At 65.2% G+C, this 902,477-nt stretch carries 837 protein-coding genes, 13 tRNA genes, 3 rRNA genes, 1 other RNA gene, 13 pseudogenes and 5 riboswitches (2 of these 872 only partly in view); of the genes and pseudogenes, 399 read left to right on the plus strand and 468 right to left on the minus strand.

What is annotated here, in order from left to right:
* Together GUV69_RS08665 and GUV69_RS08670 are read left to right on the plus strand one after the other, a co-directional pair.
* Positions 1-784, plus strand: the 3' portion of a protein-coding gene (locus GUV69_RS08665; RefSeq protein WP_164201503.1) for an ABC transporter ATP-binding protein. 218 nt of this gene lie to the left of the window's left edge; the window shows 784 of its 1,002 coding nt (coding positions 219-1,002); its start codon lies beyond the left edge, outside the window; it ends in the stop codon at positions 782-784.
* Complete coding sequence (locus GUV69_RS08670) at positions 781-1,554, plus strand: ABC transporter ATP-binding protein (RefSeq protein WP_164201504.1); 774 nt, start codon at positions 781-783, stop codon at positions 1,552-1,554. Before GUV69_RS08665 ends, GUV69_RS08670 begins: the two co-directional genes overlap by 4 nt.
* Before the next feature lie 76 nt (positions 1,555-1,630).
* Here the strand turns inward: GUV69_RS08670 and GUV69_RS08675 are convergent, their stop codons facing one another.
* The 24 genes and pseudogenes from GUV69_RS08675 to GUV69_RS08790 form a co-directional block, all read right to left on the minus strand.
* Positions 1,631-2,971, minus strand: coding sequence for an ABC transporter substrate-binding protein (locus GUV69_RS08675; protein WP_164201506.1), 1,341 nt, complete (start codon positions 2,969-2,971; stop codon positions 1,631-1,633).
* Between the two features lie 234 nt (positions 2,972-3,205).
* Positions 3,206-3,279: transfer RNA gene (locus GUV69_RS08680), tRNA-Leu, on the minus strand.
* Between the two features lie 23 nt (positions 3,280-3,302).
* Positions 3,303-4,244, minus strand: a complete 942-nt coding sequence (locus tag GUV69_RS08685) for an N-acetyltransferase (RefSeq protein WP_164201509.1) — start codon at positions 4,242-4,244, stop codon at positions 3,303-3,305.
* A gap of 138 nt (positions 4,245-4,382) precedes the next feature.
* The gene (locus GUV69_RS08690; RefSeq protein ID WP_164201511.1) at positions 4,383-5,873 is read right to left on the minus strand and encodes an NAD(P)/FAD-dependent oxidoreductase; all 1,491 of its coding nucleotides are present in this window, start codon (positions 5,871-5,873) and stop codon (positions 4,383-4,385) included.
* Between the two features lie 34 nt (positions 5,874-5,907).
* The gene (locus tag GUV69_RS08695) at positions 5,908-7,284 is read right to left on the minus strand and encodes a S8 family serine peptidase (RefSeq protein WP_164201513.1); all 1,377 of its coding nucleotides are present in this window, start codon (positions 7,282-7,284) and stop codon (positions 5,908-5,910) included.
* A 34-nt stretch (positions 7,285-7,318) separates the two neighbouring features.
* Entirely contained in the window at positions 7,319-8,266 is a 948-nt protein-coding gene (locus GUV69_RS23185; RefSeq protein ID WP_164201516.1) for a Ppx/GppA phosphatase family protein, read from the minus strand.
* Positions 8,263-8,947, minus strand: a pseudogene (locus GUV69_RS23190) (DUF501 domain-containing protein). Before GUV69_RS23190 ends, GUV69_RS23185 begins: the two are co-directional and overlap by 4 nt.
* A 15-nt stretch (positions 8,948-8,962) precedes the next feature.
* Entirely contained in the window at positions 8,963-9,658 is a 696-nt protein-coding gene (locus tag GUV69_RS08710) for an FtsB family cell division protein (RefSeq protein ID WP_164201518.1), read from the minus strand.
* A gap of 157 nt (positions 9,659-9,815) precedes the next feature.
* Positions 9,816-11,096: a phosphopyruvate hydratase gene (gene eno / locus GUV69_RS08715; protein ID WP_164201520.1), complete on the minus strand. Its 1,281-nt coding sequence runs from the start codon at positions 11,094-11,096 to the stop codon at positions 9,816-9,818.
* A 133-nt stretch (positions 11,097-11,229) separates the two neighbouring features.
* Complete coding sequence (locus GUV69_RS08720) at positions 11,230-11,859, minus strand: MazG nucleotide pyrophosphohydrolase domain-containing protein (RefSeq protein WP_164206356.1); 630 nt, start codon at positions 11,857-11,859, stop codon at positions 11,230-11,232.
* 76 nt (positions 11,860-11,935) lie between these two features.
* The gene (locus GUV69_RS08725) at positions 11,936-13,090 is read right to left on the minus strand and encodes an adenosine deaminase (protein ID WP_164201522.1); all 1,155 of its coding nucleotides are present in this window, start codon (positions 13,088-13,090) and stop codon (positions 11,936-11,938) included.
* Positions 13,091-13,129: 39 nt separating this feature from the next.
* Positions 13,130-13,858: a DedA family protein gene (locus GUV69_RS08730; RefSeq protein ID WP_164201524.1), complete on the minus strand. Its 729-nt coding sequence runs from the start codon at positions 13,856-13,858 to the stop codon at positions 13,130-13,132.
* A 96-nt stretch (positions 13,859-13,954) separates the two neighbouring features.
* Positions 13,955-14,590, minus strand: coding sequence for a DedA family protein (locus GUV69_RS08735; protein WP_164201526.1), 636 nt, complete (start codon positions 14,588-14,590; stop codon positions 13,955-13,957).
* 5 nt (positions 14,591-14,595) lie between these two features.
* A complete protein-coding gene (locus GUV69_RS08740; protein WP_164201528.1) occupies positions 14,596-15,909 on the minus strand; it encodes a thymidine phosphorylase in 1,314 nt (437 codons plus the stop codon).
* Positions 15,893-16,318: a cytidine deaminase gene (locus GUV69_RS08745; RefSeq protein WP_208786616.1), complete on the minus strand. Its 426-nt coding sequence runs from the start codon at positions 16,316-16,318 to the stop codon at positions 15,893-15,895. Before GUV69_RS08745 ends, GUV69_RS08740 begins: the two co-directional genes overlap by 17 nt.
* Positions 16,315-17,637: an ABC transporter permease gene (locus GUV69_RS08750; RefSeq protein WP_164201531.1), complete on the minus strand. Its 1,323-nt coding sequence runs from the start codon at positions 17,635-17,637 to the stop codon at positions 16,315-16,317. The genes GUV69_RS08745 and GUV69_RS08750 overlap by 4 nt, the downstream gene beginning before the upstream one ends.
* The gene (locus GUV69_RS08755; protein ID WP_164201533.1) at positions 17,634-19,001 is read right to left on the minus strand and encodes an ABC transporter permease; all 1,368 of its coding nucleotides are present in this window, start codon (positions 18,999-19,001) and stop codon (positions 17,634-17,636) included. The genes GUV69_RS08750 and GUV69_RS08755 overlap by 4 nt, the downstream gene beginning before the upstream one ends.
* Positions 18,994-20,658 carry an ABC transporter ATP-binding protein gene (locus GUV69_RS08760; protein ID WP_164201535.1) on the minus strand — a complete coding sequence of 555 codons (1,665 nt, stop codon included), beginning with the start codon at positions 20,656-20,658 and terminating at the stop codon, positions 18,994-18,996. The genes GUV69_RS08755 and GUV69_RS08760 overlap by 8 nt, the downstream gene beginning before the upstream one ends.
* 179 nt (positions 20,659-20,837) lie before the next feature.
* Positions 20,838-21,947 carry a BMP family lipoprotein gene (locus GUV69_RS08765; protein WP_164201537.1) on the minus strand — a complete coding sequence of 370 codons (1,110 nt, stop codon included), beginning with the start codon at positions 21,945-21,947 and terminating at the stop codon, positions 20,838-20,840.
* A gap of 231 nt (positions 21,948-22,178) precedes the next feature.
* Positions 22,179-23,204: an NADP-dependent oxidoreductase gene (locus GUV69_RS08770; protein WP_164201539.1), complete on the minus strand. Its 1,026-nt coding sequence runs from the start codon at positions 23,202-23,204 to the stop codon at positions 22,179-22,181.
* On the minus strand, positions 23,201-23,626 hold the full coding sequence (locus GUV69_RS08775; protein ID WP_164201541.1) for an organic hydroperoxide resistance protein: 426 nt from the start codon (positions 23,624-23,626) through the stop codon (positions 23,201-23,203). The genes GUV69_RS08770 and GUV69_RS08775 overlap by 4 nt, the downstream gene beginning before the upstream one ends.
* 60 nt (positions 23,627-23,686) lie before the next feature.
* Positions 23,687-24,121 carry a MarR family winged helix-turn-helix transcriptional regulator gene (locus GUV69_RS08780; RefSeq protein WP_164201544.1) on the minus strand — a complete coding sequence of 145 codons (435 nt, stop codon included), beginning with the start codon at positions 24,119-24,121 and terminating at the stop codon, positions 23,687-23,689.
* 152 nt (positions 24,122-24,273) lie between these two features.
* On the minus strand, positions 24,274-25,473 hold the full coding sequence (locus GUV69_RS08785) for an amidohydrolase (RefSeq protein ID WP_164201546.1): 1,200 nt from the start codon (positions 25,471-25,473) through the stop codon (positions 24,274-24,276).
* Between the two features lie 86 nt (positions 25,474-25,559).
* Positions 25,560-26,693, minus strand: coding sequence for a mannose-1-phosphate guanylyltransferase (locus GUV69_RS08790; RefSeq protein ID WP_164201548.1), 1,134 nt, complete (start codon positions 26,691-26,693; stop codon positions 25,560-25,562).
* Positions 26,694-26,949: 256 nt separating this feature from the next.
* Here GUV69_RS08790 and sdhC point away from each other — a divergent pair, with 256 nt between their 5' ends.
* The 5 genes from sdhC (at position 26,950) to GUV69_RS08815 (ending at position 31,369) form a co-directional block, all read left to right on the plus strand.
* A complete protein-coding gene (gene sdhC, locus GUV69_RS08795; RefSeq protein WP_082576094.1) occupies positions 26,950-27,330 on the plus strand; it encodes a succinate dehydrogenase, cytochrome b556 subunit in 381 nt (126 codons plus the stop codon).
* Positions 27,331-27,333: 3 nt separating this feature from the next.
* On the plus strand, positions 27,334-27,795 hold the full coding sequence (locus GUV69_RS08800) for a succinate dehydrogenase hydrophobic membrane anchor subunit (RefSeq protein WP_164201549.1): 462 nt from the start codon (positions 27,334-27,336) through the stop codon (positions 27,793-27,795).
* Between the two features lie 104 nt (positions 27,796-27,899).
* Positions 27,900-29,699 carry a succinate dehydrogenase flavoprotein subunit gene (sdhA, locus tag GUV69_RS08805; protein ID WP_164201551.1) on the plus strand — a complete coding sequence of 600 codons (1,800 nt, stop codon included), beginning with the start codon at positions 27,900-27,902 and terminating at the stop codon, positions 29,697-29,699.
* 1 nt (position 29,700) lies between these two features.
* Positions 29,701-30,483, plus strand: coding sequence for a succinate dehydrogenase iron-sulfur subunit (locus GUV69_RS08810; protein WP_164201553.1), 783 nt, complete (start codon positions 29,701-29,703; stop codon positions 30,481-30,483).
* Positions 30,484-30,589: 106 nt separating this feature from the next.
* The gene (locus GUV69_RS08815; protein WP_164201555.1) at positions 30,590-31,369 is read left to right on the plus strand and encodes an alpha/beta hydrolase family protein; all 780 of its coding nucleotides are present in this window, start codon (positions 30,590-30,592) and stop codon (positions 31,367-31,369) included.
* Here GUV69_RS08815 and GUV69_RS08820 read toward each other — a convergent pair.
* The 10 genes from GUV69_RS08820 to glyA all read right to left on the minus strand — a co-directional run bounded on the left by GUV69_RS08820 (position 31,317) and on the right by glyA (position 40,691).
* Positions 31,317-32,378: a YihY/virulence factor BrkB family protein gene (locus tag GUV69_RS08820; RefSeq protein ID WP_164201557.1), complete on the minus strand. Its 1,062-nt coding sequence runs from the start codon at positions 32,376-32,378 to the stop codon at positions 31,317-31,319. The genes GUV69_RS08815 and GUV69_RS08820 overlap by 53 nt on opposite strands.
* A 37-nt stretch (positions 32,379-32,415) precedes the next feature.
* On the minus strand, positions 32,416-33,027 hold the full coding sequence (locus GUV69_RS08825) for a 2'-5' RNA ligase family protein (RefSeq protein WP_164201559.1): 612 nt from the start codon (positions 33,025-33,027) through the stop codon (positions 32,416-32,418).
* Between the two features lie 4 nt (positions 33,028-33,031).
* The gene (gene trpS, locus GUV69_RS08830; RefSeq protein ID WP_164201560.1) at positions 33,032-34,072 is read right to left on the minus strand and encodes a tryptophan--tRNA ligase; all 1,041 of its coding nucleotides are present in this window, start codon (positions 34,070-34,072) and stop codon (positions 33,032-33,034) included.
* Between the two features lie 18 nt (positions 34,073-34,090).
* The gene (locus tag GUV69_RS08835) at positions 34,091-34,924 is read right to left on the minus strand and encodes an exodeoxyribonuclease III (RefSeq protein ID WP_164201562.1); all 834 of its coding nucleotides are present in this window, start codon (positions 34,922-34,924) and stop codon (positions 34,091-34,093) included.
* Between the two features lie 10 nt (positions 34,925-34,934).
* A complete protein-coding gene (locus tag GUV69_RS08840) occupies positions 34,935-35,498 on the minus strand; it encodes a hypothetical protein (protein ID WP_164201564.1) in 564 nt (187 codons plus the stop codon).
* 140 nt (positions 35,499-35,638) lie between these two features.
* Complete coding sequence (locus GUV69_RS08845; RefSeq protein WP_164206358.1) at positions 35,639-36,505, minus strand: ABC transporter permease; 867 nt, start codon at positions 36,503-36,505, stop codon at positions 35,639-35,641.
* A 2-nt stretch (positions 36,506-36,507) separates the two neighbouring features.
* Complete coding sequence (locus tag GUV69_RS08850) at positions 36,508-37,368, minus strand: ABC transporter permease (protein ID WP_164201566.1); 861 nt, start codon at positions 37,366-37,368, stop codon at positions 36,508-36,510.
* A complete protein-coding gene (locus GUV69_RS08855; RefSeq protein ID WP_164201568.1) occupies positions 37,361-38,320 on the minus strand; it encodes an ABC transporter ATP-binding protein in 960 nt (319 codons plus the stop codon). The genes GUV69_RS08850 and GUV69_RS08855 overlap by 8 nt, the downstream gene beginning before the upstream one ends.
* A 150-nt stretch (positions 38,321-38,470) precedes the next feature.
* Positions 38,471-39,388, minus strand: a complete 918-nt coding sequence (locus GUV69_RS08860) for a bifunctional methylenetetrahydrofolate dehydrogenase/methenyltetrahydrofolate cyclohydrolase (RefSeq protein WP_164201570.1) — start codon at positions 39,386-39,388, stop codon at positions 38,471-38,473.
* Between the two features lie 4 nt (positions 39,389-39,392).
* Positions 39,393-40,691: a serine hydroxymethyltransferase gene (glyA, locus tag GUV69_RS08865; RefSeq protein ID WP_164201572.1), complete on the minus strand. Its 1,299-nt coding sequence runs from the start codon at positions 40,689-40,691 to the stop codon at positions 39,393-39,395.
* A gap of 145 nt (positions 40,692-40,836) precedes the next feature.
* Positions 40,837-40,923: riboswitch (ZMP/ZTP riboswitch) on the minus strand.
* Between the two features lie 42 nt (positions 40,924-40,965).
* On the opposite strand from glyA, the gene purU reads away from it, so the two are divergent.
* From purU to GUV69_RS08930, 13 genes are all read left to right on the plus strand, one after another.
* A complete protein-coding gene (gene purU, locus GUV69_RS08870) occupies positions 40,966-41,826 on the plus strand; it encodes a formyltetrahydrofolate deformylase (RefSeq protein WP_164201574.1) in 861 nt (286 codons plus the stop codon).
* A 125-nt stretch (positions 41,827-41,951) separates the two neighbouring features.
* Positions 41,952-42,470 (plus strand): gamma carbonic anhydrase family protein, encoded by a 519-nt coding sequence (locus GUV69_RS08875; protein WP_164201576.1) that lies wholly within the window; start codon positions 41,952-41,954, stop codon positions 42,468-42,470.
* Positions 42,471-42,566: 96 nt separating this feature from the next.
* Positions 42,567-43,757: an ROK family transcriptional regulator gene (locus GUV69_RS08880; RefSeq protein ID WP_164201578.1), complete on the plus strand. Its 1,191-nt coding sequence runs from the start codon at positions 42,567-42,569 to the stop codon at positions 43,755-43,757.
* Positions 43,758-43,890: 133 nt separating this feature from the next.
* Entirely contained in the window at positions 43,891-45,480 is a 1,590-nt protein-coding gene (gene mmsA, locus GUV69_RS08885) for a multiple monosaccharide ABC transporter ATP-binding protein (protein WP_164201580.1), read from the plus strand.
* 18 nt (positions 45,481-45,498) lie between these two features.
* Positions 45,499-46,788, plus strand: a complete 1,290-nt coding sequence (gene mmsB / locus GUV69_RS08890; RefSeq protein WP_164201582.1) for a multiple monosaccharide ABC transporter permease — start codon at positions 45,499-45,501, stop codon at positions 46,786-46,788.
* A gap of 54 nt (positions 46,789-46,842) precedes the next feature.
* Positions 46,843-47,937 carry a substrate-binding domain-containing protein gene (locus GUV69_RS08895; RefSeq protein ID WP_164201584.1) on the plus strand — a complete coding sequence of 365 codons (1,095 nt, stop codon included), beginning with the start codon at positions 46,843-46,845 and terminating at the stop codon, positions 47,935-47,937.
* A gap of 251 nt (positions 47,938-48,188) precedes the next feature.
* A complete protein-coding gene (locus GUV69_RS08900; RefSeq protein WP_164201586.1) occupies positions 48,189-49,682 on the plus strand; it encodes an ABC transporter permease in 1,494 nt (497 codons plus the stop codon).
* 2 nt (positions 49,683-49,684) lie between these two features.
* Complete coding sequence (locus GUV69_RS08905) at positions 49,685-50,374, plus strand: ABC transporter ATP-binding protein (protein ID WP_164201588.1); 690 nt, start codon at positions 49,685-49,687, stop codon at positions 50,372-50,374.
* 34 nt (positions 50,375-50,408) lie between these two features.
* The gene (locus tag GUV69_RS08910) at positions 50,409-51,479 is read left to right on the plus strand and encodes a Gfo/Idh/MocA family protein (protein ID WP_164201590.1); all 1,071 of its coding nucleotides are present in this window, start codon (positions 50,409-50,411) and stop codon (positions 51,477-51,479) included.
* 169 nt (positions 51,480-51,648) lie between these two features.
* A complete protein-coding gene (locus GUV69_RS08915) occupies positions 51,649-52,584 on the plus strand; it encodes a hypothetical protein (protein ID WP_164201592.1) in 936 nt (311 codons plus the stop codon).
* A 91-nt stretch (positions 52,585-52,675) separates the two neighbouring features.
* The gene (locus GUV69_RS08920) at positions 52,676-53,911 is read left to right on the plus strand and encodes a hypothetical protein (protein WP_164201594.1); all 1,236 of its coding nucleotides are present in this window, start codon (positions 52,676-52,678) and stop codon (positions 53,909-53,911) included.
* A 267-nt stretch (positions 53,912-54,178) separates the two neighbouring features.
* Entirely contained in the window at positions 54,179-55,384 is a 1,206-nt protein-coding gene (locus tag GUV69_RS08925) for a serine/threonine-protein kinase (RefSeq protein ID WP_164201597.1), read from the plus strand.
* Positions 55,381-55,884, plus strand: a complete 504-nt coding sequence (locus GUV69_RS08930) for a hypothetical protein (protein WP_244292658.1) — start codon at positions 55,381-55,383, stop codon at positions 55,882-55,884. Before GUV69_RS08925 ends, GUV69_RS08930 begins: the two co-directional genes overlap by 4 nt.
* Before the next feature lie 88 nt (positions 55,885-55,972).
* Here the strand turns inward: GUV69_RS08930 and GUV69_RS08935 are convergent, their stop codons facing one another.
* Entirely contained in the window at positions 55,973-58,192 is a 2,220-nt protein-coding gene (locus GUV69_RS08935; protein WP_164201599.1) for an NADP-dependent isocitrate dehydrogenase, read from the minus strand.
* Positions 58,193-58,421: 229 nt separating this feature from the next.
* A complete protein-coding gene (locus GUV69_RS08940; RefSeq protein WP_164201601.1) occupies positions 58,422-58,649 on the minus strand; it encodes a hypothetical protein in 228 nt (75 codons plus the stop codon).
* A 207-nt stretch (positions 58,650-58,856) separates the two neighbouring features.
* On the opposite strand from GUV69_RS08940, the gene GUV69_RS08945 reads away from it, so the two are divergent.
* Positions 58,857-59,834, plus strand: coding sequence for a trypsin-like serine peptidase (locus GUV69_RS08945; protein WP_164201602.1), 978 nt, complete (start codon positions 58,857-58,859; stop codon positions 59,832-59,834).
* Entirely contained in the window at positions 59,818-60,039 is a 222-nt protein-coding gene (locus GUV69_RS08950) for a hypothetical protein (RefSeq protein WP_164201604.1), read from the plus strand. The genes GUV69_RS08945 and GUV69_RS08950 overlap by 17 nt, the downstream gene beginning before the upstream one ends.
* A gap of 100 nt (positions 60,040-60,139) precedes the next feature.
* Here GUV69_RS08950 and purH read toward each other — a convergent pair whose 3' ends face one another.
* Positions 60,140-61,825, minus strand: a complete 1,686-nt coding sequence (gene purH / locus GUV69_RS08955; RefSeq protein ID WP_164201607.1) for a bifunctional phosphoribosylaminoimidazolecarboxamide formyltransferase/IMP cyclohydrolase — start codon at positions 61,823-61,825, stop codon at positions 60,140-60,142.
* A 175-nt stretch (positions 61,826-62,000) separates the two neighbouring features.
* On the opposite strand from purH, the gene GUV69_RS08960 reads away from it, so the two are divergent.
* The gene (locus tag GUV69_RS08960) at positions 62,001-63,353 is read left to right on the plus strand and encodes an MFS transporter (RefSeq protein ID WP_164201609.1); all 1,353 of its coding nucleotides are present in this window, start codon (positions 62,001-62,003) and stop codon (positions 63,351-63,353) included.
* A gap of 70 nt (positions 63,354-63,423) precedes the next feature.
* On the opposite strand, the gene GUV69_RS23195 is transcribed toward GUV69_RS08960, so the two are convergent.
* On the minus strand, positions 63,424-64,035 hold the full coding sequence (locus GUV69_RS23195) for an endonuclease domain-containing protein (RefSeq protein ID WP_244292659.1): 612 nt from the start codon (positions 64,033-64,035) through the stop codon (positions 63,424-63,426).
* A gap of 510 nt (positions 64,036-64,545) precedes the next feature.
* Positions 64,546-65,118: a phosphoribosylglycinamide formyltransferase gene (gene purN, locus GUV69_RS08970; protein ID WP_164201613.1), complete on the minus strand. Its 573-nt coding sequence runs from the start codon at positions 65,116-65,118 to the stop codon at positions 64,546-64,548.
* Positions 65,119-65,157: 39 nt separating this feature from the next.
* Here purN and GUV69_RS08975 point away from each other — a divergent pair, with 39 nt between their 5' ends.
* On the plus strand, positions 65,158-65,586 hold the full coding sequence (locus tag GUV69_RS08975) for a DUF5317 domain-containing protein (protein WP_164201615.1): 429 nt from the start codon (positions 65,158-65,160) through the stop codon (positions 65,584-65,586).
* 31 nt (positions 65,587-65,617) lie between these two features.
* Here GUV69_RS08975 and GUV69_RS08980 read toward each other — a convergent pair whose 3' ends face one another.
* From GUV69_RS08980 to GUV69_RS08990, 3 genes are all read right to left on the minus strand, one after another.
* Complete coding sequence (locus GUV69_RS08980) at positions 65,618-66,097, minus strand: hypothetical protein (RefSeq protein WP_164201617.1); 480 nt, start codon at positions 66,095-66,097, stop codon at positions 65,618-65,620.
* 152 nt (positions 66,098-66,249) lie between these two features.
* The gene (locus tag GUV69_RS08985) at positions 66,250-67,554 is read right to left on the minus strand and encodes a cell division protein PerM (protein ID WP_164201619.1); all 1,305 of its coding nucleotides are present in this window, start codon (positions 67,552-67,554) and stop codon (positions 66,250-66,252) included.
* Positions 67,555-67,626: 72 nt separating this feature from the next.
* Complete coding sequence (locus GUV69_RS08990; protein ID WP_164201621.1) at positions 67,627-68,295, minus strand: hypothetical protein; 669 nt, start codon at positions 68,293-68,295, stop codon at positions 67,627-67,629.
* 132 nt (positions 68,296-68,427) lie between these two features.
* Between GUV69_RS08990 and GUV69_RS08995 the strand changes: the two genes are divergently transcribed.
* Together GUV69_RS08995 and GUV69_RS23200 are read left to right on the plus strand one after the other, a co-directional pair.
* Positions 68,428-68,886 carry a DUF4383 domain-containing protein gene (locus GUV69_RS08995; RefSeq protein ID WP_164201623.1) on the plus strand — a complete coding sequence of 153 codons (459 nt, stop codon included), beginning with the start codon at positions 68,428-68,430 and terminating at the stop codon, positions 68,884-68,886.
* Positions 68,887-69,747: 861 nt separating this feature from the next.
* A complete protein-coding gene (locus GUV69_RS23200; RefSeq protein WP_244292661.1) occupies positions 69,748-69,894 on the plus strand; it encodes a hypothetical protein in 147 nt (48 codons plus the stop codon).
* A 9-nt stretch (positions 69,895-69,903) separates the two neighbouring features.
* On the opposite strand, the gene GUV69_RS09005 is transcribed toward GUV69_RS23200, so the two are convergent.
* Positions 69,904-70,380 carry a PRC-barrel domain-containing protein gene (locus tag GUV69_RS09005; protein ID WP_431197105.1) on the minus strand — a complete coding sequence of 159 codons (477 nt, stop codon included), beginning with the start codon at positions 70,378-70,380 and terminating at the stop codon, positions 69,904-69,906.
* A gap of 260 nt (positions 70,381-70,640) precedes the next feature.
* Here GUV69_RS09005 and GUV69_RS09010 point away from each other — a divergent pair, with 260 nt between their 5' ends.
* From GUV69_RS09010 to GUV69_RS09025, 4 genes and pseudogenes are all read left to right on the plus strand, one after another.
* Positions 70,641-71,822, plus strand: coding sequence for a glycosyltransferase family 4 protein (locus GUV69_RS09010; protein WP_208786617.1), 1,182 nt, complete (start codon positions 70,641-70,643; stop codon positions 71,820-71,822).
* Positions 71,819-73,204, plus strand: coding sequence for a UDP-glucose dehydrogenase family protein (locus GUV69_RS09015; protein WP_164201627.1), 1,386 nt, complete (start codon positions 71,819-71,821; stop codon positions 73,202-73,204). The genes GUV69_RS09010 and GUV69_RS09015 overlap by 4 nt, the downstream gene beginning before the upstream one ends.
* Before the next feature lie 69 nt (positions 73,205-73,273).
* Positions 73,274-75,412 carry a putative bifunctional diguanylate cyclase/phosphodiesterase gene (locus tag GUV69_RS09020; protein ID WP_164201629.1) on the plus strand — a complete coding sequence of 713 codons (2,139 nt, stop codon included), beginning with the start codon at positions 73,274-73,276 and terminating at the stop codon, positions 75,410-75,412.
* Positions 75,413-75,439: 27 nt separating this feature from the next.
* Positions 75,440-76,713, plus strand: a pseudogene (locus tag GUV69_RS09025) (rhodanese-like domain-containing protein).
* A 2-nt stretch (positions 76,714-76,715) separates the two neighbouring features.
* Here GUV69_RS09025 and GUV69_RS23205 read toward each other — a convergent pair.
* Positions 76,716-77,258 (minus strand): hypothetical protein, encoded by a 543-nt coding sequence (locus GUV69_RS23205; RefSeq protein WP_244292662.1) that lies wholly within the window; start codon positions 77,256-77,258, stop codon positions 76,716-76,718.
* Positions 77,259-77,476: 218 nt separating this feature from the next.
* Here GUV69_RS23205 and GUV69_RS09035 point away from each other — a divergent pair, with 218 nt between their 5' ends.
* Positions 77,477-78,028, plus strand: a complete 552-nt coding sequence (locus GUV69_RS09035; protein WP_164201631.1) for a dihydrofolate reductase family protein — start codon at positions 77,477-77,479, stop codon at positions 78,026-78,028.
* Positions 78,029-78,093: 65 nt separating this feature from the next.
* Here GUV69_RS09035 and GUV69_RS09040 read toward each other — a convergent pair whose 3' ends face one another.
* The gene (locus GUV69_RS09040; RefSeq protein WP_164201633.1) at positions 78,094-78,852 is read right to left on the minus strand and encodes a hypothetical protein; all 759 of its coding nucleotides are present in this window, start codon (positions 78,850-78,852) and stop codon (positions 78,094-78,096) included.
* Between the two features lie 171 nt (positions 78,853-79,023).
* On the opposite strand from GUV69_RS09040, the gene GUV69_RS09045 reads away from it, so the two are divergent.
* Positions 79,024-79,653, plus strand: a complete 630-nt coding sequence (locus GUV69_RS09045; RefSeq protein ID WP_164201635.1) for an FMN-binding negative transcriptional regulator — start codon at positions 79,024-79,026, stop codon at positions 79,651-79,653.
* A gap of 64 nt (positions 79,654-79,717) precedes the next feature.
* On the opposite strand, the gene GUV69_RS09050 is transcribed toward GUV69_RS09045, so the two are convergent.
* Complete coding sequence (locus GUV69_RS09050; protein ID WP_164201637.1) at positions 79,718-80,542, minus strand: SDR family NAD(P)-dependent oxidoreductase; 825 nt, start codon at positions 80,540-80,542, stop codon at positions 79,718-79,720.
* Between the two features lie 139 nt (positions 80,543-80,681).
* On the opposite strand from GUV69_RS09050, the gene GUV69_RS09055 reads away from it, so the two are divergent.
* Positions 80,682-81,089, plus strand: a complete 408-nt coding sequence (locus tag GUV69_RS09055; RefSeq protein ID WP_164201638.1) for a TfoX/Sxy family protein — start codon at positions 80,682-80,684, stop codon at positions 81,087-81,089.
* Between the two features lie 78 nt (positions 81,090-81,167).
* On the opposite strand, the gene GUV69_RS09060 is transcribed toward GUV69_RS09055, so the two are convergent.
* Both GUV69_RS09060 and GUV69_RS09065 read right to left on the minus strand, forming a co-directional pair.
* The gene (locus tag GUV69_RS09060) at positions 81,168-82,571 is read right to left on the minus strand and encodes a GntP family permease (RefSeq protein ID WP_164201640.1); all 1,404 of its coding nucleotides are present in this window, start codon (positions 82,569-82,571) and stop codon (positions 81,168-81,170) included.
* A 63-nt stretch (positions 82,572-82,634) separates the two neighbouring features.
* The gene (locus GUV69_RS09065; RefSeq protein ID WP_164201642.1) at positions 82,635-83,243 is read right to left on the minus strand and encodes a gluconokinase; all 609 of its coding nucleotides are present in this window, start codon (positions 83,241-83,243) and stop codon (positions 82,635-82,637) included.
* A gap of 191 nt (positions 83,244-83,434) precedes the next feature.
* Here GUV69_RS09065 and GUV69_RS09070 point away from each other — a divergent pair, with 191 nt between their 5' ends.
* Both GUV69_RS09070 and ctaD read left to right on the plus strand, forming a co-directional pair.
* Positions 83,435-84,169 carry a FadR/GntR family transcriptional regulator gene (locus tag GUV69_RS09070; protein WP_164201644.1) on the plus strand — a complete coding sequence of 245 codons (735 nt, stop codon included), beginning with the start codon at positions 83,435-83,437 and terminating at the stop codon, positions 84,167-84,169.
* A 104-nt stretch (positions 84,170-84,273) separates the two neighbouring features.
* A complete protein-coding gene (gene ctaD, locus GUV69_RS09075) occupies positions 84,274-86,028 on the plus strand; it encodes an aa3-type cytochrome oxidase subunit I (protein WP_164201645.1) in 1,755 nt (584 codons plus the stop codon).
* Between the two features lie 90 nt (positions 86,029-86,118).
* Here the strand turns inward: ctaD and GUV69_RS09080 are convergent, their stop codons facing one another.
* Positions 86,119-86,322, minus strand: a complete 204-nt coding sequence (locus GUV69_RS09080; protein WP_024365339.1) for a cold-shock protein — start codon at positions 86,320-86,322, stop codon at positions 86,119-86,121.
* 270 nt (positions 86,323-86,592) lie between these two features.
* Between GUV69_RS09080 and GUV69_RS09085 the strand changes: the two genes are divergently transcribed.
* From GUV69_RS09085 to GUV69_RS23420, 5 genes and pseudogenes are all read left to right on the plus strand, one after another.
* Positions 86,593-87,387 (plus strand): alpha/beta fold hydrolase, encoded by a 795-nt coding sequence (locus GUV69_RS09085; RefSeq protein WP_164201648.1) that lies wholly within the window; start codon positions 86,593-86,595, stop codon positions 87,385-87,387.
* A 58-nt stretch (positions 87,388-87,445) separates the two neighbouring features.
* Positions 87,446-87,712 (plus strand): type II toxin-antitoxin system Phd/YefM family antitoxin, encoded by a 267-nt coding sequence (locus GUV69_RS09090; protein ID WP_164201650.1) that lies wholly within the window; start codon positions 87,446-87,448, stop codon positions 87,710-87,712.
* Positions 87,709-88,101 (plus strand): type II toxin-antitoxin system VapC family toxin, encoded by a 393-nt coding sequence (locus GUV69_RS09095; protein ID WP_164201652.1) that lies wholly within the window; start codon positions 87,709-87,711, stop codon positions 88,099-88,101. The genes GUV69_RS09090 and GUV69_RS09095 overlap by 4 nt, the downstream gene beginning before the upstream one ends.
* A 25-nt stretch (positions 88,102-88,126) precedes the next feature.
* Entirely contained in the window at positions 88,127-88,375 is a 249-nt protein-coding gene (locus tag GUV69_RS23625; protein WP_431197125.1) for a Wadjet anti-phage system protein JetD domain-containing protein, read from the plus strand.
* Positions 88,342-88,509: pseudogene (locus GUV69_RS23420) on the plus strand (Wadjet anti-phage system protein JetD domain-containing protein); the annotation flags it as partial. The gene GUV69_RS23625 and the pseudogene GUV69_RS23420, both read left to right, overlap by 34 nt.
* An 87-nt stretch (positions 88,510-88,596) precedes the next feature.
* Here GUV69_RS23420 and GUV69_RS23215 read toward each other — a convergent pair.
* The 10 genes from GUV69_RS23215 to GUV69_RS09155 form a co-directional block, all read right to left on the minus strand.
* Positions 88,597-89,298 carry a hypothetical protein gene (locus GUV69_RS23215; protein ID WP_244292663.1) on the minus strand — a complete coding sequence of 234 codons (702 nt, stop codon included), beginning with the start codon at positions 89,296-89,298 and terminating at the stop codon, positions 88,597-88,599.
* 264 nt (positions 89,299-89,562) lie between these two features.
* Positions 89,563-90,252 (minus strand): SDR family NAD(P)-dependent oxidoreductase, encoded by a 690-nt coding sequence (locus GUV69_RS09115; RefSeq protein WP_164201656.1) that lies wholly within the window; start codon positions 90,250-90,252, stop codon positions 89,563-89,565.
* Positions 90,249-91,493: a sialidase family protein gene (locus GUV69_RS09120; protein ID WP_164201658.1), complete on the minus strand. Its 1,245-nt coding sequence runs from the start codon at positions 91,491-91,493 to the stop codon at positions 90,249-90,251. Before GUV69_RS09120 ends, GUV69_RS09115 begins: the two co-directional genes overlap by 4 nt.
* A gap of 4 nt (positions 91,494-91,497) precedes the next feature.
* Complete coding sequence (locus tag GUV69_RS09125) at positions 91,498-92,289, minus strand: HpcH/HpaI aldolase family protein (protein WP_164201660.1); 792 nt, start codon at positions 92,287-92,289, stop codon at positions 91,498-91,500.
* Positions 92,290-92,352: 63 nt separating this feature from the next.
* On the minus strand, positions 92,353-93,342 hold the full coding sequence (locus GUV69_RS09130) for an aldo/keto reductase (RefSeq protein ID WP_164201662.1): 990 nt from the start codon (positions 93,340-93,342) through the stop codon (positions 92,353-92,355).
* A 40-nt stretch (positions 93,343-93,382) separates the two neighbouring features.
* The gene (locus GUV69_RS09135) at positions 93,383-94,216 is read right to left on the minus strand and encodes an ATP-binding cassette domain-containing protein (RefSeq protein WP_164201664.1); all 834 of its coding nucleotides are present in this window, start codon (positions 94,214-94,216) and stop codon (positions 93,383-93,385) included.
* Positions 94,209-95,147, minus strand: coding sequence for an ABC transporter ATP-binding protein (locus tag GUV69_RS09140; protein WP_164201666.1), 939 nt, complete (start codon positions 95,145-95,147; stop codon positions 94,209-94,211). Before GUV69_RS09140 ends, GUV69_RS09135 begins: the two co-directional genes overlap by 8 nt.
* A 1-nt stretch (position 95,148) precedes the next feature.
* A complete protein-coding gene (locus GUV69_RS09145) occupies positions 95,149-96,087 on the minus strand; it encodes an ABC transporter permease (RefSeq protein ID WP_164201668.1) in 939 nt (312 codons plus the stop codon).
* Positions 96,084-97,019, minus strand: coding sequence for an ABC transporter permease (locus GUV69_RS09150; protein WP_164201670.1), 936 nt, complete (start codon positions 97,017-97,019; stop codon positions 96,084-96,086). The genes GUV69_RS09145 and GUV69_RS09150 overlap by 4 nt, the downstream gene beginning before the upstream one ends.
* A 3-nt stretch (positions 97,020-97,022) precedes the next feature.
* The gene (locus tag GUV69_RS09155; protein WP_164201672.1) at positions 97,023-98,597 is read right to left on the minus strand and encodes an ABC transporter substrate-binding protein; all 1,575 of its coding nucleotides are present in this window, start codon (positions 98,595-98,597) and stop codon (positions 97,023-97,025) included.
* Between the two features lie 190 nt (positions 98,598-98,787).
* On the opposite strand from GUV69_RS09155, the gene pdxA reads away from it, so the two are divergent.
* The 4 genes from pdxA (at position 98,788) to GUV69_RS09175 (ending at position 103,985) form a co-directional block, all read left to right on the plus strand.
* Positions 98,788-101,205 (plus strand): 4-hydroxythreonine-4-phosphate dehydrogenase PdxA, encoded by a 2,418-nt coding sequence (gene pdxA / locus GUV69_RS09160; protein ID WP_164201674.1) that lies wholly within the window; start codon positions 98,788-98,790, stop codon positions 101,203-101,205.
* 63 nt (positions 101,206-101,268) lie between these two features.
* Positions 101,269-102,042 (plus strand): DeoR/GlpR family DNA-binding transcription regulator, encoded by a 774-nt coding sequence (locus GUV69_RS09165; RefSeq protein WP_164201676.1) that lies wholly within the window; start codon positions 101,269-101,271, stop codon positions 102,040-102,042.
* Positions 102,043-102,102: 60 nt separating this feature from the next.
* Entirely contained in the window at positions 102,103-102,804 is a 702-nt protein-coding gene (locus GUV69_RS09170; protein ID WP_164201678.1) for a TetR/AcrR family transcriptional regulator, read from the plus strand.
* Positions 102,801-103,985, plus strand: a complete 1,185-nt coding sequence (locus tag GUV69_RS09175) for a fatty acid desaturase family protein (RefSeq protein ID WP_244292664.1) — start codon at positions 102,801-102,803, stop codon at positions 103,983-103,985. Before GUV69_RS09170 ends, GUV69_RS09175 begins: the two co-directional genes overlap by 4 nt.
* A gap of 81 nt (positions 103,986-104,066) precedes the next feature.
* Here the strand turns inward: GUV69_RS09175 and GUV69_RS09180 are convergent, their stop codons facing one another.
* On the minus strand, positions 104,067-104,963 hold the full coding sequence (locus GUV69_RS09180) for a carbon-nitrogen hydrolase family protein (protein WP_164201680.1): 897 nt from the start codon (positions 104,961-104,963) through the stop codon (positions 104,067-104,069).
* 257 nt (positions 104,964-105,220) lie between these two features.
* On the opposite strand from GUV69_RS09180, the gene GUV69_RS09185 reads away from it, so the two are divergent.
* Genes GUV69_RS09185 through GUV69_RS09195 form a run of 3 tightly spaced genes read left to right on the plus strand, consistent with a single transcriptional unit; the run spans position 105,221 to position 106,453 of the window.
* Positions 105,221-105,634, plus strand: coding sequence for a cupin domain-containing protein (locus tag GUV69_RS09185; protein ID WP_208786618.1), 414 nt, complete (start codon positions 105,221-105,223; stop codon positions 105,632-105,634).
* 30 nt (positions 105,635-105,664) lie between these two features.
* The gene (locus GUV69_RS09190; RefSeq protein ID WP_164201681.1) at positions 105,665-106,027 is read left to right on the plus strand and encodes a cupin domain-containing protein; all 363 of its coding nucleotides are present in this window, start codon (positions 105,665-105,667) and stop codon (positions 106,025-106,027) included.
* A 45-nt stretch (positions 106,028-106,072) separates the two neighbouring features.
* The gene (locus tag GUV69_RS09195) at positions 106,073-106,453 is read left to right on the plus strand and encodes a cupin domain-containing protein (RefSeq protein WP_208786619.1); all 381 of its coding nucleotides are present in this window, start codon (positions 106,073-106,075) and stop codon (positions 106,451-106,453) included.
* Positions 106,454-106,529: 76 nt separating this feature from the next.
* On the opposite strand, the gene GUV69_RS09200 is transcribed toward GUV69_RS09195, so the two are convergent.
* The 3 genes from GUV69_RS09200 to GUV69_RS09210 all read right to left on the minus strand — a co-directional run bounded on the left by GUV69_RS09200 (position 106,530) and on the right by GUV69_RS09210 (position 109,064).
* A complete protein-coding gene (locus tag GUV69_RS09200; protein ID WP_164201683.1) occupies positions 106,530-107,117 on the minus strand; it encodes a TetR/AcrR family transcriptional regulator in 588 nt (195 codons plus the stop codon).
* Between the two features lie 95 nt (positions 107,118-107,212).
* On the minus strand, positions 107,213-108,610 hold the full coding sequence (locus GUV69_RS09205) for a trimethylamine monooxygenase (RefSeq protein WP_164201685.1): 1,398 nt from the start codon (positions 108,608-108,610) through the stop codon (positions 107,213-107,215).
* Positions 108,611-108,683: 73 nt separating this feature from the next.
* The gene (locus tag GUV69_RS09210) at positions 108,684-109,064 is read right to left on the minus strand and encodes a cupin domain-containing protein (protein WP_164201687.1); all 381 of its coding nucleotides are present in this window, start codon (positions 109,062-109,064) and stop codon (positions 108,684-108,686) included.
* Positions 109,065-109,538: 474 nt separating this feature from the next.
* Between GUV69_RS09210 and GUV69_RS09215 the strand changes: the two genes are divergently transcribed.
* Together GUV69_RS09215 and GUV69_RS09220 are read left to right on the plus strand one after the other, a co-directional pair.
* Positions 109,539-109,946 carry a cupin domain-containing protein gene (locus GUV69_RS09215; RefSeq protein ID WP_244292665.1) on the plus strand — a complete coding sequence of 136 codons (408 nt, stop codon included), beginning with the start codon at positions 109,539-109,541 and terminating at the stop codon, positions 109,944-109,946.
* A gap of 542 nt (positions 109,947-110,488) precedes the next feature.
* Complete coding sequence (locus GUV69_RS09220; RefSeq protein ID WP_164201689.1) at positions 110,489-111,988, plus strand: APC family permease; 1,500 nt, start codon at positions 110,489-110,491, stop codon at positions 111,986-111,988.
* 60 nt (positions 111,989-112,048) lie between these two features.
* Here the strand turns inward: GUV69_RS09220 and GUV69_RS09225 are convergent, their stop codons facing one another.
* Positions 112,049-112,750: a TetR/AcrR family transcriptional regulator gene (locus GUV69_RS09225; protein ID WP_164201691.1), complete on the minus strand. Its 702-nt coding sequence runs from the start codon at positions 112,748-112,750 to the stop codon at positions 112,049-112,051.
* A 96-nt stretch (positions 112,751-112,846) separates the two neighbouring features.
* Here GUV69_RS09225 and GUV69_RS09230 point away from each other — a divergent pair, with 96 nt between their 5' ends.
* A complete protein-coding gene (locus GUV69_RS09230) occupies positions 112,847-113,644 on the plus strand; it encodes a DUF4386 domain-containing protein (RefSeq protein ID WP_164201693.1) in 798 nt (265 codons plus the stop codon).
* 6 nt (positions 113,645-113,650) lie between these two features.
* Here the strand turns inward: GUV69_RS09230 and GUV69_RS09235 are convergent, their stop codons facing one another.
* The 3 genes from GUV69_RS09235 to GUV69_RS09245 form a co-directional block, all read right to left on the minus strand.
* Positions 113,651-114,337 (minus strand): nucleoside/nucleotide kinase family protein, encoded by a 687-nt coding sequence (locus tag GUV69_RS09235; RefSeq protein WP_164201695.1) that lies wholly within the window; start codon positions 114,335-114,337, stop codon positions 113,651-113,653.
* Positions 114,338-114,425: 88 nt separating this feature from the next.
* Positions 114,426-115,703: a S8 family serine peptidase gene (locus GUV69_RS09240; protein ID WP_164201698.1), complete on the minus strand. Its 1,278-nt coding sequence runs from the start codon at positions 115,701-115,703 to the stop codon at positions 114,426-114,428.
* 75 nt (positions 115,704-115,778) lie between these two features.
* Positions 115,779-116,834 (minus strand): 2,3-butanediol dehydrogenase, encoded by a 1,056-nt coding sequence (locus GUV69_RS09245; protein WP_164201700.1) that lies wholly within the window; start codon positions 116,832-116,834, stop codon positions 115,779-115,781.
* Between the two features lie 233 nt (positions 116,835-117,067).
* Between GUV69_RS09245 and GUV69_RS09250 the strand changes: the two genes are divergently transcribed.
* The 5 genes from GUV69_RS09250 to GUV69_RS09270 all read left to right on the plus strand — a co-directional run bounded on the left by GUV69_RS09250 (position 117,068) and on the right by GUV69_RS09270 (position 122,936).
* On the plus strand, positions 117,068-117,934 hold the full coding sequence (locus GUV69_RS09250; RefSeq protein ID WP_164201702.1) for an AraC family transcriptional regulator: 867 nt from the start codon (positions 117,068-117,070) through the stop codon (positions 117,932-117,934).
* 114 nt (positions 117,935-118,048) lie between these two features.
* Positions 118,049-118,417 (plus strand): hypothetical protein, encoded by a 369-nt coding sequence (locus GUV69_RS09255; protein ID WP_164201704.1) that lies wholly within the window; start codon positions 118,049-118,051, stop codon positions 118,415-118,417.
* Positions 118,418-118,511: 94 nt separating this feature from the next.
* Positions 118,512-120,095 (plus strand): alkaline phosphatase D family protein, encoded by a 1,584-nt coding sequence (locus GUV69_RS09260; RefSeq protein WP_164201706.1) that lies wholly within the window; start codon positions 118,512-118,514, stop codon positions 120,093-120,095.
* Positions 120,096-120,287: 192 nt separating this feature from the next.
* Complete coding sequence (locus GUV69_RS09265; protein WP_164201707.1) at positions 120,288-121,547, plus strand: S8 family serine peptidase; 1,260 nt, start codon at positions 120,288-120,290, stop codon at positions 121,545-121,547.
* Positions 121,548-121,607: 60 nt separating this feature from the next.
* Positions 121,608-122,936, plus strand: coding sequence for a DUF4241 domain-containing protein (locus GUV69_RS09270; RefSeq protein WP_164201709.1), 1,329 nt, complete (start codon positions 121,608-121,610; stop codon positions 122,934-122,936).
* Positions 122,937-122,966: 30 nt separating this feature from the next.
* Here GUV69_RS09270 and GUV69_RS09275 read toward each other — a convergent pair whose 3' ends face one another.
* Positions 122,967-123,437, minus strand: a complete 471-nt coding sequence (locus GUV69_RS09275; protein ID WP_244292666.1) for a DUF2231 domain-containing protein — start codon at positions 123,435-123,437, stop codon at positions 122,967-122,969.
* Positions 123,438-123,956: 519 nt separating this feature from the next.
* Between GUV69_RS09275 and GUV69_RS09280 the strand changes: the two genes are divergently transcribed.
* Positions 123,957-124,631 (plus strand): hypothetical protein, encoded by a 675-nt coding sequence (locus tag GUV69_RS09280; RefSeq protein ID WP_244292667.1) that lies wholly within the window; start codon positions 123,957-123,959, stop codon positions 124,629-124,631.
* A 188-nt stretch (positions 124,632-124,819) separates the two neighbouring features.
* On the plus strand, positions 124,820-125,233 hold the full coding sequence (locus GUV69_RS09285; RefSeq protein WP_244292668.1) for an HNH endonuclease: 414 nt from the start codon (positions 124,820-124,822) through the stop codon (positions 125,231-125,233).
* A gap of 231 nt (positions 125,234-125,464) precedes the next feature.
* On the opposite strand, the gene GUV69_RS09290 is transcribed toward GUV69_RS09285, so the two are convergent.
* The 3 genes from GUV69_RS09290 to GUV69_RS09300 all read right to left on the minus strand — a co-directional run bounded on the left by GUV69_RS09290 (position 125,465) and on the right by GUV69_RS09300 (position 129,023).
* The gene (locus GUV69_RS09290; protein ID WP_164201713.1) at positions 125,465-127,282 is read right to left on the minus strand and encodes a KAP family P-loop NTPase fold protein; all 1,818 of its coding nucleotides are present in this window, start codon (positions 127,280-127,282) and stop codon (positions 125,465-125,467) included.
* Positions 127,283-127,799: 517 nt separating this feature from the next.
* Complete coding sequence (locus tag GUV69_RS09295) at positions 127,800-128,318, minus strand: DUF2087 domain-containing protein (protein WP_164201715.1); 519 nt, start codon at positions 128,316-128,318, stop codon at positions 127,800-127,802.
* A gap of 36 nt (positions 128,319-128,354) precedes the next feature.
* Positions 128,355-129,023 carry an aspartate/glutamate racemase family protein gene (locus tag GUV69_RS09300; RefSeq protein ID WP_164201717.1) on the minus strand — a complete coding sequence of 223 codons (669 nt, stop codon included), beginning with the start codon at positions 129,021-129,023 and terminating at the stop codon, positions 128,355-128,357.
* A 522-nt stretch (positions 129,024-129,545) separates the two neighbouring features.
* On the opposite strand from GUV69_RS09300, the gene GUV69_RS09305 reads away from it, so the two are divergent.
* From GUV69_RS09305 to GUV69_RS09315, 3 genes are all read left to right on the plus strand, one after another.
* A complete protein-coding gene (locus tag GUV69_RS09305) occupies positions 129,546-130,868 on the plus strand; it encodes a S8 family peptidase (RefSeq protein WP_244292669.1) in 1,323 nt (440 codons plus the stop codon).
* Between the two features lie 151 nt (positions 130,869-131,019).
* Positions 131,020-131,745: a hemerythrin domain-containing protein gene (locus GUV69_RS09310; protein WP_164201719.1), complete on the plus strand. Its 726-nt coding sequence runs from the start codon at positions 131,020-131,022 to the stop codon at positions 131,743-131,745.
* Between the two features lie 215 nt (positions 131,746-131,960).
* The gene (locus tag GUV69_RS09315; protein WP_244292670.1) at positions 131,961-132,425 is read left to right on the plus strand and encodes an MBL fold metallo-hydrolase; all 465 of its coding nucleotides are present in this window, start codon (positions 131,961-131,963) and stop codon (positions 132,423-132,425) included.
* A gap of 68 nt (positions 132,426-132,493) precedes the next feature.
* Here GUV69_RS09315 and GUV69_RS09320 read toward each other — a convergent pair whose 3' ends face one another.
* From GUV69_RS09320 to GUV69_RS09340, 5 genes are read right to left on the minus strand one after another with little or no spacing between them, the layout of a single operon-like run.
* Positions 132,494-133,573, minus strand: coding sequence for a LacI family DNA-binding transcriptional regulator (locus tag GUV69_RS09320; protein ID WP_164201721.1), 1,080 nt, complete (start codon positions 133,571-133,573; stop codon positions 132,494-132,496).
* 38 nt (positions 133,574-133,611) lie between these two features.
* Positions 133,612-134,523, minus strand: coding sequence for a carbohydrate ABC transporter permease (locus GUV69_RS09325; RefSeq protein ID WP_164201723.1), 912 nt, complete (start codon positions 134,521-134,523; stop codon positions 133,612-133,614).
* A complete protein-coding gene (locus GUV69_RS09330; RefSeq protein WP_164201725.1) occupies positions 134,520-135,401 on the minus strand; it encodes a carbohydrate ABC transporter permease in 882 nt (293 codons plus the stop codon). The genes GUV69_RS09325 and GUV69_RS09330 overlap by 4 nt, the downstream gene beginning before the upstream one ends.
* A 43-nt stretch (positions 135,402-135,444) precedes the next feature.
* Positions 135,445-136,782 (minus strand): ABC transporter substrate-binding protein, encoded by a 1,338-nt coding sequence (locus GUV69_RS09335; RefSeq protein WP_164201727.1) that lies wholly within the window; start codon positions 136,780-136,782, stop codon positions 135,445-135,447.
* A gap of 40 nt (positions 136,783-136,822) precedes the next feature.
* Positions 136,823-138,259 carry a glycoside hydrolase family protein gene (locus tag GUV69_RS09340; protein ID WP_164201729.1) on the minus strand — a complete coding sequence of 479 codons (1,437 nt, stop codon included), beginning with the start codon at positions 138,257-138,259 and terminating at the stop codon, positions 136,823-136,825.
* 342 nt (positions 138,260-138,601) lie between these two features.
* On the opposite strand from GUV69_RS09340, the gene GUV69_RS09345 reads away from it, so the two are divergent.
* Positions 138,602-140,164 carry a glycoside hydrolase family 32 protein gene (locus tag GUV69_RS09345; RefSeq protein WP_164201731.1) on the plus strand — a complete coding sequence of 521 codons (1,563 nt, stop codon included), beginning with the start codon at positions 138,602-138,604 and terminating at the stop codon, positions 140,162-140,164.
* Here GUV69_RS09345 and GUV69_RS09350 read toward each other — a convergent pair.
* Complete coding sequence (locus tag GUV69_RS09350) at positions 140,161-140,730, minus strand: TetR/AcrR family transcriptional regulator (protein ID WP_164201733.1); 570 nt, start codon at positions 140,728-140,730, stop codon at positions 140,161-140,163. The two genes, GUV69_RS09345 and GUV69_RS09350, sit on opposite strands and share 4 nt — an antisense overlap.
* 267 nt (positions 140,731-140,997) lie before the next feature.
* Here GUV69_RS09350 and GUV69_RS09355 point away from each other — a divergent pair, with 267 nt between their 5' ends.
* A complete protein-coding gene (locus tag GUV69_RS09355; RefSeq protein ID WP_164201734.1) occupies positions 140,998-141,726 on the plus strand; it encodes a hemerythrin domain-containing protein in 729 nt (242 codons plus the stop codon).
* Positions 141,727-142,119: 393 nt separating this feature from the next.
* On the opposite strand, the gene GUV69_RS09360 is transcribed toward GUV69_RS09355, so the two are convergent.
* Complete coding sequence (locus GUV69_RS09360) at positions 142,120-142,578, minus strand: hypothetical protein (protein WP_164201736.1); 459 nt, start codon at positions 142,576-142,578, stop codon at positions 142,120-142,122.
* 550 nt (positions 142,579-143,128) lie between these two features.
* On the opposite strand from GUV69_RS09360, the gene GUV69_RS09365 reads away from it, so the two are divergent.
* On the plus strand, positions 143,129-144,646 hold the full coding sequence (locus GUV69_RS09365) for an alpha/beta fold hydrolase (protein WP_164201738.1): 1,518 nt from the start codon (positions 143,129-143,131) through the stop codon (positions 144,644-144,646).
* 83 nt (positions 144,647-144,729) lie between these two features.
* On the plus strand, positions 144,730-145,854 hold the full coding sequence (locus tag GUV69_RS09370) for a DUF6544 family protein (RefSeq protein ID WP_164201740.1): 1,125 nt from the start codon (positions 144,730-144,732) through the stop codon (positions 145,852-145,854).
* Positions 145,855-145,866: 12 nt separating this feature from the next.
* Here GUV69_RS09370 and GUV69_RS23000 read toward each other — a convergent pair whose 3' ends face one another.
* Positions 145,867-146,325 (minus strand): hypothetical protein, encoded by a 459-nt coding sequence (locus GUV69_RS23000; protein WP_208786620.1) that lies wholly within the window; start codon positions 146,323-146,325, stop codon positions 145,867-145,869.
* A gap of 939 nt (positions 146,326-147,264) precedes the next feature.
* A pseudogene (locus tag GUV69_RS23630) lies at positions 147,265-148,416 on the minus strand (NAD(P)-binding domain-containing protein); the annotation flags it as partial.
* A 182-nt stretch (positions 148,417-148,598) separates the two neighbouring features.
* On the opposite strand from GUV69_RS23630, the gene GUV69_RS09385 reads away from it, so the two are divergent.
* Positions 148,599-149,900: a GAF domain-containing protein gene (locus tag GUV69_RS09385; protein WP_164206383.1), complete on the plus strand. Its 1,302-nt coding sequence runs from the start codon at positions 148,599-148,601 to the stop codon at positions 149,898-149,900.
* Positions 149,901-149,913: 13 nt separating this feature from the next.
* Here the strand turns inward: GUV69_RS09385 and GUV69_RS09390 are convergent, their stop codons facing one another.
* From GUV69_RS09390 to GUV69_RS09400, 3 genes are all read right to left on the minus strand, one after another.
* Positions 149,914-150,291, minus strand: coding sequence for a VOC family protein (locus GUV69_RS09390; RefSeq protein ID WP_164201744.1), 378 nt, complete (start codon positions 150,289-150,291; stop codon positions 149,914-149,916).
* Between the two features lie 22 nt (positions 150,292-150,313).
* Positions 150,314-150,754 carry a nucleoside deaminase gene (locus GUV69_RS09395; protein ID WP_164206385.1) on the minus strand — a complete coding sequence of 147 codons (441 nt, stop codon included), beginning with the start codon at positions 150,752-150,754 and terminating at the stop codon, positions 150,314-150,316.
* A 304-nt stretch (positions 150,755-151,058) separates the two neighbouring features.
* On the minus strand, positions 151,059-151,763 hold the full coding sequence (locus GUV69_RS09400; RefSeq protein ID WP_164201746.1) for a hypothetical protein: 705 nt from the start codon (positions 151,761-151,763) through the stop codon (positions 151,059-151,061).
* A 473-nt stretch (positions 151,764-152,236) separates the two neighbouring features.
* Between GUV69_RS09400 and GUV69_RS09405 the strand changes: the two genes are divergently transcribed.
* From GUV69_RS09405 to GUV69_RS09425, 5 genes are all read left to right on the plus strand, one after another.
* A complete protein-coding gene (locus tag GUV69_RS09405; protein WP_244292672.1) occupies positions 152,237-153,127 on the plus strand; it encodes a DUF4352 domain-containing protein in 891 nt (296 codons plus the stop codon).
* Positions 153,128-153,441: 314 nt separating this feature from the next.
* The gene (locus GUV69_RS09410; RefSeq protein WP_164201748.1) at positions 153,442-154,491 is read left to right on the plus strand and encodes a hypothetical protein; all 1,050 of its coding nucleotides are present in this window, start codon (positions 153,442-153,444) and stop codon (positions 154,489-154,491) included.
* Positions 154,492-154,671: 180 nt separating this feature from the next.
* Positions 154,672-154,839 (plus strand): hypothetical protein, encoded by a 168-nt coding sequence (locus tag GUV69_RS23220; protein WP_244292673.1) that lies wholly within the window; start codon positions 154,672-154,674, stop codon positions 154,837-154,839.
* Between the two features lie 490 nt (positions 154,840-155,329).
* The gene (locus GUV69_RS09420; protein WP_164201751.1) at positions 155,330-156,169 is read left to right on the plus strand and encodes an EcoRI family type II restriction endonuclease; all 840 of its coding nucleotides are present in this window, start codon (positions 155,330-155,332) and stop codon (positions 156,167-156,169) included.
* A gap of 2 nt (positions 156,170-156,171) precedes the next feature.
* Positions 156,172-157,188, plus strand: coding sequence for an adenine-specific methyltransferase EcoRI family protein (locus tag GUV69_RS09425; RefSeq protein ID WP_164201753.1), 1,017 nt, complete (start codon positions 156,172-156,174; stop codon positions 157,186-157,188).
* A 318-nt stretch (positions 157,189-157,506) separates the two neighbouring features.
* On the opposite strand, the pseudogene GUV69_RS09430 reads toward GUV69_RS09425, so the two are convergent.
* Both GUV69_RS09430 and GUV69_RS09435 read right to left on the minus strand, forming a co-directional pair.
* Positions 157,507-159,050 (minus strand): annotated as a pseudogene (locus GUV69_RS09430) (IS1634 family transposase); the annotation flags it as partial.
* A gap of 129 nt (positions 159,051-159,179) precedes the next feature.
* Positions 159,180-159,431: a helix-turn-helix domain-containing protein gene (locus tag GUV69_RS09435; protein WP_244292674.1), complete on the minus strand. Its 252-nt coding sequence runs from the start codon at positions 159,429-159,431 to the stop codon at positions 159,180-159,182.
* 600 nt (positions 159,432-160,031) lie between these two features.
* Here GUV69_RS09435 and GUV69_RS09440 point away from each other — a divergent pair.
* The 3 genes from GUV69_RS09440 (at position 160,032) to GUV69_RS09450 (ending at position 165,586) form a co-directional block, all read left to right on the plus strand.
* A complete protein-coding gene (locus tag GUV69_RS09440; protein WP_244292675.1) occupies positions 160,032-160,616 on the plus strand; it encodes a helicase associated domain-containing protein in 585 nt (194 codons plus the stop codon).
* 555 nt (positions 160,617-161,171) lie between these two features.
* On the plus strand, positions 161,172-163,043 hold the full coding sequence (locus GUV69_RS09445) for a site-specific DNA-methyltransferase (protein ID WP_208786621.1): 1,872 nt from the start codon (positions 161,172-161,174) through the stop codon (positions 163,041-163,043).
* Positions 163,040-165,586, plus strand: a complete 2,547-nt coding sequence (locus tag GUV69_RS09450) for a DEAD/DEAH box helicase (RefSeq protein ID WP_164201759.1) — start codon at positions 163,040-163,042, stop codon at positions 165,584-165,586. Before GUV69_RS09445 ends, GUV69_RS09450 begins: the two co-directional genes overlap by 4 nt.
* 702 nt (positions 165,587-166,288) lie before the next feature.
* Here GUV69_RS09450 and GUV69_RS09455 read toward each other — a convergent pair.
* Together GUV69_RS09455 and GUV69_RS09460 are read right to left on the minus strand one after the other, a co-directional pair.
* Positions 166,289-167,254 carry a hypothetical protein gene (locus GUV69_RS09455; RefSeq protein ID WP_164201761.1) on the minus strand — a complete coding sequence of 322 codons (966 nt, stop codon included), beginning with the start codon at positions 167,252-167,254 and terminating at the stop codon, positions 166,289-166,291.
* Positions 167,255-167,632: 378 nt separating this feature from the next.
* Entirely contained in the window at positions 167,633-170,752 is a 3,120-nt protein-coding gene (locus tag GUV69_RS09460; protein WP_431197126.1) for a DEAD/DEAH box helicase, read from the minus strand.
* Between the two features lie 773 nt (positions 170,753-171,525).
* On the opposite strand from GUV69_RS09460, the gene GUV69_RS09465 reads away from it, so the two are divergent.
* The 3 genes from GUV69_RS09465 (at position 171,526) to GUV69_RS09475 (ending at position 175,916) form a co-directional block, all read left to right on the plus strand.
* Positions 171,526-173,769 (plus strand): AAA family ATPase, encoded by a 2,244-nt coding sequence (locus GUV69_RS09465; protein WP_164201763.1) that lies wholly within the window; start codon positions 171,526-171,528, stop codon positions 173,767-173,769.
* The gene (gene mcrC / locus GUV69_RS09470) at positions 173,766-174,815 is read left to right on the plus strand and encodes a 5-methylcytosine-specific restriction endonuclease system specificity protein McrC (RefSeq protein WP_164201765.1); all 1,050 of its coding nucleotides are present in this window, start codon (positions 173,766-173,768) and stop codon (positions 174,813-174,815) included. Before GUV69_RS09465 ends, mcrC begins: the two co-directional genes overlap by 4 nt.
* 444 nt (positions 174,816-175,259) lie before the next feature.
* Positions 175,260-175,916 carry a hypothetical protein gene (locus GUV69_RS09475; protein ID WP_164201767.1) on the plus strand — a complete coding sequence of 219 codons (657 nt, stop codon included), beginning with the start codon at positions 175,260-175,262 and terminating at the stop codon, positions 175,914-175,916.
* Between the two features lie 145 nt (positions 175,917-176,061).
* Here GUV69_RS09475 and GUV69_RS09480 read toward each other — a convergent pair whose 3' ends face one another.
* Both GUV69_RS09480 and hisC read right to left on the minus strand, forming a co-directional pair.
* Positions 176,062-177,474: an amino acid permease gene (locus GUV69_RS09480; protein WP_164201769.1), complete on the minus strand. Its 1,413-nt coding sequence runs from the start codon at positions 177,472-177,474 to the stop codon at positions 176,062-176,064.
* 43 nt (positions 177,475-177,517) lie between these two features.
* Complete coding sequence (gene hisC, locus GUV69_RS09485; protein ID WP_164201771.1) at positions 177,518-178,627, minus strand: histidinol-phosphate transaminase; 1,110 nt, start codon at positions 178,625-178,627, stop codon at positions 177,518-177,520.
* Positions 178,628-178,720: 93 nt separating this feature from the next.
* On the opposite strand from hisC, the gene GUV69_RS09490 reads away from it, so the two are divergent.
* The 4 genes from GUV69_RS09490 (at position 178,721) to GUV69_RS09505 (ending at position 181,567) form a co-directional block, all read left to right on the plus strand.
* Entirely contained in the window at positions 178,721-179,224 is a 504-nt protein-coding gene (locus tag GUV69_RS09490; protein ID WP_090955837.1) for an Lrp/AsnC family transcriptional regulator, read from the plus strand.
* 120 nt (positions 179,225-179,344) lie between these two features.
* Positions 179,345-181,006 carry a thiamine pyrophosphate-binding protein gene (locus GUV69_RS09495; protein WP_164201773.1) on the plus strand — a complete coding sequence of 554 codons (1,662 nt, stop codon included), beginning with the start codon at positions 179,345-179,347 and terminating at the stop codon, positions 181,004-181,006.
* 46 nt (positions 181,007-181,052) lie between these two features.
* Entirely contained in the window at positions 181,053-181,301 is a 249-nt protein-coding gene (locus tag GUV69_RS09500) for a type II toxin-antitoxin system Phd/YefM family antitoxin (protein ID WP_164201775.1), read from the plus strand.
* Positions 181,298-181,567, plus strand: coding sequence for a Txe/YoeB family addiction module toxin (locus GUV69_RS09505; protein WP_164201777.1), 270 nt, complete (start codon positions 181,298-181,300; stop codon positions 181,565-181,567). The genes GUV69_RS09500 and GUV69_RS09505 overlap by 4 nt, the downstream gene beginning before the upstream one ends.
* Before the next feature lie 10 nt (positions 181,568-181,577).
* Here the strand turns inward: GUV69_RS09505 and GUV69_RS09510 are convergent, their stop codons facing one another.
* The 3 genes from GUV69_RS09510 to GUV69_RS09520 are packed head-to-tail and all read right to left on the minus strand — an operon-like array spanning position 181,578 to position 184,646.
* On the minus strand, positions 181,578-182,357 hold the full coding sequence (locus tag GUV69_RS09510; RefSeq protein ID WP_164201779.1) for a carbon-nitrogen hydrolase family protein: 780 nt from the start codon (positions 182,355-182,357) through the stop codon (positions 181,578-181,580).
* A gap of 51 nt (positions 182,358-182,408) precedes the next feature.
* Positions 182,409-183,758, minus strand: coding sequence for an APC family permease (locus GUV69_RS09515; protein ID WP_164201781.1), 1,350 nt, complete (start codon positions 183,756-183,758; stop codon positions 182,409-182,411).
* Positions 183,759-183,767: 9 nt separating this feature from the next.
* Complete coding sequence (locus tag GUV69_RS09520; protein WP_164201782.1) at positions 183,768-184,646, minus strand: carbon-nitrogen hydrolase family protein; 879 nt, start codon at positions 184,644-184,646, stop codon at positions 183,768-183,770.
* Between the two features lie 95 nt (positions 184,647-184,741).
* Between GUV69_RS09520 and GUV69_RS09525 the strand changes: the two genes are divergently transcribed.
* Positions 184,742-185,503 (plus strand): FadR/GntR family transcriptional regulator, encoded by a 762-nt coding sequence (locus tag GUV69_RS09525; protein ID WP_164201784.1) that lies wholly within the window; start codon positions 184,742-184,744, stop codon positions 185,501-185,503.
* 176 nt (positions 185,504-185,679) lie between these two features.
* Here the strand turns inward: GUV69_RS09525 and GUV69_RS09530 are convergent, their stop codons facing one another.
* Entirely contained in the window at positions 185,680-185,943 is a 264-nt protein-coding gene (locus GUV69_RS09530; RefSeq protein ID WP_164201786.1) for a hypothetical protein, read from the minus strand.
* 298 nt (positions 185,944-186,241) lie between these two features.
* Between GUV69_RS09530 and GUV69_RS09535 the strand changes: the two genes are divergently transcribed.
* The 3 genes from GUV69_RS09535 (at position 186,242) to GUV69_RS09545 (ending at position 189,801) form a co-directional block, all read left to right on the plus strand.
* Entirely contained in the window at positions 186,242-186,559 is a 318-nt protein-coding gene (locus tag GUV69_RS09535; protein ID WP_164201788.1) for a hypothetical protein, read from the plus strand.
* A gap of 181 nt (positions 186,560-186,740) precedes the next feature.
* Positions 186,741-187,871, plus strand: coding sequence for an NAD(+)--rifampin ADP-ribosyltransferase (locus GUV69_RS09540; RefSeq protein WP_244292677.1), 1,131 nt, complete (start codon positions 186,741-186,743; stop codon positions 187,869-187,871).
* Positions 187,872-188,112: 241 nt separating this feature from the next.
* Positions 188,113-189,801, plus strand: a complete 1,689-nt coding sequence (locus tag GUV69_RS09545; RefSeq protein WP_164201790.1) for an HNH endonuclease signature motif containing protein — start codon at positions 188,113-188,115, stop codon at positions 189,799-189,801.
* A gap of 170 nt (positions 189,802-189,971) precedes the next feature.
* Here the strand turns inward: GUV69_RS09545 and GUV69_RS09550 are convergent, their stop codons facing one another.
* On the minus strand, positions 189,972-191,798 hold the full coding sequence (locus tag GUV69_RS09550) for a calcineurin-like phosphoesterase C-terminal domain-containing protein (protein ID WP_164201792.1): 1,827 nt from the start codon (positions 191,796-191,798) through the stop codon (positions 189,972-189,974).
* Positions 191,799-192,097: 299 nt separating this feature from the next.
* On the opposite strand from GUV69_RS09550, the gene GUV69_RS09555 reads away from it, so the two are divergent.
* Complete coding sequence (locus GUV69_RS09555) at positions 192,098-193,102, plus strand: bile acid:sodium symporter family protein (protein WP_164201794.1); 1,005 nt, start codon at positions 192,098-192,100, stop codon at positions 193,100-193,102.
* A gap of 1,116 nt (positions 193,103-194,218) precedes the next feature.
* A complete protein-coding gene (locus tag GUV69_RS09560) occupies positions 194,219-194,752 on the plus strand; it encodes a hypothetical protein (protein ID WP_164201796.1) in 534 nt (177 codons plus the stop codon).
* 561 nt (positions 194,753-195,313) lie between these two features.
* Here the strand turns inward: GUV69_RS09560 and GUV69_RS09565 are convergent.
* A complete protein-coding gene (locus tag GUV69_RS09565) occupies positions 195,314-196,015 on the minus strand; it encodes a GntR family transcriptional regulator (RefSeq protein WP_164201798.1) in 702 nt (233 codons plus the stop codon).
* A 234-nt stretch (positions 196,016-196,249) separates the two neighbouring features.
* Here GUV69_RS09565 and GUV69_RS09570 point away from each other — a divergent pair, with 234 nt between their 5' ends.
* The 9 genes and pseudogenes from GUV69_RS09570 to GUV69_RS09615 all read left to right on the plus strand — a co-directional run bounded on the left by GUV69_RS09570 (position 196,250) and on the right by GUV69_RS09615 (position 205,572).
* Positions 196,250-197,416 (plus strand): mandelate racemase/muconate lactonizing enzyme family protein, encoded by a 1,167-nt coding sequence (locus tag GUV69_RS09570; protein WP_164201800.1) that lies wholly within the window; start codon positions 196,250-196,252, stop codon positions 197,414-197,416.
* A 91-nt stretch (positions 197,417-197,507) separates the two neighbouring features.
* Positions 197,508-198,878 carry a cation:dicarboxylate symporter family transporter gene (locus GUV69_RS09575; protein WP_164201802.1) on the plus strand — a complete coding sequence of 457 codons (1,371 nt, stop codon included), beginning with the start codon at positions 197,508-197,510 and terminating at the stop codon, positions 198,876-198,878.
* A 47-nt stretch (positions 198,879-198,925) separates the two neighbouring features.
* Complete coding sequence (locus GUV69_RS23635) at positions 198,926-201,046, plus strand: tartrate dehydrogenase (RefSeq protein ID WP_280113739.1); 2,121 nt, start codon at positions 198,926-198,928, stop codon at positions 201,044-201,046.
* A 78-nt stretch (positions 201,047-201,124) separates the two neighbouring features.
* Positions 201,125-201,280 carry a hypothetical protein gene (locus GUV69_RS09585; protein ID WP_164201804.1) on the plus strand — a complete coding sequence of 52 codons (156 nt, stop codon included), beginning with the start codon at positions 201,125-201,127 and terminating at the stop codon, positions 201,278-201,280.
* Between the two features lie 35 nt (positions 201,281-201,315).
* Positions 201,316-201,576, plus strand: a pseudogene (locus GUV69_RS09590) (aldolase/citrate lyase family protein); the annotation flags it as partial.
* Positions 201,521-201,889: a fumarylacetoacetate hydrolase family protein gene (locus GUV69_RS23640; RefSeq protein ID WP_164201806.1), complete on the plus strand. Its 369-nt coding sequence runs from the start codon at positions 201,521-201,523 to the stop codon at positions 201,887-201,889. The pseudogene GUV69_RS09590 and the gene GUV69_RS23640, both read left to right, overlap by 56 nt.
* A 755-nt stretch (positions 201,890-202,644) precedes the next feature.
* Positions 202,645-202,899: a hypothetical protein gene (locus tag GUV69_RS23005; protein ID WP_208786622.1), complete on the plus strand. Its 255-nt coding sequence runs from the start codon at positions 202,645-202,647 to the stop codon at positions 202,897-202,899.
* Positions 202,896-203,852, plus strand: coding sequence for a lipid kinase (locus GUV69_RS09610; RefSeq protein ID WP_164201808.1), 957 nt, complete (start codon positions 202,896-202,898; stop codon positions 203,850-203,852). The genes GUV69_RS23005 and GUV69_RS09610 overlap by 4 nt, the downstream gene beginning before the upstream one ends.
* Positions 203,853-203,919: 67 nt before the next feature.
* A complete protein-coding gene (locus GUV69_RS09615; RefSeq protein WP_164201810.1) occupies positions 203,920-205,572 on the plus strand; it encodes an alpha-amylase family glycosyl hydrolase in 1,653 nt (550 codons plus the stop codon).
* On the opposite strand, the gene GUV69_RS09620 is transcribed toward GUV69_RS09615, so the two are convergent.
* The 3 genes from GUV69_RS09620 to GUV69_RS09630 form a co-directional block, all read right to left on the minus strand.
* Positions 205,565-205,942, minus strand: a complete 378-nt coding sequence (locus GUV69_RS09620; protein ID WP_164201812.1) for a hypothetical protein — start codon at positions 205,940-205,942, stop codon at positions 205,565-205,567. The genes GUV69_RS09615 and GUV69_RS09620 overlap by 8 nt on opposite strands.
* 9 nt (positions 205,943-205,951) lie before the next feature.
* Positions 205,952-206,122: a hypothetical protein gene (locus GUV69_RS09625; RefSeq protein ID WP_164201814.1), complete on the minus strand. Its 171-nt coding sequence runs from the start codon at positions 206,120-206,122 to the stop codon at positions 205,952-205,954.
* A gap of 579 nt (positions 206,123-206,701) precedes the next feature.
* Positions 206,702-209,821, minus strand: a complete 3,120-nt coding sequence (locus GUV69_RS09630; protein WP_348272253.1) for an AfsR/SARP family transcriptional regulator — start codon at positions 209,819-209,821, stop codon at positions 206,702-206,704.
* 552 nt (positions 209,822-210,373) lie between these two features.
* Between GUV69_RS09630 and GUV69_RS23430 the strand changes: the two genes are divergently transcribed.
* The 4 genes from GUV69_RS23430 (at position 210,374) to GUV69_RS09640 (ending at position 213,074) form a co-directional block, all read left to right on the plus strand.
* Positions 210,374-210,499 (plus strand): hypothetical protein, encoded by a 126-nt coding sequence (locus GUV69_RS23430; protein ID WP_280113740.1) that lies wholly within the window; start codon positions 210,374-210,376, stop codon positions 210,497-210,499.
* Positions 210,500-210,563: 64 nt separating this feature from the next.
* Positions 210,564-210,689 (plus strand): hypothetical protein, encoded by a 126-nt coding sequence (locus GUV69_RS23435; RefSeq protein WP_280113741.1) that lies wholly within the window; start codon positions 210,564-210,566, stop codon positions 210,687-210,689.
* A gap of 259 nt (positions 210,690-210,948) precedes the next feature.
* A complete protein-coding gene (locus tag GUV69_RS09635) occupies positions 210,949-211,506 on the plus strand; it encodes a hypothetical protein (RefSeq protein WP_164201819.1) in 558 nt (185 codons plus the stop codon).
* A gap of 494 nt (positions 211,507-212,000) precedes the next feature.
* Positions 212,001-213,074: a tetratricopeptide repeat protein gene (locus GUV69_RS09640; RefSeq protein WP_208786623.1), complete on the plus strand. Its 1,074-nt coding sequence runs from the start codon at positions 212,001-212,003 to the stop codon at positions 213,072-213,074.
* A 1,066-nt stretch (positions 213,075-214,140) separates the two neighbouring features.
* On the opposite strand, the gene GUV69_RS09645 is transcribed toward GUV69_RS09640, so the two are convergent.
* Complete coding sequence (locus GUV69_RS09645) at positions 214,141-214,803, minus strand: hypothetical protein (RefSeq protein ID WP_164201823.1); 663 nt, start codon at positions 214,801-214,803, stop codon at positions 214,141-214,143.
* A gap of 571 nt (positions 214,804-215,374) precedes the next feature.
* On the opposite strand from GUV69_RS09645, the gene GUV69_RS09650 reads away from it, so the two are divergent.
* A complete protein-coding gene (locus tag GUV69_RS09650; protein ID WP_164201825.1) occupies positions 215,375-215,815 on the plus strand; it encodes a hypothetical protein in 441 nt (146 codons plus the stop codon).
* 97 nt (positions 215,816-215,912) lie between these two features.
* Here the strand turns inward: GUV69_RS09650 and GUV69_RS09655 are convergent, their stop codons facing one another.
* Genes GUV69_RS09655 through GUV69_RS09665 form a run of 3 tightly spaced genes read right to left on the minus strand, consistent with a single transcriptional unit; the run spans position 215,913 to position 218,309 of the window.
* Positions 215,913-216,599, minus strand: a complete 687-nt coding sequence (locus GUV69_RS09655) for a response regulator (protein WP_164201827.1) — start codon at positions 216,597-216,599, stop codon at positions 215,913-215,915.
* Positions 216,596-217,768 (minus strand): sensor histidine kinase, encoded by a 1,173-nt coding sequence (locus tag GUV69_RS09660; RefSeq protein WP_164201829.1) that lies wholly within the window; start codon positions 217,766-217,768, stop codon positions 216,596-216,598. The genes GUV69_RS09655 and GUV69_RS09660 overlap by 4 nt, the downstream gene beginning before the upstream one ends.
* A gap of 7 nt (positions 217,769-217,775) precedes the next feature.
* Complete coding sequence (locus GUV69_RS09665; RefSeq protein WP_164201832.1) at positions 217,776-218,309, minus strand: ubiquitin family protein; 534 nt, start codon at positions 218,307-218,309, stop codon at positions 217,776-217,778.
* 306 nt (positions 218,310-218,615) lie between these two features.
* Here GUV69_RS09665 and GUV69_RS23440 point away from each other — a divergent pair, with 306 nt between their 5' ends.
* Positions 218,616-218,750 (plus strand): hypothetical protein, encoded by a 135-nt coding sequence (locus tag GUV69_RS23440; RefSeq protein ID WP_280113742.1) that lies wholly within the window; start codon positions 218,616-218,618, stop codon positions 218,748-218,750.
* Positions 218,751-218,857: 107 nt separating this feature from the next.
* Here the strand turns inward: GUV69_RS23440 and GUV69_RS09670 are convergent, their stop codons facing one another.
* Positions 218,858-220,372, minus strand: coding sequence for an MFS transporter (locus tag GUV69_RS09670; RefSeq protein WP_164201835.1), 1,515 nt, complete (start codon positions 220,370-220,372; stop codon positions 218,858-218,860).
* 333 nt (positions 220,373-220,705) lie between these two features.
* Between GUV69_RS09670 and GUV69_RS09675 the strand changes: the two genes are divergently transcribed.
* From GUV69_RS09675 to GUV69_RS09690, 4 genes are all read left to right on the plus strand, one after another.
* Entirely contained in the window at positions 220,706-221,047 is a 342-nt protein-coding gene (locus GUV69_RS09675) for a hypothetical protein (protein ID WP_164201837.1), read from the plus strand.
* Between the two features lie 96 nt (positions 221,048-221,143).
* The gene (locus GUV69_RS09680) at positions 221,144-221,596 is read left to right on the plus strand and encodes an SRPBCC family protein (protein ID WP_164201839.1); all 453 of its coding nucleotides are present in this window, start codon (positions 221,144-221,146) and stop codon (positions 221,594-221,596) included.
* A gap of 176 nt (positions 221,597-221,772) precedes the next feature.
* Positions 221,773-222,840 carry a glycerophosphodiester phosphodiesterase family protein gene (locus tag GUV69_RS09685; protein ID WP_164201841.1) on the plus strand — a complete coding sequence of 356 codons (1,068 nt, stop codon included), beginning with the start codon at positions 221,773-221,775 and terminating at the stop codon, positions 222,838-222,840.
* A gap of 72 nt (positions 222,841-222,912) precedes the next feature.
* Positions 222,913-223,266 (plus strand): hypothetical protein, encoded by a 354-nt coding sequence (locus tag GUV69_RS09690; RefSeq protein ID WP_164201843.1) that lies wholly within the window; start codon positions 222,913-222,915, stop codon positions 223,264-223,266.
* A 75-nt stretch (positions 223,267-223,341) separates the two neighbouring features.
* On the opposite strand, the gene GUV69_RS09695 is transcribed toward GUV69_RS09690, so the two are convergent.
* Both GUV69_RS09695 and GUV69_RS09700 read right to left on the minus strand, forming a co-directional pair.
* Positions 223,342-224,442 carry a N5-glutamine methyltransferase family protein gene (locus GUV69_RS09695; protein WP_164201845.1) on the minus strand — a complete coding sequence of 367 codons (1,101 nt, stop codon included), beginning with the start codon at positions 224,440-224,442 and terminating at the stop codon, positions 223,342-223,344.
* A 302-nt stretch (positions 224,443-224,744) separates the two neighbouring features.
* Entirely contained in the window at positions 224,745-225,359 is a 615-nt protein-coding gene (locus GUV69_RS09700; RefSeq protein WP_164201847.1) for an SOUL family heme-binding protein, read from the minus strand.
* A gap of 107 nt (positions 225,360-225,466) precedes the next feature.
* On the opposite strand from GUV69_RS09700, the gene GUV69_RS09705 reads away from it, so the two are divergent.
* The 3 genes from GUV69_RS09705 to GUV69_RS09715 all read left to right on the plus strand — a co-directional run bounded on the left by GUV69_RS09705 (position 225,467) and on the right by GUV69_RS09715 (position 228,007).
* Positions 225,467-226,219 carry an ArsR/SmtB family transcription factor gene (locus GUV69_RS09705; RefSeq protein ID WP_164201849.1) on the plus strand — a complete coding sequence of 251 codons (753 nt, stop codon included), beginning with the start codon at positions 225,467-225,469 and terminating at the stop codon, positions 226,217-226,219.
* Between the two features lie 130 nt (positions 226,220-226,349).
* Positions 226,350-226,913 (plus strand): dihydrofolate reductase family protein, encoded by a 564-nt coding sequence (locus tag GUV69_RS09710; RefSeq protein ID WP_164201851.1) that lies wholly within the window; start codon positions 226,350-226,352, stop codon positions 226,911-226,913.
* Positions 226,914-226,957: 44 nt separating this feature from the next.
* On the plus strand, positions 226,958-228,007 hold the full coding sequence (locus tag GUV69_RS09715) for a S66 family peptidase (protein WP_164201853.1): 1,050 nt from the start codon (positions 226,958-226,960) through the stop codon (positions 228,005-228,007).
* Positions 228,008-228,054: 47 nt separating this feature from the next.
* On the opposite strand, the gene GUV69_RS09720 is transcribed toward GUV69_RS09715, so the two are convergent.
* Positions 228,055-228,726, minus strand: a complete 672-nt coding sequence (locus GUV69_RS09720; RefSeq protein ID WP_164201855.1) for a hypothetical protein — start codon at positions 228,724-228,726, stop codon at positions 228,055-228,057.
* A 189-nt stretch (positions 228,727-228,915) separates the two neighbouring features.
* Between GUV69_RS09720 and GUV69_RS09725 the strand changes: the two genes are divergently transcribed.
* The 3 genes from GUV69_RS09725 to GUV69_RS09735 all read left to right on the plus strand — a co-directional run bounded on the left by GUV69_RS09725 (position 228,916) and on the right by GUV69_RS09735 (position 230,239).
* Positions 228,916-229,191, plus strand: coding sequence for a hypothetical protein (locus GUV69_RS09725; RefSeq protein WP_164201857.1), 276 nt, complete (start codon positions 228,916-228,918; stop codon positions 229,189-229,191).
* Complete coding sequence (locus GUV69_RS09730; protein WP_164201859.1) at positions 229,184-229,621, plus strand: SRPBCC family protein; 438 nt, start codon at positions 229,184-229,186, stop codon at positions 229,619-229,621. The genes GUV69_RS09725 and GUV69_RS09730 overlap by 8 nt, the downstream gene beginning before the upstream one ends.
* Before the next feature lie 75 nt (positions 229,622-229,696).
* Complete coding sequence (locus GUV69_RS09735; RefSeq protein WP_164201861.1) at positions 229,697-230,239, plus strand: GNAT family N-acetyltransferase; 543 nt, start codon at positions 229,697-229,699, stop codon at positions 230,237-230,239.
* 59 nt (positions 230,240-230,298) lie between these two features.
* Here GUV69_RS09735 and GUV69_RS09740 read toward each other — a convergent pair whose 3' ends face one another.
* Positions 230,299-231,159: a pentapeptide repeat-containing protein gene (locus GUV69_RS09740; protein WP_431197127.1), complete on the minus strand. Its 861-nt coding sequence runs from the start codon at positions 231,157-231,159 to the stop codon at positions 230,299-230,301.
* Positions 231,160-231,304: 145 nt separating this feature from the next.
* On the opposite strand from GUV69_RS09740, the gene GUV69_RS09745 reads away from it, so the two are divergent.
* From GUV69_RS09745 to GUV69_RS09755, 3 genes are read left to right on the plus strand one after another with little or no spacing between them, the layout of a single operon-like run.
* Positions 231,305-231,904, plus strand: coding sequence for a TetR/AcrR family transcriptional regulator (locus GUV69_RS09745; RefSeq protein WP_164201865.1), 600 nt, complete (start codon positions 231,305-231,307; stop codon positions 231,902-231,904).
* Positions 231,905-231,938: 34 nt separating this feature from the next.
* The gene (locus tag GUV69_RS09750) at positions 231,939-232,721 is read left to right on the plus strand and encodes a maleylpyruvate isomerase family mycothiol-dependent enzyme (protein ID WP_208786624.1); all 783 of its coding nucleotides are present in this window, start codon (positions 231,939-231,941) and stop codon (positions 232,719-232,721) included.
* 27 nt (positions 232,722-232,748) lie between these two features.
* Positions 232,749-234,335, plus strand: a complete 1,587-nt coding sequence (locus GUV69_RS09755; RefSeq protein WP_164201867.1) for a serine hydrolase domain-containing protein — start codon at positions 232,749-232,751, stop codon at positions 234,333-234,335.
* A 22-nt stretch (positions 234,336-234,357) separates the two neighbouring features.
* Here GUV69_RS09755 and GUV69_RS09760 read toward each other — a convergent pair whose 3' ends face one another.
* The 4 genes from GUV69_RS09760 to GUV69_RS09770 all read right to left on the minus strand — a co-directional run bounded on the left by GUV69_RS09760 (position 234,358) and on the right by GUV69_RS09770 (position 238,523).
* Positions 234,358-235,497, minus strand: a complete 1,140-nt coding sequence (locus GUV69_RS09760) for a phenylacetate--CoA ligase family protein (RefSeq protein ID WP_244292679.1) — start codon at positions 235,495-235,497, stop codon at positions 234,358-234,360.
* 32 nt (positions 235,498-235,529) lie between these two features.
* The gene (locus GUV69_RS23225; RefSeq protein WP_244292680.1) at positions 235,530-235,712 is read right to left on the minus strand and encodes a hypothetical protein; all 183 of its coding nucleotides are present in this window, start codon (positions 235,710-235,712) and stop codon (positions 235,530-235,532) included.
* Positions 235,713-235,744: 32 nt separating this feature from the next.
* The gene (locus tag GUV69_RS09765) at positions 235,745-236,017 is read right to left on the minus strand and encodes an SHOCT domain-containing protein (RefSeq protein ID WP_208786625.1); all 273 of its coding nucleotides are present in this window, start codon (positions 236,015-236,017) and stop codon (positions 235,745-235,747) included.
* A gap of 163 nt (positions 236,018-236,180) precedes the next feature.
* On the minus strand, positions 236,181-238,523 hold the full coding sequence (locus tag GUV69_RS09770; protein ID WP_164201869.1) for a PEP/pyruvate-binding domain-containing protein: 2,343 nt from the start codon (positions 238,521-238,523) through the stop codon (positions 236,181-236,183).
* Positions 238,524-238,802: 279 nt separating this feature from the next.
* Here GUV69_RS09770 and GUV69_RS09775 point away from each other — a divergent pair, with 279 nt between their 5' ends.
* The gene (locus GUV69_RS09775; protein ID WP_164201871.1) at positions 238,803-239,504 is read left to right on the plus strand and encodes a DUF998 domain-containing protein; all 702 of its coding nucleotides are present in this window, start codon (positions 238,803-238,805) and stop codon (positions 239,502-239,504) included.
* On the opposite strand, the gene GUV69_RS09780 is transcribed toward GUV69_RS09775, so the two are convergent.
* Positions 239,497-240,366: a DUF1295 domain-containing protein gene (locus GUV69_RS09780; RefSeq protein ID WP_164201873.1), complete on the minus strand. Its 870-nt coding sequence runs from the start codon at positions 240,364-240,366 to the stop codon at positions 239,497-239,499. The genes GUV69_RS09775 and GUV69_RS09780 overlap by 8 nt on opposite strands.
* A 110-nt stretch (positions 240,367-240,476) precedes the next feature.
* On the opposite strand from GUV69_RS09780, the gene GUV69_RS09785 reads away from it, so the two are divergent.
* From GUV69_RS09785 to GUV69_RS23235, 6 genes and pseudogenes are all read left to right on the plus strand, one after another.
* Positions 240,477-240,962, plus strand: a complete 486-nt coding sequence (locus GUV69_RS09785; RefSeq protein ID WP_164201875.1) for a MarR family winged helix-turn-helix transcriptional regulator — start codon at positions 240,477-240,479, stop codon at positions 240,960-240,962.
* Positions 240,959-242,827, plus strand: coding sequence for an AMP-dependent synthetase/ligase (locus tag GUV69_RS09790; RefSeq protein WP_164201877.1), 1,869 nt, complete (start codon positions 240,959-240,961; stop codon positions 242,825-242,827). Before GUV69_RS09785 ends, GUV69_RS09790 begins: the two co-directional genes overlap by 4 nt.
* Positions 242,824-243,255, plus strand: a complete 432-nt coding sequence (locus tag GUV69_RS09795) for a DUF2177 family protein (RefSeq protein WP_164201878.1) — start codon at positions 242,824-242,826, stop codon at positions 243,253-243,255. The genes GUV69_RS09790 and GUV69_RS09795 overlap by 4 nt, the downstream gene beginning before the upstream one ends.
* Positions 243,252-243,713 (plus strand): hypothetical protein, encoded by a 462-nt coding sequence (locus GUV69_RS09800; RefSeq protein ID WP_164201880.1) that lies wholly within the window; start codon positions 243,252-243,254, stop codon positions 243,711-243,713. Before GUV69_RS09795 ends, GUV69_RS09800 begins: the two co-directional genes overlap by 4 nt.
* Before the next feature lie 207 nt (positions 243,714-243,920).
* Positions 243,921-244,382: pseudogene (locus tag GUV69_RS23230) on the plus strand (SRPBCC family protein); the annotation flags it as partial.
* Between the two features lie 48 nt (positions 244,383-244,430).
* On the plus strand, positions 244,431-244,832 hold the full coding sequence (locus tag GUV69_RS23235; protein WP_223883949.1) for a VOC family protein: 402 nt from the start codon (positions 244,431-244,433) through the stop codon (positions 244,830-244,832).
* Between the two features lie 59 nt (positions 244,833-244,891).
* Here the strand turns inward: GUV69_RS23235 and GUV69_RS09810 are convergent, their stop codons facing one another.
* The 3 genes from GUV69_RS09810 to GUV69_RS09820 all read right to left on the minus strand — a co-directional run bounded on the left by GUV69_RS09810 (position 244,892) and on the right by GUV69_RS09820 (position 247,428).
* Positions 244,892-245,212 carry a GYD domain-containing protein gene (locus GUV69_RS09810; RefSeq protein WP_164201884.1) on the minus strand — a complete coding sequence of 107 codons (321 nt, stop codon included), beginning with the start codon at positions 245,210-245,212 and terminating at the stop codon, positions 244,892-244,894.
* A 213-nt stretch (positions 245,213-245,425) separates the two neighbouring features.
* Positions 245,426-246,121 (minus strand): excalibur calcium-binding domain-containing protein, encoded by a 696-nt coding sequence (locus GUV69_RS09815; RefSeq protein ID WP_164201887.1) that lies wholly within the window; start codon positions 246,119-246,121, stop codon positions 245,426-245,428.
* Between the two features lie 41 nt (positions 246,122-246,162).
* Complete coding sequence (locus GUV69_RS09820; protein ID WP_244292681.1) at positions 246,163-247,428, minus strand: GmrSD restriction endonuclease domain-containing protein; 1,266 nt, start codon at positions 247,426-247,428, stop codon at positions 246,163-246,165.
* 430 nt (positions 247,429-247,858) lie between these two features.
* Here GUV69_RS09820 and GUV69_RS09825 point away from each other — a divergent pair, with 430 nt between their 5' ends.
* Positions 247,859-248,569 carry a DUF2306 domain-containing protein gene (locus GUV69_RS09825; RefSeq protein WP_164201891.1) on the plus strand — a complete coding sequence of 237 codons (711 nt, stop codon included), beginning with the start codon at positions 247,859-247,861 and terminating at the stop codon, positions 248,567-248,569.
* Here the strand turns inward: GUV69_RS09825 and GUV69_RS09830 are convergent.
* Complete coding sequence (locus tag GUV69_RS09830; protein WP_164201893.1) at positions 248,558-249,235, minus strand: TetR/AcrR family transcriptional regulator; 678 nt, start codon at positions 249,233-249,235, stop codon at positions 248,558-248,560. The genes GUV69_RS09825 and GUV69_RS09830 overlap by 12 nt on opposite strands.
* 90 nt (positions 249,236-249,325) lie before the next feature.
* On the opposite strand from GUV69_RS09830, the gene GUV69_RS09835 reads away from it, so the two are divergent.
* A complete protein-coding gene (locus GUV69_RS09835) occupies positions 249,326-250,027 on the plus strand; it encodes a DUF4386 domain-containing protein (protein WP_164201895.1) in 702 nt (233 codons plus the stop codon).
* 102 nt (positions 250,028-250,129) lie between these two features.
* Here GUV69_RS09835 and GUV69_RS09840 read toward each other — a convergent pair whose 3' ends face one another.
* From GUV69_RS09840 to GUV69_RS09855, 4 genes are all read right to left on the minus strand, one after another.
* On the minus strand, positions 250,130-250,519 hold the full coding sequence (locus GUV69_RS09840) for a hypothetical protein (RefSeq protein WP_164201897.1): 390 nt from the start codon (positions 250,517-250,519) through the stop codon (positions 250,130-250,132).
* Positions 250,516-250,851 carry a PadR family transcriptional regulator gene (locus GUV69_RS09845; RefSeq protein ID WP_244292851.1) on the minus strand — a complete coding sequence of 112 codons (336 nt, stop codon included), beginning with the start codon at positions 250,849-250,851 and terminating at the stop codon, positions 250,516-250,518. Before GUV69_RS09845 ends, GUV69_RS09840 begins: the two co-directional genes overlap by 4 nt.
* A gap of 57 nt (positions 250,852-250,908) precedes the next feature.
* On the minus strand, positions 250,909-251,052 hold the full coding sequence (locus tag GUV69_RS09850; RefSeq protein ID WP_164201901.1) for a hypothetical protein: 144 nt from the start codon (positions 251,050-251,052) through the stop codon (positions 250,909-250,911).
* 63 nt (positions 251,053-251,115) lie between these two features.
* Complete coding sequence (locus GUV69_RS09855; protein WP_164201903.1) at positions 251,116-251,949, minus strand: hypothetical protein; 834 nt, start codon at positions 251,947-251,949, stop codon at positions 251,116-251,118.
* Positions 251,950-252,049: 100 nt separating this feature from the next.
* On the opposite strand from GUV69_RS09855, the gene GUV69_RS09860 reads away from it, so the two are divergent.
* Both GUV69_RS09860 and GUV69_RS09865 read left to right on the plus strand, forming a co-directional pair.
* Positions 252,050-254,743, plus strand: a complete 2,694-nt coding sequence (locus GUV69_RS09860; protein ID WP_164201905.1) for a PEP/pyruvate-binding domain-containing protein — start codon at positions 252,050-252,052, stop codon at positions 254,741-254,743.
* Positions 254,744-254,750: 7 nt separating this feature from the next.
* A complete protein-coding gene (locus GUV69_RS09865; protein WP_164201907.1) occupies positions 254,751-255,347 on the plus strand; it encodes a dihydrofolate reductase family protein in 597 nt (198 codons plus the stop codon).
* A 13-nt stretch (positions 255,348-255,360) separates the two neighbouring features.
* On the opposite strand, the gene GUV69_RS09870 is transcribed toward GUV69_RS09865, so the two are convergent.
* On the minus strand, positions 255,361-256,086 hold the full coding sequence (locus GUV69_RS09870; RefSeq protein WP_208786626.1) for a hypothetical protein: 726 nt from the start codon (positions 256,084-256,086) through the stop codon (positions 255,361-255,363).
* Between the two features lie 266 nt (positions 256,087-256,352).
* Between GUV69_RS09870 and GUV69_RS09875 the strand changes: the two genes are divergently transcribed.
* Together GUV69_RS09875 and GUV69_RS09880 are read left to right on the plus strand one after the other, a co-directional pair.
* On the plus strand, positions 256,353-257,291 hold the full coding sequence (locus tag GUV69_RS09875) for a DMT family transporter (protein ID WP_164201911.1): 939 nt from the start codon (positions 256,353-256,355) through the stop codon (positions 257,289-257,291).
* A 46-nt stretch (positions 257,292-257,337) separates the two neighbouring features.
* Positions 257,338-257,856 (plus strand): GNAT family N-acetyltransferase, encoded by a 519-nt coding sequence (locus tag GUV69_RS09880; protein ID WP_164201913.1) that lies wholly within the window; start codon positions 257,338-257,340, stop codon positions 257,854-257,856.
* A 40-nt stretch (positions 257,857-257,896) separates the two neighbouring features.
* Here GUV69_RS09880 and GUV69_RS09885 read toward each other — a convergent pair whose 3' ends face one another.
* From GUV69_RS09885 to GUV69_RS09920, 8 genes are all read right to left on the minus strand, one after another.
* Complete coding sequence (locus GUV69_RS09885) at positions 257,897-258,886, minus strand: cyclase family protein (protein ID WP_164201915.1); 990 nt, start codon at positions 258,884-258,886, stop codon at positions 257,897-257,899.
* On the minus strand, positions 258,883-259,137 hold the full coding sequence (locus GUV69_RS09890) for a hypothetical protein (RefSeq protein WP_164201917.1): 255 nt from the start codon (positions 259,135-259,137) through the stop codon (positions 258,883-258,885). The genes GUV69_RS09885 and GUV69_RS09890 overlap by 4 nt, the downstream gene beginning before the upstream one ends.
* Positions 259,138-259,147: 10 nt before the next feature.
* Positions 259,148-260,485, minus strand: coding sequence for a TRAP transporter large permease subunit (locus tag GUV69_RS09895; protein ID WP_164201919.1), 1,338 nt, complete (start codon positions 260,483-260,485; stop codon positions 259,148-259,150).
* Positions 260,486-260,564: 79 nt separating this feature from the next.
* Positions 260,565-261,344 carry an NAD(P)-dependent oxidoreductase gene (locus GUV69_RS09900; protein WP_164201921.1) on the minus strand — a complete coding sequence of 260 codons (780 nt, stop codon included), beginning with the start codon at positions 261,342-261,344 and terminating at the stop codon, positions 260,565-260,567.
* Between the two features lie 22 nt (positions 261,345-261,366).
* Positions 261,367-261,996 carry an RraA family protein gene (locus GUV69_RS09905; RefSeq protein ID WP_164201923.1) on the minus strand — a complete coding sequence of 210 codons (630 nt, stop codon included), beginning with the start codon at positions 261,994-261,996 and terminating at the stop codon, positions 261,367-261,369.
* 37 nt (positions 261,997-262,033) lie between these two features.
* Entirely contained in the window at positions 262,034-263,038 is a 1,005-nt protein-coding gene (locus tag GUV69_RS09910; RefSeq protein ID WP_164201925.1) for a tripartite tricarboxylate transporter substrate binding protein, read from the minus strand.
* A gap of 53 nt (positions 263,039-263,091) precedes the next feature.
* The gene (locus tag GUV69_RS09915) at positions 263,092-264,594 is read right to left on the minus strand and encodes a tripartite tricarboxylate transporter permease (RefSeq protein WP_164201927.1); all 1,503 of its coding nucleotides are present in this window, start codon (positions 264,592-264,594) and stop codon (positions 263,092-263,094) included.
* 2 nt (positions 264,595-264,596) lie between these two features.
* Positions 264,597-265,100: a tripartite tricarboxylate transporter TctB family protein gene (locus GUV69_RS09920; protein WP_164201929.1), complete on the minus strand. Its 504-nt coding sequence runs from the start codon at positions 265,098-265,100 to the stop codon at positions 264,597-264,599.
* 118 nt (positions 265,101-265,218) lie between these two features.
* Between GUV69_RS09920 and GUV69_RS09925 the strand changes: the two genes are divergently transcribed.
* On the plus strand, positions 265,219-266,022 hold the full coding sequence (locus GUV69_RS09925) for an IclR family transcriptional regulator (RefSeq protein ID WP_373458744.1): 804 nt from the start codon (positions 265,219-265,221) through the stop codon (positions 266,020-266,022).
* Here GUV69_RS09925 and GUV69_RS09930 read toward each other — a convergent pair.
* Positions 266,019-267,476, minus strand: coding sequence for an FAD-dependent monooxygenase (locus GUV69_RS09930; protein WP_164201931.1), 1,458 nt, complete (start codon positions 267,474-267,476; stop codon positions 266,019-266,021). The two genes, GUV69_RS09925 and GUV69_RS09930, sit on opposite strands and share 4 nt — an antisense overlap.
* 415 nt (positions 267,477-267,891) lie before the next feature.
* Between GUV69_RS09930 and rsgA the strand changes: the two genes are divergently transcribed.
* The 4 genes from rsgA to GUV69_RS09950 all read left to right on the plus strand — a co-directional run bounded on the left by rsgA (position 267,892) and on the right by GUV69_RS09950 (position 271,734).
* On the plus strand, positions 267,892-269,046 hold the full coding sequence (gene rsgA / locus GUV69_RS09935; protein WP_164201933.1) for a ribosome small subunit-dependent GTPase A: 1,155 nt from the start codon (positions 267,892-267,894) through the stop codon (positions 269,044-269,046).
* A 242-nt stretch (positions 269,047-269,288) separates the two neighbouring features.
* A complete protein-coding gene (locus GUV69_RS09940; RefSeq protein WP_164201935.1) occupies positions 269,289-269,831 on the plus strand; it encodes a hypothetical protein in 543 nt (180 codons plus the stop codon).
* A 180-nt stretch (positions 269,832-270,011) separates the two neighbouring features.
* Positions 270,012-270,443, plus strand: a complete 432-nt coding sequence (locus GUV69_RS09945) for a LexA family protein (protein ID WP_164201937.1) — start codon at positions 270,012-270,014, stop codon at positions 270,441-270,443.
* Positions 270,436-271,734, plus strand: coding sequence for a Y-family DNA polymerase (locus tag GUV69_RS09950; RefSeq protein WP_208786627.1), 1,299 nt, complete (start codon positions 270,436-270,438; stop codon positions 271,732-271,734). The genes GUV69_RS09945 and GUV69_RS09950 overlap by 8 nt, the downstream gene beginning before the upstream one ends.
* Before the next feature lie 96 nt (positions 271,735-271,830).
* Here GUV69_RS09950 and GUV69_RS09955 read toward each other — a convergent pair whose 3' ends face one another.
* From GUV69_RS09955 to GUV69_RS09965, 3 genes are all read right to left on the minus strand, one after another.
* The gene (locus tag GUV69_RS09955; protein ID WP_164201939.1) at positions 271,831-272,163 is read right to left on the minus strand and encodes a hypothetical protein; all 333 of its coding nucleotides are present in this window, start codon (positions 272,161-272,163) and stop codon (positions 271,831-271,833) included.
* Positions 272,164-272,261: 98 nt separating this feature from the next.
* Complete coding sequence (locus GUV69_RS09960; RefSeq protein ID WP_164201941.1) at positions 272,262-272,519, minus strand: hypothetical protein; 258 nt, start codon at positions 272,517-272,519, stop codon at positions 272,262-272,264.
* 246 nt (positions 272,520-272,765) lie between these two features.
* Positions 272,766-273,101, minus strand: a complete 336-nt coding sequence (locus tag GUV69_RS09965) for a cupin domain-containing protein (protein ID WP_164201943.1) — start codon at positions 273,099-273,101, stop codon at positions 272,766-272,768.
* Between the two features lie 130 nt (positions 273,102-273,231).
* Here GUV69_RS09965 and GUV69_RS09970 point away from each other — a divergent pair, with 130 nt between their 5' ends.
* Positions 273,232-273,969: a hypothetical protein gene (locus GUV69_RS09970; protein ID WP_164201945.1), complete on the plus strand. Its 738-nt coding sequence runs from the start codon at positions 273,232-273,234 to the stop codon at positions 273,967-273,969.
* A gap of 3 nt (positions 273,970-273,972) precedes the next feature.
* Here GUV69_RS09970 and GUV69_RS09975 read toward each other — a convergent pair whose 3' ends face one another.
* Positions 273,973-275,010, minus strand: coding sequence for a helix-turn-helix transcriptional regulator (locus GUV69_RS09975; protein ID WP_164201947.1), 1,038 nt, complete (start codon positions 275,008-275,010; stop codon positions 273,973-273,975).
* 121 nt (positions 275,011-275,131) lie between these two features.
* On the opposite strand from GUV69_RS09975, the gene GUV69_RS09980 reads away from it, so the two are divergent.
* Positions 275,132-275,530 carry a DUF1304 domain-containing protein gene (locus tag GUV69_RS09980; RefSeq protein WP_164201949.1) on the plus strand — a complete coding sequence of 133 codons (399 nt, stop codon included), beginning with the start codon at positions 275,132-275,134 and terminating at the stop codon, positions 275,528-275,530.
* Between the two features lie 83 nt (positions 275,531-275,613).
* Here GUV69_RS09980 and fdhA read toward each other — a convergent pair whose 3' ends face one another.
* Both fdhA and GUV69_RS09990 read right to left on the minus strand, forming a co-directional pair.
* Complete coding sequence (gene fdhA, locus GUV69_RS09985; protein ID WP_164201951.1) at positions 275,614-276,831, minus strand: formaldehyde dehydrogenase, glutathione-independent; 1,218 nt, start codon at positions 276,829-276,831, stop codon at positions 275,614-275,616.
* A 221-nt stretch (positions 276,832-277,052) separates the two neighbouring features.
* A complete protein-coding gene (locus GUV69_RS09990) occupies positions 277,053-278,000 on the minus strand; it encodes a 2-hydroxyacid dehydrogenase (protein WP_164201953.1) in 948 nt (315 codons plus the stop codon).
* 192 nt (positions 278,001-278,192) lie between these two features.
* On the opposite strand from GUV69_RS09990, the gene GUV69_RS09995 reads away from it, so the two are divergent.
* Positions 278,193-278,642: an ester cyclase gene (locus GUV69_RS09995; RefSeq protein ID WP_164201955.1), complete on the plus strand. Its 450-nt coding sequence runs from the start codon at positions 278,193-278,195 to the stop codon at positions 278,640-278,642.
* A gap of 48 nt (positions 278,643-278,690) precedes the next feature.
* Here the strand turns inward: GUV69_RS09995 and GUV69_RS23240 are convergent, their stop codons facing one another.
* The 5 genes from GUV69_RS23240 to GUV69_RS10015 form a co-directional block, all read right to left on the minus strand.
* A complete protein-coding gene (locus GUV69_RS23240) occupies positions 278,691-279,164 on the minus strand; it encodes a hypothetical protein (protein WP_244292682.1) in 474 nt (157 codons plus the stop codon).
* A complete protein-coding gene (locus tag GUV69_RS23245; RefSeq protein WP_244292683.1) occupies positions 279,125-279,595 on the minus strand; it encodes a hypothetical protein in 471 nt (156 codons plus the stop codon). The genes GUV69_RS23240 and GUV69_RS23245 overlap by 40 nt, the downstream gene beginning before the upstream one ends.
* Before the next feature lie 13 nt (positions 279,596-279,608).
* Positions 279,609-280,109 carry a mycothiol transferase gene (locus GUV69_RS10005; protein ID WP_164201957.1) on the minus strand — a complete coding sequence of 167 codons (501 nt, stop codon included), beginning with the start codon at positions 280,107-280,109 and terminating at the stop codon, positions 279,609-279,611.
* Positions 280,110-280,136: 27 nt separating this feature from the next.
* Positions 280,137-280,481: an iron chaperone gene (locus tag GUV69_RS10010; RefSeq protein ID WP_164201959.1), complete on the minus strand. Its 345-nt coding sequence runs from the start codon at positions 280,479-280,481 to the stop codon at positions 280,137-280,139.
* Between the two features lie 212 nt (positions 280,482-280,693).
* A complete protein-coding gene (locus GUV69_RS10015) occupies positions 280,694-281,071 on the minus strand; it encodes a VOC family protein (RefSeq protein ID WP_164201961.1) in 378 nt (125 codons plus the stop codon).
* 424 nt (positions 281,072-281,495) lie between these two features.
* Between GUV69_RS10015 and GUV69_RS10020 the strand changes: the two genes are divergently transcribed.
* Together GUV69_RS10020 and GUV69_RS10025 are read left to right on the plus strand one after the other, a co-directional pair.
* Positions 281,496-282,245, plus strand: a complete 750-nt coding sequence (locus GUV69_RS10020; protein ID WP_164201963.1) for a GAF and ANTAR domain-containing protein — start codon at positions 281,496-281,498, stop codon at positions 282,243-282,245.
* Positions 282,246-282,307: 62 nt separating this feature from the next.
* Entirely contained in the window at positions 282,308-282,625 is a 318-nt protein-coding gene (locus GUV69_RS10025; protein WP_164201965.1) for a hypothetical protein, read from the plus strand.
* Positions 282,626-282,653: 28 nt separating this feature from the next.
* Here GUV69_RS10025 and GUV69_RS10030 read toward each other — a convergent pair whose 3' ends face one another.
* The 7 genes from GUV69_RS10030 to GUV69_RS10060 all read right to left on the minus strand — a co-directional run bounded on the left by GUV69_RS10030 (position 282,654) and on the right by GUV69_RS10060 (position 288,455).
* Positions 282,654-282,977 carry a hypothetical protein gene (locus tag GUV69_RS10030; protein ID WP_164201966.1) on the minus strand — a complete coding sequence of 108 codons (324 nt, stop codon included), beginning with the start codon at positions 282,975-282,977 and terminating at the stop codon, positions 282,654-282,656.
* A 114-nt stretch (positions 282,978-283,091) separates the two neighbouring features.
* Positions 283,092-283,559, minus strand: coding sequence for an SRPBCC family protein (locus GUV69_RS10035; RefSeq protein WP_164201968.1), 468 nt, complete (start codon positions 283,557-283,559; stop codon positions 283,092-283,094).
* Between the two features lie 115 nt (positions 283,560-283,674).
* Positions 283,675-285,054, minus strand: a complete 1,380-nt coding sequence (locus GUV69_RS10040) for an MFS transporter (protein ID WP_164201970.1) — start codon at positions 285,052-285,054, stop codon at positions 283,675-283,677.
* A gap of 24 nt (positions 285,055-285,078) precedes the next feature.
* Positions 285,079-285,426 carry a GNAT family N-acetyltransferase gene (locus GUV69_RS10045; protein ID WP_164201972.1) on the minus strand — a complete coding sequence of 116 codons (348 nt, stop codon included), beginning with the start codon at positions 285,424-285,426 and terminating at the stop codon, positions 285,079-285,081.
* A 71-nt stretch (positions 285,427-285,497) separates the two neighbouring features.
* Positions 285,498-286,679: a serine hydrolase domain-containing protein gene (locus GUV69_RS10050; protein WP_164201974.1), complete on the minus strand. Its 1,182-nt coding sequence runs from the start codon at positions 286,677-286,679 to the stop codon at positions 285,498-285,500.
* Positions 286,680-286,791: 112 nt separating this feature from the next.
* Complete coding sequence (locus tag GUV69_RS10055; protein WP_164201976.1) at positions 286,792-287,643, minus strand: hypothetical protein; 852 nt, start codon at positions 287,641-287,643, stop codon at positions 286,792-286,794.
* Positions 287,644-287,696: 53 nt separating this feature from the next.
* Entirely contained in the window at positions 287,697-288,455 is a 759-nt protein-coding gene (locus GUV69_RS10060; RefSeq protein WP_244292684.1) for a CPBP family intramembrane glutamic endopeptidase, read from the minus strand.
* A gap of 145 nt (positions 288,456-288,600) precedes the next feature.
* On the opposite strand from GUV69_RS10060, the gene GUV69_RS10065 reads away from it, so the two are divergent.
* Positions 288,601-288,933: a DUF6457 domain-containing protein gene (locus GUV69_RS10065; protein WP_164201978.1), complete on the plus strand. Its 333-nt coding sequence runs from the start codon at positions 288,601-288,603 to the stop codon at positions 288,931-288,933.
* 73 nt (positions 288,934-289,006) lie between these two features.
* Here the strand turns inward: GUV69_RS10065 and GUV69_RS10070 are convergent, their stop codons facing one another.
* Entirely contained in the window at positions 289,007-291,322 is a 2,316-nt protein-coding gene (locus GUV69_RS10070; protein ID WP_164201980.1) for an FdhF/YdeP family oxidoreductase, read from the minus strand.
* 252 nt (positions 291,323-291,574) lie between these two features.
* On the opposite strand from GUV69_RS10070, the gene GUV69_RS10075 reads away from it, so the two are divergent.
* The 4 genes from GUV69_RS10075 to GUV69_RS10090 all read left to right on the plus strand — a co-directional run bounded on the left by GUV69_RS10075 (position 291,575) and on the right by GUV69_RS10090 (position 299,471).
* Positions 291,575-293,278 (plus strand): RecQ family ATP-dependent DNA helicase, encoded by a 1,704-nt coding sequence (locus tag GUV69_RS10075; protein WP_164201982.1) that lies wholly within the window; start codon positions 291,575-291,577, stop codon positions 293,276-293,278.
* A gap of 37 nt (positions 293,279-293,315) precedes the next feature.
* Positions 293,316-294,512 (plus strand): TerC family protein, encoded by a 1,197-nt coding sequence (locus GUV69_RS10080; RefSeq protein WP_164201984.1) that lies wholly within the window; start codon positions 293,316-293,318, stop codon positions 294,510-294,512.
* A gap of 90 nt (positions 294,513-294,602) precedes the next feature.
* Positions 294,603-298,244: a TM0106 family RecB-like putative nuclease gene (locus tag GUV69_RS10085; RefSeq protein WP_164201986.1), complete on the plus strand. Its 3,642-nt coding sequence runs from the start codon at positions 294,603-294,605 to the stop codon at positions 298,242-298,244.
* Positions 298,245-298,271: 27 nt separating this feature from the next.
* Entirely contained in the window at positions 298,272-299,471 is a 1,200-nt protein-coding gene (locus GUV69_RS10090; RefSeq protein ID WP_164206408.1) for an MFS transporter, read from the plus strand.
* On the opposite strand, the gene GUV69_RS10095 is transcribed toward GUV69_RS10090, so the two are convergent.
* The 4 genes from GUV69_RS10095 to GUV69_RS10110 form a co-directional block, all read right to left on the minus strand.
* A complete protein-coding gene (locus tag GUV69_RS10095) occupies positions 299,458-299,754 on the minus strand; it encodes an acylphosphatase (RefSeq protein WP_164201988.1) in 297 nt (98 codons plus the stop codon). The genes GUV69_RS10090 and GUV69_RS10095 overlap by 14 nt on opposite strands.
* A 5-nt stretch (positions 299,755-299,759) precedes the next feature.
* A complete protein-coding gene (locus GUV69_RS10100) occupies positions 299,760-300,305 on the minus strand; it encodes a YceI family protein (protein ID WP_164201990.1) in 546 nt (181 codons plus the stop codon).
* A gap of 99 nt (positions 300,306-300,404) precedes the next feature.
* Positions 300,405-301,301, minus strand: coding sequence for a pullulanase X25 domain-containing protein (locus tag GUV69_RS10105; protein ID WP_164201992.1), 897 nt, complete (start codon positions 301,299-301,301; stop codon positions 300,405-300,407).
* A 240-nt stretch (positions 301,302-301,541) separates the two neighbouring features.
* Positions 301,542-302,594, minus strand: a complete 1,053-nt coding sequence (locus tag GUV69_RS10110) for an adenosine deaminase (RefSeq protein ID WP_164201994.1) — start codon at positions 302,592-302,594, stop codon at positions 301,542-301,544.
* Between the two features lie 268 nt (positions 302,595-302,862).
* On the opposite strand from GUV69_RS10110, the gene GUV69_RS10115 reads away from it, so the two are divergent.
* Positions 302,863-303,522, plus strand: a complete 660-nt coding sequence (locus GUV69_RS10115; RefSeq protein WP_164201996.1) for a transglycosylase family protein — start codon at positions 302,863-302,865, stop codon at positions 303,520-303,522.
* A 150-nt stretch (positions 303,523-303,672) separates the two neighbouring features.
* On the opposite strand, the gene GUV69_RS10120 is transcribed toward GUV69_RS10115, so the two are convergent.
* The gene (locus GUV69_RS10120) at positions 303,673-304,263 is read right to left on the minus strand and encodes a hypothetical protein (protein WP_244292685.1); all 591 of its coding nucleotides are present in this window, start codon (positions 304,261-304,263) and stop codon (positions 303,673-303,675) included.
* Positions 304,264-304,443: 180 nt separating this feature from the next.
* On the opposite strand from GUV69_RS10120, the gene GUV69_RS10125 reads away from it, so the two are divergent.
* From GUV69_RS10125 to GUV69_RS22860, 3 genes and pseudogenes are all read left to right on the plus strand, one after another.
* On the plus strand, positions 304,444-305,370 hold the full coding sequence (locus GUV69_RS10125; protein WP_164201998.1) for an MSMEG_6728 family protein: 927 nt from the start codon (positions 304,444-304,446) through the stop codon (positions 305,368-305,370).
* 4 nt (positions 305,371-305,374) lie between these two features.
* Positions 305,375-306,235, plus strand: a complete 861-nt coding sequence (locus GUV69_RS10130; RefSeq protein WP_164202000.1) for an SDR family oxidoreductase — start codon at positions 305,375-305,377, stop codon at positions 306,233-306,235.
* A 108-nt stretch (positions 306,236-306,343) separates the two neighbouring features.
* Positions 306,344-307,837 (plus strand): annotated as a pseudogene (locus tag GUV69_RS22860) (HNH endonuclease signature motif containing protein).
* On the opposite strand, the gene GUV69_RS10145 reads toward GUV69_RS22860, so the two are convergent.
* The gene (locus tag GUV69_RS10145; RefSeq protein ID WP_164202004.1) at positions 307,834-308,154 is read right to left on the minus strand and encodes a hypothetical protein; all 321 of its coding nucleotides are present in this window, start codon (positions 308,152-308,154) and stop codon (positions 307,834-307,836) included. The pseudogene GUV69_RS22860 and the gene GUV69_RS10145 sit on opposite strands and share 4 nt — an antisense overlap.
* 142 nt (positions 308,155-308,296) lie before the next feature.
* On the opposite strand from GUV69_RS10145, the gene GUV69_RS10150 reads away from it, so the two are divergent.
* Complete coding sequence (locus GUV69_RS10150) at positions 308,297-309,088, plus strand: ZIP family metal transporter (protein WP_164206414.1); 792 nt, start codon at positions 308,297-308,299, stop codon at positions 309,086-309,088.
* A 19-nt stretch (positions 309,089-309,107) separates the two neighbouring features.
* On the opposite strand, the gene GUV69_RS10155 is transcribed toward GUV69_RS10150, so the two are convergent.
* A complete protein-coding gene (locus GUV69_RS10155; protein WP_164202006.1) occupies positions 309,108-311,627 on the minus strand; it encodes a Tex family protein in 2,520 nt (839 codons plus the stop codon).
* A gap of 121 nt (positions 311,628-311,748) precedes the next feature.
* Here GUV69_RS10155 and GUV69_RS10160 point away from each other — a divergent pair, with 121 nt between their 5' ends.
* A complete protein-coding gene (locus tag GUV69_RS10160) occupies positions 311,749-312,066 on the plus strand; it encodes a hypothetical protein (RefSeq protein ID WP_164206416.1) in 318 nt (105 codons plus the stop codon).
* A gap of 249 nt (positions 312,067-312,315) precedes the next feature.
* Here the strand turns inward: GUV69_RS10160 and GUV69_RS10165 are convergent, their stop codons facing one another.
* The 3 genes from GUV69_RS10165 to GUV69_RS10175 form a co-directional block, all read right to left on the minus strand.
* Entirely contained in the window at positions 312,316-313,386 is a 1,071-nt protein-coding gene (locus GUV69_RS10165; RefSeq protein ID WP_164202008.1) for an alkene reductase, read from the minus strand.
* Positions 313,387-313,489: 103 nt separating this feature from the next.
* Positions 313,490-313,963 (minus strand): PKD domain-containing protein, encoded by a 474-nt coding sequence (locus GUV69_RS10170; RefSeq protein WP_244292686.1) that lies wholly within the window; start codon positions 313,961-313,963, stop codon positions 313,490-313,492.
* 517 nt (positions 313,964-314,480) lie between these two features.
* Positions 314,481-315,107 (minus strand): DUF6318 family protein, encoded by a 627-nt coding sequence (locus GUV69_RS10175; RefSeq protein ID WP_164202010.1) that lies wholly within the window; start codon positions 315,105-315,107, stop codon positions 314,481-314,483.
* 334 nt (positions 315,108-315,441) lie between these two features.
* Here GUV69_RS10175 and bioB point away from each other — a divergent pair, with 334 nt between their 5' ends.
* The 5 genes from bioB to GUV69_RS10195 all read left to right on the plus strand — a co-directional run bounded on the left by bioB (position 315,442) and on the right by GUV69_RS10195 (position 318,266).
* Positions 315,442-316,467, plus strand: coding sequence for a biotin synthase BioB (gene bioB / locus GUV69_RS10180; RefSeq protein ID WP_164202011.1), 1,026 nt, complete (start codon positions 315,442-315,444; stop codon positions 316,465-316,467).
* Complete coding sequence (gene bsaP / locus GUV69_RS23685; RefSeq protein WP_488759607.1) at positions 316,464-316,736, plus strand: biotin synthase auxiliary protein BsaP; 273 nt, start codon at positions 316,464-316,466, stop codon at positions 316,734-316,736. Before bioB ends, bsaP begins: the two co-directional genes overlap by 4 nt.
* Positions 316,737-316,749: 13 nt before the next feature.
* Positions 316,750-317,184: a pyridoxamine 5'-phosphate oxidase family protein gene (locus tag GUV69_RS10185; RefSeq protein WP_164202013.1), complete on the plus strand. Its 435-nt coding sequence runs from the start codon at positions 316,750-316,752 to the stop codon at positions 317,182-317,184.
* Between the two features lie 19 nt (positions 317,185-317,203).
* The gene (locus GUV69_RS10190) at positions 317,204-317,641 is read left to right on the plus strand and encodes a very short patch repair endonuclease (RefSeq protein ID WP_164202015.1); all 438 of its coding nucleotides are present in this window, start codon (positions 317,204-317,206) and stop codon (positions 317,639-317,641) included.
* Positions 317,642-317,855: 214 nt separating this feature from the next.
* Positions 317,856-318,266 carry an Hpt domain-containing protein gene (locus GUV69_RS10195; protein WP_164202017.1) on the plus strand — a complete coding sequence of 137 codons (411 nt, stop codon included), beginning with the start codon at positions 317,856-317,858 and terminating at the stop codon, positions 318,264-318,266.
* Here GUV69_RS10195 and GUV69_RS10200 read toward each other — a convergent pair.
* On the minus strand, positions 318,239-319,003 hold the full coding sequence (locus GUV69_RS10200) for a response regulator transcription factor (RefSeq protein ID WP_208786628.1): 765 nt from the start codon (positions 319,001-319,003) through the stop codon (positions 318,239-318,241). The genes GUV69_RS10195 and GUV69_RS10200 overlap by 28 nt on opposite strands.
* Before the next feature lie 100 nt (positions 319,004-319,103).
* On the opposite strand from GUV69_RS10200, the gene GUV69_RS10205 reads away from it, so the two are divergent.
* Positions 319,104-320,759, plus strand: a complete 1,656-nt coding sequence (locus GUV69_RS10205; protein WP_164202019.1) for a sensor histidine kinase — start codon at positions 319,104-319,106, stop codon at positions 320,757-320,759.
* An 18-nt stretch (positions 320,760-320,777) separates the two neighbouring features.
* Here GUV69_RS10205 and GUV69_RS10210 read toward each other — a convergent pair whose 3' ends face one another.
* The 10 genes from GUV69_RS10210 to speB form a co-directional block, all read right to left on the minus strand.
* A complete protein-coding gene (locus GUV69_RS10210; protein ID WP_244292852.1) occupies positions 320,778-322,019 on the minus strand; it encodes a 5-methylcytosine restriction system specificity protein McrC in 1,242 nt (413 codons plus the stop codon).
* Between the two features lie 82 nt (positions 322,020-322,101).
* On the minus strand, positions 322,102-324,336 hold the full coding sequence (locus GUV69_RS10215; RefSeq protein WP_164202021.1) for an McrB family protein: 2,235 nt from the start codon (positions 324,334-324,336) through the stop codon (positions 322,102-322,104).
* A gap of 84 nt (positions 324,337-324,420) precedes the next feature.
* On the minus strand, positions 324,421-324,660 hold the full coding sequence (locus GUV69_RS10220) for a hypothetical protein (RefSeq protein WP_164202023.1): 240 nt from the start codon (positions 324,658-324,660) through the stop codon (positions 324,421-324,423).
* Between the two features lie 115 nt (positions 324,661-324,775).
* Positions 324,776-325,192 carry an acyl-CoA thioesterase gene (locus tag GUV69_RS10225; RefSeq protein WP_164202025.1) on the minus strand — a complete coding sequence of 139 codons (417 nt, stop codon included), beginning with the start codon at positions 325,190-325,192 and terminating at the stop codon, positions 324,776-324,778.
* A gap of 50 nt (positions 325,193-325,242) precedes the next feature.
* Complete coding sequence (locus GUV69_RS10230) at positions 325,243-327,321, minus strand: ABC transporter ATP-binding protein (RefSeq protein ID WP_164202027.1); 2,079 nt, start codon at positions 327,319-327,321, stop codon at positions 325,243-325,245.
* Positions 327,318-329,051, minus strand: a complete 1,734-nt coding sequence (locus GUV69_RS10235; RefSeq protein WP_164202029.1) for an ABC transporter ATP-binding protein — start codon at positions 329,049-329,051, stop codon at positions 327,318-327,320. Before GUV69_RS10235 ends, GUV69_RS10230 begins: the two co-directional genes overlap by 4 nt.
* A 162-nt stretch (positions 329,052-329,213) precedes the next feature.
* A complete protein-coding gene (locus tag GUV69_RS10240; protein ID WP_164202031.1) occupies positions 329,214-330,812 on the minus strand; it encodes an MFS transporter in 1,599 nt (532 codons plus the stop codon).
* Between the two features lie 10 nt (positions 330,813-330,822).
* The gene (locus tag GUV69_RS10245) at positions 330,823-331,299 is read right to left on the minus strand and encodes a MarR family winged helix-turn-helix transcriptional regulator (RefSeq protein ID WP_164202033.1); all 477 of its coding nucleotides are present in this window, start codon (positions 331,297-331,299) and stop codon (positions 330,823-330,825) included.
* Between the two features lie 155 nt (positions 331,300-331,454).
* Positions 331,455-333,149 carry a thiamine pyrophosphate-binding protein gene (locus tag GUV69_RS10250; protein WP_164202035.1) on the minus strand — a complete coding sequence of 565 codons (1,695 nt, stop codon included), beginning with the start codon at positions 333,147-333,149 and terminating at the stop codon, positions 331,455-331,457.
* Positions 333,150-333,151: 2 nt separating this feature from the next.
* Positions 333,152-334,219 carry an agmatinase gene (gene speB / locus GUV69_RS10255; protein ID WP_164206424.1) on the minus strand — a complete coding sequence of 356 codons (1,068 nt, stop codon included), beginning with the start codon at positions 334,217-334,219 and terminating at the stop codon, positions 333,152-333,154.
* Between the two features lie 360 nt (positions 334,220-334,579).
* On the opposite strand from speB, the gene GUV69_RS10260 reads away from it, so the two are divergent.
* Complete coding sequence (locus GUV69_RS10260; protein WP_164202037.1) at positions 334,580-335,431, plus strand: DUF559 domain-containing protein; 852 nt, start codon at positions 334,580-334,582, stop codon at positions 335,429-335,431.
* Between the two features lie 130 nt (positions 335,432-335,561).
* Here the strand turns inward: GUV69_RS10260 and GUV69_RS10265 are convergent, their stop codons facing one another.
* Positions 335,562-336,137, minus strand: coding sequence for a helix-turn-helix domain-containing protein (locus GUV69_RS10265; protein WP_164202039.1), 576 nt, complete (start codon positions 336,135-336,137; stop codon positions 335,562-335,564).
* 221 nt (positions 336,138-336,358) lie between these two features.
* Between GUV69_RS10265 and GUV69_RS10270 the strand changes: the two genes are divergently transcribed.
* Positions 336,359-337,876, plus strand: coding sequence for a sodium:solute symporter family protein (locus GUV69_RS10270; RefSeq protein WP_164202041.1), 1,518 nt, complete (start codon positions 336,359-336,361; stop codon positions 337,874-337,876).
* Between the two features lie 103 nt (positions 337,877-337,979).
* Here GUV69_RS10270 and GUV69_RS10275 read toward each other — a convergent pair whose 3' ends face one another.
* Entirely contained in the window at positions 337,980-338,207 is a 228-nt protein-coding gene (locus tag GUV69_RS10275; RefSeq protein WP_164202043.1) for a hypothetical protein, read from the minus strand.
* Positions 338,208-338,451: 244 nt separating this feature from the next.
* Between GUV69_RS10275 and GUV69_RS10280 the strand changes: the two genes are divergently transcribed.
* Positions 338,452-339,585, plus strand: coding sequence for a VIT1/CCC1 transporter family protein (locus GUV69_RS10280; RefSeq protein WP_244292687.1), 1,134 nt, complete (start codon positions 338,452-338,454; stop codon positions 339,583-339,585).
* On the opposite strand, the gene GUV69_RS10285 is transcribed toward GUV69_RS10280, so the two are convergent.
* The 4 genes from GUV69_RS10285 to GUV69_RS10300 form a co-directional block, all read right to left on the minus strand.
* Entirely contained in the window at positions 339,582-340,715 is a 1,134-nt protein-coding gene (locus GUV69_RS10285) for an LOG family protein (RefSeq protein WP_164202047.1), read from the minus strand. The genes GUV69_RS10280 and GUV69_RS10285 overlap by 4 nt on opposite strands.
* A 9-nt stretch (positions 340,716-340,724) precedes the next feature.
* Positions 340,725-341,195 carry an SRPBCC family protein gene (locus GUV69_RS10290; RefSeq protein WP_164202049.1) on the minus strand — a complete coding sequence of 157 codons (471 nt, stop codon included), beginning with the start codon at positions 341,193-341,195 and terminating at the stop codon, positions 340,725-340,727.
* An 81-nt stretch (positions 341,196-341,276) separates the two neighbouring features.
* On the minus strand, positions 341,277-342,116 hold the full coding sequence (locus GUV69_RS10295; RefSeq protein ID WP_164202051.1) for an aldo/keto reductase: 840 nt from the start codon (positions 342,114-342,116) through the stop codon (positions 341,277-341,279).
* 42 nt (positions 342,117-342,158) lie between these two features.
* Entirely contained in the window at positions 342,159-343,418 is a 1,260-nt protein-coding gene (locus GUV69_RS10300; protein ID WP_164202053.1) for an MFS transporter, read from the minus strand.
* Between the two features lie 184 nt (positions 343,419-343,602).
* On the opposite strand from GUV69_RS10300, the gene GUV69_RS10305 reads away from it, so the two are divergent.
* The 5 genes from GUV69_RS10305 (at position 343,603) to iolB (ending at position 347,091) form a co-directional block, all read left to right on the plus strand.
* Positions 343,603-344,055: a MarR family winged helix-turn-helix transcriptional regulator gene (locus GUV69_RS10305; protein ID WP_164202055.1), complete on the plus strand. Its 453-nt coding sequence runs from the start codon at positions 343,603-343,605 to the stop codon at positions 344,053-344,055.
* 241 nt (positions 344,056-344,296) lie between these two features.
* The gene (locus GUV69_RS10310; protein ID WP_164202057.1) at positions 344,297-344,656 is read left to right on the plus strand and encodes an ArsR/SmtB family transcription factor; all 360 of its coding nucleotides are present in this window, start codon (positions 344,297-344,299) and stop codon (positions 344,654-344,656) included.
* Positions 344,653-345,135 carry an SRPBCC family protein gene (locus GUV69_RS10315; protein WP_164202059.1) on the plus strand — a complete coding sequence of 161 codons (483 nt, stop codon included), beginning with the start codon at positions 344,653-344,655 and terminating at the stop codon, positions 345,133-345,135. Before GUV69_RS10310 ends, GUV69_RS10315 begins: the two co-directional genes overlap by 4 nt.
* Positions 345,136-345,440: 305 nt before the next feature.
* On the plus strand, positions 345,441-346,181 hold the full coding sequence (locus tag GUV69_RS10320; RefSeq protein WP_164202061.1) for a GntR family transcriptional regulator: 741 nt from the start codon (positions 345,441-345,443) through the stop codon (positions 346,179-346,181).
* A 16-nt stretch (positions 346,182-346,197) separates the two neighbouring features.
* Positions 346,198-347,091 (plus strand): 5-deoxy-glucuronate isomerase, encoded by an 894-nt coding sequence (gene iolB / locus GUV69_RS10325; RefSeq protein ID WP_164202063.1) that lies wholly within the window; start codon positions 346,198-346,200, stop codon positions 347,089-347,091.
* Between the two features lie 77 nt (positions 347,092-347,168).
* On the opposite strand, the gene GUV69_RS10330 is transcribed toward iolB, so the two are convergent.
* The 9 genes from GUV69_RS10330 to GUV69_RS10370 all read right to left on the minus strand — a co-directional run bounded on the left by GUV69_RS10330 (position 347,169) and on the right by GUV69_RS10370 (position 356,471).
* The gene (locus GUV69_RS10330) at positions 347,169-348,203 is read right to left on the minus strand and encodes a Gfo/Idh/MocA family oxidoreductase (protein WP_164202065.1); all 1,035 of its coding nucleotides are present in this window, start codon (positions 348,201-348,203) and stop codon (positions 347,169-347,171) included.
* 24 nt (positions 348,204-348,227) lie between these two features.
* Entirely contained in the window at positions 348,228-349,019 is a 792-nt protein-coding gene (locus tag GUV69_RS10335; protein ID WP_164202067.1) for a TIM barrel protein, read from the minus strand.
* Positions 349,019-350,113, minus strand: a complete 1,095-nt coding sequence (locus tag GUV69_RS10340; protein ID WP_164202069.1) for a Gfo/Idh/MocA family oxidoreductase — start codon at positions 350,111-350,113, stop codon at positions 349,019-349,021. The genes GUV69_RS10335 and GUV69_RS10340 overlap by 1 nt, the downstream gene beginning before the upstream one ends.
* Positions 350,114-350,161: 48 nt before the next feature.
* A complete protein-coding gene (locus GUV69_RS10345) occupies positions 350,162-351,220 on the minus strand; it encodes a Gfo/Idh/MocA family protein (RefSeq protein WP_164202071.1) in 1,059 nt (352 codons plus the stop codon).
* Positions 351,217-352,215 carry a Gfo/Idh/MocA family oxidoreductase gene (locus GUV69_RS10350; protein ID WP_164202073.1) on the minus strand — a complete coding sequence of 333 codons (999 nt, stop codon included), beginning with the start codon at positions 352,213-352,215 and terminating at the stop codon, positions 351,217-351,219. Before GUV69_RS10350 ends, GUV69_RS10345 begins: the two co-directional genes overlap by 4 nt.
* Before the next feature lie 100 nt (positions 352,216-352,315).
* Positions 352,316-353,242: an ATP-binding cassette domain-containing protein gene (locus GUV69_RS10355; protein WP_164202075.1), complete on the minus strand. Its 927-nt coding sequence runs from the start codon at positions 353,240-353,242 to the stop codon at positions 352,316-352,318.
* 14 nt (positions 353,243-353,256) lie between these two features.
* On the minus strand, positions 353,257-354,306 hold the full coding sequence (locus GUV69_RS10360) for an ABC transporter permease (RefSeq protein ID WP_164202078.1): 1,050 nt from the start codon (positions 354,304-354,306) through the stop codon (positions 353,257-353,259).
* A gap of 52 nt (positions 354,307-354,358) precedes the next feature.
* Positions 354,359-355,354, minus strand: a complete 996-nt coding sequence (locus GUV69_RS10365; RefSeq protein ID WP_164202080.1) for a substrate-binding domain-containing protein — start codon at positions 355,352-355,354, stop codon at positions 354,359-354,361.
* Positions 355,355-355,502: 148 nt separating this feature from the next.
* Positions 355,503-356,471, minus strand: a complete 969-nt coding sequence (locus GUV69_RS10370; RefSeq protein WP_244292688.1) for a LacI family DNA-binding transcriptional regulator — start codon at positions 356,469-356,471, stop codon at positions 355,503-355,505.
* A 196-nt stretch (positions 356,472-356,667) separates the two neighbouring features.
* On the opposite strand from GUV69_RS10370, the gene GUV69_RS10375 reads away from it, so the two are divergent.
* The 3 genes from GUV69_RS10375 (at position 356,668) to GUV69_RS10385 (ending at position 359,986) form a co-directional block, all read left to right on the plus strand.
* A complete protein-coding gene (locus GUV69_RS10375) occupies positions 356,668-357,846 on the plus strand; it encodes a Gfo/Idh/MocA family protein (RefSeq protein WP_164202084.1) in 1,179 nt (392 codons plus the stop codon).
* Positions 357,843-358,862 carry a sugar phosphate isomerase/epimerase family protein gene (locus GUV69_RS10380; RefSeq protein WP_164202086.1) on the plus strand — a complete coding sequence of 340 codons (1,020 nt, stop codon included), beginning with the start codon at positions 357,843-357,845 and terminating at the stop codon, positions 358,860-358,862. Before GUV69_RS10375 ends, GUV69_RS10380 begins: the two co-directional genes overlap by 4 nt.
* A gap of 101 nt (positions 358,863-358,963) precedes the next feature.
* Positions 358,964-359,986 (plus strand): Gfo/Idh/MocA family oxidoreductase, encoded by a 1,023-nt coding sequence (locus tag GUV69_RS10385; RefSeq protein ID WP_164202088.1) that lies wholly within the window; start codon positions 358,964-358,966, stop codon positions 359,984-359,986.
* A 210-nt stretch (positions 359,987-360,196) separates the two neighbouring features.
* Here GUV69_RS10385 and GUV69_RS10390 read toward each other — a convergent pair whose 3' ends face one another.
* From GUV69_RS10390 to GUV69_RS10445, 12 genes are all read right to left on the minus strand, one after another.
* Entirely contained in the window at positions 360,197-361,639 is a 1,443-nt protein-coding gene (locus tag GUV69_RS10390) for a sugar porter family MFS transporter (protein ID WP_164202090.1), read from the minus strand.
* Between the two features lie 23 nt (positions 361,640-361,662).
* A complete protein-coding gene (locus tag GUV69_RS10395) occupies positions 361,663-362,535 on the minus strand; it encodes a sugar phosphate isomerase/epimerase family protein (protein WP_164202092.1) in 873 nt (290 codons plus the stop codon).
* A 93-nt stretch (positions 362,536-362,628) separates the two neighbouring features.
* Complete coding sequence (locus GUV69_RS10400; RefSeq protein WP_164202094.1) at positions 362,629-363,642, minus strand: Gfo/Idh/MocA family protein; 1,014 nt, start codon at positions 363,640-363,642, stop codon at positions 362,629-362,631.
* Positions 363,643-363,670: 28 nt separating this feature from the next.
* Positions 363,671-364,588 (minus strand): sugar phosphate isomerase/epimerase family protein, encoded by a 918-nt coding sequence (locus tag GUV69_RS10405; RefSeq protein ID WP_164202096.1) that lies wholly within the window; start codon positions 364,586-364,588, stop codon positions 363,671-363,673.
* A gap of 82 nt (positions 364,589-364,670) precedes the next feature.
* Positions 364,671-366,185, minus strand: a complete 1,515-nt coding sequence (locus GUV69_RS10410) for a CoA-acylating methylmalonate-semialdehyde dehydrogenase (RefSeq protein ID WP_164202098.1) — start codon at positions 366,183-366,185, stop codon at positions 364,671-364,673.
* Positions 366,186-366,223: 38 nt separating this feature from the next.
* Positions 366,224-368,152, minus strand: coding sequence for a 3D-(3,5/4)-trihydroxycyclohexane-1,2-dione acylhydrolase (decyclizing) (iolD, locus tag GUV69_RS10415; protein WP_164206426.1), 1,929 nt, complete (start codon positions 368,150-368,152; stop codon positions 366,224-366,226).
* Between the two features lie 26 nt (positions 368,153-368,178).
* Positions 368,179-369,102 (minus strand): Cgl0159 family (beta/alpha)8-fold protein, encoded by a 924-nt coding sequence (locus GUV69_RS10420; RefSeq protein WP_164202100.1) that lies wholly within the window; start codon positions 369,100-369,102, stop codon positions 368,179-368,181.
* The gene (gene iolC, locus GUV69_RS10425) at positions 369,099-370,133 is read right to left on the minus strand and encodes a 5-dehydro-2-deoxygluconokinase (RefSeq protein WP_164202102.1); all 1,035 of its coding nucleotides are present in this window, start codon (positions 370,131-370,133) and stop codon (positions 369,099-369,101) included. Before iolC ends, GUV69_RS10420 begins: the two co-directional genes overlap by 4 nt.
* Positions 370,134-370,333: 200 nt before the next feature.
* Positions 370,334-370,738 (minus strand): tautomerase family protein, encoded by a 405-nt coding sequence (locus GUV69_RS10430; protein ID WP_164202104.1) that lies wholly within the window; start codon positions 370,736-370,738, stop codon positions 370,334-370,336.
* Between the two features lie 299 nt (positions 370,739-371,037).
* Positions 371,038-371,940 carry a succinate--CoA ligase subunit alpha gene (sucD, locus tag GUV69_RS10435; protein WP_164202106.1) on the minus strand — a complete coding sequence of 301 codons (903 nt, stop codon included), beginning with the start codon at positions 371,938-371,940 and terminating at the stop codon, positions 371,038-371,040.
* 11 nt (positions 371,941-371,951) lie between these two features.
* Positions 371,952-373,121: an ADP-forming succinate--CoA ligase subunit beta gene (gene sucC / locus GUV69_RS10440; RefSeq protein WP_164202108.1), complete on the minus strand. Its 1,170-nt coding sequence runs from the start codon at positions 373,119-373,121 to the stop codon at positions 371,952-371,954.
* Between the two features lie 222 nt (positions 373,122-373,343).
* Positions 373,344-374,051, minus strand: a complete 708-nt coding sequence (locus GUV69_RS10445) for a hypothetical protein (protein WP_164202110.1) — start codon at positions 374,049-374,051, stop codon at positions 373,344-373,346.
* Between the two features lie 265 nt (positions 374,052-374,316).
* Here GUV69_RS10445 and GUV69_RS10450 point away from each other — a divergent pair, with 265 nt between their 5' ends.
* Both GUV69_RS10450 and GUV69_RS10455 read left to right on the plus strand, forming a co-directional pair.
* Positions 374,317-374,649, plus strand: coding sequence for a CU044_2847 family protein (locus GUV69_RS10450; RefSeq protein ID WP_164202112.1), 333 nt, complete (start codon positions 374,317-374,319; stop codon positions 374,647-374,649).
* Between the two features lie 45 nt (positions 374,650-374,694).
* Complete coding sequence (locus tag GUV69_RS10455; protein WP_164202114.1) at positions 374,695-376,110, plus strand: phosphoribosyltransferase family protein; 1,416 nt, start codon at positions 374,695-374,697, stop codon at positions 376,108-376,110.
* Positions 376,111-376,138: 28 nt separating this feature from the next.
* Here the strand turns inward: GUV69_RS10455 and pcrA are convergent, their stop codons facing one another.
* Complete coding sequence (gene pcrA / locus GUV69_RS10460; RefSeq protein WP_431197128.1) at positions 376,139-378,751, minus strand: DNA helicase PcrA; 2,613 nt, start codon at positions 378,749-378,751, stop codon at positions 376,139-376,141.
* Positions 378,752-378,869: 118 nt separating this feature from the next.
* Positions 378,870-379,715, minus strand: a complete 846-nt coding sequence (locus tag GUV69_RS10465; RefSeq protein WP_164202118.1) for an inositol monophosphatase family protein — start codon at positions 379,713-379,715, stop codon at positions 378,870-378,872.
* Positions 379,716-379,747: 32 nt separating this feature from the next.
* On the opposite strand from GUV69_RS10465, the gene GUV69_RS10470 reads away from it, so the two are divergent.
* A complete protein-coding gene (locus GUV69_RS10470; RefSeq protein ID WP_164202120.1) occupies positions 379,748-380,371 on the plus strand; it encodes a hypothetical protein in 624 nt (207 codons plus the stop codon).
* Entirely contained in the window at positions 380,371-380,790 is a 420-nt protein-coding gene (locus tag GUV69_RS10475) for a hypothetical protein (protein ID WP_164206428.1), read from the plus strand. The genes GUV69_RS10470 and GUV69_RS10475 overlap by 1 nt, the downstream gene beginning before the upstream one ends.
* Here GUV69_RS10475 and GUV69_RS10480 read toward each other — a convergent pair.
* A complete protein-coding gene (locus GUV69_RS10480; protein ID WP_164202122.1) occupies positions 380,777-381,556 on the minus strand; it encodes a DUF998 domain-containing protein in 780 nt (259 codons plus the stop codon). The two genes, GUV69_RS10475 and GUV69_RS10480, sit on opposite strands and share 14 nt — an antisense overlap.
* 83 nt (positions 381,557-381,639) lie before the next feature.
* Here GUV69_RS10480 and GUV69_RS10485 point away from each other — a divergent pair.
* The 3 genes from GUV69_RS10485 (at position 381,640) to GUV69_RS10495 (ending at position 382,651) form a co-directional block, all read left to right on the plus strand.
* Positions 381,640-381,712, plus strand: a tRNA-Arg gene (locus GUV69_RS10485).
* A 1-nt stretch (position 381,713) separates the two neighbouring features.
* Entirely contained in the window at positions 381,714-382,187 is a 474-nt protein-coding gene (locus GUV69_RS10490) for a DUF6314 family protein (protein WP_431197106.1), read from the plus strand.
* Positions 382,188-382,219: 32 nt separating this feature from the next.
* The gene (locus tag GUV69_RS10495; protein ID WP_164202124.1) at positions 382,220-382,651 is read left to right on the plus strand and encodes an NUDIX hydrolase; all 432 of its coding nucleotides are present in this window, start codon (positions 382,220-382,222) and stop codon (positions 382,649-382,651) included.
* A 73-nt stretch (positions 382,652-382,724) separates the two neighbouring features.
* On the opposite strand, the gene GUV69_RS10500 is transcribed toward GUV69_RS10495, so the two are convergent.
* Both GUV69_RS10500 and GUV69_RS10505 read right to left on the minus strand, forming a co-directional pair.
* A complete protein-coding gene (locus GUV69_RS10500) occupies positions 382,725-384,638 on the minus strand; it encodes an ABC transporter ATP-binding protein (RefSeq protein ID WP_164202126.1) in 1,914 nt (637 codons plus the stop codon).
* The gene (locus GUV69_RS10505) at positions 384,635-386,299 is read right to left on the minus strand and encodes an ABC-F family ATP-binding cassette domain-containing protein (RefSeq protein ID WP_164202128.1); all 1,665 of its coding nucleotides are present in this window, start codon (positions 386,297-386,299) and stop codon (positions 384,635-384,637) included. The genes GUV69_RS10500 and GUV69_RS10505 overlap by 4 nt, the downstream gene beginning before the upstream one ends.
* 255 nt (positions 386,300-386,554) lie before the next feature.
* Between GUV69_RS10505 and GUV69_RS23250 the strand changes: the two genes are divergently transcribed.
* Together GUV69_RS23250 and GUV69_RS10520 are read left to right on the plus strand one after the other, a co-directional pair.
* On the plus strand, positions 386,555-387,427 hold the full coding sequence (locus GUV69_RS23250; RefSeq protein ID WP_244292689.1) for a hypothetical protein: 873 nt from the start codon (positions 386,555-386,557) through the stop codon (positions 387,425-387,427).
* A complete protein-coding gene (locus GUV69_RS10520; RefSeq protein ID WP_164202130.1) occupies positions 387,424-388,161 on the plus strand; it encodes a hypothetical protein in 738 nt (245 codons plus the stop codon). Before GUV69_RS23250 ends, GUV69_RS10520 begins: the two co-directional genes overlap by 4 nt.
* Before the next feature lie 175 nt (positions 388,162-388,336).
* Here the strand turns inward: GUV69_RS10520 and GUV69_RS10525 are convergent, their stop codons facing one another.
* The 11 genes from GUV69_RS10525 to GUV69_RS10570 form a co-directional block, all read right to left on the minus strand.
* A complete protein-coding gene (locus tag GUV69_RS10525; RefSeq protein WP_244292690.1) occupies positions 388,337-389,479 on the minus strand; it encodes an LLM class flavin-dependent oxidoreductase in 1,143 nt (380 codons plus the stop codon).
* Positions 389,480-389,525: 46 nt separating this feature from the next.
* Positions 389,526-392,552: an alpha-mannosidase gene (locus GUV69_RS10530; RefSeq protein ID WP_164202131.1), complete on the minus strand. Its 3,027-nt coding sequence runs from the start codon at positions 392,550-392,552 to the stop codon at positions 389,526-389,528.
* Between the two features lie 133 nt (positions 392,553-392,685).
* Positions 392,686-393,585, minus strand: coding sequence for a formate dehydrogenase accessory sulfurtransferase FdhD (gene fdhD / locus GUV69_RS10535; protein ID WP_164202133.1), 900 nt, complete (start codon positions 393,583-393,585; stop codon positions 392,686-392,688).
* A gap of 160 nt (positions 393,586-393,745) precedes the next feature.
* Entirely contained in the window at positions 393,746-395,140 is a 1,395-nt protein-coding gene (locus GUV69_RS10540; RefSeq protein WP_164202135.1) for a molybdopterin molybdotransferase MoeA, read from the minus strand.
* A gap of 10 nt (positions 395,141-395,150) precedes the next feature.
* Positions 395,151-395,444: a DUF6457 domain-containing protein gene (locus tag GUV69_RS23255; protein ID WP_244292691.1), complete on the minus strand. Its 294-nt coding sequence runs from the start codon at positions 395,442-395,444 to the stop codon at positions 395,151-395,153.
* Complete coding sequence (gene mobA / locus GUV69_RS10545; RefSeq protein ID WP_244292692.1) at positions 395,441-396,136, minus strand: molybdenum cofactor guanylyltransferase; 696 nt, start codon at positions 396,134-396,136, stop codon at positions 395,441-395,443. Before mobA ends, GUV69_RS23255 begins: the two co-directional genes overlap by 4 nt.
* Before the next feature lie 27 nt (positions 396,137-396,163).
* Positions 396,164-396,664, minus strand: coding sequence for an HNH endonuclease (locus GUV69_RS10550; RefSeq protein ID WP_164202137.1), 501 nt, complete (start codon positions 396,662-396,664; stop codon positions 396,164-396,166).
* A gap of 236 nt (positions 396,665-396,900) precedes the next feature.
* Entirely contained in the window at positions 396,901-397,671 is a 771-nt protein-coding gene (locus GUV69_RS10555) for an NlpC/P60 family protein (RefSeq protein WP_164202139.1), read from the minus strand.
* A 153-nt stretch (positions 397,672-397,824) separates the two neighbouring features.
* Positions 397,825-398,511, minus strand: coding sequence for a C40 family peptidase (locus GUV69_RS10560; RefSeq protein ID WP_164206434.1), 687 nt, complete (start codon positions 398,509-398,511; stop codon positions 397,825-397,827).
* Positions 398,512-398,581: 70 nt separating this feature from the next.
* Positions 398,582-398,746: riboswitch (cyclic di-AMP (ydaO/yuaA leader) on the minus strand.
* A gap of 146 nt (positions 398,747-398,892) precedes the next feature.
* Positions 398,893-399,720: a M23 family metallopeptidase gene (locus tag GUV69_RS10565; protein ID WP_164202141.1), complete on the minus strand. Its 828-nt coding sequence runs from the start codon at positions 399,718-399,720 to the stop codon at positions 398,893-398,895.
* A gap of 3 nt (positions 399,721-399,723) precedes the next feature.
* Positions 399,724-399,935, minus strand: a riboswitch (cyclic di-AMP (ydaO/yuaA leader).
* A gap of 193 nt (positions 399,936-400,128) precedes the next feature.
* Positions 400,129-400,821 carry an iron-dependent transcriptional repressor DtxR gene (locus GUV69_RS10570; RefSeq protein ID WP_164202143.1) on the minus strand — a complete coding sequence of 231 codons (693 nt, stop codon included), beginning with the start codon at positions 400,819-400,821 and terminating at the stop codon, positions 400,129-400,131.
* A gap of 274 nt (positions 400,822-401,095) precedes the next feature.
* Between GUV69_RS10570 and serC the strand changes: the two genes are divergently transcribed.
* Positions 401,096-402,226: a phosphoserine transaminase gene (gene serC, locus GUV69_RS10575; RefSeq protein ID WP_164202145.1), complete on the plus strand. Its 1,131-nt coding sequence runs from the start codon at positions 401,096-401,098 to the stop codon at positions 402,224-402,226.
* A gap of 32 nt (positions 402,227-402,258) precedes the next feature.
* Here serC and GUV69_RS10580 read toward each other — a convergent pair whose 3' ends face one another.
* From GUV69_RS10580 to GUV69_RS10590, 3 genes are read right to left on the minus strand one after another with little or no spacing between them, the layout of a single operon-like run.
* Entirely contained in the window at positions 402,259-403,578 is a 1,320-nt protein-coding gene (locus tag GUV69_RS10580; RefSeq protein WP_164202147.1) for an MFS transporter, read from the minus strand.
* A 45-nt stretch (positions 403,579-403,623) separates the two neighbouring features.
* A complete protein-coding gene (locus GUV69_RS10585; protein WP_164202149.1) occupies positions 403,624-404,238 on the minus strand; it encodes a DUF3027 domain-containing protein in 615 nt (204 codons plus the stop codon).
* Positions 404,239-404,247: 9 nt separating this feature from the next.
* Complete coding sequence (locus GUV69_RS10590; protein ID WP_066286899.1) at positions 404,248-404,631, minus strand: cold-shock protein; 384 nt, start codon at positions 404,629-404,631, stop codon at positions 404,248-404,250.
* A 260-nt stretch (positions 404,632-404,891) separates the two neighbouring features.
* Between GUV69_RS10590 and GUV69_RS10595 the strand changes: the two genes are divergently transcribed.
* The 6 genes from GUV69_RS10595 (at position 404,892) to GUV69_RS10620 (ending at position 411,995) form a co-directional block, all read left to right on the plus strand.
* The gene (locus tag GUV69_RS10595; RefSeq protein WP_164202151.1) at positions 404,892-405,125 is read left to right on the plus strand and encodes a hypothetical protein; all 234 of its coding nucleotides are present in this window, start codon (positions 404,892-404,894) and stop codon (positions 405,123-405,125) included.
* A gap of 10 nt (positions 405,126-405,135) precedes the next feature.
* Positions 405,136-407,631, plus strand: coding sequence for a helicase-associated domain-containing protein (locus GUV69_RS10600; RefSeq protein WP_164202153.1), 2,496 nt, complete (start codon positions 405,136-405,138; stop codon positions 407,629-407,631).
* Positions 407,632-407,644: 13 nt separating this feature from the next.
* Entirely contained in the window at positions 407,645-409,288 is a 1,644-nt protein-coding gene (locus GUV69_RS10605) for a DNA repair helicase XPB (RefSeq protein WP_164202155.1), read from the plus strand.
* A gap of 86 nt (positions 409,289-409,374) precedes the next feature.
* On the plus strand, positions 409,375-410,085 hold the full coding sequence (locus GUV69_RS10610) for a response regulator transcription factor (RefSeq protein WP_058929981.1): 711 nt from the start codon (positions 409,375-409,377) through the stop codon (positions 410,083-410,085).
* Between the two features lie 2 nt (positions 410,086-410,087).
* Positions 410,088-411,599, plus strand: a complete 1,512-nt coding sequence (locus tag GUV69_RS10615) for a sensor histidine kinase (protein ID WP_167525090.1) — start codon at positions 410,088-410,090, stop codon at positions 411,597-411,599.
* Positions 411,600-411,707: 108 nt separating this feature from the next.
* On the plus strand, positions 411,708-411,995 hold the full coding sequence (locus GUV69_RS10620) for a WXG100 family type VII secretion target (RefSeq protein WP_164202156.1): 288 nt from the start codon (positions 411,708-411,710) through the stop codon (positions 411,993-411,995).
* A gap of 22 nt (positions 411,996-412,017) precedes the next feature.
* On the opposite strand, the gene GUV69_RS10625 is transcribed toward GUV69_RS10620, so the two are convergent.
* The 6 genes from GUV69_RS10625 to GUV69_RS10650 all read right to left on the minus strand — a co-directional run bounded on the left by GUV69_RS10625 (position 412,018) and on the right by GUV69_RS10650 (position 417,934).
* Positions 412,018-413,145 (minus strand): ribonuclease HI family protein, encoded by a 1,128-nt coding sequence (locus GUV69_RS10625; RefSeq protein WP_164202158.1) that lies wholly within the window; start codon positions 413,143-413,145, stop codon positions 412,018-412,020.
* A gap of 189 nt (positions 413,146-413,334) precedes the next feature.
* Positions 413,335-414,963: a chaperonin GroEL gene (gene groL / locus GUV69_RS10630; RefSeq protein ID WP_164202160.1), complete on the minus strand. Its 1,629-nt coding sequence runs from the start codon at positions 414,961-414,963 to the stop codon at positions 413,335-413,337.
* Positions 414,964-415,255: 292 nt separating this feature from the next.
* Entirely contained in the window at positions 415,256-416,536 is a 1,281-nt protein-coding gene (locus tag GUV69_RS10635) for an ABC transporter substrate-binding protein (RefSeq protein ID WP_244292693.1), read from the minus strand.
* Positions 416,533-416,739, minus strand: a complete 207-nt coding sequence (locus GUV69_RS10640) for a cold-shock protein (protein WP_164202162.1) — start codon at positions 416,737-416,739, stop codon at positions 416,533-416,535. Before GUV69_RS10640 ends, GUV69_RS10635 begins: the two co-directional genes overlap by 4 nt.
* Before the next feature lie 169 nt (positions 416,740-416,908).
* On the minus strand, positions 416,909-417,553 hold the full coding sequence (locus GUV69_RS10645; protein ID WP_164202164.1) for a LytR C-terminal domain-containing protein: 645 nt from the start codon (positions 417,551-417,553) through the stop codon (positions 416,909-416,911).
* A 51-nt stretch (positions 417,554-417,604) separates the two neighbouring features.
* Complete coding sequence (locus GUV69_RS10650) at positions 417,605-417,934, minus strand: DUF3263 domain-containing protein (RefSeq protein ID WP_164202166.1); 330 nt, start codon at positions 417,932-417,934, stop codon at positions 417,605-417,607.
* Between the two features lie 137 nt (positions 417,935-418,071).
* Between GUV69_RS10650 and GUV69_RS10655 the strand changes: the two genes are divergently transcribed.
* Together GUV69_RS10655 and GUV69_RS10660 are read left to right on the plus strand one after the other, a co-directional pair.
* The gene (locus GUV69_RS10655) at positions 418,072-418,842 is read left to right on the plus strand and encodes a uracil-DNA glycosylase (protein ID WP_244292694.1); all 771 of its coding nucleotides are present in this window, start codon (positions 418,072-418,074) and stop codon (positions 418,840-418,842) included.
* A 14-nt stretch (positions 418,843-418,856) separates the two neighbouring features.
* Positions 418,857-419,696, plus strand: coding sequence for a siderophore-interacting protein (locus tag GUV69_RS10660; RefSeq protein WP_164202168.1), 840 nt, complete (start codon positions 418,857-418,859; stop codon positions 419,694-419,696).
* A 4-nt stretch (positions 419,697-419,700) separates the two neighbouring features.
* On the opposite strand, the gene GUV69_RS10665 is transcribed toward GUV69_RS10660, so the two are convergent.
* From GUV69_RS10665 to GUV69_RS10675, 3 genes are all read right to left on the minus strand, one after another.
* The gene (locus GUV69_RS10665; protein WP_373458774.1) at positions 419,701-421,080 is read right to left on the minus strand and encodes a threonine/serine exporter family protein; all 1,380 of its coding nucleotides are present in this window, start codon (positions 421,078-421,080) and stop codon (positions 419,701-419,703) included.
* A 145-nt stretch (positions 421,081-421,225) separates the two neighbouring features.
* On the minus strand, positions 421,226-422,542 hold the full coding sequence (locus tag GUV69_RS10670) for a peptidoglycan bridge formation glycyltransferase FemA/FemB family protein (RefSeq protein WP_164202172.1): 1,317 nt from the start codon (positions 422,540-422,542) through the stop codon (positions 421,226-421,228).
* 91 nt (positions 422,543-422,633) lie between these two features.
* Positions 422,634-423,707, minus strand: a complete 1,074-nt coding sequence (locus GUV69_RS10675; RefSeq protein WP_244292695.1) for a lipid II:glycine glycyltransferase FemX — start codon at positions 423,705-423,707, stop codon at positions 422,634-422,636.
* Positions 423,708-423,865: 158 nt separating this feature from the next.
* Here GUV69_RS10675 and GUV69_RS10680 point away from each other — a divergent pair, with 158 nt between their 5' ends.
* Positions 423,866-424,411: a TspO/MBR family protein gene (locus GUV69_RS10680; RefSeq protein ID WP_164202177.1), complete on the plus strand. Its 546-nt coding sequence runs from the start codon at positions 423,866-423,868 to the stop codon at positions 424,409-424,411.
* Between the two features lie 9 nt (positions 424,412-424,420).
* Here the strand turns inward: GUV69_RS10680 and gcvP are convergent, their stop codons facing one another.
* Both gcvP and GUV69_RS10690 read right to left on the minus strand, forming a co-directional pair.
* Positions 424,421-427,285, minus strand: coding sequence for an aminomethyl-transferring glycine dehydrogenase (gene gcvP, locus GUV69_RS10685; RefSeq protein ID WP_164202179.1), 2,865 nt, complete (start codon positions 427,283-427,285; stop codon positions 424,421-424,423).
* 177 nt (positions 427,286-427,462) lie between these two features.
* Positions 427,463-428,002 (minus strand): TetR/AcrR family transcriptional regulator, encoded by a 540-nt coding sequence (locus tag GUV69_RS10690; protein WP_164202181.1) that lies wholly within the window; start codon positions 428,000-428,002, stop codon positions 427,463-427,465.
* A 66-nt stretch (positions 428,003-428,068) separates the two neighbouring features.
* Here GUV69_RS10690 and GUV69_RS10695 point away from each other — a divergent pair, with 66 nt between their 5' ends.
* Positions 428,069-429,646 (plus strand): MFS transporter, encoded by a 1,578-nt coding sequence (locus tag GUV69_RS10695; protein ID WP_164202183.1) that lies wholly within the window; start codon positions 428,069-428,071, stop codon positions 429,644-429,646.
* Between the two features lie 91 nt (positions 429,647-429,737).
* Here the strand turns inward: GUV69_RS10695 and GUV69_RS10700 are convergent, their stop codons facing one another.
* The gene (locus GUV69_RS10700) at positions 429,738-430,217 is read right to left on the minus strand and encodes a Dps family protein (protein WP_164202185.1); all 480 of its coding nucleotides are present in this window, start codon (positions 430,215-430,217) and stop codon (positions 429,738-429,740) included.
* A 201-nt stretch (positions 430,218-430,418) separates the two neighbouring features.
* On the opposite strand from GUV69_RS10700, the gene GUV69_RS10705 reads away from it, so the two are divergent.
* Positions 430,419-430,895: a DoxX family protein gene (locus GUV69_RS10705; protein ID WP_208786629.1), complete on the plus strand. Its 477-nt coding sequence runs from the start codon at positions 430,419-430,421 to the stop codon at positions 430,893-430,895.
* Positions 430,896-431,067: 172 nt separating this feature from the next.
* Here GUV69_RS10705 and GUV69_RS10710 read toward each other — a convergent pair whose 3' ends face one another.
* Together GUV69_RS10710 and GUV69_RS10715 are read right to left on the minus strand one after the other, a co-directional pair.
* Positions 431,068-431,619: an AMIN-like domain-containing (lipo)protein gene (locus GUV69_RS10710; protein WP_164202188.1), complete on the minus strand. Its 552-nt coding sequence runs from the start codon at positions 431,617-431,619 to the stop codon at positions 431,068-431,070.
* A gap of 226 nt (positions 431,620-431,845) precedes the next feature.
* Positions 431,846-432,148 carry a DUF4193 domain-containing protein gene (locus GUV69_RS10715; RefSeq protein ID WP_164202190.1) on the minus strand — a complete coding sequence of 101 codons (303 nt, stop codon included), beginning with the start codon at positions 432,146-432,148 and terminating at the stop codon, positions 431,846-431,848.
* A gap of 174 nt (positions 432,149-432,322) precedes the next feature.
* On the opposite strand from GUV69_RS10715, the gene GUV69_RS10720 reads away from it, so the two are divergent.
* Together GUV69_RS10720 and GUV69_RS10725 are read left to right on the plus strand one after the other, a co-directional pair.
* The gene (locus tag GUV69_RS10720) at positions 432,323-432,670 is read left to right on the plus strand and encodes a hypothetical protein (RefSeq protein ID WP_164202192.1); all 348 of its coding nucleotides are present in this window, start codon (positions 432,323-432,325) and stop codon (positions 432,668-432,670) included.
* Between the two features lie 100 nt (positions 432,671-432,770).
* On the plus strand, positions 432,771-433,466 hold the full coding sequence (locus tag GUV69_RS10725; protein WP_164202194.1) for an alpha/beta hydrolase: 696 nt from the start codon (positions 432,771-432,773) through the stop codon (positions 433,464-433,466).
* Here the strand turns inward: GUV69_RS10725 and GUV69_RS10730 are convergent.
* The 3 genes from GUV69_RS10730 to GUV69_RS10740 form a co-directional block, all read right to left on the minus strand.
* On the minus strand, positions 433,420-434,880 hold the full coding sequence (locus GUV69_RS10730; protein WP_244292696.1) for a M1 family metallopeptidase: 1,461 nt from the start codon (positions 434,878-434,880) through the stop codon (positions 433,420-433,422). The two genes, GUV69_RS10725 and GUV69_RS10730, sit on opposite strands and share 47 nt — an antisense overlap.
* A 319-nt stretch (positions 434,881-435,199) precedes the next feature.
* A tRNA-Thr gene (locus tag GUV69_RS10735) sits at positions 435,200-435,276 on the minus strand.
* A gap of 159 nt (positions 435,277-435,435) precedes the next feature.
* Positions 435,436-436,326, minus strand: coding sequence for a DsbA family protein (locus tag GUV69_RS10740; RefSeq protein WP_164202196.1), 891 nt, complete (start codon positions 436,324-436,326; stop codon positions 435,436-435,438).
* Positions 436,327-436,504: 178 nt separating this feature from the next.
* Here GUV69_RS10740 and GUV69_RS10745 point away from each other — a divergent pair, with 178 nt between their 5' ends.
* The 4 genes from GUV69_RS10745 to GUV69_RS10760 all read left to right on the plus strand — a co-directional run bounded on the left by GUV69_RS10745 (position 436,505) and on the right by GUV69_RS10760 (position 441,702).
* A complete protein-coding gene (locus tag GUV69_RS10745; RefSeq protein ID WP_164202198.1) occupies positions 436,505-438,007 on the plus strand; it encodes an alpha,alpha-trehalose-phosphate synthase (UDP-forming) in 1,503 nt (500 codons plus the stop codon).
* The gene (otsB, locus tag GUV69_RS10750; protein ID WP_164202200.1) at positions 437,997-438,830 is read left to right on the plus strand and encodes a trehalose-phosphatase; all 834 of its coding nucleotides are present in this window, start codon (positions 437,997-437,999) and stop codon (positions 438,828-438,830) included. Before GUV69_RS10745 ends, otsB begins: the two co-directional genes overlap by 11 nt.
* A gap of 228 nt (positions 438,831-439,058) precedes the next feature.
* A complete protein-coding gene (locus GUV69_RS10755) occupies positions 439,059-440,141 on the plus strand; it encodes an ABC transporter ATP-binding protein (protein ID WP_164202202.1) in 1,083 nt (360 codons plus the stop codon).
* A 142-nt stretch (positions 440,142-440,283) separates the two neighbouring features.
* Entirely contained in the window at positions 440,284-441,702 is a 1,419-nt protein-coding gene (locus tag GUV69_RS10760; protein ID WP_164202204.1) for a DUF4032 domain-containing protein, read from the plus strand.
* 125 nt (positions 441,703-441,827) lie between these two features.
* Here GUV69_RS10760 and GUV69_RS10765 read toward each other — a convergent pair whose 3' ends face one another.
* Positions 441,828-443,198: an FAD-binding oxidoreductase gene (locus tag GUV69_RS10765; protein WP_164202206.1), complete on the minus strand. Its 1,371-nt coding sequence runs from the start codon at positions 443,196-443,198 to the stop codon at positions 441,828-441,830.
* 204 nt (positions 443,199-443,402) lie between these two features.
* On the opposite strand from GUV69_RS10765, the gene GUV69_RS10770 reads away from it, so the two are divergent.
* Positions 443,403-445,133 (plus strand): glycoside hydrolase family 13 protein, encoded by a 1,731-nt coding sequence (locus GUV69_RS10770; RefSeq protein ID WP_191080876.1) that lies wholly within the window; start codon positions 443,403-443,405, stop codon positions 445,131-445,133.
* The gene (locus tag GUV69_RS10775) at positions 445,133-446,194 is read left to right on the plus strand and encodes a LacI family DNA-binding transcriptional regulator (protein WP_164202210.1); all 1,062 of its coding nucleotides are present in this window, start codon (positions 445,133-445,135) and stop codon (positions 446,192-446,194) included. Before GUV69_RS10770 ends, GUV69_RS10775 begins: the two co-directional genes overlap by 1 nt.
* Positions 446,195-446,216: 22 nt before the next feature.
* Here the strand turns inward: GUV69_RS10775 and GUV69_RS10780 are convergent, their stop codons facing one another.
* The 7 genes from GUV69_RS10780 to GUV69_RS10810 all read right to left on the minus strand — a co-directional run bounded on the left by GUV69_RS10780 (position 446,217) and on the right by GUV69_RS10810 (position 460,732).
* Positions 446,217-446,720, minus strand: a complete 504-nt coding sequence (locus tag GUV69_RS10780; RefSeq protein ID WP_164202212.1) for an SRPBCC domain-containing protein — start codon at positions 446,718-446,720, stop codon at positions 446,217-446,219.
* Between the two features lie 390 nt (positions 446,721-447,110).
* A 5S ribosomal RNA gene (rrf, locus tag GUV69_RS10785) occupies positions 447,111-447,227 on the minus strand.
* 236 nt (positions 447,228-447,463) lie between these two features.
* Positions 447,464-450,602 (minus strand): 23S ribosomal RNA (locus GUV69_RS10790).
* 520 nt (positions 450,603-451,122) lie between these two features.
* Positions 451,123-452,645 (minus strand): 16S ribosomal RNA (locus tag GUV69_RS10795).
* Together the 16S, 23S and 5S rRNA genes form the textbook arrangement of a ribosomal RNA operon.
* A gap of 473 nt (positions 452,646-453,118) precedes the next feature.
* Complete coding sequence (locus GUV69_RS10800) at positions 453,119-456,856, minus strand: 1,4-alpha-glucan branching enzyme (RefSeq protein ID WP_164202214.1); 3,738 nt, start codon at positions 456,854-456,856, stop codon at positions 453,119-453,121.
* A 1-nt stretch (position 456,857) separates the two neighbouring features.
* Positions 456,858-458,654, minus strand: a complete 1,797-nt coding sequence (gene treS, locus GUV69_RS10805; protein ID WP_164202216.1) for a maltose alpha-D-glucosyltransferase — start codon at positions 458,652-458,654, stop codon at positions 456,858-456,860.
* Entirely contained in the window at positions 458,651-460,732 is a 2,082-nt protein-coding gene (locus tag GUV69_RS10810) for an alpha-1,4-glucan--maltose-1-phosphate maltosyltransferase (RefSeq protein WP_164202218.1), read from the minus strand. The genes treS and GUV69_RS10810 overlap by 4 nt, the downstream gene beginning before the upstream one ends.
* Before the next feature lie 152 nt (positions 460,733-460,884).
* On the opposite strand from GUV69_RS10810, the gene glgP reads away from it, so the two are divergent.
* Positions 460,885-463,503 carry an alpha-glucan family phosphorylase gene (glgP, locus tag GUV69_RS10815; RefSeq protein ID WP_208786630.1) on the plus strand — a complete coding sequence of 873 codons (2,619 nt, stop codon included), beginning with the start codon at positions 460,885-460,887 and terminating at the stop codon, positions 463,501-463,503.
* 20 nt (positions 463,504-463,523) lie between these two features.
* Here the strand turns inward: glgP and GUV69_RS10820 are convergent, their stop codons facing one another.
* Genes GUV69_RS10820 through glgX form a run of 3 tightly spaced genes read right to left on the minus strand, consistent with a single transcriptional unit; the run spans position 463,524 to position 466,523 of the window.
* The gene (locus tag GUV69_RS10820) at positions 463,524-463,880 is read right to left on the minus strand and encodes a barstar family protein (RefSeq protein ID WP_164202223.1); all 357 of its coding nucleotides are present in this window, start codon (positions 463,878-463,880) and stop codon (positions 463,524-463,526) included.
* A 7-nt stretch (positions 463,881-463,887) separates the two neighbouring features.
* Complete coding sequence (locus tag GUV69_RS10825) at positions 463,888-464,394, minus strand: guanyl-specific ribonuclease (protein ID WP_208786631.1); 507 nt, start codon at positions 464,392-464,394, stop codon at positions 463,888-463,890.
* A gap of 17 nt (positions 464,395-464,411) precedes the next feature.
* On the minus strand, positions 464,412-466,523 hold the full coding sequence (gene glgX / locus GUV69_RS10830) for a glycogen debranching protein GlgX (protein WP_164202225.1): 2,112 nt from the start codon (positions 466,521-466,523) through the stop codon (positions 464,412-464,414).
* A 135-nt stretch (positions 466,524-466,658) separates the two neighbouring features.
* Between glgX and GUV69_RS10835 the strand changes: the two genes are divergently transcribed.
* The gene (locus GUV69_RS10835; protein WP_164202227.1) at positions 466,659-467,474 is read left to right on the plus strand and encodes a carbon-nitrogen hydrolase family protein; all 816 of its coding nucleotides are present in this window, start codon (positions 466,659-466,661) and stop codon (positions 467,472-467,474) included.
* A gap of 121 nt (positions 467,475-467,595) precedes the next feature.
* On the opposite strand, the gene rlmB is transcribed toward GUV69_RS10835, so the two are convergent.
* The 5 genes from rlmB to GUV69_RS10860 form a co-directional block, all read right to left on the minus strand.
* Positions 467,596-468,585: a 23S rRNA (guanosine(2251)-2'-O)-methyltransferase RlmB gene (rlmB, locus tag GUV69_RS10840; protein WP_164202229.1), complete on the minus strand. Its 990-nt coding sequence runs from the start codon at positions 468,583-468,585 to the stop codon at positions 467,596-467,598.
* A gap of 91 nt (positions 468,586-468,676) precedes the next feature.
* The gene (gene cysS / locus GUV69_RS10845) at positions 468,677-470,149 is read right to left on the minus strand and encodes a cysteine--tRNA ligase (RefSeq protein WP_164202231.1); all 1,473 of its coding nucleotides are present in this window, start codon (positions 470,147-470,149) and stop codon (positions 468,677-468,679) included.
* 27 nt (positions 470,150-470,176) lie between these two features.
* Positions 470,177-470,659, minus strand: coding sequence for a 2-C-methyl-D-erythritol 2,4-cyclodiphosphate synthase (gene ispF, locus GUV69_RS10850; RefSeq protein WP_164202233.1), 483 nt, complete (start codon positions 470,657-470,659; stop codon positions 470,177-470,179).
* Between the two features lie 17 nt (positions 470,660-470,676).
* The gene (gene ispD / locus GUV69_RS10855; protein ID WP_164202235.1) at positions 470,677-471,459 is read right to left on the minus strand and encodes a 2-C-methyl-D-erythritol 4-phosphate cytidylyltransferase; all 783 of its coding nucleotides are present in this window, start codon (positions 471,457-471,459) and stop codon (positions 470,677-470,679) included.
* A gap of 92 nt (positions 471,460-471,551) precedes the next feature.
* A complete protein-coding gene (locus tag GUV69_RS10860) occupies positions 471,552-472,034 on the minus strand; it encodes a CarD family transcriptional regulator (protein ID WP_026266570.1) in 483 nt (160 codons plus the stop codon).
* 270 nt (positions 472,035-472,304) lie between these two features.
* Between GUV69_RS10860 and GUV69_RS10865 the strand changes: the two genes are divergently transcribed.
* Positions 472,305-472,850, plus strand: coding sequence for a hypothetical protein (locus GUV69_RS10865; RefSeq protein WP_164206449.1), 546 nt, complete (start codon positions 472,305-472,307; stop codon positions 472,848-472,850).
* Between the two features lie 107 nt (positions 472,851-472,957).
* On the opposite strand, the gene GUV69_RS10870 is transcribed toward GUV69_RS10865, so the two are convergent.
* Positions 472,958-473,638, minus strand: a complete 681-nt coding sequence (locus GUV69_RS10870) for a response regulator transcription factor (RefSeq protein ID WP_164202237.1) — start codon at positions 473,636-473,638, stop codon at positions 472,958-472,960.
* On the minus strand, positions 473,635-474,843 hold the full coding sequence (locus GUV69_RS10875) for a sensor histidine kinase (RefSeq protein ID WP_208786709.1): 1,209 nt from the start codon (positions 474,841-474,843) through the stop codon (positions 473,635-473,637). Before GUV69_RS10875 ends, GUV69_RS10870 begins: the two co-directional genes overlap by 4 nt.
* Before the next feature lie 200 nt (positions 474,844-475,043).
* Between GUV69_RS10875 and phoU the strand changes: the two genes are divergently transcribed.
* Positions 475,044-475,697, plus strand: a complete 654-nt coding sequence (gene phoU / locus GUV69_RS10880; protein WP_164202239.1) for a phosphate signaling complex protein PhoU — start codon at positions 475,044-475,046, stop codon at positions 475,695-475,697.
* A gap of 75 nt (positions 475,698-475,772) precedes the next feature.
* On the opposite strand, the gene GUV69_RS10885 is transcribed toward phoU, so the two are convergent.
* The gene (locus tag GUV69_RS10885) at positions 475,773-476,519 is read right to left on the minus strand and encodes a phosphoglyceromutase (protein WP_164202241.1); all 747 of its coding nucleotides are present in this window, start codon (positions 476,517-476,519) and stop codon (positions 475,773-475,775) included.
* Positions 476,520-476,597: 78 nt separating this feature from the next.
* Here GUV69_RS10885 and GUV69_RS10890 point away from each other — a divergent pair, with 78 nt between their 5' ends.
* Positions 476,598-477,440, plus strand: a complete 843-nt coding sequence (locus GUV69_RS10890) for a class I SAM-dependent methyltransferase (protein WP_164202243.1) — start codon at positions 476,598-476,600, stop codon at positions 477,438-477,440.
* Here GUV69_RS10890 and GUV69_RS10895 read toward each other — a convergent pair.
* Both GUV69_RS10895 and GUV69_RS10900 read right to left on the minus strand, forming a co-directional pair.
* Positions 477,428-477,769 carry a DUF2516 family protein gene (locus tag GUV69_RS10895; protein ID WP_164202245.1) on the minus strand — a complete coding sequence of 114 codons (342 nt, stop codon included), beginning with the start codon at positions 477,767-477,769 and terminating at the stop codon, positions 477,428-477,430. The two genes, GUV69_RS10890 and GUV69_RS10895, sit on opposite strands and share 13 nt — an antisense overlap.
* Positions 477,770-477,778: 9 nt before the next feature.
* Positions 477,779-478,969: a trans-sulfuration enzyme family protein gene (locus GUV69_RS10900; RefSeq protein WP_164202247.1), complete on the minus strand. Its 1,191-nt coding sequence runs from the start codon at positions 478,967-478,969 to the stop codon at positions 477,779-477,781.
* Positions 478,970-479,023: 54 nt separating this feature from the next.
* On the opposite strand from GUV69_RS10900, the gene tmk reads away from it, so the two are divergent.
* The 5 genes from tmk to GUV69_RS10925 all read left to right on the plus strand — a co-directional run bounded on the left by tmk (position 479,024) and on the right by GUV69_RS10925 (position 483,931).
* Positions 479,024-479,680 (plus strand): dTMP kinase, encoded by a 657-nt coding sequence (tmk, locus tag GUV69_RS10905; protein ID WP_164202249.1) that lies wholly within the window; start codon positions 479,024-479,026, stop codon positions 479,678-479,680.
* Positions 479,677-480,819 (plus strand): DNA polymerase III subunit delta', encoded by a 1,143-nt coding sequence (locus tag GUV69_RS10910; RefSeq protein WP_164202251.1) that lies wholly within the window; start codon positions 479,677-479,679, stop codon positions 480,817-480,819. The genes tmk and GUV69_RS10910 overlap by 4 nt, the downstream gene beginning before the upstream one ends.
* A 22-nt stretch (positions 480,820-480,841) precedes the next feature.
* A complete protein-coding gene (locus GUV69_RS10915; protein WP_164202253.1) occupies positions 480,842-482,407 on the plus strand; it encodes an alpha/beta hydrolase in 1,566 nt (521 codons plus the stop codon).
* Between the two features lie 94 nt (positions 482,408-482,501).
* A tRNA-Thr gene (locus GUV69_RS10920) sits at positions 482,502-482,574 on the plus strand.
* A gap of 190 nt (positions 482,575-482,764) precedes the next feature.
* The gene (locus GUV69_RS10925; RefSeq protein WP_164202255.1) at positions 482,765-483,931 is read left to right on the plus strand and encodes a cytochrome P450; all 1,167 of its coding nucleotides are present in this window, start codon (positions 482,765-482,767) and stop codon (positions 483,929-483,931) included.
* Positions 483,932-483,951: 20 nt separating this feature from the next.
* On the opposite strand, the gene GUV69_RS10930 is transcribed toward GUV69_RS10925, so the two are convergent.
* From GUV69_RS10930 to GUV69_RS10945, 4 genes are all read right to left on the minus strand, one after another.
* The gene (locus tag GUV69_RS10930; protein WP_164202257.1) at positions 483,952-484,752 is read right to left on the minus strand and encodes an NUDIX hydrolase; all 801 of its coding nucleotides are present in this window, start codon (positions 484,750-484,752) and stop codon (positions 483,952-483,954) included.
* Entirely contained in the window at positions 484,749-485,858 is a 1,110-nt protein-coding gene (locus GUV69_RS10935) for an AAA family ATPase (RefSeq protein WP_164202259.1), read from the minus strand. Before GUV69_RS10935 ends, GUV69_RS10930 begins: the two co-directional genes overlap by 4 nt.
* A gap of 1 nt (position 485,859) precedes the next feature.
* Complete coding sequence (pnuC, locus tag GUV69_RS10940; protein WP_164202262.1) at positions 485,860-486,525, minus strand: nicotinamide riboside transporter PnuC; 666 nt, start codon at positions 486,523-486,525, stop codon at positions 485,860-485,862.
* 173 nt (positions 486,526-486,698) lie between these two features.
* Positions 486,699-487,445, minus strand: coding sequence for a polysaccharide deacetylase family protein (locus tag GUV69_RS10945; RefSeq protein WP_244292697.1), 747 nt, complete (start codon positions 487,443-487,445; stop codon positions 486,699-486,701).
* Between the two features lie 226 nt (positions 487,446-487,671).
* Here GUV69_RS10945 and GUV69_RS10950 point away from each other — a divergent pair, with 226 nt between their 5' ends.
* From GUV69_RS10950 to GUV69_RS10960, 3 genes are all read left to right on the plus strand, one after another.
* Positions 487,672-488,409 (plus strand): alpha/beta fold hydrolase, encoded by a 738-nt coding sequence (locus GUV69_RS10950; RefSeq protein WP_164202264.1) that lies wholly within the window; start codon positions 487,672-487,674, stop codon positions 488,407-488,409.
* A 66-nt stretch (positions 488,410-488,475) separates the two neighbouring features.
* Positions 488,476-489,480 (plus strand): hypothetical protein, encoded by a 1,005-nt coding sequence (locus tag GUV69_RS10955; RefSeq protein ID WP_164202265.1) that lies wholly within the window; start codon positions 488,476-488,478, stop codon positions 489,478-489,480.
* Positions 489,481-489,519: 39 nt separating this feature from the next.
* On the plus strand, positions 489,520-489,705 hold the full coding sequence (locus GUV69_RS10960) for a hypothetical protein (RefSeq protein ID WP_164202267.1): 186 nt from the start codon (positions 489,520-489,522) through the stop codon (positions 489,703-489,705).
* A gap of 16 nt (positions 489,706-489,721) precedes the next feature.
* Here GUV69_RS10960 and GUV69_RS10965 read toward each other — a convergent pair whose 3' ends face one another.
* The 6 genes from GUV69_RS10965 to GUV69_RS10990 all read right to left on the minus strand — a co-directional run bounded on the left by GUV69_RS10965 (position 489,722) and on the right by GUV69_RS10990 (position 495,596).
* A complete protein-coding gene (locus tag GUV69_RS10965) occupies positions 489,722-490,195 on the minus strand; it encodes a hypothetical protein (RefSeq protein WP_164202268.1) in 474 nt (157 codons plus the stop codon).
* 9 nt (positions 490,196-490,204) lie between these two features.
* A complete protein-coding gene (locus GUV69_RS10970; RefSeq protein WP_164202270.1) occupies positions 490,205-490,861 on the minus strand; it encodes a bacterial proteasome activator family protein in 657 nt (218 codons plus the stop codon).
* A gap of 194 nt (positions 490,862-491,055) precedes the next feature.
* Positions 491,056-491,259, minus strand: a complete 204-nt coding sequence (locus GUV69_RS10975) for a YbdD/YjiX family protein (RefSeq protein WP_164202272.1) — start codon at positions 491,257-491,259, stop codon at positions 491,056-491,058.
* On the minus strand, positions 491,259-493,559 hold the full coding sequence (locus GUV69_RS10980; RefSeq protein ID WP_164202274.1) for a carbon starvation CstA family protein: 2,301 nt from the start codon (positions 493,557-493,559) through the stop codon (positions 491,259-491,261). The genes GUV69_RS10975 and GUV69_RS10980 overlap by 1 nt, the downstream gene beginning before the upstream one ends.
* 291 nt (positions 493,560-493,850) lie before the next feature.
* Positions 493,851-494,477 (minus strand): PadR family transcriptional regulator, encoded by a 627-nt coding sequence (locus GUV69_RS10985; protein WP_164202276.1) that lies wholly within the window; start codon positions 494,475-494,477, stop codon positions 493,851-493,853.
* 135 nt (positions 494,478-494,612) lie between these two features.
* Positions 494,613-495,596 carry an NAD(P)H-quinone oxidoreductase gene (locus GUV69_RS10990; RefSeq protein ID WP_164202277.1) on the minus strand — a complete coding sequence of 328 codons (984 nt, stop codon included), beginning with the start codon at positions 495,594-495,596 and terminating at the stop codon, positions 494,613-494,615.
* Positions 495,597-495,705: 109 nt separating this feature from the next.
* Between GUV69_RS10990 and GUV69_RS10995 the strand changes: the two genes are divergently transcribed.
* The 3 genes from GUV69_RS10995 to GUV69_RS11005 all read left to right on the plus strand — a co-directional run bounded on the left by GUV69_RS10995 (position 495,706) and on the right by GUV69_RS11005 (position 501,568).
* Positions 495,706-495,793 (plus strand) — tRNA-Ser (locus GUV69_RS10995).
* Between the two features lie 136 nt (positions 495,794-495,929).
* Positions 495,930-496,697, plus strand: coding sequence for a VOC family protein (locus tag GUV69_RS11000; RefSeq protein WP_164202279.1), 768 nt, complete (start codon positions 495,930-495,932; stop codon positions 496,695-496,697).
* A 284-nt stretch (positions 496,698-496,981) separates the two neighbouring features.
* Positions 496,982-501,568: an ExeM/NucH family extracellular endonuclease gene (locus GUV69_RS11005; RefSeq protein WP_164202281.1), complete on the plus strand. Its 4,587-nt coding sequence runs from the start codon at positions 496,982-496,984 to the stop codon at positions 501,566-501,568.
* Positions 501,569-501,672: 104 nt separating this feature from the next.
* Here the strand turns inward: GUV69_RS11005 and GUV69_RS11010 are convergent, their stop codons facing one another.
* The 5 genes from GUV69_RS11010 to GUV69_RS11030 are packed head-to-tail and all read right to left on the minus strand — an operon-like array spanning position 501,673 to position 507,014.
* Positions 501,673-503,043 (minus strand): LLM class flavin-dependent oxidoreductase, encoded by a 1,371-nt coding sequence (locus tag GUV69_RS11010; RefSeq protein ID WP_164202283.1) that lies wholly within the window; start codon positions 503,041-503,043, stop codon positions 501,673-501,675.
* Positions 503,040-504,017, minus strand: coding sequence for a TauD/TfdA dioxygenase family protein (locus tag GUV69_RS11015; protein ID WP_164202285.1), 978 nt, complete (start codon positions 504,015-504,017; stop codon positions 503,040-503,042). The genes GUV69_RS11010 and GUV69_RS11015 overlap by 4 nt, the downstream gene beginning before the upstream one ends.
* 46 nt (positions 504,018-504,063) lie before the next feature.
* The gene (locus GUV69_RS11020; protein ID WP_164202287.1) at positions 504,064-504,972 is read right to left on the minus strand and encodes an ABC transporter permease; all 909 of its coding nucleotides are present in this window, start codon (positions 504,970-504,972) and stop codon (positions 504,064-504,066) included.
* Positions 504,972-505,874, minus strand: coding sequence for an ABC transporter ATP-binding protein (locus GUV69_RS11025; protein ID WP_164202289.1), 903 nt, complete (start codon positions 505,872-505,874; stop codon positions 504,972-504,974). Before GUV69_RS11025 ends, GUV69_RS11020 begins: the two co-directional genes overlap by 1 nt.
* Positions 505,875-505,877: 3 nt before the next feature.
* Positions 505,878-507,014: an ABC transporter substrate-binding protein gene (locus GUV69_RS11030; protein ID WP_244292698.1), complete on the minus strand. Its 1,137-nt coding sequence runs from the start codon at positions 507,012-507,014 to the stop codon at positions 505,878-505,880.
* A gap of 656 nt (positions 507,015-507,670) precedes the next feature.
* Between GUV69_RS11030 and GUV69_RS11035 the strand changes: the two genes are divergently transcribed.
* Positions 507,671-508,849, plus strand: a complete 1,179-nt coding sequence (locus tag GUV69_RS11035) for an ice-binding family protein (protein WP_208786632.1) — start codon at positions 507,671-507,673, stop codon at positions 508,847-508,849.
* A gap of 328 nt (positions 508,850-509,177) precedes the next feature.
* Positions 509,178-509,708: a sortase domain-containing protein gene (locus GUV69_RS23260; protein WP_244292856.1), complete on the plus strand. Its 531-nt coding sequence runs from the start codon at positions 509,178-509,180 to the stop codon at positions 509,706-509,708.
* On the opposite strand, the gene GUV69_RS11040 is transcribed toward GUV69_RS23260, so the two are convergent.
* Positions 509,605-511,539 (minus strand): FAD/NAD(P)-binding protein, encoded by a 1,935-nt coding sequence (locus tag GUV69_RS11040; protein ID WP_164202291.1) that lies wholly within the window; start codon positions 511,537-511,539, stop codon positions 509,605-509,607. The genes GUV69_RS23260 and GUV69_RS11040 overlap by 104 nt on opposite strands.
* A 74-nt stretch (positions 511,540-511,613) precedes the next feature.
* On the opposite strand from GUV69_RS11040, the gene GUV69_RS11045 reads away from it, so the two are divergent.
* The 4 genes from GUV69_RS11045 to GUV69_RS11060 all read left to right on the plus strand — a co-directional run bounded on the left by GUV69_RS11045 (position 511,614) and on the right by GUV69_RS11060 (position 516,466).
* Positions 511,614-513,854 (plus strand): prolyl oligopeptidase family serine peptidase, encoded by a 2,241-nt coding sequence (locus tag GUV69_RS11045; protein WP_164202293.1) that lies wholly within the window; start codon positions 511,614-511,616, stop codon positions 513,852-513,854.
* On the plus strand, positions 513,851-514,381 hold the full coding sequence (locus GUV69_RS11050; protein ID WP_164202296.1) for a GNAT family N-acetyltransferase: 531 nt from the start codon (positions 513,851-513,853) through the stop codon (positions 514,379-514,381). Before GUV69_RS11045 ends, GUV69_RS11050 begins: the two co-directional genes overlap by 4 nt.
* A gap of 175 nt (positions 514,382-514,556) precedes the next feature.
* A tRNA-Ser gene (locus tag GUV69_RS11055) sits at positions 514,557-514,644 on the plus strand.
* Positions 514,645-514,819: 175 nt separating this feature from the next.
* The gene (locus tag GUV69_RS11060) at positions 514,820-516,466 is read left to right on the plus strand and encodes an MFS transporter (RefSeq protein WP_244292699.1); all 1,647 of its coding nucleotides are present in this window, start codon (positions 514,820-514,822) and stop codon (positions 516,464-516,466) included.
* On the opposite strand, the gene GUV69_RS11065 is transcribed toward GUV69_RS11060, so the two are convergent.
* Entirely contained in the window at positions 516,390-518,570 is a 2,181-nt protein-coding gene (locus GUV69_RS11065; RefSeq protein ID WP_208786633.1) for a RecQ family ATP-dependent DNA helicase, read from the minus strand. The two genes, GUV69_RS11060 and GUV69_RS11065, sit on opposite strands and share 77 nt — an antisense overlap.
* 163 nt (positions 518,571-518,733) lie before the next feature.
* Here GUV69_RS11065 and GUV69_RS11070 point away from each other — a divergent pair, with 163 nt between their 5' ends.
* The 4 genes from GUV69_RS11070 (at position 518,734) to GUV69_RS11085 (ending at position 522,455) form a co-directional block, all read left to right on the plus strand.
* The gene (locus tag GUV69_RS11070; RefSeq protein ID WP_164202298.1) at positions 518,734-520,152 is read left to right on the plus strand and encodes a phosphomannomutase/phosphoglucomutase; all 1,419 of its coding nucleotides are present in this window, start codon (positions 518,734-518,736) and stop codon (positions 520,150-520,152) included.
* A gap of 97 nt (positions 520,153-520,249) precedes the next feature.
* Positions 520,250-520,648 (plus strand): hypothetical protein, encoded by a 399-nt coding sequence (locus tag GUV69_RS11075; protein ID WP_370590732.1) that lies wholly within the window; start codon positions 520,250-520,252, stop codon positions 520,646-520,648.
* A 16-nt stretch (positions 520,649-520,664) separates the two neighbouring features.
* Entirely contained in the window at positions 520,665-521,138 is a 474-nt protein-coding gene (locus tag GUV69_RS11080; protein ID WP_164206460.1) for an RrF2 family transcriptional regulator, read from the plus strand.
* A gap of 156 nt (positions 521,139-521,294) precedes the next feature.
* Positions 521,295-522,455 (plus strand): globin domain-containing protein, encoded by a 1,161-nt coding sequence (locus GUV69_RS11085; protein ID WP_164202302.1) that lies wholly within the window; start codon positions 521,295-521,297, stop codon positions 522,453-522,455.
* A gap of 75 nt (positions 522,456-522,530) precedes the next feature.
* On the opposite strand, the gene GUV69_RS11090 is transcribed toward GUV69_RS11085, so the two are convergent.
* Positions 522,531-524,357, minus strand: a complete 1,827-nt coding sequence (locus GUV69_RS11090; RefSeq protein WP_164206462.1) for a phosphoenolpyruvate carboxykinase (GTP) — start codon at positions 524,355-524,357, stop codon at positions 522,531-522,533.
* Positions 524,358-524,632: 275 nt separating this feature from the next.
* Here GUV69_RS11090 and GUV69_RS11095 point away from each other — a divergent pair.
* The 5 genes from GUV69_RS11095 to GUV69_RS11115 all read left to right on the plus strand — a co-directional run bounded on the left by GUV69_RS11095 (position 524,633) and on the right by GUV69_RS11115 (position 529,740).
* Positions 524,633-524,706 (plus strand) — tRNA-Arg (locus tag GUV69_RS11095).
* A 109-nt stretch (positions 524,707-524,815) separates the two neighbouring features.
* Positions 524,816-526,285: a dihydrolipoyl dehydrogenase family protein gene (locus GUV69_RS11100; protein WP_164202304.1), complete on the plus strand. Its 1,470-nt coding sequence runs from the start codon at positions 524,816-524,818 to the stop codon at positions 526,283-526,285.
* 67 nt (positions 526,286-526,352) lie between these two features.
* Complete coding sequence (locus tag GUV69_RS11105; RefSeq protein WP_164202306.1) at positions 526,353-527,060, plus strand: ABC transporter ATP-binding protein; 708 nt, start codon at positions 526,353-526,355, stop codon at positions 527,058-527,060.
* Complete coding sequence (locus GUV69_RS11110) at positions 527,057-529,093, plus strand: YhgE/Pip family protein (protein ID WP_164202308.1); 2,037 nt, start codon at positions 527,057-527,059, stop codon at positions 529,091-529,093. Before GUV69_RS11105 ends, GUV69_RS11110 begins: the two co-directional genes overlap by 4 nt.
* An 8-nt stretch (positions 529,094-529,101) precedes the next feature.
* The gene (locus GUV69_RS11115; protein ID WP_164202310.1) at positions 529,102-529,740 is read left to right on the plus strand and encodes a TetR/AcrR family transcriptional regulator; all 639 of its coding nucleotides are present in this window, start codon (positions 529,102-529,104) and stop codon (positions 529,738-529,740) included.
* Between the two features lie 604 nt (positions 529,741-530,344).
* Here GUV69_RS11115 and GUV69_RS11120 read toward each other — a convergent pair.
* The 3 genes from GUV69_RS11120 to GUV69_RS11130 all read right to left on the minus strand — a co-directional run bounded on the left by GUV69_RS11120 (position 530,345) and on the right by GUV69_RS11130 (position 532,975).
* On the minus strand, positions 530,345-531,376 hold the full coding sequence (locus GUV69_RS11120; protein WP_164202312.1) for an EamA family transporter: 1,032 nt from the start codon (positions 531,374-531,376) through the stop codon (positions 530,345-530,347).
* Between the two features lie 104 nt (positions 531,377-531,480).
* Positions 531,481-532,008, minus strand: a complete 528-nt coding sequence (locus tag GUV69_RS11125; protein WP_164202314.1) for a SixA phosphatase family protein — start codon at positions 532,006-532,008, stop codon at positions 531,481-531,483.
* A gap of 100 nt (positions 532,009-532,108) precedes the next feature.
* On the minus strand, positions 532,109-532,975 hold the full coding sequence (locus GUV69_RS11130; RefSeq protein WP_164202316.1) for a winged helix-turn-helix domain-containing protein: 867 nt from the start codon (positions 532,973-532,975) through the stop codon (positions 532,109-532,111).
* 693 nt (positions 532,976-533,668) lie between these two features.
* Between GUV69_RS11130 and GUV69_RS11135 the strand changes: the two genes are divergently transcribed.
* From GUV69_RS11135 to GUV69_RS11145, 3 genes are all read left to right on the plus strand, one after another.
* Positions 533,669-534,409: a response regulator transcription factor gene (locus GUV69_RS11135; protein WP_164202319.1), complete on the plus strand. Its 741-nt coding sequence runs from the start codon at positions 533,669-533,671 to the stop codon at positions 534,407-534,409.
* A gap of 11 nt (positions 534,410-534,420) precedes the next feature.
* Positions 534,421-535,941 (plus strand): sensor histidine kinase, encoded by a 1,521-nt coding sequence (locus GUV69_RS11140; protein WP_164202321.1) that lies wholly within the window; start codon positions 534,421-534,423, stop codon positions 535,939-535,941.
* A 102-nt stretch (positions 535,942-536,043) separates the two neighbouring features.
* A riboswitch (cyclic di-AMP (ydaO/yuaA leader) is annotated at positions 536,044-536,192 on the plus strand.
* Between the two features lie 5 nt (positions 536,193-536,197).
* On the plus strand, positions 536,198-536,881 hold the full coding sequence (locus tag GUV69_RS11145) for an aggregation-promoting factor C-terminal-like domain-containing protein (RefSeq protein WP_164202323.1): 684 nt from the start codon (positions 536,198-536,200) through the stop codon (positions 536,879-536,881).
* Positions 536,882-537,043: 162 nt separating this feature from the next.
* Here GUV69_RS11145 and GUV69_RS11150 read toward each other — a convergent pair whose 3' ends face one another.
* From GUV69_RS11150 to GUV69_RS11165, 4 genes are all read right to left on the minus strand, one after another.
* Positions 537,044-537,724, minus strand: a complete 681-nt coding sequence (locus GUV69_RS11150) for an HAD-IA family hydrolase (RefSeq protein ID WP_164202325.1) — start codon at positions 537,722-537,724, stop codon at positions 537,044-537,046.
* Positions 537,725-537,770: 46 nt separating this feature from the next.
* Positions 537,771-538,145, minus strand: coding sequence for a VOC family protein (locus tag GUV69_RS11155; RefSeq protein ID WP_164202327.1), 375 nt, complete (start codon positions 538,143-538,145; stop codon positions 537,771-537,773).
* A 72-nt stretch (positions 538,146-538,217) separates the two neighbouring features.
* Positions 538,218-538,853, minus strand: coding sequence for a uracil phosphoribosyltransferase (gene upp / locus GUV69_RS11160; protein WP_164202329.1), 636 nt, complete (start codon positions 538,851-538,853; stop codon positions 538,218-538,220).
* A gap of 41 nt (positions 538,854-538,894) precedes the next feature.
* Positions 538,895-539,680 (minus strand): phosphatase PAP2 family protein, encoded by a 786-nt coding sequence (locus GUV69_RS11165; RefSeq protein ID WP_164202331.1) that lies wholly within the window; start codon positions 539,678-539,680, stop codon positions 538,895-538,897.
* Between the two features lie 62 nt (positions 539,681-539,742).
* On the opposite strand from GUV69_RS11165, the gene GUV69_RS11170 reads away from it, so the two are divergent.
* Positions 539,743-540,249, plus strand: coding sequence for a nucleoside deaminase (locus GUV69_RS11170; RefSeq protein WP_164202333.1), 507 nt, complete (start codon positions 539,743-539,745; stop codon positions 540,247-540,249).
* A gap of 45 nt (positions 540,250-540,294) precedes the next feature.
* On the opposite strand, the gene GUV69_RS11175 is transcribed toward GUV69_RS11170, so the two are convergent.
* The 4 genes and pseudogenes from GUV69_RS11175 to GUV69_RS11190 form a co-directional block, all read right to left on the minus strand.
* Positions 540,295-541,452, minus strand: coding sequence for a glycosyltransferase family 4 protein (locus GUV69_RS11175; RefSeq protein ID WP_164202335.1), 1,158 nt, complete (start codon positions 541,450-541,452; stop codon positions 540,295-540,297).
* On the minus strand, positions 541,419-541,814 hold the full coding sequence (locus GUV69_RS11180; RefSeq protein ID WP_164202337.1) for a 6-pyruvoyl trahydropterin synthase family protein: 396 nt from the start codon (positions 541,812-541,814) through the stop codon (positions 541,419-541,421). Before GUV69_RS11180 ends, GUV69_RS11175 begins: the two co-directional genes overlap by 34 nt.
* 3 nt (positions 541,815-541,817) lie before the next feature.
* Positions 541,818-542,873, minus strand: coding sequence for a zinc-dependent alcohol dehydrogenase (locus GUV69_RS11185; protein ID WP_164202339.1), 1,056 nt, complete (start codon positions 542,871-542,873; stop codon positions 541,818-541,820).
* A 65-nt stretch (positions 542,874-542,938) separates the two neighbouring features.
* A pseudogene (locus GUV69_RS11190) lies at positions 542,939-544,581 on the minus strand (HNH endonuclease signature motif containing protein).
* Between the two features lie 185 nt (positions 544,582-544,766).
* On the opposite strand from GUV69_RS11190, the gene GUV69_RS11195 reads away from it, so the two are divergent.
* A tRNA-Ser gene (locus GUV69_RS11195) sits at positions 544,767-544,856 on the plus strand.
* 62 nt (positions 544,857-544,918) lie between these two features.
* Here GUV69_RS11195 and GUV69_RS11200 read toward each other — a convergent pair.
* Positions 544,919-546,052 carry a site-specific integrase gene (locus GUV69_RS11200; RefSeq protein WP_164202341.1) on the minus strand — a complete coding sequence of 378 codons (1,134 nt, stop codon included), beginning with the start codon at positions 546,050-546,052 and terminating at the stop codon, positions 544,919-544,921.
* Positions 546,039-546,695, minus strand: a complete 657-nt coding sequence (locus GUV69_RS11205; RefSeq protein WP_164202343.1) for a hypothetical protein — start codon at positions 546,693-546,695, stop codon at positions 546,039-546,041. Before GUV69_RS11205 ends, GUV69_RS11200 begins: the two co-directional genes overlap by 14 nt.
* Positions 546,696-546,818: 123 nt before the next feature.
* On the opposite strand from GUV69_RS11205, the gene GUV69_RS11210 reads away from it, so the two are divergent.
* From GUV69_RS11210 to GUV69_RS11285, 16 genes are all read left to right on the plus strand, one after another.
* A complete protein-coding gene (locus GUV69_RS11210; RefSeq protein WP_164202345.1) occupies positions 546,819-547,022 on the plus strand; it encodes a helix-turn-helix transcriptional regulator in 204 nt (67 codons plus the stop codon).
* A 240-nt stretch (positions 547,023-547,262) separates the two neighbouring features.
* The gene (locus tag GUV69_RS11215) at positions 547,263-547,616 is read left to right on the plus strand and encodes a hypothetical protein (RefSeq protein ID WP_164202347.1); all 354 of its coding nucleotides are present in this window, start codon (positions 547,263-547,265) and stop codon (positions 547,614-547,616) included.
* Between the two features lie 28 nt (positions 547,617-547,644).
* Positions 547,645-547,800 (plus strand): hypothetical protein, encoded by a 156-nt coding sequence (locus tag GUV69_RS11220; RefSeq protein ID WP_164202349.1) that lies wholly within the window; start codon positions 547,645-547,647, stop codon positions 547,798-547,800.
* Positions 547,797-549,350 (plus strand): YfjI family protein, encoded by a 1,554-nt coding sequence (locus tag GUV69_RS11225; protein WP_164202351.1) that lies wholly within the window; start codon positions 547,797-547,799, stop codon positions 549,348-549,350. The genes GUV69_RS11220 and GUV69_RS11225 overlap by 4 nt, the downstream gene beginning before the upstream one ends.
* 9 nt (positions 549,351-549,359) lie before the next feature.
* Positions 549,360-549,608, plus strand: a complete 249-nt coding sequence (locus GUV69_RS11230; protein ID WP_164202353.1) for a hypothetical protein — start codon at positions 549,360-549,362, stop codon at positions 549,606-549,608.
* Positions 549,605-549,853 (plus strand): hypothetical protein, encoded by a 249-nt coding sequence (locus tag GUV69_RS11235; RefSeq protein WP_164202355.1) that lies wholly within the window; start codon positions 549,605-549,607, stop codon positions 549,851-549,853. Before GUV69_RS11230 ends, GUV69_RS11235 begins: the two co-directional genes overlap by 4 nt.
* Positions 549,850-550,167: a hypothetical protein gene (locus GUV69_RS11240; protein WP_164202357.1), complete on the plus strand. Its 318-nt coding sequence runs from the start codon at positions 549,850-549,852 to the stop codon at positions 550,165-550,167. The genes GUV69_RS11235 and GUV69_RS11240 overlap by 4 nt, the downstream gene beginning before the upstream one ends.
* Positions 550,164-550,358, plus strand: coding sequence for a hypothetical protein (locus GUV69_RS11245; protein ID WP_164202359.1), 195 nt, complete (start codon positions 550,164-550,166; stop codon positions 550,356-550,358). Before GUV69_RS11240 ends, GUV69_RS11245 begins: the two co-directional genes overlap by 4 nt.
* Complete coding sequence (locus tag GUV69_RS11250; protein ID WP_164202360.1) at positions 550,355-550,576, plus strand: hypothetical protein; 222 nt, start codon at positions 550,355-550,357, stop codon at positions 550,574-550,576. Before GUV69_RS11245 ends, GUV69_RS11250 begins: the two co-directional genes overlap by 4 nt.
* Positions 550,573-550,812 (plus strand): hypothetical protein, encoded by a 240-nt coding sequence (locus GUV69_RS11255; protein WP_164202362.1) that lies wholly within the window; start codon positions 550,573-550,575, stop codon positions 550,810-550,812. The genes GUV69_RS11250 and GUV69_RS11255 overlap by 4 nt, the downstream gene beginning before the upstream one ends.
* The gene (locus GUV69_RS11260; protein WP_164202364.1) at positions 550,809-550,967 is read left to right on the plus strand and encodes a hypothetical protein; all 159 of its coding nucleotides are present in this window, start codon (positions 550,809-550,811) and stop codon (positions 550,965-550,967) included. The genes GUV69_RS11255 and GUV69_RS11260 overlap by 4 nt, the downstream gene beginning before the upstream one ends.
* A 12-nt stretch (positions 550,968-550,979) precedes the next feature.
* Entirely contained in the window at positions 550,980-551,714 is a 735-nt protein-coding gene (locus GUV69_RS11265) for a hypothetical protein (protein ID WP_164202366.1), read from the plus strand.
* A 271-nt stretch (positions 551,715-551,985) separates the two neighbouring features.
* Positions 551,986-552,357, plus strand: coding sequence for a hypothetical protein (locus tag GUV69_RS11270; protein ID WP_164202368.1), 372 nt, complete (start codon positions 551,986-551,988; stop codon positions 552,355-552,357).
* Positions 552,358-553,301: 944 nt separating this feature from the next.
* Positions 553,302-553,856, plus strand: a complete 555-nt coding sequence (locus GUV69_RS11275; protein ID WP_208786634.1) for an NUDIX hydrolase — start codon at positions 553,302-553,304, stop codon at positions 553,854-553,856.
* A gap of 123 nt (positions 553,857-553,979) precedes the next feature.
* Positions 553,980-554,213 carry a hypothetical protein gene (locus GUV69_RS11280; protein WP_164202370.1) on the plus strand — a complete coding sequence of 78 codons (234 nt, stop codon included), beginning with the start codon at positions 553,980-553,982 and terminating at the stop codon, positions 554,211-554,213.
* 263 nt (positions 554,214-554,476) lie between these two features.
* Positions 554,477-554,866, plus strand: coding sequence for a hypothetical protein (locus GUV69_RS11285; RefSeq protein WP_164202372.1), 390 nt, complete (start codon positions 554,477-554,479; stop codon positions 554,864-554,866).
* 37 nt (positions 554,867-554,903) lie between these two features.
* Here the strand turns inward: GUV69_RS11285 and GUV69_RS11290 are convergent, their stop codons facing one another.
* Positions 554,904-555,170: a hypothetical protein gene (locus GUV69_RS11290; protein WP_164202374.1), complete on the minus strand. Its 267-nt coding sequence runs from the start codon at positions 555,168-555,170 to the stop codon at positions 554,904-554,906.
* Between the two features lie 607 nt (positions 555,171-555,777).
* Here GUV69_RS11290 and GUV69_RS11295 point away from each other — a divergent pair.
* Positions 555,778-556,044, plus strand: a complete 267-nt coding sequence (locus tag GUV69_RS11295) for a hypothetical protein (protein WP_208786635.1) — start codon at positions 555,778-555,780, stop codon at positions 556,042-556,044.
* Positions 556,045-556,119: 75 nt separating this feature from the next.
* Here GUV69_RS11295 and GUV69_RS11300 read toward each other — a convergent pair whose 3' ends face one another.
* Together GUV69_RS11300 and GUV69_RS11305 are read right to left on the minus strand one after the other, a co-directional pair.
* On the minus strand, positions 556,120-556,899 hold the full coding sequence (locus tag GUV69_RS11300; protein ID WP_164202376.1) for a type 1 glutamine amidotransferase domain-containing protein: 780 nt from the start codon (positions 556,897-556,899) through the stop codon (positions 556,120-556,122).
* 84 nt (positions 556,900-556,983) lie between these two features.
* Positions 556,984-557,331: a hypothetical protein gene (locus tag GUV69_RS11305; protein WP_223883860.1), complete on the minus strand. Its 348-nt coding sequence runs from the start codon at positions 557,329-557,331 to the stop codon at positions 556,984-556,986.
* A gap of 173 nt (positions 557,332-557,504) precedes the next feature.
* Here GUV69_RS11305 and GUV69_RS11310 point away from each other — a divergent pair, with 173 nt between their 5' ends.
* The 8 genes from GUV69_RS11310 (at position 557,505) to GUV69_RS11345 (ending at position 569,908) form a co-directional block, all read left to right on the plus strand.
* Positions 557,505-558,587: an NAD(P)H-dependent flavin oxidoreductase gene (locus GUV69_RS11310; protein WP_164202378.1), complete on the plus strand. Its 1,083-nt coding sequence runs from the start codon at positions 557,505-557,507 to the stop codon at positions 558,585-558,587.
* A gap of 72 nt (positions 558,588-558,659) precedes the next feature.
* Positions 558,660-560,009, plus strand: a complete 1,350-nt coding sequence (locus GUV69_RS11315) for a hypothetical protein (RefSeq protein ID WP_164202380.1) — start codon at positions 558,660-558,662, stop codon at positions 560,007-560,009.
* Between the two features lie 102 nt (positions 560,010-560,111).
* The gene (locus tag GUV69_RS11320) at positions 560,112-560,732 is read left to right on the plus strand and encodes a hypothetical protein (RefSeq protein ID WP_164202382.1); all 621 of its coding nucleotides are present in this window, start codon (positions 560,112-560,114) and stop codon (positions 560,730-560,732) included.
* An 84-nt stretch (positions 560,733-560,816) separates the two neighbouring features.
* Positions 560,817-561,581, plus strand: coding sequence for a YcnI family copper-binding membrane protein (locus GUV69_RS11325; RefSeq protein WP_164202384.1), 765 nt, complete (start codon positions 560,817-560,819; stop codon positions 561,579-561,581).
* A gap of 111 nt (positions 561,582-561,692) precedes the next feature.
* Positions 561,693-562,325, plus strand: a complete 633-nt coding sequence (locus tag GUV69_RS11330) for a DUF4232 domain-containing protein (RefSeq protein ID WP_164202386.1) — start codon at positions 561,693-561,695, stop codon at positions 562,323-562,325.
* A gap of 49 nt (positions 562,326-562,374) precedes the next feature.
* Positions 562,375-563,862, plus strand: a complete 1,488-nt coding sequence (locus tag GUV69_RS11335; RefSeq protein ID WP_164202388.1) for an FAD-dependent oxidoreductase — start codon at positions 562,375-562,377, stop codon at positions 563,860-563,862.
* Positions 563,863-563,942: 80 nt separating this feature from the next.
* Positions 563,943-569,042, plus strand: coding sequence for a DNA glycosylase AlkZ-like family protein (locus tag GUV69_RS11340; protein ID WP_164202390.1), 5,100 nt, complete (start codon positions 563,943-563,945; stop codon positions 569,040-569,042).
* A gap of 35 nt (positions 569,043-569,077) precedes the next feature.
* Positions 569,078-569,908: an Fpg/Nei family DNA glycosylase gene (locus GUV69_RS11345; protein ID WP_164202392.1), complete on the plus strand. Its 831-nt coding sequence runs from the start codon at positions 569,078-569,080 to the stop codon at positions 569,906-569,908.
* On the opposite strand, the gene yczE is transcribed toward GUV69_RS11345, so the two are convergent.
* A complete protein-coding gene (gene yczE / locus GUV69_RS11350) occupies positions 569,905-570,582 on the minus strand; it encodes a membrane protein YczE (RefSeq protein WP_244292700.1) in 678 nt (225 codons plus the stop codon). The genes GUV69_RS11345 and yczE overlap by 4 nt on opposite strands.
* Before the next feature lie 61 nt (positions 570,583-570,643).
* Here yczE and yczR point away from each other — a divergent pair, with 61 nt between their 5' ends.
* Positions 570,644-572,128 (plus strand): MocR-like transcription factor YczR, encoded by a 1,485-nt coding sequence (yczR, locus tag GUV69_RS11355; protein WP_164202394.1) that lies wholly within the window; start codon positions 570,644-570,646, stop codon positions 572,126-572,128.
* A 140-nt stretch (positions 572,129-572,268) separates the two neighbouring features.
* On the opposite strand, the gene GUV69_RS11360 is transcribed toward yczR, so the two are convergent.
* Positions 572,269-572,961 (minus strand): SRPBCC family protein, encoded by a 693-nt coding sequence (locus GUV69_RS11360; RefSeq protein WP_164202396.1) that lies wholly within the window; start codon positions 572,959-572,961, stop codon positions 572,269-572,271.
* On the minus strand, positions 572,954-573,577 hold the full coding sequence (locus GUV69_RS11365) for a winged helix-turn-helix domain-containing protein (RefSeq protein ID WP_164202398.1): 624 nt from the start codon (positions 573,575-573,577) through the stop codon (positions 572,954-572,956). Before GUV69_RS11365 ends, GUV69_RS11360 begins: the two co-directional genes overlap by 8 nt.
* A gap of 143 nt (positions 573,578-573,720) precedes the next feature.
* Here GUV69_RS11365 and GUV69_RS11370 point away from each other — a divergent pair, with 143 nt between their 5' ends.
* Positions 573,721-574,704 carry an RluA family pseudouridine synthase gene (locus GUV69_RS11370; RefSeq protein WP_164206469.1) on the plus strand — a complete coding sequence of 328 codons (984 nt, stop codon included), beginning with the start codon at positions 573,721-573,723 and terminating at the stop codon, positions 574,702-574,704.
* Here the strand turns inward: GUV69_RS11370 and GUV69_RS11375 are convergent.
* Positions 574,673-575,206, minus strand: a complete 534-nt coding sequence (locus GUV69_RS11375) for an O-acetyl-ADP-ribose deacetylase (protein WP_164202400.1) — start codon at positions 575,204-575,206, stop codon at positions 574,673-574,675. The genes GUV69_RS11370 and GUV69_RS11375 overlap by 32 nt on opposite strands.
* 433 nt (positions 575,207-575,639) lie before the next feature.
* Between GUV69_RS11375 and GUV69_RS11380 the strand changes: the two genes are divergently transcribed.
* The 3 genes from GUV69_RS11380 to GUV69_RS11390 all read left to right on the plus strand — a co-directional run bounded on the left by GUV69_RS11380 (position 575,640) and on the right by GUV69_RS11390 (position 577,417).
* Positions 575,640-575,843: a hypothetical protein gene (locus tag GUV69_RS11380; protein ID WP_164202402.1), complete on the plus strand. Its 204-nt coding sequence runs from the start codon at positions 575,640-575,642 to the stop codon at positions 575,841-575,843.
* Positions 575,844-576,063: 220 nt separating this feature from the next.
* On the plus strand, positions 576,064-576,726 hold the full coding sequence (locus GUV69_RS11385; protein WP_164202403.1) for an AfsR/SARP family transcriptional regulator: 663 nt from the start codon (positions 576,064-576,066) through the stop codon (positions 576,724-576,726).
* Between the two features lie 55 nt (positions 576,727-576,781).
* The gene (locus tag GUV69_RS11390) at positions 576,782-577,417 is read left to right on the plus strand and encodes a DedA family protein (protein WP_164202405.1); all 636 of its coding nucleotides are present in this window, start codon (positions 576,782-576,784) and stop codon (positions 577,415-577,417) included.
* Between the two features lie 18 nt (positions 577,418-577,435).
* On the opposite strand, the gene GUV69_RS11395 is transcribed toward GUV69_RS11390, so the two are convergent.
* From GUV69_RS11395 to GUV69_RS11405, 3 genes are all read right to left on the minus strand, one after another.
* Positions 577,436-577,741, minus strand: a complete 306-nt coding sequence (locus GUV69_RS11395; protein ID WP_164202407.1) for a hypothetical protein — start codon at positions 577,739-577,741, stop codon at positions 577,436-577,438.
* A 168-nt stretch (positions 577,742-577,909) separates the two neighbouring features.
* Complete coding sequence (ppc, locus tag GUV69_RS11400) at positions 577,910-580,741, minus strand: phosphoenolpyruvate carboxylase (protein ID WP_164202409.1); 2,832 nt, start codon at positions 580,739-580,741, stop codon at positions 577,910-577,912.
* Positions 580,742-580,908: 167 nt separating this feature from the next.
* On the minus strand, positions 580,909-581,589 hold the full coding sequence (locus GUV69_RS11405) for an NADPH-dependent F420 reductase (protein WP_164202411.1): 681 nt from the start codon (positions 581,587-581,589) through the stop codon (positions 580,909-580,911).
* Between the two features lie 146 nt (positions 581,590-581,735).
* Between GUV69_RS11405 and GUV69_RS11410 the strand changes: the two genes are divergently transcribed.
* Positions 581,736-582,572: a DUF1684 domain-containing protein gene (locus GUV69_RS11410; protein WP_164202413.1), complete on the plus strand. Its 837-nt coding sequence runs from the start codon at positions 581,736-581,738 to the stop codon at positions 582,570-582,572.
* Positions 582,573-582,595: 23 nt separating this feature from the next.
* Here GUV69_RS11410 and GUV69_RS11415 read toward each other — a convergent pair whose 3' ends face one another.
* Together GUV69_RS11415 and GUV69_RS11420 are read right to left on the minus strand one after the other, a co-directional pair.
* Positions 582,596-583,801: an acyl-CoA dehydrogenase family protein gene (locus GUV69_RS11415; RefSeq protein ID WP_164202415.1), complete on the minus strand. Its 1,206-nt coding sequence runs from the start codon at positions 583,799-583,801 to the stop codon at positions 582,596-582,598.
* A complete protein-coding gene (locus tag GUV69_RS11420; protein WP_164202417.1) occupies positions 583,798-584,607 on the minus strand; it encodes an SDR family NAD(P)-dependent oxidoreductase in 810 nt (269 codons plus the stop codon). Before GUV69_RS11420 ends, GUV69_RS11415 begins: the two co-directional genes overlap by 4 nt.
* 100 nt (positions 584,608-584,707) lie before the next feature.
* Here GUV69_RS11420 and GUV69_RS11425 point away from each other — a divergent pair, with 100 nt between their 5' ends.
* The 4 genes from GUV69_RS11425 (at position 584,708) to GUV69_RS11440 (ending at position 589,865) form a co-directional block, all read left to right on the plus strand.
* Entirely contained in the window at positions 584,708-585,886 is a 1,179-nt protein-coding gene (locus tag GUV69_RS11425) for a glycoside hydrolase family 76 protein (protein ID WP_164202419.1), read from the plus strand.
* Positions 585,887-586,053: 167 nt separating this feature from the next.
* A complete protein-coding gene (locus tag GUV69_RS11430; RefSeq protein ID WP_164202421.1) occupies positions 586,054-587,112 on the plus strand; it encodes an iron ABC transporter substrate-binding protein in 1,059 nt (352 codons plus the stop codon).
* A 45-nt stretch (positions 587,113-587,157) separates the two neighbouring features.
* Positions 587,158-588,696, plus strand: coding sequence for an ABC transporter permease (locus GUV69_RS11435; RefSeq protein WP_164206471.1), 1,539 nt, complete (start codon positions 587,158-587,160; stop codon positions 588,694-588,696).
* A 50-nt stretch (positions 588,697-588,746) separates the two neighbouring features.
* Positions 588,747-589,865 carry an ABC transporter ATP-binding protein gene (locus tag GUV69_RS11440; RefSeq protein WP_191081803.1) on the plus strand — a complete coding sequence of 373 codons (1,119 nt, stop codon included), beginning with the start codon at positions 588,747-588,749 and terminating at the stop codon, positions 589,863-589,865.
* A gap of 58 nt (positions 589,866-589,923) precedes the next feature.
* Here the strand turns inward: GUV69_RS11440 and GUV69_RS11445 are convergent, their stop codons facing one another.
* A complete protein-coding gene (locus GUV69_RS11445; protein WP_164202423.1) occupies positions 589,924-590,529 on the minus strand; it encodes a YdeI/OmpD-associated family protein in 606 nt (201 codons plus the stop codon).
* A gap of 77 nt (positions 590,530-590,606) precedes the next feature.
* Between GUV69_RS11445 and GUV69_RS11450 the strand changes: the two genes are divergently transcribed.
* From GUV69_RS11450 to GUV69_RS11475, 6 genes are all read left to right on the plus strand, one after another.
* Positions 590,607-591,356, plus strand: a complete 750-nt coding sequence (locus tag GUV69_RS11450; protein WP_164202425.1) for a VOC family protein — start codon at positions 590,607-590,609, stop codon at positions 591,354-591,356.
* A 96-nt stretch (positions 591,357-591,452) separates the two neighbouring features.
* Positions 591,453-591,992 (plus strand): NUDIX hydrolase family protein, encoded by a 540-nt coding sequence (locus GUV69_RS11455; RefSeq protein WP_164202427.1) that lies wholly within the window; start codon positions 591,453-591,455, stop codon positions 591,990-591,992.
* An 86-nt stretch (positions 591,993-592,078) separates the two neighbouring features.
* A complete protein-coding gene (locus GUV69_RS11460) occupies positions 592,079-593,155 on the plus strand; it encodes a DUF6707 family protein (RefSeq protein WP_164202429.1) in 1,077 nt (358 codons plus the stop codon).
* 49 nt (positions 593,156-593,204) lie between these two features.
* Entirely contained in the window at positions 593,205-593,930 is a 726-nt protein-coding gene (locus tag GUV69_RS11465; protein WP_164202431.1) for an SRPBCC family protein, read from the plus strand.
* Positions 593,931-593,963: 33 nt separating this feature from the next.
* Positions 593,964-595,259 carry a tRNA guanosine(34) transglycosylase Tgt gene (tgt, locus tag GUV69_RS11470; RefSeq protein WP_164202433.1) on the plus strand — a complete coding sequence of 432 codons (1,296 nt, stop codon included), beginning with the start codon at positions 593,964-593,966 and terminating at the stop codon, positions 595,257-595,259.
* 99 nt (positions 595,260-595,358) lie between these two features.
* Positions 595,359-596,108: a dienelactone hydrolase family protein gene (locus GUV69_RS11475; RefSeq protein WP_164202435.1), complete on the plus strand. Its 750-nt coding sequence runs from the start codon at positions 595,359-595,361 to the stop codon at positions 596,106-596,108.
* Positions 596,109-596,173: 65 nt separating this feature from the next.
* On the opposite strand, the gene GUV69_RS11480 is transcribed toward GUV69_RS11475, so the two are convergent.
* Positions 596,174-596,887: a queuosine precursor transporter gene (locus tag GUV69_RS11480; protein ID WP_164202437.1), complete on the minus strand. Its 714-nt coding sequence runs from the start codon at positions 596,885-596,887 to the stop codon at positions 596,174-596,176.
* A 178-nt stretch (positions 596,888-597,065) separates the two neighbouring features.
* Between GUV69_RS11480 and GUV69_RS11485 the strand changes: the two genes are divergently transcribed.
* From GUV69_RS11485 to GUV69_RS11510, 6 genes are all read left to right on the plus strand, one after another.
* Complete coding sequence (locus GUV69_RS11485; RefSeq protein WP_164202439.1) at positions 597,066-597,722, plus strand: TetR/AcrR family transcriptional regulator; 657 nt, start codon at positions 597,066-597,068, stop codon at positions 597,720-597,722.
* A 17-nt stretch (positions 597,723-597,739) separates the two neighbouring features.
* Positions 597,740-598,651, plus strand: a complete 912-nt coding sequence (locus GUV69_RS11490) for a TIGR01777 family oxidoreductase (RefSeq protein ID WP_164202442.1) — start codon at positions 597,740-597,742, stop codon at positions 598,649-598,651.
* The gene (locus GUV69_RS11495; protein WP_164202444.1) at positions 598,648-599,016 is read left to right on the plus strand and encodes a hypothetical protein; all 369 of its coding nucleotides are present in this window, start codon (positions 598,648-598,650) and stop codon (positions 599,014-599,016) included. Before GUV69_RS11490 ends, GUV69_RS11495 begins: the two co-directional genes overlap by 4 nt.
* 191 nt (positions 599,017-599,207) lie before the next feature.
* Positions 599,208-600,140, plus strand: coding sequence for a PfkB family carbohydrate kinase (locus tag GUV69_RS11500; RefSeq protein ID WP_164206474.1), 933 nt, complete (start codon positions 599,208-599,210; stop codon positions 600,138-600,140).
* Positions 600,141-600,156: 16 nt separating this feature from the next.
* Positions 600,157-600,786 carry a bifunctional 4-hydroxy-2-oxoglutarate aldolase/2-dehydro-3-deoxy-phosphogluconate aldolase gene (eda, locus tag GUV69_RS11505; protein ID WP_164202446.1) on the plus strand — a complete coding sequence of 210 codons (630 nt, stop codon included), beginning with the start codon at positions 600,157-600,159 and terminating at the stop codon, positions 600,784-600,786.
* Positions 600,787-600,827: 41 nt separating this feature from the next.
* Positions 600,828-601,688: a hydroxymethylpyrimidine/phosphomethylpyrimidine kinase gene (locus GUV69_RS11510; protein WP_164202448.1), complete on the plus strand. Its 861-nt coding sequence runs from the start codon at positions 600,828-600,830 to the stop codon at positions 601,686-601,688.
* A gap of 157 nt (positions 601,689-601,845) precedes the next feature.
* On the opposite strand, the gene GUV69_RS11515 is transcribed toward GUV69_RS11510, so the two are convergent.
* The 3 genes from GUV69_RS11515 to GUV69_RS11525 form a co-directional block, all read right to left on the minus strand.
* A complete protein-coding gene (locus GUV69_RS11515) occupies positions 601,846-603,144 on the minus strand; it encodes a serpin family protein (RefSeq protein WP_164202450.1) in 1,299 nt (432 codons plus the stop codon).
* 147 nt (positions 603,145-603,291) lie between these two features.
* On the minus strand, positions 603,292-605,040 hold the full coding sequence (locus GUV69_RS11520) for a pyruvate dehydrogenase (RefSeq protein ID WP_164202452.1): 1,749 nt from the start codon (positions 605,038-605,040) through the stop codon (positions 603,292-603,294).
* Positions 605,041-605,314: 274 nt separating this feature from the next.
* A complete protein-coding gene (locus tag GUV69_RS11525) occupies positions 605,315-606,700 on the minus strand; it encodes an MFS transporter (RefSeq protein ID WP_164202454.1) in 1,386 nt (461 codons plus the stop codon).
* A 258-nt stretch (positions 606,701-606,958) separates the two neighbouring features.
* Here GUV69_RS11525 and GUV69_RS11530 point away from each other — a divergent pair, with 258 nt between their 5' ends.
* The 3 genes from GUV69_RS11530 to GUV69_RS11540 are packed head-to-tail and all read left to right on the plus strand — an operon-like array spanning position 606,959 to position 610,094.
* Positions 606,959-607,627, plus strand: a complete 669-nt coding sequence (locus GUV69_RS11530) for a response regulator transcription factor (RefSeq protein WP_164202456.1) — start codon at positions 606,959-606,961, stop codon at positions 607,625-607,627.
* A complete protein-coding gene (locus tag GUV69_RS11535; RefSeq protein ID WP_164202458.1) occupies positions 607,624-609,084 on the plus strand; it encodes a sensor histidine kinase in 1,461 nt (486 codons plus the stop codon). Before GUV69_RS11530 ends, GUV69_RS11535 begins: the two co-directional genes overlap by 4 nt.
* Complete coding sequence (locus GUV69_RS11540; RefSeq protein WP_164202460.1) at positions 609,081-610,094, plus strand: TAXI family TRAP transporter solute-binding subunit; 1,014 nt, start codon at positions 609,081-609,083, stop codon at positions 610,092-610,094. The genes GUV69_RS11535 and GUV69_RS11540 overlap by 4 nt, the downstream gene beginning before the upstream one ends.
* A gap of 130 nt (positions 610,095-610,224) precedes the next feature.
* Here the strand turns inward: GUV69_RS11540 and GUV69_RS11545 are convergent, their stop codons facing one another.
* Positions 610,225-611,739 (minus strand): XRE family transcriptional regulator, encoded by a 1,515-nt coding sequence (locus GUV69_RS11545; protein WP_164202462.1) that lies wholly within the window; start codon positions 611,737-611,739, stop codon positions 610,225-610,227.
* A gap of 149 nt (positions 611,740-611,888) precedes the next feature.
* On the opposite strand from GUV69_RS11545, the gene aceA reads away from it, so the two are divergent.
* Both aceA and aceB read left to right on the plus strand, forming a co-directional pair.
* Positions 611,889-613,205: an isocitrate lyase gene (gene aceA / locus GUV69_RS11550; RefSeq protein WP_164202464.1), complete on the plus strand. Its 1,317-nt coding sequence runs from the start codon at positions 611,889-611,891 to the stop codon at positions 613,203-613,205.
* 220 nt (positions 613,206-613,425) lie between these two features.
* Positions 613,426-615,078 carry a malate synthase A gene (aceB, locus tag GUV69_RS11555; RefSeq protein ID WP_164202465.1) on the plus strand — a complete coding sequence of 551 codons (1,653 nt, stop codon included), beginning with the start codon at positions 613,426-613,428 and terminating at the stop codon, positions 615,076-615,078.
* Between the two features lie 226 nt (positions 615,079-615,304).
* On the opposite strand, the gene GUV69_RS11560 is transcribed toward aceB, so the two are convergent.
* The gene (locus GUV69_RS11560; RefSeq protein ID WP_244292701.1) at positions 615,305-616,501 is read right to left on the minus strand and encodes an MFS transporter; all 1,197 of its coding nucleotides are present in this window, start codon (positions 616,499-616,501) and stop codon (positions 615,305-615,307) included.
* Positions 616,502-616,668: 167 nt separating this feature from the next.
* Here GUV69_RS11560 and GUV69_RS11565 point away from each other — a divergent pair, with 167 nt between their 5' ends.
* Positions 616,669-617,625: a D-2-hydroxyacid dehydrogenase family protein gene (locus GUV69_RS11565; RefSeq protein WP_164202469.1), complete on the plus strand. Its 957-nt coding sequence runs from the start codon at positions 616,669-616,671 to the stop codon at positions 617,623-617,625.
* A 43-nt stretch (positions 617,626-617,668) separates the two neighbouring features.
* Here the strand turns inward: GUV69_RS11565 and GUV69_RS11570 are convergent, their stop codons facing one another.
* Complete coding sequence (locus tag GUV69_RS11570) at positions 617,669-618,877, minus strand: ROK family transcriptional regulator (RefSeq protein ID WP_164202471.1); 1,209 nt, start codon at positions 618,875-618,877, stop codon at positions 617,669-617,671.
* A 161-nt stretch (positions 618,878-619,038) separates the two neighbouring features.
* Between GUV69_RS11570 and GUV69_RS11575 the strand changes: the two genes are divergently transcribed.
* The 5 genes from GUV69_RS11575 to GUV69_RS11595 are packed head-to-tail and all read left to right on the plus strand — an operon-like array spanning position 619,039 to position 623,664.
* On the plus strand, positions 619,039-619,788 hold the full coding sequence (locus GUV69_RS11575; RefSeq protein ID WP_164202474.1) for a sugar phosphate isomerase/epimerase family protein: 750 nt from the start codon (positions 619,039-619,041) through the stop codon (positions 619,786-619,788).
* Positions 619,785-620,906, plus strand: a complete 1,122-nt coding sequence (locus tag GUV69_RS11580) for a Gfo/Idh/MocA family protein (RefSeq protein WP_164202476.1) — start codon at positions 619,785-619,787, stop codon at positions 620,904-620,906. The genes GUV69_RS11575 and GUV69_RS11580 overlap by 4 nt, the downstream gene beginning before the upstream one ends.
* A gap of 10 nt (positions 620,907-620,916) precedes the next feature.
* A complete protein-coding gene (locus GUV69_RS11585) occupies positions 620,917-622,116 on the plus strand; it encodes a Gfo/Idh/MocA family protein (protein ID WP_164202478.1) in 1,200 nt (399 codons plus the stop codon).
* A 1-nt stretch (position 622,117) separates the two neighbouring features.
* The gene (locus GUV69_RS11590) at positions 622,118-623,113 is read left to right on the plus strand and encodes a sugar phosphate isomerase/epimerase family protein (protein WP_164202480.1); all 996 of its coding nucleotides are present in this window, start codon (positions 622,118-622,120) and stop codon (positions 623,111-623,113) included.
* 17 nt (positions 623,114-623,130) lie between these two features.
* Positions 623,131-623,664, plus strand: coding sequence for a GNAT family N-acetyltransferase (locus tag GUV69_RS11595; protein WP_164202482.1), 534 nt, complete (start codon positions 623,131-623,133; stop codon positions 623,662-623,664).
* On the opposite strand, the gene GUV69_RS11600 is transcribed toward GUV69_RS11595, so the two are convergent.
* Both GUV69_RS11600 and GUV69_RS11605 read right to left on the minus strand, forming a co-directional pair.
* Positions 623,661-625,808, minus strand: coding sequence for an amylo-alpha-1,6-glucosidase (locus GUV69_RS11600; protein WP_164202485.1), 2,148 nt, complete (start codon positions 625,806-625,808; stop codon positions 623,661-623,663). The two genes, GUV69_RS11595 and GUV69_RS11600, sit on opposite strands and share 4 nt — an antisense overlap.
* Before the next feature lie 15 nt (positions 625,809-625,823).
* Positions 625,824-626,945 (minus strand): glycosyltransferase family 4 protein, encoded by a 1,122-nt coding sequence (locus GUV69_RS11605; RefSeq protein ID WP_164202486.1) that lies wholly within the window; start codon positions 626,943-626,945, stop codon positions 625,824-625,826.
* A gap of 187 nt (positions 626,946-627,132) precedes the next feature.
* Between GUV69_RS11605 and GUV69_RS11610 the strand changes: the two are divergent.
* Together GUV69_RS11610 and GUV69_RS11615 are read left to right on the plus strand one after the other, a co-directional pair.
* Positions 627,133-627,831: pseudogene (locus tag GUV69_RS11610) on the plus strand (DsbA family oxidoreductase).
* A gap of 110 nt (positions 627,832-627,941) precedes the next feature.
* The gene (locus GUV69_RS11615; RefSeq protein ID WP_164202488.1) at positions 627,942-628,571 is read left to right on the plus strand and encodes a TetR/AcrR family transcriptional regulator; all 630 of its coding nucleotides are present in this window, start codon (positions 627,942-627,944) and stop codon (positions 628,569-628,571) included.
* A gap of 35 nt (positions 628,572-628,606) precedes the next feature.
* On the opposite strand, the gene GUV69_RS11620 is transcribed toward GUV69_RS11615, so the two are convergent.
* Together GUV69_RS11620 and GUV69_RS11625 are read right to left on the minus strand one after the other, a co-directional pair.
* The gene (locus GUV69_RS11620; protein WP_164202490.1) at positions 628,607-629,278 is read right to left on the minus strand and encodes a LytR C-terminal domain-containing protein; all 672 of its coding nucleotides are present in this window, start codon (positions 629,276-629,278) and stop codon (positions 628,607-628,609) included.
* Positions 629,271-629,570, minus strand: coding sequence for a type II toxin-antitoxin system VapB family antitoxin (locus GUV69_RS11625; RefSeq protein ID WP_164202492.1), 300 nt, complete (start codon positions 629,568-629,570; stop codon positions 629,271-629,273). The genes GUV69_RS11620 and GUV69_RS11625 overlap by 8 nt, the downstream gene beginning before the upstream one ends.
* Before the next feature lie 149 nt (positions 629,571-629,719).
* Between GUV69_RS11625 and GUV69_RS11630 the strand changes: the two genes are divergently transcribed.
* Positions 629,720-630,649, plus strand: a complete 930-nt coding sequence (locus GUV69_RS11630; protein WP_164202494.1) for a Cof-type HAD-IIB family hydrolase — start codon at positions 629,720-629,722, stop codon at positions 630,647-630,649.
* Between the two features lie 289 nt (positions 630,650-630,938).
* The gene (locus GUV69_RS11635; RefSeq protein ID WP_167525091.1) at positions 630,939-632,354 is read left to right on the plus strand and encodes a stealth conserved region 3 domain-containing protein; all 1,416 of its coding nucleotides are present in this window, start codon (positions 630,939-630,941) and stop codon (positions 632,352-632,354) included.
* An 80-nt stretch (positions 632,355-632,434) separates the two neighbouring features.
* On the opposite strand, the gene GUV69_RS11640 is transcribed toward GUV69_RS11635, so the two are convergent.
* Together GUV69_RS11640 and GUV69_RS11645 are read right to left on the minus strand one after the other, a co-directional pair.
* On the minus strand, positions 632,435-633,361 hold the full coding sequence (locus GUV69_RS11640; RefSeq protein WP_164202495.1) for a phosphodiesterase: 927 nt from the start codon (positions 633,359-633,361) through the stop codon (positions 632,435-632,437).
* Positions 633,362-633,484: 123 nt separating this feature from the next.
* A complete protein-coding gene (locus GUV69_RS11645; RefSeq protein ID WP_164202497.1) occupies positions 633,485-634,012 on the minus strand; it encodes a glutathione peroxidase in 528 nt (175 codons plus the stop codon).
* Between the two features lie 353 nt (positions 634,013-634,365).
* Here GUV69_RS11645 and GUV69_RS23270 point away from each other — a divergent pair, with 353 nt between their 5' ends.
* Positions 634,366-634,809: a hypothetical protein gene (locus GUV69_RS23270; RefSeq protein ID WP_244292922.1), complete on the plus strand. Its 444-nt coding sequence runs from the start codon at positions 634,366-634,368 to the stop codon at positions 634,807-634,809.
* A 155-nt stretch (positions 634,810-634,964) separates the two neighbouring features.
* Here the strand turns inward: GUV69_RS23270 and GUV69_RS23275 are convergent.
* Positions 634,965-635,318: pseudogene (locus GUV69_RS23275) on the minus strand (M23 family metallopeptidase); the annotation flags it as partial.
* Between the two features lie 489 nt (positions 635,319-635,807).
* On the opposite strand from GUV69_RS23275, the gene GUV69_RS11655 reads away from it, so the two are divergent.
* Positions 635,808-636,758, plus strand: coding sequence for an oxygenase MpaB family protein (locus tag GUV69_RS11655; protein ID WP_164202499.1), 951 nt, complete (start codon positions 635,808-635,810; stop codon positions 636,756-636,758).
* Between the two features lie 23 nt (positions 636,759-636,781).
* On the opposite strand, the gene GUV69_RS11660 is transcribed toward GUV69_RS11655, so the two are convergent.
* Positions 636,782-636,869, minus strand: a tRNA-Ser gene (locus GUV69_RS11660).
* A gap of 279 nt (positions 636,870-637,148) precedes the next feature.
* On the opposite strand from GUV69_RS11660, the gene GUV69_RS11665 reads away from it, so the two are divergent.
* From GUV69_RS11665 to recR, 4 genes are all read left to right on the plus strand, one after another.
* Complete coding sequence (locus tag GUV69_RS11665; RefSeq protein ID WP_164202501.1) at positions 637,149-637,475, plus strand: YqfO family protein; 327 nt, start codon at positions 637,149-637,151, stop codon at positions 637,473-637,475.
* 60 nt (positions 637,476-637,535) lie between these two features.
* Positions 637,536-637,632: signal recognition particle sRNA small type (gene ffs / locus GUV69_RS11670), an RNA gene on the plus strand.
* Between the two features lie 64 nt (positions 637,633-637,696).
* Positions 637,697-641,161: a DNA polymerase III subunit gamma and tau gene (locus GUV69_RS11675; RefSeq protein ID WP_164202503.1), complete on the plus strand. Its 3,465-nt coding sequence runs from the start codon at positions 637,697-637,699 to the stop codon at positions 641,159-641,161.
* A gap of 77 nt (positions 641,162-641,238) precedes the next feature.
* Positions 641,239-641,838 (plus strand): recombination mediator RecR, encoded by a 600-nt coding sequence (gene recR / locus GUV69_RS11680; protein WP_164202505.1) that lies wholly within the window; start codon positions 641,239-641,241, stop codon positions 641,836-641,838.
* Positions 641,839-641,842: 4 nt separating this feature from the next.
* Here the strand turns inward: recR and GUV69_RS11685 are convergent, their stop codons facing one another.
* Positions 641,843-642,982 carry an ABC transporter permease gene (locus tag GUV69_RS11685; protein WP_164202507.1) on the minus strand — a complete coding sequence of 380 codons (1,140 nt, stop codon included), beginning with the start codon at positions 642,980-642,982 and terminating at the stop codon, positions 641,843-641,845.
* Positions 642,979-643,950, minus strand: coding sequence for an ABC transporter ATP-binding protein (locus tag GUV69_RS11690; RefSeq protein ID WP_164202510.1), 972 nt, complete (start codon positions 643,948-643,950; stop codon positions 642,979-642,981). The genes GUV69_RS11685 and GUV69_RS11690 overlap by 4 nt, the downstream gene beginning before the upstream one ends.
* Before the next feature lie 216 nt (positions 643,951-644,166).
* Here GUV69_RS11690 and GUV69_RS11695 point away from each other — a divergent pair, with 216 nt between their 5' ends.
* Complete coding sequence (locus GUV69_RS11695) at positions 644,167-645,525, plus strand: aspartate kinase (RefSeq protein ID WP_164202512.1); 1,359 nt, start codon at positions 644,167-644,169, stop codon at positions 645,523-645,525.
* A gap of 91 nt (positions 645,526-645,616) precedes the next feature.
* On the opposite strand, the gene GUV69_RS11700 is transcribed toward GUV69_RS11695, so the two are convergent.
* Entirely contained in the window at positions 645,617-645,832 is a 216-nt protein-coding gene (locus GUV69_RS11700) for a hypothetical protein (RefSeq protein ID WP_164202514.1), read from the minus strand.
* 130 nt (positions 645,833-645,962) lie between these two features.
* Complete coding sequence (locus GUV69_RS11705; protein WP_164202516.1) at positions 645,963-646,205, minus strand: hypothetical protein; 243 nt, start codon at positions 646,203-646,205, stop codon at positions 645,963-645,965.
* A gap of 80 nt (positions 646,206-646,285) precedes the next feature.
* Here GUV69_RS11705 and GUV69_RS11710 point away from each other — a divergent pair, with 80 nt between their 5' ends.
* From GUV69_RS11710 to GUV69_RS11725, 4 genes are read left to right on the plus strand one after another with little or no spacing between them, the layout of a single operon-like run.
* Positions 646,286-646,816: a MarR family winged helix-turn-helix transcriptional regulator gene (locus GUV69_RS11710; protein WP_164202518.1), complete on the plus strand. Its 531-nt coding sequence runs from the start codon at positions 646,286-646,288 to the stop codon at positions 646,814-646,816.
* A gap of 24 nt (positions 646,817-646,840) precedes the next feature.
* On the plus strand, positions 646,841-647,428 hold the full coding sequence (locus GUV69_RS11715) for an SSI family serine proteinase inhibitor (protein WP_164202519.1): 588 nt from the start codon (positions 646,841-646,843) through the stop codon (positions 647,426-647,428).
* Positions 647,415-648,338 (plus strand): 3-methyladenine DNA glycosylase, encoded by a 924-nt coding sequence (locus GUV69_RS11720; protein ID WP_164202521.1) that lies wholly within the window; start codon positions 647,415-647,417, stop codon positions 648,336-648,338. Before GUV69_RS11715 ends, GUV69_RS11720 begins: the two co-directional genes overlap by 14 nt.
* On the plus strand, positions 648,335-648,739 hold the full coding sequence (locus GUV69_RS11725; protein WP_164202523.1) for a serine protease inhibitor: 405 nt from the start codon (positions 648,335-648,337) through the stop codon (positions 648,737-648,739). The genes GUV69_RS11720 and GUV69_RS11725 overlap by 4 nt, the downstream gene beginning before the upstream one ends.
* Positions 648,740-648,827: 88 nt before the next feature.
* On the opposite strand, the gene GUV69_RS11730 is transcribed toward GUV69_RS11725, so the two are convergent.
* Both GUV69_RS11730 and GUV69_RS11735 read right to left on the minus strand, forming a co-directional pair.
* Entirely contained in the window at positions 648,828-651,827 is a 3,000-nt protein-coding gene (locus tag GUV69_RS11730) for a S8 family serine peptidase (protein ID WP_431197129.1), read from the minus strand.
* A 551-nt stretch (positions 651,828-652,378) separates the two neighbouring features.
* Complete coding sequence (locus GUV69_RS11735; RefSeq protein ID WP_164202525.1) at positions 652,379-652,564, minus strand: hypothetical protein; 186 nt, start codon at positions 652,562-652,564, stop codon at positions 652,379-652,381.
* A 269-nt stretch (positions 652,565-652,833) separates the two neighbouring features.
* On the opposite strand from GUV69_RS11735, the gene purS reads away from it, so the two are divergent.
* From purS to purL, 3 genes are read left to right on the plus strand one after another with little or no spacing between them, the layout of a single operon-like run.
* Positions 652,834-653,085, plus strand: coding sequence for a phosphoribosylformylglycinamidine synthase subunit PurS (gene purS, locus GUV69_RS11740; protein ID WP_066287204.1), 252 nt, complete (start codon positions 652,834-652,836; stop codon positions 653,083-653,085).
* Position 653,086: 1 nt separating this feature from the next.
* Entirely contained in the window at positions 653,087-653,860 is a 774-nt protein-coding gene (gene purQ, locus GUV69_RS11745) for a phosphoribosylformylglycinamidine synthase subunit PurQ (protein ID WP_164202527.1), read from the plus strand.
* Positions 653,857-656,166, plus strand: coding sequence for a phosphoribosylformylglycinamidine synthase subunit PurL (gene purL, locus GUV69_RS11750; RefSeq protein ID WP_164202529.1), 2,310 nt, complete (start codon positions 653,857-653,859; stop codon positions 656,164-656,166). Before purQ ends, purL begins: the two co-directional genes overlap by 4 nt.
* An 80-nt stretch (positions 656,167-656,246) precedes the next feature.
* Here the strand turns inward: purL and GUV69_RS11755 are convergent, their stop codons facing one another.
* From GUV69_RS11755 to GUV69_RS11805, 11 genes are all read right to left on the minus strand, one after another.
* Complete coding sequence (locus tag GUV69_RS11755) at positions 656,247-657,188, minus strand: type IV toxin-antitoxin system AbiEi family antitoxin (RefSeq protein ID WP_244292703.1); 942 nt, start codon at positions 657,186-657,188, stop codon at positions 656,247-656,249.
* A gap of 115 nt (positions 657,189-657,303) precedes the next feature.
* Positions 657,304-657,597 carry a DUF503 domain-containing protein gene (locus GUV69_RS11760; RefSeq protein WP_164202531.1) on the minus strand — a complete coding sequence of 98 codons (294 nt, stop codon included), beginning with the start codon at positions 657,595-657,597 and terminating at the stop codon, positions 657,304-657,306.
* 75 nt (positions 657,598-657,672) lie between these two features.
* Positions 657,673-657,990, minus strand: coding sequence for a putative quinol monooxygenase (locus GUV69_RS11765; RefSeq protein WP_164202534.1), 318 nt, complete (start codon positions 657,988-657,990; stop codon positions 657,673-657,675).
* A 29-nt stretch (positions 657,991-658,019) separates the two neighbouring features.
* Entirely contained in the window at positions 658,020-658,646 is a 627-nt protein-coding gene (locus tag GUV69_RS11770) for a tetratricopeptide repeat protein (RefSeq protein WP_164202536.1), read from the minus strand.
* A gap of 14 nt (positions 658,647-658,660) precedes the next feature.
* The gene (locus tag GUV69_RS11775; RefSeq protein ID WP_164202538.1) at positions 658,661-659,209 is read right to left on the minus strand and encodes a DUF1990 domain-containing protein; all 549 of its coding nucleotides are present in this window, start codon (positions 659,207-659,209) and stop codon (positions 658,661-658,663) included.
* Positions 659,206-659,640 carry an MmcQ/YjbR family DNA-binding protein gene (locus GUV69_RS11780; RefSeq protein ID WP_164202540.1) on the minus strand — a complete coding sequence of 145 codons (435 nt, stop codon included), beginning with the start codon at positions 659,638-659,640 and terminating at the stop codon, positions 659,206-659,208. Before GUV69_RS11780 ends, GUV69_RS11775 begins: the two co-directional genes overlap by 4 nt.
* Before the next feature lie 31 nt (positions 659,641-659,671).
* On the minus strand, positions 659,672-660,910 hold the full coding sequence (locus GUV69_RS11785) for an acyl-CoA dehydrogenase family protein (RefSeq protein WP_164202542.1): 1,239 nt from the start codon (positions 660,908-660,910) through the stop codon (positions 659,672-659,674).
* 39 nt (positions 660,911-660,949) lie between these two features.
* The gene (locus GUV69_RS11790; protein WP_164202544.1) at positions 660,950-661,822 is read right to left on the minus strand and encodes a MetQ/NlpA family ABC transporter substrate-binding protein; all 873 of its coding nucleotides are present in this window, start codon (positions 661,820-661,822) and stop codon (positions 660,950-660,952) included.
* A 27-nt stretch (positions 661,823-661,849) separates the two neighbouring features.
* Positions 661,850-663,286 carry an LLM class flavin-dependent oxidoreductase gene (locus GUV69_RS11795; protein WP_164202546.1) on the minus strand — a complete coding sequence of 479 codons (1,437 nt, stop codon included), beginning with the start codon at positions 663,284-663,286 and terminating at the stop codon, positions 661,850-661,852.
* 46 nt (positions 663,287-663,332) lie between these two features.
* Positions 663,333-663,998 carry a methionine ABC transporter permease gene (locus GUV69_RS11800; RefSeq protein WP_164202548.1) on the minus strand — a complete coding sequence of 222 codons (666 nt, stop codon included), beginning with the start codon at positions 663,996-663,998 and terminating at the stop codon, positions 663,333-663,335.
* Positions 663,991-664,791: a methionine ABC transporter ATP-binding protein gene (locus GUV69_RS11805; protein ID WP_164202550.1), complete on the minus strand. Its 801-nt coding sequence runs from the start codon at positions 664,789-664,791 to the stop codon at positions 663,991-663,993. Before GUV69_RS11805 ends, GUV69_RS11800 begins: the two co-directional genes overlap by 8 nt.
* Positions 664,792-664,925: 134 nt before the next feature.
* Positions 664,926-665,018, minus strand: a riboswitch (SAM riboswitch).
* Positions 665,019-665,142: 124 nt separating this feature from the next.
* On the opposite strand from GUV69_RS11805, the gene GUV69_RS11810 reads away from it, so the two are divergent.
* On the plus strand, positions 665,143-666,171 hold the full coding sequence (locus tag GUV69_RS11810; RefSeq protein WP_164202552.1) for an isopenicillin N synthase family dioxygenase: 1,029 nt from the start codon (positions 665,143-665,145) through the stop codon (positions 666,169-666,171).
* Between the two features lie 25 nt (positions 666,172-666,196).
* Here GUV69_RS11810 and GUV69_RS11815 read toward each other — a convergent pair whose 3' ends face one another.
* The gene (locus tag GUV69_RS11815) at positions 666,197-666,622 is read right to left on the minus strand and encodes a CoA-binding protein (RefSeq protein WP_164202554.1); all 426 of its coding nucleotides are present in this window, start codon (positions 666,620-666,622) and stop codon (positions 666,197-666,199) included.
* A 320-nt stretch (positions 666,623-666,942) separates the two neighbouring features.
* On the opposite strand from GUV69_RS11815, the gene GUV69_RS11820 reads away from it, so the two are divergent.
* The 7 genes from GUV69_RS11820 to GUV69_RS11850 all read left to right on the plus strand — a co-directional run bounded on the left by GUV69_RS11820 (position 666,943) and on the right by GUV69_RS11850 (position 674,858).
* Entirely contained in the window at positions 666,943-667,758 is an 816-nt protein-coding gene (locus GUV69_RS11820) for an ABC transporter ATP-binding protein (RefSeq protein WP_164202556.1), read from the plus strand.
* Between the two features lie 139 nt (positions 667,759-667,897).
* Positions 667,898-668,947, plus strand: coding sequence for an aliphatic sulfonate ABC transporter substrate-binding protein (locus GUV69_RS11825; protein WP_164202558.1), 1,050 nt, complete (start codon positions 667,898-667,900; stop codon positions 668,945-668,947).
* Positions 668,947-669,846, plus strand: a complete 900-nt coding sequence (locus GUV69_RS11830) for an ABC transporter permease (RefSeq protein ID WP_164202560.1) — start codon at positions 668,947-668,949, stop codon at positions 669,844-669,846. Before GUV69_RS11825 ends, GUV69_RS11830 begins: the two co-directional genes overlap by 1 nt.
* Positions 669,837-671,831, plus strand: coding sequence for an acetate--CoA ligase (gene acs, locus GUV69_RS11835; RefSeq protein WP_164206483.1), 1,995 nt, complete (start codon positions 669,837-669,839; stop codon positions 671,829-671,831). The genes GUV69_RS11830 and acs overlap by 10 nt, the downstream gene beginning before the upstream one ends.
* Positions 671,828-673,018: a dimethylsulfone monooxygenase SfnG gene (sfnG, locus tag GUV69_RS11840; protein ID WP_164202563.1), complete on the plus strand. Its 1,191-nt coding sequence runs from the start codon at positions 671,828-671,830 to the stop codon at positions 673,016-673,018. Before acs ends, sfnG begins: the two co-directional genes overlap by 4 nt.
* Positions 673,018-674,367, plus strand: coding sequence for an O-acetylhomoserine aminocarboxypropyltransferase/cysteine synthase family protein (locus tag GUV69_RS11845; RefSeq protein WP_164202565.1), 1,350 nt, complete (start codon positions 673,018-673,020; stop codon positions 674,365-674,367). The genes sfnG and GUV69_RS11845 overlap by 1 nt, the downstream gene beginning before the upstream one ends.
* The gene (locus GUV69_RS11850; protein ID WP_164202567.1) at positions 674,364-674,858 is read left to right on the plus strand and encodes a CoA-binding protein; all 495 of its coding nucleotides are present in this window, start codon (positions 674,364-674,366) and stop codon (positions 674,856-674,858) included. The genes GUV69_RS11845 and GUV69_RS11850 overlap by 4 nt, the downstream gene beginning before the upstream one ends.
* Positions 674,859-674,914: 56 nt before the next feature.
* Here GUV69_RS11850 and GUV69_RS11855 read toward each other — a convergent pair whose 3' ends face one another.
* From GUV69_RS11855 to GUV69_RS11875, 5 genes are all read right to left on the minus strand, one after another.
* Complete coding sequence (locus tag GUV69_RS11855; RefSeq protein ID WP_164202569.1) at positions 674,915-675,856, minus strand: hypothetical protein; 942 nt, start codon at positions 675,854-675,856, stop codon at positions 674,915-674,917.
* Positions 675,853-676,404, minus strand: a complete 552-nt coding sequence (locus GUV69_RS11860) for an RNA polymerase sigma factor (protein ID WP_164206486.1) — start codon at positions 676,402-676,404, stop codon at positions 675,853-675,855. Before GUV69_RS11860 ends, GUV69_RS11855 begins: the two co-directional genes overlap by 4 nt.
* 260 nt (positions 676,405-676,664) lie before the next feature.
* Positions 676,665-677,021: a YegP family protein gene (locus GUV69_RS11865; RefSeq protein ID WP_164202571.1), complete on the minus strand. Its 357-nt coding sequence runs from the start codon at positions 677,019-677,021 to the stop codon at positions 676,665-676,667.
* A gap of 288 nt (positions 677,022-677,309) precedes the next feature.
* Positions 677,310-678,599, minus strand: a complete 1,290-nt coding sequence (locus tag GUV69_RS11870; RefSeq protein ID WP_164202573.1) for an adenylosuccinate synthase — start codon at positions 678,597-678,599, stop codon at positions 677,310-677,312.
* 231 nt (positions 678,600-678,830) lie between these two features.
* Complete coding sequence (locus tag GUV69_RS11875) at positions 678,831-679,895, minus strand: M14 family zinc carboxypeptidase (protein WP_164202575.1); 1,065 nt, start codon at positions 679,893-679,895, stop codon at positions 678,831-678,833.
* 308 nt (positions 679,896-680,203) lie between these two features.
* Here GUV69_RS11875 and GUV69_RS11880 point away from each other — a divergent pair, with 308 nt between their 5' ends.
* A complete protein-coding gene (locus tag GUV69_RS11880; RefSeq protein WP_164202577.1) occupies positions 680,204-680,839 on the plus strand; it encodes a uracil-DNA glycosylase in 636 nt (211 codons plus the stop codon).
* A gap of 90 nt (positions 680,840-680,929) precedes the next feature.
* On the opposite strand, the gene GUV69_RS11885 is transcribed toward GUV69_RS11880, so the two are convergent.
* The 4 genes from GUV69_RS11885 to GUV69_RS11900 form a co-directional block, all read right to left on the minus strand.
* On the minus strand, positions 680,930-681,352 hold the full coding sequence (locus GUV69_RS11885; RefSeq protein WP_164202580.1) for a DUF3151 domain-containing protein: 423 nt from the start codon (positions 681,350-681,352) through the stop codon (positions 680,930-680,932).
* A gap of 1 nt (position 681,353) precedes the next feature.
* Positions 681,354-682,373 (minus strand): class II fructose-bisphosphate aldolase, encoded by a 1,020-nt coding sequence (gene fbaA / locus GUV69_RS11890; protein WP_164202582.1) that lies wholly within the window; start codon positions 682,371-682,373, stop codon positions 681,354-681,356.
* Between the two features lie 172 nt (positions 682,374-682,545).
* A complete protein-coding gene (locus tag GUV69_RS11895; RefSeq protein WP_431197107.1) occupies positions 682,546-683,223 on the minus strand; it encodes a TrmH family RNA methyltransferase in 678 nt (225 codons plus the stop codon).
* A 19-nt stretch (positions 683,224-683,242) separates the two neighbouring features.
* Positions 683,243-684,205: a hypothetical protein gene (locus tag GUV69_RS11900; protein ID WP_164202584.1), complete on the minus strand. Its 963-nt coding sequence runs from the start codon at positions 684,203-684,205 to the stop codon at positions 683,243-683,245.
* Between the two features lie 292 nt (positions 684,206-684,497).
* On the opposite strand from GUV69_RS11900, the gene GUV69_RS11905 reads away from it, so the two are divergent.
* The gene (locus GUV69_RS11905) at positions 684,498-685,328 is read left to right on the plus strand and encodes an HAD-IIA family hydrolase (protein WP_223883854.1); all 831 of its coding nucleotides are present in this window, start codon (positions 684,498-684,500) and stop codon (positions 685,326-685,328) included.
* On the opposite strand, the gene GUV69_RS11910 is transcribed toward GUV69_RS11905, so the two are convergent.
* The 19 genes from GUV69_RS11910 to GUV69_RS12000 form a co-directional block, all read right to left on the minus strand.
* A complete protein-coding gene (locus tag GUV69_RS11910) occupies positions 685,325-686,374 on the minus strand; it encodes an alpha/beta fold hydrolase (protein ID WP_244292704.1) in 1,050 nt (349 codons plus the stop codon). The genes GUV69_RS11905 and GUV69_RS11910 overlap by 4 nt on opposite strands.
* Before the next feature lie 48 nt (positions 686,375-686,422).
* The gene (locus GUV69_RS11915; protein WP_208786638.1) at positions 686,423-686,995 is read right to left on the minus strand and encodes a hypothetical protein; all 573 of its coding nucleotides are present in this window, start codon (positions 686,993-686,995) and stop codon (positions 686,423-686,425) included.
* A gap of 97 nt (positions 686,996-687,092) precedes the next feature.
* Entirely contained in the window at positions 687,093-687,851 is a 759-nt protein-coding gene (locus GUV69_RS11920; RefSeq protein WP_164202588.1) for a GAF and ANTAR domain-containing protein, read from the minus strand.
* Positions 687,852-687,926: 75 nt separating this feature from the next.
* Complete coding sequence (pyrE, locus tag GUV69_RS11925; protein ID WP_164202590.1) at positions 687,927-688,511, minus strand: orotate phosphoribosyltransferase; 585 nt, start codon at positions 688,509-688,511, stop codon at positions 687,927-687,929.
* Positions 688,512-688,565: 54 nt separating this feature from the next.
* On the minus strand, positions 688,566-689,810 hold the full coding sequence (locus GUV69_RS11930; RefSeq protein ID WP_164202592.1) for an FAD-dependent oxidoreductase: 1,245 nt from the start codon (positions 689,808-689,810) through the stop codon (positions 688,566-688,568).
* 130 nt (positions 689,811-689,940) lie between these two features.
* Complete coding sequence (locus tag GUV69_RS11935; RefSeq protein WP_244292859.1) at positions 689,941-692,262, minus strand: gluconokinase, GntK/IdnK-type; 2,322 nt, start codon at positions 692,260-692,262, stop codon at positions 689,941-689,943.
* Positions 692,263-692,320: 58 nt separating this feature from the next.
* Positions 692,321-693,550 (minus strand): D-mannonate dehydratase ManD, encoded by a 1,230-nt coding sequence (gene manD, locus GUV69_RS11940; protein ID WP_108600586.1) that lies wholly within the window; start codon positions 693,548-693,550, stop codon positions 692,321-692,323.
* A 45-nt stretch (positions 693,551-693,595) separates the two neighbouring features.
* A complete protein-coding gene (gene uidB, locus GUV69_RS11945) occupies positions 693,596-695,059 on the minus strand; it encodes a glucuronide transporter (RefSeq protein WP_164202597.1) in 1,464 nt (487 codons plus the stop codon).
* 287 nt (positions 695,060-695,346) lie between these two features.
* Positions 695,347-696,777 carry a mannitol dehydrogenase family protein gene (locus tag GUV69_RS11950; protein WP_208786639.1) on the minus strand — a complete coding sequence of 477 codons (1,431 nt, stop codon included), beginning with the start codon at positions 696,775-696,777 and terminating at the stop codon, positions 695,347-695,349.
* A complete protein-coding gene (gene uxaC / locus GUV69_RS11955; RefSeq protein ID WP_164202599.1) occupies positions 696,774-698,180 on the minus strand; it encodes a glucuronate isomerase in 1,407 nt (468 codons plus the stop codon). Before uxaC ends, GUV69_RS11950 begins: the two co-directional genes overlap by 4 nt.
* A gap of 81 nt (positions 698,181-698,261) precedes the next feature.
* Complete coding sequence (locus GUV69_RS11960) at positions 698,262-699,323, minus strand: LacI family DNA-binding transcriptional regulator (protein ID WP_164202601.1); 1,062 nt, start codon at positions 699,321-699,323, stop codon at positions 698,262-698,264.
* Positions 699,324-699,452: 129 nt separating this feature from the next.
* Positions 699,453-700,619: a Gfo/Idh/MocA family protein gene (locus GUV69_RS11965; protein WP_164202603.1), complete on the minus strand. Its 1,167-nt coding sequence runs from the start codon at positions 700,617-700,619 to the stop codon at positions 699,453-699,455.
* Between the two features lie 48 nt (positions 700,620-700,667).
* Positions 700,668-701,537, minus strand: coding sequence for a sugar phosphate isomerase/epimerase family protein (locus tag GUV69_RS11970; RefSeq protein WP_244292705.1), 870 nt, complete (start codon positions 701,535-701,537; stop codon positions 700,668-700,670).
* 47 nt (positions 701,538-701,584) lie between these two features.
* Positions 701,585-702,490, minus strand: a complete 906-nt coding sequence (locus GUV69_RS11975) for an ATP-binding cassette domain-containing protein (RefSeq protein ID WP_280113743.1) — start codon at positions 702,488-702,490, stop codon at positions 701,585-701,587.
* Positions 702,487-704,367, minus strand: a complete 1,881-nt coding sequence (locus GUV69_RS11980) for a dipeptide/oligopeptide/nickel ABC transporter permease/ATP-binding protein (protein ID WP_164202605.1) — start codon at positions 704,365-704,367, stop codon at positions 702,487-702,489. Before GUV69_RS11980 ends, GUV69_RS11975 begins: the two co-directional genes overlap by 4 nt.
* Positions 704,364-705,305, minus strand: coding sequence for an ABC transporter permease (locus GUV69_RS11985; RefSeq protein ID WP_164202607.1), 942 nt, complete (start codon positions 705,303-705,305; stop codon positions 704,364-704,366). Before GUV69_RS11985 ends, GUV69_RS11980 begins: the two co-directional genes overlap by 4 nt.
* Positions 705,306-705,413: 108 nt before the next feature.
* Positions 705,414-706,940, minus strand: a complete 1,527-nt coding sequence (locus GUV69_RS11990; protein WP_164202609.1) for an ABC transporter substrate-binding protein — start codon at positions 706,938-706,940, stop codon at positions 705,414-705,416.
* A 193-nt stretch (positions 706,941-707,133) separates the two neighbouring features.
* On the minus strand, positions 707,134-708,147 hold the full coding sequence (locus GUV69_RS11995; RefSeq protein WP_164202611.1) for a Gfo/Idh/MocA family protein: 1,014 nt from the start codon (positions 708,145-708,147) through the stop codon (positions 707,134-707,136).
* Positions 708,144-709,004: a sugar phosphate isomerase/epimerase family protein gene (locus GUV69_RS12000; RefSeq protein WP_244292706.1), complete on the minus strand. Its 861-nt coding sequence runs from the start codon at positions 709,002-709,004 to the stop codon at positions 708,144-708,146. Before GUV69_RS12000 ends, GUV69_RS11995 begins: the two co-directional genes overlap by 4 nt.
* Positions 709,005-709,222: 218 nt before the next feature.
* On the opposite strand from GUV69_RS12000, the gene GUV69_RS12005 reads away from it, so the two are divergent.
* The 3 genes from GUV69_RS12005 to GUV69_RS12015 all read left to right on the plus strand — a co-directional run bounded on the left by GUV69_RS12005 (position 709,223) and on the right by GUV69_RS12015 (position 711,738).
* Positions 709,223-710,239, plus strand: a complete 1,017-nt coding sequence (locus GUV69_RS12005; protein WP_164206502.1) for a LacI family DNA-binding transcriptional regulator — start codon at positions 709,223-709,225, stop codon at positions 710,237-710,239.
* A gap of 74 nt (positions 710,240-710,313) precedes the next feature.
* A complete protein-coding gene (nadE, locus tag GUV69_RS12010; RefSeq protein WP_164202613.1) occupies positions 710,314-711,135 on the plus strand; it encodes an NAD(+) synthase in 822 nt (273 codons plus the stop codon).
* Positions 711,136-711,231: 96 nt separating this feature from the next.
* Entirely contained in the window at positions 711,232-711,738 is a 507-nt protein-coding gene (locus tag GUV69_RS12015) for a MarR family winged helix-turn-helix transcriptional regulator (RefSeq protein ID WP_164202615.1), read from the plus strand.
* Positions 711,739-711,803: 65 nt separating this feature from the next.
* Here the strand turns inward: GUV69_RS12015 and GUV69_RS12020 are convergent, their stop codons facing one another.
* The 5 genes from GUV69_RS12020 to GUV69_RS12040 form a co-directional block, all read right to left on the minus strand.
* The gene (locus GUV69_RS12020) at positions 711,804-712,583 is read right to left on the minus strand and encodes an enoyl-CoA hydratase (RefSeq protein WP_164202617.1); all 780 of its coding nucleotides are present in this window, start codon (positions 712,581-712,583) and stop codon (positions 711,804-711,806) included.
* 45 nt (positions 712,584-712,628) lie between these two features.
* Positions 712,629-713,552, minus strand: a complete 924-nt coding sequence (gene mmsB / locus GUV69_RS12025; protein WP_164202619.1) for a 3-hydroxyisobutyrate dehydrogenase — start codon at positions 713,550-713,552, stop codon at positions 712,629-712,631.
* Positions 713,545-714,618 (minus strand): enoyl-CoA hydratase/isomerase family protein, encoded by a 1,074-nt coding sequence (locus GUV69_RS12030; RefSeq protein WP_164202621.1) that lies wholly within the window; start codon positions 714,616-714,618, stop codon positions 713,545-713,547. Before GUV69_RS12030 ends, mmsB (GUV69_RS12025) begins: the two co-directional genes overlap by 8 nt.
* Positions 714,618-716,117: a CoA-acylating methylmalonate-semialdehyde dehydrogenase gene (locus GUV69_RS12035; RefSeq protein WP_164202623.1), complete on the minus strand. Its 1,500-nt coding sequence runs from the start codon at positions 716,115-716,117 to the stop codon at positions 714,618-714,620. The genes GUV69_RS12030 and GUV69_RS12035 overlap by 1 nt, the downstream gene beginning before the upstream one ends.
* A gap of 109 nt (positions 716,118-716,226) precedes the next feature.
* On the minus strand, positions 716,227-717,015 hold the full coding sequence (locus GUV69_RS12040; RefSeq protein WP_164202624.1) for an IclR family transcriptional regulator: 789 nt from the start codon (positions 717,013-717,015) through the stop codon (positions 716,227-716,229).
* A 198-nt stretch (positions 717,016-717,213) separates the two neighbouring features.
* Between GUV69_RS12040 and GUV69_RS12045 the strand changes: the two genes are divergently transcribed.
* Genes GUV69_RS12045 through GUV69_RS12055 form a run of 3 tightly spaced genes read left to right on the plus strand, consistent with a single transcriptional unit; the run spans position 717,214 to position 719,811 of the window.
* Positions 717,214-717,930 carry a CoA transferase subunit A gene (locus GUV69_RS12045; protein ID WP_164202626.1) on the plus strand — a complete coding sequence of 239 codons (717 nt, stop codon included), beginning with the start codon at positions 717,214-717,216 and terminating at the stop codon, positions 717,928-717,930.
* Positions 717,931-717,958: 28 nt separating this feature from the next.
* Positions 717,959-718,630, plus strand: coding sequence for a CoA transferase subunit B (locus GUV69_RS12050; RefSeq protein ID WP_164202628.1), 672 nt, complete (start codon positions 717,959-717,961; stop codon positions 718,628-718,630).
* Positions 718,627-719,811, plus strand: a complete 1,185-nt coding sequence (locus GUV69_RS12055; protein WP_164202630.1) for an acetyl-CoA acetyltransferase — start codon at positions 718,627-718,629, stop codon at positions 719,809-719,811. Before GUV69_RS12050 ends, GUV69_RS12055 begins: the two co-directional genes overlap by 4 nt.
* An 86-nt stretch (positions 719,812-719,897) precedes the next feature.
* Here the strand turns inward: GUV69_RS12055 and GUV69_RS12060 are convergent, their stop codons facing one another.
* Together GUV69_RS12060 and GUV69_RS12065 are read right to left on the minus strand one after the other, a co-directional pair.
* Positions 719,898-720,551: an ankyrin repeat domain-containing protein gene (locus GUV69_RS12060; RefSeq protein ID WP_244292707.1), complete on the minus strand. Its 654-nt coding sequence runs from the start codon at positions 720,549-720,551 to the stop codon at positions 719,898-719,900.
* 76 nt (positions 720,552-720,627) lie between these two features.
* Complete coding sequence (locus tag GUV69_RS12065) at positions 720,628-721,239, minus strand: GlcG/HbpS family heme-binding protein (protein ID WP_164202632.1); 612 nt, start codon at positions 721,237-721,239, stop codon at positions 720,628-720,630.
* 275 nt (positions 721,240-721,514) lie between these two features.
* Here GUV69_RS12065 and GUV69_RS12070 point away from each other — a divergent pair, with 275 nt between their 5' ends.
* The 3 genes from GUV69_RS12070 (at position 721,515) to GUV69_RS12080 (ending at position 723,804) form a co-directional block, all read left to right on the plus strand.
* Positions 721,515-722,753, plus strand: a complete 1,239-nt coding sequence (locus GUV69_RS12070; RefSeq protein WP_244292708.1) for a sensor histidine kinase — start codon at positions 721,515-721,517, stop codon at positions 722,751-722,753.
* Positions 722,750-723,376, plus strand: coding sequence for a response regulator (locus tag GUV69_RS12075; RefSeq protein WP_164202636.1), 627 nt, complete (start codon positions 722,750-722,752; stop codon positions 723,374-723,376). Before GUV69_RS12070 ends, GUV69_RS12075 begins: the two co-directional genes overlap by 4 nt.
* Before the next feature lie 224 nt (positions 723,377-723,600).
* The gene (locus tag GUV69_RS12080; RefSeq protein ID WP_013599688.1) at positions 723,601-723,804 is read left to right on the plus strand and encodes a cold-shock protein; all 204 of its coding nucleotides are present in this window, start codon (positions 723,601-723,603) and stop codon (positions 723,802-723,804) included.
* 97 nt (positions 723,805-723,901) lie between these two features.
* Here the strand turns inward: GUV69_RS12080 and GUV69_RS12085 are convergent, their stop codons facing one another.
* Positions 723,902-725,035, minus strand: coding sequence for an acyl-CoA dehydrogenase family protein (locus GUV69_RS12085; RefSeq protein ID WP_244292861.1), 1,134 nt, complete (start codon positions 725,033-725,035; stop codon positions 723,902-723,904).
* Positions 725,036-725,210: 175 nt separating this feature from the next.
* Between GUV69_RS12085 and GUV69_RS12090 the strand changes: the two genes are divergently transcribed.
* The 3 genes from GUV69_RS12090 (at position 725,211) to GUV69_RS12100 (ending at position 728,852) form a co-directional block, all read left to right on the plus strand.
* Entirely contained in the window at positions 725,211-727,004 is a 1,794-nt protein-coding gene (locus tag GUV69_RS12090) for an AMP-binding protein (protein ID WP_164206506.1), read from the plus strand.
* A gap of 80 nt (positions 727,005-727,084) precedes the next feature.
* Complete coding sequence (locus GUV69_RS12095; protein WP_164202640.1) at positions 727,085-727,891, plus strand: exodeoxyribonuclease III; 807 nt, start codon at positions 727,085-727,087, stop codon at positions 727,889-727,891.
* Between the two features lie 34 nt (positions 727,892-727,925).
* Complete coding sequence (locus GUV69_RS12100; RefSeq protein ID WP_164202642.1) at positions 727,926-728,852, plus strand: DUF8083 family protein; 927 nt, start codon at positions 727,926-727,928, stop codon at positions 728,850-728,852.
* A 55-nt stretch (positions 728,853-728,907) separates the two neighbouring features.
* Here the strand turns inward: GUV69_RS12100 and GUV69_RS12105 are convergent, their stop codons facing one another.
* From GUV69_RS12105 to GUV69_RS12160, 12 genes are all read right to left on the minus strand, one after another.
* A complete protein-coding gene (locus GUV69_RS12105) occupies positions 728,908-729,960 on the minus strand; it encodes a LacI family DNA-binding transcriptional regulator (RefSeq protein WP_164202644.1) in 1,053 nt (350 codons plus the stop codon).
* Between the two features lie 141 nt (positions 729,961-730,101).
* Positions 730,102-731,079, minus strand: a complete 978-nt coding sequence (locus GUV69_RS12110) for a carbohydrate ABC transporter permease (RefSeq protein ID WP_164202646.1) — start codon at positions 731,077-731,079, stop codon at positions 730,102-730,104.
* A complete protein-coding gene (locus GUV69_RS12115) occupies positions 731,076-732,041 on the minus strand; it encodes a carbohydrate ABC transporter permease (protein WP_164202648.1) in 966 nt (321 codons plus the stop codon). Before GUV69_RS12115 ends, GUV69_RS12110 begins: the two co-directional genes overlap by 4 nt.
* A gap of 93 nt (positions 732,042-732,134) precedes the next feature.
* Positions 732,135-733,478 carry an ABC transporter substrate-binding protein gene (locus GUV69_RS12120; protein WP_164202650.1) on the minus strand — a complete coding sequence of 448 codons (1,344 nt, stop codon included), beginning with the start codon at positions 733,476-733,478 and terminating at the stop codon, positions 732,135-732,137.
* A 244-nt stretch (positions 733,479-733,722) separates the two neighbouring features.
* A complete protein-coding gene (locus tag GUV69_RS12125; RefSeq protein WP_164202652.1) occupies positions 733,723-734,334 on the minus strand; it encodes a hypothetical protein in 612 nt (203 codons plus the stop codon).
* Positions 734,331-734,903 carry a DUF6286 domain-containing protein gene (locus GUV69_RS12130; protein WP_223884020.1) on the minus strand — a complete coding sequence of 191 codons (573 nt, stop codon included), beginning with the start codon at positions 734,901-734,903 and terminating at the stop codon, positions 734,331-734,333. Before GUV69_RS12130 ends, GUV69_RS12125 begins: the two co-directional genes overlap by 4 nt.
* Positions 734,904-734,977: 74 nt before the next feature.
* Positions 734,978-735,358, minus strand: a complete 381-nt coding sequence (locus GUV69_RS12135) for a hypothetical protein (RefSeq protein ID WP_164202656.1) — start codon at positions 735,356-735,358, stop codon at positions 734,978-734,980.
* Positions 735,355-735,546, minus strand: a complete 192-nt coding sequence (locus GUV69_RS12140; protein WP_164202658.1) for a hypothetical protein — start codon at positions 735,544-735,546, stop codon at positions 735,355-735,357. Before GUV69_RS12140 ends, GUV69_RS12135 begins: the two co-directional genes overlap by 4 nt.
* Positions 735,543-736,049: an Asp23/Gls24 family envelope stress response protein gene (locus tag GUV69_RS12145; RefSeq protein ID WP_164202660.1), complete on the minus strand. Its 507-nt coding sequence runs from the start codon at positions 736,047-736,049 to the stop codon at positions 735,543-735,545. Before GUV69_RS12145 ends, GUV69_RS12140 begins: the two co-directional genes overlap by 4 nt.
* A 220-nt stretch (positions 736,050-736,269) precedes the next feature.
* Positions 736,270-736,345 (minus strand) — tRNA-Phe (locus GUV69_RS12150).
* A 48-nt stretch (positions 736,346-736,393) separates the two neighbouring features.
* Positions 736,394-736,467 (minus strand) — tRNA-Asp (locus tag GUV69_RS12155).
* 91 nt (positions 736,468-736,558) lie between these two features.
* Positions 736,559-736,631: transfer RNA gene (locus GUV69_RS12160), tRNA-Glu, on the minus strand.
* Between the two features lie 168 nt (positions 736,632-736,799).
* On the opposite strand from GUV69_RS12160, the gene GUV69_RS12165 reads away from it, so the two are divergent.
* Complete coding sequence (locus GUV69_RS12165; protein WP_164202662.1) at positions 736,800-737,834, plus strand: PHP domain-containing protein; 1,035 nt, start codon at positions 736,800-736,802, stop codon at positions 737,832-737,834.
* A 9-nt stretch (positions 737,835-737,843) separates the two neighbouring features.
* On the opposite strand, the gene GUV69_RS12170 is transcribed toward GUV69_RS12165, so the two are convergent.
* The gene (locus GUV69_RS12170; RefSeq protein ID WP_164202664.1) at positions 737,844-738,539 is read right to left on the minus strand and encodes a DsbA family protein; all 696 of its coding nucleotides are present in this window, start codon (positions 738,537-738,539) and stop codon (positions 737,844-737,846) included.
* 126 nt (positions 738,540-738,665) lie between these two features.
* Here GUV69_RS12170 and GUV69_RS12175 point away from each other — a divergent pair, with 126 nt between their 5' ends.
* Positions 738,666-739,649, plus strand: coding sequence for a DMT family transporter (locus GUV69_RS12175; RefSeq protein ID WP_164202666.1), 984 nt, complete (start codon positions 738,666-738,668; stop codon positions 739,647-739,649).
* A 28-nt stretch (positions 739,650-739,677) separates the two neighbouring features.
* Here GUV69_RS12175 and GUV69_RS12180 read toward each other — a convergent pair whose 3' ends face one another.
* On the minus strand, positions 739,678-740,307 hold the full coding sequence (locus GUV69_RS12180; RefSeq protein WP_164202668.1) for a class I SAM-dependent methyltransferase: 630 nt from the start codon (positions 740,305-740,307) through the stop codon (positions 739,678-739,680).
* 73 nt (positions 740,308-740,380) lie between these two features.
* Here GUV69_RS12180 and GUV69_RS12185 point away from each other — a divergent pair, with 73 nt between their 5' ends.
* The 3 genes from GUV69_RS12185 (at position 740,381) to GUV69_RS12195 (ending at position 743,375) form a co-directional block, all read left to right on the plus strand.
* Positions 740,381-740,809 (plus strand): metallopeptidase family protein, encoded by a 429-nt coding sequence (locus tag GUV69_RS12185; RefSeq protein WP_164202670.1) that lies wholly within the window; start codon positions 740,381-740,383, stop codon positions 740,807-740,809.
* Positions 740,810-740,819: 10 nt separating this feature from the next.
* On the plus strand, positions 740,820-741,740 hold the full coding sequence (locus GUV69_RS12190; RefSeq protein ID WP_164202672.1) for a cation diffusion facilitator family transporter: 921 nt from the start codon (positions 740,820-740,822) through the stop codon (positions 741,738-741,740).
* A 222-nt stretch (positions 741,741-741,962) separates the two neighbouring features.
* Entirely contained in the window at positions 741,963-743,375 is a 1,413-nt protein-coding gene (locus tag GUV69_RS12195) for a C40 family peptidase (protein ID WP_164202674.1), read from the plus strand.
* Between the two features lie 71 nt (positions 743,376-743,446).
* On the opposite strand, the gene GUV69_RS12200 is transcribed toward GUV69_RS12195, so the two are convergent.
* The 7 genes from GUV69_RS12200 to GUV69_RS12230 all read right to left on the minus strand — a co-directional run bounded on the left by GUV69_RS12200 (position 743,447) and on the right by GUV69_RS12230 (position 752,266).
* Positions 743,447-743,830: a helix-turn-helix transcriptional regulator gene (locus GUV69_RS12200; RefSeq protein WP_164202676.1), complete on the minus strand. Its 384-nt coding sequence runs from the start codon at positions 743,828-743,830 to the stop codon at positions 743,447-743,449.
* On the minus strand, positions 743,827-744,927 hold the full coding sequence (locus GUV69_RS12205; protein WP_164202678.1) for a TerC family protein: 1,101 nt from the start codon (positions 744,925-744,927) through the stop codon (positions 743,827-743,829). Before GUV69_RS12205 ends, GUV69_RS12200 begins: the two co-directional genes overlap by 4 nt.
* Before the next feature lie 261 nt (positions 744,928-745,188).
* On the minus strand, positions 745,189-746,064 hold the full coding sequence (locus GUV69_RS12210) for an ABC transporter permease (protein WP_431197130.1): 876 nt from the start codon (positions 746,062-746,064) through the stop codon (positions 745,189-745,191).
* Positions 746,054-747,097 carry an ABC transporter ATP-binding protein gene (locus GUV69_RS12215; RefSeq protein WP_164202682.1) on the minus strand — a complete coding sequence of 348 codons (1,044 nt, stop codon included), beginning with the start codon at positions 747,095-747,097 and terminating at the stop codon, positions 746,054-746,056. Before GUV69_RS12215 ends, GUV69_RS12210 begins: the two co-directional genes overlap by 11 nt.
* Complete coding sequence (locus tag GUV69_RS12220) at positions 747,094-748,332, minus strand: LolA-like protein (RefSeq protein WP_164202684.1); 1,239 nt, start codon at positions 748,330-748,332, stop codon at positions 747,094-747,096. The genes GUV69_RS12215 and GUV69_RS12220 overlap by 4 nt, the downstream gene beginning before the upstream one ends.
* Positions 748,333-748,418: 86 nt before the next feature.
* Positions 748,419-751,142 (minus strand): PEP/pyruvate-binding domain-containing protein, encoded by a 2,724-nt coding sequence (locus GUV69_RS12225; RefSeq protein ID WP_164206508.1) that lies wholly within the window; start codon positions 751,140-751,142, stop codon positions 748,419-748,421.
* Positions 751,143-751,228: 86 nt separating this feature from the next.
* Positions 751,229-752,266 carry a universal stress protein gene (locus GUV69_RS12230; protein WP_164202686.1) on the minus strand — a complete coding sequence of 346 codons (1,038 nt, stop codon included), beginning with the start codon at positions 752,264-752,266 and terminating at the stop codon, positions 751,229-751,231.
* Between the two features lie 433 nt (positions 752,267-752,699).
* Here GUV69_RS12230 and GUV69_RS12235 point away from each other — a divergent pair, with 433 nt between their 5' ends.
* A complete protein-coding gene (locus GUV69_RS12235) occupies positions 752,700-753,341 on the plus strand; it encodes an FAD-dependent oxidoreductase (protein WP_164206510.1) in 642 nt (213 codons plus the stop codon).
* On the opposite strand, the gene GUV69_RS12240 is transcribed toward GUV69_RS12235, so the two are convergent.
* Positions 753,338-753,982, minus strand: a complete 645-nt coding sequence (locus tag GUV69_RS12240) for a copper resistance CopC family protein (protein WP_164202688.1) — start codon at positions 753,980-753,982, stop codon at positions 753,338-753,340. The genes GUV69_RS12235 and GUV69_RS12240 overlap by 4 nt on opposite strands.
* A gap of 90 nt (positions 753,983-754,072) precedes the next feature.
* The gene (locus GUV69_RS12245; protein WP_208786710.1) at positions 754,073-756,466 is read right to left on the minus strand and encodes an ATP-binding cassette domain-containing protein; all 2,394 of its coding nucleotides are present in this window, start codon (positions 756,464-756,466) and stop codon (positions 754,073-754,075) included.
* Between the two features lie 168 nt (positions 756,467-756,634).
* Here GUV69_RS12245 and GUV69_RS12250 point away from each other — a divergent pair, with 168 nt between their 5' ends.
* Positions 756,635-758,080, plus strand: coding sequence for an NCS2 family permease (locus tag GUV69_RS12250; protein ID WP_164202692.1), 1,446 nt, complete (start codon positions 756,635-756,637; stop codon positions 758,078-758,080).
* A 23-nt stretch (positions 758,081-758,103) separates the two neighbouring features.
* Here the strand turns inward: GUV69_RS12250 and GUV69_RS12255 are convergent, their stop codons facing one another.
* Positions 758,104-759,408 carry a cation:proton antiporter gene (locus tag GUV69_RS12255; protein ID WP_164206512.1) on the minus strand — a complete coding sequence of 435 codons (1,305 nt, stop codon included), beginning with the start codon at positions 759,406-759,408 and terminating at the stop codon, positions 758,104-758,106.
* A 198-nt stretch (positions 759,409-759,606) separates the two neighbouring features.
* On the opposite strand from GUV69_RS12255, the gene hutG reads away from it, so the two are divergent.
* The 3 genes from hutG (at position 759,607) to GUV69_RS12270 (ending at position 762,199) form a co-directional block, all read left to right on the plus strand.
* Positions 759,607-760,584, plus strand: a complete 978-nt coding sequence (hutG, locus tag GUV69_RS12260; protein ID WP_164202695.1) for a formimidoylglutamase — start codon at positions 759,607-759,609, stop codon at positions 760,582-760,584.
* Between the two features lie 77 nt (positions 760,585-760,661).
* Positions 760,662-761,189 carry a transporter substrate-binding domain-containing protein gene (locus GUV69_RS12265; RefSeq protein ID WP_164202697.1) on the plus strand — a complete coding sequence of 176 codons (528 nt, stop codon included), beginning with the start codon at positions 760,662-760,664 and terminating at the stop codon, positions 761,187-761,189.
* Positions 761,189-762,199 (plus strand): cation efflux transmembrane domain-containing protein, encoded by a 1,011-nt coding sequence (locus GUV69_RS12270; protein ID WP_164202699.1) that lies wholly within the window; start codon positions 761,189-761,191, stop codon positions 762,197-762,199. The genes GUV69_RS12265 and GUV69_RS12270 overlap by 1 nt, the downstream gene beginning before the upstream one ends.
* A gap of 5 nt (positions 762,200-762,204) precedes the next feature.
* Here the strand turns inward: GUV69_RS12270 and GUV69_RS12275 are convergent, their stop codons facing one another.
* A complete protein-coding gene (locus tag GUV69_RS12275) occupies positions 762,205-762,882 on the minus strand; it encodes a response regulator (protein ID WP_164202701.1) in 678 nt (225 codons plus the stop codon).
* Entirely contained in the window at positions 762,879-764,456 is a 1,578-nt protein-coding gene (locus tag GUV69_RS12280; protein ID WP_164206513.1) for a sensor histidine kinase, read from the minus strand. The genes GUV69_RS12275 and GUV69_RS12280 overlap by 4 nt, the downstream gene beginning before the upstream one ends.
* 242 nt (positions 764,457-764,698) lie before the next feature.
* Between GUV69_RS12280 and GUV69_RS12285 the strand changes: the two genes are divergently transcribed.
* The 5 genes from GUV69_RS12285 to GUV69_RS12305 all read left to right on the plus strand — a co-directional run bounded on the left by GUV69_RS12285 (position 764,699) and on the right by GUV69_RS12305 (position 768,661).
* Positions 764,699-765,706, plus strand: a complete 1,008-nt coding sequence (locus GUV69_RS12285) for a Bug family tripartite tricarboxylate transporter substrate binding protein (protein ID WP_164202703.1) — start codon at positions 764,699-764,701, stop codon at positions 765,704-765,706.
* Complete coding sequence (locus tag GUV69_RS12290) at positions 765,703-766,215, plus strand: tripartite tricarboxylate transporter TctB family protein (protein WP_164202705.1); 513 nt, start codon at positions 765,703-765,705, stop codon at positions 766,213-766,215. The genes GUV69_RS12285 and GUV69_RS12290 overlap by 4 nt, the downstream gene beginning before the upstream one ends.
* A complete protein-coding gene (locus GUV69_RS12295; RefSeq protein WP_164202707.1) occupies positions 766,215-767,864 on the plus strand; it encodes a tripartite tricarboxylate transporter permease in 1,650 nt (549 codons plus the stop codon). The genes GUV69_RS12290 and GUV69_RS12295 overlap by 1 nt, the downstream gene beginning before the upstream one ends.
* Positions 767,861-768,262 carry a universal stress protein gene (locus GUV69_RS12300; protein ID WP_164202709.1) on the plus strand — a complete coding sequence of 134 codons (402 nt, stop codon included), beginning with the start codon at positions 767,861-767,863 and terminating at the stop codon, positions 768,260-768,262. The genes GUV69_RS12295 and GUV69_RS12300 overlap by 4 nt, the downstream gene beginning before the upstream one ends.
* Before the next feature lie 141 nt (positions 768,263-768,403).
* The gene (locus GUV69_RS12305; protein ID WP_164202710.1) at positions 768,404-768,661 is read left to right on the plus strand and encodes a hypothetical protein; all 258 of its coding nucleotides are present in this window, start codon (positions 768,404-768,406) and stop codon (positions 768,659-768,661) included.
* Between the two features lie 72 nt (positions 768,662-768,733).
* Here GUV69_RS12305 and GUV69_RS12310 read toward each other — a convergent pair whose 3' ends face one another.
* From GUV69_RS12310 to GUV69_RS12325, 4 genes are all read right to left on the minus strand, one after another.
* Entirely contained in the window at positions 768,734-768,970 is a 237-nt protein-coding gene (locus tag GUV69_RS12310) for a hypothetical protein (RefSeq protein WP_164202711.1), read from the minus strand.
* A 159-nt stretch (positions 768,971-769,129) separates the two neighbouring features.
* A complete protein-coding gene (gene hutH / locus GUV69_RS12315; RefSeq protein WP_164202712.1) occupies positions 769,130-770,722 on the minus strand; it encodes a histidine ammonia-lyase in 1,593 nt (530 codons plus the stop codon).
* 97 nt (positions 770,723-770,819) lie between these two features.
* Positions 770,820-772,517, minus strand: a complete 1,698-nt coding sequence (hutU, locus tag GUV69_RS12320) for a urocanate hydratase (RefSeq protein WP_164202713.1) — start codon at positions 772,515-772,517, stop codon at positions 770,820-770,822.
* Between the two features lie 163 nt (positions 772,518-772,680).
* On the minus strand, positions 772,681-773,481 hold the full coding sequence (locus GUV69_RS12325; protein ID WP_164202714.1) for an IclR family transcriptional regulator: 801 nt from the start codon (positions 773,479-773,481) through the stop codon (positions 772,681-772,683).
* A gap of 308 nt (positions 773,482-773,789) precedes the next feature.
* Here GUV69_RS12325 and GUV69_RS12330 point away from each other — a divergent pair, with 308 nt between their 5' ends.
* Entirely contained in the window at positions 773,790-774,362 is a 573-nt protein-coding gene (locus GUV69_RS12330) for a DinB family protein (RefSeq protein ID WP_164202715.1), read from the plus strand.
* Positions 774,359-774,571, plus strand: a complete 213-nt coding sequence (locus GUV69_RS12335) for a helix-hairpin-helix domain-containing protein (protein WP_164202717.1) — start codon at positions 774,359-774,361, stop codon at positions 774,569-774,571. The genes GUV69_RS12330 and GUV69_RS12335 overlap by 4 nt, the downstream gene beginning before the upstream one ends.
* Before the next feature lie 25 nt (positions 774,572-774,596).
* On the opposite strand, the pseudogene GUV69_RS12340 reads toward GUV69_RS12335, so the two are convergent.
* The 4 genes and pseudogenes from GUV69_RS12340 to GUV69_RS12355 form a co-directional block, all read right to left on the minus strand.
* Positions 774,597-776,359, minus strand: a pseudogene (locus tag GUV69_RS12340) (HNH endonuclease signature motif containing protein).
* Between the two features lie 188 nt (positions 776,360-776,547).
* Entirely contained in the window at positions 776,548-777,519 is a 972-nt protein-coding gene (locus GUV69_RS12345; protein ID WP_164202719.1) for an NAD(P)-dependent alcohol dehydrogenase, read from the minus strand.
* On the minus strand, positions 777,516-777,749 hold the full coding sequence (locus tag GUV69_RS12350; protein ID WP_164202721.1) for a helix-turn-helix transcriptional regulator: 234 nt from the start codon (positions 777,747-777,749) through the stop codon (positions 777,516-777,518). The genes GUV69_RS12345 and GUV69_RS12350 overlap by 4 nt, the downstream gene beginning before the upstream one ends.
* Positions 777,743-778,171, minus strand: coding sequence for a hypothetical protein (locus GUV69_RS12355; protein ID WP_164202723.1), 429 nt, complete (start codon positions 778,169-778,171; stop codon positions 777,743-777,745). The genes GUV69_RS12350 and GUV69_RS12355 overlap by 7 nt, the downstream gene beginning before the upstream one ends.
* A gap of 240 nt (positions 778,172-778,411) precedes the next feature.
* Here GUV69_RS12355 and GUV69_RS12360 point away from each other — a divergent pair, with 240 nt between their 5' ends.
* Together GUV69_RS12360 and GUV69_RS12365 are read left to right on the plus strand one after the other, a co-directional pair.
* Positions 778,412-779,929, plus strand: a complete 1,518-nt coding sequence (locus GUV69_RS12360) for an amino acid permease (RefSeq protein ID WP_244292709.1) — start codon at positions 778,412-778,414, stop codon at positions 779,927-779,929.
* Between the two features lie 37 nt (positions 779,930-779,966).
* Positions 779,967-780,599, plus strand: a complete 633-nt coding sequence (locus GUV69_RS12365; RefSeq protein ID WP_164202725.1) for a LysE family translocator — start codon at positions 779,967-779,969, stop codon at positions 780,597-780,599.
* Between the two features lie 151 nt (positions 780,600-780,750).
* On the opposite strand, the gene GUV69_RS12370 is transcribed toward GUV69_RS12365, so the two are convergent.
* On the minus strand, positions 780,751-781,614 hold the full coding sequence (locus GUV69_RS12370; protein WP_164202727.1) for an SDR family oxidoreductase: 864 nt from the start codon (positions 781,612-781,614) through the stop codon (positions 780,751-780,753).
* A 121-nt stretch (positions 781,615-781,735) separates the two neighbouring features.
* Between GUV69_RS12370 and GUV69_RS12375 the strand changes: the two genes are divergently transcribed.
* Positions 781,736-782,113: a winged helix-turn-helix transcriptional regulator gene (locus GUV69_RS12375; RefSeq protein WP_164202729.1), complete on the plus strand. Its 378-nt coding sequence runs from the start codon at positions 781,736-781,738 to the stop codon at positions 782,111-782,113.
* Positions 782,114-782,337: 224 nt separating this feature from the next.
* A complete protein-coding gene (locus GUV69_RS12380; protein ID WP_164202731.1) occupies positions 782,338-782,601 on the plus strand; it encodes a hypothetical protein in 264 nt (87 codons plus the stop codon).
* 36 nt (positions 782,602-782,637) lie between these two features.
* On the opposite strand, the gene GUV69_RS12385 is transcribed toward GUV69_RS12380, so the two are convergent.
* Both GUV69_RS12385 and GUV69_RS12390 read right to left on the minus strand, forming a co-directional pair.
* Complete coding sequence (locus GUV69_RS12385) at positions 782,638-783,387, minus strand: 3-hydroxybutyrate dehydrogenase (protein WP_164202733.1); 750 nt, start codon at positions 783,385-783,387, stop codon at positions 782,638-782,640.
* 43 nt (positions 783,388-783,430) lie between these two features.
* Positions 783,431-784,816 carry an MFS transporter gene (locus GUV69_RS12390; RefSeq protein ID WP_164202735.1) on the minus strand — a complete coding sequence of 462 codons (1,386 nt, stop codon included), beginning with the start codon at positions 784,814-784,816 and terminating at the stop codon, positions 783,431-783,433.
* A gap of 129 nt (positions 784,817-784,945) precedes the next feature.
* On the opposite strand from GUV69_RS12390, the gene GUV69_RS12395 reads away from it, so the two are divergent.
* Positions 784,946-785,863: a LysR family transcriptional regulator gene (locus GUV69_RS12395; protein WP_164202737.1), complete on the plus strand. Its 918-nt coding sequence runs from the start codon at positions 784,946-784,948 to the stop codon at positions 785,861-785,863.
* A gap of 28 nt (positions 785,864-785,891) precedes the next feature.
* Here GUV69_RS12395 and GUV69_RS12400 read toward each other — a convergent pair whose 3' ends face one another.
* From GUV69_RS12400 to GUV69_RS12410, 3 genes are all read right to left on the minus strand, one after another.
* Positions 785,892-786,803 carry a spermidine synthase gene (locus GUV69_RS12400; protein ID WP_164202740.1) on the minus strand — a complete coding sequence of 304 codons (912 nt, stop codon included), beginning with the start codon at positions 786,801-786,803 and terminating at the stop codon, positions 785,892-785,894.
* 59 nt (positions 786,804-786,862) lie between these two features.
* Entirely contained in the window at positions 786,863-788,380 is a 1,518-nt protein-coding gene (gene rfaE2, locus GUV69_RS12405) for a D-glycero-beta-D-manno-heptose 1-phosphate adenylyltransferase (RefSeq protein WP_244292865.1), read from the minus strand.
* 68 nt (positions 788,381-788,448) lie between these two features.
* The gene (locus tag GUV69_RS12410) at positions 788,449-789,981 is read right to left on the minus strand and encodes an aldehyde dehydrogenase family protein (RefSeq protein ID WP_164202744.1); all 1,533 of its coding nucleotides are present in this window, start codon (positions 789,979-789,981) and stop codon (positions 788,449-788,451) included.
* A 174-nt stretch (positions 789,982-790,155) separates the two neighbouring features.
* On the opposite strand from GUV69_RS12410, the gene GUV69_RS12415 reads away from it, so the two are divergent.
* Positions 790,156-791,304, plus strand: coding sequence for a glycosyltransferase family 9 protein (locus GUV69_RS12415; protein WP_164202746.1), 1,149 nt, complete (start codon positions 790,156-790,158; stop codon positions 791,302-791,304).
* 4 nt (positions 791,305-791,308) lie between these two features.
* Here GUV69_RS12415 and GUV69_RS12420 read toward each other — a convergent pair whose 3' ends face one another.
* Genes GUV69_RS12420 through GUV69_RS12450 form a run of 7 tightly spaced genes read right to left on the minus strand, consistent with a single transcriptional unit; the run spans position 791,309 to position 798,006 of the window.
* Positions 791,309-792,010, minus strand: a complete 702-nt coding sequence (locus tag GUV69_RS12420) for an SDR family oxidoreductase (protein WP_164202747.1) — start codon at positions 792,008-792,010, stop codon at positions 791,309-791,311.
* A 25-nt stretch (positions 792,011-792,035) separates the two neighbouring features.
* Complete coding sequence (gene rfaE2, locus GUV69_RS12425; RefSeq protein WP_164202749.1) at positions 792,036-793,418, minus strand: D-glycero-beta-D-manno-heptose 1-phosphate adenylyltransferase; 1,383 nt, start codon at positions 793,416-793,418, stop codon at positions 792,036-792,038.
* Positions 793,415-794,113, minus strand: coding sequence for a D-sedoheptulose-7-phosphate isomerase (locus GUV69_RS12430; protein ID WP_164202751.1), 699 nt, complete (start codon positions 794,111-794,113; stop codon positions 793,415-793,417). The genes rfaE2 (GUV69_RS12425) and GUV69_RS12430 overlap by 4 nt, the downstream gene beginning before the upstream one ends.
* On the minus strand, positions 794,110-795,360 hold the full coding sequence (locus GUV69_RS12435) for a glycosyltransferase (RefSeq protein ID WP_164202753.1): 1,251 nt from the start codon (positions 795,358-795,360) through the stop codon (positions 794,110-794,112). The genes GUV69_RS12430 and GUV69_RS12435 overlap by 4 nt, the downstream gene beginning before the upstream one ends.
* Positions 795,357-796,385: a glycosyltransferase gene (locus tag GUV69_RS12440; protein WP_164202755.1), complete on the minus strand. Its 1,029-nt coding sequence runs from the start codon at positions 796,383-796,385 to the stop codon at positions 795,357-795,359. Before GUV69_RS12440 ends, GUV69_RS12435 begins: the two co-directional genes overlap by 4 nt.
* A complete protein-coding gene (locus GUV69_RS12445) occupies positions 796,382-797,473 on the minus strand; it encodes a glycosyltransferase family 9 protein (RefSeq protein ID WP_164202757.1) in 1,092 nt (363 codons plus the stop codon). The genes GUV69_RS12440 and GUV69_RS12445 overlap by 4 nt, the downstream gene beginning before the upstream one ends.
* Complete coding sequence (locus GUV69_RS12450; RefSeq protein WP_164202759.1) at positions 797,470-798,006, minus strand: D-glycero-alpha-D-manno-heptose-1,7-bisphosphate 7-phosphatase; 537 nt, start codon at positions 798,004-798,006, stop codon at positions 797,470-797,472. The genes GUV69_RS12445 and GUV69_RS12450 overlap by 4 nt, the downstream gene beginning before the upstream one ends.
* A 132-nt stretch (positions 798,007-798,138) precedes the next feature.
* On the opposite strand from GUV69_RS12450, the gene GUV69_RS12455 reads away from it, so the two are divergent.
* Positions 798,139-799,092: a glycosyltransferase family 9 protein gene (locus GUV69_RS12455; protein ID WP_244292710.1), complete on the plus strand. Its 954-nt coding sequence runs from the start codon at positions 798,139-798,141 to the stop codon at positions 799,090-799,092.
* Between the two features lie 23 nt (positions 799,093-799,115).
* Here GUV69_RS12455 and GUV69_RS12460 read toward each other — a convergent pair.
* Both GUV69_RS12460 and GUV69_RS12465 read right to left on the minus strand, forming a co-directional pair.
* Positions 799,116-800,036 (minus strand): annotated as a pseudogene (locus GUV69_RS12460) (sigma-70 family RNA polymerase sigma factor); the annotation flags it as partial.
* A 162-nt stretch (positions 800,037-800,198) separates the two neighbouring features.
* Positions 800,199-800,924 carry a hypothetical protein gene (locus tag GUV69_RS12465; RefSeq protein WP_164202761.1) on the minus strand — a complete coding sequence of 242 codons (726 nt, stop codon included), beginning with the start codon at positions 800,922-800,924 and terminating at the stop codon, positions 800,199-800,201.
* Positions 800,925-801,125: 201 nt separating this feature from the next.
* Here GUV69_RS12465 and GUV69_RS12470 point away from each other — a divergent pair, with 201 nt between their 5' ends.
* The 4 genes from GUV69_RS12470 to GUV69_RS12485 all read left to right on the plus strand — a co-directional run bounded on the left by GUV69_RS12470 (position 801,126) and on the right by GUV69_RS12485 (position 804,481).
* On the plus strand, positions 801,126-802,127 hold the full coding sequence (locus GUV69_RS12470) for a hypothetical protein (RefSeq protein ID WP_164202764.1): 1,002 nt from the start codon (positions 801,126-801,128) through the stop codon (positions 802,125-802,127).
* Positions 802,127-802,558, plus strand: a complete 432-nt coding sequence (locus GUV69_RS12475; protein WP_164202766.1) for a phage holin family protein — start codon at positions 802,127-802,129, stop codon at positions 802,556-802,558. Before GUV69_RS12470 ends, GUV69_RS12475 begins: the two co-directional genes overlap by 1 nt.
* Positions 802,555-803,163 carry a DUF3618 domain-containing protein gene (locus GUV69_RS12480; protein WP_164202768.1) on the plus strand — a complete coding sequence of 203 codons (609 nt, stop codon included), beginning with the start codon at positions 802,555-802,557 and terminating at the stop codon, positions 803,161-803,163. The genes GUV69_RS12475 and GUV69_RS12480 overlap by 4 nt, the downstream gene beginning before the upstream one ends.
* A gap of 94 nt (positions 803,164-803,257) precedes the next feature.
* A complete protein-coding gene (locus tag GUV69_RS12485) occupies positions 803,258-804,481 on the plus strand; it encodes a YihY/virulence factor BrkB family protein (RefSeq protein WP_164202770.1) in 1,224 nt (407 codons plus the stop codon).
* 246 nt (positions 804,482-804,727) lie between these two features.
* Here the strand turns inward: GUV69_RS12485 and GUV69_RS12490 are convergent, their stop codons facing one another.
* The 6 genes from GUV69_RS12490 to GUV69_RS12515 form a co-directional block, all read right to left on the minus strand.
* Positions 804,728-805,471, minus strand: a complete 744-nt coding sequence (locus GUV69_RS12490) for a glycosyltransferase family 2 protein (RefSeq protein WP_244292711.1) — start codon at positions 805,469-805,471, stop codon at positions 804,728-804,730.
* Position 805,472: 1 nt separating this feature from the next.
* Positions 805,473-806,876, minus strand: coding sequence for a bifunctional PIG-L family deacetylase/class I SAM-dependent methyltransferase (locus tag GUV69_RS12495; protein ID WP_164202773.1), 1,404 nt, complete (start codon positions 806,874-806,876; stop codon positions 805,473-805,475).
* The gene (locus GUV69_RS12500; RefSeq protein WP_164206517.1) at positions 806,870-807,964 is read right to left on the minus strand and encodes an acyl-CoA dehydrogenase family protein; all 1,095 of its coding nucleotides are present in this window, start codon (positions 807,962-807,964) and stop codon (positions 806,870-806,872) included. The genes GUV69_RS12495 and GUV69_RS12500 overlap by 7 nt, the downstream gene beginning before the upstream one ends.
* 69 nt (positions 807,965-808,033) lie before the next feature.
* Positions 808,034-808,513 (minus strand): Dps family protein, encoded by a 480-nt coding sequence (locus tag GUV69_RS12505; RefSeq protein ID WP_164202775.1) that lies wholly within the window; start codon positions 808,511-808,513, stop codon positions 808,034-808,036.
* 78 nt (positions 808,514-808,591) lie between these two features.
* Positions 808,592-809,269, minus strand: coding sequence for an O-methyltransferase (locus tag GUV69_RS12510; RefSeq protein ID WP_164202776.1), 678 nt, complete (start codon positions 809,267-809,269; stop codon positions 808,592-808,594).
* A 32-nt stretch (positions 809,270-809,301) separates the two neighbouring features.
* The gene (locus GUV69_RS12515) at positions 809,302-809,625 is read right to left on the minus strand and encodes a thiamine-binding protein (RefSeq protein ID WP_164202778.1); all 324 of its coding nucleotides are present in this window, start codon (positions 809,623-809,625) and stop codon (positions 809,302-809,304) included.
* Positions 809,626-809,746: 121 nt separating this feature from the next.
* On the opposite strand from GUV69_RS12515, the gene GUV69_RS12520 reads away from it, so the two are divergent.
* Entirely contained in the window at positions 809,747-810,382 is a 636-nt protein-coding gene (locus GUV69_RS12520) for a TetR/AcrR family transcriptional regulator (RefSeq protein ID WP_164202780.1), read from the plus strand.
* Between the two features lie 205 nt (positions 810,383-810,587).
* Complete coding sequence (locus GUV69_RS12525) at positions 810,588-810,806, plus strand: hypothetical protein (RefSeq protein ID WP_164202782.1); 219 nt, start codon at positions 810,588-810,590, stop codon at positions 810,804-810,806.
* A 65-nt stretch (positions 810,807-810,871) separates the two neighbouring features.
* On the opposite strand, the gene GUV69_RS12530 is transcribed toward GUV69_RS12525, so the two are convergent.
* The 6 genes from GUV69_RS12530 to GUV69_RS12555 form a co-directional block, all read right to left on the minus strand.
* Entirely contained in the window at positions 810,872-811,159 is a 288-nt protein-coding gene (locus GUV69_RS12530) for a hypothetical protein (RefSeq protein ID WP_164198701.1), read from the minus strand.
* Between the two features lie 58 nt (positions 811,160-811,217).
* Positions 811,218-811,493 (minus strand): hypothetical protein, encoded by a 276-nt coding sequence (locus tag GUV69_RS12535; protein WP_164202783.1) that lies wholly within the window; start codon positions 811,491-811,493, stop codon positions 811,218-811,220.
* Between the two features lie 75 nt (positions 811,494-811,568).
* The gene (locus tag GUV69_RS12540) at positions 811,569-811,880 is read right to left on the minus strand and encodes an AzlD domain-containing protein (protein WP_164202785.1); all 312 of its coding nucleotides are present in this window, start codon (positions 811,878-811,880) and stop codon (positions 811,569-811,571) included.
* The gene (locus tag GUV69_RS12545) at positions 811,877-812,626 is read right to left on the minus strand and encodes an AzlC family ABC transporter permease (protein ID WP_164202787.1); all 750 of its coding nucleotides are present in this window, start codon (positions 812,624-812,626) and stop codon (positions 811,877-811,879) included. Before GUV69_RS12545 ends, GUV69_RS12540 begins: the two co-directional genes overlap by 4 nt.
* Positions 812,623-813,132: a DoxX-related protein gene (locus GUV69_RS12550; RefSeq protein WP_164202789.1), complete on the minus strand. Its 510-nt coding sequence runs from the start codon at positions 813,130-813,132 to the stop codon at positions 812,623-812,625. Before GUV69_RS12550 ends, GUV69_RS12545 begins: the two co-directional genes overlap by 4 nt.
* Positions 813,133-813,229: 97 nt before the next feature.
* Positions 813,230-814,138: a glycerophosphodiester phosphodiesterase family protein gene (locus tag GUV69_RS12555; protein WP_164202791.1), complete on the minus strand. Its 909-nt coding sequence runs from the start codon at positions 814,136-814,138 to the stop codon at positions 813,230-813,232.
* Positions 814,139-814,188: 50 nt separating this feature from the next.
* On the opposite strand from GUV69_RS12555, the gene GUV69_RS12560 reads away from it, so the two are divergent.
* Positions 814,189-815,538: a DUF445 domain-containing protein gene (locus GUV69_RS12560; protein WP_164202793.1), complete on the plus strand. Its 1,350-nt coding sequence runs from the start codon at positions 814,189-814,191 to the stop codon at positions 815,536-815,538.
* On the opposite strand, the gene GUV69_RS12565 is transcribed toward GUV69_RS12560, so the two are convergent.
* Positions 815,535-816,284, minus strand: coding sequence for a LamB/YcsF family protein (locus GUV69_RS12565; protein ID WP_164202795.1), 750 nt, complete (start codon positions 816,282-816,284; stop codon positions 815,535-815,537). The genes GUV69_RS12560 and GUV69_RS12565 overlap by 4 nt on opposite strands.
* Positions 816,274-817,092, minus strand: a complete 819-nt coding sequence (locus GUV69_RS12570; RefSeq protein WP_164202797.1) for a hypothetical protein — start codon at positions 817,090-817,092, stop codon at positions 816,274-816,276. The genes GUV69_RS12565 and GUV69_RS12570 overlap by 11 nt, the downstream gene beginning before the upstream one ends.
* A gap of 141 nt (positions 817,093-817,233) precedes the next feature.
* On the opposite strand from GUV69_RS12570, the gene GUV69_RS12575 reads away from it, so the two are divergent.
* The gene (locus GUV69_RS12575; protein WP_164202799.1) at positions 817,234-818,571 is read left to right on the plus strand and encodes an MFS transporter; all 1,338 of its coding nucleotides are present in this window, start codon (positions 817,234-817,236) and stop codon (positions 818,569-818,571) included.
* A gap of 67 nt (positions 818,572-818,638) precedes the next feature.
* On the opposite strand, the gene GUV69_RS12580 is transcribed toward GUV69_RS12575, so the two are convergent.
* From GUV69_RS12580 to GUV69_RS12590, 3 genes are all read right to left on the minus strand, one after another.
* Complete coding sequence (locus GUV69_RS12580) at positions 818,639-820,981, minus strand: glycoside hydrolase family 65 protein (protein WP_164202801.1); 2,343 nt, start codon at positions 820,979-820,981, stop codon at positions 818,639-818,641.
* 72 nt (positions 820,982-821,053) lie between these two features.
* Entirely contained in the window at positions 821,054-821,818 is a 765-nt protein-coding gene (locus tag GUV69_RS12585) for an HAD family hydrolase (RefSeq protein ID WP_164202803.1), read from the minus strand.
* A gap of 451 nt (positions 821,819-822,269) precedes the next feature.
* Complete coding sequence (locus GUV69_RS12590; protein WP_164202816.1) at positions 822,270-822,887, minus strand: alpha/beta hydrolase; 618 nt, start codon at positions 822,885-822,887, stop codon at positions 822,270-822,272.
* 159 nt (positions 822,888-823,046) lie between these two features.
* On the opposite strand from GUV69_RS12590, the gene GUV69_RS12595 reads away from it, so the two are divergent.
* The 5 genes from GUV69_RS12595 to GUV69_RS12615 all read left to right on the plus strand — a co-directional run bounded on the left by GUV69_RS12595 (position 823,047) and on the right by GUV69_RS12615 (position 827,728).
* The gene (locus GUV69_RS12595) at positions 823,047-823,304 is read left to right on the plus strand and encodes a DUF6458 family protein (RefSeq protein WP_164202818.1); all 258 of its coding nucleotides are present in this window, start codon (positions 823,047-823,049) and stop codon (positions 823,302-823,304) included.
* A 232-nt stretch (positions 823,305-823,536) separates the two neighbouring features.
* Positions 823,537-824,337, plus strand: coding sequence for a DeoR/GlpR family DNA-binding transcription regulator (locus tag GUV69_RS12600; protein WP_164202820.1), 801 nt, complete (start codon positions 823,537-823,539; stop codon positions 824,335-824,337).
* Positions 824,334-825,308 (plus strand): 1-phosphofructokinase family hexose kinase, encoded by a 975-nt coding sequence (locus GUV69_RS12605; RefSeq protein ID WP_164202822.1) that lies wholly within the window; start codon positions 824,334-824,336, stop codon positions 825,306-825,308. The genes GUV69_RS12600 and GUV69_RS12605 overlap by 4 nt, the downstream gene beginning before the upstream one ends.
* Before the next feature lie 2 nt (positions 825,309-825,310).
* Positions 825,311-827,380 carry a PTS fructose transporter subunit IIABC gene (locus GUV69_RS12610; protein ID WP_164202825.1) on the plus strand — a complete coding sequence of 690 codons (2,070 nt, stop codon included), beginning with the start codon at positions 825,311-825,313 and terminating at the stop codon, positions 827,378-827,380.
* A gap of 69 nt (positions 827,381-827,449) precedes the next feature.
* On the plus strand, positions 827,450-827,728 hold the full coding sequence (locus GUV69_RS12615) for an HPr family phosphocarrier protein (protein ID WP_164202827.1): 279 nt from the start codon (positions 827,450-827,452) through the stop codon (positions 827,726-827,728).
* Between the two features lie 167 nt (positions 827,729-827,895).
* On the opposite strand, the gene GUV69_RS12620 is transcribed toward GUV69_RS12615, so the two are convergent.
* Positions 827,896-828,330, minus strand: a complete 435-nt coding sequence (locus GUV69_RS12620; RefSeq protein ID WP_164202829.1) for an SRPBCC domain-containing protein — start codon at positions 828,328-828,330, stop codon at positions 827,896-827,898.
* Positions 828,327-829,175, minus strand: coding sequence for a class I SAM-dependent methyltransferase (locus GUV69_RS12625; protein WP_164202831.1), 849 nt, complete (start codon positions 829,173-829,175; stop codon positions 828,327-828,329). The genes GUV69_RS12620 and GUV69_RS12625 overlap by 4 nt, the downstream gene beginning before the upstream one ends.
* Before the next feature lie 207 nt (positions 829,176-829,382).
* Here GUV69_RS12625 and GUV69_RS12630 point away from each other — a divergent pair, with 207 nt between their 5' ends.
* A complete protein-coding gene (locus tag GUV69_RS12630; protein WP_164202833.1) occupies positions 829,383-829,649 on the plus strand; it encodes a DUF7218 family protein in 267 nt (88 codons plus the stop codon).
* A gap of 114 nt (positions 829,650-829,763) precedes the next feature.
* Here the strand turns inward: GUV69_RS12630 and ku are convergent, their stop codons facing one another.
* A complete protein-coding gene (gene ku / locus GUV69_RS12635) occupies positions 829,764-830,825 on the minus strand; it encodes a non-homologous end joining protein Ku (RefSeq protein ID WP_164202835.1) in 1,062 nt (353 codons plus the stop codon).
* 40 nt (positions 830,826-830,865) lie between these two features.
* Between ku and GUV69_RS12640 the strand changes: the two genes are divergently transcribed.
* A complete protein-coding gene (locus GUV69_RS12640; RefSeq protein WP_164202837.1) occupies positions 830,866-833,346 on the plus strand; it encodes an ATP-dependent DNA ligase in 2,481 nt (826 codons plus the stop codon).
* A gap of 113 nt (positions 833,347-833,459) precedes the next feature.
* Here GUV69_RS12640 and GUV69_RS12645 read toward each other — a convergent pair whose 3' ends face one another.
* Both GUV69_RS12645 and GUV69_RS12650 read right to left on the minus strand, forming a co-directional pair.
* On the minus strand, positions 833,460-833,720 hold the full coding sequence (locus GUV69_RS12645) for a hypothetical protein (protein WP_164202839.1): 261 nt from the start codon (positions 833,718-833,720) through the stop codon (positions 833,460-833,462).
* A 101-nt stretch (positions 833,721-833,821) separates the two neighbouring features.
* Positions 833,822-834,034, minus strand: a complete 213-nt coding sequence (locus GUV69_RS12650; RefSeq protein ID WP_164202841.1) for a hypothetical protein — start codon at positions 834,032-834,034, stop codon at positions 833,822-833,824.
* Positions 834,035-834,523: 489 nt separating this feature from the next.
* Here GUV69_RS12650 and GUV69_RS12655 point away from each other — a divergent pair, with 489 nt between their 5' ends.
* Together GUV69_RS12655 and GUV69_RS12660 are read left to right on the plus strand one after the other, a co-directional pair.
* Positions 834,524-836,149 carry an MFS transporter gene (locus GUV69_RS12655; RefSeq protein WP_164202842.1) on the plus strand — a complete coding sequence of 542 codons (1,626 nt, stop codon included), beginning with the start codon at positions 834,524-834,526 and terminating at the stop codon, positions 836,147-836,149.
* Between the two features lie 178 nt (positions 836,150-836,327).
* Positions 836,328-837,428, plus strand: a complete 1,101-nt coding sequence (locus tag GUV69_RS12660; RefSeq protein ID WP_164202844.1) for an FUSC family protein — start codon at positions 836,328-836,330, stop codon at positions 837,426-837,428.
* Here GUV69_RS12660 and GUV69_RS12665 read toward each other — a convergent pair.
* Positions 837,396-838,160, minus strand: a complete 765-nt coding sequence (locus tag GUV69_RS12665; protein ID WP_164202846.1) for an SDR family NAD(P)-dependent oxidoreductase — start codon at positions 838,158-838,160, stop codon at positions 837,396-837,398. The genes GUV69_RS12660 and GUV69_RS12665 overlap by 33 nt on opposite strands.
* Positions 838,161-838,302: 142 nt before the next feature.
* Here GUV69_RS12665 and GUV69_RS12670 point away from each other — a divergent pair, with 142 nt between their 5' ends.
* Together GUV69_RS12670 and GUV69_RS12675 are read left to right on the plus strand one after the other, a co-directional pair.
* Positions 838,303-838,722 carry a YciI family protein gene (locus GUV69_RS12670; protein ID WP_164202848.1) on the plus strand — a complete coding sequence of 140 codons (420 nt, stop codon included), beginning with the start codon at positions 838,303-838,305 and terminating at the stop codon, positions 838,720-838,722.
* Between the two features lie 35 nt (positions 838,723-838,757).
* Complete coding sequence (locus tag GUV69_RS12675) at positions 838,758-840,005, plus strand: RNA polymerase sigma factor (protein ID WP_244292867.1); 1,248 nt, start codon at positions 838,758-838,760, stop codon at positions 840,003-840,005.
* Between the two features lie 44 nt (positions 840,006-840,049).
* On the opposite strand, the gene GUV69_RS12680 is transcribed toward GUV69_RS12675, so the two are convergent.
* The 11 genes from GUV69_RS12680 to GUV69_RS12730 all read right to left on the minus strand — a co-directional run bounded on the left by GUV69_RS12680 (position 840,050) and on the right by GUV69_RS12730 (position 852,884).
* Positions 840,050-841,933, minus strand: a complete 1,884-nt coding sequence (locus tag GUV69_RS12680) for an IucA/IucC family protein (protein WP_431197108.1) — start codon at positions 841,931-841,933, stop codon at positions 840,050-840,052.
* Positions 841,930-842,520, minus strand: coding sequence for a GNAT family N-acetyltransferase (locus GUV69_RS12685; protein ID WP_164202853.1), 591 nt, complete (start codon positions 842,518-842,520; stop codon positions 841,930-841,932). Before GUV69_RS12685 ends, GUV69_RS12680 begins: the two co-directional genes overlap by 4 nt.
* The gene (locus GUV69_RS12690; RefSeq protein WP_164202856.1) at positions 842,517-843,929 is read right to left on the minus strand and encodes a lysine N(6)-hydroxylase/L-ornithine N(5)-oxygenase family protein; all 1,413 of its coding nucleotides are present in this window, start codon (positions 843,927-843,929) and stop codon (positions 842,517-842,519) included. Before GUV69_RS12690 ends, GUV69_RS12685 begins: the two co-directional genes overlap by 4 nt.
* Positions 843,926-845,536, minus strand: coding sequence for a pyridoxal phosphate-dependent decarboxylase family protein (locus GUV69_RS12695; RefSeq protein ID WP_431197109.1), 1,611 nt, complete (start codon positions 845,534-845,536; stop codon positions 843,926-843,928). The genes GUV69_RS12690 and GUV69_RS12695 overlap by 4 nt, the downstream gene beginning before the upstream one ends.
* A gap of 205 nt (positions 845,537-845,741) precedes the next feature.
* A complete protein-coding gene (locus GUV69_RS12700; RefSeq protein ID WP_164202858.1) occupies positions 845,742-846,071 on the minus strand; it encodes a GNAT family N-acetyltransferase in 330 nt (109 codons plus the stop codon).
* Complete coding sequence (locus tag GUV69_RS12705) at positions 846,068-847,414, minus strand: acyltransferase family protein (protein WP_164202860.1); 1,347 nt, start codon at positions 847,412-847,414, stop codon at positions 846,068-846,070. Before GUV69_RS12705 ends, GUV69_RS12700 begins: the two co-directional genes overlap by 4 nt.
* A gap of 85 nt (positions 847,415-847,499) precedes the next feature.
* A complete protein-coding gene (locus GUV69_RS12710; RefSeq protein WP_164202862.1) occupies positions 847,500-847,907 on the minus strand; it encodes a DUF1304 domain-containing protein in 408 nt (135 codons plus the stop codon).
* A gap of 53 nt (positions 847,908-847,960) precedes the next feature.
* Positions 847,961-848,812: a class II fructose-bisphosphate aldolase gene (locus GUV69_RS12715; RefSeq protein WP_164202864.1), complete on the minus strand. Its 852-nt coding sequence runs from the start codon at positions 848,810-848,812 to the stop codon at positions 847,961-847,963.
* Entirely contained in the window at positions 848,812-850,278 is a 1,467-nt protein-coding gene (locus GUV69_RS12720; protein WP_164202866.1) for a GntP family transporter, read from the minus strand. The genes GUV69_RS12715 and GUV69_RS12720 overlap by 1 nt, the downstream gene beginning before the upstream one ends.
* 185 nt (positions 850,279-850,463) lie before the next feature.
* Positions 850,464-851,363: an NAD(P)-dependent oxidoreductase gene (locus tag GUV69_RS12725; protein WP_164202868.1), complete on the minus strand. Its 900-nt coding sequence runs from the start codon at positions 851,361-851,363 to the stop codon at positions 850,464-850,466.
* 27 nt (positions 851,364-851,390) lie between these two features.
* Entirely contained in the window at positions 851,391-852,884 is a 1,494-nt protein-coding gene (locus tag GUV69_RS12730) for a four-carbon acid sugar kinase family protein (protein ID WP_164202870.1), read from the minus strand.
* 143 nt (positions 852,885-853,027) lie between these two features.
* Here GUV69_RS12730 and GUV69_RS12735 point away from each other — a divergent pair, with 143 nt between their 5' ends.
* The 6 genes from GUV69_RS12735 (at position 853,028) to GUV69_RS12760 (ending at position 857,495) form a co-directional block, all read left to right on the plus strand.
* Positions 853,028-853,732 carry a FadR/GntR family transcriptional regulator gene (locus tag GUV69_RS12735; protein ID WP_164202871.1) on the plus strand — a complete coding sequence of 235 codons (705 nt, stop codon included), beginning with the start codon at positions 853,028-853,030 and terminating at the stop codon, positions 853,730-853,732.
* 90 nt (positions 853,733-853,822) lie between these two features.
* Positions 853,823-854,041 carry a dodecin gene (locus tag GUV69_RS12740; protein ID WP_164202873.1) on the plus strand — a complete coding sequence of 73 codons (219 nt, stop codon included), beginning with the start codon at positions 853,823-853,825 and terminating at the stop codon, positions 854,039-854,041.
* Between the two features lie 190 nt (positions 854,042-854,231).
* The gene (locus GUV69_RS12745; protein ID WP_164202875.1) at positions 854,232-855,053 is read left to right on the plus strand and encodes an aldo/keto reductase; all 822 of its coding nucleotides are present in this window, start codon (positions 854,232-854,234) and stop codon (positions 855,051-855,053) included.
* Positions 855,054-855,113: 60 nt separating this feature from the next.
* Positions 855,114-856,085, plus strand: coding sequence for an aldo/keto reductase (locus GUV69_RS12750; protein WP_164202877.1), 972 nt, complete (start codon positions 855,114-855,116; stop codon positions 856,083-856,085).
* Positions 856,082-857,122, plus strand: coding sequence for an NAD-dependent epimerase/dehydratase family protein (locus GUV69_RS12755; RefSeq protein ID WP_164202880.1), 1,041 nt, complete (start codon positions 856,082-856,084; stop codon positions 857,120-857,122). Before GUV69_RS12750 ends, GUV69_RS12755 begins: the two co-directional genes overlap by 4 nt.
* A gap of 124 nt (positions 857,123-857,246) precedes the next feature.
* Positions 857,247-857,495, plus strand: a complete 249-nt coding sequence (locus GUV69_RS12760; protein WP_244292712.1) for an RNA polymerase sigma factor — start codon at positions 857,247-857,249, stop codon at positions 857,493-857,495.
* A 735-nt stretch (positions 857,496-858,230) separates the two neighbouring features.
* On the opposite strand, the gene GUV69_RS12765 is transcribed toward GUV69_RS12760, so the two are convergent.
* The gene (locus GUV69_RS12765; RefSeq protein WP_244292713.1) at positions 858,231-858,635 is read right to left on the minus strand and encodes a nuclear transport factor 2 family protein; all 405 of its coding nucleotides are present in this window, start codon (positions 858,633-858,635) and stop codon (positions 858,231-858,233) included.
* 158 nt (positions 858,636-858,793) lie between these two features.
* On the opposite strand from GUV69_RS12765, the gene GUV69_RS12770 reads away from it, so the two are divergent.
* The 7 genes from GUV69_RS12770 to GUV69_RS12800 all read left to right on the plus strand — a co-directional run bounded on the left by GUV69_RS12770 (position 858,794) and on the right by GUV69_RS12800 (position 864,705).
* Entirely contained in the window at positions 858,794-859,285 is a 492-nt protein-coding gene (locus tag GUV69_RS12770) for a DUF2975 domain-containing protein (RefSeq protein ID WP_164202882.1), read from the plus strand.
* Positions 859,285-859,515, plus strand: coding sequence for a helix-turn-helix domain-containing protein (locus GUV69_RS12775; protein WP_164202884.1), 231 nt, complete (start codon positions 859,285-859,287; stop codon positions 859,513-859,515). The genes GUV69_RS12770 and GUV69_RS12775 overlap by 1 nt, the downstream gene beginning before the upstream one ends.
* A 16-nt stretch (positions 859,516-859,531) precedes the next feature.
* Entirely contained in the window at positions 859,532-860,365 is an 834-nt protein-coding gene (locus tag GUV69_RS12780; protein WP_164202887.1) for an aldo/keto reductase, read from the plus strand.
* Positions 860,366-860,497: 132 nt separating this feature from the next.
* Positions 860,498-860,764 (plus strand): GlsB/YeaQ/YmgE family stress response membrane protein, encoded by a 267-nt coding sequence (locus GUV69_RS12785; RefSeq protein ID WP_164202889.1) that lies wholly within the window; start codon positions 860,498-860,500, stop codon positions 860,762-860,764.
* 110 nt (positions 860,765-860,874) lie between these two features.
* Positions 860,875-861,366: a YtxH domain-containing protein gene (locus GUV69_RS12790; RefSeq protein WP_164202891.1), complete on the plus strand. Its 492-nt coding sequence runs from the start codon at positions 860,875-860,877 to the stop codon at positions 861,364-861,366.
* 187 nt (positions 861,367-861,553) lie between these two features.
* Positions 861,554-862,216: a DUF2510 domain-containing protein gene (locus GUV69_RS12795; RefSeq protein WP_164202893.1), complete on the plus strand. Its 663-nt coding sequence runs from the start codon at positions 861,554-861,556 to the stop codon at positions 862,214-862,216.
* Between the two features lie 830 nt (positions 862,217-863,046).
* A complete protein-coding gene (locus tag GUV69_RS12800; RefSeq protein WP_280113746.1) occupies positions 863,047-864,705 on the plus strand; it encodes an HNH endonuclease signature motif containing protein in 1,659 nt (552 codons plus the stop codon).
* A 158-nt stretch (positions 864,706-864,863) separates the two neighbouring features.
* Here GUV69_RS12800 and GUV69_RS12805 read toward each other — a convergent pair whose 3' ends face one another.
* Positions 864,864-865,688: a putative protein N(5)-glutamine methyltransferase gene (locus GUV69_RS12805; protein WP_280113747.1), complete on the minus strand. Its 825-nt coding sequence runs from the start codon at positions 865,686-865,688 to the stop codon at positions 864,864-864,866.
* A 375-nt stretch (positions 865,689-866,063) separates the two neighbouring features.
* Between GUV69_RS12805 and GUV69_RS12810 the strand changes: the two genes are divergently transcribed.
* Positions 866,064-869,117 (plus strand): alpha-amylase family glycosyl hydrolase, encoded by a 3,054-nt coding sequence (locus tag GUV69_RS12810; RefSeq protein ID WP_244292714.1) that lies wholly within the window; start codon positions 866,064-866,066, stop codon positions 869,115-869,117.
* Positions 869,118-869,241: 124 nt separating this feature from the next.
* Here GUV69_RS12810 and GUV69_RS12815 read toward each other — a convergent pair whose 3' ends face one another.
* Positions 869,242-869,934: a GntR family transcriptional regulator gene (locus GUV69_RS12815; protein WP_164202902.1), complete on the minus strand. Its 693-nt coding sequence runs from the start codon at positions 869,932-869,934 to the stop codon at positions 869,242-869,244.
* 138 nt (positions 869,935-870,072) lie between these two features.
* Between GUV69_RS12815 and GUV69_RS12820 the strand changes: the two genes are divergently transcribed.
* Entirely contained in the window at positions 870,073-871,818 is a 1,746-nt protein-coding gene (locus GUV69_RS12820; RefSeq protein WP_164202904.1) for an L-lactate permease, read from the plus strand.
* Positions 871,818-874,643: an FAD-binding and (Fe-S)-binding domain-containing protein gene (locus GUV69_RS12825; RefSeq protein ID WP_164202906.1), complete on the plus strand. Its 2,826-nt coding sequence runs from the start codon at positions 871,818-871,820 to the stop codon at positions 874,641-874,643. Before GUV69_RS12820 ends, GUV69_RS12825 begins: the two co-directional genes overlap by 1 nt.
* Before the next feature lie 27 nt (positions 874,644-874,670).
* On the opposite strand, the gene malQ is transcribed toward GUV69_RS12825, so the two are convergent.
* The 3 genes from malQ to GUV69_RS12840 all read right to left on the minus strand — a co-directional run bounded on the left by malQ (position 874,671) and on the right by GUV69_RS12840 (position 878,510).
* Positions 874,671-876,911 (minus strand): 4-alpha-glucanotransferase, encoded by a 2,241-nt coding sequence (gene malQ / locus GUV69_RS12830; protein ID WP_164202908.1) that lies wholly within the window; start codon positions 876,909-876,911, stop codon positions 874,671-874,673.
* A gap of 237 nt (positions 876,912-877,148) precedes the next feature.
* Complete coding sequence (locus GUV69_RS12835; RefSeq protein WP_164202910.1) at positions 877,149-877,589, minus strand: SRPBCC family protein; 441 nt, start codon at positions 877,587-877,589, stop codon at positions 877,149-877,151.
* Positions 877,590-877,628: 39 nt separating this feature from the next.
* On the minus strand, positions 877,629-878,510 hold the full coding sequence (locus GUV69_RS12840; protein ID WP_244292715.1) for a LysR family transcriptional regulator: 882 nt from the start codon (positions 878,508-878,510) through the stop codon (positions 877,629-877,631).
* Positions 878,511-878,637: 127 nt separating this feature from the next.
* On the opposite strand from GUV69_RS12840, the gene GUV69_RS12845 reads away from it, so the two are divergent.
* Positions 878,638-879,858, plus strand: a complete 1,221-nt coding sequence (locus GUV69_RS12845; protein ID WP_164202912.1) for an FAD-dependent oxidoreductase — start codon at positions 878,638-878,640, stop codon at positions 879,856-879,858.
* Positions 879,858-881,129, plus strand: a complete 1,272-nt coding sequence (locus GUV69_RS12850; RefSeq protein WP_164202914.1) for an allantoate amidohydrolase — start codon at positions 879,858-879,860, stop codon at positions 881,127-881,129. Before GUV69_RS12845 ends, GUV69_RS12850 begins: the two co-directional genes overlap by 1 nt.
* A gap of 22 nt (positions 881,130-881,151) precedes the next feature.
* Here the strand turns inward: GUV69_RS12850 and GUV69_RS12855 are convergent, their stop codons facing one another.
* Complete coding sequence (locus GUV69_RS12855; protein WP_244292871.1) at positions 881,152-882,210, minus strand: FAD-dependent oxidoreductase; 1,059 nt, start codon at positions 882,208-882,210, stop codon at positions 881,152-881,154.
* 78 nt (positions 882,211-882,288) lie between these two features.
* A complete protein-coding gene (locus GUV69_RS12860) occupies positions 882,289-882,864 on the minus strand; it encodes an HhH-GPD-type base excision DNA repair protein (protein WP_208786640.1) in 576 nt (191 codons plus the stop codon).
* Positions 882,865-883,325: 461 nt separating this feature from the next.
* On the opposite strand from GUV69_RS12860, the gene GUV69_RS12865 reads away from it, so the two are divergent.
* The 3 genes from GUV69_RS12865 to GUV69_RS12875 all read left to right on the plus strand — a co-directional run bounded on the left by GUV69_RS12865 (position 883,326) and on the right by GUV69_RS12875 (position 885,634).
* Complete coding sequence (locus GUV69_RS12865) at positions 883,326-884,189, plus strand: ANTAR domain-containing protein (protein WP_164202918.1); 864 nt, start codon at positions 883,326-883,328, stop codon at positions 884,187-884,189.
* Positions 884,190-884,255: 66 nt separating this feature from the next.
* The gene (locus tag GUV69_RS23280) at positions 884,256-884,420 is read left to right on the plus strand and encodes a hypothetical protein (protein WP_244292716.1); all 165 of its coding nucleotides are present in this window, start codon (positions 884,256-884,258) and stop codon (positions 884,418-884,420) included.
* Between the two features lie 431 nt (positions 884,421-884,851).
* On the plus strand, positions 884,852-885,634 hold the full coding sequence (locus GUV69_RS12875) for a DUF3800 domain-containing protein (RefSeq protein WP_164202920.1): 783 nt from the start codon (positions 884,852-884,854) through the stop codon (positions 885,632-885,634).
* 313 nt (positions 885,635-885,947) lie between these two features.
* Here GUV69_RS12875 and GUV69_RS12880 read toward each other — a convergent pair whose 3' ends face one another.
* Both GUV69_RS12880 and GUV69_RS12885 read right to left on the minus strand, forming a co-directional pair.
* On the minus strand, positions 885,948-886,394 hold the full coding sequence (locus GUV69_RS12880; RefSeq protein WP_164202921.1) for a hypothetical protein: 447 nt from the start codon (positions 886,392-886,394) through the stop codon (positions 885,948-885,950).
* Between the two features lie 215 nt (positions 886,395-886,609).
* Complete coding sequence (locus GUV69_RS12885; protein WP_164202923.1) at positions 886,610-887,794, minus strand: phage major capsid protein; 1,185 nt, start codon at positions 887,792-887,794, stop codon at positions 886,610-886,612.
* 593 nt (positions 887,795-888,387) lie between these two features.
* Here GUV69_RS12885 and GUV69_RS12890 point away from each other — a divergent pair.
* Positions 888,388-889,452 (plus strand): HNH endonuclease, encoded by a 1,065-nt coding sequence (locus tag GUV69_RS12890; RefSeq protein ID WP_164202925.1) that lies wholly within the window; start codon positions 888,388-888,390, stop codon positions 889,450-889,452.
* Here the strand turns inward: GUV69_RS12890 and GUV69_RS12895 are convergent.
* Positions 889,449-889,682, minus strand: coding sequence for a hypothetical protein (locus GUV69_RS12895; RefSeq protein WP_164202927.1), 234 nt, complete (start codon positions 889,680-889,682; stop codon positions 889,449-889,451). The genes GUV69_RS12890 and GUV69_RS12895 overlap by 4 nt on opposite strands.
* A gap of 1,479 nt (positions 889,683-891,161) precedes the next feature.
* Positions 891,162-891,365 (minus strand): helix-turn-helix transcriptional regulator, encoded by a 204-nt coding sequence (locus GUV69_RS12900; protein WP_208786641.1) that lies wholly within the window; start codon positions 891,363-891,365, stop codon positions 891,162-891,164.
* Between the two features lie 115 nt (positions 891,366-891,480).
* Between GUV69_RS12900 and GUV69_RS12905 the strand changes: the two genes are divergently transcribed.
* Together GUV69_RS12905 and GUV69_RS12910 are read left to right on the plus strand one after the other, a co-directional pair.
* Positions 891,481-892,224 carry a hypothetical protein gene (locus tag GUV69_RS12905; RefSeq protein ID WP_164202928.1) on the plus strand — a complete coding sequence of 248 codons (744 nt, stop codon included), beginning with the start codon at positions 891,481-891,483 and terminating at the stop codon, positions 892,222-892,224.
* Between the two features lie 86 nt (positions 892,225-892,310).
* Positions 892,311-893,486 carry a tyrosine-type recombinase/integrase gene (locus GUV69_RS12910; RefSeq protein WP_164202930.1) on the plus strand — a complete coding sequence of 392 codons (1,176 nt, stop codon included), beginning with the start codon at positions 892,311-892,313 and terminating at the stop codon, positions 893,484-893,486.
* A gap of 90 nt (positions 893,487-893,576) precedes the next feature.
* On the opposite strand, the gene GUV69_RS12915 is transcribed toward GUV69_RS12910, so the two are convergent.
* Positions 893,577-893,649 (minus strand) — tRNA-Lys (locus tag GUV69_RS12915).
* Positions 893,650-893,874: 225 nt separating this feature from the next.
* On the opposite strand from GUV69_RS12915, the gene GUV69_RS12920 reads away from it, so the two are divergent.
* From GUV69_RS12920 to GUV69_RS12930, 3 genes are all read left to right on the plus strand, one after another.
* On the plus strand, positions 893,875-894,534 hold the full coding sequence (locus GUV69_RS12920) for a hypothetical protein (protein ID WP_164202932.1): 660 nt from the start codon (positions 893,875-893,877) through the stop codon (positions 894,532-894,534).
* A 269-nt stretch (positions 894,535-894,803) separates the two neighbouring features.
* Positions 894,804-895,421: a DUF47 domain-containing protein gene (locus GUV69_RS12925; protein ID WP_164202934.1), complete on the plus strand. Its 618-nt coding sequence runs from the start codon at positions 894,804-894,806 to the stop codon at positions 895,419-895,421.
* Between the two features lies 1 nt (position 895,422).
* A complete protein-coding gene (locus tag GUV69_RS12930; protein ID WP_208786642.1) occupies positions 895,423-896,433 on the plus strand; it encodes an inorganic phosphate transporter in 1,011 nt (336 codons plus the stop codon).
* Between the two features lie 145 nt (positions 896,434-896,578).
* Here the strand turns inward: GUV69_RS12930 and pstB are convergent, their stop codons facing one another.
* The 4 genes from pstB to pstS form a co-directional block, all read right to left on the minus strand.
* Complete coding sequence (pstB, locus tag GUV69_RS12935; protein WP_164202936.1) at positions 896,579-897,358, minus strand: phosphate ABC transporter ATP-binding protein PstB; 780 nt, start codon at positions 897,356-897,358, stop codon at positions 896,579-896,581.
* An 81-nt stretch (positions 897,359-897,439) separates the two neighbouring features.
* On the minus strand, positions 897,440-898,552 hold the full coding sequence (gene pstA, locus GUV69_RS12940; RefSeq protein WP_164202938.1) for a phosphate ABC transporter permease PstA: 1,113 nt from the start codon (positions 898,550-898,552) through the stop codon (positions 897,440-897,442).
* The gene (gene pstC, locus GUV69_RS12945; RefSeq protein WP_164202940.1) at positions 898,553-899,485 is read right to left on the minus strand and encodes a phosphate ABC transporter permease subunit PstC; all 933 of its coding nucleotides are present in this window, start codon (positions 899,483-899,485) and stop codon (positions 898,553-898,555) included.
* Positions 899,486-899,586: 101 nt separating this feature from the next.
* Entirely contained in the window at positions 899,587-900,705 is a 1,119-nt protein-coding gene (gene pstS / locus GUV69_RS12950) for a phosphate ABC transporter substrate-binding protein PstS (RefSeq protein WP_164202942.1), read from the minus strand.
* A gap of 236 nt (positions 900,706-900,941) precedes the next feature.
* On the opposite strand from pstS, the gene GUV69_RS12955 reads away from it, so the two are divergent.
* Positions 900,942-902,069 (plus strand): FUSC family protein, encoded by a 1,128-nt coding sequence (locus GUV69_RS12955; protein WP_164202943.1) that lies wholly within the window; start codon positions 900,942-900,944, stop codon positions 902,067-902,069.
* 6 nt (positions 902,070-902,075) lie between these two features.
* On the opposite strand, the gene GUV69_RS12960 is transcribed toward GUV69_RS12955, so the two are convergent.
* Positions 902,076-902,477, minus strand: the 3' end of a protein-coding gene (locus GUV69_RS12960) for a Gfo/Idh/MocA family protein (protein WP_164202945.1). 618 nt of this gene lie beyond the right edge of the window; the window shows 402 of its 1,020 coding nt (coding positions 619-1,020); its start codon lies beyond the right edge, outside the window; its stop codon occupies positions 902,076-902,078.

The raw sequence follows: 902,477 nt of genomic DNA on the forward strand, positions 1-902,477 counted from the left end.
CGCCGGCAAAACCACGCTGTTCAACCTGCTGACGGGTTTTGACAGCCCCAACTCCGGCAAATGGCAGTTCGAAGGCCACAGCATCGCCGGTGTCTCCTCCTACAAGCTCGCCCGGCTGGGCATGGTGCGGACCTTCCAGCTGACCAAGGTCATGGGCAAGCTCACGGTTATGGAGAACATGCGCCTCGGCGCTGCGGACCAGCCCGGTGAGCGGCTGTCCAAAGCCCTGTTCAAGGGCATGTGGGGCGGCCGCGAGAAGGAAATCACCGCGCAGGCCAATGTCCTCCTGGAGAAATTCAAGCTCGACGCCAAGAAGGATGACTACGCCGCTTCCCTCTCCGGAGGCCAGCGCAAGCTGCTGGAGATGGCGCGTTCCCTGATGGTCCGGCCGAAGCTCGTGATGCTGGACGAGCCCATGGCCGGCGTGAATCCCGCCCTCACCCAATCCCTGCTGGACCACATCAAGAACCTCAAATCCGAAGGCATGACGGTCCTGTTCGTCGAACACGACATGAACATGGTCCGGCACATCGCCGACTGGGTTGTGGTGATGGCCGAAGGCAAGATTGTCGCCGAAGGCCCGCCCCCCGAGGTCATGAAGAACCCCGCCGTCATTGACGCCTACCTTGGCGCCCATCACGACGTCGACCTGGGCGACGCCGAAGGCATCAAGGAACTCGAAGCCGAACTCGAAGCGGATGAAGAATCGATCGTCGGCACAGAAAACGCCGGGATCATCGCCCCGGAAAATGTGGCCCGACTGGAAGAGAGGGACGGAAAATGAGCGCAACCAGCGCAGCCCCCGCCGCGAATCCGGCACAGTCCGACAACGCCGTTGTCACAGTCAAGAACCTGGTGGCCGGCTACCTTCCCGGCGTGAACATCCTCAACGGCTGCAGCATCGAGGCCCGGAAGGGCGAGCTGATCGGGATCATCGGTCCCAACGGAGCCGGCAAATCGACGCTGCTGAAAGCCATGTTCGGGCTGGTTAAAGTTCATTCAGGGACCGTGGTTGTCCGGGGCAAGGACATCACCGGGCTCAAAGCCAACAAACTGGTCAGCCAAGGCGTGGGTTTTGTCCCCCAGAACAACAACGTGTTCGCCGCACTGAGCATCGAGGAAAACCTGCAGATGGGCATCTACCAGCGGCCAAAGGCCTTTGCCGAGCGGTTCGACTTCGTGACCAGCCTCTTCCCTGAACTGGGGAAGCGCCGCGCCCAGCGGGCCGGTTCCCTCTCCGGCGGCGAACGGCAGATGGTGGCGATGGGTCGGGCCCTCATGATGGACCCGGCGGTCCTGCTCCTGGACGAGCCCTCCGCGGGGCTGTCCCCCGTCAAGCAGGATGAGACGTTCCTCCGCGTCCATGAGATCAACCGGGCCGGCGTATCGGTAATCATGGTGGAACAGAACGCCCGGCGCTGCCTGCAGATCTGTGACCGCGGCTACGTCCTGGATCAGGGCAAGGACGCGTACACCGGCACGGGCCGGGAACTCATGAAGGATCCGAAAGTCATCCAGCTGTACCTCGGCACTCTCGCAGACGAAGTCGGCTAGCCACACAGCCCACGCACAAAGGAACCCCGCCCGGATGAATCCGGGCGGGGTTCCTTTGCCTCACGAGGAGCCGGTCTTAGAGCTTGCCGAACTCTTCCTTTACGAGGGCGATGGTGTTGTCTTCCTTGTACTCGTAAACGCCGATGGTTGCCTCAGACGGGTCACCGCTGTCCGCGAAGGTTACCGGACCGGACTGGCCATCGTAGTCAATGTCCTTGTCCGCCCGCAGCAGCGTCACGCAACTGGCGAAGCTGAAGCACTTCTCGCCGTCCTTGGAGACGGCCTGCAGCTGCTTGGCGATGTCCACACCCTTGGTGCTCTTGGCAGCTTCTGCCGCGAGGGCGATGAGGTTGGCCGCGTCCCAGCTCTCACCGGCGTAGATGAAGTCCTTCAGGGCCGGGTCAACAGCCAGCAGTTCCTTCTTGAAGTCCTCACCGGCTGTGGTGCCCGGAATGGTGCCGTGGGCCTTGGTGAGTGTGCCGGGTTCGAAATCCTTGCTGTAGTCGACAGTGTTGCCGTCCACCATGAAGATCTGCTCGGCCTTGATGCCCTTGCCGGTCAGCAGCGGGATGATGCTCTTGCCCTGGACAAAGGAGATAACGGCGATGGCATCCGGCTTGGCGGCGATGACCTTGTCCACCTGGGTGCTGAACTGCGAATCGCCTTCGTTGAACAGCTCTTCGGCAACAATCTTGCCGCCGGCCTTCTCAAAGGATTCCTTGAGCTTGGTGCTCAGCCCGGTGCCGTAGGAGTCGTTCAGCACCAGCATGCCCATGGTCTGGGCGCCGCAGGAGGCTGCGTAGTTGCCCAGCACCGAGCCCTGCAGGACGTCTGAAGGGGCTGTCCGCCAGTAGAGGCCCTTGTCATCCCAGTTGGTGAAGTCCACCGATGTGTTCGCGGGCGAGAACTGGACCACGCCGGCACCGGTGATCTGGTTGATGACCGTCTTGGAAACACCCGAGGAGGCAGCGCCGATGATGGCACTGACGCCCGCGCTCAGGAGGTTGTTCACGGACTGCGTTGCCACGTCGGTCGTGGTGTCGCCGGAGTCACGGTTGATGACCTCGATGGGCTTGCCCAGGACGCCGCCGGCCTCATTGATCTGCTTCACAGCAAGGCTGACGCCGGCAATCTCGGGCGGGCCGAGGTAGGACAGCGCGCCGGTGGTCGGCAGCAGCGTGCCGATCTTGAGGGGGGTGTCAGTGGTGGTTGACGATGGCGGCACGTTTCCCGACGCTGGGATCACCGGCGCCTTCAGTCCTTCCGAAGGAGCCGGGCAGGACAGGCCTGCCGGCTTGGTCGTCGTGGTCGCCGTCGGGGTGGAGGTACCACCACAGGCAGTGGCCAGCAGGGCGACACCTACGCTGAGAGCGGTTAGCTTGGCAACGCGTGGTGCCGCCGGGGGGAGTGAAATCATTGACAATCTCCTGGATCGAAAGGTGCGAACGGCCTTTGATGCGGATGATCAGGTGTTCCTGATTTAACTTCAAGCTAGTGCATATACGGTGCGGATATAAGTGACTGAGGTCACATCCTCATAACAGTCGTTGCATATGCGAAATCAACGGACACAGCGGTCCCTTCATGTCCGGATGATGCTGGATCCCGTGCGGGCGTCACGGGGAGAACACTGCGCCGAAAGGAAAATGTGTACCCCAGGTGGGACTCGAACCCACAACACGCGGATTTTAAGTCCGCTGCCTCTGCCAATTGGGCTACTGGGGCGCCCGGTCAATGGTATCCCGTCCTCAGCCTGCCAGTGGTGCGGCATACCGGAAAGTCCCGTGAACCCCGCCTGGCCAGAGCGCCAGCGGAAGCAGCTGGAAGTGCTCGCCCCAGGAGTCCTCCGGCGGCAGCACGCCAAACGATGCTGCCGGGACAAAGCCAAACCGCGGGTAGTACTCCGGGCTGCCCAGGAGGGCTATGCCGCCCTCCCCCGCCGCATTCGCCCTGGCGATGGTTTCGTTCATGAGGGCGCTGCCGATCCCGTGACGCTGCAGCCTGGGCGTAACACCGATGGGCCCGAGCCCCAGGAGCCCGTAGTCGCCCACCCAGCCGCGGGTGCTGATCACGTGGCCGACTATTTCCTCATCAAGCACGGCGACGACACTGAATTCGGGAAGGTATTCCGCGCATTCGAAGAGTTGCCGAAGTACCTCGACTTCAATCGGCTCCCCCTCCACAGGCAGGCCGGTGACGGGAGAGATGGCGAACGCTTCGGCTGTCAGTGCGAGGATCTTGTCCCTGTCCGCTGCCGTTTCGTTCCGGAGCACCAGCTCGGGCCGTGGCTGGTCCCGGCTTGCCGCCGACACTTCATGGAGGACTTCGAGTGCGCGCGGGGCGTCTGCCACCGGCACCAACAGATGATCATGGTGGAAGCCTGCCAGCACGTTGCAGCTGATCCTGGCATCCGTCAGGGCCTTCCCGACGGCGGCAGTCAGGCCAACAGCCTCCAGTTCAGAGTGCACTTCCAGGGTGATCCAGGCTGCCACAAAGTCGTACGGCAGCCCCAGGCTGTCCGCGGTCGCCCGGGGCAGGACCACCGTCAGGCCCTCGGCTTCACGCACCGCAGCCTGGATCCCCGGCTCCAGCGGCCTGCCGTGCGGCCACAGGACGTAGACGTATTCGCCGTCCCGAAGCACGGGATGCAGCGTTGCGAGCAGGGCCTGGAGGTTCGTTTCGCCAGTCATCCTGCCAGTCTAAAAGGAAGACGGGCCCTAAAACGAAGAGAGCCGGGAGACGCCTACGGCGGCCGTCCCCCGCAGGGGACAGCCGCCGTCGGGCGTTACAGAAGAGAGTGCGCTACTCAGGTGCCAGGTGCGGCTAACCTACTTGGCGTCTGCAGTGACTGACTGCTTGGGGTCCACGCTGGTCGCAGCAGCGGAGCCGGGCTTCGCTGCTGCGGCTGCCACCTCAGGTGCCGCGGGGGCAGGGGCTGCTGCCGGCTTGGGCGCCGGGGTGGCCGCAGCGACGAAGGCGCCGCGCGGGTTGTCGAGGTCGATGAGCTGGGTGGTGTCGCGGCCCATAAAGAACGCCAGGATCCAGCCCATGATGACCCGGATCTTGCGCTCCACCGTGGGCATGGCCATCCCGTGGTAGCCGCGGTGTGCAAGCCATGCCAGCGGGCCCTTCAGGCCGACGCGGCCGACGAGGCTGATGTTGGCAACACCCTTCCACTCGCCGAAGCCGGCCACGGCACCAAGGTTCTTGTGCTTGTAGTCCTTCAGCGGCTTCTCCCAGCGGGAAGCCCACAGGTTCTTGGCGAGGCGCTTGGCCTGGCGCAGGGCGTGCTGGGCGTTCGGGACGCAGGTGCCGTCCGGCAGGCCGCTGCCCGTGAGGTCGGGCACTGCGGCGATGTCGCCGGCGGCCCAGGCGTTCTCGATGATGCCTTCATCACCGGCGATGCGAAGGTCGGGGAGGACGCGGACGCGGCCGCGCGGCTCCAGCGGGAAGTCGGAGGAACGGATCATCGGGTTGGCCTGCACACCGGCAGTCCAGACGAGCGTGTCCGCTTCGAATTCCTGGGCAAGGGTCTTGTCCGGGAGGTTGATGAGCTTGAGGTTGCCTTCGGCGCTGTCCAGTGAGGTGTTCAGCAGGACCTCGATGCCGCGGCTGCGGAGGTGCTCCACAACCCACTCGGCCTGGGGTGCGGTGACCTCGGGCATGATGCGGCCCATGGCCTCAACCAGGACGAAGCGGACTTCCTCCTGTTTGATGCGCGGGTTGTTCTTGACCGCGGCGCGGGCCAGGTCTTCCATTTCGGTGATGCATTCGATGCCGGCGAAGCCGCCACCCACCACAACGAAGGTCAGGGCCTTGGCGCGGGCGGCGGGGTCCGTGATGGTGGACGCAGCTTCGATCCGCTCGAGGACCTTGTTGCGCAGGGCTACGGCCTCTTCGATGGTTTTCAGGCCGATGCCCTTGTCCGCGAGTCCCTTGATGGGGAAGGTGCGGGTGATGGCGCCTGCGGCCACCACGATGTCAAAGTAAGGGATCTCGATGTGCCCTCCGCCGTCCGCGGGCGCCACAACGGCGGTGCGGTTGGCGTGGTCGATCGAGGTGACGCTGCCCTGGATAAGTTCAGTCTGCTTGAGGTGCTGGCGGTGGGAGACCACAGCGTGGCGGGCCTCGATGTTGCCGCCGGCCACCTCGGGCAGGAAGGGCTGGTAAGTCATGTAAGGCAGTGGATCCACGAGGGTGACGATGCCACCGGCATTCGCGATCTTCTTCTGCAGTTTGAGTGCTACGTACAGGCCGACGTACCCGCCGCCGACGACGAGTACCCTGGGACGGTCCTGGAGCTCTGGGGTGGTTGCCATGATTTAAGAGTACAGCACTTTGTGAAAATCTTCACTAACTGCGTTTGCCGCCGGATTCGACCGTATCGACGACTCCGGTATCCGGGTCTTCGCCCGCTAATCCGGGGTCCCGGGCCGCCCTGTGCAACTGGAACGCGGCCGCGGTGATGACCGCCACAAACAGCAGGGCAGAACCGATAACAACGGCGCCGCCTATGGCGCTGTCCCGCTGGGACGGCGCCTTCGCTACGGGCACCGTGGGATCGGGCAGCGTGGGGATGGCGCTCGCCACTTCAGAGCTGGGTACGGGGGCCGGGGTGGCCAGGTTCCCGCGCCGGTGGACCCGGATCCAGTCGGAAATGGAGCCGAGCGGGTTGACTGCCGTTTCGGCGACAGAGTCCTTCAGGGCGGCCTCGGCATTGAGTACACCGAAGCCGTACAGCGGGTCCTTTCCCGCAGGGCCGGCGTCCTTGGCTGTGCTGACGATCCTGTTGATGACCTGTTTGGCGCTCATGTCGGGCCACTTGGACCGGATCAGGGCCGCAACGCCGGCCACGATGGGGGCCGCCCCGGAGGTGCCGGCCCATTCGGCATAGCCGCCGCCGGGGAGTCCGCCGAGGAGGTTCTCCGCCGGCGCCGCCACACCGATGCTGATGCCCTGAGAGGATGAGTCGACGCTCGCCGCCCCCTTGCGGTCCAGCCCGGCCACCGTCAGGACGCCGGGAATGGTGGCGGGCGCGCCCACCTGCAGGTTGCCGCCTATCCTGTTTCCGGCCGCGGCAACGATCACAACGTCTTTTTGCTCGGCGTAAAGGAAGGCCGCGTCCCAGCTTTGGGGCCACTGCGGAGTGGTGCTGCCCAGGGAGATGTTGATGACCCTGGCGCCGTTGTCCACTGCCCAGCGGACAGCCTCGGGGATCTGGTCCTGATCGTTCTTTCCTGCAGGATTGGCCGAACCCAGCCAGGTGGAGACCGACAGGATTTCCGCCTCCGGTGCCACCCCCACAATGCCGTCCGGGCCGACGGGCGAGGCAGACGGGCTAGGTGAAGCCGACGGGGTGGCCGGCTGGTGGCCGCGCCCCGCCAGCATGGTGGCCACCAGCGTGCCGTGTTCGGGTTTGATGCCAAGGATTTTCTGTCCGTTGGCGGTGCCGGCGCCCGAGGCGTCGTAACCCCCGGTGACAGCGCCCTTGAGGTCGGGGTGTCCGGCTTCCACGCCGCTGTCGATCACTGCGACCTTAACGCCGGCACCCTTGGAAACCTCCCAGGCCTTGGTGATTCCGGACTCAGCCAGCCAGTGCTGCTTATCCCGTACCTCGTCGGCCTGTGCGGCGGGCGCGAACGCCAGTCCGGCGGCCAGGCTGACGCTTGCGAGGGCCATCGCCAGGAGTGCCGAGGCGGTCCGGTGGAACCGGGCTGTTGCTCTGGTCATGCGGCTCCCCCTGTTGGTGCGCTGATGCCCGGAATCAGTTGAGGCTCAGGGCAATACCATCAAGAATATCGTGTTCGCTGGCAGTGGCTGTGACGATCCGCCCCGCGCTGAGTGACTGCAGCCGCTCCAGGATCCGGCCCCACACCAGCCCGCCGGCACCCATCACGTCCACCCTGCCCGGGTGCATGTACGGCAGGCCGGCACGTTCTGCCCTGGTCATGGCCAGGAGGTCGGCGGCGGCTGCGGTGATGGTGGCAATCGGCAGTTCAGCTCCATGGATCGCCGCCGGGGAGTATTCCGGCAGGCGAAGGGCATGGGCTGTAATGGTGGTAATGGAGCCTGCAACGCCGACGACGGCGGTGGCGCGTTCCAGCGGAACGTCCACCCCCGCGCGGGTGATGGCGGCGTCGACGTCGGCCTCTGCGGCGGCGATCTGTTCCGCAGTTGGCGGGTCGCTATGCAGGTGCCGTTCCGTCAGGCGGACGCAGCCGATGTCCACCGACTTGGCGGCTGTGACACCGTTGGGGGTGCCGAGGACGAACTCAGTGCTTCCGCCGCCGAGATCAACCACCAGGACCTGATCGCCGTCGTGGACAGGCAGGACGCTGCTTGCCCCTGCGAAGGACAGGGCGGCCTCTTCGTCGCCGGAAATGACCTCCGGCTCGACGCCCAGCAGATCCCGGATTCCGTCCACAAAAACATGGCGGTTGCGGGCATCCCTGCTGGCCGAGGTGGCCACAAAACGTACAGACTCCGCGCCGTGTTCGCGGATCAGCGCGGCGTAGTCGGCCGTGGCCGCGAACGTGCGCTCCAGCGCCTCCGGGGCCAGCTCACCTGTGGCATCCACGCCCTGGCCCAGCCGGACAACACGCATTTCGCGGACCACGTCGGTCAGTTTGGCCGTCCCGTTGCTGCGGTCCACATCGGCGATGAGCAGGCGGATGGAGTTGGTGCCGCAGTCAATGGCGGCGACGCGGGTCACGAACCGGCTTCCGGCGCGCCGGCGGTTTTGCGGACCGGGGCGGGACGGCCCACGATGTCCGGCAGGCCCTGCGGTCCGTGCCGGCTCAGGTCCCGGGAGGGGGCTTCCCCGGCAGTGTCCCAGGCGCCCCCGCAGTAGCAGCGGTCTGCCGTCCACCATTCGCTGATGCCGGCGATGGCTTCGTCGCCCAGGGGGTTCACGCCTGGCCCGGCAGCCAGGGAGTGCCCCACCAGTACATGCAGGCACTTGACGCGCGTGGGCATGCCTCCGGCGGAGATGCCGTCGATTTCCGGGACCCGCCCCTATGCCCGCCCGCTCGCCGATGCCGGCCCGGGCGGCGAGGTAGTCCTCGTGCGCAGCACGGTAGGCAGCGGCCAGCGGCTCATCCGCGGTGAGCCGCTCATTCATCTCGTTCATCAGCCCGGCAGCTTCAAGCCTCGAGACTGCAGAGGTGATCACCGGGTGGGTCAGATAGAACGTGGTGGGGAAAGGCGTGCCGATCCCCAGCCGCGGTGCGGTGGCAGCCACCAAAGGGTTGCCGCATACGCAACGCGCCGGGATTTCGACGACATCGCGCACCGGCCGTCCCAGTTGCCTGCTGAGTACTTCAAGATCATGTGCTGATGGCTGGCGGGATTTCTCCGGCTCAGGTGCCGTACGTGCTTCCACTGGCGCGGCCATCCTTCCTCTGGTGGTTCAGTCTGTGGCCGCGCGCCGGACGGACTCCCACAGGGAATCCACCCACGGCAGATCGGCGGGGTCTTGCGCTGCTGCGGCGTTCTGGCTACTGCCGGTTCCGGCCGGCAGTTCGCTGCCGAAGACCCAGTAGCCGGTTTCGCCCGGCATAACCATGTTAATGCGGTCGCGGGCCTGCTGTTTCACATAGTTGGGATCCTGCCAGCGCGAGATCTGCTGGCGCAGCCTGTCCCCCTCCACCTGGCGGGCGGCGATATCGTCGCTGAGGGCGGCGAGCTCGGCGCGTTTGTCGAAGAAGATCTTGACGGTGGGAGCGAGCATGATGGTGATGGCAATCATGACGACGGCGAGTGCCAGCATACGTCCGGAGAAGGCCTTGGCAGGTATTGGCTGGGCGTCGTCCTGCGCTTCCCCGCCCTTTGTGGTTCCGCCGGCAGAAGCGCTCCCCCCGGCTTTGGCGGCGGGCGATTCTTTCGCCGGTGTGCCTCTGGTGGCTGCGGTGCCCGCGGCCCCCCTGGCCCGGGTCACGCTCGGTGGCGTGTCTTTGGTGTGGGCGCTGCCACTGCCCGCACCGCTTTGCGTCCCGCCAAAGTCGGCGCGAATGATGTCAGCCGTGCCGGCTGCTTCCCCGGTGTGGTCCGATGCGGACTTGCGCGTGGAAGCGGCCTTGGGAACTTTGGGACGGCGGGTAGCCATGACACTCCTGAAACGTGCGGTCTGCCTCGGACCGCAACTCTGGCGCTGAAACAAATGGCTGCTGCTGGCACAAGTGCCCTGCCAGCAGCAGGCCGAAACAAAAACCGGTGGCTATGGTCTTTCAACCATAGCCACCGGTCAGTGGTTTACGCGGCTACTAGCCCTTGAAACGCGGGAACGCGCTGCGGCCGGCGTAGCGTGCGGCGTCGTCAAGTTCCTCTTCGATGCGCAGCAGCTGGTTGTACTTGGCCACGCGCTCGGAGCGGGCCGGGGCACCGGTCTTGATCTGTCCCGCGTTGGTGGCAACGGAGATGTCAGCAATGGTGGTGTCCTCGGTTTCGCCGGAGCGGTGCGAGGTGATGGTGGTGAAGCCGGCACGCTGGGCCAGGGAAACGGCGTCCAGGGTTTCGGTCAGCGAACCGATCTGGTTGACCTTGACCAGCAGGGAGTTGGCCGTCTTGGTGTCGATGCCGCGCTGCAGGATGGACGGGTTGGTGACGAAGAGGTCATCGCCCACCAGCTGGACCTTGTCACCGATGGTGTCGGTGAGGGTCTTCCAGCCCTCCCAGTCGTTTTCGTCCAGGGGGTCTTCGATGGACACCAGCGGGTAGTCGGCAACGAGTTCGGCGTAGTAGGCGCTCATCTCGGTGGCGGACAGTGCCTTGCCCTCGAACTGGTAGGCGCCGTCCTTGAAGAACTCGGAGGAGGCGACGTCCAGCGCCAGGGCGATGTCCTTGCCCGGGGTGTAGCCGGCGTTCGTGATGGCTTCCTGGATCAGGTCCAGCGCCGCGCGGTTGGACGGCAGGTTCGGCGCGAAGCCGCCCTCGTCGCCCAGGCCGGTGGAGAGGCCCTTGGCCTGCAGGACGGACTTGAGGTTGTGGTAAACCTCAACGCCCCAGCGCAGGCCTTCGGAGAAGGTCTCCGCGCCGATCGGGACGATCATGAATTCCTGGATGTCGACGTCGGAGTCCGCGTGGGAACCGCCGTTGAGGATGTTCATCAGCGGAACGGGCAGGACGTGCGCGTTGGGGCCGCCGAGGTACTTGTACAGGGGCAGGTCCGCGGAGGCGGCGGCTGCGTTGGCCACGGCAAGGGAAACGCCCAGGATGGCGTTGGCGCCGAGCTTGCCCTTGTTGGGCGTGCCGTCCAGGTCGATCATGGCCTGGTCGATGCTGCGCTGGTCCGTGGCGTCAAAGCCGATCAGGGCAGGAGCGATCTGGTCGATGACAGCGTCAACTGCCTTCTGGACGCCCTTGCCGAGGTACCGGCCCTTGTCGCCGTCACGGAGCTCAACAGCCTCGTGCTCGCCGGTGGAGGCGCCGGAGGGGACTGCTGCGCGGCCGATCTGGCCGTCGGAGAGCAGTACTTCAACTTCTACGGTGGGGTTGCCGCGGGAATCGAGGATTTCGCGGGCGTGAATGGCATCGATAAGCGCCATGGATGTGCTCCTTGGTGGGCGATTTTTGGTGGATCTAACACTGAAAAATAGCGGAAACGCGGGGACGTCATCGTCAGGGACCAGCGTAGTCGAGAGTGGCGGACGTTACGGAACCCTATCCGTCACCCGGACGTCATGATGGGCCCTCAAACCGCCGCCGGATGGCGCCACGCAGCGCCCGCTCGGCGTCGAACCCCTGCGCACGCGCAGAACCGACGACGGCGAGAAGCATGTCGCCGAGGTCTTCTTCTGTCCCGAAGGCCTCAGCTGCGTCGGGGGCCTCCGGTGACCGCGGAAGGGCCCACGACCGCGGGGTTTCCTGGCCGGGCTGGCCGGCGGAGGAGGCGGTTGGGGATCTTTCGGCACGGTCCAGGAACTTCTGCGCCTTCGCCAGGGCAGGGAGGGCATCCGGGATCCCCTCAAGGGGGCTCCGCCGTTCGGGCCGTTCCGAGCTCTTCACCGCGTCCCATTTCCGGACGATCTCCTCAACAGTGGCCGGGAAAGAGTCCTGAAGCGTTCCGTCAGGCCTGAAGACGTGCGGATTGCGGCGGACCATCTTGGCACCCAGCCCGCGCGCGACGTCGTCGAACGTAAACGAGCCTCGCTCCTCAGCGAGCCGGGCGTGCAGCACCACCTGGAGCAGCACGTCGCCCAGTTCGCCGCGGAGTTCGGCATCATCCGCTCCGGTCTCGATGGTCTCGGCAACCTCATAGGCTTCCTCGAGGAGGTACTCCACCAGCGAGGCATGGGTGAGGGCCGCCATCCAGGGGCAGTGCTCCCGCAGCCGGGCTACAACCTCCAGAAGGCGCTCAACGGGAGCCTTGTCGAGGGGAACCCCGTCAGCCAAGGTTGGCGTAGGTGTCGTTGATGTACTCCACCAGCGCTTCCTTTTCTTCCAGCGGCAGGAACGAGGCTTCGGCGGCATTCAGCGTGAGCTCCAGCAGGTCATCGAGGTCGTAGTCGAACGTTTCCACGAGGAGCTCGAATTCGTCCGTCAGGGTGACGCCGCTCATCAGCCGGTTGTCCGTGTTGATGGTGACGTTGAAGCCCAGCTGGTACAGCATGTCCAGGGGGTGGCTCTCGATGCCTTCACCGAACCCGGCAATGGCTCCGGTCTGGAGGTTCGAGGAGGGGCAGATCTCCAGGGCGATGCCGCGGTCGCGGATCCAGCTGGACAGATCGCCGAGGGTTACCAGGCCAATGCTGTCTTCCCCGGCCTCGGAGCCGTCGGTGTCATCGTCGTCGCCGAACTCCACCAGGATGTCCTCGGCAATGCGGACGCCGTGGCCCAGGCGAAGGGCCCGGCCGTCAACCAGGGCGGACTGGATGCTTTCGAGTCCGGCGGCCTCGCCGGCGTGGACGGTCGCGGGGAAGTTGTGCTGGGCCAGGTAGGTGAAGGCGTCCCTGAAGCGGGACGGCAGGAAGCCGTCCTCGGCGCCGGCGATGTCAAACCCGACAGCGCCCCGGTTGCGGTGGCGGACGGCGAGTTCGGCGATTTCCTGGCCGCGGTCGGCGTGGCGCATGGCGGTGATCAGCTGCCCCACCTGAATTTCGCGGCCGCCCTCGGCCACGGCGTCAACGCCGGCTTCGAGGCCTTCCTGCACTGCTTCAACAGCCTCGTCCAGGGTGAGCCCCTTCTGGAGGTGCTGCTCCGGTGCCCAGCGCACTTCGCCGTACACCACGCCGTCGTCAGCCAGGTCCTCGACAAATTCCTTGGCGACGCGGAAGAGGCCTTCCTTGGTCTGCATTACGGCGACGGTGTGGTCGAAGGTTTCCAGGTACCTGACCAGCGAACCGGAGTCGGCGGATTCGCGGAACCACTGGCCAAGGGCCACAGAATCAGTGGACGGGAGCGTGTGGCCAACAGCCTCAGCCAGTTCGATGATGGTGGCGGGACGCAGACCACCGTCCAGGTGGTCGTGAAGCGAAACCTTGGGCAGGCTCTTCAGGTCGAAATCGATGGCATGGGCAGCGTCAACAATGGGCTCAGTCACGTTCCAACCTTAGGGTCGGCAGGCGGCTTATGCCAGCCGCTACTTTCCGTGCTGCTCGGCATCCGCCGGTGCGGCCGCCAGGAGGGGTGATCCCGTGGCGGGGACGGGCAGCGCACCTTCCGGTCCGCCGTCGAGCCATTCGTCCACGGTTTCCGCATCCTTGCGGGCCAGGTGCTTGTGCCACATCCGTAGGAGGTGGTCGATCAGGATGCCGAGCACGATCGCAAACACAACGGCGATGCCAGCGCTCAGCAGGGGGTTGTGGTGCAGCCAGGGGAAGGAGCTGGCGAGCAGGCCAATGCCGATGGAGTAGCCAACCCAGGTGAGGCAGGCGAAAGCGTCCAGAAGAAAGAAGCGGCGGTGCCCGAACCCGGTGCTGCCGGCCACATAGTTAACGGCAACACGGCCCCACGGGATGTAGCGCGCAGTGAAGATCAGGACGGCACCGCGCTTGTCCAGCTCGTACCGTGCCCAGCCGAAGGCTTTCTGGATTTTGGGCCGGCGCATCCATTTCCAGCGTTCCAGGCCGATCTTGCGGCCCAGCATAAAGGCCATATTGTCTCCGGCGATGGCGCCTACCAGGGCTGTCGCGCCGAGGATCCACAGATTGGGCTCCCCGCTATGCCTTGAGAACGCTGCAAGGGCCACAATCAGCGTTTCGCTGGGAACCACCATGGCGAAGCCGTCAATGAAGAAAAACATCAGCAGGACGGGGTAGATCCACCACTGGCCCGCTGCATGGAGCACGGCCTCATTAATAAACTCCACGCGGGTGCTGCTCCTAGACGAAATGCTGCTGCCGGAAGTGACGTTAATCGCCCTTCAGTGTCCCATGCCCGGGAGGCCGCCCGCTACGCCCGCAACTCATCCCTGGGCGTCAGGATCCTTCAGCCGCTCCACAACCGGAACTTTGCCCCGGACGCGGTTGATAATCAGGTCCACGACGATTCCCAGGCCCACCGCACAGATGATTGCGATGACGGCGCCGAGGAAGTGGTTGTTCTCAAACCACTGGCCGAAAAAGAGTCCGATCCCCACGGAATAGGAGGCCCAGAGGGTGGCGGAGAGGACCGTCAGGCCCACGAAGCGGAGACGCGGATAGCGGGTTACGCCGGCGGTGAGATTAACGGCCACCCGCCCGATGGGGATGAAGCGCGCCACGAGGATCAGTGATGCCGGCCGCTTCCTCAATTCATGCCCGGCCCAGCGGAACGCGCTCTGCATCCGGGGGCCCCGCATCCAGTGCCAGCGCCTGGTCCCCACGCGGCGTCCGATGAGGTAGGCGATGTTGTCGCCGGAGAACGCCCCCAGGCCCGCCACGAGCATCAGCAGCCAGGGATTGGGGACGTCCGCGGTGGCGGCCACGGCGGCCAGGCCGACCACCACGGATTCGCTGGGGATCGGCGGGAAGAACCCGTCGATCAGGCAGCAGGCCAGTACAAGCAGGAGCACCCACGGCTGTCCGGCGGCAGCGAGGATGAATTCATTGATGGCCTGCATTCTTCCTATGCTATTCGGTCGATGATGAGCTGCTGTGCCGGGCGGGCCCCCTCCGGAGCAATCGTCACCGCGTGCTCCAGGGATTCCTTGGCGCGCGCGAACTTCTCCGGGGTGTCGGTGAGCAATGTCATCAGCGGTTCGCCGGCGCGGACCATGGCCCCCGGCTTCGCGTGCAGGCGGACGCCCGCGCCTGCCTGCACTGCGTCCTCCTTGCGGGCCCGGCCGGCCCCCAGGCGCCATGCGGCCACTCCGACAGCCATGGCATCCAGTTCCACAAGAACACCGTCGGCCGGTGCCAGGATGACCTCGGATTCCCTGGCCACGGGCAGCTTGGCCCGCGGATCGCCGCCCTGGGCCCCGATCATCCGGTTCCACACGTCCATGGCCCGGCCGTCCTGCAACGCGGCGCGGGGATCGGCGTCGCGGACGCCGGCGCAGGCGAGCATCTCCCCGGCCAGGCGGACGGTCAGCTCCACCACGTCTTCCGGGCCGCCGCCGGCCAGGACTTCCACGGATTCCTCCACCTCGATGGCGTTTCCGGCTGTCAGGCCGAGAGGTGTGTTCATGTTGGTCAGGAGCGCCACAGTATTAACGCCTGCGTCCTTGCCCAGGGCCACCATGGTCTCAGCCAGCTCCCGGGCGCGTGCCTCATCCTTCATAAACGCACCGCTGCCCACTTTGACGTCGAGGACCAGGGAGCCTGTGCCCTCGGCGATCTTTTTACTCATGATGGAGGAGGCGATCAGCGGGATGGCCTCCACCGTGCCGGTGACATCCCGCAGGGCGTAGAGCTTCTTGTCCGCGGGTGCCAGTCCGGCACCGGCAGCACAGATCACGGCGCCGACGTCCTGGAGCTGGGCCATCATCTCGTCGTTGCTCAGGTCTGCCCGCCAGCCGGGAATCGACTCAAGCTTGTCCAGGGTGCCGCCGGTGTGGCCAAGGCCCCGGCCGGACAGCTGCGGGACGGCCACGCCGAATACGGCCACAAGCGGTGCCAGGGGAAGGGTGATTTTGTCCCCCACTCCCCCGGTGGAGTGCTTGTCGCTGGTAGCCTTCACGCCGCCGTCGGGCCGCCGGAGTGCGCTGAAGTCCATCCGTTCCCCCGAAGCGATCATGGCCGCTGTCCACCGGGAGATCTCCGCCCGGTCCATGCCGTTGAGCAGGATGGCCATGTTCAGCGCAGCCATCTGCTCGTCCGCGATGGCACCGCGCGTATACGCATCGATGGTCCAGTCGATCTGCTCAGGGCTGAGGACGCCCCGGTCACGCTTGATACGGATAATGTCGACGGCGTCGAACGCCTCAGTTGCCTGTGTCACCGGAGTCCTCCAGATGTTGGGGACCAAAGGCGTCGGGCAGCACCTGGTCCATCGATTTGATGCCTTGGGTGGTCATCAGCTCCATGCCCGGAGCACGGAATTCATACAGCAGCTGCCGGCAGCGGCCACACGGCATCAGCACGTTGCCGGCAGCATCCACGCAGTAAAAAGCACGCAAAAGGCCGCCGCCGGTCATGTGCAGGTTTCCCACCAGCGCGCATTCGGCGCAAAGCGTGAGGCCATAGCTGGCGTTCTCCACATTGCAGCCGCTCACCAGCCGTCCGTCCGCGGTGAAGGCCGCGGCCCCCACCGGGAACTTCGAATACGGGGCGTAAGCGTTCTTCATGGCCCGAGTTGCCTCGGCCCTGAGCACGTCCCAGTCGATGATTTCGGCGTCCACCCGCGTCATCCCTTGACGTACGGTATGCCGCTGGCCGCCGGCGGCCGCGACCTGCCCACGAGCCCTGCGACGGCGAGCACTGTCACCAGGTATGGCAGCATGGCCATGAACTGGCTGGGCACGGGCGTTCCGATGATGGTCACGATGCTCTGCAGGTTGTCAGCGAACCCGAACAGCAGGGCAGCGAAGAACGCCCCGATCGGATTCCACCGCCCGAAGATCAGGGCGGCCAGGGCGATGAAGCCACGTCCGCCGGAGATTTCCTTGGTAAAGCTGTCGATGGCCACGAGGGTGAAGAACGATCCGCCGATGCCGGCAATGGCGCCCCCGAGGGTCACGTTCCAGAAGCGGGTGGCGTTGACCTTGATGCCCATGGTGTCGGCGGCCTGCGGGTGTTCGCCGACGGCACGCACCCGGAGGCCCCACTTGGTCTTGAACAGCCCCACCCACACCACGATCACGGCGACGTACATCAGGTAACCCACAACTGACTGCTTGAACAGGATGGGACCGAGGATCGGAATGCTGGAAAGGACGGGAATCTCGACGATTTCCAGGCCCGGCGGTGAGTTGAACCTGGCCTTGTCCTCCTGCATCACGGTGCTGAACAGGAAGCCCGTCAGGCCGGAGACGAGGACGTTGAGCACCACACCCACGATGATCTGGTTGACCAGGTACTTGATGCTGAATACAGCCAGCACCATGGACACCACCGCGCCGGCAACAGCGGCCGCGAGCAGTCCAACAAAAGGGTTCTGCGTGACGCTGGCGACGATCGCTGCGGTGAACGCACCGCCCAGGAGCTGGCCTTCGATGGCGATGTTGACCACGCCGACCCTCTCGCACAGCACACCGGACAGCGAGCCGAAGACCAGCGGAACCGCCAGTGTGACCGAACCGGCGATGAGCCCGGCCAGTGAAATGCTCGGCGTCCGGGCGCCGCCCACCACCCAGATGAGGAAGGCGGCCACAAACAATACCGTGAAGGTGATGGTCAGCCAGGCCGGAACCGGCTGGTTTTTCGTCTTCAGGTACACGGCATAGGCCGCCAGTCCCAGCATCAGGACAGAGAGGACAATGCCTCCCGCCATGGCAGGAACTTCCACTGCAGGGAGCTGGAAGAAATCACCGCCGGTGGAGATTCCAAACTTTGCCGTCTGGTCCGAAGCCATCAGGCCGAAGAAGACGAAGGCGACGATCCCCAGTGCGGAGAGCATCACGGGAGTCTTCCAGACCACCGGTTTTCCGGATGTTGCCTGGACCTCGGACCCGGGCGCTGTTCCGGGTGTTCCCGGTCCCGGCAGGGGCGATGTTGCTGTTGCGCTCATGCTGCACCTCCGGTGGTTGCTGCCTGCTGGGATTTGCCGGCCTTGGCCGGCTTCTTGCGGCGGGGGTTCAGCCCAAAGATTGCCCGCACCAGCGGCGGGGCCGCGATAAAGAGGACAATCAGCGACTGGACCACCAGGACGATGTCGATGGGGGTTCCCGTCTGGATCTGCATCTGCACGGCGCCGGCGCGGAAGGCACCGAACAGCAGGCCGGCAGCGAAGGTGCCCCACGGCGTCGAACGTCCCAGGAGTGCCACCGTAATGGCGTCAAAACCGTACGTTGCCGCGACACCGTCGGTCAGGACCTTTTCCGTGCCTGCCACCTGGGCCACGCCGGACATGCCTGCCAGCGCACCGGCGATGGCCATGACCAGGATGGTGGACCGGGAAACGTTGATGCCGGCGGTCAGGGCGGCGTTCGGGTTGGCTCCCACAGCCCGGAATTCAAAGCCCACAGTGGAGCGGTTAAGCAGCCACCAGACCAGGACCGTGGCCGCGATGGCCAGGAGGAAGCCCAAATGCAGCCGGTACTGTGAGCCGAAGATCTGCGGATATACCGCCGTTGGATCCAGGATGGGGGAAATGGGGTTGGATTCGCCCGGCCGCTGGAAGGCGGGGGTGTTTAGCAGGTACCCAAGGAAGTACAGCGCCACGTAGTTGAACATGATGGTCAGGATGACCTCGTGGGCACCTGTCCGCGCCTTGAGGAGCCCAACGATCCCGCCCCAGACGGCGCCGCCCACGATGCCGGCCACCAGGACCAGCAGCAGGTGCAGTCCGACAGGGAGGTGGAGAGCGAAGCCCACCCACGCGGCGAGGATGCCGGCCATGATTATCTGGCCTTGCGCGCCGATGTTGAAGAGGCCTGCGCGGAATGCCAGGGCCACGCCCAGGCCGGCCGTGATCAGGGGTGTTGCGATGGTGAGGGTCTCCATCAGCGGGGCAAACTGGACGGCCACGCTGGCGGCGCGCGGGTTGAAGATCGCACCCTGGAACAGCGCCACGTATGATCCGGTGGCCGCGTTCCAGACGGCGGACAGGAAATCGGTGGGCCGGGCAAACAGGTACGTGGAGGTAGCCGCCACCCGCTCATCCGTGCTGGCGATCAGGAGGCCGCCGATGATGAGGGCCAGCAGCACAGCGAGGACCGAGACCATGCCGCTGCCGGTGAAGATCCGCCGGGCCAGGGTGTCCGGGCCGCCGGGAATCTTTCCGCTTTGGGCCGTGGCGGGCACTGCCGACGGGCTGATGGCGCCGCCCGCCGTATCCACGGCCACTACAGCGGCGGTCTCTTCTGCTGCCGCGCTCGGTTCGTGCGGCTTCGCGGGCTGGTCGGCGTGCTTAGGGTGATGCTCTTCAGGCATGATCGCCTCCTTCGGGGCTGGAGGCTGCGCGACGGTCTGCGGCAGCGTTCGTGTCGGCCGGGGGCGTAGTAATTGCTGTGCCAGTGGCAGGCATATCGGCCTGTACGGCGCCCGGGCCGGTGTGCTCCGGACCTGCGTGCTCCGGGCCGGCGGCGTCCTCCGCGGAGATACCCGCCATCATCAGGCCCAGGACATCACGCCCGGTGCCGGCCGGGACAATGCCCACCAGTTTGCCCTTGTACAGCACAGCGATCCGGTCGGCGAGCTCCATGACCTCATCCAGTTCCGTGGAGATGATCATGACCGGTGTGCCTTGGTCCCGTTCAGCAACGATCCGCTTGTGCAGGAATTCGATGGAGCCGACGTCCACGCCGCGGGTGGGCTGTGAGGCGATGAAAAGGCGCAGCGGCCGGGACAGCTCCCTGGCCATGACCACCTTTTGCTGGTTGCCGCCGGACAGGGTCCCCGCAGCCAGTGACCCTGACGGGGTGCGGACGTCGAACTCCCCGATCCGCGTTTTGGCGTTTTCGAGGACTTTCGCCGGACTCATGCTGATCCCCTTGGCGAACGGCGGCTGGTCGTAGCGGTCCAGGATCAGGTTTTCGGCGATGGAGAACGTGCCAATCAGCCCGTCCACCGAGCGGTCTTCGGGCACAAAGCCGACGCCGGAGTTGAGGACGTCCTTGACGCTGCGGCCCAGCAGTTCCTCGCCGTCGAGCCTGATTGAGCCGTGAACCCGCTCCTGGAGGCCAAGGATGGCCTCGGTCAGTTCGGTCTGCCCGTTCCCCTGGACCCCGGCCACGGCCAGGATTTCGCCGCGGGCGATGTCGAAGCTGATGCCGTCCACCACGTGCTGGCCGCTGGGGGCGATGACCGTGAGGTCCGTGACCTGGAACGTTTTCTCCAAGGGCTTGGCCGGGGCCTTGTCCAGGGTGAGGCTGACGGCCCGTCCCACCATCATGGAGGCCAGTTCCGTTGTGGAGGCCGCCGGGTCCGCGCTGCCCACCACCTTGCCCCGCCGGATGACGGTGATGGTGTCTGAAACCGCCTTGACCTCACGCAGCTTGTGCGAGATGAAGACGATGGACGTGCCGCTGGCCTTCAGCTGGCGCATGATGTCAAGCAGTTCGTCGGTGTCCTGCGGGGTCAGCACCGCCGTCGGCTCATCAAGGATGAGGACCCGGGCGTCGCGGACCAGGGCCTTGATGATTTCCACGCGCTGCTGGACCCCCACCGGGAGGTCCTCCACCAGGGCGTCGGGGTCGACGTCGAACCCGTAGCGGTCGGAAATTTCCTTGATCCTTCGCCGGGTGTCGTCGAGGTTCAGGAATCCGCCCGCCTTGGTGGCCTCGGCTCCGAGGGCCACGTTCTCGGCCACGGTGAAAACCGGCACCAGCATAAAGTGCTGGTGCACCATGCCGATTCCGGCTGCCATAGCGTCGCCGGGCCCGCGGAAGGACACGGGCTTGTCGTCGACGAGGATTTCACCCTCGGTGGGCTCGTACAGCCCGTACAGCACGTTCATCAGGGTGGACTTGCCGGCCCCGTTCTCGCCCAGCAGACAGTGGATCTGTCCGGGTTCAACCACCACGTCAATGTGGTCGTTGGCGAGCAGCGAGCCGAAGCGTTTGGTGATCCCTCTGAGTTCAAGTTTCAAAACTCTGACCAATCTCGAAGCGTCCGGTGAATCCCCACCGGACGGGATATGTGGCTGCAGCACCAGCCTAGTGCGTGCAGTCCTGCGTGGGCGGCCTGCCGTCCTGCGAGCTCCAAACGAAAAGCGCCACCGCCCGGCGGGGTCGAAGACCAACCGGGGGTGGCGCCTTGCGGGGAGGACTAAGCCTTGGGGCTCGACGCAGATTCGACGCTCAGCTTGCCGTCGATGATGTCTTTCTTGATCTGGTCCAGCTCGGACTTCAGGTCGGCAGGGACCTGCGCATCGAAACTGTGGAAGGGTGCCAGCTGGACGCCTTCATTCGCCAGGGTGCCCACATAGGGCGTGTTGGTGAATTTGCCGTCCTTGTCGTCCTTCACCACGGCTTCAACGGCTTCGCCCATCAGCTTCATCACCGAGGAAAGCATGATGTCCTTGTATTCCGGCGCGGTCAGGAACCCGTCGGAGTCCACCCAGATGAGCTTGACGTCGTCGCCGGCCGCCTTCGCCTCCATAAGCGCTGCTCCGGCGCCCTTGCCCACCGGACCGGCAACCGGCATCACAATGTCCGCGCCCTGGTCCAGGAAGTTCTGCGTCAGCTGCTTGCCGACGTCCTGCTTTTCGAAGTCGCCGGTGAAGCTGCCGTCCTGGGCCGCCTTGTCCCAGCCAAGGACCTTGACGTCCTTGCCCTTCTTCTCGTTGTAGTACTTCACGCCGTCGGCAAAACCATCCATGAAAATGGTGACGGAGGGAATTTTCCGGCCGCCGAACGTGGCCACGCTTCCGGTCTTGGTGGTGCCCGCAGCCAGGTAGCCGGCCAGGAAGGCAGCCTGGGCGGTGTCATAGATGATGGGTTTTACGTTACTGATGGGCGCGTCGTAGGCGGCGTCGATAATGGCGAAATGGCTCTCCGGGTTGGCCTCGGCCTGTGCCTTGGTGGCGTCCTTCAGGAGGAAGCCGATTGTCAGGGTGAGGTCGCAATTGGCCGCAACCATGGCCCGGAGGTTCGGCTCGAAATCATTGTTTGTTTTGGACTCGACCTGGTTGACCTTGATGCCGAGGTCCGCCTCGGCCTTCTTGAGCCCTTCATAGGAGGACTGGTTGAAGGACTGGTCGTCGAATCCACCGGAGTCAGAGACGATGCAGCCGGTGTAGTCGCTCGCCGCCTCAGTGGCGGTGCCGCCGGTCTCAGGTGCTGCGCCGCAGCCGGTCAGCAGAAGTGCCGTAGCACCCACTGAGGCCACGCCGAACAGTGAACCACGCTTGAACTTTGCGCGCAGAGTGTTCTTCAAAATTTCCTCCAGGGAGAGAGTGGCGCTACGACCCGAATTCAATGAGTGTCCGTTTCTACACTGAAATTCTGTTTTCACTGACAGCTTCGCAGCACTGCGCCGAAGCGCACTGATAGGACCCACATTAGTGGCCCGCAGCACATCCGCTACCACATCGGCGCCGGTTCCCGGAGATTGTTGAGAATTTGTTACCAACGAGTAGATGGCCGCCCGCAGGCGGCCATCCTGCCGCTAGAGGCGGACCAGCATCTTGCCTGTGTTCGCACCGTCGAGCAGGTCCATAAAGGCCCGGGGTGCGTTCTCCAGACCGTCAACCACAGTCTCGTCATAGCGGACCGAACCGTCTGCCAGCCAGGCAGACATCTTCTCGAAGAATTCCGCGCGGTGCTGGCGCTGGCCGCCGCCCACGAGGAACCCGCGGAGCGTCAGCTGTTTGCCGATGGCAAGCATAAGGTTCCGCGGAGCCGGTGTGGGCTCGGTCGCGTTGTATTGGGCGATTGCGCCGCACATGGCCACATGCCCGCCAACATTCAGCTCGGCCAAAGCAGCTTCCAGGTGTTCGCCGCCCACGTTGTCGAAGTAGACGTCAATGCCTTTGCCGTCCGCGGCCGCTTTGAGTTGGTCGCGGACAGGCGCGTCGCGGTAATTGAAGGCAGCGTCGAAGCCCAGCTCCAGGAGCCGCGCCACCTTCTCCGGCGTCCCGGCACTGCCGATAACGCGGGAGGCGCCCATGGCCTTGGCGATCTGGCCAACCAGTGAACCAACAGCCCCGGCGGCCCCGGAGACGAACACTGCATCGCCTGGCTTGAACTCGCCAACCTTGAGCAGGCCCGCATAGGCCGTCAGGCCGGTCATGCCCAGCGCACCCAGGAAGGCCGGCGCCGGAGCGAGGTCCGTGCGGGCAACCGTTGTGGCATCCGCGTCCAGCACCGCGTATTCGCGCCACCCGAGCTGATGGACGACGACGTCCCCCGCCTTCCGCGCTTCGGACCGGGACGCGATCACCTCACCTACGGCACCGCCGTCGAGCGCTGCATCCAGCGCGAACGGCGCCGAGTAGGATTTGACGTCGTTCATGCGGCCGCGCATGTAGGGGTCCACGGAGATGTAGAGGTTGCGCACCAGGATCTGGCCGTCCTGAAGCTCCGGCAATGCCGACTCTGCCAGGCGGAAGTTTTCGGGTACCGGACGCCCTGCCGGACGGGACGCCAGACGGATTTCGCGGGTGGACGTAGGAAGTGCAGTGGCGATGCTCATGCGGCGAACTCCAGGATCTTGATGTCTACGGTCATGTTTCCGCGGGTGGCGTTGGAATAGGGGCAGACCTGGTGTGCCTTGGCCACAAGGGCCTCGGCGGTGGCGAGATCCAGGGCCGGAACCGCGATCTCCAGCTCTGCTGCAAGGCCGAAACCGTTGCCCACGGCGCCGAGGTGGACTTTGGCTGCCACGGCGGAATCAGTCAGGTCGGCGCCCTCTTTGCGCCCCACGAGACGGAGCGCCGAGTGGAAACAGGCCGCGTAGCCGGCCGCGAAGAGCTGCTCCGGATTGGTGCCTTTGCCGTTGCCGCCCAGCTCAACGGGGCTGGCCAGGCTCACATCCAGCTTGCCGTCATTGGTGCGTGCATTGCCGTCGCGGCCTTCGCCGGAGGCCAGCGCCTCGGCAGTGTAGAGAGTTTTCATGGGTTGGGTCCGTCCTGTTGGATATGGGTTTACGGAAACTTGCGTGCTCAGCGGAACCGTTCAGTGTGCCCGGTGCAGGGCCTGGGTGAGCCGTTCCAGGGTGGTGCGGAGCTGTTCCAGCTCCTCACCTGACAGTCCGGCGGCTTCAGCCAGGCGTTGGGGAATCGCGCCGGCCCTGGTGCTAAGCGCCCGCCCCGTCGGGGTCAGGTGAACAACAACACGGCGCTCATCTTCCCCGGACCGTCGGCGCTCGACGAGCCCCACGGCCTCAAGGCGCTTGAGCAGCGGCGACAGCGTCCCGGAGTCCAGCCCCAGTTCTTCGCCGAGTTCCTTGACTCCCCTCGGTTCCGATTCCCAGAGAACCAGCATCACCAGATACTGCGGATATGTCAGGCCGAGGTCTTCGAGCACGGGCCGGTAGACGGCCGTAGCGGCCCGTGACGCTGAGTACAGCGCAAAGCACACTTGGCGGTCCAGGCGGGGAGCTTCAGTCATAGCAACAACAATAGTGCACAATTCAATTGTGGACAACTTAATCTCGCATGCCGCCGCGGACCTGGCGCGGAGAAGGAGGCGGCTTCTTAACGACGAACGGACACCTTGGCGCCCTTGGCGGGGCCTGCGGTGTCCGTTCGGGGCGGAGTTGGTCAGAGGTCGCGGATGGTCCGCAGGGCCGCGGCGGTCAGGACCTGGATGCCGAGGCCCAGCGCACGCTCGTCCAGGATGTAGTCACCGCGGTGCAGGTCGTATTCCTCGCCGCCGGGAGTTTTGGTGCCCAGGCGCATCATGGCACCCGGCCGCTCGGCCAGGAACCACGCGAAGTCCTCCCCGCCCATGGACTGCGGCGTGAGCGTGACAGCACTCTCACCGAGTTCAGCGCGGGCTGCAGCCTCGATCAGCGCCGTCTCGTGTTCGGAGTTCACCACCGGTGGCACTCCCCTGGTGTGTTCCAGGTGCACGTCCACGCCATAGGGTGCGGCGACCTGCTGCACCACCTCATCCAGAAGTTCGCCGGCATCGTGCCAGGCGTCGCGGTCCAGGCAGCGCATGGTGCCGGCCATGTAGCCGGTGCCGGGGATGGCGTTGGGAGCCGAGCCGGCGTTGATCTGGCCCCACACCACGGATACCCCGCTGCGGACATCCACCCGGCGGGAGAGCACGGCCGGAACATTCACGGCGATCTGCGCCAGGGCGAACACCAGGTCCTCTGTCAGGTGCGGCCGGGACGTGTGGCCGCCGCGTCCGGTGAGTTCGATCTTGATGGTGTCCGACGCGGACGTAATGGCGCCGATGCGCGTGCCGATGCGCCCGACGTCGATCCTCGGGTCACAGTGCAGCGCGAAGATGCGCGGCACGCCATCCAGGACGCCCTGCTCGATGCAGGACAGCGCACCGCCGGGCATGGTCTCCTCGGCGGGCTGGAAGATGATCCGGACGGTGCCGCCGAGCGGGGACTCCTCATGCATGTTCTGCAGGACCAAAGCGACGCCAAGCATCGTGGCGGTGTGGACATCATGACCGCAGGCGTGCGTCACGCCATGGTTCTTTGAGGCAAACGGCAGCCCGGTTTCCTCGATGATCGGCAATGCGTCGATGTCGCCGCGCAGGGCCGTGGCGATCGACCCTTCGCCGATGTCCACAGTCAGGCCGGTGCCCTCAAGCCGCCGCGGCGCCAGGCCTGCAGCCTCAAGGCGCTCAACTAGCTTGTCCGTGGTGCGGAATTCCTTGAAGGAGAGCTCCGGGTGCGCATGGAGATCCCTGCGGAAATCGATCAGTTCCGGCAGGAGCGGCTCCAGCCATGGCCGCACCAATGCGGTGGGCTCGGCTTCAGTAGTGTAATTACGCACTCATTTACTTTAGCGAGCGTCCACAAAATAGCGTCATCGAGGCGTAGCGTTACAGCCCGCGCCGCGCCTTGACACCACGGACGGGGCTACAGGACATCGGTATCGCCACTGGCCTTGAGCGCGTCAACTGCGCCCTTGACCCGCTGGGCGTGCTCCTTGGTGGTCACCAGCAGGGCATCTCCGGTGTCCACAATGACCACGTCCTTAATACCGATCAGGGCAATCACGCGCTTGGTGTCGGAAACCACCACACCGCTGGCGTTCTCCGTGAACACACGCGCGCCCTCACCGATGACCGTGACGTCGTCCACTTCCCGCGCACTGTTGAGCCTGCCCACGGAAGCGAAATCCCCGACGTCGTCCCAGCCGAATGTGCCCGGCACCACGGCGACGTCGCCGGCGGCCGCCGCAGGTTCGGCCACCGCATAGTCGATGGCAATCTTAGGCAGCGTGGGCCAGACACGGGCCGTGACGGCGTCGCGGTCCGGAGTGTCCCACGCCCGGGCGATTTCGAGCAGGCCGTTGAACAGCTCGGGCTGGTTGGCTTCCAGGTGCTTGAGCATCAGGGCCACCGGAGCCACGAACATCCCCGCGTTCCAGACGTACTCGCCACTGTCCACGTACTGCTGGGCCACTTCTTCGTCCGGCTTCTCCACAAACTCCACCACTGCCTGCGCACTGGGGGCACCCTCGATATGGAGCTCCTGGCCGGCCCGGATATAACCGAAGCCGGTGGACGGGTGCGTGGGCTTGATGCCGATGGTCACGATCTTGCCGGCTGCGGCCGTATGGATGGCTTCCCGCACCGCTGCGTGGAACAGGTGGTCCGGGCTGATCACCTGGTCCGCGGCGAAGGAACCCATGATGGTGTCCGGATCCCGCTCATGCAGGATGGCGGCGGCCAGCCCGATTGCGGCGCCGGAATCCTTGGGCTCGCTTTCGAGCACGAGATCGGCGTCCTGGATCTCAGGCAACTGACGGCACACTGCTGCGCGGTGGGCCGTGCCGGTGACAACCAGGACCCGGCGGCCCGCGAGGGGCTCGAGACGGTCGTAGGTGGCCCGCAGCAACGTACTGCCTGAACCAGTGAGATCGTGAAGGAATTTGGGAGCTGCTGCACGCGACAGGGGCCAGAGGCGGGTCCCCACTCCGCCTGCCGGAATCACCGCAATAAAACGGTCAAGGGGTGATGCCGGGCTTGTTACTTTGTCTGTACTCATCAAGGCCTACTTTAGCCGACCACCCACGGCCACCGGGCTTGGGGGCGTCCGCGGGGCCCTCCACAGGCGGCTGCATGTGGTGTTCGTCTCAATTAAAAGCAAAATCCGGGCATTGCGGGGTCACCAAGGAGTTCCTAAATTGAATAAGCTGTGAGCGAAGCCTAGATTTAGGCTCGAGCTACGAGTGCTCTCGCAGCAGGCGTTCCCCCCGCGTGGATCTCATGCCAGCGCCGCTGTGTTGCAGGGAGGTTTATCAGTGCCGACAAAACCAGCTGGCACCTTGTACCGCGGCCGTGAAGGCATGTGGTCCTGGGTAGGACACCGAATTACCGGTGTAGTGATCTTTTTCTTCTTGTTGGTCCATGTGCTGGACACCTCATTGGTGCGTGTTTCCCCTGAGGCTTACACCGCAGTTATTGGTGCATACAAGAACCCCCTCATGGCCCTGGGTGAAACGGGCCTGGTTGCCGCGATTGTTTTTCACGCCTTTAACGGCCTGCGGATCATCGCCGTCGACTTCTGGAAGAAGGGCGCCAAGTACCAGCGCCAGATGCTGTGGACTGTCCTGGCCCTGTGGGTAGTTGTGATGGTCGGCTTCTCCATTCGCCATCTTTCCCTTGCCCTTGGAGGTCACTAAGCCATGACTGCAACGATTGACAGCCCGCGCAGCGGCAGGATTTCACCCCAGTACCGCCGGACCGGCAGCAGCCGGGGCAACTTCGAAATGCTGGCCTGGCTGTTCATGCGCCTGTCCGGCATTGTGCTGGTAGTCCTCATCTTCGGCCACCTTTTTGTCAACCTCCTGGTGGGTGAGGGCATCCACGCCATCGATTTCGGTTTCGTCGCCGGCAAGTGGGCTGACCCGTTCTGGCAGGTCTGGGACCTGGCCATGCTGTGGCTGGCCATGCTGCACGGCACCAACGGCGTCCGCACCATCATCAACGACTACGCCGAGAAGGATTCCACGCGTCTCTGGCTCAAGATCGTTCTGTACGCGGCCACCACCGTGATCATCGTCCTTGGCACCCTGGTGATCTTCACGTTCAACCCGTGCCCCGTTGTTGACGGTGTCCCGCTGCCGGGCGGCTTCTGCCCCGCCTAGGCCACCTATGCTCCGCTGCTCACGGGCAGCGGACCGTGTTTTGCGGTGCGGGTAACGCCTGCCCGTTGTTATATTGCGAATTTTGAGAGAAAGAGCGCCAAAGTATGCAGGTCCATAAGTACGACGTCGTCATCGTCGGTGCCGGTGGCGCTGGCATGCGCGCCGCGATCGAGTCCGGTCAGCGCGCGCGCACAGCAGTACTGACCAAGCTCTACCCCACCCGCTCGCACACAGGTGCTGCGCAGGGTGGCATGTGTGCGGCCCTTGCCAACGTCGAGGAAGACAACTGGGAATGGCACACCTTCGACACCGTCAAGGGCGGCGACTACCTGGTTGACCAGGACGCAGCGGAGGTCATGGCCAAGGAAGCCATCGACGCCGTGCTGGACCTTGAGAAGATGGGCCTGCCGTTCAACCGCACCCCTGAAGGCCGGATCGACCAGCGCCGCTTCGGTGGCCACACCCGCGACCACGGCAAGGCACCGGTCCGCCGCGCCTGCTACGCCGCCGACCGCACCGGCCACATGATCCTCCAGACGCTCTACCAGAACTGCGTCAAGCACAACGTCGAGTTCTACAACGAGTACTACGTCCTGGACCTGCTGACGGTCGAGGAAGACGCCGTCCGCGAAGACGGCACGCCGTACAAGCAGAAGCGTGTCGCCGGCGTTGTGTCCTACGACCTCGCCTCCGGTGAACTGCACGTCTTCCAGGCCAAGTCCGTGGTCTTCGCTTCCGGCGGCGCCGGCAAGGTCTTCAAGACCACGTCCAACGCCCACACCCTCACCGGTGACGGCATGGGCATCGCGTTCCGCCGCGGCATCCCCCTGGAGGATATGGAGTTCTTCCAGTTCCACCCGACAGGCCTTGCCGGCCTGGGCATCCTGCTGTCCGAAGCAGCACGCGGTGAGGGCGCCATCCTGCGTAACTCCGAGGGTGAGCGCTTTATGGAGCGTTACGCCCCCACCATCAAGGACCTGGCACCCCGTGACATCGTGGCCCGCTCCATGGCCAACGAAGTCCGCGAAGGCCGCGGCTGTGGTCCAAACAAGGATTACGTCCTCCTGGACCTGACCCACCTGGAGCCGGCGCACATCGACGCCAAACTGCCGGACATCACGGAGTTCGCCCGCACCTACCTCGGTGTGGAGCCCTACACGGAGCCCGTCCCCGTTTTCCCGACGGCCCATTACGCCATGGGCGGCATCCCCACGAACATCACCACCGAGGTCCTGCAGGACAACGACACCGTGGTTCCGGGCCTCTACGCTGCCGGTGAAGTTGCCTGCGTGTCGGTCCATGGCTCCAACCGACTGGGCACCAACTCGCTCCTGGACATCAACGTGTTCGGCAAGCGCGCCGGCGTCGCCGCCGCCGAATACGCCAAGACGGCTGACTTCGTGGACCTCCCCGAGGACCCCGAGGCGTACACCATCGAGCTGCTGAACATTGCCCGCAACGGCACCGGCGACGAAAAGGTGGCCGTGATCCGCAAGGACCTGCAGGACACCATGGACGCCAACATGCAGGTGTTCCGCACGGCTGACACCCTGAACCAGGTCCTCCGGGACATCGAGTCCTTCGAGGCGCGCTACAAGAACATCAGCGTCCAGGACAAGGGCAAGCGGTTCAACCTGGACCTGCTCGAAGCCGTGGAACTGGGCTTCCTGCTGGAACTGGCCAAGGTCATGACCGTGGCGGCACTGCACCGTGAGGAGTCCCGCGGCGGACACTTCCGCGAGGACTTCCCGGACCGCAACGACGAAAAATTCATGAAGCACTCCATGGCGTACAAGGATGACCACGCCCCGGCCGACGGATCTGCAGAAGCAATTGCCGGTATCCGCCTCGCCACCAAACCGGTTGTCTTTACCCGCTACGAGCCGATGGTGAGGAAGTACTAAGATGTCCGCCGAACTTGCTGAGCCAGCCTCAAAGATCGAACTGCCCGCACACGTCGGAGGCGGCGGGGAGATCCCCACATTCGACGTCACCCTGCGCGTGCGCCGCTACAACCCTGAGGTGTCCGAGGACGCCACCTGGGATGACTTCAAGGTGACCATGTACGGCACCGACCGTGTGCTGGACGCCCTGCACAAGGTCAAGTGGGAAATCGACGGCAGCGTTTCCTTCCGCCGCTCCTGCGCCCACGGTGTCTGCGGCTCCGATGCCATGCGCATCAACGGCCGCAACCGCCTTGCCTGCAAAACCCTGCTGAAGGACCTGGACACGTCCAAGCCCATCACCGTTGAGCCCATCAAGGGCCTGCCGGTGGAGAAGGACCTGATTGTGGACATGGAGCCGTTCTTCCAGTCCTTCCGCGAGGTCATGCCGTTCCTGATCAACAAGGGCCACGAGCCCACCAAGGAACGCCTGCAGTCCGCCGAGGACCGTGAGCGCTTTGACGACACCACCAAGTGCATCCTGTGCGCCGCGTGCACGTCTTCCTGCCCCGTGTTCTGGACCGATGGCCAGTACTTCGGCCCGGCCGCGATCGTCAACGCCCACCGCTTCATCTTCGATTCCCGTGATGATGCCGGCGACATGCGCCTGGAAATCCTGAATGACAAGGAAGGCGTGTGGCGCTGCCGCACCACCTTCAACTGCTCCGAAGCATGCCCCCGCGGCATCCAGGTGACCCAGGCCATCGCCGAGGTCAAGCAGGCAATCCTCTCCCGCAAGATCTAGCACCACCGGAACCACAAGAAGTACGACGACGGCGCCTCTCACCTTCCAGGTGGGGGCGCCGCCGTGGTTTCACGGCAACCTACCGGCACCAAACGAAAAGGTCCCCATGTCCCGCTCCGAAAAAGTCAGCTTCGAAGGATCCACCGGCGAATTGCTCTCCGGCATCATCGACGTTCCGGAAGGGCCGGTGCGCGGCTGGGGTGTGTTCTCACACGGCTTCACGCTGGGCAAGGACAGTCCCTCGGCCTCGCGGATGTGCAAAGCCCTGGCAGACACCGGGATCGGCATGCTGCGCTTCGACAACCTGGGGCTGGGTGAATCTGCCGGGCACTGGTCCGAGGGCTCGTTCAGCCACAAGGTGGCGGACACGGTGAAAGCCGCCGAGTACATGCGTTCCCAGGGCAAGGCGATCTCCCTGCTGGTGGGCCATTCCTTCGGCGGTGCCGCAGTGCTTTCGGCCGCGCGGCAGATCCCCGAGCTCGACGCCGTCGCAACGGTGGGTGCCCCGTTCTCCCCCAAGCATGTGGCCCACGTGTTCGACGCAGCGCTGGACAAGATCCTCAGCGAAGGCAGTGCCGAAGTGGACCTCGGCGGGAAGCGCGTGGAGATCAGGAAGCACTTTGTCGAGGACCTGGAGCACGCGGACCTCACAGACTGCATCCGCCAGCTGCACAAGCCGCTGATGGTGATGCACTCCCCCACCGACAACACGGTGGGGATCGAGAATGCCAGCACCATCTTCCAGACGGCCCGGCACCCGAGGAACTTCGTGTCCCTCGAAGGCAGCGACCACCTGCTGACCGGCAAGGGTCAGGCAGCGCGCGCCGCCCGCATCATTTCTGCCTGGGCCGACCAGTACCTCGACGCCGCACAGTCCCCGCAGTAGCCACCGCGGCGCCGTTGTGGTGCTCCACAGGCGTTTTACCCGGCTGGATGTGCCGGGCACCCCACAGCCCCTTCTCGTGTCCGGCAGGGGCGCTCTTGAGGTCCCCGTCGCGGACGGCTGACCAGGCGGCCGCGACCAGGTAGACCTGGCTGACCAGGTTGAACCAGATCAGGAGCCCGATGATGATGGCGAAAGGCGCCAGGATAGGGTTCCTGCCCGCGCCGGCCAGCAGTTCGGTGCTGAACACCTGCAGGATGGTGGTGCCCACGGCGGCCAGGACGGTCCCCTCCAGCAGGGCCCGCCGCGACAGTTTCAGCCCGCCGGCCAGGCGGAACATCACAACGGCGGTGACCCAGCTCAGGACCAGCGGCACACCGATCTTGATCAGCGTGGTCAGCGGACCGGCCACCGCAGGGTCCAGCCGGAGGAAATCGCTGACCCAGCCGGCGGCCGTGCCGAACACCAGGGACGCTCCGGCGCTGATCACCAGGGCGACGCCCAGGAGCAGCAGCGTGCCGACGTCGCGCAGCTTCAGCAGGATGATGTTGATCTTCAGCGGCGGCAGTTCCACCACGCCGCGGAGGCCGTCGCGGAGCCCGGCGATCCAGCCCAGGGACGTGACCACCGTGACCGCGGCAGCAATCACCGCTGCCCAACCGAGGCCGTCCGGGTTCAGCAGGTCCTTGGGATCCACCAGGCCCGTTCCGCCGTCAACCTTCAGCAGGCCGGGCGCGCTTTGCGCCACGCTGCTGATGATGGTGTCCAGCAGGGCAGGCTGGCCGCGGAGCACCAGGCCGGCAATGGAGAAGCCCGTGGCCAGGAGGCCCGTGATGGAGAAAAACATGTTGAAGCCGATGCCGGCGCTCATGAGCGGGCCATGCTGGAGCGTGTAGTGCTGCAAGGCGCGCATCGGCCGGAAAGCGTTAAGCCGGGCGATCAGCCACTGGAGCATCGCCAGCAGACCGGCCACCGGGCCGCCGTCGGACCTTCTGGCTTTGCCCCACTCCATCCGTTTCTGAATGACGGCGAGCTTCAGGCGGGCTTGCTCAGTGGGGAGCGGTGGCTCCGTTTGCGTCGGCGTCCGCTGCTGTTTTGGTGCCACCGGTCCCGCCGTCGTCGTCAGTTTCGGTCCCAAAGTCCAACTCTTCCCGTAGCTGCCAAATGCCATCGGCGTCGTGCTCGTAGAGTCCCATGCTAACCACAGGGAAGGTGGCCCGGTAACTTTCAAGCACCGTTTCGGCCTCGTCGAGGCTCTCGGGGGCAACATCATGGGCAATGGTGACGTGCGGGTGGTAAGAAAACGGCAGCTCCCGCTCGAGGGGTCCGGTCTGCAGTTTCCGGTGCAGGTCAACGCACGCGTCGAAGCCCTCTTCAACGTTGATGTACACCACCGGGGAGACCGGCCGGAACGTGCCTGTACCGGAGATGGTCACCATAAACGGGGACTGGCTGCGCGCTACCTTACGGACGTGTTCGCGGGTGGCTTCCCAGTCGTCCGTCAGGGTGGTGGTGACAAGGGTGATGTGGGCCGGTACCACCCCGGCCATCGGATCCCCGAACGAGGCACGCCAACGCTGCAGTTCCTTCGCGATGGCAGGCGGGAACCCCAGAATGACGCCTACGCTCATTCCTTCGCTGGCAGTGCTGGCGGCAGGCATTGGTCTAGCGGACTCCGGCCAGGCTCAGCGACGGCAGGAAACCCATCCGTTCGTAGACCTGGCTGAGGGTCACGGAAGCGATTTCGCGGGCACGCTCTGCACCCTTGGCCAGGAGCCGGTCCAGCTCGGCGGGGTCCGCCATCAGCTCGTTGGTGCGGTTCCGAAGCGGCGTAATGAACTCCACCATCACCTCGGCGAGGTCAACCTTCAGGTGGCCGTACATCTTGCCCTGGTACTCGGCTTCAAGGTCCGCTATGGACTTGCCCGTGAGGGACGAGTAGATGGTCAGCAGGTTGGAGACGCCCGGCTTTTCCTCGAGGTCAAAACGGATCTCGGTGCCGGTGTCGGTGACTGCTGACTTGATCCGCTTGGCCGCGAGCTTTGGGTCTTCCAGCAGCTGGATGGACCCGTTGGCCGACTCCCCCGTTTTCGACATCTTGGCGGTGGGGTTCTGCAGATCGTAAATCTTGGCGCTGGCCTTGAGGATGGTGGCCTCGGGCACGGTGAAGGTCTCGCCGAAGCGCGTGTTGAAGCGCTGGGCCAGGTTCCGGGTCAGTTCCAGGTGCTGGCGCTGGTCCTCCCCCACCGGCACCAGGTCAGTCTGGTACAGGAGGATATCGGCGGCCATCAGGGTGGGGTACGCGAACAGTCCCAGCGTGGCGGCGTCGGCGCCGGCCTTCTGGGATTTGTCCTTGAACTGGGTCATGCGGGAAGCTTCGCCGAAGCCCGTGATGCAGTTCAGCGCCCACGCCAGCTGCGCATGTTCCGGGACGTGGGACTGGACGAAGAAGATGCTCTTGTCCGGGTCGATGCCGGCGGCAATGTACTGGGCCGCCACCACGCGGGTACGGTTGCTGAGCTCTGCAGGATCGAAGTCCACGGTGATGGCGTGGAGATCGGGGATGAAAAACACGGCGTCGTAGGCGGATTGCATGTCCACCCAGTTGCGGACCGCGCCGATGTAGTTGCCCAGGTGCAGGGAGTCGGCCGTGGGCTTGGCGCCGGAGAGGATCCGCTTGCGGCCGTGTGAGGTTGAGCTGGTCATTCGTTGGAACCTTAGGATCTAGAGCCGGTAGTCCACTACCAGCGGGGCATGGTCAGAGAAGCGTGTGTCCCACGAGGGCGCCCGGTCCACGACTGCCGAGAAGGCGGCAGCGGCGAGGTCCGGGGTTGCCAGGTGGTAATCAATGCGCCAACCGGTGTCGTTGTCGAACGCCTGGCCACGCTGTGACCACCAGGTGTAGGGGCCGTCGACGTCGCCCGCCAGGCCCCGGTGGACATCTTTCCAGCCGATGTCCTCACCGAAGAAGCGGTCAAAGTAGGCGCGTTCTTCGGGCAGGAAGCCGGCCTTCTTGACGTTGCCCTTCCAGTTCTTGATGTCACGCTCGGTGTGGCCGACGTTGAGGTCGCCCACCACCAGTGCGTGGTCGCTGTGTTTGGTGAGTTCCGGCAGGCGGGTGCTCATGGCGTCCAGGAACCGGTACTTGTCCACCTGTTTGGGGGTTCCGACGTCGCCGGAGTGCACGTAAGCGCTGGCAACGGTCAGGTGCACGGGGTTGCCGCCGGCGTCGGTCAGTCTGAAATCTGCTTCCACCCACCGGCCGGCCGTGGCGAAGTAATCGTCGCCGATGCCGTGACGGGTGACCAGCGGCTCGTCGCGGGACGCTATGGCGACGCCGGCGCGGCCTTTCGCTTCGGCTTCGGCGTGCAGGATGTGCCAGCCATCACCAAGCAGCTGCCGGACGATCGCGTCAGGTGCACGGACTTCCTGGAGGCAGAGAATATCTACTTCGCGCGGCTCCAGCCAGGCCGCCATCCCGTTCCTGTAGGCAGCCCGGAGGCCGTTGACGTTGACTGATGCGATGCGAAGGTAATCCTTCTCCAATGCCGAACTCACCCGCACCACTCTAGTCGATGATGGTTCCGCTGACCGGGTCCCCGGTGCCGCCTGCGGAGCGGATCATGTCCCGGGCGTTGGTGGCGGTGATCTCGATGGTCTCCAGCGCGCGGCGGATGGTGTCCTGGTCCGCAGCCTCGCCCTTGGCCCGTTCCTCCTCCACTACCCGGATCTGCACCTGCACGATCTTGAAGGAGTGGTCCAGCTTGAGGTCCCGGACTTCGTCCGCCTCGCTCCGTTCCGTGACCAGCCGGGTGCCGCCATGGTCGGCCGAGGACGACGACGGCGCGCGGCCGGCTGCGCTGTTGAAGGCGTTCTGGGCTTCCGTGAGCTTGGCACCGGCTTTCTTGGCTGCCTTCTGGATGCTGAACACCACAAAGGCCGCCAGCGCGAGCCAGAAGGCGGCGATGACCGCAACAATCCAGCCCACGACGTCGTTCTGGTTGGCGGCGAAGATCACGGCAACCAGGAAGGCGATGATGAAGACCATCATCCCCGGGCCGCTGATCCGCAGCATGGAGAAGCCGCCCTTGGACCGGCCGGACGGAGACTGTGGGTTACCCAGAGATTGCATGGGTTCATTGTCTCAAACCCGGCAGGGCCCTTTTGCACCTTCCACCCCCGGCGAACACCTCCCTCTCCCCCAACTAAGTAGCGCTAACTGACGTTTTGACGCCTCAGAACGACAGATAGCGCTACTTAGTTGGGGTGGGGCTATTTCAGGAAGAGCTTCCGCAGGCGCATGGTTGTCAGCAGCATGCCCAGGGCCGTCATCACCAGGTAGTACCCGACGTGGATAACTGTGGCCGGCGTAAACACACCCACGCTGATCTGGCGCAGCAGCTCCACCCCGTGCCAGAGGGGCATGGCCTGGATCAGCCATTGGATGTACTGCGGGTAGACGCTGAGCGGATAGAACGTGGCGCTGAACAGGAACATGGGCAGCATAAAGAAATTGATCCAGTCCATCTGCTGGAAGGTCTTCAGGAAGCTTGTGATTGCCATCCCCATGCTGGCGAAGCCGAAGGCGATGAGCACCGACGCAGGAATCATCAGAAGGGCCCATGGCGTGGTGATCAGGCCCATCAGTCCCATCACCGCCGTGAACCCGGTGGCGTAAAGCAGGCCGCGCAGGAGCGCGAGGAAGATCTCGCCGAATGCCACGTCCAGCGGACCCAGGGACGTGTACAGCATGCCCTGGTACAGCTTGGCGAAGTTCATCTTGAAGAAGACGTTCCACGTGGAGTCGTAAACAGCCCCGTTCATGGCGGAAACGGCCAGCAGCGCAGGCGCGATGTAGGCGGCGTAGCTGATCTCCGTCCCGTCAGGCCCCTGCACCGCTCCGACGATGGAGCCGAGGCCCACACCCATGGCGATCAGGAACAGGACCGGCTCAAAGAAGCCGGAGAGCATCACCAGCCAGTTGCTTCTCCACGTGGCCATCAGCCCCCGGGAGATGACGGCTTTGGCGTTGCGGGAATACAGCGGGCCGAACGTCCTGTTCCGCGCTTCCTCCGTGACAGTGGGGCCGGGGCCGGGACCGCCAGGGCCGGCGATACCGGGGCCTTGACCGGTAGCCATGCTCACTGCCCCATCCTCCGGATGAACTGCCGTTTGGTGAGGATCCAGCCGGTGGCCGCGAGTGCCACCAGCACCACGATGTGCACGAGCGTAAGGACCGGCGGTTCCTGGTATCCGTAACTGACCACCCGCCCCAGTTCAGTGCCGTGCCAGATGGGCGAAATCCAGCCGATCCAGCGGACCGCCAGGGGCAGCGTGTCCAGCGGGAAAAATGTTCCGGAGAAGAGGAAGAGCGGCATCACGATGAACCGCATGACCAGCGCGAACTGGCCCTGGTCATCCTTGATCGAGGCAGAATACGCCATCAGCGGCAAACCGAAGGCCAGCCCCGCGAGAGTGGCCACCGCGATGCCCGCCCAGCCCCAGCCGGACGGCGAGGCGCCGAACAGTGCAACTGCCCCAAAGTAGATGGCGGACTGCAGGAACAGGCGCAGCGCCACAGCCATGATCTGCCCGGCGGCAATCTGCTGCGGGGTCAGCGGGGAAGCGTGCGGTCCGTAGTAGATCCGGCGCCATTTGAAACCGTCCATGACCGGAAAGGTGAACTCGTTGGCGGCGGTCATGACCGCCGCCGAAACCAGGAGTGCCGGCGCGATGAAGGCCAGATAGCTGACCCCGCCGAAGGCTCCCGCGTCCCCGGAGTCCACCAGCGTGGCCAGTCCCACGCCCATCGCGAACAGGTAGGCCACCGGCTGGCCCACGCTGTACATCAGGATGGACCAGCCATAGCCCTTCATCACGCGGAGGACCTGTTCGGCATAGTAGAAGGCGCCCCAACGGCGCGCCCTGGCCGCCGAAACATCCGGGGAATGCGCTCGGACGCCGGCGGTACCAGGGGCGTCCGTGGCCGCCTTCTCAGTCAACGAGGCTCCGGCCGGTCAGACGCAGGAACACGTCCTCCAACGAGGACCGGCGCACCAACGAGGTCACCGGCCGCAGGCCGCGGGAGGAGACCTGCTCAAGGGCCGCCTCGCCGTCGGACGCGTAAATCAGCACCCGGTCCGGGAGCGCCTCAAGGCGCTCCCCGATCCCCTGGAGCTCCGGCCCGATCGTGGAGTTGCGTTCGGAGCCGAAGCGCAGCTCCAGCACTTCCCTGGTGGAGTGCTCGCGGATCAGCTGCGCCGGCGATCCCTCGGCCATGATCCTGCCCTTGTCCACCACGATCAGCCTGTCGCACAGCTGCTCGGCCTCATCCATGTAATGCGTGGTCAGGATCAGGGTGACGCCCTGTTCCTTGAGCCGGAAGAGGCGGTCCCACAGGATATGCCGTGCCTGCGGGTCCAGCCCGGTGGTGGGCTCGTCCAGGAGCAGGATCTGCGGTTCATTGATCAGCGAACGGGCGATGGTCAGCCGCCGCTTCATACCGCCGGACAGCGTGTCCACCTTGGACTTCGCCTTGTCCGTGAGCTGGGCGAATTCGAGCAGCTCGTCAGCCTTCGGCTTCAGGTAGCTCATCGGCAGTCCGAAGTAGCGGCCATAGACGAGGAGGTTGTCCCGGACGCGAAGCTCCTCGTCCAGGTTGTCCTGCTGGGGCACAACCCCCAGGTGCGCCCGGACTTCCGGGCCGTGGCTGTCAGGGTCCAGGCCCATGATGCTGAGTTTCCCGGACGTGCGCTGGGTGACCGCGCCGATCATTTTCATGGTGGTGGATTTGCCCGCCCCGTTCGGGCCGAGCAGGCCGAAGGACTCCCCCGCGGGAACGCTGAACGAAATCCCGTCGACGGCGGCGACATCGCCATAGGTCTTCCGCAAGTCCTCCGCGGCGATGACCGTTCCCTGCCGGGCGCGAAGGCCGTCTGAAGAGGTGGAGGACATGATGGCTTTGTTGTGCACCCTCCGCACACTAGTGGAGCGCCCCTGAATGTGAAAGGGGACTCGCACATGGTCCTTAACGCCCGACGGCGGCCCGCACCTTCCGTCAAGAAGGTACGGGCCGCCGTCGGACGTTATTCGCGCGCGGTGCCGCTAGGCGGTTTCCGCGCCGTTCTTCTGTGCCACGTGGCGTTCCGCGGCTTCGACCACGTTGGTCATCAGCAGCGCCACGGTCATGGGGCCGACGCCGCCGGGGTTAGGCGAAATCCAGCCGGCCACGTCCGCTGCGGCAGGCTCGATATCCCCGTGGACCTTGCTCTTGCCCGTCTCGGCATCGGTTTCACGGGTGACACCGACGTCCAGCAGCGCGGCACCGGGTTTGACGTCGGCGGCCTTGACGATGTGCTTGGCACCCGCCGCGCCGACAATGACGTCGGCCTGCCGCAGCAGCTCCGAGAGGTTCTCGGTGCCGGTATGCGTCAGCGTCACGGTGGCGTTCACGGACCGGCGCGTGAGCAGCAACCCGATGGTGCGGCCGACGGTGACACCGCGGCCCACCACCACTACGTGCTTGCCCGCAAGGCTGTAGCCGTTGCGCTCCAGGAGCTCAATGACGCCGCGCGGCGTGCAAGGCAGCGGCGAGGTGATTTCACCGCTGACGTTGAGCACCAGCCGGCCCAGGTTGGTCGGATGCAGGCCGTCGGCGTCCTTGTCGGGGTCGATCCGCTCCAGGATGGCGTCGGTGTCCAAATGCTTGGGCAACGGCAACTGCACGATGTACCCGTGGCAGGCAGGGTCCGCATTGAGTTCGTCAATGAGGGCTTCGACCTGCTCCTGGGTGGCATCCGCCGGCAGCTCACGCTGGATCGAGTTCATCCCGATCGCCGCTGACTGTTTGTGCTTCATGGACACGTAGAGCTGCGAGGCCGGGTCCGCGCCCACGAGGACGGTGGCAATGCCGGGGACAACGCCTTTGGCCTTCAGGGCCGCGACACGCTCAACGAGCTCAGACTTGATGCTTGCTGCGGCTGCCTTGCCGTCAAGAATCTTGGCAGTTTGGGTCTTGGTCATGGGATCACCACTGCTCGTGCTGCGGGTACAGCGGGAAGTCGGCGGCGAGCTTGTCAACGCGGGACTGCAGGGCCTCTACATCGGTGGCGGAACCTGCCTTCAGTGCGGTGGCGATGATCTCGGCCACCTCGGTGAATTCGGCAGCACCGAAACCGCGCGTGGCCAGGGCGGGGGTACCGATCCGGAGGCCTGAGGTGACCATCGGCGGCCGGGGGTCGAACGGGACGGCGTTGCGGTTCACGGTAATGCCCACCGAGTGCAGGAGGTCTTCGGCCTGCTGACCGTCAAGCTGGGAGTTGCGCAGGTCCACCAGGACCAGGTGGACGTCGGTGCCGCCGGTCAGGACGGAGACGCCTGCTTCGGCGACGTCAGCCTGGTTGAGCCGGTCGGCGATGATCCTGGCGCCTTCCAGGACACGCTCCTGGCGCTCCTTGAACTCCTGGGTGCCGGCAATCTTGAACGCCACGGCCTTGGCGGCAATGACGTGCATCAGCGGACCGCCCTGCTGGCCCGGGAACACGTTGGAGTTGAGCTTCTTGGCCCACTCCTGCTTGGCCAGGATCACACCGGACCGCGGACCGGCGAGTGTCTTATGCACTGTGGAGGTCACGACGTCGGAGTACGGCACCGGGCTCGGGTGCAGGCCGGCTGCAACCAGGCCGGCGAAGTGTGCCATGTCAGTCCAGAGGAGCGCGCCCACTTCATCGGCGATGGAGCGGAAGGCGGCGAAGTCCAGCTGGCGGGGGTAGGCGGACCAGCCGGCGATGATGACCTGGGGCTTCTCGGCGATGGCCTGCTCGCGCAGTTTGTCCATGTCCACCCGGAAGGTGTCCTGCTCCACCTGGTAGGCAGCCACGTTGTAGAGCTTGCCGGAGAAGTTGAGCTTCATGCCGTGGGTCAGGTGGCCGCCGTGGGCCAGGGACAGGCCCAGGATCTTATCGCCGGGGGTGATCATGGCGGACAGTGCGGCGGCGTTGGCCTGCGCACCGGAGTGCGGCTGGACGTTGGCGTACTCGGCGCCGAACAGGGCCTTGACGCGGTCGATGGCGAGCTGCTCCGCGACGTCAACGTATTCGCAGCCGCCGTAGTAGCGGCGGCCGGGGTAACCCTCGGCGTACTTGTTCGTGAGGACGGAACCCTGGGCTTCCATCACGGCGCGCGGGGCGAAGTTTTCGGAGGCGATCATTTCCAGGGTGCCGCGCTGGCGGCCAAGTTCCTGCTCGAGGACTGCGGCGATTTCGGGATCAAGCTCTGCCAGCGGCTGGTTGCTGACTGCGGCTGTTGTGGTGGCGGTAGTAGTCACGAAAAACTCCTGGCTGGGGATACGGGCACTGCTAAGGTCAGGCTACCGGCTTGCGCACGCCTCCGTCCCAAAATGACAGAGTGTAAAAGTGCACAGAATGGTGCTGTTTTCCCGCAGGGTTGCAGCATGTGTCCGGCAAGACATGACCCTCGGCCCAGGCGTACGATCCGTGGTCTTCGTGATTGCCGCTCCCTGGTGGTTAAGCCACCCAACGCCAGTTGCGACGTCCCCAGACTACCAAAAACCGCCGCGCCACGCGGGTAGGCTGGTAAGCGTGAGTGAAGAGCAGCTGAACAAAACGTATGTAGTAACCCTGTCCTGCCCGGACCGCCCCGGAATTGTCCATGCCGTGGCCGGTGCCCTGCTCGTGGCCGGCTGTAACATTCTGGACTCGCAGCAGTACGGCAGCCCGGCTACGGGCAACTTCTTTATGCGCGTTGAAGCCACGACGGCGGCCTCCCGGGCCGAGCTCAACGCCGCCCTTGAGCCGGTGGCTGACGCGTTCGGCATGCAGTGGAGCCTGAACCCCGTGGGCCAGAAGGTGCGGACCCTGCTGATGGCGAGCACGTCCGCGCACTGCCTCAACGACATCCTCTTCCAGCAGCGCTCGGGCACCCTTCCGATCGAGATTCCCGCCATTGTCTCCAACCACCGGGACCTGGCAGGCCTGGCCGGGTTCTATGGCATCCCGTTCCACTACATCCCCATAACGCCGGACACCAAGGTTGAGGCCGAGGACAAGCTGCGCGCCCTCATGGCCGAGCACGATATTGAACTGACGGTACTCGCGCGGTACATGCAGATCATTTCCGATGACCTCTGCGCCGAGCTGACCGGCAAGGCCATCAATATTCATCACTCGTTCCTGCCGTCCTTCAAGGGTGCCAAGCCGTACCACCAGGCCCACGCCCGCGGAGTGAAGCTGATCGGCGCCACGGCGCACTACGTCACGGCGGCGCTGGACGAGGGACCCATCATCGAACAGGAAGTCATCCGCGTGGACCACGCCCGGACCCCTGAACAGTTTGTGCAGATGGGCCGCGACGTCGAGGGGCGCACTTTGGTGCAGGCAGTCCAGTGGCACGCCGAACACCGGGTCCTGCTGGACGGCAACCGGACCGTCGTCTTCAACTAGCGGGTTCCTGTTGCTCCGGAGGACTCCTCCCATAAGTAGGTAGCAGTAAGTGTCGTTTTGGCAGCTCAAAACGACACTTACTGCTACCTACTTGGTCAGGGGGCTGATGTCCTAGGCTTGGCGCTATGGCTCCTCTTCATACGTTCGCCGGCCACGCCCCGGCCGTCCACGAAACCGCATTCATCGCCCCCACCGCATCCATCATTGGCAATGCGGCCCTCGCCCGGGATTCCAGCGCCTTCTACGGCGTGTCCGTGCGCGCGGACACTGCGGCCATCATCGTGGGCCCGGGCAGCAACCTGCAGGACAACGTGGTGCTGCACGCGGATCCCGGATTCCCCTGCACCGTGGGCGCCGGAGTCAGCGTGGGGCACGCCGCCGTCGTGCATGGCTGCACCGTTGAGGACGACTGCCTGATCGGCATGGGCGCCACGGTGCTGAACGGCGCGGTGATCGGCGCCGGTTCACTCGTGGCGGCGGGCGCCGTGGTCCTGGAAGGGACCATTGTGCCGCCACGTTCACTGGTGGCGGGCGTACCGGCCAAAGTCCGGCGGGCACTTACCGACGAAGAGTTCGACGGCGTGAAGCAAAACGCCGCGCGCTACGTGGAGCTTGCCCGCGCGCACCGCGACCTGCACGCGTAGCCCGCACGCCCTTCTTCTCTCACCGGGCGACGGTTAAGCCACCAAGTTGCGTTAACTTCTTGACTGCAACCATCTATGTAAGGCAATCTTCTTTTCATGTCCGCTACACCGCGCCCGACGAAGAGCAGGCCAAAAAATCCGGGCTCGCAGTCTGCCCTCAGACAACTGAACCAGCAGCGGATCATCGAGACCCTCATGAGCGGCCCGTCCACTCAGGCCGAGCTTGCCCGCCAGACCGGACTGTCCACCGCCACGGTCTCCAACATCGTCAAAATCATGCAGGACAACGGCCTGGCGTCCACCGAGCCGACTACCAGCTCCGGACGCCGGGCGCTGAACGTCCGGCTCAACAGCAACGGCGCAGTGGCTGTCGGAATCGACTTTGGCAGGCGGCACCTTCGCGTCGTTCTGGCATCGCTCAGCTACCACGTGATCGCCGAAGAATCAGTGCTGCTCCCGCTGGGCCACCAGTCCGATGAGGGCATCAGGGCCGCCGTTGTGCTGCTGGACAAGCTCATTGCGGAAAGCGGTATAGACCGCAGCGCCCTGGTGGGTGCCGGCGTCGGAATTCCCGGCCCCATCGACCGCCGGACCGGTACCGTTGCCCAAGGTGCCATCCTCCCCGAGTGGGTAGGCATCAACATCCTCCAGCACCTGGAGGAAAGACTTGAAATGCCCGTATTCATTGACAATGACGCCAATTTGGGTGCCTGGTCGGAGGTCACGTGGGGACCCCACACAGGAGTCGCCAACCTGATGTTCCTGAAAATCGGATCCGGCATCGGCGCCGGCCTGATCCTCAACGGCGCACCGTACTATGGCACCGTCGGCATTACCGGCGAAATCGGTCACGCCACCATCCATGAGCAGGGCCTGGTATGCCGGTGCGGCAACCGCGGGTGCCTGGAAACCATAGCTTCCACGACCACCATGATCGAGCTGCTGAGCCGCGGGGAAGACCCGCCGCTCAGCCCTGCGGACATCGTCCGGAAAGCCCTGGCCCGGGACTCCGCAACACTGCGGGTGGTGGACGACGCCGGTCAGGCCGTGGGCCGTGCTTTGGGCAACGTGGCCAACCTCATCAACCCCGAAGTGATTGTGGTGGGCGGCCCGCTTGCCAGGCTGGGCAACCTGCTGCTCGATCCCATCAGGCGCGGCCTGATCCGGCACGCCGTACCGGTGGTGGGCGAGACCACCACCCTGACAATGTCCTCCCTCGGGGACCGCGCTGAAGCCCTCGGGGCAGCCGCCCTGGTTTTCCAGCATGCAGGGATCCGGCGCACGTAGATCATTTCGTTATCCGCCAATTGCGTTCAAGACTTGACGACAACCGGTGTGATCAAGTTTACTTTTTCATCAGACGACCCCTGCGCTTTGCGGGGAGCGGACAAAGAAGTCAGCATTGGAGGCGTAAGGGCACATGACGTCCGAAACCACGCAAACTGACGCCCCGGTTATCCTGGAGATGCGCTCCATCACCAAGGAATTTCCCGGCGTTAAAGCACTTTCCGAAGTAAGCCTCCTGGTCAAGGCCGGTGAAATCCACGCCATCTGCGGTGAGAACGGCGCCGGCAAGTCCACACTGATGAAGGTGCTCTCGGGGGTCTACCCCTACGGCACCTACGACGGCGACATCGTCTATCAGAACGAGGTCCAGCAGTTCAAGGACATCCGCGCCAGCGAGGCTGCCGGTATCGTAATCATCCACCAGGAGCTGGCCCTGATCCCGGAGCTCTCCATCATGGAGAACATCTTCCTGGGCAACGAACCCACCAAACACGGCGTCATCAACTGGGGCGAGGCCCGCCTGAGGTCCACCGAACTGCTGGCGAGGGTGGGGCTCCGCGAGGATCCGGACACCCCCATCAAGGAAATCGGCGTCGGCAAGCAGCAGCTTGTGGAAATCGCCAAAGCCCTGAACAAGTCGGTGAAGCTGCTGATTCTGGACGAGCCCACCGCCGCCCTGAACGAATCCGACTCCCAGCACCTGCTGGATTTGATGCTCGGGCTGAAGGGCAAGGGCATCACCTCGATCATCATTTCCCACAAACTCAATGAGATCGAGCAGATCGCAGACGAGATCACCATCATCCGCGACGGAAAATCCGTGGAAACGCTCAACATCGTCAAAGACGGTGTGGACGAGGACCGCATCATCAAAGGGATGGTTGGCCGCTCGCTCGAGTCCCGCTTCCCCGAGCACGTCCCGGAGATTGGCGACGTGCTCTTCGAAGTCCGGAACTGGACGGTCGGGCACCCCCAGGTGGCAGACCGGCTGGTGTGCAAGAACTCGAGCTTCACAGTCCGGCGCGGTGAGATTGTCGGCTTCGCCGGGCTGATGGGTGCCGGCCGGACGGAACTGGCCCGCTCACTGTTTGGGCGCTCATACGGGAACTTTATTTCCGGCCAGGTGTTCAAGAACGGCAAGGAAATCCACATCCGGAACGTCCCCCAGGCCATCAAAGCCGGGTTGGCGTACGTCACCGAAGACCGCAAGAGCCTGGGCCTGAACCTCCTGGACGACATCAAGACCACTACAGTCTCGGCCAACCTCAAGGCCATCACCAAGGGCCTCGTGGTGGACAAACGCAAGGAATTCACGGTGGCCGAGGGGTACCGCAAGAGTCTGCGCACCAAGGCACCCTCCGTGAACGAAGGCGTGGCGAAGCTCTCCGGCGGAAACCAGCAGAAAGTTGTCCTGGCCAAATGGATGTTCACGGACCCTGACCTCCTGATCCTGGACGAACCCACCCGTGGGATCGACGTCGGCGCAAAGTACGAGATCTACGGCATCATCCAGCAGCTGGCCCAGCAAGGAAAGGGAGTCATCGTGATCTCCTCCGAACTGCCCGAGCTGCTCGGACTGTCGGACCGGATTTACACCATCTTCGAAGGTGCCATTACGGGCGTGTTGGACAAAGAACACGCCAGCCAGGAAAGCCTGATGCGCCTCATGACTTCAGCCAACCGCAACGGCACCACTGCCGCCCCCACTGCACAAACCGCATAAGCCCGAGGACGGAACACTATGAATGCACTCAAAAGGATATTCGGCGGTGACACCCGCCAGTTCGGCATGATCATTGCCCTCGTGGCGCTTGTGCTGTTCTTCCAGCTCTTCACCGGCGGCAAAGTCCTGACGCCGACCAACATGATCAACCTGTTCAACGGCAACTCCTACATCCTGGTCCTGGCCATTGGCATGGTGCTGGTGATAATCGCCGGCCATATCGACCTTTCGGTGGGCTCTGTTGCGGCAGCCGTAGGCATTGTGGTGGCAATCGCCATGCGGGACTGGGGGATCCCCTGGTACCTGGGCATTGTCCTGGGTCTTGTTCTTGGCGCCGTCATTGGCGCCTGGCAGGGATTCTGGGTTGCCTACGTGGGAATTCCCGCCTTTATCGTCACCCTGGCCGGCATGCTGCTGTTCCGTGGAGCCAACCAGTTTGTGGGCAAGTCCCTCACCGTTCCCGTGCCGGACGAGTTCCGTGCCATGGGCGCAGGCTTCCTGCCGGAGATCGGCGATTTCGCCCGCTACAACGCCCCCACTGTCATCCTTGGCTTCCTGCTAATCGCGTTTGTGGTGTTCTCCGAGTTCCGCAACCGCCGCATCGAGGCACGCACAGGGGCTGCCCTGGATCCGATCTGGGTGCCAATCACCCGGCTCGTGCTGCTGGCAGGCGCCGTTCTCTATGTCACCTGGCTCTTCTCCACCGGGCGTTACGGAACGTCGTTCCCCGTCTCGGGCCTGATCCTGGTGGGACTGGTGGCGATCTACGTCTTCATCACCACCAAGACCGTCCTTGGCCGCCACGTCTACGCCGTGGGTGGCAACCGGCATGCCGCAGAACTCTCTGGTGTGCAGTCCAAGAAGGTCAACTTCCTGGTCATGATGAATATGTCCATCCTTGCGGCGCTGGCCGGCATGATGTTCGTTGCCCGGTCCACCAGCTCCGGCCCGGCCGACGGCGTCGGCTGGGAGCTTGACGCCATTGCTGCCGTCTTCATCGGTGGCGCGGCCGTCAGCGGCGGCGTCGGCACCGTCATCGGTTCCATTGTGGGTGGCCTCGTGATGGCCGTCCTCAACAACGGCCTCCAGCTGCTCAGCGTTGGCGCTGACATGCAGTCGATCATCAAGGGCCTGGTCCTCCTGATCGCGGTGGCCATCGACGTCTACAACAAGAGCCAGGGACGCCGGTCCCTCATCGGGATGATGATGAACGGCTTCCGTTCCAACCAGCCGCCCACCGCGGAAAAAGAAATCACCAAAACCTCCGAGATCATCACACCGTCAGAACCTGCCGGAACCTCCAAGTAGACCGCGACGGCGGCCGGCTCCCCGGCTGCCTAGGACCCAGAAAGAGAAAATCACATGCGAAAAATCGCAAAGACCCTGACCGTCCTCGCGGCCGTCGCAACGCTGTCCCTGACAGGGTGCGGCAGGTCCGACGTCGACGCTGAAGCCGCCAAGGCGGGCACGGCCCTGTCGGGCTTCCCGCAGGACTCCGTAATCGGCGTCGCCCTCCCCAAGAAAACCAGCGAAAACTGGACACTGGCAGAGAAACTGTTCAACGATGGCCTTACCGAGGCTGGATTCAAGGCAAACGTGCAGTTCGCCAACAACGGTGTGTCAGAGCAGCAGAACCAGATTTCCACAATGATCACTTCCGGCGCGAAAGTCATCGTGGTGGGCGCGGTGGACGGCGCCCAGCTGGGCACGCAGCTTCAGCAGGCCAAAGACGCCGGCGCGGTCATCATCGCGTACGACCGCATGTTGACCAATACCAAGGCCATTGACTACTACGTCGCCTATGACAACTTCAAGGTCGGCGAACTGCAGGGTCAGGCACTGCTCGAAGGAATGCAGGCAAAGAAGGCGGGTCCGTACAACGTCGAGCTCTTCGCCGGTTCGCCGGACGACGCCAACTCGAAGGTGTTCTTTGACGGTGCAATGAGCGTCCTGCAGCCGAAGATCGACGACGGCACACTGAAGGTGGTTTCAGGCCAGGCTGACTTCCAGAGGGCAGTAACGCAGGACTGGAAGCCGGAAAACGCCCAGCGCCGCATGGACGCACTGCTCTCCGGCAGCTACGCCTCCTCGGAGCTGGACGGCGTCCTGTCTCCGAACGACACCTTGGCCCGGGCCGTCATCACGTCCATCAAGAGCGCCGGCAAGTCTGTCCCCGTCGTGACCGGGCAGGACTCCGAGGTGGAATCCGTGAAGTCCATCATGGCCGGTGAGCAGTACTCCACCATCAACAAGGACACCCGCAAGATCGTTGAACACACCATCACTATGGTCAAGGACCTCCAGCAGGGCCTTGCTTTGGAGATCAACGACAACCGCAACTACAAGAACGAGTTCAAGCGGGTTCCGGCGTACCTGTTGCCGCCGGCCATCGTCACCGCGGCCAACGTGAAGACGGCCTACGTGGACGATCCGGTCCTCGGCCCGATCACCAAGTAAGTAACCGCACTACCGGGCCCCGGCCCGCCGGCGACGGCGGACCGGGGCTTTGTGCTGCCCCCCGGACGCTCTCTCACTTAATGCGGGTTTTCCGGCGACGCTCTCTCACTTAATGTGCAAATTTTCCAAACGCTCCTGCACTCCCCCGATTCACAGCCCACGCATAGGAATGCCACCGCCGGTGCACAGCAGTGCTCAGCACTGTTGGGAGCAGCGGCCCGCATCAGGCAGGTCATGTCCCGAGGAGTACAGTGAGCGTTCTTGCCAGAAGTGTCGGCAACGCCTTCAGAAACAAAGTCCGAACAGCTGCGGTGGTGGCAGTCCTGGCCGTCGCAATCGGGCTGGCACTGGCCATGCTGGTGGCCAACCAGGCTGTCGGAGCGAAAGTCCAGGAGCTTAATACGTCCGTCGGCACAGTCCTGACCGTCAACCCCGCGGGCGGACAGGGCTTCGAGGGCGGCGGCGAACCGCTGACCGGCGAGCAGGCAGCAACCGCGGCCGCGGTACCCAACGTGAGCTCCGTCGTCGGGACCACGTCCCTCCGGCTCCGTAACGCTGCTGAAGCTGCCGCGCAGGCGGCCGCACAGGCAGCGGCCGGGACGGCGTCAGGCACCCAGACCGGCCCCGGCGCCGGGCCAGGCGGAGGGCAGGGCGGCCCCGGCGGCGCATCCGCCGCAACCCTGACCACCAGCCTTACGGCGGCGATCGATGCCGGCACACTGGGCGGCCGGAACCAGGCTGCGAACGGGACCACCACCACGCAGCAGGCCCGCTCGCTTCCCATCACTGCCACAGGTACGGGCGGCGAAGTGGACAGCACCGGCAAAGCCCTGACCATCACGGAAGGCACAGGGCTGGGCGACTATGCTGCCGAGTCAGCCAGTGCCCTCGTTGGCACCACGCTGGCGGAGAAGAACAGCCTCACCGTCGGATCAACCTTCACCATCAATGACCGGACGTTCACTGTGGCGGGCCTGTTTGACGCGGGAACCACATTCGGCAACAACGCCCTCTACGTCACCTTGCCCACCGCGCAGACCCTCGCTGAACTGCCCGGCGAACTGTCCTCGATGATCGTCACCGTCAACAGCCTGGACAATGTTGAGTCGACCAAGACCGCCCTCCAGTCCGCGCTAGGAACGGAAACCGCCGACGTCACCCAGGGCCAGAACCTTGAATCGGCCGTCAGCTCCCTCGGCAGCGTCAAGAACATCTCGTTCATCGCCTTCGTGGCCGCCCTCGGCACCGCCGGCCTGATCATCCTGCTGATCATGGTCATGCTGGTCCGCGAGCGCCGCCGCGAGATCGGAGTCCTGAAAGCGATCGGAGCCCGCAACCGCACCATCGGTCTGCAGTTCGTGCTGGAGGCGCTCGTCCTCGTGGCGCTTGGCAGCGCGGTGGGTGCCGCCGTCGCGTCCTTTGCGAGCGGAGGCATCGCATCCGCACTGATCAGCACCAATACGGGCACGACGACGGCGGCAACCGCCACCGGGCGCGCGGCCGGGATGGCCGGGGGTGCCGGAATGCCGGCCGGCGGCGCGGGCATGCCCCAGGGCGGAGGCTTCCCCGGCGGAAACCCCCTCGGCGGGGCGTCGCAGCTGCTGACCTCCGTCACGGCCAGCGCCTCCCCCGGTGTCATCGCAGCCGGCATCGCCGCGGTGTTTGGCGTGGCGATCATCGGCGCCCTGGTCCCGGCGCTGCTCACGGCACGCATCCGTCCCATCGAAGTCCTGCGAGGAGAATAACCATGATTGAAGTCAAGAACCTGGTCCGCACATTCAACTCAGGTGACCGCACCATAAAACCTGTCAACGACGTCAGTTTCGTCCTCGAGCAGGGCACCCTCACGTCCATCGTTGGCAAGAGCGGCAGCGGCAAGAGCACCCTGTTGTCCCTCCTGGGGGCGCTGGACAAACCCACCAGCGGAGACGTCGTCGTCAACGGCGTGAGCCTGGCGGGAATGCCCGACAGCAAGCTGACCGAATACCGGCGCCGCGACATCGGCTTTGTCTTCCAGCAGTTCAACCTGATCCCCAATCTGTCTGCAGTGGACAACGTGATGCTGCCCATGGAGTTGGCCGGCGTGCGCAAGTCTGTGCGGACGGCGCGGGCGAAGGACCTGCTGGAACAGGTCCAGCTCGACCCGGACAAGCAGGTGCGGCGCATCAACCGGCTCTCGGGCGGCGAGCAACAGCGGGTGGCCATTGCCCGGGCACTGGCCAACGAGCCGAAGCTGATCCTGGCCGACGAGCCCACCGGCAACCTGGACGAGCAGACAGGTGACCACATCATCGAACTGCTCAGCGCGCTCAGCCGTGACCACAACACCACCATTCTGGTGGTGACACACGACCGGGCCCTCGCCAACAAGACGGACCGGCGGTTCAGGCTGCAGCAGGGCAGGCTGACCGAGGAAACGGTCCGGGCCATGGTCTGACACTTACGCCGGACCGGGTGAGAGGATGGGCACCATGAGCGCGCCAATTGCCACGCCGTGGTTGTCCAGCCAGCCCGACAAGGACCCGCGGTCCGCCACCGGAAAGCCGTTGCGCTGGGGCGTCATCGCCACCGGCGGGATAGCCCGTTCGGTCTCCCGGGACCTGGCGCTGCTTGCGGACGCCGAGCCGTACGCCGTCAGCTCCCGCGGACGGGACACCGCGGAAAGCTTCGCCGCAGCCTACGGTTTTGAACGGTCGTACTGGGACTACGACGGCGTCTCCGGCTACGAGCGGCTCCTTGCCGATGACGCGGTTGATGTGGTCTACGTTGCCACTCCGCACGCCCAGCACCACCGGATCGTGCTCGCGGCGTTGAACGCCGGGAAGCATGTTTTGTGTGAAAAGGCGTTCACCATCAATGCACGGGAAGCCAGTGAGATTGTGTCCGTGGCGCGTGAACGGGGGCTCTTCCTGATGGAGGCCGTCTGGAGCAGGTTCCTGCCCGGGATCCAGCGGGCCTTCGAGGTCGCCGCGTCCGGCGAACTCGGCGATGTGCATTGGGTGACGGCTGACCTGGGCTTTCCCGCCCCCTACTCCCCCACGTCCCGGCTGTGGGCCCGCCAGGACGGCGGCGGCGCCCTCCTGGATATCTCGGTCTACCCGTTGCTATGGGCCGTGGGGACGTTGGGATTCCCCCAAACGGTCAGCGCTACGGGCTTCATCAACGACGACGGCGTGGACGCCCAGAACGCGTTGACGCTCGGCTACAACCATGGCGCCCAGGCCCAGCTGACCTCGTCACTGCTGGCATTTGGTCCCCGGACCGCCACGGTGGCGGGGAGCAAGGGCTACCTGCAGAGCATCGGATCCATCAACAACCCGCGTGAACTGGTGATTGGCATCGGACTCGAGGAGCCGCGTAAGGAAGCGTTCGACGTGGTGGGGCTGGGCTACACCTACGAGCTCCGCGAGGTGACACGCTGCATCCAGCAGGGCGTCACCGAGAGCCCCGTCATGCCGTTGGAGGACTCCATTAAGACCATGCGCCTTTTTGACGGAGTTCGCGCGCAGTTGGGCGTCAGCTACGCCAACGATGCGCATTGATGGTGCCGCCTGTAAACAGATTGACAGCGAGACGCGTGCTTGTTCCTTCGCCTGTGACTGATTAGTAAGTTTGCTGAAGTTATTTTTCAATTCCCTAGACTTGCTGGACGGAGCGGTCTTAGGCTGTAGACATCGTCGGTCTCAACGGTACGTACTGGGGGTGGTACGCGTGGCAAAGGTTCGGTCGTCATTGCGCCTGCTCCGCCCCCTCCTCATCGCTGGAGCCGTAACTGCCACGTGGCTGACGCTCTCCTCTTCCGCCGCTTCGGCTGACTCCTCCAAGGAACCCGGCTCTGTGCTGGGCGGGGTCACCTCTTCGGTTTCGTCGCTTTCGGCTCCACTGAAGGCTGCCGTCACTCCCGTCGTAGGAGCGGACTCTCCCGCTGCGCCTGTGGCCGCACCGACCGGGCTGTTGCAGCCAATGGTCGGCAGCCTTGCCACCACGGCTGATCAACTCGTGGCAGCCGTCCCGGTGGTGAAGAGTGTTGTTCCCTCAGGAACGGTCTCCGCGGTGACCGTCCCCGTCGCCTCCGCAGCCGATGGCGCCGTGTCCGGACTGCTGGACGCGGCAGTTCCTCCGCTCGTCGATGCGGTCCCCGTTCTTGAACCTGTAGTACAGCCCGTTGCCGGCCTCGTCACCGGAGCGACCCCCGTAGCCGCGGTGCTGCCAGGGGTGGTGGAGCCATCAGTCGAACTCCCTGAAGCGCTGGCGCTGGACACAGCAACACTGCAGACGGCCCCTGAAGCACCGGCACCAACAGTCGCGGATGATTCTGCAGCTGCAATCGGGGTGACTGCTGTAACGCCTCGAGTCACGCTGGCCGTTGCACAGATCTCAGACGCAGCAACTCCGGGCGCGTTCGTTCAACAGGCTGCCGCTGGCTCGCCGGTAACCGAAGAACCGTCACCCTCGCCGGTTCCCGCGCCGGCAGTTCCCGGTTCGGGGACAGGCAGCGCTGCTTCGCCGTACGGTTCCTCCGGCGCTGCGGCCTGGCTGAACGACTTTCATTTTGACCTGCCGCTGACGGGCACCTTCCCGATCAGCGGAACGTTCGGGCATGCCCCCGCGCCGGTGTCTTTCGACCCCGGTTCCTCTCCTGACTAGTTGAGCCTCTTTCTGCCGTCTTCACGGCAGAACACGGCCATCGGGCTTGCTTCACTGCGCCCCACATCAACTTTGTCAGGAGACAAACATCATGGATTCCAATCTTCGCAGAGGGCTGCTCGGCACCCTCTTTGCCGGCGGGCTCTTAGCCTTCGGCGCCACCGCGGCCAGCGCTGCGGACACTACCAGCGGTCCGGACCTCACGGCCACCGCACTGGTCTCAGCGGCGACATCCGCGAACACGACGTCGTTGGGGCTGCTGGGTGGCGCAACGCAGTCGGACATCGCGGATGTCGTCGCTGTGGTCGACGTCAACCTCGGCGGAACCGGCGGCCTCCTCGGCGGCGGCTCAGACGCAACCGGCACAACCGCCGACGTCGCCGCAGCAGTGGACGTCAACCTCGGCGGAACCGACGGCCTCCTCGGCGGCGGCTCAGACGCAACCGGCACAACCGCCGACGTCGCCGCAGCAGTCGACGTCAACCTCGGCGGAACCGACGGCCTTCTCGGCGGCGGCTCAACCGGGACGAACGGGACCGGCACCGCCGCCGACGTCGCGGCTGTTGTGGACGTCAACCTCGGCGGCAGCGACGGCCTCCTTGGCGGCGGCTCAACCGGGACGAACGGGACCGGCACAGCCGCGGATGTCGCAGCAGCAGTGGACGTCAACCTCGGCGGCAGCGACGGCCTTCTCGGAAGCAACAACGGGACCGCCGGGACCAGCGACGTCGCGGCCGACATAGCCGCGACAGTCGGCCTCGGCCTGGGCGACAACCTCCCGGGTGACGTTCCCACCGGCGGGGACGCGGGAACTGACAACAGCGGCGGACTGGATGTCCTGGCTGACGTCGATCTGGGGCTGGACACAGGACTTCTGGACGGCGTGATTTTGGATGTTTGCGCCGTTGTCAGCGTGAACGGTTCCGCAGATTGCAGTGGCATCCCGGCCGGCACGGACCCGGGAACGACTGATCCCGGCACCACCGATCCCGGAACAACAGACCCGGGCACCGGCACGACCGGTGGCACGGACGCACCTGCAACCGGAACTGACACCCCGGCCACCGGAACGGCTAACCCCGGTACCGGAACAGGCACGACAGGCACCACCGGGTCTGCTGCGACCGGCATCACCGTGGTTCCGGCCGGGAACACAACCGGCCCCGTAACAGCAGTGGGAGCAGCAGTGGGAGCAGCAGGCACAACCGCCCGGAGCGGCGGCACCGGTGCACTGGCCAACACGGGCCTGGACGCCTCGCTGGTACCTCTCGCGCTGGTCCTCCTTGCTGCCGGCGCGCTGCTGCTGAGGCGGCGCCGCACCTCCTAGGGCCCAACAGGCCCTAGGAAACCTGGCACACGAACACATCAATCCGCCATGCGACCGTCCGTCCACGTGACCGGTCCTGAAAGGGGGTGGCCTACGGGATAGCCCTGACATCCAGCACACATCCTTGTGACCGAGGGTCCGGCCGGGAAGCTCCCATCAACTTCCCGGCCGGGCCGTCAGTGTGCCACCGGATGGCGCGAAAGGGGCCCCGGCGGCGATATCATTACTGGTAGATAGTGCCGCAGCGCACCGGGGAGGGAGCTGATCTTGGTGATGGATTCACCTAGCTCGCTCAGGAATGACGTAGTCGGCGGGCGCTATCGGTTGGGTGAGGTGATCGGCCGGGGAGGCATGTCCTCTGTCTACTGTGCCCGGGACGAAAACCTTGGCCGGGACGTAGCCCTGAAACTCTTCGCTCCCCAGCCACCGGACACGGATGAGCTCAAACGCCAGGAAGCCGAAATCCAGCTCCTGGCCACGCTTAACCACCCCAGCCTGGTCACGTTGTTCGACGCCGGCATCGATACCCGCATACCGGACGAACCCCGGCCGTTCCTCACCATGGAACTCGTGGAAGGGCAGGATCTCCGCGGCCGCATCCGGCTCAGCCCGGTCCCTTTGGACGAGCTCGCCGTGATCGGAGCAGGCCTTGCTGACGCGCTGGCGTACGTCCATGGCCTGGGCATCATCCACCGCGACATCAAACCCGGCAATATCCTCCTGGTGCAGATCAGGCCCGGGGAGCCCGTGCGGCCCAAGCTGACGGATTTTGGGATCGCCAGGATTGCTGATTCGACGCGCCTGACCGCCACAGGAACCATGGTGGGTACGGCAGCCTACTTAAGCCCGGAGCAGGCCATGGGGTCTCCGCTTACTCCTGCTACGGACATCTATTCCTTGGGGCTCGTCCTTTTGGAGTGCATTAAGCAGACTATGGAGTATCCGGGCAACGCCGTCGAATCCGCCGTGGCACGGCTGCACCGCCCTCCCGAAATTCCGGACGATCTCCCGTCTGAATGGGCTGATCTGATCCGCTCCATGACGGCCCTTGAACCGCTGGAACGGCCCACAGCCGCCGACGTCGAGTCCGTGCTCCGCCAAGCGTTGGTCTCGCCCGTATCCACTCCAGGCGAACTTGCGCCGGAGACCACCCGCGTGTTGCCGGCGATGCCGTTCCGCCCGCCGTCCATCCCGATCACCGAAGAACAGGATGTACCCTCCGATGCGGCAAACCGTGACCCGCAGGCAGACACGCGGCAAGGCAGTCCTTCAACACCCCTGCAGCGCCTCCGCCGCGGCAGCAGGCGGTTCTGGCTTGCGATCGTTCTTGCCCTTCTGGCTATAGTGGCGGCCGCATCAGCGCTAACCTTCAGCCTGGCATCGCCGCAAACTCCCGACGTCGTCCCGTACCCCACCGTCACGGGCAGCTTGGGTGACCATCTCCAAGAACTTCAAAAGAGCGTGCAACCGTGACCCTGGAACCGGGCGGCCGTGGGGGCCGTGGCGTTTTCCGCTGCGTGTCAGCGGCGGCGGCATTACTGGTGGCGGGAACCCTGGCTGCATGCGGTCCCCGCGATTCAGGACTGGAGCAGGACACGGCCCGGCAGCTCCAGGAACGCGTCCTGGCCGTAAGCGAGGCGGCTGCCGGGAATAACCCCGCTGCTGCCTTGTCCGCCCTGGATAGCCTGGAGGCTGACCTCGCGGCGGCAATGGGCAGCGGAAGCGTTTCTAAAGACCGGCGTCTATCAATTACGACGGCGGCTGCTGCCGTGCGTGCGGACCTCAACGAGGCGGTTGCCGCAACAGCTGCTGCAGAAGCCAGGGCCGCAGAAGAAGCCGCCGCGGCGCAACGTCAAGCCGAGGCGGACGCTGCAGCGGAAGCCGCGAAGTCAGTTCCCGCGCCGGTTGCGCCCGCGCCCGCCGAGGACAAGGGAAACGACGACAAGGGCAAAGGCAAAGGCAAGGACGGCTGATAACCCGTCCGTGCCTCAAGCGGCCACAAGCATCAACAAAGAGGCGGCGCCCCGGTTTCCCGGAGCGCCGCCTCTTTATCAGTCCCTGTTACTTCAGGGTTGCAATGACCTTGTTCAGCGTTGCCGAAGGACGCATCACTGCCGAAGCCTTAGCCTCATCCGGACGGTAGTAGCCGCCGATGTCCACCGGTGAGCCCTGCACCTCGGCGAGTTCGCCAACGATGGTCTCCTCGTTGGACGTCAGCTCGCCGGCCACAGCCGAGAACGATGCCGCAAGCTCTGCGTCCTCGGTCTGCTTGGCCAGCTCCTCGGCCCAGTAGCGGGCAAGGAAGTAGTGGCTGCCGCGGTTGTCCAGCTCGCCTGCGCGGCGGCTCGGGGACTTGTTTTCCAGCAGAAAGGTCCCGGTGGCCTTGTCCAGCGTGTCAGCGAGGACCTGGGCCCGGGCGTTGTCCGTGGTGGTGGCCAGGTGCTCGAAGCTCACGGCCAGGGCGAGGAACTCGCCCAGGCTGTCCCAGCGGAGGTGGTTTTCCTTGAGCAGCTGCTGGACGTGCTTGGGGGCGGATCCACCGGCGCCGGTCTCGAAGAGCCCGCCACCGTTCATCAGCGGCACAACGGAGAGCATCTTGGCACTGGTTCCGAGTTCCAGGATGGGGAAGAGGTCCGTCAGGTAGTCGCGGAGCACGTTGCCGGAGACGGAGATGGTGTCCTCACCCTTGCGGATGCGCTCCAGGGTGAAGGCCGTCGCCTTGACCGGGGACATGATCTGGATGTCCAGGCCCTCGGTGTCGTGCTCTTTAAGGTATTCGTTGACCTTGGCGATGAGGTTGGCGTCGTGTGCGCGGGTCTCGTCCAGCCAGAAGACGGCGGGCGTCTTGGAGGCCCGGGCGCGGGTGACGGCAAGCTTGACCCAGTCGCGGATGGGGGCATCCTTGGTCTGGCAGGCGCGCCAGATGTCACCGGGGGCAACATCGTGTTCAATGAGCACGGTGCCGGCGCCGTCAACGATCTGGACTGTGCCGGCTTCCTGGATCTCGAACGTCTTGTCGTGGCTGCCGTACTCCTCGGCTGCCTGGGCCATCAGGCCAACGTTCGGAACCGTACCCATGGTGGTGGGATCGAAGGCGCCGTTGGCGCGGCAGTCGTCCAGGACAACCTGGTAGATGCCGGCGTAGGAGCTGTCGGGGAGGACTGCCAGGGTGTCGGCTTCCTTGCCGTCCGGGCCCCACATGTGGCCGGACGAACGGATCATGGCGGGCATGGAGGCGTCCACAATGACGTCGCTGGGGACATTGAGGGTGGTGATGCCCTTGTCCGAGTCCACCATCGCCAGGGCCGGACCCTCTTCGAGGCCCTTCTTGATAAGTGCCTGAACGCCCTCGCGCACGTCCTCCGGCAGGTCCTCAAGGCTGCTGAGGATGGCAGCGAGTCCGTTGTTGGGGCTGATACCGGCGGCGGAGAGCTGCTTGCCGTAGGTCTCGAACAGTTCAGAGAAGTAGGCCTTCACCACGTGCCCGAAGATGATGGGGTCAGAGACCTTCATCATGGTGGCCTTCAGGTGGGCGGAGAAGAGGACCCCTTCTTCCTTGGCACGGGCAACCTGGGCTGCCAGGAACTCATCCAGGGCAGCGGCGCGCATGACGGTGCCGTCGATGACCTCGCCGGCCAGCACGGGGAAGGCCTTCTTCAGGACCTTGACCGAACCGTCTTCTCGGACCAGCTGGATGGCGATGGTGCCGTCGGACTCAATGACCACGGACTTCTCGTTCGAGCGGAAGTCGTCCTTGACCATGGTGGCAACGTTGGTTTTGGAGTCCGCAGACCAGGCACCCATGGAGTGCGGGTTCTGGCGGGCGTAGTTCTTCACGGACAGCGGCGCGCGGCGGTCCGAGTTTCCTTCACGAAGGACCGGGTTCACTGCGGAACCCTTGATCTTGTCGTAGCGCGAGCGGACGGCCGTCTCCTCATCGGAGGCCGGGTTGTCCGGGTAATCGGGCAGGTTGTAGCCCTGGCTCTGGAGCTCGGCGATGGCGGCCTTCAGCTGCGGGATGGAAGCGCTGATGTTCGGCAGCTTAATGATGTTGGCTTCCGGCGTCTTTGCCAGTTCACCCAGTTCAGCAAGGGCATCGGCGATCTGCTGCTCCGGGGTGAGGTAGTCACCGAACACGGCGATGATGCGGCCTGCGAGCGAAATGTCACGGGTCTCCACCTCCACACCTGCGGTCGAAGCAAACACTTCGATGATCGGCAAGAACGAATAAGTAGCCAGCATCGGCGCTTCGTCGGTGTGGGTATAGATAATCTTGGACATGCGCGGGCGTCTCCCTGGAGGTCGGCTGATTTTTGTGGAAATTTGTCTATTTCACCTCCCCTAACTTACCCGAGGACACGGCTTTGAGCCCTACCCGGGACGGCCGGACAGCCCGTATTACCGCAGGTTTGAGGTACGCGGGAGCGCACGACGGCGAGGAGGCACCCCAAGCGGGCCAGTCGCCGTCGGGCATTGCAACCGGCAGCCGCCGGCAACCGTGAGGAGCGTGTCAGCGCCGTTTGTGGGGAATATCACTCGGCCACAGTTGCACGTATTTGGGGTCCTGACGGCGCAGCTCTTCGGTGGCGGTGAACGTGTGGATTGGATCAACGTCCCGCAGCTGGAGTGCCGCGGTGAACGCCTCCATATCCGGGACGGCGGCGTCGGCTCCCCCGTTGGCGGCAAAATGCCTGCCTGCGGCAGAGGACTTCTTGGCAGATTTCCAGAAAGCAATCACGATGGGGCCCCAATTTCACTCGGAGTCCGGAGCCCAGATCGGACAGGTCATTGATAAGAGAAAAGTACCCGTTGACCTCGACTTTTACCAGAGTGACGCGCACATGAGGCCGGACTACTATTTACAAAGATGGGGTGCCTCGATAGGTTCTATGGGTTACCCGGCGGACCTCTGGTGCCCCGTTCAGCCCGCTCAGACAGGACCATCATGACGCGAACCAGATCCTTCGCCGCCAGCCTCCTCACTTTTTCGGCCGCTGCCATGTTGGCGCTGGTGGGCGCCGGCACCGCTCACGCCGCCCCGCCGGCGTCGGACGACCAGACCACCCCCGCGGTTGCCAGCGCCACAGTGCACAGCACCGGAGCTGCGGAATACTGGACCGCGGACCGTATGCGCGCCGCGGTTCCCGGCGATGTCCTGGCCGGAAATGCGATCGAACGCCGCACTTCCCTCAACTCCGCCGTGGAGGCGGCCAAGGAGAAGGACAAGAAACTCAAGGTCAAGGCGACCAAAGCCGTTAGCGGCAAATCCAAGCTCGCCCTGAGGGTGACACCGGTGGACCACATCGGCAAGGTGTTCTTCACCATGGGCGGGTTCAACTATGTGTGTTCGGGCAATGCCGTCACCTCGGAGAACGGAAGCACCGTGGCCACGGCGGGCCACTGCCTCAATGAAGGTCCCGGCGCGTACGCCACCAACTTCATTTTTGTTCCCGGCTATGACAACGGCAAGGAACCCTATGGGCGGTGGACCGCCCGGGACCTGTACACCACACCGCAGTGGAAAACCTCCGGGGACATCGCCTTTGACACCGGCTTTGCGGTCATGAACCCCAACGAAGACGGGGAGACACTCACAGACGTTGTGGGCAGCTCCGACGTTGTCTTTGGTATCGATCGCGGGCTTGAGTACACGTCTTACGGCTACCCTGCCTCCACGCCGTACAACGGCGCGCAGCTCTGGAGCTGCGCAGGCACGGCTACCAACGACATGACGAACCCCAAGTTTGAAACCCAGGGAATCCCGTGCACGATGACCGGCGGCTCCTCCGGCGGGCCGTGGCTTCTCGACGACGGCGTACAGAACTCCATCAACAGTTACGGCTACAACGGTGCCGAAGTTATGTTCGGCCCGTACTGGGGCACCGAAATCGAGAATGTCTACAACTTTGCCCAAGCAGCCTAGGACGCCTGGCAAGGAATCCGCGTCCGGCAAGGAGCCCGGCGAGGATTCGGTCAGCCACAGCACGTCGGACCAGACACACGAGGAGATCCTCGCGTACTGGACTCCGGAACGGATGGCTGAGGCGAAGCCGCGGGAGCTGCGGCTTCCCGAACGTGCTCAGCGTCCCGGTGACGAAAGCACGGAACCCTCACCGGAACCATCCTGAACCCTTCGTTAACGCCCGACGGCGCCTCTCCCCTCTTCGGGGACAGGCGCCGTCGTTCGTTGAATCCCGGGTTGGGCGCAACCCGGTGACCCGGTGGGGATTAGTGGAAGAAGTGGCGCGAACCCGTGAAGTACATGGTGATGCCGGCCGCGTTGGCCGCCGCAATAACTTCCTCGTCGCGGACGGAACCGCCGGGCTGGACCACGGCGCGGACGCCGGCGTCGATCAGGATCTGCAGGCCGTCGGCGAACGGGAAGAACGCGTCGGACGCTGCCACGGCACCGCGGGCGCGCGCAGGTGCGTCGCCGGCGCCGGCGTTGGAGGCACCGCCCGCACCTTCGACGTCGGACTCCACCGAAACGCCCAGCGTGTTGGCCCGTTCGACAGCCAGCTTGCAGGAGTCCAGGCGGTTGACCTGGCCCATGCCGATGCCCACGGCAGCGCCGTTGTTGGCCAGCAGGATGGCGTTGGACTTGGCAGCCCGGCACGCAGTCCAGGCGAACGCGAGGTCCGCGAGGGTCTTTTCGTCGGCGGCGTCACCGGCGGCGAGTGTCCAGTTGGCGGGGTTGTCCCCGTCAGCATCCACCTTGTCGGAGATCTGGACCAGGACGCCTCCGGACACCTGGCGCATTTCGGCCGGGTACCGGCCATAGCCTTCGGGCAGGGCGAGGAGGCGGATGTTCTTCTTCTTGGACAGGATCTCCACGGCTTCAGGTTCGAAGTCCGGGGCGATGACTACCTCGGTAAAGATGCCCGCGACGGTTTCGGCCATGGCGGCAGTAACGGTGCGGTTGGCTGCGATGACGCCGCCGAAAGCGGAGACGGGGTCGCAGGCGTGGGCCTTGGCGTGGGCGTCGGCGATCGGGTCTTCAGCATCGGCTGAACCGACGGCCACGCCGCACGGATTGGCGTGCTTGATGATGGCGACGGCCGGCTCGGCGAAGTCGAAGGCGGCGCGGAGCGCGGCGTCCGCGTCCACGAAGTTGTTGTAGCTCATGGCCTTGCCGTGGATCTGGTCGGCCTGGGCGATGCCGGCCGGGGCGGCCTTATCCACGTAGAGCGCGGCCTGCTGGTGCGGGTTTTCGCCGTAGCGCAGGACCTCGGAGCGTTCCAGCGCCAGGCCGGCGTAGGCAGGCCAGTCGATAACGCCGTCGCCGTCTTCATCCAGGAACTGGCTGGCGGTCCAGGTTGCCACGGCATTGTCGTACGACGCGGTGTGGGCGAACGCCTTGGCGGCCAGCCGGCGTCGGGTCTTCAGGTCAAAGCCGCCTTCCGCCGCGGCGGTGACAACTTCGCCGTAGAAGCCGGGGTCAACAACAATGGCGACGGCGGCGTGGTTCTTCGCGGCCGAGCGCACCATGGCGGGGCCGCCGATGTCGATCTGCTCCACAACGTCATCCTGCGCCGCACCGGACTTTACGGTTTCCACGAACGGGTAAAGGTTCACCACAACGAGGTCGAAGGGCTCGATCTCCATTTTGGTCAGCGTGTCCATGTGGGCCGGGACCCGGCGGTCAGCGAGGATGCCGCCGTGCACGCGGGGGTGCAGCGTCTTGACCCGGCCATCGAGCATTTCCGGGGAACCGGTGACTTCCTCGACTTCCTGGACCGGGATGCCGGCCGCGGCGATCTTCTTGGCCGTGGAGCCGGTGGAGACGATCCTCACGCCGGCCGCATGCAGACCCTTGGCGAGATCCTCCAGACCGGTCTTGTCGTAGACCGAGATCAGGGCCCGGCGAATGGGAACACGGTCAATGGATACGCGGTCAGGCTGCGTGAAGCTCACAAAAGTCTCCGTCTTATATCGCGGGCCAGTGCCGCGGGTGGTGGGGATAGGGCCAGTTTATCGTGTTGCACGCCTGGCCTGCGTTGCGGGGCCGGTTCTACGGGCTCCGGGCGCTCCGATCGACGCAGAACAGACCCCGCAATGCAGGCAACTAAGATTTAGGCAGGAGGCTGCGATGAATATTTACACCACTGTGCCCAGCGGCGAACAGGTGGTCCAGGAACTGCCCTGGCGATGGAAAGTCCAGGGGCGGATCTTCCTGATCGGCGGCCTCGGCTTTATGTTCGACGCCTGGGATGTGACGCTGAACGGCATCCTCATCCCGCTGCTCTCAACCCACTGGGCCTTGGCGCCCGGCGAGGTGGCGTGGGTAGGGACGGCCAACCTGATCGGCATGGCGTTGGGTGCGTTTGTGTGGGGCACCATCGCCGACACAATCGGACGCAAGAAGGCCTTCACAGCAACGCTGCTCATCTTCTCCGTCTTCACCGTGCTCGGCGCCTTCTCCCCCGACTTCGTCTGGTTCTGTGTGTTCCGTTTTATGGCCGGGTTCGGCCTGGGCGGCTGCATACCGGTGGACTACGCGCTTGTAGGCGAGTTCACGCCGCGGAAACAGCGCGGCAAGGTCCTCACGGCAATGGATGGCTGGTGGCCCGTGGGCGCGGCCCTCGCCGGCTTCGTGTCCGCAGCGTTGGTGGGAATCTTTGGTGACTGGCGGCTGACCATGCTGGTGATGGTGCTGCCGGCGCTCCTGGTTTTCTGGGTCCGCCGCAGTGTCCCTGAATCACCGCTGTTCCTGATCCGAAAGGGCCGCCGGGAGGAAGCCGCCAAAGTTATTGATGACCTGGTGACAGCCACCGGAGCCGAGCCCCGCGCCTACAGCCTGCCCGATGCACAGGACGTTCCGCGGCTGTCCGCCGGAAGCGCGTGGCATCAGCTGCGCCTTGTCTGGCAGTTCAACTGGAAGATCACGGCCACGGCCTGGGCCCTGTTCTTCAGCATCCTGCTCGTCTACTACCTGTCCCTGACCTGGATGCCCCGGATCCTGATCGGCGCCGGCTTCGCCGAGTACAAGGCGTTTGTAACCACGGCGTCCATGGCCGCTGTCGGCCTGCTCGGCGTGATCGTCGCCGCACTGCTGGTGGAGCACGTGGGCCGCAAATGGATCCTGGCCATCACCGGCCCGCTCTCCGCGCTGACCCTCGTGATCGTGGCGTTTGTGGTGGACATCCCGACGGCCGCCGTGTTCTGGCTGCTGGTGTTCGGCTTCGTGGTCCAGGTGGCCATTCCCGTGCTCTACACCTATGTCTCGGAGCTGTATCCCACGGAGCTGCGTGGCACCGGCTTCGGCTGGGCCTCAACGTTCTCCCGGCTGGGCGCAGGCTTTGGCCCGCTCATTTTTGCGAACTACTTCTGGCCGGAACTTGGCCTGGCCACTTCCTTTGCCCTGGCCGGCGGGCTGGTGCTGCTCGCGGTGCTGTGGATGGCGTTCTTCTCCCCCGAAACCAAGCAGCGCCGCCTCGAATAGCCGCCTTTCCTTCCCCAACTAAGTAGCGCTAACTGTCGTTTTGGGCGCTCAAAACGACAGTTAGCGCTACTTACTTGGGGGACCAGCCACGGCTTAGCAGCGCCGTGCGAATCTTGGCCACGGCGGCCTGCGCCTCGTTTTTCATGTGGCGTTTGGAGATCCTGACCGGCAACCAGCCGGCCCGCGCAAAGTCTTCCTCTCGGGCTATGTCCCTGACAATCTGTGCGGCCTCGGAGTGCCCCTCGCCCTCGTACTCCACCGCGACGCGGTGCTCCGGATACGCCAAATCGGGTTGACGTACGACGCCGGCGCCCAGTTCCATAGGCACGTTCAGTTCCGGTTCGGGCAGGCCAGCGTATTCCAGTGCCAGCCGAAGTCTGGTTTCAGGGGCCGAATCAGCCCCTACCCTTGCCTGTTCAAGGGCGAGGCGCGCTTTCCGGATTCCTGGTGTTCCCTTATGCCGGTCCAGCATGTCGGCGAGGTCTTCGATCGTTGCGTAAGGCTCAGCTCTGCCCTCGAAGTCTGGCCGGGGGATCCTCAGCAGGTGATCGGCAACCACAGTCAACTCCTCGATGCTCATCTTGCGGGAACAGTCGAGCCACGTCCGGGTTCGGGACGTGATGAGCAAACCGTTGTGGGTGACAATTTCGTCTGCGAAGAACTGGCCTCTATGACCTTTCACACCCGGACGTCGCATGATGGCTACCGTGTCTGGGCGCGAGACATGGATCAGCGGATCATCGCTCCCAGGCATGAACCCGGGGAATTGCCAGAGCCGGAATGCAGAAGCGTGGGATGCTGCAGCGAACTCCGTTACCAAGGTGTATGGCCGGATGTGGGCAGCCAGAGCTGGGGTGATTTGCTCGTCCGCCCTCGGCACCCGGATTCCACGGGTGGGCCTCCCCAGACCTGGGTGACGTAACTGCCGTTCAGTGATGCCGGAGTCGGCCGCTTCTCTCAAGGTGAACGGCAGAACACCCAGCGGCTCTGGAAGTGAACGGGGAACCTTCATGTGCCCATGTTGGCAGCCCCCAGAAATCGCCGCAGAAGTTATCCACAGGATCGTCCCCGCCACCCCAAGTAAGTAGCGCTATCAGTCGTTTTGAGGGGCCAAAACGACAGATAGCGCTACTTAGTTGGGAGGAGAGGGAGAGGGGGAGGGGCGGGGAGGGGCGGGCGGGGCTGGGAAGGGTTAGAAGGAAGGGGCGGCGGCGAGGGCTGCAAGCGTGTTGACGAGCAGGCGGCGTTCCACGATCTTGATTCGCTCGTGCAGGGTTTCTTCGCTGTCCGCCGGTTCAATGGTGACGGCTTCCTGGGCGATGATGGGGCCCGTGTCCACGCCGGCGTCGGCCCAGTGGACCGTGCAGCCGGTGACCTTCACACCGTAGGCCATGGCATCGCGGACGCCGTGGGCCCCGGGGAACGCGGGCAGCAGGGCGGGGTGGGTGTTCAGGTACTTGCCCTTGAAGGCATCAATGAAGTCGGCGCTCACAATACGCATAAAGCCGGAGGACACCACCACCTCGGGGGCGTAGGAGGCCACCTTCGCGGTCAGCGCGGCATCCCATTCGTCGCGCGTGGGGAACGAATTGAAATTGACCACAAAGGTCTCCAGCCCGGCTTCGGAAGAACGTTCGACACCGTAGGTCCCCTCGCGGTCGGCGCCCACGGCAACGATCTCCACGTCCAGCTCCCCTGACTTAACGGCGTCGATGACTGCCTGGAGATTGGACCCGGTGCCGGAAACGAGGACTACGATGCGCATGGGTCTAGCTTATGGGCAGGCTCGCGTAGGCTGGAACCCATGACTACTCCCCCGGAACCAGCTGGCCAGCAGCGGACGAAACCGCAGCTGAGCGAGGCCGCCAAGACCTCGCTCAACAAGACCCGCACCCTCTTCCGGATCTTTATCCTCACCGTGCTGGGTGCCTTTTTCGTCTACCAGCTCGACGTCAGCTACCTCTGGCTCACCGGCATCCTGACCGCTGCGAGCTTCGTGCTGGGGATCCTCCTGCTGGTCCGGGCTGCGAAGCTCAAGGAGTCCCGGCTGGTCCTGTTCGGGACCATGTCTGGACTCGTGATTTCGCTGATCATGCTGCTGGTCATCCTGGCTTCGGCAGTGTTCTTTGACCAGGTACAGGAGTTCCAGGCGTGCCAGCGGCAGGCCCTGACGGACCAGGCGATGTCAAGCTGCCGCGTCCAGCTCGAGCAGGCGCTGCCGGGCTTTCCCTAAGCGGTCGCCCTAAAACTGCACTGGCGCTCCGCTACCGGTACCAGCCCACCGCGCTGTCGTAACTGCATTCGAGCGCACCTGTGCCGGGTTCGACGCCGCCGCCGGCAGGAAAGTAGATGGCCCCGAACTCGGCCCCCTCGGCTTCGATCCGTCCCCGCGCCCAGATCTGAGCCTGTTCCAGATCTTTCTCCGGGATGGCTTCGCGGATGCTGTGGTCCGCGCTGAGGTGGATGTCCAACTGGTACTCCCCCGCATGGGACGTTCCGGCGTGATGTTCGGGGTCATCTTCATCGCGCCTGCTGATCAGAACCTGCGCGGAGGCATGCAGAATGGACGGCTTGCTGGCGGGGACGCCTTGCTGCTGCTGTTTGATCCGCAGACCCGACACAACGCTCTCGACCGTGTCTTCGTCGGTGACCACGTAGGCGGATCCACTGACGTCAGCTTCCGAACCTCCAACGCTGATCAAGTGCTGGCCGAACTGCTCGGAGCTGGATTGGTTGACGTTCATGCACCCTCCCTGAGGGTATTCGCGGCGGTTGCCGACCCCAGCAACACTAGCCCCATAACGTCCGTCAAAACCGATATACCCCGGAATGATTTACGCCGCAGTGAGGCCAGTCTTCAGGCAGTGCCGGTGGCCAGCCGAACACCAAAGGCGGATCAGCGGACCAGTTCCGCTTCCACGTGCTGCTGGCGTTCCAGCCATGGCCCGGCCGCATAACCGATCACGACGCCGATCCCCACTTCCGCGGCCAGCCACACTCCCGTCCACAAGGGGTCCGGTCCGATGTCGGTGAGGCGGCCGAGTCCGGCAGACCCACCGGCCAGCCACGCCAGTCCGGCGGCGAGCAGCCCTGACACAACGCCGATCAGCACGCCGAGCACCAGGGTGGACGCCGTGGCCGTGAACCAGCGGGCATGCACCTTGATGGACAGCCACTCGTCAAAGTGGTTCTCACCTTCACGCAGGAACCACCAGCCGGCGAGGACGCCGGCGAGGACCGGAACCACCAGCGCCACGAAGCCGTAGTCCAGCGGACCGGACGGGATGGCTGCAAAGGCCGGAATAGCGGGCAGCGGCCCGGTGGCGGTGCCCAGCGGACCCACCTGCGAACCGATGCCCATGGCGAAGCCGGACCCTGAGATCCAGGCGAGCGCAAACACCGCGAGGTTGGGCAGGTAGCCCAGCTGCGCGATGGTGAGCGCCGCACCTCCTACGGCGCCGGCGTCGAGCGCTTCATACACGGCGATGACCAGGTTCCAGTGGACAAAGATATCCACGGCCAGGAGCGCGCACGCGAGCGCCAGCGCGGAAACCAGTGCCAGCACGCCGGCCTTCGCCGCGGACCCAAGATAGGACCCGGCCCAGCGGGAATGCTGGCTGGTGCGCGAGATCCAGTCCACGGCGTCGACGCCGATCAGGCGGCTCCATGAGCCGGCCTCGCGGCGTGCGCCGATCACCATGCCCAGGGCGTACGGGATCAGCGGGATCACCATGGCGTGCCAGATGTTGATGCCGACGTCAGGGGTGCGGCACACAAAGCCGGTGGCCGCGCCGAAGGCGGAGTACACCAGCCAGGAGCCCAGCAGCGCCTGCCACAGCTGGTCCGTATAGGAGGCCCGGGCCAGCCGGCGTCCCGCCCGCCACGCGAGCAGGAACGGGATCAGGGTGAGCCCCAGCGGAATCAGCGTGAGCATGCCGGACCCCGCCGCGCCTGCCGCCCCGGATCCGATGTCCGCCAACTCCAGCGGCACACCGTGGATCACGAGCCAGGCCTGCCCGGCGAGCCGGGCCAGCGCGTCGAAAGCACCGTTCAGGAATCCACCGGTCGCCCACACGGCCACAATCGGGATGAGCACCAGGAGGGCGGAAATAATGGCCGCCTGCGCCGTCTCGAGGGCTCCCTGCAGCCACAAGGGCATGGGAAGGCCACGGTCTCCGGTCTGATCAGCGCGCAGTTTCATCGTGTTCCATGGTGTCACGGCCGGGCCTGCCAGCCGGTCTGCGACAGGCTCATCCGGCGCAGGAGACCCGCGTCACCACAGTTCGTAGTCCGCCGCGCCGATCATGAACCCGTGCCCGGTGCGCAGATGGGCGCAGAGCATGGACCCCGGCTCCCGCGAGCACACCATGTTGCCGATGCGCACCGTCTGACCGTCCCCGATCCACGGTCCGGGAAAGGCGGGCCCGGCCACCGATTCCGCTTCCATGGGAGAGACGCCGTCACCGCAGAGGCCGTACTGGGCGCCGGCGTCGGGCGTGACCACCGCGTAGCCGCCGAAATACTCGCTCAGCCCGCGGCATTGTCCTTTGATGTCGGCGGGCCGCGGCGCTACATCGTTGAGCAGGTGGCACGCGGCGGCGTCGGGCCCGATGGAACACTGCATGTCCTTGTTCGCCGACTGCACCACCACGGGCAGCGTTGCCCGCCACGGTTTGACGTTCACCTTGGGCAGGAGCTCCTCGGCCCGGTTCAGCGCGCGGCCCGCGGGGGCCTGAGCAGCCGCCGACGACGGCGAGGCGGACTCCGCCGGTACCAGCGCCGTCGTCGGGCGTTCAGGCAGCCCGGACGCCTCCTGCGGGGCAATCAGCAAGGCCCCGACGGCGGGTGCCTTTCCTTCCGGAACGGCAACGCTGCAGCCCGTGGCGAGCAGGAGCAGGCCGGCCGCGAGGGCGGCACGGGCGAGGACCACAAAGGATTTCATAAGGGTCCAAGTCCAGCAGAACGCCCCTGTTCTGTCGCTGGGCAGAAGTCCCCATCAGCGCTCTTCCGGCGCTTTTTCCACAGCTCCGCCGTAAAATTGGATTGTCCGCAATCAGTGGTTGGAGGCAGAAAAATGACTACCGCATCCCCACATGCTCATGGTGTTCACTTCGGGCGCGCAGACGTCCAGAATGCCGGCATGGGTGTAGGTATTCTCATGCCGGTGGTCGGTGTCCTGGGCTTTATTCCCGGCATCACCACCCGTTACAGCGAATTGATGTTCCTGGGACCTGATTCCCATGCCCTGTTCCTCGGTGTGTTCCAGGTGTCCATGCTGCTCAACATTGTGCAGCTGGCCATCGGTGCCACGGGCTTTGCGATGTCCCGGACCGAACACGGCGCGCGCAATTTCCTCATGGGCGCCGGTGCGCTGTACATCATCCTCAGCATCTTCGGGCTCAGTGTCGGAGTTGATTCGGCGGCCAATTTCCTGTCGCTGAACATGACGGACAACTGGACCCACATGGTGCTGGGTGTTGTGATGATTGCTTGTGGCTGGCTGCTGTCCCGGAGGGCCAGCGACAGGACGTAGCCCGGAAAGGACAAGCCGGGAAATAGGAGCCGCGAATGAGGTTGGATCTATAAAGTTCTGAATATTCGTCCTACTCGCCGGTGCAGTTGGCGGTTCTGCGCACAGCTGCACCGGCTTCCTTGTGCGCGCAGCCGGCCGCGGGCAGGTGAGCCGATAATGGACCGTGCCGATGGAAGAATAGGCCCATGACTGCCATCCTGCTCGGCTGGAACCCGGAGCCTACAGGCCCGGAACACTGGCACGGCCGGAGCTATGCGGCGGTGGTCCGTGAGGTCCTTGAGCGCGGGCTGTCCGTTCAGCCGTGGAGTGTGGACGGCGAAACGCCTGTGGGCGCTGACGTCTGGCTGGTCCTGGAGGGAAGCCATCTCCGCGGGCTGATCGGCCACGGAGTGGTGGTCGGCGGGACCAGCGGCCAAATACAGGTCGCATTTGATGCCCTGCTGCCCTTGGGCGACCAGGTTCCGGCGGAGGTTCTCATGAGGGCGGCACCCGGCGTCGCCTGGGACAGTGACGAGCTCGATGGCATGCAGCTCGGACCCGGCGAGGAGGAGGCCGGCCTCCGCAGCGTCTGGGCCGGGTTCGGTCCGCCGCAAGGTTCAATCCCCACCCAGCTGTGGTGCCGGGCACCTATCCGGACGAGGCCGTCACCCGCGTGCCGGTCAACCGCTACGAGCGTGATCCGGAGGCGCGGCGGGCCTGCATCGCCCACCGCGGCAGCAGCTGCGCGGCCTGCGGGTTCTCGTTCGAGGTGGCCTACGGGCGGGGAGATCGGCAGAGACTTCATTGACGTCCACCATGTAGTGCCGCCGTGGCCGCTGGGCGCTCACCGATCTGGTTCCGCTCTGCGCCAACTGCCACGCCATGGCCCACTACGGCGTGTCCGCCCCGAGGACCGAGACGGAGCTTCGGCGGGCCATGGCCGGCGCCGGATTCCTCACCGGATCAGTGGTGACGCCCGAAGAACTCGAAGCCCAGCGGGCGGCCCGGGAGCTCCTGGGCCCGGAGTAGTCCGACTGCCTAAAGCCTGCGCAGTCCGCCCCGGCGAAGGCCGGTACCAGCGTCCGTTCCACGCGAGTCGGTGCCCGCACCCGTATCGGCACCCGCACCCGCGTTCAGGTCCGCATCCCCAGCAAGGTCCGCGTCGGCGAGGCCAGCGTCTGTGCGTGCCTCGGAGTAGGTTCGGGTCCCCCTGTCGTAGTGGGCGTACAGGCGGTCCTCCTCCTCGGGTTCCAGGTGCCCGTCGGCCTCCACCCGCGGAGCGTCCTTGACGTGGTCCTTGGTGTAGGGCACCACGAGGTCGTCGCCGTCGATCCTGGCCCCTTCTACGGGGATAAACGACTGCGAGGTACCGAACAGTCCCGTTTTGACGGTGACCCACGTGGGCTCGCCCGTATCATCATCCGCATAAAGCTGGCCGATCGAACCGATCTTCTCGCCGTCGGACCCTACGACCTGCCCGCCCCTTGTGAGCAAATCTTCAATGTTCTCCCTCATGAGCATGATGTCTCCTTGATGTGCTGGGATAACGGCCGCAAGGCCTTGGTACGGGAAGGCGCGCGCCTCCGGTTGCGGCCCCAGCCCCGTCTGCTTGAGGTTCCCGGTACAGCCGCCCCTCTACCGTAAGCATGCTTACCAGTTAAAGGGAAGTGCACTCCGTTGTATCGTTCGGCGGGCCCTCCCCTGTTCACCCAACCTTTCCCTGCGCTCAACCCGGGTGTCCCCGCGCGGTCAGGCCGGGCGCCCACCGTGAAGGGGTGAGGATCGCAATTGTTGCCGAATCATTCCTGCCGCTGATGAACGGGGTTACGCACTCCATCCTGCGGGTGCTGGAGCATCTGGAGGACCAGGGTCACGACGTCCTGGTCATTGCCCCGTCAACCCACGCCGTCGCTGACGCGGTGGCCGAGTTTGCCGGGACCTCCGAGGTGGTTCACGGTGCGAAGGTGCACCGGGTTCCCGCGGTTCCGCTGGCGGGCTACACGAATGTGCGCGTGGCGATGGGCGGTGTGTACCGGGTCAAGCGAATCCTTGCCGATTACGCACCGGACATCGTCCACCTTGCCTCCCCGTTCATCCTGGGGTGGCGGGCCGTGCAGGCCGCGCACCAGCTGCGGATCCCCACCATCGCCATCTACCAGACCGAAGTTCCCAGCTACGCGGCACGGTATGGCGTCCCGTTCCTGGAGAACTGGGCGTGGAACCGGGTGGAGAACATCCACCTGATGGCCACGCGGACCCTGGTGCCCTCAACGTTCGCGCTGAACCAGTTGCGCGGCCGCGGGATTCCGCGGGTTGGCATGTGGCGGCGCGGTGTGGATACCGCGCGGTTTTCGCCGGAAAAGTGCGACGCCGGATGGCGGGCTTCCGTGGCCCCCGGCGGTGAGCGGATCATCGGGTATGTCGGCCGGCTGGCCATCGAAAAGCAGGTGGAGGACCTCGCCGCCCTCGCCACGGTGCCCAACAGCAGGCTGGTAATTGTGGGTGACGGCCCGCAGCGGACAGCGCTGCAGGAAGCACTGCCCGGCGCCGTGTTCACCGGCTTCCTCGGCGGCGAGGAGCTGGCGAGGGCCGTGGCGTCCTTTGACCTCTTTGTCCACCCCGGCGAGTTCGAGACGTTCTGCCAGACCATCCAGGAAGCCATGGCGTCCGGGGTCCCGGTGGTGGCGACCGGCCGCGGCGGGCCCCTGGACCTGGTGGAAAACTCCCGCACCGGCTGGCTCTACCAGCCAGGCGACCTCGCGGGTTTCCGCGCCCACGTCATGGACCTCATGGGCGACGACGCCAAGCGCCGCGCGTTCGCCACCGCCGCCCACGCTTCGGTTCAGGACCGGACGTGGCCCGCGCTGTGTGCAGGGCTTGTGGAGCAGTACCGCGATGTTGTGGCCGGCCATTCCGCAGTTCAGCCCGCCGTCACCAAACGAGGAGTGTCCCTGTGAAAATATCTGTGATCGGCTGCGGTTACCTCGGCGCTGTGCACGCGGCCACGCTCGCGTCCATGGGCCATTCAGTGGTGGGCATCGACGTGGACGCCGCCAAAGTGGACCAGCTGGGCCGTGGCCAGGCGCCGTTCTTTGAGCCCGGCCTGGACGAACTTCTGAGAGATGGCCGCACCACCGGCCGCCTGAAGTTTTCCACGGACTTCGCCGCTGCAGCCGGCGCGCAGGTGCATTTCCTGTGCGTCGGAACGCCGCAGTCCAAGACGTCCGACGGCGCCGACCTCACCTTCCTGGTGGCCGCCGCCGGGGCGCTGCTCCCGCACCTGGCGAGGGGCGCCGTCGTCGTCGGTAAATCAACGGTGCCCGTGGGCACGGTGGACATGCTCCGCGATGTCCTGGCAGGGCGGCCGGATGTGCAGCTGGGCTGGAACCCGGAGTTCCTGCGGCAGGGCACGGCGGTCAAGGACACGCTGGTGCCGGACCGGCTGGTGTACGGCGTCGAGGGCGGGCGGGCCGCCGCCTTCAACCCCGGGACCGGCGCTCCCCGCGGGGTGACGGCCGCGTTGGATGCCGTCTATGAGCCCTTGCTCAACGCAGGAATCCCGCGACTGGTGTGCAACTTCGCCACGGCCGAGCTGATCAAATCGGCAGCCAACGCGTACCTGGCCACGAAGGTCAGTTTCATCAACGCCATCGCCGAACTCTGCGACGCGTCCGGGGCGGATGTTGCCGAACTCAGCGAGGCGATGGGCATGGACCCGCGCATCGGGAACCGCTACATGCACGCCGGTCTCGGCTTCGGCGGCGGGTGCCTGCCCAAGGACATTCGCAGCCTCCGCAGCCAGGCCGCGGCCCTCGGCGTGGAGCCGGTCAACGACCTGATGGGCGTTGTGGATGCCGTAAACGTCCGCCAGCGGACCCGGACCGTCTCCCTGGCTGAGGAACTGTGCGGCAGGACAGTTTCCGGGCGGGCCATCACCGTTCTTGGCGCCGCTTTCAAGCCGGAGACAGATGACATCCGTGACTCCCCCGCACTGGACGTCGCCGCCCGGCTGGCGGCAGCCGGTGCGCACGTAACCGTGACGGACCCGAAAGCCGTAAACCACGCCTGGCTGCGTTATCCCCAGCTGCGGTTTGAGGCCTCCGCATCACGGGCTCTGGAGGGGGCTGAGCTGGTGCTGCTCCTGACCGAGTGGGACGAATACCGGCGTCTGTGCCCTGCTGTTGCGGGCGGACTCGTCCGGCGCCGGGTGGTGCTGGATGCGCGGAACGTCCTGGACGCTGCAGCCTGGCAGGCCGAAGGCTGGACGGTCCGCGGGCTGGGCACCAACCCCGGCGGCGCCAGCCACACTGCGGCGCCAGCCAAGCTTCGGACCGCCTGACCGCAAAATGACGCTTTTGGCCCCGCGATGTTGGCAATCACTTTATGATGTCCGTGGGGGTGGTTGCGCATGGGGGGATCCAGGCGGCAGAACAAGGTTTTCGGGGCACCATCGTTCGGCGCGCTCCTGGACGCCAGCCCCGACGCCCTCCTCGCCCTGGATGCGGGCGGCACCGTCCTGGTGGCGAACACCGCGGCCGGCAGGCTCTTCGGCTACTCCCGCGAGGAGCTGACCGGCAGCAACCACTGGATGCTCCTTTCGGAGGGGTTCCACAATGAGACGGCGCTGCTGCGGGCACAACTGTTGGCCCGGCCCGACGATCCGCAGCCGCCGCGCGAGGTGTATGGAGTGCACCGGGACGGCACCGAGTTCGCCGCCGAAATTGCCGGTTCCCTGGTCGACGACGGCGGCCCGCAGGTGTTGCTCGTTTCGGTCCGGAGCACCGGGCACCGGAAGAGCGCTGACGCTGACCTGAGCGAAGCGATGTCGCTGCTGACCGCCACCTTGGAGTCGACAGCGGACGGGATACTGGTCATCAGCTCCGAGGGCAGGATCGCCGGGCTGAACGAGCAGTTCCTGACGATGTGGGGCATTCCGCCGGACATGATGAAGGCCGATTCGGACGAACCAGCCATGCAGCTGATCCTCAGCCAGGTGAAAGACCCTGAAGCGTTCCTGGCCCGTGTACAGAAACTGACCGCGGATTCCAGCGCGGAAAGCCACGACACCATCGATTTCCTTGACGGCCGGACGTTCGAGCGATATTCGCGCCCGCAGAAAGTGGGCGATCGGATTGTGGGACGGGTCTGGAGTTTCCGCGATGTCACCCCGCGCCGGATGGCCCAGGAGCAGGCCGAGCAGGCCCTGACCGACCTGGCGGCCCAGGCCGAGCAGCTGCGGGCCATGGCATTCCAGGACCCGCTGACCGGTTTGGCCAACAGAGCGGTGTTCAACGCTGAACTCCTCAACGCCCTCAAGGAACCGCGGCTCAAGTCCGTGGACGTCCTCCTGCTTGACCTGGATGACTTCAAGGAGGTCAACGACATCCTGGGCCACCATGCGGGCGATGTCATGCTGGTGGAGGTGGCCCGCCGGCTTAGGGGCTGCGTCCCTACCGCGGACGTGGTGGCCCGGCTTGGCGGCGACGAGTTTGTGGTGCTGCTGACGGCCTGCCCCGATGTGGACGCCATCGCGGAGTGCATTGTCCGCTGCCTGCACGTGCCGTTTACCATCGAGGGCACCATGCTCCGCCCCAGCCTGAGCCTGGGACTCGCCTCCGTGGGCCGGGAAGCCCGGGCGGCTTCGGAACTGCTGCGCGAGGCAGACATCGCCATGTACGCGGCCAAGGCGGCAGGAAAGAACCGTTTCCTGCGGTTCCACCCCGAGATGATGACGGCACTGGTCCAGCGCACCGACCTGGAAGCCGGCCTCCAACTGGCCATCGGGCGGGGCGAGATTTCCGTGGAGTTCCAGCCGATCGTGTCGCCGCGCATGGGCAGAGTGGTCAAATTTGAAGCACTGGCACGCTGGGACCGCGAGGACCAGCGCGTCCCGCCCGCAGTCTTCATCCCCTTGGCCGAACGCAGCGGCCTCATCAACGAACTCGGCAACGAGGTGATGGCGCAAAGCCTGAAGCTGTTGGCGTCCTGGCTCCGGGAGGACCCGTCACGGTCGCTGTCCATGAACGTCTCCGGCGTCCAGTTGCAGGAACCCGACTTTGCAGAGGAAATCCTGAAGCTGGCGGAAACGTGCGGAGTGGGCACCTACCAGCTGGTCTTCGAGGTCACCGAGAGTGTGTTCTTCGACGCCGACTGCAACGTGATCAAACAGCTCAGCCGTCTGCGGGAGGCCGGCGCCCGGGTGGCCCTGGACGACTTCGGCACCGGCTACTCCTCGCTGGGACGGCTGCAGGAGCTGCCGGTGGACATCGTCAAAATCGACAAGACCTTTGTCTCCATGGTGCGCACCGGCACCGAACGGCTCCCCATCCTGAGTTCCATGATCAACATGGCGCACAGCCTGGGACTCACGGTCACCGCCGAGGGCATCGAAACCGAGGAACAGGCCAAGTACCTTATCGCCCTGGAATGCGATTCGCTGCAGGGCTACCTGTTCTCACATCCGGAGCCGTTCCGCCACTTCAGACATGCGCTGAAAAACGCTGGACAGGCGCTGGTGGGAATAGCGAGCCGCTCCGTCCCCGACTGAGCACCGCCAGCCCGGGACCGAAGCTACCTGGTCCACGACGGACAGGCGGCCCTGGTCATCGATCCACAGCGCGACACAGACCGGGTGGAGGCTGCCGCCGCGGCGGCCCACGTCAGGATCACCCACGTGGCCGAAACGCATCTGCACAATGACTACCTCACCGGCGGGCTCATCCTGGCCCGCGCCCACGGCGCCGCTTATCTCGTGAACGGGCGGACGCCGTCGGGTTTGAGCGCACACCGATAGCCGACGGCGGCACGGTCCGGGTGGGCCGACTCACCGTGAAGGCGGTGGCCACGCCCGGCCATACCCACCACCACCTCAGTTATGTGGTGACCGACGGGCAAGATCAGGCGGTGTTTTCCGGCGGCAGCCTGCTGTACGGTTCCGTGGGCAGGACGGACCTGGTCAGTGGCGACGACACCGAAAAGCTCACCCACGCCCAGTACTCGTCGGTCCGCCGTTTAACTGCCGAGGCCCGGCCGGATGCTGCCCTTTATCCCACGCACGGGTTCGGCTCCTTCTGTTCGTCCGGGCCCGCGTCGGGCGCCCGGTCGTCCACCATCGCCGAGCAGCAGCAACACAACCATGCCCTCACGGACCCGGACGAGGACCACTTTGTGCAGGAGCTCATCAGCAACCTCACCGCCTACCCGTCGTACTACGCGCACATGGCCCCTGCCAACCGGATGGGGCCCGGCCCGGTGAATCTCGCGGTGCCCGAATCGCTTGACCCGGGCGAACTCAGCCGCCGGCTGGCGGAGGGCGAGTGGGTGGTGGACGTGCGCAGGCGGATGGCTTTCGCTGCCAGCCATCTGAAGGGCTCGGTGAGTTTTGAGTACGGCCGCGGAACCAGCTTCACCGCCTACCTCGGCTGGGTCCTGCCGTGGAACCGGCAGCTCACCCTGGTGGGAGCGGAAGATGACGTCGAAAAGGCCATCCGCGACCTGTCCCGCATCGGCATCGACTCCCCCGACGCCGCGCTCGGAACCGAGCCCTCGGCACTGGCGCCGGGCACCGACGTCGCGCATTATCCCCGCGTTGACTGGGGCGGACTGCACGAGCGCGGCCCCGGGGACGTGGTGCTGGATGTGCGGCGGGTGGACGAGTACGACGCCGGCCACCTCGCCGGGGCGGTAAACATTCCGCTGCATGAGCTGCTGCAGAGGATGTCCGAGATCCCGGACGGAAAAGTCTGGGTGCACTGCGCCTCGGGCTACCGGTCAGGGGTGGCCGCGAGCCTCCTGCAGCGCGCCGGGCGCGAGGTGGTTCATGTGGACGCGACGTACCCTCCCGCCTGAGGCTAAGCGGCGGTCTTCCGCTGTTTCGTCTGCGCCGGCTGCTTCATGGCGGGCTGGTGTTGGGCGGCGGGGCTGTACTTGACCGGCTGCGTGGGAGCTGACTGCCGGGGCGACTCCGCAGCGGGCTGCTGCTCATCCTGCTCCACCGTGGCCGGCTGGTCCTTTGCCGGCTCCTCCGGCGCGAATTCGTCCTGTGCGGGCGCGTTGTGCAGGGATTCGTCCGCTACAGCCGCTTCCTGCATTGGCTCGTCTTCGTAGCTGCTGTCCTCCCCCAGGTCCGCCTGAGCCGTCCCGGCCTGCGCGTACTGGCGGTTGCGGCGCCAGCGTCGGACCAGATCCGTGGCGGCGATGACGCCGGCCAGCGGGGTCAGCACGGCCGCACCATACACAAACAGCAGCCAGGTCAGGGTGGCCATCGGCGGCTGGTTGTTGTGCAGCAGGGAAAGCCCGCCGAACATGGCGATGGTCCAGAAAAGCACCACTGCGGTCAGCACCGCGGCGGCGGGAAAATACTGGTTTCGTACGATTTTTTTCAGGGTTTCCACGCACTTCCTCCTGCCTGGCCGGGGCGCGGCGAGAGGCCGCATAAAGACAAGTATGAGGCTGCCGGACCGTGGATTCGCGCAACACGCAGGCAGTGGTGATGAACATAACTGGAGCGGCCGCCCTTTTTCGCCCTTCCCCATCAGCGAACCGCACAATACCGTGGACTTGACCGGCCCACCGCCGGCATGCCTGGCAGTCAGAACCCCTGGAGGTCCTCATGCGCAAAGTCACGTCCGGCCTGTTCCACTCCGTAGACGGCGTGGTCTCAGAACCGAATCTCTGGCAGTTCGACAGCTTCGACGAGGACATGGGCAAAGCCCTGACCGGAGTGATGGAACGCGTGGACACCGTGGTACTCGGACGCGTGAGCTACCAGGAATGGGCGGGCTACTGGCCCACCGCCTCTGCAGATGAGGATTTCGCCGGCTTCATTAACACGGTGGAGAAGTTCGTGGCGTCCCGGACGCTGAAGGAGCCGCTTGAGTGGCAGAACTCCCGCCTGATCGAGGGTCCGCTGGAGGACTTTGTGGCGGGACTCAAACAGCGCGGCGGCGGCGAGATCGCCGTGATGGGCAGCATCTCCGTGGTGCGCCAACTCCTGTTCGCCGGGCTGCTGGATGAGCTGACGCTGATGACGCACCCCGTGGTGGCCGGCAGCGGGCGGCATCTATTCGAAGCCGGCGACCCCACCACCAGGCTCAGCCTGAAGGATCAGTACCGGACCACCAAGGGCAACATCGTCTGTACTTACAGCCTGCTGGGCGAGTAACGGGCTTCCTTCCCGCACGGGCGTGGCCGTACGGGACGTTGGCCCGCACGGGACAGGGACGTCAGTTAGGGAGTGGTGGTGGCCGTCGCGGAGCGGGTGGGCGACGCGGTGGGCGACCCGGAAGAGCCGCTTGCTGTTGCGAGAACCTCATTGATCAAGTCCTCGAGCTCCTTCTGGTCGTCATCGGCCAGGTCGGATCCGCCCTTGGTGGCCACCACCAAGAGCCTGCCCTCGGCCGCTGATACCTGCATCAGCTTTTCGTTGGAGTTCTGTCCGCGCGTGCTCAGCGTTGCGAAGGTCTCCTCGGCATCCGTTGTCGCCTGCAGTTCCTCGCTGGTGACCTCGTAGCTCTGGCCCAGCGCCTGAACTGTGAACTTGGCGCACTGGCTCATCTTGCCGCTCACCTCGCGGAGGAGCCCCACGGCGTCAGGTCCTTCACTGCCGGACTGGGCGGACAGGGTGCGCGGCCGGGCGCTGTCGGAAATGGCAACAGCAACCTCGCCGTTGTCCACCTTGTCGAGGAGCCCTGCGGTGGCAATGGACTTGCAGTCCTCAGGGTCCACAGTCGCCGTACTCAACAGGAGACTGGCAATGTTGCCGCCTTGGTCAACCTGTTCTTCGGAATACAGCTTCAGTTCATTGCCTTCCCCGTCCTTCGCACCGGCAATGAGTTCGCGCAGTTCGTCTTCGCTGTAGACCTTGTCCTCCGCAGCTGCGCTGGTGGTAGCTGTGGGCGAGGGGCTCGGTCCGGTGCTTCCGCCGGTACACGCCGCAAGGGCCAAGACGCTGGCCGCTGCCAAACCCAACGCTGCAGTAGTGCGCATTTGAAACCACTCCTCAGAGATAGGAAGCATGCTTACAATCTCTAGGGTAAGGCGTTTGGGATGCGCATCCAACAGCCCAACGGGCCGGTCGGCGTCCGGCGAAGGGCCCGCTGGCCCGCCACACACTCTGCGCCGGCCCGGCGCCGTACGCCTGCACGCTAACCTTGGCTTATGTACGTCCCAGCCCATTTTGAAGCCGGTCCCGACGCCACCTATGACCTCCTCACCCGGCCGGGCGCAGCCAACCTGGTCACCATGACATCGACGGGCCTGCTCGCCACGCTGCTGCCGTTCGTCTACGATCCGTCAGTAGGCGAACACGGCGCCCTCCTGACACATGTGGCGCGCAACAATCCGCAGTGGTCCGAAGCCGCCGATGGCGAATCCCTGATGATCATCCAGGGAGCGGACTCCTACGTCTCGCCGTCCTGGTACGCGTCCAAGGCCGAGCACGGGCGGGTGGTGCCCACATGGAACTACTCGACGGCTCATGTGTACGGCACGCTGGTTGTCCACGACGATGCGGAATGGCTCGCCGGCCAGGTGCGGCGGCTCACCGACGCCAACGAAGCCGCCTTCGACCATCCGTGGAGCGTGGACGATGCACCGGAGCGCTACATCGCAGGCCAGCTCAGGGCCATCGTGGGCCTTGAACTGGTCATCACCAGGATCGAGGCGAAGGCCAAGCTCAGCCAGAACCGGCCGGCCGCGGACATCGACGGCGTGGTGGCGGGCCTCCGCGGGCGGGGCCAGTCGGCAAGTGCTGCCGATGTCGAGCGGGCCCGGCCCGCCAGGGGTTAGGTCCCGTCCCAACCAGGTAGCACCAACAGTCGTTTTGAAGGCTCATAACGACAGTTAGCGCTACCTAGTTTCGGGTCCCGACCAGCGCCTCGCTGGCCTCCCACAAACCCTGCGCCAGCTCGGCGTCATACGCCTGGGCGTTCGCTTTGGCCAGTGCACGCTTGGCGTAGTAGGCGCCGGAGACCCAGTCCGTCCCGGCCGTGCCGTTGATGAGCCAAAGAAGGGTGTCGGCACCCTGGTCCGGGCTGAGCATAAAGCGGTTCAGCAGGGTCTTGTACGCGTGCCGCATGGGACTGGTCGAGGCCGCTGCGAAGTTGGTGCGGACCACCCCCGGGTGGAACGCCGCCGTCGTAATTCCCTGCTCGCCCAGGCGGCGGTGTAGCTCGGACGTGAAGAGGATGTTGGCGAGCTTGGCCGTGCCGTAGGCGCGGTTGGTGGAATAGGTATGCTCGGCGTTGAGGTCGAAGAGGTCCATTTTGCCGAAACCGTTCGCCGCGCTGGCAGTGTTGATGACCTTGGCCTTGCTGGCGATCAGGACATCCATAAGCTCGTTCGTGAGCAGGAACGGGGCAAGGTGGTTGATCTGGAACGTGGCCTCGTTGCCGTCGACAGTGAGCTGGTGTTTGCCCATGATGCCGCCGGCGTTGTTGGCCAGGACGTCAATCCGCGGGTAGTCGGACTTCAGCTGCGCGGCGAGGGCCCGGACCTGGTCCAGTTCGGCGAAGTCGGTGACGAAGTAGTCGGCATTGAGCTCCTTGGCGAGCGTCCGCGTCTTCTCCTCGGACCGGCCGACGACGACCACCCGGTCCCCCGCGTCAGTCAGTGTCCGTGCGGCTGCCGCGCCGATGCCGTCGCTGGCGCCGGTGATCACAATGGTGCGTTGGGTCAAGGTGTGCCCCTTTGGTTGGGTGCCGAAAAAGCTGAGAGCGGACTCCTACAACCCTAGCGGCTACGGGAATCCTGTCCCCTCCGCCCGGGCGGGAATAAGCTTCACAAAGAACGACCCTGCAATGCGAGGAGAACACGACATGGAGATGCCCAAGGCGTCAGAGGAAGATAAGGAACGGTTCCGCGCAGCGATGCCGGACCACCCCGACGTAATCATCAAGCCGATGTTCGGCAACCTGGGCGCCTTCGTCAACGGCAACATGTTCGCCGGCCTGTTCGGCCCCACCATCGGCGTCAAGCTCGGCGAAGCCGACAAACAGGAGCTCGAAGGCACCGAGCGGACGGTACCGTTCGGGCCGCCGGAGCGGCCGATGGGCGGCTACACCGGGCTGCCGGACATGTGGAACGCCGAGGGCGACGGCGACGACGCGCGGGCACGCGCCTGGGCCGAAAAGGCCTACGCCTACGTGGCAGCGCTCCCGCCGAAAGCGCCGAAGGCAGCGAAGGCGCCGAAGGCAGCGAAGGCGCCGAAACCAAAGACTGACTGAACCACGACGGCGGGGCGCCGGCATTTCTGCCGGGCGCCCCGCCGTCGTACGTCAGTCAGCAGTAGCTGGGATGGGCAGCTAACCCGCTATCCCGGCGAGCCCGAAGATGGCCGCCGCGATGGCGAAGCCCATCACGCCGATGAGCGTTTCCATGACAGTCCAGGTCTTCAGCGTGGTCTTGACGTCCATGCCGAAGAAGCGGCCTACCAGCCAGAAGCCGGAGTCGTTGACGTGGGAAACCACCACGGAGCCGGCGGCCACGGCGATGACCAGGGCGGCAACCTGCATGCCGGTCAGTCCGGCCAGTGCCACGGCGGGGGCGATGAGGCCCGCGGTGGTGGTCAGGGCCACGGTGGCTGAACCCTGGGCGATGCGCAGGATGGCGGAGATCAGGAAGCCGGCAAGGATCAGGGGGATGCCGAGGTCGCCCAGGACGTCGGCCAGTGCGGCGCCGATGCCGGACGCGCGGAGCACACCGCCGAACATGCCGCCGGCACCGGTGATCAGGATGACCGAGCAGACCGGGCCGAGGGAGGATTCGAGCAGCTTCTCGATGGCGCCGGCGTCCTTGCCGCGGCGGGCACCGAGGACAAACACGGCCACCAGCACGGCGATCAGCAGGGCCACCGGGGTTTCACCGATGGTACGGAGGATCTGGAACCACTGTTCGTTCCTGACGGCTTCGGACAGGGCACCGGAGGAGGCCAGGGTGTTCAGGCCGGTGTTGATGAAGATCAGGACCAGCGGCAGGAGCAGCAGGCCGATGATGGTGCGGAACCGCGGCGGGTGCGACTCGGCCTCGGCGCTGGCGTGGCCAAGGATTTCCGGGACCGGGAGGACCAGTTTCCTGCCGGTCCACAGGCCGAACAGGTATGCCGTGACGTACCAGGTGGGGATGGCCGTGATGAGTCCGGCGATCATGACCAGCCCCACGTTGGCGTCGAAGAACGCGGCGGCCGAAACGGGGCCCGGGTGCGGCGGCAGGAAGATGTGCATCACCGAGAACGCGCCGGCGGCGGGCAGTCCGTAGCGCAGCACTCCCCCGCCCAGGCGGTGGGCCACGGCGAAGACCACGGGCAGCATAACCACCAGGCCGGCGTCAAAGAAGATGGGGAAGCCGAAGATCAGGGACGCCAGGCCCAGGGCGAACGGGGCCCTCTTTTCGCCGAAGATGCCGATGAGATAGTCGGCCAGCACCTTAGCGCCGCCGCTGGTTTCGACGATGCGGCCCAGCATCGCACCCAGGCCCACCAGGAGCGCTACCGTGCCGAGGGTGGTTCCGAAGCCGTTGATCAGCACCGGCACCACCTGGTTGGCGGGAATGCCGGTGGCGAATGCCGTGGCGAGGCTGATCAGGATCAGCGCCACCAAGGCATGCATCCGCAGCTTGATGATCAGGAACAGCAGGGCGACGATCGCGGCCGCAGCGATGAGCAGCAGGGGGCCTGCGCCCATCGTCTGGGTCCATCCTTCGATGGTCATGGTTCTCCTTTGAAACGGAACTTCGGTGGTGGGGAAAGCGGAACGGCCCGGCGGTGCCGGGGGCTAGGTGGCGCTGATCGCGGGGTGCGCGGAAGCCGCGGGGGCGGCGGAGCTCACGGGGGCGGCGGGGCTCACGACAGCCGCCGAAGTCGCAGAAGCCGCCAGGGCGGCGATGACTGCGGCGACGATCTCCTGCGGGGGCAGGGAGATGTCCAGGCGGAGGCTGCCGGCGGCGAGTTCGTCGCCGGTCAGGGGTTCCAGCGTGGCCAGCTGGCTGGGCAGGAGGGTGGGAGGCATGAAGTGGCCTTCGCGGCCCTGCATGCGCTGGCTGATCAGGTCCGCCCCGCCGTCGAGGTGGACAAACAGCACGCGGCCCTCAGCGTCGGCCAGGAGGTGACGGTAGGTCTGCTTTAGCGCCGAGCAGGTGAGGACCGTGCTGTGGCCGGCTGCGGCCTGGGCGGTCATCCAGTCCCGGATCTCCTGCAGCCAGGGCCAGCGGTCCTCGTCCTGCAGGGGAATGCCCTGGGTCATCTTGCTGATGTTGGACTGCGGGTGGAACTCGTCGGCCTCTGCACAGGCCCAGCCAAGCTGCTGGGAAAGGGCGGCGGCGATGGTGGACTTGCCGGAACCGGCAACACCCATCACCACCAGATGCGTGGCGGGATTCTGCATGTTCTACCTCCGAGGAAGACGCCATTGGCTAAGGGAAGAAAATGGGTGGCGCAGCTCACCGGGAATTGCGCCGAAAAATAAGGTATCACCATTCCGGCCCATAGATACTATCTTTGAGTGTCACAAGTCATACCTTTGGTCCCAAATTAGGTATCCTTGGGATTGCGCTCCGGCGCAGGAGAGGCAGGAAAATGTCGACGGCGACAGTACAGGGCGCGGATACCGCGGACGACGGCGGGGCATCCCCCGCGATGCATGAGCGCGTTCTCGAGGCGGTTGGCATCGCCATCGCTTCGGGAGCTCTTCCGCCCGGGAGCCGGCTCACTCTCGAAGGCATTCAGGCGGAGTACGGCATTTCCCGCACCGTTGCCCGCGACACCATGAAGGTCCTTGAATCCATGAACCTGGTGTATTCGCGCCGGCGGGTGGGCATCGTGGTGCAGGAACGCGGCCTGTGGAATGTTTTCGACCCCAAGCTGGTGCGTTGGCGGCTCGCCTCGGACCGGCGCGAGATCCAGTACAGCAGCCTCACGGAACTGCGCATCGCCGTCGAACCCATCGCCGCGGCCGGGGCTGCCCGCCGCGCAAGCGCCGCTGAAAGGGCAAGACTGGTTGAACTCGCCGCCGAGCTCCGGCGGCTGGGCGAGGCCGGTGACCTCAAGGCATTCCTCGCGGTAGACATCGAGTTCCACCGCCTGCTGCTCCAAAGCTGCGGCAATGAGATGTTCAGCGCACTGGAGGGGATGGTGGCCGAAGTCCTGACCAGCCGCACGCAGCAGGGACTGATGCCGTTCAAGCCACGGAGTGAAGCGCTGCAGGCCCACGAGGATGTGGCTTCGGCGGTGGCCCGGGGCGATGCGGTGATGGCGGAGACCGCCGTCCATCACATCCTGAATGAGGTGCGGACAGCGATGGGCCTGCGCTAGCCACTTTTGCCTCTTCCCGCACCCCTGATTCCTGAGTAGCCTGCAATTATGGGCTCAGGTAGAGGGCTCATCAGTGTCGTGCAGACGTATCTGTGAGGTGGAAGATGGCCATCACTGGAGATTCGCGAATAGGGACCCCCGCAAGCGCCGCCCCTGAGGTAGTACCCCGGCGCAAAGGCAGCGCTGTGGTCCAGTGGATCACCACCACAGACCACAAGAAGATCGGCTACATGTACCTGATCTCCTCGTTTGTGTTCTTCCTTCTCGCCGGCGTGATGGCGCTGCTGATCCGGGCTGAGCTTTTCCAGCCCGGCATGCAGATCCTGCAGACCAAGGAGCAGTACAACCAGCTGTTCACCATGCACGGGATCGCGATGCTGCTGATGTTCGCAACCCCTTTGTTTGCCGGGTTCGCGAACTTCGTGATGCCGCTGCAGATCGGCGCACCGGACGTGGCATTCCCGAGGCTCAACGCACTGGCCTTCTGGTTCTTCCTGTTCGGCTCCACCATCGCCATGTCCGGCTTCATCACTCCGCAGGGCGCGGCGTCGTTCGGCTGGTTCGCCTACACGCCGCTCTCCAACACCACGTTCAGCCCCGGCGTCGGCGGGGACCTGTGGGTCTTCGGGCTGATCCTCTCCGGTTTCGGGACCATTCTTGGTGCGGTCAACTTCATCACCACAATCATCTGCATGCGCGCCCCGGGCCTGACCATGTGGCGGATGCCCATCTTCACCTGGAACACGCTGGTCACATCCATCCTGGTGATCATGGCCTTCCCGCCGCTGGCTGCAGCGCTCTTCGCCCTGGGAGCGGACCGCAGGTTCGGCGCACATATTTACAACCCCGAAAACGGCGGCCCCGTTCTGTACCAGCATCTGTTCTGGTTCTTCGGCCACCCCGAGGTCTACATCATCGCGCTGCCCTTCTTCGGCATCGTCTCCGAGATCTTCCCCGTTTTCAGCCGCAAGCCGATCTTCGGCTACAAGGGCCTGGTCTACGCCACCATCGCCATCGCCGCCCTGTCCATGACCGTGTGGGCCCACCACATGTACGTCACAGGTTCGGTGCTGCTGCCGTTCTTCGCCTTTATGACCATGCTGATCGCCGTGCCCACCGGGGTGAAGTTCTTCAACTGGATCGGCACCATGTGGCGCGGGTCCCTCACCTTCGAAACCCCGATGCTATGGAGCATCGGCTTCATCATCACATTCCTCTTCGGCGGCCTGACCGGCATCATCCTCGCCTCCCCGCCGCTGGACTTCCACGTCTCCGATTCCTACTTCGTGGTGGCGCACTTCCACTACGTAGTGTTCGGCACCGTGGTGTTTGCGATGTTCGCCGGCTTCTACTTCTGGTGGCCCAAGTTCACCGGTTCAATGCTGAACGAACGCCTCGGCAAGATCCATTTCTGGATGCTGTTCCTCGGCTTCCACGGAACGTTCCTCATCCAGCACTGGCTCGGCGTTGAGGGCATGCCCCGCCGTTACGCGGACTACCTGGTGGAGGACAACTTCACCTGGATGAACCAGTTCTCCACCGTTTCATCCTTCCTTCTGGGCGCCTCCATGATTCCGTTCTTCTTCAACGTGTATCTCACGTGGCGTCGCGCGGAGAAAGTGGAGGTCGATGATCCCTGGGGCTTCGGCGCCTCACTGGAATGGGCCACGTCCTGCCCGCCGCCACGGCACAACTTCACGTCACTGCCCCGGATCCGTTCAGAACGCCCGGCCCTGGACCTTCACCACCCGGAGCTCCGCGTCCGGGAGCACGAAACCACGCATAGCCCCGCCGCGGCAGCCCTGGGTGCCGCCGATATCGGCGATGACGACGTACGCAGTCCCAACCCGGACGAGTAGCCCGGAAAATGGTTAACAAAAAGCAGGGCCGGTCATTGACCGGCCCTGCTTTTGAAAATGAAACCCTAAGGCCCCAGAATCTCTAAGGAATTAGAGTGCCTGGATGTTGACGGCCTGGGGACCCTTGGGGCCCTGCTCGGTTTCGAAGGAAACCTTCTGGTTCTCTTCGAGTGAGCGGAAGCCGGAAGAGGCGATCGCGGAGTAGTGAGCGAAAACGTCCTGTGAGGAGTCATCGGGGGAAATGAAGCCGAAGCCCTTTTCAGCGTTAAACCATTTGACGGTACCAGTAGCCATTATTTTTGTCCTTCGTGAAGGTGGAGGAAAAGTCCCGACTTTCGGGTCCTCCGGTGTGGGGTGTTCAAAACCGCTACTTCAGAAAGACGCGGACTTTCGACCGCGCGTACTGCCTGAACTACCAACTGCATAAACACAACAACAGGATCAACAGTACAGGAGATTCCGGAGACTATTTACCAACAGCAACCAAGGGCCGGTGGTTGAGCCTGTCCACACCCGGACAAACTGGTGGTTGAGCCTGTCCACGCCCGGGCGTACCGTTCTTGCATGGGACCGATTCGGGCCATCTTCCTGCCGGGGGCCGGCCTCCCCGCCAAGGCCGCGTACGGCGACCTCATCGCAGCCCTCGGGCCGGACGTCCAGGCAGTCGCAAAGGACCTCGAGCTCTACGCCACCGATGAACTGCCCCCTGGCTGGAGCCTGGACACAGAGATCGACGGTGTGCTCCGCGAAGCCGATGCCCGGGGCTGGGAGAGGTTCCATTTGACGGGCTATTCAGGCGGGGGCGCGGCAGCGCTGGCGTTTGCCGCCAAGCGCCCCGACAGACTGCTCAGCCTGGCACTTTTGGAGCCAGCCTGGGCCGGCAACTGGGACTGGAGCCCCGCATACGCCGAGGTTCAAAAGAAATACGGCGAACTTGAAACGCTCCCGCCGGAGCAGTTCCTGCCCGCCTTCGCGAGGCTGGGAGTAAAGCCCGACGTCGTCATTCCACCTCCGCCGGATCCGTTGCCTTCATGGATGGCCAACCGGCCTGCGGGCATCAAGGCGTTCCTGCGGACCTTCAAAACGTATGACCTGGAGAGGGCTCTGCTGGCTGCTTTCAGCCAACCTGTCTTCTTCGCACTCGGCGGCCTGAGCAATCCCGACGACTACGGCGACATCGCCACACGGCTGTCACGGGTCTTCTTCCCGGACTTCCACCTCGAACTGTTCCCCAAGCTCCATCATTTCGACCCGCCCCACAGGGTTGAACCGGAACGGCTGGCTGAAATGCTGAAGCGGCACTGGGAGCAGGCCGAAAGACAAGTGGTTCAGCCCGCCGAAACCCTGCCCGGCAGCTGATCTCCAGTGGAGGCGCCGATACCGCGATCCTTGCTACGATTGCTACGGAGGCAAACCCATGACAACCATTCCACACCGCGAACTTCGCAACCAGAGCAGCAAAATCCTCGAGCGCGTGAAGAACGGCGAGACCATCGATGTAACAAACAACGGTGAGGTAGCCGCGACACTGATCCCGCCGTCGGCATCACCCCTTGAGCGCCTGCTGCTTTCGGGACAGGTCCGTCCCGCCGCCGAGGGGGAGGTGGATTTCCTGGCCCTGCCGCGAGTCAGCTCAAACGCTGGTACGGCTGAAATCCTGGCGGACCTCCGTGGGGACCGTTGATCATTTACCTGGACACGTCGGCTGTCCTCAAACTGTTGGTGGAAGAAGCGGAATCAGGCGCGGCCGCCCAATACCTTTCAACGGCCGCGGCAAGTGGCCACCGGTTGGTTGCTTCGATGCTGCTGTATACCGAACTGCATTGCGCGGCCCATCGCCGCGGATTTCCCGGAGTGCCTGTCAATGCAGTTCTGGGAGCCATCAACCTGGTCGATGTTGCACGCTCGGACCTCATGTACGCAGCGGCTCTTCCCGGCAAACTCCGAAGCGCAGACGCCATCCATCTGGCCGCTGCCATCCGGCTGCAGTCTGACGTCATGGTGGCGTACGACTCCGAGCTCCTGGCTGCGGCTGTCGAAGCAGGCTTGAACGTCCTCTCCCCCGGCGCGTAAGGCTGCCGGGTACACCCAAGGAATACTGCCGAAAACGCTGGCGATCTACGGTGCCGGTTATGGGTTCACCTCGCTGCGGGATGCATCCTGGCTGTGGGACTGCGAGGTGCTGTACTGGGGTGACCTGGACACGCATGGCTTCCGGATCCTGGACCAACTCCGGGCCGTGCATCCGCAGGTGGTGAGTGTGCTGATGGATGAGTCCACGCTGCTGGCACACCGCGCCCCTGGGTCACGGAGCCGGTGCCTTCGAAGGTTTCGCTCAGCCGGTTGACTGCCGAGGAGTCAGGGCTCTACCACAGGCTCCGCGCAGGTGCATTCGGGTCGGATGTGAGGCTGGAGCAGGAACTGATCCGCTGGGATTGGGCGCTGGAGCGGATCGTTCCCCGGGACGCGGCATCGGCGTGACGACTCAAGGATGCGGGTGTCCTCATGCCGATGCAGTGTCCCCCATGCCGGCTCAGGGTCCGTGCTCCTGGATATTCGGACACTTCGCTACTTGAGGCTGAGCACCTCGTCGATCGGCCGGCCATCGACGAACACTTGGGCGCTCGTGGCGTCCGACGCGGCCATGGCGGTGTACTCCAACTGTGCCTTCGCGCGCGGGATGTCGCATACTCCGCCCAGCGTGAACTGCCCCGTGAGCCAGATGGTAATGGTGCTGCCGTTCAGCTCGCCGCCGAGGTACGTCAGGTTCGACTGGTACAGGACATTCACAAGCCCTGATAGACCGACGTCGCGGCTCTTGTTCGCCAACAAGGTCCCGATGCTGGGGCCCACCTGGTCCGTGAAGCGCACCGGCGCGGTGGTTGTGGCGACCAGGCTGTCGCCGCAACCGATCCTGGGCCCGGATATGCCGTTGTCGCCGACCGCCACGTAGTAGAGCGTCAGCGGGGCGACCTGTTCCGGGAACCCCGTGAAAGTGGGGTCCGCCGAGGGCGCCGGGCTCGCTGGTTCGGAGGTGGATGGTGGCGCAGACGACGACGGCGCTGTCGCTGTGGGAGAAGCTGTCACCGGTTCGGTGGGTGAGGCGGTCGGGGTCGCCGTCGCGCTTGTCGTGGCGGGTTGGGTTTGTGCGGCGGTGGGGGCGGCGGAAGTCGTCGTTGGCGTCGGGGCAGGCGGTCCGAAACAGCCTGCGAGCGCGAACATGGCGCCTACCCCGAGAACGCTGAATGCCGAAAGCCTGGGCCTGGTCATGATGCCCCCTTGGATGCTGGCCCGCTGTATCGGACCCATCTTCAAGCTTCGCTGAAGCTGCCCTTCTGGAACAGGGCCTTAAGTCCGGCGGCGGTAACTCACTGTGGCGACGATTGCCTGCCCACGGTGAAAGAGCGTTCGGGGAAAACCCACATTAACTGCGAGAGGGTGCGTCAAAACCCACATTAAGTGAGAGAGCGTCCGGGGGTGGGGGGCGGGGGTGGGGTTGGGGTGGGTGGGGGTTGGTGTGGTGTGGGCCGGGGGTTAGAGGGAGGCGCCTCCGCAGATGACGTAGTTCTGGCCCGTGATGGACTTGCCGTGCGGGCCCAGGAGGAAGGCGGCGAGGGCGGCCACGTCGGCCGGGTCCACAAGGGCACCGAGGGCCGGCATCCGCACCGGGGTGGCTGCGCGGCCGGGGTCGTTCAGCATGGGGGTGTCGGTGGGACCCGGGGAGAGCACGTTGACCGTAATCCCCCGCGGCGCCAGCTCCTGAGCCCACGTCCGGCCAAGCCCCATCAGCGCAGCCTTGGTGGCCGCGTACTGGCTCTTGCCCGGCGACCCCGTGGAGGTGCGGCTGCCGATGAGCAGGATCCGGCCGCCGTCGGGCATGGCCGGCAGCAGGGCGTTCGCGAGCACCGAAGCCGCCGCTACATGCACGGCGAACATCCCCTGCAAAGCAACGGGGTCCAACTCGCCCAAGGGAGCCGTCCGCTGGAATCCGGCGGCATGGACCAAAGCGTCCGCGGGCCCAATGGCCTCGACCACGCCAGCCAGCGATTCCGGCTCTGAGAGGTCTGCCTTCTGCCACCGGAAGCCCTCCCCCAGGGAACCATCCCCCAGGGCGGACTCGGTGCGGCTCAGGCCGGTGACCTTCCAGCCGTCGGCCAGCAGGCGTTCAGCGATCGCCTGCCCGATCCCCGAGCTGGTGCCGGTGACCACCGCGTGCTTGGTCATGCGTCCCCGCCGGGCGTGGTGGTTCCGTTGTACGCCCACTGCGGGTCCACCCGGACAAACTTGATGGCCTGCCGGAAGTACGTGTACGCGATGTTCAGTGCGCCGTCCGGGCCCTGGTGGATGGACGGGTAGGAGTACTCGCGGTTCAGCCCGTCGCGGGAGTTGTTGGACAGGCAGTAGCCGTCACCCACGTCCAGGTTGCGGCGGATGGGCCAGGTGCGGCCGGAGTCCTCCGAGATCGCCAGGGTCATCGGCGAGCGCGGCGTCCCCCAGAAGGCGCGCTTGACGCCGTCGTCCTCGGCGAAAGCCGCAGCGTCCGGTTCGGCCACCTGCCCCTGCTCCTCAGCCAGGCCGTCGTCGTCGATCTCGTCGTACAGCGACAGCCGGCGCTCAGTGGAAGCCTCGGCGCGGCTGTGGTTGTAGACCAGGGCCAGGCGGCCGTCGGCGAGCGCAACAAACTGGATGGACGAGTTGTTGTTGGGGAGCTCGGTGGGGACCGGTTCGCTCCAGGTGGTGCCGTCGTCGGTGGAGCGGGATTCGTAGATCGAGTCGGCCCAGCGGCTGCGGAACAGTGCCAGCAGGGAGCCGTCGGCCACGGGCTGGATGTTCATGTGGACGCAGCCCAGGCTGCCCGGCAGGACGGTTTCGGTCCAGGTGGCGCCGGCGTCGTCGGAGATCATCACGGCGCTGTCGTCGCTGTTGCCCACCCACTTCTCCCCCGGCGTGGTGATGCACCGGAAGATGGGGACGATCAGGCGTCCGGACGGCAGCACCACCGGGAGCTGGCGGACGAACACCCCGCCCGCCTCGTTGGCGGCGAACAGCGTTTCCACCGGACCCCAGGTGCGGCCGCTGTCCGTGGAAATACGACGGCGGACCTCGGCGGTGTCCTGGTTGCCCGCCTTCTGCGCGGTGTACAGCAGCCAGAGGGAAGTATCAGGCGCGGTGAACAGGATGGGGTTCTGCTCGGAGCGGGTGGAGTCATCGGAGAGCTGCTCCGGTGCGGACCACTGGCTGCTGCCGGGCTCGAGGGTGGAGAACCAGATGGAAATGTCCGGCACGCCTTCCTGGGTGCCGCCGAACCACACGCAGCCCAGCCGGCCGTCCGGGAGGGTGAGGAGGTTGGCCGCGTGGCTCTGAACGGTGGGGGCCGGCAGGTAGGCGAAGTCCGCGCCGTCGGCCCGCTTCACAGTCCCGTCCGGAGTAATGGTGCTGTACTCGTTGGTGGTGGTGTTCGTCATGGGATTAGCTCTCTTTGGTTCCGGCGTCGGAGCGGGCAGCGGCGAGGTGGGCCTTGGCGATCTGTTCCAGGTGCGTCAGGTCCGAGGCGATGGTGGTGAAGGTGTAGCCCTGGCTCAAACGGAGGGCGGCCACCTCACCCGCCGGGGTGTGGATGCCGGCGGCGATGCCCGCGGAGGCTGCAGCCTCGGCGATGGTCTCCAGGGCGGCGTTGAATTCGGTTTCGATGGCAGGATCCCCCGGGAATGCCCCGCCCACGGCGATGGCGAGGTCCGACGGGCCCACATAGATGCCGTCCAGGCCCGGGGTGGCGCAGATTTCCTTGACATTGGCCAGGCCGTCCGGCGTCTCGATCATGGCGAACACCAAGGTGGTGGCGTTGGCGTCGGCCGGGACCGGACCGATCCGCAGGGCGGAGCGCATCGGTCCGTACGAGCGGCCGCCCATGGGCGGGTATTTGGCGGCGGCGACCGCGGCGGCCGCATCGGCAGCGGTGTTGACCAGCGGCACGATGATGCCCACGGCGCCAGCGTCGAGCGCCTTGCCGATGGCCGTCAGGTTGTTGTCCTCCACGCGGACCATGCCGACGGCGGTGTGCCCGGCGTCGATGGCCATCAGACCGTTGAGCACGCCCGAGTAGCCAAGCAGTCCGTGCTGGGCGTCGAGTGCCACGTAGTCGTAGCCGAGCCGGCCGATGCGTTCGGTGGCCACGGGTGCGTCCAGCACTGCCCAGTAGCCCACCGCCTGCTCACGGGCGCGGATCTTGCGGGCGAATTCGAGGGCCAGTTCGGAGGTCATGGGAATCCTTCAGTCAGTTTCGGTTCAGGAAAGAAGTTTGGTTCAGTCGGTGAGGAAAGAGAGTCAGCGGTTGTAGGCGGGCATCGGGCCGCGGAGCGCGGTTCCGACGGCGTCGCAGGCTTCCACAACGTCGGCCGGCAGGGGCCCGTTGGCCACGGCGGCGATGTTGGCCTGGAGCTGCTCCACCTTGGAGCCGCCCAGCAGCATGGAGCCCACGCCGTCGCGGTAGGCCAGCCACCGCAGGGACAGTTCGGCGAGGGTCACGCCGGCATCTGAAGCGATCCGGGAAAGCTCCCCGATGGCGTCGAACAGCTGCTTGTCCCAGTAGCGCTGGGTGTACATGGCGGCCAGCTTGGAATCGCCGTAGCGGCCCTCGGTGGGCTTGGCGTCGAAGCTGTGCTTGCCGGTGAGCAGCCCGCCGCCGAGCGGGTTGTAGACCATGGTGTGGACGTTGTGGGTGGCGGCGAATTCGAGGTACTCCTCCTCCAGCCGGCGCGCCACCAGGTTGTAGAGCTGCTGTGCGACGACGGGCTGCGGCGCCCCCACTTCGCGGGCCACGTGGATGACGTCGGCGATCTGCCAGGCGGCGAAGTTGGAGACGCCCAGCGCGCCGATTTTTCCCTCCGAAACCAACGAGGCAACGGTGGTTAGCGTTTCACGCAGGGGCGTGACGCGGTCGGGCTGGTGCAGGTAGAACAGGTCGATGCTGTCCACCCCCAGCCGCCGCAGGCTCCCCTCCACGCTGGCACGCAGCCCCGCCGGCGACAACGGCGAGTTGGAACCGTGGTCCGCGTGCGGCATGCCTGCCTTGGAGGCGAGGATGACGTCCCCGCGACGTTCCTTCAGGAGGCGGGACAGCATCTCCTCCGTGGCTCCCCCCACGTAGGCGTTGGCGGTGTCGATGGTGGTGATGCCGGCGTCGAGCGCTTCCTCCACCATCCGCCCCGCGGTGGCCTCGTCGACGGTGTCCCCGAACGTCATGGTTCCCAGGACCAGCCGGGAGATGGGGAGTTTCAGGCCGTCCACCTGGGTGCCTTCGGTCTGCTTGCTCATGCGTAGATTCCTCGTGGTTGCGATCGTGGGTAAGTGGTATTCAGCTGGCCTGGCCGGAGAGCGCCAGGGAGCGGACCAGGTGCCGCGGCTTGAGGCCAACCATGGTGGCGGGGTCCAGCGCCGCGCGGCGGAGTTTGCGGGTGTAGTCCTCCTTGGGGGCGGTCAGGACGGACGCGGTGGTGCCGTGTTCCACCAGCTTGCCGCGCTGCATGACCATGACGCTATCGCTGATTTCCTGCACCACGCCAAGGTTGTGCGAGATGAACACGTACGTGATGCCCGTTTCGTCCTGGATGGACTTCAGCAGCCGCAGTACCTGGGCCTGGACGGAGACGTCCAGGGCGCTGGTGGCTTCGTCGCAGACCAGCAGTTCGGGCTTGGAGGCGAGCGCCCGGGCAATCCCGATCCGCTGGCGCTGTCCGCCGGAGAACTCGGCCGGGTGCTTGTCCAGGGACCGGACCGGGAGTCCCACCTGGTCGATCAGCTTCGCGGCGGCTTTATGCCGTTCGGCCTTGGACCGGACGCCCTGGAGCTTCAGCGGTTCGGCCACGATTTCCTGGGCGGTCATGTGCGGGTCCAGCGAGCCGTACGGATCCTGGAAGACCATTTGGAACTTGGAGCGCAGCGGCCGCAGCCGGGATTCGCTGAGCGCCGCCAGGTCCGTCCCGTCCAGGTCGATGCGCCCGCTGGTGGGGGTGACCAGCCGCATGAGGGCCTTGGCGATGGTGGATTTGCCGCAGCCGGATTCACCCACGACGGCGATCGTTTTGCCTTTGTCCACGGTGAAGGACACGTCATCCACGGCCCGGAACGTGCCGCCCTTGACGTGGTAGTCAACCACCAGGTTCTCGACGGCGAGGAACGGCTTAGTCATGGCTTGCTCCGGTCTGGGTCAGGGTGGGGTTAGTGGTGGCCGGGTCAGTAGAACGCCCGACGGCGGCGGCGTGCGCGCCGCGGGTAGCACGCGGTTCGGCGGGAGTTTCGTCCCACGGCCCCAGTACGGGCACGGCGGCCAGGAGGGCCCGGGTGTATTCGGTGGCGGGGTGGTCCACGATCTGCTGGACCTCGCCGGACTCCACAAACGAGCCGTCCTTCATCACGTGGATGCGGTCCGAGATAAGCCGGGCCACGCCGAGGTCGTGCGTGATCATCAGGATGCCGATGCCGCGCTGTTCCTGGAGCTCCAGGAGCAGGTCCAGGATGCCGCCCTGCACCGTGACGTCCAGGGCGGACGTCGGCTCATCCGCCACCAGCAGCTGGGGTTCGCTCGCCAATGCGATGGCGATCAGCACACGCTGCAGCATGCCGCCGGAGAGCTGGTGCGGGTACTTTTTCAACTGCACCTCCGGGGTGGGGATGTGCACCTGTTCCAGCAGCCGGATGGCGCGGGCCCGGACGGCCTCCTTGTCCTTGGCCGAGGCGGCACCGGCGATCCGGATGGCCTCGAAGAGCTGGTTCCCGATCGAGTGGACCGGGCTGAGCGCCGTCATGGGGTCCTGCGGGATCAGGGCCAGGGTCTTGCCGCGGACCTTGTTGATGGCTTTGGGGTGGGCGGTGACGTCGACGCCGTCGATCAGCACTGTTCCGGACAGCACCGCCAGATCTTCCGGCAGCAGGCGCAGGATGCCCATCGCCGTCGTCGATTTACCGGAACCGGACTCACCGATGATGGTGACCGTCTCACCCCGGCGGATGCTGAAGCTGACGGAATCCACGGCGCGGATGATGCCCGCGGCGGTGATCAGCTCCACCTGGAAGTCGCGGACCTCCAGCAGCGGCCGCTCGTGTGAAATGTGTGCGGTCATGTCAGGCACCCTTCTTCTTGCGGCGGGGACGGTCGCGCAGGCCGTCACCCAGGAGGTTAACGCCCACCACCATGAGGACGATGACCAGGCCGGGCAGGGTGACCATCCACCAGGAGGTGGTGATGTAGTCCTGGCCGTCGGAGATGATGCGGCCCCAGGTGGCGAACGGACGCTGCGGGCCGGCACCAAGGAAGGACAAAGCGGACTCGAGGAGCACGGCCTGGGCCAGCAGGAGCAGGACTACCAGGGTTGCCTGCTTGATGACGTTGGGGATGATGTGCCGGATCAGGATCTGGATGCGGTGCAGGCCCAGGATCCGCGCGGCGGAGACGTAGGGCTTTTCGCGTTCCACCAGCACCATGGAGCGGGTCAGGCGGGCCACTTCGGGCCATTGGGCGATGGCGATCACGAAGGTGATCACCGGGATGGAGGGGCCGAAGAGGGCCACCACCAGCAGCAGCATCATGAGCAGCGGCAGCGACATCTGGGCTTCGAGGAGGCGGGAGACGATGGTGTCCACCCAGCCGCCGAAGTAGCCGGCGGCCGCGCCGAGGATGATGCCGATGGCGCCGGAGACCAGCACCGCCAGGACGCCGATGGTCAGCGAGACCTGGCCGCCGTGCAGGACACGGGACAGGAGGTCGCGGCCCAGCTGGTCGGTGCCGAACAGGTGGCCGTCGGTGAACGGCGGCAGGCGCCGGGCGGCGAGGTCCTGGAAGTTGGCGTCCGGCAGCGGCAGCACCTGGGCCAGGATGATGGGGATGATCACCAGCAGGGTGCAGACGGTGCCCACGATGAGCTTCCACTGGGCGGCTTTACGACGGCGGGTGGCGCCTGCTGCGGCGATGTCCGCCTTGGTGACGGCGCTGGGGCTGGGCTGCCGGGCCGGTTGCGCGGCTCCCGCACCGCCGGGAGTGGGTGTTGCGGTGTCGAGGCTCATGCTGCTGCCGCCTTTCCAAGACGAACGCGGGGATCAAGGAGCGGGTAGGCGAGGTCGATGACCAGCTGGACCGCCACTGCGAGGAGGGCTGTGACGAGGACCGTTGCCTGGATGAGGGGGTAGTCGCGGGTTTCGAGGGCCCGCACAATCAGGGAGCCGACGCCGGGCCAGGCGAACACGACTTCCACCACCACCACGCCGTTGAGCATGGCGGCGAAGCGGGTGCCGAGGGCCGTGAACACCGGGATGGCGGAGTTGCCCATGGCGTAGCGCCAGGTCAGCATCGAGTTCCTGACGCCGCGGGAGCGGGCCACCGTCAGGTAGGGGGCGGCGAAGTTGGCCGTCATTTCCCGCCGGACCATCCGGGAGATCAGGGCGATCTGCAGGATGGCGATGGTGATGGTGGGCAGGACCAGCCCGCCCCAGGTGGCGAAGCCGGACGCCGGGAAGATCGGAATCAGCACGGCGAAACCGGTGAGGAGCATAATGCCGGTCCAGAAATCGGGCATGGACTGTCCGGCGATGGTGAGCACGTTGACGCCGAATTCGCGGCCGGTGTCCGGGCGGCGGGACATCCACACGCCCAGCGGGATGGCCACCACGGCGGTCAGCAGGATGGCCGCCGTCGCCAGGGTCAGGGTGTACGGCATGCGTTCGAAGACCACCTGCATGGCGGGGGCCTGGAATGAGTAGGACTGCCCCAGGTTGCCGGTGAACAGCTGCTGCAGGAAGATCCAGTACTGCTCCAGCACGGGCCGGTCCAGGCCGAACTGCTCCCGCACCGCGGCGAGCTGTTCGTTGCTGGCCAGCGGGCCAGCGTAGGAAACGGCGGGATCACCCGGCGCCATGCGGATGAGGATGAACACGGTGGACACCGTGAGAAACACGGTCAGCAGGCCCTGTCCCAGGCGCTTCAGGATGTAGTTCGTCATGGCTTAGGCCTCCAGCCGGACATCAACGAGCGGGTAGGAGTTGGTGGGTGCCAGGTTGATCCCGGACACCCTCTCCCGGTGGGCGAGGACGGACTTGGGGACGAATGCCCAGGCGCAGGGCCAGGTGTCCCATACGGCCTGCTGTGCGTCGTTCAGCAGTTCGGTCCTGCGGGCCGGGTCCGCTTCGGCAGAGGCGGCCTGTATCTTGGCGGTGACCTCGGGGATCACGTAGCCCTGGTAGGTGTCGCGGGTAGCTTCCTTTTCCGGTGTGCCGGAGTACATGCCCTGCAGCATGGTGATGGCCAGGCCGGTGGGGCTGGGGTAGCCGTTGCCCAGGAGGTCCCAGTCGCCCTGCTTGCCCTGGCGCCAGGCCAGGATGTTGCCGCCGGGCTCGAACTGCTGCAGCTCGGCCTTCACACCGATCTTGCCGAACATCTCCACCAGGGCCTCCATCACGGACGTGTCGGACGCGAACTCGCCGGTTTCCCAGATGATCTTCAGAGTGAGGTCCCTGACGCCCAGCTCTTCCAGGGTGGCCTTGGCCTTTTCGGGATCGTAAACGTACTCGCCGGTCTTGTGGTACCCGGTGAGGCTGGAGGGTGTGACGCCTTCGGCCTGGGTGACGGAGTCCACCAGCACGTCCCGGACCAGCGCCTCGCCGTCGATCGCCATGCTGAGCGCCTGGCGGACGCGGGGATCGGCCAGCGGGTGGCCGGCGGGCTTGCGGAAGTTGAAGAAGATCTGGTTCAGGCGGAGGCTGGACGCTTCCTGGAGTTCGACGCCGGGAAGCCCGGCGAGCTGTTCACGTGAGTCGGGGGTGATGGAGTCGATGATGTCCACCTCGCCGCTGCGGAGGGCGATGACGCGGCTGGATTCCTCGGGGAGGAACCGGACTTCCACGTTTTCCACCTCGGGCTTGGGGCCCCAGTAGTTCTCGTTGCGGGCCAGGCTGTAGGTGCCGGCGCCGCGGTTGAACTTGGTGACCACGTACGGGCCGGTGCCCACGCCTTCCTGCAGTTCCTCCGGCTTGTTCTGCGCCGCGGGGGTAATCAGGATCATGCTCATGAGTGAGTCCAGGATGGGCACGGGCTTCTTGGACACCATCTTGAAGGTGCGGTCATCCACGGGCACCACCTGGGGGAATTCGGGGAAGAAGCCGGCCACGAAGGAGCCCTGCACCTGCTGGTACATCTTCAGGGCGGTAGCGATGTCTTCGATCTGCACCGGCGAACCGTCCGAGTAGCGGATGCCTTCGCGGAGCGTGACGGTCCATTCGGTGGGTCCGGTCATCTCGAAGCGTTCCGCGAGGACCAGGATGGGTTTGGTCTCGGGGCCGATGGCGGTGAGGCCCTGGCGGACGGACCGCTGGACGGTGACGGCGGCGTCGAACTGGTTGAGCTTGTTGTCCAGGCTGACCAGTGAACGGTTCAGGGCCAGGGTCAGGGTGCTGGCACCCGGGAGGCCTGTGGGACCGGCGCAGCCGGCCAGGCTTCCGGTGCCAAGCAAGAACCCCGCCGCGGCGCCGAACTGCAGCAGGCGGCGCCGGGAAATGTCACTTCCTTGAGGAAGAACGGTCATCGTTGACCTCTCGGTAGAACGGTGATGACGGCCCGCCGGTTGGCTGGCGCCGTGTTATGTCCATCACTTTGCCACCTCTGCGCGAATTGCGCAACCCATCTAGCGTGATTCACGCAGACATGTCATGATGATGGAAAGCATCCCGCTTCCGGCGGGGTCACACCCGCAACATTCAACGGAGAGGAGCACAGTGGCTCACGTGTTTGTGCAGGCCGACGATTTCTCCGGCGCCGCCGAGGTTGGCTACTGCTTTGTGGAGCACGGGCTCTCCGCCTCTGTCATGGTGGGAACGGATTCACCGGGAACGCACGACGGCGTTGCCTCCTCACCGGGGCACGTTACGGACGCTGCGGCCGACGTTGTGGTCATTGATACGCACTCCCGCGGCCTACCCGAAGCAGCCGCCGAGGCACAGGTGACGGAGGCATTTTCCGGTCCTGCCGCCGGCCGTGCGCAGGTCCTCTTCAAGAAGATCGACTCGCTCTGGCGCGGGAACATCCGCAGCGAGGTTGCGGCCCTGACCGGCCTGGGCTTCCACGCCGTTGTTGCCGGGGCACTCCCCCTGCTGCAGCGCACGGTCCGGAACGGCAGGCCGTTCGCGGCCGGGGTTCCCCTGGGCCACACCGAGTTGTGGCAGGCCGAACTGTCCGCCCCGCCGGCCGACATTTTCTCCCTGCTCAACCCGGACAAACCTGCCTCGGTGCAGACCCTGGACCTGGCCGGGGTCCGGTCCGGCTCGCTCACCGCGGAGCTGGCCGGAAAGCTTGCCGGAAAGCCGGAATCCTCCGAACCAACTGTGGTGGTGGCTGACGGCGAGACCGTCCAAGACCTGGAACATGTGGTGGACGCCCTGCTGGAAATTGGCTTCAGCGCCGGCGGCAGGCGCGTGGTGCTGGTGGGGACCGGCGGGACAGCCGACGTCCTGGCACGACGGATTGCGGCGCAGCATCCCGCCGCACCTGCGCGAAGTGCGCAATCTGCGGTAGAGACTCACGCACCCAGTCCCGAACGGCAGCAGCCCGCAAAGCCCGTGCTCGCCGTCGTCGGCTCCGCCTCAGGTACCGCGCAGAAGCAGCTGGCCCAGCTGGAAGCCCAGGGCTTCACGGTGGTCAGGCTGCACCCGCTCTACACCGGAGCCACTGATGCCTACGCTTCCCAACTGGCCCAGGTTTCAGCGGAATTGCGGGCTGGCCACCACGTAGCCATCACACTTGCAGCCGCAAAAGTGGACCCGTCCGCCGCGGCCGGCATCGTCCGGGCGCTGGCGTCCTTCGCCGCGGACGCGGCAAGGGACACCAAGGCGGACCTGATCCTCACCGGCGGCGAGACCGCCCGCGAAGTCCTGGACGCCGTGGGCCTTCACCGGCTGGTGCCGCTCGCGGCCGTGCAGCACGGGGCGGTCCTCAGCCGCGCCGAGGACGGAACGCTGGTGGGCACCAAGCCCGGCAGCTTCGGCGATGACCTCGCCCTCATACAGCTTTACGACCAAATCCGGGAGCGCCGCGGCCTGTCCGTGGACGCTCCCGCCACCACCCTTCCCAGCAAGACTTCCGAACAATCTGGAGCAGCAATGACTACCGAAGCAGCAAGCACCACCGATCAGAAGAACCTCCCCATCGTGGCCGTCACCATGGGCGACGGCGCCGGAGTGGGACCCGAGGTGGTGGTGGCCGCCGTGCTGGATCCGCAGAGCAACGCCGAGTGCCGGCCCGTGGTGATCGGGGACGCGCTGCGCCTCCGCCAGGCCGCCGACATCCTAGGTCTGGAGGCGGACATCCAGAAGATCGAGAACGTGGAGGACGCCGTCTTCACGCCGGGCCGGGTGAATGTGATCGACCTGGCGCTGCTGCCGGAGGACCTCGCCTGGGGCAAGCTCTCCCCCGTGGCCGGCCACGCCGCCTACGAATACATCCGGGTAGCGAGCGAACTGGCCATGGCCGGACAGGTGCAGGCCATCTGCACCGCGCCGCTGAACAAGGAGGCGCTGCACTCGGCCGGGCACATCTTCCCCGGCCACACCGAGTTGCTGGCGCACCTAACCGGCACGGAGGAAGTGTCCATGATGCTCTCCACGCCCAAGATCCGGGTGATCCACGTGACCACGCACATCGGGCTGATGGACGCCATCCGCAAGATCAATCCGGACCTGGTGGAACGCACCATCCGCCGCGGCCACGAGGCGCTGCTCCGGGCCGGCATCGCCAACCCGAAGATCGGCGTCTGCGCCATCAACCCGCACGCCGGCGAGAACGGCCTGTTCGGGCAGGGCGAAGAAGCCGAGAAGATCGAACCCGGCGTGAAGGCTGCCCAGGCGGACGGGATCGACGTCACCGGGCCGCTGCCTGCGGACACCCTGTTCTTCCTGGCCGGCCGGGGCGACTACGACCTGGTGGTGGCCATGTACCACGACCAGGGGCACGGCCCGGTGAAGGTCCTCGGCATCGAGGCCGGCGTGAACATCACCGTGGGCCTGCCGGTGATCCGCACCTCCGTGGACCACGGCACCGCCTTCGACATCGCCGGCAAGGCGATCGCCGATTCGCGGTCCATGGTGGAGGCCCTGCACCAGGCGGCGGAGATGGCCACCCGGCCCGCCGTGGCCGTATAGCGGCACGGTCTTCGGGCGGGCGGAACTAGCATGGTAACCACTGCCACGGGAAGGAGACCGGGAATGCTGAGCGCAAACGCGCGCCGCGAGGAGATCTACCACCTCGCCGTCACCACCGGCCTGGCCTCCGTGGAGGAGCTCTCCGCCCGGTTCGAAGTCACAGCCTCCACCATCCGCCGGGACCTGGCGCTGCTGAACGGTCAGGGCCGGCTGGCCCGGACCTACGGCGGCGCGATGGCCATGGGCGCGCACCCGGAAGCGTCGCTGCGGCAGCGCACCGGCGAGGCGTTCGAGCAGAAACACGCGATCGCCCGCTGGGCCGCGTCCGTGATCCTGCCCGGGGAAAACATCCTGCTCGACGCCGGCTCCACCGTAGGTGCCCTGGCCCACGAGCTGCGCGGCTTCGAGAAGCTGTCCGTGACCACGCCGGGCATCAACACCATGCAGGAACTGGCCGAGTCCGAGGGCATCGAGGTGGACTGCCTGGGCGGCCGGCTGCGGAGCGTTTCACAGAGTTTCGTGGGTCCGCTGGCCGAGGCGGCGCTCGAACGGATGAGCTTTGACCGCGTGTTCCTCGGCGCCGACGCCGTCACCGCCGAGGACGGCATCTGCGAGGCCGACCACGCCCAGACCCGCCTCAAGGAGCTCATGGCCCGGCGCGGGAATGCTGTGTATGTTTTGACGGACTCGTCCAAGCTGGGCCTGCGGCCCTTCCACGCCTGGGCACGTTTGGCCCTCCCGTGGACCCTCGTAACGGACGACGCCGCCGATCCTAAGCAGGTGCAGAAGTTCCGCGACGCGGGGGTTGAGGTTGAGATGGCCGCCGTCGGCAGTTGAGCCCGGACCGTTTCCGCCACAACTGCACAGGTGTGCTGTAACTGCCCTTAGAATGGGCCTATGGCAAAGCAAGGACGCAGTCAGGCCCGCCTGACACGGAGAAGGTCCACCGATCCGCGCGCCATGGAATCGCAACGCCTTCTGGTACAGGCGCTGACGAGGGTGGTCAAGAAGGAAGGCTTCGGCGCTGCGTCCGTGACCCGCATCGCGAGTGAGGCGGGACTCAGCCGGAGCGGTTTCTACGAGCAGTTCGCCGGCGTCGACGAACTCGCATTGTTCGTCCTCGATGACCTGGTTATCGGGATTGGCGCCCTCGACCTCAAGGCCCGGAGCGTCCCCGGGGCCGATGGACAGGCGGTCTCCGAGTTCGCTCTCGAGCTCATTCTCCAGTCGGTCTTCGAGCACCGGGAGCTGTATGAGCACCTGCTGCTCTCCGAGCAGGCGGGCGGCACCGTAGGGCGGGCCATCCTGGGGTTCGCCAGCGGCATCCGGCCCATCATGGTGAGCGTCCGTCCGGAGTGGCCGGATGAGCGAATTAACCTCATGGCGAGCTCGATTGCCGGGCTGATTGTGAGCGGAGTCATGCACGCGTTCAGGACCGGACATCCCTCCAGCGCACACGCTCTTGCCCTTGAACTCGTCGGCTTCATGCCGCTGTGGCTCTTCGACGCGGACGGGAGCAGCCGCCAGTCGGAGCAGTCTCCCGCGTTTCGGCAGTTGGCCCACCAGGAAACCTCGACCATTAGGAGTACTGCCGTATGACCACCATCACCAACAATCCTGGCGTTTCTGAGGAGCGCGCCGCGCAGGATGATGCACCTTCGAAGAATCCGCGTGCGGCAAAGGCACGGCCCGGCGCCCTTGCCGAGTCCGGCGGCCCGACGCTACGGCCGCCGTCCGCCGCGCACCTCTCGGACGAACAGGTGGCTGAGCTGGGCCGGGAACTGGACGCCATCCGTGACGGGATCCTGGCCAAGCGCGGCGCATCCGATGCCGCGTACATCCGGCGCATCATCAAGATCCAGCGCGGACTGGAACTCTCCGGCCGCGCGGCACTCCTGGTCAGCAAGAACAAGGCAGCCTGGGTCACCGGCACCACGCTCCTGAGCCTGGCCAAGATTTTGGAAAACATGGAGATCGGGCACAACGTGCTGCACGGCCAGTGGGACTGGATGCGGGACCCGGATATCCACTCCACCACGTGGGAGTGGGACTTCGTCACCCCCTCGCGTGCATGGCAGCACACCCATAACGACTCGCACCACCGCTGGACCAATGTGGTGGGCAAGGACAACGACGTCGGATTCAACCTGCTCCGCATGGACGAGAATCAGCCATGGACGCCGTACAACCTGGGAAACCCGCTATATAACGCACTGCTGGCTCCGGTCTTCGAGTGGGGCATCGCCATCTACGACCTCGAACTGACCGAGTACAAGGAAGCCCTGCTCAAGGACCTCAAAGCCCTGGGCAAGAAGGTGGTCACGCAGTTCACCAAGGACTACGCGGCCACTCCCGCCGTGGCCATGCTCACCGGTTCCGGCAAGCAGGCCCTCTACGGCACGCTGACGGCCAACGCCGTCCGCAACCTCTGGGCGCACGCGGTCATCTTCTGCGGCCACTTCCCCGAAGGCACGGACACCTTTAGCGAGGAAATGGTGGAAGGCGAGACCCGCGGGGACTGGTATGTCCGGCAGATGATCGGCTCCGCCAACATCTCCGGGTCCAAGTTCATGCACCTGATGACCGGCAACCTCTCGCACCAGATCGAGCACCACCTCTTCCCCGACCTGCCGTCCAACCGCTACGCGGAGATCGCGCCGAAGGTCCGCGAAATCTGCCAGCGCTACGGCCTGATCTACACCACCGGTCCCATCTGGAAACAGGTCGGCTCCACCTGGACCAAGGTCTGCAGGCTGGCGCTGCCGCCCCGAAAAGCCTGAGCCCCGCCGTCATTACTCCTGGCCGCCATTGACTTTGCTGTGGCCACATGCCGGACCATCCGAAGGGTCGCTGGTTGAGACCTAGCGCGGGCGCAGGACGTCTTCGCGGCTGTAGTGCCCCACGACGTCGAACAATCGCTTAGCGGTCATGCAGCGCCCCAGGTCGATGTCCGCGGCAACGATCCCTTCCTGGTCGTAGAGGGGACCGGCGATGGCCCGGCCCTGGACCGGCTCGAAGATCGCCGCTCCGCCCCGTCCGAGCGCCTTGCCGTCCTCCGGCAGCTGAACCGGGAAGTCATCGGGAAACGCAGAGCGCGGAATGTACTGAGGGGCCGAGACCACAAACGCGCCGGATTCGACCGCTATGTGGCTCATGGTGGAGGTCCAGCTTTCAGAGTCATCCGCGGTCGGGGCCGCCCAGATCTGCACGCCCTGGCGATACATCTCGTAGCGGGCCAGTGGCATGCGGTTCTCCCAGCAGATGAGGCCGCCCACCTTCCCGAGCGGAGTCTCGATGACGTTCAGGTCCTGCCCGTAACCCACTCCGTGGAAAAGCCGTTCGTGCATGGTGGGCATCAATTTACGGTGCTTCCAGAGCAACCCCTCCGGACCGAGGAGGACCATGGTGTTGTATAGACTTCCGGGCCTGGCGGACTCCCGCTCGTTCACTCCCAGCACGCAGTAGATCCCGTGCTCGGCGCATGCCTCGATGAAACGGTCGATGTGCGCGCCTGGGACGTCGACGGAATTGGCCCAGAGGCGTTCCCACATTTCATCAAACCCGCCGAACCGGGCCGCCGCATGGGCCCAAACCCCCGACGGGTACAGCGGGATGAACGTTTCGGGGAACACCGCGAGTTTCACACCGTCGCCGGCTGCCTTGGCAAGGAGATGAAGCGCCTTGGACACCGTCGCCTCGGCATCGAGGATCACTGGGGTGGCCTGAATGGCGGCGATACGCACAGTACTAGCGGACATATCGAAACGGTGGCCCCATTTCAACGCTTCGTCAATACCGCAGCGCTTCGTTGGCCAGGCCGGCGGGCCCCGATCCGCCTCAGGCCTCCCGCGCCCCGGAGTCATCTTAAAGAGTTTCATCATGAACGCTTGACTCGAACAGCTGTCCATGTAAATGTTGTCTCAGCACGGTGACCCAACTCACAATGACGCGATGTAACTGAAATTCACCGGGCCTTTCTTTTATAAGATTTCCGACTATTGAAACGGTTGAAGCCATGACTGATGCGGGCACCATTCAGTCCCCGGCAGTGACGACGGGGAACGCAATTGATTTCTGGGCATCGAAGCCTTTGGAAGCCTTGGGCGGTGAATACGGACGCCTGCGCTGCCGGTTCATAAATTCCCATCCCGTGGGCAGCTGGGATGACTTTGTCCTCTCCGAGTGGACGCTGAATTCCTGCTCCTGGGAGGACTTCCACCCGCACAGCGAAACTGCCTTCGTCCTGGAGGGCGAACTCCATATTGAGAGCCAGGGCACCACTGTGGTCCTGAGGCCGGGCGACTCGGCCAGGGTCAACCCGGGCGGCGTCGGCCGCTACTGGGCGCCCGTCTACGCCCGCATGATCACCATCTACGGCCCCAATCCCGAGGGCCTCGAATCGCACTCCTTCAAATACTCCGAAGTCTGATCCCACCCCGCCCCAGAAAGGCAAAAACACATGACGCAGCAGACAACCTCAATCTCCGCCAGCCTCATCCGCGATGCGAAGAACGTGACCGAGCTGGACGACTGGGGCCCCTGCCCCGAAGCGACCGGACAGCAGATGGACACCCGCGGAATCTATCTGTGGCAGGACGGGAACGGTTCAGAATCAGGCATCTGGGAATGCACCGCGGGCCCTTCCCGCTGGGTTCTTGAAACCAACGAATTCGTCCATGTCATTTCCGGCTCGATGACCGTCACCCAGGACGGTGGCGAAGCCCAGTTCGTCGGCCCCGGCGACACAATCTTCATTCCCCGCGGCTGGAGCGGCAATTGGGAAATTCACGAGACGCTGCGCAAGCTCTACGTGATCTTTTAATTCACTAATAAAAAGCCTTCAACACCACTAACAACAGGAGAAATCATGGAAACCACAACACTGGGAACGTTCACCAAAGCCGGATCCATCCACAAGGTGGAAAACGGCTTTATCGGACTCCCGTCAATGAACGTCCCGGGTGTCGACGCCGCCATCGGCGACTCCCTCACCCACCCCAACGGTTCGGTCATGAGCTCCGGGTTCTTTGAACTCAAGGCCTCCGAGCCGCTGGTCTACACGTACACCTGCGATGAGATGAAGGTCGTGGTGAAGGGTGAGTTCATCCTCACCGACCGGGCGACGGGAGAAGTGACGCACGCGAAGGAGCGCGACGTACTCTTCTTCCCCAAGGGATCAGAGATTACCTTTGAAACCCCCGACTACGGCCTGGGTTTCTTCACCGCCCACGGCTCAATGTCGTCCTAACGAAGTTCTAAGCGGCCCGGGTCATGGCCGCCGTCATCGGGGGCGGCGGCCATGACCAGTGCTAACCGGAAGCGCCCTACACTCCGGCTTTGACCAGGAGTGCATCGATCATCATGAAGAACAGGGCGCTGTGATCGGCAGATTTCGGGTCGGTCATGTATTGGATGGCGGCGCCGTCGTAAATCATCAGGAAGAGCCGCACCAGCGTCGGGAACCCTATGCGGCACTCCTCCCCGCTGGCTTCGGCAGCGGCGGAAAAGATGTTTCCCAGCTCCACTACGTAGGCCGGATAAATCTTCGCAGCCAGCGGGCTGGTGCCGGCGTTGCGTGTCGCCCACAGAATGAGTTCGATCTCGGCAAGAATGCTCGCCGGCTCTTCGTCCAAAGCGCGCCAGTAACCTTCAGCCACCTGTTCCACAGCCTTACGCAAACCCAGGTAAACCGGTACGTCACTGGAAAAGCGGCTCAGGTTCTTCAACCAGGCCTCTGCGGCCTTGTCCATCAGCTCGTCTTTGTCGCTAAAGCAGTAATGAGCGGTGGCCAGCGGCGCATTGGCCTCCTTGGCAATGGCACGCATGGTCACCGACTGAATGCCCTCACGGCGCATAAGTTCAACCGTGGCCGCAATCAGCTGTTCTTTTCGATCCGCAGAGGATACCCGCATAGACCTCTCTCCACCCTCCAGTGTTAATGCCTAAGACCGTATCCTGGCCGTCGAAGCAACAGCCAGGATACGGTCCGGGGCGTCAAAGCCGGCAGTTACCTGGCGGCCAGGATGTCGCCCACGGCAGGCGAGCCGGAGTCAACGTCCTGCGACGGGCCTTCCAGGTACCGCTGCATGGAGTCATCCATGGCGTTGATCCACCGGGTGTGGTGTTTGGTGGCCATGGTGCCGGTGACAACGGAGCGGTGCAGCATGTCGCGGTACCCCAGGATGTCGTCGTGCTTGTGGCGCATCCAGTCCTTGAACAGCTGGCACACAGCGTCCAGGTCGAAGGGCGGGTAGTCCGTGGCCTCGATGAGCTCCCGGAGGTAGTCCGTCTGGAAATCGGCCTCGGCGTCGTGGTCGGCCAGCGCTGCCTGGCGTTCAAGCCACGCATCGATGTCCTTTTGGCGCTCGGCCAGGGACGGCAGCTCAATCACGCCGGTCATGACATCGCGGGCAAACCAGGCCTGCGCGTCAAACATGTTGAAGGTGTAGTACTGGTCCTGCGCACCCAGGTAGAACAGGTTGGTGTTCTGCTGCCACACCACCCCCTTGTAGAGGTTGCCCGGGTAGAGCACGTTGGGCGACTTCAGTGAAAGTTCGCTGGGCAGGTACGGATATTTGTGCTGGTATCCGGTGCAAAGTACGACGGCGTCAAAGTCGCCTTGGGTGCCGTCGCTGAAGTGCGCGGTGGGGCCGCTGAAGTGCGTGACGAGCGGGCGTTCCACCGTGTTCGCCGGCCAGTCATAGGCCATGGGGGTTGTGCGGTAGCTGAGGGTGATGGACGATGCGCCCATCTTGTGGGACTGCATGCCGATGTCCTCAGCAGAATAGCTGCTGCCGATCATCAGCAGATTCTTGCCATAGAACCGCTCCGCCCCGCGGAAATCGTGTGCGTGCAGGACTTCCCCCGGGAACGACTTGATGCCCTTGAACTCCGGGACTGACGGGACAGAGAAGTGGCCGGTGGCAACCACCAGTTTGTCGAACACGTGCGTCTCAGTGATGTTGGTTTTCAGGTCCTCCACCGTCAGCGTGAATTCCTGGGTGGCCTCGTTGTAGCTGGTGTGCCGCGCAACGGTATGGAAGCGGACGTACTTGCGGACGTCAGACTTCTCCACCCGGCCCTTGATGTAGTCGAAGAGGACTTCGCGGGGCGGGAAGGACGAAATAGGACGGCCAAAGTGCTCGTCAAAGGAGTAGTCCGAGAACTCCAGGCATTCCTTGGGGCCGTTGGACCACAGGTGGCGGTACATGCTGGAGTGGACCGGCTCGCCGTGGGCATCCAGCCCGATGCGCCAGCTGTTGTTCCACTGCCCGCCCCATTCGTCCTGCTTCTCAAAGCACATGATGTCGGGGATGTCGGCCCCTTTTTGGCGTGCTGATTCGAATGCCCGCAGTTGCGCCAGGCCGCTGGGGCCTGCACCGATGATTCCTACTCGAAGTGTCATGCTGCTCTCCTCTTCCAAAAATTCTATGGGCGCCGATGGATGGCTTTGTGAACTAAGTCGCGCTGGACGATATTTACGGGTTGAAGGTGCGGTCACCGGCGAAGAACCCCAGGCCGTACTCGGGGGTTTCGAACTTCACGGTGGTGCCCTTGGGGAAGAACAGCACGTCGCGTTCCTTCGCGTGCGTGACTTCGCCGGTGCTCTGGTCCGTGAGGATGAATTCGCCCTTGATGACAACCTTCATCTCGTCGTAGGTGTAGGTGTAGACCAGCGGCTCGGACGCCTTCAGCTCGAAGAAGCCGGCGCACATGACCGAGCCCTCCGGGTTGTGCAGCGAGTCGCCGATCGCGGCGACCGTCCCGGGCTCGTCCATCGGGGGCAGGCCGATGAAGCCGTTTTCGACCTTGTGGATGGCTCCGGCCTTGGTCAGTGTTCCTACGAGGGTGGTTTCCATGGTGTCTCCTGTGAATTGAGGGAATAACTTTTTGGGACGGTTCATGAGGGCATAAACGGCCACAGGGAATTGCGTTTTTAGCGCATGAGGGTTGCATTGAAGGGGCCTCTGAAACCGGCTTATGGCTCCGGGAGGAATAGCTGCAAATCCGGCATTCCTGGTTCACGTAGACCGGCCGATCTCCTCATTGAGCCGTACGGTGTGAAGTGAATCACGTTTGCCTGTCCACCGACTTTCACATGAACGACCGTGCAAGTCAATCGTTCAGGAAAAGATTCGGGGATTATTTTTTGAGACCCGACACTCACCCAACGGCCTCGGCCCTGCTCCACATTCCTTCTCATGGACCCTTGACTGGGACGCTTGTCAATGTCAAAGTAATCAAATCCGTGATCCACATCACGTCGATGCACCTGTTTTTAGATTCACCGAAAGTCCCTAAGCAGGCTTCCAATTGAAGAACGGTGAAAGATTATGACCATAGCCACCCAACCCCCGTCACAGACGACGGGGGAATCGATTGACCTCTGGTCGGCGAAGTCCATGAAGGTCATGAAGGACGACTGGCCGCGGCTGCGCTGCAGGTTTATAAACGCGGATCCTGTAGGCCGCTGGGAGGACTTCCGGCTCTCGGAATGGGAGCTGGAAGCATGCGGGTGGGAAGACTTCCACCCCCATTCGGAAACGAACTACCTGGTGGAAGGCGAGCTCTACATTGAGTCCGAGGGCACCACTGTCATCCTCAGGCCCGGCGACTCTGCACGCGTAAACCCTGGACAACTTGGCCGATACTGGGCGCCCGTCTATGCCCGAATGGTTACCGTCTACGGCCCCAACCCCGACGGTGCGGAGTCGCACTCCTTCCGGTACTTCGAAATCTAGCGATAGATTCCTCCGCACTCGCTCCAGACCCGGTGCCGGCGCAGTCCCTTGACGGGCACGCCCCTCCGGCCGGAGCGGCTCTGCCAGCTAAGGCGTCCCCCGCATCCTGCCGGCAGGAAAGTTTCCCAGGCTGAGCAGCCGCCCATTCCTCCGAAAGAAAACATCGTGAATCAGCAGGAATGATCCCGGCACTCCCCCCAAGCTCCGGAAAACCTTTCTGCCCGGGGTTTCACGCGCTTCATCCATGCCTCTGAATTAAGATTCACAGGCAATACTGTGCAACTGCAAATCGCCGTTGCATCTTTATCAGCGCCATAAAGTTTGCAAAGACGAACACCCGGCCGCCCCATGCGCAAAGCATGTTTCGAATTTCCACATATCGCGGAAACAGCGTCGACTACCCTGCATGGCGCAGTGAAACCCGGCTGCAAGGCATGCTTATCAAATTCCTGGCCTGGATTCGTCAGGCCGCCACAGATTCAAAATCCCAGCTAATTCAATCTAAAGGAACGGGCGATGTCAGGTCGTCCAAGGAGACTCTTATGAGCAAAGATATATCAAATGGTGTTGGTCACCTGGAAAGATCGATCAACTGGAAACAGGGCCTGGCCATCGCGCTGGGCGTGCCCTTGTTGATCCTTCCGTCCCTGGGCTATCTGCCGATGTATATGGCTGCCGCCGCAATCCTCATCTGGGGCTTGTCGGTCATCCAGGGGTTCATCCAGAACGCTGCCTACGCAGAGCTGGCCACCACGTTCCCCAAGGCCAGCGGCCTGCCAGGATTCGCCCAGCATGTGTTCCGTACCGAGAACTACAAGGGCAGGTACGACAAGGGCAAACTGATCGGTGGCTTCTCCGCCTGGAGCTACTGGTTCGCCTGGAACCCGGTCCTGGCGATCTTCGCCATCCTGGTGGGCGGTTATCTGCATGGACTGTTTCCGGTGCTGGCCGAGACGTTCACCGAATATCAGCTCACGTTGATCTCCGGTCTGGTGATCTTTACGGGATTGTCCATTGTTAACTGGTTCGGCCTCAAGGACGGTGCCATCCTGGGTTATGTCCTGGCGGCTGTTTCTTTGATACCGCTGATTATCCTAACGGTGGCACCTTTTGCTACCGGACACGTTGACCTGGCTAACATCACCGGCAACTGGTGGCCCACTGACTGGACCTGGGATATGCACCACATCCTGATTCTCTTCGGCATCTTTGCGATTGCGCAGTGGAGTGCCTGCGGTTGGGAAACGGCAGCCATTTACGCTCCGGAATACAAGAACCCGTCCAAGGATGTCCCGAAAGCACTGTTTGCCTGCGGCGTCGTCTGCTTCCTCTCATACGTCCTGGTTCAAGCAGCAGTCATCGGCGTGCTTGGTGTTGAGGGAGTGATGGCGGAGCCTGTCTCGCCCCTCATCCCCGTGGCCCAGGCCGTTTTTGGCCAGGCCGGTTCAGTCATCACCATCATCATGCTGATCGCCGCCATGGTCCTGATCATCCAGACGGCCTACCTGGGCTCCTCCCGCGCCATGCACTCCATGACCACCGAAGGGAACCTGCCCCGCGTTTTCGGTAAAACGAACCGCCACGGAACGCCCTTTGTTGCCATGTTCGTCACCGCCGCGTTCAACATGGTCCTGATTTCCATGGGATCCATGCCTGCAATTCTTGCGGCCGCGGCCATTGGCTACACCTGCGCCAACGGCATCAGCCTCTTCGCCTATGTCAGGGCCAAAAAGCACCCCGCGTTCAAAAACCTGGAACGGCCCTTCAAAGCCCCCAAGGGCTGGAAGCATGTCGCCATGATCTTCGGCCTGTTCAACCTGCCGCTGTGCCTGATCGGCGTGGTCTACCTGAACAGCCAGGAGATTGGCTGGACCTCAACCTGGCTCGGCTTCCTCGTCCTCTCGCTCTACATCCCCATCTGGTTCTATTCCCAGCGTGAGTCGGGGCGCACGGAGAAGGAAGCAGCAGCCGCTGCTGTCGCCTTGGCCAACGATTCAGATAATGATGCCCAGGACCTGGAAAAGGTTCCATCTCCCAGCTGACGCCGGGCTGCCCAAGAGGGCGGGAGCGCCGTCGTCGTCATTAATTACGACGACGGCGCTTCAGCGTGCGGGCCCGTCGCCGGCGCCGGCAGCGATGCCGTCCAGCACCCGGCGCAGTCCCCAAAGGTATTGGTCTGTGGAGATGTAGCCGGCCATAACGCCCGCGGCCGCCGAGGACAGCGGGTGGGTGTCCGCCGGGATGGCGGCAAAGCCGGCCCGGCGAGCGCTGATCCGCTCGGCTTCGGGAGGCAACGTATGGGTCCCCCCGGACTCCGCAACGTCCAGGGCTATCGAGCCGAAGACGTAGACAATGAGCAGGTAGGCCGCCTTGGCAGCCTCCTCCGGCGTGAGTCCTGCCTCCACGAGGACACCCATGAGGCGTTCGTTCAGCGTGAGCGCGTGTGGTCCGTCCATGGGCCCGCCAATCATCAGATTGACTGCCCCCGGATGCGCGGTGAGCCGTTCCCGCAGCTCCAGGGCGAGGGCTTCGATTCGTTGGCGCCAGGGCATGTCCGTATCGGCGAAGACGGCATGGTCCACCAGTCCGAGCAGGTGCTCAACGATCGCCTGGACCACCGCCGCCTTGTCGGGGAAATACGTGTAGACCGCATTCGGGGCCACACCGACGCGTGCTGCAATCCCCCGGATGGACGCCGCCTTGATGCCGCCCTCGTCCAGCAGGGTCAGTGCGGCCTCCAGGATCTCTTCCTCCGTCAGGGTGCGGCGGGGTCCGGGCCTGGACGTCCTGGCTGCTGACGTCATCGGCAGTCCTCTCTTGACAAGTGCGGCGTGCGGGTCCAATCTTTGTACATCGTACAGCATCTGTACACCGTACAACATTCGCAAAGGTCGGACACCATGGCACCCACAGATCCCCGCAAAAAGAGCGTTCGGGCGGCCGGCGCCTTGTTCGTGGTGAGCGCCCTCGCGTTCGCCGCAGCCGCCACCGTCCTGTCGGTGACCTTCCACTGGCCCGACATCCTGCGTGAACCGGCCAGTGTTGTGCTGCCTGAATTCGATGCCGGCGGGCCGGGGCTGGTCTGGACGTGGTTCGCCACGGCGTGGACCTACGGACTGCTTGCCGTTCCGATCCTGCTGCTGCCGGCAGCGCTGGGCCTCCGCGACCACCAGGCCCTGCGGGTTGCCACGTATGCGGGCGCCGCCTCGGTGGTCCTGTCCCTGATCGGGTTCCTCCGCTGGGTGTTCGTGGTGCCGCCCCTTGCCGCGTCCTACGTCACAGGGGATGCCGCCACCAAGGCTGCGGTGGACGCGGCGTGGACGGCACAGCACCAGTTCGGGGGCGCGCTGCTGGGAGAGCATCTGGGCCAGCTGCTGGTCATCGGCTGGTCGGTGGCCCTCAGCGTGATCATCCTGCGCAGCCGGGTCCTCCCCCGCTGGCTCGGCGCAGCGGGGATCCCCGTGAGCGTCCTCTACCTGCTGAACCAGGGCGATATCCTGGCCACCGCCGTACCCGGCTTCCCGGTGTGGGACCTGGCCGGACTCCTCGGCAGCACCGGCTGGGGATTGTGGGTGGCCGCCCTGGGCGCTTGCGTCCTGATCCGTTCCGCCCGCCGCACACAAGCGGCCGACGCCGGCTCCCGCGCTGCGTCGGACAGGTCACCGGGGCCGTCGGGCAACTTCTCGTCCGCGCGGTAGCCGGACTCAGCGGTGACGGGCATCCACTTCGCCGGCCGACAGAATGCGGGGCACCGCAGGCCTGGTGTTGTCGACGACGCGGGTGGCGCGCTGCCACGGTTGATCAGCCTCGAAATAGAGGCGCTGGCCGCCGACGTACCTGCGCATTGACTCATGGTCCGGATCGGGATGGCTGCCGTCGCGGACAGCCATGCGCCGCGCCGTCTCCGTAAACGGCACGTCCAGGAAGCATGAGAAGTCCCACTGTTCCGCCAGTCCGTCACGGTGCAGGAACATGCCCTCGACAATAACTACTGCGTTCTGTGGTGCCTGGAGCGGGGGCGGGCTCAGCCTGACATCCTGCCGATGGTCGAAAGCGGCAGGCCGGTAGCAGCCGTTCCCTCCCCGTCCCAACGGAACGAGGACATCACGGTGCAGGGCCTCGTAGTCATACGTGTCCAGCCAGAATCCTTCCGGCGAATCACGCCCCCGCCTGTGCCGGACAGCCCGGAGGTTTAGGAAGTCGTCAGCGTGAATGACGATGACCGTCACCGCATGGATGACTGCCGCCAGGTCAGTGGCAAACGTGGATTTGCCGCTGCCGTCCACACCGTCGACGGCGATGAGGCGACGTCCGGTCCCTTCGGACAGCAACTCCGTGGCCAGCGAACGCAGCACAAGGGTCCTCGCCGCCGCCGGGTGTAATTCACTCATCCGCCCATGCTGCCATCCGGCCGCTCGGAAGTGAGCCATTAGTCAGCATCACCTAACCGGACGCCGCCGACCACGAACTCCCGGCGTGTCAGGGCACCGGCGGCTTGACGGCGTCGTACGCGTTCACGCGGCCGTGCACCCAGTTGGTGCCGTTGCCGCCGATGTCCTCAGCGGTTTCTTCGACCTTTCTCCGGACCGTCTCGTTGGTGGCGTCGGCATCCGCGCTCCAGGCAAGCGCGGCAACGGCAGCCACGATCGGGGACGCCATCGACGTGCCGCTTTCGACGTCGTAGCGAGGTGCGCGGTTGTTCTGCGTTCCCAGGACAGTGGTGTGGAACGGGAAGGTGGAGTACACGTTGACGCCCGGCGCCGCGACATCCACCCACTTTCCGTAGGTTGAGAAGGAGGCTTTGTTGTCCTTATTGTCGGTTGCGGCCACGGCAATTACGTTGGCGTAGGCGCCCGGGTAGACCTTGGCCTGGGTGCCGCCGTTGCCGGCTGCGGCCACGATCACCACCCCGGCATTCCAGGCGTTGTTGACGGCGGCTTCGAGCGTCCGGTTGGAAACGCGCTGGCCCAGGCTCATGTTGATGACCTTGGCGCCGTTATCGACGGCCCAGTCGATGCCGTCGACGATCCGTGAGGTGGAGCCTGACCCGGTGTCGTTGAGCACTTTCGCATCCAGGATGGTGCATTCCGGGCAGACTCCGGCGACGCCCACGGTGTTGTGCTCGGCTGCCACGATGCCGGCCACGTGGGTGCCGTGGCCGTATTTGTCGTACTTCTCGTTGTCGTCCGGATTGCCTTCCCGGATTACGGTGTCGCTGAAGTTGGCCCGGGCAACCACCGTCTGCGAGATGTCTTCGTGGTCGATCGCCACCCCTGAATCGATGATGGCAACCCTGGTTTCGCCGCCCCTGGTGACCGCCCAGGCTTCGACAGCATCCACATCATCACCGGCATCGCCGCCGGTGACGGTCACCGTCCCCCCGGTGCTCTTGAAGGACAAGCCATCGTTTTGCAGGGCGTACTGACGGTCAAAAAAGGGGTCATCGGTGGTGGCCGTGACAACCTCGTCCGGCTCGGCGTATTCGACGGCGGGATTCCGGCTGAGGGCGCTGATCAACTGAAGCTCCTTGCCGGCCGGAACGTTGATTAGCCGGGCACCCGTGCTGCCCACGCCCGGGCCGTCGCTGAGGCCGTGCTGGCGAAGGACGCCGGCGGCCGCGCGGTCGTCGCGGAACTTGACGAGGATCTGCCCCGCGACGTGTGAACCCTGGGGCGCTGCGGTGCCGGGTGCCGCCACCGTGATTGCGCCGCACGCCATCATTGCCGCCGCGAGGCCCGCTGTAAGAAGTTTTCTCATTCGGCAATCTTGGTTGACGCCGGGCCCGCTGAACAGGGCCAGTGCGCTATCACTTCGGCTAGCCCGGCACGGCCGCTAGGGATGCACCAGCACCTTAACGGCGGTGTCCTTGTGGTTGATCAGGGTGTCGAAGCCCTGCTCCACCAGGTCGTCCAAGGCGATCCTGCCGGTGATGAACGGTTTCAGGTCCACTTTGCCGTCCTGGACCATTTTGATCACGGCCGGGTGGTCCCGGACGTAGGCGATGGTGCCGCGGAGGTCGATCTCCTTCAGCACGAGCTTCTGCATGTCCACGGTGGCCGGAGCACCCCAGATGGAGACGTTGACAACAACGGCTCCCGGCCGGACGGCGTCGAGCATGGTGTCCAGCACCGCGTTAACACCCGCACATTCAAACGCGACGTCCGCGCCGGTGCCGCCGGTGAGTTCGAGCACCCGGGCCGGAACGTCCTCCTGGCTGGGGTCAAGCACGTGGTCGGCCACCCCGCTGGAGATGGCTTTCTCCTTCCGCGCCGCGGTCAGCTCGCTGATGATGGTGGTCACGCCCATGCCTTTGAGGACGGCGGCCGTGAGCAGCCCGATGGGCCCGGACCCGCCCACTAGCGCAACGTCGCCGGCCTTCGCGCCGCTCCGGGCCACGGCGTGGTGCGCCACGGACAGCGGCTCGATCAGGGCCGCCTCATCCAGCGGGATGTCCCCGATGGGGTGGACCCACCGGGCGTCCACCACGATCTTCTCGCTCAGGCCTCCCCCGCCGCCTGCCAAACCGATGAAGCCCAGCTTGCGGCACAGGTGGTAGTTGCCCGACCGGCAGGACTCGCATTCGTCGCAGACAAAATAGGGTTCGACGACGACGTTGTCCCCCTTCGCGAGGCCGCTTACCCCATCGCCGACTTCAGAAATGGTTCCGGAAAATTCGTGCCCCAGCGTCACCGGAGCCTCCTCCCCCGAAAGCGGGTGCGGATGTCCCGGTGCGGGGACGAAGATGGGACCCTCGAGGTACTCGTGCAGGTCGGTTCCGCAGATGCCGCACCAGGCGACGTCGATCTTGACGGTCTCGGCGCGGAGGTCCGGCTCCGGGATGTCCTCGATCCGGACGTCCCCGCGGCCATGGAAACGTGCTGCCTTCATGATGGATCCCTTCCAGTCGGTGAACATGCGTGTCCTGGCGGGGCCCGGGTCCTCAAGGGCGGCCGGGCCGCATCCGAACATCCTCGCACCGGCTCCGGAAGTTCGGTAGGGACCTTTGGTCGGTGCCGTCCCGGGCTGCCCCCGCGCCGAAACCGACCGCGATCGAATCGGACCGCAATAGTTGGGTGCGGGCTTGTGTCGGTGCATCAGGCTTGATGCAGAAGGAGGAAGCCGTGATTGCAGTGCTGAACCAGGTCATCGATTTTATCGAGGAGCACCTCACCGGGGAGATCGACGTCGCCGGACTGACGGCCGGCCTCGGCACCACGGAGTATCACGTTCGCCGGATGTTCTCGTCACTGGCCGGCATGCCGCTGTCCGAGTACATCCGGCGGCGCCGCATGACCGTCGCCGCGGCCGATGTCATCGGGGGTGGCGACCTGTTGGGGACTGCGGTGCGGTTCGGGTACGGCTCCACCGAGGCATTCGCCAGGGCTTTCCGGGCGGTGCACGGCATCAGCCCCGGCGATGCCCGCCGGGACGGCGGCCCCCTTCGCACGCAACCGCAGCTCAGGTTCCGCCTGACCATAGAAGGGAATACCACCATGGATACCCGCATTGCAGACCAACCGGCCTTCCGGCTCGTGGGCCACACGGCCCGCGTGCCGCTGATTTACCACGGCGTGAATCCGCATATCCAGGCACATATCGCCTCGTTGCCCGAAGCGGAGCACGTTCGCCTCAAGGCACTGAGCAACACCGAACCGGCGGGGCTGCTTCAAGTGAGCGCCGACGTCGACCCTGACTACACCGAGGGCAGCGAGCTGACATACCTGCACGGCGTCGCCGTCAGCGAAGGAACACCGGTGCCCGGGGACCTTGACGTCATCGAGGTCCCCGCCGGTGCCTGGGCGGTGTTCCGCACCGCCGGCCCCTACCCGGCGGCCCTCCAGGCCACGTGGGCGGCGACGGCCGCTGACTGGTTCCCATCCAACCCGTGGCGGCTGAGGCCCGGCCCGTCGGTGGTGGCTATCCTAGAGCGCGCCGCGGACTTCAGCACTGCAACCACCGAGCTGTGGCTGCCGGTGGAACGCGCCTGACGCCCGCAGGAAGGCAAGGAGGCAGGGAAAGGTCCCGGGGCCCGCCGGCGCAGCCCCCGGGTTCGCGCAGAAATTCACCTGACCCAATCGCGGCTCGGGAAGATAAAATGGACCATGTTGGTCTTCCCAGCCATCGGACTCCTGCTCTGGATTGCCTTCCTTTTTGCCGTGCTGGTTCTCAGCGGCATCGTCTGGGCCGTGTGCCAGCTGGCGCTCGGGATCATGGGCGTGCTGGAGCGGCCCGGCTGGACGAAGAGGAATGTTGCCAACGTCCGGCGCGCCCCGGCCCCTGTCCAGCGCCGCGTCCCTGTCCATGCCCCGCCGCACGCAGCACCGCAGGTACGTGACCGGCCGACGGGTCCGGCACAGTCCCAAGCCTCGTTGGAGATCTGGCCGAAATGGACTCCTGCCCACCGGCGGTACGTGAACGAGGAGCTGGCCATCTGGCAGGAGCAGTTCGACAGGCTGGACTCCCGCACGTAGGCCCTGCCCAAATCAACTGAGCTTGTCACGCAGTTAACCGGGCATTCACACGCGCCTCACAAGCAGTCCAGTCGGCGTGTCTACGTTCGGATGCATGGACAACATTTCACGCAGATCCCTCCTTTCCGCCGGCCTCGGGGCCGGGCTCGTCGCCGCGTTGCCGGGTGCCGCCGTCGCCGTTTCAACTGCGGACGACGCCGGCCTCCGCACCGATCCGTTCCTGCTGGGCATCGCCTCCGGCGAGCCGTGGCCGGACGGCTTCGTGATCTGGACCCGGCTGGCGCTGGATCCCGTGGCCGAGGACGGCCTGGGCGGCATGCCGTCCCGCAACGTGGCGGTGGCGTGGGAAGTGGCTGAAGACGCAGGCATGCGCTCCGTAGTAGCCCGCGGCGTCGAGCAAGCCCGGATCGAAACTGCGCACTCGGTGCACGTGGAGCTCAAGGGCCTCCGCCCTGGGCGCGAGTACTTCTACCGGTTCCGCACGGGCAAGCACGTCAGCGTAGTGGGCCGCACCCTCACCAGCCCGGCACCGCATGAGACGCCGGCGGCCCTGGCCATGGCGTTCGCCAGCTGCGCGCACTACGAGCAGGGCTACTTCACCGCCTACTCGCGGCTGGCCCAGGACCACCCGGACCTGGTGCTGCACCTGGGCGACTACATGTACGAGGGCAGGAACGTGGTCAACAGCGGCAAGCTTCGCGACCATCAGGGCCCCGAGACCAGCCTTCTGCAGGGCTACCGGCAGCGCCACGCGCAGTACAAGTCCGACGCCGACCTGCAGGCGGCGCACGCGATCGCACCCTGGCTGGTTGTGTGGGATGACCACGAGGTGGACAACAACTGGGCGGACGAGATCCCGGAAAACAGGGACGCCAAGCAGCTGAACGACACCACCGAACGCTTCCGCATGCGGCGGGCCGCCGCGTTCCAGGCGTACTACGAGAACATGCCGCTGCGCGCCTCGTCCGTGCCGGCCGGGTTCGACATGAAGATCTACCGCACCATCCAGTGGGGCCAGCTGGCGAACTTCCACATGATGGACACCCGGCAGTACCGCGATGACCAGCTCGCGGGCGACGGCTGGAAGAAGAACGTCGCCGAGCGTCTGGCCGAGGACCGCACCATCACCGGCGCCGAGCAGGAGAAGTGGCTGCTGGACGGCTTCAGGAACTCCACCCAGCGCTGGGACATCCTGGGCCAGCAGGTCTTCTTCGCAGAGAAGGACCGAGCGCAGGCGCCGGAGATCGATGACGTCTCCATGGACGGCTGGGACGGCTACGCATCCTCGCGCCGCCGCATCACCCAGGGCTGGGTGGACGCAAATGTCCGTAACGCCGTGGTCCTCACCGGCGATGTCCACCGCAACTGGGCCAACGACCTCAAGGTCGACTACCGGGACCCCGCCTCCCCCGTGGTCGGTTCCGAACTGGTCTGCACGTCCGTCACCTCCACCGGCAACGGCACCGGCTCCACGGTGGATCCGGTCATGGCGTGGAACCCGCACCTGAAGTTCTACAACGACAACCGCGGCTATGTGAACACCCGCATCACCCGCGATGCGATGACCGCGGACTTCCGCGTGCTGGACTACGTCACGACGCCGGGATCCCCCGTTTCGACGAAGGCGTCCTTTGAGATTCGGGACGGAGTGCCGGGGCTGGTTGCCACGGGCGCATAAAGCACGACGGCGGCGGGGTGGTCGGCGACCCAACTGGCCACCCCGCCGTCGTCCGTCATGTTCGGTGATGTCCGCGGGGAGCGTTGACCGCAGCCCGTAACCGGCGGAACATTGGGTTCCGTGTACGCGCTGCGTGCCGGTTTGGGCCGGCGCGCAGCATAGAGCATCACCATTTTGAAACAACGGGGTTTTATGATGAAAAAGCTTATGGCCGGATTTGCGGCGGCGATGATGGCGTGTGGTGTGGTTGTCTTTGCAGCCCCCAACAGCTCGGCAAGTGCGGGCAGCGCAGCGAGTCAGTCATCGCACACGGCGGGCCAGATCATTGTGAAATTCCGCGACGCAGGCGCTTCAGCCGGCGTGCTGCGCCAGCACGGCCTCAGCGAAGGCACCGGCATCGGCAGCACCGGCGCCCACCTCATCACAGTGCCGGCCGGCAAGGAGCTGCAGCTCGTCGACGCCCTGAGCCGGAACCCGGGCGTTGAGTACGCCGAGCCTGACGAACTGGTGACCGCCTCGACGAACGACACGTTTTTCCCGCGCCAGTACGCACTGGAAAACACCGGCCAATCCTTTACCAACACCGCCGGCACCATCGCGGTGGCCGCGGGCAAGGCGGATGCCGACGTGGACGCCGTCGAAGCGTGGACCGTCACCACAGGCAACGAGATCAGAGTTGCCGTTCTCGATTCCGGCGTCGCCACCGACAACCCCGACATTGCCCCGAAGGTGGTTGCCCGCGCCAACTTCAGCGGCGCGGCAACCGGGCAGGACAACTACGGCCACGGCACCTACATAGCCGGCGCTGTTGCCGCCGCCTACAACAACGCTACGGGCGTCGCCGGCGTATGCCCGGGGTGCAAGATCCTGGACGGCAAGGTGCTCAACGACAGCGGGATTGCGTCCAGCTCAGGCCTTGTGAACGCTATCAGCTGGTCCGTCGCCAACGGCGCGAAGGTGATCAACATGAGCCTCGGCGTCCGCGCCTCACGGACTCTCGAAACCGCCGTCAACAACGCCTGGAGCAAGGGGGTGGTGCTGGTTGCGGCAGCAGGCAACGGCGGCAACCAGACCAAGATCTACCCCGGCGCCTACCCGAACGTCGTCGCCGTCGCCGCAACCGACAACACCGACGCCAAGGCGCCGTTCTCGACCTACGGGGCCAGCTGGGTGGATCTCGCAGCGCCCGGCTCCAATGTCTACTCCACCTTCCCGAACCACCCGTTCTACCTCGGCACCCAAAACGGCCGCTCCCAGGGCTACGACGTCGGCAACGGCACCTCGATGTCCTCGGCGATCGTCGCCGCCACGGCCGCGCTTGCCTGGAGTTCACATCCCGACGCTGACCAATCAGATGTCCGCGGATACGTCGAAAATACCGCCGACAAGATTGCGGGCACCGGGACCTACTGGGCAAAAGGCCGCGTGAACGCCTACAACGCCGTCCGCTAGTCCGCCACCTGGCCACAGCCGTTCCGGGAGAAGGTCACCAGGGGCGGTAGGGTGTGTCGCATGACTCGGGAAGAGGTCCGCGGCAGAATCGAGGCCTTCGTGGCCGATTTCCACACTGGGTGGCAACGGTCAGGCACGTCGCCGGGCATGTTCAGTTTCGACCCTGCGGTGTTCGAAGCCTGGGCCGCCGAGTTGGCCGGCCTGGTCGCCACCCACTGCACGCCGGGAATGCGCACCGGCCAGGAAGGTGCACTGTCATCCAGTCCGGCGCACCACCCGGACGCCGAACAGATCACGGACGTCGAGCTCCATGAGGATACGGCGACGGTCCGCTCGGTCATGGAAGCAGCGGGGAGCACCGCCCACTACTACAAGTATCAGCTGCTGCGCGGCGAGGACGGCTGGCGGATCTCCCGGCTCTCGGCCTTTCTCGACCCGCCCGGCAAGCCGTTGATCGATCCCGCCGCGGCCGAGGCACTCCTGCTCGGTGCAACTCCTGACGCCGCCCTGCCCCAGCTGCCAGCCCATCTGGAGCTCAACATCCCGGGGTTGTTTACGGCCGGCCGCGTGGTGGCACCGTTCGGCGAGCCGGTGCCGCTCGACGTCCTGCACGTCGGCGACCTGACATCAGCCTCCGGGGTGCTCACGGTCCTGGATCTGGGTTTTGTGGACGCACACTTCGTCCCGTTGGCGCGGCGGATCATGCCGGGCACCTACCCTGTCGAAGTCGCGACGGCGGCCGACATGACGGTGGCTGTCCGGCTGCGGCTCTCCAAGGCACCGGCCGTCGGCTGGCACCCCGCCGAGTTCACCAACGGCACGAACGGTGTGGGAGTCGATGCCGGAAACGTCGCGCTCCTGGACGCCGGGGCGCTGGTGAAATGCCAGGCCCAGCGCGTCGAGCAGCTGTTTCAAGAGCGCATTGGGCTGCTCATGGAAGTTCCGGGCACCGCATTCGCCCTCGACGGCGGGGCCGTGGATGCGGTCATGGTTTCGAGCGGCTACGGCGACGGAAACTACCCGTGCTACTGGGGCGTGGCCGCCGACGGCAGTCTCACCTCACTCGTTGTCGATTTCCGGGTGCTCGCAGAGAACATCCTTCGCACCAGCCGCGTGCCGTTCCAACCCGGCCCCGTCAGCACTGCGGAACTCGCCGCCCACGAACTGCAGATCACCGCGGACGGCGGGCAGTTCGTCTTTAGCAGCAGGGGTGAGGACATCACCGGCCTCCGGGTGCTGGCGCCGGACGGCGCGCTTCTGATGGACGGCGGCCAGCTCGGCACCTTCATGACGGGAGGCATCACCAGCAAGACCTGGAAACCGGACGCGCCTCCTCCGCCAGGTTCCGTCCTTGAGGTCACCGAGTACCTGGGGTACCGGCACCTCTAACTACTGCCCGGCGGCCTGTCCGCACAGGGATCAGAGCGGCCCGGTGATCGTCGGGCTTTCGTTCCGGGGCAGCTGGGGCACCCGGCGTGGCCGTCCGCTGCGCAGATGGCCGCCCAGGAACCCGCTGGTCAGCAGCAGCACTGCTCCTGCCCTGGCCAGGCCAATACCAAGCTCGTGGTGGCCGCGTTCACGTGCTGCCCAGGAGGCAAGGTACACAAGGGTGGCCGCGGCATTGACGGCGGTGTGAGCGATGCCCACGCTCTTGGTGCCCCGGTCCTTCATCGACCACGACGCCCAGCCGGACACCGCTGTGGGGACCGCCGCTATGACGCCCAGGCCCACCAGCCGCTTCGCGGCTTGCCTGGAGCCGTCGTCGTTGGAGAAGTCGAGGAAGATCGCCGACCACCAGGCGCCGAAAGGGCCGTCGGTCAGGATGCTATGGAGGGGAATGCCGGTGGCGTCTCCGCGGAAGAAGCTTCGCATTTCCGGGCGGGCCGTCAAGCGGGAAGCGTAGGGGTCAACGTTCTTGGCCAAAGCGCCTAAGGGTCTAGCCCCCTCAAGCCAGCCAAGGAGCCGCGGATAACGCCCGCCGCTGCCGGTATTCACGGAGCCGCTGGTCGGCTGTTGATTCGTGGAAGCACCTGGTGCGCTGGGTGTGGAGTGCATGCTGCTCAAAATACTCTTGGCGCTTCGTTATTGCACCGCAATTCCAAGGTGTCCAGGAGGTCGCACGCTCCGAAACGGTCGGTCTTCTTGCGCCAATGCTGGGAAGAAGTTGCGGCGGCCTTGACGCAGGGCGGTCAGAATCGCCTCAGCGCTTGCCTTTCGCTCCAGGGTACGGGGTTACGCGCAGCGAGCAATTTCGCATCATCACTCATTTGGGGGCAATAAATGAATACACGTTTTCGGCGCAATGAAGCGCGAAAGCCGGTCGACAACGAAGTCGGCCATGGGGTTCGGACTTCGCCGCGGTCATGGATTTCCCGAAGCCGGGTGGCCGGTGGGGCCTTGGCGGCTGTCGTGCTTATTTCAGCAACAGCCTGCGGAGGTCAATCGGCGGCCTCTATCGGCGCTTCCCTTTCCAGCGGGTCCGCATCGGCGACAGCAACGCCGACACCCACTCCGACCGCACCGGCCTCATCCGCCTGTCTCACCGAGAATGCAACTGAGAAGTACGCGCCGAAGATCTTCATCTGCACCAAAACCGATGCCGGAAAACTGACGTGGCTGGAGCAGTCCGAATCGAAACGGATAACGGAGGCGCGGGCAGCAGCGGCGGCGAAAGCCGCGGCAGAGAAGGCGGCAGCCGAGAAAGCCGCAGCAGAAAAGGCTGCCGCGGACAAGGCAGCACAAGATGCTGCTGCAAAGGCAGCCGCAGAGCAGGCCGCTGCGGAGGCGGCCCGTCAGGAAGCTGTTGCCGCAGAAGCGGCCCGCCAGCAACAAGCCGCCGCTGCAGCAGCGGCCGCCGCCGCCGCGGCCGCACAAGCCCAGGTGCCTGTCCGGCCTGCCGCCCCGGCAGCGCCCGCCGGATGCGACACGAACTACTCGGGAGCGTGCGTGCCCATTGCATCCGACGTCGATTGCGCCGGAGGAAGCGGCAACGGTCCTGCGTATGTGAGCGGACCTGTCAGAGTCGTCGGCTCTGACATCTATGGTCTGGACCGCGACGGGGACGGTGTGGGGTGCGAAGGGTAACCAACGACGTTGCGGACACCTCAATGGTGGAACTAAAACGTATCTATTGGAGCCGCCATGCCTTGCGCCTCGCCTATTCGGCCACGATTCTGTGGTTGGGATTTTCGGTGCTCCTGTCCCTCATGCCAGATCCAGGGCGCACGGCGGCTGGACCGAATATCTCCTCCCCTGCCGAGGTTTTGCGCGGAATGTTTGACGGCGTCCTGGCGGCGGCAGCAGTCCCTGGACTCTGCCTGCTCGTCCTGGGCATTCTGGCGGCAGTTGTAGTTTGCCGGGACGTCCGGCGCCGCGATCCGGTGAGGCGCTTCACCCGCCAGCAGCGCCGCGAAGGCATGGCCCGGGCCGCCGGGCAGTGTGAAATGGAAGCGGGCTTCCGGCGGCGGTGTTCCCGCACCGCTGAACACGGCGACCACTTCTACCCGTGGTCCAAGGGCGGCTCCACCAGCCTGCAGAACTTCGTCGCCGCCTGCGCCAGGTGCAACCGGACGAAAGGCGCCAGGATTCCTTCACCCGGCCAACAGGAGCGGATAGAACGACGACGGCGGGAGTACGTCGCGCCCGACGGTTTGGTCGGCGTCGGCGAACGGCAGCCGCTGCCCTGAATAACTGATACTCCAACAGAAACGTAACGGTGGCTGAGCCTGGCTACAACTTTGGTTGCTGAGCTCAACGAAAGCGAGTATTTCAACAGAAGTTGTTTCGCTGGTAGGGTGCCCCTGGCGTGCAGCAAACGAGAGTGTGTGAGGCCAATGCCGAGCGCTGACGCATCACGTTAGGTAACGTCTCGCATCGATGCGCTTCCGGATGAAAAGCCGTCACAACCTTGTGACCCATCAAGGCTTGACATTTGCGTGAGCGAACTCAAGAATTCGCCACAGTTGTGCGAGTACATCCAACCCGTCATCCGCTCGCACGATAAAAAGACCTTCTTGCTGCCCGCTCTTCAGGCTCAGGGTCTTAACGAACTCAGCCTGGAAATTCTGCTCACCGATCGCTTCTTCCGAGGCAATTCCGAATCTTATCTGAACACGCACTGTTCTTTGAGTCGGCCGGACCCGCATGAAACCAAATACGCGGGTCTTATTGTTTATTTCACGAGAGATTCGAAAGTATGACGGGCTCTCAGTTGCATTAGAGTGCGGCAATGAAGAGGTGAATTTTACAATTTCTTTATACTGTTTGAGGACTGCTTCATCGGATTTGGACAGCGTTTCAGCCAGACGATCAACAGCAGACTCTTCAGTCGGAGCCTCGCCCTTGGCGGCCGCAACCAACACCTGTGCCATCACCATGATGTTCCAAACTTCGACAGCGGGAATCGTCGGGATAAGCACTTCCTCGAGATAGGAACGCAAGCGTTCACGAGATTCCGGGGTGAACTGATCGCCTTGGACGTCGCCACGTCTCCCGTTCCTGCGCTCCCTTCCGGACACTACGATCTCGGAAGCTTCTTCGATATCAGCAGACTCGTCCGCCTCGTCAGAGGACTCATCGTCGGAATACCACCTGGCGTATGCGTCAAGCTGGCCTACGTCGAAGGTACCCCGTGTTCCTCCCTGATCAGGTCGGTTAAAGTCCTTGGCCAACTCCCTCAGGAGCTCGGAAAAAACAGCCGGCCAGGCGACCTGAAGTCCGAGTACTTTTAACGCCAAGGCTTTATCCAACTTTGGACCATTTTCACTTCCATGCATATACGCAAAAAGCAAGAAAGTGTTGACTAACCTTTTAATCTGACGAGGATTGGATCGAAGCCCTATTCGCATTATCGAGCGAAGATCTCGATCTGTAACACCGTCCATCCAGTCCTGAATTGCTGACCAAGTGGGAATAATATCGACCATATCGGCATCTTCGATTTTGGGTGCAGGAACATGGAATGGGACCTGAACAATCTTCTCGATAAATCTGTCGGGATCTGTCGTCGGATATTCGCTGAGGATTGCGGCCGTCAGATACTCGTAATCCAGCGCAAGAACGAATACAACTCCAGTTATATCGGTGAGTACGTGGATTGCTTCCAGAACACTGATTACGCCTTTAGGTGAGCACCGATCAAGATCGTCGACCAAAATGACGATTCTCTGTTTCGGGGGAAGCTTAGCTCCGATCTTTCCGAGTTGCTCAAACGGCATCAGGGTAGACGAAAGATCTGCAATTCCGTCCGAGGATGCAGACGGTGGCCTTACCGAGATGTCAACGCCCCATGCGGAGACCTTGATACTTTGCACAACGGACTTTACGACGTCCAGTGTTGCCACAAGTTTCTTCTTGGTTTCAGCATTGATATGCGCCAACTTCGTGCGTCGATCCACAGCCATCTGAATACGAAGCAGCATCGACAGTACCAGCGCACCTTTATCGGCATATCGCCATGCATCAAACTCGACAACTATCGGAGAGTCCGCGCCCTGCTCGGCACTGCTAACTTGCCCTGTCTCGGCCCATTTACCGAGTTCGTCATGAATGGCCGCGAGCAGCGACGACTTCCCGCTACCCCATGGACCGTAAAGCCCAACGGTGTACCGCGCCGGCTCCCCGCCCATGATGGCCGCAGCAATGCCGCTGACATAATTCTCAAAACCAAGACGGGGGTTTGGAGTCGGTGTGTCAACAATTACTGGCAACACTTTATGGCGAGTGGGAATGATCATGTTCGGAAGCATACGGGCACACTTAGGACATCGCAGTCTGGACATCCCGATTGCCCCCCCGTTTCGACGAAGGCCTCTTCGCGACCCAGGACTACGTGCCGACGCTAGCGGTTAACGGGTTAGAGCCGCCCCAACGAGTTTATGGAAACTCCCGCCAAGTCCACTCGGCCGAAGTTTCGCTGTTAATGAAGCGACACGATCGTTGAAGTGGGGATTCAATTTTCATTGTCGAGCTGACACGGATCTATTGGATTTGCAAGACTCTGCCGTTTGGGATATTAAGCCGCAATTTTTACCACGGTGTCCCTGTCCGCGCCTGCAACGTTCGCCGCGGTTCTGTCCGGGCCGAACCCAACTAGAGTTCTACATCTGGCACAAATGCATTGCAGTACACAGGCAGTACATAGACTGCGCTGTCTCGCCGACAGCAGCAGGTCGATGCCTTGACCACCGCTGGCAAGGCGCAAACGTGGCAAAGGAACCGAGCACCCCGCAGCCGACGGGCTGGCCTGAACTCCTACGGTTCGGAAACCGGCCGGGAGTACGAGGACCCCGACGCCGTCCTCTCCAGCAGCCCGAAGTCCACAAGGTAGCGGCGCAGCAGCACCACGTCGTCCGTGTAGCTCAGCAGCCGCTCATTGACCTGCCGCTCGGTGAGGTCCTCCCCCGGCTGGATGGCTTCGCCGACGATCCACGCCAGGAGCTGGCGCCGGTCCGCCGCGCCGGCCGGGTACCTGTCAATCCGGCCCAGGCGCAGGAAGCGGTCCACCCCGGTCTTCGGCTGGCGCTTTGGCTGCTGGGACAGAAGGTTGTGGAAGATGGTTTCGGAGGCATGAAGCGTGCTGTTTCCCGTCCGCTCCACCAGCCCCGCGTCCAGCAGAACGTCGATTGCGCGATGACGGCGCTGCTCCTTCGCGTCGGCAAGGACGTCCTCACTCAGCACGATCTGGGCGTACGCGGTCCGCGCATCCCGGTTGGCGAGCGCTGCCAGCACCCGGCGCCAGTGCGGTCCGCTGTGACCGGCGGATCCGTTCATTGCCTCCACCTCCAACTGCTATTCGGAGCCGCCTCGTCAGCAGGACGGGATAAATCCGGCAACCGCTTCGACGGCAGAGCGGGGGCTCGTCAGGACAGGGGTTCCGAGCCCGGTCAGTAGTGCGGCCGCAGGTTCCATGCTGGCCTGGGCGAGGACGACGACGTCGCAACGGCTTGAGAGCGTGCGCGCCGCCTCTGCGATCCGGAAGCGGTAGTCCTCCGCATCTCCGCTGAGGAAGGCATCCCACGCGCCGTCGACGAAGCTGATTTCAAAGGTGACGTCGGCTCCCGCAGCTTCCTCGGCAAGAACCTGCGTAGTCGGCTCCACGGTGCTTGTCAGCGCCGCGAGAACGCCAATACGCGGGCCGAGGGTGACGGCGCGGCGCAGCATCGGCCGGTCGATCCGGATCACTTCGAGACCGTCTTCGGACAGGCCTTCCGCGATCCCGCCCAGTGTTGAGCAGGTGCACAGGACCACCTCGCACCCTGCCTCGCGGAGTTCCGAAAGGTGCCCGGCGACGACGGCGCGCACGCGCTGCCATGCGCCGTCGTGCCTGGCAAGCTCCAGTGCTTCGGGATTCACCCGGTGGACCGTACGGGCGGCGGGTATGAGCTCCCGGGACAGCGCCTCGAACGTCTCTACGTGGACCTGCGCCGTGTGGAGGAAGCCGACAGTTCCGGGGCCGTCGGGGCGGGGTTCGCTCATGGGGCCTGACTGTAACAGAACAGGGTCCGCAGGGCGCCGACTTTGACCCGGCGGCCTGTACGTCAACCAAACGTGGACTGCTGGGCGCGTTGAACGAGTTCACGCAGCCGAAGCTGGTCAATAACTTTGCCCTGCAGCTTTGGCTTGAAGCCGCGAATAATGCAGAACTACCTAACCTCCGCATTCCAAGAATGAGTAGACCCCACTCTTGATCCCGCGTTCAAGCGACTGTGTACTGAGACTTCGGACCGGAGCGGCAAGTACGAGCCCGTTCGGCACAATTTCAAATCCAGCCGGTTCACGGGAAACGCTCCTGTTTAGAGCCTGTGACAACAGCCACCTTGAACTCGTGGGATCGATGACTTTGTTATCTGGTGTGCTGGACAGGTTCTTAGACAAGGAGCCACGATGTTCAGCAATGTGCCATTTCCCCTCGTTAGAAGGTCACGGCCAGCGGCGAAAGGTTACAAAAGGCCAGCGATGATTATGGTGGCAGCCATGATCGCAGTGACAGGAGGTGGCGTGGCCACCGCCGCACCGGCAGCAGCCGCCGAGCCAGAGCAAAACTACATCGTGGTACTGAAGGACGGGGCTCAGAACACAGATACCGTGGCCGCGACCCACGGAAAGAAGTTCGGCTTCGCACCATCGCGGACTTATAAGAACGCACTTAACGGATATGCGGCAAGCATGAGCGCTCCTGAAGCCAAAAGCCTGGCCACAGACCCGACCGTCGATTTCGTTTCCTCAGGTCGCGAGTTTCGCCGCCCCCCGGACCCGGCGCCGAATACCGAGCTTGCCCCTTTCTGGTGGCAGCGGATGGGCCAAACCCTGGACGATGCCACCGCTGAAGACGGACACAACTCCGTCCGGGTGAACATCGCCGTCATTGATTCCGGCATCGACGGCACCCATCCTGATCTCAATATCCGCGGCGGTGTGGATTGCCAGTCCGGTTCACCAGTCACAGTCGCCCCCGTCGACCCCTTCGGGCACGGAACAATGGTTGCCGGCATCATCGGGGCCAAGAACAACAGCATCGGCATCATCGGGGCAGCTGCAGGTACGCCTCTCTGGTCCGTCCGGGTCGTCGACGACGCCGGCACTATTCCAGAAGCAAACCTCCTCTGCGCTGTTGACTGGGTAACGTCCACCCAAAAGGACAAGGACCCGCGTAACGACATCTCAGTCGCGAACATGAGCATCACTGGCCCGGCGACTGATCTGGGGAACTGCGGCGCTGGTGTCGATCCCTTTCACCACGCCATCTGCCGCTCGGTTGAGGCCGGCGTGACCTACACGGTAGCGGCGGGTAACGAGAGCGCCGACATTGCGGCATCTGTTCCGTCCGCGTATGACGAGGTCCTCACCGTAACGGCCATGGCTGACTTCGATGGACGCCCGGGAGGACTAGCAGCGCCGCCTGTCTGCGCATCTGTGGACTGGAGTGCGGCGGGACAATCCGATGACCATGCCGCCTTTTTCTCCAACTTCGCCACACAACCGGCCGACAAGCGCCACACATTAGCCGCTCCAGGGGTTTGCATGGCTTCTACTGCGCCTGGCGGGTACTCCGTCGATCACGGGACGAGCTTCGCCAGCCCAGCCGTAGCCGGTGCTGTGGCGCTCTGCATCAGCAAGAAAGCCTGCAAGGGCTCCGGCAAGGAAGTCGTGGACCAATTCCTGACTCAGACCGAGGCATATAACGCGGTAAACGCCGACTTCGGGTTCGTAGGCGACCCGCTTCGCCCGACAGGCTCCCAGTACTACGGATACCTGGCACAGATTGCGGACTACTGTCCGTCTGAGACGCCAAAACGAACCAGCTGCCCGGGAAGGAAATGAGGAAAGGCAAAGGGTGCCCGACCACCCGCCCCATGCAGGCCGGACGCCCGCCGTCGGAATCAGAATCCCATTGTGGGCCGTGAGGGGCGGGCGTTACGATGCTGCCGGGGAGAGGTCCTGGTCAGCCATGACGAGTGTTAGGGGCCCAGCAATGACCGACTTCTTCACCATGCAGCCCGGCGAGACCGCGGCCCCGTTGCCGCCGGGGCCCGTCCTGTGCACCGGGACCGCGGGCATGCGGCGCATTCACCGCTTTTTACTCTGGGCATACAGCGAGGCGCCCGGCCTTGTCCGTTCCGCCGCGCCTGGCGACACCGCCCGTGCAGCCTACGTCGGCGAGGTGCTGGGGAATTTCGACATGGTGCTCCATATCCACCACGAGGGCGAAGACCTGCTGATGTACCCGCCGCTGGGGGAACGGGCACCGGCGTGCGCGCTGCACATTGAGCAGATGCTCGCGCAGCACAGGCAGGTCACCGATCGGCTCAAGGTCATCGAGCCGCTCCGCCTGAAGTGGATGGCAACGGCGGACGCGCAGACCGGCAAGGAACTGGCTGAGCGGTACGAAGACTTGTCGGCCGTCCTGAATGTGCACCTGCGCCGGGAGGTCACCGAAGTGATGCCGACCGTGGACAGGGTGATGACCGAGAAGGAGATGAACGGCGTCGGGCAGCACGGGATCAACCAGGTCGACAGGAAGTTCCTGGTGGGCTACCTCGGCATGGTCCTGGCCACGAATCCACCCGCAGACCAGAAGGAACTGTTCAAGGAGATTCCGCTGCCTGTCCGCCTTGCCTACCGCCTGGTGGGGCGCCGGATGTACCGGAAACAGTACTCAACGCTGTTCCCGGGACGCGCAGTTCCCGCGACACTGTAGGCGGCGCGGCGGTCCCGTCCGGGGCAGTCCGGGGCAGTCCCGGGAGCCTACCAACGGAAGGCACTTCATGCTGAATCTGGCGCCCGGACCTCGGCGACCCGCCCCGTTACGGCACGGCCCGCTGCGCAGCCTCAATCAGGGATGTGCTGCCGAATGCGGACTGGAAGGACAGCATCGCCGAAGGGCTGCCGCCGGAGTATGCCGAGGATATCCCGATGGATCTGCTCGGTCTCATCACCGGTCTGCCCGCCGGAGCCACGCAGATCCCCTGGGCTGGCCCCACAGTCCGCATCATCGAGCACCAGGCCCACGCCCCGGGCCATGCGGCGCTGCTGATCGAGGAGTGCGGCGTCCTGGTCGCCGGCGACATGTTGTCTGACATCCTGATACCGTTCCTCGACCTGCAGGCCGCGGATCCGCTCGGAGACTACCTCGCCGATTTGCGGCTGTTCGAAAGCCTGGCCGATGACGTCGTTGCCGTCATCCCCGGCCACGGCTCGGTGGGCGGGGCTGGGCAGTTGCGGGCGCGAATCCGGCAGGACCGCGCATACGTGGAAGCACTGTACGACGGCGGTGTTCCCGACGACGTGCGCGTCGGCCCTTCGGCCCCGCTTGACTGGCTGCCCGAAGTGCATCAATGGCAGCTGCAGCGGCTCGCCGAAAGACGCCAGCGCAAGTGAGAGAGCGTTCGCCGAAAAGCCGCATTAAATGAGAGAGCGTTTGGTAGGGGACGACGGCGGGCTACATGCTACGCGGGCGAGTGCGCAGCCACGGAGGCGCGTTCAACGGTGGGGCACATGATCTTCACTGCGGAGTCGATGGGGGCGTCGTCCAAACCCAGCAGCATGCGCACTCCTGCCGCCCCGAGTTCGTAGTGGGGCAGTGACACTGTGGACAGCGGAGGCCGAAGGTGGGCGGCGATGACTTCCTGGTTATCGAAACCGACTACGGCAATGTCGTCCGGGATGGACAGCCCGTTTTCCCGCAGGCCGTCGTAAAGGCCCATGGCCATGCGGTCGTTGTAGCAGTACACGGCGGTGACGTTGCGTTTGAGCAGTTCTTCGGTTGCGCCGTATCCGCCTTCCTGGTCCGGGTAGGCTTCCAGGACCAGGTGGGGGTCGAAGGGAATTCCGGCAGCTTCCAGTGCTTCCTTGTAGCCTTGGAGCCGTCCGTCCCTGGCCGGGGCGGGGGTGGTGGTGTTGATGAATGCGATCCGTACGTGGCCGCCTCGGAGCAGGATTTCCGTGGCGGACTGTCCTCCCTGTGCTTCGTCGGGTACCACAGCTCGGGCCGCCCCCGGCTCTGGGGAGAAACAGTTGACCAGGACGAAGTCCGCCTCGCGCAGGGTTTCCGGGATGTCTGTGGGCCGGTGGAACCACGTCGAGTAGAGGATGCCGCGTACCTTGTATTCGAGCATCATGGCGATGGCGTCTTTTTCCAGGTCGCGGTTGCCTTCGGTGTTGGCGATGAGCAGGGCGTAGCCGTTCTTCCAGGCTTCGTCCTGGGCACCGTGGATGATCTGGCCGGCAAAAGGGGTGGTGGCCACGCCGTCTGCGACCAGTCCGATGAACCGCGAAGTGCCGCTGACCAGGGTCTTGGCCATCGCGTTGGGGCGGTAACCGAGTTTCCGGATCGCGTCGTTGACGCGTTGACGCGTCTCATCTGCAATGCGGGCGTTCTTCTTCTTGTTGATGACCAGCGAGACAGTGGCGGTGGACACCCCGGCTGCCTCAGCAACATCGCGGAGGGTCACCGGATGGGCGCGGCCTATTCTGACAGAGACGTCGGGGGTGGCCGCGTTGCCTGAATTTTTCTCCTGCGAAATCATCTGTCCTCCATCAGGAGTATATCCATCTGCCGTGGCCGTCATCCCTTCGTCGCCCCGCTCTCCAGGCCTTGGATCATTGCTTTGTTCAGTACGAGGAACACCAGCAGCAGGGGCGTGATGGTGACGCACACGGCGGCGAACGTGGCCGTCCAGTCGGTCTTGCCCATGGCCCCGATGTAATTCTGCAGGCCCAGCGGGATCGTCTTCAGCCCCTCCGAGAGCACGAAGGTGTTGGCGAAGATGAAGTCGTTCCAGATGAAGATGCTGTTCACCAGCACAACTGTCACCACGGTGTTCAATGACAGAGGCAGGGTGATGAGGCCGAAGATTCGGTAGGGGCCTGCTCCGTCAAGTGAAGCGGCCTCGTACGTTTCCCGCGGGATGTACTCAAAGAAGGAGCAAAAGAGGTAGATCGACATCGGAAGGGCGAAGCCGGCCAAAGGGATGATCATTGATGGGTAGGTGTCGAGCAAATTGATCGCGGCGTAGTCGATGAAGAGCGGTACGAGCGCGATCTGGACGGGCACGATGATGCCGATCAGGAACAGGCCGCGGACGAACTTGCTGAACCGGAAGCCCAGGACCTGGAGCGCGTAGGCGGCCATCATTCCCAGGACCACAATCAGGAGGTTCGCGCCCACCGTGACGATGAAACTGCTGAGGATGTTCATACCGAGGTTGCCGGTCTCGAAGGCGCGGACGTAGTTTTCGAAAGTGATCGCCTTCGGCAGTGCGAAGGGGTCTCCGGTGGCGAAGTCGTGTTCGGTGCGCAGGCTGGTGATGAACAGCCAGGCCAGAGGGTAGACCTGCACAATGATGATAAGGGCGATGATCACTTTTGACAGGGTGCCGTGGAGGCTGGGCTTGCGTCGCCTGCGCGACGGCGGCTGGCTGGCTTGTGGGGCTGAGGCTGTGATGGGCCTGGTGATGGGGGCTGCTGGCGCGGTCATGCGTCCGCCTTTCGCTTGAGCATGAAGAGGATGAGTCCGACGGCGACCAAGCACTCGACGACTATGAAGACGGCGATGGTACTGGCGTATCCGAAGTCGGTGCTTGTGAATGCCGTCTTGTACATGTACGTGGTCAGCAGCTCCGAAGACTGTCCGGGGCCGCCGTTCGTCATGAGGAACGGGATGTCGAATCCGCGAAGGCCGTAGGTGGTCGCCATGATCGTGGTGGTGATCCAGACGGGCAGGATGTGGGGGAACCGGATCTTGGTGAACAGCTGCCACCGCGACGCGCCGTCGAGGCGGGCGGCTTCCTCAAGTTCCTGCGGTACGGACAGCAACGCCGCATACAGGATGAGCATGTAAAGGCCGGTGAACCGCCAGCCCTCCGGGGCCGACACCGCGGCAAGGACGGTGTTGATGTCCGAGAGCCAGGGACGTTCCAGGGCGCCGAGTCCGATCCAGTGCAGGAGCTGGTTGAGGAGCCCCACCGGTTCGATCGAGTAGATGCGCACGAACAGGAACGCAATGGCCACGGTGGAAATCACTGCGGGCAGGAGGTAGAGAGTTTTGATCAGGTCGCGGCCGCGGCGCATGGAGGTCAGGAGGCTGGCCACGAGCAGTGCGCCGCCGAGCTGCAGGACCAGGCAGATGGCGAGATAGCCGAGGGCATTGAAGAAGGAGCGCCAGAAGATGTCGTCTGCGGTGAGCATTCGCACGTAGTTGGCGAGCCCCACGAACTCCATGTCACTGATGCCGTTCCAGGAGAAGAAGCTGAGGAACAGCGACTGCAGGATGGGGAACAATACGGCGACGCAGTAAAGGAGCAAGGGCGGGAGCAGGAACACCAGGACAGAAAGTCGTGACCTGTTGGGGAGCATGGCTAGGCCTTTCGGGTGGGGGCCGCAGCCCCCACCGCTGTGATTACTTGAAGAACTTCGGGGCGTTCTGCGCGATGGCGTTGTCCATCGTGCTGGTGAACTGTTCGGGCGTGATGTTGCCCTGGACGAGGAGCACGAGCTCCTGCTGCAGCCGGCCGTTGGTTGTCGGGTCGAGCTGGGTGTCCCACGGCATGGCCTGTTTGCCCCCGAGGTTGTTGGCCATCTCCAGGGCCTTCTTGTACAGCGGTGTGGCGTTGGCCGGTACGGCCGTTTCTACGTTTGTCGTCGGTGAAAGTGCACCGGTGGCCGCGTATTCGGAGGGGTATTTCGTGAGGGCGAACTTCAGGAAGTCGCTGACGAGCGGGTCGTAGGTCTTGGCGTTGACCGCCATTCCAATGCCCGACGGCGAGACGAACTCGTTTGCCGCCGTGACGGATCCGTCAGTGGTGGGCAGCGTGAAGAAGTCGATGTCCTCCCGCACAGCAGGATTCAGCTTGTCAGTTGCCAGGCTTGGCAGCTCCCAAGTGCCGATGTTGTACATCGCTGCCTGCCCGGACGTGAACTGGTTCTGCGCGTCGGAGTAGCCCTGTGAGGAGAATCCGTCCTGGAAGCACTTGGCCTTGCCGAGCGATGCCAGCCACTCCACGGTCTTCTGGCCTGCGGGGTCAGTGAACTTCGCTTCGCCCTTCTTGAGCTTCTGGATGTAGTCCGGTCCGGCTTCACGGAACGGCTGGTAGGCGACATACCGCTCCAGCGGCCACTGGTCCTGGCCGTCGATGGCGATAGGCGTGATGCCGGCTTCGCGCAAGGCGGTGCACATGGCGGGAATGTCGTCGAGGGATTTCGGAACGGACACACCTGCCTTTTGCAGGAGGGCCTTGTTGTACCAGATGAACTCTAGCTCGAACTGGAACGGAATCATGTGCAGGGATCCGTCGTCGAAGCGCTGGTAATCCAGTGCGCTGGGCCGGTAATCGTCGTAGACATCCAGCGACTTGAGCAGCTTTTCGGCGTCGACCATCTTGCCCTGTTTGGCCAGCTGCTGGGCGAACGGTGTGGCATCGGTATCGAAGAGCTCGGGAAGCTTGTTCGCGGCAGCCAGGGTCTCAAGCTTCTGGATGTAGGAGGGCCTGTCCGGGGTGGTGATGAGGTTGAGCGAGAAGCCCGGGTGGTCCTTGGCGTAGTCGTCCGCGATTTTCTTCATGATATTGATGACGGCGCCGTCGGCCGGCCGGGACAGCAGCCACGAGATTTCCCGGGGCTTGACCTCCCCGGTGGGACTGACGTTGGACGGGTCGCTGGCGCCGCCTCCGCCGCCGCATCCTGCGAGGGCGATGGCCGCGGCCGCCGCCACGGCTGCTGTGCGGAATAGCTTCTTCATGAAAATCTCCTTTGATTCGGGCCGAAAGTGTTGAGGATGTTTAGTTGTCTGTGCGCGTGCGTATCTGAAGTTCGGTAAGAATTGCGGATCCCTCCCCGGCGAAGACGCCGATGCGCCCCGCCGGCAAGTCGTAGATTCTGGTACTGAGGGCGACCTGCCGATCCAGGACGGCCACGCACAGGTCCCCGTCAACGACGAGTTCCAAGGTGTGCTCTCCGGGAGCCAGGTCGCAGGGGCGTTCCAGTTCGATCTCGAACGGAATGTCCCCGGAGACATGCCATTGCGCGTCACCGGTGACTTTCCGCGGCCACCGGTCAAACACCATGCGGCCGCGTTTCGGTTCCAGGCGCAGAACGTAGGACTGGTCCCCGTCCCGGCTTGAGCGCAGCAATACCCCGCATTCGGTGGTGTTGGCTTCGATGTTGAGTACTGCCGAGGCGTAGAACTGGCTGGGCAGTTCCTCGTCAGAGACGATGGCGGTAAACCCGTCCGGTACATCCAGCCGCGCGGGCAGGTCACTTGTCAGGGATACAGGGACGTCGTCCCAGAAGCTGTCGACGAGTTCATCCGCGAAGCCGAATCCCAGCGTGCCGTCGGGATTTTGCCGGGCCTCCAGGACGGACATGGTGCCCGCCCACTGCCACGGGCCGCCGTCGCGCTTTCCTTCCTTGGTGGCGATCCAGCCAAAGAAGAAGCGCCGCCCGTCCCGCTCAGCGGTCTTGGACGCGTAGAACGCGCGGCCGTCGATGCTGTCCAGGTCCGGGACGCTCCAGGGACCGTCGGGGCTCTTTGCCATGCGGTAGCGGGTGGTGAACGATTCGGAGAACTCCGAGTAGACCATGTACCACCAGTCGCCCCAGGCGAAGACGTCCGGGCACTCATGGGTGATGTAGCGGCGCGGATCCCAGAACGGCTCGGTGTGCTCCCACGTCATCAGGTCGCTGGAGACGCACTGGGCTATGACGCCGCGACGGCGTTCGGGTCCGGCGGAGTGCCGGGCCGCCAGCAGCATCCGCCACTGGCCGGCGGTGCCGTCCCGGAAAACGAACGGATCCCGCCAGTCGCCGGACTCATAGCCGTCCGGGGCGCCGAAAGTGAGCTCCGGGTGTTTCACCCAGGTCTGCATGCCATCGGTGCTTGTGGCGTGCATGACGAGTTGCAGGGGTGCGCCGTCCGGACCAAGGTTGCGAGGGTTCTGTCCTGTGTAGAACAGGTGGTGAATGCCGGAGTCATCGACCACGATGCTGCCCGTGTAAGCGTTGAAGTCCAGATCGGACTCGCTTCCGTGGTGGAGCGAAACTCCCTGGTCCTCGAACTGCGTGAGGTCCTTCGTGGTGACGAGATTCCATGAGGTTCCCGGCTTCGGGTCTGAGCGGACCTCGTGGAGGTAGAAGAGCCAGAACTCCCCGTCCTTCTCGAAGGGGATGAGGTCCCCAACCCAGCCGTCGGCGGGCTGGAAAAAGATTGAGCGTTTCATCGGCGCTGATGTCCATTTCTGCTAAAGCGTTTGATCACGATAAAAGTAGCGTGGATCACACAGTTGATCAAGCGATTTAGCAAAGTTTATTTTTGCGTCGGCAACGGGTGATTAAACGCTTGACCAATCCCGGCAAGTCCCACTAGCGTCCTGCATAGCCGATCAGTTACCGCGCCCCTCGAAGCCGAGCGGCACGGCCTGGCTACGATCACCTGTTCTCTCGCCTGAGAGCGCGGCCCCTGGGATCCCGCAAGTGTTCCCACTTGCCAGCGCGCCTCCATCACCGCCGATGACTCACGGCTGGCCTGTGCGCCCGCCAAACCCTGAGAGGAAAACCAATCTATGACGCACCGCATCTCACGACGCGCTGTCCTGCAAGGCACAGGCCTTGGGGCTCTTACCCTTTTCGCCGGCAGCGCCGCCATACCCGTTGCAGCGCATGCGCAGTCATCCCTGCGGGCGGTCTATCACATGACTCCGCCCTCGGGCTGGCTCTGCGACCCGCAGCGGCCCGTCTATACCAATGGCGCCTACCAGCTCTACTACCTGCACTCCGGGCAGAATAACGGCCCGGGCGGGTGGGATCATGCGACCACCACCGATGGCGTGTCCTTTACCCACCACGGCGTGGTGATGCCATTGCAGCCCGATTTCCCGGTGTGGTCGGGATCGGCCGTCGTGGACACAGCCAACACGGCTGGGTTCGGCGCCGGGGCGGTGATCGCACTCGCCACGCAGCCCACCGACGGGATCCGCAAGTATCAGGATCAGTACCTCTACTGGTCCACCGACGGCGGCTACACCTTCACCGCCCTCCCCGACCCGGTGATCGTCAACACCGACGGCCGCACGGCCGCAACACCAGCCGAGATCGAAAACGCGGAGTGGTTCCGCGACCCCAAGATCCACTGGGACCAAGTACGCAGCGAATGGGTGTGCGTGATCGGACGGGCACGTTACGCAGCCTTGTACACCTCCCCGAACCTGCGGGATTGGCAGTGGAAATCCAATTTCGACTACCCAAACCCTGCGCTCGGCGGGATCGAGTGCCCGGATCTGTTCACGATGACGGCCGACGACGGCACACGGCATTGGGTGCTCGGCGCGAGCATGGATGCCTACAGTATCGGCCTGCCGATGACCTATGCCTATTGGACAGGCACCTGGAACGGCACGGCGTTCATCGCGGACAACCTCACACCGCAGTGGCTCGACTGGGGCTGGGACTGGTACGCCGCTGTGACCTGGCCATCGGCGGAGGCACCAGAGACAAAACGCCTTGCGATCGCCTGGATGAACAACTGGAAGTACGCGGCCCGCGACGTACCCACCGATGCATCCGACGGGTACAACGGGCAGAACTCGATCGTGCGGGAACTGCGGCTAGAACACCAACCGAGCGGCTGGTACAGCCTGCTCAGCTCCCCCGTTGAGGCGCTTTCAGGCTACGCCACCGCGACCACCATGCTCCCTGACCGCACCGTCAACGGCAGCTCCGTACTGCCGTGGAGCGGGCGCGCTTACGAGCTCGAGCTCGACATCTCATGGGACGCGGCTGCAAACGTTGGGGTATCGGTGGGCCGCTCCTCAGACGGATCGCGCCACACGAATGTTGGCAAGTACGGCGCCGAACTGTACGTCGACCGTGCACCCTCGGACCAGGGCGGCTACTCGCTCTCCCCTTACTCGCGTACTGCCGCGCCTATCGACGCCAACGCGCGATCGGTACACCTGCGCATCTTCGTCGATACACAAAGCGTCGAAGTGTTCGTGAACGCCGGGCACACGGTCCTTTCGCAGCAAGTGCATTTCGCCGACGGCGACACCGGCATCTCGTTGTACGCCGACGGCGGCCCGGCGGACTTCACCGGGATGAGGATCCGCGAGTTCGGCAGCCCCATCTAATTGCTGTGGGAGGCAGGAGGGGCAGTCGGCACAAACGCCCTCACCACGGCACTAATGGGTGCGAGCACGTCTGCATGCGGGTCTACAGTCACCCGGTGGATGATCATGCCTTCGCCTACTGCGGTGATGGCAGTCGCCGCAGTCCCGGGATCCTGCGCTCCGAGGCGCTCCATGGTGGTTTCGACTAAGGACCGGAAGTAGACGCGTCCGGCGAGCAGGGGGCGGCGGACGTCTTCATTGTGCGTGCCTTCGAGGAAGAGGACATACCGGGCAATGGTCCGGGTCCGGGTTGCCGTGGTGGCAGTTTCGACGGCGTGGGCCAGCAGCGCGACGAAGGCGCCAACATCAGCCGGCTGGCTGGGCGGACTCACCAGATCAGCCAGGTCCAGTTCTCCTAGCCACTCGACCACCCCGGTCAGGAGCGCCGCTCGGGTGCGGAAATAGTTCGACGTGGAACCCTTGGGAACCCCGGCCGCCACATCAACCCTGAGGTGGCTAAGCGCCTTCAGGCCCTGCGTGCCGAGCAGCTCGACGGCCGCATCCAGAATCCGTGTGCGAGTGGACATACTTCATACTACAAAAGTAGTGCCGTTCTACTACGTAAGTAGTACCCTGTTTCCATGGCAAGCAAAGCCGTCAATCTGCCGCCCACCGCGCTCCATTCTCGTGGAGGGCCAGGCAAGTCCTGCGGGGTCATAACCTGCCCGTCCGCCTAAGGTCCCGCGGCGCATACCGGCGTCAACACGCCGCACAAACAACAAGGGGACTATCCCGAAATGCTCCCGAGGGAGCGGGGCGAGGTCCCGCCTGATTCTGACTTGGAGGTCACCCCAATGACCGACTTCTTCACAATGAATCCCGGTGAAACCGCAGCTCCGGTGCCACCGGGACCGGTCCTGTCGTCAGGCTCCACTGGCATTCGGCGGGTCCACCGCTTCCTGCTCTGGGCCTACGGGGAGGCGCCCAACCTGGTGCGTTCGGCAGCGCAGGGAGACGCTTCCCGCGCCGCCTACGTGGGGGAAGTGCTCGGGAACTTCGACAAGGTGCTCCTGATCCACCAGGAAGGCCAGGACCTGCACATGTACCCACAAGTGGCCGAGCGGGCACCGGCAACTGCGTCACACGTAGAGCAGATGCTTGACCACCACAGGCAAATTCGGGAACGCGTCCAGAGTATCGAGCCCGTCCATAAACGCTGGATGCAGACTGCAGACGCAGCGGACCGGGACGTCCTCGCAAAGGGCTACGAGGATGTGCAGTCTGTCCTCGAGGAGCATCTGCGCCGCGAGGTCACCGAGGTGATGCCCGTCGTGGACCGAGTCATGACGGAGACGGAACTGAAAGCGATGATTCAGCACGGGGTCAGGCAGCACGACAAGAAGTTCCTCGTCACCTACCTCGGCATGATTCTGGCCACGAACCCGCCCGAAGACCGAAGGGAAATATTCTTTGGGGAGATTCCCGCTCCCGCTCGTCTCGCCTACCGCCTCATCGGGCGCAGGATGTACCGCAAGCAATACGCGACGCTTTTCCCTGGACGCCCGATTCCCGAAACGCTCTAGGCTCCAGGGGCGGGGAAAGTGCGAGAGGGTTCGTCGAAAGGCCGGGATTAGTGAGAGAGCGTTGGGCGTGGAGGGGCGGACGACGGCGGGCTGCCCGGGTTGGGTGCGCCGGTTTCGGCTGCGCCCAACCCCGACAGTCCCCAAGCACCGGAAGTCCTAATCGCCGTGAGTAGGTATCGTGCGCGGAGTTATTGGACCCTGCTCATCGACCCAGGTATCACGAGCGACGAAATGGCGGACCTCCCGGACTACCTTCGCGAGAGCCCAGCGTAGAGCGAAACCTGCTTGTGCGTGAACTGGCGTCAGCTCTCCTGCCGAAGGCCAATCGGCCTCTAAGGGGGCGGGATGGCCGGCGCGGAACCCTCGACATTTCTCGGTGTGGACCCGACCCGACTATGGCCAGACTTTGAAATCACCCTTGGTGATTGTATCCATGAATGGGCCGGGGTACTCGGGGGCTGCACAGTCGAACCTGTCGTCGGCGGCAATCCACAGAAGTACCCTGTCAGGTTCGGTTCTCGTTCCACCATCAATCACGATGAACTGGAAGTACTGATAGGCGTGGCCCTTAATTGTTGTTCCCGTAACGACAGCAGTGTCGCCGGTGACTGACAAGCAGTCCACATCCCCGACGTATTCTGAGTTGGGGCCTCTCACGGTCAACCTTCCGGAGGCCTCTGTCGATGATCCCCTTGCCGTCAGCGAGTATGCTCCTCCCTGCTCATTTTCTCCGAATCCCGTAACCCTGTGCTCGGGGGCGGCCGCCAGCGCAGGAGGTGCCGTCACTCCTAAGGCCAACAGCGTTGTAGCAGCAATGATTGCTGAGTGTCGGCGAACAATTCGCTTGCGCATTGTTCCTCCTGATCTTCGCAGAGCGTTTTGACTTAGAAACCGCGCTTTCAGGTACGGCAAATTGCGCCTTTTATTGATGTAGCTTGCCGTCACCGTGAATGCAAGCGATATTAGGGGTGCTCATTTCGGCTGTCAACGACAAATATGTTATGGAGAGCAGCTACCCGCCTGGGATAACCGGTCACATGGTGCCCCACATATGTGGTCTTCGAGCACCACAACAGGCACTGCAGAGACCCCGACCACCACGCCGAAGTAACGACGGGTGAAGATGTGCCGGGCAGGCATTGGCTCCTAACTTGTGGAGGCCGGGTCAGCGTTGAGGCGCAGGCGGTGGAACCGAGAAAAGGAGTTCGACTGCGAGGGCTCCCGTGGGGCGACCAGCACCGATGCGGTCTGGCGTTCTGGCCCGGGTAGCGTGAATAAAAAAATGAGGCAGATAGCAGCATGGTCAGGATTTCCATGACTTGTGCGCTCTTTCGCTGATTAGCGGGCGCACACTGGGAGAGGAGGGGTCGTCGCCTCGCCGCCGTCCAGGACGCGAGTTGACATGCAATTACCCCGAGAGCACCGCAGCACCTCTCACCTTCTAAAGAACTCATTTCGTCGCCTGGCAGCCGGCGTGCTGGTGGTCATGATCGCGGGACTCGCGGCGGGGTGGCTGCTTCCGCGGGGGCCGGTGACGGTTCCCGAAGCCCTCCTTGCTCTGGCGGCGGCCGTGGCGGTGGGACTCGGTGCGGGCTGGTTGGCGCGCTCTGCGTGGATAATGCTGATCGCACCGGTCACATTTATGGCCGTCTTCGAATTGGCACGTATGCGGGTCGACGGGCCGACGGTAGACGGCATCGAGCTGAGTGGTCTCTACGGCGTCATCGCATTGATCGGCGGTCGTGGAGTCGACGCCTTGCTCATGCTCCTGCCGTTGATTGTGGGCTGCGGCTGGGGTGTCTTTGCGGCCCGGCGGCATGTCCGAACTGCCGGATCCGGCCACGCCGCACGGCACCGGGTCCGTCTCGGCGTGCTGGCCATCGCGACGGCCGGCGTAATCGTTCTCTCAGCGGGCCTGGTACGCCCGGCGTCCACTGCGGCCATCATCGGAACCGACGGCGGACACGTGCCGGGGAGCATTGCCGAGATCGTCGACGTTCCGGTCGGCGGCCATGACCAGGGAATCCTGCTCCGCGGTGTCTCGGCCGAATCGCCTGTCCTGCTGTTCCTCGAGGGCGGTCCCGGAGGAACAGGCATCGGCCGGATCCGCAACTCAGGACAGGATCTGGAGCAGGACTTCGTCGTCGCTACGTGGGACCAGAGAGGCACGGGCAAGTCCTATGACTCGTTGGAGCCGACCTCAACTCTCACCGTCGAGCAGATGGTCGAGGACACCCTCGAAGTCACCGAGTACCTCCGCACCCGGTTCGATGAGCAGAAAATCTACCTTGTCGGCAGCTCCTGGGGGACCATCCTGGGAACCCTGGCGGTCCAACGCTCCCCCGAACTGTTCCACGCCTACGTAGGAACCGGCCAGATGGTGGATCCTTTCGAGACTGATCAGCTGATGTATGCAGAGAGCCTGAAAGACGCCGAGGCCCGCGGCGACCAGAGCACGGTTACGGCGCTGGAGAACCTCGGTGCGCCGCCCTACAAAAACACTCTCGACTATCCGGTGGCCATCGCGTCCAACCCGAAGCTGATGAACTTCCAACATGGCCCCGACTACAACCCTTCCTCGGAGTACCCCTCGAGTCTTTTCGTCAGCGAATACACCCTCCTGGAGCAACTGCGGGGCATGGCTGCGATCGCGGAGACATTCAATGTCCTGTACCCGCAGCTGAGCGGCACCGACTTCCGCTCCGACGTCCCCACGCTCAGTATCCCTGTGTACATCGTCGAGGGCCGGCACGAATCCGCCGGACGCGAGACGCTGGCACGGGCCTGGTACGACTTGCTCGCCGCCCCCAGCAAGAGCTACATCGAGTTCGACAACTCGGGCCACACGCCGCCGTACGACGAACCCGGCCGCTTCGCGGAGCTCATGGCCGACGTCTTCACTGCAACGAGGGTCCCGTGACGAGGTCAAGCAGGCCAGAGGCCCGTGAGGTGCCCAACCTTTCGTGTGCTCATTGTTCTGAGGCTTGATACGAAGTGGTTCATATGAAACTTCTGTTTGCGGTTTTCCTCGGTATCCACGGACTTCTTCACCTGTTGGGGGCCGCAAAGGGGCTCGGGCTCGCTGACGTGCCTCAGCTGGCCCAGCCGATCACTCAGCCGGCCGGAATTCTGTGGCTTAGCGCGGCAGTACTGCTCATAGCGACCGCGGTTGCCCTCGTTGCCCTGCCCAAATGGTGGTGGGGCATTGGAAGTGTTGCTGCCATCCTGTCGCAGCTCGCGATTAGTACTTCGTGGGCTGATGCCCGGTACGGGACGATCCCGAACATTATCCTGCTCATCGGTTTGGCCCTCGGGTTTCTGGCCCGGGGGCCCTGGAGCTTTCGGGCCGAGTACGACCGCGACGTATCACAGGACCTGACTCGATCCGTCCCAGGGCCGCTGCTGACAGAGACCGATCTTGAGCAGCTTCCTGCGGTGGTGCAAGGCTACATTCGCCTCAGTGGCGCTGTGGGTTTACCGAGGGTCCAGAATTTCTCTGCCCGATATCACGGACACATCCGCAGCGGACCCGACGCGCCCTGGATGTCCTTCACCGGCCGACAGCACAACTCCTACGACCTGCCCTCACGGCTGTTCCTCATGGACGCGTCACGGTCCGGGGTCCCCTTCCAGGCATTTCACCGGTTTATCGGACCATCCGCGACGATGCGGGTCAAAGTCGCATCGGTCGCCACCGTAGTGGAAACGGAAGGGCCGGAAATGGACGAGGCGGAGACGGTGACGCTCTTCAACGATATGTGCGTGTTGGCGCCGGGCGCGCTCATCGATCGCTGCATTCAATGGCACGAGATCGACCAGGAAACGGTCGAAGCGTCCTACACCAATGCCGGCCGCACCATCCGCGCCATCCTTTCGTTCAACGGGCACGGGGAACTGACCAACTTTGTTGCCGACGGGCGCGGTGCAGCATCGGCTGACGGAAAGTCGTTTACCAAGATGCCGTGGTCAACTCCGTTGACCGCTTACCGCAGCTTCGGCGCGCACCGGCTCATGGGACTCGGCGAAGGGATCTGGCATGCACCGGGCGGCGACTATTCCTACCTCCGTTTCGTCCTCGATTCCATCGAGTACAACGTGGCAGCGCCCCATGCCGCGGCTCACACATGAGCGCGAGTCTGATCATGCCGCTGTCCCAGCGGGAAGCCCGTTCCCGGCACCTTTCCCTTCGGGAGAGGTGATCGCGGGGGCGATTCCAAGCAAAGCAAGAACAAGGATCAGTTCCAGCGTGCCCAGCCCGAAGTAGACACTCTGCAGCCAGAAGTATCCAATGATGGCCGCCTCGGTGAAAATCCAGATAAGCATCGCGAAGCCGGCAACCGCGGCCGCCAGCAACGCCCAGCGACGCTGTGTGAGCAACGCAAAGGCAGCGGCTGCCTGCGTACCCCCGACGACGATGCCCAGGATGAGCCCCGGACCGATGAAGGACGGGAACCATGTCCCCTCCAGATGTTCCCGGGGGACCCCCGCGCCGTCAAAGAAGATCGCCATTACCCCGCCAACGAAGGCTGACAGCGCGTTGAAGATCAGGAGGGCGATGAGTCCGCCCGAAAACGTTTTGCTGGAAATTGGGAGACTCACAAAGCAGACCTTTCGATGGTCGCGCGCCAGAAATCCAGAGCACCGGAACCTCAGCGCCTCATGGGCTGACTGTAGTCCCCCAGTCGACAGACCAATAGGGCCGGCGGCGTTTGCCGGAAGGATGAGGAATTCCGGAAAAGTGCGAGAGCGTCCGGGAAAAACCCACATTAACTGATAGAGCGTTTGGAAGGAGGACGACGGCGGGCTGCTGGCTTGCGCTGTCTCTCCCGGTGGTTGCCGCTGTCCCTCGTGGTGGTTGAGCTTGTCGAAACCAGGTTTCGACAAGCTCAACCACCGGGGTCACCGGGTGTGGTGCGTCGGCTGCAGTTCGTACACCGGCGTTTCCAGCCCTTCCATGCGGGCCTTGAGTTGCAGGGCCAGGTAAGAGGAGTAGTGCCGGCTCTGGTGCAGGTTGCCGCCGTGGATCCAGAGGTTGCGCACGTTGGTGGGCTTCCACATGTTGCGCAGCTCCCCTTCCCAGGGGCCCGGGTCCTTCGGGGTGTCCGAGCCGTAGCCCCAGCACTTGCCCACGCGGTCCGCCACCTCGGGAGAGACCAGGTCCGCCAGCCAGCCGTTCATGGAGCCGTAGCCGGTGGCGTACACAATGAGGTCGGCCTCCAGCTCGGTGCCATCAGCAAGGACCACGGCGTTGCCGGTGATCTTGGAGACCTCGCCCGAGCGGAGCTGCACCCGGCCGTCGATGATCAGCTGGGAGGCGCCGACGTCGATGTAGTAGCCGGAGCCGCGCCGCAGGTACTTCACGACCAGCCCGGACCCGTCCACGCCGAAGTCTAGGTCGAACCCGGCGGCCTCCAGCTGGGAGTAGAACTCGGCATCCCGTTCAGCCATCGCCCGGTACACCGGCACCTGCATCTCGGGCAGGATCCGCATGGGCAGCGAGGCGAACAGCAGGTCGGCCTTCTCGGTCGTGACCCCGGCAGCCAGAGCCTTCTCGGAGTACAGGTCCCCCAGCGCCAGGTCCATCAGCGACTCGCTCCGGGCGATGTGCGTGGAGGACCGCTGCACCATGGTGACGTGGGCGCCGTGCTCCCAGAGGTCCGCGCAGATATCGTGCGCGGAGTTGTTGGAGCCGATCACCACGGCCTTCTTCCCTGTCCAGTCTCCACCGCCCGGGTGCTGCGAGGAATGCCGCTGCTCCCCCAGGAAGGAGCCCGCGCCGTCGAACGCGGGAATGTTCGGGTAGCCGGAGACGCCCAGGGCGAACACCAGCTGCTTGGGCCGCAGGGTCACCGGTGACCCATCGCGGACTACACGGACCACCCATTCCTGGGTGCCGTCGTCGTACTCGGCGCCCACGCACTCGGTCCCGCCCCAGTAGTTCAGCTCCATGATCCGGGTGTAGTGCTCCAGCCAGTCGCCGATCTTGTCCTTGGCGGCGAAGACGGGCCAGTCGTCCGGGAACTTCAGGTAGGGCATGTGGTCGTACCAGACGGGGTCGTGCAGGTGCAGGGACTTGTAGCGGTTCCGCCAGGAGTCACCCGGCTTCTCATTCTTCTCGATTACGAGGGTGGGGACGCCCAGGCGCCGCAGCCGGGCCGCGAGGCCGATGCCCCCCTGCCCGCCGCCGATGATCACCGTGTAGGGCTGCTCCTCATCGCCGAGCCGCGCCTCGCGCTCCTCCTTCTGTTCCAGCCAGGACCGCCGGCCCTTGATGATTTCGTGCGCGACGCTCTTCTCGCGGCGGGTCCCCTTCTTCTCCTCGAAGCCCTTCAGCTCCTGCATGGTGGTGAGCAGCGTCCAGCATTTGCCGTTCCGCAGCCGGAGGTGGCCGTAGCCGCGGGCGGCGGCGGTTTCGAATGTGATCCAGGCTTCCGTGGTGCCGGCGTCGCCGGTGGCGTCCTCGGAAAGCACCCAACCAGAAGGCTGCACGTGGTCCAGGGTGGCCTCGAGCATGAGCCGGATGTCCGCCTTGCCTTCGAGCGTTTTCAGGTTCCAGGTGAACGCCACGAAGTCGCGCCAGTAGCTGTCGTCCTCGAATAGCTCGACTGCGGCGTCCACGTCGCGCTGCTGCAGGGCGGTATCCAGTTCCGTCAGCCAGGCCTGCGCGGCTGTGGTGGGTGTTTCGGTCATGTCCACTCCCTTGTGTCTGATGGTCCGTACGTCTAGTGGTCCCGGCGGCCCCGTCCCGCCGGAATCCCCTGCGCTAAGCTGGTGCGGGCGTGAGCTGCATCACTATTGCAGCGCAGTGGGGGTTTCAACCGCGTTACACGGGCACTGCCGGCAAGGACGCCGCCGGTGAGGAGGACACTGTTTTGGACTACGGCCTAAGGTTTTCGGACCCGGCGAAGTACTCGCGTGCCCTGCGCCGCGCCCACGAACTGGTCATCTCCGGTGTCCCGCGCCCGGAGATCCCCATCGGTCTGGCGGATTCGTGGCGCCGCTCCATGGCCCTGGGCATCAGCCCGGACCAGCTCAGCCCCCGGCACCTGCACGACGTCTCCGACGTCCTGGAACTCCGCCGGGAGCACCGGCTGCAGCAGGTCATGCCGGCTCTTCACGACCTGCTGGCCGACGATTCAAGTTCCGGTCGGCACCTGCTGGTGCTCACCGATGCCAACGGCGAGATCCTGTGGCGCGTGGGCAGCCCGGAGGTGCTGCGGCGGGCGGACCGGCTGGAGTTCTCCGAAGGGGCCGACTGGTCCGAGGCCGGGATCGGCACCAACGCCATCAGCGAGGCGCTGGTCACCGGCGGGCCGGTGCAGCTGTTCTCCGCCGAGCACCTGGTCCGCACCCACCACGAGTGGGCCTGCACGGCGGCGCCCATCACGGACCCGGCCACGGGCCGGCTGCTGGGCGTGCTCGACGTCTCGGGACCGCTGGACACCATCAGCGCGGACACGCTGCGGATGGTGCGGTGCGCGGTCCGGGTGGCGGAGTCGCTGCTGGGAATGCACGACGGCGGGACGTCCTTGAGTTCCTCTTCTCCCGTTCGTGCGTCCCGGCAAACGGTCCGCCGTCCGGCTGGTGCCGTCGAGTCGCTGGAGCTGCTCGGGGATAGGCCTGCCGCGGTGTTTGCTGACGGAAGCCGGGTCCCGCTGACGTTGCGCCGGGCGGAAATCCTGGCTCTGCTAGATTCGCGCGCCCAGGGATGGTCCGCCGAGGAACTGGCCTATGAACTGTATGGGGACGCGGGCACTCCGCAGGCCATCCGCACCGAAATGTTCCGGGTGCGGTCCCTGCTCGGCGACGCTGTGGAATCGAACCCCTACAGGTTTGTGGCCGGCCTTGCTGGTTGCTCGGATTCGGGGCGGGTCCTCCGGCTGCTGCACGAGGGACGGGTGGCCGAAGCGTTGGAGGCGTACCGGGCTCCCCTGCTCAGCCGCTCAGGTGCGCTGGCCGTGCAGCTGCTCCGGGACCAACTGGAGCTGGCCGTCGGTTCGGCAGTGCGTGCCAGCGGTGACGCCGAGCTGCTCATCCGCTGGCTGTCCACGGACATGGGCTGCGCTGATTTTGAGGCCGTCGAGGCCCTGAGACGGCTGGTGGGACGTGGGGATGCGCGGTATCTGTCGTTCCGGGCGGGCATGGGCGACACAGCAAGGGACTTGCTGGGTTAACCCCGGCGTCCGGTCAGGGGTCAAGCCGCTTGTTGAGGAGGCAGAACTCGTTGCCTTCAGGGTCAGCCAGAACGTGCCACTGCTCGCTGCCTGTCTGCCCGACGTCGGCCGGGCGGGCCCCCAGGGCAAGCAATCGTTCCAGCTCCGCGTCCTGGTCCCGGTCCACCGGGTTGACGTCGATGTGCAGCGGGAGGCGTCCGGTTTGCGGGTTGCTGCTCGGGCTGAGGATGATGGTCGGCTGCAGGCCGCCGAACCCGGCGTCCGGCGGGCCGATCTCGATGGCACCGTCCTCCCTGCCAAGCTCGACATAGCCGAGGACCCCGCTCCAGAACCCTGCGAGGAGTTCCGGATCGGAGCAGTTGAGGACCAGTTCGCTGATACGGGAGACCATGAACCCCAGTGTATGACCAGGCCTACTCGGCGATGTCTGCCCAGAGGTCCGGGTTGTCGGACCGGAAGGCGCGCATCATGTCGACGGAGCGCTGATCATCCAGGACCACGACCTCAACCCCGCGTGTCCGCAGGAGCTCCAGCTCGCCGTCGAAGGTTCGTGTTTCACCCACCACCACCGGGGGAATTTTGAACTGGACGATGGTTCCGGCGTACGGGGCACACGGGGCGAGGGTGGTGTAGAGCGTGGTGTCCCGGTAACTCTTCTGCCGGCCGGCGGCGCGAAGTGCCGACATTTCTCCGTGGGCAATCGGATCAGCGTTTTGGACCCGCTCGTTGTGCCCACTGGCAATGACCACGCCGTACCGGGCGAGCGCCGCACCGATGGGGATGCCACCCTCAGCCAGGCTCTTCCGGGCGGCCTGATAGGCGGCTTCGAATCCCGGGTGGGGGGTACGGTCCAGTTACGGCGCAGCGGATGCCTGCTGTTCGTGGGTCATGGCGTCATTCCCGCACGGACTGCATTCAGGATCTTGTCGATCCCCCGCCGAAGGAAAGAAGGACGACGGCGGCACTTGCCTCTCACCGCCGCTTTCCGTCCGTGCGGGGGAAGGCAAAAGGGCTTGACAATTGCCGCAGCCGTTCTGGCCGCCCGGGACCTATCTTAGTGGCGGGTGGTTTGGGCAAGGTTCTGATATTGACCGGCTTTGCGCGCCGAACACGGCAGTTGCTTTGGGGGTCATGGTCGTCGCACGGACGGTTGCTCAGCTACGGGACCGTCTCGACGGACAGCGTCCTCAGCCAACCGTCTGTGGTCTCACCGTTGATAGATGCCTCACCCATCTCCACAATCATCTCGACCTTTGTACCGTCCCGCCATCTGGCAGCTTCTGACTTGTCAACGAACACGGGCAGGTCTTGGGCTCCCCCCTGGGCCTTCAGCATGACGGTGAACTCCCCGGTTGCCCCGGTCGTCCACAGCTCGGACATGAACAGTTCACCGGTCAGCCGAAACTGATCCCCCATCTTAGTTCCACCACTCCGGCCGGCGTTGAGCTTGTCCAGCAACTCATCGACGGTGATAGCCGTGACCACACGGGCGGCAGGGGCGGGCTGGACTGATGGCGTGCCTGCTTCAGTCGGTGCGATCTGGGCTTCAGTTTCGACGGGCCGGGACGGAGTCTGCGACGGGAGCGTCTGGGCAGTGTCGCTTGAACTATCACCGCCCTGGAGCGGACTGATGATGAGCAGCCCGATGACTAAGAGCGCGAACAGGCCACCGCCGATCCCAATCAGTTTCCACGGAGTCTCTGGTTTCTGGCGTCGGAAGGTCAGTCCCGACCGCAGTGTCCCTTGATCCTGAGAGACGAACTCCCAGCCCTCGTTCTCAAACTTGGCTCTAGTCCTAGCTTCCAAGCCGCGAACCGTCTTCACGGACCTCGTCTCATACTTCACACGCGTTACTGTCGTCATATTGCTCCCCCTCGGCACGGACATCTAATACCCTTTGAGAGCTTAGAGCGGCGCGAGAGTGCCTCCAACTCGCACCCCAAACTGGGCACTGATCATCGGGCGTCCCGCGTCCGGAGATCCCCACCTACCGGGCGGATTCCTGGCGCCGCTTCATAGCCCTGGGCATCAGCCCGTACCAGCACAATCCCCGGCACCTGCACGATAATTGCGACAGCCTGGAGCTGCGGCGGGAGCGCAGGCTGCAGCAGGTCATGTCCGCGCTGAACAATCTGCTTCGATGATTAAGTTGCGGTCGCAGGCCCGGCCGCGCGAACCTATGCCGCGGTCAACCCAGACCAGAGATTTTTTAGTTAAAGATTCAATAATACATCCCATTGTAAATAACACAATGAGTACCAATCAGTCTTGTCATATTTGGAATTACGTATTGTCGCAAGACCCGAAAAACCTTTTGCCTCTGTCATATTTGAGCCATGACAACACCAGAGTTCCCTGGGGCGGGCTCACAGCAGACTTCGCCCAACTACCCATCTCCCGCACAGGCTGATCACGAGGCGTCAACGCAGACCCTCCCGCCTCAGCCGGCGAAGGCTAAGAAGCCGTTGAACATACTGGGGCTCATCGCCCTCATCACAGCAGTGCTCGGGTTCATCTTCGCCTGCATGCCCGGAGCCCTGATCGTTGGCTGGATTCTGCTGCCGATCGCATTCGTCCTGGCTCTCGTTTCTCTGTTCCTTAAAGACAAACCCAAGGGCATGAGCATCACTGCCTTGATCCTGTCAATCGTTGGAACCATTGTCGGCTTCGTCGTATTCTTCGCCGTCGTCGGGTCGGCGGCCGACGACGCATTCGGAAGCGGCGACACGAAAGTCGTAGCACCGTCCGGGGATGCGGGTTCCACTAACGGCGGGGCAGCGGAAGCACCCGCTGCCAAAACCGGGACCCGCGAGACCCCACATCCGATCGGCTCTGTCATTGAGTCCAAGGACTGGCGCGTTGTGGTCAACTCGGTCACCCTCGCCGCCACCGACGCTGTTGTCGCTGCCAACCAATTCAACGATCCGCCCGCCGCGGGTTCGGAATATATCCTCGTGAACTACTCTGTCACCTACATCGGCGATGACGCTAACGGGCAGACGCCTTCATTCGTGTCAGTTGAATACGTGACGGCGGACGGCCGGACTGTGAACAGCTACGACAAGTCCGTCGTAGAACCGGATCCCATCAGCTCGAACGCGCTCTTTAACGGGGGCTCGGCAACAGGCAATAAGGCCTTTGAAGTTCCGTCGGCCACCGCTGGTCAAGGCGTTCTCGCCGTCAGGCCGGGCATGTTTGGTGACAAGGTATTCGTCGCACTCAAGTAACACTCCGGGACAAGTGCAGAGCCTCCGGCAGCGAAGTGCCGGGGGCTTTGCCATGCCACGAAGCAATTCTATATCCGCCATTGAGGCCACCTCAGTGACTGCCAACGGGGCACCAGCCTGGGCTGCGCCGCCACTCCTGCTGGCAACAGAAGTCAGGGTACTCCCAAGCTGGGCTACGACTCCGGCAATGCCTACTTACATGCCCACAGTTCTAAGACTCGGGCTTAACGCCCGGAATGTGACGCCGCATCCAGGCTTCGAGGACATCGGTCGTCGTACTATTCGAATTACTTGAACCATCAACGGGGGACCAATTGAAGAAATTGTTTGCTGCCGGCTCTTTGGCTGCCGTGCTGGCCCTGACCGCGTGCGGAGGCCCCGAAGGGACCTCGGTGGTCGCCGTAACCACACCTTCTCTATTCACCGTCAACCAGAGCTGCGAACAGCTGTTCATCAAGGGTGACGAGGGCCGGCTGATGAAAGCCATTCAAGCTCTGACCGGACTGCCAGCCGAGGTCACCGTCACGAACGTCACCTCGGCTGTCATCGCCGCCGGTGACCTCGAGTTTGTGTCCGGGACCGCGAACGAGGAGATGAAGCCGCTCATCGAAGCGCTGGTCGCGCCGCTGAAGGCGGTTGCGCCCGGGCCGAACACGGTGCAGCCAGCCGACGTCGAGGCCGCGGAGTCCAAGATTCTTGACGCCTGCCCGGCCCAGGCCAAGGACTACGAAGACGACAAGGCTGTCGAGGCTGCACGGGCCAAGGCAGAAACCGACATCGCAGCCCGGAAGGCGGCCGAAGCAGCAGCTGCAAAGGCGGCGGCCGACGCTGTGGCCGCTGCGGCTGCAGCTCCAAAGGAGTATTCAGGTGCCGGGGATGATGTTGTCAGCATCGCCAAGCACGGGGCTGGGGCGCAGGTAGCCATCATCCAACACACCGGAGGAAGCAACTTCGCCGTCCACACGCTGGACTCCACTATGGACACCACCGACCTGCTGGTGAATGAGATCGGCAACTACAGCGGCACTGTCCTCTTTGATGCCCGCGACCGCGATGAGACGACGGCCTTGAAGATAACAGCCGGCGGGTCCTGGACGGTCAAGCTGGTCCCACTGACGAGCGTGAGGTCTTTCGACGGGTCAGCCCCAATGACCGGGCGCGGGGACGATGTGTTTGCCTACACGGGCTCTGCAAAGCCCGCCACGTTCACCCATGACGGGTCTTCAAACATTGCCGTGAAAAGTTACGGCACCCGGACGAGCCTGCTAATTAATGAGATCGGTGCCTATACCGGGACAGTTGTCTGGTCCCCCGGTTTCTACACGGTCACCGCTGATGGGAACTGGTCCGCAACCCTGAAATAGCTTTCAGGTGACCGGGCCGGCTGGTCCGAGACGCCATTGGCACGTGGACGGCCAAAGTGAGAGAGCGTCCGGGAAAAACGCCCATCTAGTGAGAGAGCGTTGGGGGTGGAGGGGTACGGTGGAATTGTCCCGCCTGGGTTCCCCCAATCCCAGGCGGGACATTCTTTGTCAGAAGGAGAGATGACTGTGGGACTGCGAAGCTTCTTTACCCGGCACCGAACACCAGTTGCAGGAGAGTCCTCCGCCGTCGTGGTGGCCACCGAACGCGAGCCGCTGACGCCCGCGCAGCTGGCAGACCTGGAGTGGCGTGGGCCGAACTGCGTCAAGCGCTCCAAGAGTCAGGGGTGACCTCGTTCCATGCCTGCACACGGGACGGGAGCCGCTGGCAAGACAACCCGCAGTCCGTACGCGGCATGACGGACACGATCAGGCGCACCCAAAAGTACACTGCCGAGGGTCTCCAGGACGGTCCGGGACTGTAGGGACGGGCCGGCCCCGAAGGAGTCAACAAAACCGGGGGGCAGTCCCGTCTCTAGGGTTCTTGCCTTGTCGGACTGCGCGGTCAGGGCCTGGCGGAGCGGAAGCAACTCGCTCAAACGTCTCGCAGCCACGCAGTGGAGGTGCTCAATCACAGGCCGGAGCGAGGTCGGAGCTGTCGAAGGAGCTGCTGGTGTCGCCTGGATCCTTTGACGCAGCGCGAAGTGGCGGTGTCGAGTATGCGCGGTGGTGAAGCGCATACAATACGCAGGGTGCTTTGAGTCGTGTTGCGCTCGGAGCGCCATGCCTGCCGAATACGGTGGCATGAAGCACATATCAACGCAACATATATAGGACGGGCATGGCAAACAAGAATCAGTCAAGTAGATTGACGGATCAGCACATCTTATCCAAAGGTGTTATAGGAATTTTTGGCGAATATGCAAAGAATCACGATCTCAATGTGTCTGAGGTTTCTCAACTGCTTGTTGAGCAGTTGAAGATCGAGTACCCGATGTTGCAATTCCGATATCGGGTAAGCGTGACAAAATCGGAAATCAACGCCGCGCTGCAGAAAATAGACGCCATACTAGGCCAGACCCTTTTCGTATCAAACTCAAGTATCAGACCTGACGGGGGGCTGATTGAGGTCAAGGATGACCATGGTGAATGGCGGATCGTTGTTGTCTCGGAAGCAAAACAGCAAGGCAAGGATATTGAAAACATTCGCGCAGGCAAGTTGGTTGGCACGAAGAGTGATCAAGACCTGATGGCTGCTGGAAATGCTATTGAGCGCTCACATAAAAATATTTCTGAAATTGCCAATCTAATGCTCGCAGAGTCGCATTTCCCTTATGTGCTCTTTCTCGCAGGGTCGAATTTTCTCACAGAAACCGTCACCGTAACACGTCCTGATGGCCGGAATGTTGTTTTGCAATACAACTCAGGGATGCTCAATAGATTAGACAGGCTGACATCTGCGAACTACGGAATGCCGATCAACACAAATTTGTGTGAGAACAAACTTGTTACTTACCAAGACAAAGCGATCTCGCTTCAGGCTGCATCCATCTATTCTCAAGGAGATGGCGAGGAGTGGGATAGCCTCGAGATGATGAGCATCATGTTGGATGTAGCGAAAACATCCCTCAAGGTGCTTGCGAGTGATTTATTTACTCAGATGACGGGCAAAGGAAACTAATCGTGGCGCGCGTAGTTGAGCACTCATTGCTGCACAAAGCTAAGAAGAACAAGAACGACGAGTTTTATACGCAACGGGTGGACATTGAGAGAGAACTACAGCACTATACCTCTCAGTACATCGACAAAGTTGTTTACTGTAATTGTGACGATCCTGCTGTTAGCAACTTCTTTGCATACTTTTATGAGAACTTTGAGAGACTCGGTCTTAAGAAGCTAATAGCAACTGGATACATTAACGATGAACGAGGATTTGGCAGTTTTTTTGAGTACACCGGTAAACCTGAAGAGAGAGCGCGTTTTGAAGCGAACGACTTTCACAGCCTTGAGGGGGACGGCGACTTTCGTGGCGCGGAAAGTGTAGAACTCCTTAAGGAAGCAGACATTGTCGTCACCAACCCTCCTTTCTCGTTGTTCAGAGAATTTATTGCTCAGATGGTTGAGTTTGACAAAAAGTTCCTGGTGATTGCAAACGTCAACGCAATCACATACAAAGAGGTTTTCAACCTTATTCAGGCCGAAAAAGCGTGGCTGGGCGTCCACCTCGGAAGGGGAATTTCGGGGTTCATTGTTCCAGAGAATTACGAGCTGTATGGGACCGAAGCGCGAATTGATAGCAATGGCAACCGCGTCGTCTCGCCGAACAATTGTTTGTGGCTAACGAACCTTGACTACCAGAAGAGACACAATGAATTAGAACTCACCAAGTCATATCACGGGAATGAAGCGGCGTACCCCCGGTATGATAACTTTGATGGAATTAACGTCAACAAGACAAAGGACATTCCGGCCGATTACACGGGGTATATGGGTGTTCCGATCACTTTTCTTCACAAGCATAACCCTGATCAGTTTGAAGTGATCCGCTTCAGAAAAGGGGATGACGGGAAAGATTTATCGGTAGGTGGTAAGTGTCCGTTCTTTAGAATTATTATCAGAAAGAAGGGCGACAACCCAGACCCGAAAAAGGCGAAGGTAGAACTTCTTGGATCGCAGGGCTGGCAGACCAGGTTGTGGTGAGAGCCCCTCGCGTTGTCAGGCTGGAACGGGTACCACCGGCTCATAGCAAGTCCGTTTAATCGCGTGCCTCCACTACCGGTATATCTAGGCTCACATCATCCTGCCGGCTGCCCGCTTGCTGGTCGGCCATGATGCAATGGGGATGCGTCTGAGGTATTGCGCTGTGATTGATCAATGGGACGTAACACTTCACTCCGGATGAAAAGTGACAAGGCGGACCGTTACAAGGTCCCTGCCGTAGGACTCCACACCGATATCAACGTCAAACCTGACTTGGCTCATTTCGTTAGTGCGTGAGTTTGGGTTGCGGATGGCATCGAGAATGGCCTGCTGCTCGGCGGCAATATCGGGGGCGAATGTCTGCGTGGTGCCGTTGATGGCGATGGTCGCTGAGCGTAAGGGCCGGAGTTGTCGGATGACGTTACGCACCGCCAGCCCTGTCCTGTTCTGGACAGTCCGGGAGACCGCAAGCGCTGTGAACACGATGGTCAGGTGCGCCTCGATCGCGTCACGGGTGCGGTGAAACATAGGCCTGGCCCGCAGGTCAGTTTTGCTCATCCGGAAGGACTGCTCGACATGCCACAAATCATGGTAGGAGCCGATGACTTCCCCTGCGGGCATGATGTTTGCGGGGATATTTGTCACGTAGCCTTTCAGCCCGACGAGTTGCCGGGCACGCGCTATCGAGGCCTCGTCCAGGCTCGGTTTCCCGCTGGCGGTCTTGACGAACCGTGGGGTCCGGGCTGATTTCTGTCCCTCGATGACCTCCCGTGCCCGGTTCTCCTGGGCCGTGAGCGTTGTGTTGTCATGAACAGCTCTCTTGCGGGAGTAGGCCCAGACCGCCCGCCAGGATCCCGGGTGCGCGGCGGGGTCCCAGGCGGGTTCGGCACGCAGATCAGGGTTGTTCTCATTCTTGTGGCCGGTCCTGGGGGTGACCGTATCGATCAGCTGCCCGTCGCTGAACGCGTCACCGTGCCAGCGGAAATGCGAGGCCAGATCGTTCGGCGCCTTGGTCATCCGGGAACCGACAATGAACCGCAGGTTCGCCTCGTCCAGCTCGCGCAGATTGCCGGCTGAAAGCATGCCTTCGTCGGCGACGACGACCAGGTCGGCCAAGCCGTGGCGGACCTGGAAATGCTTGATAATCGGGATCATGGTTGCCGTCTCGGCCTTGTTGCCTTCGAAGTAGCCGATCTCCAACGGAAACCCACCGCGATTTACCAGCAGACCGACAACGATCTGGGGATCAACGCGACGTTCCTTGGAGTACCCGACTTTCCGCAGCTCGTCTTCCTTCTCCGCCTCGAAATACAAGGTGGTCACGTCATAGAGCACCAGTGAGACGTCCCCGTCGGTCCTGCACCAGGTCGCGACCCGGTCGCGGTACTTATCCGCAGCTGCCCGGGCAAGGGTCCGCTTCATAGTCGCGTAGCTGGCAGGACTCTGGCCGAGGTCCCGCAGGACTCTGCCGGCATCCAGCAGTGAAGTTGGTTCCACGACCCGGGCGATCACCAGATCCCGGAACACCTCGTCACCGAGGCCATCGAACTTCAACGACGTGAACACCCAGGCCAACGCATTGAACAACAACCGGGAGTCCGTGCCCACCACGCGGGCAGGGCCCTCGCGCCCAGGAATTGCTGCCGGGCCGGCAATATCGAACAGGCCCGCATTATCAGCTGGGCAACCAGATTCTTCACCGGAGGCGTGCGCTCGACACCAAGCTCAAGGACGCCCTGCGCCGGATTCTCAAGCAACTCGCGCGCACGCTCCAGCAGGACACCGAGTTCGGCTTCCGTATGCGCCGAACCGACGTGCTCCACTATCCGCTGACGCCCCCGCACATACTCCGCGATCTGCACACCCGTCGCCCCCGAGGCCGTCCGCGCCCGAGTACCGTGACAATATCGGACAGGTCAGCGGTGCTGCGCCCCAGCCTGGTCAGGTCCGTAACCACCAGGGTGTTCTAATGGGTGGAAAAGACCATTTGACTAAGCGGCAGGTTCTTCATCAGACACGTCACCTGCTGCTATCCGCTCCGCAGTCAACTTGTACGCCTGCTCGATGTAGTCCTCAAGGTCCTTGGTTGCTACGCGCCACATGCCCCGGCCGCCTATCTGCAACCCACGCAGCTCGCCCGACTTCAACAACACACGTACAGTCGGGGCACCAACAGCCAGCTCCTCCGCTACCTGCTCAATCGTCAAGAACCTCGGGCGTTTCGATACTGCATCATCAGTCACCCAACAACCATAACCAAGACAGCGTCCCCTACCCCCGCAGTCTTGACGCTCTGTTTCGAAAGTGCCCCCTGGGACGGTCTGCTCGCCAAGTGCGAATCCATGGGGGAAACACAGCAAGCCAGCCGTCATCAAGGCTCACATTTGCATCACAAGCTTGACCAAGCGTGAGTTACCGGCACGGACTCCCGGACGGCTGCGATCAGCGACCTTCTATGGAGAACAACTCAGCCACATGTAAGGCAAGACCAAAGCCTTGAGCAGGTCGGTGCAGCCGAACCCAGGGCTTGGGGATCGGGTTGTGCCCACTGGCTTCAGGTGGACCCTGGGTGCACAGCTCAAAGCTCTCCTTAGGCGTGCAACCCGCCCCGGCGACCTGCCGCCGGAGTTCAAGAGTGTTTGCGGGACCTGAGGAACGTTCTGGAGCTGACGGCGGTAGGGTGTGAGAATGTTCTGCTGTGCGATGCTATGCCAGGGGCGCGGTGCCGGAACCGAGGATGTCCGGTGCCTGTGACGGGGCTCAAGCGGCCAGCTCCTGACCCGGAGTGGGTGCAGATGTACCGGCAAGGCATCCGCACTTCAAAAATCGCTGATGGCGCCGGTGTGGCAGAGACAACGGTCCGCTATCACCTGGCTATTGCTGCCAGACTGCAGCCGTCTATTAGGGAGGAGCACCGCGATGCCGCCACCACCCTTCCGCGGATCTTACCCGCGGGGCGGCAGAACCTGGAAGACATCCTCGATCTCTACAAGGCAGAGGGCCGGCTCCCCACCACTGCGGGCTCCTCAGCCCGGGAACGGGCATTGGGCGTCTGGCTTCATCGCCGAAGGCAAGAGGCGGAGCAGGGGGTTCTCTCCCCCGTATACAAGGAAGCCCTTGATGTCATCCCCGGGTGGCACCGTCCATCGACGAAGAAGAGCGATGACGAGGCGCGCTGGAAGCAGCGCCTCTCCGAGGTGATCGACTTTTTGGCCAGCGCCAATGACTGGCCCCGGCACAACAAAACCGGCATCAAAGAAGAGCGGGTCCTGGGCGTGTGGCTCCACGTCCAACGCATCAACCATCGGGCGGGTCGGCTGGACCCAGCGAAGGAAGCACAACTGAACGCCGTGATCCCCGGCTGGCGGCAGGGGCGCAGCAAAGGCCGCCGGCCCCGGTCGGAGGCACAGCAGCACACCACGCATTGAAGCCCTTGAAGGAGCCATTCTTGCAGGGGGCCGCGATTCGAGCTGCCCGTGGCTGCGTGATGCAGGAACGCTCTCTTGCCCAGCCAATCCCACGGCTCCCTTCCCTCCGACTCCCGGGAGCCTCCATAGCCTCCCTGGCTTTCTAGTTGGCCAACAGCCGGGGAACGCCGGGCGGGTACCTCATTGCCCGCCCAAGGCCACTGCCACTCGACGCTGTAGATCGGCGTAGGCAGCGTCTTTAGCCTATTGCGGCCACCAGGAGTGTGCTCACTTGGAGGATGCCATCAAGGCTGTACACGGGTGCACCGGTCAATCCTTTGCTCTGCCGACAACGCTGCTACCGCGACAACTGAAAGTGGGCCGATTGCAGATAGGTTCACGGTTGCTAATACGATCAGAGAGAACTTCTGAATAGGTGGGAAAATGCATCGGACCAAGCAGCGACTAGAACTCACTTGGTACAACAAAGACCTTGCTCTTGTTCCTGCAGTGCACGGTAAGTACGGGTATGCCTGGGTTAGCCCTACCGATCCGAGGTACTGCGAGACTCGCCCAGTGATCGTGACCGGGTACGTTGAGGGCCGACAGGCCGAGAAGATCGATGGCCAGACATACAGTTATCGAGCCGACCTCGAACCGCAGACACGGAATCTGCTGATTCTGGGCGAGTCTGGAGACGCTCTGAAAGCTCTCACTCGTGTCCCGGACCTGAAGGATGCTTACGTCGGTCAAGTCAAGTGCATCTACATCGACCCGCCCTTCAACACGGGTGAAATGACTTTCGGCAACTATGAAGACAACCTCGAACACTCAGTGTGGCTCGGAATGATGCGAGACCGTCTCAGCCACCTGCGCAGGCTCCTCAGCAATGACGGGTCGATCTGGGTTCATCTAGACGATACCGAGAACCACCGGATGCGCTTGCTGTTGGACGAACTGTTTGGACCGCGAAACTTCGTTGCGGAAGTGCAATGGCAGAAGGCTGACTCCACCAGAAACGATATCGCTGGTCTTTCTTCCGATCACGACACAATCCTGGTCTACAGGAAAAGTAGCCGCTGGACCCCGAACCGCCTACCGCGCACGGCGGCATCCGACGCCCGCTTCTCCTCGTCAGACGGGGACCCTGCGCCGTGGTTCGATGACAACCCCACCGCCCCTGGAGCTAAAAACCATCAAGGAATGGTCTACGCTATCCAGCACCCGATCACGGGGAAGGTCATTTATCCGACACGAAACCGGTGCTGGTGGACTGAGCAGTCAGCTCTGCTGTCAATCATGTCCGAGTACGCCCCCTATGAACTTCGGGACCTCCAGGACGAAGCCATCCGTGCAAATCTGTGCGGAACAACGCCGGAAGACGTGCGCGTTGGGGTGCCAGCAATCATGCTCGCCGTACCGCTCGAGGAGGCCCAAGTGACCGCCCGACGAAGGTATGAAGAAGGCAACTGGCCTGCGGTTATCCTTCGTTCAAGAGGCACTGGCGGGCTAGGACGGAAGGCCTATCCGCCAACGCAGGGCCTTACACCGTCCACGTGGTGGAGCAACAGCGCCGTCGGACACAACCGGGAAGCCAAAGCCGAGCTGAAAGCTCTCTTCAGTGAAGAAATTCCTTTCGCAACACCGAAGCCCGAGCGTCTCTTGGAGCGCATCATACGCATCGCCACAAACCCGGAGGATATCGTCTTAGACGTGTTCGCCGGTTCTGGGACGACTGCGGCCGTAGCGCAGAAGATGGGACGTCGATGGGTTACTTGCGAACTTATTGAAGACACTGTTGATCGCTTCACCCGACCACGATTAGCAAAGGTCGTACAGGGCGAGGATCCGGGTGGGATCACCAGAACGCCGGGTGAGCGGATCCCGGCAACCGACGTGGAGTTGCCGGATGACATGACTGCTGATGAGGCACAACGATTTACGTCATTGCTGAACAGGGTGATCAGGGACGACAAGGAGCTGAAGAAGTCATCCGTCGTCAAGGACCTTAAGGCACGGACCAAGACGGCGAAAACTAAGGACGCTATCAATTGGCGGGGCGGTGGCGGATTTCAAGTAGCACGTCTAGCACCCCCTTGCTTCGACTATGATCCGGAGCTGGGCGTGGTGACGCTGACCGAAGCGGCTGAGGATCCTGGAGCCCTAACGGCATCCGTTGCTGCAAATCTAAAATTCAAGCTGACCCCTGATCACCGAGTGTTTCACGGAGTACAGGGTCGGATGCGCCTGTTCGTGACCCGCATCCCGCTCACGCCGGAGGTCGTTAGAGAGATCGCCGCTCACCTCGACGAAGGCGAAGGCTTGACCATCGCTTCGACGGTGGTCCTCGACGGCGCAGCCCAAGCACTGCGGGAGTCCGCCCGAGGATCACGTGTCCTCCATGTTCCGCAGGATCTGTTCACAGCGGAGAAGGAAAATACTCGATGATTCCCGGATTTATACACGACCCGGCGCTTGTAGAGGCAATCGGTGCACGCTTTGATTTGCGTGAGCCTGTTCAGCTTGCTTTCGACGCCGTTGTGCAGGCGTTGGCCAACGGCTACGACCCGGCCGTGCCAATGGTTCTAGATCTGGCAACCGGTGTGGGAAAGACTTACGCCATGGCCGCTATGGTGGAGTACCTGCGTGTACAAGGCGTCCGGGACGTGCTCATCGTCACCCCGTCGGCGATCGTACAGTCAAAGACCGTTGCGAACTTCAGCCCGGGTCATTCGAAGTACATTGAAGGATCGCTCGTGGCTCCCTCGGTGGTGACGCCGGCAGATTACGACACTTGGACCGACCGTTCGGGCAGGGACCGCCTCTTCGGTGGCGGCGAGGACGCGGTACAGCTGTTCATCCTAAACGTTCATCAGCTCACACCTCCGAAAATCACTGACGGGGAGACCACCGGAAAGGGAAAAGAGGCCGTCAAGCGTGCATTCCGTACCGTCCGGGAATCTTCTGGGAACCCTCGTGACTACCTGAACAGCCTCGAGGACCTGGTCATCATCGCCGATGAACACCACCTCTACGGAGACACTGCCAAAGCCTTCCAAGCAGGAATTAAGGATCTTAAGCCGGCGGCGATCATTGGACTCACTGGTTCGGCCTCCGAAGACGATCACGTGCTGTTCCAGTACTCCCTAAAACAGGCTATTACTGAGCGCTACGTCAAAAGACCGGTGATCGCATTCCGTAAGGGCGGCTATGGGGAGCACTCGGAAGAGCAGCAGCTCCGTGATGCCTTGACCCTGCTGCAGGTCAAGGCAGACCACTACAAGTCGTACCAGCAGGTTAACCCCGAGCAGCCCAAGGTCAACGCTGCATTATTCGTTCAGTGCGCTGATGTCGCACACGCCACGCAGATTTCACACTTGCTCAGAGGTGCGGAGTACTTCAACAGCACTGAGGCTGTGCTGCAGGTCGACAACGAACACAACGACGAGGCGACCCTGGACCGCTTGGGAACCATGGACCAGCCGCAGTCCCCAGTGCGGGCCGTAGTCTCGGTGAACAAGCTCAAGGAAGGCTGGGACGTTAAGAATGTGGCCGTCATGGTCACTCTGCGTGCAATGGCTTCCGAGGTGCTTACTCAGCAAACCCTTGGACGCGGACTGCGCCTACCCTTCGGCAAGTGGACCGGGGACGGCCATATCGATCAGCTAGACATCGTGGCTCACGAATCCTTCCGTAGCCTTCTTAGAGCCGAAGACGTGCTCAAGACCTTCGGCATGGACTCTCTGCTCAAGAGCCCAGTTTCCAGTGCTACACCCGAAACGACGGGCGCGTCAGCCGAACCGGATGCCGGCCACGCAGGGACCAATGGGGCAGCGGGGACACCGCCCCCCTTGCACACTACGGTGCCTCCGACTGCACACGGTGCTAGCGAAATCATCAGCGTCGCCGACGGTACTGTAGGCGTCATCGTCTTGGACGATGATGCGCAGCTCGAATCGGCACCAACACCGACGCCCGTCGAGGTCAAAATCAACGAAGCATTCGAAGGTACAACCTTCAGCTTTCCCAGTACGGCGATGTCACGCGAAACCGCACCCTTCAGCTTGTCGGCGATCCCCGACACGGCTGTGGAAGAAGCAGCTCTCAAGGTCACCGACCAAGGCGGAGTGCTCCTGCGCGAGGCTATCGTCATTAAGGGCAAACTGCTGTCGACATTGGCCCAAGAAGACGTCAAGGTTTCTGGGCTCTTCGTGTCAACGAAAGAAGTGGTCGCCTCACTCGTACAAACTCTCGTAGGTATGAAGGTTATAGAGCCGTCCGGAGTGAATCTGCTGCAAATCAAGAACCGCATTGCCCCCCTGATGGTCAGCAGCGCTGATATCGAAAATTGGTCAACTAAGGCCCTGGCTTCAGCTGCTTACCATCTGCGAGAAGTCGTTCAGCGTGCTGCCACCGCACACTCTCGAAACTTAGGCACCGTGACAACGGTTCGTGCCCGGACCATACCAATCGAAACAAAGTACCAGTTGCCACTAGGCAAGGAGGTCTTAGAGCTGCTATCGACGGATACCAAGGGTGAGGGCTTTAAACGTTTCGAGCACTATGGTCCTTGGGACAAGGGCTTGTTCGAGGCCGCGGCCTTTGACTCATTCAGCGCCGAGTACCGCATCGCTGCCCTGCTTAACCGATCCGGCGGCATCGAATGGTGGATGCGGCTTTATTCGCGTCACAAGGCGACTATCGCATACACGACAAGCAACGACTACAACCCCGACTTCGTGGCACAGGATAAGAACGGTTACCACTGGATAATCGAGGGCAAGTCCGAATCTGGCAAGGACGACCAGACAGTGCAGAACAAGCGAGCAGCCGCAGAAGAAACCATCCGGCTCCTCCTCGGGCACCCCGATTTCGGAGGTCAAAAATGGGGGTACGTCATTGCCTATGAATCTGATGTCGCCTCTGCCGAGTCGTGGGAAGATCTCCGAGCAGCGACCAACCCAGTCATGACTAAGGACTATGGGATCTAGACAACGCCACTCGTTATGGCCACCCCCGCAACTCACACAGGCGGTACAGCTGGAGGGCCTTGAAGTGCTTCAACTTGGTCCAACCGAAGCCGCGGTACTCCAGGTCCGTCATCAGCTGCCAAAGCGCTTTCCGTTCCGCGTCGCGGACCGGGCGGTCACCGGTCAGATGGGTCAGTGCAAAGCTTAGGCTATAGGCATAACCAAGTCTGACCAGTTTAGAAAAGCGCTTGTAATTGTTGAGGGAATAACCAAGCAGGGACCGCGGAAGCTCTTCGTTCCCATCCCGGACATAAATAAGACGGCCTTTCTTCCGGCCCGCACGTAGGCTGACCGCACGGGCGAAGACATGCCGGCGTCACTGCGCCCACGCGTGGAGCTGGCTCACTCAGGGCGTCCCCGATCAATGACGGCGTTTGCGAGGCGAAACTCGCTGAGGCCCGCCTGAAAGAGCTTAGCCAGCGCGGCGGAGACGGGAGGCCTTGGCGGATTCGTCCAGTTTCGGCCTGCCACCCGTTCCACGCTTGTTTTTTGCTTTGCCATGAATCACAGTGACGAACGCCAGCTCCCAGCCGGTCAGGCGCAGAAGTTCCGCTACGCTGCGTCGATTTAGATGGCTATAGTAGCCTCGCAGTAAACTTGAGCCCCGATTAGGGACACCTGCAAAAGGAGTTGCTGCAAGGTAGATGCCTCAGTCCAACGGACTTATATCCAGAGCTGCAACGGGCCGATGGCAAACAATAATTTGCTTCCGCGAACAGAAACTGGTTGCCCGCGCGACGCCTGGCTGGCTCGGATTCCATCTATGCCAACTCGCATGGCTTTGAACCGCGCCAGCTCGAGGCGGATGTCGGCTGCCAAGTAGCGTAATTCGGCACAAGCACATATTATTTGCAGCCAGGAGATAAACCCCGCGAGGACCAGCGCGATGATCAATACTATCAAAACGGGGAAAACCGGGAAAATATTCAAGAATAGGAGCCAAACAGCCTCCACGACAACAATGGCTGCAAGTGCAGCGCTCGCAAACCAAGCGAACTTCCAAGACTTCTTGTTCCACTGCCACTGCAGCGCAAATCGGTAAACCTCGGATCGCTTATAGGATGCCCCCGAAGGCATCAGCATAAACATGCAGTAGAACCTTCGAGTCAGCCCATTCGCATGCCACCGTCTTCGAAACGTTTTTCTTGTTGCACTCATCTCCAATTCTAGTTTTTTTAGCTTCTCATTGCGGGAGGTACTCTCAGCTTGAGCCTGAAGGGCGCGGATGTCAGCAACGAGCTCAGCCGCCGACAGCGGCCTAGTTCGAAAATGTGCCGCAAAAAGAAACATTGTAAATATCGCAAAAATAAATAAGCTTCCCGCAAAGAGGATGCTCCCCGTAACACCGAAAGGACGTTCCACCGTGTCGACTGAATCCATCACTAAGATTTCCTCTGCTGACCAAGAGGATGCGATTCCAACAATGTAAGAAAATGCCAACGTTCCCGTACCAAAGACAACAAATGTAAAAAATATACTTCTTTGCTCTTTACGAATATGGTCGGGAGACGCCTGCACATCCTTAAGCATCTTTTTGTCAAGTATTCGCGAACCGATCCAGACCACCTGAAAGAACATCCATAACAACATGACAGTCGCTGTGATTGCGATTACTGAAATAAGTTCCATTTCCCAAGCCGTTTCTGATTTATCCTAAACATATAATTGTAGGATCGCCGCAGGACTGCAACGTCTGCACTAGATTACCGTTCACCTATACAGCCCACCGCCGGCTGGCAGTTGCGTGCCAGAAAGACGTGATTGGACATCTACCAAAAATAGCCTGTGAAATTTCCCCCCGCCCTAGAGCTGATCCTGAATATCGATAGTGCGCCTTCACTCACTGCTCGGGTGCATACGCTGCTCGCAGGATTTGCACCCGTCTTGCTGTGATCATTGAGGGGAGAAAAAGTTCCTCCTACTGCCTGAGTACGGAGAGGGGCCGAAATGCTATCCGGGATCGCCAGCCGAAACTGGTGAGGTTAATCGGGAGACAGGTCTTCAGACTCACCGAGCGACCGCCGCTGCCGTCGCGTATACATCAGCAGGCATCGGCCGGTGCAGCCTCCAGGTAATGGCAATGGGCTTCTCGCCCCTGTGCTGGACGTAGTCCACCTGACCTAGACAGGTGTAGGGAACCGTCAGCCTGGTCTCGTCGTCGGCTGTGTTCCTCGTGAAGATCAGAACCTTCGAGCCGTGCGAAGTCCGATCTAGATATCGGCGTCCTGTGGGGCTGCTGGGCGAGGTTGCGTTCTGCGATTCCCAGTGGAACAGCTCCGGGCTGATGGCGTAGTCCTTGTACATCGTGGTTGCCGAGTGCTTCTTGTCGTCCTTATTCAGGGTGACAAAGAAGGCATCTGTGGAAGTTGCAGGACACCATGCAACGCCCTCGCGGTGCTGCACGTTCTTGCCCTGTTCCAGCGAGCCGTACTGAAGCGCCGCGAGAACCTCCTCGCGCCGGTAGGTAGCATGCGAGAGCAGCGGGACATGCTGCAGCCCCGCACCGAGGCTCTTAGCCGCATGCTTTGATGCCGCCGACCCCAGCTTCACGACCTGGCGAATCTCGCGGCACACAAACTGGTAGCCGCGTAGGTGGTCCAGGCCGTCGTCGTATGCTGTGAAACCGCCGCCGTCATCCCACAGCGTGTAAAAAAGCATGCGTGCGAAAGCCTGCTCGCGCATGCCAAACTCCGCATAGCGGGGGGCATCGTGAGCAACGAGCATGGAGTACGCGTCGGCACGTTCCCGATCGTCCACGTGAATCAGCGCGGCCATGCGGCTCAGTAGCTTCTTCTCCTCCGCGCCCGACCGCTCCTCGACCTTCCTGCGGAGCACCGTCTCCAGGGGAGAGTACCCTTCGATCAGCCCTGCCTGCCGGAGGTAACCAGTCCAAGAGTCCCTGGTGGAACGGTAGATGGTCTTCACATCGTTCCCCGACCGCTCGAGATAGGCCTCCAGCTCGGTCTCGGCGTACGACTCAATGTCCCGGACCAGCTGTGCCCGGTTGAACCGAAGCTGTGCCTTGATGTTGTCCAGCACCACCCTCTGCGCCACCCGGTCCAGCACGATCTGCGAGCCGGACGGCAGGTACGGGAATTCGTCCTCGACAGCCTTCTCCAGCTCCTTGCGCCCGTAGCCGGTTAGCGCCCGGTAGCGCAGATCAAACCGGAACTCACGGCGCTGCTGGCCGATGAAGTCCAGGACCGTCAGCACCGCCTTGCCCTCAGCACGACGCAGCCCGCGGCCCAGCTGCTGCAGGAAGAGCGTGGCACTCTGCGTGGGCCGGAGCAGCAGGATGGTGTCCACCTGCGGTAGGTCCAGTCCTTCGTTGAAGAGGTCGACGGCGAAGATGCAGTTGACCTCCCGCTTGCCCAGGCGTCGCAGAGCTCGCTCGCGGTCAGCGCTGTCAGTGTTGCCGTCGACGGCAACGGAGGCAATGCCGGCTCGGTTGAACACCTCCGCCATGTAGTGGGCGTGCTGCACCGAGACGCAAAAGCCGATGGCCCGCATCTGCTCGGTGCTGGTGGCCTTGTCGCGGAGTTCGCGGATTACCTTGGCGGCGCGGGCGTCGTTGCCGGTGTAGAGGTTGCTGAGTTGCGTTGTGTCGTAGTTGCCGCGCTTCCATTCCAACTGGCTCAGGTCGACGTCGTCCGAGACTCCGAAGTAGTGGAAAGGCACCAGCAGGTCAGCGTCTAGGGCGTCCCACAGCCTGAGCTCGCTGGCGGTGCGGCCGTCGAAGAACTGCTTGGCGACGTCGACGCCGTCGCCGCGTTCCGGCGTCGCAGTCAGTCCGAGAAGTTGCCGCGGCTGGAGATAATCCAGCAGGCGCCGGTACGTGGGCGCCATCGCGTGGTGGAATTCGTCGATAACGACGGCGTCGAAAAAGTCCGACTCCAGCTGTTCGATGCCGAGCGACGACAACGACTGGACGGAAGCGAATATATGCTTCCACTCTTGCGGCTTGTGGTCCCCCACGTAGAGTTCGCCGAAGGCGCCATCCTGCATGACATTTCGGTAGGTGCGCATGGCCTGCTTCAGAATTTCCTGCCGGTGGGCAACGAAGAGCAGCTTCAAATCGCGGCCAGCCGCTTCGCAGAGTCGCTTGTAGTCCAGTGCGGCGATAACTGTTTTGCCGGTGCCCGTAGCGGCGACCAAAAGGTTGTGGTTGAAGCCTTTAAGCCGCTCGGCTTCCAGCTCTTCAAGCATTTCCTCCTGGTGGAGGTACGGCTGAACTTTGAGCCCCGTGGCTGCGTCCGGCGCGGCTGTGCGACGGCCGCCGTTCCGTTCCAGCGCAGCGTCGAGCTTCTCGCCGTCACGCGCGGGGTCGTAGCTCTGGAAAGCCCGCTGCTCCCAGTAGCTATCGAACGTGACCTCGAACTTATGCAGCAGCGTGGGGGTGCCCACGGAACTGAGCCTGACGTTCCATTCCAGGCCATCGAGGAGGGCTGCCTGGCTCAGGTTGGAGCTGCCGACGTAAGCGGTGTCGAAGCCGGAGTTGCGGCGGAACAGCCAGGCCTTTGCGTGGAGGCGGGTGGCTTGGGTTTCGTAGTTGATTTTCACTTCGGCGCCATAGCGGTTGACGAGCTCGTCGATGGCCCGGCGTTCGGTTGCGCCCATGTACGTAGAGGTGAGCACTCTCAGACGGGCTCCCCGCTCCTTGAGCTGCTCTAGGGCAGGCTCCAGCAGACGGAGCCCCGTCCAACGGACGAAGGCGCAGAGCAGGTCGACGGTGTCGGCGGACTCGATCTCGGCCCGGAGCTCCGCGGCGAGGTTCGGCTCGTCCTTGCTGTTGGTCAGCAGTGCTGAGTCACTGAGCTTGGCGGTGGGGCGACGTAGCTGTCGGCGCTTGAGCGCGTCCGGGCGGTGGAGGGACTGGAGCTGGGTCGGGCCGTCTGCAATACGGTCCGGTGAGTTCAGTTCCTGTAGGAGGCGGTTGGCCAAGTTAACTCTGGCTGGGGGCTTCGCTGTGGCGAGGGCTTGGCGGACCGCTTCAGCGACGTGGCGGGAAAGAACGTCTGTAGCGTCTTCGTCGTCAATAGACGCGAACCGGGGCTCCAACTGAGGAATCTTTGAGAGGCTTGTCATCAGCCCTTCGGTTTTGAGCAGTTCATATAGACCTTCGGGCAATTGTTCAATTGCCGATCCCCCATCGGATGTGTTCACTGCGCCAGGCTATTTGGTGGAGCAGCCAAATACCAATAACGCGGATTGTCGGGGCGTCATTTCGCAGCCAATGTCCATTTCAGTGGGCGAACTCTTCGAAAAATCGAATTGTGGCCAGCCGATGTCATGCCATAAGGCGACCCGATTCCGTTGGATCTTCCCGTGTCTACGTCGTGGGGTTCACTCCGGAGCTCACCGATCCCGTTGGCCAGATGGGGAAACATCTTCATGATCTCGGCGCGCTCGAGGCTTAGGATGATTTGCCCGTCAGTGGCTGTCCATGGTGCGCCGGCAACTCAGGGGATAGTTGCCGAACGAATCTGAGCCTTCCGAGGCCGGGATTCGACACGGAATGGGTCGGCGTCTAATGGCCTCGCCGTATCACTGTTGCGCCGTAACGCTAACGGCGATGGATAAAGGCTGTGAAGGCACCAAAGTTGATGTACGACGGCGACATGGCGGTGTACGGGAAGATTGCGATTAGACCCACGATGCCTGTGATCACAGGTTCGCCACCGGGGTGCGGAACTTCTCGCTGAGCCGGCCGGAGCTGTCGTCGCCGTCGTGCACGAACTAAAACGCGATTCCCCAGTCCGCCTATTCCAGTAATTTGATCAACCTGCTGGATCGGGCTCGCTTGCTGCATGCGGAGTTGGCGTAGACCATTACGTGGCCGTGTACGCTCAGCCCGAGAGAGATCACCCGCGCAGGACGCGGCCACGAAGGAGACTGCAAACATGACTAACGAACGGTTCGAGAACGATCAGGATGCGACTGTTGACTCATCCCGAACGGCCCCTGACTTGGCGATAGCGCGCGAGGCCGGTGAGGTGATCACGCACATGCTCGGAGACGGTCGGTCCGTGATTGACCCTATGGCCACGATCTGGACGGCCGAGGCAGCCGAGGAGCTTCGGGCCAGGATCGCGGACAACCTGATTGTCGGGTCGGACCAGCGACAGTGGGACAAACTCGACCAACAACTTCAGGGTGCGTCACACGAAGTTGTGCTTCTAGCCGCCGAGATCGTTTTCCTGCGCGAGCATCCGCTGCGCTCTGCTCTACCCGAGACTCGTCGAGCTCATCTCGATAGGGTTCTATCCCACCTTGACTCACCTTTGACGGTTCCGGCGCACGTGTCGAAATGGCTGGACCGCCCAACCGGGACCGCTGGCTTCGAACCGGGTCCGTGGTACAACAGCGCGATGTGGCGGCACGTCATCTGGACCGCTTCCTTCGTACGCTACTGGCATGGTCTGCCCGAGGGCGAGCGTGAGGCTGCGAGGACCGATCCGTGGAAGCTCCAGCAAGCCATGCTCTCCTCGGGTAACGACCGTTCCGACATCCGGAACGCGATGCAGTTCCTCGCCCGTCCCGACATCTTCGAGCCAATCTCATCGGCGGGAATGAAGCAAAGGATCCGCGACGGACTTGCCGACCGAATCGGCGGAGCAACGGGCAGCGACCCGGTATCGATAGACCGTGACCTGCTGGCGATCCGCACCGCTCTGGCCCATTCAATTGAGATTCCCTTCCATTTCTGGACATCGGGCGTGGAGGAGCTTTGGAACCCCTCCGCGGGCGATCCCGACCCCGTCGCCACCGATGTCGCCACGTTAGCCGAACCTCGTACCCGTCACTACTGGCTCTACTCCCCCGGGGCACAAGCCTCCGAGTGGGAGGAGTTCTCGACCAGCGACATCATGGCGATCGGCTGGGACGACCTAAACGACCTAGCTTCGTACCCGAGCCGGGAGGCGATCCGTCATGCCCTCGACGTGGAGAAGAGCGGCGGGTCAATGAGGAACGCCGTCCTGGCGTTGTGGCAGTTCCAGAACGAGATCGCCGTGGGCGACATCGTCTTCGCCAAGCGCGGTCGCCGTGAGATCGTCGGTCGCGGCGAGGTCACCTCCGGCAACCGGTTCGAACCAGACCGTGCCTCGTTCCGCCACGTCCGCTCGGTGAAGTGGACCCACACGGGTTCCTGGGAGCACCCCGGGGACGCGGCAACAAAAACACTCACCGACATCACACCGTATCGCGACTACGTCGAGAAACTTGAGGCTCTCGTCACAGGCGATATCGAGCCCGAGCCGCCGGTCGCGGCGGCGGCGCTCCCGTCCTACGACAGGGCCGCGTTTCTCAGTGAAGTCTACTTATCCGAGACCGGCTACGACCGGCTGCGCTCCTTGCTGCTGAGAAAGAAGAACGTCATCCTCGCTGGTCCGCCCGGCGTCGGAAAGACCTTCGCGGCCAAACGCCTCGCGTACTCGATCCTGGGCGTGAAGGACCCGAGCCGGATCCAGACCGTTCAATTTCATCAGAGCTATTCCTACGAGGATTTCATGATGGGCTACCGACCCACCGAGACAGGCGGATTTACGCTGGCCGACGGAGCGTTTTACCGGTTTTGCGAGGAAGCCCGCGCCGACGACGATGACCGGCCCTACTTCTTCATCGTCGACGAGATTAACCGAGGTAACATCTCCAAGATCTTCGGCGAGCTGCTCATGCTCATCGAAGCCGACAAGCGCGGACAAGAACTGCGGCTGGTCTACAAAAACGAGACCTTCTCTGTCCCGGCGAACGTCCACCTCATCGGGATGATGAATACCGCAGATCGAAGCCTCGCCGTCCTCGACTACGCACTGCGCCGTCGTTTCGGATTTTTCGAGATGTCCCCCGGATTCGGCTCGGACGGATTCACTCGGTGGCAGCAAGAGGCCGGCAGCCCCACCTTCGACCGCCTCATCACCGCCGTCGTCGACCTCAACAGGGCCATCACCGACGACCCAGCGCTCGGTCAAGGATTTGCAATCGGGCACAGCTACCTCACCCGTCCTGCGGTCAGCGACCCCGACGACGCCTGGCTCTACTCCGTCGTCGAGGACGAACTCGTTCCGCTGCTTGACGAGTACTGGTTCGACGAGCCCACCAAAGCTAAGGAGTGGGCAGGCAAGCTCCGGAGTGCCGTCGCATGACCGACCGTTCGATAATCATTCGCAACGTGTACGTGATGTTGGCTTATGCGTTCCGGGCCATCCGCAGCGATGGCAACGATAGGATTGCCGCCGAGCGATTCGACCACATTCATGACCTACTTGCCGAGATCCTTGTGCGTGGCGTCGGCGCGCAGGTCAAGCGCGGCCTTCACCGTGATTACCTTGACCACAGCGACGAGATCGCCACCGTCCGCGGCCGCATCGACGTGACTCGCACTATTGCCACCCGCTCGAACACCCGTGGGCGGCTGGTGTGTGAGTTCGATGAGTACGAACCAGACACGCCCCATAACCGGGCGTTGAAGTCGGTCATTGTGCTCCTAATCCGCCACAGCGACGTCGCCGTGGCGCGAAAAGGCGCGCTGCGGCGGCTCCTGCCCTATTTGGACGCGGTGACGCTGGTGGCACCGACCTCGATCCGCTGGGACACGCTGACATACCACCGCGCCAACGCCACTTACCGGCTGCTACTCGGCGTCTGCGAGCTGATCGTGTTCGGACTCCTCCCCACTGAGAACTCCGGAAGCTCGAAGCTCACATCGTGGGTTTCGGATGACGCCATGAACAGGCTTTACGAGCGGTTCCTGCGCGAGTACTACACCTTCCACCATCCTGAGCTCTCTTCGGGCGCGCCGACCGTTAACTGGGACCTCGATGAGCCGAGCAGCCACAGCACGCAACTGCCCTTGATGCGTACCGACGTCACGCTCCGCAACCGCGACCGTACATTAATCATCGACGCGAAATACTACAGCCATACGTTGCAAACCGGAGGATGGGGCAAAGCGACGGTCCATTCGGCGAATCTGTACCAAGTGTTTTCATATGTGAAGAACGAGGACACCCGGCGCGACGGATCCGTTAGCGGACTGCTTCTCTACGCGCGAACTGATGCCCTAGAGCAGCCAGACCTGGACGTCGTAATCCAAGGCAATCGGATCGGGGCGCGAACCCTCGACCTCAACCGACCCTGGACATACGTCAGCGCCCAGCTGGAGGGCATCGCCGGATGGCTTGAGGACTGAGGCGCCTTTTTCTAGCGCAAAGTAATCACTGCGCAAGGACAGGCGGCTGGCGAGCCCACATCGCGCTCAAGGCAGCCCTCCGTGCAGGTCACGTTGGTGGAGGTCTCCCGACATCACGTGCCATCCTGCCTCGGACGATGTTCATGAGGCTGGCGGGCACAGCTTAAGTCGCCACGCCTGACTATTCCTGGCACAAGTCCACGGTCTACCGCCGCTCCAACCACCGGCATGACTGACAAGTTCCCTCGAGGGTCACAACGATGCGCTTGGTAACCAATGGTAGGTCAGCGATTTCAGGGAGTGATTATGAGCCGAAATCACGGCGCACTTGGCCTTCATGCGGACTCGCACGATTCCGCAAGATTAGTTTTCTTGCCGAATATGTTTGCTGTTGTAGGCCGCCAATAGAATGAGCTGTCTCATCACGCATCTCCTAAGGGAATAATGAAATACTCCGCAATGATTTCGGCTGCGTCGCTCGGCGCAGTCTTGCTGGCCGGGTGTGCCAGCCCAGCTCCTGTTGCATCAGAGCAGTCCACAACGCAGTCTACTTCCCCGCAGACGGCATCCACATCCCCAGCGGGCACATCTTCGGCGACACCAACCCCGTCAGCACCTTCTGGACCGGACGGCACAGCATCCCGCCCTTATGATTTCGGGGTACTTGTCCGCTCCGCAACCAACAGTCGCTGGAATGTAACGATCGCTGAAACGACCACCACAGGCACCGAGCAGGTCCTCGCCGACAACCCATATAACGAGGTCAAGGAAGGCTGGCAGTACGTCGTCGGCCGCATGACTTCGGCACTTAACGAGAATCTCCGTAGTTCGGATGCTGGCAAACCGTTGTCACCCACGTCTGTCATGCCGATCTTCATTGGAAGCGACGGCAAGATTTACGATATCTGGAATGACGACAACTCGGCGGTCGTCCTGAAAGAAGACTGGATTGGCCAGCCAGAAATCATGGCCCAGGTCGGAGTCAAGTCCACCGGACGTTTTGCGATACAGGTTCCCAGCACAGCCGTACCGGGCGGCCACTTCGCCACTCGTAACGAAGTGAATAATGAAATCGCGTATTTCGGTGCGCCTGTTCAATAGGCGATCCGCGCCTACATTGCAGGACTAGCGAAAGAGCGCGGGTGTACTTGCCTACCCCGCCATGAATTGCGAAGGGCGCGCCGGGCAGTAGCCGGACGCGCCCTTCGTGCACTGAACCCGCGAAATGGGTTCGAAAGCGCCTGGTTCAGTCGATGAGCACAGGCTCCTTATCAGCGTCCGCTGTATCAACAACCGGCGCAACCTTCCCAGAACGGTGGTGCAGCCAGTTCGCCACCGCCAGGAGCGCCACGAGTGCGAACGTGCTCAGGAGCTGGGGGCGGGAGTCCTCGCCGATGAAGCCCACCGTGAAGATCGCCGCGAGGATGAGCAATCCAAAGCCCGTGAGCCACGGGAAGCCGGGCATCCGCAGGGGAAGCGCCGTTCCTTCGCGGTCGGCACGGAGGCGCAGCGCCAGCTGGGCCAGGAGCGCGGACGTCCACACCAGCAGGCACGTCGAGCCCACGATGTTGAGCAGGACGGGGAGGACCATCTCGGGGAAAGCCTGTTCCAGCACAACGGTGACAACGCCGAAGGCGACGCTGGCCAGGACTGCGACAACCGGAACCCGGGCCTTGGACACGGAAGCAAGCAGACGCGGCGCTTCCCCCCGCTCGGCGAGGGAGAACGCCATCCGGGAGGCACCGTAGAGGTTGGCGTTGAGGGCGGAGAGCAGTGCTGCGACGGCCACCAGGGTGATGGCGGTAGCAGCGCCGGGCATACCGGCGGCCTCCAGCACCGCGGCGAACGGGCTCTTCAGCCCCGCCGAACCAACAGGAACAACAGCCGCGATAATGAAGATCGCACCGATGTAGAAGATGAGGATGCGCCACAGCACCGTGCGGACTGCTTTCTTCACGCTGCGGGCCGGCTCCGCGGTTTCAGCTGCCGCCACGGACACGATCTCGGTGCCGCCGAACGCGAAGGCCACCACAAAGAGTGCCGTGGCGATCCCGGCGAAACCGTCGGGCGCGAATCCGCTGCCGGTGAAGTTGGACAGGCCCGGCGACTGCACGCCCGGCAGCCAGCCGAAGAGCAGGGCCGCGCCCACCAGGAGGAAGCCGACGATTGCTGCCACCTTGAGCAGGGCGAACCAGAACTCAAACTCGCCGAAGTTCTTCACACTGGTGAGGTTCACGGCGGTGAGCACCACGATGAACACGAAGGCCATCAGCCATACCGGCAGGGCCGGGAAAATGGTGGCCAGCAGTCCCGCCGCCCCGAGCGCCTCGGCCGCGATGACCACCACCAACTGCAGCCACCAGAGCCAGCCCACCGTGGCACCGGCCACCGGGCCGTAGGCCTTGGCGGTGTAGACGGAGAAGGCACCGCTGTCCGGGTTGGCGGCGGCCATCTCGCCGAGCGCCCACATCACCAGGATGATGAGGGTGCCGGCCACGAGGTAGGAGATCAGCACCGCCGGGCCGGCAGCCTGGATGCCGGCGCCGGAGCCGATGAACAGGCCCGCGCCGATGGCGCTTCCGAGCCCCATCATGGTGAGCTGGCGGGGTTTAAGTGCCGCGCCCAGTGCGCGGCCAGACGTCTTTGTCTGTTGTTCCATGGGGAGTCCTCTGGTTGTAGGTGGAACTGATTGAAGTTTCAGGTCAGTCGTTTACTGAGGCCGTGTGGGCTTCCAAAAGCCGGAGCACGCGGTCGTTGGAGTCGGGCGCGGCAACGGTGATCCGCACGCCGTCACCCTGGTACGCACGGACCAGGATGCCCGCGCGGTCAAATGCGTCCACCAGCCTCGCCTGGAGGCGCTCATCCGCTCGGATCCACAGGAAATTGCCCTGGCTCACCTGCAGTTTCCAGCCTTGGGCTTCCAGCTGCGCAGCCATCCGGGCGCGCTCACGTTTGACGGCGGCGACCCGCGCTTCCATCTCCTCCCCGGCGTCCAGCGACGCGATGGCCGCCTTCTGGGCCAGCGCGCTCACCGAGAAGGGAAGCGCGGTCCGGCGCAGTCCCTCGGCAATGGCCGGCGCCGCCACGGCGTATCCCACGCGCAGGCCGGCGAGCCCGTACGCCTTCGAGAAGGTGCGCAGGATGCAGACGTTCGGGTACCGGCGGTAGAGCGCCAGGGAATCGGGGCCGCTGCCCGCTTCGGCGTATTCCACGTAAGCCTCGTCGATCACCACGAGGATGTCGGAGCGGACAGACTGCAGGAAGGCGTCGATACGTTCGTGGCTGATCGGCACGCCGGTGGGATTGTTGGGGGTGCAGAGCAGGATGACCTTCGTGCGGTCAGTGACGGCCTCGGCCATGGCGTCGAGGTCGTGGCCCTCGGCGCCGTCCAGCGGGATGCGGACCGGCCGGGCGCCTGCCAGCTCAACCAGGATGGGGTAGGCCTCGAAGGAGCGCCACGCGAAAATCACGTCATCCCCGGCGTCGCACAGTCCGGTGATGATCTGCTGGAGGACGCCCACACTGCCGGGTCCCACCGCCACCTCTTCGGCCGTGACGCCGAGGTGGCGGGCAATCCGGTCACGGAGATCGACGGCGGCGCTGTCCGGGTAGCGGTTCATGGCGCCTGCCGCCGCGACCACCGCAGCCGCGGCGGCGGGCAGTGGCTCGTAGTGGCTTTCGTTGCTGGCCAGGGCTGCGACGTCCAGGCCGGCGCTGCGGCGGCCCGGGACGTAGGGCGGAAGTCCGGCCACGGCGCCACGAAGGGTGGGAAGCGCGGTGTCCGGTGCGGTCAGGATCTGATCACGGGTCATGAGCAACGATCATGATTGTGACCCGGCCCACAATGCAAGATACCCTCTAGCCATTGGGACTTCTGCTCAACCTCTACCGTCTGTGGTGAAAATATGACCATCCCGAACCCCCGCACCCTTGACTCCCTCGACGGCAGGATCATCCTCGCCCTCGACAAGGATCCCGAAGCCAGCGCCCTGGCACTCTCCCGGACACTCGGCGTCGCACGCAACACGGTCCACGCCCGGCTGGCCCGGCTCGAGCGAAGCGGCGCCCTCCGCTCCTTCAGCCGGAGGCTGGATCCCGCCGCGCTCGGCTACGACCTGATGGCCTTCCTCTCGCTGTCCATCAGCCAGACCCGGACCGGCGCGGTGGAAGACGGACTCGCCGCGATCCCGGAGGTCATCGAGGTGCACGCCACCACCGGGGACGCGGACCTTATGGCCAAAGTGGTGGCACGCAGCACGGCCGACCTCTACCGCATCACCAACGAGATCCTGGAAATCGAGGGCATCCAGCGGACCAGCACGGCCATCTCCGTACTGGAACTCATGCCGCCCCGCTACGACGGCCTCCTGAGCCGGCTGTCGGAGCAGGAATCCCGCCCTTCTACCTAAGGACGGGTGATGCACGCCACAAGTGCGCATATTTTCACTTCGTACAGATGTTTGCTGCCAAATATCCCAATCAAACTCTCCTCTCTTGCCCATCCGTAAGGCAGCCCACAAGATTCCTGCATGACTACTCTTACCGTCTCCGGCCGCGTGGCGCAGGTTCTCAGCAGCTACCTCAGCGATGTCTTCGGCGTGATGGGCAACGGCAACGTCTACTTCCTGGACGCCGCGGAAAGGCTCGGCCTCCGCTTCTCCGCCGTCCGCCATGAAGGCGCCGCCATCGCCGCGGCCGACGCCTACTACCGGACGTCGGGACGCCTCGCCGCGGGCACCACCACCTACGGCCCCGGCTACACCAATGCACTCACCGCCCTCGCCGAGGCGGTCCAGGCGCAAATCCCCGTAGTGCTGGTCACTGGGGACGCGCCGAGCAACGGCGCCCGGCCCCAGGACGTGGACCAGGCGGCCATCGCCGCAGGCCTCGGCGCGGCCACCTTCACCGTCACCCGCGACGCCGCGGGCTCCATCACGCAGCAGGCGGTGGAGTATGCACTCACCTGGCGCACCGCCGTCGTGATTGCCATCCCCTACGACCTCGCGGCACTTGAGGCTGCGGACGAAAAGCTTCCCGAGCCGCTGGCACCGGCGGTGACTGACGACGCCGACGGCGGCCTTGGGCAGGTAGCCCGCCTGCTCGCCGGGGCGAAGCGGCCGCTGATCCTCGCCGGCCGCGGTGCGCATCTCGCCGGAGCTGGCCCGGAGCTCCGCGAGCTCGCCGACCGCCTCGGCGCACTGACTGCCGGAACCGCCCTGGCGCTCAACCTCCTCAATGGCGAGGGGTACCTGGGCGTCGCGGGCGGTTTCGGCACGGACACCGCAGCCGGGCTCATGGGCGAGGCCGACGTGGTCCTGGTGGCCGGGGCGAGCCTGAGCCCCTTCACCATGCGGTTCGGGCACCTGCTCGGCCCGGACAGCACCGTCATCCAGATCGATGCCGCCCTGCAGCCGACGCACCCCCGGGTGGATACGTTCGTCAGCGCGGACGTGAAGTCTGCCGCTTCGCGTCTCCTGGTAATGCTGGACGGCGCCGCTTCGGCGGGCGCCCGCCCGGAAGCGTGGCGCGCGGAAGCCCGCAGGCGCCTGGCTTCGGGGCCGGGGCACGCCCCTGGCTCTGACGAAACTCTGGACGGTCGGCTGGATCCCCGCGCCCTGGCCACTGCACTGGATGCGGTGCTGCCGGAGCGCCGCACGGTGGTGCAGGACGGCGGGCACTTCGTCGGCTGGGCGCCCATGTACTGGGACATCCCGAGGCCGCAGGACCTGGTTATGGTGGGGACCGCCTACCAGGCCATCGGGCTGGGCCTTGCCAGCGCCGTCGGGGCAGCCCGCGCGGTGGAGGACGGCCGCACTCTGGTGCTGGTCTCCGGCGACGGCGGTTTCCTGATGGGCCTGTCCGACCTCGAATCGCTGATCGGTGCGGCCCGTCGCGCCATCGTGGTGATCTACAACGACGCCGCCTACGGAGCCGAAATCCACCAGTACGGCTCCCAGGGCCTGACCGAGAAGCCCATGCTGATCCCCGAGGTGGACTTCAGCGGCATCGCCCGCGCGCTTGGTGCCGAATCGGCGATCATCCGCTCACTGTCGGACCTTTCCGCGCTTTCGGACTGGATCGACGCCGGTGCGAAGGGGACCTTCGTGGCCGACTGCCGGATCACGTCGAGCGTCCGGGCCCCGTGGCTGAGCGAGTGGATGGCGGCCAAGCAGGTCAAACAACCAGCCTGACCACAGGTCCGACTGGTACCATATCTAGTACAACAAGGAGGAAGACATGGCCATCACCACAAGCGAGGCACGGCGGGATCTCTTCGGCCTCATCGAACGCGTCAACCTCGATCACACCGAAGTCGAGATCACGTCCAAGCGCGGATCCGCAGTCCTCATGTCCAAGGATGAGTACGACGCCCTGGTAGAGACCACCCATCTGCTGCGGTCGCCTAAGAACGCCCAGCGATTGCTGTCATCCCTTGCTGCCCTCCGGGATGGTCAAGTCACCGAGCACGAGCTTACCGATCCGTGACCGCCGGCCGCAGGCTGGCGTGGACCGCCGAAGGGTGGGAGGACTACCTCTACTGGCAGACCCAGGACCGCAAGACACTCAAGCGGATCAACACCATCATCGAAGACACGCTGCGCGATGATCCCTTCGAGGGCATCGGAAAGCCGGAGGCCCTGAAACACGCGCTGGCCGGAGCATGGTCCAGGCGCATCGACCAGGAACACAGACTCGTCTACATGGCGGATGACCAGTACGTGACCATCCTGCAGGCCCGCTACCACTACTAACGGCCAAGCCCTACAACCGCCGCTGCCGGAACATTGGGAAAGACTCCCGCACCCGGGCCACCGTCTCCAGCGAAACGTCCACCACACGAACGCTAGGCTCCAGCCCAAGGTCCGCTTCGACTAACCCCATCGGATCAACCAGGACGCTTCGGCCCACCGATACCGGTGGCGCCTGGCACACCCCCGCCACATACACGCTGTTCTCGATGGCCCGCGCCGCGTTCAGCGCCAGCCACTGCTCCGTCTTGTGGATACCCGGCACCCAGGATGAGCAGACCAGCAGGACCTGCGCGCCGGCGTCGGCCAGTGACCTGGCCAGCTCGGGGAAGCGGAGGTCGTAGCAGGTCATCAGCCCGAACCGCACTCCCCCGTGCTCAAAGACCACCGGGCTGGTGGACGCGCCGGGCTTGATGAACGTCGATTCCCCGAAGCCCTGCGCGTCGAAAAGGTGGATCTTTCGGTAGAAAGCCAGCCGGCCGCCGTCGGGCCCGTATGCCGCCAAAGTGTTGTACGCCCTGTCCGGGTCGTCCGAGGTTTCCACCACGCCCGCCACCAGCGCGATGCGGTGGCGGCGGGCGATGCTGGCAAGCTCCCGGCAGACGGGGCCGTCCAGCGGCTCGGCCACCTCGGGGAACGTCGCGTCCACCTTCTTCTTCTCGTAGGTGGCGTACTCCGGGAAGGCGACCAGCCCCGCGCCGCCGCGAGCTGCCTCAGCGGCGAAGCGGTCCATCACGGCCAGGTTGGCCTGGATGTCGGTGCCCGACTCCAGCTGCCCGAGCGCTATCTTCACGGCTGCTCCTTCCCTTGCATCACAGTGGCTTGGGGACAGCGGAGCCCAGGCTCAGGCGGCCGCCTCAACCGTCCCCTTCTCCGTGGCCGTCATCTCCGGCGGCGCGGCCTTGAAGCCGCGGGTGATCAGGGCCAGGACCACCACGCCCAGCACCAGCCAGGACACACCCAGCGTAATGGCGTTGCTGTCCAGCTGGGAGAGCAGGTAGGCGCAGATGATGGCGCCGATCACGGGGACCACCACGTAGGACACCGGGTTCAGCTGGTGCCCGGCCCGGCGCTGGCGCACATAGTGGAACACCACCGAGGCGTTCACCAGCGTAAAGGCGGTGAAGGCACCAAAGTTGATGAACGACGTCGACGTGGCCACGTCCAGGAAGATGGCGATCAGGCCCACGATGCCCGTGATGACCAGGTTCACCACCGGTGTGTGGAATTTCTCGTTGAGCCGGCCGAAGACAGCCTTGGGCAGCACCGAGTCGCGGCCCATCGCGTACAGCAGGCGGGAGGCGCTGGCCTGCGCGGCGAGGCCCGACGCGAACTGCGCCACCACCAGGCCGGCGAGGAACACCGCGCCGAACAGCTGTCCGCCGATCTGCAGGGCGATGGAGCTGGCCGCGGACGCCGAGTCCTCGAACACGCCGCCGGGGTGGACCAGCTGGGTCACGTAGGACACCGCCACGAAGATGCCGCCGCCGATCAGGGCGATGAGCATGATGGCTCGGGGCATGTTCTTGCGCGGTTCGATGGTCTCCTCGGTGAGGGTGGTGACGGCGTCGAACCCCAGGAACGAGTACGCGGCGATCGCGGCACCGGCGGAGATGGTGGCGAAGCTGGCGGTGTCGTTGAAGAACGGCTGCGTGCTGGCCAGGCCGCCGGCGCCGGAGGTGGACACCACGTTGCCGATGGACAGCGCCACGAAGAACACGATGACCAGCAGCTGGAACGCCATCAGTACGTAGTTGGCCTTGTCCGCCACCTTGATGCCCAGGATGTTCAGGAGCGTGGTGATGAGGATGAAGCCCACGATCCAGAGCCCGATGGGGATGCCGGGGAACTGCGCGGTCAGGTAGGACCCGCCGATGAGCCAGATGACCATGGGCAGGAACAGGTAGTCCAGCAGGATGGCCCAGCCCACCAGGAACCCCACCCTGGGATCGATTGACCGGCGGACGTAGGTGTACGCGGATCCTGCCACCGGGTAGGCGACAGCCATCCGGCCGTAGCTGTGGGCCGTGAACAGCATGGCCGCGAGCGCCACGAGGTACGCAGCCGGCGCTGCGCCGCCGGTGGATTCGGCGATGATGCCGAAGATCCCCAGGACGATCAGCGGGGTCAGGTACGCCAGTCCGAACAGGACCAGGGAGGGCAGTTTAAGCGTGCGCGTGAGTGTTGTTGTCACGGTGTTTCCTTACGGCTTGTAGGACGGCGGTGTCCAGGTGGCCGGATTGATCCGGCCTTGGTAGACGGAAAGTTCGACGGCGGGCTCCCCCTCGCGGAACTGCGACCAGGGGCGGTTGAGGTTCTCCGTACCGTGCGTGCGTACGCGGTCGACGGCGGCAAGGTCCAGTTCCGCGGTGAGCAGCACCGGGGCATCGTCCGGGGCCTCGGCGAGAGTGTTGCCCTCCGGGTCCACGATGATGCTTTGGCCCCTCCCGGTGGGGCCTGCGCAGTTGACACTGACCATAAAGACCTGGTTCACGATGGCGTTGGCCTTGGCGAGGATCAGTTCCTGTCTGCGGTCCGGCGTGGTGGTTTTGACGACGTTGAGGATCACGTCGGCGCCCATCCAAGCCAGCTGGCGGGACACCTCGGGGTACCAGGCGTCATAGCAGATGTTCAGGCCCACCCTCCCGATGCCGGGCAGGTCCACGGTAGTGAAGCGGTCGCCGGGATCGTATGGCTCGAACGGGCGCCAGGGGAAGATCTTCCGGTAGTAGCCGGTGAGCTCCCCTTCCGGGGACAGGACCAGCTGGGTGTTGAACAGCTGCCCTTCCGGGCCGCGTTCACAGACGCTGCCGGGGACAAGCCAGATGCTGAGGTCTTTGGCGAGCTGTTTGAGCTCCTTGACCCGGGGTCCGTCCAGCGGTTCGGCAGCGGCCTGGAGCATTTCCGCGCGCTGCAGGTCGGGGTTTTCGTCGCCGAAAAGGTGCAGCTCCGGGAAAACCACCAGCGTGCTGTGGGGCTGGACGGCGAGTGCTGCTTTGACCTCGTCCGCGAATGCCGACAGGGGCTCACCGATGAGCCGCGGCCGGGCCTGGGCGGCAATGAGGGGAAGGATGCGTTGCATGGGTTTTTCTCCGCGTTGGGTGTGATCCGGGTTATATTAGATCAGAATGATCCAATAAAGGGAAGAGGGCTGGTGTGGACAGTAAAGTAGCGAATATGACGGATCAGCTGGAGGAGACCGCCGAGCCCCCGCGCCTTGCTGCCGGCAGAATGCTCGGGATGGAGCGGCGCAGCGCCATGGACGCGGTCCGAATGCGGATCGGCATGGCGATTTCCTTGGGGCTGCTGAAACCGGGCGAGCGCCTTCCGGACCAGGAGGACGTAGCCCTTGGCCTTTCGGTCAGCCCGATCACTGCCCGGCGTGCGTTGGCGAGCCTTGCGGAGCAGGGGGTGGTGGTCCGCCGGCGCGGCCGGGCCGGCGGGACCTTTGTGGCGGATTCGCCACCCACCGATGTTTTGGCGGAGCTGTCCGCATCACCCGCCGAGTCCCAGGCCGTGAACCGGCTCGTGGACCGGAGGCTCCTCTTCGAATGCGCGGTGACGCACTACGCAGCGGTCAACGCCACTCCCGAACAGCTGGACGAGCTGGACCGGCTGACCCGGGAGATGGCGGAGTCCACCGACTGGTCCTACTACCACCGGATGGACGAGCAATTCCATCAGCTGGTGGGCACGGCGTCGTGCCTGGACACCGCCGTCGAGGTTTATCACGAGACCCTCGCCGAACTGTACGGCTACTTCATCCCCTATCCCATCGAGAAACTTCACAAGTCCAACCACGACCACATCGCGCTCGTGGCAGCCTTGCGTGCCGGCAACGTTGAGGAAGCAGTGGAAGTTTCACGGAAGCATGTGGACATCCTGCACAGGACGATGTTTATGGGGCTTGCACAGGACGGCCTGCCCGCCGGACCGTAACGCGGCCGACTGGCAGGGCCCGCGCGAAACCCGGAATCCTGAGGGTGCGCACCAAACCGCGCGCCGCCGCTCTCCTTCATGGCACGAAAAAGGAGGCCGACGACGACACCCAGTGTCGCCGTCGGCCTCCTTCTATGCCCGCACGGTGGTGCTATCCCCCGCAGGGCGGTGGGAGGTTAGGCCGCCGCTGGAAGCGTTACGTAGCTGCCCTCGATGGTGCCCGCGGCAACAACGGGAGTGCCGTCTACTGTGACATAGCTGCCACGGGTGACCGGGGGCAGGTTTCGGGCGCCAGCAACGGTGACATAGCTGCCCTCGACGCCGGCGGGGACGCTGCCGGCGGGGAGAGTCACGTAGCTGCCGCCGCGCACTGCGGTGTCAGCGACAGCGGTAGCGGCGGCCGTAAGGGTGGTTTCGGGGCTTTTGGTCAGGAAAGTCATGGGTTCTCCGTGGGGTTTCGGGATGAGGGCCGTACAGGTTCTTGTGCCGCTCAAGCAGGAGGGCGGATGCGCATGGTGTCGCTTGCCCCGCTGGCCCGGGTGTGTTCACCGGTGCGGTACTCAAGGGCTACGGTGGCCTGTATCTAACTTTACAGGCTTATCCTGAGCTACTCACAATAAGGTGGGAAGGCTCACGTTTGGGCCAGGTACCTATGCATAGGGAATTCTCCCCTGTTCGCCGTCCTCTGCCAGGACTAGTCTGATCCGCATCAACGTCCACTGCCGCAGAGGAGCCGTCATGACCGGGTTTGTGCAGATCATCGAATTCAAGACCTCCCGCATCCAGGAGATCGAAGAACTGGGCCGTCCCTCAAGTACCGAGGGAAGCACGCCGGCCACGTTCCGCCGGATTGTAGCCACGGCGGACCGGGACCACCCAGGGACCTACTTCACCATCGTCGAATTCGAGTCCTTTGACTCGGCAATGGAGAACTCCGGCCGCCCGGAAACCTCGGAGTTCGCCGCCAAGATGGCGGCCCTGTGCGATGGACCCGTGATCTTCCACAACCTGGATGTCATGTGGGAAGACACCGGAGACGGCGCGGGCAACGGCTAACAGCAGGACAACGGTTTGCCGTGGCGGGACCTTGGGAGACTTCGCAGTTGGTTTCCCGTTCCGGGCGGCCGGCCCGAATGGAGTGCGCGAAAGATCAACGCAAAATTGCCTCAAGAACGAATCGTTCCATCCCCTGAAGAAATAGCATCACGGCAATAGCCGCACTAACAATGGGGAAGAAATGAATGCAATTGGTCTCGCGGAGGCAACGCACGGTCCCAACGATTCGGGGCCGTTTTACCACGGCACCAGGGCGAACCTGCAGGCCGGGAACCTGTTGGTCCCCGGCGACGCCTCAGGCTACGAGGCCCGAAAGGCGACCACCCATATCTTCGTCACCGATTCCCTCGACGCGGCCAGGCGGCATGCTGAATTCAGCGCAGGCGAGGGAAGAGGCAGGATCTACCGGGTGGAACCCACCGGCCCCTTCGAGGACCATCCCCACGCGAGCGACGAGAGGCATTCCGGCACCTATGCCCGGTCCTATCGCACGCACGAACCTATCCGTGTGCTGGACGAAGTCCGGGGCTGGCAGACTCACTGCACCGAGGCGCGGGGCTTCGATCCATCCTTCGACTTCCAAACCGACCAGCCAGCGAGGACCAGCCGAGACCCGGACAGGGTCAGCCCGAAGCTCCGGTCGCTCCATCAGGTCCTGTGGACAAAGAGGCTGAACTCCGGCGTGCTTTTCGCCCCGACCGTGCCGCCAAATCCTCGCGATGGCTACCTCATCTTCACCGACGCTTCCGGGGCCAAACATTGGTTCGGCAGCGACGCCATCACGAACTCCTACACCAGGTGGATACGCCCGAGGAATCTGGCCGACGCCATCGCCGGGCTGAGCGAGAAACAGCAGGCACGCTACCTCAACCCGCCGTACACCATCGGCAGTGCGATGATTTGGCCCGTCAGGTCGAAGGACCGGCCCACCATCAACCAGGCACGCGGGACCAGGCCGCTGATCGCCGACCGGATGGACCTCACCCTGGAGTGCATCCGGCGCCATTACGCAGGAGAACCAGAAAGCCCCCTCGCCGACGTCATCAACGCTTACGCGGACTTCTTCGCGCTCTTCGACGGATTCAAGGAGTTCGTGGACTTTTTCCACTTCCAAGACCTTGTGACACCCGACTACAGCGAGGTTCTGTTCTTCCTGCCGTTCGACAACTTCAAGCATCGCGGGACACCAGCCACAACCGAGGAGTACGTGGCTTACCGTGAGGCCACGCTGGACTTCATCGAACGACGAACCCGTCGGATAGCCGAGTGGCTTACGGACAACTGCCCCGACACCGACGACGACGGCGAGTAGCGCCGACGCGGGGCCGCCGAGAACGGCAACGGCACTTTTTGAAAGTACGACGGCGGCGCGCACCTTGGGTCCGCGCCTTGCCGACTCTGATGTCAGACCCCCGGTTCATGATGTTCTTATGGGCACTGATGCAGCGGGCGGCGGGGTTGAGCGGGCGCTGCCTCCTGCCGAGTCTGCTGCTTTGGCCGGGCCGTCAGTGGCTTCCGGCCAAATTGTCGTACCCCCGTTAGAGGATGTTCGTATGGGAACCAGTGCGGGGACGGGGACAGGTATGGAGGCTATTTATGCCACTGTTGCTGCTCTCGCCGCGCTCGATGCCGAGGACGCTGCCCTCTCCTCCGCCGGTGCTTCGGCTGCGGCCGGGGACGGTGTGGATGTGCTGGCGCGTGCGTACGAAATTCGGTTGGAACGGATGGGGCTGGAAAAGAAGCTGGAGGCCCAGGCCGCAGCCCGGAAGGCCAGGTCCGTGGCCGAAGCCATGGACCTGCAACACGCGATGACCCCACCCGACGCGCCCCTGCATGAGCGGACCTACACCGAGATGTCCACGGTTGAGGAAATCGGCGGGATCCTGACCATCAGCTCCGGGGCCGCGTCCGCGTTCGTGGATCAGTCCCGGCAGGTGTGTGCATTGCCGCAGGTCATGGATGCCCTCTCCACAGGCAGCCTCTCCTGGCAGCAGGCACGGATCTTCGCCGACGAGACCGAGGCTTTGGACCATCCCGCCGCGGCCGCTTTGGTGCAGCACTTCCTCGACCCAGACGCTCCTAACCCGGCGAGGGGTTGCCCCGCGCCGAAGTTGGTGCCGGCCCGGTTGCGGGCCAGGCTACGGGGCTGGCGGGAACGGCACCACCCGGAATCGATTGAGACGCGTTTCCGCAAAAGCGCTGCGGACCGGCGGGTGGAATTCACTCCGGACCGGGATGGGATGGCCTGGATCGCCGCATACCTGCCAGCAGACCAGGCGTTGGCGATCTCGAACCGCATCACCGCCACCGCCCGCAGCCTCCAAGGCCCCGACGAAACCCGCACTCTTACCCAACTCAAATCCGACGACTTCGCCAGACGCCTCCTCACCAACAGAACAGCCACCGCCGCCATCCCCACCACCGTCTCCCTCCAGGGCGAGGGCGACGCGCCGGAGGGCCTGCTTGGCCTGGCGACTCTCGTCGGCTCCGATGAACCCACGGCAGAGTTCTACTGCTTCGATACCGTCGCAATCAGTGACCGCCCGGACCAGGCTGAACCGGTGTTAAACGGAACCACCACGGATCCGGATGCAGGCAAGGTCCCCGCGCCCCGCGCCGACGTGCTCGTCACCGTCCCGTTCTTCGCACTCCTGGGCCTCACCGACGAACCCGCAGAGCTGGACGGTTACGGGCCCATTCCCGCCTCCATGGCCCGTCAGCTCCTCGCCGGCGGCGCCGAATCCTTCCGCAGGGTCTTGGTCGACCCCCGCGACGGAACGCCCCTGGAAATCGGTCGCACCAGTTATCGACTCACCAAGGCGATGAAGAAAGCGTTGCAGCTGCGGGACGGCAAGTGCGTCTTCCCCGGCTGCAACAACAACTCCTTCGACAACGACACCGACCACCTACTGGCGTGGCAACACGGCGGAACCACCGGAATCAGCAACATCGCACAGCTCTGCCCCAAACATCACCGTTTGAAGCACAACAGAGACTGGGAGCCCACTGCCGCGACCAAGGATGAACCGCCCGGCTGGACATCACCCACAGGCCGCCACTACCAGGCCGAACAACCCGACCGCGAACCACCACAATGGCCGCCGGGAGTCCTCCCGCCCGAGATCAGTCCCTCGGCAATCGTCCCGCCGAAATTCAGTAAGGCGGAAATCGGTCCACCCGAAACTGGTTCATCCCAAGTCAGTCCGCTGGAAGGGCTGCTGCTCCAGCGTTTGTCCGGATGATTGGCCGCATATTTAAGGTGCTAGGCCGACCGGGGCTAAGCCTCCCCTGCCCTGTTTTCCTGCCGCGCCCAGCGTGGCACCGCCGTCGTACGTCCACACGCAGAAAGCCCCGGCACGAACCTCGTGCCAGGGCTTTCCGCGCCGTAGTAAAGCGGTGCTGCGTGTAACCGCTAACCGGCGACCTGGAACGCAAGCGTCTCGGTGAACGTCCGGCCATACACATCGGTGGCCGTGACGGTTGCGGTGTGCTCGCCGGCTGCCAGGTCGGTGGGCAGCTGCAGCCGCCACAGGTGCATCGAGCGGTCGGCCAGACTTCCGCCGTTGACCAGCTGCTCCTGAACGGCCACCGGATCAGAGTACTCAGAGCCAACCAGCTGGCCTTCGCCCTGCATCTGCTGCGTGCGGACCGCCTCAACCGTCTCGCCGCCGTCGAGCTGTACCTTCACGGTGGATCCGGTGCTGCCCATCCAGAAGTTGGTGGTCAGCCAGGTGGTGTTGGCCAGGTCCTCGCGGGAGACCGTCAGCGGGTCGGCGAATGCGGGGGCGCTGCCCTTGTTGGCGAGGTTCTGGGCGTACCAGTCGCGGTAGCGCGGCGTGTTCAGGCCCAGGGACATCTGCAGTGACTCGTCCTCGCCGCGGACGGTGAAACGTTCCTGGAACTCGGTGTTCTTAATGTCCAGCGTCAGCACGCCCGGCATGCCGCCGTCGCGCTGGTAGGCGAGCGGGTAGCCGTCGCCGGTCTGGCGTCCGGAGTACCAGTCGCCGGAGATGGCGCCGGCGGTGATGTGGGTGAACGGCAGGGCGTCGATGCCGAACAGCTCGGACCAGCCGGCCAGGGAGTCGCCCTTGCGGAGGTTCTCGATGCTGTGGGTGTGCCCGCCCAGCGCCACCACCTCACGGCCTTCGAGGATCTCGTAGACCTCCCTGACCTGCGCCACCTGGTGCTTGCTGCTGCCCTGGTCGGCGTAGTCCAGCAGCGGGATGTGGGCGGCCAGGACGATCAGCTGGTTCTTCGGCACCTGGGCGATGTCATTGCGGAGCCATTCAAGCTGCTGCTCGTCCAATGAACCGGTGTAGTCGCCCTTGGCGGCCGGCTGCTTGGTGGGGAATTCCACGGTGTTCAGGGCGACGATGTGGGCCTTGCCGGCGTCATAGGAGTAGTACTCCGGGCCGAGCTTGGCCCTAAACGTGTCGAACGTGTGCTCGCTGCTGGTGGCGTCGAAGTCAAGGTCGTGGTTGCCGGGCAGGAAGCGGGCCGGCCCGTTCAGCATGCCGGACAGCTCACGGGTCTGTGGGTACAGCGAGAGGTCATCGCCCACCACGTCGCCGATGAACAGGGCGCCGCAGCCTGCGTAGTCTGTGCGAGCCGCCAGGTCGGTGAAGGCGCCGGTGCGGGCGTATTCCACCTCGTCCTGGTCGTACGTCTGGACGTCGCCGCCGATCACGCAGTGCTGTTCAGGCGACTGGGTCAGGCCGCTCTTGGCCAGCGGGAAGTTCACCTGGTCCGGCAGCGGTCCGGTGGGCGCGATGCCGCCGAACTTCAGGTCCGGGGAACCTGCGGGGAGGTGGTGGTAGAAGAACTGGGCCACGTTGTCCGCATCCACCGGAACCTGGTAGCCGTGGGGCTGGGTCACGGACACGGTCATGTTGTCGAACGCCGGCAGCTCGTAGCGGCCCTGGCTGTCCGTCTTCGTGACGTCCCGCCCGTTGGTAACGGTCACCCCGGCCAGGCCGCGCTCGTTGCCGTCCTGCACGGAGTCCTGGTCCGCGTCGACGAACGCGACGCCGTCGATCACCTGCTGGTTCTCGTCAGGCCCTTCCACCACGTTGACGCTGCCGCGGTAGGCCGAGGCGGCCCAGTCGGTGCCCGTGGAGTCGGCGGCGTTGCCGGCAGAAGCGTTCAGGAGCGAGGCCGCAGCAATGATAGCCAGGGTGCTGGCAGTCAGGGCCAGGGGCCGGGCGGGATGGAGCTTGGACGGTCTGGCAATCAAATACACGAAGGTCCTCCGGTCGGGTGAATGTTGCCGTCCGTTCTGGCCGGCGCATCCACCCTCACAGGGCCGGGTGAACGGTCACCCACGGGCAAGCCACGGGAAGGGGACGGGCATGTAACCACTCGTTGGGCAACGGGCGACGGCGGCACTCACCCGGGTGCCGACGTCGTCGATGTGCTCCGTTCCCGGCTTCCTCCGGCACGGCACCCCGCACCGTAGAGAGCTGCTGACCAGCACTTTTGCCCCGTCATCAACTGCGGCTGATTCTGAAACCGAACTCTCACTGTGATAGTCCGGTAGGCATGTCTTCCTCATCCGCACCCTCCACCGCGGCTTCCGCTGCCGAAGAACGCAGCGCCCGTGTGGCCGTCACCCTGTTCCCCCTGCTGATCCTGGCCGGAGGCGCCGTGGCGCTTGCCGCTCCAGCTGCCTTCAGCGGCCTGAGCCCCTGGATCAACCCGCTGCTGGGAATCATCATGTTCGGCATGGGCCTGACGCTCACGCCGCCTGACTTCGCCATCATTGCCAAACGCCCCGTTCCGGTGGTGATCGGCGTGGTGGCACAGTACGCCATCATGCCGTTCCTCGGCTGGCTGGTAGCCATGGCGCTGTCCCTGCCGCCGGCACTGGCTGCGGGCGTGATCCTGGTGGGCTGCTGCCCGGGCGGTACCGCTTCGAACGTGGTGTCCTACCTGGCCAAGGGCGATGTAGCCCTGTCCGTGGCGATGACCTCTGTTTCCACCCTCATCGCTCCCCTGCTGACCCCGGTGCTGGCACTCTGGCTGGCCGGCCAGTACATGCCCGTGGATGCGGGGTCCATGGCGTGGTCCATTGTCCAGATTGTGCTGTTGCCCGTGCTGCTGGGACTTGTGATCCGCCTCTTCCTGCCCCGGCTCGTCAACAAGGCGCTGCCCGCCCTGCCGTGGATCTCGGTCATTGCCATCACCTTCGTGGTCATCGCTGTGGTGTCGGGAAGCGCAAAGGCCATTTTCTCCGCCGGTCTGCTGGTGCTGGTGGCCGTGATCCTGCACAACGGATTGGGCTATGCCCTCGGGTACGGTGCGGCCCGCCTCTTCAGGCTGCCGGTTCCTGCCCGGCGTACCACCGCCATTGAGGTGGGTATGCAGAATTCCGGCCTGGCCGCAGGGCTGGCACGGACGTATATGACCCCTGAAGCGGCTCTCCCCGGTGCCATCTTCTCCGTGTGGCACAACGTTTCCGGTGCCGTGCTGGCGGCCTACTGGCGGCGCCGAAGCACTCCCGCTCCGAGCCAGGGCGAAAAGGTTCCGGCGGCTGTCACCGAGTAGCCGACGCACAGCACTGCGCCGCGGCTCACGCGGCGTACCTGAAACCATGGCAGCCCTTGGCAGCTCTCGGCGCACCCTGTCGGGACGCGTGAAGGCGGTTTACGACAACCTTCCCTTGCCGCCGGCCGTGGTTGCCGAGATGGCCCTTGATGCCCTCCTCGCGCGATCGACGAGCTAACGGGGGCGAGGACTATCGTGACTGCCACAATGCGGGAGAGCGCCTACGAAGGCTTTCAGCCCACCGGTAACCTACACCGCACCCAGAGGGGCCTCTTGCTCAAATTCCACAACGTGCACCTCCTAAACGACGACAGCGAGCGACCACGGCTCGCGGAAGAGAGCGGGAAGCGCGGATAGGTGCCGGCATCTCCCGCTGCGGTATGTGCGCCTACATCGGCGGCGGCTTCCTTGCCAAAGAACGTCGGGAATCGGGGAAGAGCGAGCATCCTCTGGGCACAGCCCTTATCCACGCTGCAGTGGACTGGCGAGGTGCCATCTTCTTAGGGCCCATCAAGGTCGGGGCAGTTCCGCATGTGTGGGCCACATTTGGTGCGGTAACGCCGCCGTAACGTGTCCCCCCGGATGCTTGAGTTGCAGTTCCTTACAGGAAAGGCGACACGATGAGTGGAGACTTCGGAGCGTATCGACGCCCGGAACCGCCGATTCAGGCGGCCCGCCGATCGGCCGGTGAGAACTGCGTGCCCCAGCTGCATACGTCTGGTGATTGGAACGAACTGTGCCCCCTACGTTGAACATCCAAGGGCAGCAACAACCGGCCTTACGACAAGGCGTCCTTCATTGAGAATCCTCTGTTTGTCAACCTGCCTTGATACAACGATTTCTATAAACAGCAAGGTTCAAAAGCGCTGGATAAGGCCGCGCAGACGCCTGAGCAAGCCGTTATCTGCGGGAACGGGCCGGACATTGGGTTCCTGGAATCTTGTTAGTGGCCGGCCACCGGCCGACGGGCAGATCAGGCCGGGTCGAAATCTGCCAGGTGACGTCGCACGTTCCATCGCGCTTGTAGGGGACCAAACTTGGTCAAGAGTGAGACATTCTTCGCATGTTGAACTCTCCCGCCTGCTCACCAGCGGGGGACGCGAGTAAGGAAATTGAGTGAATCCAGATCAACTGTTTGGGGCACTTATCGGCTTGGTTCTCGGTGTTGTGGGTAACTATATCTTCGAGGGACTTGGCTTCAAGACCAAGGCTGCGAAGCTTTCGTGGAATCGAGCACAAGCGCGCCTCAAAGTAGTCACGAAGCGACTAGAAGAGGCCGAGAACTATCATCAGAATCCTGTTCTGCTGGTTAGCTTGGTTTCAGGACGCCTGCTGCTTGTCACGTTTCTATGGATACTGCAGTCAGCTGCCGACTATCTGCTGGGGCTACTTAACAACGGTCTGTACGCTGTCACGCGCTTCATCCGCCCCCTCGACCTTGATCGGGACCTTTTCAGCACATCTGTAGGCCTAACCGGATCTGTCTTAGGTTCACTTGTCCTGCTCATCACAGCCAAGCTCGCCTTGGATGTGTATGTCGTCTGGCGGCGTGTGCACCGGTTCGACAGGTATCGACCGAAAATTGAGGCGGAGGTTACAGAGTTGAAGGCGGTTCTGCAAAACACTGATGCTGGCGGCCCTGGAATCTGAGGGTAGGTACAGGGGCAATAGTGAGAGTAGGTACAAGGGCAGTAGTAAGGGAAAGCAAAAGAGCCCCTCCCGGTCTGGGAGAGGCTCTTGGGAGTGCCCCGGTTTGGGTGCAACGAACTATTTAGGAGCACAGCCAGCTGCCGTGGAACACCGTCCTGAGCAGGCGGGGCCTTCCTCTCATTGTAAAAGCGACCGCACGCCATCCGATGGGCCGGTCGGGAAGCCCGCTGGATCCCAAGACAGTACTTTGGCGGTGCCCTACGGCCAGTCCGCCGTTATCGAAGACGAAGGAATTCAAGAACAGGTTGATTTGCCTTGTTCGCAACGTCTCGCGGGTGGATCAGCCTGAGATACTCATACTTAGGGCGCCCGATTGAACAGGCACGGGATACTGCTGGTGGACGGCCTTGAACTCGTCAATTGCTTGGCTGTGGCGCTGAAGGGCGCGATTGAACGAGAGTTCGGCGCCGTCGGTCCCATGGATGTTCGGGCTAAATAGCCGTTGCGGGACCAGCTCCGCTGCAGCGGCCGGTCCTGGTGGTCGGAGTGAAGTTGGCGGTACTAGGCGGTTTTCTCCAGGGGCACTGACTGGACGTTTTCGCGTTCTTCCAGGGCTCCGGTTACTGAAGCTGTGAGGCTGTTGGCGATGTGGGTGCGGGCGAGTTCGGCCGCACCGGCGCCGTCCCCGGCGACGACGAGCTCGAGTATCTGGTGGTGCTGGTTCAGGTCGATTGTGCGGGGCTCATCCCCGGAGGGGAGTTCGAGGCCGATGCGGCGGTAGCGGTCGGATTTGTCCCACAGGTCATCCAGGAGCTTGATCATGACGTCGTTGTGGGAGGCAGCGTAGACGGCCCGGTGGAATTCCCGGTGCACCGTGATCGCTTCCTCGCCCCAGACCCGGGTGACAGGCAAGAGCTTCTCGGCTGCTGCGTGCATCGCTGCGATGTCGGCATCGGTGCGGCGCAGGGCTGCCAGTTCTGTTGCCGATGGTTCGAGTGAGAGGCGGACTTCGAGGAGTTCCCGGGCTTCGGAAGCGCTCATGGTGGCCACCCTGGAATCTCTGTGGGTGTCCATGATGATGAGGCCCTCGCTGGAGAGCCGGCGGATGGCTTCACGTAGCGGGGTGATGCTCATCTGCATGTTGTCGGCCAGCTCGTACTGGGAGATGCGCGAGCCCGGGGCAAGGTCGCCGGAGAGGATCAACTGGCGGAGTTCGTTATACGCCAGACTGCCCTTACTGGAAAAGACGTTCGTGGTGCTCATCTGTTGCTCCGAATCTCTTACCGAGGTACGGCCCCCGTTGCTCACAGTCTATCGCCTTTGGAAACATCTTATAAGAAGTTCCCATAGAAGACTTGTGCTCCCCCTCACCCCGGGCTAACCTTAAGCCCAAGTCTTATAAGATATTCGCTCAAATGGCTTGTGCCTTTCGTCACCTGGGGCTAGCTTTTGACCAAGTCTTATAAGAAATAAGATACCTATTAGGAGAGTTCAAAGATGAAAATCGTTTCCGCCCACGTCGGCACCATCCCCATCAGTTCCTCGATCCGGAACGCGTTCATTGACTTCACCAAGATGGACTGCACGATCATCGCGCTCGTCTCTGACGTGTTCGTCGACGGCAAGCCCCTGGTCGGCTACGGCTTCAACTCCAACGGCCGCTACAACGCGACGGGCATCCTGAAAGACCGCATCCTGCCGCGCATCATGGATGCCCCCTCCGAGGACCTTCTGGATGAGGACGGCCAGCTCTCGCCGGAGAAGGCATGGGACCTGATGATGTCCAACGAGAAGCCCGGCGGACACGGCGAACGCTCGGTCGCCGTCGGCGTCGCAGACATGGCCCTGCACGACCTCGCTGCAAAGATCGCCGGTGTCCCGCTCTACCGATGGATCTCGGACCACTACGGTGACGGCAACCCGGACAAGGACGTCTTCGTTTACGCCGCCGGCGGCTACTACGCACCGGGCAAGAGCCTCGAGGACCTGCAGAACGAAATGCGCGGCTTCCTCGCCAAGGGCTACAACGTGGTCAAAATGAAGATAGGCGGCGCGGACCTGGCCGAAGACCTCCGCCGCATCGAAGCCGTGATCGACGTCCTCGACGGCGACGCTTCCCGCCTGATGGTGGACGTCAACGGCAAGTTCGACCTTGAAACCGCGCTGGAATACGGCAAAGCCATCGACCAGTACGGCCTGTTCTGGTACGAGGAAGTCGGCGACCCGTTGGATTACGCACTGAACGCCACCCTCTCCGAGCACTACAAAAACCCGATCGCCACCGGAGAGAACCTGTTCTCCCTCCAGGACGCACGAAATCTGGTCCGCTACGGCGGGATGCGCCCTGACCGCGACTTCATCCAGGTCGACCCGGCCCTTAGCTACGGCCTGACCGAATACCGCCGGATCCAGGACATGCTCGCCCAGCACGGCTGGTCCTCGCGCCGCTGCATCCCGCACGGCGGACACCAGTTCTCCCTGCACATCGCAGCAGCCCTCAAGCTTGGCGGCAACGAGTCCTACCCGGGCGAGTTCCAGCCCACCGGCGGCTTCACGGATGACGCTGTCATCGTCAACAGCCGCGTGGCCCCGGGTGACCTGCCCGGCATCGGGCTCGAAGGCAAGGCCGAGTTCTACAAAGTCCTGCGCGAACTGCACAACTAACCGATCCGGTAGTGCCCCGGTCCCGGGCAGCGATCCTGCCCGGGACCGCACCTCCCTATTTCTCTGTTCGTAGTGCAAAGGAGCACCCAAGATGTCGTCCCACACCATGCAGAACCCGCAACATTCAGCACCACCCAAGCAGCGGTCCCGGTTCGGCCGGCTGATCCGCGAACTCTGGTTCCAAGTTGTCCTGGGTGCCGTCCTGGGCATCGCTGTCGGCCTCATCCTGCCCGCCGTCGGTAAACAGCTCACCCCGCTCAGCGACTGGTTCATCGCCCTGGTGAAAATGATCGTGATCCCTGTGGTGTTCTGCGTCGTGTCCCTGGGCATCGCCTCGATGGACAGCCTTCGCAAAGCTGGCCGCATTGGCGTGAAGGCACTGGGCTACTTCCTCGCCCTGTCGCTGCTCTCGATGCTGATCGGTCTGGTCGTCGCCAACGTCTTCCGCCCCGGCGACGGCATGAACATTGACCCGGCACAGCTGGACTCCAGCAAGGTTCCCGCGGCCGCCAACAAGGGCTTCGACGGCCTCGAGTTTGTCAGCAACATCATCCCCGAATCACTGTTCGGTGCCCTGACCGGCCACACCATCATCGCCGCGCTGATGGTCTCCATCGTCTTCGGCGCCGCCATGAATGTCTCCGGTGAAGCCGGAGCGTTCCTCACCAAGGGCATCCAGGCCCTGTCCACCGTGATCTTCAAGATCGTCAACTGGGTCATGCGCCTCGCCCCCATCGGAACGTTCGGTGCACTGGCAGCCGTGGTGGCCAACTACGGCACCCAAAGCCTGCAGCAACTCGGTTATCTCGTCCTGCTGTTCACTGCGACCTGCATCCTCTACGTCCTCGTGGTTCTGGGCATTATCGCCCGTACCTGCGGACTGAACATCTTCACGGTGATGCGCTACTTCAAGGCAGAACTGCTGATCGCCCTGAGCACCTGCTCCAGCGAAGCGGTCCTTCCGCAGCTGATCAAGAAGCTCGAAGCCATGGGCGTCGGCAAATCCACCGTCGGCATCGTGATCCCGTCCGGGTTCTCCTTCAACCTCGACGGCTCCGCCGTCTACCTGACCATGGCCTCCGTATTCCTGGCCCAGGCCGTCGGCATGGACCTCTCCTGGGAACAGCAGCTCGTCATGGTCGGCGTCATGATGCTCACCAGCAAGGGCACCGCCGGAATCGCAGGCGGCGCGTTCATCGTCCTGGCCAGCACCCTGAGCTCCGTCGGCGGCATCCCGCTCGCCGCCCTCGCCCTCATCGTCGGCATCGACCGGCTCCTGAACGAAGGCCGGGTGTTCATCAACGTCCTGGGGAACGTCATGGCAGCCGTCGTCGTCGGCAAATGGGAAAAGGACTACGACCCGGAACAGGCCCGCAAAGCCCTGCACGCCCATGGCCAGAAGAAGAACGAACTCGAATCAAAGCCGGCCGTCGTGGAACCGGACAAGGTCGACGCCCACTAACACCGCAACACGCAGGGCCGCCGCACACCGCGGCGGCCCTGACCCGCATGAACCCCAAACCGACACCGCTTCTGCAGCACATCCCGCCATCACACGAGGAAAATACCCGCACCATGGCCGCCCGCATCCTGATCACTACCGACTACCTCCGCCCCGGAGACTCCGTTGACCAGCTCCTGCGCGAACACGGTCTGGAACCGGTCTACTCGCCAACCCGCGGCCCGCGGACCCTGGAGGAACGCCGCTCGCTGTTCGACGGCATCTCCGGAGCAATCCTCGCCAGCGAACCGGTCACCGCCGACATGCTCACCGGCGCCGCCTCCCTGAAAGTCATCGCCCGCAGCGGCGTGGGCTACGACTCGATCGATATTCAGGCCGCGGCCGCACAAGGAATCAGGGTCTGCAACGCCCCCGGAACCAACCACCACTCCGTCGCCGAACTGACCATCGGCCTGATCATCATGGCCGCACGCCGCCTCGGCGAGGTCACCACCGCCGTCCGCCAAGGACACTGGCCCCGGGAAGCTGGCCATGAACTGCGCGGCTCCACCCTGGGCATCATCGGCTACGGCCCCAGCGGACGCGCTACCTCAAACCTGGGGGTCGCCCTCGGCATGACCGTCCTGGTCAGCACTGCCCACCCCGACCCCTGCAACACCGCGGTCCAATTCGCCGACCTCGACACCGTGATCCGCGACGCTGACTACCTCTGCCTGCACACCCGCGGAGGCCAGAGCACTGGCCCGCTTATCGACGGGCCCCGGCTGAACACGATGAAACCCACAGCCGTCCTCATCAACACCGCCCGCGGCTCACTCGTCAATGAAGAAGCCCTGGCCAAGGCACTCTGCGACAGCACCATCGCCGGCGCCGCGTGCTCGAGAGCGAACCCCTGCCCAGCGACAGCCCCCTCCGAGGCCTGGACAACCTGCTCATCACCTCCCACCTCGCCGGACAAACGATCCAGGCACGCACCCGCGCCGGGCTGGCGGCCGCGCACGCCGTCATCGACGTCCTCGAAAACCGTAAACCGGCACACCCGGTCGACCGCTAACCCCACACACCAACACAGACGAAGAAGGATCCTGATGTCGACACCCCACCGCATCGCAGTCATTCCCGGCGACGGAATCGGCACCGAAGTCGTGCCCGAAGGACTGCGCGTCCTGGACGCCGCAGCCGCAGCCTTTGATCTCAACCTCACATACGAGCACTTCGATTACGCCTCGGCCGACTACTACACCCGGCACGGGAAAATGCTGCCTGACGGCTGGTTCGACCAGCTGAACCAGTTCGATTCCATCTTCTTCGGCGCCGTCGGCTGGCCAGGGGTCGTCCCCGATCACGTCTCGCTCTGGGGCAGTCTCCTGCAGTTCCGCCGCCACTTCGACCAGTACGTCAGCCTCCGCCCGGTCAAACTCCTGCCCGGCGTGCCCAGCCCCCTGACCGGCCGGGTCCCGGGCGATGTCGATTTCTACGTCGTGCGCGAAAACACCGAAGGCGAATACTCAAGCATCGGCGGGAAAATCTTCGAAGGCACCGACCGCGAAACCGTCATGCAGGAAACCGTCATGACCCGCACCGGCGTGGACCGGATCCTCAAGTACGCCTTCGACCTGGCACAGAGCCGGCCCAAGAAGCACCTGACCTCCGCAACCAAGAGCAACGGCATCTCCATCACCATGCCCTACTGGGACGAACGCGTCCAGGAAATGGCCAAGCACTTCAGCGACGTCAACGTAGACAAATACCACATCGACATCCTGGCCGCTAACTTCGTCATGCACCCGGACTGGTTCGACGTAGTAGTCGCCAGCAACCTCTTCGGCGACATCCTCTCCGACCTCGGCCCGGCCTGCACCGGAACCATCGGCATCGCCCCCAGCGGCAACATCAACCCCGAACGCAAATTCCCCAGCCTCTTTGAACCCGTCCACGGCTCCGCCCCGGACATCGCCGGCAAAGGCATCGCCAACCCCATCGGACAAATCTGGTGCGCCGCCATGATGCTCGACCACCTCGCAGAACCCCAAGCCGCGGCCGCCATCACCACCGCCATGGAAACGGTCCTTGCCCAAGGACACCAAGCACTAACGCCCGACATGGGCGGCAACGCCACCACAGAGACGCTCGGCAAAGCAGTGGCCACAGCCCTGACCGCACCATGACCCCACCAGCTGATCGGAGCGACCGTCCAGATCCGCCAGCACGGCCACATCATCCGCACGGGAACCGTCGATGAAGCCATGGCCGACTCCACAGCGCTCTGGATCGCAGGCGAGGCGGCCCAACCACGCACCATGTACGAAGCCGCACACGGGAACGAAGTGTGGGCCGAACCGGACGAAGCCGAAGAAGGGCTCTTCTGCTGGACGACACCCACAGCACCCGCACCCAACTAGGCCAGCACGGAGACCCCATGACGCAGTCCACCCACATGACCCAACGTACCGAAGACCCCTTCCACACCTTCATCCTCGAGCGCCACATCCCAGCTGAAATCGCCCGTTCCCGGCTTCTGGTCAACGCGATGAAAACCGAACTGTTTGACCAGTCCGCCGTTTCCCGTGCTGACTCCATCATCCTGGACATCGAAGACGCCGTGGACCCGTCGCAGAAGGACCAAGCCCGAGGAAACGTCATTGACTGGCTGTCCGGCGGCGGCAAGGCCTGGGTCCGGATCAACGACGCATCGGCAAGACAGGCCGCCGCATCCGGAAGAAACCGACATCAGCAACGCCGCCATCAGCACAACCCTAAACGGGGAAGTCGAACAAAAATCGGACCTCTCCCACCTGATCTTCAGCATCCCCACACTCATCGCCACCATCTCCGAATTCACCACACTGGAGCCCGGGGACGTCCTCCTCACCGCCACACCCTCCGGAGTCGGATACCGCCGAGACCCCCAACTGTTCCTCAAAGACGGCGACACCATCACCGTGACTCTGGAAGGAGTCGGCAGCATCACCAACACCGTCCGGGCGGTATCACGATGTAGGTGTTCCTGACCGGCGAAGAGCGCTGGAGAGTCCTTCGACTTCACGTCGAGGACCAGGTTCCCCTTGCTGCCCTCGCCCGTGAAAACCGGGATTAGCACCCGCACTCTTCAACGTTGGCGCCGAGCTACTCCGTTGTCCGCGAGATCGTTCAGGCACTAGGCTCTGCCCTGGTGACCCTGGCTCTCGAAGGTCCCGCATCCTATCGGGATCGGCACGAACTTGTCCTCCCGCCGCCGCGCCGACCGGCCCAACCAGATATGGCAAGCGGACCACACCCAACTCGACATCCTGATTAGCGGCGCCACCGGGAAACCTGACCGGCCATGGCTGACGACAGTGACGGACGATTACGCCCGTGCGCTCTGTGTACTCGACCATCGGCCGTCCCCAGAGCAGAGGAATGATCGAACGGTTCTTCGGGACCATAAACACCGAAGTTCTCCCCACCCGCCCCGGACACCTTGGGCCCGGGAACAGGAAACCACGCCCCGCGCTCGACCTCCCGGGACTGGATCGCGCCATCGGAAGCTTCGTCGCCGCCTACAACGACCGGACCCACAGCGAACTTGGTATCTCTCCACGGGATGCTTGGGTCGCGGACGGTTGGCTGCCCGGATGCCCGAATCCCTGGAGGACCTCGACGGACTCCTCCTGACAGTTCCAAAGAACCGGACCGTGCAACGCGACGGCCGGTATTCCGCGGCAGCGAGTGCACACGACTCCTAGTACGAAACCGGTGGCTCATTCAGCCCGGTACAGGCACGTTGGCCGGCTCCGCCTGGGTCCTCGTGCTGCTTCCGCGCGAGCTACTGTTTGAGCACCGGTTTGTCCTCGAGGAAGAGGCCCGGCTCGCCCGGCTGTTTCCGCAGTCCTACCCGGACTACGCGGACAAGGTGCCACGCTACCTTGGGCTCCCCCGCACGCAGGTTCCTGCCGCTGGAACTCTCGCGCCGCCGTCGTACGCTTCAGCCGCTGCCATAGGAAACCCACAGGTCCACGCCCTACCATGGCCCTCATGAAAGCTGCCCGCGACGCCCGCTCTGCCGCCGTTGTGATCAACGCCGGATCACGCCGCGGGGCGGCCCACGAACTTGCCGTGGACACGATGCAAAAGGCAGGCGTGCCGATCTCCGCCGTGCACCCCGTGCTGTCGGGGGCGGACCTGGCCGGGACCCTTGACCGGGTGCTCGCGGACGGGCACGATCTGGTGGTTGTCGGCGGCGGCGACGGGACCGTGTCCTACGCCGCCGGCCGGGTTGCCGGCACGAACGTTGTGCTCGGCGTTCTGCCGCTGGGCACCGCCAACGACTTCGCCCGCACGCTGGAGATACCGACCAACCTTGCCGCGGCGTGCGCCACTATCGCGGAAGGGAAGGTGGTGGATATCGACCTCGGCCGGGCCAACGGCGAGCCGTTCCTCAACGTCGCGTCGGTGGGCCTGTCGGTGTCTGTAACCGAGGCCCTGAGCCCCCGGCTGAAGCGGTACATCGGGCCCTTGGCGTACAGCATCGCCACGATCCTGGCCTATACCCGGCACAAGCCGTTCCGCGCCCGCCTCGAGTTCCCCGACGGGGACCACGAGCCGCTGGAGCTCGAGGACCTGCTTCAGGTGGCCGTCGGCAACGGCCGGCACTACGGCGGCGGCAACACGGTCTCCCCCACCGCCGGAATCGATGACCACATCCTTGATATCTACGCCATCGTGGCCGGCCCGCTCCGGGAGCATGTGAGCATCGCGCGGCTGCTCAAAGACGGCAGCTTCATCAAACACGACCGGGTGCACCACCTGACCAGCCGAAGCGTCCGGGTGGTCACCGCGCCGCCGATGCCGGTAAACCTCGACGGCGAGATCGCCACCACCACGCTGGCCGACTTCACCATCCAGCGCAACGCCGTCCACGTGGTAGTGCCGCAGAGCAGCACCAGCGCGCTGTTCGACGGGCCGGGCGCCGCGAACTGGCCGCCCCTTTGACGCTGGTGATCATGGTGCTGGTCTTCCAGCGCCGCATCGTGGAAGGCCTCACCGCGGGAGCAGGCAAATGAGCGGTTCACTCCGGAAAGCGTACGACGGCGGCGGCCGCGTTTCAGGTCCGGTCACCGGGCAGTGGTGGGACTCCGCCGTGATCTACCAGGTGTATCCGCGCTCCTTCGCGGACGGCAACGGCGACGGCGTGGGCGACCTCGCCGGGCTGGCCGCACGCCTGCCGTACATCGCGTCGCTGGGTGTGGACGGGGTCTGGATGACGCCGTTCCAGCCCTCGCCGCAGGTGGACCAGGGTTACGACGTCAGCGACTACTGCGGCGTGGACCCGCTGTTCGGCACCATGGCTGAGTTTGATTCTCTCTTGGAGCTCGCCCACTCGCTGGGGCTTCGGATCCTGCTCGATGTCGTCCCCAACCACTGCTCCTCGGACCACCCGCTGTTCCAGGGTGCTGTGGCGGCGGGTCCGGGCTCGCCGGAGCGGGACATGTTCCACTTCGTTGAAGGCCGCAGCTCCGGCCCCGGGTCAGTGAGCGACCTACCGCCCAACAACTGGCAGAGCGTCTTCGGCGGCCGGGCCTGGTCCCGCGCTTCCCCGGATTCGGGCACTGACACCGAGTGGTACCTGCACCTGTTCTCCCCCGGGCAGCCGGACTGGAACTGGCGGAACCCGGCGGTGGGCGACTACTTCGAGGGCGTGCTCCGCTTCTGGTTCGACAAGGGCGTGGACGGCCTCCGGATAGACGTCGCGCATGCCCTCTTCAAGGCGGACGGCCTGCCGGACGCACCGTCCGCCACCGCCGTCGTGGACGGCCTGCGGTCCAACCCGCTGGTTTCCGACCAGGAGGACGTCCACGACGTGTACCGGCGCTGGCGGACCCTCGCCGAGAAGTACCAGCCGCACCGCCTGCTGGTGGGCGAGGTCAACCTGGAACCGGCTCGCGCCGCCCGCTACACCCGCGCCGACGAGATGCACCAGGCGTTCGCCTTCGCTTTCGTGAAGCTCGGCTGGGATCCTGCGTCATGGGCTGCCGTCGGGGCGGAACTGGAGGCTGCCCGTTTGCTCCATGGCGCCTCCCCCAGCTGGGCGCTGGAGAACCACGACATTGTCCGCTCCGTGACGCGGTTTGGCGGCGGGGACGTTGGTGCGCGACGCGCGCGGGCCGCGGTGTTGGCGCTGCTCGGACTGCCCGGTGCCGCCTACATCTACCAGGGACAGGAGCTTGGGCTGCCCGAAGTGGACGTCCCGGTGGAGGCCCGCGTGGATCCCATGTGGGCCCGCGGCGGCATCACCCGCGACGGCGCCCGCGTCCCGCTGCCGTGGACTGAGTCTTCGTCGTGGCACCACGGCTTTTCGTTGGTGCCGTCGGCGTCGGCCCCGTGGCTGCCGCAGCCTGAGGGCTGGGGGCAGTACGCGGTTGAAACCCAGCAGCAGGACCCCGGTTCCATGCTGGCGCTGGTGACTGCCGCCGTCGGACTCCGCCGCGAGTTGTGGGAGCAGGGCGTGTTCACCGCGGACGACGGCGGCAGCTGGCGCGTCGAGGACGGGAACCTGCTGATCTGCGAGCGCAGCCCGCGGTTCGTGGTGGCCGTGGCGATGGGTACCGAGCCGGTGCGGCTGCCCGTGGGGACGGTGCTGGCCACGGCGATGCCGCTGGAATCGGACGGTTGGCTGCAGCCGGACAATGCTGCGTGGGTGCTGCTCAGCTAGGAGGCTGCGAAGGACCTGACCCTAGGACTTCTGCAAGCCTGTCCAGCGACTCCGGGCTCGCGGCCAACTCAACCTTGCCCCCGTTCGTCATCAGGGTCATGGCGTGGAACCCGTACGCCGGCGGGTATTTGCGCTCCTTGCCGCTGACTTTCCGGCGCTCCGGAAAAACTTCCTGCACCTCGAAATCAGTTGCCCGCCCTGACGGCTCCAGGTTGTCGTAAACAGCAGGCTGGAACCGGATAGACCCGGCGCCGGGAGTTGCGATGCCCTGGTTCCAGATGCCGCTGAGGGAACCTGGAAGAGAGTCTGGGTAGCGGATGAATACCCTGAACCGGCCGTGTTCGTCGAGCCGATGCTTGGTCTTGCGCATATTTCGAATCTAGAACAGTGCCAAAAGCCAGTAAACCAAAGTGTAAAAGAAGGCGGTGAACAGGGCGTCCACCGGGTCGTCCGGGTCCACGACGAGCCAGATGGCAGCGGTTACCACGAAAAAGAGGACGTACCCAAGCGAGAGTGCCAGGTACGGATGCCGCCGGACCCAGTTTTTCACTGCCTCCCTGATGTGGGGGCGATCTGTAGTGCGACTCATCCGGGCCGGGCCTGGTCCAGGGCCCTTAACAGCCGGTCCCGGGACCTGTCCATTTTCGTTGGCATGTCGGCGACAGGGGAATCCGCTACTGATCTACTTCATCTTCGGCCGTTTCATTGTCAAAAGGAGGCGGAAGCTCGCAACGGTCTACGGGCTGACCACTTCGCGGGCGATCGTCTGCACGGGCGAACGTAGAGGCCGAGCAGAACAAAGGGGATGCCCCAGAGAATAAACAGGGGCTGCCTGACATCAGCTGAAGGCCTTGCCCACTTCGTATTCGGTGCGTGCGACTTCTCCTCGAACCGTGTATTACGTGCTCTAACTTACTTATGGGGTAATCCCGTTGGTGGAGGCACTGGTGATGTTCATAGCGCAGCTGACCACGGTGGGGATTATTCTAATTGTCGCCGGGATTATCCGGCTGACGGCTTACCCCATCCAGGCAATCTCGCGATCCTTCAGCAGATCTGGCCAGCCCTGAGAATGGCCGTCGCGGAATTCCCCGGTCTCCGGCGTTTCTGCTCGTTCGCTGGCTATTGGTTAGGACCACGGCGCCCCATTAGGGGCACGGACGGTGGACTCGTTGTGGGCTGATGGAATTTGCTGATTCGTAGCGGGTTCCTGCTGGCTGTTCTCCTGGTTGGGTCGGAGCACTTCACGGACAATTTGGGTGAGTGTCAGCGCCTGTCCACCGGCCCAGGCTAGGCCGAAGCGGATCGGACCGGCATCGGTGCGCGCCTGGGTGATGACTGATTCGACGAGTCGGCGTTCTGGGGTGTTGAGCGGAAGTCCCCGGTCCGTGCGGTATGCGTCGACAGCCGCGAGCACGCGAATGGCTTGTTCGACGCGGTGCTGTGCGACGAAGACACCGGCCAGTGACTCGAGGAAGCCGGTGACGTGGCCCTGGGCACCAAGCTCAATTCCTGCACCGACCGCCTCATAGAGCAGCTGTTCTGCAGTGTCGTAGTCGCCCGCCTGTTCCATGCTCTCGGCTAAGTTCGTTGAGACTATTCCCAGAAGCCACCGGTCACCGAGCAGCCGGGCAAGCGCGACGCTCTGTTGGCAAAGGTCAAGGGCTCGGGCATGGTCGCCGGCGTAGTGCGCTATCCGACTCAGAAGAATCAAAGCGGCTACGCGGGTGAGGGCGCTGGCTTGTGGTGAGGACAGTGCTCTTTCAGCTAGTAGTTGAGCGGTGGCTGGGTCTGGATCATTGCGTTCCGAGGCCTGCACCGCCAGACACAACGTGCTCCATGCGACGCCTTGGTCGTTACCGGCGGCCTGGAAGGTCTGAAGCGCACGACGATGGAGATCGGTCGCCTCATCGTGGCGGCCGAGGACCCAGCATAGTGTGGCCGTTCCACTGAGCGCCGGGGCTTTGAGGGAAGGTGCAGCGTCCGGCGTGTCGGTGAGCAGCTTGAGGGCGATCCCGCACTGCTCGGCCACGTCCTCTGTCAGCTCCCAGTAATGCCACAGAGTTCCGACCAACCTTAGCGCCAAATTAGCCGAGCCGTCCGGTCCTGCCGCCCACGCCAGTGCTCCCCGCAGATCCGCCGCATCGGCATGCAGCAACCGGAAGGCGCGCACTTGACCCGGCGTCCACAATTGAGGGCTTAAAGCCTCGGCAAGACCGAGGTAGAACTCGGCATGCCGACGCCGCACCAGTGCAGCATCGCCGAGTGACCTGAGGTGGTTACGCGCGAACTCCCGGATCGACTGCAACATCGATACCCTGTCTGCTCCTGCTTCATCGGTGTATCGGCGTAGCAGGCTATGGCGTGCGAGTCCTGTCAGCAAGCCCTCAGCGGCCTCTTCATCGGAAGCTGATCCGCGGATGTAGCTGACCGCCGTCACCGTCGGGTCAGCAACGAAAACGCCAAGCTGATCGAAAAGTTCCCGCTCACCCTCACCGAGCAGGTGGTAACTCCACGCGATCGTAGCCGTGAGGGTTCGCTGCCGATCTGGAAGATCGCGGAAGGCTGCAGGCATGGCGGCAAGACTGTCTTCCAGATCATGCAGAAGTGCGTCCTCGCTACGATGGCGCAATTGGGCTGCCGCCAGTTCGATCGCGAGAGGAAGACCGTCCAAGCGGTGACAAATCCGGGTCACCACAGCAGCATTAGTGTCGTTGAGATTGAACTTCGGACGGACCGCCCGGCCGCGGGTCAGAAAGAGTTTCACGGCTGGCACATCCTGCAGCAGACGCGGAGGCAGCGGTGGATCGAGGGGAGGCAGAGCCAACGGCGCGAGCTCGTATTCGTACTCGGCGCGCAGTCCGAGGGGTCGTCGGCTCGTTGTCAGGATCCATAGCTCGGGTGCGGCGGTGAGCATGTCCAGCACAACCGGCCACGCCTCCTCCAAGTGCTCGAAGTTGTCCAGGACCAACAACAGCCGACGGGAGCGCAGGAAGCGAATCACGACCTTCAGCGGGTCACTGCCTGCCACGTCCTCCAAGCCGAGCCCGGACGATATCGCAGAAGGCACTTGCTGAATCTGAGTGAGCGAGCCGAGGTCGACCCAACAAACACCGTCGGTCGTTCGGTTACTGAGCTGTCTCGCAGCCGCTAATGCAAGACGGGTCTTACCTGTCCCACCCGGACCCGTTACGGTTACCAACCTGCAGCCGTCGGCGACATACAAAGAGCACAATTCAGCTAATTCGGCATCACGGCCAACCATTGGCGTGAGTTCTGCCGGAAGGTTGTCCAGCCGTTGCCTGATCCGGCGATGACCCTCAGGGACAGGAGCCGCAAGCGAGGGATCCTGTCGTAGGACCAACCGTTCCAACTGTTGCAGGCGTGGACCGGGGTCAATTCCCAGTTCCTCTGTGAAAACCTGGCGCGCCTCACGGCAGGCCGCCAGGGCATTCGCCTGACGTTCAGAGCGGTACAAGGCAAGCACGAGCGAGGCCCACAGGCGCTCCCGGTACGGTTGCTGAACCACCAACGACTGCAACTCAGTCACCAGCGTTTCATGTCGACCCAGTGCGAGCTCAACCTCAACCAGGTTCTGGTAGACGTCCAGCCGGGACTCCTCCAACTCGTCCAGCTCCGGCCGAAACAATTCGATGTCCGCCAGTTCAGGAAATACCTGCCCCCTGAAGAGCTCCACGGCCCGGCGAAGCGAATCCGCCCCTCCAACCAGATCCCCAGCCTGCACCGCCAGCTCACCGGCGGCCACCTGCTCACGGAACTGCAGGAGATCAAGCTCCTCCTCCATGACAGCCAACACATAACCGCCCGACCTGCTGGCCAACCGCTGGGACGCCACGCCCTTCGATCGATCAGGATCCAACATGCGACGCAGATTCGCGACATACACCTGCAACTGGGGGCCCGGTTTAGTCGGAGGATGCTCGGCCCAAAGAGCCTGAACCAAGAAATCAGATGTCACAACCGAGTTTGCCCGCAGAGCCAGACACTCCAACACAACCCGCTGCTGAGCAGCACCGACGGCGACCGGAACCCCGCCAACGACGACCTCCAGCGGGCCAAGGGCCCGTATCCAAAGTGCACTCACAGCACAACGCTCCTCACCGACCGCTCCCCAGACCCTTCCAACCCCGGTCTCGCGAAGCATGTCCATGTGGCGACGCCCACCCAGCAGCAGCTGCCCAGACAGCCGCTCGGGAGTCTGAAGGTCTTGCCGGTTCGTCCCTATCATGCCTCTGCGGCACACAGTGGGTCTAGTGGCACCGCTTCGGGGCGGCAGCAACTTCCCTGGACAACTGGCAAAGGCTGCATACAGCACGAGAGCAAGGCCCCCATCCGGGCACGACAGGTTAGCGGAAGGCAAGCATGAAGGCGGCCAGCGGCGCGATCGTTCAGGCGTGCACCATCCGAAAGGACCAGTGCCGATGGTTTGGCCGATCACGGGAATTAAGGATCGATTAAGGCCAACGCGCGACTCTTAGAACACGAGATACACAGCAGCCAGCAATAGCCGATCCAAGAGCACCACCAACAAACCAAACCTAACGATCTAGAGGGGATCCTGATAATGAAGCGAAGAGAAGCATGCAGGATCCGCAACAGTCAGCGGATTCAAGCACACGCGAACAACACGGGACTTGCAGCAACCCACGCGCTGGAACCCTCCACACTGACTGACGATTACCGCCAGATCTGGGGCCAGGAAATTTGGCCGGACTGCCTGGATTAACAACCATCCCCAAACAACCCCGCTCACCAAACCCGCACCCTTAGGAGATCATTTATGTTCCGCAAGATCTGGGCCACCGTCGTCCTGACCGCGACCGCCCTGGGCTTCGCCGCCGCCACCGCCGGCCCCGCAACCGCCGGGATGGCAATCAATCACTCCGAGCCGCTCGTCCGCCGCTGAGCCCGGCATCCCCCAAGTACCACCCCACATCCACCAACCCGCTTCACCCTCTTAGGAGATCATCATGTTCCGTAAGATCTGGACCGCCGCCGTCCTGACCGCCACCGCCCTGGGCTTCGCCGCCGCCACCGCCGCCCCCGCAACCGCCGGCCTTGGGGTTAACCACTCCGAACCGCTCGTCCGCCGCTGACACACACCTATTCCACTGGGAGTCAACCATGCTTTCCAACCTTATGAACACGGCCAACAACCGTGATGCCCAGCCGTCGACCAACACGGGCCAGCGATCGAGGCTCAAGATGCTTCTGTCCTTGTGCCTATGTCTTCCAACTTTGGGTCTATTGGGACTACCTCCGGCCAATGCTTCCGGCCCCGTCGGGCAGCCGACAGTACCCCCTTCCCCGCTGGCCCCGAGCACGCCAAAGGCGGTCCACAACGGGAGCACGCAGGTGACGCTGACCTGGACGGACAGATCGACCAATGAACTTGTGTTCGGCGTCCAGTACCGCGACCACGGAGGCGCATGGAAAAACGCCCCCAGCGTTCCGAGCACCTCCACCAGCACCACAGGCAAGACCTACACAACGACTCACACGGTGCCCTATGGGACGATATTTTGCTACCACATCAGTGCAGGCAATCTGGGAGGAGTCAACTACAGCCCGGCGGCGTGCGCCGTACCGGCGGCACCCGGCAAGCCAACGACCCTTCGAAGCGGCAGCTACAGCGAGACCTACGGCGACCAGCGGAATTTGGTTTACTTCAACCGGTCTGCTGTCTGGGAGTGGGGCTACCGGCTCTACACCCGACGTCAAGATTCCACTGGTTGGGTTTTCAACAGCGAGCTCGTGTCAGGTCCACCTACATCAGCAACAGAACAAATGCGGGCAATCAATCTTCCAGAAAACGGAACGTACTGCCTCCGGGTTGTCGCCTTCAATAGCCGAGGCGTGTCCGAGGCCACCACTGAGGACGTCTGTATCTCTACGACGCCAATAATCGAATAGGGACATGTAGGAAAACTGGACAGGCCGGGTAGACAGAGGCATCAGATGCCTAGTCTGCCCGGCTGGACCGTGTGCGACGAGCATCTCGCAGAAAAAATTGTCTGTCCCCGTTCCGATGCTTGCTCATACGCCGCACGAACGTTTTGGAACCTGGCCAACGACGGCCCATGTCAACCGCACGCGTGATATGCCCCATCGGAACCCAGCTAGGACAGCCCTAGAGGCCTGTCGGCTGAAGCCGAGTTGACCAGATCCTGACGGCGATGACAGACCTCTGGCCCCCGAAGGTCTGCCAGTCAGTTCGTCCGCCGCCAAGCGCGCCGTCACACACGCCGCCCTGCTCCATCGACCTAGGGTTCGCCGCCATCCGCCCTCGCAGGGGAAAGACTCAACCATTGCGAACCGCTCGTCCGCCATTGACAATGGACAGGCAGTCCTCCCAAACCGAACTAAAGGATTCGGGCACGGGGACGCCATGACAGGTAGGTTTCGATGTGGGCGTGAAGAACCTCAAGGCACGAAGAATGCACCAGAAGGCTCAGGTGCTGTGGCGGGACGGGCATACTGAGCGAGCAGAAACACTGGCGCTCCATGCACTGGACCTGTTGCCCCCGGCTGAAGGCGCCAACATGATTCGCATTGCTGACCGTGTCTCCGTTCTGGAGACACTAGCGCAGTTCGCATCTGACCTGGCCAATCATTCAGAAGCCGAACGCCGCTGCGACGAAGCACTTGATCTTCTTAAACAGGTTGAGTCAGACGCTAGCGCGGATGCCTGGCGCGTCGCCATACTCGTCCATAAAGGAAACAGTCAACGGTTATCTGCCAAGTATGACGAATCAGCGCTCACTTTGGCTCGCGCTCTCGTACTTTCCGAACGAATTCCAGACGCCACCATGCAGGCAGGCCCGCTCAATGCCCTGGGGATTCTAGCCAAGGATCGAGGGCTTTATGAAGAGGCTGGAATCTACTACGACAAGGCACTTAGGTTACTGGTCGACCGCGGCGGAACCAATGCTCCTGAGTTGGCGGGGATTTATCACAACCTGGCTGGCCTGGCCCACATTCAAGGGCAATTTGATCGGGCCGAAGAACCCGCCCGTCAGGCGATTAGGTTGCGCAAGGCAACCAGCAGACCGGACCCTGAAGGTTTAGCTGCCGATCTGTCGGTCCTTGGTGCTGTCCTTGCTGGGCAGGAGCGTTTTGACGAAGCTGCGGATATCCTGTCCGAAGCGCTGGCGTTGTGGCAGGCTCGTTACGGCAAAAGCCACTACGAGGTCGCCGTCCAGCTTCACAATCTCGCGGCGATCCAGCAGGCCCAGGGAGAGTATTCCTCGGCGGAGGCAAGCCTGACCGAAGCCTTGGCGATCAAACGTGGCGTTCTTGGAGGAAATCACCCTGAAATCGCCGCAATTCTGAATAATCTCGCCACCGTTTACTCAGATACAGGCCGGCGTCGCGAAGCCAGTGAGTGTTACGACCATGCGATTGAAATCTTCACACAGACACTAGGCGAGGATCATGCGAGCACGGTTGCCTGCATACAGAACCGTCACAACATGAGTTGAGCGTTACATTCCCGGACGATGCCGCAGGGGGCGGCTGGTGCCAAGCAAAAAGTGGGTCGCCGTGCATTGTCATAGCGGACTGGCCGCGGACAGGTATGCGTGGGTTGGCAGAAAAGATGTCTAAACCTCATACCTGAGTCGTATGCCGCAACGGTGCAGAATGTCCGCACCAGAAGAAATTCGATGTAGTCGGCACCGGCGGGCAAGCGTAGGATCCCTACCATCACGACCCGGATCCGTTAACCATGGCGTCACCGGGACCCAAGAAATGCAGATCCCGATGCGCCTGATCTCAGAATCAGGAGCATGTTATGAAAACACTGCACAGCCTCGTGATTGGGGCATCACTCATCGCGGCCCTTGCCGGTGGATCATCTGCCCCGCCAGGAACCGGTATGTCTCACGTACAGAACGAACAGGCAGCGCTGCAACAGCTTGGCTCCCCGGTCTCCCTCTATCCCCGGGGCAGCTGCCTCGATCGAACCACATTCGAACGGGTCCTGACCTTGGCAACAATGCCTCAGCCGAATGCACCCAAAACCAAATGCAGCTGCGGAACGTCGTGTCCGTTCCCGAATCCTCCTGCTACGTGCGGCGAAGGATTTAAACGGTGCAAGACAACCACAACCTGTGACTTCAACGTCATCTGCGACGGCATGGTCATCCAGTGCTCGCACACGATAAAGGTTGAGACGTGTGTGCCGAAGGGCCAGCGCTGCCCATGATGCGTCACCAGCGCGGTTAATTCCGCGGAATGGCGGGAGATTCCGATCTTCGATCCGCACCTTAGGGAGGAGGATGTCAGCGCGCCGTTCCCCCTCAGTTTACCTCCACGCTAGCGAAGGCTATTGGTGATGGCCATGACCTCCCAGACGACGGCGAACCCTCCCCAGAGAAGACTGAACGGCACCAAGAAAGCATCAGCCCCCCGTGAACCGAACGCGCGGATCCGGCTGTCCCACCCACAACAACTGCTCACCCTGGCCGAGAAGGGGAAGAATGCGGCTTCGTGGGTCGCTCATGCCCGAAGTCTTGCACAGGCCCCTCCGCACCGGAATGGGCAGGCTTATTCGAGCCTGGCCAGGCTCAGCAGGGCCCGCCGGAAAGACGGCATCAGCCAGGCAACAGCGGCAACCGCTAACACCCCGCCGACGACAAGTATCACCGGCAGGGCGCCAAAGGGTTTCGCGCTGCCCGTCGGACCTGCGGTGGAGGGGACAGACCCTGTAGGTGACTCCGACGGTGCGGCGGCCGCCGTCGGACTCGCGGACGCAGTGGGGACTGCCGCCGCGCTCGTCACCTCGGCGGCCACCGGTTCAGCAGGCGCCACCTCCGCCGCAGGTGCGGGGGCCTCCGCGGTTGGAACGTAGTATCCGTCCACTTGCGGCGGGACGTAGACGGGAACCGGCACCGGCACCGGAGCAGGAGCAGGAACCGGCGCGGACCGCGGGACCGCCGGTTCCGGGGCAGGTTGGACAGGGGCAGCCTGGACCGGAACAGGCTGGATCCAGGGCTGCTCCACGCTGGGAGCCGGCGGAGTGGGAACGTACGTGGGTTCCACGGGCACGGGATCGGATTCCACGGGGACTTTGCCGTCGTTCGGGTCATAGCAGTAACGGATACCGTCGGACATCCAGCACACGTACTCGGCATGTGCCGGGGCGGGTGCCAGAAGCATCGCACCTCCGGCCATAAGTGCCACTGCGGCAGTGCGCCGCAACGTCATCATTCCCACGATAGTTTCCCCCAAAACAGTGGCCGGCCAGCGGCGATGCTCCGATCCTACCGCCACAATCCGCGCAGGTTCAGCCGCGACGGAGGAGTCCGTGCACGGCGGCCATCGGGGAACAAGCAGCCACAGGGACGTGACCTCGGCCGCGCGCCACGTAGGCTTCCTGCGGTGTAGGCCCACCCTGCCTGTAAACCAGACGCAGTACGCCGGAACTACCCCTTCGCGCCGACGTTTTCCTGTCGCATTCAGCTCATTCTTGAGTCACAAGGCACCTTGCTCCGAAAAGCGGAGCGCCGCCCCACGAGATAGAAGAGCCATGTTCTCACGCAATGCGATCCACATGATGATCGATGAAAAAATAAACCACCCGCACCCAAGCAGGACCACCAAAAAAGACAGGCTTGCCGTCCGTCGCAGGACAGCTGTAGCCACCACGGCTCTTGCTGCGATCGCACTCTCAGGCGGAGTGGTAGCTCCAGCCAGCGCAGCAACGCCAAGTACAGCGTCAGCAGTCACAGCCGTCCACAGCGCGTCTGCTTCCATTGGGGCTTCACCGATTCTTGGCGGTTTGCCCACCACAGGACGGGCCCCTACCGACTCCCCCAGCCTGATGGCCCAGGGCGGAGTGGGGCTCGGGCCAGGCTGGGCAAACCTGCCCAGCGGTTCTTTTGGAACGGAGGACCCCGCCGACCACATCAGCTACGAGGTCCAAAAAAATGCCGCTCCTGGAGATGTCGTGGAATTCCGCCTCGTTGTCGGTCACACGTCCAGCGGCTGGGCCAAGGCAATCATCATGCCTGACGGAGAAGGCAGCCAATGGGTGATTGAGGCCGAAGGGCGTGGCGCTTCGGCCACCAACAGCCTCTGGGCACACCAAGTAAAGAACGGACAAGTACTCACCTTCCGCAAGCCCGGTTTTTGGGGCATTTGGAGGACCACCATCCAGATCGGCTACCTCGAGGACCTGGACCCGGGAGACCGAGTCGTCTTCACTTGGAACAAGGACTGACCGGATCTAACTTCTCCACCTCATTCGCCGGAGCCCGGGGCCGCAAGTCCGGGGCTCCGGCGACTTGGTCACGGTCGGACGGGCCGTTCGGCCTGGATCAAGACCTCGGTGGAAGGGGGTCGTCGGAAGCTACCAGCCCGGTGCGATAGGCTGCGGCAACCGCGGCCGCACGGTCGTGGAGCCCCATTTTCATCAGCAGCCGGCTTACGTGGGTCTTGACCGTAGCCTCGGAAATGAACAGGTGGTCAGCAATGGCCTTGTTTGCCAGCCCGTGGGCGAGGAGCACCAGGACTTCACGTTCGCGTTGTGTAAGGCCAATAACTTGTTCTGATGTGGGTAGCGGGGACTCCGGCCTGCCCTTGAATTCGGCCAGAAGGCGTTTGGCTACCGCTGGATCAAGCCAGGCCTCCCCGTTGGCAACGGCATGTATGGCTGCAACGAGCTCAACCGGCGCAGCATCCTTAAGCACGAAGCCTGAAGCACCCGCACGGAGTGAACTCCGGACCGCCTCGTCGACATGGTAGGTCGTTAGCACGAGGACCGCAGGAATAGAGTAGCTGTCCGGTTCAGCCCCGATAATCCGCCTGGTGGCCTCAACGCCATCCATTACCGGCATGCGGACATCCATCACAACCACGTCCGGCTTCAGTTTGGGCACGCTGGAAACGGCCGCTTGGCCGTCGTCGACGACGGCAACCACTTCGATGTCAGGTTCGGCGTCCAGGATCATCGCTAGCCCTGTACGCATCAGAGGCTCGTCATCGGCGAGCAGCACACGGATCACGACGGAACTGCCGTCGGCAGGACGGCATGCACGCGATAGCCGCCACCGTCGTGGGGGCCCACGGAAAGTTCCCCGCCCATTAGCTTGACCCGTTCGCGAAGACCGACGAGGCCGAATCCACTGCTCAGATCCTTGGTGATGGATGGGACTGAGCCGGCATGATCATTGTCCACATCGATGGCTAGGGTCCCGTCCTGTTGGAAGAGCACCACATCAGCATGGGAGCCCGGACCGGCATGCCGGGTGACATTGGTCAGAGCCTCCTGCACGACGCGATATGCGGCCATCTCTATACTCGGGTCGAGATGCGCCGCCAGACCCCGCATTGAGAGGTTGACGCTTACTCCAGTTGCCTCGGTCTGTCTGACCAGCATTTCGAGATTCTTCAGCGTCTCGGGTGTCCCGTTCCGGGAAGCTTCGTCGTCGGTGACTGACCGCAGGACTTCGAGCAACCGGCGCAGTTCCCCCATTGCCTGCTTGCCGACCACCTCGACGGATTCAAGGGCAGATTTGGCAAGGGCCGGGTTGCGATCCAGTTGCCGTTTCGCGCCTGACGCCTGCAAAACCATTACCGTCACTGCGTGGGCGACAATATCGTGCAACTCCCGCGCAATCCTCAGCCGTTCCGAGGCTACGGCCTCCGCGGCCATGGCCTCCCGCGTCTCCACCAGCTCCCGTGCGCGGCGGCTCGTTGCCGCGGCCGACCTCCCAAAAAACCAGACCGCGAGGTCCACCATCGCAAAAACGGCCGCCACCCCGGCAACAGTGGCCCAACTGCCTAACGCGGCTGAGCTTCCATAGAAGGCAATGAACGAGTGGGCACCCAAGGTTGCCGCCAGACACCATCCGCATTGCCGAAGAGGCCGCAACGCCGCCGCAGTGTAGAGCGCGACGAACAGACTCAGCAACGGACGTGACCCCACACCGATTGTAAGAATGGCCGCAAAGGCGCACAGCCCGAGGCTGACAACGACAGGTGCGTGACGGCGAAGTGCTAAGAGCGGCAGAATCGCCAGGTTGAGGAGCACAACCACAATCGAGGACGCATCAAATGCAGACCAGCCCTTGTTTATGACGGGTTCCATCAGCGGCGTGAACAAGACGGTGTCGAGCCCCACAGCCACCGAAGCGACCGTGAAATCACGAGACGAAATGTCGGACGGCCGCACGTGAAAGTCAATCCCAGTGCAAGAGGTGACGGCAGATAAAGTCAGCAGGGGTGATGCCAGCCACGTTCACGGTAAAGAATTCTGGCTTCGCGGCTATCTCCGGGGTCCGTTGCAAACCCTGTAGAGGGTTATCGGGCGCGGCTAGCGTTTCGAATTCGTTGGCTAGGGACGCCTTCACCGCATCCCAACGGGACGCGTTGGGATGCTCCTGCCTAGCCATATTGAACTTTTCCTGCGAAGCTTTCCCGCCCTTTCGGGCGGGATCGGATCTGAAGCTAACCACGCCGAACGTCGCACCGCCCTCGTCGCCCTCGAGTATGCAAACTTGGTCAGGGTCGAGCCACTGGGCTTTTTCCTTCTCGTGCTCGGGGACGAATATTCCGAATTCCTTGCCGGCGAGCGACTCCGGCCATGGGCTAAACAGCCCGGAATCGACGCCATGTCCCCGGATCAACACACCTCTCGCCACCGGCGGCCCCAAACCCGGCGTGAAGATGAAGAGTGATATGACCGGAGCAACGGCCGTCTGGTCACTGGCCATGGTGGTTCCTCCTCCAAGCCCCCGGTGAGGGATGGTCCACCCGGGTTTCGGTGCCGTTTCCTACCAGTCTGCTCTGCGTATTAGCGCGGGGCAAGACGATCAGCTCTGCTGGGCACGTTGAGTCACCGGGACATCCCGAGAGCACCGGCATGCATGATTTGGGGTACCCGAGATACGCCTTGGACAGTAGGCACTCACGAATGGATTCACTGTTCCAGGGGGACGATTTCCCGAATCCTCGGCGGCAAACTGATCGTGTTCGCGCGATAAAGCCGAGCAGGAAGCAATTACGAGGTGAAAAGCACAATGCCATCCAAGGCGGAAAAATCCGCATTCAAATACACCGACTTCTACTGCTACATGTCGCTAGCCGACTTCACTGTGTACATCTCCAATGACGATGAAATCGAAGGGTCCTTTCCTATTTCCAGCGACGAGTGAGTTCCTCGCATCAGGGCGACGTGCCAGTCCACACCATCAACGCCAGTGCACGGTTCTGCGCGTACCGCCGCTGCCCCATGTCACGACGGCGGCAGGCCGCCCGCGCCTCACCGCTCCCCCGCCCTGCGTTCAGGCCGCGAGTGCGCCGCCGTCGCGGCTTCGTAGCCGGGGCCGAAGGGCAGCGTGGCCATGTCCAGCCTGGGGTTGGTGTCCTGGGTTGCCACCAGGTGGCGGGCAGCTTCCTCCGAATCCACGCTGGGCATTGACCCGGGCAGGTGCCGCCCGGCGGATTCGGGCAGGAAGTAGATGGTCACAGCGGCGATGGCCGAGGTGGCCGTGAGGTAGTACGCCGGCATCAGGTCATTGCCTGTCAGTTGGATCAGGCTCGCAATGATGAACGGGGCGGTGCCGCCGAAGATGGCCACGGCGAAGTTGTAGGCGATGCCCATGGCCGCGTACCGGTTGGCCGTGGGAAACAGCGCCGGCAGAGCCGAGGCGAGATTGGCGACGTAGAACGTGACGGGGAACGCCACCATGGACAGGCCTGCAATGGTGGCCGGGATGGTACCGACAGAGAGCAGGAGGAACGCGGGGAGCGCCAGGACCACCGTGCTGAGGGCACCTATCCACAGGACGGGGCGCCGGCCGATCCGGTCCGAAAGACGGCCGGTCAGCGGGATGCACAGCGCCATGACCACCAGGACCGGGACGGTCAGGAGGGTGCCGTTGACCTCGTCGTAGCCCTTGTTGGTGGTCAGGTATGTGGGCATGTAGGACGTGAGGGCGTAGCCCACCGTATTGGCCGCCGCCACCAGGACCATGGCCAGCATGATCCTCTGCCAGTGGGCCTTGAAGATTCCCACCGGGCCCATGGGCTTGAGCACTTCACCGGTCTCGGGATGCCTGGCGATCTCGGCCTCTGCCTCGAGGGTTGCCTGGAACGCGGGTGACTCCTCAATCTTCATCCGGAAGTAGATCGCGACGATGCCGAGGGGCCCGGCGATCAGGAACGGTATGCGCCATCCCCAGGCCTCCATCCCGGCTTGGCCCAGCGTCAGCTGGAGGACGGACACCAGGGCTGCGCCGAGGGCAAAGCCCAGGTAGCTGCCCATGTCCAGGAAGCTGACGAAGAATCCGCGGCGGTGGTCCGGGGAGTGTTCACTGACGAACGTGGTGGCGCCGGCATACTCACCCCCGGCGGAAAAGCCCTGGACCAGCTTGGTGATGACCAGCAGCACGGCAGCCCAGATGCCCAGCACCGCGTACCCCGGGAGCAGGCCGACGGCGAAGGTCGCCGCAGCCATCAGCATCAGGGTCATGGCCAGGACTTTCTGGCGGCCGATCTTATCGCCAAGCCAGCCGAAAAAGACGCCGCCCAGCGGACGGGCGATAAACGTTGCTCCGAAGGTTCCCAGCAGGAACAGGTTCTGCACGGCTTTGTCTGCTTCCGGCAGGAACACCGGCCCCATGGTGGTGATCAGGTAACCGAACACCCCGACGTCGTACCATTCCATCGTGTTGCCCACGATCGTCCCGCCGAGCGCTTTCCGCAGGGTCCGGTGGTCAACGACGTTGACGTCTGAAACGCGGAGACGCCGTTTCTGCAGAGGTTGCTGTGTCATGACCGCACCACCTGCACATCAAAGGGGCGCCTTGGCTGCTGTACCGGCACTGTGATTCCTCCAGTGGCCACGCGCCACCCGACGGATGGCGCCGTCTTTGGCGTTGGACTTACCGTGATGGCGAGGCCAAAGTGTCCGGCAACCGTGCCGGGCTGTCGAGAAAAGCCGGATGCCCGGTCCGTCGGAGGGAACTTCTGGTCCGCTCCTGTCCCGGGTTATGTCGGCTTATTAGTGCTGCTCCGATCATTTTGGCACCGCTGCCCGGGCACATCAATGGAGCCCCGGTGATTCGCCCGTATGGTGTTGTCAGGCACGAGCGAGCAAGGGGATGCGATGACGGAAACAACCGAGGCACAGCAGACTGTCGAACAGGCCGGTTCGCTGGAGCTGATCCGGGTTCCCGCGTGGGAAGCCAAGTACAGCCTCAGCGACAACCCGGAAGAGCTTGCCCATCTGATCTGCTGCCGCGACCTGGAATGGCGCCGTGCCCTGTGCGGGTACGTCGAGGAAGACCCGAAGCTCCTGCATGACTCTGAGAACATCTGCACCATGTGCGTCGAGACGGTGGAACGGCTGGGAGTGGCCCTCGGAGACAGGCAGTGCCCCATCGACCAGCGCGAGTGTCCCCCTGACGATGAGGTCCACAGGATGATTGACGAGCGCGTCTCCCCCTAACGTCCCTCCACCAGTTGATTGCGCCGCTGCGGCTGCCGGCGTGATCATGAGATTGGGAAAGCGCAACGCCCCACCCGACATTTTGGAGTGGTCCTCATGCCTGAACGTCACATCAGAGTGCAGCGTCGCATGTCTGCACCCACGGCTTCCGTCTGGGCCCTGTACGCCGACTTCCCGAATCTCGCGAAGCACTGGAGCGGCCTCAGGACCACAAGAGCCATCGGTAGCCAGACCAGCGGCATGGGCGCCCGGCGCCGCGTCGAGTTGAAGCCAATGGGCAGCATGACGGAAACCGTCACCGTCTGGGAGGAGGGCCGCCGGATGGACACCCAGAATCAGCCGAGCAAATCGGTGCCCTTCAAACAGGCCAGATCATCGCTCACGCTCACGCCCGACGGCGACGGGACGCTGGCCACCTTCGACTACCGGTATGTCCCCCGGGGCGGCCCCGTCGGCCGGCTCACCGGGCCTCTGATCGACAAGATGCTAACGGCGACCTTCACCGACATGCTGGCCGCCACCGGGAAGGCCGCCCGCGCGAACGGGTAGCTGCCCGCACCAAGAGAGGACCCAACCCGGCTGGCCGATCCCAGCGGTCGGTGAATTCGCGACGAACGGCCGTTAACCTCCCCTCCAACTCCCCGCACCAAGCGCGCAACCTCGCCTCCCTAGCGTGGACAGGTCGCCGGCGGACCGCCGGCCCCGCTATTCCAGGAGGAACCCCCATGCGCCCAGTCCTGACTGCCGCGGCAACAGCCGCCCTGATCGCCGCCATGGCGAGCCCCGCCGTCGCCGCCCCGGAAAACGGTGCCGGCGCACCGTCGTCGAACGCTGCCGGTGCCGCCACCTCCGATCTAAAGGTCAACGAACGCAACGGGTCCTTTGACCTGCAGAGCCACCGCGGCGGCCGCGGCGAATGGACCGAGGAGTCCCTCGCCGCGTTCACGAATTCCCTGGCGCTGGGCGTGACCACCCTCGAGCTGGACACGCATCTCACCGAGGACGGCAAGGTGATCGTCTGGCACGACGACACCATCTCCGCCACCAAGTGCCTGGACACCGCAGCCGCTACCGCCGGCGACCCCGAATTCCCGTACGTGGGCGACCGCGTGGCCGACCTGTCCCTGGCGCAGGTCAAGACGCTCAACTGCGGCTTTACCCAGCTGGCCGGCTACCCCGAACAGGACGTCATCGAAGGCAACCGGATCGCCGAACTCAAGGATGTCTACCAGCTGGTCCGCGACACCGGCGCCGCGAAGGTCCGCTTCAACGTGGAGACCAAGGTGGAGAGCAGCGAGGTGGGCGGCGCCGGCATGGAGTCCCTTACCCGCGCGGTGGTGGCGGAGATCCAGGCGTCCGGCATGTCCGAACGCACCACCCTGCAGTCCTTCGACTGGTCCTCGCTGAACCTCACCCAGGAGATCGCGCCAGGCCTTCCCCTGGTGGCGCTCTCCAGCGGCGACGCATGGATGGGCGTGGGCCAGCCCGGCGCCAGCCGCAATCTGGGCGGCATCGACATCGACGACTACGACGGTTCCCTGCCGAAGGCGGCTGCTGCCCAGGGGTACGACGTCGTCTCCCCCACGTTCCGCTCCGTCACCGCCGGGATGATCGCCGAAGCCCACGGACTGGGCCTGCCCGTGGTCCCGTGGACCGTGAACACCACCGCCGACATGGCACGCCTGATGGACCTGGGCGTGGACGGCATCATCACCGACTACCCCACCCGCCTGCGCACCCTCATGGAAGAGCGCGGCCTGAAGCTGCCCAAGGCGTACGAGGTCCAGGGTTAAAACATCCCCGACGGGTTCTGCGTCACTTATAGACTGCTGTGGCATGCGTCCCTCGATTACTAGGAGCAACTCATGAACTACAGCGGAAGCCCGTCCGAAAAGCCCGTCGCAGCAGGTGACCTCGACCGCAGCCATATAGGCCAGAGTGTGAGCTTCCAGGCGAATGACTTCACGGTTGTCTTTGGAACCATCGCCGGCATTGCCCGGACGGACGCCCAGGTCTATTTGTCCCTGCAGGGCGTGGGCGGCGGAACCCACCTGAAGGATGAGTACGACCTGCCTGTCGGTCACAACGTCTACCTGCAGATGGACCCGTTGAGCAGCGCCGGAAAATCACTGTCCGATGTGGAGCGGGTCATCAAGGAGAAGTTCGACGAGATCAAGCACAACCTTCGGGACCGGGACCAGAAGACCGGGTCCGAGTAACCGGCCTTAACTCAGAGGAACCCCGCAACGCCAAGCGCTGCGGGGTTCCTCTTTTTGTTTGGCCTCTTGACCGGGCTACCGGCGGACAAGCCGCCACAGGGAGGTGACCTCGGCCGCGCGCGCCTCGTACAGGGGATCGTCGCCGTCCGATGCCTTCGGATGCGTTGGCCTGGTGTCGAGCCGTTCCGTCACCGTCAGCCCGGCCGCCCCGATGGCCTCCAGCAGGTCCTCGCGCGTCCGCAGGCCCAGGTGCTCGGCCAGGTCGGAGAGGACAAGCCAGCCCTCACCTCCCGGCTCCAGGTGGTCGGGGAGTTCGTTCAGGAAGCGGAACAGCATCCTGCTGCCGGGATCGTAGACGGCGTTGTCCAGGCTGGAATGCGGCGTGGCCGGAATCCAGGGCGGGTTGCACACGATGAGCGGCGCCCGTCCGGGCGGGAACATGTCGGTCAGGACCGCCTCGGCACGGTCCTCGACACCGAGGCTCCGGAAATTCTCGGCGGCGCAGGCGATGGCACGCGGTTCATTGTCCGTGGCCACCACGCGGCGGACGCCGCGGCGGGCGAGGACGGCAGCGAGCACCCCGGTGCCGGTTCCGACGTCGAACGCCAGCGTCTCGGAGGGCAGCGCGGCGGCTGCCACGAGATCCACATATTCACTGCGGGTGGGGAAGAACGTGCCGTAGTGCGGGTGGATGCGGCCTTGCAGGGCATCGACGTAGACGCCGTTCCGCCGCCATTCGTGGGCGCCGATGGCCCCGACGAGCTCATGCAGGGACACCACGGACGGTTCGCCGATATCGCCGTACGCCTCCGCGGCGGCCTCGCGGATATCCGGTGCGCGGCGCAGCGGCACCACCGGGCCGGGATCAAGGGGAATCAGCACCAGGCCGAGAATGCGGGCACGGTGCGAGCGTGACTGGCGGTGCCGGTAGAACTGGTCTGCCGGAGTTCCTGCGGTCTTCTTCCCGGCGCCGATCCGCCGGTCCAGGGCGTTGAGGATCTGCCGCGCGTTGTGGAAGTCACCGTGCCAGAGCATCGCGATCCCCTGGGACGCCATCCGGTTCGCATCATCGGCCGTGAGGGAATCGTCCACCACTTCCACGCGCGTCGGCGCCGGCCTGCCGTTTGCCGAACGCCAGCGCGCGGTCTTGCTCTCCCCCGCCTCGCTCCAGGTCACGACGGCGGGTCCAGCCGCCGCAGCCGTGCGCACCGGTTCCGGGACCGGCGTCGGGATTGTGGCGGGAGCTGGTGTGTCAGTACTGATGAAGGATCCATTCCGAGAGTCCGGGGCCGATCGGGACTGACGATTTGCAGCGGCGATTCGACGACGTCCAAGGCTACGGCCCAGGATTCCAGACCGTCAGCCGGCCGTGAGGCGCGCTTGGTCGATGGCCGCTGGAGCCCTTGAACTACCTTGTCAGGATACAGGGGTGCCGACGGCGGCATACCGGGGCTTCCCGCTCCGGGGGCCGCCGCAACTCAGGTCTGTGGAATGCCGGGCATTTCCGGGGCGTTGGACAGCTCCTGCACGTCCTGGATGACCTCGTTGTGCCGCAGGAACCACGGCTTGAACGGCGGATCAAAGCGGGCAAACCGTGGCGGGCCCACCGCCGTCAGCCCGGCGATCGTCAGGGCGGCCTGCAGCCCCGCATTTCGGCGCGCAAAAGCCTTTCCGGTGCCGCTGCCCGTGAAGCGGACCACGGCGGCAAGCGAACCCGGAACGGCCCGGACCCCGACGCCGGGGTTCGTCGGCACCGGAGCCGTCTCCGCCGTCGTACCGACGGGCAGCACAAAGGCAACCACAAAGTCAGCCGGCGCATCGCTTCCCGGCAGCGGACCGCTCTGCAGCACCGGCGCGGTCATCGCAAGCTTCCGCGACGGGCCGCTCTCCTGGATGACCGGCGCCGTCATCGCCAGTTTTTGCCCGGCCGTGTTGCTGCCGCTGATGTAGTTGAACAGGTGCCGGAAGGCTGCGTTGCCGGCCCGGTCAAAGGTGGCGTTGACGTGTACCTCCGCCACTACGTATCCGGGATAGCGGCGCAGCTCAAAGTGCGGATAGCGGTGGACCAGTTCGTAGGGCTGCTGCTCAGTCATGGTCCTCCAGACCCTACGCCGGTCCGGTGCCGGCGGCCAGAGACCTGGCTTCATCCAGCCACGAAAACCCCTAGACATGTGACCATTTAGTCACCTATTCTGGAGGTGTGGACGCCGTATTCAAGGCCCTCGCCGACCCCACCCGCCGGGACCTGCTCGATGAGCTCTTCCGGGAGGACGGGCAAACTCTCCACGCTCTCGAGGCGCATTTCGACATGACCCGCTACGGGGTCATGAAGCACCTCAGGCTGCTGGAGGATGCCGGCCTGGTGGTCACCCGCCGTCGGGGCCGGGAGAAACTCCATTTCCTCAATCCGGTGCCCATCCGCCTGGTCCACGACCGCTGGGTCAGCAAGTACGCCGAACCATGGGCCGCTGCCCTCAGCGACCTCAAAACCCGATTGGAAAGTCCCATGGAAAAGATCTTCGAAATCTACATCAAGACCACCCCGGAACGGCTCTGGGAAGCCATCACGGACAGCGAGATCCGAAGCAAATACCAGTTCGGAATGAACATCCGCTCGGACTGGACGCCGGGGTCCAGGTTCGAGATGTCCCCCAACGGGGCGGACCTGCTGGGCGAAGGCGAGAACCTCGAGGTCGATCCCCCACGCAGGCTCGTCCAGTCCATGCGCGCACTCTGGGGCGAGGACGTCAAAGCCGAAGGCTACTCCCGCATCACGTGGGAGATCGAACCGGTGGGCGAGGATTCCTGCCACCTCACCGTCACCCACGACCAGCTCCGCGAAGGCGCCAACGATCAGCTGTACGGCGGCTGGCCGATGATCCTCTCCGGCCTGAAGACCTGGCTGGAAACGGGTGAGAAACTCACCACCCCCGGCTCCCTCATGTACACCTAAAGGCGACCGGCGGGGCGCCGCCGTCGTACTTTCCGTGGACGTCAGGCGCCCGTGCAGCAGCAGGGCGGCCTTGAACCCGGCCGCCCTGCCGGTCTGTACAACGAACCTCGACTCACGGGAGACTGACGCCATGCGCAAACTGACCTTCGCCATGAATGTGAGCCTGGACGGCTACACCGCCGCGCCCGGCGACGACCTCGGCTGGAGCGTACCGAGTGACGAGCTGTTCCAATGGTGGTCCGACCGGGTAGGGGCGACAGGCCTGGCGCTGTACGGGCGCAAACTGTGGGAGGGGATGAGTTCCCACTGGCCGACCGCCGACCAGCAGCCCGGCGTCACACCTGCGCAGACCGAGTACGCCCACCGCTGGCGGGACATGCCGAAAGTGGTGTTCTCCTCGAGAACCATCCCGGTCGACTGGAACACCCGCCTGGTCACCGGCGACGCGGTCACCGAGATCACCCGGCTCAAGGCCGGCGACGGCGAGTCCATGGACATCGCCGGCGCCACACTCGCGGCCGCGGCCATGCGGGCCGGACTGATCGACGAATACGCACTCGTCACCCACCCGGTGCTGGTGGGCGGCGGCACGCCGTTCTTCACAGCCCTGGACAACTGGGTGAACCTGGACCTGATGGAGACCCGGACGTTCGCCGGCGGCATGGTCCTGACCAGGTACGAGACAAGGCGCTGAGTGCGCCGGATACTGTGGCTTTTTCCTTGTGTTTGAATGGCGGGATGGACAAATGGGGATCCACCGTGGCACAAAAACTTCGTAAGGGTGACCGGGTGGCGATTCTGTCACCGTCGTTCGCTGCGCCCGGCTTCGCGCCTGCAGTCCACGAGCAAGCCATCAACCGCTTCGCCGGCGCCACAGGTCTTGTGCCCGTGGAATTCCCGACGACCCGCCGGCTCGGTGCAACCGCCGAAGACCGTGCCGCCGATCTCAACGCGGCCTTCGCTGACCCAACCATCCGAGCCATCCTCGCCACCATCGGCGGTGATGACCAGATCACTGTCATCCCTTATCTGGACGCCGAAGCCGCCCGGGCCGATCCCAAGATCTTTCTTGGTTACAGCGACAACACCAACCTGCTGAACTGGCTCTGGGCCCACGGCATCGCCGGTTTCTACGGTGGGTCCACCCAGGTTCATCTCGGTCCCGGCCCCGGCATTGACGAAGTCCACCTCACATCATTAAGGGCCGCCCTGATGACCGGCGGTGAACTCACCATTACCGATCCGGGTGAAGCCGAGGACTATGGCAAGGATTGGCATGACCCGCAAGCACTTGTCGAATTCGGAGAACGGGAGCCCACCGAACCGTGGGCATGGGCCGGGCCGGCGCGGCTGGTATCCGGACGGACCTGGGGCGGATGTCTGGAGGTCATCGACCAGCTTGCGCTGGCAGACCGCCTGCCGCCTGTTGAGGACCTGCACGGGTCCATCCTGCTGCTGGAAACCAGCGAGCTGATCCCGCCCGCCGACTGGGTGAAGCGGTGGGTCCGCGCACTCGGAGAGCGCGGCATCCTCAACGCGGTCCACGGGGTTCTCGTCGCCAGGGCACCAACCAGCAATTTTGAACACCAGCCGGAACCCGATGAACGCGCCCGGCTGCGCGACGCCCAGCGGGACGCGGTCATTGAAGAGGTCACCCGGTACAACCCCGAGGCCGTCATCTGCATCGGGGTGCCGTTCGGGCATACCCGTCCCCAGTGGATCCTGCCCTACGGCGGACAAATCACAATGAACGGGTCAACGCGCACCATCACCGCGTCCTATAGCTAATTAGCTCTGACAGGCCGCGTGCTCGCGGTCCCTTCCGGCGCGATGACTCACTCGGAGGCGTGCGGTGCGTTCAGTTCGCCTGCAATCTTCACTTCCAGCGCCGCCACCGTGACGTCGGGCAGGACGATGAGACCGTCCAGTTCCTTCCGGGCGCGCTTGTACGCGGTCTGCCGTTCGGCAGGCGTTGCGGCGTTGTCGGAGGCGATGTTGAGCAGCTTCCTCGCCGTCGTCAGGCGCTGGCGTTCCAGCTCCGAGAAGTTGTGGTCCCTGATTCGCATAGCTTCGCGCTCTGCGACGTCGAATGCCAGCTCAAAGCCGTGCACGGCTGTCCGGTACTCGGCCAGCCGGGCTGCCGTCGTGATGTCGCCCGGAGCGTCCGGCCGCAACCCGTCCGCCGCTTTCTTCGCCCGGAGGAAAGCCACGGTAAGAGGCTCCCGCACATCCGTCATGACCGGGAAGTCGATGAGCTTCCCGACGTCGAGCTCGTAATCCAGCCACCGCCGGTTCACGGCGTCGTGCGCTGCCATCAGGGCGGCAACCTGGGCCTGGCTGGCCTGTTCCGCCTGCACGGCCTGGTTCTTGAGCGTGTACAGCTCCACACGGCGACGGTGCCGGCGTTCGCTGGCCTTGGACCACTGCCGCGCCCACCCTCCGGCCATTCCGCTGAGAGGGAAGACCAGCCACCAGTAGCTGCGCAGGAAGTCAAAGAATTGGTCCACGGATTCATCCTCCCACTGCCCCCGTCGCACCCCAAGGGCCTTCAACCGGTCCGAGGGCCCAGGCCTTTGTCCCGGGCGGCACGGGTTCCGCCTGTTCACCAAGTCAGACATCATGGAGCGTGAGGGTCACGTCACTGGCTCACGCCCGACGGATATGTTCAGCAGCACCGGACTTCGGAGGTACACACTATGTCTGATTTCGATCTCGAAGCACTCCGGGAACAAGCGGCACGCGGCGACACCGACGCCGTGGGGCAATTGATCGAACTGGCCGCGGAGCGGGAAGACTTCGAGGAACTGCGGCGTCTCGCGGACGGCGGCAGCGGGGATGCTGCCGACCAGCTCGTTGAACTCGCCGCCGAAAAGTCGGACCTCGACGAGCTCCGGCGGCTCGCCGCCAACGGCAACAGCGATGCCGCCGACGTTCTCGCCGAGCTCACCGACGAAGAGCCGGACGATGAATGAGCAGCCCGCCAGCCATGCCCTGAACCTGGAATGCAGGCTGGCGGCTCCGCCCGAGAAGATCTTCAGGATGCTGACCGACGCCACCGAACTGGCGAAGTGGTGGGGTCCGGAGGGCTTCACCCTTCCCTCCGCCGAACTCAACCTGGTGGCGGGCGGCCGCTACCGCTTCCGCATGGCACCCCCGGACGGCGAGCCCTTCTACCTCTCCGGCGAATTCCTCGAAATCGACCCGCCCTGGCACCTCGTGTACACCTTCAACTGGGAAGAACCGACCCCCGACGACCGTGAGACCGTTGTGGACCTCGCGCTCGCCGGCGACGGCACGGGCACCCGGCTGGTCCTCTCCCAGGGCCCGTTCGTGACCGAGGAACGGCTGGCCGTGCACCGCGACGGCTGGACCGAATCCTTCGCGAAGCTGCAGCGGCTGTGACCCGGCATTCCGGTTCCCTCACCTGTTGTCCCCTAAGAGCAACCATCATGTGACCGCAGCCGCTATAGTCGCGGGATGACTGCCAAGACCTACCCGCTGACCGGCACCGTCGGGGCCCGGGTGATGCACCCCTCCGACGCCGGACCGCTGCAGGCCGCCTACCAGCTGAACCGGAACCACCTTGCCCCCTGGGGACCGGACCGGCCGGCCGCGTTCTACACCGCTGAAGGGCAAGCCGAAGTCATCGGTTCCAAGCTGGCCCAGCACGCCGCCGGCTCCGAAGTGCCGTTCATCCTGCTGGAAGACGAGCGCGTGATCGGCACACTGACCGTCAGCAGCATTATGCGCGGGCCTTTCCTCAGCGCCAACCTCGGCTACTGGGTGGACCAGGAGTTCACCGGCCGGGGAATCGGCTCCGCCGCCGTCGCCTTCGCCCTTGACTATTCGCGGCAGGAGCTGGGACTGCACCGGCTGCAGGCGGTCACGCTCACCCACAACGCAGCCTCCCAAAAGGTCCTGACGAAGGCGGGCTTCACGGAGATCGGGCTGGCTCCCGCGTACCTGCTGATCGCCGGTTCCTGGCAGGACCACATCCTGTACCAGCGCATCCTCCATTGATCCGAAGGTGCATCCAGCTAACCACGCCGGGCGCCGCCGTCGTACGCGGTCCTCTTCTCTCATCCCTCCCAGTGCGCGGGCATCACCAGGTCCGCGGGCAGCCGCGTGGTGCGGCTGCCGCTGGCGGAGTTGAGCTGCGGCTGGGTCAGGAACAGTGCCGCCGACAGGTCGGCGCCGCCAAGCCGCGCGTCCCGGAGGTCCGCGCCGAGCAGATCCACGCCCGACAGGTCAGCGTTCCGCAGGTCGGCCGCAATCAGATACGCCCCTCTGAGGTCTGCGCCGCACAGCCGGCGGCCCCTGAGATTGCTGCCCATCAGGTCCGCTCCCGGCCCCAGCCCCGCGTCAAGGTGTTCATTCCCGGCGGCAAAATAGGACGCCCGGACTTCCGAGCTGACGTCCATCAGCGTCGAGCGCACCTGGACGTGAAGGTCCTGGACATCCAGCGCGAGCAGCTGCTGCAGGCCGCCGTCGACGAGCTGCCCGATACTGGCGCCGAGCTCCCTGGCGCACTGCGCGACGTCGGGATCAAAAGTCCGACGCCGGGCCTCGGCTAAGTGCCAAAGCATCTCGTGCAGCTGCCGCACGGTTTTGAACGCGGCAAACATCTGGCCTTTGGTGCCCGGATCCTCACTCCAGCTCGTGCCGCCGAAGAGCCCCTGGGACACCTTCTGGCCGGCGCCGAAACAGTCAAAGACGGTGCAGCCGCGGAAACCCCGCGGGCGCAGGCTGGTGTGGATGGTGCAGGAGAAGTCGGGGGCGAGGTTTTGGCAGGGAGTGCCGGCGGGTTTGTCGAGCGCAAAATCCGCAGACCGCGAGAATCCGAAGGCGGTACAGCAGAGGGCAAAGCAGTTGGCGCAGTCAGGCCGCAGGGACTGCCGGTCCAGGGCAGGCGTGAACGTAATCGGTGCCATGCGCGCCATCATTCCCGGTGAATCGCCGTGCAGCAAGGATTGCCCTGCAGGACCTTGTGAGGCTCCAGAGTTTCCCAATTGGGTATAGGAAAACTATTGACTATAGGGCCTTGATCCGTACCCTTAAAGCACAACGCATTCCAAGGAAGGTCCCGTGGAGGCTAAAGCTAAAACCCAGGACCCGCGGCCCGGACGGCACGCCGCCCGGCGCGACGAAATCGTCCAGGCGGCGTGGGCCGAGGCCGAAGTCAACGGCCTGTCCGCCATCTCGCTGACTCAGGTTGCCCGCAGGGTGGGCCTGCGGCAGCCATCCCTTTATTCCTACTTCCCTTCCAAGAACGCGCTGATCGACGCATTGTTCGCGGAAGCCGCCGGTACCTTGCTACACGAGCTGGAGCATGCAGCGTACCCGGAATCGCCCCGGGAAGGCGCGAGGCTCGTTGCGCGGACCGTACTGCAGTTTGGTGTGTCCCACCCCGTCCAGGCGCAACTCATCTTCCAGCGCTCGATTCCCGGCTATGAGCCATCTCTGGAAGCGTATGGCCCTGCGCTGATGATGCAGGAGCGATACGTCCGGAAACTCAACGAGGCCGGAGTCACTGCGTCCTCCGACGTCGACATTTTCACGGCCCTCGTCGCCGGGCTGGCCAGCCAGCAACACGCGAACGAGCCCGGAGGAGTCCGCTGGGTATCGCAGCTGGACACCGTCCTCGACATGTTTTTTTACTATCTGGACCACCAAGGCCGGACCTAAACCGGACTGGCCGCAAGCGAAGGCAGGGAGCGCCATGCCCGCAGAAAACTTTCCGATGGACGTGGCAGCGATCGGAAGGATCGCCCACCAGGAAGCCATGCAGTTGGCAGCAGAAGAAAACACCCGGTTCCACAACCTCCTGCTGCAACTCGGCACCGATGACTGGCAGAAGGGAACTGACTGCGCCCGCTGGTCAGTCCGGGATGTTGCCGTGCACGTCACAGCATCCGCGGAAGCGCAGGCCTCATTTGTCGAGTTCGCGCGCCAGGTCATCCGGGGGCGGGGGCTCACCACCAAAATTGGCGGGCGGCACTGGGTCGACGGGGTCAACGAGGCCCAGCTTCGGGCCAGAGGCCATATCACTGCCGAAGAAATCCCGTCGAGGTGGGACCACGCGTCCGCGGCAGCGCTCACCGCCCGGCAGCAGCTGCCCCCAGCCGTAGGGGCCCTCAGACTACTTCCGATGGGCAGCGTGGACGGGGTTGAATTCGGCTGGCAGCCGCTGAGTTACCTCTTCGACATCGGGTTCACCCGGGACGTATGGATGCATCGCATCGACATCTGCCGGGCGACCGGCCACCCCGTCAATCCGACACCGGAGCACGACGGCCGCATCGTCGAAGACATCATTGCCGAGTGGGCCACGCGGCACAAGGAACCGTTCTGCCTGAAACTCACCGGACCCGCCGGCGGCACCTTCATTCGTGCGGAAGATCCTGAAATCGACTGCTTTGAACTTGACGCAATCGACTGCTGCCGCCTCCTGTCAGGCCGGGGAACGCCCAAGGGAGTCCTCCGAAACCTGCTGCCGCTCTGACATCCGGCATCCGAAGCAGGTGCGGGCATGCGAGCTATTTCCCGGTCAGCGCGCTGCCTCCTCGCGTGCCTCCTGTCGGTCGGAATCCTCGGCGGGGCGGCCGCACCCGCGCCGGACCCGCCTGCCTCTGCACCGGCGAATCCCGCAGCGGCCTACCAGGCCGTGGACACTTTCCTGCGGGGGCAGCTCGACGACGTCGGGATCCCGGGTGCCGCCGTCGCCGTCGTCCGGGATGGGATCCAGGTGCACTCCGCAGCATTCGGCCGCGCCGACGAGTCCGGGCGGCCGATGACCGCCCGGACACCGGTCCTGCTGGCCTCCACCAGCAAGTCCCTCACCGCCATCGCCGTGATGCAGCAGGTGGAGGCCGGCCGGCTTCGGCTGGATGAGCCGGTCCGGACCTACCTGCCCTGGTTCACGCTGGACGACAGCCGCTCGTCCGCGATCACGGTCCGGCATCTCCTCCACCAGGCCAGCGGCATGTCATCCAGGGACACCGCCTTCGAAGCCTCCGACGCGCAGGGCCCGGAGGCGCTCGAGGATGGAGTCCGTGCCCTCGCAGACGCCCCGCTCGACGGCGACCCGGGGGCGGGCTTCCACTACGCCAGCGCCAACTTCAACATCCTGGGCCTGCTGGTGCAGACGGTCTCCGGCCAGCCGTTCGGCGACTACCTGAAGCAGCGCGTCTTCGGGCCGCTGGAAATGGCCCACAGCCATCCGACCCGGGCCGCCGCACGCGCGGACAATGCTGCCGCCGGGCACTCGCTGTGGTTCGGTTCGTTCTGGCGCCAGACCGATGTGCCCGCACCCACCACAGGGATGCCGTCTTCCACGCTCTATGCCTCAGCCGAGGACCTGGCCCACCAGCTGATTGCGCTGCTCGACGGCGGCCGGTACGGCGACGCCAGGATCCTCCAGCCCGGGAGCGTGGCGGCCATGTTTGAGCCCCGTGTGCAGGTGGACGGCTCCAAGGGGTATGCCATGGGTTGGTACACCCGGCCGCTCGTGGAGTCCGCCGATCCCGCCGCACCGCCCGTTCCGGAGGCCGGCCTGCCGCTCCTGCTGGAGCATCAGGGCGAATGGGGCAACAGCCACACGTACCTGGCTGTGGTTCCTGAGTCCGGCCTCGGCGTCGCCCTGGTCATCAACGGCAACGACACCGCCGCCCCGTCACGGCTCAAGTCCATCGACACCAACCTCCTGCGGATCCTGCACGGGCACTCCCCCGTTCCCGCGGTGGTGTTCGAGGACTGGCTGCAGCGCTACAGCTGGGCCGCTGCCCTCACGCTGCTGCTGGCGGAGCTGCTGAGCCTGTGGCTGGCGCTGCGGTTCCTGCCCCGGCGGCATCCTGCGTCCGGGACGCGCTGGGGTCCGTTGGCGTGGGGCGCCGCGGCCCTCGCCCTCGACGGGTTCGCCCTCTGGCTGTGCCTCGCCTACGCCCCGGCCCGCTTCGACACCCACCTGTCCGTCATCATCCGCCAGTTTCCCGACGTCGGCATTTCGCTGCTGCCGGTCCTCGCCTTGGCCATCGTCTGGCCGATCCCCCGGACGCTGTGGCTGCTCGCGACGCCGCGGGCCCGCCCGCAGGCGCCCCGTCCAGGCTCGGGCTTGTGAACCGGAGCACCAACTACTGTCTTCAGCTCTTCATTCCGCGTACGAAGGGGGCCTTGCCAAGGGCTGTTCTTTCGAGTTGGTCCACGATCCTGACGTCCACGCCCGTTTGTATGGCGCCGGCTTCGCTAAGAGTAGTGCGCATGCCGGTGCGAACTGCCTCAAGCGAGCTACCGGGTGTGAGGCCGGCGAGGAGGACCCGCAGCTTGCCGGGTTCCTGGATGACTTGCCATCCTGCGAGGCCGGCCTGGTCCAGCACGTGGTGGAACACGATGGGATGGACGGCTACGGTTCCTGTCCTGCCTGGCAGGTGGAGGATGTCTTCGATCCGGCCTTCGATATCCTCCATGAGCATGAAGGAGCGCCCGCAGGGGCACCCGCGCCCACCAAGCCGGACGGTATCGGACATTTCGTAGCGGATCAAAGGGAGGGTGCGGGAGAACAGGACGGTCACCAGGAGCCTTGCTCCGGTGGTTCCCGGCGGCACCGGGTTTCCGTCCCGGTCCACCGGTTCAATGATCAGCAGGTCTTCGTACAAATGCCGGTTCCTGTACTTGCAGGGGGAGGCGATGCCGGCCGTTTCGGTCGCGGCATAGACGTCGAAGGGCGCGCTTCCCCCGGCAGCTTCGAGTTCCGCAGCGGTGTGCGGGGTAAGCACTTCGGAGGCGGACATCACGCCCTGCGGTGAAATGTGCAGGTGTCCGGCGTGTTGCTCTGCGGCGAGGGGTTTGAGCGCTGAGGCGTACCCCACCAGGACCCTGGGCTGGAACCGGTTCAGCGCCGCGACCGTTTCATCCGTGGGGTCAGTAACGTCCAGTCGAAGGGTAGGGACGAGCCGGGAACGCAGGGAGGCGCCGACGACGGCGGACTGGTGTGTGGGGACGCGGGAGCTGACCAGGGCCACTTTCAGGGGCCGGGTCAACCCCGCGGAGATCCCTGCCCAGTCGTTTGCCCTAGCGTAGGAGGCCAGGACGGTCCCCCATTCCGAGCGGTTCCAGACGAAGGTTCCCCGCCGGCCTGTGGTCCCGGCAGTCGCCGCAGCCCACCATTTGCCCTTCCACGGCACCCCCGGGTCTCCCCCGCGCTCGGTGAGGAACCGCAGATGATTTTCCAGATCGGATATTCGAACGTCCGGTGTGGTGACGGCCTCGTCGAAGTGCTCCATCAGATCCGCCTTCGTAACGATCGGCAGCTGATTCAACGGGGCATCGTGGAGTCCGGCGTGGTGGCGGCGATAGAACTCCGAACCTGCATAGGCGGCACGGCCAGTTCCTGCAGGGCGTGGGCCTGATGGGCGGCAATCCTGGCGGCATCCCAGTGGTCCCGCTTCCTCCACGCGGCCCGGAGAAACAGCACACGCGAGATGAGCCGGAGGTCCATGAGGGCTCGCCTTTCGCCGCGCCGCCTGCAGCTCAGCGTGGGGAGCCGCGGCCACGGCGGAGCGCCGCCAGGCGGGCAGTGTATTCGTTCTCATCGATTTCGCCGCGGGCAAACCGCTCTGAGAGCAGGTCCTCAGCAAAGCCGTGCCCAGGGGCCCCGCCCTCGTACCGCCTTCCGCCGGGTCCCACCGACCGGGCGAAAAGGACAACGGCGGTGATGATGACACCCCAGAACAGCACGAAGCTCACCACCATCAGGACGTACCACCATCCGCCCATGCTCCCGTCCCCGCCCCAGAACATCATTTCCGCATCCTCCTGCCACCAAGGGGCCGCCGTCGTGCTTAGACTATCGCCCCCTGCCGCCGCGCGGCGTCAGAGTCTTAGGTCCCCCGTGCCGGCAACGGCGCACCCGGTGGAGCGCCAGCCAGAGCGAGGCACGGGCCAGTTTGGCACCCGGGAGCCAACGTCAGTCGTGCAGGGTTATGGTCCCGGTTGTCCCGTTCACCGTGACCAGGGCACCGTCTCGGATGATCTGCGTGGCGTTGCCGGTGGCGACGACGGCGGGGATCCGCTGTTCGCGGGCGATGATCGCCGGGTGGGACAGGGCTCCGCCGGCGTCTGTCACCACGGCGCCGATGGTTGCGAAAACCGTGGACCAGGAGGACCGCGTGGTGGGGCACACGAGCACGTCGCCCGGCTGGATCCGCGAGAACTGCCGTTCGTTGGCGATGATCCGCGCCGCGCCAGTGTACGTCCCGGACGACGCCGGAGTGCCCCGTAGGATGCCCTGCTCCGCCGTCTGCATCTGTGAGCTGCCCGCCGGTGCGACGATCCGCTCGCCGGCGCGCATCATCAGCTCCATCATTTCGCGCACATCGGCAGGCAGCCACTTAGTGGACGGGGGCGGCGGCGGGGGCGTGCCGTAACTCGGCGGTCCGGGATGGGCCAGGATCCACGCACGTTCACCGCGCCTGCGCCTGACCGTAGGCCGAAGGTCCCCCGACGCGCCGTTCAACCACCCCTGGACTTCGTCCGCAGTGCAGTAAAAGACGTCATCAAGCGCCGTGATCGCACGTGCCTGCCGCATCCTGCGGCCCGCTTCAAGGACCGCATACCGGACCAGCGCCAGCGGGGAATCCATCGTGTAAAAGACGTTGGACTCCCTGAGCGGGTAGGCACGCAGGGCCCGGTCAAGCAGCGTGTTGAACTTTTCCAGCGATTCTCCGCTGAGCCGGCTTCGTGCTTTTGCCGCGGTCTCGTCGCGCAGCCGGCGCTGCCCGGCCGCCGGGTCGTCCCGGCTGGAGGCCTCCAAGGCCTCGAGCTGCGCGGCGATGAGCCCCGGGTTTTCTCCAAAGGTCGGTTCGGCAAGCTCGGTGGAGAGAACCCGGGCACCATAGACCCGCCGGTACTCGTCCAATGCCTGCACTTTCGACGCCGGATCGAGCCTTTGGTCGGCGAGCCTGCGAAGCTCCCTGGCGGGCTCGGAGGACATTTCGGAGGTGCCGGCCAGGAGGTTCAGCACCTCGGGGTAGTCCCACCCCAGGTGCTCCCGGCAGAACAGCTCAAGCCGCGTCGTCTCCAGGAAGTGCGGCATTGCCCCGAGGAAGTGCAGCGGCATCGTTTCCGCCAACAGCTCCCGGACTGCGTCCAGGTGGGAGGCGAGCTGTCCGCTGGTGAGGCTGCCGAGGTCTTTGTCCCTGAGGCTCTCGATCCGCGCGCGCAGCCGGTCCAGATGCCGGTTGTTCCAGTCGTCCACCAGGCGCATCGACAGGTCTTCTTCGCGCTGCTTCCGGGCGGCGCGGATGCGGCGCCGCCCCTCAGGCATCAGGCGCAACATCAGCGCCAGCGCCCAGCCCGGCACGGGCGGTGCCTTGTCGCTTTTGGGCTCCATTCCAAGCGGGAGCATTCCCATGTACGTCCAGCCGCCGATATCACGGAAGTCGAACTGCGCGATCAGCCCGAAACTCTGCGCCATGAGCTGCATACTCGGCGCGATGTCCAGGATCGAGTCCGACAACGGTGTCGACGGCGCGGCCGCATGCGCGGATTCGCGTTCCCAGTACCCGCGCGGCACGATGACCGGCACCGGCACCGGTTCCACCAGGGTGGTGATGGGCCGGGCCTGCAGCAGGTACAGGTGCCCGCCGGCGAGCGCCCATTCGATGTCCTGGGGAACGCCTTCGGCTGCCTCCACCTCCCGGGCGAGCCCGGCGATGCGCCGGGCATCATCCGCGGTGATCGCGTGGGTGGCATCGTCGCTGGTGTGGTCGTCGCTGGAGGCAGTTCCGTCGGCTTGCACGGTCCATGACTGCGGCGTGAGCTCGCCGGAGACCAGCCGGTCACCGAGCCCGGGGACGGCGTTCACCACCGCCTCATCCCTGGCACCGCTGACGGGGTTGGCGCTGAACGCCACCCCGGCGGCGTCCGCGTGGACGAGCTCCTGGATGAGAACACCCATGGGCGCGCCGTCCGCCGAGCCCAGCACCTCCTGGACGGCCGCGGCCAGCGCTTCCCTGCCGCGTACGCCGAGAACAGTTGTGTACTTTCCGGCCGACGACTCCTCTGCGGTGTCTTCCTCGCTGGAGGACGAGCGGACGGCGAGGTCGACGTCGCCGAGAGTGTCGCGGACAGACCTGTCCGCCAGCTCAAGGTCTTCCGTGGTCAATCCCGTGCCGTCCGCGGCAAGGACAATCCCGGCGGGGACGGTGAAGTCCCCGGTCCTCGCCAGACGGGCAAGCGCAGCCGCCTTCCGCCCCCACAGGGCCGGGTCGGCAGGCTCGAGAGTGTGCAGTGCGCCGATGGTCCGCATGGTCCTGAACCCTTCCTGCAAAGGGAGGGCTCCGCTGACCTCCCACCGGACCAGAATGCCATGCAACGGGGTCCGTTTTGTAGGGTCCGTGGGCGCGCAACTGCCGTGGGCCTTTGCGGCCGCCGCCGAAGCCCGGAGCCGACGCTGCCGGGGCGGGCCATTCGGCCCTAGAGCCGGCCGGCAACCCGGGGAAGGCTTAATAACGAGGCGCAGCGGGTGTATGCCCGCGGGCCCTGCGCCAGACCCTTGCCGGACCGCGGGCACTGAGGACAACCCGAAATGTCACTCCTCAAGCGCCGGCTCCCGCACCGTATGCAGGCCGTGCCGCAACCCGGCCAGCACGGTGACGCCATCCGCAAAGCCCTGCTCGCTGCGGGGCTGCTCTCGTCACTGCTCTATGTGGTTGCCACGGACGTTGTGGCGGCTTCCAGATGGGACGGGTACCGCCGCGCCGAGCAAATGGTGAGCGAGCTGTTCGCCGTCGGCTCCCCGGGCCGGGAGGTCCTGCTCCCCTTCACGTGGCTCTACACCGTGCTGTTCACTGCCTTCGGGGTGGGGGTCTGGATCTCGGTGCGCGGCAACCGGGCCCTGCGGATCGGCGGCGGACTGCTCACGGCCTACGGGCTGTGGAACGTCATGGGCGGCCTTTACCCGCTGACGCTGGGCGACGAGGCCTCCATCCCCATGCATATCGTCGCCACGAACGTCCAGCTCGCCCTCATGGTCGCCGCGATGTGCTTCGTGGCCGCGGGCTTCCACGGCCGCATGCGCTGGTACTCGATCGCGTCGCTGGCTGCGTCGGCGGTGCTGGGCGTGGTCGCGTTTATGGCCGCTCCAGGGCCGAACCTGGTGCTGGGCATCAGCGAGCGCATCAGCATCGGCACGTTCCTGCTCTGGGTGGCGATCCTCGCCGTCGTGCTCTGGAAGAGTCCGGTGGGCGGCCCCGCAAACGCGGGCGCGCACCCACAGAACACTACTTAAGCTTGGGGATCAGCACCGGGGTGTTCGTCTTGTAGGCCTCGTAATCGGCCTGCCCGCCCCACTTCCGTTCGGCCTTTTTCTCCAGCATGGGGATGCCGCTGGCCTTGGTGAGCAGCAGCGCCACGAACACCGGCGAAATCAGGGCCACCCACTGCCACCCCTGCAGCACCGGGATGGCGATCAGGAGCACGCCGATCCAGAGCACAATCTCGCCGAAGTAGTTGGGGTGGCGGGACCTGGCCCAGAGGCCTGTGGAGATGAACCTGCCCTCGTTGGCCGGGTCCGCCTTGAACCGGCCCTTCTGGTTGTCCGCCACAACCTCGATGCCGAAGCCGACAGCCCACACCACAACACCGGCCAGCGCCCACCAGTCCAGGGCCACGCGGGTGGAGCTGGTGATGGCGATCCATGCCGCGGCCGCGGTGAGGACCACCCAGAGCCCCTGCACGGTCCAGGTGTTCAGGAAGCGGACGAACGAGGGCTTGATCTCGTCGAAGCGGTCGTCCTTGCCGTGCCTGCTGACCCGGCGGAACAGGAAGGTCCCCAACCGGCCCGCCCATACCGCAACCATCGCGGCGAGCAGCCAGGCCCGCGCATCCATGTCCGGGCTGAGCAGCACCAGGAACAAGGTGATGCTGATATAGGTCAGGGCGCCGGTTAAGTCGTAGTACTTCTCGGTCTGCGCCTTCCAGGCATGGATGAACACCAGCCACTGGATCAGGAAGGCGGCGGCAACGGCAAGGCCGAACAGCGGCCAGCCGCCCACGGCGGCACCGTCCTGGCTGCCGGCCACAGCCACCAGCGCCCCGATGACCACCACCACGGGCAGGATGATGAGCGCCTTGCGGTCCGATTCCTTCATCACAGCTTCCTTCCAACCTTATGTAGCAACAAAACTAGACAGCCACTCAACTAGTCAGCCTATTATTCAATCGCTTTTGAACATCAAACATATGTGAGTACTGTGGATACATGCAAACGCAAGAAGGAGGGGTCCACGGGACGGCACCTGTCCACCCGGCAGCGTTCACGCTGCAGGCCATGTACACCCTCGCCAATGAAACCGAACGTGAGGTGGCCCGACGGCTCGGCCTGAACCTCACTGATTACCGCGCCCTGTCCGCGCTCGCACAGTCCGCCCCGGTCACCGTGGGCACGCTCGCCGCGGAACTGGGTGCCACCGCCGCCACCACCACGGCCATCATCAGCCGGCTGGAAGCGCAAGGCTACGCGGCCCGGAACCGGGGCGACGGTGACCGGCGCCAGGTCCACGTCAGCATCACCCCCGCAGCCACCGCCCGGATCACGGACCTCACCCGGCCGCTTATGACTGCCACAAACAGCTACCTCACCGCACTGCCCCCGGCGCACCAGGCCGTCGTCGGGGATTTCCTCGAAGCCATGCTGCTCCAGATGCAGGACCACCTTCACACCCTTTCGCAGAGAGATGCCCGTTGAAAGAGTTCACCTCCCCGCCGCTGGTTTCCACCGCCGGCCACCGAAACGCCACGGAGCTGCTGATGCACCGGTTCCGGACCAGCCCGGAGCATGTTGCCTTCGAGGTGCGGGCCCCCGATGCGGCCATCACCGACCCGTGGCGGCAGGTGACCACCCGGCAGTTCGTGGACGAGGTGCGGGCGTTGGCCAAAGGCTTCATCGCCGCGGGCCTGCAGCCCGGGGACTCGCTGGCCATCATGTCCCCCACGCGCTACGAATGGGCGCTGGCAGACATGGCAGCGTGGTTCGCCGCCGCCGTCGTGGTTCCGATCTACGAAACCTCCGCTGCACCCCAGGTGAACGCGATCCTGGCCGACGCCGGGGCGCGGCTGGCCGTGGCCGGCACCGCCCCGCAAGCCGCGCTGCTCGAGCCGGGGCTTGCCGCCGCGGAGACTCCAGGCCTGGGGGTCTGGACCATGGACGCCCGCCCGGGAGCGGATCTGGCCGCCCTGGTGCTGCTCGGCGCCGGCGTTCCGGACAGTGCCGTGGAGGACCGGCGCCTGCTCGCGGACCTCGATGCGGTGGCCACCATCGTCTACACTTCCGGCACCACCGCCGCGCCCAAGGGTGCCCTGATCACGCACGGCAACTTCGTGGGGCAGGTCCTGAACGTGGCCGCCGCGTACACGGATGTGGTGCGTGAGGGCGGCAACACCATCATCTTCCTGCCCATGGCGCACGTGCTGGCGCGCGGCCTGCAGCTGATCTGCCTGGCCAACGGGATGCGCATCGCGCACCTGTCCGATCCCCGGGACGTGGTGCCCGCGCTCGGCGCGCTCAAGCCCACCTTCCTGGTGGTGGTTCCGCGCGTGCTGCAGAAAATCCAGGCGTCCGCCGCCGCTGCCGCCGCGTCCAAAAAGCTGGGCCGGGTCTGGGCTGTGGCGCAGCGCACCGCCGGGGAGTGGGGCCGGTTTCAGGAAGCGTACGACGCCGATCCAACCGTCCGTGCCCCGCTCGGCCTGCGTGCCCGGCGGGCGCTGTTCGACCGCCTGTTCCACGCCCGTCTCCGGACGCTGGTGGGCGGCCGGCTGGGCTACCTGCTCTCCGGCGCCGCGGCGCTGGACGCCGAGCTGTCCCTCTTCTTCCGCGGCCTGGGCCTGCCGGTCATCGAGGGCTACGGCCTGACCGAAACCACGGCTCCGCTGACCGGGAACCTGCCCGGAGCCATCAGCGCCGGGTCGGTGGGCGTCCCCATGCCCGGCACCACGGTGCGCATCTCGGACCAGGGCGAGGTGCTGGCCCGCGGCGTTGGCGTGTTCGCCGGCTACCGGCGCGCGTCGGACAATGCGGAAGCCTTCACGGACGGGTTCTTCCGCACGGGCGACCTCGGCTCGATGGATGACCAGGGCCGCCTCACGCTGCAGGGCCGGATCAAGGACGTCATTGTCACCGCCGGCGGAAAGACCATCTCCCCCGCCATCTGGGAAGGCTACGTGGAGGGAGATCCCCTGGTGGCCCACGCCGTGATGGTGGGTGAAGGCAAGCCGTACCTGGGCGGGCTGGTGCTGCTGGACCCGGAGTCCGTGGCGGCCTGGGCCGAGCGTGAGGGCATCGCGGATCTCGCCGGCCTGCGCATCCCGGACGACGGCGGCGCGGTGCAGATCGAGGACGCCCGGCTCCTCGGCGCCATCGGCAAGGCCGTCAGTGCCGCCAACGCGAAGATCGCGCGGTCCGAGCAGGTGCGCAGGTTTGTGCTGCTGCTGGCCGATCTCAGCGAGACCAACGGCAACGTCACCCCCACCATGAAGCTCAAGCGCGGCGCCTTCACCGAACGGGCTCGGCACATCGTGGACAACCTGTACGCCGACCAAAGGACCCAGGCATGAACCCCGCACTGAAACGCTGGCTGCTCTCCTATGCCGTCACCGCCGTGATCTTCGCTGTCCTGGACCTCGTCTGGATCAGCTTCGTGGCGAGCAACCTCTACCAGAGCCAGATCGGCCACCTGATCGCCGCCAGCCCCAACGCCGCAGGTGCCGCTGCGTTCTACCTGATCTTCGTGGCCGGGATGGTGCACTACGGCGTGCGGCCCAACGACGCCGGGGCAACGCTGCGGCAGCGCGTCACGGGGGCGGCCCTGTTCGGCTTCTTCACCTACGCCACGTGGGCCCTGACGGCGTTCGCTGTGCTCAAGGGTTTCCCCGCCGTGGTGGCCGTGACGGACATCCTCTGGGGTGCCGGGGCCTGCGCCCTGGTCACCTGGCTGACGGTCACAGCCCTGCGGCGGGTGCTGGTGAAGCGGGACGCGCGGTGAACAACGCCCTGCCCGCCGCCGCGGTTATTGCCGCCCTGCTGCTCACGGGGTGCGCGTCGTCATCGGCCGGGACTGCCCCGGACGGCCCAACTGCGCCTTCGGCTCCCACAGGGACAACAGCGCCAAGCCAGACCGCTGCGGCGCCCGAATCGCTGCCTGCGTCCGCAATCGATCCCGACAGGACCGCGGACTTCACAACGGCGAACGCCAACGCGACCTGGGTGAAGCAGATCAGGTCCGCCACGGAAAGCGAACCCGGCAGAATGACCATCGGGACCAGCCTTGTTGACCCTCGCGGTGCCGACGGCAGCGAACCTGCCAGGACGGCGATCGCCATCTGCGAGGCCGCCGTCGCCATCTTCGGTCCAAGCTATGTGGCCGTGATGGAGGACGACGGGACGCATTTCGTCCTGTTCGGCCACCCGTCCATGCCCAAGGGCGAATGCGCCGAGGTCTGATGCCTGCCGGAAGGATTTGCCTGATGTTCAACCAGCACAAGCAGTTCCGCAGGCCAGACGGCACCCTCTCGGCGGATAGACTTCCCGGGATTTCCAGCTCAGGGGGTGGCGGGGGGGATCTCCAGGGCACGGCTGCATCTCCTTGACGCTCGGCCCGCCATAAAGCAGGATCGACCCCGATGAGCCGACAGAACCGGAGGACAGATGATGACCGACTACCCGACGCAGGACCGTAGCTTCACGTTAACCCGGGTCATTGCCGCATCCCGGCACGCCGTATTCACTGCATGGACTGACCCTGAACACCTCGCCTGGTTCTACAACCCGGACATGCCCACACCCGCCACGCCTATTGAGGTGGACCTCCGCGTTGGGGGAACGTGGAAACAGCAGATGGTGGTCAATGAGGACCTTAGCTACCCCACAGGCGGGATCTACTTGGAGATCGTTCCCGACGAACGGCTCGTCTTCCGGTGGGGAGCAGCAGGCGGCTGGCCGGAGCTCGACGGCGGGAACGAGCTGGGCGCCCCTGTTGTCACGGTGCAGCTCAACGGCGCCGGCAGCGAAACGGAACTCGTCCTCACTGTCCGGTTCGCTGCGCACCTCGACATCAACGAGGTGCAAAAGCTCATCCGGGAAGGCACCCAAGAGGGCTGGGCTGCCACCATCGACCGGGTCAAGGACAGCACCGCCATAACCCCCGTGACCAGCGGACGCATGGCGGGGCCCCGTGTCTATCTCTCTTTCCCGGGAACGGCGCGCGAAGCGCTGACCTTCTACTCGGATGTCTTCGGCGGCGAGCTGTCCCTCTACACGTATGAGGACTTCGGCAGGAGCGACGGCGACCCCACTGCCATAGCCCATGGAACGCTCGACGGCGTGGTGGCCCTGGCAGGATCGGATGCAGCCGAAGGCCAGTCAACGGTCCGGCTCGAGGGCATCATGCTTTCGCTGCTGGGAACCGCTGAGCCGGCGGTCCTCCACGAGTGGTTCGACAAACTCTCCGTTGACGGGTCGGTGCTCGATCCGCTCTCCCCCAAGCCGTGGGGCGCCTCCGACGGTCAGGTCATTGACCGTCATGGGCTTCACTGGCTTGTCGGATACGAGCCTGCCGCGTGAGCGGATTTCAGTTGGAACCGCGCACGCGTTCAGTTCCCGGGCGGTTACTGCCCGGGTGGTTATTGCCCGGGTGCGCGGTATGACGGGGTCTTCTTGGCCGCCTCGTCAATGTCCTCCGGTGTCATGAGCGGCTTCAAGCGCACGTCCACGGAGCCGCTGGAATTGATCATCAGCGAAAGGGCCGCAGCGTCCGTCTGGTCCGGCACCTCAAACACGCCCAGGACATCGACGTCCCCGAACGCGTAGTAAAAGCACTCCAAAGTTCCCCCGACGGAGCGGAGCGCCTCCGTCAGCGCCTCACGACGCTTGGTGCCGCCCTCACGCATGAGCCCCTTGATTCCCTCGCCCACATAATTGGCTTCAAACAGATACTTGGTCATGGTCTTTCCTGTCCCGTAATGTCCAGGACGCGGCATCCCAGCATGTGCCCGGCACCCCGTGAGGGAGGGTCCTGGCCGGTCCCCGGCGTGGGGCCGTGGCCATAGCGTAGGCCCACCTGAACGTGGTGACAAGACGTTCCACAAAGTGCTGCCCGCCCTGCCTTCGCGGACTTCCAGGGGCCGCCGTCGCGGGAAATTCCGGCGGGTAGGCCCCTACTTATCGCACCCGATGCCATCGCCGTCCCGGTCGAGGTGCTTCCCGTAGCCGGGTGTACCGGCGTAAATGGGCGCAGCGCCTGCGGCCCGCACGGCTGTGCAATTCGCGTAAGAGGCGGCGGCCGGTGCCTGGACGGCCGGTGCAGGGGCGGGTGCAGGTGCCGGAGCGACGGGTGCCGGCTTCGCCGCCTGTGCCGCTGCCTCGGCTGCCTTTTGGGCGGCAGCCTGCTCGGCAGCCAGCTGCGCGGCGGCCTGATCTGCTGCCGCCTTGTCCGCCGCGGCTTTCTCCGCCGCAATCTTGTCTGCTGCGGCCTTCTCGGCAGCAACCGCCTCTGCTGCCGCCGTGTCGGCGGCGGCCTTTTCCGCCTCAAGCTTTTCGAGGGACGTGACGCCGAGGTTCACGGTGGAGCCCTTGGCGGCCTGTGAGCCGTCCGCGGGGTCCTGGGTCATGACCTGCCAGTTCTTCTTTGACATGATCGTATTGCCGTCGACGATGTCCTCGGCCTTGACCTCGAACCCAAGATCTTTGAGCTGATCCGTCGCTTTGTCCAACGCCAGGCCCACCACGCTTGGCACAGCGACGGCATCTGCCACAACCGCAGCAGCGGCAGTCGGCTGCTGCGCCTCCTTCGTGCCACCGCAACCCGTGAGCATAAGCCCGGTGAGTACAACCAGTGCGAGTGTCTTTTTCATTTTTCCCCCTTGGAAAGTCTGTAACGAGTGATGGAAGAGAGTCAGCTTTCGCAGGCCACGCCGTCGGCGTCGCGGTCCAGGGCCGCGCGGTAACCGGCCTGACCGGCAAGAATCGGTGCCGCCCCTGCGGCCTTCGCTGCGGCGCAGTTGGCGTAGTAAGCGGCGGCCGGCGCTGCAGGGGCCGGTGCCGGTATGGCCGGAGCGGGAGCAGCAGGGGCGGGTACCACAGGCACGGGTGCAGGAGCGGGAACGGGCGCCACCGGAGCGGGTGCCACCTGGGCGGGTGCCACGGCCGGGGCAGGCGCGGGCGCCGCGACAACAGGCGCCTGCGCATTAGTCGGTGCCAGCTGGCCGGCGCAGTCGGCGAGGATCCTGGCCATCGCATCGTGCTCTGCCTGGGTGACCCACAGGCTGTACGTTGCCTTCACCGATATCTGCCGGGCCACGTATTCGCACCGGAAGCCTTTGTTCGGCGGCAACCACGTGGCGGCGTCGCCGTCGCCCTTTTTTATGTTGGTGGGGCCGTCCGTCGACTGCAGGTTCAGCGGGTCGTTGGCGAACGCTGTCCGCTGTTCCGCGGTCAGCTGCTGCGCGCCTTTCTGCCAGGCGTCGCTGAGGGCAACAACGTGGTCGATCTGGACGGCACTGCTGGTGGCACTCCCCCGCAGGAAGCTGATAGTGGTGCCCGTGTAAGGGTCCGCCAGGGTGCCGGACTGGACCTTGCAGGGCACGCTGTTGGTGTACTCGATTGCCGTCAGGTCGCGCTTGAGCATGTCATTCCGGGTGTCGCAGCCGTTGCGGTCCACGTCCATCCACGCCTGCCCGAACAGCGCCCGGTCATATCCGGTCTTCGGCGCCCGGCCCTTGATGGGCAGGGTGGCCAGCAGGTCGATCGCCTTCGTGGCGTACGCCGGCTGCGTCTTCGGTGCCTCGGCGCTGGTGCCGTTCGCCAGGGCGTAAGCCGTGTCGGGATCGAGCGGAGCACCCGTCGCCTGCGCCGTGGGAGCGGACGACGGCGTCGGCGAACCTTCCGGAGAGGGGCTCGCCGTGGCGGTCGCCGGGGCAGCGTTCCAGTCCGAGGAGGCTGCCTCCAGTTCGTTCGCACCCGTCCGCGGCAGGGCGGCGGCACCGCCGATGAAAAGGGCAAAAGAGACTGCCAGCGCAATGGCTCCGGCCCGGCGTTTGGCCGGGAGCCCCGCCCAGGAGCGGCGTCCGGTGGCCAGAACGTAGAGGCCGGTGAGGGCGGCCGCGACGGCCAGGAAAACGAGTGCGCCGCCAACCCCGCCCGTGACCCCACCGATGATCATAAACAGGGCTGTGATGCCGCCAACGATAAGTGTTGAAGCCCGAGGCCTGCGGGGCGGCTTCGGGCCGGGCACAGGGGCAGGAGGTGCTGACCCGAAGAGGGTCTGATAGTTCGACATTGCTTTTCCCCAATAGGCAGGGCTCAACGCTGAGCCCGACCTTTTCTATTGAAAGTTCACGTAAATGCCGAGCCTAATTCCCAGGACGCCCGGGAAACCGAAATTGGGGTGAATCTCTGACAACCTTGATGGAGACTTGAGCCGATCTTGACCGGAGAACGACTCCTATCGCATATTCGGAGCCGCTGCAGTACGTTGGGCGTACACCGTACGAACAGGGTGCTCTGGGCACTGTTATTCCGGCCGCCAGTTTCGGCATTCACCTGTTGCCTCCGCAGGAACATATGAACACATGAACCAGAGAAGCGGGCCCATGACATCAGCAACACTTCCCCGCCCCCGTCCACACCCGCGGTTCCGGTGGCTGGTGCCCGCCGCACTGATCTTCCTCAGCCTCATACCGCTGATCGCCGGGACAGTGCGCCTGACAGAGCTGACGGGAGGCCACATCACCCCGGAGAACGTGCGGTTCTTCGACTCGCCGGCCCCAGTGCTGATTCATATTCCCACCGTCACCGTGTACCTGGTGCTGGGCGCGTTCCAATTCGTCCCCTCACTCCGGCGGGGCAAACCCGGCAGGGCCAGCTGGCACAAAATGGCTGGCCGCCTCCTTGTTCCCACCGGCCTGCTGGCTGCCCTGTCGGGCTTGTGGATGGCGGTCTTTTATGATTTGCCGCCCCTCGACGGGACGCTCCTGCTGATCTTCCGGCTTGCCTTCGGCTCTGCCATGGTGGTGTTCATCGTCCTCGGGTTCCTCGCGGTGCGGCGCCGGAATTATGTACGGCACAGCGAGTGGATGTCCCGCGCCTATGCCATCGGCATTGCCCAGGGAACCATTGCCGTGGTCACCATCCCGTGGATCGTCCTGGTGGGGCCCGTCACCGAACTGAGCCGTGCCCTGCTGATCGGGGCTTCCTGGGTCCTCAGTCTGGCGGTGGCCGAGTTCTTCATCTATCGGCGGGCCCGCGGAGCTGCCCAGCACTCGGCACCGCGAGTCCGGACAGCGCCGCCCTCAGGCCTCTGAATCCTTTGCCCGCTCCAAACCATCAAGCACCAGGTCCAGCCCGAAGGCGAATTCATCCGCATAGCTGTAACCCGGCTGGAGGACATGTTTGGCCATGAGTTCATGGAGATAGGGGTATTCGCCGGGCGGCAATTGAGCGAGCATGACGTTGGCCATGGCCGCCGCCTCTTCCCCCGAGTCGAAGGGGAGTGCCTTTTCCTGCTTGGCATAGCCATAAACGTAGCTGTCCAGCGCGGCGAAGGCGTGTGCCGTCATGGCCAGGGAAAACCCCCCGTTCCGGAATGTACCGAGCACCCTGTCGTGGTGCCGCAGCGTGCCCGGCCCGGCTTGGGTGGCTGAGTCCATCATCCCGTTGGCCCACGGGTGGCGCAGGAGTACTGCCCGCACCGATACGGACCGCTTGCGCACGGCGGTCTTCCAGTCGTCGTCATGGGACGGCAGCTCGATCTCGCCGTAGAGGGCATCAATCATCCCGTTGAACAGGTCCTCCTTGTTAGAGACATGGTTGTAGAGCGACATCGCTTCTACACCCAGCTCCTCTCCCAGCCGGCGCATCGAGAGTTTATCGATCCCTCCTTCGTCCGCCAGCCTGATGGCAGTTTCAAGCACCCGGTCCCTGCTGAGCCGGGCGCGGCCTTCAGTCCGCTGACTCTTCTTGGCTGGCATTTCCCCCTCTTCCGTTTGGCTCCATTGACTTACCTTACACCGTAGGCGTAGCTTACTTACATCATAAGCTTACAACGTAAGGAAGACGTCATGAGCACTCTCTTCGCCACCCGCACCGCCACTTCCCAACGCCCTTCGAAATTGGACTTCCGCGAGTGGTCCCCCGCCTCCGCGAGCCTGATCTCCGGACTGGCCCTGCTGGCCATGGTGGTCCTGATGACGGCCGGCTACTTCGGCGGCGTGACCCCCCTCATCACTCCCGGCGACGCAACGAAGACCGCCCAGGACATCTCGCAGTCGGCGCCGATTTACCTCGCCGGCGTCGCGTGCATCTTCCTGGTGATCCTGCTCGACGTGCCGGTAGCTGGTGCCTGGTACGCACTCTTCAAGAACGTCAACCGGCGACTATCAGCCGCCGCGGCCTGGATGCGGGTCACGTTCGCCGGGATCTTCGCCATCGCCACCAGCCAGCTTGCCTACGCCTACACCCTGCTCGATGATCCGGACCGGGCCCTGCACGCCATTGAATCCTTCCGCACCATCTGGCTTATCAGCCTGGGGCTGTTCGGGCTCTACCTCATCGTGATCGGGTATCTGGAACTGCGCTCGACCTTTGTCCCAAAAATCTTCGGAATTCTTCTGGCCATCTCTGGCATCGGCTACATCATCGACGCACTCGGCGTTGCCTTGGTGGACGGATTCACTCCGATGTACGGCCTGTTCGCCATCATCGGCGAAACCAGCTGCATCTTCTGGCTCCTGATCAAAGGCCGCAAGCTCAGCATCCGCTGAGGCCATGCACCCAAGCAGCGCAGCATTCCCAACCCGTGCGCCGCCGTCGTAATTTACGACGGCGGCGCACTGCCGAGTGCCCTGACGCAGCAGGCAGGACAGCTACCTGGCGGCGCGGGAATCCCGCACGGGCCGAATGTAATCGGTCAGGAACCCGGCGAGCAGGCTGACCAGGATGACTGCGACGGCCGGCAGGAGCGTGACAGGTCCCACGAAATCGCGAATATCCACCCTGAAGGCGGCCATCAGCAGGACCGCGAACAGCAGGTAGGCGATGGCCAGCAGAAGTCCTGCCTTGGCGATGGCGCTTCCGCGGGTCTTCCGCTTCTGCTTGGGAAACTGCCGCGCATACTCGTCGGGGCCAAACTCGGCCGCCGCGGGCGTCCCGGCTGCGTCCGCATGAGCCCGGACCTCGGCCATCGCTTCCGCGATCTCGGCTTCAGACAATCCGCGGAGCCTGAGGTTGAAGGTCAGGTTTCGCTCGTAGCTCATGGTTGGTCGTGTCGCGTGTTTCGGATCTGGGTGAGGGCCTGGCTCATGCGCTGCCAGGCTGTTGCCGAACGCTTCAACTCATCACGGCCCCGCTCGGTGAGGGTGAATTGCTTGCGGCCCGGGCCTGCCTGCTCGTGGTGCCACACGTGCTCCACGAAGCCCTGGTCCTCCAGCCTCTTGAGGAGCGGACAGAGCGTTCCGCCCTTGATCCGGGTGAAACCGTGGTGACGAAGGACCTCGGCGATGGCGTACCCATGGCGTTCGCCGTGGCTGAGCACCCCTAAAACTGCCTGCTGGAGAGCAGCCCGGGTCAGCTCCTGGTCGAACTCCATGTCATCCACATCTAGATAGTCACTAACTAGATAGCGTGGCAATAGCAGGAGTGCGGGTCAGGACACGCGGCGGAATTCCCCGGTGGGGAGCTGGACATGGATGGGCAGGACAAGTTGGATGTGGGTGGCGCCGATCGGCTCGTCGAGCAGCTCGTTGATGGAGGTCTGCCCCTCCAACTCGGCTGTCTGTTTCGTACCCACCACTCGAGAATAGGTGACGTGCAGGCGCGGCGAATCCCAAGACACGCATCCCGCGGAACACTGTTAGCCGGTTGGCACAAGCTTGTATGCGAAGCGGCCGTCCACGCCACCGTCCGGGCTCATTCTCACGTCTGCACCCTCGGTTGGCAGCAGCACGGGTGCCGTGAACACCTGCCCGTCGCACGGGACCTGCACGGGGGCTAAAACTTCAGCACCTGCCGCGGTGGACACCGACAGCTCGGCGCGCGCTGATCCGTCGCAGACGAAGCGGAGTTCGTACTGGCCGGGCTTGGCCATCAGCGTCCCGACGGCGGGTGTGTTCGATCTGTTGGCCCCGCTCAATTCGCCCGGCAGAGGCGGTTGCATCTGCTGCCGTGACCACTCGCCGAAGTCCTCCATCTCGGACCACCGCGGGTCCGGGTTGGTCTGCACTTTGACCCCCGTTGCGGCCGGTTTTCCCGTCGGCGGAACCGCGCTGATGGTGATGGGGCCGCCGGCGTGCCTGATGAACCGGTCCAGTGCGGAACTGCACTCAAAGCCCGACGCTTCGGGCATCCCGTCGCCCCTCACGATGGTGAGCTTGGCCCCGTAAGCCCCGGCGCAGGCACCTGTAACGATGTAGTCACCTGGCGCCAGGACAAGGAACAGCTTCCCCGCGGGCTCCGCCTCCGATGGCATACCCGGATCCGACGGCGGGGTCCCTAGCAGGTGCCCCACCTCAGCGGCGTTTTCCTCGAAAGACCTCGGTTGCGGCGTTGCTGCCGGGGAGGACGCCGGTTGCGTAGCCGGGCCGCTGTACTCACACCCCGCGAGCGCCAGAACGAGCGGGGTTGCGATCGCGGCCGCAACGAACAGGACTCCTCTGTGCCAAGCCGGCATCCCCCTATGAGCTGACATGCGTCCGAGTCTATGGCCTCCTCTCCCCCGCAGTGCCAGTATGTTGAGCATCAGGTTCACTGCAGGCGCCCAACGGCGGGCGCACTAAGGACGCGGAGTCATGACCTATGTCAACGATTTGGCCGATGTGGGACGGGGCGACGTCGCCGTAGCCGGCGGCAAGGCCGTGGGACTGGGCGGCCTCATCCAGGCCGGGCTGCCTGTGCCGCCGGGGTTTGTCCTGACCACCGCCGCCTATTCGCATTTCGTCGAGGCCAACCAGTTCGAGGCTGCCATCCAGGAACTGGCCGCGCTGCCACCGGGCGCGGACCCGCAGGAGTACGAGGCCGCCTCGGGGCGGATCCGGACCCTGTTCAAGACCGGCACCATGCCGGCCGAGGTCGCGGCCGGACTCGGCTCCGCCTACGAACGGCTCGGCGACGGCGACGGCGACACCGCAGTTGCGGTGCGCTCCTCAGCCACTGCCGAGGACCTTGCCACGGCCAGCTTCGCCGGGCAGCAGGAAACCTACCTGAACGTCCGCGGGATGGCGGCATTGTCCGCCGCGGTACTCGGGTGCTGGGCGTCGCTGTGGACCGCACGCGCCATGGCGTACCGCGCCCGCCAGGGCATCCAGCCGGACCAGGTGCGCCTCGCCGTTGTGGTCCAGCGGATGGTGGACGCCGACGCCGCCGGGGTGATGTTCACCGCGAACCCGTCCAACGGCCGCCGCGACCAGACGGTGATCAGTGCCGCCTGGGGCCTCGGCGAGTCAGTGGTCAGCGGCGCGGTCACCACGGATGACGTGATTGTCGACGCCGGGACGGGCTCCGTGGTGTCGCGGCAGACCGCCGACAAGGACGTTATGACTGTGACCGCCGAGAACGGGATCCGGGAGGAGCCGGTGGCGGCAGCCCGCCGTCGTGCGCCTGTATTGGAGGACCGCGAAGCGGCCGAGCTGGCCGGCTACGGGGCACGGATAGCGGACTATTTCGGGGCGCCGCAGGACATCGAGTGGGCGCGCTCCGGTGGCAGGTTCTTCCTCGTGCAGTCCCGGCCCATCACGGCCCTCCCCGAACCCGCGGCCGATACCCCGGACACCTGGGAGGTGCCGTACCCCAAGGGCCTCTACTTCCGCGCGAGCATTGTGGAACAGCTGCCGGACCCGCTCTCGCCGCTGTTTGCCGACCTCATTGACGGTTCGGTTTCCCGCTCGCTGCGGCTCTTGATGTCCGAGGCTGTGGGCAAAAACGTCCTCCGCGAGGGCGACGTGCGGCTGCCCACCATCAACGGCTACGCGTATTACTACTACCGCAACTCGGGGATGGTGCGGATGTTGGGCAGGATGTTCACGGCGATGGGTGCGCTGGCCCGTGGCAAGGCGCACATGGGGATTGCGGGCTGGCGCGACTATTCGCATCCGCGCTACGAACAGGTGATCAAGGAGTGGGTGGCTAAGCCCCTTGCTGAACTCACCGGCGAGGAACTGCTGGCCGGAGCCCGGGCACTGCTGGACGCGGGCGCCGTCTACTACACGGCCGTGCAGTCCATCATCCCGCTCGCGGCAACCAGCGAACTCTCCTTCGCCGCTTTCTACGACAATCTGGTCCGGCGCGACGGCGATCCCCCCGCCCGGACGCTCCTCCTTGGCTACGACAGCCAGCCCATCCGCGCGGAAAAGTCGCTCTTCGACCTCGCTGCCTGGGACCGCGACGTTCCCGGGCTCGCCTCGGCGATACTCAACCAGCCGACGACGGCGCTCGCTGAGTCCCAGCGCGCCGGCACCCCGCCCGCGGGGGTTGAGCCTGCGTTCTGGCAGCCGTGGCATGAGCGCTTCCAGGAACATCTGGACCGGTTCGGCCACACGGTCTACAACCTGGACTTCGCCAGCCCGGTGCCGGCCGATGATCCTTCCACCCTGCTGGAGACGGTCAAGTTCTACCTTCGCGGGCAGGGCGCTGACCCGCATGAGCGGCAGCGGCAGCTGGCTGAGCGCCGGGATGAACTTACCGGCACCATGGCAGCCCGGCTCGGGCCGCGGCGCAGGGCCGCGTTCCGCCGCCTGCTCCGGTGGGCCCAGACCACCGCGCCGATCCGCGAGGACGCCCTGGCCGACGTCGGACTGGCCTGGCCGCTGCTGCGGCGGATGCTGCTCGAACTCGGCCGGCGGCTGGTGGACTCCGGCGTGATCGCTTTGCCGGACGACGTCTTCTGGCTGCAACACCAGGAGCTGCGGAGCGCCGTCGAGTTCGGGCTGGCCGCGCCGGGAGCGGGAGGCGGGGCCACGGGCGTTGCCATCAGCGGAGCCGGGCGGCCGGTCCGCGCGGCCGCCGTTGAGGAGCGCAGGATGCTGTGGCGTGGCCAGGCGAGGGCAGCCGCCCCGCAGATGCTGCCTGAGCGCCGGTGGATGGAGAAGGCCTTCGGATCCATGATGCCGGCAGGCTCACAGCACCAGTCAGGCGACGTCATCAAGGGCGCAGGCGCGAGCTCTGGCCGCGTGACCGCTCCGGCCCGGGTGCTGCGGGGTCCCCAGGATTTCTCACTTATGGAGCCCGGCGAGGTCCTGGTAGCCCGTATTACCACGCCGGCCTGGACCTCGCTGTTCGCCATGGCCTCGGCCGTGGTGACAGACGTGGGCGGCCCGTTGAGCCACAGCTCCATCGTGGCCCGCGAGTACGGCATCCCGGCCGTGCTTGGCACCGGAGTGGCCACGCGGCGGCTGACCAGCGGGCAGCAGATCCGGGTTGATGGCGACGCCGGTACGGTCACCATCGAGCAGCCGGCTACTGCCAAGGCCGCACGGGCGGTGGCATGATGGGCGGATGAGCCGAGTCACGTGCGATCTGACCATCTCCCTCGACGGGTACCTCGCCGGCCCTAATCAAAGCATGACGGAGCCGTTGGGCGAGAACGGCGAGCGGCTGCATGGGTGGATGTTCAAGGACGCCGAAAACAACGCGGCCGAGCTGGCAGGCATCCTTTCCGCCGGCGCCTACATCATGGGCCGGAACATGTTCGCCGGTCCCGGCCCCGGCCCGTGGGACCCGGAATGGCGGGGCTGGTGGGGCGAGGAACCGCCGTATCACGCCCGCGTTTTTGTGCTCACCCACCATCAACGCGATCCGCTGGAGATGGCGGGCGGCACCACGTTCCATTTCGTCACCGACGGCATCGAATCCGCGCTGGCACAGGCCCGGGAGGCGGCAGGCAGCAGGGACGTGGCCATTGCCGGCGGGGCCAGGACGGTGCAGCAGTTCCTGGCGGCTGGCCTGATTGACGAGCTGCGGCTCCACACGGCACCCGTGCTCCTGGGCGCGGGTGAGCGGCCGCTCGACGGCGTCACCGATCTCACGCTGGAGCCCACCGAAGTGCGCGGCACCCGCCTCGTCACGCACGTGACCTACCGGGTTGTGCACTGAAAAAGCTGTTGAATTATGCGGTAGCCGGCCCGGCCGGCGCCGACGAGCGGGCTGCCTCCCCGCGGCTGCCCCTCGGCCACAATTGCACGGCCATGGCAATTGCCCAGATAGCCATGAGGACCAGAGCCACCAGCCGTGGCACGGAGTCGAAGAGGCCGACGTAGGAAACCATCAGTCCGTGGACGATCCATGCGACCCCCGACGCCGCAGCCAGCCAGCCCGGCCAGCGCGGGAATACGCTGCCGTACGCGAGTGCCAAACCAAAGAAAATCAGCGTGAGCCCCAGAAGGAGGTTGGAATAGCTCTGCAGGGCGTATTCGGTCCATCGCAGTCCCATGGCGGCCGAAAGGGCCGAAGACTCCTGATCAGCGGGAGCATTTACCCAGGCATCCACGGCCCATTTGAGGGCAATGCCGTCCACTGCCTGGAGCATGGTGATGGCCGCCGCTGTCAGCACCACCGCGGCCAGCCCAAAGCGGACCAGCGTGTTGGGACCCTCGCGTTTGGCGGTCATCGCAAAGTAAAGTGCCACGAGCCCGCCGAAGAACACAAGGGCGGCGGCCCACTGTGTGAAGTGGATTGCAATCCAGCCGTCGCTTTGTGCATATTCCGTGAAAACCGCCGTGTGGTTCATGACGTTTTCCCTGGACGGGTGCACAGCTGTGGCGGCCACCAGCAGGATGACTCCAAGGGGAAGCGCAATAGCACCGATCCTTCCCCAGGGTGCCTTTGTTTCCACGCGCGGTTCCATCGGGTTCTCCTCTCCAGGCCGGCGGCATCCCAACGTTGCCAGTGATCGCCATATTGGACGACGCATCGCCGGACTTTCCATTGCAACAACGGGGCTGGAGCGGACGGTCTTTCACGTCCACCCGTACAAACAATATTAAGAGGCCGGCACGTGCCCGTATATTGCAGCGCCTACCCCATTTGAGCTTTTGTCCCGGCCGTGTGGGAGGGTGTTGATGAAGTAGGACTCGGCCCGCAGTGGCCAGGAGGAGGCCCATGCGTCTGTCACGTTCGATGCTGGTTGCTGCCCTCTCCCTTGTTGCTGCAACGCTTTTCTGGGCCGGCAACTATGTTGTGGGAAAGATCGCGGTAGCCGAACTCAGCCCATTGAGCCTGGTCTATCTGCGGTGGCTGTTGGCCGTGGTGCCGCTGTTCCTCGTGGCGCAGGTGGTCGAACGCCCGGCGTGGCGGCTGGTCCTGCGTGCCTGGCCCTGGCTGCTGGCGCTGAGCCTTTTCGGCCTCGCAGGCTACAACTTCCTGCTTTACGCCGCCCTGCAGTTCACCGATCCTTTCAACGCCTCGCTGATCAACGCCTTCAACCCGGCGCTGATTGTGGTGGCTTCGGTCCTGTTCCTGCACGAACGTCTCAGCAGGGCCGCCGTCGTGGGCTTGCTGCTCGCCCTGCTGGGCGTGCTGGTGATCCTCAGCAAAGGCAACCTGGTCACCCTGCTGGAAGCACAGCACAACGCCGGGGATCTGATGATGCTCGGGGCGATTGTCAGCTGGACGGCCTACACGATTATCGGGCGCCGGGCACCCCGCCTGCCGCCCATCACCTCCACCGCCCTGCAGGCATTCATCCTCGTGGCGGCGCTGACTCCCGTGGCCCTGGTCCAGGGCATCGACCTGCCACAGACTGCCGGCACCGCATGGTCCATGGCGTACATCGCGGTGTTCCCGTCGCTGCTGTCCTATCTGCTCTGGAACCGGGCACTGCAAACCATCGAACCCGCAAAGGCCGGCGTCTTCCTGAACCTCATCACCGTGTTCGCCGCCATCCTGACCCTCCTGACGGGACAGGCACTCACCCTCGCGCAGGTGCTCGGCGGGACCGTTGTCATCGCCGGTGTTGCTTTGGCCAACAAGGAGGCCTTCGCCAGGCGCCCCCAACCGCCCCGGATGGGCAATGCTCCTCAGGCACGGGCCGTGGATTAGTACTGTGTTGCTGCGGTCCGCCGCCCCCGGCAACTAGGATTTTGGGATGCCTCTCCTCTTCGCCCCCGACGTCAGCTACCACTCCTCCTGGTTGGAGGGAGCCGCCGAATTTGATGGAACCCGCCAGGACGGCGGCGGTTCAGACGGCTGGCCGGTGGCAGAACTCAAGGAGGCCCGGACCTTCCGCCGGTTTGTGGACTCGCTCCGCAACGATGCCTTGCCGGAGAGCCCGCGCCCCCCGGGGCACGTGCCCTGCACCTACCTGTGGATCGTGGACGGCGGGACGTTCCTGGGCTCCCTGGCCATCAGGCATCATCTGACCGATTTCCTCCTCGAGCAGGGCGGGCACATCGGCTACAGCGTCAGGCCTTCCGCCCGGCGCCGCGGGCACGCCTCTGCTGCCCTGGCGGAGGCCCTGCCGACGGCCCGGGACCTGGGCATCGGCCGGGCACTGCTCACCTGCGACGAGGACAACTTCGGCTCGCGGGCGACGATTGAAAAGAATGGCGGCGTGTACGAGGACACGCGCAACGGCAAGCGCCGCTACTGGATTGACACCGTGTGACGGCTGGCCTGCGTAACCAGCTGCGATAGCCGCGCTGAGGTCATGTCAGAGCCGTGGCATTGGCGGGCGATCCGGTGCCACCGGTGAGGTTCAGCGGTTTGATGGTGATGAAGGCGTCCCAGTGCCGGGTGGCGTTCATGTGCCGGGCAAGGGGTCCGAGTCTCCAGAGCTCGCCGAGCGGCATGCCCAGTTTGGCGAGAAGTTGCTGGTGCATCATGCCGTGGTCGTTGAACGCGCTCTTAACGTAGGGACTGGCCGAAACGGCCGGCAGGCATTCGAGGGCGAAGTTGTCGGCGGCAAGGAGAGCAAGGCGGTGGTTCCACGCCCATGCAACGAATTCCCGGGACTGGGCGACGCCGGTGGCGCGGCGGCTGTCGCGGGTGCGCTGTTTTTCCTCCGGCGTCAGGGCCAGGAACCACTCGCACCACCCGGTATGGAGCATCAGAATGTCACCCTGCCGGAGGCTGACGGACTGAGCCTGGATCGCCGCCTTGATCAGGTTGAGGTCCAGCGGTTCACCCCCTGCATGGTCGATGGGAGCACCCTGGCTTGTGCGGTAGCCGTCGAGGTCCACAAGCACTCCCCTGCCGGCAATCGGGTTGTCCGCCCATTCCTGGATGCCGAGGTCCGGCGTCCCTTCCCGGATACGGTCATCCGGCGTTCCGTTGTAGAAGCCGACGTCGTCCGCCCGGCGGTGCCTTAGCCCGTCGATCTGTGTGGATCCCTGGAGATAGTACCCGTCGAGGTAATCGTCCCTGTGGGCGGGGTGGGAGGAGTAGATGGTGTGCCGGGGAGCCCCGCGTTTGAGCGACATGCCGGGGTCGAAGGCATCGGCGGGATAGTCGAGCCCGAAAGCCGTTCCCGTCCTGATGCAGCTGCTGGCATCCAGCACCGCGCGCCGTGTAATGAACGACGGCGTCCCCCGGGTTGCGTCCGGGAAAAGCCTCCATGAGGTCCCCGCCAATGCACCCTCCCGCTCCAGCAGCTCCGCGAAGGTTGGATAGGTTGCGTCCCCGGCAAAGGAGGTCATCGCGCCCCTGCTTCCTGCGGCTGGGCCTGCGTCTGCTGGCGCTTATAGCTGAGGAGGAAGCCTGCGATCGCACAGACGGAGGCGGCGATGCACATTGGCGGCTTGATGGTCTCGTTGAGCAACTCCAGCCAGTCGCCCTTGCCGGCGACAAGGGCGACGGCCTGTCCGGCGACGAACACGACGCCGCCCATGAGGAGGGCCGCCAGGGTCACGACGAAGAGGACTTCAACGGCCCTTCGGATCTTATGCATGTGGTGTTCCTTAGATGGGCAGGACGCCGAGGATGATCAGGACGCCGATGCCAAGCAGCGGCAGGGCATAGTGGGTCAGCAGCCTGGCGAAGGTCTTGATCGGGTCCACATCCGCGATGCCGCAGGCAACGTAGAGCGGAGCACCTCCGGGCGGGACCGCCGCTTCACAGGATGAGAAAACCAGGACGGCCACGGCTGCCGTTGTTGCCGGAACACCGGCAGCGACGAGGGTGGCAACGCCCACGGTTCCGACCGCGGCCATGGTGGCGGTCGCGGACAGGGGCGCGGCCACGGCGATGATGATCAGCCCGATCAGGATCGCGAGGAGCCACAAGGGCAGGTTCAGCCCGTTCAGCAGTGCGGTCATCTGCTTGGGAAGGCCGGTGGCGGCAAGGGCGTTGGCTCCGGCGAAGGCGAAGACCACTGTGACGCCGACAACGCCGAAGCGCGGTGCCGAGTTCTGCAGCAGCGCCCACCAGGCCCGTCCGCCGGCGGGAAGATTCTTACGGCCCAGCAGGATGCCGGTGATGATCAGGACCACCGGAATCCAGACGATCACACTGACGGATTTTGTGATGTCCCCGCCGGTCCAGTCCGACAGAGCACTGGCCAGGGCACCCGTGGTGATGACCAACGGTATGGCCACCACGATAAACAGGAGCAGGGTGGCCCAGCCCCGGCCGAAAGCTGTGCGGACGGGCAGCCTGTGGGCAGCGTCCAGCGGGGTCATTCCACTCCTGCGGACCAGCAGCCAGGTCACGATCAGCCGGTGCAGGAAGCACCACAAGCCCCCGAAAAGCAGCGGCAGGACCAGGGCATTGATGTCCAGCAGCGGCCCCACCGTGGCAGACCCGACCAGGACGAACATCGAGGCGCTGAACGGAAAAGTGATCCCCATTCCCGCGTTGCCGGCCACGAGCGTGGCCGCCGCCGGCTTGTCCAGGCGGGACTTTTCCATCCAGGGGATGGTCACCGATCCCACTGTCGCGGCGATGGCGGCCTGGTTGTGGACTACCCCGCCCAGGCCAGCCGATGCCACGGTGGAAACCCATGCCGGTCCGCCCTTGACCCCGCCGATCAGGGAGTTCAGCAGGTCAATCAGCCGGTCGAGCACGCCGGTTTTGTCCAGCAGGTAGCCCATGAAGACGAATGCCATGGTGGCATAGACGATCTCGTCGGTGATGGCCGAGTAAAACGCCGTCCAGCCGATCTGTCCTGCTGCGGCGCCGGTGAACGGGAGCACCGCCAGGAACCCGAGGATCATGGCCTCCCCGACGCTGCGCTTGACCACGGTGGTCCACAGCAGGATGACTGCCAAGTAGGCCCCGAGTGCCCAGATGCCAATCATTGTGCTGCTCCTGACGGTGTTGAGGCTGCCGTTGCGTAGTTCACGTGATCCCTGTTCATGATTGTGCCCCAGCGCGGGGTCAGCGCAATGCCGGTGCCGTTTCCTGGGCGAGACGGGCGAGGGCCTTGGCCGATGCCGTGGTCATCTCTGCCGGCACGCCAAGGTCCGAAAGGTAGCTCGCCGTGTCCTGCATTTCCTTGGAACGGCGGATGGCGTGCTTCGTCGTGCCCGCCAGGAACCTGTCGATGACTGCCTGGCCGTCGCCGGCCAGCTGGTTCGCGATCTGCACCCGGATCCATTCTTCCAGGCCTGCTGCCTTGCCGGCGGTGACAGCCTCGACCACGACCGAGGCCAGACCCTTCATCAGGACACTGCGGAGCAGTTTGTGGGCCATGGCTGCCCCGGGCTCCCCCTCGGCGATCTCGACCTCCACACCGAGGGGGACCAACAGTTCAGCGACGGCCCGGGCTCCCGGACCGCTTACCATCAGGGGCGTCTTCTCCCCCAGCGCGGACACGGGTCCGAGAATTGCGACGTCGGCGAAGTCCGCCTTGCCGGGAAGCTGCCCGAGTTCGCGCATCATTCCCGGGGATGAGGACGTGAAATCGGCGTAGCAGCTGCCTGCGGCGAGGACAGGCAGGCATTCCTGGGCGACGCTGCGCGCCGCGGCGGCTCCCGTCATAACAAGGACGACATGCGCACCGGCACAGGCTTCGGCGGCGGTCTCGGCGCGGGTGACGCCGGCGGGAGTACTCGGGGCTACGGGGTCAAACCCGGTGACTTTGTGGCCGGCGGCGGTGAGGGCCGCGGCGTAGGTGGCTCCGGCTTCGCCGAGTCCGATGACGGTTACCGCTGTCATGATTTTCTCTGTCTTTCTTGCGTTAGTGGCGGGCCGCGACGATGGCGGCCCGGCGGTTGGTTTCGTCGGCGAAAACTGCTTCCCCGGCGTCGGCTACTGCCGCTGCCTGCTCCCGGGGGATGACAACAAGACCGTCGGAGTCACCGATGATGATGTCTCCGGGAAGCACGGGGACTCCGCCGAAGGAGATCGGCGTCGCCAGGCGGAACGGACCGTTTTTGTAGGGTCCGGCCGGTGTGGTGGCACGGGCGAAGACCGGCATGCCTATTTCAGCGAGGGCTTCGGCGTCGCGGGCCGCGCCGTCGAGGGCGAACCCCGCGATGCCCAGGTTGATGGCCCGTTCTCCGATGAGCTCCCCGAGCAGGGCGCGGGATTCGTCCCCGCCGCCGGCGACCACGATGACGTCTCCCGGCCGGGCCAGCTCCAGGGCCTTGTGAATACCTTGGTTGTCGCCCGGTCGAGTCCAGACTGTGAAGGCCGGCCCGGCGATCCGGGCGCCGGGCCAGACGGCCTGGATCGCGGAGTGCGCGACGCCGAGGCGGTCCACGGCATCGCCGATGTTGGCGGCGGGAAGCTTGGCGAGGCGTTCCACAACGTCTGTGTCGGGCCGGGGAAAATCAGCGTCAATGGTCTCAAGTGCTGGCGTTGTCATGATGAGTTCTTCCGTCGGTGAATGAATGCGGGCGGGGTTAGTCTTTTTTGGAAACCAGCGGCAGGACCTTCTTGAAGTCTTCTTCCTGGCCGGCCCAGAACTGCTTGTAGTCAGCGCCGCTGAGGTAGCTGGTCTGCAGGCCGAGGTCATTCATCTTCTGCACCACGGCAGGGTCTTCGATGGCTTTCTGGATGGCGGCTTCGAGCTTCTTGGCCACTTCTTCCGGCAGTCCTGCCGGGGCGGAGTAGCCGCGCGCCGTACCGGCTTCGAGGTCGTAGCCCGACTCCTTGAACGTGGGCACGTCCGGCAGTGAGGGTGCGCGTTCTGAGGTCATGACGCCCAGGACCCGTGCCTTGCCCTGCTTGGTGAGGTCGTTTACGTCGCTGACGTTGGCCACGAGGATGTCCACGTGCTTGCCGAGGAACGCGGTGGTTGCCTGGGACGCGCCCTCGGAGAAGTGGACCGGGGCGAATTCGGAACCTGTTGCTTCCTGGATCTGGGCCAATGCGAAGTGTTCACCCGTCTGCAGGCCGGTGGTGCTGGCCGTCATGGACTTCGGGTTGGCCTTTGCGGCGTCGAGGAGTTCCTTCAGCGTCTTGTAGGGGCTGTCGGGCTGTACGGCGATCACGGTGGGGTCGATGACCTGCCGGCCGAGCGGCTGGAAGCTGTCGCGGGTGTACTTGGCGCCGCGGGCGGGATCCAGCGGTGAAACGACCACTGACGGGGAGCCTGTCGCGCCGATGGTGTAACCGTCGGGCTTGGCGCTGGTCAGCTGGGTGTAGCCGATCTGGCCGCCGGCGCCGGGCTTATTGATGACCTCCACGTTGGTGCCGAGTTCCTTTTCCAGGATCGGCTGGATGAGCCGGGCTGCGGTGTCGACGGCTCCGCCTGAGGAGAAGGCGACGACGAGATCGATGGACTTGCCCTTCTTCGGGAAGTCGTTGGCGGCAGCGGGGCCGGATCCGGCGTTGGCGCCGCAGCCGGTAAGGGCGATGAGGGTGGCTGCGGCGAGCGCAGCGGCGATGCGGGAGCGGGTAGTCATGGTTCTTCTCCTTTGAAGGGTGCTTTGGGGTTGTGCGAATGAGGGTGTGTTGTTTAGGTTTCGGGGTCTTCGTTGAGCGCCTTGGGCTTGCGGAGCTTGAGCAGCGGGCTGAAGACGATCAGGATGCCGAGGCCGATCAGGACCGCGGAGATGGGCCGGCTGGTGAAGATGCCGAAGTCACCCTGGGAGATCTCGAGCGACTCCCGCAGCGAGCGCTCCATGAGAGGGCCGAGGACCAGGGTCAGCACCATGGGTGCCAGCGGGATTTCCAGGTGACGAAGGGCGAGGCCGAGAAGACCGAACCCGATCATCACGAAGACGTCGAAGACGCTGAAGTTGATGGTGTAGGCGCCAATGACCATGAACAGCAGGATGAGGGCGGTCAGGATGGTTGACGGTACGCGGAGGATGGAAACCCACAGTCCCACCAGCGGAACGTTCAGCAGCAGCAGAATCAGGTTTCCGATGAACAGGCTGGCGATGATGGCCCAGGCGATTTCGGAGTTTTCGGTGAACAGGGTGGGGCCGGGGGTGAGTCCCTGCTGGAGGAAAGCACCCATGAGGACGGCAATCGTCGGGGACGCCGGGATGCCGAGCGTGAACAGCGGGATCAGTGCCGCGTTGGCGTGGGAGTTGTTGGCTGTTTCGGGGCCGGCAACGCCTTCGATGGCACCCTTGCCCAGCTCGTTGCGGTGGCGCGAGAACTTCTTCTCGGCGCCGTAGGCCAGGAGGGAGGAGACGGAGCCTGTCATCCCCGGGATGAGGCCCAGGCCGAAGCCGATGCCGGTACCGCGGGCCATGGCCGGTGCGCTGCGGCGCCATTCCTTGCCGGTGGGGAGCAGTGAACGAAGGTTCGGGGCGTGGACCCGGGCGGCCGCGGTGTCTTTGCGGTAGGACAGGAGTTCCGAGAGGCCAAAGACACCGACGATCACGGCGACGAAGCTGACGCCGTCCAGGAGCCGGTCCATGCCGAATGTGAACCGCGGGGCTCCGGCGACGGGGTCGATGCCGACCATGGCGATGAGCAGGCCGAGGGCACCGGAAATCACTGCCTTGACCATGGACTTGCCGGCGAGTGCAACGAGAAGCGAAATGCCCACAACCATCAGGGCGAAGAATTCCGGTGGTCCAACCAGCAGGCCCAGGTCCCCGAGGGGTTTGGCGGCGGCGACCAGGCCGATGGTAGCGATGGTTCCGCCGACGAAGGATCCGACGGCGGCGATGGTCAGCGCCGCCCCGGCCTTGCCGATCTTCGTCATGGCATAGCCGTCGATGGTGGTGATGGCTGACGCCGCTTCGCCTGGGGTGTTGAGCAGGACGCTGGTGATGGTTCCCCCGTAGGCGGTGCCGTAGAAGATGGCACACAGCATGATGATCGCGCCGGTCGCGTCCAGGTTCAGCGTGAGGGGGATAAGGAGGGCTACGCCGGCGACGGGGCCGATGCCCGGCAGGACACCGATGATGGTGCCGAGGAGGCAGCCCAGGAAGGCAAAGAGCAGATTCTGCCAGGTCATGGCGGCGGCGAAGCCGCCCATAAGTTCATTGAGGGTATCCACGTCTAGAGTCCGATCGTGTTCAGCAGGGGGAAGGCCGAGACGGGCAACGTCACGTTCAGGCCGTAGTTGAAGGCGTAGAACGCCCCGACGCTTCCGGCGAGGGCTGTGATCAGCGATGAGATCCAGGTCCTGCGGCCGCGCAGTTTCAGGTGGTACATGAGGAACAGGAACATACTCAGCTGGAAGCCGATCAGGTCCATAACGGCCGCAAGGACCGCCAGGCTCAGCACAACGGCGAGGACGAGTCCGCGGTCAACACCTTCCACCGTGTCGCTGGGGCTGCGCAGCTCCTGGACCAGCCAGACCGCCGCCATCGCAGCAAGGACCGCGCCCATCGCGAACGGGAACAGGCCGGGTCCGGGCCCGAGCGACGTCCAGAGGCCAAGGTCGGTTGAGCTGACCAGCACGTAGACACCGACGGCGGCGAAAGCGCCGATGCCCACCAGCACGGAGGGAGCCACTCGCGCGGCACTCCTGGGTTTCGTCTTGAGTGACTCCGTTGTCATCGGTTCCTTCTCACAGTCCGTTATTCATTTCATAGAATGAAACTATATTGCGTACAGAGAAATAGTGACAGCAGACACACATGCTGTCAAGTGCAAGGAAGTTACATAGAATGAAAGGATGACGACGGTGACCTCGACACATTCGGGCAGTTCCTCGGAGGACGGGCCCAAAGCCTCGAACATGAGGTCCCTCTCCCGGGCCATGGAAGTGTTCGCGGAACTCCAGCGCGCGGAGCGCCCCCAGCGGCTCAGCGACCTGGCAAGGACCTGCGGCATGAGCCTCCCCACCACATTGAGGATTTTGCGGGTGCTGCAGGACTTCGGGATGGTCAGCCAGACGGACAAGTCCTACCGGATCGGACCGGCGGTCCTGCCGGCGGCAAAGAGTTTTCTGGAAAACGATCCGTTGGCGGTTGCGGGGCGCCCGGTTCTGCAGCAGCTTGCCGCGCAGACCGGCATGTCCGTGTCACTGCATACCCGGCTGGGGTTCGAGCGGATCCTCGTGGCACGCGTTCAAGGCGAAGCGCCCATGCAGTACGACCTGCCTCTAGGTAAACGCCTGCCGCTTACTCGCGGCGCGGCAGGAAAAATCCTTATTGCGGGCGCCTCCGAGGCCGAGCTCAAGGAGGTTGTGGCGGCCGCAATCGCCTCCGGCCACGAGGAGCCGGGTTTCACGCTTGAGGAACTGCGGTCCAGGATGCCTGAACCGGGGTCTGACTATGCATACTCCGCCAACGAGCGCGTTACCGGAGTACTCTCCGTCGGCGTCGCCCTGACTAACCGCACAGGACGTCCGAACGAAGCCATGGCATTGAACAGCCCCGCAGAGGCCACGACCGAGGAGAAAATCAAAGCTGCCGTCCCCGAGCTCCGGCGCGCCGCCCGTAGGCTGTCCGAACTGCTCGAAGGCTCCGTCTACTAGGGCCGCGCAGGCCCGAACCATGTGGCCAGCGCATCCTCAAGCCCCGTTCTGGTCCCGTCTCCCGTCCACGCCACATACCCGTCCGGCCGGATCAGCACGGCGGCAGGGGCGCTGACCGCACCGATCACCGGAAGCTGCCACCCGCCGTCGTACGTTGCGTCCACCGCCTGCACCCGCCCCGCCCACGGCCCCGGGTCGATGCTGCCGGGCGCGCCGAGGTTGAGCAGCTCCGCACGGGCATGGTGCAGGAGGGTGAACACGCGCAGCGGACCGGCGGCGGTGACGACGTCGAGATCGGGCATGCGGCGGCCGAGCAGCGGGTGCCCCTCGCCGAAGTCGTAGCGGATGTCCAGTCCGGAAATGAGCCCGCCCAGCCGCTTCCGGGCCTCATCGATGTCCAGCAGGCCTGCCACGGTGTCGGCCAGCGCGCCGACGCGCGGATCGGCCCGCTGCATCACGGCCTGCGCCATGGTGTGCTTCAGCGCACGGGCCCCGGCGGAGTGCCGCTCGGCATGGTAAGTGTCAAGGAGGCTGTCCGGCGCGATTCCCCTGACCACCTGGGCGAGCTTCCAGCCGAGGTTCACGGCGTCCTGGATGCCGAGCCCGATCCCTTGTCCGCCCGACGGGGAATGGATGTGCGCGGCGTCCCCGGCCAGCAGCACCCGGCCGCTGCGGTAGGCCGCGGCCTGCCGGGTGGCGTCGCTGAACCGGGAGATCCAGGTCGGAGAATGGACGCCGAAGTCGGTGCTGTAGATGTCCTTCAGCGCCCTGCTCAGGTCAGCCAGCGTGGGCTCGGTGGCCGGTCCGATGTGCTTCTCCGTGACTACCACCCGCGTGGTCCGGCCGTCCTCCATGAGGGACAGCCCGTGGACCCCCACCTCATCGATGCGCATGCCCGCCGGAGTCTCCCCGGTCACCTCCACCTCGGCGATCAGGCTGCTCCTGGTCGCATCCCGGCCGGGGAACCCGATGCCGGCTGCCTTCCGGACAGCGCTGCGGCCTCCGTCGGCGCCCACCAGGTAGAGCGCCCGCATCATCTTCCCGTCGCTGAGATGCACCTCCACACCGCCGGCGTCCTGGTCAAAGCCGGTCACCTCACGTCCCCGGTGGACCGGCACACCCAGCTCCCCGATCCAGCCGGCCAGGATCCGCTCGATGTGGTTCTGCCACAGGCCGAGCGTGTACGGGTGCCGGCTGGGAAAGTCGCTCACATCCAGCTTGGTGGTCCCGAAGAACGCCGCCTGGACAGGTTTGCCCTCAGCGAGGAAGCGGTCCGCAATTCCGCGCTGATCGAGGATTTCGATGGTCCTGGAGTGGAACCCGCCCGCGCGCGAGCCCGCCAGCTCCGGCGTGGGGCGGCGCTCCGCAATCGCCACATCGATGCCCGCCAGCGCCAGTTCACCGGCCAGCATCATCCCGGTCGGGCCGCCGCCGGCAATGATCACGTCAACCATCAGACCCTGCCTTTCCACGCTTTTTTCCGTGCCCGCCCTGCGGCTGTTTCCCTGCGTGATGTCAGGGCGTATCCGAGCCAGTTTGCGGCATGTGGGGGGCCTTGCCGCAAGCCCCCGGACGCGCGTTACATTGGAACTGGAGGGGAACCATTACGGTCCGCTGCCGGCCTGCAGGAAACCTCTGGCGGATCGCACCGTCCGCAGCTACAGTAGGACCGGGCCGAAACCGGTCCCAACGCGGCAGAGGGAGGTGTTTTTGATGATTGTCACAGCCGTGCGCCCTGCGCGCTCCGCACCCGTCATCCAAAAACCTTCCCTGGACCGCACCGGCACCGCCTGACCTCATCAGCGGAGCGCCCGGAAACCCAAGGCCGTCAGCGGTCGGTGCGCGGGGACTTTCCCTTGAGGTTTCACAGTGAACTCTTCTTCAGGCAGCACCCTGAACAGCACCATCCCTGACCCCACAACACCAACCAGCGGCGGACCGAGCCTGTACGGCTTCACCCCGTCCGTCGCCCAACACTTCGCAAGCCATCCCCTCGCATCCGCCACCGCGCCCGGCCGGGTGGTCCGCGTGGACCGCAACCTGCTGGTTGTGGCGGTGGGCACCGACCTGCTGCACCTGCCCTACCCGCTTACCGGTGAAACGGCGGTGACCGGCGACTGGGTGTGGATCGGACCCAACCGGGCCGGCGAGCGCCAGATCCTGGGCGTCCTTCCGCGCCGCTCCGAACTCAGCCGCAAGCGCGCTTTCGAAGACTCCTCTGCCGCGCAGGTCCTGGCCGCCAACATGGACATGGTGGGCGTGGTGGTGCCCGTGGACCGGCCCCTCACGCACAACCGGCTGGAGCGGACACTTGTAGCCGCCTGGGATTCCGGCGCCACTCCCCTGGTGATCATCACCAAGGCGGACCTCGCCGCGGTGGCGGACGACGTCGTCGGGAAAGTGATCCTGCAGGCGGCGGGTGTGGACGTGGTCACCACCTCCGCGGAGACCCGCGACGGCATTGACGAACTGCTGGGACACATTCCGGCGGGAGGAACCATTGTCCTCCTGGGGCCGTCCGGCGCCGGGAAGTCCACGCTCATCAACGCCCTGGTGGGCCGCGACGTCCAGGACACCGGAGAGGTTCGGAGCGGTGACTTCAAGGGCAAGCACACCACCACCTCGCGCGAGCTGGTGCCGCTGCCCAACGGGACCGTCCTGATGGACACACCCGGCGTCCGCGGCTTCGGACTGTTTGACGCCGAGGACGGGATCGGCGAGATGTTCGGCGACGTGGAGGCGCTGGCGAGCGAATGCAGGTTCTCGGACTGCGCCCACCAGGGTGAGCCCGGGTGCGCCGTCCAGGCGGCGATCGATGACGGTCTGCTCGAGGAACGCCGCTGGCACAACTATCTGAAGATGCAGCGCGAACTGGCCGCCCTGGCCCGCCGGAGCGACACTGCCGCCCAGCGGGCCTACCAGCGGGAGTGGCACCAGAAGGTGGTGTCCGCCGGGAAGTCGCAACGGTGGGCGGAGCGAGAGACGGCCGAGCGGAGGGACCGGCCCGGACGCAAGCGCCGCTGATCTGGTGCGAGTGCGCAGGTGGCACCCCTACTACCCGCCCGTAGCGTAGCGCTGCGTTTTGCAGCAGGAGCATACTGGAAATGCCGCTCCATTCGTTGGACGATCTGCCGACCGGGCGGCTCATTCACCGGCAGTTCCCGGGGAACTCTGCCGGCATCCTGGCGAAGGTGGGCCTGCTCCCTTCCCGCGCTTCGCTTCCCTGAAACAGAAGATATTGGTCTCAGAGGGGTAGAAGATCAACGATGAATCGCACCAAGACGGGGCTACTGTCCATGGCCACCGCGGCAGTACTTGCTCTGGGACTCGCTCCCGGAACGGCGGTGGCCCATGGAGGATCCGGGCACGGGGATTCGGACCACAGCGACGACTGGCGGAACAATGACGATCAGCGCCGGCTGGTCAGGATCCTGCGCAACGTTACCGAGGACTACCGCTGGCTGAAGAACGCCAAGAAGGACGGCTACAAGCGAATCACTGAATGCATCGACAATCCCGACGGCGGGGCAATGGGCTACCACTACGCCAAGGAGGACCTGATCGATGACAAGACCCAGCCGCGAAAGCCTGAAGTCCTCGTGTACATGCCGAACCGGTCGGGCGAGTTCAGGCTGGTAGCCGTTGAGTTTATCTCGACGGCGACCGAGAAGCCGTCGATTGCCGGCGTCGACTTCGAAACCGGTCCGTTCGACAAGTCCTGGGCGCTCCACGCGTGGGTATGGAGGGACAATCCGGACGGCATGTTCGCAGCCTTCAACCCGGACCTGAGCTGCCCCACTAAGAAGTAACAGCCACTGTGGCCAGGCCCGTCGGGGGCGGCGGCGATGCCGTCAGAACATGATCCCCGCCCCCGATGCCGGCCGTGACCGGCATTGGCAGCCGCCTGCTGGAAGTAGAAGCAAAGCTCTTTTGTCGTCCCCTCGCGCTACACTGAATGAATCGAACATATATTCGAATAAAGGTGTGTTGTGGGCGTACTTATCGGGCCCCGCGTGATAGATGCGGGCGTCTCATTGCTGTCAGTTCTAATCTCCCCGGTTCCCGTGGCTGCGGGCTTTCCGTCGCCGGCGCAGGACTACTTTGACGGCCGGATCGACCTGAACGAGCACCTGATCAAGGACATCACCAGCACGTACGTGGTGCGGGTGTCCGGGGACTCGATGGAAGGCGCCGGGATCAGCGACGGCGATGAACTAATCGTGAACAGAGCGCTGGAACCACGGGACGGTTGCGTCGTGGTCGCGGTCTTGGATGGGGAACTCACGGTGAAGCGGCTGCGGATCACGCCCGCCGGCGTCGTGCTCCAGGCGGAGAACCCCCGCTATCCGGACATCCGGGTTCCCACCCTTAGTGAACTGACCATCTGGGGCGTGGCCACGCGGTGCCTGCACCATGTCTAAGCCGGCCCTGATGCGGCACATGCCGCAGATCGCGCACGTGGATGTGAACTGCTTCTACGCCTCCGCCGAACGGGCTTTCGACCCATCCTTGGAGGGCCGGCCCGTCGTGGTGCTGTCCAACAATGACGGCTGCGCGGTCACCCGTTCGCCGGAAGCCAAGGCGCTGGGCATCCCAGTCGGCGAGCCCTGGTTCAAGCTCGCCCCGCGGGCCAAGGAATGGGGGCTCGTTGCCCTGTCCAGCAACTACGAACTCTACGGCGATGTCAGTGCCCGGGTGATGGAACTGCTGGGCCGCTACTCGGCCTGGCTGGAGGTCTACAGCATCGACGAGGCGTTCCTCGGCGTCAAAGGCACGCCCGCCGAGCTGCTCGCCCTCGGCCGTGAGATGAAAACCGCTGTCCGGCGGAACGTCGGCGTGCCCGTCTGCGTCGGGATTGCCACCACGAAGACCCTCGCGAAGCTGGCCAACAAATGGGCGAAAAACAACCCGGCCTTCGGCGGAGTCTGCCACTGGGATTCCGTTCCGGCCGAGGACCGGGAAACGCTGATGAGCCGTCTTTCGGTCATCGAGATCTGGGGTGTGGCCACGCGGCTGACCAAACGGCTCAACGCCCGCGGCATCCATTCCATCCTGGACCTGTCCCGGGCAGATCCGGTGATGATCCGGGACCGGTTTTCCGTGGTCATGATGCGCACCGTCCTGGAACTCCAAGGCACCCCCTGCATCCCGATGGAGGAGGAGAGGGTCGGCCGGGACCAGCTGATTTTCTCCCGCTCCTTCGCCACGGCGATTACCACCGCGCACGACCTCCGCCAGGTCCTCTCCGTCTACGGCCAGCAGGCGTCAGCCCGGCTGGCAAAGCATGACCTGCAGGCCAAAGTCCTCACGGCGTTCGCCGCCACCTCACACTTCAACCCCAACGACACCTCCTTCCCGTCAGTGTGCGTCCCGCTGCCGATGCCCACAGCGGATCCGGTGATCCTGACCCGGGCCGCGCACGCGCTCCTGCCCCTGATCCACGAGGGCGTGAAGTACGCCAAGGCCGGAATCATGGTCACCGACCTGCGGCCCACCGGCAACCAGGCGCCCTTAGCCGTGTTCGAGAACCCGCACGAGGAACGCCACATCGGCAGTCTTCTCGAAGACGTTTCCCGACGCTACGGCCGCGGCTCCATCGGCCTCGGCCATGCCGGCATCCGCACCGGGCTCGACTGGACCATGAAGCGGGACATGCTCTCGCCCCGCTACACCACCCGTTGGGATGAACTGCCCCTCGTCAAAGCCGCCTAGCACGGACGGCCTCCTGGAGAAGCGCACGGTGGCAGGCAGCCCCCTGCCGCCGACGCCTCCACCATCCGGGGAACCCACACGAACCGCCTCTGGGAATCAGTCGGGCAGCTCTATCTGGAAGCCGCAGGCGCACCGCAGCACCCGTGTCCTGAGGTAGATGTCCAACGCGTCATCGGCTGCCCGCTCCGTGGACATGGGTGCCACGAGCCGTCGGATTTCGGCGCCGAACCGCTGCATAGGCTGGCCGCAATGGATGTAGTTCCCGCCGAACACGAGGACATCCTGCGGGCTCCGGGTGCGGTTCAGCACCGCGGCGACGTCCGCCACGTCTGCGAGGCGGACATTATCGAGTCTGCACCTTGTGCAGGAGTATCCGACCTCCACCATGTCCCGGACCGGCGGGCAGGCCGCCGAAATGGAATGCAGCAACAGGTTCTTATCAGTGCCGCACCGGCCACATACCAGCGCAGGTTCGTCCCTTCCTCCTGAAGCGTGGTCAAGGGGGACGTGTGGATCGATGGACATCCTCAGGCAGCGTAGGGGTAACTGGACAGGATGTAATCCGCGGCCGCCGGACCAACCATCCGCAGGCGGCTGTTGTTAACGTCCACTCCCAGCCGATGCATTGCGGCCCGGAAGGTTTCGTCCGGCCTGACCTCCAGACCGTGAAGCAGACACCAGCTGGTGTAAAGCCCATACAGGCAGTCCGCGGTCAGCGGACAATCCATATCAAAGTCGGCGGTGGTGGCTTCTGCAAGGAACTGGGTGAAGTGCGAGGGGGCCATGGTGGCTCTCTTTCGCTGTGTGCATTCTGGCCGCCATGAGGCTATAGCGACATCTCCAAACGGCTTTGCACGGAGCCGAGAAGGGGACAATCACCGAAAAGTGACGTCAACCACTCTGAATCTACGCGCCGTCTCCTGACGTGTCCAGAGGGTGGAGCCCAGGACAGCCGGCCACTTATTCGTCGAAGTGGGACACACACCGAACGGCGCGGTACGGCGCCTCACTAGGCGCGGTACGGCGCCTCACTAACGGTCGGTCTTGACCACCGTGAACAGCACCGCCGAATCCTCGTCCGCCACAAGGCTGTGCAGCCCGTCCGGCACGATCAGCAGGTCCCCCGTCCTGCCCTGCCACGACTCTTCGCCGGCCTTCAGCCAGACAGATCCGGTGATGACGTAAACCGTGGCCTCGCCGGGGTTCTGATGTTCGCTGAGCTGTGTGCCGGCCCGGAAGGCCATGACGGTCTGCCGCAGCTTCTTTTCGTGTCCGCCGAAGGCGGTGTCGGCAGCCCTCCCGCTGGGTGCCGCGACGGCCGCCGCGATCTGCTGACGGGCCAGGGCCTCAATCGATATCTTCTGCATGAGGACACCGTACCCCCAATGCGCGTCCCGAACCGGGGTGCCAACGACTCTTGCGTTGGACGCCAACCCCCGGTAGCCACGAACCCCGGGCGTAGACTGGGCCCACCATTCGAGGCGGAGGCACACTGCCATGAAAAGCATCCGGGCGCAGGCCTACGACGCTGAACACCATGCCACCCTTGGGCCGGGTGATAACGAACGGTTCACCGGATACGGCGTGATGGGACTGCCGTTTAGCTCGGGCCATGTCCTGGCAATGCGACGTTTCCCGGTCACCAGCGTGGGGCCCGGCTACTCATCGGTCTGGCTGCGGCGGCCCTCCGGCGACTGGACCATCTGCGCCGACGCCCCGCCCGAGGTCTCGTGCGCCCGGTACTTCGGCGCTGCCCTGGCGTCCACCGTCCAGTGCCCCGTAGACGTCACCTGGACGGGGGAGGCTGCGCTCACAGTGGCAGTCCGGGGCGGACTAAACCTGACCTGGGAGCTTGAGCTCGAACCCACTCCCCTGACCCGGGCCATGACCGCCGTCATGAGCGCCCTGCCGGGCTTCCTCCTGGAAAACGGAGGATTCCTGAAAATGATGGGCGCCGCGGCCGGCCCAGCCCTGAGGGCGGGCCGGCTGGGCCTGGCAGGTGACGTGCCGAACGGCCAAGGCTTCCGTGCCAAGCCCCGCCGCATGTGGTTTGTCTCCTCAAGCACTGCCACCCTTGACGGTGAAGACCTGGGAACGCCGCAGCCCCTGCAGGACCAGACGCGGCTCGGCGATTTCTGGATCCCCCAACGCGGCATCTTCCTGATCGGTGCATCCTCCTTCGACACGTTCGACCCGGGCCGCCACCTGCCCGCGAACGCCGGCAGGGCGAGGTAACCCTCACGCCACCAGTTTGGCCACCAACTCGCCGCGGCTGCCGACGCCCACCTTCCCGAAGAGTGATTTCAGGTGGTCGTGCACCGTATGCGGAGAGATGAACAAGTGCCGGGCGATCTCCAGCGTGGGACTCCCCGACAGGACCTCCAGGCAGACCTCCTGCTCGCGCGCGGTGACCCCGTAGGCCGCCAGCAGCAGGGCGGCCAGGTCCAGAGTGGTTGCAGGTTCCACGGTGACAACCATCTGTTCCGGATCGTCACCGGTGATAAGGCGGCTTGCCTGCAGCACCACCCAGTTGTTGCGGGCGTCGCGCATCCTTGCCCGCGCCGTGCCTGAAGCGGAGGCATGGGCATGTGCCACGACGGAGTACAGCGTCATGGTGAAGCGGCCCGGGGCAGCGTCCTCCACGTCTGCCAGCCAGGCGGCTGCTGCCGCAGTTGCTGCCCGGAGTTCGCCGTGCAGTCCGGCAATGACGATCACCGGTCCGCCCGGGGCCCGCCGCCCGGTGTGCTCAGCCCGCACCGCGATCCGGCTGGCGGCCGCCAGTGTAGCCGTCACCGCCGCGAGGAATTCCACTTCGCGGTCCGAGAAATCCCGCCCCGGTTCCCGGAAGATGCTCCCCACTCCCCAGCACGCCTCGTCCACGCGAAACGCGGCCCGCAGTTCGTGTTCCAGGCCGAGCGGCTTCAGGATGTCGTTGATCCGGACGCTGCCGGCCACATCCCGGTGCGGGGCATCTGAAATCCGGGCCACGGTCTGTGGGCGCAGGGACAGCTCCGCGAACCTGTTGGGTTCCTGCCCGGCGTACTCCGTCGCGGCGAACCGCGCCGCATACTCCGCGGTGACGCCCCAGTCCCGCCAGTTGGTAATGGACGTCATCACCAGCGAGTCAGGGTCGACGCCGGCCCAGCACCCCTGCTCGAACGGCACCTCCCGCTGCACAACGGCGAGCGCCGAGGCATACAGCTCGGTCAGGCCCATCCCGCCGGCAGCCAGGGCGGCGATCTCCCGCCGGGCACGCTCTGCGCGTTCTTCCCACATAGCACCAGTATCCGCGCGGGGACCGCCGCCGCAATCCCCCACAACGGGGATTCCGACAGCACCCCCGGTACCCCCTGGCAGGGGATGGGAGCGGCGCGCACCGCCGTCGTACGCTTTCCCCATGAACGCCGTATCCCAGATTTCCGCGGTCATCGCGGCACTGATCTACATCGTGGTGTTTCCGCTGGAGAGCTTCCTGATGCACCGGCCGGGCGCGCAAAAATTCCTCAGCACTCCTCCGCAGAACGTTCCGGCCGTGATGATGTGGGCGATCCCCACCGGGTTCCGCAACCTGGCGATCGGCCTGGGAGTCCTGGCCGGGGTGGTGGCCGTGAACCTGGGCTACCTCGTGGTGGGCTACACCCTGGTGATCTACTGCTGCGCAAACATGGTGCTCACCGCTCCGGCCATGTTCCTGGCGGACATGCAGGGCCACTATCCCAGGAAGGGCGACAGTATCCCGGGCACGCTGGGCGCCACCGTGCCCGCCCTGATCACACTGATCGCGCTGCCGTTTTAACCGGTCGGCACGTCCGGCCAGCCCGGGCATCCCGGCGCCGAAAAGCAGGACCGGGTGCGTTATGCACCCGGCCCTGCGACGGCTTAGCTGAGGTAGCCGTTCGGGTTGAGGACGTACTTGGTGGCCGCCCCGGCGTCGAACTCCGCGTAGCCCTGCGGTGCCTCCTCAAGGGTGATTGCCTTGGCGTTCACGTTCTTGGCGATGTTCACCCTGTCGTTCAGGATGGCCATCATCAGCTGCCGGTTGTACTTCATCACCGGGCACTGGCCGGTGGTGAAGCTCAGCGACTTCGCCCAGCCGGTACCCAGGCTGAGGCTCAGGGCGCCCTTCTTGGCGGCCTCGTCAATGCCGCCGGGATCGCCGGTCACGTAGAGGCCCGGGATGCCGAGCGCGCCGCCGGCCGCGGTGATCTCCATCAGCGAGTTCAGCACCGTGGCAGGTGCTTCCTCGGCGTCCCTTCCGTGCCCGTGCCCGCGCGCTTCGAAGCCCACCGCATCCACGCCGCAGTCCACCTCAGGCACGCCGAGGATCTGTTCGATCTGCTCCGCCGGGCCGCCCTTGGTGAGATCCACCGTTTCGCAGCCAAAACTGCGAGCCCGCGCCAGCCGGTCCTCGTTGAGGTCACCCACAATCACGACGGCGGCACCGAGCAGGTGCGCGCTGGTGGCCGCTGCGAGTCCCACAGGACCGGCGCCTGCCACGTACACGGTGGATCCGACGCCCACCCCTGCGGTCACGGCGCCATGGAACCCGGTGGGGAAGATGTCCGACAGCATGGCGAGGTCCATGATTTTCTCCATGGCCCGGTCCTTGTCCGGAAACTTCAGCAGGTTCCAGTCGGCGTAGGGCACCAGCACGTAGTTCGCCTGGCCACCCACCCAGCCGCCCATGTCCACATACCCGTAGGCGCTGCCCGGGCGGTCCGGGTTGACGTTCAGGCAGATGCCGGTTTTGCGTTCCTTGCAGTTGCGGCACCGGCCGCAAGCGATATTGAACGGCACTGAACAGAGGTCCCCGACTTTGATGAATTCGACGTCGCGGCCCACCTCCACCACTTCGCCGGTAATTTCATGACCCAGCACCAGGTTGGCCGGAGCGGTGGTGCGCCCGCGCACCATGTGCTGGTCCGATCCGCAGATGTTGGTGGCCACGGTCTTCAGGATGACTCCATGATTGACCGCCCGTCCCACGTTCGCCGGGTTTACGCCCGGCCCGTCCTTGAGTTCGAAGCTCGGATAATCGATGTCGATCAGTTCGACTTTGCCGGGTTCCTTGTAGGCAACGGCTTTGTTCCCTGTCATCAGTGCTCTCCTTTGTCAGCCCTGCGCACCCGGTGGGGTCCGCAGTGGATCATAAAGTGTTGCGATGGACCCCCGGATGCAGGGGCTGCCCACGGTTTGAGCAGCTGCATGTCTTTCCTGCCGTCGGAGGTCCCGCCAGTCTAGGCATGCCTCCCCGAAAGGGCCATAGCAAGAGCCCCCTATCTGTTACCCCTGTCTTTGCTACAGGATTCGAACGCCGGCTAGCGCCCGGCATCCCCGTCCAGCACCACATTCACCGGCTTGTCGCCGGCCAACAGCAGTCCGATCTGCTTCCGTATCAGGCGCGCCATCCGCGGCAGCATGGCAGTGCTCGCGCCGCCCACATGCGGCGTGATCAGGACGCCGGGCACAGTCCACAGCGGGTGGTCCCGCGGCAGCGGCTCCGGATCGGTCACGTCCAGGGCGGCCCGGAGCCTTCCGGTTGAGGTCTCGCGGAGCAGGGCATCCGTGTCTGCCACGGGACCGCGGGCCACGTTCACCAGCAGCGCGCCGTCCGGCATCGCGGCCAGGAACGTGCCGTCCACAAGGTGCCTGGTCTGCTCGCCCAAGGGCACGCTTACCACCACGATGTCATGCAGCGGCAACTGCCCGTACAGGGCGTCAATCCCGTAAATCCTGCCGCGATCGTCCTCCCGGCCACGGCTGGCGAGCCGGGTCACCTCTGTTTCGAACGGCAGCAGCCTGGCCTCGATCGCCTTCCCCACTCCCCCGTAGCCCACCAGGAGCACGCGCCGGTCCGCGAGGCTGGGGCGCTGCGCGTTGTCCCAGGTGCCGGTGGCAGCATTCCGCACGAAGTCTGCGATGCCGCGCTGGCTGGCGATCATCATGCCCACCGCAAGTTCCGCCGTCGACGTTTCATGGACTCCCGCCGCATTGGCGAAACGGCAGCCCGCGGGCAGGACCGCAGCAACGCCGTCGTACCCAATGGATTGGCTCTGCACCAGCCCGACGTCGACGGCGGCGAGCGCGGTCAGCGCATCCGGTTTGCCCATGTAGGGCGGCACCAGCAGGTCAAACCGGTCCGCAGGCGCCTCGCCGGTGAGGTCCCACAGGAAGATCTCGACGCCGGCAGGCGGCTCCACCGCATCCTTCAGCTCCTGGCTGGGCAGACTCACCCGTAGTTTCCGTTCCGCGGCCACACCGGACATGCGTGCTCCTTCTCTCGACTCCCTTGACAGTTAACCAGCCTCTCTCATGCGGCAGCGGTAATGCGCCATCGTTCGTCGTTGACACTCCCCGGCGGCGGGCATGTACTTAAAGTGGCGTCTCTGACAGACGCCACAAACCACGAAGCGGCCCACGCTTCCGTGCGGCCGCCCTGATACAAACGGAGGTCGATAATGGGACAGGCACGCGAGGTCATGGACCGCACAACGGCTGCCATGAACGCACACGACAAGGACGCGCTGGTGGGGTGTTACGCCGATGACGCCGTGGGCGTCACCCCTGACGAGGGCCGGATCACGGGGCGTGACAGGGTCACTAACTACCTCTTCCAGCTCTGGGAAGCATTCCCGGACCTCGCCTACGAGTCTGTAGCCAAGCACGAGGCGGGCAATGTGGCCATCGATGAAGGCATCGTGACAGGGACCAATACCGGCGCGCTGAAGACGGCTACCGGCGAGACCCAACAGCCCACCGGCAAGCAGATCAGGGTCAGGGGATGCGACATTGCGCAGGTGGAAGGAGGAGTCATCAAGACTCACCACTTCTACTATGACCAATTGGAGTTGCTGGGACAGCTCGGGATGCTCCCCGAATCCATGACACGGCAAATGTCCAGCCACTGAAAGGACGCTGGCAGCGGCTACGGGCAACGGTGGCGTTTCCCGCAGCCGCTATTTCGTCCACCCGGACTTTTGCAGCCAGTCGGTCAGGAGGGGCAGCACCACAGCGCTGTGCATGGCGCCCATGTGGTCAAGTCCCGGCAGGATCCGGACATCCCAGCCCGCCTCCATCAGTGCACCCTGGTGCCTTGCCAGCGGCTCCCCGATGGCCACCCGCACGCCGCCCCACACGGGCTTGTAATCAATATGGTCCTCAGCCCCGGCGAACGCGAGGCACGGGACTGATGGCGGGAGCCTGTGCCGCAGATGTTTGTCAGTCCGGCGCCGGCCAGGCGCCAGCACCGCCGCACCGTCGTCAAAGTCCTGCAGCGCCTCGTAGAGCGTGACGAACTGCAGGGTCTGCGCCTCGGTTGTCCGGACGGACACCGAGTCCCAGTCACCGGGCTCCGGTTCGGGCAGCGGTCCGGTTGATTCGCCGGCGGCCTTCACGGAGAAAGCGTGCGCTGCCCGGGTGACTGCCAGCATGCTCCGGTAAGGACCCTCGACCGGCGGGAAGCCGCCCATGGCCAGCGCCTTGAGCCGGTCCGTACGGAGAGCCAGCTGCAGGCCGCTGAGCGCGAGCCACGAATAGCCGTAGTAGGCAAAATTTTCAGCGCCGGCGGAATCGGCAATGGCCAGGAAACTGCGGCGATGTTATCCGGCGTTAGCGTTGCCGGCGCCGGGTTGGCCATCCGGTGGGCCTCGTAGTCCGCCGCAATGACGCGGTTTGTCGGCGCCAGCCCCGTCATAAGGTTTGGCCCCAGGTCAGGGTCCGCTCCCCACTGGCGCAGCGACTCCGCTTCCGCCGCCGTGTGCGTCGCCGGGCTGACCGGCAGGAGGATGGCGGGGCCGTCGCCCTGGACGGTGACGGCGATAGTGGAACCGTCGTGGAGGACGGCCCCGGGTTGATCAGCCATGGGCTTCGCCTTCCTAAGCTTTCAGCCCCCGTGCATAGGCGGCCTGCCCCACATGCTGGAGACAGTCCGCGATGGTGCTGACCAGCCGCACGCCCAGTGTGACGGGCGGGTCCCAGCGTTTGTCAACCACCCGGTCCAGGTCCTCATCAGTAAGGGTGGTTACAAACTCCACCGTCTGGCGGTGCACGGCATCGTAGTACTCCAGCAGCAGGTCCGCCGGGGCGTGCACGGCGTCCACCTGCTCCGACGAATGGCCGTACCCTGTGTCACGGGCACTCAGTGGCAGGCCGAACCGTGCCACGAAGTCCAGTGAAGTCCAGACCTGCTCCAGTTCGGCTGCGGATGCCACCTGGGCATCCTCCACCCGGCCCAGGTGCCAAATCAGCCACGCAACCGGGTTCCCCGTGCCGGCCGGCCGCCGGACCAGGGACCCGTCGTCGAGCCCTTCCAGCGTGGTCTCCACGGTTTCCCGGATCCGGCCGAACGCGTCCAGCAACAGTGCTTTGGATTCCATTGGATCCTCCTCAAGTGAATCGCGGCGTTACTTCAGGATCTCAGCACAGCGGAGGCGGACGATATCCTCCACGACGTCGTCAGGAAGAGGATGCTCCGCGGTGAAGCGGATGGTCCCTTTGGACAGCGAGTATCCCTCAAGGCGGGCGGCGACGGCGTCAATCACCGCCGGCGAAAACGGGAAAACGGAGAGGTGCTTTGCGGCCATGACCACTCCGAGAAGCGGTTTCCCCTCATACTTCAAGGCTGGCATGCCGTAACTCATGCCTTCCGTCGCTTCGGGCACCACGGCCCGGGCGATATCGACGACGTGCCGCAGGCAGCCGCGTTCAGGCTCCGGCAGGTCGGCCAAGGAATCGTCTACGGAACCCATGGCGCTCATTCTATTCCGCGCCTGTTCCTGATCCTGCCCCTGGCTTTGACCTCCCGGCATCTGTCCCGCCGCGATGCAGGCGCGACGGCGGGAGCGGACTAATTGCCTGAAGGTCCTGGACTTCGTCGGCATGGAGCCCGTGGTGCGGGCCGCGTTTGCCCGGCGGCAAACGCGGCCCGCTGCCCGCGTCTTCCGCGCAACTCAGGCTGATGTTAAGCCCGCTGGGAGAGGTTGAGAATGTTTCCCTCGCTGTCCAGGAACCAGGCGCCCTTCCCCCATTCGTTGGTGGCGACGCCGTTTTCTGTCTTCAAGCCAGGCATGTCGTACTCTTCGAACACGACGCCGCGGCCACGCAGTTCCTCCATCTCGCGATCAATGTCGTCTGTGTCCCAACCCATCTGGGTGTTCTTGGCCGTTCCGGCATTCTCCGTCTGGTAAATCAGGAAGCCCGTTCCGTTGCCACCCCGGTAGACCAGGCTGTCCTCCACCGTCTCGGAGGGTTCCAGTCCCAGCTTGTCCCGGTAGAAATCCTTCGCCCTGTTGATGTCCTTTGCGGGAAGGACAGCCATGATGGTTCGATCCTTGAGCATGATGATTTCCTTCGTGCCTTTTCGCGTTGGTGGCGGTGCTCTCCCCCGGGTTCAGTCCCGGACCGTCCTTGTCCCGGGGCCGCGTGGCCACCCTTTGCGCCAAGTGCCGGGGCGGCCACCTGGGACTCTGCAACGCCCCGCCAGCCATCATCGGCGCGAGGGTCCCCGAAGCTTATGTGGCCATTATGGAACCGAAAAGGCGCCTACGGAAATAGGGGATTTCTGCGTCGCGGTGAAGTTTTTGGACCGGTCACCGGACCCGGGCCCTGTCTGCGACGGTCTTCCTGAAGAGAATATCTGGTGGGACTATTTCAATAGGAACGGCAACCTCAGGGCCCACCTGTGTTGCCCGGCCGCAGAGATCGCCATGGTTGCGTTCCTGGAACCACAAGCGTTCAGCAAGAAGAGGATGAGGGTGGAGCAAATGGCCTCCAGTACCAGGGACACCAAGGACGCTGTTGAACAGGGACCGGCGGTGGAAACCAGCCTCGCCGGGCGGCTCAGCGATCTTGCCAGGGAGCTTCAGGAGGAAGAGGATACCGATGCCCTCCTGGTTGACATCGTTGACGCTGCCTTGGCCCTGATACCGCACGTTACCTCAGCCTCGATCAGCCTTGTCAGGGGTAGAAGAACCGTTCACTCGCAAGCAGCCTCTGGCGAACTCCCCAGGATCATCGATGAGCTGCAAAGCGCCCTTGGCGAAGGCCCCTGCATCGACGCCGCCTATGAGGAACGGATTGTCCGGGTCCCTGACATGCAGCGGGAGGTACGCTGGCCCCGCTTCGCAAAGGCGGCAGCCGATGCCGGTGCCCGCAGCATGCTCTGCTTCCAGCTCTTCGTCCAAGGCGATAATTTGGGCGCCCTCAACCTCTATGGGGAAGACGCGGACGTCTTTGACGAGGAATCAGAACAGGCCGGCCTCCTGGTCGCGTCCCATGGAGCGGTCGCTTTCTCCGATGCGCAGGAAATCAGCCAGCTCAACCAGGCCCTGGATACGCGTGACGTCATAGGCCAGGCCAAAGGAATCCTGATGGAAAGGTTCAAAATAACCTCCCAGCAGGCCTTCCAGGTGCTGACCCGGGCCAGCTCTGAGACCAACACCAAACTCCGGGACGTAGCCGACCACCTGACCGGCAGCGGCGAGATTCCCGTCCGTAACCGCAGACGGGCGTGAGCCTGCCCGCTGTGGGTTTTCGGCACAGCAATTCCTGGGTGTCACAGCGGGATAATGGAGGCATGACCAATCCCGACGCGGACCCCTGGGAGGAGTTCGACAGGCTCAGGCCCGCAGCCCCCGACCGCGTGCCCGGCTACCCGGGCGGCGAACCGGTGGGCTTCGGCTTCCGAACAGGCGTGCGCAGCGCCAAGGTGGCGCTCGGATTCGCGTTGTACGCGCTGGGCCTCGGTACCACGCTGGTTGTCACCGGGGCGATCGTATTTGTCGCCCAAGGCCAATGGCTGCTTCTGGGCCTGATGCTGCTGATCGAGGCCGTCTTCCTCTACGCCTTCCTCCGGCTGGCGCGCCAGGCGCGGAACCGGCGGTCTCCCGGATAGAGGACGCACCCGGCTAACTGGGCGCAGATCAGGATTTCGCGGCGCGGATGGCCCCGCGGACGGCGGCTCCCACGACGGCGATCACCGGGACGAGGCACACCAAAGTTATGACGGTGTTGGGACGGAACTCCGCGCGGCCGCCGGAACTTCCGTACACACCCAGCGGCAGCACCATGCCACCACCGCCACCGCCGGAGGCGCCCTCGCCGCCTTCCCCGCCGCCACCAAACCCGAACGTCACCAAGGCGACGGGCACGATCTCTTCCTCACCCACCCTGACGGGCGGGCCGTACGCCTTGGTGACGCCGACGTTTTTGAAGGTTTCCACAAAGGACGCAAAAGTATCAGCCATTTCTCCACGATAGGCGCGGGGCGCACCGATCACCATGGGTGGAGGCCGACGCCGGCCGTTGCGCTCCCGCATGCCCACTATGAACCTGACGGCCTGCCCGCCCCAGGGGAAGGGTCAGGCTGTTTTAGCCGTCGCAGCGGTGGAGAGCGCGGCAAGACCGCGTTCGAAGTCGGCCCCGATGAACTTGTCCATGTTCATAAACAGGCCAAAGATTTTCGCGAGGCCCTTGTTCTCTCCGGTCATCCGCCATGTGACCAGCGTGCCGCCGTCGGACGGCGTAAAGGCGAACGACGTGGGGTTGACAGCCTTGAACGGCTTGATGAATTCGAGCCTCACTTTGATGCTCCGGGGGAAATCGGACTCAACGATTTCCATGGTTCCGCTGCCGGCCTTGCGGTTGCCGCTCCAGGCGTAGCGTGCGCCAACGCCGGCGTCGTTACCGGAATAGGAACGGTCCAGCTCCGGATCAACGTTCTCCCACGGCGACCATTTAGTCCACTCCAGAAAGCTGTTAACGAGCGGAAACACCGCTTCCGGCGGGGCAGGGATGAGGGCGCTGCGGGTGACTTCGTAAGGTGCCATGCGGCCATCATAAACGGACGCCGCAGGCAACCCGCCAGACCCCGCCCAAGCACCTCATGTTGTGTTCACCACCTGTTCATCAGGCCCGCCTGAAGTCCTGCAAACCGGGCAGTCGCTAGCCTTGCCGCTCCCGCCACAAGAGCGTCACGCCAAAGGCCACCACGCTAAGGACCAGCATGGCCACCACCATCAGCCCCCAGCTCGCCTGATCCACGCCGCCGGCCGCGAACACCCCGATCAGCACCGTCGCCGTAATGGCACCCACATACCGGCACGTCTGGAAGATACCTGCGGCGATTCCGCGTTCCTCCGGGCGGGTGGAGACGAACATGCCCTGGTTTGAGGCAATACTCACCGCCCCGAACGGAACACCCATCAGCGCCGTGAGTGCCAGGACCAGCGGGATGGCCAGCGAGCCGGTCAGGAGCCCCATGAGGGCGGCTGCCACAGCCAGGAGAACGACACCGGCGATCAGCACGCGCCGCACGCCGAACTTCCCCATTGCCCGCACGGCCCACGGGGTGGCAAGGACCGAGGCGGCGGCCAGCGGCAGCATCAGCAGGCCGACCACGCCCGGGTTGTAGCCCGCCGATTCCTGGAGCAATTGGGGCAGGCCAAAGAACACAAAATAGTAGACGCTGTTGAATACGGCGAAGCCTACATACACGAGCATCAGCGGCCGGTTCCGGCCCAGGAGCCGCAGGTCCAGGAACGGCGGGCTGAAGCCCAGTTCACGCCAGACAAACAGTGCAGCGATCACGGTTCCGGCACCCAGCAGCCACCAGCGGTAACCGGGCGCCACGTCAAGCAGTGCCATCATCACCAGCAGGAGGGAGCCGACGAAACCCAGGATGCCCGGGATGTCCGAGTCACGCACCAAAGCTAGGAAGCTCCCGCGTTCCCGCGCCGCATCTGCCGGGGCCGCCTGCCGCACGATCAGCAACGCCGCCAACGCCAGCGGAACGTTGATGAGGAACAGGGCCTCCCAGCCGACGAAGCCCACCAGCAGGCCACCAATGACGGGCCCAACAGCCGCCGCAGACGTGTTGGCCATCTGGATATAGCCCAGCGGTCGCGACGATTCGGCCTTGGACCGCTGCCCGGCGCTGGCCTCCCGTACGATGGCACCCACCATCACCACCGCGCTGGGATACGCCGTGGCCGTGCCCAGTGCCATGACGGCCCGGGCAACGCAGAGCAACGCGAAGTTCGGCGAAAAGGGAGCGAGCGCACAGGTCACCGCCACCAGTCCCATGCCGAGCATAAACATCCGGCGCGGCCCGAACCTGTCCGCGAGCTTGCCCATCAGCGGCTGGCCTGCAGCGGAGCTGAGGTAGAAGGAGGTAATCACCCAGGTGACCGTGGCGACGTCGAGCCCGAAGTCCGCGCGGAGCACCACCAGGGCGACCGCGATCATCGACGAGTTGAGCGGGTTCAGCGCCGTGCCCAGGCTCAGGCCGGCGACGGCCAGCCCGGTCCGGGGTTTATGGCTCACGGAAACTTCTGCTGCTGCCCGGGCTCAGGCCCGGGCCGCCAGGGCGGTGTTGAGGAATTCCAGATGGGCAGGGGTGACAGCCACCGTGGCAGCGGCATACTCCGGGTGCTTGCGGACGTATTTCTTGATGTACGGGCAGACCGGGACGATGGCCCGGCCCGCGGCGACTGTGTCTGCGAGCGCCGTTTTCGCGAGCTTGCCTGCGAGCCCCTGGCCGCCGTATTCCTCGTTGATCACGGTGTGATAGAAGATCCGCTGCGGTGCGCTGCCGCCGTCGTAATCCCTATACGCGGCTTTACCCACAACAGTGCCGCCGGTGAGGACTTCGAAGCGGTGCCGCTCCGGGTTGTGGCGGATGGTCACATCATTCACGAAGATCTCCTCGGATTGTAGGCGTCTGCTACAGCCTAACCGCGGAATACGTGTCGCTATTTCTCCGCCGGCTAACAGGCCAGGTTGAGGGCCTCCACCGCCGCTTCAGACATCTCGATGGACTGCGGGTCATCGAAACCAATCAGCTCTTCTGAGGGTGCGCGGGCCACCGCCATGGCAATCTGGCGGGACCCGTCTGCGCTGATCAGGGCCAGCGCGGCGTACCCCCGCACCACGCCGATATGGCCGAAGTAGGCATTGTTGGAGCATTCGTCATAACGGCGGACCACGCCCAGACCGAACTCTTCGTATTTCGGATGATGCACCTCCTCCACGCTCTGGCGCGTCAGCAGCGTCCCTTTCTGCAGCGCGGCGAAATAGGTGTTGAGCTCGGGCACTGTGGAAATCATCCCCGTGTCGGGGGAACCTGCGTGGAACGGAGCAAGCGTGCCCTCTGACAGTTCGCCCTTTTCCTTGGTGTAGCCGTGGATCATCCGTTGCGGTCCGGGGGTGCCGCCGGACATAAGGGTGTCCTTCAGCCCCAGCGGTTTCACGCTGTCCGTGGCGATGACAGTACCGATGTCCTTGCCCCGCAGCTTCTCGACAAGGAGCGCCAGCGCCGAATAGTTGGTGTTCGAGTAGCGATAGGCGGGGAACTGCCGCGGACGCCAGCGGAGGGCCGCAGCGAAGCCCAAACGCTCCTCATGCGTGAACCGCCGGTTGCCGAGGTCCGCCGGGTAATCCCAGTAGTGCGGCATTCCGGACCGGTGGCTGAGAAGGTTTCGGATGCTGACCGGCCCGGGCGGCTTGATGATGGTCTCGAAGTCCGGCAGGTATTTCTGGATGGGGTCGTCCAGTTTGATCCTGCCTTCCTCCACCAGCTTCATGACCGAAACCGCCACCATGGTCATGGTGATATCGCCGATATGGGTCTGGTCTGTCAGCCGAACAGGCTCATTGCCCTCAAGGCTGCGGACACCCTCGGCCGAGGACCACTCCCCCACCCTGGATTTCATCTGAATGACGACGGCGGTGGCTCCCCCCGCGCGCAGGTCCTCACTGTACTTTTTCAGCACCGCCACGAAGGCAGGCGCCGGCCGGGCTGTAGCGCCAGGGGTGGCCTGGACAGCGGCCGACTCCTGACCGGACGGTACTGTCGCGTTGGTGCAGCTTCCGAGCGAGGCCACCAGCCCGGCTGCAGCCGCCACGGCAATAAGGCGGGAGGCGATGAAACCACGAACAACAGCCTGCATCCCGACTCCCTTCAGGGGCCGGTCAGCAGCTGCACTTCAGAAGATCGCCAGTTGCACCGGCATCTTCGATATTCCTCAGGGCACGCAGGAGTGTCAAGGACGCGCCGCCCCCTCAACTCCGTCCGCGATTTCGCTTCCGCCGGGTGCGCTGTTGCTTCGGGGGCCGCGTTTCAGGCACACGATGGGCCGCTCCGCTGGTTACGGGCAGCTGCAGGGGAATCCAGGCAGCGAGGACACAGAGTCCGGCCAACGGCAGGAAGCCGACGCCCCACCAGATCGCCGTGGCAACCGCAGCAGCGGCCAGCACCCCGGTCAGCCAGTGGCCCAGAACCCCGTGGTGATAGTCAGGAACCCAGCCGGTTTCGACGCCGATGGCATAGAACCACGCCACGGACGCCGCCAGGAGCGTGTAGGCAGCAATTTCCCAGGCGTTCCCGTCGGTCAGCGCATAAACGCAGATAGCGCCGAATCCGCTGGAAACCAACAGGGCCGCGGGAACGGCCTTCCAGCCGGCCATGAAGGCCGCCCCCGCCACAGCCGAAATCAGGATCGCCAGGAAGAACAGGGCCGCGAACGCGCCGACAAACAGGTCCCCGGCGCTGTCCCAGCTGCCCGGCATGAAGTCTTCGAAAGGGGCGAGCCCGGCCATGCACGCGGCCAGGCCCGCCAAGCCAAATGCCAGCGAGAGGCTCAGCCGGTAGGCGAACTCTTTTCCGGCGGGCCGGAACCAGTTCCCCTTTCCGTCCAGCCAGTACCGGCCTGCACGGGCAAACAGGTACAGCGAGAACGGAATCAGCAGTCCCGGCGCCGCAATGTAGAGGACGGAGGCGGCCCACGGGTTCCCCGGAGCGAAACCGAGTGTCGGGATGGTGAGCAGGATACCAATTGTGGCCAGCAACCCCGCCCCGGCAATGACCCACGCCGCCGTGAACACTCCGCCGAGCATGGCCGTTCCCCGCCCCACGAGGGTGGTCTGGCTGTTTGTCTGACCCGCAGCTTGGCTGTTCCCCTGGCTGTTCACAGCGCTGTCACAACGATCAGCGCCACGAGTCCGTTGTTGACGGCGTGGAGGACCACCGGTGCCCAAAGATTCCGGTGGAACCTGCGCAGGAGCGCCAGCGCGATGCCTAAGCAGAAGAGATACGGAAAGGTGAGCACCACCAGGTGGACGGACGCAAAGACCGCAGCGGACAGCACAACCGCCAGGAACGGCCCGAACCGGCGCAGGAGGCCGCTGAGGATGGCACCCCGGAACAGAACTTCCTCCCACAGGGGCGTGAGCACGGCAGCAATAACGACGGCCAGGATTATGAACGCAACGGGCAAGCCGGTCACCAGGGACAGCGGGCTTTTGGAGGCGCCCACTGCGGACGTGTCCAGACCGAACTGTCCAAAAGCAGCCAATGACATTCCCTGAACGCAGGCCGAAGCGATGATGGCGGCGGGAACCTGCCACAGCAGATGGAACATCCGTGGCGAGAGGCGCCGGAAGCCCAGATCGCCGACGCTGAGCCCATATTTTCGGATCAGGTGGACGTACAGCGCGAGCATGGCGGCTGCGGTGGCGCCGACGAGGACCGCCAGGATCAACGAAGCCGGGGTGAAGTCAACAAGGCGCAGGAGGCCCACAGCCAGGATTCCGGCCGCCGGCACCGCGACGTACAGCCCCACGAACAACAGCACCCGGAACGCCTGCCCGAGTGTGATCGCCGTGGCGTCCGGGCCCTCAGCCATTGGTGCCTGTGATGCCGGGTCCAGGTGGTGAATGGTGTTCATGCGGCTTCCCCCGTCGCGCACTGGCATGCAGGAACAGTTGCCCCCGCGCCTTGAGCCTATAGGCGCACGGTCTCGCCTCCCAAAGGCGAGGCACATAGGCTGGTGGTCTCTGCTGAATCAACCACCAGCGACAAAGGAGAACCCCATGCCCGTTGACGAGAACGAAGCGCAGGTCCTGGACCAGTGGACCCACCGGCTGGCCCAGGCACTGCAGATCCTGGACCTGGAAGTCGACCAGGACATCCTGCTTGACCTGGCCAGGAAATCTGCCGACTCCGTCATCCACGCGGCCGCACCGGTGACCACGTTCCTGGTGGGTTATGCCGCAGGGCTCGACGTCGGCACCCAGGGCGGCGCGGGCTCGAAGGCTTCATCAGCCGCGGCAATTACCAGAGCGGCCGACGTCGCGTCCCGGCTTTGCGAGGACGGTCACGACGGCGGCCCGGCGGCTAAGGGCTGGGCAGACACCGGGCAGTAGGGAATCGGCGCACAGACGGTCCCGAACCGCATAAGCGGCGCTGGCCGGCACCGCCTGTGCGGCTCAGGCCCGCTTATGTGACGGCAGGCGCCACCGCGGCCGGCTCCAGCCGGACGATCACGGCCTTGGAAACGGGCGTCTGGCTGCCCTCCGCCACACTGTCCAGCGGAACAAGCACGTTGGCTTCGGGGTAGTACGCGGCAGCACAGCCGCGGGCGGTGGGATACGAGACCACACGGAAGTTGCGCAGGACACGGTCCACGTTGTCCTGGTAAATCCCGTGGATGTCCACGTGCTGTCCGTCGTTCAGCCCCAGTTCGGCCAGGTCTTCAGGGCTGACGAACACCACCTCGCGGCCTTTCTTAATGCCCCGGTAACGGTCGTTATTGCCGTAGATGGTGGTGTTGAACTGGTCGTGCGAGCGCATGCTCTGCAGGATCAGGGTGCCGGCGGGCCGCTCTACGTGCTCCAGCTCGTTGACTGTCAGCATGGCTTTACCCGTTGGTGTGTTGAACTCCCGCGAATCCCGGGGCCCGTTGGGCAGCACAAAGCCGCCGTCCTGCCGGATCTTGCGGTTGTAGTCCTCGCAGCCACTGACTACGTGCGCGATGTGGTCCCGGATCAGGTCGTAATTCTTCTCAAACCCGGCCCAGTCCGCCTGGACTGAATCCCCCACCACCTTCCGCGCCAGCCTGGTGACGATCGCAACTTCTGACAGCAGGTCCGGTGCCACCGGCTTGACGGTGCCGTGCGAGGCGTGCACGGCGGAGACGGTGTCCTCCACGGAGACAAACTGCGCACCGGATTCCTGCATGTCGATCTCGGTGCGGCCCAGCGTGGGCAGGATCAGCGCTTCGGCCCCGGTCACCGTGTGCGAGCGGTTCAGCTTGGTGGAAATCTGGACGGACAGGTCGGTGTTCTCCATCGCCGCAAACGCCGCGTCGGTGTCCGAAATGGCTCCCACGAAGTTGCCGCCCATAGCCACAAAAACCCTGATCCCGCCGTCGCGCATTTGCCGGACGGTTTCCACGGCGTCGATGCCGTGCTCACGCGGCGGGTCGAAGCTGAACTCCTTGCCCAGGGCGTCCATAAAGGCCGGCGGCATCTGCTCCCAGATGCCCATGGTCCGGTCGCCCTGGACATTGCTGTGCCCGCGGATTGGCGAGGCGCCGGCGCCGGGCTTGCCCATGTTGCCGCGCAGCAGCAGCAGGTTGATGATTTCCTTGATGGTGGCCACGGCGTTCTTGTGCTGGGTGATGCCCATGGCCCAGGTGATGATCACCTTGTCTGCCCGCACGTAGCGGTCCGCGAGCTCGTCAATCTCCCCGGCACGCAGGCCCGTTGCCCTGAGGACTGCGGCTTCATCAAGCCCGGCCAGGTGGGCCTGCAGCTCCTCCAGCCCCTCGCAGTGCTCCGCGAGGAACTGGTGATCCAGCACGGTGCCCGGGTTGGCAGCCTCGGCGTCGAGGACGCGTTTGGAGACCGCCTGCATCAGGGCCATGTCGCCGCCGAGCCGCACCTGGATGAACTGGTCCGCCAGGTCGGTGCCGCGGCCCACGATCCCCTTGACCTTCTGCGGATTCTTGTAGCGCATCAGGCCGGCCTCGGGCAGCGGATTCACGGCCACGATGCTCGCCCCTGCCTCCTTGGCCTCCTCCAGTGCCGTGAGCATCCGGGGGTGGTTGGTGCCCGGGTTCTGGCCCATGATGATGATCAGGTCCGCCTTGGCGAAGTCGTCGTAGGCGATGGTTGCTTTGCCGACGCCGATGGTCTGGCCCATCGCCCAGCCGGAGGATTCGTGGCACATGTTGGAGCAGTCCGGCAGGTTGTTGGTGCCGTACGCCCGGACAAAGAGCTGGTACAGGAAGGCTGCTTCGTTGGAGGTCCGGCCGCTGGTGTAGAACGTGGCCTGGTCCGGGCTGGCGAGTCCCTTGAGCTTGTCCCCGACGATGGTAAACGCCTGATCCCAGCTGACCGGGCGGTAGTGGTCCTCCCCCGCAGGCTTGTAGACCGGCTCGGTGAGGCGGCCCTGCATGCCCAGCCAGTACTCTGACCGCTGCCGCAGTTCGCTCACGGGATGTTCGGCCCAGAACTCGGAGCCGATCACCACCGGCGTGGCTTCCCAAGTGACAGCCTTGGCACCGTTCTCGCAGAACTCGAAGGTCTTGCGGTGGCCGGGATCCGGCCAGGCGCAGCTCATGCAGTCGAAGCCGTCTTTCTGGTTCAGTGCCAGCAGAGTCTTCGCGGCCCGGCTCACGCCCATGTGCGTCAGGGCGGGTTCCATCGAGTGGTACACGCCCGGAACCCCGGCGACCCACGTCTTCGGGTGGCCCGTGACCTCGATGTCGGCCTCGTTAACCTCTTCCACCTTCGGATTTTTGCGTGCCACGTTGCACTCTCCTTGATTGAAGTCTGTGCCCGCCCACGGATTTCACAGCGGCGCACCAGTCTCATCCCACACTTGTTCAGGGGCCCCCGGAAGTCAAGGAAAACGCCCGCCACCGGGCACCGGATGTACCGTCACCCCCACAACTCCGCCGTCACCCTGATAGGGAGGACGACGTCGGGCCGCCGCCTCGCGTAGGCTGGTCACCACGGCTGAAGCAAGCGGCCCCAGGACCCACCCTCCGGAGCTGCGTTTATGTCCGAGAATCCTGCGCTGAGCGCGCTTGCTACCTCCGCTTTCTCCCTGCCAAAGCTCCGCGACGGTCAACTCGCAGGGATGGGCGCGCTCGTCACCGGCCGCGACGTCCTGGCCGTGATGCCCACCGGCTACGGCAAGTCCGCGATCTACCAGGTGGCGGCCCTTCACCTCCACCGGGAAACGGGACGCCCCGCCGTAGTGGTTTCGCCCCTGATCGCACTCCAGGACGATCAGGTCGACGGGCTCACCGAGGCACTCGGCGAGGACGCCGCCGTCGCCATCAACTCCTCGCACACCGACGCTGAAGTGGAAGATGCGTGGCAGAAAGTCGAGTCCGGCCGCGCCGCTTTCCTTTTCCTGGCTCCCGAGCAGCTGGCCAGGAAGGAAACAGTGGAGCGGATTGCAGCTGTGAGGCCTGCACTTTTTGTGGTGGATGAGGCGCACTGCGTTTCTTCCTGGGGACACGATTTCCGGCCCGATTACCTGACCCTGGGAACGGTGCGGGAGCAGTTGGGCAATCCCCCGGCCGCCGCGTTGACGGCCACGGCTTCTCCTCCCGTCCGGGAGGAGATTGCGGAACGGCTGGGCATGAAGGATCCGCTGGTCCTTGTCCACGGCTTTGACCGGCCCAACATCACCCTGGACGTGGTCAGGCATCACGAGGAGAAGGAAAAACGCCGCGCGGTGGTGGACCAGGTCGCCGCCCTGGTCCTCGGACACGGCTCCGGCGCCGGAAAACGGCAGCATGGGTTGCTTTACGCTGCCACCCGCAAGGACACGGAGAAGTACGCCGCCAAGCTGCTGGCGGCGGGGCTTCGTGCCGAGGCCTACCATGCAGGCCGCGCCGCCGCAGACCGCGAACGGATCCTGGACCTGTTTATGGACGACCAACTGGATGTGGTGGTGGCCACCACGGCGTTCGGGATGGGGATTGATAAGCCCAACGTCCGGTTTGTGATCCACGCGGACATTCCCGAATCCCTGGATGCGTACTATCAGGAGCTGGGCCGGGCCGGACGCGACGGCCAGCCGGCGTCGGCAGTTCTCCATTACCGCGCCGAGGACCTGGGCCTGCGAAAGTTCTTTGGCACCCACAACCCGGACCCGGAGGCGTTGCTGGCAGTTCTCAAGGCCCTGCGCACGGCGGACGGGCCCGTGTTCGCGTCCTCACTCGCCGTCCTCACCGGCTTTAAGCCCCGCCGGATGACCGGCCTCCTGAATCAGTTGCAGGACGCCGGTGCCGTCACCTCCGGCAAGCGGGGCGTCCGGCTCACCTCCAAAGCTAAACCGGCCGCACTGGTGCAACGCGCCGTCGAGCTCGCCGAAGCTCGGCAGCGGGTGGACCAGTCCCGGCTCCACATGATGCGCGGCTACGCCGAGACTGACGGCTGCCGCCGCCAGTTCCTGCTGGGATACTTCGGCGAGGACCTCCCGGAACCGTGCGGCAACTGCGATACCTGCAACGACGGCACGCGGCACGGTGCGCTGCAACCGCAGGCGGTAACGCGCGACGGCGGCGTGCCCGGCAATGCTGCCGATGTGCCGTTTCCGCTTCAATCCCCGGTGACCCACAAAAAATGGGGAGCCGGGCTGGTGATGCGCTACGAGGACGACGTCATCACCGTCCTGTTCGAGCGGGAAGGCTACAAAACGCTCTCCCGGGAGGCCGTCATGAAGCGGAAACTTCTGAAGCCTGCTTAGGTACGCTGGAGGAAGACTCCAACGAAAGGCCCCCAACGTGGAAGTTTCTTCCTTTGTCTGGACCCTGACCATCGCCGGAATTGTTGGCCTCCTGGCCTTCGATTTCTTTTTCCATGTGCGGAAGGCCCACACCCCGTCGCTGAAGGAATCGGCCATTTGGTCTTCCATCTACGTGGGCATCGCCATCCTCTTCGGCCTCGGCGTGCTGGTGTTTGGCGGCAGCACCATGGGCACCGAATACTTCGCCGGTTATGTCACGGAGAAGGCCCTGTCCGTAGACAACCTTTTTGTCTTCCTCATCATCATGGCCAGCTTCAAGGTCCCCCGCGCGGACCAGCAAAAAGTGCTGCTGTTCGGCATCGTCTTCTCGCTGATCGCCCGCACCGCCTTCATCTTCCTCGGCGCCGCGCTCATCAACAGCTTCGCCTGGGTGTTCTACATCTTCGGGCTCATCCTGCTCATCACCGCCGGCAACCTGCTCAAACCAAACAGCCACGACGACGACTCCGATGGCCTGGTGGTCCGGCTCGCCAAAAAGTACCTCCCGGCGTCGGCACACTACGACGGCGACAAACTCTTCACCACGGAAAACGGCAAACGCGTCCTCACGCCCATGCTCCTGGTGATGGTGGCCATCGGCGGCACCGACATCCTCTTTGCCCTCGACTCCATTCCGGCCATCTTCGGCCTGACGCAGAACGTGTACATCGTCTTCACCGCCACAGCCTTCTCGCTGATGGGACTGCGGCAGCTGTTCTTCCTGATCGACGGACTGCTGGACCGGCTCATCTTCCTGTCCTACGGCCTCGCGGCCATCCTGGGCTTCATCGGCGTGAAACTTATCCTGCACGCACTGCACGAGAACACCCTGCCGTTCATCAACGAGGGCGAACACGTCAGCGTGGTGGAGGTCAGCACGGCTGTGTCCCTCAGTGTGATCCTGGGCGTCCTGGTGGTGACCATCCTGGCGTCCCTGTTCAGCCCCAAGGGCAAGGCCAAGAATGCAGTCTCCGGGGCCAAGCGGCACGCCATTGAATACCTGGACCTCAACTACGAGACCGACATGAACGAGAGGGACAAGATCTTCGCCGCGATGTGCCGCGAGGAGGACCAGATCCGCAGCCTGCCGGAGAAGTACAAGCGGCTCATCCGCAATGAGACCGAGTTCCTTGAGCTCCTCCGCAACGCCCACATCGAGCATGACAAGGCCCAGGTCCGCGCCGCGAATTCCTGATTCCGCCCGCGTTGTCAGTGCCTGTTGATAGATTCACATCATGGCCGGGGGAACCCTCTCCGGGCCAGGTAGCCCGATGGGGAGGCCCCCGTGTTCCTGATCGATTCCGCCGGTGCCGGCGCACCACCGGACCTGGTGTTTTCCGCCAGCGATCTGGTGGCCGCCAGCGAGTGTGAGTACCGCACGCTTCGCATCCTGGACGAGAAACTGGGCCGGTCCCCCAAGGCTGTATTTCCCGACGACGAGATGCAGCGCCGTGCCGGGACGCTCGGCGATCAGCACGAGGCAAAGGTCCTGGCCGGCCTGGTCGCGCAGTACGGCGCCTGGGATGCGGGCCGCGGCAGCGGCGTCTACTCCCTTGAGCGCGGGGACAGCACCCGGGGAAATCTTGTGGCCAAGCACGCCGAAACCGAGCTGGCCCTCCGTGCCGGGGCCGACGTCGTTTTTCAGGCAACCTTCTTCGACGGCGAATTCCTGGGCTATGCAGACTTCATCGTCAACGAGGCAGCCGGCACCGGATCGCCTGGCCGGTACGAAGTCTGGGACACCAAGCTGGCCCGGCACGCCAAGGCCGGCGCGCTCCTGCAGCTCGCGGCGTACGGCGACCAGCTCCTCGGGATGGGCCTGGACCCGTCGCCGCGGGTCACCCTGGTGCTGGGCGCTGTGGTGGATGGCGACTACGTCCGCAGCCACCATTCCCTGCCGGACCTGCTGCCCGTTTTCCGCGAGCGCCGCGCCAGGTTCCGGCACCTGGCCGCTGCGCACCGGGAGGGCGAGTCGCCGGTGCAATGGCAGCAGCCGGGCATTACCCACTGCGGCCGGTGCAACTACTGCCCCGAGCAGGTGCAGGCCCACCGCGACCTCCTGATGGTGGGCGGCATGAGCACCATCCGGCGCAAGAAGCTCATCGCCGAGGGCATCACCACCATCGATGCGCTGGCCGGCCTCCCCGCGGCAAAGGCCATCGGCTCGGTGGTCAGGCTCCGGGACCAGGCCCGGATGCAGCTGGGCCTGGACGCACCCGACGGTTCCCGCACGTTCACCAAGGACGGCGAAGACCATACAGTCACGTTCAAGGTCCTGCCGGAGAACGCCCTGGCGAGTATTCCGGCGCCAAGCCCGGGTGACATCTTTTTCGACTTCGAGGGCGATCCCCTCTGGCAGGATCCGGCCACCAGCCAGTGGGGGCTCGAGTACCTGTTCGGTGTGATCGAAGCGCCTCTCGGCACAGCGGCAGGCAGTGCCGCCGAAGCGGCCGAAAAGCCCGTGTTCCGGCCTTTCTGGGCGCATTCCCGCAACGAAGAGCGGCAGGCTTTCCTGGACTTCCTGGCCTACGTGGAGGAGCGCCGCGCACGCTATCCGGAGATGCACGTCTACCACTACGCCGCCTACGAGAAATCGGCGCTGCGGAACCTGTCCGTGCGGCACCTGGCGGGCGAGGACATCGTGGACAACTGGCTCCGCGAAGGTGTGCTCGTGGACCTCTACGCCACCGCCCGGCATTCGCTGCGGATTTCCGAGCCCTCGTACTCCATCAAGAAACTCGAGCCGCTCTACATGGGCGACAACCTGCGCTCGGGCGATGTGAAGGACGCCGGCGCCTCTGTGGTGGCCTACGCCGCTTACTGCGCAGCCCGGGACGGGGGCGATCCCGCCGAAGCTTCCAAGGTCCTTGCGTCCATCTCGGACTACAACGAGTACGACTGCCTCTCCACCCTCCGGCTCCGCGATTGGCTTTTGGGACTCCGCGCCGCGAGTCCCGCTTCGGCCCGCACGGCTGCCACGCACGACGACGGCGGGCCGGCTCCGCTCCTGCCTGATGTTGTGGAGGCGGAACCCACGCCCCAGGAGCGCAGGCTCCAGGAGTTCTTGGCGGACCTCCCGGACACCAGGCCCTGGACCGGCGACGAACGGGCCATCGCCATGGTTGCCGCGGCCACCGGTTACCACCGGCGCGAGCGGAAGCAGTTCTGGTGGGAACATTTTGACCGCACGGAGTCCGAAATCGACCACTGGCGGGACCACCGGAACGTGTTTGTGGTGGACACCGCCGAGGTGGTCTCGGACTGGGCCCTGGCGAAACCGACGGTCCGGATGCGCACCCGCACCCTCCGGCTGACGGGAACCATGAGCGAAGGCTCGGATTTCAAGCCCGGCAGCTCGTGGTGCCGGCTTTACGATTCGCCTGTCCCCGAAGGACTCGAGGATTCTTCCGGAAACATCGACGGCCGCGGCTTCACGTTCGGCACGCTGGTGACAGAAGTGGAGGACCATCCGAAGATCCCGGGACAGAGCATCATCACCATCGTTGAGAAGGAAACCGGCAAGGTCCCCGCGTACCCGCACATCCCGATAGCCCTCACCGAGGATCAGCCGGTCCGGACCGCGAGCATCGAAGCTGCGCTGGCCGAACTTGCCCGGACGGTTGGTGCATCTGTCCCCGTCCTTCCGGAACATCCCGGCGTCGACATACTGCGCAAGGTCCCGCCGCGCTTCCGGACGCTGCCGGCGCCGGCCGGAGTGGGAACGGACAGCGCCGGCGCAGTGGACTACATCACGGCCATCACAACCTCGCTGCTGGACCTCGACCAGTCCTACCTTGCCGTCCAGGGCCCTCCCGGGACAGGCAAGACCTACGTCGGTTCCCATGTCATTGCGCGGCTGGTAGCCCACGGCTGGAAGATCGGTGTGGTGGGGCAATCCCATGCCGTGGTGGAGAACATGCTGTGCACCGCCATCGAATCGGCCGGGGTGGATCCGGCCCGGGTAGCCAAGAAACTGGCCACCGACCACAGGGTGCCGTGGCGTCAAACGAAGGACGAGGACGTCGCTTCCCTGCTGGCATCGCCGGGCGGCGCCCTGGTGGGCGGCACGGCCTGGACCATGACCGGCAAGTCCGTCCCCGCCGGCTCCCTGGACCTGCTGGTGATTGACGAGGCGGGGCAGTTCTCGCTGGCCAACACCCTCGCTGTGGCCCGCTCCGCCAAGCGCCTCCTGCTCCTGGGCGACCCGCAGCAGCTGCCGCAGGTCACCCAGGGCTCCCACCCGGAACCAGTGGACGAATCGGCCCTGGGCTGGCTCGCCGCCGGCCATGCCACGCTGCCGGAGGATCTTGGCTACTTCCTGGCCGACAGCTGGCGCATGCATCCCGACCTGTGCCGCGCCGTGTCAGCCCTTAGCTACGACGGCAAGCTGGAAGCGGCGCCGGCCGCGTCCCAGCGCAGCCTCGCCGAGCTGCCAGCCGGCGTCGAAACCGTGTTCGTGACGCACAGCGCGAACACCACGTCCTCCCCGGAGGAAGCGGCCGAAGTGGTCCGTCAGGCGCAGCGCCACATCGGCCTGAAATGGATTCCCGGCGGCGACAAGCCCGCCCGGCCGCTGACGCCGGAGGACATCCTGGTGGTGGCCGCGTACAACGCCCAGGTCCAGCTCATCCGGCAGGCCCTCCACCTGGCCGGCCTCGCAGGCGTCCGGGTAGGCACCGTGGACAAGTTCCAGGGCCAGGAGGCACCGGTGGTGCTGGTGTCCATGGCCTGTTCCGCGGTGGCCGAGGCTCCGCGCGGCGCCGAGTTCCTGCTGAACCGGAACCGGATCAACGTGGCGGTCTCACGAGGCCAATGGCGTGCCGTGATTGTCCGGTCACCGGAGCTGACCAACTACATGCCGTCCAAACCTGCGGTACTGGAGGAGCTCGGCGCCTTCATCGGCCTCAGCCCGCGCACAACAGGGTAAGTTCGTGGGGTGACATCCCAGAGTAAAATGCCTGTTGGCGCCCTGATCGTCCTTGCCGCCATCGGCTTTACCGCCATCACCACCGAACTTCTGCCCTCCGGTTTGCTGCCCCGGATCAGCGCCGACTTCAAGGTCTCCGAAGCGACGGCCGGCTACCTGACGGCAGGCTACGCGGCCATCATCGTAGTGACCGTCATCCCGCTGTCCATGGCCTTGGCCCGGATCCCGCGGCACTTTCTGCTCATCGCCCTGATCCTGACCTTCGCGGCAAGCAACGCCTTGGTGGCCATAGTCTCCGACTTCGGTGCCGCCATGGGTTCACGCGTTGTGGGCGGCATCGCGCACGGCCTGCTGTGGTCCGCCATGGCGCCGTTCGTGGCCCGGATCGTTCCCGCCCACAAAGTGGGCAAGGCCCTGGCGATTGTCTTCAGCGGCAACAGCCTGGGACTGGCCATCGGCGCCCCGGTGGGTACTGCCCTGGGCAACCTCCTCGGCTGGCGTGCAGCGTTCCTGGTGCTGGCCGCCTCCGGCGTGGTGCTGGCCATCCTTGCCGTGTGGCTCCTTCCCCCGGTGCGCCGCATCCCCGACACGCCGCACCCTTCGCTCCGTAAGGCCATCGCCCAGCCTGGTGTCAAAACCGTTGCCGTTGGCTGGCCGCTGATGCTGATGGCCCACTTCGCCCTGTTCACCTACATTGCCCCGTTCCTGCGTGAGGTCCGGCTGCCCGACTTCAGCATTCCCCTGTCCATCAGTGTCCTTGGTGTGGCAGGCCTGGTGGGCATCTGGATCGCCGGAGTCACGGTGGACTCCAGGCCGCGGCGGTGGCACCTCATCACCGTTGCGGGCGTTGTGGCCTCCCTGCTGCTGCTTCCGCTGGTGGGCAATCTCGCCGGCGGCCTCGACTTGCCCGCCGCCCTGGTCCTGATGTTCGTGTGGGGCACAGGCATCGGTGCCATGGGCATCTATAACCAGTCCGCCATCCTCCGGGCCGGCGGTGAGTACCGGGACGCCGCCAACGGCCTGACGGTCCTGACCATCCAGGTAGGAATCACCATCGGCGCGATGTTCGGTGCCGCGGCCCTGACGTTCGCCGGGCCCGCCCTGATCCCTGTCGCAGCTGCCCTTCCCGCCGTCGTGGCACTTGTGCTCATCATGGCCGGCCGGCGGCACGCGTACCCGCCTGGCCGGGAGGAGCGGCGCTCCGAAATTCCCGTCAGCGGGCCCTGAAGTCCCGGAAGGAACCCTCGGCTTCAGAAATGGACTCTTCAACGCGTTCCACCCGGCCGGGTGCGTTGTCCGACCTCAGCCAGTCCAGGAGTTGGCGCACCTGCTCCTCCGGGCCTTCAGCAACAACGGACACCGAACCGTCGTCGAGGTTCTTCACAACACCCTTGAGGGCGAGCTCGTCCGCTTTGCCCATGGTCCAAAAACGGAATCCGACCCCCTGCACCACGCCGAAGACGCGGGCAGAGAGCCGGATGTCGCCCCGCCGGGGCCCGTCATTTGTCATGGCACTCAGGCCTGCTTGACCAGCGCAGCTTCAACGTTGATCTTGACCTTGTCACTGACCAGCAGCCCGCCGGCTTCCAGCGCGGCGTTCCAGGTCAGCCCGAATTCCTTGCGGCTGATCTCGCACTCAGCGGAGAATCCCGCGCGGGTGGCACCGAACGGGTCAACGGCCACCCCGGTGAATTCAACTTCCAGCTCCACGGGCTTGGTGATGCCCCGGATGGTGAGGTCACCGGTGAGTGTGTAATCCTCGCCGTCGCCCTCCACCCCGGTGGCACGGAAGGTCATCTCCGGGAATTCCTCCACGTCGAAGAAGTCCGGGCCCTTCACATGCGCGTCGCGGTTGGCGTCACCGGATTCGAAGCTCGCCGTTTTGACCGTGGCGTGCAGTGACGCGTCGGCGAGGGACCCGCCCACGCGGGCTTCGGCTGAGGCGTCGGTGAAGCGTCCGCGGACTTTGCTGATGCCTGCGTGGCGGACTGTGAAGCCGATCTCGCTGTGGGACATGTCGAGGAGCCAAATACCTGGTGTCAGGCCTGAGGGAAGGGTCACTTTGCATCTCCTTGTGCTCGGAAACAGGTGTGGGAACCAGCCATTACGGCCGGTTCCCACACTGCTTCACTCCGGAGGCTTTGTCCAGAGATGCCGCGGTCAGTTGATGGTGATGTCCCGTGTGCGGTGGTCGTAGCGGATGGTGACGGTGCCGCCGTCGTGGTGCAGTTCGTGGTTGGGGCCATCGAACGTGCCGAACGCGCCGTAGTTCTCGTCCCAGGACCGGTTCAGCGCAATCTTGAACGTGTAGAAGCCTGCGGGCAGCTCGGTGCTCTTGACCCAGACCTGCGAACCGAAGTCGAAGTCCATCTGCGACTCGTCGTACTGCGGCGCCCAGTTCTCCGGCGCACCCAGGAACGTATTGAAGTCGCCGGCCAGGGCCACTGCCCCGGGCTGCGGGAACGTTTCCTCGTCCGGCCCTTCCAGGGGCTCGGCCACAGCTGCAGCGGTGTCCTTCGGGGCGGCGGCCTTTCGTGTACGGACGGCCTTGACCACCGGCTCCACGGCGTCCTCGATCAGCTTGGCGGCCTTGCCCACGGCCTCGGCAGCCTTCTTGGCTGGCGCCTTCTTCGCGGGGGCCTTCTTCACGCTGGCCGCGGCCACCTTTGCGGGAGCCGTTTTCACAGCGGGAGCCGACGGAAGCGGCGTGTCGGCCGGGACGGGAGTTCCGGCGTCGAGCGCTGTGGCGAAAGACTCCGTGTCCGGGAACGCGACCGTGGCGCGCATGCCGTCCTCGGTGATGGTCCAGCCCGAGCGGCCCTTAACCAGCCAGCCGGCCCGGACCAGCTTGGCCGTGGCCGAGGTCAGCGTCTTGTGCCCGCGGGGAATGCCGCCGCTAAGCAGCACAGCCTCGTGGTCGCTGAACGGAACGCGGGCAGTGGCTTCCGCCAGCACCTCGCCGGCGTTTCTTGCCTCGCCTGTCCACGTGCCCTCCGTCAGGACATTCAGTACGGTCTTGAGTCGAAGGTAGGTGTTCTCTGCGGTGGACTTGGCCATGATTCCCCTTAGTAAAGCGATCTGTCTCTAGGCATTTTGCCAACAGCCTGTTAAATCGCACGACTTGAAATGGTTAACTCTGCGTGTCGTGACCGACTATGACGCGGATTACAGCGGAACTGAGGCATGAGTCTCGGGTACGGGGCTGTTTTCTCAACCCTCAAACGCTTTCCCGGGGGTACCGCTGGACACTTCCCGGACGCGCATGGGCCCAAGTGTAGCGAGCCCTGCGTCCCGGAGCTAGCCGCCGTTCAGCTCGTCCAGGAGCTCGGCTTTCCGTTCCTCCGAGGCGAACGACGAGTGGATGGAGTTGGCTGCGAGCCTGGACCTGTCGAACTCGGAGAGCTCAAACACCGCCTGCAGCTGCGCAAAGTTGTCATCCACGTAGCCGCCGAAATAGGCAGGATCGTCCGAGTTCACGGAGACATTAAGCCCGGCGGCGAGCATTGCGGGCAAGGGGTGGTCCGCCAGCGTATCCACCGCGCGGAGCCGGACATTGGACAGCGGGCAGACAGTCAGCGGAATCCGCTCGTCCACGAGGCGTTCCACGAGATCCTGATCTTCCATGCAGCGGATGCCGTGGTCAATGCGCTCCACCCCCAGGACGTCCAGCGCTTCGATAATGTACGACGCCGGACCCTCCTCGCCCGCATGGGCGGTCAGACGCAGGCCCGCTTCGCGGGCCTTGGCAAACAGCCGCTCGAACTTGGCCGGCGGGTTGCCCACCTCAGCCGAGTCCAGGCCAATGGCAGCGATGGGCGCATTCATGGCAAGCAGTCCGTCCAGGACCTCCAGCGCCGATTCCTCCGACAGGTCGCGCAGGAACGCCGCAATCAGCAGGGTTGAGATGCCGAAGTCTTCCACCGAGGTCGCCAGCGCCGAGGCCACCCCGTTGACGCAGGTTTCCAGACTGATGCCGCGGGCGATGTGAGCCTGGGGGTCCATCATGATTTCTGCATGCCGCACTCCGGCGGCCGCCGCCCTGGTTAGGTACGCGCGGGTCATGTCGGCAAAGTCCTGTTCTGTCTGCAGCACCGCCATGTTGGCGTAGTACAGGTCCAGGAACGACTGCAGATCGCTGAACTCGTAGAGTCCCCGCAACTCCTCCAGGCCGGTGTATGGGAGGGTCAGGCCGTTGCGTTCAGCCAGTTCAAAGATCAACTCGGGCTGCAGCGTGCCCTCGATATGCAGGTGCAGTTCGGCCAATGGGAGGATCCGCGCAACTTCCGCCTCCGGCAGGTCTTCCGCTGTTTCAGTTTCAGGCGCGGCAGAGCCGTCGGCAAAAATATCCATTCGGTCAGGATAGTCCCCGAATTGCCCCCGCCGGCTTCGGAACATCGGCCTGCACCATGAAACAGAGAGATCTCGGTTTGATAACGGCGCCCCGATGTCCTAGCGTGAAACACAAGCCCGCAACGCGGGCGACTGAATGCCCGGTGCTGCCTCCACCAGAACTGCCCGGCCGGCAGCCACCGAAAATGACCTCGACTTGTCAGGGGCGGGCAGTGGCGCGATAACGTCCGGGGACGGACCGAGCGCAGGTGGCCTTCGGGAGCATCACATGAAAAACACCACCATCCGTACTGCCGCGCGCCGTGGAGTCACCGTGGCCGCAATTTCAGCTGCCGGCATCGCACTCTCCGCCACCGGAGCCAACGCGGCCACCGACGGCGCTACCTGGGACGCCCTGGCGCACTGTGAGAGCGGCGGAAACTGGGCCATCAACACCGGCAACGGCTATTCCGGCGGGCTGCAGTTCAGCCCCACCACCTGGGCTGCCTACGGCGGCACCGGCTCCGCAGCAGACGCGAGCCGTGAGCAGCAGATCGCCGTGGCCGAACAGGTCCAGGCCGGCCAGGGCTGGGGAGCCTGGCCGTCGTGCGCCGCCCAGCTTGGCTTGAGCGGCGGAGGCGGCGCGACAGCGGTTGCCCCGCAGAGCGTGCCCGTCACCCAGGCACCGGTCGCCCAAGCCCCGGCCGTTCAGGCCCCGGTTAGCCAGGCGCCCGTCACGCAAGCGCCCGTCACCCAGGCTCCGCAGCACGCCGCGCCGCCGGCGCTGAGCGGTGAAACCTACACGCTCGAGCCCGGTGACACGCTCAGCAGCGTGGCCGACAAGCTGGGGATCGAAGGCGGCTGGGAGAAACTGGCCGACGCCAACCTGGATACCATCGCTGACCCGGACCTTGTGTTCGCCGGGCAGGTCATCCAGCTCCCGGCCTAGCGGTCGGACGTTCCCGGGCATTCCCCCTTCCCCCTTGCGCCGGGGACACGCAAAGCACGAAACAACGACGCCGGAGCTCCCCGCCCAAGGGGAGTTCCGGCGTCGTTGTTTCTAAGTCTTTCCGCTGCCGATCAGCGGATGCCTCAATGGCTAGGCGATGGCTGGGATCTCCCGGACAATGCGCACCTTCCAGGCTTTGGCGTCGCTGGTGTCCAGCAGCGCTACGGTACCGTGGGCGACGTTCAGCGCCACGCGCTTGGCTGCGAGCAGTTCGAGGTAAAGGTGCTCGTTCATGCGGCCGGGGGCGTCGATCATGTACTTCACGGCGTCGCGGACTTTGCGGTAATTCGCGCTCCGCTCGCGGTGCAGGTGGAGCTCCAGCATCTGGCGCTGGCGCACCTTGGGTTCGTGCTTGTTGAGCCAGGAAACGGCCAGGTGGACGGCAACCACCAGCACCAGCGAAACGGCATAAATCCACCAGCCGCTGTTCAGCAGGAACAAGGGCAGGTTGCCAATGGCCACAAGGGCAATAACAACCCGCAGCGCGACGATGCGCCGGAGGGTCAGGGCAACCGAGGCCATGGCGGCGCGGAAGCCATGCTGCTCTTTCCGCGCTTCGGCGGGATCAAGGGTAAATTCATCAAGGACCAGGATGCCCTTGGCCTCCGGGCTGAGCATTTGCCCGAACTTGGGCATGAAATGCTCTGAGGAGCCGGCGGTCTTTTCAGGAGAAATTGTCATGGGAGGGCTTCCGGGACGGTGGGGCGTTTCGGTGATCTTAGTGGTTGGCGGCATGCGCTGTATGCATCGGTCCACTATGTGAACACTTTGGGCCTTCGCTGATGCGGTGGCGTGTAGCGGCGCCGTGTGGCGGCGGGCACTGCAATTGGCACATCCGCCGCGTGCCGTCAGACTGAAAGTATGCAAACCTTCCTTCCGTATCCCGATTTCCGGCAGAGCGCCGCAGCACTGGACACCGCCAGGCTTGGCAAGCAGCGTGTCGAGGCGCTGCAGACCCTGCGGGCCCTGGTGATTCCCGAATACGGCTGGCAGACCCACCCCGCCGTCCGCATGTGGATGGGCCACGTCCCGGCCCTGACCCTGTACGGCCTGGCCATGGTGGACGAATGGACCGGCCGCGGCCACGCGGACAACACGCGCGCCAACATCACCGAGTTTGCGCCCCAGGCTGCGCACCCTGACTATGCGGCCAGGATTCCCATGCCGGAGTGGCTGGGGAACCCCGACTTCCACCTGAGCCACCGCGCGAAGCTGCTCCGCAAGGAACCGAAGTTCTATAAGACTGTATTCCCGGACGCCGACCTCGACCTGGACTACATCTGGCCTGAGCCAAAACACGAGTTCTATCCGGAAGAACCCGAGGACGACTTCCTGTGGATCCTCCGCGACCCGCACGCCGAGGTCGACCCGCAGACCCTGGACACCGTGGCACTCCCGCCGGTCCGCCGCTCTGCGCTTGCGGCCACGCACGATGCGGACGGCTACTCCCCCGTCTATGTTGACGACGGGTCCCGCCGCCCTTCCAAGCAGCCCCGCAAACTGGCGCCCAAGCAGCTCGTCAAGAAACCAACGCGGAAACGCCAGGCCCAGGAGCAGGCCTTCGCCACCCTTCCGGGCAAAACCACCGTCGCCGTCTCCTTCGAGGACGGCCGGAAGTTCGCTGTGGGGCAGGTCCTGGGCCGGCCCATCACGCTCGATGATGGCCGCTTCGGCCGGACCTTCAGCGTCACCGAGGTGATCGACCGGTCCGCGTTCGACTACCCGGCGCTCCTGCAGGATCCCCGCGTCTTCTTCCCGGTTCCGACGCCGTCGGTTCTCGCCGGCTGACCGCGTGACCATCCTCCTGGCCGGTTGCGGCGATCTGGGTACCGAGGCAGGCCTGCGCTTTGCCGCGGGCGGGCACAGGGTGGTTGGCTGGCGCCGCTCACCCGCGAAACTGCCGGCGGCGATAGAAGGTGTGGCGGCTGACCTCCGTTCTACGGACCTGCCGGTTGTCCCCGCGGACACTACCGCCGTCGTCGTGGCCGTTGCGGCTGGCTCCCCCACGGAAGCGGCCTACCGGGCCGCCTATGTGGACGGGCTGGCGCACGTCCTGGACGCCCTGGAGCGCGACGCCGCGACACCGCGGCGCGTCCTTTTTGTGTCCTCCACGGCAGTCTATGGCGACGCCGGCGGTGGCTGGGTTGATGAAAGTACGACGGCGGCGCCCGGCGGATTCTCCGGGCGCGTCCTCCTGGAAGCGGAGGACCTCCTGCTTTCGCGGTTGCGCGGCACCGCGTCAGTGCCTGTTGTGCTGCGGCTCGGTGGGATCTACGGTCCGGGGCGGACGCGTCTGATCGACCAGGTGCGCAGTGGCGCCGCCGTGATTCCGGACGAGCCGCGCTACACCAACCGCATCCACCGGGATGATGCGGCCGCCGCCATGGTTCATCTGGCGTCGACTGCCGTTGACCCTGCGCCGGTTTACGTGGGTGTGGACGATTCGCCTGCCGAACTTGGCGAGGTGCTGCGTTTCCTCGCGGCCGAGATGGGGTTTCCGGAACCACCTGTTGGCCCTGCCGGTGAGGCGCGGGGCGGCAACAAACGCTGCAGCAACGCGCTGCTGCGAAGCTCCGGACTCAAGCTCGCCTACCCGACGTTTCGGGAAGGCTACCGTGCGGTCCTGGCGGGCACCGGAGTCCGCCACCCCTGACCCTTGTTTCAGGGCCTTTTCAGCGCTTGGGCTATCCACCTACGTGGCTTATCCACATAGGCGATTTTCCTGGCCCGCGGTGACGGCGGGTGCTGGGATGCTGTGGGTATGGACAACAGCACGGCGGTGGATGCGGCGGAGGTTCTTGGGGCTCCGTCCGGTGCCGCTGATCTGCTGCGTCAGGAATACGACGGGTGTTTGGACGCGCTGGTGGAGATCACCCGTGAGGAAGCGAGGCTGGCAGCCCGCAAAGTCCGGACTGTGGCCCGGTGCGCGCAGCTGGCCCGGACCATGGCGTCTCCGTCCATGACCCTGCAGGAGGAGAGCGCCCACGGGATGGCTCTCGTCGCTGAACTGGCTGGCGTGCTGACGGTCAGTGAGACCGCGGCAGCAAACCTGCTGGCAGAGGCCTACGAACTGACCACCGCGCTGCCGTTGACGTTATCGTCCTTGGAGGCCGGAACCATTTCCTGGCAGCATGCCCGGATCGTGGTGGATGAAACCAACGGCCTGAGTCCGGAGGGGGCGCAGGCGTTAGAGGCCCACTTCCTGGACCCTGCTGCCCCGAACCCGGCCCGGGGCGCTCCCGCCTGGGAGATGGTGGCTGGCAGGTTCCGGGCCAAGGCCCGGACCTGACGGGAACGCCACCACCCGGTCGGCATCGAGAAACGCCACGCGCAATCTGCGGCCGACCGGCGGCTGCTGTTTGCTCCGGCCCGGGATGGCATGGCCTGGCTCTCGGCTTACCTGCCCGCCGATACCGCATCCGGAATCTGGAACCGGGCCACCGCCGCGGCCCGGGCCATGCAGGGCCCGGACGAGGACAAAACACTCACCCAGCTGCGGGCCGATATCGCCGCGACCTGGCTGCTAGGCGGCAATTCCGGTGCCGCGGACAACGTCCCTGACCGTGCTGGCAATGTCTCTGGCCGTGCCGTCGATGTCCTTGGCCGTGCCGGCAGTGTCCCTGGCGGTGCCGGCGATGACCTGGAATCCCTGCCGATCCGGGACACTGCCCTCCCGGCCATCAGCGAGACCAATGCCGTCCCGGCCGCCAGCGAGCCTATGGAACTACGTGGCGGTGTTCCATCGCCGCAGGCGCAGGTGCTGATTATGGTCCCGGTGATGGCACTGCTCGGTGTCACGGAAGAGCCGGCCATGCTCGACGGGTACGGGCCGATCCCGCCGTCCATGGCCCGGCAGCTGATCGCCAACGGCGCCAAGTCCTTCCACCGGGTCCTCATTGACCCGCGTGACGGTGCGCCCCTGGAAATCGGACGGACCAGCTACCCGGTCACCAAAGCGCAACGCCGATGGCTCAGGCTCAGGGACGGCAAATGCCCGTTCCCCGGCTGCACCAACCAATCCCTGGACAACGAAGCCGATCACGTCCTCGCCTGGGCCAACGGCGGCACCACCGGGGTTTCGAACCTCGGCCAGCCGTGCCGCCGTCACCACAGCCTCCGCCACGCCACCGGATGGACACCCACCGAGCCCAGCAAGGACAACCCGCCCGGCTGGATATCTCCGGCCGGCAGGCGTTACCAAAGTGAACACCCCGACTGGGAACCGCCCCACCTGCCGGAAGGGTTGGTCGACTAGGAGTCCTGCCAGCCACGTCCTTCGACGAAGGTTGCCACCAGGGTTCCCACTCCGGCCTGAAGAGAACTAGAAGGGTCAAAGTACAAGCTGCCCTCCCGCGCACGGCTGTGGATGATGAGTTGCTCGGCCTCGAGTTTGGCCTCAGAATCCGTCGCGCCGAGGATGCCTGTCCGGGCAGGTAACTCTGGGGTGTGGACGACGTTGGCCTCTGTCTTCTGGAGAGGCACGGAGGTGTCAGCGTTGATTTCGTCGTTGGGGAATTCAAACTCAGCGTCGTTGGAAGCAGCAGGAACGATGTACTCCAGGAAGTAAGTCATGACCCCAGACTTCCAGAAACAATCGTCGGCCGGAAGCTTATATGCGCGGTCAGGGACAGCCGCCGACAACACCGGCTGCGATGCCCCGGACAAGAAAAAATGCCAGCTTCCAATGACCTACCTGCACTCCTATACTGACCGGATGATTATGCCGCTGTTTTTCGGCGTCATAGCATCCAGCGCACTGATTCTGGGTGCCGTCATCGGCGTGCGGTTCGAATTGCCCAAACGTCTGTTGGCCATCCTGCTGGCATTCGCAGCAGGCTCCCTCATAACGGCCCTCGCGTTCGAACTCTTTGAGGATGCCTACCAACGGGGTGGCATCGTTCGGGCAGCACTGGGACTCTTGGGCGGTGCCATTGTCTTCACCATCCTCAGCGCACTCCTGGACCGTTGGGCACAGCCGGGTGCGCAGGCAACTCCCGCCGATGAATTCCAAGGCAGCGCCAAGCTGGACACCGACGCAGCAGCGGCCGACCGCAAAGCAACCGCTGCTTCCACGCGCGGGGCGGCCGGAATGGCGCTCCTGGCTGCGGTGACCCTGGATGGTGTGCCGGAGAACGTGGCTTTGGGGGTTTCCCTGGGCGAGGGCACCGGCGGGCTGGCGCTGCTCGCTGCCATCTTCGTCTCCAACCTGCCGGAGGCACTGGTCGGCGCTGCCTCCATGCGAAGCCAGGGCCGCTCGGCCGGCAGCGTTATAGGCCTTTGGTTGGCGTGCGCGGTGCTGCTGGTGGCCGCTGTCGTTATCGGTGCGGGCCCATTGTCCGGCACGGACCCTGAAGCCATCTCCCTGCCTCTGGCCTTTGCCGCCGGCGCCGTTATCGCCTCGCTCGCGGATACTCTGATGCCGGAGGCCTACGAGCACGGCGGCCCTGCGGTAGCCATCAGCACCGCCGCAGGGTTTGTCCTCGCCTTCGTCTTGTCGCTCGCCTGATAAGGGACAAAGAAGCCCGCTACTTGCCAAGTCCAGCTCTCCGGAGGGCCTCGGCCATCGCGGTGTTCACCGGCGCCGGCTTCGTAGCGGGAGGCCGGCCGGCTGCTGGCTTGGCATCCGGCTTTCTGCCGGATGCATTGCCGTTTCCGACCGACGGTTCTGCGCTGGACGGATTCCTGGTCCCGGCACCACGCCCGCCAGAGTTGCGATCGGCACCCCTAGTCCCCCGCCGGTCCGGCGGCCCCGACGGCTGGCCTCCTGCCCGGCCTCCGCCGCCCGAACGGCCCTCTTCCGGACGGCCCTGTCCTCGCCCGGCGGAAGGTGAGGGCTCGTCGTCGAGCCTTAACGTCAGCGAAATCCGCTTCCGCTCCGGATCGGCTTCCAGCACTTTCACGCGCACAACCTGTCCCGATTTGACCACTTCGCGGGGGTCGGACACGAACCTGTTGGCCAGCGCGGACACATGAACCAGACCGTCCTGGTGCACGCCCACATCCACAAAGGCACCGAACGCGGCAACGTTTGTCACCGTCCCTTCAAGCACCATGCCCGGCTTGAGGTCGGAGATCTTCTCAATGCCCTCGGAGAACGTCGCGGCGGCAAAGGCCGGGCGCGGATCCCGGCCGGGCTTGTCCAGCTCGGCCAGGATGTCCTGCACCGTGGGCAGGCCAAACGTCCCGTCCACAAACGTCCGCGGATCCAGGGACGACGCGGGCGCCGACCCGGCAGCCACCAGGATCTTGCGGGCCACTGAATAGGCTTCAGGGTGCACGCTTGAGGCGTCCAGCGGTTCCGCTCCGCCGGTGATCCGTAGGAAGCCTGCGCACTGTTCGAAGGCCTTGGCACCGAGCCGGGGCACCTTCTTCAGGTCACTGCGCTTGGCGAACGGCCCATGGTCGTTCCGGTATGCCACAATGTTTTCGCTCAGCAGCGGCCCGACGCCAGCCACGCGGCTGAGCAGTGCGGGCGATGCCGTGTTCACATCCACCCCCACCGCGTTGACGCAGTCCTCCACTACCGCGTCCAGGCTGCGGTCCAGCTTCGAGGCGGTGACGTCGTGCTGGTACTGGCCCACGCCGATGGACTTGGGGTCGATTTTCACCAGTTCCGCGAGCGGATCCTGCAGACGCCGGGCGATGGAGACCGCCCCGCGCAAGGAAACATCCATGCCCGGCAGCTCGGCCGCGGCAAGTGCCGACGCCGAATACACGGATGCTCCGGCCTCGGAGACAACGAGTTTCCGCGGTTTCTTCTCAGCAGCAGGCAGTAGCTTGATCAGTTCAGCGGCGAGCTTGTCTGTCTCCCGTGACGCCGTTCCGTTGCCGATTGCCACCAGTTCAACGTTGTGTTTCCGGGCGAGGCCCACGAGGGTTGCCAGCGCCTCGTCCCATTTACGGGCCGGTGCGTGAGGATACACGGTGTCGGTGGCCACCACTTTGCCCGTACCGTCCACAACGGCCACCTTCACGCCGGTGCGCAGCCCCGGGTCCAGGCCAAGGGTGGCGCGGTTGCCGGCGGGTGCGGCCAGCAGGACGTCCCGCAGGTTGGCGGCGAACACGCGTACCGCTTCATCCTCGGCTGCGGTGAACATCCGGCTGCGAAGGTCGGCGGTCAGCCGAGCCAATACGCGCGAGCGCCAGGCGAGCTGCGCGGTCTGCATCAGCCAGGCGTCGGCGGGACGGCCGCGGTCGGCAACCCCGAGGCACCTCGCCACCGCGGCCTCGTAGCGCGAGCGTGCGGCGGCGAGGGCGTCGTCGTTATTCGGATCGGCCTCGGCAAGGTCCAGTTCCAGGACGCCGTCTTTTTCGCCTCGCAGTAGGGCAAGTACGCGATGCGAAGGCATCCCCGACGGCGCCTGGGTGAAGTCAAAGTAATCAGCGAACTTCTGCCCCTCTGCCTCCTTGCCCTTCTTCACCCGCGACACCATCCGGCCCTGGGTCCAGAGGCGTTCCCTCAGATTGGCGGCAAGGTCCGGGTCCTGGGCCACCCGCTCCACGAGGATTGACCGGGCGCCGGCGAGTGCGGCTGCCGCGTCTTCAATCGCGTGCTCGGCGTTCAGGTACTTGGCTGCTTCGCGCTCTGGATGCACCTCGGGGCGCTTCAGCAAGGCATCGGCGAGGGGTTCAAGGCCGGCTTCGCGGGCGATCTGCGCCTTGGTGCGGCGCTTGGACTTGAACGGAAGGTAGATGTCCTCTAGCCGGGACTTCGTGTCCGCCGCCACGATCGCTGCCTGCAGTTCCTTGGTCAGCTGGCCTTGCGAACCAATCGCCTCAAGGACAGTACGACGGCGGTCCTCGAGTTCGCGGAGATACCGCAGGCGTTCGTCGAGCTCACGGAGCTGCGTGTCGTCCAGCGTCCCCGTGGCTTCTTTTCGGTACCGGGCGATGAACGGCACGGTGGATCCGCCGTCGAGCAGTTCCACGGCGGCTCTCACCTGCCACGCTTGGACGCCAAGTTCTCTGGCAATCTGGGTGTGGATGGCACTGTCCGCGGTTTCGGCGGACACGGGTGCGGACGGGGCCTGCGGGAGTTGAGTCACCAGAACATTTTGCCTTACCGGGCTAACCGTCTCCAGCGGTGCCGCAGCGGCGGCCGCGGCAGGCCGGGTATTCCGCTCCGGGCCGCGAAGTGCTGTAGTTGATATGCCGTCACCGGTACTCATTCTCGAGGAAGAGGACACCATGCGGGAACTGCTCATCGTCTTTCAGGACGGATTCGACGAGGCCAACATCACCGTCATGGTCAATGGCAAGGAAGTCCGGCGCGACGTGGGCGTCACCACCAATCCGCTCTTGGGGGAAGCCTTCGAAACATCTGTGGAGCTGCCCGCGAAAGGGGCGCAGGTGGGGGTTGAAGTGACGAACCGTGGCCTAAAAGCCATCACCAAAGTCAGCGGAAAGCCTAAGAGCCTGCTCGTTTCCATCCAGGACAACAAGCTCGTCATGCGCGAAGGGACGGGCCGGGAAGCATTTATGTAGGAGCCTCTAGCGATAGTCCATTCGCTGGAGTATCCTAGCCGTACCGCTCAGCTTCAGTGAGCCCGAGCGGGCCAACTTTTTGTATAAAGAGCCAAAGAGCCGTCGGATGGCTTTCGGCTCGAGTTGCCGGGACAGCACACCGAGCAGCCAACGACGGCGGCACCCAAAGCCGGGTGCCGCCGTCGTCGTTAAGTCGGGGCTCAGCCCCTTATTTGCCCAAGCGCAACAGCTTAAGCGAGCGCTCAGGGTCTATGCCGAGTGCACGGGGTAATCTGTGTAGCCGGCCGAGCTGTCTGCGTAGAACGTGGACGGGTCCGGTTCGTTCAGGGGAAGGTTTTCCTTCCAGCGCCGCGCGAGGTCCGGGTTGGCGATGGCGGGGCGCCCCACCACCACTGCATCGGCGTGGCCGTCGGCAACCAGGCTGGCTGCTTCCTCCCGCGTGGTCACGGTGCCGAACCCGGTGTTGACGAGGAAGGTGCCGTTGAAGCGGGCCCTGAGGTCCTGCACCAGTTCGCTGGTTGGCTCGTGGTGAAGGACGCTGAGGTAGGCGAGGTTCAGCGGGGCGATGCTGTCCACCAGCACCTCGTACGTTGCACGGACGTCGGCTGCATCTGTTTCGGCGATGCCCTGGACGTTGTGTTCGGGCGAGATGCGGATACCGACGCGGTTGGCGCCTACTGCGGCGACAACCGCGTTGACCGTTTCGATCACAAAACGTGCCCGGTTCTCAGGGGAACCGCCATAGCTGTCGTCGCGCACGTTGGAGTTGGGGGCGAGGAATTCGTGCAGCAGGTAACCGTTCGCCGAGTGCAGTTCCACGCCGTCGAAGCCTGCTTCGATAGCGTTGAGCGCACCGGTGACGATCTCCTGCATAACGACGGGAAGCTCGTCACTGGTCAGCGCGTGCGGCACGGGGTAAGGCTTCTTGCCTGACGGCGTGCGGACTTCGCCGTCAATGGCGATGGCGCTTGGAGCCACGAGGGTGTGGCCGCCGGTGATGTCCTCATGGGACACGCGCCCGCCGTGCATGACCTGTGCAAACATCCGGCCACCTTCGGCATGGACAGCGTCGGTGACCTTCTTCCAGCCAGCGATCTGCGCTTCCGTGATCAGCCCGGGCTGGCCTGCGTAGGAGCGGCCGGCCTGGCTGGGGTAGGTGCCTTCGCTGACGATCAGGCCCAGTGAAGCGCGCTGGCGGTAGTGTTCCGCGACCAGTGGGCCTGGCACGCCTTCTTCGCCCGCGCGCAGGCGGGTCAGTGGCGCCATGACAAGGCGGTTGGACAGTTCAAGCTCACCGAGAGCCAAGGGGGAAAACAGCATGCGCAGTTCCTTTCGCAGGGAATTGGTACTGCTGGGCCCAACCTGCTGGCGTCCGCGTCTATTCCGGACGAGACGGCTCTCACACCGCCTTCAGGAGCTTTACTTAGTGGCTTGATGCCACGCCCGGGCACCCCTGGCCTTGTGGATTTTGGTTGCAGTCGTCGGCGTAGTTCCGGGTGATGGAGCGCCAGACGCTGATGGTCTGAGCCGGCGCACTGAACTGTCCTTGGCCCGGGATGGGCAATGGCGGTCCGTCGTTCACTGAGTACGTACCTTGGAAGGATGTGGTGAGGATTACCTGGAAGTCACCCGTTTGGGGATAGACGTGGCTGGTCCGGGTCTTCTCACCCCAGCGCTCCTGCGGCAACGGCCCGCCCATGGACGGCTGCGGGCCAAACACGGTTCCGTCACCGTAATTCCACGTGTACTGGACCGGTGCAACCACGATGTGCACCCGCTGTCCGAACATCGTCACGTCAAACTGCTGCTCAGCCGCGTTGGCATAGAAGTTCGTTTCGGCGCCGCGGAGGGTGTGCGGGCTCGGCTGGGCGACGACAGTTCCCGCATTGATCGGCAAGCTCTCGAACTGCCTCTGGATGTCAGCGGCTATCCGCGGCAGAAGGTCTTCAGGCTGGGCGTCGTATAGGCAGGTGGGTCCTGAGTGGTATGACCAAGCAGGGTTAGCAACACCAACTGGAGCCCGGAGCCAGATAACTGGGATGCCCTCCGTGCCCTCGGGCCCGTCCTCACACTCGATCTGGTCGCCCAAGCACACGGTGTCAAAGTCGCCTCCACCGAGATGACATTGAAGCTCGTACTTGTACTGATTTGGGTCAGCTGGCACGGCATCAGGTCGTCGTTCAAAAGTACCCGTGACCTCATTTAGGACCCATCGTCCACTGACTCCGATCCCTCCCGGCGCAAATCCGGCCAAAGTATCACTTGGCCCGTCAGCCTCCTTCGACAGAGGTGCCTCCGATGCGGACGCACCTCCGCCGACAGCGAGATGCCCGCCGAGGAGACTGAGGACGATGAGCACGATCCGCAAGTTCAAGGCAATCACCGGAGTGTTCCTCGCTGGGTGCACGGACGTTTCACCCGTTTAGACGTTGAGCGTCGACGAGTTGCCAACCTGTCGGAGCGTAGGTGGCAATGAATATCTGGGCGATGTCGGAGGGAGGAACGATAGTGTCTGAGACGCTTCCGTCTGCCTTATAAGCCCGTAGCTGGGACTGCTGAACCTGAGCGATAACCTGGTAACTGCCGTCGGTCGCAACCTTGAAGGCTGTTTCAACCGCAGGAGTTTGAATCTTGCCGCCTTCAAGCCATCGACCCTCGACATACCAGTTGGTGATCACACCCCGCGCCGCGTCGCAGTTCGCACATGATGGTCCTGTCACAGCGGTGACTAGATTCAAGTCTCCGGTTTCGTAGGCGTAGCTCAAAGCCTCATACCAATACCGGGCGAACGCCTCCAGCCCCTCCTTCGTCTCCGTCTTCGCGACCTCAGGAAGCACGGGAACCGGCACGTTCTGGGCCCGCCCGCTGGCCGACGCCGGCACGTAGGCGGGAGTCGCCGTCGGGGTTGGCGTGGCGCTGGGGCTTGGCACCTGACTTGTTGAGGCCGACGACGTGTCGGTGGCGCCGGGGTCGCCGCCCGTGTCGCATCCGGTCAGAACCAAGGCCACCCCCGCCGCAACCGCCACGAAGTGCAGGCGCAAGCGCCGGGCCGTAAGAGTGTGCGATGTCATGGGCAGCTATTCCCCCGATAGTTTCAAGACGCCTCGCTCCGAACAATGACTTAAGGGTAGCCCAGATCACACCAGAGCGATCAAAGTTATCCACAGGCACCGCGCCATCGGTTCGATCACCGCCACCGACCAAAAAGAGGAGCAGCCCTCCGTAGTCGGCACAACCCGCGCGCGAAGGACAGCCATTCACACAAGCGCCCAACAAAGAGTCACTGCCGTCCTTGTAGTCACCTAACAAAAACAGCCACAGCACGCCCAACTAGCGTCGAGGGAGACCACAGAACTGAGAACAAAGGGACAATCAATGACGATTACAGCAGCACCCGAAACCAGCAGCGGCGCGATTCTTGAAACGGCACGAAAGCAGGTTCTCGAAGACGGCGTCGGCCTCTCCGAAGCGCAGCTCGTCGAGATCCTCCGCCTCCCGGACGAAGCCCTCCCCGCCGCCCTGCAGCTCGCCCACGAGGTGCGGCTGAAGCACTGCGGCGAGGACGTCGAGGTGGAAGGCATCATCTCCATCAAGACCGGCGGCTGCCCCGAGGACTGCCATTTCTGCAGCCAGTCGGGCCTCTTTGACAGCCCGGTAAGAGGCGTCTGGCTCGACATCCCCGAACTGGTCAAAGCCGCCAAAGAGACAGCAGCGACCGGAGCCACCGAGTTCTGCATCGTCGCCGCCGTCCGCGGACCGGACATCAAACTGATGAACCAGATCAAGTTCGCCATCGACCGCATCAACGAAGAGGTGGACATCAACATCGCCTGCTCCCTCGGCATGCTCACCCAACTCCAAGTCGACCAACTCAAGGGCTGGGGCGTGCACCGCTATAACCACAACCTCGAAACCGCCCGCAGCTACTTCCCCGAAGTCGTCACTACGCACAGCTACGAAGAGCGCCTCCAAACCTGCAACATGGTCAAGGACGCCGGCATGGAACTGTGCTGCGGCGCCCTGATCGGCATGGGCGAAACACTCGAACAACGCGCCGAACTCGCGGCCCAGCTCGCCGCCCTCGAACCGCACGAAGTCCCGCTCAATTTCCTCAATCCCCGCCCCGGAACACCACTGGAAAACCAAGGGCTTATGGAAGGCAAGGACGCCCTCCGCGCGATCGCCGCTTTCCGCCTGGCCATGCCGCGAACGGTGCTTCGCTACGCGGGCGGCCGCGAACTCACCCTCGGCGATCTGGGCACGCGGGAAGGCCTGCTCGGCGGCATCAACGCAGTCATCGTTGGCAACTACCTCACCACGCTCGGCCGCCCCGCCACAGCAGACCTCAACCTTCTGGTGGAACTGAACATGCCCATCAGGGAACTGCAAAAGACGCTATGAGCGGGCTTCCGACGAGCTCAGCCGCCGCTACATTTTGCGGCCACTGCGGCGGGACGGACGACGGCGGCGCGAACCCGCCGTCGTCCGCTCACCTCCGGTGCGGCGAACTGCTGCTGCTGGAACCTCCGCGCTACTGCGCGGCCTGCCGCCGTCGGATGAAAGTCCAGGTGACGCCGTCAGGGTGGACGGCGGAGTGCTCACGTCACGGCCGCAGCGGGGCTGCCGAAAATGATTCCTCCGCAACCCTAGAATTCTTCTACCGGACGTAGAACAATGGTCCTTATGATGTTTACTCACGAAGACGGCAACCCGATCCTGGAACTCGATGACGAGCAGTCCTGGGAACTCCTGGAAGCAACCAAGCACGGACGGATAGTGGTTTCCGTTGCCGGCGAACCGGACATCTTTCCGGTGAATTATGTGACCTCGGGCCAGAAGATTTACCTCCGCACGGCGCCCGGCAACAAGCTGGCCCAGCTCACCATCAACTCCAGGGTGCTGTTTGAAACGGACGGCATCCTGTCTGACGAAGCCTGGTCCGTGGTCCTTCGGGGAACGGCCCGCGTCCTGACCACCTCCGCGGAACTTGAGGGCGTTGAAGCGCTGGGGCTCAAGACGTGGGTTCCCACACTCAAGGATTTCTATGTAGAGATCCTGCCCACGTCCGTCAGTGGTCGGCACTTCCTGTTCGGAGAACAGCCGGAGCGCGAAATTTAGGAACTTTTAGACTGGAACCATGGCGGACAGGCTGTCGCCCGCGCAGCGGAGCTGGAACATGTCCCGCATCCGGGGCAAGAACACCAAGCCGGAGTTGCTGGTGCGCCGCCTCCTGCATGCCAAAGGCTACCGGTACCGCCTTCACGGCAAGGCCGGCAAAGTCCGCCTGCCCGGGAACCCGGACCTGGTCTTTGCCGGGCGCCGCAAGGTCATTTTCGTCAATGGCTGCTTCTGGCATTTCCACGACTGCCGGGCAGGCCAACACGCCCCCAAAGCGAACGCGGATTTTTGGGAAGCCAAGCGCACCCGGACACGTGAACGGGATGCCCGGCAGCTGAGCCAGCTGGAGTCCGCCGGCTGGGAGGTCCTGACCGTATGGGAGTGCGAGCTGAAGGACGGAGCCGTCCTCGAGGCCCAACTCGTGAAGTTTCTCGGTGCGCAGGAATCGCCTGCCTAAGTTGAGTCAATCTTGAGCCTTTGCCCGCGCCTGAATTGATCGGCACCGGCAAAGATGACTGCAACAGAAAAACCCGCAGTCTCCCCAAAAAACCCCCAATCTTGGTTGGGTTCGGCTACGGGAGAAGGGAAGAGACCTAATCTGAAGTTGGACAACGACCCACGCTGCCGGCCCCGTCTTCTGGAGCCGCAGACCGAAGCGGAAAGGACAAAAAATGGCTCCCTCCGATGATGCCGGGCGGCCCTTGGTGGATCCCTCCGTCCTTGACCGGCTCCGTGCTGAACTGGATGAGGACGAGGGCTACTGCACCGTTTTTGTGGGCAACTTCATCGACTACCTACCGGTCCGGATCGGCAAACTTCGCCTGGCACTGACCACTGGAGATCTTCCGGGCGCCGTGGATGCTGTGCTGAGCCTCAAGACGTCCAGCCAGATGGTGGGGGCCGAGCGGCTGGCGGGGCTGGCGATGGACCTGGAGCGTTCCATCCGGGACGACGCGCCGCGCGCGCTGCCCTCGGTGGCCCTCCCCAGGCTGGCCGCCGACTACCTCCGGCCCATCAACCTGTGCTGCCGCCAGACGCTGAACCGTTTGGAGACTCAGCGCTCCGCAGGCGCCAGCCGGTAGCCGACTCCCCGCACCGTCTGCAGCCAGCGGGGACGCTGCGGTGAGTCACCGAGCTTCTTCCGGAGGTTTCCCATGTGGACCTCCACGGAACGCTCGTCTGCTTCGCTGATGTAGCTTCCGACGTCGTAATCCTCGTCCCGGAGGCGGCGCACCAAATCGGATTTGGTCCGGACAGTCCGGCCCGCCTCCAGCAGGGCGTAGAGCAGTTCAAACTCCGTCCGGGTCAGGTTCAATTCTTCGCCATCCACCATGACTGACCGCGAAGCGTACGTCAGGTCCAGGCCGTTGTGGCTGTAGTGGCCTTTTCCGGTTCCGGTATCGGCCGACTGGTCCGACGCCGGGGCGACGTCCGCAGGGTCCGGTACTGAGCGGGGGCGGCGCATCATCGCAGCGATCCGCGCGCGAAGCTCGCGGGGGCGGAACGGCTTAGTGAGGTAGTCATCGGCCCCGGACTCTAAACCGATCAACGTGTCCAGCTCTTCGGCCCGCGCCGTAAGCATCACGATATAGGCATCCGAGAATTCACGGATCTGGCGTGAGACCTCGAAGCCATCAATATCCGGCAGTCCCAGGTCCAGCGTGATGACGTCGGGGTTCAGCGTTTTCGCCGCCAGAACGCCTTCCAGGCCGCTGGCGGCCACGGTAACGTCAAAACCTGCCTGGGTCAGCACCGTCCGGACCAGTTCACGGATATCCTGGTCATCCTCGATGACCAGACCCACTCGCGCTTCATTCATACAAGCCCCCTCAGCCAGCTTGACAACGTCAGAAGTATAGCCCGCTGCCGATACCCTGTTGGTATGCGTCTCACTACCCCGACACTTCCCGCTGCCGTATATGAGTGAGCCAACGGCGTGGGCCGCTGGCCGTCTGAAGTTTTTCCGGCGTCCTTTCCACGAATACCGGCTGACCGACAGGGTGGTCCTGAGCCAAGCGCCGCTGTCCGTCACCACGCTCCTGACCGCATTCCTCATGTGGGCGTTTTTCCCGGGGACCATGAACAATCCGCTGTTCCTGGCCTTCCTGGGCTCTCAACTGGCCATTATGGCGTTGTGCTTCCTGGTGCCATGGGACCGGCTGCCTTTCACCAGCTTTCTGGCGATCCCGCTGCTGGATTTTGCGTCGATCGCTTTGGGCCGGGAAGGCGGTCAGGAAGGCCTGACCGGACTCAGCCTGCTTGCGGTCTTCCCGGTCATCTGGCTTTGCGCCTCCGGCTACTACCCGCGGGCCTCCCTGTGGCTATCGTTCTTCGGGCCGCTGGCCATCATCTGGGTTCCGTTGCTGCTGCGGGGGGACATCTCCGGGCCGAGCCTTGCCAAGTCGCTGCTCATCCCGGTCATGATGCTTGGAATCGGCGTGTCAGTCAGCGTCCTGACGCTAAGCATGATGCGCCAGCAGCGGACCCTTGAGGAGAAGGACGAACAGCTCCAGGCCAGCCTGGCCAGCACCAAACGGCAGGAAGCCCTGCTCAACTCCGTCCTGGACACCGTCCACATGGGCGTCCTGGCGGTGGACGCCGGTGGACACGACATCCTGATGAACCGGAAACAGCGCACCAACCACGAGCTGGCCCGCCCGAAGGACATCGCGGACCCGAACGAGTCGCAGCTGCTGGTCTTCGGCGCCGACCGCACCACTCCCGTCCCCGTCGAGGACCGTCCGGTCCGCAGGGCTGTCCTGGGCGAGACGTTCACGGACTACCTGGTGTGGCTCGGCATTGGGAAGGAACAGCGGGCCATCACCACCAGCGCCCGGGCCATGAAGGACGCGGACGGGCAGTTTGCGGGTTCCGTCATTGTCTTCAGCGATGTGACCGACCTGGTGAATGCCCTGGCCGCGAAGGATGATTTCGTCTCCAGCGTTTCCCATGAGTTCCGGACTCCGCTGACGTCAATCCTCGGCTACGTGGAGATCCTCCTGGAGGACGAGCCCCGGGATGACCAGCTTGAGCCGTTGAACATCATCCGGCGTAACTCAGAGCGGCTGCTGACTTTGGTGTCCGACCTGCTTGCTACCAGGAACGGCCAGCTGATCGTGACACCGCACGCTGTGGACGTGGCGGAACTGGTCCGGGCCAGTGTCTCCGCCGCCATGCCAAAGGCCGACGCCGGCCGGGTAGTCCTCAAAGCCGACGCACCGGGCCGCCTGGACGTCCACGTTGACGGTCCGCGCATCTCCCAGGTGCTGGACAACCTCGTCTCGAACGCCATCAAGTACTCCCCCGACGGCGGCACTGTGGTGGTGTCGTTGACGCAGGAAGACGGCCACATGACCTGCCGGGTCAGCGACACCGGAATGGGCATGAGCGAAGAGGACCTGGCCGAAGTGTTCTCCAAGTTCTTCCGGACCAGCAGCGTACGCCGGACCGCCATCCCCGGAGTGGGGCTGGGCCTGTCCATCAGCAAGGCGATCGTGGAAGCCCATGGCGGCACCATCCAGGTGCAAAGCAAAAAGGGCCAAGGCACCACGTTCACGTTCCGCATGCCTGTGTAGGGCCCACCTCCGGGTCCGTCAGTCCGGGTCCAGGTCCCGGGAAGTGCGGACGACTTCGCCCCAGGACTGCCGCGCCAGCTCCGCCACCGCTGCCAGGATTTCCGACGGCGGCAGCGACAGGTCCAGCGGAAACTCCACAATGTCGATGTCCGTGTTGAGGATCCGCCGCAGCTTCATCTCCCCCGCGCCCGCGTAGATGAGCCAGGCGGTGGGTACGCCCAGGGCTGTGCAGTGGGCCAGCATCTGATAATGGTCGGCGGTCAGGGACGCGCCAAGGTCCGCAGCGGCCTTGTACTTTGCGTTGTAGGCCACCACGGGTCGTCCGCCCAGCAGGTGCACGGCATCGGGGCGCACCGACAGCCGGTCGGAGTCATGGACGGCCTCGCTGAGGAGCGCGTTGTACTGCAGCCGTGTCTCCCCCGGGTACGCCGCCATCGCCTCGCGGAGCGCAGCGCCCACGAAGTCTTCAAACACCTGGCCCATGTCCACCACAAACGAGGCCGTCTGCTGCTTGCCTTCGCCGGCCTCGGCGGAAGCGTTGCGCAGGATCAGCCCTGCAAGGCGCAGCACCGAGTGGTAGCGGACGTTCATCCTGCCCGGTGTCCACGGCGGCAGCGGAGCCCCGGCGGGAAGGCGCGTGACGGCGTCGAGCTTTCCCTTGAGCTGGCGCAGGCGGCTCAGCACCTCGGGCCGGACGCGCGGGACCTGGCCCATCCGTTCCAGTGCCGCGTGCAGGATCCGGTTTTCGGCGATGTCCTCGGTGAACTCGTCATAGGACACCTCCAACGGCACCAGCATGCCGGGCCGGCGGGAGATCTGGTCCGAGATGCGGATGCGGCCCTTGACGGTGCGGAGGGACTCGTCCACTGTCAGGTAGCCCTGCAGCACGCCGCGGCCCAGGGCACGCTCGGCCAGTTGGGCCAGGGACTCCGCCAAGGCGCTCCACAGTTCGCGGTCCTCCGCGGCGGTTACTGAATCCGGCCGGAATCCCTGGTTGCCGGCGTAGCCGAGGAGGAACAGGAGGCGGCTCAGCCCCAGCCTGTCCTTGGGCCGGACATCAAGCTGCATGGTGGCCGTGCGGACAGATCCCACCTTGCCCACAGGCTCGATCCTGTACAGGCCCATACCCATCGGCGAAGCTTTGGCCAGGCCGCTGGAGTTCAGGAAGGCAGCGCTGGCAGCATCCAGCCGTTCCACGATGCCGCCGGACACCTCGTCCAGGATCAGGTGCTTGGTGCCCTTCGGACGGTTGCCGTGCACTGGGGGCTTCGGCGGTTTTGCCGGCTGCTGCTTGGCTGGCAGCGGCTTGCCCGGCAGGGGTTTCGCTTCAGCCAACGGGTTCTTAGCTGGCCGCAAGGCGTCCCAGCAACGGTTCCAGTCCGAACCGCTCCTCCAGCTGCGCCCTCGTCAGCTGGCCGTGGTAGTGCTCCTCAAGCAGCGGCATCAGCTCATATTTCCAGATCCGGCGAAGCCCGGCCGGCGTCTGGGCAGCGGGCTTCATGAAGTAGGACGGGCCGATCATCAGGTCCCGGTCCCACTCGTCGATGGCGGCGTTGAGGGCATCGAGGAGCAGCGCGGGCGTGGTGTCCAGCTGCCGTGCCTGCAGGAACCGCAGCAGTGAGCCCTTCACGGGCTCGGTCTGCGGGTGCAGCTCGATGAACGCGAACCGTCGCCGGATGGCGGCGTCCATCATGGCGATGGACCGGTCCGCGGTGTTCATGGTGCCGATGATGTACAGGTTGTCCGGCAGGGTGAACGGCTCGTTGGGGCTGTACTGCAGGTAGATCCGGTCGTCGCGGTACTCCAGCAGGAAGTACAGCTCGCCGAACACCTTGGCCAGGTTTGCGCGGTTCATCTCGTCGATGATGAGGAAGTAGGGCTTCTTTTCGTTCCCGGGTTTGGCGGCTTCCTCGGCCAGCCGGCGCAGCGGCCCGGCCACAAGCTTGAAGGACACCTGCCCCTCGTCTGTTTTGTCCGGCCGGTAGCCCTCGAAGAAGTCCTCATAGGCATACGACGGGTGGAACTGCACCAGCTTCACCCGTTCGTCGGTGCTGTCCTGCGCGAGCTCGGCCGCAAGGTGCTTGGCGAGGTACGTCTTGCCGGTTCCCGGCGGACCGTAGAGGACCAGCTGGCGGTTTTCCTCCAGCAGCTCCGCGATCTCCTGGAGCGGTTCGAGGTCCATGTGGAGCGAATCCGCGAAGCCGCGGCTCAGCGGGCGGAAGCCCTCCTGCACGGGGACGACCTCGACGGCGGCAGTAGCGGGGTCGTCGTCGTCCGGTTCCGCCTCTCCCGGGACCAGCGCCTGGAGGGCCTGCACCACTTTGGTGACATCCACGATGATCCCGGCAGTGGCCAGCTGGCGCTGGACGTGACGGGGCAGCTCGGCGGTGGCGTGGCCTTCGTCGTCGAGCCAGCGCACCTTGCGGCGCATCCGGCGGTGGTCCTCGTTGTGGTCGGGTTCGCCGAGCACAACACCCAGCCGCACGGTGCCCGAGTTCTGGTACAGGACAAGGTCGCCCGGCTTCATGACCGTCAGGAAAGCGAAGACCGCGGTTTTTGTGTCTTCCCGCTCCACGTAGCCCAGGTGCTTGTAGTCCTCATCCACCGCGTGCTGGACCAGCCCGGCCGTTACGCCCGGTTCAAGATGGCGGAGATGTTCGACGTCGAGCGTCACTTTCTCCTCGTCCTGCCACGCGGCGAGGAGCTCGGCGTTGTCGCTGTGCGTGCGCAGGAGCCAGGCGCGGCGGCCGGGGTCCCCCACCTTGCGCCACTGGCTGACGAGCTGGCGCGCGTACCAATCGATGCGCTGCCCGGCCTGCTCGTCCAGGTGCAGGCGGATGCGGTGGATGTCCGCAGTGATCTCCTCGTCCGAATCACCTTTGGCGCCGCCCACCAGGGAGGCAAAGGCGTCACGGATTTCCCGGCGTTCGACGTCGGCCACCACCGGTTCGAAGTATCCGGGCCAGGCAAGGTACTCGATGCTGCGCCGGATGGCGGGCTGGTCCAAGGGTGTGCCGGCGGCCAGTTCGTGGAACTTGAGCGGATCCTTCAGCGCCTTGGTGATGGCTGCCGGGACCTGCTGGTCCACGTGCTGCACAAAGCGGCACAGCCACTTCAGGTGGTCCCAGATGGTCCAGTTGAATTCCGCGGTGCGGTCCCTGATCACACCGTGGTCCGTCATGCCTTTGTACAGTTCCTCAGGCAGCTCCAGCGGGGGTTCCAACCACGATGCCGCCTCAGCCACACGGGCGCGCTTGACCTTGAGCGACTTGACCTCGTGGGCAAGGGGCAGCGACTGCAGGAACAGCAGCTCCACTGCCAGCTGCTTGGCCTCGCGGGAGGCGCCCTCAAGGTTCTGCCGGAGGTTGGTCATCATGGGCGCCTTGGCATCGGCGACGCCCTGTTCAAGCCGTTCCAGCAGCTCGGCCGCGGCGTCCGCCGTCCAGGTCAGTGTTGTGCCGTCGAGGGCCGAGGGCTTGCCCTGCAGCCCTGGTCCCAGTACAAACCACGCCGCGTCCTCGATCTCCTTGGAGACTCCGAGGGCGCGGTGCATGGCAGGCTTTGGGGCAGGGGTCATGGCTTCAAATTTACAGGCTCAAGCTGGGCGTCTGCTCCACGGTCCCTGTCGACGGGGAGTCCGTTCGGGACCCCCCGCGACGTGCTAAGCGCTCACCCCGGGCCGTTTGCGCCCCAAAACGAAGTAGCCCATCGGCCCAATGAAGTTGATCATCGACGCCATCCGCCAGGCCGCCTTTGGCCCGTTGATCAGCTCCGCCGGACGTTTGCTGATGTCCCGCTGGGCGGCGATCATCAACGAAACCTGCGCGATGCCGACGGCCACGAAGCTTGCCCGTGCCGCCGGTGACATTTCTTTCCAGGTCTTTTTGGTTTTCTTGGCCATGGTGAAGCTCCTTAGTAGACAGTTACAGTCTCGGGTGTACGCCTGTGCCCCCGCAACGGGTGCGCGGTCCAACAGTCTTGCAGATCGATCAGTGCACGGCATGAAGATACGCGGACTAAAACGTGAACGGTGCCATCCGTTCCTTCTGCTCCGGGGTCAGGCGCAGGATACGCCCGGACGCCTCGTCCACGAACGCCAGATGACTGCTGGCCCGGACGCACTCCACCTGCGTGACCGGGTCCTGCACCACGTAGTGGATGTCGAAGCTGGCGCCTTTCACGGCCCCGATCCACACCTGGACCACGGCAGGAACGTTGCGGTATTCGAGGGTCTTCACGTAGCGGATCTTGTGGTCCACCACCAGCGCCAGCGTTCCCTCAGGGACCTCGTTGAAGAGGGCTACCTCCGGCTCGATGCCCGGCATGCCTGTGCCCCGGGGCGGCCCGAACGCGGCGATCCGGGCCTCCTCCAGCATCCGCACGATCTGGACGTTGTTGATGTGCCCGTAGGCGTCCATGTCCCCCCAGCGCATCGGGACCAGGACCTCGATGCGCCGGGGTCCGGCCGGGTTTCCGTTGGCGCTCAGCTGTGCACCGCCGTCGAGTCGTCCACAACGGTTTCCTCAACGTCGGACCCGGCGAACTGGGACATGTACAGCCGGTAGTACGCACCCTCGGCCGCCAGCAGTGTCTTGTGGTTGCCCTGCTCCACAATCTGGCCGTTCTCCATCACCAGGATGGTGTCGGCGTCGCGGATGGTGGACAGGCGGTGGGCGATCACAAAGCTTGTCCGGTCGGTCCGCAAGGCAGCCATGGCCTTCTGGACCAGGAGTTCGGTGCGGGTATCCACCGAGCTGGTGGCCTCATCGAGGATGAGCAGCGACGGGTTGGCCACAAAGGCGCGGGCAATGGTGATCAGCTGCTTCTCACCGGCGCTGACGTTGTTGCCTTCCTCGTCAATGACAGTGTCGTAGCCCTCCGGCAGCGCGCGCACAAAGCGGTCCACGAACGTGGCCTTCGCCGCCGCCATGACCTGCTCTTCGGTGGCGTCCAGGTTGCCGTAGCGGATGTTGTCGTAAATGGACCCGCCGAACAGCCAGGCATCCTGGAGTACCATCCCCACCTTGGACCTCAGCTCGGCACGGCTCAGCCTGGTAACGTCCACGCCGTCCAGGGTGATGGACCCTGAGTTGAGCTCGTAGAAGCGCATCACCAGGTTCACCAGGGTGGTCTTGCCGGCCCCGGTGGGTCCGACGATGGCCACGGTGTGCCCGGGCTCGGCCGTGAAGGACAGGTCTTCGATCAGCTTCTTGTCTTCGGTGTAGCTGAACGTGACGTTGCGGAACTCCACATGCCCGTCGGTCTTGGCCGGCAGGTGATCGGTGGCGGTCTCGGCGTCCTGCTCGTCGGCGTCGAGGAACTCGAAGACGCGCTCCGAGGACGCAACACCGGACTGGAGCATGTTGGCCATGCCGGCCATCTGCCCCAGCGGCTGGGTGAACTCGCGTGAGTACTGGATGAACGCCGTGGCGTCGCCCAGAGACATGGAACCGGAGGCGACCCGGAGGCCGCCCACCACGGCGATGCCCACGTAGCTGAGGTAGGAGACGAACTGCATCACGGGGAAGATCATGCCGGAGACGAACTGGGCGCCGAAGCTGGCCTTGTACAGCTCCTCGTTGCGTTCTTCGAAGCGCGCCAGCATGTCGGCGTCGCGTCCGAAGACCCGCACCAGGTCGTGCCCGGAGAAGGACTCCTCGATCTGCCCATTCAGGGAGCCGGTGTTCTTCCACTGGGCGGCGAAGAGCTTCTGGCTCCGCGAGCCGATAATGCCCGCGGCAACACCGGAGAGCGGCAGCGCAATCAGGGCGATGAGGGCGAGCTGCCAGGAAACGATGAACATCATGATGACAATGCCGATGACCGTCAGGAGGGAGCTGATCAGCTGTGCGAAAGCCTGCTGCAGCGCCTGCTGGACGTTGTCGACGTCGTTCGTCACCCGGGAAAGCACGTCGCCGCGCTGGCGCGTGTCGAAGTAGTTCAGCGGCAGCCGGTTCAGCTTCTTTTCGGTGTCGTCCCGGAGTTTTCGGATGACCTTCATCACGATGCGGTTCAGCACATAGCCCTGCAGCCATAGGAAGATGTTGGCCACAAAGTACATCAGCAGCACGATGGCGATCAGGACCGAAAGTTTCTGGAAGTCGATCCCGGTGCCGGGCACCAGTTCCATCTTGGAGATCATGTCCGCGAAGTTGTCCTGGCCCTGCTGGCGCAAGCCCTCAACAAATTCTTCCTTGCTTGCCCCCGCGGGCAGCTGCTTGCCTACGACCCCGCCGAAGATCACGTCCATGGCCTGGCCGAGGATCTTCGGAGCAATGACGTTCAGGACCACCGAGACAACCACCAGGGCCACGACGGCGTAAATGCCGGCGGCTTCCGGCTTCAGGAGTCCGAGGAGGCGTTTCGCGGAAGGCCAGAAGTGCTCGGCCTTCTTCGCGGGCATGCCGCCGAACATGTCGCCGTCGGCTTCAGAAGGCTTGTATTCCTCTTCGAAGAATTCCTCGTCGTCCAGGAGTTCCTCGGGGGTTGCGGTACCTGTTGCTGTGGCAGTGGGCGTCGTTTCCGTGGTGGAGCCTGCACGGTCCTTCTTGGCGGCGCTCATGCCATTTCCTCCACGCTCAGCTGGGATTCAACAATTTCCTGGTAGGTGGGCGAGGTTTCCAGGAGTTCCCCGTGCGTTCCGCGGTCGACAATCCGGCCGTTGTCCAGGACCAGGATCTGGTCTGCCTCGGTGATGGTGGAGATCCGCTGGGCCACGATAATCACGGTGGCATCTGCGGTGGTCCGTTTCAGCGCGACGCGGAGCCTGGCATCAGTGGCCACGTCGAGCGCCGAAAATGAATCGTCGAAGAGGTACACCCTGGGCTTGGTGACCAAAGCGCGGGCTATGCAGAGCCGTTGCCGCTGGCCGCCGGAGACGTTGGTGCCGCCCTGCGAGATGCGGGAGTTCAGGCCGTTCTTCTTCTCGCGGACAAAGTCCTCCCCCTGGGCAATGTGCAGCGCGTCCCAGAGTTCCTGGTCCGTGGCTTCGGTCTTGCCGAAGCGGAGGTTGTGCTCGATGGTCCCGGAGAAGAGGTAGGGACGCTGCGGGACCAGGGCAACGCGCCTGGTGATCTCGGCCCGGTCCAGGTTGCTGACCGGGACGCCGTCCAGCAGCACCTCGCCCTCGGCGATGTCGTAGAGGCGGGGCAGCAGGGACAGCAGCGACGTTTTGCCGGCACCGGTGGAGCCGATGATGGCCACGGTCTCCCCGGGCTTGGCGGTGAAGCTGATGTTGCTCAGCACCGGCGATTCGGCACCGGGGTAGGCAAAGGTGACGTTCCGGTACTCCACCACACCGGCCAGCGTGGCCGGAGTTTCGGGGTGTTCGGGATCGTGGATGGAGGGTTCGACGTCGAGCACCTCACCGATGCGGTCCGCGCAGACCGAGGCCCGCGGGATCATCATGGCCATGAAGGTGCCCATCATGACGGCGATCAGGATCTGCAGCAGGTACTGCAGGAAGGCAGTCAGGGCGCCCACCTGCATCTCGCCGGAATCCACGCGCTGACCACCGAACCACAGGACGGCGGCGGTGGAAAGGTGCAGGATCATGCCGATGGCCGGGAACATCAGGACGAACAGTGCCCCGATCTTGAGGGAAACGTCCGTCAGGTCCTTGTTGGCCACACCGAAACGGTCGGTCTCATAGGGTTCGCGGACAAAAGCGCGGACCACCCGGATGCCAATGATCTGCTCTCGAAGGACAGCGTTGATCCGGTCGATCTTCTTCTGCATGGCACGGAAGAGGGGCATCAGCCGGACCACCAGGTAGCCCACCACGATGATCAGCACCGGCACGGAAACCCAGACCAGCCAGGACAGGTTGAGGTCCTCGCGCAGCGCCATGATGATGCCGCCGATGCACATGATGGGGGTGGCCACCATGAAGTTCAGGCCCATGAGTACCAGCATCTGGACCTGCTGGACGTCGTTTGTGCCGCGGGTGATGAGCGTGGGCGCGCCGAACCTGTTGACGTCCTTGGCCGAGAAACTGGTGACCTTGCGGAACACCCCGCGGCGGAGGTCGCGGCCCACGGCCATGGCCGTCTTGGAGCCGTAGTAGACACCGGCGATGGCCGTGCCCACCTGGACAATCGCCACCAGGAGCATCACGGCCCCGGTGCGCCAGATGAAGTCGGTATCCCCGCGGGAAACGCCTTCATCGATGATCTGGGCGTTGAGGCTGGGCAGGTAGAGCGCCGCAATCGTGGACGCCAGCTGGAAAACGATGACGGCCACGATATACGGCATATACGGCTTGGAGTAGCGCCGTATCAGGGTCAGGAGCATGCCCACGGGTCCTTAAGGGAGAGAGCGCGAAAATGGTGAGATAAGTAGTAGCAGCAGAGGCTGACATTCTTAGCCTACCCACTGTACGAAATCCGTTGCCCGGGCGAAACATCGCCCGGTAAATCTCATCCCGTAGGCGTACTGCGCGCCGGCCCCCGGCGGTTACTTAGCCACGGAGGCGAGTTCCGCCGTCGGACGTTCCGCATCTGTGTCCGGCGCGGCGTCCAGCTGGATGTCCACGGTGCGCCGTAGCGGCCGTTCCTTGATGAACACCACCGAGAGCAGGGCTACCACGGCCACACCGGCGGAGATCAGGAAGACCTCGGCAGTGGCGTCGCCGTAGGCGGCGCGCATGATTTCGCGGACCGGCGCCGGCATGTCAACCAGGTCCATCGTGGCCGCAGCGGAACCGCCCGCTACCGGGATGCCGGCCGCTGCCAGTCCCTGCGTGGCAAGTTCGGTGACCCGGCTGCTGAGGACGGCACCGAGCACGGCGACGCCGATCGCCCCGCCCACCGAGCGAAAGAAGGCAACGGACGCGCTGGCCGTTCCGATGTCGGACGCGCGGACCGTGTTCTGGACGGCCAGCACCAGGTTCTGCATCAGCATGCCCAAGCCGAGGCCAAGGATGGCGGTAAAGATCCCGGCCTGCCACAGTTCGGTGGTGTGGTCCATGGTTCCGGCGAGCCCGAGTCCGCCGATCAGCAGGATGGAACCGCCGATCAGGTAGCCCTTCCACTTGCCGGTGCGGCTGATCAGGAGGCCCGAGACAACGGAGCCGGTCAGGTTGCCGGCAATCATCGGAAGGGTCAGGAGCCCGGCTTCGGTGGGGGTGGCGCCGCGGGCTACCTGGAAGTACTGGCCCAGGAACGTGGTGGAGCCGAACATCGCGATGCCCACTGCCACGGAGGCGAGGATGGCGAGTGCGGTGGTGCGTTCGGAGATGATTTTCAGCGGGATGATGGGCTGCTCAACCTTGGATTCCACCAGCACCAGCAGGGCCAGCAGCACCACGCCGCCGCCCACCATGGCGGCGGACTGCCAGGAAATCCAGTCGTAGTAGGCCGGGTTGCCGGCGAAGGAAACCCAGATCAGGAGCAGGCTGACGCCGGATGTCAGGAGAACGGAGCCGAGCCAGTCGATCTTGGCGGGGCGTTTGATGTGCTGGATCTTCAGGGTGACCTGGAGCAGGATGAGCGCGACGACGGCGAGCGGCACGCAGACAAAGAACGTCCAGCGCCAACCGAGCGGGCTGTCCACGATGAATCCGCCGAGCAGCGGTCCGCCGGCTGTTCCGACAGCCATCACGGCACCCATGTACCCGGAGTATTTGCCGCGGTCCCGCGGCGGGATCATGGTGCCGATGATGGACTGTGCCAACGCGGTGAGCCCGCCCATGGCAACGCCCTGGATCACGCGGGCGGTGAGCAGCAGCGGGATGGTCTCCGAAAGCCCGGCCATGACCGAGCCGGCCACAAAGATCACGATGCTTAACTGGACCAGCAGCTTTTTGTTGAAGAGGTCCGACAGCTTGCCCCAGATGGGGGTGGTGACGGCGTTCGCCAGCAGGGCGGCGGTAATCACCCAGGCGAAGTCGGTCTGGGTGCCGTGGAGGTCCGACATGATGGTGGGCAGCGCGTTGGCCACGATGGTGCTGCTGAGGATGGCGGTGAAAAATGCCGCCAGAAGCCCGGTGAGGGCCTCCATGATCTGGCGGTGGGTCATCACTATGGGTGGGGCGGCGGGTGCTTGGCTCGACATATCGGTCCTTCTAGGGGGTCGGGATGGTGATGGGTCCGGCCGCCGTTGCCCGGGTTGACTGTTTGAGGGATTCGGAGAGCCTGGCCAGGATCCGTGCCGTGTCTTCGGCGTCTTCCTGGCTCCAGTCGCTGAGGTAACCCTGCAGGGTTACCGCGCGGTGTTCCTCTATCTGGCGAAGCTTTTCCGCCCCCGCAGGCGACAAGGCAACCAGCTGGGCCCGGCCGTCGTCGGGATCCTGCCGCCGGATGACATAACCCTGTTCTTCAAGGTCGGCGATGTGGCGGCTGAGGACAGGGGCGCTGACACCGAGGCGCTCAGCGAGGTGGGTGGCACGCGATTCCCCCTCCCCCACGTAGCGGAGCACGCCCTGCAGGGCGACCCCCGTGTCCTGCCCGCGGAAGCTCGCCGCAGCCACACAGCGGACCATGCGCTGGAGGTCGAAGATGCGGTAGACCAGGTCCGCTGCGGTGTCCGGCGCGACTGCCATGATGAAGATCTCCTCAGTTGTTTGCCTGAAGCAACTATATCCCTAAATGGTTGCCTTGGGAAACTAAGAAGACGAGTGAGGCCCCCTCTCCTCTCGGAAAGGGGGCCTCATTAGTGGTTCCCCGCGCGGCGGGAGTGAATTCTTTGCGCTTGGGCTTAGGTGCCCAGGTGCGTCGGGCCGAACATCTTGAGCAGGGTTTCGACGACGACGACGTTGGGCCCGTCTGCCGCGAAGCCCGCCCTGAGCGCGTCCCCCACATCCTCGGGGGCAACGCGCGTGGCCGGCACACCGAACGCTTCCGCGAGCTTGACGAAGTCCGGACGTGCGAGTTCGGTGGCCGTGGCCTTGCCGAAGGCGCCCACCATGTATTCGCGCAGGATGCCGTAGCCGCCGTCGTCCACAATCAGCCAGGTGACCGGGACATTGTGCTGCGTGGCGGTGGCGAGTTCGGAGATGGAGTACATGGACGAGCCGTCCCCGGAGACAGCGAGCACACGGCCGGACCTGCCCAGCGTCTCCAGCCCCACGGCCCCGCCGATGGCTGCCGGGAAGCCATACCCCAGTCCCCCGGCACCCTGGGCTGAGTGGAACTGGCCCTGCCGGGCATCCCAGCAGCTCCAGCCCCAGTAGGCCGCAATGGTCATGTCCCAGAAGGTCTGCATGTCATCGGGAACGGCTTCGCGGATGTCGGCCATGAACTTCAGTTCCTTGGCCAGGTCCTGCGATTCCAGCCGGGCCCGCACCTTGGCCAGGGACTCCCTGACCAGGTCCTCGGGGCTGACTCCGTGCCAGCTGCGGGCTGTTTCGACGGGCGCCACCAGGGCTTCATCGAGGGCGGCGAGCGCCTGCCCTGCGTCGGCACGGATGCCCAAACCGGGACGGTTGGACTCGAGCACGCGCGGCTCGGCGTCGATCTGGATGATCCGGCCCCGGGGCTCGAACGTGAAGTAGTTCGATGTCACCTCGCCCAGGGACGAGCCGATCACGATCAGGACGTCGGCATCCTCCAGCACGTCGGTCATGTACCGGTCCTCGATCCAGGACTGCAGCGAGAGCTCGTGGTTCCAGGGGAACGCGCCGTTGCCGCCCGGGGTGCAGATCACGGGCGCCCGGAGCTTTTCGGCAATGGAGAGCAGGGATTTCTCGGCCCGGCCCCTCCGGGTGCCGCCGCCGGCGATGATGGCCGGACGCTCCGCCGTCGACAGCCATTTCACGGCTTCGCGGACAAGCTCCACGCGCGGCGGGTTGTCGGCCGCCTCGGCGAGCGCATCCTCCACCGGGGGAACCATGATGGGATCCAGCAGGACGTTCTGCGGGATTTCCAGCCAGACCGGGCCCTGCGGCGAGGAGATTGCCTCGGTCCAGGCGTCCTGGATGGCGGACGGAATGCCGGAGGCGTGCTGGATGAGGCGCTGGCTCTTGGTGACGTTGGCGGCCGAGGCCTTCTGGTCATCGAGCTGGTGGAGCATGCCCTTGCGGCGGGCGCCGAGTCCGTCGAGCGGGATCTGGCTGGCGACCACCACCATGGGCACACCCGTCGCGTAGGCCTCCTGCAGGCCGGCGAGGGACGTCAGTGCGCCGGGTCCGGTGGACAGGAACAGCACACCCACTTCACCGGTGGCGCGCGCATAGCCGTCAGCGGCGAAGGCACTGTTGTTCTCCACACGGGAAGAGACAAAGTGGAGGTTGCCGCGGCCCATGGCATCGAACAGCCCCAGCGCGTGCTGGCCGGGGATGCCGAAGACCGTTTTGGCACCAAGTGCTTCCAGGGTTTCGACGACGAGATCCCCGCCGTTGCGCTGGCCGGTCGCGCTCGTAGGGGCTGCTGTGCCCGGATCAAAATCGATCATTCTTATGACTCCTTCGAGGCGGCGGCGAAACCGGCGGGCTGGCGAACTTCCTGACCGAGGGCCTGGGCGGCGTAGCCGCTGGCTGCGCCGAAACGGTCGCCTTCCACTGCATTGTCCGCCATCAGGGTGACCAGTTCATAGGCCACATGGCTGGCAGCGACGCCGGTGATTTCGGCATGGTCGTAGGCCGGTGCCACTTCAACGATGTCGGCCCCCACCAGGTTCATGCCGCGGAAGCCCCGGATGATTTCCAGGAGCTCGCGGCTGGTGATGCCGCCGGCCTCGGGGGTTCCGGTGCCGGGTGCGTGGGCGGGGTCCAGGACGTCGATGTCCACCGAAATGTACAGCGGGCGGTTGCCGATCCGGTCGCGGACCTTGGCCACCGTCTCCAGGACGCCCTGGTAGTAGACGTCCGCGGAAGTGACGATGCCGAACCCGAAGCGGTGGTCGTCGTCGAGATCCTTTTTGCCGTAGAGCGGCCCGCGGGTGCCGATGTGGCTGATGGCCTCGGTGTCCAGGATGCCTTCCTCGACGGCCCGGCGGAACGGGGTGCCGTGCGTGTATTCGGCGCCGAAGTAGGTGTCCCAGGTGTCCAGGTGCGCGTCAAAGTGCAGCATGGCGACGGGGCCTCCGGCGCGTTCTGCCGCAGCGCGGAGCAGCGGCAGGGCGATGGTGTGGTCTCCGCCGAGCGTGACCAGCTTGCTGCCGCCAGACGTCAGGTCCAGGGCGTTCTGCTGGATGGTTTCGATGGCCTCGTTGATATTGAACGGGTTGACCGCCATGTCGCCGGCGTCGGCCACCTGGATGTTCTCGAAGGGGCTGACGTCCCATGCCGGGTTGTACGGGCGGAGCAGGCGGCTGGCCTCGCGGACATGGTTTGCGCCGAACCTTGCGCCGGGCCGGTACGAAACGCCGGAGTCGAAGGGTACGCCCACCACGGTCACGTCGGCCTTGGCCACCTGGTCCAGGCGGGGCAGGCGGGCATAGGTGGCGGCTCCGGCATAACGCGGAATGCGGGCAGAATCGATCGGGCCAATGTTGCCGTTGGCTTCGATGCGCAGCTCTTTCACGGTGAGCCTCTCCTTCGAGGATTGATCGGCAGGTGTGACAGCCATCATAGCCCGAAGTTTTCTAATGCGCATCAACTGTTTACATGCTGCCCCCCTTACGTCTGCGGATTCCGCGCCGTCCACGTTCGTTGCCTGCCCGCCGCCGGCGCCGCGTACCTTCCAACCCAGTTACCTCCGGGCCGGCCGGACCCCCGTCGCCCGCAAGGCCCGAATCCCGCGGGCTTCCCTGGCCAGCGTGCCGCGACAGGCCGAGCAACCGGGCGGGAACGCACGGCGCGGGCGGTCCGGCACGGTCCCGCGCCGTCCACATACGGCCTCTTCTGCCTTCCGTCCGGCGCGGGCACGGCCTGCAATGGCCTGATGGACATCTTCGAATACCTCAAGCAGGCGGGCGGAGCGGCCCGTACCGCGCAGCTCCTCAGCGCCGGCTACTCCCGGCGGGACATCGGCCGGCTCACGGACCTGGGTGCGACGCAGCCACGCCGGGGAGTTTTCCTCGTACCGGACTGCGACCCGGACCTCGCCGCCGCAATCCGGCACAACGGACGGCTGACATGCGCCAGCGCAGCCTCCCGGTACGGGTTGTGGCTCCGAAATCCCCCGCCCCGCCTGCATCTCGCATGCAATCACGGCCACGGAAGGGGCTTCATCCGGCACCGGACCCTCCGCTTCGATGGCCACCAGGACTTACCGATAGCTGCGGTGGAAGACGTAACCTTGCACGCGCTCGGATGCCTGGCGCCGCCGTCGTCCACGGCCTTGGCGACATCGGCCATCCGACTGCACGGTATTCACTTGGAGCTGCTCAAAGACCAGCTTCGGGGAGACCGGTCGGCCCCGATCCGGCAGGCGCTGCGAGATCTGGACCTTCGCGCGGAGTCCATTGTGGAAGTCGATGCGCAGCACCTTTTCCGGACCAACGGCATCCATTTCGACGCCCAGGTGTTCCTGCCGGGAATCGGACGGGTGGATTTCCTGCTGGACGGGTTCCTAATCGTGGAAATCGACGGATTCGCGTTCCATTCACAGCGTGCGGACATGCTCCGGGACCGCGACCGGAACAATACGTCAACAGTTCAGGGATTCGCCGTCCTGCGCTACATGCCGGAGCACATCTGGTTCAACCCGGACCATGTATTGGGAGAAATCCGGGCTGTGCTGGCCTCCCGGAACGGACAAGGGACAGCAACACGGGCGTTCCAGCCCGGTTAGTCATGCCGGCGGCCCCAATCCGTGCATCTCCGCCCGCGCCAACCCGCGCCAACCCGCGCCACACCCGGGGCGCGGCCCTGCGAGGCGGGCAACAAACCGGGCAGGAACGCACGCGGGCGAGCAAAAGGAACTAGCGGCTCGCAGCCGGGACCAGGACCCAGAGAACCTCAACGGATTCGTCCGTGGGATTGACCCAGGTGTGCGGCTCGCGGCCCGGGAAGGTCACGGTATCGCCGGTGCTGAGTTCGTATTCCTCGTTGGTCAGGATCAGGCGGATGCGGCCCTTGATCACGTGGAGCACGTCCACATCGCAGTCCACCGCGTAGAGTTCGGCCTCGCCCCGGCCGTGGGGCTCAATCACGGCCTGGATGATCTGGATGCGGCGCTCGGACCGGGCCGTCAGCAGCCGCTCCACAATGCCCTCGCCGCCCAGGGAGATTTTGGGACCGTGGTTCCGCTTGGTCAGGTGGGTTTCCGGGGCCGCAAACAGATCGCCAATGGAGATGGACAGCACCTGGCACAGCGTCACCAGCGAGGCGACCGACGGCGATGTAAGGTCGCGCTCCACGCGGCTCAGGAACCCCTTGGTCAGCCCCGTGGCGTCGGCAACCTGCTCGATGGTCAGCCGCTGGGACTGCCGGGCGGCACGGATTCTGGACCCGATGGCAACCGGAATGTTGCTCGGCTCGACTGGCAGTGCCTTCATATGCTGACCTTTCATGGCCGGCGGTCCGGCCCCATCTCTGGAGCAATCCTAGTGGCCCGCAGTGGCCGTGACGCGGCGCGAGCCCGGTTCACCGACAAGATGGCGCTGCCGTCCTTGACTGTTACGCACGTCACAACATACTCTTTTAGGCAACAAGTGTTGCCTGTCAGGCAATATGAACCCCTTCCACTTCTCAGCAGACCAGCTCCAGGAGCCCCAACATGGACGCAAATTTCGTCAACATCGCCATTGTGGTGGTGTATCTCATCGCAATGCTGGCCTTTGGCTGGTGGGGCAAGTCCCGCACCAAGAACAACAGCGACTTCCTTGTGGCCGGCCGCCGCCTGGGCCCATTCCTTTACACCGGCACCATGGCCGCCGTCGTCCTCGGCGGAGCGTCCACAGTAGGCGGCGTGGGCCTCGGCTACAAGTTCGGCATCTCCGGGATGTGGCTGGTGGTGGCCATCGGCGCCGGCGTACTCCTGCTGAGCCTCCTCTTCGCCGGCACTATCCAGAAACTGAAGATCTACACCGTCTCCCAGATGCTCACCCTTCGCTATGGCAGCAAGGCAACGCAGACCTCGGGCATCGTTATGCTCGCCTACACGCTCATGCTGTGCGCCACCTCCACCAGCGCGTACGCCACCATCTTTGTGGTCCTCTTCGGCTGGGAGCGCTGGCTCGCCATCGCCATCGGCGGCGCGATCGTCCTGGTCTACTCCACCATTGGCGGCATGTGGTCCATCACCCTCGCGGACCAGGTGCAGTTCGTCATCAAGACCGTGGGCATCTTCGCGCTGATGCTCCCCTTCACGCTCAACGCCGCAGGCGGCCTCGACGGCATCCGCAGCCGCGTGGATGAAAGCTTCTTCCAAATGGACGGCATCGGCCTGCAGACCATCATCACCTACTTCGTGGTCTACACCCTGGGCCTCCTGATCGGCCAGGACATCTGGCAGCGCGTATTCACCGCCAAGACTCCCGGCGTGGCCCGCTGGGGCGGCGCCACCGCAGGCATCTACTGCATCCTTTACGGTGTTGCCGGGGCACTGATCGGCATGGCGGCAAGCGTGGCCCTGTCCGGCATGGACATCGCCGCCAAGGACGACGTCTACGCCGAGGTTGCCCAGACCATCCTTCCCGTCGGCATCGGCGGACTGGTGCTCGCTGCAGCCGTGGCCGCCATGATGTCCACTGCCTCCGGCGCCTTGATTGCTGCCGCCACCGTGGCCCGCGCGGACGTCCTCCCGTTTGTTGCCAGCTGGTTCGGCAAGGACATCAACACGGACGATACCGACAACCCCGAGCACGATGTCAGGGCCAACCGCCTCTGGGTCCTGTCCCTCGGCATCGTGGCCATCCTGATCGCCATCATCACCAAGGACGTGGTGGCCGCCCTGACCATCGCCTACGACATCCTGGTTGGCGGGCTCCTGGTAGCCATCCTCGGCGGCCTCGTCTGGAAGCGCGGCACCGGCCTGGCCGCCGCAGCCTCCATGGCCGCGGGCTCCGTGGTCACCCTCGGCACCATGATCGTGCTGGAGATCAACGCCAAGGCCCCGCTGGACGGTGTCTTCGCCAACGAGCCGATCTACTTCGGCCTCATCAGCTCCGCCGTGGTCTACGTGGCGGTCTCGCTCCTCACCAAGCCCACTGACCCCCAGGTCATGCGGAACTGGGTGCGGCGGGTAGCCGGCCAGGACAACGAGGAAGTCCCCGTAACCGTGACAGCCCCGTAATCCCGGCAAGCTCGTTCACTCAAGGGCAGCGCACGACGGCGGCACTTCCGGTTCGCGTTCAACGAACCGGAAGTGCCGCCGTCGTGCGTCCTGCCCGGTCCTGCTATTCAGTGTCGCGGAACTCGTCGTCGTCCAGGGGAACCACGCGCTCCTCGGCATCCACCTTCACCGGAGGTGTGGGGACAACGACCACCTCTTCCCCGTCCAGGAATTCGTCCTCTGCGTCCCAATCGTCCTCGCTGACGGGGACATCCTCGGCGTAGTCGTATGCGGGATCCGATTCAACAGCCTCGAGGTGCGGCATGTCCGGTTGCTGTCCGGTGGTGTTCATGATTCAACCTCCGTTTGATCGCCTGACGTGCTCTTGCGGGTGGGCTCCACACCTTCATCACAGCACCGGCCGCCAGCCCGGTCAAGGGTCTTTGGAACCACCCCGCAAACACGCCCGGAACGGCGGAAATTAAGGGAACCCGAAACTCCGCAGTGAGGTTTGCCAGCCGAAAATCCGCGGAATTCCGCGGTAAGCTGGCTCTGCAATGGGGCCGAACCATGCCCCATCCAGCACAGGAGCTCCCGTGTCCCAGTACGCCAATTCACGCCGCACCCACCCGGCGGGAACCCGAACCGCCGAGCCCACACCGGCCGATATCCGCCGGTGGCGCCAGTACCTCGCGGACGAACGCGCGGAAGCCGCCGTCTACCGTGATCTTGCCCAGAACCGCGAGGGCGAAGAGCGCGAGATCCTGCTGGCCCTCGCCGAAGCAGAAGGCCGCCACGAGGCCCACTGGCTCGAGCTCCTCGGTGAGCACGCACAAAAGTCCCGGCCTGCGTCCCTGCGCAGCCAGCTCCTGGGCTTCCTGGCCCGCCACTTCGGCTCCGTCTTTGTCCTGGCCCTGGCCCAGCGGGCCGAAGGCCGCTCCCCCTACGCCATGGATCCGAACGCCACGGACGCCATGGCCGCAGACGAACAGATCCACGAAGAGGTGGTCCGCGGCCTGGCAACCCGGGGCCGCAATCGGCTGGCCGGAACGTTCCGTGCGGCCGTTTTTGGTGCCAACGACGGCCTGGTCAGCAACCTCTCACTGGTGATGGGCATGGCCGCCTCGGGCGTGGCCAGCAGCGTGGTGCTGCTAAGCGGCGTGGCCGGGCTCCTCGCCGGCGCCATGTCCATGGCGGCGGGAGAATTTGTTTCCGTCCGCTCCCAGCGCGAACTGCTGGCCGCCACAAAACCCACCCAGATCACCCTGGCCGCGGCCCCGAAACTGGATATCGAACACAACGAACTCCTCCTCGTCTACCTGGCGCGCGGGATGTCCCACGAGGCCGCCGAGCACCGCGTCGCCGAGCGTATTGGCATGCTCGGCTGCGACTGCGATCCCAGCCTGTCCCTCCATCCCGAACTGCCTGATGCGGATGACGAGCACGAAGCCGTGGGAACAGCGTGGGGGGCGGCGCTGTCCAGCTTCTGTTTCTTCGCTTCCGGCGCCGTGGTCCCCATCCTGCCGTTCCTGTTCGGCCTGACCGGTGTGCCCGCACTGGTGGTTGCCGCAGTGCTGGTGGGGATGGCGCTGCTGGTGACCGGCGGAATCGTGGGTCTGCTGTCCGGGACATCCCCGTTGTCCCGCGGCCTGCGCCAGCTGGCAATTGGCCTGGGTGCCGCCGCGGTGACCTATCTGCTGGGGCTCGCCTTCGGCACCGTGGTGGGCTAACCGCCCAGCACGCCCAGCGCCTCAGCCACGCTGTCCACCAGGAAAATCCGGTCCGCCATGGGCCGTCCCGCAGCCAGCGTCCGCAGCATCGGCCAGGCGGGCAATTCCTGCTCCCAGTACCGCCTGCCAACCAGCACCATCGGCGTGACGGCTTCGCGGGCACTGTAGTAGTTCTCGCACGCATCCTGGAAGATCTCCTGCACCGTGCCGGCAGCTCCGGGCAGGAAGATGATGCCGCCGTCGCACAGCTCCAGCAGGATCGCCTCGCGGATGGCGTTGGCGAAGTATTTCGCGATGTGGGTGGCGAAGTAATTGGGCGGCTCATGCCCGTAGAACCACGTGGGGATTCCCAGCGACGGCATTCCGCCCGGATGACGTTCGACGACGGCAGCCGCCTCGCGCGCCCACGCGGACACCGAGGGCCGAAACCCGGGGACGGCCTGCAACGCAGCCAGCGCCGCTTCGAAGTCATGAGCCGGGACGTGGCTGAGGTAAGCGCCCAGGTTGGCAGCTTCCATGGCCCCCGGACCACCGCCCGTGGCCACCAGCCGCCCGGACCGGGCGAGGAGCCGGCCAAGCTCCGCTGCCTGCGCGAACTCCGGAGTACCGCGTTGTGCGGCGTGCCCGCCCATCACCCCGACGGTGGTCCGGCCGGCTGCGAGGTCCGACCGCCTGAATTCCTCCAAGGCATCGCCGATGGCATGGTCATGGAGCGCCGAAGCCAGCGTGGCGTCCAGCCGGCGCCGCTGCCCCGGGCTGATGCTCCACTGATACACCAGCGCATCGGGCAGTTCCTCGTATGGCCTCGATTCCAGGCCTGCGTAGAGTTCCTGCGGCGTGTACAGCCGGGCCCGGTAGGCGTCGAACGGCACACCCGCCAGCCTGGGAAAGATCAGTGCGCCGCGGTGCCGGAGGGTGTCCTCCACCCCAGGGTCGAAGGTGCAGCCGAGGAAGATGGCGCCTTCCACGTCCAGGGCAGCAAGGGCCGCTTTCCGGCCCCGCAGGTCCAGCGACTGGGCGTGCCAGCCGCGCATGGCCACTGCCCCCGCCGCGACCAGGCGGTCGAAGCTGGCAAGGCTTTCGACTTCAAGGGTCCGCGGGCTGGGAGTCAGTCCGCCGGAGGGGTTCACGCCGGAGACCTAGCTCGCCAGCCCGGCGGTGCCCGTCAGGGATTGGTCGAGCCGGAGTAGTGTCTTCTCGATGCTGGCCGGGTGGCGGCGCAGGTAGCCTGCCAGCCGGAGGAAGAACTTGCCCCGGACTGCCCTGGCATCCCACTGTTCGGTGACGCGGGTCCCGGCGTTGCCGGCGTCGTCGGTGGCCGGTTCCAGGATGTAGCGCCAGACGTGGCCATAGAAGTGGCGCCAGGCAATGCGCCGGCCCTCCTCAAACTCACAGACCGTGTTCAGGATTTTGTAGTCCACTTTCATGTTCATCTCCATGCCGAACCGGGATCCGAGCTCCAGCCGCTCCGGGCCGCGGGGCTGGGCCCCCTTGACGGTGCCCGACCCATCAATAACGCTGTGCAGGGCCGGCGTGGCCAGCACCTCGAAGATCTCCTCCGGTGCTGCGGGAATGAAGCGCTCACGGGACACCAGGTATCGGTTGTTCATTCCCCCAGCCTAGTCAGGCGGGGCCGGCGTCTTCCGGCCCCGCCTGACTAGGCGTGTCAGGGCTTTGGTGCGGGGACCCGCTTAGCCGTTGAACTCGGCGGGGTGCGGACCCGTACGCCCGTCCCGCTCCAGGCCGTCGATCACGGCCAGTTCATCCGCAGTGAGGTCGAAGCCGAAGACGTCCAGGTTTTCGCGGATCCGCTCCGGGGTAACGGACTTGGGGATGATGACCCTCCCTTGCTGCAGGTGCCAGCGCAGGATGGCCTGCGCGGGGCTGACACCGTGCCGTGCGGCAATCTCCGTGACCGCCGGATCGGCCAGCACGGCACCCTGCGCCAGCGGGCTCCAGGCTTCCGTGGCGATGCCGTGCGCGGCGTTGTAGGCGGCAATGTCCTGCTGCTGAAGGGCCGGGTGAAGCTCGATCTGGTTGACTGCCGGCACTGTTCCGCCCAAGTCGATGACCTTCTGCAGGTGTTCAGGGAGGAAATTGGACACCCCGATGGCCTTAACCCTGCCGTCGGCCAGCAGCCGCTCAAAGGCCCGCCAGGACTCGAGATACAGGTCTGTCGCGGGCGCCGGCCAGTGGATGAGGTACAGGTCCAGGTAATCCAGACCCAGCTTCCCGAGGCTGGCCTCGAACGCGGCCAGCGTGGCGTCGTAGCCGAGGTCGGCCACCCACAGCTTGGAGGTGATGAACAGCTCGGCACGGTCGATGCCCGACTCTGCGATGGCACGGCCGGTGCCCGCTTCGTTGCCGTAGATCGCGGCGGTGTCAATGCTCCGGTAACCCGCCGTGAGGGCGAGGATGACGACGGCGGAGGTGTCGTCGTCGGACACCTGGAAGACGCCGAATCCAAGCTGCGGCATGCGCACACCGTTGTTGAGGGTGATGGCGGGGATAGTGGTGGACGTGGAAGTCATGAGGATCTCCTTGGGTGCTGGGGTGTTGCGGATGTGGAAGAACTAGAGCAGGACGTCCGCGCGTTCGACGGCGGCATCCGCGCTGTGTGCGGACGGCACCTGCGCTGCGGATTCATGCTGGACGGATGCTTCCCGGGCGGCGGCGCGGGCAACGGCCCGCTTGGCTCCGGCGGCAGCCAAGATCATGACGGCGAGCCCGAGCAGTGTGATGCCGGCACCGGCCCAGATGGGTGAGGTGTAGCCGAGTCCGGCCGTGATGGTCACGCCACCCAGCCAGGCGCCGAGCGCATTGCCCACGTTGAAGGCGCCGATGTTGGCACCGGAGGCGAGGGTGGGGGCGCCGGCCGCGTACTTCATCACGCGCATCTGCAGGCCGGGAACCGTGGCGAAGCCGAAGCCGCCCATCAGGACGATGGAGGCCACTGTGAGCACCTGGCTGCCTGCGGTGAGGGCAAAACCGACGAGCACCACCACGAGTACGGAGAGCACCACGACCAGGGTGCGGTCCACGTTGCGGTCCGCGGCCTTGCCGCCGATGGTGTTGCCGATGAACAGGCCAACCCCGAAGACGATAAGCAGCCACGGCACGGTGGACGCCGCGAAGCCTGAAACTTCGGTGAGCGTGAAGGCGATGTAGGTGAAGGCGCCGAACATCCCGCCGTAGCCGAGGATGGTCACCAGGATGGAGAGCCACACCTGGCCGGAGCGGAAGGCCCGCAGTTCGGTGCGCAGGGATCCCGGCACGGTGTCACCGTGACCGGTCTTGGGCACCAGCGCGAGGATTCCCAAGAGGGCGATGACACCAATGACGGTGATGGCCCAGAACGTGGAGCGCCACCCGGCAGCCTGCCCCAGCATGGTGCCGAACGGCACGCCCAGAACATTGGCTGCCGTGAGTCCGGTAAACATAATGGCGATCGCCCCGGCCTTCTTGGTGGGGGCCACCATGTCCGCGGCCACCACGGCACCGATTCCGAAGAAGGCACCATGGGCCAGGGCAGCAATAATGCGGCCGATCATCATCATGCCGTAGTCCGGGGCGATGGCTGAGATCAGGTTGCCGGCGATGAACAGCACCAGCAGGACGGCGAGTACGGGCTTGCGTTCAAACCGTGTCACCGCCGCTGTCAGCAGCAAGGCGCCGACCACGACGGCGAGGGCGTAGCCGGAGATCAGCCAGCCTGCCGTGGCCTCACTAACCTGGAAGTCGGCGGCCACCTCGGGGAGGAGGCCCATAATGACGAACTCGGTGAGTCCGATGCCGAACCCGCCGAGGGCGAGGGCTATCAGGCCGATGGGCATGGGGTGCTCCTTTGAAGAATGTACGGGTGGGAATGTACGGGGCGAGATAGGAAGCGTAAGCTAGTAGTTGCAGACGCGTTATTTATTGTTGCACGTGCAAATACCCAGCGCAAGCAACTAAATTGGAGTGTGTGCCGGTTCACGCCTGAGGCGTCCCGGCGTACCACCCCGAAAGGACAGGAAAATGGGCATCAAGGACGACGCCGTCGAGGTTCGCGCGCAGGGCTGGCGCACCCTGGCGGCACTGCATGGCCTGATCGAGGGCGAGCTGGAACGGTCGCTCCAGGCGGAGTCGAAGCTGTCCGTAGTGGAGTACACGGTCCTGGACGCCCTGAGTCGTCAGGACGGCTGGCACATGCGGATGCAGCAGCTCGCCCGCGCCACCGCCCTGAGTGCCAGCGCCACCACCCGGCTGGTCAACCGGCTTGAGGACCGCGGCCTACTGACCCGGATCCTCTGCGCCGATGACCGCCGGGGAATCTACACGGAACTCACCGCCAGCGGCGTCGCCCTGCTGGAGGAAGCCCGGCCGGTCCACGACGCCACCCTGGAGCGCGCACTGGGCGAGGCCCAGGGCATTCCGGAACTCGCAGCCTTGGTGGACGCTCTACCGCGGCTCCACGCAACGGCGCAGTAACCAAACGGCGCAGTAGCCGCAGAAGGCGCCGGACGCGGCGCCCGCGCCGCCCGAAAACTGGCCGCCCGCCGTCGCGAAGACCTCTTGACCGCAGTCCGGGACAGGCGTAGATTAGTAATCAATCAATCAGTTGATCAACGGAGTAGTTGATTAGACGCAGTAGTTGATTAGACGCAATAGTCGATTAGACGCAAGGTTGATCACGGAACGATTGGTTTTGAAGTGAAAGGCCCGCAGCACAATGAACTCCGACGACGGCACCCTGGACTCGGCCTTTATGGCCCTGGCCGATCCCGTGCGGCGGCAGATCATTGCCCGGCTCAGCCGGGGGCAGGCCACAGTCAACGAATTGGCGGAACCCTTCGCGATTACCAAACAGGCGGTCTCGAAGCACATCCAGGTCCTCGAGCAGGCCGGGCTCGTCACCCGCACGCGTGACGCCCAGCGCAGGCCCGTCCACCTGAATCCCGCACGGCTTGAGGCACTCACAGCGTGGATCGACCAGTACCGATTGGTCCGCGAGGAGCAGTTCCGCAGCCTGGACGCCGTGCTCCGTTCCACAGCCGCCCCCGGCGGCGCACACCCCAAGGAATCACCATGAGCAATCCACTGAACCTCAGCGTTCCTGAGGGACTCCCCTTTATCGACTACGACCGCGAGTTCGATTTCCCCGTGGCGGATGTGTTCCGCGCCCACAAGGAGCCCGGCCTGATCGTCCAGTGGCTTGGCCCGCGCGGCTACAAAATGGACATCGGCCACTACGATTTCCGCACCGGCGGCAGCTACAGCTACCTCCACACCGGCCCGGAAGGGGTGCCTTACGAGTTCAAAGGCATTTTCCACACCGTCCGCGAAAACGAGTTCGCCATCCAGACCTTCGAATTCGGCGGCTACCCGGACATTGTCAGCCTCGAATTCATGACGTTCGAGGACCTCGGCAACGGACGCACCCGCCTGCGGGGCCACTCCGTCTACCCCAGCCTCGAGGCACGCGACGGCATGGCCCAGTCGGGCATGGAAGGCGGCATGACCGAAGGCTACGAGCGGCTGGACGAACTGCTGAGCGGCGCCAAGGTCTAAAACCCATAAAGTACACCGGCGGACGGTCACCTTCCCTGCGGAGGTGACCGTCCGCCGTCGTGCCTTGGATGAATCCTCACGAGAAGCGTCGAAGGGCACCTCCTGAATCATGTGGACTGACGTCAGGACATGAACCCCAGTCATTTCGTCACCAACTAGCCAATTCCGCCCCCTTGACCCTCCCCGGACGGCTGCTACTATCGAGAAAAGGAAGCATGTCCTATCAAAAGAACAAAGGGTGACATACCCGGCACGTCCTGAAGCGGACGTTGCAGGGATTAATCCTGGAACACGGGGAACATTCAGTGGCGAATCAACTTGGTCTCAACATCGACCGGTCCTCCCCCATACCCCTGTACCACCAGGTGGTCCAGGGCATCGAGGCGGCCATCCACAGCGGGGTCCTGGAACCGGGCAGCCGGCTGGACAACGAAATCGACCTCGCCGCGCAGCTCAACCTGTCCCGGCCCACCATGCGCAAGGCCATGGACGAACTGGTCCGCTCCGGCCTGCTGGTCCGCAAGCGCGGCGTGGGAACCCAGGTGGTCTCCAGCCAGGTCCGCCGCCCGCTGGAGCTCTCCAGCCTGTTCGATGACCTCACCAACAACGGCAAAAAGCCCACCACCGAGGTACTGAGCTTCTCCCACATGGAGGCCGACGCCCCCACCCTGGCGACGCTGCAGCTGCCGGCCGGCTCCAAGGTCTACCACTTCACCCGCCTTCGGAAAGTGGGCGGCAAGCCGCTGGCGCTGATGGAGAACTGGGTCCGCGATGACATCGCCACCATGGACGAAGCCATGCTGGCCGCCGAGGGCCTCTACTCCATCCTGCGCCGGGGCGGCGTCAACTTCCGCCTGGCCACCCAGCGGATCGGCGCGATGATCGCCAACGACTACCAGGCGCCCCTGCTCGAGACCGAGGTGAACTCGGCCCTGGTGACCATGGAACGCACCGCCGTGGACGATACCGGCCGCCGCGTCGAGACCGGCCACCACGTCTACCGTGCCGATTCCTACAGCTTTGAAATGACACTCGTACAGCGCTAACGCAAGGACTTCTGCCATGACCAACTGGGTCTACCCCCTGGGCTCCGCCACCGACGGCACCTGGGACATCTCGCTCGGAACCTCCGATTCCACCACTGCCGTGGACGGCTGGGCCCACACCGGCCTGAAGGTTGCCACCCTCGCGGCGGGCGCCGCCGTCGAGCTTCCCGCGGCCGGTGAGGAACGCATCGTGGTTCCGCTCAACGGCTCCTTTACCGTCACCGTGGACGGCGTCGGCTACCCCCTGGCCGGGCGGCGCTCGGTGTTCCACGGTCCCAGTGACGTCCTGTATTCGGGCATTGGGAACGCCGTCACCATCAGCTCGTCCGACGGCGGCCGCGTGGCCGTCGCCACCGCCCCGGCGCAGGCTTCCTACCCCACCCGGCTCGTTACGGCTGCCGAGACACCCATGGAACTGCGCGGCGCGGGCAACTGCTCCCGCCAGGTCCACAATTTCGGCACCCCGGCCGCACTGGAAGCAGACCGCTTTATCGTCTGCGAGGTCATCACCCCCGCCGGCAACTGGTCCTCCTATCCCCCGCACAAGCACGATGAGGAGAAGGACGGAGAAACGCACCTCGAGGAGATCTACTACTTCGAGACGCAGGTTGCCGCCGGTTCCGGGGCACCTGCCGACGCCGATGCCATCGGCTACCAGCGCGTCTACGCCTCCGATGACCGCCCCATCGACGTGTCCGCAGAAGTCCGCACCGGCGACGTGGTGCTGGTCCCCTACGGCTGGCACGGCCCTGCCATGGCGGCACCGGGCTACGACCTCTACTACCTCAACGTGATGGCAGGCCCCGGCCCCGTGCGCGAATGGCTGATCAGCGATGACCCGCACCACGGCTGGGTGCGGCAGACCTGGGACGGGCAGGACATCGACCCCCGGCTGCCGTTTACAGCCTAGGCCGGTTCCCGCAGTCACCAAAAAACAATGCCCCGCCGGAAGAAATTCCGGCGGGGCATTGTGCACACTAACGGCAATCAGCTGGCAACTTTCAGCGCCACCTTGACCGGCGCACCGGTCGCCAGCGACTCCTGGGCGGCGTCGGCCACCCGTGATGCTGCCACGGCGTCTTCGGGCGTGCACGGGTTCTCCCGCTCGCCCAGGATCAGCTCCACAAACGCTGCCATTTCGGACCGGTACGCCTGGTCGAAGCGCTCGGCAAAGGTCTGGTGCGGCTCCCCGACGGGGAAGGCGATCCCGGCTTCGGCCGAGGCCAAGGCGGTCTTGTTGTCCAGGCCCACCATGACCGAGCGACTGGACCCCTGGATCTCCAGGCGGACATCGTGGCCCGCCCCGTTGTAACGGGTGGCGGAAACCGTCCCCACCGTGCCGTCGTCGAAAGTAATAACGGCCAGGGCCGTATCCACGTCGCCCACCTCACCGATGGCCGGGTCGCCGTTGTTGGAGCCCTTCGCATAGACCTCCACGATCTCGCGGCCGGTCAGCCAGCGCAGGATGTCGAAGTCGTGGACCGAGCAGTCCCGGAACAGGCCACCGGACGTCGCCAGGAATTCCACCGGCGGCGGCGTCATGTCGCAGGTGATTGCGCGCAGCGAGTGGATCCAGCCCAGCTCGCCGGCCTGGTAGGCACGTTTGGCCTCGAGGTAGCCGGCGTCGAAGCGGCGCTGGTGGCCAATCTGCACCACGCCGTTGTTATCCCTGATGTAGTCCAGCACCGGCAGGGCATCGGCCACGTTCATGGCCACCGGCTTCTCGCAGAAGACCGGAATGCCGGCGTCCACTCCGGCCCGGATGAGCTCCGGGTGGGTCCCGGTTCCCGTGGCGATGACCAGGCCGTCCACGCCGGAGGCGATCAGGTCCGCCACGGAGGGCAGGAACTCGGCGCCCAGGCCCGCGGCGATATTGCGTGCGTGGTCTTCCGCAACATCCGTCAGCCTGAGCCGGACATTGATCCCGCGCGGATTGAGGTCCCCGTTGAGTGCGGCGATGTTGTTGGCGTGCATCACGCCGATGCGTCCCACTCCCACCAGGCCGAGAATGACATCCTTCATAGTGTTCCTTCGTAGGTTGTAGTGCTAACGGATTGTGGCGGGCGCCGGCTGGACGGTGAAGGCCGCCCGGAAGGCGTCCAGTGCCGCCTCGCTGTCGCCGCTGGCCCAGGCTTCCAGGCCGACCGTGCCGTCATAGCCGGCCTCGGCGAGCGCCCGGGCGACTGCCTGGTAGTTGATTTCGCCGGTGCCGGGCTCACAGCGGCCCGGGACGTCCGCCACCTGGATCTCGCCGATGTGCGGCAGGGCGGTCCGCACCAGTTCGATCAGGTTCCCCTCGCCCAGCTGTGCGTGGTACAGGTCCAGCATGAGCTTGACGTTGGGGTGGCCGGCGGCTTCCACCAGAGCCAGGGTGTCCTTGGCACGGGCCAGCGGAATCCCGGGGTGGTCCAAGACCGTGTTGAGGTTCTCCAGGCAGAACGTCACCTGGTGCTTCTCCCCCAGCGCGCCGAGGCGTTCCAGGGTCCTGGCCCCGGTACTCCACATGCGGCCTGTGGAACGGAAGACCGGACGTGCTGCTTTCCCGTCCACCAGTTCCGCGGAGTGCACCACCATGCGGCTCACCCCCAGCTCCACGGCAGTAGGGATGAGCTGTTCGGCAGTCCGGACCACATCGTCGGCCGTGTCGGGGTCCACCAGGCTGCCGGCGGTGTATCCCGTCATGGAGGAGAACACCGCCCCGGTCGCCTTGAGCGCCGTCAGGTCCTTGGTGCGGGAGTCCCAGATTTCGACGTCGAACCCGGCGTTGTGGATGCGCCGCACCCGCTCCGTGAAAGGCAGGTCCGTGAACACCATCTCCGCGCAGACGGCCAGGCGCATCAGACCCCTGCCTTGGCTGCCGCGGGGACAGCCACCGGGCCGCCCTGCTTGACGGATTCGATGCAGGCCAGCGCCATGGCCAGGGCGCGGCGGGCGTCCGCGGTTCCCGGCGTGAGGGTGAAATCGCCCGACGGCGGCAACGTACCGTCCCGCCGGGACCTCACCGCGGCGGCGAAGTCGACGAGTTCATCGGTGTAGGCGTCCCGGAAGAGCTCCACGTTGAGCCGCGGCGTGTCTGCCGCGAGGCCGACGGCGGTGTACCGGCGGGCGGCGGTTTCCGTGGCACGGCCGGCCTGGACCATGCCCTTGGAGCCGAAGACCTCGCCCCGGACGTCGTAGCCGTAGAGGGCGCTGAAGTTCGCTTCCGCCACGGCGATGGCGCCATTGCTGTAACGGATGGTGACCACTGCGGTGTCCAGGAAGCCCTGGTCGCGCAGGCCGGGTTCCACGAGGGCGTCGGCCACCGCGTAGACCTCCACGGGCTCGGCGCCTTCGTTGAACCAGTTCAGGGTGTCGAAGTCGTGGATGAGGGTTTCCAGGAAGATGGTCCAGGCGGGGACCCTGGCTGCGTGCGGGATGCTGCCGGTGCCCGGGTCGCGCGTCAGGGAGCGCAGGAGCTGCGGCTGGCCGGCTATCCCTGCGGCCAGGTCCTTCTTGGCCGTCTGGAAGTCCGCTGCGTACCGCCGGTTGAAGCCAATCTGGAAATGCACGCCGGCGGCCTCCACAGCGGCGATCGCGGCGTCGAGCTCGTCCAGGCCCTGGCCTGCGGGTTTCTCGCAGAACACGTGTTTTCCGGCCGCGGCGGCCTGGCTGATCAGGGCTGCGTGGAAGCGGGCCGGGCTGGCGATGATCACGGCATCGATGTCGGGATCGGCCAGGATGTCGTCCGCGCTGGCGGTGACCTTGGCCGTGCCGAGGGATGCTGCGAGCGCGCCGGCGGATTCGAGGTTGGGGTCGGCGATGGCGGCGAGCACGGCGTCCGGGACACGGCGGGCGATGCTTTCGGCGTGGAACGCGCCCATCCAGCCCGAACCGATGAGCCCGATGCGGATTTGCGCCGGGACGGGAGCGGGGTTCTGTGCGAGGTAAGCCATGGGCTGGTCCTTTCGTAGGGTCGTAGCGTGTGGGTTAGGTCAGTGAAATCAGTGCCGGGCGGTGCGGGCCGGAGTTGCTGCTTCGCCGGGGAACACGACGCCGAGCTGGCGGCGGATCTCATCGGCCACTTCAAGGGTGCGGATGGAGGCCGGCAGCGTCCGTTGGCTGGCCTCGGTGCCGCCTGCGGCAACGGCGCGAGCCACCGCAGCAGCCTCGTAGTGCAGGCCTTCGAAGTGGCCGCCGGCCGGTTCATCATGACGCAGGCGTGTTCCGTCGGGGAAGCGGACCTCAAAGCCGCCGGGCATGTTGAAGGGACCGTCGATGGTTAAGGTCGCTTCGGATCCCACCACGATGGCTGCGGTGGGCGTGAAATTGTGAATGTGGGTGTTCACCACAGCCTGGGCGCCGCCGTCGAACTGCATCACGGCGGACAGCTGGGCGTTGACTCCTGACTCGTGGGGCTGCCCCATGGCGGCCAGTTGCTGCGGGCTGCCCAGCACTTCCGTGACCAGGGCCAGCGGGTAGGTGCCAAGGTCAAGCAGCGGACCGCCGGCCAGTTTCGGGTTGAAGATGCGGTGGGAGGGGTCGAAGTGCTCGCCATACTCTGCGATAACCGTGGTGATGGTCCCCAGGGTACCGGCGTCGAGGAGCTGCCGGATCACGTCGAATTTCGGCAGGAAGAACGTCCAAATGGCCTCGGCGGCAAAGACGCCGGCGGCCTCGGCCCGGGCAGCGATGTCCCGCGCCTGGTCCGCGTTGAGCCCGATCGGCTTTTCGATCAGGACGTGCTTGCCGGCGTCGATGGCCAGCACAGCGGCCGCGTGGTGGCCGGTGTGCGGGGTGCATACATAAACGATGTCGACGTCCGGGGCGGCGGCCAGTTCCTCATAGCTGCCGTACGCGGCCGGCACGTCGAACGTGTCCGCGAAGGCCTTGGACCGGCTGAGCGAACGGGACCCGACGGCGGCGATCACCTGCCCGGTGTGCGCTTGGATGGATTCGGTGAAGCGCTCGGCAATCCAGCCCGGGCCCATAATTCCCCAGCGCAGCACGGGAGCGTCGCGGGAGTCGGGGACACGGGACGGTGGAAGGGCGGTAGCGGTCATAGGTAGTTGACTTTCGTGGCGGCACCGTCGCTGTGCAGTGACTGGATCATGGCTTGGGCCACGAGCGAGGCGTTCAGGCCGTCCTGCCCTCCGGCGAGGGAAGGCTTGTCCCCGGCGGCGAGCGCGGAAATCCAGGCCTGCAGCTGCAGCCGGTACGCGTCGGCGAACCGGGGGCGCCAGTCGGCAGGGATCTGCTCCTGGGTGGTTCCCTCCTGTTCGATGCGCAGCATGGCCGAATCCTGGATGGCGGTGGTGCCGCGTTCGGAGACAACCTCGCAGCGGGTGGTGTAGCCGTACTGCGCATTCAGGAACAGCTCCAGCGTGGTGAGGGTTCCGTCCGCGGTGCGGAGCGTCATAAACGCGGGATCCCGCAGTCCGGCGTCCGCCTGCCGGGTGCTCTTTCCCGCTTGCCATGACACTTCCGTGATGGGCGAGTCCAGCAGCCAGGGAATGATGTCCAGCTCGTGGATGGCCGAGTTGGTGATCGCCGATTCGGCCGTGGCGCCGGGAGCCGCGGAAGCGTTCCGGCTCACGCAGTGGACTATCAGGGGCTCGCCCTGTGCCCGGCCCTTAACGGCCTGCCGCAGCGCCACGTAGCCCGGGTCGAAGCGCCGCATAAAGCCGAGCGAGAGCAGGGACGCTCCCGTTGCGGCCACCATGTCGGCGTCCGCGGCCACCACTTCCGTGCTTTCCAGGACCGTAGGGGCCAGCGGCTTTTCGCACAGGACCGGCGTCATCGCCTCGAAGCATTCCAGGACGAGGCCGGCGTGGGTGGAATCGTGCGAGGCGACCACCACGGCATCCACCTCGCTGGAGTTGATCAGCTCCGATGGGTCCGTGGTGATGCGTGCCGACGGCGGCGCTGCCGCGGCGGCGCGGCCGGCGTCGAGATCCGCCACAAAGGAGACTACGGCACCGCCGATGCTGGTGGAGAGATTCCTGATGTGGTCCGCGCCCATGATTCCGGCGCCGATGACGCCTACCCGGATCGGCATGGTGTTCCCTTCGTTTACGTTCGTGAGCGTATGGTCGGTTCGCACGGGCATGGCGGGGCGCTCCGGAGGGGTGTCCGGAGCACCCCGCCGGGTGCCGCCGCTAGGCGTGTTTCGGGCCGCCGGCGTTAGCGCTGTCCGAGACTTCGGCCACTTCGGCTTTGACTTCTTTCACGACGTCGCCGTGGCCGCCGAGTTGTTCGAGTTCGTGGGCGAGTTCGGCGAGTTCGGCGCCGCCTGCCATCTGGGCCGTGAGCTCATCGAGGGTGATGTCCTTTTTGTCGTAGTAGCCGATGGACTTGCCGCGCTTGAGCAGCAGGAACCGGTCTCCCACGGGGAAGGCGTGGTGCGGGTTGTGCGTGATGAAAATGACGCCCAGGCCGCGGTCGCGGGCCTGGAGGATGTAGCGCAGCACCACGCCGGACTGCTTTACGCCAAGCGCCGCCGTCGGCTCGTCCAGGATCAGGACCTTCGCGCCGAAGTACACCGCGCGGGCAATTGCGACACACTGGCGTTCACCGCCGGAGAGCTGGCCGATGGGCTGCTCCACATCGCGCAGGTCGATGCCCATCTCGGCGAGTTCCTTGAGCGTGATGGCCTTCATCTTCTCCACGTCCATGCTCTTGAACGGTCCAAAACCGCTTGTGAGCTCGGAGCCGAGGAAAAAGTTCCGCCAGATCGGCATCAGCGGGACCACGGCGAGGTCCTGGTAGACGGTGGCGATCCCGGCATCCAGGGCATCGCGCGGGGAAGAGAATTTGCGTTCCTCGCCCATGATGTTCAAGACCCCGGCGTCGTGCTGGTGGAGGCCGGCGATGATCTTGATCAGCGTGGACTTGCCCGCACCGTTGTCGCCGAGCACGCAGGTGACGCGGCCGTTGTCCACGGCCATGGTGACATCGGACAGAGCGATGATGTTCCCGTAGTGCTTGCCGACCCCTTCGAGCGAGAGCAGGTGCACCGGGGTGTGCGTGAGAGGATCTTTTTCGTTTTGCAGCAGGGTTTGCTGGTCGATCTGATTGGCGTTCATTTTCCGTTGCCCCTTTACTTCAGTTCCGCGCGGCGCTTGACGATGAGGTTCACGATGGTGGCCAGCAGCAGCATCAGGCCCAGGAAGAACTTGAACCAGTCCGGGTTCCACTGGGCGTACACGATGCCCTTGTTGGCCATGCCGAAGATGAACGCACCGATCGCCCCGCCCACGGCCGAGCCGTAGCCGCCGGTCAGGAGGCAGCCGCCGATCACCGCGGCGATGATGTAGAGGAACTCGTTACCCACGCCCTCACCGGACTGCACGGTGTCGAAGGCGAAGAGGTTGTGCATGCCCAGGACCCAGCCGCAGAACCCCACGCCCATAAACAGGCCGATCTTGGTGGCCTTGACCGGCACACCCACGGCGCGGGCCGCGTTCTCGTCCCCGCCCACGGCGAAGATCCAGTTCCCCACCCGGGTCCGCATGAGCACCCAGGTGGCCACCGCGACGAGGGCGATCCAGATGAACACAGTGATTTTGACGTCGATCCCGGCGATGGTGACGGAGGAGGCGAACACGGCACGGGCCGAGGCGAAGCCGTCCATGGTGGAGATCGAGGGTGAGGACACCGACCCGCCGATCAGGCGCGTCAGGCCCAGGTTCAGGCCGGTCAGCATCAGGAACGTGGCCAGGGTAACGATGAAGCTGGGCAGCTTGGTCTTCATCAGGATCCAGCCGTTGATGAACCCGATCCCCACGGAGACGATCAGGGCAAGAAGGACTCCCACCCAGACGTTAGTGCTGAAGTACCAGCTGAACATCGATGCGGTCAGGGCCGAGGAGATCACGGCGACACCCGTGGAGAGGTCGAATCCCCCGCCGATCATCAGCAGCGACACCCCCACCGCCATGATCCCGATCGTGGAGCTGCCATACAGGATGGTCGCCAAAGCGTTGGGCTGGGTAAATGTTGAGGACACCAACGCGAAGAAGATGAAGAGGACGATCGCGCCCACCAGGGCGCCGACCTCGGGACGGCCGAGGAGCTTCTGGAACGGGCTGCGCTTCGCAACGCGCTCATCGGTGGCAGGTGATTTGATCTTGGTCTGGGTAATAGTCATGTGAACTCTCCTTGCTGCCGGGCCGGCATACACCGGCCCGGCCAGCGGGCTGTTAGCGAATACCCTGTTCGGCGAACGTGAGGACAGCCGCCGCATTGGACTGGTCAACGATGGCCGGACCGGTGAGGACTGACTGTCCGCCGCCGAGCCTGAATCCGCCCCGCTTGTTCTGCCACAGCGCATCGACGGCCCCGTAGCCCTGGAGCCATGGCTGCTGATCAACTGTGAACAGCACACTGCCGTCGGAAACCTTTTGGGCAAGCTCCTTGTTCAGGTCGAAGCTGGCAACCTTGGCCGAGCTTCCGGCCGTCGCCACTGACTTCAGGAGCGTCAGGGTGATGGGAGCACCGAGGCCGATGATGACATCGGCATCCTGGGAAGCCTGCAGCTTCGCGGTGGCCGTCGATTCCACCGATGTCATGTCCGCCCCGTTGACGTACAGAATTTCCGTGCCGGGTACCTTGGCCTTTACACCGGCACACCGGGCCTCGAGACCCACGTGCCCCTGGGCCTGAATGACGCACACCGGGTGCTTGTAACCGCCGTCTGCAAGCCGTGAACCCACGGCCTCGCCGGCAAGCTTCTCATTGGAACCGAAGTGAGTGAAGGCGCCCAGCTGTGCGGAGGCCGCTTCGCCGGCGTTGAAGCTGACAATTGGAATGCCTGCATCAGTGGCCTTTTTCAGCGCTTCCTTCAAGGCGTCAGGGGTGGCCAGGGTCACCGCTATGCCGTCTACCTTCTGGTCAATGGCCTGCTCGATCAACTGCGCCTGCCGGCCGGCCTCCGGATCGGAGGTGTACAGCAGTTCAACGTTGTCCTTCGCGGCCGCCTCCTCGGCGCCCTTTCGGACGGTGTCCCAGAATGTGTCACCGGCGGGAGCATGGGCGATCAGCGCAATCTTCATTCGCTCTGTTGTGGCGACCTGGCCACCGCCTCCACCGCTTCCGGTGTCCGGGGCACGTCCGCCGGTGCTGGAGCATGCGCTCAACGCCATCATCGGCACTACCGCCGCAACCAGAGCAGCCTTACGCCAAGAAAAATTAGCCACCTAAATCTCCTTTGATCTCTCAGGTCCGGGCTGCCACTCTGCAACCGCCGGAGCACTGTCTATCTCGATCATGGTGACCTGGCTCACGAATGTCAATACTTTGTCCTGACATTAGGATGTTTTGACGTCGATAAAGTTCCGGGACGCTCTAGACGGAGGGCGGCGCCGTCGTAGTGCGAACAACCAGCGAGGGCTTAATCAGCTCTCTTATGGGTCCTTTTGTGGGGTCCTGAATGCGCTCCAGCAGTGCTTTTGCCACGTCCGCGCCCACCAGGTCACTGCGGTTGTCCACAGATGTCAGTTCGAGATATCGGGACTTTGCCAAGGTCGAATTGTCATAGCCGATCACGGAGATTTCTGCAGGGACCGCCAAGCCATGGGCCTTGATCGCACCGAAGGCGCCCAGCGCCATCGTGTCATTGGCGGCAAAAATGGCCGTGGTGTCCGGATACCGGTCCAACAGCCAGCACGCTGAGGCGTACCCGTCCTCCTCCGCCGTACCGCCCTCATCCCCCACAATCCGCGCATCAACACCCGCCTCCCGGAGCCGGTCATCGAAGCCTGCCCTGCGATGGGCCGCGGCGCCGCCTGAACCCGTAAGGTGACCGATCCTCGTGTGCCCCAGCCGCAGGAGGTGGTCCGCGGCAATAGCGCCGCCGCCGTCGTCGTCATTGGTAATGAGGTCCGCATCTGGCGGCACGCCATTCCGCCACCCCGCCACGACAGTCGGAACCCCGGCCCCGGTCAGTGGAGTACCGCCAGGTTCCGCTGCGATCACCAGGCCGTCCACATGCATGGCCAGCAGCCCGTCAGCCGCTTCCCTGATGCGGTTCTCCCCCGGCCGGGAATCGGCCAGCGTCACATGGTAGCCATGTTCCGTCAGAACAGATTCCATCCCCCGGAGCAGATCCACGAACCAGAGGTTCCGGTAATCATCGATTACCAGGCCGATGCTCTTGGTCCTGCTGCTCGCCAGCGTGGTGGCCGCCCTACTGGGACGGTAACCCAACTCGGCAATGGCGGCCCGCACTGCCTCGCGGCGCTTATCGCTCACCCTGCCAGGGTTCTGCAGCACCAGTGAAACCAGCGACGGCGAGACTCCGGCCAACTTGGCCACATCGTAAATTGTGGGGCGTCGGGCCTGATGGTTGCGCACTGTCACCGGGGCAGCCTTCCTGGGGTCTTATGGAGTTTCGATGGATGATTGACAGGACATATAGACATGACTACGCTCAAAGTCAGCATACAAAATTGTAGCGCTACAAAAATGCCGCAGAGTGTCCCGCCGCGGCTGAATTTCAAAGGAGAAATCAATGGCTGAAAGCCTTGGTGTCGCGGTCATCGGCGCAGGCATGGCCGGAAAGGCCCACGCGGCGGCCTACCGGACGGCGTCCACCCTCTACAGCCCGGTCCTCCCCCAGGTCCGACTTGTCTCGATAGGTGACGTGAACGCCGAGTTCGGTTCCTTGGCTGCCCGCCGTTTCGGGTATGAGCGCAACGACACGTCGTGGCAGGCAATCGCCGAAGCCGACGACATCGACGTCGTCAGCGTGGTTATTGCAAACTCACTGCACCGCGAGGTCGTCGAAGGCCTGCTCGCTGCAGGCAAGCACGTCCTGTGCGAAAAGCCGCTCAGCGATTCGATGGAAGACGCACGCGCGATGGCCGCAGCCGCCCGCAACGCGTCCAGCATCGCCCGCATTGGCTTCACGTTCCGGCGCACTCCCGGCATCGCCTACATCCGCGACCTCATCCGGAACGGCGTCCTCGGCAACGTCCTGCACTTCAGCGGCCGCTACTGGACCGACTACGGCTTCAGCCCCTCCGCTCCCATGAGCTGGCGCTACAAAGGCGGCCCAGGCTCCGGGGCCCTTGCCGACGTCGGATCCCACCTGGCTTACGTCTCCGAGTTCCTGTGCGGCGACATTCAGTCCATCTCCGGCGGCCAGCTCAGCACCGTCATCAACAAACGTCCGCTGCCGCTTGCCGCCGTGATGGGCCACGACCATGCTGCCGTCAGCGACACCTTCGAAGCCGTCGAAAACGACGACTACGCAGCATTCAACGCTGAGTTCGCCACCGGCGCCGGAAGCTTCGAAGTCTCCCGCGTTGCCGCCGGACACGCCAACAGCCTCCAGTTCGAGGTGTTCTGCGAAAACGGCGCCGCCAAGTTCGACCAGCGTCGGCCCTCGGAAATCCAGCTGTTCCTCAACGACGGCTCCGGCAACGAGAACGGCTACCGCCAGGTCATCCTGGGCCCGGGCCACCCCTACATCACCGGCGGCCTGGCCATGGACGCTCCCGAGGTGGGCTTCGGCCAGAACGACGCGTTCGGCTACCAGGCCCGCGCGTTCCTCGAAGAGGTTGCCGGCCTCAGCGAAGCGGAGTCACTGCCGCGTTGCGCCACGTTCGAGGAGGGCGTGCGCAACATGGAACTCCTCGGTGCCGTCACCGAATCCGCCCTCAACAACGGAAAGAAAATCACGCTATGAAACTCGGCGTCTACAACGCAATCCTGCACGACCGGCCGTTGCCCGAGGCCCTCAAGGTCATCGCGGATCTGGGCCTGACCGGCATCGAAATCAACACCGGCGGATTCCTGCCCGCGGTCCACGTCCCCACGCTCGATGAGATCCTCACCAGCGACGCCGCCCGGGACGACTACCTGGCGATCTTCGAAGGCACCGGCGTGGCAATCGCCGGCCTGAACTGCAACGGCAACCCGCTGCATCCCAAGCGCGAAATCGGCGAGAAGCATGCCGAGGATATCCGCCGCTCCATCCGGCTCGCTGCGCGTCTGGGCCAGAACCGGGTGGTCACCATGTCCGGCCTGCCAGGTGGTGAACCGGGTGCAACCACCGTCAACTGGGTGGTGAACGCCTGGAACTCAGCTGCCCTGGACGTACTGGACTATCAGTGGGGCGTCGCCGCCGACTTCTGGAGGGAAACCGATCGCCTCGCGGCTGACCACGGCGTCAAGGTGGCCTTGGAGCTGCACCCGCAGAACATCGTCTTCAACACCGCTGACGTCTACAAGCTCATCGAACTCACTGGTGCCACCCACGTGGGTGTTGAGCTGGACGCCTCCCACCTGTTCTGGCAGCAGATGGATCCGGTGGCGGTGGTCCGCGAACTCGGCCCGCTGGTCTTCCAGGCTGCCGCCAAGGACGTCCGGGTCAACACCGCGAATGCCGCGCTCTACGGTGTGCTCGACAACAGCTTCCGCCGGCTCTCCCCGGAGGAAAACCGGACCAACCTCGGCGGCGACGAGTGGGCCAACGAGTGGCCCAAGAACTCCGCTTGGGACTTCGTGGCTCTGGGCCGCGGGCACGATACAGCCTTCTGGACCGAGTTCCTGCGCGCGCTGCATGAAGTGGACCCGGACATGCTGGTCAACATCGAACACGAGGACACCTCCCTGGGCCGGATCGAGGGGCTGGAGGTCGCAGCCAAGGTCCTGCTCGACGCTGACGCCGCGCTTGCCGCATCGCTGAACCCGGCGGTCTAACCACCCACGGCCCGCAGGCTGACAGCAGGGGCGTCGCTTCCGCGGCGCCCCTGCTGTTCTGTCTCCGGAGCATTCCCCCTGACAGAGAACGAAGAGGAAACATGCGCATTGGGATAGTCGGGTACGGAGCCGGTGGAAAGTACTTCCATGCGCCGTTCATCGAAGCGGCTGAGGACATCGAGCTCGTGGGGATCGTGGCCCGCTCGGCTGCGAAGAAGGCCGAGGTGGAAGCGGATCTCCCGGGACTTCCCGTGTATTCGAGCCTGGGAGAACTGCTTGCGGCCGGTGTTGACGCGGTGACCATCACCACGCCGCCGCACACCCGCCATGACCTGGTGATGGAAGCCATCAAGGCAGGCGTGCATGTGGTGGCCGACAAGCCCTTTGCCCCGAATGCTCAGGCGGCGCGTGAACTGGCCGAAGCCGCCGCGCGGGCCGGCGTGGTCCTCAACGTGTACCACAACCGCCGTCGCGACGCCGATATCCTCACCCTCGCCGGCGTCCTTGCTTCCGGGAAACTTGGCGACATCTGGCGGGTGCACTCCACAATGGACCAGGACAACGCCGGCAGCCTTGAAGTTGGCGCCGGCGGTGGGCTCCTGCGGGATTTGGGCAGCCACCTGGTTGACCAGATGCTGTGGCTGCTGGGACCGGCGAGCCACGTGCACGCGACCCTGGACTGGACGGACCGTTTCGGGGAGCGGACTGACTGCGGCTTTGCGGTGACCATGACGCATGCGTCAGGAGCTGTCTCCACCGTGTCTGCCAGCAAACTCAACCACTCCGAGACCCGGGAGCTGCGGGCTTACGGCAGCAGGGGCAGCTACATCGCCTCCGGCGCCGATGTGCAGGCGGAGGCCCTGATGTGGGGCCGCCGTCCGGTTGAGGAACCGGCCACGTGGGGCATCGATGCGGCCGAAAACTGGGGCACGCTGTCCACCAAGGACGGCCGCGTAACCATTGCCTCGGCGCAGGGAAACTATGCCGGCTTTTATACCTGGTTCGCCCGCGCAGTCCGTGGTGAGGGCCCCGAACCGGTGCCGGCCGCGGACGGAATCCGGACGCTGGAGGTGCTGGATGCGGCCCGACGCAGTGCGCTGGAGAATGCGGTGATCGCGCTGTAGCACCCTCTCTCACTTAATGCGGGTTATACCGGATCCCTCTCTCACTTAATGCGGGTTTTCCCGGATCCCTCTCTCACAGGGTGAGAGAGGGATCCTTGTTTTCCTGCATTAAGTGAGAGAGCGTCCTGGGCCACGCACCCGCTGGAGACACAAACGCCCGACGCCGGCCGGCGTCGGGCGTTCTTGCGTCACCCTGGTTTTTGCGTCACCTTAGGCGGACACGCCTGAGCGCTCCTTGAACAGGTGCTCGAGCTCCTCCAGGGATTTGTCCTTGGTTTCCGGAACGACGCGCTTGACCCAGACAATGGCACCCAGCTGCAGGGCAACGAAGATGAAGAACGTCGCCGAAACACCGATCCACGAGACCATCTGCGGGAAGAAGAACCCGATCAGGAAGTTGATCATCCACAGCACAAAGACGCAGATGCCCATCGCGATGCCGCGGACGTGCATGGGGAAGATCTCGGACATGGTCAACCATGTGACGGTGCCGATGCAGCCCTGCATGGACGCCAGGAACGTCACCATGAACAGCAGCACCAGGTAGCCGCGCAGGGTGCTCTCCGGCAGTGCCATGGAGATGACTGCAATGGCCGTCAGGGACGACGCCGTGCCGCACAGCCCTACGATCAGCATGGGTTTGCGGGGCACCCGCGTCATCAGATACATGCCGACGACGACGGCCGCCACCGACGTGATGCCGTTGAGGACGTTGGCAATCAGGGCGCCCTGGTCGCCGAATCCGGAAGAAGACAGGATGGACGTCCCGTAGTACATGATGGCGTTGACGCCGCTGATCTGGTTGATGATGGCCATGCCCAGGCCCACCACGAAGATCCTGCGGATCCACGGAACCGTGAGGTCCTGGAACGTGCCCATCTTGGCCTGGTAATCCTCGCGGGCTGCCTGCCGGACCTCGTCGAACTCCGCGGAGACGTCGCCGGCGGCGCGGGTGGAGCGCAGCACCTCAAGGACGGCTCCGAAGCGGCCTGCCGACGCCAGCCAGCGCGGGCTCTCCGGCAGGACCAGCATCCCGAACCACAGGATAACGGCCGGGAGCGTGGCGATCACCAGCATCCACCGCCAGACGTGCATCTCTTCGGGGAAGAGGTTGCCCAGGACTGCGTTGAAGGTGAAGGCCAGGAACTGGCCGGTGACGATCATCAGTTCGTTTTGCGTGACGATCCGGCCGCGCTGGGCCGCCGGCGACATTTCCGCGAGGTACACGGGGACAATCACGGACGCGCCGCCCACTGCCAGGCCCAGCAGGGTCCGGGCCGCAATGAGCAGTTCGGTGCTTGGCGAGATGGTGCAGGCGATGGTGGCCACAATGAAGATCAGGGCCAGGCCCATGATGGTCTTCCGCCGGCCGAAGCGGTCAGAGAGCCGGCCCGCGCTGATGGCGCCGAAGGCCGCGCCGAACAGGAGCGTGGACGTGACCAGCCCTTCGGTCAGCGGTGTGAGGCCGAGGTCCCGCTGCATAAACGGCAGGGCACCGTTGATCACACCAGTGTCGTAACCGAAGAGCAGCCCGCCGAAGGTGGAGAAGAGCGCCACCTTCCGCATGAATTTTTTCGGGTTGGCAGGCTTGGCGGAGTTGTTCTGCTTGGGACTGCCGGGGGCTTCGGCTTGGACTGTGCCGGGATTCGTCATGGTTTGCTTCGCGTCGCCACCCACTACTTGACCTTGTCGATGTACTGGCCCATCGTCTCCAGCTGGTAGCGGGAGACGTCCTCGGCGTTCTCGTCCTCGGCGAAGACGCTGGACACCATCACGGTGTTGTCCTTGTCCAGGAAGCCGATTTCCTTGAGGCCGCCGAAGAACTCGTCCCAGTTGACGTCGCCGTCGCCGATCTTCAGGTGCTGGTGGACGCGGACGGCGTTTCCGGGCGGGTTGGTGATGTAGCGCAGGCCGTGGGACGCATGGTGGTCCATCGTGTCCGAAACATGGACCAGGCGGAGTCTGTCCCCGGCGGCACGCATGATTTCCAGCGGCTTGTTGCCCATGTGGAACGAGTGCGAGGCGACATAGACCATGCCGATGTTGGGCGAGTTCACACCCCGGATGACGCGGATGGCCGCGAGGCCGTCTTCGACGAAGTCGTCCGGGTGCGGGTCGATCAGGACGTCCAGGCCCTCGCGTTCAATGATCGGCAGCAGCTCCTCCATGGAGCGGTAGAAGGCGCGCTCGGACTCTTCGGCTTTCTCGGGCCGGCCGCTGAATTCGGTGTTCATCGTGCTGACACCGAGGTCCACGGCGATCTGGATGGCGCGCTTCCAATAGCGGACGGCAGCCTCGCGGGCGTCCTCATCCGGGCCGGACCAGCGCAGGACCGGAAGCACCGAGGCGATTTCCACACCGGCGTCCTTGCACGCCTTCTTCAGCTGGACCACCAGTTCGTCGTCGGCCTTGGGGTGGTTATAGAACGGGATCATGTCTGCGTGCGGGGTCATCTGCAGGTACTTGTAGCCAAGATCGGCGGCCACGCGCGGGAATTCCAGCAGGCTGTGGCTGTGGTGGAACGGGGTGGGGTCCAGGGCGATTTTCATGGTCACTCCTTTGAGGTTCGGAAACTTCGATGCTGCATAGAGGGGCGGCCTGCCGGTCTGCTGCCGGCAGGCCGCCCCTGGTCCAACCGAAGGCTAGCTGTACAGCGCAGGCTTGGTGTTCAGCTGGACTTTGACCTTCTCGCCTGATTTCTGGGCCTCCACGCCGGCCTCGCAGCACGCTGCGGTGGCGTAACCGTCCCAGGCGGTGGGGCCGCCGATTTCGCCGCGAAGGGCGGCATCCACCCAGGCCTGGACCTCGACGTCGTAGGCCGCCCCGAAGCGGTCCTCGAACCCGGGGGTGACGTTGCCGCCCCACTTGCCGGCCGTCTGGATGTACGGTCCGCTGTCCCCGCCGATGCTCACGATGCCGTCCTCGAAGGACGCCTGCGTGGCCACCTGGTAACCGAACTTGGCGTTGACGTAGATCTCGACGTCGGCCAGGACACCGGATTCGGTCTCCAGCAGGACGTGCTGGGGATCGTGCTGGCCGTTGGGGGCATTGCGCGTGGCTTTGCCGAGGCGGACCTGGACCGAGGTGATTTCCTCACCGGTGAAGTAGCGGATCGCGTCGAACTCGTGGACCACGGAGTCGTTGATGAGCATCTCGTTGGTGAAGCCCTCGGGGGTGCTCGGGTTGCGGTGCTGGTGGTGCAGCATCAGCAGCTCCCCCAGTTCGCCGTTGCGGATGACCGAACCCAGCGCCGCGTACTCCGCGTCGAAGCGCCGCATAAAACCGACCTGGATGAGCTTGCGGCCCGCAGCGACCTCGGCCTGGACCACCTTCCAGGCGCTCTCCGCATCCGGCGTGAGCGGCTTTTCGCAGAGGATGGGGAAACCCTTCTCAAGGGCCTTATACAGGATTTCCTCGTGCAGGAACCCCGGGGTGGCGATCAGCACGGCGTTGACGTCGCCGTTGTTGAGCGCCTCGTCGGCACTCGCCAGCGCCACGGCGCCGTCGATGCCTTCGATGGCGGCCTGCGCACGGGAGAGGTCAACGTCGACGACGGCGGCTACTTCGGCGCCGTGGATGCGCGTGCTGAGGCGCTTGATGTGGTCCGCACCCATGCGGCCTGCGCCGATGACGGCTACGCGGAGAGTCTGGGTCACTGTTCTGTCCTTCGTGAGTTCGGTTAAGTTACTGGACCCGCGTGCGGGAACCGCAGGAGAGCAGGTAGTTGCGGGTGCGCTTGGCGATGGGCATCGGGACGTCGAACGCGACGGGGTACATGTCCTGCTCAACAATGCCGAAGATCGGGCGGTTGAGGGCCTCCACCGCTTCGATGACGGCGCGCAGGTCCGGCAAGCCATTGGGCGGCTCGGTCATAACCCCGGCCAGGTTGGCCGCGGCCCAGGTCATGTTTTCCTCGTTGACTTGTCTGAGGACCTCCGGGTTGATCTGCTTCAGGTGCAGGTACCCGATGCGGTCCGGGTAGTTCTTGATCAGCTCCAGGCTGGACGCCCCGCAGTACTCTGCGTGGCCGGTGTCCAGGCAGAGGTTCAGGTACTTCGGGTCCGTCGCGGCCAGCAGGGTTTCGATGTCCTGCTGGGCACCGACATGGGAGTCAGCGTGGGAGTGGAACTGCTGCTGCAGGCCGAAGTCCTCCAGGAGGACCTTGCCCATGCGGTTGTGGCCAGCGAAGAGGTCTGCCCACTGCTCATCGGTCAGTTCACCGCTTTCGACGGCTTCGCCGGTGACGTCATCACGCCACATCGCCGGGATGACCACGATGTGTTCGCCGCCCATGGCTGCCGTCAGTTCGGCCACCTTGCGGGCAGGCTCCCAGGCTTCCTCGTATTGCTTGGCGCCGCGGTGGAAAGCCGTGAAGACCGTTCCGGCGGTGACCTTCAGGTCGCGTTGTTTGAGTTCCTCTGCAAGCCGGGTGGGGTCGTTCGGCAGGTAGCCGTACGGACCCAGTTCGATCCACTTGTAGCCGGACTCTGCAACCTCGTCCAGGAAACGCTCCCACGGGGTCTGCTGGGGATCATCCGCGAACCACACGCCCCAGGAGTCCGGTGCGGTGCCGATGATCAGCTTGTTCTCGACGTCAGTCATGACTTTTCCTTCTCATCGATTGCTCCGTAATGGCCCTTTTGGACGCTCAAAACGGCGTTTACGGAGCAATCGATGGTGGTTGCTAGTTGGAGGGGAAGTTGTAGCTTGCGCCGGAGGCGTGGGTGGGTTCGGGCCAGCGGGAGGTGACCACTTTGCCGCGGGTGTAGAAGGAGACGCCTTCGGGGCCGTAGATGTGCTTGTCGCCGAAGAGCGAGGCTTTCCAGCCGCCGAAGGAGTGGTAGGCCACCGGGACGGGCAGGGGCACGTTGATGCCGATCATGCCCACGGTCACGGAACGCTGGAACGTGCGGGCGTTGGCGCCGGATGAGGTGAAGATGGCGGTGCCGTTGCCGTAGGGGTTGGAGTTGATCAGGTTGATGCCGTCTTCCAGGGTGTCAACGCGGACCACGACGAGGACGGGTCCGAAAATTTCCTCGGTGTAGGCGGTCATTTCGGTTTTGACGTGGTCGATGACGGTGGGGCCCACCCAGAAGCCGTCTTCGTGGCCGGGGACGACGAGGTCGCGGCCGTCCACCACCATCGCAGCGCCGGCGGTTTCGGCTTCGGTGACAATCCTGACGATACGTTCCTTGGACGCGGGCGTGATGACCGGGCCCATTTCGGCGCCGGGCGCGGCGCCGTTGTTGACCTTCACGGCGAGGGCGCGTTCTTCGACCTTTTTGACGATCAGGTCCGCGGCGTCACCGACGGCGACCGCGACGGAGATGGCCATGCAGCGCTCCCCCGCGGAGCCGAACGCGGCGGCGGCGAGGTGGTCGGCGGCGTTATCGAGATCGGCGTCGGGCATCACGATGGCGTGGTTCTTAGCCCCGCCGAGGGCCTGGACCCGCTTGCCGTGCTTGGTGGCGGTCTCGTGGACGTACTGGGCGATCGGGGTGGAGCCAACAAAACTAATGCCGTCCACGTCCGGGTGGGTCAGGAGCCCGTCGACGGTTTCCTTGTCGCCATGCAGGACCTGGAACACGCCGTCGGGCAGGCCGGCCTGCTTCCAAAGCTTGGCGAGCAGCATCGAGGCGGAGGGGTCGCGTTCGGAGGGCTTGAGGATGAACGCGTTGCCGGTGGCGATGGCCATCGGGGCCATCCACAACGGCACCATGACCGGGAAGTTGAACGGGGTGATCCCGGCGACCACGCCGAGCGGTTCGCGGAAGGAGAACACGTCGATGCCGGTGGAGACCTGGTCGGAGTAGTCGCCCTTGAGCAGGGTGGGGATGCCGCAGGCGAACTCGATGACTTCCAGGCCGCGGCCGATCTCGCCCTTCGCGTCGGAGAGGACCTTGCCGTGCTCGGCGGTGATCAGTTCGGCGAGGTCATCGACGTGCGCGGCGACGAGTTCGCGGAACTTGAACAGCACCGCGGTGCGCTTGGCCAGGGAAATATCGCCCCAGGTATCGGCGGCCTTGCGGGCCGCGGCGACGGTGGCGTCCAGGTCCGCCCGGTTGGCCAGGCGCAGCTGGGCGGAGACGGCACCGGTGGCCGGGTTGTAGACGGGCTGGGTACGGGTGCCCTCACCGGCGGTTTCGGCGCCGTTGATGAAGTGGCTGATGGTGGTGGTCTCAGTGGAGGTGGCAGTCATGGGACTCTTCCTTGAGTAGTTCGAAAAGGAGTGTGGGTTTAGCCGAGCAGTTTGCGCTGGCGGTTCTTGTGGTCGGTGTAGGTCTGGAAGGCCTGCTGGGTGGACTCCAGCTCGGAAACGGCAGAGACGGGCACGTCCCACCAGGACTCGGAGGAGGGTGCGTCCAGCAGCGGGTCGGATTCGACGTGGATCAGGATAGGCCCGCCGCGTTCGGGGGCGGCCTTGGCGTCCCGGATGGCCTGTTCGAGTTCGGCGATGACCTTCTGGCCCGGTTCGATCCGGACCACCTTCACGCCCAGGGACTCGGCGTTCAGGGCCAGGTCCACCGGGAGGGTGTCGCCGTCGTCGAAGCTGTGTTCCTCTTCGTTCAGGGCCCGGTACTGGGTCCCGAAACGCTGCGACCCGAGCATCTCGGACAGGGACCCGATGGAGGCGTAGCCGTGGTTCTGGATGAGGACCACAATCAGCTTGATGCGTTCGGCGACGGCGGTGACCAGTTCGGTGTGCATCATCAGGTAGGAGCCGTCCCCCACCATCACGACGACGTCGCGCTGCTGGCCGCCGCGGGCGGCTTCGGCCAGCGCGGCTCGTTTGACGCCGAGCCCGCCGGGGATTTCGTAGCCCATGCAGGAGTAGGCGTATTCCACGTGGTAGCCGAACGGGTCCCGGACCCGCCACATCTTATGCAGATCCCCCGGCAGCGACCCGGCCGCGCAGATCACAACGTCGGCCGGATCCATCGCCCGTGAGGTGGCACCGATGATCTCGTTCTGCGCCGGCAACGGCGTGTAACGGGTATCGAAGGCTTCGTCCACGGTGGCGTCCCAGCGCTTCTTTTCGGCCGAGATCTGCTGCTCGAGGTCCGCGCCGACACGGTAGCCGCCGAGTGCTGCGTTGAGTTTGACCAGGGCTTTGCGGGCGTCGGACACGATCGGGAGCGTGGTGCCGTGCTTGTACGCGTCGATCGCGGCGACGTTGATGTTGATGAAGCGCACGTCCGGGTTCTGGAACGCGGTCCGCGACGCGGTGGTGAAGTCCTCATACCGGGTGCCGATCCCGATGATCAGGTCAGCCTCCGCAGCAATGGCGTTCGCCGCCGTCGTACCTGTCGAACCGATCGCGCCGAGGGAGAACGGGTGGTCCCAGGGCAGGACGCCGACGCCGGCCTGCGTGTTGCCCACCGGGATCCCGGTCAGCTCCACGAACGTGGCCAGTTCATCGTTGGCGTAGGCGTAGAGCACGCCGCCGCCGGCGATGATCAGCGGACGCTTCGCGGCACGTATCGCGGCAGCGGCGCGGGCGATGTCCGCATCATCCGCGTCCGGGCGGCGGATCCGCCACTCACGCTCGGCGAGGAACTCCTCGGGCACGTCGAAAGCCTCGGCCTGGACATCCTGCGGCAGCGAAATGGTCACAGCCCCGGTCTCGGCCGGATCCGTCAGGACCCGCAGGCCATGGTGGAACGCCGAGAACAGCTGCTCCGGCCGGGAGACCCGGTCGAAGAACTTCGACAGCGGCCGGAACGCGTCATTGACCGTGATGTCGTACGCGTAGGGCTGCTCCAGCTGCTGCAGCACCGGATCCGCGGCGCGGGTCGCAAATGTGTCAGACGGCAGCAGCAGCACCGGCAAACGGTTCGTGGTCGCCAACGCCGCACCGGTGAGCAGGTTCGAGGAACCCGGGCCGATCGAGGTGCTGATCGCAAAAGTCTGGCGCCGGCGGGTATGGCGTGCGTAACCCACGGCCTGATGCGACTGGGCCTGCTCGTTCCGGCCCTGGTAGTACGGCATGATGCTCGGGTCCAGCTGCTGGTACTGCTTCAACGCCTGGCCCACACCGGCAACATTGCCGTGCCCGAAAATCCCGAACGTGCCCGGAATCAGGCGCTCCCGGAACTCCACCCCGTTGATGGAGTCCACGGTGTACTGCTTGGACAGGTACTCGACGACGGCCTGGGCCACTGTCATGCGGCGGGTTGTTGTTCCCACGATGGTTACTCCGATACTTTCGCTGAGGACTGCAGCACAGGGGTCTTGAGCAGGGACGCGGCGGTCGCGACGGCTCCGGCAACGTCGCCGTCGGCCGGATACAACAGCGTCCGCCCGACCGTGAGCCCCTGGACCCCTGGCAGCGCGAGGGCGGCCTGCCAACTGGCAAACACCTCGTCCTGAGTGCCTTCCGGATCGCCGCCCAGCAGAACGGTGGGCATGGTGGTCGCGGCCATCACGCGTTCCATCTCCGCGACTACAGGCAGTTTCATCCATGTGTAGGCGCTCGTGGAACCCAGGCCCTCGGCAATCGCGATGGACTTGATCACGGCGTCCGGGCTCAGGTCGTTGCGGACCCTGCCGTTCTGCCACGAGGACAGGAAGGGCTCCACCATGGCGATCAGCTTACGCGCAGCCAGCGAATCAATGGCCTTGGCCGTCGCTTCCAGCATGGCCACCGTATCCGGATCCCCCAGGCAGATCCGTGTCAGCATCTTCCCGCCATCCGCGCCCAACGCCTCCAGCGCGGCCGCTGTGTGACCGGTGAAACGGTCATCGACCTCATTCACCAGCCCGGAGAGTCCGCCCCGGTTCATGGAACCGAAAACGAGTTTCCCTTCCAAAGCGCCGAGCAGGAGCAGGTCATCCATGACGTCAGGAGAGGCCAGGATGCCGTCCACGGCGGGGTTCGCCAGGGCGATCTGCAGGCGGTCCAGCAGACCACGCCGGTCCGCCATGGCCACCGGATCGTTGCCGACAGCGAGGGCGCCGCGGGCCGGGTGGTCGGCGGCGACAATAAAGCTCTGGACACCGTACTTCAGGCCGGGATGGCGGCGGCGCGAGGCGGCTGCCCGGGCAACGGCGTCCGGGTCTTCCAGCCTGATCCGGCTCAGGTGTTCATAGCGGCGGGGATCGTCGTTGAGGCTCAAGACGCTGCTCCTTCGGAAACTGATTCAGGGGACGTGCCTGCGGCTGTTCCGGCGAACGCGGGCACCAGCCGGCCGCGCTCGGCCAGCAGTGAGGTGACCTCTTCCGGCGTCGGCATCGCATCAGCGCAGGACAGTCGCGAGGCCACGATGGCACCTGCAGCGTTGGCGAAGTCCAGCACCTCGGCGAGCGGCCAGCCGGCCAGCAGGCCGTGGCAGAATGCGCCGCCGAAGGAATCGCCGGCGCCCAGGCCGTTGACGGTCTCCACCTTCACCGGTGCCGACACCACGCGTTCCGTGCGGGTCTTGGCCATCACACCTTCGGGGCCAAGCTTGACCACGGCGATCTCCACGCCGGCAGCCAGCAGCCGGTCGGCCTGCTCGTCGGGAGTTCCCTCGCCGACCGCAACAGCGCATTCCTTGTCGTTGCCGATCGCGACTGTGACGTGGGGCAGGATCTTGGCGATCTGTTCCCTGGCTTCCGCTTCGGAAGCCCAGAACATGGGCCGGTAGTCCAGGTCAAGGACGGTGAACTGGCCGATCTTGAGCTGGTCGCGGTCGCGGGCCTCATGGGCCGCAAGGTGCGCTGCCCGGCTGGGCTCCTGGCACAGGCCCGTTACGGTGGACCAGAAAATCCGGGCGTTCCGGATGGCGTCCAGGTCAAGCTCTTCGGCCTTGATCTGCAGGTCCGGTGCCGTGGGGAACCGGCCGTAAAAGTACAGCGGGAACTCGTCCGTCGCCGGCTTGATCGCACAGAACGTCACGGCGGTGGGCCATTCCTTGACCGGGGTGACGAAGGAGTCGTCCACGCCGAACTTGTGCAGTTCGCGGTGCAGGTAGGTGCCAAAGGCGTCATCGCCGGTGCGGGTGATCACGCCGGTCCGGCGGCCATGCCGGGCGGCTGCCACGGCGACGTTTGAGGGTGAGCCTCCGAGGTACTTGCCGAAGGACTGCACGTCCTCCAGGTCCACCCCGATGTCGTTCGGGTAGATATCAACGCTGATGCGCCCGATCGTGAGCAGTTCGTGGTTCACGGTGATCGCGGACCTTTCTGTTGTGAACTCTTGGGACTGAGCTCCGGTGCCTGGCGGGGCCGCACGTGAGCGGGGCCACAACCACTACTCTGCACCAGAATTCATGTCCTGTCAAAGGTTTGTACTGACATAACTACAACGGAACGTAGCCTTGGGAAACAGGTCTCCAGACGGTCCCGAAATCGGGCCGCGCAAAACAGCTATTTGCGCGGAACTGCCAGTTCACCCGTGACATATTGGGCGCGGCCGAAGCCAAAGGACCAGTCGCTGGCGGTGTTTTCCACGTAGCCCAGGAATACGTCCTCGCCCGCGACGCCAACCTCGGCAAGCTGCGCGGCAATGGCCGCAAAGAGCGATTGCTTGGCGGCCTGGCTGCGGCCGCCCTGGGTGAAAATCTGGATCATCACCACATCAGGGGACCGCTCAAACCCCAGGCCGGCATCCTGGGCGAAAATCTGGCCCTGCGCGTGTTCGGTGACGATGTGGAAGTAGTCCCGCTCTGGAATGCCATACTCGGCCAGGATGGCATCGTGGATGCGACGGCTGAGGTTGCCGAGTTCCTCAGGGTTTCGGCCTGCGTTGACATCGATTCGAACCAGCGGCATTGAGCGTCTCCTTTGTAGTTTGTTCTGACATACTAACAAATAACCAAATTGAGAAGCAACAGCAACCGCCGCCCCGCTCCATAGCAACAAGGTTCCGGCGCAGCGCGGGACGCCGGCTGGACGGACTTAACGACGACGGCGCCCGCCGCCTTCGCGATGAAGGTGAGGGACGCCGTCGTACTGATGCAGTAACGCGCCTTAAACAGCAACGCGCCTTAAACAGCAACGCGGGGTCACTCCGCGCCCGATCCAACCTCTGGATGGGGCAGGGAGTGACCCCGCGTTGTGGTGCTGTGAGCCTAGAGCGCCGCGTAAACTTCGCGCAGCAGCGTGGCGGTCTCGGACGGCGTCTTGCCGACCTTGACGCCTGCAGCTTCGAGGGCTTCCTTCTTGGCCTGGGCGGTTCCGGCGGAACCGGAGACGATGGCGCCGGCGTGGCCCATGGTCTTGCCTTCGGGAGCGGTGAAGCCGGCAACGTAGCCAACAACGGGCTTGGTGACGTTGGCCTTGATGAATTCGGCAGCGCGCTCTTCAGCGTCGCCACCGATTTCGCCGATCATCACGATCGCCTTGGTCTCGGGGTCAGCTTCGAACGCAGCCAGGGCGTCGATGTGCGTGGTGCCGATGACGGGGTCGCCGCCGATGCCGATGGCGGTGGAGAAGCCCAGGTCGCGCAGTTCGTACATCATCTGGTAGGTCAGGGTACCGGACTTGGAAACCAGTCCGATGGGGCCCTTTCCGGTGATGTTGTTCGGGGTAATGCCGACCAGTGCCTCACCCGGGGTGATGATGCCGGGGCAGTTCGGTCCAATGATGCGGGTGACCTGGTTGCCGTTGGCGTCAACCTTGGACTGGGCCAGTGCCCAGAACTCGGCTGAATCCTGGACGGGAACACCCTCGGTGATGACAACGACCAGGCCGATGCCGGCCTCGATGGCTTCCACAACGGCGTTCTTGGTGAATGCCGGCGGTACGAAGACAATGGAGACGTCGGCGCCGGTTTCAGCGATGGCTTCCTTGACGGTGCCAAAAACGTTGATTTCGGTGTCGCCGTGCAGGACCGTGGTGCCGGCCTTGCGGGCGTTGACGCCGCCCACAATGTTGGTGCCGGCCTTCAGCATCAGGGCGGTGTGCTTGGTGCCTTCGCCGCCGGTGATGCCCTGGACGATGACCTTGGAGTCCTTGTTCAGATAGATAGACATGGTGCGTCCCTTTACTTAGCTGCGTTGGCGAGCTCGGCGGCCTTGTCGGCGCCCTCGTCCATGGTGGCGGCCAGGGTAACCAGCGGGTGGTTGGCCTCGGCCAGGATGCGGCGGCCTTCCTCAACGTTGTTGCCGTCGAGGCGGACTACCAGCGGCTTGTTCGCGTTGTGGCCCAGCTCGGCCAGCGCACCAACGATGCCCTTGGCGACGGCGTCACACGCGGTGATGCCACCGAAGACGTTCACGAACACGGACTTGACCTGCTCGTCACCCAGGATGACGTCAAGGCCTGCAGCCATAACCTCGGCGGAAGCTCCACCGCCGATGTCCAGGAAGTTGGCGGGCTTGACGTTGCCGTGGTTTTCACCGGCGTAGGCAACAACGTCCAGGGTGGACATAACCAAACCGGCACCGTTACCGATGATGCCCACCTGACCGTCCAGCTTGACGTAGTTCAGGTCCTGCGCCTTGGCCTTGGCCTCGAGCGGGTCGGCAGCGTCCTTGTCTTCGAGGAGCGCGTGCTTGGCGTGACGGAACTCGGCGTTCTCGTCCAGCGTGACCTTGCCGTCCAGTGCAACGATGTCGCCCGCGCCGGTCTTGACCAGCGGGTTGACCTCCACGAGGGTGGCGTCTTCCTTCTTGAAAACGTCCCAGAGCTTGAGGATCACGGCGGCGACCTTGCCGCGCAGTTCCTCGGCGAAGCCTGCGGCTGCAACGATTTCGTCAGCCTTGGCCTGGTCGATGCCAACGGCAGGATCGATGGCGATCTTGGCCAGCGCATCCGGGCGTTCGACGGCGAGCTGCTCGATTTCCATGCCGCCTTCAACCGAGCACATGGCCAGGTAGTTGCGGTTGGCCCGGTCCAGCAGCACGGAGAAGTAGTACTCCTCGGCGATATCGGCACCCTGGGCAATCATCACCTTTTTGACGGTGTGGCCCTTGATGTCCATGCCCAGGATGTTGGTGGAGTGCTCAAGTGCCTCATCAGCGGTCTTGGCTACCTTGACGCCGCCGGCCTTGCCGCGACCGCCTACCTTGACCTGTGCTTTAACAACAGTCACGCCGCCGATTTTGTCGGCTGCTGCTTTTGCTTCTTCTGGGGTGTACGCCACGATGCCGGCAAGCACGGGTACACCGTGCGCCTCGAACATATCGCGCGCCTGGTATTCAAACAGGTCCACGGTTTAGTGTCCTTCTACGTCGAAGTAGTTTCTGTACAGTCGGGCACCATCGAAGACGATGACCGGGCTGCGGATTGCACACACCTGCGACCTGTCCGGAAACGGGCCACAGCGTGCGATGCTCCACTCGGAACTCTAGTCCTCTCTGAGGACCGGCCCGTTCCACAGTACCTCTTATGTGAGTAAGCACACTATTCTATAGAGCGTAGAAAAAGCCCTAGATTACGGGGTTTTTGGGGCCTCAGACGGGGCGGGGGCGGCGGTTTCGGCACCTTTGGAAAAAGCTTCGTAATGATCCCTGGCGACGAAGAAGGCAACGCCGGCGGACACATTTCCGCACGCCACGCCGTGGTTATAGGCAGAACACCGGAGCCCGTTCCGTTCCAGGTTGGCCCCGTCGGCCAGGACGGGCAGTTCGCTGAGCGGACCGCTCTTGCTCCCTTTGGGCCCGTACGTGGCCTCCATTTGTGTGACACCGGACCGGCATTCCCCGTACGTGGCCTTGTCCGGTGTGAGCAGCGCCGTTCCCCCCAGGTAGCCGAGGCCGGTGCCCGCACAATCATCCTTGACATCGCCGGCAGCAGGTTTGGGGTAGGTCGCCAGTTCACAGTGGGCTACGGGAACGGTGGCCAGTTTGTCGTTGGCGCTGTCCGAAAAACTGTTCGGCTCGTACGGAAGGTTGAGGTGTTCGCCCTTGGCCGAGGTCAACGAACACACAATGTTCCGGTCCTCGGTGATGAAGGACAGGATTTCCCGGCCCGCCCCGAACCCTTCCGGGTCCACCAGGGCTGCCTGTTCCAGCTGTTCCAACGGCGGCAGCGGCGGCGGGGCCACATAGCCCGGGTCCTCGGTGGTGATGGTGCACGCCGTGGCCGCCAGCAAAGTGAAGGCGGCGAAGATCCCCAATACAGTCCGTCGCATGGTCCCCATTATGCTTCATGGCTGCCGCTGCGCCGGAGCGCCGCATGGGGAAGCACCAGTCGCCGAGGCTAAGGTCGCATCCGGATCAAACGCGAACTGGGTTGGAAGGTACGGGTGCCCGGGTACCTTGAATCTGTGACAGTGGATCATCCGCACTAGCCGCGTATGTTCGGGCCTTTTGCCCCTTTTGCCCACCACCCCCGGGGCATCTACTGGAGGGAGAACGGCCCCCGCTTCGGGCCTTTCCCAACCCAGTAATTGGAGTGAACCAGGCATGACCGAAGTACTGCGATACCAAGTCGGATCCGGAACGGTTCTGGTTGAAGTGGATGACAACAGCTACGGCGTAAACCACCCGGCCCGGAACGAACAAGGAATCCTCGATGTGGGCCGGCGTCTGGAAGATGCGCTTGCCGGTGTCCGGCCGGCCGCCGCGGCCGTCATGGAGGCAATGAGGGAGCTGGCTCCTGAGCGAATGGAGATCGAGTTCGGCGTCAGACTGGCAGGGGATGCAGGCGCCGTCATCGCCAGAAAAAGCGCGGAGGGCCATTTCATCCTGCGAATGTCATGGCCAGCCTCGACGGCTGCCCTCCCCGAGGAAGAATAGGGCGGCGACCGGAGCAGGCTTGGCACCTGTGGGAGGGTGTGGGTGATGTTTGAATTCCGGGACAGGGCCGACGCCGGAAGAAGGCTGGGACTGCGGCTGGCAGAGGTGCGTTGGCACGACGTGGTGGTCCTGGGGTTGCCCCGCGGCGGGGTGCCGGTCGCGTTCGAGGTTGCGGAGATTCTCAACGCGCCGCTGGATGTGATTGTGGTGCGCAAGCTGGGCGTACCGTTCCAGCCGGAGTTCGCAATGGGTGCAATCGGCGAAGGAAATGCCCGCGTGGTGGACCCGCATGTCGCCTCCGCCGCCGGCGTGAGCGACGCCAGCTTTCGGGCTGTGGAGCGGAGCGAACGCGAGTTGCTGGAGTCACGGGTTGAGCGGTACCGGCAGGGGCGGGCGCGCACGGATCTGACCAACCGCACAGCCCTCATTGTCGATGACGGTATCGCAACCGGCTCCACCGCCCGGGTCGCCTGCATGGTAGCCCGGCAGCTGGGAGCGGCAAAGGTGATCCTGGCTGTCCCGGTGGCCTCGAGCCGGGCGCTGTCCTCGCTGACCGGGGCCGGAGCCGGAGCCGGAGCCGACGATATCGTCTGCCTTGTTCCCGCCCGGAACTTCCGTGCGGTGGGCAGCTACTACCGCGACTTCTCCCCCGTTGGCGATGATGAGGTTCTGCAACTGCTCGATGTCGCCGCCCGGCGCTTCCACCCTGTCCGGGCGGAAATATCCACCGCCGACGCCGGCGGGCCCGTTCCAGAGGAATCCGTCCCCGAGGAATCCGTCCCCGAGGAATCTGTCGACGAGGAAGTGCAAATCCCCGCGGACAATGTCCGGCTTGGCGGTAACCTGCACGTGCCCGCACGGTGCGTAGCGATGGTGGTTTTTGCCCATGGCAGCGGCAGCGGACGCCACAGCCCCCGCAACCGGCAGGTCGCCAGGGTTCTTCAGAACGCCGGCATGGGTACCCTGCTGCTGGATCTTCTGAGCCCCGCGGAGGAAGGTTCCCGGGAAAAAGTGTTCGATATCGAACTGCTTGCACGGCGGCTTACGGCAGCCACCCAATGGCTCGGCACGAGGGCTGACACCAGATCCAGCCGTGTCGGATACTTTGGCGCAAGTACCGGTGCCGGTGCCGCGTTGTGGGCCGCGGCCGAGCCCGGCGCCCAAGTCGGAGCCATTGTAGCAAGGGGCGGGCGCCCGGATCTGGCCGGTCCACGGCTGGCCGCTGTCCGCGCCCCGACCCTCCTGATCGTGGGCAGCGCCGACCCGCATGTCCTTGCTCTCAACCGTGAGGCCATGACTCAGATGCGGGCGCCTGCACGGCTGGAAGTCATCCGCGGAGCCACGCACCTCTTCGAAGAACCCGGAACGTTGACCGAGGTGGCGGCGCTGGCAGCCGAGTGGTTCGTCCGTTACCTGCTGCCGGCCGTGAGTGAGGACCCCGCAGCGGGGGCCGGTCGCTGAACGGGCATCACGCTGCCCGGAGTTCCCCTCAGGCGTCCAGCTTGGTCAGCGGCGCGTAGCGGAGCAGGAGCCGCTTCTCGCCGACATCGAACTTCACCTTGGCCACGGTCTTGTCCCCTGCGCCTTCGAGGGCCAGCACCGTGCCGTTGCCGAAGCTTGTGTGGTTGACCTTGTCCCCCACGCTGACGGCCACAATTTCCTTCTGCGGCTGCACGCGGTTCTTGGCGAGGGCGGCGGGGACGTCCGCGCTGAACCCGGCCGAGGAGTCGGCGGCGGCACCCCGGGACGTCCCTGCACCCCAGAAGGATCCGTTGTAGCGGCCTGAGCCGATGGAACCGCTGTTCCCCCAGCCGCCGGACTGCCGGCTGGTTCCTTCGCGTTTCCATTCCACCAGCTCGGCCGGGATTTCCTCGAGAAACTGGCTTGCAGGGTTGTACTGGCTCTGGCCCCACATGCTGCGCACTTCGGAGCGGGTGACGTACAGCCGCTTCCGGGCGCGGGTCAGTCCCACATAGGCCAGCCGGCGCTCTTCGGCAAGCTCCTTCGGGTCCGTGGCAGAGCGCTGGTGTGGGAACAGCCCGTGCTCCATGCCGGTCAGGAACACCACCGGGAACTCGAGGCCCTTGGCGGTATGGAGGGTCATCAGCGTGACCACGCCCAGCCGCTTGGCCTCCGCCACCGCGGCGTCGATGTCCGCCCCGGGCGCGTCCGGGATCTGGTCCGCGTCAGCCACGAGGGACACCTGTTCCAGGAAGGCACCCAGGGAACCTTCCGGGTTCTCCTGTTCGTATTCACGCACGACGGCGACGAGTTCCGCCAGGTTCTCCACGCGGGACTCGTCCTGTGGATCCGTGCTGGAACGCAGCCCGGCCAGGTAGCCGGTCTGTTCCAGGACGGCTTCCAGTGCTGCCGCGGCACCGGAGCCGGTGGCTACCTCGGCGAGGTCGTCCAGCAGTTTCACGAAGCCAAGGACGGCGTTGACGGAGCGCGTTGCCATGCCCGGAGCTTCCTCGGCACGGCGGGCTGCTGCCATAAACGACATCCGCTCCCGGGAGGCAAGCGCCGCCACGGCACCCTCGGCACGGTCCCCGATGCCGCGCTTGGGTTCGTTGAGGACGCGGCGGAGGTTGACGTCGTCGTCAGGGTTGACCAGGACCCGAAGGTACGCCAGGGCGTCCTTGATTTCCTTGCGTTCGTAGAAGCGTGTTCCGCCCACCACCTTGTAGGGCAGTCCAACCCGGACCAGTACGTCCTCGATGGAGCGGGACTGGGCGTTGGTGCGGTAGAAGATGGCGACATCACCGGGGCGGAGGTTGTCCTCGTCCTGGAGCCGGTCGATTTCCTTGGCGATGAACTGGGCTTCGTCGTGCTCGTTTTCACCCACGTAGCCGATGATCTTGTGGCCTTCGCCCTCGGCCGTCCACAGCCGTTTTTCTGGCCGGTTGGGGTTCCGGGAGATCACGGAGTTGGCTGCGGTGAGAATGTTCTGCGTGGAGCGGTAGTTCTGCTCCAGCTTGATGGTGCGGGCTTCCGGGTAGTCCTTCTCGAACTCGACGATGTTGCGGATGTCGGCGCCGCGGAAGGCGTAGATGGACTGGTCCGAATCACCAACGACGGTGAGCTCGGAGGCACCGGGGCCTTCGCCCACAATCTCCCGGACCAGGGCGTACTGGGCGTGGTTGGTGTCCTGGTACTCGTCAACCAGGACGTGCCGGAACCGGCGGCGGTAGGAATCTGCGAGCGCCGGGAAGGCCCGGAACATGTAGACGGTCTCGGCGATGAGGTCGTCAAAGTCCATGGCGTTGGCCTGCCGGAGCCGCTGGGTGTAGCCCTTGAAGACGTCCGCGACGGCACTTTCGAAGGGGTCGTTGAAGTTGGCGGTGGAGGCGAAGGAGTCGGCGTCGATGAGTTCGTTCTTGAGCGCCGAAATCTTGTGCTGGATGGCCTTGGGCGCGAACTTTTTAGGGTCCAGGTCAAGGCTCTTGGACACCTGCGTGACCAGCCGCAAAGAGTCGGCGGAGTCGTAGATGGAGAAGTTGGACTTTAGGCCCACGTTGGCGGCTTCCTGGCGCAGGATGCGCACGCAGGAGGAGTGGAACGTGGAGATCCACATGATCTTGGCCCGGCCCCCTACCAGCGCCGCGATGCGCTCCCGCATTTCGGCGGCCGCCTTGTTGGTGAAGGTGATGGCCAGGATCTCGCCGTAGTGGGCGCGGTGCGTGGCGATCAGGTAAGCGATCCTGTTGCTGAGCACCCGGGTTTTGCCCGAGCCGGCGCCGGCCACAATCAGCAGGGCGGTGCCGGCGTGCTTGACGGCTTCCTCCTGCTGCGGGTTCAGTCCCTCCAGCAGTTCCGCGGCGTTTGGCCGGTGGTGCGCGTGGTCTTCGGTCCCGTCGCCGTGCGGCTGCCGGCTGGCCCAGCCGCCGCCCTGCCGGGAGCCCTGCTCTGAAGTTTCCTGCCCTGCACTCCCCTGTTCCGGAGCCTGGGCGGCGCCATCAGCGGCGCTGTGCGCGGGACCGCTGATGCGTCCGCCGCCACCAAGGTCGGCTGCCGCGGCACGGTCTTCCGGGCGCGACTTGGTGCGGGTGGAGGCCGCCGGGGCGGCCTTGAACGGTCCGTCAGAGTACGGGTCAAACAACATATCCATGGTGCCTACAAGTCTAGGCGGTGGGGCCGACAGTCACGTCCAACCCTGTGGATAACGCCACGTTGCCGGCGCCGGATCCGCCACGACACGGGCGCGCAAAGCCAGCCCGGGCTCAGGTCACCGAGCCGGACAGCAGGGCTTCGCGCAACTCCCGCACCGCCGTCGTGCCCCCTGCCATAAACCATTCCAGGCCGTTGACCTGCACACTGTCCGTGGCGCCGCCTGCGGCACGGACAATTGCCTTCCCGGGCAACCAGTCCCACTCCGGGCAGCTGTGCTGGAACCAGCAGCCCAGCTGGCCGTCGGCCACGCGGCCAAGGTCACAGGACCCGGAGCCCAGCATCCGCAGCGCAGCGGCCGACGTCGCGGCGGCGTGCCACGGCATGGCGCAGAGGGGATCCATCAGCCACGTGGGGTGGATGTAGGTGGCCGCACCGACTTCCGCCAGGGCCGCTGCATTGCGTGCCCCGCCGTCCTGGCCGGAGTCCGTGTCACGGTAGACAGTCAGAGCCTCGCCGTTGAGGGTCGCCGTGCGGGACGTGCCGCCAAGCCACAACTTGTCCTCCTCAGGCTGGAAAATCGCACCCAGCAGCACGTCCGCGGAGTCCTTCAGGGCGATGGCCGAGCACCAGTAGGTGGAGCCATGCAGGAAGTTGTAAGTGCCGTCCACAGGATCGATCACCCAGGTACGGCCGCTGGTGCCGGCCACGGATGCACCCTCCTCGCCCAGGATTCCGTCCTCCGGCCTGCATCGCTGCAGTTGCTCCAGCACGTACGCTTCGGCAGCGTGGTCGGCGGCTGTCACCACATCCGAAATGGACGTTTTCTGCTGAGACTGCAGACCTGCCATGCGCATCAGGAGGGCCAACTGCCCGGCTTCGCGCACCAGGGCTGATGCCAGCTGGTAGTCATCCAGGGCGGGGTCAAGTTCAAGGGCGCTGTGCCGGCCAGTGGTCATGGAACCAGTCTATGCAGCGCCATAATGGTGCCATGGCCAAAACCCCAGCGCAGCGGATCAAGAAGCACGGCTCCAAGGCTGTTGTGCCGCAGCACAGCCTGCCGCCGGTAATCAACCCGAGCACCAGCCGCACGCCGCAGAAAGCCCAGTCCAACAGCAACCTGATCCTGATCGCCGGCGTTGCGGTCAGCCTGTTTCTGTTCTGGTACCTCCACCTGCTGACCCTGAACCAGCTCACGCAGCTCACCGGCGGGCTGGCCATGCCTGATTCCCTGGTGGGTGGCTTCGACACAAGCTACATCGCTGACCTGCGGGCCGCGATGGATGACGACGCCCGCGGCCAGCTCAACTACGTCCACAAAACCGCCGGAACCCTGTTCCCGCTGATCTTCGGCTTCACGTGGCTGTTGCTGATCGGCACCAACGTGGCCAAAAAGTCGCTCCGCTGGGCCCTGTGGGCCATCCCGCTGCTGTTCGCGGCGGTCCGGCTATGGGGCAATGTCACCATCGATTCCATGCTGGCTGCGGAAACGGCCGACGCCGGCGCGGTGGCCCTGGCGTCCGGACTCACCATTGCGGGCTGGGTCCTGTTAGTCCTCAGCCTCCTTGCGGGGGCGGCAGCGGTGTTCCTCGGTTGGAAGCCCCGAAAAAAGTGATGGTCCGCCGCCTCAAACCCGTTGCCGCAGCCATGGCCCTTGCAGGGCTGCTGTTTGGTTTCACTGCATGCAGTGAAAGCGGCTCCTCACGGGCTGAGCGGCTGAAGACCGACATGCAGGAGGCTGCGATGTCCGTCCCCGGCGTTGCATCCGCCAATGTCCACGTGAACATGAATACCTCGGGAAACTTCATCACCGCAAAGCTCGTGGGGACAGGTACCGACGAAGCCACCCTCGCTGAGGCTTTGGAAGGAGCTCTGCCCGTAATGCTGGAGAAGACCGAAGACCTCAAGTTCGGAACGTTCTCAACCAGCATTTTTTCAGCTGATGAAGCCATCTCTGTGGGGGCGGATGCACTGGGCTACCCCGGGGGAAGTTCGCTCACCGACTTCCGCGAATTCTTCCTCAGCCGGCCCTGAGCCCCTCCGCTGAGCTAAGGAAACGCGCCCTCTCCTGCCGGTGCCTGTGCACGCGCTGGGCGATCACCAGGCCCGCCGCGGCCACACCCACTGTGATGGGGTAGCCCATAAGCCGCTCCAGCGTGCCCGGCTCGGGAACATCCATGCCCGTCAGGCCGCCGGTGGCAAGGGCCAGCAGTGACACCAGCCCGCATACCAGCACAAACCAGCCCAGCGGTGTCTGCCTCAACCAAAGCGCGCCCAGCACCACCAGCGCTGCCCCGCCGCTGAGGAAATATGCCACGGCTCCCGCAAAGTGCAGCAGGAATGCGCCCGCGTCCTCCGGGACGAAGCCCACCACCATGGTTCCCGCACCCGCGGCGCCCATCAGCACCCGCACCCAGACGGCGGCCCGCCACGGCTTCCGGCGGCCGGGCCGGACGAGGGCTCCTGCCCTGGCCGCGACGCACAGCAGCCCCGGGCTCAGCAGCAGCGCGCCGAGGAACATGCCCAGCCCCTGCACCACAAACGAGGCATTCATCAGCCAGTGCAAGGGCGAACAGACATCCCTGCCGTCATAGATCCCGCAGTGGACAGCGCCGAGGTCACTGATCCAGCCGGTCCGCCGGTCGTACGGCTGCGTCCCCGCCCAGGCGCCGATCACTGCCGCTTCAGCCACAAAATACTGCAGGACACTCAGGACGGACCAGGCGCCGATGTATTGGCGGGTGGACGCCGTGTCCGGAATATAGACCGCGGCGGCAGGGGACGTCGGGGCAGAACTCATGTCATGAGCGTAGTACGGCCTCCCACCTTGTATGCTTGTATCCGTGTCCGGACGGACCGGTCCTGCCGGCTCATCGGACACGCGCCCTCGTAGCTCAGTGGATAGAGCACGGCTCTCCTAAAGCCGGTGTCGTTGGTTCGATTCCAATCGAGGGCACTTGAAGCTTCCTGCCCCGGAGTTCCACCTCCGCGCCTACCTGCTCGGCCCGTCGCAGGCCGGCTCCACCATTGCGGGAAAGTGGGCTGTTGAACGGCACCTGCATGACAGGTCCGCAGGCACCCGCGGAACCTTCACCGGCGTCGTACTTTTTACGCCAACGGGCGACGACGGCATCATCTTCCGTGAAGAGGGCACCATGCGCTGGCCCACGTTCACCGGCCCCGCCTCGCGTGAATACCTGCTCAGAGCCGCCGACCGGCCCGACGCGCTGGACGTGTTCTTTGCCGACGGGCGCCCCTTCCACCGGATGAGCTTCACCCCGCAAGCCAACGTCGACCAGCACTGGTGCGATCCCGATACGTACCGCGTGGCCTACACCTGCGAAGGCCCTGACGCCTTCAGCTACACGTGGGATGTGAGCGGTCCGCGCAAGGACCTGCTGCTGTCATCTGTGCTGACGCGGCACGGCTGAACCTCAAGACACAACAGGCTAGGCTCGAAGCCGTGAAAGCCCGCATCGTTGTCTCCGCCGTCTGCGTCTTCGACGACGCCGGTCGCCTCCTGACCGTCCGCAAGCGCGGCACCGGCATGTTTATGCACCCCGGCGGCAAGCCCGAGTCCGGCGAGACCGCCGTCGAGGCTGCAGCCCGGGAGCTTCAGGAGGAAGTGGGCATCGTCGTCGAGCCCGGCGACCTGAAGTTGATGGGCGTCTGGATTGCCGACGCCGCGAACGAGGCCGCCACCGATATTGAAGCCACGGTGTTCCTCGCGCCGGGCACCTGGACCGCGCACCCGTCGGCCGAGATTGCCGAGATCCGCTGGCTGGACCTGGCTGTGCTGGACCGGGAGCGTGAACGAGGCATCCCCGCGCCTGCGGACCTCGCCCCGCTCCTGACCGACTACATCCTGCCGGAACTGGCCGCTTCCCGCCGTTGACCCGGCATCGAAAGGCGAGATCCCGGCGCTAAGGGCCGGCGTTAGCGGCGAGACGTCGCCACTGGATGAGGTGTCAGTACTCCGGGACGGCTTCCTCTGCCACCGCGGTGGCCTCGGCGAACTGCGTCCGGTACAGCTCGGCGTACCGCCCCTCGGCGGCGAGGAGTTCGGTGTGCGTCCCGCGCTCCACGATCTGCCCGTCCTCCACCACCAGGATGACGTCGGCGGCGCGGATAGTGGACAGCCGGTGGGCAATCACGACGGCGGTGCGCCCCTCGAGCGCGGCGCCCAAGGCAGCCTGGACGGCTGCTTCGTTGGTGGAGTCCAGCGCGGCCGTCGCCTCATCCAGGATGACAACGCGCGGCTGCGAGATGAGCAGCCGGGCGATGGTGAGGCGCTGGCGTTCACCGCCGGAGAGCCGGTAGCCGCGCTCCCCCACGACGGTGTCCAGGCCGTCGGGCAGGGACCGGACCATGGTCTCCAGGCGGGCCTGGCGGATGGCGTCCCACATGTCCGCTTCGGTGGCGTCCGGCCGGGCGAGCCGCAGGTTGGAGGCGATGGACTCGTGGAAGAGGTGGCCGTCCTGGGTGACCATGCCCAGGGTGTCACGCAGCGAATCAAAGGTGGCGTCGCGGACGTCCAGGCCCGAGCCCGGCCGGGTGCCGCCAAGCCGGACGGCGCCGGAATCGACGTCGTACAGCCTCGAAAGCAGCTGCGCAATGGTGGACTTGCCCGCGCCGGAGGACCCCACCAACGCGACCGTCTGGCCGGGTTCCACGCGGAAGCTGATGCCGTGCAGCACCTCTTCGCCGCCGCGGGTGTCGAGGGTGGAAACTTCCTCCAGCGAGGCGAGCGAGACCTTGTCCGCGGACGGGTAGGCGAACCGGACGTCGTCGAACTCCACGGAAACAGGCCCGGCAGGCACCGTCACGGCGTCGGGCTTCTGCTGGATCAGTGGCTTGAGGTCCAGGATTTCGAAGACCCGTTCAAAGCTGACCAGGGCGCTCATGATTTCCACCCGGGCGTTGGACAGTGCGGTGAGCGGGGCATACAGGCGGGTCAGGAGCAGCGCGAGCACCACGACGTCGCCGGGGGCAAGCTGGCCCGCGATGGCCAGCACACCGCCCAGGCCGTAGACCAGGGCAAGGGCCAGGGCGGACACCAGCGTCAGTGCCGTGACAAAGGTGAACTGGAGCATCGCGGTCCGCACGCCGATGTCGCGGACGCGGCCGGCCCGCACAGCAAACTCGCGGGACTCCTCGTCCGGCCGGCCGAAGAGCTTCACCAGCGTGGCGCCGGGGGCGGAGAACCGTTCGGTCATCTGGGTGCCCATGGCGGCATTGTGCTCGGCGGCCTCGCGGCGCAGGTCAGCCAGCCGTGATCCCATCCGCCGGGCAGGGATCAGGAAGATGGGCAGCAGGATCATCGCCAGAACGGTGACCTGCCAGGAGGTCCCCAGCATCACGATCAGCGTGAGGACCAGGGCCACCACGTTGCTGACCACCCCGGACAGGGTACCGGCAAAGGCAGACTGCGCACCGATGACGTCGTTATTGAGGCGGCTGACCAGGGCACCGGTGCGGGTGCGCGTGAAGAAGGCGATGGGCATCTTCTGCACGTGGTCAAAGACCTTCGTGCGCAGGTCCACAATGACGCCTTCACCAATAGTGGAGGACAGCCAGCGGCTCACGAGTCCCAAACCGGCCTCGGCAACTGCCACAACGGCGATCAGCACAGCCAGCCGGATCACTTCCTCCGTACCGGCCTTGGCCACAATGGCGTCAACCACCTGGCCCGCCAGAACGGGCGTGGCCACGGCAAGGAACGCCATCACAACCGAGAGCGCCACGAAAGCGATCAGTTTGGTGCGGTGCGGCCGGGCGAAGCCCAGGACCCGCTTCAGCGTCGCCTTGGAGAAGGGCTTGGAGCCGCTCTTGGCGCGGGTGATGTTGTACAGAGTGTGCCAGGCGGCGCCGTCCATGCTCATCGCTTGTGCCCCGTTGCGCCGGTCATCAATTCAGTTACCATTCCATCTTCCACATTCCACCGGACGTCGAGCTGAACGTTTTCGAGCAGCCTCCGGTCATGGGTTACCAACAACAAAGCACCCTCATAACTTCCCAGGGCCTCCTCCAGCTGCTCGATGGCAGGCAGGTCGAGGTGGTTGGTCGGCTCGTCCAGGACCAGCAGGTTCACTCCGCGTGCCTGCAGAAGTGCCAGCGCAGCCCGCGTGCGTTCGCCGGGTGAGAGCGAGTCCACCGGGCGGGCCGTGTGGTCCGCCTTTAGCCCGAACTTGGCCAGCAGCGTGCGGACCTCAGCCGATGTCAGGTCCGTCAGGACGGCTTCGACGGCGTCTGCCAGCGTGAGGTGACCGGCCAGCAGTCCACGGGCCTGGTCGATTTCGCCGATGGCCACCGAGGCGCCCATCGCGGCGTTGCCTGAGTCGGGAGCCTGGACGCCCAGGAGGAGGCGCAGCAGCGTGGATTTTCCGGCACCGTTGGGGCCGGTGATCCCGATCCGCTCCCCCGCGTTGAGCTGCAGGTTCACGGGACCGAGGGTGAAGCTTCCCTGGTTGACGACGGCGTCACGCAAGGTGGCCACCACAGCGCTGGACCGGGGGGCCTGGCCGATGGTGAACTGCAGCTGCCATTCCTTCCGCGGCTCGTCCACCACGTCCAGGCGGGCGATCCGGGACTCCATCTGCCGGACTTTCTGGGCCTGCTTCTCCGATGATTCGGTGCTGGCCGCGCGGCGGATCTTGTCATTGTCCGGGCTCTTCTTCATGGCGTTCCGCACGCCCTGGGAGCTCCACTCCCGCTGCGTCCGGGCCCGCGAGACCAGGTCCGCCTTCGTGGCCGCAAACTCCTCGAACTTTTCGCGTGCGCGGCGCCGGGCCACCGCGCGCTCTTCCAGGAAGGCCTCGTACCCGCCGTCATAGACCGCCACGGAGTTTTGCGCCAGGTCCAGTTCCACGATGGTGGTGACACAGCGGGCCAGGAACTCGCGGTCGTGGGATACCAGCACCACACCGCCGCGCAGGCCCTGGACAAAGGCTTCCAGTTTGGCCAGTCCGGCCAGGTCGAGGTCGTTGGTGGGCTCGTCCAGCAGCACCACGTCGAAGCGGCTGAGCAGCAGGGCGGCCAGCGCCACGCGGGCGGCCTGGCCGCCGGAGAGGCCCGTCATGGGGGCGTCCGCGCCGGTCTCCAGGCCAAGGTCGGCCAGGACAGCGGGAATGCGTTCCTCAAGGTCAGCCGCGCCGGACGCCATCCAGCGGTCAAAGGCGAGGGAGTAGGCGTCGTCGGCGCCGGCAGCCCCGGAACCCAGCGCTTCGGCCGTGGACTCCATCTCCGCCGTTGCCTGTGCGCAACCGGTGCGGCGGGCGATGTAGCCGGCCACGGTTTCACCCGCCACGCGCTCATGTTCCTGTGGCAGCCAGCCCACAAAGGCGTCGGCCGGCGCAAGGCTCACGCTGCCGGCCTGGGGCTGGTCCACGCCGGCCAGCAGGCGCAGCAGGGTGGACTTTCCGGCGCCGTTGGCGCCCACCACACCCACCACATCGCCGGGGGCCACCGTGAGGGAAAGGTTGGAGAAAAGCGTCCGATGGTCGTGGCCACCGGAAAGGTCTTTGGCAACAAGGGTTGCAGTCATGGGTTGGTTCCTCTCGCCGCCCGGCCGGAGGAAGGCCGGATGACCCGCCTGGATCGGCCCGCACAGGCGGAGAATCCGCACTGTGCCGCCCCGCAAAGTGCCCGGGCACTAAAGAGCCCGCCGGTCCGGACTTGGGGGGTGTACGGACCAACGGGCTCGACCATTAAGCATAGTCGACTCCACTGCCGGCATCAAACCGCGCCCGGCAGTCAGGCTAAAATCAGAGTTAACCTATCCGTTCAGCAGAGAGCCGATATGCCCATTCCTGCCAAGGCGTTCCAGCGCTGGCTGCACGGCATCGCCCCCGACACGAGCACTTCTGACATCTGCCGCGTCTCGGGCATCAAGCGGACAACGCTTGCGCAGCAACTCGTCCGCGGCAAAGTGGCTGAAGCCACAGTGGTGAGCATCAGCCGCGCCTACAACATCAATCCCGTCACGGCCCTTGCCGGTTTTGACGCCTTCAGCCAACTGGCCGGCCCGCCGCGCCAGCCAACCAGGGACGAGCTAATCAGCCAGATCTCCACGCCGGATCTCCTGCGGGCCGTCCTGCTGCGGTCAGACGCCGACCCGGGCACCCCTCCTGACGCGCGGCAGCCGGACGCCGGTCCCCGGGACCCAGGGCAGCCGGACCCAGGGCAGCCGAACACAGGGCAGCCGAACACAGGGCAGCCGGATACAGGGCAGCCTGCCGCGGCGCAGCCGGAATCCGGCCTGCCGGAATCCAGGCCGGCCGATTTGGTGCCGCCGCCGCATGCCACGTCCGTCAAGAGCTGGGTCGAAGCAATCGACGACGGCGAGCTGCGGCACCGCGTCTCGGCCGCCACCGGGATCGCTCCGCAGAACTATTCGGCGCAGCTGACCGCCAACCGGCTTGCCCCGGAACTTGCCATGGCCACCTCCCTGGCAGCCGGCGTCGGTCCCGCCAGCGGCCTCGTGGCCACCGGACTCATCACGGAGGCGGAGGCCGGCTGGCCACCCGGGGCCCGGCAGGCGGCGCTGGACAGCATGAGCGACGGCGAGCTGACTACGCTGGCGGGGGAACGCCTTCAGACCCTGGGCAGGGCCCTCCGCCGGCAGGAACACGACCAAGAGAAAACCGACAAGATTTGGGAGAACCTGGGATGATCGAAATCCTGCAATGGTCCACCTTGGCTGTGTGCGGCCTGGTGGCCATCGCCCGGGTTCCCAGCGCCGTGCGGGGGAAAAACAGGACACTCTTCTACATTTTTGCCCTGATGACCCTCGCGATCCTCCTCAGCATCGAAGCGCCGTATGTTGCCATCGACCAGGCCCTGGGCGGCCTCAACGTGGCCAACCTCATTCTGCGTCTGGTCATTTTCGCCGCCCTCTTCTTCGTGGGAATCCGGATCACGAGGGGCTTTGGGGCTGACACGGCCTACCGGCTGATCACCGGCCGGATCGGAATGGCAGCAGTGGCGCTCACCTCGCTGATTGTGGTGGCCGTCTTCCTGATGATGGATACTGCCGGATCGTCCGTAGGCCTGGCCGGGGTGTCGGCCAAGAACAGCCGCAATGGACTGCTGGTTGAGTACTACGGCGCCGCCGGCCGCGCTTATCCTGCCTACGTTTCCCTGGCTCTGTTACCGGCCATGGCCCGCGCGGTGGGAAGCAGGCTGCCCGCACTGGTCCGGGTCGCCGCCCTCCTGCTGGCCGTCGGCTCCGTGGCCGTGGCATTGACCCTGTTCTTCCCGTTTTACCCGCCAAGCTGGGCGGGGGCTAAGTTCCTGGTTAACTACACGGCGGTGCTTTGCTTTGTGCTGGGGCTGGCGTTGATTGGCGTTGCCAGCCTCATCTACGGTCGGAGCGGCACGCGGCAAAAGACTTCTACTGCAAAGTAGGAGTCACGGCTTTCACAAAATCATTAGACGTGGCACAATCATGAATGTGTGAAGGTGGCGCACCGGTGTTTGCGAACGGGGATAACTTCTTGTACGCCGGGCCCCGATAAAACCTTTGCACACATTGGGGGGATGAGTGGTGGCGGCCGTTGGGGACCGCCCCCACTCAGCCTGTTTAAGGCGCTTTTTGGCTTGAGGCTGTCTGGTTTGGGAACTCAGTTGCCGTTGCGGCCGCACTTCCCAGCTCACGCTGCACGAGCGGAAGCACCTCGGTACCCAGGAGCTCGATCGCTTCAAGCACAGTCCGCTGCGGAACCGACGACAGGTCCAGCTGGAAGATCTGCCGATCGTGCTGCATATACCCGTGCATCCTGATGATTTTGTGGGCCACCTGCTCCGGGTTGCCCACGAACAATGCACCGGCCGGGGCGGTCTCCATGTTGTACGTGACGCCGCTGGGTGCGGGAAAGCCCCGCTCGGCTGCGATCCGGCGCATGGTGTCCAGCCAGTACGGCCGGAAGGCGTCCTTGGCGCGGCCCGGCCCTGCCGGAGCGTCCCGCAGCACCATGCCAGGCGCGCTGACGCCCACCTTCAGGGGAACCCGGCCATGCCCGTGCTCGACGGCGGTTTGCCGGTACAGTGCGGCGTGGCGCTCGAAGTTCCGCACGGATCCGCCCAGGAGCGCATACATAACATTTCGCCCCAAGGCTGCAGCACGCACGGATGACTTGGGAGTTCCCCCGGTGGCGATCCAGATGTCCAGCTCACGCTTGCCGTCAGGGGCCGGGAAGGGGCGGGGCAAAATGAGTGCGTCATCCAGGCCGGCCCGGAACCGCCCGCTCCAGGTCACCCGCTCCCGGGCATTGAGTTGGAGGAGCAGCTCCAGCTTTTCCTCGTAGAGGGCGTCGTAGTCCTCCAGCCTGGCACCGAACAGCGGATAGGACTCGATGAAGCTACCCCTGCCGGCGGTCAGCTCCGCGCGGCCCTGGCTGATGAGGTCGAGGGTGGCGAACTGCTGGAAGACGCGCACAGGGTCCTCGGTGCTCAGCACCGTGACGGCGCTTCCCACCTTGATCTGCCGCGTCTGCGCCGCGACCGCTGCCAGCACTGTCGAGGGCGACGTGACCGAATAGTCCGGACGGTGGTGCTCCCCCACTCCGAAGTAATGGAGCCCCACCTGGTCAGCGAGCCGCGCACGCTCCAGGAGGTCCTGCACGTTTTGCTCCGGCGATACCCGGGCGCCGCTCACAGGGTCCCGGTGGATGTCGCCGAAGGTAAAGATTCCCAGTTCCATGCCCTGCATAAGGTTTATATGCATACGCATATTCCCTCGTGAACTCAGGATCTCCCTCGTCACCCGGGCTCTACCGGACAAACCTCAGCGTGACCAGCTGGAAGGGACGCAGGGCAAGGTTGACGGCGCCTTCCTGGGCGGGCGTGACGCCGGGTGCAGCCGAAGGCCGTTCCAACAGGTCCGTCGCCTGTACGTCCTTGACCGGGAAGCCGGCGGTGAGGGTGCCGGATGACCGTTGCCCCAGGGACTCATAAAGACGGACCACAACGTCTCCGGAACCGTCCTCGGCGAGCTTGACCGCCTCAATGACCAGGGCCGGATTGTCCACCGCGAACAACGGCTGCACATCGTGGCCGCCGCGGACCAGCCGCGGAGCCAGGTTGGTGCGGTACCCCTCTTCCACTGCCTCGGCAATGCCTGCGCCGGGACGGATGGTGACCGTGAGTTCCTGGTGTCCGCGGTCCGCCGTCGGGTCCGGGAACTTCGGTGCCCGCAGCAGGGACAGCCGCACCGTGGTGGTGGTCCCGCCGTCGGTGCCGCGGACGGTCCGGGTGACATCGTGCCCGTAGGTGGCCGCGTTGGAAATCGCGACGCCGTAGCCGGGCTCGGCCACGTGGATCCAGCGGTGCGCACAGATCTCGAACTTCGCGGCCTCCCACGAGGTGTTCACGTGCGTCGGCCGGAAGACGTGCCCGAACTGCGTCTCGGCAGCGGAGCGGTCCGCTTTGACGTCCAGCGGGAAGCCGAGTTTGAGGAGCTTCTCGCTCTCCTGCCACTCCACGGCCGTGGTGATGCTCAGCGAGTCGCTGCCCGCCTCCAGCGTGATGCGCTGGGTGACCGGCGACGAGCCCGCAACCCGGGTCACCACCACAACGGCGCCGCTCCCGACGTGCTCCAGCCGGATCTCCTGCGCTGACGTCAGTGCCGTGACGTTGCGGCGGTAGAACTCATCGATATCCCAGGCGTCCCACTCGTTGGGGGTGTCCCGGTGCAGTTCCAGCAGGTTGCCGCGTTCCCCGGGCGCGATGGCCTCGCGGCCCGTGGCGTAGTCGGTAAGGGAGGCGAGGAGGCCGTCGGCGTCCAGGACCGCCCTGATCACGCCGTTGTCCAGCACGTACCCGCCGTCCTCCGCGGTGGCCTGGGCAGGCTCGCCCTGGACCGCAGGCTCGGCTGCGCCGAGTGCCGGGACGCCGTTCCGGGCGTGCGGTGCCGCGTTGAGCAGGAACGTCCGCGGACCCTCGCCAAGCAGCGCGGCCGCCGCCTGGCCGATGATGGTTTCGAGGTCCGCGCTGATGGCGGCATAGTTCCGCTCCGCGTCCTGGTGGACCCAGGCGATGGCGCTGCCGGGCAGGATGTCGTGGAACTGTTGCAGGAGGACCAGCCGCCAGAGCCGCTTCAGTTCGGCCGCCGGGTAGGCAAAGGAACCGCGGACAGCGGCTGTGGCGCACCAGAGTTCGGCCTCACGCAGCAGGTGTTCACTGCGCCGGTTGCCGCGCTTGGTCTGCGCCTGGCTGGTGTACGTGCCGCGGTGGAGCTCGAGGTACATCTCCCCCACCCAGACAGGCAGGCCAGCATAGCCTTCCTCCGCCGCCGTGAAGAAGCTTTCGGCGGATCCCACCCGCACTTTAGGTGAGCCTTCCAGATCTGCGGTGCGTTGCGCGGCAGCCAGCATTTCACGCGTAGGCCCGCCGCCGCCGTCGCCGTAACCGAACGGCACCAGCGAGATATTGGCGCGGCCATGGTCGCGGAAGTTGCGCTCGGCGTGGGCCAGTTCGCGTCCGTTGAGCTCGGCGTTGTAGGTGTCCACCGGCGGGAAGTGCGTGAAGAGCCTGGTGCCGTCAATGCCCTCCCAGTTGAAGGTGTGGTGCGGCATCCGGTTGATCTGGTTCCAGGAGATTTTCTGCGTCAGGAACCACTGACTGCCGGCTGACCGAACGATCTGCGGCAGGGCTGCGGAGTACCCGAAAGAATCCGGGAGCCAGGCTTCCTTGCATTCGACGCCGAATTCCTGCAGGAAGAAGTTCTTGCCTTCCACGAACTGGCGGGCCATGGCCTCACCACCGGGCATGTTGGTGTCCGATTCGACCCACATGCCTCCCACCGGAACGAACTGGCCGGCCTTGACCTTCTCCCGGATCCGTCCGAAGAGCTCAGGGTAGAACTCCTTCATCCACGCGAACTGCTGGGCCGATGAGCAGGAAAACACAAAACTTGGGTCCTCATCCATCAGCGCCACCACGTTGGAGAACGTCCTTGCGCATTTGCGGATGGTTTCGCGGACCGGCCACAGCCAGGCGGAGTCTATGTGGGCATGGCCCGTGGCCACCAGCTGATGTGCGGAGGCATAGGCGGGGCGGGACATGACCTCTGCCAGGGCTTCGCGTCCCGCGGCCGCGGTGCCTGCGACGTCATCCGGGTCCATCAGGTCCATCATGCGTTCGAGCGCGCGCAGAATTTCGTGGCGCCTGGGCTGCTCCATGGGAAGTTCATGCATCAGCCCGGAGAGGGTCCAGATGTCCTGCTGGAGTTCCCAGACCGTCTGGTTGAGTTCGGCGATGGCGATCCTGCCGAGCCGGTACTGCGGTGCCGTGCCGGCGGTTGCCTTGTCCCCGTACGGCGTGGCCGCGAACGTCCAGCCCTGCGCCATGTCAGGATTGGCGGCCGCTTCAACGTAGAAGTCGACGGCCATGCCGCTACCCAGCAGTTTCAGTGGGATGTATTGGTTCCGCGGCGAAATGGCCTTGATGATGGTTCCGTCCGGGCCCCACGCGATGCCCTCACACTGGAATCCGGGGGCTTCGTTGATAAACCCGAGGTCCACCACGACTTCTACCGTGGTGTCCGGCCCGGTACCCCAGGCCTGGGGCACGTCCCCCTGCAGACGAAGCCACTTGGTGCCCCACGGCTGGCCCCAGGCAGCACCGTGCTCCTGCGGCAGGAACTCATGCCGCAGGGCGTCCATCACGGTGACAGGTTCACCGGGCGCGTCCCAGCTGCTCAGGTTCAGGGGAACGCTGCGGGTGTAAACGGCGGGATTGATCCGCTCGCGGACAAACCGGTCCAGGCGGACTTCGGTAATCCGGCGGTCGTCATGCACTGTAAACCCTCTTAAATACGTGAATGTGAGTAGTCGAATCGGGACATCGACGTCCAATCGATGGATAAAATCTACCGGCTAGTAGCTCAATAGCCAAGTGCCAGTTTCCCTCCCCGGGGCCGTCCGCGCAGCCTCAGCCCGAGACGTCGGCAGCAGCCTCTGCGCGAACCTGCCCGGCGGAAAGGGTGATCCTTTCCTGCCCGGCGTACACATTCAGGCTGGTTCGGCGGCTGAATCCGACCAGCGTCATGCCGCTGGCCGCGGCGAGCTCGGCGGCCAGGCTGGACGGTGCACTCACGGCCGCAAGCACCGGGATTCCGGCCAGCGCTGCCTTCTGGACCAATTCGAACGACGCCCGTCCCGATACCTGCAGGACCAGTCCGGTCAGCGGCAACATCCGTTCCCGCAGGGCCCAGCCCACCACCTTGTCCACGGCGTTGTGGCGGCCCACATCCTCCCGGAGGCACAAAAGTTCCACGCTGCCGTCGTCCGATACCCGGAACAGGCCCGCGGCGTGCACGCCGCCGGTGGTGTCGAACACCGCCTGTGCTTCGCGGAGCCGGTCGGGCAGGACGGCCAGGACGTCAGCCGGAACGGTCACCGGATCCGAGGCAGGGCTGTAGTGGGAGGATTTCCGCACCGCTTCGATCGAATCTATGCCACAAATGCCGCAGGAACTTGAGGTGAAAACGTTCCGTCCTTTGGCGGGCAGTTCGACGTCGGGCCGCAACTGGGCTTCCACCACGTTGAAGGTCTGCACCCCGTTTTCGTCCTCGCCGGCGCAGAAGCGGAGTGAAACCAGCTGGTCGGGGCTCCAAATGATTCCTTCGGACACCAGGAAACCGGCCACCAAATCGAAGTCATCGCCGGGCGTCCGCATCGTCACCGAGAACGACAGCTGGCCAATCCTGATCTCCAGCGGCTCTTCGACGGCGAGCACGTCCTCGCGGTGGCGGACCGGAAACTCGAGCGCCTTGGGTGAGCCGTCCAGAACATACTTATGCACCTTGCGGCGCTGCGTCACGCGTCCCATCAGCGGCCTGGGCTGGTGCTCTGAGGGCCCTTGCTGCTGGGGTTCCGGACCTTGCTGCGGGGAGTGTTCATAGCTCAATCATCGCATCACGGCCGGACTGCGGAGCACACCCGGCCAGGGAGAACCTGCGGCCGGGTCCGGGTCCTGCAGCCTCAGCAGTTCAGTCCAGCAGGGCGCTCCAATCCACGGGACCGGCCGGCTTCGCGCGGTCTTTTACCCCGTCCTTGGCCGCAGTCCGGGTTTTGGCCTTTGCGCCCGCCGGTTCCGGTACGGGCAAGGGCGGCCCCCACGGCAATGTGAATGCGGGCACGGGCTCGCCAAGCTGCACGCCGTGCGGCGGAACCACCATCACGCCGTCCGCCGACGCGAGCCCGCGCATCATCCCGGGACCCGTGTGCCTCGCAGGGGAAGCCATTCCGTACAGGAGCCGGAACGGAAGGAGCCGGGTCCGGCCGGGCTCGGGCTCCAGGGTTGTCCCGCAAGGGACCTCCTGCACGGGCGGCAGGGGTGCGTGGCCCAAGCCGGCCAGGAGCGGTGCCCCCACCGTCGATAAAGCCATCATGGCGGCCAAAGGGTTGCCGGGCAACCCCAGGACAAAGCGCCCGTCCGGCAGTTCGGCCAGGACGGCCGGATGCCCGGGACGCATGGCGATGCCATCGATGATCAGCCGACCGCCCAGCTCCGATACTGCACGGCGCAGGTGATCGGTGTGGGATGGTCCCGTTCCGCCGGTGGTAATGACGACGTCGGCGGGCAGGGCAGCCGGGTCCGGAACCTCAGGCGGGAGGTCCTCCAGCCCTGCCAGCCACTCCGCATACGAATCGCCGATTTTCTCCTTGCCGGCGAAAATGCCGCCAAGCATGGCCACCACTGATGCGAGCTGCGGCCCGAACGTGTCCCTGACCTGCCCGGGCACGGGCAGGCCTTCCGCCACGACTTCGGACCCCGTGAGCAGCAGCTTCACCACCGGCTTCCCGCGGACCAGCAGGTCGTCGTACCCGGCCAGGGCAGCGAAGGCCAAGTGTGCCGGGTTCAGGGTGACGCCGGCCTTGACCAGGACTTCCCCCGCAGCTGCTTCCTCGCCGGCCTTCCGGATGTGCTGGCCGTTCCGCGGTTCCCCTGGACGGGCGGTGCCGCCGGTCAGCAAAAGCGGCAGACCGTCGTCGTCGGTGCCCAGCACTGCACTCTCGCTGCGCAGCACTGCCTTGGCACCGGGCGGAATCAGTCCCCCGGTGACAATCGGGCTGGCCTGGTGCGGGGCGAGCCGCTGGCCGGCCTCCGCCACGATCCACGGACCGCTGCCGTTGACCGCCCAGCCGTCCATCGCGGAGGACGCATAGTGCGGCATATCGTGCAGCGCGGTGATGTCTTCAACCAGGACCCTGCCCAGCGCCTGCGCCAGCGGTACCCGTCCAGGTGGAATGGGCGTGGCACTGTCGAAGGCGGCCTGGCGCGCCTCTTCCCAGGTATGGGCCAGGTGTTTGGCGTGGGTGTCAGGTGCGGGCGCGTGCGTTGGGTCGGGGCTCCCGGGTTTGTCGCCGGGGGCGGCGGTCATTCGACGGTGATCATTCGACGGGCGCCCCGGTGGCTTCGGAAGCGTAGTCTGCAACGAGGGAGCGGGCGCGGTCCATGGCAGCAGTTATGGCCGCAGCGTCGGAGGCCTGCCCCGATCCCGCCGCAATGCCCGCCGCAAGCCCGGCGATAAATGTCGTCAGCGGTGCGGCCGGGCGGACCACGGTATGGGCAGCCACGCCGGCAAGGGAGAGGATGGCGTTCACATCGATCTGGACGTCCTCCAGCTCATATGCCTGCAGCAGCGCACGGCACCACTCTTCCAGGGTCTCATCCTGACTTTTCACGCTTTGCCTCCCAAATCATCTGCGGCCGCGTTGCTCCGGAACCCGCTGATCGGGTCCCGGCCGGCCACTCCAAGCGCGGCGGCATCGTCCCAGGTGTCCACATCTGACGTGGAGCCGGCCGGAACGGCGACAGGCTGTACGTCAAGACTAGCAAGGAGTGCCATGACCGAACCGTTGATTAAGCTTCCCTTGCCGGCAAGGTCAGCAACGGAACGTTGTAGCGCAGCCGTGCTATAAAAGCCCGCCAAGGGCTGCAGCCGGCCATCCTCGGAAACAGCCACAACCCCGTCCTGTTTGCTGCTGCTGAAATTCCCGCCAGCCCGTTCATTGATGAGCAGCGCATCTGCCAGGGCCGACACCGCATCTGCGCTATTGGGCATGTCGCAGGCAAGCACCAGGGTGAACCTGGAAGGGGGTCGGCCGGTTCTATCCAGCTCCGCGAGCCCGGCGGCGATGGCGGCGGCGGGCCCGCTGAAGGCCGGCTCTTCCCGGCACCTGAGGATGCCGGCCGGCAGGTCTCCCTCACCGGGGCCCACCACCACCACGACCCGGGCACCGCCGGCTGCGGCGACCGAACGGCGCAACAGGGTGTCGCCGTCGTACGTCAGGTGCTGCTTGGGCACACCGCCAAGACGCGCGGAGCGGCCCCCGGCGAGAATCACGGCATCAAAATCGAGGCTTTCAGCGTCCACCCACCCAGCCTAGCTGCGACGGAAGGGTCAGGCCGCCCGTTCCGGCAACAGGAAGGGATCCCATGCGGGCGTCGGCTTCTCAAGTTCCTTGATCTGCCAGATGGTGCCGTGCGGCGGTTCGGGCACAATCCGCAGCTTCCACCCCATCTCGGCGGGGGTGTGATCGCCCTTGGTGTTGTTGCACCGCAGGCACGCGGCGACGAGGTTCTCCCACGAATCTGCACCGCCGCGGGATTTTGGCTGGACGTGGTCGATGGTGTGGGCACCTTTGCCGCAGTATGCACACCGGTGGCCATCGCGCCGCAGGACTCCGCGGCGGCTGACCGCGGTGTGGTGGTTGTATCGGGGGCGGATGTACCGGTTCAGGAGGATCACGGACGGGCGGCCCAGAATCTCCTGCGGACCCACGACCGGGTCGTCGCCCTCGGCTATGACGCTGGCCTTGCCCGTCAGCACAAGCACCAGCGCCCGGCGGAAGGTAACAACCGCCAGCGGTTCATATCCAGCATTCAGAACGAGAGTGCGCATGCACTTACCTCTTCGTGGCCGCACCCGTCAGGGGCACGAGGGCCGGCTGCCCCCGGCATATCCGGGCTATGGATCGACACCACAAGAGTAAACAAAAAATACCGGGATTAACTAATCCACCTCAGTCCGGGGCGACGTGTCAAATCTGCCCGGCGTCCAATCCGTGCCGGAAGGCCCGGCAGACAACAAAGGACCCCCGCCATCAGGCGGAGGTCCCTTGGAAGTTCAATCAGCTGCTAGGACACGCGGATGAAGACCGGGCCCGAACCAACGTTGGCGCTGAACACAACGGTCTGGTTGCCGTTGTAGCCGCCGTGAACAGCCTGGCCGTTGCCGGCGTAGACCGCGACGTGGGCCATGCCTGCTCCACCGTCTGCGTAATAGATGAGGTCGCCCGGCTGGGCTTCGGCTGCACTGACGGTGCGGCCGAGGCCGAGGTATCCTGCGGGCCAGTCGTGGAAGTTGATTCCGACGGCGGCGAGAGAGTTGGTGACCAGCATGGTGCAGTCCTGGTTTACGCCGAGCTGTGCGTAAGCAGCGGACAGGATGGCCTGGCCCTTGCCGCTGGCGGCAGCGGGAGCGGCGGGCGCGGCCGGGGCAGCCGGGGTGGACGACGCAACCTTGATTGCGGCAGCGGGCTGGGCGGCAGGTGCGGCAGGTGCCTCAACTGCCTCAACAACGGGCTCCGGCTCTTCAACGGGAGCCGGCGTGGTGGTCACAGCAGGCTTCTCGTAGGAGATGGCGATGGTGGAGGCAGCCGAAATGATGGCCGGCGCTGAAACCTCAACCTCAAGGTTGGAGGCCGAAGCGGCTTCCCGCTGAATGTTGGTGTCTGCGGCGTTGGCCGCAATCCCGCTGGTCAGGACCAGGCCGGAGGCAGCAGCGATAACCGCGGCCTGGCGGCCCATGCCACCGGCGTTGTCGCCGACAGCCTTGGCAATGACAGCAAGCGAGTTGGTCTTGGTGACCTCGGCGCGGTGCCGTGCAACAGTTGCACGAGTAGTCATTAAAATTTCTCTCTTTCGTGTTCCTCAGGGCCTTTTGGGCAGCCCGAGGGCTGTGGACGCGCCGGCATCTTGGGGGCACGCCGGCACGCCCCGAACGGGGATTTTTTAAGGGTTTCTAGCGAAGAAACGGGGAGTTGATCCGGATAACCGGATTTAGCCCATGGTGTAGAAGGAGGACGATCCTGTTGCCGCAACCGCGTGCAGCAACGTGCCCTGCGACGGGTTCAGCGCGCTGATCATCATGCCGTTGCCGACGTAGATACCAACGTGCGCTCCACCGTTCTGCATCACCAGGTCACCCGGGGCCGGGGTTGCGGTGGGCCGCATCGCGGTCCAGGCATTGACGCGGGGAATGCTGATGCCGGCCTGGGCGTAAACCCACTGGGTGAAGCCGGAGCAGTCCCAGCCATTGGGAGAGGTGCCCCCCCAGACGTAAGGGCTGCCGATACCGGTGTACGCAATTGCTGCCAGGCCCGAACCTGCGGCTGCAGAAACAGTGTCCGCAAGCTTGGTCTCGGCTGCACCGGCAGCGGCGGTTTCCGTTTCAGCTGCCGCTTCGGCTGCTGTTTCGGAAGCCGTGGACTGTGCACGGACCGGTTCGATCTTCGGCGCCGGCGTGGTCTCGACCACAATGCGCTCGAAGGAAACCGTGGCCGTGGGCGCGGCAGTGACGGCAAGCGCAGTCTGCGTTGAACCGGACTCGGTGGAGGCGGACACACCTGCAGTGGTGTCCGCGGCGTTGGCCGGAAGCCCCATGGTCAGGATCAGACCTGACGCAGCTGCGATGACAGCAGCCTGGCGACCTACGGTCCCGGCGTTTGCACTAACAGCCTTGGACACGGAGCCCAAGGGGTTGGTGCGAACCGTTTGCGCGCGGTGGCGCGCAGAATTATGGCGTGAAGACACGAAGGTAGCCTCTCCCAATGCCTGCGAGGTGAGCTGTCGGATTCGGATGGGAGTCACCCGGCCGCGCCGCTTCCTGGGAAGCTTTGCGACTTAACCCCAAGGCCTTCAGGATCGAAGACCAAAATTGGTTCCCCCGCCCCTGCCAGACGAATTCATGCGAACGGACCTTGAGCGGTGGCAGAGCTAGGCAATCCACTCAAGAACGTCAACTTCGGAAAAGTTGACGCGCTTTAGACGTTACAGCAGTTCAGAGCCAATGTCACATTCAGGTCACGGCAGGTCTCGGTGAATTGAGAGCTAGCGCTCATTTTGCGCTTAGAGCCAGCCTGTGGGGTCAACAACTTCGCCGTTGACCTGGACTTCAAAGTGGAGGTGGCAGCCCGTGGAGGCCCCCGTGGTGCCGCTGAGGGCCACGACATCGCCGCGGGTCACTGTCTGGCCTGTGCTGACCGTTGCGGACGACAGGTGGTTGTACGTGGTCTCCAGGCCGTTGCCATGGTCCACCACTACCCGGTTGCCGCCGCCGTACTGGTGCCAGCCGACGAACGTCACGGTGCCACTGGCAGCAGCCAGCACCGACGTACCGCACTGGGCCATGAAGTCCTGGCCGCGGTGGAAGTCCCCGGACCCGCCCGTGATGGGGCTGATCCGGAATCCGAACGGTGACGCCGTGGAAAGTTCTGCGAGCGGTGCGCCCAGGCTGCCCGCGGAGGCCGCAGGCGTAATGGAGCCGGCAGACTGCGCACTCAGCAACTGCTTGAGCTTGCCGTCGGGGTCACCCTCCGTCACAACTGAGGAGCGGCTGAAGTCGATCTGAGCCGCTGCTTCAGCGGAAATCTCGGGCTGCGGGGTTGCGGAAACCGCGGCGACGGACTGGCCGGGCTGCTGGTCGGCCATCACCGGACCCGTGACCGGAACCGTCACAGTGAGGGCCAGGCCAGTGGCCGCGAGGGCAATTCCGGCTTTCTGGCCAATACCGCTGGCGGCCGCAAAATCGGTCATCTGCCTGAACGCGCCACGCCGCTGACGCCGCGCTGCGCGCTGTACGTCGCGTGGCCTCTCCGCGGAAAATTCCTCGGCAGCCCGCGGCGCCGAAGCGGGGCCTGCCGCCCGGCGGCGGCCCCTGGAGTATTGCGTGGTCAAGAATGTTCCTCTCTGGATAGCCTGCGAAGTTAGCTGTCGGATTCGGGTCAGAGAGTTCAAAGACCCGGTCCGCCGTGGCAAGCATTTGGCGCAGGGGTATCCCGGGAGATTCTTTCGCTGGAAAGGCTTGCTGCTGACGGACTTCACCCCAAGGCAGCTTTTTGACTGCCGGTTGTGGTTCCTCCGCCTCTGCCAGTTGGTGACTTTGCACCTGATCCGCTGGCAGAGCTCGGCTCCGGATCAGGTAACGCTTTTATATCGAAGCTTGGCTTAAACTATATGCGACGAAGCGGGGAGGTAACAATTCCGTTATCTTTTGCGGAATCCGCGATGATCCGCTAGCGCGGCCCTGGAGCGGCGCTCTGGACCGCCGGGCAGCGGGGACATGACGTCCGTCAGGCGGGTCCTCTAGCGGACAGAAACGAAGACGTGCGCAGCCACTTCGGGAGGGAGCTCAAGCGCACCCTCAATGCCGGGAACCCGCACGGAAATGTACTCCCCGACGCGTTCCAGGGAAACGGAGGCACCCGGCCGAATCCCGCCTTCATCCAGCTGCACAAGCAACTCAGGTTCTACCTGGATGGGTTCTGCCAGCCGGTTCACCGTCACGCTCGATGTTGGCCCGTAGCCCAGCATGGCCTCTACGAGATTAATCACACCGGCGTCCGGAACGGAGGATGTTCCGCCCAGCGCTGCCAAGCCGGGGATGGGATTGCCGTAAGGAGATTCAGTGGGGTGGTCGAGCAGTTCATAGATGCGCCGCTCAACGCGCTCGCTCATCACATGCTCCCAGCGGCAGGCTTCGTCGTGGACGTAAGCCCAGTCCAGGCCGATGACATCAGCCAGGAGGCGCTCAGCGAGCCGGTGCTTGCGCATGACCTCGGTGGCCCGCTTGCGCCCTGTCCCGGTCAGTTCCAGATGGCGGTCGCCGGAGACCACAACCAGTCCGTCGCGCTCCATCCGGCCGATGGTTTGGGACACCGTGGGTCCGGAGTGCCGCAGCCGCTCGGCGATGCGGGCGCGAAGGGCAACGATGTTCTCTTCTTCAAGCTCCAAAATGGTTCGAAGATACATCTCCGTGGTATCGATCAGATCCGTCATCCAGCTCAGCTCCTCGAGCGCAGTACCTAGCGTTGTCCCACCGTATCGCGTCCCAGCCGCGTCGAGGTCCGGTGAAAAGCTTAGCCTATTTTGAATTTGTCCGGATAATCCCGCAGGGTGCAGATCGTCTCGTTGATTGGACTATGACGGTGCCGGTTCCCGCCCGTTCTTCTGTTTCAGGCAGAATAAAAGCGGCCCTCGTTGCAGTCGTTGCTGACTGCCGGCCACCCCACCGTCCCGGACGCCAACATGTCCACGCCGAATTGGAGCCCTTGTGAGCGAAACCAGCATCACTATTCCTGCCGACCTCCTGCCCAAGGACGGACGCTTCGGCGCGGGACCATCCAAGGTCAGGCCGGAGCAGCTTGAAGCACTCCAGGCGGCATCCCGGACCATCCTGGGTACCTCACACCGCCAGGCGCCCGTCAAGAACCTTGTGGGTTCGGTCCGCGAGGGCCTGAGCCAGTTCTTCCGCGCCCCGGAGGGCTACGAGGTTGTCCTGGGCGTCGGCGGCTCCACTGCCTTCTGGGACGTTGCAGCATTTGGCCTGGTGGAGAAGAAGGCCCAGCACCTGTCCTTCGGCGAGTTCGGCTCCAAGTTCGCCGCAGCCACCAACAATGCCCCCTTCGTGGACGCGTCCTCCATCATCAATTCCGAGCCCGGCACCCGCCCGGCGGCCCGGGCCGAAGCCGGCGTTGACGTGTACGCCTGGCCGCAGAACGAGACCTCCACCGGCGTCGCAGCTCCGGTCAAGCGTGTTGAGGGTGCCGATGCCGGCGCCCTGGTACTGGTGGACGCCACCTCCGCGGCCGGCGGCCTGGACGTGGACGTTGCCGAGACGGACGTCTACTACTTCGCACCGCAGAAGAACTTCGCTTCCGACGGCGGCCTCTGGCTGGGCCTGTTCTCCCCCGCCGCTCTGGAACGCGCGGCGCGGATCAAGGCCAGCGGCCGCTGGATCCCGGACTTCCTGGACCTTCAGACCGCGATCGATAACTCGAAGCTGAACCAGACCTACAACACCCCTTCCCTGACCACGCTGGTAACGCTGGACAACCAGGTGCAGTGGCTGAACGCCAACGGCGGCCTGGACTTCGCCAGCAAGCGCACGGCCGACTCTGCGGGCCGGATCTACGCCTGGGCGGAGGCGTCAGAGTTCGCCACCCCGTACGTGGCGAAGGCTGAAGAGCGCTCCAACGTCATCGCCACCATCGACTTCGATGACTCGATCGATGCCGCGGCCATCGCCAAGGTCCTGCGTGCCAATGGCGTGGTGGACACCGAGCCTTACCGCAAGCTGGGCCGCAACCAGCTCCGGATCGCCACGTTTGTCGCCATCGAACCGGACGACGTTTCAGCCTTGCTGGCCAGCATCGACTACGTGGTGGGCGAGCTGCGCAAGTAATCCCCCGCGCTCAGCGCGCTGCACCGGCAGCGTCAGCGTCCGACGGCGTCGTCCGGGTCTTCTTCCCGGGCGGCGCCGTTTGTGTTGTCCCCCAGCCGGGAGACAACACGAAACTGGCGCAGGCCGCGGGCCCGCCGGTCGAAGGCGAGCCGGAGCTGCCTGGCGCGGATGATCCACACCATGCCGATCAGCGCCGCAATGATCCCGGAAGCGGCGGCCACGCCCAACGACCAGCGGGCACCTGCCACGTTGGCCACCCAACCCACCAGCGGCGCCCCGATGGGTGTTCCGCCCATAAAAATGGCCATGTACAAGGCCATGACCCGGCCCCGCATGACGGGATCGGTGGTGGTCTGGACATAGCCGTTGGCACTGGTCATCATGGTGATGGCGAACAGCCCCACCGGTACCAGCGCAACGCCGAACCAGAAATAGTTTGGCGCCAGCGCCGCGAGACCGGAGGTCACGCCAAAGGCAGCGGCCGCGCCGAAGATCATCCGCAGCCTGGGCTTCCCGCGGCCGGCGGACAGCAGCGCCCCCGCCACCGAGCCGATGGCCATGATCGAATTCATAAGTCCGAACGCGCTGGCATCGAGGCCGAATTCCGTCCCCACCATGGCCGCGATGAACAGCACGAAGTTCAGCCCCAGGGTTCCCACAATGAAGACGGCCACCAGGACCACCACAATGTCCGGCCGGAACCGCACATAGCGCAGGCCCTCCCTGATCCGCCCCTTACCCGGCGCTGCGCGGGGAAGCTGCCGCAAGGTCGCCGTCGGGATCTTCCACAGGCTCAGGAGCATGGCAAGGAACGTGGCGGTGTTGATCAGGAACACCCAGCCCGGCCCCACGGCCACCGTCAGGATTCCTGCCACCGCCGGACCGATCATGCGGGCCACATTGAAGGAGGCGCTGTTCAGTGCCACGGCGTTGGGCAGGTAGTCGTCCTGCACAAGCTCTGAAACGAAGGTCTGGCGTACGGGGGCGTCGAGCGCGGACACCATGCCCAGCAGCAGGGCAAAGCCATAGACATGCCACAACTGCCCGGCGCCGAGGACTACCAGGACACCAAGCCCCGTGCTCAGGAGGGCCATCACGGACTGGGTCATGATCAGCAGCTGCTTGCGGCTGTAACGGTCCGCCACGAGACCGGCGACGGGGGCAAGGAAGAGCTGCGGTCCCAACTGGAGCGCCATGGTGATGCCCATGGCGCCCGCGTCGTGATCGGTGAGGTGATCGAAAACCAGCCAGTCCTGGGCGGTCCGCTGCATCCAGGTCCCGATGTTGGAGACCAGCGCGCCGATGAACCAGATCCGGTAATTGAGGATGTGCAGGGATTTGAAGGTGGACATCACTGCCGCCTTACGTGGTGGTCACCCTGCGCCTGTACCAACGTGCTAGTCAGCCTCGGATGCTGGTTCGTCTTCCTCGGGATCAGGTTCCGCGGACACGTCATCCTCGTCCGCAGGGCGGGCCGCGTCGGCGTCGGCATCTGTGTCGGCCTCGGCGTCGGCGTCGGCATCTGTGTCGGCCTCGGCGTCGGCTGCGGGAAGCTGATCTTCTTCCGCATCGCGGGCATCCTCAGGACGAACACGTTCGGCCCATGGCACCCACTCCGGGGACAGGATGGAGTCCTCGGACGGGAGGAGTCCGAGCTCGCTGATGGTGACAACCTTCGAACGGGAGTTCCGGGTCAGTACCGCGTACCACTGCCAGCCCTGGTAACCGGCCAGCTTTGATTCGAAAAGGTGCGTGACCAGGCGCTCCCCTTCGCTTTTGGCCGCGATGTGGGCGCCGATATCCGCCGGGGCCGTAATGCCTTCGACGGCGGCGCGGGCCACATCTACGGCCGCCGCCAGGAAGGCATCGGGTTTGCCGGTCCGCCATACGGGCACGCCCGCTCGGCGCTTTGCTGCAGGCTTGGCGGCTGTCTGCTCCGCCGCAGGTGCCGGCGCGCTTGTTGATGGCTGTTCCGCTGCCGTGGTGCCCTGCTGTTCAGCTTCCTGGTTCATCAGCAAGGCCTAAACGTCCAGCTCGTCGGCAACCTTACGCAGTGCCGCCGCGATGGCTTTGCCCTTGTTGCCTTCCGGGTACTTGCCCGCGGACAGGGTCCCCGACAGGTTGTCCAGGACGCTGACCAGGTCCTGGACCAGCGGGGCGAGGTCGCGTGCGCTGGGCCGTTTGGCCTTGGCGATGGAGGGCGTCTTGTCCAGGACCCGCAGGCCCAATGCCTGGGCGCCCTTGCGCCCGTCGGCGACGCCGAACTCAACGCGGGTGCCGGCCTTCAGCTCCGTGACGCCTTCAGGCAGCGAGGATTTGGGCAGGAAAACTTCCTGGCCGTCTTCGCCTGCGAGGAAGCCGAAGCCCTTTTCTTTGTCATACCACTTGACCTTGCCGGTAGGCACGTAATCAACCTTCTTCGTTCTGACGTCTTCTGACACGGCCTGCAGGCACCGCATCCGCACTGTTATGCGGGTTCAGGGAATGACTGCGACGGACCGTGTTGGTCTGTTCCTTCAAGGTTATCCTGCCGGGGACCGATTCCTGCTTTATGGCCCCCCGCCATGCCCGTCGCGGCCCGGGCCAAAACCCTGCAAAGCGGCGGTAGCCGCGGCGGTCCGGCAGTGACGGACCGCCGCGGCGCCCGCCTGTTAGCGTTACGTGCATGACACCCTCGCGTTACCGGCGCCCACTGATGATCTGTGCAGCTATTGTCGCCATCCTTTCCCTTGGCGCGGTGGGAGCCGTGATGGCGCTGGCTTTCGCCGGCACCGCCGCCCCGGTGTGGGTCACATCCGTCGCCTTGTACGGCCTGCCCGTGGCCTTCCTGCTGATGCTCTTCCTTGTCCTGGACAGCGTTGCCGGGCGTCGCCGGGCGGGAAAGTCCGGCGGGCTGTAACGTTGGACTGATGTCCCTTATCCGCGCGCTCAGTAAAGAACTGGAAGCCCGCAGCGATGACTCGTTGCGGGCACTCTTTGCGGCGCGGCCGGATCTGATGTCCCCCGCGGTGCCGGACTTTGCCGCACTGGCGGCCAGGGCAAGCGCCAGGGTCAGCGTCCAGCGGGCGTTGGAACGCCTCAACCGGCCCCAGATGCAGGTGCTGGAGACGCTGTACCTGTGCACCAACCCGGACACCGAACACAGCGCCTCGGCTGCGGGAGTCCGCAAGCTGATAGCCGGCTCCACACAGGCGGCCGTCGAACGCATCCTGGCCTCCCTGCAGGAACTGGCCCTGGTCCACCGGGCAGAGCCGCCGCACGGCACTGTTGCCCCGGGGCACCGGCAGCGGTACTACCTGCCGGTGGGATGCCTCAAGGACGTGGTGGGCATCTACCCCGCCGGTCTGGGGCGCAGCTACACCGAACTGGTCAGGCTCCAGCCGGCGTTCGCGCAGCGGGCAGTCCAACTGGTTGCCGAGCTTCACCGCAGCGGCGTCGCCATCCAAGAAGCCACCACCCCCATGGAGGCAGCGCTTGCGCTGCAGCATTGGACGTCTTCGCCCGAGGCCCTCAACCAGGCCCTCGCCGGAGCCCCGGAGCGTACGACGGCGCTGCTCGCCAAATTCCGCAACTGGGCCATGGGTGCCGTCCCCCAGGCACAACGAAAAGCGTCCGTTACACACCAGGGCGCCGCCGTCGGGCCTGTTGACTGGCTGCTGGCCAGGGGGCTCCTCGTCCCGCTGGATGCAGCCCACGTGGAACTGCCGCACAGTGTGGGGCTGTCCCTGCGCGGCGGCGCCATCATCAACGATTTCACCCTTTCGCCGCCGGTTCCGGAACTGGGCAGCACCACCGCTGCGCTGCGCCGGAACGCAGCGCTTGGCGCGATCGCCGAGACCCTGCGGCTGGTGGGCGAGCTCCTGCACGCCGTCCGGGAACAGCCGCTCGTGACGCTGCGCAGCGGCGGCGTCGGTGTCCGCGAAATGAAGCGGCTGGCCGAAACGCTGCGCATCGACCAGCACCTGGCCGGCCTGCTGGCGGAGCTCAGCGCACTCTCCGGCCTGCTGCGCCTGGATGTGGACTCATCCTCGTGGGTTCAGCCGCCGCAGCTGGAGTGGCTCGCCCTCACCCGGCAGGAACAATGGCTGTGGCTGGTCAACGCCTGGCTCGCGAGCGAGCGCGTGCCCTCGCTGGTGGGCCAGCCCGTTACCGGGACCACCGGCGCTTCCGCCGCGCACAGGGCGCTGGCCGGGACCGCGATCAACGCCCTCTCTGCCGAGGCCCAGCGGCCGGACGCGCCGGTGGTCAGGAAGCGGATCCTGGAAATCCTGGACGAGCTTACCCGCGAGGCCGGTGCAATGGATGGCACTGCCCCGGTCCTGGACGCGGCAGCCGTGCTGCAGCGGGCCGAATGGGCCCAGCCACGGATGGCGCGACGCTTCAGCTCCCTGATCAAAGGCGTGCTGGCCGAAGCGGAGCTGCTGGGCCTGACCGGCTCTGGAGCGCTGAGCCAGCTTGGCAGCGCCATCGCCGACGACAAGCCAGAAGAAGCCCTCGGCATCCTGGGCGAGCACCTGCCTGCCGCCCTTAACCACGTCCTGCTCCAGGCGGACCTCACCGCTGTCGCCCCCGGGTACCTGACACCGGAGCTGAGCGAGAAGCTGCTGCTGATGTCCGACGCCGAGGGCCAGGGGCCTGCCACCATCTACCGGTTCTCGACAAACTCCATCAGGCGCGCGTTGGATGCGGGTCACGATGCGTCCAGCCTCCTGGGCTTCCTGCGTGAACATTCGGCCACCGCCGTCCCCCAGCCCTTGGAATACCTGGTGGAAGACACCGCCGCCAGGCACGGCAGGCTCCGGGTGGGTACAGCCGCCAGCTTTATCCAGAGCGACGACGAAGCCGCGGTGCTGGAACTGGCCGCGGAAACCAGGGCGGCCAGCCTGGGGCTGGCCCGCATCGCACCCACAGTCCTGATTTCCACCGCCCCGCCGCGCGAAACGGCCCAGGTCCTGCGCGGCCTCGGCCTCTCCCCCTCCGTGGAAGACTCCCAGCCCGCCGTCGTTCGGCTCCGACGCACCACCAGCGCTCCCGGCAGCGTCCGGCCGGTCTACACGGCCCCGCGGACTGCGCCCGCCGCGGAGGACATCGACGCCCAGCTTGCCGTCCTGCGCCACCGCCGGGCCGAGTCCAACGGCAGCCATCCGCATACCGCACCAGGCTCCGGCTCCGGCGAAGCGGCAACCCAGCTCGGCCTGGAGACCCTGCAGCGGGCCATCCGGCTCAAGCAGCCCGTCAGCATGAACGTGGTGGACAGCCAGGGGAATTCCAGCCTGGAGACAGTTGTTCCCCTCTCCGTAGGCGGTGGCCGGGTCCGGGTTTTCGATCCGGCCAAGGAGACGGAGCGCGTGCTCTCGATCCACCGCATCATCGATGTCGAAGCCGCAGACGACCTGCGCCAGTGAAGGACTCCCCCACGTGAACCACGGCCCTCTGATTGTCCAGAGCGACAAAACCATCCTGCTCGAAGTGGACCATGAGCTCGCAACCGAGGCACGGCATGCCATCGCTCCCTTCGCCGAGCTGGAACGCGCCCCCGAACACATGCACAGCTATCGGCTGACGCCGCTGGGCCTGTGGAATGCGCGCGCCGCAGGACTGGACGCGGAAAAAGTGCTGGACACCCTGCTCAAGTACTCCCGGTTCCCGGTCCCGCATTCGCTGCTGATCGACGTCGAAGAGACCATGTCCCGGTACGGCCGGCTCCGCCTCGAAAAGGATCCTCAGCACGGTCTGGTAATGCGCACTGACGATTACCCGGTGCTGGAGGAAGTCATCCGCGCGAAGAAGATCCAGCCCCTGCTGGGGCCGCGGATTGACGGCGAAACCATTGTGGTCCACTCCTCCCAGCGCGGCCAGCTCAAGCAACTGCTCCTCAAGATCGGCTGGCCGGCCGAGGATCTGGCCGGCTACGTGGACGGCACCCCGCACCTTATCGCCCTGAACGAGGACGGCTGGAAGCTTCGCCCTTACCAGCAGCTGGCCACGGAGAACTTCTGGGCCGGCGGCAGCGGCGTGGTGGTGCTGCCCTGTGGGGCGGGGAAAACGCTGGTGGGCGCTGCGGCCATGGCCACCAGTTCCACCACGACGCTCATCCTGGTGACGAATACGGTGGCTGCCCGGCAGTGGAAGGATGAACTGCTCAAGCGCACCTCCCTCACAGAGGATGAGATCGGCGAGTACTCGGGTGCGGTCAAGGAGGTCCGGCCCGTCACCATCGCCACGTACCAGGTGCTGACCACCAAGCGCGGCGGCCTCTACCCCCACCTGGAGCTGGTGGACGGCCACGACTGGGGCCTGATCATCTACGACGAGGTGCACCTGCTGCCCGCCCCGATCTTCCGGATGACCGCGGACCTGCAGGCCCGCCGTCGTTTGGGCCTGACTGCCACGCTGGTCCGCGAAGACGGGCGGGAAGGCGAGGTCTTCAGCCTGATCGGGCCCAAACGCTACGACGCGCCCTGGAAGGACATCGAATCACAGGGCTACATCGCGCCCGCCGACTGCGTGGAGGTCCGTGTTGACCTTCCCCGGGACGAGCGCGTGGCCTACGCGATGGCCGAGGACGCGGACAAGTACCGGCTGTGCTCGACCTCGGAGTCCAAGACACTGCTCGTGGAACAGCTTGTTGCCAGGCACTCAGGAGAGCAACTGCTGGTGATCGGTCAGTACATCGACCAGCTGGACGAGATCGGCGAGCGCCTCAAAGCCCCCGTCATCAAAGGCGACACCTCCGTCAAGGAACGCCAGAAACTCTTTGATGCCTTCCGCGCCGGTGAGGTGCACACGCTGGTGGTGTCCAAGGTGGCCAACTTCTCCATTGACTTGCCGGAGGCCTCGGTGGCCATTCAGGTATCGGGCTCGTTCGGCTCCCGCCAGGAAGAGGCGCAGCGGCTGGGCCGGCTGCTCCGTCCCAAGAAGGACGGCCGGGCTGCACGGTTCTACTCGCTAGTGGCCAGGGATACCCTGGACCAGGATTTCGCGGCCAAGAGGCAGCGCTTCCTGGCTGAGCAGGGCTACGCCTACCGGATTATGGACGCCAAGGACGTGGAGGCCGCGTAAGCCGCCGGACACGGACTTTCCCGGGCCACACAGAACACACACCTTCCATCCAGAAAACTCCCAGATTCCGGGAGCATGATGTGAGTATGAAGAAGACCGGTCCAGAAGCCAAGCTGCTCGTTGTTGATGATGAACCGAACATCCGCGAACTGCTGTCCACGTCCCTTCGCTTCGCCGGTTTCGAGGTGGTCTCGGCTGCCAACGGGCGGGACGCCCTGGCCGCAGCTGAACTGCACGCACCGGACCTCGCCGTCCTGGACGTCATGCTGCCGGATATGGACGGCTTCACCGTCACGCGGAAGCTCCGGGCTTCCGGCAAGCACTTCCCGGTCCTGTTCCTGACCGCCAAGGACGATACCGAGGACAAAGTCACCGGCCTCACCGTCGGCGGGGACGACTACGTCACCAAACCTTTCAGTTTGGACGAGGTGGTGGCCCGCATCCGGGCCGTCCTCCGCCGCACCCAGCCGCTGCTCGACGATGACGCCGTGATCCGCGTTGATGACCTGGAGCTCGACGACGACGCCCATGAGGTGCGCCGCGGCGGTACGGTCATCGAGCTCTCCCCCACCGAGTTCAAGCTCCTGCGGTACCTCATGCTGAACCCCAACCGGGTGCTCTCGAAATCTCAGATCCTGGACCACGTCTGGGAGTACAACTTCAACGGCGACGCCTCGATTGTGGAGTCCTACATTTCCTACCTGCGCCGCAAAGTGGACATTGACCCGGACGCTCCGGCGCTGATCCAGACCAAGCGCGGCGTGGGCTACGTGCTCCGGACGGCAGAGAAGCGCTGACCTTGCTGCAGCGGTGGAAATCGGCCTCCCTGAGGTCCCAGCTCGTCGCCATCATCATGGCGCTGCTGATTGTTGCCCTGACCGCCACCGGGACAGGCACCTTGACGCTGCTGCACAGCTACCTGGTGGGCCAGGTGGACAACAAGCTGTATGCCGCCGTCAGCATTGCAGGCAAGCAACGTTCCTTTACGCCGCTGCAGGCGCCAAGCCCCGTCCCCACCGATTACTCGCTCACCCTTTTCACGCCGGGCGAGGAGCCGTATCCGTTCGGCGGGGACGCCGAAATCCGTCCGGACATCAGCAGCATCTCCGTGGACGAGGCCCAGCGGCGGGACGGCAAGCCCTACCAGGTCCGGGGCACGGACGGCCAGAACTGGCGCGTCGTAGCCGTGACGGTCCTCAACAGCGGACGTCTGGCCGTGGTGGTCATTGGCCTGCCATTGCAGAGCGTGGACGATGTCCTCAAGCACGCCACCCTGGTGATCTGCGGCGCCGGCCTGCTCACGCTGCTGCTCGCTTCCCTGATAGCCAGCTGGACTGTTTCGCGGTCCTTCCGGCCGCTTGCCAGGGTGGAGAAAACCGCCGCAGCCATTGCTGCCGGTGACCTCTCCCGGCGCGTGGAGATCGAAAACTCCTATACCGAGGTGGGACGCCTTGGGAACTCCCTGAACGCCATGCTGGCCCACATCGAAACGGCATTCGCCGCCCGCACCGCGTCCGAGGCCAAAATGCGGCGCTTCGCCGCCGACGCCTCTCACGAACTGCGAACTCCGCTGGTGACCATCAGGGGCTTCTCCGAGCTCTACCGCCACGGGGCGCTGGCTACCGATGAGGACGTGGCCACTGCCATGGGGCGGATCGAAAGCGAAGCCAAGCGGATGGGCTCCATGGTGGAGGACCTCCTGCTGCTGGCACGCCTCGACGAACAGCGTCCCCTCCAGAAGAAACCTGTTGACCTGCAGCTGATCGCCCACGACGCCGTAGTGGACACCCGTGCGAGTGACCGCTCACGCACCGTTTCCCTTGTTGGCCTCGACGGCGGACCGGCCGGTCCCGCCCCCGTGCTCGGCGACGAAGCAAAGCTTCGCCAGGTGGTGGGGAACCTGCTGGGCAATGTGCTGCGCTACACCCCGGAGGGCAGCCCGATTGAGCTCGCCGTGGGAGTGCGCCGGTCCGGGGGCGGGCAAGCCCTCGCAGTGATTGAGGTCCGGGACCACGGCCCGGGCATCTCCGAAGAAGACGCAGCGAAGGTTTTTGAGCGCTTCTACCGGGCCGACACCTCCCGTACCCGTGAGACCGGCGGCAGCGGGCTGGGGCTCGCGATCGTGGCCGCCATCGTGGGCGCGCACGGAGGGGCCGTCAGGGTGGAAAAGACCGACGGCGGCGGTGCCACCCTCGTAGTCGGTCTTCCTGTCCGGGACGAGACGGCAGACAACCTCGATGCGGCGATCGCCGGCAGTACGGCCGGAAACGCCTCCGGCGGCCCGGGCGACGGCCAAGTTATCCACATATAGCTATTGCCCGTGGCGTGCCCTCCGCGCCCCTCCATAGGCTCGTAGCAGTGGCCCGGAGCAGCCGGGCGGGCAGCGGCAGCTGCCCCACTTCATCGAGAGGCATCAGCCATGAGCATCATTTCCGTCGATACCGAACTTCTCCAACTCAAGTCGGCGAACGTCCAGGCAACAGTGGACCGGATCAGCTCCGACGTCCACGCCATGAAGCGGGGTCTGGACGAACTTCAGGCCACCTGGCGTGGCTCTGCCGCCAACAATTTCCAGGCCCTCGTCACCGAGTGGACCCTGACCCAAGGCAAGGTTGAGGCGTCGCTGGCGTCTATCAACATGGCTCTGGCTTCTGCAGCAAACACGTACGCCCAGGCCGAGCAGGGCAACACGCAGCGCTTCAGCTGACCCTCTTGCTCCGGCCGGGCCGTCAGGCCTCGGGTGTCCCCTGGTGGAACCGGAGGCGCCACCTGCCGCCGTCCAGGACCCAGAGGGAGCTCCGGAGGACTGTGCCCGAGCGCGAGTAGCTTCGGTACGTCAGCAGGACCGCGCCGGCGCCGATGCGGTCCGCGCCGAGGATTTCCAGCTCGGTGTGGTGTCCAGGGTCCTCCTCGAGCGCCATCATCATGGCGTCCCGGGTCCAGACCCGGCCCGAACTGCCAATTTCCATAAAGTCGCGATGCAGGAGAACACCTGTGCGGCCAATGTCGCTCCTGGTGTCCGGCAACGCCAGTTCACGTTCGAGGGCCTCGACGATCACCTCCGGGATGGTTTCCGTGCCTGAACCCTCGGCCGCTGGGAAAACCTCAGTTTCCAGCTCGCTGAACAGGTCCGGCTCCTCGAACGCCGCCTGTCCGAACAGGCTTTGTTGGGTATCGCCTCGTCCGAACAGGCCCTGTCCCGCAAAGTCTTCACCGGTGCCAGACGCGGCTGCAGGCGCCGACGCAGGCTCAGACGCAGACACAGGAGTTGAGGCGGAAGCGGGAACGGCCGAACGGGCTGCGGTGCGGACAGCCGTACCTGCGCCTGCGCCGCCCGTGGCAGACGCGGCGGAGTTTGCCGCAGCACCGGCCGCAGCACCGGGTTCCGGCGCGCCGGCGAAACCGGGGCCGGACCGCGCAGCGACGCCCTGCTGGTACGCGGTGGCGGCGGCACGGGCGCGCACGTCCGCCGCTTCGTTCAGGTCGTGGCCGGCATGGCCCTTGACCCATTCGAAACTGTATTTGCGGCCGGCAAGTTCCCGGTCCAGTTCCTTGAGGAGCTCAACATTCAGGACGGGCTTGCCGTCGGCTTTCCGCCAGCCCTTCCGTTTCCAGCCCGGCATCCACTTGGTGATGGAGTTGATGACGTACTGGCTGTCGCAGAGGACCCGCAGGTCTTCCTCCGGCATGTGGGCGGTGGCCCGGAACAGGTCAAGGACAGCCATCAGCTCACCCTGGTTGTTGGTGCCGTGCGGCCATCCCCCTGCCCGCCAGCAGTCGTCGTTCACATACCAGGCCCAGCCGGCCGGCCCTGGGTTTCCTAAAGCCGAACCGTCGGCTGCTGCTGTAATCGTCACCTTTCCATCCTGCCAGAATTCCGGTGCGCGCCTTGACGCCGGCAGTGGTCACCCCTTGGCGCCGGCAGAAGTCCACCCTTTGGCGTTTGGGGCTGACGCCGACGGTGTCCTCAGCCGTTAACCGCCGACGGCGGCCCCCACCAAAGGTGAGGACCGCCGTCGTGCGTTGTGCCTGGGAAAGCCTGGGGACTAGAAGCCGCCCATGCCGCCCATGTCGTCGCCGCCACCCATGGCCGGAGCGTTCTTCTCCGGCTTGTCGGCCACAACGGCCTCGGTGGTGAGGAACAGACCGGCAATGGAAGCCGCGTTCTGCAGTGCAGAGCGGGTCACCTTGACGGGGTCGTTGATGCCGGCAGCCAGCAGGTCGACGTATTCGCCGGTTGCTGCGTTCAGGCCGTGGCCTGCGGGCAGGCCGCGGACCTTGTCCACCACAACGCCGGGCTCGAGGCCGGCGTTGAAGGCGATCTGCTTCAGCGGAGCGTCGATGGCAACGCGGACGATGTTGGCGCCCGTTGCCTCGTCGCCCTGGAGCTGCAGGTTGGCGAACGCCTTGGCGCCGGCCTGGATCAGTGCAACGCCGCCACCGGCGACGATGCCTTCTTCAACTGCAGCCTTGGCGTTGCGGACGGCGTCCTCAATGCGGTGCTTGCGTTCCTTGAGCTCAACTTCGGTTGCGGCACCGGCCTTGATGACTGCAACGCCGCCGGCCAGCTTGGCCAGGCGCTCCTGCAGCTTCTCGCGGTCGTAGTCGGAATCGGAGTTTTCGATCTCGGCACGGATCTGGGACACGCGGCCAGCGATCTGGTCGGCGTCGCCGGCACCTTCAACGATGGTGGTCTCGTCCTTGGTGACAACAACCTTGCGGGCGCGTCCCAGGAGTTCCAGGCCGGCGGTCTCCAGCTTGAGGCCCACTTCCTCGGCGATGACCTGGCCACCGGTGAGAACAGCGATGTCGGCCAGCTGGGCCTTGCGGCGGTCGCCGAAGCCCGGAGCCTTGACGGCAACCGACTTGAAGGTGCCGCGGATCTTGTTGACGATCAGGGTGGCCAGAGCCTCGCCCTCGATGTCTTCGGCAATGATCAGCAGCGGCTTGTTGGACTGCATGACCTTTTCGAGGACAGCAACCAGCTCCTTGACGTTGGAGATCTTGGAGTTGACGATCAGGATGTACGGGTCCTCAAGGACCGTTTCCTGGCGCTCGGTGTCCGTCACGAAGTAAGCGGAGATGTAACCCTTGTCGAAGCGCATGCCTTCGGTGAGTTCCAGCTCCAGGCCGAAGGTGTTGGACTCCTCGACCGTGATGACGCCTTCCTTGCCCACCTTGTCCAGGGCTTCGGCGATCAGGGCGCCGATTTCGTCGTCACCGGCGGAGATGGAGGCGGTGGCCGCGATCTCTTCCTTGGTTTCGATTTCCTTGGCGGAAGCCAGCAGCTCAACGGTGACGGCCTCTACGGCCTTCTCGATGCCGCGCTTGAGGGACAGCGGGTCAGCGCCGGCCGCAACGTTGCGCAGGCCTTCCTTCACCAGGGCCTGGGCCAGCACGGTTGCCGTGGTGGTACCGTCGCCAGCGACGTCATCCGTCTTCTTGGCAACTTCCTTGACCAGCTCGGCACCGATCTTTTCGTAAGGGTCGTCGAGCTCGATCTCCTTGGCGATGGAAACACCATCGTTGGTGATCGTGGGGGCGCCCCACTTCTTTTCGAGGACGACGTTGCGTCCACGCGGGCCGAGGGTGACCTTGACGGCGTCGGCGAGGATGTTCAGGCCCCGCTCAAGACCGCGGCGTGCCTCTTCATCAAATGCAATGATCTTGGCCATAACGGCAGTAGTCCTTTCGGGACAGTCGTTAAGAATGAACCTCACTGCAGTGCCCGCGACGGACGATCCTTCACCGGCGGCCTCTGTATGCCGCGGCTGGGGATCTCACTCCAGCTAGGTATTTCTCTCGCTCCACGACCGGCACCAAGCTCCGGAGCCGGCGAAAACCGGACGTTGCTTTAGCAGTCGGTACGTAGGAGTGCTAACTCAATAATTAGCACTCCCTAGATGAGAGTGCAAGCGACTGAAGGCCGGAACCGCCTATCCGGCGGCCGCCGTTCGCCGCTGGCGATCAGGCCGTTGACCGTCCTGCCGCCTCACGTCCGGTGAGTACGGCCCGGTTATCCGCTCCATACGTAAACACCATGAAGTTTGCCGTGGTGATGTCTCCCTGCGAGTCGAAGGCAACCGGCCCGGATTCGCCGTCGTAATTCACCGTCGCCCCGGACTTCAGGGCCGCCAGGCAGTCGGCGTACGTCAGGCACGGCGTGCCGCCCTGCCCGCCTGCCGCCCCGGACGTGGCGCCGGCCTTGCCTCCCGATACGCCGATCAGGTTGGCTGCGATGGAGCGTCCTGCGTCATCCCCGGCCGCCGCCGCCGCCAGGGCCGCCAGATTCACGGCGTCGTAAGCCTCAGCCGCGAACGACAGATCCTTCAACGCCGGATCAACTGCCAGCAGCCGGGCCTGGAACGCTGCCGACGCAAACACACCCGGCACCACGGCACGGGCACCATCCAAGGCCTTTGATCCCAGCCCCTGCCCGTACTGGGCAAAGGCGCCGTCGCTGAGGATGAGTTTGGTGCCGGAAAGCCCGGCATTGTTGAGTTCGGCGAGCGCGCCCTGGGCGTCGTCCCGCGCGATCAGCACAACGGCGTCCGGCTTTGCCGCTTGCGCGGCAGCGGCTGCCGGCCCCGCGGCGCCCGGTGCGAATGCGGAGGTGCTCACGGTCTTCAGGCCCGCGGCGGTCGCGGCACTGGCTACCGCTGCGGAAACGTCCTTGCCATAGGCGCTGTCCTGGTGGACAACGGAAATACTCTTCGCTCCGCCGTCCTTGGCGAGCTTGACCAGCACTGATGCCTGGGCGATGTCAGCGGCGGCGGTCCGGAAATAGTAACCGCCGCTTTTATAGGCACTCAGCGCGGAGGCGGCGTTCGCTGGCGAAATCAGCGGAATCCTGTCCGCGGAGAGGACGTCGATGGCAGTTGCTGCCTGGCTGGAATCGGTGGGCCCGATCACCACGTCGGCGTTGGCTTCGGCGAGGTTCCTGGCTTGGGACCCGGCGCCGTCTCCGGCTCCGATGATCAATTCCACGGGCTTTCCCTTGTGGCCCCCGGCTGCGTTGATGTCCTTGATGGCAAGCTCGGCGGCGGCCCGCTGTGAATCGTTGAGGAAGCTCTGCTCTCCCGTACTGTCCTGGATCAGGCCGATCCGCAGGGCGCCGTCACCGGAGGCCTCCACGGTGTCCAGCCGCGCGTTGCCTCCCGCGGCGCCACCGCAGCCGGCCAATGCCAGCAGCAGGGCTGCTGCCGTGAGTGTCCGGAAGGCCGTGGAAGTCTGTCTGCTGACGATCACTGCGCGGGCCGGACGCTTTCGGCCTGCGGGCCTTTCTCGCCTTCGCCAACTTCGAGCTGCACACGCTGGCCTTCTTCGAGGGCCCGGTAGCCTTCGCCGTCAATGGCAGACCAGTGCACAAAAACGTCATCCCCCGAGCCGTCCACGGTGATGAAGCCATAGCCTTTTTCGGCGTTGAACCACTTCACGGTTCCCAGTGCCATGATGTCCACTCTTTCCGTCGTCCCGACGATCCACTCCGCTGTGTGCCGCGTTTTTACGGACCTGCTTGTGGACCGTCGCCTGAAATCACTCTAGCCACAAGCCGTCGCGGGGGCCGAGTCACACGGCTGCTGCGGTGCTGAATGTTATCCACGCGTAACCCCGGAGGGGTCAGCGGTATCCGGGCCCCAGAACCACGACCAGGGGAACCTGGAATTCCTGGCTGTTGACCAGCGCGGGAATGCCCAGCAGGGCGGCGAGGGCCTCGGCGTTGGCCTGCTGCGCGGCACCGGAGTAGAAGATCACGGAGCCCTGCTGCGGCGCACCGGCCCAGTTGCCCACCGGCCCCAGCGTCCAGCCGTCGTTCTGGAGCACTGAACTGACGCGTCCGGCGAGCCCGGCCGTGCCTGCCGCGTTGTACACGGCAACGCCCTGGGCTTTGTTCAGGACAGCAGCCGAGGATTCGGTGGCGGACGGCGAGGCAGACGCTTCAGACCCGGTTACCGGGCCCTCCGAAGGCTGCGAATCCGGGGAAGGATCCGGACTTGGCGAAGCACCAGGGCTGGCCGAAGGAGCTGTGCCGGCCTCTTGGGAAGTGGACGACCCCAGGCTGGTGGACAGCTCAGTTCCGGCCTGGGTAATGCCGAGTTTGGGGAGGATAAGGAACGAGACCAGGCCGATCGCCAGCGCGGCGATCCCTACGGAAAGGATGGGCCAGAGCCGGTGCCGGACAGGTGCCGAGGCTGCGCGGTGGACGCCTTGCCTTGAGGCGGCCTCCGGAACCTTGTCGAATTCATCCCGAGCGTATTTGGTCATGGTGCAGAGACATCCTTGGTGATTGCTGCTGATGGCTCAGCACGAGGTTAGTCAGGCGTCGGAACCCAGGCGGCGTGCAGTGCGCGCCCGGTGACGCGACGTACGTAGTCTACGCAATCTCTTGACCAGCATGGGGTCGTGGGCCAGGGCCGCCTCGGAATCAATGAGGGCATTCAGCAACTGGTAATAGTGCGTGGCCGACAGGTCGAAGAGCTCCCTGACGGCTTGTTCCTTGGCCCCGGCGTACTTCCACCACTGCCGTTCGAGGGCCAGCATCTGCTGGTCCCGCTCGCTCAACGGGGAGTCACGGAGGGTGAAATCCGCCAGCACCGGTTTCCGTTCTGCGGGCTCCGGCACGTGTTCCCGAGCAGGCTCCGCCACGGCACATCCCTTCGCTGGTTTGGTTTGGAAATCTCATCCCATGCTACGGCGTGAATAACATGCTTGTCATTTGCGGCGCTGTTGCTTTCCCCACCTCGGCAGGCATTCCCGGCCGTCAACCCTGCGAGAATGGGACCGTGTTTGAATCCGATGCCCTGTTCGAGCTGGAGGCGGAGCCGGCGGATGCCGCGTCGTACGCCGGGCTTGCCGAAATGCCGCTGCCTGAGCTGATGGCCCCGGACTGGGCCGCCGCCCTGGTGACGGTTGAGCCCGAGCTCCGGAGAGTGCTTGCGTTCCTGGCACAAGAAGTCGCGGCGGGGCACAACGTCCTGCCCTCGCCGTCGAACGTTCTCCGCGCCTTCAGGCAGCCGCTGGCGGAGGTCAAGGTCCTGATCGTGGGCCAGGACCCCTACCCGACGCCCGGTCACGCAATCGGCCTGTCCTTCGCCGTTGACGCGCGGACCCGCCCCATCCCCCGGAGCCTGGCCAATATCTACCGTGAGCTCGAGTCTGATCTGGGTATTCCCGCCCGCGTCCACGGCGACCTGTCCGCGTGGGCGGGCCAGGGCGTCCTCCTGCTGAACCGGGTCATGAGCGTCCGGGCCGGTGCCGCCGGTTCGCACCGGGGCAAGGGCTGGGAAGCCGTTACGACGGCGGCAGTCACTGCGGTGGCCAACCGCCGGACCGCCGACGGCGGCAGGCCGCCACTCGTGGCCGTGCTCTGGGGCAAGGATGCGGAGAGTGTCCGGCCGCTGCTGTCCGGCGTGGCCGTGGTTTCCAGCGCGCACCCGAGTCCCTTGTCGGCGTCGCGCGGTTTCTTCGGCTCCAGGCCGTTCAGCACCATCAATGAGCTGCTGCGGGAGCAGGGCTCGTCCGGCGTAACCTGGGAACTGCCCCCGGTTGTCTAGCTTAGGCTTGCCTTATGAGCACAGTCCCGGCCGCCACGAGCGCAACAAAGAAGACACGTCCCCAGATTGACCTCACCGTGATCCGGCGGGAAGAAATCTCGCCCCACATGGTCAGGATCGTGGCCGGCGGCCCGGGCTTTGCCGCCTATGAGAACAACAGCTTCGTGGACCGCTACGTAAAAATTGTGTTCCCGCAGCCGGGTGTGGAGTATGCCCTGCCCCTGGACCTGTGGACCATCCGGGAGACCATGCCCCGGGCGCAGTGGCCCTTTACCCGCACCTACACGGTCCGCTGGGTGGATACCGCAGCCCAGGAACTGGCCATCGACTTTGTGATTCACGGGGACGAGGGACTGGCCGGGCCGTGGGCCGCCGCAGCCAAGCCCGGCGACACCTTCACGTTCACCGGTCCGGGCGGTGCCTACAACCCGTCGCCGGAGGCAGACTGGTATCTCTTCGCCGGGGACGAGGCCGCCCTTCCGGCAATCGCGGCAGCCATCGAATCACTGCCCGCGGAAGCACAGGGCCTTGCGTTCGTCGAGGTGGACAGCGATGCCGATGTCCAGCCAATCGGCGCCCCGGACGGTGTGCAGGTCACGTGGCTCCGCCGCAACGGCATTCCCACCGGCTCCGGCAACCTCCTGGTGTCGGCAGTGGCTGACGCCGAGTGGCCGGCAGGACGCGTTGATGTTTTTGCCCATGGCGAGCGCGGCTACATGAAGGCGCTGCGCGATGTGCTCTTTGTCCAGCGGGGCCTTCAGCGGAGCCAGGTATCGCTGTCCGGTTACTGGGCCCAGGGCCGGGTGGAGGACGATTTCCAGGCGGAGAAGAAGCTCCCCGTAGGGAAGATCTAAAGCATCACCGCCGCCGGGCGCGCCGCCGCTCGTTGCTCGCCAGGCTGCGCGTCAGCGGCCGCGCCAGGGTGTCGCCGAGGACAATCCCGGCCGCGGTAGCGAGGACAATGGCGCCGGCGTTGAGCATGCCGCCGGCCCCCAGCAGGATTTCTGATTCCTCGATGGTCAGGACGTACATCGAGCGGAAAATGGTCAGGCCGGGCAGCAGGATCAGTGCCGCCGGAACAGCCACCACCAGCTGCGGGGCGCCCATCTTCAGTGCCACCACCCGTGCCAGCAGGCCGATGACCACGGCGGCGAGTGCCGGTGAGAACCGGTCGCCGATGCCAAGCGATCCTGCACCCAGCAGGACAAAGTAGCCCACCACCCCCACACCCGCGGTGGGCAGCAGCAGATCCCACGAGGTCTGCTCCGTGATGCCAATGGCCATCACGGCAACGGCGATGAAGATCACCAGGACCCACAGGTCGTAAGCCGGGGGGAACGTCTGCGTGACGTCGATCGCCTGCATGCCGATCATCGACCCCACCACGAAGGCCACCGCGATGCCGGCCACAATCGCGCCGAAAGTCAGCAACGTGGAAAGGAACCGGCCGGCTGCCGTGACGGGGAATCCGTTAATGGCGTCCTGGACGGAGGAGACAAGGCGCCCTGTGGGCAGGAGCAGGAGGATGCCGCCCACTACAACGATGGCCGGCGCATTGGTCAGGCCGAAGCGCCACAACAGCAGCGCGGTGAGGGTGACCGCGAAGGCGCAGGCCGCCGTCGTAAAGAAGTCCGGCACCCGCCACCGGCCCAGCTGCCGGGCGAGTAGGCTGACGCCAAGGTTGGCCACAAAAGCAATGGCCGAGGACGCCGGGCCGCCGCCCAGGACGCCCACAAAGACCGCGGCAAACACGCCGAAGGCCATGGTGACCATCCAGCGCGGGAACGGCTTGGGGCTGGTGATGGCCTCGTCGAGCCGGCGGACGGCCTCGTCGCGGCCCACTCCCCCGGCCACGATGTCGGTCACCAGCCGGTGTACCTTGGCCAGTCCGGCGTAGTTGTTGGTCCAGGACCGCACCACCCGAAGCAGCGCAATCGGTGGCTGGTCCTTCGGGGCGTAGTTGATGGCCACCGACTGGTTGGTGATATCCACCTCGATGTTTTTCAACCCCAGCGCCGCGGTCACGGCAATAATGCTCGTCTCCACCTCCAGCGCGCCCGCCCCGTACCGGAACATGGTCTCGGCGAGGTGCAGGGCAAAGTCCAGGGTTTTCCGGGCGGAGGTGTCCACCCCGCCCACCTGGATCATGGGGTTGGCGTAGGGGCTCCCGGCGAGCCTGTCCACGATGCTCATTGGCGCCGTCGGCGGGTTCTCCCCCTGGACCAGGCGCCGCAGCATCCGTTTGGCCGCAGCATCGTGGCCGAGCTGGGAGGGCGAGAGCGGCTCTGTCTTGGGCAGGCCGTCTGTATGAGGCTTGCCGCGGTAATTCTCGGGACGTTTGTTCACGTTGGTCCGCCTCCCTCTGCGCTTTGGTGGATTGGTGTTATGCCTGCCGCTTCAGCGGCAGTTTGCCGAGTACTGTCCGGGCCGCTGCCACGGCGGCGCGGGCCAGGCGGTTGGCCTGGAACGGGAGCGGCCGCACCGGGGTCACGAAGTTGCCCACCAGCTGGACCACCTCGCCGCCGAAGCCCTTCTTGAACTGGTACCCGCCGTGTCCTTCTTCGTCCTGCCCCTCGATACCGAAGGTGCCGTAGAAGTTGTACCGGGCATATCCCTTCTCCAGGCCGTGGATCATCATGCCCCAATACAGGGAGGTGGCGCCGTTGAAGTAGATGTAGTCCTGGACGGTCCCGCCGATCACGCACACCACCTCGTCGCCGAAGCAGACGAAGTGGATGGCTGCCACGGTGGCCACACCCACCGAGTCCGGGAACCGCTCAATGTCCTTCAGGCTGCGTTCGTAGCTGTCCACGAGGTCCTGGACCACCTTGAGCCGGTTGGCCTTCTTTTTGCTGCCGGTTTCCTCGACCTCACGCCGCAGCTCGGCAGCGGCCGCCGATTCGGCTTCCAGGCGCTCTGTGATCGATTTCCGGTACGCGGGAATGTCGATCTTGGCCATCATGAGCTTGGTGAACTCGGGTGTCGTGGTCCGCAGGAGCTGTTCGTAGTATTCGCGCTCCCGGTAGACGAACCCCTTCTCGTTCCCGGCGGTGCTGAGGGCGTTGTAGAACTCATCCAGCGTCTCGAGCGTGGCCTGTTCCAGGAACACACCGTTCTTCTCTGCCTTGCGGATGGCCTTGCGGGTCCGGTAGCTGGTGCTCATGATGAGCTCTTCAGAGTCCTTGATGCCTTCGAGCGTTTTGACGAACATCCAGTTCACATTGACGAAGTCCATCTCCGAGCCCTGGTGTTCAAAGCCCAGGCGCGCCAGCTCGGACACCAGCGGCCTGTTGTCCGTTATCTCGGGGTGCTCGGCGCCGTCCTCATCGCGGGCGATGTACGGCAGGTTCGGGGAGATCCGCAGTTCTGCGGCCTTGCGGGCCGCTGCGCGCTCTTTGAGTAGCCCGACGACGTCACGCACCAAGGCGGCGTCCGTGTAGTCCATGAGGGGGCCTTTGGCGCACTCGCACACTTTGTAGCCGAACCGGTTGGTGGTGTAGTTCAGTTTGCCGGCGGCCACGAGTTCACCGTCGCGCCTGACACCGAACAGTTCCACTACCTGGCCGCGGGCGCGCTGGAACCGGACGAACCCGACGGACTGGATGAAGTTGTTTTGGGGATGGTTGAGCGAGAAGGTCTCGAACTCGGCATCGCTGAGGACCCCGAGCTCGAGCCCGGTTCCTGCCTTGGTTGGATTCACGGAAGTAACCTCATCTGTGGCTGTGCCGCCGGCTGGGGCATGCGCCGGCGTTCGTCTATGTGTGGTTCGGTGGGTGTTCGCTGAGGGGCTGTCAGTAGAACTGCTGGCCGGTCCGGGCGGTTTCGACCCGGCGGAAGACCCGTTCGGCACCCTTGGTCCACAGGGCGTACCTGAGCGGGGCCAGGACGTAATCGTGGCAGCCCACGAAGTCTGTGACAGTCTTCGTGAAGCTCGTCTTGAACATGCCCATGCCGTAGAGGTTGTGGGCTTTGTCCTTGATCTGCGCGGCCGGCGGGGTTCCGCAGAAGTCGTACTCGGTGCAGCCCAGCTCCTGCATGCGGCGGATCGCGGCCCACTGGACCAGGTGGGAATCGCCGTACTGTTTGCGGTTCTGCGTGGAGCCGCCGTCCTTGTATGTTGCCTTGGCGCCGTAATTGATCACGAAGGCACCAACGCTGGGTTTGCCGTCCTCATACACGAAGAAGAACCGGCCCTGGCCGCGGTTGCAGAACTCGTCCCAGAACCGGGCGTAGTACTCGTAGCTGCGCAGGGGCATGGACCCCTTGGCATTCACTGTGTCCGCCATCAGGTCATAGAGCGCCCTGTACGTTTCCGGGCTCTGTTCGCGTTCAACAACTTCGCAGCCTTCACGTTCGGCGCGGCGGATGGCGTTCCGGGCGCGGGACGAGATGGCACGCAGCACCTCGTTTTCCGGCGCGCTGATGTCCAGCAGCGCGGTGGAGTCGTTGGACTGGATGTTGGGTGCCTTCACCAGGCCGGCCGCCACGAGCTCCGCCTGGGCGTCAGGCGAGGAGATGATGTCCGGTTCAATCTTGATGCTAAAGACGTTGAGCTTGCGGCTCCGGGCGAACGCGGCGCAGGCTTCGAGGGCCGGCTTAAGATCCGCGGCGGAGTCCAGGTCCGGTCCCTTGATGAGGTACCAGAGGCGGCCCAGAACAGGGAACTTCTTCTCCAGGACGAGGTTATAACTGGATGTTCCGCCCGACTCCAGGACCAGGAAGCGGACATTCCAGCCGCTGCCGTTCTTGACGGACGCGTAGGCCGCTGACTGCAGCATGTTGCCGCCGTTGGGGTTGGCCGTGACGTGCTTGTCCCAGTTCTCAATTTCCTCCGCTGTGGCAAAGCGGGCGGTGAATTCTCGCAAGGGGGCAGTGTCCAATCTCAGGGTTTCGTTCGTGGTTCTGTGCTCGTGGCGGCGTGCGGACATGTAGCCACAAGTCTAAAGCCTGAACCGCTCCTGCCAGTTCAGCAGGGCTGTGCGCCCGCCTTGACTCGGCCGCCACGCTTCGCAAGGGTTGACCCATGAAGCTACTGCCGGAAGAGTCCTCCCACGCGCCAGGAGGCGCCGGCCCCAAACGCGGGCCGGGCGTCCAGGCAATTGCCCTTGTGCTCTTCCTGGCGGCCTCGTACCTGGTCGCCTGGCTGGGTGCATTCTCCACGATGGCCAACGTGGACGGCTGGTATGTCGACGCCGACAAAGCTCCGTGGTCACCGCCCAACTGGCTGTTCGGTCCCGTGTGGACATTCCTCTACACGGCCATGGCCGTGGCAGCGTGGCTGGTCTGGCGCCGCGGTGTGCCCGCGTCCCGCCCGGCCCTGGTTACCTACGGCATCCAGTTGTTCCTCAACCTGCTGTGGACGCCCACCTTCTTCGGCCTCTACCCGGTCATGGGCACAGCGGCCCTCTGGCTGGCGTTTGCCGTTATCCTCGCGCTGATTGTGGCGGTGACCTTTACGGTGGTTCGTTTCGGTCCCATCAGCCGGCTGGCCGGACTGCTGCTGCTGCCCTACATCACGTGGATTGTGTTCGCCTCATCCCTCAACCTCTGGGCGGCGCTGAACAACTAGCCGGGGTCCTTAGTTTTCGAACTCGGAGAGCGGCGGGCAGGAGCAGATGAGGTTACGGTCTCCGCCGGCGCCGTCGATCCGGCCCACCGGGGGGAAGTACTTGTCCTGCTTGAGGTGGTGGACGGGGAAGACGGCCTGCTCACGGGAGTACTCGCGGGTCCAGTCCGTGTTTACGACGGCGGCCGCGGTGTGCGGTGCGTTGCGCAGGGGCGAGTTCTCCACGGTGAAGTCACCGGCAGCGACCTGGTCGATTTCCTTGCGGATGGTGATCATCGCGTCGATGAACCGGTCGATCTCGGCCAGGTCCTCGGACTCGGTGGGCTCCACCATCAGGGTGCCCGCGACCGGGAACGCCAGGGTGGGGGCGTGGAAACCGTAATCGATCAGGCGCTTGGCCACATCCTCGGCCGTCACGCCCGTCTTGGCGGTCAGTTCGCGCAGGTCCAGGATGCACTCGTGCGCCACCAGCCCGCCCTCACCGGTGTAGAGGACCGGGAAGTACTCGTTCAGGCGGGCCGCAACATAGTTCGCCGCGAGCAGCGCCGACTTCGTCGCTTCCTTCAGGCCCTCAGCACCCATGAGCTTCACATACGCCCAGGAGATCGGCAGGACACCGGCGGAACCGAAGTTCGACGCGCTGATCGCCACGCCGTGGCCCTCCTGGTGGGCTGCCTTGTTCGCGTCCCCGGGCATGAACGGGGCCAGGTGTGCTTTGGCCGCGACCGGGCCGACGCCGGGTCCGCCGCCGCCGTGCGGGATGCAGAAGGTCTTGTGCAGGTTCAGGTGCGAGACGTCCCCGCCGAACTTGCCCGGCTGCGCCAGGCCGACCAGGGCGTTTAGGTTCGCCCCGTCCACATAGACCTGCCCGCCCGCAGCGTGCACGGCGTCGCAGATTTCGGTCACGTCGGCGTCGTACACGCCGTGGGTGGAGGGGTAGGTGATCATGATCGCGGAGAGGGCGTCCTTGTGCGCCTCGATCTTCGCGTACAGGTCCGTGTGGTCAATCGTGCCGTCCGCCGCGGTGGCGACAACAACGACCTTCATGCCGGCCAGGACCGCGGACGCGGCGTTCGTGCCGTGCGCGGAGGCCGGGATCAGGCAGACGTTGCGCTGCGCGTCGCCGTTGGCGCGGTGGTACCCGCGGATCGCCAACAACCCGGCGAGTTCGCCCTGGGAGCCGGCGTTCGGCTGCAACGAGACCTGGTCGTAGCCGGTGATCTCGGCCAGGTCGTCTTCGAGGCCCTTGATGAGTTCGCGCCAGCCCACGGTCTGGGACTCGGGGGCGAACGGGTGGATCGAGGCGAACTCCGGCCAGGAAATCGCTTCCATCTCGGCGGTCGCGTTCAGCTTCATCGTGCACGAACCCAGCGGAATCATGGTCCGGTCCAGCGCCAGGTCCCGGTCCGAGAGCTTCCGGATGTAACGCAGCAACTGCGTCTCGGACCGGTGCGTGTTGAACACCGGGTGCTGCATGAACTCGGAGGTGCGGAGCACGGAGCCATCAAAGGAGTACCCCGCCTGAAGGGAGGAGCCGGTGCCGGCAACCCGGGCACCAAACGCCTCAGCGACGGCCGCGACGGTTTCCGGCGTCGTGGTTTCATCGACGGAGATGCCAACGGTATCGGCGTCGATGCCGCGGAGGTTGATGCCCTTGGCTTCGGCAGCGGCAACCACAGCTGCGGCCTTCCTAGGAACTGAAACAGTGAGGGTATCGAAGTAGCTGGTGTGCGGCACGTCCAGCCCGCCCGCCGTCAATGAAGCTGCCAGCGTCTTCGCGTGGTTGTGGACGCGTTCGGCGATGGCCTTCAGCCCGTCCGGGCCGTGGTAGACGGCGTAGAACGAGGACACGATGGCCAGCAGGGCCTGCGCGGTGCAGATGTTCGAGGTCGCCTTCTCCCGGCGGATGTGCTGCTCACGGGTCTGCAGCGCCAGACGGTACGCCGGAACACCGGCGTCGTCCTTGGACACACCCACCAGGCGGCCGGGCATGGACCGCTCCAGGCCCTTCGCCACCGCCATGTAGGCCGCGTGCGGGCCGCCGAAGAACAGCGGGACACCGAAACGCTGGGTGGAACCGACCGCGATGTCCGCGCCCTGCTCACCGGGAGGGATGATCAGGGTCAGCGCCAGCAGGTCCGCCGCGACCGTGACCAGAGCGCCGCGTTCCTTGGCAGCGGCGATGACCTCGGCGTGGTTGAACACGCGGCCGGACACGCCGGGCTGCTGCAGCACGATGCCGTTGATGACACCCTCGGGCAGGCCCTTGGACAGGTCAGCGACCTCCACCTCGAAGCCGAGGGCTTCGGCGCGGCCCTTCACGATCGCGATGGTCTGCGGCATGACATCGGCATCCAGGACGGTCTTGCCGTCCACGGCAGCCTTGTTTTTGTTGGCCCGACGCATCATCAGGACGGCCTCAGCCACGGCGGTGGCTTCATCCAGCAGGGAGGCATTGGCGATGGGCAGGCCCACCAGGTCCTGGACCATGGTCTGGAAGTTCAGCAGCGCCTCAAGCCGGCCCTGGGAAATCTCGGGCTGGTACGGCGTGTACGCGGTGTACCAGGCCGGCGCTTCAAGAATGTTCCGGCGGATCACCGCAGGGGTGACCGTGTCGTAATAGCCCTGGCCGATCATCTGCACAGCCGTCTTATTCTTGCCCGCGAGCTTCCGCAGCTCAGCCAGGACCTCAACCTCACTCAGGGCGTCCTGGAGGCGAAGTGCCATGTCCTCCCGGATGCCCTTGGGGACAGCGGTATCCACCAGGCCATCAACGGTGTCGTGGCCAACGGCCTTGAGCATCGTGTCGATATCGGCCTGGCGGCGGGCGCCAATGTGCCTGTCAACAAAGGTGGCGGAGGCGGGCGTAACACTCACAGGGAACTCCATAAATAGATGAGGCGGCAAGGGTACGCCACGACGTCCAATTCTCCTCCGCCCCTGGTCATCGGGCAAATGGGCCGCCGGGTTCTGCACCATCATTTCGCGCCGGAGGCTAAGAGCGCCCGGAGACCCCCGGGCCGCACACAGGCCTGGCCGAAAGACTGAGCAGAATCAGCCGCGCAACCGCTCCACTGCGGACAAAAGCACTTCCACGTCGCCCTTCAGTCCGTCGGCACCCGATGCCTGCCCGCCTTCCCACATGGCGTTCAGATACAACCCGTCCCCCATATACAGCACGGCCTTTGCCATCGCGGTGCCAACATCGGTGGCGATGAGGTCCAGCCATTGCTGCTGGATGGCGGCAAACCGGCGCCGGGCCTCCACATGGGCCACTTCCGCCAGCCTGCTGGCGGCGAGGAACGAACGGTCCATCGGCGAACCGGACCAGAGCGAAGTCCGGATGAAGTAGGTGGCCGCCCCTTCCGGAGCCGCCGCCATGAGGGCGATGTCTTCGCCTGCCAGCAGGTCCAGGCGCTCCAGCATGGCCGTGATCAGCGCCTCTTTGTTGGGGAAGTGGTAGAGCAGGCCGCCTTTGGACACGCCAGCCCGCTTCGCCACGGCATCCAGGGTGGCAGCCCGCTCCCCCACGCTAATCAGGAGTTCTTCAAAAGCGTCAAGGACGGCGCCGCGGGCTACGGGTTTTCTGGGCATGGTTCCCATCATGCACGGTCACGGCTTCGTTTCTTAACTGTACCGTCTGGACGGTATAGTTTAGGAATGACGTTGCCCGCATCCTCCCGCCAGAACACGCGCAGCACATTGACCACCGCCCTACCGTCGGGACCGGCCAGGTCGCCGTGGCGGGACTGGCTCGCCCTGGCCCTGCTGATGTTCCCCGTGCTCTTGGTCGCCGTGGACAACACGGCGCTGACCTTCGCGCTGCCGGCGATTGCGGGCAGCTTGCAGACAACCGGCGTCCAGTTGCTGTGGATCGTGGACGCCTATCCGCTGGTGCTCGCCGGCCTACTGGTTGCCATGGGCAGCCTGGGCGACCGGATCGGGCGCCGCCGCCTCCTGCTGATCGGCAGCGTTGGCTTTGCGGCCGTGTCAGCAGTCACAGCCTTTGCCCCCAGCGCGGAATGGCTCATCGCAGGACGGGCCGCGCTGGGGTTCTTTGGTGCCATGCTGATGCCGTCCACCCTGTCCCTGATCCGCAACATCTTTCCTGATCCAAACCGGCGCAGGCTGGCCGTAGCCATCTGGGCGGCGGGCTTCTCCGGCGGCGCCGCCCTCGGGCCCATTTTTGGCGGGTGGCTGGTGGAGGAGTTTTGGTGGGGTGCCATCCTGCTGGTCGCCGTGCCCATCATGCTGCCGCTGGTGGCTTTCGGCCCCGCCTTCATCCCGGAATCGAGCGACCCCCGCCCCGGACGGCTGGATGTGCCGAGCATCGCCCTGTCCCTGCTGGTGATGGTTCCGGTGGTGTACGGCATCAAGGATCTGGCAACAGAAGGCTTCGGGGCCACACCTGCGGCTCTGATCGCATTCGGCCTCGCCATGGGATTCGTCTTTGTCCGCCGTCAGCAACGGCTTGCCAGCCCCCTGCTGGACATGTCGCTGTTCGGCAACCCGGTTTTCAGTACCGCCATCACGGCCAACGTGCTGGCGCTGTTCTCCTTCAACGGCTTTATCCTGTTCCTCGCCCAGCACCTGCAGCTCCTGGACGGGATGACGCCGTCAGCCGCCGGCGTCGCCATGATCCCGGCCCTGGTGGCAACCGTGGTGGCCGGCCTCGCGGTGGTGCCGCTGGTGCGGAAGGTGCGGCCAGGCTTCGTGGTGGCCGGAGGCCTGGCCCTTAGCGCCACCGGCTACGGCATCGTCCTCTTCGGCGATCACGCCTCCGGCCCCGTTCTCCTGCTGGCTGCGTTGCTGATTCTTGCCCTCGGAGTCGGTGCGGCGGAGACAATCTCCAACGACCTCATCCTGGGCTCCGTCCCTGCCGAAAAGTCAGGTGCAGCTGCCGCCATCTCGGAAACCGGATACGAGGTGGGTTCCCTGCTGGGGACGGCCGTCCTGGGCTCGATCCTCACCGCGTCCTACCAGCACAATCTCCGGTTTCCCGCCGGGCTGGCGGAGTCCTCGCCAGGCGGCGCCGTCCACCAGGCCGGCGAAACCCTCGCGGGTGCCATGGAACTGGCAGTCAGCCTGCCCGCTCCGCTGGGCGACGCGCTGCGCGGGGCGGCCCGCCTGGCGTTTGATTCGGGGGTCCACATCACTGCCGCAATTGCGCTGGTACTGATGGCTGGAGCTGCGGCCCTCACCGCCGTCGTGCTCCGCAGAATTCCGACGGCGGACTAGGCACAGCGGTCCGGCCCCGCCGGGTTGCGCATAAAGGAGGCCCCGGTTCCGGATGTGATTCCGGAACCGGGGCCTCCCCGGGGCCAGACTGCTACTTCGTGTCGGGCGCGGTGACGCTGGCGGACGCCTTCATGGTCTCGGCGTTGACCATCCACGCGTACTGCTCCAGCTTGGCGATGAATTCGTGCAGCAGGTCCGCTGTAGTGGGATCCTCTTCATCCACCTCGTCATGGACCTTGCGCATGGTACCTACCGTTGCCTCAAGGGCGGCGACGATCCGCTCGATGGCATCCTTGGTGTTGATGAGGCCCTCGGGGAACTGGGCCAGCGACGTGGACTTGGCCACGGTGGCGCTGCGGCCGTCCGGCAGGGCATGGAGGGCGCGCATCCGCTCGGCGGTGTCATCAGCGAACTGCCGGGCGGCGTCGACAATTTCATCCAGCTGCAGGTGCAGGTCCCGGAAGTTGGTGCCCACAATATTCCAGTGGGCCTGCTTGCCTTGGATGTGCAGCTCGATCAGGTCTGCCAGAACGGCCTGCAGGTTGTTGGTCAGGGTCGGTGAAGCTTTCATGAATCCTCCTCGATTGGTCCAGTAATGCCGACGCTATCAGTCCGGCAGGGGCTGAGCCCTGCCGGCGGCAACGATTTCTCAGTAAGCTTACTAAGCTGTCCGGCGCGGCTCAAAGCAGAGTGGCTTGGCGCCTCGTCCGCGAACACGCAGCGCAAGTTACCGGCGGGTAGAGCAGGCATGGAAACATGCTACTTTTCAGTCATGACGCTCACCCGAACAGCATTGACCCGGCTCCTGACCCGCCCAGCAGGGAAGGTCTCGGCGCCCCGGCTGATCGGAGCGGTGGCACTGGGCGGTGCACTGGCTTTCGCCGGAGTCAGCCACCTCACCGTTGCGCGGCAGGAATTCCAGGCTCAGGTCCCGCCCTGGTTCCCGATGGATAAAGACTTTGTGGTGCTGGCGTCAGGCGTGGCTGAAATCAGCCTCGGCGCCGCCCTGATCGCACTGCGCAAGCGCCGCGTCCCGGTCGGATTGATGGCGGCGGCATTCTTCGTACTCATCTTTCCCGGCAACATTTCGCAGTACGTGACCCGTACGGACGGCTTCGGCCTGGATACAGACCGTGCACGCTTTGTGCGGCTGTTCTTCCAGCCCGTCCTGGTCGTGTGGGCGCTGTGGTCCACCGGAGCCTGGAAGGAACTGCGCGCGGCGCTGCGGCAGGGCAAACGCCGGGAGTAGCCCCGCCGTCGGGAGTCATCTCGGCCGCTGCGGCCACCCGCGGCACAACGGCTGGTGCCGCCAACGCCCCGCGCACAGAGCGGTGCCCTGTCCGGAGTCTTCCCGGGCAGGGCACCTTTCCTTTGCGTTTCTCGACTTATCTCAACGCTGGAGCATCTGCCGGACGGGGCGGTCACCAGAAGTGCGCCACATCCACCACCAGGCGCGATCCGGAGCCAGGGCCGTCCAGGGCGAATACCCGGAACGGGAGCCGGGCACGGACGCCCAGGCCGAGGCTGGTGTAGCCTTCGTAGCTGCCTGCATAAGCTACCTGCCGGAAGGTCTGGTATCCCGAGACATTGGACAGCTCGGTGTCCGGAACCGGCGGGGTGTACGTGGGCTTGTAATTGCCGTTGTACGCCGGCGCGTTCACTGTCACCTGGAGGAAGGCAGCACCCCGCACCGGGATTTTGTTGCCTGAACCGTCCTGGACCACGGCCGGCACATACCGGACCGTGTAGCCCTTAACAGCGCCGTTGAGATCAACCACCATCCGGTCGAAGCAGTAGTGCTGCCCTGTCCTGATGTTGGTGACGGATGCGGAGCTCATCGCCGCATCTGATTTAGCCAGCGACCCCCAGACGAGTCCGCAATAGGATGTGGTTGCCGAGGCAGGCCCCGGAGCCAGGAAACCCAATCCAACAGCCATCAGAATGACCGTCAGCCACGTGTAAACCTTTTTCATTGTGGGCCACCCTTCGAGTGATTAGGTAGCTCAAGCGTAGGAGCCTCAGCGGCCCTTATACAGGGTTGTTGCCGCTTCGGCGCGGAACCGTTAAACGGGGCTTTGGCCGGTCACGCGGGAGTAATCCGGCGGCATCGCGGGGGCCAAAAGAAACGCTATTAACACCATTTCTGCACCCCGCCGTTATGCATGATAACGACGCTGGCCTGGCGCCTGCGAGAACGTCTTAGCCTTCGCACTCGATGCAGTACTTCATGCCGTTCTTTTCGCGCGCAATCTGGGACCGGTGGCGGACCAGGAAGCAGGACGAGCAGGTGAACTCATCGGACTGCTCGGGGACAACAACAACGGTCAGCTCTTCGCCGGAGAGATCGGCACCGGGAAGGTCGATGCCCTCAGCGGTATCGTTCTCCTCGACGTCGATGACGGCGGTCTGGGCATTGCCGCCGCGGGATGCCTGCAAAGCCTCCAGTGACTCGGCGGACGACTCATCATCCGTCTTGCGTGGAGCGTCGTAATCGGTAGCCATAACGGGGTTCACTTTCGTTGCTGCGCGGCACCATTTCAGGCGCCTCAGTGAAGCAGTTTAGGTCATAGTGCCGGTAGTTAAGCAATAGCGTCGGCAACCCGACCGATTTCCGGGGGCCGCCGCGGGGTTAGGCTGAAATAGCCAGCATTCCGTGTTGTGACCTCAGGAGGCATCATGGCCGCCAAACTCAACAACAAAGCACTCACCCACGCGCGCAAGCTCATCAAGAGCGGAAAAGTTGAACGCGATGTCCGCGATGACTGGAGTGAACATGCCCCGTCAGCCGACGACGAGAATGCGTATATCGACAAGCACGGCTTCGCGGCATTCGCCGAATGGCACCTGGGCCGGGATGCCGACCAATCCGAAGGCACCAAGGGCAGCGTCAGTTTTCCGTTCGGCGACTTCAGGAAGATCCACCGCTGCGCCGTGATCTCGCTGGAGAGCCGGGCAGCCCAGCACGGCCACGATGATATCCGGGACGCCGCCAAGAAGCTGCTGGACCTGATCGATTCAGAGTGAGGGATCAGCAGGATCTCCGCCGGCCAATTGACAGCGCTGCCTGGACGCGGTGTACTAGTTGTAGCTTCAACTAAACCCACACACGCCACCAGGAGCACGCATGAGCCTCGCCGAAAAGCCCGACGCCGCAGAAATGCACGTCGACGGCATTCCCCACGTTGTGGCAACCGCCGGTTCTGCCGACCCGGCTGCACCGCTGGTGGTGCTGCTGCACGGACGCGGTTCCAATGAACGCGAGATCCTGGGCCTCGCGGACCACCTCCCGCAGGGCTTCGCCTACGCTGCCGTTCGAGCCCCCATCGCGGAGGGTGGCGGATATGCGTGGTTTGCCAATCGGGGCATCGGACGGCCCACGCCGGAGTCCCTGGCAGAGCAGATGGCCTGGTTCAGGAGCTGGCTCGACGGGTTCGCCCCCGCTGGCCGGCCTGTCATCCTGGTCGGCTTCAGCGGAGGCGCCGCTTTCGCCGGCGGCCTGATACTCAACGATCCCCACCGCTTCTCGGGAGCGGCGATTCTTTACGGCACGTTGCCATTCGACGCCGAGGTGCCGGTCACACCTGCCCGTTTGAACGGCCTTGACGTCTTTGTCGCCCATGGGGACCAGGACAGGGTCATTCCGGAAGAGCTGCTCGCCCGGACGTGGGGGTACCTGACGACGGAATCTGCCGCCAGCACCCATGCCCGCCGCGACCCCGGAGGACACCGCATCTCAGCTCAGACGTTGAATGAACTTGGTACCTGGATCAGCGTTACGGGATCACTGCCGGCCGGGCTGGTTCCCTCAGCCATTCATTAAAGAAAGTGTCCAGCGGTTCGCCGGAGGCTTCTTCCATCACCGCTTGGAAGTCCTCTGTGGTGGCCGACGAGTCGTCGTAGCGGTCCACCCACAATCGCGCGCCCCCGAAGAACGCATCGTCGCCGATCCTGACACGCAGCGCGTGCAGGGCAGCCGCGCCACGCTGATAAACCGCAGGCGAAAACAGGTTGTCCCGGCCAGGGTCTGCGATGTCCATCCCCCAGCGGTTGTTGGTGTCGAGGGATGTGACGGTGGCAGTGAATTGCTGCGCCACCGTTGCCAATCCCCTGTGCTCGGCCCAAAGCCACTCGATATAGGTCGCCCAGCCCTCGTTGAGCCAGATGTGCTGCCAGTCCGCCGGGCTCACGGCGTTGCCAAACCACTGATGCCCCAGCTCGTGCACTACGGTCTCTTCGCCCGCAACACCGGAGTAGAGCGGCCGCGTCTGGGTCTCCAGGGCGTAGTCGACCGAATCGTCGTCGACAATCGCCCCGAATGCCTCGAACGGGTAGCGCCCAAAAAGCGTCTCCAGGAACCTGATCATCTGCGGCTGCAGGGCAAGGGAATCAGTCGTCCGGGCCAGCGCGTCACCGGCGACGTCTTTATCGATGGCGTTGATGACGGGCAACCGCCGGGGGCCGGTGGCGTACTGCAGCACAAAGTCCCCCACGCTTGCCGTTGAGAGATAACTGGCCATTGGGTCAGTGGCGTCCCAGGCCCACGTGGTCCACCCGTCCTTCGTTGCCGGCCGGTCCGCAGGCAGGCCGTTGGCCACTGCAGTTTTGCCCTCCGGCACCGTGATGTTGAACGTGTAGGTCGCTTTATCCTCGGGATCGTCGTTGACCGGGTACCAGGTTGATGCCCCGTCGGGCTCGTTGACAACCAGAGCGCCGTCAGCGGTGGTGACCCATCCGTAGAGCGCGCCGGTGGTGTCAGTGGGTCGGCCGGTGACACCGCCGTACTCGACGACGATCCTGGCCACCTGCCCGGCCTCCAGTTCCGGCCGCAGGCCGATGGTCAGTTCCCAGACGCGATTAACACCATCCTGCACCTGCGACCATTCGGAGGTGCCGCCGTCGTGCGATTTCCCGTGTTTTGCACCCTTGCCATCGACGCTGACTGCCGTCACGTCCAGGCCGCGCAAGTCGAAGTTCAGCGTTTCGAGGTCCTCCGTGGCACGCAGCGTGATGGTGGCCACGCCGCTGAGATTCCCTTGGAGTACGGCAGGATCCGACGGCGGCGCGTAGCGCAGGTCGAGGTCGTAGTGGAGGACGTCGTAGCCTCCGTTGCCGGCGTAGGGAAAGTACGCGTCACCGCTTCCGGGTGCGCCGGCGCTGTCGCCGGCCCCGCCGGGGTCGGGCGCAGCCTGTGCGGCCACGCCGATGCCGGTGAGGCTGGCCGCAAGTACGGCCACAAGCAATAGACTTCGCTCTTTGGACCTGCTGAGGGGAACACTCCTGAACAGTGAAAACGCGCCTGTCCACGGCGCGCGGAAATATCGCATCAAAGTAGTCATCGTGGTGCTCCTGAGGGCGGCCATAGCCAGCCAGGGTTCTCGCCGAAACTGCCACGGGCAGTGAAGTTGGGTGCCTTTACGGCGACAAGACCGATACCAGCGGCAAAGAGCCGCGCCCCGCAGTAAAAAGCAATCTAGGCCTGCCGCCGGAGCGTGTCAACGCTGACACAGAAAAACCCCTCCGTCCCGGACAAGATCGCCGGAATGAAGGGGTTCGTGGAGCCTCCTGTCAGATTCGAACTGACGACCCCCGCTTTACAAGAGCGGTGCTCTGGCCAACTGAGCTAAGGAGGCGCACCCTTACACAGGGTGTGCGCCTGAACGGCGCTAGATAAGGTTAGCCCAACTCCGCCGCTCGTAAAAACCCGGCACCGGAAAAGCTGAAAATGGCCCGGCCCCGGAGTACATCCGGGACCGGGCCATCGCTGCAAATTCAGCAGAGGCTGGAAGAGATTAGCCCTTGGCGGCGATTGCTGCCTGCAGGAACTCAGGGAACGGGGTCTGCGCGCTGGCACCCTTGCCCCACTGCTGGCCGTCAACGAACACGGTAGGCGTGCCGGTAACGCCGATAGCGGCGGCCTGCTTGGTAGTGAACTTCACGAACGGGCGGTACGTCTTGTCATCGATGCACGTGTCAATCGGCTTGGCTCCGATGTCCGTGGCCATCTTCTTCAAGTCGTTGTCGGAGATGCCGGCCCCGCCTTCGGCGGGCTGGTTGGCGAACAGCGAGTCAACAAATTCCGCGTACTTTTCCGGGGACTCGTTCACAACACAGGCGGCGGCGTTGGCTGCACGCGAGGAGTAGTTGGTCGAGGACCGGTTGTCCAGGAACCCGAGGGCCCGGTATTCAACGCTGATCTTGCCCTCGTTGCGCAAGCTGGTCAGCTGCTCGTTGTACTGTGCCTCGAAGTTCTTGCAGACGGGGCAGATGAAGTCGATGTACAGGACCACCTTGACGGGCTTGCCCGCTTCAGCCTCGGCGCCGGGGGCAACAACCTCCGCCGGGGCGGTTTCAGGCGGCTCTCCCACGGAAGCGGCATCAACGGTTGCCGGTTCGAGTTTGGCAACCTCGGTGTTGGCGAGCAGCGTGATACCGCCGTGGACGTTGCCGTTGGCAGGCGTCGGACCCTGATCGGCAACCGGCGCGTTGTTCCGCATGGTGGTGGTCACCACAAGGGCCACGATCGCAATGATGGCTACAACGGCGACAACAATGCCCCAGCCGATCAGCAGCTTGTTGCGCTTGTCCTTCTTCAGCTGGGCTTCGCGGATCAGGCGGGCCTTCTCGCGCGCCTCCGAGGTTCGCTCAGCCTTGGACTTACGTATTTCATTTGCGGGGCTCATGTGTTCCTAGGGTCGATCGACATAGGGGGACCACTCTGTGGCGACTTCCACCCATTTTAGGGTAGAAACCTGAGAGCTTGCTGTTTCAAGTATCCCGGCCGCAACACCGGACGAATGGCTCCTTGCATTCCATCCTATTAAGGTGGCTTAAAGGCACAAGCAACCCCAGGGGGCCGCAATGCAAACACCCGTCCAGGAAAAACCAACAGCCGTACCCGAAGGCCACCCGGCCCCGCACGGCCACAGGTCGCCTGCAAAGTATGACTTCATGGTGGTGTCCAACAGGCTGCCTGTTGACCGCTGCGCGCCAGGTGAGAGCGGGGACGACGGCTCCGGCTGGCGCCGCTCCCCCGGCGGGCTGGTGACTGCCCTCGCACCGATGATGACCAAGACCGACGGCGCCTGGGTAGGCTGGCACGGCGCCCCGGATGAAACGGTCAAGCCCTTCAGCCATGGCGGCATGGATCTTGTCCCGGTCCAGCTGAGCACCGACGACGTCGAGCTCTACTACGAGGGCTTCTCCAACGCCACTTTGTGGCCGCTCTACCACGACGTCATTGCCCCGCCCGAATTCCACCGGACCTGGTGGGACGCCTACCGCAAGGTCAATCAAAGGTTCGCCGACGCCGTCATACGCCACGCCGACCAGGGCGCCACGGTGTGGGTCCAGGACTACCAGTTGCAGCTGGTTCCGCGGCTCCTGCGGGAGGCCCGGCCGGACCTCAGGATCGGGTTCTTCAACCACATCCCGTTCCCCCCGCCGGAAATCTTTGCCCAGCTGCCGTGGCGGAAGGCCATCATCGACGGCCTGATGGGCGCTGACCTGGTGGGTTTCCAGCGTCCCAGCGATGCCGGCAACTTCATGCGCTCCGCCCGGCGGTTCCTCGGCGCTAGCGTCAAGCAGCAACAGGTGCACGTTAAGGGCCACGACGGCGAAATCACGCACATCGCCAGGGCCCAGGCCTTCCCCATCTCCATTGACGTGGCGCAAATCAGCGAACTGGCCCACAAGCCGGAAATCATCGAGCGTGCCCGCCAGATCCGCCAGGACCTCGGCAACCCCAAAACCATCCTGCTGGGCGTCGACCGGCTGGACTACACCAAGGGCATCCGCCACCGGCTCAAGGCCTTCGAGGAACTCCTGAACGAGGGAAAGCTCGCCGTCACGGACGCCACCCTCATCCAGGTGGCCAGCCCAAGCCGGGAACGCGTGGAGCAGTACCGGCTGCTGCGCGAGGAGATCGAGGGGACCGTCGGCCACATCAACGGCACGTATGACACCATCCAGAACACGGCCGTCCGCTACCTCCACCACAGCTATCCCGTGGAGGAAATGGTGGCGCTGTACCTGGCCGCGGACGTCATGCTGGTCACGGCACTGCGGGACGGCATGAACCTCGTGGCCAAGGAATACGTCACCGCCCGCAAGGACAACGACGGCGCCCTGGTGCTCAGCGAGTTCGCGGGCGCCGCGGACCAGCTGAAGCAGGCCCTGCTCATGAATCCGCACGATATTGACGGCCTTAAAGACACCATCATGCACGCCGTCAACATGTCCCCGAAGGACGCCGCCCGCCGGATGCGTGCCATGCGCAAGCAGATCCTGGAGCACGACGTCGATCACTGGTCCGCTGATTTCCTGGCGGCCCTGAACGAGAAGGTTGTCCGCGATGACTCCTGACGCCCGCAGCGCCAAAGGCCCGCTGACCCTTTCCCCGGAGCTCCGGGAGGCCATGCGCCGTATTGCCCAGACGGAACACCTGCTGGTGGCGCTCGACTTCGACGGCACCATCTCCCCGATTGTGGACCGTGCCGACGACGCCCGCCCCCTTCCGCGCTCAGCCGCCGCGTTCGCGGGGCTGGGAGCCCTTCCGCGGACGACGACGGCACTCCTCTCAGGCCGTGCGCTCGCCAGTCTTCGGGCTGTGGCGTCGCCGCCCGGGGACACGCTGCTGATCGGCAGCCACGGAGCCGAAGCCTGGCTGGGCCCCGGGTCGGCGGAGCTGACCCTGGATGAGGGCCAGCGCCTGCTGCTTGCCCAAGTGCGTGGAGTCCTGGAAGAGATCGTTGAGCGCGCACCGGGCACGCTCCTGGAGGACAAGCCCGCGGGAGTTGTCCTGCACACGCGCCTGGCGGAGGACGATGTGGCCGAGGACGCCGTCGCCGCAGCCCGTTCAGTGCTCCAGGACCGCAAAGGCGTTTTCCTGAAAGACGGCAAGCGGGTCCTCGAAACGTCTGTGGTCAACGCCTCCAAGGGCGAGGGGCTGACGTTCCTGCGCCAGATTACCGGGGCAACGGCTGTCCTTTTCGCCGGTGACGACGTCACGGACGAAGACGCCCTGGCGCGGCTGGAACCCGGCGATGTCGGCGTCAAAGTGGGTTTGGACTTCACCCGGGCGGAATTCCGTGTGGAGGCACCGGCCCACGTGGCCGAGCTGCTGGAGGCGCTGCTGCAGGAGCGCAGCCTAGTGGTGGCTGAGGAAGAGCCCGGCACCCCGCAGTGAGCCGACATGCCCAACCTCACATGTGACCTCCGTAACATTTGCAACAATAACCAACAGTTCTGACATACTCTTGTCTGTGATGTGGCGCACAGAACCGTGCGGCGTCACGCGATACTCCTCGGCCTCGGCCGGGGAGTTCACGGCTGCCAAGCCGTGGATAACTGAATTACATGAACCATTCACTACGGATCGTCCGGCACGTACCTGCCGGTGAAGGGATTGATAACTGTGGCTACAGTTACTTTTGATAACGCTACGCGTCTGTACCCGGGCACAGAGAAGCCCGCTGTTGACAAGCTCAACATTGAAATCGCCGATGGCGAGTTCCTGGTCCTCGTTGGACCCTCCGGTTGCGGTAAATCCACCTCCCTGCGCATGCTCGCAGGTCTTGAGGATGTCAACGCCGGCCGGATCCTGATTGGCGACCGCGATGTCACCGACGTTCCGCCGAAGGACCGCGACATCGCGATGGTTTTCCAGAACTACGCGCTCTACCCGCACATGACGGTTGCGGACAACATGGGCTTCGCGTTGAAGATCGCCGGCGTTTCCAAGGAAGAGCGCGCCGAGCGTGTCCGTGAGGCCGCCAAGCTTCTTGACCTCGAGCCGTACCTGGACCGCAAGCCGAAGGCACTCTCCGGCGGTCAGCGCCAGCGTGTGGCCATGGGCCGCGCCATCGTGCGTAACCCGCAGGTATTCCTCATGGACGAGCCCCTCTCCAACCTGGACGCCAAGCTCCGTGTCCAGACGCGTACGCAGATCGCGTCCCTGACCCGCCGCCTCGGCGTCACCACCGTTTACGTCACGCACGACCAGGTTGAGGCCATGACCATGGGTGACCGCGTTGCTGTCCTCAAGGACGGCCTGCTGATGCAGGTTGATACCCCGCGCAACCTCTACGACAAGCCCAAGAACGTCTTCGTTGCCGGCTTCATCGGCTCCCCCGCCATGAACCTGCTGGAGCTTCCCGTCGTCGACGGCGGCGTCCAGTTCGGCGGAACGGTTTACCCCGTGCCGCGCAACGTCCTCGAAGAAGCACACGGCAGCACCGTCACCCTGGGCAGCCGCCCCGAGGACCTCGAGACCGCACCGCAGGGTGAAGGCCTCAAGGTTGAAGTTGACGTTGTTGAAGAGCTCGGTGCCGATGCGTACGTCTACGGCCACACCACGCTGGACGGCAAGGACCACGACATCGTGGCACGCGTCGACGGCCGCCGCCCCCCGATGAAGGGCGAGTCCATCTACGTCCGTCCGCAGTCGGGCCACGTTCACCTGTTCGACACCAAGACCGGGCTGCGCCTCGGCGACTGACCACCCCGGCGCCCTGAGCACCCGGTGATCGAGGTTCTCGAGATCCACTGAACGACGGCGGCCCTCCCCCACAACGGGAGGGCCGCCGTCGTTCGTTTGCGCACTTTGCCCCTGGCCCCCAGAAGTACGGAAGAATTGACCCATGAGCGATGAATACAATGCCCAGTGGCACGACGAGCCAACGGACTACGCGCAGGTCGGCAAACTGCCCCGGTTCGAGGCCGCGAGCGCCAAGGACGACAAGAACATTGCCATCTCCAGTTCACTCAGCATCACTGCTGCCTCCGCGGATCCGGAACTCCTCGACCTGCCCTGGCATATCGCGTTGGAAGACTGGCCGGCGGAAAACCTGGCCGCGCTGCCCCGCGGCATCTCCCGGCACATCGTGCGTTTCGCACACCTGGGCGGCTCAGTCATCGCCATCAAGGAAACCTCTGAGCATGTAGCCCGGCACGAATATCACATGCTCCGCAAGCTGGCCCGCCTCGACGTGCCCTGCGTTGACCCGGTAGCGGTCATCACCGGACGCACCACGCTGGACGGACGTCCGCTGAACCCGGTGCTGGTAACGCGGCACCTGAAGTTTTCGATGCCCTACCGGGCCTTGTTCTCCCAGATGCTCCGCAAGGACACCCTGACCCGCCTGATCGATGCCCAGGCCCTGCTGATGGTCCGGCTCCACCTCATCGGCTTCTACTGGGGCGACGTTTCCCTGTCCAACACGCTGTTCCGCCGTGATGCCGGCGCGTTCGCTGCCTACCTGGTCGACGCCGAAACCGGGGAGCTGTACCCCGATCTTTCCACCGGCCAGCGCGAATACGACCTCGAGATCGCCCGGGTGAACATCGCCGGCGAGCTGATGGACCTCCTGGACGGCGGCCTGATCGAGGAAAAGGTGGACCCCGTGGCCACCAGCGAACTCATCATGGAAAGCTACCGCCGGCTCTGGGCGGAGCTGACGGAGAAGGAATCCTTCGAACTCGGCGAACGGTGGCGCGTGGCCGCCCGCATCCGGCGGCTCAACGAACTCGGGTTCGACGTCGAGGAATACGCCATTAAGACCACCCAGAACGGGTCCACTATCCAGCTCCAGCCCAAGGTGGTAGACGCGGGCCACCACATGCGCCGGCTGCTGCGTCTGACCGGGCTGGATGCCCAGGAAAACCAGGCACGGCGCCTGCTCAATGACATGGACACCTTCCGGGCGGACAACAACCCCGGCATGGACGAGGAATACAGCGCGCACCTGTGGGTGAGCCAGGTGTTCGAGCCGATTGTGCGCTCCATCCCCCGCGACCTGTCCCGCAAACTTGAGCCGGCCGAGGCAGTCCACGAGGTCCTGGAGCACCGCTGGTACATGTCCGAGGAACAGGCCCGCCACATCCCGCTCGCCGAGGCTGTGCAGTCCTACATCGATTCCGTCCTGCGCCACCGCCGGGACGAGGCCGCCATCATGCTCAACCCGGATACGGGAATGCTCAAGATTCTCGAAGCAGAGACTGAGGAGTCCCGTTACGGTGCGGACGAATCCATCGACGAGTACCCGGACGTCGACGACTAGGAGGGGTCCGGCGGGGGTGTCAGCACAGCTGTGTTAATATGCGCGCTGCCCAACTAGGTAGCAGCAGGTGTCGCTATGAGCGCTCATAACGACGCCTGCTGCTACTCAGTCGGGCCCGCCGGGCCTTAGATGGCCTTGCCAGGGTTCAGGATGCCTGCAGGGTCGAACAGCTCCTTGATCCTGCGCTGGATTTCCCGGACCGGCTCCGGCTGCTCCAGGCCGAGCCAGCGGAGCTTGTACTGCCCGACGCCGTGCTCCCCGGTGATGGTGCCGCCCATCTCCAGGGCGGCAGTGACGGAGGCGTCCAGGGCGAGGTTCAGGCGGTCCATGGCGTCTGCATCCACTGCGTCGCCCGCCCGGTCAATCCAGAACGTCGGGTGCAGGTTGCCGTCTCCGGCGTGCGCCACCACCTTCAGGTTCACGTGGTGTTGCGCCGCCAGGTCTTCGAGTACGGCGACGTAGTCCACCAGGCGCGAGCGCGGTACGGCGACGTCCTCCCCCACCCGGTACTGGTCATCCACCTCCACGCCCCGGCTGTTCCGGCGCAGCTCCACGAGCTGCTCGGCTTCCGCCGTTGATTCGGTGCTCACCGTTGCGCCGCAGGCTGCGAGGACGGACCGGACGACGGCGGCCTCCGCCGCAGCGCCGAACCCGTCGGTCTGGATCAGGAGCAGCGAACGGCCGCGCGAACTTAGGTCGGAGCCGTGGATTTCGTCCAGCTGGGCGAGCGTGCCGCCGTCGAGGAGTTCCATGATGGCCGGCTGCACACGCGCCCGGCCTACGGCCAGCACCCCGGCGGCGGCCTGCCTGAAGTCCGGGTAGAAGGCGGCAACAGTGTGTATGTCGCGGGGCAGGTATTTGAGCCGCACGGTCGCTCCCACCACGATCCCCAGCGTGCCCTCCGAGCCAACAAAGAGGCCCGTGAGATCGTAGCCTGCCACACCCTTGAAGGTCTGGTGTCCGGTGTGGATCAGGGAGCCATCGGCCAGCACCACGTCCAGCGCCAGCACCGAGTCCCTGGTGACGCCGTACTTGGCGCAGCGCAGTCCGCCGGCATTGGTGGCTACATTGCCGCCGATGGTCGACGTGCGGAAACTGGCGGGATCGGGCGCGTACATCAGCCCGTACTCCGCGGCGGCCTCATTGAGTGCCGCGTTCACCACCCCGGGTTCGACGACGGCGGTCTCGTCGTCGGGGTTCAGGTCAAGGATGCGGTTCATCCTTTCCAGCGACAGGACAACGCTGTTCCGGCTCGCGTGGGCGCCCCCGGAAACACCGGTCCCGGCCCCCCGGGCCACGACGGAAACTCCCTGGGCACTGCAGAGCCGGACCACCGCCTGGACGTCTGCCACAGAACGGGCGAAGACCACGGCTTCGGGCAACTGGAAGTCCAGGACAGGGGCCTGGTCCACGGCATACCTGGCCAGCGCTGTTTCGTCGGTGTTCACCTGCGGGGCACCGAGGGCCCCTACCAGCTCTTCAACCAAGCTGCCCACGCGGCCTCCATCCGTCGTCGTAAGTGTTGGTACCAGTTTAGGATGAACGATCGTTACGCTACTCGGCGGTAATATGTCGACCCCGCTGGCTGCAAGCGTTTCCACAGGTCAGGCGGGAAGTTCCTTCGTGATCGACGGGCACCCTTCAGTTTCGTTATGGAAGCGTTTTCATCTTTGACCGAACATGCGCCTAAGCTGTCTCCCATGTCTGTAGATACAGTGACTTACGCCACAGCACCGCTGACGGGTCCGTTGACTCTCATTCACGAGGCCGGCAATGCCCCCGGGTGGTGGCGATCGGCGGTGATCTATCAGGTATACCCACGGTCTTTCCGGGACCTCAACGGCGACGGCATCGGAGACCTGGCCGGCATCACGGCTGAGCTGCCTCAGCTGGCCGAGCTGGAGGTGGATGCCGTCTGGCTGTCCCCTTTCTACAAGTCACCGCAACGCGACGCCGGCTACGACGTCAGCGACTACTGCGACGTTGACCCCATCTTTGGCACGCTGATGGATTTCGACATCATGATGGCCGAGGCCAACCGTTTGGGCCTGCGGGTGATCGTGGATCTCGTTCCGAACCACTGCTCCGACCAGCATGTGGCGTTCCAGGCCGCCGTCGCCGCTCCGCCCGGGAGCCCGGAACGTGACATGTTCATCTTCCGGGACGGCACCGGGCACGACGGCAACGAACCACCCAACAACTGGCAGTCCCACTTCGGCGGGCCGGCATGGAACCGGATCACCGGGCCGGACGGTCAACCGGAGCAGTGGTACCTGCACCTGTTCGATTCGTCCCAGCCCGATTTCAACTGGGACAACCCCGCCGTCCACGCGGAGTTTGAGCGCGTGCTCCGGTTCTGGCTGGACCGCGGCGTCTCCGGTTTCCGTGTGGACGTTGCCCACGCCCTGGTGAAAGCCCCGGGGCTGCCTGGCTGGAACGGCCGGGCCGACGGCGGAAGCTCGGACGGATACCCCGGCCACGAGGCACCGATGTTCGGCCAGCCCGCCCTGCACGACATCTTCCGTTCCTGGCGGGCAATCCTGGACGGGTACGGGCCGGACCGCATCCTCTGCGCGGAGGCCAACGTTGACCCGCTCCCCCGCCTCGCGGACTGGGTCCGGTCCGATGAGATGCACCAGGCCTTCAATTTCCCGTACCTCCATGCCGGGCTGGATGTCTACCGGCTGCGGAACGTCATTACGGACTCCCTGAATGTCCTGGATGCCGTGGGCGCTCCCAGCACGTGGGTCCTGTCCAACCACGATGTGGTCCGCCATGCCAGCCGGTTCGGCTACAACGGCTTCGGTCCCCGCGACGGCGACGGAATCGGCCCGGCCGATCCCCAGCCGGACACGGCCCTCGGCCGCCGGCGTGCAGCGGCCGCCACGATGTTTATGCTTGGACTTCCGGGCGCGGCCTACCTCTACCAGGGCGAGGAGCTCGGCCTGCCCGACGGCATCGACATTCCGGAACACCAGCGGCAGGACCCCACGTTCGCACGGACGGGCGGCGCGCGGTTGGGCCGTGACGGCTGCCGCGTCCCCTTGCCGTGGCGGGCCGCTGAACGGCACCTCGGCTTCGGCGCCGGGGAGGATCCCTGGCTCCCCCTCCCGGCGAGCTTCACGGAACTGGCGCGGGACGCCCAGGCCGCATCGCCGTCGTCGCACCTTAACCTTTACAAAGGCATGCTGGCGTTGCGCCGCGGGCTGGACCTCGGCGCCGGCTCACTCGCCTGGGCCGAAGACTGGTGCAGCGGTTCCTCCTTGGCCTACGTCAACGGCACTACGCTGGTCATCATGAACCTCAACCACGAGCCCCTGGAACTGCCCGCCGGCCGCGTCCTCCTCCGGAGCGCAGAACCGGTGGCAGGCCATCTCCTCGGCTCAGGCGAAACCGCGTGGCTTCGCATTGACGGAGGCGGCACAGAGTAGTGGGACCCGCAGGCATCAAGGACGTTGCCGACCGCGCCGGGCTGTCCATCGCCACGGTGTCCCGGGCGCTCAGCGGCAAGGCGAATGTGTCGGCCAGAAGCCGGCAGCTTGCCAAAGCCGCCGCCGATGAGCTCGGCTTCGTTCCGTCCTACCATGCCTCCAGCCTCGCCTCGGGCCGCAATCACAATGTGGGGCTGGTGGTGCCCTCCGTCCACCGCTGGTACTTCTCGTCGGTGGTGGAGGGCGTCTCCGGCGCACTCCTCGACGCCGGCTACGACCTTACGCTGTACAACGTGGGCGACCAGCCGGACCGCCGCCAGAGCGTCCTGAATGATTTCCTGCTGCGAAAGCGGCTGGACGCCGTTATTGCCGTGGCACTGGTCCTCAGTGAGGCCGAGATCAAACAGCTGCTGGCCATCCACCGCCCCATCGTGGGTATCGGCGGCGCGCTGGCCGGTGCCTCCACCATCAGGATCGACGACGCACGCCTGGCACGGGGGGCCACTGAGCACCTCATCGGGCTGGGCCATTCGCGCATCGCGCACCTCACAGGGGATGGGGAGCTGAACCGGGACTTCAAGCTCCCGGGGATCCGCCGCGCCGGCTTTGAATCTGCCATGGCCGCCGCGGGACACACTGTGCGGCCGGAATGGACCGTCTCGGCCGACTTCACCATCCAGGGCGCCTACGCGAGTGCCCGCAAGCTCCTCGCCACGGCGGCCGAGCGGCCCACCGCCGTTTTCGCTGCCTCCGACGAAATGGCCATCGGCACTATCCTCGCTGCGCGCGACTTCGGGCTTCGCGTTCCGCAGGATCTCTCTGTCATCGGCATGGACGGCCACGAACTCGGCGAGGTGGTCGGCCTGACCACCATCAGTCAGGATCCCCGCGGGCAGGGCGCCCTCGCAGCCCGCCTCGTGCTGGAAACGCTCGACGCCGGCGCGGAACCGCGCGCCAACGGAACGGAAACGCGCGCCAACGGAGCTACTTCGGGGCCTACTGACCGGGAGTACCCAACGGAGTTTATCGTCAGGTCCAGCACGGCGGTCCCGCCGGGCTGAGTCCGCGCTGCTGCCGGGGTGTTTAGCCCTGCGCGCCTGAGTCGCCGCCCATGAACCTCACGAACCGGTCCAGCACCGCCGGCCAGCTCTGGGCCGAGGCCGCCCTGGCTGCCGAGGGGTCCTCGGCGCCTTCCCAGCCGTCATGGACAAGCCGGACCTCAGTACCCTCCGGTACAGCCCTGAACGCCACCCGCAGCTCGGTGGACCACAGGGCGGTTGTTCCCGGGTGCCAGGAAGCGTGGAAGGACAGCGGCGGCTGCCAGTCATCGATGCTTCCCCAGACGGCAGTCCTGCCATCATCAGCGGTCTCCAGAATGAGGATGTCCTCGAACTCGACATACGAGCCCGCCCCAAACACGCTGTCTGATTCCATCGGCCACCACAAATGGGTGTGATCCGTGAACCCGGCGAAGGCCTGCGCCACCGGTCCGGGCACGATCACTGTGTGAATGACCGGGTCCAGGCTCTCCGCCGGCTCAGCTTGGCCAGACAGGGCATCTTCCGCGTGACTGAAAAGGTTCTCCATGGACGTCAACTCTACGCGGCCCCTCCCGTGGGACGCTCTCTCACTTAATGCGGGTTTTCGGGGAAGGCTCTCTCACTTGATGTGGGGTTTCGGGGAACGCTCTCGCACCTGCCGGCGGGTTCGGGGCAGCCCTGCTGCCTGGGTGTTCGACGGCGGCCGGGGGCGGGGTGCAGGGGGTTTGGTGTTTTCCCGCGTTAAGGGAGAGAGGGTTCCGGGTTTTACCGCGTTAAGTGAGAGAGGGTTTCGGGATTTCCCGCGTTAAGTGAGAGAGCGTTCAGGGTTTTACCGCGTTAAGTGATAGAGCGTTGGTTCGGTGTGGGTTTTGGTGTGGTGGTTAAATGTGGGAGACCCCCCGACACGTGTGTGTTGGGGGGTCTCGACCTAATGGTGTTCCGGCGGTGACCTACTCTCCCACACCCTCCCGGGTGCAGTACCATCGGCGCTGTGGGTCTTAGCTTCCGGGTTCGGAATGGGACCGGGCGTTTCCCCCACGCTATGACCGCCGTAACCCTTGCTCCGCACCCTGTTCTGGCTGTGCCGGGCGGGGTGGGAAATCTGTGGTTACAACATGCTTCCTGCCGGTGAGGGCAGGTGTGGTGTTGATTATTGTGTTGTGTTTTTTGTTCCCTGCAACAAATTGGTTTGTTGTTTGGGAACCACATAGTGGACGCAAGCAGTCTTGTTATCTTTGTACTCTCCCCATGGGTGTGAACGTCTTTTGAATCCGTTCACGAGGAGAGTGTGTGGTGTAAGTTATCGGCCTATTAGTACCGGTCAGCTTCACGAGTCGTTAGTCCTCGCTTCCACATCCGGCCTATCAACCCAGTGGTCTGGCTGGGGGCCTCTCACACACAAGGTGTATGGAAATCTCATCTCGAAGCGAGCTTCCCGCTTAGATGCTTTCAGCGGTTATCCCATCCGAACGTAGCTAATCAGCGGTGCACTTGGCAGTACAACTGACACACCAGAGGTTCGTCCGTCCCGGTCCTCTCGTACTAAGGACAGCCCTTCTCAAATTTCCTGCGCGCGCAGCGGATAGGGACCGAACTGTCTCACGACGTTCTAAACCCAGCTCGCGTACCGCTTTAATGGGCGAACAGCCCAACCCTTGGGACCTACTCCAGCCCCAGGATGCGACGAGCCGACATCGAGGTGCCAAACCATGCCGTCGATATGGACTCTTGGGCAAGATCAGCCTGTTATCCCCGAGGTACCTTTTATCCGTTGAGCGACGGCCATTCCACAATGTACCGCCGGATCACTAGTCCCGACTTTCGTCCCTGCTCGAGATGTCTCTCTCACAGTCAAGCTCCCTTGTGCACTTACACTCGACACCTGATTGCCAACCAGGCTGAGGGAACCTTTGGGCGCCTCCGTTACTTTTTAGGAGGCAACCGCCCCAGTTAAACTACCCATCAGGCACTGTCCCTGACCCGGATTACGGGCCGAAGTTAGATGTCCAAAGTGACCAGAGTGGTATTTCAACGATGACTCCACCCGAACTGGCGTCCGGGCTTCAACGTCTCCCACCTATCCTACACAAGCCACTCCGAACACCAATACCAAACTATAGTAAAGGTCTCGGGGTCTTTCCGTCCTGCTGCGCGTAACGAGCATCTTTACTCGTACTGCAATTTCGCCGAGTTTATGGTTGAGACAGCGGGGAAGTCGTTACTCCATTCGTGCAGGTCGGAACTTACCCGACAAGGAATTTCGCTACCTTAGGATGGTTATAGTTACCACCGCCGTTTACTGGGGCTTAAATTCTCAGCTTCGCCCGTAAGGGCTAACCGGTCCTCTTAACCTTCCAGCACCGGGCAGGAGTCAGTCCGTATACATCGTCTTGCGACTTCGCACGGACCTGTGTTTTTAGTAAACAGTCGCTTCCCCCTGGTCTCTGCGGCCCCGATCCCCTCCCACCAGCGTGTGGTGTTCAAGGTTGGGGCCCCCCTTCTCCCGAAGTTACGGGGGCATTTTGCCGAGTTCCTTAACCATAATTCTCTCGATCGCCTTAGTATTCTCTACCTGATCACCTGTGTCGGTTTGGGGTACGGGCGGCTAAAACCTCGCGTCGATGCTTTTCTCGGCAGCATAGGATCACCAAATCCCCCCTCACGGGGGTCCCATCAGATCTCAGGCATCATGAACAGCGGATTTGCCTACCGTTCGCCCTACATCCTTAGACCGGGACAACCATCGCCCGGCTTGGCTACCTTCCTGCGTCACACCTGTTAATACGCTTGCCTCCCAGGATCAGGTCCCGCGCTCCACCAAAACCCTTCCACCACAAGGGCGGTCAGGCAGGCTTCGGGCGGTTAGTATCCCCTGTTCAACATGGACGGTTTTTCGCCGGTACGGGAATATCAACCCGTTGTCCATCGACTACGCCTGTCGGCCTCGCCTTAGGTCCCGACTTACCCAGGGCAGATTAGCTTGACCCTGGAACCCTTGATCATTCGGCGGACGGGTTTCTCACCCGTCTTTCGCTACTCATGCCTGCATTCTCACTCGTGTAGGCTCCACCGCTGGTTTACACCGCGACTTCACTGCCCACACGACGCTCCCCTACCACTCCAAACGCCTGAACCAACCCCACAAGGGAGCGGCTTGGCTAATATTTGAAATCCACAACTTCGGCGGTGTACTTGAGCCCCGCTACATTGTCGGCGCGGAATCACTTGACCAGTGAGCTATTACGCACTCTTTTAAGGATGGCTGCTTCTAAGCCAACCTCCTGGTTGTCTTCGCAACTCCACATCCTTTCCCACTTAGCACACGCTTAGGGGCCTTAGTTGGTGGTCTGGGCTGTTTCCCTCTCGACTATGAAGCTTATCCCCCACAGTCTCACTGCTGCGCTCTCACTTACCGGCATTCGGAGTTTGGCTGACGTCAGTAACCTTGTAGGGCCCATTAGCCATCCAGTAGCTCTACCTCCAGCAAGAAACACGCAACGCTGCACCTAAATGCATTTCGGGGAGAACCAGCTATCACGAAGTTTGATTGGCCTTTCACCCCTACCCACAGCTCATCCCCTCCATTTTCAACTGAAGTGGGTTCGGTCCTCCACGACGTCTTACCGTCGCTTCAACCTGGCCATGGGTAGATCACTTCGCTTCGGGTCTAGATCACGCCACTGCAACGCCCTATTCAGACTCGCTTTCGCTACGGCTTCCCCACACGGGTTAACCTCGCGACGTAACACTAACTCGCAGGCTCATTCTTCAAAAGGCACGCCGTCACCAGAATCAGACTGGCTCCGACGGATTGTAAGCACACGGTTTCAGGTACTGTTTCACTCCCCTCCCGGGGTACTTTTCACCTTTCCCTCACGGTACTGGTCCGCTATCGGTCATTAGGGAGTATTTAGGCTTATCAGGTGGTCCTGACAGATTCGCACGGGATTTCTCGGGCCCCGTGCTACTTGGGATACTCTCCAGGCGGCACAAAACATTTCGGTTACGGGGCTCACACCCTCTCTGGCCGGCCTTTCAAGACCGTTCACCTATGCCTGCACATCACACCCCACTGTCCCGGCAGAGACAGTATGGAAAGTCCCACAACCCCGACCATGCAACGCCCGCCGGCTATCACACATGGAACGGTTTAGCCTGATCCGCGTTCGCTCGCCACTACTAACGGAATCACTATTGTTTTCTCTTCCTGCGGGTACTGAGATGTTTCACTTCCCCGCGTTCCCTCCACGCACCCTATGTGTTCAGATGCGGGTCACCAGGCAGATCGCTCCCCTGGCGGGGTTTCCCCATTCGGACACCCTGGGATCACAGTCCGGTTATCGACTCCCCCAGGCTTATCGCAGATTCCTACGTCCTTCTTCGGCTCCTAATGCCAAGGCATCCACCGTGTGCTCTTAAAAACTTGACCACAAAAGATCAAAAAAACTACTTCACGAGAGAACCATGAAAACCATCACTCCATCCCGAAAGACAGAACAACAGATCCAGGTTCATATTCTTGGAAATTGCTTCTTATAAAAGATGCTCGCGTCCACTATGTAGTTCTCAAACAACAACCCCAAACCACACACCCCACACACACAACATGCGCGATCGGTGCAGCCAGGAAACCAGAAACAAACAAGTACCAGGAACACAACACATCACAACCCGTAAGCCACGACGCATCCCTCCCCGGCCCTGTTGCCTCAGGACCCAACAGTGTGCCAAACACTAAACCACCCGCCCCCACTCCCGCACCGTTCCAGGACAGGAATCCGAAGACACCATCCGTACTAGGCAAGAAGAAGAAACACGCGGCCGCTATTTGTTGATATTCCACCCGTGAGCACCCGCCGCAGAACTTACGTCTGCGCAACGGGCATATACTCCTGACAACCCCGCCACACTCACATACGTGAGGCACGGTGACTGTAGGTGCTCCTTAGAAAGGAGGTGATCCAGCCGCACCTTCCGGTACGGCTACCTTGTTACGACTTAGTCCCAATCGCCAGTCCCACCTTCGACAGCTCCCTCCCCGTAAGGGGTTAGGCCACCGGCTTCGGGTGTTACCAACTTTCGTGACTTGACGGGCGGTGTGTACAAGGCCCGGGAACGTATTCACCGCAGCGTTGCTGATCTGCGATTACTAGCGACTCCGACTTCATGGGGTCGAGTTGCAGACCCCAATCCGAACTGAGACCGGCTTTTTGGGATTAGCTCCACCTCACAGTATCGCAACCCTTTGTACCGGCCATTGTAGCATGCGTGAAGCCCAAGACATAAGGGGCATGATGATTTGACGTCGTCCCCACCTTCCTCCGAGTTGACCCCGGCAGTCTCCTATGAGTCCCCGCCATAACGCGCTGGCAACATAGAACGAGGGTTGCGCTCGTTGCGGGACTTAACCCAACATCTCACGACACGAGCTGACGACAACCATGCACCACCTGTGAACCGACCGCAAGCGGGGCACCTGTTTCCAGGTATTTCCAGTCCATGTCAAGCCTTGGTAAGGTTCTTCGCGTTGCATCGAATTAATCCGCATGCTCCGCCGCTTGTGCGGGCCCCCGTCAATTCCTTTGAGTTTTAGCCTTGCGGCCGTACTCCCCAGGCGGGGCACTTAATGCGTTAGCTACGGCGCGGAAAACGTGGAATGTCCCCCACACCTAGTGCCCAACGTTTACGGCATGGACTACCAGGGTATCTAATCCTGTTCGCTCCCCATGCTTTCGCTCCTCAGCGTCAGTTAATGCCCAGAGACCTGCCTTCGCCATCGGTGTTCCTCCTGATATCTGCGCATTTCACCGCTACACCAGGAATTCCAGTCTCCCCTACATCACTCTAGTCTGCCCGTACCCACCGCAGATCCGGAGTTGAGCCCCGGACTTTCACGGCAGACGCGACAAACCGCCTACGAGCTCTTTACGCCCAATAATTCCGGATAACGCTTGCGCCCTACGTATTACCGCGGCTGCTGGCACGTAGTTAGCCGGCGCTTCTTCTGCAGGTACCGTCACTTTCGCTTCTTCCCTACTGAAAGAGGTTTACAACCCGAAGGCCGTCATCCCTCACGCGGCGTCGCTGCATCAGGCTTTCGCCCATTGTGCAATATTCCCCACTGCTGCCTCCCGTAGGAGTCTGGGCCGTGTCTCAGTCCCAGTGTGGCCGGTCACCCTCTCAGGCCGGCTACCCGTCGTCGCCTTGGTGAGCCATTACCTCACCAACAAGCTGATAGGCCGCGAGTCCATCCAAAACCACAAAAGCTTTCCACCCCCCACCATGCGATGAGGAGTCATATCCGGTATTAGACCCAGTTTCCCAGGCTTATCCCAGAGTCAAGGGCAGGTTACTCACGTGTTACTCACCCGTTCGCCACTAATCCCCCCACAAGTGAGGTTCATCGTTCGACTTGCATGTGTTAAGCACGCCGCCAGCGTTCATCCTGAGCCAGGATCAAACTCTCCGTTGAAGTAAAACAAAAACGAACACAACCAACACCCCCGGAAATAACGGAAGACGAAGGCTGCAAAATTTGAAACCAGCTGTAAAAACCAGACCACACCACAGGGGCGGCATGACCCGGCAAATTCAACCAATTCAATACAATAAATTGGTATCAACAAACTTGGCACACTATTGAGTTCTCAAACAACAGACACACCCGGCACCACCACCAGCACTAAACAGCCGTGGATCGCTCCGGAGCAACTTTTCAAACTTACCGGCTGGTCCAGCTCTTGTCAAACCGGCGTCCGCGACTCGCTTCAGCCTAGGGCTTTCGTGTCGGTTTTTCCGTCTGACTCCGTGGAGCAGCGCGGGAATAAACTCTACCACCACTTTTTGGGGTTGACCACCCGCCCCCCGGACGGCATCCCGCTACCCCTCCATCATCCAACGAAAAAGCCCGGAATCTCAAGGGATTCCGGGCTTTTTCTTGCGGTCTTAAGAGACCGGCTTCACACTTTCCTGTCCAGCGGACGGCCGCTTAACCGCCGTCCGTGCACCGGGCTTGAAGTACGCCGCACCCAGCGGCGGAAGCGTGACGCTGAGAGTCGCCGGCTGGCCGTCGAGCCCTTCGTCAGTGGCAGTCAGCGATCCGGCGTTCAGGACTCCCGATCCGCCATAGGTCTCCGCATCGGTATTGAGCACCTCAACCCAGTCGCCGGCGGCCGGAACACCCAGGGTGTAACCCACATGAGGTCCGCCGGAGAAGTTGATGGCGCAGACCAGCGGATTGCCGTCCTTGTCCCAGCGGATGAAGGTCAGGACGTTGCGGTCAGCGTCTCCACCATTGATCCATTGGAAACCGCCCGGTTCGTTGTCCCGCGTGTACAGCGCCGGCGTCGAGCTGTAGAGCTCGTTGAGGTCCTTGGTCAGGAGCTGTATTCCGTTGTGCGCCGGAATGTCGGCCAAGTACCAGTCCAGGCCGTGCTGTTCGGACCATTCGGCCTCCTGCCCGAACTCGGTACCCATAAAAATGAGCTGCTTACCGGGGTGGGCCCACTGGTACGCCAGGAACGCGCGGAGGTTGGCCAGCTGCTGCCAGCGGTCACCGGGCATCTTCCGGAGCATGGACCCTTTGCCGTGCACTACTTCGTCATGGCTGATCGGGAGCAGGAAGTTCTCCGTGAACGCGTAGACCATCGAGAACGTCACCGTCCCGTGGTGCCACTTTCGGTTTACCGGGTCTTCGGAGACGTACTTGAGGGAGTCGTGCATCCAGCCCATGTTCCACTTCAGGCCGAAGCCGAGGCCTCCGTGACTCGTCGGTGCTGTCACGCCCGGGAACGCCGTGGATTCTTCCGCAATCATCACGGCGCCAGGGTGTGTCTTGTAGACAGTGGCGTTGACTTCCTGCAGGAAGGACATGGCTTCGAGGTTTTCCCGGCCGCCGAAACGGTTGGGTGACCACTGCCCGTCCTCACGCGAGTAGTCCAGGTACAGCATCGAGGCCACGGCATCCACCCTGAGCCCGTCGATGTGGAACTCGTCGAGCCAGTACAGTGCGTTGGCCACGAGGAAGTTCCGCACTTCGGTCCGGCCGAAGTCGAAAATCAGCGTTCCCCAGTCGGGGTGCTCCCCCAGGTTCGGATCGGCGTGCTCATACAGCGCCTCGCCGTCAAACTGGGCCAATGCCCAGGAATCCTTGGGGAAGTGCGCCGGGACCCAGTCCAGGAGCACACCGATGCCGGCCTGGTGAAGGGAGTCCACCAGGAACCGGAACTCGTCCGGGTGGCCGAACCGCGAGGTCGGCGCGAAGTAGGACGTGACCTGGTAGCCCCAGGAGCCGCCGAAGGGGTGTTCGGCAACGGGCATGAACTCCACGTGCGTAAAGCCGAGCCACTTGACGTAGTCCACCAGTTCCTTGGCCAGTTCGCGGTAGCCCAGGCCCAGGCGCCACGAGCCGAGGTGGACTTCGTAGACGCTCATGGGGGAATTGTGCGGGTCACGCTGGGCGCGTGCCTCCATCCATTCGGCGTCCTTGAACGCATAGGACGGCTCAACCACCCTGGAGGCCGTCAGCGGCGGGACCTCGGTGCCGAAGGCGAGTGGGTCTGCTTTTTCGACCCAGTTGCCGTACTTGGTCTTGATTTCAAATTTGTAGCACGCCCCTGCTAAAACGCCGGGGACGAAGACTTCCCAGACACCGGAGGAGCCCAGTGAGCGGAGCGAATTTTCGCGGCCGTCCCATGCGTTGAAGTCGCCCTTGACCCGGACCGCCTGCGCGTTGGGGGCCCAGACTGCGAAGGACACGCCGTCGACGTCGCCCAGGGAGGACTTGTAATGCTGGACGTGGGCGCCCAGCACTTCCCAGAGCTTCTCGTGCCGGCCTTCACCAATCAGGTGCAGGTCCACTTCACCCACCGTGGGCAGGTAGCGGTAGGGCTCGTCCACAGTTACCGGTTCTGCCCCGGCGTACGTAACTTCCAGCCGGTAATCAGGCACGTGGCCGGCCTGAAGCGGTTCCATGACCGCCACCCATACGCCGTGCTCCTCGTGCTGCATAGGGATGGACCCGGCAGCAGTCACCACGGTCACGGCTTCCGCAAGGTGCTTTACCGTCCTGACCGTGACGTGGCCATGGTTGTCCAGATGGGCACCGAGTACCGAGTGCGGCGCGTGGTGTTCGCCGTTTGCCACCTGGCCCAAAGTGTCCGGGTCCACGTGAAGCGGCACACTCGGCCTGTCTGTTGGTGCTGAACCGGTCATGTTGATACCTTCCGATGCTGCGCCGGCCTGTTCGCCGGAGCCTTTAACGCTGAGGAGCCGCCTGGACGCATTCGCAGGAATGGCCAGCCAGTCGGGTCTGTTCCGCAATTCATAAACAACTTCGTAAAGTGCCTTGTCCAGCCACAATGCCACAAACAGCGGCGAACGGCGGTCGATGGTGCCGGGAGTGACCTCGGCATAACCGGCGAGGAAGGCGTCTGCACAATCATCCACCCACGATGCCGGAACGCGCGCGCCCTGGTACTCCCGTTCTGCCGCACCGGCCGCGTAGTCGAAGGAGCGAAGCATCCCCACCACGTCCCGGAGCGGAACGTCGGGGAAATTGCGCTCGGCGATGGGCCGGAGGGGCTCACCCTCAAAGTCCAGGATGGCCCATCGGCCAGGATCGCCGTCGTGGCCGGGGACCTGCAAAATCTGCCCGAGGTGAAGATCGCCGTGGATCCGCTGCAGCGGTCCTGCAGCCACGCCGTCGAGCTCGCCAAGCAGCGCCTCCAGCGCCTCGTCATAGGGCCCGACGGCGGCAGCGGCTTCTGCCCATGCCTGGCGGACACGCTGGGCTACTCCGGGCGCAATGACCTGGCCGGGGACCGGCTCCACGGACGTGCCGAGGGCGGCGGCAAGCCGGCGGTGGACAGTGGCCGTAGCTGCGCCGAGGGCATGTGCCTCGGCAGTGAAGTCCTCGCCCGTCCGGGCGGCATCCACGGCGAGTCGCCACGCATCACGGCCACCGGCAAGAAATTCGTGGGCTACCGCAAGCTCGCCCTGGGCCTGGCGGGAAAAACCCGAGGGAAGGTCGCCGGGCCGGTCCTGATCAGGTACCCGCCATTCCCCGCGCACCCAGCCGAGCGTGGCGGGCACCTCGGATGTGCCTTCGGCGGTCAGCGCCGCACCCACCTCGACCTCCGGGTTGACGCCCTCTGAAAGGACTCGGAAGAACTTCACAATGGCCGCCGACTCGCCGTCGTCGACAATGACGGAACTGTTGGACTGCTCCCCGGACAGCACTTTGACCATGCCGTGCGCGGTGGGCAGGCGGTGATCCGATCCTGTGCGGTGTCCGGTCGCCGCACCCAAGAGCGGGTGCGATTCGGACCGGATCAGTTCCAGCCAGGCAGACACAAAGGAAGGATCGTGCACGGCGTCGTAGATCCAGTCGATCCCGGCGTCGGGTGCCCGGCCCACCAGCGCACCTTCAGCGCCGGAGAGGGGGACATCGCGATAACTCAACGGAACCTGGACCACGTCGGTCCGCTGCCCGCCGTCGGCCGTCCGGTAGGAGACGGCCAGCAGGAAGACCTGCAGCTGCGCCTGCCCGGCAGGATCCTCGAGGCTCAGGCTGCCAGCCAGTTCCAGCGAAAAATCGGCAGACTTCACCGGGAACCAGCGCTGGAGCGGAAGCCATTCCCGCAGGGCTGCACTGAGCGTAGGTATAAGCGTGGGTTCGTTCATGTCAGTTCTCGATGGACAGGACGGGGAGCGCCTGCGTATACGGGGAAGATGGGTTCGACGTCGCTGAGCGGACCCGCAGCCAGAAGAAATCATGGCTTCCCAAGGTCAGAGTCAGCGATCCCTCCTCGTCAATCCCGGGGAAGGGCTGGCCACCGAAGACGTCGCGGAGGCCGCGACCGGCGTATTGCGGGATCCGCAGTTTAGCGGCGACCGGGTGCTGGGAAAGGTTGAACGCGCAGAGAATGACTTCCCCGGCCTCCCCCATCGTGTTGTCCTCCGAGAGTTCCCGCAGGTACGACACGACGGCGTCATGATCCGCTTCGACGTGCTTGAAGGCCCCCAGCCCGAACGCCGGGTGGTTCTTGCGGACGCTGAGGATCTGCCGGGTCCAGCGGAGCAGGGAACCGGAATGCGCAGCCTCGGCTTCGACGTTGGCCATTCCGTAGTTGTAGACCAGGGACTGGATCACCGGGAGGTACAGCTTTCCCGGGTCCGCGTGGGAGAAACCGGCGTTGCGGTCCGGGTTCCACTGCATCGGGGTACGCACAGCGTCGCGGTCCTCGAGCCAGATGTTGTCCCCCATGCCGATCTCGTCCCCGTAGTACAGGAACGGGCTGCCGGGAAGCGACAGCAGCAGGGCGTTGATCAGTTCGATCTCGGCACGGGAATTATCCAGCAGGGGCGCCAGCCGGCGGCGGATACCGATGTTTGCACGCATCCGGGGGTCGGGCGCGTACCAGCCCAGCATGGCGGCCCGCTCATCCGCTGTGACCATCTCAAGGGTCAGCTCATCGTGGTTCCGCAGGAACGTGCCCCACTGGGCACCTTCCGGAATTTCGGGCGTGTCCTGCATGGTCTCGATGATCGGGGCGGCCTTCTGGTCGCGCAGGGCGTAGTAGAGCCGCGGCATGATGGGAAAGTGGAAGGCCATGTGGCACTCGGGCTCTTCCGCTGTCCCGAAGTACTCCACCACTTCGTTGGGCGGCTGGTTGGCCTCGGCGATGATGACGCGGCCGGGGTAGCTTTCGTCCACCATGGCCCGCAGCTTGCGCAGGAAATCGTGCGTGGCCGGCAGGTTTTCGCAGTTGGTCCCCTCTTCCTCGAAGAGGTAAGGAATCGCATCGGCCCGGAAGCCGTCGATGCCCTGGTCCAGCCAGAACCGCACCACGTCAAAAAGTGCTTCGATGACCCGGGGGTTTTCAAAGTTGAGGTCAGGCTGGTGGCTGAAAAAGCGGTGCCAGAAGAACTGCCGGCGGATCGGATCGAAGGTCCAGTTGGACTCCTCCGTGTCCACGAAGATGATGCGCGCATCCTGGTACTTCTCGTCGGTATCGCTCCAGACGTAAAAATCGCCGAACGGGCCGTCAGGGTCCTTACGCGACTCCTGGAACCAGGGGTGCTGGTCCGAGGTGTGGTTCAGCGGCAGGTCGATGATGACCCGGACGCCGCGGGCGTGGGCCTCGGCAACCAGCCGCTTGAAGTCGCTGATGGTTCCGAACTCATCCAGCACGGAGTTGTAATCCGAGATGTCGTAACCGCCGTCGCGCAGGGGCGACTGGAAGAATGGCGGCAGCCACAGGCAGTCCACGCCCAGCCACTGCAGGTAGTCAAGCCTGTCAATAAGGCCCGAGAAATCGCCCGAACCATCTCCGTTCGCATCCGCAAATGCCCTGACCAGTACTTCGTAAAACACGGCCTTCCGGTACCACAGAGGGTCGTGCGCCAAGCCCGGGGCGTTTAGCTCAAACGTGCTTTTAGGAGTGAAATGCTGACTGGAACTTTGCGGGTTAAAACTCACTGATGCAATCTCCGTACGCTCAGAATGTGTGCGGGTTCGACGTGCGCGTCCAGGCGGACGTAATTGTATTCGCCCCACTCCCAGGATTCGCCGGAAATGAGGTCGTCCACGCGGAACGCGCCATTGGGCAACAAATCCTCGGCATCGAGTTGGAGGGCCGCCAGGTCCAGCGAGACGGTGCTCTCCCTCGTGCCGTGGGGATCCACGTTGACCACCACAATGATGGTGTCCTTGGTGCCGTCCGGAAGGGTCTTGTGCTTGGAGTAGACAACGGTCGCGTCATCCGAGCTGTGGTGGACAGTGAGGTTCTGCAGATCCTGCAGCGCCGGGTGGGAGTGCCGGATGCTGTTGAGCCTGGTCAGGTACGGGGTCAGGGTGCGGCCCGACTCAGCCGCAGCGTCCCAGTCACGGGCCTTGTATTCGAACTTTTCATTGTCGATGTATTCTTCCGCCCCGGGGCGGGCAACATGCTCGTACAGCTCGTAACCGGCATAAACACCCCACAACGGGCTGGCCGTCGACGCCAGTGCCGCGCGGATCTTGAAGGCCGCCGGACCGCCGAACTGGAGGTACTCCGTCAGGATATCCGGTGTGTTGACGAAGAAATTCGGGCGGAAGAAAGCGGCGGACTCGTGGCTGACCTCGGTGAAGTAAGTTTCGAGTTCCTTTTTCGTGTTCCGCCACGTGAAGTAGGTGTAGGACTGCTGGAATCCGGCCCGGCCCAGGGCGTGCATCATCGCGGGGCGTGTAAATGCCTCTGCCAGGAACACCACGCCGGGGGTCTTTTTGTTGACCTGCGCAATGAGCCATTCCCAGAACCACACCGGCTTTGTATGCGGATTGTCCACCCGGAAAATCTTGACGCCATGGCTGACCCACAGCTGGACGATCCGGAGGATTTCCTTGGCCAGCCCCTCGGGATCATTGTCGAAATTCAGCGGGAAGATATCCTGGTATTTTTTCGGCGGATTTTCGGCGTAGGCAATGCTGCCGTCAACGCGGGTGGTAAACCACTCAGGGTGAGACTCCACCCAAGGGTGGTCGGGGGCGGCCTGCAGCGCCAGGTCCAGGGCAACCTCCAGCCCCAGTTCATTGGCGCGGGCCACAAAAGCGTCAAAGTCCTCGAACGTGCCAAGATCCGGGTGAATGGCGTCGTGGCCGCCCTCCTTGGCGCCGATGGCCCACGGCGAGCCGGGGTCGTGGGGCCCAGCGATCAGGGTGTTGTTCGGGCCCTTGCGGTGCTGAATTCCGATCGGGTGGATCGGCGGCATGTAGATCACATCGAAGCCCATGGCTGCCACTGCATCCAGCCGCTTGGCAGCCGTCCGGAAGTTACCTGAGGTCCAGGCCCCGGTGGTGTGGTCCCGGACCGCCCCTTCGGAGCGTGGGAAGAATTCGTACCAGGCCCCGCGTCCTGCGAGGTCGCGCTCCACAAGCAGCGGGAACTGCTCGGAGGCCGTCACCAGCTCACGGATCGGCTGGCGGTTCACGACATCTGCCACGTCGGCGCCGAAGCCGCCGGCAAGGCGCTCTTCTTCGGTGAGGGACCCGTTGCCCAGGATTGAGGCAGCCATGCGCAGGGTGCGCCGGTCCGACGCGCTGCGGGAGACGTCGTCGGCCGCTTCTGACAGCAGTGCCTCGCCTTCGGCGAGCATCAGCTCCACGTCGATGCCCGCGGCGACCTTAACTTCCGCGTTGTGGTGCCAGGTTCCGTAGCGGTCGTGCCAGGCCTCGATGAAAAAGGTCCAGTTTCCAACGCCCGACGGCGTGAGGATCCCCTCCCAGCGGTCCGTCCCCATGCCGCGTTCCCCCCTGGGCGGCGCCAGGCGTACGCGCTGGCGTTCCTTCCCGCGGGGATCCAAAAGGACGGCGCTGACACCAAGCTGGTCATGGCCCTCCCGGAAAGCGGTGGCACCGACCACGATATCCTCGCCCGGCAAGGCCTTGGCAGGGTATTTTCCACCCTCAACCACAGGCTGTACGGCGGTGATCGGAAAACGGCCAAACCTGAGGCCGTCGGTGATTTTGCCTTTGGGCTTTTTCTTTAGGGCGGCGGTGGTTCCTGAGTTAGTCGTCACATGCTCGACGTTAGCGAGAAATGGCCCGGATTGCTAAGCCTGCGATGCTTTTTGACCACAAGATCAGGATTTTTCGCCACACCCACTGTCATTTACCTAAAAGATAGCCTTTCCGGTTCCGGACGTTGATCTTGTCGGTTAGTGTGACGCAGGTGAAGGCAATCCGCAGATTTACCGTCAGAACTGTCCTCCCCGAGCCGATCAGGCCCCTGGTCCGGTTGGCGACCAACCTGCGCTGGTCCTGGCACCGGCCCACCCGGGAACTTTTCGCCAGCCTCAACCTCCGGAAATGGGAGGAAAGCGGGCAGGATCCGGTGAGCTTCCTGGGCCGGGTCAGCCGTGAAGAGTTCCAGGCCCTGGCCGCGGACAAGTCCGTTGTGGAGCGTGTCCGGGCCGCCGCCGATGACCTCGACCGGTACCTCGACGAGCCGCGCTGGTACCAGGGCCTGGGTGCCGATGCCCCCGCCGCCATCGCGTACTTCTCCCCCGAATTTGGCATTACCGAGGTCCTGCCGCAGTACTCGGGCGGCCTTGGCATCCTGGCCGGGGACCACCTCAAGGCGGCATCGGACCTGGGCGTGCCCCTGATCGGCGTCGGGCTCCTGTACCAGGCCGGCTACTTCAAGCAGTCCCTGTCCAGGGACGCCTGGCAGCAGGAAACGTACCCGGTCCTGGACCCGGACGGCCTTCCCCTGACCCTGCTCCGGGAGCCGTCCGCCGACGGTAACGGCCGGCCCCTGCAGATCGCCCTTCCGTTGCCCAACGGCAGGCGACTCCTGGCGCACATCTGGCGTGCCGACGTCGGACGTGTTCCCCTGCTGCTCCTTGACTCCAACGTTCCGGGCAACGACGACGCCGCCCGCGGCGTCACCGACCGGCTCTACGGCGGCGGCGGCGACCATCGCCTGCAGCAGGAACTCCTGCTGGGCATGGGCGGGGTCAAGGCACTGCGCGCCTACCAGCAGCTCACCGGGACGGCGGCACCCGAGGTGTTCCACACCAATGAGGGGCACGCCGGTTTCCTGGGGATCGAGCGGATCCAGGAGCTGATGTCCGGCGAGGCGGCCCTGACCTTTGACGAGGCCCTCGCAGCCGGCCGCGCCTCCACCGTGTTCACCACCCACACCCCGGTGCCTGCGGGCATTGACCGCTTTGAGATTTCGCAGATCCAGCACTTCTTCCAGGCCGGCCTGGCGCCCGCCGTGCCGGTGGACCGGATCCTGGAGCTTGGCCGGGAAAACTACGCCGACGGCAACCCGTCAGTCTTCAACATGGCGGTCATGGGCCTTCGGCTGGCGCAGCGGGCCAACGGCGTGGCCAAGCTGCACGGCGAAGTCTCACGCGGGATGTTCTCCGCGCTGTGGCCTGGCTTTGACCACTCCGAGGTGCCTATCACCTCCGTCACCAACGGCGTGCACGTGCCCACCTGGGTTGACGGGCGCATCGCCCGGCTCGCCCGGGAGCAGTTCGGGCCCGAGGCCGAAGCCAACGGGCGCTGGGACCTGGCCTACAACGTCAGCGACGCCGACGTCTGGGCCCTGCGCCGGGCCATGCGGTCCGCCCTCGTGGACGACGTCCGCCGCCGGCTGAGGGCTGCCTGGAAGAAGCGGGGTGCCGCCGACGCCGAGCTCGCCTGGACGGACAGCGTGCTGGACCCCGATGTCCTGACCATCGGCTTCGCCCGCCGCGTCCCGACGTACAAGCGCCTTACCCTGATGCTGCGCGAGCCTGACCGGCTCAAGGCGCTGCTGCTCCACCCCGAGCACCCCATCCAGCTTGTGATCGCCGGAAAATCCCACCCGGCCGATGATGCGGGCAAGAAAATGATCCAGGACCTGGTCCGTTTCACCGACGATCCCGAAGTCCGGCACAGGATTGCCTTCCTGCCGAACTATGACATCGCCATGGCCAGGACGCTCTTCCCGGGCTGCGACGTGTGGCTGAACAACCCGCTGCGCCCGCTGGAGGCCTGCGGCACGTCGGGCATGAAGGCCGCCATCAACGGTTCGCTGAACCTTTCGGTGATGGACGGCTGGTGGGACGAGATGTACGACGGCGAAAACGGCTGGGCCATCCCCACGGCCAACAATGATGCGTCCCCCGAGGAGCGCGACGACATCGAGGCGGCTGCGCTCTACGAACTTCTGGAGACGCAGGTGGCGCCGCGCTTCTACGGGAGCACGGTGTCCAGCAGCGCGGGAGCGGCCGGGCCTTCGAGCACCGGCGCGGAGAAGGTTCCCACGCACTGGGTGTCCATGATCAAGCACACCCTGTCGCACCTGGGTCCGGCGGTGTCCGCGGAACGTATGTTGCATGACTACGTGAACGTCCTCTACCGGCCGGCTGCGGAGGCAGGACGCCGGGCTGTTGCCAACTCCTACTCGCAGGCCCGGTCCCTGGCAGCCTGGACAGCCCAGGTGCGTTCCGCCTGGCCCCTGCTGCATGTGGAGCACGTGGATTCCGTGGGAGTCTCCGAGGATCCGCAGATCGGGGACACCATGCAGGTGAACGCGTACGTCGCGCTGCATACCCTCACGCCCGCTGACGTCTCGGTGGAGGTGGCTTATGGCCGCGCCGAGGAAAGCGACACCCTGTCGGATGTGACCCTGATGGAACTGCAGGCCAAGGAGGACCTGGGCAGCGGGCGCCACCTGTTCAGCGGCTCCCTGACGATCGACCGCTCCGGCCCGTTCGGCTACACCGTCCGCGTCCTGCCCCGGCACGAGGCACTGGCGTCAAAGGCTGAACTGGGGCTGATCGTCAACGCCTAACCGGCGGTTGGCGAGGTTGGTTAGAGGAGAACGGCGGTGACGGACAGGTCGCTGCCGGCGTAGCTCTCGGCATCCTGGAGGACCTCGCAGATGATCCCGAAGGAACGGTCGCCGCGGAATGCCGCGGCGACCTGCCAGATCAGCGTGACCGGAGCGTTGCCGTTTTCGCTGATGCTGTCTGCGAAATCGTGCAGGGAATCGTTCAGGGCGTCCAGGTTCACTCCGTAGTGCTCGGGGAACGCCAGGACTTCACCGAAGGTTTCCAGGACCGCCCGTTTGCTGTCCGCGGCAGGCACCACCAGGACGCGGCGGCCCGCATCGGCCACCTGTTCCTGGAGTTCTTCCATGGTCCAGGTGTCGGCGGAGTAGATTTTCATACCGGTGTCAGCTGCCTTCTGCGATGAACTTGAACGAGTCGTAATGGTCCTGCGTGTAGTACTTCTCTCCCCCGGCTCCGGCGACAATCCGGCGGGCACCCCGGTCAGACTCTCCGGGTGTGGGCACCGTGTACTCCCGGTAATAGCCTGACGACTGCCGCGGCAGGAGGCGCTCAAAGTTGCCGAACGTTTTGTCATCCTGGCTGTACGAGTAGGGCCCGCCGGCACGGATGAGGGCCAGCGTCCTGCGTGCTTCGGCAGGAAGCGCGGACTCGCTGATCGAGGGAAGGCCGGAAGGGTTCGCCGGAGCAGCGTCCGGTCCCGGAACGGCTGCCGGGGTGCGGACCTCCGCCGGACCCGGCACGGGAGCCTCCGGTACCGGTGCCGCGCTGGAACTCGTTGCCGGCGTCGGACTTCCCGCCAGGGACTCAAGGAGCCCGGTGCCGCCGAAAGCGAGCAGGGCAATTGCCAGCAGGCCGGTCAGCAGCAGGGCAACGACAGAGCGGTTGCGCATGTTTGTCCCCTCCGCTGCTACGTGCGGTAGATGTTGATGGAGTACGCCTCAATAAGGTCCGTCTCGCCGGATGCCACCCGGCCGCCTTGGCGGAGCTCGTGAAGAGGCGAGGTGGTCAGCCGGAGTTCGAACATCCGGCGCGGCGTGCCGTCGTCATTAGTGACTTCGGGGAGCGTGATCTTGACGTTGGATTTGCTGCCGTTGACCACTACCAGGCCCGCTATGGTGCCGTCGTCCGAGCCGAGCAGGAGCTGCATCACCCGGTGACGGGGATCATTCCACCGTTCCATGGACATGGGCTGCCCGGCGTGGTCAAACCAGAACAGGTACGACTGCTCATCCCGTGCCGGAAAGTCGTGCGGCTGGCTGGCCAGGAACTCCTTGCGCAGCCGGATGTAGCGCTTGGTGCTGCGGAGCATCTCGTGCGATTCAGGCGTGTGGGTCCAGTCAATCCAGGCGAGGGGGTTGTCCTGGCAGTACGCATTGTTGTTGCCTTGCTGGGTGCGTGCCAGCTCGTCACCGCCGGTGATCATGGGCACCCCCAGCGAAAACATCATCGACGCCATGAGGTTGCGCCGGGACTGTGCCCGCTGGGCCAGGATGTCCTCGTCCTCGGTGGGGCCTTCGAAGCCGTGGTTGAAGCTGCGGTTGTCCCCGTGCCCGTCCCGGTTCTGCTCCCCATTGGCCTCGTTGTGTTTACGGTCGTAAGAAACGAGGTCGTTGAGGGTGAAGCCGTCGTGGGCAGTGATGAGGTTGAGGGATGCGAGCCTGGAACGGCCCGATGCCTTAAAGAGCTCCGACGATCCGGACATGGCATCCGCCAGGCGGGCCACCGACCCGCCGTGGCCGCCGGACTCGATGGCGGCGCGGTCGGCAAGCCAGAAGGAGCGCACGCCGTCCCGGAAGTGGTCGTTCCAGTCAACCCAGCCGCCCGGGAAGCGTCCTGTCTGCCAGCCCCCGTAGCCCACATCCCAGGGCTCGGAGATGAGCTTCACGTCGGACAGCACAGGATCAGCGGCGACGGCCACCAGGAACGGGTGCCGCGGATCAAATTCGTTGGCCGCGTTCCGGCAGAGCGTCACGGCCAGGTCGAAGCGGAAGCCGTCGATATGGAACTCGTCCACCCAGTAGCGGAGGGAATCCAGGACCAGCTGGACCACCCGGGGGTGGCCGAAGTTCAATGTGTTTCCGCAGCCCGTTGTGTCCACGTACCTTCCGTGGCCGTCGGTGCGGTAATAGATTTCCTCGCCGAGACCGCGGAAGCTGATCGTGGGGCCATCGGCCCCGCCCTCGGCGGTGTGGTTGTACACCACGTCAAGAATCACCTCGAGTCCGGCCGCGTGCAGCAGCTTGACCATTCCCTTGAACTCGTCCTGGACAGCCTGCGGTCCGGCTTCCTGAGCCGCTTTAGTGGCATAGTCCGGGTGCGGCGCAAAAAAGGCAGCCGTGTTGTAGCCCCAGTAATTGGTCAGGCCAAGGTTCTGCAGGTGTTGCTCGTCAAGGTGGAAGTGCACCGGGAGCAGCTGGACCGAGGTGATGCCGAGGCTCTTGAAATGCTCAATGATGGCCGGGTGGGCCATTCCTGCGTAGGTTCCGCGCAGTTCCTCGGGCACATCGGGATGCAACATGCTCTGGCCACGGACGTGGGACTCATAGATGATCGTGTTCCGCCAGTGCTGACGCGGCCTCTGGTCGGTTCCCCAGTCGAAATCGCCCGCCATCCGGACGCTCGTCAGGAAGCCCTCCCGCTGATCCACCGCACGGCCGTAAGGGTCGAGAAGCAGCGGCTGCCCGGCGTCGTCGTCCAGGTTCAGCGTGGGGAAGGACAGCGGCAGGGCTTCGGATTTGGAAACAGCACGGAACCCGTAGCGCGATCCGTATGGAAAATCCACCACAATCCCGTGATGCACGCCGTGGGTGACATTGGGAAGGGCCTGCCGCCGCCACTCGCTGCCGGGGGCCTTGTACGCGATCTCAAGGTTTTCGACGCCCGGCGCATAGACAGCGACATTGGCACTGTCCGGCAGGGCTTTGTCGCGACCGGCCCCAGGGCGCGGAAGGCTGACACCGAGAGGATGCGCGGAAGAGGCATCCATGGTGGAAGCGGTGTCAAATAGCGGCATAACCATCACGTCAATGGTAGCGGCCAGCGCCTGTTCAGCTGCATTGGCACTTTTGTGTCTCCCGGCGGACGGCTAGGGGCGATTCCCGGACGGAGGCAACCCGACGCTGCATACTGGAAGAAACGTCAAACGGAGGTGCAAGTGCGGGTAGCGCTGGCTCAGATCATCAGCGGCCGGGACCTGGCCGGCAATTTGTCCAATCTTGAACAGGAGGCGCGCAGGGCGAAGGCCGGCGGCGCGGACATGGTGGTGTTCCCGGAAGCATCCATGCGGGCCTTCGGGAACTCTCTGCTGGACGTCGCTGAACCTTTGGATGGGCCGTGGGCGTCCCGGGTGCGAAGCATCGCGGCCTCGCTTGGGATTGTGGTGGTGGCGGGAATGTTCACCCCCGGCGCGGGCGGAAAGGTGCGTAACACGCTGCTGGCAACCGGCCCCGGCGTGGAGACGAGTTACGACAAGGTCCACCTCTTCGACGCGTTCGGATTCCTTGAGTCGGACACCGTCGCGCCCGGCACAGATCCGGTAACTTTCGACGCCGGCGGCCTGACCTTTGGCTTGGCGACCTGCTACGACATCCGCTTCCCCGCGCTGTTTACGGCCAACGCAGATCGCGGTGCTGACGCCAACATCGTCTGCGCTTCGTGGGCTTCCGGGCCCGGCAAGGTGGACCAGTGGCAGCTGCTGGCCCGCGCCCGCGCGCTCGACTCCACCACGTACGTCCTCGCCTGCGGGCAGGGTGATCCCGTCACCCAGGGCGCCCCGGCCAAGGCCGGCTCACCCACCGGGGTGGGGCATTCCGCCGTGGTCTCGCCGTTCGGCGATGTGCTGGAGGAGCTCGACGGCGCCCCGGGCATGTTGTTCGCCGACCTGGACGCCGCCGTGGTCAAGGAAGCCCGCCAAAAGCTTCCGGTCCTGGCCAACCGCCGTGAATTCCAGTCCCAACGCTCTCTCAGTTAATGCGGCTTAAGCGACGACGCTCTCTCACTTTCTTAGGGAAAGTGAGAGAGCGATGCGTCAAAACCCACATTAAGTGAGAGAGCGATGCGTCAAACCCACATTAAGTGAGAGAGCGTCCGGCCTACTTGGCGGCGCGCTGCCGGGAGATCTCGTAAAGGGAGATGCCCACTGCCATGGAGGCGTTGAGCGATTCCATGGCGGAGTCGATGGGAATGGAAACGATCTGGTCGCAGTTTTCGCGGACCAGCCGGCTCAGGCCCTTGCCTTCGGAGCCCACCACGATGCACACCGGTTCCGTACCGAGCGTGAGGGCCGGCAGGGAGACGTCGCCGTCGCCGTCGAGCCCCAGGACAAAGATGCCCATGCTCTTGAACTGCTTCAGGGCACTGTTGAGGTTGCCCGCGCGGGCCACCGGAACACGCACGGCCGCGCCGGCGCTGGTCTTCCAGGCCGAGGCAGTGACACCCACGGAACGGCGTTCCGGGACGATGACGCCGTGACCGCTGAAAGCGGAGACGGAACGGATGATCGCGCCGAGGTTGCGGGGGTCCGTGATGCCGTCGAGCGCCACAAACAGCGGGGCGTTGGAGACGTGGCCCTTCTTCCAGCGGTCCACGGTTTCCTCGGCCAGGTCATAGGCGTCCTGGTATTCGTAGGGCGGGATCTGCAGGACGAGCCCCTGGTGGACGGCGTCGTCAGTCATGCGGTCCAGTTCCGGCTTGCCGGTCTCAAGCAGGGGGATCCCGCGCTCAGCAGCAATTTTCAGGGATTCCTTGACACGGTCATCCATTTCGATCCGGATGGCGATGTGCAGGGCCTTGGCCGGAATGCCGGCACGGAGTGCTTCGACCACCGAGTTACGGCCGGTGACCACTTCCTCGGTGGCACGCCCCTTCGGACCGGAACGGGCTGCTCCGGCGCTGCGGGCGCCGGTGCCGCGCTTGGCGGCCGACCGTTCCGCAAGCTGCTTGCTCTTGTGTGCCTTGTGGTACGGGCGGTCCTCCGCCTTGGGCGTGGGGCCCTTGCCTTCCAGGGCCTTGCGGCCGTGACCACCGGTTCCGATGGTTGGCCCCTTCTTTGCTTTGACCGACCGGCGACCGTTGTTGGCCATGAGAGTTCCACCCTTGATTGTTTGACTGAGTCTGCTTAACAGTCTACTGAATCAAGTAAAATCGCCTGACCCCGGGCCGGAAATCCCCGCGTCAGTCCCGCTGGAGGCTCCACGTAGCGCCATCAGGGCCGTCCTCGACGGCGACTCCGGCCGCGTTGAGCGTGTCCCGGATGGCATCCGACGCAGCCCAGTCTTTCGTGGCCCGGGCCTGGGCGCGGGCAGCCAGCTGGGCTTCCACCAACACCTCGAGGGCGGCCGCTTCCCGGGTGTCCGTTGCTCCGGCCGACGCCACCGCATTCAGGCCGAGAACGCGGAGCATGTCGTGGACGTCATGCAGCGCCTGCCGGGCATCTTCCAGGCGCCCCTCGGTAAGGGCGGTGTTACCGGCGCGAACTGTTTCGTGGACCACAGCGAGGGCCTGCGGCACGTTGAGATCGTCATCCATGGCACGCTCGAACGGCTCCGGCACCTTGCCGTACGTGAAGAAGGCGTAATTGCCGCCGTCGGACGGTTCGCCCTGAGACAGTGCCCGGACGGCGCGGCTGATAAACCCGTCAATGCGTTCGACGGCGGCAGCCGCCTCCTCCAGCGAGGTGGGCCGGTAGTCCAGCACGGAGCGGTAGTGCGCCTGGCCGAGGTAGTACCGGACGACGCGGGGAGGCGCGAGCTCCAGCATCTCGGCGGGGCTGATGGTGTTGCCGATGGACTTGGACATTTTCTCGCCCTGGTAGGTGACCATGCCGTTGTGCATCCAGAAGTTGGCGAAGCCGTGCCCGGCCGCCTGGGACTGGGCCATCTCGTTTTCGTGGTGCGGGAAGCGCAGGTCCAGCCCGCCGCCATGGATATCAAACTCGGTGCCGAGGTATTTGGTGACCATGGCGGAGCATTCCAGATGCCAGCCCGGGCGGCCGGCACCCCACGGCGAAGCCCAGCTCGCCGTCGTCGGCTCTCCCTCTTTGGACCCTTTCCAGAGGGCGAAGTCGCGGGGGTCCTTTTTGCCGCGCGGGTCAGCGTCCGGTGCACCCTGCATGTCGTCGATGTTCTGGCGGGTGAGTGAGCCGTATTTGTCCCAGGACCGCACGTCGAAGTAGACGTCACCGGAGCCGTCCAGCGCCGGGTAGGCGTGGCCGCGGTCGATCAATTGCTGGACCAGGGCGTGCATTTCCGGGATGTGCCCGGTGGCGCGGGGCTCATAGGTGGGACGGGACACGCCCAGCGTGTCGTAGGCCTTGAGGAATTCCTGCTCGTAGCGGTAGGCCAGCGCCCACCATTCCTCCTCGCGGACCGTGTCCGGTCCGTCTTCGAAGTCCGGGTCAAAGGACTCTGCGGATTTGATGAGGATCTTGTCGTCGATGTCCGTGACATTGCGGACTGCGGTGACGCGCAGGCCCCGGTACTCCAGCCAGCGCGTGAGCTGGTCAAACGCGATGGCTGAACGGATGTGGCCAACATGCGGCATGCCCTGCACCGTGGCCCCGCAGTAGTACAGGCTCACCTTTCCCGGGACGAGGGGAACGAAGTCGCGGACTTCGGCGGATGCGGTGTCGTAAAAACGGAGGGTCACCGCTCCAGATTAGCCGATGACGCGAAGTTACCTGGGATACACCAAAGCGGTGGCAATGGCGGAAATGCCCTCACCCCGGCCCGTGAAACCCAGGCCGTCGCTGGTGGTGGCCGTGACGCTGACGGGTGCATTCGCCGCCGCGCTCAGGACATCCTGGGACTCCTGCCGCCGCGGCCCGAACTTGGGCCGGTTAGCCACAAACTGCACCGCCACGTTGCCGATCTCAAACCCTGCCTCCCGGACAATCCTGGCCGCCTCTGTCAGGAGCGTGATCCCGGACGCCCCGGCGAACTCCGGACGGTCCGTGCCGAAATGCGTGCCCAGGTCCCCGATGCCGGCGGCCGAGAACAGGGCATCGGCCGCGGCATGCGCCACCGGGTCCCCGTCCGAGTGGCCGGCAAGTCCCCGCTCACCGTCCCAGAACAGGCCACCCAACCACAGCGCGCGCGGCTGGTCCTCGGGTGCATATGCGTGAACGTCCAGGCCGATGCCCGTGCGGGGCAGGATCATTGGCTCCGAGCCCACACTCAGCCCTCAACCCAACGGGCACCCAGTGGCCCCTCGAGGAGCCCTTCGGCGAGGATCAGATCCAACGGGGTGGTGATTTTCAGGGACTGTGTTGACCCGCGTACTGCAAAGACCCGTGTGCCGAGCATTTCCACCAGCATGGCGTCGTCGGTCACCGCTGCCGATTGCCTCTCGTCCAGGCCCTTGGCGGCTTCGTGCGCTTTCAGGAGGGTCCTGAGGTGGAATCCTTGCGGGGTCTGCACTGCCCGGAGTTCCTCCCGGGCCGCTGTTCCGGTGACGATCTCGGGTGCCATGGCCACATCCTCGCCGGACGTAGGTGCTACTGTTTTCACAGTGTCCACCACGGCTACGGCGGGGATGACAGCCGCGGCTCCGGCGGCCAGTGCGTCAGCGACACGGTGGAACACCGTGTCAGGAGTCAGGGCACGCGCAGCGTCGTGGACGAGCACCGCCTCGACGCCGTCCATCAGGGCCGCGATGCCTGCCCTGACGGAGTCTGCACGGGTGGCACCGCCATCCACAACGCTCAGGAGGGGGCCGCCGTCGGCCAGTTCCTCCCTGAACTCCTCACACAGCCGGCGGAGGCCATCGTCGCCAACCGGCAGGACCACGCATACCTGGCTACTGACTCCGGACGCCACCACACCGCGCAGCGCGTGCATCAGAAGGGGTTCTCCGCCGAGGGGCACCGCAGCCTTCGGCATACCGTAGCCAAGCCGTTGACCGGAACCAGCGGCCACCAGGATCACAGCGGTGATGAGGCGGGTGGGAGTATCACTCATGCGGACTAGCCTACGTCCAGCGGGCTGCCCTGCCGGTATCCGGGCAAAAAGAAACCCCGGAGGTACTTTCGTACCCCCGGGGTGTTCGATTCTTAGGAAGCCAGAACCTCGTCGAGAACGCTCGCGGCCTTCTCTTCGTCGGTCTTTTCAGCCAGTGCAAGTTCTGAAATCAGAATCTGCCGGGCCTTGGCCAGCATGCGCTTCTCTCCTGCGGAAAGGCCCCGATCGTGATCACGGCGCCAAAGGTCGCGGACGACCTCTGCTACCTTGATGACATCACCGGAAGCGAGCTTCTCCAGATTTGCTTTGTACCTGCGTGACCAGTTGGTGGGTTCTTCCGTGAACTCGGCCCGCAGCACATCGAAAACGTGCTCCAAGCCTTCCTTGCCCACAACGTCACGGACCCCAACAAGGTCAACGTTCTCTGCTGGAACTTCAATGGTCAGATCACCCTGGGCCACCTTGAGCTTGAGATACATTTTCTCTTCGCCCTTGACAGTGCGCATCTTGATTTCTTCAATTTTTGCAGCACCGTGGTGAGGGTAAACTACTGTCTCGCCGACCTCAAATACCATGTAAACATTCCCCTTTCCCGCACACTAGTTTATCACGATTCAGGCATATGACTGGCCCGGAACCGGGGCGCGAACCCAGTGAATACGCGGAAAATGGGCGAAATCGGACCCATCCGACCCCTTGACGGATGCAGATAATAGTGCATGCGGGGCCCGCTGCCAAGGACAATATGACCGTCCCGAATCCTCGTTTGGCCCTGTTTGCGGCTAGGCTATGGCTGAATAATGTTTCCACACTCTCGAGGAGTACGTGACGTGCGTTTCACTGCGATGAACCGGGCCCAGAGCGGCAAACTGGCACTGGCGGCAGGAGCCCTGGCCCTGGGCCTGGCCACGATGACCGGCTGCGGCTACATCAACCCCCAGCAGACCACTCACCAGTACGCCTCCTCCGACGGCATCCGTGCCGACCTGGGTCCCCTGCAGCTGCGGAACATGCTCATCGTGTCCACCGGCGAGGACAAGCCAGGCCGCCTGATCGGCGCCGTCTACAACTCCTCATCCCAGGACGTGAAGCTTACGGTCAACGGTGCCGAAGGCTCACAGACGCAGGTGCCGGTGAAAGCCAACTCCTACACCCTCCTCAACGACTCCACCGATGAAGCAATCCTGTCCACCAGCGGCGGCATTGCCGGCTCCCTGGTAGACATCAAGGTCACCGAAGACGGCACGAATGTCACCAAGACCGTCCGGATGCCGGTTTTGGATGCCACGCTGCCGGAGTACAAGGCGTACCTGCCGGCCGGCAGCGAACCGACCGAATCCGCCTCCCCCACGCCGTCGCCGTCCGCGAGCGAGGCGGATACCGCCCACTAGTAGGGCTGCAGAACGTCAAAGGAGGTGCTCCCCGCGGGGAGCACCTCCTTTTTTGCATCCGTTGACTAAGCCCCCTGCGCGAGCCCCCTGCGCGGCGGCAGCCGTGCTTACGGCTCGAACTTGTAACCGAGGCCGCGGACCGTCACCAGGAAGCGGGGTACTGAGGGGTCCGGTTCGATCTTGCCGCGCAGCCGCTTGACGTGGACGTCGAGGGTTTTGGTGTCGCCAACGTAATCCGAACCCCAGACACGGTCGATCAGCTGGCCGCGGGTCAGGACCCGGCCGGAGTTCCTGAGCAGCATCTCCAGGAGTTCGAATTCCTTCAGCGGCAGGAGGACCTGCTCGCCGTCCACGCTGACCACGTGCCGTTCGATGTCCATCCGGACAGGGCCGGCCTGGACGGTGGCAGAGATCAGCTCCTCCGGCTCACCCTGCCGGCGCAGCACTGCACGGACCCGGGCCACCAGTTCGCGGGACGAGTACGGCTTGGTGACATAGTCGTCCGCCCCCAGTTCCAGGCCGACCACCTTGTCAATCTCGGAGTCCTTGGCCGTCAGCATGATGACCGGAACACTGGAGCGCTGGCGCAGCTGGCGGCAGACCTCCGTGCCGGACAAACCGGGCAATTGCAGGTCCAGCAGGACCAGGTCCGCGCCGTTCCGGTCGAACTCCGTGATGGCGTCGAGGCCGTTGTCTACGACTTCGACCTCAAACCCCTCCTTGCCCAGCAAATAGGACAACGGGTCGCTGAACGATTCTTCGTCCTCGACAATCAAAATCCTGCTCAAGCGCTGGCTCCTTGCTCATGTACGTTGCGCTCATTGACACGCTCGGGTACGGCTCGATCTTTGACAACTGAAGATTCAGGTTCGTCCTGGGTTTCCATCTCGGGAAGCCTCAGGGTGAAGGTGGATCCCTGGCCGGGGCGGGACCACAGAGTGACCTCGCCGCCATGGTTGGATGCCACATGTTTGACGATGCTCAGGCCCAGGCCGGTGCCGCCGGTGTGGCGCGACCGCGCAGAGTCCACCCGGTAGAAGCGTTCAAACACCCGCTCCTGATCCTCCGGGGTCATCCCCTCGCCCTGGTCGGTGACGGACACGGCAATCAGTCCGTCCTTGGCCCGGACACCCACGCCCACTCTGGTGTTCTCCGGCGAATAGCGGATGGCATTATCGATCAGGTTCCGCAGCGCGGTCACCAGCAGATCCCTGTCGCCAAAGACCGTGGCGTCCACGCGCTCACCCACAACGATCTGGATCTTCTTGCTTTCGGCAGGGAGCTGGGAACGGTCAACAGCCTCCGCGATGACGGCGTTGATGTCCACTGCCGTGCCCTCCTGGGACACACTGGCGCCCTGCAGGCGGGACAACTCGATGATGTCCTGGACCAGGGCGGCAAGCCGGCCCGATTCCTTATGCATCCGCTTGGCGAACCGGCGGACGGCCTCTTCGTCATCCGCCGAGGACTCCAGCGCCTCGGCAAGCAGGGAAATTGCCCCCACCGGGGTCTTCAGCTCATGGGACACGTTGGCCACGAAATCGTTGCGGATCTCCTCGGTGCGGGTGATCTCCGTGCGGTCATCGGCCAGCAGCAGAATGTATTCCTCACCGAGCATGGCTGCGCGAACCTGGACGACGATGGTCCCCTGACCCAGCGGGCCGCGGGGCAGCTCCAGTTTCTTCTCCAGGATCACGCCGTCCCGGCGCACGCCGGCCGTCATGTCCAGCAGCTCTTTATGCACCACGGTGTGTCCGCGCACCAGGCCGTAGGCGTAGGCAGCCGGGCTGGCGCGGACTACACCGTCGACGGCATCCACCACCACAAAGGCCCGTCCGACGACGGCCAGTACCTCCGCAGCGCCCTTCGGCAGCGTGAGCTCGTCGATGTACACATCCACCAGTTGGCGCTGCTTTTCGCTGACCCTGAAGGCGAGCACGCCAAAGGTGCCGAGCGACAGGCCGACAAGCCCCGCGATGACACCGATAAGCATAGGATCCACAGCTCCAGCTTATGCTGTGCTTTCGGGCCGGCCGGTGCGTCCGGGGGCATTGCACGGACGGTTCAGCTAACGTTCATCTACAAGAGACTAACCGTTCACCGCACGCTGGCAGAGTTACGGGTTGGAGTGCCGAACGGCGACATGAATTCCGTCTGCCACATGGGGCGGGATTCCAGAGAAAGGACGCCCCCGTGCGTAAGGTTTTTCAGGAAGAGCTGACCCAGGTGGGTGAGCAGCTCGTTGAGATTTCCAAGTTGGTCAGCGAGGCCATGGAGAAGGCCAACACGTCCTTCCAGGTGGCGGACGTTGATCTGGCCGAAGACGTCATTGCCGCGGATGCCCGGATCGATTTCCTCCAGAACAGCCTGGATGAACGCGCCATCGACATCCTCGCCCTGCAAGGCCCGGTAGCGAGCGACCTCCGGATGATCGTTGGCTCCCTCCGGATGAGCGCCTCGCTGGAGCGGATGGGCGACCTCGCCCGGCACATCGCCCAGCTGGCCCGCCTCCGCTTCCCGTCGACGGTCATCCCCGCGTCCATGACCGAGACCTTCCGCAAGATGGCCGAACAGGACCAGATCATTGCTGACAAGCTCACGGTGCTCCTGGAAAGCCGGGACCTGGAAGTGGCCCGCGACATCCTGAAGGCCAACACCATCATCGACGATCTCCACCTGAGCGTATTCAAGGCGATCGCCTCCCCCGACTGGGCCGAGTCCCCTGCCACCACGGTGGACGTTGCCCTCGCGAGCCGCTACTTCGAGCGCTTCGCTGACCACGGCGTCTCCGTGGCCCGCAAGGTTACCTACCTGGTGACCGGCGAATGGCAGCCGCAGGGTCTCTAGACCAACTTCACCGCGAACGACGGCGGGCCGGTCACCTCAAGGTGACCGGCCCGCCGTCGTTAGTTACTGCTTTACTTATTTTTTGCCCTGGTTGGCCACAGCGAGGATGGCCTCCGCGGCAGCCTCCGGGTCCAGGTAGGTACCGCCGCGCTTGATCGGCTGGAAGTTGTCATCGAGGTCGTAGACCAGCGGGATGCCCGTGGGGATGTTCAGGCCGGAGATGGCGTCGTCGCTGATGCCGTCCAGGTGCTTGACCAGGGCACGCAGTGAGTTGCCGTGGGCTGTGACCAGGACGGTCTTGCCTGCCTTCAGGTCCTCCTTGATGTCCGACTCCCAGTACGGCAGCAGGCGGACCAGGACGTCCTTGAGGCACTCGGTGCGCGGCAGGGCGTCGCCGAGGTCCGCGTAGCGCGGATCGTGGGCCTGGGAGAACTCGCTGTCGTCGGACAGGGGCGGCGGCGGCGTGTCGTAGCTGCGGCGCCATTCCATGAACTGCTCTTCACCGAACTCGGCCAGGGTCTGGGCCTTGTCCTTGCCCTGCAGGGCGCCGTAGTGGCGCTCGTTCAGGCGCCAGTCGCGCTTGACGGGGATCCAGCCGCGGTCCGCCTTGTCCAGGGTGATGTTGGCCGTGTTAATGGCACGCTTGAGCAATGACGTGTACAGGACGTCGGGGAGGATGTTGTTCTCCACCAGGAGCTCACCGCCGCGGGCTGCTTCCTCGCGGCCCTGGTCGTTAAGGTCAACGTCCACCCAGCCGGTGAACAGGTTCTTGGCGTTCCATTCGCTGTGGCCGTGGCGCAGCAGAATCAGCTTGTAAGTCATGATTTTCATCCTAGCCGAGGGCACGCTTGAGCTCGCTGTGCGTTACACCACAGGACGCTCCGGGGATAAAGTTGGCCCGTGGTTCAAAAAGCTGAACGGGTCAACGCTCCCAATAACCGGAGCGGCAAACCGGTGGGAAACGTTACCCGCGGCACCACCAACCCCAACCGGATGCGCCGTACGGACCGCTGGCTTACCGGACCCCAGGCCTGGCGCCTGCGGGCAGCCGACGACCCCCTGGTGGTCGACCTGGGCTACGGCGCGACGCCAGCCACCGCCGTCGAACTTTTTGAGCGCCTCCGCGCCGCCCGGCCTGATGTGCGCGTGGTGGGCGTGGAGATTGAACCGGAACGGGTCCGGGCGGCCAGGCCGCTGGAACAGCCGGGCCTGAGCTTTCAGGTGGGCGGTTTCGAACTGCCCCTCCCCGGGCGGCCCGTCCTGGTCCGCGCCTTCAACGTCCTGCGGCAGTACGAAGAGGCTGACGTGCCGGGGATCTGGCGCCTGGTCCAGGACCGGCTCTCTCCCGGCGGGCTCTTCATCGACGGGACCTGCGACGAGATCGGGCGGCGGGTGACGTGGATTGCCCTCGATGCTGAGCGGCCACTGTCCCTGAGCATGTCCATGCGGTTCGGCAGCTTTGAGCTGCCCTCGGACGTCGCCGAGCGGCTGCCGAAGGCGCTCATTCACCGCAACGTCCCCGGCGAACCGGTGCACCGGTTGATGCAGGCCATGGACCGGGCCTGGCTGGCGTCAGCCCCGCTGGCCTCGTTCGGCAACAGGCAGCGCTGGCAGGGCATGTGCAAAGCACTGCGCGACGGCGGGTGGCCCGTTCAGGACGGGCCGTCGCGGTGGCGCCTGGGCGAACTGACTGTGGACTGGGAGGCTGTGGCGCCGGGGGCCGGCGAGGGTCACCAGCCGTAGGGGCTGCGGTTGCCGCCGCGTCCGGCGTCCTTGACGGCGGGACGGACGTCAGCCAGGTAAACCGAAGCTGCCACCACGGCAGCAAGCCCGAACAGACCCAGCGTGCCAAAGATTCCGCCGCTGCTGAAGAGGGAGATGACACCGATCAGGGTGGCACCGGCGGTCAGCGCCAGCCAGAAGGTCTTGGTCCGTTTGCCTGTGGCCTCAAAGGCGGCCGATTTGTGCCGGACGCAGTCCAGCAGCGCCCACACCTCGAGTACCAGGGCCACCAGGGCCAGGATAAAAAACACTGCCTGCTCAACAGGCCGAATAATCAGTTCACCGTCCACCGTCCAAGCCTAGCGGCCCAGCGAGTCCAGCGCCTGCTTCAAATCGGCCCAGAGGTCCTCAACATTCTCAATGCCGACGCTCAGCCGCACCAGGTTGTCCGGGACGCTCAAAGGTTCGGCCGCGTGCCGGCGCCGCCGTTCGACCAGGGATTCGACGCCGCCCAGGGATGTTGCAGGCAGCCAAAGCCGGAGCGCCCGCACCAGTTTGTCGGCGGCGGCTGCTCCGTCCAGGCCCGCGGCCGGTGCGATCTGCACGCACACGATGGACCCGAAGCCCTTCATCTGGTTTTTGGCCCGTTCATGGCCAGGATCAGAGGGAAGCCCGGGGAAGCGGATGCTTTCAATCAGGGAATGCGTGGCGAGGCGTTCCGCCAGGACAGCCGCGGAAGCCTGCGACCGGTCCACACGAAGGGCCAGGGTCCGGAGGCCGCGCAGCGCCAGCCAGGCTTCGAAGGGGCCGGCGATGCCGCCGTGGATGATGCGGTTGTGCAGAAGCGCGGCCCGGATGTCCGGGTTGGAGGTCACCAGGGCGCCGAGGACAACGTCGGAGTGGCCGGCCAGGTATTTGGTCACGGAGTGGAGCACAACGTCCGAACCAAGGGACAACGGCTGCTGGACCAACGGCGTGGAGAAGGTATTGTCCGTGACCACGATGGCACCCACCGCATGGGCGGCCGCTGTCAGCTCCCGGATGTCGGCAATGCCCAACATGGGGTTGGTGGGGCTTTCCAGCCACAGCATCCTGGCCGCTTTGGCGTCCGGACCCTGCGGGGCCAGCTGTTCCTTGACTGCGTCCGTGTCCGCGATGTCCACGGTCCGGAGTTCCAGGAAGCCTTTCTGCGCCAGCTCGGTGGCCATCACCAGTGAGCCCGCGTAGCTGTGCGAGGGCATCACCAGGACGCCGCCGGCGGGCAGGAGGGACAACGCGGAGCTCACTGCCGCGAGTCCGGATGCGTAGAGCAGGCCGGGCAGCGCGGCACCTTCAAGCTGGCCGAGTGCCTCTTCGAAAGGGTCCCAGGTGGGGTTGGCGTAGCGGCCGTAACCCCGGTCGCCGTCGTCCAACGCTCCCGTGCCGAAATACGTTGAGGACAGCACGATGGGCGGGTTGACCGGTTCGTCATGTTCACGCGGGGGCCGGCCCGCGGCAACCACCAGGGTTTCGGCGGACAGGGACGCTGCGTGCTGCTCCGTGAGACTCATGGTGAAAAGCGTACTTCGACGCGTGCGGGTGCCCGAAGTCGGTAGGCTTGAGCAGTGACCACCACCAACAGCCCTGGACTCTTCATCGCCTTTGAAGGCGGCGACGGTGCCGGCAAGTCCACCCAGGCTGCCCTGCTCGCAGAGGCCCTGGAATCGCGGGGCCTGACGGTCCTGCGCACACGCGAACCCGGCGGAACACCCATCGGGGAGAAACTGCGTTCGCTGGTCCTGGACCACGGCCACGGCCACATCGACGCCCACACCGAGGCGCTCATCTTCGCCGCCTCACGCGCGGCCCACGCCAGCCAGGTGATCCGCCCGGCACTGGAGCGTGGCGAGGTGGTCCTGACCGACCGCTACATTGATTCATCCGTTGCGTACCAGGGTGCCGGCCGGGAGCTCGGGACCGACGCCGTCCGTTCGCTCAACGAATGGGCCACCTCCGGGCTGCAGCCGGATCTGACGGTGCTGTTGGACGTGGACCCCGCCGTTGGCCGCCGCCGCCGCACCGCCGGCGATGCCGCCGAAGACCGGCTGGAGTCCGAAGCTGACGAGTTCCACACCACCATCCGTGACGCGTTCCTGGAGCTCGCCGCCAGCCGCCCCGCTACCTACCTCGTCCTGTCCGCGCACCTGCCTGTCCACGACATTGCCGCGCAGATCCTGGCGCGCCTCGAATCGCTGCTCACGGCTGCGCCGGGTGCCGCATGACGGTGTGGGATGACCTCCAGGGCCAGCCCGCCGTCGTCGAACAGTTGCGGAACGCGACGCTGGGTGATGGGCTCACGCACGCGTGGCTGTTCACGGGTCCGCCCGGTTCCGGGCGTTCCAATGCTGCGAAGGCCTTTGCCGCGGCCCTGAACTGTGACCAGGAAGACGTTGCCAGGCGCGGCTGCGGCGAGTGTGCCGCCTGCCTGACCATCCTCGGAGAGACGCATTCGGACGTGACGTTTGTCCGGACCGAGAAGGTCACCATCACCATCGATGAGGCCCGCGACCTGGTGTCCACGGCGGGCAACCGGCCGTCTTCCGGACGGTGGCGGATCATCGTGGTGGAGGACGCAGACCGCATGGCCGAGCGCACCACCAACGTGCTGCTGAAGGCGATCGAAGAGCCCACACCGCGGACCATTTGGATGCTGTGTGCGCCATCGCCCGCCGATGTCCTGGTGACCATCCGTTCCCGCTGCCGGGCTGTCGCCCTGCGGCTGCCCCCGGCCGCCGACGTCGCGGCTTTGCTGGTAAAGCGCGACGGCGTGGAACCGGCCCTCGCCGAGCGCGCGGCCCGCGCGGCACAAAGCCATGTGGGGATTGCCCGCCGCCTGGCGCGGGATCCGGAGGCGCGCGAGCGCCGGCTGGAGACTGTGCGGTTCCCGCTTGGCCTGCGCGGCGTCACCGCCGCAGTGATGATGGCGGACAAGCTCGTGAAGATCGCCACTGCCGAGGCCAACAGTTCCAATGAAGAGCGCGACGCCGCCGAGAAGGCTGCGCTGCTGGCTACCCTGGGTGCCCCGGAATCCGGGACGCTTCCGCCGGCCATGCGGAGCCAGATCAAGCAGTTGGAGGAGGACCAGAAACGCCGGGCGAAACGGTCCATCACCGATTCCCTGGACCGGACCCTCACGGATCTGCTCTCGTTCTACCGGGACGTGCTGATTATCCAGCTGGGGAACAGCGTGGAGCTGGTGAACGTTGAACTCAGGAATGAGTTGGAGGAATTCGCCGGCCGGTCCGCCCCCGAAACAACTCTTGCCCGCATGGACGCCATCAACAAAGCCCGCCAACGCATCACCACCACCAACGTTGCTCCGCTGTTGACCATCGAGTCCATGGCCGCCAGCCTCATCTAGCCCCTCCAAGGAGACTTCCCGAATGACTGCTCGCCCCCTGCCCGCACGCTCCCGATCCCTGGTGATTGGGCTGCGGGCTGCCGGCGCCCTGGTCCTGGCCATGACGCTGGCATCGTGCAGCCTCCTCGGCGGCGACAAGCCGGACGAGGCACCCACAACGGCCAAGGCGGATCCCTCCATTGTGGCTTCCGCCCCGGCAGGGCTCGACTCCTTCTACTCGCAGGAGGTGGTGTGGGAGCCGTGCGAAAACGGCTTCCAGTGCGCCACGGTGAGCGTGCCCCTTGACTACGCGAATCCTGATGGGGACAAGATTGAGCTCGCCGCCCTGCGGGCCCCCAGCACAGGCAAGAAGCAGGGAAGCCTGCTGGTCAACCCGGGAGGACCCGGCGGCTCCGGCTACGACTTCGTCAAGGATGCCGCAGGGACCCACTTCTCCCAGTCCGTCAAGGCAAACTACGACCTTGTGGGCTTCGATCCGCGCGGCGTCAAACGCTCCGCCCCCGTGAAGTGCATGACTGACGCGGAGCGGGACGCTGCGCGTGCCAAGGTCTACGACTACGGGACCGACGCCGGTATCGCCGCCGTACTGGCCGACAACAAGGCAATCGCTGAGCAATGCGCGGCCCAGACCGGACCCCTGCTGGGCCATATCGACACCGTCAGCGCAGCCAAGGACCTGGACATCCTGCGGGCCGTGGTGAACGATTCGAAACTCAACTACCTGGGCTACTCCTACGGCACGTTCCTTGGTTCCACGTACGCCTCGCTGTTCCCGGACAACGTTGGCCGGATGGTTCTGGACGGCGCCCTTGATCCGTCCATCAGCAATGAGGAACTGACGATGGGCCAGGCCGTTGCCTTCGAAAAAGCCATCCGGGCCTACGTGGCCAGCTGCCAGCGCGGAGAGGGCTGCCCCCTCACGGGCGATGTGGACAGCGGGGTCCAGCAGATCCGCGACCTCATCGCGGCAGTCCAGAACAGGGCCTGGCAGGCCAAGGACGGCCGCACGGTGAATGCCACCATGTTTGTGAGCGGCCTCATCACTCCGCTGTACAACGACCAGAGCTGGCCCGCACTGACCCAGGCCCTCGAAAGCGCCCTCAAAGGTGATGCCAGCCTGATGCTCCGCCTGGCGGACCTCGGTGCAGACCGCGGCACCGACGGCAAATACACCTCAAACTCCACGTTCGCCTTCAGTGCCATCAACTGCCTGGACTACCCCATGGTCTCCGACACGGCAGCGATGCGGGCCGAGGAGCAGCGTCTGCGGCAGGCGTCCCCCACACTGGGCTACTTCTTCGCCTACGGTGGAACCAACTGCGTGGACTGGCCGTACGACAGCGTACGCACCCCCGCGCCGGTGGAATACACCGGCGATGCCCCGATCGTCGTGATCGGCACCACGGGAGACCCTGCCACCCCCGTGGAATGGTCCGCTTCCTTGCGCAAGCAGCTGGGGAACGCCTCACTGATGACCTGGCAGGGCGAAGGCCACACGGCGTACGGCCGGGCGAACAGCTGCCTCGAGGATGCTGTGGACAGCTACCTCGTGGACGGCAAGGTGCCTGCCGACAACACTGTGTGCTGAACGCCTCCGGGTCCCATTTTGACCCGGACGGCGGGACTCTATTACAGTTGACTCTTGCATGAAGCGCCCGGTTTCGCCGGGAGATCCATGCGGTGCTTCCTTAGCTCAGTCGGTAGAGCGTTTCACTCGTAATGAAAAGGTCATCAGTTCGATTCTGATAGGAAGCTCGGGACAAACCCCCTAGAAACCACGGTTTTTAGGGGGTTTTTCGCTGGCTTGGGGAAAAGCGGGGAATCTTATGGATTCGCCGCTTTTTCTTTCGAAGGCTTTGGATAAAATCAAGGTTCAACGCTCAGTCGACCGCGGCCCCGGCGTCTGCCAGGCCGATAAAGCCCCAGGTGAGCAGAGAGGCCAGCCATGGACTTCACTCAGTCCGCTGAACAGCAGCTCGATCCATTCCCCCACTACGAACGGATGCGGGAAACGGCCCCTGTCTTTTACGACGAACAGTCGGGAAGTTGGCACGTCTTCCGGTACGACGACGTTCAGCGGGCGCTGTCCGACTATGCGGCATTCTCTTCCCGCATCGGCGGTGACGATGCGTCCGGGACCGGCCAGCTGTTCTCCTCGAGCCTGATCGCCACCGATCCCCCACGGCACCGGCAGCTCCGTTCCCTGGTCACCCAGGCGTTCACGCCCAGAGCAGTGGACGCGCTGGCTCCCCGTATCGCCGGGCTCACTGATGAGCTCCTCGAGGGGATCGCAGGGCGCGGCAGCGCAGACCTGATTGAGGAATTGGCCTACCCTTTGCCGGTCATCGTGATCTCCGAACTCATGGGCATCCCCGCCGAGGACCGTGAGCGCTTCAAACACTGGTCCGATGTGATTGTCAGCCAAACGCGGACCGGTTCCGCCAGTGAGGACCACTCCGCCACGAACGCTGAGATGACGGCGTACTTCCTGGCCCTGATTGATAAACGCAGGAGCCGGCCCGGCAACGACCTGATCAGCACCCTGCTGGCCGCGGAGATCGACGGCCAAAAACTGACGGTGCCCGAACTGCTCGGGTTCTGCGCTCTCCTGCTCGTCGCCGGCAATGAGACCACCACCAATCTGATCGGCAACGCCGTTTTGTGCCTGGCTGAGTCGCCCGGAACCATGGACCGCCTCCTGGAGGCGCCCGACCTGCTCCCGCAGACCATCGAAGAGGTGCTCCGCTTCCGGTCGCCGGTCCAGTCCATGTACCGGATGACGGTCGCGGAGACCACCCTGGGAGACGACATAATTCCCGCCGGCGCTCCGATTGTGGCGTGGATCGGCTCCGCCAACCGCGACGAGCGGCAGTTCCAGCGGCCAGCCGAGTTCGACATTGACCGCGGCCAGAATCGGCATCTGGCGTTCGGCCACGGCATTCACTTTTGCCTCGGGGCGCCGCTGGCCAGACTCGAAGCCAGGATCGCACTGGAGGCCATACTCTCCCGATTGCCCGGGCTTGCCCTGGTGGAGGGGGCACGGCTCGAACGAATGGAAAGCACCATCATCTATGGGCTGATGGAACTGCCGGTAAGTTGGCAGCCGGCCTGACAGCCACTGGACAGCAAGACTCAGAGGAGCCGCGAAGCTTCTGTACCCTGGCTGCGGCGGCCGGAGCTTTCCAGGGACCAGCCGGTCCGCGGTTTGGTCAGCGGCGGGTGGATGTGCCGGTCGGTGGCGGTGAACAGGGCCGCAGGTGCGCCGGCGGCAGCCCTGGCCTTCTTCCCGGTGTCGTCCAGTTGGGGCATCATCTTGCGGGTGAAGTTCCCGGCGGGCAGGGTGACGTTCCAGACCGCCTCGTAGACCGTGCGGAGCTGGGTCATCGTGAACTCGGCAGGCAGCAGCCGGGAGGCGACCGTCGTGTATTCCATCTTCCCGGCGAGCCGCTCAAGCCCGTCGCGCAGGATGGCGGTGTGGTCAAACGCCAGGGCGGCGCCGGCGAAAACTTCGTGCACCGGGTGCCACACAGCGGCCGAGGCGTCTGTGCCTGCAGAGATTTCGGGCAGCGTCCGGCCGTCGGTGGCCAGCAGAACCAAATGCGCGACGGAGACCACCCGCATGCGCGGGTCCCGGTCCGGCTCCGTGTAGGTGGCCAACTGCTCCACGTGGACCGGCAGCTTCCCAAGGTCCAGGCCAGTTTCTTCGGCAAGCTCCCGGTGTGCGGCCTGTTCTGCCGATTCGTGGGGGCCAACAAAGCCACCGGGCAGGGCAAGCATGTCCTTGAACGGGTGGCCGCCACGGCGGACCAGGGCGGTGTGGAGTACTCCCACGGACACGGCGAAGACCACGAGGTCGGCGGTCAGCGCAATCGAGGGATAGTCCCTGGGCTTGTAAGTGTCGAGGAATTCCTTTTCGGACTTCGGATCGGTCATGCCGTGACACCTTCCAGGACGGTACGGGTGACCCAGGGCGGGGATGTGAATTCGCTCCGCCGGGCGAGGATGAGATCGATGATTTCGACGGCGGTCGCCATTCGCCGCTCATGGTCGCCGCTGACCAGGATCCAGGAGTGGCCCTCATCGGTCAGGGTCTCCTTGAACCATTCAGTCATGTCTGCCCGGCGGTGTTCGCCTTCACGCCAGCCATCATCTTCGAAATCCACACCATCATGATCGGTGATCAGGTACAGATCACGCTGGGGCAGGTTGCCGGCGGCGTGGAAAGACCCGTAGCTGCGCTCGCCGAGGTAGAACCGCTCCCAGAGGGTGGTGGCCAGTGAATCGGTGTCGGCGATGACCAGCGGGCAGGCATCGGCGGCCGCGCTCTCCATTGCGTTCTGCCGTGCACCGATCCTGCCGAAGTCCTGTTCGGTCCAGACCATGTCTCCGAGCTGGGCGTCCGGCTTCCCGCGCTGCAGGGCCTCGAACTTTTTGTACGTGTATTCCCGGCCGTACTCCGGCACGTCCGCCAGGCGGGGAAACCGGGTCCGGTAGCGCCCGGTGAGCCCCGTGGTCAGGGTGGTGGTGCCGCTGGATTCGGCACCGACGACAATGATCCGGGTGGCGAGCTCCTGCCGGGCCGGGCCTATGATGTACGGCCAGGCAGCCCCGAGGGCATCCCGGCACAAGGTGCCGCTGACCTGGTAGGTGGTCCGGGACTGGTCCACGAGGACGTGGCCGGCACCAAACGCCGCGGCCAGCCGGGCACCGTACTCCTCGGAACTGAAGACCGCGTCCACTGCTGTGACACCGCGGGATTTCAGGGCCAGGCGCATTAATTCTGCCTGGGCCTTCCAGATCTCTTCCGAGTGATAGTCCTCCGGGCAGTCGTTCCGCATCCCGATGACCTGGACCCCGGCCGTGTCAGCGAACTCGGCGGCCAGCCACTTGGCCCGGTCCGCGACAGTGATGGATTCGAAGCGGTTGCCCAGGACGAGGACCGAGACGTTATCCGACTGGGCGGCAGCGGTGTTGATCAGGTGGGCGTGTCCGGCGTGCGGCGGGTAGAACTTGCCGATGACCATAGCGTTCTTGAACATCTCAGGCTCCTGACATAACGGTCTCGGGTGTGCGGACTGTTGCGAGGCTACGGGTGCGCTTCCAGTCGATGAGGCCGTAGATGCACAGGGCCAGGAAGCCGGCATAGAGGACGGCGGTGAGCGTCAGACCCCGGCTGAAGTACAGCGGAATGGAGACGATATCGATGAAGATCCACGCGTACCAGTGCTGGAAGATCTTCTTGGCCTGCCCGTAGGTGGCGACCAGGGAGGCGGTCAGGACGAAGGCGTCCGGCCAGGGAACCTGGGAGTCCGTGCCGTGGGTGAGAATCATGGCGACGCCGGCGGTTCCCACGAGGGTGGCGGCCAGTCCAAGGAGCATCTCTTTGCCGGTGGCATCCCGGATGGGCAGGTCGTTCTTGCCTGCGGTGGCGGCGTTGCCGCGGACCCAATTGAACCAGCCGTAAACGGCAACGGCGGCGAAGATGACCTGCAGGACGGTTTCGCCATAGAGACCGGCCCCCAGGAACAGGATGATGAAAGCGAAGTTGTTCAAGATGCCGACGGGCCAGTTCCACAGCTTCTGCCGGGCGACGCCGTAGACGCACGCGGCACCTGTCACGAAGCCGATGATCTCGATCCAGCTCACGGGGTTGCCGAGGAGGCTGGGGATGGCTGCGGAGTTCATCCAGTCAAGCAGGGCGTTCATGGCGTTCCCATCGTTATTATCAAGCTGACAAGAACGACTCTAACAGCATTATTATCAGCCTGACAATACCCCAGCAACTCACGAGTCCGACCCTGATCAGAAGCCCGCGAGAAACCCCCTGGAATCAGGTCTCCAGGGGGTCTGTCGTTGGCGTCGCGGGGATGCCCTGTCGGCTAGCCGCCGGCTGGCGCGACCACAACTGCCGGCGAACCCTGGTTGAGCGGGTTGTTCGTAGCGGATGGGGCGACCACCCCGAATTCATAGCCCTTGGCCCGCAGCGCGTCGATGGTAGTGGCCAAGTAGTTCCACTGCGACGAGGGGCAGGACAGTACGTCTTCAGCGTCGTGGAGCAGGATGATGGCGCCGGGCGCCGCCTCGTCCATCACATACTTCTGGACGCGGGCCGCACCGGGGCACTCGAAGTCTCCAGGTTGGCCGATGTGCCAGCGCCAAAGAACCCCGCCGCTCATGCCGATGGATTTGAGGTAGTTCACCGCGTAGGACGTGCTGTTACCGAACGGGAAGCGCATGAGCCTGGGGGTCTCGCCCGTGATGGCCTGGATGGCGGCGTTGGTACGGTCGATCTGCTGCCTCTGCCTCGTCTGGCTGAGTTCGGGGAAGTTCGCGTGGTCCCACGAGTGGTTGCCGATCACGTGCCCTTCGGCTTTGATCCTGCGGACCAGATCGGGGTACTGCTGCGCGTTGGAGCCTTGAAGGAAGAACGTCGCCTTGACGCCCTTCTGCTTGAGGACGTCGAGGACGAAAGCGGTGCGCTGAGGCGAGGGCCCGTCGTCGAACGTCAGGCCGATGAGCGGCTTATCCGCGGCATTGGCCGCCCCGGCCGGGGCGCCTACAAGGAAGGCTGCCATGAGCAGCATCAGGAACGCACTCATCATGAGCCTGATTGGAGTTCGAGCCATGCGGGACACCTCTTCCGGGAGGATATGTGCGGTAAGGGATACCAAGCAGTCTTACAGCGGATCCGGTGCCCCTTCAAGGTAACTCCCTACCTAACGGGAACCCTTTCAAGGCAACGCCCTACCTAACGGCCCCACGCCGGGCGGGAATCCAGCCTGGGCCTCCGGGTCCCATTACGGGGGTTCGCCATCCAGCCGTGGCCGGATCGACGGATGAAAGACTTGGCCCATGACGTCAGCGCCCGGCAGGGAACGCCCCACCCTTGTATTCATTCACGGCGGCGGCGTGGGGCCCTGGATGTGGGCGGACCAAACAGCCCATTTTTCCGCTGACTATTCAGTACTCACCCCCACCCTCCCGGGCCACCACCTGCACGACCCATCTTCCTTTTCCACGCACGCCGAGGCTGCAAAGGAAGTCGCCCGGGAGACAGGTCTTCTGGGCCTGTCCCGTCCGGTGACCGTCATTGGCTTCTCCCTCGGCGGCCAGACGGCGACGCAACTGGCCGCTTCGTACCCTGACCACGTGGAGCGCCTCGTGGTGGTCAGTTCCCTCATGAGCCCCTGGCCGGGAGCAACCGTCTTCGGCGCCCTGGCAGCGGCCTCCGCTCCTTTGGCCAGGAGCCGGTGCTTCGCCCGGGCCCAGGCCGCTCAACTCGCTGTTCCTGCCGAGATGTTCGACGACTACTACGCCTTGTCCCGGTCCATCTCGGCCCGAACACTCCGGCGATTGATACAGGCAAACTTTTCCTTTTCGGTCCCGGACGAAGTCCTGAGCTCCCCCATCCCGGCTCTCCTCATGGCCGGCGACAAAGAAGAGACCCGGCTCGTGCGGGCCATGGAGGACGTCCACGCAAAGATGCGCAACAGCTCGCTCCAGATCCACCCGGGCGTTGGACACGGTATGCCGTTGGCGCAGCCCGGGTTGTTCAACGCATCGCTGCGCCGCTGGCTGGAAACAGTCTAGGCAGGGCCCGTTACATTTATGGGTCCCCGAGGGTCGGCCCGCCAGGCTCCGCCTATGATGGCGTGCATGGATGACAAGGCACTGACGGCCATCGCGCTGGACCTTTATGCCCTGCCATTCGAGGAATTCATGGCGGCCAGGACAGCGGCGGCCAAAGCATCACCCGGCTCCCCGAAGGAGCTCACTGCCGCCGTCAAAGCCCTCCCCAAACCGTCCGTGGCTGCCTGGGCCGTCAACATGATGGCGGTCCATGAACCCGGGGTTCTCGCGCAGCTCGCCGACCTGGGCCAGCGGATGCGCGCTGCCCAGGCCACCTTCGATGCCGCCGCCCTCCGGGAACTGACGCGGGAGCGACGCGCCCTCCTGGCCGCCGCCGTCGACACCGCCCGTTCTGTCGCCGAACGCCAGGGACGCGCCATCAGTGCCACCATCGCCGCCGACGTCGAACGGACGTTCGGCGCCCTGATCGCGGACGAAGGAGCCGCGGCCGCGGTACAAAGCGGGCTGCTGGTGCAAACGCTGTCCGCCGACGGCGTGGACACCGTGGACCTCGACGGCGCCGTGGCAGTTCCCGGAGCCGTGCAGGTTCCCCGCACGTCCCTGCCGCGCACAGCCGCAGCGCCTCCACCCACGCCTGCCAGGGCGGCCGCACCAAAGCAGGAAGCACACCGGCAACGCGCGACGGCGGAACCCGCCACCGGGCAACCCTCGGACCAGCCGCGCCTCAAGGCTGTCCGGGAGACTCCCCGGCCGTCGTCGCCTTCCGCCCTGGAGAAAGCCAAAGCCGCCCTGGCAGAGGCCCGGGAAGCCGAGGAGGAGGCCGCCGGGCTGGCCGCCGACCGGCAAGAGCAGTCTGAGGAGGCAGAGCTTGCGGTTGCGGAGCTGGTCCGCGAAACCCGGGACCTCCGGGCGCGGCTGAAGACTGCTGAGGAGGAGCTGGACAGGGCCCGTAAGCAGCAGGCGGCCGCCGCAGCCGAAGCCAAACAAGCGGCCAGGGCGGCCCGGAAGGCAGAGCGTTCAGCCGTGCTCGCCCAGGAGCGGGTCCTCCGGCTGGGCAACACGCGGGACTGATGACCAGTGATTGTCAGACCCCGGTTGCACACTGGATTTATGGAAAACCAACTCGCTCACGAATACCACGTCACCTACTTCGACGCCGACTGTGGCCGGATCCGCAACGAAAGCTTCGACTCCCGCGCGGAGGCCGAGCGTTTTGCCAGCCGGAACTGCACTAGCGAGGACTCCTGGGCCGTCATTGACGAGGTCACGGTGGAACAGTCCCGGATCGCCGCCTGACACTTCACGCCGTGAACTAGCCGGAAAGAGTCTCCGGCCGGCCTGAGGCATCCTCCGCAAGGCGGCGTTCGGCGTCTGCCACCTGCTCGAATACCGATTCCGCGCGGCGCCGCACTGACGCCGCTCCCACCGGGATTGGTCCGACAGCCAGCCGCAGCATAGCAGCGGCCTCAGCAGTGGTGGCCAGCGAGTTGCCGGCTTTGGACAGCGACCGGTGGACACCGGCCAGCGCCCCCGGAATGTCCAGACCGTCGCTGGGTGATCGCCGCTGGGCCTCCACGCAGACAGTGCGGACCCGGTCCAGGAGATCAGCCAATTCATTGGCCACCTGGACCAGTTCGGCGTACAGCTGCTCGTCTTCGACGCCCTCAAGTACCTGGTGGTAGCGGTCCAGTCCCCGGTGGAAGCGATCGTGGGCGCGGCGCCACAGACCCTTGCCGAGCTCGGCATCGTCTTTGCGCCCCTGGCGGGCGGCATTAAAGAATCCCACGAAAGAAACCTAGAGGTACTGTCCGGGGCCGTGGTCCGGGTCTTCCGGACGGCCGGGTGTGGCCGCGCCGGGCCGTTGCTGGCCTGCAGTGGCCCGTTGCGGTTCGCCGTTCTCACCGATCACCACACCCGGGGCAATCATGGTGCCCGGCGGCAGCTGCTTCAGTTGCATTTGGGCGACAGCATGCTCGCGGGCTGCGTGCTGGGCAGCGATGGCTGTCTGGATGCCGTGGAAGAGGCCTTCCAGCCACCCGACCAGCTGCGCCTGGGCGATCCGGAGCTCTGCGTCCGACGGCGTGGCATCCTCAGGAAAGGGCAGGCTGATCCGCTCCAGTTCCTCCACGAGTTCGGGGGCCAGCCCGTCCTCCAGCTCTTTGATGGACCGCTCGTGGATCTCGGCCAGGCGTTCGCGCGCAGCTTCATCCAGGGGCGCTGACTTAACTTCTTCCAGGAGCTGCCGGATCATGGTCCCGATCCGCATGACCTTCGCGGGCTCGTCCACCAGGTCCTGCACGCTGCTGCCCTTTGCCTTGTTGGCCGCCGGACCGGCACCGGCAGGCCCGGTGGCGAATGGGCCGGCGGCAGCAGGTGCAACCGGTTGGCCGTTCTCAAGGGTCCTGCCCTCCACAAGAACGTCGTCGGGCTGAGTGTCGTTCGGATCGCTCATGCGTTCATACTCTCACGGGCTGGCGGCGCGCGGTCCAGTCGATGACGCAGTACAACTCCCGACGCCGGCCGGCCACACCCGCGACGATGGATTTCACTGTCCCGCGCACCAAGGCCAGACAGCCGGAAGCCGGCCAACCCGTGAAGGCTGGCCGGCTTGTGAGGGGCTTGTGCAGGCGGCTCAGGCGGTCAGCCTCAGCAGCACCGGCCCTGGGGGTTGGAGTCCTGCCGGTCCGTCCTGTCGCGCCAGAACTCACGCTCGCTCAAGGGCGGTTCCTGGTGTCCTGCTGCGCGGTGGAACTCCACATACTTTGTATAAGCATCCGCCCCCATAACACCGCCAAGGTACCGGGCGATTCCGCGGAACCCCGTTGCCAGGACGTCCAGACCCGTGCTCATCAGTGGTGCCGTGCGCTGTCGAACCGGACGTCGGCGGGCAGCTTGTTCCATTCCGCCAGCAGTTCTTTTTCCGCCGGGGTGGGGATCAGCCCTGCGGGTGCGAAAACCTTGGACGGACGGGCCGGGTCCTCATGGTTGGGATTCGGCCGTCCGGCCTGCTGGTTTTGGAAGGCCTGGACGGTAGCGATGACGGCCGTGGCAATCACGATGATGCTCAGCACCACGAAGATCACCGACAGCCAGCCCTGGATTGCGGTATTGCGGACTACGGCTTCCATGGCGGCAACACTCTTGGCGGTACCGAACTCGGTCTTGCCATCCGCGAGGGCCTTGCTGAAGGCCGCGTTGTTGGCGAAGTAGCCGACGGCGGGCGTGGACGAGAAGATCTTCTGGTAGCTCGCGGTGATTGTCACCACCGCCGCAAAGGCCAGCGGAAGCGCCACAATCCACAGATATTTGAACGTTCCGCGCCGGGCGACAATGGCCAGGCAGACAGAAAGCGCAATCGCGGCGAGCAATTGGTTGGCGATGCCAAACAGCGGGAAGAGTGTGTTGATCCCGCCCAGCGGATCGGTCACTCCCATCAGCAGCACGGCACCCCAGGCGCCCACCATGATGGCCGTGCAGAGCCACGCGCCTGGCCGCCAGGAGTGTTCCTTGAATTTCGGGGCGAAGTTGCCGATTGAATCCTGGAGCATAAAGCGCGCAACGCGGGTTCCGGCGTCAACCGCGGTCAGGATGAACAGCGCCTCAAACATGATGGCGAAGTGGTACCAGAACGCCATCATGGCCGTGCCGCCGATGAACTGCTGCATGATGTGGGCAAGACCGACCGCGAGGGTGGGTGCGCCGCCGGTGCGGGAGACGATGCTTTCTTCGCCGACGTTCCTGGCCGTCTCGGCGAGCAGTTCCGGTCCGATGTTCACGCCGGACAGTCCCAGGCTGTTGACCCAGGCTGCGGCAGTTTCCACGGTTCCGCCGGTCAGGGCGGCAGGAGCGTTCATGGCGAAGTAGAGGCCGCGGTCAATCGAGATGGCTGCAACGAGAGCCATGATGGCCACGAAGGACTCCATCAGCATGCCGCCGTAGCCGATGTAGCGGCTCTGCCGCTCCTTCTCGATGAGTTTGGGGGTGGTGCCGGAGGAAATCAGGGCGTGGAAGCCTGACAACGCCCCGCAGGCAATGGTGACGAACAGGAAGGGGAAGAGGGCCCCGGGGAAGACCGGTCCGTTGTCCCGGCCGGCAAATTCGCTGAAGGCCGGGACGGTGATTTCCGGGCGGACCACAATGATGGCCAGTGCGAGCATCACGATCACACCGATCTTCATGAATGTTGACAGGTAGTCGCGGGGTGCCAGCAGGAGCCAGACCGGAAGGATGGCCGCGATGAAGCCGTAAACGATCAGTCCCCACGCGATGGTCACCTTGTCCAGCGTGAAGAACGTTGCGCCCCATTCGGTCTCCGCCACGATGCCGCCGCCGATGATGGCCGCCATCAGCAGGACGAAGCCGATGAGGGACACTTCCATGACCTTGCCCGGCCGGAGGAACCGGAGGTAGACGCCCATAAAGAGTGCGATGGGAATGGTCATGCCGACGGAGAAGACACCCCAGGGGCTTTCAGCCAGCGCGTTGACCACGACGAGCGCCAGGATCGCCACGATGATGACCATGATCAGGAGTGTGGCGATGAGTGCCGCTGTGCCGCCGATGACACCGAGTTCTTCCCGGGCCATCTGGCCCAGGGAACGGCCGCCGCGGCGCATGGAGAAGAACATCACCACGTAGTCCTGCACAGCACCGGCGAGCACAACGCCAATGATGATCCAGATCGTGCCGGGCAGGTAGCCCATCTGGGCCGCGAGGATCGGACCGACCAAAGGCCCGGCACCTGCAATGGCGGCAAAGTGGTGGCCGAACAGGACGTTGCGGTCAGTCCGGACGTAATCCTTGCCGTCAGCCTTGTACTCAGCAGGCGTGGCGCGCCGGTCATCGGGCTTGGTGATGTAGCGCTCGATCACCTTCGAATAGAAGCGGTAGCCGATCAGGTAGGTGCAGACCGAGGCGAACACGAACCAGATGGCGTTGACGGTCTCGCCGCGGATGATTGCCACCATGAACCAGGCCACACCCCCGAGCAGTGCGATGGCAGCCCACAAGGCAATCTTGGCCGGCGTCCATTTTTTCTCTTCAGCCTCGCGGACGGCCTCGTCCACGGCAGTGGGTGGAAGGTCCGGGTTGGCGGTCAGCGGGCCGCCCCGTTTCGCTGAACCTGCCGGTTCCTCAGGCCTGGTGGCCATGTCTCCTCCTTGAGAGTTTGTGCTTCGATCGATAGCTCAGAGGCACCCTACCAACGCCGCCCCGCCACGGGGACGGCAACCGCCGTCGTCGCGTGTCCCTGCGGCGAGCGGCAGCCTGGAGGCGTCCAATGACAGACCTCATGCCCCCACCGTAGGCCCGCGGCTTCCAATGGAAAAGACCCAACGGCGTAACGGATTGCGGCGGCCGGCATACCGAAGCCGCTGGTCAGGCCCCCACCTCCCGGGTTGAGGTCCTGGAAAACGTTCCGACCTGCGGCAGCCCCTGGCTCCTTATCGGCGCGTTTCCGGGGTGAGCGGGGCAGCTTCTTCCGAGGTGACGCCGTTGGACGGTTTTCGTGGCGTGCCCTGGCCGTTGGCTCCCGGGCCTGCGTTCTGGGCCTGCTGCACCATCCGCGCCTCGCAGAGATCCAGCCAGCGGACCTCGGCCTCGGTTTGGAAGATGAGCGAATCCAGTACCAGCAGCCAGGCGGTGTCCGCCGACTTCTGGTTGGCGGCCGTATCCCGCCGGGACCTGGTGTAATCCTGGTGCGCCCGGATGGACGCCACCCGCTGGGCCTGGATAATGGCCTGCACATCCACACCGGGCAGCGTCACGGCGAGCGCGAGCTTGATGGCGAGTTCGTTGCGTGGCGGGTTGGCGCGCTCCACGGGGGCGGCAAACCAGCCTTCGACTTCCGCCGCGCCCGCGGCGGTAATGCTGTAGATAACGTGGCCTTCGCCGTCGCTGCCATCGTTGCTGACCAGTCCGGCACGTTCCAGGCGGTCCAGCGTGGTGTACACCTGCCCGATGTTCAGCGGCCAGGTGGATCCGGTGCGGTTCTCGAACTCAACCCTGAGCTGGTAGCCGTACCGCGGCTGGTCCTGCAGCAGGGCGAGGAGGCTGTGGCGGATGGACATGTCACTCCTGGCGGGGGCGTGAGCCTGTGGCATGCACGGACCCCCAGGACGCGTGCATACTGCGTATGGCTCGAGAGTAACCCGACGCCCCGCCAGAAGCAATACTCAGTATTCACGGGGCCGGCGGCCCGGCCGCTACATGACCAGCAGGATCTTTCCCACGTGGTCGCCCGTGTCAAAGTATTTGTGCGCCTCCCCCGCCTGGTTCAGCGGGAAAGTTTTTGCCACCAGCGGACGGATGCTGCCGTCGGTGATAAGCGGCCACACCGACTCGCGCACGGCACCCATGATGGCGCCCTTCTCGGCCACGGGGCGGGGCCTCAGCGCTGTTGCCACCACGGCGGCCCGCTTCCGCAGGAGCTGGCCGAGATCGAGCTCGCCCTTGGCGCCGCCCTGCAGCCCGATGACCACGAGCCGGCCGTACTCGGCCAGCGCGTCAATATTCTTCGCCAGGTACTTGGCGCCCACCACATCCAGGATGACGTCCGCTCCCTTGCCGCCGTTCTGCCGGCGCAGGCTGTCCGGGAAGTCTTCCTCTTTGTAGTTGATGGCGATGTCCGCCCCCAGGAAGGCCTTGGCTGTGCCCACTTTCTCGTCAGACCCCGCAGTGGTGGCTACTTTGGCACCCAAGGCCTTGGCCATCTGGATGGCCATGGTGCCGATCCCCCCGGTGGCGCCGTGGATCAGGACTGTCTCGCCCGCCTGCAGCTGCGCCGTCATGACCAGGTTCGAGTACACCGTGGCCGCCACTTCGGGCAGGGACGCGGCAGTGACCAGGTCCACGCCGTCGGGAATCCTCAGGACCTGCTCCGCCGGCACGGCAACCTTCTCCGCGTAACCGCCGCCGGCCAGCAGCGCCACCACCTTGTCACCCACGGAGAACGCCTTCGTCACACCGGGGCCGAACCCTGCGATCCTCCCGGAGACCTCCAAGCCAGGAATCTCGGACGCACCGGGCGGCGGCGGGTAAAAGCCCCGGCGCTGCTGCACATCCGCGCGGTTCAGGCCGGCGGCGACGACGTCGATCAGCACCTCCCCCTGGCCGGGCACCGGAGCGTCCACTTCACGGACTTCCAGCACCTCCGGACCACCGGGTTCTGCGATGTAGATGGCTTTCATGGAGTACTCCCGTTTTCTAGCTGATTCGTGCCCCAGAACCAGTGTGCACCGGACGCACGGCAGACTCTGTTTTGTTGCAGCCAACTGCCTATGAAACACTACTCGGTAGGGAAGGTTGTCCGAGCGGCCGAAGGAGCTAGTCTTGAAAACTAGTGTGCGGTAACCCCGTACCAAGAGTTCGAATCTCTTACCTTCCGCGAATGGAACCCCGGTTAGCCAGTAAATGGCGAACCGGGGTTCCTTCGTTTCCGGGCCGGCGCCCACCCGTTGAAACTGTCGGAGCCCCCGCATAGGGTCTTTGCTGTTGCCATCCCTCAACAGAAAGAGTCCACCATGCCTGCACCCGAGATCACCCCCGGCGCACCCTGCTGGATCGACCTCATGACATCGGACATCACCAAAGCCCGCCAGTTCTACGGCGGGCTCTTCGGCTGGGAGTACGAGACCGGCGATGAGGAAAAATACGGCGGCTACACCACCGCCCGGAAGAACGGCAAGACCGTGGCAGGCCTCATGCAAAAAGACGCGGAACAGGCCGGCATGCCCGACGTGTGGTCCACCTACCTGCGCTCGGATGACGCAGCGGCCACCGCCGAAGCCGTCACGGCCAACGGCGGCCAGGTGTTCATGCCGCCCATGGATGTCCCGGAACAGGGCCACATGGCCATCTTCGGCGACGCCTCGGGTGCCGCCGTCGGCGTGTGGCAGCCCCGCGAAATGCACGGGTACGAACTCGTTGCCGAGCCCGGCGCTGCCGCCTGGCACGAGCTGCACACCAAGGACTACGACGCCGCCGTGAAGTTCTACCAGAACGTCTTCAACTGGGACACGGACGTTATGAGCGACACCCCCGGGTTCCGGTACACCACCCTGGGCGCCGGCGATTCGGCCAAGGCGGGCATCATGGACGCGTCAGGGTACCTGCCGGCTGAAGTTCCCTCCAACTGGCAGGTCTACTTCAATGTGGAGGACGCAGACGCCTCCATCGAGAAGGCTGTTGCGTTGGGGGCCGCGGTTCTTGACGGCCCCGAGGACTCGCCGTTCGGGCGCCTCGCGACGCTGGCCGACCCCACCGGCGCGATATTCAAGATCATCGCCTAAGTAAATTTTCCGGACAAATACCGGCCGGCAGCTTCCCTCGAAGCTACCGGCCGGTATTCTTTTGTGATGACGGACACCTGGGGGTGGCCGGTCAACCATTGCTCCTGCAACCTCGCGCCGCAGACAGCGCTACACGGGGAATCAACCCTGCGTTCATTCAGTGCTGCTTTGCTGTGCCGGACACCACCTGACCTGGGGCGGAGTCCGGCCTTGTCCTTGGGTACAACCCGGACACCATTCCATCGGGTCCCCTACCCGGGACACCCCAATGAAAGTAAGAGCGGATGCAAACCAAACCTTGGAAATTAGCGCTGGGCACAGCGCTCTCAGTGGGGCTGATCGCTGCCCCGCTGGCAACCGTGCCCGCCGTCGCGGAAGTCTCAGGGGCTGAAGCCACAGCAGAGGTCTCAGCCGCTGCCGGCACATCGGCCGTTGTCATCAATGAGGCCTACCTCAGCGGCGGCAGCGCCGGCGCGGCCTACAGAAACAAGTTCGTCGAGCTGTACAACACCTCCGACGCCCCGGTCTCCCTGGACGGCTGGTCCATCCAGTACCGCTCAGCCACCGGCAGCGCCGCGCCCACCGGTGTGGCACCCCTGACCGGTACCATTCCGGCGAAGGGCCACTTCCTTGTGAAGGGCGGCACCAACAGCGGCACGTCCACGGCCGCTGAATTGCCGGCCGCCGACGTCAATGCCACCAATCTGAACCCCTCCGGCACCACCGGCACGGTCATCCTGGCCACGCAGGCCACCGCCCTGAGCGGCCTTGCCACCGGTTCCGTCATCGGGGCGGCCGGTGTCGCCGACCTGCTGGGGTATGGCACGTCGAACACCTTCGAAACCAAGGCTGCTGCCGCCCCGGCCGGCAACACCGACGTCAAGAGCCTGAACCGCGCCGGCTTTGCGGACAGCAATGACAATTCCGCGGACTTCACACTGAAGGCCGACATCACCCCGCAGGCCTCCACCGGCGCCGTTACCCCGCCGGTTGATCCTCCCGTTGATCCGCCGACCGACCCCGCACCGGTCGGGGCAAAAACGATCGCCGAGATCCAGGGCACCGGCTCTGCCAGCCCGCTCACCGGATCAACGGTGACCACGCGTGGCAAGGTCACCGCGGCGTTCCCCACCGGCGGTTTCGCCGGTTACTACGTCCAGACCCCGGGGACCGGCGGGGACCTCACCCCGGCCAGCCAGACGGCGTCGGACGCTGTATTTGTGTACTCCCCTGCCACCGCCGGTTCCGTGCAGATCGGCGACTTCGTCGAAGTCAGCGGCACGGTGTCCGAGTTCAACGGCATGACCCAGGTCAGCGTGGTGGATGCCGCCAACCTCACCAAGCTGACGGACGCCGCGCCGGAGGTCAAGGCCACCAACTTCACGCTGCCTGCCGCTGAAACCTTCCGCGAAGCCCTCGAAGGCATGCTGCTCGCCCCTCAGGGGCCGGTCACAGTGACTGACAACTACTCCCTGAACCAGTACGGCGAAATCGGGCTCGCAGGCGGAACCACCACGCTGGTGCAGCCCACCGCCGTCGCGCCCTACGGCTCTGCCGAATACCAGGCCACCGTGGCGGACAACGCCGCCCGCGGCATCAAGCTCGACGACGGCTCCACCACCAACTTCCTCCGGGACGCCGCCACCAAGGCCCAGGTGCTTCCGTACCTGACGGCCACGGATCCCGTCCGGGTGGGCTCCCCGGTGACGTTCACAACGAATGTGGTGCTCAGCTACGCCAACAACTCCTGGAAGTTCCAGCCGCTGGCCCACCTGACCGAGGCCAACAAGGGCACCGTCCAGCCAGCCAGCTTCGGCGCCACCCGCACAGAGGCTCCGGCGGGCGTGGGCGGCAACCTGAAGATCGCCTCCTTCAACGTGCTGAACTACTTCCCCACCACAGGTGACCAGCTCGCCGGCTGCACGTTCTACGAGGACCGCGACGGCAACCCCGTCACGGTTCGCAGCGGCTGCGACGCCCGCGGCGCTGCCAACGCCGAGAACTTCAAACGCCAGCAGGACAAGATCGTTGCCGCCATCACAAAGTCCGGCGCCGATGTTGTGTCCCTGATGGAGATCGAGAACTCGGCCCAGTTCGGCAAGGACCGCGACGACGCCCTGGCCAAGCTGGTGGATTCCCTCAACATCGCCACACCCGGCATCTGGGACTACGTCCGCACGCCTGCCAATGCTCCCCCGCTGGCCGATGAAGACATGATCCGCACCGCATTTATCTTCAAGAAGGCCGTGGCGGAACCGGTCGGCGAATCCGTGATCCACAACGACACTGTCGCCTTCGCCAGCGCGCGCAAGCCGCTCGCCCAGGCCTTCAAACCTGTGGGTGCGGCCGATGACAAGACGTTCATCGCCATCGCCAACCACTTCAAGTCCAAGGGCTCCGCCGCCACACCGGAGGACACCGACATGGGCCAGGGCGCGTCCAACCTCGCCCGCACGGCCCAGGCCAAGTCACTCCTGGACTTCTCCACGAAGCTGCAGTCGGAGAAGGGAACCGCCAAGGTTTTCCTGATCGGCGATTTCAACTCCTACGCCCACGAAGACCCCATGAACGTCTTCCGGGGGGCTGGCTTCGTCAACCAGGACGAAAAAGCCAGGAACGCCGACGGCTCCGCAAAACACTCCTACCTCTTCGGCGGCCTGGTGGGTTCCCTGGACCACATCCTCGCTTCCCCGGCAGCCGATGCAGTGGTGACCGGTGCCGACATCTGGAACATTAACTCCGTAGAGTCCGTGGCGCTGGAATACAGCAGGTATAACAACAATGTGACCAACTACTATGCGCCGGACCAGTTCCGCGCCAGCGACCACGATCCCGTGGTGGTGGGCCTGGACCTGCCTGCCGGCCCGGTCACCCCGGCCAGCGTTGAGCTGAACTTCCTTGGCATCAACGATTTCCATGGCCGCATCGACGCGAACACCGTCCTGTTCGCGGGAACCGTCGAAGAGCTGCGCGCGTCCGCTCCGGGCGCCACCGCTTTCCTGTCCGCAGGGGACAACATCGGCGCTTCGCTGTTCGCCTCGGCTGTCGCCAAGGACCAGCCCACCATCGACGTGCTGAACGCCCTGGAGCTGGACGCGTCCGCCGTGGGCAACCACGAGTTCGACGGCGGCTGGGCAGACCTGCGCGACCGCGTCATTGCCGGCGGCAGCAACGCCACCTTCCCGTACCTGGGCGCCAACGTCTACACAAAAGGCACCACCGAACCGGTCCTGCCGGAGTACACGGTCCTGGAGATGGACGGTGTGAAGGTTGCCATCATCGGCACCGTCACCCAGGAAGTCCCGTCCCTGGTGACACCGGCCGGCATCACCGACCTTGAATTCGGTGATCCCGTGGACGCCATCAACCGTGTGGCAGCAAAGATCACGGCAGAGAACCTCGCCGATGTGATCGTCGTGGAAAACCACGACGGCGCCGGGTCCGGAACCCCGGAGGGTGCCACCCTGGAGCAGGAAGTGGCAGCCGGCGGCCCGTTCGCGAAGCTGGTCACCGAAACCTCCGCCGACGTGGACGCCATCTTCACGGGCCACACCCACAAGGAATACGCCTGGGACGCCCCCGTCCCCGGTGCCGGGGGCAAGACCCGGCCGATCGTCCAGACCGGCAACTACGGCGAAAACATCGGCCAGATCAAGCTCACGGTGGACACTGCCAGCAAGCAGGTCACGGCCCACACGGCGGGCAACGTCAAGCGGACCACACGCCCGGCTGAAGAGCTGAAGACCGCCTACCCGCGAGTGGCAGCGGTTGACGCGATCGTGCAGAAGGCCCTTGCGGCCGCAGCCGAGATCGGCAACCAGCCGGTGGGCGCGCTGACCGCTGATATCACCACCGCCTTCAGCCCGGACCCGGCGGGCGGACCGGCCAAACGCGATGACCGTGCCAGCGAATCCACGCTGGGCAACCTGGTTGCGGACTCCCTGCGCGACTCGCTGAGTCCTGCTGACCTCGGCGGCGCGGAAATCGGCGTCGTCAACCCCGGCGGCCTCCGCAACGAGCTGTACTACGCTCCGGACGGAACCATCACCTACGCGGAAGCCAACTCGGTCCTGCCGTTCGTGAACAACCTGTGGACCACGTCCCTGACCGGTGCCCAGTTCAAGACGCTGCTGGAGCAGCAGTGGCAGACCAACGCCGACGGCACGGTTCCCAGCCGCGCCTACCAGCAGCTGGGATTGTCCAGGAACGTCAACTACACCTACGACGCCGCCCGCGCCGCAGGTGACCGGATCACCTCGATCCGGGTGGATGGCGTCCTCATCGATCCGGCGAAGTCCTACCGGATCGGCACGTTCAGCTTCCTGGCAACCGGCGGCGACAACTTCCGGGTCTTCAAGGACGGAACCGGCACCCGGGACTCCGGCCTGGTGGACCGTGACGCCTGGATCAAATACCTCCAGGGGCACAACCCGGTGTCACCTGATTTCGCCCGACGCACCGTGGCCGTAACCAATACCACGGCGGCTGAGGTCAAGCCCGGCGATGCCATGACCCTGACCGTCAGCAAGCTGGACCTGACCTCCCTGGGCAGCCCGGTCAACACCTCCCTGGCCGCGGCATTCACCGACGCCGCCGGAACGGTGACCGATCTCGGCAGTGTTCCGGTGACCGCCGGCGCGGCCACCGTGGACCTCACGGTTCCGGCGGGGGCCGCTGCAGGACCGGGCACCCTGGTCCTCACGGCCGCCGAGTCAGGCACCGTGGTGAAAACCGCGGTTCAGGTCGGCGCCGGCGGACCGGTCCAGCCTGTCTGCACGGCCCCCGAACCGCCCACCAGGTGGTACGACATCCTGGGCTGGGTCCGTTACGGCATCGCCTGGTTCCAGTACCAGCAGTGCCTGCGCGGCTGATGCCGGCCTGATGCCGCCAGCGTTGCACCCGCTTTAGAACAGAGGTGCCCCGCCCCGACCGGAGTCCGGTCAGGACGGGGCACCTCTCTTTGTCTAGGGCCTTTTTAGGCAGGCTGCGGGACCCGTTCCGGGGCCTCCGATTCGGCAAACAAGTTGGCCGGGACGGCCAGTCCGTAGTGTTCGCGCAGAGTGCGTCCGGAGTACTCGTGCCGGAACAGGCCCCGTTCCTGCAGGATGGGCACCACCTGGTCCACAAAGATGTCCAGGCCCGAGGGCAGCACGGGCGGCATGATGTTGAAGCCGTCCGCCGCGCCCGCCTGGAACCAGTCCTGGATGGCATCCGCCACCTGCTCCGGGGTGCCGGAGAATGTCCGGTGCCCGCGGCCGCCTCCAAGCCTGCCGATCAGCTGGCGCACCGTGAGCTGCTCACGGCGCGCCAGGTTCACGATCAGCGTGTACCGGCTCTTGGCACCCTCAATCTCGTCCTCTGACGGAAGATCCGCCGGCAGCCGGGCGTCCAGCTTCAGCGATTCAGGTGCAACCCGCAGCACGTTGGCGAGCTGCCGGCGGGCGTGTTCGGGCAGGATCAGTTCGTCCAGCTCCCGCTCCAGCTTCAGGGCTTCGGCCTCGGTGGCGGCGATCACCGGAACGATGCCCGGCAGGATCTTGATGGACTGCGGGTCCCGGCCGGCCGACGTCGTCCGCTTCTTCAGGTCGGCGTAGAAGTCCTGCGCATCGGCGAGCGTCTGGTGCGCGGTGAAGACAGCCTCCGCGTACCGGGCCGCGAAGTCCTTGCCGTTCTCGGAGGAGCCGGCCTGCACAATCACGGGGTGCCCCTGGGCGGACCTGGGGACGTCGAGGGCGCCTTCCACCTGGAAATGCCGGCCTTCATGGTTGACCGCGTGCACGCGGGAACTGTCGGCCCACACGCCGGCGCCCTTGTCCGCCACGACGGCATCGTCTTCCCAGCTGTCCCAGAGTTTCTTCGCCACGTCCAGGAACTCTGCGGCCCGCTCATACCGCTGCGAGTGCGCGGGCTGGCCGGCGAGGGAGAAGTTCCGGGCGGCCGCGTCACCCGCTGTGGTCACAACGTTCCATCCCGCCCTGCCGCCGCTGATGTGGTCCACGGAGGCAAAGCGCCGGGCCAGGTTGTACGGCTCGTTGTACGTGGTGGAGGCGGTGGCGATGAGCCCGATCCGCTCGGTGACCGCCGCGATGGCGGCGAGCAGCACCGTGGGCTCGAGGCTGGTGTACGGCCGCTGGCCCACGTTTCCGTGCAGCACCGGCGAATCGGCGAAGAAGATCGAGTCCAGTTTGCCGCGCTCGGCCGTCTGTGCCAGCTTCTGGAAATGCTGCACGTCCGTGCCGGCGCGGCTGTTGCTCTCGGGCAGCCGCCACGACGCCTCGTGGTGGCCGGTGCTCATCAGGAACGCGTTCAGGTGCAACTGCCGGGGGCCGCTCTCTGCCGCGCTCATGCGTGGACCCCAGCGGCTTCGCCGGCAGAGGCAGAGGGCACGACGACAGTCTCGGAGTACGCGGACGAGTCACCTTTGAGGGAGGTGCTGCTGCGGCCGTCCACTCCGCGGGGAACGTCACCGGCGATGGTCACGCGGTTCAGTTGGCGGGGCTGGCCGTCATAGTTGGCCGGTGCGTAGTGCTGGGTGATGCGGTTGTCGAAGAGCACCAGCTGGTCCGGCTCCCAGTTCACGCGCACCACGTTCTCCGGGCGGGTGATGTAGGCCTGCAGGAGGCGCAGGATGTCCTTGGATTCGGTGTTGGAAAGCCCCACGATCCGCAGCCGCTGCGCGAAGCCGCCGACGAACAGGCCCCGCTCCCCCGTCAGCGGGTGGACGCGGACCACGGGGTGGGCGGATTCGAAGTGGATCCTGGTGAATTCCTTCCGCCGTTCGTCGGCGTTGGCGTGTTCCAGGTTCTTGGGCACCGAGTAGTCGTAGTCGTTGGTGTGGATGGCCCAGAGGGTGTCCGCGAAGTTCCGCAGTTCCTCCGGCAGGTCCTGGTAGGCGCCGGCCGAGGACGCGATCAGGGTTTCGCCGCCGTAGGCCGGCAGGGTGATGCTGCGGAGGGTGGAGGCCTGCGGCGGGTTGACCACAAACGTGACGTCGGTGTGCCAGTTGTTCGCGCTGCCATTTTCGCTGTCCACGGGCAGGACCGCGGGCTTGCCGTCCACGGAGGCAACTGTGGGGTGGGCCTTGGTGAGCGGGCCGAAGCGGCTGGCGAAGCGCACCTGGTCCTCGTCGGTGCGGATGTTGGCGTTGCGGAAGACCAGGGCCTTGTGGACATTCAGGGCTTCGCGGATCTGTGCCACCGTGTCCTCGGACAGGTCTGCGCTGAGGTCCAGGCCCCGGATTTCGGCGCCGATGCGGGAGCCCAGTTTGGTGAAGTCGAGCGTGGCTTCGGTAGCGACGTTGGTTTCGGTGATGACAGTCATGGAGTATTCCTTTGCAGTATCAGAAGGGCGGTTCAAAGATCGGGAGCTAGGAGGTGGAGCCGACGGCGGTGCGCCACTTGGAGAAGTGCCGTTCCAGGGCCACGAGCAGGACGTTGACCACCAGGCCCAGGACCGAGACGGTCAGGATGCCGGCGTACATGTCCGGGATCAGGAAGCTCATCTGGGAATTGACGATCAGGTAGCCCAGCCCGGCTTTGGCGCCCACCATTTCGGCGGCGATCAGCACCAGGATGGACGAGGTTCCGGCCATCCTGATGCCGGTGAAGATGGTGGGGACCGCGGAGGGCAGGATCACCTTCTGGAAGAGCCGGAAGCTGTTCAGGCCCAGGGACTTCGCGGCCCGGATCAGCAGCGGATCCACGGTCCGCACACCGGCGATGGTGTTCAGCAGGACCGGGAAGAACGCCGCGTAGGCCACGATGGTGATCTTGGATTCCTCGCCGATCCCCAGCAGCAGCGTGAACACCGGCAACAGTGCCAACGTGGCAGTGTTGCGGAAGAGTTCCAAAAGCGGGTTCAGGAACGAATTCAGCCAGCCGTACCAGGCGATCAGGAGCCCCAGCACCACGGCGGACACCACGGCGATCCCGAACCCGGACACGGAGCGGGTGAGGCTGGCCTGCAGGTGGCTTTGCAGCTGGCCGTTTTCCACCAGCTTCACGCCAGCGTCAATGACCTCGTGGAGCGGCGGCAGGAACACCCGGGTGGCCGGGCTGGCCAGGTAGGTCGGCCCGAACTCCCACAGCGCCAGGAACAGCAGCACCGCGAGCGACTTCCAGCCCGCCCGGCCGGCGGCCCCCGCGAAGGCACGCAGTCCGGCAGCCGCCGTCGTCCGCTCTCCGTGGTCCTTCCGCGAGGGTCCCGGCCGCGCTGGTTCGGGTGAACGTTCGACGGCGGCAGCCGCCTCTTGGGGTCGGGTCAACACAGCGCTCATCAGGCTGCGCTCCTTTCCAGGGGCTGTTCGTCGGGGGCGGTTCCATCGGGCAGGATTTTGCGGTGGCCGGAATCCTGGGCGAGGCGGACCTCGTTGTGCAGGAGGGACCACACGTGGTGCCGATGTTCCACAAAGGCGGGATGCGAGCGGATGTCCGCGTCGCCGTCGCGGTCCGGGATGTTGATGTCCACGATCTCCTTGAGCCGGCCGGGGCGGGCACTGAGCACCGCCACCCGCTGCCCGAGGTAGACGGCTTCATCGATGCCGTGGGTGATGAAGATGATGGTTTTGCCCGTGGCCTTCCAGATTTTCAGCAGCTCGTCCTGGAGCTGTTCACGGGTCTGCGCGTCCAGGGCGGCGAACGGCTCGTCCATCAGCAGAATGTCCGGCTCATAGGCGAGGCCTCGTGCAATGGCCACGCGCTGCTTCATACCGCCGGATAATTCATGGGGATACCGGTCCTCGAAACCGGCCAGGCCCACCAGGTCAAGGAATTCACTGGCCTTGGCCGCTCTTTCCTTCGTGGACAGCCCGGTGTTCTCCAGTCCGATGGAGACGTTGGCCGATGCCGTGCGCCAGGGGAACAGTGCGTACTGCTGGAAGACCACGGCGCGGTCCTGGCCCGGCCCCGTCACTTCCTTGCCGTCCACCAGCACCTTCCCCGAAGTGGGCCGGGAAAGCCCTGCGAGCAGGTCCAGGAGTGTTGTCTTGCCGGAGCCGCTGGGCCCTACCAACGTGACGAATTCGCCGGCGGCCACGTCCAGGCTGAGGTCATCCAGTGCTGTCAGGACGGACGGCCCTTCCAGGCGGCGGCCGCCCTTACCCGGGCCCTTGCCTGCGCCTTTGCCCGGGCGGATAACGAATTCCTTGGTGACGTTGTGGAGGCTGATCTTGGGGGTCATCGTCTATCCCTTCGAGGTTGCAGGAGCGTCGGCGGTGGCCAGGCCGTTGAACTCGTTGGTGTAGAGCTTCTTGGTGTCCAGTTCGCCGCTGATGATTCCCGCGGATTTCAGGTAGTCGGCCCAGCGGGTGAAATCGGTGTCCTTGATCCGGCCACCCGGCGAGGCAACGCCTACGCTCTTCCAGTACTTCAGCGCCTCTGTGCTCTCGTTGCGGCCTCGCTTGGCGATGATTTCCTCGAACTTGGCAATGACCTGTTCCCGCGGGGTGGTGCGCTCCCACTCGATGGCCTTCGCGACGCCGGTGACCACGGTCCTGCTGGTTTCCGGGTTCTTCGCGATGAAGTCGTTCCGGAGAACGTACTGGCCGGCGTCGAACGGGCCACCGATCACCCCGGTATCCGTGAACAGTGCCCGCACGCCGCCTTCGGCGAGCGCCCGGTCCTGGAGCACGCCGCCGAGCGTCCCGACGTCAACCTGCTTCTTGCGGAGGGCCACTTCAGTTTCGTTCGGCGGCACCACCACCAGCTGCACCTGCTTGATCTCCTCTGGCGTGAGACCGCTGTTTTTCAGGTGGGTGGTGATCACTGCTTCGTGGTGGGCGCCGAGGGTGTTCACGGCGATCTTCTTGCCGATCAGGTCCTTCGCCGTCCGGATGGGGCTGCCTTCCTCCACGTAGTAGCCGGTGAAGGTTTCCTTATCCTCGCCGTAGTAGTTGATGACGGCCTGGACGGGGGCGCCGGCCTCGATCAGTTTGATCACCGCACCGGTGAAGGCTCCCCCGATGTCCGTCTGGTCGGTGGCGACGGACTGGATGCTCTGCGGGCCGCTGGTGGTGTTGCTGACCCACTCGAGCTTCACGTCGCCGAGGTAGCCGAGGTCCTCGGCGACTTCCAGCAGGGCGACGGTGTTGGGTGACCCCTGGTAACGGACCGTCTTCACCTCGGCGCCACCGGAACTGCTGCCGGCGGCGCCGGGCTGGGCCGTCGCTGCGCCGCCGCAACCGGTCAGCACCAGCGAGAGCGCCAGGGTGGCAACGGCAGCTGCGATGCCTGCAGTCCTGCGTGCTGCCCGGCCGGCTGCCTTGTGTGCCTGGCTGGCTGCGGCATGTGCCGCTGGTGGGGATGGGTTTCGGTTTGTCATGGCGGAATCTTCCTGGCCTGGTGGTTGGAACCGGCGGCGGGGGGTCCGGCCGGCTGGCTTGTGGCAACCACTAGAACAGAGAAAAATCGGCGGCAAAAGGGCTTCGTTCACGGCGCGAAATGGCGGGAAACGGCAGGAAATAGCGGGAAATCAGCGGTCACAGGCCGCAGCGCGGCGTATTGTTCCGACTCGAGGGCACGCTGCGGGACGCATGGCGAAACGTTGAGCCATCAGGGGTAAAGCAACCGGGTAACGCGCTGTCATGGCTGGCCACAGGGCGACGCTTCTGCGACGTCCAATGACATGTCAGTCCACCCCCGGATGCTGCGCAGGCACCGCACCTGCCGATGAAGTCAAGTCACAGGATCCAGAGCTGACAACGCCCGGGTGGAGGCTGGCGAACATTTCTGCAACACCTTCGACGCAAAGTTTAAATAAAATTGCTTGAGTAATGCCTTCATACTGTGGACGCTGCCCGTTTCTGGGCGTACGCTCCGAGTGGCGGCCCAAGCCGCGCCACTTCGGCAGTGCCTGTCTCAGCAGCCGAACTAGATTTTCGCCGCTGGTCTCGCGGCTCCCCGTCTTAACCGCAACGCTTCCAGCCACACGTCAACTTTGAGCTTCGGGGGCAGTTGCCCCATGGGGAAGGCAACACTGTGAATCATTCTCTGCCCATCACCAGGCGTGACCAACGCAGGACCACCGCCCGGCGCACAGCACCGACGACCATAGGGGCTGCGGCCGCTGTCGTCGCGCTGTTCGCCTGGATGGCGGGCTTCACCCCTGCCTATGCGGCAGACGCCCCGGTGGGCCTGGGAACTGCGGGGCGCTATTCAGTCCTCGGCGGGCAAACGGTTACGAACACTGGTCCGACCATCCTCAACGGGGATCTTGGCGTGAGCCCACTGGATGCGGTCACCGGATTCCCGCCAGGCCAGGTGCTGGGCACCGTTCACGCCGCCGACGCCAACGCGGCTCAGGCACAATCCGATCTCACCATTGCCTACAACGATGCGGCCGGGCGCCCTTCCAGCGCCTCAGCAGGCGTCTTCGTCAACGAGACGCTGCTCCCCGGCGTGTATACGGCCGGCTCTGCGCTGGCCCTTAACGGGGCATTGACGCTCGACGGACAAGGCAATGCCAACTCGGTTTTCATATTTCAGGCCGGATCAACGCTGACCACCGCATCGGGCAGCAGTATTGTCCTGACCAACGGCGCGCAGGCCTGCAATATCTTTTGGCAGGTGGGCAGCTCCGCGACTCTGGGAACCGGGACCAGCTTCAAGGGCAACATCTTGGCCTTGACGTCCATCTCGGTCACCACAGGTGTCACTATTGAGGGCCGGGCGCTGGCCCGTAACGGCTCCGTCACCTTGGATTCGAACGTGTTCACCGCCCCCGGCTGCGCTGCCACGCCGACCGGGACGTCCACCGTCACGCCGACGCAGTCGGCCACTGGCACCCCAATACAATCAACCACTGCTTTGCCCACCCAAACCGCGACGGCGGCCGGCACGGCAACCCAGTCGGCCACGCTCACACCCACCTCGACTGGCACCCCGGCTTTGAGCGGAACCACCACGACGCAGCCCACTACGTCGCAGACAAGCGGTGCGCCTCTTGAAACCTCAGCAACGACGCCAGCTAACGGCTCACCGCTTGCGGACACCGGCACGGGGGCGGCCCGAAACAACGGCGTGAACATAGACTCCGCTGCCAACGCCCCGGCAACTTCGGCACTCTTAGTCGGAGTCGCTGCAGCCCTCACCGCCTTGGCTGCCGCGATCTATCTCGGCTGGAGTCTGCTGATCCCGGCCCGACGCCGGGCGGACTGAATCCGCCAGCAACGGCCGGTAGCAACATGAAAACGTACCCTGGCAGGGAGCAACGGTGCCAATAACCGGCCGGCGCCGCACCAACTCCGCGGCGCCGGCCTGTCCCGACTCACGACGGGGAAGGTTTCTGACGGCGTGGGGGCTGCTCGGAGCAGCTGTGCTGACGCTTGCCATCCTTGGCCTGGACCCGCTGCAGCCACCGGCTTCCGCTCCGGTACCGGATCGTCCCGTGATCAGCCAACAGGACGTCGGCACACCCGAGATCACTGTCTCCGAGGCACCCGAGGCGGTAAATGCACCAACGCATATCCATTACCCGGCCGCGGAGATGGACCAGGCAGTCCTTCCGCTCTCATCAACCGACCAGGATAGCGGAGCGGGATCCCTAACGCCGCCGCAGACGCTGGAGGCGTATTGGCTCACTGCGTACGGCAGCCCCGGACTGGGTTCGACCAACACCACCTACATTGTGGGGCACAGTTCGGATGTCCTCGACTCCGCCTTCAATAACTTCAGCTCCCAGGCCAGGGTTGGCGATCAACTGACCATCACTACCGCCGACGGCCCCCGGCTCTATCAGGTCCATACGGTCAGCACCGAAAATAAGAACACGCTCAAGGACAGCCACATCTGGGCCAAGGTGCCTGGTGGGCTTGTCCTGGTCAGTTGCCACACGTCCGATCTCTGGGGAACGAACATCATCATCGAAGCCAGCCCGGTGAACCCAACGGCTAACGCAGGTCAAGACGGCCGGGTCAGTAGCCCAGGACGGCCTGGGCGATTTCGTCCGCATCGCGGAGTGTCCGTTGCCCGCTCGCATAGGCGGGGCCACCCGGCTGGAAGGCTTCGGCAGCGATAGCCGTGCCCCATTGGTTCGAGGAGAGCTGCAGGCCCAGCACATACAGCCCTTCGCCCACCGAGCCGTTCGCGGACACCGGACGGTACGGATGCGCGGTGACCTCCAACCCGGTCGATTGGACCGGGGCGCCCTCCGCCGTCATCATCAGCCGGGGCCGCACCAGACCGTCCGCGAGGAGCTGCTGCAGGAGCGGTGAATCATTGGCGGAGACCCGGTTGCCGGGCGCCAAGGCCTCCACCATCGTCGTCGCCGTCATTGGCGGGCTGCCCACCCACGGTGACACAGCGGTGAATCTGCCCGCCCGGCGATCCACACTGAAACGGGGGTCGGGCCCCACAAAACTGACCACTCCGGCGCGCGCCAGGGCGGCCAGCTGCTCGGAGCGCAGCGCAGGCGGCCCGCTGGCCAGCCCTTCCACGAACGATTCAAACCAGCCACGGAGTCCGGCCACCCAGGACTCATCGGTGATGCCGCCGTCGGCCACGGCCGTTTTCAGAACAGCACGCCCGTGGTGCAGCGCCCCGATTGCCATCTTCACCGGGTCCTGCTCACCGAGCGCGGAGCGGCGCGCGTCATCCATGAGGTAATCGACGACGGCGGCGTCCAGTTCAGCGCGCGAGGCAAACGACCGCCCGGACAAGGGGGCGGCCAGGCCCAGCAGATCCAGCCGGTGCCGCGGCACGACGTGCACGGCCAGGACACTCTCCACCGCGTCTTCCCAGTGGGTTGAGCTGTGGGCGTGCGGCCGCAGTGCCTCGTCCAGGGCGTCCAGGAAGGTCTCCTGGTCCGGGACGGCCCCGGGCTGCGAGCGCACCAGGGTGGAGTAGTACGCCCAGAGAACGTCACGGTGCAGCAGCGGCCAGAGGTCGTGGTCGAAGCCCGGGCGGATCCCGGCGGACCCGAACCGCTCCAGGGCGGCGTCGGTAAGATAGCGCAACGTGACCGACGACGGGTAGTAGCCGTCCAGCGCAGCCTTGGCACGGTACGGGGTTCCGCGGCGGGAGGCGGCGACGATCAGCGGCTCCTGGCCCGACGGCTGGTACTCGAGCCGCGGTCCGGCGTCGATGAACTTTCCGTCACGGCCCTCAGTGAGCTGGCCCATCACGTCGAAGAAGTTCAGCCCCATGCCCCGGACCAGGACCGGCTCGCCCGCCGGGATCGCGGACCAGTCCACATCCGCGGGCACAGCCGGAGGGAAGTAGCGCAGGCCCAACTGCCCGGCTGATGCCTGCAGTTCACGCTGCTCGATGTTGAGCCTGGAAGGGATATGTCCGAGCGCGAGGACCACCGAATCGGCAGTGAGGGAAGCGCCGCCGGCAAGTCCGACGTCGAACGCGGTACCTCCGTCTGCCGAGGCACGCACCGACAAGGCCTCCGTTTCGTGGAAAACGATCGTGACGCCGTCGGGAAGCCGGCCCAGCAGCTCCTCCACGGTGCAGCGGAGATAGCGGCCGTAAAGGGCACGGCTGGGAAAATCCCGTGAGTCCAGGGCGGCCAGTTCGGCGAGCTCCTCCGGCGACAGGGACGGCAACGGGTTAAGCAGCTGCCCGGCACGCCAGCGGTCGAAGGTAGTGCCGGCAACGGGCGGAGCGAGCCTGGGATCCTCGGGAATGACTGTGGGGTAGAAGGCCTGGGTGTTCATGAGGTACAGCCGGGACTGTCCGGGTTGCCAGACGTGCCCCGGCCCCGCCGGATAGGGGTCGATGACGTCGATGTGGACTGCCACCGGGCCGGTCTGGGCGGCGGCGTGGGCGATCAGGCGCTCCAGGACGCTGGTACCCCGCGGGCCTGCGCCAATGATGGCCACCCTGATGCTCGACGATTTACCCACGGCATACAGAGTATCGGCACGGGCCTGCACCGCTTGACTTGCTGCCGTGCGCAGATGTTGTTTGGATGGGGCGCATGACCACCACTGCAGCTGATCAAGCGCCCGGTTCATCATCCGCTACCCCCTCCGCTGCCTCCGCGGTTGCCCCTGAGCCCATTGACGAGAATGTCTGGCTGGAGGACGTCTACGGCGAAGAGCCCCTGGCCTGGGTCCGCGAGCAGAACGCCCGCACCGAGGACCTCCTGGAGGACGCCGATTACGCGGCCCTGGAGGGAAGCATCCTGGAGGTGCTCGACTCGACGGACAGGATCGCCATGGTGGGTAAGCGTGGCGACTGGTACTACAACTTCTGGAAGGACAGCACCAACCCGAAGGGGCTGTGGCGCCGCACAACCTGGGAGAGCTACCTCACCGACTCCCCCGAATGGGATGTCCTGCTGGACGTGGACGCGCTGGCCGCGGCCGAGGGGGTCGAGTGGGTTTTCCATGGAGCCACTTTCCTGCGCCCGGCTGCCGGCGAACGCTACCGCCTGGCGCTGGTGGCACTCTCCCCCGACGGCGGTGACGCCAACCGCTACCGCGAGTTCGACGTCGACACCCGCACCTTTGTGGATGCGGCCGCCGGCGGTTTCGACCTCCCGACGGCGAAGGGGAACCTCTCGTGGCTGGATGCGGATACGCTGCTGGTCGCCTCCACAGCCGTGGGGCTGCCCGCGACGGCTTCAGGGTACGCCCGCACGGCCGTGACCCTGCGGCGAGGAGAGGCCCTTGCCGCGGCTCCCCGATTGTTCGAGATTCCCGAGGACCACATGCTGGCTGTGGTGGCGCACGATTCCACTCCCGGCTTCGAACGCACGTTCGCCGTGGACTACATCGACTTCCACAACCGCAGCACGTTCCTCCGGGCCGGGGAATCCTGGCTGGAGATCGAAGCTCCCACTGACGTCAACCTCAGCGCCCACCGCGAGTGGCTGCTGTTCCGGCCCCAGCAGGACTGGGCCGTCGGCGAAACGACGTACCCGGCCGGTTCACTGCTCGCCGCCAATTTCGACGACTACCTCGCCGGGTCCCGGGACCTGTTGGTGCTGTTCACACCGGACGCGCACACCTCGCTGCAGTCATGGAGCTGGACGCGGAACTTCCTGCTCCTAAACCTCCTACGGGACGTATCCTCCGAAATCCGGGTGCTGGATCCGGCGGCCCCGGCAACATCCCCTACCGGTTCGGGCTCGTGGGCGTCGTCGCTGCTGGATGCGTGCCCGCCGCTGCACGACGTCAACGCCTACGCCGTAGACGATGAGGATGAAGGCCCGGCCGACGGCGGTGCCGGCGACGATTTCTGGCTCGTCGCCACGGGCTTCACCACCCCCAGCACGCTGATGCGCGGCACGCTGGAGCGCGCTGCTGCCGGAACCACCGGGGTGGTGAGCCGGCACGCGGAAGTGAAGGCATCGCCGTCGTTCTTTGATGACGCCCGCTACGAAGTGCAGCAGCACTTCGCCGTATCCGCGGACGGCACGCGCGTCCCGTACTTCCAGGTGGCCTCGCGGGACCTGGTCCTGGACGGGCAGAACCCCACCCAGCTCTCCGGCTACGGCGGCTTCGAAGTCTCCCGCACCCCCGCCTACAGCGGGACCGTGGGCAGGGCCTGGCTGGAGCGGCGGACCACGGCGACCGGAGGAGCCGGTGCATCGCAACACTCGCGGGGCGGCGTCTACGTGGTGGCCAACATCCGCGGCGGCGGCGAATACGGACCGGGCTGGCACCGGGCGGCCCTGAAAGAAAACCGGCACCGGGCCTTCGAGGACTTCGCGGCCGTAGCGCAGCACCTCGTCTCCCGCGGCGTCACCTCCCGGGAGCGGCTTGGCTGTGTCGGCGGGTCCAACGGCGGCCTCCTGGTGGGCAACATGCTGACCAGCTACCCGGAACTGTTCGGTGCAGTTTCCTGTGGCGTGCCGCTGCTGGATATGCGCCGCTACACCAAACTCTCCGCCGGGCACTCCTGGATCGCCGAATACGGCGACCCTGACGTTCCGGAGGAATGGGAGTACATCAGGACGTTCTCGCCGTACCACCTGCTCAAGGACGGTGTGGAGTACCCCGAAACGTTCATCTGGACTGCCACGTCGGACGACAGGGTGGGCCCGGTGCAGGCACGGAAGATGGCTGCACGGATGGAGGCCATGGGCATCCCGAACGTCTGGTACCACGAGGCTCTGGAAGGTGGTCATGCCGGAGCGTCGGACAACCGGCAGGCTGCCGCGCTCCAGGCCCGCAGCCAGCACTTCCTGTGGCGGACGCTGGCTGGCGGATGATGCCTGAGTTGTCGGTGCGGCGGGCAGTGGCCGCTGACGTGGAGCGGCTGGCCGAGGTCCACATCCGGTGCTGGCGGGAGACATACCGCGGCATGCTCTCCGACGCTTTCCTGGCCGCCGTTGATCCGGCAGGACGCCTTGCGCTGTGGCACCAACTGCTGGACCGGCCTGAACCTGCCGAGGTGTGGACAGCCTGCGACGACGGCACCGTGGTGGGATTCGCCGGCATCCGCCGCTTGCCCGCTCCCGGCTCACCGGAGGGCCACCCGCCGCCGGCGTCCGGTGACCTGGAGCTGTGGGGACTGTACCTGCTGGCGTCGCACCAGGGGCTGGGCCTGGGCCGCCGGCTTCTCAAAGCTGCCTTGGGCACGCGGGCGGCAAGCCTGTGGGTGGCCGCCGACAACCACAAGGCCATCGGTTTCTACACCCGGTTCGGCTTTGCTCCCGACGGCGCCGAGGACACCATCCCGGACTGGGAAAACCTCCGCGACATCAGGATGGTCCGCCCCGCGCAGCGTGCTGTCTGAGGCGACCCGGGCTCTACCTCAGCCGGCAGCGACCGGCACTCCGGCAACCACCGGCAACGCGGGGTCACCTGACGCCCAATCACCCGGCTTTTAGGGGCGGGGAGTGACCCCGCGTTGGACGTTTTGCGCTCGGTGCCCGGTTCTGCGTATCCTTGGTGGGCTAGGAATAGCAATTGGAGACGTGCCAGAGCGGCCGAATGGGCTTCACTGCTAATGAAGTGTGGGGCACAACTCCACCGGGGGTTCAAATCCCCCCGTCTCCGCGTTTGGCCCCGGTCCTGGACCGGGGCCTTTTGCGTTCCCGGAGTCCCGCCCCTTCCCCTCCCCCGCGCCTCCTCCCCCATGTAGGTAGCAGCAGATGTCCTTATCAGCCGTCATAACGGCATCAACTGCTACCTACATGGGCAACGTGCGGGCAGCCGGTGGCAGGATAGTGGGATGGCAGCACGCATGACTCCGACGGTGGAAACCGCCACCAGCCAGGCGTGGAATCCCCGCCTCGCGCTGCTGGTTGCCGCCACGCTCTTTATGGAATTTCTGGACGGCACCGTCCTCACCACGGCCATTCCTAACATTGCCGGCGACTTCGGCGTGCCCGCGGCCGATGTGAACATCACCATGACCGCCTATCTCATGACCGTGGCCATGGGCATTCCCCTCAGCGGCTGGCTGGCCGAACGGGTGGGGGCACGGAAAGTCTTCTGCCTCGCAATTGCCGTTTTCACCGTCGCTTCACTGGCCTGCGCCGTAAGCCCGGACCTGACCGTGCTTACTGCGAGCAGGATCGTCCAGGGGGCGGGCGGAGCCATGATGGTCCCGGTGGGTACGCTGCTGGTCCTCCGCGGGACACCCAAGTCGGAACTCCTGCGGGCGACTGCCTTCCTGGTCTGGCCGGCGCTGCTGGCTCCTGTCCTGGCGCCGCTGGTAGGCGGTGCACTGACCACCTACCTCTCCTGGCACTGGATCTTCCTCATCAACCTGCCGCTTGGTGCGGCCGCGTTCATTGCAGCACTCCGGATTGTGCCGGCCGTTTCCGGTGACCCGGCCCGCCGGCTGGACTGGTTCGGGCTCCTGCTGACCACAACGGGAGTGGGGTCGCTGGTGGTTGGCCTGGAACTGGCCACTGCCCATCCCGACGGACCGTGGGCTGCACTCTGCGCGGCTGCTGGAGTGGCGTCCCTTGCGGGTGCCGTGCTCTGGATGCGCCGGGCCAAACACCCGCTCTTTGATCTTTCGGTCTTTCGTACGAGGACTTTCCGGGCCATGGCCACGGGCGGCTTTGTGTACCGCCTGACCATCAGTTCGGTGCCATTCCTGCTGCCGCTGATGTTCCAGACCGGCTTCGGCTGGTCCCCGCTGCACGCCGGGATCATGGTGGCGGCCGTGTTCATCGGCAACATCGGCATCAAGCCGGCCACCACGCCCCTGATCCGGCGGTTCGGGTTCCGGGCCATGCTGGTCCTGGGCTCGCTGGCTTCCGCCATCACCTTCGCACTGTGTGCCGTGCTGACTCCGGACACGCCTCAGGCCGTAATCTTCGCCCTGCTGGTGTGCAGCGGGGCTTTCCGCTCCATAGGGTTCTCTGCGTACGCCTCGGTGCAGTATGCGGACATCGTGCCGGGGCAGCTCACATCGGCCAACTCGGTTTCAGCCACGCTCGTCCAACTGGCCGCGGGCTCCGGGATTGCCGTCGGCGCGCTGCTGATCCGGGTATTCGACGGCGTGGCACTCTTCGACGCGGACGCAGCCGGCCCGTTCCGGGGCGCGTTCCTCGCCATGGCGGTCCTGATGCTCCTCAGCACGGCGGACAGCCTGTCCCTGCACCGGCATGCCGGTGCAGAGGTCAGTCGCCCGGGCGGTCCCGGGGGCGCGAGTGGCCCCGCCGGCGCGGGCATCCCCGCCGGGGCAGAGGTCAGTCGCCCAGGCGGTCCCGGCGGCGCGGGTGGCCCCGCCGGTCCGGGCGCTCCCCCCGCCGGCACCCTACCCGGCGGCCCGGTCAGTCAGGCCGTCAGCCCGCCTGGCCCAGCACCAGCGGAAGAACAGCCCCCGCTCCCGCCTGGCGCAGGGCACGTCCAGCCACGGTAAGGCTCCACCGGCTGTCCACAAGATCGTCGATCAACATCACACCCTGCCCACGCAGTGAACCCAGGGCCGCCTCGAGCTCAGGGCCCACCACCAGCCTGTCCCAGACGCCGGCCAGGCGGTAGGCGCTGTTGCCGCCACGGCTTCCCGTCGGGCCGCCGTGGCCAAGCGACAGCTCGCCGAGGTAGGGCATCCGGCCGATATCGGCAATGCCCCGGGCGAGGGACCGGACCAGTTCGGGCTTGCTCCTGGAAGGCATGCTGACAACCGCGGCCGGCCTTCCGGCCCCGCTCCAGCCCGGGTTGCGGCCGTCACCGGTGGCCCATTCACGCAGGACCTGAACACAGGCCTGCAGCATGGCCGGATCGACAGGACGGTCCGTTGCCCCGGCCGCGAACAGTTCCCGCAGTGATCCGCCCCAGCCGAGATCAGTGAGCCTGGCAAGGATGCGGCCGTTGGCCGTTCCTTCGTCCGCCTTGATTTTGCCCTTGACCGGGACACCGAGGCGGTCCATGCCGCTGGGCCACTGCAGCCGGGCCTCCAGGATGCCGCCTGCGCGGCTCAGCGTCTGGCCTGCGGCGGCAGTGGCGTCAGCGGCAATATCTGCCGGGAACCAGCGGCCCGCACAGTTGTCACATCGCCCGCACGGGTGCGCGGTCTCATCGTCCAGGACGGAGGTGATGTACTCCATCCGGCACCCCGCAGTGTCCTGGTAGATCACCATGGAGTCCTGCTCATCCACGCGGGCCTCGGCAATCCGGCTGTAGCGCTCGGCGTCGTAGACCCATGGAATGCCCGTGGAGCGCCAGCCGCCGCCGACGCGTTCCACCGCCCCGTCCACGGCCAGCACCTTCAGCAGCAGCTCCAGCGGCGTACGGCGGAGGTCCACGCGGGCTTCCAAGGCAACCGTTGAGACGGCGGTTCCGGCCTCAGCCAATGCGGTAAGTACAGCAGTGGCCTTTTCCTCCGACGGCATGGACGCCGTGGCAAAGTATTGCCAGATATCGCGGTCCTCAGACCCCGGCAGGAGCAGCACATCGGCGTTCGCGGCGCCACGGCCGGCACGCCCAACCTGCTGGTAGTACGCCACCGGGGATGACGGCGCACCGAGGTGGACCACAAAACCGAGGTCCGGCTTGTCAAAGCCCATTCCCAGGGCGGAGGTGGCCACAAGCGCCTTGACCTGGTTGTCCTTGAGCAGCTGCTCGGCGCGCTCCCTGTCCGCAGGATCGGTCCGGCCGGTGTAGGCCTGAACCTGATGCCCTGCCTCGGCGAGGAGCCGTGCAGTGTCCTCCGCAGCGGAAACAGTCAGGGTGTAGATGATCCCGCTGCCTGGCAAATCGGCGAGGTGGGTCAGGAGCCAGCCGAGCCGTTCGCGGGAGTCCGGCAGTGCCAGGACACCCAACCGGAGGGAGTCACGGCCGAGCGTGCCGCGGATGGTCAGAACGCCGGCGCCCAGCTGTTCCTCGATGTCGTGGACCACGCGCGAGTTGGCCGTTGCCGTGGTGGCCAGGACGGGAACCGATTCCGGCAGTTGCGTGATCAGGTCAGCAATGCGCCGGTAGTCCGGCCGGAAGTCATGGCCCCAGTCGGAAATGCAGTGCGCTTCATCAATCACCAGCAGGCCCGTCCGCCGGATGAGCTCCGGCAACTGGTGTTCCCGGAAGGAAGGGTTGGTGAGCCGTTCGGGCGAGACCAGCAGGACGTCCACTTCATCGGCAGCAAGCTGTTCCCGCACAGTGTCCCACTCCAGCTGGTTGGCCGAGTTGATGGCCACAGCGCGCACCCCGGCACGTGCCGCGGCGGCAACCTGGTCCCGCATCAGGGCGAGCAGCGGCGAGACAATCAGCGTGGGTCCGGCTCCCCGGCGGCGCAGCAACAGCGAGGCTACAAAGTACACCGCCGATTTTCCCCAGCCGGTGCGCTGGACCACCAAGGCCCGACGCCCGCCGTCGACGAGCGCCTCGATTGCCTCAAACTGCCCATCGTGAAAATCCGCCGCGGGGTGCCCCACGAGTTCCCGAAGGACCTCCAGCGCCTGGATCCTGGTAGTGGACGGTGAATCAGGGGAAGCGGAAAGAAGGGCGGCGTTCTGGGTATCGACCATTGATTCAGTATCCCAGTCCCCACCGACACCCCCGTCCCCGCAGCTCCCCTATGTGGACAATCCAACATGTCCGGACGCCGGCATCAAGAGCCCCGCCGTCACATACCCGGGCGCCCACTCCCCCTCAACAGGGGCCCGGGCACTTCCACGTAAGATAAGACCCGTGACTAGCGAACAGACAAAGACTTTTGACCTTTCGGCATCCTTCAAGGCCTACGACGTCCGGGGCATTGTGGGCGATTCAATCACCGCCGAAATCGTCGAAGCCGTGGGGGCCGCGTTCGTGGATGTCCTCGGGCTGGAAGGCCAGACCGTCCTGGTGGGCGGCGACATGCGCCCCTCCTCCCCCGAGTTCGCCAAGGCCTTCGCCGACGGCGCCGCCACCCGTGGCGCCAACGTTCAGCTCCTTGACCTCATCTCCACCGACGAGCTCTACTACGCCTGCGGCTCCCTGAACGCCGCCGGTGCAACCTTCACCGCCAGCCACAACCCTGCCGAATACAACGGCATCAAGATGGCCAAGGCCGGAGCGCAGCCCATCTCCTCCGAATCGGGGCTCAAGGAGATCCAGGCCCTCGCCGAGGAGTACCTGAATACCCGCTCAATCCCGGTGGCCGCCACACGCGGCAAGATCGGAGTCCACGACGTCCTGAAGGGCTACGCCGAATACCTGCGCGAACTGGTGGACCTGTCCGGCAGCCGGCCGCTCAAAGTTGTGGTCGATGCAGGAAACGGCATGGCAGGCCTCACCACGCCCGCCGTCCTGGGCGATGCGCTCCTGCCGAAGCTCCCGTTCGACATTATTCCGCTCTACTTCGAGCTGGATGGCTCCTTCCCCAACCACCCCGCCAACCCCCTCGAGCCCGAGAACCTCCTCGACCTGCAGGCCGCCGTCGTCAAGCACGGCGCGGACATCGGTTTGGCCTTCGACGGCGACGCCGACCGCTGCTTCGTCATCGACGAAAAGGGCGAGCCCGTCTCGCCGTCGGCCATCACAGGCATGGTGGCGCGCCGCGAAATCGCACGCGCCCAGGCCCAGGGCGAGGCGACGCCCACCATCATCCACAACCTGCTCACCTCCCGCGCGGTGCCCGAACTGGTGGCGAACGACGGCGGACGCGCCGTCCGCACGCGCGTTGGCCACTCCTTCATCAAGGCAGTCATGGCCGAGGAAGGTGCCGTCTTCGGCGGCGAGCACTCCGCCCACTTCTACTTCCGCGACTTCTGGAACGCAGACACAGGCATGCTTGCTGCCATGCACGTCCTCGCAGCACTTGGCGAGCAGGACGGCCCGCTGTCTGAGCTCGGCCATGAGTACGAGCCCTACGTCTCGTCCGGTGAGATCAACTCCGAAATTGAGGACAAAGCCGGCGCCGTGGAGCGTGTTCGCGTCGACTTCGCCGCTGAGGACATCACCGTGGACACCATGGACGGCAGCACGTTCACCGCCAACGACGGCAGCTACTGGTTCAACCTCCGCCCGTCCAACACCGAGCCGTTCCTCCGACTGAACGTCGAAGCCACGGACCGCCCGCTGATGGAACGCGTGCGCGACCGCGTCCTGGCCAATGTCCGGCGCTAAACCGCACGTGGCGCACGAACCCGCAGACAGCCCGGCCGCCGGGGAATCCTGGCGGGATTCCGTGCCGGAGGCCAGCGCCGCGGATCTGGAGAACCTGATGGGCACCGGAATCGGTGCCGCCCAGGAACAGCTGGAACGCAACGGCGGCTTCCTGCCGTTCGCGCTGGTGGTGGAGAACGACGGCGAAGTCCGCCTGATGGCCGTAACGCCGGCGGATGCCGAGGAAGGCTCCGACGGCGACTTCGACGCGGATGCGATGATCAGCGACCTCACCGAAGTGCTCCGCCAAAACCGGGCCGGTTTCCGTGCCGCCGCGGTGGTCTGCGATATCACGCTGGTCGAGGAAGAGTCCGACGCCATCCACGTGGCCGCCGAGCATCGGGACGGCTCGGTTTTCGCCGCGGTCCTCCCCTACGCCGCCAACACCGCAAGCCGCGAATGGGAGTTCGGCCAATTGGCCGCCGACACCAATGAGCCCGCCATCTGGGTGGACTAGACCGCGGCGGATGGCCATGAAAATCAACGCCTTTGCCGATGTCAGCCTTCGGGCCCTGATGGTCCTTGCCGCCGCACCCGAGGCCACGCTGCTCACCACTCAGAACATCGCCGATGCCGTTGGCACACCGTACAACCACGTCAGCAAGGCGATGGCCAAGCTGCGGGGCCTGGGCCTGATCGACGTTGAACGAGGCAGGAGCGGCGGAGCCCGGCTAAGTCCGGCAGGCAGGCTCGCGACGGTGGGCCACGTCCTGCGGGCACTGAATACGCGGCTGGACGCTGCCGACTGCGTCGGTCCCGGCGGCGACTGTCCGCTGATCAACGAGTGCAAACTCCGGGCCGCCCTGGGCCGGGCCCGTGAGGCCTTCTACCGGGAACTCGACGACGTGGTGGTCGCTGAATTGCCGGGATCCAGGCAGATGGCCCCTGTGTTCCAGATGATCGGCCTGCGCCCCGGCATCAAGGCCGAAGCCATCCCGGCCCCCTGATCCGGGCCTTTCGCCCGCTATTCAGACTTTCTGTGACGAACCCGATTTGATCTCAATTTCTACGAGGTGTAGAAATTGAGGTATCAATACAGGCATTTGAGATGCATGTATTGCCGGACCGGACGAAGGCCCCGGTCACCTACCTCAGGAGTACGCATGCTCTCGGACAAATCCCGCCCTGTCATTGAGGCCACCCTGCCGCTTGTCGGCTCGCGGATCGGCGCAATCACCCCCAAGTTCTATGCGCGGCTGTTCGCAGCCCATCCGGAACTGCTGGACGGACTCTTCAGCCGCTCCAACCAGCGCTCGGGCAACCAGCAGCAGGCACTCGCCGGAAGCATCGCCGCTTTCGCCACCCACCTGGTCAACAACCCGGGCACCCTCCCGGAAACCGTCCTCTCCCGGATCGCCCACAAGCATGCTTCGCTGGGAATCACTGAGCCGCAGTACCAGGTTGTTTACGAGCACCTGTTTGCGGCCATTGCCGAGGATCTGGCCGACGTCATCACGCCGGAGATCGCGGCGGCCTGGACCGAGGTGTACTGGCTGATGGCAGATGCCCTCATCAAAATCGAGAAGGGCCTTTATGCCGCCCAGGCCAACGGCACAATGTGGGCGCCGTGGCGGGTCGCAGCCAAGACCCCTGCAGGCACCGGCGCCATGACCTTCACCCTGGAACCGGCGGACGATACCCCCATCACGGTTGCCCTTCCCGGCCAGTACGTGAGCGTCAAGGTCCGGCTGCCGGACGGCCTGCGGCAGGTCCGCCAGTATTCGCTGTCCGACGATGCCGGCATCAGCCGCACCTTCACTACCAAGCTCGACGACGGCGGTGAGGTCTCCCCCGTGCTGCACAACACGGTCGAGGTGGGCGACATCCTGGAGATCTCCAACCCCTACGGCGAGATCACACTCAAGGACGGCGACGGCCCGGTGGTCCTCGCCTCGGCCGGCATCGGCTGCACGCCCACCGCGTCCATCCTGCGCTCCCTCGCCGAAGCGGGGTCGGAGCGGCAGGTCCTGGTGCTCCACGCGGAAAGCACCCTGGAAAGCTGGGCTCTGCGCAGCCAGATGACGGACGACGTCGACCGCCTCGCGGGTGCCGACCTGCAGCTCTGGCTGGAGGAACCACGCGCCGGGTCCCGCGAGGGATTTATGTCCCTGCGCGAAGTGGACCTGCCTGCCGACGCGTCGCTGTATCTTTGCGGTCCGCTGCCGTTCATGAAGCACATCCGCAACGAAGCCATCAATGCCGGCATCCCCGCCACCAGGATCCACTACGAGGTTTTCGGCCCCGACATCTGGCTGGCTTCTTAAAAGCAGAAGTAACGACGACGGCCCCGCACCTTTTCAACAAAGGTGCGGGGCCGTCGTCGTACTTTATGGGATGTGTCAGCCCAGGCGGGCCTTCAGGCCGGCCAGCTCGGCCTGCAGTGCTTCGGGGAGCGAATCGCCGAAGTTGGCGTACCATTCCTCGATGGATGCCAGCTCGGTGGCCCACTCCGCCGGATCCACGCGAACGGCTTCCTCAACCTGGGCCGGGGTCATGTCCAGGCCCTTGAGGTCGATGGACTCGCCCGTGGGAACGAACCCGATGGGCGTCTCGACGGCGTCAGCCTTGCCCTCGAGGCGCTCGATGGCCCACTTGAGGACGCGCGCGTTATCGCCGAAGCCAGGCCAGGCGAAGCCGCCCTCGGGAGTGCGGCGGAACCAGTTGACCAGGAAGATCTTGGGCAGGCGCTCCGGGTTGGCCTTTGCGGACAGGTTGACCCAGTGGTTCAGGTAATCGCCTGCGTCGTAGCCCATGAAGGGCAGCATGGCCATGGGGTCGCGGCGAACCACGCCCACCGCACCTGCCGCCGCGGCGGTGGTCTCGGAGGACAGCGTGGAACCCATGAAGATGCCGTTTGACCAGCTGCGGGCCTCGGTCACCAGGGGGATGGTGGTCTTGCGGCGGCCGCCGAACAGGATCGCGGAAAGCTCCACGCCGTCCGGGTTGTTGTACTCCTCGGCCAGCATGTCGATCTGGTCGATCGGCGTGCAGAAGCGGGAGTTCGGGTGGGCTGCCGGCTTGTCCGAGTCCGGGGTCCAGGAGTTACCCTGCCAATCGGTGAGGTGGGCAGGCACTTCCTCGGTCATGCCCTCCCACCAGACGCCGCCGTCGTCGGTCAGTGCGACGTTGGTGAAGATGCTGTTGCCCTTGGCGATGGCGCGCATCGCGTTGGGGTTGGTGCCCCAGCCGGTGCCCGGAGCCACGCCGAAGAGGCCGGCCTCGGGGTTGACGGCGCGGAGCTCGCCTTCCTTGCCGAAACGCATCCAGGTGATGTCGTCACCCAGGGTTTCAACTTTCCAGCCCTCGATGGTGGGATCAAGCAGCGCGAGGTTCGTCTTGCCACAGGCGGACGGGAAAGCTGCTGAGATGTAGTACTTTTTCTGTTCCGGGGAGGTCAGCTTCAGGATGAGCATATGCTCGGCCAGCCAGCCTTCGTCTCGGGCCATCACGGAGGCGATGCGGAGGGCGTAGCACTTCTTGCCCAGCAGGGCGTTTCCGCCGTAGCCGGAGCCGTAGGACCAGATGGAGCGCTCCTCGGGGAAGTGGACAATCCACTTGTCCGGGTTGCACGGCCACGGCACGTCGGCCTGACCAGCGGCGAGCGGTGCACCCAGAGAGTGCAGGGCCGGCACAAAGAAAGCGTCGGTCTCGGTCATGCGGTCCAGGACATCGGTACCGATGCGGGCCATGATGCGCATCGAGGCGACAACGTAGGCACTGTCGGTGATCTCGACGCCGAACTTCGGATCCTCAGCGTCCAGGTGCCCCATCACGAACGGGATGACGTACATGGTGCGTCCGCGCATGGAACCTGCAAACAGCCCGCGCAGCTTCTGCTTCATCTCGGCCGGCGCCATCCAGTTGTTGGTAAAGCCGGCGTCATGCTCCTTCTCGGAGCAGATGTAGGTCTGCTCTTCCACACGGGCTACATCCGCGGGATCAGAGAATGCAGCAAAAGAATTGGGGAAGAGCTCCTGGTTCAGGCGCGTCAGCGTTCCTGCTGCGACGAGCTCGTCCGTGAGACGCGTGTTTTCCTGTTCAGACCCGTCAACCCAGTGGATCCGGTCGGGCTGCGTAAGCTCAGCAACCTCTTCGACCCATGCCAACAGTGCTGCATGCGTGGTGGGTGCTGTTTCAAGCAGCGGCTTCTGCGCCAGATCGCCCATTGCGGTTCCCTTCCTCGGGTTCATCGGTGTGTCCTAAATGCTATTGGCCGCCCGAGGGTCGCAGGCGGCCCTCTAACTGCACCTTTCTGCTCGTTGGAACCGGAAACCGCGCAAATTCAAGGAACGGCGCAGCAAAACGCTGGATTTAAGTGACGAAGGTCACCTAGACCGGTCTAGTCGCGTATATTACACGCCTCTCGATTTGGTACTCAGGCCCCCACTCGCGTAAAGTAATTCGAGGTTCGGGGAGCGAGATACTCCACGAAACAGAATATGCGCCCATAGCTCAGCTGGATAGAGCGTCTGTCTACGGAACAGAAGGTCAGGGGTTCGAATCCCTTTGGGCGCACAGAATGAAGGCCCGCACCGGTTCGCCGGTGCGGGCCTTCTGCTTTAAGCAACTGACGGCAGGCAACCGGCGCTCCCCGCCGCGCGGAAGCCGGGCGTAGGCTGGAGAAATGACGCCCCGGACCGTGGAACGCGAATTTGATGTCGTAGTGATCGGCGCAGGCGCCGTGGGCGAAAACGTGGCAGACCGGGTGATCCAGGGCGGACTTACTGCCGTAGTGGTCGAAGCGGGACTGGTGGGCGGGGAATGTTCCTACTGGGCCTGCATGCCGTCCAAGGCCTTGCTCCGTCCCGGGACCGCCCTGCACGGAGCCCAGACAGTTCCGGGCGCAGAAGAAGCGGTCACGCGCACCCTCGATGTCGCAGCCGTGCTCAGGCGCCGCGACTATATGACGTCCAACTGGCAGGATGACGGCCAGGTGAAGTGGCTGGAAGACACGGGGATCGAACTAGTCCGCGGTCACGGCCGGCTCACCGGGGTCCGCGAGGTTGAAGTAGCCGGACTGGACGGCAATACGTACCAGCTCAACGCACGTCACGCCGTCGTGCTCGCTACCGGCTCCACGCCCAACCAACCGCCCATCGACGGTCTGGCCGGACTCAAGGTCTGGGGCACACGGGAAGCCACGTCAGCGAAGGAAATCCCGGAACGCCTTGCCGTGGTCGGCGGCGGAGTGGCCGGGACCGAGCTGGCGCAGGCGTTCGCCCGCCTTGGCGCTGACGTGACGCTCGTGGCGCGGAGCGGGCTCCTGCGCACCTTCCCGGCCGAGGCTGGCAGGCTCGTGACGGCGGGGCTCCGTGCGGACGGCGTGGAAGTCCGCCTCAACACGGCCACGGAAAGCATCCGGGAAAACGCGGACGGCACCTTCACCCTGACCCTCCACAACCGGACCGCCGGCGAAAAGAGCACCGTGACGGCCAGCAAGGTCCTGGTCTCCACCGGTAGGCACCCCACCCTCGAACGCCTCGGCCTGGAGAGCGTGGGCCTGGGGGCACCGGACGGGGAGCCGCTCCGGCTGGATACCGATTCAACCGGCCTAGTCCACGGCGCCGCGGGCGACGAACCCTGGCTCTACGCTGTGGGCGACGCCGCCGGCAAGAACTACTTCACGCACCAGGGAAAATACGAGGCCAGGGCTACCGGGGACGCCATCGCCGCCCGCGCCAAGGGCGAGCTTGAGGGCGCGCCGGCACCTTGGAGCCGCTACGCCCAGACCGCCAGCCAGCATGCCGTGCCCAGCGTGGTGTTCACGGACCCCGAAGTGGCAGCAGTCGGACGAACGCTGGAGCAGGCCCGGACGGACGGCTACAACGCCTCATCCGTGGACCTGCCCATCCAGGTGGCGGGATCGTCCCTGCACTCGGAACACTACGAAGGCTGGGCGCAGCTGGTAGTGGACGAGGACCGCGGAGTGCTCCTCGGAGCCACCTTCGCCGGGCCCGATGTGGGAGAGCTCCTGCACGCTGCCACGATTGCCGTGGTGGGAGAAGTCCCCCTGGACCGGCTGTGGCACGCGGTGCCCTCCTATCCCACAATCAGTGAGGTGTGGCTTCGGCTCCTCGAGAAGTACGGCCTCTAGCCACTATTTGAACTGACCGGTCAGTTCGGTTAGTCTGGGTGCAGACAGTCTTCGTCGAAAGGTCCCCTTGCTCTCTGCACAGCAACTCCATGTGAAAGGCCGGCGCGACGATCTTCTGCCGCCCACCTCCCTGCGCGTCAGCCGGGGTGAGCTGCTCCTGGTAACGGCCGACCGGCAGGACCAGCGGACGGCGCTCGCCCTCACCATCAGCGGACGCATGAAGCCCACCGGCGGACAGATCGGCTGGGCAGGGAACGGGAAGATCAAGAACCTCAGGCTCGCCAGCGCCCTGGTTGACTCCCCCGCAGTGAACGAACCCGAGCCGCACCTCAGCGTCCGGGACCTCGTCACCGAGGACCTCGCCCTGGTCCCCCGGCGGTACCGCGGGGCCCTCCTCAGCAAGCCCTGGCTCAAGGTCAACAGGTTCGAGGACATCGCGGACCTCTGGACCGAACAGCTGCCCGCCGGGAAGCGCATGGAGCTGCTCACCGCCCTTGCCCTGGCCAACCCGCACACGGACCTCCTGGTGGTGGACTCCCCGGACAGGCACAGTGCCAGTGTTGCGGACTGGCTGCCGCGGCTTCAGACGTTGGCGTACGACGGCGGCCGGCCACTCGCCGTCGTCGCCACCGTCACTGCCCTCCCGGACTCGTGGACGGGCCCGGTGGCAGTGATTGGCAATGCGGTGGAACGGCAGGACACAGCGCCCGGTGAACCTGACCCTGCTGACGACGAAACAGAATCCCTCCTATTCGAAACCGAGGATGCCAAGTGACCGTGCTGCGGCTGGCCCGTTCCGAACTCAAGCGGATGACCGGCGGGCTGCTGCCGAAGCTGACCATCCTGGCCCTGATCATGGTGCCGCTCCTGTATGGGGCCGTATACCTGTACGCGAACTGGAACCCGTACGGGAACCTGAACCAGATCGACGCCGCCCTGGTGGTGGAAGATACCGGAGCCACATCCGCCGACGGCGCCGAACTCCAGGCCGGGAAGGACGTGGCTGACGGGCTGATCGACGGCCACGTCTTCAACTGGCAGCCTGTCGCCACGGCGGAGGAAGCCGATGCGGGTGTCAGCAGCGGGAAGTACGCCTTCGCCCTGAAGATTCCCAAGGACTTCTCCACCAACCTGGTCTCCCCCGGCAGCTTCGACTCGGCCAGCCAGGCCATGCTCAACGTCACCACCAACGACGCCAACAACTATCTGTTGAGCACCATCGTGGACAAACTGACCACGTCGGTCCACAGCACCGTGGCCACGGAGGTGGGTGAAGAGACGGCAAACCAGCTCCTCACCGGCTTCGGCACCATCCACGCCCAGATGATCAAAGCCGGTGATGGCACCGGTCAGCTGGCCGACGGCGTGGCCACCCTGCGTGACGGCGCCGGAACCCTGCACACCGGAACGTCCGAGCTCAGTACCGGGGCCGGCGAGCTTTACCTCGGGCAACTGAAACTGCGGGACGGCGCCAACCAGCTCACGGACGGCGCCGGACAGCTCAGCAGCGGCCTGACCGTGCTGAAGGACAAGACCGCCACCCTCCCGACGGACGCCCAAACGCTCGCCGGCGGGGCCGCGGGTGTGGCTGCAGGAAACGCCCAGCTCAACACCAGGATCCAGAACGTTGTCACGCAGCTCGACGCCGCGGACCAGGGGCTGCGGGCACGCGTCATTGACTCGAACACCCGCCTGGTCGCCGGGCAAGTGATCACCCAGGAGCAGGCAAACAGGATTCTGGCCGACTTCGATTCAGCTGCCGCCTCCAGCCCGGTGGCCGCGGCGAAGACCACCATCCAGGCCGACGCCGCCCAGATCCAGCAACTGGCGGACGGCTCCGCGGCAGTAAGCGTGGGGGCAGCACAGCTCGCCGCGGGCATGCCAGCATTGAAGGACGCGGTTACCCAGGCCTCCGCCGGCGCGGACCAGCTCCACACCGGGGCCGCCACGTTGGCAACCGGCGAGCAGGCCGCACTGGACGGGGCCGGCCGTCTCGCCGAAGGAGCTAAATCGGTGGACGCCGGTGCGGGGCAGCTTGCCGCCGGCGCCGGCACCGCCGCCGAGGGTTCCCGGACACTTGCCGACGAAATCGCCAAGGGCGCCGGCCAGGTGCCCAACCCGGACGATGCGCAGAAGGACAGCCTGTCGCAGGTGATCGCCGATCCGGTGGCGGTCAGCAACGTCTCCCAGGCCAAGGCGGATTCCTACGGCGCCGGCCTGGCACCTTTCTTCCTGACCCTGGCGCTGTGGATCGGCATCTTTATGCTGGTCCAGGCCATGCGGCCCATCACCCAGCGGGCCCTGGCGTCGAACGCCCCCGCCTGGAAAATCGCCGTCGGCGGCTGGCTTCCCTTCCTGGCCGTTTCAGCGGTCCAGGCCACCCTCCTGACCCTGGTGGTAAACCTCGCGCTGGGACTCAACCCGGCACATCCCGTGCTGATGTGGCTGTTTATGCTGGCCGCGGCCATGGCGTTCAGTGCCATCATCCAGGGTGTGGTGGCCTTGCTGGGATCGCCCGGCAAGCTGGTGGTGCTCATCCTGCTGGTGCTGCAGCTGGTGTCCTCGGGCGGCACGTTCCCGTGGCAGACCACCCCGCAGCCCCTGCACGTGGTGCACGAGGTCCTTCCCATGGGCTACGTGGTCACTGGCATGCGGCACCTGATTTATGGCGCCGACCTGTCCATGATTGTGCCCACTGTCCTGGGGCTTCTCGGCTACACGCTGCTGGGCGCCGCGATGTCCACGTTTGCCGTCCGGAAGCACAAGTATTGGACGCTCAAGACGCTCAAGCCCGAGATCGCAGTATGAGTGCCGTGATGTCGGAACACAGTCCGGTTGAGAAGAAACTCCGGCCCGCCCGGACCAACGCCACCCGGCAGAAGCTCTTCGACGCCTCCATGGAGCTGATCGGTGAGCGGGGCGCTGCCGGCGTCACCGTGGATGAGATCGCCGCGGCGGCGGGCGTCTCCAAGGGCACTGTCTACTACAACTTCGGCAGCAAGTCCGACCTGATCGCGCAGCTGCTGCGGCATGGCGTGGACATCCTGAAGGCCCGGCTGCTGAGCGCCTCCACCGGCCCCGGCCTTGCGGGTGAACCCGGAGCTGACCCCTTGGTGGCCATGGAGGAAATGATCGGCCAGGCCATGGATTTTATGGCCGACTACCCGTCCTTCGCCCGCCTGTGGGTGAGTGAAAACTGGCGTACGCCCAGCGTGTGGCGCGATACCTTTGCTGTGCTCAGGACCGAACTCCTGGCCGTGATCGGGGATGCCATTGAATCCGTGGCGGCCGTCCACCCCGTGGACCCGTCCATATCGCGTGGCAGCCTGGAAACGGCGATCTTCGGCGCCTGCTTTGTGGTGGGCCTTGACCGCGTGACCTACAACCCGGAACGGAGCCGTGACCAAAGTGTTGCAGCAATCATGGCAATCATGCGCGGCTACGTCCTGAAGTAACTCCGCCCTCGGGGATGATTGATCCCATGCGCCACATGGGTATCAGCGGAAAGTTCGCCTTGATCACGGCCGTCGCCGCCCTGGGCATGCTGGTGCTCACCGCCATCACGCTCGAGGAAGCCGTCATGGCCACGTTCCTGGGCCTCGTGGCACTGGCATACGTCGCCGCGGTGGCCGACGTTGTGCTGCGGCGCCGCAACCTCGCCCTGCTGGCCACTGGCGTTGGTACCAGCCTGACGGTGGCCTTTTTCCTGGCCTTCGTCAGCACGTGGGAGCTCGCGTTTGTTGACCAGTCCACCATCGTTGGTACCCCGCTCCCCACTGACGACCCGGACAACTACTTCTTCTGGGCCGCAGCCTCGGCCGTAGCCACGGTGCTGGTCCTGTTCCTCGGGGTTGTGTGGCCCTCAGGCAAGCGGCTGGGTGCCGGCGGACGGCTTCCTGCCGGGGGCCGCAACTCCCCGTCGGGGCAGCGGCGGCCAGCCGCGGGAACTACGGCTGGTGCGCGGCGTACCGCAGCCCGGGGCGGAGCAGCGTCACGGGGCGGAGCAGCGTCACGGGAAGGCGCTGCCGCGCAGCGGGGTTCAGCCTCGGGCGGGGGCGCTCAGCGCGCCTCCGGCTCCCGGGCCCCTGCCCGGCTGCCCGCGGGGGCGCGGGTACCCGTGCCGGCCAAGCGGGCGTCGGAGTCCGCGTCCCCGGTGCGTAACCCGGCGCTCAAGCCGGCCCCCAAATCCGGCACCAATTCGGCGTACCGCCGCTGACGGGACGTGCGCCCGCCGGTGAGCACCGCCGTCGCCACCCCGCCCAGGAGGATTGCGCCGCCAGCCAGTTCGGCCGGCGTCGGAACCTCGGCAAGGACCAGCCAGGCAGCACTCATCCCCACCACGGGGACCAGCAGCGTGAAGGGAACCACGGCGGACGACGGGTAGCGGGCAAGCAGCCGGTTCCAGATTCCGTACCCAACCAGTGAGCCGAAAATGGCGGTGTAGAGCGCGCTGAGGATGGTGACCGGCTGCAGGTTGGCCAGCGTTCCCAGAACCGCCGCGGGCCCGTCCACCAGGAACGAGAGTCCGGCGAGCGGCAGCGGCACCACGGCACCGGACCAGACCACCAGCCCGAGTCCTGACGCGGCCTTCGCCTGGCGGGCCACCACGTTCCCGACAGCCCACGACAGCGCTGCCCCAAGCACGATGATCAGCGGCAGGACAGGCGCCACGGCGCTGCGTCCCAACGCCACCACCGCCAGGCCGGCAACGCCAAGCACAACGCCGAACAGCTGGCTTCGGCTGGGCCGTTCCCCGAGCAACCCGGCCGACAGCAGCACCGTCAGCAGCACTTGCGCCTGCAGGACAAGGGAAGCGAGGCCGGCCGGCATGCCCAGGGCCATCGCCAGGTACAGGAGGCCAAACTGGCCGGCACTCATAAAGAGCCCGACGCCGATGATCGCCTTCCAGCTGACATCCGGCTTCCGGATAAAGAAGATCAAGGGGAAGACCACCAGGACGAACCGCATGGCAACGAACGGCAGCGGCGGAACCTCCCCGCTGCCGGTGTGCAACCCCATGTCGATGGCCACAAAGTTCAGGCCCCAGAGAACGGCGACCAGGAGGGCCAGGAGGGAGTGTCGGAGGTTCACGGTTCAACTCTGACAGAGCGCCGGACGGCGGACCAATGGTGGACACAGGCTGGACTCGGTGGCAGCCGTGCCGTGTCTCCGGGCGGCGTGTCTCCCGGCGCAGGTCAGTGGGCGCGCGGAACCTTGAATTTGGTGATCCGGGCGTCCTGGCCGTCCAGTTCGGCCCAGGACTTGTCCGTTTCCAGGACCGTCAGGGCGCTGGAGGGATAGCGCGTTGCCGCGTCCATGTAGGCGTCATGGTCCGAGTCACGGGATGCCAGGTGCATGGCCAGGTCCTGGACGCCGGGCATGTGCGAGATGAGCATCAGCGTGGTGACGGTGTCCGGCACGTGGTTGACCACAGTGAGCATGCGCAACGCGGAGGCAGCATACAGGCCGTCCTCAAGTTTCGGCGTCGGCGCCTTGTCCCCGAGCTCTGAGCACACCCACGTGCACGTCTGACGGGTCCGAAGCGCGCTGGAACACAGGATGAAGTCCGGGTAGATGTTGTGTTTGGCCAGCCATTTTCCGGCCAGGGGTGCTTCCCGGTGCCCGCGTTCCTCCAGCGGCCGTTCGTGGTCAGCCACGCCGCCGGGCCAGTCCGCCTTGGCATGGCGCATGATCACCAGGCGCTTAATGTGGTGGTCGCTCATGCCTCCACCCTATAGCCGCGGAGGCCAATGCTCGCTGGCCCGGAACGCTCGAAAGCGGCCGCGCCGGGGGGTGCAGCCGCTTTCGCGCGTCGCTGAAGGACTAGATCGAGTATTCCGGAGCGGCCCAGACCACTACTTCGGGGTGCTCGTAGAAGCGGTAGCCCTGGCCGCGGACCGTGCGGACGGTGTTGGCCAGGCGGCCGAGCTTGGAGCGGAGACGGCGGATGTGGACGTCGATGGTGCGCTCGTTCGGGACCTCCTCGGCGTTGCGCCACAGGCCCTCGAGCAGTTCATCGCGGCCAACCGTGCGGGTGCCGTTTTCGACGAGGTAGTTAAGGAGTTCGAACTCTTTGAAGGTCAGGTTCAGGGATTCGCCGTCGAGGTGGACTTCGCGGCGGGCAAGGTCGATCAGCACACCGGACGGACGCGGCTCCGCAGACTGCTGCAGCCGGGCGGTTTCGGTGCGCTTCTGTGCGTTGACGGTGGGGTCGCCAAAGGTGGAACGGACGACGTCGAGCGCGGAACCCGGGGCGCCCGTGGGAGCCATGGCGACCGCTGCGTACGTTTCGGCACCGGTGATGAGGGACTGCGCATAGGCGCGGATTTCCTGGGCAAGCTTGGCAATGGAGGTTCCTGCAGCTGCGGCAGTCTCCTCATCGATCCCCATGTACAGGACAAATCCACGGGCCACGTTGTCGTTGGCGACGGGGCGCACGGTGTTGGGCCCCGATACCACCGGCGTCGGCGCGGTAAACGGCGCGGCTTCGGCGGGCTGGACGGCGCGCAGCTGGCCGTAGGAGTTGGGGTTGTAACCCTGGGGGACGTAGCCGGGAGCGGGAAAGCTGGTTCCGGAGGTGGCCGGGGCGAACGCGGGCCGGGTGCCAAAGCCTTGGCGGAGCCCGGCTGCCTGGCTGGGCTTACCTGCGTTACGGACGGAAATGTGGACGTATCCGGATGCAACTGACATGAATGCTTACCTCAATGTGAATGGCCGTCATCGCGGCTCGAATGCTCGGGTTGCCTGCAATGAAAATCTGGAAGGGAGGGGCGCCCGACTCTGGACTGGGGGGAGTAGGCGAATGCCTAAGAACTTCGTGGGGTTTGAAGGTCAGGCGTGCATTCGACAACAGCGCATGTCGGCAGCAGCGGATGTGCTGGGCCAATATTCTGCGGCTGCAGGTGCTGTTGAGTTCTTGTTCACAATTGAAAGTGTGCAACGTAACAATGAAAACTTGCAAGTAACAAAGGGTCAGTCATTCCGCATTGTGAGACAAAACCGCAAATTGTGGTGTAGATCACGATTCTGGCAGAACGATAAAATAACACTTGTTATCCGGAAGAACCGCCCGTGCAGGCAAAGTTGACGAACTTTATTCGGCTGGAACTAGGCACGGACTCTTGAAATTCATCGACGTATGGTTTACCGAAATTGCGCCTCCCGTTTTGTCTCCTGTCCACCCGCGGACGCTCCTGCAGCCGGGAATTTCGTCCAAACCGGCAACGGAAGCGGCTTAACACGGTCTTTAGGCCCCGTGGTGCCGTTCCGCACATAGGACCGGGGGACGCACCGGCGGGCCGTTCAGCTCGCTAGGCTGAGATTCACAGCGTGCACACAGGAACCCCATAGCGTGAGCTAACCGAAAGATCAGAGAGTGGTCCCATGGCCACTTCGCACTCCATGACCAACAACCTTCCGCAGCTGACCCACCCGGACGGCTCCCCTATCCGCGCCTTGGTAGTCGACGACGAACCCAGCCTCTCTGAGCTTATGAGCATGGGGTTGCGCATGGCCGGCTGGTCCGTTGCCGTGGCCCCGGACGGCCCGGAGGCCGTAAAGCTCGCCAAGGAGTTCCGCCCGGACGTCCTGGTACTGGACGTCATGCTGCCGGGGTTCGACGGCGTTGAGCTGCTGGGCAGGATCCGCGCCTTTGCCCCGGAGGTACCTGCGCTGTTCCTGACTGCCAAGGACGCCGTCCAGGACCGGATTGTAGGGCTGGCCGCCGGCGGGGACGACTACGTCACGAAGCCCTTCAGCATGGAAGAGGTCCTGCTGCGGCTGCACCGCCTGGTTCAGCGGTCCGGCGTGGCTGCGATGGACACGGCCGAGCTGGTGGTGGGCGACCTTGTCCTCAACATCGACACCCGTGAAGTCACCCGGGCCGGTGACGGGCTGCAGCTGACGGCAACCCAGTTCGAGCTGCTCCGCTACCTGATGGAGAACCCCAGGCGCGTCATCAGCAAGGCGCAGATCCTCGACCGGGTCTGGAACTACGATTTCGGCGGCCAGGCGAACATTGTGGAACTCTACATCTCCTATCTTCGCAAGAAGGTGGATGCAGTGCACCCGCCCATGATTCACACCGTGCGGGGTGCCGGCTACGTCATCAAACCGGCCGAATAGCGCCGCCGTCCATGCCGCGAGAAATCACGCACCCTGGCCGCAGCTGGCTGAAACCGGCAACCTGGCACCTGCGCACGCGCCTGATCCTGCTGGCAATGACGTTGCTGGTGGCCATCTGCGGCGCCGTGGGCCTGTTCAGCTATGCCTCCATGGATTCGTTCCTTACCAGGCAGCTGGATGAACAGTTGAGCCAGGCCGCCAACCGCTCGAATGATCCCGGCCGCCCGCCCCAGGGTGGCTTCAACGGCAGGGATCCCCTGGATGCCCGTGGCCAGAGTGTCGGAACCCTGAATGCGCGCATCGTCAACGGTCAGATCAACATTGGCGGCTACCTCGACTCGGACACCACCCGGTCTGCGCTCAGCTCTGAAGACAAGCAAACACTGCTGGCACTGACGCGGAACGGCAATCCCGTGGATCGCCCACTCTCCAACGGGGATTATCGGATTGTGGCCGTGGAAACCGGCTTCGGCGACGTTTTGGTCACGGGGCTTCCCCTGGCCGGCAAGGAAAGCACCCTCGCTTCACTGGTGTGGACCTTCGTCTTTGTCTCGCTGGGCGGGCTGGTGCTGATCGGGCTCGCCGGAACGGTGCTGATCCGCCGGACCATGCAGCCGCTGGAGCAGCTGTCCGAGGTGGCAACCAAGGTTGCGCGGCTCCCGCTGGACGCCGGCGAGGTGGCCCTCGCGGTGCGCGTCCCGCCGTCGAACGCCAATCCCGGAACCGAAGTGGGCAGCGTGGGCCACGCCCTGAACCTGATGCTGGACAACGTCGCCAGCGCCCTTGAGGCGCGGCAGCGGAGCGAGACGAAAGTGCGGCAGTTCGTTGCCGATGCCTCGCATGAACTGCGCACCCCGTTGACCGCTATCCGCGGGTACACGGAGCTGATGCGGATGACCGAAGACTTCACGCCGGACGGCCGGAAGTCCCTCGCACGCGTGCAGAGCCAGTCCGAACGCATGACCACCTTGGTGGAGGACCTGCTCCTGCTCGCCCGGCTTGACGAAGGGCAGCCCCTGAAACTCAGCGAGGTTGACCTGACCCAGCTCGTGATCGAGGCAGTCAGCGATGAAAAAGTTATCGCACCCGGCCACAACTGGCGCCTGGAACTCCCTGATGAGCCGCTGTCGGTCAATGGCGACGCGGCGCAGCTTCGTCAGGTACTGGTAAATCTGCTCTCCAACGCGCGCAAACACACGGCCCCGGGCACCACCGTGGTCACCAGTGTGGAAAAGTCCGCCGGCAGTGCAGTCATTACCGTGACGGACGACGGCGGCGGCATCCCACCGGAATTCGTGGACCACGTTTTTGCCAGGTTTGCCCGCGCAGACGCGGCCCGCAAAGGCACTGCGCCCGCGTCCGGCGTTGGGGCCGCCGAAGGCACCAGCGGCCTCGGCCTATCCATCGTCCAGTCAATCGCCGAGGCGCACGGCGGCACGGTTGACGTAGCATCGCGCCCTGGACGCACGGCGTTTGTTTTGCGCCTTCCCATGGGAGTTACGGCGCCGCAAGGCAACGCGCCGACGTCGTGATCTCCGTTACCAAAATGTGACTTAAGCTCCGCGCTCCTGTAGCGTCAATGGGGTGCGGTTCCCGTTCGGGCCGCATATCCGGATGTCGCCAAGCTCTGCCGCTTCCCGGATCCCGTATTCAGAGGCAGAGGCGGGGGACCCAGAGTCCCGGGCGTAAATGCCCTTGGGGTGAAGCCAGCACGTGATGTTTCCGTGTGGCCGGATGCCCTCATCCGAACCCGACAGCTAACTCCGCAGGTGTGAGAGGCGATCCATCATGTCTGAATCCAAGGTACAAACGCGCCCGGAGAACGGGTCCACCAAAAATCACCGCAAGATTCCCTCCCTGGCCCAGCGGGCAGCCGTCTTCACCGCGGCATGCGCTCTCCTCATCGGTGTGGGCGCAGCAGGCCAGGCAAACGAAGCCAGCCAGCTGGCAGCTGCCAGCGACACCCAGCAGTTGTCCACGGCCGACCTCGAGTCCAAGCTGAGCATGGAAAAAGCAGAGGTTCAGGCCAAGGCCGCCCCGTCCCCGGAGCCCGAAATCAGCGTTGCCCCGCAGGCCGCTGAACCGGCCCCGGCCCCCGAGCCCGCCCCTGCCCCGGCCCCGGAGCCCGCACCCGCCCCTGAGCCTGCCCCGGCTGTAGCCGTGGACGACCCCGCCGGAGCCCAGGCATATGCGGCTGGCCAGCTGGCCAGCTACGGCTGGGCGCCGGACCAGATGCAGTGCCTGCAGACCCTGTGGACCAAGGAATCTGACTGGACCACCACGGCCACCAACCCCAGCAGCGGTGCCTACGGCATCGTCCAGTCGCTCCCCGCCGAGAAAATGGCGAGCGCAGGTGCGGACTGGCTCACCAACTACCGCACCCAGATCAACTGGGGACTGAACTACATCCAGGAGCGCTACCAGTCACCGTGCGGTGCGCTGAACTTCCACCTGTCGAACAACTGGTACTAAGCCCGATTTTTCAGCATCCGTGATGCGCAGCAGGCCCTGAATCCCCCGGTTCAGGGCCTGCTGTCGTGAGCGGGAGCCCACGGCATCCGGCATTGCCGGACCCTGCGTGTCCGGTGACGGGGCAGCGCCGTTCCTGCGCACAAATGGAAGTGGATGCCGGCCCTAGAGCCGGAATGAAATGATCCTGCGGCCCGTGGCGTCCGCATCCACTGCTGCAGTGACTGAACTGTAGTCCTGGATATGCAGCACCCCTTCAGGCAGCGGGCCGGTATTGGGACCCACGGCCACGGTCCGCATGCCTGCGGCCACACCGGCGGCAATCCCTGCCGGCGCATCCTCAAACACCACGGCGTCCTCCGGCTCCACGCCCAGGAGTGAAGCGGCCCGCAGGTAGCCTTCAGGATGCGGCTTGCCCCGCGTCACCAGGTCCGCCGTGAGGGCTGTTGCCGGCATGGCCAGCCCGGCTGCTTCCATGCGGATATCCGCCAGAAGCCGGTCCGCCGAAGTGACCAGCGCGATCGCGTCAGCCGGAAGGCTCCGGAGCAGGCGGGCGACGCCCGGCAGCGCGACAATCCCCTCGGTCCGCACGCGTTCCATTGCGCCGAGTTCTTCCGTGAGGGCGGCCACGTCTGCACCCTCCGGCGCGAACCGCCGCACAGTGTCGATGGCCTGCACACCATGTGAAGTCCGGATGATCTCTGCGATGTCCAGGCTGTAGCGTGCGGCGAACTCACCCCACACCTGCTCGACGACCGCGGTGGAGTCCACCAGGGTGCCGTCCATGTCGAAGAGGACTGCACGGCAGGAAAGCATGACGGTGGAAGCGGGGGCTGGAATGCTCATCGCTCCATCTTGCCCCAAATGTTCCAGGCTTCCTGTCCCGGGTGTCCTAGGCTTCCCGTCCCGGGATGTACTGCACGGCCCACTTGTTGCCGTCCGGGTCCGCGAAGTACACAAAGTGACCCCAGGCCTGGACGTCCACGTCGCTCACCTCCACCCCGTTGTTCTTGAGGTAGTCATGGGCGGCGTGGATGTCACTGACCACCAGCTGCAGGCTCGGGGCTGTGCCCGGCGGGGCATCATTGAGGCCCTCGCCAATACAGATGGAGCAGCCGGAGCCGCGTGGCGTGAGCTGGACAAAGCGGATGCCGTCCATGGGCCGTTCGTCGAAGTCGGCATTAAAGCCGACCTTGTTGACGTAGAAATCCTTCGCGCGGTCCACATCGGACACAGGGACAAAGACGAGTTCAAGTTTCCAGTCCATCCGCACAGGCTAGCGGCGGCCTCTTAAAACCGGAAGACCTGGACACTACCCTCTGCCCGCAATTACGGCTGCTTAGCCGGCAATGCCGTACAGGCGGTCACCCGCGTCGCCGAGCCCGGGCACAATGTAGGACTTGTCGTTCAGCTTCTCGTCGATGGAAGCGAGCACGATGGTTACGTTGGCATCAGCAAGTTCTTCTTCCAGCTTCGCCAGGCCTTCGGGGGCAGCCAGGAGGCAGATGCAGGTGACGTCAGAGGCGCCTCGCTTGAACAGGAACTTGATGGCTTCGCGGAGGGTGCCTCCGGTGGCCAGCATGGGGTCCAGCACAAAGATCTGCCGGTCCGTGAGGTCCTCCGGCAGGCGTTCTGCGTAAGTGATGATGTCCAGGGTTTCCTCGTCGCGGGCCATGCCCAGGAAGCCGACTTCAGCGGTGGGGACCAACTTGGTCATGCCTTCCAGCATGCCGAGGCCCGCGCGCAGGATGGGTACCACCAGCGGGGTTGGCTTGGTGAAAGCGGTGCCAACGGTGGTGCTCACAGGTGTTTCGATGGTCACCGGCTGCGTGCGCACATCGCGGGTGGCCTCGTACGCGAGCAGTGTCACCAGCTCTTCCGTCAGCATCCGGAAGACCGGCGACGGCGTGTTTTTGTCCCTCAGGACGGTGAGCTTATGGGCGACCAGCGGGTGGTCCACAACAAGAGTGCGCATGGGTCAAAACTATCATCCGGGCGGGCAGCCCCTGCCGGGGATCAGCTGGGCTGGTCGTCCCGTACGGCGGGGTGTTCGTCGTCACGGATGGCGGGGTGCTCGAATGTGGGTGCCGGGCCGGCGTGCTCGCGTTTTCGCAGGACATGGAACAGCCGGTGCGCAAGGATTACGATCCCCACCCACGCGAGTCCCAGGAACCAGCCGGCCATAACGTCTGTCAGCCAGTGGTGGCCGAGGAACACACGGCTCAGGCCCATGGCGATGATGAACACCACCCCGGCGGAGATGGCGGTGATGCGCGCCCAGGCCATCTCGAACTGCAGGCACATGATGTACACCAGGACGCCGATCACCACTGTCGTGTTCAGCGTGTGGCCGCTGGGGAAGGACGGCGACGTTTCGTACGGCGGGACTGCCTCCACGTGGTCCGGGCGGGTACGGCCAACCAGGCGTTTGCCGACCGTGGTGGCCAGGGTGGAGACAGCCGCCGCACCGCCCACCAGGATGATCGGCCGCCAGGTCCTGCTCAGGAACGTGAGCCAGGCCGTCAGGATGCTCGCCAGGATGGGCATGCCGATGCCACCGCCGATATTGGTGAAAGCCGTTACTCCCGCGTCCAGCGACGGGTTCCTCAAGCTCTGTGAATACTCGAGCGCCGGCAGGTCAAGGGACGCCAGCCCTTCGTCGTCCACAACGTTGTCGTAGACCTCGGCACCGAGAAGCGCCATGGTCACAACCAGGACCCCACCGACCAGCAGCGTGAGCCACAAGGCGGCGTACGGTTTGAACCAATGACCTAAACGGGCTCGAAATGTATCGAGGTCCACGGGTTCCTCCTGGCGTCGGCGGGGTGGCAAGGACGGATATCCCTCGAAACTATCATTGAGCCATGGTGCCCGGCGAAAAGACCCACAACGAATGGATGGGCCTTGCCCTCGGCGAAGCCCGGCGTGCACTGGCCACGGATGACGTCCCCATCGGCGCCGTGGTGATAGGGCCCGACGGCGGCGTGCTGGGTTCCGGACGGAACCAGAGGGAGGAACTGGGCGACCCCACCGCCCATGCGGAGGTGGTGGCCATCCGCCAGGCGGCGGAGCGGCTGCGGGAGCTGTCGAAGCTGGGCGGTGGTACCGGCGACGGCTGGCGGTTGGAGGACTGCACCCTGGTTGTCACGCTGGAGCCGTGTGCCATGTGCGCCGGCGCGGTGGTGCTGGCCAGGATCCCCCGAGTGGTTTTCGGCGCCTGGGATGAGAAGGCCGGGGCCGCCGGTTCAGTGTTCGACATCCTCCGCGAGCGCCGGCTCAACCACTGGGTGGAGGTGTACGGCGGCGTCCGGGAAGTCGAATGCGGCGCCCTGCTCAGGGATTTCTTCGCCGCCCACCGCAGCAGGCTTTAGCCGGCCAGGCACACCCGGCGGCGTTCCGGCCTCTAATACCGGGTTTCATTCACTGCGGTTCGTGTACCCGGCCGCGAATATGCCCAGCACGTCCCGGGCCGTGGTGTCCCAGCCGGGCAGGCGTTCCCTCGCAGCAAGGGCAGCGGCTTGCCATTCTGCCCTGAGGGTTGCGTCCGTCAGCCACTTCCGGATCACCGCTGCGAGCACTTCCGGATCATTATGGTCGGGACCGGGGAGCACGACGGCGGTTCCCGGCAGGACTTCTTCCTGGCCCTCTTGCGCAAGGTTACCCATGCCCAACGCCTCGACGGCACCGGTTCCGGCCCGGACGATCACCGGGATGCCGCGCGCCAACGACTCTGTCACCACAAGGCCGAAAGCTTCAGCGCGCGAGACGAGGAGGCTCAGATCCGCCCGATGCCATTCGTCCGCCAATTCCTGTCCCACCAACTGCCCCGCCAACTGGATCCGATGGTCGAGTCCGTTTGCGTCGATCGCGGCCCGGACCTGTGCTGCATACACGGGATCGGCGTCAGGCGTCCCTGCCAAGGAGGCTGTCCACTCCAGGTCCTGGACTTTCGCCAGCGCCTCCACCGTCAGCAACTGGCACTTGTTGGGCAGCACGGCAGCCACCGCAACGATGTGCGGTGGCTGCGAACCGGCAGCTACAGGTGCCGGATCGGTCCCTGGCAGCGCAACCCGGCTATCCTGCACGCCGTGTCGTTTCGTGGCATGATCCGCCGCCGACGAACTGCTGCAGATGACACCGGCTGCCGCCCGCAGCGACCGTCGTTCGCCGTCGGGATGCGTGGGCGACGGCATGTGCAGCAGGACCCAAGCGGGGTGGCCGGCCGCAGCGGCAGCTTCGAATTCGTCAGGTGCCCCGCACGCGATCAGCCCATCCACGAGCAAGACCGTTCCTGACGTAGGTTCCGTTCCTGACGTATGTTCCGTCCCTGACGTATGTTCCGTCCCTGCTTGGCGTTCGCTCAACAGGCCGCCCAGCCGCCGTCGGTCATTGGTGTTGGCCTCGGGCCAGGACCCATCGACTGCGAGCACCTCAACCTCAACGCCCGAGGCCCTCAGGCCCTCGGCCAGACGTGCGTTGTAGACGTTGCCGCCTGAGTTGTGGCGGATGTTGGCAGGGACCAGGAATCTCAGGTGCACGGTCAGGCGGACAGATCCAGGGCATACGTAGCCCATGCGTCCGGATTTTCGCGCAGGGTGACATCGATACCGGTGAGCTCGCGGCCGTCGTCGGTATTCTTGAGCTTCCCTGCCACGGTTTGGGCGACGTACTCGGCCAGCGCCTCGGTGGTGCTGAGTTTGCCCGCGAAGTCCGGGTGCTCGTCGAGGTTTTTGTAGTTGAGCCCGGCCAGCACGTCTTCGATGATGCCGCCGGCCGCCCCGATGTCCAGCACGATCGCGTCTTCGCTGAGGGTACGACGCCGGAATGTCACCTCCGCCACGAAGGTGGCCCCGTGCAGGCCCTGGGCGGGACCAAAAACTGCGCGCGGGAGGCTGTGGGCGATCATGAAGTGACGTCGGATGGTCAGGCTGAACATGGGCTACCTCTTGTCTTCGGGGGTGGTTTTGGCTGCACTGGCACCTGCGGAAGTGTCAGCGTTGGGGTATTCGATCACATGGCACAGGGCCTCGAGCTTGCCGTCGGCCAGGTCTTGCACCACGTCCGGCAGGTCGGTGAATGGAGAGGCCCCGGTCAGGAAGGCATCGAATACCGGGTCCTGGAGGAGCGACACTGCAAGATTTAAACGGTCGGCATTTGTTCGCCGGTGCCGCCGCGCCCGGGCAACCACGCCCACTTGGCTGGCCCGGATGGAGAGCCGCCGCGCGTGGAAATCCTCGCCGAGCGGCAGGGTGACGTCGCGATTGGCGTACCAGGACATCTCAATGACGTCGGCTTCGTCGCCGGCCAGCTGCAGGCTGCGCTCCAGTCCTTCCTGGGATGCCGAGCAGTGGAACACGATGTCGCAGTCCGGCTTGGCGTCATCAGGGTGGGCGAACTCCACGCCGAGCTTGCCTGCGAGCTGCTGGCGTTCGGGATCAAGGTCCACGAGCTGCAACCGGGCCAGTGGAAAAGTCCGGAGGAGTGTGGCCACCATGCCGCCCACGAGGCCGGCACCGACCACGGCGATCCGGTCCCCCAGCCGCGGCCCGGCTTCCCAAAGGGCATTGACGGCTGTTTCCACGGTGCCGGTAAGCACGGCGCGACGAGCCGGAACGCCGTCGGGAACCCTGATCAAGGCGTCTGTGGCAATTACGTAGCGGTCCTGGTGCGGGTTCAGGCAGAAGACCGTCTGGCCGATCCATTCATCGGGGCCCTGTTCGACAATACCTACAGACAGATAGCCGAACTTCACGGGGGAAGGGAAAGAGCCCTCCTGGTGCGGGGCACGCATTGCCTGGGCCACGCGTGAGGGGACGGAGCCGGTGTGAACCACGATTTCCGTGCCCTTACTGATACCCGAATACAACGTCCGGACCAGCGCTTCGCCGGGCCCCGGACCGTGGAGTGCCTCGGACCGGAGCTCGCCTTGCTCCGTTCCGGTGGTCCAATATGCTGTTGCCTGGGTTGCCTGTGTTGGTCCGTTTGCTTTAGTCATCTTGCTTATGAATCTAGTCCGATTGAGGCGCGACACGGAAGCCGGGACCCGTCAAGGTGGTCCGTTCATTCCAAAGGCACTGGAACTCGTGGCGGTTGGTCGTTCGAGAGCGCCCACGGATCTCCCGGGAATCCTTGAACGTCATGGAATCCTTGAACAGCATCAACAGCCGCACCGGGCCAGTGGGGTGGTTCCCTGTCGGGTTGTTCGCTCTGGTAGTGGCGGCCGGTGGGTGAGATCCAGCCGGGCGGTTCGTCCGTGGTGGCTTCGGTGGGTTGCCAGGGTCTGGTGTGTTTGAGTCGGTGATGTTTGGGGCAGAGCTGGGTCAGGTTTGAGATCCCGGTACTCCCGCCGTGGGCCCAGGCCTTGAGGTGGTCTGCTTCGTTGTCCAGGGACTGGTTGGAGCAGCCGGGGAACTGGCATTTGCCGTCCCGGAGCCGGAGCCATTGGCGCAGTGCCTTGGGGATCCGGTAGCTTTCCCGCCTGATCTCCAACGGTGCCCCGTCCCGGGGATCGGTCAGGACCCGGCGGAACGACTCGGCACCGTCGGCGACAAGTTGCCGGGCCATGGACGGCGGGATCGGTCCGTACCCGTCGAGGATGGCCGGTTCATCGGTCAGACCCATCAAAGCGAACACCGGAACCGTCACCAGAACCTGGGCCGTCGGTGACGGGATCCTCCCGGCAGCCCCGTTCTGAGTGCTGTTCAGGGTGCCGCCCTGAGTGGCGTGCTGGGTGTTGTGCAGTGTGCCGCCGAGCAGCCACGCCGCGACGTTGTCCGCACGGAGCTGGGTGAGGGTCCTGCCCTCGGCGGGGCCTTGCAGGGCGCGGGCGGCGGTGGTGGCCCGGTTCCAGATCCCGGCTGCCTGATCGGCGGGCAGGTAGGCCGAGAGCCAGGCCATCCCGTCCCGGTCCGGGGCATACTCAACCCGCCGGTCCAAGGCACTCCGGGTGTGGCGTGTTTCGATGCTGACCGGGTGATGCCGCTCCCGCCAGGTCCTGGCTTTGGCCCGGAACCGGCCCGGGACCATCCCGCCGGCCGCGCCGCGGGCCGGGTTCGGCGCCTCCGGGTCCAGGAAATGCGCCTCCAGGGCGTGGGCGGCGGCGGGCTCCAGATTGGTGGTCTCGTCGACCATGATCCGGGCATGCTGCCACGACAACGTCCCGGCCTGAAGGGCCGCCAGCGTCAGCGGCAGGGCGGTGGTGAGGCGGTGGGCCTCGCCCAGCAGCCCGCCGGCCGTACGTTCACTGACCGTCAGGGCGCACGCGACCTCAGCCACGATACTCATGTCCTGGGCGGTGTGCTCCTGCGGGGACATGATGGGCCCGCGATCACTTGGGCGGCCTCGTCGTACCCGCCGGCCGCATGGACCTTCACCGCAGCAACCATCGCCTCCAACCCCGCCGCGCCGGACAACACCGTGAGACACGCCTCAGCCTGCCAACGCAACGGGTCCGAGTCAGCCGCAAAAGGGCCGGCTGCGAAAGCGCCAGACACCGGGCCGTCCGCCGGCCCGCGCGCCGTGCTTACTGGCGGGCTGGCGGCCACGCCAGCACTTGGGCAAGTGGCAGGCACTCCAACCGGCACCGGGCTTCCTGCCAGATCCCCGCCCGAAGAGATGTCCACCGTCCCCCGGAACACACCGGCCAGCCGCAAAGCAGAAGCCGCAATGGCCTCCAACACCTCAGCACCTGCGGCGTTATCCATACCCCCAGCATCACAGCACTCACCTACAGCACGCGCTAAGCAAACCGCCTATGTGGATAACTCAGCGGCAACGAAAACTGTCAGTCTCGCCGTCGAGCCTAAAGCGCCGTAGTAGTCCATTCCCACAACATAGATCACCAGCCGTTTTGGGGATGTGGGCCTTGCTCCGGTACCCTATTCAGGTTGGTGACGTGTCCGAGCGGCCGAAGGTGCAACACTCGAAATGTTGTTTGGTGTCAAAGCCAACGTGGGTTCAAATCCCACCGTCACCGCCAATGAGAAAGGCCCTGCATCCCTTATAAACAAAGGGAAGCAGGGCCTTTTGCTTTGTCCCGAATCAGGTGTTTGCCCACATTTTGCCCACACTTGCCAGAGAGACAGCGTTATCTAGGGCGTCTGAAACTGAGTCAAGATCCCCGTCAAACAGATCCGCGTAGACGTCCAAAGTCATCGCCGCCGAGCTGTGACCGAGCATCTTTTGGACAGCCTTGACGTTGGCGCCGGCAGATACAGCAAAGCTCGCGGCCGAGTGCCTCAAGTCGTGCGGAGTGATTCTCGGGATTCCCGAACGCTTCACTGCGCCGGCAAACCAACTCATATTGTCCTCATGCACACGGGCAAGTCGCAGGTGGTGCCCATTCTCGCCAGGGAACACCAGATCGTCACGGCCCTTGTTCTCGCATTGCCGCGCCAACTGCTCCCCCAGGAATCGCGGGAAGGGAACCGTCCGCTTCTTATGGTTCTTCGGGGTTCCTACCTCGATCACAGAGCCGACCTGCACGGCATTCTCTTCAATCAGGAACCGACGCCGCAGCATATCCAGATGCTTCACCCGCAGCCCCGTCGCTTCCCCCCAGCGCAGCCCGCAGTAGGCCAGGACTAAGACCAGCGTGGGGTACTTGCTAACAGCAGCCAGTTCGTGCACCTGATCGTGGCTTAGGTAGACGTGAGGCTTTTTTAGCTTCCGGGGCAGCGAGACGCCCCGTGCTGGATTGCTCATGGTCCGTCGATCACTCACGGCATCATCAAGGACAGCAGCAAGCACCCCGTAGGCCCGGATAACCAGAGTGGCGCCCTTCGGTTTCCGCGGCGGCGTTGCCTTCGGATCTCCCAGCGACATCTCAGAAACCCATTGCTGAACCGCCGTCTTCTGGACATCGGCCACGGCGATGTGACCCCATGCTGGTAAGACGTGATTCCGCCACGCCGATTCAACAGGTCGATAGGACGACGGCTTTAGGTGGGTCTGACGCGCTAGCCACGCCTCCCCCAGCGGCCGTATCTGAGCCCGTGCAGCGGTAGCGTCTACAAACTCTCCGCGTGCCTTAGAAACCTCCACAGAGGCAAGGAATAGTTCGGCGTCGCGTTTAGTCCTGAACCCGCGCTTGTCGGTCTGGGTACGGTCTGGCTTCCGATAGCGGACCCGGTAACGCTTCCCCGCCGTCGTCTCGTAGGGCTCAATCGTCGCCATCGTCTGCGCCCCCAAACCCGGTAGCCCGGAGCAACTCTCGGTCCTCCTCTTCGAGGAGCGGGTCCGACATCAACTTGGACTCTTGAATCATGCCCAAATCCCGGGCTTTCTTGATCCACTTCGTTGCAGTCGTCCTAGGCAGTGGATCAAGGTTTTCGCCCGCGAAGGCCTGTTGAACATAGAGCGCTGGCGCTAGGCCAAGGAGGCGCCCAAGTGAATAGATGTCTGCCACATATTCCAAAGTGTCACGCTCAGGGCCACGGAGCCTGAGCCTTTCCAGGTCTTCATCCGGTAACTGAATCGGGCTTTCTGCCAGCACCTTCGTTCCATCATTAACTTCCCAAGAATGGAAACTCCGCAAATATTTCAGATGCTGCACTATGGCCGAACGCCAAAGACCTTTCACATTCACGGCGCGTAGGTCAGTTGACGTCACTTCTTCCCCACTTCGGGAAGAAACCGTTATGGCTGTGGGCCGAAGAACGTCGTCCACCAGCTCCACACGGAAGGAAACGTTCTGGTTCTCCGCTGGGACATGGAAAACCGTCAACGTTCCGGGCAGCTCTATGACTACCGGATCCACGACGTGGTAGGTAGCTCCGGAGTCTGGGGCATATGTGGATTCAACTGTCATTTCAGGCATGGTTCATTGTTGCAAAGTGATTCACACATGACAACCAAGACTCTTCGAGGTTCACACTTGACAGTTCTGAATCACTGGGGGTAGAGTCAGTTCTGTCAACACTGAACCAGAAGGAGGATTGCCATGACAGAGGAACTTGTTCCCCCGGTTGCACTGGCTGAATATCTCGGCACCACCACGGGCGCTCTTGCTCAAATGCGATACCGGGGAATCGGCCCCAGGTTTATCAAGCTCGGAGCCAAGGCTGTCCGGTACAGCATGGCCGACGTCAATGCATGGTTGGCAGCGAACACCATGCAGTGCACGAGCGAAAAGGCCACGGCGTGAGCAAGGTCTACACGGCGGAAGATCTCGCCGCCGCTTGGGAATCGGGCTACTGGCATGGCACCAGTCATGAGGGCCCGCTTAATGAGGCAGCGGTAGCGGCTAAAAACCCCCACCGAGCCCAGGGCGTCAAGCCAGCCAAGTCGTGCAAGGTGCCCCTGAAGACAGAGAAAGGCCGCGGCGCTCCCTACCAAGAAACCGCCACGGCCTCAGAACCCACCAGCGATTAGCAGGAGATTCATTATGAGCAACCTTACCAAGTACCCGACCGCATTGCGAGAGCACAGCACTGTGGCGCCGAGGCCGCTGGAGGTCCTCCGCTCCATCCCGACGCCCCCGGCTGGGTTTACGCCGAACTACGACGAGAACGAGTTCGCTAAGGATCTCGGGGGCGAGCTGATTGATTACTCGGCGCCGGACATCGAGCGCCCAGGCTACAAGATCCTGAGTAGTTGGACGCCGGATGCGGGATTGCGCCTCTACATCGACCATGACGATAACGAATTCTTCACCATGGCTGAAGTCCGAGATCTCATCACCACTTTGCAGGAGACTCTCGCCACCGCCGCCGCTGAGTCCATCACCCCGCACGCCTGAGGCCACGAAAACAGGAATGGAAAGCCTCATGGGAGCAGATAGGGCCACAGCCCGCCGCCACGTCTACGGCGGCGCCCACATCACGCCCGCCATCTATTCGAGCTGGCAGGTCAAACAGTACCTGCTTGCAACCGAGACCCCCGGCCGGTTTGGCTGGTTCGACAACTGCGGAGCCGCGGCATGAAAGAAATCACTCCCGAACTGGCGGAAGCCATCTCCGCCGCCGAATACGAAGCAGTCAACACCGTTCCCGCTGAACTGCATGTTGAGCCGACTGTCCCGCCCTTCCCTACAGGCTCGCTGCCCTCATGGTGGAAGTCCTTTGTTGAAGCCACTGCCGAGGCAACACAGACCCCGCTGGACCTCGCCGCGTCCGTCACTCTCGGCGTGATGGCAGCGGCAGTATCCGGGAAGACCAAGATTCAAGCGGCGCCCGGCTGGGAGGAACCGCTCAACCTCTACCTTGCGTGCGCCCTGCCCCCAGGAAACCGCAAGTCAGCAGTCTTCAACGTCGCCACGGCTCCGCTACGTGATGTGGAGATGGACCTCATCGAAGACGCGAAGCCCGAAGTGCGGCGCCAAGCCACGCTGAAAAAGCTACGCGAAGACACTGCCGAGAATATCCGCAAGCAGGTCATGACTGGGAAGAAGACCGAAGCGCAGTACCTCGAAGCGGAAAGGGCAGCGGATGAAACCCCCGTCCTTACGCTTCCCCGGCTCCTGGCTGACGATGCCACTCCCGAAGCACTCACGTCGCTGGCTGCGGACAACGGCGGGAAAATCTCCGTTGCATCAGCAGAGGGCGGGATCTTCGATATCTTCGCCGGACGTTACAGCGGCGGAATGCCGAATATGGACATTCTTCTCAAAGGTCACGCGGGCGACTCTATGACCGTAGACCGCAAGGGCAGGCCATCGGAGCGGATCGCGTCCGTTTGCCTGAACATGAATCTGACGGTTCAACCGGCAGTCCTAAAGCAGATTGGTTCCGGTTCGCCGGACAAGTCCAAGGGCGAGTTGGAGCGGTTCCTGTTCACCGTCCCGAAGTCCAGCGTGGGCTTCCGGTCTGTTAACTCCCAGCCCGTTCCTGCCACGATCAAGGCGGCCTACTACCACCACGTGAGCGCCCTCGCCCGGGCCGGTGCGGCACCTGGACAGCCCGCACTTATCAGGATGGACGCGGACGCTACCAAGCTCTTCAATGACTGGCAGCGGGCTATTGAAGCCGACCTGAGGCCAAACGGAGTACTGGGAGATCCCCGCGTGATCGGCTGGGGCTCCAAGCTCGCCGGCACTACTGCAAGGTTCGCCGGAATCCTCCACCTGGCATCCGGGAAATCCGCCGATGAATTGGTTTCTGCGGATACTGCGGATTGTGCGGCGGCGATGGCGGAACACTTCGCACAGCACGCCCTCGCTGCTTTCCACCTTATGAGCCTCTCTGATCCCCACAAGAAAGCTAAGGAGTTGAGAATGGTAATCATTAACAACAAGCTCTATAGCTTCACTGAACGGGACCTACTCACCAAGGCCAGCCGATCAGTGTTCCCGGATGCCTTGACCATAAGGGAAGCGCTCACGGTCCTACTGGATCACGAATGGGTGTTCCGAGTTGAGATGCCAGACCAAAACGGGCCCGGACGTAAACCATCTCAAATGTACGTCCCCCACCGAAGCATTTTCAAAGAATCAGGTACAGCCGCAGTATCCGCACAATACGCAGAATCAGCCTAAGGAACAGGAATGACCGACTCACCCCGCCCCCGCATCCCGCTCGCCAAGGCCATCACGGCGCGGCGGAATCGGGACAACCCGGACTGGTTCGTAATCGAAGTCGAATGCCCTTATTGCCCCAAGGTGCACAGTCACGGATGGGCAGGACCAGGAGACGACGGCGGACACCGCGCCCCACGCTGCTCCACTCAATGGCTGGAGCAGGCAAGCCGGGGCTACAACATCGTGATCCCCATGGGCTTCAAGGTTCCCCGATGAGCACCCCGCCCACGGATTACAAGCCCAGCGTGTTCACAAAGCAGTTCGCCAAGCATGAATTGCAGTGGCTTGTGGAGCAGTACCTAGGCAAAGCCCAGCAGGCCCACCAGGAGGCCCGCCGCTGGATGAACAGGGCACTAGAGGCAGAGGGCCGCCTCGCAATCTATGAACCGGGCGACGACCACCAGCGCCCCCAGGCTCGTACCACCGGCACTACGGCCATGCGGCAGGAGTCGGACAGGTGACCGTCCTGGGAACCGCTCACCACGGCAGCTACAGCACGATCTACTTAGCTGGCCTGCCGCCGTTCGGACTCGGGTGGGAGCAATACAAAGCCCTAGGTTATCTCGCGTGGGAAGTTCACAGCGACCACACCCGCCGCGTCGTCAGGATCCCCGACAACGAGCCCAAGCCACCGGCCACCGGATGGTCAATCACAGCCCCTGCTGAGGACATGGCCCGCATCCAAGCAGTTGCCCAAGGCATCCTCAGCGGAAACCTCGAATCACTGGCAAGCAAGTACCGCGACGAAACCACCGGACAGGAGCCCACCGAATGACCATCGAACGACAGTCCACCGCAAGCGGCGTCTACTCAGACCGCACCCTAGGCAGTTGGGACGCCCCCGCAGCAGCCGCCGCCCTCTGGGAGCGAGCCAAACACCTACAAGAGCAAGTGGACTACTGGAGGCGCCGCGCAACCTCCGCCGAATCCCGGATGCTCGCCCACCACTGCCAGGAGAACCCATGAAACGCCCCGAGCTGAACGCCCGCTACTGGACTTGGAAGGACCAGGAGCAGAACGAAACACCCGGCGTCGGACTCTTCGCCGGGCACTTCATCAAAGCCCACCTGACACCCGCCCAGGCCCGGACCCTGGCCGACAAGCTCCACGACATGGCCGACAAGCTCGAAGCGGGCAGCGTCGGCACCAGCACCCACCAAGAAATGGAACAGGCAACCAGATGACCTCCCACAGCACCTTTATCAGCCGCAACGAGCACTACGCAAAGAACTACAAGATGGGCGAGAGCATCCGAGTCAGCCCCGCCAAACTCCAGCACCACGAAGGATCAACACCCGGAGTCGCCATCTTCACGGACCGCAGCTACCCCGCCGTTGTACTCACCGAAGAACATGCACGGAAGTTCGCCGGCATCCTCGCGGCCGCCCTCGAATCACTCCCGGGCGGATCCACATCATGAGCATCCACGACAACGTGCACGCCGACACCGACACGGAAGCCCTGGCAACACTCGGCTTCACCGCCCCCGAACCGGTCTACCTCTCCGAAGCCGAACAGACCGCATACGACGCCCTCATGCCCACACCCTCAGACACCACCGAAAACGAAAACTAAGGAACCCTGAACATGTCTAACGCATACACCGGAACCATGCTCGCCATCCTCCGCGAACTCGCCCACCTCGAAAGCATGGGCGGCAAAACCCCGCAGCCCATCAAGACAGCCCAGGCTCTCCACAAGAAAGTGAAGGCAGCCGCTACCGCCCTGCCCTCAACGGACACCCTCCGTAACGCGCTCATCGGGGACATTGCAGACGGCAACTCGCCCACACCCGAACAGCTCAACGAACTGTCTACGGCCAACCTCAACCACGAGCTGCACGCCCAGGCAATCGGCACCGCTGAAATGGAGATCATGGCAGCCATCAGCGCCAACGCAGACAGCGTTATCGCCGCGGCACGTGACACCCTGTTCACGCCCGCAGTCGAAGCCCTTGCCAGCCTCGCAGACCGGATTACCCCCGGCGATACCGTGGACGCACTACTCCGTGCACGCCGCACCCAGGACGCTACAGACATGGCACTCGCAGCCCAGCACCTGACTAACATCAACCTCGCTCACCGCCTACGTGCTCTGCTCACGCAGCAGCCGGCACGAGTGGTGAACCAGTGGAAGGACGCAGAGACAAAAGCGCCCAAGCCCGACGACATTAACGGCTGGCTCGCTGCACTCCGCAACGGCGTAGAGCCCTGGCTCCCGACTGCGGACGAAGCAGAAGCAGCGCATGCCGAACACGTCAGGGCATGGCAGGCCGAGCGCGAATTGAAGCAGGCTCACCACTCGCGCGTAAGCATGCACTAAGAGGCGGTTGCAGTGGGGTTGAACAGCATTCGGCCCCACTGCATAGGCGAATGTCAGACCGGGCAAACGGGCGGGGACGGAAACGCGTCAATGGCCGGAGTGGCGCACGAGGGAGGGGAGAGGGTGGGCACGCCGCCCCTTCCCGCCCCCACGCGCTGGCACTAGCGCCATAGGGCCACTGACATTACGCATTGCGCCATAGGAGTTTTTCGGCCGCTCTACAGGACGTACAGCGGCCCCCGCAGCACACACAAGCAAAGGATTTGAGGATATGCCAAAGCAAATGAGCGCCGGCTACAAGCTGGTACAGCAGTTCACGGACGCGCTGGCACCTGGCGAAGAGTACGACGAGCGAGAGTCAGCACTATTGGACCTGGCCCGCAGGCAAGCGGATGACATCGACGCACTAGAGGCACAGCTCAAGGCTGACGGGGCAAACGTCACCGGCAGTATGGGCCAGTCACGGCTGAACCCCATCTTTGCCGAACTGAGGCAGCAGCGGCTTGCACTGGGTAAGTTGCTGCATGACGTGAAGCTACCGGATGAGGGCTTGGGGTCTTCCAAGAACGTCCAGCAGCAGCGGGCGGCACAGTCTCGTTGGAATCGCGATACGTCAGGGACGAGGGCTATCCGTGGCGCGTAAGGCGACGTGGCGGGAGCCTGTAGGCCCTAGTACCCGTGAGTTCACACCCGCGGAGCTGGACCGGATCAGAGAGCTTACAGCGGCTATCCCTGGCATCGCGGATGGGCACCCGGCATGGCAGGTACGGGAGCTGGACCGGTTGCACGAGGCGACGGGCCATGTCCGAAAGTTCAAGCTGTGGGAACTTGGCAACGCCCACGAGCACGACGCCGACGCCGCTTACTTGGAAGAGATCCGCCAACACTCAAGAGGCGAATTGTCTAGGTGACTGAGAGCGGGCGCTGGATCGCGGGTAAGGGGGTGCCCGGCAGGCCCTCTCACGCCGCCATGATCGCACCTACGCCCCTGCGAAAAGATATCCCCCCGAGTCAGATTTTCCACAGATTGAGGCACAAGTAATGACTTTGCAAGCCAACGGGCCATCAACAGTGCCTCCACCGCAGGCCGCCGCCGCGACCCTCATGGACGGCCCGTCATGGCGTGCGTATGACCGCGTTACCGGGATATGCACCGCGGATAGGCCTCTCCCAGGCTGGCGCGTCGATCGACTATATGACAACGGAGAAATTGGAGACTATTCCGATTCCGGCACTAGGGTAGCCCGTTGCCGCCGCGGCAGGTTTGCCGATGCCGTCCGCCACGACCCGGCGTGTGAGTGCGGGTACCGGCTGGTGCGTGACGTGTACACGGTGCTCCAGCTCGCCCACATTCAGCCTCGAACTAGCCCGGGGCTTGGCAGGGGCCACGCCCGCCGCTCGGACCTGGGTTTAGTCCTGACTCGTGCCACGGGCACGGGGTGGACGGCGGTGGGGGCTTGGGACGACCCGCCGGGAACGGTCCGGGTAGCAGAAACTACGCTCCGGGAAGTCTGGATACCCCGGCACGTGGGAAGCACCGTTGCCGAAGTAAAGGCACTGGCCCGCAAAGTCCGGAAGCGTTACGGCGTGAGCGTGCACGTCATGCCAGGAGAAGGCCTGTACTCGTTCCCTGGCACACCCGACACGGTAGCGCCGAAGGGCTGGCCAGAGTGTGCGATGCCCACTCCGTGGCATGAGTCGGGCTTCTACGGGCTCCACGGCGGCGCCGGCGTCATGTTCTCCACAATCGTGGACGGTCAAAGGCGGTTCTTGCTGGTGAAGCGCACCACCAAGAACGCCCTTTGGCCGGGACAGTGGCAGCTCCCCGGCGGGGCCTTGGAAATTGGCGAGACGCCCCTCGAAGCAGCACAGCGGGAGACGATGGAAGAGCTTGCCATACCCGCGCTCGGAGGCGGCACCGTCCTAGGTGAGGTTGTCTACACTCACGAGTCGGGATGGACGTACACTAACTACGCAGTCTGCCTGAAAGATGCTCCAGAGCACCGCGTGGACGGCCTCGAAATCGCGCATGCTGCCTGGTACACCCCGGAAGAGGTCCTGAGCATTTCTGAAACCGCCTCGATGGTTCCCGAACTTGCAGCGAACATACCCCGCATCCTCGCACTATTCCCACCGATATAACCGGCCCAACGGCGGCAGTAACGGAGCGGCCCCGGATCTCTCAGGAGGTCCGGGGCCGCTTTTGTCATTGGGAGCTAGAAACAGCACGGGTGTGCTAAATACTCACTCGGTTATGCTCACCCCATGACGAACTTTCCAGAACCGCAGACATGGTGGGATCAGCTTTCCGATGAGACGCAGACCAGACTCCTAGCCAACAATCCGCTAAATGAAGTACCGGGCGACCTGATACTGGAGGTAGTCAAAGCCGGTGCGCCGGTCACAGGCGCATGGTTCACAGCCACAGAGAACGGACCGGACAAGTTGAGTCTGCCGAGAACCTTTGAAGAGTTCCTGGAGGCGCAGCGCCATCACTGAGCCGCTGCCCGTCTAATTCGTTCCCTCCACTGTCAGAGCCCCGGACTAGTGTTCCGTCCCATGGTGAAAATAGACGTAGACGCTGTAGGCAAGATGCTGGACGACCTACTGGCCCCGGTAGTGCGGTCACCGTATGAGGAACTAGAGCCCGACTATGAGTTCCTGCCAGAGCCGCCAATGACTCGCCGCTGACGGCATAGAAATAGGGCAAGCGTGCTGCTGTTAGTTAGTGTTCAACTGTTGCAGGTGTTACAGTTGAACATATGAAGCTTGAAGAGTACCAAGAGTACATAGACACGCTCCAGGGCAAGACCGGCTTGGATGCTTTCGCGGAGAAAATCGCAGGGGACAGTGAAGACCCGCAGATGCAGATGCAGAACGCGGTTCTCGACACTATGAGCACGCGTGGCGCGGCAAAGATGTTTGGCGTCAGCCACTCGACCATTGCGCGGAAAGTCAGGAAGCCTGCGTATGTGGAGGGCTACGACGGCAAGAAGAGACTAAACCAAAAAATTGCAGGGCTCCCGGAGGTCCGCAACGTCCTGATCCTTGAGCTTCACGCAGAAGGCCGGTCGGTGCGAAATATTGCCGCCGCCGTCCGTTGTTCCGTGGGAACAGCCCATAGAGTCATTAGGACCATGCGCCTAGTCTGACGGCACGGAAAAGCCCCCCCGGACCAATGACAGGCGCTTAGGCGTACTTGGCAGCGAGCCTTGCCAGCGCCTCGCCTGCCGCGATTGCCTGGGCAGCCGTCAGCCCGGCACCAACGCACTCGGCATCCAGCGGTACGAGCTCGAACGCGACGCCCCGCTCAACAGTGAAGGTGGTTTCGATCCGCCAGGCGTCCCCAGACTCAGAGGGCCCGTCAAAGTAGCCGCCCGGCTGGTCAGGAAATACTACGTCCATTGCCATCACAAAGCCGTCGGGCGCGGCATCGGGAAGTGTTGAGCTGTTCATGGTGGAGGCCGTTCTATTGGATCTAGTGGACGCGCCGAGTCTAACTGGCTGGCGTTACGATCCATCCATGAATAAGAGACGTGCCCACATCCTGCCCACATTTTGCCCACATCAGGTGTGATTTACAGTTATTCATGTAGTCAGAAACCCGCGTAATCTAGCGGTTTTCCTTACCACCAATGACGCGGGAGAGGTTTCAAATCCCACCGTCACCGCCAATGAGTAAGGCCCTGCCTCCCTGATAACCAAGGGAAAGCGGGGCCTTTCTTTATCTACGGGTACGCCGGATCTTTGGGAAAGCCCGGCGGAAATGCCCAGAGCCAACTCGTTCCCAAAGCTCCAACGACGCCGCGCGCCCAGGCCTGGTGCCGGACCGCCTCGTCCCGGCCGTCCCGGCTGTTGCCGCCGACCAGCCCGTGTTCTTCCGCGGACAGCCAATCAACCTGCCCTTGAAGAGGCACGACGGGAGCACGACCGCCGGGGCGCGATTAATTCTGTGAATGGGGAGGATCGTCAAAGGGCCCTGTTCTTCTGTCCACCCGGGACGTACTCTTAGCGGAATCCCAAGCCCGGGACGGGTTTGGGGAATTGGGAGGGAATGTACGAGATGACACTCAAAGACGAGTGGGACCGCCTTGATACAAAGACGCGTCAATGGCTTTTGGACAACCCGGGATGTGTGATGGTGCCGCGCACTGTCGCCTCCATGATCCAGCGGAATTGCGCGGGGCACGTCGAAGTCGACGGGCATGGCCAGATGATCCTTTCGCGTGAGGACCTCGATTTCATCCGGGACAAGGGAAGAGGCGTGACGGAGCCTGTCGGCGAAGACTTCCGGTTCTTCGATGCAGCTCAACCCGGAGAGCGCCCCTAGAGCACACAAAAAACACTACCTCCCTGATAACTCAAGGAAGTAGTGCCTTGTGCTGTGCCGAAGAACCCTGCGGCGCTAGTGCCCGGCTTCTGCCGCTGCTGCCTTCTTGGCGTTCTTCTCGGCGTCCTTCGCTGCGCGCACGGCCTCCGCGTCGTGCTGTTCGTCGGCCTTTTCCTGGTGGATGACTTCCGCGAAGAGCTTCTCCATCTCCTTGGCCACGCCGGCGGCGGAGGCCGGGTTCTGACCGGTCACCAGCCTCTCGTCGACCACCACCATCTCCTCAAAGACACCAGCGGAGACGTGGGTGGCACCCTGTTCTTCAAGTCGGTCTGCCAGGAAGAACGGGATGACTTTGTCCTTCCCTGCGGCAACTTCCTCATCATTGGTGAAGGCGGCCACCTTCCGGCCCTCGACGAGGCGGAGCCCGTTCGCCAGTTCCACGTTCAGCAGGCCGGCCGGTCCGTGGCAGACCGCCCCCACCAAGCCGCCGGCGTTGTAGACGCTGGCCACCAGGTTCTGCAGGCCCTTACTGTCCGGGAAGTCCCACATGGTGCCGTGGCCGCCCACGAGGAACACCGCGTCGTACTGCTCTGGATCAACGACGTCGACGCGGGCAGTGTTGTAGAGGCCGGCCCGCGTGGTCTCGTCCTCCGTGAAGGAGACCTGGATGGGATCGTGGGAGTCCACTTCGTCGCGCGGGGGCTGGCCGCCCTTGATAGACGCAAAGTCGACGAAATGCCCGGAATCCTTGAAAACCTTCCAGGGGTGTGCGGCCTCGGCCACGTTGTAGCCGGTCTTCTCTCCGGTATCGCTGATCTCGGAAACGCTGGTCAGTACCATGAGGATTTTCTTCATGAGATATTCCTTTCGTCCGGGTTCCACCCTACGCCCAGCCCGATTCTCGCCCTGTGGCGGAGTCCAATGGTCACGACAGGACCGTCACAGCTTGTCCGTCCTGTCATCTCCCTTGTGCCCGCCGCCGCGGAGGTTTTCCTGGACCTTGCCGAAAAGGTCTTTGATGGTGGACTCGGTGTTCGTCAGCATGTCCGGCTGGAGGTAGACATGCTTGCTGCCGGGGAGGCTGTAGCTGGACTGCAGGCCGCCGCTTGTTTCGACACCCTGCAATGCGATGGTGACGCCGCCCTCCTTCCGGGCAATGGCAGCAATCTTGCCGAACACCAACGTGAATTCGTCCGGTTCGAAGCTGACGGTCTGGCCCACATGGGTCCGGTTGAGCTCGCTGGCCAGAACCGATTTCTCGTTGCCAGTGCCTGAGTAGTTCATCATGTGCTCCCTGAGGTAGTTGGCGACTTACGCCAGCAGTCTAGCCCTGGCCAATGTCACGGTACATAGCCCCCTGAACACGTCGGAGACGCGTATCCGGACCGTGCAGACTTGGGCCGAGCAGCAAGGCCTGCGAGACTGGTCGCGAAAACCACCCGTGACCCGCAGGAGCCCTTATGACGCCCGTTCCCAGCACCTCCGCCCCGCAGAAAAACCGGATCACGGAGCTCTTCGGTACGGACGTGCCGGTGGTCCTGGGCCCCTTCGGCGGAGTTTCCTCCGTGGAACTGACGGCGGCAGTGAGCGACGGCGGCGGGCTGGGTTCCTACGGCCTGTACGGCTATAGCGCGGACGCCATCCGCACCATCGCCGCGCAACTCAGGAGTGCCACAAGCAAGCCGTTCGCCCTTAACCTCTGGGTTCCCACCGGCGACGAAACCACCGAGATCCCCCAAACGGACTTCGAGCACTACGTCCAGGCGCTGAAGCCCTACTTTGACGAAGTGGGCCTGCCTCTCCCGGAAATGCCCGACCGCTACATGCCGGACTTCGACGAGCAGGTGGCCGCCACGCTGGAGGCGCGTCCCGCCGTCGTCAGTTTTGTCTTCGGCGTCCCGGCGCCGGACCTCGTGGAGGAGGCACACCGGCGGGGAATCGTCCTGGTGGGTACCGCCACCACGGTGGACGAGGCCGTTGCGCTGCAGGCCGGCGGCGTGGATGCCGTGGTGGCCAGCGGTTCGGAGTCCGGCGGCCACAGGGTCTCCTTCCTGAAACCCGCGGAAGAGTCGCTCGTCGGTACGTTTGCCCTGGTCCCGCAGGTGGCGGACGCCGTTAGCATTCCCGTGATCGCCGCCGGCGGCATCGTGGACCGGCGCGGTTACGCGGCTGCACGGGCGCTCGGCGCGGACGCGGTCCAGGTCGGTTCCGCCTTCCTGGCCACACGGGAATCCGCGGCCGTGCCGGCGTACCGCGATATCCTCCACAGCCCGGCCGCGCAGGAAACGGTGCTGACCCGGACGTTGAGCGGACGGCTTGCCCGGGGCATTCCTAACCGCATCATCAGTGAACTCTCACAAACCGCAGGGACGGCACCGTTCCCTGTCCAGAATTGGCTGACCGGCCGTTTCCGGCCAGAGGCAGCCGCCCAGGAAAACACCGCGCTGATGTCGCTCTGGGCGGGCCAGGCGGCGTCACTGATCCGGCATGACGCGGCCGCGGACGTTCTGGCCGAACTGCTCGCCGGCGGCCCTGTTTTGTAAGCTCGTATATCCGGATGTAATCGAACGTGACAATGCAGGTGGTGAAGTCGCCCCTGGAACTGGAGGCAATCCTTGGCTAAGAAGACCGGCAGGTCCAAGACCAGGAACAAGAACCAGCGGCATCTGAAGGCAGTACCGTCTGCCCCGAAGATGCCCCTGCAGCTGGTCCTGAACCATCGGGTGGTTGATTCGATGGCTGTCGAGTTTATTCAGTGGAGCGCGGCTGAGTTCCGCGACCCTGCCGAGGCCTTCGAGTGCCTCGAACTTGTCAAGGTTTTCCTCTCCGCCCAGCATGCCATTGAGGGATCGAGCTCGGCCACGGCTATCGCCGGAGAAGGCGTTGAGGCCGCGGTTGAATCAATTGCCGCAGCGTTGGACCCGGAACATGCCGATGATGCCTTCGACGACCTTTACTTCGCCTTGGAATCCTATGTCCGATTCCTCAAAGGGACCGGCCGGTGGACAGGTACTGAGGGCGCCTACGCTGAGCTTCAAGCGGTGCTCGGCAGCGGCCCTGCCGTGGCTGCCACGGACCACCCGGACATTGTGGTGCCCCGCCTCAGCGACGAGGAGCAGGAATCGGCGTTCGACGCCATGCCCCTGATCCGGCGGGCGTCGGCGCTCCTGGAATGGCTGGGCGCGGGCAAGGAAGTCACCGCAACCGGCGCTTTGCGGCTCAAGGACATCGAGCCGGCTGCTGCGGCCGTCGAAGTCCTGGCCCGTGGAAAACGTGGCGCCAAGCGGCCAGCCACGGAGTCCGCCGGGGAACGGCCGGACGGCCCTTTGGAAGTCGGCAGCATGTTCGACGTGCCGGTGCTCAACGAAGTCTGGTCGGCCTTGGTCGGCGCGGGCGTGATACGGCTCGGATCCACCCGCGCCGTACCCGGCCCCGAGGCTGCTGCCTGGAACAGTGCGGAAGTCGGGGAACGGCTCAAAGCCCGGCGTATGCTGGCCGTGGTGCTCTTGCTGGGCGTCCTCAGTTCATCGGATGCCGTGTGGGACGTGGAATCGGTGGGTGGGACGGTTCTCGCCGTCCTCACGTACGGCACGACGGAAGACCCCGTGCCCGTCGCGCAGCTCGAAGCCCTGGCATCGATGGAATTAGGCGAAACCTTCCCGGACCACGGCATCGTCGACGATCCGGACCTGTCCGACGCAAGCCAGGATGAGGCCCGCCTTGAAGCGATCTACGCGTCGTACGCAGCCATGGAAGCCCGGCGCAGTCTCGGCCTCCTTGCCGAACTGGGGCTGGTGGACGCCAACACGCATTATCGCGTTCCCCCGGTAGCCATCCAGTGCGTGGACCTGGCCGCGGGCTACCTGGACACAGCCGATGAGCTGTCCGGCGCCGAGGAACCCGGGTCCAACGTGGTGGCCCTGCACGCCCCGTCCCGGACCGGCCGGCCGTCCAAGGACCGGTAGGATCTGGTCATCGCCGGGTGGCGCCTGTAAGATCCTGCAATGCCGCGCAGGGCCACCAGCGCGGCGGCACACCGTTGGCAGCGCTGAAGCAAGGGAGGATCCGTGCGTACAGACCATGTTCGGGCGCCCTTCCATTTCCTCCGCGCCGCCCTGCTCTCCACCGGGATCCTGACCCTCGCGGCCGGAGCCCACGTGCTGGGTGGCGGCGAGCTGCCTGCGGCCGGCATCCTGCTGGCAGTCCTGGCCCTCACAGTCCTGGCAGCCACCACCGCCACCCGCCTGAAACTGAATTTCGCCGCTATGACCGCCCTCCTGGGCGCCGGGCAACTGGCCCTGCACGAAGTCTTTACCGTGTTCAGCACTCCGGTCATTGCGGCAGGCCCGGCCCCGACGGGAACCCACCACCTTTCCGGCACGGCACTGCCCGCACTGGAAGCCGCCGCACACCTCCACGCCACGGGTACCACCGGCGGCCTGGTCATGCTGGTGACGCACACCGTGGCAACTGCCGCGTGCGCCCTTCTGCTTACCAAAGGTGAAGCCGCGCTCTGGTCCCTCGAGGCGTGGCTGCGGCCGCTCGTCAGGCTCCCCAAAGCAGTAACGCCCGACGCCGGCCCGCCCCCTTGGGTGCCCGGCCCGCCAGCGGTTCTTCCCCTCCGCCCCTGGCGGAACCTTCGGCAACACAGCCGGCGCGGCCCGCCTTCCGCCGTCGTGCTTCCCTGACCAGCCCGTACCGGACCCGGTAAGCGGGCGTAATTCCTGTACCTCCGCGCGCCCGAAACGGGCGTGCGTCCGAAAGGCATCCCCATGAAAACCTCAACACTTCGCCGTACCCTCACCTCCGCATCCGCCACTGCCGGCGCCGCCGCCCTCCTGCTGACAGCCGCCAGCGGCGCAGCGGCCCATGTTGGTGTCAGCCCGGACAAGACCGCCGCCAACTCCTATGCCCTGCTGACCTTCGGCGTCCCGCACGGCTGCGAGGAGTCCGGCACCACCAAAATCGCCATCACGCTGCCCGCCGAACTGAACGATGCCACACCAACGGTGAACCCCAACTGGACTGTGGAAAAGGTGACCGAGGAGCTGGCCGAGCCCAAGAAACTGGCCGACGGCTCATCCATCACCAAACGCACCAGCCAGATTGTCTACACCGCCAAGGCGCCCCTGCCTGACGGTCTGCGCGATGCCCTGGTGCTGTCTGTGAAGTTGCCCGATGCAGCCGGGACCACGCTCCACTTCCCCACCCTGCAGTCCTGCGAAACGGGCCAGACGGACTGGTCGGAAATCGCCAAGGACGGCCAGGACCCGCATTCCCTGAAGGCCCAGGCGCCGTCAATCACCATTACCGATGCCGCCGAAGCCCACGGCACCGCCGGCCACGCGGCCACCACGGCTGCCGCCGGGACAGCGCATGCCGATACCGAACAGGCAGCTGCCCTGACTGACAGCGGCGCGGACGCCCGCGGCTGGGCAGGCCTGGTGGCCGGCCTCGGCGGGCTGGCCCTCGGCGGTGCGGCGTTCGTCCGCAGCGGCGCCAAGCGCAGGCAGGAGGCCGGGACGGCCAGCCAGTAACGGTTCCGACCACTCGATTTGATGCCCGGATCATCACGATCCGGGCATCAAATCCTCTTGGCACCCCGTGGCATCGTTGACTCAGGTCACAGCAGCAACAAAGGTTATGCCATGACGTCTCAGCGCATTTCACAGGGCTTTGTTATTACGATGGCGGCCGCTGCGGCCGCGCTGCTGCTCACCGCCTGCGGTCCGGGCCAGGCGCAGCCGCAACCGCAGGGAACCACGGAACCGGGAACGAACTCCCCCAGCCCCTCCGCATCCCCGGCGCCGCCGCCCAGCGCGACGCCCCAGCCGTCGTCGACCACTGACGCAACAGCCGGGCCGCTCCTTTGCAAGGCTGCCACATTGTCCGCCGCCACTGACGCCACAGGCGGCGGGGCCGCGGGCAGCGTCTACATGACGCTCACTTTGACGAACACCGGTGCCGAGCCGTGCCTGTTGAAGGGGTACCCGGGCGTATCCCTGGCCGCGGACGCCAACGGCGCTCCCATCGGCGCCGCCGCGAAACGCGACGAATCAACACCTGTTGCGGATGTGCTCCTGGCCCCCGGCCAGGGCGGCAATGCCGTGCTCCGCTACACGCAGGCAGCCAACTACTCCGACTGCACGCTGACGCCCGCCGCCGGGTACCGGATCTACCCGCCGGAAGATACGGCCTCCCTGTTCCTGGCCCAGCCCACCCAGGCCTGCAGCAATGCAAACATCGAACTCCTGACCATCGGGGCCTTCCAGGCGGCCTAGCAGCCCAGGCTCTGGGCGAAGCCATCAATGATAAGTACACTTAGCTTCCATGACGTCCCTCTGGCTGGACCGCGAGAGTACCTTTAGCCCTGACCCTTTTCAGGCAGGAGCGAAATACGACACCGTGGTGGCCGGGGCCGGGCTCACCGGACTGGTCACAGCGCTGTTGCTGGCACGCTCCGGGCAGCAGGTGCTGGTGCTGGAAGCCCGCTACCCGGGCGCGGTGACCACCGGGAACACCACAGCCAAGGTCAGCCTGCTGCAGGGAACTGTTTTGGCCTCGTTGTCCCGGCAGTATCCGGACAAGCAGGTGAAAGCCTACGTCGAGGCGAACCGGGAGGGGCAGGCCTGGCTGCTGCGCTACCTCGACGAGAACGGGGTGCCGTACCAGCGCCGCACTGCGTATACCTACGCCACCACCGGTGACGGTGCCGAGCGGCTCCGCGAGGAACTGATCGCGGCAACCACCGCGGGGCTCAACGTGGAGTACGTGCGCGACGCCGGCCTCCCCTTCACCATCCAGGGCGCCCTGATGCTTGCCGGCCAGGCCCAGATCAACCCGATGGACGTGCTGGACACGCTGCTGGGTGACCTCCGTGCCCGCGGCGGCAGCGTGGTGAGTGGGGTCAGGCTCCGGGACGCCACCGGGAGGGGACCCCTCACGATCAAGACCGACCATGGCAATGTCACGGCTGACCACCTGGTGCTGGCAACCGGGATTCCGGTGCTGGACCGCGGCCTGTACTTCGCGAAACTCAAGCCGCAGCGCTCCTACGCGGCAGCACTGGAACTGCCAGCCGGGCTGACGCCGCCGCCGGGCATGTACCTCTCGGCAGAGCAGCCCACGCATTCGCTGCGGGACTACGAGGCCTCCGGGCGCAGGCTGCTGCTGGTAGGCGGACACGGGCATCACGTGGGGCGCACTGCCTCGGAAAAGTCCCACCTCACCGGCCTGCTCGACTGGGCGGGAACACACTTTCCCGGCGCCTCAACCACGCACACCTGGTCGGCCCAGGACTATCAGGCCACCAACCTCATGCCGTTCTTCGGCAAGCTGCCGCGGGGACGGGGACGGATACTATTCGGCACGGGCTACAACAAATGGGGCATGACCAACGCCGTCGCGGTTGCGCTCGGAATGTCAGCTGACATTCTGGGCGGACAGATCCCCTGGGCGGACACCATCCACCATCGCATTACTTCGCCAGCGGGCGCGTTGTCAGCCGTGGCGCTCAACGCCGGTGTGGCCGCGACTCTTGCCACCGGATGGGGAAAGCTGGCGTCGGATGGCACCACGCCACCGCCCGACGGCGCCGGTAAGGTGTATCGCGACGGTGCCCGGCCTGTGGCGGTGTCCACAGTCGGCGGCACCACGTGCAGGCTCTCCGCCGTCTGCACGCACCTGGGCGGAATCGTCCGCTGGAACGACAGCGAACTCACCTGGGACTGCCCGCTCCACGGCTCCCGGTTCGGCAGTGACGGGCAGCTCCTCGAAGGCCCCGCCACGAAGAACCTCCCGCCGGCAGCGAAGGGTTGATCTGTCCGGACGGGACCGGCAATCCCGGGCCCGGTGATGCGCCCGGCAGCGCTGTCAGTGGGGTAGGGCATGATGGAGGAATGCAGGAGAAGCTACCGCCGGGAGCCGGGCCGGACACCCTTCCCGGCACCGCCATGGGACGGTTCAGCCGGCCCACGCGCGACTGGTTCCTGGGTGCCTTTTCCGAGCCGACTCCGGCCCAGGACGGCGCCTGGAACGCCATTTCCTCCGGTTCCCATGCCCTGGTGGTCGCGCCCACCGGTTCCGGCAAAACGCTCGCTGCCTTCCTGTGGGCCCTTGACCGGCTGCTGGTTTCGGCGCCCGCCCCTGCGCCTGAACTGCCGGGGCTGGATGCACCGCCGGCAAAAGGCCGCCGGCCGCGGGCACCGAAACGCAAGACCCGTGTTCTGTACATCTCCCCGTTGAAAGCCCTTGGCGTGGACGTCGAGCGGAACCTGCGTGCGCCGCTGATCGGCATCACCCAGACGGCCAAACGGCTGGACCTGCCCGCCCCGCTCATTACCGTGGGGGTCCGGTCCGGTGACACCACGGCGGCCGACCGCCGCTCGCTGCTCAGCAACCCGCCGGACATCCTCATCACCACGCCGGAATCGCTGTTCCTGATGCTCACCTCCAGGGCACGGGAAACGCTCACCGAGGTGGACACCATCATCGTGGACGAAGTCCACGCCGTCGCAGGCACCAAGCGTGGCGCGCACCTGGCGGTTTCGCTGGAACGGCTCGACGCGCTGCTGCCGAAACCCGCCCAGCGGATTGGACTGTCTGCCACGGTGGAGCCCCGCGAGCTGGTAGCCCAGTTCCTGGCGGGTTCCGCGCCGGTAGAGATCGTGGCGCCCCCGTCGCGGAAGACCTGGGACCTGACCGTTTCCGTGCCTGTGGAGGACATGTCAGACCTCCAGGGTGCTGCGGGCGCCTTCGATTCGGGTCCGGCATCCGGGCTGCAGCCGCAGGCCTCGATCTGGCCGCACGTGGAAGAGAAGATCGTCGACCTGGTGCTGGCCAACCAGTCCACCATCGTGTTCGCCAACTCGCGCCGTCTTGCCGAGCGGCTGACGGCCCGGCTGAATGAGATCTACGCGGAGCGGCAGCTTGTGGCTGTGGGCGGGGGCTGGGACGCACCGGGCGCTGAGGGACCGGAACCGGGCTTGGCTGGTGTGCCCGCATTTACGGCCACGCCGGCCCACATGATGGCTCAGGCGGGCAGCACCTCGGGAGCCGATCCGTTGCTGGCCCGCGCCCACCATGGATCGGTGTCCAAGGACCAGCGGGCAATGATCGAGGATGACCTGAAGTCCGGCCGGCTGCGGTGTGTTGTGGCCACGTCCTCCCTGGAACTCGGCATCGACATGGGCGCTGTGGATCTGGTGGTGCAGGTGGAATCCCCGCCGTCGGTGGCCAGCGGCCTGCAGCGCGTGGGCCGTGCCGGTCACCAAGTAGGCGAGATTTCGCAGGGTGTGTTATTCCCCAAACACCGGGCGGACCTTGTACACACGGCCATAACCGTTGAGCGGATGTTGGAAGGGAAGATCGAGCGGCTCTTTGTCCCGGCCAATCCACTGGATATCCTCGCCCAGCAGACCGTAGCCGCAACAGCCCTGGGCAGCATCGATGTGGAGGAATGGTTCGCAACGGTCCGGCGGTCCGCGCCCTTCGCCTCGCTACCCCGGTCCGCGTTCGAGGCAACCCTGGACCTGCTGGCCGGCCGTTACCCTTCCGACGAATTCGCCGAACTGCGGCCACGGATCATCTGGGACCGCAATGCGGGCACCATTGAGGGCCGGCCCGGGGCCCAGCGCCTGGCTGTCACCTCCGGCGGCACCATTCCGGACCGCGGGTTATTCGGGGTCTACATCATCGGCACCGAAGCTGAGGGCTCGGCGTCGCCATCCGCTGACGGCAAACCTGCCGCGTCCCCTGCCAAGGGCGGCCGACGGGTGGGTGAGCTGGACGAGGAAATGGTCTACGAGTCCCGGGTGGGTGACGTTTTCGCCCTCGGCGCCACCAGCTGGAAAATTGAGGACATTACCCATGACCGTGTCCTGGTCTCCCCCGCCTTCGGCCAGCCCGGCAAGCTGCCGTTCTGGAAGGGCGACTCCCTGGGCAGGCCGGTGGACCTGGGCCGCGCCCTGGGTGCGTTCGTCCGCGAACTGTCAGCGTCCGACGTCGGGCCTGCCACCGAACGCTGTACGGCCAGCGGGCTGGACACCTTCGCCGCGAACAACCTCATCCAGTACCTCGGCGAGCAGAAGCTCGCCACCGAGGTGGTCCCCAGCGACACCACCCTGGTGGTGGAACGGTTCCACGACGAACTCGGCGACTGGCGGGTGATCCTCCACAGCCCGTTCGGCATGCCCGTGCACGCCCCGTGGGCACTCGCCGTCGGACAGCGCCTGCACCAGCGGTACGGCCTGGACGGCTCCGCCATGGCGGCGGACGACGGCATCGTGCTGCGGGTGCCCATGATGGAAGACGAACCGCCGGGAGCCGAGCTGTTCCTGTTCGATCCGGAGGAACTTGAGCAGATAGTCACCGCGGAAGTGGGCGGCAGCGCCCTGTTTGCTTCGCGGTTCCGGGAGTGCGCGGCGCGTGCCCTGCTGCTGCCCCGCCAGACTCCGGGCAAGCGGCAGCCGTTGTGGCAGCAGCGTCAGCGGTCTGCCCAGCTGCTCGATGTCGCGCGGAAGTACCCTACGTTCCCGATTGTGCTGGAGACAGTCCGTGAATGCCTCCAGGACGTGTATGACCTCCCGGCGCTGAAGGATATTGCAGCATCGGTGGAACGCCGCGAGCTGAGGATCGTCGAGACCACAACGCAGCAGCCGTCGCCGTTCGCCAAGTCCCTGCTGTTCGGGTATGTGGCGCAGTTCCTGTACGAAGGCGACTCGCCGCTGGCCGAACGCCGGGCCGCTGCCCTGGCCCTGGATTCGACGCTGCTGAATGAGCTGCTGGGGCGTGTGGAGCTCCGCGAACTGCTCGACGCGAAAGTCATCGACGCCACGGAGCTTGAATTGCAGCGGCTTGCGCCGGACCGCCGCGCCCGCGGGATGGAAGGCGTGGCGGACCTGCTCCGGCTGCTGGGTCCGCTGACGCCCGGCGAAGTCGCCGCCCGGCTGGACCCGGCAGTGGTTGAATCTGCGACGGCGGTTGCGCCCGCGACGGCGGTTGCGCCGCCCGAGGCCGAGGCGGGAGAGCCGGCTGTTCCGGTCGAAACTCCGCATGCTGATACCGCCCTGGCCGCGGCCCATCTGACTGCACTGCAGCGGGCCAACCGCGCCATCAAGGTCAACATCGGCGGCGCTGAGCGCTATGCCGCCGTGGAGGACGCCGCACGGCTGCGGGATGCCATCGGTGTACCGCTGCCTATGGGCGTGCCGCTCGCCTTTATCGAACCGGTGGCGGATCCCCTTGGCGACCTCGTTTCCCGCTATGCACGCACGCACGGACCGTTCACAGCAGCGGAAGCCGCTGCACGGCTGGGCCTGGGCGTCGCGGTGGTCGGCACTGCATTGAAGCGGCTCGCGGCGGACGGCCGCGTGGTGGAGGGCGAGTTCCGGCCGCACGTCGTACCGCCCGAAATGCAGGCGCCCGAAAGTCAGGCGCCCGAAAGCCCGGCATCGGGAATGGGAACCGGAACGGACCACGAACCACCACAGCCGGTCCCCCGGGAACCCCGCCTCCAGGACCAGCAGCAGCCCGCAACCACCAGCGAATGGTGTGACGCCGAAGTTCTTCGCAAGCTCCGCCGTCGTTCGCTGGCGGCTCTGCGCGCCGAAGTGGAACCGGTGGATGCGGCCGCCTATGGCCGTTTCCTCCCCGCCTGGCAGAATGTCCGGACTCCCGGTTCGGGGCGCGGCCAGCCGTCGTTGCGCGGGCTGGACGGAATTGTCACAGCGATCGACCAACTGTCCGGTGTTCCTGTGCCGGCCTCGGCCTGGGAGCCGCTGATTCTGGCGAGCAGGGTGTCCAACTACCAGCCCGCCATGCTGGACGAGCTCATGGCTGCGGGCGAAGTCCTCTGGTCCGGGGCGGGCGCACTTCCCGGCAACGATGGCTGGGTCAGCATGCATCTGGCCGATTCCGCCGACCTGACGTTGAATCCCGCCATCGAATACGAGCCGGGGGACGCTCAGCAACGGCTCCTCGACCACCTCCGGAACAACGGCGGCGGCTACTTCTTCCGGCAGCTGACGGACGTCGCGGGCGGAATGGACTCGGTGCTAAGTGACCAGGACGTGGTCTCAGCGCTGTGGGACCTGGCCTGGGCGGGGCGGATTACCGGAGATACATTTGCTCCGGTGCGCGCCCTGATCGCCGGCGGCCACACTGCCCACCGCCAGGTGGCACGGGCACCACGGTCGCGCGCACCCAGATTGAGCAGGCTTGGCCGTTCCCACGGCACCGGGCTCCTGGGCTCGTCGGGTTCGGGCTCACCGGGGCTCAGCGGCGGACGGTACGGCTCGTCTTCGGGTGCGGCGGCCACTCCGCCGATGGCTGCCGGGCGGTGGTCGGCACTGCCCTTGCCGGAGCTGGATGCCACCATTCATGCGCGTGCCACCGCGGAATTGCTGTTGGACCGCTACGGCGTGGTGACCCGGGGATCGGTCATGGCAGAACAGATCCTGGGGGGCTTCGGGCTGATGTACAAGGTCCTGGCCCGGCTGGAGGAAGCGGGCCGGTGCCGCCGCGGGTATTTTATCGAGCATCTAGGCGCGGCCCAGTTCGCCGTCCCGGCCACCGTGGACCGGCTGCGGTCCTACTCCGAGGACAGCCAGCTCGCGAAGCCCGAGCCCGTTGCACTGGCCCTCGCGGCCACCGATCCGGCGAACCCATACGGTGCGGCACTTCCCTGGCCGGCCCTCAGCGAGGAGGCCGGCACCGGCCACCGCCCGGGACGGAAGGCAGGTGCCCTGGTGGTGCTCGTGGACGGTGCCTTGATCCTCTATGTGGAACGTGGCGGCAAGACGTTGCTGGCCTTCAGCGGGGACGAGGCCATCCTGTCGGCCGCCGGCGCCGCGCTGGTGGGTGTGGTCACCCGCGGGGCCGTGGACAAGCTGATCATGGAGAAGGTCAACGGCCACGACATCCTCGATACCGCGGTGGCCAAAGCACTGGCGGCCGCCGGCGCCTACTCCACACCGAAGGGGCTGAGGATCCGTGCCTAAGCGACACATGACCACCTCGAGGAAAGCGGGGATCCGTGCCTGAGGGTGACTCAGTCTGGCGCGCCGCCTCGCAACTGCACAAGGCGCTGGCAGGGCAAACGCTCACCGGCTCGGATTTCAGGGTGCCCCGTTTTGCCACCCTCAACCTTGCCGGCTGGACCATGACCGAGGTTGTGCCGCGCGGCAAACACCTCCTCATGCGGGTCGAGGGACCTGATCAGCGTAAACTCACCATCCATTCGCACCTGAAAATGGAGGGCGCCTGGCAGGTCTATCCACCCGGCGGACGCTGGCGGAAGCCAGGATTTACCGCACGGTGCGTGCTGCGGACCGCGGTGGCGGACGCCGTCGGATTCTCGTTGGGAATTGTGGAGGTGGTCCGCACCGAAGACGAGGACAGGATTGTGGGTCATCTGGGCCCGGACCTGCTCGGTCCGGACTGGAATCCGGACGAAGCGGAACGAAGGATCCGTTCGGCCCCCGACGTCCCCATCGGCGTCGCTCTGCTCGACCAGCGCAACCTCGCGGGCATCGGCAACATCTACCGCTGCGAGACCTGTTTCCTGTCAGGCGTCCATCCGGCGTCACCCAGCTCGGCCGTCGCCGATCTTCAAGCGATGATGACCGATGCGAAGCAACTGCTGGAAGCCAACCTCGGCCCGGGCAGGCGGGTCACCATCCTGAACCCGCGCGGGATGCCCGTGGGAATGATGGCAGGGCGCCCCGGTTACTGGGTATACCGGCGCGAACACCAACCCTGCCTGAAATGCGGCACACCCATCCGGCGGGCTGCGCTGGGGAAGCTCAACGGCGACGAAGAGCGGGACATCTACTTCTGCCCCCAGTGCCAGCCGCTGCTGGACTAAGGGCGAAGGGCGGTTGGCTCCAGCGGCTCGGACTCCAGGGACTGTGGCTCGCCTGCGCCCTTCACCGACTCAGGCGCCACAACGCCGTCCTGGACTGCGGACGGGATCATAAACCACGGCAGCATCAGCTGGACCAACGGCCCTATGGCCAGGGCATAGACCACCGTTCCCACCCCGACGGATCCGCCCAGCAGCCATCCGATGCCGAGCACCACCACTTCGATCAGCGTGCGCGCGATCCGCACGGACCAACCAGTGCGGCGAGCGAGGCCGGTCATCAGTCCGTCGCGGGCGCCGGGGCCAAAGCGGGCGCCAATGTAACAGGCCGACGCGATGCCATTGAGGACCACAGCACCACCGAGCATCGCAATCTGGCCACCAAGGTGTGAGAACGCGGGGATCAGCGCCAGCCCGACGTCGGCGAACACCCCCACCAGGACAGCGTTGGCCAGTGTTCCGAAACCGGGCTTCTGCCGCAGCGGAATCCACAGCAACAACACGAGGAAACTCACGGCCACCACGACCGTGCCGATACTGAACCCGCTCAAACCGGCCAGTCCCTGGTGGAAGACATCCCAAGGGTCCAGCCCGAGGCCGGCGCGGATGAACATGGCCAGAGAGATGCCATAGATGGCCAGGCCGACAAAAAGCTGGAGGAGTCTGCGGGATAACATAGCGATCACTTTGCCAGAAAACTGGCATTGAATTACATAGCCAGTCTGAGATACTGGCTATGTGTCCGCTTCACTGAGTCCGCTTGCACTGGCCCGCCTCCTGGGCGCGTGGCACCTCGGCGCCGCGCCGGCGTACCGCGAGCTCGCCGACGTCGTACGCCTTTTGATCATGGACGGCCGCATCCCGCTGGAGGTCGCGCTGCCAAGCGAGCGCGCACTGGCCCGGGTTTTGGGCCTGAGCCGGACAACTGTCACCGCCGCTTATGCGGCGCTGCGGGAGCAAGGATTCCTCAGCGGGGGCCAAGGCAGCCGCGGCCGGACCGGCATTCCGCACCGCACCGTGCCGGTCAGTGCGCCCGGAGTTGCCCTGCCTGACGGAATCCTGGACCTGGCCTACGCCTCGCTTCCCGCCACCGGCGAGGTGGTGCATCGCGCGTTTGCGGATGCCTTGTCGGACCTGCCGGCCCTACTGCCCGGTTTCGGCTACGACGCAGTGGGGTTTCCCGCACTCCGGGAAGCCATCGCGGACCGCTACACCGCCGCGGGTGTGCCCACAGCGCCCAGCCAGATCCTGGTGACCTCCGGCGCGCAGCACGCCCTGAACATCGTGTTGCGGACCCTCGCCGGCCGGCAGCACAAAGTCCTGGTGGACCATCCCACCTACCCCAACGCGCTTGACGCCATCCGCGCCTCCGGCTCGCGGATCATTCCCGTGCCGCTGCCGCCGGCCACTAGTGCGGGGGCGCCGTCGGCTGCCGTGGAGGCGGCAACCCCCGGTTGGGACATGGACATGATGGTGGCCGCGCTGCAGGAGCAACGCCCCGCCATGGCATACGTGGTCCCGGACTTCCACAACCCCACGGGCCGGCTGATGTCCGATCTCCAGCGCCGCCGGCTGGTGCGCGCTGCCGCGGCGGCCGGCACGGTACTCGTGGTGGACGAGACGCTGCGGGAGTTGAACCTCGACGGCGGAACCACCTCGCCACTGGCAGCCTTCGGTCCCGCCGTGGTGTCCATCGGATCGCTCAGCAAATCCCACTGGGCGGGCCTGCGTACCGGCTGGATCCGTGCCGAGGAAGACCTCTTGGGCCGCTTTATTGCCACCCGGACCACCATGGACCTGGGCGGGCCGGTGGTTGAACAGTTGGCCGCGGCAGGGATGGTGCGGTCCCTGGACGAGCCGCTCGGCGCACGGCTTGCCACGCTGCGCGGGAACCGGGCGGTTCTACTGGACCTGCTGGCCGAGCACCTGCCGGACTGGCGGCCCGAGCGGCCGGCCGGTGGCCTCACGGTCTGGTGCCGGCTGCCCACTGCAGCGAGCACTGCACTCACCGTCATCGCGCCCGAGTTCGGCATCCGCCTGGCCGCCGGACCCCGGTTCGGCGCGGGCGGGGCATTTGAGCAGTATCTGCGGGTGCCGTTTACGCTGCCGTCGGACAAGCTCGAGAAGGCGGTCCGGGCGCTGCGCTCAGCCCAGGACAGGCTCGACGCCGCCCCGCAGCTCCGCCGGACCCTGACGGACGCCCCGGCTGTCGCCATCGCCTGAGCATGCGACCGAGCGGACGCCGGGCCTGCGACACGGCAACGGCCCAGTGACACAGGAACGGCCTGACGACACCCAGATTCGGGTGTCCCCAAGCCGCTTGCGCGTCACCGGGGAAGATGCGCGTCCCTAAGCGAAGCCGCCTACGCGTAGACCTTCGCAAGGAACCCGCCCCAGGCCTTGGCCGTGGTCTCGGAGTCGCCGCTGCCGCTGAAGTCGTGCACCGTCATGCCCACCGGCGCACCGAAGGCGTTACGGCCGAAGAACCGATACATCGTGTCCGCGGTCCGCAGCCCCAGGAAGTTCTCATTGGCGAAGTCCACTTCCCCGGTAAGCCGCCCCACGCCGTCGAGCGTCACATCCACTGGCGAACCCTGCGCCGCAGCCTCAACGCCGAGCGCCTTCTTCAGCCGCTCAAACCCGTCCGGGGTCTGCGAGGCCGCCGGCGCCTGAATGTCCGTGAACACCACCGGTTTGCCGTCGAAGTGAGCCAGATACTGGCCGAGGGTGTGCAGGTAGAACGCGGTGTGCTTGCTGGCGCCGTCGTACTGCCCGTCCCAGTTGTCGGCGAAGATCCCGCTGTGCACATAGTGGAGCTTGGCGCGGCCACCCTCGAGCGGCTCGAGGACATGCTCCAGCTGGTTGAACCAGCCATCCGGGCCGTCCATCCGGGAAACGAGGTGGGTGGGGAATTCCTGCACGGTTTTGACGTCCGGCCACTGGTCGGTGGGGAACAACCACGCCGGCGTGCCGCTGGTCACCGCCTCCCAGACGCGCTCGGGAGTGCCCGGCAGCTCGGTGTCGTAGACGATCTCAAATTCGCGTTTGTCAGTCATTGTCCTGCTCCTTCGCTGAAAGGGTCTTGAGTGCGGGGTGAAGCGCGACGACGAGCCGGTGCTTCCGCCCGCCGCCCGCGCTCCCCCGCGGGGCGCCGCCGTCGTGATACCTGTCCACCAGCCGGGTCACCGCTACGCCGAGCTCCTCGGCAAAAGCGGCCCTGTCGGCGGCGGTGCGGAACGTAATCTCGCCGTCGATAGCGAACGTGGCGAGCTTTTGCCGGGCGGCTGCGGCACCGGCGATCAGCTTGCCCACCTCCTGGACCATCCGGCCGGCGAGTGCCAGCAGCCAGAAGGCGGAGAAGCGGTCGGAGAACCGGTGCGGGTCCGGTGCCACCGATGCGAGGGCCACGGGTGAGATCAGGTAGGAGGCCGCCGTCGCCTGGAGGACGCGTTCGGTGACGTTGCCCTTGCGGCGCTCCTCCACCAGCTCCACCAGCCCGTGCCGTTCGAGGGCCTTCAGGTGATAGTTGACCTTCTGCCGCGGCAGGCCCACCTTGGCCGCAAGCTGTGTGGCCGATCCCGGCTCCGCCAGCTCCCGGAGGATGCGGGTGCGGATCGGATCCAGCGACGCTTCCGCCGCGGCCGGGTCCTCGATCACTTCGATGTCCAACATGTCTCCATCATGCCAACCGACAACTTTTATTGTCAAGAACTTTTTTCCCGTCGGTGGAATCTTATCGGGGAGGCCCGCTCTACGTCGCGGGTCCGACCGGGGCGCAGAGCAGGCCCCGCGCCGCAAAGTAGAATGGACCGGTGATGCAATCCCCCCTCCCCGTGCGCGACGGCGTCAACGCCACCCGCCTGCGCCTCCCGGACGAGGGGCCGTGGACCACCGCGATGGACTACATGATGCACCGCTGGGGGCACATCGATCCGCAGGGCATCGAGGACAGGTTCGACGCCGGCGAGATCGTTGGCGAGGGCGGCATCCCCCTTGACCGGGCCACGAAGCTCGATGACCACACCTTCATCTGGTACTACCGCACACTGCCGCCGGAGACCCGCATCCCCGTGGACATCAGCATCCTCCACCAGGACGAGCACCTGCTGGTGGTGGACAAGCCGCACTTCCTGCCCACCACCCCCGGCGGCACCTACATCCAGGAGTCCGCTCTGGTCCGGCTGCGGAACCAGCTGGACCTGCCGGACCTGATTCCCATGCACCGCCTGGACCGGATGACGGCCGGCGTGCTGCTGCTGTCCACGAATCCCGAGACCCGCGGCAGGTACCAGGTGCTCTTCGAAAAGCGGCAGGTGCAGAAGGAATACGAATGCGTTTCCGCAGCCGAGCCCGCTGACGGCTACCCCGCCGTCGACTACCCCGTAGTGGTCCGCAACCGGATGACCAAGTCGCGCAGCTACCTGCTGGCCGAGGTCATTGACGGGGAGCCGAACGCGGAGACCCGCATCGAACGGCTGGAAACGTTCGACGGCAGCGCGTCCGTGGGTGCCGTCGCCACCAATGCTGCGCCCCGGCTCGCGCGGTACCGGCTGGAGCCGCACTCCGGAAAGACGCACCAGCTGAGGGTGCACATGGCCTCGCTGGGCCTTGGCATCGTCAACGATTCCTTTTATCCCGACCTGTTGGACAAGGCGCCGGACGACTACACCAAACCGCTGCAGCTCCTGGCCCGCGGCATCCGTTTCGTGGACCCGATCAGCAACCAGCCGGTGGAATACCGCAGCAGCCTGGAACTCAGCGAAGCTGTCAAACGCCCCGGCCCTCAAACACCGCGCTGAAGTCTTCCTCCATCCCGGCGCTGAACAGCACGAACTCCACCGCCTCGAGTGCGCTGGAAGGATGCGAGGCACCAAAGCCGTTAACGGCGTCGTACGCGGCCTCTGCCACCTGCCGGCCGGCCCAGCCGTAAACGCCGCCGCCCACCGCCGGAAACGCGACCGACGCGGCGCTGAGCGAATCCGCCAGCCGCAGGCTTTCACTGAAGCACGAGACGAGCAGCGCACGGTTGGTCTGCCCGGCACGGCGGTTCGGCCCCACAGTGTGGATGATCCAGCGGGCCGGGAGCCGGAACGCGGGAGTGGCTACGGCGGCACCCACTCCGAGCCCGTGCGGCAGCTCGGTCTCGCGCAGTGCGCGGCAGGCTGCCAACAGCTCGGGCCCGGCTGCCCGGTGGATGGCGCCGTCCACCCCGCCGCCGCCCAGCAGCGAGGAATTGGCCGCGTTCACAATCGCGTCCACGGCCCGGGTGGTGATGTCGGCCTGGAGAATATTGATCCGCATGTCGCCAGTTTCGCACGTACAGAGTTCCTGATAAACGGGGCCTGAATGAAAGCCATCCGGGGTGAAGGGCCCAGCGCCGTGCAAGCGCCCCATCCGGAGCGATTGTCACTTTGCTCACCAGGTTGTCACTATCCCTGCTTCCGGGCCCTGCCACTCAGGACGCTGGGATCATCCCTTCATTGGAGCATGCCCGCCGTTCAATAGATCCTGAGATGCAGACGGTTCAACTACCAGCAGATTCTCCCGATCAGTCAACGGCCCCCGACCGTGGCACCTCGTGACTAAACATGTTATTTTGCGTTTTTTTCAGAAATTATGGTGTGACAGCCTTTGAGTTGGGAGCTCAATAAACTATGCCTAGGATGGTGGTACCAGGCAGTAATGTCCGTAGATACTTTGTGAATTGCAGACAAGGAAAGCAGGGCGCCCGCTCATGGCGGACATTGAAGGCACGATGGTTATCCGCGCATGGGCCGAGCCGGCATCCAATAACCGGATTCGCGCACGTCTGATCTCCAGCAGGCCCGGCCAGACCGGGGAGTTCGTTGAGGCTGCAGGCGATTCAGACGAGGTTTTAAAGGCTGTCCAGCGTTGGCTCGATTCGCTGCAACCGGAAGACAGCAGCGCCAACGCCTAGCCGCCCTACCCCACGCAAAATTGGGCCCTACCCCACTTGATAGATGGCCCTACCCCCGTTACTAAAATGACTTGACATGACTTGGGCAAGTGCCACGATGGTAGCTGGGGGATGCGTGGAATCCGGCCGCTTGAGAGGGATAAGCATGACCGTTGCTCTCGCACAGGATTGGCACTTGAGTCTGCTGGGGGCTTGGCGGTTGCGCTGCGGCAGCAATACAGTGACGGTAGCCACCCGTGAGCAGCGGCTCATCGCGTGCGTGGGGCTGCTGGGCTGCCGCCATCGGAGTTTTTTGGCAGGCCTCCTGTGGCCGAAGAGCAGCGAAACGCAGGCAGCAGGAAACCTTCGCACCACAGTCTGGTGCATCTCCCATGCGTTCCCGCACCTCCTGCAGACCGGGCCCGACACGCTGGAACTGGAGGAATCGGTCTGTGTGGATGTCGCAGCCCTGCAGCGACGCGTCGCGCAGATGTACGCGCAGCCTGAAGCGCAGATCCCCGACAACTACCTGGACCATCTGAGCAAGGCCGAGCTGCTACCCGGCTGGTATGACGACTGGGTGATCTTCGAACAGGAGCGGCTCCGGCAAATGCGCCTCAGCGCCCTCGAACTGATGGCACGGCAGCATTTGGCGGCGGGTGAACCGGACAACGCAGTCATCGCGGCGCTGTCGGCGGCGAGCATCGAGCCCCTCAGGGAATCGGCGCACTTCCTGCTGGTTAAGGCCCATCTTGCCGCGGGAAACAGGGCAGCTGCAGTCCGTGCCTTCACGATGTTTGCCAGCCGGTTGGAAAGTGAACTTGGCGTCCTGCCCTCAAGCCAGCTGAGCGGGCTTGTTTCGGAATTCCGTCCGCGCGTCGGGCTGGTATCCGGCGGCATGTAAGGAGAGCAGGGACCCCCGGGCCGTCCCGCCACCCAAAGTGCGGTACTTTGTGGCCATGGACTTTGGCAACGCGGACAGCTGGGGGGCGGCGATCTATTTTTGGATCATCCCCGTGGTGCTCGGTGACGCCATCTTTCCGCCCGTCCCGTCCGAGATGGTGGTGATCACCGGCGGCGCGCTCTCCGCCGAGGGAAAGGCAAACTTTTTCCTCGTCGCAGCCCTGTCCGCGGCGGCGTCGTGGATCGGCGACATGGTGGTTTTCCAGCTCTTCAAGCGGCGGCTCAGCCATGTCCTTGACCGGTGGCGCTGGGGCAGGAAAATCCACCACGGCATCCACGATGCGATCGCCAAGGCGGGCCGCTCCTCCACTTATGGGGCCATCATCGGCGCCCGTTTCATCCCGGGCGGACGGCTGGCGACGTCGGCCGCAGCAGGTATTGCCGATGTGTCCGTCCGCGGCTTCAGCCTCTGCGCCGGGCTCGGTGCGGTTTTGTGGGCCAGCTGGCTTGTGGGCCTGGGCTACTTCACGGGATCGGCAACCAGGCTGCCGTTTTGGGCCAGTTCCCTCATCGGGGTGGGGCTGGGCCTGGTGATCGGCGCCGTCGTCGGAGTCATCGTCACGCGCCGCCGCGGCACCCGTTCCCCGGTCGACGAACCCCCGCCGGTGATTGAGCCCGCGCCCGGCGACTAAGCGACAGGTACGGCAGGGCTATACAGGTGCCCAGCGGCCGCGGTTGCGGCGCAGCACCATCAGTGAGCCGGTCAGCGCAACGCGTTCGACGGCGTCGCGCATCATCGCTGCCGATTCGCGCGCCTGCTGGTTCTCACCGGAGTATTCGGTCGCCTCCACGAGGAACCGGAGGTTCAGCTGCGGGACGCCCCCGGCGAGCTCGATCTGGTTGGCCTCCACATGGTGGCGGGTCTCCAAGGCCTCCACGGCCGCGGCCATCACCGCCTCCGGCGGGTTGCCGGGTTTCAGGCCGGTGATCTTCAGGCGGGTCTGGAACGAAGGCATGCCTTCAACCCTACCCATCGTCAGGCACCGGCTGGCCGACCACCTATGGACGCTCTCTCACTTAATGCGCCTTTTCGGCAATCGCTCTCTCGCTTTCTTTAAGAAAGTGAGAGAGCGACCGGGAAAAACCCACATCAAGTGAGAGAGCGTCCCGGGGGTGGTGGGGCGTTAGCCGGTGTTGCGCAGGCCGGCTGCCACCCCGTTGACCGTGATCAGCATGGCCCGCTGGAGTCGGTCGTCTATCTCGGCGTTGCTGATGCTTGATTCCTCGGAGCCTTCGTTCGCCCGGGCAGCCCGTACGCGGCGGAGGAGCTCCACCTGCAGGTAGCTGATGGGGTCAAGATACTGGTCGCGGATCTCGAGGGAACGCTTGAGCGTGGGCTGGGCGTCCAGGAGCGTGTTCTCACCAGTAAGGCTCTGGATCTCCCTGACCGTGAGCTCGTACTCCTCGCGGATGGTGCGGAAGATGCGGTGCAGTTCCTCAGGAACCAGGGTGGCCACGTAGTAGCCGGCGATGTCCAGGTCCGTCTTGGCAAGGGTCATCTCCACGTTGGAGAGGACAGAGCGGAAGAAATGCCAGTGCTCGATCATCTCGAGTAGCTGACCGGAGTGGCCGGCCTCGCGGGCCGCCTTCAGGCCCGAGCCGACACCGAACCAGCCCGGGACGATCTGCCGGGACTGGGTCCAGCCGAACACCCACGGGATGGCGCGCAGACCCTCGAGTCCGGCCCCGGAATCGGGACGCTTGGACGGGCGGGAGCCGATGTTCAGCGAACCGAGCTGCTCCACCGGGGTGGAAGCCATAAAGTACGCGGGCAGGTCGGGATCATCGATGAGCTTCCGGTACCGCTCAAAAGCGCCGTCGGAGATGGTCTCCATAACGTGGCCGTACCGTTCGCGCTGGTCGTCGGAGGTGCGCGGATCGCGGTGCAGCGCCGAGCCCTGGAGCACCGCGGCAAGCGAGAGCTCCAGGTTCTCCCGGGCAAGCTCCGGCAGGGAGTACTTGTCCGAGATGACCTCGCCCTGTTCGGTGAACTTGATTTCGCCTTCCAGGACCCCGTTGGGCTGGGCCATGATGGCGTCATAGGTGGGACCGCCACCGCGGCCCACGGAACCGCCGCGGCCGTGGAAGAGGCGGACCCGGACGCCGTGCTTGGCCGCGACGTCACGCAGGTTGCGCTGGGTCTTGTGGATCTCCCACTGGCTGGTCATCACACCGGATTCCTTATTCGAGTCCGAATAGCCGAGCATGATCTCCTGGACGTCGCCGCGCAGCCGGACCAGGTCGCGGTAGGACGGGACGGACAGCAACTGGTCCACGATCTCAGCCGAGGCCCGCAGTTCTTCCACTGTTTCCAGCAGCGGCGCGAACCCGATCTTTGCGTACGGCGAGGCGCCAAAGAGATTGATCAGGCCGGCTTCGCGGGCCAGGACCGCCGCGGCCAGCACGTCGTCAGCGCCGCGGGTCATGGAAATGATGTAGGTTTCGACGACGTCCGGACCGTAAGTGCGCAGGGCGCGGCGGATCTCACGGAAGACGTCGTACGTTCCGTCAGCGACGCCGTCGAGCTTAATCGGGTGGCCGGACAGCGGCCGGCGGGAAGCGAGCTCAGATCCCAGCACCTCGAAGCGTTCCGCCCGGCTCAGTTCCGCGTAGCGGAGGCCCGGGCCACCGAGCCTGTCCATCAGCTGGCCGACGGCGTCGTGGTGGTGGTCGGCGTGCTCGCGGATATCCAGGGTGGCCAGGTGCAGGCCGAACGATGCGACGGCGCGGCGGACGCGGGCCAGCGCACCGTCCGCGGCGAGCGATGCCGAGTGGTTTCGCAGCGACAGCTCCAGCAGTTCCAGGTCCGTCAGCAGCTCGCCGGTGGAAAAGTAGTCGCGGCCGTGTTCATGGCTGGAATCCACTGCCACGCGCTTGCCGGTGTTGATGAGCTTGGCCTTAATACACGTGAGCTTAAGGCGGTAGGGCTCCTGGGCGTTAAGTTCCAGGACACGGCGGTCCAGGCCCGGAAGATTTTTCAGGTCCACCTCGATCGAGTCCAGCAGGCCCTGGTCCGCCCCGGCCAGCGACGTGGAGTTGGACAGGATGGAGATCAGTTCGTCCATCATGGCGATGCTGATGCGGACGGCGTGCTGGTTCTGGAGCTGCAGGATCTCCCTGGTGACCGCAGCCGTGACGTTCGGGTTGCCGTCGCGGTCGCCGCCGATCCAGGAGCCAAACCGGATGGGGGCGTCCTGCGACGAGAGGCTGACGCCGTGCTCGCCCAGCAGTTCTGAGAAGTCAGACAGCATCTCGGGCATGGCGTCGGTCAGGATGCCGGAGAGGTAGTAGATCGCGTTGCGGGCTTCGTCCACCGGAGTGGGCCGCACTTGGCGCAGCTCGTCCGTCTGCCACATCTGGTCGATGACCTCCGACAGCTGACGGTCCTGGCGGCGGCGGGCCGTGGTGCCTTCCTTGGTGGATTCTGACAGCACATCGGAGAGCTTGCGGATCTTGTCCAGCACCGAACGGCGCGAGGCCTCGGTGGGATGGGCGGTGAAGATGGGGCGGACGTCCAGCCCGTTCACCACTTCCTGGAGCCGTCCGGGTCCTGCCTGCGCTACGATCTCGGCCACGGCTTTGGCCAGCCAGCCGTCTTTTTCCTCCCGGGTCCGCAGGGTGCGGACCCGGTGGACCTGCTCAGCTGCGTTGGCCAGGTGGAAGTAGAAGGCGAACGCGCGCACCAGGTCGGTTGCCTGCTCAATCGGCAGGGAGCCCAGAAGTTCGCGGACCTGTTCGACGACGTCGTGCGCGCTCCAGGGCCCGGTGGCATCAGCTCCCCCGCGGGCTGCTTCCTTGGACTCCTTGGTGAGGAGTCGGACCTGCTCCACGAGGTTGAGGAGCTCAGGGCCGTGCTGGCGCACCAGGGATTCGCCCAGCAAGGAGGTGACACGACGGACGTCGGCCCTCAGTTCAGAGGCGAGATCGGTTGTGGGATTCACTGCAGTGTTAGCCATGGAAACTGTCTTTCGAGGGTTCGGGACCTGGCTCGTACACTGCGCTGGATACTGTGAGCCGCGTTACTACCTACCGATGCTACCCGTCCCGCACGGCGAAGGGGGAATCCGTCTCAGATCATGTCCGTGCATTTGACCTCCGCCGCAGGGGTGCCCCGGCGGGCGCCTCAGCGGGCCACTTTGAAATTGAAGTCTGCCGTCCCCAGCGCACCCCAGATCCGTAGCCAGAGGGGCAGGATCATTTCCGCACCGCGGGCGGTGGTGATATCGCCGAGGTCAAGAACGTCCGTGTGGCCGAGCGCCGTCAGGATGTCAGTGACTGCCGCCTTCGCCCCGGCGTCGTCGCCGGACACAAACACGGTGTGATCGCCGCCGGCTACGTGCCGGGGATCAACCATCACGCTGTTAGCCATGGTGTTCAGCGTCTTGACGACGCGGGCTTCCGGGTAGGCCCGCTGGATCTGCTCGCCGATGCTGTCTGTATTGACAGGATTCAGCGACGGCGGAAAGCCTTGGGAGAAATCGAGGGCGTTCGACACGTCCACCACGATCTTCCCCGCCAGGTTCTCCGCACCGGCCTCGGCCAGAGCTGCGAGCGACGCCGCGCCGTTGGTGGCGTTGACCACCAGTTCGCTGGCGGCTGCGGCGTCGGCGAACGTGCGTACGGCTATCTCCTGGTGGGCTGAATGCCACTGGGTAAACGGCGGGCCTCCCGTGGCACCGGGTTCGGTGCGTGCCAGCGTTGCCTGCGGGTCACGGGTTCCAATCGCCACATCGTGGCCGAGCCGTGCGAAGGCCGCGGCGAGGGCCGGACCTACGCTTCCGGTGCCAAGTACTGCAATCTTCATGATCACTCCAGTCCGTCCCGCGGTGGTCCAATACGTCAGACGTTACCCGCCCCGTGCAACGAATACCCCTGGCGGAATACCCCGCCGGAATGAAGGCCCTGCCAGCGTGGTTGTAGGGGGCGAACCAGAACCGTCCGGAGGAACCCATGAGCATCGCCGCACCCGCGCAGCTGGAACGCTGGCAGCGCTTCCGCACCAACCGCAACAAGGCCCTCGCCACCCGCCACGGCTGGCTGACCCTCACTTCCTTCCAGTGGCTGGAATCCGAACCGTCCGCCGTCGACCTCGCCCCCGGCCTGTGGTCAACGGACGGTACGACGGCGGCACTCACCGCCGCCGCGCAGGACGGACTGACGCTGGTGGCCACCGGGGAGCCGGTTGTGGGCACCATCAGCGCCGCCCTTACCAACGAGGACTCGCTGATGTGGGTGCAGTACGGCGGCGCTGACGGGCAGCAGGTGGTGGTTGAACTGGCCATGCGCGCGGACCGGTACGCCATCCGCACCCGGGATTCGGCCTCACCTGTGTTGACGGAGTTCGACGGCGTCCCCGCCTTCGGCTACAACCCGGACCTGGTGATCGAGGCGGCCTACGAGCCGTATCCCGAGCCGGTGGCCGTCCCCATTGGAACGGCCAATCCGCTGGTGGACGGCCTGCACTATTCGGTGGGCGAGGTGGTTTTCCGGCTGCCGGGGATCGACCATGAATACCGCCTGCATGCCGAAGAGGAGAAGCTGGGCGCACTGACCATCACCTTCCACGACGGCACCAACGGGGACACAACAGACGAGTGGCGGAAGGTCTCCACGGCCCGGCCCCGCGTTGACAAGGAAGGCAACGCCACGGTGGTCCTGGATTTCAACCGCGCCATCAACTACCCCAGCGCATTCACGCCATTCGGCACTTGCCCCATGCCGGTGAAAAACAACAGCCTGGACGCGAGGATCGAAGCCGGCGAGAAACAGCCCACGCTGGCTGACTGAGATCCGCCCCGGTGATTGGGCCGTCAGACGATCGCCGAGACCCCCGTGACCGCACGGCCCACAATGAGGGTGTTGATCTCGAACGAGCCCTCGTAGGTGTAGATCGCCTCGGCGTCGGCGAAAATCTTGGCCATCCGGTAGTCGGTCACGATGCCGTTGCCACCGAGGATGGACCGGCCCAGCGCCACGGTTTCGCGCATCCGGGCGCTTGTGTAGGACTTGGCAAGGGCCACCTGCGGCATGTCCGCCGCGCCGTCGTCCTGCAGCTGTGCGAGCCGCGCCATCATCCCCATGCTCGCCACGGTGTTCCCCAGCATGGTCACGAGCTGCTGCTGGATGAGCTGGAACTTCGCCAGCGGCCGCCCGAACTGTTGGCGTTCGACGGCGTACTGCCGGGCCACGTCGAATGCCGCCAGCTGCTGCCCCACCGCCTGCCAGGCCACCATGATCCGTGAGCCGCGCAGGAGCTGGTTGGTGTCCTCGAAGCTGTTGATCCCGGCAAACCGGTCAGCTTCTGCCACCCGGACGTCCTTGAAGACAATGTCGGCATTCTGCACGGTCCGCAGCGCGATCTTATTTTCGATCCGGCTCCGGCTTACCCCCGGCAGGGAAGCATCAACAATGAACCCGCGGACCGCGCCCGGAGCGTCGGCGCCTGCGGATTCGTCCCTGGCCCACACAAGCATGTAGTCGCAGAACGTCCCGTTACCGATCCAGCGCTTGGCGCCGTTAAGCACCCAGGTGTCGCCGTCGTCGTCGGGCTCTCCGGTGCGGCTGGAGATCCGGCGCGCCCGCGTTTCCATCCCGCCGGCCACGTCGGAACCGTGCCCGGGCTCGGTGAGGGCGAAGGCACCGGTGATGCGCAGGCTTGACGCGTCAGCCAGCAGCCGGTCTTTCTGGCCGGCAGAGCCAAAGCCGTAGAGCGACTCCACAAACAGGTCGTGGTGGACCAGGAAGAACGTGGCTATGGAGGTGTCCACGCGCGTCATTTCGGCAATGACGAGTCCCGCGAACAGGTTGCTGTAGCCGCGCTGTGCCGGTGTACTCAGTTCCAGGGCGGCGAGTTTGGGCAGGATATGCGCCGGAAACTCGGCCTTGTTCCACCAGTCCGAGGCATAGGGGGCGATCTCCGCGGCGAGGAATTCGCGCAGCCCGGCCAGCTTGGCCCGCTCCTTCGGACTGAGGAGAGACTCGAATGCGAAGAAGTCGGCCGTTGGGAGCCCGTTCACTTCGGGCCCATCCGGATGGCGCCGTCGAGCCGGATGGTTTCGCCGTTGAGCATGGCGTTCTCCACGATGTGGGCCACCAGATTTGCATACTCTGCAGGCTTGCCGAGGCGCGAGGGGTGCGGAACCTGCCGGCCCAGCGAGTCCTGCGCGTCCTGCGGAAGGCCCGCCATCATGGGGGTTTCGAAAATCCCGGGGGCGATGGTCACCACCCGCACCAGCGAGCGCGCCAGTTCCCGTGCCAGCGGGAGCGTCATGGCAGCGACGGCACCTTTTGAGGCGGCGTAGGCAGGCTGCCCGATCTGCCCGTCGAAGGCCGCCACTGATGCCGTATCCACGATGACGCCGCGCTCGGGGCCGCCCAGCTCCGTACTGACCGGCTCTGTGGCAGCCATGGCGGCGGCAGCCAGGCGCAGAACGTTGAAGGTCCCGACGAGGTTCACCTGGATGACCCGGTTGAACGTCTCCAGCGGGAGGACGCCGTCCCGGCCCAGCACCTTGCCGGGCGTGGCGATCCCTGCGCAGTTCACCACGATCCGGAGCGGCCCCAGGGTTACAGCAGTATCGACGGCGGCCTGCACCTCCGCTTCGCTGGTGACGTCAGCGGGGACAAAGACCGCCTGCGGGGAGCCGGCACCCGCGGCGGCACCCGCGGCGGCGTTCAGCTCCGCGGCGAAAGCCGCACCGGCGGACGAAGGCAGGTCGATCAACACCACCGAGGCGCCGGCGTCGAACAGGCGTTTTGCCGTCGCGGCGCCCAAACCGGACGCCCCGCCCGTAATCAGCGCGACCGTACCGTTGACGTCCATACATCCTCCTTGATGTGGCCCCACGCAACCCGGCGCGCAGACTGTTAGTTAGTGCATGTTAACTGAAATGCCGGCCCGCTGCACCCGCTAGGCTACATGCATGACCATGCCGGATGTGGAGCCCGCAGACTGGCCGGGCCGGGCCAACCAGGCCGCGCGTTCGGTGACGCAGCGTTTCGGCCGGCGCCTGCTGTTCCTGCCCGGAACCCACCTCGCGGCGGTCCGCTGGCCATCAAAGGTGCTTGATAGCCTCCTCCACCCCTGGCACTACTGGTGGCAGGCGCACTACGTGGACTGCCTGGTGGACGCGGGGCGCCGCGAACTGGGCAACGGAGCAACCCCGGCGGCACGGTTCAACGGCCCCGGCAGCCCCAGCGCCGGCAAGCTGGCGTCCAGGCTGGTCACGGGCATCCGGCTGCGGAACGCCTTCACGTTTGTCAACAGCTACTACGACGACATGGCCTGGCTGGCACTCGCCACCCTTCGATTGGAGGCCCTGGCCAAGGAGACGCGCAAACCGGGCCGCCGGCGCAATGCCAGGATCCACAAGACACTGACCCTGCAGTTTGATTCCGCCTCCACCGACCATCTGGGCGGCGGGACGTTCTGGAGCACAAAGCGGGACTTCAAGAACACGCCGGCCACCGCGCCCGTGGCTCTCTACTACGCCCGCACCGGCCAGCAGGCCAAGGCACAGCGCCTTGTGGACTGGCTCAACACGGTCCTGTTCGATCAGGCGCAGGGGCTCTATGTCGACGGGGCGCGCCTCAACGCGGCCGGTGAGATCACGGTGGAGAACACCATCTATACGTACAACCAGGGCCCGGTACTGGGAGCCCTCCTGGAGCTCGGCGGCGATGCCAACCTGGCCCGGGCCGCTACCCTCATCCGCGCCGTGGACAAGCACCTGACGGTACCTGCGCACGCGGTGGTGCCGGGGAGCCCCCCGGACAGCCGCACCAGCATCCTCCGCTGCGACGGGACGGGCGACGGCGGACTCTTCACCGGGATCCTCTGCCGTTACCTGGCGCTCGCCGCCGCCGATGCCAGGCTTCCGGAGGGCGCCCGCACCACCGCCGGCGAGCTCGTGACCGCTACCGCGGGAGCATTCTGGGCGGGCCGGCGCACCCAAGGCGGGCCGGTCTTTTCCATCCACGCAGCGCAGCCTGCGGACGCCACCTATCCCCCGGGCGCCGGCGTCGAACTCTCCACCCAGCTGCAGGCCTGGATGGTATTGGAGGCCGCCGCCTCGGTTCAGCAAGGACCCTCAACGAATTAGGTCACGCAACAGTTTCGTAATGCATGTGATCCTGATCACTTAAGCCCCGCGGCGCTTGGTGTCTTAGGTTTGGCTAACCTACAGTTTTCACGAGTGAGCAATCCCAACTCCCCGCGCTCACACGGACCCTACGGTCCACAACACTTTTCCCCAGAAAGTAGCCTTCAATGAAGATCCGCTCCAGCGCCCTGGCCGGCATCGCACTCGCCGCCACGGCAGCCCTCGGACTGACCGCCTGCGGCGGCAGCACCACCCCGGCAGCCACCACTTCCCCTTCCGCTTCCGCCGAGGCCGTTTCCGGCGAAATCACGGTGTACAACGCCCAGCACGAATCCATGACGAAGGCCTGGGTGGAGGAGTTCACCAAGGAGACCGGCGTCAAGGTGACCCTGCGCCAGGGCAAGGACACCGAGATGTCCAACCAGATCATCCAGGAGGGCGACAAGTCCCCCGCAGATGTTTTCATCACCGAAAACTCCCCCGCCATGACCCAGGTGGAAAACGCAGGCCTGTTCGCCGATCTCACTGACGAGGTCAAGAACCAGGTCCCGGCCGAGTACCGGCCCTCCACCAACAAGTGGACCGGTGTCGCAGCCCGCTCCACCGTGTTTGTGTACAACAAGGAAAAGCTCACCGAAGACAAGCTGCCCAAGTCCCTCTCAGACCTGGCCGGCTCCGAATGGAAGGGCCGCTGGGGCGCATCGCCGTCCGGCGCCGACTTCCAGGCGATCGTTTCCGCCTACCTGGAGCTCAAGGGCGAAGCCGAAACCGAACAGTGGCTCACAGCCATGAAGGAAAACTTCAAGGGCTACCAGGGCAACGGCGCTGTTTTGAAGGCCGTGAACGCCGGTGAGATCGAAGGCGGCGTGATCTACCACTACTACTACTTCGGTGATCAGGCCAAGACCGGCGAGAACTCCAACAACGTCGCCAGCCACTACTTCAAGAACCAGGATCCGGGCGCGTTCGTCTCCATCTCCGGCGGTGGCGTGCTGAAGTCCTCCAAGAACAAGGCCGCTGCAGACGCGTTCCTCGCCTTCATCACGGGCAAGAAGGGCCAGGAGCAGCTCCAGACGGGCAAGGACTTCGAATACACCGTGGGCTCCGGTGTCGCCTCGAACGAGAAGCTGGTTCCGCTGGCAGAACTGCAGGCACCGACCGTTGACTCCTCCAAGCTGAACTCCAAGAAGGTCACGGAGCTGATGACCAAGGCTGGTCTGCTCTAACACTTGGTTTCAACCCCAGAACTAACCGCCAAGGCGGCTTCAGCGATGGCGGGCAAGGGCAGCAGCCCTCGCCCGCCATTGGCGGTTGCGCTCCTTGCCACCCTGCTGGCTCTGTTCGGCCTCATCCCGTTGGGCTATGTCATCTACATGACAGCGGTCACCGGCTGGGACACGAGCATTGAGCTGATCTTCCGCCCCCGGGTGGGCGAACTGTTGGCCAACACCCTCCTGCTGATGCTCATCGTGGTGCCCGCGACCCTGGTGGTCGGCGTGGGCGGCGCCTGGCTGGTGGAACGCACCAAGCTGCGGGGCCACAAGTGGTGGGCCGTTCTCCTGGCGGCGCCGCTAGCCATTCCCGCGTTTGTGAACAGCTACGGCTGGGTTTCCGCCATCCCCTCCCTGGAAGGCGTCTGGTCTGGCGCGCTGATCGCCACGTTGTCGTACTTTCCGCTGGTCTACATCCCGGCCGCGGCCACGCTCAGCAGGCTGGACCCGGCCATCGAGCAGTCAGCGGCGTCCTTGGGCCTGGGTCCGTGGCGGGTCTTCTTCCGCGTCGTGCTGCCCCAGCTGCGCATCGCCGTCACCGGCGGCGGCCTGCTGGTGGGCCTGCACCTGCTGGCCGAGTACGGCGCCTTCGCGATGATCCGCTTTGAGACGTTTACGACGGCGATCATGCAGCAGTACGCTTCTACGTTCAACGGCACGGCCGGAAACATGCTGGCCAGCGTCCTGGTGTTTTTCTGCCTGATCCTGCTGGTCCTGGAAGCCCGCAGCCGCGGCACGGCCCGCTACGCGCGGATCGGGTCCGGTGCCCAGTCCAAACCCCTGCGCCTGCCGCTGCACCGCTACCAGATTCCTGCCCAGCTGGGACTGCTGGCGCTCACCGGCCTGGCATTCGGCCTGCCGCTGTGGTTTGTCATCCGGTGGATCGTGGCAGGCGGGGCAGAGATCTGGGATGTTGCGGAGTTTGTCCCCGCGCTGCTGCAGACGCTCGGCTTGGGCCTGGCGGGCGCTGTGGCCGCGACCGTTGTGGCCTTCCCCATGGCGTACCTGGCGGTCCGGCATCCGGGCTGGTTCAGCAAGTCCCTGGAGCTCTCCAACTACATCACAAGCTCCATGCCCGGCATTGTGGTGGGCCTGGCCTTCGTCACCGTGGCCATCAACGTTGCCCCGGACATCTACCAAACCACCGGGCTGCTGGTGGCGGCGTACGTGCTGCTGTTCATTCCGCGCGCGCTGGTGAACATCCGTGCCGGGCTGGCGCAGGCTCCCAAAGAGCTGGACGAAGCGGCGCGTGCCCTGGGCAGGTCTCCGCTCAATGCCTTCCTGAAGATCACGTTGCGCCTCACGGCTCCGGCGGCCGCCGGCGGTGCGGCACTTGTGTTCCTCGCCGTGGTGACCGAACTGACTGCCACGCTGCTGCTGTCCCCCAACGGGACAACCACCCTGGCCACCGCATTCTGGTCCAAGAGCAGCGAGATCGACTACGCCGGCGCCGCCCCCTACGCACTGCTGATGATCCTGCTCTCGGCACCCATGACATACCTTCTCTTCCAGCAGTCCAAGAAAGTGGCCGGACAGTGACCGATTTTTACACTCCGAGCGATGCCCCTTCCAGGCTCCCCGAACCGCGGATCTCAGCATCAGTGGAGTCGTCGACCAACAGCCACCTGCAGATTACCGACGTCACCAAGAACTTCGCGTCCCAGGCCGTGCTCAGGGGTGTCAACCTGTCGGTGGCTAAGGGCGGCACCACCGCCATTGTGGGCCCGTCCGGTTCGGGCAAGACCACGCTCCTGCGGCTGATCGCAGGCTTTGAACACCCGGCCACGGGCAGCATTTCGCTCAATGGCACCAAGGTGGCCGGCGACGGCGTGTGGCTGCCGGCGCATAAACGCCACGTGGGATACGTGGCCCAGGACGGTGCCCTGTTCCCGCACCTGACCGTGGGCCAGAACATCGCGTTCGGCCTGGATGCACGCAAGCTCCCCGGCGGACGCGGTGCTGTCACTGCCCGGATCAGCGAACTGCTGGAGATGGTCTCCCTGGACTCATCCATGGCAAAACGGCGGCCCCACCAGCTCTCCGGCGGCCAGCAGCAGCGTGTTGCCCTGGCCCGCGCCCTGGCCCGTGAACCGGAACTGATGCTGCTGGACGAGCCGTTCTCGGCCCTCGACGCCGGACTCCGGGTGGCCACCCGGCGGGCCGTGGCCAAGGTCCTGGCCGCCGCCGGGGTGACCACCATCCTGGTCACCCACGACCAGGCCGAGGCTTTGTCCTTCGCCGACCAGGTGGCCGTGATGCGGGGCGGCAGGCTGGCGCAGATCGGCAACCCGTTTGTGGTCTACACGCGCCCTGCCGATCGTGCCACGGCCGAATTCCTGGGCGACGCCGTCATCCTGGACGCCTGGATGGAGGGCTCACTGGCCAACTGCTCGCTCGGCGGAATCCCCGTCCGCCGCCCGCCGGCACAGGGCCGCGTGCAGCTGATGCTGCGGCCCGAACAGATCCGGATTGCCGAAGGCGGCCCCATCCGCGGCGTCGTGGTGGACACCGACTACTTCGGCCCGGAAACCACCGTGCGGCTGAAGCTGGCTGTGCCGCCCGAACTGGCAGGCGGCAAGGACCACCGCTATCCCGGTGGCGGCGAGATCATCACCATCCGGCACTGGAACGCCTCCATCGCCCGGCCCGGCATGGAGCTCTGCCTGCGGGTGGTGGGGGAAGGCGTGGCGTTTCCGCTGGACGACTGATCCCAACTAAGTAGCGCTAACTGTCGTTTTGAGCCCTCAAAACGACAGTTAGCGCTACTTAGTTGGGCGGGGCGGCGGGTTTCCGCTTCTGCGGAAACGGGGTTTCGCCGCGGGCCAGCATCTCCACAAAGCCTGCGATCTTCCGTTCCCGCGTGGCCGCCTGCTTCACCGAAATCGTCCTGTAAATCAGGGCGTATCGGTTGACGGATGTGAGGACATCGAACATCGCCTGCGCCGCCGGGACGGCTGCGATCGCCGCCGCCAGATCGGGCGGAACCTCTGCGGTTGCCTGTCCGCCATAAGCGATCTCCCAGCGGCCGTCCGCCTTGGCGCTTTCGACGGCGGCCCGCCCGGCGTCGGTCATCCTGCCCGCGGCTTCCAGCCGGGCAACGTGCCCCACATTCCGGGCTGACCAGGGGCTCTTCGGGGTGCGGCGGGTCATGCGCTGGCTGTAGGTCTCCGCGTCGCGCTTATTGACCTGTCCATCGATCCACCCGAAACACAACGCCTCATCAAGCGCGGCGTCGTAGTCCAGTTCCGTGACATTGCCGCCCTTCTTGTGGAGGACTAGCCACACGCCGGGGCTGTCCGCGTGGTGCTCTTCCAGCCAGGCCCGCCATGCGGCCGCATCCTTAACCAGCAGTTCCTCAAGTTCAATGGCCATGGCCCTATTCTGCACGGTGCCGGCCGGTAAAAGTGGTGGCATGATGGCGGTAACTGTCCCGGATTCGAGGAGAAGCCATGCTGCGTGTCAGGCCCGTCCACTTCACGTCCCGCCCGGAAAAATGGGAGGAGCTCCTGGCGGCCCTGGGCCTCGCCAAGACCGTAGACCACGGTCCGTGGCGGGAGTTCGAAGCCGGTTCGGGCAGGCTGGCCCTCCACGTCACCGAGGCCGGCTCACCGGACGACGGGACGACGTCGTTCGGCGTCGAAGTGGGCGACCTCGCCGAGTTTGCCCGCCGCACCAGCCTGGCCGGGGACGAATCCGGCAGCACCACTGCCGAGCTCATCACCGCGGACCACGGCGAATCCTGCCGCATCACGGGCCTGGACGGCTTCACCTTCCTCGCGGACCCCGGTGCCCGCGAGGTGAACGGCAGCGGTGCTGATGCTGCGGTGACGGTCGTCGGCGTCTGGTTCACGGCCGATCCCGGTCCGGCCGCCATGACGCTGCAGGACATCGGCGCCAGGTTCCGTCCTGTCCCCGACGCCGACGAAACCGCGGACTTTACCGCCAAGAACGGGGGCGTGCTGATGGTCCGGCCGGCGTCCGGTCCCTCGCGGTCGGGCCTGGGATTTGAGTACGACGGCGATGTGGGCACCCTGCGCGACCGGCTCGCCGCGGCCGGACTGGAGGTCAGCGAAACGGAAGAGGCCTTCGGCCGGACCCTCCACGTGGCCAACCCCGACGCCGAGGGCGCAAGCACGGCGAACCCGGCACCCAGCATCCCGCCCACACTGTGGATTTCGCAGCGGCACCGGGAAAACTGAGATCCAGAGGCGACTTCCCGGCGCTAAAAGCCGTCCTTTACGCTGAGAGCTCACCTCTCACCGGCCCGGACGCGTCCGATGGGGTAGAACTTAACCATGAACGTTCGCACTCCTGACCCCAATCCCGGCTGGCTCTCCGAGGAAGACCTCTTTGAGGCCCGCGGGAGGCTGCCCATGATCTACGTAGAGGCTGTTCCGGTCAGGCTGGATCCGCTGGGGTTCGTGAACGAGGTTGGCACGCTGCTGCAGGCCGATGAAGACGGCAACATGATCCGCTCGCTGGTGTCAGGCCGGGTCATCTACCGCGAGACCATCCGCGGCGCACTCCTGCGCCACATGGAGAAGGACCTGGGACCGCTGGCCTTCCCGCAGCTGCCCATCAGCCCCGTGCCGTTCACGGTGGCCGAATACTTCCCCGCTCCGTCCCACACCGGCTTCACCGATGACCGCCAACACGCCGTGTCCCTGGCCTACGTCATCCCCGTGACGGGCGAGTGCGAGCCGCGCCAGGACGCCCTGGAACTGACCTGGATGACCCCGGAAGAAGTGCTGAGCCCGGGCGTGCAACTCGAATTCAGCGGCGGTCGCGGAGCCTTGGTCCGCCAGGCGCTGGCCTTCGCTGGAGTGGGCTTCTGACGCCCGCGGGATCCCCGGCGTCCCGGATTTGGAGAGCCCTCCTTTGTAGACTGTAGGGCGGACCGCAAGAGAATTTAAGGACCCCCATGACCGAAACCCCAGCCGCCCGGCACTACAGCGAACAGCAGGCTGGATCTCTGACGTCCGGCGATCATCTCCTCCTTCCCGACGGTGAACGCACCGCCGAAATCCAGCGAGTGGAGCTTGAGCCGGATGATTTCGGGACCCCTGCCGTGGTTCTGGCAAGCCTCACCGGCGGCGGCACCATCCGCATCGCGGCGGGCTCCACGGTGAGGGTCGCTCACAGCGTTGTCCACGATGTCAGCCTCCAGGACCTCATGCGCGAAGACGCAGCAAACGAGAACCCGGCGTCCGACGCCGTTACCCGGCTTCCGTCGGCAGCGCACCCGTCCCGGGACGAACAGCGCGGCGCGGAACCGTTGGAAAAGCAGCCCCCCGCAGCGGCGGAGGCAGCCGCGGCGGCTCCCGCCGTCGTCGTGCCTCCCCTGCCTGCCATCCCGCCCGCGGTGAGCGGCCCCTCCGCGGAGGAACTCGCGCGCATCCCCGAGCCGCAGGGCACCCCGGAGTCCGTGGTGGCGGCCGCCGCCGAGGAACATCCGGACGCTGTGGGAGTGCTGCTGCTGGCGGACAAGCTGGCAAAGGGCATCAACTTCAAGTCGGGCAGCTGCCTGAAGGACCTGAGCGACCTCGCCCACGAGCTGTTCATCACGCTGAAGGATCCCGACGGCGCCCTGGCTGTGGCGGACCTGCTCAACGTCCTGCCCTTCGACGGCAATCCGGGCAGGTGGGCCTCCGTCGAAGCGTCACTGGCGCTGTCCAGCTACATCTGCCGCCAGGACCGGCAGGACGACCGCGCCGAGGTGTATGAGAAGCTGCTGCGGACGCCGGAGAGCCAGGAAACGGATCCGTTCAAGGCACGCATGAACGCCAAGGTCCGCCAGCGTTCTCTGAACGAACCCAACCTGTACGACAAAGAGATCTTCCGCTCCATCGACAATTCCAACCACGAGGCCGAGCGGGAGTGGCGGCTGCTGCGTCTGGAATCCCTGCTCTTCCTGCGGGCCCACGGCGGGTCGGAGACCATCGGGCTCGGTGAACTGCAGCGCCGGATCAGCAACGAGCTCGAGGCCGTCCGGGCCTGAAGAAAATGCCCCCTACCCGGGGCTGCGCCCGAGTTGTAGATTCGGGGCTATGACGAACAATCTGAGCGTAGTGATTAATGCTGATGCGCCGCAGGTCTGGATCATGCTGCGCGAACCGGCCAAGGTGGCCCAGTGGCACGGCTGGGACACTGACGAACTGCCGGCCGAAATCAACGAGATCTACTTTGGCAGCAACGTCGTCGAAGCACCGGACCACACGAGTCTGACCGTCAACGGCGGCGACGTCTTTGATCTGAAGCCTGTGCCCGGCGGGACCCAGGTCAGCATCACCCGGGCTGCCCTGGACCACAACTCCGAGTGGGCAGCGTGGGATGAGGACATCACCCAGGGCTGGCTGACGTTCCTCCAGCAGCTCCGGTTCGCCCTGGAACATCATCCGCACGGCAAGCGGCACACCCTGTTCTTCGAGTTCCCGGGCGGCCACGGTTCGGCGATCGAGAAGCTGGGACTGTCTGATGTTCCCAAGCCGGGCGAGCCGTATGAGCTGACGCTGCCCACCGGGGAGGACGTCTCCGGCAAGGTCTGGTACCGCAGCAACCACCAGGTAGGGCTCACCGTCCACGGATACGCCGAGCACGGCGACGGCCTGCTGATCGTCGCGGATCAGCCCGTCATCGAGGATGTAAGGCCCGACGGCGGCGCGATGGTGATTGCCTCAACCTACGACCTGGGTGCCCACAAGCTGGAGTCCATCCAGTCGTCCTGGGACAGGTGGCGGGCTGAGAACTACCCCACAGAGAAGGCCGCCAACTGAGGGATCGGCGGGGTTTGCTGGCACACTGGAACCGTGCCAGCCAACCCCGCCTCCGCCCTGTCCGCCGACCCTGCCACCCAGTCCCGGTTCTCCTTCACAGTTGGCACCCGGCTGGCCGAAAGCTGCGCGCCGTCGGCCGCGCAGGAGGCAGCCAACGGCGGCGGATTCCTGGGCCGCACGGGCACCATAACCACCCCTCACGGCGAGATCCAGACGCCGGCGTTCATCGCCGTCGGGACCAAGGCCACCGTGAAGTCGGTGCTGCCGGAGTCGATGGCGGAGCTCGGGGCGCAGGCGCTGCTGGCCAACGCCTACCACCTGTACCTCCAGCCCGGCGCAGACATCCTGGATGAGGCAGGGGGCCTGGGAGCGTTTATGAACTGGTCCGGGCCCACGTTTACGGATTCCGGCGGGTTCCAGGTGATGAGCCTGGGCTCGGGGTTCAAGAAGGTCATCGACATGAAGTCCGTGGACAGCTCGGGGCCTGACGACGCTGTGGCCCCGGGCAAGGAACGGCTCGCCCACATCGACGACGACGGTGTCTGGTTCAAATCGCATCTGAACGGCGACCGACACCGCTTCTCGCCGGAGATCTCGATGCAGGTCCAGCACCAGATCGGCGCGGACATCATGTTTGCCTTCGACGAGCTGACCACCTTGCAGAACTCCCGCGGCTACCAGGAGGAATCACTGGAGCGCACCCGGCTCTGGGCCCTGCGCTGCCTGGACGAGCACTTCCGGCTGACCGCTTCCCGGGAGGGAAAGCCGTATCAGGCCCTGTTCGGCGTGATCCAGGGCGCCCAGTACGAGGACCTCCGCCGGAAGGCCTGCCAGGACCTCGGTGCCATGAACTTCGACGGGTACGGCATCGGCGGTGCGCTGGAGAAGGAAAACCTCGGCACGATTGTGCGCTGGTGCAACGAGGAACTGCCGGAGGACAAGCCGCGGCACCTGCTGGGCATCTCCGAGCCGGACGACATCTTCACCGCCATCGAGAACGGCGCCGACACCTTCGACTGTGTCTCCCCCACCCGGGTGGCCCGCAACTCGGCGTTCTACACCCCCACCGGCCGCTACAACCTCTCCGGCGCCAAGTACAAACGCGATTTCGGCCCGCTCCAGGACGGCTGCGACTGCTACGCCTGCGCCAACTACTCCCGCGCCTACATCCACCACCTGTTCAAGGCCAAGGAGATGCTCTCCGCCACGCTGATCTCCATCCACAACGAGCGCTTTGTGGTGAAGATGGTGGACGACGCGCGGCTGGCCATCGAATCAGGGAACTTTTTCGAGTTCAAGGCCGAGACGCTGGCGCAGTACTACTCCTGAGCCCGTTCCCTCCCGGGACCCTGGACCCGGGACCCCGGATCCCGGGTGGCGCCGCGCCCAAAGGCACGTCCCGACGTCGCGCTCCGATATCCTGACCGAATGCTCATCGAGATCCCTGCCGCTGACGGCGTTGCCGAGGCCCTGGTCACCCGTCCGTCCACAGGCGCCGGGCCGTTCCCGGGCGTCATCCTCTACATGGATGCTTTTGGCCTGCGCCCGCGCATCGAGGAGATGGCGCAGCGCATCGCCGACTGGGGCTATGTGGTCCTGGCACCGAACGTCTTCTACCGGGAAGGGACGGCCGCGCAGCTCGCACCAAACGTGGACATGACCACCCCTGACGGCCGGGCTGCCGCCGGCAAGGCGGCGTTCGCGCGCGTGGGGCGCCTGACCACGGACAAGGCGCTGCCGGACATTGATGCGTGGGTTGCGGCACTGGGAACGCTCGACGGCGTCGCACCGGGTCCCATCGGCACGTTCGGCTACTGCATGGGAGCCCGCCTCGCGGTGCGGACCGCTACCGCCCGCCCCGATGTGGTGGCAGCGTGCGGCGGATTCCACGGCGGCGGGCTCGCCAGCGATGCCCCGGACAGCCCCCACCTGGAGCTCGGCAAGGCCAGGGCGCGGTTCGTCTTCGGCCACGCGGACCATGACAAGAGCATGGATTCCGACGCCGTCGCGCGCCTGGGCGAGGCGCTGGCTGCTGCCGGGCTTGAGGCGTCCAACGAGGTCTACCCCGGGGCGCCGCACGGCTACACGATGGCGGACACGTCCATGTTCCATGCCGAGGCCTCGGAGCGGCACTTCGCCGAGCTCCGCACCCTCCTCGACGGGACACTGAAGGCCTGACCGGCCAAGAGTCCGACGCCGGGCGGCGGCTACGCGGCGTTCGTCACCGGTGCCATCGCGGCGGCTTACGCCCCGTAGCTCGGTTCGCGCTTCTTGATCCAGCCGATCACCAGGGACGTCACCGGGACGAACAGGAACTCCACCAGGGTTTTGTAGACGAAACCCACCACGACGTAGTTCACGAACGTGCCGAAATCGGTGATGCCGATGACGGAGGCCGCGATACTGCAGAAGATCAGGGTGTCCACGAATTCGCCGGCGCCGGAGGAGCCCATGAGGCGCGCCCAGAGAGACTTCTCCCCGGAGCGGGCCTTCATCTTCACCAGGATCCAGGAGTTGATGGTCTGGCCGGCCAGGAACGCCAGCAGCGAGGCCAGCACAATCTGCGGGACCGGGCCCAGCGCACCTTCGAGGGCTGCCTGCTTGGAGGTGCCAAATTCGTCGTCAAAGCCGGGCAGCGCGATGATCACCCAGTAGCAGATCGAGGCGAACACGGACAGGGCGAAGGTGGTGAAAATCGCCTTGCGTGCCACCTTGAAGCCGTATACCTCGCTGATTACATCGCCCAGGATGTAGGCCAGCGGGAAGAGGAAGAAGCCGCCGTCCGTGATGATCGGGCCGATCGCCACGCCTTTGGACGCGCCGATATTGGACAGAATCAGCACCACGGCCATCCCGGCGAGCATGATGCCGAAGTAGGGCGAGCCGATGGAGGCGAATTTTGCTGTGCCTGCGGGGTTTGTGACGGGCAAGGCGTCACGGCCTGAGGGGGAAGGCATGGGGGGTGTCCGTTCATAGTGGTTCGCTCGGCGCCTGCCGCCTCAACGGGGGCTGGGCGGTGCGCCGGCTGTATTAGCACTGTCACGCCATTCTCCCACCACTCCGGGGCGCGAAAGTTTTGAACACGTTCAGTTCCATGTCATACTCATTTCTGAACACGTTCAAAAAAGGGAACCCATGGCAGTCAAAAGTGAACAGACCCGCCAGCACCTGGCGGATGTGGCCCTGCGAATGTTCCGTGAGATCGGCTTCGAGAAGACCACCATGCGGGCCATCGCTGCCGAGGCCGGGGTTTCAGTGGGCAACGCCTATTACTACTTTGCGTCCAAGGATGACCTGGTCCAGGAACTCTACGTCCAGGTCCAGGCCGAGCATGCCGCAAAGGCGGACGAAGCGCTCGACGGCCTGAAGGACCTGGCCAGCCGCCTGAAAGCCACTCTCCACACGGGCCTCGACGTCATGGCGCCCTACCACCGGTTCGGCGCCGACTTCGTGGCCACGGCCATCCGGCCGACGTCGCCAGTCAACCCCTTCGCAGGAGAGTCGACGGCGGCCCGCGAAGCCTCGCTGGGCATCTTCCGGACCGCGGTTGACGGCGCCAGCCCTCCCCCACCCAAGAAGTTGCGCGCCGATCTGCCCGAGCTCCTGTGGCTGGGCTACATGGGGATCGCACTGTTCTGGGTGTACGACACCTCGGAAGGCCAGCGCCGCACCCGGAAACTCGTGGACGGGGCCGTCCCGCTGATCGCCCGGGGGCTCTCGCTGGCCAGGATTCCGGGGGTCAATAAGGTCCTGGACGACGTCCTTAGCCTGAGCCGCAGCATCCGCACCTGAACATCATGGGAAAAGAAATGAACAAGGCAAAAACCGTAGTGCTCGCCGGAGCCTCGGGCTTCATCGGCACTTATCTCCGGGCGCGCTTCGAGCAGGCGGGGTGGTCAGTGCGCACCATCGGCCGCCGGACAGCCAAGGGTTCGGCTGACTCCGCACGCTGGGACGACGACGACGCCATCACCCGGGTGCTGGACGGTGCCGACCTGCTGGTCAACCTCGCCGGACGGTCGGTCAACTGCCGCTATAACGCGCGGAACAGAGCCGCCATCCTCGATTCCCGCGTCGCCACCACCACCGCCCTCGGCCGCGCCCTGGCAGGGTGCCAGGCACCGCCGTCGACCTGGCTCAACGCCAGCACGGGCACCATCTACCGGGATGCGGACGACCGTCCCCAAACGGAGTCCGACGGCGACCTCGGCAGCGGATTTTCCGTGGACGTCGCGCGCGCCTGGGAAGCAGCGTTGGACGCGGCGGACACCCCCGGCACCCGGAAAATCCCGCTGCGGATCGCCATCGTGCTGGGGCCAGGCGGCGGCGCCCTGCGGCCCTTCGCCACCCTGGCGCGGCTCGGCCTGGGTGGGCAGATGGGGCACGGAAGCCAGAAGTTCAGCTGGATCCATGTGGAGGACCTGTACCGCACCGTCCGTTTCCTGCACAAACGGACCGACATCTCCGGTCCGGTGAATGTGGCCTCGCCGGACGTTGTGGACAACCGCGAACTGATGCGCTTCGTCAGGCGGGCGTACGGCGCCAGGCGTGGCGTTCCCACCCCGGCCTGGCTGCTCAGTCTGGGCGCCGTCCTGATCCGTACCGACACCGAGCTGGTGCTGAAGAGCCGGTGGGTGCAGCCGCAGAAGCTGATCGATGCCGGGTTCATCTTCCGTCAGCCGGAGCTGGGGCGCGCGCTTCTTAGCATCGCCAAGCGGTGAGCCGGGCCCACCACGTGACGTTCGGCCCCGGCGCGTTCCTTCTGGGTGCCGGCATCACCGTGGTGCTTTTTGGCGTGCCCCTCGGTGCGACGGGCTACGTTTTCGGAATTGCCGCGGCGCTCCTCCTTGGCATGCCGCTGGCACTCGCCACCGGAGTCGTGATGCGGCCCGTCCGCGACCAGGTGCTGCACATTGCAGCCATCGCCGGGGTGGGGCTAGCCACGGGCCTGCTCACGCTTCTTTTCATGGCAGGTGGCGGGTGGCTCACCATGTGGGGACTGATCCCCTGGACTGGAGTCTGCGCCGCAATCGGACGATTGGCGGTGGTTCGCCTCGTCACAACGCGTGACGACGTGGCCCCGTAGGCACACCCTTCCGAGGTGGAAACCAGGCACGGCGCCGGCACCCCGAATAGGCGTAAAGTTCAACGGGGAAGCCGCCGCCCGCTTCCCCCTTGACCCCAATACCTGCCGATCAACCGGCGGCTCGACGGATCGGCACATGACTGGTGAACAATTCAACCCGACTGACCGCCGCGCCCTTCGATGTCGTCGTGATGGGCGAGATCCTCGTTGAGGTAGCCACCGACGTCGTGTTCGCCCACGGTGTCCCGGCTCAGCTCGGCATTTCCGGTGACGCCCTCAACGTCGCAGCGGCCGCGGCAGCAGCCGGTGCCCGCGTTGGCCTGCTATCGGTGCTGACCGACGACGACCTGGGCAAGGCCATCGCCGCCCGGATTGTTGAACTAGGCATCTCCCCCGAGCTCCTGACATTCCGTGCCGGACAGCAGGGCGTCTACCTGGTTCACTGCGACCCCGCGGGTCAGCGCGAATTCTCCTATGCCCGGAGCGGCAGCGTTGGGTCCAGCCTTGCCCCTGACGATGTTGACCCTGCCGTGTTTTCGGCCGCCGGGGCCGTGGTGGCGGGCGGCATCGCCTGCGCCATTTCGGCATCGTCCCGCGCCGCGGTGGTGAAGGCCGCCGGGCTTACCAAACGCTTCGTTTTCGATCCGAACTTCCGCCCGCGGCTCACGTCCGTGGAGGACGCGACGGCGGCACTCCTGCAACTCGCGCCGCGCACCTTCCTGGTGACGCCGTCGTTCCCGGGCGAAACGTCCGCGCTCCTGGGCTGCTCCACGGCGGCCGAGGCGGCGGCGAAGCTCCGGAGCCTCGGCGCTGCCAACGTCGCCGTGACCTGCGGCGCAGATGGTATCCAACTCGAGGGCCAGGACAGCGTGTGGATGGACTCCATCCCGGCCCCGTCCGTGGTGGACCAGACGGGGGCCGGCGATGCGTTCGTGGGCACCCTGACTGCCCGGCTGGTCCTCGGCGACAGCCTTCCCGTGGCCGCCCGCTTGGGTGCAGCTGCGGCTTCGCTGGTGGTTGGCGGCAAGGGCGGCACCGGCTTCATCCCCACCTTGGAGCAGACCCGGGCCCATGCAGCAACGGCTGGTACCGCATCATCGACACCGACAGGCTGGACGGCCTGAGAAAAGAGAACACCCCATGACTGACGCCACCAGTGTCCTGCAGGTTTCCCCTGTCATCCCCGTCGTCACCATCGCCGACCCACAGCATGCCGTTCCCGTGGCCAGGGCGCTAGCCGACGGCGGCGTCCGGATCATCGAGCTCACGCTCCGGACGGACACTGCCCTCGAATCCCTCAAACGCATCGCGGACGAAGTCCCGGACATCCTGGTGGGCGCCGGCACCATCCTCACACCCGCCCAGGCAGACGCCGCGGTGGGAGCCGGCGCGCAGTTCCTGGTGAGCCCCGGCGCCACGCCGGCATTGCTGGACCACATGCTGACCCTCGACGTTCCCTTCCTCCCCGGGGTTGCCACCGTGGGCGAGGTCATGGCGCTCCTCGAACGGGGCATCACGGCCATGAAGTTCTTCCCGGCAGGGCCCGCCGGCGGGCCCGATTACCTCGCCGCCATCGGAGCACCCATCCCGCAGGTGCAGTTCTGCCCGACCGGCGGGATCAGCCTGGACTCCGCACCGGGCTACCTTTCGCGCCCGAATGTCTCCTGCGTGGGTGGCAGCTGGCTCACCCCGCGCGCAGTTGTGGAAAGCAATGATTGGGACCAGATCACCAGGCTCGCGCGCGAAGCGGCTGGACTCAGCCGGGACTAGTCCGAGCGCGGAGACCGGCCGCGGAATGGCAGGATAGATCCATGACTTTTGCTACAACCGCTGCCCAGTCCCCCGCCGTTGTCCTGACGATTGCGGGCTCCGAGTCCACCGGCGGCGCCGGCGCCCAGGCTGATTTGAGGACCTTCCAGGAACTGGGTGTGTTCGGCATCGCCAACCTCACGTGCATCGTGTCCTTCGACCCGAATGACAGCTGGAACCACCGGTTCACGCCGGTGGACCAGCAGGTGATCGCCCACCAGCTGGAAGCCACGACGGCGGCGTACGGTCGGGCGTCGGACGCGGTTACGCACCCCGGCAGGCCCGTGCTGGACACCGTAAAGATCGGCATGCTGGGGAGCCCGGCGACTATCGGCACGGTGGCAGCAGCACTGGAAGCGGGCAATTACCGCAACGTGGTGCTGGATCCCGTACTGATCTGCAAGGGCCAGGAGCCAGGCCATGCGCTGGACACCGACCAGGCCCTGAAGGCTCAGATCCTGCCCCTGGCTACGTTCGTCACGCCGAACCACTTCGAAGCCGAATCGCTGTCCGGCCTGGCGATCACCGACGTCGAGTCCCTCAAGGCCGCGGCCATCCGCATCCATGAGCTCAGCGGCGCGGCGGTGCTTGCCAAGGGCGGCGTGCGGCTGGCAGGCCCGGACGCCGTCGACGTTTACTACGACGGCGACACCCTCGAAGTCCTCAGTTCTCCCAAGGTGGGCGAGGTGGCAGTTTCCGGTGCCGGGTGTTCGCTGGCCGCGGCGGTGACGGCGGAACTCGCCAAGGGCGCCGCCCCGCTGGAGGCTGCCCGGACGGCAAAGTCCTTCGTCACGGCGGGCATCCGGAACCGGGTGGCCTCGGGCGCCCCGTTCGACGCGCTGTGGCAGGGCGGCCCGCGCTAATCCCCTCCCCTTCTCCAACCCCCGGGACGCTCTCTCACTTAATGCGGGTTTTCCGGCAACGCTCTCTCACTTTCTTCAAGAAAGTGAGAGAGCGTTGCCGATTTTCCTGCATTAAGTGAGAGAGCGTCTGAAGGAACGGACGACGGCGGCCGCGACGCTAACGCGGGTCGGCGACCGTTCCCATGAACAGCGGCAGTCCGGTTTCAGCGTGCACGATCTGGTAGTGGAACGGCCGGTCGAAATCGATGGTCCGTTCGGGCTCCGGCGGGGCGCTGGTGGCCTCTCCGTTGATCTGGGTTACGGCGGCGGCGATGGTGCCCTTTTCGGCCACCGTGATGTTGGCGGCCTGGGCAGCCTGGGTGATCATCATCTGCGGCTGGATGTTGTTGAAGTCCTCCGTGGTGGCGAGCATCTTCTTCAGGCCCAGTGACTCGAAGACTTTGCGCAGGTCAAAGCTGCTCTTGTGGTCCCAGCGGGGTAGCTGGATCCGAACAGACACGGGCCGGGCGGCATCAAAGATGTCAGCGATTTCCGTCAGCTTGTCCGCACCGAATGCCGCAGAGGCCGGGCTGGTCGCGGAGCCGGCCGCGTCATCGGGCAGAACCAAACGCATGACAAAGCCGTCGGCATAGGGAAGGTCTACACCCTTCCAACCGGCCCCTTCCGCATACTTCATCATGAGTTCGTTATGCATCGCCGGTGCCTCGATTTCCTCGCCCGCGGCTGTGGTGAAGGGCAGGTCTGAGGTGTCGTTAGGGTCGAACGGTGCGCTCCAGGCCGCGGCAAAATACAGGGAATTGAGCAGGCTGAAGGTGTTGTCCGGATCGTATTTTGCGGGCGCTTCCTTGATCCGGCCGCCGGTGTTGCGGTTCACCCAGGCGTCAATCGCGGGCTTCGTAGCTCCCTCATCGCTGAAATCCACGGGATACACGCCCGTTCCATAGTGCCGGGCCAGAGTGTCCAGGAACGGCTTCCCGGTGGGCACATCCTTGTCCACAAACAGCCCGTTGGCGGCATGCATGACCGGTTTGCGCGGCGGGTTCTCTTCGTCCACAGCGCCGGGGTCGCCGTCGAAGGTTTCGAGCGAGCGGAGAACCGAATTCATGGCCTCATCGCGTTTTTCTGCGGGGAGGTTCAGGACACTGTCCATCTCGACCGCCGTTTCGCCGGATGCACCCGCCCGAAGCATGGCGAGGGCAATCAGGAGGCTCCCGGGCGAGGACACCACGTTCCCGCCGGAACCGTCGCCGCCGTCGGTCAGCAGGGCCTCACCGAGGATGAGGGCGGAAGCCCGGAAGGAACGCAGCTCGGCGGCATACGCCGTGCGGTCCACCGAAACCCGTTCGACGCCGTCGGCCGTGAGGAGTTCCGGCGGTGCCGGGGCAGGGGCAGGCGCCGCGCACCCAGCCACAGCCAACACCGCACCGAGCGCCACCATCCGCTGTAAACGAAACATGTCAGCTGCCTCCTGCGGCGCACGAAGGGCGGGAGTCCGCCTCCTCCCAGTCAAACAGCGACAGCGGCCCGAGACGATGCCGGCAGGGTCACGCTTTGCACTCTTTTTGATCTCGCGCGGGGAGTGATACGCCCGGTCGGCCTTTTGCTAGCGCCGCGGAATGTTCCGCAGGTTGCTCCGGGCCATGCTGACGGCCTCCCCGGCACCGCGGTTCAGCACCACCTTGGACATGGCGGTCGCGAATCCCAGCACCTGCGTGCCGGAGATCTTGGGCGGAAGCGACAGGGCCTGCGGATCCGTGATCAGTTCCACAAGCGACGGGCCGGGGTGGGCGAAGGCTGCGCGGTACGCCCCCTCGATCCGCGCCGGGTCCGTGACCCGCACGGCATGGAAACCCAGCGCCCGCGCCACGGCGGCATAATCGGCGTCGGGCACGTCCACGCCGAAATCGGGCAGCCCGTCCACCAGCATTTCGAGCTTGACCATGCCCAGCGTGGAATTGTTGAAGACCACCACATTAACCGGCAGCTTGTGGGCGGCCACGGTGATGAGTTCGCCCAGCAGCATCGACAGCCCGCCGTCGCCGGATACGGAGACCACCTGGCGTTCCGGATAGGCCAACTGCGCGCCGATGGCGTGCGGGAGGGCGTTGGCCATGGAGCCGTGCAGGTAGGAGCCGATCAGCCGGCGTGTGCCCAGGGGGTTGATATACCGCGCCGTCCAGACGTTGCACATGCCGGTGTCCGCCGTGAAGATGGCATCCTCGGCCGCCACCTGATCCAGCAGCGAGGCGGCGTATTCGGGATGGATAGGCTGCTTCTTCTCCACCTTGCGGGTGTAGGCGCGGACAGATTTGTTCATCAGCCGGTCGTGCTTCTTCAGCATCTGGTCCAGGAACCGGCGGCTCTTCTTGGGCTTCAACAATGGCATCAGCGCGGCAAGGGTGGGCAGCACGTCGCCGTGGACTGCAATGTCGACGTCGGTCCGCCTGCCCAGCTTGTGGGCGGCACGATCCACCTGCGCGGTGCGGGTTTCCGGCAGGAACTGATCGTAGGGGAAGTCGGTGCCCAGCAGGATCAGCAGGTCAGCGTCCTCGATCCCCTCGGCGGCGGCGCCGTAGCCCAGCAGGCCCGTCATCCCGATGTCGTGCGGGTTGTTGTACTGGACGAAGTCCTTGCCGCGGAGTGAATGGCCAATGGGCGCGTTGATCAGTTCGGCAAGCGCGATCAGTTCGTCATGGGCACCTTCCACGCCGGCCCCGGCGAAGATGGCCACCTTCCCGGCGCCGTTGATCGCGTCCGCCAATTCGCGCACACTGGCCGGGTCCGGGGTGAGCGTGGCGCGCCGGAACGTGGCGGGCAACGGCGTTTCGGCCGTCGCTTCCAGCCCTGCAATATCACCGGGGAGCGTCACGACGGCGACTCCCCCGAGCCCGAGGGCATGCTGGATGGCGCTGTGCATCACGCGCGGTGCCTGCTCGGCCGTGCTGACCAGTTCCGAGTAGACCGAGCATTCGTTGAACAGCCGGTCCGGGTGGGTTTCCTGGAAGAAGCTGCTGCCGATCTGCTTGCTGGGGATGTGGGAGGCAATGGCCAGCACGGGGGCCCCGGACCGGTTCGCGTCGTACAGGCCGTTGATCAGGTGGAGGTTGCCCGGGCCGCAGGAGCCTGCGCAGACCGCCAGCTTTCCGGTCAGCTGGGCTTCCGCGGCCGCGGCGAAGGCGGCGGCCTCTTCATGCCGGACATGGACCCAGTCAATTCCGCCAGCCTTGGCGCCGCCGGTTTGCCGGACAGCATCGACGATCGGGTTCAGGCTGTCGCCCACAATCCCGTAGATCCGCTGCACGCCGGCAGCCTGGAGCTGTTCGATGAGCTGGGTGGCGAGTTCCTTGGCCATGAGTGCACACTCCCGCGATCAGGTTGATGGGCTGACTGGTTGATGAGCCGACAGGGCCAATATAGCCCCGCCGCCTGAACGCCCGTCAGGACCCCACCCGAACGCTCGCTCACTTAACGCAGGAAAACCCGGAACGCTCTCTTACTTTCCTCAAGAAAGTGAGAGAGCATCCCGGGAAAACCCGCATTAACTGAGAGAGCGTTGCTGGGTGGTGGGCGGACGACGGCGGGGGGCGCCCGCCGTCGTCCGTCACCGGAGGCGCCCCCGCGGATCCTTAAGCGTTGATGAGATCCTTGTCGTCATCCTTGGCGGGGCGGTTCCAGGCGTCGCCCTGCTCGCGGTCCAGGTGGGTGGCCTTCTTGTTCTTCAGCGCGAAGATGTAGACCAGAAGCGAGATGCCGATGCCCACCGTGATGTAGGTGAACAGCACCTCAACCTGCCCGGCCTTCTGGAGGGCGGCACCCACCAGCGGCGTGGTGCCGCCGAAGAGCGAGTTGGCGATTGCGTAACCCAGTCCGACGCCGAGGGCACGGATGGAGGCGGGGAACAGCTCAGCTTTCACCAAGGCGTTGATGGACGTGTACCCGCCGACGATCAGCAGGCCGCCCATCATCAGCAGGAATGCCATAAACGGGTCCTTGGTGCCGGCCAGGGTGGAGAGCAGCGGCCAGGTGAAGAGGACGCCCGTGATGCCGAACCACAGGAGCAGCGGCTTGCGGCCCACCTTGTCCGAAATAATGCCGTAGACAGGCTGCAGCAGCATAAAGATGAACAGTGCCCAGAAGCTGATGACCGAGGTCTGCTCCTTGGGGATTCCGCTGGTGTTCTGCATGAAGGACAGCGTGAAGTTGGTGTACGTGTAGAACGCCATGGTGCCGCCCAGGGTGACGCCGATGCAGATCAGCAGCGCCTTCCAGTGCTTGGTGAAGAGGAGCTTCAGGGTGCCCGGCTGGGCCTCGCCGTCCACGCGGACGTGGGCGGCCGCGGCCTGCTCTGCGGAGATGGTCTCCTCCATGGAGCGCCGGAGCCACAGGACCACAAGGGCTGCGACGCCGCCGATGGCGAACGGGATACGCCAGCCCCATTCACCCAGCGCTTCCTTGCCGAGTGTGCTTTCCAGGATCACCAGGGTAAGCAGCGCCAGCATCTGTCCGCCGATCAGCGTGACGTACTGGAAGCTCGAGAAGAAGCCGCGGCGCTTGGCCGTGGCCGCTTCGGACATGTAGGTGGCACTGGTGCCGTATTCGCCGCCTACCGAGAATCCCTGGATCAGACGGATCAGCACCAGCAGGATCAGCGCCCAGGTCCCGATGACGTCTTTGGTGGGAAGCACGGCAATGGCAAACGAACCTGCGGACATCATGGTCACGCTGAGGGTTAGTGCCGCCTTGCGTCCGTTCCTGTCCGCGTAGCGGCCGAAGAACCAGCTGCCGATCGGGCGCATCAGGAAGGTCACGGCGAAAACGGCCATGGCCTCCAGATTGCTCTGCAGGGGGTCTGCGGAGCTGAAGAAGTGGGACGCGAAGTACGCCGAAAACGCCGTGTAGATGTAGACGTCAAACCACTCCACGAGGTTGCCCGCGGAACCCTTGAGGATGTTGCCCACGGCCTTGCGCGTCTGGGCTGCCTCGCTCTGCACTTCGGTCTGCTGGGTGCTCATCGCTGAACCTTCCTAAGCTGCGGCGCCGCGGCTTCCTGGCTTGATTTCCTGCTGTCCATGGCAACATTGCCCATGGTTCCTCCTCGACATTGACGGTCCCCCGCACACGCCGAGGGCCTCATCCACGGTATGGGTGATGCACGGCACAACCTACGCGGCAGGCCATTTCCTAACACTTCCTTAGGTTTCGCCGGGGCCTGGGGGTAATCTCCAAAGCGGGCAGATCTTGGTGCCCGCTTGAGGAGAAGAGACCGGACCATGGAATTGCTGATCGTCGAGGACGACGACGCCATGGCTTCCGCGCTCGCCGCCGCGGTGGTGACCGCGGGCCACAATCCCACCAGGGTTGCCCGCGGGGCCGATGCCCTCCTGGTCCACCGGAAGTTCGGTGTGATCCTGCTGGACCTGGGGCTCCCGGACATGGATGGGCTCGACGTCCTGAGGAAGCTGCGCCAGGTCACCCCGGTGCCCATCCTGATCCTGACAGCGCGCGACGACGAACGCAGCGTGGTGCTCGGGCTGCGGTCCGGAGCGGACGACTATCTCGTCAAGCCCGTAAAGCTGGTCGAGCTGCTTGCCCGCATCGAAGCGGTCACCCGCCGCGCGGGCCGCCACTTCGACACGCCGCAGCGGAACATCGTCCTGGGAGACCTCGAGATCGATCTCGAACGGCGCGTGGCAACCCGTGGCGCCGAGGCGTTGCCGCTGACCGCCACGGAGTTCGACCTGCTGGCCCTGCTGGCCGGTCATGCGGGTTCGGTGGTGACCAGGGAACAGATCCTCGACGCCCTGTGGGGAGACGCTTTCGTGGCCTCCTCCCGCGCCCTCGACGTGCACCTGACCGGGCTGCGTTCCAAGCTCCAGTTGCCGGGATTCATCATCAATGTCCGCGGCGTGGGCTACCGGATCGAGGCGGACACGGCGTGAAGCTCCGCGTCCTGGGCATACTGAGCGTGCTGTCCGTCCTGCTGGTGATCTTCGGCTCCACGGCCATCCTGGCGTCCGTCAGCCGGGAGCTGACCCAGGAACTCCAGATCAAGCGGGTCACCGCGCTGAACCGGTTTGCACAGGTGGCCTTCGACGCCGCAACGGCCGGCGAGTCCGCAGGGCTCCAGACGGAGATGGACAGATACTCCGAACTCTATGGTGAGGGAGTCCTGATCCGGCTCCAGGGCGGGACGCTGCGGTCCGGCGGCCTGGGTGAGGATCGGGCAGAGGTCCGGGACGCCGTGGCCAGGGCAAACCTGAACCTCAGCGACACCACCATTACCCCGCTTCAGCCGTTCGGCGCGGACTCCGAGGTGCTGTCCCGGTCCTTCGGCAGCGCCAGCCAGGTGCTGGGCGCAGTGGTCCTGGAGGTGGACCTGAACGCAGCCCGGCAGAAACTGCGGGAACGCTGGCTTTTCGTCGGGTTGGCAGCCACCGCGCTCGCGGCCATGCTTCTCCTGGCCGCTGCCCGGGTGACCCGCTGGGTTCTGCGCCCGGTCCATCGCCTGAACTCGGCTGTGACGGAACTTGAGGCAACCGGACGGACCGGTCAGCTTCCAGAAGACGGACCTCCGGAGCTCCGGGAACTGAGCCGTTCCTTCACCGCCATGGCCCGGACCGTCAGCAACAGCCTGGAATCGCAGCGGCAATTGATCGCGGACACGTCGCACGAGCTCCGAAATCCGGTGGGCGCCCTGCGGCTCAGAATCGATCTGCTCCAGCTGGAACTGCAGACCACCCGCCAGAAAGATGCGGCAGCGGGAGTCCTGGCAGAACTCGAGCATGTGGAAGACATCCTGGAGGGGGTCCTGAAACTCGCAGCAGCCGAGCACAGGGCGAGCGCAGACTCTGCCCGGAGCCCGGCGGACGCTTCCCGCGCATCTGTGGGCGGTGCACAGGCACCTGTCGATCCCTGCCCGATTCTCCAGGAAGAGGCAGAAAGGGCCGAGCCCGCAGCACGGCGCAACGGAGCGACAATCCTGTTGCAGAGCCCGCCGGAACCGGCCGCGCACATCGCCTGCAACCCCGCCGAACTGGCCCAGATGGTAGCTGAACTGATCAACAACGCCATAAAATACGCCCGGCCTGCTGCAGGACCTGGCGCCCACATCTCGGTCGGTGCCCGCTTACGTCCGGGCGCGGTGTGGATCGAGGTGTCCGACGACGGCCCCGGGCTTTCCGCCGACGAACGGGCAGCAGCCACTAAGCGGTTCTGGCGCTCACCGCGCAACCGTGGCAGCCGCGGCAACGGCCTGGGCATGACCATTGTGGACAAATTGGCGGCGGCCAATGGCGGCCGCCTGAAACTGGCCGACGCCTCGCCACACGGTTTGGTTGCGCGCCTCGAGTTTCCGCTGGCGGCGGAGCGGGACGCCGGGGCGGAAGGATCCGAATGAATGACCGCTTCGGATCCACCGCGTTCCCGCGACGAACCGCCCTGAAAGCCGGCGTCGCCGCCGGGCTGGCCGGACTCCTGCTGCCGGCTCTAAGCGGCTGCACACCCGAGGGCCGTCCGGACACCGTGACCGTGGCCGGCGGCGAACCGGGGGGCTTTTATCTGGAGTTCGCAGGACTGCTGGCGGAGTCCCTGCAACGCCACGGTGCAGCAGGACAAGCCACCGCCCTGACCACCGGTGGCAGCCTGGAGAACCTCGACCTTCTGCTTTCAGGCAGGGCAACGTTAGCCGTCGCACTCTCTGACTCGGCAGCCCAGCGTGCAGCGGCAGGTGAGGCAGCCGCCGTCGGAATTTCCGCCGTCGGGAAGGTGTACGAGAACTATGTCCACTGCGTCGTCCGGCGCGACAGCAGTATCCGGGACGTAGCGGGGCTGGCAGGACGGACGGTAGCCGTTGGCGAACCCGGGTCCGGAACGTCGCTGACCACTCCGCGACTGCTTGAGGCTGCCGGGCTGAGTTCCACCGCTGTGGGCGCTGGCCCCGCACACGCCGGGACCGTCAGTGTCCTGAACCTTGGCCTCAACGACGGGCTCGCCGCCCTGCGGAACGGGTCCGTGGAAGCCCTGTTCTGGTCCGGCGGCGTGCCTACCGCGGCCATCGCGGCGGCCCACGCCGACGCCGGGCTGGGGCTCCTGGACCTCTCCCCGCTGCTGCCCGCGCTGCGTGCCAAACATGGCCTGTTCTATGACCGCGTCCTGATCCCGGAGGGCGCCTACCCGGGCATTCCGGCAGTCTGGACGGTGGGCGTGGCGAACCTCCTCCTGTGCCGAAGCGACGCGGACGCCCAAACTGTGAAAAAGACCGTCGAGATTCTGGTGGACCATGCCGAGGAGCTGGTCCCGCGCTCCAGCCTGGGTGTCCAGTTCCTGAGCCCGGACTCTTTGATCAACACCCCGGGCCTGCCGCTCCACCCCGCCGCGGCCGCCGCGTACCGGGAGCTCCACGGCTAAGCCGGCTCCACCGCTAAGCCGGACGCTCTCTCACTTAATGTGGAAAAACCAAGGACGCTCTCTCATTTTCTTGAAGAAAGTGAGAGAGCATCCCGGCAAAACCCGCATTAAGTGAGAGAGCGTCCCGGGGTCAGGTGGCGGAGTGGGCCTGCAGGAAGCTGTACACCTCGGTTTCGTCCACGCCGGGAAACGCGCCCGGCGGCATCGCGGCCAGCAGGTGCGAGTGGGCCCGCGCCGAGGGCCACGCGTTGCCGGCCCATTCAGAGGCCAGCGCCGCGGGTGGCCGCTTGCAGCAGTTGGGGTCCGGGCAGGTGGACTTCTCCCGGGCGGTGGTTTCCCGGCCGCGGAACCATTTCACATGCTGGTACGGAACGCCGATCGACAACGAGAACTCGCCGGTTGCCGAGCGCTCGGTACGGGCCGTGCACCAGAACGTCCCCGACGGTGTGTCCGTGTACTGGCTGTAGGCGCTGAACTTGTCCGGCACATCGAACACGGCCCGCGAGGTCCACGACTTGCACGACGGTTGGCCCTCAATGGCGCCGGTGTGGTCCATCGGGAACGTCACGCCGTCGTTCTCATAGGCCTTGTAGATGATGCCGCTCTGGTGGGTTTTCTGGAAGTGGGTGGTGATCCCGAGGTGCTGCGTGGCCAGGTTGGTGAAACGGTGCGCAGCCGTTTCGTAGGACACGGCGAAGGCGTCGCGGATGTCCTCAACAGCGATCTCCTTGGCCGTCTTCGCCTTTTGCAGGAAGTCAACGGTGGCCTGTTCGGGCAGCAGCAGCGCCGCCGCGAAGTAGTTGGTGGCAACGCGCTGAGCCAGGAAATCCCCATAGCTGCGCGGCGTCTCATGCCCCAAAACGTAATGGCCCAAGGCCTGGAGCAGTACCGAACGGGGGTCGTGATCCTGCCGCTGGCTCTGCGTCAGGTAAATTCTTCGGTTCTTCAAATCTGTCACGGAACGGGTGGAATGCGGCAGATCGCCCACGTGATGGAGGCTGAATCCGAGCTTCTCGGCGATGTCGGCGATCACGTGCTGACTAAGCGGTCCGGCGGTGTAGCCCACCAGCCCGAGCACCTTCTGCGCCTCAGCCTCATACTCCGGAAAATAGTTGCCGCGCTCGCGCATCATGGCACGCAGTTCACCGTTCGCGCGGCGTGCCTCCTCGGGCGTCGCCACCTGCTCGTTGAGCTTGCGTTCCAGCTCGTGCAGCAGCCCCACCTGGGCCTCCAGCACATCAAGCGGAAGCCGCGAGCTGATGCGGATCTTAGGCAGATTCAACGACTCGTAAAGGGGCCCGCGCTGGTAGCGTTCCAGCTCGATTTCCAGGGCCGCGCGGCGGCTCGGCGGCTCGGCGCCCAGAAGCTGGTCGATGCTCACGTTGAGGGCCGCGGCGAGTCCCTGCAGCAGCGAAAGTTTGGGTTCCCGCTTGCCGTTTTCGATCAGGCTCAGCTGGCTCGGCGCAGTCCCGACGGCGGCACTCAGGTCATCGAGCGTGTACCCAACCTGCTTCCGCAAGTGCCGCACGCGGCGGCCCAGGCTGATGACGTCCAGTTCCGGTGCGATGGCGGACGACGGCGGCGGTGCGGCTTCGCGATTCCAGCTTCCAGGTGACATTTCTTGAGAATACGCGAAGAAGTGCATTTCTTTCCATACTTTTCCCCTAGAGAAGTGTTTGGAAGTGCTGAAAAGTAGTGATCACGGAAAGAAACACCGCACCGGGACAGCCGGCCGGATCTGCAACGAGGCAGCCCGGCCGGCGATATCCCGGAGCTCAACCAAGGAGATCAACGATGACTGCAGCATTTGAGCCCACCCAGCAGACGCCCGCAGAGCAGGCCGCCGCACTGGAGCTTGAGTGGGCCGCCAATCCCCGCTGGGAAGGTGTGACCCGTGATTACAAGGCTTCCGACGTCGTCAAGCTCCGCGGCCGTGTCTCCGAAGAACACACCCTGGCCCGCCGCGGTGCCGAGAAGCTCTGGAAGCAGCTCACCGAGGAGCACAAGACCGGCAAGTACACCAACGCCCTGGGCGCCCTGACCGGCAACCAAGCCGTGCAGCAGGTCAAGGCCGGGCTGCGGGCCATCTACCTTTCCGGCTGGCAGGTTGCCGCCGACGCCAACAACTCCGGCCACACCTACCCGGACCAGTCTCTGTACCCGGCCAACTCGGTTCCCACCGTGGTCCGCCGCATCAACAACGCCCTGCTCCGCGCCGACCAGATTGAATTCTCCGAAGGCGTCCAGACTGTTGAGGACTGGATGGTCCCGATCGTTGCCGACGCCGAGGCCGGCTTCGGCGGCCCGCTGAACGCTTACGAGCTCATGAAGTCCATGATCCAGGCCGGCGCGTCGGGCGTGCACTGGGAGGACCAGCTCGCCTCGGAAAAGAAGTGCGGCCACCTCGGCGGCAAGGTACTCATCCCCACCCAGCAGCACGTCCGCACCCTGAACGCCGCCCGCCTCGCAGCCGACGTCGCCGGCACCCCCTCGGTGGTCATTGCCCGTACCGACGCCGAGGCAGCCACCCTGATCACCTCCGACGTCGATCCCCGCGACAAGGAATTCGTCACCGGCGAACGCACCCCGGAAGGCTTCTACAAGGTCCGCAACGGCATCGAACCCTGCATCGCCCGCGCCAAGGCCTACGCCCCGTACTCCGACCTCATCTGGATGGAGACGGGCACCCCGGACCTCGAACTGGCGCGCAAGTTCGCCGAAGCCGTCAAGGCCGACTTCCCGGACCAGATGCTCTCCTACAACTGCTCGCCGTCGTTCAACTGGCGCAAGCACCTGGACGACGCCACCATCGCGAAGTTCCAGCGTGAACTTGGCGCCATGGGCTTCACGTTCCAGTTCATCACCCTGGCCGGCTTCCACGCCCTGAACTACTCGATGTTCGATCTCGCCCACGGTTACGCCCGTGAAGGCATGAGCGCCTACGTCGAGCTCCAGGAAAAGGAATTCGCCTCCGAGTCCCGCGGCTACACCGCGACCAAGCACCAGCGCGAAGTCGGCACCGGCTACTTCGACGACATCGCCACCGCGCTCAACCCGAACGCGTCCACCCTGGCCTTGGTGGGATCCACCGAAGAAGGCCAGTTTCACTAAAACTCCCGACGGCGGCGCTCACCTCCGGCCTTCGGACCGGCATCGCTCTGCCTGCTATTCCCCATGCCCGCCCCATGACCTCGTAGAACTCGGTCGGGGGCGGGCACAGGGCCCCTTTTACGCAGGCTGCCGCGTTACCGGCTCCTTCGGCCTTGTGCCTCCCTCAGCGCAGTGCCGCCAGCCGCCGTCGAACTTCCCTTTCGTCTTTAAGGAGACAGAAATGAACAGCTTCACAGACAACTTCACTATCAACGGAATCACTTTGACCGCGCAGCCTATCTGCCGGCAGAACGAGGTTCTGACTCCGGATGCTTTGGAGTTCGTCGCAAAGCTGCACCGGGCCACCGCGGAGCGCCGGCAGGAACTGCTGCAGGCACGCCGGACCCGCCGGGCCGAGATCGCCGCGGGCCAGGATCCGCGGTTCCTTCGGGAGACCGAGGACATTCGCAACGACCCGTCGTGGCGCGTCGCTCCCCCGGCGCCGGGCCTGGAGGACCGCCGGGTGGAAATCACCGGACCGGTGGATCAGAAGATGACCATCAATGCCCTGAACTCCGGCGCGAAGGTCTGGCTCGCGGACATGGAAGACTCCTCCACCCCCACCTGGCGCAACGTGATCAAGGGCCAGCTGAACCTCACCGATGCGCTGGAACGCCGGATCGACTTCACCTCCCCCGAGGGCAAGGAATACAAGCTCCGTCCCGCCGGCGAACTGCCCACCATCGTGGTCCGCCCCCGCGGCTGGCACCTGCCCGAGAAGCACATGATCATCGACGGCGCCCCGGTAGCCGGCGGCATTGTGGACTTCGGCCTGTACTTCTTCCACAACGCCCGCCGCCTCCTGGCCCAGGGCAAGGGCCCGTACTTCTACCTGCCGAAGATCGAGAACCACCTCGAAGCCCGGCTCTGGAACGACATCTTCATCCTCGCCCAGGACCTGCTCGGCATCCCGCAGGGCACCATCCGCGCCACCGTGCTGATCGAGACCATCACCGCAGCCTTCGAAATGGAAGAAATCCTCTACGAACTGCGTGACCACGCTGCCGGGCTGAACGCCGGCCGCTGGGACTACATCTTCTCCCTGATCAAGAACTTCCGCACCCGCGGCCCCCGGTTCGTCCTCCCGGACCGCGCCCAGGTAACCATGACCGCCCCCTTTATGCGCGCCTACACCGAACAGCTGGTCCGCGCCTGCCACAAGCGCGGCGCCATGGCCATCGGCGGCATGGCCGCCGCCGTCCCCAACCGCAAGGACGAAGCGGCCAACACCAACGCCTTCGACAAAGTCCGCGCAGACAAAACCCGCGAGGCCAACGACGGCTTCGACGGCTCCTGGGTGGCCCACCCGGACCTCGTGCCGGTCTGCCGCGAAGTGTTCGACGCCACCCTCGGCGAGCGCCCCAACCAGCTGCAGCGCACCCGCGAGGACGTCATCCCCGATGACCGCGCCCTCATCAACGTGGCCGCCACCGAAGGCACCATCACCGAACAGGGCATCCGGAACAACATCGAGGTCGGGATCCGCTACATCGAGTCCTGGCTGCGCGGGAACGGCGCCGTCGCCATCCACAACCTCATGGAAGATGCCGCCACCGCGGAGATCTCCCGCTCCCAGCTCTGGCAGTGGATGTATGCCTCTGCCATCACCGACCACGGCGAAATCATCACCCACCACTGGATCGAGGCACTGCTCGACGAAGAGTTCGCCCGCCTGGAACGCTTCGACGGCGACCGCTTCGAAGACGCCCGCGACATCTTCGAAGAAGTCACCCTCAGCCAGGACTTCCCGTCCTTCCTGACCCTCCCCGCCTACGCCCGCTACCTCACCGAGGCACGGGAAAAGGCAACCCAGGAGGAGCTCGCCGCAGCGTAGAGACGCACAGATTTCCGTCCGCCGGGCAGGCACGCCCTTCGCAACAGGCACCCCCGAGATCCGGGGCGCCGGCCCGGCGACGGAACACCCCTTGGGCGCCCCCCGGGACGCTCTCTCACTTAATGCAGGAAAACCGCCGACGCTCTCTCACTTTCTTCAAAAAAGTGAGAGAGCGTCGGCGGTTAAGCCACATTAAGTGAGAGAGCGTCCGGGGGTGCGGGACGCGTCAGCGCCCCTTCGGCACCAGCCGCACGGAGAGGGTTGTGCTGACGAAAAAGACGAGCGTGGAGGCCAGGATAACGAGCAACGCCGGGGTCCAGGAGTCCGCTGTGTCGTGCACGAAACCGACAAGGGGCGGAGCCACAGCGGCGAAGCAGTAACCGATGCCCTGCACCGTGGCGGACATTTTGCCGGCGGAGACCTGGTCCTTGGCCAGCTTGATGATGGCGATGAAGATGATGGTGATCCCGCCGCCCTGGGAGATGCCGCCGGACACCGACCACAGCCACCACAGCTCCGGTGCCAGCAGCAGCCCGGCCGGAACGGCCGTCCAGAGGACGCCCAAGGCGACTGCCGTCGTCGTCGTACTGAAGTATTTGGCAGCGAACGGGACGCCGAGCCCTCCGACGATGGCGAAGATCTGGAACAGCGACGAACCCGCCCCGGCCGCCGCCGCGGACATATCCAGCTCGTCGTTGAGGTAGCTGGGCAGCCACGCCGTGACGGCATAGTAGGAAAAGGCCTGGCCGGCGAAACCGAAGGTCAGGCCGGCGGTGATCCAGCCGGAACCGCTGACGGCAGCGTGCTCCTGCCCGCCATTGGACACAACGCCGGAGGGCACAAACGCGGTGTGGGGACCCACTGCGAACGTCCAGACAACAATGGCCACCACCGCCAGGACACCGACGGACGCGAGCGCCACACGCCAGCCGGCCACTTCTGCCAGCGGCGCCGTGGCCACGGACGTGGCAAAGGATCCGATGTTGAGGGCTGCGGTGTAAACGCCCATGGCTGTGCCCTGCCGCCACGGGGAGAAGTCGCGGCGGATGATCAAGGGCACCGCGATGTTACCTACGGTGATTGCCAGGCCGATGATGACAGTGCCTGCCACGACCGGCCCCGGGCCGCCCGCAGACCGGACGATAACGCCCGCCAGCACACCGAGGATGGTGAGGGATACGGCGAACTCGGCACCGAACTTCCGGGTGGACAGGGACGCCAGCGGGGCGGCGACGGCGAAACACAACACCGGGATACTGGTCAGCAGGCCCAGCATCACCGGGGAGAATCCGAGATCCGCCTGGATCAGGTCCACCACGGGGGCCACCGCGACGAAGGGGCCACGCAGGTTGAGCGCCAGCAGTCCGATGCATGCCAGCAGGACCCATGACTGCGGAACCTTCGCGAGGAAGCGTCCGCTCACGAGATACCTTGGCGGGTTAAAAATGATTTGATCACCCGATATTGCTATCACGCCGTGATGATCAGGACACCACCAGCCGGCGGCGTGCAGCCCTGGCATACGATAAACCCACGCCGCCCCGCACGGGTTCGGTATGTGCCCGCGAACCGTTGGACAAAGGAAAAGACATGCAGCATCGGCTTGCCATCCTCGACGATTACCAGGACGTGGCGCATGGCTTCGCGGACTGGGCCTCGCTGAAGGGGGTTTCCACGTCCGTCTTCCGGGAGCCGTTCCAGTCGGAGGATGCCCTGGCTGCGGCACTTGCCGACGTCCAGATAGTGGTGGCGATGCGGGAGCGGACGCCGTTCCCGCGCTCCGTGCTGGAGCGGCTTCCCGGGCTCAAGCTGCTGGTGACCACGGGCATGGCCAACGCCGTAATCGACGTGGCCGCCGCAGAAGAATTCGGCATCACTGTCTGCGGCACTCCCGGCTCGCCCACCGCAGCCCCGGAACTGACGTGGGGGCTGCTGCTGGCGCTGGCCCGGCACCTCCCGGCCGAGGAAAATTCGCTGCGTGCCGGCACCTGGCAGACCACCGTGGGGGTGGAGCTGTCCGGCAAAACCCTCGGCGTTGTGGGCCTGGGCAAAATTGGACGCCGGATTGCCGGATACGGGCAGGCATTCGGGATGGACGTGCTGGCCTGGAGCCAGAACCTGACCGATGAGGACGCCGCCGAGGCTGGAGTACAGAGGGTCAGCAAAGAGGACCTTTTCAGGAATTCCGACGTCGTCACGCTGCATTTGCGGCTGTCTCCCCGTTCGGAGGGGATCGTGGGAGAACGGGAGCTGCGGCAACTTGGTCCCGAGGGCCTGCTGGTAAACACTGCCCGCGGCCCCCTTGTGGAGCAGGACGCACTGGTGCGCGCCCTGAACGAGGGCTGGATCCGGGGGGCGGCCCTGGACGTGTTCGATACCGAACCGATCCCCCCGGCCCACCCGCTCCTCAGCACTCCCAACACAGTGCTCTCCCCGCATCTTGGCTACGTCACGGAAGAAAGCTACCGGCAGTTCTACGGCGGGGCGTTCGAAGACGTCAAAGCCTGGCTTGAGGGGTCGCCGGTGCGGGTGATCGCTGCCGGGTGATTTGCTGGCAGGTGATTTGCTGGCGGCGCGCCGAAGGCTAGTCCTAGCCGGCCGCCTGGATGGTTGCCTCAATGGCAGCCGGCGACAGCACGTACTGCGTGACCAGCTGGCTTGCCCCAAGGATCGCCGCCTGGTCCCCGGCCAACGACAGGGCTATGCGCAGGTGGCTGGTGGCCAACGGCAACGACCGCCGGTACACCACCTCGCGGACGCCGGCCATCAGGTGTTCGCCAGCCTGCCCCAAGCTTCCGCCGATCACGATGACGGACGGGTTAAGCAGGTTTACCACGGTGGCCAGCACGTCGCCCACATCGCGACCCGCCTGGCGCAGGGCGTGGATGGCCTTCACGTTGCCCTCACTCACTAGCCGCAGCACATCGCTGCCCTTGCGAGCGGGGACACCATGCCGCGTCAATTCAGCGGCGAGCGCCGGCCCTGATGCGAGCGCTTCCAGGCAGCCGTAGTTCCCGCACCGGCAGAGCACGTCGTCGCCCCGCGGAACGCGCACGTGGCCGACGTCGCCCGCAGTCCCGTTGGCGCCGCGTTGCAGTTCGCCGCTGCTGATGATCCCCGAGCCGACGCCAGTGGCAACCTTGATGAACACGAAATCCCAATGGTCGGGCCAGTGCGACGTCCGCTCCCCCAGCGCCATGATGTTTACGTCGTTGTCCACCAGCACCGGCACCGGCAGCGAGCCCTGCACATAGCGGACCACGTCGAAGCCGTCCCAACCAGGCATGATCGGGGGCTTGACCGGCCGCCCGGTAGCATGCTCCACGGGACCCGGCAGGCCGATCCCGACGCCGGCCAGCTCGCGAGTGCCCCTTCCCGCATTCTGGAGCAGGACCATGCCTTCCTTGACCACCCTGCCCAGCACGGTGTCCGGACCGGCGGCTACGTCCTGGGTCAGCCGCCGCTCCGTCAGGACATTGCCACTGAGATCGGTGACTGCCACGATAACGTGCGTGGCACCGACGTCCACCGCCAGAACTACGCGTGCTGCAGGGTTGAACGCAAAGCGCGACGGCGGCCTGCCGCCGCTGGAGTTCGCTTCTCCCGCTGGGCCCACAAGGCCGGATGCGATGAGGGCATCGATGCGGGCCGTCACGGTTGAACGTGCCAACCCGGTGGTCAGGGCCATCTCCGAACGGGTGCGTGCCCTGCCGTCCCGCAGGAGCTGGAAGACATCGCCGGCTCGGGGAAAGCCCGGTTGGTCCGGGGAAGCAATCTCGGTTGCGGGGGCGGGGATCATGGTTCATGAATAACACACCATGCTTCTGTCTGCCATACCGAACAAAGGATGTCAGTCGGCATTCAACTTTTGCTTGACGCTCGACATAAGTGCTCCTAGTTTTAGTGAAGGCCACACTTGGCAACCAGTCACCGTGGATTCGTCTGCTCACAGGAGACCCAATGAAGTATTCCCTCCAGCTCTACACCCTCCGCGACGCATTGGAGGCGGATCTTCCGGGCACCATCCGCAGGGTCGCCGACGTCGGCTTCACGCAGGTGGAGCCCTACAACTTCGTGGACACGGCTGAAGCACTCGGGGAGGCACTGAAGGAAAACGGGCTGACCGCCCCGTCCGGGCACGCCCCGCTGCTCAGCCAGGACCAGGACCGGATCTTCGCGGCGGCCAAGCAGCTGGGCATCTCCACCGTCATCGACCCCTTCATCCCGGCCGGGTCCTGGCAGCGGGCCGAGGACATCCAGGCCACCGCGGGGAAACTCAACGAAGCCGCAAGAAAAGGCGCGGAGTACGGCATCCGCGTGGGGTACCACAACCACCAGTGGGAGCTGGAGTCCACAGTGGAGGGCCGCACCGCGCTGGAGTACTTCGCGGACCGGTTGGATCCGGACGTTGTCCTTGAAGTGGACACGTACTGGGTCGCTGTGGGCGGACACGACCCCGTCGCCGTGCTGGAGCGGCTGGGCGGCAGAGTTAAGTTCATCCACATCAAGGACGGTCCGCTGACCACGGACACCAAGGCGCAACTGCCGGCAGGCAAGGGAAAAGTAGCCGTACTGGACGTCATTGCGGCGGCCACATCCGTCGAAGCAGGCGTTGTGGAGTTTGACGACTACGCGGGCGATATCTTCGAAGGCATCGCCGAGAGCCTCGCCTACCTGAGTGCGAACACAACCGAAGGGCCAAACGCATGAACCGCGAAGCTGCCGCAGGCCGTGGCCCGGTAGGCGTCGGGGTCATCGGGGCCGGAAACATCAGCAAGCAGTACCTGGACAACCTGACAGTCTTCCCGGACCTCAAGGTCCTTGTCATAGCGGATCTCTTCGAGGAGGCCGCCGAAGCCCGCGCCAAGGAGTACGGCATCCCGGAGTGGGGCGGTGTGGTCAAAGCGCTGAGCCACCCCGACGTCGAAATCATCGTTAACCTCACCATCCCTGCTGCCCACGTGGAGGTGGCCACCGCCGCGGTCAACGCCGGGAAGCACGTCTGGACCGAGAAGCCCTTCTCCCTGAACAGGGAATCCGGGCTGGGCCTTCTCAAGACCGCCGACGCCGCCGGAATCCGCCTGGGCTGCGCGCCGGACACTTTCCTCGGCGCAGGCCTGCAGACCGCCCTGCGCGTGATCCGGCGCGGCGACATCGGCGTCCCCCTGACGGCAATGACCACATTCCAAACACCCGGTCCGGAGTCCTGGCACCCCAACCCGGCGTTCCTTTTCCAGCCCGGCGCCGGCCCGCTCTTCGACATGGGCCCCTACTACCTCACCACCCTCATTCAGACGTTCGGCGCCATCCGTAAGGTGGCCGCCGTCGGCTCCGCCGCCAAAGCGACACGCATCATCGGTTCGGGCCCCAAAGCCGGCGAGGAGTTCAGGGTAGACGTTCCCACCCATGTCAGCGCCATGGCGCAGTTCGAGAACGGGGCATCCTCGCACAGCGTTTTCTCCTTCGAATCGCCACGCATCAGGATGGGTTTCGTGGAGATCACCGGCACGGAGGCCACCCTTTCCCTGCCCGATCCGAACTATTTCGACGGCGACGTCCGGCTTTGGCGGGCAGAGGATGAGGAGTGGACCACGATTCCCGCAACCGGCCCGGCCAACGGCCGCGGCATGGGCGTGCTGGACATGGCCCGGTCCCTCCGCGCCGGTGTGCCCCACCGCGCCACCGGGGACCTGGCCTATCACGTGCTCGATGCCATGGTCTCAATCTCTGAGTCCGTTGACTCCGGCACATTTGTCAACGTCGAAAGCTCCGCACCAGCGTCTCCCGCCCTCCCCGAGGACTGGGCGCCCGAAACCGCCACGCTTTAGGGGCCGCACCATGACCGCACAGAATCCATCCCCCCAGGGCCCCTCGCAAGGCAGGAAAACGCTCGGCGTCGCGATGATCGGCTACGCGTTTATGGGCAAGGCCCACTCCAACGCGTGGCGCAACGTGGCGTCCTATTTCGACGTCCCGGCCTTCGAGCAGAAGGTCCTCGTGGGCCGCGACGCTGCCGGAGTGGCGGAAGCCGCCGCGAAGTACGGCTGGGCAGAGACCGCGACGGACTGGCGGTCCGTCCTGGACCGCGGGGACATCGACATCGTGGACATCTGTGCCCCGGGCTGGATGCACGCCGAGATCGCCATCGCGGCACTCGAGGCCGGCAAGCACGTCCTGGTTGAGAAGCCGCTCGCGAACACCCTTGCGGAGGCCGAAGCCATGACCGCCGCAGCGGCCGCCGCCCGCAGCAAAGGCGTCCAGTCCATGATCGGTTTCAATTACCGGCGCGTGCCGGCCCTGGCGCTTGCCCGGGAGCTGATCGCCGAAGGCAGGCTTGGCACCATCCGGCACGTGCGCGCCGCGTACCTGCAGGACTGGCTCGCCGACGCCGGGTCTCCCATGACCTGGCGCCTGCGCAAGGAAACCGCAGGTTCGGGTGCGCTGGGAGACATCGCGTCCCACGCGATCGACCAGGTCATGTTCCTGCTCGGCGGCACCGTCACCGAGGTCTCGGGCCGGCTGCACACTTTCGTTTCCGCCCGCCCCGGGGCGGACGGACCGGAGCAGGTAACGGTCGACGACGCCGCCTGGGCCACGCTGACCCTGGACTCCGGAGCAATCGCCTCAGTAGAGGTCTCCCGCGTGGCAACCGGCCAGAAGAACAGCCTGAAAGTCGAAATCTACGGGGACAAGGGCTCCCTCCTGTTTGACCTGGAAACCATCAACGAACTCGGCTTCCAGGACGCCACGCTCCCGGTCCGCGAACAGGGTTTCCGGCGCATCCTCGTCAACGAACCGGAACACCCGTACATGGCTGCCTGGTGGCCGCAGGGCCATGTGATCGGCTGGGAACACACCTTTACCCACGAAATCAGGGACTTCCTCGCGGCTGTCGACAGCGGAAGCCCGCCGTCGCCGTCGTTCGAAGAAGGCCTGGCCGTGCAGCGGGTGCTGACGGCCATCGAAGAATCCGCCAACGCCAAGTCCGCCATCGTTCAACTCAGTACCGCCCCCGTCCGCGCCATTGAAGGAGCCTGACATGCCCCGCCCGTACACCCTGTTCACCGGCCAGTGGGCCGACCTTCCGTTCGAGGAAGTCGCCAGGCTCGCCTCCGGCTGGGGCTACGACGGCCTCGAAATCGCCGTGTCCGGCGACCACCTGGACGCCTGGCGCTGGGACGAACCCGGCTACGTCGAAGGCAAACTCGCCATCCTGGACAAGTACAACCTCAAGGTCTGGGCTATCTCCAACCACCTCAAGGGCCAGGCCGTGTGCGATGACCCCATCGACTTCCGCCACGAAGCCATCGTCGGGGCAAAAGTCTGGGGCAACGGCGATCCCGAAGGCGTGCGCACCCGCGCCGCCGAGGAAATGAAGCACACCGCCCGGCTCGCCAAAGCCCTCGGCGTGGACACCGTCGTCGGGTTCACCGGATCCTCCATCTGGCAGTACGTGGCCATGTTCCCGCCCGTCCCGGAGAAGGTGATCGATGCCGGCTACCAGGATTTCGCCGACCGCTGGAACCCCATCCTGGACGTCTTCGACGAATGCGGGGTCCGCTTCGCCCACGAAGTGCACCCAAGTGAAATCGCCTACGACTACTGGACCACCGTCCGCACCCTCGAAGCGATCGGGCACCGTCCGGCGTTCGGGCTCAACTGGGACCCGTCCCATTTCATGTGGCAGGGCATCGACCCTGTCTCCTTCATCTGGGACTTCAAGGACCGGATCTACCACGTGGACTGCAAGGACACCAAGCTCCGCCCCACCGGCCGCAACACCGTCATGGGCTCACACCTGCCCTGGGGCGACCCGCGCCGCGGCTGGGACTTTGTCTCCGCCGGACGGGGCGACGTCCCCTGGGAATCGTCCTTCCGCGCGCTGACCGCGATCGGCTATGACGGCCCCATCTCGGTGGAATGGGAGGACGCCGGCATGGACCGCCTCCACGGCGCCCCCGAGGCTCTCGCCGCACTCAAAAAGTTCGACTTCCCGCCCTCGAACACGTCCTTCGACGCGGCGTTCAAGCAGTAGCAAATTAGACTGCGAGCATGACCCACACCATCCGAAAGGCAACAACGGACGACGCCGGCGCGCTCGCCGACCTGGCAGCAGTCACCTTCCCGCTGGCGTGCCCGCCGTCGTCGTCGCCTGAGGACATCGCAACGCACCTGGCCAATACGCTGAGCGAGGACCACTTCCGCGGCTACCTCACCGACCCGGACACGCTCATACTGGTCCTTGACGTCGAAGGTGCCCTCCGCGGTTACAGCCTCCTCGTGAACCGGCAGGCTCAGGATCCGGATGTGGCGGAGGCCCTGACGCTCCGGCCGTCCATCGAGCTGAGCAAGTGCTACGTCCACCCGGAACACCACGGGCTCGGCGCCGCGGCCGAACTGATGCATGCGAGCCTCGAGGCGGCCACAGCAGCCGGCGCGGCCGGTATCTGGCTGGGAGTCAACAGCCAGAATGCCCGGGCCGTCCGCTTTTACGAAAAGTCCGGCTTCCGCAAGGTGGGGAGCAAGTCCTTCAGGCTGGGCACAACCGTGGAACACGACTTTGTGATGGAACGCGCCGTCCCCTAGTCCCCCGCTTGTCCGCCCAGATTTTCGTCAAGGGGCGGCCGCGGCTCCTTCAGCAGCTTCATGCCCGGCGGAAGGCCTTCGATGTTTCCTTCCGTGCCTCGCGCGGTGATAGAGATCCTGGAGTGGCCCAGCCGGACGTTGTCAGCCCTGAAATCGCCCTTGTCCTCGGCGAGGATCGGTGCCAGGTGGACAACACCCCGGGTGAAGTCCGGATCTAAGCGCAGCAGGATACGGGCGAGCTGGATGGGCGCCGCAGCGGCCCAGGCCTGTGGGGAGCACGCCGTCGGGTATGGCACTGGCCCATGGTATTCACTGCGGTCGAAGCCGCAGAACAGTTCCGGCAACTGTCCGTCGAAATGTGCTGCGGCGTCGAAGATCCCCCGCGCCAGCCGTTTGGCCTCCGCCACATAGCCGTAGCGCATGAGGCCCGTTGCCACGATGGCCGAGTCATGCGGCCACACTGATCCGTTGTGGTAGCTCACCGGGTTGTAGGCGCCCATGTCCGAGGCCAGGGTCCTGATCCCCCAGCCAGTGAACATCTCCGGCGACATGAGCCGCGCCACCACCGACGCCGCTTTTTCCTCGTCGACGATCCCCACCCAGAGGCTGTGGCCCATGTTGGAGGCGCATGCGTCAACCGGAATTTTGTCCTTGTCCAGCGCGATGGCGAAGTAGCCCTTGTCCGGCAGCCAGAACTTCGCGTTGAAGGCTTCCTTCAGCGCTGCGGCGCGTTCAGCCCAGTGCTGCTCCGTTGCGGTGTCTCCAGCCGACCGGGCCAACAATGAGCGGCCAACATAGGCGGCGTAGACGTAGCCCTGGACTTCGCACAGGGCGATGGGAGGCTCAGCTATCCGCCCGTCGACGAAGTTGATCCCGTCCCATGAGTCCTTCCAGCCCTGGTTCACCAGGCCGTGAGTGTTGGGACGCAGATACTCCACGAAACCGTCGCCGTCACGGTCCCCGTACTTTTCGATCCATTCCAGGGCACGATCTGCGTGCGGCAAGAGGGCGTCGATAATGTCATCGGACAGTCCCCACCGGCTGAGTTCACCCAGGACGCTGACAAACAGGGGTGTGGCGTCCGCCGTGCCGTAATAGGCGGTTCCGCCCAGGGACAGCCCTGCCGTTACGCCCAGCCGTACCTCATGCGGGATGCGGCCCGGCTCTTCCTCGGAGTCCGGATCGACTTTCGACCCTTGCAGGGTTGCAAGGGTCTGGAGGGTTCCTACCGCCAGTGTCGAGTCCACCAGCAGTGACATATAGGAGGACAAGAGCGAATCGCGGCCGAAAAGGGCCATGAACCAGGGCGCACCGGCCGCAACGGCCGCGCGGTCAGGATGCTCGGCATCGAAGATCCGCAACGACCCCAGATCGGACTGGCTTCGCTGCAGGGTTTCCTCGATATTGCGGTCCCCCACAGAGATGCGAGGTACATTCTCCTCCCACGCCAGGTGGCGTTGCACACCCGTCCGGTGACGGGGCAGGCCCGCTTCGGTGAAGGGTTCGCTGGGGGCCGCACCATTAATCAAGGGCACCACAATGACGCTGGTGGACCATTTCCCCCGTGCCGGGATGTGCGCCTTGAACCGCAGCGCATCCACAGTAACTTCGGCGCCCGCCGCCCGGACCGCCGAGGCGCGCCGCTGCCCGTTCCGGAAGGTCTCGACCAACAGTTCCGCGCCTTTGACAGTCCGGGTCAGGCTGTCCTCACTGATAGGACGGCCGCCCTTGACATCAAAAAGGTCGGCCTGGTCTGCGTCCACCAGGAGTTCGATCTCGCAGTCGACGGCCTCCGAGGAATAGTTTTGCAGAGTGATGTCGTCCTGCAGACCGGGTCCGATGTGACGCTGCTGACGGACCACGAGCGGGCTGTCGAAGCGGCCGTCCGGCCATTTGGCGCGGCCCACGAAGGCAGCCTCAAACGCATCCGGCCGCTGCGCCACCAAAGGCTCGCGGAGGGCGCCGTTAATGCGCAGGACCCACCGGGACACAATCCGGGTATCGCGGTAGAATGCCCCGTTGGTTCCGCCCTCGGCGCTTATGTCGCCGCTGTGGGAGGAGATGCAGAACGACGAGCCCTCCACCAGAGTGACTGCGCCGGCGCCGCCGACATCGGCTTCCGTATCAGCATTCCAAGCAGTCATGGATGCGCTCCTCCCTCAGGGCCGCCGGAGAGAGGTCGGGCCCGATTCCGGCTCCCGGATAATCGCTCCCCGTCTCTGATTCTGGCCCTCGTGGGAATCATACGGAACCCCTGCCGCCGGACTCTTTTCCACGAGCTTTGCGTAGAGGTCCAAATGTTTGCCCACCATCCTCTCCGTGCTGAACAGTTTCAGGGCCCGCTCTCGGCAATGGGACCTGTCCAGCGATGCCGCAAGGGGCAGCTTGGTGTGCAGTTCGTCGGTCACGGCCAGGTAGCCGGTCTTCCCGTCGTCCACAATTTCAGGTGCGGAGCCGATGGGTGTTCCCACCACCGGGGTGCCTGCGGACAGCGATTCGATCATGACCAGGCCGAATGGTTCATGCCATTGAATGGGGTTCAGGAAGGCGATGGCCTCGCCCATGAGCTGGTACTTCTCGGCATCGCCTATTTCACCCAGGAACTCCTCATTGGGGCCCAACAGCGGCTCAACGACGCTTCGGAAGTACTCGACTTCCGCCCGTTCACGAATTTTCGCCGCGATGCGCAGCGGAATGCCGGCCCGGCGGGCGATGTGGATGGCCTCCACAACACCCTTGTCCGGGCACATCCGGCCCACGAAACAGACGTAGCCCCCTTGTCCCGAACCAAAGGGGACAGAATCAACGTCCATCCCGTGATGGATCACGCGCGTAATAGGAACATCCGGGACACGGGAGGCCTGGTCGCGGGAAATTCCGATGATGGCCGTGTTGAAAGCCATGGCACGGTACAGATCGGCCGATGAGGGGATGAGGGGGCCGTGGATGGTGGTCACCACCGGGGCGGCGGACGGCCGCCGGGCCAGCAGCGGCCCCGCAAGGGTGTGGTCGTGGATGATGTCCACACTGTCGCCCAGCCCTTCGTAGGCTCTGATGGCGTGGCTAAGCTCCGAGAGCGTAAGCCCCAGATCGGCCGGTTCTGAGGGCCTCATCCCCGACGCAAGTGGTACCGGGCACGTACTGTCCGAGGCTGCCGCGAGCACTACGTCGTGCCCGGCCGTCGTGAATCCCCTGGCGAGTAAGTCAACAACCCTTTCTATGCCTCCGTATCCCGAAGGGGGAATTGGAATCCATGGTGCTGCAATAAGTCCTATCCGCATGTTTTCCTCCGCAAAGGATCACATGCCACGCCCCCAGACCTGGCGAGTGAGTGATTGTTCGAAGGCCCTTTGCTTGACCTGTTGTTCCGACTATTACCCCGCCAAGGCCCCGTTTACAACCCCCGGACGTGACAAATCCGACACTCCTTCGCGGAATGCCCCCGGGACGGCAGGGGTTGTCGCAGGTATGAAGATTGAGATCTGGTCAGACGTCGCGTGTCCCTGGTGCTACATCGGCAAACGCCGGTTTGAGGCGGCGTTGGCCGAGTTCCCGCACCGCGATTCCGTGGAGGTGACCTGGCGCAGCTATTAGCTGGATCCAAGCCTTCCGGAGCACTACGACGGCAGCGAACTTGAGTACCTGAGCAGAATCAAGGGCATGGCCGCGGAGCAGGTCGCGCAGATGTTCGAGCACGTCGCCGCCCAGGCCAAGGGTGAAGGACTCAACTACCGTTTCGACCAGGTGGTGGTGGCAAACAGCTTCACGGCCCACCGGCTGATCCACCTCGCCGCCCGGCATGGGCAGCAGGATGCCGCGAAGGAACGCCTGCTGAGTGACCACTTCGAGCTTGGCAAGAATATTGGCACCCAGGACTACCTGACCGAACTCGGCCTGGCCCTCGGCATCAACGCCGACGAAGTGGCGGAACTGTTCACCACTGACAAATACGCAGATGACGTCCGCTTCGATTTTGAGGAAGCCCGCGCCCTGGGCATCACCGGCGTCCCGTTCTTTGTGATCGACCGCAAGTTCGGCCTCTCCGGCGCGCAGCCTGCCGAGACGTTCACCGCCGCGCTCACCCGGGCGTGGCAGGAGACCAACCCCCTGGTGCTGGTCAACGCCGCCGACGGCGAAGCCTGCGGCCCGGACGGCTGCGCCGTCTAACCGCAGTGCCGGTCTGACCGCAGTGCCGGTCTGACCGCGGCGCCGGTTGCTGTGACACTCTCAGCAACACAACAACCGGCTTTACTGACACATCGCGGTAACGTGTCTGTATGCCTAGGATTTCGGCGGCCACCAATGCCGCGCAACGCGCCGAAACGCAGCGCCGGATCCTGACAGCCTTTGGTGAGCTGCTTTTTACGCACGGACTGCCCGGGCTGACCATGACGGACGTGGCACGTCATGCCGGCGTGGGCCGGACGGCGGTCTACAACTATTACGCGGACATCGAAGAACTGCTGATCTCCTATGCCCTGGATGAGACGGAGCGGTTCCTCGCCGAGCTGCGGGACTCGTTGGCAGCCCTGGAGAACCCCGTGGAGCGGCTGGCCCTGTACGTGCGCACCCAGGTGGAAGACCTCAGCCGGCGCCACCTCCCGCCGGGACCTGCCATGGCGGCGGTGCTGTCGCCGTCGTCCTTTGCAAAACTCGCCGACCACGTGGGCGAACTGAGCGTGATGCTGCAGGGCATCCTCCGCGACGGCATGGCCCAGGGCTACCTGCCGGAGGCCGACATTGCCCAGCAGGCGCAGCTGATTCACGGCACGCTGTCCTCCAGCGCCGCCCGCGGCAGTAACGAGCCTGCCGAGCTCGAGGCCCGGATTGCCCGGACGGTGCGGTTCATCCAGCTGGGCGCCGGCGCCAGGTTCAACGACGACGGCACTCCACTGCGCGTTGTATAGCCTGGCCTTCGTCATAGCAGGGCCGTGCGGAGTGACTAGGGCGTGGCGACCGAGGTCGGAATGACGGGCCACTTAGCCTCGTCTGCGATCCTGCGGCTTTCCCGCGGGCAACTGAGTGTCCCGGGGGTCTGGTCCACGCGGTCCGCGGCGGCCAGCTCCTTGTAGTCGCCGGCGAGGATCAGGTCCACGCTGGCGTCGGTCCGGTCATCCTGGAAGTAGTCAGACTCAGGCACATTCCGCTGGACAGTGAAGGCGGCAGACTGCCCTGCCGCCCCCGCCACGACGGCGGCCACGCCACGGTAGGCCGCTTCGGTATTGGCCACATTTCCCACGAGAAACTTCCGGCCAAGCAATTCGTCGGCCACCGAGCGCGCGAGGCCGGGCCGGCTGGTGGAATTGTAGACGTTGAGGTTGATCTGCTCGTGCGGGACGTAGTCAAAAGTAGCCGTAGGGCAGACGCTGCCTGGCTCTTCGGCGGTCTCCGTCGCCGGGAGTTTCAGCTGCCCGTTGAGGATGGCGAAAGCGGTGATGATGCCAGCTGCGATGAGTCCCAGCAGCAGGACCAGCACCACGCCGTGCACCACCCGGCGGCGGAGGCGGACGGGATCGTCCGGATCGCCGGCGGCTTCAAAGGTGGCACGGAGTTCGGGCCCGGTAACAACATGGTGGCCGTGCAGGACACGGACATCCTTGGGTTTCTTAACCATCTATCACCAGCACACGGGCGTGGATGGCGGTGCGCTGGTGCAGTGCTGTCCGGACAGCACGGTGCAGCCCGTCCTCCAGGTACAGGACCCCTTGGTACTGCACCACGTGCGGAAACAGGTCGCCAAAAAATGTGGAATCCTCTGCCAGCAGCGCCTCAAGGTCCAGGGTCCGTTTGGTCGTGACGAGTTCATCGAGGCGGACAGGCCGCGGCGGAAGCGATGCCCACTGTTTGGGCGTGTTGAAACCATGGTCAGGGTACGGGCGTCCCTCGCCCACAGCTTTGAAGATCACCCTGCAACCCTAGGCACCTTGGGGCTCCAAGAGAAGTGTCCGGACCGCGCCATTCCAAGGTTGTAGCCAAACGGTGACCATCTGTCACACGCCGCCAACTTTGGGTTGCCCGCACGTGCGCACTGGCCGCCGGCTGACACAATGGAGCCATGACTGCCCCCGCCTTCCCTGCCAGTTCCACGCCCGGCGTCCGCCCGCTGTCCGCCCCGCCTTTGGCCCTCCTGCTGGACGTGGACGGTCCCGTGGCCAGTCCGGTCACCCGTGACGTGCAGCCCGCGATCATCGCCGACATGGTGGCGCTGGCAACCGCAGGCATTCCCGTAATTTTCAACACCGGCCGCTCCGATACTTTCATCCGGGAACAGGTCATGGAGCCCATGATCGCCGCCGGAATGCCTTCGGGGACCGTCATCCACGCCATCTGTGAAAAGGGCGCAGTCTGGTTCAGCTACACCGCTGCGGGGGCCGGGCCCATCCACATGGACCACGAACTGGCTGTGCCCAAGGCTTACGGCGATGACGTTCGCAGGCTCGTGGCGGAGGACTATTCGGCGCACATGTTCTTCGACGAAACCAAACGTGCCATGGTGTCCGTGGAACAGCACATCGAGGTGCCCTCCGCTGACTACCTCGCCGAACAGCAGCTGTTCGAATCCGACGCAATGGGTCTCATGGCCCGCCACGGCCTCGGTGTGGTCCGCCTGGACCACCACGTACCGGATTCCGACGACGCCGTGGACTACCGCGTTGATCCCACCATTATTTCCACCGATATTGAGTCAGTCCGGCTGGGGAAGGACCTTGGCGCGAGCCGCGCCGTTGAACTGCTCGCCGCACAGGGCATCACGCCGCAGGCGTGGCGCACCGTTGGTGACTCCCGGACCGACTACGCCATGGCGGACTGGCTGCATCACAACGACCATTCCGTAAAGCACGTCGACGTCCGTCCGGCGGACGGTGTCCCGGTCAAACCGTACGATGTATTGACCGCTGCGGACCTGGGTCTATCGGATGATGTGATCCACGACGACGCCGGCGGGGCTTTCCTCCACAACTGGCGGGAGTCCGTGGGAGCCTGAGCCCTGCCGGACGGCGTACCGCGCGCTCCGGTTTTGGTGGTCACGCTATTATTCAACTAAGCACGCCTACCATTTAACCGCGACGGAGACAACCATTACAGAAGCACCCGTTACCGAATCAGCTGTCCAGGACGAGATCTACTATGGCGGCCAGGCGTCCGCGGAGCCGCACGCCCATGCAGAGGTAACATCTCCGGCTGCCGAAGCACGGCTCAAGCACCGACCCGACGTAGTCAGGCACAAGGGCCGGTACGCCCTGATCAACCACAACCGGACGCCGTTCCAGGCCATGGTTGAAGATCTGCTGTTCCTGCGCGGCGTCCTGGCCGGCGCGGGGCTGGACTACCTTCTGGTCCGCGGCAACAGTGACCGCCCCGTTATTGCCCTGGACTGGAAGGACCGCAAGAAACTGCGGACCGCCCTGGTGGCAGCGTGCCGTAATGAACCCGTTTACTCCATGACCGTTGATGCCAAGAAGAAATCCTCCGTGCTGGTGGCTGACGGGGAACTCTCCCCCAACCGGCAGGCGCGCATCTTCCGGCTCTACCGTCCGCGAGTGGAGCCCGACGGCGGCTTCGAGTTCGGTTCCTCAGCAGGCGTCCAGATTGAACTCTGGAGCTTTGACGGTAACGAGATCACCTTGCCGATCGAGAACTCCCTGACCCGGCGCACCATGCTGGCCCAGGATGCGGTCCGCGGGACGGTGGAGCGCTACGGGCACACCTGGCCCACCATCGAAAACATGTTCGCGGACCACGCCAGCGACATCAGCTTTGACATTGACCTTGTCTTTTCCTGGGTTGACGGCAGCTCACCTGAATACATAGCTGCCCGGCGTGCCCAGCAAAAAGGTGTGGTCCTGGGCGAAGGCGATGACCACGAGGCGCGCTTTCGCCAGATCAACGAACTCAAATACGCGCTGCGCTCGGTGTACATGTTTGCCCCGTGGATCCGCCGCATCTTCATCGCTACGGATTCGCCCGCCCCGGAATGGCTGGCTGAGCACCCGTCCGTGACAATTGTCCGCAGCGAGGAATTCTTCTCCGACCCCGCGGTGCTGCCGACGCACAACTCGCAGGCTGTGGAATGCCAGCTCCACAACATCGAGGGATTGTCCGAGCATTTCCTCTATTCAAACGACGACATGTTTTTCGGCCGGCCTGTTGGTCCGGACATGTTCTTCACTCCCGGTGGCATCACCAAGTTCATCGAGGCGGAGACCCGGATCGGGCTGGGCGACAACGACGCCGAGCGCAGCGGTTTCGAGAACGCGGCCCGGGTTAACCGCAAGCTGCTCTGGAACCGCTTCGGACGGATTACCACCCGGCATCTGGAGCACACCGCAGCCCCGTTGCGCCGCAGCGTGGTCTCCAGGATGGAAAGTGAATTCCCTGACGAATTCAGGAAGACCGCGGCCAGCAGGTTCCGCGCCGCGGACAACATCTCCGTCACGAATTCGTTCTACCACTACTACGCCCTGCTCACCGGGCTTGCCGTCACCCAGACAGCTGCCAAGGTGCGGTACGTCGACACCACGGCCCGCGCGGGCCTGAACTCGCTGCCGAAGCTGCTGGCCAAGCGGAACATGGACTTCTTCTGCCTCAATGACGGCAGCTTTCCGGAGGTCCCTGCAGATGAACGGGCACAGCTGGTGACTGATTTCCTGGAGAAGTACTACCCCATCAAGGCGCCCTGGGAACTCTGACGGCAGGGAACCGCACCCTCCGCGTTGTGCGGGACTGAGCTTTTTCAGGCCCGCACAACGCGTCACGCCAGCTGGTTGCCTTAGCTCGGAGAAGGCAAGGCAACCTTCGCGGCGCCGACTTTCGCCTTCTCGGGGATGCTGACGCCGGCTGCGGCAAGGCGCTCGGCTGTCATCTGGGGTGTGACATGTTCGCCCACCGTCGGTGTGCTGCCTAGCGGAACCACCGAGTGGACAATGGTGTGTTCGTAGACGTGCACGAGATTGAAGGCCTGCCCGCCGTCCCGCCCGCGGGTGCCGCCGACGGACACGTTGAGGTCCTGGGTGTAGCACGTGGCCGAGGCCACGGAGACGGGAATACCCGCGAAGCTGGCCGAGGTGGAGTAGTGCAGGTGCCCGGCGAGGATGGTCCGAACGTCCGAGTTCCGGACCACCGCGGCGAGGCTGGCCTGGTCACGCAGTTCCACCAGCACGGAAAGGTCCAGCACAGAAGGAACCGGCGGGTGGTGGAGCGCCAGGATGGTGCCGTCCGGAGCCGGTGTTTCCAGCTGGCGGGCCAGCCATTCAAGCTGCGCCTCACTGAGTTCGCCGTGGTGGTAGCCCGGGACTGACGTGTCCAGTGTGATGATGCGCAGGCCGTTAATGGAGTAGCTATGGTCCACCGGCGCTTCGCTGGCCGGTTCATCCAGCAGGCCGGTGCGGAAGTTGGCCCGGTTGTCATGGTTGCCCATGGCCCAAATGACTTTGGCGCCCAGCTCCTCGCAGGCGGGGTCAACGATGGCCCGCAGCTTTGCGTACGCCTCCGGATGGCCCTGATCGGCAAGATCACCGGTGAAGATCACCGCTTCGGGGCGGGCCCCGGAAGCCCTGACCTCGTCAAAAAGCTGAATGAGCTTGGCTTCGCTGTCAACTGCTCCGTAAAGGGGATCCGGACCTCCCATCAGGTGGGGGTCGCTCAGGTGGAGAAGGAAGTGGCGTGGCCGGGGATGTTCGGCCTCGATGTGCTTCATTGCTGCCTCTGTGGTCGGTGGGAAACGGCGCTTCCCTTCTACCCTTCAGTAACTATTATCAAACCAGATTTTGGGGAAACTTTGAGTAAATTCCCACCGGCAAGTTGGAAAAAGGCAAAAGATTTAAGCAATCGAATCAGTTGATGCGTTTTTTGGCACATCAAATTCGGCCAAAGCCGCTTCGATGGCGTCCAGGACTTCGGCGGAGTCCGGTTCGACGGTGGGCGCGAAGCGTGCCACTACCTCGCCGGTACGGTTTACCAGGAACTTTTCGAAGTTCCATTTCACGAGGCCGGGCAGCACACCGGTCTTGAACTTGGTCAGCTCCGAGTAGAGCGGGTGCTGGTTCTTGCCGCGCACGTTGGCCTTGGCTGTCAGGGGGAAGGACACCCCGAAGTTCCGTTCGCAGAACTCTGCGATCTCGCTGTCGGTGCCCGGCTCCTGGCCGGCGAACTGGTTGCACGGCACCCCGAGAATCTCAAAGCCCCGGTCCCGGAACTTCCCGTACAGCGTCTCGAGTCCCCCATACTGCGGGGTCAAGCCGCATTGCGACGCCACGTTGACCACCATCACCACATTCCCTTTGAACCGGCCGAAATCGGTCTGGGTGCCGTCGTTAAGCGTGAGCGGGAGGGGGTACAGAGAGGTCACAGCGCCGTCCTTGCGAGGTTGGGTCATACAGGTGATTCGTTGCCAACCGTCAAGCGTACGGGAGCATGCTGGAAGCTTTCTGTCAGGGGGTCCCCGGCGCCTGCCCGGTCGTTCCGGTCGCAGCCGTTTCGGGCTCGGCCGAGGACGTTTCCGGTGAGGGAGGTGGCGCGGCGGCCGTGGTCGACGGCGGCGCAGCGGCAGGCGGAGGCGGGGTGATCGCGGTCGACGGCGGAGCCGCGGGAGGAGGCGGCGCGCTCGTGGTCGACGGCGGCGGCGGCGGAGCCGCGGGAGGAGGCGGCGCGCTCGTGGTCGACGGCGGCGGCGGCGGAGCCGCGGGAGGAGGCGGCGCGCTCGTGGTCGACGGCGGCGGAGCCACGGGAGCCGGCGGGGTACTTGTCGGTGCCGGCGCCGTCGTCGTAGTCTGTGCAGTCGTCGTAGACGGTGCAGTCGTCGTCGGCGGGGTGCTCGTAGACGGCGGTGTGCTCGTCGACGGAGTGCTCGTCGACGGCGGTGTGCTCGTCGTCGACGGAGTGCTCGTCGACGGCGGCGCAGTCGTCCTCGGCGGTGTGGTTGTAGTCGTTTCGTCCGACGACGGCTCATCTGAGGACGTTTCGTCCGACGACGGCTCGTCCGTGGGAGTGGTTTCCGTGGGCGTCGGCGGTGCGGTTGTCGTGGGCGGTTTGGTGGTAGCCGTTCCGTCCGGGGACGGTCCGCCTGTGGGAGCGGTTTCCGTGGGTGCCGGCGGTGTGTCCACTTCCGCCACCTCCGGTGCCTCCGGCAGTTCGTCTTCGCCATGAAGGACTGTGTGGCTGTTGTCTGCAGCAACGGGGATGGCCCACGGCAGGGCTGTAGCAGCGTTTGCGGTCTTGCCTTCGTAACTGACCATTGCAATGTCTGCCAGCTTGTCCACTTGGAGGATGGGGAGGAGTCTCCAGTTCAGCGGGCTCGTATGTTCTCCATTCAGAATGGTTTCAAAATGCAGGTGGCAGCCCGTAGACCATCCCGTGGTCCCCACCCGTGCGATCACTTGCCCCACCTGCACGGACTCCCCCGTCCGGACGGCGATGGCCTCCAGGTGGTTGTAGGTGGTGATCAGCCCGTTGCCGTGGTCTATTTCCACCCGGTTCCCGCCGCCCCAGGGATGCCAGCCAGCGGCCCGGACCACCCCGGCGTCGGCGGAGTAAACCCGGGTGCCGCAGCCTGCCGCAAAATCCTGGCCAAGATGGAAGTCGCCACTCCTGCCGTTGATCGGGCTGACCCGGAACCCAAAGGGCGAACTGGACGCAAGCGATTCCAAGGGTGCCATCAGCGAGCCCTCCGGCGGACGTTTCAGTCCGACGGAAGCCACATTCAGCGGAGCATTCCCGCCCTTGGCCACGGTTCCCACCAGCGTTCGGCCGAATGGAACAAGGGCCCTGCTGTCTATCAGGATCGCGGGAGCCAGACCGGCATGCCCCACGTGGCCAGTGCCCCCCACCGACCCTGTGGCACCGGATTGACCCAAGGGAATTATTGGCAATCCAAGCCCGAGAATTACCGCGGCAGCAGCAGCACTGCCGGCCAGTACGCGCACCGCTATCAGGCAAGGGCCCGAGGCCTCTCCGTCCCGGCCGGATCCCCAATGATTTCCCACTCGCTGAACTCCCTGCTTGCCCGCCAGACCCCAATCTTGACGGGTTTACCATCCCATGGGACCACAAAGCCCCGGGCCTGTGAACCCCGTATTTGCAGACTGCGGACCGATTGCGGGATCTTCGGCAAAAGCACTGCCGCCCGCGTGGGCAACAATGGTGTTATGCGCAATTTCCTCGGGGATCTGCAGGGCGAACTCAAGCGCGCCTTCACGGGAAGCGTGGACGCGTTACCCGAGTGGGTTCCGCGGCTGGCCGAAGGGGACGACGCCGGTTATCACCTGCCGGGTTCGGCTGTCTGGGCAGTGCACGGTTCCATGACACCCATCGTGGGCGGAATCCGGGCGCTGCTGATGCAGGCGCTTCACCCCGGCGCGTTGGCCGGCATCCATGAGCACTCCGATTTCCGGACAGATCCACTGACCCGGCTGGCGCGGACCATCCGGTGGATTTTCACTGTCACTTATGGCTCCACTGCCGCTGCGGAACAAGCGTCAGCCCGCGTACGCCGCCTGCACGAGCCGGTCCAGGGCAACTTCCGTGACCGCCAGGGATCGCTTAATCAGTACTCAGCCAACGATCCGGAGCTGGCGCGCTGGGTCCACATCGCTTTCGTTGATGCATTCTTGACCTCGCACAAAATCTGGGGTGGAAAGATCCCCGGCGGTCCGGACGCCTACGTCCGCGAATGGGCCCAGGCCGGCCGGCTGATGGGGGTGGATGATCCCCCTCTGACCGAGGCGGACATGCGGCAGCAGCTGGACCGCTACTTCCGCAACGGCGAGCTGCTGGCCGACAACCGGGTTGCCGAGACCGTAGGCTTCCTCCGCAACCCGCCGCTGCACCCCCTGCTGCGGCCCGGTTACCGGATCATCTTCGCCGGTGCCGTTTACAGCCTGGAACCGCAGTACCGGCAGATGCTGGGGCTCGAAGTACCCCGGCTGGGTCCGTTCCCGCTCCCGGTGCGGCTGGCAACAAAGGTGACACTCGGCGTCGTACATCTCGCCTTGGGACGCAGGCCCGGGCCCAGCGAGCAGGCAGCCAGGGCACGGCTCCGCCGTTTGGGCTATGAGGCAGCGGACCCGGCCGGAGGCAAAGCAAAAACCCGGTCCTGACTAGGTCAGAACCGGGTTTTCGTTGGCGGAGAATGGGGGATTTGAACCCCCGAGGGCGTTAACCCAACACGCGTTCCAGGCGTGCGCCATAGGCCGCTAGGCGAATTCTCCAGCTGCTTCTGAATCAAAAGCAGATACTAGACTACCTGAAGTTTTCGGCATCGCCCAATTGACCCCTCAAGACGCCTGTTAACGTCAAAATGGACGCCCCCAATGCGCCCATTCCTACGGAACACTGTTGAGCTGCCGGGTCCGGCCCTCCAGCCAGGCCCTGCAGCTCACAACCTTGAGATTGCCCCAATCGGTGTACATACCCATGATCGACCCTGGTCGCCGGATAAGCAACGGAATTGCGGCCTTTAACGCCGGCCGCTTTGGCAGGATGTAGCCATGACACAGCTCCACGCCCTGGTGGTTTACGTTCCGGAGACCCATTCCGAGGCACTGCTCGTAGCGATCGGCGACGCCGGAGCGGGCAAAATCGGCAACTACTCACACTGCTCTTTCGTGGTTCCCGGGACGGGCCGGTTTACGCCCCTGCCCGGCGCTATGCCTTTCACGGGAGCCGTGGGGGTACGCGAACGGGTGCCCGAAGTGCGGGTCGAGTGCGTGGTGGAGGAAGACATGCTCGACGACGTCGTGCTGGCGTTGCGCGCGGCGCACCCTTATGAGGAACCGGCTTTGATGACCTGGCCGGTGGATGGCTGGCGCCGGTGACGCAAAGCGGGGACCGCTGACCCCGGTTCGAGCCACGCCGAAAGTTCGGGTAAAGTTGTCTGCGGCCCCTCATGTGGCGTCATCCTGTTGAACTCCCCCAGGACCGGAAGGTAGCAAGGGTAAACGGGCTCTGGCGGGTGCATGGGGGGTCTTTACTATTCCCGCAATGGGCGGCCGCCCGCGAGGGACTGATTGTCGGCCCGGATTGGTAGGGTTTTTACGTGACTGCTACAACCACCGCCCTTTACCGCAGATACCGTCCGGACTCCTTCGCCGACGTTATCGGGCAGGAACATGTCACGGAGCCGCTGATGACGGCCCTGCGCAAAAACCGGGTCAACCACGCCTACCTCTTCTCCGGCCCCCGCGGCTGCGGCAAAACCACGTCCGCCCGAATTCTGGCCCGCTGCCTGAACTGCGCCCAGGGCCCCACGGACACACCCTGCGGAACATGCCCCAGCTGTGTTGAACTTGCCCGCGGCGGTTCGGGTTCCCTCGACGTCATCGAGATCGACGCCGCCAGCCATGGCGGTGTGGATGACGCCCGCGACCTTCGTGAACGCGCAACCTACGCCCCCGTCCGCGACCGCTACAAGATCTTCATCATCGATGAGGCCCACATGGTCACGCCCGCCGGCTTCAACGCCCTCCTGAAGATCGTCGAAGAGCCGCCGGAACACATCAAGTTCATCTTCGCCACCACGGAACCGGACAAGGTCATCGGCACCATCCGCTCCCGCACCCACCACTACCCCTTCCGGCTGGTCCCGCCTGAACCGCTGATGGCGTACCTGGAGTTGCTGTGCAACCAGGAAAACGTGCCGGTCGCCCCGGGAGTCCTGTCGCTGGTGGTCAGGGCAGGCGGTGGATCCGTCCGTGATTCCCTGTCCGTGCTGGACCAGCTGATGGCCGGCGCCGGCGCCAACGGCCTCGACTATGAACTGGCGGTAGCCCTCCTCGGTTACACCCACGCGTCCCTGCTTGATGACGTGGTGGAAGCCGTTGCCGCCTCCGATGCCGCCACTGTTTTCCGGGCCGTGGACCGCGTCATTCAGACCGGCCACGATCCACGCCGCTTCGTCGAGGACCTGCTGGAACGCTTCCGCGACCTCATCATCGTCCAGGCCATGCCGGAAAGCGCCCAGGTCATCCTGCGGGGCATGCCGGCGGACCAGATTGCCCGGCTCCAGAACCAGGCGCACAACCTCGGCGCCGCTGAACTCTCGCGGGCCGCTGACGTCACCAACACTGCCCTGACGGAGATGACCGGCGCCACGTCCCCCCGGCTCCACCTCGAGCTTCTCTGCGCCCGTCTCCTGCTCCCCAGTTCGGAACAGACCGAACGGGGCATGGCTGCCCGGATTGACCGTGTGGAGCGGCGCCTGAACTACGCCGGGAACGACGTCGGCGCTCCCGCCCCGGCCGCTTCCGCCCCCGCGGCTGCTGCGGACGTCCCGGTTTCCATGCCGCCGGCTGCGGCACCCGCCGCCGTTACGCCGCCAGCGCCCGTGCAGGCCGCTCCGGTTTCCGCGCCGCCTCACGTTCCTGCGCCGGTTGCCCCTGCCGGCGTCACCCAGCCTCCCATGCAGGGCGGTCCTGGCGCTCCTGACTCGGCCCGGCCGGAGGCCGTCGCGCCTGGGCCTGCAGCGCCGGAGCCCGCAGCGCCACAAAACACGAGGACTTCACTGACGCCGCCACGGGTCAGCACCAACGACTGGCCTGTGGACGAGTCGGCAGGAAACCGTCCTGCAGCTGCGCCGCAGCGGCCTGCCCCGTCCGATCAGCAGAGCAGTTCCGCGCCCGGCAGCACGGGACCCGTCAGCACGGGACCCGTAGACAGTGCGTTGGCCCCGTCGTCGCCCGTCATTGGCCCGCCAGCCACAGCGGCTCCGGCCGGTCCGGCCGCAACCGGCGACGTGGAGGTCCTCCGCCGCGCCTGGCCCGAGGTCCTGCAGACCCTGTCCAAGATCAAGCGCAGCACGTGGGCGCTGGTAGAGCCGAACGCACAGGTCGGAGCCTTTGACGGCCAGATGCTGACACTCTCCTTCGCCACCACCGGCCTGGCCGGGGCGTTTGGCCGCGCGGACCACTCGGAGAACCTGCGGCAGGCGATCCACAAAACAGTGGGCATCGATTGCCAGATCACAGCGGTCGCCGGCGGCGCGTCCGGCGCTGGCCGCCCAAACAGCCCAGCGAGCTCTGAGCCAAACCCAAAAGCACCCGTTAGCCGGGAAACCCCGGCCAGCTCAGCGGACGTCGCCTGGGGGCTGGCCCCTGCGGGTGCGGTTTCCATGCCGGCAGGCGCGGTTTCCATGCCGGCAGGCCCGGCCCCGGCCTCTGAGCCTGCGCGGGCAGCTGCAGCTGCACCTGCACCTCTACCAGCCCCTGCGGCATTGGCTGCCGCCGCACGAGCATCCGGACCCACCACCGGCACTGCAGCTTCCCCGTCCCCGGCCGCAGCGCCAACCCCGGTCCCGTCGGCTTCAGCAGGTCCTGCTGCTCCCCCGGCGCCCGCCCATGCCCCGGCCCCGGCCTCGGCGAGTGTGCCGCCGACAGCTGTCGAAGCCACCACACCTAACAGCGGGCAGGCCCAGGAAGCGTCCCCTCCGAGCCCGGAGCCTGGACCACAGGATCAGCCCCGGGCCGATCAGCCCGAGGCGGGCTCGTACGCCTACTCCGATGACGATTGGGGTCCCCCGCGGGACGAAGACGCTCCTCCCTTGGAGGAGGAACCGCCCATGGATTGGGATCCTTCGGCTCCGGCCGAACCACGCCGCTCCCCGTCGCAACCGGCGCCCGCTTCGGCGCCCTCCGGCAAGCGGCCGGCACGCACTGGTTCTCGGCCTGTAGGCGTCAAAGCTTCAGAGGCCACGCCTGCCACGGCGCCCGCGTCGTCACAGCCCGTTACGTCGAACGACCCGTGGGGCCTCGCCGTCGAGCAGGCGCCCGGCGTCTGGGTGGTTGGCACAGAACCCAACATCGGCAAGAGTCCGGCCACATCAACCCCGGACGACGCCGTCACGGCTGCTCCGGCCCCCGCTTACGAGCCTGCCACGGCTCAGATCCCCGGCCCCTCGGTCAGGACGCAGTCCGAGGCGGATGCCAGCTGGGGGCTGCCCCCTGTGACGCCGCCCGGCTTCCCGTCCGGCGTCGCCACCGCTGGCGAGCCTGCACCTGATGTCCGTGCAGCCGACGCGTCGGCGCCAGACACCCGTGCAGCTGGCGTCCGCGGAGTCGGGGTGGAAGCTGCCGTGCCGGATGAGGCTCCCGCTGCGCATCGTCCTGCTGAATACACCACTCCCGGAACCGGAACCCGGCAGAGCCCCCCAGTGGAGCAGGCCCGGGAAATGACTGCCCCGGAGCCGGCTGTGGTCCGCGAATACGCCATGGCAGCGGCCCCGGCCACGGCACCTTTGCAGCCGGCACCCGCCACCTCCCCGTCGGCTGCTCAGGCCCGGCAAAGTCTCTACCAGCGGCTGTCCAACAGCCCGGAGGCCGAGGCCGGCCGGGCCAAGGCGCCGGCCCGTGCGGCAGCCGCCACCTATGTCCAGGACGTCCCCAGCGCGGACGACGAAACAATCGAGGAATCGGGCGTGTTTGGACGCGCCGCCGTCGAGCGTATTCTGGGCGGGAAGCTGATCGAGGAGCGTTCCCTGGACGGCACCCCGATCGTTCCCGGTTTCTAATCGTCGGTTCCTAGCCGCCGGCCGGACCTGCGGTTGCCACTCAGAGCATCATCCAAGCCAAACCAAAAGAGGAAAACGTGTACGAAGGTGCAGTCCAAGAGCTAATCGACGAGCTCGGACGCCTGCCCGGTGTTGGTCCCAAGTCTGCCCAGCGGCTGGCCTTCCACATCCTTGAGGCCGACCCGCAGGACATGAAACGCCTCGTCGAAGCCATCACCACGGTGAAGGAGCGTGTGAAGTTCTGCACCGTATGCGGCAACGTCACGGAGCAGGAACTCTGCAACATCTGCCGGGACCCCCGCCGTGACCCGTCAGTCATCTGTGTGGTGGAGGAATCCAAAGATGTCCTGGCCGTGGAACGTACGCGCTCTTTCCGCGGCCGGTACCACGTGCTGGGCGGGGCCATCAATCCCATCGCCGGCGTGGGACCCGAGCAGTTGCGGATCCGCGAACTCCTGACCCGGCTGAACGACGGCGCCATCCAGGAAGTCATCATCGCCACCGACCCCAACCTCGAAGGCGAAGCGACGGCCACCTACCTCGCCCGCATGCTGAAGACGATCGGAATCGCCGTCACCAGGCTCGCTTCCGGTCTGCCCGTAGGCGGCGACCTTGAATACGCCGATGAGGTCACCCTGGGCCGCGCCTTCGAGGGCCGCCGCAACGCCCTGACCTAAACCTTCAGGCGATGCGGGTTCCCCTTGCCAGCCGGCGGGCCGGGGTGCGCAGCGAACGCCATCCCAGCCACAGCAGCAGCCCGGCCAGCAGCAACTGCAGGCCAAGGCCCAGCGGCCACAACGGAGTGGACTGAGCCAGATACCGGGGCTTGGCCTCGCCGTTGGCGCAAGGATACGTTCCCTCAGGGCCGGCCATGGCGTACCGGGCGCCCTGGCTGATGTTCTCGATAGCCCCCACCGGAGATGACATCCCGAAGGCATTGGACGTCCGCACCGGGTAAGGGATGGCATCGGCGACCACCACGTAGGGGTTCATGGCCAGCATCCAGGCAACGCGCTCGGTGTGTACAGCCGGCTGTTCCTGCAGCGGTCCTGAGCACGTGTATTCCGGCTCCATGGGCGCAGGCTGCTCCTCCATCGGCTCGTACGGCGCGTAACTGCGGTACTGTGCCTGGTTGGCCACGATGGTGCCCTGCGAGAGCCCCGTTCCCAGGGCGAAGGAAATCAGCGAGCCGAAAACCAGACCGGCCACCGCAAGGTACGTAACCACAATAGAGAACAGCGGGCGGCCGGCCAGAGCGGAAATGCCGACACCGATCGCACAGACCACGCCCACCTCCACCGCAAGCATCAGCAGTGCCACCACCACGTGTCCCGGAGTCATTCCACCGGCTGCCACGCCAACAACAAGGAACGGCGTGCTCGCAACCAGGAAGGCCAGAGCTGCGGCCCACGCCGCGAAGAACTTCCCCCACAGGATCTGCCCGGGCCGCAGCAGCGTCACCTGCAGGATGGCCAGCGTGCCGCCGGCACGGTCGCCGTTGACCGCGTTTGCGGACAGGGCGGGGGCCACCAGCAACGCGAAGAGAAGGACAAAGGCGAGGACCACTTCGAAGATCATGGACCCCGGCCCGGTGTCCGGCGGCGTGAAGTTCGAATAGGCCCTCTGCGCTTCGCGCTGGGCATTCCAGCTGGCCCACGTCAGCCACGTCACCAGGCCGGTCAGGATGAACCAGATGGCCAGCATGATGTACCACCCGCGGGACCGCAGCCGTTGCTTGAGTTCCAGGACCACAACGTCCCAAATACCGGCGAGGTAGCCGGCGGCGGGCGCGTGGTGTGCGCTGTCTGTCAGCTGGCTCATCGCCGCTCCCCTTCAAGGTTCATGTACGTCTCTTCCAGGGCACCCGAGGCGGGGGCAAAAGAGTTCACTGCGACGCCGGCGAGCACCAGGTCGCGCAGGAGGCGGGCGGCGTCGTCGTCGTTCATCAACAACAGGGTGACCGACGGACGGCGCCCATCCTCGACCCGGAACTGAAGGCCCAGCTCGGTCAGTTTTGCCGCGAGCGCAGCATTGTCCGTGGCGGTGATCGCGTAGCGGCGCCCGGCGGCAGCAGCCTCGTCGGTGGTCTGATGCCGGACCGTCCGTCCCCGGTTGACGAACACGGCGGCGTCGGCAATTTCGTCAAGCTCGCTCAGCACATGGGACGAGACCACAATGGACTTACCCTCCGCCGCAAGCTGCCGCAGCATAACGCGAAGCTCCACCCGCGACCCCGGGTCCAGCCCGGACGCCGGCTCATCGAGGAGCAGGACGGACGGATCGTGGATCAGGGCGCGGGCCAGGCTGAGCCGCTGCTGCTGTCCACGGGACAGGACACGGGCGGGCTGGTCCGCGAGGTCGCTGAGCCGTACACGATCCAGCATTTCGGTGACCCGCTGCGCGATTCCGGCCTTGGGCAGCCGGTAGAAACGGGCCATCTGCGTGAGAATCTCGCGGGCTGTCAGGCTCTCCCAGACACCCAGGGTGTCCGGCATCCAGCCGATCCGCCCGCGCACCTCCGCCCTGTTGTGCTGCGGATCAAGCCCTTCCACCGTGACCGTGCCGGAGTCCGGCGCCAGCAGCGAAGCCAGCATCAGCAGCAGGGTTGTCTTGCCGGCACCGTTGGGACCGATCAGCGCGGTGACCTTTCCCGGCGGGGCGTGAAAATCCATGTGCTCGACGGCGTGCACCTGCCCGAAGCTGCGGCTCACGCCCGTGGCCGTGATGCCGCCCCGGCGCGGGCTTTCCGGGTTGGCCGGAATGTCTGTTTTGTCCCGGTTTTCTGTCATTCCCTGAGCACCTGTTCCCCCCAAAACGTCGCATGCATACTTGTCTGAGCCTACGCCCGGCCCCACGTTGGCGGTGTCCACCGGAAGGCTGAGATTCGGTCACAATTCCACGCCTGCGGCCAGCGGCGATAAACTGGGCTGAACACGTCACGCCGTCCAGCCGCTCTGGCCGTGCCTGACCCCCTGAACTCCGATTGATCCAGTGAAGGTACGCGCATGAGTACGCCCACTTCCGAAGTGCCCGCAGCAACGCAGCCACAGACGCTGCCCGAAGGCTCTGCCGTGACCAAACAGCTGATCGTGCAGAAGTTCGGCGGGTCCTCCGTTTCGGATGCCGACGGCGTCAAGCGCGTCGCCAAACGCGTGGTCGACGCCCACCGGGCCGGCAACGAAGTTGTCGTGGTGGTCTCCGCAATGGGCGACACAACCGACGAACTGCTGGACCTCGCCGGCCAGGTAACCGACTCCGCTCCAGCCCGCGAAATGGACATGCTCCTCTCCGCCGGCGAACGCATCTCCATGGCGCTGCTGGCCATGGCCATCAACAAGCTGGGGGCGTCCGCCCAGTCCTTCACCGGGTCCCAGGCCGGCATGATCACGGACGGCATCCACGGCAAGGCGCGCATCATCGACGTCGATCCCCACCGCATCCGCACGTCCCTGGACAAGGGCCACATCGCCATCGTCGCCGGGTTCCAGGGCATGAGCCGCAGCACCAACGAAATCACCACCCTCGGCCGCGGCGGCTCGGACACCACCGCCGTTGCCCTGGCCGCAGCCTTGGAAGCGGACGTCTGCGAAATCTACACCGACGTTGACGGCATCTACACCGCCGACCCCCGCGTGGTTGCCTCCGCCCAGAAGATCGACACGATCTCCAGCGAGGAAATGCTGGAACTTGCCGCGTCCGGGGCGAAGATCCTGCACCTGCGCTGCGTCGAATACGCCCGCCGGTTCGGCGTTCCCCTGCACGTCCGGTCCTCATTCAGCCAGAACGAAGGCACCTGGGTCATCCCCAGCGCCGAAGACAAGATCACCACTCAAGAGGGAGTTGCCTTGGAGCAGCCAATCATCTCCGGCGTTGCACATGACCGTTCCGAAGCGAAGGTCACCGTGGTGGGTGTCCCTGACATCCCCGGCAAGGCCGCCGCGATCTTCCAGGTCATCGCCGATGCCCACTCGAACATCGACATGATCGTGCAGAACGTTTCCACGCACGGCACGGGCCGGACGGATATTTCGTTCACCCTCCCGATCGTCGAGGGCGCAGAAGCCCTGGCCGCACTCAAAGCCGCCCAGTCCGACATCGGCTTCGAAAACATCGAATACAACGAGCAGATCGGCAAGCTGTCACTCATCGGAGCCGGCATGCGCTCCCACCCGGGCGTCTCGGCAACGTTCTTCAAGGCACTTTCCGACGCCGGAATCAACATCAACATGATCTCCACCTCGGAAATCCGGATCTCCGTGGTGACGCACGCCGATCTTCTCGATGACGCCGTCCGCGCCATCCACAAGGCCTTTGACCTGGACAGCGAGAACGAAGCAACCGTCTACGGCGGCACCGGCCGCTAGGCCCAAACCGCTCTTAAGCAACGCGGGGGTCATTCCCTGCCCGGTCAACGAAGGTCGACCGGGCAGGGAATGACCCCCGCCGCTTTTTGCCTTAGGTCAATTTGTCCAGATCTTCGCGGCGCACCGCGTAGTGATGGCCTTCGGAATCGGTTTCGACGAGGAAGTGCGAAAGGTCCTCGTCGGAGGCCTGCTCGAATTCGTCATGCTTGTGGACCACGGGTGCATCCGAGTCCAGACGCGTCGCCGGCCCGAAGACAAAACGGAGCCTGTCGGTCACGTTGATAAAACCTGTGAGCGCGTGTCCCATTATTTCCACCCCCTTCCCACACTGCGGGCGAAAGAGCCACTGACCCCGGATGGAGACAGTGCCCTTATTTTACGCCCGGAACCCGAAAAAGGCCCCCGGAAAGTTCGGCCGAAACAGGCACGTGAAGGGCTTAGCGCAAGGACTGATCGTCCGGGTTCCGGGGCACAACGTACGTGCTGCCGTCCGGCCGGGTGACCGTTTCCCACTGCTGGGTTTCGCGCTCGCGCTGCGCGAGGAGGACCCGGTTCTCGGCGGTCATGTCGTGTACAAGGGAACTGCGGTTGGCCGGGCCGAGGATGATCCGCAGCCTGCCCATTGCCCGCATGAAGCGTTGGGAAGCGTTTCCCTTGTCCGCCGAGTTGCCTTTGCCCATGGACGTGCACCCTTCGATAGAACTGATTGCTCGTTCCAGTGTACGCTAATAATTAGTGCACTAACTATTGGAGGATTGTGATGACGGCAACATCTGAGGCCGTACGGCACCAGGACGATGATCTCCTACTCGAACAGCAACTCTGCTTTGCACTCACCGTGGCCTCCAGGAGTGTTGTAGGAGCCTACAAGCCGGTTCTGGAAAAGCTGGGGCTGACCCACCCTCAATACCTTGTGATGCTGTGCCTCTGGGAATCCGCCCCGCGGACACTTCGCAACATCAGCGACGCCCTCGCCCAGGCGCCGGCCACCGTCTCGCCGCTCCTGCGCCGGCTGGAGGAGGCGGGTTACGTGACGCGCCAGCGGGTGGACGGGAATGAACGTGCTCTCGCGGTAGGGCTGACCACCGCGGGTGCGGCGCTGCGGCAGCAGGCCCTCGCCGTCCCCGGCACCATGATGCAGCGGCTGGGACTCACCCGCGACGAGGTAGGCGAGCTGCACAAGTCGATGATGGCCCTCATCGCCGCCACGGAGGCCGCCGCGGACGACGCCGCCCGGGACTCCACAGCGAACGTTCCTGAAGATGTCACCCGGAACCCGGGCAGAGCGTAAAATGGCAGCAACCTAGGAGGGTTCATGCGCCTGCGAACACTACGGCCGCTTGTGGCGGTCCTCGCTGTGGCCGGGCTCGCCGCCTGCACGGGAACGCCGGACAACACCCCGCCGTCATCCACCAGCCCCGCTGCCACGTCGTCCGCCGCTCCGTCTGTCAGTTCATCTGCCACCCAGGGCGCCTCCGATGCCCCCGCCCCGGATACCGAGACGAGCGTTCCCGCCCCGTCGCCCAGCGCTCCCCCGGCCCCGACTGCGGGACCCGGTGCGGGCAACGCCGAACTTTCCATCATGGTGAAGCCAACCTCCGCCGACCCTGCGGTGAACTACACCCTGGTCTGCCGTGACGGCGTCCCCGCCGCGGAAAGCAATCACCCCAGGGCCGATGCGGCCTGCGCTGCCCTGAAGAACAACGCAGCGCTCCTCAGCCCTGTGCCGCCGAGCAAAGACCGGGTGTGCACCGAACAGTACGGCGGCCCGGAGACGGCCACAGTGACCGGGATTGTGGACAATACGCCCGTGGACGCCGGGTTCGCACGCACCAACGGCTGCGAAATCGGCGAATGGAACGCTGCCCGGGACGTCCTGGGTGCCAGCGATGGAGCAGCTTAACCTGCTCACGGCCGACGCCTGGCATGTCCGCGAAGAAGCGCACCAACAACGCGTCCGCCGTTACGCCGATCCTTACCTTGCCCGCCGCTCGGCGGGCCGGAAGCACCCGGTGGAGGACTTTCTTTTCACCTACTACACCCAGAAACCGGGCCAGCTGCTGCGCTGGCACCCGGGCACCGGCGTCGTCCTGGCCGGCGACGGGGCAGCGGCGCGGAGCGGCTGGAAGCATTACAGAACGCTCGACGACGGCGAACTCGCCGCCGTCGGGCTGCCGTCAGGGACCACGGCGGTCACCTTTGACCGCCGTTCCTTTGTGGCCGACCGGCAGGAGGCGGTGGCCTTCGCCGGGATCATCCTCCGCGGAACCGCTGCCCGGCCGGCACAGTTCGGCTGCTTTGGCCTGCACGAATGGGCCATGGTCTACCGGCAGGACAAGTTCGATTTGCGCCATGAGTACTTGCAGCTAAGGCTTGGCTCCGCCGGCACGGACAAGGTGGTGGAAGACAACAGGATCCGTTGCTCACACTTCGACGCCTTCCGCTTCTATACCCCGGACGCCATCGGACTCAATGAGCTGACGCCGAGCCGTGAAAACCAGCGACATCTGGAACAGCCGGGGTGCCTGCACGCCAACATGGACCTGTATAAATGGGCCTACAAACTGCTGCCCGCACTCCCCAGTGAACTGGTCATGGACTGTTTTGAGCTGTCCTGGCGGATCCGGGCCATGGATATGCAGGCCTCGCCCTACGACCTTGAAGAGTGGGGCTACCCGCCCATCGCCATCGAAACCCCCGGCGGAAAAGCTGCCTATGTGGAGCACCAGCGGGCGTTCGCGGAGGAGGCTGCCGTGCTGCGCGGACGCCTGGCCGAGGCACTGGCTCCGCTGGCCGAGCCGGCGGCGCCATGAGTGCGGCCGCGGCTCCGAATGCAGCGAACCGGGTTGAGCTCACCATCCGGCTCCAGGAGGACCCTGCCGCCGTCGAGTACGTCTTTCACCTGTTCGCCGAGGACGGCGGAATCATGGCAGGATCCACCCTGCCTGCACCCGCCGCCGCGCTGGAGGCGGTGGAGCGGTTCGGTGAAGACATCTTCTTCCCGAAGCCGGGGCCGCCCAAACTCTGCACCCAGCAGTACGGCGGACCGCAGGTTGCCCGCGTCACCGGAAGCTTTCACGGGCGGCCCGTCCAGGCCGTTTTTCGGCGGACGGACGGGTGCGAGATCGCCCGCTGGAATTCGCTGGCGGCGCTCCTGGGCGGGACGCCCCCGGCAACCGGAAATCACCGTACGTACGGAACATCCCGGATTTAGGTACCTGGTTTAGTCCCGGACCTGAAACGTCCCGGCCAGCAATGCCGGCCGGGACGTTTCAGATGGTTACTTGTGTCCTATCCCGCGATCAGCCGGCCGGGGACGCTGCTGCGCCGGCTCCGACCTTGACGTTGACCATGGTCCTGATGCCGTTCTCCCCCAGCGTCAGCCTGGACATGTACGAGCCGTCGCGCAGGCCCGTCCAGTTCAGCGTGGCGGTGGTGGCAGTACCGTTCGGCGCCACAATCGGGTTGGGGGTGACCGTCAGGTTCTCCGTGCCCGCCTCGAAGGGGGTAAAGGAGACGGCCTGGACGTTTGCGTTGGCAGCACCTCCGCCCGGCGTGGAGTAGAGATTGGCCACAATCTCGTACGTGCCGGCCTGCGGTGACTCCAGGTCCAGGAACTCACCGGCCGCAGCCGTTGCCACCTGCGTGACCGACCCGTTCGGTCCGTACACCACCATGTCCCAGTCGACGTCGTTCGTTTCCGCCTGGATGCCGAGCCGGGCGAAGCTGGCATTTGCCGGGACTGTCACGAAGACTTGTGCGTTATGCGCATCGTCGGCCCTCGCGTAGGCACCCGGCGTCTTGGTGGCCGCCGTTTGCTTCAACGGCGCCAGACCTTCCACTGCCACGGGCAGGGGTGCATCCGTGCCGGAGACGAGGTCAATGGTTCCGCTGCCCGTCCCGGTGGCTGAACTGAAGGAGAAGGACGGCGCAATCCGCGCATCTACGGGCCGTACGGCGATGGGTGAGGTGACGGTCCTCGGACCCTTCCAGGTCAGCGTGCCGGCCGTGAACTCACCTACCGTGGCGCTGTCATTGCGGATAGTGATGCTCACCTCGCGGGTCTGGCCTTCCTTCGCGAAATTCAGCGCCTTGGGTTCAACGTCAACGCTGAAGCCGGGCAGCTCCACATCGGACCGGTACATACCCGGAACGAGTGCCGTCAGCTGGCGTTTGACTGTCACTTCGCCAACCAGGCTGCCGAGGGCAATCGAGGGCAGGTTCAGGTCCTGGGCGGCAATCGTCCCGGCCTGCGGAGCACCTGTAGCTACCCCCTGGCCATTCAGGAAGGCCAGCCAGTCCTTGACGCCCGAGTCGTAGACCAGGCCCGGATCCAGAACGCTGAGGGAATCGACATGGCCCGCGCCGCCGTCGAACGGGTTCCGGTTGGGTTCGCCGTCCGCGTCAACCAGGGGGTAGGCGGTGGTCATCATGGCGGACTTGACCCGTGCCGGACTCCAATGCGGCTGCTTGCCGAGCACCAGCGCGCCGAAACCGGCGATGTGCGGTGCGGCCATGGACGTGCCGGACATGAATCCGAACTGCTCACCATCGTTGCCGATGGTGGACACTCCGGCCAGGACGTTAACGCCCGGGGCGGAAATGTCCGGCTTGAGGAGGTCGCCGCCTGAGGCGAGGGTGGGGCCGCGGGAGGAGAAGCCCGCCACCTGCGGCGCCGGCGGAAGCGGCTCGCCGGTCAGGTCGCCCTTAACAAGGCTGACCGTCAGGGCCGTGTCGGCGGCGAGCTTCGACTTCAGCTCGAGGCTGTCGGGGGCGTTGACGTGCACTGTGGGAATGACGTGGTTGTCAGCGTCTTCGGAGCTGTTGGAAAGGTTGACGAGGATCATGCCCACGCCACCCTTGTTCTGGACCTCAAGGCTCTTGGCCGTCCGGTCCACTACGCCACGGTCACACACCACAACCTTGCCGGCAACCTTGGCCGGGTCAAGCGTCCCGGGGCCGCAGAGGTTGGGGTTCGCGGCACCGGCGGCTGCAGCGTCCGCGGCAACAATGGCCGGCTTGTCCGCAACCTCGGTTTTCATGATGGAGGCCCCGCGGTACAGGGTTCCGTCCGAAACCTTGACGGTTCCGAGGAGGTCGCTGGGGAATGTGGAGGCCGCCACCGTGGTCAGCCACGGCGATGCGTGGTTGACCGTGGAGGCACCGGGGCCCGAGTTGCCGGCTGATGCCGCCACAAACACGCCGGCGGCGGCGGCGTTAAGGAAGGAAAGTGCCACGGGATCCGTGGTGCTGTTCGTGTTGCCTGAGATGGAATAGTTCAAGACATCGACGCCGTCTTTGATGGCAGCGTCAATCGCTTCCACAGAGGCGGAGGAGTAGCAGCCGCCGGTAGCCGGGTTGTCATCCTCCCAGCAGATCTTGTAGACCGACACTTTGGCAGCGGGTGCCACGCCGGAGCTCTTGCCGAAGCTCTCGCCGTCGAGTACCTGCTCTACGTTGGCATTGCCGGCGGCCGTGGTGGCCGTGTGCGTGCCGTGGCTGCCTACATCGACCGGGGAGATCAGCTCCTGGGGGGCACGGTTTTCAGGTTTCACGAACTGCAGGAAGGAGTCCGCGAAGTAGCGGGCACTCAGGACTTTGGAATTGCACAGCGTCCCGTCGAAGGCGGCGCCGGTGCCCACACCCTTTTGGCATTCGCCCAGGAACGTGGTGCCGTCGGCCTTGAGCATCGCGATGCGGCCCTCGGCTGTACGGTACGGCACGCCCACCTGGGCGGGTCCGCTGAGCGGCTGCACCGCTTCGCCCTTCAGGAAGGGGTTGTCCGGAGCGTAGCCGGAGTCGATGACACCCACCACAACACCCTTGCCGGCGTTCTCCTCGCCGCCGAAGCGGGTTTCCCACGCGCCTTCCTCGCCCGTGAGTTCCAGGAAATCGTTAGTGGTGTAGTCGGGGGCATTTTCGACGTCGGGCGCCACCGTGAGGACCCTCGCGTCCTTGGCGAGCTCGGCTGCCTGCGCAGCGGTCAGGTCGGCCGTGAAACCGTTGAGGGCAGCAGTGAACTGTTTGGTGGGCGTCACTCCCTGTTGGGTGGCCACGTCCTGCTGGGTCTTGCGAAGGTGTGCGTCGTAGGCCCTGTAATTGGGGCCGTCCACGTCCAGCTTCCGGCCGTCCTGCGGCTTTGTGGCGAGCAGGCCGGGGGTCTCCCCTTCATAGGCGGCTGCGGCCTTGGCTGCGAGGACCACAATGTAGCGGCCATCCTTGAAGTCAGTGGCCGCGGTTGTCTTTGCGGCTATTGCCGTATCCTGCCCGGCGGGCGCCGCGGTAGCGGGGCTCATCGCCATCGAGCTGAGGAGCAGCGGCAGGCCCACGGCCAATGCCGCGGCCTTCCGGAGCCCTCCGCCCCGAGCGGGGCCTATTCCAGTTGATTTCACGAGCGACTACACCTTTCACGAGGAACGGGCCGGCCACATTTGCCGGTCTGAAGTAGCTGGGAACGGCACACAGCTTTACAGGTTTTGTAATGCTGTGAACCAGCCGATTCAAACAGTACAGACTGAGAGCTAAATATGACATAGGACACATACGTGTCTTCGAATCAGTCAACTGCAGGAGGGCGGAGCGCTAGCGTCTTTCCATGTCTCGCCTCTCCTCTGCTTAAACACCCGGCGGGGCACCAGCCTTGAGTTCCCTCGATAGATCCATTGAGCGCCGATGACGGTGAGCGGTCAAGGAGTGCCCTGAATTGACACGGAAGAAGGCCCCTGCGGGACCGGACCTGATGTCCGCCGCAGGTCCTTGCCGCCGTCGAAGGTCGGGCGCCTACAGGCATAAAAAACGGGCGTCCCCACTCGGGGAACGCCCGCTACAGGGCAATTGTCAGGAGCAGGTCCGGCTACTGCCTGGGTGTGCGCACCACGTCGCTGATCCACTGGCGGGTCTTCTCATCCACGGGCCCGGCCACGCGGGTGTCCCGGGCAGCCCGGTCCGCTTTGATCTTTTGCATGACCATCCGGCCCAGGCCGGCAAAAACGGCAACGGCCATAACCGGCAACAGCAGGGATTTCGATTTTTCAGCCATTCGGCAATCCTAGTGACGCCGGCCCTGCGGGGCCAGAGCCGCCGTCGTTCTTCACCTCCCGAAACCACTTCCCACCGGATAACAGTGACGGAGCCCACCGAATACAGGGTCCGGCGCTCCGGCCGGTAGAATGGGCATGCAAGCTCGCGGAGCGCCCGTCCCACCGTTGCAAAGGCACTGTTTCCACGCAGTCCCCCATTTCCGGAACGGCGTAAGACGGCACCACTCCGCTGCGCCCTTACCCAAAGCTCACGCACAGGAGTTGCCGGATGCCCCGGATCGTTGTTGACGTCATGCCCAAGCCCGAGATTCTGGACCCGCAGGGGAAGGCCATCGTGGGTGCACTCCCCCGTCTGGGCTTCACCGGCTTTAGCTCTGTCCGCCAGGGCAAGCGCTTCGAACTGACGGTTGACGGCGAGGTGACCGATGCAATCCTGGCCCAGGCCCGTGAAGCAGCCGAGACCCTGCTGTCCAACCCCGTGATCGAGGACGTCGTCAACGTCGAGGTCGTCGAGGCCTGAGATGACTGAACTTCCCTTGATCGGTGAGGCAGTCGCCGTCGCCGCCGAGCCCCGGCTCGCGGGTGCCCGCATAGGCGTTGTCACATTCCCCGGCACCCTTGACGACCGCGACGCCGCCCGTGCAGTCCGGCTTGCCGGTGGCACCGCAGTGCCGCTCTGGCACGCGGACACCGCCCTCGGTGACGTGGACGCCGTCGTGATTCCCGGCGGTTTCTCCTACGGTGATTACCTCCGCGCCGGCGCCATCGCCCGCTTCGCTCCGCTGATGTCCAAGATCATCGACGCCGCGAATTCCGACGCCAAGCTGCCCGTACTGGGAATTTGCAACGGCTTCCAGATCCTGACCGAGTCGCACCTGCTGCCCGGTTCCATGATCAAGAACGACCACCTGAAGTTCATGTGCCGCGACCAGGTCCTCCGGGTGGAAAACAGCAACACCGCCTGGACCCTGGACTACGAGGCCGGCCAGGAAATCACTGTGCCGCTGAAGAACCAGGACGGCCAGTACATCGCCGACGAAAAGGTCCTGGACGCCCTCGAAGCCGAAGGCCGTGTTGTCTTCCGTTACGTGGGCTTCAACCCGAACGGTTCTCGCCGCGACATCGCCGGCATCTCCAACGCCGCCGGCAACGTGGTGGGCCTAATGCCCCACCCGGAGCACGCGGTGGAAGTTGGCTTCGGCCCGGAGTCGCTGGACGGCATCGGCGGTTCCGATACCGACGGCCTGGGCTTCTTCACCTCCGTTTTGAACAAGATTGTGGGAGGCGCCAAGTGACCACGGAAACCACCAAGAAGTTCAACATCGACACCGTCGAGAACGCTGCCAAGACGCCGGACACCGAACTGCCGTGGGCCGAGCTGGGCCTGAAGCAGAACGAGTTCGACGAGGTGGTCAAGGTCCTGGGCCGCCGCCCCACCGGCGCCGAACTGGCCATGTACTCCGTCATGTGGAGCGAGCATTGCTCCTACAAGTCCTCCAAGAACCACCTGCGCCAGTTCGGCGACAAGGTGACCGAGGAGATGAAGAAGGACATGCTGGTGGGCATCGGCGAAAACGCCGGTGTGACCAACCTTGGGGATGGCTGGGCCGTGACCTTCAAGATCGAATCCCACAACTCGCCGTCGTTCGTGGAGCCCTATCAGGGTGCCGCCACCGGCATCGGCGGCATCGTCCGCGACATTATCTCCATGGGCGCCCGCCCGGTGGCGGTCATGGATCCGCTGCGTTTCGGCGCCATCGACCACCCGGACACCGCCCGCGTGATGCACGGTGCCGTTGCCGGCATCGGCGGCTACGGCAACTCCCTGGGCCTGCCGAACATCGGCGGCGAAATGGTGTTCGACTCCATCTACCAGGGCAACCCGCTGGTGAACGCGCTGGCCGTGGGCGTTATGCGCCATGAGGACATCCGCCTGGCCAACGCCTCCGGCAAGGGCAACAAGGTGGTCCTGTTCGGTGCCCGCACCGGCGGCGACGGCATTGGCGGCGCTTCGGTGCTGGCCTCGGAGTCCTTCGACGACACCAAGCCGTCCAAGCGCCCCGCAGTGCAGGTGGGCGACCCGTTCGCCGAGAAGGTCCTGATCGAGTGCTGCCTGGAGCTCTTCAAGGGCTCGCTGGTTGAGGGTATCCAGGACCTCGGTGCCGCAGGTATCTCCTGCGCGACGTCCGAGCTGGCCTCCAACGGCGACGGCGGCATGCAGGTTGAGCTGACCTCCGTCCTGCTGCGGGACCCCACGCTGACTCCGGGCGAGATCCTGATGTCCGAGTCGCAGGAACGCATGATGGCCGTGGTCACCCCGGAGAACATCAAAGCCTTCGAAGCCGTGATGGACAAGTGGGCTGTGGAGTACTCCTGGCTCGGCGAAGTCACAGACACCGGCCGCCTGATCATCACGTGGGACGGCGTAGTCATCGTGGACGTCGACCCGCGCACGGTTGCCCATGACGGCCCGGTCTACGACCGCCCGTACGCGCGCCCCTCGTGGCAGGACTCGGTCCAGGCCGATTCCTTCACCGGTTCCGTGCAGGACGCCGGCCGCCCCTCCGCCCCCGCGGAACTGGCTGCCGCCGTTACGGAGCTCGTCGCCTCGCCGAACATGTGCTCCAAGGACTGGATCACGAACCAGTACGACCGCTACGTGGGCGGCAATACGGCCCTGGCGTTCCCTGACGATGCCGGCGTGGTCCGCGTAGACGAGGAAACCGGCCTGGGCGTGGCCCTGGCCACCGACGCCAACGGCCGTTACACCTACCTTGACCCGTACCATGGCGCGCAGCTTGCCCTGGCCGAGGCCTACCGCAACGTGGCCACCTCCGGTGCCGTGCCGATGGCCGTCAGCGACTGCCTGAACTTCGGCTCCCCCGAGGACCCTGACGTGATGTGGCAGCTCGCCGAAGCCATCCGCGGCCTGTCCGACGCCTGCATGGAACTGGGCATCCCGGTCACCGGCGGCAACGTCTCGCTGTACAACCAGACGGGCACCACCCCCATCCACCCCTCCCCCGTGGTGGCGGTACTGGGCAAGCTCGACGACGTTGCCCGCCGCACGCCGTCGGGCTGGCGCGAAGATGGCCAGGCCATCTACCTGCTGGGTACGACCGCGGCCGAGCTGGACGGTTCCGAATGGGCCAACATGCGCGGCCACCTCGGTGGACTTCCGCCCAAGGTTGACCTCGCCGCCGAGCGCGCGCTGGGTGAAATCCTGATCAACGCCTCACGCGACGGCATGGTCGACTCCGCGCACGACCTCTCAGAAGGCGGCCTCGCGGCAGCACTCGTGGAGTCCTCACTGCGCTACGGCGTGGGTGCCCGGATCGCCCTGCAGGACGTCCTGGACCGCGACGGCGTTGACCTGTTCACCGCGCTCTTCTCCGAGACCCAGGGCCGTGCAATTGTCGGCGTTCCCCGCTCCGAAGAAGTCCGGTTCAAGGACATGTGCACGGCGCGCGGCTTTGCCCACGTCCGGATCGGCGTGGTGGATGCGGCCAGCAACAAGCTGGAGATCAACGGCGTGGACACCATGTCCCTCGATGCCCTCCGCGAAGCCCACGAAGGGACGCTGCCGAAGTACTTCGGCTAAGCCCCACCGCTTCCTATCATCGATTGCTCCGTAACGGCCCCTTTGAACCCTCAAAACGGCAGTTGCGGAGCAATCGATGCTTAAGGGCCCTTTCGCCACCCTGCCTGGAACAAGGCCGCCCGGATCTTCGCCACCGCGGCCTTTGCGTCATCCAGCATGTGTCGTTTGGAAATGCGGACTTCAGTCCAGCCCAACGTTTCGTAGCTTTCAGAGCGTGCAATGTCCCGGACGATCTGGCCCGCCTCGCCGTGGTGTTCGCCCTCGTACTCAATCCCGATCCGGTACTTCCGGTAGGAAAGATCCGGCTCGTGATGCCTTGTGCCATCCGCCGAAAAGATGGGTACGTTCAACTCCGGTTCCGGCAGCCCGGCCCTAACTACGGCCAGCCGGAGCAGCGTCTCCTGTGGTGAGTCGGCGCCGACCCGAATGAGTTCGATGGCTTCCTTGGCCTTGCGCAGTCCTCTCTTTCCCTTGTGCCTGTCGATCATTCGCTGAAGATCTGCCACGCCACACAGCGGCATGTCCCGGTCCTCAAAAGCCGCCCTCGGCACGCGCACGCAGCTGTCCCCCAGGGCCACCAGTTCGTCGATTGTCAGCATTTCGGCCATGTCCAGCCACGTTCGCTCCGGCGTGGTCACGGGAATACCGTCCACCACGATGATCTCGTCGCTGTACAGCCTCATCCGGTGCACCACAACGTGTGGCCTGTTCAGATGTGCCGAGCCCTCAGGCCTGATGATGTGGAACATCTCCGGGGTTCCGTTCTGCCTGCGACGGGGCAACGCGAGCAGCTCTGCCGCTGTGACGTGCGACGCGGCGCATTTCTCATTCACCTCGATGAACGGCCGCACCCGGACGCCCAAGGGGAGCTCCGCCGTCGTGCTTTCCGCCCTGATCCCCCGGCCGAGGCGCTTCAGTGCGCGATGTCGCAGTCGCTTTTGCGACACCCCGGCGCGTGCGGCCTCGGCGACGGTAAAAGGCCGGTCCTGCAGTTCCTCGGGCAACGGGCGCGGGGTTTTCATGGCTTCATCAGAGCAGAATACGTCGAGGGCTGCAGAAGTTATCCACACCCCTCATCGATTGCTCCGTTAGTGCCCTTTAGGGGACTCAAAAGGGCGCTACCGGAGCAATCGATGGTCAGTCTTCGCTGTGGAGCTCCCGCTGGCGGGCGCTGAGCAGTTCGATCTCCGGCCGCGCGGCCACAAAACGTTCGACGGCGGTGAGCACCTCCACGAGGTGCGCCCGGTCCGCGGCCACCAGGCCGGCGCCCACCTGGGAGCGCCGGTACTGATCGTGGTCCCCCACCTCAGCGACGGAGACGTCAAAGCGGCGCTTGAGCTCGGCCAGCAGCGGCCTGATAACGGACCGCTTCTCCTTCAGACTCTGGACATCGCCCAGGAGGATGTCGAATTCAATCCAGCCGACCCACATGCCCTAATCGTATCCATTGCTCCGTAGGTGTCGTTTCGAGGACCCAGAACGACACCTACGGAGCAACCGATGGGGTCAGATGGTGAGCTCGCCCATCCGGTCCCAGCCGTCGCCGTCGAACTGGCGGCTGATGATCTGTGGCGTCTCAGCCAGGGCCTGGGGCATGTCCGCCATGGCCTGCTTGAAGTGCGGGCTGTTGACGTGGTCTCCGGCGGCGTCGTCCTTGAAGGCTTCCACCAGGACAAACTCGTTGGGATCATCCACGCTGCGGGACCAGTCGAACCAGAGGTTGCCGGGCTCCTCGCGCGTGGCCTTGGTGAAGCTGTCCACAAGGCCGAGCCAGCGCTCCGACCAGTCGGGCTTGACCTTGAACTTAACCACAATAAAGATCATGGGATTTCCTTCCGTTCGTTTGTAATCCGTCAGTTTGTTGCCATGTCGAGCTCGCAGGCCAGGATGGCTTCGCGGGCCTGCTGCTGTTGCACGGGTGTTCCGGCCTGCTCGGCCCATTGCTCAGCGAGCTGAAACTCCACCAGCGCTTCGGTGAACCGGCCGGCACGATGCAGCATCCAGCCCAGGCTGCTGTGCAGCTCCGCCATCCACCGCCTCGTGTGCCTGTCGTGCGCAGTGGAGGCGTACTCAAGTGCACTCCGGGTCCAGGCTTCTGCGTGTGCGGGATCTGCCTCCGCCAGCATGTGCAGCGCGTCCACGGCGAGGAACTCCTCGCCGAGGTGGTCGCCCAGTTCGGCAGCCTGTTCCAACAGCGGAGCCGCCATGGCTGCATGGCCGCTCGAGGTCAGAAGCCGGCCGCGCTCCAGCAAAACCCGGACCCCTACTGTGGGTTCTTCCTCGCAGTCAATTGAATCCAGCAGCGCATCGGCCTCTTCGTAGCGCTCCTGCAGGCCAATGGCCCGGCCCAACTGGGTGGTCAGTTCGGCTTTTTCGTCGGTGGTGTAGGCGGGGTCGGCAAGGGCGTCCCGGAAACGCTGTTCGGACAACGCGGGGTCCGTGAAGTTCCATAGGCGGTCAAGGGTCTGTTGGTCCAGCATGTACCTTCTCCTGATCAGCTTTCACCTGCGGCGAGTTGGCGTGCCCCTTCAACGTATCGCGAAGTGACATGCCTCTGCGCCGCCCGGGTCACCAGGCCACCTGCACGGTAGAAGCGGTTGGCAGGCACGCTGAACGCGGTGATCTTCAGGAACACCCGCCCCGTGTCATCGACCTCCACCTCAAAGGCCTCTTCGCCGCGCGCCGGATGTCCGGGCAGCGTGCCGTAACCGAAACCGGCTGACTGCGGACCGTCGCCGGGCACGGGCCGCCGGACCCACACCACCTCGCAGGGGGCATTGATCCGGAAAGGCCCGACGCCGAAGCCGCTCACCACTCGCGTTCCCGGACGGACGACGTCGGACTCGGCCCGGACGCGCAGCCCCGAACGCCGCTGCAGCTCCCAGGTCAGTATTCCCTGCGCCACCCGGCGGTACAGGTCCCCGCCCTGCCCAAGATAGACCTGGGATACCAGGCAGGGGTACCCTTCGGGCGGCCGGCCATTCTCGGTGGCGCCCACCCCCGGATAGTCGAGCCTGCCGCCCACCAGGCGCTTGCCCTTCACGGCCGTACTCCCGGGAGAGCGGACGCTGAAGGGGTTCCGGACAGCCGTGCCCAGCCGAGCTGTTCCTGCTGCTTGCGGCTCAACGTGGCCACCACCAGGTCGTAGGAGTCCTCCACCATGTCCCGGACCATGGCGTCCGGGAGGGCGCCGTCCAGCCGTACCCCGTTCCAGTGAGTCTTATTCATGTGCCACGCCCCGGTGATTTCGGGGTGCGCTGCACGCAGGTTCTCGGCCAGGGCAGGCTCGCATTTCAAGCTCACGGACAGCTCGCGGGCATCCAGCGCGGAGGCAGCAAACATTTTCGCTTCATGCCGGGCTCCCCCGGAAACGGCGGCGCGGACCTTGAACACGGACGTCTCGGGGCCAAAGGGGAAATCCTCGAAGGCACCGGGAAAGCTCAGGCAGATCTCCCGGAGAGCAGCAGCATCCATGGCACGAGCCTATCCGGCCGAGTGCACATCGCTAACCCGCTGCGGGCACATCCCCGATGCTGTGCAGTCCTTCCGGGGTTGTGCCATTGACTTCGTAGTCCCCAACAATCCTGGCTTTGAACACTGCCGGGTTGTGCGTGGAAACTGTCCGGGCATTCCGCCAGTGCCGATCCAGCGATTTTGACTTGGACGTGGACGAAGCTCCGGTGATATCGAAAAGCTGCTGGGCGGCCGCCTGCACCAGTTCGGGAACAACCAGTTGGGCCTTCTCCACGGCGACTTCGCCCCTGACATACCGCTGCACCGCGGAGAGGTCCAGCGCCGGATCGGCGGCGGCGTCGAGCTCCCGGGCGGCTGCCAGCACAACGGACTCGGCGGCGAAGGCCTTGGCAGAAAGGTGCCCCACCAGCTGCAGGACCAGCGGATCATGGCGGAACAGCTCACCGGATCCGGTGTTGAAGGTTCGCTTCCGGTCGCGGACCAGCACGCGGGCATCCGCCAGCGCGGCCCTGCCAATCCCCGCAAGGACGGCGAGCAGGACCAGCTGGAAGAATGCCGGCTCGTGCGTCGTGGACACAGACCGCTGAATGACATTCTCAGAGGGCACGACGGCGTCGCGGAAGATGGTGGTGCCGGTCCCCGTCAGTTGCTGGCCGAAGCCGTCCCAGTCATCGAGGATTTCCACGCCGGGCTGAGTGGTGCTGACCACGGCATACTGCCGGCCCTCGACGCCCTCGGTGCCGGCGGTTACAGCGATCCATTCGGCGAAGATGGTGCCGGTGGTGTAGAACTTCCTGCCGTTCAGCAACCAGCCCTCCCCGTCCCGGGTCAGGGTGGTGCCCGTGGCGCCCAGAACGTTTCCGGACCGTTCCGTTGCGGCGTTTCCGAAGATCTCGCCGGCCACTACCCGGGGATACCAGCGGTTTTGGAAGTCCGCAGGCTCCAGGCCAACCGTCTCCACGAATGCGAAGTGTGAGCGGTATAGGTGCGCCACGGACGAATCCGCCTCCGCAAGCTCGATGAGCAGCCGGAAGAACGGTTCGAACCCGATGCCGTCACCGCCGTGTTCGACGGGCACACGCAACCGTCCAAAGCCGGCCTCGTTCAGCCAGCGGACCTGTTCGAACGGCAGGACCCTGTCCTGCTCCCGGGCCACCGCGCCTTCGGCGATACGGGCAAACACCGGCCTGAACCGTTTGGCAAGCTGCTGGTATCCGGCTTCGGGCGATGTTGCCGCCGCGGGCGCTGTGGTCTCCGGTGCGTAGGTCATGACGTCTCCCCCATCGTTATGCAGGTCCTGGTGGCCGGGCTAGAGCTTGGTGATATCAGCGGCCGGATCCTGGTCCCACGGAGTGGGCAGGATCCCGTTCTGGTAGCTGGCGAACCAAGCCTTGACCTCGGGCGACTGGAAAGCTTCCTTGAGGGCGTTTGCTTTCTCCGAACCGGCAAAGTCCTTCCGGCCGGCCACCACGATCCGGAACGGAATCTGGTCCGCATCCGATTCGAAGGCCAGGGCGTCGTCCTTGGTGTGCTTGGCGTCGGCCGCCATCCGGGCCACCAGGAATCCTGCATCCACATCGGGCAGAGTCTTGGCGAGGGACTGCTGATCCACCTCGACGAACTGCAGCTTTTTCGGGTTGGCGGTGATGTTCTCCTGGGAAGTGTGGATCACCGTCGCCTCCGAGAGCTCCAGCAGACCGGCATCGCGCAGCATAAAAAGGGCACGGCCGTTGTTGGCCGGGTCCACGGGAATACCGATGCGGGCGCCGTCCGGAAGCTCATCCAGAGACTTGTACTTGTCGGACCAGATGCCGCCCGGGGCGCTGTAAACGTAGAAGAGACCCACGTTGTCCAGGCTCTTGTCCTGGTTGAACTGCTTCAGGTAGGCGTTGTGCTGGAAGAAGTTGGCATCAAATTCGCCGTTGGCCACGGCCAGGTTGGGCTGGATAATATCCGTGACGTACGTGGGCTCCAAGGTCCACCCTTTGGCCTCAAGGAGCTTCTGGGCAATCTTGGTCGGTTCCTGGTACGGGGCCGACTCCGTGACGATGATCTTGATGGTCTTGCCGCCACTGGCCGAGCCGGTACCGCCCGGATTGACGAGGCCGCAACCGGTCAGGGCCGAAACTGAGACTGCGCCGGCGCCCGCGAGGGCATACTTGAGGAAACTTCTACGCTGCATTGTTCTTGGTCCTTCTTGCGAGTGGGGCTAAACGCTGATGGTGGCGGGTTTGTTTTCGGCGGCTGCGGAGAATTCCGTGAAGGCTCCCCGGAAGGCTGCCGCCGGGTGCCTGTCATTGAGGCGCGGTCCGGCGCTGAAGAGCTTCTCGCGCAGGGTTCCTGGCGAGTAGCCGGACTGCGCCAGGCCGCGGCGCCGCAGTTCGGGCAGGACACCCTCGATGAAATCGGTGTACGAGCCAGGGATGGTCTGGTTGATGATGTTGATCCCGTCGATTCCGGCGTCCTGCCACTCTTCGAGGCGGTCGGCAATCTGCTCCGGCGTCCCCACCACGCGGTTGGCCCGGCTGCGGTAGAGGGCAATGTCCCGGAGTGTGGGGTTGCCGCCGCGGACGGAGGCCCGGATGGCGGTCAGGTGACCCTGGCTGCCCTCGGTTTCCAGGTCACCTAGCGGGGTGTCCAGCGGCAGGCCGCCGAGGTCGACGCCGAACCCGCCGCCCACGTGGGCCAGCAGGGCCTCGATGTCCAGGCTTTCCTCCAGCTCGTCGGCTTTGCGGTTGGCCTCGGCTTCGGTGCCGCCCACCACGAAGTGCATGCCCTGGAGGAACTTCACATCGTCCGGCCGGCGGCCGGCGGCCACGGCCTGTTCGCGCACGGCCGCGGTGTATTTCGCGGCCACGTCCGTGTTCGGCGCCAGGGTAAATGTGGCCTCCGCATTGGCGGCGCAGAACTGCTGTCCCCGGCCCGAACTGCCTGCCTGGAACAGCACAGGGGTGCGCTGCCGTGACGGCGCTGAGAGGTGCGGCCCGTCGATGGAATACCGCGGCCCGCGGTGGTAGATCTTGCTGACCTTTGCGGGGTCGGCGTGGACGCCGTTTTCCTTATCCAGGAGAAGGGCGTCGTCCTCCCACGAACCCTCCCACAGTTTGTAGGCGGCTTCGACGTATTCGTCTGCCCAGTCGTAGCGTTCATCATGCTTGGTCAGCTCAGTGGCATTGAAGTTCCGGTGCGCGTTCTCCAGCACGCTGGTGACGATGTTCCAGGCCACCCGCCCGCCGCTGAGGTGGTCGAGAGTGGACATCTGCCGCGCGAACTGGAAGGGGTGGCTCTGGATGACCGACGACGTCGCGGCCAGTCCGATGTCCTTCGTTCCCACGGCGAGCGCGGACAGCAGGATCAGCGGATCGTTGGACGGCACCTGCAGGCCCTTTTTCAGCAGTGACGCCCACCCGCCGTCGTAATCGCCGTAAAGGCCCACGACGTCGGCGAAGAAGATCGCATCAAACTTGGCGTCTTCGAGCTGGCGGGCCAGGTCGATCCAGAGCGGAAGCTCGTTAAAGCGGTGTTGCTGCGCCTCGGGGCGCCGCCACTGGCCGCCCATGATGTGGCTGGACGTGTTCATCACAAACGCGCTGATCAGCAGACGGGGGCGGGGTCCGTCAAAGCGGCTACTGGGTGTTGAAGTCATGGCAGGTCTTTCGGCAGGAGTGGGTGCGTGCGGGTGCTGCGCAGGGTCAGAGCCGCTTATCCAGGCGCCGTGCGATGTACGATCCGCCCAGCTGGACGATGGTGACCAGGAGGATCATCAGCACTATGGCGGTAATCATCAGCGGAGTTTCATAGCGGTAGTAGCCATAGCGGATGGCAAAGTCGCCGATTCCGCCGCCGCCCACCAGGCCGGCCATCGCCGAGTAGGAGATGAAGCTGACGGTCATGATGGTGATGGAACTGACCAGACCGGGCTTCGCCTCGACGATCAGGACGTCGCGGACGATCTGGGACCGGCTGGCCCCCATGGACCGGGCCGCTTCCACCACGCCGCTGCCGAGCTGGCTGAGGTTCTGTTCCACAAAGCGGGCGAAATAGGGAATCGCGTTGATGGTCAGCGGGACAATGACGGCCGCCGTGCCGATGGTGGTGCCCACAATGAACCTGGTGACGGGGATGATCGCAATAAGCAGGATCAGGAACGGAAAAGACCGGATCAGGTTCACGAGCCCGTCCAGGGTGCGGTGCAGCCTGGGCCGGTGCTTCAGCCCGTTAGGGCCGATGGTGTAGAGCAGGACGCCCAGGGGTGTGCCGAGAAGCACCGCCAGGGGGATGGCCACCAGCAGCATGGTGAGCGTCTGCCCCATGGCAACGCCGATTTCGGGCAGGACTTCCAGGATGCGGTCAAACATTGAGCAGGCCTTCCGAAACGGCTTTGGCGTGGGCGGAGCGGTCAAGCTGGATCTCGTCGGAGATCAGGTAACGGCCGCTCTGGGTCGCCGGGTGGAAGCCGGGGCGCTGCAGCTCGCTGAGGTCGAACTGCTCCACTACCTTGCCTCCTTCCATCACGGCCACATTGTCGGCAATGGCTTTAATGACGTTCATCTCGTGGGTGACCACCACGATCGTGATGCCGAATTCTGCATTGACGTCGGCCAGGTACTGCAGGACCGAGGCCGTTGTACGCGGGTCAACGGCCGACGTCGGCTCATCGCAAAGCAGCACCTTGGGTTCGGTGGCAAGGGCGCGGGCAATGGCCACGCGCTGCTTCTGGCCGCCTGACAGTTTCGCCGGGTAGGTTCCCGCTTTATCGCTGAGGTCCACGATCGCCAGGGTTTCGGCAGCACGACGGCGGCGCTCGGCTTTCCCGACGCCGGCGAACTTCAGCGAGAGCTCCACGTTCTCCTGCGCAGTGAGGTTGTTGAGCAGGTTGAAATGCTGGAAGATCATGCCGATGTCGTGCCGCTTCGTGCGAAGCTCTGCATCGGACAGAGTCAACAGGTCCACGCCGTCCACCAGGACGCGGCCCGATGTGGGGCGCTCAAGCAGATTAATGTTGCGAAGCAGGGTGGATTTCCCCGCTCCGGAGAACCCGATGATGCCTTGGATGGTGCCCCGCCGGATGTGCAGGCTGACATCATCAACGGCCGTGAACCGGCCGTTTGGCGAGCCGAATGAGGTGCTGACGTTCTGGATCTCAATCACAGGCCACCACGTCCTTGGGCCGCCGCGCGGCTGCCAGTCTGTACGTTCATAAATTCCTCCGGGCTAACCCGAGGAAACCCGCAGCCCGGAATCAGGGCTCAGCTTTCGCCGCCCAAGACCGGGAACATTGAGGTTCTCCATCGGTCCTGGCAGTAGCACCGCCCACAAAAGGAGGGGGGTTGCTGCGGCGTCACAGAGCCAGGTCTCTCAGCCGCTCGAGATGGTTACAGCAACGAATCTGGCACAGGGCGGCACCTTTGAAAAAACCAAAACGTCACAAGCCGTAAGGCGAAGACACCTTACTCAACGTGAGGATCCCCACAGAGAGCCAGCCGGTGCTAGTCTGCGAAGATGTCACCCGACCAGGCCACGATCCCCGTTCTGGACATGAGCACCGCACGCCAGCCGTACGGTTCCTTCAGCCCGGAATTCATCGACCAGCTGCGGGACGCAGCCCATAACGTGGGCTTCTTCCAGATCACTGGGTACGGCGCCGCTCCCGGCCAGGCCGAAGAGCTCCTGGCCCTCATCAAGCGCTTCTTCGACCTGCCCCTTGAGGAGCGGATGAAGCTCGATAACCGGCTGTCGCCGCATTTCCGCGGCTACACGCGGATGGGCACGGAAGTCACGCAGGGCAGGGCCGATGCCCGCGAGCAGATCGACTTTTCGCCGGAACGCGAGCCGGTCGTGGACTATCCGGCGGATCAACCTTATTGGCTCCTGCAGGGCCATAACCTCTGGCCGGACGAGGCAATGCCGGAGCTTGAGCCAGCGGCCATGGCCTGGGCCGAGCTGATGTCCGAGGTCGCCATGGAACTCCTGCGCGGCATCGCCGTGGCCCTCGGCCTGCCCGAGGACCACTTCGACGAACCCTTTGGCGACGAGCCGGCCTGGATGGGCAAGCTGGTGCACTACGTTGGCGGCGTGGTGGAAGCTGCCGGCGACCAGGGTGTGGGCTCACACGCGGACTACGGTTTTGTCACCCTCCTGCTCCAGGACGAGGTGGGCGGGCTGGAAGTGCTGCCGCACGGAACCACCGAGTGGGCCACCGTGGAACCCATTCCGGGGGCGCTGGTGGTGAATCTCGGCGAGATGCTGGAGGTAGCCACCGAAGGCTACCTGATGGCCACCATCCACCGGGTCAAGGCTCCGCCGCCCGGCGTGGACCGCTATTCAGTGCCGTTCTTCTGGTCCCCGCGCCTGGATGCCGTGATCGATCCCGTGCCGCTGCCGCCTGAGCTGAAGGCCCAGGCCCGCGGCCTCTCCGACGATCCGACCAACCCGATGCTCGCCTCATTCGGCCTGAACATGCTCAAGGGCAGGATGCGCGCCCACCCGGATGTCACCGAACGCCACTACCCGGGACTGATGCAGCGCTGATTACCGGCCGGGCGGATCCGCCCCGTCAGAGGTTGTATTTCCACGCCTGCTGCGCCGGGCAGACGTTCATCACAACATCCAGTCCTGCGGCCTTCGCACGCTCAGCTGCTGCCTCGTCGATGACGCCCAGCTGCATCCAGATGGCTTTGGCGCCGGCCGCAATGGCCTGGTCAACCACAGCGCCGACCTTCTGAGAATTAACGAAGCAGTCCACGACGTCGACGGGCTGCTTTTCGGCGGGGATATCCGCGAGGGTGCGGTACCCGGTTTCGCCGTGCACCGGGTCGCCCGGCAGGTTCACGGGAATGATCTCCATCCCGAGCCTGTCGCGGATAAAAAGGGACGTGTCGTAGGCGGCGCGCCACTCGTTGGTGGTCAGGCCGACGATGGCCCACCGCCCCTTGGTTCGCATAAGGCGCTCTATGACTGCAGGATCGTTGGTGTGGCCCATGCCCCAAGCCTACGCCGCTTTGCAAAAGTTCCTCATGCCGAATTTTTGACCGGCACGAGGGGGCGGGATGGCATGTGAACGAACATTACACACTACAAGTCCGGATTTGGATTGTTTGATTCACATGGGGTGTAGTGGTAAGTGACCATCCCGAGCGGCCGAGAGACCTGGATCGATGAAGCCGCAGCAACCCTGGTCAGCGGGCGCCCCCACGGCACAGGCTGATAGCAAGGAAAAAGCCTTGGGTAAGCGGAACTGACCACTCCGCAAAAAGGCTCGACTCCGTAGGGTGCTACTGCCAGGACCGATGGAGTGATCCCATGACTGCAGTCCTGACTTCCGAGCGTGCCGGCAAGACCACCGGCTCTTCCTCAGCACTTCCTGTGTCCTTCCGCGGTCTGCGCCGCACCTTCGGGACGGGCGACGCCGCCCGCACTGTCCTGCGCGACGTCACCTTCGACGTCGAAGCAGGGGAAGTCCTGGCCATCCTGGGACCGTCCGGCTGCGGCAAATCAACCCTGCTGCGCGCGGCCGCGGGCCTGGACTCCCCGAGCGCCGGTTCCGTGGTCATCCAGGACAGCGCCGTCCAGGGCATCGATCCCCGCTGTGCGTTTGCTTTCCAGGAACCGCGGCTGCTCCCCTGGCACACCCTGCAGGCCAATGTGGCCATCGGCCTGCCCACCGGCTGCAGCGCCAAAGAAGGCAAAGCCAAGGTGTCCCGCCTGCTGGAACTTGTGGGCCTGGACAGTTTCGCCAAGCACCGCCCCCGCGAGGTCTCCGGCGGAATGGCCCAGCGCGCGTCCCTGGCCCGGGCACTGGCACGCAACCCCGGGGTCCTGCTGCTCGACGAACCGTTCGGTGCGCTGGACGCCCTGACCCGCATCAAGATGCAGGACCTGCTCCTGGACGTGCACAAGGCCGAACCCACCACAGTGCTCCTGGTCACCCACGACGTTGACGAGGCATTGCAGCTGGCGGACCGGATTATCGTTCTCGGAACTGCCGACGGCGGCCAGGGCGCCACGATCGTGCGGACCGTTGATGTGCCAGGCAGCCGTCCCCGCGACCGGGCCTCGGCAGAACTCGCCACGCTGCGCGTCTCCCTCCTGGCCAGCCTGGGTGTCGACGGGCATTGACGCCCGCAACTTCCGGCACAGCCCCGGCCCTCCGGGCCACAGATCCACTCCGCTCACCCACAAACGCAAAAGCCCGCCGTCGGTCATTAACCCGCGGCCGGAACTTGCGCCCTCCGCACCATCAGCGCAAAGGAAAACCATGCAGCACGCACGTCCCTTCACCCGCCGTTCCCTCCTTGGGGCAGCCGCCGTGGCCGCCGCCTCGGCCCTGGCGCTGACCGGCTGCGTTGCTGGTGAGGGCTCTTCCGGCCAGGCCGGGGCTGCGGGCAGCACGGCGGGCGGGACGCTGAACATTGACTTCGCCACCTATAACCCGCTCAGCCTGGTCATCAAGGACCAGGGCTGGCTTGAAGCCTCACTCAAGGACCAGGGCGTCACCGTCAACTGGATCCAGTCCGCCGGCTCAAACAAGGCCAACGAAGCCCTCCGCTCGGGCGCCATCGACGTCGGATCAACAGCAGGCTCCGCGGCCCTCCTGGCCCGCTCCAACGGTTCGCCCATCCGCACCATCAGCATCTACTCCCAGCCGGAATGGGCGGCCCTGGTGGCCCCCGCCGGCTCGGGCATCACGTCCGTCGCTGACCTCAAGGGCAAGTCCGTGGCCGCCACCAAGGGCACCGACCCCTATTTCTTCCTCCTGCAGGCCCTCGAGGAAGCCGGACTGAAGCCCGGCGACGTGACCGTGCAGAACCTGCAGCATGCTGATGGCCGCACGGCCCTGGAGAACGGCTCCGTGCAGGCGTGGTCCGGCCTGGACCCGATCATGGCCGGTGCCGAGCAGAAGGGCGCGACGCTCTTCTACCGGAACCTGGACTTCAACACCTACGGCTTCCTCAACGCCACCGAGTCCTTCCTCAAGGACAAGCCCGAACTGGCGCAGGCCGTGGTGAACGCCTACGAAAAAGCCCGCGCCTGGGCCGCTGCCAACCCGGACGAGACGGCACAGATCCTGGCCGACGTAGCCGGACTGGATCTGGCCGTGGCGAAGACCGTGGTTCTGGAACGCAGCAACCTGGACGTAGACGCCGCGCCCGGTGAGGCGCAGCGCAAAGTACTGGAGAAGATCGGCCCCACGTTTGTGGAAACCGGCGACGTCAAGACTCAGCAGCAGATCGACGACGCCGTGGCCTCCCTTCTCGACGACTCGCTGGTGAAGAAGGCTGATCCGTCAGCCATTAAGGGTTCCTGATGAGCAATCCGGAACACACCCTCCTCACCGGCAACAGTGTTGCGGATGAGCGCGCTGCAGCCGCTCCCGCAACATCGGCAGGCGCCGCCCGGGCGGATGCTTCGGCAACCGCTCCGGCAAAGGGATGGTCTCCCGCCGGGGTCCGTTCACGGAACTGGGCGCGCCTGCCCCTTGGCCTGATCATTCCGGCGATCCTGCTGGTCTCCTGGCAGATGGCATCGTCCACCGGCATGTTCAGTGTGGTCCAGCTGCCGCCCCCTGCAATGGTGCTGGGCGCAGCCGGCGAACTCCTGGGCCGCGGCGAACTGGGCACCCACATCGCCATTTCCACCCAGCGTGTGGTGATCGGATTCCTCATCGGCGCCGCATTGGGCCTCATCCTGGGAGCCACTGTGGGCCTGTCGAAAATTGCCGACGCCCTCCTGGCACCCACCATCGGTGCATTGCGCGCCGTCCCGTCCCTGGCTTGGGTGCCGCTGCTGATCCTGTGGCTGAAGATCGGCGAAGACTCCAAGGTCACCCTGATCATCATCGGCGCCTTCTTCCCCGTTTTCACCACCGTGTCCCTGGCCCTGCGCCACGTGGACCGAAATCTCGTGGAAGCGGCCCGCGCCTTCGGGCTCAAGGGCGTCAGGCTCCTGACCACTGTGCAGCTGCCCGCTGTGGTGCCGGCAGTCTTTTCCGGGCTGCGCCTGGCACTGGCGCAGGCCTGGCTGTTCCTGGTGGCTGCCGAACTGATCGCCTCCTCCATGGGGCTCGGCTTCCTGCTGATCGACTCGCAAAACAACGGCCGCACCGACAGGCTTTTCCTGGCCATCGTGCTGCTGGCCGTGATTGGAAAACTGACGGATGCCCTCCTGGGCCTGGCAGAGAAATGGGCGGTAAAACGATGGGCCTGAGCACCGTGGACGCGATTGAAACCGCACACAACAAGCACCCCGGCACCGAAGCCGAGCGGATTGCGTTCTGGGAGGACGCGGCCCGGCGCCTGGACTGGGCCGAACCGTGGCACACCGCCCACACGTTCGAGAAGGCAGAGCTCCTCAGCGGCCCCGACGTCCCCGCCGACGAAGCGGAATACTCGGTCCCGCGCATCGAATGGTTCGCCGGCGGACGCCTGAACGTGGCCTACAACTGCGTGGACCGCCATGTGGAGGCAGGGCGCGGCGACAAGGTGGCGCTCTACTTCGAGGGCGAACCGGGCGACCGCCGTGCCATCACCTATGCCGAACTCCAGCGTGAAGTGGCCAAGGCCGCCAACACGCTCCTGGCATTGGGCATCACCAAGGGCGACCGCGTGGTCATCTACCTGCCGGTTATCCCCGAAACCGTCATCATCACCCTCGCCGTGGCCCGCATCGGCGCCATCCACTCGCTGGTGTTCGGCGGCTTCTCCGCGGAGGCGCTGAAGTTCCGTGTGGAGGACACCCAGGCCAAGCTGCTGGTCACCACGGACGGCCAGTTCCGCCGCGGCGTGGCCGTGCCAGTCAAGGACAACGCCGATGCGGCCGTCGCGGGGGACAATGCCATCGAGCACGTCCTCGTGGTCAACCGCACCACCCCGGCGGACCAGCTCGCTGCCGTTTCCATGACTGAAGGCCGCGACGTCTGGTGGCATGACGCCGTCGGAAACGCTGCGGACGTCCACGAGCCGGAAGCGTTCGACGCCGAGACTCCCCTCTTCATCATGTACACCTCCGGCACCACGGGTAAGCCGAAGGGCCTGGTCCACACCTCCGGCGGCTACCTCACCCAGGCGTCCTGGAGCTACGAGCACCTGTTCAGCAACCCGGATCCGGCCCTCCGTGACGGCGACGTGCACTGGTGCACGGCGGACCTCGCCTGGGTCACCGCGCACACGTACGAAATCTACGGACCGCTCTCCAACGGCGTCACCCAGGTGATCTTCGAAGGCACCCCGAACACCCCGCATCCGGGCCGGCACTTCGAAATCATCGAGCGGTACGGCGTCACGCAGTACTACACGGCTCCCACGCTTGTCCGTTCCCTGATGGGCTGGTTCCCGGACGGCGTGCCGGACACCTACAACCTCTCCTCCATCCGGATGCTGGGCACCGTGGGCGAAGCCATCAACCCCGAGGCCTGGCGCTGGCTGCGGCAGAACGTCGGCGCCGGCACCGCCCCCGTGGTGGACACGTGGTGGCAGTCCGAAACCGGAGCGACCATCCTCTCCCCCGCCCCCACGGACACCGACTTCAAACCCGGGTGCGCGGCTCGCCCGCTGCCCGGGGTGAGCACCAGGATCGTGGACGACGCCGGCAAGACAGTTCCGCCGGGCGTCCAGGGATTCATTGTGGTTGACGCTTTTGGGCCGTCCATCGCGCGGACCGTGTGGGGCAACCCCCAGCGCTACCTCGATTCCTACTGGCGGCAGTACGCCGAGCAGGGCTGGTTCCTGGCCGGCGACGGTGCCAAGTACGACGCCGACGGCGATATCTGGATCCTGGGCCGCGTGGATGACACCCTCAACGTCTCCGGACACCTGCTGTCCACCATCGAGATCGAATCGGCCCTGGTGTCCCACCCGGACGTGGTGGAGGCCGGCGTCTGTCCGGTGGCTGATCCGAAGACCGGACACGCGATTGTGGCGTTTGTCGTTTTACGGGGCGACGCTGCGCAAGACTGTGCCACGGACCTCCGCAACCACGTCGCGAAGGCGATCGGCCCCATCGCCAAGCCGCGCGACGTCGTCGTGGTTCCTGACGTACCCAAGACGCGCAGCGGCAAGATCATGCGCCGGCTACTGACGCAGCTTTTTGAGGGGACCGCCCTGGGCGACACCACCTCACTCCAGAACGAACCGGCGATCGCCGGCATCCAGGACGTCCTGCGCGAGCGGACCCTAGCAAAGGAAAATTCATGACAGACATCAGCAACGTAGCCCGTCTCTCTGAGCCGCTGAAGTTCGCCTACTGGGTGCCGAACGTTTCCGGTGGCCTGGTGGTTTCCACCATCGAGCAGCGGACCGGCTGGGACTTCGACTACAACAAGAAGCTGGCGCAGATCGCCGAGAACTCCGGCTTCGAGTACGCCCTGACCCAGACGCGCTACGCCGCCTCCTACGGCGCGGACAAGCAGCACGAAGCCACCTCGTTCAGCCTGGCCCTGCTGGCCGCGACCGAGCGCCTCAAGGTCATCGCCGCGGTCCACCCGGGCATGTGGCACCCGGGCGTGCTGGCCAAATACATCATCACGGCGGATCACATCTCCAACGGCCGCGCCGCTGTTAACATCGTCTCCGGCTGGCTCAAGAACGAGTTCACCAACTTCGGCCTCGAATGGCTGGAGCACGACGAACGCTACGTCCGCACCGAGGAGTTCATCAAGGTCCTGCGGGGCCTGTGGACCGAGCAGGAATACAGCCAGTCCGGCAAGTACTACAACATCACCGACTTCACCCTGAACCCGGCACCGGTTGACGTTCCGGGCCGCGCCCACCCGGAGATCTTTTTCGGCGGCAACTCCACGGCGGCGCAGGCTACCGCCGGCCGCGTGGCTGACTGGTACTTCTCCAACGGCAAGGACCTGGAAGGCTTCAAGGAGAACATCGCCGGTGTGGTGGGCGCTGCCGGCGAGACCCGGCGCGGCACGGGCGGCCCGCTTGACGCACCCAAATTCGGCCTGAACGGCTTTGTCATCGCCCGCGATTCAGAAAAGGAAGCCCGCGACACCCTGTGCGAAGTCGTGGCGAAGGCACACAAGCCGGCAGTCCAGGGCTTCCGCGACGCCGTGCAGGAAGCCGGCGCGTCCACCAAGGACGGCAAGGGCATGTGGGCAGACTCGAGCTTCGAGGACCTGGTCCAGTACAACGACGGCTTCAAGACCCAGCTGATCGGCACCCCGGAGCAGATCGCCGAGCGGATCGTCGAATACAAGAAGATCGGCGTGAACCTGTTCCTCACCGGCTACCTGCACTTCCAGGAGGAAGTGGCGGCGTTCGGCCAGGACATCCTGCCGATCGTCCGCGAACTCGAAGCCGACCTCGCCCGCAAGAACGGCACGGAACTGATCCCCACCCGCCCCCTAGCCTCTGAAAAGGTGGCTGTCTAATGTCCGATCGCACATTTGGTTTCCGCACCCGCGCCCTGCACGCCGGCGGCACTCCCGACGCCGAGCACGGAGCCCGCGCAGTGCCCATTTACCAGACCACGTCCTTTGTGTTCAAGGACACCCAGGACGCGGCCAACCTCTTCGCGCTGCAGAAGTACGGCAACATCTACTCCCGCATCGGCAACCCCACCGTGGCTGCGTTCGAGGAGCGCATCGCTTCGCTGGAAGGCGGCATCGGCGCGGTGGCCACGTCCTCCGGCATGGCCGCTGAGTTCATCACGTTCGCCGCGCTGACCCAGTCCGGCGACCACATCGTGGCCGCCTCACAGCTGTACGGCGGCACCGTCACCCAGCTGGACGTGACCCTGCGCCGGTTCGGTGTGGACACCACGTTTGTGCCCGGCACCGACCCCGCGGACTATGCCGCGGCGGTCCGGGAAAACACCAAGGCGATCTTCGTCGAGGTGGTGGCCAACCCGTCGTCGGAAGTCCAGGACCTTGCCGGGCTGGCCAAGGTAGCGCACGACGCCGGTATCCCCTTGGTGGTCGACGCCACCCTGAGCACGCCGTACCTCGTGCGGCCGATCGAACACGGCGCCGACATCGTGATCCACTCCGCCACGAAGTTCCTCGGCGGGCACGGCACCACCCTGGGCGGCGTGATTGTCGAAAGCGGCCGGTTCAACTGGGGCAACGGCAAGTTCCCCACGATGACCGAGCCGGTGGCCTCCTACGGCAACGTCTCCTGGTGGGGCAACTTTGGCGAGTACGGCTTCCTGACCAAGCTCCGCTGTGAGCAGCTCCGCGACATCGGCCCGGCGCTGTCCCCGCAGTCCGCCTTCCAGCTGCTGCAGGGCGTGGAAACCCTCCCGCAGCGCCTGGACGAGCACCTGAAGAACGCGCAGGCCGTGGCCGAATGGCTCGAAGCCGATCCCCGCGTGGCCTATGTGAACTTCTCCGGGCTCCCCTCGCACCCGCACTTTGAGCGGGCGAAGAAGTACCTGCCACTGGGCCCCGGCTCCGTGTTCTCCTTCGGCGTGAAGGGCGGCCGCGTGGCCGGGCAGAAGTTCATCGAAGCTCTGCAGCTGGCCTCACACCTGGCCAACGTGGGCGATTCCCGCACCCTGGTGATCCACCCCGGTTCCACCACGCACCAGCAGCTCAGCCCGGAGCAGCTGGCAACGGCCGGTGTGCCCGAGGACCTGGTCCGCATCTCCGTGGGCCTGGAGGACATCGAGGATATCCTGTGGGACCTGGACCAGGCCCTGACCGAAGCCTCGGCGGTCTCAGCCACTGAGGAAGACTTCACCCTGGAAGCTGATTCCTGCACGATTGGAGCACGCGCATGAGCACCGAAACCCGCACCTGGGAAGGCCCCTCCGCACCGGAGCGCCTGAACCTGCTGCGTGCAGCCAAGTCCATTGCCATTGTGGGCGCCTCGGACAAGCCGTCGCGGGCGAGCTACTTCGTGGCGACCTACCTGCAGTCGTCCACGCGGTACAAAGTGTACTTCGTCAACCCCGTGGTGAAGGAGATTCTTGGTGAACCCACCTACGCCTCGCTGGCCGATCTTCCCGAGAGCCCGGACATCGTGGATGTGTTCCGCAAGCACGACGACCTCCCCGGCGTCCTGGACGAAGCCATCGCGGCCGGCGCCAAAACCCTGTGGCTGCAGCTCGGCTCCTGGCATGAGGCCGTGGCCGCCGATGCGGAGGCAGCAGGGCTCAACGTGGTGATGGACCGCTGCGTGAAGATCGAGCACGCCCGCTTCCACGGCGGCCTGCACCTGGCCGGTTTCGACACCGGCGTCATCTCCTCCAAGCGGCAGCTCCTGTCCTGACGGAAATGACAGGAGCGGTAGTCCTCAGCGCACCATCTCCCTGAGGACTACCCTGCTTAGCGGCTGAACTTCTTCAGCCAGATTGAACCGGGGCCGGCATTGCCGGCTCCGGTTTTTTCTGTTCCTGCCGGGTCTGTTGTTGCCGGTCCAAGGATTGCCGGCGTCAGGTTGTCCACGACGGCGGCGGAGGCCCCGCCCACGAGCCTGCCTGCTCCTTCCAGCCCGCCGGCGAGGTCAGTGCCGGGCGCAGCGCCAGGCCCCTGGCCTTCCGGCGCGGTACCGTCCGGCGAGCTGCCGCCGCCGTTGGTGGCGGCGGCGCCGTTCCGGGACGCCCCGCCGTCGGCCGCCGGCTTACCCGGTGATACCGTGGCCCCGCCGGGGTCCTGGCTTCGGCCGGGACCGTTGCCCTGCCCGGCACTCCCCTGCACACCGTTCCCGGGGGCGCCGGTTCCCTGCCGGTTAGGTCCCGGTTCTCCGGTCACCTGATGGCTGGTTCCCTGCCCGGGCAGCGATGAGCCGTCCGACAGTGGATCGTCCGGCCCTGAGCCGTCCCGCAGTGAGCTGTCCCGCACGGTTGCATCCCGGGAGCCGGTTCCGGCCGCGGGCGGCCAGGGCAGGTCACCGGCTGCTTCGGCGACAGGGATCCCGGTGACGGTCCAGGACGGTGCCCAGTCCTGCAGCATGTGCTGGACGGAGCGGCTGGCGTTGGGACCCGGAGCCGGGGCCGTGGCCGCCACCCCGGTGACACCCAGGCCCATCCCCGCGATGACGGCAAGGCCGACAGCAGCGGTCCGGTGGCTGCGGCGCAGGCGATGGCCGGCCGGTTGGCTTGGCTGCGCCGACAGCAGTGCCGCCAGTTCCCCGCCGGGCGCCGGAACCGGCAGGGACGCCAGCGCACCCAACGAGAGCAGTGTGGCCCGAAGGCCTGGGTCCGTTTCGCCGGCGTCGAGCAGCATCTCATCCACAGTGCGGAGCAGAGGGCTGGTTTTGGAGGTCATGGCATCACATATTCCTTCACTGCGGACTGCTCGCGCAGCCGGATCAAAGCGCGGCGCTGGAGCTGTTTCACGGCGCCTCCGCTCTTGCCCATAACCTCCGCCGCCTGCTCAATGGTCAGGCCCGCTATCAGGCGCAGCGTCAGGACCTCACGCTGGTCATCCGGAAGGACACTCAGCAGGCCCTGCACCTCCTCCGGTGAGACACGCTCCATCACCTCGTCCTCGGCAGATGACTCCTCGCGCACGTCCAGGTCGGGTTCGAAGGGAAGGACAACAGGGGTGCGGCGCCGCCGCCGGTGGTCGTCCACCATCCGCGCGTGGGCCACCGAGAAAACAAAGGTCCGCAGTCCTGCCACGCCGCCGGTGACCGTCTGCAGCCGAGGAAGGACCGCCAGGAACACTTCCTGCATAACAGCCTCCGGATCTTCTACCCCGCGGGCTGTGAGGTAGCCCAGGACCTGTGATGCATAGGACCGGTACACGATGCTGAAGAGCTCCGGTTCCAGGGCGCGCGCATGCCAAACGTCGTCTGTCAGCGCATAGGTCACGGACATAGGGCTTTCGGTGAGGGGGGCTCTGCCTGCCCCGCTAACTTTACCCGCCGGTAACCATGCCCGCCGGCAGCGGGCGGTGCACCGTTGAGGAGCAAAAGAGCCGGCCTGGAACCTGATGGGGGACAAGTTCCAAACCGGCGCTACAAAGGGGTAATCGTTGCGGACCCGGCGGGGGTTACGCCCGGTCACTAAGAATTTTTAAATTTCTTGGCTTGGGCCGCGGCGCCTTCCCCGGCGCCGCGCCAAAACGCTTCTTACACGCTGCCGCGCACGGCATTGAAGTGGGCAAACGCGCGGACCCGGCTGACCGGCACACGCTGCACGTCACAAGCAGGTTCGGCTGCGGGGGCCTGCACAGCGACGGATGGTACGGCCACGGACCGGGCCGGCACAGGAGCCCGTGCAGGGGTGCGCCGGTCATGGCGCTCAGCGGCGGAAAGATCGGTCACGAGCCCGGTTCCGGCGCACTCGCGGGCGGCGGCGATTCCGGCTGCGACGGCGGACTTGTCCGCGAAAGCCCCGGACACCGCCACCACGGTGCCATCAGGGGCCTTGAGGCGAAACCTGAAGAGGGAATCAGCGTCGAGAAAAACTTCAAACATTCCGGCCATAACAAAAATCCTTCCGGTCGGCGGGGTTCCTGCTCGTGGCGTCGTTGTCACGTGGCAGGCCCGGACGCATCCCTGCGCCATGTTCCCGCGGGTCTGGTCGAACGATCTGTTGATCCATTCACCCTATGTGAAAAGTCTCCCGGCCGCGCCTGCAGCCCCACAAGACCGGCGGCGTTAACCCTGTGTAAATTGCGTGCATCCACCCGCGGACCGTCCGCCTGTCCCGCAAAAACGGCGGCGGACCACCCCCGAAAAGGGTGACCCGCCGCCGTCGGACGTTCCGGAACGTCAGCTGTTAACGAGGTCGTGCACCACGATGGTCTGGTCCCGGTCCGGGCCCACGCCGATAGCGGAGAAACGCGTCCCGGAGAGCTTTTCGAGGGCCAGCACATAGTTGCGGGCGTTCTCGGGAAGGTCTTCCAGGGTGCGGGCTCCGGTGATGTCCTCGGTCCAGCCTTCGAAGTACTCGAAGATGGGCACCGCGTGGTGGAACTCGGTCTGGGTCATCGGCATTTCGTCGTGGCGGACGCCGTCAACGTCGTACGCAACGCATACCGGGATCTGCTCGATGCCCGTCAGGACGTCCAGCTTGGTGACGAAGTAGTCCGTGAAGCCGTTGACCCGGGAAGCGTGGCGGGCCAGGACGGCGTCGTACCAGCCGCAGCGGCGGGGACGGCCGGTGTTGACGCCGAACTCACCGCCGGTCTTCTGCAGGTACACGCCCATGTCGTCGAACAGTTCCGTGGGGAACGGGCCGGCGCCGACGCGGGTGGTGTAGGCCTTGATGATGCCGATGGAACGCGAGATCCGGGTGGGACCGATGCCCGAACCAACGGACGCACCGCCAGCCGTGGGGTTGGAGGAGGTCACAAACGGGTATGTCCCGTGGTCCACGTCCAGGAACGTGGCCTGGCCGCCTTCCATCAGCACAACCTTGCCCTCGTCCAGGGCATTGTTCAGGACCAGTGTGCTGTCGATGACCAGCGGGCGCAGCCGCTCGGCGAAGGACAGGAAGTAGCTGACGATCTCCTCGACCACCACGCTGCGGCGGTTGTAGACCTTGACCAGGAGTTCGTTCTTCTGGCGCAGTGAGCCTTCCACCTTCTGGCGGAGGATGGATTCGTCGAAGACGTCCTGGACGCGGATGCCCAGCCGGGCCACCTTGTCCATGTAAGCCGGGCCGATGCCGCGGCCGGTGGTGCCGATGGCACGGCTGCCGAGGAAGCGCTCGGTGACCTTGTCCAGCACCTGGTGGTAAGGCGCGACCAGGTGGGCGTTGGCGGACACACGGAGTTTGGAGGTGTCCGCTCCGCGGGCCTCCAGTCCGTCGATCTCCTCGAACAGTGCTTCGAGGTTCACCACGCAGCCGTTGCCGATGATCGGAACCGCGTTAGGGCTCAGGATGCCTGCCGGAAGGAGCTTAAGCTCATACTTCTCACCGCCTACGACGACGGTATGGCCGGCATTGTTGCCGCCGTTCGGCTTGACGACGTAGTCAACACGGCCGCCAAGAAGATCGGTGGCTTTGCCTTTTCCTTCGTCGCCCCACTGGGCACCTACGATCACGATTGCTGGCATGGGATCCTCCCCCATTCGTTCGGGCCGCACAGTTTGTCCACCGAATGGCAGACCCGATGCGGCACCGTTCATGAGAATGCCCCGGAGGCAACGCCCGTCCGGACCGCGACGGCGGCCGGCCACGCAAGAGTTCCGGGGCTCTTACCACCCAAGTTTAGCCGATCACAGACCTTCTCCATTCAGGAGGCGTCCCGTGGCCCTTCGTAAGCGACAAAGGACCACGGGCAGGCACTACTCGCTGTCGGCTTCCTCGCCCGGCCGGGACGTTTGGGTGGCCAGGCTGTCCCAGAAGGAGGTGTCGGCGTCGGCAATGGACCCGTCTGCGATGGCCGCAGCCGTGGCCGTCAGCGTGGTCACTGTCTGTTTGATGAGGTAACCGTTGCTGCGGAGACCGAGGGCGTAGCCATCCAGGTAATGATCCGACATGCCCCGCATTTCGAAGAGCAGGGTGGCGATACCGTAGTCCACTGCGATGCCGTTGCGGCTGATTGTCTCGGCGCTGCCGCCGACGTACTTGCCCAAGTGGCCCCAGCCGGTGGAGTCAACGTTATTGAACACCACGGCACCCAGCTGTTTGGACTTGTCCACAACAGCGGGATCGGCGTTGGGGGTAGTTGGGTACAGGATGGACCCGGAGACCAGTTTCCCGTCGCGCTCGCTTCTGCTGCCTTGGTGGTGAAGGTCAATCATGTAGTCAATCTTGTACTTGGTCATCACGTTGTTGTGCAGCGCCTGCGTCTCGGGCTGAACCTTGGCCACATGGTCCCGGTTCAGGTCCACTTCCTCGGCGTTGTACCGCGTCATGTTGCGGTCGCCCTTAGCCAGATAGTCATCAAGCGGGAAGTTGACGTCTCCCATCGCACCGTCGGCGTTGAGCATGGGAACGATAAGGACGTTCACCCCGTCGAGAATGTCCGCCGATTTTCCGGTCCCGAGGTGCTTGACGAATTCCAGGGCACCCTCGGTGGTGAGTTGCTCGTTGCCGTGCTGCTGGGTCAGATAGAGGATGGTGGGCTTGGCCGGATCCGACAGGTACTTCACCAGATGAATATCCCGGCCTTTGACGGTCTGGCCGATCACTTCCAGTTCCATGGCGGATTGGCGGGCGTCCTGGTCTTGCAGGAAGGTGACCATCTGGTCATAGGTGGCCAGTTTGGACGTAGTGATCTGGCCGTTGCCGTCATAGTTGGGCCCTTCGCCCACGGCGTTCGCCAACGGCGCCGGCGCGGCCACCGCCGCCAAGGCCAATGCTCCGGAAACGGCGAGCGTCTTCAAGGTTGCCAGAGTTTGCTTCACGGGGCGTTACCTCTTTCGAGTGCAAGTAGGGTGCGAACCAGCCACACAACCTCTGTTGCGAACTGTGACAGCAGCCAACCAAGCTATACGGATTAAGTCAATGTCCGTGACCAGTTTGCGGCTGACGCCGATCCGGATTAAACCATTCATTCACCGGCGTTTCGCTTTGCGGGACTTGATAGACTGATATAGATCGACTAGGAATCGGTCCACACCACATTTCAAAACCATCCCGGAATGGCTGCGCCTCCCCGCGCCCATTTTCCGGATTGGCGCAGCACCGAGCCCCGCAGGAGACACTTCACTTCATGACAGCCCTGGCCCCCGAATCTTTCCGTGAACAGCTCATGAGCCGCCGTTACGAGCCCAACGTCGCCGCCGTCAACGAGCTGTGCGATTCCCTGCAGAGCGTCAAGCCCCACACCCAGGTCCCCTACGTCGACCCCATGCACGACGTGGACGAGTGCCGCATCATCAGCCTCTACTCCAACATCGGCGAGGCCGACCCGTCCGGCTTCATCACCGCCGGCGACGACGACGCCGCCACCCGCATGCTCGGCATTCAGTGGAAGCTGGGCCTGCGTCCGGAATTTGTGATGCCGTGGAACGTCCACCCGTGGCACACCCCGGGCGAGCTCAACGGCAAGTTCACGCCGGACCAGATCTCTTCCGGCCTGAAGCCGCTGCTCAAGTTCCTGGCTTTGGTTCCCCGCGCCTCGGTCATTGTTGCCCACGGCACCGAAGCCAACCGCCTGGCCAACCTGCTCCTGAAGACCGAGGTCCCCATGATCTGGCGCCGCGGCCTGAAGACTTACAAGGTCCGCTCGCTGAGCGGCCGCGCATTCGCCGGCACCCCGGCCCGCCAGGAGCAGTACCTCGAGGAAATGCGCGTCGCCTATGCAGACGCCATGGCCCGCACCGGCCTGGCGAAAGCTGCCAGCTGACTTAACCCGGCGCAGACGACGGCGGGCGGTCACCTTTCTTCCGAAAGGTAACCGCCCGCCGTCGCACTTTAACCGCGCTTGCTGTCCAGGCTATGAGGCCTCGATGGCTGCTTTCGCAGCCGGGTCCGAGTCGTTCAGGAACTTCTCGATGCGCTCCGGTTCCTCGGCTTCGCCGATGGCTGCTGATGCACGGCCGAGCGAGTAGAGCGCCCGCAGGAAGCCGCGGTTGGGTTCGTGCTCCCACGGGATGGGGCCCACGCCGCGCCAGCCGTTGCGGCGCAGCGAGTCGAGCCCGCGGTGGTAGCCGACGCGCGAGTAGGCGTAGGAATCGATGGTGCGGCCTTCGGCCCACGCCTCTTCCGCCAGGATGGCCCACAACAGCGACGAGGTGGGGTGCTTCTCCACCAGGTCAAGTGCCCCCTGGCCCAGGGCCAGGTGCTGGTAAACCTCGGTCTCCGCAGGAAGGAGGGTGGGCTCGGGGCCCATCAGGTTCTTGCGAAACTCGTCGGACATACTAGAACGTCTTTCCGGCGGAACCGAGCTGCTTGGTGGCTTCGACCACACGGGCGGACAGGCCGGCTTCGGCGGAGGCGCCCCAGACGCGCGGGTCGTAGAGCTTCTTGTTCCCCACCTCGCCGTCCACCTTCAGCACGCCATCGTAGTTGCGGAACATGTGGTCCACCACCGGACGCGTGTAGGCGTACTGGGTGTCGGTGTCGATGTTCATCTTGATCACACCGTAGGACACCGCGTCCGCGATTTCCTGGTCCGAGGAGCCGGACCCGCCGTGGAACACGAGGTCGAACGGGCTGTCCTTGCCCAGCTTCGCGCCCACCTGGGCCTGGATGTCCTTGAGGATCTCCGGGCGCAGCTTCACACCGCCGGGCTTGTACACACCGTGCACGTTCCCGAACGTCAGGGCGGTGATGTAGCGGCCGTTCTCGCCGGCGCCGAGGGCCTCAATGGTGGCGAGGGCGTCCTCAACGGTGGTGTACAGCTTGTCGTTGATGGCGTTTTCCACGCCGTCTTCCTCGCCCCCGACAATCCCGATCTCAACCTCGAGGATCATCTTCGCGGCGGCCGTGCGCTCCAGCAGCTCCCGCGCGGTGCTCAGGTTCTCGTTGAGCGGCTCGTGCGAACCGTCCCACATGTGCGAGTTGAAGATCGGGTTCCGGCCGGCCTTGACCTCGGCCTCCGACGCTGCCAGCAGCGGCAGGACAAAGCCGTCCAGCTTGTCCTTGGGGCAGTGGTCCGTGTGGAGGGCGATGTTGACGCCGTAGTTCTTGGCAACTTCGCGGGCGAAGGCAGCGAAGCCGAGCGAACCGGCCACCATGTCCTTGGTCGCGGCGCCGGACCAGTACGCGGCACCGCCGGTGGAGACCTGGACAATGCCGTCGGACTCGGCCTCGGCGAAGCCGCGCAGTGCGGCGTTCAGCGTCTGCGAGGACGTGACATTGACGGCCGGGAACGCATAGCCGCCGGCCTTGGCACGGTCAATCATCTCGGAGTAGATCTCTGGGGTTGCAATGGGCATGCTGACTCCTATGCTGAGTTTTCGTCTGTGGGTTGTGACCCTGGAGTAGACCTCTTACGGCTAGCCACCATCCTAGCCATTTCTCCGCATCCGCAGTGTTTCCGGTCACGCACACCGGTAACACTTTCGCTTGCGGCCTCGCCGAAATGTCACCTCGCGCGCGGAAGAGCGGCTAGGAAACGTGCTGGTTGAACACGTGCCGGCGGATCCAGGCGTGCATGGCGATCGCGGCCGCCGACGCTGCGTTGATGGACCGGGTGGAGCCGAACTGCTCAATGGACAGGGTGGCCAGGGCGGCGTCATGGACTTCGGGAGTGAGCCCGGGGCCCTCCTGGCCGAACACCAGCACGCAGTCCTTGGGCAGTTCGTAGGTTTCCAGCGGCACAGAGTCCGGGAAGATGTCGATGCCGATGATGGCCAGCCCTTCGCCCTGTGCCCACGCCACGAAGTCCTCCACGGTGGGGTGGTGACGGACATGCTGGTAGCGGTCGGTGACCATGGCCCCGCGCCTGTTCCACCGGCGTCGTCCGATGATGTGGACTTCCTTGGCGAGGAACGCGTTGGCGGTGCGCACCACCGTGCCGATATTCATGTCATGCTGCCAGTTTTCGATGGCAATGTGGAAGTTGTGCCGCTTTGAATCGAGGTCCGCCACGATCGCGTCGTGCTTCCAGTAGCGGTACTGGTCCACCACGTTGCGCCTGTCGCCGTCCGCCAGCAGTTCATGGTCCCAGTGGTCACCTTCGGGCAGCTCACCGTCCCAGGGCCCGACGCCGACCTCCGGCTTTGGCGCGTATTCCTCCTCAGGGGGCGGAACGGGCAGCGGGGGCGTTTGGGGGTGGTCAGTCACCCTCCAACTCTAGCCGGGGTCAGCCGCCCAGCTTCCAGCGGTTGGCGCGGTAGGAGTTGGCGATCTTCTCGAGCAGTTCCGGGTTTTCATTCCAGTAGGTCGAGTGTCCGCTGACGCCCACCATCTGCGGGGTGCCCCAGGGCGTGACGCTGAAGAGGTTCACTGCCTGGATGGTCTCGCCGCGGGCGTTGAGGCAGGTAAAGCCGATGACAACCGCCTCGGTCCGGCGGAACTCGCGGATTTCCGGGGTGGTGGTTTCGAAGTTGCCGGTGCACTTGTGGCCCACGAGGTGCTGCGGCAGTTCGGCGGCCGGCATGGCCGTGAACTTGGCTTCGATCTCTTGGATGGCGGCCCGGACCTTGGCGGGTTCCTTGCCGTGTTTGCCCTCTTCGGCCTCGGCGAAGAAGGCGAATGCGAGCGCGATGCCGTCTCCGTCCCGTTCCTCGGTACCCTGTGCTTTCTGCTGCATGGGGGTGCCGGAGACGGGGTCGGTGGTGATCCCGAACGTGTCATCGCCTGTCCAGGCGGCGAGGTACTGGAAGGACGACTCGCCGGTGACAAAGCGGCTGAAAAGCGGGTCGCCTTCGGCAGGAATGTTCGCGGGCCCCTGCAGATCGGCCCAGCCGGGCGGGAGTGCGAAGGCCCCGGCGGGTACCTCCTCCGATGCGGCAGCGTCCGACGGCGCCGCATCCTCCGGCGTTGAATCTTCCGGAGCGGCGCTTTCCTCCGCTGCGCCGGACGTTGCCACGGGAGCGGGATCGTCCGCGGCCTGCGGTGTGGCGAAAGTGGGAATCACCCATACGAAGACGACGATGAGGGCAACGATCACCGCGGCGGCAATACTGCCGAGGACGATGAACAGGTTCTTTTTGCTGTGCGGGGGCGGCGGATTCTGCACGTTTTGCCGGCCCTGCTCCGGAGGCAGCGGGTTGCCTGCTGCATCCCTGTGTGGTGGCGGCGGCGCGCTGAAGTTGTTGCCCATGGCGGTCCCTCTCAGGTGCTGGCGGGCATCCGCGGTTCGCGCGGTACCCGGTGTTTTCCGATGACGGGGACCAGCCGGCGCAGGCCGGCACGGACAAACCACCGCGGCCATCCCCCGATCCGCAGCCGATGGGCACCGTGGTGCCAGCAACGAGCTTAGCCGACAGGCGAGGCAGCCCGGTGCGCCTGCCTCACCCGGCCGCCACCGATATGGCGCCTCCGCCCTCTCAGGTGCCGGACCCAAAGAATGACAGACTGGACCAGGAAAACAGGCACTTCTTGTGGAGGTTGACGTGGCAAAAGCAGACCAGGTAGTAGGAAATCCGGCGGTTTACCGCAGCGGCCAGGAGATCGAATGCTGGCTGACAGACATGGACGGCGTCCTGGTGCACGAAAACCAGGCCGTCCCGGGGGCCGCCGAGCTGATCCAGCGCTGGGTGGATACGTCCAAGCGCTTCCTGGTGCTGACCAACAACTCCATCTTCACTCCCCGCGACCTGGCGGCCCGGCTGCGTGCCTCCGGCCTGGAGATCCCCGAGGAGAACATCTGGACCTCCGCCCTGGCCACCGCCCAGTTCCTCAAAGACCAGGTGCGGGGGTCCGGCTCAGGAAACCGCGCCTACACCATCGGGGAGGCAGGGCTGACGACGGCGCTGCACGAGGCGGGCTTTATCCTCACCGACCAGGACCCGGACTTCGTGGTGCTCGGCGAAACGCGCACCTATTCCTTTGAGGCCATCACCATGGCCATCCGGCTGATCCTGGCCGGCGCCCGCTTTATCGCCACCAACCCGGACGCCACCGGCCCGTCCAAAGACGGCCCCATGCCTGCCACGGGGGCCATCGCGGCGCTGATCACCAAGGCCACCGGCCGGGAACCGTACATCGTAGGCAAACCGAATCCCATGATGTTCCGGTCAGCAATGAACCAGATCGATGCCCATTCCGAAACCACGGCCATGATCGGGGACCGGATGGACACGGACATCATTGCGGGCATGGAGGCCGGCCTGCACACTGTCCTGGTGCTCACCGGCATCACCCAGCGCAATGACATTGCCGCCTACCCGTTCCGGCCAAACCAGGTCCTGAATTCCGTGGCGGACCTGAAGAACCAGATCTAGAAGACGCTCACTTTCGAGCCGCCGCGGGGCAGCGGGAAGAAGTCGTCCATCAGGCCCTCCACGATGGGCCGGTACACCAGGGGGCTCCAGCCCGGACTCGCGTGGGCCGGGAGGGCTCCTTCGGTCTGCCGGTCCATGGACACCATGTGCGGGCCGAACGCGGCCGACCACGCGTCGCGGGCCGTCTGGTACTGCACCGTGCGGTCCCTGGGGTTGCCGATGTAGGCCATGCGGGTGCTGCCCAGCTGGTCCACAAAGCGGTTTCCGTCGAAGTGGTAGATGTACGCCGACTCCGACTGGACCAGCACGCTGGAAGGTGCAATCGGCGAGAGCTGTTCCATGGTCTGGTCGAAGATCTGGCGCCAGGTCCGCTCATCCTTGTGGATGACCCGCTCCCCCAGTTCATAGCTGCCGCGCAGCACCGAGGGCACCCGGAAGCCGCGCTCATAAAGGAACACCACGCCGTCGAACCAGCTCTCATCCAGCACGTCGCTCCGGCTGTAAGGACTCGAATCGAGCAGGATGAAGTCCACCTCCACGCCGTGGAATTCGCGAAGCCGCGCCGCCACCTGGGTGGCAACCATGCCGCCGAAGCTGTGGCCGTAGAAGTAGAGCTTGGTGAGCTTCTTCGCACGGACGTGCTCGATGACGGCGATTACCACCTGGTCGATGTCCAGTCCCTGATTGGAATACCCGACGGCGGCAAGCTGGCCCCGCTTGTTCAGCGCACCGCGCAGGGCGTTCAGGATCCACTGTGCCTCTTCCCAGCTGGTCTTGTAGCCCGGGAACAGGAACCAGCTGGCGTTGGGATAGTAGGCGTCTGCGAAGTCGTCCGGGACCTGCAGGATCCTGTTGACCTGCCGCTCGGCCTGGACATACCGGGTGAAGAGCATGTCCGCGGCAAGTACGGCGGAGGCACCGGTCCCGGCCAGGAATCCACGGCGTGAAAAACGCTTGAGGGCAGCCGCTTGCGACAGCAGCCGGGCTTGGTGGATTCCGGGCTGCTCTGGCTGTTCCAGCGGTTCTGCTTCCTCTCTGTACGGCACGTCTCTACCGTAGCCATACGGGAAGCCGCCCCGGCAAGCGGAGCGGCGTCAGCTGACCGACTGGTTCTCCGCCGGCGGGTTCACGAACGACGGGTCCAGCAGCTCACTGAGCGGAGTCCGCCGGACAATTTCCTGGCCAATGTCGTTGTAGCGGCCCAGCAGGTCCGAACCGCGGACCGTCCGGGGATCATCAAGAAGGGAAAAGACAGTGTCGCTGGCCGCAAAGAGCTCGTCGTCGGAGTATTCCTCCAAAGGGCGGCCGGGCAGCGCCACGAAGGACGGCTGGCTGGCCTCTTCGCTGTCACCGCTCTGCCACGCGGCCTCGTCCATTGTGAGCACCAGCGAGACGCCGCCTCCCGCGGTTCCGGCTGCGCCCTCCATGGCGTTCAGGTCCTGGCGGAGCCCGGCCAACGCGGCCGATTCCACCAGGGAGGCCCGGGACAGGTCCACGTTGACGTGGGAATGGACGCCCCTGCTGCGGAGGTCGTGGATCATGTGGACCAGGGACGGGCGGGACGCCTGGCTGAGGTTCCCGAGGACGTTGATCCGGACGGTGTTTGTCAGCCCGTCATGGCTGGTGCTGGCATTTAAGCTGGTGTCGGCGTTAAAAGGGTGGTCCATAGGTACTCCAAATCAAGGGGTGTCTATGGCCGACGGCTCAACCTCGGCAAGCTTAGCCTCCGGATGGGACCGGCACAAACGGGCCGGGCCCTGGGCGTCAGCCCGCCTGCGCCTGTCCGGGCTGCTGGTAATGGGTGCGGGTGCCCGCACCTCCCACGGAGTCCACCAGTGCCTTGGCAATATCGCGCAGTTTCGTATTGCTGTTGCTTGAGGCGTCCGTCAGGATCTCCACGGCTGCGTCCTGGCTGCAACGGTTTTGCGCCATCACCACGCCAATCGCAATGTCGATGATGGTGCGGGATTCCAGCGTGGCACGGAGGTTCGTGGCGTTATCGCTATGGAGGGCGAACCTGACGGCCAGCCGCAGCGCCTGGGAAATCTCCCTGGTGAAACCGCGGGCCTTGGCCGCGGCCCGCTCGTCAAATTTGTTCGGCACGTCCGAGTACAGGTTGAGGGCCGCCCGTGCCTCGCCCTGGAGGTTAAAGGGCAGCGACAGGACAGAACGCAGCCCATGGGACGCCACGGCATCAGCGTAGGCCGGTCCCCACCGGTCCTCCTCGAACAGGTCCGGCACGTTGACTTCGCGTTGTTCCTCCGCCGCCGTCAGGCAGGGCCCCTGCGAGAGCGAGTACTGGATTTCGTCCACTTCACGGGCATCGTCACTGCTCCAGCCGATGGTGGCAGCCTTGCGGTCGCGCAGAAGGGTGATCCCGCACAGGGCGTCGTCACCGTCGCCTGCCATCTGGTGCGCTGAAAACCTGGCCAGCTCGTTGAGGAACTCCTCAAAGTCCGCACTCTCCAGGATGAGATTCTGGACCAGTTCGGTGGTGTTCAGCGGTGATTGCGGTGGCAGCATGGCGTGCGTTCTCCCATGGGTACGAAAAAGGCCTGAGGAAATTGTACCGGCCGCCCGCCTGGAAGACCCGTACGGTCAGGAAAGGCCCAGTTCGTCCTTGCCGAAGGCAAACAGGTAGGGCACACCGGTCTCGGCTTCGATCTTTTCCTTGGCTCCGGTGTCGCGGTCCACGATGACGGCGACAGCTACCACGTTGCCGCCGGCCTTTCGGACGCCCTCAACAGCGGTCAGCGCGGAGCCGCCGGTGGTGGAGGTGTCCTCCAGCACCAGGACCTTGCGGCCCTCAACGGACGGGCCTTCAACCTGGCGGCCCATGCCGTACGATTTCTGCGCCTTCCGGACCACAAAAGCATCCACCGGCCGGCCGGCGTCAACCGCCGCGTGCATCAGCGCGGTGCCCACGGGGTCAGCACCCATGGTCAGGCCACCGGCGCACTCAAAGTCAATCCCGGCGTCGTCCGCGAGGGCCAGCATGACCTTACCCACCAGTTTGGCGGCCTCGTGATGCAGGGTGATGCGGCGCAGGTCGATGTAGTAATCAGCCTCCGCACCGCTGGAGAGGATCACCTTGCCGCGGACAACGGCGAGTTCCTTGATGAGTTCCAGCAGGCGGGCACGATCGGCAGCGGCGTTGGCTGCAAGGTCACTGGGAGAAGTCATGGGCTCCAGTTTAGTGGCTCCCGGATGTGTGACGGCGCGCCCCCCAACGGCAGGTTAGGCAGCTTCCCGCGGCACACGGCGGGCGAAGGCGGGCGCGTGCTCCGGCCGTGGCCCGAAGGCGATGAGCCGCGGCATAAGCCGCCGGACAATGGGGGCATGCCGGACTATGAACAGCAGGACCGGCGGCGGCCCGGGCCTCCTTCCGGCGAACAACGGGACGAACACTGCCCGGTGCATGATGCGCTGCACGGCCTGGACAACAACGGTGGGCATCCTGCGCCTGCGTTCCACCGCGGCCAGGTCCTTCACTGTCACCTGCCCCCGGAGAAGTGCCGGAGCCAGCCGGGCCGCCGCCGCCACAGCATCCTGGATAGCGAGGTTGATGCCCACCCCGCCCGCGGGAGACATCGCATGGGCGGCGTCCCCGATGCACAACAGCCCCTCCACATACCAGCGCCGCAGCCGGTCCAGCCGGACGTCCAGCCAGTGAAGGTCCTCGAGGGAGCGGATGGCATCCACACGGTCGGCCAGGTCCGGACGCAGCCGGGCCACCCGTTCCCTGAACCGTTCCACCCCTTCCGCGCGGATCCGCGCATCCTCTCCCTTTGGACCGAGATAGCCCATTTGGTAGTAGTCGTCACGGAAGAGTGCGATCATGGCTTCCCCGTCCCGGAAGGCGGGGACGATGCCCGCCACAGCGCCTTTTTCCGAAGGATGCCGCGGAAGTTTGAACCACCAGGTGTCGAAGGGAACCGGGTATTCCTTCGGCTGCAGGCCTGCGGCCCTTCGGAGGGCCGAGTGGCGCCCGTCCGTGGCCACCACGAGGTCTGCGCGGAGTGCGCCTTCGCTACCGGATCGCGTCCGGTAGCGGACACCGGCGACCCGGCCGCCGTCGAAAATCAAGGACGTTGCTTCATGCTCCATTAGGAGCGTAAATGTGGGTTCCCGGGCGGCCTCAGAAGCCAGGAAGTTCAGGAAGTCCCACTGCGGCATCATGGCGATGTAGTTGTACGGGGGCTTCAACGAGGCGAAATCACCGAAGGTGACCAGGCCGGCGCCCGGAATGGGGAAGGCAACGTTGGTCAGCCGGCTCTGGGGCAGTGCACGGAAAGCGTCACCCAGGCCCAGTTCGTCGATCAGCCGGATGGTGGAGGCGTGCACGGTGTCACCGCGGAAATCCCGCAGGAAATCGCTGTGCTTTTCGAGGACCGTGACGTTCACGCCCGCCCGGGCCAGCAGCAGCCCCAGCATCATGCCCGCAGGCCCTCCGCCCGCAACTGCGCACCCCGTTCGCTCCATGCACTAACGCTACGCTGCAGCCGTGGACGCGCCAACGGCCCCGGGAAGCGGAAACGGCCTGGGGACACCCGGATTCGGGTGTCCCCAGGCCGCTTGTGCGTCCCGGCGCGGTAAGCGTGTCCGGAGCTTGTTAGAGCCGGGTGTCGAAGGAGTCGCAGAAGACGTTCTCGTTGAACGTCCCCTGGAACTCCGACTTGCCCATGATCTTCTCGATGGTGGCCCGGATGGCCTCCACTGATCCCGCATGGGCGTGGATGGCGGTCTTGACCATCGGCACGTCAATGAGGTGGTTGGGCTGGTTCAGCGATACGAACACTGTGGGTACCTCGGTGACGTACCAGGGTATTTCCGCAGCCATCGGCGTGGACCACTTGATCCGGATCGCCGCTTCCTGCGCAAAGCCCTTGACGTTGGCGAACACGAACGCGGCGTCATACTTGTCCGCGTAATCGCCGGTACCCTCTTCCGAGATGACGGTCATGAAGTTCACGCCCTCTTCACCGGCTGCCTTGCGCTGCGCGGCGGCCTTGAAGACGTGCACTTCGAAGCCTGCCCGCTCCAGTTCCTCAGCCACCACGTCCAGGTAGGCCAGCGGATCGGCCATCGTGAAGTCCGAGCCGCCGGAGATGCCGTACAGGCGGATCCGTTTGTGCGTCTGCGGTGTGATGGGCAGGTTGTGCTGCGTGTCCTTGACCAGCGTGACCGTCTTGTCAGCGATCCCGGCGGCAATGGCCCGGTGCTCTGCGCTGCCGATCCTTGCCAGCTCGTCGGTGGCCGGAACCAGCTCCTCGCGGGCCTTCAGGTGCAGGCCCAGCGATGCCTTGAGCGCCAGGATGCGGCGCAGGGCGTCGTGCAGGCGCTGTTCCGTGATGACGCCGGACTTGTAGCCGTCCAGCATGTACGCGAAGTCCTCGTCAGCGTTGCGGAAGAACAGGAACATGTCGCAGCCGGCGGCGATGGTGGCAGGGACCAGGTCCTTGCGCTTCATGGCCTGGGTCAGCCCGATCATCTGCGAGGCGTCCGTGAGGATGAGCCCGTTGAAGCCCAGCTCGCCGCGGAGCAGGTCCTGCAGCAGTTCGGGAGCCAGCGTGGCGGGCTTGATGTCCGCGTCGGCCAGGCCCGGACGGAAGTGCCTGGACAGTTCCGGCGCTCCGATGTGGCCGATCATGATCGACTGCACACCGTGCCCGATCATTTCGCGGTACACGTGGCCGTACGTTTTGTTCCACTGGTCGTAACCAAAGGTGTTGTACGACGTGACCACGTGCTGGTCGCGCTCGTCCAGGCCGTCGCCCGGGAAGTGCTTCATGGCGCAGACGGTCGGGGACTCGCTGATGCCGTCGAAGTACTCCTTGGCGCGCTCCACCACGACCTCCGGGGTGTTGCCGAAGGAACGGGTGGAGATGACCGTGTTCCGCCAGTTGTAGTGGATGTCCACGATCGGCGCAAAAGCCCAGTTACAGCCCAGCGCAGCCGTTTCGACGCCGGCAACCTGGCCCATCTGGCGTGCGATGGCCTTGTCCGGGTGGGACCCGGCCTGCAGGTGGGTGGACACAAACGTGCCGTCGTCGCAGCTTCCCGCGCCGCCCATTTCCGGGTTGGATGCGATCAGCAGCGGCACCTTGGTCTTGGACTGTGCGTACCGGATGTGCTCCTGGACGGCGCCCGAGGGGCCCGGACGGTACCGCATGCCGCCCACGTGGTAGTTCTCCAGCACACCGTCGAGGTATTCCGGGGAGTAGTCGTTGTTGTGGTTGATGAAGAGCTGGCCGATCTTCTCCTCAAGCGTCATGGACTCCAGGGTGGAATTCACCCAGTCGACCGCCGCGTCATCGAGGTTGAACGGCGCGGCCTTAAGGTCGACGTCGAACTGGCGGCCCTGGGTGCCCGCGGCACCGGAAGCACCGGTACCGGAAGCACCGGTTCCGGAAGCACCGCCCGCTGAGGCACCCAACAGTGTTCCGCCGTCGGCCTTCACTGCATTGGCGATGCCCGCCAGCGCGTCCACCATTACCTGGGCAACCGGGCCCGCGATGTCCACCACAACACCCTTCTCGTCCGCTTCGAGCGGTTCGAGGGTGCCCAGCTGGGATTCCAGCAGCGCTGCGGGCATGAAGTGACCGGAACGGCCTTCCAGCCGTGACCCGAGCACCTCCTTGCTGCCGTGCAGGTGCAGGAAGATTGTGTCCGGCGCCTGGGCGCGGATGGCGTCCCGGTAGCTGCGGCGAAGGGCGGAGCAGGCCAGGACAAGGCCACCGTTTCCGGCGGCTGCCAGCTTCGAGCCCACCGTGGCGAGCCACGGCCAGCGGTCCTCGTCCGTCAGCGGGATGCCCGCTGCCATCTTGGCGACGTTCTCCACTGGGTGGAGCGAATCGGCGTCGAGGAACGGCACACGGAGTTCGCGGGCCACGAGGTCACCGATGGTGGTCTTGCCGCAGCCGGACACACCCATCACGATGACGCGAGGCCCCGAGCTTGAGGAGGCAGTTTGGTTGATCACCAGTGATTCCTTACCAGTCATGGACAGTGCCGTCTACGAGGCGGTTGTACGGCAGGTAGGCCTGCTGGTACGGGTAGGCTGCGGCAGCCTCTTCGTTGAATTCGACGCCGATACCGGGCTTGTCGCCCGGGTGCAGGTAGCCGTCCACGAAGGTCATGGACTGCTCGAAGACCTCGTTGGTCTTGTCGGAGTGCTGCATGTATTCCTGGATACCGTAGTTGTGGATGGCCAGGCCCACGTGCAGCTGGGCGGCGAAGCCCACCGGGGAGATATCGGTGGGGCCGTGGAAGCCGGACTTGATCTGGTACTGGGCGGCGAAGTCCATGACCTTCTTCAGCGGGGAGATGCCGCCGAAGTGGGTGGAGGCTGCCCGAACGTAGTCGATCAGCTGTTCCTTGATGATGGTCTGGTAGTCGTACACGGTGTTGAAGATTTCACCGATGGCCAGCGGGGTGGTGGTGTGCTGGCGGACCAGGCGCAGGGCCTCCTGGTTTTCGGCCGGGGTGCAGTCCTCGAGCCAGAAGAGGTCGTACGGTTCCAGGGCCTTGCCGAGCTTGGCGGCCTGGATGGGGGTCATGCGGTGGTGGCCGTCGTGGAGCAGCGGCAGCTCGGGGCCGAACTCGTTGCGCACGGCTTCGAACACGGTGGGCAGGTGGCGGAGGTAGGCGCGGGTGTCCCAGTCCTCTTCCACGGGGAAAGCGCCGCGGCCGGCAGGCTCATAGTCATACCGCTCACCGGAGGCCTGGGCCTGAGCGGCCACACCGTAAACGGCCTTGATGCCCGGGACGGCGGTCTGGATGCGGACCGACTTGTAGCCCAGTTCCAGGTGTTCGCGGACGGAATCGAACAGCGATTCGATGTCCGCGCCGGAAGCGTGGCCGTAGGCACGGAGGCCATTGCGTGATGCACCGCCCAGCAGCTGGTAGACGGGCATGTTGGCCATCTTGCCCTTGATGTCCCAGAGAGCCATGTCCACGGCGGCGATGGCCGCCATGGTGACGGGGCCGCGGCGCCAGTACGAGCTGCGGTACAGGAACTGCCAGGTGTCCTCGATCTTGTGCGGATCCTTGCCGATCAGCAGCTGTGCAACATGCTCCTTGAGGTAGGCGGCAACAGCGAGTTCGCGGCCGTTGAGCGTGGCGTCACCGATGCCGGTGACTCCGTCGTCCGTAGTGATGCGCAGGGTCACAAAGTTACGGGACGGGCTGGTCACGAACACTTCAGCGGCAATGATTTTCACGGCAGATCCTTTCGGGAACTTCAGGTCAGGTGGTGGAGCTTTGAATTATTGGCCTGCGGGCTTGCTGGTGTCAGCAGGCTCGCTGGCGGCGGCGGAGGTGCTGCCGGCGGCGGGGGTGGTTGCAGGAGTGGTCCCTTCGGCGGCGTTGCCGGCGTCAACCGGGCCCGGGTGTGCCGTCTTGGTTCGACGTTCCTGAATTTCCTTGAGAATTTCCGCATGCTTGACATCGGTCAGCGTGTACTTGGTCATCACCAGGACTGCAAGGAAAGTCAGGATGGCCGGGAGCGCACCCGCTGCGATCTGGATACCGAAGATGGCTTCCGGGGTCTGGGCCACTCCACCGGATTTGTAACCGCCGAGGGCGAGTGCATAGGCGGCAAGGGCCCCGCCAACAGCCTGGCCGGACTTGCGGGTGAAGGAGAAGAGAGCGTAGGTGATGCCCTCGGTCCGGACTCCGGTCTTCCATTCCCCATATTCCACGGTGTCGGCTTCGAGGGCCCACACCACGATGCTCATCGCCAGGACACCCACGAGGCTAAGGACAAGGCCGCCGAAGCCCACCATGACCATGCTTGCGGGGGTAAGGAAGATCACCACACCGCCGGCCACAGTGACCAGGGAAGAGTAGATGTAGATGTTCTTCTTGCCAATGCTGCGGACCAGTTTGGGCATAACCGCTGCCAGTGCGAACGTCAGGACCAGCTGGATGATGGACAGCACGGGGTAAAGGTCCAGCCGGCCGAGGACGTCGCGCAGGTAGTACAGCTGCACGGAGGTCAGTGCCAGGTAGCCGGAAAGGAAGAAGAAGGAGCTAACGCACAGCATCAGGAGCGGCTTGTTGCCCTTGAGGGTTTCGATGCTTTGCTTGACGGAAACGTTCGGGACGGCGCGGTGGACGCGTTCCTTGGCGGTCAGGACGGTGAAGAAGTAGAGGCCTGCGCCGATCACGACAAACACCAGGGTGATTGTGGTGAAGGTTGACTGCAGGTCTGCGCCGGGCTTGATGAGCGGTGCCACGAAGATGCCAAGGGCCGAGCCCACCAGCAGGCCGCCGATCATGCGGGCCGAGCCCAGCTTGGCGCGCTCCCCCGGATCCTGTGTCATGGCGCCGGCCAGCGAGCCGTACGGAATGTTCACGAGGCTGTAGGCCAGGCCCAGCGCGGCGTAGGTGACGTAGGCGTACAGCAGCGTGCCGGATTCACCGAGCTGCGGCACGGAGAACGTTGCCACGCTCAGCAGGAGCAGCGGGATGGAGCCGAACATGATGAAGGGGCGGAACTTGCCGAAGCGCTTGCTGTAGGTCCGGTCCACGAGCCGGCCGGCGAAGACGTCCGCGAAGGCGTCAAACAACCTGACCACGAGCAGTAGGGTCCCGGCGGCCGCAGCGGAGATGCCGGCGACGTCCGTGTAATACACCAGGAGGAACATGGTGGCGGTTGTAAAAGCGAGGTTGTTAGCGGCATCGCCGGCGCCATAGCCGATGATGCTGAGCTTGTTTAGCTTTTTCATGATTGGGCTCCTTTACCCTTGCCGCCATGGGGGCCGGCTAACTATCGAAATGCTATGCAGCTGTGAACCCTTGGGCTATGCCTAACCGGCAAATCCACATCCGGACGGGCGTGCCGCCGGTGGTAAGTCGTTGCTGTAATCCTAATCACTTGGCAATAAAATGGCAAGCGGTTGCCAACAATTTCTGTTGAAACTTAATGAAACTGCAGGTCAGGGAAAACAGCGCTGCCCGGTCCGGAAACCCGGACCGGGCAGCGCTGTTGTACTTGATCCGTCTTAGTGGTTCGCTACGGTCCTGCCGTGAATGAACCGCTCAGGCTGGCAACAAGATCCACTACACCGTCATCGGCCGCCAGGGCAGGATCAACCAGCTCCAGCAGTGCCTGGACGCGTTCGCGGCCCGCCAGCTTGTTCGCTTCAGCCACCTCGGCTGCGAGCGGATCGTGGAAATTGTCCGCGCTTGCGCCGAAATCAATCCAGGCCGCGATCATCCGTGCGGCAGCGTTTCCGGTCCTGCCCTGGGCACGTTCAGCCTGCAGGACCGGCACGGCGCGCATGCGCAGTTTGGTGCTGCCGTCCATGGCAATCTGCGCCAGGTGGTGGGCGATGCGCGCGTTGCTGAAGCGGGCCAGCAGGGCCTCCCGGTACGCCGGGATCTGCAGGTCGGCCCCGCCGGCGGCTGCACCGGACAGGTTGGCTTCGGCCTCGTCCCAGAAGCTTTCAACGGCTTTTCGGCATTCCGGGTCCGCAAGAGCCTCGGCCACCGTGGTGTGGCCGCGGAGCTGGCCGGCGTACGCCAGCAGGGAGTGCGCGCCGTTCAGGAGCCACAGTTTGCGGTTCTCGAACGGCTCGATGTGGTCAACGAAGACCGCCCCGGCATCTTCCCACCGGGGACGGCCGGCGGGGAAGCCGCCGCTGAGCACCCAGTTGGTGAAGGGTTCAGCAACAACCGGCGAGTTGTCCCGGTACCCGCAGGCGGACTCGACGGCGGCAATGTCCGCTTCCGTGGTGCGGGGCGTGATGCGGTCCACGGACGTGCTGACAAAGCTGACGTTCGCTTCCACCCAGGCGGCGAGGTCCGCGTCCCAGGCCTGCGCCAGGCCCGTTACAGCGTTGCGCGCCACGGTGCCGTTGGTGGCGAGGTTGTCGCAGCAGACGACGGCGATTGGCCCGGCTCCGGCGGCCCGGCGGGCGGCGAGGCCGAAGACCAGACGGCCCAGCGGCGTCGACGGGTTTCCGCTGCCGGAAGACAGCAGCGCAAGGTCCGCGGCGACGTCGGACGCGTTGGTATCGAGCTGCCCATCGGCACCCAGCCGGTACGCGGCTTCGGTGACGGTCAGCGTCACCATGGCGGTTGCCGGTGCTGCCACGAGTTCCGCGAGCCGCTGCACGTCTGCGCCGTCCACCGCTTCGACAATGCTTCCGACGACGGCGAAGGAGTCGCCGCTGTCAGCGCGTTCGACGAGCGTGAAGAGGCCGTCCTGCTCGGCGAGTGCCACGGCAGCATCCGGCCGGCGGCCGGTGAAGGCCGCGATGCCCCAGTCCGCGGCGTCGCTGGCTTGACTGGTGTACCAGGCCTGGTGCGAGCGGTGAAAGGCCCCCAGTCCGAGGTGCACGATCCGGACCGGCGGCTTCGAGGCCGTGTGCAGGGTGCGGTTCAGCCGGGGCAGTGCGGCAGCAGCGGCTGTCTGTTCGGCGCTTGTCTGTTCGGTAGTCACAGTTTGAAAACCCTTCGCGGGGACGAATCGACGAGGTCCACGATGAGTTCGTGGGCACGTTCTTCACTGACACGGTGCTCTGCCACCAGGCGGGCCAGGAAGGAGGCCTCGATCCGGCGGGACGCATCGTGGCGGGCCGGGACGGAGCAGAAGGCGCGGGTGTCGTCGATGAAGCCGGACGAGCGGGAAAACCCGGTGGTCTCGGTGACGGCCGAACGGAAACGAAGCATCGCATCCGGAGCGTCCAGGAACCACCAGGGCGCGCCAAGGTAGACGGACGGGTAGAACCCGGCCAGCGGTGCCAGTTCGCGGGAGAAGACGGTTTCGTCCATGGTGAACAGGACCAGGTGGAAATCCTTGGCGGTGCCGAAGTCCTGCAGCAGATCGCGGACGCCTTCGGTGTAGTTCACGGCGAACGGAATGTCGTGGCCCGTGTCGGCGCCGTACGCCTCGAACGTGGGCGTGTGGTGGTTGCGGAAGGACCCCGGGTGGATGGTCATGACCAGCCCGTCCTCTACGGACATGCGGCCCATCTGGTACATCATGTGGGCTTCGAAGGTGTTGCGGTCCGCGGCTGTGGCCTTGCCGGCGCGGGCGAGCTCGAAGATCCGCTCGGCTTCGGCGCGGTCCAGCTTCAGCGTGGCCGGGGTGGCCACGCCGTGGTCTGCGGAGACTGCGCCGTGCTCCACGAAGTAGCGGCGGCGGTTTTCGAGGGCCGTGATGTAGGCCCCGTATCCACTGGCACCGTCACCTGCGGCCTCGATGAGCCGGTCAACATTGGCGATCCAGGTGGGATGGGCAATGTTCAGGTACTGGTCCGGACGGAAGGTCGGCAGGACCCGGCCGTCGAACGTGGGGTCCTCGGCGATTGCCTTGTGGCTGGCGAGGTCGTCAAGGGGATCGTCCGTGGTGGCCAGGACCTCGATGTTGAAGTCCTTGAAGAGCTGGCGCGGACGGAATCCCGGCTCGACGAGCTTGGCCGCGATGGCGTCGTAGCTGGCATCGGCGGACATGTCACCAAGCTCGGCACCGAGCTTGAACACGCTGTCGAACTGGGTGCGCAGCCAGTAGCCGGAGGCGGTGCCCTCGAAGAGCGGCCACGCCTCGACGAAGGTGCGCCAGATATCGCGCGATTCGGGGGTGGTGGCACCGCCGGCGCGAAGCTTGTCCAGGGTGACGCCGCTGGCGTGGATGAGCCGGGTGACGTAGTGGTCCGGGCTGACCAGCAGCGCCGCCGGATCAGGGAACGGCGTGTTGTGCTCGATGACAGCAGCGTCAACGTGCCCGTGCGGAGAGATGATGGGGAGGTCCTGGACGCGCTGCAGGAGGTCGCGCGCAATGCTGCGCGTTCCTGGGTCGGCGGGCAGGAGCCTGTCTGGGTTGGCAGCAATCGACTGTGACATACGTCAATAATCGGCTCGGCTCAACGTTTTGTCAACCGGTTGCCATGATTTGCCAAATGTTGCAACCGGCCGGCCCCGGGCCTACCGGGCGGGCAGAATCCTGCCGCTGGAACCCCGCAGCACCAGTTCAGTCTCCACGCTCAGTGTGCCTGCCGGTTCCCCGGTCCCGTGGAGGAGGTCCAGGAGGCGTGTGGCTGCCCCGGCACCGCACTCCCCCAGCGGAGAACGCACGGTGGTAAGCGGCGGGGTGGTGAAGTCCGCGCCGAAAATGTCATCGAATCCCACAATGCTGATCTGGTCGGGCACGGTGATGCCCGCCGCCTGGAGCTCCTGCATCAGCCCAATGGCCAGGAGATCGTTGTAGGTCAGCACTGCCGTTGCACCGCTGGCGCGGATATCACGCGCCACCTGCCGGCCGCCGTCGACCGTTGGTTTGCTGGATTCGAGCCGCACGGCCTCAAGCCGGGACCAGTCGCAGGCTGCCTGCACACCCTCCCAGCGCCGTTCGGACATCCAGGATTCGGGCGGGCCCGCCACATAGGCAACCTTGTGATGGCCGTGGACGGCCAGGCTTCGCACCGCCTCGCTGATCCCCTTGTGTACGTCCGGCACCACACAGGGAACACCCGCCACTTCGCGGTTGATCACCACCACGGGTTTGTCCTGAGCCAGGGCCCGGATGTTGTCATCGTCCATGCGCGGGCTCGCCAGGATGAGGCCGTCCACAGTTGCCATCAGGCGGCGGGCCGCAGTGAGTTCCGTGGACGCAGACTCCGCGGACTCCGCCAGGACCAGGGTGTAGTCACGGTCCGTCGCCGTGGTCTCGGCGCCGCGGATGATGTCAAAGAACGTCGGGTTGGTGATGTCCGCGACGATCAGTCCGAAGGTGTTGGTCTTGCCCGTGGGGAGCGCACGGGCAAACGGATTGACCTGATAGTTCAGTTCGGCAGCCGCGTCTTCGATGAGTTTCTGGGTTTTGGGACTGACCCGGCCGGGCTTGCTGAGCGCCCGGGAGACCGTGGAGGCGTTGACGCCGGCAACCCTGGCGATGTCGTAGATGGTCGCGTTGGATTTTCCGTCCCGGCCGTGCTTCTTGACCGGCCCCACGGGTATGGCGGCGTCCGGCGTCTTGGGTTCAGTCACCGCCCCATCCTAACGAGGAAACCACCCAAGTAGGTCGCAGTTAATGTCGTTTTGGACGCCCATAACGACATTAACTGCGACCCAGTTGGGCAAAGTTGGCCAGCGGTTGCGCGCCGGCCCCGCCCCCGGCTACGAACGCGCGGGGAACTTGCCTTCTTCGGCGATGCGCTTGTTGAGCTCGGCGAGGAACTCGTCTTCGTTGAAGTCCAGCCCGACCTCCTTGCCGGTCCAGGCCGAAAGGTGGATGGCGTTGGCCAGGCGCACGCCGTTGATCCCGTCCGAGCCGGGCGCGAGCAGCGGCGTCCCGTCCAGGATGTTGGCGGCAAAGTTCTCCAGGACGCCGGAGTGCTGGGCGCCCCACGCGGACTCGAATTCGATGACCTCGGAGGTGTAGTACTCCTCCGGGTTCAGCTCGCCCATAAAGAGCTTGCGGACGTCGTCCATGTCCATGCCTTCGCTGAGCTCGCGCTCGGGCTTGTGCAGGCGGGTCACGGTGGCGGTCTTGCTGTTTTCGACCACGATTTTGCCCTGGTCGCCCAGGATTTCGAAGCGGTCGGTGCCGGTCAGGTCGTGCGTGGCAGTGACGAATACACCGGTTGCGCCGTCACCGTAATCAACAACTGCCGTCACTTCATCCTCGACGGCGATGTCGCGGCGGAAGCCGAAGGCAACCTTCGCGTACACAGACTTCGGCACGCCGCAGATCCACTGCCACAGGTCCAGCTGGTGCGGGGCCTGGTTGACCAGGACGCCGCCGCCCTCGCCGCCCCACGTTGCACGCCATTCGCTGGAGTTGTAGTAGCCCTGCGGCCGCCACCAGGTGGTGATGATCCAGTTGGTCCGGCGGATCTTGCCGATCTCGCCGTTTTCCACGATCTCTTTGAGCTTCTGGTACAGCGGGTTGTTGCGCTGATTGAACATGATGGCGAAGGACAGTTCCGGCTTGCCCGCGGCAAACTCATTCAGTTCCTTGACCTGCTTGGTGTAGACGCCGGCCGGCTTCTCCACAAGGGCATGAACATTGCGCTTGAGGGTTTCAATGCCCATCTCGGGGTGCAGGAAGTGCGGGACACAGGTAACCACCGCGTCAACGTCGCCGCTTTCCAGCATGGCGATGTAATCCTCGTAGAAGGGGACGCCGGGGTAGGTCTCCGAGGCAACGGCCTTCTTGGCCGGATCGATGTCGCAGATGGCGCCGATCTCCATGTTCGGAACAAGTCCGTCGGTGATGAACTTGGCGTAGGCGCCGCCCTGCTGGCCCAGGCCGATGATGCCGAGGCGTACTTTCTTGCTCACAGTTAGTTTCCTTTTTCGTTGGTTGAACGTGTTGGGCCGGATCAGAGGTTAGAAAAGTTCGGACTGGCCCAGTGCGATGAGGTTGTCGTAGGAGGTCTGCAGGGCTTCCCACACCGTCCGGCCGTAGAGTTCGTCCTGCTCTACCAGCAGGTACTCGGCGCCGGCAGCCTGGGCGGCCGGAATGATGGAGGCGAAGTCCAGGTTGCCTTCTCCCACTTCGGCGAACTGGACAACGTTCTTGAACTCGGTCATGAAACCCACGAAGTCGCCCGCGTCCAGCAGTCCCATGGCCGACTCCGGCATTTGGCCGATCCGGTAGTCCTTCAGGTGAACCATGGCGGTGCGGCCGGCGTACTTTTCGAGCGTGCGGACGGGGTCGAGGCCACCGCGCTGCACCCAGTGCACGTCGATTTCCATGCCCATGGCCGGGGAATTTTCGGCGATGATATCCAGCATGTACTTGCCGTCGAACTTCGCGAACTCGATGTGGTGGTTGTGGTAGTACAGGCTCAGGCCCTGCTCCTGCAGGCGCTCAGCGTATTCGTTGGCCTTCTTGGCGAAGTCAATCACAGCACCGATGGACGTCATTGCCTCGAACGGCAGCATGCCGATCCGCAGCAGCTTCGAGTCCAGGCTCTTGGCGTCCTCGACGATCTTGTCGAAGTGCTCCGCCAGTGAATCGCCGGGCCGGCCTTTAGGGGTCTCCATGGCCACCGAAAGTGCTGCGATGTCCATGCCCAGTTCGGAGCGGGAACGGTCCAGCTCAGCCACGTTCTCCGGCGTCATCGGGATCTGGGAGATCTCGACGGCGTTGTAGCCGATGTCGCTGACCTTGCGGAGCGTTTCGAACGCCCCGATCTCGGTGAAGCTTTCCCTCAGCATCATTGCCTGTACGCCAATTTTGGCTGAATCCGCCATGATGGTCCTCCGTTATTGTTGCGGTTGTTTTGGTTCTGGTGCGGTCCCTAGGCGGGGACGCCAGCCTGTTCGGCCTGCTGCCGCTGCTCTTCCAGCAGGCGGTGGCGGTCGGCACGGCGCTTCTCCTGACGGTCCGGATCCGGCACCGGGGAAGCGAGGAGCAATCGCTGCGTGTAGGGGTGCTCGGGGTCGCGCGTGACAACCTCGGCCGGGCCCTGTTCCACGATTTCTCCACGGTACATCACAGCCACACGGTGGCTGATGTGGCGGACGACGTCAAGGTCATGGGAGACAAACAGGTAAGAAACACCTGTGTCTTTCTGGATCTGCAGGAAGAGATCCAGGACTCGGGCCTGGGTGGAGAGGTCCAGTGCGCTGACCGGCTCGTCGCAGACGATGAGTTTGGGAGAGAGCGCAAGGGCGCGGGCGATCGCAACGCGCTGGCGCTGGCCGCCGCTGAACTCACGGGGCAGCCGGTGGAGTGCGTCGGAAGGGAGCCCCACCTGGTCCAGGAGCTCCTTCACGCGGTTCTTGGCGGCCGATGCCTCCATGCCCTGCACGCCCAAGGGTTCGGCGAGGATGTCGCCGATTTCCAGGGCCGGGTTCAGGGACGTGTAGGGGTCCTGGAAGACCACCTGCATGTCCCGGCTGAGGATGCGGCGCTGCTTCCGGTTGGCGTGGCTGATGTCCTGGCCTTCGAAGATGATCTTTCCGCCGCTCACCGGGGCCAGGCCAAGCACCGCACGGCCCAGTGTGGTCTTGCCGGAGCCGGACTCCCCCACCAGGCCCAGGGTCTCCCCCTGGCCGATGCTGATGTTGATGTCCGTGAGCGCCCGGAACTTTTTCGCCCGGAAACCCTTGCCCGCGTAGTCCACCACCAGGTTTTCCACGCGGAGGAGTCCGTCCCGTGCCGGGGCTGATTCCGAGGCGTTCAAGGCTGCAGTCTCGGTCACAGTACGTTCTCCTTCACGGTAGAGGGCACCAGCATGGTCATCGGTTCCTTGCCTTCGAGCATGGAAGCCAGAAGTGTCTGGGTGTAGCTTTCCTTCGGGTTGCGCAGGATCTCCCGCACGGGGCCTTCCTCCACGAGGCGGCCGTTCTGCATGACCACCACGCGGTCGCAGAGGTCGGCCACCACGCCGAAGTTGTGGGTCACCATGATGACGCCCACGCCGAGACGGCGCTGGAGGTCGCGGATCAGGTCCAGGACATCGGCCTGCACGGTGACATCCAGGGCGGTGGTGGGCTCGTCGGCAATGATGAGGTCCGGTTCACAGCTGATGGCACCGGCGATCAGTACACGCTGGGCCATGCCGCCGGAAACCTCGTGGGGGTAGGCCTTGAAGGTCCGTTCCGGATTGACGATTCCGACGTCGGCGAGGAGCTTCATGGCCCGGGCGGTGGCTTCGGCCTTGGAGATTCCCAGGACCCGCACCATGGGGGTCACGAGCTGGTAGCCGATGGTGAACGCCGGGTCCAGGTTGCTCATGGGTTCCTGCGGGATGTAGGAAATCCGCTTGCCGCGTAGCTTGGACAGCCGGTCCTGGTTCACTTTGTCCTCGCCGGGCGCCACGGTGTAGCTGCCGTCGAACTGGATGGCACCGGCCACAATGCGCGCAGTGTCCGGCAGCAGGCCCAGGATGGAGAAGGCAGTCTGGGACTTACCGGAACCGGACTCGCCCACAATGCCCAGGATTTCGCCGCGGTCCACGTGGAAGGAAACGTCGTCGACAACCTTCTTGATGGAACCGTCCGCCTGGGGATAGCCCACGCCGAGGTTGGTCACCTTGACCAGGTGGTGTTCGGTTCCGGCCTCGACGGCGGCAATGGTCTTGCGTGCTGCCTTGGCAGCGCTGGCGGCGGCCGCATCCTGCGCCGCATGGGCCTGCTTCCGGCGGTGCTTGATCTTCTCGCCGTCTTCCAGGGCGTCGCGGATGGCGTTGCCCAGCAGGACAAGGGAACCGATGGCCAGTGCCATCGCAAAGGCGGGCCAGAACAGCAGCGACGGCGTGAGGTAGACGTTCTTGAAGCCTTCACTGAGCATCACACCCCAGGTTGCCTTGGCCGGATCACCCAGGCCCAGGAACTCCAGGGCGGACTGGATGGCAATGGCAACACCGGTGATGGCTGCGGTCTGGATGATGATCGGAGCCCGGACCACCGAGAAGATGTGGCGCGTGATGATGCGCAGGTCGGACAGTCCCGAGACGCGTGCCGCGTCAACGTAGAGCTCGTTGCGGACCGACTGGACCGCAGAGCGCACCAGCCGGAAGTAGGACGGGCTGATCAGGACCCCGAACGCGATCATGGCGATCCACACGGACGGACCGTAGGCCGAGCGGATGGTCATCAGCACGATCAGGCCGGGGAGGCTCATGAGGATGCCAACAATCCAGTTGGCCACGGCCTCAAATTTCCCGGCGTAGTAGCCTGCCACGAGGCCGGCAGGAAGGCCGATCACAATGGCGACGGCGGCGCAGAGCAACGCTGAGAGCAGCGTCAGCTGCGCGCCGAACAACAGCCGGCTCCAGACGTCGCGCCCGGAGCTGTCCGTGCCGAGGATGTTGACGGCGTCGGGCGCCGCCAGGGTCTTGGAGATGTTCGCGAAGTTCTCGTCGAACGGTGCCAGGGCATCGGCGAAGACGGCCATGACGGCCAAGGCCGCCAGAATAACGATGGCGATGATGCCAAGCGGGTTTTTGAACAGGCGCCTGAGGACTGTTGACCGGACCACTGTGCCGCTCTGGCCGGGTTGTCCGGGAACGGGGCTCCCGGGAGCGGGGGTGCCGGGCGCCGGTGTCAGGGCTGAGGTTTCGACGGACTCGGTCACGAGACACGCACCTTCGGGTTAAGCCAGCCGTTGAGCATGTCAACAATGAGGTTGACCACGATCACAACGGCGACGGTGTACATAACGACGCCCATAACCACCGGCTGATCGCTTTGGATGGTGGCCGTTACGGCCATGGGCCCCATGCCCGGAAGGGCAAAGATGGACTCGAGGATGACAACCCCGCCGAGCATGCCAATCAGCTGAAGGCTGAGCACGGTGAGCCCGGCGGGCGCCGCACTGCGCAGGACGTGCTTGAAGAGCACTTCCCGTTCACCAATGCCGCGGCTGCGGAGGGTGCGGACGTAATCACGTTCGAGCTGCTTGATGACGGCGCTGCGGATCTGCTGCGCACCGCCGGTGACACCGTTGATGAGCAGGGCGATCACCGGAAGGGTCAGGGAGAGAACCCAGGCATCCGCACCCACGCCGGGCGAAATGGTGCTCGTGGCGGGGAAAAGGCCCATCTGGATGGCCAAAATGGTGACAAGGATGATGCCGATGACGAACCCGGGGATCGAGTCGCCGATGATGGCACCGATCTGGACCACCCGGTCCACCCAGCCGCGTTTGACGGCTGCGGCGACACCAATGAGGGTAGCGATGATGGAAATGAAGATCATAGCCACGACCACCATGGTCATGGTCACGGGAATACGGGTGGCGAGGGCGTTGGCAACGGGTTCGGACGTGAACCAGGAGGCACCCAGGTCTCCGCCCAGTGCGCTGGTAAGCCAGCTGAAGTAGCGGGTGATAATGGGCTGATCGAGCCCCAGCTCGGCTTCCTTGACGGCCAGCTGCTCCGGTGTTGCCTGGTCGCCCAGGATGTTCCGGGCGATGCTGCCGCTCGATACGTAGAGCAGGGAAAAGGTGAGGATCGAGACGGCAAGCAGGACGACTACGCCGCTGCCGAGGCGTTTAAGGATGAAGGGGATCATTGCTGGCTCCATTGAACTGGAATGGATTGGGTGCCCGGTCCGGCAGCCCACCGTCGATGGTGGCCTGCCGGACCTGTGCAGTTGTTTTGTTTGACTACGGGCCCTGGATTACTTGGCGGGCGCGTAGTTGTAGATCGACGGAACGGCCTGCTGGACCTGCGGCGTCACGGTGATCTTGGAGTTGTGGTAGTACATCTGGTTCACCCGGAACAGCGGTGCGAACCAGGCCTCGTCGACAACGTACTTGTTGACTTCCCGGGCCAGCTTTGCTGCATCGGCACCGCCGGTCTGGACAGCGTCAATCTTTGCCTGCAGGTCAGGGGTGGTGTTCTTGAAGGCGTTGTACAGCGCCTTGGTGGAAACGATCTGGTTGATGGCAACCCACGGCTCACCCTGGAAGAGCGAGAAGTACATGGTGGTGAACTTCTGCGCAGCCACGTCGGACGTGAAGGTATTTGTGATCGCGGAGCCAACGTTCAGCGTGATGCCGATGTCGGCCAGCTGCTGCTTGACCACGGCGATCTGCGTTTCAAAGCCGGGAACGGACGGGACCTCGAGCGTGACTCCGGTTTCGTAGCCGGCTTCCTTCAGCAGGGCCTTGGCCTTCGCGGGATCGTACGGGTACTTGTTCTCCAGCTCCTCAGCCCAGGCGCCGCTCTCCTTGCCGAAAGGCTGCGAGGTGGGCGTGCCCTGGCCCAGCAGGACCTGGTCCAGGATGGTCTTGCGGTCGAACGCGTAGTTGATGGCCTGGCGGACCTTGACGTTGCCGAGCGGTGTGTTCTTGGCACCGTCACGGTCCATCAGCAGCAGGCCCTGCCAGTCCACCTGGTTCGCGGTAAGGGTCATTTTGGCGCCCTCGGCCTGCTTGCCCGTCTTGGGATCCAGCAGCGTGGCGTCCACCTGGCCTGACACGAGGGCATTGGTGCGCGCGGTCAGGTCAGTCAGGATCTTGAAGGTGACCTTCTCGAACTTCTGGAGGTCCTTGTTCCAGTAGCCTTCACGTGCGGTGAAGACGGACTGCGAGTCTTTGACCGTGGCGGACTTGTCCATCACATACGGGCCGGAGCCGACGGGCTCGGTCTTGATTGCTTCAGTGCCCAGTGCCTTGGGGCTGCCCATCAGACCGGCGGCCTGGCTGAGGTAGAACTCCAGGGACGGGTCCGGGGCGCTCAGGTTCAGTTCGATGGTGTCGGCGTCTACTACCGCGACGTCGGCGACGGCGGTCAGCTGGGCCATCTGCGGGCCGTTGGCCTTCTTGAAGTGGTCCAGGTTGGCCTTGGCCGCTTCGGCGTCGAACTTGGCGCCATCGCTGAAGGTCACATCCGTGCGGAGGTCCACCGTGAGCTTGGTGTTGGTGTCGTTGTACTTCCACTCGGTGGCAAGCATGGGGCTGAGCTTGCCGTCCGGCTGGCGCAGGAGCAGCGAGTCGTAGGCAGCCTGGTACGGCTGGAGGTAGTGGCCCACGTGGGCCTGTGCCGGGTCCCAGGAGCGGAGTTCCTGAACTGCACCCAGTGTCAGCGAGGCTGTTTTGGCTGTGGCACCCGCGCCGGCGGGGGCTCCCCCGCCGCAGGCTGTCAGCGCCATTACCGAGCTGACGATAAGAGCGGCTGCTGCCGCTTTGGGACCTAACTTCATTGTTGGCTCCTGAATCTGTGGAACGTGAGATATACGAATCCGGTCGGTGTGGCGCGGGCCACACCGACCTTGCGAGATTCAGAGTACGCATGATTGCCAACTTTGGCAACCGATTGTCATTTTTGTTGCAACTTTAAAATCCAAGAGCCGCAAATGAAACGTTCAAACAGCTACAACCGGTTGCCCGCAAACCTTAGGAGACCTGCGCCAGTGCCTCGGGGTAGCTCTGTCGGTAGATATCCTTGACGATCCGCAGCGATTTCTCCGCCTCTTCCGGGTCTATCCAGAAGGGCCCGGGTTCACCGAGCCGGGCATAGAAGTCGCTGATAAGCAGCTCGTGCGAGACGCCCCAATAGGCGCGTCCGCCGGATTCCACCACACGTTCGGGCACTACGTCCACGCGGCCGTCCGCATGCGCTACCGTCAGGTCTCCGCGCAGGCTGAGCGTGGCTTTCTCGGTCACGATGTCCAACGTCACCGGCGCATTGACGGCATTGGCCAACGTGGCATAAAAAGCACTGCGGACCCCGCTGGCGTGCTCTGCCACGAATTCCGCGGTGTCCTCCACCTCAATCGTTTCGCCCAGGAACCGGGTGGCCGCATGGCCGGACACCGACACAACGTCGCCCACCAGCCACTGCAGCAGGTCCACGGTGTGGATGGCCTGGTTCATCATGAGCCCGCCGCCACCGCCTTCCCACGTGCCGCGCCAGGGCCGGCTGCGGTAGTAGTCAGCATCGCGGTGCCACATTACGGTGGCCGAAGCTCCCACCACCGCACCCAGCTCGCCGGTGGACAGCAGCGCATGCATGGCCTGGGCCGTGGCGTTGTAGCGGTTCTGGAAGCAGACAGCAATCTTGGCGCTGCTCAGCTTCGCGGCCTCCACCAGCCGGCGGCACTCCTCAAGCGTGTGCGCCAGCGGCTTTTCCACAATCACATTGACGCCCCGCTCGAGGCAGTCCGCGGCAATTGCGGCATGCGTGTTGTGCGGCGTGGTGATATGCACAACGTCCGGACCGATGGCCTCGATGAGGCTGTGGTGGTCCGCGAATCCCGGAACACCGTAGGCTGCCACGGCGGCGGCAAGGCGCCCGGGGTCCGGGTCACAGACGCCGGCCAGCCGCGCGCCGTCGAGTTTCGCGATCGCCTCGAAGTGGACAGCCGAAACGTCGCCGCAGCCAATGACCGCGGCCTTCAGGCCGGTCACGAAAGCTCGATCCCGTTCTTGGCAGCGAGCGATGCGAACGCCCGGGCGGCGGCGCCGAAGGCAACCGGCCCGGAGAAGCCGCCAAGCTCATGATGGCTGGCAAGGTGGGGTTCCAAGGATGCGAAGCCTGCGTAGCCGTCCGCCTTCAGCGCGGCGATGGTGGCGTCGAGTTCGCCGTCGCCCTCCCCGGAGGGCACAACCTCGCCTGTGGCCATGATGGCGTCCTTGACCTGGAGGTATTCGAGGTACGGGCGGAGCATGGCGTAGCCCTCGGTGTACGGCCGGACGCCCACCTGGACGAAGTTAGCGTTGTCCCACGCAACGCGCAGCGCGGGGGAATCAACAGATTCCATGATGTCCAAAACGCGCTGGGGCGTATCCCCGTAGATATCCTTTTCGTTCTCGTGCAGGAGGACGACGCCGGCGCTTTCGGCTTCGGCGGCCAGTGCCCGCATGCGGGTGATGACGTCGTCGCGGATTTCTTCGGGAGTCTGGGCTTCACTCCTGTAGAAGGAGAAGATGCGGATGTATTTGGTATCCAGTCCCTTGGCCACGGAGATGATCTGGCGCAGGCGCTCCACCTCGTGCTCGACCGGCAGGCTGATGTCCACCTTGCCAATCGGGCTTGCCACAGCCGAGACCTTCAGGCCCTTCGCGTCGAGGATGCCCTTGAGTTCAGCAACCTGTCCGGGGGTCAGTTCGGAGACGTTGACGCCCCACGCGCTGCGGACTTCGATGTAGCTGGCGCCAAGAGCCAGCATGACGGCAGCCTGGACAGCCGGATCCGGATCCACTTCGTCGCCGAATCCTGAAAGCTGCCAAACAGTCCTGGTTGCTTCGTTTTCCGTTGTGGTCACAGGGATCTCCTTAGGTTTGCCCGCAACCGGACAGCCTGGGTGCCGCTCCGGTGCGCGGGTGACTTGCTTCACAAAGTTCTGCACTCAGTCTAGACATGTTGGGAAATGATGACAACCGATTGCCAAATGTTGACATCTTGTGGCAATCTAGGAGCATCAGGGCTGTGGTTATCGTCACAGTGCCCTCATTGTCCCGTTCAGAGAGGAACGCCATGGCGATGCAAGCAGCCGGAACAGACCGTCCTGCCACCATCCACGACATTGCCGCCATGTGCGGGGTGGCTGCGTCCACGGTGTCGCGTGCACTGTCCACCCCCGACAGGGTCAACGTCCGCACCCGTGCGCGCATCGAAGCGGCGGCCGCCCAGCTGAACTACACACCAAACAGCCAGGCGAAAGCCCTGAGTTCCGGACGCACGGGCGCAGTGGGCGTCCTGGTCCCTGACATCACCAACCCGTTCTACTTCGACCTGATCCGGGGCACCCAGCTGCAGCTCAAGGCGGCCGGCTACACGCAACTGCTGGTGGACACGGAGGAGTCGGATGAAGTTGAAGCCAGCAGCATGGAGCAGCTGCGCAAAAGCGCCGACGGCATCATCGTCACCGCGTCCAGGCTCAGCGACGACGCACTCCTGGCCGCGGCCGCGAAGATTCCGATCGTCACCATCAACCGGGATGTGGCCGGCGTACCCGCCGTGGTCATCGACACGCCCTCGGCCACCAGCCAGGCCCTGGACCACCTGATTTCGCTGGGCCACACGCACATCGCCTACATGGCAGGGCCCCTCACCTCCCAGTCCAGCACGCTTCGCTGGACTGCCTTGGCGGCCGCCGCCGAGGAACGCGGAGTGGATGTCCGCCGGCTCGGTCCCTTCGCTCCCAAGACGCAGTCCGGCGCTGCCGCCGCCGACGCCGCCGTGCACTCCGGCGTGACCGCCTGCATCGCCTTCAACGACCTGATCGCCATTGGAATGCTCCAGCGCCTGCGCGAACGCGGTATCCGGGTACCGGAGGACATGAGCGTGGTGGGCTGCGACGACATCTTCGGCGCTGACTTCTGCAATCCTCCGCTGACCACCATGGCCTCGCCGATCGAGCAGGCCGGCCGCGTGGCCGTATCCATGCTGCTGGCCCAGCTCAACCCGCTGGCCGGCGGGGGCAGCCGCAGCCGCTCCCTGATGCCCACGCACCTCACCGTCCGCGGCTCCACCGGGCCGGCGCCGGCTGCGTCGTAGCTCTTCCCGGCGACACGTCCCCTCACAAGGGACACAGTTGAGCGTTGTTGACAGCGCTGACTAGGCTGGATCACATGCGCGAACTCCAGGCCACCATCATCAAAGAAATGGGCGTGCAGCCCCGGATCGATCCGCGCGGGGAGGTGCGCAGGCGCGTTGATTTCCTGAAGGAGTATCTCCGGGCCACCCAGACGAAGGGCTTCGTCCTGGGCATCTCGGGCGGGCTGGACTCCTCGCTTGCCGGGCGCCTGGCCCAGCTGGCCGTGGAGGAGCTCGAGGCGGAGGGAGTGGAGGCTAACTTTGTGGCCGTCCGCCTGCCCTACGGCGTCCAGCACGATGAGGACGACGCCCAGGCCGCCCTGGACTTTATCCAGGCCAAAACCGAGTGGACATTCAACATTTCGGCGGCCGTGGACGGCTTCGAGAACGAGTTCGAGAAGACTGTTGGAAACGGGATTTCCGATTTCCACAAGGGGAATACCAAGGCCCGGACGCGGATGATCGCGCAGTACGCCCTCGCCGGCGAGCACAACTACCTGGTGATCGGTACGGACCACGGCGCGGAGTCCGTCACCGGGTTCTTTACAAAATTCGGCGACGGCGGCGCGGACATCCTGCCGCTGTTCGGCCTGAACAAGCGCCAGAACCGCGAGCTCCTGGCTGAGCTTGGTGCGCCCGCCCGCGTCTGGGAGAAGGTGCCCACAGCGGACCTCCTGGATGACAAGCCGGGACGCACGGACGAGGATGAACTCGGCGTCAGCTACGACCAGATCGACGACTACCTCGAAGGCCGGGACATCCCGGAAGCCGCCGCCCAGCTGATCGAGCAGAAGTACCTCCGGACCCGGCACAAGCGCACCGTCCCGGTCACCATCTTCGACACCTGGTGGAAGTAGGCCGCAGCGCACCACCTTCCATACCCTTGGAAGTCCTAGTATATTGCTGGTGAGATCATCACGCGGGCTGTTGGCCCGGCAATGTCAGGAGGCACCGTGGGCACTCCGCTCCCCCGCGATCCCATCGCCGAGGCACGGCAGAACTGGGAACGCCACGGCTGGGGAGACGTCGCTGCGCCCATGGCAGCCATCACCGCCATCATGCGCACCCAGCAGATCCTGCTCGCCCGGATCGAGGCGGTCCTCAAGCCGTTCGGGCTGACGTTCGCCCGCTACGAGCTGCTGGCGCTGCTGAGCTTCGCCCGCAGCGGCGCGCTGCCCATGAACAAGGCAAGCGCGCTGCTCCAGGTGCATCCCACCTCGGTGACAAACGCCGTCGACCGCCTCGAACAGGCGGGCCTGGTGGCCCGCTCCCCGCACCCCACCGACGGCCGGACCACCCTGATTGAGCTCACCGCCGAGGGCCGCACCCTGGCGAAACGCTCGACGGCGGCGCTCAACACCGAGGTATTCGGCAAGTCCGGTTTCGCCGACGAGGACGTGGAGCACCTGCTCCGGGTCCTGGGCGATTTCCGCAAAGCCGCCGGCGACTTCACGGACTGATCGATTGCTCCGTACCTGTCCTTTAGGTGGCTCAAAACGACAGGTACGGAGCAATGGATGGTTGGTTAGCGGTGGTTGAACTCCGGCTTGCGCTTTTCGCTGAACGCGGCCATGCCTTCCTTCTGGTCCTCCGTGGCGAACAGCGAGTGGAACATCCGGCGTTCGAACAGGACGCCCTGCGCGAGGCCCAGCTCGAAGGCGGCGTTCACGGCTTCCTTGGCCAGCATGGCGGCGGGCTTGGACTTGGACGCGATCACTTCGGCAGCCTTCAGTGCTTCCTCCACCACCGATGCCGCCGGCACCACGCGTGAAACCAGTCCCGCGCGTTCGGCCTCGGCGGCATCCATCATGCGTCCGGTGAGGACCATGTCCATTGCCTTGGCTTTGCCTACCGCGCGGGTCAGGCGCTGGGACCCGCCCATGCCCGGGATGACGCCGAGGTTGATCTCCGGCTGGCCGAATTTGGCGTTGTCGCCGGCGATGATGACATCGCACATCATCGCGAGCTCGCAGCCGCCGCCCAGGGCGAACCCGGATACCGCAGCCACCACCGGGATCCGCAGCCTGGTCAGGCTTTCCCATCCCCGGAACCAGTCCGCCGCGTACATCTCCACGTAGCCTTTGGAGGACATTTCCTTGATGTCCGCGCCCGCTGCGAAGGCCTTCTCCGAGCCGGTGATCACCACGGCACCCACGGCGGGGTCGGCGTCCATGGCGGTGGTGGCGGCTACAACCTCCTCCATCGTGGCCTTGTTCAGGGCGTTGAGCGCCTGTGGCCGGTTGAGGGTCACCAGCCCCACCCGGCCACGTTGTTCCACAAGAATGTTTTCGTAGTGCTGCGCCAAGCCGTGCCCCTTAGTGTGTGAGTGAAAAGTTGTCCACGTGCAACGCTACGTGGCTGATTTGTCCCTGATATCCGTGATGATGCCCGAGAAATCGCGTCCTGCCCCGCCCCCTGCGGCGAACTCGTCGTAAATCCTGGACGCCAGCGGCCCCATCTGTGCCGCCACGCCGGTGCTTTCCAGGGCGTTCAGGGCGAGCCGCAGGTCCTTGGCCATCAGCGCGCCGGCGAACCCGGGCTGGTAGTCGCGGTTGGCCGGGCTGGTTGGTACGGGCCCGGGAACGGGACAGTTGGTGGTCAGCGCCCAGCATTGGCCGGAGGCATTGGCGGCGACGTCGAACAGTGCCTGGTGCGTCAGGCCGAGCTTCTCGCCAAGCACAAAAGCCTCGCTGACGGCGATCATGGACACACCCAGGATCATGTTGTTGCAGACCTTCGCGGCCTGCCCGGCGCCGTGGTCCCCGCAATGGACAACGCGCTTTCCCATCAGCTCCAGGACGGGTTTCACGGTTTCGAAGTCTTCCGGCAGGGCACCCACCATAAATGTCAGGGTGCCCGCTTCGGCCCCCACCACACCGCCGGAAACGGGTGCGTCAACGGAGCGGTGCCCGGCCTCCAAGGCGATCGCAGCGGCCTCGCGGGCCTCGTCAACATTGATGGTGGAGCAGTCGAGGAACATGGTGTCAGGCGCGGCCACTGACAGCAGGCCGGGCGCCCCGTCCACGCCGCGGTAGGCGTCCAGGACGTGCTGTCCGCTGGGCAGCATGGTGAGCACAATGGCGGCGCCGGTCACCGCTTCCGCCGCGGAGGCAGCCATGGGGATGCCGTGTGCTTTCGCCGCCTCCACGGCCGCGGGCACCGGATCGTAGCCCGCCACGCCGTGCCCGGCCTTGATCAGGTTGGCCGCCATGGGACCGCCCATATGGCCCAGGCCAAGGAAGGCGATGGTGCCGGAAGCTGCTCTGTCAGACATGGTCGGACTCCTTAGTGTGAAGTTGGAGCTCACGGTCGCCCAGGGGCGCGAAGTAGTGTTCGACGTCGGCCGCGGTCACTTCAGCGAGGGTCGCGGGCTTCCAGTGCGGGTTGCGGTCCTTGTCCACCACCTGGGCGCGGATGCCTTCGCGGAAGTCCGGCCCCGCCAGGGAGCGCATCCCCACCCGGTATTCCTGCGCCAGCGTTTCCGCCAGCGAGAAGCCGCGCACGCGCCGCAGGGAGGCAAGCGTGAGCTTCACGGCGGTGGGCGACTTCGCCTCGATGGTGGCTGCAGCGTCCGCCGCTTCCCCGCCCGCGGCGCGGAGCCGGCGGACAATCTCCTCCGCGTCGTCGGAGGCATAGGCAGCATCGATCCATTCCCGCCGTTCCGCAAGGGCCGAGGCCGGCGGATCCTCCGCGAAGCGCCCGACGGCGTCTGCCGCCGTCGCGCTTTCCAGCGCTTCGGCGAGCGCCGGGAGGCTGCCGGACGGCACAAAGTGGTCCGCGAGCCCGAGGAACAGTGCGTCGGCCCCGCTCAGGTGGGCGCCGGTGAGCGCCGCATGCGTGCCGGACTCCCCCGGCGCGCGGGACAGCAGAAGGGTCCCGCCGACGTCGGGCACAAAACCGATGGTGGTTTCCGGCATCCCGGTGCGGGTCCGCTCCGTGACGACGCGGAGGGAGCCGTGCGCGGAAATTCCTACGCCGCCGCCCAGCACCAGGCCGTCCATAAATGCCACGTACGGTTTGGGGTAACGGGAAATGAGCGCGTTCAGCCGGTACTCGGTGGTCCAGAACTCCGCTGTGGCGCTGCCTCCCGCCAGTAGGTCCTGGTAGATGGCCACGATGTCACCGCCGGCGCACAGGCCACGGTCCCCTGCGCCGCGGACCAGGACGGTGGCCACGGCGTCATCCTGGGCCCAGGTAGTGAGCTGCTCCAGCACGGCTGCCACCATGCCGGCGTTCAGCGCGTTGACGGCCTTTGGCCTGTTCAGGGTGATGACGCCCAGGTGTCCGCGGCGTTCAAACAGGACCTCAGGTGCCTGCTCCGCTTGGGGTGACCTGCCCATCAGCTGCCGGCCGGCATCACGAAGCTGGCGCCCTGGCGGATGCCGGAGGGCCAACGGGTGGTGACCGTTTTGGTCTTGGTGTAGAAACGGAACGCATCGGCGCCATGCTGGTTGAGGTCCCCGAAGCCGGAGGCCTTCCAGCCGCCGAAGGTGTAATACGCGATGGGCACCGGAATGGGGACGTTGATGCCCACCATCCCCACTTCCACCCGGCTGGCAAAGTCGCGGGCAGCATCCCCGTCCCGGGTGAAGATCGCGACGCCGTTGCCGAACTCGTGCTCGGAGCAGAGCCTCAGCGCCTCGTCGTAGTCGGCGGCGCGGAGGACGCTGAGGACCGGGCCGAAGATTTCTTCCTTGTAGATCTTCATGTCCTTGGTGACGTTGTCGAAGAGCGTTGGGCCCACCCAGAAGCCGCCGTCGTAGCCGTCCACGGTGAGGCCGCGGCCGTCGGCCACCAGCGTGGCGCCCTCGTCCACGCCGGCCTGGATGTAGCCCTCGATCCTGTCCTTGGCGGAGGCTGCCACCACCGGTCCGAAGTCGGATTCCTTGTCCAGGCTGTGGCCCACCTTGAGAGCTTTGACGCGCTGGGTCAGCTTGGCCACCAGGGCGTCGGCGGTCTCCCGGCCCACGGGAACGGCAACGGAGATGGCCATGCAGCGTTCCCCGGCGGAACCGTACCCGGCACCGATCAGGGCGTCGGCAGCCATCTCGAGATCGGCGTCGGGCATGATCACCATGTGGTTCTTCGCGCCGCCGAAGCACTGTGCGCGCTTGCCGTGCGCGGCCGCCGTGGCGTAGATGTATTGGGCGATCGGGGTGGAGCCCACAAAGCCGATGGCCTTTACCCGCGGGTCTTCAAGGAGTGCGTCCACGGCTTCCTTGTCCCCGTTGACCACGTTGAAGACGCCGTCCGGAACACCGGCCTGGCTGTAGAGCTCGGCAAGCCGCAGGGGCACGGACGGGTCGCGTTCGGAGGGCTTGAGGATAAACGCATTTCCCGCGGCGAGCGCCGGACCGGACTTCCACAGCGGGATCATGGCCGGGAAGTTGAACGGGGTGATGCCCGCGACGACGCCGAGGGGCTGGCGGAGTGAGTGGACATCGATGCCTGTGCCGGCGTCGTCCGAGAATTCACCCTTGAGCAGGTGCGGGGCGTTGGCGGAAAACTCCACCACTTCGATGCCGCGCTGGATATCGCCCTTGGCATCGGGGAAGGTCTTGCCGTGCTCGGAGGACAGCAGGGTGGCGAGCTCGTCCATGTTCTCGTTGACCAGATCCACAAATTTGAGCAGGATCCGGCCCCGCCGCTGCGGGTTCATGGCCGCCCATTCCAGCTGGCCCTTCTCGGCGGTGGCCACCGCATTGGCCACTTCTTCCTTGCTGGCCAGCGGCACCCTGGCCTGCACCTGGCCCGTACAGGGATCGTAGACATCGCTGAACCGCCCGGACGTGCCGTCGATCCGCTGGCCGCCGACGTAGTGTGAAAGCTCGTGCACCATCGAATGCTCCTTTGCATGTGGGGGTCGTCCCTGAACCCGAATCTACTCGGACTTCCTACTAATTTCTAGGGGGCGCCGGGCCGGGGCGCCCTGGCCGGGATGACGGGATTCAGGCCTGCCGGGCAGCCCGCTCCGCCGGCAGCCTGGCGCTCATCCGATGAGCTTCCTCCATGAGGAGTTTGCCGAGAAGTTCCTGCCGCTCCGGGCGGAACCGAGGCTCGATGCCGGTGAGCGAAAGGGCACCCACCGGCCGCCCCAGCTGGTCGAACACGGCAGCCCCCATCCCCCAGCTGCCCTCCAGGACAAGCCCCGGATTCACGGCATAGCCATGCAGCCGTGTCCGTTCGAGGTTGCCGCGGACAAGGTCCTGGCGGTGGCCGGCAGCAAAGGCTCCTGCGTGCTGCTCCCAGTTGGACAGGATGTCCTCCTGTTCGCCGTCCGGCAGGAAGGCCATGATCGCCGTCCCGGCTGAGGCCACGCCGAGCGGAAAACGGACGCCCTCATGCAGGACGAAGGACCGTACCGGGAAACTGCCCTCCTCGCGCAGCACACAGACCGTTTCGTGGCCCCGGCGGATGGAGTAGAAGGCGCTCTCCCCGGTTTCCTCGGCCAGGCGGCGCAGGCCAGGCCGGGCGATGTCCTCAAAGGGAAAGCGGGCCGCCGCCACGGATCCCAGCAGGAAGATCTCCGGGCCAAGGATCCAGTTGCCGCTTTTGGCATCGTGATCCAGGAGGCCTTCGGCGGCGAGGGAGGCCAGGAGCCGGTGGACGGTGGGCCGGGTCAGTCCGGACTCGCGGACCAGGCCGGCCAGGGAACTCCCCTCCGGCTTGCGGCCGACCAGGCGCAGCAGCGACGCAACCCGCCCTACCACCTGCGTGCCTTGGACTGGATGTGCCATAAAGGCCTCCTGTAAGAGAATTCCTCCACAATGTGGACACTCTAAAGCCTACCGTCCACGCTGTGAAAGAACAGCGCTATTGGGCGGATTGCGCCGTTGACCGAGTTCGGGCGCCACCATAGGCTCCTGGATCAGGCCCGTTGTCCACAAAGTGGATATCACTGAGGCGCTCTGACCGCTCGATGACGAGGAGATGGAATGTCCAAACTTAAATCCAACGCCGCAGCTGCCCTGGAGGACCTGCTCCGGGACGGCATGACGCTCGCGGTGGGCGGTTTCGGCCTGAGCGGCATCCCGGCAGACCTGATCGAGGCGGTCCGCGATTCCGGCGTCCGCGAACTCACTGTCGTCTCCAACAACATGGGGGTGGACGGCAAAGGCCTGGGCATCCTGATCGAAGCCGGCCAGGTCCGCAAGGTCATCGCCTCCTACGTCGGGGAAAACAAGCTCTTCGCCGAGCAGTACCTCGCCGGAAAACTCGAGGTGGAGTTCACCCCGCAGGGCACCTTGGCGGAACGCCTCCGCGCCGGCGGCGCCGGCATCCCCGCGTTCTACACCAAAACCGGCGTGGGTACACTGGTTGCTGAAGGCAAGCCGCTGGCAGAGTTCGACGGCGGAACGTACGTCCAGGAGCGCGCCATCCGCGCCGACGTCGCACTGGTTCATGCGCACACTGCCGACACGGACGGGAACCTGATCTACCGCTACACCGCCCGGAACTTCAACCCGGCGGTGGCCACAGCGGGCGCCGTCACCATCGCCGAAGCGGAAGTCATCGTGGCGCCCGGTGAACTCGACCCCAACCACATCGTCACCCCGGGCGTGTTCGTCCAGCACCTGGTGCAGGCAACTGACCGGGTCAAGGATATCGAGCAGCGCACCGTCCGGCCCCGCGCCGAACTCGCATCTGCATAACCCCCTGAATCTACCTAAGGAGAACCCCATGGCCTGGACCAGGGATGAAATGGCTGCCATCGCGGCCGAGGAACTGAACGACGGCGACTACGTGAACCTGGGCATCGGCATCCCCACACTGGTGGCCAATAACCTGCCCGAGGGCATCCGCGTGGTCCTGCAGAGCGAAAACGGCCTGCTGGGCATGGGCCCCTTCCCGTATGAAGGCGAGGAAGACGCCGACCTCATCAATGCCGGCAAGCAGACCGTCACCGTGCTCGACGGCGGCAGCATCTTCGACTCCGCCACGTCCTTCGGCATGATCCGCGGCGGCCACGTCAAGGTCGCCATCCTGGGTGCCATGCAGGTCTCCGGCAACGGCGACCTCGCCAACTGGACCATTCCCGGCAAGATGGTCAAGGGCATGGGCGGCGCCATGGACCTGGTGGCCGGCACGCCGCGCGTGGTGGTTCTGACTGAGCACAACGCCAAGGACGGCACGCCCAAGATCGTCACCGAATGCACCCTGCCGCTCACGGGACTGAGCTGCGTGGACCGGATCATCAGCGACCTCGCGGTCTTCGATGTTGTGAAGAACGACGGCGGCGCACGCCAGCTCACGCTGACCCGCCTCGCGCCGGGCGTCACGGTGGCCGAGATCCGAGAAAAGACCGAAGCGGCGTTCGATATTGCCCTCGCACTGGAAGGAGCCACGGCATGAGCCTGCAGAAACAGTTCGGCAAGGATGTCCTGCTCACCGGTTGGGGCCACAGCCGGTTCGGCAAACTGACGGACGAGACCCTCGAATCCCTGATCGTCCAGGTGGCCACCGAGGCCATCAGCAACGCCGGCATCGAGGCCGGAAAGATCGACGAGATCTACCTGGGCCAGTTCAACTCCGGCATGATGCCGCTGGCGTTCCCGTCCTCCCTGGCCCTGCAGGTCTCCCCGGACCTGGCCAACGTCGCCGCCACCCGCGTGGAAAACGCGTGCGCTTCCGGTTCGGCTGCCTTCCAGCAGGGCACCAAGTCCCTGCTGGCCGGCACCGCGAAGACCGTCCTGGTAATCGGCGCGGAGAAGATGACTCACGCCGGGGCCGACGTCGTGGGCGCCGCCCTCCTCGGCGCTGATTACGACATGGCCGGCCAGACCTCCACCACGGGCTTCACGGGCCTGTTCGCCGACGTCGCGAAGCACTACCAGAAGCGCTATGGCTCAGTGTCGGATGTGCTGGGGACCATCGCGGCGAAGAACCACCGCAACGGCGTGGACAACCCCTACGCCCAGCTCCGCAAGGACCTCGGCGAGGACTTCTGCCGCACCGTCTCGGACAAAAACCCCATGGTGGCCGATCCGCTGCGCCGCACCGACTGCTCCCCCGTGTCCGACGGCGCCGCCGCAGTTGTGCTTTCCGCCTCGCCAACGGGCGGGGTGACGGCGCCGGTGCGGCTGGCCGGGTTCGGTCACGCCAACGACTTCTTCCCTGCCGAACGCCGGGATCCCACGGCGTTCGCGGCCACGCGCATGTCCTGGCAGCGCGCCCTGGCGATGGCCGGCGTCGGGCTTGACGACCTGGACTTTGCCGAAGTCCACGACTGCTTCACCATCGCCGAACTGCTGATGTACGAGGCCATGGGCCTGACTGAACCTGGCCAGGGTTCCCGTGCCGTGACCGAAGGCTGGGTCTTCAAGGACGGCAAGCTGCCCGTCAACGTCTCCGGCGGGCTCAAGGCCAAGGGCCACCCCGTGGGCGCCACCGGCGTATCGCAGCACGTCATCGCCGCCATGCAGCTCACCGGCACCGCCGGCGACATGCAGCTGGGCCGCGCCCGGCGTGCGGCGGTGCAGAACATGGGCGGCGTAGGCATCGCCAACTACGTCAGCGTGCTCGAAGCCGTGTGAGCCCACCACCATCGGTTGCTCCGTAGTGGCCGTTTTGAGCAGTCAAAAGGGCCGTTACGGAGCAACCGATGAACCCACCACCTCGGCTAGCGGGCCCGGATCAGGTCGGCGATCTCCACAAAGCCCAGACGCTCGGCGTTCTCCAGTGCGGTCCGGCCCTCAGGATCGCGGATATCGGGGTCCGCGCCGGCGTCGAGGAGCAGCCGCACGACGTCCTGCTGACTGGGCCCGCCGTTGTTGAGCAGGATGGCCTCCTGCATGGCGGTCCAACCAAGGTTATTCACGTGGTTGACCGGTACACCGGCGGCCAGGAGGATGCGGACCGTCTCTACATGGCCGTGTTCGCTGGCCGGGATCAGCGCCGTACCGCCGTAGCGGTTGGTGCTGGCGACGTCAGCGCCGGCTGTCAGTGTCAGCTGGAGCACCCCGTTGAACCCCTCGGCTCCGGCGTAGAGGAACGCCGAGTCCTGAAGGGCGTCCTTCGCATTTACATTGCCGCCCCGGCCGATGAGCTCGCGCACCAGCGCCGCGTTGTTCGCTTTCGCTGCGGCGATCAGCTCCTGGTCCAGCTGTGCCCGGGCGTCGGCGGACAGCGGCGGTGGCGGGTTGGAAGCGGGCGGAGCTGTCGGGGCAGGAGGCGGCGGTGCGGGGGCAGCGGGGGTGTCCAGAGCGGTGGATGGCGGCGGCTCCGCCCCCGGCGGCTCACCGGGGCCCGCCTGGCACGCTGTCAAGAACACCACAAAGCCACCCGCCAGAGTAAGAATCGCCGCTTCCCGCGCTTGGCGCCATGGCCTGGACCACCTCATGCAGCCGAGCCTACTTGGCTGAGCCGGCGGCCGCTGCCGCAATTGCCTCGGCGCCGGCGTTGGCGCAGGCTTCGTCCAGGGTGCCGTCCGGCGCACCCCCCACTCCGATGCCCGCCACAGATACACCGTTGACTTTCAGCGGCACGCCGCCGGCCAGGAACAGGGTGCCGGGCAGGTCCGCGATCCCGGGCCCGGTGCCGTTGATGCGCTTGGCCAGTTCGCTGGTTGGGGTGCCGAAGGCGGCCGCGGTATAGGCCTTCTGCTTCGCTGCCTCAATGGTGTGCTCGGCGGCGTTGTCTCCCCGCAGGAGGGCCTGGACCGTGCCGAACCTGTCTACAAGGGCCACCGTGACGAACGGCAGTTTGTCCGCCTGGCATTTGGCGAGGGCTGCCCGGACGGCGTCCGCGGATGCGCCCACGGTGATGCGGTTCTGCGTCACCACTGTTGCCGCTGACTGCGGGATGTCGGCGGCGGGAACGACGCCGGATACTGCGGCCGAAGCGGGCACGGCAGCCTGCGCAGCCCCTTGGCTGGTCCCGGCGTCGGCCGCGGCGGTGAGGCCTCCGGTCAGCAGCAAAGCTCCGGCGGCGGCAGCGGCAGCAATCTTGTTGGTCTTCTTCACGGGGGCTCTCCTTGATTGTGGGTTTGGGTGGCGCGGCAGGACCGTCGTCCGGGTCCGGCTGCGGCCTCATCTCCATCCTGCCCAGCCCCCGCCGTGCCAGGCATCAGGCGTTCGGCTGCGGTCCGGTCACCCGAACGGCCAGCGGTATCAGCCAAAAGACTGAGAGACCAGGAACGGCGCGGGCAATAGCATGGGATGAGCATTCCCCTGACCCGAAGCCGGACCACATGCCCTCCCCAGAATCCCCACGTGAACCCCTGCCTGTTGAACCGGTGTTGCCTGCTAAACCGGAGCTACCTGCCCTTCCTGCCGGACCTGCCCTGCCTGCGCTGCCCGGCGCAGTCCAGGGGCGGTTCGAGGTGATCCAAACCGCCGTCCACGTGGGCTTCGCGGTTCTGCTCGTCGCGTCGGCTGTTCGCTACGCCATGCGGCACAGCGTTGAGGACAATGTTCTGGTCCTGGGGCTCGCGGGAGCAGTCTGCGCTCTGTACGCCGTAATCGCTGTCCTCGCCCGGCAGGGACGCCCCTGGGCAGTCTGGATGCTGGTCTTTGTGGCCGTCTGGGCAGTCCTGGTCATCGCGGCACCCAGTTTTGCGTGGTGTTCGTTTGCGATCTTCTTCCTCTGCCGGACAGCTTTTACGGGTGCTGTGGGCTACGTGGCGGCAGGTGCGACGGCTGCCGCCACGGCAGCGGGGCTGTTTCGCCTCAGCGGTTGGACAGACCTCGCGATGCTGCTGGGGCCGCTCGCCGTCGGCATAATGCTGACGCTGATCTATGACCGGCTCGAGCATGACGCGGCCGAACAGCGGCGGCTTCATGCCGAGGTATCGCTGGCACAGGGACAGCTGGCGGCCAGCGAACGCCGGGCGGGAACCATCGCCGAACGCGAGCGGGTGTCGCGAGAAATCCACGACACTGTGACGCAGGGCCTGGCCAGCAGCCTGCTGCTCCTGGAAGCAGCGGACCGGTCCTGGCCCGGCCCGGGGTCCCGCCAGGAGCTTAACCAGGCCACCGAACTGCTGCGGCGGAACCTTTCCGAGACCCGCAGCCTGGTGCACGAGCTCGCTTCCCCAAAGCTTGACACGTCACCGCTGCCCGAAGCCCTGCACCTCGCTGCCTCGCAATACGTCCCGCACACGCGGCTCTTGGTCACCGGCGAGCCGCGCCCGGTGCCGGCAGAAGTCCGGCACACCCTGCTGCGGGTGGTCCAAAGCGCGGCAGCGAACATCCAGCAGCACGCAGGCGCCGCCACCACCACACTGACGCTGGGTTTCCTTCCGGACTCCGTCACCCTGGACATCTACGACGACGGCAACGGGTTTGACCCGTCGGCGGCAGCACCGCCGTCGGACGCCGGAGGCTACGGGCTGCGGGCCATGCGCCAGCGGGTGGAGCAGTTGGGCGGAGTATTCTCGGTGGAAAGTACCCCCGGCGAAGGGACCATTGTGGCCGCCCAAGTGCCGGCCGTGCAGCCGGAGCCGCCCCTGCAACGGATAACCCGGGCAGACGCATGACCGGTATCACCGTCCTGCTCGTGGACGATCATCTGGTGGTCCGAAGCGGGCTGCGGGCACTTCTGGGCACCCAGCCGGACCTCGAGGTAGTGGCTGAAGCCGCCTCCGGCGAGGAAGCCCTGGACCTCGTGGAACACCTCGCGCCCGCCGTGGTGGTGATGGATCTGGCCATGGGCGCCGGAATGGACGGGATCGAGGCCATCCGGCTGCTGCGGCAACGCAACAGCCGGCAGGCAATCCTGGTTTTCACCACCTACGATTCGGACGCTGACATCGTCCGTGCGGTGGACGCCGGCGCCATGGGCTACCTCCTCAAAGACGCAAATCCGGACGAAATCTTCGCGGCAATCCGGGGCGCTGTCCAGGGCCGAAGCGTGATGAGCGCCCCCGTAGCCTCCCGGCTCTTCCAGCAGCTCCGCAACCCCGACGAAGTCCTGACGCCCCGGGAAGCGGAACTGCTGAGCCTCCTGACCGAAGGGCTCAGCAACCGCGAGCTGGGCCAAAGGCTGTTCATCTCCGAAGCCACGGTCAAGACCCATCTGGCGCATATCTACGCCAAGCTCGGCGTAGAGACCCGCGCCGCGGCCATCGCAACGGCCATCCGCCGGGAGGGCATGCGCTAGCCGGCAGTCACGGCCAGGACAGTCCGGAGGCCGGCTGATGGCTGATTTCGGCGGTCCGCAACGGCCCGTCATGCAGAGACTATTCAAAAACAGGAGTGACAGTTGATGACCGCAGCTATTGCACGGCCACCGCGCACCCCCTAGGTTTGAGAGAGCGGACCACAGTCTCCGCATCTGCCTGCCGTCCGAGCAGGACCAGAAAAGGGTTACAAAGGAAGTTAGCAATGGCAACAGGCACAGTAAAATGGTTCAACGCTGAAAAGGGCTTTGGCTTCATCGCTCCGGACGACGGATCCGCCGATGTTTTCGCGCACTACTCCGCAATCGCCAGCAGCGGCTACCGCTCGCTGGATGAGAACCAGAAAGTCGAATTCGATGTGACCCAAGGTCCCAAGGGCCCGCAGGCAGAGAACATTCGCCCGCTGTAAGGTTCTGATCAACTGCCCTGACCGTGCTTCCCAGCATGGCCAGGGCAGTTTTTTGTTGCGCGAAATCCAGGGCTGCGTGTTGCCAGAACGAACGCCGTCAGACGAATGCCGATTTGCCGGTTACCGCCCGGCCCACAATAAGCGAATTGATTTCATAGCTGCCTTCGTAGGTGTAAAGGATTTCGGCGTCGCCAAACAGCTTTCCCATTTCATAGTCCGCGCTGATGCCGTTGCCGCCCAGCAGTGATCTGCCCATGGCCACCGAGGAGCGTGCCAGGCGGGTGCACGTGGACTTGGCCATGGCGGCCTGGGCCATTTCCAGTTTGCCGTCCGTCTGGATCCGGGCCAGCTGGGCCATCAGCGCCAGTGAGGCCGACGCATTGCCCAGGATCTCCGCCAGCTGCTGCTGGACCAACTGGAATCGCGCCAGTTCCTTGCCGAACTGCCGCCGTTCCAGGGCGTAGGCACGGGCGATGTCGAACGCGGCCAGCTGGATGCCGGCGCCCTGCCAGCCCACCCATGCCCGGGAATCCCGCAGAAGGTCGTTGGCCTTGGTGAAGTCCGTGGCGCCCGGCAGCAGGTTTGACGCCGGGATCCTGACGTTGTCCAGCACGATGTCGGCGTTCTGCATGATCCGCAGGCCGATCTTGTTCGCAATCTTGGTTGCTACGTAGCCCGGACGGTCCGTCTCCACAATGAAGCCCTTGATCTGGCCGTCCGCCTGGTCGCGGGCCCACACCAGGGCAAAGTCCGCAATGGTGCCCGCACCGATCCAGCGCTTCGCGCCGTTGATCACCCACTCGCCGCCCTCCAGCCGCGCGGAGGTCTCCAGTCCGCCGGCAATGTCCGAGCCGTGCTCCGGCTCTGTCAGGGCGAACGCCCCCAGCTGGGTGAACGTGGCAAGGCCCGGCAGCCACCGCTGCTTCTGTTCCTCGGATCCCAGCGAGTCGATCATGCCCACGATCAGTTCGTTATGGATCCCCACGAGGGCAGACAGCGAAACGTCCGCCCGGGCCACTTCAACGTACATCAGGCCTTTGAAGAGCTTGGAGGTGCCATCGGTCTGCAGTGTCCCCAGCCCCCGCTTGCCCATCTCGGCCAGCAGGCCGAACGGAAATTCCTCGCGGTTCCAGTAGCCAATGGAAGCAGCCCGGACCGTGGACTGAAGGAACGCGCGGATGTCCAGGTACCGCTCCCGCTCGGCGGCCGGGAGGAGGTCCACGACGTACATCAGGTCGGCATCGGGGAATGGCGGCGGGCCTGTTACATCACGGCCGGCCTCACTGTCACGTCCTTGTGGCTGCACGGGTCTGCGTCCCTTCGGTCTTCCAAACTCTTGGATGTCCTAGTATATTGCACAGGGTTGGATATCAGTGATCAGCATCACGTGGCGAAAGGTCTCCCCGTTGTCAGTGACCGATGATTTCCGCGAAGCACGGGACCACCTGCTGGCCCTCCGTTCCGACTACCACCGGGCCCGGCGGGAGTTCGAATGGCCCCGGTTTTCGGAGTTCAACTTCGCGCTCGACTGGTTCGACCAGATCGCCGCCGACCCGGCCAAAGCCAACAACCCGGCCCTGGTGATCGTGGAACAGGACGGCTCGGCCACCCGCAGGACCTTCGCTGACCTCGCCTCCCGCTCCAACCAGGCCGCCAACTGGCTGCAAAGCCAGGGTGTTCGCCGCGGCGACCGCATGATCGTGATGCTGGGCAACCAGGTGGAGCTCTGGGAACTGATGCTCGCCGGCATCAAACTCGGAATCGTCCTGATCCCCACCACCACCCTGATGGGTCCCGATGACCTGGCCGAACGGGTGGAGCGCGGCGAGGCGGGCTGGGCCGCCGTCGGGCATTCGAACCTCGGCAAGTTTGCCCGCGTTCCCGGCAACTACCGCCTCATTGATGTCGGCGGCCGCGGCGCGGCCAGCACCCCTGCGGCCTCCGCACCCGACGTCAACGCCACAGCCCTGCAGTACGCGGATTCGGCGACGGCGCCGGACACCTTCACGCCCGGCGCGCCCACCCGGGCGGACGAGACGCTGCTCCTGTACTTCACGTCCGGAACCACGTCCCAGGCCAAGCTGGTGGAGCACACGCACACGTCCTACCCGGTGGGTCACCTGTCCACGATGTACTGGATCGGGCTGGAACCCGGCGACGTGCACCTGAACGTGGCTTCGCCGGGCTGGGGCAAGCACGCGTGGTCCAATTTCTTTGCCCCCTGGATCGCAGAGGCGTGCGTCTTTGTCTACAACTATGAACGCTTCGACGCCCGCGCCCTGATGGAGCAGATGGACCGCGAGTCGGTCACCAGTTTCTGTGCCCCGCCTACGGTCTGGCGGATGCTGATCCAGGCGGACCTGAAGCTGCTGAAGACTCCGCCCACCAAAGTGGTCTCCGCCGGTGAGCCGCTGAACGCCGAGGTGATAGACCAGGTCAAGCGTGCCTGGGGACAGACCATCCGTGACGGCTTCGGCCAGACCGAGAGCACGGTCCAGGTGGCCAACACACCGGGCCAGCCGGTCACGGTGGGCGCCATGGGGCAGCCCCTTCCGGGCTACGACGTGGTGCTGGTGGACCCGAACTCAGGGGAGGAAGCGGACGACGGCGAGCTGTGCCTGCGCCTGGACCAGCGGCCCGTGGGGCTGATGAAGTCCTACTACGGGGACGCAGCGAAGACCGCGGAGGCGTTCCGGGACGGTTTTTACCACACGGGCGACATGGCCCGGCGGGACAAGCACGGAATCATCACCTACGTGGGCCGGGATGACGACGTCTTCAAATCATCGGACTACCGGCTCTCGCCCTTCGAACTGGAAAGCGTGCTCCTGAAGCACCCCGCGGTGGCCGAGGCTGCCGTGGTGCCGTCGCCGGATGCGCTTAAACTTTCCCTCCCCAAGGCCTACGTGGTCCTGGTGGCCGGGCTGGAGCCGGGGCCGGAGCTGGCCGAGGACATCCTGCGGTACTGCCGTGAACACCTGGCGCCCTTCAAGCGCATCCGCAGGCTCGAATTCGGGGCACTGCCCAAGACCATCTCGGGCAAGATCCGCCGCGTGGAGCTGCGCCAGCGGGAGGAAGCCAGGCACGGCTCAGGCACCGACGCAGCGGCGGGGAAGGCAGCCGGGAAGACGGCGGGAGAGGCGGCGGGCGGCTTTGGAATCGAGTACTCCGACGCTGATTTTCCCGGGCTGAAAGGCTGAAGGCTCCCCCGGCGGACTGTGAGCGAAGCGCCATCCCGGGGCTTTCCCCGCATCGGCGCCGCCAAGGTAAGTTAGGGACTGTGAAGATTGCTACCTGGAATGTGAACTCCCTCCGTGCCCGCGCCGACCGTGTTGAGGCCTGGCTGCAACGCAGTGACTGCGATGTCCTGGCGATCCAGGAGACCAAGTGCAAGGACGAGAATTTCCCGTGGGAGCTGTTTGAACGCATGGGCTACGAGGTGGCCCACTTCGGCGTCAGCCAGTGGAACGGCGTGGCTATCGCTTCGCGGGTAGGCCTGGAAGACGTGGAGCGCACGTTCCTGGACCAGCCCCCGTTCGGCAAGGAAGGCAAGGACCCCGTGCAGGAGGCCCGCGCCATGGCTGCCACGTGTGGGGGCGTCCGGATCTGGAGCCTGTATGTGCCCAACGGCAGGTCCCTCGACGACGAACACATGCCGTACAAAATCAAGTGGCTTGAATCTCTGAAGACCCACGCCCAGAGCCTGGTCAGTGCCGATCCGAACGCCCAGGTGGCCCTCATGGGCGACTGGAACATCGCACCCTTCGACGACGACGTCTGGGACATCGACCTTTTCGTCAATAACAGGTTCACCCACGTCAGCCCGCCCGAACGCGCTGCGTTCCACGCGTTTGAAGAGGCCGGGTTCAAGGACCTGGCCCGCGAGTACACCCCCGGGCCCGGCGTCTACACCTACTGGGACTACACGCAGCTGCGCTTCCCCAAGAAGGAGGGCATGCGGATCGACTTTGTCCTGGGCTCCCCCGCCCTGGCCGCCCGGGTCACCGGCGCGTCCATCGACCGCGAGGAGCGCAAGGGCAAGGGCGCTTCGGACCACGCACCGGTTTTGGTGGAGCTGGCCGACTGATGGCTGCTGCCGGGGCCCTGGAAGGGAGTCTGTCATGACGGGAAACCTCTACCGGGGCCAGGCCGGCCTGCCATTCTCCTCCACGCTCCGGGTCTACGAGCCGCTGGAAGCCTTCGCCGAAGGGCAGCGGGAAGCCATTCGGGCAGCCGGTGCACGCACGGCGTCCCGGGCCGCCGTCGAGAATGCTGAGCTGCTGGCCTCGCTGGGCCGGATCACCCGCCCCGGCGGGGACCCCTTCCCCACCGGGCGGACGGATCTGGTCCGGGTCACCACCGCGCCCGGCGTACCGCCCCGCCGGAGCCCGAAAACAGGGGCGCCCGACGCCGATGCTGCCGCCGGCACCGGCGACGAAGCGGCAGCCGATCGCATCCTGCTGTACTGTCCCAGCCAGCTGGTCCTGCGCGCCGGGCTCGCCGCCAACGCGCTGATGGAAGGCATCCACGGCCCCCTGGCTGAACTGCTGATTCCCGAGGAGCAGCGCGACAAACACCAGGAGCGGATCGACCAGGTCAAGGCCCGCGACGGCAGTATCCGGGTCCACACCCGCGCCTCCACGTGGGGCATTCCGTTTAGCTGGTTCTCGCTTTTTGCCGAGGGCGATCACAAGGACGTGGTGGAGGCCGGCGGCCGGATCCTTACCGTCAGGGTGTGGGCCCCCATCACCGATGCCATGGAACGGGCACGCTACGCCGTGGCAAACCTGGCCCTCGCCGCCCCGGACCTTGACATGCTGGATGACCTGGCGCAGCTGACGGAGTGGCTGGAGATGTTCCACGTCAATTCCATGGTGGAACTCGACTATGGCGCGGTCGCGGACAAGGTGTACCCGGACGAGTCGCCCATGGACATCCGGCTCGGCATCGAATGCCTGGCCGAGGGCGACATGACGGGTGCGGCGGCTGCCTACCGCCGGCTGGCCTCCCGCTGGATTCCCATCCGGCAGCTCGCCCGCGCGTCCTGACCGCACCGTTCCCAAACCCGGCACTCTCTGTCCCCTGCGCCGGCGGCGCGCTGCCTCAGGAAGGAGGCGGCGCCGTCGTGCTCCTGACAATAAGCTGGTGGGGCGCGACGGCGGAGCGCACCGCCCCGTGCATGCCGCTCAGTTCGTCAAGGAGCATCTTGGTGGCGAGTTCGGCTTGTTCGTCGGGCCGCTGGCCCACGGTGGTCAGGCCCATCGGGCCGGCGAAATCGTGATCGTCGATCCCCACCACGGAGAGGTCCCCGGGCACGCGGACCCCTGCCCGGGCGGCTTCGAAAATCACGCCCATGGCCATTTCGTCCGAGGCGCAGAAGATGGCGGTGGGCTTGGGTCCGGGCCTCGCCCACAGCCGCCGGAAGGCTTCCTGGCCGCTGCGGACCGTGAAGTCGCCCCACTCATCCCACTCGGGGCGGATGGGTAATTGTGCGGCGGCCATGACCTCCTTGAACGCCAGGATCCGGACCCGGGGAACGTCAAAGTTGAGGTCCGTTTCGTCGTCGCCATGCAGGAGCGCAATGTCCCGGTGGCCGAGGTCGATCAGGTGCCGGACGGCCGTAGAGGAGGCCGCGTAGTCGTCGATCCCGATGTAAGCGCATTCCTCGACATGGCCGCCCACCACGATCAGCGGGATGTCGATCTTCTGCAGGTGTTCCAACTCGTCGTGGGTCAGGGCCATACACAGGACCAGCAGGGCATCTATCTGCTTATAGACCATGGTCTTGCTGAAGAGGCGTTCCCGGTTGCTGCCGTGCCCGCCCAGGTTGAAGAGGGAGAGGTTGTACTGGCGGGCGTGAAGTTCGCGGTCCGCACCCTCGATGGCCTTGGAGAAGAACCAGCGGCTCACGAACGGCGCCAGCACACCGATGGTCCTGGTGCGGCCGGTGGCAAGTCCGGAGGCGGAGGAGGACGCCACGTAGCCCAGGGCACTGGCCACCTCCAGGATCTTTTCGCGCGTGGCAGGTGAGACCCGGGGCAGCCCGCGCACGGCCCGGGACACGGTGGCTGTGGACACTCCGGCGGCCGCTGCCACATCCTCGATGCTGACCCCGCTATGGCCGCCGCGTTGCGACCTTTCCGTACTGCGTGCCACAGTTTTCCCCTCATGGGCTCGTGCAGACTATGCAGTTCCCTGCGCTTACCCCCACGACATGATATTTGGCGGGTTCCTCCGGTTCATAGTGTTACCGGACCAATGTGGCCGGCACAGTTCCCTGCGCCGGCCACGGTGCTCTTAGCCCTTCAGTCCGCCCGCGAGCAGACCACGGACGAAGTAGCGCTGGAGGGCAAAGAAGACCACCAGCGGCGCAATGATTGAAACGAAGGCTGCTGCGGGGTTCAGGTAATCCCTGCTGCCACGGGTACCGGAGATCTCGGCGAGCCGCTGGGTGATCGGAGCAACGTCCGCCGTGCCGCCGGAAAACACCAGCGCAACCAGCAGGTCATTCCACACCCACAGGAACTGGAAGATGGCGAGCGAGGCCAGGGCGGGCACGGACAGCGGCAGGATGATCCGCCAGAAAATGGTGGTGTGGCCGGCACCGTCCACCTTGGCCGCCTCAATCACTTCACCCGGGATTTCCGAGATGAAGTTGTGGAGGAGGAAGATGCCCAGGGGAAGCCCGAACATGGTGTGGGCAATCCAGAGTTGGGCGTAGGACCCCGGCGGGATCTGGAGCACCTGCGTGAACAGCGTCAGCAGCGGGATCAGCGCCATCTGCAGGGGGATGATCTGCAGGGCGAAGACGAAGATGAACGCCGCCTCCCTGCCCTTGAAATTTCCCCAGGCAAAGATGTAAGCCGCCATTGAGGCAAGCACCAGCACAAAGACCGTTACCGGGATGACGATCGCCACGGAGTTGGCGAAGTACTGGGAAAGGTTGGCGGACTGCGATCCGGCAGCGGCCGTGACGTCAACGTAGTTCTTGAACGTAAAGTCCCAGTCGGTGAAGAAGTTCCACCAGCCGTCCGAGCGCGGTCCCACTTGTTTGGCCGCCGGGCGGAAGGAGGACACCAGGAGCCCGAACGTAGGCACCGTCCAGATTGTTGCGATGATCACGGCGGCCGCGGTGGCCCATCGTGATGTCAGCTTGGTTTTGACGCGCCGCATGATCGGCGCCGAATCCTCCGGCGAAACGGGACGGCCCTTGCTGGGGCGCGTCTGTGTCCGGGACGTGTTGGCGGCCTCATCCGGCGCTGGCATGACGGTCATCGGATTTCCCTTTGCTGACGGAGTACGCGGGCGTTGTAGACCACGATGGGCAGGACGAGGAGGAAGAGAACCAGGGCGAGCGCTGCGCCCCTGCCCGGTTCGCCGGCACGGAAGGCCTGGGTATACATCTCATTTGCCACAACAGAGGTTTCGTAGTTTCCCGCCGTCATGGTGCGGACAATGTCGAAGACCTTCAGGGTGGCGATGGTGATGGTGGTCAGCACCACCACCAGTGCGCCGCGGATTCCGGGAATGGTGACGTTCCGGAACTGCTGCCACGGGTTGGCGCCGTCGAGGCGGGCAGCCTCCACCAGCTCCATGGGGACGCCCTTGATGGCTGCGGAGAGGATCACCATGGCGAAGCCGGTTTGAATCCACACCATCACAATAATGAGGAAGATGGTGTTCTCGGGAGCATCGAGAAGGAACTGTTTGGGGTCCATGCCGAGGGCGACGCGGACTGCGTTGATAACGCCGGTCTGTTCGATGGCGGGGCCGCGGTAGTCGTAGACCAGCTTCCAGATGATGCCGGCACCCACGAAGGAGATGGCCATGGGCATAAACACCAGGGCTTTGAGGGCCTTCTCACCGCGGGCCTTATCAATGAAGACCGCGTAGGCCAGGCCAAAGCCGGTGGAGAGCAGGGGCACCAGGATTGTCCAAATGACCGTGTTGCGGAGGGTAACCAGCGCTTCCGGCTGGGTGAACATCCAGACGAAGTTATCCACGCCGTTTGGCTGGCCTGAAGCATTCGTGAATGCCAAAAACGACGTCTGTACGGCCGGGTATACGAGACCTACCAACATCAGGATTGCCGCCGGCGCCAGGAAGCCAACGATCGTTACTTTGTCTTTGACTGATTTGGGAGCCCTGTCCACAATCAGCATGATGAGCCCAATCAGTGCGGCAAAAACCGCTAGAGCTATTGCAACTTGAAGAAACTTTCCTCCAAGAAATTCCATTGCCCAACCTCCGAGGTGTGCGTGGATCAGATAGTGCGGAATCGACACCGCGCCCTTGGGACTGGAAGTCCCAAGGGCGCGGTGTGAAGGAGGTCAGCCCTTCGGCCAGCTGCTTTCGACGCTGTCGGCCACCTGCTGGGCCGGTGCGCCGTTGATCCATGCAACGATGCCCTTCCAGAAGGAGTTGGAGCCTACGGCGCCCGGCATCAGGTCAGAGCCGTCGAAGCGGAAGACCGTGTCCGGATCCTGCAGGAGGGCGATGGACTGCTTGTCGAGTTCCGTCTGCGCACTCGCGGGGTCCAGTCCCTTGTTGGCACTGATGACGCCGCCGAGCTTGACCCGGTTGTTGGCGAATTCTGCGCTGGCCAGGTAGGCCTGGAAGGCCTGGGCCTCGGGGGTGTCCTTGTAGGCGCCCACCATCTCGCCGCCGCCGGTGATGGCCTGGCCCTTGCTGGCGTCCGTGGGGGGCGTCATGAAGGCCCACACGTCACCGTCAGGAGCCACAACCGTGCCTTCCGGCCAGTTGGCGGCCTGGAAGTTGGCCTGGTGGTGCATGGCGCACTGCCCATCGAGGACGGGCTGGCCCGCCTGTGCGAAGCCGGTGCTCAGGATTGACCGTACGTCGCCGAAACCGCCGTTGACGTACTTGTCGTTCAGGAGGATCTCGCCGGTCTTATTCAAGGCATCCACGATCTTGGGATCGTTGAAGGGGATCTCGTGGCTGACCCACTGGTCATAGACCTCGGGGCCCTGGACGCGGAGGACAACATCTTCCACCCAGTCCGTGCCCGGCCAGCCGGTGGCCTCGCCGGATTCGAAGCCTGCACACCAGGGCTTCATGGTGCCGTCGTCGGCGATTTTGTCGGACAGCGTCAACATTTCGTCCCAGGTCTTGGGAACTTCCCAGCCCTTGTCCTTGAACGTGTTCGGGGCGTACCAGACGTAGCCTTTGACGTTCGCGAGCATGGGAGCCGTGTAGAAAACGCCGTCTACGGTGCCGTACTTCTTCCAGTCCGCGGACCAGTTCTTATCGACCAGGTCCGAGACGGCCTGCGGTGCGGGCTTCAGGTTGCCCGCCTTGGCCTGATCGGCCATCAGTCCCGGCTGGGGGAAGATGGCGATGTCCGGCGCGTTGCCTGCTTTGGCACGGACGCCGATCTGGGTCTCAAACTCTTTGCTGCCCTCGTACTTGATGGTGGCCCCGGTGCACTGCTCGAAAGGAGCAAACGCCGTTTCGAGGTTTGTGGCTTCGATGTCCACGATGGTGGAGTAGACCGAGACGGTCTTCCCTTCGTGCTTGCCATAGCTCTCGTACGGAGCGCAGTCGACGTCGCTGGTTTCCGCTCCACCTCCACCCCCCGAACTGCTGCACCCGGTCAGGGCCAGCGCCAAGGCTCCCGTAGCGGCTATCGGTAGCAGGTATTTGCGGTTTTTCATCAGCTGAGGACTCCTCGGTGAGTTACAGAAAAGGGTGCGATCCACGTTGTGGAACGGTGAGGCGTGGTATGAATCACAGACTAATTAAGGTCCCGGAAGAAATGCAAGCGTTTACACCGGGTCGTGTCCGAAAGGAGACATAACGATAAAAACGGCAGAGCGACGGCATGCAAAGGCGGCCCGGGCGCCGCAAAGCGCCTTCGGGAAGCATCCTGTTGGTAGCCGGGCGGGGGAGGTGACCGGGTTAACGGACGCGTTCGGCCCGGCTGAACCGCGTCCGCGCGCCGGCTCCGATGTGGATCAGGACCGGCGTCTGTTTCCCCACCACGGCGTCGAGGGCACCCACGAGGGCAGCGACTTCGGCCCCCAGGAGGTGCGGCGCGACTCCCTGGCGGGGCTGGAGCCTGATCTTAAGGGCCGGGTTGCCCTTGAACTCATACGTGGCCACGGTGGCACCTGCCAGATCCGGCCGTTCTGCCAAGGCGTGCTTCAAAGCCTGTTCCGCGACTCCGCCGCTGATCCGGACATCTCCGGGCACGGCACCTGGATCGAATTCGGCCACCAGCACGTTGCTGCGGCCTTTGCCCTGCTGGGCGATCCAGGCAACCATCAGCCCGATCAGGATGGCCAGCACGATGGCAATAACAATCCAGAGCCAGCTTTCCGGGCGGCCGGGAAAACGGGTGCTGTTGAACGCCTGGTTCACCCGGCTCCAGGTTGCGCCTGACCACGCATGCCACCACGCGCCGACAGCGGGAACCGAGGCGAGCAAGAGTAACAGGACGCCCACAGCGAGCAGTTTGAGTCCGAGGAGTCCGATCAGGATCCGGTTAAGGAGCGACGGTGTGCTGGTCATGCGCCAATCACTCCTGCGGTGGAAATGTTCACACGGACTTCGGGGACGGGATCCGGTGACATTTCCCGGAGTTCGTCCTGGACAGCGGCCAACACCGCATTCTCAGCCACCGGCACGCCTGAGGTGGGACGGACGTTGACAAGGACCTGGCGCTGGGACACCACCACCATCACCTGCTCCGGGGTGACGTTGGCGGCAATCCGTGCGCTGCGTGCCAGGGCCGATGCGATGACCTCGTCATCCGCCACAATCGCTGCGGTGGAGGAACCGCTGCCCTTCAGCACGTGCCGCGCGCGCTTACCCGGAAGCACGGCGTTGAGCAGGAAAAACAGGCCGATCATGGCTATCACGGCACCAGCGGCCCCGAGCAAGAGGGGCGGCACACCGGCAGGCAGGGCAACAATTCGTTCCGCTGCCAGTTGGGGTTCGATCAGCCACGCCGGCTGCCCAATGGCATGCACGGCTGCTTCGAGGAGCCCGTAGCCGGCCAGGCCCATCACCAGGACTGCGGCCACAACCGCCACCGCAGCACGCGAGGAATGCGTCTCCCGGTACAGCACACGGCGCATGTCCGGCTGCCTCCGAGCGGACGCTGGCCCGGACTCCGTTGGGCCCGCCTGGTCCTCGCCCGCTAGCTTGTGACTCATAGGACCCTGCCTCCCTCGCTTGGCTTGACGCCGCTGATCCGAATGTCCACCCTCCTGAGACGTGCCCCACTGAGGACAGTGACGGTGGACAGGATCCTGCTTTTGGCCTCCACGGTCCGGTCCCAAATGGACCCGCCGAAAGCGGCGACCTTGCCCGGATCCCGGAGCACCGCCGCCAGCGGCGGTATCCGGATAGGTGAGACGAGAGCCAAAGCAAGCAGCCCGTCGTCGTCCGCCCAGTCCGCCCGGACATCCTGGGCGTCCACTCCGAGGGCCTCGGCCGCCGCCGCCTTGGCAAGGCTGGTCAGGGCCTGCGTGCTGATGCGGTTATGCCCGCTCAGCACATGCGGCAGCCGGGAGGGCGCATCTGCAATCATGACGAGGAGCGCCGGCCAATGATGGCGTCCAGGACGCCGCGCAGGTCGAGTTTCCCTTCTGCAGCGCGGCCCAGGAGGGCGCCGATGGCCATAAAGAGGAGCGCAATCAGGAAGCCCCACAATCCGAACTGGAACGACATAAACGCCACGAACCCGCCTATGGCGATGCCCACAACGGTCAGGTTCACAGCAGTGCCTCCCTCTCGGTGCCCGCAGGAGCAGCCGACTTCGGCGGCGGCGCCACGTAGACATCAGTTATTTCGACATTTACCTCGATGACCTGCAGGCCCACGAGTTCCTCGACGGCGCGGTACACGGAGGCCCTGACCTGGTCAGCGAGGGAGTGGAGCGGTGTGCCGTACGAGGCTACAAGGCTGATGTCCACGGCCACCTGGGTCTCGCCCACTTCGGCACGGACACCGGCAGCATGGTCTGAGCTGCCAACGGCGTCCCTGATGGCTCCCAGCGCCCGGGACGGAACGGAGCCGAGGGAATAGACCCCGGGAACAGCACGGGCAGCGATACCTGCGACTTTTGCCACAGCGGTCTCGGCGATCACCGTACGGCCATGCCCTGGCACCGGCGCCTGGCCGGCGGCAAGCTGGCTGGCGGCAAGCTGGCTGGCCGGCACCTGGCTTGTGGCGAGCTCGCGCTCGAGGCCCGCGCTGGGTTGTGGGTTCTGGTATTCCATCAGACACTTCCCCCTTCTGTTGTTCCCAACACTATCCCCTGGCCGTGACAACGTGCAGGAATACCTTGGGGACACGGGAACGGCCGGGAGACACCCGTCGTCGCGCGTCCCGGAGTCCACGGCGCGTCCCCACCCCGGTTGCGCGTCCCGGGAGAGCTCCGGGAAAGAGTTCCGGGTTAAAGAAGAAAAGCACCAGTTCCGAAGAACTGATGCTTCCCAGTGGTGGCTCCGACCGGCGTCGATCCGGTGACCTTTCGATTTTCAGTCGAACGCTCTACCAACTGAGCTACAGAGCCTAGGTGACATGTCACCATGACCGCCGAAATTGCTTCCGACAACCAGAGCGACCCTGACGGGACTTGAACCCGCGACCTCCGCCGTGACAGGGCGGCGCGCTAACCAACTGCGCTACAGGGCCTTGCATTTCTTGCTTCGCAGTATGCCTACCGCGTTTTTTCAAGGCTTCCAGCTTACCAGACATTTTCTGCCTGCCAGACCAGTTCCTTGCGTACCCCCAACGGGATTCGAACCCGTGCCGCCGCCGTGAAAGGGCGGTGTCCTAGGCCGCTAGACGATGGGGGCCAGAACCCGTTCGGCACAAAAGAAAAGGCTTCGGGCCGAGGCCTTCAGTCTTTGTCGTTTCGTGTTTCTCCGAACTGGACTCTAAAACTATAGGGCCTCGGAGGGAATAATCCAAAATCGGCTCCCAAAGCCCTCAACGGAACGGCCGTAACAGGCGAAGATGGACAGATGGATGCCGTCGCTGCGCTCAATGAGATCGCCTTTTGGCTGGAGCGCGGGCGCGCTGCCACCTTCAAGGTCCAGGCCTTCCGGAAGGCAGCCGGCGTGATCGCGGGCCTCGATCCGGCCGAGGTGGAGGCCCGGGCCCGGGACGGCAGGCTCAAAAGCATGAAGGGCATCGGCGACAGGACGTACCAGGTGGTCCGGCAGGCAGTGGACGGCGAGGTGCCCGACTACCTGGCGGACCTGAGGCAGCGCGGGTCGGAGCCGCTGGCAGACGGCGGGGCAGAGCTCCATGCAGCCCTGCGCGGCGACCTCCACAGCCACAGCGACTGGTCCGACGGCGGCTCCCCCATCCCGCTCATGGCTGAGGCTGCACGGATCCTGGGCCGCGAATACCTGGCCCTGACAGACCATTCGCCGAACCTGACCATCGCCAATGGGCTCAGCGTGGAGCGCCTCACCGAACAGTTGGACGTCGTCGCGGAGCTTAATGCCGGCAGTAAGGACGCCGGCGACACAAACGGTTTCCGTCTCCTGGCCGGCATCGAAGTGGACATCCTGGAATCCGGCGAACTGGACCAGTCCCCGGAAATGCTCGACCGGCTGGACATTGTGGTGGCCAGCGTGCACTCCAAACTGCGCGCGGACCGGACCACCATGACGCAACGGATGCTCGGAGGCATCAGGGATCCGCACACCAACGTGCTGGGCCACTGCACCGGGCGTCTCGTCGAAGGGGGACGGGGCACCCGGCCCCAGTCCGAGTTCGACGCTGGAAAGGTGTTCGCTGCCTGCGCCGAAAACAACGTGGCGGTGGAGATCAACTCGCGGCCCGAGCGGCAGGACCCGCCGGATGACCTGATCCAGCTTGCGTTGGAGGCCGGGTGCCTGTTCTCCATCGACAGCGACGCCCATGCCCCCGGGCAGCTGGACTTCCTTCAGTACGGCGCCGCCCGCGCCGCCCTGAATGACGTGCCGGCCGAGCGCATCGTGACGACCTGGCCCCTGGACCGGCTTCTGCAGTGGGCCGGGAAGGCCTGACGCAGGGAGCTATTTCACGGCGTTGGCAAGCTTTTGCCGGAAGTCCTGCTTGGTGGTCAGGGTCAGTTTTTCGCCGTTCAGGAAGAACGTCGGGGTGCTGGTGACGCCCAATGCCATGCCGTCAGAGATGTCGCTACGGATGCGCTCCTTCGTTTTCCCGTCACCCACCGCGGCGTCGAACGCGGCAAGATCCAGCCCAAGTTCCTCCGCGAAGGTCCGGAACAGCGGCCCCTGCGATTCGGGCTTCCCGTGCCACTGGTCCTGGGTTTCAAACAACCTGGCTGCCATTGCCTCAAATTGTCCCTGCTGCGCGGCAGCCTCCACGGCGAGCGCGGCCGGGCCGGAGTTCGGGTGCGAGGGCAACGGGAAGTAGCGGCTAACGAACGTGATCCTGTCGCCATACTCCTGTTTCAGCTCGTCTACAAAGGGCTGGATGGAGCGGCAGGCTTCGCATTCAAAGTCCAGGAACTCCACGAGCTGTGCCTTTTCAACCGCGGGTGAGGTGAGCCGGTGGCTATCGGCCCGGACCAGCTGTTCCGAACCGGCATGCGGTGCCGGCGCCGGCGCGGGTTTGTTGAGTGTCAGCATCGCGTACCACGCGCCGCCGGCCACCACGATGACACCGAGCAGGATCCAGATGACCAGGCGGATCTTTTTGGCGGGGCCGGGGGTGGACCTTCGGGATGACGTTGAACCTGAGACCATAAAACGCATCCTAACCGAGGCCGCGGCTTCACAGGCCGCGATGCGGCCCGGGCGTTGGCAGGATGTTGATGAGACGTGACCGGTTTCCGCCAGCCGTTGGCACCGCGCCAGGGCTAGATTGGCACCATGGCCTCAACGTCCTCCACCAACCCGGCACAGTCAGCTGCGCGTCCCGCCCCACCGGACGGCGTCAGCGCCCTCGGCATCGCCGCCGTGCTGGTCACGGTGGTGCTGTGGGCGTCGGCGTTTGTGGGCATCCGGGCGATTGGGCCAAACTTCTCCCCCGGGTCCCTGACGCTGGGCAGGTTGGCCGTTGCCGCCGTCGCGCTCGGTGCGCTGGTACTGCCGCAACTGCGCAGGAGCAAGGCACTGCCCCGCGGCCGTGAATGGTGGCCCATCCTCGGGTACGGCGTGATGTGGTTCGGCGGGTATAACGTGGCGCTGAATGCTGCGGAGCACCTCCTGGACGCCGGCACGGCCGCGCTGCTGATCAACGTCAACCCCATCCTCGTCGCCATCATGGCGGGCGTCTTCCTGAGGGAAGGTTTCCCGCGGTGGCTGATCATCGGGAGCATGGTTGCCTTTGGCGGGGTGGCGCTGATCGCGCTGGGCTCCGGCCCGGCGTCGGGTGAACGTTCGACGGCGGATATTGCGGGTGTGCTGCTCTGCCTCCTTGCCGCCGTACTCGCCGCAGTCAGCGTGATCATCCAGAAACCGGTGCTGCGGAAGATCCCGGCCGCCCAGGCCACCTGGTTCGGCATCATGGTGGGCACCGTCTGCTGCCTGCCTTTCAGCGGCCAACTGGTGTCCGAGCTCCAGGCCGCGCCGCTGTCCGCGACGCTGGGGCTGGCATATCTTGGCGTCTTTCCCACGGCAATCGCGTTCACCACGTGGGCGTATGCGCTGTCTCTGATCGACGCCGGAAAACTGGCCGCCACCACCTACCTGGTCCCCGGCACCACCATCCTGATCTCCTGGCTGCTCCTCAGTGAAGTCCCCTCCGTGTGGGGCCTGGTGGGCGGCCTGGTCTGCCTGGTGGGGGTGGGCCTGACCCGCCGCCGGTCGCGCCAGAGGCGGGAACGTCCAGCTGCCAACGCGGGTGGACAGTAGTGTCCGGCTGCGGACCGGATCGTACGGCTTAGCGATCTGCAGGCCGCAGGACCGCCGTACCCGCGATGATCGGCGTGGCCAGGGCAAGGGCCGGGGCCTCGAACCTGCTGATTTCCGTAAAGTCGAACCCGGCCTCGGCGATGGCTTCCACGGTGTTCCGGTTGAGGTGGCAGCCCGGCGCCACGCAACGGCCCCACAGACCGTCCAGCCTGTCCTGCCAGCGGCCCGCACGGCCCGGACGGCGGACATGCTCCAGCACGGCCAGGGTTCCGCCCGGCTTGAGTACCCGGCGCGCCTCCAGCAGGGCAAGCCTCTGATCCGGCACCGAGCACAGCACCAGGGTAAACACGACGGCATCCGCCTCGCCGTCGGCCAGCGGCAGGTGCTCCGCATCGGCGTCGGAAACCGTGACCGGAACGGATGACTCCCCCAGCCGCGTCCTCAATCTGGCCCTCATGAACCGGTCCGGTTCCACGAGGACAACACGCTCAGCGTGGCGGAAGTGTGAAAGATTGGCTCCGGTTCCTGAGCCGACGTCCACCACAGTTCCCCGCAGCCCCGCGAGCAGCTGCGCCCGTCGCGGAGCGAGTTCCCTGCGCTCCGCCGACTTCAGCAGAGTGTCGTAAGCGGCGGCAAACAGGCGGTGTTGGAGGGACATCCGGTTCCTCACTGGGAGTCAGGGACGGGTTTTCAGTATGCATGGCAACCCGGCCGCGGACTAGAGTCTGCTTATGCCCGCCAATCTGCCGCCCGGCCTGCCCATCGTTCCGGAGGGCCCGCATGAACCGCTTCCCTTCGAGATGACCGCAGACGACTTTGAAGCTGCTGTCACCGATGCGCTGGGACTGATTCCCCCGAAGCTTGCGACCGCCATGAACAACGTGGCGGTGTTTGTCGAAGACGACTACACGCCCGGTCAGGGCGAGGACCCGGATACTGTCCTGCTTGGCCTCTACGAAGGCGTCCCGCTGACGGAACGGGACTCCTGGTGGGACGCCGGTTCGCTGCCGGACCGGATCACCATCTTCCGCCAGCCCATCCTGGACATCTGCGCCTCGCGCGACGAGGTGATCCAGGAAGTCGCCGTGACGGTGGTGCACGAAATCGCGCACCACTTCGGCATCGATGACGACAGGCTGCACGAACTCGGCTGGGACTAGCCTTGTAGCCATGGGACATGACCACAGCCACACCCACGGCATCACCGCCACGGGCCGCCACCGCAAGCGCCTCATCGCCGTCCTTGCAATCACACTGACCGTGGTCCTGGTCCAGGTGGTGGGTGCGGCACTCTCAGGCTCGCTGGCCCTGCTGGCGGATGCCGGCCACATGCTCTCCGATGCGGCAGGTGTGACCATCGCGCTCCTGGCCGCCTGGATCGCGGGCAGGCCCGCGAGCGACCAGCGGACCTACGGCTACCAGCGGGCTGAAGTACTGGCCGCCCTGGCCAATGCGCTGATCCTGATTGTCATTTCGGTGGTCATCTTCACGGAGGCCATCCGGCGGATCGGCTCCACCCCGGAAGTCCAGACCGACATCATGCTCTTCGCCGCAATCCTGGGCGCCGCTGCCAACCTGGTGTCGTTGCTGATCCTGCACGGCGCGCACCACGACAGCCTCAACGTCCGCGGCGCCTACCTTGAAGTGCTCGGCGACCTGCTGGGATCGTTCGCCGTGATCGCCGCGGCCCTGGTCATCATGTTCACCGGCTACCAGGCCGCCGATACCATCGCGTCGGTCCTGATTGCGCTGATGATCCTGCCGCGGGCATGGAACCTGCTGCGCGACGTGGTGGACGTCCTGCTGGAGGCAACCCCCAAGGGCGTGGAAGTGCAGATGATCCGTGAGCACATCCTCAGCGTCGACGGCGTGGTTGACGTCCACGACATCCACATCTGGACCATCACCTCGGGAGTGCCCGTGTTTTCTGCCCATGTGGTGGTGGAGGACGGTGTCCTGAACGCCCGGGGCGCCGACCAGTTGCTGGACAAGCTCACGGCCTGCCTGGGCTCCCATTTCGACACCGAGCACTGCACGTTCCAGCTCGAGCCGGCCAGCCATTCCGAACACGAATCAGCCCAGCACGCCTAAGGACCGGCGGTAGTGCGGACAGGCGGACCCGCAGCAACTCCGCGACACGCCGATACCGATGTGCCGGAATCAAGCTCGTGTTGTTTATGTTATTGATGTGACCAGTGTTGCCAATGTGCAGGGTGTCACGTAGCCTCGGACTGCTGGGCGATCAGCAGAGGGGCCATTCGTGCCGCCACCAGACCTCGCTCCCCAGCCTGACTGTCCTGCGAGGTTCTGCGAATGGGTTTGTCCGGATCCGGCCTGAAGGCCGCCGTGCTGTGTACCGCCGTTGTATTGTCTGGAACCCTCGCTTTTCCTGCCCAGGCATCGCCCACGCCTGCACCTCTGACTGTCCAGCGTCCTGCTGCACCGGAGGTCCCGTCCGCGGAAGACATTGCGGCGGCAAAATCCAATGAAAGCGCGACGGCGGATCAGGTCACCGCCATCGAACGGCTCCTGGCGGACGCTGCAGCCGCCCAGCAAGCTACTTTTGCTTTGTCCCTGCAGGCAAACAACGCCTACAGCGAGGCCCTGGTGGAACTGCAGGACCGTCGGGGCGTGGCCGACGCGGCCACGGCCAGGGCCGAGGCGGCGACGAAGGCGCAGGACAGGACCCGGAAGCAGGTAGGCCAGCTTGCCGGCGACCTGTACCGCAACGGCGGCCTTAACCCGACGCTGACCACGTTCGTCAGCGGCAACGGTCAAGCGCTGCAGCAGGCCGCCACGCTCCAGGCTCTTTCGACCAGCCGAAGCCGGGCCTTCGAATCCGCGGAGACAGCAGCCGCCGCAGCGCAGTCGCTGACCGCCGCGGCCCAGGACGCCAACCGCGCTGCCGACAACGCCGCCAAAACAGCCGAAGCCCGCAAGGCCCAGGCTGAAGAGGCCAATGCAGCCCAGATCCAGGCCGTTGCCGACGCGAAAGCACAACGGACCGTCCTGGTGGACCAGCTGGCGCAGCTGAGGAACACCACCGTTGCGATGGAAACGGCGCGGGTGGATGAACTCGACCGGCAGCGCGAAGAGGCCAGGCTCGCGTCAATCACCGCGGCCGCCGAACGGACCGCATCCGGCCAGGCTGCTGCCGCCCCCGCGTCACCGGCCGGGCCTGCACCGCAGGCTCCTGCGCCCGCGCCCGCGCCCGCGCCAGCGCCAGCCCCGGCTCCGGCCCCGGCGCCCGCACCCGCGCCAGCCCCGGCGCCGGCCCCGGCGCCCGCACCCGCACCAGCTCCTGCACCGGTACCTGCACCCGCTCCGGTTCCTGCACCAGCGCCAGCGCCTGGCGGTTACTACGAAACAGCTATTTCCGTCGCCTTATCCAAAGTGGGCTCGCCGTACTTCTACCAATACGGCGGCACGGGGCCCAGCGGCTTTGACTGCTCGGGCCTGGTTCAGACTGCCTTTGCCGCGGCCGGCAAGTACCTGCCCCGGACCGCTGCCCAGCAGTACGCCGCGGCTCCGCTGCATGTGCCCATCTCCCAAGCCAGGCGCGGCGACCTGCTGGTGTGGGGTTCGGCCCCCGGTTTCTATCACGTCGCCATTTACCTGGGCAACGGACAAGTGGTGCAGGCCCTGAACCCGGATGAAGGTATCGGCGTCACGCAGCTGAGCCGGATGGCCGGAATGCAGCTCCACCCCTACGCTGCCCGCTACTAAACGGCGCCTACCCGCCGGAAGCAACTCAGGCCAGCGACACACCGGTGTCGGCGGATGTTGGATGACGTGCTTTAGGAAACTTCCCCGGGCTTCTCCTGGTCTGTTGGAGCAGGCTGCGTAAACAGGCGGATCAGCCCGTCAATTTCTTGTGTTGAGGTGGCCGGGTGGCGGAAGTGCTGGTGGGGTTCAATCGCGTAGTGGGTCCGGCGCCCCACCCGGGTACGGTGCAGATAGCCTGCGCTTTCAAGGTCTTTGAGTATATGAAGGGCCGCCCGAGGCGTGATACCAACACGATCAGCGATCTCCGCAATCCGGATGCCGGGGTCGGTAGCGACTGCGAGCAGGACGTGCCCATGGTTCGTCAGAAAGGTCCAGCCGCGCTGTCGGCCTCCGGGCCCGGACGCACGCAATGTTTCGTCGTGATTCACGGGGGAACCGAGCGCATCCCCACTCATTCGTGTCCTTCGCTGGTTGGGCGCAAACTGGTGTCCGAGCCGTCCTGTCGACCCGCCGAAAGCTGCTCCTTCCTCGTGGGTGCTGCGTAACGACGGTTCCGCAACAGCGGTTCCAGCGCCTCCAGGTCCTGGGCCGCGGCGATTCCGAAGGGCGGCTTTGCTGGAGTGGGGAGTTCCCGGCGCCCCTGCCCGCGGGTGGCCCACAGGCTCATCGCGATCGATACACCCAGGATGGTGGCAATGACGGCGAGCGAAAGGGGTGTGGGGATGTAGTAGATATCGATCTTAAGGAGCATTTTGACGCCGACCCAGATAAGGACGAGTGCGAGCCCGATCTTGAGGTAGATGAACCGGTGGATCAGGTCTGCGAGCAGGAAGTACATGGCGCGGAGCCCGAGGATGGCGAAGGCGTTTGCCGTAAAGACCAGGAAGACTTCATCAGTGACGGCGAAGATCGCCGGGATGGAGTCCACGGCGAAAATGATGTCCGTGACCTCAACCACCACCAGGACCGCCAGCAACGGGGTGGCAAGCACGACCCCCTTCTTGCGGATAAGGAACCTCTGGCCATGGAAGTCGTTGGTCATGGGCACCGTGTTCCGGAAGAAGGCCAAGGTCTTGGACTTCTCCGGGTCCAGATGCTCGTTACGGTGCCGGATCATGCGGTAGCCGGTGATCAGCAGGAATGCCGCGAACAGGTAGAGCACCCATCCAGCGCTGGCGATGATCGCTGACCCTGCCGCGATGAACCCGCCGCGAAAGATGAGCGCCCCCAGCACACCGAAGAACAGCACCCGGTGCTGGTACTCCCTGGGAACCGCGAAGTAGGTGAAAATGATGGCCCAGACGAACACGTTGTCCACCGCGAGGGACTTCTCGATCAGGTACCCGGCGAAATACTGTTGACCAAACTCCGCCCCGTAGAGCTGCCACACCAGGGCACCAAAACCAGTCCCGAAGGCTACCCAGACCGCGGACCACAGCGCCGCTTCCCGGACGCCGATGACGTGTGCCCTGCGGTGCGCGAACAAGTCCACGGCAAGCATCAGGACAATGATGCCGAGGACAGCCAACCAAGCCCAAAGGGGAACATTCATCAGGCAAACCCGCTTCCAGTCAGTAAACCAACTGGAGGTCTTTCCCGGCCGCCCAAACAGGTGCCCTGTCCCGCCGGGCCGTACAGGGACGGCCGGACTGACGACGGAACAATCAGGGGATACTCCCCTCCGTGAAAAATAGTGAAGCACATTTCACCTGTTGCGGCAATGGTCGCCGCAATGGTCACCACAGACAGACGCACCCACAGCTCCGGCGGGCAGCGACAGCAACAGGGGCTGTCAGGACAGGAACAGGGGCTGTCAGGACAGGACGTCCTTGGTGACGAACCGGCCGTACGCCAGCGCCCCGAACACAGCTATGTAGGCGGCCTGCAGCAGGGCGTTGCTGGCGAAGGAGTCCCACAGCACCGGCTGGCGCAGGACGTCGGCGAACCCGAACCAGTAGTGGGTAAAAAGCCAGGGATGCAGCCACTCCAGCTGGGGCAGTTCGCCTGCGATCTGCGATGCCACGGAAACCACCACCGTGGCCGCCATGGCACCGACGGGCACCACCGTCAGCGTGGACAGGAACAAACCGATCGCCGACAACCCGGCAAGGGAAACCGCCAGATACGCCGCGATGAGGAGCAGCCTCAGGGCTGCCTCGGGCGGTTGCACCACATCGCCGGAGAGGAGCGTCACCGGGCCGATCGGGAACAATGACGCTCCGATCGCGGCTCCGGCCAGGGCCACCGTGACTGGGGCGGCCAGGCAGAAGGCCAGCGCACCGGCGTACTTGACCAGCAGCAGCCTGACCCGCCCGGCTGGTGCCACCAGCAGATACCGCAGGGTGCCCAGGCTGGCCTCGCCCGCGATGGTATCGCCCGCCACCACACCGATGGTGAGTGGCAGGAACAGGGGCACGGACACCAGCATCGCCGTGACGGCCACAAACAGCCCGTTCTGCGTGATCCGGTCCAGGAATGCCGGTCCGCGTCCGGGCGGAACGGTTGAGGAGAGCCGGACCGCGACGGCGATCAGCACCGGGATTGCGGCCAAGGCTACCAGCATGGCCACGGTCCGGCGGCGCCGGAAAAGAGTCTTTAGTTCTGATGCCAGGAGGGACAGGCTGGACCCTCCCGCAGGAGTGCTGCGGGAAGTCGGAAGGCTGAGAGCGTCAGCAGAATCACTGGGCAACGTCAAACCCCTCCCCCGTCAGGGCAACAAACCGCTCCTCGAGGCTTTCCCGTTCCACCGAGAATCCGCGGACCCGCACGCCTGCGGCCACGAGTTCAGCGACGACGTCTTCGGGTGCCGGCATCTGAGCCGGCGTCGCTGCCGCGGCCGGCATGTCCGGCCGGGCCGCAGCAGCCGCACCCGCGGTGACCACGTCACCGTCAACGCCAGGCATACCGGCCTCATCGTTTCCGGCCCGGCCGTTGCCTCTTTCCGGGGCCATGCCCAACCGCAGCAGGACTTCACAGGCTGTGCCGGCGTCGGGCGTTAAGAGACGGATCCGCGTGCCTCCGGCCTGCCGGAGCTCCGCCAGCGGCCCCTGCGCCACCAGCCTGCCCGCGCTCATGATCGCGGCGTGTGTGCAGATCTGTTCCACCTCGGCCAGCAGGTGGCTGGAGACGAAGACGGTGGCACCGTCGGCGGCCAGCGAGCGGACGAGGCTCCGCACCTCACGCGTGCCCTGCGGGTCAAGACCATTGGTGGGCTCATCCAGGACCAGCAGATCCCGCGGCGAGAGCAGCGCGTTGGCGATGCCCAGCCGCTGCTTCATGCCCAGAGAGTAGGCGTGCACGCGCTTGCCGCCGGCATGGGACAGCCCGACCCGCTCAAGTGCCGCAGCCACCCGGGCCTTACGCGTACCCGGTGTTCCGTGCCGGCTGGCGGCGTCGAGCCGGTGCAGGTTCGCGGTACCGGAGAGGAACGGATAAAACGCCGGCCCCTCCACCAGCGCCCCCACGCGCGGCAGCACCGCATGCAGCCGCTGCGGCATCGGCAGGCCCAGGACGCTGACCGTTCCGGCTGACGCAGCAGCGAGGCCCAGCAGCATCCGGATGGTGGTGGTCTTGCCGGATCCGTTGGGCCCCAGGAAGCCGAACACGGCGCCATGCGGTACGGCCAGGTCCACGTTGTCCACCGCCAGTTGGTGGCCGAACCGCTTGGTTAAGCCGTGGGTCTCGATGCTCAGCCCGGCAGCCACGCTGCCGGCCGCGGTCACGCTGTGCCGGCGGCGGCCTGCAGCCGGTCCGCCGGAACCATCCCCACAAAGATCCTGCCGTCGTCGGTCAGCAGGACGTTGACCAGTGACGTGGACAGGAGCCGTCCGCCGGGAACGGCGACGGCGGCCTGGGACAGCAGCGGATCCTTCAGTAGTGCTTCGGTCAGCCGGGCGCCTTGGCCGTCCGGTGGCGCGGGGAACCCGATCACCGTTTCCCAACCCTCGCCGGTCACCGTCGGCTGTGGCGTGTCACCGTGCTCGCGCGCGTGGTAGCCGGGCATCCGGTCCGGTGCCGGCATCCGGTCCGGTGTGACAGTTCCCGGCTCTACAGGATGCGCGGGCATCCCGTGCTGGTAGGGCACCGGGGGCACCTGCAACTCCTTGAGCGTGGCACCGGGCGGGGCCACGAAATTGAACATGCCCGCCTCGGGCGCCTCCAGCGACAGGCTCGTGAAGCCGGCCTCGAATGCCGGTTCCGCCTGGCCCCGCGCCGACACCGTTACCCTGAGCGGCATCCCGGTCTGGCCGTCGACGGCGATAGCCACCTTCTCCAACAGGGTCCCGTCAGTGCGCGGCACCAGTTCAAGGTTGTACGCCGGCCGCCCGGCCACCTGGACCTCGGGGCCGACAGCCACCGCTGTGGAGCTGTCAGCCATGGCAAGGAACTTCGCGGCCAAGTCCTCAGGCGTGGGCGGCACGGGCATGCGCATGTCCGGGGCGGGCACCGTGCCGGGATCCGGAGGCACAGGCAACGGCATGCCGGGAGCGCCAGGAACGGCGAGCGGCAGGTCGTTGGCGAAGGCCGGCAGGGTCAGATGGGCGGCGGAGTTGTCCTTGGAGTTGTAGAACCAGACGTCCTGGTCGCGCCGGATAACATCGCGTTCGGCCAGCCGGTCCATCACCTGTACCCGCATCTTTGCAGGACCGTCCATAAAAATCCGTGCACTGTGCCCGCCGGTCAGGAACTCGATCATCGATGCCGTGCCGCCCGCCGAGGCGGGGCCGGACGTGGGGCCGCCGGCCGGAAGCTCCGGCAGTCCAAGGTCCGAAACCTGCTCCAGGGTGCCGGAGAACGTTTTGGTATTGTGCTGGCCCAGGAGCGTGAGGACCTCGGCCGGGGTCTTCTCCGGCAGCGGATCCCCGGCCCGCGCGGGAATGGATCCCACCAGAACACCGGCGGCGATAAGTGCGGGTACAGCTGCGGCGGGCACCCAGCGCTTCCATGCGCGGTTCATGCCAGCCCCGCTTCATCTTTGGAGCCCATGAATTCAGATTACGCCTGGGGATCGCCGTGCACACCCCTCCCGGGGTCCCGGAACGGTTACGAAGGCACGACGGTGCCCGCGCCGCCGTCGACCGTTATCTGCTGGCCGGTGGAGAGCCTCAGCGTGGCGTCGGGGACGCCCACCACAGCCGGGATGCCGTACTCCCGGGCCACCACGGCGCCGTGGGAATTGGGCCCGCCCATCTCCATGACAAGCCCTCCGGCCGTGAGGAACAGCGGGGTCCAGCCGGGATCCGTGGACGGTGCCACCAGGATTTCCCCGGGTTCAAGATGTGCTCCCACCGGGTCCAGGATGACGCGGGCGGCCGCGGTGACCGTCCCGGCCGAGGCCGGGCTGCCCGTCAGTGTCCCGGCCGCCGCTGGCTGCCCGGGGGTACCGGCCCGCAGCAGCGCCTCAGGTTCGGTGCCGTCGGAGAGCAGCAGCCGGGGCACATGGCGCCGTTCCAGTTCCAGGGCATACGCCTGGCGCCGCTCAGCCACGACGCTACGCAGGTCAACAGGGCCTGGTCCGGGTTTCCCGCCCTGCCCGCCTGCCGCCACCTTGAGGAGACCGGCCCTGACTTCGTCGAAATTCAGGTAGAAGATGTCGTCCGCCTCGGCGACGGAGCCGGCCGCGGCGAGCGCCCCGCCCACCAGCGCCAGTTGTTTCCGCACTTCAGCCAGTCCCACCACCAACTGGGACTTGGGCAGTTCGCGCAGCCCGGCAAACAGCCGCGTCCGCCGCAGGGCTGCCCGGACCGCCGCGCCCCGAAGCCGGCCCCGGGACCGCGCCTCCGCCACCAGGGCCTGCACCTGGGCTTCGGCTTCCTCCACGGCGTTGCTGAACTGGACGTCCGGGGCCATGGCGCCGGCGTCCAAGCGCAAATAATTGGCCAGCACTCCAACGATGTGGGTGGGATCGTCTGACCAGCGTGGCATCCCGACGTCGATCTCGGCCACCGCGCGGTGCCCGTATTGATCCATGAACCGCGCCAGCCCGGACTGCAGCACGAAGGGCAGCTCACCTGCCTTGAAGTCCTCGGTGAGCACGGCGGGTGTCCGGCCGGCCACTGCGCTGCGGGAGGCGCCGTCGTTCTTGATCACCTGCGCCAGGCGCCACAGTTCCAGGTCCATTTCGGTGGTCACGTTGTTCGGGAGCCCCCGGAGCACAACCTGCAGGTCATCCCAGCGGCCGCCGCCCAGCAGTTTCCCGGCAAACGCCAGCGAGGCGAAACCGAGTGCGGGAAGGGGAAGGATGGCCGGCACCACCGGGAAGAGGCGCGTCCCAATGACGTGTTCGGCATGGTCCAGCCGCTGCAGCGGAGTGGCACCGGAAGGAAGCTGGAGCGAGTCCCCGAATTCGCGCGCCTTGCGGTTCGTGTGGCGGAGGGCCGTGTCCGGCCGGAGGAGCGCCCTCAGCAGTGTCTCGGGCACGCGGGCATGCGCGGCAGCGGGCACCACGTGACGCAGCAGGCCCAACGGCGTCCGCCGGGTCACGGAAAACCGCGGATCCTCGAAGACCTTCCGCAGCACCGTGGCTGAGCGCGCCTCCATCACGTCGAAGACCCTGGGCACGATCCGGCGCCCGGTGGTGCTGCGGGCAACGGCCGTCAGGTCAAAGTACATCCGCTGGCCCGCCTCGGCATAGGGCGGCGGGCCGTTGTGTGGCTGGGGGACGTCGAACTGCGCCGCCCGGGCAACGGACGAGGCAATGAGCCGGAACACTGCCAGACCCATCGGCGTGATGGGCCGGGTGAGGCCCTGCGCCAGGCTAAAGCAAAGATAGACGCGGGCGCTGTCCGCCTGCGCACGCCCGGCTGCGTCACCGGTCCGGAGGGCAGTCCGCCGGGGTACGGGGAAAAGGGTGGTGATGGGCCGCGACTGTGTCAGCCACAGCCGCCCGCCGCCGTCGATGGCCCATTCGATGTCCTGCGGCGCTCCGAAATGTTGCTCCACCCGGTGACCCAGGGCCGCCAGCTCTGCCGCCTGCCGGTCCGTCAGGCAGGCCGTGGCGCCGCCGTTGCTGACGGCCACGGCCCGGGTTCCCCCGCCCGAGAGCGGCCGGACCGCGATGCGCTTGTCGCCGAGGCGCCGTTCAAGGACCTTTCCGGTGAGCGGATCAACCACAAAGTGATCCGGGTTCACCGCCCCCGACACCACCGCTTCGCCGAGCCCCGGGCTGGCATCAATGACAGCCTGCTGCCGGCGGTTTGTCAGCGGGTTCGCTGTAAACAGCACACCGGCCGCAGTGGCATCCACCATCTGCTGGACCACTACTGCCAGTGCCACTGCGGCCGGATCGATCCCCCGGGTGGCACGGTAACTGACAGCCCGGTCAGTCCACAGGGACGCCCAGCAGTTGCGCACCGCCTCCACCACGGCCGCAGTACCCACCACGTTGAGGTAGGTGTCCTGCTGGCCGGCGAAGCTCGCCGACGGGAGGTCTTCGGCCGTGGCCGAGGACCTCACTGCCACGGGGACGTCCTGGCCAAGCGCGGCGTAGGCAGACTTGATGGCTTCCGCTATCTCCGGCGGGACGGGCGCGCTCCGGATCACGTCCCGGGCCTGGCCGGCAAGCGCGGCCAGGGCGGGAAGGTCGCCGTCGGCGGTGTCTTTGAGTGCCTGGTGGACGGTGGCCAGTGGGTCAGCACCATCGCCGGTACCGCCCGCCGTGGCGCGGCGGTACGCCCCGGTGGTGAGGCAAAAGCCTGCCGGCACCGGCATTCCCGCGGCCAGAAGCTCCCCCAGGTTGGCCGCCTTCCCGCCAACGACGGACACCATGGCGGCATTAACGGCCTCCAATCCGAGGATCAGGGGCGGTCCGCCGGCGCCAGGCACGTTCACGCCTCCGCTGCGCAGACGTTTGGTCAGGCCGCGCCGAGAATGGGCCCGAACTTCGCCCGGTCCGCCAGCCGCGGGTCATCGCGGTCCGGAACCACCAGAACCGGGCCCTTGGTGTGGTGCAGGACCCCGGCGGACGTTGAACCGAGCAGCATGCCGGTAAAGCCGCCACGGCCGCGGGTGCCCACCACGACGAGTTCCGCGTGCCTGCTGGCATCCACCAGGACGTCCACGGCCGAGCCGTCCTTCACTTCCGACTCCACGCGAAGGTTCGGGTAATGGCTCTTCAGCCAGGCCTTCCCGGCTTCGAGCTGGGTTTCAATGTCCTCAAACAGGGCCCGCCGGTCCATCGGGGCCGGAACCCAGGCCAGGGACCCGCTGAACTGGGGCACCGCACAGACCACGCGCAGGGTCGCGCCGAGGCGTTCAGCCTGATCTGCGGCCTCCAGCACGGCAACGCGCGCCTGCTCCGATCCGTCCACGCCCACGACCACCACGTTGTCAACGCGTTTGTGGTCTTCCTTCGCCTGTTCGGCCCGGATGCGCTTGTCGTCAGTGGTTTCGCCGAGCCGGTCGGAACAGACCAGGGGCACCGTGACGGTGGGGCACTTGGCGTGGGCCGGAAGTGCGCTGCTCACCGAGCCCAGCAGGCGGCCCACAAATCCGCCGCGGCCGCGCGTGCCGAACACCAGCAGCTCCGCCGTTTCCGACATCTCCAGCAGTACACCGGAGGCGTCGCCGTTCTCCACGGAGGCATCGACGTCGATGTTGTAGCCGGAAACCTTGTCCACGGCCTGCCGGATGATGGCTTCGGCGCCCTCGCGGATCACGGAATCATCCACCGTGGCGTACCCGCCGTCCAGCCCGGACGCCGCGAAAATGGGCACCGAATACGCTGTGACAATATGCAGGGGCCGACGGCGGCGCTCGGCTTCCCGGGCTGCCCACACCAGTGCGCACTGGCCGTGGTCCGATCCGTCAACGCCCACAACGATTCCCCGGGGAGCGGCAGAATTGGCTGCGTTCTCCCGTTCAGGGTCCGGTTGCATCTCTTGTGCGCCCATCGGGCCGCCTCCTCGCGATACTGCCTTATGTTCCGGCTGCTGGTCCGGTCATTCTGCCAGAAGCCGGGCGCTTCGCCTGCACCCGCGATCGGGACATCGCGGCACGTCAGGAGCGCCCTGCTTCCATTCATCACTATTCTCGGTCCGGACACAGTTAGCAAGCCGCGGGCGGCCCCGGACAGCCGGTTATCCACAGCCTCTGGCAACCCAAACGGCAACCGCATCCATCGTTAACGGGAATGTTGCGTTTTGGGCTATCCCCCGTCACCAATCTTCTGTAGTCTTCGAGGCACTGCCGGTCCGTCGATGCCCTCTGCAAGGGTGAATCGCGGGCCGGTGCTGCGGCCGGACTTTGGGGGTAACGGGACGCATGCAGTGCGACGACGCCTGCATCAGCCGAAAGCCTTTGAGGAGGAGAACTGTAGTGTCAACCATGCCTGTAACCGGCGGGACAGAGCGGACCACCACGGTGATCATCGGCACCGGGCTCTCCGGCCTTGCGGTCGGGGCGGAACTGCGCCGGCGCGGCGTGGACGCCATTGTGGTGGACGGGCTGGACATCCTGGGAGCCGGGCAACCGGCCAACACCACGTCACTGCAGCGCTGCGATGCAGCAGACTCCGATTCGCTCCGGGAACGCAACGAGATCCTGCGGCACCTGCGCAACTATGCCGCCAGCCACCACATGGATGTCCGCAACACCACCCGGGCCGTTCAGCTGACCATGGTGGGCGGCGTCCCCGGCGCACCGGCCGCCGCCTCGCCCGGGGAGTCCCCGGCCCTCCAATGGGAAGTCCATACCCCCAACGGAATTCTGCTGGCAGACCACATTGTGCTGACCCGCTGCGCGCATAGCCAGCTCCGGCGCATGATCAGCGACTTCGGCATCAGCGTTGGCCGCAACCTCGTCGCAGCCATGCGGAGGATCGGCATCTACCTGGTGGGCGTGGGCGACCTTATTACCCCCTCCCCCAAGGAAGTCCTGCGGCAGGCAAAAACCGTCGGCCAGGCCATCTCCTCCAAGGTCTACCCTGACTCCGGTCCGGCCCTCCTTGCCGGGAGTTCCGCCGGCTAGGGCGCCTCGGTGTCCTCGTCATCCCCGTCGGCTGTGAGGCGGCGCTTCGCGAGGATCCCGATGGTGACGAGCAGGCCAAGGGCCACCGCGGCAAAGATCACCAGGCTCCACGGAAACGGTTCGGATGCGTCGGCGGCAGGTTCCGGAGCCGCTGTAGTTCCCGGCTGGGCGGTTCCCATCCCCGGAACGTCAGCTGTCGGCGTCGGGCCCGCGGTGGTTCCGGTTGGTGAAATGCCCGACGGCGATGCCCCCACCGCCGCGGCGGCCGCCGTAAAGCCGAACGTCCCCTCGATCGGATGGGAATCTGAGCTGACCACGCGCCAGGCTACCGTGTAGGCGCCTGCCGGTCCCCCGGTCCTGAGCTTCTGCGAAGCCACATTGTCCACAATCTCAACCGGGCCGTCGGCCCACTCAGCGCCGCTGGCATCCTTGACAGAAAACTCGGCGCCCAGACCCAGCGGGTTCTTGTTGAAGGTGACGGACACCTTCTCCGGCGGCGCTTCCAGGGTGGCACCTTGCGCGGGGCTGCTGGATTCGGCGGCATCGTGCGCCATGGCCGGAGCAGAGAACCCCAGCAGGGCGGCGGCAACAACGAATAACCCCAGCACGGCACTCAGCAGCTGGCGGCGGATGGATCGCATCGGTGGACTACTCCCTCAAAGTTGGTCCTTCCAGCCTAGCCGCTGGCGCTGACGGCTAGGCTGGCCCCGTCTTCCCGGGCCGCTTCCCCGCTAGCTGCCCACGTACACGGCCAGGTGCTTGCCGGTCAGCGTGGACTTGGCCGCCACAAGCCCGGCGGGAGTGCCCTCGAAAACCACCTTGCCGCCGTCGTGCCCTGCGCCGGGTCCGAGGTCGATGATCCAGTCCGCGTGCGCCATAACGGCTTGGTGGTGCTCAATCACGATCACCGATTTGCCGGAGTCCACCAGGCGGTCCAGGAGGCCCAGCAGGTTCTCGACGTCAGCGAGGTGCAGGCCCGTGGTGGGCTCATCGAGGACGTAGACATCGCCCTTCTCCGCCATCTGGGTGGCCAGCTTCACGCGCTGCCGCTCACCGCCGGACAGTGTGGTGAGCGGCTGGCCGAGGGTGAGGTAGCCGAGGCCGACGTCCACGAGCCGGTCCAGGATCTTGTGGGCCGCGGGCGTGCGGGCCTCCCCGTCGCTGAAGAACGCTTCCGCCTCAGTCATGGACATGGCCAAAACCTCGGCGATGTTGCGCCCGCCCAGCGTGTATTCCAGGACCGAGGCCTGGAAGCGGCGGCCCTCGCAGTCCTCGCAGGTTGACTCGACAGTGGCCATGACACCCAGCTCGGTGAAGATAACGCCTGCGCCGTTGCAGGTTGGGCACGCGCCTTCGGAGTTGGAGCTGAACAGGGCAGGTTTCACGCCGTTGGCCTTGGCGAATGCCTTCCTGATCGGCTCAAGCAGGCCGGTGTAGGTGGCGGGGTTGCTGCGGCGGGAGCCTTTGATGGCGCCCTGGTCGATCACCACCACACCCTCACGGCCCGCCACCGAGCCGTGGATCAGGGAGCTCTTGCCTGAACCCGCTACGCCTGTGACCACGCAGAGGACGCCGAGCGGAACATCGACGTCGACGTTGCGGAGGTTGTGCATGGAGGCGCCGCGGACCTCGAGCAGCCCGGCCGGTTTACGTGTTTCCGGCTTGACCGCGGCCCGGTCGTCGAGGTGGCGTCCGGTGATGGTGTCGCTGGCGCGCAGGCCCTCCACGCTGCCCTCGAAGCAGACGCTGCCGCCCTTGGTGCCGGCGCCCGGTCCGAGGTCGACGACATGATCGGCGATGGCGATGGTTTCGGGCTTGTGCTCAACCACCAGCACGGTGTTGCCCTTATCGCGGAGCTGCAGCAGGAGCTGGTTCATCCGCTCGATGTCATGCGGGTGGAGGCCGATGGTGGGCTCGTCGAAGACGTAAGTGACGTCGGTGAGGGACGAACCGAGGTGCCGGATCATCTTGGTGCGCTGCGCCTCACCACCGGAGAGTGTGCCGGCGGGCCGGTCCAGCGAGAGGTAGCCCAGGCCGATCTCGGCGAACGAATCGAGCAGGTGCTGCAGGCCTTTGAGGAGCGGCGCCACCGACGGCTCCTTAAGGTCCCGGACCCAGGCGGCGAGGTCGGTGATCTGCATAGTGCACAGGTCGGCGATGTTCTTGCCCTGGATCTTTGACGACCTTGCCTCCGCGCTGAGCCGCGTACCCTCGCATTCCGGGCAGGGCTGGAAAGTGATGGCGCGCTCCACGAAGGCCCGGATGTGGGGCTGCATGGCGTCGACATCTTTTGAAAGCATCGATTTCTGGATCTTCGGAATCAACCCCTCATAGGTGAGGTTGATGCCCTCCACCTTGATTTTGGTGGGCTCCTTGTACAGGAGGTCGTGCATTTCTTTTTTGGTGTACTTGGCGATGGGCTTGTCCATGATGAAGCCGGCGCCGCTGAAGATCCGGCCGTACCAGCCGTCCATGCTGTAGCCGGGGACGGTCAGGGCACCCTCGGCCAGCGATTTGCTCTCGTCAAACAGCGCCGTCAGGTCGAAGTCGGAAACTGAACCCATGCCCTCGCACCGCGGGCACATTCCGCCCAGGTAGACGGCGTTCTGCACCACGCTCTTCTCCACCCGGCCGCCGGCTTTCTCAGTGCTCATGACACCGCTGGCCTTGCGGGTGGGGACGTTGAAGGAGAATGCCGTGGGCGGACCCACCTGCGGGTTGCCCAGCCGGCTAAAGAGGATCCGCAGCATGGCGTTGGCGTCGGTGGCAGTGCCCACGGTGGAACGGGGATTGGCGCCCATACGTTCCTGGTCGACGATGATCGCCGTTGTCAGTCCCTCAAGGCGGTCCACATCGGGCCTGGACAGGTTCGGCATGAAGCCCTGCACAAAGGCGCTGTAGGTCTCGTTGATCATCCGCTGCGACTCTGCGGCGATGGTGGCAAACACAAGCGAACTCTTGCCTGAGCCGGAGACTCCGGTGAACACCGTGAGACGCCGCTTGGGGATCTCAATGCTGATGTCCTTGAGGTTGTTCTCCCGGGCACCCTGCACACTGATCAGGCCGTGGCTGTCGGCCACGTGGACCGCGTTGAGTTGCTCGTCTGTGGTGGTGGCAGCAGTCATCATGTCTCCATCATTTGCGCGTGGTTCCTGACAGTCATTCTAGGCTTGGGCCTGCGGGCGCCGGCCGTCCCATGCGGCCCGGCTGTGACGGGCCCCACCTAATCCCGGCCTCACGCCCGCTGCCCTTTAGGATTCAAGTATCCCCACAACACTTTCCCCGGAGGACTAATGCTCAAGCAAGGCTCTGCCCTGGACCGGTACTTCAGAATCACCGAGCGAGGGTCCAACCTCTCGCGGGAAATCCGCGGCGGCTTTGCGACGTTCTTCGCCATGAGCTACATCGTGGTGCTGAACCCGCTCATCCTCTCCGGTCCCGACTCCAACGGCACCACCCTGGGCTTCGCTGCCGTGGCCGCCGTGACGGCGTTTGTGGCCGGCATCCTCACCATCCTGATGGGCGCCTGGGGCAGGCACCCGTTCGCGCTGGCCACCGGACTGGGCGTCAACGCGTTCGTGGCCGTCACGGTGGCCACCAACCCCGGCCTGACCTGGCCGGACATGATGGGGCTGGTGGTCCTCTCCGGCGTCACCATGCTGATCCTGGTCCTGACCGGTTTCCGGACCGCCGTCTTCAAAGCCGTCCCGGACGGGCTAAAAACCGCCATTGTGGTGGGCATCGGCATGTTCATCGCGCTGATCGGCCTTGTCAACGCCGGCTTTGTACGCCGCATCCCCGACGTCGCCGGCACCACGGTTCCGGTGGGCCTGGGCTTTGACGGCAAACTGCTCGGCTGGCCCACCGCGGTCTTCGTCTTCGGCCTGATCCTCACCATCGCCCTGGTGGTCCGCAAGGTCAAGGGCGCCATCCTGATCGGCATCATCACCTCCACCGCCATTTCCGTGATCCTGGAACTGACCCTGCGCATCGGCCCCAGCGTCGCCCCGGACAAGCCGTTCAACCCGCAGGGCTGGTCCCTGGTGACGCCGTCCTTCTCCGGCTGGGCCGCCCCTGACCTGTCCCTGATCGGCAAGGCGAACCCGTTCGGTGCATTTGAGCACCTCGGTGTTGTGGCCGCGACGCTGCTGGCCTTTGTGATCCTGCTGAGCATCTTCTTTGACGCCATGGGCACCATGGTGGGCCTGGCCAACGAGGCCGGCACGGTGGACAAGGACGGCAACATCCCTGACGTGGACCGTGTGCTGCAGGTGGACGCACTGGGCGCCATCATTGGCGGCGGAGCATCCGTATCCTCGAACCAGATCTACGTGGAGGCCGGCGCCGGAATCGGCGAAGGCGCCCGCACCGGCGTCGCCTCCATCGTCACCGGCCTGCTGTTCCTTGTGGCCATGTTCTTCACCCCGCTGATCAACCTCGTCCCGTTCGAAGCGGTGGCGCCGGCACTGGTGGTGGTGGGCTTCATGATGGTGTCCCAGGTGGGCAAGATCGACTGGCAGGACTGGGGCATCGCCATCCCCGCCTTCCTCACGTTCACCCTGATGCCGTTTACGTACTCGATCGCCAACGGCCTCGGCGCCGGGTTCATCGCGTTCGTCATCATCCGCACGGTCCAGGGCCGGGTCAAGGACATCCACCCGCTGATGTGGGCCGTGGCCGCTGCGTTCCTGCTGTTCTTCGCCGTGGGACCCATCGAGGCCGCCCTGGGCATGATCTAAGCCCGGCCGCAGGTCCCGCGCTCCTAAACAGGCGTGGTGGGGGCCCTGCCCTCGTCGCCGGTGTCCGCCAGTGCCTTCCGCTCCCGGAGGCGGTCCAGGCGGTTCATCAGCGGCGAGGTGCTGGCCCCGTGGATAACAATGGACAGCGCAACCACCAGGCCTATGAAGGACCACAGCCATTCGGCCTGCTCCGTGAATTGCCCTTTGCCCAGCGCGTACGCGAGGTAGTACAGCGAGCCGATGCCGCGGATGCCGAAAAACGACAGGGCGATCCGCTCGCGCGGGCCCGTCTTTCCGCCCAGCAGTCCGATCCAGCCAGCAGCAGGCCGCACCACAAGCAGGAACGCCAGCGCGACCAGGAGCTCGGCCCAGCCGATCTCCGACAGGAGCCCGCGCGCGATCGCACCTCCCAGCAACACCAGGATCACCACTGTCATGAGCCGCTCCAGCTGCTCCACATAGGAGTGGAGCACGCGGTGGTAACCATGGGTATGTTCCGCAGAACGGATGGTGACCGCGCAGACAAATACCGCGATGAAGCCATAGCCTTCCACCATCTCCGTGAGGCCGTACGCCAGGAACGTCGCGGCCAGGGCAACGAAACCCTCGGAGTGGTTGGCGAGCCGCAGGCTTTGCTTCTTGGCGGAAAAAAACAGCAGGGCCAGCAACTTGCCGATACCGAAGCCCAGCAGCACGCCAAGGCTCAGCCGCCACACGACATCGACACCGATCCACTGCGGGAACCATGCTGACGGGGCCGCGCCCACCACGCTGATTGCGATGGCCAAGTACACAAACGGGAACGCCAGTCCATCGTTCAGGCCGGCCTCTGAGGTCAGGCCGAAGCGCACCTCATCCTCCTGGTCCGCCTCCTCTTCCTCATCGGCCGGTTCGCCCACCTGCACCTCAGAGGCCAGCACCGGGTCTGTGGGTGCGAGGCTGGAGGCCACGAGCAGCGCAGCGCCGAGTCCCAGGCCAAGGAACCACAACCCCAGCAGGGTCAGGGCGATGATGCAGAGCGGCATGGCAATTCCGAGGAGCCGCCAGGTTGTGGACCAGCTTCGGCGCCCCACCGGCCGGTCCAGGGCCAGGCCCGCGCCCATGAGGGAGATGATGACGCAGACCTCGGAGAGGTGCAGGGCAAGGTCGCTGTGGACGATCGGGTCCGGGTCCGGCAGGCCAGGGATAAGGGAAAACGCCGCCAGCCCGGCCCCCAGGAACACCATGGGCATCGAGAACGGTGCGTTGCGCAGGAGTTTGGGCAGGATCGCCGCAACAAAAACGGCAGCGCCGGCCGCGGCGAAGAGGATACTGGGGGCTTCGAACATATGGCTCCGGCCTGCGTCATTGCCCTGGGCCGCCACTTCGGATACGCCCACGGGGATTGCTCCACTGTAGCCCCCGTCACGCCGTCACCACACGCGCTGCGGCCGGCGGCCGACTGCATTCCCGTGAGGTCCGGAATCTCAGACAGGACTGCGGCGGTCCTGCTGGCTTTCACCCCGCGCGTGCGGTGAGCTTGAGGCATGACCCTCCCCGTACTCTCCGTTGATGTCCCGCCGCAGCCCTGGACCGGGCGGTTCGACGGCGACGGCGGCGAGCACCGGCGCTGGTGGCAGGCAGTTGTGCCGTACGCACGCGCTCAGGCGGACGACGGCGCCACACCGCGCCCGGCCGTCATCCTCGGCTTCGCCAGCGACGAAGGCGTACGCCGCAACAAGGGCCGCACCGGAGCCGCGGGAGCCCCGGCGGCCATCCGCGCCGCCCTCGGTCCGCTTGCCTACCATCTGGACCGTGCCGTGTCCGACGCCGGCGACATCGTGGTGGCGGACGGGGCCCTCGAAGCCGGCCAGGCGCGTGCCGGGCAGGCGATTACGGCGATGCTCGACGCCGGCAGCCTCACCGTGGTGCTCGGCGGGGGCCACGAAACCGCCTACGCCAGCTATCTGGGAGTGGCAGGGTCCGAAGCGGTACGCGGCGGCCGGCGGCTGGGCGTCCTGAACCTCGACGCCCACTTTGACCTCCGCGACGAACCCCGGCCCAGTTCCGGCACCCCGTTCCTCCAGATGGCCGATGCGGAAGCCGCCGCCGGGCGCGAATTCGCGTACGCCGTCGTCGGAATTTCCGAGCCGAACAACACTCGCGCGCTTTTCACGACGGCGGAGCGGCTGGGTGTGCAGTACTTGCTGGATGAGGACTGCACGGCGGAGCGGGTGGCGGCGTTCGTCGCGGACTTTATGGACACCGTGGACGTGCTCTACCTGACCATCGATTTGGACGTCCTGCCGGCGTCGGCGGCTCCCGGCGTGAGTGCCCCCGCCGCCTACGGAGTGCCGCTGCCGGTGATCAGCGCAGTCTGCCGCCAGGTGGCTGCCGGCGGCAAGCTCCTGCACCTCGATGTGGCCGAACTGAACCCCGAATTCGACATTGACGGCCGGACGGCCAAGGTTGCCGCCCGGCTGGTGAACACGCTGCTCCACCAGGCTGGCGCCACACGACGCTGACGCCCGGATTCCCTCGCGCCTCGAGAAAGTAAGTAGGCTGTCTATTGACGTGAGAGACGCGTACCGAGGGAGCCGGCATGGGACAGCGTGGAAGCAGGTGGGCCAACGTCCTGGCCCTCGTTACGGCAGTTGTCCTTGCCGGCTGCGGGACGTATCCCGCGGACCCGTCAGGGACGCTGGAGCGGGTGGACGGCGGGACGCTCCGCGTGGGGGCCAGCGAGAACGGTGACTGGGTGAAGTTCTCCGCGGCCTCCGGCGGCGGTCAGGCCACCCTGCCGGCCAGCCCGCGGCGGGATGAGGATGTCCAGGGCACCGAAGCGGAACTCGTTCGAGAGTTTGCTGCCCGGCTCGGTGCCGACATCGAGTGGGTCTCCGGGACCGAACACGTGCTGGCCGAAGAGCTCAAGCACAGGGAGCTTGACCTGGTGGTCGGCGGCCTTAACGACAAAACACCGTGGGTCCAGCACGGCGGGCTGACCCGGGTCTACGCGGAATCACGCGACAGCCGCGGGGCGCTGCACAAGCACGTCATGCTGGTGCCCCTCGGTGAAAATGCGTTCCTCCTGGAACTGGACAGGTTCCTGATGGAAGCCAAGGAGCAGTGATGACCGTTCTGAAGGATGACAGTCCCGCCCGCTTCGGACACACCAGGCTCCCGGACGAACAGCAGGCCGCACTGCGGAAGGCGGTGAAGTTCGAGTGGATCACGATCGGCTTCCTCGCCGCCTCAACGGTGCTGGTCTTCCTGGTCTTGGGCAACTCGCAGGCCATGAAGGCAGCGTGGGTTGAAGACCTCCTGTCTTTCCTGCCTCCCGCCTCCTTCCTCCTGGCCGCCCGGATCATCCGCAGGAAGCCCAGCGAGGAGCACCCCTACGGCTTCCATCGTGCCGTCGGAATCGCGCACGTGGTGGCCGCCGTCGCCCTGACCGTTATGGGCGCCTACCTGATTGTTGATTCGGGGATCGGCCTGCTGAGTGGGGAGCACCCCACCATCGGCGGCTTCGACTTCTTTGGCCAGACCATCTGGCTGGGCTGGGTGATGATGGCGGCGATGCTCCTCACAGCGGGCCCGCCCATCTACCTGGGCCACGTGAAGATGAAGCTGGCCGAGAAACTTCACGACAAAGTCCTGTACGCCGACGCGGACATGAACAAGGCGGACTGGATGACTGCGGCGGCAGCAGCGGTGGGCGTGGCCGGCATCGGGCTGGGCTGGTGGTGGGCGGACTATGCCGCGGCGCTGATCATCTCGGGCAGCATCCTGCATGACGGGGTCCGCAACACGCGTGCCGCCGTCTCGGCGCTGATGGACAAGCGGGCCAGGACGTACGACGACGGGAAGCCGCACCCGATCGGGCACCGGCTGGACGAATACCTCGGCGGCCTCGACTGGGCCGAAACCGCGCAGTCCAGGATCCGCGACGAGGGCCATGTGTTCCATGTGGAGTCGTTTGTGGTCCCGGCGGAGGGTCGGATGCCCACGCTCGAGCAGCTGGAGGCGGCCCGGAAGGCCTGCATCCAGTTCGACTGGAAGGTCCAGGACATGGTGATCATCCCCGTGGCGGAACTTCCATCCGAGTTCCTGCCGGGCGTGACCACCGGCGGGGAACGCTGAGGGCACTACACCTTCAGCACGTATCGCCGCTCCGGCCGGCCCGCGCCGTACTTGAGCCGGACCTCCAGCACCCCTTCGTCGTGGAGGTACTCAAGGTACCGGCGGGCGCTGACCCGGGACGTGCCCAACCGGACGGCGACTTCGTTGGCGGACAGGTCGCCGTCGGCCTCTTTCAGGGCGGTTTCCACCAGCTTCAACGTCTCGACGCTGCAGCCCTTCGGCAGCGGCCGCCCGCCCTGGGCTGCAGCACTGTCCAGCCCAAACACCCGGTTGACGTCCGACTGTTCCGCCACGTCCTTGGCCGAGTCCAGCCCCTGGTAGGCGAGGCGGTAGTGCTCCAGCCGTTCCTGCAGGTCTGCCTGGGAGAAGGGCTTGATGAGGTAGTGCACAATCCCGCCGCGGAGGGCCTTGCGCACTGTGTCCACTTCACGGGCCGCGCTGATCACCAGCACATCCAGTTCCGGGGCCACCTCGCGCAGCTTGTGCATCAGGTCCAGGCCGTTAATGTCCGGGAGGTGGATGTCCAGCAGCACAAGGTCGGGTTGGAGGCGCTCGGTTTCAATGACCGCCTGGGCGCCGGTGTGGGCAACCCCGACGACGGCGAACCCTGGTGTGCGCTGGATAAACCCGGCGTGGACCTTGGCCACCATAAAGTCGTCGTCAACAATCAGGACTTTGATCATGGCTCCAGTTTCCCTGTTCTTTTCAACCGTGCCGTGAAAACCGCCCCGTCATCGTTGGCCACGGTGAGGTCGCCGCCGCTGCGCCGGCAGACCACCCGGGAGAGGGCGAGGCCGAAGCCCCTGCTGCCGGCGGGCCCGGGTTCCTTGGTGGTGAAGCCTTGCCGGAAGATCTCCCCGGCATCTCCGGTGACGCCCGGGCCGGTGTCGCGGACGGTGACCCGGACGTCGTCGCCCGCGTCCTCCACCAGCACCCGCACCGCCGGGTCCGGAAGCCCGGCAACGGCGTCGAACGCGTTGTCCACGAGGTTCCCGACGACGGTGGCCAGGTCGCGGGACAACTCATCGTCCACGCGCTGCAACTCAGAGTCCGGGTCCAGTTGCAGGGCGACCCCGCGTTCGGTGGCGAGGCTGGACTTGGCGATCAGCAGGGCGGCGAGCGCGGGGTCCTGGATGCGGCTGGTGACGTCATCGTTGAGCCGGGTCCGGTCCAGCGTGGCACCGTTGACGAACTGGACCACGGAATCGTATTCGCCGATCTGGATGAGGCCGGAGATCACATGCAGCTGGTTGGCGAATTCGTGGGCCTGCGCGCGGAGGGTGTCGGTGGCGGTCCGGGTGGTGCCGAGTTCGCGTTCGAGGGCCGAGAGTTCTGTCCGGTCACGCAGGGTTGTAACGGAGCCGATGTCCCGGCCACGCGACCGGATGGGAACCCGGTTCAGCACCACCAGCCTGTCGCCCACGAGCACCAGCTGGTCCGGCTCAGGCTGCTCCCGCGTGAGGACATCCTTCAGGGCAGGCTCCACTTTGAGGCTGTGCAGCCTCTTGCCCACGCAGTCCGCGGGCAGCCCCAGCAGCGCACGGGCACTGTCATTGGCCACGGTGATGCGCTCGTGCAGGTCCAGCGCCACCACGCCTTCCTTCAGGCCATGGATCAGGGCTTCCCGGTTCTCCACCAGCCCGGTGATTTCGCTGGGTTCCATGCCAAGCGTCTGCCGTTTGACGCGGCGGGCGAGCAGCAGCGAACCGGCGACGCCCAGGACGCTCGCCACCCCCAGGTAGGTGAGGAGATTGGGCACGGCGTCCCCCAGCCGCTCCAGGGTGGACGGATAGTTCCGGCTGACGGACGCGATGCCGATCATCTTCCCCGCGTCATCGAGGACGGGAACGTGGGCGGACAACTCTTCGGTACCGGTGCCCTCCAGCACCCCCGTCCAGGCCCGTCCTTCCATCACCCGGCTCCCGCCAAGTTCCAGGGGCTGGCCCAGGAGGCCGGGATCGGACGAGGCCACTACCGTGCGGTCACGTGTTGCAAGTGCCACATGCGAGGACCCGGACACCGTCCGGACCGACTCTGCCACGGCCGGCAGGGCTGAACCGACGCGCGGCTCGGCAGCGGGAAGCAGCTCACGGACCGTGGGATTGGCGCCCAGGGCCTCGGCGGCGGCCAGTGCCCGGCGGCCCTCGGTCCGTTCGAACGCCGCGGCGGACTGGGCGAGGGAGATGGCAACCACAGCGACCAGGACCGCAAGGACAATCAGCAACTGCAGAACCAGGTACTGCCCCGCAAGGGACATTCCTCTTCGTCGAGTCACTATGGTTCTTTCTGCTGAACTGGTTGGCGGTCCGCTGATTTTCGGGGTCCTGCTGGTCAGGCTACCTGAACTATGCCCGCTGCAGCGTCCCGGTGAGCCGCCCGAAACGTGTACTCAATGAACTTAACTTTCTCTGCGTACATAAGAGTGATGCCGATCACTTGGGGGCCTAGCATCGGATCACAATCAGTTTTTGTTGATCATTCTCAGAGAAGAGGAACACCATGCGCCAGATCCGCGCATTGCGTATTGCCGCCGTCGCCGCCGGCATCGCCCTGATGGCCACCGGCTGCGGTGCCACCGGGAAGAGCTCCACCGAAGCCACCTCCGGCGCCCCCGCCGGCCCCCTGACCGGACTCCAGATCATGGTCCCGAACACTGCGGGTGGCGGCTACGACACCACCGCCCGTGTGGCGGCCAAGGTCCTCGAAGACGAGGAAATCGCCACGAACCCGGAGGTCTTCAACCTCGCCGGTGCCGGCGGCACCGTAGGCCTGGCCCGCATCGTGAACGAAAAGGGCAACGGCGACCTCACCATGCTTATGGGCCTGGGTGTGGTGGGCGCAAGCTACACCAACAAATCCGAGTCCAAGCTGACGGCCACCACCCCCCTGGCCCGGCTCATCGAAGAGCCCGGCGCCATCATGGTTAACAAGGATTCGCCCTACAAGACCATCGATGACCTGGTGGCGGCGTGGAAGGCTGACCCCGCCTCCATCAGTGTTGGCGGCGGCTCCTCCCCGGGCGGCCCGGACCACCTCCTGCCCATGCAGCTCGCCGGTGCACTCGGCATTGATGCCACCAAGGTGAACTTTGTGTCCTACGACGGCGGCGGAGACCTCCTCCCGGCCATCCTGGGCAACAAGGTGGGCTTCGCGGCTTCGGGTGCCGGTGAGTACCTCAAGCAGATCGAATCCGGCGAGGTCCGTGTCCTGGCCACCAGCGGCGAGAAGCGCCTTGAAGGCGTAGATGCCCCCACGCTGAAGGAATCCAATATCGATCTGGTGTTCACCAACTGGCGCGGCATCGTGGCTCCTCCGGGCATCACCGACGCCGACAAGGCCAAGCTGATCGCCGCACTCGAGAAGATGCACGGCACGGCTGCCTGGAAGGAAGCGCTGAAGACCAACAGCTGGAGCGATGCCTTCATCACCGGCGCTGAGTTCGAAAGCTTCCTCACCGAGCAGGACAAGCGGGTGGCGGACGTCCTCACGAAGCTTGGCCTGGCGTGAGCTCCTCACCAACACTGGCCTCACGGCTCAAAGGCCGCTCCGAGCTGGGGGTCGCCCTCCTGCTCGGGGCGGCCGGGGCCTTGGTCATCGCGGACGCGGCCCGCATCGTCACCCCGTACTCCCAGTCTGATCCCGTAGGTCCAAAGACGCTCCCCTTCATCGTGGGCGCCCTGCTGCTGGTGTGCGCTGTCCTGCTGGCCATCAACGTCATCCGCGGCGGCCAGGGCGAAGCCGAAGGCGGCGAAGACGTCGACCTCACCCATCCTGCCGACTGGAAGACCGTACTGCCCCTGGTAGCGGCTTTCATCGCCAACATCCTGCTCATCGACTGGGCAGGCTGGGTGATCTCCGGAACCGTCCTGTTCTGGGGCAGCGTGTGGGCACTGGGCGGCCGGAACTACATCCGTGACGGCCTGATCTCCCTGGTCTTGTCCCTCCTGACCTTTTATGGCTTCTACCTTGGCCTTGGCATTAACCTGCCCGCCGGTCTCCTGGAAGGGATTCTCTGATGGATGTCTTCTCCTCCCTGATGGACGGCTTTGCCACCGCACTGACCCCCATGAATTTCCTCTACGCCGTCATCGGCGTAGTCCTGGGCACCGCCGTCGGCGTCCTCCCAGGCCTCGGCCCGGCCATGACTGTGGCGCTCCTGCTTCCGGTCACCTACGCCCTGGAACCCACCAGCGCCTTCATCATGTTCGCCGGCATCTACTACGGCGGCATGTACGGCGGCTCCACCACCTCCATCCTGCTTAACACGCCGGGCGAATCGTCGTCGGTGGTCACCGCCATCGAAGGCAACAAGATGGCGAAAGCCGGCAGGGCCGCGCAGGCCCTGGCGACGGCGGCCATCGGCTCGTTCGTGGCCGGCACCATCGGCACTACCCTCCTGGCAGTCTGTGCCCCGATTGTGGTGGACTTCGCCATCAGCCTGGGCGCACCCAGCTACTTCGCCATCATGGTCCTCGCGCTGCTGGCGGTCACGGCCGTCCTCGGTTCCTCCCGGCTTCGCGGCTTCGCGTCCCTCGGCCTCGGCCTCGCAATCGGCCTCGTGGGCCTGGACTCGGTCACCGGCCAGGCCCGGCTCACGTTCGGCGTGCCGCTCCTGGCGGACGGCCTGGACATCGTGGTGGTGGCAGTGGCCATCTTCGCTGTGGGCGAGGCGCTCTGGGTTGCCGCCCACCTGCGCCGCACCCCTCTGCAGGTCATTCCGGTGGGACGTCCGTGGATGGGCAAACAGGACTGGAAGCGGTCCTGGAAGCCGTGGCTCCGCGGCACCGCCTACGGCTTCCCGTTTGGGGCCCTGCCGGCCGGCGGCGCCGAGATTCCCACGTTCCTCTCCTACGTCACAGAAAAGCGCCTCAGCAAGCACCCCGAGGAATTCGGCAAGGGTGCCATCGAGGGTGTGGCCGGGCCGGAAGCAGCCAACAACGCTGCAGCCGCGGGCACGCTGACCCCCATGCTGGCCCTGGGCCTGCCCACCAACGCCACGGCCGCGGTGATGCTGGCAGCCTTCACGCAGTACGGCATCCAGCCCGGACCCCAGCTGTTCGAAAGCCAGGGACCCCTGGTGTGGGCGCTGATCGCGAGCCTCTTCATCGGCAACTTCCTGCTCCTGATCATCAACCTGCCGCTGGCACCGTTGTGGGCCAAGCTCCTGCAGATCCCCCGGCCGTACCTTTATGCGGGCATCCTGTTCTTCGCCACACTGGGCGCCTACTCGGTGAACCTGCAGGCGTTCGACCTGGTGCTCCTGCTGGCGCTCGGTGCGCTGGGCTTTATGATGCGGCGCTTCGGACTTCCCGTCCTGCCGCTCATCCTTGGCGTGATCCTTGGGCCACGCATCGAAAAGCAACTCCGGCAGACGCTCCAGCTCAGCGCCGGCGACCCTGCCGGCCTGTTCAGCGAGCCGATCGCCGTCGGAATTTACGTCATCATCGCCCTCATCCTGCTGTGGCCGCTGCTGTTCAAGCTGATCCGCCGCAACCGTCCGGCAGCGGTTTTGCCCGCAAACGCGTCCGGGGCAACCGTTCCGCGCGACGCGGGCGGCAGCACCCACGGCGGCCACCGTGCCGACGCTGACGCCGACGCCGACGCTGACGCTGACGCTGAAAGCGCAGACCGGTCCGACCACACCAATAAGAAGGAGCAACCATGACGATCGTGGTGGGATACGTCCCGACCCCCGAGGGCGAAGCGGCGCTGACCCAGGCCATCGAGGAGGCCCGGAAATCCAATACCCGGCTGGTGGTTATCAACTCGTCCAAGGGCGACGCCCTGGTGGATAACCGGTACGCCCAGGAAGACGAAGTGCAAAGCATCGATCAGCGCCTGGCGTCTCACGGAGTGGACCATGTCATCAAGCAGCCGGTCCGCGGCCATGATGCAGCGGCGGAGGTCCTCGATGCCGCCGAGGAACACAACGCCCAGCTGATCGTGATCGGCCTGCGCCGCCGCACTCCGGTGGGCAAACTGATTATGGGGAGCACCTCCCAGCGGATCCTGCTCGAGGCTGACTGCCCGGTGCTGGCGGTCAAAGCCGGCGCGGGCCGCTAAGCGGGACTCCAGACCGAAGCTTGTTCGCGCGGCCCCGGCTTCACTGCGGGATCCTGCGAACAAGCTTCGGTTTTTGGGCGTTTCCTCCATTCAGATGGCAGTCATCTGACATCTGAGAATCCTGCCGGTATAGTTGAACCTATGACTACAGCCACATTGGAACGCCCCTTGACCGCCGTTGCGGACACCGAGGCCTCAGACGCCCGGTCCCTCGACCTGCAGTTTGCAACTGCCGAGGAGATGCGCGAAGGACTGGACAACGCTGTTGCCACCCTGATCGAAACTGCCAAGGACGCAGCCTGCGGCATCCTGGTGACCCGCCTGCGGCCCGGGCGCTTTACCGTCGCCCTCGACGAGTCCGTCCCGTTCGGCGAGACCTACGAAGCGATCGCCGCCTGAGCTGACCTGCATTAACGACAAAGTCCCTGCCTCCCGGTCAGACCGGGAGGCAGGGACTTTTTGCGTTCAGGGTCAGCTACGCCGAACCTCTACACCGTCGGATTTAAGGAAGAGTTGTTTTTCGGACGGCACTGCCGGCACGAGCCACAACACATTCCCGCTCTGCGATACTTCTTCCACCTCGCCCGCCGCAATAACATGAGCGTGCTTGATGATTTCCACTTTGTCCCCGGCCTGGAATGTTCCCCAGTCAGAGACGATGGCGGAATGTGCGTTGCGCCTCGACAGGACAGCCCCACGTGCTTTCATTTGAACTTCTACCCCTTTGTATATGTCCCGTCACAGCCTCTTTGATGTGACTTTTACTACACCTTCAGTTCTACTACACTTCCCGGACCCGATATGTGCGTGTTGCACCATATTTCAGCATTGGCCCGAAAAGCCGTGAGTACCGAACAATATTCCCGCCTAGGTAAGAATTCCGACGGCGGATTCGGCAGCTTCAATCACCTCACCTGAGGCGACCAAACGGTCTGCCGCTTCCAGTTCCGGCGCCAGGAACCTGTCCGTGCCGGGGCCGTCAACCGTCTTCCGAAGTGACCCGATGACCGCGGCACCCGCCGGCCCGGGAAGCAGCTTTCCCCCGGACAGCTGGGTGCGGATGTCGATGGCCCGGCCGCTGGTGACAAGTTCGATGGCCAGGACGCGGCGAAGGTTCTCCACTGCCCTGCGGAGTTTGCGCGCCGCGTGCCAGCCCATGGAGACATGGTCTTCCTGCATCGCTGAGCTGGGAATCGAGTCTACGGACGCCGGGACGGCCAGCCGCTTGTTGTCCGAGACCAGACCGGCCTGTGTGTACTGGGCAATCATCAAACCGGAATCAACACCCGGGTCCGCGGCGAGGAAGGCGGGGAGCCCGTGCGAGCGGGCCGGATCCAGCATCCGGTCGGTCCGGCGCTCGGCGATGGAGCTCAGGTCCGCCACCGCGATGGCCAGGAAATCAAGCACGTAGGCCACGGGGGCGCCGTGGAAGTTGCCGTTGGAGCTGACGCGCCCGTCCGGCAGAACGACGGGGTTGTCGATGGCGGCGGCGAGTTCGCGGGATGCCACCAGCGCCGCATGGTCCACGGTGTCCCGGACGGCGCCAGCCACCTGGGGTGCGCAACGCAGCGAGTAGGCGTCCTGCACCTTCGAGTCCCCCACCCGGTGCGAGGCCACGATCGGCGAGTCGGAGAGCACGCGCAGCATGTTGTCCGCGCTGGCAGCCTGGCCCGGGTGCGGTCGCAGGGCCGCGTGCAGTTCGGGCAGGAACACCTGGTCCGTACCGAGCAGGGCCTCGACGCTCATCGCAGCGGTGATGTCCGCCGTCGTGAGCAGCCGGCGGATGTCCGCGATGGCCATTAGGAGCATGCCGAGCATGCCCTCCGTGCCGTTGACCAGGGCCAGGCCTTCCTTTTCGGCGAGGGTCACGGGCTCGATGCCGTGCTCGCTGAGCAGGACAGCGACAGACTGTTCGCCGCGGCCGCCGTACGTCACGCCGTCGGGCCCTTCTGCCTCTCCCTCGCCCATCAGCACCAGGGCGCAGTGGGACAGCGGCGCAAGGTCGCCGGAGCAGCCCAGGGAACCGAACTCACGGACCACGGGCGTGATGCCTGCGTTGAGGACGTCCACCATGGTCTGCAGGACCACGGGACGGACGCCGGTGCGGCCGGAGGCGAGGGTTTTGGCGCGCAGGAACATGATGCCGCGGACTACCTCACGCTCCACGGCGGGGCCCATCCCGGCGGCGTGGCTGCGGATGAGGGACTTCTGCAGCTGGGTGCGGAGTTCGTTGGGGATGTGCCGGTTGGCCAGCGCGCCGAAGCCGGTGGAGATGCCGTAGGCGGGAGTCTCGCTGTTGGCCAGGCCGTCGATGTGGGCGCGGACCCTGGCGACGTTTTCCAGCGCATCCGGCGAGATGGTCACCTTGGCGTTGTGGCGGGCGACGGCGACGACGTCCTCGGGTGTGACCCCGCTGGAGCCGAGGGTGACGGTGAGCGGTTCGTGGGTAATGGCGGTCATGATTCCTCCTTCAATTCTCAGCGATTGCTCCGTAAGTGCCCTTTTGGGACCTCATAACGGCTGTTACGGAGCAATCGATGTGGGGTTGGGACCGTGGTCAGCGGGTTTCGTTCATCGGGATGCGGACGCCGCGTTCTTTGGCGACGTCGAGGGCGCGGCCGTAACCGGCGTCGGCGTGGCGGATAACGCCCATGCCGGGGTCATTGGTGAGGAGGCGTTCGAGCTTTTCCGCGGCGAGGTCGGTGCCGTCGGCGACGGAGACCTGGCCGGCGTGGATGGAGCGGCCGATGCCGACGCCGCCACCATGGTGCAGGGATACCCAGGTTGCTCCGGACGCGGTGTTGAGCAGTGCGTTCAGCATGGGCCAGTCGGCGATCGCGTCGGAGCCGTCTGCCATCGCCTCGGTTTCCCGGTAGGGGGAGGCTACGGAGCCGGAATCAAGATGATCGCGGCCGATGACGATGGGTGCCTTGACTTTGCCGTCCCTGACCAGCTGGTTGAACAGCAGGCCGGCCTTGGCGCGTTCGCCGTAGCCCAGCCAGCAGATGCGGGCCGGGAGGCCTTCGAACTCCACCCGTTCCTGGGCGGCATCGATCCAGCGGTGCAGGTGCTTGTTCTCCGGGAACAGTTCCTTGATGGCTTCGTCGGTGACGCGGATATCTTCGGGGTCGCCGGACAGTGCCACCCAACGGAACGGGCCCAGGCCCTCGCAGAACAGCGGGCGAATGTAAGCGGGGACGAAGCCGGGGAATTCGAAGGCGCGGTTGTAGCCGCCCTTGCGTGCTTCGTCGCGGATGGAGTTGCCGTAGTCGAAGACCTCGGCGCCGGCGTCCTGGAATTCCACCATGGCCTGGACGTGCCGTGCCATCGAGGCCTGGGCCTTCTTGGTGAAGCCCTCAGGGTCGGCCTCGGCCTCACGGTGCCATTCCTCCACCGAGATGCCTTCGGGCAGGTAGCTCAGCGGATCGTGCGCGGAGGTCTGGTCCGTAACGATGTCCACGGTGAGTTCGCCGGCGTTGTGGCGGCGCAGGATTTCCGGGAACACCTCGGCGGCGTTGCCGACGTAGCCCACGGACCAGCCGCGGCGCTCTTCCTTGGCCTTGAGGACCTTGGCGATGGCGGCGTCGAGATCGGTTTCCACCTCGTCCAGGTAGCGCTTCCCGGCGCGGCGGCGCAGGCGGGTCTCGTCGACGTCGACAATCAGGCACGCGCCGTTGTTCAGCGTGACGGCGAGCGGCTGGGCGCCGCCCATGCCGCCGCAGCCGCCGGTCAGCGTCAGGGTGCCGGCCAGGGTGCCGTTGTCGTCGCCGGTGAGCTTCCGGGCGATCGCGGCGAAGGTTTCAAAGGTGCCCTGCAGGATGCCCTGGGTGCCGATGTAGATCCAGGACCCGGCGGTCATCTGGCCGTACATCATCAGGCCTTCGGCTTCCAGCCGGCGGAACTCGGGCCAGTTGGCCCAGTCGCCCACGAGGTTGGAGTTGGCCAGCAGCACCCGCGGGGCCCACTCGTTCGTGCGGAAGACACCCACGGGCTTGCCGGACTGGACCAGCAGGGTCTCGTCTTTTTCCATGGTTTCGAGGGTGCGGGTGATGGCATCGAACGCGGCCCAGCTGCGGACGGCGCGTCCGGTGCCGCCATAGACCACCAGGTCGTCGGGGCGCTCGGCCACTTCGGGGTCCAGGTTGTTCATGAGCATGCGCAGCGGGGCCTCCGTCTGCCAGCTCTTGGCGGTGAGCTTGGTGCCGCGGGCTGCTTTGACCGGGCGGGCACCGGTGGTGAAATCGGCGGGTGCCATGAGGGCTCCTTCATCTTGTGGGCGAGTGTGCGGTTCGCGGTGCTGGGAAGAGGTTCTGTATCTACTAAAGCCCTTTCACGGCAGGGCAGACAGGGCTTTAGAGATGGTGCTGTCCGGGATTCCAGACGCAGCGACCCCGCAAGCGAAAGCCGTCTACCCGGCGCTATTTGCCCGGGCGGCCATGGATGCGGACGGAGAGTTCGTCCGCCACCTTCTGCACCCTTGCGGCGAGTGCGGGCCACTGGTCGGCCGGCAACTTGTCCTCCAGGAACGTCACTGCGACGGCCGCTGTGGGCCATCCAAGGTGATCGGTGACGGCGGCTGCGATGGACCCGAAGCCCGGCGTCACCTCGCCGTGTTCGGTGGCGTAGCCCCGCTGCCTCACCTGGTCCAGATGCGAGGACAGCGCCGAGTACTTCATGATGGCGCCTTCCACCTCGTGCCGGGCAGTGAATGCGGCAGCGTTCGGATACAGCGCGCGGACCTGCGATTTTGGCAGCGCCGCCAGAATGGCCCGGCCGCTGGCGGTGAGGTGGCTGGGAAGGCGGACACCGACGTCGGTCACCAGCGACGGCCGGTTCTTGGCCCGCTCCTCCACGATGTACAGCACGTCCCGGCCATGAAGTACCGCCAGATGCGCGCTCTCGCCGATCACGTCCACCAGCGAGGCCAGCAGCGGCCGCCCGAGTCGGGACAACGGTTCCTGCCGCGAGTACGCCGAGCTCAGTTCGAAGGCACTGATGCCCAGCCCGTACCGCTGCTCCTCGTGCAGGTGGAGGACAAAACCGTTGGCCTCCATCACGCCCAGGAGGTGGTAGACGCTGGATCTGGGCAGGCCCAGGGATGTGGCAATGCTCGACGCCGCCATGGGCCCGCGCTTTGAGGCCAGCAGCTTGAGGATACGAAGGGTGTTTTCTGCAGCGGGAACTTTGGAGGTCACCACCTTTATCTCAGTGTCTGCCATGTGTGTCCTCCGATGAAACGCCGTCGTCTTCGCCCGGTGTCCGGGATACCGTACTTAAGCTTGCGCCCCTCGCACGCACCTGGCGTGCCGCATAAGGCACCTCCATGTCTGGAATACCAGACTATTCCCAGTTAATCGTCAAAGGCCCGGGCACCTTGTGGATGACCGAGGGGCTTGGGGATCGCCGAGGGGCTTGGGTGTCGACGAGGGGGCTGGGATCTCCGAGAAGCTTGGTACGGCCGGCAAGCTTGTAAACCGAGGAGCTGCAGCCGGGATAAACAGGCGGGCCGTTCGGTAGAGTGCCCGCTATGGACGAAAAGGAGACCCTGCACCGTTATCTGCGAGTCCGGCGGGACAACCTGCTCGGCAAGCTGGACGGCCTTAGCGAGTACGACGTGCGCCGGCCACTCACGCCTACGGGCACGAATCTACTGGGCCTGGTCAAGCACGTGGCGAGTATGGAACTCGGCTACTTCGGCGACGTCTTCGGCCGCCCCAGTGGCCGGCACCTCTCCTGGTTCGATGACGACGCAAGCCCGGATGCCGACCTGTGGGTGAGCGCCGACGAGAGCCGGGCTGACATCGTTGAGCTGCACCACTTTGCCGGAGCTCACAGCGACGCCACCATCGAGACGCTGCCTGTGGACGCCCCGGGCGTGGTGCCCTGGTGGCCGGAGGACCGGCGTCAGGTCACCCTGCACCAGATTCTGGTACACATGGTTGGTGAGCGGGCCCACCACCTGGGTCACGCGGACATATTGCGCGAACTCATCGACGGCACGGCCGGTCAGGGTCCAGGCGACCCGAATCTGACTCCGCGCAGGCCGGAAGAGTGGGCCGCGCACCGGGCCGCCATCGAAGCTGCGGCGAGGCAGGCATGAGCACCCGGGACGTTCCTGCGCAGATCGGGGATTTCCCCCCGATTGGCCGGCCTGCCAACAGTGCCCTGCTCAATGCGGGAATCACTTCCTTGACGGAGGTCGCCTCACTGGGCCGCAGGGAACTTCTTGCCATGCACGGCGTCGGTCCGAAGGCCGTGCGGATTCTCGAAGCGGCCGCCAACGAGCGTGGGATCACTTTCGCGCCCTGAGATCGAAGTGCCCTGCCTAAGTAACTCATTGGATCCCTGCGGTCGCGGGTAACGCCCACTCCTCGTAGGACTCGTCACCCAGAGGATCGTCGGCTGTGGCTTCCCCGTCTTGGGCAACGCCAGTTTCCCGGTCAGCTCGTTGCAGGTCCTTCCGCTGGAATTTCCATTCCTGGCCTGACTCGTCATGATCTGGCCAGGTGGTGGATTCTTGATCGGTCTCCTCCTGATCCGACCAGGCAGTTATTTCCTGGCGTGTCTCCTCCCACTCTCTCCGCCTGTCGGCTGCAAATCCCGGATCTTCCGCCAGCGGCTGCGGCCAGTGGGGCGGTTCCCTGTCGGGTTGTTCGCTCTGGTAGTGGCGGCCGGTGGGTGAGATCCAGCCGGGCGGCTCGTCCGTGGTGGCTTCGGTGGGTTGCCAGGGTCTGGCGTGTTTGAGTCGGTGATGTTTGGGGCAGAGCTGGGCCAGGTTTGAGATCCCGGTGCTCCCGCCGTTGGCCCAGGCCTTCAGGTGGTCCGCTTCGTTGTCCAGGGACTGGTTGGAGCAGCCGGGGAACTGGCATTTGCCGTCCCGGAGGCGGAGCCATTGACGCAGTGCCTTGGGGATCCGGTAGCTTTCCCGCCCGATCTCCAACGGTGCCCCGTCCCGGGGATCGGTCAGGACCCGGCGGAACGACTCGGCACCGTCGGCGACAAGTTGCCGGGCCATGGACGGCGGGATCGGTCCGTACCCGTCGAGGATGGCCGGTTCATCGGTCAGACCCATCAGCGCGAACACCGGCACCGTCACCAGGACCTGGGCTGCCGGTAAGGGAATGTCATCGGCGTTGTCCCCGCCGAGCAGCCACGCCGCGACGTTGTCCGCACGGAGCTGGGTGAGGGTCCTGCCCTCGGCAGGGCCTTGCAGGGCCCGGGCGGCGGTGGTGGCCCGGTTCCAGATCCCGGAAGCCTGATCGGCGGGCAGGTAGGCCGAGAGCCAGGCCATCCCGTCCCGGTCCGGGGCATACTCAACCCGCCGGTCCAAGGCACTCCGGGTGTGGCGTGTTTCGATGCTGACGGGGTGGTGGCGTTCCCGCCACGTCCTGGCTTTGGCCCGGAACCGGCCCGGGACCATCCCGCCGGCCGCGCCGCGGGCCGGGTTCGGCGCCTCCGGGTCCAGGAAATGCGCCTCCAGGGCGTGGGCGGCGGCGGGCTCCAGATTGGTGGTCTCGTCGACCATGATCCGGGCATGCTGCCACGACAACGTCCCCGCCTGAAGAGCCGCCAACGTCAGCGGCAGGGCGGTGGTGAGGCGGTGGGCCTCGCCCAGCAGCCCGCCGGCCGTACGTTCACTGACCATCAGGGCGCACGCGACCTCAGCCACGATACTCATGTCCTGGGCGGTGTGCTCCTGCGGGGACATGATGGGCCCGCGATCACTTGGGCGGCCTCGTCGTACCCGCCGGCCGCATGGACCTTCACCGCAGCAACCATCGCCTCCAACCCCGCCGCGCCGGACAACACCGTGAGACACGCCTCAGCCTGCCAACGCAACGGGTCCGAGTCAGCCGCAAAAGGGCCGGCTGCGAAAGCGCCAGACACCGGGCCGTCCGCCGGCCCGCGCGCCGTGCTTACTGGCGGGCTGGCGGCCACGCCAGCACTTGGGCAAGTGGCAGGCACTCCAACCGGCACCGGGCTTCCTGCCAGATCCCCGCCCGTAGAGATGTCCACCGTCCCCCGGAACACACCGGCCAGCCGCAAAGCAGAAGCCGCGATGGCCTCCAGAACTTCTGCACCTGCGGCGTTATCCATACCCCCAGCATCACAGCACGCACCTACAGCACGCGCTAAGCAAACCGCCTATGTGGATAACATCCCCCGGCTGAGGCAGTGCAGGGTTCCTGCGTAAGTGTGGGCGGCCGGGCAACCGATCAACGCGGCTAACAGGCCATCGGGCGGCTCACGCGTCCGCTCCCGAAAGGGCCCGCAGCAGGAGGCCATCAGATTCTGACAACCACCTTGCCGCGCGCCCGGCCCTCGCGAAGATAGGCGATGGCGGCCGGCGCTTCAGCGAGCGTGTAAACCTTGTCGACAGCGGGTTTCACGCGGCCGGCCTCAAACATTTCGGCCAGCGCTTCAAGGTCCAGGTAATTCTCCTTCGACACGAGCCCCTTGAATTTCTGTCCCGAGAACAGGGCTGCCAGCGGAGCAGCCATCGAACGCTCAAATCCGCCGGTCACGCTCCCGCCGCCTTCGCCGCCGACGATCACCAGAGTCCCCCGCGGTGCAAGCGCCTTCCGGAGGACTGAGAGCCGCCTGTTGCCGGCGGTATCGATGATGAGGTCGTAGAGAACCCCGGCGCCGGCAAAGTCATCCCGCGTGTAATCGATGACGGCGTCAGCCCCAAGGGACCGGACCAGGTCCACTTTCCCCGTGCTGCAGACCCCGGTGACTGCTGCCCCGAACGCTTTGGCCACCTGCACGGCGAAGGATCCCACTCCGCCGCCCGCCCCGATGACCAGCACCTTCTGCCCTGCGGTGACGTGCCCGGCGTCGCGGACGGCCTGCAGCGCAGTGACAGCCGAAATGGGGGCAGCCGCCGTTTCTTCGAACGTAAGGTTCGAGGGCTTCCGCGCCAGCAACTTCTCCTTCGCGCAGGCGTACTCGGCGAACGACCCCTCACACGTCCCAAACACTTCATCGCCGGGCACGAAGCGGGTCACCCCTGCACCAACGGCCTCAACGACGCCCGCCACTTCCCGGCCCCGGACCGGCACCTTGGGCTTCTTCAGCCCGTACCCAAAGAGCCGGATGAGGTACGGCCGCCCCGTCATCAGGTGCCACGCACCCTGGTCGACGCCGGCCGCGCGGACTTTGATGAGTACCTCACCGCTGCCGGGCACCGGCTTCGGGATGTCCCGCAGCCCCAGCACATCGGAATTGCCGTAAACGTCCTGAACGACAGCTTTCATGATGCTTCTCCTTCATGGTGCGGGTACTGGAAGACGACTTCGAGCGGCACATTGAGAACGTGGGCGATCTGGAAGGCCATCTCCAGGGAGGGCGAATACCGGCCCTGTTCGATGGCAATGACGGTTTGCCGAGTGACACCTACGCGCTCGGCCAGTTCGGCCTGGGTCATTTCGCCGCGTTCAAAGCGCAGGCGGCGGAGGGAGTTGGTGACCCGGGTTGGCTTCACCATGGCTGGAACCCCCGGCGGTACGCGACGATCTTGGCCACGGACCCCAGGATTGCTGACAGCACAAACGCCAGGTAGATGACATTGGCGATCCAAAAATGATCCCATTCGGCCATGGCCATGAGCAGCGCAGCCACTCCCCCGATGACCACAAAGGACTGCCCGATGTACTCCCCGAACCGGTAGATCTCCCTGTCCCGCTGGTCCTTTTTACCGGCCTCCCGAGGCGATGAAATGCCGATTACGGCATGCAGCGCGATGGACCCCAGGATGGAGGCCCCGACGGTCCACAGCAGCGGACCGACGTACGGAACCCCGGCAAGGTTCGCGGTGCCGGCCCGGCCCAGGATGACGGCCAGGTACACGCCATAGGATGCCACAGCCGCCACCCCCATGATCCAGGCACTTTTCTCTTCGAAGGACATCTTCACTCCCGCCGTATCCGCCATCGCAAACAGCTCGTGATGTAAAACAAAGCTGCCATCTCAAAAGTAAAGAAAACCGGACATGATGTCAAGAGTTCTCGACACCACGGGGTTGGGCAGGCCGGTCTCGCCGCCCAGTCTGAGATGGAAGACACCAAGCTCCCGTGAGGCTCATCACGTCCGGCGCGAAAATGGTCTGCTGGTTAGCGATCCCCTCCCCAATGACGAGAAGGTATTTGTATGCAGCAACCAGCCGCCACGCAAGAAAATGCCAGCCCCGACGCAAGCCCCGCCGGCGAGACCACGCCCGGCACCGCCGTCGGACGCGTCCTGAACAGCACCCTGAACCGCGGACTGAACGTCCGGCACATCCGGTTTATGGCACTCGGCTCGGCCATCGGCACCGGCCTGTTCTACGGCTCGGCCTCCGCGATCCAAAAAGCTGGCCCGGCGGTCCTGCTCGCCTACATCATCGGCGGAGCGGCGGTGTTTATGGTGATGCGGGCCCTCGGTGAAATGGCCGTCCGGCACCCCGTTTCGGGCTCGTTTGGCCAGTACGCCAGCCGCTATCTCGGGCCGCTCGCGGGATTTGTGACCGGCTGGACGTACGTCTTCGAAATGGCGATTGTGGCCATCGCGGATGTGACGGCGTTCAGCATCTACATGGGCTTCTGGTTCCCCGAGGTGGACCGCTGGATCTGGATCCTCGCGATCATCTTCTTCCTGGGGGCATTGAACCTGCTCAGCGTCAAAGTGTTCGGTGAACTTGAGTTCTGGTTCTCGCTGATCAAGGTGGTGGCCATCATCGCCATGATCGCCGGCGGCGCAGCCATCATTGCCTTTGGATTCCAGGCCGGGGGCTCCACGGTGGCGCCGGGACTGGGCAACCTGGTGGAACACGGAGGCTTCTTCCCGTTCGGCTTTGAAGGTCTGCTGGCTTCCTTCGCCGTCGTGATGTTCGCCTTCGGCGGGATTGAAACGCTCGGCATCACCGCCGGCGAGGCGGCGGACCCCAAGAAGGTCATTCCCAAGGCCGTCAACACGGTTCCGGTCCGCGTCCTGCTGTTCTACGTCCTGACCCTGGGCGTCCTGATGAGCCTTTTCCCGTGGAACGAGATCGGCACGAACGGCAGCCCGTTTGTGCAGATCTTCGGCGGCCTTGGCATTCCGGCGGCACCGCACATCCTCAACGCCGTGGTGATCACCGCAGCCCTGTCCGCCATCAACAGCGACATTTTCGGCGCCGGCCGGATCCTCTTCGGACTGTCCGGCCAGGGCCATGCGCCGGCAGTGTTCGGCAAGGTTTCCCGGCACGGAGTCCCGTGGATGACCGTGGTGATGATGGCCGGCATCCTGCTGGTGGGCGTTGTCCTGAACGCCGTCATTCCCGAAGACGTCTTTCTCCTGATCGCCTCGATTGCCACCTTCGCCACGGTTTGGGTGTGGGTCATGATCCTCGCGTCCCATGTGGCCATGAAACGCGAGATCGCGCGGAACGGCCTGCCGGCGTCGGAATTTCCTTCTCCGTGGTGGCCGGCCGCGTCCCTCCTGACCATCGCGTTTATGGCCCTGGTGATCGCGGTCCTGGGCGCCTTCGAGGACACCCGGGTGGCACTTTACGTGGGCGCGGCGTGGCTGGGGCTGCTGGTTATCGCCTACCGCCTCTGGGTCAAGGGGAACGGACGACGCCGGGCCGAACTTGTGGACGAAACCTCACCGCTGCCGGTGGTTGAGCCCGCGGTTTCCGCCGGCAGTTAGGTGTCGACCCTGGCGGAGGCCGGGGCTATCATCAGGCATGGTTCCGTTCACCAACCTCCTGGCGTTTGCCCTGGCCTCGCTGGTCCTCATCGCCATCCCCGGCCCCAGCGTGCTCTTTGTGATCGGCCGCTCGCTCGCCCTGGGACGCAAGGGCGGGCTCCTGAGCGTGCTGGGCAACGCCCTGGGCATGGTGCCCCAAATTGTCGCTGTGGCCATGGGCGTGGGCATCGTGGTGGCGCAGTCGATGGTGCTGTTCACCATCATCAAATTTGCCGGTGCGGCCTACCTGGCATATCTCGGCATTCAGGCGATCCGGCACCGGGGCGGAACGACGACGGCGGGCCGGGTGCCGCCGTCGTCCACCTCGCGCATGCTGCGCGAGGGCTTCCTGGTGGGGGCCACAAACCCCAAGTCGATCGTGTTCTTCGTGGCGGTACTGCCGCAGTTCGTTGACTACCAGGCCGGCGGCATTCCACTGCAGCTTGCGACATTGGGCGCGGTGTTCCTGGTGATAGCGCTTGTCTCCGACAGCATTTGGGCCCTTGCCGCCGGCACTGCACGGCAGTGGTTCGCCCGGTCGCCCAAGCGCGTTTCCGCCCTCAGTGCCGCAGGCGGAGTCATGATGATCGGCCTCGGCGGAACCTTGGCGCTAACCGGCAGCAAATCGTAGTTGCCGCCAATCCCCCTTCACTCATCGGCCACCGGGTCAACGCTCACTCAGGTGAAGTGAGAGAGCGTTGGCCCAAATGGCCCATCAAGTGCGAGAGCGTTCCGGGAAAACCCACATTAAGTGAGAGAGCGTCCGGGGGGTGGGGGGTGGGTCAGACGGCGGCCAGGGCCGAACGGACGGCGGCCGGCATGGGTGTGGTGGGCCGGCCGATCAGGGTACGGAGGTCCGAGCCGCTGACGAGCAGGTCCCCGCGGGCGATGCCAAGGTCCGAGTCCGCCAGGATGTCGGCGAAAGCCTGCGGAACGCCAAAGCCGGCCAGAAGGCCGGCGTAGTCACTGGCCGGAAGATCCTGGTACGCCACGTCCTGGTTCGCTGCGGTGCTGATCTCCTGAGCCAGTTCGGTGAGCGTGAAGGCTTCGTCGCCGCCGAGTTCGTAGACCTTGCCGGCCTGGTTTTCGGCGAGGAGGACGGCGGCCGCAGCTTCGGCGTAGTCCTGGCGGGACGCGGCACTGACCTTGCCTTCACCGGCGCTGCCTGCCAGCGCACCCTGGGCCAGCGTTCCCTGCAGCTGCTCGGTGTAGTTTTCGAGGTACCAGCCGTTGCGGAGGATGGCGAACGGGACGCCGGAGTCCTTGAGGATGGCTTCGGTTGCCTGGTGCTCGGCAGCCAGCTTCATCCCCGTGTTTTCGGCGTTGGCGATGCTGGTGTAGGCGATGAGTTCCACACCGGCGGCTTTGGCAGCCTCGATGACCGTGCGGTGCTGGTCAACGCGCTGGCCAACCTCGCTGCCGGAAATCAGCAGGACCTTGCTGGCGCCGTCGAGAGCCTGCGCCACCGACGCGGCATCCGTGTAATCCATTGTCCTGACCTGCACGCCACGCGCTTCGAAGTCGGCCAGTTTACCGATGGAGCGGCCCGCGGCCACGATCTCTGCGGCCGGGACATTGCGCTGCAGCAGCGCCTCGACGACGTGGCGGCCAAGCTGTCCGGTTGCTCCGGTGATGACAATGCTCATGGGTGGTTCCTTTCACCATTTGTAAGGGGTCACCCTGCACAACCAGCCCCGTCGCGGAATGCTTCCCACAAGAGAGTACGCACTTTGAGGTAAGGTACTCACCTTTTGGTAAGGTTGGTGCATGGACACCCAGGCATTTCCGGCCAAACTGCCCGCAGCCTTTGCCGACGGCGTGTTCCCGGCGGGCTGCCCGAGCCGGACGGTGCTGGACCACATCACCAGTAAATGGGGCGTGCTGATCCTTCTTGCGCTCTCAGAGGGTGAGCAGCGGTGGAGCGAACTCCGGCGCCGGGCCGAGGGGATCAGCGAGAAGATGCTCGCGCAAACCCTGAAAACGCTCGAGAGTGACGGCCTGGTCCTGCGAAAAGCACAGCCGGTCATACCGCCGCGCGTTGACTATAGCCTCACGGATCGCGGCTACGAGCTGACTGCCCTGCTGGTTCCACTGGTGGCCTGGGCCTACACCAACGCAGACGAAATCCTCAACGGCCAGCGCTGAACGCGGCAGCAATGCACGAGGTCAAAGGCCGGGAGTACCCGCGCCGAACCTAAGTAGTCGCCCCCCGAAAAAACGAGTACATGTTACTGGTGTGACTGGTGTGAATAGCGCCTACCGTATTTGTAAGGTGCCAGCCAGGAATAGGAGGACCATCCTCTGCTGGGAGCTTTCCGGCTACCGCACCCGCACTGGGCGGCTCCACGCCGCTTCAAGGAGTGGTTCGCATGGTGAAAGCACATGTCCAGGATCTGGCCAGCATGGGCCGGCCCGTCAAACTATCCACGCTCATCACCCGTGCCTGGGGCAGGGTCCTGGCGGCCTTCGGCCCCGGGTGCCCCTACCGGGTGGGCGATGCCGTCGTCGGGGACGATCCCTTCAACGGCCGCCACGAGGGGATTGTTATGTCCCGCAGCGGTCCGTCTGTGGAGGTTGGAGCCGCGGCGGGGGTCTTCTACTACGACCACCGCCACCTGAGGCCGCAGGATTAGCGGCCGCAGGTGGCGGTGGTTAAGGGACGGGGCCGGTCAGCGGGCTGACCAGCCGCCGTCCATGGTGTAGCTGGCCCCGGTGACCATGCCGGCGTGATCGGACGCCAGCCAGGCAACCAGGGATGCCACCTCGCCCGGTTCCACCAGGCGTTTGATGGCGGATTCGGTGAGCATGACCTTGGCCAGCACCTCGGCTTCAGGGATCCCGTGGACCTTCGCCTGGTCTGCAATCTGCTTCTCCACCAGCGCCGTACGGACGTAGCCGGGGTTGACGCAGTTGGAGGTGACTCCGTGTTCCCCGCCCTCAAGCGCCGTCACCTTGCTCAGCCCTTCCAGGCCGTGCTTGGCGGATACGTACGCGCTCTTGAACGGGGAGGCACGGATCCCGTGCACCGAGGACAGGTTGATAATGCGGCCAAACCCGTTGGCGTACATGTGCGGCAGGGCGGCCCGGATGAGCAGGAACGGCGCTTCCAGCATGAGGGCGATGATCCGCCGGAACTCCACGGGATCAAATTCCTCAATGGGGCTGATGCGCTGGATCCCGGCGTTGTTCACCAGGATGTCGCAGTCCAGGCTCAGGGTCCCGAGCCTGTCCACATCCAGCAGGTCGACGGCCCATGAGGTGCCGCCCACTTCGTCGGCGAGTGCGGCAGCGCCGGCGGAGTCGACGTCGGCCACCACCACTTTCGCCCCGCGGGCGGCGAGTTCCCTGACACACGCGGCGCCGATCCCGCTGGCACCGCCGGTGACCACTGCCTTGCGGCCGTTCAAACTGTTCTCCATTGCACTTCCCATCGTTCGCCCAGTCCTCAGTTACTCAAGCAGCTCAGCGGCTGCCGGCCGGGAGCAGTCCCTCGCGTGCGGCGTCGGCCTTGTCCACATCCTCCAGGGCGATGCCCTTGGTCTCCTTCAGGCTCAGCACCGCCACCGTGGTGATGGCGCAGGCCACCACCAGGTAGATGGCTGTGGGGACCCAGGAACCGGTGTCCTTGAGCCACTGGGTAGCCAGCAGCGGAGCCAGCGAACCGGCAAAGATGGACGTGACCTGCGAGCCCAGCGAGACGCCCGAGTAGCGCATCCGGGTGGGGAAAAGCTCGGCCATGATGGCGGGCTGGCCGGCGTACATAAACGCGTGCAGGCACAGGCCGATGGTCACGGCGAGGACGATCACCACAGCGTTGCGGGTATCGAACATGGGGAAGGCGAAGAACGGCCAGGCAGCACCGGAGATGGCGCCGATCAGGTAGACGGGCTTGCGTCCGATGCTGTCCACGAGCCGGCCCACCTGCGGGATGACCAGGAAGTGGATGACGTGGGCGATCAGGAGTGCCAGCAGGAGCGAGGAGGTGTCGTACTTGTGCACGCTCTTGAGGTAGACGATCGCGAAGCTGACCACCAGGTAGTACATGATGTTCTCCGCGAAGCGCAGCCCCATGGCCTGCAGGATGCCCTTCGGGTATTTCCGCACCACCTCGAACACGCCATAGCTGACGGCCTGTTCCTTCTCCACGAGGGCCTTGGCTTCGAGGAAGATGGGGGCTTCGGTGACGTGCGTGCGGATGTAGTAGCCAACGAACACAATCACGGCGGAGAGCCAGAATGCGACGCGCCAGCCCCAGCTGAGGAATGCCTCGGGGCTCAGCGTGGAGGACATCACGTACAGCACCAGGGTGGCCAGGAGGTTGCCCACCGGCACGGCGGCCTGCGGCCAGCTGGACCAGAAGCCACGGGACTTGTTGGGGCTGTGCTCAGCAACGAGCAGCACGGCGCCGCCCCATTCACCGCCGAGCGCAAAGCCCTGGATGAAGCGCAGGGCAACCAGGAGGGTAGGTGCCAGGTAGCCGATTTCGGCGAAGCCCGGGAGGCAGCCCATCAGGAACGTGGCCACGCCGACGATGACGATGGTCAGCTGCAGCGTGGGCTTGCGGCCCAGCTTGTCGCCGATCTGGCCGAAGACAATGCCGCCGAGCGGGCGGGCCACGAAGCCCACGGCATAGGTGATGAACGCCTGGATGATGCCGTCCAGCTCGTTGCCTGTGGCGGGGAAGAAGTATTTTCCGAAGACGAGGGTTGCCGCGGTGGCATAGAGGAAGAATTCGTACCATTCCACCACCGTGCCCACCATCGAGGCGGCCACGATTTTTTTGAGGCCGGATCCCTTGGATGCGGGGCCGGCGGCATTATTATCTGCCGAGCGTTGCTCTACGCTCATGAGTTTCTCCTTAGTGTCCACTTTGACACGTGCTGTGATCCACAGCACTAATGGCTCCACTGAGTATTACTGCACAGACATGGGCATTCAATGACCAATGCGGCACCTAACATGTGCACAATTGCAGATATGGATACCAACCCTGATGACTTGCTGGTGCTGCTTGCGGTGTCCCGCTCCGCAAAATTTACGACGGCGGCGCAGGCCCTGGGACTGAACCACACCACCGTGTCACGCCGGATAGCCGCCCTGGAGAAGTCGTTGGGCGGACGGGTCCTGGCCCGTGCCGCCGGCGGCTGGGAACTGACGGAGCTCGGCACCCGTGCCGTGCGGGTGGCCGAACAGGTGGAGGCCGCGGTGAGTGCGCTGGGACCGGCAGGCCAGGCACCCGACCCGGTTGCCGGCGTCGTACGCATGACGGCGACCGACGGGTTCAGCGCTTATATTGCCGCACCGGCCGTCGCAAGGCTGCGCCGCGACCACCCCGGGCTCAGCGTGGAGGTGGTGACCATGACCCGGCGGGCCCTGCAGCAGCGCTCCGGCCTGGACATCGAGGTGGTGGTAGGCGAGCCGCAGGTCCACCGGGCTGAAGCGGTCCGGTTGGGCGAGTACATGCTGGGGATGTACGCCTCGCACGCCTACCTCGCCGAGCACGGGACGCCGGCGACCGTTGCCGAACTGACGGAGCACCCGCTGGTCTACTTTGTGGATTCGATGCTGCAGGTGGACGACCTCGACGCCCCGCGCCGGCTGGTGCCTGCCATGCGGGACGGCCTCACGTCAACGAATGTCTTTGTCCATGTGGAGGCCACCCGGGCAGGGGCCGGCATCGGGTTCCTGCCCTGCTTTATGGGCGACCTGCACGCGGACCTGGCCCGGCTGCTCCCGGACGACGTCGCCGAACTGCTCCCCTACTGGATGGTGCTGCGGCCCGACTCGATGCGCCGCCCGGCCGTGGCCGCCGTGGTGCAGGCGTTGCGCGAGCAGACGGCCGCGCACCGCGAGTTTCTGCTCGGGAGGGGAAAAACGTCATCCGTTGCTCCGTAAAGGGCGTTTTCCCGCTCCAAAAGGACTTTTACGGAGCAATCGATGGAGGCGGAGGGTCGTGGCGTACCGGGGACCCGGTGGCGAAGGCGCGCACCTGCGCGTCGTTCCAGATGTGGGCAGGGACCGCGCCGCCCAGGAGCCTGCGGGCCAGCTGGGGATCGCCGTCCAGCGGGGTGTCGCTGCCGGCCATCACCATGTTGCCGTAGCGGCGGCCCTTGAGCATGGCGGGGTCGGCGATGATGACGGTGTGCTCGAACGCGGCCGCAATGGTGGCAGCGTCCTCACGGGCGTTTTTCAGGTCCGGGGCGTCGCCGGAATTGACCACGTAGATCCCGCCCGGCGCCAGGACGCGCCTGATGTGTTCGGTGAACTCAGCCGTGGTGAGCGGCCGCGGGGTCAGCGACCCGGCGAAGACGTCGCGGATGATGAAGTCCCGGGTGTCCGCTGTGAGGGTCTCGGTGACCTCCCGGGCCTCGCCCACGCGCAGGCGCAGCAGCGGCGCCTTGGGGAGGTCGAACCAGCCGCGGACATACTCGGCGAGTTTGCCGTCCAGCTCCACCACTACCTGCCGCGCATCCGGGTAGGCGGCGTGGAAGTAACGGGCGAGGGAGCAGGCTCCGCCGCCGAGATGGAGCCCGCGCAGCTTGTGCGCCGCAGCCTTGGTCGGCCACCGCGATTCAATCAGCGCCGCCGTCCAGCGCATGTACTCAAAGTCCAGGAACAGCGGATCGGCGAGGTCGATGTGGGAGCTCATCACGCCGTTGATCTTCAGCAGCCAGCCGGTGGAGTTGTCCTGGTCCGCGATCAGCTGGCAGTCGCCGGTATCGATGTAGTAGACGCCCTCCACGGGCCCGTCGGGCCGGGTGCCTTTCGGCACGTCCACCACGCCCGCGACCGGACGCAGGCCGTTCCTGCCGCCTGACTTGCCGCGTTTCGCCATTATCCGTGTGCCGCTTCAGTCATGCTTCAACCCTAGTTGTTCACCCCAAATCGGCGGCCTCAGGAACCCGGGTTTGCCACTGCACCGTCGCGGATCCGTTGGACCACGGCGGTGGTGGAGCGCTCCGCCACATAATCGAGGATGACGACGCGGCCGCCGTATTCCTCCACGGCGTCGGTTTCCGCCAGCATCTCCGGGGTGTAGTCACCGCCCTTGGCGTAGATATCGGGCTGGATCTGCCTGATCAGAGGGCTGGCCGTGGGTGTATCGAAGATGGTCACGTAGTCCACGCAGCTGAGGGCAGCGATCACTGCCGCCCGGTCGGCCCCGGGGTTGATGGGCCGGCCCGGGCCCTTGAGGCGGCGGACGGAGTCGTCGCTGTTGAGGGCCACCACCAGCACGTCGCCGAGCTGTTTGGCCTGGTTCAGGTAGCGGGTGTGCCCGCTGTGCAGCACGTCGAAGCAGCCGTTGGTCAGCACAATCCGCTGGCCGCGGGCCCGGTGCGCGGAAACCTGCAGCACAAGTTCGTCGGCGCTGAGCGCCGTGTCCGCGAAGCTCTCCAGGTGCCTGGCGAGCTGGGCAGTGCTGCAGACGGACGTGCCGGGCTGGTGCACCACCACGTCCGCGGCCGCCTGGGCGAGGTCCAGGCTCGCCGTCAGGGGAAGACCCGCCGACCGGGCCAGGGTCAGGGCGGCCACGAAGGTATCGCCGGCCCCGGACGCCTGTTTCTCAGCGGCCGGCCGCGCCCAGGTGCGGTGCGTGGTTCCGTCCGCGGCAAAGAGCACGGTTCCGTCCCTGTCCAGCGTCACCACCACCGCCCGGGCCCCCGTGGAGGAAAGCAGGGCGTCCCGATGCCCGGTCACGGTTTCCACGCGGCCGTTGCCCTCTGCCAGGCGCAGGTCCAGCAGCCGGGCAGTTTCCTGGGCGTTGGGGGTGACAAGGTCCGGCCGCAGCCCGGCCCACGGGCGCGGGTCATGCGCGTCAACCACCGTCAGGGGGCGGTCAGCGACCGAACCGGCGCCGGTTTCCGCCACCCTCAGTGCCTCCCCGAGTGCGGCGCGGACCGGGCCTGCCAGGACCCCGGTCCCGTAGTCGCACACCAGTACCGCGTCCTGATGTCCGACGGCGGCGCGCACCGAGGAGGCCAGCGCCGCCAGCGCGGCGGCCGGGACAGCCGTGGCCGAGTCATCGATCCGCAGCATCACCTGGCCGCCGCTGCTGATCCGGATCTTCGTGGTGGTGACCATGTCCGGATGGGAATGCAGGTGCTTGAGGTCAATGCCGGCCGCCTCGAGTTTCCGCCGAAGCGTTGCACCGGCGTCGTCCGTTCCGATGATGCCTGCCACGGATACCCTGGCGCCGAGGGCGGCCAGGTTCATGGCGGTATTGGCCGCCCCGCCGGGGGCGAACTCGCGGCTGGTGACGTCCACTACCGGGGCGGGGGCCTCCCGGCAGAGCCGTTCAATGGTGCCGCTCCACCAGCCGTCCAGCATAACGTCGCCGATCACCAGGATGGCCGGGCTTTCGGCAGCCAGCCGCCGGGGAAGCCCGCCGGAGAGGGCACGCTGGCTGGACAGGTCGCCCGCTCCACCGGCGCCGCCCGCTCCGCCGGGGCCGGCTGATGCGCCGGATGCCTGCGCCGCGCTCACTGCGGGCCGCCGTCCTGGCCCCGGTCAGCCCTTCCCCGCAGGGGCTCTTCATCCCTGATCTGTTCCTCCACAACGTTCCCGGCCTGCACCGGATCAGGCATCGGTTCATCAGGCAGATCGAGGGCGAACGCCGGCGGGGCTGCCACATGCACTACCTTCACCCGGGTGAATTCGTCCAGCAGCTCCGGGCCGTAGCCGAACCCCTCGCCGCTGGCACCCCGCGGCTGGGCGGAACCGCCGGGCGCACCGCCAAAGACCTCGTTGATTTTCACGGTGCCCACGGGAAGTGCCGCAATGGCCTTCTGGACGTGGGCGATGCTCCCCGTCAGGACCGTTGCAGCCAGGCCGTAGCGGCCGCTGCCCGCAAGCTGCAGCCCGTCGTCGAAGGTTTCGACCACCTGGACCGCTGCCACCGGGCCGAAGGTTTCCTCGGTCATCACCTGCATGCTGTCCGTGCAGCCGAGCAGGACCGTGGCCGGGTAGAAGGCGCCGGGCCCGGCAGGAACAGCGCCGCCTTCCACCGCCCGCGCACCCTGCCCAAGGGCCCCGGCAACCTGGGCGTGGACGGTGTCACGCAGCCTGGTATCCACCAGCGGGGCGACGCTGCCGTTGCTGTTGCGCAGCGCCGCTTCGGCTTCGAGGGCGGCGCAGAAGCGGGCCGCTATCGCTTCGTGGACGTAGATCCGTTCCACCGAGGTGCAGATCTGGCCGCTGTTGCTGAAGGCACCGATGGCAGCCTGCTCAGCAGCCCAGCCAGGGTCCACGTCACGGTCCACCACCAGGGGATCGTTGCCGCCGTTCTCCCGGATCACATGGGCTCCGGTTGTGGCCCCGGCACGGGCAATCCGCGTGCCGGCAGCACTGGAGCCCACATGGGCAATGACATCGACGGCGGCACCGGTCAGGAGCGCGCCCACCCCGGCGCCGCCGGAGACGGTGAGCAGAACCCCTGGCGGAAACGCCGCTGCCAGCACCTCCCCCAGGGCCTCGCCGAGGCGTGGGCAACGTTCACTCGGCTTGTGCACCACGGTGTTGCCGGTGACCAGGGCCGCGCCAATGAGTCCGCAGGCCACCGCCACCGGATCGTTCCAGGGAGTGAGGAGAACCGCCACGCCGCGGGGTTCGGCAACCGTGTAATCCGAAGCCGACCGGTTGCCCAGCAGGCTGTGGCCGCGGTGCAGGGGGCCGAGCTCGGCGTACTGTTCCAGGGTGGAGACGCCGGCGGCTATCCCGGCCAGGGCCTCCTCGAACGGGCGTCCGGTTTCGCTGCTGTTCAGGCCTGCCAGCTCGCCCGCGGCGGCGTCGAGGGCCCGCGCCGCGGCCCGGAGCGCGGCGCCCCGCTCTCCCGGTGGGACCGCCGCCCAGCGGACTGCCGCGCTCCGGGCCACCTCGACGGCATGGTTCACCGCGCCGGGTTCAGCTTCGGGGACGGACCACAGGTACTCTCCCGTGCGGGGATCGCTGATGGTCAGTCCGGTGCCGTCAAGGGTCTGGCTGGTGGGTGTGCCGGGCTTGGCAGTCGTATGCATGGAACTCCTCCGTACGTACTTGTCCTTGCGGTCCCGTACCCCGGGAACAGGTGTTTACACAGCCGCGCCAGGGCAGGGTGCGCCTCTAGCCAGCGGCGCCGCGCATCCGTAGGGTGGCACCACGCGGCAGGAACGCAGCGGGAAACGGGCGTGCGCACTACGGAAGGGGCCTGCATGGAACAGACCGCCACCGGCATCGGGCCGCTGCTGGACAGGTTCGACGGCGTTTCCCGGATCGTGCTGCTGCGCGGCGGCGGCCTGGGCGACCTGATGTTCGCCCTCCCGGCCGTGCCGGCGCTGAAAGCGGCCTACCCCGGCAGCACCGTCACGCTGCTGGGCACGCCCGTTCACGAGGCGCTCGTGTCCGCCGCGCACACCGGCTTTGACGACGTGATGGTCCTGCCCGTCGCCGAAGGGGTACGGCCCGGACAAGAGGATCCGGCCGCCATGGAATCCTTCTTCCGTGCCGCCCGGGAACGGCAGTTCGACCTTGCCGTGCAGCTCCACGGCGGCGGCCGCTTCTCCAACCCCTTCCTGCTGCAACTGCGGGCGCGGCATACGGTGGGTTCCGGCACGCCGGACGCCGCCCCGCTGGAACGCACCCTGCCCTACGTGTACTACCAGCACGAACCTCTGCGCTCGCTGGAAGTTGCCGGACTGGCGGGCGCACCGCCCGTCCAGCTGGAGGCCCGGCTCGATCCGCGGGCGGAGTTTGTGGCCCGGCTGCCGGAAACCCTGGGAACGGCACTCCCGCCCGACGGCCAGCCGCTGCTGGTGCTCCACCCCGGCGCCACCGACCCGCGGCGTCACTGGCCTGCAGACAGTTTCGGCGCGGTCGCCCGGGCAGCGGCCGACGACGGCGCCCGCGTCCTGGTGATCGGTGACCACAGTGAAACGGGGCTGGCGGACGCCGTGGTGAGTGCCGCCGTCGGGCGTCACGCAGGGGGAACCACCGGGAGGTCCACGCTCAGCGGTGAGCGCCCTGTTGCCTCCGTCGCCGGGATGCTGGGGCTCGGGGAACTGGCCGCCCTGCTGGCCCGCGCAGACGTTGTCCTGGCCAACGACAGCGGCCCCCGCCACCTGGCGCAGGCGCTCGGCACGCCCACAGTGGGGATCTACTGGGCCGGCAACGCACTGACCTCCGGTCCGCTGGGGCGCGGCAGGCACCGGGTCCATCTGTCCTGGGTGACGAACTGCCCCGTGTGCGGCGCGGATGTCACGCAGGTGGGGTGGACGGCCCCGCGCTGCCCGCACAACGGTTCATTGGTGGCCGGCATCCGGCCCGGGGACGTGTACGCGGACGTCCGCAGCCTGTTGCACTGACCCGTCACGGCCAGGAGCCTTCCTCCGGATGGCAGATCAGCATCTCCCGCACCTCGCAGCCCGGCGGCTGGGACAGGACAAAGAGGATGGCCTGGGCCACGTTCCCGGGGCTGTTCAGGCGGGAATCGTCCTGCGGTTTGTACTGCTCGGTCCGGTCGTCGAAGAAGCGGGTCTTCATGCCGCCGGGAATCATCGCGGTCACACCGATCTCCCCGCCGGTCTCGGCTGCCAGGGCGTGCGTGAAGCCGATGACGCCGAACTTGGAGGCACAGTACGCCGTGGCATCCGCTACGGCCCGCTTGCCCAGGGTGGACGCCACCGTCACCACCCTGCCGTGCGAGGTTTTCAGGTACGGCAGGGCGGCCCGGACCACCGACACCGTGCCGAGAAGATTCACGCCGATCACCTTCTCCCATTCTTCCGCCGCGACGTCCGCCAATTTTCCGCAGCGGTCGATTCCGGCAGCGGTGACCACCGCATCGAGTCCGCCCAGCGACTCCGCCGCCTCCCGGACGGTCTGTTCCACCGCTGAACGGTCTGCAACGTCCACCTCGAAAGCCTTCACGCCGGAGACGCTGCTGATGTCGCGGTCCAGCACCACGGGTGTCCCGCCGGCCTTCAGCACGGCATCGACGACGGCGGCGCCAAGTCCGGAGGCACCTCCCGTGATCAGGACCCGGCCAGGCCAGGATGGCTCAGTGTTCATGGTGTTCCTTTCAGTGGGGATTGGTTCAGCTGACTTTCGCGAGGGCTTCGGCCAGGGCGGTGGAGGACCGGGCCGGGTGGTAGGGCACGGTGACGCAGCGCCCGCCCCAGCTTTCCACCAGGTCGGCTTCGGGCAGCCTTCCGCCCTTGTAGTCCCCGCCTTTGGCCCAGATGTCGGGACGGAGCCGGTCCAGGACGGCTTCGGGGGTGTCTTCGTCAAAAATCATGACCGCATCCACGCATTCCAGGGCAAGCAACAGCTCGGCCCTGTCCTGCTGGCCCATGATGGGACGCTGATCGCCTTTGAGTCGGCGCACGGAGGCATCGGAGTTCAGGCAGACAATCAGGCAGTCGCCCAGCTCCCGCGCGGCAGCCAGTGACCTCACGTGGCCGGCGTGCAGCAGGTCGAAGCAGCCGCCGGTGGCAACCACCTTGCCGCCGTTTTCCCGCACCCGCCGGACCAGCAGCAGGGGCTCTGCGGGGCGGTGCCGGACTTTGCCGTGTCCGCGCCGGTCCGGCAGCGAGGCCACACCCCCGGCCGCCAGGAAATCGGCGGCCTCGTGGACCGCCAGGACGGCGGCATCCTCAAGGTCCCTGCCTTCCAGGAGGTGCACGGCCACACTCGCGGCCAGCCTGTCCCCGGCTCCGCAAGGGTCCGCTGCCTCAACCCGCGGTGCCAGGATGGGACGCGGCGTGCGGTCCCGTTCGAGCAGCAGGGTTGCCCCGCGTTCCCCGGTGGTGACCAGGACCGCGCGGCTCTGCCACTCATCCAGCAGGATGCCGGCCACCTCGCCCGCCCCGTCAGCAGCCGCCGGTCCATACGGACCGGCGGGCCGGGTGCGGGCAGACTGGTGTGCCTCCGCCAGGTTCGGCGTCACCACAGCGACGCCGGGAACAGGCGGGGCACCGGACGGGTGCGGGTCCCAGACCACCGGGACGTCATCGGCCAGCCTTTCGAGCAGTTCCCGCAACTGGGGATTGGCGGCCAGGCCGCGGCCGTAGTCGGCCACAACAATGGCACGGGCTTTGGCCACTGCCCGCAGCATCGCGGGGGTTACGTCCGGTGCCGCCGGCCTGCCGCAGTCCTCATCAATCCGGACCACCGCGTGGGTGCCTGCCCGGACGCGCGTCTTGACCGGTGTCGGAGAGCCGCACGGACCGGCCACCACACGCACCCCGGCGAGTGCAGCCTCCACGTGCCGCCCGGCGTCGTCGTCCGCCAGGACCGTCACCAGGGTCACGGGCCAGCCGTCTTCAGCGAGCATCCGGGCCACCAGCCCTGCTCCGCCCGCGCGGCGCCTGATGCCGGACACATCCACCACGGGGACGGGAGCGTCCGGGCTGAGCCGGGTAGCTTCCCCGGACAGGTCAACGTCGAGGATCACGTCCCCTACAACGACGATGCTCATGGCTGGCCCGTCCGTGAGGTGCGGCGGTCAACCTCGCACTCGAAGGCCCGGCAAAGCGCATGCAGGGCGATCAGGTGGGCTTCCTGGGCGTTGGCGTTAAGGCTTTCGATCATGACTGCCTCATCGCACGCGGTGGCGAGGGGGTTGGGGCCCGGCCCGGTGAGCGCCCAGGTGGTGAGGCCAAGCCGCGCGGCCGCTTCCACTGCACGGAGCAGGTTGGGGCTGTTGCCGCTGGTGGACAGCAGGACCAGCACGTCACCGGAGCGCCCGTGCGCGCGGACCTGGCGGGCGAACACTTCCTCGTAGCCGTAGTCGTTGGCAATGGCCGTGACCGCAGAGGTTTCCGCATGCAGTGAGATGGCGGAAAACGGGACGCGCTCGCCGTCGAACCTGCCCACGAGTTCGGCGGTCAGGTGTTGGGCCTCGGCCGCGGAGCCGCCGTTCCCGGCAGCAAGGAGCCGCTGGCCGCTGAGCATCCGGTTCGCCAGTTCAATGCCCCACGCGGCGAGGCGGGCGGATTGGCCGCGGAGCGAATCCAGCGCCGGAACGACGTTGTCCAGATGGAGCCGCACAGCATCGGCGGCAGCGGCCTTTGCTTCCTCATTCGCAGGCGCCAGCCCTGGTGAGGCAACGGGATAAGCCTCCCCGGCCAGGGCTTGGAGGTCCTGTTCCCGGAGGAACCATTCGGCAGTCACAGCGCCGCTCCTTCCATCCGGACCTGTCCGGCGGGCATGCCTGACACCGCCGCCTGGTAAGCCTTTTCAGTCTCGGCGGCCACACGGTCCCAGGAATACCGCGAGCGCGCCCGCTGCTGCCCGGCGGCGCCCAGTTCTGTCTGCAGTGCCGGGTCACGGAGGAGGAGCCCCAGTGCGGAGGCGATGGCCTCCGGATCCCGCGGCGGCACGTGGATCCCCGTGCCGTGGTCCACTACTGTGTCGCGGAGCCCGCCGACGGCGGCAGCCACCACGGGCACGCCACACGCCATCGCCTCCAACGGGACGATGCCAAACGGCTCATACCAGGGAGTACAGACCACGGCGTCTGCGCTGCGGAAGATGCCGGGCATGTCAGCGCGCGGCACCTGCCCCCTGAAGGTCACCTGGGGCAGGACGCCGAGCCCTGCGGCGAGTGCCATGAGGCGCCGCACTTCCGGATCCGAGTGAAGCACCCCGGGGTCGGCGCCGCCGCCCACGATGAGGAGTTCGACGTCGGGATATCCCGCCGCGGCGAGAAGCGGGAGGGCGCGGATCACCAGGTCAACACCCTTGCGGGGCACCAGCCGGCCCACGGAAAGGATGCGGTGGCGTCGGGTGCGCGGGGCGGCAGGGGCGGCGGGGGTGAAGAGCCCCAGGTCCACGCCGCAGGGTGCGATGGACACCTTGCCGGTGTCGATGCCCATGGCTTTCAGTTCGAAGACCTCGTCCGGGCAGGTGGCGATGATCCGGTCGGCATCACGTCCCACGCCCGGCTCCAGCCAGCGGCGTTCGCGGGGGCTGGTGTCTTCTGCGCCCTGAAACCGGCGTTTGACGGTGCCGAGCGCGTGGAACGTCTGGACCATCGGGACCCGGAAGGCGGTGTCCCGCCGTGCCGCGTCGAGCGCTGCCAGGCCCGACATCCAGAAATGGCCGTGCACCACGTCCGGCGGCCGTTGCCCCCAGTCCAAGGCAATGCCGTCGGCCAACTCCCCCATCAAGGGGAGCAGTTCGTCCTTGGGGATGTGGCGCGCAGGCCCTGCGTCCACGTGGACAACGTCCAGCCGTGGCCCCACTCTTACGCGGCGGTCCAGCTCAGGAGCGTCGCGCCGTGTGTAGACCGTGACGCTGTGACCCCGCGTGGCGAGGGCCTCGGACAGGGCCGCCACGTGGACGTTCTGCCCGCCGGCATCCACCCCGCCCAGTGCGGCCAGCGGACTGGCGTGTTCTGAAACCATTGAGATTCTCATAGGTTTTTCCTTTCTGGCGCCGGGACGAGGATCTGCTCTTCGAGACGTTCTATACCGGGGTCCCCGGGCAGGAGGTCCGCAAGCAGCGTGTCCCAGTCGTCCAGGAACCTGCCCAGGCTGTAGCGGGCCAAAGCGGCCTCCCGGGCGGCGACGCCCCGCCGTCGGGCTTCTTCCGGGTTGGCGAGTAGACGCCGGGCGGCGCGGAGCAGTTCGTCCACATCGGTGGATACTGCCCCGGCTTCCGGCGGCACGGCACGGGTCGCTTCGGTCGTGGCGAGGGCAACCACCGGCATACCCAGGTGCATCGCCTCCAGGAGGGACAGACCCAGCGATGTCCAGCGCATGGGGTGGACGTAGACACGGCAGCGGGCCATTTCGCGGTGGAGCTCGCGGGTCTTCAGGTCACCGCGGATCCGGAGCCGGGCATTCTCGAAGCCTGCGGCTGCGGCGAGTCCCTCGGTTTTCATGCCGAACACATGGACCGGGGCCGCGGCGGCGAAAGCCGGCAACAGATCGGTTCCGGTCACGCGGCCGCGGCGCACGGGCTCGTTCACCACGACGGCCAGTTCCGGCAGTTCCCCGGTATAGAGCTGCCCGGGGTCCGGGATGCCGTGTTCCACCACCAGCGAGGGGGCCCAGCCGGTATCCCAGGCGAGCTTGTTGAAGTGGGTCACGTGCACCACGGGAATGCTGTCCTGGTCGGCGAGCGGGTGCCGGGTGAAGGGAAAGTTTCCTTTGGGCGTGTTGTGTTCCAGGAACACCGCCGGGAGGTCGACGCCGGGGCGCCGGCCCAGGCAGGCCGTCACCTCCTCGATTTCCTCCGGACGTTGAAGCACGACGGCGTCCACCTCGCCGGCGTCGAGGCCGGCCAGCGACACTTCCCGGACTGAGTCAGGCCAGTCCCTGCCTGCCAGTCCCAGTCCCCACGGGCCGCCGCCGGGAAGTACTGGCAGGAGATACTCATGCCGGCCGCGGACAAAGGCATCTGTCCAGGATCCGTGCACGTGCCACAAGAGGATCCTCATCGGCTGCGGTCCTTTCTACGGGTGCTGAGGCGGGTGCTGAGCGAGGAGACGCCGCCAATCAGGCGCTCCACCGCCCGCATTACGTCTTCCGGTGACACTGAATCCAGGCAGGGATGTCCGGGAACGGGGCAGATCCTGGCCCGGGTCAGGCGGCACGCGGCGTTCTGGTCGCCAAGTAGTTCCAGGGGGACGCCGTAAGGGGCCCAGCGCACAGCAGGGACCACCGGGGAAAAGAGGCAGGCAACAGGGGTTCCCACGGCTGCGGCCAGATGGGCTGGTCCGGTATTTCCAACCACAACCGCTTCCGCTCCGGCAAGCACGCCGGCCAAGGTGCGAAGGTCCGTGTGGCCGCCCAAATCGCGGGCGGAGGGCCCGGCCACGGTGGCGGTAAGGGAGGTTTCCGCCGGGCCGCCGGTCACCACCACACGGTGCCCTGCCCCGGCAAGGAGTTCGACGGCGGCGGCATGGTGGAGCGGCGGCCAGGCCCGGGCCGGCACCGCTGCTCCGGGGTGAACCACCACGTAAGGTCCGTCGCCCACCAGTCCGGACACGTCGGGGACGGGCAGTATCCGCAGCTTGCCGTCGTCGCCCGCCGGCAGCGGGAAGCCGGCCGCCCGAGCTACCTGCAGCGCCCGTTCCGGCTCCGGCTGGTCCTCCGGAAGGTCCTCCCCCGGTCTGAGCCGGATATCAAGAAGGGAGCCCGCGTAATCCGTGGAAACGCCAGTGATCCGTTCTACTCCTGCGAGCCGCAGCAGGAGGGCGAGGGGCAGCGGGGACTGATGGAACGAGGTCAGGATGACGGCCTCGGCAATCCTGGAATTCCGCACATACTCAATCAGCCGGTCGGCGTGCGGGCCCGTCAGCTTCGGCGCTGGATTCATGATCCACGGGCTGTCCCAGCTGTAAACTTCCCCCACTCCGGGCAGCAGGGACGCGGCCGCCTCACCCTGGCGGCCGCACAGCATCACCACGTGGTTGGGCCTGCTGCCGTCGGGCTGGCGGCCACTGGCCACGGCACGCACAGCCGGGCCGGCCAGCAGGACATCGCCCAGGCTGTCCAGCCGTGCCACCAGGACGCGGCCCGTCATGACCCCTCCAGCAGCAGCTCAACGGCACCGGCAAGGTCCTGCGCCACCAGTTTCGCTTCAGTGATCTCCTGCGGCCTCGTGGCCGGCGTGGGTACCAGCACTCCCCGGGCCCCCGCTGCGTCTGCCGCGCGGACGTCGCTTCCGATGTCGCCGATGAGCGCCGCCTCAAACGCGCTGATGCCCAGCCGCCGGCAGGCGCTGTGCACCATACCGGGGGCCGGCTTTCGGCAGGCACAGCCATCCGACTCAGCATGGGGGCACACCTCCCACACATCGAAGGGGCCCAGGAGTTCTTCCACCCGCGCGTTGACGCCGGCCACATCCGCCGCCGTCAGGAGGCCCCTTGCCACGCCGGACTGGTTGCTGAGCACTCCTACCGCCAGCCCCCGGGCCCGTAATGAATCGAGCACGCCTTTTGCTCCCGGCATGGCCCGGACCAGGCCGGGGTCCCCGTTGTAGGGCACGTCAACCACCAGGGTTCCGTCCCGATCGAACAGGACAGCCCTGAGCTGCGGCGTTTCGGAGGTTCCCATACGGACGTAGTTCCCCCGCGCAGCGGTCCCTAAACAGGCCACCCGGCATTTCCGCGGAATAGAATCCTTGGACACGGCTCGGGGAGACGTACGGGCCGCACGCTCAGCTGGACCGAGGCGGAAGGCAGGCGGATGGGCCATCACCACGAGGAACACGGCAGCGCCCGCCCTCAGCTTCTGGTCCTCCGCGCCCTCGGACTCGGGGATCTCCTGGTTGCCGTACCCGCCCTGCACGCGATCCAAAGGTCTTTTCCGGACCACCGGTTGCTGTATGCCGGTCCCGCGTGGCTGGCCGACGCCGTGACGCTGGTTGGCGGCTACGAACTGCTGCCCCTGGGCGGGCTGGACGATGTTCTTCCCGTACCGGGGGGCGACGTGGACATCGCCGTCAACCTGCACGGCAAAGGCCCGCAAAGCATTGCCCTCCTGCAGGCAGCAGGACCCCGGGCCATCATGGCGCACCGGGGCACCGGACTGGACGGGCCGGAATGGGTTGAGGACATGAATGAGCGCCTGCGCTGGACGCGACTGGTGCAGTGGCACGGAATCGATGCCGACCCCCGGGACGGCGCATTGAACATTCCCTCCGTCGCCACGCCTTTCCGCGCCGCCACTGTCATCCATGTGGGCGCCGCTTTTGCCAGCAGGCTCTGGCCTGCCGAGCGCTTTGCTTTGGTAGCCCGGCGCCTTTCCGACGGCGGCCACCGCGTAATTTTCACGGGGAGCGCCGGCGAGCGGCCACGCGCCCGGGACATCTGCCGCCAGGCCGGGCTGCCGGGCACCGCCGTGCTGGCAGGACGGCTGGAGCTGCGGGAGTTTGCGGCCTGCATAGCCGAAGCGAGGCTGGTGATCTCGGCAGACACCGGCGCAGCCCATCTGGCCTCCGCCTACGCACGGCCGTCCGTTGTGCTTTTCGGGCCGGTGGGTCCGGACCGCTGGGGTCCGCCGCCCGGGCCTCACGTGGTGTTGACGCGGGACGCGTTGCGCCGCGGGGACCCCTTCGCGGACAGCCCGGACCCGGCCCTTTTGGGAGTGACAGTGGACGATGTGCTCTCGGCCGCGGCTGCGCTGACAGGGGCGCAATGATTGCTTTCCTGCAGCCGGTGCTGGAGGTCCACCAGCACGCGGGCCAGACGGCGTGAAACCTGCATCTGCGACATTCCGAGCCGCTTGCCGAGTTCCACCTGCGTCTCCTCGCAGAAGTACCGGCGGTACAACAGCTCCCGGTCAGCGGCGTCCAGTTCCTGCATGGCCTCGCGCAGGCAGGAGAGCTCTTCCAGCCGTTCAAGGGGCGTGTCCGAACAGGCCAGCATCTCTGACGCAGGCAGCGCCCCGCCGTGGGTCGGGACGGCGTCGAGCGAGTCCGGGCGGAGACTGCTGGAGGCATTGATGGCCTCCCGCACCTCATCCGCTCCGACCCCCAGGTGCCCGGCAAGTTCGGAAACAGTGGGATTGCGTCCCAGCTCCTGGGCCAGCTCCGGTTCGACGCGGAAAAGCTGCGAGCGCAGGTCCTGGATGTTCCGCGGCGGCCGGACCATCCAACTGCGGTCCCGTAGATAGCGCTTCAGTTCGCCGGTGATGGTGGGGGCGGCGTAGGCGGGAAAACTGTGTCCCTTGCTCCGATCGAAGCCCCGGGCGGCCTTCACGAGGCCAAGATAAGCCACCTGGTTGAGGTCTGCGCGCTCCCGGCCGCGGGCTTCAAAGCGGGCAGCCAGTGCTTCGGCGAGATCCAGGTAATCCAGGACCAGGTCGTTTTCAAACGCCTGCCGCAGCCTCCCGCCTGAGGCGGTTGGCCGTGCAGCCTCCGTTTCCTGCGGGTGCTGCGCAGACTGGTGCGGTGGCTGCTGCGGCGGCTGCGCAGACTGGTGCGGTGGCTGCTGCGGGTGCTGCGCAGACTGGTGCGGTGGCTGCTGCGGGTGCTGCGCAGACTGGTGCGGTGGCTGCTGCAGGGTCAGCTCCCGTGGCACACCTGCGGGCAGCAGACGGACAGAAGCGGTATCTCCGGCAAGCACGGCGAGGTATTCAGGCATTGTCGGCGGTTCCTTCGGGTCTGGGTCCGAAAGCCTGCGGCAAGACTTAGCAGTAGGAAATCATAAGCCTGCTTATTAAACAATGCTTCGCCGGTTCGAGCGGCCGGACGGCCTGGCATTTACCAGCCGTTCGGCCAGCCGGGAACCGGGCACCGGGGCTTGTTATATTCCGGAGGGAGGCACGTCCCGCACGGCACGATCGCGGCGCCTCCGGAGATCCTCAGCCTGCGCGGGCTCCGCGGGCTCACCGGCTGTGCGGGAATCGCCATCGCCCGTCACGTCGCCACGGATGTCGCCACGCGACCGCGCATCAGCGCCATGAGCGTCCACGCCGCGGGCATCCGGCGTGCGTGCATCCATGCCGCTGGCATCTGCGGCCTGCTCCTCCGCGGTGCGTGATGATGCCGGGGTAACCCCGGGACGGGCTTCCGCGTGGCGCACGCCGCCGGAGTCGTCCCGCGCGGCGTCCCGGCCCAGATCCTGGCGTGTGTCCTGGTCGCGCCCGGGCCGCCCTCCCCGGCCAGAATCCCGGTCCCCGTCCTGGTGGACATCCGGATCAATGGCGTTGGCCTTTTCGGTCTGCCTGGCCACATCATCACGGAGGGCTCTCGCATCACTGGCCTTCTGCTCGGCTTCCTGCTTCAGCCGCGCGGCGTCAACCTGGGCCTGTTCCGCATCAGCACGGGCCCGGCTCGCCCGGGCCTCTTTCTCGCGGGCGTCGAGCTCCACCTGCTCCGCCTTCCGGCGCATTTCGGCAGCCTTTTCGCGGTTCGCCTCGTCACGCTTCTGCTCCATTGCCCTGCGGCGACGGCCCGTCACCAGGAATGCGACCAGAAGAACCACAACAACAACGCCCACAATTACCCAAACCCAGGGTGCAATGTCCAAGCTACCCACCTCTTTCCATCTGCTTCGGCCGGACCCCGCACCACCGCGCTGGCTGGCATCTCGGACCCGCTGATTGGTTACTCGTTTGAAAATAACTACCAAGGGTACTTATGTTCTATTAGTAACCATGCTTACTATTTTACGGCCAGCATGGCTGGTTCTTGATCAGCAACCGGCCTTCTTTGGAAAGAGAGAGCGAAGATGACAGAGAACCAACGGCCCGAGGACCCTGCATACACGGCTCCTTCAGGCTTTCCCGGCTCCGCAGAAGAATCAAGCTTCACCGCAGAACGCAGCGCCAGCACTTTCCCCGCAGCCGCCACGACAGGCGGAGTCTCCACCCCGCCCGCAACCTCTGTGCCGCCCACCGGAAGCGGCGTTGGCGGGTCCCGCACGGATGCCGTCAAGGGCGAGGCAGCAGACGTTGCCCGGACTGCAGCGGATTCGGCCCAAAACGTGGCCGAGACCGCCAAGACAGAAGCGGCCAACGTCGCCTCCGAGGCCAAGGCTAATGCCAAGGACCTGCTGTACCAGGCACGCAGTGACCTCACCGATCAGGCCGGCGTACAGCAGCAGAAGGTAGCCAGTGGCCTGCGATCCGTTTCGGACGAGCTGCACGCCATGGCCCGGGCATCAGACCAGCCCGGCGTTGCCTCGGATCTGGTCCGACAGGCCGCGGACCGTTCCTCCGCCGTTGCTGCGTGGCTGGACGGCCGCGATCCCGGCTCGCTCCTGAACGAGGTCAAAACCTTCGCCCGCCAGCGTCCCGGCACCTTCCTGCTCCTGGCCGCCGGCGCGGGCGTCCTGGCAGGGCGGCTCACCCGCAGCCTCAGCGCAGGTGCACCGGAGTCGGCCACAGGATACACCGGCACAAGCTACACGGGCACTGGTGGCCAGCACGCGGCAGGCCCGGGCGGCGCCTACACACCGGCGGCCGGCGGCACCATCCAGCCGCCTCCCGTCCAGCTGCCCGGTCCGGCCACCACAACGGCAGGGTTCGACGGCGGCGCGCCGGGAAGCAGCTACGGTGACCCTTCCCGCCCCGCGAGTCCTCTGGACAGCCCGCAGCTCGCGGAAGAACCGTGGTCAGGCAACCGTCTCGCGGACGATCCGTTGCGGGAGCGGGAGCTCGCCGACGATCCGATGGCCAATGACCCCCTGACCCGGGACCGCTCTGCGGACGGCCAGACTGGCAGGCTGTGATGAGCAGCCAGATTCCTGAACCTCCCCCGTCGGAGGCACATGTGAAGGCGGATAACACATCGCTGGGTGATCTGCTCGGTGAGGTCACCCGAGACCTGTCCACGCTGATGCGGCAGGAAGTGGAACTCGCCAAAGCCGAACTCAAAGAGTCCGCGTCCCAGGCCGGCAAGGGCGGCGGCATGCTCGCCGGCGCCGGGGTGGCCGGGCACTTCGTCCTGCTGTTCCTCTCGATCGCCCTCTGGTACGCCCTGGGCGAGCTGATGGGACTGGGCTGGTCCGCGGTCGTCGTCGCCGTCATCTGGGGCATCATCGCCGCCATCCTGGCCTCCATGGGCAAGAAGGAACTCAAAACGGTCAAGGGCATGCCCCAAACCACCGAAACACTCTCAGAAATCCCCCCAACCCTGAAACCCGGTGAGGTAAAACGATGAGCGAGAACCCGGACGCAATCCGTTCAGACATAGAAGCAACCCGCGCACGCCTGGGCACCAACGTGGACGCCGTGGCCGACAAAGTCTCCCCGTCCAACATCGTCCACCGCCAAACCGACAAAGTGAAAGAAGCCGTGTTCGGCGTGAAGGAGAAAGTCATGGGAACAGCCGACGACGTCACCCACCGCGTCCAGGGCGGGGTCCACACCCGCACCGACAGCGCCGGGAACGCCCTGCATGACGCCGGCGCAGCCATCAGCGACGCACCGCAACAGCTGAAGGCCAAGACCCAGGGCAACCCGATGGCCGCCGGCCTGATCGCCTTCGGCGCCGGCATGCTGCTGTCCTCCCTGATCCCGGCCAGCGAGAAGGAACGCGAAGCAGCGGACGCCATCAAAACCGCCGCCGAACCCATGACCACCCAACTGACCGAGGCCGCCAAGGACATGGCCGAAGGCCTGAAGGAACCGGCACGCGAAGCAATGGAAAACGTCAAGGCCACCGCCACCGACGCCGCCGACCACGTCAAAGCCGAAGGCCAGGTCGCAGCAGCCGACGTCAAAGACCGCGCCACCGACGCCAAGGACACCGTCCAGAACACGTGACCGGCATCCATAACCGCAAGCAGCATCACTGACAGGCCGGTTCCCCCTTTCCGGGAGGGCCGGCCTGTCCATTACCTACCTAAGAGGACACCCCATGGCCGCTCAAGACGCATCCGAAACCAGCACTGCCAAGGCGGGCCAAGCCCCGGCACCTGACGATTCCCGGAAGCCGGACAGCCCCGGCGACGTCACCAAACCGTCCTGGAAGTACATAGCGAAAAAGACCCTCCGGGAGTTCACCAAGGACCAGTGCCCGGATCTCGCAGCAGCCCTGACCTACTACGCCGTTCTGTCCCTGTTCCCTGCAATGCTGGCGATCGTCTCGCTGATCGGCCTCTTCGGAGACCCAGAGAAGACAACCACAGCCCTGCTGGAGATTGTGCGGGGCTTCGCCCCCGCCGAAACAGTAAACACCGTCAGCGGGCCCGTTGCGGAACTGGCCAGCGCCCCGGCCGCCGGATTTACCCTGGTCATCGGCCTTGGAACCGCACTCTGGTCTGCCTCAGGGTACGTGGGTGCCTTCGGCCGGGCCATGAACCGGATCTATGAAGTGGACGAGGGCCGTCCCTTCGTCAAGCTGCGCGGAACCATGCTGGCGGTGACCCTCCTCGCCGTCGTCATCGTGGCCCTCCTGGCAGGCATGCTGGTGCTCAGCGGGCCCGTGGCCGAGGCAGTGGGCGGACTCATCGGTCTCAGCGGCGTGTTCCTCACCATCTGGGACATCGCCAAATGGCCGGTGATGGTCGCGCTGATCATCGCTATCATCGCGGTGCTCTACTACGCCACCCCCAACGTCAAGCAACCCAAGTTCAAATGGATGAGCCTTGGCTCCGGCATAGCGCTCTTCATCTTCCTGCTGGCCTCGCTGGGGTTCGGCTTCTATGTTGGCAACTTCGGAAACTACAACAAGACCTACGGCGCCCTCGGCGGCGTGATCGTGATGCTGCTGTGGCTGTGGATCCTGAATATGTCCCTGCTGTTTGGTGCGGAGTTCGACGCCGAGATGGAACGCGGGCGGCAGTTGCAGGCGGGCATCGAGGCTGAGGAGACCATCCAGTTGCCGCCGCGGGACACCAAAAAGAGTGAAAAGCTGCAGAAACAGGAAGAAGAAGATATTCAAGACGGCCGCGAACTCCGCGAAAAGTACAGTGCAGAGAAAGCCGGGGACGCGGAAGGTTCGGACGGAGACGGCGACCAAGGCACGGGCGGTAGCGGCGACCGGCGCGAGAGCCAGGGCCTGGGGCGGCATCGGGACAGGGTCCGTGACAAGGTGCGTGCCAGGGCCGCCGGGAAGGACCCGGGGCGCGAGGAGCGCTAGGCCGGGAACCGGAACGTGTCGGGACTAGGCAGGGCCTGCATCTTGGAGGAAAATCAATGTAGGACAATCCGTTGAGCTTCCCGCGGCATGATGCCGCGGGTGTGAGGCGGGGTCGGCGGCGAGGTGGCCTCTTCTGAGACCGAGGCCAGTCCCCCCAGTCGTCGTCGGCCCCTTGGACGTGCGGCGTGACGTGCGGTGGCTGCCGCCGTTGCGCCGGACCTGTTTGCCATCAGCAATCCACGCGCCTCAGCCCTTCAAAGCCGCCGCCGGTTCCCTTCTAAGTGCCAGCAGGTAGGAGCCGAATCCCTGCGGCGCGCGGGCATCGGTCCGGCCGGACGTCCGGACCCGGATGGTGTCCGTGGACCACACTGTGGACCCGTGCTTGCGGAGCCGCTCAACCAACCCACGGTCCTCGTGCGAGCGGAGGCGGGGGAACCCGCCCGCCAACACATAGGCTGAAGCCCGCACGCCCAGGTTGGCCCCGTGCACGTGCGGGTGATCCTCCCCCAGCGGGTGCCGCAGATGCCAGCGCCGGAGGAGGTCCCCGTCCGTACTTTCGGGGTCCGGTTCCACGGTGCCCAGGACAGCATCGGCCCCGCGGTCGGCCAGCTCCAGCTGGCGCAGCAGCCAGTTTTCCGGAACGCAGGAATCGGCGTCTGTATTGGCCAGCCAGAGCTGCGGGGAATCGTAAGGGAGCCCGGTTCCGGTGCTGCCCAGCGCCGCGCGGATCCCGGCCCGCCGGGATCCGCCGACGCTCCGGAACGTGACCTGCAACAGGCTGATCCGGTGGTCCGCCGCAGCACAACGCGACGCCACTGCCGACGACCCGTCCGTACAGCTGTCCAGCGCCACCAGGATCCTGACGGCGACGGCTGGCCGCTGTGCCTGCAGGGCATCGGCAGCTGCACAGACGGCAGCGAGGGCTGCCGGCAGGAGGTGTTCCTCATTGTGGACGGGTATCACCACCGCCACCTCCCCGATGCGCTCCACGTCAGGCCTCCAACGAGCCGGGATCGCCGGGTGCCACAAGCGTCTCCAGCACAAAATCGCGTTCCTGGTAAAGCCCGGCGGTGCGCCAGCGCAGCCGGTTCCGGGTCAGCGCATGGACCGAGTCGCCGTCGAGCTCCCAGCCTGACACCGGGTGCCGCCAATGGCAGAGCAGCAGCGTGCCGCCCGCCAGCATGGATGCCCGGATCCTGTCCAGGAGCTGATCAAACTCCGAGGGCGCGAGGTAGTACCCCACCTCGGAGACAACTATCAGGTCGTAGCGCCCGTGGGGCCACTCGGCCGGCAGGGTCAGCTGTCGGGTGGAGACGTGTGGAAAGGGGGCAAGGCGCTCGACGGCACGTCCCAGGGCCGTGCTGCTGGCGTCAACTGCCAGGAGGCTGCCGCACCTTCCGGCCAGCTCGGCGGTCAGGGTTCCAATCGAGCACCCGATCTCCAGCCCCGACTCGTAATGTTCCCGTGGCAATGCGGCCAGGGTCAGGCTTCGCTTTCGACGCTCGTACCAGCTGGTGGTGTAATCCCAGGGGTCCTCAGACTCCGAGTGCACGGCGTCGAATATCCGTTGCGCGTCCCCGCTGGTGTGAGGCGTGGCGTGCCGGCCCGGCCCGGCGGCAACAGGTCCCGGCGGAGTCCAGGCGAATGTCTCGAAGGAACGCTGGAAATGCGCCAGAAAGCCCGGGCCGAGCAGCGTTTCGTCCCCGGCCAGTCCGGATAACGGGCGCACCTGGCTGGTGTGCGCGGCCATGGCCGCTGTCTTGGCAGCCTGCTGTTCAAGGCTGAGGGGAAGCCGGGCCCACGACTGCCAGGCGGGGTCCTGCGGGGAGGCCCAGAGCCAGTACCAGATGGGATATTCCAGCAGGGCGTGCCCGCCTTCGCGGGCGACGTCGGCCGCGGCCGTGCCCAGGGCGTCATGGTCTGCGTGGCCGTCAGCACGGTAGGGCGCCACGATCGCGAGCTCCTGCGGGTTCCCCGGATATAGCTGAATGGCCTCAAGCAGCCGCGTGGTGAGGTCCGGTTTACGGTCCGCCAGGCCGCTGTCCGGCAGGCCAAGGTAACGCCACCGCCCAGCCAGCCCCAAGACGTCCATCGCGGCCGCAAATTCGTCAAGCCGGACCGTGGCGAGCTGCCCGGGAGTCATGGTGGCGGAGTTCGGGTGCGAGCCCTCCCCGGCAGTGCAGAGCAGCACCTCGACGTCGGCGCCCAACGAGTGCAGCAGCGCCAGCAGGCCTCCAGCACCCAACGTCTCGTCATCGGGGTGGGCGGCCAGCACCACAAACCGCATGGCTCCCAGTTCCTGCGGCGCCAACGGCAGCTCGGCGAGCGCAGCCAATCCGCTTGCAGCCCAGTCCTCTTCGTCAGTGCCCGGGTCCGTGTGCGAGAAGCTCACCATGGGTGGTCCCCCGTGAGCGTCCGTTTTCCCAGCTGGGCATCGTCCCGCATGGCATGGTGCTGGCGCACGTACAGGGCCAGGTCCGCCATCCGCTTGGCGTATGGTTCGTCGAACACCAGCGGCGCCGGCCCGCGGTTCTGGCCCACGAGGGACAGGACGCGTTCGACGGCGGCGGCTACCGTTCCGCGCACCCGCAACGCCTCGCTCCATGCGCTGCGGTCCGCTCCCGTGGTCCGGTCGGGAAGGGCACCGCCGTCGGACAGGGCACCCGCGTTAGACAGGGCACCGCCGTCGATCAGCTCTGCCGTACGCGCCAGGTACTGGAGGGCGGAGGTAAGGATCCGGTCCGTCTCACCCAAAGCTGCCAGCGCAATCTGGTCAGGTTCGCGGCCCCTCTCCGCAGCGGCAGCCAGGGATTCCTTGTAGTCCCTGGCCACCGCCACGGCTCCACCAAGCCAGCAGGCGGCCACACCCATGCCGCCCCATGCGAAACCTGGCCGGCTGAAGTACCAGTCATCCCCGCCCAAGGGAAGTGCCGGCACCTGGTCAAAATGGACAGTTCCGCTGGGAATTTCCCGCAGTCCGCGCGCCACCCACACGGGATCCTCGCACGTCACTCCCGGGTGCCGCAGGTCCACGGCAAAGGCGGCCCTTTCGCCGGTTTCGGTGTGGGCGGTAATGACGGCGCGGTCCAGAAGTGGCGCCAGGGAACACCACGGTTTTGCGCCGCTAAGCAGGATGCCCTCACCATCGCGTTTGGCCTCCAGCCGGGTTCCAGGACCTTCGGCGGCGAACACTCCCCACACCCCGCCGCGCTCTTCCGGTACAACGCCCGCCTGCGCCAGGATGGCCTGCGCATCCAGATGCGGTTCAAAAACGCGGCCGGCGGCCACATCCACACCGGCCACCGAAGCCAGCAGTTCCCACAGACGGCCGGTCTGCCCGTCCCCCGGCTTTGGCCAGTCGCTTCCCACCTTCCCGGCAACGGCCAGCAGTACCGGGACGTCGCCGGCAGCCGCCGCTACAGAGTCCAGCAGGCTGCCCCAGCGGGCCAGTTCGGCATCAGCAGACACCAGGCGGACAGGCATCGGAAGGCGGCCCCGGCCGTGAGCAGCGGTCACCGATTTGTGTTCAGTCACGCCGCTGTCAGCCCCGGCCTACTTTTCTGCCGGTTCGGTAACAGGCGCGGAGGGTGTCATGGTTTCGGCGTTGACCATCCAGGCCAACTGCTCCAGCCGCTCGATGGCGGCGTGCAGGAGGTCGGCGCTGGTGGGATCTTCATCGTCCACCTCGTCATGGACGTCGCGCATGGTCTTAACCGTGCGTTCGAGCCTGGCAGTGACCAGCTTGACGGCATCCTTTGTGGAAACCAGCCCTGCGGCAAACTGGTCCAGGCGTGTATCCGCGGCTACAGTCCGGCTTCGGCCGTCGGGCAGGGCATGCAGCGCACGCATCCGTTCCGCCGCTTCGTCAGCGAACTGGCGGGCACTGGCGATGATCTCGTCCAATTGCAGGTGAAGGTCACGGAAATTGGTGCCCACGATGTTCCAGTGGGCCTGCTTGCCCTGCATGTGAAGCTCAATCAGGTCCGTGAGAACCATCTGAAGATTGCTGGCAAGGGTGGGTGACGCTTTCATCGAATTCCTCCACTGCAGGCTGTCTGATCCGGACGGGCATCGGCCGGGGTCATTCTAAGCATACTTATGAATTGCCGGTCACTGGACCCTGGCGAGGGCGAACCCGTCCCAGCCCTTGGACCCGACGGTCTGGATCACGGTCGCATCCAGCCGGGGATGGTTCCCCAGCAGTTCCAGCGCGCTGATGATTCCTGGCGCGTTGACCTCGTCAAGGGACGGATCCAGAACGGCCCCCTCCCACACCGCGTTGTCCAGCACGATGACGGTTCCCGGCTTGCCCAGGCGGACTGCCCAGTCGAGGTAGTCGGCGTCGTGTTCCTTGTCCGCATCGATGAACACAAAATCGAACGGCTCCTCCCCCTCCGCCTCCAGCGCGGCTAGCGTGTCAAGTGCTGCGCCGACGCGGACTTCCACCTTGTCAGCCAACCCGGCTGCTGCGACGTTGGCCCTCGCTATCTCCGCATGCTTGGTGAGGTATTCACACGACACCAGGCGGCCGCCGTCGGGAAGCCCTTGAGCCATCCAGATGCTGCTGAAGCCGGCAAGCGTGCCGATTTCCAGGACGCGCCGGGCACCGGAAATCCGGACCAGGAGATTCAGCAGCTTGCCGGCATTGGGGGTCACCTCGATGGGCGGCAGGCCGGCGTCGACGGCGGTGCTCACCGCCTGCTGCAGCGCGTCGTCGGGATGGACCACGGTTGCCGTGAGGAAATCTTCCACTGCCACCCAGCCTGACTGGGTCTTGTGCTCAAACATGGCCACAGTCTGGCACGCGGCCCCGCGCCGGTCTAGGAACCGTCGGTGAGGGCCTTTTCCAGCCGGTCCACCTTCGCGCCGAGCTCGCCCGTATAGCCGGGCCGGATGTCGGCCTTGATGACGAGCGAAACGCGGCTGCCGAACCGGGCCACGGCTTCGGTGGCGCGCTTGACGACGTCGAACACCTCGTCCCAGTCGCCTTCGATGGTGGTGAACATCGAGTCCGTCCGGTTGGGCAGGCCGGATTCCCTGACGATCTTCACGGCGGCAGCGACGGCGTCGTGGACTGAGGCGTCGGTGGGACGGGATCCGCCAACGGGCGTGCCGGACGGGGCAACAGAAAAGGCTAGCAACATAGGGCAAGTCTTTCATGCCGCCAAAAGACCCGCACCGGACAAATGGTGCCAGCCGACGTCACATAACCGCCTACCCTCCAGTAACCATGATGACCGTCTGCCGCGTTGCTAACCTGATCCGATGAGCATTGCTGTCGTCCGCAAGCCACTACGCGCAGACGCTGCCCGGAACGTGGACAAGATCATCCTGGCCGCCCGCCAGTGTTTCCGTGAGCACGGTCCGGAGGTTCCACTGCAGACCATTGCAGCGACTGCCGGAGTGGGCCCCGCTACTCTCTTCAGGAACTTTGCCGACAAGGAAGAGCTGGTCCTGGCCGCCCTCAACCGGCAGCTCCGGGAAACCGTGGACCCGGTCATCGTCGACGCCTTGGCGGGCATGGACGCCGCAAAGGGCTTGCTCCACGTCATCGAGGCCATCATGGCCGCCGCCAGCGCCGACGCCAACCTCCTCGGTGCAGTAGCGGGACGCCGGGAACTCCTCACCGGGATCACGGGTTCGCTGATGGAATCCATCGGCGTCCTCCTGGTGCGGGGGCAAGGCCAAGGCACCCTTCGTCCCGATATCTCCATGACCGATATGTTCCGGCTGCTGGCCATGCTGATCGGCGTGGTGGACACCATGGAACCCGGCTCAGACGCGTGGCGCCGGCCCGTGGCCCTCATCGAGGATGCCATCCGAACTGAACGGTCCGGCCGGCCCCTTCCCGCACACATTCCCCTGCCCGCACCGCAACTCCAGAGCCCGCCCTACGCCTGACCAAACCCTGCCGGAGGCCGCCCGGCAAGGCCCCCGGCACCACGCCATTACTGGTCTCCGCAACTGGTACCCGTGGGGGCCATTGAGAGTGTCCAGACGTTGGATTAGACTCGCAGGAGGGTTACGCAGCCAGCCTCTGAACAACCAGAGGAGTTTAAGAAATGCGTTCTGTTGTGGACTTTCAACATGCTTCGGAGCTTGCCAAGTGAATCACGCGAAGCTCTCCCAGTTCATCAATGATCCGCGCGGCCCCGAAGAGGTCCTGCCCTCGCTCGCCGCTGAGGAACTCACCAATCTCCTGGATGCCCTCTACCAAAACCTCGACACCCCCGCCCCCGATTTCGGCGCGCAGGTCTGGTACGAGCTGGCTGTGGAGGAAATTGCCCGCCGGACTGCCCCGTCAGAGGATGAGCAGTCGGCCTGAGCCCGTGTGACCGGCCCACCGACTCCGACGGGCCCGCCTGGCTGCACCGAGGTGATGAACCATGTTCAGCCGGCGTGGCCCCCGGAGTCTTCTTTTTCCTGAAGGTCGCCCTGCGGGAGGTCGCCCTGTGGGGTGGCGTCATGGTCGTGGTGATGAGGAACGTGGTCCTTGGCCTGGAGCAGGTGCTGCTGCAGCTTCTCTTCGGCGGCGCGGCGGCGCCGGGACGTATCCCGTAGTTCCCTGGTGGCTTCGGACGCGCTCTTGTCGTAAATCGGCCGCGACTTAGGTTCTGCACCCTGAGCGTGGGCTCCGCCGGCGCCTTCGGGCGCGTGTTCCTCTACAAGTTCGTTCATGTCACCTGGCTCCTCTTTGGGCGCAGCTGCGCAATCACAGCTGCTCTCAGTCCGCACATCATTCGTCGGACGCGGATTTTCGGTTATGGAGCTCGGCTCGGACCGCCGCATGGAGGGTAACCATTCCCGGTTCCTGGCTGACGTCAAGAGCCAGTCTTATCTGTTCGGACAGGATGTCAAGGTCCTCTGGCGGCAAGTCGGCAAGGGACCTGAAGCGGGTAAAGAACCGCTTCACCGGCAGCCCCGCGCGCCAGCCTGCGTCCGTGGGACGACGGGGCTTGCGGGGTCTGGTGCGGGCTACGTGCAGCCTTATGTCCATGGTCAGCGCTCTCACGAAGAATCCACGGCCAACTGCATAGCCAGCCTCATGGTACAGCGCAGATACCGGTGACCGCCAGAGTCTTGGCGGTCAGTTCCACCCGATCAGCCGGAGCAGGGCCGCAGTGCCTGCACCCGCGATCACCACCACCAGGAACGGGGCGCGGAAAGCCAGTGCGACGGCGGCGGCGGCCAGGGCGCCCAGCCGTGCGTCCGCAGCCAGGGCCTGGCCGGAGGCTACCGTGTTGACCATGGTCAGGGACGCCAGCAGCCCGATGGTCATGGTCCCGGCCACGCGCGACATCCGGGGGTCTTTGAGGAGCTTCGCCGGGACGAGATAGCCCACCAGCTTCCACGCGTAGGCGAGCACACATGCCAACAGCAGCCAGAACCAGAGGTTCATGCACCCACCTTCCCTGGTCCGTCGCTTCGGTGTCCGTGGTGCTCTCCGTAAGGATCAACGTCCGGTTCCAGCCCCTCGTCACTGCGCCCATGGCTGAACCAGCCGATCAGGGCGGCCACCACTGCGGCAATCAGAATCGGCACGCCCGCGGGAACGAACGGAACGGCGATCACCGTTGCCAGGGCACAGGCCACGGCAATCGCGGCGGGCTCCCTGCCCTTGAGCCGCGGCCACAGCAGGCCCAGGAAGGCCGCGACAGCCGCGCCGTCCAGGCCCCACTGCTTGGGGTCGCCCAGCCCGCTTCCTGCCAGGGCGCCTACGGCCGTGAACAGGTTCCAGAGCACATAGATGCCAAGGCCCGCGGTCCAGAAGCCGCGGCGCTGCTCGGCCGGATCAGTCTGCCCGGTACTGGTCGCCGTTGACTCATCAATGGTGACCTGGGCGGCAACATAGCGCCGCCATCCCGTCGGGCGCAGGAGGGCATTCAGCTGCATCCCGTAGATACCGTTCCGCATGCCCAGGAGCGTGGCCGCGCTCATCGCCGCGATGCCGGAACCTCCTCCCGCCACCACGCCGATAAACGCAAACTGGGATCCGCCGCTGAACAGCAGGAGGCTGAGCGCCATGGTCTGCCAGAAATCGAGGCCTGACGTGACGGAGAGGGCGCCGAACGAAATCCCGTACAGGCCGGTGGCGATGCTGATGGAGATTCCCACCCTGACTGCGGGCGATGCCGGCAGCTTCACGGCCGCCGCCGGGCGGGGGTGCCCCGCAGGCTCCAGGCCCAGAGAATGAGCGGGACTTGAAGGGGAAACCTGACGGTATGTGCTGTGCGTTGTGCCGGCGAGCCCGTGGGGCCATAGGCCCGGCGGAGGGCGTCCGTGTGGCCGGCAAGAAATACGGTGAACATGGCCGCCACCGCAGTGGCTGCCGCGCGGCGGGTCGCGGGGATCAGGAGTCCGATGGCGGCGCCCGCCTCCAGCAGCCCGCTCACCGCGATCCATTCCTCCCGCGACATCACCGCCAGAGGCCGCGTGCCGCCGTCGTGCGGTATGTTTCCGTCGCCCGTGATGTTTCCGTCGCCCGTGGCATCCGGGCCGGTCACCGGATCCTCTCGGCAGAGGTAGTCAGGGACCACCTGGGAGAAGAACTGTGGCTCCCGGAAGTGCTTCATGGCGCTGGTCAGCAACAGCGCGCTCATGGCTGCCGCGGAGAAGGTTTGGACGGCCCGGCCGGACCAGCGAAAAGGCATGGCTCCACTCAATCACAGCGGAGCGCCCGCGGTTAAAACGCGGCGCAGCGGTGTAACCGGACTGCGGGGCCACCTCCGCCGGGGCCAGCGCCGCGGGTCAGGACGGCAGCTGGGCCTGCTGGCTGCTCGACTGGAGCTGCGCCAGCACCCTGGCGGGTTTGTTGGTGGTGATCTCGTGGACGCCCAGCCCCTGGCAAAGAGCCACATCGCGCTCGGTGTCAACCGTCCAGACCCGGAACCGGCGGCCGGATTCCAGCCAGCGCTGGACGGTCCTGGCATGTTCACGGACGTAGATGATGCCGGGCCCCGCGATACCCACCTCGCACTCATCCAGGATCCGTTCGCCTTCCAGCTGGGCCGCCTTCATGACGTTGGCAATGGCACCCCCCGCCAAATGTCCCAGGCTCAGTTCGTCACGGATTTCGTCGACGTCGATGTCGTCAACAAGCTGGCAGATGTGTTCGGCCGGAACAGTCTTGAGCAGGTGTTTCACTGAATCCGGGCTGAAGCTCATAAACGAGACACTGATGTTGTCCAGCGCAGAGGTGGCCGGGTCCCAGCCCTGGCGCCGGAGCACGTCCAGCACCCGGTCTTCGAGCCTCAGCTGGAACGGGCTGGGATGTTTGAGTTCAATGGCCAGTCCCATGGGCCGGCCGGCGCCCCGCAGGATGTTCAGGAGCTCCGGCAGTGTCAGCAGCTGCTCGGACCTGGCACCGTATTTCTCCGGGATCCGGGCACCTTTCCACGACGAAAAATCCAGCAGCCTCAGCTCGGCCAGCGTCCGGTCCGCCACCGGCCCGGTGCCGTCCGACGTCCGGTCCAGGTTCGCGTCATGGATCAGGACGGCGTGCTGGTCCCGGGTGAGGTGGATATCACACTCGACCCCGTCGGCGCCGTCGGCGATGGCCTGCAGGTACGCAGCGCGGGTGTGCTCGGCAAAGGCAGCGCTGGCACCCCTGTGGGCGAAAACCAGCGGCCGCTCCGGAACAGACTCGTCGAATGTCATGAGGACACGTTAGCGGACCGGGCCCGGGCCCACGGGACTAGGCTGGGCACATGCAGGTGAACTCTGAGCCAACTACCCGGCAAGCCCCGCCCCAGACCCCCGGCGCGGTGCCGCCGGACGGGAAGACGGGAGCCGCCGTCGTCCGTCATCAACTCAGTGCGGGGGACGCCGAAAAGGCGGCAGCGCTGCGGAAAATGAAACTGGTGGCGCTGGGACTCCTCATTGCCATGGCCGTTATTTTTGTGTTCACCTTCGCGCTGCAGAAGGAGTATCCGTGGCTGCAGTACGTGCGTGCCGCGGCCGAGGGCGGCATGGTGGGCGCGCTGGCCGACTGGTTCGCCGTCACTGCGCTGTTCAAGTACCCCATGGGCATCAAGATCCCGCACACCGCCATCATTCCGCGCCGCAAGGACCAGATCGGGGCGTCCCTCGGCGAATTTGTGGAGACCAATTTCCTGTCCGAGCAGGTGGTCCAGGACAAGCTGGCATCGCTGGACGTGGCACGGAAGGCCGGGGCGTGGCTCTCCGGGCCCGGCGGCGCCGAGCGCGTGGCCAAGGAGGGCGCGGCCGTCATCCGCGGCGCGTTCAAGGTCTTGAACGACGACGACGTCCAGGCAGTGATCGAGGCGATGGTCCGCAAGCATTTGGTGGCCCCGCCGTGGGGGCCGCCGGTGGGCAGGATGGCGGAACGGATTTTTGCCGACGGGCACCACCACAAGCTGGTGGACCTGCTGGTGGACCGGGCCGCGGACTGGGTGGACGCCAACCACGAGACCGTCAGCCGGCTGGTCTCGGACCGTTCCCCCACCTGGGTCCCGCAGTTCGTCGACGGCCTGGTGGGCGACAAGGTCTATGTGGAGATCCTGAAGTTCACCCGGGCCGTGCAGTCCGATCCGAACCACCAGGTACGCCAGCAGATCGATAAATACCTGACCGATCTTGCGCAGGACCTCCAATTTGATCCCGTCATGATCGCCCGCGCGGAGGACATCAAGGCCCAGGTCCTGGGCGATCCCGAAGTCCGCGAACTGGCTTCCCGGACGTGGGGAACCGTCAAGAACGCCCTGCTCAGCGCCGTGGACGATCCGGAAAGCGAGCTTGCCGTCAGGTTCAAGGCAACGGTCCGGGACTTCGGCTCACGCCTGGTCAATGACGACGAACTGGCCGGCAAGGTCAACACCTGGGTCGGCGACGCCGCAGGCTACCTGGTGCGGACGTACCGCTCGGACATCGCAGGCGTGATCACCGATACCGTGGCCCGCTGGGACGCCGAGGAAACGTCCCAGAAGATCGAACTCCAGGTGGGCAAGGACCTGCAATTCATCCGGATCAACGGCACGGTGGTGGGCTCCCTCGCCGGGCTGGCCATCTTCACCGCGGCGCATCTGGTGTTCGGCTAGGCGAAGGACTCCAGCTCCACGCCGGCCGCCTCGAGCCCGGCCCGGACGGCAGAGGCCATTTCGACGGCGCCGGGGGTGTCGCCGTGAATGCACAGGGAATCAGGCCTGACCTGGACCACGGTTCCGTCCACGGCCACTACCTCCCCCTTCGTGGCAAGGCGCACGGCGCGCTCCACGATCGAGTCAACGTTATGCAGCACGGCGCCCTCCTGCGAGCGCGGCACCAGCGTGCCGTCCGCCTGGTAGGCGCGGTCAACAAAGGCCTCCACAAATACGGGGTGGCCGGCTTCCTTGGCCTGGATCAGCAGTTGCGAGCCGGGCAGGCCAAGGATGGGCAGCCCGGGATCGTAGGCCTGGATGGCGGCCACTACGGCGGAGGCCTGATCGGCGTCATGCACCAGGCGGTTGTAGAGGGCGCCGTGCGGCTTGACGTAGTCAACGGAGGCACCCACCGCGTGCGCCACGCCGTCGAGCGCTCCCAGCTGGTAGAGGACGTCGCCGAACAGCTCGTCGAAGGACATGTCCAGGGACCGGCGGCCGAAGCCGGCCAGGTCCCGGTACCCCACGTGCGCGCCCACTGTCACGTCGAGCTCGAACGCCGCGCGGCAGCTGTCCAGCATGGTGACCGGGTCCCCCGCATGGAAGCCGCAGGCCACGTTGGCACTTGTCACCAGCGGGAACATCGCGGCGTCATCGCCCATGGTCCAGGAGCCGAACGATTCGCCGAGGTCAGCGTTAAGATCCAAGGTTTGTACCCTCCAGGGTGTTGTTGGCCGCGGTGTTGGTCTCCGCAGCTGCAGCGGTGGCTTTGAGCTCCCCCGGAATCGTATCCGGCATTGGGCCGAATGCCTCCTTGGCGTTCGCCACCACGGCCCGGCCCATCATCAGGTTGCCCGCACCGCCCACCACGGCGCCGATGCCGAACGGCAGGGCCCGGCCAAAGAGTGCGGTGCCCTGGCGTTTGAGCAGGTTCTTAAGGAACGCCTTCTGGATCTTCGTCCGGATGGCGCCGAAGCCGGTGGGCATGGACTTGGAGAGCGCGTTTCCCCATGCCTGGGTGGCACTGGCCCCCTTGCCCATGGCCTGCCCGCTCAGCGTACCCAGCAGGGCAGTTCCCTCCTCGCCCAGCATGATGGCCATGACCATGGTGCTGGCCTTTTCCGGGTTGGTCAGGCGGATCCCGTGGAGTTCGGCCAGCGACGTCGCGTAGAGCGCCGTGGCTTCGAGGAAGCCGACCGTGGCCGCGGCGGAGAGACCCAGCGACGCCACCGTTCCGACGCCGGGCACAACCGCGGTTGCCCCGACGAGCGCGCCACCGCCGGTCACCGCGCGCAGGTAGTCACGCTCCAGGATTTCCGCGAGCCTGGCTGCGCTGGCGGCGGGGTGCTTGCGCTGCAGCCGCCGGACGTAGGCGACCACCAGCGGCCGTTGGATTTCGACAGCCCTCAGGAGCATGTTGTGGACGCCGGGTTTCGGCTTGCCCTCGGCATCGAACACCGCGTTGTGGGCGGTCTCCTGGGCGATGCGTACTGCGGGGTTACTGCGCTTGGCCATGGTCACCTCTGCTTCTGTAGTACGTCTGCCGCGGCAGCCTGGCTGCGGCTTTCCTTAACAGCTTGCCTTAACAGTAAGGGTGCTTAACACTACGTACCCTTTTCGGTTCCACCGCTATCCGGCCCCGCCTAGACTTGCCCTATGCCCACACTCCAAGCCCTGCGGCCGTTTGCGCACCGCGAGTACCGGGTCCTTATCGCAGCCCTGGCCATTTCCATTTTTGGATCCGGCATGTGGGCTGTGGCCATGGTCTACCAGGTGATCCATCTCGGCGGCGGGCCGCTGGAACTTTCGCTCGTAGCGGCAGCAGGCAGCGTGGGCCTGGTGGCCTTCGTCCTGGCCGGCGGGATCGCCGCGGACAGGGTTCCGCAGCGGCTGCTGATCATCGCCGTCGAAGGCGCCAACCTGGCCGTGATCGCCGGCATCAGCGGGTTGGCGATGGCCGGTTGGCTGCAGTTGTGGCATCTTGCCGTGGGCAGCTTTGTCCTGGGCGTGGGGGCCGCGTTCTTCTTCCCGGCTTACTCCGCGATCCTGCCGCGGATCCTGCCGGCCCAGGACCTGCTGGCGGCCAACGGCATGGAGGGCACCATGCGGCCCATCCTCCAGCAGGCTGCCGGACCGGCTGTCGCGGGCATCCTTGTTGCCGCGCTCTCCCCGTCCCATGCCGTGACGGGCGTGGCCGGCTGCCACCTGCTGGCGTTCATCATCCTGAACTTCCTGGGCCGTCATGCCCTCGCGGCACCGTCCAGCGGCGCAGAGGACGGCGGCTCCCACCCCACCGGCGCCGATACCCACGAACACCCGGCCAGGACGTCGTTCTTCCACGACCTCCGGGAGGGCGTCAGCTACACCATCCGCACGCCGTGGCTGCTCTGGACGTTGCTGTGGGCCTGCGTTTCAGTGCTGTTCCTGATTGGCCCCATCGAAGTGCTGATGCCGTTTGTGGTCCGTGACCAGCTCGGCGGCGATTCCCGGATGTTCGGCTTCCTGCTCGCCGTGATGGGCGTGGGCGGGGCAATCGGCTCGCTGGTGACAGCGTCCCTGAAACTCCCCCGCCGCTACCTCACGGTGATGATGGTCTGCTGGGGCGCGGGCAGCCTGCCGCTCGCCGCCGTCGGCATCCTGGACAGCTTCTGGACCGTTGCCGCCGCGATGTTCATCTTCGGTGCCACCGGCAGCGTGGGCATGGTCATCTGGGGCACGCTGCTGCAACGGCGGGTGCCCCGGCATCTGCTGGGCCGGGTTTCCAGCCTGGACTTCTTTGTGTCGCTCGCGCTGATGCCGGTGTCCATGGCGCTGGCCGGTCCGGCCGCCGAGATCTTTCCCATCTGGGCGATTTTCCTGGTCGCCGGCGGCGTCTGCCCTGTCCTGGCGGTGATCGCCATGATCGCGGCGCGCATGCCCCGGGACGAGCTGGCCCATCCGCTGGACCCGGCGCCGGCACCCGCTGTGGAACGCACGACGGCGGCGGGAGACTGACGCAGCCCCGCTTCCGGCGGGTGTCAGCTCCCGCCGCCGCCGGCAGGGTCCTCGTTGCGCCCGGGTCTCAGCCGGCCGCGTGCACGACGGGCATGCTCGCGGTAGGCGGTCCGCTGGGGAACACCGTCGGCTCGGGGCACTCAAAGGCTTCCAGGGCAACCCGGACCGGGTCCGTGCCCACCCGGAACACCTGGCCGCGGATATCCACGTCCAGCTGACCGCCGCTTTGGACACTGAGGGTGAGCGCGCCGGCGTCGAGCTCCACCAGCAGCAGCCGGCCCCGGACTTTCAGGTGGAAGGTCAGCGCCTCCCATTCGGCGGGGAGCCGGGGGTCGAAGAACGGTATGTGGCCCTGGTCGCGGAGCCCCGCGAAGCCGCAGACCAATGAGCTCCAGACTCCACCGGTGGAGGCGATGTGCACGCCGTCGATGGTGTTCCCGTGCGTGTCATCCAGGTCGATGAAGACGGCGTTGGTGAAGTGCTCCAGCGCTGCGCCGGGGTGCCCCACTTCGGCTGCCATGATCCCCTGCACGCAGGCGGACAGGGTGGAATCCCCGGTGGTGATGGGATCGTAGAAATCAAAGGCGCGGCGCTTCTCCACCGCCGTGAAATCCTGCCACTGCAGGAACATGGCCAGGACGGTGTCGGCCTGCTTCAGCACCTGGTGGCGGTAAATCACCAGCGGGTGGAAGTGCAGCAGCAGCGGGTACTTTGACCGGGGCGTGGTCCAGTCCCAGGGCTCCAGGGTCATGAAGTCGTTGTCCTGCGAATAGACCTCAAGGTCTTCGTCGAAGGGCAGGTGCATGCGGTTGGCGGCCTGCACCCAGAGCTGGCGTTCGGCATCGTCAATCGCCTGGTGTTCCACGGCCGCGGCGGCGCGCAGGTTAAAGCGGGCCATGACGTTGGTGTAGAGGTTGTCGTTGACAACCGCTGTGTACTCGTCCGGGCCTGTGACGCCGTGGATGTGGAAGAGCCCGTCCTTGCCAAAGAAGCCCAGCGAGATCCACATGCGGGCGGTTTCGATCAGCAGCTCCGCGCCCATGCCTTCACGGAAGGCTTCGTCCCCGCTGGCCCACACGTAGCGGCTGGTGGCGAAGGCGATGGCGGCGGCGATGTGGAACTGCGCCGTGCCGGCAGCGTAGTACGCGCTGGCTTCGAGGCCGTTAATGGTGCGCCACGGGAACAGGGCGCCGTCCACGCTGAGCTCCTTGGCCCGGATTTTGGCCGCCGGGAGCATTTCGTGCCGGAACTCCAGGACCTTGCGGGCGCCGTCGGGGTTCGTGTATGTGAGGTAGGGCAGGAGGTAGACCTCCTGGTCCCAGAAGTAGTGCCCCTCGTAACCCGAGCCTGTGACGCCCTTGGCGGGAATGCCCGCGACGTCGGCCCGTGCTGTCGCTTGTGCCAGCTGGAACAGGTTCCAGCGGATGGCCTGCTGGAGCTGGGGCTGGCCGGCCACCACGATGTCCGAGGTGGCCCAGTACTCCCGGTAGTGCTCCCGGCTCTCGACGAAGATGTCCTCCACAGGGCGGAGCCCGGCCTCGGCGGTGTCCGCGGCGTCCCGGTCAGACTCCTGAACGCCCGGCCCGGCGGCGTAGCTGACGCTCTTCTCCAGCCGGAACGGCTCCTCGGCACGGACGGCCAGGACGTAGCGGACACTGCTGTCGTCTTCGCCTGCCGCCGTTTCGAAGGGCTGGTGGCCGGCCGAGGTCCAGTGGTCCACGGCCAGTCCCACGCGCTGCCCGGATTCGGCGGCCTGCCAGGCCAGCCGGAGCGAGCCGTCGCTCCCTTCGATGCGTACCGGCAACAGGACCCGGCCCGCGTGGCGGCCGGCACGGCGCGGATCATGCGCCGAGTGGTCCTCCACAGGCTGGTCCTGCCTGTTGATGACGGACGACGTGACGTCAGCCGAAACCTCACGGTCCGACGCGACTTCCAGTGAGATTCCGAGGGCGCCACGCGACGCGAAGCCCACGGCGCGGCGTTCGGTAGTGGTTACCGTCGCACCGGACCGGCAGCGCCAGGTGATGCGGCATTCGTAGATGCCGGTGGCGAAATCAACCGTGCGGCGGTAGTCCAGCACATCCGATTCCGCGAGCGAGAGGGATTCGCCGTCGATGATGACCGTGAAGTTGTTGACGTCGGGGATATAAAGGATCCGCTGGCCCGTCCGGGCAAAGCCGAACGCGTTCTCTGCATGCTTGATGTCCCAGATTTCGTGCAGGCCGTTAATGAAGCTGCCAGGCAGTTCGGCGTCCGCCGCGGCCCAGTGCGCACCGCGGATCCCAAGGTGCCCGTTGCCCAGGGCAAAGAGCGTCTCCAGGGTCCCCGCGTTGTCCGGCTGGTGGTGGGTCTCCACAAGCTGCCAGGGAGTGTCGGGGAACCGTTCGCGGTCCGCGGTGATAAGTGCCATGGTGTTGCGATCCTTTTGGCGTGGTGCTGGTCTGGGTGGGGCTTGCCTGGCTGGTTCCAGCCGGGAGGTTTGCTAGAGGAGTTCCTGGAGGTCGTTGACCACCCGGGTGGCTCCGGCGTCGAGCAGCGTCTGCCGTCCGGCACCCCTGTCCACGCCGATCACCGAGTGGAACGTTCCGGCGTGGCCGGCCTGGACACCGGAGACCGCGTCCTCAACCACCACGCACTCTTCGCTGGGCAGGCCCAAAAGCTGTGCTGCGTAGTTGTAGGTGGCCGGGCTGGGTTTGCCGGGCAGGCCCTTGGCCGCGGCCACCACGCCGTCAACCACTACCTCGAAGTGCCCGTTGAGGCCCGCTGCCTTCAGGACCGCGGGCGCGTTCCTGGAGGAAGAGACGACGGCGACCTTGAGCCCGCGGTCCAGCGCGGCCTTGAGGAAACGCACCGACCCTTCAAAAGGCTCGACGCCGGCACTGACGATGTCGTTGAACACCTGGTTCTTGCGGTTGCCGAGTCCCTGCACCGTTTCTGTTCGCGCGGCGGCGCCGGTTGAGCTGCCGGCTTCGGTCCCGTCGCTGGCGGAGCCTTCGGGGAGCACGATGCCGCGTGATGCCAGGAAATCGCGGACGCCGTCGAACCGGGGCTTGCCGTCGATGTGGTCGAAGTAGTCCTCTTCGCGGTAGCCGGGCACGTCGGGCCGGGTGGTGAGATAGCCCTCGAAGAGTTCCTTCCACGCCTGTTCATGGACGGTGGCGGTGGGCGTCAGCACTCCGTCAAGGTCGAAGAGGATGGCAGAAGCGGTGGTCCAGCCGGGGGTTTGGGTTGTCAAAACGTCAGTCATGCGCAGTGTCCTTCCAGACGGCGGGAAGCCTTGGGGGGCGTAACTCAAATGGGCGTGGTTTCAACGGGCGGGAATTTCAACCGACGGACCTCAGCGTCCGGGCAACGGGGTGTAAAGGCAGAGCGGGGAAGCGCCGGCAACCGCGTCCGCCGGATCAACAGGGGCGGCTAGGGGCCGGGTCAAAAAACCTCGGCGGGCCGGTGGGCTGCTATAAAACGTCTTCTTCCATGATGAGCGCCATGGTGCGGCCTGACAACCTGGGCTGCCTGGGCGGGCGCCCGCGGGCAGGGGCCTGGCTCATGGGCACCGGTGGGGCATCCTTCTCCTGCTGGCTCAACGGCCGGAGGATTCGGGCCAACATCGAGTGTAAGCGCTTGCAGATTTCGCGCGCAACTGGATTTGCTGCCTGCCGCACCCGGACGGCCCGGTCTGCCAACCGGCCCGCGGGAGGTCAGTCCAGCACGTAGTGGCGCAGGAACGCGCTGACGTCCACCATCTCGGCTTTACTCATCGCGTGGCCCATGCCGGGGTACGTCCGGGCAGTCAGGTGAGTGTTTTCATGCAGCCACTGCTCGGTGTAGGCCGTGGCGTCCTCATTGATCACAAGGTCCGCCTTGTCCCGCCCCCAGAAGAAAGGGGGCGGGGTTTCAAAAGAATCAGTGAGTGACAACAGTTCGTTCTCCAGGACAAACCCGGACAAGCCCACCGTTGCCTTGTAGTCGTTGGGGTGCAGGCGCAGGAGAGTACTGGCCATGGCCATCCCCTGCGAGTAGCCCATCAGGCTCACGCTGCTGTGGCGGCCCCGCACGGAGCCGATCCAGGCCTGGACGGCGTTGGTGGCGGCAATGACATCGGCAAAATCGTTGACCAGGAAGTAGTCCAGCAGGAACCAGCCGTAGTGGTCGCCAATCACCATCGGGGCCCGCAGCGCTGCACAAGTGAAATCAGCCGGGAGGTACTGGAACAGATTAACCATCCGCGACTCGTCCGTGCCGTAGCCATGCATCAGGACAAGCAGCGGAGTTCCGTCCCGCTCAGCCTCCGGCTTGGACCAAACAACTGTTTCCATCCGACCAGCCTAGCCAGTGCGTGCCGTTGAACAGCCACGACGCCGCCAATCCGCAGCCTTGCCGGTGATTGAATCGCACCCTGCCGGGCTGTAGGTTGTGAGAGGACAGCATGCTTAGCAGTTCGGCACCACACGTACTCGAGCCACAAGGAGCAAGTCATGAGAATCGGTTCCGCCATCTTCCTTATCGCACTCGGTGCCATCCTGGCCTGGGCGGTTGCCCCGGGCCTGATCCCCTTCGTTGACCAGGTCCTGATCGGCTACATCCTGATGGCCGTCGGCGTCATCGGACTGATTGCGTCCCTTGTGCTCGCCTCACCGGGCCGCAGCCGGCGCGTCAGTGAAACCCGCTCGGTGGTTGACCCGAACACCGGCGAGCGCATCACGCGCAATGAAAGCCGCGACGGCGGACTGTAGCTCCCGGGCGATAGCGTCACCATGAAAACCCCGACAGCCGGGCCGGACCACCGAGGTCCGGCCCGGCTTTTTCGTCTCCTTCGGACCGCCCGCCCAGCGGGAGCGGCCGGCCGTCTTTGTTTCGTGTGGATTTCCATTGACAAACCAACATAAGCAAAGATAAAGTCAAGTAATTCCACATCATGTGATGCCAGTCACGGATAGAGCCCAGACTTTACGCAATGGAGGGTACGTGTTCGCCGAAGAGCGCCAGCAGAAGATTGCCGAGCTAATTGCCGGCAACGGCCGCGTCAGCGTGACCGTGCTGGCCGAGCGCTTCAGCATCACCACCGAAACTGTCCGCCGCGACCTCGCCACCCTCGAAAGCGCGGGCACCGTCCGGCGCGTCCACGGCGGCGCCGTTGCGGCCGACCGTTTCAGCACGTCCGAGGAAAGCATCAACGAGCGGACCATCCAGCGCCCGGACCAGAAGCTCCGCATTGCCCAGGCGGCCCTTGCCCTGATCCCCCGGTCCAAGTCCGGGAGCATCCTGCTCGACGCCGGTTCCACCACCGAAGCCCTTGCCGACCTGCTCTCCCGGCGGGCCGCCGTCGAGCCCTCCCCTGCGACCGCGCCCGAACTTGTGGTTATCACCCATGCCGTGCCCATCGCTGCCAAACTGGCCAGCGCGCCCGGCATCGCCCTGCAGATCCTGGGCGGCCGGGTCCGGGGCCTGACCCAGGCCGCCGTTGGGCAGGCAACCGTGGAAGCCGCCCAACGGATGCGCCCGGACATCGCGTTCCTTGGCACCAACGGCATCCACGCAAGCTTTGGCCTCAGCACACCCGATCCTGAAGAAGCCGCCGTCAAGGCAGCCTTCGTCCAGTCGGCCCGCCGCATCGTGGTGCTGGCCGACTCCTCCAAACTGGACGCGGAAACGCTGGTCCAGTTCGCCTCCCTGAAAGATCTGGACACTTTGATTACAGACAGCGAACCCAGCCCGGAACTCACAGCCGCCCTGACCGATGCCGGCGTAGATGTGGTGATCGCATGATCGTCACCCTCACCGCCAACCCCAGCCTGGACCGCACGGTGGCCCTCCCCGGCCCCCTGCAGCGCGGCGAAGTCCAGCGTGCCGTCTCCGTCAGCCAGGAGTCCGGCGGCAAGGGCGTGAATGTGTCCCGGGCCCTCTGCGCGTCAGGACTCGACACCGTCGCCGTACTTCCCGGCGGCGACAGCGATCCCGTCCTCGCTGGCTTGCGCCACGACGGTGTCCCGTTCGCTGCGCTGCCCATCGGCGAACCGCTGCGCACCAACGTGGCACTCACGGAACCCGGCGGCGTCACCACCAAGATCAACGAGCCCGGTCCTGTACTGAGCGTTGAGCAGCAGGAAGCCCTGATCAGCCTCCTCCTGGAACGCGCCCGTGGTGCCGGCTGGGTTGTCCTGGCGGGCTCCCTGCCGCCGGGCTTCCCGGCCGATTTCTACGCCACGGTCATCCAGCGGCTGCGGAGCGCGGCGGGCGACGGCGGCACCCCGCTGATCGCCGTCGATTCCTCCGGCGGGCCCCTGGCCGGCGCACTGTCCGGGACACCGGACCTCCTCAAACCCAACGCCGAAGAACTGGCGGAACTGGCTGCAGCAGCCGGCTTCGCCACGGCGTCCACCGCAGAAGAACTGGAAGCGGATCCGGAGGCAGCCGCAAAGGCCGCCGCCGCCGTCGTGCGTTCCGGTGTAGGTGCGGTGCTGGCAACTCTCGGATCCAAGGGAGCTGTCCTGGTAACGGCCGACGGCGCGTGGCTGGCCACGCACCCGCCGGTCGCCGCGGTCAGTACTGTCGGCGCGGGCGATTCATCGCTGGCTGGCTATCTGCTCGCCCACGGCCAGGGCGCCGCCCCGGCCGATTGCCTTCGTCAGGCAGTGGCACACGGTGCCGCCGCCGCCTCCCTGCCGGGTTCCACTGTCCCGGCAGTCCACCAAACCACCCCGGATGCCGTAACTATCACGGCCCTTCGAAAGGATTGACAGTGACTCAGCTCATCACCACCGAACTGGTCGAGCTCGACCAGAACCTGGGCACCTCGCCCGAGGACGTGATCCGGCACCTGGCCAGCAAAGTAGCTGCCACCGGCCGCGCATCAGAAGTTGAGGGCCTGTTCGCCGACGCCTTCGCCCGCGAGCAGAAGACCGCCACCGGCATCCCGGGCGGCATTGCCATCCCGCACTGCCGTTCAGCCGCCGTCATCGAACCGACACTGGCCATGGCGCGGCTCAACCCCAAGGTGGACTTCGGCGCCAAGGACGGCTCAGCTGACCTCATCTTCTTCATCGCCGCCCCGGACGGAGCGGACCAGGAGCACCTGAAGCTCCTGTCCAAGCTGGCCCGGTCCCTGATCAAAAAGGACTTCACCGCTGCGCTGCGTGCGGCCTCCAGCCGTGAGGAAATCGTGGCGCTCGTTGACGGTGCACTTGCCGACAAGCCGGCGGCCCACGCTGCCGCTGTGCCAGCTGACGGCGTTGCTGCGGGTACGGCTGCGGCAGGTGCTGCTTCCGCAGGCGTGGCTTCGGCGGGCTCGGCTTCGGCGGGTGCCTCCGCCGCCGGCCCCAAGCGCCTCGTGGCGGTCACCGCCTGCCCCACCGGCATCGCCCACACCTACATGGCCGCCGACTCGCTGGTGGCGGCCGCCCAGGAAATGGGCGTGGACCTGCAGGTGGAAACCCAGGGCTCCTCCGGCGCCAAGCCGCTGGACCCCGCCGTGATTGCAGCCGCAGACGCCGTGATCTTCGCGGTGGACGTGGACGTCCGCGGCAAGGAGCGCTTCGCCGGTAAACCCGTCATCAATGCCCCCGTCAAGCGCGGCATCGACGAGCCGACGAAGATGGTCCAGGAAGCACTCGCCGCGGCCACTGATCCTAACGCCCGCCGCGTACCGCACTTCGGTGCGGAAGAGCAGGCGGAGCAGGCTGCAGCAGAAAAGGGCGAGCACATCGGCCAGAAGCTCAAGCGCGCACTGCTGACCGGTGTCAGCTACATGATTCCGTTTGTTGCCGGCGGCGGTCTGCTGATCGCGCTGGGCTTCCTGCTGGGCGGCTACGACATCACCGAAGTTGCAGACAAGGTGGTGGTAGATAACAACTTCGGCAACCTGCCCGAGGGCGGACTCGCGATCTACCTTGGCGCGGTACTGTTCAAGATCGGTGCCCTGTCCATGGGCTTCCTGGTGCCTGCACTTGCCGGCTACATCGCTTACGCCATCGCCGACCGGCCCGGTATCGCGCCGGGCTTCGTGGCCGGTGCCGTGTCCGGGTTTATGGGCGCAGGCTTCCTCGGCGGCATCGTCGGCGGCCTGCTCGCCGGCTACATGGCCCACCTGATCGGCACCTGGCAGGTGCCGCGCTGGCTCCGCGGCCTGATGCCCGTCGTGATTATCCCGCTGCTGGCCTCCATCTTTGCCTCCGGCCTGATGTTCCTGGTCCTCGGCGGCCCCATCGCAGGCATCACCAACGGCCTGAACGCCTGGCTCACGGGCATGACCGGCGTCTCCGCAGTGGTTCTTGGAATCATCCTCGGCCTCATGATGTGCTTTGACCTCGGCGGTCCGGTCAACAAGGTTGCCTACGCCTTCGCGGTTGCCGGCCTCAGCGCAGGCAGCATCGACAACCAGGCCCCGTGGCAGATTATGGGAACCGTGATGGCTGCCGGCATGGTGCCTCCGCTGGCGATGGCACTGGCCACCGTCCTGGACAAGAAGCTCTTCAGCCTGGCCGAACGTGAGAACGGCAAGGCCGCGTGGCTCCTCGGGGCATCCTTCATCTCCGAAGGCGCTATCCCGTTCGCCGCTGCCGACCCGCTGCGTGTCATCCCTGCCAGCATGGTGGGAGGCGCGCTGACAGGCGCATTGTGCATGGCCACGGGCGTCACCTCCCAGGCTCCGCACGGCGGCATCTTCGTCTTCTTCGCAATCGGCAACCTGGCAATGTTCGTCGTGGCCATCCTCGCCGGAACCATCGTGAGCGCCCTCGCGGTTGTCGCCCTCAAACGCTGGGTTGCAGCCAAGCCCGCTGCTACGGTGGAAACCGTTCCCGTAACGGTCTGACCCAGCTTTCACCCGCCAAACGATTTACGGCGCTGAACCAACAGGCGCCGAAGACACAAAGGAGCAACAATGTCAGAACGCACCGCAACCGTCGCCAGCCGCGTCGGCCTGCACGCCCGCCCCGCCGCCATCTTTGCCGAAGCCGCCGGCGAGTTCGACCTGGACATCACCATCGCCCGCGAAGGTGAGCCCGTGGACGAGGCCATGGACGCCGCCAGCATCCTGTCCCTCATGAGCCTGGGTGCGTCCCACGGCGACGTTGTGGTGCTCCGCGCCGAAGGAACCGGCGCGGATGACGCCCTGGAGCGTCTGGTCCAGATCCTGGAAACGGATCACGACGCCGAGTAGCGCCACCTGGTTCCAAACAGCGCGTGCCAGCGGCCGCCGTCGTACGTCTCTCCTGCGTGGGGAGACTACGACGGCGGCCGCCGGCTTTAAGCGTCCCCCCGCCCAACTAAGTAGCGCTATCTGTCGTTTTGGACGCTCAAAACGACAGATAGCGCTACCTAGTTGGGTCAGGGGCGTTCGGCGATCTTCTTGACGTCCGCCACGAGCATGTCCCACATTCCCCTGGAGTGCTCGGCGGCCTCTTCGGTGGCGTTGTTGTCCTGCGAGAGCGTGAGCCGCGTGGCGCCGCCCTCCTGGTCCTCAAGGGTCCACGTCAGGGTGTGATAGTTTTCCGGCTTGTCCTCTTCGCCGCCGAGCGGGCTGAAATGCGTGTGGACCAGTTTTTTGCCGGGTTCCACCTCGAGGATTACGCCCTTGTCCTCGTAGGGTTTGCCCTCCCACTCGCCACGCCAGAGAACGGGCCCGCCCACAGTCCAGTCCGTGTCCAGGTCTGCGCCGAACATAAACTGCTTGACGGCGTCCGGATCGGTGATGACCTCCCACACACGGCTGGCCGGCGTGTTGATGGTGACGGTGGAGGTTGCGACAAAGTTGCGCTTCATTCTTTGGCCTTTTTGGCGATGAAGAGCAGGTATTCCCATTCCATTTGCCAGGCGGCATCGCCGTGCGCGTCCCCGAAGGTGTCGGCCAGCTCAGTCAGGGCCGAGTCCAGCGCTTTGACCTTCTCCTCGTCGTCACCAATGAATTTGTAGACGGAGATCGTGGGGCCATAGTGGGATTTGAAGTACCGCAGGAAGTCTGCGGGCTGGTGGAAACTGTGGATGACGAGGGTCCGCTTTTCAGTGCGGATATCCGTGATCCGGTCGCCAAAGAGCTCCCGTACATGGTCTTCGCTGCCCCACAGCGGGGGCGGCTGCGCCCCGGGCGGAGGCGGCGGCGCAAACGGCTTCATGGCTGCGAACATCTTCCCGATGAACCCTTCGGGCGTCCAGCTGAGCAGCCCGATGGTGCCGCCTGGTTTGCACACGCGCATGATTTCGTCAGCTCCGGCCTGATGGTGCGGTGCGAACATCACGCCCAGGCAGGACGTCACGACGTCGAATTCGGCATCCGCGAACGGAAGAGCCTCGGCGTCGGCTTCCGCCCATTCAAGCTCAACGCCGCGGTCGGCTGCCTGGTGCCGCCCGGCGTCGAACATCTCCGGAGTCAGATCGCTGGCAATCACCTGGGCACCCATCATTGCCGCGGGGATGGCCGCGTTGCCGGCCCCGGACGCCACGTCCAAAACACGTTGTTTCGCTTTGACTCCGCACGCATCCACCAGGATTGCGCCGAGATCCAGGAGCATCTCACTGGCCAGGGCCGGGTAGTCCCCGGAGGCCCACATTGCCCGGTGTTTTTGCTTCAGCGCCCTGTCCGCCTCATCGACGGCCGTTTTGTCGTTCATCTCGGCGCCCCTCTCCATCTCCATTGACAGGTTGTGAGTGACAGCACGCTGTTGCAGCAGGGCTGTGATGGGACCCATTGTGGCCGCAGCACCTTCCCAAAGCAAGCAAACTTAGTGTTTCCTTGTTTTTCCACAGGCCCCGAATTAGCGTGGAGGCGAGCAACTGCACCCGTTGCCCCGGGACAGGGCTCGTTAAAGGAGGATGACATGCCAGGCAAAAAGAACCCCAGCCTGAAGGATCCTGAGCTTTACGAGGAACTGCGCGAGGATGGCGCGTCCAAGCAGAAGGCGGCGCGCATCTCCAACGCGGCTGTCGCGAAGGGCCGCTCGGCGGTGGGCCGGAAAGGCGGGAAAGCCGGCGACTACGAGGACTGGACAGTCCCGCAGCTCAAGGCCAAAGCCAAGGAAATTGGCCTCACCGGGTACTCAGCCAAGAAGAAGAGCGAGCTCATCTCCGCGCTGCGAAACTCCTAGGCGGCGGACATCACCGACACTGCGGCCAGCCCCGTCAAGGCAGGAGAGCGCGTCCGTACTGCAGGGCGCCTCCGTATTGCAGGGCGCCTGCGGACTCCGGGGCGTCGCCGGACGTCAGGCGCCCTTACGCGCCCTGGTGGTGGACGACTTCGCCGCCGTGGACTTGGCAGCAGCGGACTCCGACTTTGCGGCGGGCTTGCCAGTGGTGGATTTACTGGCGGTGGACTTCGCCGCCGTTTTGGTTTCGGCCGCGCTCTTGGTTGCGGTGGACTTGGTTGCAGTCGACTTAGTCGCCGTCCTGGAGCCTTTCGCGGGCGCCTTAGCCTCTTCCTCCGCGTCCGCCTCGTCGCTGTCGGACCCGTCGTCTCCGGAAGCCGCCGCGGCACCGCCACCGCGCTTCCTGTCCAGGCTGCGCTTCAGGGCCTCCATGAGGTCGATGACCTCGCCCTTGCCGCCTTCGCCCGCCTCCGCGCCGAACGTTTCCTCGGTGTCCAGCGAATCGCCCTTCTCCAGCTTGGCTTCAATAAGCTTCCGGAGCTGGACCTGATAGTCGTCGGTAAAGTGCTCGGGTTCAAAGTCGGCGGCCATGGACTCCACCAGGGCGGCAGACATTTCGCGTTCCTGGGCGGAGATACGGACGGACTCCTCCAGGGCGGGGAAGCTGGCCTCGCGGACTTCGTCCGGCCAGAGCAGGGACTGCAGCACCAGCACATCGTCCTTGATGCGCAGCGCACCGAGCCGGGTCTTCTCCCGCAGGGCGAACTGGACGATGGCCACCCGGTCGGTGTCCTCCAGCGCCCGGCGCAGCAGGACGTAGGCCTTGGGCGACTTGGAATCCGGCTCCAGGTAGTAGCTTTTCTCGAACATCATGGGTTCCAGCTGCTCGGACGGCACGAACTGGACCACCTCGATCTCATGGCTGCTCTCCGCAGGGATGGACTTGAGCTCCTCTTTGGACAGCACCACGGTCCGGCCGCCGTCCTCGTAGGCCTTCTCAATGTCCGAGTAATCGATCACCTGGCTGCAGACCTCGCACCGGCGCTGGTAGCGGATCCGGCCGCCGTCGGCGTTGTGGACCTGGTGGAGACTGATGTCATGATCCTCGGTGGCGCTGTAGACCTTCACGGGCACGTTGACCAGGCCGAACGCGATGGCACCTTTCCAGATGGCTCTCATCCCTCAAGTGAACATCACCGCAGGCCGGAGGTGAAGACCTTTGCCCGGCGCTAAGGAGCGTGTCCGGGTTGCCGGCCGGGAACTGACCCTCACCAACCTGGACAAAATCATCTATCCGGCCACCGGCACCACCAAGGCGGACGTCCTGGCCTACTACGCCGCCGTGGCCCATGTCCTCATTCCGGCGGCAAAGAACAGGCCCGCGACGCGGAAGCGCTGGGTCAACGGCGTCGGCACGGCGGAGCAGCCCGGCGAGGTGTTTTTCCAGAAGAACCTTGAGGATTCGGCACCTGGCTGGCTCCCGCGTGCCGCCATCACGCACAAGGACCGGACCATCTTCTATCCGCTGGTCAACGATCCCGCCACGCTGGCGTGGTTCGGACAGATCAACTCGCTGGAAATCCATGTGCCCCAGTGGCAGGTGGATTCGCACGGCAACCAGCTGAATCCGGACCGTCTGGTGCTGGACCTGGACCCCGGCGAGGGAGCAGGCCTGGCTGAGTGCGTGGAAGTGGCGCTCCTGGCCCGCACCATCCTGCAGGACGTGGGTCTGGAGACGGTTCCCGTGACCAGCGGCAGCAAAGGCATCCACCTCTATGCCGGCCTGGACGGCTCCCAGACCTCGGACCAGATCTCCGCGTTCGCCCGCGAGCTGGCGCGCGCCCTGGAGGCAGACCACCCCGACCTCGCCGTGAGTGACATGAAGAAGGCCCTGCGCACAGGGAAGGTCCTTGTGGACTGGAGCCAGAACAACGCGGCCAAAACCACCATCGTGCCCTATTCACTCCGCGGCAGGCCCACGCCCATGGTGGCCGCGCCACGGACCTGGCGTGAGATCAGCTCCCCCAATCTCAAGCACCTCGACTACAAAGCCGTGATGCGGCGGGTGCAGGACGGCAAGGACCCGTTTGCCGCCGTCGAGCACGGTGGCGGGCACCCCGGGGGCACCGAAGAGGTAACGCACGACGGCGGCGCGCACCAGCGCCTGGCGCGGTACCGGTCAATGCGGGACCCCGATGCGACGCCCGAACCCTTCTCCGGCGCTTCTGGCAACGGCGACACTTTTGTGATCCAGGAGCACCACGCCAGCCGGCTGCACTTCGATTTCCGGCTGGAACACGACGGCGTGCTCGTTTCGTGGGCGTTGCCGAAAGGCGTCCCGGAATCAGGCGGCAAGAACCATCTGGCGGTCCAGACCGAGGACCATCCCCTGGATTACGCCACCTTTGAGGGCACCATTCCCAAAGGGCAGTATGGCGCCGGCGAAGTGACTATCTGGGATCACGGGACCTACGAACTGGAAAAGTGGATCAACGGCCGTGACGTCATCGCGACGCTGACGGGTTCCGAGGGCGGCGGCCTGGGCGGGACCAAAAAGTTCGCCCTGATTCACACCGGCCGCGGCCGTGGCGGCGACGCCGAGGGGCAGTGGCTGATCCATCTGATGGATAAGGATCATCACACCAGCCATCCCCGGCGTACTGCGGCGGAGGAGCCAGCAGAGGACCCCACCACTGCCGGGACAGCCGCGGAACCGTCCCAGCCCCTCCGCGCCGAAGACTTCAGCCCCATGATGGCGACCGCAGGCACCACGGCCGATCTGCAGGGCAGTGACTGGCAGTTTGAGCTCAAGTGGGACGGTGTCCGGGCGCTCATCGTCGCCGATGAGGAAAAAGTCCGCATCATCAGCCGGAACGGCAACGACGTCACCGCGACGTACCCGGAGCTGACGGACCGCGCCTGCTGGCCGGACGGATCGTTCGTGGCGGACGGTGAGATTTTCGCCGTCGGGCCTACCGGGAGGCCCGATTTCGGCGTGCTCCAGGGACGCATGAAGCTGTCCCGGCCCGGCGACGTCGCGAAGGCCCGCGCTGCCATCCCGGTGCGGCTGATGCTTTTTGACCTGCTGGCCGCCGGCGGCCAGGACCTTCGGCGGCTGCCTTTCGCAAAGCGGCGGCAGCGTCTGGAGGAGTTCCACCGGCCGTCGGAGTGCCCGGTGGAGCTGTCCCCCGTCCTGGATGAGAAGGTCGAGCACATCCTGGAGAGCGCGCAGGAACTGGGGCTTGAGGGCGTGATGGCCAAACGGACGGACAGCCGCTACGTCAGCGGGCAGCGCACGCGGACCTGGATCAAGATCAAGCTGGAGCAGACCCAGGAGGTGGTGGTGGGCGGCTGGCGGCCGGGCAAGGGCGGTCGGCAAAGCTCGGTGGGTTCGCTGCTGGTGGGCATCCCCGACGGCCCCAAGCTCCGGTATGTGGGCCGGGTGGGCAGCGGATTCAGCGCCCGCGAGCTGGACGAGCTCCGGCAGAAAGTGGACGATCTGGCCCGCAAGACCTCACCGTTCGACGACGTGCCCCGCGAGGATGCCTCGGACGCCCACTGGGTCACGCCGCGGCTGGTGGGTGAGGTGACCTTCGGGCAGTGGACCGGCGCCGGGAAGCTCAGGCATCCCGTGTGGCGGGGCTGGCGGCTGGACAAAACAGCCGACGAAGTGGTGGACGAAGTTGTTCCGGAGGGGTAGCGCAGCCCCGGTCTGGCGACGCGCCTCATCCCCTGCGACACGGAAATACCTGGCGACCCCCATCTACGGGTGTCGCCAGGTACTTATTGTGTCGTGGGCTTAGCTGCGCATCATCAGGATGAGTGCGGCATCTGCGGGCGGCCGGTGCGGTGCACGGCCGTGACGGCTGCCCCGTTTCCCACCTGGCTGTGCGCCGCGGCCCGTTCCTTGGGGTGCCGCCGCTTGCCGTTACCGTCCGGCCAGTGCTGTTCACCCGCCATGGCCGTGGTCACGGCAATGGCGGCCGGCCCTGGCATGGACTGCGCCTCCATCGCTGCTGCGAGGTGGTCCGCCACCTCGGGTTTGATTTTTGCTCCAGCATTTTGCTTCGCCATTTTTTCTTCCTTTCCGCAATGAAATGAAGCCAATAGATCGGCCTGGAATATCTGCCCGGTACTCTAAGACGCCCGGCCGCTGTTGAGATCCGGCGCCGCGGCTACCAGCGGACCTTCTTCTCCGCCGGCCCCTGCTTGCCGCTGGCGTGCGTGGGCTTGTGGTTTTTGCCCACGCTCTGCAGCCCGGAGTCGCCACCCCGGGACTTGCTGGCGAGCATCGCCCGCTGGGCTTCGGTCAGCCCGGCCCTGATGCCTTTGGCCTCGGGGTTGTCCTGCGACGATTCGGACTGGTCGGAGGTGTTTTTTTCGGTCATTGGGTGGAACCTTTCTGAGGAGGATCTGCTTGTCTGACGAGATCAGCGAGGACGGGGCCGAGTATTAGCCGGGGGTTAATAGGCCGCAGGCGTCCGCCTACTCAAAAATCAGTGTTCCCATGGGTCAACAATAGGCAGCAACAGGCTCGGTTGTGAACCCCCGGTTGGCTCCCGTAGCCTCCTCCGGCAGGCCCGCACATTGCCGTGGCGGCCGCCACATTTAGCGCCACGCGGCGGTACAAAAGGCGCCAGAAACATGCCTGAAGGAAAAAGATTAGGTAACGATGCCCGGGCGCCGCCGGGATCCCAATGGTGGCGCGGCGAGAGCGGTGAAAAGAAGTCTGCTGATAGCTGCTGAAAACGCCCTGAAACCTGCGATCCTACGGCATTCAGCTCATGGTTGTCCCGGGTTTCGCGTAAAATTGAAGGCCTGCCCAGAGCGGGGCAGCTACAAGTCGCAAGCAAATGACCTCCACAGGAGTCGCCCAAATGCCCACAGACCGAAGCACGACCGACTCTTCAGCAGGCGCGAACAACGCCAGCGGAACCTACAACGCAGTACCAACAACTGCACCATCAGCGAATCCTTCAGGGACACGCAAACCAAGAATTCTTCCGCGTCGCCGGCTCAAGGAGTCCGACGTGAATGTCGTCAACCAGCCCATGCTGAAAAAGGCACTCGGCGGAACCATCGTGGGTAACACCATGGAATGGTTCGACGTGGGCGTGTTCGGCTACCTGATCACCACCATGGGACCAGTCTTCCTTCCGGAGGCGGACCAGTCCGTCCAGACGCTGTTCCTGCTTGGTACTTTCGCTGCCACCTTCATTGCCCGTCCGCTGGGCGGCGTTGTGTTCGGCTGGCTTGGCGACAAGATCGGCCGCCAGAAGGTACTCGCCGCAACACTGATGATTATGGCTGCGAGCACGTTCGCCGTGGGACTGTTGCCCGGGTACGCGCAGATCGGCATCTGGGCTGCGGCGCTGCTGGTAATCCTCAAGCTCGTACAAGGCTTCTCCACCGGCGGTGAGTACGCAGGTGCCACCACCTTCGTGAGCGAATACGCCCCGGATAAGCGCCGCGGATTCTTTGCAAGCTTCCTGGACATGGGCAGCTACCTTGGCTTCGCTTTGGGCGCGGCGCTGGTTTCTGTCCTGCAGCTGACCCTTGGCCAGGCCGCCATGGAAGAATGGGGCTGGCGAATTCCGTTCCTGGTTGCAGGTCCCCTGGGCCTCATCGCTATCTACTTCCGGAACAAGATCGAGGAATCCCCCCAGTTCCAGGCCACTCTCGATGCCCAGGAAAGCATCGGGCAGGCTGCCGCAGCAGCTGACACGGACAGCGCCAAGAGCCCGGTGGGAATTGTGAAGGCCTACTGGCGCTCACTCATCGTGGCCATGATCCTTGTTGCCGCTGCCAACACCGCCGGCTACGCCTTGACGTCCTATATGCCGACGTACCTCACAGAGTCCAAGGGCTACGATCCCGTCCACGGAACGCTGCTGACCATCCCCGTGCTGGTCATCATGAGCCTCTGCATCCCCCTGACCGGGAAGCTGTCTGACCGAATCGGCCGCCGTCCCGTGCTGTGGATCGGCGCCGTCAGCACAGTGGTGCTGGCAACCCCGGCGTTCCTGCTGATCGGCATCGGCGACGTCTGGTCCACACTGGCAGGCCTTTCGCTGATCGCCTTTCCTGTGACGTTCTATGTTGCTAACCTCGCCTCGGCCCTGCCGGCGCAGTTCCCGACAGCCAACAGGTACAGCGCCATGGGTATCGCCTACAACTTCGCCGTTGCCATCTTCGGCGGAACCACCCCGTTTATCGTTGCCGCGCTGATCACGGCTACCGGCGATGACATGATGCCGGCGTACTACCTCATGGTTACCTCAGCCATCGGGGCTGTGGCCATCTATTTCCTGAAGGAATCAGCCCAGCGGCCGCTGCCGGGCTCCATGCCCAGCGTGGACACGCAGGCGGAAGCCAAGGAACTGGTGGCCACCCAGGACGAGAACCCGCTGATCGACCTGGACGACCTGCCGTTCGAAACCCAGGACATCACGGACGCCTCGGCCGGCAAGGATTCCGCCCCTAAGCTTCCGGCTGGCGTCTAAGCACCACCCGGAACAACAAGGCCTGTCCGGGCCGTCTTGTAGCCCGCGCTCAAAGGCCCGTCCCGCGCGTTTCCTCACGAAACGTAATGCAGGGCGGGCCTTAGCCGTGCCCGCGGGATAATTTCCTGAGGGTCCGGGCTCCCGGGCAACAAACCGGTGATTGGAGAGTGTCAACGGAGTGAAGCCCGTCCTGCGGCAGGTCCGTGCCCTCCACCGGTTGGAGCCTGCGGACAACGATCACCTGGCAGCCCTCCGGGTGGCCCTCAGCGTGGCCGTCCCGTCACTCATTCTTTTGCTCCTGGGCCGGGAGGACCTGATCATCTATGCCGTCTTTGGCGCGCTGACCGGGATGTACGGACGGTCCGAACCCCACCAGCTCAGGCTCCGGCACCAGTCGCAGGCAGCCTTGGTACTCGTGGGCGGAGTGGCCGTGGGTGTTTTCCTGTCGGTGAACCATCTGCAGTCCTGGTGGCTAGTGGCCGTCGAAGCGCTGCTGGCCGGCGTCGGGTCCGTGTACTCCGACCGGGTGAAACTCAAGCCCAACGGGCCGTTCTTCGGCATCCTGGCCTTGGGCGCCTGCGCTTCGGTTCCCACAACCGTCCCCTGGTTCGTCGCCCTGCTTATCGCCGCGGGCGCCGCAGCGTTCTCCATGGCGGTGGGCTTCGGCGGCTGGGTCCGCGGCAGGTCGTGGCAACGCGGCGCCGCTCGTGACGTTGTGGCGCTAAGCGGCGCAGCCGGGCGGGCCGCGGCAGTTCACGCGGCAAGGTACACCCTCGCTGTTGGCCTCGCCGGCTCCATCGGGGTGCTCAGCGGCAGCGGACACCCGCACTGGGCCATGGCAGCCGCGGCAGTGCCGCTCGCCGGAGCGGACCTCCCCAGCCGGGTGCGGCGGGGAATCCACCGCATCGTGGGGACGTTCCTCGGGTTGGCGGTCACCGCCGTCGTTCTTGTTCCGGCGCCGTGGTCGCTCGCACCGTTCTTTGCCGCCCATCAGGTGGTGGTCCTGGCCATCCTGGTCATCGTTTTCCAGTTCACCACGGAGCTGTTTATGACCCGCCACTACGGGCTCGCGATGGTTTCGTTCACTCCCGTCATCCTGCTCATGACACAGCTGGCGGCACCGATGGATCCGTCGGTACTGATCCTGGAACGCGGTGTGGAAACCTTCGTGGGCGCCCTGGTGGGGATCCTGGTAGTGGTGGCCGTGCGCCAAGGGGTCATGCGCCCGGCGACGCTTCGGTTTCCGCTACTTCGGCCGGCGCGCCGGCCCGGTGAGTAGCCGGTCCGGCAGCACCCGGGCTGCGGCCGCCACGGCTTTGTAACGCTTCGAGGGGACAGACACTGCCTTGCCGCGGAGGTTGTCCGCCAGGCCTTCACGCACCACCCGCTCGGCGTTCAGCCAGGCCCAGGACGGGACCGCCGCCTTATCCATCCCCATCCTGTCGTGGAATTCGGTGTGCGTCAGACCGGGGCACACCGCCGTGACCGTCACCCCGCGCGTCCTGTAGGCCAGGTTGGCCCACCGGCTGAACATCAGCAGCCAGGCCTTCGCCGCGGCGTACGAGCCGCGCGGCAGGAACGCCGCGATACTCGACACGTTGATGATCCGGCCGGCACCACGCTCAAGCATCCCGGGCAGCGCGGCATGGACCAGTTCCAGTGGCGCGGCACAGTGCAGCCGCAGCTGCTCCTGCTCCTCCTGCACGCTGTTCTGTTCGAAGTCACGCAGGAGGCTGCTGCCCGCATTGTTCACCAGGACCGTTACCGGCCGCGTGGCGTCCCTGAGACGTCCGACGACGGCGGCCACACCGGCGTCGTCCGTCAGGTCTGCGGGCAGCACCTCCGCCGTGGTTCCGTACCGCTGTTCCAGGTCCGCCGCCGTCTGTTCGAGCCGTGTCCTGTCACGGGCCACCAGGACCAGGTGGTGGCCGCGGGCAGCCAGCTGCCGCGCGAACTCGGCACCCAGCCCCGCGCTGGCACCGGTGATGAGGGCTGTTGTGGGTGTGTTCATGCGCCCAGACTAGCCATGTGGACTCCCTCCCTCAGAAAGGGGAAGGGAATTTTGGCCGTTTCTGTCGATCCGGCCTCGCGCCGTTCGACCTGTGGGTGAGAAGGTCGAAGGGCGACCTTCCACCACCAAGGAGATGATTGTGATGGCCAAGTACATGCTGATCATGCGGGCAACGGACGAGTCCCTCGCGAAGTTCAACGACGTCGATTTCACCGAGGCCATGAATGCGATGGGCAAGTTCAACGATGAACTGATCCACGCCGGTGTCCTGCTGGCGGCCGAAGGCCTGGATGACCCCAAGGAGGGCGTGGTGGTCGACTTCACCGGGGAGCAGCCGGTGGTCACGGACGGGCCCTACGGGGAGACGAAAGAGCTCTTCAACGGCTTCTACCTCCTGGACGTCGCGTCTAAGGAAGAGGCCATCGAGTGGGCCAAGCGCGCACCAATGACGGCGGGCACCAAAACCGAAATCCGCCGGGTGCCAACCATCGATGAGTTCCCCCAGGACAACGAATGGATCCAGAAGGAGCGCGCCTGGCGCGAGCAAACCGGCCAGCTCTGACCGGCCGGCACCGACGCGACGGCGACGGCCCGGCTGTGGGCTCCAACGCGGCGAGGGGCGCCGTCGAGGCTGTGTGGCGGATGGAATCTGCCCGCATCGTCGGCGCCCTGGCCCGCTACACGGGCGACTTCCCGCTGGCTGAGGACCTCGCGCAGGAAGCCCTCGCCGAGGCGCTGGTCTCCTGGTCCGTCAACGGGGTACCTGCCGAACCTGCAGGTTGGTTGCTCAACACCGGCCGCCGTCGGGCGATTGACGCGTTCCGACGGCGGGCGGCGCGTGACGAGCGGTATGCGTTGCTGGCCCGCGGCCTTTCGGCCGAAGAGCCCGGAGCGGACGCGCTGTTCGACCCCGCCGCGATCGATGACGACGTGCTGACCCTGATGTTCATCGCCTGCCACCCGGTGTTGTCCAAGGAAGCCAGGATCGCGCTGACGCTCCGGGTGGTGGGCGGACTGGGCAGCAACGAAATCGCCAAGGCCTTCCTGGTGCCGGTGGCCACCGTCCAGGCACGCATTACGCGCGCCAAGAAGACCCTGGCCGCTGCGAAGGTGCCGTTCGCGGTGCCTGAACCGGATGAGCTGGCCGAACGGCTGGGCTCAGTGCTTAACGTCATTTACCTGATTTTCACTGAGGGCTCGTTCGCATCCGGCGGTGCGGACTGGATCCGCACGGACCTGGCCGGCGAGGCCCGCCGTGTGGCCCGGGTGCTGGTCAGGATCGCGCCCGAACCCGAGGTCTTCGGGCTGCTGGCGCTGCTGGAGCTCACCGCTGCAAGGTTCCCTGCCCGGCTCGATGCGTCAGGGAACCCGGTGCTGCTCGAGGACCAGGACCGACGGCGGTGGGACCTTTCTGCAATCAGGCGCGGACGCGCGGCCCTCGCCCGGGCGGCGGGGTCCGGACGGGGGCTGGGGGCTTACGGACTCCAGGCGTCCATCGCCGAGTGCCATGCGGTGGCGCCGTCGGTCGCCGGGACGGACTGGCAGCGGATCGTCATCCTCTACGAAGCCCTCGGCAGGCTGGCCCCGTCCCCCATCGTCGAGCTCAACCGTGCCGTCGCGGTGGCGATGGCCTCCGGCCCGGCAGCCGGACTGAAGCTGGCGGACGGGATCGCAGCCCGCGGTGAGCTGGCGGGCTCGCACCTCCTCCCCTCCGTCCGCGGTGAGCTGCTTACCCGGCTGGGCCGGCGTGGCGACGCGCGGTCTGCGCTCCTGGAGGCAGTGTCGCTGTGCGGGAACACCGCCGAGCGGGCGGCATTGGAGCGAAAGGTGAAGGCGCTGGACTGACCTTGGCTTAACCCGTGACAGCACTCGTAACGGCCCCGCCGACGTCAGGCGAACCGCGCGAGCGGGTTTGCCAGCCGCCCGGCCATTTGCAGCCCGCCCGAGGGGTCCGTCAGGTCCAGCATTTGCTGGTTGTTCCGCAGCTGCAGCCGGTTGAGGCACGAGAGTTCGAAGTCCGGCGCGAACAGGTCATGGCGGGCAAACTGGCCGGCCAGTTCGGGGTGCTTTGCCTGGTACTCGCGGATGGCCGCGGCCGCGGTGCCCCAGAACTCGTCTTCGCCGGCCTTTCCGTCCTCCACCAGCAGCGCGCCGAGGAACCGGAAGATGCAGTCAAAGACGTCGGTGAAGATGGCCAGGACCTTCTCGCCGTCGGGGATATCCGCCCTGATCCGGGCAACCTCCGGCGGCAGGTCCAGCCTGTCCCCCATCACCACGATTTCCTCGGCGATGTCCTTCATGATGGCCTGGACCGGCACGCCGTCTTCCAGCACCAGGATCACGTTTTCGCCGTGCGGCATAAAGGCGAGTTCGTACTTGTAGAGGCAGTGCACCAGCGGGACCAGATAGGCCTCGAAATAGCGGCGCAGCCACTGAACGGGTTCCAGCCCGGACCGCTCCATCAGAGCGGACACCATGGGCTTGCCGGCGGCATCAACGTGCAGCAGCGAGGCCATGGTAGCCAGCTGCCGGCCTTCCGCCACCAGCGGCAGCGGGCTTTCCCGCCACAATGCGGACAGCATCTTCCGGTAGGGCGAACCCTTGGCGGACGCGGCCTCGTAATATCCGTTGTGATACCCAATCGCGGCGATTTCGCTGATCATGGCCAAACCGCGCTGCTGCAGGGCATTATCGGACAGGATCAGGGCCTGCAGCCAGTCGTTGATGGCGGGTGTGGCTTTCATGTACTGCGGCGAGAGTCCCCGCATAAAGCCCATGTTGAGGACGGACATGGCGGTTTTGACGTAGCTCTTGGCAGGCGTGCTGGTGTTGAAGAACGTGCGGATGGACTGCTGGGCCTGGTAGCTGTCCGCTCCCGTGCCCAACGGGATGATGTGCTGCTGCGCGATTTCAGCCGCGAACGTCACGGTCAGCTTGTTTTCCCACTGCCAGGGGTGCACGGGCATCAGGAAATATTCATCGGGGTCCACGCTGTGGGCCCTGAGCTCCGCGTCAAAAGAAACCAGGGCCGGAACACCGAGCTCGGCCTCCAGGTGGGCGCGGTAGTTGAGCCCGGCACTGGCGGTGAACACCGCCCTGCTGCGGTGCACCCCGATCCATTCCAGGCGGACAGGCTCACCGGTCTCCGGAGCAAAGGCCCGGTAGTCGCTGATGCCGAAGCCCAGCCTGCCGTTGTTCGCCACAAAGCACGGATGGCCTTCCGTCATGCTGCGCTCGATGGCCTGGAAGTCAGCGGCAACATCCGCGCCGCCGGTCACTCCTGCTGCGAGTTCCTGCGCCGACGGCTGCCCCATCCACTGCTTGTAGGCATGGCCTGCCAGGGTGCTGCTGATCTCCTCCAGATACACCGGCAGCATGTCCTCGCGGATCCCCAGGGTGTCGCGGAATTCGGTGATAAAAAGCAAGGCGTCCGGAGCCGCATCCTCGCCGCTGCGCGTGCATCGGATGGAGGCGGCGTCTACTGACCAGTGTTCCAGTTCCAGGACGCGGGCGGTGAACGAGTACGCGGTGCTGCCGTCGTCGCTGCGGACCACGTAGGCGGCTGGCCCGGCCAGGTGGTCCGGGCCCGGACCAGCGCCTGTGCCCAGGCGCTGCGGCTCCAGGATCCGCTCGTGCAGGAATTCGGCGAGCGCCTTGCGGACAAGGTGGCGGTTGGCTGCGGCCCAGCGTTCCGGTGAGAGGTGGGGAACAGTGTTGCCGGTGCTGCCGGTGTTGACGGAGCCGGCGCTGGCGGGAATCTCAAGGGTGGTCACAGTGCGGCTCCATGGTGGACGGCGTGGGAAAGCTGGCGGGTAAGGACTGAACGGTGATGCAGCGCCGCGCGGGCTGCGTGATAGTCAGTGCGCGTGCAGAAACTGAGCAGCGCTTCCTTATCCGGCAGGGTGATGATCCCTGCCGGCTGGAAGCCCAGCCGTTCGTTGAGCACGTGGATCCTGGTGTTCCTGGCATCCGGTTCCACCACCACGCGCTCCACGCCCGGATCGAGGAACAGCCGTTCCAGGACCGCGTCCATCACCTCGGCCGTGTACCCGGGTTTAGGCGCTCCCGACGGCGGGGCCACCAGCAGGTGCATGCCGATATCACCGTGCTGCACCGCGTAGGCCGCGGCAAGCGGGGACGCGGACGGCAGGTACTCCTCCATCAGGAAGGCGGGGACGCCGCCGTCGAGCCCAAAGACAGCATGGTGATGCCCGGTTGCCTGGATCTTTGAGTACTCCTCCACAACCTCTTCAACGGTGGCGGCCTGCATGCCCCAGAAGGCGGCATAGGGCCGGGTCACCCAGCTGTGGAGGAGGGGTGCGTCGGCCACGGCATCAACACAGCGGAAAGTGAAGTTCATGCCGGCACCTCCGCTTTCCGGGTGAATGCCTCTGACGCGGCCGGGGAAGCAGCGGCTGGCGGGGCAGCATCCGGGCTGCCTGCCGGCGGTCCGAACTGCTGGAACGCGATGCTGCGCTCCACCGGGTAGACCTCCCGGCCGGTGATCTCGCGCAGGATGCACGAGTTGCGGTAGGCCGCCATGCCCAGGTCCGGGGTGACAAACCCGTGCGTGTGAAGCTCGGCGTTCTGGACGAAGATTTCGCCGGGTTCGACGCCCGTGCTGTAGTTGCGGGCCACGGCGAACCTGCCGGCGGAGTCCCGGGCGATGCGCTCCTGGATCCCGGCAAGAAACCCCGGCTCGCGGTAGGTGTAGCCGGTGGCCAGCACCACTGCTTCGCTGTCGAGGGTGTAGTCGGCGCCCTGTTCCTCATGCCGCAGCTGCAGGGTGTGGGACCCCGCAGTGTCATTCCAGGAGCCGCCTGTCAGCGACGAATGCGTCAGGAGCCGGGTGTCCACCATGCCGGAGAGGCTCTTGGTGTAGAGGAGGTCGTAGATGGCATCGATGAGCTCGGAGTTGATGCCCTTGTAAAGGTTCTTCTGGCTCTTGATGAGGCCGTCCCGCTGGTCCTGCGGCAGCCCGTGGAAGTAGTCCACATACTCGGGCGAGGTCATTTCCAGCGTGAGCTTGGTGTACTCGAGCGGGAAGAAACGGCCCGAGCGCGTGACCCAGTTCAGCTGGTACCCGCAGGCGTCGATGTCCTGCAGGAGCTCGTAGTAGATTTCCGCGGCGCTCTGGCCGCTGCCCACGATGGTGATGCTCCGCCTGGCCTGCAGCTCACTCTTCCTCGACAGGTAGTCGGCGTTGTGGAGGACCAGTCCCCCGCCGCCGCTGGCAGCGGCCCCGACGATGCCGTCACAGGCCGCCGGAACGTATGGCGCGGTTCCGGTGCCCAGCACGAGGCGCCGCGCCAGCAGCACCTCCGGCCCGTCCGGACCTTCGGCGGAAAGGCGGTAGACCCCGGCGTCGTACGTCACATCCAGCACGGCCGTGCTAAAACGCACGGACCGCAGCTGCCCGGCCACCCACTGGCAGTACTGGTTGTACTCGGCCCGCAGCGGATAAAAGTTCTCGCGGATATAGAAGCGGTAGAGCCGCCCCGTCTGCTTGAGGAAGTTCAAGAATGAATATGGCGACGTGGGATCGGCGAGGGTTACCAGGTCGGCCATAAACGGCACCTGCAGGTGGGCCGGTTCCAGCATCATGCCGGGGTGCCAGTCGAAGTGCTCCCGCTGTTCCAGGAAGATGCCGTCCAGCCCGTCCACGGGCTCGCTGAGCGCGGCGAGCCCGAGGTTGAAGGGCCCGACGCCGATCCCCGCGAAGTCGTAAATGCGCGGTTCAGTGGGGGTAACCAAGCCAGGGGTGCTCATGCGGACACCTCGCTGGTGCCGGCGCTTGTGCGGGCCAGCAGGCCGGCCCCGGTCCGGCGCAGCAGTTCGATGATCTCCCTGATGTCCTCCAGGGTTGCCTCGGCGTTGAGGAGCGTGAACTTCAGGTAGTGGCGGCCGTTCACCGTGGTGCCTGCCACCACGGCCTTCCCTGAAGCGAAGACGGCGGCGCGGATGGCCGGGTTAAGGGTGTCGGCCTCGTCGTCGGAAAGTTGGGCCCCGCCCGCTGCCGGCCGGTACCGGAACACCAGCGTGCTTAGCTGGGGTTCGGCGGCGAGCTCGAAGTCGTCGTCGGTTGCCAGCACGGATCCCACCCGGGCGGCGAGGTCGATCGCCTCGTCAAACAGGGCCCCGAGGGCCTCCGCGCCCATGATGCGCAGTGTCAGCCACAGCTTGAGCGCATCGAAGCGGCGGGTGGTCTGGATGCTTTTGTCCACCTGGTTGGGAATCTCGGCCAGGGCGGCGCTTTCCGGGTTCAGGTAGTCCGCGTAGTAGGTGACGTGCCGCAGCATGGCGCGGTCCCGGACCAGCAGGGCGCTGGAGCTGACGGGCTGGAAGAAAGTCTTATGGAAGTCCACGGTGACGGAATCGGCCAGGCGTGTGCCGTCCAGCAGGTGGCGGTAGCGGTTCGACACCATGAGCCCGCCGCCGTACGCGGCATCTATGTGGAACCAGGCGCCATAGGCACGGGCCAGGGCGGCGAGTTCGGCGAGCGGGTCCACCGCGCCGAAGTCGGTGGTCCCGGCGGTGGCCACAACAGCCATCGGCACCAGGCCGGCGTCCTGCGCTTCGGCCATCGCCTCGGCGAGCGCGGAGGGGTCCATCCGGTGGTCCGGGGCGCAGGGCACGGAGGTGACGGCGTCGAAGCCCAGGCCCAGCATGGAGGCCGATTTCTGGATGCTGAAGTGGCTGTCCGCTGAGGTGAAAATGCGCAGCTTCTCAAGGAGGGACGGCAGCCGGAGCCGCGCATTTCCGGGCAGGTGCCGGAGGCCGGCAACCGCGTGGTTACGGGCGATCAGCAGGGCCTGCAGGTTGGACTGGCTGCCGCCGGAGGTAAACACGCCGTCGGCTGCAGCCCCCAGCTGCAGCCGCTCGGCGGTCCAGTCGATGAGGCGGCGTTCGATCATGGTGGCGCCGGCACTCTGGTCCCACGTGTCCATCGAGGAGTTCACAGCGGAGAGGATGGCTTCACCCACCAGCGCGGGGATCACCACCGGGCAGTTCAGGTGGGCGGCGTACTTGGCGTCGTGGAAGTAGACGGCGTCGCGGAGGTAGACGGACTCGAGTTCTTCCAGGGCGGCGGCGGTGTCCGGCAGCGGCCGATCAAGGTCCACAGCGCCGATGCGTGCCTTCATGTCGGCAGGTCCGACGCCGGTGAACGGCTGGGTGGTCCGGTCCAGTTTGGTGGCGACGACGTTGACGCCCTGCAGCACCTGCGCCACGTAGCGGGTGGAGTTTCTGGAATTGAACAGATGATTGGAGGCCGCGAGGGCGAGCTCGACGCGGGAGCCGAAGTCCTGCCCGGGCAGGGCTCCGGCCACCGGGTCGTCATCTACTTCCATCTCATCAACAGGGGGCAGCAAGGGCACGTTGGTCATCCTTAGTTCGACATGGGGGCTGTCAGTAGCAAGGTAAGACTTACTTAGGTGACCCTTATAGTCAAACTTTAGTGACCTATTTATCCGGAACCGCAGAAATACGCGTATTTTTGGGCGTGGAAGCGTGTCATTGACTGGCCCGCACGGGGAATCAGGTGCAGAATGCCCCGCGCAGGGATGGTCTCAGCAGCGTGATCTAGTCCTCGGGCCAGTCGATGTGCTGCTCGTAGCCTTCGTGCTGGCGGAGGTAGCCGGCGATGAACGGGCAGTGCGGAATGATCCGTTTCCCTGATGCCACAACGTCGTCCAGGGCGAAGTGGGCAAGGACCTTTCCCAGCCCCTGGCCCTTGAATTCCTCGGCGGTCTCGGTGTGGCTGAAATCCACGTGCCCGGGCCGGTCATCAAAAAAGGACTGGACGGCGATCTTCCCGCCCACCTTCAGCTCGTAGACGTGCTTCTCATCATTCCGGGCCAGCGAAACATCGGGGCTGAACTTATCCTCTGTGGAAACCATGTTCTCAGTCATGGTTCGACATTGGCACTACTCGGCCCCGCTGGCAATGGCCCGCCTACCCCTCCCTGACGCTTAGGGGACGGGTTGGCGGTGACCCGCTCGGGCATTCTGCCCAGCAGCAGGACGGCCAGCGCAAAGCAGGCCGCGCCGCCTCCGAGCAGTCCCAGCGTCAGTCCGTTGAAGGCGGCGTCCGCCACCGGGATGAAGACGACGACGGCGGCCGTCACCACCGCAGCGGCGGGCCTGCCGCGGGTGTGGACAGACGCCGTCGGACGTTCCTCAAGGCGCCCGAACGCGGCCAGCACGGGCAGGAGCAGGGCGATCACCCCCAGAAGAACCAGTGGCCGCGCCCACCACCATGCCGCGGTTCCGGCCGCAGGCTTGGGGAAGTCGGTGAGGAGCAGGAGCCCGGACATGGCGGCGAGCAGCGGCAGGTGCCACAGGTACACGGTCATGGAACGCCGCCCGGCCACCATCACCATCGCCCGGACCCAGCGCAGGCCGGCAACCCAGCCCAGCTCCGGCCGGAAAAGCTGGAGCGCGGCTGCCTGCGATATGCCCAGGAGGAGCAGGGTCAGGTTGGGCGGGTTAAGGTTCACCAGCATGTTTCCGGAATAGAGCCCGAGGCCGGTGACCACTCCGAGCAGGAGGTTGGCTGCGATGATCAGTCCCAGCAGGCCGGAGCGCGTGAGCCTCGCGAAGTGGCCGTCTGCTACGAGGAAGCCCACCTGTTGGACGGCGCACCAGAGGAACACCAGGTTGGCGTAGGCGAGCAGCGGCAGGGCCCCGCGGAAGCAGTCGACGGCAACCACCAGGGCGGCCAGGGCGGTGAAGGTCAGCCAGGGTGCGCGGTGATGGAAGCGGGCCAGCAGCGGGATGTTCAGCTGGGCAGACAGGTACGCGGCGAGGAACCACAGCGGCATACCTGCGCCGGTGGCCAGCAGCTGAATCACCTGCGGGTCCACACCCGTGAGGAGGGCAGCCCACAGCCCCAGGAACATGGCCGCGAGGAGCGCGGCCGCCGGCCGGACCAGCCTCAGCAGCCGGGCCTGGGCAAACTCGAAGCCGGTGCCGCCGTCCGCAGTGAGCCGCCGCCAGGATTGCAGGCCGGTGGTGCCGCCGGTGACGAAAAACAGCGGCATCACCATAAAAATCCAGATAACCGGCTCAAACCAGGGCTGGTCCCCCAGCGTGTTCGCCGAGGTTACGGTACCGTCGGGGTGCAGGACAGGGCTGACCATCATGCAATGGCTGACCACCACCAGTGCCAGGCAGATAAACCGGACAAGGTCGATGACCAGGTCACGCTCCCTGGCCGGCGTATCTTCCGGCGCGGACTCCCTCACATCACTCATGCGCGGCCCCTACAAACGGCGGATGATGTTGTTGACTCAATTGTCCGCCCCGGGCCCTGAGTCGGCCAGAAATTCGCGGCCCGGCTCAGCCCGCCGTCACCGCCAGTACGCCCAGTACGACGGCGAGCAACGGCGTTGTACCTTGCAGGACCGCAGGGCGGAGGTACTTCCGCCCGCTCAGCGCGAGCACCGCGGCTGCCAGCAGCATGGAGCCGCAGCAGCTGAAGATCAAGGTCCATCCCGCCACGTGCAGGGGCGAACCGCTGGCCCCTGCCGCCACGAGGCCGGCCCCGATAAACGCGCCGATGGCCAGGAACAGGTTGTAGAAGCCCTGGTTGTAGGCGAGGGGCTTGGTGGTCTCGGCATCGGCCTGGGACGCAAGGCCGAACCGTTTCCAGGTGGCTGGCCGGGTCCAGGTGAAGGACTCCATGGTGAAGATGTAGACGTGCAGCGCCGCGGCGAGGAAGGCAAAAAGGAGGGAGGCCAGGATCATGTGCTGATCCTAGCCTCCCGCCCCTGCGCTGGCTCCGTGGGAGGAGCCGGCACTCAGCGCGTCAGCATCCCCAGCGCCGCCCCGGCGAATTCCCTGGCTGACGTGTTCCAGTGGCCCAGCAATCCCTGGAGATTTTCCCCATCGGTCCGGTGCGCCGGCAACTGCTCCTGGAGCGTGGACAGGACGCCGGTGCGAAGCTCGGTATTGAAGTTCACCTTGCCCACGTTCATGGCGGCGGCCTTCACCAGCTCGTCCGCCGGAATGCCGGACGCGCCGTGGAGCACCAGCGGGATGTGCGTCCGGACGGCGATGTCCTGGAGCACGTCCCAGCGCAGCTGCGGCTCGCCCTTGTATTTGCCGTGCACGTTGCCCACGGCGACAGCCAGCAGTTCGGCGCCCGTCCGGGCCACGAACTCTTCCACCTGGGCGGAATCAGTCAGGCCCGCAACGGCCACGCCGTCGGAGTCCGCACTGAAGGCCCGGTCCTCGTCGCCGGCCAGCCCGCCGAGTTCCGCTTCAAGTACGACGTCGGCACCCAGCAACGCACGCGCCTGGCGGACCAGCGCAATGTTGTCCTCAAACGGCAAGGAGGAACCGTCGGCGAGGACGGAATCCGCCCCCGCGGCGACGGCGTCGACCATCACTTTCAGGTCCGAGGCGTGGTCCAGCTGGACGGCCACCGGAACGGACGCGGCATCTGCCAGGCCGCGGAGCGCGGCAATCAGCCGCAGGCCATTGGATGTGGCGGCCGTTTTGGGGGCCACCAGCAGGATGACGCCCCGGCCGGCTTCCTCGGCGGCGCCCACGACTGCCAGGGCGGTGGTGAAGTCGTAGCAGGTGAAGGCGGGAACAGCCGAACCCTGCTGCAGGGCTGTGGTGACCAGGTGGTCGAGTCGGGTGCGCATCAGACGCTCAGGCCTCCCACCAGGATCCAGGCGACGTAGGTCAGGAGGAAGCCCGCCACGCCCAACACGGTGGTGAGGACGGTCCAAGTCTTGAGGCCGTCCGAGACGGTGAGGCCGTAGTAGCGCACCACGGTCCAGAAGCCGGCGTCGGTCACGTGGGACAGGCCCAGTGAGCCGAAGCCGATGGCGATCACGATCACGGCGATCTGTGCAGGCGAGTAGCCGCCTTCCATCACGGCGGAGGTCAGCAGGCCGGTGGTGGTGACGATGGCGACGGTGGCCGAGCCCTGGGCGGCGCGCAGTGCCAGGGAGATGACGAAGCCGAGCACAATGACGGGCAGGCCCAGGTGGTCCAGGGTCTGGGACAGGGCTGCGCCGATGCCGGAGGTGCGCAGGACCTCACCGAACACACCACCGGCGGCCACCACCATCAGGATGGAGGCGATGGGAGGCAGCGCGCCTTCGAAGATCTCGCCGGTTTCCTTGAGCGACCAGTTGCGGCGGACGGCCAGCAGGAAGAAGGACAGTGCCACGGCCACCAGGAGCGCGAAGAACGGGTTGCCGATGAACGCAGCCAGGCCGTACCAGGAGTTGTCCTTGGGGATGGTGAGCGTGCCCAGGGTGCCGATGAGGATCTGCACGATGGGTGCGGCGATGAGGAAGATGATCAGGGCCGGACGCGGCGGGGCGATGCCTGCGGCGCCGGGGCCCACGTGGCCAACCTTGACCAGGGAATCGGAACCGTATTCGTCCACCTGGGCCTTGACGCCGGGGAGGAGTTCGTATTCCTTGCGGTTCATGATGCTGGCCACCCAGTAGGAGAGGAAACCGAGCGGGACACAGATCAGCAGGGAGATCAGGGTGATGAGGCCGATGTCGGCGCCGAACACACCCGCGCCGGCCACAATGCCCGGGTGCGGCGGAACGGCGACGTGGATGGAGAGCATAATGCCGGCCATGGGCAGGCCGAACTTCACCGGGTGCACGTTGGCGATCTTCGCGAAGGCGTAGACGATCGGGACGAGCACAATAACGCCCACCTCGAAGAACACGGGGATGGCCACCAGGAAACCGACGGCGGTGAGGGCCACCGCGACGCGCTTGGCGCCGAGCTTCTCCGTGAAGTGGGCGGCCAGCGACTGGACGCCGCCGGAAACCTCGATCATCCGGCCCAGGACAGCGCCGAGCGCGATCAGCAGCGCGACCTTGCCCATGGTCCCGCCCACGCCGGTGGCGACGACGGTGAAGACGTCCTTCAGCGGGATCTGGGACGCCACGGCCACGGCAATGCTCACCGTCAGAAGCGCCACAAAGGCCTGGATCTTGAAGCGGATGATCATCACCAGCAGGACGGCGATTCCGAGGGCCGCGATGGTGAGCAGCAGCGGAGTACCCAGCTCCACTGCGGGTTTGATGGCTGGGGCGTCGGCGGCCCGCACCATCAGCGAGTTCATCAGGGGGTTCATTGCGGGTGTCTCCTTTGACAAGCCAGTCTTCCAGAAGACGGGCTGACGGGCGCTAAATATTTCTGCTTGGGAACAGTGCTTTGGGACTGCGGGAATTGCGGGAGGTACGACGACGGCGGAACGGGGGAACGCCGTCGTCGTACGTTCTTGGGGGTGCTTGAGGCGGGCTGCTTTGGGCGGTGCGCTTAGGCGGTGCGCTTGGTGGGGGCGACAACCTTGATGACGGCGGAATCGTCCGCCGCGGCGAGGCCCTGGGCCTGGCCGAGGAGGTAGAGCTGTTCGGCGGCGGCGGCAACGGGGGCTGCCAGACCGGCGGCGCGGGTGGCCTTGCCCACGATGCCCATGTCCTTCACGAAGATGTCCAGGCGCGACAGGACCTCTGCACCCTCCTCGGTGTAGGCCTCGAGGATGCGCGGGCCGCGGTTGGAAAGCATAAACGAACCTGCGGCACCGGCTTCGAGGGCAGCGAGGGTCTTGGCCTGGTCCAGGCCGAGCGCGTCGGCGAGGGCCATGGCCTCGGCCGCGGCGGCGATGTGGACGCCGCAGAGGAGCTGGTTGACGGTCTTGAGGGCCTGGCCGTCGCCGGGCTTGTCGCCCACCACTGTCAGGGTGGAGGCCAGGAGCTCCAGCGCCGGGTTTGCCTTTTCGCGGGCTTCGGGGCTGGCTCCGACGACGATCAGCAGGTCACCTTCGCCGGCGCGCTTGGGGCCTCCGGACAGCGGGGCGTCCACGAGTTCCACGCCGAATTCGGCAAGCTTGGCCACTGTGGCGGGGATGGCTTCGGTGCCCACGGTGCTGCCGAGGATCACAACGGCGCCCGGCTCAAGCACGGAGGCCACGCCGTTCTCGCCGAAGAGGACGTCGTTGAGCTGTTCGCCGTTGCGGACGGCGAGCAGGAGGGCGTCGGCGCCCTTGGCCGCTTCGCGGGCCGTGGCGAAGGTGGCGATGCCGGCTTCTTCGGCGAGCTTCAGGCGCGGTTCGGCGATATCGAAGCCGTGGACGGTCAGCTGGGACGCGAGGCGGGTGGCCATGGGCAGGCCCATAGCGCCAAGGCCCAGGACGGTGACGGTGTAGTTGCTGGTCATGAGGTTCTCCTTTGAATGCTGCGCTGGCTAGAAAGTGTTGCTGAGCTTGCGGGTGACGTCGGCGAGCGACTGGTCGTCGCCCACGTTGCCGGCGAAGACGATGTACGGGATGCCCTTGGCGGGGCCGTCCACCGGCTCCCAGAGCGAGACGATGCCCGGCAGCATGGGGCCGCGGACAATGGCGTGGCGGATTTCCAGGCCGTGGGCGGCAACGTCCGAGGACGTGATGCCGCCCTTGGCGATGACGAACCGCGGCGGGAAGGTCTTCAGGGTCCGGTTCACGACGGCGACGACGGCGGCGGACACCGTGCGCGCGATCCGCAGGCTTTCGGCGGCGTCGTCTGTCCTGATGAGCAGGCGGCTGGTGTGGACGATGACGTCTCCGCCGCGGAGGGCCTCCACAACGTTTTCCACCGTCTGGTTCAGGTAGGCGTCCGCGGCTGTTTCGGTTTCGGCAGCAAGCAGTTTCTCGACGTCGATCTCCACAATCCGAGCCGCGCTGTGCTGCTCGGTCAGGGCCTTGAGCTGGCGGGTGGTGACACCAACGTGCGAGCCGACCACAATGAGGCCGCCTGCCTCGGAGGGTGTGTTGCCGGCGTAGGCCTCGGCGCCGCTGAGTTCGGCCCGGATCTCCTGGCCGATCCGGGCGCGTCCGAACGGCGGGCCTACGCGGTAGAGGAGCTTCTTGCCGCGGCGTTCGGCTTCTTCGAGGCCCAGGGAGAGGGCGCGGAGGTCGTTTTCGGTGACGATGTCGGCCACGATCGGTGTGGAGTCCGTGGCCGGTTCGATGGCGTCGGCGATGGCCTTGGCGGTGATCTGCGGATCAGTGGAGGCGCGGATGATGTTCAGGTCCAGGACGATCACGGACTCGGCGGCGAAGCGGCCTTTGGACTTCTCTTCGACGTACTTGGCCAGCTCGGAGTTGGCGTAGCCAAAGCTGGCGTCCTTAGCGAATTCGGTCTCCGCGGCAGGCGTGAGCTTGCCTGCGTCGTCACCGGTTCCGCGGGTGTAGTGCACCCCGCCGATGGTCACCCGGCCGGCGTCGGGGAATGCCGGAACCATCACAACACCGTCGGTCGCTTCGCCGCTGACCTCGGCCACGGTGGCGGCGATGACATCAGGTTCGAGCGGGTAGTGGCCGCGGAGGGTGGAGTCGCTGCGGCTCACGAAGCCAAGGCGGAGGCCGGAAGTTGTGCTGTCAACGGAACCGGCGGCGGCGAGCGCGTTGCGGACCACTTCCTCGTTGCGGGCGGCAGCTTCGGCGGGGTCCAGGCTTCGGGTGTTGGTCAGCACGTAGACGGCCGGCTTGGACTGGCCGAAGGCCCACGCGAAGTCCTCGACTTCCCAGCGGGTGAGCACGGGCAGATCTGCCACGGACTGCGTGCCGGTTGGGTCGTCGTCGAGCACTACCAGCATGCGGGGAGCCTCCGCACTGGAGGCGGCGACGGCGTCGGCCACAAGACGGGCGGGAATCCGGACTTCGGCAGGGAAAGCGGCCAGGAGGTCTGCTTCAAGCGTCACTGTGCACTCCGTTGTGAGAAATCTATAAGTGTTGAGGTATCTGTAAGATGTCTGACATCTAACATTTCAAATAGTGTGGCACAGGACATACGAACGCGCAAGTAGACTTGTCAGACATATTTAGCGAGGGCGCAGGGGGAAATATGGCTCGGAAATCATTGGTCGGCGTTGTTGCCGATGAACTGCTGGACCGCATCATCGCCGGGGACTTTCCGCCGGGTTCCAGCGTGCCCGGCGAGCTGGAGCTGAGTGCCAAGCACGAGGTAAGCCGGATGACCGTGCGCGAGGCCATGAAAACCCTGGAGGCGCAGCGGATCCTGAGTGTGGAACGCGGCCGCGGCACTTTTGTGAATCCACTGAACCGCTGGGCCTCGCTCGAAGCCGTGCTGCGCGCCGCCTCGGAGGGACAGAACGAAGCCTCGGCCTCAGTGCAACTGATCGAGCTCCGCCGCATGCTGGAGACGGGTGCGTGTGAACTCGCCGCCACCCGGATCAGCGACGCCGACATCCAGGGCCTGTTCGGCTATGTGGGCGCGATGCGTACAGCCCATGAAGTCAATGACCTGGCAGCGTTTGTCGAGGCCGATCTCGCCTTCCACGACCTGATCCTGCGGGCTTCGGAGAATGTTTTTGTGGCCGTCCTCTTCGAGCCGCTGCACCGCGTCCTGGAAAAGCGCCGCGCGGAAACATCTGCCGTGCCCACCATCCAGGAGCACGCGATCGGCCACCATCAGAACATTGCCGAGGCCCTGGAGTCGCGCAATCCGGCCAAGGCCAGGGAAGCCATGGATTCCCATATGCAGCAGACCCTGGACGACCTCAAAACCCTGGTGCTCGGAACGCCGTAGCTCCGCCGGCTCTGGCCACGCCCGGAATTCGCCACTAGTGTTCAAGGACGGCCCGCAACCGGGAATCGACGGCGATCACGAGGAGCGAAGTTGTCCAATCACACGTACAGCATTACTGAAATTGTCGGCACGTCTGAAGAGGGCGTCGACGCCGCAGTCCGCAACGGCATCGCCGAAGCCAGTAAGACCCTGCGCAACCTTGACTGGTTCGAAGTGAAGGAAATCCGCGGCCATCTCGAAGACGGCAAGATCGCGGACTGGCAGGTGCGGGTCAAGCTGGGTTTCCGGCACGAAAGCTCAGGCTCCTAGTCCCCGACAATGACGGTTTTCACGGATGGCCGCGCCGCAAAGGCGCGGCCATCCGTGTCTGTTCACTGGCCGCAACATTGCTGTCGCGCGCGGAAAATGCATAGGCTCATACAAGCAGCTTGCCAGAAAACGGTTTCCGCCGCCGCAGATCGCGCCGGGAACTACCCGTTGCAGTAACAAAGGAGTCCCTATGACTGACATCTCGCTGAACAACGGCGTCTCCATCCCCCAGCTCGGCTTTGGTGTTTTCCAGGTCCCGCCGGAAGATACGCAGCGGATTGTCGAGGACGCGCTGGAGGCCGGCTACCGCCACATCGATACCGCGGCCGCGTACCGGAACGAGGCAGGCGTGGGAGCAGCCATCGCAGCATCCGGACTCCCCCGCGAGGAACTCTTTATCACCACCAAGCTCCGCAACGGCGACCAGGGCCGGGCCCGGGATGCATTCCAGGACAGCCTCACGGCCCTGAAGCTTGATTTCCTTGACCTGTACCTCATCCACTGGCCGGTCCCCTCGCAGGGGCTCTTTGTCCAAGCCTGGAAGGAGATGGAGCACCTGTACGCCGGCGAGCAGCTCCGCGCGATCGGCGTCTCCAACTTCCTGTCCGAGCATCTGGACACGCTGCTCGAAGCATCCGATGTGGTTCCCGCGGTGAACCAGATCGAGCTGCACCCCAGCTACCAGCAGGCCGAACTGGCCGCGAAAAGCCGTGCGCTTGGCATCGCCGTGGAGGCGTACAGCCCGCTGGGCCAGGGAGGCGACCTGAACGGAAACGCCGTCACCGCCGTCGCGCAGGCCCACCACGCCACCACCGCGCAGGTTGTCCTTGCCTGGCATCTGGCCGCCGGAACCATCGTCATCCCCAAGTCTGCTGACTCTGCACGCATGCGCGAGAACTTCGCAGCGACATCGTTGGGACTTTCCGACGACGAACTCGCCTCGATCACCGCCCTCGAGCGGGGTGCGCGCATCGGTTCCGATCCCGCCGTCGCCGCTTTCTCGCAGCTCTAGACCCGTTCGCGGCGGGCCCGCCTGACACCAGGCAGGCCCGCCCCCAGCCCGAGGAGCCCCGTGCAGTACACCCATCTTGGCCGCTCCGGCCTCAAGGTATCCCGGCTGTGCCTGGGCACCATGAACTTCGGCCCGCATACCAACGAGGCGGACGCGCACGCCATCATGGACTCCGCGCTGGACGCCGGCATCAACTTCTTCGACACCGCCAACGTCTACGGCGGGAGCGGACACCGCGGGTGGACCGAGGAGATCATCGGCCGCTGGTTCGCGCAGGGCGGCGAGCGCCGGGAACGGACCGTGCTGGCCACCAAGTTGTACGGCACCATGACGGACCGGCCCAACGAGTCGAAGCTGTCCGCGCTGAACATCCGCCGCGCCCTCGACGCCAGCCTGAAACGCCTGCAGACGGACTACATCGACGTGTACCAGTTCCACCACATCGACAGGGACACTCCGTGGGACGAGATCTGGCAGGCCATTGACGTTGCGGTGCAGCAGGGCAAGATCCTGTATTCGGGGAGCAGCAACTTCGCAGGCTGGCACATCGTGCAGGCGCAGGAAGCCGCCCGACGCCGGAATTACAACGGATTGGTCAGCGAGCAATCCATCTACAACCTGTTCCGGCGCGAAGTGGAACTCGAGGTTATCCCCGCCGCACAGCAGTACGGCCTGGGCCTCCTACCCTGGTCCCCGCTGCAGGGCGGGCTTCTGGGCGGCGTGCTGAAGAAGGAACGCGAGGGAGTCCGGCGCACGCAGGGCAGGGCCGTGGAGACGCTTCAGAAACACCGGGAGCAGATCCAGCAGTTCGAGGACTTTGCGGACGAACTGGGTCACGAACCCGGCGACACCGCACTGGCGTGGCTGCTGCACCAGCCTGCAGTCACTGCACCGATTGTCGGACCGCGGACGCAGGAGCAGCTCGAGGCCGCCATCCGGGCCCTGGATGTCAGCCTCGACGCCGCCGCCCTCGCCCGCCTCGACGACATTTTCCCCGGGCACCGTCCGGCACCGGAGGACTACGCGTGGTGAGCGTATTAGGGCTTGAAGCCGACACTGTGGCACCACGGAGTCTCCTCTTCCTTGGCGGCACCGGGGTGATCAGCGCAGCGGCGGCTGAACGCGCCGTCGTCCTCGGCCACCGCGTGACCATCCTGAACCGCGGGCAGTCCGGCAAACCGGTGCCGGACGGCGCTGAGGTCCTGCACGCGGACATCCGCGACGCCGAGGCGGTGGGGGGCGTACTTACGGGACGGACGTTCGACGCCGTCGCGGACTTCCTCACCTTCACTCCGGAGCAGGCGCGGGAAAACATCGCCCTCTTCCACGGCACAACCGAACAGTACGTGTTCATCAGCACGGCGTCGGCGTATCAGAAGCCGCCCGCAAAGCTGCCGATCCTCGAATCCACGCCGCTGAAGAACCCGTTCTGGCAGTATTCGCGGGACAAGATCGCCTGCGAGGGCGTGTTGTTCGAGGCCTACCGGTCGGATGATTTTCCAGTGACCGTGGTGCGCCCGTCCCATACGTACGACCGCACCAGGGTGGGCCTGTTGGGCGGCTGGACAGACATCCACCGGATGCGCACCGGGCAGCCGGTCATGGTGCACGGCGACGGCACATCACTGTGGACGCTGACGCACGCCCGGGACTTCGCCAAGGCGTTTGTGGGGCTGCTCGGCCGGCCGCAGGCAGTGGGCGAGAGCTACACCATCACCTCGGACGAGTATCTGCCCTGGGACCGGATCTACCGATTGTTTGCCAGGGCAGCCGGGGTTACGGAGCCCGAACTGGTCCACGTGGCCTCGGAAACCATAGCCGCACAGGGCGCCGGATACAGCCCCCACCTTGGGCCCGGCCTCCTTGGCGACCGCGCCCATTCCGTGGTGTTTGACAACTCCAAGATCAAAGCCCTGGTGCCCGGCTATGCGGCCACCATTCCGTTCGCGGACGGAACCCGGGAGATCGTCAACTGGTACGACAGCCATCCGGAGCTGCAGGTGGTGGACCAGGAGTTCATGGCCCTGAGCGACCGGCTGATCAGGTGGGCAGGCCGGGCGGCTGACTGAGGCGCGGCCCAGCAGTTCGGACACATGATATTTGGGGGATGCGTGCTTTCGGAGCGCGAACTGGCGTTTATCGCCATTCACAAGGACAGTTATCCGCGGGTTTTACAGCTTTGCGCGACGGCGGGTGGAATCAGCAGAATTGGCGGAGGAGCTCGCCGCGGATGTCTTCCGCGTGGTGTGGCAGAAGTGGGACAAGGAAACCCGGACAGATATTGCGTGGATCCTGACAGTGGCCAGAAATCTGATCGGCAAGGCCGGGGCGCTGGACTGCAGTGAGGGTGCAGCAAAGGTCCGGCTGCGCCGTGCCCGGGCCGCTTTCCGGAAGCAAATGTCGAGCAGTGCTGAAACGATGACACAGAAAATGGGTGCCTGAAATGGATCCGATCAAGAATATGATCTCGGCTGCGGACCCCATGCCCAACGATTCGTCCGCCCAGGACGGAGAAGCAGCCCTGCGGCGGATGCTCACCGAACCGCAGATGTTCAGCGACAGCCTGCCGCGTGAAGTTTCCTCTTCCTTCGTGGACAGGCAACGGCGCCGAAGTGCCAGACTTGGCGGCATCCTGACCCTTGCAGCAGTCGCGGTCACCGCCGGCTTGCTGGTCGCCACGAATCTGGGTTCTGTCACCACGGCCCCCCCCGCTCCCGCCGGCTCCAGCCCCTCCGTGGTGGCGCCAACCGCGGCCCCAACGCAGACATCAACAGCCGTACCGGGTGTAACGCCGTCTGTGGGCGCTTCAGTCCCGGTCCCGACCCCACCCGCTACTGCCCCTGCAGAGTGGCGGACGTTTGTCAGCGCCGCAGGGAAGATCTCTTTCGAGTACCCCGCTCAGTGGACTGCACTATGGCCCGTCCGGCGGCATCGGCGGCATGTGCCAGGGACCGGTCCCCTACACGGTCCTGGATTCAGTAGAACTCGCTTTGCCTCACAACCCGTCCGCGGCTGACGTCATAACGCCCCGTTTTGCCTTCCGGGCACTGCAGGAAGCCGGCCGTGTCACCGCGTCCTACGGCATCACGAGCAGTGCGGCCGGCAAGGACGGTAAGTCCTGCATGTTCTCACGTCGCTGAAGATCAAGGAGGGATAGTTTCCAAGGCGACGTCCGGGTCAGGTCCTTTCAACCCACTGCGCCCGCCAGGCCGGTGCCTCGAAGGCTTCGCTCCAGTAAGCCGTTTCCTTGGCGATCTTGCCGTCCCGGAATTCGAAGATGAACACCCTTTCGTACTGCGGCCCGTTGTAGTCCAGCAGGGCCTCGGCCACCACGAGGTTCCCGGCGCTAAGCAGCCGGCGTGGCGTGATGGTGGGCAGTTGGGGGAAGGCGTTATAGATACCCCTCCGGTTTTCGGCCCCGCGCACCACTTCCCCGGACTGCGGCCAGTGCATCACCGCATCGTCATGGAACAGCTCATCCATGACCTCGATATGGCGCTCGTTGATGCACGCAATGAGCCGCTCGACTGTGTTCTCGTTAGCACTGGATTCGCCCACGATGCGGCCTGATTCCTTGACCATTCCGACGGACCGTTAGTCCTTGAATTGTCCTCCTCCAGAGCGGCAGGCACCACGGCTTCCGCTGTCCCGTCGGTTGGGCCGCCGTGAGTTCGTCCAGATTGCCTCACTTGTCGAATATCGATAGGCTTGCATTGTTATTCGATATCAAGGAGACCCAAATGGGAAAGCTGCTCACCCTCGCCCTGCGCGCCGTCCTGGCGCTGGCACTCGCCGGCTCGCTGTTTGTCCAGGTCAGGATGGTGCCACTGATCTCCGTTGACCTGGAAGAAGCCGGCACTGACGCAGGCAACCGAATTCTTGCACTGGTGATTGTGGTCCTGGGCATCGCCACCGTCCAAGTCACCCTGGTGTGCGTCTGGCGCCTCCTGACCATGGTGCGGCGCGGGACCGTGTTCTCCCACGCGGCTTTCCGCTACGTTGACATCATTTTCGGCGCAGTCGCCGCCGCGTCAGTGCTCGTGTTCGCGCTGGCCGTGATGCTGGCACCCGGCGACGCGGCCCCCGGTATCGTGCTGCTGATCTGCGGGGCGTCCCTCCTGATTGCGGGGGTGGCGCTGATTGTCCTGGTGCTCAGGACGCTTCTCGCCCAGGCAGTGGCGCGCGACGCCGAAGCGAACCATCTGCGCGCCGAGCTCGGCGAGGTGATCTGATGCCCATCGTGGTGGACATCGACGTTATGCTCGCCCGGCGAAAGATGCCCGTGGGTGAGCTTGCTGACCGGATCGGCATCACGCCGGCCAACCTGGCAGTCCTCAAAAATGGCCGGGCCAAGGCGGTGCGCTTCACAACATTGGAGGCACTGTGCGAGGTCCTGGCCTGTCAGCCCGGAGACTTGCTTCGGTGGGAACCGGGGGAATCGGAAGACGCGGCGGCGTTATGAGGGGCAGACTGGTGAAATGACACTTTCACCGCTAGTCAAGCTCAATGACGGCCACAGCATCCCGCAGCTGGGACTTGGCACCTGGCCGCTGGATGACGATCAGGTGGCTGCCGCCGTCGTCAGCGCTGTTGAAGCCGGGTACCGGCACATCGATACCGCCGTGAAATACGGGAACGAGGAGGGTGTTGGCAATGGCATGCGGGCCAGCGGGGTGGACCGGGCCGAGCTGTTTGTCACCACCAAACTGGACGGGCAGTTCCAGGGTCAGGACCGCGCCGTAGCGGGCCTGGAAGGGTCGCTGAAGCGTATGCGGCTGGACTACGTGGATCTCCTGCTGATCCACTGGCCGCTCCCCCAACGCGACGAATTTATTTCGACCTGGAAAACGTTCGAGCGATTGCAGGCAGAGGGCAAAGTACGGTCCATCGGTGTCTCCAATTTCAAGCCTGCCCACCTGGAACGGTTGCTGGCTGAGACTGACGTTGTGCCGGCCGTAAACCAGATTCAACTGAGTCCGGCGATCACCCGGGTGGCTGAACGCGAATTTCATGCCCGGCACGGAATCGTGACGGAGTCATATAGCCCGCTAGGCGGGTCCGGAGCCAGTTTGCTGAAGGCTCCGATCCTTGTCCAGCTTGGCGAAAAGTACGACAAAACGCCTGCTCAACTGGTGTTGCGGTGGCATATTGAGCAGGGACTTGTAGTTATTCCGAAATCAGGCGATCCGGAGCGGATGCGCGAGAATCTGGACATCTTTGATTTCGCTCTGGATCGGCAGGATCTCGCGGAACTTGCCATTCTGGACGAGGGTCTCGGAGCGGGTAACGATTCAGACACAACCGGTCATTAACGGGCCCCAAACACTCGTTTTACGGGGTATCAGACTGGCTAAACGAAACTAAGCATGATTACTATTGAGGCAGAAGGATGAAGCGTCCCGGGATCCGGGTACCTCCTTTATGTAGGAAGAAGGACGACAAAAATGGGCTTCTTTGCTTTTTTGATTCTTGGCCTTATTGCCGGCGCGATTGCTAAGGCGATCCTTCCGGGCAAGCAGGGTGGCGGATGGATCATCACCCTTATTCTCGGCGTTGTTGGAGCATTCCTCGGCGGCTGGCTCGGCGGACTGCTTTTCAACGCTCCGCTGCAGGAGTTCTTCTCGCTGCAGACGTGGCTGCTCGCGATTGCCGGCTCGATCATCGTGCTGCTGATCTACGGCATGGTCACGAAGCGCAGCGTCCGCGGCTAATTTCTTCACCGACGTGAAACCGGCCCTGGGACCCCCATCCCCGGGCCGGTTTTCTTTCTCCGGCCAATAAACCGGGGACTGGCACCCTTCTCAACGAGCAGGAGTTCATCATGAAATCTAAACTTCTTTTGGGTATCGGGATCGCGGCAGGCTATGTCCTGGGCTCGCGGTCCGGCCGGGCAGCATATGACAAACTCAAGGCAAGAGCGGTCACCGTCTGGGACAGCAAGCCTGTCCAGGACAAGGTCCATGCCGCAACGGACGCCATCAAGGAAAAAGCTCCGGACGTGGCTGACCAGTTGGGTGAGGCAGCCCGCCGGGCAAGCACCGTGATCGGCTCAGCCATGCACCACGACACCGCAACCGGTAATGGCAAGGCAAAAACGTCCGACATCGGCGCCTCCGCCGCGGCGGCCGGAACCGCTGGTTCCGCCGGGGACCACATTCCCGCCCACAGCACCCACCCGGAAACGGTGAACCTTGGGACCTCGGATGTTGAATCCGACCCCGCGCTGAACGACTCCCAGGGCCAGGACTGGTCCGACGAGGGCGGCGCAACGCCCGCCGGAGCGGCCACGAACGTCGACCCCAGGCGGGAATAGCCACTCCTTCCCTGCGAGGACGTGACGGCCCGGTTGCCGCGTGACATGTAGCCGTGCGGGAACTGTGCTAAAACTGATTGACCTTGCTGGCCGTCGCGATCCTTGGGGGACGCGGCGGCCAGCGGCGTCCTAGGCGATGGCAATCAACCGCAGGTTACTTAGCCCGTGGCTAATGGGGGGAATACAGATGAGCACTGCAGGCACCAGCCCCACCCCGCCTCCGGGCTGGTACCCCGACCCCGCCGGGACCGGCCGGGTGCGCTGGTGGGACGGCTCCGGATGGACCGACCAATTCAGCACGCTTCAGCAAGGCATGTACGCCGGACCTAATACGGCGGGGCCATATGCAGCGAACCTATATGCGCCAGCGGCCATCCAGCGGCCCCATATTAGCCGTGATGCTCCGGTCTACAATCCGCTGATCTGGGCCATTACTCTCCTCCCGCTGCTGTCGTCGACCCTCTTGCTTCTCTGGAATCCGGAACTCCGGTTTATTACCGTCGGGCGGCAGCAGACCCCCACCCTGGACCCGTTGTCGATCTTCACTCCCGCGTACTTCATGCTGGTCGTTTCGGGCTTCCTGGTATACGCAGTTTCCGTGCTGCTTGCCTACTTCGACTCCGAGCGGCTCAAACGCGCCGGTGTTGTCCGGCCGTTCCATTGGGCCTGGAGCTTCCTCAGCAGCGGCGTGTATGTCATCGGCCGCTCGGTGATCGTGTCGCAGGTGGCCCGCGGACGGGGGCTCGTGCCCATCTGGGTGCTGATCGGTGTCTTTGTCCTCAACATCGTGGTGACAAACATCAAGATGTCGGAGCTGATGTCGTCGATGATTGCGACCATTCCCGCGTAACTACTAACGAGCGCCAGCGGGGCTTGAATTAGGGCGGATCACCAGCACTTCAGTTCCCCATGACTCTGACCTCCGGGGTCCGGGGTCCGGGAATGAGCGTCGCTAGAGTGTAATTTCCTCGCAGCGGACCCGCCCGGCGTCCTGCACGGGGCTCTGTTAGAGAGCACATTATGCTCAATGGCCTGCTTTGCAAGATTAACTTGGGCATCACTGGCTCGCGGAGTCCAACCCTGATGGCACCCCTCCGGAAACACTGCACGAAGTGCGGAAAATATGATGCCCGAGGTGACCGCTGGTCGGGGCGCCTTGCGCTCGGTGACCACCCTGGCGACCCGGCCGGAAGCCAGTACTACGATTGATCCGGGCGCTGCCGTCAGGCGCCCTTAGAATACGTCGCTATTTGAAGGCTTGAAGTAGCGGCCTGCAGTGCACCGCGGCGATTCGCCCGTGCTGGTCCGCCGGGCTTCTGCCATTGCCGGGCGGACGAAGGCAGAATTCCCGTTGCCGGCCTAAATGTCAGTGCCTCACGGCAGAGTATTCCCATGGAGGCTTTGACGGAGCAGCTCACGGGGAACGGCAGCCGTTCCGCTGTGCAATTGCGCGCCGCCTCCACAGCTGACGAGTGTTCCCGAGGCGGAGTGCCCGACGCCGGCAATAATGTCAGTGCCTCACGGCAGAGTATTCCCATGGAGGCTTTGACGGAGCAGCTCACGGGGAACGGCAGCCGTTCCGCTGTGCAATTGCGCGCCGCCTCCGCAACTGACGAGTGTTCCCGAGGCGAAATCCCCGGCCCCGGCAATAATGTCAGTGCCTCACGGCAGAGTATTCCCATGGAGGCTTTGACGGAGCAGCTCGCGGGGAACGGCAGCGTTTCTGCCGTGGCTGCGCCGGCGAGTCTGGCGGCGGCGATCGGCGTCGTCCGCGCCGCTGCCGCCGCGGCCCCGGCCCACCTGGCCATGGCCTCCTATCTGGAGGCCGCCGATTACGCCGGCCTCACCGAAGAACTCTCCCGCACCGTGGAATACCTCCAGATCCTCTCCGCCGGGGCCGTGGACCGCACCCGCACCCAAGCCATCGCCGACGCCGCTGCCACCCGGGCGGTCAGGTCCTGGACCACCGGCTGGGACAGCACCGGCATCGAAACCGTCACCGAAACCGACGCAGCCTGGCCCGCCGGCACAGGCACTCCTGCTCCTGCGTCCGGATCACCGGCAGACGACGGCTGCAAAAACACCGCCGAATTCCTCCGTCTACGGCTGCGGATCGGTGGCGGCGAAGCCAAACGCCGCCTCCACCTCGCCCACGCCATCCTCCCCGAAACCACCCTCACCGGCGACACCCTGCCACCGGCCCGCGAACACCTCGCCGCAGCCCTCACCGCCACCAGCGGCACGACAGACGCCGGCACCGAACCCGGCACCCCCGGGCAGTCCCAGCCCTGCGCCGGACCCGTGATGTCCTCCCAGGCCGGGACCATCATCAACGCCACCCTGGACCGCCTCACACACCACACCACCGCCGAAACCCTGGACCGGATCGAACACGACCTGACCCGCGCCGCCGCGACCACCGACCCCGACTTCCTCGCCCGCCTCGCCCGCCGCTGGGCCGACACCCTCGACGCCGACGGCACCGAACCCACCGAAGAAGCCCTCCGCCACACCCAAGGCGCGTTCATCCGCAAACCCCGCCACGGCCTGCACCACCTCGAAATCTTCGCCACCACCGACCAATACGAACACTTCGCCACCATCATGAACGCCGCCACCAACCCCCGCACCCACCCCACCACCAGCATGGGAAACCCCGACGGGACAAGGCAGGGCGGGCGGCAGGACACCGGCGTGTGGCAGGACAATAGCGTGGACCTGGACCGGCGCACCCGGCCCCAGAAACAACTCGACGGCATCATCACCGCCTTCAAAGCAGCCCTCACCACCAACAAACTCCCCACCGCAGGCGGGAACCGCCCCCAAATCATCGCGACCATCAACTACCAGGACCTCCTCCCCCACCTCCCAGCCCCGGAAACCGGCAGCAGAGACACAGGCACGGGCAGTTTCATCTTCACCGGCCCCGTCGCGGCCGCCACCATCCGCAAACTCGCCTGCGACGCCGACATCATCCCCGCCCTCCTGGGCACCCACGGCGAAATCCTGGACCTCGGCCGCAAAACCCGCCTCTTCACCCCCGCCCAACGCCTCGCCCTCACCGCCCGCGACCAAGGCTGCACCTTCCCCAACTGCACCATCCCCGCACCCTGGTGCGAAGCCCACCACATCACCTACTGGTCACACAACGGCCCCACCAGCACCACCAACGGCGTCCTCCTCTGCTCACACCACCACCACCTCATCCACAAAGAACAATGGACCATCCACACCACCAACGGCACCCCCTGGTTCACACCCCCACGCCACATCGACCCCACCCAAAAACCCCAACAAAACCACTACTTCAAACCACCCCCACCACCCCAACGCGAATAAGCAGGACGTGTGTGCAGAGCGCCGGAGAAGGTTTGCCCCCAAGCGTGGCCACGGCACGGAGCAACGGTCCGGGCACGGGGCACGGACTAGGCGTGGCGCACGGGCCGTGGTGTAGATACGCCAAGCCGCCCCTAATAAACCCGAAGGCCGGGCGATGGCTAGTCGGCCCTGCCGATAACAACGGTGCCGTCGAACTCGTCCGATCGGACAGTCCTGACGGCCAATCCCGCAGCGGCCATGATCGAGGCAGTACTTCCCGCCTGCCGAACGCTCGTTTCGATGAGGAGAAAGCCGCCTGTGTGCAGCCATTCCACCGCCCCGGCGGCCACGCGGCGATGGAGGTCCCGGCCGTCCGCGCCGCCGTCGAGCGACATCATCGGCTCATAGTCACGAGCTTCGCGGGGCATGGTGGCAATCTCGGCCGTTGGGACGTAGGGGGCGTTCGCAGTAATGATCGAAACCTTCCCCTTGAGTGCGGGCGGAAGAGCCTGGTAGAGGTCCCCTTTGTGAACAGCCCCACCCACCTTGGCGACGTTCCGTCGAGCGCACACCACGGCAGCCGGGTCAATGTCCGCAGCATGGAGTTCAAGCCCTGGAATTTGGGACGCGATGGCTACGCCCGCTGCCCCGGACCCGCAGCAAAGGTCCACAACGACGGGAGGCGCTGCACCAGCGCGGTTCTCCCCCGAGAATTCAGTCGACAGCAGCGCAGCAGCTTCGTTGACCAGCAGTTCGGTACGGAGACGCGGAACAAAGACACCGGCGTCAAGCTCAATCCGCAGGCCGCAAAACTCCGCCCACCCCAGGATGTGCTCCAACGGATTGCCGGCAACGCGCCGCTCCACAGACGCCGCCACGTCGGCCGGAGACGCACCGTCAGCCATGAGAAGCCGGGCTTCCTCCTCGGCAAAGACACACCCGGCTGCACGGAGCCGTGGGACGATCGCGGCAACGGACCCGAGGCGCAATTCGGAGTTTTGCAAGGAACCCCTTTCGGTACACCGGCCAGAGGAGAAGTGTGTGCCTGACGTGACCGGATGATGGTTCAGGCCGCCCGCCATGGACCCCATGTTATGCGGACCATAGCGCGTTTGGGACGGTCTAAAAAGACTGGATTTATTGTGTGCAAGCGCTTACAGTTTGGCGTGGTCCACCGAGCAATCGCTGGGATTGCGTGGATCCTGTCCAACACAAACCGATAATCACCATCAATTAGCAGCCGCTCAAAACCCTGAACAGCATCGTCGCTACCAGGAAGGTCTCCTGACGTGAATCCACGCACCCCTAGAGGCACCACCCCGCGCCTCGACAGCAGTTTGAGAACCAGACCGCAGCATCCCGCACCGCCAGGCACCGCGTTGGCCCGGACCAAGCTGCTCCGCACAGCTTCCGTGGTGCTGGCGGCAGCATTGGCCCTTTCGGCAGTGGCGCTTCCAGCCCAGGCGGCGCCCGACCCCAATGACCCGGATCCACGGAAGCCCGCCCCGTCGTCGGCCGTCCACTCACGCCGCGCCCCGGTGACGGACGAAAATTTCTACTTTGTTATGGCGGACAGGTTCAGCAACGGCGACACCGCCAACGACGACGGCGGGCTGGGTCCGGACCCTATGGTGTCCGGGTTCGATCCCACTAAAAAGGGCTTCTACAACGGCGGTGACCTCACCGGGCTCCTGGACAAGATCGACTACATCCAGGGCCTGGGCACCACGTCCATCTGGCTGACGCCCAGTTTCAAGAATAAGGCGGTCCAACCAGAGGACAATTCGGCGGGGTACCACGGCTACTGGGTCACCGACTTCACGCAGATTGACCCGCATCTTGGCACCAATGATGAGTTGAAAAAGCTCATCAACGAGGCCCACTCGCGTGGCATGAAGGTCTACTTCGACATCATCACCAACCACACGGCAGACGTCATCGGCTATCGGGAGGGCGCCCGCCGACCCTACGTTTCCAAGGACACCAAGCCCTACAGGACGGCGGCCGGTGAGGTGTTCGACGACCGCGACTACGCAGGCTCCAAGAAATTCCCGAAACTCGACCCGAAGACATCATTTCCCTACGAACCCGTCCTCGACGAAGGCGAAGAAAATCTCAAAGTCCCCGGGTGGCTGAACGATCCAACGCTGTACCACAACCGCGGCGACACCACCTTTGCGGGCGAGGACTCCTACTACGGCGACTTCTTTGGCCTGGATGATCTCAACACTGAACACCACAAGGTGGTGGACGGCATGGAGGAGATCTACCAGACGTGGATCCGCGACTTCGGCGTGGACGGCTTCCGGATCGACACCATGAAGCACGTGAATGATGAGTTCTGGCAGGAATTCGGCCCGGAAGTGCTCAGCTACGCGAAGGCCCAGGGCAAGGACGAATTCTTTATGTTCGGCGAGGTCTTCGACACCAGCAAGAGCTTCACCTCGCAGTTCACCACCCGCAACCGGATGCAGGCGATTCTGGACTTCCCGTTCCAGGACGCGGCCCGCGGCTTCGCTTCCAAGAGCCAGGACGCCAGAACCCTGGAGACCTTCTTCGCCGGAGACGACTGGTACACCGACGCCGATTCGAATGTCTACCAGTTGCCAACGTTCCTGGGCAACCACGACATGGGCCGGATCGGCCACTTCATCGCCACTGACAACGCCGACGCCACCGACGCCGAAAAGGTGGCCCGGGACAGGCTGGCGCACGAGCTGATGTACTTCTCCCGCGGCAACCCGGTGATCTACTACGGCGACGAACAGGGCTTCACCGGTCCCGGCGGCGACCAGGACGCACGTCAGACGCTCTTCGCCAGCCAGGTGCCGGAGTACCTCGATGACGACCTGCTCGGCACCGATGCCACCCACGCCGCCGACAACTTCAACGCCAGCCACCCGCTGTACTCGACGATCAGCCAACTCGCGGCTGTGACCAAGGAACACCCGGCACTCCGCGATGGCGCGCATCAGCATCGCTACGCCTCCGAAGGCACCGGCATCTACGCGTTCTCCCGCACTGACGCGGAGGACCAGCGCGAATACGTGGTGGCGCTGAATAACAGCGAACAGCCGCAGACTGCCGAAATTCCCACCTACATCGGCAAGCGCAACTACACGAGGATCTATGGCGACGCGGCAAATGACGTGAAGACGGCCGCAGACGGCAAACTGAACGTCACCGTGCCGCCGTTGTCAGCGGTGGTTTACAAATCGTCCGGCCGCATTCCGCACTCCAAGGAAGCCCCCGCCGTCGTACTCCAGCAGCCTGCCGCGGCACCCGCGGACAATGGCAGGATCAAGGTAACGGCCGACGTCGGCGGTTCGTCGTTCTACGAGGTCACCTTCGAGGCGAAGACAGCTGGCGGCGGCTGGGTTCCGATCGGCACCGATGACACCGCGCCTTACCAGGTGTTCCACGACGTGGCGGCTTTGGATGCCGGCACGGCCCTGGAATATCGCGCCACCGTGCTGGATAACGGCGGCCACACCGCCACCAGCCAGGCCCGGACAGCAGCCGTTCCTGCGCCCGTCCTGACCATGCAGAAGCCCTTGGAAGGCAGCAACGTGGAAGGCACTGTGGAGCTGAGCGCTACTGCAGATCCGGAAAAGGCCAGCCACGTGGTGGCCTTTGAACGGAGCGTGGACGGTGCCGAATGGACAGCTGTTGGCACCGACGATTCCTCTCCGGTGTATTCGATGACGGACAACCTGGCTCCGTTGGAACTCCCAAACGGCACCGCGGTCCGGTACCGCGCCACGATGACCGGGCCGGGATTCAACCTGGTCAGCGAACCGCGGACGGTGATTGTCGGCGATGCTCCCCAACCGGACTCCGTGACTGTTCCCGGATCATTCAACAAGGACCTGGGCTGCCCGAAGGACTGGGATGAAACCTGTGCAGGGGCTGCGATGACCCTGGACCCGGCGGACAGGATCTGGCGGCTCACAGTCAACCTTTCCCCGGGCCAGTACGAGTACAAGGCGGTGCTGAACCAATCCTGGAACTCCAGCTACGGTGCCGACGGCGCCCTGGGTGGAAGCAACATCGTCCTGGACCACCCCGGCGGTGATGTGACGTTCAGGTATGACAACCGAACGCACATCATCAGCGCCGTCTATGCCTCGGACCAGCCGGCGGCAGTGTCCGTACCGGGAAGCATGAACGGGGAAATGGGCTGCCTCTCGGACTGGGATCCTGCATGTGACCAGGCCCAGCTCACACTGGACAAGGAGGACCTCGTCTGGAAGCTGACGGTTTCCAACCTTGTGGCCGGCAGCTACGCATTCAAAGCTGCCCTCAACCGTTCCTTGGGCATCAGCTACGGGGCGGGAGGCGCATCGCCCGGGGCTGACATTCTCTATGAGCACGACGGCGGCGCTGTCACCTTCCGGTACGACCACGTCACGCACCTGATGACGGCGGGTTAGCTGAAGCGTCAGCCGGGCGCTTGGCAAGCCCGCATTGCGGGGTCTCTGGCGGCAGTTCCTGGATGGTCGGGAACTAAAGTTCAGGGGCCCCGCAATGCTGTGCTCCGGTCACTTCGTGTACGTCCTAGTGCGGCTGCAGTTCGGAGGGCTGCCCTGCCTCGGGACCAGGGGTCCCGCCCATGGCAGCGACGAGGCGCTCCCGCGCGCGGCCCAGGTGTTCATCAAGCAGTTGGGCCGCAGCCTCGCCCTCGCCTGCCTCAATCAGTTCCAGGATCCTGCGGTGTTCAGCCAGGATGAGTTCAGTGTCCAGGAGGTGCAGCGACTGGACGCGGACCATGCATAGCCGCACTTCGCCCACCAGCGAGCGGTACATGCGGCTGATGCGCTCATTGCCCACAGCGTCGATCAGGCTCGTATGGAAGCGCATGTCAGGTTCCACGACATCCAGGGGCGCCCCGGTCTTTAATGCCGCGATGTCCCGGTTCGCCTGGACAGCCTCTTCCGGCACCTCGTGTGATCGCGCCAGCCGGCGCAGCACTTCGCTCTCCAGATATGCGCGGGCAAGGTAGATATCCCGCACCGATTCCGGCCCCAGTTCCACCACCCGCGCGGTCTTGTGCGTGCCCCTGTCCAGCAGTCCCTCCGCGACGAGTTTCTCAATTGAGGCCTTGGCGGTGGGGCGTGCCACGTCATAGGACGTGGCGATGTCTGTTTCAGTAAGCGCCTCTCCCGAACGCAGCTCACCCGAGAAGACCCGGCTCCGCAGATCCGCAGCGATCGCGTCGACGATTGAGACTGCTGCAATGCGCCCAGCCATGTGCACCCCTCTCAAAAGTTCCATCCGGTCATCTAATCCTGCCAGACAAATCAACAAAGGCACTTGACCTACATGTGTACTTGTTAGACAATCGAAGGGCGCCACGGTGTTGTGACGCCTAACACAATCTGGAGACACATGTTTCAGCAGATCCTCGACCCCATCGCCGGGTCCCTAGTGATTTCAGCCCTTTGCGCGGCCCTTCCCCTCGTACTTCTTTTCGTCCTTCTGGGCGTCTTCAAGGTCAAGGCACCCGTGGCTGCCCTTGCCGGCCTCGCCCTGTCCCTCGTTCTGGCCGTCGTCGGCTGGCAGATGCCGGTTAACCAAGCCTTGAGCGCCACCGCGGCCGGCATCTTTTATGGCCTGTTCCCCATCCTGTGGATCCTGATCAACGCGCTGTGGATCTACCGGCTCACCGTGGCCACGCCATGGTTCGCGGTACTGGGGCGCACCATCCGCTCCATTTCGAACGACCTCAGGATCCTGTCCATCCTGATCGCCTTCTGCTTTGGCGCACTCTTGGAGTCCCTGGCCGGCTTCGGGGCACCCGTGGCGATCTCTGCCGCCATGCTGATGGCTGCCGGCATGAAGCCCTTGAAATCGGCCATTGTGTCGCTGCTCGCCAACACCGCTCCAGTCGCTTTCGGAGCGATGGCCGCACCGATCATCGCCCTGAACGGCGTCACGGGCTTGCCGCTGAATGAGCTGTCCTCCATGGCCGGACGCCAGACGCCGTTCATCGCCCTGATCGTTCCCCTGCTGCTGGTGTTCATCGTGGACGGTCGCCGTGGCGTGAAGCAGACCTGGCCCGTGGCCCTCGTGGCAGGCGTGGCCTTCGGCGCAGCGCAGTTTGTCACCTCCAACTACTTCGCCGTGGAACTCACTGACGTTGTGGCCGCCGTGGTAACAGTGGCCGCCGTGCTGCTGATGCTGAAAGTGTGGCAGCCGAAGGAAACCGTCGGAATGGGCGGAGCGGTGCAGACTGCACCGGAAGCAGCGGAGGCAGCCGCCGTCGGTGCCCGCACAGATTCCGTCGGCGGTTCAGCCAGCGGAGTCAGCGCAAAACACGCTGCCGGCCGGCCCGCACCGGGCAGCGCTGCGCCAACTGACAACGGTGTACCCAGCGATAACTCGAGGCCCGAGCCGCGGCAGATCTGGATGGCGATCGCCCCGTACCTGATCATCATCGCGGTATTCTCAGTGGCCCAGATTCCGTTCGTCAAGGCCTGGCTGAGCCACGTCGGCACTGTCACGTTCGCCTGGCCCGGACTGGACATCACAGACTCAGCCGGCAAGCCCATCGCCGCCACGAAGTTCAAGCTGGACCACCTCAAGGCCACCGGCACCCTCCTGCTTTTCTCGGGCCTGCTCACCATGCTGCTGTACAAGATCACGGCATCCCAGGGCTTCCGCATCTACCGGGACACCCTGGTTCAGCTGCGCTGGACAATCGTCACCGTCACAGCCGTACTTGGCCTCTCCTTCGTCATGAACCTCTCCGGCCAGACCACCACCCTAGGCTTTGCGCTTGCCTCCGCGGGCGGCTTCTTCGCCCTCCTCTCCCCGCTGATCGGGTGGATCGGCGTGGCACTCACCGGCTCCGATACCTCCTCGAACTCCCTGTTCGGCCAGATGCAGGCAACGGCAGCAGAGCAAACCGGCCTCTCCCCTGTCCTGATGGCCGCTTCCAACTCCTCCGCAGGGGTGATGGGCAAGATGCTGTCGCTGCAGAACCTGGCCGTGGCCTCCGCTGCGGTGGGACTTGACGGCGCCGAGGGAACACTTTTCCGGAAGCTGATCGGCTGGAGCCTCGGCCTGCTGGCACTCATCACCGTTCTGATCTTCCTGCAGTCCACCCCCGTCCTCGGCTGGATGGTGCCCTGATGGCTCCCCTCGATCTGGCAGGCCTCCGCGGAGCGGTGCAGGACCCCGCGCAGGTAAAGACCCGCGCAATCGACCTGCACGCCAACGCCCACGACGCCTCCCACTTCCTCTTGATCCCCCAGGCCGTGGTGACCGCGGGCAGTGCTGCCGAAGTCGGCGCACTGCTGCGTGCCAGCGCCGCCCAGGGCGTGCCGCTGACGTTCCGCTCCGGCGGAACCAGCCTGAGCGGCCAGGCGGTCACCGACGGCGTCCTGGTGGACGTCCGCCGCAACTTCAGGGACGTCGAGGTGCTCGACGACGGCGCACGGGTCCGCGTGCAGCCCGGCGTCACCGTCCGGGCGCTCAACGCGAGGCTGGCCCGCTACGGCCGGAAGTTCGGCCCGGATCCGGCCAGTGAGGCAGCGTGCACCATCGGCGGCGTTGTGGCCAACAATTCCTCCGGGATGAACTGCGGAACCGTGGACAACACGTACCGGACGCTGGAGTCGTTGACCGTGGTGCTGCCCTCCGGCACCGTCATCGACACCGGAGCGCCGGATGCGGACCGGAAGCTCCGCGCCCTTGAACCGGAACTCTACGAAGGCCTGGCCCGGCTGGCCCGACGGGTCCGGGAGAATGCCGGCTCCGCCGCCATGATCAGGCAACAGTTCGCCATGAAAAACACCATGGGCTACGGCCTGAACTCCCTGCTGGATTTCCAGAGCCCGGTGGACATCATGGCCCACCTGATCGTCGGCAGCGAAGGCACCCTGGGTTTTGTGGCGGAGGCGGTCTTCCGCACCATCCCGCGGCTCCAGCACGCCGCCGCCGGCCTGTTGGTGTTCCCGGACCTTGAGGCCGCCAACGCCGCCCTGCCCGCCCTCGTCGAAACGGGGGCGGCAACCATCGAACTGATGGACGCGCTGTCCTTGAAGGTGGGCCAAACACTCAAGGGAACGCCCGCCGTCGTGCAGGACCTCGCGGTCCGGGATCACGCCGCCCTGCTCGTGGAGTACTCCGCCGGCAGCGCCGGGCAGCTGGCGGAACTCCAAGGGACAGGTGAGGGCATCCTCCCGGGCCTCGGGCTGTCCGCGACCGCCCGGTTTACCGGTGACTCACGGGAACGCGGGCAGCTCTGGCAGCTGCGCAAGGGCCTGTACGCATCTGTCGCCGGTGCCCGCCCCCAGGGCACCACCGCACTGCTGGAAGACATTGTGGTCCCCGTTCCGGTGCTGGGCCGGACCTGCCGGGAACTGATCCGGCTCTTCGACAAGTACGGCTACGACAACAGCGTGATCTTCGGCCATGCGAAGGACGGCAACGTCCACTTCATGCTCACGGACGGTTTCGCCACCCCCGGAGAACTGGAGCGATACAGCGCCTTCACCGAAGACATGGTGGACCTGGTCCTGGCCGAGGGCGGATCCCTGAAGGCGGAGCACGGGACAGGGCGGGTCATGGCACCCTATGTCCGCAGGCAGTACGGCGAAGAGCTCTACGACGTTATGCGCCGCATCAAGCAGCTTTTCGACCCCGCCGCGATGCTCAACCCCGGCGTGCTGATGGACGAGGATCCGCTGGCGCACCTGCGGCACATCAAGACAGCGCCGCCGGTGGCCGACGAAGTGGACCGCTGCGTCTCCTGCGGTTACTGCGAGCCGGTGTGCCCCAGCAAGGACATCACCCTCACTCCGCGCCAGCGCATCGTCACGCTGCGCGCCATCGAAACCGCGCGGCTGGCCGGAGACGCCGCCCTGGTCAAGGAACTGGAAAAGGACTACGAGTACGAATCCGTGGACACGTGCGCCGTGGACGGAATGTGCCAGACCGCCTGCCCTGTGGACATCAACACGGGATCGCTCGTCAAGAAACTGCGGCAGGCCGATGCCGGCCCGCTCGCCAACGGGGCTTGGAACGCCGCCGCCAAGCACTGGGAAGGCGTCACCCGCGGTGCCGCGCTTGCCTTGACAGTAGTCAACAAGCTGCCGGCGGCCGCCGTCGCGCCGCCGAACAGGGCTGCGCGGGCAGTCCTCGGCGAGGACACCGTCCCGCTGTATTCCGCCGAACTGCCGGGCGGCGGTTCGGTGCGGAAGCGTCCGACGCCGACGGGTGACGTGGACGCGGTCTACTTCCCTGCGTGCGTGGGGACCATGTTCGGCCCCGCGGGAACGGCCCGGGACACGAAGGGACACGGCGTTCAGTACAGCTTCGAACAGCTGTGCGCGCGGGCCGGCCTCACCCTCCTCGTCCCGGAAGGCATCGACGGGCTCTGCTGCGGCACCCCGTGGTCCTCCAAAGGCATGGCTGCCGGCCAGACAACGATGCGGGAGAAGACGCTGGCGGCCCTCCGGGAGGCAACCCGGGACGGCGAGCTGCCCATCGTCTGCGACGCATCCTCGTGTACCGAGGGCCTGCGCCAGGCCGTCGAATCCGACAGCCCGGCCGCAGGGCAGCGTCCGCTGCGCATGGTGGACGCCGTGGACTTCGCGGCCGAACGGATCCTTCCCGGACTCCCGGACCATGCGAAACTCGAGTCCCTGGCCCTCCATCCCACCTGTTCATCCACCAGAATGGGCCTCAACGATGCCCTCGGGGCCGTCGCCGGCGCCGTGGCCGAGCGCGTGGAGGTCCCGGAAAACTGGGGCTGCTGCGCGTTTGCCGGGGACAGGGGAATGCTGCACCCCGAACTGACAGCATCGGCAACCGGGAAGCAGGCCGCGGAGGTGGCCGACATAGGCGCTGCCGCGCACGCCTCATGCAACCGGACCTGCGAACTGGGTATGACCAGGGCAACGGGTGAGCAGTACCGCCACGTGCTGGAACTCCTGGACGAAGTCACCCGCTGAGCCGGGGCCAGGCGGTTCAGCCCGAAGTCAGCTCCGCAGCGACTCCGACACTGCCGCCAGGAGCGTGTTGAACCTGGCGTTGCCGGGAAGATCGTCGAGGTAGACCGGCCTCCCGGCCGGATCTCCCAGCGGAACCTGCCAGTTCGGATACAGCGCTTCGGTGGTGCCCGGCTGGTTCTGGACGCGCCGCTCCCCCACGGCGTCGACCAGCGCCACGCCGAGCAATGCCGACGGCGTCTGGGCAAGCAGGCGGTGCAGCGCCACGATGGTGCGCTCCTCCGCTGCCGACGAACCGGCGGAAGCGGCCTCACCGTCTGCGCCTGCGGACTCCGGCAGCAGCCCGCGTTCCCGCAGCAGCCCCATCATCTTCTCCAACGTTGCCTCATGCTCCTCGCGTTCTTCCGCTTCGGAGCGTTCCAGCAGGCCCAGCCTGCTGCGGAGCGCCACATGGTCACCCGCCAGGTAGCCGGCAGTGGGCGGAAGGTCGTGGGTGTTGACGCTGGCGAGTGCCTGCGGACGGTAGCGTTCGGGCGGCAGCGGGGAGTCGCCGTCGTTCTCGAACCAGAGAATGGACGTTCCCAGGATGCCGCGGGCAGCCAGATAGTCACGAACCCACGGCTCAAAGGTTCCCAGGTCCTCGCCGATCACCACGGCGCCGGCACGCTGGGCCTCCAGCGCCAGGATGCCGATCAGGGCATCGTGGTCGTACCTGACGTAGGCGCCGTCGCGCGGTGAGTTGCCCGCCGGAACCCACCACAGGCGGAACAGGCCCAGGACGTGGTCCACGCGGATGCCGCCGGCGTGCCGGAGCACGGTGGACAGCATGTTGCGGAACGGGGCGTACCCGGCCTCGGCCAGGCGGGCAGGATGCCACGGCGGCTGGTTCCAGTCCTGGCCCTGCTGGTTGTACATGTCCGGCGGCGCCCCCACGCTGATCCCGGGCGCCAGCACACCGCGGAGCGTCCAGGCGTCGGCGCTGCTCTGGTCAACACCGACAGCGAGATCGTGCACCACGCCCAGCCGCATCCCGGACGTGCGGGCAGCATGCTGCGCGTTCTCGAGCTGCTCGTCGCAGACCCACTGCAGCCAACGGTGGAAACCGATCCGGTCCGCAAGCTTCCCGCGCAGGGCCTCGGCAGCCGGGGACCCCAAGGCGCAGTCCGGGTCTGACCAGAGCGGGTCTTCCGGCCCGAGGTCCTCGCGGATAGCGGACCACAGCGCAAAATCATCCAGTCCACTGCCGGAGATCCGGCAAAATTCGTCGAACGCAGCCTGCCGCGCCGGCGAGCGCCGTGCGTGGTAGAGCAGCTCCAGGGCTTGGAGTTTGGCGGCGAAAACAGCGTTCCGGTCCAGCCGGTCCGCATCCTTGTTCAGGCCCTGGATCTGGTCCTGCAGCCTGTCGATCGTGGCACGTCTGCGCGGCTTCAGATAGGCGAGCTCCGGAATGGCCTCCACCCGGATGTAGAGCGGGTTGAAAAACCGGCGGGTGGACGGCGAGTACGGCGATGGCTGGACCGGCGGGACGGGCTCCGCGGCGTGCAGCGGGTTGACCAGGACATAGTCCGCACCCCGTTCGCCGCTGATCGCCGCAAGGTCCGCGAGGTCAGCGAAATCGCCGATGCCCCAGGAACGCTTCGAGCGCACGGAATACAGTTGCGTGGCCAGACCCCAGCCGCGGCGCTCTACCAGGGAATCGGCTGTGGTGAGCCGCGCCGGGACCACCACCAGCGCACATTCGGCAGTGACGCCGTCGGACTCGGCCTGCAGCGTATGCCATCCCAGCGGCAGCCCCTCCGGCACAGAGAACGTGGCCCGCCCGGTTGGCACGCCGTCCACGTCCTGCGGCGGAACCCAAACATCCGCCTGGGCCGCCTCCACCGGTTCACCCGCTTCCGGCAGCACTGTCACGCGGGCCGTGGCACCGTCCCGGAGATGGACCGGAACCAGCGCGGTTTCGCCGTGTTGAACCACGACGGCGGGTGGCAGCATCCGCCGCCACGGCGCCAGTTCCGCCTCGGCCAGGGCAGCTTCGATCAGCCCGTTGGTGTGCGCCTGGACGCCCAGCGCCGCAAGGACCTTGACCAGGGTTTCCGGGGCGACGCTGTGGGGCAGCCCGTCCCAGCCGTGAAACGAGGTGCCAACGCCGTGGGCATCGGCCAGGCGCTGCAGGAGTTGTTGGTCCACGGACTCATGACCGGCCGCTCCACCGTCGCCTGGCGGAGCCGGCGTTCCGGAGAATTGAGCGTACTGCTGGTCTGGAGCCTTCATGGATGTCCGCCTCGTCTGGTGTGATGGGCCTGAACTTACATTGCGTCCTGGTCAACCGCGGGCTTCGTCGCCCCCGGACAACTGTCGGTTCCGATTATTGCAGGGTCGCGTGCTTTGCCTGCTCAGGGTCGTTGCCGGGTCCGTAACCTAACGGCAGGCGGCAGCGCCCGGGGCGCCCGCCGTCCGGGCAGCGCTGTGCCCGGACTTCGGCCATTCCGCCGCCGGCCCTCGGGCGGTTCAGCGTGCCGCGAGTGAATTCAACGTGTCCCGGATCCCGTTCAACGCAGGATCCCGCAAGGACACAAACGCCGGCTTGAGGAAGGGCTGGAGGATCTTCGCCGGCCCCTTGATGCTGAACTCAGCCGTGTACTTGACCAACGAACCCTGAGCGGAGGGGCTGACGTCGATGGAATCGAACGCGGTGACAGTCTTGTTCTCGCCGCGGAGCTTGATGTGGCTGTCGGTCAGCTCAATGACTTCGTATTCCAGGGACTGACGCTTACCCCGGAATTCGGATTCGGCATGGTAGCGGTGACCGACTGCCACCGGTCCCGGCGTGAGCTTGTCCATCACCGGCGTGCCCGGGTCCCATTCGCTTGTGTTCTCGAACTCGGAGAGGAAGGCGAAGGCCTTCCCGGGAGAAAGTTTGGTTTCCACGCTGCCGCTGACTGTGATCATCCATCCAGTGTAGGAACCGAAGGCGGGCGGCACAGCCCCTTACGCGCGGACGGTTTCCCTGAGGCACAAAACAAACTCCTCCACGGCGGGCGACTCGCCATGAGGCCGGGCAACGTGGAGTTCGGTCTGCGGCCTGCCCGCGAAGCGGCGCGTGGTGACGCCGGGCATCTGGAACCGCTGCACCGATTCCGGCAGGACGGAGATTCCCAGCCCGGCGGCAACCAGGCCCAGGACAGTTTCCTGGTGGATGGCCTGCTGCACAACATTTGGCGGGGTCGGCAGCGAGTCAAAGAGGCGAAGGACCCGCGCCACGAAACCGGGCATCAGCCGGTATGGGAAGAGGATCATGGGCTCCCCCTCAAGGTCCAGCGGCCGGATTTCGGTCGCAGCCGCCAAAGGGTGGGATTCGGGCAGGACAACCACCAGGTCCTCCGTGCTGAGCAGTTCGAGGTTCAGCCCGGGAACGTCACCGGGATCCCGGATCAGGCCGAGATCCAGGTTACCCTCCAGCAGTTGCTCAATCTGCTCTCCGCTGGTGAGCGGGTTCAACACCAGGTCAATGCGCGGGCTCTGCTGCCGGAAGGCCCGGATTGCTTCGGGCACGGCGGTGTAACTCGCCGAACTGACGAAGCCAACCCTGATTTTGCCGCTCTTTCCGGCGGCGACGTCGGCAACATCCCCTGCGGCGTCGTCGAGGTCCGCCACAGCAGCCTGGACCCGTTCCCTGAACGCCTGCCCGGCGGCGGTCAACGCAACGCTGCGGGTGGTCCGGTCGAACAGTTGGACCCCCAGCTCACGTTCCAGCCTCCGGATGGCAACCGTCAGCGGCGGCTGGGTCATGTGCAGGCGCTCCGCGGCGCGGGCGAAATGCAGCTCGTCGGCGACGACGAGGAAGTACCGAAGTTGCCGGAGTTCCATCATGATTCTTTCGATTGACGCCAATAATTACTAGTCAAATGATATTGGACGGGCACGGTTTGTGAATGAGTTACTGATTGTAGTCCCAGGGCAGCCACACAAGCGCCCGTCCCGTACCAAGGAGCCACCCATGGAATCGACTGAATACGCCGTTGTTGGCGCCGGGCTCTCCGGATCTGCCGCTGCCTGGCATCTCGCCGCCCGCGGCCACGACGTTGCCCTGCTCGAACGCTCAACTCCGGCCAACGATGCCGGCAGCTCCCACGGCTCTGCCCGGATTTTCCGCTACGCCTACCCTGAAGAGTTCTACGCCGGCCTCGTCCAGGAGGCGAAGGCCGGGTGGGACGAACTGGCACGCCTCAGCGGCAAACAACTCATCACTCCGACGGGCGCCGTGGACTACGGCGCCATCCGTGAGCCCGAACGCCTGGCCGCGGTGCTGGCGGCCCGCGGCATCGACCATGAACTCCTCAGCGCCGACGAGGCTAACCGCCGCTGGCCGCAGATCGCCTTCGACACCCGGGTGCTCTGGCACCCGGACGCCGGCGTCATCGACGCCCACGAATCCGTCGCCGCCATGGTTGACCAGGCGGCGGCGCACGGCGCCGCGCTGTACACCAACTGGGCCGTCACCTCGATAGCCGCGTCCGACGGCGGGTACCTCCTGACGTCTGCGGACGGACGTTCGCTCCGGGCCGCCAACGTGGTTGTTGCTGCCGGCGGCTGGCTTCCGCAGCTGCTCGGATCGCTGTCGCTGCCCTCAGCCTTCCTGGCAGGAATGCCCTCGCTTGAAGTGCGCCAGGAACAGGCCTACCACTTCCCTTACGCTGACGGGACGGACCATGGCGCGTCACCGTGGCCCACCTTCATTCACAAACGTGCGGGCTGGCAGGCTTATGGCCTCCCCGGCGGCCGCGACGCAGGGTTCCGCGGCCAAAAGGTCGGCGAATACAACGGCGGAAAAATCCTTCCCTCCGCGGCGGATCAGGACGGACAGATCGACCCCGCCAACCGCCGTCGGGTCATCGATTACGTGGAGCAGTACCTGCCCGGGCTGGTCCCGGAACCGTACGCCGAAACAACCTGCCTGTTCACCAACACACCTACCGAGGACTTCATCCTCGACCGCGCCGACGGCATCACCATCCTCTCCCCCTGCTCCGGGCACGGCGCAAAATTCGCCCCGCTGATCGGCCAGCTCGCCGCGGACCTTGCCACCGGCGCAGGGCCCGTCCCGGATCAGTTCCGGCTCGCAGCCCGGGCCAGCCGCGCAGGGTTGAGCCACGCAGAACTGACCCACGCAGAACTGACCCACGCAGAACTGACCCACGCAGAGTTGGGGGCCCGCTGATGTCGCCGCGTACCGAAACCACTCACCTGGAGGCCCCGGCTCCCGCTGCCACTCCCGCTGCTACGGTAACGGGCCTGCTCTCCGACATCGCCGGCACCGGCACCGACGCGCTCCGCGGCGGCTACACCCGGCCCGTGTACTCCACCGCGGAACTGGACCTGCGTACCTGGTTCATCGAGCAGGCCTCGAAGCGCGGGCTTTCCGTGGAAACCGACCGCAACGGCGCCATCTGGGCCTGGTGTGACGTGCCTGGCGGGGACCGCCGCAACAGCCTGGTCACCGGCAGCCACCTGGACTCGGTGCCTGGCGGCGGGCCCTTCGACGGGCCCCTCGGCGTCGCCTCAGCACTGGTGGCAGTGGACATCCTCAAGGCCCGGATAGCTGTTCCCACGCGTCCGCTGGCTGTTGTGGTGTTCCCGGAAGAGGAAGGTTCGCGGTTCGGTGTGGCCTGCCTCGGTTCGCGGCTGATGACCGGCGCCATCGATCCGGACAAGGCCCGGAACCTGCGGGATCCTGACGGCTCCACCTTCGCGGACGTCGCGCAGGCCAACGGACTGGACCCCCGTTTCATTGGCCGGGATGAAGAACTTCTTGACCAAATCGGTGCTTTTGTGGAGCTGCATGTTGAGCAGGGCCGTGGCCTGATCGACCTGGACCAGCCCGTAGCGATCGCATCGTCCATCCTTGGCCACGGCCGCTGGCGCCTGAGCGTCCACGGACAGGGAAACCACGCCGGTACAACGCTGATGGCTGACCGGCAGGATCCCATGGTGTCAGCCTCCCGCATGGTGGTTGCCGTGCGGGACATCGCCCGGAAGCAGCCCCACACCCGGGCCACGGTAGGACGGCTCCAGCCGGTCCCGGGCGGGACCAACGTCATCGCCTCGCGTGTTGATTTCTGGCTGGATGTCCGGCATCCCGACGACGCCGTGACGGCTGCCGTGGTGCAGAGCATCCACTTGCAGGCACAGGTTATTGCGGCCGAGGAGGGCTGCCGGGTTGAGCTGCGGGAAGAGTCGCTGAGCCGCACCGTGCACTTCGATCAAGGCCTGCAAAAGGACCTCCAGCGGGCCCTGCCGCAGGCACCCATCCTGGACACCGGCGCGGGCCATGACGCCGGCGTCCTGGCGCCCTTCCTCCCCACTGCGATGATCTTCGTCCGCAATCCCAGCGGTGTTTCCCACTCCCCCGAGGAACACGTGGTGGATGAGGACGCTGAAACAGGGGCACGCACCCTGGCCGATGCCCTGCAGGCGCTGATGATCAGCTGATGGCCTGGCCATGGGCGAAAGGTCAGCGTTGGCTCCGCGGCTTGGGTTTGATAACCCAAGCCATGGAGCCGGCCGCGGCCATCGCGGCGTTGCGCGGTGCTGCGCCGGTGCCGAGCATGGCGAAGCGGCCCATGAGGCGCGAGGACAGCACCAGCCGTTGCGTTCGCTTCCTGCGGGCTTTGTCGAAGGCAGCAAGGCCCGACTCGACAGAGAATGCCTGCCCCGCGCACCGCCCCAACGTTGCCCCGTCCACGATGGCTTCGCAGGCGCCACGGCCAAGGAAGGGCGCCATGGCGTGGGCAGCGTCACCTACCAACGCTGTTCCTCCCTTGACGAAAGAGGGCAGCTTCGGCGTCTCGAAGAGTCCGTGATGCAAAATCGCGTCCTCGTCGATCCGGTCCAGCACCTCCCGCACGCTGCGGTGCCAGGAACCGAAATACTCCTGCAGGTGCGGAAGGTGCGGTCCGGCAAATGTCCGGTCGGAGCGGACGCTGGCGTACCAGTTCGTCGCGTGGGGGCCTGCCGGCGTGATGCCAAAGAGTGCGCCGGGAGCCCAGGTCTCGCCATATTCGGCAACCGCTCCCTGAACGGTTCCCCGCCAGGCCACAGATCCGAGCGGCCGTGCACTGAAGCCGGCACCAAAAATCCGCTGCCGGGTGCGGCTGAACGTGCCGTCCGCGCCCACCACAAGGTCGGCATCGCTGACCTGTTCCGGGTCAACAACCTGAGTGTTGAAGGAGATGTCCACGCCTTGGGCGAGGGCGGCGAGCAGTGCCGGCCGGGCAACCAGATGGAGGTCCGCTCCGCCGGGCGCCGTGAGCAGCGTGCGTCCGGCCGGCGTCCACAGCCGGGTTGAGGCACCGGCAGCAATGTGCGCCCAGCCGTCAGTCCGGCGTGACGCTTCGACGACGCCAAGGTCGCCCAGGGCCTGCAGCGCGGCTGGCCACATACCAAGCATGGTGCCTGTCTCCGGCAGTGCTCCGCTCTGTTCGAAGACCGTTACCGACCAGCCATGACGTTTCAGGGCCCGCGCCGTGCTCAGGCCACCGATTCCCGCGCCGATAATGACGGCTGATCGCATCACGCCCTCAGACTACAGAACTGGCTGAGCCAGCCGGGTACGGGGCGCGCCGCGGCGGGAACGCCGGTCATGCGGCAGTCAGCCCTTCGCAGCCTTTGCCGCCGCCTTCGCTGCCTGTTTGCTGGCCCGAACCTTGGCGAGCGACCCCGGATCCACGATGTCGGCAACCGACAGGAAAGCGTCCTCCTGGCCGTAGTGGCCCGCGGCCTCGCGCCATCCGGACGCCTCCAACCCGCACTGCTTGCCCAACAGGGCAAGGAAAATCCTGGCCTTCTGCTCCCCGAAGCCGGGCAGCGCCTGCAGCCGGCGCAGCACTTCCTTACCGTCGGGTGCATCCTTGGTCCAGATCAGCGTGGCATCGCCGTCCCAGTCTCGCTGCACGGCCTGGGCGAGCGTCTGGACGCGCGCCGCCATGGAGCCGGGATACCGGTGGACCGCAGGACGTTCCTTGAACACCTCCACGAACGCTTCCGGTTCGTACGCTGCCACGGCTGCCGGATCTATGGATCCGATCCGTGCCCGGATTTTTTCGGGGCCGGCAAACGCTGATTCCATGGTCACCTGCTGATCCAGCAGCATGCCGGTCAGCAGCGCAAACGCGTCGTCAGTGAGCAGTTGGTCGGCAGCCGGGTCACCTGTGATGTGCAGTTCCATGGCCCTTATCTTTCCACCTCGGGCTGCCTGCGTCATGAACCACCGGGACACGGCAGAGAGCCATCCCGGGACCCGGACCGATCACAAATTGAAGCTCAAACTTGAACGGTGGTCCACGAAACCAAGTACTACCTAATCTCAAATACGAGTACCGAATACGCGTTTGCCCGGGACCCCGCCCCCACTACCTTCGTCTTAGAGCCAACGCTCGCTATCTCACTGCGTTGGATGTCTCACTAGGGGGTGTGAGCAGGAATGAATACAGGACTTAGCAGCCACGTTTTCCCGTGCCTTCGGGCCCGGGTACTGAGCGGGGCCGGCGACGAGGAGGTCTTCGAGACCAAGGCCTCTCCCCCAGCCGTCGCCGGCCCTCTTATCCCCATGGTTTGGCGGTCAGCCTTCCATCTTCCGGCAGCTCCCGTGATGAATGGACCGGCCCTGCAATTCCGGGGAAGCCGGCCATGAAGTATTCAACATCGCAGGTTTCCCCGGCACACGCTTCGGCTGCCCGGCGTCCGGCGCATCAGACCCAGCACGCGACCGGACATCCGGCAACGCTTCCAAGCCAGGTCCCGGGCCCGGCGCGGGCAGGGACTGAAAGTGGCCCGGCAAGCACCGCCGGTTTTATCCCTGACTTGGCTACCGGGGCGAAAAGCCTCGCCGATTCCCTCGAGATCCTGACCCGCACGGCCTCGGAGACCCTGGCCGGCCTCATGGACTCACCCGTTGAATGCGCCATCGTGTTAAAGAGGGTCAAAAATATCCCCGCCACCGCCGGCACAAGCCCGGAGGCAGCACTACTCGCCAGGCTGGAGCAGGAAGCGGGCGAAGGTCCCCTGACCGAAGCCCTGGCCGGTAACGGGACCGTGGCCATGAACCACGTCACGTCGGACTTCCGCTGGGCGCGGTACCGGCCGCATCTGCAAAACGCCGGGTTCGATAGTGTTCTTGGCCTGCGGCTCCGGCTCGATGACGGAGCGGAAGCAGCCCTCGCCTTCTTCGCACCGGGCGCCCAGGCGTTCCCGCTTCACGTCATCGCCGCTGCGCGGAATTTCGCGGACCTCGCGGCCCGGGGCCTCATGCTGGTCCTGGAACTGCAGACCACCAGCACCAGGGCATCAGACCTGCAGTCGGCCCTCGAAAGCCGGACGTCCATCGACATTGCGTGTGGGGTGATCATGGCGCAGAACCGGTGCTCCTACGACGACGCTATTGCCATCATCGCCAAGGCGTCCAGCCACCGGAACCTCAAGCTGCGAAAGGTGGCGGAGGGCATCCTGGAGAAGTTGCCGGGCGGAGCACCCCGCACGCATTTCGAACACTAAGACGCTGCCCGGGTGTTAGCTCTGGGTCCAGCATGTGCGATTTTCGCCACCGTCACCCTTGGTGCCTTGGCCGTTTTCCAGGCAGCGCTGATCGCTGGTGCTCCCCTGGGGCATCTGGTCTGGGGCGGCCGGCACAAGGTCCTGCCACCCAACCTCCGCATCGGCAGCGCGGTGTCCATCGTCCTGTATGCGCTGTTCGCTTATATTGCCGGCCTGAGCGCTTCACGATGACGCCCGTCGCGCTGGTGCTGGCGGCGCTCTATCTGGTGCTGTCGCTCAGCTGAGACCTGCCTTGCCTGCCGGAGCCTGACCTGAGCGTCGGGCCAAGCAGGTCAAAGCAGGTGAAGGGTTAAAGCAGAAAGCCCGGAGACAGTGTGTCTCCGGGCTTTCGCGCGGGTGGGCCCTGTGGGGATCGAACCCACGACCCACGGATAAAGTCCCGCAAGTTCGGCCTCTATATACCTTTGACTCGATGGGCCCTAAAGCACCGCCATTCCGCGGTTTTTGAGCCCATGACCCTTCCCCCGTTAGCTAGGAAAATCTTGCTCGTTCTGGAACGCATGTCCCCAAAATGTCCCCCCTTGACGGGTTACTGGCGGCCTGTCTTACGGAAGCGCTGGCACCCGTCCAAAGGGCAGCAATGCCGCCGCTAAGATTTACGAATGGCAGTTGGGGACGTACACGTATATATCGATGAAACGGGCGATAGGGGAAGCACGGCCAAGAGCAGTCCCATATTCGGCATGGCCGCCGTACTCGCGGACGATGCCGGTGCCGCCGGACTCCAAGCCGCCGTCAGCACACTTCGGGCCGACTTTGGCGTTCCTGCAAGTAGCCTTCTTTCTTGGAAGGCGCACGTAAAGAATCACGACCGTCGGAAGCGCGCGGCGGAAGTGCTTGCGCAAGTCCCCGGCATCAAGGTTTGCTACGCATACGCCACGAAAGCAGAACTACAGGCGGGCACTTACAAGGACGACCAGCAGCTTTTCTACAACTTCGTAGCCTACAGACTGTACAAATCGATACTGTGGGCGGCTCGGAACTGGAAGGGGCCGGGCGGCAAAGTGTGGACCAGGTACTCCCACGTCCGGCATCACGACCACACGACGACAGATGCCTACATCCGCCGGCAGGCGACGCAGGACCCGAAAGTCCCGTTCCACATGGAGCAGGGACTTAAGTGGGTGTCAGCGACGACGTATGCGGAATCCCAGGCGGCAGACCTCTTTGGTGGATTCTTGAAGTCGGCCCTGTGGCCCAGCGGGGACTTCGGGTATACGGAACCCGCGTATTTGCAGAGCGTCTGGCATCAGATCCGCAACAGCGACACGTGCGCCATACCTTTGGGAATTTTTCCCATGCCGAATTTCGAGTCTCTGACAAAGCTTGACTGGTTCCCGTGCCCCACCTGCTCAAAGCGACCGGTTCCAGTCTCGTCACCATAAAGAAAACGGCTCCCCGGGTACCTCCAAGGGCCGATCCACTTAAGGAGAGCGATGGCAGCACCGCGGGCGTTCCTTGGCAGGCTCCCCAGGAGCCGTTTTGTCCATGCTATGTCAAGATGGATGTCCAGTTCAACAGTCAGTCGATGGGCACCCTTTCAGCCGCGTCTATAACCGTTAGACGTTAGACTCCGCCTCGCGCGCGTGCGCGCGACCCCCTACAGCGCCGGGGGGAGACGGATCACTGCCGGCAACAGGGGGCCGACAGACCCCGCCCTGCGATTGAGACGCCCTTACCCCTAGAAGGCGTGGAGCACTAGTCCTTGCCCTTATCGTCCCGATTGGCGTGCCGCTTGCCACGGTCCTGCTGCACTTTGTCCCACAGCTTCGTAAACTGCTTTGTCGGAATCTGCGGAAGGTCATCGCCGTAGTCCGCGTAGTCCCTTTGCAACCGTTGCGCTTCCTCCTTACTCGCTACGCGGAGCTTTGTCTTTACGGACATGAGACGGCGGAAGGCGTAGTTGCAATCGCTGGCGCGCTGGTCCAGACCCCAAACGGTGGCGGCCAAAGATGCGACCACGAGGACAAGACTGGCAATCGTGGATCCGCGAACGAGTAGCAGGGCAAGTCCCTCAGGCGGAGGCATCCAGAGGGTTACAAGATTCATACCTGCGCTTACGGCAGAGACGCTGAGAGTGATCAGGAGGACGGTGCGACTCCAAAAGCGAGCACGGAGATGCAGGCGGGCGTAGATATCAACCATCGTGGTGATTTTGTGCTGGAACTTAGCAAGCGTTTCTACGCTGTGCGCAGGCGTAGCAGTAGGGCTCCCGTCAACCGCTGTTAGCCCCAAAGCATCTTCGTAGCCCGCCATATTTCCGCCTAGTCGTACCATCAGCAACCCTCCGCCGCTGCTGGCATCCTACGCGATTCGTTGGTGTGGCCGTAAATAACGTCCCACGGCCACACCCGCCAGGTTTATGAAGCCAGCGCCACTTCAACGAACGCGTTGGGCCGCTTTACGGCGAAGCCGAAGCGTCCCTCGAACCTCATGGTGACTAGGTTCTTGGTGAAGTTTTCCCCGGAACGGTCCAGGGCCAGGGTCGCGTCCTCCCGGACGATGACCTGGGCCTGCTGCCAGTCGCCCAGGAGCGCCGTGCCGGCGGCTACGGCGTTCGAAGGCACGCGTGGGACCTTCCACAGCTTCTCGACACCGTCGCCGCCCGGATCGCCCAGCAGGTACTGTCCTGTTGCCCCGGACTCGCGCAGGAGGTCCAACGCTTCGGCGTCGACCGGGTTCAGGACCAAGGCCGTGGGCGTGATGCCGTAGACCTCCAGGCTTGTCATGGCCTTCCGGATGGACGTTAGCGCGTCCGTGACGAACGCTTGGACAATGATCCCCGACGTGTTCAGCAGGCCGGTAAGGTTTTCCCCCGTTCCATCGCCGTGCACGACCTGGTTTTCCAGTGCCAGGTACAGGCCAGCCTCCATCTCGGTCCGCAGGAAGTCTTCAAGGTTGGCATGGTCCGCGAAGTAGCGCTCCGGGACCGGCTCCGACAGGTGGGCAATAACCCGGACCCTGTCTTCGACTTCCGCCAGGGAGTAAACCGACGTTGGTTTGAGTGCCCCGTCAGGGACAGGGGCCGCGTTGTTGGTCCGGACCGTCTGCCGCAGGAAGCTGAAGCTGTTACCGGTGCCGTACCCGCCGTTGAGGCCCTTTGCCGGTATCAGTTCCAGGAGGGAACGCGGTGCCTCGGACATGGTGACGATGTCCGTTTCGATCGGCGCGGGCACCCCGATGCTGCCCGTAATGAGCGACTTCTGCCCGTCGGTTTCCGCTGTCATGGTCTTTGCCATGCGGTCCGCAGCCGCCTTGGCCCAGGACCCTCTCCCGCGGCGGCCGGAACCGTGGCCGGAAACGCTGACGGGTTCACCGATCTCGGCCGCCAGCGTCTTTACCTGCGCGCGAATTTCCTCGTCAGACTTTGCGCGCTTGAACTCGTCCAGGGCATCGCGCCCCTTGGTCATGTGCCGGTCGTAAGATGCCTTTTCCTCGGTCGTGAGGTCGCGGCCGGCAGTGGTGGCCTTTTCCGCAATCGTTCGGGCGTCCTGCGCAGCTGCGGTAGCGATTCCGCGCCACATTTCCATACGTTGTGTGCTCATGGGATTGCCCTCCAAGGGCAGGAAGGTGCGCCGAAGTGGGCGCACTCAAGTGGATGAGGGGACACCGGGCGGGCTCCTACGGACGGCGTCCCGGTTTACACGGCCCTCTGAATTTCGCTTGCGCGCCTCTTCATTGACCATTCACCGGTGCCGCTGGTGGGCACACATTCCACGGCGGGACCTTATAGACGGGCGGATTGACCCGGAAAATTCCGGTATGACCGTTGGCCGTATCCCTCACGCTGCGCTCCATCTACCGGGAAGGCCCTCAGACTTGAGCCGCTAAACCCCTCATCCTTAACCTGGCGGCGCTGGTCGCTTGCGCTGACGCAAGATTAACGTGGATCCGCGGAAATGTCAGCGCGGGCAGGCATTATTGACTCATGGCCCCTGACTTGACACAGCACGATGAAATCCGCCGGCGCATCCTGACCGTCCTTGCGTCTGCAAAGTCTTACCGGCTGCCTCCGCAAGAAGTCAGGACCATTCTCGAAGAGCGTTTTTCCTGGACACGTGACGACAGGGAACCATTCCCAAGTTCTCCCACCGGCGACCCCAAGTGGTGGACCCGGTCAACAATCCAGCGGAACCGCATGGCAAACGACGGACTAATCGACCGGACCGACCTGCGGGTCTGGAAACTAACCGACCTGGGAAAAACTGAAGCCCGCCTGCTGACACCGCAAGCATGGAACGAGCCGGCTGGGACCACATCGGGCTCCCGACCGTCGAACGGGGCCCCAGCGGCCCAGGGCCCCTTCACCCGGGACGGGCACGCCGCGGCCGAAAGGTCACGCAGGGAACAGCTGTGGGCCGCCCTGCTGGCCGCAGGAGGCCCCGTCAACGTAGAACGTGGACTCTTACGCGACCTCAAGATGTACGGCGGCCAAGCCGGCATTTTCGTCCCCAACGCCGAAACCAGGACGCCGGCGACGCCTAAGGGCATCGCCCTGTCTTTCCTTCACACCGGCCGGCACTACGACGACGAACTCACGGCCACCGGCGTTATCTACCACTACCCCTCGACCGGAAGGTCCGGGCACGATAAGTCCGAAATTGAAGCTTCTCACGCCGCCTACCGGGCAAGCCTGCCGGTCTTCGTAATCGGGCCCGGCAACAAGGCCACGACCAGGACTGTATACCGCGGCTACATCGAAGACGTAGACGACAAGAACAAAGTTCTTCTCATCACCTTCACGCGTGCGGAACTTCCACCACCGCCCACACCCACCGAAATATCCGAAGCCTTCAACCTCACCGACAACTCGGCAGCCCCTAGCTTTAGCGCCCGCCGGAACAGGCCCAACCAGGTGCGCTTCGCCTTCGACGTCTACAAACGCTACGGAACCGAGTGCGCCGCCTGCGGCCTCAACGTCCAAGGCCTCCTCCAGGCCGCACACCTACTGTCCAAGAAGGACGGCGGTAGCGATGATGCCCGCAACGGCCTGCCCCTTTGCGCGAATCACCACCTTGCCTTCGACCGCGGCTACTGGTGCATGGACACTGACTTGAAACTCCACGCCCAGAGCAACGGGCCGGCGCTCTTCGATCTTGCGATACCCCGCGCCGACCTGACGCACCTGCCCCGACTGCCCCACAAGGACGCCCTGGCAATAGTCTGGACGGACTGGAAGGCGAAGCAGGAAAAGACCGCCTAGCCCTCAGCCACGGCGGCCTGAGCCATGCGATCAAACATCCGATTGGCCCGATCCGGTCCCAGTGCATAGAACGCCGCAACCGCCAGCCCACAGGCAGCATGCGCAAGGCCCACCGGGTCCTCCGATTCTGTCAGCATCAGCGAAACCTCGTCCTGGCGGTTCTCGGCCATAAGCCGCACCACCGCAAGGGCCTCAAGGCGGTTCGTCTGTTCGTTGGCTTGCTTGCTCATTTCTGTCCCCTTGGTTGAATGGTTCCTGATGTGTCGGCGTCCGCGAATGCGCGCCAAGTTAATGTCCCGTCCGGCTGCGTGACCCGGCGAAGATGCGGCTTACAGCGAAGGCAAGGCACAGCGCAACCTTCCGCATCGGGTAGCCACCCGCCCTGGCATGCGTGCCGCATTGTTTCCGGTTCCAGGGGCAAGAGCGCCAGACCGAGGTCCTGCCTCCGCACAGCGTCGTCGCTCATCATGCTGCCCCCTTGCCGGTTTTGCAGGCAGGGTCTCCGCAAAGGGTCGCCCCATCCGGAAGACCGATAATAGGTTCCCAGCACGTCGAGCATCGAGGTTGATGCCTACCCAAGAACCGCCGGTCCCGCTGCCCACATTTGAGATCACCCAAGCATCCGGGACAGTGCGCGGCCGGCGATTCAGGGTGGTCAACACATCTCGCTCCGTTGGCCAACGCACGCCGTCGTTCAGCCGCACGATCAGCCTTGACGGCAGTGTGCAGGGTAGCGACATAGCCAGGCTGGTTCAGGCGTGACGCCGGCATTTTGGTCTCAGGATCGTCCAGGCACTTGCGAACGATTTCCCTCGCATCATCCGCCGCCATTCCGGGATGCCCGACCACCAGCCTTTGGGCTAGGGCTTCGGCACCGCCCCTTCCATCTTGGGTCTGCTCATGAGCGGACGCCGGTACCGGCAACTCAGCCTGGCGGGGGGTTGGGGGGATGGTTACTTTTGGTTCTTTATCTTTAGGGGCACGCTCAGGCGTGATCTTTAAGCCGCTGTCGCGTGACCTTAGAGACGCCTTGGCGTGACCTATTTCCCCGGTAGGGCCCGCTGTGGCGTGACCTTGGTTATGGCTAGGGCCCGCTGTGGCGTGACCTTTCAGGACAGGAAGCTGAAACTCGGTGGCATGGCCGCGGGCAGCGAACACCGGACGTCCCGACTTGTCCACCGCGACCGGAACGCGGACCTCGAGGCCGCGTTTGCTCAACCGCAGCAGCGCGTCGCTCAGCCCTCGATCGTTAAGGCCGGTCCAGTGTTTGAGCTTTTCGCGCCCAGGAAAGCAGGTCCGCGCCGGAATCGGCCTGCCATTCAGCACACGGTCCGACTCTTGGGCAGCATTGGCGATGCACAACAGCAGCAGTCGCTCCGCCGCAGTGAGGTCCACCGGCGTATGCTCCAAGACCTCATCAACTAGCCCGAAACTCACTTCTTCACCTCCTCTCGCGATGCTCTCGGGGCACGTTCGTCAGGTTCTGGCGGGAAACCGGACATCCTGAGGCCCGCCCTCAATTTCGTAATCACCGATACGGTCCACCGAAGCCAGGAGCTTCCAAATGCCCGGCCGAACCTCCAGAGCCGTGACGGGTTGACCAGCAGGAAGCGAGGCAGGCCGCGCGTATCGTCCGCCAGGGTGCCCTGCAACCGGCGTGAACGTGAGCCGCTGCACGGTGACAGCGGTAGCCGGCTTGGAGTCATCCCTCATGCTGAGACTCCAACCATGTGCGCAGCTTCGTAAGCTTCGACGTCAGCAGCACGGTAACGGACCGCGCCGCCGATCTTGACGTAGGCCGGACCAGTGCCTTGGTAACGCCATTGCCCCAAGGTGCGCTGCGGGACCTGCCACCGCTCCGCCAGGTCTCGCGGCGTCAGCATCCCCGCTGTCCGCATTTCTGTGCTTTCCATGGTTCACCCTTCGTTCAAATGAGCCTTCTTTGTCTAATTGGTGCTCATTGATATCAGTGAATCATGACTGGGCCGCTATTGTCTACAGCATGCTCACTCTGCAACTATTAGACGCATGACTACACAACCGTTCACTGCGTGGTGGACAGACGAGCCCGTAGGCCGATGGTGGACGGAATGGGACTCGGAGGATCTTGTACGCGCCGGTGACATCTACGCCCCTGCTTCCGTCCGAATCTTCGTCAAGGACTGGAGAGGTTACGACGTCGCTTTGACAGCGAAGGCCACCCCGTCAGGTTTCACATGTGCTGCCATCACCATTGGCGAACGAAATCAAGCCGTCGACTACGACGCCCTGCGGGCAGTTCCGATAAAGGAAATGATGCGCCCGGCCATGGCAACTGCCACGTACTGCATTCCGCCCAGCGTCATCATCACCTGGATGCCGAATGTTGCCCCAGGCGATTTCGAACGCGACGCCATACGGGACAAGAAAGTCCGGAAGCTCTTCACCGCGGCGATCTATCAATTGGCTCGCTTCGCTGGATTTGGCCCTAGGGAGGCCGTCCAGGATTACTTCGGCGTTTCCAGGGCGACGTCAACCCGGATGGTGGCGGCAGCGCGGGAAGCCGGCCTGATCAATGACACTCCTCCTGAGCTAGCTACAGCGTCTCGGGATGTTCTGGAAATGCTATCCGGAGGCCTCACAACGGACGGATTTCCGCCGTATGAGCCCACGAGGCAGCCGGGGTCAAGCAGCGCGCCTGACCTCAGCCAAATAGTGGATGAGGCTATTCGGAAGCTCAACGCGGGCCGTCCTGCCGCCGGTTCTCCGGCGCGGGGAACCTCTGGAGAATAGTCATGGCGCGCGCATGGATTCAAGACGAGTGGCTCGACGCCCACCGCCAACCGACGGCCAGGAACGGCACTGGTAGCCGATGGCGAGTGTATTGGTGGGAGGAAACGCAGACTGGACGCCGCCGGCGTTCCAAGAGGTTCCAGCGGAAGCCCGACGCCCAGCAATTCGCCGCCAAGCTCGACAATGACCTGCGGGCCGGCACCTACCGGCCGCCCGAGCACGCTGAAACTCTGCTCGCCGTCGTCGCCCTCGAATGGCTCAATACCCGGCACGACATCAAACCGGCAACGTACCTCCACTACGAAAGGAGCCTGCAGGCCTACGTCTTGCCGCAATGGGGATCACGAAGAATCGGTACCATCACGAAACCGGAGGTCGCGAAATGGATCAGCGCATTAGCAGCCGGTACGGCCCCCGCAGCTAGCAAGGTCAGGAGCAGCAGCCCGCCCCGCTTTGAGCCAGCGCCCATGCGCGGCCCACTCAAGCCTTCAAGCCTCGGCCACGTTCACACTGTGCTGTCTGCGGTCCTTTCGTGGGCAGTCGAAACAGACCGAATCAGCCGCAATCCGGCCGCTGGCGCTCGACTGCCCCGCGTCACTGCCCCGGAACACGTCTACCTGAGTCACCCCCAAGTAGAAGACCTCGCCACGGCAGCAGGGGAACTCACCGGACACACAACAGACAGCACCCTTGTACGGTTCCTCGCCTACACCGGTCTCCGCATCAACGAAGCCCTAGCCTTGAAAGTCTCTGCCCTGGACCTGATGCGGAACCGCGCGCAGGTCACCCAGACGTGGACCTTGGACCGCGACGGCAAGCGCGTACTGGGCCCGCCGAAGACACATGAGAAACGCGCCGTACCCCTGCCCCGGTTCCTCGCCACCGAACTACGGGACCTGATCGCCGGTCAGCGCCAAGACGCGCCGGTATTCCGGACACCTACGGGTGAGGCACTAAATGCGCATAACTGGCGCAACCGCGTGTTCAACCTCGCCGCGCACGACGCCGACCTCGGCGGTAGGGGGCTGACGCCGCACAAGCTCAGGCATACGGCGGCGAGCGCTGCAATCGCAGCGGGAGCAGACGTGAAGGTTGTCCAGCTCATGCTTGGACACAAAGACGCCACGGAGACACTCAACACCTACGGGCATTTGTGGCCGGACCGTCTGGACGAGGTATCGCGGGCCCTCGAATCGGCAAGGGCTAGCGACCTTCAGGCCATTCGTAGCAATGTCTCCGAAATGTCCCCACGAACAGCCTAGGTATGGCCCGCGGAACAACCGGCACCACGCGAAAAAACCCCCGATCCCTGCTATTGCAGGGATCGGGGGTTCCACTCTTCGCTAAAAGAGTGGGCCCTGTGGGGATCGAACCCACGACCCACGGATTAAAAGTCCGATGCTCTACCAACTGAGCTAAAGGCCCCAACTGATGGTCTACCGACCGATCAGCCCAGTCCATTTCTGGACGATAAATACTCTACCTCACCTGCGGACCCGCGTTGCACGCACATGCCACGCGCAGGTCACCCAAGGTGCGTGCCGCCGTCGTACGCTTCCAGTTCCCCAGCGTTTCGCAGCCACGGCCACCTGCGTCCTGGCTACGGGGAAGTACTCGATTTCCCGTGCGGCACAGGAGTAGCGTGGGGGCATGAGCGAGCAAGCAGGACCCAGTCACTACGGCGGCGCCAACCGGCATCACAAACCGAAGCCGTTCGCACCCATCGACTTTGAACCGTTCGCCGGCGGCCCGGATCCTGCGCGCGTCTCGGAGGCGGCACACCTCGCGGCGCAGGCGCTGGTCCGCCACGGCCGCGACAGTGACGATCCCGTGATCACGGAACGCCTGGTCAAACTGACGGACGAACAGGGCCTGGAAGCCATCGCCGAGATGTGGGCCGAAAGCCCCGCACGGTCGCTGCCTGGCGCCCTCTGGCGGCTCTACGCACTGCGCGCTGCCACCGTCCAGGACCCGGAACGGATCTCGGTCTACTTCCGCGCAGGAAAAGACACCGCCCAGGTCTCCCATGTGGTGGCCGGCGCTGCCGAACCGCCCGGAGCCGAGGAAATGCGGGCCATGGCGGACGCCATTCTCTCGGGCGCGTTCGACGGCGAGTTCGACGTCGCGCTGGAACGCTCCGCCGCTTTCTGCCGCGTAGTGGCGCTTGGCCAGGCGACCCTCGCCGACGGTGCCGAACACGGCAATGAGGCCCACGCGAGCAAGCTCACCCGCAACTCCCATCAGCTCGTGAAAACCGCTGAAGACCTCGAACATGCGGCCAATGCGTGGCGTTTGGGCGAGCTCGACTGACGCAGCAGGCCCGATCTGTCAATGTTGACTTGAGCCAGCCGACGTAGAACACTGAAACTGGTGTCGAACCGCGAAACCCCCGGGCTTCAACATTTAGCCGCCTAGAGCGGCCTACCGCCGAGAGGCGTATCCGGTTCGGCACCATTTTTATGCCTGTTTACAGGCCGCGGGCAGGGGCCGGGTAGAATCAACACCAGTTGCTGGCCTGCGTCAAGTCACAAGTGGGCGGCCCCCGACCCAGTAGATCACCCGGAGACCGGTAACCCAACGTGAAGCTGAGCCTTTTTCCCCAGGAGCCCGCCGGGCTGACCCTGTTGTCCCAGATGGCCCAGCAAATTGTGCACGCAAGCGCCACCATGGCCGAGATCCTGGGCGTCCCCGCCGCTGAGCACGCCAAGCTGGTGGACGACATGCACAACCACGAGGCCAAATCCGGTGAGCTGCACTTCGCCCTGCTGACCCATATGCGTACGAGCTTCGTAAACCCGCTCCCCCGTGAAGACATGTACTCGCTGTCCCGGTTCCTTAACGAAGCCATCGAGAAGCTGGATGGCGCGGCGGAACTCGTCTCTCTATACAAGCTGGACCGGCTGCCCCGGCGTGCCGCGGACCAGCTGGAGATCATCAGCAGGCAGGCCGAACTCACCGTGGAGGCCATGCGCCGGTTGAACAACCTCGATGACCTCGAGGACTACTGGATCGAGATCCTACGGCTCGCCAAACGTGCAGAACGGACGCACCGGGTCTGGGTGGCGGACATGATCAAGGAGATGAAGTGGGCGCAGTACTCCCGTAACCGCGACGTCGCCAACCAGCTCGTGGAAGTCACCAAGGACATGCGCCGCATCGCCACACAGGTAGGCAGCATCATCGTCAAGGAATCCTGACGTGACAGGATTCGTCTTCGGCGCCGTGGTCCTGATGACCGCGGCGTTCGCGTTCCTCAACGGCTTCCGCGACGTCCCCAACGCGGTGGCACTGGCTGTCCGCACCAGGGCCCTGACTCCCAGCGTGGCCGTGCTGCTGGCAGCCTTCTTCAACCTGCTGGGCGCCCTGTTGAGCGCCACCGTGGTGGTCGCCATCAGCCACACGTGGATCCACCTGCCGGACGGGCTCAGCGGCCTGAGCATCCTGATGGCGGGTGTAGCCAGCGCCTGCGCCTGGGGCCTCCTGATGTGGTGGCACGGGATGCCGTCCTCGTCCACCCATGCATTGGTGGGCGGACTGGCTGGTGCTGGCCTCGCCAGCCTCGCCGTGGGCGGTGTGGGAGTGGGAGGAGTGGACCGTTCCCTGGTGGTCCAGGTGCTCCTGCCACTGCTGCTCTCGCCCATCGTCGCCTACGTGGGCGCTTACCTGATGGTTTTCCCGGTCACGTGGGCGGCACGCCACACCCAGCCCCATGTGGTCAACCAGCGCTTCCGCCGCAGCCAGGCCATCGCTGCCGGCGCTGTCGCTTTCGGCCACGGCCTGCAGGACGGCCAGCGGGTGGGTGCTGTGCTGCTGCTTGCCATGGTCGCCGCAGGCTACGCCGACGGCGACAGCATCCCCCTGTGGGTGGCGCTGCTGTCCGCGGTGATGATTGCAGCCGGAACCCTGTTCGGCGGCTGGCGGATCTCGCACACCATCGGCTACAAAATCACCCGTGTTGATCCGTTGCGGGGCTCGGTGGCCCAGACGTTCAGCGCCGTGATGCTTTTTGTGGGGGCCATCGCGCTTCAGGCTCCTCTCTCCACAACACACACGGTGACGGCGTCCGTACTGGGCGCCGGCGAGAACCAGCACTTCGCGGTCACCAACCGGAAGCTGGTCCTGCAGATCCTGGGGCTCTGGGTCCTCACACCCGCCGCTGCCGCGGCATTGGCCTTTGTGTTCGCGCTGGCGCTCTCACCCCTGGCTTAAACACGGAATCGACTGCTCCGTAAGGGCCCTTCTGAGCTATCAAAAGGGCGCTTACGGAGCAGTCGATTGGGTGCGCGGCGGCGGTGGTGGGCCCACGCCGGCGAGGGCCCCTGCCTGAGCTTGCGAAGGCTGGGGCCGGTGGGGACTATCCGAAGCGGCCGGAGACGTAGTCTTCGGTGGCTTTCACCGTGGGGTTGCTGAAGATGTTCTGGGTGTTCCCGTATTCGATCAGCTTGCCCGGCTTGCCGGTGCCTGCAATGTTGAAGAACGCCGTCTTGTCGGAGACGCGGGCGGCCTGCTGCATGTTGTGCGTCACGATCACCACGGTGTACTGATCCTTGAGCTCATTGATGAGGTCCTCGATGGCCAGCGTGGAGATCGGGTCAAGTGCAGAACACGGCTCATCCATCAGGATCACCTGAGGCTGCACGGCGATGGCGCGGGCGATGCAGAGACGCTGCTGCTGGCCGCCTGACAGGCCGGAACCCGGCTTCTCCAGGCGGTCCTTGACCTCATTCCACAGATTGGCGCCCCGCAGCGAGCTTTCCACCAGCGCGTCAGCCTCGCCCTTGGAGATCTTCTTGTTGTTCAGCTTCACGCCGGCCAGGACGTTGTCCCGGATGGACATGGTGGGGAACGGGTTGGGCCGCTGGAACACCATGCCGATCTGCGAGCGCACGGTCACGGGGTCAACGCCGGGTCCGTAAAGGTTGTCGCCGTCCATCAAGACTTCACCTTCAACGCGGGCGCCGGGAAGCACCTCATGCATACGGTTCAGGGTGCGCAGGAACGTGGACTTTCCGCAGCCTGAGGGGCCGATGAAGGCCGTCACTGATTTGGCCTCGATGGCGATGCTGACATCCTCCACGGCCAGAAAATCGCCGTAGTACACGTTCAGGTCTTTGACGTCGATGCGCTTAGACATGATGTTCCTTCACTTGCTGGGGGTACGGATTGAAGTCTAGGGTTTGGTCGCGGGGACCGGAACGGCCTGCCGGAAAGATTTTTAGCGGCCCGTTTTGGGGGCGAAAATCTTGGCGATCAGCCGGGCGCCGAGGTTCAGGACCATCACCAGGATGATCAGCACCAGGGCAGCGCCCCAGGCCCGCTGCGAGGACGGGTCCGGGTTGGCAGGCGATGTGGGGTTCAGGATCTGCGTGTAGATGAACGTTGGCAGTGACGCCATCCAGCCGCCGAACACGTTGTTGTTGATGCTGGTGGCGAAACCGGCGGTGACCAGGATGGGCGCGGTCTCACCGATAACGCGGGCGATCGCGAGGGTGACACCGGATGCGATGCCGGAGATCGCCGTCGGGATGACCACCTTGATAATGGTGCGCCACTTCCGTACGCCCAGTGCGTAGGCTGCCTCGCGCAGTTCGTTGGGGACGATCTTCAGCATTTCCTCGCTGGAGCGCACCACCACGGGGATCATCAGCACGGAAAGTGCGACGGCGGCGACGGCGCCGGTCTTGGTGCCGGGCCCGACTACCGCGAAGAAGAATGCCGCGGCGAACAGGCCGGCGACGATGGACGGGATGCCTGTCATAACGTCCACAAAGAACGTGATGGCACGGGCCAGGCGGCCATCGTTGCCGTACTCCACCAGGTAAATGGCCGTCAGGAGGCCGACGGGCACGGAGATTACGGTGGCAACCACCGTCATCTGGATGGTGCCAACCAGTGCATGGTAGATGCCGCCGATGACGGGGGCGCCTTCTTCGACGGCCCTGTTGTCGTAGACGCCCGTGACGCCGTTCATGGAGCTGGTGAGGAATCCGGGGGCGATCAGGCCGGGAATGCCGTTGACCAGCACTGTCCAGATCACCGAGATCAGGGGCAGCAGTGCGATCAGGAACGAACCGACCACGAGGCAGGTGGCCAGTTTGTCCTTGGCTTTGCGTGAACCTTCGACGACGCCGCTCCAGCTCACCAGGCCGGTGGCGAAGAGCAGTGCCGAGACGATTCCCCAGCCAAAGGCGTTGAAACCGATCAGTGCCATGACTGCCGCACCGAGGATGAGGGCGGCTGCCAGGACAATGTACGGCGCGTAGGACGGCAGCTGGCCCTTGGTGAGGGCTGAACGCTTGCTGCGGACGGGAGTGAGAGTGGAGGACATTTAGTTGGCTCCCGAGAATTCTTTGTGCCGGGTGATGATCCAGCGGGCCACCATGTTCACGGCCAGCGTGATGACGAACAGGACCAGGCCGGCAGCGATCAGCGTGCTGACCTTGAGGCCGCTGGCTTCAGGGAAGTTCAGGGCGATTTCAGCGGCAATGGTCTGGTTTCCGGAGGTGATCAGGCTGGCGGTCAGGGCGCCGGAGGAGAGCACCAGGGCCACGGCCATGGTCTCTCCCAGTGCGCGGCCCAGGCCGAGCATAACGGCGCTGATGATGCCCGGACGGGCGAACGGCAGGACCGACATCTTGATCATTTCCCAGCGCGTGGCGCCCAGTGCCAGGGCGGCTTCCTCGTGCAGTTTGGGGGTCTGCAGGAAGATTTCGCGGCTCAGGGAGGTGATGATGGGCAGGACCATCACCGAGAGCACAATGCCCGCTGTGAGGATGGTCTTGCCGGTGGCCGACGCCGGGCCCTGGAAGATGGGCAGCCAGCCCATGTTGTCGGCAAGCCAGTTGTATGCCGGGGAGATTTCCTTGGCGAGGAACGCTGCGCCCCAGGCTCCGTAGATCACGGACGGGATGGCGGCCAGGAGGTCAACCACGTAGCCAAGGCCGTTGGCGAGCCCGCGCGGTGCGAAATGCGAGATGAACAGTGCCACACCGATGGCGACGGGGGTGGCGATCACCAGGGCAATGGTGGCCGCGATGAGGGTACCGATCACAATCGGCCAGATGTAGGCGAAGAAGCCTGCTCCGCCCTGGATCTCGGCGGCCGGTGCTGTCAGTGCCGGAATGGACTGGACAACAAGGAAAAGTGCCACGCCGAACAGGACGGCGAGGATGAGGCACCCGGCGGCAAGTGCGGCGCCGGAAAAGATCTTATCCCCGGCGCGGCCTGCGCCCTGGGAACTGCTCAGGGGGGTGGCGGTCATTCCAGACCCTTCGATTGTGGTGGTGCCCAAAAGCTAGCTTACAAAGGCAAGTTCCCCGCCCCGCCTTTCGGCGTGGCGGGGGACCTGGTTCAAGGCAGTTACTAGGACTTGACCTTGATGGATTCGATGGCCGTGGTGGCCTTCTCGGCGAGGGCCGGGGACAGCGGTGCGGACTTCGCGGAGTCGGCAGCTGCCTGCTGGCCTGCGTCCGAGACTACATAGCTTTCGAAAGCCTTGACCAGGTCAACGGTTTCCTGATTGTCGTAGGTGGAGCAGACAACGTGGTAGGAAACCAGAACGATCGGGTAGGCACCGGCAGCGGTGGTCTTGCGGTCCAGCTTGATGGCGACGTCGGTGGCGGAGCGGCCTTCGACGGGCTTGCCGGCTTCAACAGCCTTGGCGGCGGCGTCGGCGGAGATCTTGACGAATTCCTCGCCGACCTTGATGGAGGCGGTGCCCAGCTTGCCGCCCACAGCGGAGTCATCGGCGTACGTCACGGCGCCCGGGGTGTCGGTGACGGTCTTGACGACGCCGGAGGTGCCCTTGGCGTTCTCGCCCTGCAGGGTTGCGGGCCAGACACCGGAAGCCTTGTCGGTCCAGACCTCAGCCGCAGCAGCGGAGAGGTACTCGGTGAAGTTGGTGGTGGTGCCGGAATCGTCAGAGCGGTTCACCGGCGTGACCTTCAGGTCCGGGAGGGTGACGCCTTCGTTCAGGGCGGCAATCGCGGGATCGTTCCAGGTGGCGATTTCGCCGCGGAAGATCTTGGCTACGGTGGCCGCGTCCAGCTTCAGCTCGGTGATGCCCGGAAGGTTGAAGGCCACGGCGATCGGGGAGATGTAGACAGGGATGTTGAGGGCGCCGTCGGGGCCGCACTGGGCCTTGGAGCTCTCCAGCTCTTCGTCTTTGAGGTACGCGTCGGAGCCGGCGAACTGTGCCGAGCCGTCGATGATGGCCTTGCGGCCGGCGCCGGAGCCGTCCGGGGAGTACTGCACGGTGGCGCCGGAGTTGGCGGCAGCGAAGCCGGCCTTCCAGGCGTCCATGGCCGGGCCGGTGGAGGAGGCGCCGATGCCGGTGAGGGTGCCGGTCACCTTGGTGCCGGAAGTCTGGGTGCCGGCAGGCGTGTTGCCCGTGGCGTTGTCTGAACCGCAGGCGGTAAGCGCGAGTGCGCCGGCAGCGATAACAGCAATAGCCGCGTGGCGGCCGAAACGGAGTGCCTTCACTAGATGTGTACCCCTTCCAGGGATATTCAGTAGCGGGCAGGGCCGGAGACGCCCTGCAGCGCGATGCGTACGTTTTGTACCTTCATCGAATTTAGGGGCTGCAGGTAAAGGGATTGGCGGCCGAAAGTGAACAGAAGGTTAACGGCAGCGGCATTTTGTCTTACATGTGCAGCGTCACCATTGCGCGGGTCACACTTTCCGCCGTAGGGGGACCGCCGGCAAATAGACTGGACGGCATGGCCGCAGCAGCAGGACTCTCAGCAAGCAGGCGTTTCCTGCGCGGACGAATCCGCACGGGCCTGATCCGGAGCAGGAACTCGCTGGTCCCCGCTATCCAGATGACGGCTTGCGCGGTGGGGGCGTACGCCTTCGCTGAGTACGTTCTGGGGCATTCCGGTCCCCTGTTCGCAGCAACGTCCTCACTGATTGCCCTGGGCTTCTCGCGTGAACCGCGCCTGCGCCGGGTCATGGAGGTGGGCTTGGGCTGCACCATCGGCATTGCCGTTGGTGATCTGTTGCTGCACTGGCTGGGCAGCGGAATCTGGCAGGCCGCCGTCGTCCTTCTCTTCTCCATCCTGCTTGCCCGCTTCCTGGACAGCGGCAATATTTTCACCACGCAGCTGGGACTGCAGTCGCTGCTGGTGGTGCTGCTGCCGGCGCCCGACGGCGGGCCGTTCACCCGCAGCATCGACGCCATTGTTGGCGGGGTGGTTGCGCTGCTGGTGACCATCCTGGTGCCCAAGGATCCGCGGCGGGAGCCCCGCAAGGATGTCCGGAAACTGCTCCACGAACTGGCCGAAGTGTTGCGGGAATGTGCCACTGCGCTAAGCAACAGCGACTCCACGCAGGCGTGGCACGCGCTGATCCGCGGCCGGAACTGCCAGCCTCTTGTGGACGCGATGCGCCATTCCCTGCGCGCTTCCGGCGAGGTGGCCACGCTCGCGCCGGCCCACCGCCGGCACCGTGACGAGCTGGAGCGGCTGGACACCTCCCTGGACTTCATCGATCTGGCGCTCCGCAACAGCCGCGTGTTTGCGCGCCGGCTCACCAGCGCCATCAACCATGCCGCCCTGTCGGACGAGGCGACCGAGAACATCGCGGAGGTGCTCCAGGACACCGCGGCCGCTATTGATGAACTCGCGCTGGGCCTGGCCGAGACGCACGACGGCGTCCGCCGCGCCCATCTGCGCACCGCCCGGCAGGACCTCAGCGAGATCGCGCTGCGGCTCCATCCCAAGCTTCTCGGGGTGGAACGGCTGGAGGGTGAGACCGTGGTGATGCTGTTCCGGCCGCTGATGGTGGACCTGTTGGAGGCCACCGGGATGGACTCGCGCGAGGCCAGGGACATTCTGCCGGCGCTGTAGCTGGTGCTACCGGTCATTTTCGTAACGAACGCCCAGCTGTGACCTTGCATGGTCGAGGATTTGCATGATTTTCACGCTTTCATGCCAGGGCATCAGGGGGCTTTCCGGAAGCCCGGCGCGGATGCACCGGCCGGCTTCCCGCAGTTCATGGATGAAGCCTTCGGTTGCCTCGTAGAACTCCTCCACCTGCACCCTCCCGTCCGGCCCTGCGTATTCCAGCCGGCGGGCGTTGTAGAGGGGCGAGCCGGTGCGAAGCCAGCCCTTGGTGCCGCTCACGGTCACGATGCCGGGGCTGGCGGATTCCAGGGAGGACACCAGCTGGGCTGCGGCGCCGTCAGCGTATCCGAGGGTCAGGGTGTTCTGGACGTCGATTCCGTCGCGATTCAGCCGGCCGGCGGCGGTGACGCT

This window comes from [Micrococcus luteus] ATCC 49442, from assembly GCF_010367585.1.
In the GTDB taxonomy this organism is placed as follows: domain Bacteria; phylum Actinomycetota; class Actinomycetes; order Actinomycetales; family Micrococcaceae; genus Arthrobacter; species Arthrobacter luteus_A.

Excerpts from the sequence above, each read along its gene's own strand:
- GUV69_RS09970 (WP_164201945.1), top strand. The coding sequence starts at position 273,232 with ATGAAAAGCATCCGGGCGCAGGCCTACGACGCTGAACACCATGCCACC.
- GUV69_RS08895 (WP_164201584.1), top strand. The coding sequence starts at position 46,843 with ATGCGAAAAATCGCAAAGACCCTGACCGTCCTCGCGGCCGTCGCAACG.
- GUV69_RS12180 (WP_164202668.1), bottom strand. The coding sequence starts at position 740,307 with ATGTCCCTCCAACACCGCCTGTTTGCCGCCGCTTACGACACTCTGCTG.
- GUV69_RS09735 (WP_164201861.1), top strand. The coding sequence starts at position 229,697 with ATGACTGCCAAGACCTACCCGCTGACCGGCACCGTCGGGGCCCGGGTG.
- GUV69_RS09120 (WP_164201658.1), bottom strand. The coding sequence starts at position 91,493 with ATGACGAACACCACCACCAACGAGTACAGCACCATTACTCCGGACGGG.
- GUV69_RS12165 (WP_164202662.1), top strand. The coding sequence starts at position 736,800 with ATGGATGCCGTCGCTGCGCTCAATGAGATCGCCTTTTGGCTGGAGCGC.
- GUV69_RS12785 (WP_164202889.1), top strand. The coding sequence starts at position 860,498 with ATGGGCTTCTTTGCTTTTTTGATTCTTGGCCTTATTGCCGGCGCGATT.
- GUV69_RS12920 (WP_164202932.1), top strand. The coding sequence starts at position 893,875 with ATGAGCGAGCAAGCAGGACCCAGTCACTACGGCGGCGCCAACCGGCAT.
- GUV69_RS08695 (WP_164201513.1), bottom strand. The coding sequence starts at position 7,284 with ATGACCAGAGCAACAGCCCGGTTCCACCGGACCGCCTCGGCACTCCTG.
- bsaP (WP_488759607.1), top strand. The coding sequence starts at position 316,464 with ATGAGCGGGCTTCCGACGAGCTCAGCCGCCGCTACATTTTGCGGCCAC.
- GUV69_RS10200 (WP_208786628.1), bottom strand. The coding sequence starts at position 319,003 with ATGAATGAAGCGCGAGTGGGTCTGGTCATCGAGGATGACCAGGATATC.
- GUV69_RS12800 (WP_280113746.1), top strand. The coding sequence starts at position 863,047 with ATGGAGGCTTTGACGGAGCAGCTCGCGGGGAACGGCAGCGTTTCTGCC.
- GUV69_RS09290 (WP_164201713.1), bottom strand. The coding sequence starts at position 127,282 with ATGATCATTCCCACTCGCCATAAAGTGTTGCCAGTAATTGTTGACACA.
- GUV69_RS10335 (WP_164202067.1), bottom strand. The coding sequence starts at position 349,019 with ATGCGCCTGGCCGTCTGCGCGGAGATGGTGTTCACGGACCTGCCTTTC.
- GUV69_RS08735 (WP_164201526.1), bottom strand. The coding sequence starts at position 14,590 with ATGCAGGCCATCAATGAATTCATCCTCGCTGCCGCCGGACAGCCGTGG.
- GUV69_RS09040 (WP_164201633.1), bottom strand. The coding sequence starts at position 78,852 with ATGCGCACTACTGCAGCGTTGGGTTTGGCAGCGGCCAGCGTCTTGGCC.
- GUV69_RS12840 (WP_244292715.1), bottom strand. The coding sequence starts at position 878,510 with ATGATGGAACTCCGGCAACTTCGGTACTTCCTCGTCGTCGCCGACGAG.
- GUV69_RS11170 (WP_164202333.1), top strand. The coding sequence starts at position 539,743 with ATGGTGCCCGGCGAAAAGACCCACAACGAATGGATGGGCCTTGCCCTC.
- GUV69_RS09265 (WP_164201707.1), top strand. The coding sequence starts at position 120,288 with ATGATGAAAAAGCTTATGGCCGGATTTGCGGCGGCGATGATGGCGTGT.
- malQ (WP_164202908.1), bottom strand. The coding sequence starts at position 876,911 with ATGAAGGCTCCAGACCAGCAGTACGCTCAATTCTCCGGAACGCCGGCT.
- GUV69_RS09300 (WP_164201717.1), bottom strand. The coding sequence starts at position 129,023 with ATGAGCGAACCCCGCCCCGACGGCCCCGGAACTGTCGGCTTCCTCCAC.
- GUV69_RS12255 (WP_164206512.1), bottom strand. The coding sequence starts at position 759,408 with ATGTTCGAAGCCCCCAGTATCCTCTTCGCCGCGGCCGGCGCTGCCGTT.
- ctaD (WP_164201645.1), top strand. The coding sequence starts at position 84,274 with ATGGCCATCACTGGAGATTCGCGAATAGGGACCCCCGCAAGCGCCGCC.
- iolB (WP_164202063.1), top strand. The coding sequence starts at position 346,198 with ATGACCAACTGGGTCTACCCCCTGGGCTCCGCCACCGACGGCACCTGG.
- GUV69_RS10580 (WP_164202147.1), bottom strand. The coding sequence starts at position 403,578 with ATGTCCACCTTCAAATCCCTGCACATCCTCAATTACCGGATCTGGTTC.
- GUV69_RS11595 (WP_164202482.1), top strand. The coding sequence starts at position 623,131 with ATGACCCACACCATCCGAAAGGCAACAACGGACGACGCCGGCGCGCTC.
- GUV69_RS09045 (WP_164201635.1), top strand. The coding sequence starts at position 79,024 with ATGTACGTCCCAGCCCATTTTGAAGCCGGTCCCGACGCCACCTATGAC.
- GUV69_RS11985 (WP_164202607.1), bottom strand. The coding sequence starts at position 705,305 with ATGATCCCCTTCATCCTTAAACGCCTCGGCAGCGGCGTAGTCGTCCTG.
- GUV69_RS10960 (WP_164202267.1), top strand. The coding sequence starts at position 489,520 with ATGGAAAACCAACTCGCTCACGAATACCACGTCACCTACTTCGACGCC.
- GUV69_RS10235 (WP_164202029.1), bottom strand. The coding sequence starts at position 329,051 with ATGCTCCTGACCCTGATACGGCGCTACTCCAAGCCGTATATGCCGTAT.
- GUV69_RS11185 (WP_164202339.1), bottom strand. The coding sequence starts at position 542,873 with ATGACTAAAGCAAACGGACCAACACAGGCAACCCAGGCAACAGCATAT.
- GUV69_RS11540 (WP_164202460.1), top strand. The coding sequence starts at position 609,081 with ATGAATGACCGCTTCGGATCCACCGCGTTCCCGCGACGAACCGCCCTG.
- GUV69_RS10250 (WP_164202035.1), bottom strand. The coding sequence starts at position 333,149 with ATGATCGATTTTGATCCGGGCACAGCAGCCCCTACGAGCGCGACCGGC.
- GUV69_RS11180 (WP_164202337.1), bottom strand. The coding sequence starts at position 541,814 with ATGTTCAGCCTGACCATCCGACGTCACTTCATGATCGCCCACAGCCTC.
- GUV69_RS12620 (WP_164202829.1), bottom strand. The coding sequence starts at position 828,330 with ATGAAGCGCAACTTTGTCGCAACCTCCACCGTCACCATCAACACGCCG.
- GUV69_RS08875 (WP_164201576.1), top strand. The coding sequence starts at position 41,952 with ATGGCTCCTCTTCATACGTTCGCCGGCCACGCCCCGGCCGTCCACGAA.
- GUV69_RS11395 (WP_164202407.1), bottom strand. The coding sequence starts at position 577,741 with ATGCCTTCGTTCCAGACCCGCCTGAAGATCACCGGCCTGAAACCCGGC.
- acs (WP_164206483.1), top strand. The coding sequence starts at position 669,837 with ATGGGCCTGAGCACCGTGGACGCGATTGAAACCGCACACAACAAGCAC.
- GUV69_RS10945 (WP_244292697.1), bottom strand. The coding sequence starts at position 487,445 with ATGGCTCGAACTCCAATCAGGCTCATGATGAGTGCGTTCCTGATGCTG.
- GUV69_RS11420 (WP_164202417.1), bottom strand. The coding sequence starts at position 584,607 with ATGGACGTCAACGGTACGGTCGCGCTGATTACGGGCGGGGCGTCCGGT.
- GUV69_RS12270 (WP_164202699.1), top strand. The coding sequence starts at position 761,189 with ATGACCGTTCTGAAGGATGACAGTCCCGCCCGCTTCGGACACACCAGG.
- GUV69_RS10745 (WP_164202198.1), top strand. The coding sequence starts at position 436,505 with ATGCAAACACCCGTCCAGGAAAAACCAACAGCCGTACCCGAAGGCCAC.
- GUV69_RS10240 (WP_164202031.1), bottom strand. The coding sequence starts at position 330,812 with ATGTCGAGCCAAGCACCCGCCGCCCCACCCATAGTGATGACCCACCGC.
- GUV69_RS12100 (WP_164202642.1), top strand. The coding sequence starts at position 727,926 with ATGACGGGAAACCTCTACCGGGGCCAGGCCGGCCTGCCATTCTCCTCC.
- GUV69_RS09495 (WP_164201773.1), top strand. The coding sequence starts at position 179,345 with ATGACTACTCTTACCGTCTCCGGCCGCGTGGCGCAGGTTCTCAGCAGC.
- GUV69_RS12135 (WP_164202656.1), bottom strand. The coding sequence starts at position 735,358 with ATGATTGCAGATGCGCCCTCCCGGCTGCCGCATGTGCTGAGCGGGCAT.
- GUV69_RS11655 (WP_164202499.1), top strand. The coding sequence starts at position 635,808 with ATGCGCAATTTCCTCGGGGATCTGCAGGGCGAACTCAAGCGCGCCTTC.
- GUV69_RS10740 (WP_164202196.1), bottom strand. The coding sequence starts at position 436,326 with ATGAGCCCCGCAAATGAAATACGTAAGTCCAAGGCTGAGCGAACCTCG.
- GUV69_RS12175 (WP_164202666.1), top strand. The coding sequence starts at position 738,666 with ATGGCCTCAACGTCCTCCACCAACCCGGCACAGTCAGCTGCGCGTCCC.
- GUV69_RS12145 (WP_164202660.1), bottom strand. The coding sequence starts at position 736,049 with ATGGAATACCAGAACCCACAACCCAGCGCGGGCCTCGAGCGCGAGCTC.
- pnuC (WP_164202262.1), bottom strand. The coding sequence starts at position 486,525 with ATGAACGCCCTGCTTGACTGGATGAACTCCGCAGCCATCCCCAGCCTC.
- GUV69_RS10715 (WP_164202190.1), bottom strand. The coding sequence starts at position 432,148 with ATGGCTACCGATTACGACGCTCCACGCAAGACGGATGATGAGTCGTCC.
- GUV69_RS10030 (WP_164201966.1), bottom strand. The coding sequence starts at position 282,977 with ATGGCTGATACTTTTGCGTCCTTTGTGGAAACCTTCAAAAACGTCGGC.
- GUV69_RS10110 (WP_164201994.1), bottom strand. The coding sequence starts at position 302,594 with ATGGATATTTTTGCCGACGGCTCTGCCGCGCCTGAAACTGAAACAGCG.
- GUV69_RS12790 (WP_164202891.1), top strand. The coding sequence starts at position 860,875 with ATGAAATCTAAACTTCTTTTGGGTATCGGGATCGCGGCAGGCTATGTC.
- GUV69_RS09180 (WP_164201680.1), bottom strand. The coding sequence starts at position 104,963 with ATGTCCGCTAGTACTGTGCGTATCGCCGCCATTCAGGCCACCCCAGTG.
- fbaA (WP_164202582.1), bottom strand. The coding sequence starts at position 682,373 with ATGCCCATTGCAACCCCAGAGATCTACTCCGAGATGATTGACCGTGCC.
- GUV69_RS12230 (WP_164202686.1), bottom strand. The coding sequence starts at position 752,266 with ATGGGCGCACAAGAGATGCAACCGGACCCTGAACGGGAGAACGCAGCC.
- GUV69_RS11220 (WP_164202349.1), top strand. The coding sequence starts at position 547,645 with ATGGGAGCAGATAGGGCCACAGCCCGCCGCCACGTCTACGGCGGCGCC.
- GUV69_RS11060 (WP_244292699.1), top strand. The coding sequence starts at position 514,820 with ATGGCAGCACGCATGACTCCGACGGTGGAAACCGCCACCAGCCAGGCG.
- GUV69_RS10975 (WP_164202272.1), bottom strand. The coding sequence starts at position 491,259 with ATGAGCACGGGTCTGGACGTCCTGGCAACGGGGTTCCGCGGAATCGCC.
- GUV69_RS11455 (WP_164202427.1), top strand. The coding sequence starts at position 591,453 with ATGAACGTTCGCACTCCTGACCCCAATCCCGGCTGGCTCTCCGAGGAA.
- GUV69_RS11530 (WP_164202456.1), top strand. The coding sequence starts at position 606,959 with ATGGAATTGCTGATCGTCGAGGACGACGACGCCATGGCTTCCGCGCTC.
- GUV69_RS12820 (WP_164202904.1), top strand. The coding sequence starts at position 870,073 with ATGTTTCAGCAGATCCTCGACCCCATCGCCGGGTCCCTAGTGATTTCA.
- GUV69_RS12170 (WP_164202664.1), bottom strand. The coding sequence starts at position 738,539 with ATGGTCTCAGGTTCAACGTCATCCCGAAGGTCCACCCCCGGCCCCGCC.
- GUV69_RS23260 (WP_244292856.1), top strand. The coding sequence starts at position 509,178 with ATGGACCAGGCAGTCCTTCCGCTCTCATCAACCGACCAGGATAGCGGA.
- bioB (WP_164202011.1), top strand. The coding sequence starts at position 315,442 with ATGACGATTACAGCAGCACCCGAAACCAGCAGCGGCGCGATTCTTGAA.
- GUV69_RS12500 (WP_164206517.1), bottom strand. The coding sequence starts at position 807,964 with ATGCCTGTCCGCCTGGTGTCTGCTGATGCCGAACTGGCCCGCTGGGGC.
- GUV69_RS10525 (WP_244292690.1), bottom strand. The coding sequence starts at position 389,479 with ATGCATATAAACCTTATGCAGGGCATGGAACTGGGAATCTTTACCTTC.
- GUV69_RS08980 (WP_164201617.1), bottom strand. The coding sequence starts at position 66,097 with ATGAACGTCAACCAATCCAGCTCCGAGCAGTTCGGCCAGCACTTGATC.
- GUV69_RS09890 (WP_164201917.1), bottom strand. The coding sequence starts at position 259,137 with ATGCATAAGATCCGAAGGGCCGTTGAAGTCCTCTTCGTCGTGACCCTG.
- GUV69_RS10190 (WP_164202015.1), top strand. The coding sequence starts at position 317,204 with ATGGCGGACAGGCTGTCGCCCGCGCAGCGGAGCTGGAACATGTCCCGC.
- GUV69_RS10640 (WP_164202162.1), bottom strand. The coding sequence starts at position 416,739 with ATGGCACTGGGAACCGTGAAGTGGTTCAACGCCGAAAAAGGCTATGGC.
- GUV69_RS12400 (WP_164202740.1), bottom strand. The coding sequence starts at position 786,803 with ATGGCGAAACGCGGCAAGTCAGGCGGCAGGAACGGCCTGCGTCCGGTC.
- GUV69_RS11795 (WP_164202546.1), bottom strand. The coding sequence starts at position 663,286 with ATGACTTCAACACCCAGTAGCCGCTTTGACGGACCCCGCCCCCGTCTG.
- GUV69_RS11045 (WP_164202293.1), top strand. The coding sequence starts at position 511,614 with ATGACCACCACTGCAGCTGATCAAGCGCCCGGTTCATCATCCGCTACC.
- GUV69_RS12520 (WP_164202780.1), top strand. The coding sequence starts at position 809,747 with ATGAGCATTGCTGTCGTCCGCAAGCCACTACGCGCAGACGCTGCCCGG.
- GUV69_RS10660 (WP_164202168.1), top strand. The coding sequence starts at position 418,857 with ATGAGCACAGTCCCGGCCGCCACGAGCGCAACAAAGAAGACACGTCCC.
- GUV69_RS10465 (WP_164202118.1), bottom strand. The coding sequence starts at position 379,715 with ATGACCACTGGCCGGCACAGCGCCCTTGAACTTGACCCCGCCCTGGAT.
- GUV69_RS09770 (WP_164201869.1), bottom strand. The coding sequence starts at position 238,523 with ATGCGGACCATCGGCGCACTGCACACTCTCGAGCCTGCCGACCCGGCC.
- GUV69_RS11785 (WP_164202542.1), bottom strand. The coding sequence starts at position 660,910 with ATGACCTACGCACCGGAGACCACAGCGCCCGCGGCGGCAACATCGCCC.
- GUV69_RS12510 (WP_164202776.1), bottom strand. The coding sequence starts at position 809,269 with ATGTTTGAGCACAAGACCCAGTCAGGCTGGGTGGCAGTGGAAGATTTC.
- GUV69_RS12860 (WP_208786640.1), bottom strand. The coding sequence starts at position 882,864 with ATGGAACTGCACATCACAGGTGACCCGGCTGCCGACCAACTGCTCACT.
- GUV69_RS11390 (WP_164202405.1), top strand. The coding sequence starts at position 576,782 with ATGGACTTTGGCAACGCGGACAGCTGGGGGGCGGCGATCTATTTTTGG.
- GUV69_RS08815 (WP_164201555.1), top strand. The coding sequence starts at position 30,590 with ATGTCCCGCTCCGAAAAAGTCAGCTTCGAAGGATCCACCGGCGAATTG.
- GUV69_RS10345 (WP_164202071.1), bottom strand. The coding sequence starts at position 351,220 with ATGACCGCTACCGCCCTTCCACCGTCCCGTGTCCCCGACTCCCGCGAC.
- GUV69_RS11700 (WP_164202514.1), bottom strand. The coding sequence starts at position 645,832 with ATGGGACACGCGCTCACAGGTTTTATCAACGTGACCGACAGGCTCCGT.
- GUV69_RS09225 (WP_164201691.1), bottom strand. The coding sequence starts at position 112,750 with ATGACGTCAGCAGCCAGGACGTCCAGGCCCGGACCCCGCCGCACCCTG.
- GUV69_RS09900 (WP_164201921.1), bottom strand. The coding sequence starts at position 261,344 with ATGACAGCGGTAACCGTCATCGGACTCGGCGAAGCCGGAGCCACCTAC.
- GUV69_RS10360 (WP_164202078.1), bottom strand. The coding sequence starts at position 354,306 with ATGACTATTACCCAGACCAAGATCAAATCACCTGCCACCGATGAGCGC.
- GUV69_RS08780 (WP_164201544.1), bottom strand. The coding sequence starts at position 24,121 with ATGACTGAAGCTCCCCGCCTGGACCGCCAAGTGTGCTTTGCGCTGTAC.
- GUV69_RS08985 (WP_164201619.1), bottom strand. The coding sequence starts at position 67,554 with ATGAAACTGCGCGCTGATCAGACCGGAGACCGTGGCCTTCCCATGCCC.
- GUV69_RS10185 (WP_164202013.1), top strand. The coding sequence starts at position 316,750 with ATGATGTTTACTCACGAAGACGGCAACCCGATCCTGGAACTCGATGAC.
- GUV69_RS09875 (WP_164201911.1), top strand. The coding sequence starts at position 256,353 with ATGCGTCTGTCACGTTCGATGCTGGTTGCTGCCCTCTCCCTTGTTGCT.
- GUV69_RS08935 (WP_164201599.1), bottom strand. The coding sequence starts at position 58,192 with ATGTCCAAGATTATCTATACCCACACCGACGAAGCGCCGATGCTGGCT.
- nadE (WP_164202613.1), top strand. The coding sequence starts at position 710,314 with ATGCGCGAACTCCAGGCCACCATCATCAAAGAAATGGGCGTGCAGCCC.
- GUV69_RS12040 (WP_164202624.1), bottom strand. The coding sequence starts at position 717,015 with ATGGCACATCCAGTCCAAGGCACGCAGGTGGTAGGGCGGGTTGCGTCG.
- GUV69_RS12885 (WP_164202923.1), bottom strand. The coding sequence starts at position 887,794 with ATGAGCACACAACGTATGGAAATGTGGCGCGGAATCGCTACCGCAGCT.
- GUV69_RS11820 (WP_164202556.1), top strand. The coding sequence starts at position 666,943 with ATGACTGCAGTCCTGACTTCCGAGCGTGCCGGCAAGACCACCGGCTCT.
- GUV69_RS10665 (WP_373458774.1), bottom strand. The coding sequence starts at position 421,080 with ATGCTGCGGCGCCTGGTCCAGGGGGAGAACCCGCCGACGGCGCCAATG.
- GUV69_RS09785 (WP_164201875.1), top strand. The coding sequence starts at position 240,477 with ATGCAAACGCAAGAAGGAGGGGTCCACGGGACGGCACCTGTCCACCCG.
- GUV69_RS12865 (WP_164202918.1), top strand. The coding sequence starts at position 883,326 with ATGAAGTATTCAACATCGCAGGTTTCCCCGGCACACGCTTCGGCTGCC.
- GUV69_RS11845 (WP_164202565.1), top strand. The coding sequence starts at position 673,018 with ATGTCCGATCGCACATTTGGTTTCCGCACCCGCGCCCTGCACGCCGGC.
- GUV69_RS10305 (WP_164202055.1), top strand. The coding sequence starts at position 343,603 with ATGGGCATCAAGGACGACGCCGTCGAGGTTCGCGCGCAGGGCTGGCGC.
- hutG (WP_164202695.1), top strand. The coding sequence starts at position 759,607 with ATGACCCTCCCCGTACTCTCCGTTGATGTCCCGCCGCAGCCCTGGACC.
- GUV69_RS08960 (WP_164201609.1), top strand. The coding sequence starts at position 62,001 with ATGAATATTTACACCACTGTGCCCAGCGGCGAACAGGTGGTCCAGGAA.
- glgX (WP_164202225.1), bottom strand. The coding sequence starts at position 466,523 with ATGGTTATGCCGCTATTTGACACCGCTTCCACCATGGATGCCTCTTCC.
- GUV69_RS11330 (WP_164202386.1), top strand. The coding sequence starts at position 561,693 with ATGACGTCTCAGCGCATTTCACAGGGCTTTGTTATTACGATGGCGGCC.
- GUV69_RS10230 (WP_164202027.1), bottom strand. The coding sequence starts at position 327,321 with ATGAGCGCCGCCAAGAAGGACCGTGCAGGCTCCACCACGGAAACGACG.
- GUV69_RS10985 (WP_164202276.1), bottom strand. The coding sequence starts at position 494,477 with ATGTCCATCCGCCACAGCCTCCTCGCCCTGCTGCAGGACCAGCCGCGG.
- GUV69_RS10720 (WP_164202192.1), top strand. The coding sequence starts at position 432,323 with ATGGCCGCCAAACTCAACAACAAAGCACTCACCCACGCGCGCAAGCTC.
- GUV69_RS09125 (WP_164201660.1), bottom strand. The coding sequence starts at position 92,289 with ATGACCTCCGAACTGGCCCTCGAATTCGCCCGCAAGATCCGCGCCCGT.
- GUV69_RS09145 (WP_164201668.1), bottom strand. The coding sequence starts at position 96,087 with ATGAGCCTCGACACCGCAACACCCACTCCCGGCGGTGCGGGAGCCGCG.
- GUV69_RS09995 (WP_164201955.1), top strand. The coding sequence starts at position 278,193 with ATGGGACAGGCACGCGAGGTCATGGACCGCACAACGGCTGCCATGAAC.
- GUV69_RS12390 (WP_164202735.1), bottom strand. The coding sequence starts at position 784,816 with ATGAGCGTAGAGCAACGCTCGGCAGATAATAATGCCGCCGGCCCCGCA.
- GUV69_RS12275 (WP_164202701.1), bottom strand. The coding sequence starts at position 762,882 with ATGATCAAAGTCCTGATTGTTGACGACGACTTTATGGTGGCCAAGGTC.
- GUV69_RS09085 (WP_164201648.1), top strand. The coding sequence starts at position 86,593 with ATGGGACCGATTCGGGCCATCTTCCTGCCGGGGGCCGGCCTCCCCGCC.
- GUV69_RS09175 (WP_244292664.1), top strand. The coding sequence starts at position 102,801 with ATGACCACCATCACCAACAATCCTGGCGTTTCTGAGGAGCGCGCCGCG.
- GUV69_RS12725 (WP_164202868.1), bottom strand. The coding sequence starts at position 851,363 with ATGACCAGCAACTACACCGTCACCGTCCTGGGCCTTGGCGCTATGGGC.
- GUV69_RS12770 (WP_164202882.1), top strand. The coding sequence starts at position 858,794 with ATGGGAAAGCTGCTCACCCTCGCCCTGCGCGCCGTCCTGGCGCTGGCA.
- GUV69_RS12590 (WP_164202816.1), bottom strand. The coding sequence starts at position 822,887 with ATGGAAACAGTTGTTTGGTCCAAGCCGGAGGCTGAGCGGGACGGAACT.
- GUV69_RS12370 (WP_164202727.1), bottom strand. The coding sequence starts at position 781,614 with ATGAGCATTGTCATCACCGGAGCAACCGGACAGCTTGGCCGCCACGTC.
- GUV69_RS12305 (WP_164202710.1), top strand. The coding sequence starts at position 768,404 with ATGACTACAGCCACATTGGAACGCCCCTTGACCGCCGTTGCGGACACC.
- GUV69_RS10955 (WP_164202265.1), top strand. The coding sequence starts at position 488,476 with ATGGATGACAAGGCACTGACGGCCATCGCGCTGGACCTTTATGCCCTG.
- GUV69_RS09165 (WP_164201676.1), top strand. The coding sequence starts at position 101,269 with ATGCTGAGCGCAAACGCGCGCCGCGAGGAGATCTACCACCTCGCCGTC.
- GUV69_RS12445 (WP_164202757.1), bottom strand. The coding sequence starts at position 797,473 with ATGACGGGCCGCGTCCTGGTGGCACGGCTGGACAGCCTGGGCGATGTC.
- GUV69_RS10005 (WP_164201957.1), bottom strand. The coding sequence starts at position 280,109 with ATGGAATCCAAAGCACTGTTGCTGGACGCGTTCGGCCGGATCCGGGAA.
- GUV69_RS23440 (WP_280113742.1), top strand. The coding sequence starts at position 218,616 with ATGCCATCCAAGGCGGAAAAATCCGCATTCAAATACACCGACTTCTAC.
- GUV69_RS10780 (WP_164202212.1), bottom strand. The coding sequence starts at position 446,720 with ATGGAGAACCTTTTCAGTCACGCGGAAGATGCCCTGTCTGGCCAAGCT.
- purN (WP_164201613.1), bottom strand. The coding sequence starts at position 65,118 with ATGCGCATCGTAGTCCTCGTTTCCGGCACCGGGTCCAATCTCCAGGCA.
- GUV69_RS10980 (WP_164202274.1), bottom strand. The coding sequence starts at position 493,559 with ATGGCCACCAGGCCTGAGGAACCGGCAGGTTCAGCGAAACGGGGCGGC.
- GUV69_RS11465 (WP_164202431.1), top strand. The coding sequence starts at position 593,205 with ATGACGAACAATCTGAGCGTAGTGATTAATGCTGATGCGCCGCAGGTC.
- GUV69_RS11710 (WP_164202518.1), top strand. The coding sequence starts at position 646,286 with ATGACGGCAACATCTGAGGCCGTACGGCACCAGGACGATGATCTCCTA.
- GUV69_RS11000 (WP_164202279.1), top strand. The coding sequence starts at position 495,930 with ATGCCTGCACCCGAGATCACCCCCGGCGCACCCTGCTGGATCGACCTC.
- GUV69_RS11635 (WP_167525091.1), top strand. The coding sequence starts at position 630,939 with ATGGTTGAAGATCTGCTGTTCCTGCGCGGCGTCCTGGCCGGCGCGGGG.
- GUV69_RS12550 (WP_164202789.1), bottom strand. The coding sequence starts at position 813,132 with ATGCCTTTTCGCTGGTCCGGCCGGGCCGTCCAAACCTTCTCCGCGGCA.
- GUV69_RS10300 (WP_164202053.1), bottom strand. The coding sequence starts at position 343,418 with ATGCCCATCGGCCTGATAGCCCTCGCCCTCGGCGGGTTCGGCATCGGA.
- GUV69_RS10395 (WP_164202092.1), bottom strand. The coding sequence starts at position 362,535 with ATGAAAATCGCCCTGGACCCCACCCCGTTCCACCACAGCCACAGCCTG.
- GUV69_RS11090 (WP_164206462.1), bottom strand. The coding sequence starts at position 524,357 with ATGGGCGATCTGGCGCAGAAGCCGCTGCTTGAAACAGCACCCACCACG.
- GUV69_RS09150 (WP_164201670.1), bottom strand. The coding sequence starts at position 97,019 with ATGACGAACTACATCCTGAAGCGCCTGGGACAGGGCCTGCTGACCGTG.
- GUV69_RS11485 (WP_164202439.1), top strand. The coding sequence starts at position 597,066 with ATGGCAGTCAAAAGTGAACAGACCCGCCAGCACCTGGCGGATGTGGCC.
- GUV69_RS10120 (WP_244292685.1), bottom strand. The coding sequence starts at position 304,263 with ATGACAATTTCTCCTGAAAAGACCGCCGGCTCCTCAGAGCATTTCATG.
- GUV69_RS11245 (WP_164202359.1), top strand. The coding sequence starts at position 550,164 with ATGACCATCGAACGACAGTCCACCGCAAGCGGCGTCTACTCAGACCGC.
- GUV69_RS09420 (WP_164201751.1), top strand. The coding sequence starts at position 155,330 with ATGGCAAACAAGAATCAGTCAAGTAGATTGACGGATCAGCACATCTTA.
- GUV69_RS08975 (WP_164201615.1), top strand. The coding sequence starts at position 65,158 with ATGACTACTCCCCCGGAACCAGCTGGCCAGCAGCGGACGAAACCGCAG.
- GUV69_RS09220 (WP_164201689.1), top strand. The coding sequence starts at position 110,489 with ATGAGCAAAGATATATCAAATGGTGTTGGTCACCTGGAAAGATCGATC.
- GUV69_RS12250 (WP_164202692.1), top strand. The coding sequence starts at position 756,635 with ATGCTCAAGCAAGGCTCTGCCCTGGACCGGTACTTCAGAATCACCGAG.
- GUV69_RS09465 (WP_164201763.1), top strand. The coding sequence starts at position 171,526 with ATGACTAACGAACGGTTCGAGAACGATCAGGATGCGACTGTTGACTCA.
- GUV69_RS23430 (WP_280113740.1), top strand. The coding sequence starts at position 210,374 with ATGTTCCGCAAGATCTGGGCCACCGTCGTCCTGACCGCGACCGCCCTG.
- GUV69_RS09830 (WP_164201893.1), bottom strand. The coding sequence starts at position 249,235 with ATGCCAGCCAAGAAGAGTCAGCGGACTGAAGGCCGCGCCCGGCTCAGC.
- GUV69_RS10555 (WP_164202139.1), bottom strand. The coding sequence starts at position 397,671 with ATGACTACTCGTGCAACTGTTGCACGGCACCGCGCCGAGGTCACCAAG.
- GUV69_RS10295 (WP_164202051.1), bottom strand. The coding sequence starts at position 342,116 with ATGACTTCCACGTCCACCACTATCCCCGCCATCACCCTCAACAACGGT.
- GUV69_RS11080 (WP_164206460.1), top strand. The coding sequence starts at position 520,665 with ATGAAAATCAACGCCTTTGCCGATGTCAGCCTTCGGGCCCTGATGGTC.
- GUV69_RS10475 (WP_164206428.1), top strand. The coding sequence starts at position 380,371 with ATGGTCCGCCGCCTCAAACCCGTTGCCGCAGCCATGGCCCTTGCAGGG.
- GUV69_RS11305 (WP_223883860.1), bottom strand. The coding sequence starts at position 557,331 with ATGATGAACTACTCAGGCACTGGCAACGAGAAATCGGTTCTGGCCAGC.
- GUV69_RS10470 (WP_164202120.1), top strand. The coding sequence starts at position 379,748 with ATGGCCAAAACCCCAGCGCAGCGGATCAAGAAGCACGGCTCCAAGGCT.
- GUV69_RS10970 (WP_164202270.1), bottom strand. The coding sequence starts at position 490,861 with ATGAGCGATCCGAACGACACTCAGCCCGACGACGTTCTTGTGGAGGGC.
- GUV69_RS09320 (WP_164201721.1), bottom strand. The coding sequence starts at position 133,573 with ATGATTTCGCAGGAGAAAAATTCAGGCAACGCGGCCACCCCCGACGTC.
- GUV69_RS09315 (WP_244292670.1), top strand. The coding sequence starts at position 131,961 with ATGGATCTGCTCGGTCTCATCACCGGTCTGCCCGCCGGAGCCACGCAG.
- GUV69_RS12825 (WP_164202906.1), top strand. The coding sequence starts at position 871,818 with ATGGCTCCCCTCGATCTGGCAGGCCTCCGCGGAGCGGTGCAGGACCCC.
- GUV69_RS09400 (WP_164201746.1), bottom strand. The coding sequence starts at position 151,763 with ATGACGACAGTAACGCGTGTGAAGTATGAGACGAGGTCCGTGAAGACG.
- GUV69_RS12585 (WP_164202803.1), bottom strand. The coding sequence starts at position 821,818 with ATGACTGACGTTTTGACAACCCAAACCCCCGGCTGGACCACCGCTTCT.
- GUV69_RS12495 (WP_164202773.1), bottom strand. The coding sequence starts at position 806,876 with ATGGTGAGCTTCTCGCACACGGACCCGGGCACTGACGAAGAGGACTGG.
- GUV69_RS11425 (WP_164202419.1), top strand. The coding sequence starts at position 584,708 with ATGACCATGCCGGATGTGGAGCCCGCAGACTGGCCGGGCCGGGCCAAC.
- GUV69_RS10275 (WP_164202043.1), bottom strand. The coding sequence starts at position 338,207 with ATGAACACCACCGGACAGCAACCGGACATGCCGCACCTCGAGGCTGTT.
- GUV69_RS09325 (WP_164201723.1), bottom strand. The coding sequence starts at position 134,523 with ATGACCGCGCCAGCAGCCCCCATCACCAGGCCCATCACAGCCTCAGCC.
- GUV69_RS11210 (WP_164202345.1), top strand. The coding sequence starts at position 546,819 with ATGACAGAGGAACTTGTTCCCCCGGTTGCACTGGCTGAATATCTCGGC.
- GUV69_RS11780 (WP_164202540.1), bottom strand. The coding sequence starts at position 659,640 with ATGGATGCTGCTGCTCTCCGGGAGATCTGCCTGAGCTTTCCCGGTGCC.
- GUV69_RS11290 (WP_164202374.1), bottom strand. The coding sequence starts at position 555,170 with ATGAACAGCTCAACACTTCCCGATGCCGCGCCCGACGGCTTTGTGATG.
- GUV69_RS23220 (WP_244292673.1), top strand. The coding sequence starts at position 154,672 with ATGACTGTGGGACTGCGAAGCTTCTTTACCCGGCACCGAACACCAGTT.
- GUV69_RS12815 (WP_164202902.1), bottom strand. The coding sequence starts at position 869,934 with ATGGCTGGGCGCATTGCAGCAGTCTCAATCGTCGACGCGATCGCTGCG.
- GUV69_RS09620 (WP_164201812.1), bottom strand. The coding sequence starts at position 205,942 with ATGCGCAAGACCAAGCATCGGCTCGACGAACACGGCCGGTTCAGGGTA.
- GUV69_RS12220 (WP_164202684.1), bottom strand. The coding sequence starts at position 748,332 with ATGAACCGCGCATGGAAGCGCTGGGTGCCCGCCGCAGCTGTACCCGCA.
- GUV69_RS09675 (WP_164201837.1), top strand. The coding sequence starts at position 220,706 with ATGACGGAAACAACCGAGGCACAGCAGACTGTCGAACAGGCCGGTTCG.
- GUV69_RS10290 (WP_164202049.1), bottom strand. The coding sequence starts at position 341,195 with ATGAACAACCGATACCTGGTGTCCCGTGAGCGCTTCATTCCCGCAGCA.
- GUV69_RS11030 (WP_244292698.1), bottom strand. The coding sequence starts at position 507,014 with ATGACAAACCGAAACCCATCCCCACCAGCGGCACATGCCGCAGCCAGC.
- GUV69_RS09905 (WP_164201923.1), bottom strand. The coding sequence starts at position 261,996 with ATGACAACGCCAGCACTTGAGACCATTGACGCTGATTTTCCCCGGCCC.
- GUV69_RS09230 (WP_164201693.1), top strand. The coding sequence starts at position 112,847 with ATGGCACCCACAGATCCCCGCAAAAAGAGCGTTCGGGCGGCCGGCGCC.
- GUV69_RS11600 (WP_164202485.1), bottom strand. The coding sequence starts at position 625,808 with ATGACTGCTTGGAATGCTGATACGGAAGCCGATGTCGGCGGCGCCGGC.
- pyrE (WP_164202590.1), bottom strand. The coding sequence starts at position 688,511 with ATGACTTCTCCCAGTGACCTTGCAGCCAACGCCGCTGCCGATCGTGCC.
- GUV69_RS08755 (WP_164201533.1), bottom strand. The coding sequence starts at position 19,001 with ATGCCTGAAGAGCATCACCCTAAGCACGCCGACCAGCCCGCGAAGCCG.
- GUV69_RS11545 (WP_164202462.1), bottom strand. The coding sequence starts at position 611,739 with ATGCACTTCTTCGCGTATTCTCAAGAAATGTCACCTGGAAGCTGGAAT.
- GUV69_RS12470 (WP_164202764.1), top strand. The coding sequence starts at position 801,126 with ATGACAGAGAACCAACGGCCCGAGGACCCTGCATACACGGCTCCTTCA.
- GUV69_RS10540 (WP_164202135.1), bottom strand. The coding sequence starts at position 395,140 with ATGACCGCCGCCCCCGGCGACAAACCCGGGAGCCCCGACCCAACGCAC.
- GUV69_RS11435 (WP_164206471.1), top strand. The coding sequence starts at position 587,158 with ATGGCGGGCAAGGGCAGCAGCCCTCGCCCGCCATTGGCGGTTGCGCTC.
- GUV69_RS12280 (WP_164206513.1), bottom strand. The coding sequence starts at position 764,456 with ATGTCCCTTGCGGGGCAGTACCTGGTTCTGCAGTTGCTGATTGTCCTT.
- mmsA (WP_164201580.1), top strand. The coding sequence starts at position 43,891 with ATGACGTCCGAAACCACGCAAACTGACGCCCCGGTTATCCTGGAGATG.
- GUV69_RS12410 (WP_164202744.1), bottom strand. The coding sequence starts at position 789,981 with ATGCATACGACTGCCAAGCCCGGCACACCCACCAGCCAGACCCTTGAC.
- GUV69_RS09240 (WP_164201698.1), bottom strand. The coding sequence starts at position 115,703 with ATGAGAAAACTTCTTACAGCGGGCCTCGCGGCGGCAATGATGGCGTGC.
- GUV69_RS11150 (WP_164202325.1), bottom strand. The coding sequence starts at position 537,724 with ATGAGCATTCCAGCCCCCGCTTCCACCGTCATGCTTTCCTGCCGTGCA.
- GUV69_RS09925 (WP_373458744.1), top strand. The coding sequence starts at position 265,219 with ATGACGACGGTGACCTCGACACATTCGGGCAGTTCCTCGGAGGACGGG.
- GUV69_RS12630 (WP_164202833.1), top strand. The coding sequence starts at position 829,383 with ATGCCAGGCAAAAAGAACCCCAGCCTGAAGGATCCTGAGCTTTACGAG.
- GUV69_RS11375 (WP_164202400.1), bottom strand. The coding sequence starts at position 575,206 with ATGCGGATCAATATTCTCCAGGCCGACATCACCACCCGGGCCGTGGAC.
- GUV69_RS10550 (WP_164202137.1), bottom strand. The coding sequence starts at position 396,664 with ATGCGCACTCTCGTTCTGAATGCTGGATATGAACCGCTGGCGGTTGTT.
- GUV69_RS10695 (WP_164202183.1), top strand. The coding sequence starts at position 428,069 with ATGACGTTGCCCGCATCCTCCCGCCAGAACACGCGCAGCACATTGACC.
- GUV69_RS12190 (WP_164202672.1), top strand. The coding sequence starts at position 740,820 with ATGGGACATGACCACAGCCACACCCACGGCATCACCGCCACGGGCCGC.
- GUV69_RS11640 (WP_164202495.1), bottom strand. The coding sequence starts at position 633,361 with ATGAAGCACATCGAGGCCGAACATCCCCGGCCACGCCACTTCCTTCTC.
- GUV69_RS12555 (WP_164202791.1), bottom strand. The coding sequence starts at position 814,138 with ATGACATTCGACGAGTCTGTTCCGGAGCGGCCGCTGGTTTTCGCCCAC.
- GUV69_RS11935 (WP_244292859.1), bottom strand. The coding sequence starts at position 692,262 with ATGGGTGTGTCCGGCTGCGGCAAGACCACCATCGGTGACCTCGTGGCC.
- GUV69_RS12240 (WP_164202688.1), bottom strand. The coding sequence starts at position 753,982 with ATGCGATCCATCCGCCGCCAGCTGCTGAGTGCCGTGCTGGGGTTATTC.
- GUV69_RS11085 (WP_164202302.1), top strand. The coding sequence starts at position 521,295 with ATGCTCTCGGACAAATCCCGCCCTGTCATTGAGGCCACCCTGCCGCTT.
- GUV69_RS09630 (WP_348272253.1), bottom strand. The coding sequence starts at position 209,821 with ATGATAGGGACGAACCGGCAAGACCTTCAGACTCCCGAGCGGCTGTCT.
- GUV69_RS12710 (WP_164202862.1), bottom strand. The coding sequence starts at position 847,907 with ATGATCCTGGCCTCCCTCCTTTTTGCCTTCCTCGCCGCGGCGCTGCAC.
- GUV69_RS11725 (WP_164202523.1), top strand. The coding sequence starts at position 648,335 with ATGAGTGCGGCCGCGGCTCCGAATGCAGCGAACCGGGTTGAGCTCACC.
- GUV69_RS11280 (WP_164202370.1), top strand. The coding sequence starts at position 553,980 with ATGACGAACTTTCCAGAACCGCAGACATGGTGGGATCAGCTTTCCGAT.
- GUV69_RS08920 (WP_164201594.1), top strand. The coding sequence starts at position 52,676 with ATGGATTCCAATCTTCGCAGAGGGCTGCTCGGCACCCTCTTTGCCGGC.
- GUV69_RS10935 (WP_164202259.1), bottom strand. The coding sequence starts at position 485,858 with ATGTTCAAGAACGCTATGGTCATCGGCAAGTTCTACCCGCCGCACGCC.
- GUV69_RS12615 (WP_164202827.1), top strand. The coding sequence starts at position 827,450 with ATGTCAGAACGCACCGCAACCGTCGCCAGCCGCGTCGGCCTGCACGCC.
- GUV69_RS09130 (WP_164201662.1), bottom strand. The coding sequence starts at position 93,342 with ATGAGCAAGCAGACCGAAGGCACCCAGGTGGACGGCCTGAAACTCCCC.
- GUV69_RS11900 (WP_164202584.1), bottom strand. The coding sequence starts at position 684,205 with ATGGGCAACAACTTCAGCGCGCCGCCGCCACCACACAGGGATGCAGCA.
- GUV69_RS12685 (WP_164202853.1), bottom strand. The coding sequence starts at position 842,520 with ATGAACTTCACTTTCCGCTGTGTTGATGCCGTGGCCGACGCACCCCTC.
- GUV69_RS10710 (WP_164202188.1), bottom strand. The coding sequence starts at position 431,619 with ATGAAAAAGGTTTACACGTGGCTGACGGTCATTCTGATGGCTGTTGGA.
- GUV69_RS11140 (WP_164202321.1), top strand. The coding sequence starts at position 534,421 with ATGCCGCGAGAAATCACGCACCCTGGCCGCAGCTGGCTGAAACCGGCA.
- GUV69_RS09840 (WP_164201897.1), bottom strand. The coding sequence starts at position 250,519 with ATGAGCTACGAGCGAAACCTGACCTTCAACCTCAGGCTCCGCGGATTG.
- GUV69_RS09355 (WP_164201734.1), top strand. The coding sequence starts at position 140,998 with ATGACCGACTTCTTCACAATGAATCCCGGTGAAACCGCAGCTCCGGTG.
- GUV69_RS08880 (WP_164201578.1), top strand. The coding sequence starts at position 42,567 with ATGTCCGCTACACCGCGCCCGACGAAGAGCAGGCCAAAAAATCCGGGC.
- GUV69_RS09740 (WP_431197127.1), bottom strand. The coding sequence starts at position 231,159 with ATGGCGCGCATGGCACCGATTACGTTCACGCCTGCCCTGGACCGGCAG.
- GUV69_RS08995 (WP_164201623.1), top strand. The coding sequence starts at position 68,428 with ATGACTACCGCATCCCCACATGCTCATGGTGTTCACTTCGGGCGCGCA.
- pstB (WP_164202936.1), bottom strand. The coding sequence starts at position 897,358 with ATGTCTAAGCGCATCGACGTCAAAGACCTGAACGTGTACTACGGCGAT.
- GUV69_RS10865 (WP_164206449.1), top strand. The coding sequence starts at position 472,305 with ATGAACCGGGCCCAGAGCGGCAAACTGGCACTGGCGGCAGGAGCCCTG.
- GUV69_RS10115 (WP_164201996.1), top strand. The coding sequence starts at position 302,863 with ATGAAAAACACCACCATCCGTACTGCCGCGCGCCGTGGAGTCACCGTG.
- GUV69_RS12480 (WP_164202768.1), top strand. The coding sequence starts at position 802,555 with ATGAGCGAGAACCCGGACGCAATCCGTTCAGACATAGAAGCAACCCGC.
- GUV69_RS12670 (WP_164202848.1), top strand. The coding sequence starts at position 838,303 with ATGGCCAAGTACATGCTGATCATGCGGGCAACGGACGAGTCCCTCGCG.
- GUV69_RS12005 (WP_164206502.1), top strand. The coding sequence starts at position 709,223 with ATGCAAGCAGCCGGAACAGACCGTCCTGCCACCATCCACGACATTGCC.
- GUV69_RS11810 (WP_164202552.1), top strand. The coding sequence starts at position 665,143 with ATGTCACCCGACCAGGCCACGATCCCCGTTCTGGACATGAGCACCGCA.
- GUV69_RS11770 (WP_164202536.1), bottom strand. The coding sequence starts at position 658,646 with ATGCTGGACCAACAGACCCTTGACCGCCTATGGAACTTCACGGACCCC.
- GUV69_RS09665 (WP_164201832.1), bottom strand. The coding sequence starts at position 218,309 with ATGGCCAGTGACCAGACGGCCGTTGCTCCGGTCATATCACTCTTCATC.
- GUV69_RS11265 (WP_164202366.1), top strand. The coding sequence starts at position 550,980 with ATGTCTAACGCATACACCGGAACCATGCTCGCCATCCTCCGCGAACTC.
- GUV69_RS09235 (WP_164201695.1), bottom strand. The coding sequence starts at position 114,337 with ATGAGTGAATTACACCCGGCGGCGGCGAGGACCCTTGTGCTGCGTTCG.
- GUV69_RS09645 (WP_164201823.1), bottom strand. The coding sequence starts at position 214,803 with ATGATGACGTTGCGGCGCACTGCCGCAGTGGCACTTATGGCCGGAGGT.
- GUV69_RS12895 (WP_164202927.1), bottom strand. The coding sequence starts at position 889,682 with ATGAGCAAGCAAGCCAACGAACAGACGAACCGCCTTGAGGCCCTTGCG.
- GUV69_RS09845 (WP_244292851.1), bottom strand. The coding sequence starts at position 250,851 with ATGGAGTTCGACCAGGAGCTGACCCGGGCTGCTCTCCAGCAGGCAGTT.
- GUV69_RS08770 (WP_164201539.1), bottom strand. The coding sequence starts at position 23,204 with ATGAGCATCGCCACTGCACTTCCTACGTCCACCCGCGAAATCCGTCTG.
- GUV69_RS12795 (WP_164202893.1), top strand. The coding sequence starts at position 861,554 with ATGAGCACTGCAGGCACCAGCCCCACCCCGCCTCCGGGCTGGTACCCC.
- GUV69_RS09520 (WP_164201782.1), bottom strand. The coding sequence starts at position 184,646 with ATGCAACGCATCCTTCCCCTCATTGCCGCCCAGGCCCGGCCGCGGCTC.
- fdhA (WP_164201951.1), bottom strand. The coding sequence starts at position 276,831 with ATGACAGGGAACAAAGCCGTTGCCTACAAGGAACCCGGCAAAGTCGAA.
- GUV69_RS11800 (WP_164202548.1), bottom strand. The coding sequence starts at position 663,998 with ATGTTTGACCGCATCCTGGAAGTCCTGCCCGAAATCGGCGTTGCCATG.
- GUV69_RS10405 (WP_164202096.1), bottom strand. The coding sequence starts at position 364,588 with ATGACTGACGTCGAGAACAAGCTGATCATCGGCACCGCACCGGACTCC.
- GUV69_RS10035 (WP_164201968.1), bottom strand. The coding sequence starts at position 283,559 with ATGGCACCTTACGAAGTCACCCGCAGCGCCCTCATCCCTGCCCCGCCG.
- GUV69_RS09525 (WP_164201784.1), top strand. The coding sequence starts at position 184,742 with ATGACGGATCAGCTGGAGGAGACCGCCGAGCCCCCGCGCCTTGCTGCC.
- groL (WP_164202160.1), bottom strand. The coding sequence starts at position 414,963 with ATGGCCAAGATCATTGCATTTGATGAAGAGGCACGCCGCGGTCTTGAG.
- GUV69_RS10245 (WP_164202033.1), bottom strand. The coding sequence starts at position 331,299 with ATGGCAGTCGCGCCGGACACCGCAGCGGACCTGGTCTACCGCATCTTC.
- GUV69_RS11130 (WP_164202316.1), bottom strand. The coding sequence starts at position 532,975 with ATGTCAGTTGCATCCGGATACGTCCACATTTCCGTCCGTAACGCAGGT.
- GUV69_RS11765 (WP_164202534.1), bottom strand. The coding sequence starts at position 657,990 with ATGATCTTTATTGTGGTTAAGTTCAAGGTCAAGCCCGACTGGTCGGAG.
- GUV69_RS09360 (WP_164201736.1), bottom strand. The coding sequence starts at position 142,578 with ATGCGCAAGCGAATTGTTCGCCGACACTCAGCAATCATTGCTGCTACA.
- GUV69_RS11870 (WP_164202573.1), bottom strand. The coding sequence starts at position 678,599 with ATGCCAGCAATCGTGATCGTAGGTGCCCAGTGGGGCGACGAAGGAAAA.
- GUV69_RS11155 (WP_164202327.1), bottom strand. The coding sequence starts at position 538,145 with ATGGACTGGAAACTTGAACTCGTCTTTGTCCCTGTGTCCGATGTGGAC.
- GUV69_RS09115 (WP_164201656.1), bottom strand. The coding sequence starts at position 90,252 with ATGACCAAGCACGCGGTGGTCACCGGCACCAGCTCGGGGATCGGGCAG.
- GUV69_RS10860 (WP_026266570.1), bottom strand. The coding sequence starts at position 472,034 with ATGGTATTTGAGGTCGGCGAGACAGTAGTTTACCCTCACCACGGTGCT.
- GUV69_RS11615 (WP_164202488.1), top strand. The coding sequence starts at position 627,942 with ATGCCTAGGATTTCGGCGGCCACCAATGCCGCGCAACGCGCCGAAACG.
- GUV69_RS09710 (WP_164201851.1), top strand. The coding sequence starts at position 226,350 with ATGCGCAAACTGACCTTCGCCATGAATGTGAGCCTGGACGGCTACACC.
- GUV69_RS08775 (WP_164201541.1), bottom strand. The coding sequence starts at position 23,626 with ATGAAAACTCTCTACACTGCCGAGGCGCTGGCCTCCGGCGAAGGCCGC.
- GUV69_RS12835 (WP_164202910.1), bottom strand. The coding sequence starts at position 877,589 with ATGATCACAGTCAGCGGCAGCGTGGAAACCAAACTTTCTCCCGGGAAG.
- ispD (WP_164202235.1), bottom strand. The coding sequence starts at position 471,459 with ATGAGTGATACTCCCACCCGCCTCATCACCGCTGTGATCCTGGTGGCC.
- GUV69_RS12515 (WP_164202778.1), bottom strand. The coding sequence starts at position 809,625 with ATGTTGCTAGCCTTTTCTGTTGCCCCGTCCGGCACGCCCGTTGGCGGA.
- GUV69_RS11915 (WP_208786638.1), bottom strand. The coding sequence starts at position 686,995 with ATGGACCACCCTTTTAACGCCGACACCAGCTTAAATGCCAGCACCAGC.
- GUV69_RS12075 (WP_164202636.1), top strand. The coding sequence starts at position 722,750 with ATGACCGGTATCACCGTCCTGCTCGTGGACGATCATCTGGTGGTCCGA.
- GUV69_RS10770 (WP_191080876.1), top strand. The coding sequence starts at position 443,403 with ATGTCTGTAGATACAGTGACTTACGCCACAGCACCGCTGACGGGTCCG.
- GUV69_RS10260 (WP_164202037.1), top strand. The coding sequence starts at position 334,580 with ATGGACATCTTCGAATACCTCAAGCAGGCGGGCGGAGCGGCCCGTACC.
- GUV69_RS09390 (WP_164201744.1), bottom strand. The coding sequence starts at position 150,291 with ATGGTCTCCCGTATCAGCGAACTGGTCCTCAACTGCTCCGATCCGGAA.
- GUV69_RS10075 (WP_164201982.1), top strand. The coding sequence starts at position 291,575 with ATGTCCGAGAATCCTGCGCTGAGCGCGCTTGCTACCTCCGCTTTCTCC.
- GUV69_RS12900 (WP_208786641.1), bottom strand. The coding sequence starts at position 891,365 with ATGGAAAGCACAGAAATGCGGACAGCGGGGATGCTGACGCCGCGAGAC.
- GUV69_RS09370 (WP_164201740.1), top strand. The coding sequence starts at position 144,730 with ATGAAACTTCTGTTTGCGGTTTTCCTCGGTATCCACGGACTTCTTCAC.
- GUV69_RS11500 (WP_164206474.1), top strand. The coding sequence starts at position 599,208 with ATGGGCGAGATCCTCGTTGAGGTAGCCACCGACGTCGTGTTCGCCCAC.
- mcrC (WP_164201765.1), top strand. The coding sequence starts at position 173,766 with ATGACCGACCGTTCGATAATCATTCGCAACGTGTACGTGATGTTGGCT.
- ku (WP_164202835.1), bottom strand. The coding sequence starts at position 830,825 with ATGAGAGCCATCTGGAAAGGTGCCATCGCGTTCGGCCTGGTCAACGTG.
- GUV69_RS11075 (WP_370590732.1), top strand. The coding sequence starts at position 520,250 with ATGGGCACCGGAATCGGTGCCGCCCAGGAACAGCTGGAACGCAACGGC.
- GUV69_RS09195 (WP_208786619.1), top strand. The coding sequence starts at position 106,073 with ATGGAAACCACAACACTGGGAACGTTCACCAAAGCCGGATCCATCCAC.
- GUV69_RS12700 (WP_164202858.1), bottom strand. The coding sequence starts at position 846,071 with ATGACTGAGAACATGGTTTCCACAGAGGATAAGTTCAGCCCCGATGTT.
- GUV69_RS09585 (WP_164201804.1), top strand. The coding sequence starts at position 201,125 with ATGGCCGACTCCACAGCGCTCTGGATCGCAGGCGAGGCGGCCCAACCA.
- GUV69_RS11005 (WP_164202281.1), top strand. The coding sequence starts at position 496,982 with ATGCAAACCAAACCTTGGAAATTAGCGCTGGGCACAGCGCTCTCAGTG.
- GUV69_RS12485 (WP_164202770.1), top strand. The coding sequence starts at position 803,258 with ATGGCCGCTCAAGACGCATCCGAAACCAGCACTGCCAAGGCGGGCCAA.
- GUV69_RS11575 (WP_164202474.1), top strand. The coding sequence starts at position 619,039 with ATGAAGTATTCCCTCCAGCTCTACACCCTCCGCGACGCATTGGAGGCG.
- GUV69_RS10105 (WP_164201992.1), bottom strand. The coding sequence starts at position 301,301 with ATGGCCAAGTCCACCGCAGAGAACACCTACCTTCGACTCAAGACCGTA.
- GUV69_RS09755 (WP_164201867.1), top strand. The coding sequence starts at position 232,749 with ATGCGAGCTATTTCCCGGTCAGCGCGCTGCCTCCTCGCGTGCCTCCTG.
- GUV69_RS11270 (WP_164202368.1), top strand. The coding sequence starts at position 551,986 with ATGCCAAAGCAAATGAGCGCCGGCTACAAGCTGGTACAGCAGTTCACG.
- GUV69_RS23235 (WP_223883949.1), top strand. The coding sequence starts at position 244,431 with ATGGCGGGGCCCCGTGTCTATCTCTCTTTCCCGGGAACGGCGCGCGAA.
- GUV69_RS09920 (WP_164201929.1), bottom strand. The coding sequence starts at position 265,100 with ATGACAACGGAGTCACTCAAGACGAAACCCAGGAGTGCCGCGCGAGTG.
- GUV69_RS08790 (WP_164201548.1), bottom strand. The coding sequence starts at position 26,693 with ATGAGTACAGACAAAGTAACAAGCCCGGCATCACCCCTTGACCGTTTT.
- GUV69_RS10680 (WP_164202177.1), top strand. The coding sequence starts at position 423,866 with ATGAAGCTACTGCCGGAAGAGTCCTCCCACGCGCCAGGAGGCGCCGGC.
- GUV69_RS10355 (WP_164202075.1), bottom strand. The coding sequence starts at position 353,242 with ATGAACGCCAATCAGATCGACCAGCAAACCCTGCTGCAAAACGAAAAA.
- GUV69_RS12435 (WP_164202753.1), bottom strand. The coding sequence starts at position 795,360 with ATGAGAATCTCAATGGTTTCAGAACACGCCAGTCCGCTGGCCGCACTG.
- GUV69_RS11135 (WP_164202319.1), top strand. The coding sequence starts at position 533,669 with ATGGCCACTTCGCACTCCATGACCAACAACCTTCCGCAGCTGACCCAC.
- GUV69_RS12195 (WP_164202674.1), top strand. The coding sequence starts at position 741,963 with ATGGGTTTGTCCGGATCCGGCCTGAAGGCCGCCGTGCTGTGTACCGCC.
- GUV69_RS10350 (WP_164202073.1), bottom strand. The coding sequence starts at position 352,215 with ATGCCGATCCGGGTAGGCGTCATCGGCGCCGGAATCATGGGCGCGGAC.
- GUV69_RS10595 (WP_164202151.1), top strand. The coding sequence starts at position 404,892 with ATGACACCCTCGCGTTACCGGCGCCCACTGATGATCTGTGCAGCTATT.
- GUV69_RS09775 (WP_164201871.1), top strand. The coding sequence starts at position 238,803 with ATGTCACTCCTCAAGCGCCGGCTCCCGCACCGTATGCAGGCCGTGCCG.
- GUV69_RS09055 (WP_164201638.1), top strand. The coding sequence starts at position 80,682 with ATGGAGATGCCCAAGGCGTCAGAGGAAGATAAGGAACGGTTCCGCGCA.
- GUV69_RS10025 (WP_164201965.1), top strand. The coding sequence starts at position 282,308 with ATGACCAATCCCGACGCGGACCCCTGGGAGGAGTTCGACAGGCTCAGG.
- GUV69_RS08840 (WP_164201564.1), bottom strand. The coding sequence starts at position 35,498 with ATGCAATCTCTGGGTAACCCACAGTCTCCGTCCGGCCGGTCCAAGGGC.
- GUV69_RS12540 (WP_164202785.1), bottom strand. The coding sequence starts at position 811,880 with ATGAACCTCTGGTTCTGGCTGCTGTTGGCATGTGTGCTCGCCTACGCG.
- GUV69_RS09820 (WP_244292681.1), bottom strand. The coding sequence starts at position 247,428 with ATGATCATCGGTGGGGTCACGGGCGGGGTTGGCGGCGCACTCGTTTTC.
- GUV69_RS11490 (WP_164202442.1), top strand. The coding sequence starts at position 597,740 with ATGAACAAGGCAAAAACCGTAGTGCTCGCCGGAGCCTCGGGCTTCATC.
- mmsB (WP_164202619.1), bottom strand. The coding sequence starts at position 713,552 with ATGTCTGACAGAGCAGCTTCCGGCACCATCGCCTTCCTTGGCCTGGGC.
- GUV69_RS10205 (WP_164202019.1), top strand. The coding sequence starts at position 319,104 with ATGAGTGAGCCAACGGCGTGGGCCGCTGGCCGTCTGAAGTTTTTCCGG.
- GUV69_RS09335 (WP_164201727.1), bottom strand. The coding sequence starts at position 136,782 with ATGAAGAAGCTATTCCGCACAGCAGCCGTGGCGGCGGCCGCGGCCATC.
- GUV69_RS11885 (WP_164202580.1), bottom strand. The coding sequence starts at position 681,352 with ATGTCCGACGAGTTTCGCAAGAACCTGATGGGCCCCGAGCCCACCCTC.
- GUV69_RS09350 (WP_164201733.1), bottom strand. The coding sequence starts at position 140,730 with ATGTCCACTCGCACACGGATTCTGGATGCGGCCGTCGAGCTGCTCGGC.
- hutU (WP_164202713.1), bottom strand. The coding sequence starts at position 772,517 with ATGGCACCCGCCGATTTCACCACCGGTGCCCGCCCGGTCAAAGCAGCC.
- GUV69_RS11115 (WP_164202310.1), top strand. The coding sequence starts at position 529,102 with ATGTCGGAACACAGTCCGGTTGAGAAGAAACTCCGGCCCGCCCGGACC.
- GUV69_RS23215 (WP_244292663.1), bottom strand. The coding sequence starts at position 89,298 with ATGACCAGGCCCAGGCTTTCGGCATTCAGCGTTCTCGGGGTAGGCGCC.
- GUV69_RS12650 (WP_164202841.1), bottom strand. The coding sequence starts at position 834,034 with ATGACCGAAAAAAACACCTCCGACCAGTCCGAATCGTCGCAGGACAAC.
- GUV69_RS12890 (WP_164202925.1), top strand. The coding sequence starts at position 888,388 with ATGGCAAACGACGGACTAATCGACCGGACCGACCTGCGGGTCTGGAAA.
- iolD (WP_164206426.1), bottom strand. The coding sequence starts at position 368,152 with ATGACAGTGGCCCAGGCCGTCGTCGAGTACCTGTCCAAGCAGTACACC.
- GUV69_RS08905 (WP_164201588.1), top strand. The coding sequence starts at position 49,685 with ATGATTGAAGTCAAGAACCTGGTCCGCACATTCAACTCAGGTGACCGC.
- GUV69_RS10505 (WP_164202128.1), bottom strand. The coding sequence starts at position 386,299 with ATGACTGCAACCCTTGTTGCCAAAGACCTTTCCGGTGGCCACGACCAT.
- GUV69_RS09345 (WP_164201731.1), top strand. The coding sequence starts at position 138,602 with ATGACGCACCGCATCTCACGACGCGCTGTCCTGCAAGGCACAGGCCTT.
- GUV69_RS10125 (WP_164201998.1), top strand. The coding sequence starts at position 304,444 with ATGCAAACCTTCCTTCCGTATCCCGATTTCCGGCAGAGCGCCGCAGCA.
- GUV69_RS09860 (WP_164201905.1), top strand. The coding sequence starts at position 252,050 with ATGACCTATGTCAACGATTTGGCCGATGTGGGACGGGGCGACGTCGCC.
- GUV69_RS10165 (WP_164202008.1), bottom strand. The coding sequence starts at position 313,386 with ATGCTGTTTTCCCCCTTGGCTCTCGGTGAGCTTGAACTGTCCAACCGC.
- GUV69_RS11825 (WP_164202558.1), top strand. The coding sequence starts at position 667,898 with ATGCAGCACGCACGTCCCTTCACCCGCCGTTCCCTCCTTGGGGCAGCC.
- GUV69_RS12440 (WP_164202755.1), bottom strand. The coding sequence starts at position 796,385 with ATGAGGATCCTCTTGTGGCACGTGCACGGATCCTGGACAGATGCCTTT.
- GUV69_RS23635 (WP_280113739.1), top strand. The coding sequence starts at position 198,926 with ATGAACCCCAAACCGACACCGCTTCTGCAGCACATCCCGCCATCACAC.
- GUV69_RS09700 (WP_164201847.1), bottom strand. The coding sequence starts at position 225,359 with ATGACTGAGCAGCAGCCCTACGAACTGGTCCACCGCTATCCGCACTTT.
- GUV69_RS12335 (WP_164202717.1), top strand. The coding sequence starts at position 774,359 with ATGAGCACCCGGGACGTTCCTGCGCAGATCGGGGATTTCCCCCCGATT.
- GUV69_RS09545 (WP_164201790.1), top strand. The coding sequence starts at position 188,113 with ATGGGAACCAGTGCGGGGACGGGGACAGGTATGGAGGCTATTTATGCC.
- GUV69_RS10700 (WP_164202185.1), bottom strand. The coding sequence starts at position 430,217 with ATGAAAGCTTCACCGACCCTGACCAACAACCTGCAGGCCGTTCTGGCA.
- GUV69_RS10050 (WP_164201974.1), bottom strand. The coding sequence starts at position 286,679 with ATGCAGGCTGTTGTTCGTGGTTTCATCGCCTCCCGCCTTATTGCCGTG.
- GUV69_RS10195 (WP_164202017.1), top strand. The coding sequence starts at position 317,856 with ATGGCTCCCTCCGATGATGCCGGGCGGCCCTTGGTGGATCCCTCCGTC.
- GUV69_RS10265 (WP_164202039.1), bottom strand. The coding sequence starts at position 336,137 with ATGAAGGCACTGCCAGTCGAGCCGAGCAACATTCCGGTTGCCATCGGG.
- GUV69_RS12265 (WP_164202697.1), top strand. The coding sequence starts at position 760,662 with ATGGGACAGCGTGGAAGCAGGTGGGCCAACGTCCTGGCCCTCGTTACG.
- GUV69_RS12720 (WP_164202866.1), bottom strand. The coding sequence starts at position 850,278 with ATGAACCCCCTGATGAACTCGCTGATGGTGCGGGCCGCCGACGCCCCA.
- GUV69_RS09535 (WP_164201788.1), top strand. The coding sequence starts at position 186,242 with ATGACCGGGTTTGTGCAGATCATCGAATTCAAGACCTCCCGCATCCAG.
- GUV69_RS12345 (WP_164202719.1), bottom strand. The coding sequence starts at position 777,519 with ATGAAAGCTGTCGTTCAGGACGTTTACGGCAATTCCGATGTGCTGGGG.
- GUV69_RS12905 (WP_164202928.1), top strand. The coding sequence starts at position 891,481 with ATGACTACACAACCGTTCACTGCGTGGTGGACAGACGAGCCCGTAGGC.
- GUV69_RS09835 (WP_164201895.1), top strand. The coding sequence starts at position 249,326 with ATGAGCACTCTCTTCGCCACCCGCACCGCCACTTCCCAACGCCCTTCG.
- GUV69_RS08845 (WP_164206358.1), bottom strand. The coding sequence starts at position 36,505 with ATGGCTACCGGTCAAGGCCCCGGTATCGCCGGCCCTGGCGGTCCCGGC.
- GUV69_RS11605 (WP_164202486.1), bottom strand. The coding sequence starts at position 626,945 with ATGCGGATAGGACTTATTGCAGCACCATGGATTCCAATTCCCCCTTCG.
- GUV69_RS12655 (WP_164202842.1), top strand. The coding sequence starts at position 834,524 with ATGCCCACAGACCGAAGCACGACCGACTCTTCAGCAGGCGCGAACAAC.
- GUV69_RS12365 (WP_164202725.1), top strand. The coding sequence starts at position 779,967 with ATGGTTCCGTTCACCAACCTCCTGGCGTTTGCCCTGGCCTCGCTGGTC.
- GUV69_RS09405 (WP_244292672.1), top strand. The coding sequence starts at position 152,237 with ATGACAACACCAGAGTTCCCTGGGGCGGGCTCACAGCAGACTTCGCCC.
- GUV69_RS09540 (WP_244292677.1), top strand. The coding sequence starts at position 186,741 with ATGAATGCAATTGGTCTCGCGGAGGCAACGCACGGTCCCAACGATTCG.
- GUV69_RS09080 (WP_024365339.1), bottom strand. The coding sequence starts at position 86,322 with ATGGCTACTGGTACCGTCAAATGGTTTAACGCTGAAAAGGGCTTCGGC.
- GUV69_RS12530 (WP_164198701.1), bottom strand. The coding sequence starts at position 811,159 with ATGAACGAACTTGTAGAGGAACACGCGCCCGAAGGCGCCGGCGGAGCC.
- GUV69_RS09450 (WP_164201759.1), top strand. The coding sequence starts at position 163,040 with ATGATTCCCGGATTTATACACGACCCGGCGCTTGTAGAGGCAATCGGT.
- GUV69_RS12185 (WP_164202670.1), top strand. The coding sequence starts at position 740,381 with ATGCCCGCCAATCTGCCGCCCGGCCTGCCCATCGTTCCGGAGGGCCCG.
- GUV69_RS11370 (WP_164206469.1), top strand. The coding sequence starts at position 573,721 with ATGCAATCCCCCCTCCCCGTGCGCGACGGCGTCAACGCCACCCGCCTG.
- GUV69_RS12325 (WP_164202714.1), bottom strand. The coding sequence starts at position 773,481 with ATGGCAGACACTGAGATAAAGGTGGTGACCTCCAAAGTTCCCGCTGCA.
- GUV69_RS12880 (WP_164202921.1), bottom strand. The coding sequence starts at position 886,394 with ATGGTTGATATCTACGCCCGCCTGCATCTCCGTGCTCGCTTTTGGAGT.
- GUV69_RS10315 (WP_164202059.1), top strand. The coding sequence starts at position 344,653 with ATGAGCAATCCACTGAACCTCAGCGTTCCTGAGGGACTCCCCTTTATC.
- GUV69_RS11175 (WP_164202335.1), bottom strand. The coding sequence starts at position 541,452 with ATGGGCTACGTATGCCCTGGATCTGTCCGCCTGACCGTGCACCTGAGA.
- GUV69_RS09615 (WP_164201810.1), top strand. The coding sequence starts at position 203,920 with ATGAGCGGTTCACTCCGGAAAGCGTACGACGGCGGCGGCCGCGTTTCA.
- GUV69_RS09185 (WP_208786618.1), top strand. The coding sequence starts at position 105,221 with ATGACTGATGCGGGCACCATTCAGTCCCCGGCAGTGACGACGGGGAAC.
- GUV69_RS09950 (WP_208786627.1), top strand. The coding sequence starts at position 270,436 with ATGTCTAAGCCGGCCCTGATGCGGCACATGCCGCAGATCGCGCACGTG.
- GUV69_RS09555 (WP_164201794.1), top strand. The coding sequence starts at position 192,098 with ATGTCTTCCTCATCCGCACCCTCCACCGCGGCTTCCGCTGCCGAAGAA.
- GUV69_RS11515 (WP_164202450.1), bottom strand. The coding sequence starts at position 603,144 with ATGTTTCGTTTACAGCGGATGGTGGCGCTCGGTGCGGTGTTGGCTGTG.
- GUV69_RS11580 (WP_164202476.1), top strand. The coding sequence starts at position 619,785 with ATGAACCGCGAAGCTGCCGCAGGCCGTGGCCCGGTAGGCGTCGGGGTC.
- fdhD (WP_164202133.1), bottom strand. The coding sequence starts at position 393,585 with ATGGGACGCGTGACGCAGCGCCGCAAGGTGCATAAGTATGTTCTGGAC.
- GUV69_RS11855 (WP_164202569.1), bottom strand. The coding sequence starts at position 675,856 with ATGACCTCCAAAACCAGCCCTCTGCTCCGCACTGTGGATGAGATGCTG.
- GUV69_RS10090 (WP_164206408.1), top strand. The coding sequence starts at position 298,272 with ATGCCTGTTGGCGCCCTGATCGTCCTTGCCGCCATCGGCTTTACCGCC.
- GUV69_RS11460 (WP_164202429.1), top strand. The coding sequence starts at position 592,079 with ATGACCGAAACCCCAGCCGCCCGGCACTACAGCGAACAGCAGGCTGGA.
- GUV69_RS09170 (WP_164201678.1), top strand. The coding sequence starts at position 102,103 with ATGGCAAAGCAAGGACGCAGTCAGGCCCGCCTGACACGGAGAAGGTCC.
- GUV69_RS09255 (WP_164201704.1), top strand. The coding sequence starts at position 118,049 with ATGTTGGTCTTCCCAGCCATCGGACTCCTGCTCTGGATTGCCTTCCTT.
- GUV69_RS12360 (WP_244292709.1), top strand. The coding sequence starts at position 778,412 with ATGCAGCAACCAGCCGCCACGCAAGAAAATGCCAGCCCCGACGCAAGC.
- GUV69_RS11565 (WP_164202469.1), top strand. The coding sequence starts at position 616,669 with ATGCAGCATCGGCTTGCCATCCTCGACGATTACCAGGACGTGGCGCAT.
- GUV69_RS11065 (WP_208786633.1), bottom strand. The coding sequence starts at position 518,570 with ATGGTCGATACCCAGAACGCCGCCCTTCTTTCCGCTTCCCCTGATTCA.
- GUV69_RS12375 (WP_164202729.1), top strand. The coding sequence starts at position 781,736 with ATGGACACCCAGGCATTTCCGGCCAAACTGCCCGCAGCCTTTGCCGAC.
- GUV69_RS12130 (WP_223884020.1), bottom strand. The coding sequence starts at position 734,903 with ATGCGCCGTGTGCTGTACCGGGAGACGCATTCCTCGCGTGCTGCGGTG.
- GUV69_RS11690 (WP_164202510.1), bottom strand. The coding sequence starts at position 643,950 with ATGACAGAAAACCGGGACAAAACAGACATTCCGGCCAACCCGGAAAGC.
- GUV69_RS10885 (WP_164202241.1), bottom strand. The coding sequence starts at position 476,519 with ATGACTTACAAGCTGATTCTGCTGCGCCACGGCCACAGCGAATGGAAC.
- GUV69_RS09155 (WP_164201672.1), bottom strand. The coding sequence starts at position 98,597 with ATGACCGTTCTTCCTCAAGGAAGTGACATTTCCCGGCGCCGCCTGCTG.
- GUV69_RS11830 (WP_164202560.1), top strand. The coding sequence starts at position 668,947 with ATGAGCAATCCGGAACACACCCTCCTCACCGGCAACAGTGTTGCGGAT.
- GUV69_RS09725 (WP_164201857.1), top strand. The coding sequence starts at position 228,916 with ATGTCTGATTTCGATCTCGAAGCACTCCGGGAACAAGCGGCACGCGGC.
- GUV69_RS11145 (WP_164202323.1), top strand. The coding sequence starts at position 536,198 with ATGTCTGAATCCAAGGTACAAACGCGCCCGGAGAACGGGTCCACCAAA.
- GUV69_RS10930 (WP_164202257.1), bottom strand. The coding sequence starts at position 484,752 with ATGACCGATCCGAAGTCCGAAAAGGAATTCCTCGACACTTACAAGCCC.
- hisC (WP_164201771.1), bottom strand. The coding sequence starts at position 178,627 with ATGACCCGTGATCAGATCCTGACCGCACCGGACACCGCGCTTCCCACC.
- ispF (WP_164202233.1), bottom strand. The coding sequence starts at position 470,659 with ATGATCCTGCCCCGCACGGGCATCGGCCTGGACGTTCACGCATATGCA.
- GUV69_RS10875 (WP_208786709.1), bottom strand. The coding sequence starts at position 474,843 with ATGCTTATCGGTGTCATCGCGGGGCTTGTCGGCCTGTCGCTCGGCACC.
- GUV69_RS09865 (WP_164201907.1), top strand. The coding sequence starts at position 254,751 with ATGAGCCGAGTCACGTGCGATCTGACCATCTCCCTCGACGGGTACCTC.
- GUV69_RS11310 (WP_164202378.1), top strand. The coding sequence starts at position 557,505 with ATGACGCCCGTTCCCAGCACCTCCGCCCCGCAGAAAAACCGGATCACG.
- GUV69_RS10310 (WP_164202057.1), top strand. The coding sequence starts at position 344,297 with ATGAACTCCGACGACGGCACCCTGGACTCGGCCTTTATGGCCCTGGCC.
- GUV69_RS12715 (WP_164202864.1), bottom strand. The coding sequence starts at position 848,812 with ATGCGCACCCGACTCGACCACCTGGTCACCACAGCCCTGCAGCAGGGT.
- GUV69_RS09895 (WP_164201919.1), bottom strand. The coding sequence starts at position 260,485 with ATGATTGGCATCTGGGCACTCGGGGCCTACTTGGCAGTCATCCTGCTG.
- pcrA (WP_431197128.1), bottom strand. The coding sequence starts at position 378,751 with ATGTTGTTTGACCCGTACTCTGACGGACCGTTCAAGGCCGCCCCGGCG.
- GUV69_RS10380 (WP_164202086.1), top strand. The coding sequence starts at position 357,843 with ATGAAACTCGGCGTCTACAACGCAATCCTGCACGACCGGCCGTTGCCC.
- GUV69_RS11295 (WP_208786635.1), top strand. The coding sequence starts at position 555,778 with ATGACACTCAAAGACGAGTGGGACCGCCTTGATACAAAGACGCGTCAA.
- GUV69_RS11720 (WP_164202521.1), top strand. The coding sequence starts at position 647,415 with ATGGAGCAGCTTAACCTGCTCACGGCCGACGCCTGGCATGTCCGCGAA.
- GUV69_RS11570 (WP_164202471.1), bottom strand. The coding sequence starts at position 618,877 with ATGATCCCCGCCCCCGCAACCGAGATTGCTTCCCCGGACCAACCGGGC.
- GUV69_RS09765 (WP_208786625.1), bottom strand. The coding sequence starts at position 236,017 with ATGATGTTCTGGGGCGGGGACGGGAGCATGGGCGGATGGTGGTACGTC.
- GUV69_RS09715 (WP_164201853.1), top strand. The coding sequence starts at position 226,958 with ATGGACAAATGGGGATCCACCGTGGCACAAAAACTTCGTAAGGGTGAC.
- GUV69_RS11930 (WP_164202592.1), bottom strand. The coding sequence starts at position 689,810 with ATGGAGCGAACGGGGTGCGCAGTTGCGGGCGGAGGGCCTGCGGGCATG.
- GUV69_RS11125 (WP_164202314.1), bottom strand. The coding sequence starts at position 532,008 with ATGAGCGACCACCACATTAAGCGCCTGGTGATCATGCGCCATGCCAAG.
- GUV69_RS10390 (WP_164202090.1), bottom strand. The coding sequence starts at position 361,639 with ATGACGAATCCCGGCACAGTCCAAGCCGAAGCCCCCGGCAGTCCCAAG.
- GUV69_RS10800 (WP_164202214.1), bottom strand. The coding sequence starts at position 456,856 with ATGAACGAACCCACGCTTATACCTACGCTCAGTGCAGCCCTGCGGGAA.
- GUV69_RS11790 (WP_164202544.1), bottom strand. The coding sequence starts at position 661,822 with ATGCAGCGTAGAAGTTTCCTCAAGTATGCCCTCGCGGGCGCCGGCGCA.
- GUV69_RS11630 (WP_164202494.1), top strand. The coding sequence starts at position 629,720 with ATGACTGCCCCCGCCTTCCCTGCCAGTTCCACGCCCGGCGTCCGCCCG.
- GUV69_RS10215 (WP_164202021.1), bottom strand. The coding sequence starts at position 324,336 with ATGACCCCTGCCCCAAAGCCTGCCATGCACCGCGCCCTCGGAGTCTCC.
- GUV69_RS09910 (WP_164201925.1), bottom strand. The coding sequence starts at position 263,038 with ATGACTACCCGCTCCCGCATCGCCGCTGCGCTCGCCGCAGCCACCCTC.
- GUV69_RS11480 (WP_164202437.1), bottom strand. The coding sequence starts at position 596,887 with ATGCCTTCCCCCTCAGGCCGTGACGCCTTGCCCGTCACAAACCCCGCA.
- GUV69_RS10270 (WP_164202041.1), top strand. The coding sequence starts at position 336,359 with ATGGACGCAAATTTCGTCAACATCGCCATTGTGGTGGTGTATCTCATC.
- GUV69_RS12420 (WP_164202747.1), bottom strand. The coding sequence starts at position 792,010 with ATGAACACTGAGCCATCCTGGCCTGGCCGGGTCCTGATCACGGGAGGT.
- GUV69_RS12310 (WP_164202711.1), bottom strand. The coding sequence starts at position 768,970 with ATGAAAGCACGTGGGGCTGTCCTGTCGAGGCGCAACGCACATTCCGCC.
- GUV69_RS12560 (WP_164202793.1), top strand. The coding sequence starts at position 814,189 with ATGCAGGTGAACTCTGAGCCAACTACCCGGCAAGCCCCGCCCCAGACC.
- trpS (WP_164201560.1), bottom strand. The coding sequence starts at position 34,072 with ATGACCAGCTCAACCTCACACGGCCGCAAGCGGATCCTCTCCGGCGCC.
- mmsB (WP_164201582.1), top strand. The coding sequence starts at position 45,499 with ATGAATGCACTCAAAAGGATATTCGGCGGTGACACCCGCCAGTTCGGC.
- GUV69_RS08855 (WP_164201568.1), bottom strand. The coding sequence starts at position 38,320 with ATGTCCTCCACCTCTTCAGACGGCCTTCGCGCCCGGCAGGGAACGGTC.
- GUV69_RS23245 (WP_244292683.1), bottom strand. The coding sequence starts at position 279,595 with ATGGCTGATCAACCCGGGGCCGTCCTCCACGACGGTTCCACTATCGCC.
- GUV69_RS12705 (WP_164202860.1), bottom strand. The coding sequence starts at position 847,414 with ATGAGTGATGTGAGGGAGTCCGCGCCGGAAGATACGCCGGCCAGGGAG.
- GUV69_RS09885 (WP_164201915.1), bottom strand. The coding sequence starts at position 258,886 with ATGACCTCCTTTGCCGGGGACGCAACCTATCCAACCTTCGCGGAGCTG.
- GUV69_RS12505 (WP_164202775.1), bottom strand. The coding sequence starts at position 808,513 with ATGAAAGCGTCACCCACCCTTGCCAGCAATCTTCAGATGGTTCTCACG.
- GUV69_RS11695 (WP_164202512.1), top strand. The coding sequence starts at position 644,167 with ATGAGTACGCCCACTTCCGAAGTGCCCGCAGCAACGCAGCCACAGACG.
- GUV69_RS23240 (WP_244292682.1), bottom strand. The coding sequence starts at position 279,164 with ATGCTGGCAGTCACCCGGGCAGCGCACGCTTTCTCCGTGAAGGCCGCC.
- GUV69_RS23225 (WP_244292680.1), bottom strand. The coding sequence starts at position 235,712 with ATGGACCTCCGGCTCATCTCGCGTGTGCTGTTTCTCCGGGCCGCGTGG.
- GUV69_RS12455 (WP_244292710.1), top strand. The coding sequence starts at position 798,139 with ATGGGCCATCACCACGAGGAACACGGCAGCGCCCGCCCTCAGCTTCTG.
- GUV69_RS11335 (WP_164202388.1), top strand. The coding sequence starts at position 562,375 with ATGACGTCCCTCTGGCTGGACCGCGAGAGTACCTTTAGCCCTGACCCT.
- GUV69_RS11520 (WP_164202452.1), bottom strand. The coding sequence starts at position 605,040 with ATGGCCAAGGAACTCGCCACCCAGCTCATCGAACAGCTCCAGGCTGCC.
- GUV69_RS11510 (WP_164202448.1), top strand. The coding sequence starts at position 600,828 with ATGACTTTTGCTACAACCGCTGCCCAGTCCCCCGCCGTTGTCCTGACG.
- GUV69_RS12450 (WP_164202759.1), bottom strand. The coding sequence starts at position 798,006 with ATGGGAACCTCCGAAACGCCGCAGCTCAGGGCTGTCCTGTTCGATCGG.
- GUV69_RS12205 (WP_164202678.1), bottom strand. The coding sequence starts at position 744,927 with ATGAATGTTCCCCTTTGGGCTTGGTTGGCTGTCCTCGGCATCATTGTC.
- GUV69_RS09215 (WP_244292665.1), top strand. The coding sequence starts at position 109,539 with ATGACCATAGCCACCCAACCCCCGTCACAGACGACGGGGGAATCGATT.
- GUV69_RS11405 (WP_164202411.1), bottom strand. The coding sequence starts at position 581,589 with ATGAAGATTGCAGTACTTGGCACCGGAAGCGTAGGTCCGGCCCTCGCC.
- GUV69_RS12085 (WP_244292861.1), bottom strand. The coding sequence starts at position 725,035 with ATGTACGTCGTGGACCTCCTCCCGGCCGCCGAGCGGGAGCGGTACCTG.
- GUV69_RS09020 (WP_164201629.1), top strand. The coding sequence starts at position 73,274 with ATGGGGGGATCCAGGCGGCAGAACAAGGTTTTCGGGGCACCATCGTTC.
- GUV69_RS12415 (WP_164202746.1), top strand. The coding sequence starts at position 790,156 with ATGGAACAGACCGCCACCGGCATCGGGCCGCTGCTGGACAGGTTCGAC.
- GUV69_RS09065 (WP_164201642.1), bottom strand. The coding sequence starts at position 83,243 with ATGCAGAATCCCGCCACGCATCTGGTGGTGATGGGTGTTGCCGGTTCC.
- pstC (WP_164202940.1), bottom strand. The coding sequence starts at position 899,485 with ATGACCGCCACCCCCCTGAGCAGTTCCCAGGGCGCAGGCCGCGCCGGG.
- GUV69_RS08750 (WP_164201531.1), bottom strand. The coding sequence starts at position 17,637 with ATGAGCGCAACAGCAACATCGCCCCTGCCGGGACCGGGAACACCCGGA.
- GUV69_RS11715 (WP_164202519.1), top strand. The coding sequence starts at position 646,841 with ATGCGCCTGCGAACACTACGGCCGCTTGTGGCGGTCCTCGCTGTGGCC.
- GUV69_RS11865 (WP_164202571.1), bottom strand. The coding sequence starts at position 677,021 with ATGGCCGGAATGTTTGAAGTTTTTCTCGACGCTGATTCCCTCTTCAGG.
- GUV69_RS12385 (WP_164202733.1), bottom strand. The coding sequence starts at position 783,387 with ATGGAGAACAGTTTGAACGGCCGCAAGGCAGTGGTCACCGGCGGTGCC.
- GUV69_RS09880 (WP_164201913.1), top strand. The coding sequence starts at position 257,338 with ATGCCTCTCCTCTTCGCCCCCGACGTCAGCTACCACTCCTCCTGGTTG.
- GUV69_RS10340 (WP_164202069.1), bottom strand. The coding sequence starts at position 350,113 with ATGGCTTACCTCGCACAGAACCCCGCTCCCGTCCCGGCGCAAATCCGC.
- GUV69_RS12355 (WP_164202723.1), bottom strand. The coding sequence starts at position 778,171 with ATGTCCTTCGAAGAGAAAAGTGCCTGGATCATGGGGGTGGCGGCTGTG.
- GUV69_RS10500 (WP_164202126.1), bottom strand. The coding sequence starts at position 384,638 with ATGAGCATGGACGGCGCCGCCTGGCACACTCTGTACAACATCACCCGC.
- GUV69_RS09295 (WP_164201715.1), bottom strand. The coding sequence starts at position 128,318 with ATGAACGGATCCGCCGGTCACAGCGGACCGCACTGGCGCCGGGTGCTG.
- GUV69_RS12295 (WP_164202707.1), top strand. The coding sequence starts at position 766,215 with ATGGATGTCTTCTCCTCCCTGATGGACGGCTTTGCCACCGCACTGACC.
- GUV69_RS09135 (WP_164201664.1), bottom strand. The coding sequence starts at position 94,216 with ATGACTAAGCCGTTCCTCGCCGTCGAGAACCTGGTGGTTGACTACCAC.
- GUV69_RS09960 (WP_164201941.1), bottom strand. The coding sequence starts at position 272,519 with ATGGCCCCCTCGCACTTCACCCAGTTCCTTGCAGAAGCCACCACCGCC.
- GUV69_RS12625 (WP_164202831.1), bottom strand. The coding sequence starts at position 829,175 with ATGAACGACAAAACGGCCGTCGATGAGGCGGACAGGGCGCTGAAGCAA.
- GUV69_RS09190 (WP_164201681.1), top strand. The coding sequence starts at position 105,665 with ATGACGCAGCAGACAACCTCAATCTCCGCCAGCCTCATCCGCGATGCG.
- GUV69_RS10455 (WP_164202114.1), top strand. The coding sequence starts at position 374,695 with ATGTTTGAATTCCGGGACAGGGCCGACGCCGGAAGAAGGCTGGGACTG.
- otsB (WP_164202200.1), top strand. The coding sequence starts at position 437,997 with ATGACTCCTGACGCCCGCAGCGCCAAAGGCCCGCTGACCCTTTCCCCG.
- GUV69_RS10925 (WP_164202255.1), top strand. The coding sequence starts at position 482,765 with ATGGACTTCACTCAGTCCGCTGAACAGCAGCTCGATCCATTCCCCCAC.
- GUV69_RS12030 (WP_164202621.1), bottom strand. The coding sequence starts at position 714,618 with ATGGGCAGGTCACCCCAAGCGGAGCAGGCACCTGAGGTCCTGTTTGAA.
- GUV69_RS23250 (WP_244292689.1), top strand. The coding sequence starts at position 386,555 with ATGCCCATTCCTGCCAAGGCGTTCCAGCGCTGGCTGCACGGCATCGCC.
- aceA (WP_164202464.1), top strand. The coding sequence starts at position 611,889 with ATGACTGCAGCATTTGAGCCCACCCAGCAGACGCCCGCAGAGCAGGCC.
- GUV69_RS12575 (WP_164202799.1), top strand. The coding sequence starts at position 817,234 with ATGCCCACACTCCAAGCCCTGCGGCCGTTTGCGCACCGCGAGTACCGG.
- GUV69_RS09760 (WP_244292679.1), bottom strand. The coding sequence starts at position 235,497 with ATGGAGCACTTCGACGAGGCCGTCACCACACCGGACGTTCGAATATCC.
- GUV69_RS11990 (WP_164202609.1), bottom strand. The coding sequence starts at position 706,940 with ATGAAGTTAGGTCCCAAAGCGGCAGCAGCCGCTCTTATCGTCAGCTCG.
- GUV69_RS09530 (WP_164201786.1), bottom strand. The coding sequence starts at position 185,943 with ATGACTTTCCTGACCAAAAGCCCCGAAACCACCCTTACGGCCGCCGCT.
- GUV69_RS10705 (WP_208786629.1), top strand. The coding sequence starts at position 430,419 with ATGACGCTCACCCGAACAGCATTGACCCGGCTCCTGACCCGCCCAGCA.
- GUV69_RS11260 (WP_164202364.1), top strand. The coding sequence starts at position 550,809 with ATGAGCATCCACGACAACGTGCACGCCGACACCGACACGGAAGCCCTG.
- GUV69_RS10020 (WP_164201963.1), top strand. The coding sequence starts at position 281,496 with ATGGCCTCCAGTACCAGGGACACCAAGGACGCTGTTGAACAGGGACCG.
- sdhA (WP_164201551.1), top strand. The coding sequence starts at position 27,900 with ATGCAGGTCCATAAGTACGACGTCGTCATCGTCGGTGCCGGTGGCGCT.
- GUV69_RS12745 (WP_164202875.1), top strand. The coding sequence starts at position 854,232 with ATGACTGACATCTCGCTGAACAACGGCGTCTCCATCCCCCAGCTCGGC.
- GUV69_RS10950 (WP_164202264.1), top strand. The coding sequence starts at position 487,672 with ATGACGTCAGCGCCCGGCAGGGAACGCCCCACCCTTGTATTCATTCAC.
- GUV69_RS10145 (WP_164202004.1), bottom strand. The coding sequence starts at position 308,154 with ATGACTTACTTCCTGGAGTACATCGTTCCTGCTGCTTCCAACGACGCT.
- GUV69_RS09795 (WP_164201878.1), top strand. The coding sequence starts at position 242,824 with ATGAACCCCGCACTGAAACGCTGGCTGCTCTCCTATGCCGTCACCGCC.
- GUV69_RS10645 (WP_164202164.1), bottom strand. The coding sequence starts at position 417,553 with ATGACCAAATACGCTCGGGATGAATTCGACAAGGTTCCGGAGGCCGCC.
- GUV69_RS12285 (WP_164202703.1), top strand. The coding sequence starts at position 764,699 with ATGCGCCAGATCCGCGCATTGCGTATTGCCGCCGTCGCCGCCGGCATC.
- GUV69_RS11340 (WP_164202390.1), top strand. The coding sequence starts at position 563,943 with ATGCAGGAGAAGCTACCGCCGGGAGCCGGGCCGGACACCCTTCCCGGC.
- GUV69_RS09140 (WP_164201666.1), bottom strand. The coding sequence starts at position 95,147 with ATGACCGCACACATTTCACACGAGCGGCCGCTGCTGGAGGTCCGCGAC.
- GUV69_RS09060 (WP_164201640.1), bottom strand. The coding sequence starts at position 82,571 with ATGACCATCGAAGGATGGACCCAGACGATGGGCGCAGGCCCCCTGCTG.
- GUV69_RS09340 (WP_164201729.1), bottom strand. The coding sequence starts at position 138,259 with ATGAAACGCTCAATCTTTTTCCAGCCCGCCGACGGCTGGGTTGGGGAC.
- GUV69_RS12110 (WP_164202646.1), bottom strand. The coding sequence starts at position 731,079 with ATGACCGTCATGCCAGCGCCGGATGAGGCCGCCAACACGTCCCGGACA.
- GUV69_RS12080 (WP_013599688.1), top strand. The coding sequence starts at position 723,601 with ATGGCAACAGGCACAGTAAAATGGTTCAACGCTGAAAAGGGCTTTGGC.
- GUV69_RS12050 (WP_164202628.1), top strand. The coding sequence starts at position 717,959 with ATGGCCTGGACCAGGGATGAAATGGCTGCCATCGCGGCCGAGGAACTG.
- GUV69_RS10990 (WP_164202277.1), bottom strand. The coding sequence starts at position 495,596 with ATGAAAGCCATCTACATCGCAGAACCCGGTGGTCCGGAGGTGCTGGAA.
- GUV69_RS08745 (WP_208786616.1), bottom strand. The coding sequence starts at position 16,318 with ATGACGCGGGTGGACGCCGAAATCATCGACTGGGACGTGCTCAGGGCC.
- GUV69_RS11525 (WP_164202454.1), bottom strand. The coding sequence starts at position 606,700 with ATGAGCACCCAGCAGACCGAAGTGCAGAGCGAGGCAGCCCAGACGCGC.
- rlmB (WP_164202229.1), bottom strand. The coding sequence starts at position 468,585 with ATGGCCAACAACGGTCGCCGGTCGGTCAAAGCAAAGAAGGGGCCAACC.
- GUV69_RS10825 (WP_208786631.1), bottom strand. The coding sequence starts at position 464,394 with ATGCGCAACCGCTCTGTCGTTGCCCTGCTGCTGACCGGCCTGCTGGCA.
- GUV69_RS09455 (WP_164201761.1), bottom strand. The coding sequence starts at position 167,254 with ATGGAACTTATTTCAGTAATCGCAATCACAGCGACTGTCATGTTGTTA.
- GUV69_RS10520 (WP_164202130.1), top strand. The coding sequence starts at position 387,424 with ATGATCGAAATCCTGCAATGGTCCACCTTGGCTGTGTGCGGCCTGGTG.
- GUV69_RS12645 (WP_164202839.1), bottom strand. The coding sequence starts at position 833,720 with ATGGCGAAGCAAAATGCTGGAGCAAAAATCAAACCCGAGGTGGCGGAC.
- GUV69_RS12845 (WP_164202912.1), top strand. The coding sequence starts at position 878,638 with ATGGAATCGACTGAATACGCCGTTGTTGGCGCCGGGCTCTCCGGATCT.
- GUV69_RS09005 (WP_431197105.1), bottom strand. The coding sequence starts at position 70,380 with ATGAGGGAGAACATTGAAGATTTGCTCACAAGGGGCGGGCAGGTCGTA.
- GUV69_RS09500 (WP_164201775.1), top strand. The coding sequence starts at position 181,053 with ATGGCCATCACCACAAGCGAGGCACGGCGGGATCTCTTCGGCCTCATC.
- GUV69_RS09670 (WP_164201835.1), bottom strand. The coding sequence starts at position 220,372 with ATGACACAGCAACCTCTGCAGAAACGGCGTCTCCGCGTTTCAGACGTC.
- GUV69_RS09270 (WP_164201709.1), top strand. The coding sequence starts at position 121,608 with ATGACTCGGGAAGAGGTCCGCGGCAGAATCGAGGCCTTCGTGGCCGAT.
- sucD (WP_164202106.1), bottom strand. The coding sequence starts at position 371,940 with ATGTCTATCTATCTGAACAAGGACTCCAAGGTCATCGTCCAGGGCATC.
- GUV69_RS09565 (WP_164201798.1), bottom strand. The coding sequence starts at position 196,015 with ATGAGCACCACGAACGTCTTTTCCAGTAAGGGCAGTCTGGCGTATAAC.
- GUV69_RS11815 (WP_164202554.1), bottom strand. The coding sequence starts at position 666,622 with ATGGGCCACACCAACGATCCTGCAGTCATAGAGCGCCTTATGCGAACC.
- GUV69_RS10915 (WP_164202253.1), top strand. The coding sequence starts at position 480,842 with ATGACTGCTCGCCCCCTGCCCGCACGCTCCCGATCCCTGGTGATTGGG.
- GUV69_RS08675 (WP_164201506.1), bottom strand. The coding sequence starts at position 2,971 with ATGATTTCACTCCCCCCGGCGGCACCACGCGTTGCCAAGCTAACCGCT.
- GUV69_RS12605 (WP_164202822.1), top strand. The coding sequence starts at position 824,334 with ATGATCGTCACCCTCACCGCCAACCCCAGCCTGGACCGCACGGTGGCC.
- GUV69_RS23200 (WP_244292661.1), top strand. The coding sequence starts at position 69,748 with ATGGCCCACTACGGCGTGTCCGCCCCGAGGACCGAGACGGAGCTTCGG.
- GUV69_RS12125 (WP_164202652.1), bottom strand. The coding sequence starts at position 734,334 with ATGACCAGCACACCGTCGCTCCTTAACCGGATCCTGATCGGACTCCTC.
- upp (WP_164202329.1), bottom strand. The coding sequence starts at position 538,853 with ATGCGCACTCTTGTTGTGGACCACCCGCTGGTCGCCCATAAGCTCACC.
- GUV69_RS08670 (WP_164201504.1), top strand. The coding sequence starts at position 781 with ATGAGCGCAACCAGCGCAGCCCCCGCCGCGAATCCGGCACAGTCCGAC.
- GUV69_RS11735 (WP_164202525.1), bottom strand. The coding sequence starts at position 652,564 with ATGGCTGAAAAATCGAAATCCCTGCTGTTGCCGGTTATGGCCGTTGCC.
- GUV69_RS08910 (WP_164201590.1), top strand. The coding sequence starts at position 50,409 with ATGAGCGCGCCAATTGCCACGCCGTGGTTGTCCAGCCAGCCCGACAAG.
- GUV69_RS09490 (WP_090955837.1), top strand. The coding sequence starts at position 178,721 with ATGACCATCCCGAACCCCCGCACCCTTGACTCCCTCGACGGCAGGATC.
- GUV69_RS10010 (WP_164201959.1), bottom strand. The coding sequence starts at position 280,481 with ATGGGTTCCGTAGACGATTCCTTGGCCGACCTGCCGGAGCCTGAACGC.
- GUV69_RS11920 (WP_164202588.1), bottom strand. The coding sequence starts at position 687,851 with ATGCTGCCACCGCAATCACCGCTGAACACCACCGAACTGGTCCAGAAT.
- GUV69_RS09260 (WP_164201706.1), top strand. The coding sequence starts at position 118,512 with ATGGACAACATTTCACGCAGATCCCTCCTTTCCGCCGGCCTCGGGGCC.
- GUV69_RS12120 (WP_164202650.1), bottom strand. The coding sequence starts at position 733,478 with ATGAAAAACCGCAAATACCTGCTACCGATAGCCGCTACGGGAGCCTTG.
- GUV69_RS11450 (WP_164202425.1), top strand. The coding sequence starts at position 590,607 with ATGCTGCGTGTCAGGCCCGTCCACTTCACGTCCCGCCCGGAAAAATGG.
- GUV69_RS09610 (WP_164201808.1), top strand. The coding sequence starts at position 202,896 with ATGAAAGCTGCCCGCGACGCCCGCTCTGCCGCCGTTGTGATCAACGCC.
- GUV69_RS10015 (WP_164201961.1), bottom strand. The coding sequence starts at position 281,071 with ATGCTCAAGGATCGAACCATCATGGCTGTCCTTCCCGCAAAGGACATC.
- GUV69_RS11010 (WP_164202283.1), bottom strand. The coding sequence starts at position 503,043 with ATGAGCGCGGCAGAGAGCGGCCCCCGGCAGTTGCACCTGAACGCGTTC.
- GUV69_RS09475 (WP_164201767.1), top strand. The coding sequence starts at position 175,260 with ATGAAATACTCCGCAATGATTTCGGCTGCGTCGCTCGGCGCAGTCTTG.
- GUV69_RS10480 (WP_164202122.1), bottom strand. The coding sequence starts at position 381,556 with ATGAGTTCTGCCCCGACGTCCCCTGCCGCCGCGGTCTATATTCCGGAC.
- GUV69_RS11475 (WP_164202435.1), top strand. The coding sequence starts at position 595,359 with ATGCTCATCGAGATCCCTGCCGCTGACGGCGTTGCCGAGGCCCTGGTC.
- GUV69_RS11590 (WP_164202480.1), top strand. The coding sequence starts at position 622,118 with ATGCCCCGCCCGTACACCCTGTTCACCGGCCAGTGGGCCGACCTTCCG.
- GUV69_RS12395 (WP_164202737.1), top strand. The coding sequence starts at position 784,946 with ATGGATACCAACCCTGATGACTTGCTGGTGCTGCTTGCGGTGTCCCGC.
- GUV69_RS11325 (WP_164202384.1), top strand. The coding sequence starts at position 560,817 with ATGAAAACCTCAACACTTCGCCGTACCCTCACCTCCGCATCCGCCACT.
- GUV69_RS12780 (WP_164202887.1), top strand. The coding sequence starts at position 859,532 with ATGACACTTTCACCGCTAGTCAAGCTCAATGACGGCCACAGCATCCCG.
- GUV69_RS11300 (WP_164202376.1), bottom strand. The coding sequence starts at position 556,899 with ATGAAGAAAATCCTCATGGTACTGACCAGCGTTTCCGAGATCAGCGAT.
- GUV69_RS11250 (WP_164202360.1), top strand. The coding sequence starts at position 550,355 with ATGAAACGCCCCGAGCTGAACGCCCGCTACTGGACTTGGAAGGACCAG.
- GUV69_RS12035 (WP_164202623.1), bottom strand. The coding sequence starts at position 716,117 with ATGGTGCACGAGCTTTCACACTACGTCGGCGGCCAGCGGATCGACGGC.
- GUV69_RS08820 (WP_164201557.1), bottom strand. The coding sequence starts at position 32,378 with ATGGAGTGGGGCAAAGCCAGAAGGTCCGACGGCGGCCCGGTGGCCGGT.
- GUV69_RS09825 (WP_164201891.1), top strand. The coding sequence starts at position 247,859 with ATGACATCAGCAACACTTCCCCGCCCCCGTCCACACCCGCGGTTCCGG.
- GUV69_RS12570 (WP_164202797.1), bottom strand. The coding sequence starts at position 817,092 with ATGGCCAAGCGCAGTAACCCCGCAGTACGCATCGCCCAGGAGACCGCC.
- GUV69_RS08710 (WP_164201518.1), bottom strand. The coding sequence starts at position 9,658 with ATGGCTACCCGCCGTCCCAAAGTTCCCAAGGCCGCTTCCACGCGCAAG.
- eno (WP_164201520.1), bottom strand. The coding sequence starts at position 11,096 with ATGGCGCTTATCGATGCCATTCACGCCCGCGAAATCCTCGATTCCCGC.
- GUV69_RS11970 (WP_244292705.1), bottom strand. The coding sequence starts at position 701,537 with ATGGCGGATTCAGCCAAAATTGGCGTACAGGCAATGATGCTGAGGGAA.
- GUV69_RS12350 (WP_164202721.1), bottom strand. The coding sequence starts at position 777,749 with ATGGTGAAGCCAACCCGGGTCACCAACTCCCTCCGCCGCCTGCGCTTT.
- GUV69_RS11760 (WP_164202531.1), bottom strand. The coding sequence starts at position 657,597 with ATGTGGGTCGGCTGGATTGAATTCGACATCCTCCTGGGCGATGTCCAG.
- GUV69_RS11100 (WP_164202304.1), top strand. The coding sequence starts at position 524,816 with ATGACGCCCCGGACCGTGGAACGCGAATTTGATGTCGTAGTGATCGGC.
- GUV69_RS10375 (WP_164202084.1), top strand. The coding sequence starts at position 356,668 with ATGGCTGAAAGCCTTGGTGTCGCGGTCATCGGCGCAGGCATGGCCGGA.
- GUV69_RS09750 (WP_208786624.1), top strand. The coding sequence starts at position 231,939 with ATGCCCGCAGAAAACTTTCCGATGGACGTGGCAGCGATCGGAAGGATC.
- GUV69_RS09200 (WP_164201683.1), bottom strand. The coding sequence starts at position 107,117 with ATGCGGGTATCCTCTGCGGATCGAAAAGAACAGCTGATTGCGGCCACG.
- GUV69_RS10060 (WP_244292684.1), bottom strand. The coding sequence starts at position 288,455 with ATGAACACCATTCACCACCTGGACCCGGCATCACAGGCACCAATGGCT.
- GUV69_RS12235 (WP_164206510.1), top strand. The coding sequence starts at position 752,700 with ATGCCTGTAACCGGCGGGACAGAGCGGACCACCACGGTGATCATCGGC.
- GUV69_RS09210 (WP_164201687.1), bottom strand. The coding sequence starts at position 109,064 with ATGGAAACCACCCTCGTAGGAACACTGACCAAGGCCGGAGCCATCCAC.
- GUV69_RS12300 (WP_164202709.1), top strand. The coding sequence starts at position 767,861 with ATGACGATCGTGGTGGGATACGTCCCGACCCCCGAGGGCGAAGCGGCG.
- uxaC (WP_164202599.1), bottom strand. The coding sequence starts at position 698,180 with ATGTCACAGTCGATTGCTGCCAACCCAGACAGGCTCCTGCCCGCCGAC.
- GUV69_RS09285 (WP_244292668.1), top strand. The coding sequence starts at position 124,820 with ATGTTTGACGGCGTCCTGGCGGCGGCAGCAGTCCCTGGACTCTGCCTG.
- GUV69_RS10445 (WP_164202110.1), bottom strand. The coding sequence starts at position 374,051 with ATGGGGACCATGCGACGGACTGTATTGGGGATCTTCGCCGCCTTCACT.
- GUV69_RS11365 (WP_164202398.1), bottom strand. The coding sequence starts at position 573,577 with ATGTTGGACATCGAAGTGATCGAGGACCCGGCCGCGGCGGAAGCGTCG.
- sfnG (WP_164202563.1), top strand. The coding sequence starts at position 671,828 with ATGACAGACATCAGCAACGTAGCCCGTCTCTCTGAGCCGCTGAAGTTC.
- GUV69_RS11200 (WP_164202341.1), bottom strand. The coding sequence starts at position 546,052 with ATGGCGACGATTGAGCCCTACGAGACGACGGCGGGGAAGCGTTACCGG.
- GUV69_RS11380 (WP_164202402.1), top strand. The coding sequence starts at position 575,640 with ATGGCGGACATTGAAGGCACGATGGTTATCCGCGCATGGGCCGAGCCG.
- GUV69_RS12245 (WP_208786710.1), bottom strand. The coding sequence starts at position 756,466 with ATGACTGCTGCCACCACCACAGACGAGCAACTCAACGCGGTCCACGTG.
- GUV69_RS12850 (WP_164202914.1), top strand. The coding sequence starts at position 879,858 with ATGTCGCCGCGTACCGAAACCACTCACCTGGAGGCCCCGGCTCCCGCT.
- GUV69_RS10385 (WP_164202088.1), top strand. The coding sequence starts at position 358,964 with ATGCGCATTGGGATAGTCGGGTACGGAGCCGGTGGAAAGTACTTCCAT.
- GUV69_RS12765 (WP_244292713.1), bottom strand. The coding sequence starts at position 858,635 with ATGGTCAAGGAATCAGGCCGCATCGTGGGCGAATCCAGTGCTAACGAG.
- GUV69_RS08990 (WP_164201621.1), bottom strand. The coding sequence starts at position 68,295 with ATGAAATCCTTTGTGGTCCTCGCCCGTGCCGCCCTCGCGGCCGGCCTG.
- GUV69_RS10150 (WP_164206414.1), top strand. The coding sequence starts at position 308,297 with ATGATTATGCCGCTGTTTTTCGGCGTCATAGCATCCAGCGCACTGATT.
- GUV69_RS09855 (WP_164201903.1), bottom strand. The coding sequence starts at position 251,949 with ATGTCAGCTCATAGGGGGATGCCGGCTTGGCACAGAGGAGTCCTGTTC.
- GUV69_RS12045 (WP_164202626.1), top strand. The coding sequence starts at position 717,214 with ATGTCCAAACTTAAATCCAACGCCGCAGCTGCCCTGGAGGACCTGCTC.
- GUV69_RS09980 (WP_164201949.1), top strand. The coding sequence starts at position 275,132 with ATGAACGCCGTATCCCAGATTTCCGCGGTCATCGCGGCACTGATCTAC.
- GUV69_RS09330 (WP_164201725.1), bottom strand. The coding sequence starts at position 135,401 with ATGCTCCCCAACAGGTCACGACTTTCTGTCCTGGTGTTCCTGCTCCCG.
- uidB (WP_164202597.1), bottom strand. The coding sequence starts at position 695,059 with ATGAAAAAGCTAAACAAGCTCAGCATCATCGGCTATGGCGCCGGCGAT.
- GUV69_RS11020 (WP_164202287.1), bottom strand. The coding sequence starts at position 504,972 with ATGAGCGCTGTGTTGACCCGACCCCAAGAGGCGGCTGCCGCCGTCGAA.
- GUV69_RS11015 (WP_164202285.1), bottom strand. The coding sequence starts at position 504,017 with ATGACTGTCATCACCGAAACCAACGTCGCTACCGAAGCCACGCTCGAC.
- GUV69_RS09975 (WP_164201947.1), bottom strand. The coding sequence starts at position 275,010 with ATGTGGGAAGAACGCGCAGAGCGTGCCCGGCGGGAGATCGCCGCCCTG.
- GUV69_RS09780 (WP_164201873.1), bottom strand. The coding sequence starts at position 240,366 with ATGAAGGAATCGGACCGCAAGGCGCTCATCATCCTGCCCGTGGTGGTG.
- GUV69_RS12380 (WP_164202731.1), top strand. The coding sequence starts at position 782,338 with ATGGTGAAAGCACATGTCCAGGATCTGGCCAGCATGGGCCGGCCCGTC.
- GUV69_RS09810 (WP_164201884.1), bottom strand. The coding sequence starts at position 245,212 with ATGACCAAGTATCTGTTTGAAGCCAATTATGTGGGCGAGGGAATCAAG.
- GUV69_RS09090 (WP_164201650.1), top strand. The coding sequence starts at position 87,446 with ATGACAACCATTCCACACCGCGAACTTCGCAACCAGAGCAGCAAAATC.
- ppc (WP_164202409.1), bottom strand. The coding sequence starts at position 580,741 with ATGGCTAACACTGCAGTGAATCCCACAACCGATCTCGCCTCTGAACTG.
- GUV69_RS10410 (WP_164202098.1), bottom strand. The coding sequence starts at position 366,185 with ATGACTGCCACCTCCACTGAGACCACCACCATCAGCCACTTCATCAAC.
- GUV69_RS11360 (WP_164202396.1), bottom strand. The coding sequence starts at position 572,961 with ATGACTGACAAACGCGAATTTGAGATCGTCTACGACACCGAGCTGCCG.
- GUV69_RS08945 (WP_164201602.1), top strand. The coding sequence starts at position 58,857 with ATGACGCGAACCAGATCCTTCGCCGCCAGCCTCCTCACTTTTTCGGCC.
- GUV69_RS11585 (WP_164202478.1), top strand. The coding sequence starts at position 620,917 with ATGACCGCACAGAATCCATCCCCCCAGGGCCCCTCGCAAGGCAGGAAA.
- GUV69_RS11880 (WP_164202577.1), top strand. The coding sequence starts at position 680,204 with ATGACAGCCCTGGCCCCCGAATCTTTCCGTGAACAGCTCATGAGCCGC.
- GUV69_RS10065 (WP_164201978.1), top strand. The coding sequence starts at position 288,601 with ATGCCCGTTGACGAGAACGAAGCGCAGGTCCTGGACCAGTGGACCCAC.
- GUV69_RS10095 (WP_164201988.1), bottom strand. The coding sequence starts at position 299,754 with ATGACAAATGACGGGCCCCGGCGGGGCGACATCCGGCTCTCTGCCCGC.
- GUV69_RS09310 (WP_164201719.1), top strand. The coding sequence starts at position 131,020 with ATGACCGACTTCTTCACCATGCAGCCCGGCGAGACCGCGGCCCCGTTG.
- hutH (WP_164202712.1), bottom strand. The coding sequence starts at position 770,722 with ATGACCGCCATTACCCACGAACCGCTCACCGTCACCCTCGGCTCCAGC.
- GUV69_RS11445 (WP_164202423.1), bottom strand. The coding sequence starts at position 590,529 with ATGGCCATTGAACTTGAGGAACTGCTGGTTAAGGATGCGGCCGCATGG.
- GUV69_RS08800 (WP_164201549.1), top strand. The coding sequence starts at position 27,334 with ATGACTGCAACGATTGACAGCCCGCGCAGCGGCAGGATTTCACCCCAG.
- GUV69_RS09365 (WP_164201738.1), top strand. The coding sequence starts at position 143,129 with ATGCAATTACCCCGAGAGCACCGCAGCACCTCTCACCTTCTAAAGAAC.
- GUV69_RS12775 (WP_164202884.1), top strand. The coding sequence starts at position 859,285 with ATGCCCATCGTGGTGGACATCGACGTTATGCTCGCCCGGCGAAAGATG.
- GUV69_RS08860 (WP_164201570.1), bottom strand. The coding sequence starts at position 39,388 with ATGACCAAGACCCAAACTGCCAAGATTCTTGACGGCAAGGCAGCCGCA.
- GUV69_RS08685 (WP_164201509.1), bottom strand. The coding sequence starts at position 4,244 with ATGACTGGCGAAACGAACCTCCAGGCCCTGCTCGCAACGCTGCATCCC.
- GUV69_RS09035 (WP_164201631.1), top strand. The coding sequence starts at position 77,477 with ATGCGCAAAGTCACGTCCGGCCTGTTCCACTCCGTAGACGGCGTGGTC.
- rfaE2 (WP_164202749.1), bottom strand. The coding sequence starts at position 793,418 with ATGAGCATCGTCGTTGTAGGGGACGTGATCCTCGACGTTGACCTGTCC.
- GUV69_RS11050 (WP_164202296.1), top strand. The coding sequence starts at position 513,851 with ATGATGCCTGAGTTGTCGGTGCGGCGGGCAGTGGCCGCTGACGTGGAG.
- GUV69_RS11230 (WP_164202353.1), top strand. The coding sequence starts at position 549,360 with ATGACCGACTCACCCCGCCCCCGCATCCCGCTCGCCAAGGCCATCACG.
- GUV69_RS09070 (WP_164201644.1), top strand. The coding sequence starts at position 83,435 with ATGTCGACGGCGACAGTACAGGGCGCGGATACCGCGGACGACGGCGGG.
- GUV69_RS11235 (WP_164202355.1), top strand. The coding sequence starts at position 549,605 with ATGAGCACCCCGCCCACGGATTACAAGCCCAGCGTGTTCACAAAGCAG.
- GUV69_RS10585 (WP_164202149.1), bottom strand. The coding sequence starts at position 404,238 with ATGAACCAGGAAGCTGAACAGCAGGGCACCACGGCAGCGGAACAGCCA.
- GUV69_RS09815 (WP_164201887.1), bottom strand. The coding sequence starts at position 246,121 with ATGAAAAAGACACTCGCACTGGTTGTACTCACCGGGCTTATGCTCACG.
- GUV69_RS11410 (WP_164202413.1), top strand. The coding sequence starts at position 581,736 with ATGAGCATCGCCGCACCCGCGCAGCTGGAACGCTGGCAGCGCTTCCGC.
- GUV69_RS10430 (WP_164202104.1), bottom strand. The coding sequence starts at position 370,738 with ATGCCGCTGGTTCGAATCGATGTCAACGCAGGCCGAAACCCTGAGGAA.
- GUV69_RS09575 (WP_164201802.1), top strand. The coding sequence starts at position 197,508 with ATGTCGTCCCACACCATGCAGAACCCGCAACATTCAGCACCACCCAAG.
- GUV69_RS09940 (WP_164201935.1), top strand. The coding sequence starts at position 269,289 with ATGAATCGCACCAAGACGGGGCTACTGTCCATGGCCACCGCGGCAGTA.
- GUV69_RS10600 (WP_164202153.1), top strand. The coding sequence starts at position 405,136 with ATGTCCCTTATCCGCGCGCTCAGTAAAGAACTGGAAGCCCGCAGCGAT.
- GUV69_RS11025 (WP_164202289.1), bottom strand. The coding sequence starts at position 505,874 with ATGACCCCCAAGATCAGCCTCCACAACGTCACCAAGGAATTCGTTATC.
- GUV69_RS10220 (WP_164202023.1), bottom strand. The coding sequence starts at position 324,660 with ATGGCCAAGAAAACCAAAAAGACCTGGAAAGAAATGTCACCGGCGGCA.
- GUV69_RS11665 (WP_164202501.1), top strand. The coding sequence starts at position 637,149 with ATGACACAGCTCCACGCCCTGGTGGTTTACGTTCCGGAGACCCATTCC.
- GUV69_RS09930 (WP_164201931.1), bottom strand. The coding sequence starts at position 267,476 with ATGGTTGACGTGATCATTGCCGGCGGCGGCCCGACCGGGATGATGCTG.
- GUV69_RS11205 (WP_164202343.1), bottom strand. The coding sequence starts at position 546,695 with ATGCCTGAAATGACAGTTGAATCCACATATGCCCCAGACTCCGGAGCT.
- GUV69_RS11620 (WP_164202490.1), bottom strand. The coding sequence starts at position 629,278 with ATGGTTAAGAAACCCAAGGATGTCCGTGTCCTGCACGGCCACCATGTT.
- eda (WP_164202446.1), top strand. The coding sequence starts at position 600,157 with ATGACTGACGCCACCAGTGTCCTGCAGGTTTCCCCTGTCATCCCCGTC.
- GUV69_RS09990 (WP_164201953.1), bottom strand. The coding sequence starts at position 278,000 with ATGTCCGGTGTGGCCGCGGAACGGAAACTACGGGTGAGTCTGCCCAGC.
- GUV69_RS11215 (WP_164202347.1), top strand. The coding sequence starts at position 547,263 with ATGAGCAACCTTACCAAGTACCCGACCGCATTGCGAGAGCACAGCACT.
- GUV69_RS12875 (WP_164202920.1), top strand. The coding sequence starts at position 884,852 with ATGGCAGTTGGGGACGTACACGTATATATCGATGAAACGGGCGATAGG.
- yczE (WP_244292700.1), bottom strand. The coding sequence starts at position 570,582 with ATGTTATCCCGCAGACTCCTCCAGCTTTTTGTCGGCCTGGCCATCTAT.
- GUV69_RS11285 (WP_164202372.1), top strand. The coding sequence starts at position 554,477 with ATGAAGCTTGAAGAGTACCAAGAGTACATAGACACGCTCCAGGGCAAG.
- GUV69_RS10760 (WP_164202204.1), top strand. The coding sequence starts at position 440,284 with ATGAGCGATGAATACAATGCCCAGTGGCACGACGAGCCAACGGACTAC.
- GUV69_RS12475 (WP_164202766.1), top strand. The coding sequence starts at position 802,127 with ATGAGCAGCCAGATTCCTGAACCTCCCCCGTCGGAGGCACATGTGAAG.
- GUV69_RS09685 (WP_164201841.1), top strand. The coding sequence starts at position 221,773 with ATGCGCCCAGTCCTGACTGCCGCGGCAACAGCCGCCCTGATCGCCGCC.
- GUV69_RS10225 (WP_164202025.1), bottom strand. The coding sequence starts at position 325,192 with ATGCGCTGGGGGGACATGGACGCCTACGGGCACATCAACAACGTCCAG.
- GUV69_RS11755 (WP_244292703.1), bottom strand. The coding sequence starts at position 657,188 with ATGAAAACCCCGCGCCCGTTGCCCGAGGAACTGCAGGACCGGCCTTTT.
- GUV69_RS10690 (WP_164202181.1), bottom strand. The coding sequence starts at position 428,002 with ATGCCCAGAAAACCCGTAGCCCGCGGCGCCGTCCTTGACGCTTTTGAA.
- GUV69_RS10450 (WP_164202112.1), top strand. The coding sequence starts at position 374,317 with ATGACCGAAGTACTGCGATACCAAGTCGGATCCGGAACGGTTCTGGTT.
- GUV69_RS10820 (WP_164202223.1), bottom strand. The coding sequence starts at position 463,880 with ATGAAAATCTACTCCGCCGACACCTGGACCATGGAAGAACTCCAGGAA.
- GUV69_RS09680 (WP_164201839.1), top strand. The coding sequence starts at position 221,144 with ATGCCTGAACGTCACATCAGAGTGCAGCGTCGCATGTCTGCACCCACG.
- GUV69_RS09205 (WP_164201685.1), bottom strand. The coding sequence starts at position 108,610 with ATGACACTTCGAGTAGGAATCATCGGTGCAGGCCCCAGCGGCCTGGCG.
- GUV69_RS12330 (WP_164202715.1), top strand. The coding sequence starts at position 773,790 with ATGGACGAAAAGGAGACCCTGCACCGTTATCTGCGAGTCCGGCGGGAC.
- GUV69_RS11225 (WP_164202351.1), top strand. The coding sequence starts at position 547,797 with ATGAAAGAAATCACTCCCGAACTGGCGGAAGCCATCTCCGCCGCCGAA.
- GUV69_RS12690 (WP_164202856.1), bottom strand. The coding sequence starts at position 843,929 with ATGAGCACCCCTGGCTTGGTTACCCCCACTGAACCGCGCATTTACGAC.
- GUV69_RS08825 (WP_164201559.1), bottom strand. The coding sequence starts at position 33,027 with ATGCCTGCCGCCAGCACTGCCAGCGAAGGAATGAGCGTAGGCGTCATT.
- GUV69_RS11430 (WP_164202421.1), top strand. The coding sequence starts at position 586,054 with ATGAAGATCCGCTCCAGCGCCCTGGCCGGCATCGCACTCGCCGCCACG.
- GUV69_RS11730 (WP_431197129.1), bottom strand. The coding sequence starts at position 651,827 with ATGGCGATGAGCCCCGCTACCGCGGCGCCCGCCGGGCAGGATACGGCA.
- GUV69_RS23435 (WP_280113741.1), top strand. The coding sequence starts at position 210,564 with ATGTTCCGTAAGATCTGGACCGCCGCCGTCCTGACCGCCACCGCCCTG.
- aceB (WP_164202465.1), top strand. The coding sequence starts at position 613,426 with ATGAACAGCTTCACAGACAACTTCACTATCAACGGAATCACTTTGACC.
- GUV69_RS12225 (WP_164206508.1), bottom strand. The coding sequence starts at position 751,142 with ATGGTGTCCGTCGTTGGCGGGAAGGCGGCCAACCTGGGGGAGCTTCTG.
- GUV69_RS08810 (WP_164201553.1), top strand. The coding sequence starts at position 29,701 with ATGTCCGCCGAACTTGCTGAGCCAGCCTCAAAGATCGAACTGCCCGCA.
- GUV69_RS09245 (WP_164201700.1), bottom strand. The coding sequence starts at position 116,834 with ATGAAGGCAGCACGTTTCCATGGCCGCGGGGACGTCCGGATCGAGGAC.
- GUV69_RS12055 (WP_164202630.1), top strand. The coding sequence starts at position 718,627 with ATGAGCCTGCAGAAACAGTTCGGCAAGGATGTCCTGCTCACCGGTTGG.
- GUV69_RS12580 (WP_164202801.1), bottom strand. The coding sequence starts at position 820,981 with ATGGCACTTATCACCGCGGACCGCGAACGGTTCCCCGACACTCCCTGG.
- GUV69_RS09570 (WP_164201800.1), top strand. The coding sequence starts at position 196,250 with ATGAAAATCGTTTCCGCCCACGTCGGCACCATCCCCATCAGTTCCTCG.
- purS (WP_066287204.1), top strand. The coding sequence starts at position 652,834 with ATGCCCCGGATCGTTGTTGACGTCATGCCCAAGCCCGAGATTCTGGAC.
- GUV69_RS11685 (WP_164202507.1), bottom strand. The coding sequence starts at position 642,982 with ATGAGCCAGCTGACAGACAGCGCACACCACGCGCCCGCCGCCGGCTAC.
- GUV69_RS08720 (WP_164206356.1), bottom strand. The coding sequence starts at position 11,859 with ATGGCGGCCCTCACCCATGCCTCGCTGGTGGAGTACCTCCTCGAGGAA.
- GUV69_RS09690 (WP_164201843.1), top strand. The coding sequence starts at position 222,913 with ATGAACTACAGCGGAAGCCCGTCCGAAAAGCCCGTCGCAGCAGGTGAC.
- GUV69_RS12200 (WP_164202676.1), bottom strand. The coding sequence starts at position 743,830 with ATGAGTGGGGATGCGCTCGGTTCCCCCGTGAATCACGACGAAACATTG.
- GUV69_RS10330 (WP_164202065.1), bottom strand. The coding sequence starts at position 348,203 with ATGAAGGATGTCATTCTCGGCCTGGTGGGAGTGGGACGCATCGGCGTG.
- GUV69_RS10910 (WP_164202251.1), top strand. The coding sequence starts at position 479,677 with ATGACGGTGTGGGATGACCTCCAGGGCCAGCCCGCCGTCGTCGAACAG.
- GUV69_RS11255 (WP_164202362.1), top strand. The coding sequence starts at position 550,573 with ATGACCTCCCACAGCACCTTTATCAGCCGCAACGAGCACTACGCAAAG.
- pstA (WP_164202938.1), bottom strand. The coding sequence starts at position 898,552 with ATGTCCTCCACTCTCACTCCCGTCCGCAGCAAGCGTTCAGCCCTCACC.
- GUV69_RS10620 (WP_164202156.1), top strand. The coding sequence starts at position 411,708 with ATGAGCATCATTTCCGTCGATACCGAACTTCTCCAACTCAAGTCGGCG.
- GUV69_RS12665 (WP_164202846.1), bottom strand. The coding sequence starts at position 838,160 with ATGAACACACCCACAACAGCCCTCATCACCGGTGCCAGCGCGGGGCTG.
- GUV69_RS12595 (WP_164202818.1), top strand. The coding sequence starts at position 823,047 with ATGAGAATCGGTTCCGCCATCTTCCTTATCGCACTCGGTGCCATCCTG.
- GUV69_RS12955 (WP_164202943.1), top strand. The coding sequence starts at position 900,942 with ATGGCCGCAGCAGCAGGACTCTCAGCAAGCAGGCGTTTCCTGCGCGGA.
- GUV69_RS09480 (WP_164201769.1), bottom strand. The coding sequence starts at position 177,474 with ATGGAACAACAGACAAAGACGTCTGGCCGCGCACTGGGCGCGGCACTT.
- GUV69_RS09730 (WP_164201859.1), top strand. The coding sequence starts at position 229,184 with ATGAATGAGCAGCCCGCCAGCCATGCCCTGAACCTGGAATGCAGGCTG.
- GUV69_RS11850 (WP_164202567.1), top strand. The coding sequence starts at position 674,364 with ATGAGCACCGAAACCCGCACCTGGGAAGGCCCCTCCGCACCGGAGCGC.
- GUV69_RS12735 (WP_164202871.1), top strand. The coding sequence starts at position 853,028 with ATGGCTCGGAAATCATTGGTCGGCGTTGTTGCCGATGAACTGCTGGAC.
- GUV69_RS10570 (WP_164202143.1), bottom strand. The coding sequence starts at position 400,821 with ATGACGGATCTGATCGATACCACGGAGATGTATCTTCGAACCATTTTG.
- GUV69_RS10900 (WP_164202247.1), bottom strand. The coding sequence starts at position 478,969 with ATGAGTCTCACGGAGCAGCACGCAGCGTCCCTGTCCGCCGAAACCCTG.
- GUV69_RS10725 (WP_164202194.1), top strand. The coding sequence starts at position 432,771 with ATGAGCCTCGCCGAAAAGCCCGACGCCGCAGAAATGCACGTCGACGGC.
- GUV69_RS12115 (WP_164202648.1), bottom strand. The coding sequence starts at position 732,041 with ATGGAATTTCTTGGAGGAAAGTTTCTTCAAGTTGCAATAGCTCTAGCG.
- GUV69_RS08690 (WP_164201511.1), bottom strand. The coding sequence starts at position 5,873 with ATGGCAACCACCCCAGAGCTCCAGGACCGTCCCAGGGTACTCGTCGTC.
- GUV69_RS11705 (WP_164202516.1), bottom strand. The coding sequence starts at position 646,205 with ATGGGCAAAGGCAACTCGGCGGACAAGGGAAACGCTTCCCAACGCTTC.
- GUV69_RS10610 (WP_058929981.1), top strand. The coding sequence starts at position 409,375 with ATGAAGAAGACCGGTCCAGAAGCCAAGCTGCTCGTTGTTGATGATGAA.
- purQ (WP_164202527.1), top strand. The coding sequence starts at position 653,087 with ATGACTGAACTTCCCTTGATCGGTGAGGCAGTCGCCGTCGCCGCCGAG.
- GUV69_RS12855 (WP_244292871.1), bottom strand. The coding sequence starts at position 882,210 with ATGCGATCAGCCGTCATTATCGGCGCGGGAATCGGTGGCCTGAGCACG.
- GUV69_RS09965 (WP_164201943.1), bottom strand. The coding sequence starts at position 273,101 with ATGCAGAAGATATCGATTGAGGCCCTGGCCCGTCAGCAGATCGCGGCG.